We start from the raw sequence: 911,352 nt of genomic DNA, 5'->3' as shown, positions 1-911,352 counted from the left end.
CATCGCGCTTGGTCACAACGGAAACTTGGTGAACTACCAGGAGCTGCGCACCAAGGCTGTGGAACGCGGGCTCATCAAACCGCAGGAAGAGTCCGTTTCGGACTCCATGTGTCTGTCCATCTTGTTGGCTGATGGCGTGAGCGAAGACAGTAGCGTGTTCGATTCCGCTTTGCAGCTCTTGCCCACCGTGAAAGGAGCGTACTGCCTGACCTTTACGGACGGGCACACCCTCTACGCCGCCCGCGACCCGCATGGCGTGCGCCCGCTTGCCCTCGGTCGGCTCAACACGGGCTGGGTGGTAGCCAGTGAGACCTGTGCGCTCGATATCGTCGGCGCGCAATTTATTCGGGAGATCGAACCGGGCGAACTCGTTGCTATCGATGAGACGGGCATTCGCTCCGAGCGCTTTGCAGAAACTAAGCGCCACGGCTGCGTCTTCGAATATGTCTACCTGGCGCGGCCGGATACCAATATCAAGGGCCGTTCGGTCAACGCTACGCGCGTGGAAATTGGGCGTCGTCTAGCGCGCCAGTACCCAGCACCCGATGCGGACATGGTGATCCCCGTTCCTGAGTCCGGCAACCCGGCCGCCGTGGGATATGCCCGCGAATCCGGGCTGACCTTTGCGCATGGCTTAGTGAAGAACTCCTATGTGGGGCGCACCTTCATCCAGCCCACACAGTCCCAGCGGCAGATGGGCATTCGCCTCAAGCTCAATCCGCTGCGGGAGGTCATCGAAGGCAAGTCCATCGTGGTGGTGGATGATTCGATCGTGCGTGGTAACACGCAGCGCGCACTAATCCGGATGCTACGGGAAGCCGGCGCTGCCGAAGTTCACGTGCGCATTGCCTCCCCGCCGGTGAAGTGGCCATGCTTCTACGGCATCGACTTTGCCTCGCCAGGCGAGCTTATTGCCAATGCCAACCCCTCCGATGATCCGGAAGAAGTAGCACAGACCATCTGCACTGCGATCGGTGCGGATTCGCTGGGCTTCGTCTCCACCGATGAGATGGTGGCGGCTACCCAACAGCCACGCAACGAACTGTGCTGCGCATGCTTCGATGGGAAGTACCCACTCGGACTGCCCGCCGGAAACCCGAATGCTGAGGCCGTGCGCACCCTGCAGGGCTCGACGACAAACTAAGGAATAAGGACTAAGTCATTCATGAGCGAGAACACGTATGCTGCCGCCGGCGTCAACATTGAGGAAGGCGACCGCGCAGTAGAGCTAATTACCCCCCACGCCAAACGTGCCACCCGCCCCGAGGTGATGGGTGGGCTCGGCGGATTCGCCGGCCTGTTCAAACTGGGGGACTACAAGGAGCCGGTCCTCGCAGCTGGCTCTGATGGCGTGGGTACCAAGCTGGCCGTGGCCCAGGCCATGGATAAGCACGACACCATCGGCATCGACCTCGTCGCCATGTGCGTGGATGATCTCGTCGTGTGCGGAGCCGAGCCGCTTTTCCTGCAGGACTACATCGCGGTGGGCGAGGTTGTTCCGGAAAAGGTAGCGGAGATTGTGAAGGGCATTGCTGAGGGCTGCGTCCAGGCTGGTGCTGCCCTCCTCGGCGGTGAGACCGCGGAGCACCCAGGCGTCATGGGCAAGGATGAATACGACGTCTCCGCCACCGCCGTTGGCGTGGTGGAGGCCGATGAGCTCCTCGGCCCAGACAAGGTACGTGACGGCGACGTCCTGATCGCTATGAAGTCCTCTGGTTTGCACTCCAACGGCTACTCCTTGGCGCGCTACGTCCTCCTGGAGCAGGCCGGTTTGCCGCTTGACGGCTATATGGAAGACCTGGGCCGTACTCTCGGTGAGGAACTACTGGAGCCTACCCGTATCTACGCCAAGGACTGCCTGGCCCTGGTCTCTGAGTGCGCGGTGTCCACCTTCTGCCACGTCACCGGCGGTGGCCTCGCTGGCAACCTGGAGCGCGTCATCCCGGAGGGCCTGACCGCTGAGGTGAGCCGCTCGACGTGGACTCCGGGCCAGATCTTCAAGACCATTTCCTCGGTGGGCAAGGTGGCGCTCGAAGAGATGGAGAAGACCTTCAACATGGGCGTCGGCATGATCGCCGTCGTTGCGCCGGAGGATCGCGAGCGCGCACTGGCCATGATGACTGCCCGCCACGTTGAAGCATGGGAGCTGGGCACCGTCCGCGTTGCCGAAGAAGGCGAGCCGCGCGTTCTGATGACGGGCGAGCACCCAGGGTTCTAGGTCCTAGGAAAGGAACCTGGGAAAGGAACAGGGCCGGCAGTTTCCTCCTCTTATTGAGGGGAAGCCTTGCCGGCCCTTCGCTTACGTGCTGTGCACGGTGGGGAAGTGATCCAAGCGCTTAGCGCGCGTCGGAATCATCCTCATCCCACTCGTCCGAGTTCCAGCGATCCGCATAGTCTTCGTAATCCGCGTACTCCGAGTACGGGTCCTCGTCCTCATCGCGGGAGCGCTTGGAGTTCTGTGAGGCGAGTTCACGCTGGAGCGAATCCAGGTCCATCTCGGGCGAATTGTACTTCAGCTGGCGTGCAACTTTGGTCTGCTTTGCCTTTGCGCGTCCGCGTCCCATGTGCATGACCCCCTTGAGGTGTGTAGGGCGGTCCAGGGATTCTTGGCCGCCCCATCGTCTTAGTCAGATATGTGTATGTTCCTGTAAGACACCATAGCCTGTGTGACGAAAAAATTCCGAACTACCCCCCAGCGTCGCGTCGAAAAGGGCTCTAGCCCGCGGAGAAGAGGCGAATGTGTAATTCGCCACTACTTTCCGCGCAGGCGGTCCACAGCGGCGCGCCCGGCCTTGGGGCCCTCATCGGTGGGGATGGACTCTGGTTCAACCGAAGCTGCCACAGAGCCAATGTTCAGATCCCCGTTGTTGAGAGCGCTGCGCTTAATCAGACCAAGTGCGATGGGGCCATAATCGCAGTCCTCCACCACGGTGCCGAGCCGGCCAACGCGCCGCCCCCCGAGCGTAATGTCGGCGCCGCTATCGGGGCGCTCTGGAGCGGACCCGTCGAGGTAAAGCATCACCAGCAAACGGGGAGAGCGGCCGAGGTTCTCTACGCGCGCTACTGTCTCCTGTCCGCGGTAGCAACCTTTTTCTAGATGAACGAATGCGGGCACATCGTCGTTGCGCCGGATCCATTGTGGAACCTCATGGGCGATGGTTTTCTCATCGAGGTCAGCAGCCCGTTCGGGCTCACGTGCGCGCACTCGCTCTGCGGTATATGCCATGAGACCCGCTAAGCTTCCGCCCTGCTTCTCCAGCTCTGTTACGGCAGCATCGAGCCGCTGGCGCGGCACGAGGAAATCCTGGCGTGGACAGCCCGGCCACTGCACAGAACGCTCGACCAAGGCCGCCGAGGGCTGCTGCAGCGACTGCCCCAGAACCGTGATGACCGCCGCGTCTGCTTCCTCCACGGTGACCTGGGACCAGAACACCATGGCGGTAAGGAAATCTCGCAAAGACTCGAACTGTGCTGTGGGCACGTCGAGGTAAAAGGTGTCCCCGTCGAAGGACAGATCCATGTGGTGTAGGACGTGGCCCTGAATGTTGAGGTCAAGAGCGCCTGCGGAAAAGCCGCTGTCTACATCGTCGAGCTTCTGGCTCAGCAGGTTATGCAGGAAGGCACGGGCATCGGGGCCAGACACCGCGATGACGCGGCGATGGGAGCGGTCGATGATGGCGGAACCTGTCTCTACCGCGCGCTGCTCCACAAGGGGGTTTCCATAGTGCCAGGGGACCCCGGAGACATCGACAAGCGTGCTGCCCTGGAACTCAGTAGCTCCGGGCCGGGAAAGAAGTGGCGAAGAGTAACTCACGCCCTCCGATGGTAGGGCATAATCGGGTCTATGAGCCTTCAGCGCAGGAAAGAGCCGGTCATCTACGTTGTGGAACCGTTTGGAGGGTCGGTGCGGCGTCATATGCCGAACCTTCCGTTGGTCTATTGGGATGATGCCGCGGTGACGCGCGGCGACGGGATCTTCGAGTCCCTCCTCGTCCGTAATGGCAAGGCCGCTAATTTTCACCGCCACGCGGAGCGCTTCCGGCATTCCGCCCGCGCGCTCGATCTGCCGGAGCCGCCGATGCACAAGTGGCAAGAAGCCACTGAGCTGGCCATCGCGGACTTCTATGGCCCCGCCGGCGCGGATGGAGAGGAGGGCTCGTCGCTAGAAGCCAAGTGCACGTGGACTTATACCCGGGGCCGCGCCTCCACCGGTGTGCCCACGGCCTGGGTGGTGGTTCAGGAGGTTTCAGACGCGGTTGTGGCACAGCGCGCTACCGGCGTCAAGGTGATGAGCACCCCGCGCCTGTGGCAAGTAGCGGAGGAGCTACCTGCGAAAACGCTGAATTATGCGGCCACAATGGCTACGCTGCGCCTGGCACGCGAGCGTGGGTTTGATGATGTGATCTTTACTGATCCCGATACGGGACTGGTGCTGGAAGGCGCCACCTCTACCGTGGTGGCGGTCAAGGGGGCGAAGCTGCGCACGCCTGCGGGTAAGGGTATTTTGCCCGGCACGACGCAAGCGGCGCTCTTCGAATACGCCTCCGATCAGGGCTATCGCTGCAAGGCGAAGGAGCTTGACCTGCGCTACCTCGAGGAAGCCGACTCGGTGTGGCTTGTGTCTTCAGTGCGCACGGCGGTGCGCGTGACGCGCCTCGATGGCAAGAAGCTCAAGGCGCCGGCGAACGCGGAGGAAATACGCGCGCTGATCGACGCCGCCCTGGCGCGCTAGACTCCCTCGTACTGTGAGCTAGCGTTAGCTAGCTCAGCTAGCTCGCCTGCTGATTAGCCTGCCACGCGGGTGAGCTCGGCGGACATGAAGGGGCGCATTTCGCCGTCGACAAGCCGCTCATCTACCCAGCCCAGGTTGTTGTTCGGCATGAGGCCATACATACGCTTGCCGGGGCCGAGGTTGGTAGGCCCAGTTTCCGTGACCATGGTGGACGCAGATTCCAGCTGCCAGGCGCGCTCGTTGAACAGCGAGCCGTAGAAGATCTCGTTGATGCCATTGGAGGAGGTGTAGGTCATCTCAATCTCGTCCTTGAGGGAGATGCGCCAGAATCCGGACTCGCGGACATCTGGGCCCACCGGTTTGCCCTCGGAATCGATCTTCCAGGTGCGGGAGGTGTAGGTCAGGTAGTTCTCACCGTCGTGGGCGATGATGAGCTGCTGGCCAAAGGCGTACTGTTCGCCGTCGGTGCTGTGAGCCTGGCCTTCGCCCTGCCAGACACCGACGAGGGGGAGAAGTCCCAGGAGGCCATCGTGCAGTGACGGGCCTTGGCGTAGGTTCGCCGTCTCATCCGGCAGGGGATTATCAGCCACATCAACGGTAGGAATGTTGCGGGAGGCAGCATCCTTCCACGCTTCAGCAGCTTGGTTAACGGCCGCGTTGCCGTCGATCTTGGTGTTCTCCGGGTGGGTATTTTCCGTCTGGTTTTCATTATTAGTCTGTTCGCTCATGCTGCCCCAGCGTAGTCGTGGTGGCATCACGGTAACCACTAGGCTCCAGTAGTCTTGGGAGTCATGCGCGTTTTGCTGATCTCAAACCCGAACTCCACGAGTCAGAATTCGGCCCTTTTCCGTGAGGTTCTGCCCGTTATTCGGGACGTGGAGGGGCTGCAGCTGCTGGCCCGCTTCACGCACTACCCGGGGCACGCGAAGGATATGGTGCGCGGCATGACGCGGGAAGACTTCGATGTCATCTTGGTCTTCGGCGGCGATGGCACGGTGAATGAGGTTGTAAACGGGCTGCTGGGTCCTGCAGATTCCACAGAGCGCCCCAGCCCCCAGGAGATTCCAGCACTCGCAGTGATCCCCACTGGTTCCGCCAATGTCTTCGTTCGCGCCCTTGGTTTCCCTAATACCCCGGTCGAGGCAGCGCACGTGTTGGCTCGGATGCTGGAGCGCAATACGCGTCGCACCGTCTCCTTAGGTGTGTGGAATGACAGATGGTTCGCGGTCAATGCCGGTTTCGGGTTAGACGCCGACGTGCTGGCTCGCGTGGACCGTGCTCGGGAGTTGGGCTTTGCAGCTACCCCGTTGCGCTATTTGGCCGTGGCCTTTCAGGCTTATCAGCGCGCCCGCATCCGCCCACCGCGCATTAGCGTGCGTGCGCGCTCGAGTTCGGGAGAAACCTTCGCGGCTGATGACGTACCCGTCATGTTCACCTCCAACACCAACCCGTGGACTTTCCTCGGCCCACTGCCCGTGGTGACCAATCCGCGCAACTCCTTCGACCAAGGACTTGGCCTATTCGGGGTGTCAGACCTTGGCGGTATTGATGGTCTCGTCGGTGTGCTCCACCTCTTCGGCGTGGATCACCGCCACTGGCTGAATAAAGTTACGGATGCCCGTACGCTGCACTTCGAGGATGCCGTCGAGGTGGATCTGGTGTGCCCGAAACCACACCGTTTTCAGGCGGATGGGGAGTCGGAAGGCACTTTCACAGAAGTGCACCTGGAATCGGAAGCGGACGCATTGGAGGTATTCGCTCCCATCGACCCGACCCCGCCCACGCACCGCAGCATCCGCAGGATCCTGCGGGACCTCATTCGAATCAACTAGTTCTGGCGCCAGCTCGGCGGAGTCGTTGGTGCGCTACCCACTTGGTTGGCCGTGTCTTGTGCCTTCTGCGCTGCATCCTCGACGGCCTTTTCTTCTGAGCCGTCGATCTCCAGCGGTGAGAGCTGCGCGGTCTTCAACGTGATGTTGCGGCGCTGCACCTCGAAGGTGATGGAGCCGCCGTGCAGTTTTACGGATGTGGCCTGTGAAGGCAGGGGGAGCTGGCGGGTATCCAAGACCAAACCGAAAGCCTTCTTGAGGCGTTCATCATCGGTTCCGTAGACGCTCATACGAAATTCCGGGCCCACGAGGCGCAGCGTTACCGTCGCGGTGGACTTGGTGTTGTCTCCTGGTAGCGTGCCGGTGAGCTCAGCTTGGGCCGAGGGGCCGCCGGTGGGAGACATGTCATCGGGATTGGCAATGGACAGATCGGTAATGCCCAGCATGCGGCCTAAGGCCACACCGTCGAGGTTGATGCTGCGCGTGTAAGTCGACACCGGTGAGCCTTCTAGCTCGCCGCTGAAGAGTTGTTCGGGGCGGATCGTGATGTCGCGCAGAGTAGTCGAGGCATTGACCATCCCGAGCTTGGGAACCTCCACGTCAGAAGATTTAACCTCCAAGTAGGGGATCTCCTTGGTGAGCGCGCCCAGGGTGAAGGGGACGCCGCCGATATACACGTTCGGTGTGTTTTCCAGCTGGGAGCTGGCCTTCGCCTGCTGGGCCACGGTGTGTTCCGCATGCATCGCCACTGCTGAATCCGCCAGCCATGCGGTCAGGACCACTCCCGCGACGGCGGCAAGACGTACGAGGTTGCGGCTGAGGTAGATGACGGTCACCCCTCTATTACTACCGCACGTAGGGTGGGAAGCATGAATATAGAGACTAATACTGTGCCGCAGAATCTAGATCTCGCGCAGCGCGTGGAGGAACTTGCTGCAGCGGCCGAAACACACGATGGTGTTGCGCCTTTCTCAGAACAGTTTCTTATCGGGCTGCGGGATGACCGCCTGGGCCACCGCCATCTGCTCTCTATCGAGGGCGACGAGGTGCTCGGTGTGGCTGCCCTCGACGGGCAGACAGTGGAGCTCTTTGTCGGTGTGGAACACCGTGGGCGAGGGGTAGGGCAGGCGCTTGTCGACGCCCTCCCGGCATCCCCCCAGATCTGGGCGCATGGCAACCTCCCGGCCGCCCAGGCGCTGGCGAAACGTAATGAGATGGATGTCGTGAGGCGCCTGCTCGTCATGGCTATTGAGGGCCAGGACCTACGCGCAGCGGAGGAAGCGTCCGCAGCGGTCGACGGCCTAGAGATTCACACGTACACCGAGTCGGTGGAGCGCTTCGGACGTGAACATGTCGAGGCGGAATGGGTTCGCACCAACAACGAGTCTTTTTCCTGGCATCCGGAGCAAGGGGGCTGGGACCTGGAGCGTCTGCATCGCGGGATGGAAGCCGAATGGTTTGATCCCGCCGACGTGCTATTCCTGTGGGATTCGCACGGTGGTGCGCACAGTGCCCCAGCAATGGCCGGTTTCCACTGGCTGAAATGGCATGCCGAGGGCACCCCAGCCTTTGGTGAGGTCTATGTTGTGGGGCTGGGTGAGGACTACCGCGGGCGTGGGCTCGGTGGGCCACTGCTCACTGCGGGGCTGCAGCGCATGGTGGAAAAAGGCGCGGACAAGGTCATTTTATATGTCGAGGCGGACAACGATCCTGCAGTAAAGGCCTATGAGCGTTTGGGTTTCACCATTGCAGAGGAACACTGCGTCTGGGCGAAAAGTGACTAGCCTCACCGCCTTGTGGTACAAGTTCACCGATTGTTCATCTCTTGATCCCTGTGGGGTTAACCCACCAGATATAGCTTTACTTCCCGTGAGTTAATCGTGCCCGCCTTAAGAGGACGGCGGAGGGCGATTTACTCGGACAATCATTCTCTTGTATCCGTACCGGAAAGGTTTCCCGTGATCCGCAACTTCAAGCGCACTGCCGCTATCTTCGGCATCGTCGCCGCCACCTCCACCGCTCTCGTCGCTTGCTCCGAGTCCAACGACTCCGGCTCCGCTGAAGGCGGCTCCGAGGGCTCTGACGTCTCCGGCGAGCTCGTCGGTGACGGCGCGTCCTCCCAGCAGAATGCAATGTCTTACTTCCAGACCGCATTCTCTGAGGATCATCCGAACGCTTCCCTGTCCTACAACGCTTCCGGCTCCGGCGCTGGCGTTGAGGCCTTCACCAACGGCCAGGCCGACTTCGCTGGTTCCGACTCCGCTCTGAAGGAAGACGAAGGCGAGGTTGAGGCTGCTGCTGAGCGCTGTGGCGGCAACGAGGCATGGCACCTGCCGACCACCATCGGTCCGGTAGCTATCGCTTACAACCTCGAGGGTACCGAGATCAACCTCTCCACCGAGACCCTGGCCAAGATCTTCAAGGGTGACATCACCAAGTGGAACGACGAGGCAATCGCCGCTGACAACGAAGGCACCGACCTGCCGGACGAGGACATCACCGTCATCTTCCGCTCTGATGAGTCCGGTACCTCCGCCAACTTCCAGAAGTTCCTGAAGGCCGCTACCGGCGACTGGGACACCGAGGGCAAGCAGTTCCCGGATGCAGTTGGTGAGGGCGCCAACGGCTCCGCTGGTGTTGCTGACCAGGTTGCCAACATCAAGGGTGCTATCACCTACGTTGAGTCCGGTTTCGCTGACCAGAAGGAAGCAGACGGCGTTCAGAAGGCAAAGATCGACTTCGGCCACGGCCCGGTTGAGCTGAACACCGAGTCCGTCAACGTTGCTCTGGAGAACCTGGAGTTCAAGGAGACCGAGTCCGAGCACAACATGGTTGTTGACTCCGACGCTCTGTTCGCGTCTGACGACGAGGGCGCATACCCGCTCATCCTGACCACCTACAACATTGTTTGCTCCGCTGGTTACGATGAGGAGACCTCCGCTCTGGTTAAGGCCTTCTTCACCACCGTCCTGGATCACCAAGATGACCAGCTTGCTTCTCAGGGCTTCATCCCGGTTGAGGGTGCACACCTGGACAAGCTGAAGGCTGCTGTTGACGCTCTGCAGTAAGCGCTAGAGCTCAACAAAGCTAAATACTCTTCGCCCCCACTGCCGCACTCGAATCGCGCTTTGGGGGCGCAGGTATGTAACGACAAACTCCATTCTTAACGCTGAAAAGGATTAGAACGTCTCATGGCAGACAATAATCTCACCACGGCGCCCGAGCAGACGGAGCTTTCCGTCTCCGCTGCTGAGCGGCCTTCTACCGGCGGATCCGAAGAACTTACCAAGGCTAACTCCAGCAGCGGAGTTAAGCGCCCGGGTGACCGAGTCTTCGAATTCCTTTCTTCTGCTTCGGCCACGTTGATCACCGTCATGATTGCTGCCATTGCGGGCTTCTTGCTGTGGCGTGCCGTGCCAGCCCTGGGCGTCAACGACGGTGGCATCATGGGGTTCTTCACCTACGGTGGCCGTTGGGAGACTGGCGATACTTCCGCGATGAAGTTCGGTATCCCGACCATGTTCGGCACTACGGTTCTTATCTCCGTCTTCGCCCTGCTGCTGGCTATGCCGGTTGCACTGGCGATTGCCATCTTCCTGTCTAACTACGCGCCGGCACGTCTGGTCAAGCCGCTGGGCTTCCTCGTGGACATGCTCGCTGCAGTCCCGTCCATTGTTTATGGTCTGTGGGGCTGGCAGGTCCTCGGTCCAGCTCTCTCCGGTTTCTACTCGTGGCTGGAGTCCTGGGCTGGTGGGTTCTTCCTTTTCACCGTCTTTGATAACTCGCCGTCGTTTGCTACCGGCCGTAACCTCTTCACCGGTGGCATCGTGCTGGCCGTGATGATTCTTCCGATTATCGCCGCTACGGCACGTGAGGTCTTCGTCCAAACTCCTCCTGGTCAGATTGAGTCTGCCTTGGCGCTGGGCGCAACCCGCTGGGAAGTTATCCGGATGACGGTGCTCCCCTTCGGTATGTCCGGTTACATCGCCGGCTCCATGCTCGGTCTTGGACGTGCACTGGGTGAGACCATGGCTCTGTACATGGTTGTCTCCCCGCTCGTGGACTTCCGCTTCTCGCTCTTCGACGGCGGTACGACCTTCGCCATGGCCATCGCCTTGGCATCCGCAGAGTTCGGTAATGAGATGCGCGCAGGTGCCTACATCGCCGCCGGCCTCATGCTGTTCTTGCTGACCTTCGTGGTCAACGCCATTGCCCGCACCATCGTGAAGAAGAAGTAGGGAGGAGGACACAATGACTACTACTACAAACGCCAAGCCTGCCTCCGCAGGCGCTACCTTCCTTGATATTTCGGCTTCCCGAAAGGCCACCAACACCATTGCCACCGTCGTGGTATGGGTGGCCATGATTATCGCCATGATCCCTCTGGTTTGGGTTCTGTGGGAACTCTTTGCCCGCGGCAGCGGCATCATCTTCAGCGCCGATTGGTGGACCACGTCCCAGCGCGGTGTCATGAACAGCGTTGCGGGCGGCGGTGCTGCTCACGCCATCGTTGGTACCTTCGTCCAAACCGTCCTAGCCTCCATCATCTCCATCCCGATCGGTATCTTTACCGCTATCTACTTGGTGGAGTATTCCAAGGGCGGCTGGCTCGCCCGTACCACCACCTTCATGGTGGACATCCTGTCCGGTGTGCCGTCCATCGTTGCCGCGCTGTTTATCTTCGCTATGTGGATCACGCTCTTCGGCTTTGGCCGCTCCGGCTTCGCCGTGGCGCTTTCCTTGGTGCTGCTGATGATTCCGATCGTGGTTCGCAACACCGAAGAGATGCTCCGTGTTGTCCCGATGGACCTGCGTGAGGCCTCCTATGCACTGGGCGTTCCGAAGTGGAAGACCATTGCTCGCATCGTCCTGCCGACCGCCCTGTCCGGCATCGTTACCGGTATCATGCTCGCGGTTGCGCGTGTGATGGGTGAGTCTTCTCCGGTGCTGGTCCTTGTTGGTTCCTCCTCCATCATCAACTGGGACGCGTTCAAGGGCTCGCAGTCCTCGCTACCGCTGATGATGCTGGATATGTACAAGGCCGGCGCACAACCGGCTGTCCTGGATAAGCTCTGGGGTGCAGCGCTGACGCTGGTTATCCTTATCACTGTCCTTAACATCGCGGCCCGTGTCATCTCCGCGAAGTTCTCGGTCAAGAAATAGATCGCCGTAACACTCGATTCCGCCATACATTCTTAAGAGGAGAAACTCCTAATGTCTAAGCTTGAGCTCAATGACGTGAACATTTACTACGGCGACTTCCACGCCGTGCAGAACGTCAACATGCAAATTCCGGCGAAGGCCGTGACCGCCTTTATCGGCCCTTCCGGCTGCGGTAAGTCCACCGTTCTGCGCACCTTGAACCGTATGCACGAGGTCATCCCCGGCGCCTATGTCAAGGGCGAGGTCCTCTTGGACGGCCAAGATATTTACGGCGCCAAGGTTGACCCGGTATCCGTTCGCAACACCATCGGCATGGTTTTCCAGAAGGCTAACCCGTTCCCCACGATGTCTATCGAGGACAACGTTGTTGCCGGCCTGAAGCTCTCCGGCGAGAAGAACAAGAAGAAACTGAAGGAAGTTGCCGAAAAGTCTCTGCGCGGCGCCAACCTCTGGGATGAGGTTAAGGACCGCCTGGATAAGCCGGGCGGCGGCCTGTCCGGTGGACAGCAGCAGCGTCTGTGCATCGCCCGTGCGATTGCCGTGGAACCGGAGGTCGTCCTCATGGACGAGCCGTGCTCGGCACTTGACCCGATTTCTACCCTGGCTGTTGAGGACCTCATCCACGAGCTGAAGGAAAACTTCACCATCGTTATCGTCACCCACAACATGCAGCAGGCAGCCCGTGTGTCCGATAAGACCGGTTTCTTCTCTCTAGAAGCCACCGGAAAGCCGGGCCACCTCGTCGAGTTTGATGACACCACCAAGATCTTCGAGAACCCCTCCAAGAAGGACACCGAGGATTACATCTCCGGCCGCTTTGGCTAAACACCGATAGCGCCATAGTGCCGAAAGCCGGCGCCCTCTCTCGACTGTTTAAGGTCTAGGAGTGGGCACCGGCTTTTGTGTTTTCAGGATGAGCTAGGTGTTACTAGCGGTGGATCGGCAGCTATTTCGAGCATGAGCCTCATCTAGTGATGGAACTGGCGCTCCAGCTCTGCCATGCGGGCCTCTAGCTCGGCTTCGCGTTGCTCCTGATCACGCTTGCGCATATAGCGGTCCGGGTCCAGGCCCGTTGCAAGATAAATAATGCGACCGGCAGCGGCGGCACAATGATCGGCGAAACGCTCGTAGTAACGCGATAGCTGCGAGGTTTCCACGGCCTGGCGCACTGTTCCTTTCCATTCCCGCTGGGTCAGCATGCGCAGCAGGTGATGGTTGATGTCATCGACGGCATCATCATCTTCGGTCAACCGAAGGGCTAGCTCCGGATCGCGGGTGATGAGGATGTCCTTGAGCCCCGCGGACATATCGAGAACGAGGCGCGCATATTCCTCGAAGTAGCCCATGATGTCTGCTGGTACCACTGGCTCGGGGTGGCGGCGGCGGGCACTCGTTGCAATGTGCTGGGACAGGCGGCCCATGCGATAAAAGTCTTCAACAATATAGATGGAAGAGATGACCTGGCGGAGATCCTTGGCCATCGGATTTTCCAAGGCTAGCAGGGAGACCGCGCGGTCTTCGCACCGCGAGCGCACCTCATCCAGTTCATCGCGCAGTGACACAGCCTCCTCAGCCGGTTGCAGGGAGGCCTTGATTAACGCCTGGGAGGCGAGGGCCATCAGCTTATGGACGGTCGTGCTCATGATGATGAGATCATGAGAAAAATTATCCAACTGTTCACGGTAAGCAGCGCGCATGCCACGTACTTTAGCTGAACTATTGGTCTAGTGCCTGTCGAACAACAAGTTTGAATAATCGCGGTTAGCCGCCGGAGTGCATAATCTCCGCGCCTTCCGGCACAGTGGCATCCTCCGGATCATCGAGCCAACCCTCGGGAAGGACTACCTTGGCGGGTGAGCCCTGGCGGCCGCGGGCACCATCGGCGTCGTCGGCAAGCGCAGGCGAGTCGGCCCACGGCGCCAGCAGTTCGCGCAGATCCTCCAAGGAATTGACGCGAGAAAGGCCCGCACGTACCTGGCCGCCCACGGGAAAACCACGCAGGTACCAGCCAATGTGCTTGCGAATATCGCGGCTGGCTTGAGCCTCGCCCTCATGCTGGGCTAGAAGCTCTGCGTGGCGGAGCATGATGCGCGTGACTTCGCCTAGCGTGGGCTCTTCCGGTACTGGTTCACCCCGCAGGTGGGCGGAGAGTTCCGCAAAAAGCCACGGGCGGCCCAAACAGCCGCGGCCCACCACGACGCCGTCACATCCAGTTTGCTCCATCATGTCGTGCGCATCGGTTGCCTTGAAGATATCGCCGTTGCCCAAGACTGGGATGCCTGTGTCTGCCAAGTGCTCCTTCAAGCGGGCGATTTCGCCCCAGTCGGCGTGACCGGAGTAGCGCTGGGCGGCAGTGCGCCCGTGCAAAGCAACTGCTGCGGCTCCTTCCGCCACAGCGATACGCCCGGCATCGAGGTGTGTCTTGTGCTCTTCATCAATGCCGACGCGCATCTTCACCGTGACTGGAATATCCGTGCCCTCAGTCGCCTTGACTGCGGCGGAGACGATGTTGCCAAACAGGCGGCGCTTATAAGGAAGGGCAGAACCCCCGCCGCGGCGCGTGACCTTGGGGACCGGGCAGCCAAAGTTCATATCGATGTGGTCCGCCAAGTTCTCATCCACGATCATCTTGGCAGCCTTGTAGGTGTACTCCGGATCGACGGTGTACAGCTGCAGCGAGCGGGGCTGTTCTTGGGGAGCGAAGGTGGTCATGTGCAGGGTCTTGGGGTTGCGCTCGACCAAGGCGCGAGCGGTGACCATTTCGCACACGTAGAGCCCGGAGACAGTCCCGGTCTTTTCAATCTCTTGCTCACGGCACAGCACGCGAAAAGCCACGTTGGTCACGCCAGCCATGGGGGCGAGGACAACGGGGGAGTTGAGCTGGATTTTTCCGATTGCAAGAGTCACGCCGCCAATTGTGCGCGGAAAGAGCCTGGGGTGGCAAATTCTGATGAGGAAAGTGAGGTGTGCACACGGTTTGGGGCAGAGTGCGGTAAATTCGCCACTGATTCGCTAGTGTGGTGCATGTAACTAATAGGAAAGGACCGTAACGTAGGTCGTTTCTGCACATAAAAGGAGGACTAATGTCTGAGAGAATTGCATACGCGCCGTTTGAGAAGCTCGTGATGAGCGCTGACGAGGCCGCACAGTTCGTCAACCACGGTGATCGTGTGGGAATCTCCGGCTTTACCGGTGCTGGCTACCCCAAGGCCCTGCCGACCGCTATCGCGGAAAAGGCAAAGGCGGCCCACGAGGCGGGGGAGGAATTCAAGATCGACGTCTTCTCCGGTGCCTCTACCGCCCCGGACTGCGATGGCGTCCTGGCTGAGGCAAACGCCATTCGCTTCCGCTCCCCATACAACTCTGATCCGGCATTGCGCGGCCGCTTCAACGATGGCTCCGCCCTCTACCAGGATGTTCACCTCTCACACTCTGGCCAGCAGGTGGAGGAAGGTTTCTACGGTGACTTCCAGGTAGCCATTATTGAGGCCGTGCGTATCGATGAGAAGGGAAATATCGTTCCCTCCTCCGCAGTAGGTAACAACCTCGAGTACATCGAGGCCGCCGACAAGATCATCATTGAGATCAATGAGTGGCAGTCCCTCAACCTCGAGGGCATGCACGATATCTACCGCATTGAGAAGCTGCCGAACCGTCAGCCGATCCCGATTACCAAGCCGGCTGACCGCGTTGGTACCACCTACATTGAGATCCCGGAAGAGAAGGTCGTGGCTGTAGTCAAGACCAACGCCCCGGACCGCAATGCTCCGTTCAAGGCTCCGGATGAGGTCTCTGAGAAGATCGCTGCGAACTTCATTGAGTTCCTCGAGGGCGAGGTTGCTGCCGGACGCCTGGAGTATGACAAGTTCATCATGCAGTCCGGTGTGGGCAACGTCCCGAACGCAGTGATGGCCGGCCTGCTGGATTCCAAGTTCGAAAACATTCAGGCCTACACCGAGGTTATCCAGGACGGCATGCTGGATCTTATCGACGCCGGCAAGATGACCGTCGCCTCTGCTACCTCCTTCGCCCTGTCCCCGGAGTATGCGGACAAGATGAACGCTGAGGCTGAGCGCTACGCCAAGCACATCATCCTGCGCCCACAGCAGGTGTCCAACCACCCGGAGGTTATCCGCCGCGTTGGCCTGATCTCCTCCAACGGCATGATTGAGGGCGACATCTACGGCAATATCAACTCCACCAACGTCTCCGGCTCCCGCATCATGAACGGTACCGGCGGCTCGGGTGACTTCACCCGTAACGCCTACATCTCCACCTTCGTGTCCCCGTCGGTGGCAAAGGGCGGCGCTATTTCCGCCATCGTGCCTTTCGTGTCTCACACCGACCACACTGAGCACGACACCATGGTCATCATCACCGAGTATGGTGTTGCGGACCTGCGTGGCCTGGCTCCGAAGGAGCGCGTGGAGAAGGTTATCGCCGTGGCGCACCCGGACTACCGTCCGCTGCTGGAGGAGTACTTCGAGCGTGCCAAGGCGAATAAGTTCCAGCACACCCCGCACGATCTGAAGACCGCTTTTGACTTCCAGGTGAACTTCATGGAGAAGGATGACATGCGCGGCTAATTGCGTATCTCTGCTAGGTAGTGGCCCTTTCCGCTGGAGGTGAGGGCCATTTCGTTTTCTTTAGTGCGACCTACTAAGATGGTTGGGCGTTGGGCCTTTAGCTCAGTTGGTAGAGCTACGGACTTTTAATCCGCAGGTCGCGGGTTCGAGCCCCGCAGGGCCCACAAAAAGAGCCGCCTTCGGGCGGCTCTTTTTTGGTTTTGGGGCCCACGTGCAGGGCCGGGTTAGGGCTAGCTCTTAACGAGCTTCCTGATAGCCCGCATGGCCTCCTCGAGCTTCTCTGTGGCTACTTGCCCGTCTTCTGCGGCTGCTCCCGCTACGCAGTGTTCTATGTGGTCCTCCAAGAGCGCCAGGGAGACATTCTCGAGCGCGGAGGTTACCGCCGAGATCTGCGTGATGATGTCAATGCAGTATTGGTCCTCGGTGATCATGCGGTGGATGCCGCGGGTTTGCCCTTCGATGCGCTTGAGGCGCGCTAAGTATTTCGCCTTTTGATCGTCATTGGAGTTGTAGCCGTGTACACCCGGCTCATGGCAGGAACAGGTATCTCGCTGGTCAGTCATAGTTTTTCACCTTTCTGCCGGGGCGATTTGGTTAAGTAAGGATGTCTCCAGTATATTTTTACAAAGTTGCCTCAAGGCAACGGGCCCCCATCGTCTAGCGGCCTAGGACACCGCCCTTTCACGGCGGCGGCACGGGTTCGAATCCCGTTGGGGGTACCAACACCTTTGTGTTGGCACACAAGTAAATATATATGGCCCTGTGGCGCAGTTGGTTAGCGCGCCGCCCTGTCACGGCGGAGGTCGCGGGTTCAAGTCCCGTCAGGGTCGCCATATTCAAGCCTCGAGGCATTGTTAGAGAAACAAGCCTCGGGGCTTGCGTCGTTTTGTCTCCGTCAGCGATTAATCCTGCTGGGGCTTAAGGGACATTTCGTGTGGATTTGCGGCGTGTCGCACTAAGGGACATTTCGTGTGGATTTAGGAGCGTCCGGCCCAGCCTTTTCTTATGCCTAAGCTGGGGTTCCATTCGCTGTCGATGTGGATGTCGTATGTGGCTGGTCGCCCGTCTGGGTGGCCGCGTCGTGTGAGTTCTTCTCTTGCCCAGGCTGCGCGTGCTGCTTTTTCTCCTTGGCGTCCGAAGTCTTGTTGCTTGGCTAACTCCAGTGGCGCTACAGGGTCTTCGGTGTGGGTGTAGAGCCACCAGTCCATGGTGATGCGCTGATGCTCATCGAACATGCCACGATGGTTTCCGGCTAAGTCTTTGAGTTGTTTGTTGATGCCGCCTTCCAGCAGGTTCGTGGTGGCTTTTAAGTCTTGCGTGACACCTTCAGGCGGGTCAAGGAAGGTAAATAATTGTCCGGCGTGGATGAGCTTTTCTAGCCGTTTTAGAGCCCTGCGGGCGTTGCGGTGGGTGTACCACCATTTCTGGTTGGGGCTGACCCATTTCGGTACTTGGCCTGCCGGTATAGCACTGCGGTAGGTTCGCTCTTTAAGCCAATCAGCAAAGGTAATGCGGGTGTGGTGGACTGCAGCTGTAAACCGCGCAGCATCTTCACGGTTGCGTACTTGGACAAGCATGTAGCCCAGTTTCCGGATTGCTTTATGCGCTGGGTGAATCGGGTTGCGGCTGATATCAGCAAAAGTGTTGCGCTGGACGTGAACTAGGCAGCGCTGAATGGCAACGTCGGGCCATTTAGTGCGCAGTGCCTTGAGCGCTCCGCCTGCCCCGTCGGTGGTGACGATGAGTGGTTGCGCGATTTTGTCGAGCAGTTTCAGGTACTCGTATGAGCTTTCACGCAGGCACCAATGCCAGGCGATGACGTGTGTATTGGTGCAGGCTACCAACAGGCATTTCTTGTGAAAGTAGGTGCCGTCGATAAAGACCTGATCGTAAACACGATAGGGGTCAGAAGAAGTGGGCACGGTGATAAACCACAGCAGCTTAAACCACCGGGTCAAAGTCCGCCTTGTTACCCCAAGGCGCTTGGCTAAATGGTCTGCAGATTCGCCGGAGAGAATCCAGTCAATAAAGATTTTGAAATGCCGAATCTCGCTGGCGTGTGCGCGGGTATTAATCGATGAAACGTTGCATTTAGGACATAGCCAGCGTTGGGTTCCTGCCGCGGTCTTGCCGTTCTTAACCAGTCCATGGCCGCACACGTCACACGACGGCCGATTCCTATTAGCCATAGGAATTGGCCTTACCGCACCAGCAGCAGTCCTCCTATCACAGACCTAGGACTATCCAGTGTTGATTTCACAGATCGGGCCGTTGGAACCGATCCAAAATCAAGATCACCGCATTATCCCAGGCTGCCCCAGGAATCCGTATCGGTTTATCCACACGAAATGTCCCTTAAGCCCCTGCTGGCGCATGCCGCCGGTGGAGCGGGAAAGCTTATAGGTCTAGGTGCTGTGGGGTGGGCTGTATACCGAGGTCTAGTGCACGGTAAAACTGAGTCTGACGTGCTGATTTGCTGTGCTTATCTAGCTGTGTGTAGAGTACTTATTCGTGCCCAGCGCACAAGAGAAAACTAAAAATGGCCCTGTGGCGCAGTTGGTTAGCGCGCCGCCCTGTCACGGCGGAGGTCGCGGGTTCAAGTCCCGTCAGGGTCGCCGAAGTCCTAGTGGCTTCTGGCCAGATAGCTCAGTCGGTAGAGCACACGCCTGAAAAGTGTGGGGTCGCCAGTTCGATCCTGGCTCTGGCCACAAGATAGCCCCCTCCATTTTTGGAGGGGGCTTTTTTGGTGCATTTTTTGGTTTAATGGGCGGCATGACTACTTCTGTTGCGCACCAAACCGATCAATCCCGCTTCGTTATTACCGTCGATGGCGAGGAAGCGGGTTTTGCCGAATACAGTGACTCCGCAGCCACGCGCGAGTTCACGCACACGGAAATCTCTGAGGCCTTTCAAGGCCAAGGCCTGTCCAAGCCGCTCATTAAGGCGGCGTTGGATGATGACTCGACGGTAGGCCGCCAAGTCATCCCAACGTGCAGTGCCGTAGCGCGGTTTATTGAGAAGAACCCTGAATACCAGCGTCTGACTAAGCGTGAGGGCAGCCTCTAAGGACAGGCTCTGGGGCTCTTAGATGTAGTAGTCCGGGTCCACCAGCTTGATGCGCTCATTCTTCTTGCGAGGACGGTTCTTAGCCGGAATACCCGTAGCGGTGTGATTAGCGGGCACATCCTTCGTCACCACGGCGTTAGCGCCTACTGCGGAGCCTTCGCCGATGGTGATGGGGCCTAGTACCTTGGCGCCGGCACCGATGGTCACGTTGTCCCCGATCGTTGGGTGGCGCTTGGTCTGCGTGAGCACCTGGCCGCCGAGCGTGACCCCGTGGTAGAGCATCACGCCATCGCCGATTTCGGCGGTTTCACCAATAACGATGCCCATGCCGTGGTCAATGAAGAAACGGCGGCCGATGGTGGCACCAGGGTGGATCTCAATACCGGTGAAGAAGCGGTTTACTTGTGCCAGGATACGTGCGGGGCCGCGCCAACCATGCTTCCACATGCGGTGGGCGATGCGGTGCGCCCAAATAGCGTGGAGGCCGGAATAGACCACGGCATTCTCGACGTCGCCGCGCGCGGCCGGGTCATGCTCGCGCGCGTTGGCGAGGTCTTCACGAATCATCTTCAAGATGTGCATGCGAACCATCCTATCCAGAAAGAAAAAGCGCCCCCTAGCACAGAGGGCGCTTTTATTCGGAGGCTCATCACGGAGCCGTGCTTGGCGACGTCCCGCGGAGAGCCATGTTGACTATTCCTTAAGCTTCGCGGATGTCCTCGAAGAGAATGGTGGAGACGTAGCGCTCACCAAAGTCCGGGGCGACAACGACGATGGTCTTGCCCTTAAACTCGTCACGAGCGGCCAGCTTGAGTGCTGCAGAGACGTTGGCGCCGGAGGAAATACCAACGAGCAGGCCTTCTTCGGTAGCCAGCTTGCGGGCGGTGGACACGGACTCTTCGGTGGTTGCGGTAAGAACCTCGTTGAGGATCTCACGGTCCAAAACCTCTGGGACGAAGTTAGCGCCGATGCCCTGAATCTTGTGCGGGCCAGCCTTGCCCTCGGACAGAACAGGGGAATCGGAGGGCTCTACGGCTACGAGGTAGGTATCCGGGTTCTGAGAGCGCAGGTAGCGACCAACACCGGTGACGGTGCCGCCGGTTCCGACGCCAGCCACGAAGGCGTCAACCTTGCCCTCGGCGTCCTCCCAGATTTCAGGACCGGTGGTTGCCTCGTGGATCTTTGGGTTGGCTTCGTTGGCGAACTGGGAAGCCAGGATGGCATTGGGGGTTTCGGCGATAATCTCGTTGGCCTTCTCTACAGCGCCCTTCATGCCCGCAGCGCCCGGGGTGAGGACGATCTCTGCTCCATAAGCGCGCAGCAGAACCTTGCGCTCGTTGGACATGGTCTCCGGCATGGTGAGGATGACCTTGTAACCTTGGGCGGCGCCGACGAGTGCCAAGCCGATACCGGTGTTGCCGGAAGTGGCCTCGACGATGGTGCCGCCTGGCTTCAGCTCGCCGGATTCTACGGCGGTGTCGACAATCGCCTTGGCGATGCGATCCTTGACGGAATTTGCGGGGTTGAAGGACTCAACCTTCACGAGGACCTCAGCGCCGAGGCCTTCGGTTAGGCGGTTGAGGCGGACGAGCGGGGTGCCGCCGATGGTCTCGAGAATGTTGTCATATACAGCCACGATGTGGACTCCTTGAAAATAACTTCTGATGTACAGCAGACACCTTACACCCCAACGGTAGACAGAGTGGTATATAAATTCTGAACCGAGCATTCGGGCATCGTATGTGGGATTCGGGGTGGAGGAGAAGGGTGGGCCGTGATTTAGAATTACCCCCGTCGGCCGGTTATACTTCGCAAATAGTGTTCACCTACCCCCGTTTCAGGCGGGGAATGTGGGTGCACCTGCTGGTTACCCCCGAGTAAGAGAGAGTCTCATGGAGCCGCACCGACTCAAGGATGACGACGAAGCCGTACGCGCAGCGCTCTCGTCGCTGAAGACTGCAACGGGAATCCCCGTCACGATGTACGGAACCTTGCTGCCGGATAATCGCCTGCAGATTACCCAGTGGGTAGGTCTGCGGACCCCGGCTTTGCAGAACTTGGTGATTGACGCGAACGTGGGCGTCGGCGGGCGCGTTGTTAGTACTCGCCGCGCGGTTGGTGTTTCCGATTACACCCGCGCTACCACGATTAGCCATGAGAATGACCGCTATATTCAAGACGAAGGCCTGCACTCCATCGTGGCGGTCCCAGTTACCGTTCAGCGTGAGATCCGTGGAGTCCTCTATGTCGGTGTTCATTCGCCGGTGCGCTTGGGTGACAAGGTGATCGAGGAGGTCACCATGACTGCCCGCTGCCTCGAGCAGGATTTGGCGGTTAATTCCGCACTGCGCCGGGCCGATGGTGGTAAGGGTGGTGCTGCGCGCGGCCATGTGATGAACGGTGCCGAATGGGAGCAGGTGCGCTCGACGCACTCCAAGCTGCGGATGCTGGCTAACCGCGTCAATGATGAAGACCTTCGCAAGGAGCTTGAGGCACTGTGTGATCAGATGGTCTCTCCGGTCCGTGTGAAGCAGTCCACCAAGCTGTCCGCGCGCGAACTCGATGTTCTTTCTTGCGTCGCCCTTGGCCATACCAACGTTGAGGCTGCCGAGGAGATGGGCATTGGTGCCGAAACTGTGAAGTCCTATCTGCGTTCTGTCATGCGCAAATTGGGTGCGCATACTCGCTATGAGGCGGTTAATGCGGCCCGTCGTATAGGCGCGTTGCCCTGATTGTAGGTAAGTTGGGTGGGCGTGAAAGACCAATTTATTGTCTCCGGTGGGGCGCGCCTGCAGGGCACCGTCAAGGTTGACGGTGCTAAAAACAGTGTGCTGAAGCTGATGGCTGCGGCACTGTTGGCGGAGGGCACCACCACGCTGACCAACTGTCCTGAGATTCTCGATGTCCCTCTAATGCGAAAGGTCCTTGAGGGCCTTGGCTGCACCGTGGAGATTGATGGCCACACCGTGCGCATCACCACCCCGGCCGAGCTGCACTCCAACGCGGACTTCGATGCGGTGCGTCAATTCCGCGCTTCCGTGTGTGTGCTGGGACCGTTGACCGCGCGCTGCGGTCACGCGAAGGTGGCATTGCCAGGCGGTGACGCCATCGGTTCCCGCCCCTTGGATATGCACCAGTCCGGGCTGGAGAAGATGGGTGCGCGCACACGCATCGAACACGGTGCTGTGGTGGCGGAAGCTGATCGTCTCCACGGGGCAAATATCCGGCTTGATTTCCCTTCCGTCGGCGCGACGGAGAACATTCTTACCGCCGCCGTGCTTGCTGATGGTGAAACTCAACTCCACAATGCCGCCCGCGAACCGGAGATCGTCGACTTGTGCACGATGCTCAAGGAGATGGGAGCCGATATCTCTGGGGAGGGGACATCCACCATCACCATTCGGGGAGTGGACAAGCTGCAACCAACAGAGCACGAGGTTATCGGCGACCGCATCGTTGCGGGTACCTGGGCCTATGCTGCTGTGATGACTCGCGGTGATATTACGGTGGGTGGCATTGCTCCTAAGCACCTGCACCTGCCGCTGGAAAAGCTCAAGTCTGCCGGCGCTGACATTGAGGACTATGTGAACGGTTTCCGGGTGCGCATGGACGGTCGCCCGAGCGCCGTGGATTATCAAACCCTGCCGTACCCCGGTTTCCCTACGGATCTTCAGCCTATTGCTATTGGTCTTTCCGCCGTGGCGGAAGGCACCTCCATCATTACGGAGAATGTCTTCGAATCGCGCTTCCGTTTCGTCGATGAGATGCTCCGCCTTGGCGCCGATGCCCAAGTTGATGGACACCACGTAGTCATCCGCGGGCAGGAGCGTCTGTCTTCGACGCATATCTGGAGTTCCGATATCCGCGCAGGCGCCGGGTTGGTGCTCTCTGCACTGTGTGCGGATGAGACGACCACCGTGCACGATGTCTTCCACATTGATCGCGGCTATCCCAACTTTGTGGAGAATCTCCAGGCCTTGGGCGCCACGATCGAGCGCACTCAGGAGGAAGAGCTCTACTAAGGCGCCGTGCTTGGCGACGTTTCCCCGGTTCAATCCCACGGTTGAACTGGGGATTTGTTGTTTGTTGGGGGTGTGCGTATATTTATCGAGGTCGCCGCGAGGTAGCCGGGAGGTTAACTGGTGGTAGATGTTCGGGCAATGGTTGTTCGGCGGGTTTGACTTTGGTTGAGCTTGTTGGGTAGTGTTGTTCGGGCCGCTGCAAGAGGGTTAACGTTTGGTTAATTTTTGTTGTGGTGTGCGGATGATGTTTGAGAACTCAATAGTGTGCCAATGTACTTTTTTGTTGGTTGATTTTATTTGTTTTGGCCGTGTTGTGCCGTATGTGTGGCACGGTTGGTGTATGCCGGATGGCGCTTTTCCTTTTAGCGGCGTCATTGTAAATAACATAAGTTGTTTGGGCGTATTGTTTAAAATCTTCTGACTGGGCCAGCCTCCTTGTATATCCCCGTCGGGTTGGGGGTTGGTTTTTGGATTTTTTCTTTATGTAATTTTTGGATAGCCAGTCCGTGTGGTGTGTTTGCATCATGCGGTGTGGTTTGTCTGTTTGTCTAGGTTTGGGCTTTTCACGGCCTTTTTGTGGAGAGTTTGATCCTGGCTCAGGACGAACGCTGGCGGCGTGCTTAACACATGCAAGTCGAACGGAAAGGCCAGTGCTTGCACTGGTACTCGAGTGGCGAACGGGTGAGTAACACGTGGGTGATCTGCCTTGCACTCTGGGATAAGCTTGGGAAACTGGGTCTAATACCGGATATGAACTGCCTTTAGTGTGGTGGTTGGAAAGTTTTTTCGGTGCAAGATGAGCTCGCGGCCTATCAGCTTGTTGGTGGGGTAATGGCCTACCAAGGCGTCGACGGGTAGCCGGCCTGAGAGGGTGTACGGCCACATTGGGACTGAGATACGGCCCAGACTCCTACGGGAGGCAGCAGTGGGGAATATTGCACAATGGGCGGAAGCCTGATGCAGCGACGCCGCGTGGGGGATGACGGCCTTCGGGTTGTAAACTCCTTTCGACAGGGACGAAGCGCAAGTGACGGTACCTGTATAAGAAGCACCGGCTAACTACGTGCCAGCAGCCGCGGTAATACGTAGGGTGCGAGCGTTGTCCGGAATTACTGGGCGTAAAGAGCTCGTAGGTGGTTTGTCGCGTCGTCTGTGAAATTCCGGGGCTTAACTTCGGGCGTGCAGGCGATACGGGCATAACTTGAGTGCTGTAGGGGAGACTGGAATTCCTGGTGTAGCGGTGAAATGCGCAGATATCAGGAGGAACACCGATGGCGAAGGCAGGTCTCTGGGCAGTTACTGACGCTGAGGAGCGAAAGCATGGGTAGCAAACAGGATTAGATACCCTGGTAGTCCATGCCGTAAACGGTGGGCGCTAGGTGTAGGGGGCTTCCACGTCTTCTGTGCCGTAGCTAACGCATTAAGCGCCCCGCCTGGGGAGTACGGCCGCAAGGCTAAAACTCAAAGGAATTGACGGGGGCCCGCACAAGCGGCGGAGCATGTGGATTAATTCGATGCAACGCGAAGAACCTTACCTGGGCTTGACATACACCAGATTGCTGCAGAGATGTAGTGTCCCTTGTGGTTGGTGTACAGGTGGTGCATGGTTGTCGTCAGCTCGTGTCGTGAGATGTTGGGTTAAGTCCCGCAACGAGCGCAACCCTTGTCTTATGTTGCCAGCATTTGGTTGGGGACTCATGAGAGACTGCCGGGGTTAACTCGGAGGAAGGTGGGGATGACGTCAAATCATCATGCCCCTTATGTCCAGGGCTTCACACATGCTACAATGGTCGGTACAACGCGCAGCGACACTGTGAGGTGGAGCGAATCGCTGAAAGCCGGCCTTAGTTCGGATTGGGGTCTGCAACTCGACCCCATGAAGTCGGAGTCGCTAGTAATCGCAGATCAGCAATGCTGCGGTGAATACGTTCCCGGGCCTTGTACACACCGCCCGTCACGTCATGAAAGTTGGTAACACCCGAAGCCAGTGGCCTAAACTTGTTAGGGAGCTGTCGAAGGTGGGATCGGCGATTGGGACGAAGTCGTAACAAGGTACCCGTACCGGAAGGTGCGGGTGGATCACCTCCTTTCTAAGGAGCTTTATTTGTGGCACCAGTTGGTGTCTTTAAGCATGTGAGTGTTTTCATGTGCGTGGTGGTTGAGTGAACGATTGTTTTGCTGCCACCGTTTGTTTAATCGGGTGGAGATACATCTTAACCAGAATGGTTGACTAACATTTTTTAAAAGTACGTGGTGCATTGTTGGGTGTCTGGGGCATTGTTCCCTGGTTGTTTAACCCACATGAGCTTGATGGTCAGAGTGCTTAATGTTCTGGTTGTTGGGCTGGTGTGGGGTGTTGTGTGAGAACTGTATAGTGGACGCGAGCATTAAACCATATGCTTGCTGCTGATACGTGCTTTGTGCGTGTGTTGGTGGTGGGTTGTGGTTTGTGTGATTTCTTTGTTCTTTTGTGTTTTGTGTGTTCACACCAACACTGTCTTCTGCTGCTTTTGTGGTGGTTGCCTTGTTGGTTGTGTGTTCGTTATTTAGGGCGCATGGTGGATGCCTTGGCATGCTGAGCCGATGAAGGACGTGTAAGGCTGCGTTAAGCCTCGGGGAGTTGTCAATAAAGCGTTGATCCGAGGATGTCCGAATGGGGAAACCTGGCACCTGTTATGGGGTGTTACCCTTCAGTGAATTCATAGCTGTTGTGGGGGTTTACGCGGGGAAGTGAAACATCTCAGTACCCGTAGGAGAAGAAAATAAAATATGATTCTGCTAGTAGTGGCGAACGAACGTGGATGAGGCTAAACCGTGTGCATGTGATACTTGGTAGGGGTTGTGTGTGCGGTGTTGTGGGCCCCAATGGAAGCCAGCTACCACTGGTTTGCTTGTGTGTTGTTGTTAGGTGAAGTGGTGTGGAAACGCCTACCGTAGAGGGTGATAGTCCCGTAGTTGAAGGCTGCAATGCATGGGTTGTTGGGTTGCCCGAGTAGCAGCGGGCTCGTGGAATCTGCTGTGAATCTGCCGGGACCACCCGGTAAGCCTAAATACTCAGTGTGACCGATAGTGTATGAGTACCGTGAGGGAATGGTGAAAAGTACCCCGGGAGGGGAGTGAAATAGTTCCTGAAACCATGTGCTTACAATCCGTCAGAGCACTTTTTGTTGTGTGATGGCGTGCCTTTTGAAGAATGAGCCTGCGAGTCAGCGGCATGTCGCGAGGTTAACCCGTGTGGGGTAGCCGTAGGGAAACCGAATCCTAATGGGGTGTTTTGAGTGGCGTGTCCTGGACCCGAAGCGGGGTGATCTACCCATGGCCAGTGTGAAGCAGTAGTAAGATGCTGTGGAGGCGCGAACCCACGTAGGTTGAAAACTGCGGGGATGAGCTGTGGGTAGGGGTGAAAGGCCAATCAAACTCCGTGATAGCTGGTTCTCCCCGAAATGCATTTAGGTGCAGCGTCGCATGTAGCTTGGTGGAGGTAGAGCTACTGGTTGGTTGAGCGGGACTACAATCTTAGCAATGTCAGCCAAACTCCGAATGCCATCAATTGTGTTGTGCGGCAGTGAGACTGTGGGGGATAAGCTTCATAGTCGAGAGGGAAACAGCCCAGATCGCCGGTTAAGGCCCCTAAGGGTGTGCTAAGTGGAAAAGGATGTGGGATCGCGAAGACAGCCAGGAGGTTGGCTTAGAAGCAGCCATCCTTGAAAGAGTGCGTAATAGCTCACTGGTCGAGTGGTCCTGCGCCGACAATGTAGTGGGGCTCAAGCACACCGCCGAAGCCGCGGCAAACTTTTTTGTTTGGGTAGGGGAGCGTCGTGCATGTGTTGAAGCGTTACCGTAAGGAGGCGTGGAGTGTGTGCGAGTGAGAATGCAGGCATGAGTAACGAATTGGAAGGTGAGAATCCTTCCCGCCGGATGACTAAGGGTTCCTGGGTCAAGTTCGTCTTCCCAGGGTGAGTCGGGACCTAAGGCGAGGCCGACAGGCGTAGTCGATGGATAACCAGTTGATATTCTGGTACCCGTATATCCGCGCCCATGATAAAGCACTGATACTAACCACCGCGGATACGGATTGTGCACTCTTTGAGTGTGTGGTTTGTTGATGTCGTGGGGCCTGATGTGTGGTTCAAGTGATGGGGTGACACAGTGTAGTAGCCATGCCGCTTAGTGGATTGTTGGTGTAAGCGTGTGAGGTGGTGTGTAGGTAAATCCGCGCACCGTTAAACCTGAGGCGTGATGCGTAGCCCAAGTGTGGGTGAAGTTGGTGATCTAGTACTGTCGAGAAAAGCCTCTAGCGATGTGGATGTATGGCCCGTACCCTAAACCGACACAGGTGGTCAGGTTGAAAATACTAAGGCGTTCGGGTGAACTGTGGTTAAGGAACTCGGCAAAATGCCCCCGTAACTTCGGGAGAAGGGGGACCACACGACTTAAGCACTCTTTGCGAGTGTGGTGGGTTGTGGGGTCGCAGAGAATAGAGGGAAGCGACTGTTTATCAAAAACACAGGTCCATGCGAAGACGTGAAGTTGATGTATATGGACTGACGCCTGCCCGGTGCTGGAAGGTTAAGAGGACCGGTTAGTAGTCTTTTGGCTGCGAAGCTGAGAATTTAAGCCCCAGTAAACGGCGGTGGTAACTATAACCATCCTAAGGTAGCGAAATTCCTTGTCGGGTAAGTTCCGACCTGCACGAATGGCGTAACGACTTCTCTGCTGTCTCAACCACAGGCCCGGTGAAATTGCACTACGAGTAAAGATGCTCGTTACGCGCGGCAGGACGAAAAGACCCCGGGACCTTCACTATAGCTTGGTATTGGTGTTCGGTTCGGTTTGTGTAGGATAGGTGGGAGACTATGAAGCGGCCACGCTAGTGGTTGTGGAGTCGTTGTTGAAATACCACTCTGATCGGATTGGATGTCTAACCTTGGCCCATGATCTGGGTTGGGGACAGTGCCTGGTGGGTAGTTTAACTGGGGCGGTTGCCTCCCAAAATGTAACGGAGGCGCCCAAAGGTTCCCTCAGCCTGGTTGGCAATCAGGTGGTGAGTGTAAGTGCACAAGGGAGCTTGACTGTGAGACAGACATGTCGAACAGGGACGAAAGTCGGGACTAGTGATCCGGCACCTACTTGTGGATGTGGTGTCGCTCAACGGATAAAAGGTACCCCGGGGATAACAGGCTGATCTTCCCCAAGAGTCCATATCGACGGGATGGTTTGGCACCTCGATGTCGGCTCGTCGCATCCTGGGGCTGGAGTAGGTCCCAAGGGTTGGGCTGTTCGCCCATTAAAGCGGCACGCGAGCTGGGTTCAGAACGTCGTGAGACAGTTCGGTCTCTATCCGCCGCGCGCGTTGAAACTTGAAGAAGGCTGTCCCTAGTACGAGAGGACCGGGACGGACGTACCTCTAGTGTGCCAGTTGTTCCGCCAGGAGCATCGCTGGTTGGCTACGTACGGAAGGGATAACCGCTGAAAGCATCTAAGCGGGAAGCCTGTTTTAAGATGAGGTTTCGTATTTGAGGTCCCCCACAGACGATGGGGTTGATAGGCCAGACCTGGACGCACCGCAAGGTGTGAAGGCTACTGGTACTAATAGACCAAAACAAACACACACACTCCTTTTCGAGTGTGGAAACAACAAACACAACAAAGACACAATTATTCACACTGTCGCTTGCGTCCACTACACAGTATCTGACACAACACACCCAACCAGGCACAAAGATGCCTCGAGTGTTTGTCGGTGGCCTATAGCAGCAGGGAAACGCCCGGACCCATTCCGAACCCGGAAGCTAAGCCTGCTAACGCTGATGGTACTGCAACCGGGAGGTTGTGGGAGAGTAAGAAACCGCCGACACCAAACAAAACAACAACTCAATACACAACAAAGAGAGACCGTTGAAACACTACTGTTTCAACGGTCTCTCTCTTTTCGTTTTGCGGTGTTCACCGTCCCCCACAACAACAAAAAAAGGGGGCGGGCCCAGCATTAACCCGTTGATGGCACCTTTAAACCATCTACGGTGCTGCGCTAGCAGCCGACTGAACCCCACGTCCAAAGACACCCAAAAATACAGACCCGAAAGTACAGGTAGGGGCCTGCGCTCTTTACGTGCTGCTGCACCTAAGCCTCTAAGAGGCAGCCGTGAGGCGGCTGACTGCCTCCCGGATGACCTCAGGGCGCTTGCAGAAAGCAAAGCGCACCTTGCACTTCCACGGTTCCGGGTTGTCCGTGAAAGCGGCTAGCGGGATGGCGGCCACGCCCTTCGTTTCGGGCAGCTGCATGCAGAAGTCAATGCCGCTTAAGCCGGTAGAAGACACATCGGCAACCACATAGTAAGTGCCGCCGGTGCCATACAGGTGGAAGCTCGGCTGCTCTAGCGCGCGCCAGGGACTGTGTCCAGGAAGATGGTGAGGCTCTAGCGCGGCCGCAGTTAGTTAGGCAGGTCGCGCGATGGAGCTTAGCGGGTCTTATCGGACTAGATGCCCAACACCGATTTTGCGATGAAGAAGTAGATAATCAAGCCCGTCGCGTCACAGAACGTGGAGATGAACGGGTTAGAAAACACAGCAGGGTCCGCACCAACCGTCTTGGCCACAATCGGCATGAGCCCGCCAACGGTCGCTGACATCGAGCAAATAAGAAACAGGGTGGAGCCGATCACGATACCGATATCGAGGCCGTAGACCACCGTCGCCAAGACGAGACCAGCCAGTCCGAGTACGGCGCCGAGCAGCATTCCGACGCGCAGCTCGCGCCACATTACGGAAAGGAGGTCGCGCGTTCGGACGTCGCCAAGCGCGAGCGCACGGGTCACTGTAGTAGCCGCCTGGTTTCCTGTATTGCCGCCCGTGCCAGTGAGGAGGGGGATAAACAGAGAAAGTACGACCGCCTTGGCCAGGGTGTCCTCGAAGGAATCGAGAACCCGCACGGTCAACAACGCTGACACAGCGAGCACGAGCAGCCAGAGAATGCGGGAGCGAACGAGCTTGAGCAACGGCGTCGACAAGTAAGGCTGCTGGAGCGCTTCCGTACCACCGGAACGAGCCGAGTCCTCGCTGTCCGCTTCCTCCATGATGTCCGTGGCATCGTCCCACGTAAGAAGACCAACGAGGCGGTGGGAATCATCCACAATCGGCAGCGCCAGCATATCGAGGGGCAGGAACCACCGTACGGTTTCTTCAGCGTCAGCAGTCGCCCGCGCATAAACCGGTTCCTTCATGATGTCCTCAATGAGCACGCCCCTCTTCGCCGTGAAGAGATCGCGCAGGCTTACGACGCCCACCAGGCGACGGTCCTTGCGCGTCACCGGAACGGTATAGATGGTCTCCAGTTCATCGGCGGTATCGCGTAGTGTGCGCAGGGCATCTTCCATGCTCATTTCCGGGTGAATGTCGGGCACCTCTGGCGACATACGACGGCCGACGGAGCCCTTCGTGTAGCCAAGGATCACTCCGGTGACATCGCGCTGCGTCTGGGTTAGTGAGCGGAGGAGGCGATCCGCAATCTCGGCGGGCAGCTCATCCAAGAGCGCCACGCGGTCTTCGGGATCCAACTCGTCGAAGAATTCATAAACATCGGCATTCCCCAGCTCATCAATGATGTCCGCCTGGTGCTTTGCATCGAGCGCATCAAAGACCGCGATGGACTTTTCCCGTGGCAGCAGGCGGAGGGCTAGCGCAGCGCGGAGCGCATTCTGGCGCTCTACAATCGCGATGAGCTCTTGACGGGGAACGCGAGCTAAGAGTTCCTGGAGGCGAGGGGCCTTTTTAGGATCAATAGCGTCTTCTTGCTTCAGCCATGCCTCTACGGTCTCGCTGGCCTGTTCAATAGTTTCTGCCATCGCTTCGCCTTTCCACTCGACGTCAACCTCCTCAGACTACGCTATGCAGCGCTGCACGGCCTTTTCGCAGATGTACTATTGCGACATGCTTTCCCTCTACCGTGAATTTTCGGACCATGACGTTGTTAAAACGATACTGAGCTTCGAAGAAACTGAGTTTCTCTTCGTCGTGGCAGCCGCGCCGAAGAAATCGGTGAGTGATGATCCTTATGCTGAGGACAAAACGCACATTCAGCTCATGAGCTTGCCTGGAGTTGCTTTAAAGCTGTTGCCGGAAGGCGAGCTGATTACTGGCGACATCGCAGTGCGCTATCCGCAGCTCTTCCAGACAGTCGCAGGAAAAACGCTGTGGGATCCGCGTGAAATTACAGAACTTGAGCCTTTCAGGGTGTTTCATGCTCGGGGTAGCCACCACTTCCACGAGAGGAGCAAAGAGCACTATGTCGATATCTGGGAGATTCTTCCAGATGTAGCCGATGCAGCCATGGAGCAGCTTCTTGCCCGGATTGACGTTCCGGTAGAGCTTGATTCCACATTCGGTCCGTTGGTGCTCGACCGCTGTACAGATACATTCGAAGGCAGAGCAGAAGAACTCGGAGTTGATATCAGCATCGTGCATGAAGGGGAGGAGCTTCTTCTCGCGGAGAGTACGAATCTCAAGCGAAAATTCAAGGCACCGCTCTCTGTGATCAACAAGGTGCTCAGTTCCGAGTTCCTCGAGGCGGCCCAGCGCTTTGCTGCTGCAAAGGCCCTCCGAGCCGCCAACCGTTGGCGCCACGACGTTGCCGTGTCCGAGGGCAATAGTGTCCCGGCGCCGGAACTTACTACCAGCGACGTATACGCCAAACTCACTCCCGTTGCCGTTGAGGTTCCTCAACGTGGCAACCTCAGCGTCGAGTTTGATGATGGCTATCTTTTTGGCGGTCACCCCGTAACAGTGAAGGTAAGACGCAACGGTAAGCCTGCATCCCTTGAGCTCGATGCTTAGTACTGTTCACGCATCCGCGTGAGGACGTTGTGGGCCGAAATCAGGCACATGGGCACGCCCACGCCCGGGACCGTGGTGCCACCGGCGTAGTACAGGTTGGGCAGCTTACGGGATTGGTTCCGGCCCCGGAAGAATGCGGACTGGCGCAGCGTATGGGCAGGGCCTACGGCGCCGCCGGACCAGGAATTGTACTGCTCGGCAAAGTCGGCGGGGCCGAGCGTGCGCTTGACGACGACCCTCTCCTCCAGATCCTCAATCCCCATCCAGGACCCCAGCTGCGCCACGGCAGCACGGGCGATGGCGCTAACGCGGGGAGATTCCGCAGCGCCGTAGGCATCGCCATGGCCGTAGGATTCTTCTGCCGGAACGGGAATGAGGATGAAGAGATTCTCGTAGCCTTCCGGAGCCACACTGGAATCGGTGGCAGAGGTTTTTGAAACATAGATCGACTCCGAGGAACCCAACGGCCGCAACGGCTCAGGGCCGTGGTAGACGGCCCTAAAATCGGGGGTCCAGTCTGTGCTGAATAGCAGCGTATGGTGTGCCAGCTGCGGAAGGGCACCCTTCACACCGAGGAAGACTAAAACGGTGCCTAGGCCAGGGTCACGGTGGGCAAAGTAGCGTTCCGGGTATGTTTGCAGGTCCGTGGGAAGCAGAGCGGTTTCTGTGTGGTGCAGGTCAGCGGCGGAGACGATGGCGTCGGCGGGGATCATGCGGCCGTCGTCAAGCGTGACGCCCGTCGCGCGCCCGTGCGCGTGGTTGATTGCTACCACCGCTGTGCCAAGCTCGAAGGTGGCGCCGGCTGCTTGCCTCGCGATAGCGTCGACAACAGCCGCGAAGCCTCCTAAGGGGTAGCGCACGCCCTCCACCAAGTCCGTGTGGCTCATCAAGGAATACAGTGCCGGCGCGGCCTGTGGTTCGGTGGAGAGAAACACCGCGGGGTAAGTCAGGACCTGGCGCAGGCGGTAATCCTTAAACTGGGCGGCCACCAGCGCATCCAGCGAGCGAGTCAGCAGCAGCGCGAGCGTGCCCAGTCGGGTGAGGACGTCTTTGTTGAGAAGCTGCGTGGGGCGGGAGAAGGTGGTGTATAAGAAGTTGCGCAGGGCAATGGCGTATACGTCGGAGGCCCTGGAGAGGTACGCACGCACCTTGGCGCCAGCGCCCGGCTCCAAGGATTCAAAAAGCTCTGCTACGTTATCCACGCCCGTTTCTATATCGAGGGTCGCGCCGTCTTCGTTGATAACACGGTAGGCAGGGGAGAGGTCCACTAGGTCCAGCTCGCGCCCGGTACTGGTGCCGCAGGCGCGGAAAAACTCATCGAAGGCCTCCGGCATGAGGTACCACGAGGGGCCGGTATCGAAACGGAAGCCCTCCACGGCCAAGCTTCCCGCGCGTCCACCAACGCTGCGTTGCTTGTCGACGACCGTCACCCGCATCCCCTCCCGCAACAGCAAGGCAGCGGTGGCTAGGCCTGCAATACCAGCGCCGATGACAACAACATGTTTGCTCATGTTCTTTAACCTTTATTTCGTGCCGCGTGCGCTGCAGCGCGGCTGATGAGGACAGCTTTCCGCGCAGCGGGCACACTGACGCGGGTAGTCATGATCTCATGCGCAGGAGTGGCCTCGAGGAGATCCGTAAGCTCCGTGAAAAGAGCCGCCGCTGCGGCTACCCCCACCCTGGAGCCAAGGGGAAGCAGGTCCATGGCCGTGCGGGCATGGGCTAAGTCTTCGCGGATATCAGAAATGATCGCGGCCTTCGTTTCCTCATCGAGTTTGTCTGGCTCACGCAGCGTAGGAAAATAAGCGCGGCCCAGCTCAGTAGAGTCTTCGTGCAGGTCCCGCAAAAAGTTGATCTTCTGAAACGCGGCACCCAGGCGCTCCGCTCCTTCTTCGACGTCGTCAGGCCGAGGTGCACCGGCATAAAAAGTATCCAGGCATAGCAGCCCAATGACTTCTGCAGAGCCCCGAACATAGGCCTTAAAAGACTCCGCTGTGTGGGAGGTGCGCGTGAGGTCACAACGCATGGAGGCAAAGAACTCTGCAATGTGTTCGTCCTGGAACCCGCAGCGCCGCGCGGACAGCGCGTAGGCGTGCACGACCGGGTCGGCGTGAAAACGTTGGGAGGGGGCGTTGCGGATGGTGGTTTCGTAGGCGTCGAGAAGCAGGGCGGCGTCCTGGGGATCGAGCCCGGCGTCGACGATTTCATCGGCGGTGCGCACCATGGCGTATAAATTGCGGATATCCACCCGCACCCGGGGTGAAAGAAGTCGCGTGGCCAGGGAAAAACTGGTGGAGTAGTGGCGCATGATCTGAGCCGCGGCTGCTTCGGCACAGCGGTCATAATGTTCCAGAGCGGAAAGAGATGCGCGCATGGGGCATATTTTAGACCACACGCGTCACACATTTAACCCGAGGCAAGATAGGGTAGTGACGTTACTTTCCCCATCTATAAGGAGAACACGTCCATGACCACCCCAACGATGACTGCTGCGGCTCGCGCCGTTGACCTGTTCAAACAATACGGTCAGGGAGACACCGCAGTCACCGCGTTGGACCACGTCGACGTTGAGTTCGCGCGCAACACCTTCACCGCCATCATGGGCCCGTCGGGCTCCGGCAAATCCACCCTCATGCACACCATGGCGGGGCTCGATTCGGCGACGTCCGGTTCGGCCTTCATCGGTGACACCGATATGTCGCAGCTCAGTGACAAGGATATTACGGCCCTGCGCCGCGACCGACTGGGCTTCATCTTTCAGTCCTTCAACCTGGTGCCCACGCTGACTGCGGCAGAAAACATCACGCTGCCCACCGATATCGCTGGCCACAAGGTGGATAAAGAGTGGTTCGATGAGGTCACTTCCCGCCTAGGCTTGTCCGAGCGCTTGAATCACCGCCCAGCAGAGCTCTCCGGCGGCCAGCAACAGCGCGTGGCCTGCGCGCGGGCCCTGGTTTCGCGCCCCGAGATCATCTTCGGCGATGAGCCGACCGGCAACCTGGATTCGAACTCCTCCGCCGAGGTGCTCGACATTTTGCGCACCGCCGTGGACAAGGATGGTCAGACCGTCGTTATCGTCACGCACGATGCCAAGGCCGCCTCCTATGCAGACCGCGTGGTCTTTCTTGCCGATGGCCGCCTCGTGAATGAACTCACCAACCCAACCATGGAGTCCATCCACGCCGTGATGGCAGAAATCGAGGGCTAGAGCATGGCCACAAAGAACACCATGCGCACGGTGTCCGTGCGCAACATTCTCGCGCATAAGCTGCGTCTTGCCCTGACCCTGCTGGCGGTGGTGCTCGGCACCGCGTTCATCTCGGGTTCCTTCATGTTCACCAATTCACTCTCGAACACCTTCGACTCTGCGGTATCTACCGCGTTTACGGGCGTGGATGCGGCCGTGAGCCAGAAGGAGGGCGGCCCCAACCTCGATCAGAAGATGCGCGATGACATCGCCGCCGACCCCGATGTGCGCGCGGTGAACATGCAAAGCAGCCAGACGGTCGTGGTAGCAAACAAGGACGCCGAGGCCTTTCAAACCGGTGGGGGCATCTCCAGCGTGCAGCCCTACTACCCGGAGGAGCAGTCCGTCGGTGAGCCTGCCACGCTTGTCGACGGCTCTGAGCCGAACGGGACCGGCGAAGTCCTCATTAATGATTCCGCCGCTGAAGAGTTCGGTATCCACGTCGGCGATACTCTCCTCGTGGTCCACCCGGACCAGCGTGATGAGGTGAAGGTCGTGGGCGTCGTCAAGCCTGCGGTGGACCAAGGCCCCAGCCTGACCTTGCTCATGGGCCACGAGGCCTTCGTCGAGCGCTATGGCAATTCTGCCCAGTTGAAGGTCGCGGCGGCCGAGGGCGTCGATGCCGATGCCCTCGTGGACCACCTCAACGAGACCTTTGAGGTTAAGGCGGAATCTGGCCAGAAACTGGCCGATGAGATTTCGGATCAGATTTCCTCTGCCCTGAAATTCGTCAACTACTTCCTTATCGCTTTCGGCCTCATCGCGCTGTTGGTGGGCACGTTTATCATTGCGAATACTTTCTCGATGATCGTGGCTCAGCGCACCAAGGAGTTCGCACTCCTGCGTGCACTCGGCGCCTCCCGTGGGCAGATTACGCGCTCGGTGGTCACAGAGGCCTTCATCGTGGGCCTTGTGGGTTCTGCCGTGGGCGTGATCGCCGGCATGGGCCTGGTGGCACTCATCAAGGCAGTTTTTGAAGCCAAGGACATGCCCATGGGCGGCGGTCTGGGCCTGAGCGTTAGCGCAGTCGTCGTGCCGTTGCTTTTGGGTGCCGTGGTCACCATCATTTCCGCGTGGGCGCCGGCGCGCCGGGCGGGTGCGGTGAAACCCGTGGAGGCCATGCGCACCACCGAGTCTGCGGCTGGTTCTTCGTTGCTCGTGCGCAGCGTGCTGGGCGGGTTTCTGCTGGTTGTAGGCATCATCTTCGCGCTTGTCGGAGTGTTTGTTGATGCCTCCACAGGCTTCCGCGCCTCCCTCGTGGGCCTCGGTGCGCTCAACCTAATCCTTGGTTTCTTCCTTGCCGGCCCGGCCATCTCCCTGCCTATCGTTCCGGGGATCGGCCGCGTGGTTGGCGCGCCCTTTGGTGCGGTGGGCAAGCTGGCGTCGACGAATTCGGCGCGTAACCCGCGCCGAACCGCGGCTACCGCGTTCGCTCTCATGCTGGGCGTGGCGCTGGTGACCTCGATCGGCATGTTGGGTGCGACGATGAAAGCCTCGGTTGCCGATGCCGTCGAACAGGATGCCCACGCGGACTTCTTGCTGTCCGGTCCGACGTCCGGAAACTTCCCGACGCCGAACGAGACGGCGCAGCGTGCCCGCGATACCGAGGGCGCTGGCCAGGTCGTAGCGATGAGTACTGCGCCACTACAGGTGGATGGCCAGGCTTCGATGAATTATGGCCCGGAAATGTTGATAAGCCAGGTCATCGATGGCAACGCCGATGACATCCTCAACCTCACCGTGGTCGAAGGCGCCGTGAACACGGGCGAGGAGCCTGGCTTCATCGCCGAGGCCGGCTTGGCTGCGGAGCAGGGCTGGGAAGTCGGTCAGTCCTATGAGCTGGCCGGCCCGGATCCCTCCCGCACCGCGCAGGTGAAGCTCCTCGGCACGTATGAGCATTTTGAGATGCTTTCGGGTCTGGCCGTGTCCAAGTCCGCGGCGGAGGACGTTGTTGACCCCGGCAGTCTCGACGTCATGGTGGTCTCCGTGAATGCGGAAGAGGGCTATGACAAGGAGAAACTGCGCGCCAACCTGGAGAAGTCCGTCAAGGACCTCGTCGTGGTGCAGGTGCGCACCAGTGAGGAATACGCCGGCGAGGCTGCCGGCATGATTGACCAGATGCTCACGATTCTCTATGCGCTACTGGCTTTGGCCGTGGTCATTGCGGTCTTGGGCATTGTCAATACCCTCACGCTGGGCGTGATCGAACGCCGACAAGAAATCGGCATGCTGCGCGCGGTGGGTACCCAGCGCCGCCAGATCCGCACGATGGTCACCGTGGAATCGGTACAGATTGCCCTCTTCGGTGCGCTCATGGGCATCCTCATGGGCCTGGGGATGGGGTGGTCCTTCATCTCCGTGCTTTCCGACGAAGGCCTCGATACCGCGACGGTTCCGTGGTTGATGCTCGCGGTCATGTTCGTGGGCTCCGGAATCGTCGGTGTGCTGGCAGCGCTATGGCCAGCGCAGCGCGCGGCACAGACCCCACCGTTGGACGCCATCGCTGACTAGTACAGCCTGTGGCCGCACAAGGGCGTGCGAGGTAGGTTAGGCGAGAAGCGAACCTACCCACGCTCCGCGCCAGGCCACCACGATTCCCAGGCCGATGGTCCAGAAGAGATAACGCGCCAAGCGCCACCAGCGCTTGGCCTTTATCATTTCTCCCAGTTCCTTGGCCAGCGTGGACCACGTGGATAGCCCGCCGGCGAGTCCGGCTGCTAGCAGGGGGAGAAAATACTCAGGGGTGTGGGCATGCGTGGCATAGCCGTAGGCCACGCCCGCCACGGCTGCGCCAATGAGGTTGGCGGCAAAGGTACATGTGGGGGAAGGCAGCACACGGGTGAGCAGGTAGCGCCCGCAGCCACCGACAAAGCCACCGGCGAGTACGGCCAGGATGGAGAGAATCATGCGTGCCTCCGATCCTGCAGGCGGTCACCCATGAGGTAGGCCGCGGTGCAACCGACGACCGTCGCCAGCACGTAGGCCCCCGCCTGCGCCGGGTCGAAGCCGGAGGTGAGAAAAGCAAAAGCGGCAAAGCTGGTGAAGCCGCCTAAGAAACCTGTGCCCCAGAATGCCGGAGGCTTGGCATAGCCCATAACAGCGCTGCCGAGAACGTTGATGAGCAGCAGCGGCAGCGCGCCACCCCCGAGAAGCGAAGAAAGGCCAAAGCGGGCCAGCGCCCCGAGCGCGGTTCCGCAGCCCACAAGAAGGATCTGTGGCATAGGCACCATCCTAATTGGGATGCGAAACCAGCGTGAAGCAGGCAAGCTTAGGGTGTATCCACATCCCCAAGGAGGAATCCCACCATGGCACACGAACGCGCCGGCCAACCAGCCCAGCCTTCCGATCTCATTGACATCGCAGAGCTAGTCACCGCGTATTACACCCGCACCCCCGACGCTGATAACCCCGATCAGCAGGTTTCCTTCGGCACCTCCGGGCACCGCGGCTCCGCCTTAGATACCGCCTTCAACGAGGCCCACATTCTGGCGATTACCCAGGCCATCGTGGACTACCGTGCCGAGCAGGGCACCACGGGCGCCATTTTCATTGGCCGCGATACTCATGCCCTGTCCGAGCCCGCCATGGTCTCTGCCCTCGAGGTCCTCTTAGCTAATGAGCTGGAGGTCCGCGTGGATGACCGTGGCCGTTATACCCCAACTCCGGCCGTCTCCCACGCCATCCTGACCAACCCGGGCACCGACGGCATCGTGATTACCCCGTCTCATAACCCGCCGCGCGATGGCGGATTCAAGTACAACCCGCCAACGGGCGGCCCGGCGGATACCGATGCCACCGACTGGATCGCCGCCAAGGCCAACGACTATCTGCGCGCCGGGCTCGAGGGCGTGAAACGCGTGGCGGTTGACGGCGTGCTGGATGAGCGCTGCGTGAAGCACAACTACGTGGACAACTACGTTGCGGACCTGGCGAACGTCGTGGACATGAAAGCCATCAAGGACGCCGGCGTGCGCATCGGAGCGGATCCCATGGGCGGGGCCTCGGTGGACTACTGGGCGGCCATCGCCGAGCATTACGAACTCAACATAACGGTGGTGAACCCCGAGGTAGACGGCACTTTCCGCTTCATGACGTTGGATACCGACGGCAAGATCCGCATGGACTGTTCCTCCCCGGATGCCATGGCGTCACTGGTGGATAACCGTTCCAAGTACGACCTGGCCACGGGCAACGACGCCGACGCGGACCGCCACGGCATCGTCACCCCGGATGCGGGCCTGATGAACCCGAACCACTACCTGGCTGTGGCCATCGAGTACCTGTTTAGCCACCGCCCCCAGTGGGGCAACGCCGGGGTGGGCAAGACCTTGGTCTCATCCTCGATGATTGATCGCGTCGTGGCCAGCTTGGGCCGTGAGCTCGTTGAGGTGCCGGTGGGCTTCAAGTGGTTTGTGCCGGGGCTTGTCGACGGCTCCCTGGGCTTCGGCGGTGAAGAATCCGCCGGCGCTTCCTTCCTGCGCTTCGACGGTACGGTGTGGTCCACCGACAAGGATGGCATCATCATGGATCTTTTGGCCGCCGAGATCCTGGCGGTGACGGGCAAGACTCCGTCCCAGCGCTACGCGGAGCTGGCAGAGGAATATGGTGCACCGGCCTACGCGCGTACCGACGCCCCAGCTAACCGTGAGCAGAAGGCAATCCTGAAGAAGCTCTCCCCGGAGCAGGTCACGGCCACTGAGCTGGCGGGTGAGGAGATCCTCGCCAAGCTCACCGAAGCGCCGGGCAACGGCGCGGCGATCGGTGGCCTCAAGGTGAGGACTGAGAACGCGTGGTTTGCCGCGCGCCCGTCCGGCACGGAGGATAAGTACAAGATTTACGCTGAGAGCTTCCGTGGCGAAGAACACCTCAAGCAGGTGCAGCAGGAGGCGCAAGCGCTGGTGTCACAGGTTCTGGGAGGCTAACTTCGGGGCTAGGCTAATGGTTTATGACAACCGCACAGCGCGCCTCGGTGCTTGACCTGGCCAGCGCGCTCGCCCGATTCGGCATGGCTGCCGTGTGGATTATCGCCGGCATACAGAAACTAGACGCCCGGATGGAGATGGCACAGGCCATCCGGGCCTATGGCATCTTCACCCCGGAATGGTCCGAGTACTTGGCCTACCTCATTGCACCGCTTGAAATTGTAGGAGGGCTGCTGCTGTTGCTGGGCCTGTTCTTGAGGGAGGCGTCGGCAGTCGCTGCGGTGGTCCTAGTCCTGTTCATGGTGGGCATTTCTCAGGCGTGGGCGCGTGGGTTAGTCATCGATTGTGGGTGTTTTGGCTATGACCCCAACGACGTGAGCCAAGGTATGAACTACGCGCTGACGCTGCTTCGCGACGCCTTCTTCCTCATCCTCACCGCGTGGACGATCTGGCGTCCATATCGTCGTTACGCTCTCCACCCGTAACTTGTTAGGCTAATCCCGTGTTTAAAAATAAGATCAGCGCAACGCTCGTGCTGGACGTTATCAGTGCGTTTGCGCGATTTTATATGGCCTATGTGTGGATTAAAGCGGGAGCGTCGAAGCTGTCGGACCAGCTCGCGGTATCGCAAAGCATCAAGGCATATGAAATCTTTACCCCAGAGTGGTCCCACTATTTGTCCTATCTGATTGGCCCGCTTGAAGTGTGCGGCGGCCTGTTGCTCCTGCTGGGGCTGTTCCTGCGTCAATCGGCGTGGGTGGGGCAGATTGTCCTCGTTCTGTTCATGATCGGCATCGCGCAGGCATGGGCGCGGGGACTCGGGATTGACTGCGGGTGTTTCTCCGTTAGCCCTGATGAGGACGCGCAAGTGATGAACTACATGATGACACTGCTGCGTGATGTCTTCTATTCTGTCTTAATGGTGTGGACGATCAAGCGTCCTTTCACCAAGTTTGCATTGCACCCTTAACAACGGTGTGTAGACTTTCCATCTATTCGAAATAACGTCATCAAAGGCAAGGTTGTTCAATGAGTACAGTCAAAGACCCCAACTCCAAGAGTAATAGTGGATTCGTCTGGGGCCTCGCTGTTCTGCTGGTCATTATCGCTGTGGTAATCGGCTACATCGTTTATCAGGGGCGGGGTGCAAAGACCGATGAGCTGAAGGATTATCCCGTTGAGCCAGTCTCTATGGAGATGAGCTTTGCGGACAACGCGGTGACGCTCAAGGCGCCGGATGCCCCCAAGGACGCTACCGAGGTAGACCTGTATGAGGACTTCTCCTGCCCGCACTGTGGCGACCTGGCGAAGGAGACCGACGGACAGATGAAGGACGCTATTGATGCGGGTGAGCTCATCGTGCACGTGCGTACCTTGAACTTCCTCGATGGCAGCCCGAACGGACTGGAGAGCATCAAGTCCAACACGGGACACTCCTCCAAGACTGCGGCTGCGATGGAGCAGGTAGCAAAGTCCGGTGACGCCACGCTGTACTGGAACCTGCGTAAGTACCTCATGGAGAACCAGTCCAAGCTGGCCAACCAGTGGGAAATGAAGGATTTCGCTGATGCTGCGCAGATCCTGGGTGCCGATGAGGCCACGGTGAAGGCCATCAAGGAAGCCAAGGTTGGTGAAGGAAACCCGGTGGTGACCTCGAACTACGAAAAGCTTGAAAAGGAAACCGGTAGCGTGTCCTCGCCGCGCATCATCAAGGATGGCAAGGATATCCCGGAGGATGATAAGACCTCCATCATGGAATGGGTCAACATCGTTACTGAGAAGTAAATTTAGCGCCCCAACTCGCGATTTGGTGAGTGAATAGGGAGACGATATATTGATACGAGTTGCAATCACAAAGGTTGCACCTCGTATGAGGGGCTATGGCGCAGTTGGTAGCGCACCACACTGGCAGTGTGGGGGTCACGGGTTCGAATCCCGTTAGCTCCACCATCGGCCGTCTCTTTCGCAGAGGCGGCCTTTTTCTATGCTGGGGAGCATGGATGTTTACACAAAGTCAGTAGCACGAGCCGATCAAGCCGGGGCGGAGGCTGCGGGCCTGCGCTGGTTAGCAGCCGCACGAAAGGACGTTGTGGTGGAAGTTGCGGGGCTGACAGATTCGACGATTAGTACGCGTCGAGTAGCGCAGGCGCGACCGAGTGCTGCTGCAGCGCGGGCGTTTGGTGAAGCGCTGCGGCAGGTTCATCAGGCAGGCGCCCCAGCTTTCGGCGCACCGCCAGAGGGGTGGGAAGGTGCGAACTTCATTGGACGCGTGGAACAACCCTGCGAACCATGTGAATCCTGGGGTGAGTTCTACGCAGAACAGCGGGTGGTGCCATTTATAGAAGGACTTCCGGAGGGGCTGCGGGACAGCGTATATATGGCGGCCGAAGCTATAGCCGCCGTGGACTGGGACGTTGAGCCTGCACGAATTCATGGTGATTTATGGGCAGGAAATGTTTTGTTCCAGGAGAACACGGCGGTCATGATTGACCCTGCAGCGCACGGCGGACATCCGTGGACGGATTTGGCCATGCTGGAACTGTTCGGAACGCCCTACTATGACGAGATACTGCGGGGCTATGGGGCGGGTGAGGAGTACCGGAAGTGGGTGCCGATGCATCAGTTGCACCCACTTGCGGTTCACTCGATGACGCATGGTCCGGCTTACTATGCTCCGCTTGAGCAGGCTGCGCGTGCCACCCTTGAGGCATTGCGATGAGCGCGTGATCGCTCGAAGATTCTGCCGGGGTTGAAAGGAAAGGGGCTCTGGACGCGCTTTGCGGGCTCCAGCATTTCCGTGGCGCTCGACAGCTAGCCCGTCAACACTGGTTTGGTCGGTGGGTTCGCCTTTAAGGGCTTAAGGATCTCGTAGCTCTTGCTGCTTCCGGCAGCACGTGAAGCCGGACTTGGGGTCGCTGGATCGCCCGTCAGTCTGGCTTTGGATGATGGGTAGCGCTGGCATAAAGCTCGCAGGTTTTCTTGCGTACCTTGTTGTGGTTTGTGGGTGGTGGTGTCTGAAGGATCGCCGGTGTGCCCGCTAACCTTCCCTCGGTTGGCGGGTAGCGGTGTTGTCGCTGGTGGTGAGCCTTTTCCTTTCAGTTGTTGCTGTGTGTGGCTGGGGTTAGCTGCTGTCGGGTGGTGGGTCTGGTGGCTGTTCTGGTACTGCTTGGCTTTGGCTGGCTGTGCCCGGTGTTGTTGCAGCTCCTTGGGCTGTGGCTGGGGTTTGGGTTGGTGCTGTGGCCTGTGTCTTTGCGGCTGCTTTCTCGGTGTTGAGTCTGGCTAGTGCTTCTTGGTATTCCGGCATTGCGGTTATCGGTGCACCCCAGGGTGGGATGAAGCTAACCCCGGTGTTGAGTCGGTACATGTAGCCGCGTCCGGTAGGTCTTTGTGGGTCATCGTCGTTAATGCCGTTGTGGTAGGCGCACAGGAAGGTGAGGTTTTTGATGTTGGTAAAGCCACCTGCTTGCCAGGGGATGAGGTGGTGGACTTGGCAGTAATCGGCTGGTTTGTTGCAGCCTGGTCTTGAGCAGGTGTGGAATTCCGCGTGCAGGCTAAGGCGTTGGTTGAGGTTTGCTCCGCGCGATAGGCGCCAGGTGTTGATGGGCCCGTCAAGAGGGTGGACGATGGTGGCGTAGCCTATTTCGGCGAATTTGTGGGTGAGAAACTCTGCGCCTGTCATGCGCGCGCCGTTAGTCAGGTTGAGCTGGATTTCGTCCCCGTCGCCGTTGATGATTTGGTCGAGCTCATTCAGGGTGATGATGACTTGGGTGCGCACGGCCGGCTTTGTACCGCTTGCTTGGTTGAAGAAGATGTCGTTGGCGGCTTGAAGGAGGTCGGTGGTGTTGGTGGATTCTAAGACTGCGCGCATGTTGGCAATCGTGGTGGCATCGTCAGTAATGGAAAGGGTGTTGGGGCCTTGTTCCCGGTAGGTGATGCGTACGCCTGGTTTGGCGGTTCTTTTAGCACGCAGTTCTTTAAGCCGTTGGGCGGCAACATGTGGGATGCGGTGTGCGGGTGTTGCGGCGAGTTTTGCGCGGAGGTTCCAGGCATCCAGGGTCTTTTTCACCTTGGAGGTGTAGGTTTCAATCAGTGTGAGGGTGCCGAGGCTGTGGCGTTGTTGAAGGGCTGCAGCACGGGCTTTGCGTTGTTTACCGGTAAAGCGGGTGGGGCCGAAGTAGACCTGGTGCAGCTGTGAAAGCTCGGTGGCATCAGAGGCATCGGCGCCGAGCGCGCGGAGTTCATCGGGTGTGCCAGGTATATGTTCCACCAGTGCAATCCCCGAGTTGCGAAGGCGGAGGTAGGTTTCGATATCCCCCATGGCCACAGAGACTAAAACAGCACCAGCAACCCCGCAACCGGAGGAAGAAACACCCAGCTCAGGGGTGGGGTGAAGCGTCAATCACGGGCACGGGGCTATATGCGCTACAGGTGTTGGGGCGGACGGACTCACGTTATGGGAAGGGAGGAAGTTGACCGCCGGGAAGAAGATGCCACTGGCGTGCGGGGAAACGCTGGCCTCGGGCGCACGTTCTGGGTGCCGAAACGGAACAGGAAAAGCCCCGCGAGGAAGGGGCTTGGAACCTTAGGCGCTTGTAGGGCCCAGCGGCATGGTGCGCTTGTGGGCGCCGCCGCGCCAGAGGGTTTCGATGCGCTCGCGGGCGTCGTCAGGCACGTCCTTGCCCTCGAGGTAGTCATCGATGTGGGTGTAGGTGACGCCGAGAGCTTCTTCATCAGAGAGCAAGGGGCGGTCATCCTCCAAGTCAGCAGTTGGTACCTTCTTCCACGTGGAATCCGGTGCGCCGAGATGTTTCAGGAGTTGAGCGCCCTGGCGCTTGTTGAGCCCGGCGAGAGGCAGGATGTCGGCAGCGCCATCGCCCCACTTGGTAAAGAAAGCTGTGACGTTTTCGGCGGCGTGGTCGGTACCGATGACTAGCGCACCGACCTCGCCGGCTAGCGCATACTGTGCAGCCATGCGCAGACGCGCCTTGAGGTTGCCTCGATTGAAATCCCTCAGAGAGTCTTGTTGCATGGCGTTGGCGACGGCGCCGTCGAGAGCTGTGGTGGCCTCGGCAATGTTGACGGTGAGGGAGTAGTCAGGCTCGATGAAGTCCAGAGCGATCTGTGCGTCATCCTCGTCGGCCTGCACTCCGTGGGGAAGGCGCACGGCCCAGAAATGCGCGCCGTCGACGCGGGCTACCGCCAGCTGTGCCAAGCGTCCGGCCAGGGTGGAGTCCTGACCACCAGAGATGCCCAGGACAAAGCCCTTCGCACCGGTGGTGCGAAGATAGTCCACCAAGAAAGCGACGCGGCGCTCAACCTCTTCTGCTGGATCGATACGGGGTTTTACGCCGAGGGCCTTGATGATGTCGTGCTGGAGGTCTGAGGATTCATGTGACATGACGCCCATGGTAGCCGCCTGCGACAATAGGAACCCGTGAACAAAGATACTTACGTCATGATCGTCGCAGGCGTAGCCGCCCTGGGCGGCCTGCTCTTCGGATATGACACCGGAGTGATGTCTGGTGCCCTTCTCTTCGTGGGGCCGGAATTCGGCATGTCCGCCCATGAGGAAGGGCTGGTGACCTCGATGCTGTTGGTTGGCGCGGCAGTCGGTGCGCTGGCAGCTGGGCGTGTGGCGAGCGTAATCGGGCGGCGTCGAACCCTCATCGCCGGTGGACTCATCTTCGTGGCTGGTTCCGTGTGGTGTGCGCTTGCAAACTCAGCTGCGGAACTTGCTACCGCCCGCACATTCCTTGGCGTGGCGGTGGGCGCGGTGTCCATCGTCTCCCCGATGTACATCTCCGAAATCACCCCGGCGGCTGTGCGGGGCCGGATGGTCTCCCTCAACACGCTCATGATCGTCGTCGGGCAGCTGCTCGCGTACGGGGTGAACTCGCTGTTGGCTGCAAGCGGCAGCTGGCATTGGATGCTCGGGCTGGCCGCGGTCCCGGGTGGGGCGCTGGCGCTCGGCATGGTGTTACTCCCCGATACCCCGGCGTGGCTCGCGGCACAAGGTCGAACGCGCGAGGCTGCCGCAGTCAGCGCTCGGGTTGGCGCGCGGGGAGCGGAGTTGGAACATAGCGCGCGGCCGAACACGGGTGAATGGCGAGCTTTGCGACGCCACCGCTGGATGCGCTGGGCCATCGCGCTTGCCATGCTCATGGGCCTGACCCAGCAGATTACGGGTGTTAACGCCATCGTGTACTTCGCACCCACGATGATGAACCAGGTGGGTATCTCCACCACCAACTCGGTGTATACGTCGATGGTGATTGGTGTGGTGTCTGTCGCGGCGTGCCTAGTGGGCTTGCGCGTGGTCGACCGACTGGGGCGCCGTCGGTTGTTGCTAGCAGGATTAAGTGGCAACGTTGTGTCGCTCGTGGTCCTCGCTGTGGCTTATCACTTCGCCTATGATTCCACTCCGCTGGCTATGCTGGCGCTGACGTGCATGGCGGCGTTCATTGCCTTCCAGCAGGCGGCGGTCTCCCCGGCCACGTGGCTGCTCATGTCAGAAATTGTGCCGCCCGAAGTTCGCGGCTTGGGCATGGGAATCGCCGGGCTGGTGTTGTGGGTGAGTAACTGGGCGGTGGCGCAGTTCTTCTTGCCGGTGGTCGAGTGGCTCGGCGGCTCGCTGGCCTTCGGAATCTTTGCGGTCTTAGGCCTCGTCGCGGTGGGGTATACCCGCGCACTCGTTCCGGAAACGGCGGGGAAGAGCCTCGAGGATGTTGCCGAACAGCTTCGCTCCCGCTACTCCGAAAGCTGAGTGTTTTGGTTATGGCGCGCGCGTGGGGTAACATTTTTCCTCGTGTCATTGCTGGGTGTCTGCCCGGCTGTGCTTTGAACTAATCAATCGCATCAAGATTGCGCATAACGAAAGGAGCGCCCGATGAAGGTTCGCAAGTCGCTTCGGTCGCTGAAGAAGAAGCCGGGCGCCCAGGTTATTCGCCGCCACGGTAAGGTCTTCGTGATCAACAAGAAGGATCCGCGCTTCAAGGCTCGCCAGGGCTAAGTTGTACGGACTCGCACCGCCCCCTTCAGCATGCTCATAGCTTGTTGGAGGGGGCGGTTTCCTTTTGCTGCCTCGCCCCGGGCTGAAACTGCCTCTGTGAGCTTAAGGAGTCTTTCGTGCCAGTGTGCGGGAGGCGAAAACCGGGGCCCGAGTGGTGTTTGTCACAAACTAGGTGAATCTTCGGTGAACGAGCAGGGAATATCACCCGTGTAGTTACCGCCGTGGCAATCGGTGAAGTGATGGGGTGTCAACATGTGGGGTCGGGGCGGGTTACATCCTGGGAATATCACCCTTGTAACTACTACATATAGTGCTAGTTGCGGGGTGCGAGCACAAAGTATAGTGTCGTTGATGTTGCTTGAGCGGCGGTTCTGCACCGCTGTTCAAAGCTTTAATATGGGGCTACTAAGCGCCCTGCTGGTATCGAATTCAACAGTCACTCCGCGTGTAGTGCCGAAGGAAGCTGAAGGAACGTCACATGAGCATCACCCTCTACACCAAGCCCGCTTGCGTCCAGTGCAACGCCACCAAGAAGGCTCTTGACCGTGCTGGTCTCGACTATGAAACGGTGGATATCAGCCTGGATGATGATGCCCGTGACTACGTCATGGCTCTGGGCTACGTCCAGGCGCCGGTCGTTGAGGCTCACGGTGAGCACTGGTCCGGTTTCCGCCCTGACCGCATCAAGGCTCTCTCCGTTATGGCGGCGAGCGCCTAGGGAACAGTCATGTTGGTCGTGTATTTCTCTTCCGCTACGGAAAACACCCACCGCTTCGTCGAGAAGCTCGGCCTTCCCAGCGCCCGCATCCCGCTGCGTCTCAGCGATGAGCCCCTCACCGTGAATGAACCCTACGTCTTGATTTGTCCGACGTATGGGGGAGGGGCATCGATGAGCGGGCGCAACACCCGGCCTGTTCCCAAGCAGGTCATTCGTTTTCTGAATGACGAACACAACCGCAGCTTCATCCGCGCTGTCGTAGCCGGAGGCAACAGCAACTTCGGCAGTGACTTTGGCAAGGCCGGCGACGTCATCGCCGCCAAGTGTAAGGTTCCTTATGTGTACCGCTTCGAGCTTCTCGGAACCGAGGAAGATGTCACAATTTGCCGTGAAGGCCTCTTGGCCAACGCGGCTGCTTTAGGTTTAGCCGCCTAAAGCCTCATTCCTATTATTTTGTCTCTCCATTTCGCCATAGCAAAGAAAGGCCCGTGAACGTCGTGACCACGCAATTGGGTAAGACCGTCGCTGAACCTGTGAAGCCAGAGGAGCAGCTGGATTACCATGCGCTCAACGCACTTCTGAACCTGTATGACGAGAACGGCAACATTCAGTTCGACAAGGACCGTGAGGCCGCGAACCAATTCTTCCTCCAGCATGTCAACCAGAACACCGTCTACTTCCATGATCTGGAAGAAAAGATGCGCTATCTGGTGGACAACAAATACTACGAGCCGGAACTGCTCGAGCAGTACGACTTTGATTTCATTAAGTCCCTGTTCAAGCGTGCCTACGCCTTCAAGTTCCGTTTTAAGACCTTCCTGGGTGCCTACAAGTACTACACCTCGTACACGCTGAAGACCTTCGACGGCCGCCGCTACCTCGAGCGCTTCGAAGACCGCGTGTCCATGACCGCACTCTTCTTGGCGGATGGTGACACCAAGGTGGCTGAGCACCTTGTAGATGAAATCATGACCGGCCGCTTCCAGCCGGCTACCCCGACCTTCCTCAACGCCGGCAAGGCTCAGCGTGGCGAGCTGGTGTCCTGCTTCCTGCTGCGTATCGAGGACAACATGGAGTCCATCGGCCGCTCCATTAACTCCGCTCTGCAGCTGTCTAAGCGCGGCGGCGGCGTGGCCCTGTTGCTGTCCAACATCCGTGAATCTGGCGCGCCCATCAAGCACATTGAGAACCAGTCTTCCGGCGTCATCCCCGTGATGAAGCTGTTGGAGGATTCCTTCTCCTACGCGAACCAGCTGGGTGCTCGCCAGGGCGCTGGTGCGGTTTACCTCAACGCGCACCACCCGGACATCATGAATTTCCTCGACACCAAGCGCGAGAATGCGGATGAGAAGATCCGCATTAAGACACTGTCGCTCGGCATCGTGATCCCGGATATCACCTTCGAGCTGGCGAAGAACAACGACGATATGTACCTGTTCAGCCCGTATGACGTCGAGCGCGTCTACGGCAAGGCCTTCGGCGATATTTCCGTTACTGAGCACTACGAGGAGATGGTCGAGGATCCGCGTATCCGCAAGAAGAAGATCAACGCTCGCCACTTCTTCCAGACCGTTGCGGAGCTGCAGTTCGAATCCGGTTACCCGTACATCATGTTCGAGGACACCGTGAACCGCGCGAACCCGGTCAAGACCGGTCGCATCAACATGTCGAACCTCTGCTCGGAGATTCTGCAGGTCAACTCCCCGTCGGAGCTCAACGAGGACCTCACCTACAAGACCTTGGGCAGCGATATTTCCTGCAACCTTGGCTCCCTGAACATTGCCGCCACCATGGATTCCCCGGACTTCGCGCTGACGGTGGAGACTGCTATCCGTGGTTTGACCGCGGTGTCGGATAAGACCGCCATCAACTCTGTTCCTTCCGTGCGCAAGGGCAACGATGATTCCCATGCCATTGGCCTGGGCCAGATGAACCTGCACGGTTACCTCGGCCGCGAGCACATTGAGTATGGCTCCGAGGAAGGCTTGGACTTCACCAACGCCTACTTCGCCGCCATCATGTACGCCGCGCTGCGCGCCTCCAACAAGCTGGCCCGCGAACGCGGCGAGTACTTCAGCGAGTTCCCCGAGTCTGACTACGCTAGTGGCGAGTTCTTCGACCGCTATGATCCGGCTGACTTTGCTCCCCGTACGGAGAAGGTCAAGGAGCTCTTCGCCAAGTCCTCGATCCACACCCCGTCGGCAGAGGAGTGGGCGCAGCTGAAGGTGGACGTCGCCAAGCACGGCATTTACAACCGCAACCTGCAGGCGGTGCCGCCGACCGGATCGATTTCCTACATCAATAACTCGACCTCTTCGATCCACCCGATTGCCTCTAAGATTGAGATTCGTAAGGAAGGCAAGATCGGCCGCGTCTACTACCCGGCGCCGCACATGGACAACGACAACCTGGAGTACTTCAAGGACTCCTACGAGATCGGCTACGAGAAGATCATTGACACCTACGCCGAGGCCACGAAGTACGTTGATCAAGGTCTGTCGCTGACGCTGTTTTTCAAGGACACCGCCACTACCCGCGATATCAACCGTGCTCAGATTTACGCTTGGCGCAAGGGTATTAAGACTCTCTACTACATCCGTCTGCGTCAGATGGCGCTGGAGGGAACCGAGGTTGAGGGCTGCGTTTCCTGCATGCTCTAGTCTTTATTCGCACGCGCCTCAATGAGAATGGCGCGTGCGATTTTTTCTGCCTCGGGGGAGTCACCGCGGTGGATTGCCTCCGCTAGATCGAGGTGGAGCTGTGCGGTGCCGGCCGTGGGGTTGCGCTTGCGGGAACCATAGAGGGAGCGCCCGCGCACCATGGATAGGAGATAGGGGCTTAGCGCAGTGAACATTTCATTGCCTGAGGCATGGAGAACCATGGCGTGGAAGCGCAGATCTGTGGCGAGGTGCTCGCCCACGCGCCGCGTTGGCGTGACCTGAAGTCGGTGGGCCAGCTCCAAAATCTCTTCCTTATCTTCTGGGGAAGCGTGCTGCGCGGCTAAGCCCGCGGCGACAGGCTCGATGGCGAGACGCAGATCATTAAGAGAGGTGCGCTGGCTATCGCGCGATTTCTCGGATCCTAAACGCCAAGAAATGATTGCGGGATCGTAGACCGCCCATTCACTGATGGGGAGCACTGTAATACCTACTCGGCGTGACGAGGAGACCATCCCTAGGTGCTCGAGCGCGCGCATGGCTTCGCGGGCTACGGTTCGGGAAATACCGAAACGCGCGCAGAGATCAGTGAGCGTAAATCGATCACCGGCTGCCAGCGTGCCGCTGACGATGTCCGTGCCCAAAGCGTCGAGCACGGTACTGAGGAGGGGAGCGGAGGAGTCAGTCATTCCATCGAAACTTGGGGTCATGAGAACAGGACTTAAGTATAAAACACGCTGGAATTTTGGCCCCTAATTTTAGCGGGTACGATGGCACCGAACCCCAAAATTACTAGCAAGACGAGGTGACGTGCGTGTCTCACGAGTACGACGATTACATCGCTAGCCACGAGGCTCCGGTGAAGGCAATTAACTGGAATACCATTCCGGATGAGAAGGATCTTGAGGTGTGGGATCGCCTGACCGGTAACTTCTGGCTCCCGGAGAAGGTTCCGGTGTCCAACGACATCCCGAGTTGGAAGACGCTGACGGAGAAGGAGCAGGAGACCACCATGCGCGTCTTCGCTGGCCTCACCCTGCTCGATACCATTCAGGGCACCGTGGGTGCGGTCTCGCTGCTTCCCGACGCCGTCACGCCCCACGAGGAGGCCGTGTACACCAACATCGCCTTTATGGAGTCCGTCCACGCGAAGTCCTACTCCAATATCTTTATGACGCTGGCGTCGACCCCCATGATCAACGACGCCTTCCGCTGGTCTGAGGAGAATGAAAACCTCCAGCGCAAGGCTAAGATCGTCATGTCCTACTACGAGGGAGATAACCCGCTGAAGAAGAAGGTAGCGTCCGTGCTGCTGGAATCCTTCCTCTTTTACTCTGGTTTCTTCCTGCCGATGCACTTCTCGTCGCGAGCAAAGCTGACGAACACGGCCGACATCATCCGCCTCATTATTCGTGATGAGGCCGTTCACGGCTACTACATCGGCTACAAGTTCCAGCAGGGCTACAAGGAGCTTTCGGAGCCGGAGCAGGAAGAGTTGAAGGGCTATGCCTTCGACTTGCTCTACGATCTCTATGAGAACGAGATTGACTACACCGAGGACCTTTACGATGAACTGGGCTGGACCGAGGATGTGAAGCGCTTCCTGCGCTACAACGCCAACAAGGCGCTGAACAACCTAGGTTTCGAAGGTCTCTTCCCCGCGGATGAAACCCGCGTGTCCCCAGCGATCCTGTCTTCGTTGTCTCCGAACGCCGATGAGAACCATGACTTCTTCTCTGGCTCCGGCTCTTCCTACGTAATTGGCAAGGCCGAGGAAACCACCGACGACGACTGGGACTTCTAAGCCCTCCCTGTCGGTACCGCGCACCTCCCGAGAGGATCAACCGAAAGTTTGATTCTTTCAGGGGGTGCGTTTTTGGCTTTCCGGGGCCTACAGCACCGACCTTCTGTGTTCTATATCACCGAGCGTTAAGGTGCGCTGCGGCGGGTCGGCCGCGTACAAGGGGTTATCTGCTCCAAACGGGGCTAGCGAGGGCGGTGGAAAATAACAGAGCGCTGGAAATTTGGCCCTGAGGTGGCCTAATATAATGCGAGTAAACCTAGGTGTTTGATCGCTGAGCGTGTGGCGCGTGAAAACGCGTGATACCGATGTGGTTAAACGCTTGTTCTTCAGGAGGATTTTATGACCGCTGTGGCGCCACGGCTCGACGATTACGTCGCGCCTACACGTCCGGAGCCGACTGGTAATGCAAAGACCGGTTCCAAGGCGTGGACGTTGCTAACCACCACCGACCACAAGCAGCTGGGCATCATGTACATGATCATGTCCTTCAGCTTCTTCTTCCTCGGTGGCTTTATGGCTCTGCTTCTTCGTGCTGAGCTTTTCACCCCAGGACTGCAGTTCCTGTCCAACGAGCAGTTCAACCAGCTGTTCACCATGCACGGCACCGTTATGCTGCTGCTGTTTGCAACACCAGTGGTGTGGGCGTTCGGTAACTACGTTCTGCCCCTGCAGATTGGTGCACCGGATGTGGCCTTCCCGCGTCTGAACGCTTTCGGTTTCTGGATTACCCTGACCGGCGGCATCGTGATGCTCGCGGGCTTCTTAACCCCGGGCGGTGCTGCTGACTTCGGCTGGACCATGTACGTGCCGCTGGCTGACTCGGTTCACACCCCGGGCATCGGCGCTGACATGTGGATTGTTGGTGTGGGTGCTACCGGTGTCGGTACCATTGCTTCCGCCATCAACATGATCACCACGGTTCTCACCCTGCGTGCGCCAGGCATGACCATGTTCCGTCTGCCGGTCTTCACCTGGGCTGTCTTCACCGCTTCCATCATCGTGCTGATGATCTTCCCGCTGCTGACCGCCGCAGCGCTGGGCGTTCTCTATGACCGCAAGCTGGGTGGCCACATCTTCGATTCCGCCAACGGTGGCGGCATCCTGTGGCAGCACCTCTTCTGGTTCTTCGGCCACCCGGAGGTTTACGTCCTGGCACTGCCGTTCTTCGGCATCATCTCCGAGATTGTTCCGGTCTTCTCCCGTAAGCCGGTCTTCGGCTACATTGGCCTCGTCTTCGCTCTGCTGGCCATCGGTGCACTGTCCATGGCTGTGTGGGCTCACCACATGTTCGTGACCGGCGCCGTCCTGCTGCCGTTCTTCTCCTTCATGACCTTCCTCATTGCGGTTCCGACCGGCGTGAAGTTCTTCAACTGGGTCGGCACGATGTGGAAGGGTCATATCACCTGGGATACCCCAATGATCTTCGCCATGGGCTTCCTGACTACCTTCCTCTTCGGCGGTATGACCGGTATTATGCTGGCCTCTCCGGCGCTGGACTTCCACCTTGCTGAGTCCTACTTCCTGATTGCTCACTTCCACTACACCCTCTTCGGTACCGTGGTCTTCTCCGCCTTCGGTGGTCTGTACTTCTGGTTCCCGAAGATGACCGGCCGCATGCTGGATGAGCGTCTGGGCAAGATTCACTTCTGGCTGACCTTCATTGGCTTCCACGGCACCTTCCTGGTTCAGCACTGGGTGGGCAACATGGGTATGCCGCGTCGTTACGCTGACTACCTGGAGTCTGATGGCTTCACGGTCTTCAACCAGATTTCCACCATCTTCTCCTTCGTTCTCGGCGCATCGGTTATCCCGCTGGTGTGGAACGTCTTCAAGTCCTGGCGCTACGGTGAGATCGTCACCGTGGACGATCCGTGGGGTTACGGCAACTCCCTCGAGTGGGCTACCTCCTGCCCGCCGCCGCGCCACAACTTCGTATCCCTGCCGCGCATCCGTTCCGAGCGTCCGGCCTTCGAGCTGCACTACCCGCACATGGTCAAGCGCATGCGCGAGGAAGCACACGTCGGGCACTAAGCACTCACTAGCTGAGTACTCCTGAAAACGCCGCCTCCCCATCACCGCGATGGGGAGGCGGCGTTTGCCGTAGGTGGAGATTCCAGGATCGCGGTGTGCGATAATGAGGCCCGTGGATAATCAAAGTGAACAAGTCTTCGCCGTTGTCACCGCCTCTGGCCCCGACAAGCCCGGCGTATCGGCCGCCTTCTTCCGAGTCCTGAGCTCCCACAACGTCGAGCTCGTCGACGCCGAACAGGCTATTTTTTCCGGCCGTATCTCCCTTTCTGCGTATATCCGGGTGCAGGCCTCCCGCCTCGAAGCGCTCGAGCAGGGCCTACGCAACACGTTGAGCATTTATGCCCAATCCATCAACGTGGATCTTCGGGAAGAGGAGGCAACCTCACGGCCGCGCTCCACGCACGTCGTCGTGGTGCTAGGACGCCAGCTCAACGCCAGCCACATGTCGGCGATTGCCAAGGAGCTGGCCAACCTGAACGTCAACATCGACCGCATCCGCGGTCTTTCTACCTACCCGCTCAACGGTCTCGAGCTCTACATCACCATTGAGGGAGCTTCCGACCCAGTCCGCGCAATGCTGGCCCGCTTGGCCACGGAGCAGGGCGTCGACATCGCCATTGAGCGCTCCGGCCTGCAACGCCGCTCAAAGCGGCTTATTTGCTTTGACTGCGATTCCACCCTCATCACCGGCGAGGTTATCGAGATGTTGGCCGCCCACGCCGGCAAGGAGGCAGAGGTTGCCGCCGTGACGGAGCGCGCTATGCGCGGTGAGCTGGACTTCGAAGAGTCTCTCCGCGAGCGCGTCGCCGCCTTGGCCGGGTTGCCGGAAACGGTGATTAAGGAAACCGCCAACGATATTCGTCTGACTCCAGGCGTGCGCACCACCATCCGCACGCTCAAGCGCATGGGCTACCGCGTTGCGGTGGTGTCTGGCGGCTTCATTCAGGTCCTCGAGGATCTAGCTAAAGAGCTCGACCTCGACTACGTGCGCGCCAATACCCTCGAGATCGAGGACGGCAAGCTCACCGGCCGGGTCATCGGGGACGTCGTGGACCGTAAGGCCAAGGAGATGTTCCTGCGCGAATTTGCTGCGGATTCGGGCCTGAGCATGCGGCAGACCGTGGCGGTTGGTGACGGTGCCAACGATATCGACATGATCTCCGCTGCCGGCTTGGGCATCGCCTTCAACGCCAAACCCGCGCTGCGAGAGGTTGCGGATACCTCGGTCAACCATCCGTACATGGATGAAATCCTGCAAATCCTGGGTATCCCCATGGAGGAAGTTGCCAGTGAATAACCTCCGCGAGGCCCACCGTCGCCTCGTGGCCGCGTGCAGCGAGCGCAGCTGGCGGGAGGATCCCGAGGACCCCAACAAGCCCGAGACCATCCAGGCGATGCAGATAGCGCTCAACCTGCCCAAGCAAGACACACCCACGCGCACGGAGGTGTTGGAGGCAGCGGCGCGGGGCGTGGTCAAGCTCTGCCTCGACGATCGGGCCGGGCAGGATGGGGCCTTCGCCGAGGCCTTGGGGCAGTGGTACGGCCACCGCATCCGCAAGGTGGCCCGCCGGGCGCGCAACAAGGCGTGGCGCGATGTACAGGCTCTGCCTGGGGTCACTGTCAATGACCGCGCGCGTGTCTTCGTCCCCTCGGCGGTACAGGATGTGCACCCGCTCGTCGCCAAGCTGCAGATCGGCCATACTGATCTCCCGCAGGATGAGCCGGGCCCCGCGCTTGCCGACGCCCCCGTGATCTACATCGACTCATCCCTTGCCATGAGCGCCGGAAAGGCTGCGGCGCAAGTGGGGCATGGTTCAATGCTGCTGGCTGCGGCAATAAGCTTCAAGGAAGTAGAGGACTGGGCAGCGCGGGACTTTTCGCTTTCCGTGCGCGAACTCGGCACTGCGGACTTTGCAGCGGCATGCGCTCGCCCCGGTGCTGTTGTGGTGCACGACGCCGGCTTCACCGAAGTTGCCCCAGACTCAGCTACGGTCTGCGCGCTGCGCCGCCCCTAACGGGCTTCGACTAGGCGCTGGAGAGCCCCGCGCACGACGTGCGGGTCGCTCGTGGGCCACATCTGTGGCATCGAGGCCCTCAAGTAGGAGCCATAGCGCTTGGTTACTAAGCGGTTATCCAGTACTGCGACGACGCCGCGGTCGTTAGCAGAGCGCAGCAAACGGCCCGCGCCTTGGGCCATAAGCAATGCAGCATGCGTGGCGGAGACTTCCATGAAGCCGTTGCGCCCGGCGGCCTTCGCGGCCTCGGTGCGAGCCTGCATGAGGGGGTTATCCGGGCGGGGGAAGGGAATGCGGTCGATGAGGACCAGGGAACAAGCAGGACCCGGTACGTCGACGCCCTGCCAAAGGGTTAGCGTGCCGAAAAGACAGGAGTTTTCGTTCTTCGTGAACTTGTCCACGAGAGCGCCGATGGAGTCCTCGCCCTGGAGGTAGATATCGAAGGGGAGCGTGGGCTTGAGTTCCTCGGCTGCCTGCTGCGCGGCTCGCCGCGAGGAGAAGAGCCCGAGCGTGCGCCCGCCCGCAGCCATGATGAGCTCGCGGATCTCCTTGAGCGTCTCGGGGCTGAGGCCGTCACGGCCCGGCTGCGGTAGGTGCGACGCGGTATATAAGATGCCACTGCGCGCGGGGTCGAAAGGATAACCCACATCAAGGCTGTCCCACGTGCCCTTCGGCAGGCCCCATTGTGCGGCCATGGCGTCGAAGCGCCCGCCCAATGCCAGGGTGGCGGAGGTCAGCACCACGGTTTGTTCGCCGAAGAGCTTTTCGTGCAGCATGCCAGCGATGGACAGAGGGGCTACGGCTAGGGTGTCGTTCAGCGTGCGCTCATCGCGCTCCAGCCAGACTACGTCGGCATGTGCGGCGGGGTCACCGGTAGCGAAAACGTCAAGGATGCGAGCGATGGCTTCGACGAGGCTAGCGAGGTGATTGGTCAGGTTCTGGCGCTCCGCAGATTTTTCCGGGTCTTGGGACTGTTCGCCCTCGGGTGCGCGGGCGATGGTGTCGCGGCAGTCGGCCAGCGTGTCCGCCACGCTCATGAGTTGCTGTTTGGCTTCCTCTGGCAAGTCGGTCCAGCGGCCTGGCGCGAATTCTCCGAGGAGTTGACTCAGCTCGTTGGCCTGCTCAGCGAGGCGTTGGTCCTTGCCGTTGGCGCCGAGAGACTTGGCGCGGCTGGCCGCCATCTTCAGCGCGCGCCCGGTGATTTCGGCGGTAGAAACCGAGGTGATGCGGCCATCTAGCTCGTGGGCCTCATCGATGATGACGACATCGTGTTCCGGCAGGATATTGATGTCTGCTACTGCGTCAATGGCGAGCAGCGCGTGGTTGGTGACCACGATATCGACGTCCGCCGCGCGGCGTCGCGCGAGTTCCGCGAAGCAGTCCTCGCCGTGCGGGCAGCGTGTGGCGCCGAGGCATTCGTTCGAGGTGACGGAGACTTGCCGCCACGCGAGGTCGGGCACGCCCGGTTCCAAATCCTCACGGTCACCCGTCTCGGTGTCTTCCGCCCATTCATAGACACGTTGGACGTGGCGGCCGAGGTGGGAGACCGAGTCTTCGTCGAGTAGCGCGTCCTCATCCTCCAGTTCGGCGGCGCGGGACACCTTGTTGAGGCAGACGTAGTTGGAGCGGCCCTTCATGATGGCGAAGGTGGGCTTCTTCTCCAGGTGCGGCTCGAGGGCCTCGGCCAGACGCGGAAGGTCCCGCTCCACGAGCTGCCGCTGCAGCGCCAGCGTGGCGGTGGAGACGATCACCGTGTGTCCGGTTCCTTGCGCGTGGCGGAAGGCGGGCACGAGGTAAGCCAGGGACTTACCCGTACCAGTTCCTGCCTGCACAGCGAGGTGGCGTTCCTTTTCTAACGCGGTGGTTACGGCCTCCGCCATGCGCACCTGGCCGGCACGCCGCGCGCCGCCGAGGGAAGAGACTGCGGCGTCGAGAAGGTCAACCGTTGTGTCGTGCATGTCAGGCAGTGTAGTCGGTCGCCTTCGCCGTGCTTCTTAAGAGCCGAAGCCAACGAAGCGGGTGGGAACCGCAGGCTCGTCGCGGGTGAGCGCTAGGCCTTCCCATGGCAGGGTGGTGATGGCCTGAGCCAGATACTCGCGGGATTCTTCGAGGGTAGGCAGGTTGTCGAGGATTTCGCCGTCGCGCATGAGCGGTACCGTCATCTCGCGGGTGCGCAGCGTGCCCGTGTCTGGGTCCTCGGCGGAGAAGGGGAGCACGAGCTCCTCGACGGCCACCCCCGAGGAACGGTAGGTGCGCAGAGAGCGCTTAGCCCCGCCCTGCGATTTCTTCGAGGAGGAGCGCTTGGCTACTGGGTGGCCATCAACCTCGACGACCTTGTACACCATGCTGGCGGTTGGCGCGCCCGAGCCAGTAACCACTGAGGTACCCACGCCATAGACATCGACGGGGTCGCCGCGCAGGCCGGCGATGGCAAACTCATCGAGGTCGGAGGAGACCACGATTTTGGTGTTGTGGTTGCCCAAGTCATCGAGCTGCTTGCGCACGCGACGGGTGACCGCGGCCAAATCACCAGAGTCGATGCGCACGCCGCCCAACTCGGGGCCGGCGACGCGCACGGCGGTTTCTACGCCCTTGGTGATGTCATAGGTATCCACCAACAGGGTGGTATCGACGCCGAGCGTTTCGATCTGCCCGCGGAAAGCCGCCTCCTCGTTGGGGGTGCCGTCCTCGTTGACGTGCGCCAGCGTCCACGCATGCGCCGCAGTGCCGGAGACCGGAATGTCGTAGCGGTAGCCGGCTTCCAGGTTGGAGGTGGCCTGGAAACCTGCCAGGTAGGCGGCGCGGGCAGCGGTCACGGCAGCGTATTCGTGAGTGCGGCGCGAACCCATCTCGATGATGGGGCGGCCATCTGCAGCCACCACCATACGTGAGGCCGCAGAAGCCACTGCGGAATCGGAATTCATGATGGACAGAATCACCGTTTCCAGAATCAGGCATTCACCAAAGGTTCCGCGCACGGTCAACAGGGGCGAATTGGGGAAGTAGAGCTCACCTTCGCGGTAGCCATCGATGTGTCCAGAGAAGCGGTAATTGGCCAGGTATTCCTTGGTTTCTGCATCAAGGAAGTCCATCTCTGCCAGTTGTTGGGCGGTAAAGCGGAAGTCCCGGACTGCGCGAAGTACGCGTTCGGTGCCGGCCACGACACCATAGCGCCGCTCGTTGGGGAGGCGGCGGGCAAATACCTCGCAGGCCACTTGGCGGTGCGCGGAGCCATCGCGCAACGCTGCCTCCAACATGGTCAGCTCGTATTTATCCGTAAGGAGAGCCGTAGAACGATCGCTAGGTCCGAACCCAGAATCCTGGGTGTTGTCTGAGATAGTAGTCACATCGAAGATGCTACTCAGGGAGCTCTGAAAAATCAGCTCTTCTATTCCTCAAGCTGAATGACAACGTAGACCTCACCGTCGTTATAAGCCACTCCAACGGCTGCAGTGGACATCCGGCGATCCCGCAAAGCAGCCACATGGTCGGGAGAAGCAAGGAAGGCTTCCATGAATTGATAGCCGCTAGCCTCCTCCAAGGGCAGGTGGTGCTGAACCATCTGCACATTTTCTTCGGCCGAGTCTTGCGTCTTGGTGACGGCGTTGCACTCTGCCTTTTCGCGGGCTGCGGTTTGGCGGTCGATCCAGGGCACCAGTGGGGCTTGGCCATCTTCCTTGCGCCACTCGTTGAGCCCCTCCATGAGCTCCTCTTGGATGGTGGCGAGCTGGCGTTGGACGGGAACGTCGGGAAGCTCGTAGTCGCACGCCTCCGACGTCGGGGGTTCCGCATCCGTCGAGCTGCCGTCGTCCGACGGGTTGGTCAGGCTAATCACGGCAGTGACGAGCGTGCCGCCGAGGACGAGCACGGTGAGGATGCGCTGCAGGAGGAGCACGACATCCTCCTTCGCCGGTTGGCGTCCCGCGAGAATGTCAGTAACGGCTGGGGGAAGGGTGAAAGAATTCATCGGTGCCACCTGGAAACGACAATCAGGTCAGAAGTTGATGACAGTATAACCGCTCGCTACCGGAAAAAATTTGGCTAGGGTAGAGGACATGAAAGCGCACAAAGAAACGTCCGCGGGTGTGGTTATGAGTTCGCCCATGGCCACCCCGGAGCTGGATGAAGCGATTGAGGTCGACGTCGCCACGAGCGAAAACCTGCCGTGGATGTGCATTGTTTGGGATGACCCAGTCAACCTAATGAGCTATGTTTCCTACGTGTTCCAGACTGTGCTGGGCTATGACAAAAAGCGCGCCAACGAGCTGATGATGCAAGTCCATACCGAAGGTAAGGCGGCAGTCTCCTCAGGTGAGCGTGACAAAGTCGAAGCCGATGTGAAGAAACTGCAAGTCGCCGGCCTGTGGGCCACGATGCAGCAGGCAGGATAAGAGTATGCAGGCTTGGAAAAAGAAAAAGTCCTTCATGCGTGGCGCGAAATACACGACTATTTTCGAGCCCATGGAGCGCGAAGTTTTAGGTGATCTCACCGCAACCGTCTCCGAGGCCATCATTGCCCGCGCACAATCGGCCCCCAAGGATGAGTTGGCGGACATGCTCGACATGCCCACTGGCCACACCGAAGCACCGGAGGATCCATCGCTGGCTCGCCTTTTCCCCGACTTCAAAAAGGCAGGGGATGAAGAGTTCGACGGCGATAATTCACTGCTGCGCTCGCTGCACGAGAATGACATCGCGCGCGCCAAGCTGGAAAACCTCCAAGTGATTAACACCGCGCTGGGGCCCACCGGCGGGGTAGAGGTGGCTATCAGCGAGGAAGAAGCACATGCCTTCCTCGCCGGGCTCAATGACCTGCGCCTCTTCATCGCCACCGGGGACGTGCCGGAGGATACCCCTGGAGCGGACCGCGATACGCTCGTGGAATGGCTGGCGTTCTGTCAGGATTCGCTGCTCAACGTCATCATGGATTAGCACCGTGCAGACTCTCCCCGACATGGGCTTTTCTGTCGGTCACGTCACGCGTGAGGACACCGGCGTCACCGTCGTTTACTGCGGTGAACAAGGAGCCGTGGCTGGCGTCGATGTGCGCGGCGGAGGCCCCGGCACCCGCGAGACGGATCTGCTGGAGCCGCACAACACGGTTGAGCGCGTTCATGCTCTTGTCCTTGCAGGCGGTTCGGCCTTTGGGCTGGCAGCAGCGGATGGTGTCATGCGCGGGCTTGAGGAAGCGGGAATTGGTTTCCCCGTCTTTGGGGAGGAGATCCCCGGCCCCCGCGTGCCCATCGTGCCAGGCGCGGTCATTTTTGATCTGCTCGCCGGCCCACAGTGCCCCACGGCGGAGGATGGTCAGGCGGCTCTACGCGCCGCGTTGGCAGGGCACGACGCTACGAGCGGCAGCGTGGGCGCAGGCACCGGCGCCTGCGCAGGCAAGAACAGAGGTGGGGTGGGGACCGTGCTTATCGATGTCTCCCCGTTCACCGTCGCCGCGGTTGTTGTAGCCAACCCGGTGGGGCAGGTGATTGATGCTGAGACTGGGCGTTTGTTTGGCGCACCGGACGCGCCGGCCGTCGACGCTAAGCGGTTTGCCGCGGCCCGCAGCCTGGCTGAATCTTTCGCAGAGGCTTCTCAACTAAACACCACCATTGGCGCGGTGTTGACCGACGCCCCGTTAACCAAGGCCCAAGTAAAACGTCTTGCTTTAGCGGGCCACGACGGCATTGCCCGGGCGGTTCGCCCGGCGCATTCCCCACTGGATGGGGATACGCTTTTTGCCGCCGCCTCCGGAACACAACCTGCAGAGCAGGGGATCGGCGCTGCGGAGTTGGCGTCGTTAAGCGCCGCCGCTGCCGACGCAGTGGAGGCAGCCATCGTCGATGCCGTGGTGAGCGCAACCCCGGGGCTGGGTTTGGAGGCGTATTCCTCGCTGCGCGCTTGCTAAAGTTGGAGTCATTATGACGACGAGTGGACCTTTTGGCCAGCAGCATTCGCATGGGCCCAACCCCTTCCGGCCCCGCCCGGCAGCCCCCGGGGCGGGGCAGCAGCCTGTTCTCAACACGGGGGATTCGAAGAATTACACTCGGGCTGGACGCTTGAAGACGGCAGCGTCTTTAACGGTGGGATTCCTAGTCGTTGAGTGGGTTATCCACATCATCAACTTCCTGTTTTTTGGCAGCGAGCTGGGTCAATACGGCATACGCCCACTGGATTTTAATGGCATCTGGGGGATTTTCACCGCTCCGCTACTCCACGCGAACTTTGAGCACCTCATCGGAAATTCACTGCCCGGTGCCGTCTTTTGCTTCCTGATCGGCCTCTCAGGCCGCAAGGCATGGTGGGAAGTTACCATCATCGTGGTACTCATCGCTGGCATCGGCACCTGGCTGTTGGGCGGGCCGGGGACCTCGCATATTGGTGCCTCGGGCATGGTGTATGGCTGGCTGGCCTACCTCATCGTTCGGGGAATCTTCAACCGTTCCCTGGGTCAATTTCTCGTCGGCGTGGGGTTGGGCTTTGCCTATTCCGGTCTCATCTGGGGCGTGTTGCCTATCTATGAAGGAGTCAGCTGGCAGGGGCACCTTTTCGGTGCCATCGGTGGCATCGTCGCGGGAATGGTGATCACCTCCGATGACCCGATTAAAAAGGTTAAGCCCGTGCCCGAAGGAGTAACGCGCTAATGCCTGATGCAACATCTCCCATCGGGATTTTTGACTCGGGCGTGGGTGGCTTGACCGTTGCGCGTACCATCATCGAGCAGCTTCCCGACGAATCCATTATCTACATCGGCGATACCGCCCATGCGCCCTATGGCCCGCGCTCCATCGCCCAAGTGCGTGAGCTGTCCACCGCGATTGCCGATGAGCTCGTGGAGCGCGGCTGCAAGATGCTGGTGATTGCCTGCAACACCGCGACGGCCGCCTTTTTGCACGACGCCCGGGAGCGCTATGACATTCCGGTCGTGGAGGTTATCCGTCCGGCTGTACGCCGTGCCATCGCCACCACCCGCAACGGAAAAATTGGCGTGATCGGCACGGAGGGCACCATCAATTCAGGTGCTTATCAAGATCTTTTTGCCGTCAATCCGAATGTCGAATGCGAGGCGGTGGCCTGTCCTGATTTCGTGAATTTTGTCGAGCGCGGCATTACGGCTGGGCGCCAGATCCTTGGCGTGGCGGAGGGCTACCTGGCGCCGTTGCAATCGGCGGGCGTCGATACGCTCGTTCTTGGCTGCACACATTATCCGCTGCTGACGGGCGTCATCCAGCTCGCCATCGGAGATAACGTCACGTTGGTGTCTTCGGCGGAGGAGACTACGAAGGATGTCCTACGTACCCTCACAACCACGGACATGCTCGCCCCAGCGGGACAGGTGCCCACCCGCAGTTTCGAGTGCACCGGTGATCACGCGGCCTTCGAGCTCTTAGCCACGCGTTTCTTGGGACCCAAGATTTAGTCCTAGTGAAGATGTACAATCGACCCAAATCCCGCATCCCCCGTTGTTTCGTGGAACTATTGAACGCATGAAGCTGACCATCCTAGGCTGTTCCGGCTCGGTGCCCACCGTGGGTAATCCGGCCTCTGGCTATCTCTTGTCTTTCCCCTCTGCTCCGTCCATCATCATGGACTTGGGCCCGGGTACGCTTGCACGCCTGCAGGAACTTCAGGATCCTTGCGATGCACACGTGGCATTAACTCATCTTCATGCCGATCACTGCCTGGACTTTCCGTCTTTGATGGTGTGGCGGCGCTTCCACCCCACAGCACCCGCGGCGTCCCGCAATTTCTGCCTCGGGCCCAGTACTACCGAAACCCACCTGGGCCGCTTGTCCTCTGATGCTCCGGACGGGGTGGATGACATGAGCGATACGTTTGCGTTCAGCCCCTGGGTGGACCGCGAGCGCCAGCTTGTTGACGATGTCTATATCACCCCCTTCCGCACAGTTCACCCGGTCGAGACATACGCCTTGCGGGTCGAACACACTAAAACCGGTGCAACCTTGTGCTATTCAGCTGATTCGGCTTATACGCCCGCGCTCGTCGAGGCTGCCCAGGGCGTGGATGTTTTCCTCTGTGAGGCCGCTTGGGGCGAGACCTCGGAGGACAAGGCCCCGGATATGCACATGTCGGGGGCAGAAGCTGGACGCCTGGCGCGCGAGGCAGGCGTGAAGAAGTTGGTGCTCGTTCACCTGCAGCCGTGGGGTGATGCTGCGGCAACCTATGAAGCAGCGGCCCGTGAGTTCGACGGTGAGATCGTCGTCGGTGCCGCCGGTATGGAGCTCGACTTTTAGCACGCGCGGTAGGGTAGGAGGCATGACTGATTTCACTCGTGCCGATGGTCGCGCGCTCGACCAACTCCGTAGCGTCCGCATTACCCGCAACTTCACCACCAATCCGGCTGGGTCGGTCTTGGTGGAGTTCGGCAACACCCGAGTTATGTGCACGGCTTCCGTGGAATTTGGGGTGCCGCGCTTTAAGAAGGATTCCGGCGAGGGCTGGTTGACGGCCGAGTACGCCATGTTGCCTGCGGCCACCCACGATCGCATGCCGCGCGAGTCGATGAAGGGCAAGGTCAAGGGCCGCACCCACGAGATTTCCCGGCTGGTGGGGCGTAGCCTGCGCGCAGCGGTTGATCTCTCCGAGCTGGGGGAGAACACCATCCAGCTGGATTGCGATGTGCTGCAAGCAGACGGCGGCACACGCACGGCGTCGATTACCGGCGCGTATGTGGCGCTGGCTGATGCGATTGCTTACCTCAAGGAGGAGGGCGTCGTCCCGGGCGAGCCGCTGCTGGATCCTATTGCCGCTGTTTCCGTCGGCATCGTCGACGGTCACGTGTGCCTCGACCTGCCCTATGAAGAGGACTCCCGCGCGGAGGTTGATCTCAACGTGGTGATGCAGGAGGGCGGAGACTTCGTCGAGATTCAGGGAACCGGTGAGCACGGCCTGTTCGGCCGCGCGGAGCTTAACGACATGTTGGACGTGGCCCAGGCAGGTTGCGCCCAGCTTATCGACGTTCAAAAGGCGGCCCTCGGATGGTAAAACTCCTCGTCGCTTCGAATAATGCCAAGAAGCTCAAGGAGCTGGAGAAGATTCTCGCTGATGCCGGCATCGCGGGCATCGAACTGCTCCCACTGTCCGCAGTGGAAACCTACCCGGAGCCTGTGGAAGACGGCCGCACCTTTGCCGATAACGCGCTGATCAAGGCGCGCGCCGGGGTACAGCACACCGGATTGGCCACGATCGCGGATGATTCTGGCCTCGCGGTGGAAGAACTCAACGGCATGCCGGGTGTGCTCTCCGCTCGGTGGTCGGGCGGCCACGGAGACGATGAAGCGAATAACCAGCTGCTGCTAGGACAGATGTCCCATGTACCCGCTGAACGTCGCGCGGCTGCCTTCGTGTCGGTCTGCGCGCTGGTGACCCCGGATGGGCAGGAACACGTGGTGGAGGGCCGCTGGCCAGGCGCCTTGCTCACCGCCCCACAGGGCGAAAATGGCTTTGGTTACGATCCCCTCTTCCAGCCCGAAGGCGAATCCCGCTCTGCCGCGGAGATGTCCCCGGAGGAGAAGAACGCTGTCTCGCACCGCGGCCGCGCGCTGGCGCAGCTGCGTGAACCCCTAGCGGCGCTTGCCGGCCAAGCCTAAGCATCCGCCGGGCCATGACCGCAAGCCCCGGCAACAGCCAAGCCGTGACCGCAATCCCGGTATCCGCGAGCTGGGCTGGCTTGCCGAGCGCTGTGACGACAAGACCCCCGCACGGAAACCGCGCGGGGGTCTGACTATGTGCGCCCGGTGAGACTTGAACTCACACGTCATAAGACACTAGAACCTAAATCTAGCGCGTCTGCCAATTCCGCCACGGGCGCGGATTTAGTTGCTGCGGAGCACTCTTGACTCTGCGCAACGTTCACTAGCCTACAGGGCAGCAGCCCATAGACGGAAATCCACTTTTCCGGGCGTGGTGGGTAGGCTGTTGAGAGTGAGCACCAACCCAGCACCGAAAAAGCGGATGAAGGTTCGATGGTGGCACATCGTCCTCATCGTGATCTTTGTCGTGCTCTTTTTATTCCTTGCTTATTGGCAATGGACGCGGTTCCGCTCCGGTTCGGGAACCTTCCAGAACTTGGGATACGCCTTCCAATGGCCGCTGTTCGCGGTATTTGTTGTTTACGCTTACCGCACTGCCATACGCTACGAGAATGAGCGAATTGATGCCGAGAACGAAGCACTCGAGCGGGGAGAAGAGCCAGCCCAGTATGAGGCAGAGAGCGTGCGCGCGGCCAAGGAGCACACCGCGACTAAAATCGACGAAGATTTCCTACCGTCTCGCCCACAGATTGATGTGGACACCTTTAACGCTATGAACAAGCAGCGCCGCCGTCGCGGCACTGAAGAGGAGTATTAATGAGCAACTCAGTCAACAACGCTGTCCATCCTGACCGCCAGGCGCGTATCCGTGGCCCGCTGAAGTTCTTTTCCATTGCCGCCACTATCACCGGTATTTTTCTTCTCATTCTTGTTGCGCGCATGATTCTGCAATACGGCGTGGGGATGGAGATGCCATCCTGGGCCACGCTCATCGCCCAAGCACACGGCGTGGCCTACATGGTCTACCTCGTGTCCATCCTGGTCCTCGGTCCGCGTGCCATGTGGCCGGTAAGCAAGCTTTTCACCACGGCGCTTGCCGGCGTTGTTCCATTCCTGTCCTTCTGGATGGAGCACAAGCGCCGCACTGAAGTTATTCAGCAGTTCCAGCTGTAGGTAGGTATGACGAGCCGCAAACTGAGCACCACACTTATCGCGATTGTGGTGCTTCTTTCACTCGCTTGCGCTGGCTTGGGTGTGTATGCCGTACGCCAGCCGAACGAGATTTATAGCGCCCCAGTTCAGTCCACTAATACTCAGGTGGTCAACGCAGTCGAACGTGAAGAGCAAGTGGTGTTGCTCAGCCTGGGTATCCAGGGGCTGGCGGAGAAATCCTCTGTCGGCGAAGTATTTGGTGTACGCGTCCCGTGGACCGACCGCACCCAATTTGTGCAGTATTCCTACAAAGCCAAGCTCGGTATCGAAGGCAAGGATGTGCGCGTCACTGAGACCGGCGAGCATGCCTACACGGTCCATATCCCGGACTTCATTTTTATCGGGCATACCGATGAAGAGTTTAAGACCGCAGTGGAAGATAACGGCGTGCTCAGCTGGACCACCCAGCCACTCGACGCCGCCTCGACAGTGTCAGATGTCCTCAGCGCCGATAAGAAGCGCAAGGACATCAACGACAACCGCGAGCTCCTGCAGGACCAAGCCCGCAGCTTTTATGAAGGCATCATTCGCGGAGTAGATCCTGAGGCCCAGGTCACCATGGAGTTCAGCTAATCCTCACTCTGAGTGCCCTCTTTCGTGGAATGAACTACATCTACGTGGAATGAACTACGTTCATTCCACCTCCGTGAACTTGCGGTCCCAATAAGCCCGCACCGGGTTAGCGTCCGCAAGGAGGATATCGAAGCGGTCATTGGCAATCTCGATGATTTCGCTCAAGACCACGCGCTGTTCCAGCTCATCCGAGTTGGACAAGCGGCGCACGCCCGCATCGATGACGCGATCGGCCGAGTCATTGGTGTCTAGGTACGCCACAAATGGCATGTCGAAGCGTTCGCGGTAGGCCTGTGAGACGTCGATAAGCTGCTGTGTCTGAACGTCGTCGAGGTCATCCAGAGCCAAGGAACCGCGGTCAGCAGAGATAGTGGCGGCGGTGTCGGAATCGGCAAGCAGTAGCTCATCCATCGCGGGGTAGTCGTGGATCAGGGCACGGCGCTGCTCGCCGGGGGCAGTGAGGACCGTGACCTGGATTGCTTCGCGCAGCTGGCTGACATCTTGGAAGGGGCGCAGCTCCCAGGCAGCTTCGAGCGGCCAGGTTTCGTTGTTGAAGAGCGGGCGCAGCGCACTGACGAAGCTGTCGCGGTCCATGTCGTTGAGCTCCTTGAGCGAGACGCCGGCGCCGTCGAGACGGCTGACATCATCGCCAGACTGCGAGCCGACGTGGAAGAACAGCAAGTTGAGCAAAATCGCCGTGATAGCGCCGATGGACATTCCGGAGGAGACAAAGATCTGCGCCCACTCCGGGAAGGCGGTGGCCACGTCCGGCTTGAAGGTAACGAGCATGGCCAGTCCCAGCGCGGTGGTAACGATGGCGGCGTTGCGGCCATCAGTAATGTCTTCCTTCGCAATGGTCTGCAGGCCCGCCCACGCAACGTTGGCAAACAATGCGAGGGAGGCGCCGCCGAGCACCGGGGAGGGAATAGCCGCCACAACAGCTGCGGCCTTGGGCAGCAGGCCCAGAATGATCATGAAGCCCGCTGCGGACACGGCTACCCAGCGGGATTTCACACCAGTCAGGCGAACCAAGCCGACGTTCTGCGCGAAGCAGGTGTAGGGGAAGGAGTTCATCACGCCACCAAGGGTGGTGGAGAGACCATCGGCGCGAATGGCGCGCACCACGTCATCGCGCTTGATGCGCTTCTTCACAATCTCACCGGTGGCGAAGACATCGCCGGTGGTTTCCACCATGGTGATGATCATGACGATGATGAGGGAAAGAATCGCCATGATGTCGAACTTCGGCATACCGAAGTAGAAAGGTGTTGTCATACCGATGGCATCGGCTTTACGCACGCCGTCAAAGGACGTATCGCCCAGTGCGAAGGCCACGCCAGTACCGATGACCAAACCAAGCAGCACAGACAGAGTACCCAGGAAGCCGCGGAAGAAACGCTGCACGATGATAATGATGGTGAGCGTGCCGAAGCCATAGAGCAGATCGCGTGCGGCCGGAACCCCGTCCGCGTAATTGACAAAGTCATTTGCTGAGACCGCCAGCAGCGACGTGCCCATCACCAGAAGCACGGTGCCGGTGACAATTGGGGGGAAGTACTTGAGCACGCGTCCAAAGACCGGCGCAGCAAAGAAAGTAAAGATACCGGCAGCAATAATCGCGCCATAAATCGTCGGCAGCGGCTGGTCGCCAGCGCTCATGCCGATGGCAATGATCGGGCTTACCGCCGTGGTGGTCACACCCTGGATGATGGGAAGGCGGACACCGATGTGCTTGCCGACGCCCACCGCCTGGATCAACGTCGCCAGACCACAGGTCAACAGGTCTGCATTGATGAGGTGAATCGTGGTGGCCTCATCGAGGCCCAAGGAACCAGCGATAAGCAGTGGCACGATGACCGCGCCGGCATAGAAAGCGAGAACGTGCTGGAGTCCGAGTGCCGCCAGCTTGGGCGCCGGCGGGACCACATCAACGGGGTGGGTTGGGGCAGTGGCAGGGCTAGCGGTAGCGGCGGTGTGAGACACGCAAAGAGCTCCTTGCTGAAGGGCGAGATGAGGATACTGCGCATAACAATAGAGTGCGGCGCGGACAGGCACCAAGAACTCGCCCGAAAGGTGTGGGAAAGGCCACGTCAGGGGGTGATTTACCCCCGCATCCAACCGTACGGCCGTTACCTATGAGAGAGCTGACCTGTGTGGTGCTAAAACCAGCCCGTTCGGTGGCGCGGGGCACGCATGTGCCGATGTGAGGTTATGCGTTTGTCCCCCTACTATGGGCTACAGAGAGGGGTTCGGTGACGATACGTGTTGACCGAATTGCCCGTGAGCCGAAGTCACCTACAACCCTTCTGCGACTAAGTGTTTACGCGTCGTGTGAACTATGAAGGGAGTCAATATAGTGACCACCGCAACGGAACAGTCTGTGCAGTTCGAGGCATGGAAGGGCTTTGAGCCCGGCCCGTGGACTGAAAACATTGACGTTCGTGATTTTATCCAGCGAAACTACACCCCCTATGACGGGGACTCTTCCTTCCTCGCTGGGCCCACCGAGAAGACGCAGCGCGTGTGGGATCATTTGGAGAAGAACTATCTTTCCGTCGAGCGCCAGAAGCGCATCTTCGATGTGGATACCCACACCCCGAGTGATATCGATGCTTTCCCGGCTGGGTATATCTCCGAGGATGATGATGTCATCGTCGGTCTGCAGACGGATACTCCGCTCAAGCGCGCCATGATGCCCAATGGTGGATGGCGCATGGTCAAGCAGGCCATTAAGGAAGCCGGCAAGGAAACCGATCCGGAGATCGAGAAGATCTTCACGCGTTACCGCAAGACCCACAACGATGCGGTCTTCGATATCTATACCCCGCGCATCCGCGCAGCGCGTTCCTCCCACATCATCACCGGCCTGCCGGATGCTTATGGCCGCGGCCGCATCATCGGTGACTACCGCCGCGTGGCTCTCTATGGCGTGGACTACCTCATCGCCGAGAAGGAAGCATCCAAGAGCGCGGTGGGAGACCTCGGTTTCTCCGAGCACTGGGCCCGCTACCGTGAGGAGCACGCCGAGCAGATCAAGGCCCTGAAGAAGCTCAAGATCATGGCTGAGTCTTATGGCTTCGATATCTCGAAGCCGGCGAAGACTGCCCACGAAGCAGTGCAGTGGACTTACTTTGGCTACTTGGCCTCCATCAAGTCCCAAGACGGTGCAGCGATGTCCATCGGCCGCCTTTCCGCCTTCTTCGACTGCTACTTTGAGCGTGATTTCGCCGCAGGCATCCTCACTGAGGAAGATGCCCAAGAGATCATCGACCAGCTGGTTCTCAAACTGCGCATCGTGCGCTTCCTGCGTACCGAGGACTATGACCAGATCTTCTCCGGTGACCCGTACTGGGCAACCTGGACCGATGCAGGCTTCGGTACGGATGGCCGCCACCAGGTCACCAAGACCTCCTTCCGCCTGCTGCAGACCCTGATTAATCTGGGCCCATCACCGGAGCCGAACATCACCATCTTCTGGGATCCGCAGCTGCCGGCGGGCTACAAGGAATTCTGCGCCCACATCTCGATTGAGACCTCCTCCATCCAGTACGAGTCCGATAAGCAGATTCGTGACCAGTGGGGCGATGACGCCGCGATTGCGTGCTGCGTGTCCCCGATGGCCGTCGGCAAGCAAATGCAGTTCTTCGGTGCCCGCGTGAACGCCGCCAAGGCCCTGCTTTACGCCATCAACGGCGGTCGCGACGAGGTCAGCGGCAAGCAGGTTGTGGATGGCTACGAGCCTATCCAGGGTGATGGCCCGCTCGACTTTGACGAGGTCTGGCAGAAGTACGAGGAGATGCTGGACTGGGTCGTCGGCACCTACGTTGAGGCCCTGAACATCATCCACTACTGCCACGACAAGTACGCTTACGAGTCCATTGAGATGGCGCTGCACGATTCCGATATCGTGCGCTCCATGGGCTGCGGTATCGCCGGCCTGTCCATCGTGGCTGACTCGCTTTCCGCCATTAAGTACGCCAAGGTCTACCCGGTGCGCGATGAGACCGGCCTCATCGTGGACTACAAGACGGAAGGTGACTTCCCCTTCTACGGCAACGATGATGACCGCGCCGATGATATCGCCGCCACCATCGTCCACACCGTCATGGCGAAGATTAAGGCCATCCCGATGTACCGCAACGCCATTCCGACCCAGTCGGTGCTGACCATTACCTCCAACGTGGTCTACGGCAAGGCAACTGGTTCCTTCCCGTCCGGCCACGAGGCAGGTACCCCGTTCGCCCCAGGCGCTAACCCGGAGAACGGCGCGGATAACCACGGCATGGTTGCCTCCATGCTGTCGGTGGGCAAGTTGGACTACAAGGATGCCCTCGATGGCATCTCACTGACCAACACCATCACCCCATCCGGATTGGGCCGCACCCCGGAGGAGCGCATCACCAACCTGGTGGGCGTCCTCGACGCCGGCTTCATCATGGATTCCGAATAGACCACTTCCACACCACTTCCCAAGGAGAACACATCATGGCAACCCCAACTTTTGACGAGCGCCTCGCCACCATGAAGGCCAACCGCACCGCCAACAACATGGACTCGGGCCTCTACCACGCCAACATCAACGTCCTGGACAAGTCCACCTTGGAGGACGCCGTTGAGCACCCGGAGAAGTACCCGAACCTCACGGTCCGCGTTTCCGGCTACGCGGTGAACTTTGTGAAGCTCACACGCGAGCAGCAGCTGGACGTTATCTCCCGCACCTTCCACCAGGGTTCCTAAATGGCAGATGGCATTACCGGCGTCGTGCGTCTTTCTCCTGAAGAAGGGGAGAAGGTGCGCGGCGCCGCCGCCGGTTTAGGAACGGACAACGACCTCGACGGTTTTACCCGCTCGGAGCTGATGCAGGCCCGCCGCTCCGGCGATGTCGCGCTCGTGCATTCTTGGGAGCTGGTTACGGCTGTTGATGGCCCCGGAACCCGCATGACCATGTTCATGTCGGGCTGCCCGTTGCGCTGCCAGTATTGCCACAACCCTGACACCATGGAGATGAAGGTTGGCACCTTGGAGCGCATCGAGGATGTGGTCAAGCGCGTCAAGCGTTATAAGCCCGTCTTCAAGGCTTCAGGAGGTGGTCTGACTTTGTCGGGTGGCGAGGCGCTGTTCCAAATCGCCTTCACCCGGCGCCTGCTCAAAGAGGTCCATGACGCCGGTATTCATACGACGATTGACACGTCGGGATACCTAGGCTCACGCGTGCGCGATGAGGACATGGACAACATCGACCTGGTTCTCTTGGACGTCAAGGCTGGTGACGAGGAGACCTACAAGGAAGTCACTCGCCGCGAGTTGCAACCCACGATCGACTTCGGTGACCGTCTCAATGAGATGGGCAAGCCGGTGTGGATTCGCTTCGTGGTCGTCCCTGGCCTGACAGACTCCCCAGAAAACGTCGCCAACGTTGTCAAGATTGTCTCCCGCTGGAAGAGCAACGTCGAGCGCGTCGAGGTCCTGCCTTTCCACAACATGGGCGCGGACAAGTGGCGCGAGTTGGGCTATCCCTACACTCTCGAGGACACCAAGCCGCCGAAACCGGAAGATGTTGAATCTATCCGCGATGCGTTCCGCGAGGAGGGTTTCGTGGTCTACTAGAAGCATGAAACGCTTCGGCCACACCATCAAGGAACACACCATCACCGTCCCCTGGGACTATGACAATCCCGCCGCGGGGGAGTTCGAGCTCTACGCCCGGGAAATCATCCCGCCCGGCGGTGAGAATTACCCAGCGCTGCTCTATAACCAGGGCGGGCCGGGTTTTCCCGCGCCAAGGCCGACGGGTGCTTCCGGACTCATCGGGAAGGGCTTGGAGCGCTACCGCTGGATCCTCACGGACCAGCGCGGCACGGGTCGCAGCCACCGCATTGATGAGCTGAGTCCTGCCGAGGACCGCACCGCACAGCGCTTGGCCCAACTGCGCCAGGAAAACATCGTGCGCGATGCCGAACACCTGCGTGAGCACCTGGGGGAGGAGTCCTGGGATCTCTTTGGTCAGTCCTTCGGCGGCTTCATCATCACGGCCTATGCTTCGATGTTCCCGGAGTCTATCGGCCGAGCCTTCCTCACAGGTGGCCTTCCTACCCTGGCCAAGGGTGCAGATGATCTCTACCGCACGACTTTTGCCAAGCTCAAGGTGCGTCACGAGCGTTTCTATGCCCAGTTCCCGTGGGCTAAAGCGCGCGTCGAGGAAATCCTCCACCACCTAGACAACTCGGAGGAGCTACTTCCGACAGGGGAGCGCCTGTCTGCGCGCCGCTTCCGCACTATCGGAATTGAGTTGGGGCGCGGCACTGGCTTCGATTCTTTGGGCTACCTGCTGGAGGAACCTTTCCGCACCGTGGGTGGGGAGAAGCGCTTGCGTTCGGACTTCCTCAACGACGTCGGAAGCCGCGTGAGCTTCCAGGCTGGCCCGCTGTACGCGGCCATCCATGAATCTATCTACGGTGGCGTCGGCGGCCAGGCCGTCACCGGCTGGGCTGCGCACCGCATGCGTGAGGAGTTCCCCGAGTTCGCCGAGGATGGTACCTATCTCACTGGTGAGCACATCTTCCCCTGGCAGTTCGATGAGGATCCGGCGCTGCGCCCCTTCAAGCAGGCCGCCGAGGAGCTCGCCGCCCACGAGTGGGCAAGCTCTCCGTATGATGCGGCCGTACTTGCCGCCGCACCCGTTACCGCCTCCGCCGCCATCTACTTGGACGATATCTTCGTGCCCTTCGAAGACTCCCTGGCTACAGGAGAGACCTACCGCGACTTGCGCCCAGTGGTGACCAACCGCTTCCAGCACAACGGTATTGGTGAGGACGGCGCGGGGATTTTGGGCGAGCTCTTCCGCGCGGCTGATGAGCGATAAGAGTGCTCCGAGAGCTCTCGGGGAATGTTCTTTCTCGAGATGTGGTGGTGGTCACCGTATGGCACACTGGTTAGGAAAACCTTAACCGAGCAGAAAGGATAAGCCTATGGCCGGTCTCATCGTCATTGGCGTGATTCTCCTCATTATTATTGCCACTGCCTTCGACGGTTTCTTCATCGTCCGGACGAAGGAGGCCGCCATCATTGAGCGGATGGGTAAGTTCGTGAGCGTTGCTCACGCGGGCTTGCACTTCAAGGTGCCTTATGTCGACCGCGTGCGCGCCAAGATTAGCCTGCAGATCCGTCAGCTCGATGTCATGGTGGAAACCAAGACCAAGGACAACGTCTTCGTCCAGATCCCCGTTGCCGTGCAGTACGAGGTAGTTCAGGGCAGCGAGCGTCAGGCTTTCTACACCTTGTCCAACCACGAGCAGCAGATCGTGGCCTATGTCCAGGACAACGTCCGTTCCTCCGTGGCGAACATGAACTTGGATGATTCTTTCTCTTCCAAGGACACCATCGCCCGCAACGTAGCGATGTCCCTGCGCGATAACATGGCCGCCTACGGCTGGAACTTCGTTAACACCCTCGTTACCGATATTCGCCCGGATGCCCGCGTGCGCGAGTCCATGAACTCTATTAACGCCGCACAGCGTGAGCGCGAGGCTGCCGTGGCGCAGGCAGAAGCTGAGAAGATCCGTGTGGTCAAGGAAGCCGAAGGTGCGGCCGAGGCCAAGAAGCTGCAGGGCCGCGGTGTGGCTGACCAGCGTAAGGAAATCGTCGAAGGTATTGCCCAGCAGTACGAGTTGCTGCGTGCTGCCGGTGTGCAGGAGAACCCCGAGACCCTCATGCTGGTCTCCCAGTACCTTGACGCCATGGTGGACGTGGCCGACCGCGCCCACACCAATGTGCTGTACATGCCGTCTAACCCGGGCGGCATGCAGGATCTCTTCGGCGGTATGCGCGATACGCTGCTGTCCACTAACGCTATTAACGAAGCCCCGAAGCCGAAGATGCCGGCCGGCGAAGCAAAGCACAGCCGCGAGGATGCCGCCACGGAGCGTCGCCGTCGTGAGGAACAGGAGCGCCGCGAGCGGGATGAGCGTGCCCGCCGCGATGCTGAGATGATGGAGCAGGCGCAGCGCGCACAGCAACAAGCACAGGAGCACGTACAGAACGCACAGCAGGGCCAGGGCTTTGGTCAGTTCTCGGGTTTCCCGGCCCCGCCGCAGGGCAATAACCAGCCGCAGAGCGCGCGCGACTACTTTGATCAGTTGCGCAATCAGCTCAACAAGGGCAATAACTAAGCACATTCAAAACCACATGAAGAGGGCCTTTCCGCAGCTTGGGAAGGCTCTCTTTTCGTTGCCCTTCCACGCGAAGATGGTCAACATCATGATGGCGCCGGTGAAGATGTCGGGAACGGAGAAAGCAACGGAGGTCGCAACCGGAATGATGGAAGTGCGCAGGGCGTGCTTGCGAATGGCTTGGGAACGGGTCAGGCCCTTTGCCCGTGCAGTGCGCCCCGGAATTCCGATCGTGGAAAACTAAGCTCCAGCGTTAGGTGCGGATGAATATTATGCGCATAATTTCGGGGGTAGCCGGAACGCACCCGCAACGCTTAAAACACATTAAGGGGGATAGAAATACTCAGCAGGCGTGCAGCAGCCGACTGAGTGCATCCTTTTCTGCCTCCGTAACCCAGATTCCATAGGTCGCTTTTACCTCGACGATGCGGCGCGCATATTCACAGCGAAAACCTTTGTTAGGCGGCAGCCACGTGGCGGCATCACCAGCGCCTTTCTGCTGGTTGAGAGGACCGTCGACGGCAAGGAGGTTGCGTGGATCATTGGCAAAGTTGCGGCGCTTCTCCGGTGACCATTGCTGGGCGCCTTTCTGCCAGGCGTCGGCCAGCGCCACAACGTGATCGATCTGCACCGCGCGTGAGGTCTGCGCCCCGCGCTGAAACTCAATGTCCTGGCCCGAATAAGGGTCGTGCAAAACCCCGGACAGCGCCACACAGTCGTGGGTGCCTTCCTTGAGCACGAGGCTTTCCGGATCCAGATCCCTGCGGAGGATGTCGTTGCGGGTATCGCAGCCGTTGTGTCCGAAGTCCACCGTCACATCATCGGACCACGCTTGGCCGAATTCCTCACGCTCATAACCGGTCATGGGAGCGCGGCCTTTGACCTCCAAGGAATTCAAGGCGGCGAGTGTTTCGGCGATCTCCGGCGCGGGAGCGGCCTCTTCGGACTGTTCTTCTGTAGGTCCCTCCTGGACCGGCGCCGCTGCCGTTGTGGCGCTGGGCTGCTCGAATGGGGGATCGGCTGGGGCGGGAAGGAAAAGGCCCACAGCCACCAGTGCGGCTATCGCGGCGTTAAGTAGTGCGGCGATGAAGAACGGGGTACGAGTGGCCATGACGTAGTGATCCTAGTGGGTAGAATCGGCACACGGTATGAGTATCGATATGTTCTTTGACGAGTACCTTGCTGAACGCGGCTTGCAGCGCTCGGCCGAGGTTGTCCCAGACCACGCCTTCCAGGTCTTTTCTGATATTCCTGAGTCGAAGGCCCGGTCTTCCCTCGATGAGGCCGCGCAGCTTGTCGCTCGCGCTTTGGGGGAGTAGTGACGGTGTCCGATTCCCACGTCTCTGTGCCTTTGGTTGCGCACTTGGGTTCCGAGCCTTTCGCGCTGTCTTTCTCCGGACAAGGCTATGCCTGGCTGCCGACGTTGCGCGACGCCCTTGCCACTGGTGTCGGGCCGCAACTGACTGAGTACCTCGCTGAGGCGGAAGAACTGCTTGCCCCACTGGACGAGGAACTCCTGCCCGCTGCGCCACACGGGTTTGCACCCCTGGCCTGGGCGGATGCGGAGCCGGCGTGGGCGCACGCGCTTGCCGACGTCCCACTTTCCACTCCCGGCATCCTCACCGCACAGCTGGCGGTGCTAGAAAACCTGCGCGCACACGGAGTAGAACTCGAGGACGCCGTGAGCAGCATCGGCCACTCCCAAGGCGTGCTCGCCGCAGCGGTGGTGAAGAAGCGCATGAGCCCAGCGGGGGCTCTGGCACTGGCGCGTCTCATCGGCGCAGCCATGGTGACTACCGCGCGCAGCGCTGGGCTCGTCCGCACCGCGCAGGGCGCACCCATGGCGGCGGTGACCGGTGCGACGAAGCAGCAACTGCATGAAGCCGGTGCCCGCATTGGCCTCGACAACGGACGGGGGCGCTTCGTCATCGTCGGAACACCGGTTGAGCTTGCCCGAGTGAAGGCCGCGCTGCAGGAGAACTCGACCCTTACGGAAGGGGAGGAAGTCAAGCCCGCCGCAGTCACCGTTTCCGACCTTGACGTTTCGGCCGCGTTCCACCATCCCACCATGCAGTATGCGGTGGAACAGGTAGAAAGCTGGGCCGGGCGAATCGGCTTGGACCCAGAAATCACCGCGCAGCTCGCGCGCGCCGTGCTCACGGACTACGTGGACTGGCCCGAGCGCGTTGATTCGGCGCTTGACGCTGGGGCTCGCTGGATCCTTGAAGTCGGGCCCACCCGCGGGGTGGAGCCGCTGACACGCGATCTCGTTGCCGGGCACGGCGTGGGCACGCTGGCCGTGGGGACAGCGCAAGGACTGGCTCAGCTCGTGGAACCGGGACGCGCACCTTCTCTGCCACGCGCGTGGTCCGAGTGGGCCCCGCGCGTGGTAAACGGGCGTCTGTCGACTGCTTTCACTCGGGCCACCGGCTACTCACCAGTCATGCTCCCCGGGATGACCCCCACCACGGTCGACCCGGACATCGTCGCCGCGGCAGCCAATGCCGGGCACTGGGCCGAATTGGCCGGCGGGGGACAGCACACCGATGCCATCCTTAAAGAGAACTTGCACACCCTGGGCCGACTGCTGCAGCCTGGGGTTAACGCCCAGTTCAATGCGCTGTACCTCGCGGCTTCCCAGTGGCGCCGCCAGATCGAGGGGCCGAATTCGATTCTGCAGGCACGCGCAGTGGGAGCGCCTATCAACGGCGTGGTGATTTCCGCTGGTATTCCGCCTGTGGAGGAGGCAATAGAGCTGGTGGGGAAGCTCCACGCAGCGAATATCCCGTGGGTCGCCTTCAAGCCGGGAACTTCGGCTCAGGTGGAGGAGGTTCTCCGCGTTGCGGACGCACTCCCTGAGACCACCGTCATCATGCAGCTGGAAGGTAACGCGGCCGGTGGCCACCACTCTTTAGAAAGTCTCGATGAGGTCCTTGTTGCTACCTACGCGCGGATCCGTGAGCACGACAATGTCCTTCTCGCCGTTGGTGGGGGAATCGGTACCCCAGCGCGTGGAGCAGAGTACCTGCTGGGCACGTGGGCGCAGCGCTACGGTCTGCCCGCAGCGCCAGTCGATGCCATCATGGTGGGCACCGCTGCCATGGCGGCGAAGGAATCCACCGCATCCAAGTCGGTAAAGCAGGCGCTCGTCGCTGCGAAGCGCGACGACGTTGTATCGGGACGCTCGGACCTGGGGGCAGACATTCACGAGCTGGACAATTCCTTTGCCCGCGCTGGGCGCCTCTTGGATGAGGCGGCCGGTGACGCTGCGGCCGTGGAGACTCACCGCGCGGAGATCATTGAGGCCATCGGGTGCACGTGCAAGCCCTATTTCGGGGACCTTAATGAGATGTCCTATTCCGAGTGGCTGCAGCGCTACCTCGAGCTGTCCTACCTGGACGGCTGGGTCGATGAATCCTGGTTGAGTCGATTCTTGCGCATGGTGGCTCGCGCCGAAGCCCGCCTTCATCCGACCGACCACGGCGAGATTGAGTTGCGCGTTGAGGTTGACCGCGAAAACCCGGCTGCGGCAAGTGCCCAACTGACCGAACTCTACGGTGACGCCGCGCTGCACCCGACCGACGCCGCATGGTTCATCCAGCTCGTGGATGGTCCGGGCAAACCCGCAAACTTTGTGCCGGTCATCGATTCTGACGTACGCCGCCGCTGGCGCCGCGACACCTTGTGGCAGGCGCACGATGAGCACTACGAGGCCGATGAGGTCTGCATCATCCCTGGCACGGCAGCCGTTGAGGGAATCGAGCAGGCCAACGGGCCGGTGGCGCAGATACTTGGCCGCTTCGAACAGGCGGCACTTGCGCTTCTTGACGAGACCGAGGATGGCTCTGGCGAGCCCGCTTTCAGCACTGAAGAGCTCATTCGCCGCGCCCCGGGGCTGAATTGGGCCGGGCGCGAGCAGCCCAACCCTCTGCGCTTGGGCCTTCATGGCGTGGAACTGGAGGCTGCCGGCGACGATGCCATGTGGTTGACCGTTCCGTTCCATTCCGGAGCTGAGCTGCGTGTGCGCATCACTTCGCCGCGCATTCCGGGCGCCTCACCACTGGTCATTGTCGACGATGCCGAATCCGCCATGCGGGAGCTGCTGCGCCAAGCTGCCGGCGGCGACCTACCTGAGGTTGATTCCGGGGCCGCAACAATCAGCGCTGACCTCAGTGCCACCGACATTGCCCAGTATGGTGCGGTGACGAGCGGGGAGATGAGCACTGCTGCCTCGCCCGATGTCCTCGTTGGCCGCGCCTGGCCGGCACTCTTCGCAGTCCTGGCCGGCGCCCACACCGAGTGCAGGGAGCCGATAGTGGAGGGCTTCCTCAACCTTGTCCACCTCGAGCACTCGCTGAGCCTCACACCGCACGCCTGGGATCGGCTTCGCAGCAGCGCCGCCCCCGACGCTGAGCCTTTGGACCTGCGCTACACCGCCGAGCTGGAGGAGGTACGCGATACACCGTCGGGGCGCGTTGTCGACATTACAGTCGGCGTGACTACAGCCGTGCGCGACGAAGAACATGAATTCGCGCAGATGCACGAGCGCTTCCTGATTACCGGACGGCATGGTGATGCATCCGAAACCAACGCGCAAGCAAACAGCCAAGAAAACAGTGCAGGGTCCTCTCTCCGTGAGACTCCGTGTTCCTTCCGCCACCGCACCACCGCGGTGGCACCGGAATCACTGCGGCCCTTCGCCGTTGTAACGGGGGATAGGAACCCCATCCACCTGTCATCGAACGCTGCGGCACTGGCGGGGCATCGTCAAGGCCCGATCGTCCACGGCATGTGGACCTCGGCGCTGGCGCAGGCGGCTGCGGCATTTGACAGCACCCGCGTCCTCGAGTGGTCCGTTAACTGGCTTGCACCCGTGCTTCCCGGCAGTGAGGTGGAGTTTGATGTGGAACGGGTGGGCGTCGACAAGCGGCGCGGCTACGGTGAGGTCCGCAGCGTGACCGCCACCAGTCAGGGCGTGCCGGTGCTGCAGGCAAGGGCGATAATGAGCAGCCCCACTACTTTCTATGCTTTCCCGGGCCAAGGCATCCAGTCCCCAGGAATGGGCATGAAGGACTACGCAGAATCCGCGGCGGCGCGCGCGGTATGGGAGCGCGCGGATAAACACACGCGGCGGAGCTTGAGCTTTTCCATCCTGGAGATCGTCCGCCATAACCCCGACACCGTGGTGGTGGATGGTGAGGCATTCACCCACCCGGATGGCGTGCTATATCTGACGCAGTTCACGCAGGTGGCTATGGCGACGCTGGGTTGCGCACAGATTGCAGCGCTTAAAGAATCCGGGGTTCTTGAAAGTTGTGCCTTCTTCGCTGGCCACTCGGTGGGCGAGTACAACGCCCTGGCCGCCTATGCCGAGGTCCTGTCCTTGGAAGCAGTGTTGGACATCGTTTATGTCCGCGGTCTAACCATGCACCGTCTGGTCGAGCGCGATTCCGCTGGGCAATCTCTCTACGGTTTCGCTGCGCTGCGCCCGAACAAGATGGGGATGAGCGCGACCGAAGCCTTTGACCATGTCGCTCGGGTCGCTGCGGATACGGGCGAGTTCCTTGAGGTGGTCAACCACAATATCGCCGGGCGACAATATGCAGTGGCCGGTACGAAAGCGGGGCTGGATGCGTTGGCGGATGACGCCGAGCGCCGCGCCCCTGGGCAGCGTGCCGTTATCCCCATTCCGGGGATTGACGTGCCCTTCCACTCCTCCCGCTTAGTGGGCGGCGTGGCAGATTTCCGCGCGCACCTCGATGTACTCATTCCTGAAGAAATCAATCTCGACCCGCTGGTGGGGCGCTATATTCCAAACCTTGTGGCGCGGCCCTTCGCGCTGAGCCGCGAGTTCGTGGAATCCATCGCCGCGGTGGTGGATTCGGAACCCATCGCGGAGATTCTGGCGGACTTCGATGGTGCCGTGGCGAGCCCGGCGCGCCTGGGCCGTACCCTGCTCATCGAGCTTCTGGCCTGGCAGTTTGCTTCCCCCGTGCGCTGGATAGAGACCCAGGATTTGCTCCTCGCGCAGCTTGGCGTGGAGCGTTTCATCGAGGTCGGTGTGGGCGCCGCGCCGACGCTGACCAACATGCTGGGCCAAACCCTGCGCCTTCCCCAGCACGCGGGCAGCGCAGACCTCGAGGTGCTCAACTATGAGCGCGACCATGGGCGAGTCTTTGCCGAAGACGCCGAGCCGGCACCCGGGCCAGCAGCGAAGGCGGTCGCAGAGCAAGCCGCACAACCGGTTAGCGCCGAAGCGGAATCGGTAGAACCTGACACACACCAGGAAGAAACCGTGCAGGCACCACGTGAGGAGGCGCCGGCCGCCATCGAGGACTGCCCGCTGAGCGTGCACCAGGCCCTCGAGATGCTTATTGCGTTGTGGACGAAGGTCCGCCCTGATCAAATGGCCGCGACTGATTCCATCGAAACCCTCGTGGAAGGCGTATCCTCCCGCCGCAACCAGTTGCTCGTTGACCTTGGCGTGGAATTCGGCATCAGCGCCATCGAGAATGCTGCGGATACACCCATCCCGCAGCTGGCGGAGAGTGTGGCGCAGCGCGCGCCGGGCTATGCACCATTCGGGGAGGTCCTCACAGAGCAGGTTGCGCAGGCGCTCAACCGGCTCACGGGACCGGCGGGTAAGAAGCCCAGCTACGTGGCCGAGCGCGTGAGCGGTACCTGGGGATTGGGGCCAGGCTGGGTCGACCGCGCGACTGTGCAGCTGGTCCTGGGTACTCGCGAGGGCTCCTCGTTGCGCGGCGGGGACTTGGCCAGCTTGCCCACGACCGGTGTGGCGTCGGTAGCTGAGCTTGATGCGCTGATTGATGCCGCCGTGTGCGCCGCCGGGGAATGTGAAGGAGTCTCACTGCAGAAGGCCGCAGCGGCAACGCCACACGAGGCCGTGGACCCGGAAGCGGTGCGCGCCTATACCGAGCGCCTTGAATCGGCGCTGGAGGACTCCGCCCGCGCCGCACTCGCCGCCCTCGGCTGTGAGGAGACCCTGATTGAGCAGGGAGACAGCGCAGCACGCACGGAGCTGGAGCAGCTCGTTGCCACGGAGCTGGGGCCGGACTGGCAGCAGCGCGTCGCCCCCGCTTTTGATGCGCGCAAGGCAGTGCTTCTCGACGACCGCTGGGCCAGCGCCCGCGAGGACATCGCCCGCGCAGGCGCCGCCGGAGAAACAGAGCCCGAACTCGACGTGCTGGGCGCCGGTGAGGAGGTAGCGCTCCTGGCCGAGCACTTCGGCTATGTGGACTTGGCCCGCGATGCCCGCACCCCGGCGGACGGGTTGCTCTTCGCTGACCAGGTAGCCGTGGTGACAGGTGGTTCACCAGGCTCAATCGCCGCGGAGCTCATCGGGGAACTGCTTGCGGAGGGCGCAACCGTGATTGCCACAACCTCCCAGCTAAGCCACGAGCGCCTGGAGTTTTATAAGGAGCTCTACCGCAGGCGGGCTGTCGGCGCGGCCGCGCTGTGGGTCCTTCCCGTAAACCTCAATTCTTTCGCGGACGTGGATGCGCTCGTGGAATGGATTGCGGCGGAGCACACCGCCACCGTGGGCGGTAAAACCGTGCAGATAAAGCCGGCCTATGTGCCGGACCTGCTCTTCCCCTTCGCCGCGCCGCGTGTGACGGGCACCCTCAAGGAGGTGGGGGCAGGGGCGGAGTCGCAAATGCGCCTGCTGCTGTGGTCGGTGGAAAAACTTATTGCGGCGCTTTCCGCTGTGGGTACGGATACACACGTGGGCCACCGCCTGCACGTGGTGCTTCCAGGCTCGCCAAACCGCGGGCGTTTCGGCAGCGATGGCGCCTACGGCGAGGCCAAGGCGGCCCTCGATGCCTTGGTTAACCGCTGGTCTTCCGAGCAATCCAGCTGGGGAGCGCGCACCTCGCTGGTGCACGCCCACATCGGGTGGGTGCGCGGCACCGGCCTGATGGGCGGCAACGATCCGCTGGTTGAGCAGGTGGAGGCCCGCGGCGTGCGGACCTTCTCAGCGAAGGAGATGGCGGTGCAGCTTCTCGACGTCACCGCGTCCCCGCAGATCCGCGCTCAGGCAGCGTCCTCACCGCTGAGCGTCGACCTCACCGGCGGGCTGGCCGATGCTGAGTTGGACCTAGCCGCACTTGCCCGGGCGTCACAGCCAGAGGAAGCAGATGCACCACTGGCAGCTGGTAGCTCGCGCGTAGAGAAGGCTTCGCGAACGGCGAAGGCCCTGCCGAACGTGCTGAAACCTGCGGAGTCGACCAGCCCCGACTTCAGTGGGGTAACGCAGACTCTCGAGGACATGGTGGTCATCGTCGGCGCGGGAGAGCTCGGTCCGCTGGGCTCCTCGCGTACCCGCTATGAGGTGGAGGTCGGCGGAGAGCTCTCCGCGGCCGGCGTGCTGGAGCTGGCCTGGAGTCGCGGACTCATTAGTTGGGATGAGCGCACAGCCGGATGGCTGACGGCCGAAGGTGAAAAGTTAGCAGAGGAAGACGTCTACGAGCGCTTCCACGACGAAGTTCTCGCTGGGATTGGTGTACGCCGCTTCCACGATGACTTCGGACCACACCTACCTATGCTGGATAACCTCGCGCCCGAGCTGACCACCATCTATCTAGAGAAGCCGCTGAGCTTCACCGTGCAGGATGAAGAGACGGCGCGCAGTTTCGTTGACAGCTGCGAGGGCGCCACACTCCGCCGCGTCGATGGCGCGACAGGTGAGGTCGAATGGCAGGTCACCCGCCCTGCTGGCTCCGCGGTGCGAGTCCCGCGGCGCGTGGCCATGACCCGCTTTGCGGGCGGCCAGATTCCGGAGGGCTTTGACCCACAGGTCTACGGCATCCCCGCGGACATGGTGGATAACCTCGACCGGCTCGCCCTGTGGAACCTGGTGTGCACAGTGGATGCCTTCCTTTCTGCAGGCTTTAGCCCGGCCGAGCTCTTAGCCCATGTCCACCCGGCGCGCGTGAGCTCCACCCAGGGAACCGGCATGGCAGGCCAGGAGGCGCTGCGCTCGCTGTACGTCGACAAGCTCTTGGCCCAGCCACGCCCCAATGACATCCTGCAGGAAGCGCTGCCCAACGTTATTGCCGCGTACGTGATGCAGTCCTATGTCGGCGGCTATGGCCAGATGGTGCACCCGGTGGCCGCCTGTGCCACGGCAGCGGTGTCGGTGGAGGAGGGCTTCGACAAGCTGCGCCTGCACAAGGCGGACTTCGTCGTGGCCGGCGGCATCGATGCCCTGTCCATCGAGGGTATTACCGGCTTTGGTGACATGGCAGCCACTGCCGATAGCGCGGAGTTGGAAGCGAAGGGGATTGAGCATCGCTTCTTCTCCCGCGCTAATGACCGCCGTCGTGCCGGCTTCGTGGAATCCGAAGGCGGCGGGACTATCCTGCTCGCCCGGGGAAGCTTTGCGGCGGAGATGGGGTTGCCAGTGCTGGGCGTGGTGGGCTTTGCCGAGTCCTTCGCTGACGGCGCGCACACCTCCATCCCCGCGCCGGGCTTGGGCGCACTTTCCGCGGCGCGGGGCGGTAGGGAGTCTCGCCTGGCTAGCTCGCTGAAGGCGCTGGGGGTCGGCCCCGACGATATCTCCGTGGTGTCCAAGCACGATACCTCCACCAACGCCAACGACCCCAACGAATCTGACCTGCACGAGCGCATCGCCGCCGCCCTCGGCCGCAGCCCCGGCAACCCGCTGTATGTGATATCGCAGAAGAGCCTGACCGGGCATGCCAAGGGCGGTGCCGCCGCCTTCCAACTCATCGGTCTGACCCAGGTACTGCGCAGCGGAATTCTCCCGCCGAACCGTTCCCTGGACTGCGTCGACCCCGTGCTGCGCCGCCACGAGCACCTGCTGTGGCTGCGCCAGCCGCTGGACCTTCGCCGCACCCCGCCGAAGGCGGGCCTGGTGACATCTCTGGGCTTCGGGCACGTCTCCGCCCTCATCGCGCTGGTTCACCCGAGTGCTTTCTTTGCCGCATTGGCCCGGGAGCAGGGTGAGGGCGTGGCCGAAGCCTGGCGGGTGGCCGCCGCCGATCGCGAGCTGCGTGGACTGCGGCGCTTAGAAGAAGGCATGCGCGGTGGGCCATCGCTGTACGAGCGGCCGGTAAAGCGCAACTTGGGAGCAGGCACAGCTGACGAGGTAGCTGAACGTGAGGCAGCAACGCTGCTGAGCGAATCCGCTCGGCTTCGCAACGGCATCCTCGAACCGGAGGGAGGAGACACAACGAAACGGGGGTAGCAGGCGCTAGAGTATCCCCAGCGTGTCCCCTCTGGAACGATAAAGAAGCAGGTCAGGCGGGTTGGAGAAGTCCCCCAATCTGGGGCACCATGCAAGGGTGAATAAAGCTAAGAAGCCACTACTAGGCCTTATTTCGGTAGCCGCTGCCACCCTTCTTGCCGCCTGCTCCGCCACCGGTGGTGCGCCCCGTCCCGAAGCTGACGGTGAGCTAGCCGGTGGCGTCGACACCGAGCGTCTTGTCGTTGCCATGATTTCCCATGGCGCACCAGGTGATACGTACTGGGATCTCGTGCGTAAGGGCGCGGAGGACGCCGCGCGCAAGGACAATATCGAGTTGCGTTACTCTTCCGACCCGGAAGCGCCCAACCAGGCAAACTTGGTCCAGTCCGCCATCGACTCCGGGGTGGATGGCATCGCCGTGACCATGCCCAACGCTGGGGCGATTGGACCGGTGGCCAAGAAGGCCGTGGATGCTGGCATCCCCACCGTGGGGCTTAACGCCGGCATGGATGATTACCAGAAATACGGCATGAGCGCCTTCTTCGGCCAAGAGGAAAAGGTAGCCGGCACCAAGGCCGGCGAGCGCCTCAAAGACGATGGCGCCAAGCACGTACTGTGCGTCATCCACGAGCAGGGCAACTCCTCGCAGGAGTCGCGCTGTGCCGGCGTGAAGGACGGGCTGGACAACGGCGAGGTTGAGATCCTGTACGTCAACGGCAAGGATCTCACCACCGCGCAGTCCACCATCAACGCGAAGCTGAGCCAGGACCCGTCCATTGACTGGGTCATGGCGCTGCAGGCCTCCGTGGCCATGCGCTCCGCCGACGCGGTTGCTGACGCCGCCTCCGAGGCCAAGGTCTCCACCTTCGACACCAACGCCGAGCTTGTCGACGCCATTGCGGATAAGCGTATCCAGTGGGCCGTCGATCAGCAGCCCTATATGCAGGGCTACCTTGCCGTCGACTCGCTGTGGTTGGCACACCGCAACGGTTCCACCATGGGCGGCGGACGCCCCGTGTACACCGGCCCCTCCTTCGTGGATTCCACCAACGTGGACATCATCTCCGAATCCGCTAAGGCAGGCCTGCGATGAGCGAAGCCACGACTGCATCAGACGAGGCGCAATCAACCCCCGCCGATACCCGCCTGACCCGCCGCAGCGGCTTCGCGCGCTTCATCCGCCGTCCGGAACTGGCCAGCTTGCTCGGCGCGGTGGTCATCTTCGTCCTTTTCATGATCGTGGCGCCCGCCTTCCGCTCGGTGGAGGCCTTCTCCACGGTGCTTTACGCCAGCTCCACGTTGGGCATCGTGGCTCTGGCGGTGGGCCTGCTCATGATTGGTAATGAGTTTGATTTGTCCTCCGGCGTGGCGGTGACCTCCGCGGCGCTCGTGGCCACCATGCTCAACTACAACTTCCACCTCAACTCGTGGGTGGGCGTGGGCCTTTCCCTGCTGACCGCACTGGCCATCGGTGCGCTCAACGGCTTCCTGGTGGTGCGCACCAAGATCGACTCCTTCCTTATTACTCTGGCGGCCTTCCTTATGCTGCAGGGTCTCAACCTGGCGATTACCAAGCTGGTCACCGGCCAGGTGGCCACCCCCACCATTTCGGACATGGAAGGCTTCGATTCTGCCCGCGTCATTTTTTCCGGCACCATCCACATCGGCAGCTTGAGCATCCGCGCCACCGTCATCTGGTGGATCCTCTTCGTCGCCATCGCCTCGTGGGTGCTCTACAAGACGCGCTGGGGAAACTGGGTCTTTGCCGTCGGCGGTGACGATGAAGCCGCCCGCGCCGTCGGCGTTCCCGTGCGCCGCGTCAAGGTGGCGCTGTTCATGCTCGTCGGATTTGCAGCGTGGTTCGTGGGCATGCACACCCTTTTTGCCTTCGATTCCATCCAGGCCGGCCAGGGTATTGGCAACGAGTTCCTCTACATCATCGCTGCGGTCATTGGAGGCTGCTCCATGACCGGCGGGCGCGGTACCGCGGTGGGCACCGCCATCGGCGCGCTTATTTTCGGCATGACCAACCAGGGCATCGTGTACGCCGGCTGGAACCCCGACTGGTTCAAGTTCTTCCTCGGCGCGATGCTGCTCTTTGCCGTGCTCACGAACACTTCCGTGGCCAACTTTACGAGGAAGCGATAACCATGATTGAGTTGCACGATATTTCCCAAACATTTGGCAACTTCCACGCCCTGCGCGGTATCAACCTCCGCGTCAAGGAAGGCGCAGTGACCTGCGTGCTGGGTGATAACGGCGCGGGTAAATCCACGCTGATTAAAATCCTCGCCGGCCTCAACCAGCCCACCGGCGGCACTATCACCGTCGATGGGGAAGAGGTGAATCTCACGAGTCCGCGCGATTCCCTCGATGCCGGAATTGCCACCGTGTACCAGGATTTGGCGCTAGTGCCCTCGCTGTCTGTGTGGCGTAACTTCTTCCTAGGCCAAGAGCTCACCGGGGCGCTGGGGAGCTTGCGTGAGGAGGAAATGAAGCGCATTACGCACGAGCAGTTGTCCGAGATGGGCATTGAGCTTGGCGATGTCTCCGTGGAACTCTCCGCCCTCTCCGGTGGCCAGCGCCAGGTGGTCGCCATTGCCCGCGCCATCTACTTCGGCGCGCGCTACATCATCCTGGATGAGCCCACCGCCGCGCTCGGCGTGAAGCAATCAGGCATGGTGCTGCGCTTTATCGACGCCGCCCGCGAACGCGGCATGGGCGTGGTGTTTATTACGCACAACCCGCAACACGCCTACCTCGTGGGCGATCACTTCATCGTGCTCACGGTGGGGCAGATGTCTCTCGACGCTTCCAAGGAGGAGGTCACGCTGCCGGAGCTGACCCAGTGGATGGCCGGCGGCGACGAATTGGAGGAGCTCAAGCAGGAGCTGGCGCGCTAGACCACGGTTGGCGCAACTAAGCTGGTCTGCATGACTATGAGTGGCGTGAGCGTGGGCACCGACTTGGTGCACATTCCGTCCTTTGCCCAGCAATTGGAGCTTCCCGGCACACGTTTTGCGCGGGTCTTCAGCGCCTCCGAGCTGCGCGTGGCGCGGGCTCGTGGGCTAATCGGTGCTGCCCGCGCGCAGCACTTCGCGGGGCGCTGGGCAGCGAAGGAGGCCTTCATCAAGGCGTGGTCGCAAGCGCTCTACGGGCGCCCGCCGGTCCTGGCGGAGGAGGCCGTGGACTGGGCCGAGATTGAGGTCCGCCCGGATGCGTGGGGGCGCGTGGCAGTTGAACTGCGCGGGGAGATTGCCCGGCTCGCGCGGGAATCCCTGGGGGATTTTTCTACGGCGTTGTCGATCAGCCACGATGGTGACTACGCCACCGCTACCGTGCACCTTTCGCGGCACACGCCATAACCCACGCCATGACCTAGGCGCTGGTCGCGATGGCGAAGAGGTAGGCGATGAGCATGCGCTTAATCTCTTCCACCACGCCATCGAAGCTCTCCTCGGAGCGCATGGTGCTGTAGTTGAGCAAGGACACCACGGTGTGGACGAGGAAGGCGGCGATTTCCACTCGGGCGTCGGCGTCCATGCCCTGGGCAAGAGGCTCGATGATTTCCGCGATGGGCTTGAGCAGGCTGAGCTCCGTGTCGGCGGCCGTGGCGCGGGTCGCGGGTGTGGACTGCACGGCGTGCCACACCGCGCGGCGAGAGGGGTCGTTGCGCCAGACGCGGGCCATACGGTCGATGAATTCTTCCAGGAAGTCCGGCCACTGCAGGGCCGGCACGCGCTGGGAAAAACGCTCGACCTCCGCCTGCATTGCGGCGGTGTCTTGGCGGTCGAGCTCGCAGATCAGCACGTACTTGTTGGCAAAGTACTGGTAGAGCGTGCCAATCGGTACTTCCGCGCGGCGCGAGACCTCGTCGAAGGTAAAAGACTCAAAGCCATGGTCCACGAGCGTCTGACGCGCGCAGGACAAAATCCGGTCATACTTGGCCCGGCTGCGTGCCTGCGCTGGGCGGCGCCTAGGGACCAGAATCTCCGGTGACTTCGAGCTAGATTCCACGGCCTAGTTGAGCCCCTTGAGCACGCGTGCGACGTGGCCGGTGGCCTTGACGTTGTACATGGCCTGGCCGATCGTGCCGTCTTCCTCGACGAGGAAGGTAGAGCGGATAACACCCTGGACGATCTTGCCGTAGTTTTTCTTCTCGCCGAAAGCAGCATAAGCCGTCATGACCTCCTTGTCGGGGTCAGACAGCAACGGGAAATTCAGCTCGTGGTCCTCGCGGAACTTCGCCAGTGCCTCGGGCTTGTCAGGGGAGATTCCCACCACGGCGATGTTCATGCCATTGAGTTGTTCCAGGCTGTCGCGGAAGTCGCAGGCTTCCTTCGTGCAGCCAGGGGTGTTGGCGCGCGGGTAGAAATAAACCACGACGCGCTGGCCGGCGTAGTCGCTCAGGCTCACGGTGTTGCCGGCATCATCGCTCAAGGAAAAAGCGGGGGCTTTGTCCCCTACGGACAGTCGTTGTGCTTCAGTCATGGTGTCTACCTTACCGTGCTCTGTTCAAGGGCTCTTTCGCTCATCGATGTTCACTCGGTGCAGCGTGGGTGAGATAAACGTTGACCGACTCTGCAGACACGCTGGCGGTCAATGTAGAATGTCCACGTTAGAACCACAACGGTTAGATAGAAGCTAACCGCAACAACACCGAACGAAGTCAAAATTCAGGAGATTCACGTGGCACGCAACATTGATGATATCCAGCGCGACATCGAGCGCACCCGCCGTCAGCTGGCTAGTACCTTGGATGAGCTCGCTGATCGCAGCAAGCCGCAGAACTTCGTCGAGGATGCTAAGGGCGCGGCAACCCAGAAGCTGCAGGAGCGCAATGTGCAGATGGCGCTCGCCGGCGTTGGCGCGGCCGTCGTAGGCCTCATCGCTTTTTCCGTCTTCCGCTCCAAGCGCCGTAAGTCCGATATCAAGGAGCTGCAGCGCCTGCTCGCTGAGCGTCGCTAGCGCGGGCGCGCGCCAGTGGGCGCGACTGCGCGCAGAGAGGCCCTGCCTTGGGGAATGCCTGGGGTGGGGCCTTTTTACGCTCCGCATAAATTAGAAAGAGCATTGCCTACCCTATGACAGCTTTGGGTAGCCTTACCTGACTGTGTAGTATGAACCTCCGGACAGACCGCAAGACGAAAGTTTGAAGGAGAAATTGTGCTTCACGTATCGACGCCTGCAGGTCAGGCATCCCGTCCACGCACCGGGCGAGTGGTAGGGGCGTGCGCCATGGTGGCGGCGCTGGCCGGCGCGCTGGCGGGCTGTGCCGCCGACAATGCCGGTGCTGGCAGCGAGCAGGCCGGGACTGCTGCTGTGAGTTTCACAGACCTTGCCGGCCGCCAGGTGGAGCTGGACCACGCGCCGGAACGCGTCATCCTGGGAGAGGGCCGCAGTGTCTTTGCCACCGGCATCCTCAACAAGGAAGACCCGCTGGACAAGGTCGTGGCCATCGGATCGGACCTGAAGCAGAATGTGCCCGACTACTACCGCGAGCTGGAAAAGACCACGCCCAAAGTCAACGAGCTGCCGGAAATCGGCGGCTTCACCAAGGGTGACGTCACCGTGGAGGAGCTCATCAGCCTCGACCCGGACCTCATCGTGCTCTCCAAGGATCAATATGAGGCCTCCCAGACCGCCGGGCTCACCGACAAGCTGGACCAGGCTGGCCTGACCTATGCCGTCACAGACTTCCGTTCCAAGCCCTTGGAGAACACCGTGCCCACCATGGAAATCTTCGCCGATATCTTCGGCCACGAGGACCGCGCGGAGGAGTTCATCGCAGACTGGCAAAAGAACGTTGACCTGGTAACTGAGCGCGCAAAGAAGGCGCAGGATAAGCCGTCCACCTTCGTGTGGCGTGCAGCAGGTATCTCAGATTGCTGCGGCTCGTGGAATGACTCCAACATTTCTGAACTGGTCAACGTCGCCGGCGGAAAGAACGTGGCAGATGGCATCATCGAGGGCGAGTCCGGCGCACTGACCCCGGAGAAGGTCATCGATGTCGATCCCGACATGGTCATCGCCACCGGCGGTGACTGGTCCACCAAGGTGGATAACGCAAGGGGCCACACCGGTTTCGCCGCTACTGGCTATGGCATCAGCGAAAAGGATGCCCACGACAGCGCCAAGACGCTGGCCAGCGTCCAACCTGGTTTTGAGGACCTCTCTGCCGTCAAGGAGCACAACCTCCACGGCCTGTGGCACCAGTTCTACAACTCGCCCTTCAACTACCTGGCGCTCCTCCAGATCGCCGCGTGGCTCCACCCGGAGGACTACGCAGACGTCAACGTTCAGCAAGAATGGGCCGAAGCCCAAGAGAAATACTCGCCCGTCCCCGGCGACGGAACCTTCTTCAGCACCAACTAGTCATGAGCATTCTCACATCAACCACGCGCACGGCAAACCCTGAACGAACCACGCGCGCAGAAACCGCGGAACTTCCTGTGGAGGCCCTCGCACACGAACATTCCCGCGTGACCCGCCGCCGCATCGCCATCGTCGCCGGGCTTATCGCCGTAGCACTCGCCGCCTTCGTCGTGAGCGTGATCGTTGGCGCCATCGACCTCACCACGGGGCAGGTGCTGCGGGGGATGGTGGACCCGGGAGGCGTCGACAAGCAAACGCGTACAGTCCTGTGGAGCCTGCGCCTGCCTATGGCCGTCATGGCGCTGCTCATCGGGGCTAGCCTGTCACTGGCTGGCGCGCAGATGCAGACCATCCTGGATAATCCGCTGGCGGAGCCTTTTACCCTCGGCATCTCCGCGGCGGCTGCTTTCGGCGGGGCCAGCGCCATCGTTCTGCGGTGGCAGCTCCTGGCCCAGCCGCAGTTCAACCTCGCGCTCATCGCGTGGCTGTCGGCGGCGCTGGCCACGGCCATCATCGTCGTCGCCGCCGTCATCCGCGGTGCGAAGTCCGAGACGATGGTGCTGCTCGGTATCGGCCTCGTCTTCTTCTTCCAGGCCATGTTGGCGCTCATCCAATACCGCTCTTCTAGCGAGGCTCTCCAGCAGATCGTTTTCTGGTCCATGGGTTCCCTCACCCGCGCTAGCTGGCAGGCCAACGCCGTGCTGGCCGGCGTGCTTGCGGTGGCGATTCCCATCCTGGGGGCGCTGTCGTGGCGGCTGACGGCGTTGCGGCTTGGCGACGCCCGCGCCACCGCCCTCGGCATCAACACTTCCCGCCTGCGCGTGATTGTTCTCGTCGTGGTCTCACTCGTCGCGGCAACCACCGTGGCTTTTGCCGGCATCATCGGATTTATCGGCCTGGTGGGCCCGCACATCGCACGCATGTTGGTAGGCGAGGACCAGCGCTACTTCGTGCCGGCCTCCATGGCCGCGGGCGCGGCGGTGATGTGCGCCGCCCACGCGCTAAGCCTCCTGATTAAGCCCGGGCTGGCCATCCCCATTGGCATCGTCACCTCGCTTCTGGGCGTGCCGTTCTTCATCGCCATCGTCATGACCCGAAGGAGGGCATTGTGGACGTAGAACTCACCATCACCGATCTATCTGCCGGCTATGGCTCGCGCACGGTGGTGGACGGGCTGAGCCTTCCCACCCTGTGCGGCGGGCAGGTCGTGGGGCTGCTGGGGCCGAACGCGTCCGGCAAGACCACCACCATCAAGACGCTCGCCGGGGTGCACCGCGCGCGGGGTGGCACGGTGGGCTTTCGCGTCGACGGCCAGGTTCCGAGCGGACAGCGGCGCCGCCAGCTTATCGGCTATGTGCCGCAGGGGCTGCCGCACACCGCGGCGCTGCGGGCGTTTGAGGCGGTGCTGATTGCGGCGCGTCGGGAAGCATGTGAGGACCCCGTCACCCGCACCGCCGAGGTCCTGCACTCCATGGGGCTCGACGACATTGCGCAGCGCTACCTCAACGAGCTCTCCGGCGGCCAGCGCCAGCTCGTCGCCGTGGCGCAGATGCTGGTGGGGACCCCTGGGCTCATGCTTCTCGACGAACCCACCTCCGCCCTCGATCTCAACCGCCAGCTCTTCGTCTTGGGCCGCGTGCGGGCAAAAGCTCGGGAGGAAGGCAGCCTCGCGTTGGTAGCGATTCATGACATCAACCTGGCGGCCCGGATGTGTGACCAGCTCGTCGTGCTCCACGGTGGCAAGGCCCGCGCCCATGGCGCGCCGGGGGAGGTGCTCACGGAGGAACTCTTGCGCGAGGTCTACGGCGTAGAGACGGATGTGCTGGACCACCGCGGGCAACCCGTCGTGGCGCTGCGGGAGGTTAGTTAGACTCGGGCCGTGTGAGCCGAAATTCGCCCGAGAACCTCCTGTTGTACCTCACCCCGGAGGACGAAAACACCATCCGGGAAGTCTACGCAGCCCTGGCTCAGCGTGGCTTTCCGGTGCAGCACCAGCGCCCACACATTACGGTGACGTTCGCGCCGGTGCTCGAGACTTCAGTCGTTGACGAGGCTCGCAGCCTGCTCCCACCGCTGATGCCGGCGCAATTTCATCGCGTAGGAACGGTGGTCTTCGGAAGGAAAAGCAAGCAGACCGTGGCCTGGCTTCTGGAGACCACCGATGAGCTAGAAATTGCGGCGCGGAAGATAAGCGCTAAGAACCCCGAGGGGCGCGGACCACGGTGGACGCCGCATCTGACGATGGGCCTGCGCCTGCCCCGGGCGCTGGTGCCTGACTATATGCGCGCCCTCGATGAGATTGCCGGGCCGGAGCATAAAGAATTCAGGGCAGAATCTGCCGCCTGGTGGCGGCCCAAGACGCAGCGCCTGGAGGTCTTTGGGGCGGCCACGGAATGAGGAAACCCCCTTCATCGAAGGATGAAGGGGGTTGAACTGTGCGCCATCAGGGAATCGAACCCCGAACCCACTGATTAAGAGTCAGTTGCTCTGCCAATTGAGCTAATGGCGCTTGTGTTTACTCGGTGACTGCTGATTTCCTCAGTGCCTGCCGTGCAACGAGATGTAACTTTAACACCCTCTTTGTAAAAAGGTAAAATCGCCAGGTAGTTGGTGGTTTATTGGGGTCTTCGGTGGTGGCGTTGTGGCCGCTTTGAAGGAGGGGCGAATTGGGTGCGCAACGGGTGGGTAACGAAACGGTTAAGGGTGGTGGCGTCAACTGGTTTGAGAGGTGCGCTGGCGGTTAGGCTATGAGAACTCTTGTCATTGTCTTTAATCATTTCTATGAGCTAGGGGTTTCTGTGCGTTCTCTATTCCCTTCTGCACGTCCCGCAGTACTTCTCTCGAGCCTCGTTGCAACGGCTTCCCTTCTGGCCGCCTGCACCATCGGCGGGGCCGCGGATTCTGGCCCAGCCGAAAACCAATCGGAAGCAGATGCTCAGACGAGTGCTTCGGCGGAGGCGTCGGCCTCGGCAGCCGCTAAAGCGAAGCAGCTGAAGTTTTCCGTCAAGGACGGTGCTAGCAATGTTGATCCATCCGAACCGGTAGAAGTGAACTCCCCGGCTGGCCTGAAGTCGGTGACGATGACCAACGAGGCTGGCATTGAAGTGGAAGATGAGCTGTCCTCGGACTCGACCACGTGGAAGAGTGCTGAGGTGTTGGGATATAACCGCACGTACACCATCGATGCCACGGACAAAGATGGCACCCACAAGACCATCACGTTCACCACCCCGCAGGCCGCAGGGGTATCCGAGGTAGCTTTGAGCCCACTGCCGGACTCCGAAGTAGGCGTGGGTCAGGTTATCGGCGTGCGCTTTGGCAACTACGTCACTGACCGCAAGGCGGCCGAAAAGGCCATTACGGTCAAAACAGAGCCCGCCGTCGACGGTGCTTTTTACTGGGTGAATAACCAGGAGGTGCGCTGGCGCCCGGAAAACTATTGGGAGCCGGGTACGAAGGTGACTGTTGACGTCGACCTGTACGGTCGCAACCTCGGCGGCGGTGTCTACGGCGGCGAGGATGCCTCAACCAACTTTACTATCGGCGACCGCGTCATCACGCTGATCGATAACAACACGAAGATGATGTCGGTGTTCAAGAATGGTGAGGTGCTGCGCCGCATTCCTGTCTCGATGGGCAGGGATGGCCAGTGGGATACCCCGAACGGCGCCTACATCATCGGTGACCAGTACCCGTCCCTCACCATGGACTCGACTACCTTTGGCCTGGCTCTCGACGCTGGCGGTTACAAGACCGACGTTCAGTGGGCGACGCAGATGTCCTATTCCGGAATCTATGTCCATGCGGCGCCTTGGGCTGTGGGTGCGATGGGCAGTTACAACCAGTCCCACGGCTGTATCAATGTAACTACTGAGGCTGCTCAGTGGTTCCAAAACACGGTCAAACGCGGCGATATCGTGAGGGTTTCCAACACCGGCGGTGGTGTGCTGAGTGCGCTCGATGGTCTAGGGGACTGGAATATGGATTGGGCTACCTGGTCTGCGGGCAATGCTACCGCTAATCAGTAGCTCCCCGGGGATCGATCGGGGTGCACCCGAAAGTTAAAACAGCTAATTCGGCGTCAGTGGCCTAAATGGCTGTAACGGGCAGCATTGCGACGTGCGCGCACGTAATGCAAAGTGTGTGAAGTGTAATACTTTAACTTCTGCAAAGTGGTTTGCATCACGTCTTTGTTTTGGTGAATCTTGTGGAGAACTAGTTATTCACTGCAAAGATGGAGGCAGAAGTGGATCTCTACGAGTACCAAGCTCGAGACCTCTTTGAAGCTCATGGCGTTCCCACCCTCAAAGGCATCGTTGCGACCTCGGCCGTGCAGGCTGAAGAAGCAGCCGTGAAGTTGGGGACACCGGTGGTCGTGGTCAAAGCACAAATCAAAACCGGTGGGCGCGGAAAGGCTGGGGGAGTCAAGCTAGCGCACAGTCCTGCGGAAGCCGCGGAGAAGGCCAATGAGATTCTAGGCCTGAAGATCAAGGGGCACACCGTGCGCAAGGTCATGGTGGCAGAAGGTGCCGACATCGCTGCGGAATACTACTTCTCCATCCTCCTGGACCGCACCAAACGCCGTTACCTGGCCATGCTCTCCAAAGAAGGCGGCGTGGAGATTGAGAAGCTGGCCGAAGAGCGCCCAGATGCCCTGATTAAGCGCAGCTTCTCCCCACTCGATGGCATGACAGACACCCTCGCTCGAGACATGGCGTATGAGGCGGGGTTTGACGAGGGGGACGTCGCCAAGCTGGTGCCCGTGTTCAAGAAGCTCTACACGGTGTACACGGAAGAAGATGCCACGCTGGTAGAGGTGAACCCGCTGGTCAAGACATCGAGCGGTGAGATGATTGCGCTTGATGGCAAGGTCACGCTGGATGATAATGCGCAGTTCCGCCACCCCGAGCACCGGGACCTCCAAGACCACGGGGCGACCGATCCGCTGGAGCTCAAGGCGCAGAAGATGGGGTTGAACTACGTGAAGCTTGACGGTTCCGTGGGGATTATCGGCAATGGCGCTGGCCTCGTGATGTCCACGCTCGACGTCGTGGCCTATGCCGGCGAGGTTTTTTCTTCGCAGCCGAAGCCCGCGAACTTCCTCGATATCGGTGGTGGCGCTAATGCGGAGGTGATGGCCAACGGGCTCGAAGTGATTCTCAGTGATCCGCAGGTGAAATCGGTCTTTGTCAATGTCTTCGGCGGTATTACCGCCTGCGATGAAGTGGCCAAGGGCATCGTGCAGGCCTACAAAATCCTGGACTCGGAGGGGATTGACCCCAAGCCGCTCGTGGTGCGCCTGGATGGCAACAACGCGGAATTGGGACGCACGATTCTGAATGACGCACACCTGCCCAAACTGGAGCAGGTTGAAACCATGGACGCTGCGGCCCGCCGGGCTGCGGAGCTGGCGAACTAGGAGTAGACATGTCGATTTTTCTCAACAAAGACTCGCGGATCATTGTCCAGGGCATGACGGGGTCCGAAGGTATGAAGCACACGCGTCGCATGCTGGAATCCGGCTCCACCATCGTAGGTGGGGTCAACCCGCGCAAGGCAGGTGAGCGCGTGGATATTGAGGGGCGTGAGATTCCCGTCTTCGGTAGCGTGCGTGAGGCCATGCAGGCTACCGATGCCAATGTCACCGTCATTTTTGTGCCGGCAAAGTTCACTAAGGACGCAGCGGAAGAAGCCATCCGCGCCGGTATTGAACTCGTGGTCATCATTACGGAAGGAATTCCGGTGAAGGACACCGCTGAGCTCTATGCGCTGGGACGAGAATCCAAAACCCGCATCATTGGGCCGAACTGTCCGGGGCTCTACACACCGGGTGAATCTAATGCGGGCATTATTCCGGCAGAGACTGCGCCAAACCCAGGAAAGATTGGCTTGGTGTCGAAGTCGGGCACCCTGACGTATCAGATGATGTACGAGCTATCCGATATTGGCTTTAGCACGTGCGTGGGAATCGGTGGAGATCCGATTATCGGGACCACGCACATTTCAGCGATTGAGGCCTTCCAGAATGATCCGGATACCGAGGCGATCATTATGATCGGTGAAATCGGCGGTGATGCAGAGGAGCATGCCGCTGCCTATATCAAGGACCACGTCACGAAGCCGGTGATTGCGTATATCGCGGGCTTTACCGCGCCGGAAGGCAAGACGATGGGGCATGCTGGCGCCATCGTGTCTGGCGGTTCTGGTACGGCAGAAGGCAAGAAGGCGGCGCTGGAAGCGGCCGGCGTGAAGGTGGGCAAGACCCCCTCGCAGGCCGCGGAGCTGGTGCGAGCAGCCTTGGCTTAAAGATAAGGCGCATGAGTCTCAGGACTCATGCGCCGGTAGGGGCTAGCGGGGGAGACCGCGACGTCGAGACACTGTCTTGTCGAAGGGAATCCAGAATCGCAGCGCGGCATCTTGGTTCTTTGAGATGCCGATGCGCGGCCCGCGGACCCACTCGGGCTCCTCTTCGCGTGCGGCAAGTTTTACCGGGGTTCCGTTATCTTCAAGACTGAATCCTAAGGCCTTGCCCAAATTGCCAGGGCCGCGGGCGAGATTATGAAAATCCGTGTCGCCCCGGCGCTGGTAGGCAATGTCTAGCCCGTCGATGACTTCTCCGCCGCGGAGCAAGCAACCCTGACCGGTGCCTTCGGGCGCGCAGACGATATTGCTGTTCCGATGGATGCCATAAGACATGTAGACGTAGAAGCGCCCGGGTTGGCCAAACATGGCTGCGTTGCGCGGAGTGCGGCCCTTAAAAGTGTGTGAGGCCTCATCGTCTGCGCCGAGGTAAGCCTCGACCTCCGTGATGCGTACCGAAACGCCGTTGTGCGTGAGCACCGTGCCCAGAAGCTGGGGAGCAACGACGTCGGCGGTGTCGGTGAAATCGATCATTGCCGCAGTCTAACGTGAAAACAAGCGTTAGGCCTTAGCTCTTTCTTCCTCTGCTTCAATCTCTGCATTGAATTCGCGCTTGGAGGATTGCCATTGGTCCTCAGTCATTCCGATACGCCAGTAGCCAGAGATAGAAACGTCTTCCTTGGGAATTCCAGATTCCACGAAAAGGAAGCGACGCAGCTCTTTGATCATCTCGGCGACACCGTGGATGAACCAGCTGGTTTTCTTCTCCTTGGGGATACTAGCCTCGCGTACCACGCGGGATAGCTCAGTGCCGTGGGTAGCGCCATTGCGGATCACCCAGACGATCTCCACGCCCTCGCGGGTGGGCAGCTCGAACTTGTGGTCTTCGTCTTCGATCTCGATGAAGGCCGTAGTGGTCGCGCCCTCAGGGAGGTGGCGCAGACCAGCGCCGATGGCCGGTGCCGCAGATTCATCGCCGGCGAAGATGAAGTGCTCATATTCTTCGGCAGGTCCCCACGCGCCACCTGGGCCGAGGAAGCCGATCTTCTCTCCGGCCTTAGCGACTCGTGCCCACGGACCAGCCAGACCGGAATCACCGTGGGTGACAAAAACAACGTCGAAGTCCCCGGTCTCCGGGTCTAGGTTAATCAGGGTGTAGGTACGGAGAATTGGTTGCTTATCACGCGGCTGCTCTTCGCGAATCTGCTGGACATCAAATGGCCAAGAATAATCGGCGCTTTCTGGCACGAATAATAACTTGATGTAGTGATCCGTAAACTCCAGCTCCTTGCCTACAAAAGCCGGGGAGTTCATGCTCAACCGAATCAAATCCGGAGAGACCTGGTAGCGACCAGTCACGGTCGCTTCATGTGCCTTGCGGGGCTTGCGCTTCGACGCTGCCTCTTTAGCTTGGCCAGCCATCGTTATCACTGTCCTTTGAAAACTTGAGGTGCTGTGCTGGAGGAAGCCTACGCACCATGCAATTAGGTAAGGCTAACATACTCAAGGCCGGCAGGTTGGGGGCTTGGGGGTGCTGAGGCGCAATGCAAAAAGTTGACCCCGCATCCTACTCAAGCAGAATGCGGGGTCTATTCGGGGTGGCTGACGGGGCTCGAACCCGCGACACCCAGGATCACAACCTGGTGCTCTACCAGCTGAACTACAGCCACCATCGTTGCGGAAAGCAACGAGATACAGGTTAACCCACGTTCTCCGTTTTACAAAAACGCCTGGTAGTCGTTGGTAGTAGCCGCCTTGAGCTCCTCAGCTTCCGGGGTGGAGGGGCCGTTATCTGTGCGGAACACGCTGCGGCGATAAAAATCGAGCTCGCGAATGGACTCGATGATGTCCTGCAAGGCTCGATGTGCCATCCCCTTGTCGGGCTGGTTGTAATAGGCCCGCGGGTGCCAGCGGCGTGCCAGCTCCTTAATCGTGGAGACATCAATCATTCGGTAGTGCAGCGCGGCGTCCAGGCGCGGCATGTATTCGCGAATAAAGGTGCGGTCCGTAGCGATGGAATTGCCGGCAAGAGGTGCCGGATGATTGGCGTCGCAGTGCTTCTCGACGAGCTTCAGCACCGCCTCCTCTGCCTCCTTAATCGTGATTACAGATTCTCGAATCTCCTTGTCCAGCCCAGACTTCGCGTGCATCTCGGTGACGAAGTCATCCATCTGCGCGAGTTCTTCCTCCGTGGCGTGGACGACGAAGTCAATGCCCTCGTCGAGAATGTTCAGTTCGGCGTCGGTAATCACGGCGGCAACTTCCACGATCACGTGGCGCTTCGGATCAAGCCCGGTCATCTCCAGGTCGATCCAGACGAGGCGGTCGTTCTTAGCGGGGATATCACTCATGTCTTCCACCATAGTTTCTCTTGGGGCGTGGTCGGGGACGCGCGCTCTTGGCTCGGTGGGGGTAAGTGGGGGTGGGGGAAGAGTGTGCTTATCGAAATCGGTCTCTTAATCGATATGTGCTGGGGATTTGTGCTGGATGTCAATGTTGAGGGTGGTGCCTTCTCAACTTTTTTATGATTTCACGCACGAAAGTCGTCGTGGAAGGGGCATTATTAGGTCAGCCTTTAACGTGACGGCACTCACATATTGCGAAGGACGGTAACCTACCGATGTCAGCCTTTCTCGACACCCTCAACTCTTTGATTTGGTCACCAGCACTAGTCTTCCTGTGTCTTGGCGCGGGAATCTATTTCACCCTGGCCACCAAGTTCTTGCAGGTACGCTGCATTCCGGACATGATTAAGCAGCTGAAGGATGGTGAAAGCTCCGATTCGGGTGTCTCCTCCTTCCAGTCGCTGATGATTTCGCTAGCGGGCCGTGTCGGCGTGGGCAATATCGCGGGTGTTGCGACGGCTATTGCCTTCGGTGGACCAGGTGCGGTGTTCTGGATGTGGGCCGTGGCCCTGCTGGGATCTGCCACCTCGTTTGTGGAATGTACTCTGGCGCAGGTTTATAAGGAGAAGGACCAGGACACCGGTGAGTACCGTGGTGGCCCGGCTTATTACATCGAGAAGGCCTACAAGCACACTAAGGCCGGACCATTCATGGTGGTTTATGGCATCGTCTTCGCCATTGCGATGATCCTGGCCACCAGCTACTTCCTGCCTGGTATCCAGGCGAACGGCGTGGCCGCTGCAGTCCAGAACGCTTGGGGTATTGAAGTTGGCTGGTCTGCCCTGGTTCTGGGCGGGATTCTAGCCATCATCATTATCGGTGGTGTCAAGCGCATCGCGAACTTCGCGTCCCTCGTGGTTCCGTTCATGGCGGCTGCCTACATTCTCTTTGCCATCATCATTCTGATCATGAACTTTAACCAGATTCCCGAAGTCTTCGGCATGATCTTTAAGTCTGCTTTCGGCGCCGAGCAGGCCTTCTCCGGCCTGTTGGGCTCGGCCATCATGTGGGGAGTCAAGCGCGGCATTTACTCCAACGAGGCTGGTCAGGGTACCGGTCCGCAGTCTGCTGCGGCCGCGGAGGTGTCCCACCCGGCGAAGCAGGGCTTCGTGCAGGCCTTCGCGGTTTATATCGACACCCTCTTCGTGTGTTCGGCTACCGCCTTCATCATCATCTCCACCGACATGTACAAGATCTTCGAAGGTGAATCGGAGGATGGCCCCGTGGTCTACGCTGGCTCCATCCCGGATGGCGTGGAAGTAGGGCCGGGCTTTGTCCAGCACGGCCTAGACACCTTGTTGGCAGGTTTCGGACCGAGCTTCATTGCCATCGCCATCGCGTTCTTTGCCTTTACCACCGTCTTGGCCTACTACTACATGGCAGAGGTCAACCTGACCTACTTCAACCGGTGGATCAGCAACAAGACCACCCGTCGCGCGCTGGTGTGGCTCCTGCGCATTCTCCTCGTGGTCTCCGTGATTGTCGGAGCTACCACGACTCCGGGTGCAGCCTGGGCGCTGGGTGATATCGGTGTTGGCGCAACGGCCTGGCTCAACATCATCGCCATCCTCTTCCTGCAGGTCCCGGCTCTCAAGTGCCTCAAGGACTACAGCGCACAGAAGGCTGCTGGCAAGGACCCGCAGTTTGACCCAGAGGCGTTGGGAATCAAGAACGCAGAGTTTTGGGTAGAGCGCAAGGTTGCCCGGCAGGAAGCCGCGCAGAAAGCTATCGCGGAGCAATCGCCGCTCCAAGGTAAGTAAAGCAATGCCCGCTCTCTTTTTGAGGTTACCCTCGTTTAGTGGACACCCTATTTGTACGGATCTTGTGTCCGTAAGAGAGGATGTTCATTGTGAGTCAACAGCGCAAGAAGTACACGCCGGAGTACCGGCGTGAGGCCGCGAACCTGGTAATCGAGTCAGAGCGCCCAATTGCCCATGTGGCTAAGGAAATCGGTGTTTCCGCCGGGCTTTTAGGCCGGTGGGTCAAACTCGAGCGTGAACGCCGAGGAGCCTCGGATGGGATGAGTGAGGCTGATCTTCGTGCTGAGAATGCTCGTCTGCGCCGTGAGTTGGCGGAAGCCAAGATGGATAACGAGTTTTTGTCAAAAGCGACAGCCTTCTTCGCTTTGAGGCAACGCGAGCAGAAAAGTTCGAACTAATGCAGCAGGAGAAGGCGAACTACAGCATCAAGCGCATGGCACGACTATTAAAAGTATCTCGGTCTGGATACTACAAATGGGCCCATGTGCAGCAGAAACGACTATCCGGAAAGGATGATCGGGCAGCATTTTACGATGATGTTGACCGTAAGATTCATCAGATTTGGAAAGACTCCGATGAGGTTTATGGTGCTCCGCGGATCACCGCAGAGCTTGCCGAGCGCTACCACATTTCGCTTAACCGTAAGACTGTGGCGAAGCGGATGCGCATGATGGGCATTGAAGGGATTTCACCGCGTGCCTTTGTCCCGGTGACTACAATCCAAGCCAAGCGTAAGTCGAGTCTTCCTGACCTGGTCAAGCGCATGTTTGATACTGGTGAGCTCAACCGAGTGTGGATGTCAGATATTACCTACCTTCGCACCGGTGAGGGCTGGTTGTACTTGTGCGCGGTCCGCGATGGTCATTCCCGCAGAGTGCTGGGCTGGGCTATGGATAGCGTGCAAGACACACACCTGGTCGAACGGGCCCTGCGGATGGCGCATACACTGCGCGGTGATGTTCCTGATGGGCTGGTGTTTCACGCTGACCGCGGAACGCAATTTACCAGTGAGAAGCTCTGGGAGGTCTGCAGCAGACTGGGCATTGCTCAGTCTGTGGGGCGTACTGGTGTGTGCTTCGATAACGCGATGGCTGAGTCGTTCTGGTCGACGCTAAAGACTGAATTCTACGACCGTAAGCGATGGCCTACCCGTGATGCTGCACGCAAGGCCGTTGCCTACTGGATTGAAGTCGTCTACAACCGTCGGCGCCGGCACTCTGCACTCGGAATGGTCAGCCCCGTCGACTTCGAGAACCACACCGGCGCAATCAACAGCAGAAAAGAAATAGCTGCCTAACCACTAGGTAGCTCCACTACGTGTCCACGATTTGCGGGCAACCCCATTTTTAAAACAGGAGAGCGGGCATTGTGGTGTTCTAAGCCATCTTCGAATAGAAGCTGCCGATGAGCGGTGCAGCAATTGGGGTGGGCACAATCTTGCCCAGCGCGTTCATTGCTTTCGAAAGTGGCCCGGGGACCACGCGGCGCTGGTTGCGGGCCATGGCCTCCAGAGTTTCTTCAGAGCAAGACTCGTAGGTGGTCCACAAGAAATCCGGGACGACCTTGTCCACGATCGATTGCTCTTCTTCAGGGATGACGGCATCGCGCACCGGGCCAGGGGCAAGTAGCGTGCAGGTCACGCCGGAGCCCTTGAGCTCGTAGTGCAGGGCCTCAGTAAAGGCGTTGACACCTGCCTTGGTGAAAACATAGGTGGCATTGTTTGGAATGGAAACGTTGCCCGCCGCCGAGCCCACATTGCAGATAGCGCCGCTGCGCCGCGGCAGCATCTGCTCCAGAGCAGCGCGCGTCAGACGGTGAACGGCCTTGCCGTTGAGGTCGAACTGCCGGGTTTCATAGTCCCAGTCCTGATCCATGAACTTGCCAAAGCTGGCGATACCCGCTGAGTTGACGATGATGGAAATTTCCTTGCCCGCCATGAACTCGATGACGCGGTCCACGTCCGCTGCCTCGGAGAGGTCCGCTGCCAGCGCAATGGCGTCCACCTCGTGGCGTGAGCGCAGATCCGCAGCGATGGACTCGAGGACGTCTTCGCGGCGTGCGACGAGGATGACGTTGTAGCCGCGGGCGGCCAGGTCCTTGGCCATCGCAGCGCCAATTCCCTGGCTAGCGCCGGTCAGCAGCGCATAGGAGGAGCGGGTAGGGGCGGGCAGCCCAGGGGAGTGAGCCATAAGCGGCATCCTTTCTCTCAGGGTGGGAAGTCTCCACCCAGCGTAGAGCAATCAGGGTTTAAATCAGGGTAAACACCGATGAATCCTCAGTCCCAACTCTGGATAATGGAAGGTGAAAGGAGAGATCATGAACAACCAACGTTTGACCCGTTCCACAACTGACACGATGCTCGGAGGTGTGTGCGGCGGCATCGCGCACACCTACAACCTTGATCCGACCCTGGTGCGCATTCTCTTCGTTGTTGCGACCCTACTGGGCTTCTCAGGCATTCTGCTCTACCTCATCCTCTGGGTTGTCATCCCAGTGGAGTAGTTACTGCAGCGGGCCCAGAGCCATGAACCGCTTCCACGTTTCCCACTCTTCGCGCAAGCGCGGCAAGGCGCTGGGTGGGGTGGCGGAGTCGTCGACAAGCACGGCGTCCTGCATGCGCACGCCGTTGTCGAAGAAGAGAGCCGCGTGCCCGGATGCCCCGTAGCGGAGGACCGGCACCAAGTTGAGCCCATCGAAAGACAGCGGGGCGTTGGGGCGCACATCGAGCCCCGCGATCGCCGCGAGCGTGGGTGCCAAGTCGAGCGGGGAGACGAGCTCTGTGCACTCTCCGGATTCTGCAACCCCGGGCCACAGGAGGGACATGGCGGCCTTATCTCCCTGCAGGGAAGCCACCGCCACCACACCATCGAGGGTGTCCAGTAGCTGGGGGTTCGGCTGTTCGAGAAGACGAAAGACCTGCGAAGAAGCTGGCTGGGTATCCTCCCGAACCTCGAAGCCAGCGGCCTTGAAAATCTCCGTGATGCGCGTTGTGGCTCCGCGCTGTGGATATTGTCCGGTGAGCACCGCGCGGCGTGATGCCGCATAGCTTGGTGCCGGTACCCACGCGTTAGTGAAGCGCATACCGCGCAGCGCTGATTCCGGGGCGTGGTCAAAAGTCGCGAGGGTGATGTCCATAGAAGAGAGTCCAATCTGTGCCCAAAGGCCACTTTCTGAGGCTTAGTGAAGCCCTAGAAAGTGGCCTTGACCTGCGTGCCCCCAGCAGGATTCGAACCCGCGACACATGGGGTAGAAACCCACTGCTCTAATCCACTGAGCTATGGAGGCGTACCGAAAACATCATAACGCACCGCTGCGGACCACCTGATTATCGGGCTATCGCTGGTGTTAGTTCTGCGCTGGTGTTGAGGAAGCAAATTCGGCAAGGCGGGCGGTGGCGGTGGTGAGGAGGGAATCGATCGAGGTAGCCACGCCGTAGAGATAATCCCCAGCCTCCGTGGTGTGGACTCCGCCGCGTCCGCGGGAAAGTAGCTTCACGTTGAGATCTTTTTCAAGCTTGCGGACGGTCAGGCTCAAAGAAGGTTGTGTGAGCTGTAGCGCTTCCGCAGCTTGCGTGAAAGAACCGTGATCTACGACGGCCCGAAAGTGGTGAAGCTGGCGAGAGTCCATGAGAGCAGACTACACGAATGCTGAGAATAATTTACCTTTTAGGTAAGAGAACGTCTGTGGCGGTAGACTGCCCACCATGCACACTGAGAAAGAAAATCCCAGCTCACAGCACTTTCGGGGGCTGGCGCACTCGGAGTCGGGAGCGCAGCCTTCCCGCTTGTTGAATTTTTCTTTCGTCGTCTTCGCGGGCCTCGTGGGAGGAATTATTTCCTTGTTCTTTCTCGCGGATTCGCTTGCCGCCCTGGGCATCCCCGACCCAGGCCGCATGACAACGTTCGGCCTTCCCTTCTTCCGTGCGGTTGCCTGGATGCTCATGGCGCTAGCCATCGGTTCATTTATGTCCAGCGCCTTCTTGATTTACCCGGCCGTGCCGGACAAGGACAACGAGCGTCTCATCGAGGCTGGCCTGACCGTCGATGGGCACATTGCGGCGCGCACCGGCGCGTGGGCCGCCGTGGGCGCTGCGGTGGTGTCGTTGATTGAGGTTCCCCTCGTGATGTCGGACCTCACCGGTACCCCGTTGGGCCAAGTCCTCAACCCAGAGCTGATGGGCATGGCGGTGGGGCAGATTGCCACGTCGCAAGTGTGGCTGCTCACCGCGGGAATCGCAGCGCTCGTTGCCATCATGGGCTTTGTTGCGCGCACCTGGGCGGGACAGGTTGCCACGTTCTTCCTGTCGCTGTTGTTGACGGTGCCCCTCGGCATGGAGGGTCACTCGGCCTCCGGCGGCGATCATGATTACGGCACGAACTCGCTGCTATTGCACCTTTTCTTCATCATGCTGTGGGTCGGCGGGCTCATGGGTCTCATTGCGCATGGCCGCCGCCTAGGCCCTGACATGGGCGTGGCGGTTCGCCGCTACTCTACGGTTGCGCTGCTGTCCATTGTGGGGCTGGCGGCGACCGGTGTGGTCAACGCGCTCATCCGCGTTGAGCTAGGGGATTTATTCACCACTCGCTATGGCTTGCTGGTGTTGAGCAAAACAGTGCTCACCGTGGTGCTCGCGGCCATCGGCTTTGTGCATCGCCGGGTCACCATTCCCCAGCTGCAACGCGCGCCGCGCCTGTTCATCCGGGTGGCCGTGGTGGAGGTTCTCATCATGGCGGCCACAGTCGGCGTGGCCATCTCGATGGGCCGTACACCGCCCCCGCCGCCGCGGGATCCGAACCTCAACGCCATGCAGATCCTCGTGGGCTACGAGCTTTTCGACGCCCCCACAGCCACCAACGTGTGGACCATGTTCCGCTTTGATCTCATGTTTGGCTCGCTCGGACTCGTGCTAGCCGGCTTCTACCTGTACGCGCTCTGGCGTCTGAAGCAGCGTGGGCTGACGTGGTCGGCGGTGCGTACTACCTGGTTCCTTGTGGGCTCACTGGGCCTGACGCTGATCCTGAGCAATGGCATCGGCCTATACATGCCGGCGCTGTACTCCATGCACATGTTGGTGCACATGATTCTGTCGATGGCAATTCCCCTGTGCCTCGTGTTGGGCGCCCCAGTGACCCTGGTGATGGAAGCCTTTGAGCCGGGTGGGCCGGGCAAGCCCACGCTTCACGACGCCGCCGTCGCCCTCACCAAATCCCGTACCCTGCGTGTGCTCACGCACCCAGCGGTCAATGTCCTGCAGTTCCTGGCCATCCTCTACGTGCTCTACCTCTTCCCGAGCTTCTATGAGGTCGCCATTTCGGAGCATGCAGGGCATGTCATCATGAACTGGGTCTTCTTGATCTCCGGATATATCTACTACTGGGAGGTCATCGGCCCGGATCCGCTGCCGTGGCGCGCGCCCACGGGCGTTCGCCTGTTGATTCTGTTTGTGTCGATGCCCCTGCACCTCTTCGCCGGTGTTTATCTCATGCAGATGCAGGTGATTCTTGGTTTGGACTTCTATGAATCCTTGAACCTGCCGTGGAATCCGGACTTTGTGAAGGACCAGCGGACCGGCGGCGGCATTTCTTGGGGATTCGGCCAATTCCCGCTGGTGATTGTGTTCGGCTCACTATTCCGGGACTGGCTGCGGGAAGATCGCGCGACTGCTCGGCGCTATGATGCTAAGGCAGACGTGGACGGCGATGCTGATCTGGAACGCTATAACGCGATGCTCAAGCAAATGGGGGAAGGCGACGAATCTAGCTTCCGCCAGCACTAGGGGTGCCAGCACGAGAGAGCTGGCGCGTCCAGGGTGATGGAAAGGGTACTTCTGCCTGGATAAACGGATTTTTTGTTGACGCTTGCAACAAGTTATCCACAGGTTGCTGGCGGAGTCATTGCGGGTGCTGTTCCTGGTGGCAAAGATGCGAGGTAAGGGAGGCGCATCGCTTCCTCAACCGCAAGAAAGCTACCAGCCATGACCAGCAAAGGAATCAAGCAATGTCTCAATACCCAATTTCCATTACAGGACGTCTGACTCACGACCCGCACCTGACCAAAATCAGCGACACCATGTATAAGGCCCGCATCCGTATCGCTTCTTCCCGCAGCGTTCCGGAGAAAGACGAGGAAGGCAAAACCGTATGGCGGGAGCTGGATCTCAACTTTATCGATGGAGAAGTGTGGGGGCAGTGCGCCATCAACGTGAAGAAGTCACTGTTTAAGGGCATGCCCGTCTTCGTTATGGGCTCCATCGTGACTGACCGGTGGGAAGATCAGCACGGTGCGAAGCGCTCTAGGACCTATATCAAAATCGCCCACGTGGGCCTGGACCTCAACCGCTTCTGCATCACCTCTACAAAGATCGGTACCTCCTATGGTGAGGAGGGCAGCGAAGCCCTCTGGCTAGGGGAGAATCCGCCGGTTTTGGACGTGGATTACACGGCGCCGCCGAGCGATTCACAAAACGCAAGGGATACGCAGAACACAGAGAGCACAGAAGGCTCGGAGAGTGCAACGGAAGAAGCAATGCCAGCTGCATTGCGGCCGGGAGATACTCCGCAGGACACCGCGGCGGACCGTCAGCAAGCGCAGGCCGGGGCTGAGCCATACCTTGAACCGGAGCCAGAAGAAGCGATGGTCTAAGGACAAAGGACTACCGCCGCCCATGTCATGTAGTCTTTGTACTGTTATTTACCAATCCTGACAGAAGCAAAGGGTGAAACATGGGCGAATTCATCTACACGATGAAAAACGTGCGTAAGGCCATCGGTGACAAGGTTATTTTGGACAACGTCACCATGGCTTTCTACCCGGGCGCCAAGATCGGCGTCGTGGGCCCCAACGGTGCAGGTAAGTCCTCGATCCTGAAGATTATGGCCGGACTGGATCAGCCTTCCAACGGCGAGGCGTTCATCGATCCGGGCAAGACCGTCGGCATCCTCCTCCAGGAGCCGCCGCTCAACGAGGAAAAGACGGTCCGTGAGAACGTCGAAGAGGGCCTTGGAGAAATTTTCCAGAAGAAGCAGCGCTTCGAAGAAATTGCCGAAGAGATGGCCACCAACTACTCCGATGAACTCATGGAGGAGATGGGCAAGCTCCAGGAGGAGCTGGATGCTGCCGATGCCTGGGAAGTGGATTCCAAGATCGAGCAGGCCATGGAAGCACTGCGCTGCCCGCCGTCCGATGACCCGGTGACCAACCTCTCCGGTGGCGAGCGCCGCCGCGTCGCGCTGGCCAAGCTGCTGCTGAGCGAGCCGGACCTGCTGCTGCTCGACGAGCCCACTAACCACCTTGACGCCGAGTCCGTCCAGTGGCTGGAGAAGCACCTCGAGAACTATCCAGGAGCTGTCCTCGCCGTGACCCACGACCGCTACTTCCTCGACCACGTCGCGGGCTGGATCTGTGAGGTGGACCGCGGCAAGCTCTACCCCTACGAGGGCAACTACTCCACCTACCTGGAGAAGAAGGCCGAGCGTCTCGAGATCGCTGGCGCTAAGGACAAGAAGCTGCAGAAGCGCCTCAAGGACGAGCTCGCGTGGGTTCGCTCCGGCGCGAAGGCCCGCCAGGCCAAGAACAAGGCTCGTCTCCAGCGCTACGAGGAAATGGCTGCGGAGGCCGAGCAGTACAAGAAGCTCGACTTCGAAGAGATTCAGATTCCGACTCCGCCGCGCCTGGGTAACAAGGTCGTGGAGGTCAAGAACCTGACCAAGGGCTTCGACGACCGTGTCCTCATCAAGGATCTTTCCTTCACCTTGCCGCGTAACGGCATTGTCGGCGTTATCGGCCCGAACGGTGTGGGTAAGTCCACCCTGTTCAAGACCATCGTGGGCTTGGAGCAGCCGGATTCGGGTTCCGTTGACGTCGGCGAGACCGTCAAGCTGTCTTATGTTGACCAGGGCCGCGAGAACATCGACCCGGAGGCCACCGTGTGGGAGGTCGTCTCCGACGGGCTGGATTACATCCACGTCGGTCAGAACGAGATGCCGTCCCGCGCCTACCTCTCCGCTTTCGGTTTCAAGGGTGCTGACCAGCAAAAGCCTTCCAAGGTCCTCTCCGGTGGTGAGCGTAACCGCCTGAACCTGGCCTTGACTCTCAAGGAAGGCGGCAACCTGATCCTTCTCGATGAGCCGACCAACGACTTGGACGTGGAAACCCTGGGCTCCCTGGAAAACGCCCTGGAGAAGTTCCCTGGCTGCGCCGTGGTCATCTCCCACGATCGCTGGTTCCTCGACCGCACCTGTACTCACATCTTGGCGTGGGAGGGCAACGTCGCAGAAGGCCAGTGGTTCTGGTTCGAGGGCAACTTCGGCGACTACGAGAAGAACAAGGTCGAGCGCCTCGGCGAGGAGGCTGCACGCCCGTCCCGCGTTACCCACCGTAAGCTCAGCCGCTAGGGCCTTTAAGTCCCTAGCGTTAAAGCACGAACTCCGGAAGGAACCTGGAATGTCCGCTCAGAATGTTGTGTCGGAGGAGACCAAGGACAACGTCCACGCGCTTACTGTGGGCGTGCGCTGGTCGGACTTTGACATGTACGGCCACATGATGAATGCCAACTTCATTGAGCTGGCGCAGGAGGCGCGCTTGGCTTTTGCCATGCACCACTTCTACGCACGTGGCGTCAATATGGTGGCTTTCGTTCGTCACATCGAAGCGGACTATGTCCGCCCCATCAAGTGGGATGGACGCCATGGAACGGTGACGGTGGAAACCACGGTGGTGCGCCTCGGCACCACGTCTTTCACTACTCGCCAGGCGATTAAGGATGCGCAGGGCCAAGTGGCCTGCGTCATTGATTGCGTGCAGGTCACCATTGACCCGGACACTCAGATGCCGCGAGAGGTCTCTGAGCAGGAGCGCAACATTATCCTGGAGCACGCTGTCGTCGAGCTTGAGCAGCAGTAATGGAGCGCGAAACTCTGACATTGCGCAGCGGTGGGGTAGGGCTGCGCGCCCTCCTCTCCCGCGCGACGGGGCTGGATGCATCCGCAGCGGTGCGCCTGCGTCAGTACGACACCAACCAGGCTGAGGTCTTTGTGACCACGCCGTTCGACGTCGTCGTGGCTCGGCGTTGCGAGGGGACCGTGGGCCGCGACGGTGCCGTGGTGTCGGCGCAGGCGCTTCTCGACGCCCTCCACACCGCCCCTGATTCCCTCGGCCACGAGGGAGGCGTGGAACTTGATTTAGGTCCAGCACGTGATCCGTCCTGGCCGGGGGCCTTGCCGCCGGCACAGGGCTTTCGGGAGATCGACTCGCTGCCAGTCGACGTTGTCCGTGAACTCGCGGACAAGGGCCGCCAGCTGGCCCGCCAATTCTCCGGGCCGATGGGACCTCCGAAGAGCCTGCTGAATCAGACGGTGCTCACCGTGAATGATGCGGAGACTCAGGTGGAGATTCCTATGCGGATGATTTTCGCCTGCACGAGCTTGGGGCTCATCCCGGGCTTTGCCGCCTCACTCGAGATCCCCCGCCACCTTCGCGTGGCGGGCAAGGGGCGCTGGGTGCGCCTTGATGCGCCTTATGGCAGCGTTTACCACTCGACGCGGCTGTCCTTGTTCTAAAGGTCTAAAGCAGTGCGTACCCCGCCAGTGCGGCGCCTACGGCGACCGTCCACGGCGGGGCTTTGCATAAGAGTGCTATTCCTGTGCCCACTGCGATGAGCGCCGAGGCCCACCCCGTAACTCCGTGAGTGATGATGGGGCTTACAGGACCGTACATCGCGCAGTGTGCTCATGCTCCGCATACTAACGTCTGACGGGGAGCCGTGCCTGCTGAGCAGGAACAACACATCTAAGGGGTGATCTGCGTTACCCTAAAGGGGTCGAATTCTTTTTCTTCAGCAAAAGGAGATGGCTCGAAGCATGCGTATTGGCGTACCCAAAGAAATCATGAATAACGAAAACCGCGTCGCGCTTACCCCCAGCGCGGCCGGGACGCTGGTGAAGGATGGCCATGAGGTTGTAGTGGAAACAACGGCCGGGGAAGGTGCTTCTTTTCCGGACTCCAGCTATGAAGAGGTCGGCGCGACCATCGTTCCCTCCGCAGCGGAGGCCTGGGCTGCGGATATGGTGGTCAAGGTTAAAGAGCCACTCGAGTCAGAATATGGATATCTGCGCGAGGACCTCCTGCTGTTCACCTACCTGCACCTGGCTGCGGACCGCCCGTTGACGGAAGCGCTGATCACATCGGGGACGACGGCCGTAGCCTATGAAACCGTGACCGATTCTCGCGGCACCCTACCACTGTTGACCCCGATGTCCCAGGTTGCTGGTCGTCTTGCCGTAATCGAGGGCGCGCACCATCTGCTCTCCACCGAAGGTGGGCGAGGTTTGCTGGTTGCTGGCGTACCAGGCACGCGGCCAGCCCGCGTTGTCGTTATCGGTGGTGGCCAAGTGGGGGCGTCGGCAGTGGCAATGGCGCACGGCCTGCGCGGCGAGGTGACGGTGTTGGACCTTGACCCGCACGTGCTGCAGCGCTTCGATGAGCAGTATCAGGGCAGCGTGCGCACGATTGTGTCGGATCCGGCGGCGCTCGAGGCTGAGTTGCTGGAGGCGGACTTGGTTATCGGCGCGGTGTTGGTTCCAGGTGCTGCGGCGCCGAAGTTGGTGCGCGAAGATGTGGTCGAGCGGATGAAGAAGGGCGCTGTGCTTGTCGACGTCGCCATTGACCAAGGCGGCTGCTTTGAAAACTGGCCCTTCCGGTTTTAGAGTGCGTTGATTTTGTCCTGTAGTTGTCCGGAGTGGATGAGGCATCGCAAGATGTAGTGGTTGAGGTTTTTGAATCCCAGGGCGATGCCGCGTAGGTGTTCGAGTCTGCCGTTGATTGCCTCAACGGGACCGTTGGATGCGCCGATATCAAAGTAGGCGAGCACATCTTTGCGTCGACGCCACAGGGTGCGTCCCAGTTGGGCGAGCTCTTCTAAGCCTTTTGGTAGTCCTTTACGCAGGGTGTGGATGATGCGTTCCATGAGCTTTCTGCCTTCCGATTTCTTCGGATGCGCGTACGCTGCGATCACGTCTTGGTAGAGCAGCCACGTTACTTCTAGGGCCACGTAGTCGTCATCGGTGGCCCACAGCATTTCTAAGCGTTGCTTTTGCCGCTCGGTGAGATAGTTCGTCCTGGTCAACAGGGTGCGCCGGTGCTTGTACAGCGGGTCATCTTTGCGTCCGCGGCGCCCGGTTGTCTCACGTTGGAGTCTTTGTCGGCAACTGGTGAGCTTGTCGGCTGCCAGATGCACCACATGGAAAGGGTCCATGACTTTATTCGCCTGTGGTAGTTGCTCTTCAACTGCGGTGGCATAACCGGTGAACCCATCCATGGTCACCACCTGTATCTGCTCCCGGAAGCTGGGGTCGCGCTCTTTAAGCCACCCGCTGAGCACGTGGGCGGATCTGCCCGGTCGCATGTCTAACAAACGAGCAGGCCCACGCCCGTCCACCAGCGGGGTGAGGTCAACAAGTATGGTCACCAGGTTTGATGCCTGACCTGGTTTTCTGGTGTGTTTCCATACATGTTCATCGACTCCGAGGACGCGAACCCCGTCTAGGTGGCAGGGGTCGCCGTAGACAAGCTGGCGACAGGCATCCAGTGCGACCTGGTTGACCAGGTCCCAGCCCACACCGAGTGCTTTGGCGGTAGCTGACACACTCATCCGGTCAATAGCAAGGCGCTGCAAGATCCAGCGGGTGACCCGATAAGTGAGTTTGGCGCCGTCATCCGCGCAGGTTAAAGATTCTTGGAAGATCTTTCTCTTACATGAGACGGCTGTGCATAAGAATCTGGGGACTGTTACGTGCAGCCTAGTGGGGAATCCAACGACAGGAAGATCAACGAGTCGACGGGTGGTGTGGTCGCGCAGCTTTCCTGGCTGTCCGCAGTCCGGGCACACGCCGATAACGGCTACTGGCGTGGCCTCAATGATGGTCAACGCTCCGGTATCAGCGGCACCGGTGATGGCAAGTCCGATTTCCGCGGTACGGCAGATAGTGTCGGCGACGAGGTTTCCAGTAGGCTTCACAGTACGGGTCCCTGGTGGGTTTAGATGGTTGTGTAGGAACTTTCATCTTCACACCAGGGACCCCTACATGTTGTGGTGACCCGCTGAACCCGTCGTTTTCTACCTCACCCCGCTACGCACCCCGAAACCGGAAGAGCCTGAAAACTCCCGAAAGACCTCGCACGACGAGCCCACCTTCAAGGTGCACGACACGATCTTCTACTGCGTGGCCAACATGCCGGGCGCAGTAGCGAATACCTCCGCCCGGGCGTTGGGCTCTGCCACGCTGCCCTATATGCGTGCAGTGGCTGCTGATGGCTTTGACGGTGCGGTTGAGCGCTACCCAGGCTTGGGCGATGGACTCATGACTCGTGGGGGAGAGCTGCTGTCCCAGCCGGTAAAGGACGCCTTCGGGCTTTAGGGAGCGCGGTTGATGAGCATCGCCGCCACTCGCTCCATGTGGTCCCAGATCATGGCGCGATAGGCCGGCGGGATGGTCTCCTCGTCGATCTGCGCTAAGGAGTTGCCCATGAGCTCGAGCCAGCGATCATGGGCGGCCATGTCGATGGGGTAGGGCGCATGGCGCATGCGCAGGCGAGGGTGGCCGCGCTGCTCGGAAAAGAGCTGTGGCCCTCCCCAATACTGCACAAGGAACCAGGTCAGGCGCTGTTCTGCTCCCTCCCAGTCCTGCTGTGGGTACATCGGGCCGATGAGATCATCCTCGCGCACCTGGGCGTAGAAACCGCCGACGAGTTTCTCAAAGGTCTCCACTCCGCCGACGGCGTCGTACACGCTCGTTGGTTGCACGCCTAATCTTCCTTTCTCGTCAGGCTGGGTTCTTCCAGATCAAAGATAGCCATCCCCCTCGGGTAGGGCGTGGTAATTCCTTCCGTGTGCATGGCGGTGAGGATTTTCGCCTGCATGGCGCGCTGCACATCCCACTGCTTGCCCGGTAGCGTCTTGACGGAAACGCGGTAGGACATGTGGTCCACTTCCAGGCCAGACATGCCGTTGACCGTGGGGGTGGCCAGGATGAAGTCCTTGATGTCGGAGTCGCGGGCGGCTTCTTCTGCTGCGGTGGTGATGACGTCGACTGCTCGGGTGGGGTCGTTGCTCAGCGCGATGGGGACCTGGACGCGGGCTACGGAGTAGCGGTCGGAGTGGTTGGCCACCTGCAGGATTTCGCCATTGCGGACGTACCATAGCGCGCCATCGATGTCGCGGACCGTGGTGATACGCAGGGAAATGGACTCTACATCGCCGAAGACCCCGTTGCCGAGGTCGATGGTGTCACCGATGCCGTACTGGTCCTCCATGAGCATGAAAATGCCGGAGAGGAAGTCCTTGACCAGCGCCTGGGCACCGAAACCAAGGGCGACACCAACCACGCCGGCTGAGGCCACGAGCGGGGCGACGTTGACGCCGAGCTTGTCCAAGATGGCCAGCACTGCCCAGACCCAGACGAATATGGCGACCGCGGAGCGGCCGACGCCGGCGAGAGTCTGGATGCGGGAGGTGCGCCGTGCCTCTTGCGTTTTCTCGAGCGCCTTATCGGTTGTTCGGTGAGCTTTGCGAGGGGAGAGCGGCGAGCTGAGCTTGCCCTTCTTGATGCTGTTGTCTGCCAGTTTGGTGATGAGCCGCCGCAGCAGCCAGCTACCGATGATGGCGACGATGAGAATGAGAGCAATGCCGATGGGCTTGTCTATGAGCCAGGACTGCATGTTTTCGGTCTGCCACCACCTGGTGACTGTGTCGACGGCGTCGTTGGCTGTTTCGGAGGCTGAGCCTAGGCGTGCGGATAATGCAGTCACGCGTGTCCTTTCTTTTTGTCGCTCACGACTGACGCCTATCGATAGTAGGGAAGAGAGTTGAATATAAAAAGCTAGTCTTTCTCGCAACTGAACAGCTTGGTCTAGACTTGTGCCTCATGACTGACAACCGCACTCTTGGCTTTTCTTCCCGTTCCATCCATGCCGGTTACCAGCCGGATCCTTACATGGGATCCATCAACGTACCGATTTACGCTTCCACCACGTACCAGCAGGATGGCCTCGCGCAGCTGCGCGGCGGCTACGAGTATGGTCGCGTGGCCAACCCCACCGTTCATTCCCTAGAGAAGACCCTCGCGGCGCTAGAGAATGCCGAGTATGCTCGCTGTTTCGCCACGGGCATGGCGGCCGTCGATACCCTCATCCGTATCATCGTGCGCCCAGGTGACCACGTGATTTTGGGTAACGATGCCTACGGCGGCATGTACCGTCTCCTGCACCATGACTACGGTGAGTGGGGCATCGAGCTGTCCATCGTTAATACCGCCGATACCGCGGCGGTGGAGGCGGCGTTGAAGGAGAACACCAAGCTCATTTGGTTGGAGACCCCGACCAATCCGGCGACGACGATCACGGATATCGCTGCGGTCACTAAGGCAGTCAAGGCGGCTGGCGACGTCCAGATTGTCGTCGACAACACTTTCGCCACTCCCTACCTGCAGAACCCTCTGGAGCTGGGCGCGGATCACGTTCTGCACTCCACCACGAAGTACCTGGGCGGCCACTCGGATGTGCTGGGTGGTGCGGTCGTGACCAACTCCGCTGAGATGGATGAGCGCCTGCTGTACTTCCAGGGCAACGTCGGCGCGGTGTCTTCGCCTTTTGACGCCTACCTCACCGCCCGCGGCATAAAGACCCTGGAGGTTCGCATGGATCGCCACTGCTCCAATGCACAGGCCGTGGCGGAATTCCTGGAGTCCCGCCCGGAGGTCAAGCAGGTTCTCTACCCGGGCCTGCCCTCGCATCCGGGCCACGAGCTGGCGAAGAAGCAGATGCGCGGCTTTGGCGGCATGATGTCCGTGCGCTTCCATAGCGAGGAGCATGCTCGCCAGATCTGTCTCAACACCAAGCTCATCTCATTGGCGGAGTCACTCGGCGGTGTGGAGTCCCTCATCGAGCACCCACAGAACATGACCCATATCTCCGCGGAAGGCTCCGAACTCGTCCCGCCGGCAGACCTCGTGCGCATCTCCGTGGGCATTGAGTCCATTGATGACCTGCTCGCGGACTTGGAGCAAGCCCTCGACGCCCTGGACTAAAACCACCGAGAGCGCCAAGGCAGTGTGGGCCTCGGCGCTTTCGCTGTGTGAGGTTAGAGGGAAGTGAGCAGGGAACCGGCCGTGCGGTCGGTTTCTTGCAGCATGAGCGGATCGGTGCCCGGCATGGGGGAGATGGTGGTATCCGGCCACTGCGAATAGGTGGGGATGCCGACGATGTGCAGGCGCGGGTCCTCGGTGCCGCCGGGGTTGACCACGCGACGGTTCCATGTCGTCTCCGGCGAGCCGGTGGCCTGCCCATGGTCGACGAACGCGCGAACACGTCCGTTGAGAGATACCGCAAGTGGGTCGCCGGCGCGGCGGACATCGGGGGAGTGCATCCAGGCGTCGATAAGCCAGGTGGAGGAAGCCTCACCGTGCGCGGTGCGCAGCGTGAACTTCTCACCGATCTCCAGCTGGGGGCGCTGGCCCAGGAAGGTGACGAGGCCGGCGTCGACAAGCGCCAGCAGCTGGCGGGTGCGGAAGAGCGGCGGGCCGGAGCCCACCATCTGCCCAAAGGCCATGAACTCCTTGTAGGTGCTGGTCCGGGACTCCCACGTCATCCGGCCCTCCGAGCCGGCGATGGAGGAGGGCTTGCGCGCGGCTGAGATGGCCCACAGCGCGGACTTCAGCGGGGAATCGGCGGCGGCGACGGCCTCCCGGATATCGCGGGCGAGGCCCTCGGCGATGTACTCGGTGATCTCGGCGCCCTCCGCGCTGTCGAAGTCCGCCAGCGGGTTCGCCCAGTGGGCAAGGTCGAGGGGGTCAGTCGATGTGCCCTCCAGCGTCACGCGCAGCTGATCCGCCATGCCTCGGAGATCTGGGGCGGTGAGCTCCGTGGAATCAATCGTGGCGAGGATATCCGCAAGCGGGCGCTGCAGGGCATCTGGGAATACACGAGCCTGGTTCTCGTAGTATTCGGCGTAGGAATCACGCAGAATGTGCGGTAGCAGCTGCGTGCTAAAGTCCAGCTCCGCTTCCGGATCAAGCGCGGCGACCGCGGCGCGGAAGCGGGTCAGCTCAGCCTTTGGTGGCAGCGCGTGATACTCCGACTTCGGGATATAAGGGTAGCCGCGGCCGGAGGAGACGATGAAGTGCGGTTCCTCGCCGTTGGGTTCGTAGCGCAGCCCGGAGCGGGTGGAGGGATCCTCGACGAACTCGCCGCCGCGGTCGATGGTGAGCAGCGCCATGACGTCGAAGAAGCCCATGCCCAGGCCCCGAACTAGGACCTTCTCGCCCGCAGGAACCTCAGACACCGGTTGCTCCACCGGGTTATCTGGGCGCACCCAGTGCAGGCCGGAATCTGCGGCCTCCGCCAGGGCACGCTCGGACTCGGTCAGGGCAGGCACCTGCCAGCCATAAGCCAGGACGGTGGCATCGGCGGTGACGGTGGTGCCGTCGGAAAGCTCGATGGCGTCCTGTTCACCGCGCTCCTCTACGGACAACGCGCGCGCACGGTGCTGGACGACGTCCACGCTCTCCGGCAGCTGAGCCAGCGCAACCTCGAAGACCCACTCCAAGTAGGCGCCGTAGAGCGCGCGGGAAGGGTTGGATTCCGGGCGGGTCTGCGCGAGCTCTGTGGCAAATGAGGCGGCGAGCCCCTCGCGCGGCGGGTGGGAATCATAAAGCTTTAGCTTGGCGGGCGCGATGTCGGGGCGCTCGCCGCGCAGAAGCTGGATCCACTCGTAGAGAATGGGACCCTCCAGCACCGGCGCGGTGGTCGTGGAATCAGGCTCGGTGAATAACGTGACCGCGCCAGCCAGGGTGTTCATGCACAGCGTGCGGGTCTGATCCGTATCCCAAATGCGGCCGGCGCCCAGCGGGGCATCGTCGATGATGTGGAGTCGCAGGGGTGAATGAAGGGGGGTCGCGCGCAGATGGGCCGCAAGGCGCTCGACCAGCGAGATACCGCGCGGGCCGGCCCCGACGATGGCGATGGCGGGCATATAAATCAACCTCAAACTTTTAGACTGTGCTGTCTAGTGGAATAATACCGCTCAGTATGCGTTGTGTTAAATCCAGAGACACAGCACAAACCGACTACCGACTTTCTGAAAGCATTACCGTGAAAACTCTACGCGCACTCGCCGCCACCCTGGCAGCAGCCCTCGCCTTAGCGGGCTGCTCTGCCGCGGACCGGCCGGACGGGGAGGATAACGTCCTCACCTACCTCGAGCCGCAATTCTTCCGCACGCTCTATCCGCCGGCCGCCGGCTTTTACCCCAACGGTGGCGTGGTCAACCAGCTGACCGACCGCCTCCTCTACCAAGACCCCGAGACCCTGGAACTCTCGCCATGGATCGCCACGGAGATGCCCAAGGTCAACGCCGATGCCACGGAATACACGTTTACTATCCGCACCGACGTCACCTACTCCGACGGTTCTCCTTTGACCGCCGAGAACGTCGTGGCCAACTTCGACCTCTTCGGCCGCGGCGATAAATCCCGCACGCTGACCAGCTCCGAGCAGATCGCCAACTATGACCGCGGCGAAGTCGTGGACGAGGACACCGTGAAGTTCTACTTCACTCAGCCCTCCCCGGGTTTCCTCCAAGCCACTTCCGCCTATAACGCCGGCCTGCTCTCTGATTCCACGTTGGCTCTAGACAACGAGGGCTTCGGCCCCGGCAACGCGGTCAACGTTATTGGCTCTGGCCCCTTTGTGGTGGAGTCGGAAGAAATCGGCACCGACCTCAAGCTCAAGACCCGTGAGGACTACGACTGGGCCCCACCAGCGGCCAAGCACCAGGGCCGCGCGGAGATCGACGGCGTCCACTACATCCTCGCCGCCGAGGAATCGGTGCGCACCGGAGCAATCCTTTCCGGCCAGGCCGATATCGCCCGCCAGATCTCCGCCCCGCAGGAGCCGCTGCTGAAAGAACAAGGTGTTGACATCGTCTCACGCGGCACGAACTCCATGAACAACCAGTTCGCCTTCCGCTTCGACCACCCGCTGCTGCACGACAAGCGCGTGCGCGAGGCCATCATCCACGGCGTGGACCGCGAGGAGATCCTTCGCGTGCTCTTCTCCGAGTCCTACCCGCTCGCCACCTCCTCCGTGGCCGAGACCGGCCTGGCGTATAAGGACCAGTCCGCCGCCTATACCTTCGACCCGGAGGAATCCAAGCGCCTTCTCGATGAGGCCGGATGGGAGCCCGGGCCCGATGGCATCCGCGTCAAGGACGGCCAGCGCCTCGTCCTGCGCACCAACACCGCGTTGCCGCAGCCGCGCTCCAAGGAAGTCATGACCATGGTGCAGGATCAGCTGCGCGCCCTGGGCATTGGTATCCAGGTCAATGCTGGTGACCAGGCCACCCAGAATGCCGATGCCAAGGACATCAACAAGGTGCAGATCTACCACTCGATGGTGGGCCGCGCCGACTACGACGTCATCACCTCGCTCTACGGCATCAACAACCGCGATGCCTTCCTCAACCAGGACGCGGAGGGCAATCCCATCGACGAACACCTGCAGGAGCTTCTCGACGCCGTCCTCGATACCCCCGATAAAGAAGGCCGCATCAAGGCCACGGAAGAGGTCCAGGACTACCTCACCGAGCAGGCCTATGTGCTCCCGCTCTTCGAGGAACCCGTGGTTTATGCCGTGCGGCCGGGCATTTCGGGTTTTAGCCCGGAATCGGTGGCACGCCCGTGGTTCTACGAGGTCAGCATCGACGCCGCGCCGCAGCGCGCAGCATCGAATGAGGAGGAGAAATAAATGACAACTCGCCAGATTTTCAGCCGCATTGGGCAGGCCCTCCTCGTGCTGCTCATTACCTACACCGTGGCCTTCCTGCTTCTGTCGGCGCTGCCGTCGGATGCCGTGCAGTCCCGCTTCGGCGACCCCGCTCTGGGCCTATCCCAGGCGGAGATTGACGCCATCCGGGAGGAAATGGGCGCGGACAAGCCGCTCTTCGTGCAGTACTTCACGTCCCTGGGTGGCTTCCTTACCGGGCACTTTGGTAACTCGACGCAGTCGGGCGCCCCGGTAGCTACGCTGCTTGCCGACGCCCTTCCCCACACCCTCATCCTCGCCGCCAGCGCCATCGGCGTGGCACTCATCGTGGCCGTGCTCGTTGCCTTCCTAGCGACGCTGCCGGGGCTCGGTGCCATCGGTTCCTTTTTCCGAGGCCTGCCTTCCTTCATGGTCTCTCTGCCGGGATTCTGGATTGCCATCCTGCTCATCCAGTTCTTCTCCTTCCAGCTGGGCTGGGTGCGCGTTATCGAACCCGGCAGCGTGGAGGGCCTCATCCTGCCTACCCTGACGCTGTCGGTGCCCATGGCCGCGCCGTTGATTCAGGTGCTGATTCGCTCCATCGACGAGACGCAATCACGGCCCTTCGTTCAAGCGGTACGCGCACGCGGTGCCTCGGAGTCCGGGATTTTCTGGCGCACCGTCTTGCGTAACTCGTTGCTGCCTACCTTGACCATGGCGGGCCTGCTCTTCGGTGAACTCGTTGGCGGTGCCGTGGTGACCGAAACCGTCTTCGGCCGCACTGGCTTGGGATACATGGTGGCCCAGGCCGTGGCTAACCGCGATACCCCGGTTCTGCTGGCGGTGGTTCTCATCGCCGCCACTTCCTACATCATCATCAACCTCGTGGTGGACCTGCTCTACCCGGTGCTGGACCCGCGCCTGCGCGCCAGCACCCCGGAACGCAGTTCTGCTCACCGCACAGATTCCGCCGCCACCCCGGCGACTGACTCCTCGGCCACTACTTCGGAAAGGACGGTGCGCTCATGAGCATGACGCACACTAAGCCGCTGCGTTCTACACGGGCGCCGCGCCGCCAGACCTCTAACCCGTGGCTCGCGCCGGGTTCCATCATCGCCATCGTGATCCTCGCGATCGCTTTCTTGGCGGCCCTGTTCCCGAGCTTGTTTACCTCAGCAGACCCTTATGCGGGCACCGATGTGGCCCTCTTGCCGCCAGGGGAGTCCGGGCACATCATGGGAACAGACGCGGTGGGACGCGATCTCTACGCGCGCATCATCTACGGTGCCCGCCAGTCGCTGCTCGGCGCGCTCATCGCCGTGGCCGTCGGCCTGGTCGTCGGCACGCTGATCGGCCTTCTCGCCGGCTCTTTGCGCGGAGCGGTGGATACCGTCCTCATGCGCGTAGTCGACGTGTTGCTGTCCATCCCGGGCATCCTGCTGTCGCTGTCCATCATCATCGTGCTGGGCTTTGGTTCCGTACAGGCGGCGGTGGCTGTCGGTGCGACCTCGGTGGCGACCTTCGCGCGCTTGGCCCGCTCCCAGGTAATCTCCGTAGCCAGCTCGGACTACATCGAGGCCGCGTACGGTGCGGGCGCCACCCACGCCACCGTGCTCTTCCGCCATATCCTTCCCAATTCACTCACCCCGGTTATTGCCCTGGCCACCCTGCAGTTCGGCACTGCCATTCTGCAGCTGTCGATCCTCGGCTTCCTGGGCTACGGCGCCCCGCCTCCGACCCCGGAGTGGGGGCTTATCATCGCCGAGGGCCGCGACTTCATGGCCACCGCCTGGTGGCTCATTATCCTGCCCGGCATCGCGCTGGTGGCCGTGGTGATGTCCGCCAACCGTCTGTCCCAGAACTTCCCCGTGGAGGCCTAACATGTCTGTTTCAAAGAATGCAGCGCAGCCCCTGCTGCACGTGCGGGACCTCAACGTGTCCTATTCCACCGCAGGTGGTGACGTTCCCGCGGTCCAGGGCGTCAGCCTCGAGGTGCATCCTGGGCAGATGACCGCCATCGTGGGCGAGTCCGGCTCCGGCAAGACCACCTCCGCCATGGCAGCCATCGGTTTGCTGCCCTCGAATGCCACCATCGACGCCGGAACCATCACCTTCGATGGCCGCGATATCACTTCGCTGCGCCGCCGTCAGTGGCGTGAGCTGCGAGGGCGTCGCATCGGGCTGATCCCGCAGGACCCCAATAACTCCCTCAACCCGGTCCAGACCATCGGCGCCTCGGTGGAGGAGGGGCTGCGCATCCACAAGGTCGGCAGCGCTGCAGAGCGCAAGGCTAAGGCGTTGGAGCTGTTGGAGCGAGTCGGCATCGATGATCCTGCGCGCCGCTATCACCAGTACCCGCATGAGCTGTCCGGCGGCATGAAGCAGCGCGTACTCATTGCCGCTGCGGTGGCACTGGAGCCGGACCTCATCATCGCCGACGAGCCCACCTCCGCCCTCGATGTCACCGTGCAGAAGATCATCCTCGACCTCCTCGATGACATGCGCGCAGAGCTCGGCATGGGCATCCTCTTCATTACCCACGACCTAGCCGTGGCCGGTGACCGCGCCGACCGCGTCGTGGTCATGGAGTCTGGCCAGCTGCGCGAGGAAGGCCTAGCCGCCACAGTACTGACCAACCCGCGCCACGACTACACCAAACGCCTGCTTGCCGACGCCCCCTCCCTCACCGTCGCCGACGCCGGCACGTCAACTGCCCGCGCCGTCGCACCCCAGGGCAACCTAAGCACTCAGCGTGCTTCATCTGAATCTACCGGCGCGCCGACTACTCGCGCTGCCAGCGAACCTTTGGTGCGCGTCGAAGGCCTGACCCAGCGCTTCGGTGATTTCACCGCGGTCGATGACATCTCCTTCACCGTGGCCAAGGGCTCGACCCACGCCATCGTGGGCGAGTCCGGCTCCGGCAAGACCACCACCGGGCGCAGCATCGCCATGTTCAATACCCCGACTGCGGGCAGCATCACCGTCGGCGGGCGCGACATCGTAGGCCTGCGCGGCAAGGCCTCGCGCGAAGAGCGAAACAACATCCAGCTGGTCTACCAGAACCCCTATGGCTCGCTGGACCCCAAGCAGACGATTGGCCAGACGGTGGCGGAGCCGCTGCGGAATTTGAAGGGGGCGTCGGCAAGCAGCGCGAAAGCCAAGGCCAAAGAGTTCCTCGAGCTGGTCGCCCTTAACCCGGATTATTATGACCGGCGCCCGCGCGAGCTCTCCGGCGGTCAGCGCCAGCGCGTGGCCATCGCCCGCGCGATGATTGTGGAGCCGGAGCTGGTCATCCTCGATGAGGCTGTCTCCGCCCTCGACGTCACCGTGCAGGCCCAAATCCTGCGGCTGCTGGCCCGGCTACAGGAGGAGCTTGGCCTGACCTACATTTTCATCTCGCACGACCTAGCTGTGGTCAACCAGATCTCCGATACCGTGTCCGTGCTCTCGAAGGGCCAGCAGGTGGAATGCGGGCCCACGGCCGAGGTCTTTAGCAACCCGCAGTCACCGTTTACCCGGAAGCTCATCGAGGCCATCCCCGGCTCGCGCTACCGCGCCGGTGACCTCAACCTCGGCCTGTAGCCTGGGGCCAATCAAGAAAGGATTAGTTCATGGCAGACATTATTAACCTACTGGCGGATGCAAGCGAGGACGTCGCCCAGCTGCGCGAGCGCCGGCCTGAAGCTAAGGAGAATGCGCAGGCCTCCTTCGCCGCGCTCCTTGAGCCCAAAGAACCCGGCACGTTTAGCTATGCGGAGCGCTACGCCATCGCGACGTTTGTTGCTGGCATTTACCAGGCTCCGCAGGCGGTGGAGTTCTATTCCGACCTGCTGGCGGAGGAATCCGAGGAGCTCGCCGCAGAAGTAGCCCGCGCGGTGGAGCGCGGCATCACCACCGGCCCATACTCTGGTGGCGGCTTCACACTTTTCGACGGCTCGCCACGTCTCGCCGCCGCCCTCGACTTCGCCCACCTTCTGGCTTTCCACCCCAAGGACGCCTCCCCGGCCGCGATCGGTCACCTCCAGGCGGCCGGCTGGTCCAACGATGACATCGTGACCCTGGGACAGATCGTGAGCTTCCTGTCCTTCCAACTGCGTGTGGCGCACGGATTGTCTGTGCTGGCCGGTGCCGCCCAGCCCACGCCTGTGACTGCGGCGCCGCGTCCCACCCAGACTCCGGAGTGGGTGCCGGGGGAGGGGACGTTGGTGCCGGACGTCGTCAAGCCGCAGGGTTTCGTGGCGCACTCCCTAGGCTGGAAGCCGTGGGTGCCGCCGCAACCAAAGGAGGAGTTCACCGACGCGCAGCGTGACGCGCTGATTAAGCCCGAGCGCATCGACATGGAGTACTTCCGCCTGCTGGCCCGCGACCCGGCAGCGCTCAAGGCGCGCACGCTGACGGACCTGGACATTTTCTACAACACCGACGGCGGATTGGGGCGCGCCCAGCGTGAGCTGGCCGCCACGGTGGTCTCGCGCCTCAATGGCTGCGAGTACTGCGCATCGGTACACCAGCAGCGCGCCAAGGAGGAGGGCGGTGACTCCGCAGCGATTGACCGCCTGCTCGACGAGGGCGTTTCTGCTGACCTGGGCTCGGCGCAGTGGTCCGCCATCCGTGACGCCGCCCTGGCCCTGACCGAGTCACCCTTTGCGTTCGACGCCTCCCACGTGGATGGTCTCCGCGAGGTGGGTTTCGATACGCTGGCAATCATCGACGTCATCAATTCCTCCGCGTTCTTCAACTGGGCAAATCGCCTGATGCTGACGCTGGGGGAGCCGGATGTGCCGAAGCGCTTCCGCTAACTGAAGGAGGAACAATCATGGTGAAGACTGCCGTTGTGACCGGGGCAACCGGTGGAATGGGCAGGGAGATCATCAAGGACCTTGCGCGAGACCACCGCGTGTATGCACTAGGCCGGCGCGCCGGGGAGCTGCCGGAGGCGGAGAACATCGTGCCGGTGGGCATCGACCTGCTGTCGCTACTTGATGGTGCGGCGCTTCCCACCGAGCTTTCTGAACTGGAGCGCGTGGACGTGCTCGTGCATGCGGCGGCACGGGCGGATAAGCGCTCAGTGGAAAGCGCTAGCCCGGAAGATTGGCGTGCGCAGATGGACCTCAACGTGCACGTGCCAGCAGAGCTGACCCGCCTTCTGCTGCCTGCGCTGCGTGCGGCGGAGGGCCTCGCGGTGTTCATCAACTCCGGTGCCGGCATCCACTCCTATGGTGACAACGTCATTTACGCCGCCACGAAGCACGCACTCTACGCGCTTGCCGACGGCCTCCGCCTCGGCGAACTCGGCATCCGCGTGTCCACCGTCGCGCCGGGTCCGACGGATACCCCGATGCTGCAGGGCTTGCAGGATTACAATCCGGAGCATGTCATCGCCCCGGTCGAGGTGGCGAAGGCTATTCGCACCACCGTTGATGCTGGGCCGACGACGCAGCTCACTGAGATCCGTGTGCGCCCGCGCATTGAGTTGAACCAGCGTAAGTAGGTGGCGCGTTTTCTCTCAAGATGCGAAAAACCCAGCACACGGTACAGTTATGAGGCGTGTCCACCTCTCAACGTCGCCGCCCCGCCTATTTGGTGATCGCGGATTCGCTTAGGAGCAAGATTGAATCCGGCGAATTAAAGCCGGGTGACCGTTTTCCCACCGAGCGGGAATTGGTTCAGGAATACAAGGTGGCGCGCATGACGGTGCGCCACGCGCTGGACATCGTCCAGATTGAGGGCCTCATTGATCGCAAGCGTGGGCGCACCGGTGGCACCTTCGTGCGTGCCACCCCGCCCACGTTGAGCCTGACGAGTGGCCGCAGTGCCCTCGATCAATTGCGTGAACATGGCCTCGATGTTGAGGTGCGGGTGCTGTCGCTGATGTTCATTGATGCTCCCGGGCACCTTGCTTCCGCCTTTGGGATTGAGGAGGGGGATTCCCTGTGGGAGTGCCGTACGGTGCAGGTGTCGGCGGGCTCGCCCATCATGGCCTCCACGCTCTTTATCCCGCAAATCTTGGCACCAGGACTTACGGAAGAGGATGTGCAGAAGCCACTGACCGAGCTGTTGACGGAGCTTGACCTGACACCCGTTTTTAAGCGCGATTCCCTCGTGCCTGCCACCGCGCGCACGGAGGAACAAAAGGCCCTGGGCGTGGGGCGCAACCAGCCGGTCCTACGCATTACGAGAACCATCAAGGCAGAGGGCGGCGTCGTAGCCGCTCAGCTGGAAGAGACCCTGCGCCCTGATGCGGCCACGGTGGAGGTCGTCATTGGCGAGGATCCCACGCCGACCCTCGACTAGACACCAGCGAGGGCAGCGCCATAAGTTTTCCCCGCCGGGAATACGAACGTGCACTCCAGGAAACCCGCCAACCACCATCGGGTTGGTGGGTCTCGTTCTTTAAGAGCTAAAGGGCCCGCTGCTCCCGCTGTATCTTGCGGCATGTGAACTGTGGTCTGGGATCTCCTAGTTTCCCGTCCCCCTTCTAACGGTTGGCGGGTTTAGTTCTTTAAGGGCTTAAGAGTCCCGGTACACCCCGCTGCATTTTGTGGCGCATTAGCCGTGGTCAGGGATCCCCGCGTGCCTTGTTGTGGTTTGTGGGTGGTGTTGTCTGAAGGATCGCCGGTGTGCCCGCGAACCTTCCCTCGGTTGGCGGGTAGCGGTGTTGTCGCTGGTGGTGAGCCGTTTCCTTTCAGTTGTTGCTGTGTGTGGTGGCTGGGGTTAGCTGCTGTCGGGTGGTGGGTCTGGTGGCTGTTCTGGTACTGCTTGGCTTTGGCTGGCTGTGCCCGGTGTTGTTGCAGCTCCTTGGGCTGTGGCTGGGGTTTGGGTTGGTGCTGTGGCCTGTGTCTTTGCGGCTGCTTTTTCGGTGTTGAGTCTGGCTAGTGCTTCTTGGTATTCCGGCATTGCGGTTATCGGTGCACCCCAGGGTGGGATGAAGCTGACTCCGGTGTTGAGTCGGTACATGTAGCCGCGCCCGGTAGGCCTTGAAGGGTCATCGTCGTTAATACCGTTGTGATAAGCACACAGGAAGGTCAGGTTCTTGATGTTGGTAAAGCCACCTGCCTGCCAGGGGATGAGGTGGTGGACTTGGCAGTAATCGGCTGGCTTGTTGCAGCCTGGTCTTGAGCAGGTGTGGAATTCCGCGTGCAGGCTAAGGCGTTGGTTGAGGTTTGCTCCGCGCGATAGGCGCCAGGTGTTGATGGGCCCGTCAATGGGGTGGACGATGGTGGCGTAGCCTATTTCGGCAAACTTGTGGGTGAGGAATTCAGCGCCTGTCATGCGCCCGCCGTTAGTCAGGTTGAGCTCTATTTCATCACCCTCGCCGTTGATGATTTGGTCGAGCTCATTCAGGGTGATGATGACTTGGGTGCGCACGGCCGGCTTTGTACCGCTTGCTTGGTTGAAGAAGATGTCGTTGGCGGCTTGAAGGAGGTCGGTGGTGTTGGTGGATTCTAAGACTGCGCGCATGTTGGCAATCGTGGTGGCGTCATCGGTAATGGAGAGCGTGTTGGGGCCTTGTTCCCGGTAGGTGATGCGTACGCCTGGTTTGGCGGTTCTTTTAGCACGCAGGGGCCTGACCCCCGGAAAGTAGACACGTCGGGGGTTAGCTATGCTGCTTGGGTCAGTGTAGCTGATGTGAGTGCTTCGAAGTCATCGGGGGCTAGAAGGTTGCACCAGGAGTGCCGTCTGCGCGTGTTGTAGCGCATGCACCATCGGAAGACTTCTTGGCGGCAGATGATGGGATTGTCAAAAACTTTCCTATCTCGCAGAACTTCACGCTTTAAAGTGGCGTTAAACGATTCTGCCAGGGCATTATCGGCACTCGTTCCCACTGCTCCCATGGATTGGCGAACACCAAGTTGGGTGCAGTGGTCTTGAAAAGCCTGTGAGGTGTACACACTGCCATGATCAGAATGGAAAATTACCCCTTTAAGGCTTCCGCGAACCTTGCTGGCATGGGACAAAGCTTCGATAACCAGCGATACCCGCATGTGATCGGCGAGCGCATGACCGACAAGTTTGCGCGAGTAGACGTCGATGACTGTGGCAAGGTACATGTTCTTGCCTCCCTTACACGGCAGGTAGGTGATATCGCCTACATACACCTGGTTCGGCTTATCAGCGGTGAATTTGCGGCCTACTAAATCTGGCATGACTCGATGACCAGGCTTGCGCCTGGTAGTGACACATCGACGTTGTTTAGTAAAGCCTTTTAGCCCCATGGATTTCATAATGCGTGCGACCTTCTTGTGATTGATCGGAGGAAAGTCCGTATCGGCTTTAAGGCTTGCAGCGATGCGTTTAGCACCATAAAGCCCGTGCTCATCATCGAAGATGCTCTTGATTCGTGCACCAATAAGAGCATCCGAACACATCTTTAACCTGCGTTTTTCGCGGGTGTTGACCCATTTGTAGAACGAGGAGCGATTGAGCTTTAACACGTGGCACATCCGCTTGACCGAGTACTCGGTTCGATGGTCATAGACAAACTGGAAGCGGATTACCAGCGTGTCTCTTCGGCAAAATATTTCGCGGCCTTACGCAGGATATCGCGTTCTTCACGAAGCTTAGAGACTTCTTTTTCTAGCTGACGGATTCGTTCAGAATCAGTCGTCGCCTGTGCCTTGTCGCGCATGCTTTTTGTGCGGACACGCTTGCCGGTGCCGTACTGCTTAAGCCAGGAATAAAGTGAGGAACGATTGATTCCTAGCTCTGCTGAAGCCGCGTGAAGTGAGAGGTCCTCATTGTTTTCGTAGAGGGCCACAGCATCACGTTTGAACTGTTCGGAGTACCTAGGCATGGTGGTAGATTACCTTTCTTCCCAACCCAACAGGGCTGGATATCAGGTGTCTACCTAACAGGGGTCAGGTCCCAGTTCTTTAAGTCGTGCGGTGGCCACAGTGGGGATGCGGTGTGCGGGTGTGGCGGCGAGTTTTGCGCGGAGGTTCCAGGCATCCAGGGTCTTTTTGACTTTGGATGTATAAGACTCGATGAGTGTGAGGGTGCCGAGGCTGTGGCGTTGTTGAAGGGCTGCAGCACGGGCTTTGCGTTGTTTGCCGGTAAAGCGGGTGGGGCCGAAGTAGACCTGGTGTAGGCCGGCAAGCTCGGTGGCATCAGAGGCATCGGCGCCGAGCGCGCGGAGTTCATCGGGTGTGCCAGGTGCATGTTCCACCAGTGCAATCCCCGAGTTGCGAAGGCGGAGGTAGGTTTCGATATCCCCCATGAGCACAGAGACTAAAACAGCACCAGCAACCCCGCAACCGGAGGAAGAAAATTCCTGGATAGAGGGGTGCGTCACGGGTAACGGGAGGAAGGTTGGCCACAGGCGTGGCTAATGCTGACAAAGGGTAGGGGACGGGATTGGCTGGGTGAACGGTGGCGGCGGACAGGGATTGGCTGGGTGAACGGTGGCTGCGGACAGGGGGAGGCGGAACTGGAGCACAAGCCCCTCAGGTGAGGGGCTTGATGCGTATGCTCTGGGGACTAGCCGCGGTCGACGGCGCGGTTGCGCAGAGCGCGGGCGAGGCGGTCGCGCTGCTCGGTGACTGCGCGGCGCAAGCCGCCGGCCAAGTCGCGGGAGAGGAACTCGTCGGCGCGGTCGAGGGTCTCCTGGCTGACATCCCAGCGCGGGAACAACCCGGTTACCGTGGTCAGGGCAATCTCGTTGGATTGCGCGGACCAGATCTTTTCCGCCACGTCAAAGAACTCAGCGCTCGGCAGGAGCTCGTCGGAGCCTACGAACGCCAGGCCCGCTAGCTTGGATTCCAAGTCGCGGTTGCCCAGTTCACCGGCGACAATCTCGTCCCACACCGCGCGCTTGTTGTCCTCGGTATTAACCGCAGCCAACGCCTTAAGCGAGGCCTGGTAGCCCGTCGCGGTGTTATCGCGCTTGAGTTCCTCAGCCACCGCCGTCAGGGCGGCGCCGGCGGCTTCGGGCCCGGTGACGTCGGCAAGCGAGCCATCAGCAATGAGCGCGGTGAGCGCCTTCCAGCGCAGGCCCGCATCCGAGGAGGTCTCAAGAAGGTCCTGGAAGAAGGTGCGGGAGGCGTCGTGAAGCTTGATGCCGGCCAGCGCCTGGGTGAAGACGATGGAGCGCTCGGCGTCGTCGGAGCGGGCGCCGGCCAGGAGGGCGTCGGCAAGCTGTGTGTCCTCCTTAGCCCACTCCGGGGCGGCATAGGTGGACTGGGCCAAAGCGGCCTGGGCGAGGATGCGCTCGAGCACGGCGAGCTCAGTCTCCGCCGCCGCACCGCGGGCGACGAGCGCGACGAAATCGCGGGCGCGCATGGTACCTGCACGGGTCATCTCCCACGCGGTGGACCAGCACAGAGTGCGGGCCATGGGGTCCTCGAACTTGTCGACATTCTCCAACAGGAACTGCAAAGAACCCGCATCCAGATCGATGAGGCAGTAGGTCAGGTCATCGTCGTTGGGAAGGACGAAGGGGACGTCGGAAAGCGCGCGGCCCACAAGCTCCGGAATCTCGGTGGAGGCGCCATCGATATCCATCTCGATGCGCTCGGTGCGCACCACCTTCTCACCCTGCAAGGCATAGACGCCGACAGCGACGCGGTGCGTGCGCAGGGTATCACCACGCTGGGTGAGGTAGGCCTGCGTGATGGTGCCGGACTCGTCCGTACCCAACGCCACACCCAGCGTGTTTACGCCCGTGGTCTTGAGCCACTGCTGTGCCCAGAAGGACAGGTCACGCCCTGAAGCTTCCTCCAAGTGGCGCAGCAGATCCCCGAACGTGGCATTCGACCACTGGTGCTCCTGGAAATGGCGGCGCACGCCGGCGAAGAAGTTCTCACGGCCCACATAGGCCTGCAGCTGCTTGAGCACCGACGCACCCTTGGCGTAGGTAATGCCGTCGAAATTCTGCTCCACGGTCTCAATATCGGAGGCGTCCGTGGAAATCGGGTGCGTGGTGGGCAGCTGATCTTGCTGGTAGGCCCAAGCTTTCTCGACGTTGGCAAAGGTCACCCACGCGGTATCGTATTGGGTCTCCTCCGCCTGGGAAATCGCCGCTGACCAGGTAGCAAAAGACTCGTTGAGCCACAGGTCATCCCACCACTGCATGGTCACTAAGTCACCGAACCACATGTGCGCCAGCTCGTGCAGGATGGTGTCCGCGCGGCGCTCGTACTTGTAGTGCGAGGCCTGAGACGTAAAGACGTACTCGTCCCGAATTGTTACGCATCCGGCGTTCTCCATCGCACCGGCGTTGAATTCCGGTACGAAAATCTGGTCATACTTGCCAAAGGGGTAGGCAAAGCCGAAGTTGCGGTGATAGAAATCAAAGCCCTGCTTAGTCTCGGTGAAGAGGCGCTCCGCGTCGAGCGAATCCAGCAGCGAGGGGCGGCAGTAAATCCCCAGCGGCACCTCAACGGTTTGTGCCGGCGAGCCCTCGGAATGCTCCGCCAAAGTGCCGGTCCACGTATCCGTCACACCAACGTACGGGCCCGCGCACAGCGCAATCAGGTAGGTCGACAGCGGGTAGTCCACCGCAGCGCGTACGGTATTGCCCGAACGCGTGATGGGGGAGTTGGTAATGACCGCCCAGTGCTCTGGGACCTCAAACGTCAGCGAGTACGTAGCCTTCAAGTCCGGCTGGTCAAAGCAGGCGAAGACACGCTTGGCGTCGGCAGTCTCGAACTGGGTGTAGAGGTAGGCCTCACCATCCACCGGGTCCACGAAGCGGTGCAGACCCTCGCCGGTGCGGGAGTAGCGGATCTTCGCCACGACCTTGAGCTCATACTCCGCCACCTGCAAACCCGAGAGTGGGATGCCGTACGTCGGGTCATAAGCGCTGGTGGGCAACGGCGCACCATTGAGGCGGACCTCGAGAAGCTCGTCACCGCGCAAATCAATGAACGTCGAACCAGCTTCCTTCACCCGGAATTTCACCACCGTGGTGGAGGTGAAGAACTCTTCCCCGGTGAGGTCGAGGGCGACGTCGTAGTGGCTTACCTCCACCATGTCGGAACGCTGCTGGGCTTCCTCGCGGGTGAGGTTAATCGAGGTCATGTGCTGTCTCTCCTCTTTCTCGGTACCTTTAGTCTCTGCACCAGCGTAGTCACACGCCTAGGGTGGGGTGCCAAAGCCCACACAAACAAAGGAGATTTACCGTGGCTCAACAAGTGACGTTCTGGTTCGACTGCTCTTGCCCCTTCGCCTGGCTGACCTCGCGTTGGATTAAGGAAGTGGAGAAGGTCCGCGATATCGAGGTGACCTTCGAGCCGATGTCCCTGTCCGTGCTCAACAAGGGCCGCGACCTGGATCCGGAGTACATGAAGATGATGGAGGCCAACTGGGGCCCTGCCCGCGTGGCAGCCAAGATTGCGGTGGAGGCCCCGGAGAAGGTCGATGCCTTCTACACCGCGATGGGCACCCGCATCCACACCGAGGGCCAGGGCGGTAAGAAGGGGTACGGCGCTTATGACGGCATCATCAAGCAGGCGCTTGACGACGCCTCCCTCCCCGCCGACTTCGCCTCCGTGGCCAACACCGAGGAGATGGATGAGAAGCTGACCGAGTTCCACAACCGTGGCATTTCCGAGGTCGGCGACGAGGTCGGTACCCCAGTAGTGAAGTTCGGCGATACCGCCTTCTTCGGCCCAGTCATCACGCGCGTTCCCACCGGCGAGGAAGCCGGCGAGCTTTTCGACGCCTCCGTGCGCCTCGCCCAGTTCCCCTACTTCTTCGAGCTCAAGCGCTCCCGCACGGAAGCCCCGCAGGTTTAGCGAGTTCGATTCTGCGTCGCTGCGACGACGACGCAGATGAGGACCACCGGGCTAAGCGCGAAGGCGGGCAGCCCGGCAATGTTGATGATTGGGAGGGAGGCTTGCGCTCGAAATTCCTCCCACGCGGCGACTACCCACGTAGCCCATGAAGCGCCTGCGAGGAGTGCAAGCACACCGGCGGTGATCCCAGCTGCACGGTGTGGCTTCTGTGCTATCCACCAAGCGCCCACCCCGAGGTGAGCCACGGTCATCACGATCGCCATGACCAGGGGCCGGAGGAAGCCGCGTTCCGTGAAGAAACCTGCGGCGAACAAACCGGCGCCGATGAGAAAAGCTACGAGGTATAGAGCGGCGACGCGTCTGGCCATGGGTATGCCAACCTCCTCTTGTGCGTGAGTGGCCCCAAGCGTAGCAAGCGCACGCTATTAATGGCAGGGCTCAGCGGGGAGTCGTGCTGCCCGCTAAGATGTGGGCCATGCGCGTTTATTTAGGAGCAGACCACGCAGGGTTCGAGACGAAGAACGTCATCGCTGAACACCTGGAGAAGCAGGGCCACGACGTCATTGACTGCGGTGCCCACGAGTACGACGCCGAGGATGATTACCCGGCATTTTGCATCGAGGCCGCGCTGCGGACCGTCAACGATCCGGGCTCACTCGGCATCGTGTTGGGCGGTTCCGGCAACGGTGAGCAGATTGCCGCGAATAAGGTGAAGGGCGCGCGCTGCGCCCTGGCTTGGTCCCCCGAGACCGCCCGCTTGGCTCGTGAGCACAACAATGCCCAGCTCATCGGCATCGGTGGCCGCATGCACTCCGAGGAGGAGGCACTCGCCATCGTGGATGCCTTCCTTGATCAGGAATGGTCCCGTGCTGAGCGCCACCAGCGTCGCATCGACATTCTTGCCGAGTACGAGCGCACCAACATTCCGCCGGAGCTTCCGGAGGCTTAGTTCATTTCCTTGGGGTGAGTGCCGCCGCGGCCCTCTTCCCCGAGGTCAAGATCAGTAATCGCAGCCATCTCGGAATCATCCAGCTCGAAACCGAAGACATCGAAGTTCTGCGCGATGCGCTCCGGGTTTTCGGACTTCGGGAACACGATGACGCCATTTTGTAGGTGCCAGCGGATGATCACCTGAGCGGGGGAAACGCCATATTTCTCGGCGGGCTCGGTGATTTCCGGCTGCTCGAAGAGATCCGTCTTACCCTGACCTAGTGGACCCCAGGCCTCGATGTGCACCTGGTGGGCGCGGAAGGCATCGAGCTCGCGCCAGCGCTGCAGGTAAGGGTGCAGCTCTACCTGGTTGACCACGGGGGTTTCATCAGTCTGGGTTTCCAGCTGGTCCAGGTGCTCCAGTTCGAAGTTAGAAACACCAATAGACTTGGCCTTGCCGGCCTTCTTTAGCTCAATGAGCTGCTTCCATGCTTCGACGTAGTGGCCGTTGTCCGGGCAGGGCCAGTGGATGAGGTAGAGGTCCACGTAGCCAAGGCCCAGCTTCTCTAGGGACTCGTCGAGGGCTGCGGCTGCGTCAGTCTGGCGGTCATTCCATAGCTTCGTGGTGATGAACAGTTCCTCGCGTGGGATGCCAGACTTGGCAATCGCGCGGCCCACACCTTCCTCGTTGCCGTAGATAGCGGCGGTATCGATGTGGCGATAGCCCACCTTGAGGGCTTCGAGGACCAGCTCCTCGGTTTTATTGGGGTCAACCTTAAAGACGCCGTAGCCGAGCTGGGGGATGGTGTTGCCGTCGTTGAGTTCAATATTCGGTACTGTCATGCGGCCCACTCTACGCAGAGCTTGGTCACCCGCGCAGAAAAGGAAAGTTATGGCCTACGCGAATCACCGGAGTGCCCCGAGTGTGGAGTAGCGCCACAGAATCAAAAACGACTAAAGCCGCACCGGCTAGCTAAAATAGGTGCTCAGTGCAGCTTTTGTGGAGGGAATGACGGGAATCGAACCCGCGTCTTCAGCTTGGAAGGCTGAGGTATTAGCCACTATACGACATTCCCACACCCGACGATCTCCAGCTTTCAAAGCCTCGACTTTGAAAGCCATTGATTCGGCGTGCGCACTACTTTAGCGCATACGGGCGCTGAAAAGAAAATGGGAACTAGAAAGGGGTAAAGGACGTTATTTTGGATAGGTACATAATCCCAACAACACACAATTCGACTCTTTAGTGAAAGTGGTGCTTGCGTGAGCTCGTTATTGCTCCTTATCCTCATCGTCGGCGGCGGCGCCTGGTTCCTTTCTTCGCGCAACGGGAAGAAACAGCAAGAGCTGCGAGAATCCCAGCGTTTTGAGGATGCGATGGCGGATGCGCGCCGCTGGACTGAGCGTTTGGGTGGCCAGGTGATGAACTTGAGCGGTACGGATACCGCCTCCCAGCAGGCTATGGCGGATGCCTCTGAGCGTTTTACCGCGGCCAATTCGGCAATTTCCCGCGCCACAACCGTCAAGCAAGCGCACCTAGCGCGCGAGTCCGCGCTGGAGGGGCTCTATTATGTGGCGGCCGCGCGCGAGATTATGGGCATGGATCCGGGCCCGGAGCTGCCACCGCTGGAGGGCCAGCGCCAGGCCGGCAAGGTGACGGAGACCCGCACGGTGGAGGCCAACGGGGAGACGCTGACGGCGTCGCCAAGCGCATCTGCAGAAACCCCCAACTACTACCCGGGTGGTGTCGTGGCTGGACGCCCGGTCCCGGCCGGCTGGTACTCGCGTCCGTGGTGGGCTGATGCGCTGACCACCGGCGTGTGGATGGTGGGCTACTCCATGATGTTCAATGCGATGTTCGCGGGTATGTCCGGCGTTGGCTACTCCGCCGCAGCCGCAGAAAACGGTGACTGGGGCGGAGACATGGGCGGCGCCGAGGGTATGGACGGCGGCGCCATGGATGGTGCCGGTGACGCCGGGGGAGGCGAGGAGGGCGGCTTTTTCGACGGCCTGTTTGGTGGCGACGGGGGCGATGGCGGAATGTTTGATTTCGACTTCGACTTCTAGCGCTAAAGCTGCCCCTGACGTGGGGAAACAAAGTTTAATTGGGGCCGGTGTTGGGATAGTCAAGCAGCTATCGGTACACTAGCCCCAGTATGAAGCGCAGCTGCGTGCGGAACTTCCGGGCGCAGAGGCTTTCCATACGGGGCGTGGCGCAGCTTGGTAGCGCACCTGCTTTGGGAGCAGGGGGTCGCAGGTTCAAATCCTGTCGCCCCGACGTATGGGGGCCTGGACACTCATCCAGGCCCCCTAATTTCATCTTTGAACGATCACAATCAGGAGAGTTTCTCGTGAAGACCACCGTAGACAAGCTGAGCGATACCCGCGTCAAGCTCACCGTCAACGTTCCGTTTGCTGAGCTGGACAAGGAAATCGATCAGGCCTACGCGGCGATCGCGCAGCAGGTTTCCATCCCGGGTTTCCGTAAGGGCAAGGCTCCGCGCCAGCTTATCGACGCCCGCTTTGGTCGTGGCCCCATCCTCGAGCAGGTCGTCAACGACATGCTGCCGTCCCGCTACGAGCAGGCCGTTGAAGAAAACGAACTCAAGGTTATTGGTCAGCCGGAGATTGACATTGCCAAGCTGGAGGACAACGACTTTGTCGAGTTCACCGCTGAGGTAGACGTTCGTCCCGAGTTTGAGGTGCCGGACTTCTCCAAGATTTCCGTCAAGGTGCCGGCGCTGGAGACTTCCGAAGAGGACGTCGACAAGGCGCTCGAGGACCTGGCTTCCCGCTTCGGTGAGCTCAAGGACACCAAGCGCAAGATGAAGACCGGTGATTTCGCTATCGTCGACATCACCACCGAAGTTGATGGCACCAAGCTGGATGAGGCTTCCCACGAGGGTATGACCTACCGCATCGGTGACGACAACCTGATTAAGGGTCTCGATACCGCACTGCGCGGCATGAAGACCGATGAGGACAACGAGTTCACCACCACCATCCAGTCCGGTGAGCACGAGGGCGAAGAGGCCACCGTGAAGGTCCACGTCCAGCAGACCAAGGAGCGCAAGCTGCCGGATCTCGACGACGAGTTCGCACAGATGGCCTCCGAGTTCGACACCATCGATGAGCTGCGACAGGACACCAAGTCCCGCGTCGAGGAGACCAAGAAGTCCGAGCAGGCTGCTGCCATCCGCGATGAGGTCCTGAAGGCCGCTCTGGCTGAGGTTTCCTTCGAGCTGCCGTCCTCCATCGTTGATGAGCAGGTTCACGCTCAGCTGCACCAGGTCATGGGCCAGCTGGCTCACGACGAGAAGGCTCTGGCCCAGCTGCTTGAGGCACAGGGCACGACCCGCGAGGAGTTCGACGCTGATGCTCGCAAGTCCGCTGAGGAATCCGTCCGCACCCAGCTCTTCCTCGACGCCCTGGCTGAGATTGAGGAGCCGGAGGTGTCCCAGCAGGAGCTGACCGACCACATCCTGTTCACCGCGCAGTCTTACGGCATGGACCCGAACCAGTTCATCCAGCAGCTGCAGTCCAGCAACCAGCTGGGTAACCTGTTCTCTGACGTTCGCCGTGGCAAGGCCCTGGCAATGGCTATTTGCCGCGCCGAGGTCACCGACGAGGCTGGCAACAAGGTTGACGTTGACCAGTACTTCGGTGAGATCGACGAGGACGAGGCTGAGGATACCGACGCCGAGTAATAGCCCTTCATGCTCAAGGCCCAGCGTGCGTGCGCTGGGCCTTTTGTGTGTGGTCGAGGGAAATCGAAATCCCGGATTCAGGTAACTCAAGGATGAGTGTGAATCCGGGGTTTGTGTCTTTGAGAAGGCCCTTTAGAAGCCTTCAAGTACTTCGTAGAGGGCGGTGGCTAGGGTTAGTCGCCGTCGCTAGCTGTGCTTGGCTGTTAATGTCATGTCGACCAACTGCAGGAAGCGCATAACGTAATCCTTGACAAAGTCTGCGGTGCGTTGATTGAGATGTCCGGACTCTTCGAAAAGGGTGGGGGATTGGCCCAGAAATACTTCGGGCTGACCAGGGAGCGGCATATCGAAGTAGGACAGGGCGAGGCGAAGGTTCTTCTGTGAACTGTAGCCGCCCATGCGGCCTACAGAGTGGCTAATGATACCTGCGGGAAGGTTCTTCCACGCCACATCTGAGTTGGGCTTAGAGCCGATGTCCACTGCGTTCTTGAGGCAGGCAGGGATAGTGCGGTTGTTCTCTGGCGTAATGAAGAGGATCCCGCTCGAGTTCTTGATGGTCTCGCGAAAGGTGGTGTACTCAGCCGGAGTGGGCTTGTCCGTGACGGCGGGGTCATCGTAGTCGAAGTCATAGAGCGGCAAGTCACGGATTTCCACGATGTTTGCCTCGTAGTCTTCAGGGATCATCGTGAGCACCTCGTGTGCAATCTTGCGTGCAAATGACTCTCGGCGCAGGCTGCCGACGATAACGCTGATACGTGGGGTGGTCATGGTAAACCTTCTTTCTTAGTTGGGTGTAGGGAGACGTGGTCAAGGGAGAAAAGGCTTGCAGCCAAAGGCCGGTGGTGGGCCGGCAGCGTGGGCGGCGGTGAGGAAGCCATCTACTTTGTCTCCTTCTTCATGGCGGAAGTACAGTTCGATGAGCCCTAGAAGACCCCCGAGGACGGCCTCTCGTGCGGCGGATGTATTCAACAGCCGCATGGCTGCGGGTTGGTTTCCTTCGCGGATGGCTTCAAACAGCGCGATGGTCTCAAGCCAGCTTCCTTGGTCCGGTCGCGGAAAAGGTTTAGAAATCCCAGTCATCATCACTCGTTTCTTCAGCAGTACCAATGACATAGGAGGAACCAGATCCGGAGAAGAAGTCATGGTTCTCATCTGCTCCGGGGGCTAGGGCCGCGAGGATTTCTGGGTTCACTTCCGTTTCTTCGGGCGGGAAATAATCCGGGTAGCCCAAATTCATGAGTGCCTTATTGGCGTTATAGCGAACGAACACGGCTACATCATCCATGAGTCCCAAAGGCTCATATAGCTCGCCGGAATAGTCCAGCTCTAGTGCATAAAGCTCTTCGAGCAAAGAAATGGTGAAATCATGCATTTCCTTCTGCCGTAGCGGGGTCGTGGATTCCAAACCGCGCTGATACTTGTAGCCCGAGTAGTAGCCGTGCACTGCCTTGTCACGCAGAATGAGGCGAATCATGTCTGCCGTATTTGTCAGGGTGGCGTGGACAGAAAAGTGCAAGGGAAGATAGAAACCCGCGTAGAGAAGCAATGAGGAAAGCAGCGTCGATGACACCTTGCGTTTGAGTGGATCCGGCCCAAAATAGTGCGCGAGCACTTTCTTGGCGCGTGCCTGGAGAAGGTCGTTATTCACCGCCCAGCGGTATGCTTCATCAATTTCCTTTGTACTGCTCAGGGTAGAAAACACTGAAGAGTATGAACGGGCATGGACTGACTGCATGAAGGCGATGTTGGTATACACGGCCTCCTCGTGTTCGGTGCGGGCATCTTGAATCTGACAGATTTCTCCCACAGTGGCCTGGACAGTATCCAGGGTGGTGAGTCCCGTGAACACCCGCATGGTGAGGTTGCGTTCCTCGGGCGTCATCTTCTGCCACGCCGGGAGATCATTAGAAAGCGGGACCTTCTCTGGCAACCAAAAATTGGCGGTGAGACGGTTCCACACTTCAAGATCCTTGTCATCGCTCACCCGGTTCCAATTGATGGCGCGGATGCGGGCTGAAGGATCATGCCGGTAGCTCGGCGGGGTAACTGAAATGCTGGTTAGTTCAGCACTGTTCGATGTTGAAGACATAGCTTCCTTCTTTCTGAGTGAATGGTTGTAGACAAGGGGAGGACCGTGCTCCTACAAAGCACAGGAGACGCAGCCTTCGACCTCGGTTCCTTGGAGCGCGGATTGGCGTAAACGGATGTAGTAGAGGGTCTTGATTCCGGCTTTCCAGGCATAGATTTGTGCCTTGTTGATGTCTCGCGTGGTCGTATCAGCGGTAAAGAACAAGGTCAGGGAAAGTCCTTGGTCCACGTGTTGGGTGGCCATGGCGTAGGTGTCGATGATTTTTTTGTATCCCACGGCGTAGGAGTCATCGAAATACTCCAGGTTGTCGTTGGTCATTTCCGGCGCGGGGTAGTACACGCGCCCCAAGCGGCCTTCCTTGCGTATTTCAATTTTGGAGGCAATCGGGTGGATGGACGCGGTGGAGTCATTGATGTAGGAAATTGATCCAGTGGGTGGAACTGCCTGCAAGTAGGCGTTGTAGATGCCGTCTTGCATCACTTGTTTCTTGAGCCGTAGCCAATCCTCGCGTTGAGGAATCTGCACGCCTGCTTCATGGAAGAGCTGTTTTACGTGTTCAGTGGCTGGCACCCAGTCTTGGTCGATGTATTTGTCAAAGTAGGCGCCAGTGGCATAGGTGGATTCTTCGAAGCCTGTGAATCGTTGACCTTTTTCAACCGCGAGTGCATGGGATGCGCGGAGCGCATGGTAGGTCACCGTGAGGAAATAGATATTTGTAAAGTCCAGTGCCTCGGCGCAGCCATAAGGAATACGCTGTGAAGCAAGGAAGCCGTGGAGATTCATTTGGCCCAGACCAATGGCATGCATGGAAGCATTTCCGTGAGCGATGGAAGGAACAGCTTCGATATTCGTCAGGTCTGAAACTTTCGTGAGGGCACGCACCGCGGTTTCGACGGTCTCCCCGAAGTTCGGTGATTCAAAAGCCTTCGCTATGTTGAGGGAACCTAGATTGCAGGAAATATCCTGGCCGACGGTGGTGTAGTCACCCGAAGCTCCGTAGGTCGAGGGCGTGTTGACCTGGAGGATTTCACTACACAGGTTGGACATATTGATATGTCCTTTGAGGGGATTAGCGCGGTTGACCGTATCCTCAAAGAGGATGTAGGGGTATCCGGATTCAAACTGAAGCTCAGCCAGCGTGGTGAAAAACTCGCGGGCTTTAATGGTCGTGTGAGAAATTCGCGGATTGGCAACCAACTCGTCGTAGTACTCGGTGATGGACATGTCAGACATGGCTACGCCGTACTCGCGAGCGATGTCATAAGGGCTAAAAAGATGCATATCCTTGTTCTCTTTGGCCAGCCGGAAGGTTATATCTGGAATAACAACCCCCAGCGAAAGAGTCTTGATGCGGACTTTCTCATCGGCATTTTCCCGCTTGGTATCCAGGAAGCGAAGAATATCTGGATGGTGCGCATGCAGGTAGACGGCTCCAGCGCCCTGCCGGGCGCCCAATTGGTTGGCATAGCTGAAGCTATCTTCGAGAATTTTCATGACTGGGACTACGCCGGAAGCCTGGTTCTCAATCTTTTTGATCGGGGCTCCGGATTCGCGCAGATTGCTCAGCAACAAGGCCACTCCACCACCGCGCTTTGATAGTTGCAGTGCAGAGTTCACGCTGCGGCCAATGCTCTCCAGATTGTCTTCGATTCGCAGAAGGAAGCAGGAGACCATTTCGCCGCGCTGGGCTTTGCCTGCGTTGAGAAAAGTAGGGGTGGCGGGCTGGAAGCGTCCGGTCATGATGTCATCCACCAGCTTTTCTGCGAGCTCTTCGTCGCCCTGTGCAAGGTATAAAGCTGTGGTGGCGACACGTTCTTCGTAGCCTTCTAGGAATCGGGAGCCATCAAAGGTTTTCAGTGCATATGAAGTAAAGAACTTAAATGCGCCGAGGAAGGTGCGGAACTGGTGCTTAGCTTGATGTGCTCTGTCGTACATGGCGCACAGAAAGGCGTCATCATAAAGCTCAAGGAAATCCCGCTCGTAGTACTCGTTATCAACCAACCATTCCAAGCGTTGCTTGGTGGAATCGAACTGATGCATGCGGGGAGCGACATGGTGCGTGACATAGTCTTGTGCTGCCTGAATGTCCTTGTCAAACTGGATTTTTCCAAAAGCGTCGAACAAGTTCAGCTGCGCGTTGAGTGCGTGGTAGCTTTTGCGCTTGCCGACACCGCCGGCATTGTCTGCTGAAGCAGTGCGGGGCGTAGCGCCAATAGTCTGTGTGGGGGTGGCATCAAGAGACCACATTGTGTTGTCCAATCTGTGTGATGCGGATGTGTTCTTCATCTTGTGGGGGATTAATGGGGTGTCATCGTTAGCTGCTTTTGCTGCTCCCAAAACTTTTGAAGGCCCTGCTTTACGGCGGCAATGTCCTTCTGGGTGCCGAGAAGCTCGAAGTGATACAGCTCCGGTACGTGGCACTTGGCGGAAATGATGCGTCCGGCGACGCAGTAAGCACTTCCGAAGTTGGTATTCCCTGAGGTAATAACGCCCCGGATAAAGGAGCGGTTGATTGGGTCATTGAGGAAGTCGATGACCTGTTTGGGGACTGCGCGTTTGAGCGAGCCTCCGCCGTAGGTGGGAACGATGAGTACGTACGGGTGTGAAACCTGGATCATCCCGGTTTTCTTGGGGCGCAGTGGAATGCGCACCGCGGGTCTATCTAAGCGTTCGACGAATCTTTTTGTATTTTCTGAAACGCTAGAAAAATACACCAAATCTGGTGAGTCTGACATAGCAATCCTGCTCATCCTGGCCTTAGCCATAAGTGGGATAGGTGATATTCGAAAAGACTAACTACGCAATGGCGTAGTTGCAACTACGGCCCAACGTAGTTTTGAAAAGGGCAGGTGAGAGTAGGATTAATGCAAAGGGGAAGGTCTAACGGCTGTGGTGTGCTACAAACACTGCGTCGGTAGCTGGGCGTCCAAGCACTACCCACTGAGTGCTGCCGGCCACCTGTATTTCGAGAGAATCTGAAAAGGGCGCTCCCTCGCGCGTGCTAAGAACAGCCCCTGTGACAATGCCGCGCTCTTCAAGGAACTTCAGCAGTTGTGGGTCGGAATCAGAAATGCGTTCCACGGTCACTTGCGGTTGCGCACCGCTGTCGGTGAGACGGTGCGCACTGGGGATTGTGATCTGTCCATCAACCGTAGGGATAGGATCGCCGTGCGGATCCCTAGTGGGGTAATTAAGGAACTTATCTACACGTTCTATGAGCATGTCGGACACCGCGTGTTCGAGATTTTCGGCTTCATTATGGACTTCGTCCCACGTGTAGTCCAATGCTTGGACCAAAAAAGACTCAAGCAATCGGTGGCGGCGCACCATGACCAATGCGTACTGCCTGCCAAGTTCGGTTAACTCCACAGAGCCATAGGGCGTGTGTGACACGAGCCCTTGCTTCGACATTTTGCGCACTGCATCGGAAACCGAGGAGAGCTTGAGTCCCAACTGTTTCGCTATAAGTGTGGCGGTAACGGGCTCGGACGACCATTCCTTTAGCCCCCAGATTGCTTTCAAATAGTTCTGGGTACTGGTGGATAGCTCGGAAACAGACATGAGCAAATGTTAACCCAGCTTCCGTATGCGCCTTTGGTGCTGCGCCCCAACGCTCATAGCGAACAGAGGCCAAGTTTGAGAGGAATGCCGGTAAGGTGGGGCCAGTTAAAGCATTCTTCACTTGAAGGAGAACCATTAATGTCTGAGAAGATTTCAATGAACTCGTCGTCTACGGGTATGAATCTGAGCGATAGCGTGTATGAGCGCCTGCTGCGCGAGCGCATTATCTTCCTGGGAACCCAGGTGGATGATGAGATTGCCAACAAACTGTGCGCCCAGATCCTCCTGCTGTCCGCAGAGGACCCCACGCGCGATATTTCGCTTTACATCAACTCCCCGGGTGGCTCGGTCACCGCGGGCATGGCCATCTACGACACGATGAAGTACTCGCCGTGCGACGTGGCTACGTATGGCATGGGCCTGGCCGCTTCGATGGGCCAGTTCCTGCTCTCCGGCGGCACCAAGGGCAAGCGCTACGCCCTGCCGCACGCACGCATCATGATGCACCAGCCTTCCGCTGGTGTGGGTGGTACCGCCGCAGATATCGCCATCCAGGCCGAGCAGTTCGCGCAGACCAAGCGCGAGATGGCTGAGCTCATCGCTGAGCACACCGGCCAGACCTTCGAGCAAATCACCAAGGATTCGGACCGCGACCGCTGGTTCACCGCCCAGCAGGCCAAGGAATACGGCATCGTCGACCACGTCATCGAGTCCGTCAACGGTCCTATCACCAACTAGGGAACAAGGAGCTTTATCACTATGTCTAACCTTCAGATGCCTTCTTCCCGCTACGTTCTGCCGGAGTTCATTGAGCAGAACGCACAGGGATCGAAGACCACCAACCCGTATTCCAAGCTCTTTGAAGAGCGCATCATCTTCCTGGGCACCCAGGTCGATGACACCTCCGCCAACGACATCATGGCGCAGCTGCTGGTCTTGGAGTCCCAGGATCCGGACCGCGACATCACGATGTACATCAACTCCCCGGGTGGCTCGTTTACCGCGCTGATGGCTATCTACGACACCATGCGCTACGTCCGTCCGGACGTGCAGACCGTGTGTCTGGGCCAGGCCGCATCCGCAGCGGCTGTTCTGTTGGCCGCCGGTGCTCCGGGCAAGCGCGCTGCGCTGCCGAACTCTCGTGTGTTGATTCACCAGCCGCGTACGCAGGGCACGCAGGGCCAGGTGTCGGACCTTGAGATCGAGGCCAACGAGATCGAGCGCATGCGCCGCCTCATGGAGGAGACCCTGGCTGAGCACACCGGCCGCACTGCGGAGCAGGTGCGCATCGATACTGACCGCGACAAGATTCTTACCGCGCAGGAAGCCGTTGACTACGGTCTCATCGATACCGTCTTTGATTACCGCAAGCTCAACGCCTAAGTAATCAAGCTTAAAGCCCCGCTGTCTAGTAGATAGCGGGGCTTCGGCCATGCTTAGGCTTCGTAGGGCGGCAGGATGGCCTCGGGGGACTCGGGGAGGATCTGGCCGCCGTCAATGATGATGGTCTGGCCCGTTATGTAGCCTGCTTCGCGGGAGGCGAGGAAGGCCGCGGCGTTGCCGATATCGCGCGGGGAACCTAAGCGGTGCATAGGGACGGAGCGTGCCATTTGGTCGAGGTACTCCTGACCCTGGCCCTCCAAACCCTCGGTGAGGATGTTGCCTGGCAGAACACCATTGATGGTGATGCCATCACGGGCAACTTCCAGTGCCGCGGAGCGCATGAAGCCTTGTTGTGCGGCCTTCGAAGCGCCGTAGTGCGCCCAGCCTGGGTAGCCGGTGTGCGAGCCGGTGATAGACGTCGTGATGACGATGCGCCCGTAGCCCGCTTTCTTCATGTAGGGCAGTGCTTCCTGCACCACGGTGAACGTGCCGTGCGTGTTGATGGCGAACATGGCGTCCCATTGCTCGTCGGTTATGTCCTCGAGCGGGCAGTTGGGGAAGACACCGGCGTTGGAACAGACGATGTCGATGCGGCCATAGCGCTTGACGACGTCCCTGTAGAGGTTGCGGACGGAGTCGCGCGAGGTGACGTCGACAAGCAGGGCGTCCGCCCCGAGTTCTTCGGCAGTCTTCTGCGCGGCCTCGAGGTTGAGGTCAGCGATGACGACGGTCGCGCCGGCTTCGCGTAGAGCGCTGACGATGCCGCGGCCGATTCCGGCGGCGCCGCCGGTGACGATGGCAACGTGGTCCTGAAGATTAAACATGTGCTGCTCCTAAGCGGTTGGGGCTGTGTGCCCCCTCCAGCCTAGGCCGCCACGGTCTGGGGTGCTGTCTGCTTGGTGGTTGCCGTGTAGGCGCGCACACCGATGAGGGAGACTCCGGCCAACACAGCGGTAGCGCCGGCGAGGGTGTAGAGCCCCGTTGGGGTCCAGCCGCTTTCGAGCAGATAGCCCGCCAGGATGGGAGCGAGGGTAGCGCCCACGCGAGCGATGCCGATGGCAGCGCCCGTACCCGTGGTGCGCAGTGCTGAGGGGTAAGCCTCCGGGGTGACGGTGTAGAGGCCGGAGATGCAGGCGTTGAGGGTAAGGCCTACGCCGACTCCGAGGGCAAACATGAGGGAAGGCACGGCGGTGGAGTTAATGAAGCCGACGAGGACGACGGAGGAGATGAGGCAGAAGACGATGAGCAGGGGGCGGGCGTCGATGCGCGTGGTGAACAGGCCGAAGAGGATGGCGCCGATAGCACCGCCGAAGGAAAGCATGATGCCGCCGATGATGCCCTGCTGGGCGGTAAGGCCCTCGGCGGTAAGAAGCTTCGGGGTCCACTGTGAGGTGAAGTTGTAGGCAAACATGATGAAGCTGAAGGCCAGCCAGAGCTTGATGGAGGTGCGCAGGAACTGCGGCGAGACGAGGTCCTTGTAGGAGGCCTTGTGGCTGGTGCGCGGGCGGACGCTGACCTCTCCCGTGAGGCCGAGTTTGGCGGTGATGGTGCGCACCGTGTCCATGCGGCCACGGGCGGCGAGGAAGTCTGCGGACTCGGGGACGAAAGTAACCGTGAGGATAAGGGCGGCAACTGTGAGTGCTGCGCCAACCCAGAATATGGGCTGCCAGGTATCGAAGGAGGAGGCGACAACGCCGCAGAAGGAGGCACCGAGGCCATAGCCGGAGGCGTAGATGGCGACGGCCAGGCCGCGGAAGCGCAAGTTGGAGTACTCGCTGACGAGCACGGTGACACAGACAAGGACGCCGCCGACGCCAATGCCGGTGATGAGGCGGCACAGCAACAGCAGGCTAAATGTAGGCGCGAGGGCGGTGAGCACGAGGCCGACGAGGTCAATGACGAGCGAGACCGTGATGAGGGTGGTGCGTCCAAGGCGGTCAGCCAACGGGGCGAGGAAGAGCGAGCCAAGGCCGATGCCGATGAGGGCGGAGGACAGGAGCCAGCCAAGGGAAGAATCGGACAGCGCGAACTCTTCGCTGACGGTGCCGGCGCCGAAGGCCATGGCCACCATGTCATAGCCGTCGAGTGCATTGAGGAAGAGGGCAATGGCGATGATGAGCCATTGGCGTGCGCCCATGGGGGAGCGGTCGATGAGTTCGCGGATGTCCATGAAAATCTTTCTGCTGATAGAGCGGTTTCGATGTAAGTTAGTGAACCGCTCTGTCTATGTCCACTAACTGCCGTTTTAAATTCAAGGGCGCGCCGCTGAGTGAGGAATAGCGCTCGAGTCTGAGTGGTTTACTAGAGTGGAACAAACTGCGGTAAAATCGCCCCACCATAACCCCAGAGAAAAGAGTTGAAAGGCCTTCATGGCACGTATGCAAGAAAGCGCTGACCTGCTCAAGTGTTCCTTCTGTGGAAAGAGTCAGAAGCAGGTGAAGAAGCTTATCGCCGGCGGCGGCGTCTACATCTGTGACGAGTGCATCGAGCTCTGCAACGAAATCATCGAGGAGGAGCTCGGCGCGGCTCAGGCCGAGGCGGACGAAGAGAAGGAGATGCGCCTTCCGCGTCCTTCGGAGATTTCGGCTTTTCTGGATAAGTACGTCATTGGCCAGGACCAGGCCAAGCGCGTGTTGTCGGTGGCTGTGTACAACCACTACAAGCGCATCAAGGCTGAGGAGGCCGCGGGCCTGGAGGGCCGCCGGAAGAAGGCGCAGGATGAAGAAGTTGAGATTTCTAAGTCCAACATCCTGATGCTGGGCCCGACGGGATCCGGTAAAACCTACTTGGCGCAGACCTTGGCGCGTTTGTTGGACGTCCCCTTCGCCATCGCGGATGCCACGAGCCTGACCGAGGCTGGCTACGTGGGCGAGGACGTCGAGAACATCCTGCTCAAGCTGCTGCAGGCTGCGGACTTTGATGTGGAACGCGCGCAGCACGGCATCATCTACGTCGATGAGGTGGACAAGATCTCCCGCAAGTCGGAGAATCCATCGATTACCCGCGATGTGTCCGGTGAAGGCGTCCAGCAGGCGCTGCTGAAGATCCTTGAAGGAACCGTGGCGGCGATCCCGCCGCAGGGTGGGCGCAAGCACCCGAATCAGGAATTCATCCAGTTGGATACGACGAACATCCTTTTCATCGTGGCCGGTGCTTTTGCGGGCTTGGATAAGGTGATTTCGGAGCGCGTGGGCAAGAAGGGCGTGGGCTTTGGCGCCAAGCTGGAAACTAAGGATGAGAAGGAATCAGTCGACTTCTTCTCCCAGGTGCGTCCGGAGGACCTGGTGAAGTTCGGCCTCATCCCCGAGTTCATCGGCCGCCTGCCGGTGGTTGCCACGGTGGATAACCTGGACCGCGAATCGCTAGTTAAGGTGCTCGTGGAGCCGAAGAACTCGCTGGTCAAGCAATACCAGCGCCTGTTCAGCATGGATGGTGCGGAGCTGCACTTCGAGGATGAGGCGCTGGAGGCAATCGCCGAGCTCGCGCTCGAGCGCAAGACCGGTGCCCGCGGCCTGCGTGCCATCATGGAGGAGCTGCTCGTGCCCATCATGTATGACCTCCCAGACCGCGAGGACATCGCCAGCGTCCACATCACGCAGGACTGCGTGACCGACGGCGGCGAGCCGGAGTTCGTGTACTCGGATGAGGCGAAGGAATCCGCCTAAACGGCATCTCTTAAAAGGCATCTTCAAGGTTGAAGATGCCTTTTGTGCTGTCTACATGGCGTTTTCAGGTCTAAAAACGCCTTCTGTCAGATGCCATCTGTCTGTTGGGGCAAAGGAACCAGATGAATGGGACCATGTAGCTGTGGAGTGAGATTGTGACCTGGGCTTGTGCTCAGGCCGGCGCGCAGATGGTTCCTTTACTTTGGTTTCTTTGCTCGCGCGATGCTGGGGAGAGGGCTCTAATCGTAGAGTCCCCGCCGGCGCGTCATTCGTAGAGGCTCGCTGACGCGTCGCCCTCGTCCTCGGTGGAGTAGACATCCAAGGGCGCGGACTCAGCATCGAGCTCGGTTTCGTTCTGGGTGAGGTAGGACTCGAAGCCGATGTCCGGGATGTTCGCCGTAAGGAAAGCCAGCACAGCATCGACCGCCATGCGGTGCAGCCCCTCAGTGTTGTTGTGGGTGTACATGTTGATGTCGAGCAGGTTGCTCATCATCGCGTGATTCGTCACCCGGTACATCGAGAGCGCAGAAATCAGCGTGAAAATATCGTTGGCGGAAATTCCCGGGCGGAACGCGCCGGAATCTTGGCCCAGCATGAGCAGCCTGTCGAGGTGGAGGGAGATCTCGGACACGTCGACAAGCGCCTGCGAGGACTCCAGCACACTGTGGGAGGACTCCATCGTTAGCATCCGGATGGCTTCGGGGTTATTCACATGTTGGCGGAACAACCAATCCACCAAGGTGCGCACGCCCTCGACTGGGACAGCAGAATTGATCTCGAGGCTGCCCTCTGGCGGGTTGAGGCGCCGCGCTGCCGCTGCCAAGGCTTGCTGGTAGAGCCCCTTCTTATCCCCGAAGTAGTAGTGGATCATGCGCTTGGACATCCCAGACAGCTTCGATACGGTCTCGAGCTTGGTTTCGGCATAACCATGCTCCGAAAACTCCGATATCGCAACATCGATCACGTGCTCAACAGAGCCGGAGTCGACCGATGAAGTCTCAGTGCTCATGGAAGGTCCCGTCTAGTCGATGGATATGCGTACAGTTGTCCACTATGCCGAAAAAAGACGGCCGTGGAGCTCAAGTACAAAGAACTCGCATCTTTCGGGGGTAAAATCACACCCCACGGGGGCGAAAAACGGGACTAGGGTGGGAAGGTGAATACCCAGCCGAAAGGACTCGCACATGACTGCATCGAAACCCGTCAAGATCACCGTGACCGGCGCCGCCGGCAACATCGCCTACTCTCTGCTGTGGCGCATCGCTGCGGGTGATGTCTATGGCAAGGACACCCCGGTGGAGCTGGCTTTGCTGGAAATCCCGGACGCCGTGGGCGCCGCTGAAGGCGTGGCCATGGAGCTCAATGACTCTGCTTTCCCCCTCCTGCGCGGCATTACCGTCACCGATGATCCGAACGTGGCCTTCAAGGACACCAAGGCTGCTTTCCTCGTCGGTTCCCGCCCGCGCAGCAAGGGCATGGAGCGCGCCGACCTGCTGGAAGCCAACGGTGCCATTTTCACGGTCCAGGGCAAGGCGCTGAACGACGTCGCTGCGCGCGATGTCCGCGTCCTCGTCGTGGGTAACCCGGCCAACACTAACGCTTATATTGCGGCGAACAGCGCACCGGACCTGGACCCGAGCCAGTTCACCGCGCTCATGCGCCTGGACCACAACCGCACCCAGAGCCAAGTCTCCCTCAAGACGGGAGTGCCTACCGCGGAGCTGACCAAAGTTGCCGTGTGGGGCAATCACTCTGCCTCCCAGTTCCCGGACCTGACCTTCTCCAACGCCGAGGTGGATGAGGATTGGTACAAGGAAGAGATGATTCCGAAGGTGGCCAAGCGCGGCGCCGAGATCATCGCCGTACGCGGTAAGTCTTCAGCTGCCTCCGCAGCCTCTGCCGCGGTGGATCACATGCACGATTGGATCCACGGCACCGAGGACTGGCGTACCGCAGCCGTCGTCTCCGATGGCTCCTATGGCGTGGACGAGGGCCTCGTCTCAGGTTTCCCCACCGTCGCCCGCGACGGCAAGTGGGAAATCGTGCAAGGCCTCGAGCTCAACGATTTCCAGAAGGAACGCATCGAGGCCTCGGTTCAAGAGCTGCGTGAGGAGCGCGAGGCCGTAGCCCACCTGCTCAAGGACTAAGACTCAAGCACTAAGTTATCGATGAGCCGCACCGGCCCCACCTGCGCTGCAACCAGCGCCAGGGCGGGCCGGTGTTGTGCATCAACGGTCTCGAGCGTGGCTGGATCCACCACGGTGAGGTAGTCCACGGTGACGCCGGGGGAGGAGGCGAGCTGCGCGCTCGCCTCGTCCAGGGATGCACCATCCCGCAGTGCGAAGAGAGCCTGAGACAGCGCCACGGCTTGCTCTCGCTCGACAGGGCTCAGGCGAGAGTTGCGGCTGGACTCGGCCACGCCGTCCGCCGCGCGGACGATGGGCGCGCTGATGATGTCGAGTGGCAGGTCGAGGTCCGCCACTAAGCGCCGAATGATGGCCACCTGCTGGGCATCCTTCTGCCCGAAGTAGGCGCGGTCGGGGCGCACGAGAGTGAATAGCTTGCTCACCACAGTGGCCACGCCGTCGAAATGGCCGGGGCGCGAAGCGCCTTCCAAGACCGAGCCCATCTCACCCGTGCGCACCCACACCCGCGGGGTGCCACCCGGGTACATCTCCTCCACGGTGGGAGCGAAAACCGCATCCACGCCTAGAGAATCGAGGAGTGCTGCATCCGCGTCGAGGTCGCGCGGGTAGGCGCGGTAGTCCTCGCAATCGCCGAGGTCGGTGAATTGGAGGGGATTGACAAAGACCGAGCACACCACGGTGTCATTCTCCTCGCGGGCGCGGCGCACGAGTGAAGCGTGGCCTCCGTGTAGCGCGCCCATCGTGGGTACCAAGCCCACGGTGCCGGATGCGGCCGCGCGGAAGGCGCGGAGTTCAGATTTAGTTGTAAGGATCTGCATGGCCCAAACTTTAGTCCTCGAAGGATTCCTCGGCGTTGGGGAAGGAGCGCTCGCCCACATCGGCCACGTAATTCTTCGCACCCTTCAGCAGCGCGCCGCGCAGGTCTGCGTAGCGGCGCACGAAGCGCGGCGCCTTGGGTCCGCCCAGCCCGAAGGCATCGGTCCACACCAGGATCTGGCCGTCGGTCTGCGCGCCGGCACCGATGCCGATGGTGGGGATGGGCAGTTCCTTGGTCACCTCCTCAGCCAACGCAGCTGGGACCATCTCCAGTACCACGGCGAAGGCGCCGGCGTCGGCAAGCGCGCGGGCGTCCTCGTGCAGCTTCTCCGCACCGGCACCGCGGCCCTGGACCACGAAGCCGCCCAAGGCGTGAACCTGTTGGGGCGTGAATCCGATGTGGGCGCAGACGGGGATGCCTGCGGCGGCAAGCGCGGCGACGATGGGCGCGCGCTCCGCACCGCCCTCGAGCTTCACGGCCTGCGCGCCGGTTTCCTTCATGACGCGCACGGCAGACTCCAGTGCCTGGGTGGGGTCGGCCTCATAGGAACCGAAGGGCAAGTCCACCACCACGAAGGCGCGGGAGGTAGCTGAAACCACGGCGCGGGCCAGCGGAATCATTTCATCGAGGGTAAGCGAGAGCGTGGTTTCGCGGCCCAGGACCACATTGGCCAGGGAATCGCCGACGAGCAGGAGATCCACCCCGGCTTCATCGAAGATCTCGGCGGTCATGCAGTCATAGCTCGTCAGGCACGCAAAGGCCTGAGAGTTCTCTTTGGCTTGAGCAAAGAAGCGGGTGCGGAGACGGGCGCGGTGGCCAGGATTGTGAGACATGCTCTTACTCTAGACAGGGCGCTAGTGCTAGTTGACGTACAGGGTAGAGTTGGCCAGGTGACTGATCAGAATAAAGAGCAACTCGTTGGCACCAACCGCGCGGACCAGCTTCCCAAGTCCTGGGAGCCGCAGGCAGTAGAAAAAGACCTCTACGAAGGCTGGGTAAACGCCGGTTACTTCACCCCGGATGCGTCCTCGCAAGCCGAGCCTTATTCCATCGTGCTGCCGCCGCCGAACGTCACCGGCCAGCTGCACATGGGCCACGCCCTGGACCACACTCTGATCGATTCCATCATTCGCCGCAAGCGCATGCAGGGCTATGCCACCCTGTGGCTGCCGGGCGCTGACCACGCCGGTATCGCTACCCAGACCAAGGTGGAGGCTCGCCTGCGTGAGCAGGAGGGCAAGAAGCGCTGGGATTATGAGCGCGAAGAATTCATCAACAAGGTCTGGGAATGGAAGGAAGAGTTCGGCGGCACCATCCAAAACCAGATGCGTGCCATCGGTGACTCGGTGGATTGGTCCCGCGAGCGCTTCACGCTGGATGATGGCCTCTCCCGCGCCGTCCAGACCATCTTCAAGACTCTCTACGACGAGGGCATGATCTACCAGGCCAACCGCCTGGTCAACTGGTCCCCGGTCCTGGAGACCGCCGTCTCCGACATTGAGGTGGTGTACAAGGACGTCGAGGGTGAGCTTGTCTCCATTCGCTATGGCTCGCTGAACGACGATGAACCCCACCTCATTGTGGCCACCACCCGTGTGGAGACGATGCTGGGCGATGTCGCCATTGCCGTCCACCCCGAGGACGAGCGCTACGCCCACCTGGTGGGCCAGGAACTGCCACACCCCTTCCGCGATGACCTGAGCCTGAAGATCATTGCCGATGACTACGTGGACATGGAATTCGGTACTGGTGCAGTGAAGATCACGCCGGCACACGATCCGAATGACTATGCCATGGGCCTGCGCCACGAGCTTGACATGCCCACCATCATGGACACCACCGGACACATCGCGAATACCGGCACGAAGTTTGACGGCCTGACCCGCGAAGAGGCCCGCGTAGAGATCCGTGAGGCGCTGCGCGAACAGGGCCGCATTGTCAAGGAGATCCGCCCCTACGTCCACTCCGTGGGCCACTCGGAGCGCTCCGGCGAGCCGATTGAGCCGCGCCTGAGCCTGCAGTGGTTTGTGGCCGTGGAGAAGATGGCGAAGATGTCCGGCGACGCCGTCCGCGAGGGCGATACCACCATCCACCCGAAGTCCCTGGAGCCGCGCTACTTCGAGTGGGTCGATGACATGCACGACTGGTGCATCTCCCGCCAGCTGTGGTGGGGCCACCGTATCCCCATTTGGTACGGGCCAGAGGGCGAGGACGACCAGCGCGACATCATCTGCCTTGGTCCCGACGAGGAAGCGCCGGAAGGCTACGTCCAGGACCCGGACGTTCTGGACACCTGGTTCTCCTCTGCGCTGTGGCCTTTCTCCACGATGGGCTGGCCGGAAAAGACCGCCGATCTGGAGAAGTTCTTCCCCACGAACGTGCTGGTTACCGCCTATGACATCCTCTTCTTCTGGGTCGCACGCATGATGATGTTCGGCACCTTTGCCGGCGCGCACACCCCGGAGGTGCTCGGCGAAGGCAAGGATGGCCGCCCGCAGGTGCCGTTCACGGATATTTACCTCCATGGTCTCGTGCGCGATGAGCAGGGCCGCAAGATGTCGAAGTCCCTGGGCAACGGCATCGACCCGATGGATTGGGTGCGCGACTATGGTGCGGACGCGCTGCGTTTCACCCTGGCCCGCGGTGCCAACCCGGGCGTGGACCTGCCGCTGGCAGTCGACGCTGCCGCCGCCGGACGTAACTTCGCCACCAAGCTCTTTAACGCCACCAAGTTCGCGCTCATGAACGGCGCGGGCGTGGCGGAGCTGCCGGCACGCGACGCGCTGACCGACGCCGACCGCTGGATCCTCGACCGTTCCGAGGAGGTCCGCGCCAAGGTCGACGCCTACCTGGATGACTACCAGTTCGCCAAGGCCAATGAGCTGCTCTACCACTTCGTGTGGGATGAGCTGTGTGACTGGTACCTGGAGATTGCCAAGACCCAGATCCCGCGCGACTTCGATGCGGCGAGCGCCGAGGAGCAGGCCACCGGACGCACCACTCAGATCGTTCTGGGCCGCGTTCTTGACCTGGTTCTGCGTTTGCTGCACCCGACCATGCCTTTCGTCACCGAGGTCCTGTGGAAGGCTCTGACTGGCGGGGAGACCATCGTCACCGCGCAGTGGCCTACCCAGGAGCACACCAACGGTGGCGCGGAGAAGGATGAGGTGGCTGCCCGCCGCATTCAGGATGCCGACAAGCTCATCACCGAGCTGCGCCGTTTCCGCTCCGATCAGGGCGTCAAGCCTTCTCAGAAGGTCCCGGGACGCCTCGACTTCGCCGCGGCTGACCTGCAAGAGCAGGAGGGACTCATCCGCAACCTGGCTAATACCACGGAACCGGGCGAGGACTTCACCGCGTCTGCTTCCATCGAGGTGCGTCTGTCCCAGGCCACCGTTGAGGTCACCTTGGATACCTCCGGTGCCGTCGACGTCGCCGCTGAGCGCAAGCGCCTGGAGAAGGATCTGGCCAAGGCCCAGAAGGAACTGGACCAGACCGGCAAGAAGTTGGGTAACGAGGCCTTCCTGTCCAAGGCACCGGAGGCAGTCGTGGAGAAGATCCGCGTGCGTCAGCAGGTGGCCCAGGAGGAGGTCGAGCGCATCACCGCACGTCTGGAGGGACTCAAGTAGTGGCGGAGGAGAAGAACCGCGAGGAATTTGAGGTCGTCGATGCCCTCGCGGAGGGCACCGATGGTGGGCCGGTGGAAATCACCGACTCCGGCCTGACCCTCAACCTCGGTGGCGAGGAGGATTACGAGGAGGCCGCCCCGGAGCAGGCCACGCCGGAAGAGCTCGCGGAGCTGGCCGAGGTCACCGCGGAGCTCAACGCCCGCGCCCCAGAGACCATCATCGAGCCGAGCCTCGAGCGCATCGAGATGCTCATGGATCTCTTGGGTAACCCGGAGCGTTCCTTCCACGTCATCCAGGTCGCTGGCACCAACGGTAAGTCCTCGACCGCCCGCATGATTGATTCGCTGCTGCGCGCCTTCCACCGCCGCGTTGGCCTGGTGACCAGCCCGCACCTGCAGCTGGTCACCGAGCGCATCGGCATCGACGGCCACCCCATCCACCCGCGCGACTTCGTGCGCATCTGGCGTGAAATCAAGCCCTATGTGGAGATGGTGGATTCCCGCTCCGACATTCCCATGTCCACCTTCGAAGTGCTTGTTGCCATCTCTTACGCAGCCTTTGCCGATGCCCCCATCGACGTCGCCGTTGTCGAGGTCGGCCTCGGCGGCACGTGGGATGCCACGAATGTGGTCAATGCTGAGGTAGCCGTGGTCATGCCGGTAGGCCTCGACCACACGGACTACCTCGGGGATACCATTACGGAGATTGCTGGTGAGAAGGCCGGCATCATCAAGGCCCGCGAGCACGATGCCGAGGACGTGCTCACGCCAGGGGAGAACATCGCCATCGTTGCTGAACAAGACCCCGAGGCGATGCGCGTTATCCTGCAGCGCACGGTAGACGTCGGCGCCGGCGTGGCCCGCGCGGGCTCCGAATTTGCTGCACTGGAATCGCGCATCGCAGTGGGCGGCCAGCAGCTGACCATCCAGGGCCTGGGTGGGATGTACGAAGACATCTTCCTGCCGCTGCACGGCGAGCACCAAGCCAAGAACGCGGCCGTGGCTTTGGCCGCGGTGGAGGCCTTCTTCGGGGCGTCGGCAGGCCACCCGCTCGACATTGCTTCAGTGCGCACCGGCTTTGCCAAAGCCATTTCTCCCGGCCGTTTGGAGCGCGTGCGCACCAGCCCCACGACCTTCCTTGACGCCTGCCACAACCCACACGGCGCTAAGGCTTTGGCTGCAGCCCTCGACCGCGACTTCGACTTCGCGCGCCTCATCGGCGTGGTGTCCATCTTCACGGACAAGGATGCAACCGGCATCCTCACCGCCCTGGAGGCTGTGCTCACGGAGATCGTCATTACTCAGAACACCTCCCCGCGCGCCCGCGATGCCTATGAGCTGGCGGAGCTGGCCCGCGATATCTTCGGCGAAGAGCGCGTGTATGTCGAGCCCGACCTCCCTAGTGCCTATACTCAGGCCGTCGAATTGGCGGAGGATGCCGACGTGCAGTCCGGTTCCGGCATCGTGATCACTGGTTCGGTCGTCACTGCCGGTGACGCCCGCGCACTCTTTGGAAAGGAACCCGCATGAGCCCCCGTAAACCCGTCCCCGAGGAGGAGATTGGTCCGCTTGGCTTGGGCCAGGCACCGGCCAAGGATCCCCTCAAGCAATTCGGCGGCATGGTGGTGGCGAGCTCCCTCACAATGGAGCTGATCACCCTGGTCCTCGCACTGCCGATGCTATACAAGCTTTATGACGGCACCCTGTGGACCCCGTTCAACTATGGCGTGGTCATTGGTTTTATGGTGTTGCTCCTGGCGTCTTTCCCCTTCATGAATAAGCCGTGGATCGTCGGGGTACAGATTGTCCTCCACGTCATCGGTATCGTGCTCGGTTTTATGGTCCACTGGTCTGTGGCGACTATCTTCATCATCTTCGCCCTGCTCTGGGCGCTCGCGGCCTATATGCGCTCGGTGATCGTCGCCCGCATGGAGCGCGGCTACCTCACCACGCAGCACCTGACTGAGAAGTAGGTCGCTGCGGTGTACATCCGTCCGGAGCTGCGCGCGGGAGCGACGTTCATGTCGCTATTCGATCCGACTAATCCGCTCATCCGCCGTGCCGGGCGCATCGTGCCAGCGCTGTGGCCGGCACCTTTAATCCAGGGCGTGCGCACGCGGCGGGTGAAGAACACCGAAATCCACGCGACCATCTATAGCCCGGAGAACCCGCGCGGCGCGGTGCTGTGGATCCACGGGGGCGGTCTGCTCATGGGACATCCGCGCCAGGACGTCAAGCACCTCAAGGAGACCGCCGCAGAGGTTGGAGTCACCGTCGTCGCGCCGCATTACCGCTTCGCCCCGGAGAACCCTTTTCCGGCTGCGCTTGATGACGTCCACGCGGCCCACCACTGGCTCCTCACGCATGCGGAAGAGCTGGGAATCAGCCCGGATCGGATTGTTATCGCCGGCCAAAGCGCCGGGGGAGGGCTGGCTGCCGCGTTGTGCCAGCGCCTCCACGATGAAGGCGGGGTTCAACCAGCGGGGCAGTGGTTGTTTTGCCCGATGCTCGATGACCGCACAGCATCCACCGACCGCAACCCCATCTGGGACGCAGATTCCAACGCGCAGGCGTGGCGCTTCTACGTCGATGGAAACCCGGAAGCACCCTATGCCGTGCCCGGCCGCCGCACGGATCTGTCGGGGCTACCGCCGGCGTGGCTCTACGCGGGTAGCAGCGAGCTTTTCTACGGCGAGATTATGGATTACGCCGAGCGCCTGAAAACTGCTGGTGTGCCAACACAGTGCGAGGTTGTAGAAGGCGGCGTGCATGCCTTCGAGTTGTGGGCTCCCCATACCGCGGCGGCAAAGCGCCTGCTCATGCGCTCTCGCGTTTGGCTGCAGTCGACACTCAACGCGCTAGACTAACGGGCATGCTCTTTCTGCTCTACGGTCTTTCCGCACTGCTGTGCATCGCCGCGCTCGTGGCCAAGCTGTATTTCGGTGGCTTCGCGTTCCCGCTCGCACTGCTGATTCCGGCCTTCGTCTTCCTCGTCGTCGGTATGCTCAAGCAGCAGCGCGATGAGCGGCCGGTGGAGTTTGCGGATCTGGAAGAGTGGCACCGCGAGGAGCTAAAAAGCCTGCTGGAGAGCGGTCAATACGGCACGGCCGTGCGTCAAGTGCAGTTGTGGTTTCGCGGAACGAGCCATGAGCGCGCGGAAGAAATCGTGCAACACCTCACGTAACGCTTAGAATTAGCCCCACTGTCAGGACGCGGGAGCACCTGTTCTGTACTATGTGCCCTATGACTGAACGTACACTCATTCTCATCAAGCCGGATGGCGTCAAGAACGGCCACGTGGGCGAGATCATCTCTCGCATCGAGCGCAAGGGCCTGAAGCTCGTCGCCATGGATCTGCGCGTCGCCGACGAGGAGACCGCTAAGAAGCACTACGCCGAGCACGAGGACAAGCCTTTCTTCGGCGAGCTCGTTGACTTCATCACCTCTGCACCGTTGGTTGCTGGCATCGTCGAGGGCGAGTCCGCTATCGCCGCATGGCGTCAGCTGGCCGGTGGCACCCACCCGGTGGAGAAGGCCACCCCGGGCACCATCCGCGGTGACTTCGCTCTGACCGTTGGCGAGAACGTCGTCCACGGTTCCGACTCCCCGGAGTCCGCTGAGCGTGAGATCTCCATCTGGTTCCCGAACCTCTAAAGAAGTTCATCGCGCCTAGCGCGCAATAAAGCCCGAGCAGTTCACAAAGATGAGTGAACTGCTCGGGCTTTTGTCATTTCTGGCCCTTAGCCCGAACCCGTCCTGTGTGCTCGAGCGCAGATAATCTGGGCGCGGCTTAGTCGAACGAGAGCAGCGTGCGCAATGCCATAAAGGCGTCTTTGTGCACCTGGTGGGTGACGGTGCGGCCGCGTTGCTGTCTGGATAGCAAGCCGGCCTCCCGCAGGCGCGCTAGGTGGTGGGAGACCGTGGGCTGGCTCAGCGCAGTGAGCTCGGTGAGTTCCGTGACGCTCATGGGGCCACAGCCTTCATCGCACAGGATGGACAAAAGACGCAGGCGTGCTGGGTCTGCCAGCACTTTGAATTGCTGCGAAAAATGCCTCGCCTCGGCGTCGTTGAGCGGGCCCGTGCTTAAGGAGCAACACTCAGTGCCGCGCGCGCTGGTCTCGGGCGTGGAAGAGGAAGCCATGCGATCAGTATAGGGGTTATTCCTGCGCCCTACGTTATATTGACGCATATCAATACGTGCTGTACATTGCATGTTTGTATCGTGCTCTGTTCAACGTTGAAGGAGGGGGAGACATGGCTGTGCCGCAGCGCCCGACGTTGTCTTTTCTTGATCGGTTTCTACCCGTGTGGATCATTCTGGCGATGGCCGCCGGACTGCTCATTGGCCACCTCATTCCCGGGATTGGCCAAGCCTTGGGCGCCGTTGAAGTCGGCGGGATTTCCATCCCGATCGCCATTGGCCTCCTCGTCATGATGTACCCACCCTTGGCCAAGGTTCGTTACGAGAAGACCAAGGAAATTGCCACGGATGGCCGCCTCATGGCAGTATCGCTCGTCCTCAACTGGCTGGTGGGGCCGGCGTTTATGTTTACTCTGGCGTGGCTGTTCTTGGCGGACCAGTCGGAGCTGCGGACCGGCCTCATCATTGTGGGGCTTGCGCGCTGTATTGCCATGGTGCTTGTGTGGTCGGACCTCTCGTGCGCTGACCGCGAGGCAACGGCTGTGCTTGTCGCCCTGAACTCCATCTTCCAGGTCGCTATGTTTGGTGTTCTGGGCTGGTTCTACCTTCGCGTTCTCCCCGGATGGCTGGGCCTGGACACGATGAGCGCTGACTTTTCCTTCTGGGCCATTGTTAAGTCCGTACTTGTCTTCTTGGGCATACCGTTCCTGTTGGGTGCGCTGTCTCGCGTGTGGGGCGAAAAGGTAAAAGGACGGGAATGGTTTGAGAACCGCTTCCTCCCAGCCGTATCGCCCCTGGCCATGATTGGTCTGTTGTACACAATTGTGTTGCTCTTTTCCCTGCAGGGCGAGCACATTGTGGAGCAGCCAGCAACGGTAGCGCGCGTGGCTGTGCCGCTGGTTATCTACTTCGTGGGCATGTTTGTGCTGTCGCTGGTAGTGGCAAAGGCCGTTGGCATGAATTACGCGCAGTCTGCCAGCGTGGCGTTCACTGCAGCAGGAAATAACTTTGAACTAGCCATTGCAGTATCCATCGGCACCTTCGGAGCGATGTCTGCTCAAGCCCTTGCCGGAACGATTGGTCCCCTTGTTGAGATTCCAGTCCTCGTTGGTCTGGTTTATTTCATGCTGTGGATTGGCCCGAAACTCTTCCCGGGAGATGCCACTCTTCCGCGCTAGCGTGTGCGTGCAGCGTCCATGCTGCGCACGCCGGATTCGGTCAGAGTGATGTTAAAGGTCCGCTCACCACTCCACTTGATGAGACCAGGCAGCTTCACCACGCCGGCCGCTTCGAGTTCACGGAGTTCTTCTTCGAGCCCCTCCTCGTAGCCGATCAGCCGCCCCAGCTCAGAGATGGAGGTGGTATTGCCAGTGACTGCACCGGCGGCGACCAGCCCGCTGAGGACTTCCGGGTGAGTTTCTACTGCGGTGATGCTCGCTTGAGTGACGCCTTCGAGGCTTCCTTGTTCGGTGATGGCCTCGATGCGGCGCTTGCCAACGCGAAAAGAGGTCGTGCCGAAGGCACGGCCGCCGAAGATGAACGCGGGGATGGAGAAGGCGGTAAGTCCAGCGGCGATAAGGATGGGGTTGGGTGAGGTATCGCCGATAATCCCGGTGGACTTAATTCCCTCAGTGATGAGAGGGGAGAAGATAGCAAGCACCGGTAGAAAGTAGGCGAGAAGAGGGTAATCGCCCGCCCGGTACTCTTCTTGCGCAGCTTGGACGAATTTTGGCTTGCTGCGAATGATGCGGATGGCGCCGTAGAGCATCACCATGATGAGCACCGCATAGACAGGGACCGCATAAGGGAAAGGAAAATCGACGACGCGAAGGCCGGAGGCGATGCCCGCCGGTACAGCAACTGTGATGATATCCCGCAGCGCAATCTCGTTGCGGGCGCGCGCCTGCGCCACGGTGCGTGGCGCCTGTTTAGGTAATTTCCGTTCTGCCGGTGTGTTCGTGGGCGCGCTGTCGGACATAGCGGCGATACTAACATGTGAGCCTCGGTCGAGCTCTGTGCCAGAATGGAAGGCGCTGACAACTTAATAAAGACGAAGAGAATTTTTCAAAGACTCACTACCGTGTGGCGGCAACCTGCGCCCGGGGTGAGCAGACGTCAGGAGATTAGCCACTGATGGCATCCAAGAAGAAAACAGAAGAAGCACGTAGTGAATCGACGTTGGCCGCGGCGGTAGCGGGGATCGACCGCGAGGCGCTCGCCCCCAAAACCCGCCTCTATGCCCTGGCTAAGCAGGTGGGCGTGGCCTCCAAGGAGCTGGTGGCTCAGTTCGCACATATGGGAATTAAGAAGTCCGCACAGTCTTCGCTGACACCGGAAGAGGTGGGCCAGCTTATCGACGCCCTCGTACCCGCAACCGAAGCCCCCGAGCAGGCCGCAACCGAGGACAACCAGGTCGCGGCCGAGGACGCCGACCAGCCGGAGGTTTCGGCAGAGGATAAGCCCACGAAGACCGTCAAGAAGAAGCGCGCCAAGCGCGCGGTCAAACGCGTGAGCAAGGCAGGCAAGAAGGCTGAGTCGAAGGAGCAGACACAGACAAAGGAACCCACACCGGAAGAGTCTGCTGCGCAACCGGACAGCGCGGGGGAGTCCCAGGAAGCCGCGCTGGCGCAGGATGCTGAGCAGGCCGCGCAACCGGAGCAGCTGAGCGAGGAAGAGGAGAAGCTGCGCGAGCGCGTGCGTAAGAACGTTGATAACGAGATTTCGCAGATCGTCGACAAGGTCGATGCTGAAATGCTGCACGAGGCGCTCGCCGAGGCCGGTGAAAGCGACGAGGGGGACGACCTCACCCCACTGATTACCCCGATGGCTGAAGAAGACCCGGACGTGTACGACTTTGCGCCAGTCTTCATGGCGCCGAAGATCACGCCGCTGTCCAAGCGTCAGAAGCCAGAAGAGCACGAGGAGGAATCCGAGGAGGATGCAGCGCCGGTAAGCCAGCCGCGGGGTCGTCGGCGCGGCAGCCGCGGCACCTCCCGTGGCCGCGGGGCAGAAGGCCGTGGGTCCGCCCGTGAGGAAGTCGAGCACATCGAAGAACCGAAGGCGATTAAAGGCTCAACCCGCATCGAGGCACAGCGCCGTCGCCGCGCGGAGCTGCGGGAGAAAGGTCGGGAGCGCCAGCACATTGTCTCCCAAGCGGAGTTCCTGGCGCGCCGCGAATCGGTCGAGCGCACTATGGTGGTGCGCGATAAGCAGCGCACCGACGGCGCGGGCGTCATCACGCAGGTGGGCGTGCTCGAAGACGACCTTTTGGTAGAGCACTTCGTCACGACCGAAACGCACCCATCCCAGATAGGCAATATCTACTTGGGCCGTGTGCAGAATGTCTTGCCTTCGATGGAGGCGGCCTTCGTGGATATCGGACAAGGCCGAAACGGCGTGCTGTATGCGGGCGACATCGACTGGCGTGCCTTGGGGATTGGTGGGCGCAGCCGCAAGGTAGAAAACGCGTTGAAGTCCGGTGATCAGGTGCTGGTCCAGGTGGCCAAGGACCCCATCGGTCATAAGGGCGCACGTTTGACCACCCAGATTTCCCTGGCCGGTCGCTTCCTGGTGTACGTTCCGGGCGGGCGCAGCGCGGGAATCTCCCGCAAGCTGCCGGCACCGGAGCGCAAGCGCCTCAAGGGAATCCTGGAGCGCGTCATCCCGGGAGATGGCGGTGCCATCATCCGCACGGCCGCGGAAAACGTGTCGGAGGAGGACATCGCTTCCGACGTCAACCGCCTGCACTCGCTGTGGGAGGACATCAGCGCCCGCGCCGCACACGAAAAGGCAACGAAGGGCGCCAAGCCCGTCACCCTGTATGAAGAGCCAGATCTGCTCATCAAGGTGGTGCGTGACCTCTTCAATGAAGACTTCAGTACCTTGGTGGTGGACGGTAAGCGTTCCTACAACACGGTCAGCGCCTACGTGGACTCGATGGCACACGACCTGGCCGATCGCGTCGTGCGCTATGACGCGCGCGAGCACGATGGCGAGGATGCTTTTAACGCCTACCGCATCGATGAGCAGCTGCAGAAGGCTCTGGGCCGCAAGGTGTGGCTGCCCTCGGGCGGCACGCTCGTCATCGATCGCACGGAGGCCATGACGGTCATTGACGTCAACACGGGCAAGTTCACCGGCTCCGGCGGCAACCTCGAGGAGACGGTGACGCGCAATAACCTTGAAGCAGCCGAGGAGATCGTGCGCCAGATGCGCCTGCGCGATATCGGCGGAATGATCGTCGTGGACTTCATCGATATGGTCCTGCCGGAAAACCAAGACCTCGTGCTGCGCCGACTCAAGGAAGCATTGGGCCGCGACCGCACCCGCCACCAGGTTTCCGAGGTCACCTCACTGGGCCTAGTACAGATGACGCGCAAGCGCGTGGGAACCGGCCTCATCGAGACCTTCTCCACCGAGTGCGAGGCCTGCCATGGCCGCGGAATTATCATCCACGACTACCCGGTTGATGAGGACACTGAGGAAGAAAACTCGAAGCCGCAGCGCCGGACTCGTAAGGAGCGTCGCGCACCGCAGCGCGATCCGAAGAAGCACCCGGCAGCCGTCCGCATGCACCGCCATGACGAAGACGCACCATCTGAGCACGAGGTTTCCCAAACTGATAGCGAAGAAGCGGCGCGCGACGAGGAATCCTCACTCGAAGAGCTCGTGGCTAGCGTGGTCGTTGTCGATGAGGATGACACGGATACGCCAGATAGTGCCTCCATTGGCTATGCCGTAGCGGAAAACCTGGAAGCGAAGCGTTCGAAGCCGAAGTCAAAGCAGAAGCGCTCGCGCAAGTCGCGCCGGGCAACGCGTACTTTCCGGGAGCCGCAGCGTGCGGATACGAGCGAAGACTCGGCTTCTAAGCAGGAAGCGCAGAACAAGCAGGCCGAAGCGGAAGAATCTTCCGCCCAGCGCTCGGAGCAGACCTACGAGGAGGCCGTCGCCGCCTTCGAGAACTCGCCGCGCCGCAAGCGCCGCACGCGCGGAAATTCCCGCTCGGATATTCGCCCGAAGCGCGAAGACTTCGTGCAGGAGGAGACGCCGGCCAAGGAAGCCCAGCTGGCTACCCCCAAGAAGCAGGATAAGGCTGAGCGAAAGAACGCGGAGTCGGGCGAGACAACGGGCGTGCGCTCCACCCGTGGTCGCGGTCGTCGTCGGGTGGTGCGCAAGATGTCGCAGCGTCAGCCCACCCCGGCATCGAATGAACGCGGACAGGGAAGCGACGCTAAGGAGCGCGAGGCCTCCGTACGGACTACGGCGTCGACAAGAAGCAGGGGCGGGCGCGGGAGGCGTCGTGTAACACGGCGCAGGTCGCGCTAGAAAAGGCGTTTTGCCTTTTCGCCCCCTCACGGGGTAGTCTTTGACAGTCGCTGTTTAGACCATGAATGCGCTGGATGGGACGAACGCGGTTTTCGCGTGTCTCTCGCGGCTTATGATCTGAACGCAATTGTCCAATGTCCATTCGCTAGCGGCGCCACCCAGCTGCTAGCGAGCCGAGTTTAGATAAGGGGTAGCCCTCTATGTACGCGATCGTCAAGACCGGCGGAAAGCAGTACAAGGTTGCTGAAGGTGACCTCGTCAAGGTCGAGAAGATCGAGGGTGAGCCGGGTTCCTCCGTTGCTCTCACCCCGGTTCTGCTCGTCGATGGCGCAACCGTCAAGTCGAAGGCTGCAGACCTGGAGAAGGTCTCCGTCTCCGCTGAAATTGTCGAGCAGGGCAAGGGCCCGAAGATCGACATCCTCAAGTACAAGAACAAGACTGGTTACAAGCGTCGCATTGGTCACCGTCAGCCGGTGACCACGCTGAAGATTACCGGTATCAAGTAAGCCTTAACCGGCTGTAATTCATCCCTGAAGGAGGGAAACCACATGGCAACTAAGAAGGGTGCTTCCAGCTCCAGCAACGGTCGCGATTCCGAGTCCAAGCGTCTCGGTGTCAAGCGCTTCGGTGGTCAGCAGGTTAAGGCCGGCGAGATCATCGTGCGTCAGCGCGGCACCAAGTTCCACCCGGGTGAGAACGTTGGTCGCGGCGGCGACGATACCCTGTTCGCTCTCGCTGCAGGCTCTGTTGAGTTCGGTGTCAAGCGTGGCCGTCGTCTGGTCAACATTGTTCCGGCTGAAGAGGCTGCTGCAGAAGCAACTGCCTAAGAGCTTAATGGCTTAATCCCGAGCATCCGCTCGGGATTTTGTCGTTTTCACGCCAGCTGGTGCGGCCTAGCTGCGCGGAGGAAACTGAGAGGACACTAGCGTCGGGTTCACGCCGGTGGCCAACTAGGACGGCATGCAAGGAACCGTTAGACTAGCGGGCATGGCACGATTCATTGACCGAGTGGTCTTGCACCTACAGGCAGGCGACGGCGGACACGGCTGCGCCTCCGTCCACCGCGAAAAGTTCAAGCCGCTCGGCGGGCCCGATGGCGGCAACGGCGGCCACGGCGGAGACATCCTGCTGGAGGTCTCAACCCAAATCCACACACTGATGGACTTCCACTACCGCCCGCACATCAAGTCCGAGCGCGGCGGCAATGGTGCTGGCGATATGCGCAACGGTGCGCGCGGCAAGGATCTCATTCTCGAGGTACCGGCGGGCACCGTAGTTTACGCCGAGGACGGGGAGATGCTCGCGGACCTCACGGTCCCGGGAACCCGCTTCGTGGCCGCGGAGGGGGGATTCGGCGGACTCGGCAACGCCGCACTGGCCTCCGCAGCCCGCAAGGCTCCGGGCTTTGCGCTGCAGGGAGAACCGGGCGAGGCGCGCGATCTCATTCTGGAGCTGAAGTCCATGGCAGACGTCGGCCTCGTCGGATTCCCTTCCGCAGGCAAGTCCTCGCTCATTTCGGTCCTTTCGGCCGCCAAGCCGAAGATCGGTGATTATCCTTTCACCACCCTCCAGCCCAACCTCGGCGTGGTGGATATGGGCCATGAGTCCTTCACCATGGCGGATGTTCCGGGCCTAATCCCCGGGGCCGCCGAGGGCAAAGGTTTGGGCCTCGACTTCTTGCGTCATATCGAGCGCACCGCGGTGCTCGCACACGTCGTGGACACCGCCTCCATTGAGCCGGGCCGCGATCCGCTCTCGGATATCGAGGCCCTCGAAACCGAGCTGGCCAAGTACCAAGAACTGCTGGAGCAGGACACTGGCCTGGGTGATCTGCGCGAGCGCCCGCGCGTCATCATCCTCAACAAGGCTGACGTTCCTGAGGCCGAAGAGCTAGCTGAATTTGTCAAGGGTGACCTCGAGGAAAAGTACGGCTGGCCGGTCTTCATCATTTCCGCAGTCGCCCGGAAGGGGCTTGACCCACTCAAGTACAAGCTCATGGAGATGGTCAACGAGCACCGCAAGGCCCAGCCCAAGGTCGCTGCGGACAAGAACCACACCATCATTCAGCCCAAGTCCGTAGGCAAGAAAAAGAAGGGCCGGTTCGCCGACTTCACCGTCACCCCGGACCCCGAGGTGGAGGGCGGCTTCATCGTTGAGGGCGAGAAGATCGACCGCTGGATTCGCCAGACCGACTTCGAAAACGACGAGGCCGTGGGCTACCTCGCGGACCGCCTGGCCAAGGCTGGTGTTGAAGACGAGCTGCACCGCCAAGGCGCGCAGGAAGGCTGCCCGGTGACCATCGGGGATATCACCTTTGAGTACGAGCCCATGGCCGGTGGCCGCGCGACCGATGCTGGCCGCGGACAGGATGGCCGCCTCATGAGCACCGAGCGTGTCTCCGCTGCCGAGCGCAAGCGCGCCTCCCAGGCGCGCCGTGGTCTCGTCGACGAGTTTGACTATGGCACCGATGGTGAGGTCACGCGCGAGTCCGCAAACCGCGATCGCTGGCAGGGCTAGCCCGGTATACTGAGCCGGTATGTCATCCGAAAACGACAACCAGCTCGACTATCCGCTTCCCCTCGAACCCTTCGAGGGACCAACCCCGGATATGGACTATCCGGAGACGACCACGCTGTCGGAAAAATCCAGCGGTTTCTCCTCACCCCTGCGTGAGGAGATCTCCAAAGCTAAGCGCATCGTCATCAAGATTGGCTCCTCGTCGCTCACCCGCGATGACTTTGTGACCTCCACCGAGAAGATCGACAAGATCGTCGATGCCGTCTGCGCCCGCATGAATGTCTCGGACATCATCATCGTCTCCTCCGGTGCGGTAGCCGCGGGCATGGGCCCGCTGGGACTGACCACGCGCCCCACCGATCTCGCCACCAAGCAGGCTGCTGCCGCGGTGGGCCAGGTCCACCTCGCCTACGAGTGGGGTGTGTCCTTTGCCCGCTATAACCGCACCATTGGGCAGGTGCTGTTGACCGCGTCGGACGTCGGCAAGCGCGATCGCGCCCGCAACGCCCAGCGCACCATTGATCGCCTGCGTCAGATGCGCACGGTGCCCATCGTCAACGAGAATGACACCGTCGCGACATCCGAGATGCATTTCGGCGATAACGACCGCCTTTCCGCGCTTGTGGCCAACTTGGTTGGCGCGGATGCCCTCTTCCTCTTCTCCGACGTGGACGGTCTCTACGACAAGAACCCCGCGGAGCCCGATGCCAAGTTCGTGGAGGAGGTGCGCACCGGTAAGGACCTCAAGGCGGTCGTTGCTGGCGACGGCGGCAAGGTGGGCACCGGCGGCATGGCCACGAAGGTCTCTGCTGCTCGCCTGGCCACGCGCGGCGGCATCCCGGTGCTGTTGACCTCGGCGGACAATATTGGGCAGGCGCTTGACGACGCCTCCGTAGGCACCGTCTTCCACACCCGCGAGGAGCGCCGCCTGTCCGCGTGGAAGTTCTGGGCACTCTACTGCGCGGATACCGGCGGCTCCCTGCGCCTCGACGAGGGCGCCATGGAGGCCGTGGTTCGCGGCGGAAACTCCCTGTTGGCCGTGGGCATCACGGATATCAAGGGTGAGTTCAGTGCCGGCGAGATCGTGGACATTATGGGCCCCAAGGGCCAGATTATTGGCCGCGGTGAGGTGGGCTATGACTCCGTCACGCTGCGCAACCTGCTGGGCAAGCACACCGAGGAGCTGCCGGAGGATATGCGCCGCCCCGTTGTCCACGCCGATTACCTGTCCAACTTCGCGTCCCGAATTTAATGCGTTATTTCATGGGCCCCGATGTGTGGGCAGCAACCGTGGCAGATATCGATGCTGCCGGGCACGAGCGCGTTGAGAGTTTGGAGCAGGCGGAGGTCTTTGTGAACACCGCCTCGGATCCAGCGCAGACCCCGGAGATTCCGGAGAATATCCAGTGGGTGCAATACTGCTTCACTGGGGTCAACCGCCATATCGATGCCGGGCTCATCCGGCGCGATGGCCTGCCGTGGTGCAATTCTGCCGGCGCTTTTGCCAAGCCCGTGGCGGAATCCGCGCTGGGGCTGATGCTCTCCCAAGCGCACCACCACAAGGCTTTCGCCCTGGCAAAGTCGTGGTCGGTGGCGCGCGAGCTCGATGAATCCCAAGCCTGGCTCTATGACCAACAGGGGCCAACGCGCGTGCTCATCGTGGGTGCGGGAGGCATCGGCACGCAGCTCATGGCCTATCTCGCGCCCTTTGGCGCGCATATCACTGCGGTGAATCGCTCGGGTCGCCCGGTGGAGGGCGCTGACGTAACACTGCCTATCGAGCGCGTCGACGAAGCATGGGGCGAGGCGGATTTCGTGGTGAGTATCCTGCCGGCGACGGCCGCTACGGAGGCTCTCTTTGATGCCGCTGTGTTCCGCGCCATGAAGCCCTCGGCGGTGTTTATCAACGTCGGCCGCGGCAGCACCGTAGTCACTGATGATCTCGTGGACGCACTGCGCATGGGCGAAATTGCCGGCGCGGGCCTCGAGGTCATGGACCCGGAGCCGCTTCCGGATGGCCACCCGCTTTATGATTTGCCCAATGCCACGCTGACGCCGCACATGGCGGCCTCGGATCACGTGGCCCAGTACCACTTGGGTGCTATCTTCAATGCCAACGCTGCCGCGTGGGAGCGCGGCGAGGACATGCCCACGCGCGTCGACCCGGACGCCGGATACTAACAAGGAGGACGTTCATGAAGTACGCCATCGAACCTCACCCCTGGGAGGAAACCATCGAGGTGCTCGATGCCGCAGGGTTTGAGCGCGCTCCGCTTGATGAGGCCTCTTTCCTCATTTACACCGGCAACGGCGCTGATTTCCCGGATCCGCTGCCGGAGAACATTGGGTTTGTACAGATTCCCTCTGCAGGCGTGGATCACGTCTTGGATGCGATGAAGGGCACTTCGGTTCCGTGGTCGAATGCCGCCGGCGTCTATGACAACACGGTGGCAGAATCCACCATCGCGCTGCTGTTGGCGCAGCTGCATGCGCATCGCCGCGTTAATGGCACGTTTGATTCCTATGCAGAGATGGAGGCCCACACCTCCTACCTCTACGACGACAAGACGGTGGCGATTATCGGTGCCGGTGGCATTGGCAAGCGGCTAATCAGCATGCTGTCCGGTTTCGGGCCGCGCATCATCGCGGTCAACCGCTCCGGCAACCCGGTTGAGGGCGCGGAGGAGACCTACCCGATTTCCCAGGTGGACAAGGTCTGGCTGAGGGCAGATTACTTCGTGCTTATCGCCCCTCTGACCCCGGAGACCCGCCATATGGTGGATGCGGAGGCTTTTAAGCAGATGCCGGAGCATGCCGTGGTGGTCAACGTGGGCCGCGGCCCGCTCATCAAGACCGAGGATCTCGTTGCAGCCCTGGACGCAGGGGAGATCGCGGGTGCGGCACTCGACGTCACCGATCCAGAGCCGCTGCCAGAGGATCACCCGCTGTGGCAGGATAAGCGCGTGGTTATCACCCCACACATTGCTAATACGCAGCGCTCCGTGCGCGAGAAGATTGGCGCGCACACCGTCAAGGTGGCCAAGGCTTTCGCGGCGGGGGAGGAGCTGCCTACTCTGGTTGACCCGAAGGCAGGCTATTAATGGAGAACCCCGAAATCCGCGTCGGTGATGCCGAGCGTTCCGCGGCCCTGGAACAACTGAGCCAGCACTTCGTCAACGGTACGTTGGCCCCTGATGAATTTGAGCAGCGCACCGGCGAGGCCGCCGCGGCGCGCACGCGCGGGGACGTCGAAAAGCTCTTTGCGGACCTGCCGGAGCTGTCCACCCCAAGCGCCACAACACCAGCACGCCGCCACGAGGCGGAGCTGGAGGACATGCTTGCCCGCGGGCGTAAGGTGCAGATAGTGGATTCCGTTATCTGGTCGGTGGCGATGATCGCCCTCTTCCTTGGGCTTTTTGTCTTCGACTGGAGCTATTTCTGGCTCTCGCCCGTCATCGCGTTCTTCGCTTCCTGGGCTGCGCGCGGGGTGTTGAAGTTCAGCGAATCGGATGAAGAGCTCTTCGATGAGCTTTCCGAAGGGGAAGAGAAAAAACGCGCTGAGCGCCTGCGTGCCGCCGCTGAGCGCCGCCGCGAGCTTGGGGCCTAAGACTGGCACTCATTAAGAGCCCATAGCTGCACAAAATCCCTGACAAGCGGGCAGACCTTCCGTACGCTGGTATGGCATGAGCAACACCGAACGTGAAGAAGTTCTGTCCAAAGCCCGCGCCGCCAAGGCGGTGGCGCCACAGTTCGCGCAGCTGCCCACCCCGCGCAAGAATGAAATCCTCAACCGCGCCGCCGAGAACCTCATCGCGCACACCGAGGATATCCTCGCTGCCAACCAGCTCGATATCGAGGCCGGCCGCGCCAACGGCATGTCCGAGTCACTCATCGACCGCCTGTCGCTGGACGCCACCCGCATCGAGGGCATTGCCGGCGGCCTGCGCCAGGTGGCCTCCCTCCAGGACCCGGTAGGGGAGATCCTGCAGGGTCGCACCATGGATAACGGCATCCAGATGAAGCAGGTCCGCGTGCCGCTCGGCGTGATGGGCATGGTTTACGAGGCCCGCCCGAACGTCACCGTGGACGCCTTCGGCCTGGCCCTCAAGTCCGGCAACGTGCCGCTGCTGCGCGGTTCCAAGTCCGCGAAGAACTCCAACGCCAAGCTCGTCGAGCTCCTCCAGGACACCCTCGTGGAGTTCGATCTGCCGCGCGAGGGCGTACAGCTTTTGCCCTGTGAGACCCACGATTCCGTGCAGGACCTTATCACCGCCCGCGGCCTCGTTGACCTGGTCATCCCGCGCGGCGGCGCGCGCCTTATCAACGCCGTGGTAGAAAACGCCACCGTCCCCGCAATCGAGACCGGTACCGGCAACTGCCACTTCTATGTCGATGCCTCCGCCGACCTAGACAAGGCCATCGACATGGTGGTCAACGGCAAGACCCGCCGCACCTCGGTGTGCAATGCCACGGAAGGTGTTCTGATCGACGCCGCGCTTGACGACGCCTCCAAGCTCCGCATCATCACCTCCCTCCAGGAAGCAGGCGTCACCATCCACGGCGATGTGAAGGAGCTCGAAGCCTTCGGGGTTAAGGACGCCGTGGAGGCCACCGACGAAGAGTGGCGCGAAGAATTCCTCTCCATGGATATCTGCGCCAAGGTGGTCGACGGCGTTGATGGCGCCATCGCGCACATTGCCGAGTACACCACCGGCCACACCGAAGCCATTGCGGCCCAGGACGCCGACGTGCTGCTGACCTTCGCCAACGAGGTAGATGCCGCAGCAGTCATGCTCAACGCCTCCACCGCGTTTACTGATGGTGAGGTCTACGGCATGGGCGCAGAAATCGGCATCTCCACCCAGAAGTTGCACGCGCGCGGCCCGATGGCGCTGCCGGAGCTGACGTCTACCAAGTGGGTGCTGCAGGGCACGGGCCAGACCCGCCCCTAGAGGCAGCGTCGCCACGCGGATTAGTGTCTGTCCCGCTTGGACGTGGCTCGTGTTTTCATCAACCGCGTGGTGGACGGCATTCTTTTCCGCTAAAACAGAAAAGGTGAAGCCTCTTTCTTTATCTCTTGCAGTATCCGCTGCCGTGCTTGGCGCGGCAGCGTCTCTTTTGAGCGCGCCCGTGGCGTCGGCGGGCGGCGGCGTCGAAACTTGCCCCGAGACCGTGGTGCTCGTCGCACGCGGTTCGGACCAGAACGAAGAACAAGGCGAGTACGTGGGGCCGCAGCGTTACTCCGCGCACGCACCAGAATCCACGGGCTTTGAAGGACGCAACTTTGCCGCCCTGTTTCACCAGGTAGAGGAGCGCCATCCTGGCGCTATGGATGACGTGTATGTCCTGGCACTGGATCCGGAGGCCTATCCCGCGGCCATGAACCTGCCGCCCCTGGCGCAGGAGGGCGAGGACTTAGGCCCGCTTCAGCTGGTGCAGCGAGCCTTCGGGATCCTCCAGCAGCACTCCCTCGGAGAGATGGCATATTCGGTGACGTTTGGGGCCGTCGACAGTCTGCGTACTGGTGCTCGCAATGCCCCGAAGGTGGTGGACAACTATGAGGCCACCACCGGCTGCCACCCGCGTTGGGTAGCCGCCGGCTACTCGCAGGGAGCGCTCGTCGCGACGAGCGTGGAGGGGAATTTGGCCGAGACCGGGCGCCTGCAGGCCGTGCTCACCATCGGTAATCCGCTTCATCAGGTCCCGTGGGCAAAGAACCGCGCCGGGCTACCCGGGAATCGCTATGTCGATTACTGCCTCGACGGCGATTTCGTCTGTGACTTTTCACTCGACGCCGCCAACCGCGCCTTAGCTACCAAGGCCGAGCGCCACGCCTCCTATTTCTTGGGGGAGCCTTCCGGGCAGGACGTGCAGGTCATTGACTCGGTGGCCGGTATACTCACCAGCCATGACTAGTCCACAACGCATCGGCATCATGGGTGGAACCTTCGACCCCATCCATAATGGTCACCTTGTCGCCGCCAGCGAGGTAGCTCACCGCTTCCGCCTCGACACGGTGGTTTTCGTCCCCACCGGCCAGCCCTGGCAGAAGGCCGATAAACAGGTCACCGCCGCTGAGCACCGCTACCTGATGACCATGGTGGCCACGGCGTCGAACCCGCGTTTCACCGTCTCGCGTGTGGACATTGACCGCGAAGGCCCCACCTACACCATCGATACGCTGCGGGATCTGCGCGGAATCTTCCCGGACGCCGAACTCTTCTTCATTACTGGTGCCGACTCGGTGGCGTCCATCATGAGTTGGCGCAACTGGGAAGAGATGCTGGAGATGGCCCATTTCGTTGGCGTGACCCGCCCCGGCTATGAGCTGCGCAAGGACATGCTGCCGCTGGATTCTCAAGACGACATTGAGCTGATTGAGATCCCCGCCATGGCCATTTCCTCCACAGACTGCCGGGCCCGCGCCCAGCAAGGACAGCCGGTGTGGTACCTCGTGCCGGACGGGGTAGTGCAATACATTGCCAAGAACCACCTCTATAGCCCCCACCCGGAAAAGCCACTGTAATTTCCGGTAGTCGGGCGGGGGAATTCGACTAGGAAAATGAGCCTCGACGTGTAAGACTAGAGTTCTTAAGAAAACGTAACTGTGTAGGGATTGTCATGTCGATTACTGATGAAGCACGCCAGATGGCGGAAACCGCCGCCCTGGCTGCGGATGAAAAGTTGGCCACCAACATCGCCGCGATTGACGTTTCCGACGTGCTGGCGATCACCGAGGTCTTCGTCTTGGCCTCCGCCGATACCGAGCGCCAGGTGGGGTCCATCGTGGAGGAAGTCGAAGACGAGCTCACCAAGAAGGGCTTTGAGCCCAAGCGCCGCGAAGGCAATCGCGAGAACCGTTGGGTCCTGCTCGATTATGGCCCCATCGTGGTCCACGTCCAGCGCAACGATCAGCGCGAGTTCTATGGCCTGGACCGCCTCTACCACGACTGCCCGCTTCTCGACATCCCGGGTGTCGAGACCCCCGAGCGCCCCGGCGAATGGTCTGATGACGTGAACCCGCGCGACGTTGAATCGATCGATGAGATTCCGCTGGCCCAGCCAGAGCCGGAAGACGACGAATTATGACCCGCCGCCTCCTCCTCATCCGCCACGGGCAAACGACGTATAACGCCACCGGCCGGATGCAGGGGCACTTGGACACAGAGCTGTCGGACGTAGGCTATTCCCAGGCCCGCGCGGCCGCCGATCTGCTTGAGGGCAAAGACATCACCGCGATTGTCTCCTCGGATCTCATCCGTGCGCGCGATACCGCTGAGGTCATTGCACGGCGCTTGGGGCTTGAGGTGTCCGTCGATAAGCGCCTGCGCGAAACCCACCTGGGTGAGTGGCAGGGGATGACCTCCGCTGAGGTGGATGAGCAGTTTCCCGGGGCGCGTGCGCTATGGCGCCACGACCCCACCTGGGCCCCGCCGCAGGGTGAAAGCCGCGTCGACGTGGCTAACCGCGCGCGCCCCGTTATTGATGAGCTCATGCAGAGGCACCCGCAGTGGGACGAGGGAGCGGTGCTCGTCGTCGCGCACGGCGGTGCTATCTCCGCGCTGACCTGCCACCTTTTGGGCCTTGAGCACCACCAGTACGGGATCCTGTCCGGTCTGAAAAACACCCATTGGTCGCAGCTGACCGCGCGGCCCGAGTTCGACGCCGCTCGTCCGCTCTCCCCGCTGGAATTCACCCCGGAGAACGTCGCTCGCGCCCAGTGGTACTTCGATGGTTGGAACATGGGCGGCGCTGTCGTTGGTGGTGCAGGGGCGGACGTCTAGTGATTCGCGTTGTCACCGATTCCGCCGCAGGGCTGCCGGCGGATATGGTCGAGGAGCTCGACATTTGCGTCGTCGATCTGCACGTCATGGAAAGCCACGGCAAGGACGGCGCGGAGCTGTCCACCTCTGGTCTGACGGCCCTCGAGCTGGCTGCATTGTATGGCCGTCAGATGGAGCGCTCCGGCGATGACGGGGTGTTGGCCATCCACCTGTCGAAGGAGCTGTCCTCGACGTGGTCGGCGGCGGTGATCGCTTCCGGCGTTTTCCCGGACACCGTGCGTGTTATCGATTCAGGCACCGCCGGCATGGCGATGGGCGCGGCTGCCATGGCAGCGGCCAAGCTTGCTCAGGAAGGTGCCTCACTCGACGAGTGTTACGCCGCCGCCATCAACACCCTCGAGCGCGGGCACACCTTGGTTTACCTCAGCTCGACGGAGGAGCTTCGCCGTTCCGGGCGCATGTCCGCGGCCACGGCGATGCTGTCGACAGCGCTGCTGGCTACCAAGCCGATCATGGCCATTCAGGGCGGCAAGCTGGAGATGGTGGGTAAGACCCGCACCCAAACCAAGGCCTTTACCAAGCTCGTGGACCTGGTGGCCTCCCGAGCGGAGGGCAATCCGGCGTTCATCGCGGTGCAGTACAACGAGGATAAGGTCTCGGCCCGTCGGCTGGAGGACTTGCTGCGCTTGGCGCTGCCGGATTCCTCTTTCATGCTGGTGCCGCTTACCGACGTCCTCTCCGTCCACGTCGGCCCCGGAGCCATCGGCGTCTCCGCGGTCTTTAGCTGACGGCGGGGCCGAGCTAAGGGCGTTGTTGACGCCTTCAACAAGTTATCCACAGGCTGCGGCTTAAACCCTCGACGGGGCAGTAGGCGCTGCGTAGCGTCGCGGGCATGAATGCCATTGCTGATCGCCTCCGCGACCTCACCCGCCCGACCGGCGAAGAAGAACTACTCAACGTTGATTTTCCGCGCGTGCGCGTCCCGACCTGGGTGGCGCTGGCTGTTGTAGGCGTGGCTGGCGTTGCACTCCTGGCCTGGCTGGGAACGAGCCGCAGCGTCGAAAACCCCTATGAGGTTGCCGCGCCGAGTAGCGAGGTTGCGGCCGATATCGTGGTGTCGGTGGTGGGCGAGGTCGAGGAGCCGGGGCTGGTGACCTTGGCGCCGGGCGCGCGCATCAACGACGCCCTCGAGGCAGCGCGCCCGCGCGTGCCCACCGATAACCTCAACCTGGCGCAGAAGCTTAACGACGGCGAGCAGATCACCGTCGGCGGCCCACCCAACGCCCCAGAAGCTGCGGGGGAGGGGCTTGTTTCCCTCAACTCCGCCAGCGAGGAGGAGCTGACGGAGCTACCGGGCATCGGCCCGGCCACGGCGGCGGCGATCATCGCGCACCGCGAGGAGGTCGGCAGCTTCACCACCGTGGAACAGCTCATGGACGTCTCCGGCATTGGCCCGGCGAAGTTTGCGCAGTTGAAGGACAAGGTCCGACCGTGAGAGAGCTGCGGCTCGTGCCCGCCGCGGTGGTGGCGTGGTTGGCCACGCTCTCAGTGCTTTTCGGCCACCCGTGGCTGTTGTGCGGGCTCGTGCTTTTCGCTTTCGCGCGCGGTCAGTGGCGCGGGCAGGGCATTTTATGTGCGGCGAGCGGAGTCATCTTCGCCGCCCTGGCTTATGTGCGCTCGGTGCGCGCCGCGGGCTTTCACTTCGGCTCGGAGGTGACGGGAAAGCTTGCCGCCGATCCGGTTCAGACGGCATCCGGGTGGATGGTGCGCCTGCGCGTGCCGGGCTACCCGGCGCAGCTGCCGGTCTTCCTCAAAGAAAAACCGGAGGCCTTTGGCGGCTCGCTGGTGACGGTGCACGGCCACCCCGGCCCCTCGGAGCAGGTCGGGGTAGGCACAACCGTCTTCAGCGGTGAACTCACCGCGCACTCCCATAGCTGGACGGCAGCGGTGGCTGAAAACTTCCGCGCCGTGTGTGACAACGGCCTCATCCCCGGCATGGTCTTGGGCGATACCAGCCTGCAAAGCCCCGAGGATCAGCAGCTCTACATCGACACGGGTCTATCGCATTTGAGTGCTGTGTCCGGCTCCAACGTTGCCATCGTGTGCACTGCAGCCGCGTTGGTGGTGCCGGGGCCGCGGATGAGGGTGGGGGCGTCGGCAAGCGCGTTGGCGTTATTCGTAGCACTGGTGGGGTGGGAGCCCTCCGTCCAACGCGCCACCGTCGCCGGGCTGGCGGGGCTGGCGGCGGTGCTCAGTTCCTCGAAGATGGAACCAGTGCATGCGCTGTCCCTCGGCGTGCTCTTCCTGTTGGCGGCGGACAGCGACCTAGCCGTCAGCTTCGGCTTCGCACTCTCCGTGGCGGCCACCGCCGGCATCGTGGCGCTGACCCCGCTGCTGTTGCGCGTGCTGGGCACAGGTATTGTTGCCCGGGCCTTCGCCGTGGCCATCGCCGCGGACATCGTGACCATGCCGCTCATCGCGCTGATGAGCGGGCGGGTCTCGGTGGTGTCTGTTATCGCCAACGTGCTGGTGGCCCCGGTCGTACCCATCATCACCGTCGTGGGGCTCATCGCCGCCGTTTTGGCACAGGTGGGGTGGGGCAGGCCCCTGGTGATCCTCATCGAACCGCTGGCGGACTGGATCCACTTCGTCGCATCCTCGATGCCGGTGACCACCGTGGCGGCGGGGCCCGTCGCGATGCTCCTGCTTGGCGGGTGGGTTATTGCGGCGTTGCTAAGATGACAGGCATGTCTTCTGCCCCCGTGCACCTCATCCTCGGCGATGATGAATTCCTGGCCGAGCGCGCCCGCCTTAGCGTCCAACAAGGCGAGGTAACCAAGCTCAAGGCCTCCGAGGTCAGCGAAGGCGAAATCCTGGAAGCCACCAGCCCCTCCTTGTTCGGGGAGGACCGCGTCATCGTCATCAGTGACGTGGAGAGGGCCGGCAAGGAGGTCACGAAGATCCTCCTCGACGCCTGCGCCAACCCCATGCCCGGCATCACGCTCATTTTGCTGTACTCGGTGACGGCGAAGACGCTGAAGAAAAAGAAAAAGCCGCCGGAGCTCATCGCGGCGCTGCGCAAGACGGCCGAGGTGCATGAGGTCTTCTCCCTCTATCCGAACGAGCTCGCGCAGTGGGCTACGCGCGAGTTCGCCTCGCATGGGGTGCGGCCTACCCCGGATGTGGTGCAGGCGCTTCTCGACGGCGTTGGCTCCGACCTCCGTGAACTCGCCTCTGCCATCTCGCAGCTCGTCTTCGACACAGGCGGCAAGGTAACCCGCGAGGCGGTGCACGCGTACTACGTGGGCGTGGCTGAGGTGGCCAACTGGGATATCGCGGATGCCGCCGTGGCAGGCCGCGTGGAGGCGGCGGTGTCCACGTGCCGCCGCGCGCTGCAGTTGGGGGCGAGCCCGGTGGCCATCGCCTCGGCGCTGGCCAGCAAGGTGGGTAATATCGCGCGCCTCTACTCCGCACGCGGGGATCAATACTCGCTGGCTTCTCAGGCCGGGATGGCGCCCTATGCGGTTAAGCTGACGCAGCCGGTGGCGCGGCGCTGGTCGGGGGAGAATATCACTAAGGCCGTGATCCTCATGTCGGAGCTGGATGCCGCGGTTAAGGGCCAGGGCGGCGACGAGGACTTCGCCATCGAGGCGGCCGTTAAACGGGTGGCGGAGCTGGCGCGCTAGACTAACCCTCCATGGATGATATCCAGAACTTTGCCACCAAGCTTTTCGATTTTGCCCGCAACGGCGATGCCACGCTGCTCGAGTACATCAAGCAGGGCGTCAACGTGGACATGGTGAACCAAGACGGGCAGTCCTTCATCATGCTTGCCGCCTACCACGGCCACGCGGAGCTGGTGCGCCAGCTCGCCGCGGCGGGGGCCGACGTCAACCTCCTCAACGATCGCGGCCAGTCGCCCTTGGCCGGGGCAATTTTTAAGAAGGAAGACGCGGTGATCGACGCGCTTCTCGACGCCGGCGCCGACCCCACCGCCGGCCAGCCTAATGCACTCGACTCGGCCCGCATGTTCGGCCGCGAGGACCTCCTCGAGCGCCTGTCATGAGCTGGTCCGCGTTTGCGGCCATCCTCTTGATGAACCTCGTCGGTGCGGCGGCACCCGGCCCCGACATCGTCCTGGTCACGCGTTATGCCACGCGCTCGCGCCGCCACGCCATTGCGGCGGCGACGGGCATCCAGGTCGGCGTGCTGTTCTGGTGCACGCTGACCGTGTTCGGCGCCGCTGCGCTGCTCACCGCCTTCCCAGGGGTGCTTTCCCTCATTCAGGTGATTGGTGGCTGCTTCCTGGTGTTCATGGGCGTGCTCTCCATCCGCTCCGGGCTGGAGCTGCGCAAGCAGCCGCCGGTGGATGAGGAGGAAGCCGCCGCCCGCTTGGGCTCGGTGGGCAAGGTCTTCCGCACGGGGTTGGCCACCAACCTGTCCAACCCCAAGATCGTGCTCTTCCTCGCCGCCATGGTCGCCCCGCTGCTGCCGCCGCATCCACCGGTGTGGATTTCTGTGGCACTGGTGTTGAGCCTGTCGCTGTCGAGCTACCTGCTCTTCGTTATCCTCTCGACGGTGATTTCTACCCGCGCGATTCGCCGCCGCCTCCTGGCCGCGGGCCCGTGGATCGACATCGGCTCCGGCGCCTTCTTCGTGGTGGCCGGCTGCGCGCTGGTGTGGGCCGGCATCCAGGCGGCTTAGTGCCCGTCCTTCCGACTAGGCGTGCGTGAGCATTGCTTAAGCGGGCCAGGCAGCTTGTGCCAGCGGCCTAAGCCTGAAGCAGCTCCGCGAGCCAGTGCGACCACGCCGCGACCGTGGCGGAGCGGCGGCGCAGGGTCGTTTCACCCAGGCCCAGGCTGGCCGCGCGCATGAAGACCATTGCCTCTTCTTTATTCACCGCTCGGCGGGTATCCACGACGTGCCGCACCATCTCCCGGAACACCGGCCGCGAGGCCAGCGCTTCAACGAGGGCGAGGTTGCGCTCGTCGCGCGTGCCGCTGAGCTCGGTTAGACCCAAGTAGCGGGCGGCGTTGGTGTAATAGTCCGCCTGGCGCGGGGTAAAACCGAACTCCTCGGGCATATCAGCCTTATCCACCGGGTTCTCCAGCAGACTGATGACTCGGGCGAAGGAATCCGCCTGCGGGAAGGGAACGGAGGTGTTCATGACGTGAGTGCGCTCCAGGACCGCGCGCACGGTCACATCAGTCACGCCGGACTCGCCCAAAATGTAGCGCGCCGCGCTCACCAGCTCGATGCTGCGGAAGTCCTCCGGCTGCCTAAACGCGTAGCGGTAGAAGTGAAAGATGCCATTGGAATAGACCAGGTACACCGGCACCACCTCTTTGTCCAGAGCCAGCGAGAAGCGCCGGAAAGGAAAGTAGAGCTGGCGGATGTTGAAGTCGGGGGAGAGGCGGTTCTTCGCCTCCACGAGCACGAGGTGCTCGGCGGATTCGAAGCCGGCGTCGATCTCCATCTGCGCGCGGTCCACCACCACGTCGCGCCCGCCGATGCACATGGGCAGCGTGAGCGTCGACATGCGCCCGCTGACCGTAGGAACCAGCTCACTGCCCAGGAAATCATCAAGCATGCCACTCAAACTCGCAGCAGTTAGTGCTGCGGCTTCCGAGGTCAGATTCTCAAAATCGATGGACTGGATGTGCCCCGGAACCGGCATCGACTTCAACGGCCCAGCCTGCTCCGGGAAAGGCTGGTACAGGTCAAAGCAGCCAATCAGGTAGGCATCGCGGCGAATCGGCAGCATGGACAACCCGTGCTGGCGAAAGACCTCGGGGCGCGCCGCTGAATAGTCATGCTTGGCCATCAACCGCGGCTCGCGGCCGGAGAGCTCCTTGAGCTTCGCGGCAGGCAACACCGCATAGCCCTGAGCCGCGATGTCGGCGGCGAGGTGGGGATAGACACGGTCCCAGGCGGCGTCGTTAAGCATAATTTCGCACGAGCACCTCATCGACCTTGCCGCGCTTCGACGCCACGGAATTCACCGCGCGCGTAGCCCCCACGATCTCGATGCGATAGTCCGCGTAAAGCTCCTTGATGAAGTCCGTCGCCGAATTCGACAGCAGGAACTTCACCCCGCGCGCATTAAGGGCATCGCAGGTTTCCTTCAGCCGAATCTGGTCCGCGCGGCCGAAGCCACCCGACTGATAGCCGGTGAAATTGCTCGTGGGGTTGACCGGATCGTAAGGCGGGTCGAAGTAAACAAAATCCCCCTCGTTGGCCTCCACCGCGGCATAATCGCCGTTATAGAACGTCACGTCGTGGGAGGACAGGTACTCCGAAACCGCGCGCAGATTCGGCTCATCACAGATCTTCGGGTTGGCATAGCGGCCAAACGGGGCGTTGAACTGGCCCGAGTTATTCACCCGATAAAGACCGTTGTAGCAGGTCTTATTCAAATAGATCGTGCGTGCAGCCCGCTCCACGGGACTCAAGTGCGCAAACCCCGGCTCTCGGTCGCGGGCGCGCATCTCGTAGAAGAAATCCGAATCATTCGGATAGCCCTTTAAAAGGGCAATGAGCTCGTCCACGTCATCGCGGACCACCTCGTAGACGGTGATGAGCTCGGTGTTCAGGTCATTGACCCGGGCGCGTTCGGGCGCCAAAGAAAAAAGAACCGCTCCGCCGCCCAAGAAAGGCTCGACATAAGTGTCGAAGCTCTCGGGCAGCATGGAGTGGATAATGGGTAGCAGTTGGCGCTTTCCCCCCACCCACTTCAGGAGCGGTTTCATTTAGGCCATCTTGTTGAAGGCGTTGGCCATACCGGACTTCTTGTTAGCCGCGGTGTTGCGGTGGAAGACGCCCTTGGACACGGACTTGTCCAGTGCGCGGGAAGCAACGCGCAACTGCTTCTCAGCTGCAGCCTTGTCGCCAGCGGCGACGGCCTCGCGGAACTTGCGGATCTCGGTACGCACGGCGGAGCGTACGGACTTGTTGCGCTGACGAGACTTCTCGTTGGTCAGGATGCGCTTCTGCTTGGACTTGATGTTTGCCATCGATATACCTCTTAGAGTCGTAGGAATTCTTTACCGAGGAAGGCGGACCCAAGGTCCTGACCGCCAGCGTGCCCCGGCATCCCAAAAAAATTAGCAGGGCTCGGCCTGAATTCCCAAATCACGCCCAGTGATAACGGGAGCGCAACCTGTTGGCAATGCGCTCGAAGCGTCGCTCCGGGAAGAGCGTGCCCTGTCGGCGGCACTGCTCCTCGGAGATTTCCAGCACGCGGTCCATCCGGATCCAACACTGCCGGCCAGATTCATCCCATTCGCCGGTGCCGATATCGAGCCATTCTTCCTTGTTCGCGTGGCCAGGGTTGGGGGAGATGAGCAGGCCGAGCACCGTGGTGCGCGTGCGCGAGACAATCAGCACGGCGCGCTCGCGCGGCGGGGATTGCTTGCCATCGGAGGGTGCCCAGACCCAGACGACTTCCCCGGAGTCAGCCTGCCCATCCATGTCGGGGGTGAAGAAGACGCTGCGCGGGTGGGCGTCGGCAGACTCGACGCGAATATCGGCCGCCTTGCGGGGTTCCGTCACGGAATCGTTCTGGTTCAACCCCAAGCGTTCGGTGATGCGCTCGAGGCCGGCGTCGACAGGCTCGGGGCCTCCGATGCCGAGAATGCGGGCCAACCTAGACATGTCGTCTATTCTAAACGCATGTCTACAAACTTCGCGGCCACTACGTTTACGGATCCGTCCAAGATCCGAAACTTTTGCATTATCGCCCACATCGACCACGGCAAGTCGACGCTGGCTGATCGCATCCTGCAGTTGTCGCAGGTGGTGGAGGAGCGCGACATGCGCGACCAATACCTCGACAACATGGATATCGAGCGTGAGCGCGGCATCACCATTAAGGCGCAGAACGTGCGCCTGCCCTGGATTCCTCAATCTGGTGCCATGAAGGGGGAGGAGATCGTCATGCAGATGATCGACACTCCCGGCCACGTGGACTTTACCTACGAGGTCTCCCGCGCGCTCGAAGCCTGTGAGGGCGCCATCCTGCTTGTCGACGCCGCCCAAGGCATCGAAGCCCAAACCCTGGCCAACCTCTACCTGGCCATGGAAAATGACCTGGAGATCATCCCGGTCCTCAACAAGATTGACCTGCCGGCAGCCGATCCGGAGAAGTACGCCCTGGAGATTGCCCACATCATCGGCTGTGAGCCGGAAGAGGTGTTGCGCGTTTCCGGCAAGACCGGCGAGGGCGTGCCGGAGCTGCTGGATAAGGTGGCGGAGCTTATCCCGGCACCGACGTCCGAGTTCGGCGAGGATGCCCCGGCCCGCGCGATGGTCTTCGACTCCGTTTACGACACCTACCGTGGCGTGGTGACCTATATCCGCATGATGGACGGCAAGCTGACCCCGCGCCAGAAGGTCACCATGATGGCCACGGGTACCAACCATGAGCTGCTGGAGGTGGGCATTGTCAGCCCGACCATGCAGAAGTGTAAGGGGCTGGGCCCGGGTGAGGTGGGCTACCTGATTACTGGCGTGAAGAACGTGCGTGAGACCAAGGTGGGTGACACGATTACGTGGGCGTCGAATGGCGCGAGCGAGCCGCTCAAGGGCTATGCCGACCCGAACCCTATGGTCTACTCCGGCCTGTTCCCCATCTCCCAGGCAGACTTCCCGGACCTGCGTGATGCGCTGGAGAAACTGCAGCTTAACGACGCCTCCCTCACCTTCGAGCCCGAGACCTCCGTCGCCCTAGGCTTTGGCTTCCGCTGTGGCTTCTTGGGTCTGCTGCATATGGAAATCACGCGCGACCGTCTGGAGCGCGAGTTCGGCTTGGACCTGATTTCCACAGCACCTTCGGTGACCTACCGCGTGGTGGCGGAGGACGGCGAAGAGTCCATGGTGCACAATCCGTCGGACTGGCCCGGTGGCAAGCTTCGTGAGGTCCACGAGCCGATTGTGAAGATGACCATCATCGTGCCGGAGGAATTCGTCGGCTCGACGATGGAGCTGTGCCAGTCCAAGCGCGGCCAGATGGGTGGCATGGACTACTTGTCTGAGGACCGCGTGGAGCTGCGCTACACCATGCCGCTGGGTGAAATCATCTTCGACTTCTTCGACATGCTGAAGTCCCGCACCAAGGGCTACGCCTCCCTCAACTACGAGGAGGCCGGTGAGCAGCTGGCAGACCTGGTGAAGGTGGATATTCTGCTCAACGGCGATCCGGTGGATGCCTTCTCCGCCATCGTGCACCGCGATTCCGCGCAGTGGTACGGCAATAAGATGACGAAGAAGCTCAAGGAGCTCATCCCACGTCAGCAGTTCGAGGTGCCCGTCCAGGCGGCCATCGGTTCGAAGATCATCGCGCGTGAAAACATTCGCGCCATGCGCAAGGACGTGCTGGCCAAGTGTTACGGCGGCGATATTTCGCGTAAGCGCAAGCTGCTGGAGAAGCAGAAGGCCGGTAAGAAGCGCATGAAGTCCATCGGCTCCGTGTCCGTGCCGCAGGAGGCCTTCGTCGCGGCGCTGTCCACGGACGCTGAATAAGAAAGCCGTCGCCCATAGCATGGCATCGGGCCTGCAAAATCCATCAGCGTGGTCACGGCCGGCACTGGTTGCACTGACGGCGCAGGCCCCACGCCCACGCGCTGGCGGAAGTTCACCCCCGCTCCGGCTCACCCACGTCGAGGGCTGGATTGGTCCGCATGAGCTTGCATGATCTAGCTCTGCGTATTACCTAGTTTGGTGCTCCGGCTGGGTTACTCGGCGTTGAATGAGTAGCTGCCGGTGAGCTGGTTGTGGATTGTCACCGAGTAGCTCTGGCCGTTGGCGTTGGCACCTTCCACAAGCATGTCGAGCTCTTGGGCGTTGTAATAGCGGCTCAGACCCACGTACAGGATGAGCAGGAGGAAACCGCCCACTACTGCAATAGTGGTGACAATCTTCCACGAACTTACTGGGTTGGTCACGAATAGCCCTTTCCTGGGTAAGAGTCTTTCCTGCAGGTACAAACACGATAACAAGCGGGACAGTGCGTCTTGTCCCTTAACGGGCTGTGGGTGCACCTACAGCATGGGGCCAGTGGGCGGGAGGCAACTGGTGTTCATCGAGATCTCCGTCAACCATCTTCCAGTCTTCGGGTGCGCTGTCCCTGGGATCGCCGAGGTCCCGTCAGTCTGGCTTTGGTTGGCGCGTCTCATCCTTTAAGGGCTTAAACCCGGCCTTACTGTCACTGCCGTTGCATCTGGGTGGCGGGTTTCTCCTTTAAGGGCTTAAGAATCCCCGTTGCTCTTGCTGCTTCCGGTAGCACGTGAAGCCGGACTTGGGGTCGCCGGATTGCCCGTCAGTCTGGCTTTGGATGATGGGTAGCGCTGGCGTAAAGCTCGCCGATTTTCCTGCGTGCCTTGTTGTGTTTTGTGGGTGGTGTTGTCTTGAAGGATCGCCGATGTGCCCGCGAACCTTCCCTCGGTTGGCGGGTGGCGGTATTGGTGCTGGTGGTAAGCCGTTTCCTTTCAGTTGTTGCTGTGTGTGGTGGCTGGGGTTAGCTGCTGTCGGGTGGTGGGTCTGGTGGCTGTTCTGGTGTTTGTGTTCCGGGAGGTTGTGCCGGTGCCTGCCGGTCTGGCGCTGGGTGGCTCTGTCTTCCGGTTTGCTCCGGTGATCCTTGGGCAGGGGCTGTGGCCTGTGCCTTTGCGGCTGCTTTTTCGGTGTTGAGTCTGGCTAGTGCTTGGGCCTGACCCCCGGAAAGTAGACACGTCGGGGGTTAGCTATGCTGCTTGGGTCAGTGTAGCTGATGTGAGTGCTTCGAAGTCATCGGGGGCTAGAAGGTTGCACCAGGAGTGCCGTCTGCGCGTGTTGTAGCGCATGCACCATCGGAAGACTTCTTGGCGGCAGATGATGGGATTGTCAAAAACTTTCCTATCTCGCAGAACTTCACGCTTTAAAGTGGCGTTAAACGATTCTGCCAGGGCATTATCGGCACTCGTTCCCACTGCTCCCATGGATTGGCGAACACCAAGTTGGGTGCAGTGGTCTTGAAAAGCCTGTGAGGTGTACACACTGCCATGATCAGAATGGAAAATTACCCCTTTAAGGCTTCCGCGAACCTTGCTGGCATGGGACAAAGCTTCGATAACCAGCGATACCCGCATGTGATCGGCGAGCGCATGACCGACAAGTTTGCGCGAGTAGACGTCGATGACTGTGGCAAGGTACATGTTCTTGCCTCCCTTACACGGCAGGTAGGTGATATCGCCTACATACACCTGGTTCGGCTTATCAGCGGTGAATTTGCGGCCTACTAAATCTGGCATGACTCGATGACCAGGCTTGCGCCTGGTAGTGACACATCGACGTTGTTTAGTAAAGCCTTTTAGCCCCATGGATTTCATAATGCGTGCGACCTTCTTGTGATTGATCGGAGGAAAGTCCGTATCGGCTTTAAGGCTTGCAGCGATGCGTTTAGCACCATAAAGCCCGTGCTCATCATCGAAGATGCTCTTGATTCGTGCACCAATAAGAGCATCCGAACACATCTTTAACCTGCGTTTTTCGCGGGTGTTGACCCATTTGTAGAACGAGGAGCGATTGAGCTTTAACACGTGGCACATCCGCTTGACCGAGTACTCGGTTCGATGGTCATAGACAAACTGGAAGCGGATTACCAGCGTGTCTCTTTAAGCAAAATACTTCGCGGCCTTACGCAGGATGTCGCGTTCTTCACGAAGCTTAGAGACTTCTTTTGTCTCACTGGCGGATCCGCTCAGAATCAGTCGTCGCCTGTGCCTTGTCGCGCATGCTTTTTGTGCGGACACGCTTGCCGGTGCCGTACTGCTTAAGCCAGGAATAAAGTGAGGAACGATTGATTCCTAGCTCTGCTGAAGCCGCGTGAAGTGAGAGGTCCTCATTGTTTTCGTAGAGGGCCACAGCATCACGTTTGAACTGTTCGGAGTACCTAGGCATGGTGGTAGATTACCTTTCTTCCCAACCCAACAGGGCTGGATATCAGGTGTCTACCTAACAGGGGTCAGGTCCCTTCTTGGTATTCCGGCATTGCGGTTATCGGTGCACCCCAGGGTGGGATGAAGGACACTCCGGTATTCAGCCGGTACATGTAGCCACGCCCGGTAGGCCTTGAAGGGTCATCGTCGTTAATACCGTTGTGGTAGGCACACAGGAAGGTCAGGTTCTTGATGTTGGTAAAGCCACCTGCTTGCCAGGGGATGAGGTGGTGGACTTGGCAGTAATCGGCTGGTTTGTTGCAGCCTGGTCTTGAGCAGGTGTGGAATTCCGCGTGCAGGCTAAGGCGTTGGTTGAGGTTTGCTCCGCGCGATAGTCGCCAGGTGTTGATGGGCCCGTCAAGAGGGTGGACGATGGTGGCGTAGCCTATTTCGGCAAACGTGTGGGTTAAGAATTCTGCCCCGGTCATGCGCGCGCCGTTAGTCAGGTTGAGCTCTATTTCATCACCCTCGCCGCTGATGATCTGGTCCAACTCATTTAATGTGACGATGACTTGGGTGCGCACCGCGGGTGTGGATCCAGTGCCTTCTTTGAAGAAGACGTCATTGGCGGCTTGAAGGAGGTCGGTGGTGTTGGTGGATTCTAAGATTGCGCGCATGTTGGCAATCGTGGTGGCATCGTCGGTAATGGAGAGCGTGTTGGGGCCTTCGGATCTGTAGGTGATGCGCACGCCTGGTTTGGCGGTTCTTTTAGCACGCAGTTCTTTAAGCCGTGCGGCGGCAACATGTGGGATGCGGTGTGCGGGTGTGGCGGCGAGTTTTGCGCGGAGGTTCCAGGCATCCAGGGTCTTTTTCACGCGTGCGGTGTAGGTTTCAATCAGTGTGAGGGTGCCGAGGCTGTGTTTCTGGGCGAGTGCTGCGTGGCGGGCTTTGCGTTGTTTGCCGCTAAAGCGGGTGGGGCCGAAGTAGACCTGGTGTAGGCCGGCAAGTTCGGTGGCATCGGCGGCATCCGCGCCGAGCGCGCGGAGCTCATCGGGTGTGCCAGGTATATGTTCCACCAGCGCAATCCCCGAGTTGCGTAGGCGGAGGTAGGTTTCGATATCCCCCATGGGCACAGAGACTAAAACAGGTCTAGCCACCCCGCAACCGGAAGAGCAAATAACCTGCTCACAGACGGGATGAAACACCGACCAAGGGCGGAGAGAGGGTTGGCTAGGGCTGGCTGAACGGTGACTGGGGGGACGGGAGATAGGCCTCAGAAAGGGGAGAGCCTTTCGGGCCGACAGGCTTGGGCGGTGGGGTCGTCGCTAGTACAGCGCCGGTTTAATCGCGTCCCACGCCGGCTGCAATTGCTTGCCAAACATCACCCAGTCGTGCACCCCGGCGTCGAGGTAGTCGGTGGTGTGGGGGAGGGAGGCGTCGTCAAGCGCGGCGGAAAACTCCTCCGTGCACCGCTTTGAGCCGGCCTCCAACAAGGTTCCGCCAATGCGATCGTCGAGGGATTTGTCGGGGTAGGCCGCCATCTCCTCATCCGTCCACGCGCCAGTGGCAGCGGAGAGATACAGCGTCGTACCGCGCAGCCCCTCCGGGTTCGCTGCGACATCATTGCGCAGCCAGTCCGGCGAGCCGTGCGGGCCCCACATGTTCCGTGGGTTGCCACCGAGGCTGCCCACCGTCAGGTCAACCGTTCCTTGACCCACCGTGCTCGTCGTGGAATAGCAACCGGAAATCCCCGCCACCGCATCGAAGAATCCCGGGTGGTTGTTGGCCATCATGACCGCGCCGGACGCGCCCATCGACAAGCCGATGATCCCGCGCTTGCCGTTGTGGTTCAGCTCCGCCTCAACCACCGGCGCAAGCTCCTGCGTGACGAAGGTGTTCCATTTGTTGCGGCCCAGCTTGGGGTCGTCCTGATTCCAGTCCGTCCACATGGAACCAGCGCCTTGGGAGGGGATGACGATGCTGGCGTCGGACTCACCGAAGACGCGCTGCACATGCCCCTTGGTGATCCAGTTGGAGGTTTCCGGGGAGTCGACACCTTCCAGGAAGTACACCACCGGGCCGCCGCTGCCGAGGACGACGTCGACGGGAATCTCACGTCCCATGGACGGCGAGGCCACGAGCCACTTTTCCCGGCCAGGCTCATCGGTCGGGGTGCGGGAGACAACGGACGCCGTGCTTATCGACGCATCCACCGGGTACGGATAGCCCTCCTGTTCCGATGTGAACAAATCGGTGAGAAGGTGCGAGGAGGAACCCATGGCGTTGAGGATGCTGAACGTTGCGTCCACGCCCCAGCGAGAGGATTGCTCATGGCGGCTGGATTCCTGGTAAGCAGGGGCAGAAGACATGAGAAGTGCGCTGCTCAAAAGCGCAGAGAGAAGCTTCATAGACCGTTACTTTAATACAGTTTCCGGTATGCTCGGCGCACATGCTCGGAAAGGATGACACCATGAAGATGGCACCGCGCCACCGTCAGCAACTGCCACCGCTTCCGATGGTTTCGGCCAAGCTGGGGGAGCGTTTGGCCAGCCAAGTGTTCGTGGAGGAAGGCTGGGAGCTGCTTCCGGAGTTGCAGGAGTTCCGTCGCGATATGCACCAGAACCCGGAGGTCGGGCTGCACCTGCCGCGCACGCAGGAGAAGGTGCTCGAAGCTCTTAAAGGGCTACCGCTGGAGATCCAGCTCGGGCGCGACTTGAGCTCCGTCGTCGCGGTGCTGCGCGGCGGCAAGCGCGGAGAGCGTCCCGTCTCGGTGCTGCTGCGCGCGGACATGGATGGTCTTCCGGTGCGCGAGCAGACGGGCAGCCCTTTCGCTTCGACGAATAACAACATGCACGCCTGCGGCCACGACCTGCACACGGCCGGGCTGATCGGCGCGGTCAAGATGCTCTGCCGCCACCGCGAGGAGCTGTTGGGCGATGTCATCTTCATGTTCCAGCCGGGCGAGGAAGGCCCGGGTGGTGCGCAGCCGATGATTGATGAGGGCGTGCTCGACGCTGCTGGCCGCCGCCCCATCGCCGCCTACGGTTTGCACGTCGGCCCGCAGGATCGGGGCACCTTCCACCACATCGCCGGCCCGATGATGGCCTCGTCGTCCAACCTAGGGATTACCGTCTACGGCAAAGGTGGGCATGGCTCGCGCCCACATGATGCTATCGATCCCGTCGCGGCCTTGGCGGAGATCCAGGTGGCGCTGCAGGTGGCGCTGACCCGGCGCTTCGACGCGAACTCGCCGATTGTCATCACGGTGACCAACTTGCGCGCGGGCGACGGCGCGGTCAACGTCATCCCGGACAAGGCGGAGCTGGGCGCGACGGTGCGCGTGCTTCGCGACGAACACATCGATGCCGTCCGCCAAATGATCATCGAGGTCTCAAGCTCCGTGGCGGCCTCGCATCGTTGTACCGCAAAGGTGGACTTTGAGGTTTTGTATTCGGCGACGAAGACCTCACAACGCGAGGATCAGTTCGCGGCGTCGTTGTGGGCAGGCATGTTCGGTGCGGAAAATGTGCTGACCATGGACACCCCGATGATGGCCTCGGAGGACTTCGGCGCGGTGTTATCCCAGGTTCCGGGCACCTTCATGTGGTTCGGTACGGGAGATCCGCACACCCCGGAGCACATGCGCGAGTGGAACCACTCACCGCTGGTGCGCTTCGATGATTCGGTCCTGGGAGACCAAGCCGCAGCCCTGGCGGCGGTGGCCTTTGAGCGCCTCGCCGCCGAGGACGCTCATCCCTCCCCGGCCACGAAGGCTATGCGCGCGCCGGTGCAGGGGACAGGGGCGAATGCGCAGCCGCCTTCTTCCGCAGCGCAATAACACCCCAGATGGTGGCTATCCACACGGCTAGCACGACGACCATGCCGGCGAGGAGGGGCCAGATGGCGTCGTCGAACGCGGTGCTTAGCGACGGGAAGAGGTTGTTCGTCACGTGCACCGCGATGGCAGCAATGAGCCAGCGCACAGGCTGTTTCTGGGATCGGCCATAGGCGCTAAGACCGGTGAACAGCGAGTGGGAGAGCGGGTTGGATACCAATCGGATGACCACCGCTGAGATCGCGCCGGCGGTATCCGAACTTCCTCATTGAAGGGAGCGTAACCCGCACTGTCCAGCCACTCTAGGCCCGCGCGCGAGAAGGTGGGTCATGTTTGTATTGAGCTCCACCGCGAGCCCGGAGACGGCAAAGTCCCACACCACGCCGTGCGCAATTCCCGGCCGGCGGCGCAGGAAGAACAGCGTGGCGCAACTCGTGGCCCAGGGTCTAGACAACCAGGAGATTGCCGGACAGCTCTACGTCTCCGTGACCACGGTTAAGACCCATATCAAGCACATCTTGGACAAACTGGGCGGTACCAATCGGGTGCACATTGCGATCGCGGTGTTGGAGTCGCGTTAGCGCCGGAAGAAAAACGCGGAGACCAGGCCGATTAACGCGATGCCGACCACGATGATGGATGCTACGGGCCAGTATTGGGGGTAGTACTTGAGCGTATAGCCGAAGACCTGGCCGTCGTCGAACTGGCGGGCAAGCGCGATGGGCATCCACCACAGCTTCGTGAGAGTCAGCACTGCGCCGAGGAGGCCGGTGATAAAGCGGCGGGTACCGCGCAGAAAGAAGCTCGCGGCCACGAGGAGCATGCCGCCGATGCTGAGTGCGAAAAGAACGGGAGTTGTCGCGGTGAGCGGGGAGCCGTTGATGAGAAACTCGTGGTCGATTTCATGCTGCTCGATGAGGGTGTAGCCGTCGAGGACGACGTTTTCAGGCAACCCCATTTATTTCTCCTTCTGCTCGGCGTCTGGCTCGTAGCCATCGGCCCAGGTATCGGTGCCGAAGTCGTAGTCTACATTCTCGCCCTTTTCATCGGTGCGCTGGTACCAGTCCGTATAGCGGTGCGCTGAGGAGTCGAAGTCGGAGCCGGCACCGCGGCCTTCGTCTGCATGCTCGACGGTGAGCTCGAAGTCATCGCCGTGCTCCTCGATGCCGCGCACGACGGCGTTTTCCACCGCGGCACGCGCGTAGGCGCGGCGGATGAACATCGGGTCGGAGCGCAGGTCCTTGATGAAGGCCACCATCATGACGAGCAGCACGATGCAGAAGGGCAGGGCAGACAGGATGGTCAGGTTCTGCAGGCCGGTGAGTACGTCTTCGCCGCCGGTCAGCAGCATGACTACGGCAATGCCCATCATGCACAGGCCCCAGAAAATGACGATGAACTTGTTGGGGGCAGGGTTTCCCTTGGAGGACATGGTTCCCATGATGACCGAAGCGGAATCGGCGGAGGTGATGAAGAAGACCGCCAGCACCAGGATCAAAATGAAGGGTGTGATGCTGCTCAGCGGCAGGTTGTCGAACATGGCGAAGAGCACCTGTTCGCCGGAGGCGGAGCCATCAAAGTTGGGCAGGTTCTCGCGCTTAAAGGTGATGGCTGTGCCACCGAAGATGGTGAAGGCCAAAATGAGGATGAGGGAGGGAGCGAAGACCGTCACTGCCGTGAATTCGCGTAGCGTGCGGCCGCGGGAGATACGGGCCACGAACATGCCGACGAACGGCGTCCAGGCAATCCACCATGCCCAGTAGAAGGCGGTCCAGTAAGACTGGAACTCGATGGTCTCATCTCCCCAGGACAGGCCTTTGGCCATCATCGGCAAAAGCTGGTCGATGTAGGTCACGATGCCGGAGGGCACGAGGTTGAGCATGTGCAAGGTCGGACCGGTGAAGAAGACAAAGATGACCAAGCCGAGTGTCACCGTGATGTTGAAATTGGAGAGATAGCGCACGCCGCGGGAGACACCCGAGACCGCCGAGATGATGAAGCCGCAGCCAAGGACCGCAATGATCACGATGAGCACGGAGTTGGTCAGCGGGCCGGCGCCGCGGATGATGGATACTCCTTGGCCGATCTGGATAGCGGAAAGACCCAGTGTGGCGGCGGTGCCGAAGAGCGTGGCGACGAGGGCGAGGACGTCGATAAGCTTGCCCAGCGGGCCGTCGGTATCGCGGGAGCCGAACAGCGGCTTGAAAATGGAGGACACCAGAGGCACGCGCCCGCGGCGGTAGGAGGAATAGGCGATGGCTCCGCCGACCAGGGCGTACGCCGCCCAGGGCGAGATTCCCCAGTGGTAGTGCGCCTGGACCATGGCCTGGTGCAGGGCCTCGACGCTGTTGCCGTCGACTGTGTGGGGCGGCGGGGTGAGGTAGTGCGACAGCGGCTCCGAGGGGCCGTAGAAGAAGATGCCGACGCCGATGCCGGCGCCAAACATCATGGCAACCCAGCTGAACCAACCGAACTCGGGCTCTTCGTCATCAGTACCGAGCTTGATGCGGCCTAGGCGGGAGCAACCGATGTAGAGCATGGTGGCTACGGCCATCATCATGGTGATGTTGAGCAGCCAGCCGGCGTTGGTGATGGCCCAGGAAAAGGCGGTGGAGGATGCGGCCGAGACGGATTCTGGTGAGCTAATTCCCCACACGATGAAGGCTACGATGAAAGTAGCGGTGCTGAAAAAAGGGACCTTGTCAAGGGCGAAAGCGTTGCGTTGATCCTCCACACCGATACCCGGAACCAAGCCGGGGTGCATGTCGTGAGGATAGATGCCAACGGGTGGACCTGTAGATTTTCGAGTGTTCACCCTCACCATTATCGCAGGTGCGCACAATGACAGTGGTGTGAGCTAGGATGAAGGCATTTATTTCTGCGTCGATTGGAATGTCATGTCGCTGCCTAATTTTGATGAGAATGTCCGTGAGCTGGAGGAAGCCTTCGCTTGCTTCGAGCGCGTGGAGGAACACGTACTCGACCCGAACCTGTTGCTATCGGTGAAATAATTCGCGGGCAACCGGGGGTTGCCCGTGCTAGGAGGTTAGGACCGCATTTCCGCTGCGGTGATTTTCGCGATGAGCGTGTCCAGCTCCGCGCGGCTGGGCTGCGACAGCGGATTGACCACGCAGAAATCTAAGAGGAAGTATCCGGCCGGTTGCAAGGCGGTGTGGCGCTCCCAGAACTCGCTGATATCGGAGTGATTGGTCGCCAGCGACTGGATGCTGCGCCGTTCCGAAAGCAACTCGTAGTGCAGGTCGCGCCGCTGTGCCAGCGCTTCCTCGGGGGTCTTGATGAGTAGTGCGCCGAGCAGGGCGGCCATCGCCTCGAAACAGCGCGTTTGCAGGCGGTAGTGGTTGGTCAGCTGGGCGCGCGGCTTCCACAGCCACAAGAAGAGCATCGCCACGACCACGGAGAGCCCAATCTCCGCCATACGCGAGCCGATGGTGTGGGCCATGTGCTCCGAAGAATTGCCCATCAGCAGTGCCAGGGGAGTGGAGAAGATGACGCATAGCGCGTAGTTCTTCACCACCAGAATCTCCGCGCAGAACTGGCAGAAGGCCAACGCGAGCACCAACCCCCAGCCGTGCGGGCTGAAAGAGGCAATGAGCGCAAAGACACACACGCCTAAGACGGAGCCCAGCATACGTTGCACACCGCGAATCGTTCCCGGAACCCGGTCCGGCCCCCACTGCAAGAGCAGGAGCACCGAGACCGCGCCCCAGTCCGGCCGGTTGAGCCCCAGCGCCATGCCAATGAACGCGGTGGCCAGGCCACCAAGCGCGATCTTTTCCGCTGTCACCACCCCGTGGGAATTGCCCACCGCGGCGCGGTAGAAGCGGTAGCGCATCGTCGGCTTGGTGTGTGGGATGCTGGTGCGGTCCGGGTCCACGTAGGTGGGGGAATCAGAGAGCTCATCCGAGTTGCCGCCGACCTGCTTGTGGTGAGCCACGATGCGCTGCTGCGCGGCTAGCGCGCGGTGCACCAGCTCCGCCTGGGCGGGGTGGCGGATGCGGCCGCCGCGGATGACGCCGGCGTCGGCAAGCGTTTGCCACGCCGTGGAAATGGCGGACTGCGCCTGGTGGTGGCGAGCCAGGAAATCGCTATCGGAGTTCACGAAGGCATCGGCGGCCTTCTCCAGCGCGGCCACCGCGCGGGTCTCCGGACCGTGCGGATCCCGGAAACGCGGCAGCATGCCCAGCACGTAGCTGGCCAACACGCCGGCCAGGCTCCACGCGGCCACCTCCCACGGCGAGACCCCACGCAGCATCGTGGAACCACCGGCCACCATCACGATGAAGAAGGAACCCGGCGGCGGCAGCCGCAGCGCATTCTGCACGAACGCGCCGATGGTTGCTAGAGCCACCGTAAACACCGCGGACAGCGCCAGCCCATGCACGCCGACGAGGGAACCGGCCGTGGCCGCCAGCGTGAGCAGTCCGCCAGCGGTGAGGATCACGCGGCGTCGCGTGCGGTAGGGGTGCCCCTCGCCATAAATGACGGAGAACGCGCCCGCCGAAATGAGCAGTACCGCATCCGGGTGGCCCGTCGCTACAGCGATCCCGCCGGGGATAATGATCGCCAACGCCGCGCGCAGGGCACCGGGCCAGCGGCGCGCGGAGGTGTTAAAGGCGGTAAAGAGCTGAAGTGCATTAGGACGTTGCGGCAGTGGGTGTTCCATATCGGGAGAACACCTTACTCGTTTCGCCGCGATCCACGAGCCGGCCGTCCTGCAGGACCGCCACCGTGGGGCATAAGTGGCGCACGACGTCGATGTCGTGGGAGACGAAGACCAGCGTCATGTCCTTCGTCACGTGCTGTAGCAACTCGAGGACCTGGGCCCGCGAAGTGGCGTCCAGCGCCGAGACGGCCTCGTCCGCCAGCAGAATCTCCGGCTTGCCCACCACGGCGCGCGCCAGCGAAATGCGTTGGCGCTGCCCGCCGGAGAAGTCCCGGGGATAGCGCTCGAAGCCCTCGATGCCGACCTCCCGCAGCACCGCCTCGGCTTCTTCGCGCGTCCCGCCGCCCTCGGCCACGATCTTCCAGATAGGCATGCGCGGGTTGAGCGAGCCCTTAGGGTCTTGGAAGACCATGTGCACACGCTTCTTCACCGCCACCGTCCCCGAGGTCGGCTCCGCTAGCCCCGTGAGCAGCTTGAGCAGCGTGGATTTGCCGGAGCCGGAACCGCCGACGATGCCGAGGCGCTCGCCCTCGCGGACGGCGAGGGAGACGTCGTCCAGCGCGGTCACCCCGCGGTAGGTCTTGGTCACGTTCTTGAGCTCGATGACGGGCTCGCCCAGGGTGGGCATGGGCGGCGGGGTGAGGTCGGGAGCGGTGAGCTCACCGATGCGCACGACGCGGTCGCACACGCGCTTGACGACGTCCCGGTCATGACTAATAAACAGCAGCGCTGTGTCTTCGCTGTCCGCGGCATCCACGATGGTGGAGAGGATTTCCTCCTGGGTGAAGGGATCCAGGGCGGTGGTTGGCTCATCGCAGATGAGGAGCTTGGGATGGCGGGCCATGGCCATCTCAATGAGCGCGCGCTGGCGTTGCCCGCCGGAGAGCTGGTGCGGGAAGCGGTTGAAGCCGGGGACCTTCATCAACGGGTCGAGCGCGGTCATGGGTTCTTGGAAGACCATGGCCAGCGGCAGCTTGCGCAGGTCACGGTCGCGCATGCTCAGCAGCTCCTGGCCGTTGAAGCGGATGGATCCGGTGGCCTGCAGGTGGTCGGGCAACAGCCCCATGATGGCTAGGGCGGTGAGGGACTTGCCGCTGCCGGAATCGCCGATGAGGCCGACGCGTTCGCCGGGTGCAATGGATAAGGAGATGGGGCCGACAGGGCCCACGCGCAGATCAGTGACGGTCAGCATGGCTTCCTAGCAGGTTGAATCCGAGGACGGTGCCGGCGATGGCCAGCCCTGGCCACAGCGCCTGGAGGGGGTGGGTGGCCAGGAGGGGCTGGGCGTCGTGCAGCATGCGTCCCCACGAGGCGGTCGGCGGGGCGGTGCCCAGGCCGAGGTAGGACAGGCCAGCCTCGGCGAGGACGGCCAGCGCAAAGTAGACGGAGGCCTGGATAGCCACGATGCCGCCGAGGTTGGGTAGGACGTGGCGCCACGCGATGAGCGCCGGCGGCACGCGTGAGATGCGGGCGGCCGCGATATAGTCCTGCGTCATAATCTGCAGCGTGCCGGAGCGCGTGACCCGGATGAAGGAAGGGATGCCGGCGATGCCGATGGCGATGGTCGCCGTGAGCGTCGACGAGCCCCACACCGCGCCGGCGACGATGGCCAGCAGCAGCGCCGGGAAGGCGAGTAGCAGGTCGGTGGCCGCCATGATGAAGCCACCACCGCGCATCCCGGCGATGATGCCGAGTGGCACCCCGATGAGCGCAGCGATGGCCACCGCTACCACTCCCACCAGCACGGTGATCTGGGCACCGGCGAGGATGCGGGAGAAGGTATCGCGCCCGAAGCGGTCGGTGCCCATGAGGTGCTCCAGGCTGGGGCCGGCCAGGCGGTCGGGGGAGATGAGGTTCGGGTCATAGGGCGTCCACACCAGAGAGACCAGGGCGAATAGGACAGTCAGGCCCACCAGAATATAGCCGGGCTTCATCGCGCCTCCTTCAGCCGCGGATCGATGACCCGGTAGGCCAGGTCCGTGAGCAGGTTGACGGTCAGCGTGAAAGTCACGAAAACCATGATGAGGGTCTGGACGGTGGTGAGGTCGCGGGTGGAGACGGCGTCGAGAAGCAGCGAGCCCAGACCCGGGATGACGAAGACATTCTCGATGACCACCGCGCCCACCACCAAGGTGCTTAACTGCACGCCGGTGACAGTGAGCACCGGCAAAGCGGCATTGCGCAGGCCGTGGCGGACCAGCGCCCCGGTGCGGGATTCACCCAGGGAGCGGGCGGTGCGGATATAGTCCTTGTCCATCTCCTCGCGGAGGGTGGCGCGCACGTAGCGCGTGAGCATGGCGCCTTGCACCAGTGCTAACGAGATGACCGGCAGGACGAGGTGGCTTAAACCCTCGCGCGGCAGCTGCCAGCCATTCGCCGGCAGCCAACCCAGGTGCACGGAGAAGACCGCGACCAGCAGGATACCGACTAAGAAGCTGGGCACCGCGATGCCCAGCTGCGTGGCCGCATTGAGCACAGGGAGGCGAAAGCGGGCGAGCAGGATGCCCATGGGAATAGCCCCGGCTAGGGCGAGGACAATGGCCAGCCCGATGAGCAACAGCGTAACCTGCGCGCGGTCAATCACCAGCGGAGTGATGTCCTGCTGCGAGGACAGGGAGATGCCGAAGTTGCCGGTCAACAGCCCTTTCATCCACTCTAGGTATTGGACGAGAAGCGGGCGGTCCAAGCCCATGGAGTGCGTTAGCTTTTCCACGGCCTCATCGGTGGCGTTGACGCCCAAAGCCACGCGCGCCGGGTTGCCGGGCACGGCCCGCATGAGCAGGAAAATGATGATGGAGGCAGCCCACATGGTGCCGAGGAAGCGCAGTATTCTCATCGCACGCCCCGCAACTCAATGGCATCGGTGATTTGGTTCGGCTGCAGGCCGATCAGGCCCTCGCGGTAGAGCACGATATTGGGCATATTCATCAGCGTCAGAGCGGGCATGTCCTCCATGATCTGGTCGACCGCACCCGTCATGTCATCCTGCTCCAACAGCGTGCGGGCCTGCGGCGAATCATAGCCGAGGTAATAGTCCGGGTTGCCAAAGATGGTGGGGATATCGCGCGGCTCGACGTGCGCGACGAGCGACATCTGATAGTCTTTCGCGCCCATAACTTGGCTCAGCCACACGGCGGGGAACTCGGCAGTTTCCAGCGTGACCTCAAAGCCCATCTCCTCCAGCTGGGAGTAGAGGAACTCGGAGAGTGTTTGCGCATAGGGCAGGCTCGGTACCGTGAGTGTGAGCGGCGTGCCCACCGCGCCGGCCTCCTCCATCAGCGCGCGGGCGCGCGCCGGTTCAAAGGGGTAGTAGTCCTTCCCACTAAACCAGGGATCAGTCGGCGGGACGGGTGAGCCACCGGTATCCTGCGCGCGGCCTTCCCAGAGGATCTCGTTGGCGGCCCGGCGGTCGATGCCATAGGCCACGGCGCGGCGCACGAGGGGGTCGTCGAAAGGTGCTGCTTGGTTATTCATGGACAGCAACACCTCGCCGTTCGTGGTGCCCACGGCGGTCTCGATGGAGTCATCGAGCGTGTCGAGCAGCTCCGGGTTCTGCACGCCCCACACCGCATCAACCCCGCCGGAGCGCAGGGCGTTGACCGCGGTCAGCGAATCCGGGAAGTAGCGGATGGTGATGTCTTCCTTCGCCGGGGTCCCCCAGTAGTCTGGGCGGGCGCGCAGCGCGATGTATTCGTTGGGGGAGAAGCCCGCGACGGCAAAGGGGCCGGTGCCCACCGCTTCGGTGGGAGTGCGCATAGCACCGATGGCGGTGCCCATGGACCATAACCACCCGGCGGAGGGCCGTTTAAGGGTGACGAGGAGCGTGTGATCGTCGACAGCCGTGGCGGATTCCACCACGTCCATCTGGGCGCTAATGCCGTTCGTCCACTCCGTCTTCACCGCGTTGATGGACCACGCGGCGGTGTGCGCGGTGAAAGCCTCGCCGTTGGAGAAGGAAGCCTCACGCAGGTGGAAGGTATAGCGTGTGGACTCGACCTCCCAGGATTCGGCGAGCCCGGGGACAATCTCTCCCTCCGGGGAGATGCGCACCAGGGTCTCGTAGACGTTGCTCATGAGTGCTGCCGGGATGGCGGCGCCGCCGACGGTGGTGAAATCCAGGGAGGTCGCCGGCGTCGTGGTGGCCAGCGTCAGCGCAGAGGAGTCAGAATCAACCACTGCCGTGGAGCCGGCAGAACACGCGCTTAACGACGCCCCCACGACCAGCCCCAGCGCACCAATCCAGGCTCTCATCATCCTTCCGACAACTTGACCTCGAGCGGGGAGGTGCTTCCGCGCACGCTCGTCATGCCCAGCGTCAGGCGGTCCCCGAGGTACAGGATTTCGGTGCACTCGACGGGATGACCAGAGTGATCTGAGATGTCCAAGTGCAGGCGCCACAGCGGGGTGCCGGGCTCGACATTAAGGGAGCGCGCATCTTCCTCGCTGGCGGACGCGAGGGAGAGCTCGCGATTGACGTTGTCGAAGTCCACGCCCTGCTTACGTAGGTGATCGTGGACAGACTCGTTGTCGGCATCGAAGTTGAGGATGTGGCTGCCCACGTCCAGTGGGAAGAACATGCGCTCGATGGCGATGGGCATGCCGTTGGCGCTGCGCACTCGGTGCACAAAGATTACGGGGGAACCTGTCTCTACCCGCAAGAACTCGGCTTCCTGCTCGGAAGCAGGGCAGCGCCCCAGCCACAAGGTGGACGCGCCGGGCTCGAAGCCGCGCTCGCGCAGCCAGTGCGTCACGGAATAAATGGAGTCGAAGGACTCCGAGGTAAAACGGCCGAGGACGACAGAGCGGCGGCCGCGGCCGGAGGAGATGAGGCCTTCCGAGCGCAGTGCCGCGACGGCTTGGCGCACGGGGCCGCGGGAGGAGGAGCGCCCCAGCCACAAGGTGGACGCGCCGGGCTCGAAGCCGCGCTCGCGCAGCCAGTGCGTCACGGAATAAATGGAGTCGAAGGACTCCGAGGTAAAACGGCCGAGGACGACAGAGCGGCGGCCGCGGCCGGAGGAGATGAGGCCTTCCGAGCGCAGTGCCGCGACGGCTTGGCGCACGGGGCCGCGGGAGGAGGAGAATTGCTCGCAGAGCTCGGCCTCGCTGGGCAGGAAATCACCAGGAGAAAGTTTCTTGCTGCGAATGAGGTTGCGCAGGTAATCAGCGATCATGCTGTGTTGTTGTGTACGGCGAAGGGCCACCGAAATTCTCCTCTATGTAGAACAACGCTGTGACGGGCAAAGATGTGCGTACGCGCGCCTGCGCGTACGCCTACATCTGCCACGCTTGTGCCAGGTTTGCCATATTACCCAACGCTGCCTTGTGGCTTGTGGATTGCAGGGAGATCATGAGCTCATCCGCCTGAGCCAACTTCTGGAAGTCGGTGAGGTACTCGCGCACGTGCTCTACATTTCCAACGGCGGAGTACTGCAGCATGCTGATGATCTGCTGGCCCTGAGGGGAGTCGATGATGCGGGCGACGTCGTCGTCGCTGAGCTGCCTGCCGCGGCTGACGAAAGCCTTCACGCGGCGGAAGCAGACCTTTTCGAATTCCTCCTCGGCGTCATCCCCCGCGGTGACGTTGACGCCGGCGATGACATAGGGCTCGGGGTGGGCCTCGGAAGGCTGGTAATTCTCGCGGTAATAAGCCGTGGCGGCTTCCAGATGCTGCGGGGCGAAGTGCGAGGCGAAGGCATAAGGCAGGCCATATTTGGCGGCCAGGGAGGCGCCGAAGAGCGAGGACCCCAGGATGTAGATCGGCACGTTGGTGCCGTGGCCGGGGATGGCCTTCACGCCGGGGATGAGAGATTTGCCGGAAAGGTAGCCCTGCAACTCCTTGACGTCCTCGGGGAAGCGCTCGGCGGCGTTTCTATCGCGGCGCAGGGCGCGGCCCAAGGTCTTCATATCGGTGCCGGGTGCGCGGCCCAGGCCCAAGTCGATGCGGCCGGGGTAGAGCTCGGCGAGGGTGCCGAATTGTTCAGCGATGACATAAGGCGCGTGGTTCGGCAGCATGATGCCGCCGGAGCCCAATCGGATGCGCTCGGTCTTCGCGCCAATGTGGGCGATGAGAACCGCCGGGGCGGAGGAGGAAATAGAGGGCATGTTGTGGTGCTCGGTGTACCACATGCGCTCAAAGCCCAAGGCCTCCGCTTGTTGCGCCAGCTCGACCGACCTGGCCATGGACTGGGAAGGAGATTCCCCCGGGTAGATGGTGCAGAAATCGAGGATGGATAGGGCGGCGCGGGGCGTCATGAACTACTCACTTTTCTTCGACGAGGATGTAGATACAACGTCGATGATAACGCCGATAGAAAATGCGAGGAGCGTGGGAACTACCCAGCCCAGGCCAACGTCTTGGCCAGGGGAGAAGCCAAGCGGGGCGCCGAAGGAGGTGGCGGCGGACCACAGGACGGAAACCCACAGCGCCAGTCGGAAGCCCCAGTAGAAGGTGACCCACTTCTTAACTGCTGGTTGCAGAAGCGTCAGCGCGATCAGGGAGATAGCCGGCGGGTACAAGAACACGATGAAGGGGACCGCGATGGCGAGCACCGTATCCAGGCCCTGGAAGGCGAAGGCGATGGACAGCGCGGTAAATAGGCAAGCCCAGAAGTGGTAGGTGGTCTTCGGCACGAGCAGGGCGAAGAACTCCGAGGTGGCGGAAATCAGGCCCACGGCGGTGGTCATGCATGCCAGGATGACGATGGCGGAGAAGACGGCCTGGCCGACGTTGCCCATGGTGAGATTGGAGGCGTCGGCAAGCAAGGCGGCGCCGGAATCATAGGAGGAACCATTCGGCATGGTTTGGCCGATCCACGCCAGGCCCAGGTAGATAGCGGCAAGCAGCGCGCCGGCGATGACGGCGGAAGTGATGGTTCCGCGCAGCAGCGCACGGTCAGTAGAGAAACCTTTGGAGCGCAGCGAAGTCACGATGACGATGGAGAATGCCAGGCCCGCGATGGCATCCATGGTGTTGTAGCCCTCGAAGAGGCCTGTGACGAAGGGCGCGGAGGCGTACTCCTCAGTCGGGGTGCCGGGAACGCGGGGGTTGGCCAGTGTGGCCAACGTAATGAGGGCGGCGAGCAGGATGACCAGCGCCGGGGTGAGGAACTTGCCCAAGGTGTCAATGATGTTGTTGGGGCGCCAGGCCAGGGCTAAAGCGATGAGGAAGAAGACGACGTTGAAGGCGCCGTTGGCAAAAGTTCCCTCCCAGCCGAGCAGCGGGGTAATCGCGGTTTCCATGGATACCGCGCCGGTACGCGGCAGGGCGTAAAACGCGCCGATGGCCAGGTAGGCGATGACGGAGAAGGCCACTCCGAAGATCTTGCCGCCGTGGTTTCCGATATCCCGCACGGACTGGCCGGAAATGGCCACCGCGATCACCGCCAAGACCGGCAGGGCTACGCCAGCGGCGAGGAAGCCCATGGTGGCCGGCCAGAAGTTGGTGCCGGAGGAGACACCGACCTCCGGCGGGAAGATGAGGTTGCCCGCTCCGAAGAACATGGAGAAGAGCATGAGGGAGGCAACGATGACGATGCCGATGGGGGAGCTCGTCTTCGAAGCGGACTGGGCGGGGGCCTGAACGTCATTAATGGACATTTTTCTAAGGATAATGCCCATGACATGAGATGTAAATTTTAGCTAAATGCTTTCTCCAGCCGGTCGAGTGCCTCTTCGAGCAGCTCACGGGAGGTTGCAAAATTAAGACGGGCATGATGCTCACCGCCCGTGCCGAAGGTGACACCCTCATTGAGGGCTACCTTGGCGTGCTCGCGCACCCAGGCCGCAGGCTTCGGGTTATCCCCAATGGCGGTCTCGCTAAAGTCCAACCACAGCAGGTAGGTGGCCTGCGGGTGGGAAGTCTTGAGGCCCGGAACGCGCTTGGGTAACTCCTCCACCAGCCAATCGCGGGTCTTCTTCAGGTACTCAATCTCCTCGTCAAGGAACTCCCCACCGTGGCGGTAGGCAGCCTCCGCAGCCAAGACACCGAGCGTGCCGGTGCCGTCCTTAGCCACGCCGGTCAGCGAGTTCCAGCGCTCGACATCCGCAGTATTGGAGAAGATCACCTGCGCGCACTTCAAGCCCGCGGTGTTCCACGCCTTGGACGTGGCGGTGACGGTAATAACGCGGTCGGACAAGGCGCCGAGCGGGATGTGGCGGCCTTCGTAGACGAGCGGGGCGTGGATCTCGTCGGAGAGGATGCGGGCATCGTATTTATCTGCCAGCTCCACGAGCCCCCGCAGCCAGTCCTCATCAAAGACAATGCCGAGCGGGTTATAGGGGTGGGAGAGCAGGATGGAGCCGGCGCCGGCCTTAAAGGCGCGCTCGATATCGTCGAGCTCCAGCGAGGTCTCAATCTTCTCGCGCCCGGCGGTCTCCGGCAGCTCCAGCAGCGGCGGGTAAGAGGGGACCGGCACGGCCACCGCGCCCTCGGTGAAGTACTGCACGCCGAGCAGCAGGCCGCGCACCACATCCCCGATCCAGAAGACGTGTTCTGGGCGCCAGCCATAACGCGCTTCATAGAAATCCGCTAGCGCCGCGTTGAGCTCAGAGGCCTTGGGTGCCGGGGTGTAGCCGAAGGACTCGGCGTCGACAGCCTCTTGGATGGCCTCCTTGACCGCCGGTGCGGTGAGGAAGTCTGATTCAGCGATCCACAGTGGAAGGATGTCCTCGTCATAGACGGTCCACTTGCGGGTGCCGCGGGCAGAGAGTTCTTTCAGGCTAGGGAAATGCATGCGTCCCACCTTACTCGTCGGTGGCTTGGACGAATCCGTATTTTTTCAACCGTTGGCGGTCGGCGGCGGAGGCGGATTGGGTCAGCCGCAGCAGCTCGGCGTAGATGCCGCCCGATTGCGCCAGCTCCGCTGGCGCGCCAATCTCGGAGATGCGGCCGCGGTCTAGGGTGATGATGGTGTCCACGTCCGCGATGGTGGACAGGCGGTGCGCGATGATGAGCGTGGTGCGGTTCTTCATGAGCTCGTCCAGACCGGCCTGCACGGCGCGCTCAGCCTTGGTGTCCAGCGCCGAGGTGGCCTCGTCGAGGACGAGGATGGGGGCGTCCTTCAGCATGGCGCGCGCCACGGCCACGCGCTGTTTCTGCCCGCCGGAGAGCTTGAGGCCGCGCTCGCCGATGACGGTGTCGTAGCCATCGGGGAATTCTTCGATGAAGCCGTGTGCATTGGCGCGCTTGGCGACGTCCACGATCTCCTCCATCGTGGCGCCCGGCTTGCCATAAGCGATGTTTTCCCGAATGGTGCCGGAGAAAAGATAGGACTCCTGGAAGACCACGCCGACTGAAGCGCGCAGGCGCTCCGCGGTGAGCTCCGCGGCGTCGTGGCCCAGTACCGTCAGCTTTCCCTCCGTGGGTTGGTAGAGGCCTAACAGTAGGTTGACCAGGGTGGACTTGCCGCCGCCGGACTCGCCGACGAGCGCGACCTTGTGGCCTTCTTGGGCGGCGAAGGTGATGTCGGCGACGACCGGCTTATCCGATTCATAGGAGAAGGACACGTCCTCGAAGGCGAAGACCGGGCCTTCTGCGGGGCGCAGCGGCTTGGCCGGGGTGAGGTCGAGCTCCGGCACGTCGGAGGTTTCAGCGGCGTCGACCAGCTGCGGGTTGACCGTGGGCTCCGGGATTTCCTCCATGACCTTGAAGTAGTCCTTGGAGCCGGCGATGGCGCGCTGGCTGACATCCACGATCCAGCTCATCATGAACACCGGCTGCTTGGCCATGTTCACCAGCTGCAGGAGCATGACCATGTCACCGATGGAGAAGTGGCCCTCCAAGGTGCGCCAGAAGATTAGGCCATAGATGCCCAAGAAGATCAGCGCCATGGCCGCGCCGCGCGCGGTGTCCATGGAATGCCACCAGCGCGACTGCGGCTTCGTGGTATCCACCACCGTGCGGTAATGCGAACCGAAGGAAGCCAGCTCACGGGCCTCGGCGACAAAGGACTTGGTTACCTTCACCTGTCCGATGACCTCCGCGAAGCGCCCATTGGCCACGTCGATGTTCTCGTTCTTAATGGCCTCAAACTTTTGCCAGCGCTCCGAGGTCAGCGCGGTGAGCCACATATAGATGGGGAAGAGCGCAGCCAGCAGGATGGCCAGCGGCCAGTAGTACACCGCGGTGATGACTAGCACCGCCGCGGCCTGGATGAGCATGACGAAGAAGTTATTGGAGAAGGACTGCAGGAATTGCGTGATATTCGCAATCGAGCGGTCCAAGCGCGCAATGATGGTGCCGGTAACCTGGTTGTCGTAATAACCTTGCGGCACGGAGAGCAGCTTGGCAAAGTAGCGCGTCGAAAGAATCTGGCGCAGGCGTGCGACCATCACATCGCCGATATAGCCGCCGATATTCTTCACCACGTTGCCCAGCGCGTCCGCCACAAAGAGTGCTACGACCCACCACAGAATGGTGCGCAGTGGTCCGCCTGCGACGACGGTATCGGTGGCTTCGCGGAGGATGAAAGGTGTCAGCAGCGACAGAATCGCGGTGACTGACGCGGTGATAAGGACGCCAAGATAGAAAGGCCACAGAGCGGAGGCGCTGCGGACGATGCGGAGAATAGAGTTCATCGCCGGCCGATGTTACGCCCTTAATAGGAATATCCAACCCGTCGACTAAGGTAGGGGAGAAACCGAAATCGTGATGGAAAAGGATCCGCGGTGAAGAAATACCTCCCCCTAGCGTGCGCCCCGCTGTGCCTGGCTGCCTTGTCAGGCTGCAGTATCCTCCAGCCGCCGGACGTGGGCCCGCAGGACAACATCGTGGTCTCCAGTTCGGAGCCGCCGACCTTTGAGGCCAAGGACGTGGACGCTCACGAGGTCACCTCCGACTTGGCAGCCCCCGTTAAGGACGAGGGCCTCAACGTGGAATTTGAGCTGCAGGGCCTGTACTCCGGCGGTGGCGGAACGGTGCTGACTGTGAAGATTCACAACCTCAACGAGGTGCCGATGCCTGTCGACGCCCTCCCGGAACCCACCCTCGAGCGTGCCGACGGCAACGGCGGCTGGGCCACCGTGGATTCGATTGATGTTGACCCCGCTGTCCACCCGGATGTGGCCGCGCCGGGCCTGGATCACCCGCTGGGCGCCGGTGCGTCCACCAACCTTCAATATGTCTATAACGTTGCCCCAGGCAACCTCTGGAACGCGCGCTTTAGCATTGGCAACGTGCGCTATGTAGGAGACCTCAATCTATGACGGAACTCGTCGTTCTAGCTTCGCCGGAGGGCACACCCGCCGGCACCGCTGACAAGGCCGCCGTACATACCGCGGATACCTCGCTCCATTTCGCCTTTTCTGCGTGGGTGGTGCGCGATGGCCAGCTGCTGCTGACCCGCCGCGCCCTGTCCAAGCTGACCTGGCCTGGCGTGTGGACCAATTCCTTCTGCGGGCACCCGGGCCCGGATGAGGAGACTGCCGCCGCCGTCGTGCGCCGCGGCCGCTTCGAGCTTGGCCTGAGCGGCACGCCGCGTTTGGTGCTCCCGGACTTTGCTTACCGTGCCGTGGATTCTTCTGGCGTGGTGGAGAATGAAATCTGCCCGGTCTATCTCTTCGAAACTGAAGATGATCCGGCGCCCAACCCCGACGAAGTCGATTCCTTCGCGTGGGCGCCAGTGCGCGATGTGCTCGCCGCCGTCGACGCCACGCCGTTTGCCTTTAGCCCGTGGATGGTGGAGGAACTGACCCACGAACCGCTGCGCGCGGCCCTCTTGGCTTAATGCCCCTGGATCAGAGCAGGCTGCCATCCTGGGCGAAGGCCGCCGAAATATAATCCAAGCTGGCGTAGGCCACGCGGTTCTCGTCGTTATCCAGGTTGTATTCCCAGATAGCGTGCTCGGGGCGGTAGGCCTCGAAGCCGGGCTCGCCGGTGCGCACAAAATCTTGTAGCCACTGGGCCAGAGGCGTTCTGCCGAAGAGCGGGCGCAGCTCCTCGCAGTGCAGGGCTGGGCCCGAGGAACGGATGAACTCCACCATCCAGGTCTTACCCGGTGCCTTCTCCGCTACCTCTGCAGCCCAGCGGCGGATGATGGCATCACCCACCATCCGGCCCATTGGGCGCTCCTTGTCCATGTGCTGCGCCACCTGATACCAAGGTTGGAAACCATTGCGGGGAAAGCCAAAGCGCGGCGCCGCATAGCGCAGGATGAGGCCGCGGAACGGGGAGCGGTCAATCTTCCGTGTGGCCGGGATGTTGTAGAACTCGTCGCGGGTACTGCCGAGGATGAGGGGGACGTCGGCAAGCTGCCCACACTCCAGGGGCGTGGGGCCCAGCGCCATATCGAGGCTGTACTTCTTGCGGAACTTGGCGTAGCCGGCGGCAAGCTCCTCTTGGCTCATCGCCGCAAGCGAGGAACGCGTGATGGGCTTCTTCATCACCTGACGCAGGGTGGCACTGCGCTCCTCGAAGGTCTCCCGCGGGAAGCCCGGGGAGAGCGCTAGTGCTCGGCGAAAGGCCCCGCGGTAGTGGTCCCGCCGACACAGCCACAGCACGGCGTTGGCGCCGGCGGACTGGCCCAAGATGGTGACGTTGGTGGGATCCCCGCCGAAGGCCTCGATATTGCGCTGGATCCATTCCAAGCCCAGCTGCAGGTCCTCGATGGCGCGGTAGCGGTCGGGCTCATCATCACGGAAACGGGCAAGCCCCGGCAGGCCCACGCGGTAGCCCAGCTGCACGTGGACGATGCCTGCCTGTGCGGTGGGCGTGCCCTCTGCACGGGGATCCTCGTGGGAGCCGTGCTCGTAGCGGCCGCCGTGGATATAGACCAACGTGGGCGCCAGTGACGTGGTGCGGCTGCCGGGTGCGGGGGCGGTGATGGTGAGCGCGACCTTCTCTGGGTGCGGGGTGCGTGCATCCTGGTCACGGGGCGGGGCAGGTTCGGGGTTCTCGAAATCCCCCGGGATATGGGAGTACTCGATGGAGTGAAAGTGGGCCACGTCCTCATCGAGGTAGCCGGTGATGGTGCCCGCGGGGCAGGTGACGTCGAAAGGTGCACTGCTCATGGTGAACAGGCTACCCTGAGGGCATGGAATGGCTCGTGCAGGCGCCAGTGTGGGCGCAAATGGCGGTGCTTGCCGTCACCGCAGTGCCGGCCGCAACCGTGATGGGGTGGGGGTTGATGTGGGCCATCGACCGCGTGTACACACTCGTGGAGGGGCGGACTAGGATAAATGACCATGACTCCCGATGATCACCGCGAAGGCCTGTGGGACCCCGAGCGCTCACAGCCTTCTCACCGCAAGCGCGCACTACCCAAATCCCGAGTGAGCGTGACCCTCTGGTTGATGATCACGCTCATCGTCGTGGTGGCCATCGTCGGCGTCGTCCTTTAGAGGGACGACGCTTTAGCGTTGGGTGCCCGGACGTTGGGCGGCCTGGGCGAGGCGCTGGTAGAGCTCCTGCTTCGGTAGATCTTCCAAGAGCACCGGCTTGCCGGCGGTATCGCACAGCGGGATGCACCAGTTCGGGTACTGATCTTTCGTCGTGCCCGGCTGGTTCTGTGCGCGCACGTCACCGACCATGTCCACCACGTTGGTGACCGTCAGCGCCGAGGGAGTTCCCGCAACATAACGATGCAGGGCGACGAGCACGTCCTCTTCGCTCTCGCGGTTCTCCAACATGCCATAGGCCTGCAGATTATCCTTGACCTTTTCTTGCCAGGCGCGGTCCTCGGCTACTTCTTCCGCCACGGGGCGGGTCAAAAGGCCTAGGCGGGCACGCAGCTCGATGTGGTCGCCGCGCAGGTAGGCGAGCGTCGGCGGCAGATCGTGCGTGCCCACCGAGGACATCGCCATGTGGCGATATTGGTCCTGCGGGCGCGGGGTGGGACCGTCCTCGGCGTGCTCAAACCAGATGATCGTGGTGCCCAGCACGCCCATATCGCGCAAGGCGTTTTGGACCCACGGTTCCAGGGTGCCCAGGTCCTCGCCCACGAGGACCGCACCGGCGCGCTCAGCCTCGAGTGCGAGGATGCCGAGCATGGCCTCCCAGTCATAGGTCACGTAGGTACCGTTGAGCGGGGTGGACTGGCGCGGGATCCAATACAGGCGGAACAGGCCCAGCACGTGGTCGACGCGCAGGCCACCAGCATTGCCCAGCATTGTGCGCAGCAAATCACGCCATGGCTCGTAGCCGGCTTCCGCCAGGCGGACCGGGTGCCACGGTGGCTGGGACCAGTCCTGGCCCTGCTGGTTATAGTCATCCGGCGGGGCGCCCACCGAGCATTGCGGGGCGAGGTATTCCGCCAGATTCACGGCATCGGCACCAGCGGGGTGGATACCTACGGCCATATCGGTGATGAGGCCGATGCTCATGCCGGCCTCGAGCGCGCGGCGCTGGGCGGCATCCAGCTGCTCATCGCAGAGGAATTGCAGCCACGAGTAGAACTCGGCTAAGTCGTTGACGTCGAGGCTCAGCGCGTGGCGGCGTCCACTGTGGCGCGAAAGCTCAGTCTCTGCACACCACAGCGCGAAGTTGCGCAGGCCGCGGCCCTCGCGGCGCTGGTACTCGCTGAAGGCGGTGCGGCGCTCTGGGGTCATCCCCTTGCTGAAGAGCTCCTGCAGGACCTGCAGCTTGGCTTCGAAGATGGAATCACGGTCGATCTCTTCGGCAGACCGGTTGCGCTCGCGGAACTCGGCGGCGAGTTCGGCGACGTCTTCCTGAAGCTCCGGGCTGAGCTGTTTCAGCTCCGGAATATCCTCGATGCGGATATAGATCGGGTTGATGAAACGCCGAGTGGTGGGCAGGTAAGGCGAATCCTCCACTGGCGGGATCGGCTCGCCCGCGTGCAGCGGGTTAATAAGGAGGAAGTCATAATCCGGTGCCAAGGTCTCCGCCAATTCGGCGAGGTCACCGAAGTCACCCATGCCCCAGGACTTCTCGGAGCGCACCGAATACAGCTGCGCCATCGCGCCCGCCGCGGGGCGGTCAAGGTAGCGATCCGCAGTGCTGAGGTGATTGGGCACCACGATGAGCGGGCACTCGTGCTCACCGATGCCGGGCGAGGACAAGCGCAGCTTGTGGAAACCTAAGGGCAGGTCCCCGGGGACGTGGAAGCTGGCTTCGCCCCACATGGTTCCGGCGACGTCGGCAGCCGGGGCGTCGTTCGGATCCTGGTAGGTCGGCCGAGTCTCGCCGTTCTCCAGCTCGATGGTCACGGTGACGGGGTCGCCGTCGTGGACGTGGACGGCAAAGGACTTTTCGGCGCCTTCGCGGGCCACCACGCAGGGCGGCAGCGGGCGGGAGGCGCGTTCGAGGTAGTCCTCGAACAAGACCTGGGTTAGCTCTTCATCGTCCGGACGGTCGGAGATAGAGACGCCGAGTGCGCGCAGCGTATAGGTAATTGTCTCCTCGCTGACGTACACGGGCTGTCCGTTCTGGGCGGTGTACTCGCAGGCCACGCCGTGGCGTTGGGCAAGTTCTTGAAGCAGATCACGGGTAGTCACGTCCCCCAATTGTGCCACGCCCTTCCTGCGCGTGGGAGAAATCCGGTTGGTAGAGTGGGCTGGAATTTAATTTTTGTGGGAAAGGACACAACTGTGACTTTGAATGAAGCGCATACGAAGGCGGAGTTCGAGATCAAGGACGGCGAAACCTGCCTTACCGCGATGATGGCTACGGCGCACGCCCGCCCACATGGCGTGCTGTTTACCCGCCCCGCGAACTATGAGTGGGTCAACGTGACCGCTAAAGAATTCGTGGAGGAGGTCTACGCGGTGGCCAAGGGGCTCATTGCTTTCGGCGTGGAGCAGGGCGACCGCGTAGCCCTTATCTCTACCACCCGCTATGAGTGGTCCCTGCTGGACTACGCCATCTGGGCGGCCGGTGCTATCTCCGTTCCGGTGTACCCCTCTTCGTCGATGTCCCAAGTCCAGTGGATTATCGAGGATTCCGGTGCCATCCTCGCCATCACGGAAACCCGCGAGCACTCCGAGCTGGTCAAGCACCTGAAGCTGCAAGAGGATGGCACCCCACAGTTGCACGGCTCTCCTTCCCAGCTGCGCCGCATCCTAGAGATCAACTCTTCCGCCATCGATACGCTGAAGTTCGAGGGGCGCGATGTCAGTGACGATACCGTCGACCAGCGCATCGAGGCCACGGGCACCGATGACGTCGCCTCGTTGGTCTACACCTCCGGCACTACCGGGCGCCCCAAGGGCTGTATGCTGACCCACCGCAACTGGCTCGCGGAAGCTCGCGGCCTGCTGACCAACCCCATTGGCGCCATCGCCGTGCCGGGTTCCCACGTTCTGACCTTCCTGCCCTTGGCACACGTCTTTAGCCGCGCGGTGTCGCTGGCGGTCACCATCGGCGGTGCCTCCCAGAACCACTGGTCCGACTTCAGTACCATCACCATCGAATTCGCGCGCTCCCGCCCGAACCTGATCCTGGGCGTGCCGCGCGTCTTTGAGAAGGTACGCAACGGCGCTTCCGCCAAGGCTCACGGTTCTTCTGCAGTCAAGGGCGCCATTTTCGATCGCGCGGAGAAGGTCGCTATCGAGTACTCGAAGGCGCTGGATACTCCGGAGGGGCCTAACCGTGTCCTTAAGGCCAAGCACAAGGCTTTTGACAAGCTGGTCTACTCCGCCATCCGTCAAGCCATGGGCGGCGACGTTAAATATTGCATCTCCGGTGGTTCGGCCATCTCGCAGGATCTGCTGCACTGGTACCGCGGCATCGGCGTGACCATCTATGAGGGCTATGGCTTGACGGAAACCGCCGCGGCCGCCGCCGTCGACTTTGTCGATCAATCCATCGGTACCGTTGGTCCACCACTGGGTGGAACGACGATGCGCATTAACGACGACGGCGAGATCATGATCAAGGGCGATATCGTCTTTAAGGGCTACTGGCAGAACGAGGAAGCCACCGAGAACGCCCTGCAGGACGGTTGGTACAACACCGGCGACCTGGGTGAGATTGATGAGGATGGCAAGCTCGTCATCACTGGCCGCAAGAAGGATCTCATCGTCACCGCTGGCGGCAAGAACGTCTCTCCTGGCCCGATGGAAGATATCCTGCGCTCCCACCCGCTGATTTCCCAAGCCATGGTGGTCGGTGACGGCAAGCCGTTCGTCGGCGTGTTGCTCACCCTGGATGAGGATGCGCTCAAGCGCTGGAAGGCCGATCACAACATCTCCGCGACCAAGGGAATGCGCGAAGTAGCGGCTGATCCGGCGCTGCGCGCGGATATCCAGGACGCCATTAACCAGGTCAACGCCACCGTTTCCCACGCGGAGGGTATTAAGAAGTTCGTCATCCTCGACCAGGACCTCACCGAGGAAAGTAACGAGCTCACCCCCACGATGAAGGTCAAGCGCTATGTCGTGGCGCAGCGCTACGCAGCGGATATCGAGCGCCTCTACGCCGGCAAGAAATAAGGCTGGATGGAGTCTGTGAATTCCTTCGGAGTGTCGCGCAGCCGAATGGGTGGATCTCTAATAGAGTCAGCGGGGTCAGAAAAACTCTAAACCTCAACTAGAGGTTCTCACGGAAAGGGCAGCCTATGCACAAGATCGCAGCCGAGCTGCGCCACCGTGAGCTGACCCAAGAAATCTATAACATCGGCGACGAAGTCGTTGACTACATCGAGCACCTCATCGAGGCCATCGAGGACTGGGACGATGAACTCGCCCTCGACTGCCTAGCCGAACTGGGGGATATCGTCGAAGACGCCCGCGTGGATTCTGGGCGTTGTGTCGGCGAGCTCATCGGCCTGCGCCACGCGCTGGTCTCCGGCCTGAAGTCCGGCACCATCTCCGCTGCCTCCTCCGGTGACAATGATGTGGAGGAGCCGAAGCAGCTTACCGCCCGCGCGTTGGCTGAGGGCTTGCCCATCTCCGGCCCGCCCGTTGTGGTCTCGGAGCTGGCGGAAACCCTGCGTGGCCGCACCGCCGCGGTGGCCGCCTACCTGCGCGAGCTGGTCGAGTACGTGCTGGCGCAAACCGACGCCGTGGCCCGCAACCTCGATGTGGTCTCCCTGCCGAATCTGTACAAGCGCGCGGGTGAATCCTCGCTCATCGCCGTGCAGGCTTGGCGTCACACCGTCGTTGAGGCGCACCCCGCCTTCGTGCGCACCATGCGCGGGCATAACCCGCCGCCCTTCTTGGAGGAGCGTGCGCGTATCGACGCCGTCGTTGCCCGTGTGCGCGCCAAGCGCCAGAAGAAGGCCGCCACGACCGCATAGTCGCCGCATCACAGACTTCCTTGTTGCCAACACACAAGGATTACCTAAGAAGAGCGCCGCCGAGATTCCCTCTCTCGGCGGCGCTCTTCGCTGCTAGTGTGGCACGAATAATTTTGCGTGCCACCGCCTAGCTTCGTGTGCCAGGGGCTTAGCGCGTACGCGCTAAGCCCCTGGGTTCTTGGTGGCCGGCGCGGCCTGGTCCAACTGCTCCGTAATCTGCGGCCACAGCTGGCCCATGATGTCATCCCAGGTGAGGATCCACACGGTCTTGTCCTTGGTGGGCTTGCCCACCATGACGAGCTGCTCGTTGCGGGCGCGCATCTGGTCCAGCGTCTTCTGCACGGTGGAGGATGAGCCCACCGCCAGTGCGGGGCGGGAGAAATCCAGCACCGGAGTTTCCGGGTCCGCGAGCAAGGTATCGCGCACGTGAACGATGCGCGGGATGCGCGAAGTACGCGGGTAGACCAGCACACGCATGATGGACTTGCGCACCACGAGGTCATGAAGCTCAGCCACGGTGGCATCGGAGGATAGCGGCAGGATTTCCGAGCCGTGTTCGCGGGCCAACTGGGCCGCAGTGGCGGCTTCCAGTTCGATGACGCCGGTGATCTGGTTGGCGGAGTCATCGTCAAGCGTGCCCGTCAGGCGCGAGTGCTCGACCAAGTGGCGAAGGGTCTCCGCGTCATAGCCGGCCGCACCAGCGCGGTCGACAGGTTCCTCGCCGGTCATCGTCACCAGCTTGTTGGCCATCTTGTTGATCCAGAGCAGCAGCGGACGGAAGAGCCAAATGAAGCCGCGGGCAGGCACCGCGATGAGCTGAAGGGCGGTCTCCGGGTGGGCGATGGCCCAGGACTTCGGCGCCATCTCACCAATGACCAGGTGCAGGAAGGTCACCACGAAAAGGGCCAGCAGGAAGGAAATGACGTCAGCAACGCCCAGCGGCAGGCCAAGGGCCTCCAGTGGGGTCATAAGCAGGTGATGGACCCAAGGTTTGGTCACCGCACCGAGGACGAAGGTCGCTGCGGTAATGCCCAGCTGGGCGCCGGCCAGCATGACGGTCAGCTCATTCAGCGAGCGTAGGCCCGCACGCGAAGCCGCCGAGGATTCCGCAGTCTCCTCCAAGCGGTTGCGGCGCGCCCCCATGAGGGAAAACTCGATGACCACGAAGAACGCGGAAGCAGCGATGATGAGAATAGTGATAAGGAGGTTAAACCACCAGGTATCAGTCATTAGTCATCCTCTCCTTCCGGGAATTCCTCTACCAGCTCGAGTGCCAGGACGGAGGGCACGTGGCGGTCGATTTCCTCGACGCGCACGTTGAGCGTGCGGATGGGGGCTTCGTCACCATCGACCCAATCTTCCGGTTCAGCCTCGAGCTCGATGGAGAGCTTTTCACCCTCGTCCGGCAACGTCCCGGAATGCGCGATGAGCAGACCGGCGACGGTTTCGAAATCGCCCTCCGGCAGGTCGTGGCCAATGGCGCGCTCGACCTCGTCGATGGGGGTGTCACCGTCGACGATCCAGTGCGTCTCGTCCTGCTCGGTGATTTCCTCGGTCTCTTCGAGGTCGTGCTCGTCGGTGACATCGCCGAGGATTTCCTCGGCCAAGTCCTCCATGGTCACGATCCCGACGAAGCCGCCGTATTCGTCGATGACGCAGGCGAGTTTCTCGTCGGCGTCACGAAGCTCCGTGACGACGTCGGGAAGCGGCATGAGCTCCGGCACCACCACGGGTTCCTTCATGATTTCCCGGGCCGGGGTGGCCAGGGGCAGCTGACTGCCCAGCACGTCGTAGAGGTGCGCCACGCCGATGGGATTGTGCTCATCGTCGATGATGGGGTAGCGGGTGTGGTTCTCCGACATCATCTCGCGCACCTCACCAATGGTGGTCTCCGGCTCGATGACATCCACGCGCGAGCGCGGAATCATGGCGTGTTCCACGTCGTGCTCGGGGAAGTCGAGGAGACGGTCGAGGACCAGGTAGGTGTCCTCATCCAAGTCGCCGGCCTCGTGGGAGGCATCCACGATGGACTCCAGGTCATCGGTGGTGGCCGAAGAATCGACATCCTCCACCGGCTCGATACCGAAGACCTTGAGAAGGGCATTGGAGGAATACTCGAAGAAGTGGACGAGCCAGCCGAAGATCTTGAGGTACCACATCGTGGATGCGGACAACCACAGCGCTGACTTCATGGGTGCGGCGATGGTGTAGTTCTTCGGGAAGAGCTCGGCGAAGAGCATCGTGAGAACCGTCGACACCGCCAGCGCGGTCACCGTGCCGATGGCGACAGACACACCCGTGGGCACGCCCACGCCGCCGAGCAGCTGGCCCAGGCCTTGGCCCACGAGGGGCTCTGCCACATAACCAATGAGCAGGCCCGTAATCGTGATACCCAGCTGCGCGCCGGAGAGCATGAAGGAAGTCTTTTGGGTGATCTTTAAGGCGCGCTCCGCGGACTTATCCCCCGTCGCGGCGCGCTGGCGCAGCTGCGTGCGGTCCACCGACATGAAGGCGAATTCCTGCGCCACGAAGTAGGCGTTGGCCACGATAATGAGAGCGATGACGGCGAAACCCGCCACAATCATCAGGATGGCAGATAACACGGCTTACCCCACCGCCTTAAGACGGCGGCGGGGACATCGACTCGGAGGTTCCACTTAAAAGAGGCCTTTCTTCATTAATCGGGGTGGCAAATCTGCACTATAGACTACCGCTTTAACGGCGCTGTCGGATACTTTGTTCCCCATGGATCCCTTTGGTCTCTACATTCACGTCCCCTTCTGTGCCTCCCGCTGCGGTTACTGCGACTTCAACACCTATACCCCGGGTGAGCTGGGAGGGGATTTGACCAGCGATTATCTAAGTGCTTTGGAGAAAGAGCTGGAGATGGCGGCGGCGCAGGTGGGCCGCGAAGCCGAGACTGTTTTTATCGGTGGCGGCACGCCGAGTCTGCTGGGTGCTGAGGGCCTGGGCCGTGTCTTGTCGAAGGTCCGCGATACCTTTGGCCTCGCCCCGGGCGCGGAGGTCACCACGGAATCCAACCCGGAATCCACTTCGCCGGAGTACTTCGCCGGGCTTCTCGACGCCGGCTTCACCCGTCTCTCCCTGGGCATGCAATCCGCCTCGCCGGGGGTGCTCGCCGTGTTGGAGCGAGCCCACACGCCGGGCCGCGCCTTCGATGCCGCGCGCGAAGCCATCGCTGCGGGCTTTGAGCACGTCAACCTCGACATGATTTATGGCACGCCGACTGAAGAAGATGCCGACGTTGCCCTGACCTTGGAGCGCGCCCTGGAGACCGGGGTGGACCACATCAGCGCATACTCGCTCATCGTGGAGGATGGCACGCGTATGGCCCGCAAGGTGTCCAAGGGTCTCCTGCCCGCACCGGATGAGGACGTGCTGGCCCGGCGCTATGAGATGATCTCCTCCACGCTCGAGGCCGAAGGTTTTGAGTGGTATGAGGTGTCCAACTGGGCCAAGCCGGGCGGGGAGTGTCAGCACAACCGCATTTACTGGGTGGACGGCAACTGGTGGGGTGCGGGCCCGGGCGCGCATTCGCACTTAGGCAACGAGCGCTTCTATAACGTGAAGAACCCGCGGACCTACATCAAGGCGGTAGGTGAGGGCGAGTTGCCCATCAAGGAGCGCGAGCAGCTCTCGGAGGCTGACCGTCATACCGAGCGCATCATGCTGGGACTGCGCCTGCGCGAGGGCATTCCTGCGTCCTGGCTCGCGCCGGCGGCTGAGCCCGTGGCCGCGCGTTTTATCGAGCGCGGCCTGCTCGAGCGCGCCGGTGACCGCCTTCGCGTGACCAAGGCAGGCCGCCTGCTCGCGGATGGCATTATTACGGACCTCCTCGTCGCTGAAGACACCGCCCAAAACACCGCCCGCTAGCGGCTTGCCCCGCCGGCGGGCCGACCTCCGAGTCCGCATCAGCTGGCTCATTAGCGGCCGTACCCTGATCGTGGCCTGCCCTGCCTTCTGCACATGGTTCCAGTGGAAAGGCTCCGGTCGGAAGGTTCGTTTGGGGGTAAGCAAACCTTCCTTAGGCTGCTAGAAGGTTCGTTTGGGGGCAGGTAAACCGTATGACCTGAGCCATCTGAGTAGAACCATCTGTGTGATGCAACCGCGAAGCCGCGAAGAAGTGGCCAAGCCTTGGCCTTTCGATACCGAGGAGACATAGTGACTTAAAGTTAGCCCCGCTGGGAATTTGTTAGTTTTTCTCCTTTCGTCGGAAAGTTTGATAGCGGCGTTAGTCGGTGTTAGTTTCTTTCTCTACGTCGAGAAACCTGTTAGTCGCTCTCGATATTGCTAGTATTAGTGGCATGGATGATGCCTTAAACCCCTACACTCCTGGCTCGGGCATCGCGCCGACAGTTCTTACTGGGCGCGAGAGAGACCTTCATGCGTTTGACAATCTTGTCAAACGCGTCCAGAACGGATTGCTTGGCCGTCCAATGCTGCTCGTTGGCTTGCGTGGAGTGGGTAAGACCGTGCTGCTCAACCAATTAAAAAGGAAGGCTGACCAAGCCGACTGGCTAACGATTAAGTTTGAGGCTTCGCAGGGGGCACGTGGACGAGAAGGAGCACGCCGTGCTCTAGCACAAGGTTTAGCCAAGGCCTCTTTGCGTTACCGAACGAAAGCCAAGGTATCTGAGGGTTTTAACTTTATTGCTGCGGCCGTAAAATCCTTTTCGCTCTCGGTAGGACAAAGCATTATTGACCTTGGAGTTGAAGTAGGAGACATTCCTCCGGCAACAGGAAACCTTGAGCTTGATCTGCACGATGTGATCGAGGCCATCACTACGACGCTCCTTAAGGAGGATAAAGCTTTAGGAATCTTCATCGACGAAATGCAAGACCTCGATGAAGAGCTGCTCGAAGCGCTCATTTCTGCACAACATGAAGCAGGGCAGCTGGGCTTGCCTTTTTACATTATTGGTGCTGGGCTTCCGAGTCTGCCAGGGATTCTGGCGGAGTCCCGCTCTTATGCAGAGCGAATGTTCGAGGTGCACCAAATTGGCAGGCTCGAAATGTATGCCGCACTTGCCGCCTTCCGTGAACCTGCGCGGACACAGAATGTGGAATTTGACGATGAAGCAGTTGAATATCTAGCAAATGTATCGGGGCAGTATCCGTATTTCATCCAGGAATTTGGTGCACAAATGTGGCGCACTGCGCGAACTTCACCTATGGATTCCGATGCAGCTCGACGCGCCGCGCGGCTTGGAATTGAGCAGTTGGACCGCGGGTTTTTCCAAGCCAGGTGGGATCGCGCTACTCCAGCTGAGCGGGACTACTTGACCGCGATGGCGAAGGTTGGCGGAGTGGAAATCTCGAGCAAGGACATCGCGGACATCTTAGGTAAAGACACGAAGAAATTGGGTCCTGTGCGAGCCAAGCTCATTAGTAAAGGGTTGATCTATGCTCCAGAACACGGCAGGGTGAGCTACACTGTGCCAAATTTTGACGACTTCATCGCCCGCCAGGACGGATAGCCTTAAAGACATGTCTAGCTCCACCGATGCCCGCCGCCAAGAGGTCCTGCGCGCCATCGTCGCGGACTACATCGCCTCGCAATCGCCCGTCGGCTCCAAGGCCCTGCTCGAGCGCTACCAGCTGGGCGTGTCCTCGGCGACGATTCGCAATGACATGGCCGTGCTCGAAGCCGAAGGCCTCATCGCCCAAGAGCACGCCAGCTCCGGGCGCGTGCCCACGCAGAAGGGCTACCGCCAGTTCGTCGATACGCTGCACGATGTTAAGCCGCTTTCCAAGGCCGAGCGCCGCGCCATGCTCACCTTCCTCGAGGGCGGCGTGGATTTGGAAGACGTGCTGCGCCGCTCTGTCCAGCTGTTGGCCCAGGTAACTAAGCAAGCGGCCGTCGTGCAGATGCCTAACCTCAAGGTCTCCCGCGTGAAGCACTGCGAGGTCGTGGCACTCTCACCGGTGCGTCTGCTCTTGGTGTTGATTACGGATAATGGGCGCGTCGATCAGCGCAATGTGGAGCTCGATGATGTCATCGACCCCGAGCAGACCCACCGCCTGCGCGATATCCTCAACACCGCCCTGGAGGGCAAGACGCTCACGGAAGCCTCGGTGGAGCTGGCCGCGCTTGTCGACGACTCCCCGGCCGATATCCGCCCCCACCTCCTCAAGGCGGCGACGACGCTGATTGAGACCCTCGTGGAGCAGCCCTCCGATCGCCTGATCATGGCGGGTACGTCCAATCTCACCCGCGTGGCCCTGACCGAGGGTTTGCCCTCTATCATCGAAGCTCTTGAAGAGCAGGTCGTGGTGCTGAAATTGCTGGCCCGCGTGCCAGACTTGGGCAACGTATCAGTCTCCATTGGTGAGGAAAATGAAGCCGATGAGCTGCGCCAAACCTCCGTCGTGGCCACGCGCTATGGATTCGGCACCGGCTCGGAGGCTGCAGCACTCGGCGGGCTTGGTGTGGTGGGGCCGACATATATGGATTATTCGGGAACAATCTCCAAGGTCTCTGCCGTTGCACGCTATGTGAGTGAAATTTTGGCGGGCGAGTAAGCTGGCCCGTCGGATTAGATTTAGTATCAACGAGATATAGAAGGATGACAGTACGTGGCTCGTGACTACTACGGCATTCTTGGTGTAGAAAAGTCGGCGTCCGACGCCGAGATTAAGAAGGCTTACCGCAAGCTGGCGCGCAAGTACCACCCGGATGTGAACCCGGGCGATGAGGAGGCCGCGGAGAAGTTCCGCGAGGCTTCCCTTGCACAGGAGGTTCTGCTGGATCCGCAGAAGCGCCGGGTTGTGGACATGGGTGGTGACCCCATGGAGGAGCGCGCGGCCCAGGGCGGCGGCTTTGGTGGTTTCGGTGGCGGCGGCCTCGGGGATATCTTCGCCGAGTTCTTCGGCGGGGGAGCAGCCTCCCGCGGCCCGCGTTCCCGTGTGCAGCCCGGCGATGACGCGCTGCTGCGCACCACGATTACCCTCGAAGAGGCTTATAGCGGAGTGAAGCAGCAGGTCAAGGTCGATACCGCCGTGGTCTGTGACCGTTGTGAGGGCTCTGGTTCTGAGTCCAAGTCCAAGCCGGTGACCTGTGATCACTGTGGCGGTATGGGCCAGGTTCAGGAGGTCCAGCGCAGCATGCTGGGCAACATGATGACTACCCGCGATTGCCCGAAGTGCTATGGCTTCGGCGAAGTAGTCACCGATCCCTGCGGCCACTGCGGTGGCGATGGCCGCGTGCGCAAGCGCCGCGATATTACGGTGAACATCCCCGCCGGCATTGGTGATGGCATGCGCATCCGCATGGCTTCCCAGGGCGAGGTCGGCCACGGCGGCGGCCCCGCTGGTGACCTCTACGTCGAGGTACACACCGAGCCGCACCCCGTTTTCGAGCGCAATGCTGATGACCTGCACCTGACCGTGCGCGTGCCCATGGTGGATGCAGCTCTGGGCTCTTCCTGCACCGTCGAGCAGCTCGACGGCGAGGAGCTCACCATCGATATCGCGCCGGGCACCCAGCCGGGCGAATCCATCACCCTCCAGGGCAAGGGCATGCCGCGCCTGCGCACCGACGGATTCGGCAACCTCCACGCTCACGTGGATGTGGTGATCCCGACGGACCTGGATAAGAAGACCCGCGAGGCCCTCGAAAAGGTCCGCGCCGCCGGCCACGGAGGCACCGAGGTCCACCATGCCGGGGATGGCCAGGGCGAATCCCTTTTTAGCCGCTTCCGCGATAAGTTCCGCCGCTAATGTCTTTACCCGTCTTCCTCCACCCGGATCTTTCCCTCGCGGAGGTCAGCCAGCCGGTGGGCCTCGATGGTGCGGAGGGCCGCCACGCGGTCACCGTCAAGCGCATGGGCCCAGGGGAGCACTTGGTCCTGATCGATGGGTCCGGGCGCCGCGCTACCGCCACCATCACTGATACGCAGGGCAAGGACACGCTGGTCGCGCTTGTCGACGACCTCGCGATCCTCCCCGAACCCTCCCCGAGGGTGGTCGTGGTCCAGGCTATCCCCAAGTCTGAGCGCGCCGAACTCGCCGTCGACCTGGCTACCCAGGCCGGGGCGGATGAGATCATCGCCTGGCAGGCGGATCGCTGCGTGTCCAAATGGGATGCCAAGAAGGCCCCGAAGGCGCTAGCGAAGTGGGAATCTGCAGCCGTGGCGGCGGCGAAGCAATCGCGCCGAGTGCGCGTACCCGCGGTGCGCGGCCCGCTGACTACCCGCCAGCTATGCCAGGAGATTTCGGGTGCACGCGCCTTGGTTCTTCACGAGGAAGCTCAAGTGCGGCTCAAGGACCTGGAGGACCTCGACTCCGCCGGAACCATCTACCTACTGGTGGGGCCGGAGGGCGGCATCGGCGCGGAGGAACTGGCCCGCCTGCAGGACGCCGGTGCGACGGCGATCAAGTTGGGGCCGGAGGTGTTGCGGACGGCGTCGGCAAGCATGGTGGCCTTGGCCAGCATCGGCACCCTGACCGCGCGCTGGTAGCCTTTTGGGCGTGCCTATTATCACCACCAAGTTTGATCTCGATTCCGCCTACCTGGCCACGGTGCTCGGCCCGGCGGACGATAACCTGCGCGTTTTGGGCAACCTCGTGGGCGTGGACCTCTTTGCCCGCGGCACCACCATTACTGCCGCCGGCCCCGATTATGAGGTAGCCCGCGCGCGCAAGGTCCTGGAGGAACTCGAGGCGATTGCCCGCCGCGGTCACCCGGTGAGCACCGATACCGTGAAGCACACCCTGGACCTGGTCACGGTGGATGCCCCGGCCTCCGTGTCTGAGACGCTCGCGGCCGATATCGTCTCGCGCCGCGGCAAGGCCGTGCGCCCGAAGACGGTGGGGCAATCGCGCTATGTGCAGGCGATTGATGAGAACACGATTGTCTTCGGCATTGGTCCGGCCGGTACCGGTAAGACCTACCTGGCGGTGGCCAAGGCGGTGCAGGCCCTGCGCGCCAAGCAGGTCAGCCGCATTATCTTGACCCGCCCGGCCGTGGAAGCGGGGGAGAAGCTGGGCTTTCTGCCTGGCACACTCAACGACAAGATTGACCCCTACCTGCGCCCGCTCTACGACGCTTTGCGGGACATGATCGACCCGGAGATGATTCCGAAGCTCATGGAAGCCGGCATCATTGAGGTCGCCCCCTTGGCCTATATGCGTGGCCGCACGCTCAACGATGCCTTCGTCATCCTCGATGAGGCCCAAAACACCACGCCGGCGCAGATGAAAATGTTCCTGACGCGTTTGGGCTTTGGCTCCACCATCGTAGTGACCGGGGATATCTCCCAGGTGGATCTGCCCGGTGGCCAGGTCTCCGGGCTGCGCCTGGTGCGCCGCATTCTCAAGGGCGTGCCGGATATTCACTTCGCGGAGCTGGGCTCTGCTGATGTGGTGCGCCACCAGCTGGTCGGGCGCATCGTGGAGGCCTACGACAATTTTGTTGAGCAGGAGGAGAAGAAATGAGCATCGAGTTTATCAACGAGTCCGGCTATGACGGCGTCAACGAGGAGATGCTGATCGACGTCTGCTCCTACGCCCTCGGCCGCCTCGACGTGAATCCGGATGCCGAGTGCACCATTACCGCGGTGGACCTGGACACCATCGCGGAGCTGCACGTGCGCTGGATGGACCTGGAAGGCCCGACCGACGTGATGAGCTTCCCCATGGATGAGCTCACCCCGGGTGCTACAGGCGGGCGCCCCGACGCAGCGGAGGCCGGACCGGCCATGCTGGGCGATATCGTGCTCTGCCCAGAGTTTGCGCAGCGCCAAGCCACCGCGGCCGGCCACTCCTTGGGCCACGAGTTGGCTCTGCTCACCGTGCACGGTTGCCTGCACCTGCTGGGCTATGACCACACCACTGCGGCGGAAGAGAAGGAAATGTTCGGCCTGCAGAACGAGCTGCTGGCGGACTGGTATGAGGACTTGGCGGCCCGTGGTGTGAGCTACCAGCCCAAGCCTTCTGGCCCGAAGGCTTTCCCGGATGCCGCCGAGCGCGCGGAGCTGGATAAGGAAGTTCCCGGCGGCGGCATCTAAAGTGGCCCGGCGCGGGCTTGGTGCCGCGCCTGACACGGCCGCGCTAAGACAGCGTGTTTGCTAAATAAGGCCAATCGTTGAGGTGCGTGGTGGGGCGTAGCACAATGGAGAGTTATGAATATCCTCTCCATCCAGTCCCACGTCACCTTCGGCCACGTGGGCAATTCCGCAGCAGTCTTTCCTCTTCAGCGCGCTGGCCATGAGGTATGGCCTATCCACACGGTGAACTTCTCCAACCACACCGGTTACGGCGATTGGGGCGGGCCGATGATCCCGGCGGAAGAGGTCACGGCGATTGTGGATGGCATCGAAAAGCGCGGCGCCTTCCCGCGCATTGATGCGATCTTGTCTGGCTACCAGGGCGGTCCGGACATCGCCGGTGCCATCGTGGATGCTGTGAACCGCATCAAGGCGGTCAACCCCAAGGCCCTCTATGCCTGCGACCCGGTGATGGGCAACGCCAAGTCTGGCTGTTTCGTCTCCGATGAAATCCCGCCGCTGCTGCGCGATAAGGTCGTTCCGGTCGCGGACATCATCACCCCGAATCAGTTCGAGTTGGGCTACCTGACTGACTCCGAGGTGGGCACCTTGGAGCAAACGCTTGCCGCGGTGAAGCGCGCGCAGGAGATTGGTCCGAAGACTGTGCTGGTGACCTCGGTGCAGCGCCCAGAGACCAGCGAGGACGAGATTGAGATGCTCGCCGTTGATGGCGAGCGCGCCTTCCTGGTGAGCACCCCCAAGCTGCCGTTCAAGCGCAACGGTTCGGGTGACGTCACGGCCTCGCTTTTCACCGGCCACTACGTGGAAACCCACGATGCGAAGGAAGCGCTCAAGCGCACGGCTTCTTCGGTCTTCGACTTGCTGCAGAACACCTACGAGGCGGATTCGCAGGAGCTGCTCCTCATCGAATCGCAGGACACCTTCGCTCACCCGCAGCTGCAATTCCAGGTCGAGGAGCTCTAGCTTTCACGTCTCGGCAGCTTCGCGTGCTTGCCGCGGCCCCGCAAATGGCATCCCGCAGCAGGCATCTGTCACAAGGCGTTTTCACGCCTGAAAACGCCTTTTGCGGCGTCCAGATGGCGTTTTTACCACCAAAGACGCCCTTTGACAGACGCCTTCTGATCCGACCCCTCTGCAGGCCAGATAAACCCCGCAGAAGCACAGAAGGTCCCCCTAGTCTGGTCCCTTTGTGCAGAGAAGGGACCAGACTAGAAGGACCATCTGCCAGCGCATCGGCAGGAAGCTTTGCGGGCCGAACGGCGAGAGCCCGAGCAGAGCGATACAACAAGAACGGGACTCGGCAGCTGTTGCGTTATGATATGAGGCAATATGAGCACTGATTTCGATGCCGCCTTCGCCGACCTACCAGCCGAGGGCGAAGCCAACCCCGCCGACTACTCGCAGTACACCGACACGCCCGAGGGCTTCCGCTCCGGCTTCGTGTCTTTCGTCGGCCGCCCCAACACCGGCAAGTCCACCCTGACCAACGCGCTGGTGGGGCAGAAGATCGCCATCACGGCGGACCAGCCCGAGACCACCCGCCACCCCATCCGCGGCCTGGTGCACCGCGAGGATGCGCAGATCGTCCTCGTCGACACACCTGGCCTGCACCGCCCGCGCACTCTGCTCGGCGAGCGCCTCAACGAAGTCGTTAAAGACACGTATGCAGACGTTGACGTCATCGGCCTGACCATCCCCGCGGACGAAAAGATTGGCCCCGGCGATCGTTGGATCTTGGAGAACGTCCGCAAGGTCGCGCCGAAGACCCCCATCATCGGCATCGTCACCAAGCTAGATAAAGCGTCCAAGGACCAAGTCGGCGCCCAGCTGCTTGCCCTGCACGAGCTGCTCGCGGAAGAGAACCCCGATGCCGTGGTCATCCCCGTTTGCGCCACCGAGCGCGTGCAGCTGGATGAGCTGACCCAGGTCATCGTGGACCACCTGCCCGAAGGCCCCAAGTTTTACCCCGATGACCACGTCACCGACGAAGACCAGTCCAAGCGCATCGCCGAGCTGATCCGCGAGTCTGCGCTCTCCGGCCTGAAATACGAGCTGCCGCACTCGGTTGCCGTCGAAGTCGATGAGATTCTGCCTAGCCAGGAGCGCCCGGACGTCCTCAACGTCCACGCCATCCTCTACCTGGAGCGCCCCGGCCAGAAGCGCATCATCGAAGGCAAGGACGGCCGCCGCTTCCGCCGCATCGTGGGTACCGCCCGCAAGGAAATCATTCAGCTGCTCGGCCAGAACGTCTACCTTGACCTGCGTATTAAGGTGCTCAAGAATTGGCAGTCGGACCCGAAGGCGCTGGGCCGCCTGGGCTTCTAAAAGCCGGAGAACTTCCACATGCGCGAAAACTTCCGCGACCGCGCCCTTGTCATCCGCTCCTATGATTTTGGCGAGGCGGACCGCATCATCGTGCTCTTGACCCGTCGTCACGGCCTCGTGCGCGGGGTGGCCAAGGGAGTGCGCCGCGCCAAGTCGCGCTTCGGCTCGCGCCTGCAGCTCTTCGTTAACCTCGACGTTCAGCTTTATCCCGGGCGTAACCTCTACACCATTTCCCAGGCCGATACCGTGGATTACTTCGGCGCGCGCATCATCGAGGACTACGAGCGCTATACCGCTGCGTGTGCTGCCCTCGAATCCGCCGAGCGCCTCGCCGCCGCTGATGCCCCCGGCGATCCCTACCTCTATGAGGCCTGCGTCGATGTCCTCGACAAGCTTCAGCACGGCGATCCGCTCATGCTTCTCGATGCCTTCCTTCTCAAAGCCATGTCCCACGCCGGCTGGGCTCCCAGCCTTTTCGATTGCGCCCAGTGCCAAAGACCCGGCCCGCACCACGCCTTCCACCCAGCCGTGGGCGGGGCCGCCTGCCACCAATGCCGCCCACCAGGCGCCGCCGAGGTAGACCCAGAAACCCTGCACCACATGTGGCTCATCGCCCATGACCACCCCAGTCAACCAACGAACGCCCAAGCCCAAGAGGCCCATCGCCTCACCCGCGCGCACCTGCAATGGCATCTTGAGCGAAGCGTTGGCGCGTTGGGGATCATGGAACAGTAGACTGTAACCCGTGATTACGCCTGACCCGAACCGAGTTCTTCATCCGCCCGCTATCCCGCAGGAGTTCCTGCCGCGCCATATCGCGCTGGTCATGGACGGCAACGGCCGCTGGGCAGAGGAGCGCGGCATGAAGCGCACCGAAGGTCACCGTCGCGGGGAAGCAGTGCTTCTCGACGTCGTCGATGCCTGTCTTTCCCTCGGTGTTCCTTACCTTTCCGCTTATGCCTTCTCCACCGAGAATTGGCGCCGCAGCGCGGAGGAAGTCCGCTTCCTCATGGGCTTTAACCGCGATGTGCTGCGCCGCCAGCGACACTGGCTCAACGAGAGGGGAGTGCGCGTGGTCTGGGCCGGCCGCCGCCCGCGCCTGTGGCGCTCTGTGATCAAGGAGCTCGAGGCCGCCGAGGAGCTGACTAAGGACAACACCAAGATGACCTTGGTGATGTGCGTGAATTACGGTGGTCGCGCCGAGCTTGTCGACGGCATCCGGAAACTCGCCGAGCAAGTCTCCCGCGGCGAGCTGGACCCGCGCTTCATCAATGAGAAGACGGTCAGCTCGGTGATGTATGACCCCGATATGCCAGACGTGGATCTGTTCTTGCGCCCCTCCGGCGAGAAGCGCACCTCCAACTTCCTGCTGTGGCAGTCGGCTTACGCAGAGATGATTTACCAGGACAAGCTCTTCCCGGATTTCACTCCGGAAGACTTGTTCGCCGCGGTGGAGGAGTACGCGCGGCGTGACCGCCGCTTCGGCGGCGTCAAGTAGCGCGCGAGCTGTGTAGTGCTGTCAGGGGATGAAGATATCCTCGATGTGGCAGGAAAAGTGGCGTGTCTAAGACGCCGCGCGGCACTCGGCGCAGATGCCGAAGATTTCGGCATCGTGCCCGGTGAGCTCGAAGTCGTGCTCCTTGGCTACCGAGGAGGCCCACTCTTCAATCGGGCCGCCATCGATTTCTTCGGTGCGGCCGCATTTGGTGCACACCAAGTGGTGGTGGTGCGCATCGCTCTCGCAATGGCGGTAGAGGGTCTCGCCGGAGGGCATGTGGAGCGCATCAACAGCGTCAATCTCCGAGAGTGACTGGAGCGTGCGGTAGACGGTGGTGAGGCCGACTTTCTGGTTACCGTCGAGAAGCGCCTGGTGAATGTCCTTGGCAGACGCGAACTTGTCGAGACTACGCAGAACCTCAACGACGGCGGTGCGCTGGCGGGTGTTGCGAGCGCCGAGTTTGGGAATACTGTCGTGGATGGCCATGTGGCTTAGTTTATCAACACACTTCCATTAAGAGGTGGCCAGTGAGGCGTCGCGAAGCAAAGGCAGCACCCTCGGCGCCACCAGAGAGTAGCGGACTTCGCGGCCGGTGCGCTCGCTGTCGACGATGTTCGCGCGCTTCAAAACCCGCAGGTGTTGGCTAATAAGTGGCTGCGACTTGCCGGTCGCGGACACGAGTTCGTGGACGTAGTGATCGCGCTCGGCCAGGCGCTGAATGATGTCGATGCGCAACGGTGAATCCAAAGCGCTGATGACGGTGGCGGCCGCCGCGAGATCAAAGGAGAGAGTGTCAGTCTGGGTGTTGGTCACGCCATTCACCTTCAGTCATTTCTATCGGTGGAGAGTTAAAAAGAGAGCTATCGGTACTATAGCCGAAGAATGCGGAAATGTGTATAAAATGCACCACACTTTCGGGGTGAAGGCACGCGGTGATTGGGGGCACGCTAGACTAGGCCGCACTGTATAAAGACTGTCCCCTACCAGAGGAGTCCCATTAGCTATGGCATCCGTCATTGATACCGTCGTCAGCCTGTGTAAGCGCCGCGGCTTGGTCTACCAGGCAGGTGAGATTTATGGCGGTTCCCGCTCTGCGTGGGACTATGGCCCGCTTGGCGTCGAGCTCAAGGAAAACATCAAGCGCCAGTGGTGGCGCCACATGGTGCAGTCCCGCGATGACGTCGTGGGTGTCGATACTTCTGTGATCCAGCCGCGCCAGGTGTGGGTTTCTTCCGGCCACGTTGAGGTCTTTACCGACCCGCTGGTGGAGTCCAAGCACACCGGTAAGCGCTACCGCGCGGACCACCTGATTGAGGCCTACGAGGAAAAGCACGGCCACGAGCCGGCCAACGGCCTGGCTGATATCAATGATCCGGAGACCGGCCAGCCGGGTGACTGGACCGAGCCGAAGGCCTTCTCCGGTTTGCTCAAGACCTTCCTGGGGCCGGTCGACGACGAGCAGGGCCTGCACTACCTGCGCCCGGAGACCGCGCAGGGCATCTTCGTGAACTTCAAGAACGTGATGACCTCGGCGCGTATGAAGCCGCCGTTCGGTATCGCGAACATTGGTAAGTCTTTCCGCAACGAGATCACCCCGGGTAACTTCATCTTCCGCACCCGCGAGTTTGAGCAGATGGAGATGGAGTTCTTCGTCAAGCCGGGCGAGGACGAAGAGTGGCACCAGTATTGGATCGATGACCGCTTCAACTGGTACATCGACCTCGGTATCAAGAAGGAGAACCTGCGCCTCTACGAGCACCCGCAGGAGAAGCTCTCCCACTACTCCAAGCGCACCGTGGACGTGGAATACGCCTACAACTTCAAGGGCTCCAAGTGGGGTGAGCTGGAAGGCGTGGCCAACCGTACGGATTACGACCTTTCCGTGCACACCAAGGGCTCGGGCGAGGATCTGTCCTACTTTGACCAGGAGGCCGGCGAGCGCTGGACCCCGTACGTCATCGAGCCGGCGGCCGGCCTGGGCCGCGCCATGATGGCCTTCCTTATCGACGCCTACGACGAAGAGGAAGCCCCGAACGCCAAGGGCGGCACCGATAAGCGCGTGGTGCTGCGCCTGGACCGCCGTCTGGCTCCGGTCAAGGTGGCCGTGCTGCCGCTGTCCAAGAAGGAAGAGCTGTCCACCCCGGCCCGCGAGCTGGCCAACAAGCTGCGCGCGAACTGGAACGTGGAGTTCGATGTGTCTGGTGCCATCGGCCGCCGCTACCGCCGCCAGGATGAGATTGGTACTCCGTTCTGCGTGACCTATGACTTCGACACCCTCGAGGACAACGCGGTCACCGTGCGTGAGCGTGACTCCATGGAACAGGAGCGCGTCAAGCTCGATGAGCTTGAGGCTTACCTGGCCGCCCGGCTGATCGGCTGCTAATGCACTACACCAGCTGGGACCGCAGCGACCGCAAGAACCCGGTGCTCCTCGTGGGGGAGGGGCCGGCGTCGTTGGGCATGTTCCAGGAACGCTCGGCAGATGTGGAAGGCGAGCACTGGCGCTTGGGCCTCGATGACCTGGGCGCGTCGGTGACCTTGGAAGATGACCGTGTCTACCGCCTGGCGGGCAACCCCAAGCGCGATAAGCGTTTGGAGGCCTCGCTGGATGGACGCACCTTTGCCTTCATCAACGAGGCCGGCGGGGACTGGATTGTTGAGGACCACGAGGGGCTGAAGATTGCCCAGTTTTCCTCTAAGAACTCTGGCGTGCGTAAGGCCATCCTCGAATTTGAGGGCGAGGACAGCGACGATTCCGATGATCTCAGCCATTCGGAGATTGCGGCTTTAAGCTGGTTTACGCGCGTCATTTTGGAGGCCCGGACGCAGAAGACCGCGGTCCCGATTATCGCGACGCTGCTGCTCATGACCATCGTCGCCATCATCGCGGTGCTTCTCTGATGCAACGTTGGGTGTGGCGCGACGGGGCGTTGGCGGATGGCGCGGGGGAGGTCATCGCCCGCGTGAACCCGACAGGCCTGCAGCTTTCTGCTACGGGCACCACCATCGCCTTCGAACACATCCCGGGCGCGCGCAGCTTTACCGTGCGTGGGCCCGAATTTTCGGCGGAGCAGACCAGCTTCACGGTGAACAAGCTGCGCGCGCTCTGTCAGGGCCGCGAGTACCTGCTCGAGCGCACGAACCCCTTCCGCCGGCAGCGCCGCATCCTTGCTCTCTCGGATGCCACGTCGGCCGAGGTCGCCCGCACCACCCCGCGGGGCCGCGACCTCGAGGTCGCAGTGGGCGAGCTTCCCCTCACGGACGCCGTCTTCACCAGCTACTGTTGCCTGCTTCTCGACGGCCCCACCCGCCCCTTCCGCACCTAAGCCCACTTCGCCTTCTTGCTGCCCGCCTGCTAGGCCTTGTTTTCCGCTCTCTCACAGATGGTCCTTCTGGTTTGGTCCCTCTACTTTGGTCTCTTCTGTGTGCAAAGGGACCATGTGGCGCAGCTTTTCGTCTGATAGATGGTCCCTTTACTGGACAAAGGGACCAGAATGAAGGCACCAAACTAAAGGGACCTTCCGCGATATAGCCAGAACTGGCGTGGAAACTTGGGTGATTTTATTAAAAAGGGGAGCTCTTCTAGCATCCTTGCTCGGCTTGGTATGCCGGTAGAGGGTTCTAGTTAGATGGTTGCAGTCATAAGGTTTGTTTGCCCCCAAACGAACCATCTAGCTCGGTGCAGAAGGTTTACTTGCCCCCAAGTAAACCGTTTGACTGCAGCCTTTTGAGAGAAGCCTTTTGCCGAGAACCATGTGCATGACTGGTTCACGCCTACCGTGTGTTTGCACCACCCCGTATCCGAGGAGCTGATTGGCCGGCTACCGAGCCGGGGTTCAGTCGCCCGATGTGTGCACAGGAAATGTGGCAGACGGTATCTCACAAATGGCATCCAGCAGAAGGCATCTGACAAATGGCGTCTGACAAAAGGCGTCTTTGGGGCTGAAAACGCCATGTGGAGGGCGCAAAAGGCGTTTTTAGCTGTGAAAACGTCTTCTGGAAGATGCCTTTTGCAAGGCGCCTTTTGCGAAATGCGGCGCTTGCCTTTCGTGAGATGCCATGTAGGACCGCCCGGGGTGTGCGATACCGGATGTGGGCCGCAGGCTTCGAGGCCTAGGCGCGGGAAGGGGAAGAGGGGGCTGGGAGGGGCTGGCGCGGGGAGAGAGGACGGAGAAGTGGGTTCAGCCGGCTGGGAGGGGCTGGCGCGGGGAAGGGGAGAGGGCGGCTAGAAGGAGCCGCCGCGGAAGCCGCCGCCTCCGCCGCCGCCCGAGAAGCCGCCTCCGCTGAAACCGCCACCACCGGAGAAGCCGCCGCCGAAACCACCGCCGAAACCGCCGCCACGGGAGCTGCCGCCGCCGAGAATCTGGCCGATGACCATGCCGGTCAAGATGTTGCCCGCGGCATCGGTGGCCTGGCGGCGCTGCTCCTGGCGGCGGTAAGCCTCCAGGTCTTCCTTCGCGCGATTGAGCGAGGTCTGCGCGGCAGAAGCGGCATCGCGGGAGTAGTTGAGCGCCGCGCGTAAGTCCTTGGAGGCGGAGTTCTGGGCTTGGGCGAAGAGGCGGGTGGCATCGGCAAGCGCGACGCGCGCATCGGGGCCCACCACGCGACCCCGCGAGGACAGCAGGTCTTCAGCTGCCTGGATGGCGGACTCGGCAGCAGCAATCTGCTGGCGGTAAAGCGCGATTTGGCGCTCGCGGGTGGCGTTGGTCTCGCGCACGGTATCGAGCTGCTCATCCAGCTTGCTATCGAGAGCCGTCAGCGCTGTGTACTGACCCAGCGGGTCTGCCTGGCCATGCTGGCGAGCCGCACTGAGCGCCTCCCGCGCCTGAACGAGCAGCGACTCCAGCGCGGACCAATCGGCAGGGGAGCCCTGGGCCTTGCCGCGCTGCTCGAGGTGCTGTGCTTCAGCAATTTCTTCCTCAACCTCATCGATGAGCGCCGGCAGGTTATCGCGCGCCGCGGTGATCGAGTTCTCCGCATTCTCAACGGCATTGAGGAGGCGGTCGGAGACCTCCAAGGCGTGCTCGGCATCGCGGATATAGCCCACTAAAGGACCCTGTTGGCCAGCGGGCTGGGACTGCAGTTCCCGGCCGCGCGAAAGCAGCTTCTCGGCCTCGTCGAGCGAGACCTCCGCCATTTCTGGGTTATCCGCAATGGAGGACAACACCTCCTCGGAGTAGGAACCACTGAGCGTGGACAGAGTCGTGCGGGCCTGCGGCAGGCGCCCGCGCAGATCGACGGTGCGCTGAGTCAGCTCATCCAGCTTAGAGCCGGCGTTAATGAGCAAGTCACGCATCTTGGCAAAGTCCGCCGCCTGCTCATCCAACGCATCATCGGCCTGCCCGCAGGAGGAGATGATCTCCACCAGCATCTGGCGGCGCTCCGCCGTCGATTCCGGCAGGTTGTCCTGAAGCTTCTGCTGCAGCTGGAAAGCCTTCTGCAACGTCAGCGTGGAGTGGTTCATTGCGCGCGTGAACGGGCGGGTGCGCTCGGGGCCGAACTCGGCCACCGCAATATCCAGCTCCTCCTTGCCGCGGCGGATCGATTCATCCGTGGAGACCAGCTCTTCCTGTGCCAGCTTCTCCAAGGTGTCCACATCCAAGCGGTCCAGCTGTGCGGTATTACTCGGCTCAATCTGGCGCGCGGACTCCAGCGTAGCCGCCGAGTCCTTCTTGGTCTTGCGCCGGCTTGCCACCGCGATGCCACCGCCGGCCAACGCCAGGGCACCTGCGCCGCCAGCCAGCCATAGACCACCCGACCCATCGGAATCAGAAGAGCTGGATGAACCAGCTGAGCCAGAAGAGGAACCCGAAGAACCGGTCGCGGCAGCGTCGACAAGCGCGAGCGCGGAGGCACCGAACTGGTGACCGTCGGCAAGCTTGGCGTAGGCCGCCTCATACATCACATCCAGGCGCCCGCGCGGCCAGTCATTGCCCGTCTGCACGCCCACGGTGGAATCATCCACGCCCACCACATAGGCTGCGGAGTTCGGCCCCTTAGACTTCACAATGCTGTCCGCATAGCTCTCCGCGCCCTCCGGCAGCGAGGAGGCAAAGACCACGAAAATGACCACGTGGTGCTCCTGCTGCAGTGTGCTAATCTTGTCTTCCAACTCGGCCTTTTCCGAATCTGAGAGCACCCCCGCCTCATCCGTTACCTTATCCGTGAGCGAGGCCGCCTCCGGCGCGGCAAGAACGAAATCCGCAGCCATAGCGGGGCTAGCAGTGGCCAACCCCAACACAAGAGCAGCAAGGGCGGCGCGACCAAAACGAGCAGCAGTAGTCATGCGCACCACGATACCTTCCCATTCATCGCTAGAGTGGTCAGACAGTGAAGTACGTTATTGTCCTCGGCGCTGCGCAATACGACGGGCGCCCCTCCCGCATCCTGTCCGGCCGTGTGCGCTTCGCCGCCGAGTACGCCGCCGCGCACGACCTGCCCATCATCACAGTCGGTGGGAAGCTGCCCGGCGATAGGTTCACCGAAGCCGGGGTAGCCAAGCGCTTGCTTGACGACGAACCCCTCACCGTCACCGCCCTGGAAGAAGGCCTGGACACCCGCAGCGAGCTGGTTGCTGCCCGCGACAAGCTGGGTGTGAGAGAGGCCGTCATCATCACCGATCCGCTCCACCGCCTGCGCACCTTCCTCATCGCCCGCCAAGAGGGGATTGCGGCCACGGTGCTGGGCACGCCCTATTATCCTTCCCCGCGCTTTTCCATCCCCTGGTGGCGCTACCTGGCCCACGAGAGCGGTGGCTTGGCCTACCTGGGCTTGCGCACCTTGCTGGGGGAGGAGCGCACCGAAGGCGTGCGCGCGGCCTTCTACCGCATCGAGCGCCTCATCCGCCCCAACCAGGCCCTGCGCCACCGCGTCATTGGCGCGAGGCAGCCCCAGGATGGCCAGGACTCCGCCTAAGCTGGAACACTGTGAGCTATTCCTATCGTGCAGAAGACGTCGCCCGCCTTGCCTCCGAGTCACCCAAAGGCTCGGCCCTGCTCAAAAGCGAGGAGCACCGCGGCGCCTTCTCCCGGGACCGCGCCCGCGTCCTGCATTCCGCGGCCCTGCGCCGCCTAGCGGATAAGACCCAAGTGGTGGGCCCGCGCGATGGCGATACCCCGCGCACCCGGCTGACACACTCCTTGGAGGTCAGCCAGATTGCCCGCAGCATCGGTGCGGGCTTAGGGCTGGACCCGGACCTGTGCGACATGGCGGGTCTGACCCATGACATTGGCCACCCGCCCTACGGCCACAACGGCGAGAATGCCCTCAACGAGGTGGCCCTCGGCGGCTTTGAGGGCAATGCCCAGACCTTGCGCATCCTGACCAAGCTGGAGCCCAAGGTGGTGCTGGATACCCCGGCGGGCCCGCGCAGCTATGGCCTCAACCTCACCCGCGCCTCACTCGATGCCGCCTGCAAATACCCCTGGACCAAGACCAACCCGGATGGCACAACCAACCGCAAATACGGCGCCTACGACGAAGACGCGGACGTGCTGGAGTGGCTGCGCCAAGGCCACCCAGACCAGCGCAAGTCCATGGAAGCTCAGGTCATGGACTGGTCGGATGATATCGCTTATTCCGTCCACGACGTCGAAGACGGCATCATCTCCCGCCGCATCTCTTTGAACGTGCTCTGGGACCTGGTGGAGCTGGCCAACCTCGCGGACAAGGGCGCAAAAGCCTTCGGCGGTAATGCCGATGAGCTCCTCGAGGCAGCCGACCGCCTGCGCCAGCTCGATGTCATCAACGCCATCGGCAATTTCGATTACTCCCTGCGCTCTTATGCCAACTTAAAGAAGATGACCTCGGAGCTCGTCGGCCGCTACGTGGGCGCTACTGTCTCCGCCACGCTCGCGGCTAACGACGGCCCCCTCGGCCGCATGCACGGCGACCTCGCCGTCCCACCAGGCGCAGTGGCGGAGGTGACGCTGCTGAAAACCATCGCCGTGCTCTACGTCATGGATGAGCCCGCCCACCTGTCCCGCCAGGACCGCCAGCGCGAGCGTATCTACCGCGTCTACGACTACCTGGCGGCCGGCGCGCCGGGCTCGCTGGACGCCACCTTCTCCCTGTGGTGGAAGCAAGCCGAGACCGATCTGGAGCGTGACCGCGCCATCATCGACCAGATTGCTTCCATGACGGAATCCCGCCTGGAGCGCCTGGCGCAGCGCAGCGCTGACCTTTTCGGCTTCCTCAGCTAGCCGGCAACCAGTCAGCAGCAGACCAGCGCCAAGCCCAGCAGCGCCGTGCCCCACACAACGGCACAGCATCCCAAGAGACGCCCGTCACCCGATAGTTGAACACCGTTCACTTGGGTGTTACATAGCTGACAACTCTTCTTAAAACCGGCCACCTAACCTCAGGCAGGTCCGCGCGCCGCCAGGCCCCTTTGAAGCCTGCCCGCAGCGGAAGTCTCTTCATTTGCATTAACTGTCAAGGAATTTTTGTGTCTCAGAAAAAGCTGCATAAAGCCGCGCTCATTGCCTCTATCAGCCTCGTTGGCTCCAGCCTCGTCTCTCCCGCACTCGCCTCCGCCCAGAACCTGCCCCAGGCAGACATCCTGGATCTCTCCTTTGAGAACGGTGTCATCAGCAACTCCGCATCTGATGCCGAGCCGCTGAAGATCGGCGAGCCCACCGTGGAGCAAGACAGCGTGCTTGAGCGCCCCGTGGCTCACTTCGATGGCCGCAAGGATGCCGTCGGCTTCGACATTGGGGATAAGTTTGACCAGATCAAGGACGGCTTCACCGTCGAGTGCGTTTTCCGCTATGACGGGGACTTCGACGGCAACGAAAAGAGCCTCTGTGCCAACAAGGAAGCCGGCGGCTGGGCCATGGTCATCTACGGCGACCAGCTCACCTTCACCGTCAACGGCAGCGATGGCTACAAGAAGGCCCAGCAGCAGGTGGAGCCGGGCCAGTGGTACCACGCGGTCGGTGTCTATGACGGAAACAAGAGCGAGCTCTACGTCAACGGCGCCAAGGTGGCTGAGAACACCGAGATCAACGGTGAGGTGACCAAGCCCAAGTCCAATTCCACCGCCGTGATGATCGGCGCGGATTCCGGCCGGGATAACGCCGCCCAGTTCTACTCCGATGCCGTGGTCAGCGAGGCCCGCATCTTCTCCGATCCGTTGGGCGAAGATGAGGTTTCCGCCCTCTACGAGGACTCCAACCTGAGCACCGATAAGAAGGCGGAGATCACCGGCTCTACCCCGAGCGCGGGTCAGCACCTGACGGGCCCGGTGACTTTCGACGTCCAGTTCAACGACGATGCCCTCATCTCCCGCGAGCTCACCTACACCCTGGACGGCGAGGACATCGAGCTGGGGCAAGAAATCGGAGCTGGCCTCAAGGAAGGAAACCACTCCATCCAGGCCGAGGGCCGCGATGTCTTTGGCAACCCCATCTCCCAGACCATCGACTTCACCTCCGGCAACCTCCCGGGGGCCGCCGGCACCGACTCCACGCCGAGCGGCGAGGGCATCACGATCTCCGCTCGCGCAGATAACCCGAGCGGTGGGGAAGTGGAGACCACTTTCACTGAAGCCGATGTGGCTGTAGCGGAGAAGGGCTTCCAAGGCACCTTCACGGATATCCCGGAGAGCCTGGACTTTAAGTGTGAAGACGGCGAGGACTTCGACAAGGCCCTCAACCCGGACAACGAGGATGCTCAGGAGACCAGCTCCACGGAGCACATGCCTTTCCAGCGCTTTGACCTGAAGCTCAAGGACGCTGAGAAGAAGACCCACGACATCGCCTGGTCCGGCACCGTGGACCCCAAGCGCTCGGTGCGCCTCATGGCCTGGAACACCACAACCAATAGCTGGGAGAAGCTCGCGGAAACCCGCGGCGCGGCCGACGCTCAAGTAAGCCTCAGCGCGGAAGTCAACCAAGATTTCGTCGACGGTGACACCATCCACACCATGCTGGTGGGCTACGACGTCTTTGCCGATGACCTCAACGAGCCCGTCAACGAGCAGTTCGCCGACACCAGCGACTATGACTTTTCCATCGCCCACCACACCGATACCCAGTACCTCTCCGAAGGCGCGGTAGAAAAGGCCACCGCCGAGGAGCGCAAGAAGTGGGAAGAAAGCTACACCGCGGCCACCCAATGGATTGCCGATAACGCCGACGAGCGCAAGATCGCCTACTCCGCACACACCGGTGACATCATTGAGAACTGGATTGGCAAGGACAATGACCGCCCCAATGCCAAGAAGGAATTCGAGGTAGCCTCCAACGCCCAGAAGATTCTGGAGGACGCCGGCGTGGTCAACGGCGTGCTGCCGGGCAACCACGATAACCAAAGTGGCGCGGATGTCGGTGCCGGCAACCTCTACAACGAGTACTTCGGCCCGGAGCGCTACGAGGCTCAGCAGGGCAAGGGTAAGTGGGCTGAGCAGGATGCCTCCTACCACCCCTATGCTGAGGGCGATAACGACAACCACTATGACCTGTTTTCCACCAACGGCATGGACTTCATCGCCCTGCACCTGGGCTATGACGTCACTGAGGAGGAAGCCGCGTGGGCGGATAAGGTGCTCAAGCAGTACTCCGACCGCAACGCCATCTTGTTGACCCACGCCTACCTCAAGCCTTCCGCTAGCCCGGATGGCCGCGGCTCGGACTTCTCCCACGACGGCGTGATGGTTTATGAGAACGTCATCCAGAAAAACCCCAACGTGGCCCTGGTCCTGGCCGGTCACGAGCATGGCGTGTCCATCGTCAGCCGCAAGGACGTCGGCCACACCAACAACCACGTGGTGGAGCTTCTCGCGGACTACCAGTTCTACGAGGTCGGCTCCGATGAGCTGGGTCTGACGGAGATCGGCGACTATGACGGCGACACCGGCTTGCGCTTTGGCTCCAGCTACCTGCGCCTCCTGCAATTCGATCTGCAGAATTCAGAGATGATCGTGGATACGTATTCGCCGCTTCTCGACGACCACAATGCCACCGAGTACGACGACCGCCAGCGCTACAACGGCCACGAGGACGAGTTCCGTATTCCGATCCAGTTCCAGACCCGCAAGACCAGCTTTGCGACGAACTCCATGCTCGCCTTGACCGATACCGGCAAGGAGATTGGCACAGACACCGCCAAGTCCGGCTGGCCCGCCAGCGTGACCTACAAGGACGTCAAGGCTGGCGAAGCCTATGGCTGGTACGCCACCTCCGCGGATGCTTCTTCCAAGGAGGGCACCAAGCCTGGCATCGTGCGCCAGTTCGGCGTCTTCACCGCGCAGGAGCAGGAAAAGGAGAAGGATAACAAAGCCCCTGAGCTCACCGTCCCCAGCGACAAGCTCACCATCACCAAGGGCCCCGAAGCCAACCTGCTTGAGGGCGTGACCGCCAAGGACGATAAGGACGGTGACCTCACCGACAAGGTGAAGGTCGTGGGCAACATCGACACCGCCAAGCCGGGCGTGTACTCCGTCACCTACGCCGTCACGGACTCCGCCGGCAACCAGGCCTTGGCCTCCCGCGTCGTGGAAGTCACCGCCGGCAACCAGGGCGACAACACCGGCTCCAGCAGCGACAGCAGCAGCTCTAACCACGACGGCTCCAGTGGCTCGAGCGACCACTCGAGCAACAGCTCGAGCCGCGGAAGCGTCCTCCCCGCCATCCTCGGCGCCCTCTTCGGTGCCGCAGGCGCCACCGCGGTCATCGCCGGTCTGTTGAACTACCTCGCCCCGGAGGTCCGCGACACCATCAAGCGCGCCCTCGGCCTCTAAGCCCCCAGCAGGCCACCACGCGCCTGGCCGCCACCGCGGTCAGGTCACCCCCTCACGAGCAGCTCACTAGCGCACAAGCGCGACACCCTGGTCCTTCAGCACCATGCTGATAGGGGCCAGGTCTTCTTCCACCAGGTCGAAGTCCGCGGCGATGATCGCCACGATGTGCTGCTCGCGGAGGAAATCCGCTAGTGCATCAAGGTTGCGCGGCGCGCCGGAGGTGCAACCGCGCAGGCGCCCGAGCGCACCATAGAAGTCCTCGCGCGTGCGGATGGGTTCAGTAATGAGAATGCGTTGCATGTCTTAGTCCTCCGCGTCCGGGATACTGCAGAAGCTTTCGTAGTGGTCATCGGTGTAGTACCAGACATCCGGGTCGGTCTCGCTGCCGCCACCGGTAACAATGCGCTTGGCCCCGCGGTGCCCAATCCCCGGTGTTTCCACGGTGTATTCGCGATAGTAGTTCTTCGCCTGCTGCGGCAGCACGCCCTCATAGTTCCCGAAACGCACGTTGTCATTATCCGGATAGTCATAGGGCCCACCGGCCAGGATGTCCTCGGCGGTCTCGTGGGCCTCCTGCGGCAGGGAATCCATGGCGCAGGTAGGCAGGTCTGTCTTGCCCTGCTTTACGACGTCCCCCTCATTCCCACCGGCCGCACCGGAGGCAGCAGCGGCAGAGGATGCGCCCGCCGCAGCGGACGCACCAGATTCTGCCGACGCACCAGCAGCAGTGGAAGACGGCGTAGCCTTCTGATCCGCGTCGTCGCTGGAGCTACCAAGGTCAATGCCGAAGTAGCCCGCGACGAGGACTAGAACCGCGCCACCGATGAGAGCTGGCAGCGATTTTTTGGAGGGGGAGGATTGGGACATGGCCCCATCATTGCAGCTATAAGGCCTGAACCAGAAATCCAGACCAGGCCTTTTTGCAATCCCCACCGCAGGGTCTTTGCGGATGTGGGAACAAGCATCGAAGACCCACCCAGCCGTGGGTACCTGTGTGTCCAGCAGGCGGGGTAGTCTGTACGCATGGCACGAGGCAGAATTCCGGACAGCGATATCCAAGCTATCCGTGAACGCGCGCCTATTGATGAAATCGTGGGCGAATACGTTCAGCTCAAACCCGCTGGCTATGACTCTTTGAAGGGCTTGAGCCCGTTCAAGGATGAGAAGACCCCGTCTTTCCACGTGCGCCCGCAGCGCGGTTATTATCACTGCTTCTCCACCGGCAAGGGCGGGGATGTCTTCAGCTTCCTCATGGAAATGGAGCAGGTCTCCTTCCCGGAGGCCGTTGAGGCCGTAGCCCAGAAGATTGGCTACCACATCAACTACCAAGGCGGCTCCACCGGTGCGCGCGATGAAAAGCCCGGCACCCGCCGCCGGCTTATCGCTGCGAACAAGGCCGCGCATGAGTTTTATCGCCAGCAGTTGGAAACCCCGCAGGCCGCCGCCGGACGCGAGTTCCTCTTGGATCGTGGCTTCTCTAAGGAAATCATCTACGAATTCGAATGTGGCTATGCCCCGGAGGGCTGGGATACCGCCACTAAGCACCTGCTGCGCATAGGCTTTTCCTTCGAGGAACTTGAGGCCGCCGGCATTTCCAAGATGGGCAAGCGCGGTCCCATTGACCGTTTCCACCGCCGCTTGCTGTGGCCCATTAAGGATCTCTCCGGCAATGTCATCGGCTTCGGTGCACGCAAGCTTTTCGACGATGACAAGCTGGGCAAGTACATGAACACGCCCGAAACTATGCTCTATCACAAGTCCAAGGTGCTCTTCGGCCTGGATTTGGCTAAGCGCAACATTGCGGAGCAACACCAAGCCGTGGTGGTGGAGGGCTATACGGATGTCATGGCCATGTACGCCGCGGGCGTAAAGACTGCCGTGGCCTCCTGTGGTACCGCCTTCGGCGCGGAACATCTACAGGTGTTGCGCCGCCTTATGCTGGATGATTCCTATTTCCACGGCGAGCTCATCTACACCTTCGACGGTGATGAGGCCGGCCAGAAGGCCGCTATGCGTGCCTTTGAGGGCGAGCAGAAGTTCACCGGCCAGTCCTTCGTGTCCGTCGCCCCGGACGGGATGGATCCCTGTGACCTGCGCCTGGAGCGCGGCGATACTGCCGTGCGCGATTTGGTGGCGGACCGCATCCCCATGTTTGAGTTCGTCATTCGCTCGGTCATCTCGGAATTTAGCATCGACTCAGCCGAAGGCCGCCTCCAAGCCCTGCGCCGTGCGGTGCCCGTAGTCGCACAAATTAGAGATCAACCTTTGCAGCGCGAGTACGCCCGCCGCTTAGCCGGCTGGGTGGGCTGGCCCGACCCGGAGGAAGTGCTCCACCAGGTCCGCCAGGAGGCCCGCAAGCCCAAGAAGCAGGAGCGCCCACGTTTTGCCTCCCTGGAGGAAACCTCCTCTGCACCGGCGCAAAGCAACGCCCCCGTCATGCATATCCCCGGCCCCCGCGAGCCCCACCTGTGGCCGCAGCGCGAAGCCATCAAGCTGGCGCTGCAGTACCCGCAGATTGCCGGTAGCTACTTTGATGGCATTACGGAGGACGCCTATTCCAACGAGGCTTATCGCACCATCCGTAAGGCAATCTCTACTCTTGGTGGTGTCACCTCCGGTGCTGAGCAACCCGGCGTGGAGTGGCTGGCCGCCGTGGCTGGCGAAATGCCAGACCTCATGGCCCGCAATTTCGTTTCTGAACTGGCCGTGGAACCCATCAAGCTAGGGGAGACCGGCAACCCCGATACCGATCTTGAGGCCTACGCCGATTCCGTGCTCTCCCGCCTCCAAGAAGCCCGCGTGGGCGACCAAGTAGCCCAACTCAAGGCCCAATTAGGCCGCATGCGCCCCTCCGACGACGAAGAGTCCTACAACTCACTCTTCGCTGACCTCGTCGCCCTCGAGCAGGCCCGCCGCGAGCTCAATGACCGAGCCTTCCGTGGCGTGCGCTAATCAGCGCTTTAATCTTCGTCCGGCTCATAAATCCGATCCGGCTGCACTCCATCCGTGGCGCCCCGCTTGCCGCGGCGCCCCTTGTTGTAGTCCTTGAGTTCGCGCATACGCGGCTCTGGGTCTAGGCGGTTGGCCACGGCCTTGCGCGCGGAGCGCACCGCGGCCTTGGTGGCGGGGGAGTTGACGGCCTTCTCGTAGGCGCCCTTAATTTGGTGATAGCGCTTACGCCCAGCCTTGGTTCCAAAGACGTATCCGGCGGCAGCACCCACAACAAATTGGATCATTGGAAACTAGTCATCCCCTTACTTCAAGCCAGCGCAACAGCCGGCGTTTGCGTACAACGTACGGGCAATGTGCAATTCTCATGAATAGCCTACCTGCCTCAGCGGTCTTGGGCAGGCGGCGGTGGGGCAGTGGAGCTCGCAGTGACGGGGAATAGTGATAAGGAATAGATATGACGTGAACTCTTCCCATAATGCATTCGCTTCAGTTAACTTAATACCTGTGAAGACTTCTAAGCATACGTATGCGGCATCGGCAGCCGTAGCGATGTCAGCGCTGCTCACCGCCAGCGTGGCGGCAGCTGAGCCCCGTAATGCCGGGCTTGAAGAGCCGCGCGAAGTCACCGTGAGCGAGGACTAGCGTTCACTTTATTGAAGCCGGGCCAAGGGCGAGAAGTCTAAGCGCTGTAGACTCCTATGGAGATTCTCTACTGGTAATAAACGAAGGAAGTCGATGCCTCAGCCAAAGATTATGACCGTGTACGGAACCCGCCCTGAGGCTATCAAGGTGGCACCGGTCATCAAGGCGCTGGAAAAGGACGAGCGTTTTGAATCCGTAGCTGTCTCCACCGGTCAGCACAAGGAAATGCTGGAGCAGGTTAACACCATGTTTGGAATTGAACCCAAACTGGACCTTCACCTCATGAAGCTCGGTCAGGGGCTTAATGAGATTGTCTCTCGTGCGCTCATGGGACTCGACGAGATCATTGATGCGGAGCAGCCCGATGTCATTATTTCCCAAGGTGATACCTCGACTGCAATGACTGCAGCACTTGCTGGTTTCCACCGCGGTGTGAAGATCGTTCACCTCGAAGCAGGTCTGCGCACCGGGGACATTCACTCTCCGTTCCCGGAGGAGGCTAACCGTAAGCTCATTGGTCAAGTAGCCGAGCTACACCTTGCTCCGACTGCAGGCTCGATGGAAAACCTGCGCCGTGAGAACGTCCGCTCAAAAGACATCGCGGTTACCGGTAACACTGTCATCGATGCACTACTTGAGGCCGCCAGCTGGGATACCGCGTTTAAGGATCCTGCCCTGCAGGCAGTGGCTGAATCGGACAAGCGTCTTGTAGTAGTTACCACCCACCGCCGCGAGAACCTTGAAGCCATGAAGGAGATCGGCGGTGCGGTCAAGGACCTTGCGGCGGAGTACCCGGACATCAACTTTGTTCTTCCGCTGCACCTGAACCCGAAGGTACGTGAAGCCGTGCTTCCGGAAGTTGAGTCTTTGTTCAACGTTGTCATTACGGACCCGCTTCCGTATGACCAGTTCACCAAGCTGCTTGACCGTGCAACCATCATCCTCACTGACTCCGGCGGAGTCCAAGAGGAAGCTCCGGCGCTGGGTAAGCCGGTCCTAGTCATGCGCCAGAACACTGAGCGCCCTGAAGCCGTTGTCGCCGGCACCGTGAAGCTGGTGGGTACCAACCGTAGCCTTATCGTGGCGGAAGCCAAGCTGCTGCTTGACGATGACGCCGTATACGCCTCCATGGCCAACGCCGTAAACCCCTACGGCGATGGCAAGGCGGCTGAGCGTGCCGTTGCCGCTATCGCTGAGCTCCTCGGCGTAGGGGAGCGCCTGGCGGACTTTGACCCAGGTATTGAGCTATAGCGAAATGAGGTGAATGGGTAGGTGCCAATTTCTAGTTGCCCTGCCCATTCATGCGGTTCCACGTAAGGTAAAGCCATGGAACCACGCGACATTAAATGCACTAATTCTCAGCGCACCACAGTTTCTCAAGTCTTGGCTGACGCGATGTCCGTCGGCCAACTCAGCGTCGCCGAATTTGAGGAACGCTCCTCTGCATGCGCCGATGCGACGACGCGCGGCGAGTTGCTCGACCTCGTTTCCGATCTCCTTGAGGATCCCGGAAGGGTACTCTTTGGTAGCCATGAGGTCGCCTCAAAGAGCTCTCACGCGATGAACACTGTGGATGGGGAGCTTGCTACGACTGTTGACCGCGCTCTAGCTCAAGTCGAACCCTCCGTGAGTGGTGCTCAGAGCCTGTCCGTGGGCATCTTCGGTGGTGCTACGGTTCGAAGCACCCCCATTGCAACTCGACACACCTCAATGGGTATTTTTGGTGGAACAGACGTAGACTTGCGCGGCGCTGCTCTACAAGAGAAAACCACCACCGTCCAAGCGGTTGGAGTCTTTGGTGGGGTCGATATCTGGATCCCCGAAGGCTTCCGTGTTCGAGTTAGCGGCATCGGCCTTTTCGGCGGTCACGACATCAAGGTGGATCGTGGGGCTATCGATCCTACTGATCTACCCGCTAGCGCCCCAGAAATTGTTGTTAACTGCTTTAGCCTCTTCGGCGGTGTAGACGTGCATGTTGTGAAGCGTTAACACTGCGACGTGGCCTAAGGGTTAAGGTGGTACGATATTTCCACGACAATAGTCACCGTAACGTGCGCACAAGGGATGAGGCGAAGGATTTTAAATCTCAAGGCGAGGTTGACCACATTCTGGACTCCAAGCCTAGAAATGCCTTAAAGCCCCTCTTAAGACTGAAAGATAGACAGAAAAGTAAAAGGCCGCTCGAAATATAAGCGGCCTTATCGCTCCTCCAACTGGGCTCGAACCAGTGACCCAAACCGTGTTTAACCTGCATAAACACCATATTTAAGCCCCTACGCAATGCAATCCCACGACATCTGAAAAGAGGTATACTTGAATAAGTAAAAGCACCCGCGATGGCGGCAACCATCCGGGTGTATGGCCGAACCTGAATAGGAGATTCGACATGCCCAAGGGTACATGTTCATTCGATAATTGCGAACGCAAAATCCAAGCACGCGGACTTTGCAACACCCACTACAGCCAAATGCGGGTTGCCGGCAGGCTCGAAGAGTTCAGCAAAGCAGCCTCACGCCCCAAGGTCCCGCTCTTTGAGCGATTCAAAAACATCGGCTGGACCGTCACCGACAACGACTGCTGGGAATGGAACGGGAGCCGCAATGCGCGAGGGTACGGACAGATAAACTCGGGCCGCAAATCGAAATCAGGCAACTATCTTCCCGTGTTAGCGCCACGGGTGGCTTGGTCTATGGCTTACGGTGAACCGTCCAGCGAACAAGTTATTTGCCACAAGTGCGACAACCCTAAATGTGTGAACCCCAAGCACCTTTTCCTTGGCACAAAGGCTGATAACAATGCAGATATGGCGAAGAAGGGAAGAACTCTAAACGGAGAATACCGCCCACAGACAAAGCTATCCGACCTCGATATCGCTCTCATTCGTAAGACATACGCTTCTGGCAAGTACAGTCAGTCCCAGGTAGCGAAGATGTTCTCTATCTCAGCTTCTCACGTGAGCCTGGTCGTAAATCGGAAGCGACGCGGTGAGCTTTCCCGTCCTGCTGCTCGTGGAACAACTCTTCTAGTGAGTTAGCCACTTCGTCCAGATCTTCTTCCCAAAGTGCCGCGTAGACGGATAGCGTTATTGAGGGGTTTGCATGGCCAAGTTGACGAGATACAACTAGGACATTCGCCCCCGCGTGAATCATCAGTCCAGCCGCAACGTGCCTTAACCCGTGTGGGGTGACTCGCGGAAAATCCGGGTACTTTTCCATGCAGCGGTCCAGTGCGTTGTAGTACCACTTGCCATGTGTGGGTGGTCTCATCGGAGTGCCGTCACGACGAGGCCACAACAGCTCATCCGGCCCCTTGCCTTCCATCACTGGCACCAGCATCCGCATCACAGACACGGGCACGGATACCTCCCGCACCTCATGTGTCTTAGGCGTGCCAATAATCACCTCACTGCCCACAGTGACCGCGTTACGCTCCACACTGATGCGGTTCCGCAGCACGTTCACATCACGCACCCTAAGTGCTGCCGCCTCACCCCATCGAAGTCCCACAGTGCCAAGGAGCCACACAAGTTCCTTGTAGCGCGTGCATTCATCCACCAGCAGGCCAAGCTGCTCCGCTGTCAGATACACCTTCCCTGCCGCGTCCTTGCGGGGCAGTTTCACCCCACGTGCCGGATTCTCACGAATTGCTTTGTCCATCACCGCCAGGTCAAGAATCTGCGCTAGCACCGCGTGAGCCTGCCGCACCAGCGACGCGGACCTGTCTAGTGACGACACCCACGCCTGCACCTCGGAGGGCTTGATAGTGAATACTTTCCGCGTGCCCCATTTCGGTTCCACGTGGTTGCGCCACACGGCCAGCATGTCGTGCCGAGTCTTAGGCTTTAGGTGCGTGAGGTTCGCTTCCCACGCTGCCTGCACTTCACTCACGGTCACCCTGCCGGCGTTAGGGTCGATCCAGTCCTGTTGGTGCATGTGGACCGCGTTCTTGTCGGCCCATGCTTGGGCTTCGTTCTTCGTGCGGAATCCCTGCTTAGTACGGTTCTTACCATCAGGGCTGCGGTACTGGACGCGCCACGCCCTGCCTTTTGCGGTCTTGTAGGGTTTGATTGATGCCATTATGATTTCTCCTTGTTAGCCAGGGCTGAAAGAACGCCCCGGGCGACAACTCCGACCCCAGAACGGGGTTCGTGTTCCGGCCTTTGGTACTCCTCCACTTCCACATGTTGAGCGCCAGGGTCCGGTTTGCTTTATGCTGACAGTGGCCCACAATCCCCCCCAGTGGGCCTAGGGTGCCTTCGCGTATTGAGCACAGCTCCGCGAAGGCATTCCTACGTTCTATTCCGTGACCACCCCACTATCCCGTGCGTCTTCTATGGTGAACTCTTCATACCCGCGCCAGAAGTCTTCACGACGCTTGTGTCGTTCCCAAAGCCAGCCTGCGCACATGTTGGTGGTTTGCGCTGTGTTCGTCCGCTCGATTATGCCCCCAACAGTCTTATTGTGACCTTTTATCTGTAGCTCGGTTGACCAGTGAATAGCCTCATCTCGCTCCTCGTCAGGTATGCTTCCCGAGCTAAGTTCAACAAAGATAGACGTCCCTTCGAACGCTGCATCTACCCGGCCATAAGCGTCGCACTTGTACGCTTCCCAGGTTTCGCGTTTAGTCTCCTCGTTTGCGAAGCCGTCCGGTCGTGCAGTGAGTAAGAGCACACCGAGTACTGCAATGATGACACCAATGATGGCGAGGACTAAGAGGAGCCAGAACCACCATCGCTTATAGAAGGGGCTATTCGTCCGTTCGACGGGTGGGGGAATGTGAGTCATGCTGCTGTCCTTTCATGGAGAGATTGCCAGGTTTTGAGTAGGTGTTTTGTGACTTCGAGTTCGTCGGCTATGGCAGGGAGATGCCCATGGTGCCATACGGCGGCGGATTCGAAGTCGGTGGGGTTGATAAGTAGCTGGGCGGCGTATTCGTCGGCACGTCGTTCTTGGCGCTGGTCAAAGTGACCATTACCAGTTGGGATGTCACCGTGAGCAGCGTGACCGAGCTCGTGGGCTAGGACGCTGCGGTATTGCTGGATGCTCATGCCGCGCCGCGTCGAGATGGTGCGCGTCGCATGGTCGTACCATCCCTTCTTGCCGCCGTTGTGCCGCCGCAGGGTGACCCCCATCGACTCAGCGAGCCGGTGGAGGTCAGGGACGCTAATCGTCAAACGGATCACCTCGCAATGCATCTTCATCCGGCGAATCATCCGCGACCGCCGACTCAGGCATTGAATCATCCGGGGTGGACACGGGCTTTTGCTGCTTCGAACGTCGTCGCGCCTCAACTTCATTGATGTCGGTAGTGAACTCGTCGGTCTTGAGGCCGCGTTTCATGCGGCGCAGGACCTCGTCGGCCAACTGGCCCTCGGTGACACTGCGTAGGGCGGTCATGGGGTCGACCGTGCGCGCGTACTTCTCATCCAAATAGCCGGTATCAACCAGGGCACGAACCGGGTGCGCGCCGTAGGCGATGGCAATGGCAATGACGTTTTCGGCGGAGATTTCTCCGCGCTCCACCTGGCGGGAAAGTGTGCGCTGAACAATACCGGCACGGTTTGCGGCCGCATTGACTGACGCGTTGTTGGTGACCTTTTCTAGCCATTCACTGTTGTTCATGGCCTCCACAATACAGCGTGTTAGGCGTTTTGTCTAACTGTTGACCTGGGGGTACGGACAATTTTGATACAGGACTTGACAATGCGCCTAACGGTAAGGCATAGTGTCTAACTGTCAGGCAGAAAGCACTAAGGAGGTGAATGGAATGGTCTCGAAGATTCACAAGCTCAACATCGTGCCCGACGATTCGGGAATCAATATCGATGTAGACGGCGCGCCGGAAGGCATTCATATCGAATACAAAATCTTGCCCGAGGTTATTGGAGCCCTTGTGGGCGAAGCCCTGGACTACCACACGGCAGCCCAGGACCCCACAACCTAACTACTTCGACTTCCTAGACCTGGACTCCGAAACCGTGGTCCTGGGATGTCGAGCAGCAGTGGAAGCCTTCACAAAACGCCCCGTAATGGCGCTCCGATGAGACTTCCCTGAACTCTTGCCGGCAGACTTTGCCATCTCAATCACCTCACTTTCCAGGGCAGCAGCCCTGAAGAAAGTGAACCACAACCACCAGGGAGGTGAACATGATTCGACTTAATCCCGCCGTACTTGACAAAGCCATCGAGCTAACCGGCTCCCGCTCCGATGACCAGCTAGGTCAAGCATTCCTGAACCTCACCGGGGCGACCATCCGCAATTACCGCGCCGGCAAGTCCGCGCCGAGCATCGTCACCCTCATGCGACTGAAGCAACTCACCGGAATCCCCCTCGACCGCATGGTCATGGAAGTTGCCGAAGCCGCCGCATAGAAAAAGCCCCCTGCTGGAACAAGGGGCAAAGCAACTAATCAACTAGTCACTAAGGAGACTATCAAATGAGTAATCAACTTGTCACCATCCCTGTGCCTGGCACCTCAACCCCCATCATGGCGGTGCAGCACGACGGCACCGAATGGGCTTCCACCAAACATGTCTGTACTGCTCTCGGTATCGACAGGAAGAGCCAGCAACGCAAGCTGAACGAGAAGCCGTGGGCACGTGGGGTCATGATGACCCTAACTGCATCGGACGGTAAGAATTACCAGACCCACATGGTTGACCGCCGCACCCTCACAATGTGGCTCGCCACCATCGACGCCAACCGTGTCAATGAAGCTGCCCGTCCTGTCCTTGAGGCTTACCAGCTCGAAGCAGCTAACGCCCTCGACGCCTACTTCCACCAAGGCGGGGCTATCAACCCCCGCGCCGAGGAACACCAACTGAACGCTTTGATGCGCCAGTCGCAGATGCAGATGGAGTTGTGCCAGGCGGCGAAGGGGCTTATCCACCCTGACCACCTGGAAGCAAAGGCCCGCATCGTCCTGGCCCGTGGTTTGGGCGAAGCCCCGGAGCTCGACCCGAAGACCCGGCCCCTGTACACCGCGGACTTCCTCAAGTCCAAGAACTTATCGACCAAGAAGATGAAGTCCATCGCCCCGATGTTCGGCAAGCGCATGAAAGCCCTGTACACGCTCGAACGCGGTCGTGAGCCGGAAAAGTACGACCTCACCCTATCCAACGGTCAGGTGCGCCAGGTCAACGGCTACACCGAAGCAGACCGTCCATTGATGCAGCGCGTCTGGGACCAGTACTACGCCACTGCATAAGGACGAAGACCTATGAACACCACCGACATCCACGCTTTCATGCTCGGCTACATCGAAGCCGCAATCAAAGAGCAAATCGACCCCAAGGAAGTAGACGAGCTCTTTGCCGAGGCGGAAGCCGCAGCGCGCAAGGCCTTCAAGAAACTCAACCAAGCCAAGAACCAATAGCCCGACTTAGCAGGCGGGGGAGTGCAAGCCTCCCCGCGGGCACCAGGCCGCTAGCGCCCTCACTAGGGGATAGCTGAGGGACTAGCAGGCCACGTTGAGTCAGAACTGAATAGAGAGCCTATCCCGGCAGAGAACAGTAGCCGGGCCGTGTCCATGTGGGACTACTTGGTGCAGCGAGCATGTGTCTTAGATTGCGATTGACCTGCACCGCCGACAGGCAGAAACCACCCAACCGCCGTAGCGGGCCAAGGGTGAGGCAACACCACGTAACAAGGGCACGAAAAACACATGCCGATAAGGGAACTCCCGTGGTTCAAGTCCGCGGATCGGCACTTGGGGTTGTTAAGCGCTACTTCTATCCAAGGAGAGACAAACGTCAAGGTTGTATCCGGCGGGGTTGGACACTGCCCGCTTGGCTCTGCACGCCTGCAACCCCACCCATAAATGAGGCCCCCGCGACTGCACTGAAATTGCGCGGGGGCTTTGCTCTGTCCACCTGAAACGGAGACACCCATGAATACTACACCGGCTTGGCTCACCGTACGTGACGCCGCCGAATACACCGGCCTGCACGCCGAAACAATCCGCACCCTGATGCGCCGGGGTGACATTGAGGCCCGCAAGCCGGGTAAGACCTGGCGCACAACACGAGCCTGGCTCGACCAATACATGAATCAAGGAGCAGCATGAAACGCCTACTGAAGCACTTTTTCCATCGTCGTCACCGCGCCTACACCCCGCGCTTCTACATGATGCGGAGGGGCTAATGAGGGAAATCACCATCGACCAAGCTATTGCGCATTTCAAGGACATTGAGGGCCGGTACCGCGCCCTGTACACCATGACCCGACTGCCGGAAAGCATCCGCCGCCGCATTAAGGACAACGCGGCACAGGCCCATTTGTTGGCTTCTCTGGCTGAGAAAGAGAAAAGGAAGACTCAACATGACCGCTAATCGCCCGCCTCGTTCTACTCCTGATGCTCGCCGTGTTGCCTACTGGCAGGACATCGCGGCGAAGCGTACGCGCCTTGCGTGGGCTACCGGCATTCTTGGAATGCTGATTGGTTTCATCCTGCATGCTTTCCTGTCGATGCCTCCGGTGTGGTTGTGATGACCAGTATCCATAAAGACCTCGTCACCGGCCTGTGGCATGTGCAGGAGGGGGACATGGTGTTTCCTGCTGCGAGTTGGGGTGAAGCGTTGCGTTTCGTGCACGAGATGGGGGAGCACCGCGTCAAGAACCAGCCCGTGAAGAAGCGGGTGCGGCGCAAGCCCACCAAGGGCCAAATCATCGCGGAGGAATACGAGCATTTTGAGATGATGCTCGGCCCGAAACTCGCCGTACAACGCCTTGCCGCCGTGTACCACACCACCCCGAAGACGATTGAAAGACATATTCAACGATGGAGCTCACACCAGCACGATTTAAGCGTGGCCGTTGGTGGGTAAACATCCCGAAACCCACCTCGTTTAAGACGCAGCCGGAGGCAACGAAAGCGCTCGCCGCGTTTCGCGATGAGCACGGCTGTCTCTACGCATCCTGCACCAGCATCGGCACCAATGACCTCGATTTGGGGCGTGGGTTCCGGTTCTGCGATGAGCATGCCCGCCACGCGAAGAAGATTCTCAACACGAAAAGGACAGCATGAACACCCCAAACAAGATGCCGCAACATTTGAACAGAATCCACCCGTATTTCCAGTACATGGAGCCACTGATTGAAGAGGCAGACGACGTGATGCAGGACTTCATGGACAGGGGCTATGAGCCTGACATTGCGTGCACCCTGACTGATATAACCCTGGCCCGGTATGACGAGAGGGGGACGAAGTGAGACGCTACGAACCAGCAGACAATGAGGACTGGCTGGAGTTTCGTCAAGGAAAGTTGACCTCGACGGAGCTGGCCCGCCTGCACTGTAGTAGGAATGCGGCGACGTGGCACGAGGTACGCGACGCCAAGGAGAACGGCAGTACGTTCCACGGCAACCAATGGACAGAGTGGGGCAGTGCCCGCGAACCCCTGTTGGCCCAGGTGCTGATAGACGAAGTTGATTCACGCCTCGTCTACAACGCGGAACCGCAAACTATCTTCCTACCCGATGATGGGCGCCTATCCTGCACCCCAGACCTCTACGCCGAAGACCTAGAAGTCATTGGGGAGATTAAGACCAGCACTGAGCCGTTTCAGGGTGGCCGCTGGCATGACTGGTGTCCTAATCAGTACTACGCACAGATTCAGGCGAACATGCACTACACCGGGGCCGAAGCATGCGCCCTACTCGTGGAGGTGCATGAGGACTTCACACCCGTGGCGCTAGACCACCGCACCATCCTCTATGACCCGAAGTTCGCGCAGGAGTTGATGGACACCGCCGCTGAGTGGTTCGCCTGGTTGGACGGCACCACCCCGGAGTGGATGGGCGAAATCACAAGCCTAGACCAGGTGGACAACGTCACCGACCTCGTCGCCCAATACGCCATGCTCACCGCCGAGGTCAACGACCTCAAAAAGCGCATCAGCGCGTTGAAGGCCGAAATCCTCGCCCTGACCGGCGATTCCCACACCGGGGACTACGGCGGCTACCACCTCACCGTCTCCACCACACAACCCTCCAAGGTGTTCGACTCTGCCGCGTTCCGCAAAGACCACGCAGACCTCTACACCAAGTACAAGACCAAAACCCGCGAAGGCTACACACGCCTCACAATCAAGGAGCAGTAAATGACTGAAATTTCCACCTACAACCCAGACCAAACCCCAACCCTGTACGACCCCAACAAGGCGCCAACCCTCATGGAGAAGGGCGTGGCGAAACTCCGCCAGCACGCCGAGCTGAAGGCCATGGCATTCGACTACGCCGACTTCATCACCAAGACCGGCGCATGCCCTACCATCTACAAGAACAAGCCCATGGATGCCGCCGCCGCCATCATTCGCGGCACCGCCCTGGGCTTCGACCCCGACGGGGCACTGGAAGCATTCTTCGTCATCAACGGCAAGACCGGCATGTACGCCCGCGCCATGGTCGCGGTGGCTGAGAACGCAGGCTGTGAACTGTGGGAGGTCGAAGCCTCTGATGAGTCGGTGACGTGGGCAGGCCGTAAGCCTGGTGGCCCGGAGCAGTCGGTGACGTGGACGATGGAGCGCGCTAAGAAAGCGGGCTATGTATCCAATAAGCGTTATGGTACGAATCCACAGGAGATGCTGCGCTCTAAGTGTCAGGCTGAGTTGTCTCGCATGATTGCTGCCGGGCCGCTGATGGGCCTTTACTCAGAGACTGAGGAATCAGCTTTTGCCCCGAAGCCGGTGACGGCTACCGCTACTCGTGAGGATGTGCGGGCGAAGGCTGAGTCTGCGCCGGTGCCGGCGTTGACCACGAAGAAGGAGCCGGAGCTGGAGGTTGTTGATGATGACCTCATCAACGACGTCCGAGAGACTTTGGAGAGCTTCACCACCAGCGAGCAGGTCAACGAGTTCGCCGCCAACCTGAAGCAATCCGGCGACGTACCAGACGAAGTCATGGACTTGTGCCGCGCCCGCTGGGCCGAGTTGGAAGGGAAGAAGTAGATGATTGACACCATCACCATCACCGGCGGGCTGCCTCGTGACGCGGAGCTACGATTCACCAAGAGTGGTAAAGCCGTCACCAGCTTCACCCTCGCCAACTCGGATAACAAGTTCGACCAGGAACAGAACCAGTGGGTGAAGACCCGCGTCCTGTACCTCGACGTCACCATCTGGGATGAGACCAAGAATCAGAACCCGGTGCAGTGGGCGCACCTCGCCGCCGAGCTGAAAAAGGGTGACAAGGTTGCCGTCACCGGAAAGCTGATTACCCGCTCGTGGGAAACCAAGGAGGGGGAGAAGCGCAGCAAGGTTGAGCTTCTTGCCAGCAGCTTCTACAACCAGCCACGCGGGCAGGGCCAGCAGCAGCAGTCTTCGGCTCAGCAGCAATGGAATCAGGCCGCATCCCAGGGGCAGACCGCCACCACGGGGGCGTGGGGTGACCCCGCACCCGTAGGCCAACAAGGCGAACCGCCGTTCTAGGTGGCCGGCATGGATGCCGCCTACTACCAAGAAAAGCTGAAACAGCTCGAAGACAGGCTCCTCGCCTACGCCTACGACATCGACCACCTCAAGCACTACAGCAACGATGATCCAACCCCCGCAGAATTGAAAGACCTTGGGGCGGCAGATATGGCCAAAGCGGCTGCACACGTCATCGCCCTCATTAGACGAAGCGAGTACTGATGCCTTACCAGCGCATGACAGCGGCAGACCTACCTAATCACAGGGTTTGCCGCATTGTCCTGGACCCCGACACGTATGACCCCACCCTGGTGCCCGACCGCCTGGTCTACGCCACCCAAGAGGGCGACCACGTGCACGGCGCAACCCGTGACGGGCGCTTCACCATCGAAGCCGCTGCACCAGTCCTCATTGACCCCGAATCCTAGGAACCAATGAACGTTAACTATTCACTCGATACTCATGCTTACCCGCCTCGCCGCGCCTACACCGACGATGCAGGTACTGACCTGGCGCTAAGCCAACCAGTGATAATCCCAGCAGGGCGGCACCGTCTCTGCCACACCGGAGTGCACATAGCAGTCCCCAAAGGGCATGTGGGCATGGTGTTCGTACGCAGCTCAACGGGCATCAAAAAGCACCTCGTGCTCAGCAACGGCACCGGCATCATTGATGCGGGCTACACCGGCGAAATCCTGCTCTCCCTGCACAACACCGGCAGGCACATGCAAACCATCCCCGAAGGCCACTACATCGCCCAGTTGGTCATCCTCCCCATCCCCGAAATCAGACTCAACCGCGTTGACGCCCTCGACACCACCCAGCGCGGCGCCAACGGAATTGGAAGCACCGATGCATCTACAGCATGATCATTTTCAGAACTTCAAGCGCTATTCCATCCCAAAAGCACAGCTAATCATCGCAGACATTCCCTACAACCTAGGCACCAACGCCTATGGATCTAACCCCGCCTGGTACATCGGCGGAGACAACAAGAACGGGGAATCCGAACTCGCTGGCAAGCAATTCTTCGACACAGACAAAGACTTTAACGTGCCGGAATTTATGCACTTCGCCAGCCGCATGCTACGCCCAGAACCCAAAGCAAAAGGCGAAGCCCCATGCATGATTGTGTTCTGCGCATTCGAGCAGCAGTGGCCACTTATTGAAGCAGCGCGGAAAGCCGGGTTTAAGAACTACATCAATTTGGTGTTAAGGAAACGCACTAGCCCTCAGGTGCTCAAAGCGAACATGAGGGTGGTGGGAAACGCGGAATACGCATTAATCCTGTACCGCAATAAATTGCCCATGTTCAATAATCACGGCTCCATGGTCATGAACGTCATGGATTGGCCTCAAGACTACCGCGATGTTCCCAAAGTGCATCCCACACAAAAGCCAGTGAAGCTCATGGAAAAGCTCATAAGCCTTTTCACTAACCCTGGTGATGTGGTCATTGACCCATGCGCAGGATCAGGCTCCACATTGGTAGCTGCAGAAAATTTGAATCGGCGCGGGTATGGCTTCGAGATCAAAAAAGAATTCGTCCATGCCTTCGAAACGCAGATGAAACCATCCGTAACCCAAGGATTGCCGCTATTCGAGACCGCATGACCACCCATCAGCAGCGTGAGGATATGCGGGCGTGGTTGGAATCCCAAGACGTGTACTGCGCGCAGCCCGCATTCCTCGACGCACTCATCAAGTTATTCCAAAGCATAGAGAAAGGAGGAAAAGACGATGAACATTGACGAATTCAACGCGAACCTCATGCTTCAAGCCGCGTACCGGCTGGAAGAGGCAGCAGCACTATCCAGAAGCGCTAACGACCTGCACAAGATTCGGGAGATTCACAAACACATACACCGCGCCCAAACCTACCTATGGGTGCTGGAAGACTCCCTCAAACTCAACAACTAAGGAGACCAGCCAATGCCATGGTTCAAAGTGGACGATGGTTTCTACGACCACCCGAAGGTGGAGAATCTTCCAATGGCGGCTCGTGGCCTCTGGCTAACCTGTGGTGTCTGGTGCGCGAAACACCTCACCGATGGAGTGATTTCAGCTAAGCGTGTCCGTGCCCTCGGAGGCACCCCGGCACAGATTAAAGCGTTGATTAAGAACGGGTTGTGGGTTGAAGGCAAGGACGATTCTGGTGCTAAATGCTATGCATTTCATGATTGGTTTGACATGCAACCCTCGCGTGAACAGATCTACGAAAAACGCGAAATCGAACGACAAAAGAAGCGCAAACAGAGAACTAATCAAACAGACGAAATCGCCACAACCAGCAGGTTTGCCAAAATGTCCCCAGGGGACAGGGGTGGGGACAACCCAGGGGACAACCCAGGGGACTCCCCAGGCCTGTCCCTCGTCCCCGACCCGACCCGACCCGACCCGTCCCTTTCTGGTGGTACAGGTAGCCAGCCAAGTAACGGTGATCTAGGGGATGGGGACATGGCTGGCGGAATCTCCCTCGACGAGCTGGCGGCGGCTACGCGCCGCGCTCGCCAAGCCGGAATCTCAGATACCGCCATCACCACCGGCACCCGCATCTTCAACCAACGCCAGGAACCGAAAGGCCCCGGGTTGTTGCGCACCCTCATCGACGACGCATGGGCCGAAGAGCAGGACACCAACCGCGCTGAGGCCGCCGCGCAAGCCCGCCGCGCCGCGATTGATGCCTGCGGCCTGTGTGACGGGAATGGGATGCGCTACGAGGCGGGGGAGGCATGGCGCTGCGACCACAACCCAGAAACACCCTCAAATCATGGCCCAGCAGCCCCACAGAGCGACGAACACACCGCCGATGGGCAATCACCCCAAACCACAACTCCAAAGCCTCACAAGCGAAAGGAGGCCCCATTTTGAACATCATCACTTTCCGCGTTGAGGGCGAACCCGCCCCGAAAGGCTCGAAACGTCACGTCGGCAACGGCAGGATGATTGAGTCTTCGAAGAAACTTCCCGCATGGATGCGAGCCGTCAAGCAGGAAGCCACCAAAAACAGGCCCAGCGCGCCCGTAGACGCCCCCGTGAGCGTCTTCATGGACTTCTACCTACCCCGACCGAAACGACCCCGCTATGACGTCCCTGCGGTCAAACCGGATGTAGACAAACTAGCCCGCGCCGTCCTTGACGCTCTCGAAGCCGCCGGCGTCATCACCAACGACAGCCGCGTCACCCGCCTCCGCGCCACCAAGCACTACGCAAACACCGCCACACCACCCGGCGCAGACATCACAATCTTTTGGAAGGAACAGCAATGACTTTGCGTGAAAAATTCTCACAGTGGCTGGAGGAGGAACCTTTTGACGTCATCCTCCTGACCCTCACCATTGTCGCGTTCATACTGATCGGCATATTGACCCTATCCGTCATCATGCTTGCCACGGTCATAGGAGGTGCGCAATGACCGAAGACGACTACTGGGAGATGCGCCGTGACATCCGCAAAGACGATGAAATCCTGTATGACGAGCGCTACACCCCGCCATCGGAGAACCCCGACAACTGGCGGCGCAGCAATTATGACCCGCGTATCCACGGCACCCGCATCACCCCGCGTGACGAGTTCCTAGTCATCGGCGCGGTGCGCTACGCAAGGGGCCGCGCCACCTACGTCGTCAAGGAGACCGTCGACTGGGTAATCCGCCACTGGGATGAGCTGAGCGACAACACCCGGTATGTCATCGCCCGCGACGTACGTGAAGAGTGCGAATACCGCCAGGCCACGCCCCGCAGCGTCCTCAGTGAAATCGACGACCCCGACTGGAACCGCCTCTTAAACCACATCAAGGAGAACCAATGACCAACCCATTCTCCTGCATCGCCAACGACACCGCCCGCTATTTCACCCACCAGGGCATCAGCTGTATGACGCAGCTGGGGCCATTCACCATCAACGGATACATCGAACTGCCAGAAAACCACCCGTGGCTTGATTTCCCTGACACGCTTGAGGTGCACCCCGACATCGAAGTACACGGCGGCATCACCTACCACGAAGGCCGCGTCATCGGCTTCGACACCAACCACCTTGGGGATGGACAGCACCCCGACGCCCCAAACGCGTACCCCTCCCACTTCACCGGCCATACCTGGACATGGGAAGAAGTCGAAGCAGAAACCCGCAAACTAGCAGACCAAGCAAAGGACACACACACCATGCCCCAACCAACCCGCCAGGAAATCATCGACGCGTACGAAACGCTTGATATGCTTCTCGGCTTCTCGGAAGACCGCAACCCCGACCTAGTACCTGAGCGTCGCCGCATCATCGAGAAAGCCCTCCCACCACGGCCACAGCCCACCATGGCCGATGTGGAATGGGATGATGACCTGCACTATCTCGCGGAGGCAACCCATCCCGTGTACGAGACAGTGCTCATGCTAGGGCAGCACAAGGACGGCACGATTAAGTTCTTCGCGCTTAATCGCGCTGATAGCAAAACCGTTTGGGGTCAACCCGAATACCTCACCTTGACCGGTAAGCGCTACACACTCACAGAGGTGCAGGAATGATTACCGGCGCAATCATCGGAGCCTCGATTCTCGGCGGGATAGCGCTCTTCTTTGCCCTCATAGACCACGAACCACCATTGAGGGCGATCGGCATGACCGTAGCGCTAGGGGCAGTAGGGGCGGGCCTTGCGGCCACGCTAGCCGCCATGGCCATCGACGATGCGAAACGGGCAGAGTGCCAAACCATGAACAGCCGACACGAAACGGAGAACACCAATGACTGACCTCACCACCACCAACTTGAAACGCCTACTGGATGCGGCCACACCAGGGCCGTGGGGGGCGCGAGGCAACTACAAAGAGGGCGGCCCCCGCAGGTGCTACCAACACCACGCGAGGGCCTAACCCAAAATCACGATAGGAGCGTGAAAAGGGCTATGCTCCAGCATACCTATACCCGACCCGAAGAATGGCGACCGATCCCCGGATACGAGGGCCTGTATGAAGTTTCAGATACCGGGAAAGTCAAACGAATACCGGCAATTGTTGATACCGTTCGTGGCCCGCGCCCAATTCCTGGAAGAACACTAGTTCCTTACACTAACCGCGACGGCTACGAAAAGGTTTCACTTTCCAAAGACGGAAATAAAAAGAGCTTTTTTGTTCATCAGTTAGTTCTACGTGCTTTTGTTAGGAATGAAAAAGTAGGAGAGGTTTGCTGCCACAATGATGGCAACCCGTCTCACAATCATTTATCAAATCTTCGGTGGGGCACATACGCCGGAAATATTGCAGATGAAATCAAGCACGGCACCCATGTTGAAGCCAGGAAAACAAGTTGCCCTGTGGGCCACCCACTTAGCGGACGAAATCTAGACCCTGGCCAATTAAACAGGCACGGCAAGCGTCGTTGCTTAGCCTGCCAGCGTGCGCATGGGGCCATTCAAGGACGTAAACAGTACAAGGTTATTTTCAAGCAACTGGCCGACTTGAAGTACCAAGACATCATTAACGGCACGAAAACGAAGATCTATCTTGCAGATCTACTCGCAGCAGCCCAATACTCAGCCGCTAACCACAAGGAGGAAGCATGACACCGGAGACGGCCCGCTACTGGCTAGGGCACAGCACACGCCCACCACTCATCCCGCCACACATCGCACAGCAAGCCCTGGAAACCATCGCCGCAATGGACTACCAAGAGGCGGACTATCAACCGCCGCGCTTTTACACCCTGGACGAAACCACCGAGAAAGGCCCAAACCTCGGAGACCACGTGACCCGCGCCAAGCGCCTAGTAGGCCCATGGGAGGAAGCGTGAGCGAGACCAAGGAAGCCCTCCGCATCGTCATCAAGACCTACTTTCTCGCTGCCCTCATGATGCTCCCCACCGCCAACGGCATCCATCAAGCAGCCCAAGGCCATATCGCACTTTCCACCATCATGCTGGCATCCGGCCTTGTGGGGGCCATCATGACAAACCTCAGCCTCAAAAAGGAGCTAGACCTATGACCACTCTCGCAGACCTCACACCCGAAGAACGCGCCAAGTGCAAGGGGATGTGGGTGAGCTATCAAACCCTGCTGGGGGAGCACCAAGCAATCTACGAGGACGATAACGCCCTATTCGAGCCGGGATACGGGCTATTCACAGTCCCGCTCCACCACATCACCCCACGCGACGACCTCCCCAGAGCCTGGACACCAGACGGACAACCGGTTCCCGGCGAGTGGGAGGACGGTCATGTGTTTGTTTCCTACGATGATCCAGACCCCTGGATTCTCAAAGACGCGGTAAGCATCGAGGGACTGTCAGAGGGTGGCATGAGCTACTACGATGCTCCGCCTAATGGTATTGAGGTGAAGCTAGATAAGTTTGGTGAGGGTGAGGGAAAAGCCCGCCGCTGGGTAGGCAGCTGGGAGCAAGCATGAGCACTCTCGCAGACATGACACCCACAGAGCGCGCCGAATGTGTCGGTATGTGGGGCAACCATACATTTTGGGGCCAGGTGCTCATTTCAATCACTGACGGCGTGCAATTTCGCGGCGCAAATGTGGAGGTCATTCGCTTTATTGACGGGCGACCCGTGCGCGAATGGGCAGGAACGAGTGAAGTCACCCCACGCCCCGACCTACCCCGCGCCTGGACGCCGGACGGACAGCCACCAGCAGGAGCGTGGGAAGACGACTACACCGACTCCGAAGGCAGCACCCTCACCACGGGCGAAGACCTAGGCATAGGTCCACACCAAGAAATCCGCCGCTGGATAGGGGAATGGAAAACCATAGAGGAGGAGCAAGCATGAGACGGTGGAAAGTCTTCAAAGCGTACGGCACATGGCAAGCGTACGAATACGGGTGGAAGCGCTATGAATCATTCCCCACCTGGGCTAAGGCCATGGAGTACGCCGACGCCATGGCCCGCACAGTTGAGGTCACCCTGCCTCCGGTAGTGGATCATCCGTCTGATGATGTTCCAGCCCCGGCGTGGCACATGCCGGGTGAATTTATACGCCATTGGATATCGACGGCCCATGGAAAGGTCTGGATGACAGACCACCGTGGATTGGGTGACCTCATGGACGCGGACGTTGCTGAGCGAAGGGGCCTAGCTCTCATCGCTGCCGCGAAGCACGCGAAAGGAGAACTATCATGAGTGTTGATGAGCAACAGTTCCGTGACACAGCACGACGCCTAGGCCGACTCTATGAGCAGTTGCACGAGCTGAAACATGCCCGCCCCAAACCACCAGAAGTCCGGGTGATGAAACCAGCACCAGGGCCACAATCCCCGGGTAACTGGTTGTACGTTGCGACCTACATCGACCAAGAACAACGGTTGCGTGAAGTAGCGTTCAACGCCTTCCACGACATCGGCGTACGCATTCACGACAACGACGCAGCAGCCCCACGACTCTGCGCCCTACTCGCCTTCCACGCACAAGCCGCCAGCGAACTCGAATGGGCCACAGACCTCCACGACGAACTCACCAACCAAGTTCGCATCATCGACAGGAGATGCAACCCACCACAAACCGCAATCATCGCCAAACAACCCGAACCACGACACGGCGCAGAACACACCGCCCGCCAACTCAGAGCACGCGGCATCCCCACAACCGCCGACACCATCCGCGGCTGGGCACGCCACGGACACATCACCCAAACCACCATGCCCAACGGGAGAGCAGGATACCTACTCACCGAAGCCCTCAACCACGCACGAAAAGGACAGTCATGACACAGAAGAAGACATTCTCAGACCTCTACAAAGACATCGATTTCATACCGCTCCCAGGCGCATTCTGGCTCGAATATCTCCAGAAAGACGGAACCACTTTCCGCAGCGAGATGCCGGGGATACTCAAAGTAGAATTCCTAGGCACTTCCATCACATATTGGGGGGATGACGGGAAGCTGCTCCGAACCGCGTATCAAGAAGGAACGAGGGATATTGAATTCCATGCGGCAGACATTGTCGATGGCCAAGTAGTAAGAGCAAGTGAATCCTCCAACTTCCTAGGATGCGCCCCGATGCGCCAAGACCGAATTTAGCTTCTACGCTGACAACTCCCCACATCCGGTGTATAATCGACGCGACGACAACTTATGCCCCGGCAACAGCTGGGGTTTTCGTCGTTTTACGCCCTGGGAAACACTTTTCCATATCCATCCAATTTTGGGGTTCACCACTCCCAGGGCACCAAGTCTTACCGCCACCCCACGCACCCAAAAAAGGGCGAGGCCGCTGGTTCACGACCGAGTAAGACACCAAGAAAAAGAGGAGGTGGCGACATGTGGGAAAACCCATCACGCGGCGCACCCCACAAACTACGCAAAGCCACAAAACAACGAGACGGACACAAATGCGTCAAATGCGGCAGCACCGAGCGCCTAGAAGTAGACCACATCCTAAACGTTGCGCGAGGCGGCACGCACGACCTCGACAACCTCCAAACACTATGCGCGGCATGCCATCGCAAGAAAACACAAGAGGAGGCCCGCCAGGCCCGAGCCGTGAAACAGGCCCGCCGGACACTGCCCGTAGCACCGCATCCTGGTGTACGATGAGCCGCAGAGGGGTGGGGGAGGACTCGCGCTTGGCTGCGCCGAAAGCGCCAGACGGATAGGCTGAGGCAAGCTGTACGGGTTGCAGGATTTGCCCTGGCTGGCGTGGCGTGCCCGTCGCGGGGGTTGTGTGGCCGACTGTTGGCCGTGTGCCTGTTGGGGGCTTTTTTCATGTCCTGCGGCGCTATGGGCGCTTTAATGGCATTGCTTATTTTATGTCGTCTACTTGTGACAAAGTGCAGGTCAGCGGGTAAAATGGTCAGTGTGCAGTGTTTGAATTGTGGCCGTGATGTGGCGCAGAAGTTGAAGGGCCCGGCACGCCGTACGTGTTCGGCGCGGTGCCGTCAGGCTGTGTCACGTAGACGCCGGCAGCAACCTATCCCCGCGGCCATGACCGACGGTCGTCGTTGGGTGCGGGCTGATGGCAAGCGCCCCGTCACGCCTACAGGCGCGCCGGCGTCGTCCACGAACTCCAACACCTGGTCTTCGTTTCCCGAAGTGCAGCGCGGCGCCGGGGATGGATTCGGAGTCATGCTCGGCGGAGGGCTTGGCTGCTACGACCTGGATAATGCGCTCGAGGGCGGAGTGTTGAAACCGTGGGCGCGTGGGATTGTGGCCGCGATTGCTGAGCCCATTGTTTACGCGGAGCGCTCTGTTAGTGGCCGTGGCCTGCATGTATTCGTGGAGGCGGCGGAAGCTCGAGGTATTCGCCGGAGCATAGGCGACGGCAGCATTGAGAAGTATTCGTATGGCCGGTTCATCCGATGCGGTGAGCCGGTGAGTTTGAAGGAAGTGATGGGAGATGCCCGGTCCACCGCCGAAGAGGAGCGACCAGCGTAGGCGCCGCAATAAGCCAGATGAGTCGCAGCCAAAGTTGACTGTCGTGAAGGATGACACGCCGCGCCCTGCGCCGAAGGCGCCGCGGGTGTCGCCGTCGTGGCACCCGTTGATGAAAGACTGGTTCCGGTCGTTGAAGCAGTCGGGGCAGGCGCGGTTCTATGAGCCGTCTGATTGGCAGACCGCTCGCCTGTTGGCTGAGGTTATGAGCCAGGAGCTTAATAGCGGCGAAGGGGTTAAGGCGTCGATGCTGGGCGAGTTTAATCGTGCCGCGGCGTCGTTGATGACGACGGAGGGGGAGCGCCGTCGTCTTCGTGTTGAGCTCCAGGCCGCTGATGCTGATTCCGTGGATGATGAAGCGTCGTCGGTGATGTCTCAGTACAAGGAGATGTTTAAGTAGGAGGTGGCCTTATGGGTGAGGTTGCTCCGCAGGAGCGGTTGGCGACATTGCCCGAGGGCCTACCGAAGTACACGCTGGGCTACGAGGCTTTGGCGTGGGCTGCGAAGTATCTGCGGCACCCGAACGGTATTCGGGCGGGTAAAGCATGGCAGTTTACCCGTGAGCAGGCGCGTTTCGTCCTGTGGTTTTATGCCCTTGATGAGAATGGGCGGTGGCTTTTCCACCACGGGGCGCGCCGGTTGGCGAAAGGCTCAGGCAAGTCACCGTTTGCTGCAGTCATGGCGTTGATTGAGCTTTTGGCACCCGTACGGTTCGACCATTGGGACCCGGATGTGCCTGGTGGCGTGGTCGGCAAGCCGGTGTCGATGCCGTGGGTGCAGATTGCTGCGGTCTCGCTGGACCAGCCTTTGGCTCTCGATACTCCGGTCCGTACCGTAGACGGTTGGAAGACGGTCGACACTGTTGGTATCGGCGATTACGTATTCGGTTCGGACGGTGAACCGGTTGAGGTACGTCGAAAGACGGAAGTGTTTTATGGCCGAGATTGCTACGAGCTGGAGTTCGACTCCGGCGAGAAGATTGTTGCCGATTCCGGCCATGGGTGGACTATCGAAAAGACCAATGGTCACGGAGACAAATGGGAGTCTGTAACTCTCACGACTGAGCAGATTGCTCAGCTCAAGAGTTCTAAGCGAGTCACTGTTCGGATTCCTGCAGTGTCAGCAAATTTCCCGGTACGTGAGCTTCCACTTGACCCTTGGCGACTTGGATTTTGGCTCGGCGATGGAGCTTCTAAGTCGGGAGTCCATGCCATTGATTGGCGGCATAAGGAGGAGTTAGAGGAGATATACCGTCCATTGCTGAATGACTGGGAAGATCTCCGTTTTGACTTCGATAGAGGATTTACTGGCCGCATGAACGTGAAGCGCCGGGATGGTATTTGCCCTCGGGGCCACGACTACGTGAATGACCTCAACAATCGCTATTCACAAAAGGGCAATCCGGCTTGCCGGAAGTGTGTTGCTTGGCCTCGAGCTGGGTACGCTGACCCGAAGCTACTCTCTATGCGGGAGATGCTTAGGGAAGTTGGGGTTCTGCACCGCAAGCACATCCCCGATGTTTACCTAACTGCAAGCTATGAGCAGCGCATGTCGCTTCTGCAGGGGTTAATCGACTCTGACGGCGGGATTGACCGTACTCATCGTGCTTATTTCGTTAACACGAATCGCCATTTGATTGACGGTATCGAAGACTTGCTGAGCTCGTTGGGATTCAAGTGGACCGAGCAGAAGAACGAATCCACTAAATCGTGGAAGGTCTCGTTTAAGCCGCGTGCGGGCGAGCCTGTGGCGCGTTTCGCTTACAAGGTCGCTCGTATGCCGAAGGTTGACGAACCGCGACAGTACAGCAAGTACCATCGGGTTGTTTCCGTGAAGAAAGTTGAGTCGGTTCCTGTTAGGTGTATCGGCATCGATAACGACGACCATCTTTTCCAGGCTGGTCGACGGGGTATTTTGACCCATAATACAGAGAACACGATGCGCATGGTGCGCGCTATGGCGTCACCTGCGAACGCTCCAGCGCTGCACCGCGACTATGACCTGGACGTTGGCAAGACACAGATTTTTGTGCAGCCGGAGGGCAAACTTGAAGTCATCACGTCGTCCGCGACTACTGCGGAAGGCGCGGAGTCAACGTGTGTCATTGCCGACGAGCTGGAACACTGGACCCCATCGAACGGCGGGGCGGAGTTACACGCCACACTGCTGGATAACCTGTCAAAGTCGGGCTCACGCATGTTGGAGACTCTGAATGCGTGGAAGCCGGGGATTAACTCGGCTGGTGAGTCCACGTTTAATGACTGGGTGATGCAGGAGTCCGGGCGGTCTAAGAACGAGTCGCGGATTCTTTACGATGCGCGGCAAGCCCCGCATGACACTGAGTTGGGTGATGCTGATTCGCTGCGATCGGCGCTTGAGTGGGTGTACGAGGATTGTCCTTGGTCGGATATTGACGCGATTATGACCCGTATTTGGTCCCCGTCGGCACGCGTGGATGATTCAAAGCGTAAGTATTTGAATTGGCCGGTGGCGTCGTCTGATTCGTGGTGTGATCCGCAGGATTGGGCGCAGATGGCCAGGCCCGATATTCGTGTGGAGCCAGGCGAGGACATCGTGATGTTCTTTGACGGTTCGTTGTCTAATGACCATACGGCGCTGATTGGGTGCCGCATGGACGACGGGCACATTTTCACCATTGGTGTGTGGGAGCCTACGGCGCCGACGGCGGAGGATAAGCCGATGGTGGATGTGCAGGCGGTCGACGACCGCGTTGACTTCGCCTTCGCCACGTGGAACGTCATTGGTTTCTATGCGGATGTGCGTGAGTGGGAATCGTTTACGAAGGTGGCGTGGCCGGAGCGGTACCGTGACCAGTTGGAGCTGTGGGCGACCTCGAGGGGTGCACAGCAGCCGGAGCCTATCGCGTGGGATATGCGCGGTAAGGATTTCCAGTTCACGACAGCTGCGGAGCTCGCTGAGGCTGAGATTATGCAGCACTCGTTTACCCATGACGGTAACCCGCTGCTGACTGAGCACGTGCTGAATGCTCGCCGGCATGAGGGGCGGTATGGCATCACGGTGCGTAAGGAGTCGCGGAAGTCGTCGAAGAAGATTGACGCGTGTGTGTGCATGATTGGTGCGCGCATGGTGTGGCGCCTAGCTCGGGAGCGCGGCGGGCTGTCAAAGAAGAGGCAGCGCACAGGTAAAGCATTTTTCATCTAGTAGCCGGTAGCGGCGGAAGGAGGCTGGGCGTTGAGGAAGAACCAAGTTGAGCGCGCAGCGCGTGAGCTTTTAGCGACGCACGTGGCCGAACGCCGCGTTTTCGACAATATCCACGAGTACATGGTGCCGTGGGACAGCGAGATGGCTTCAGCGCGTGTTGGTGCCACGCTGAATTCGAAGAATCGTGCACAGCACGCGGAACTAGCCCGCATGTCGGTCGCCCCCTTCATTGCCCTAGTCGTGGATACCTATTCGCAGTCGTTGAAGGTGGATGGTTTCTACTCGGCGGATGGTGACCAGGCGCGGGCGTGGTCGTGGTGGCAGCGTAACAAGATGTCGGCGCGGCAGACCGGACTGCATCGGGCGGCATTGACCTATGGGACGTCGTACGCGTCGGTGATGCCGGCTAGCGGCGGGGCTCTGCGTATTGGTGTGCACTCGCCGCGACGTATGGTCGCGTTCTATTCAGACTCGTTGGGCTTGCCAGGACTGGCATCGACGGATGAATTTCCGATGCTAGCGCTCGAGATTGGCGACCGGCATATGCGTCTCTTTGATGAAGAGAACGTGTACTGGTTCGGTATTGAGCACGCGCCCATGACTGTGGATGGTTGGCTCGATAAGACCTACTACTCGCCGGCGAACCTGGTGTTCCAGGAGGCTCGCCCGCATAACATGGGCGCGGTTCCTATCGTGCGCTACCAGGACCGGATGCTTGCCGAGGGGGAGGAGCGCCGCGGCATCGTCGAACACCTCATTGGCCTGCAGGACCGCATCAACCGGACGAACTACGAACAGGGAGTGGCGCAGCACTTCGCAGCGTTTAAGCAGCGCTATGTGATTGGATGGATGCCCGCAGATGAGATGCAAGCATTCCGCCAGTCAGTCGCGGATACGCAATTCTTTGATGACCCAGATGTGAAGGTTGGCCAGTACGACGAGACGGACTTGTCGCGCTATATTGAGTCGCGGCAGGCGTCGGTGAGGGACTTCGCCGCCCTGGCGCAGGTTCCTGCCCAGTCGTTGGGTGCGAACGCGATTAGTAATATCTCGGCGGATGGTCTGGCAGCACTTGAGACGTCGAAGGATAGGCAGGCGTCGGAGATTCAGGCCTCGCTGGGAGAGTCGCATGAGCAGTTGCTGCGGCTGTGTTCCCATGCGGTGGATGATGAGGAAGGCGCTTCCGACTTTGAAGCCGAAGTGACTTGGGAGGAAACGTCATCTAGGTCGTTTGCGCAGACCGTGGACGGGCTCGGGAAGCTGACTACGATGCTGGGTATCCCGCCAGAAGAACTGTGGTCAGATATTCCAGGGTGGACGAAGGAGCGCGTGGAGCGCGCCCGTACAACGGCGAAGACCAACCCGTTTATCGGCGGGGGGATAGTTGATGAGGATGAGGCGCTGCGCGGCCTGCATCTGTAGGTGGTGATGGCCGGTGACTCTTGAGTACATCCATAAGAATGACGCATCGCTCGCCAATAGTGTTTCGCGGCTCGTTAGTAAGGTCATTTCGGCGCGTGGCGTACCGGTCACCGTGGAGCAGGTAAACGAGCTCGTTGACCTCATTTATCCGCGGGTTCTGCGCCTTCGGCGGGCGGCGTGGCGTGCCCACGTTCTCGAGCTGGGGCGACAAGCAGCAGCAGCTGGGGTAGTCATTACCCCGGAGCCATTAGAGCCATACCCGCGCAAAGCACTGTTCGATGCAATCTCGCAAGTCGCTAGGCTCTCCCCAGATTCGACGCACTTACGGGTGATGATGCTGGACGAAGCTTCAAAGAAGATGGTCCAGCAAGCAGTCAAACCTGACGTGACTAATCGGGTTGATGATGCGGTGAAGATTCGTGTGGCGGGGGAGCTTGGGCGCCGTTTGGCACGGCATGTGGTCGCGGCGGGCCGCAATGCTGTTGCGGATACTTCCCATAACGGGTCCGCGGTGTTCCTTGACTCCGGTTCCCCGGCACGTGTTGGGTATGCGCGGGTGCTGTCCGGGCGTGAGTCTTGTGCGTTCTGCGCGATGCTTGCCTCCCGCGGCGCGGTTTACTCAGAAGATACAGTGACCACACGCAAGGATGGAAGGCGCTACCACGATGGGTGCGACTGCATCCCTGTGCTCGTCGTCGAAGGTGAGCCCTGGCAAGGGCAGGAGCAGGCGGCGATGCTGTCCGAGCTGTGGCAGAAACACACTTGGTCTGACGGGAAGCCCGCGCCAGGGCAATTTAGGCGCTGGTCTGACGCAATCGCCGCGGGAAAGATTGACGCAACCCGATACTCCCCGTTCTCCGATAATTAGCGCTACCTGGTGGCATGTTGAGGTTCGATTCCTCTTTAGCGCACGACCCCCGCACCACATAGGTGGTGGCCGGGGGATTTTTCATGCCCACCCTAGATAACCCAGGAGGTTACCGATGGCAGAAGAAACTACCGCCACCACCGACGACCAGAACGCCGCCGAGGTGGCAAACGAGGATAAGGCCCAGGAGGCTGATACCTCGAAGACGGAACGTAGCGCGGAGTCCTACCAGCAGGAGCTAGAGAAGCTTCGAAAGGAAAACGCGCGTTACCGAACCGAGCGCAACGAACTGCGCGCTGATGCGGAGAAGTACCGCGAGATTCAGGATGCGGAGAAGACCGAGCTGCAGCGTGTACAGGAGGCCCTGGAGGCCGAGCGCGCAAAGGCGACTCAGTATGAGGTGGAGCTGGCTCGGTCGCAGGCACTGTCCAAGTACGGAATCTCTGCGGAGAATGCGGACTTGCTGGGTGCTGACCCTGAAAAGTTCGACGACAACGCGAAACGTCTTGGCGAGCTGCAGGCGCAGGCTGCGAAGCGTGCCGCTCCGCCGTCTGACTATCCGATTGAGGACTTGAAGCCTGGTGCTTCCTCGCGTGAGGATGCGCCGGATTTTTCGTTCCCGTCCTCGTGGCCGGTTACTGGCCGCTTTACCCAGTCCAATTAAACCCCTAGTTAGGAGGGATTTTTGTAATGTCCACTGTTGTTCATTACAGCCCCGCCCAGAATCCGACTGTGAAGGCTCAGGCGGATCTTAAGGCGGGCACTTTTGTCCAGATTGCCGGCGACATTGATGGCCGCAACCCCGTTGTGAAGCCCGCGGCGGCGAACGCTGTTGTGTTTGGTGTGCCGGCTACCGATGTTGCTAAGGACGGCTACGTCATGGTGTACCGCGCCGGCCACATCGTTGAGGTTGAGGCCAGTGGCGCTATCGCCGCGGGCGACCTTGTAGCTGCTGCAGCATCCGGTAAGGCCGCGAAGGCAGGGGAGGCCGCTCCAGCTGTCGGTATTGCCGTTTCCGCTGCCGCTAATAACCGCGTCATTGTGGCGCTGAAGTAAGGAAGAGGAAGAAGAATGGCTGATTTCACTTTCCCGCTGTCCCCGGCCCATGTGTCTGAGGACGGCAACATCACCGCGTCGATGTTCGTCAAGGAACCGACGCGCCTTTCCAACTACATCGCGCAGCTGACGCAGGCGAACCTGGTCTCCCAGTTCCTGTTTACCTCCACCGGGGCTGACGGCGGCGCCATCATGTATGACCGCCTCGAGGCTAACGTGGCGACCGTGGCGGAGAAGCCGGGCGTTATTGCCCCTGGAGCGGAGTTCCCCGCGTTCTCCACTAGCCAGGGCAAGCCGATGGTTGACCCCGTCGTTAAGACCGGTGGCTACTACGACCTGACCCGTGAGGCAGAGAAGCGCAACGACCCGATCATCCTCCAGCGTGGTGCGGCCCGCGTGGCTAACACGATGGTCAAGGACATCGACAATCGTGCCGTTGCTGTCATCGACGACGTGCTTTCTAACCTTGATGGTGCGCTGAAGCTCGAGTCTTCTGGTTGGGCTGCGGCCGGTAAGGTCACCGCATCCAATAAGACTGCGCTGACCGGTGAGGGAAAGCTCATCGACGACATTGAGGAAGCCAAGCTCAAGATTGAGGAAACCAAGCTTGGCTACAGCCCGGACACCCTGGTGCTGAAGCCGCGTGACGCGAAGAATCTGCGCACCATTCTCGGCGTGAAGAACTGGCGTGACGTGCTGGGCACTCTCGGGGTGGAGCTCCTTATCTCTAACGCTGATTCTCTTGGTGAGGGTGAGGGCCTGCTGCTGCAGCGCGGCGCTATCGGCGTTATGGGTGTTGAGGACCCGATTTCTACTGATAACGAGTACATCAAGGGCCGTCAGCTGACTCGCTTCTACACGTGGGCGTCTATGGCTTTCGGTGTTACTGATCCGTTCTCCGCAGTGAAGATTTCCGGTCTGGCGCAGTAGTCATGGCGGCGTTTGCAACTGGTGACGACCTGCGCGCACGGTGGTCGCTTGCCCCCGATGGGGACCAGGCGGACGCCGTTCTCGAGGATGCGTCGGTATGGCTGCAGGCCATGTATGACCTGCCGGATAAGCCGTCAGAGAAGCTTTCTGCTGTTCTGCGGATTATCGTGTGCTCGATGGCGAAGCGTGCGCTTTTGTCGGAGAACACTGACCATGTGGAATCTTTGTCACAAACCGCTGGTGCTTTCTCGCAGTCATCTTCGTTTCGTAACAGTGAGGGCAACATGTTTCTTACTCGTGCAGAGCGGGAGATGCTGGACAAAGCTCTGGATGATGAGCTGAACCGGTCTCGTGGCATGCGCACCGTTGAGGCGGTGAGCTGGTGATGGCTCTCGATGTTCCACTTCGGTATTCAGTGGTCCGTATCCGCCGCGAGCGGATAGGGACTGTTGACGAGCTGGGGAATGACGTCGTTGAGGATGTGGAGGCTGCTGAGCCGGTCCTGGTGGCGGGCTGGGCAGTGCCACAGTCCGATGAGCCGAAACTTGCCGGGCATGAGCGGCGCACCGTGAAAATCGAGATGTACGCCCCTACGGGGGCTTTTCTTGTAGGCGATGCGGTTCGCCTCCCTGAGCGGGGCGACGTCCTTGAAGTCGTTGGCGAGCCAGAGAACTATGAGCACAACCCGTTTGGGTGGTCACCGGGTTTGGAGGTGGTTAATCTTGCCGGCATCGAATAGTTGGCTGTGGGTGGAACGCCCTAGCGGCGACGTGGACAAGGTGCATACTTCGTCCTTGTCGTTTGATGGCGGGTCTCTCATCTGCTTCGCAGATGAGGCGCAGACAAAGATTAAGGCCGCTTACAGTCCTGTTGGCTGGGCTCACGTTAGGTGGTGTGACGCCGATGAAATACCGACCTAACCGCGCCGGGCTTCAAGAGCTTTTGCGCGGGAGCGTGGCTAAACGCCTCGTCATTGAGCATGGGGAAGACATTGCCGCCAGGTGCGGTGATGGGTTTGTGCTCTCCACTCAGCAAGGTAAATCCCGCTTTCGCGGCATTGTGTACGCCGATACCTGGTCTGCCAAGCACCGCGACCATCGTGAGAACGTCATGGTGAGGGTGCTGGGCTGATGGGTATTTCAACACAGGCTATTGCCGTCAAAATGCTCAAAGACGCCCTAGGGGTGCGAGTATCCACACGGATGCCTGACCCCGAGCCGCAACGCTTTGTTATTGTTTCCCGGATTGGGGGAGGGGCAGACACTTGGGCAACCAAAGCTCCGCGCTTCCTGGTGGAGTGCTACGCCCCCACAGAAACGGCTGCTGAACAGCTAGCCGATGATGCCTGGGAAGCGTGGCGAAGATTCCGAAGCAACCAGGTCACCTGGGCTTCTGTGGATGACAACCTCACGCGCTACGACGACCCAGACCGTAGATTTTCCCGATTCCAATTCACTGCACAGTTGCAGATTAAGCGCACCCAGTAGGTGTTGCTGACCTTTTTCTTTCAGGCCCGGTCCACGATTCTGAAAGGAAGAACTGACAGATGGCTGTCAATATCAACAACGCATTCGTTGGCGCACCCCCGATTGATGGCGGCGTCTACTTCAACGCCCCACTGGGCACCAAGCTCCCGACGTCCGCGACTGAGGAACTTGCCCCGGCTTTCAAGGACCACGGCGCAGTCGGTGAGGACGGCTTCAACGTCAACCCGCAGCGCGAGGCCAACACCGAGAAGATGTTTGGTGGCGAAGACTGGGTAGACCTCCAGACCTCCTACTCCGAGACCGTCACCCTCACGTTCCTGGAGGAGGACAACGAGGCGGTTGTGGAGTCCCTGTTTGGCGCTGAGAACGTCAAGACCAAGAAGGCCACCAACTCCGATGGCAAGCAGACCACCATCTACCACACCTCCAAGCGTCTACCGATCCTCTCTCACGTGCTTAAGGCCGTGTACGGCGAGAAGGCCAAGACCTATGTGATTGAGCGCGGTCGTATCACCAGCGTGGAGAAGACCGCTGACGTTCACTCCGCGTCCACCAAGTACAACGTGACAATTACCGCGTTTAAGAGCACTGACCCTAAGCGTCAGTACGCGTACGTCACTGAGTACCGCGACGACGGCACCCCGGCTGATGCTGAGGCTAACGCTGGCACTGAAAGCGCTGGCTCTGAGGGCTAGCCCTTGATTCCCCTGGGCGGAGCAGCAGGGGTTACGCAATTCTGCTCCCATTTCTCATCCGGTTAATCGAGGGAATCTTTTCCCTTTTGGACCGGGCCTGCCCTTGATTTTCCGGGTGGGCTCAATTCTTACTTTCGGCCCGGTCCCCCACGTATTGAAAGGCTTGGTCCAACCATGGCATTCACCGTATCCACCACTTTCGACAACATTGAGGTAGTCATCCCAGCAGCTGATGGGGAAGGCTCTGTCACGCTTAGCCTCCCGCCGCTGGATTGTTTCCCGCCGAAGCGAGTTGACGCGATTAACAAGGCGCTTGAGAAGAACCCTAAGGCTCACACCAATGGGGCTGAGGCTCTACGCACCCTGCTCCTGAACTTCGCAACCGAGAAGCAGGAGAAGGCCGCTATCTCCGCGCTGTGGGCACGCCAGCTCACTGAAATCGACGAGTACTGGCAGAAGGAATCTGGGATGAAGGTGGGGGAATCCTCGCCCTCTACCGATTCATAACCGAAAAAGAGGGCCTACTCGACGCTTTACGCGCCGACCTTTTTGAGCGCGGTATGCCATGGTCACAGCTTGGTATCACCTATACCTGGGCAGATTTGCGCGGTGTGATTATGCACTTGCCGCTCACGTCTAATTTCCGGCGAACGCTGCACCCTGAGCGGGCACGCCTGGAGACGTGGATGACGCCACAGGTGCAGATGCTGGGCGCTGTCCATGATTCCTTACAGAACACTCTACTGCTGCTGAACCACGTCCCAGTGGAGAACCTTCCCGAGCAGGGCCTCCTATCCGGTGTCCTAACCCAACTGAAGGACACGGAGGGCAAAGAGAAGGCGGCGGAGAAGCAAAAGGAAAAGCGTCGAGGACGGAAGAAGTCTGCTGCCGAAATTAGGGCTGCGGTGAGGGCTAAAGAACAAAAAGCAACGTAAGAAGGCAGGTTAGTCTTTTGAGCTGCGAAAAGTGGTAAAATAGACAAGAACGGTTCGCCTAGAAGCGCCAACTTCGAAGCGAACCTAACCCACTCACTAGAGAGCGCTAGGAGGGGCTAATGCCCAATTCTATATGTAGTGTGCCGAACTGCGACAAGTCGGCGCACAGCAGGACTTACTGTCATACGCACTACCAAAGGTGGCGCAAAACGGGAACCCCATTTCGGAGATGTATCGGCTGTGGGGGTGTACTCCCTGTCGAGCGAGGACTCAGGTCCTACTGCGGCCCCGGATGCCGCCCGCGATGCAAGGTCGCCGAGTGTGATGAACCGAAACGCTCAAAGGATGGTTACTGCGCACGACACAAAGCGTTAGTCAGAAGGAACGGTGCGCCTGTCGGGAAAACCGAATGGGCGCTGAAATCTGACAGCTATACCTGCGTGGTGTGTGGCGCCGAGTTCGAAGGTGGGCACGGTCGAAGGAAGCACTGCTCGAACAAGTGCCAGAGGATTGATTCTACGTACTCCGGTATCGTCCCCTCGCTCGACTTTGAATGCGTCATGTGTGGAAAGCTTTTCGTGCGTAACCGTAAGGACAGACTTCATCAGCGCGGGGATAAGAAACTTTGCGACCGATGCCGACGTAGCCGAGAGCGACGTCATAAATCTTCACCCGGCTATCTTGCTCGCCGCGACGGAGCCCAGTGCGGAATATGTGGGGAACTCGTCAATCTTGAACTACGACACCCCGACCCGGAATCCGGCAGCGTCGACCACATCATCCCAGTAGCTCTAGGAGGAACACACGATGAAACAAATCTCCAACTCGCCCATCTGAGATGCAACCTGACTAAGCAGGCGCGGGCAGACTACGAACCGGCATAGCAACACATCATAAATCAACCCCTAGAGGATTCCTCTAGGGGTTTTCTCATGCCCAAGAAAGGCGGTCTGACATGGCAGAACTCGGTGTCGGGTACGTGAGCATCCTGCCAGAAGTAAGCAAAATCTCCCCCGGTATTGCCGAGGCGCTGGGGGCGACAAGCCCAGTCGCGGAGAAGTCTGGCAAGACGATGGGCGCGAAGCTCTCCAGTGGTATCAACAAGACTCTGAAAGCTTCCGCTATCGGTATCGGCACGACCGCGGGAGGCTTTATTGCCGCTGGCCTGACTAAGGGCTTCGGGCGCCTGCAGGCCATTGAGGGGGCGCAGTCGAAGCTGTCTGGTCTGGGTAGCTCGGCGCAGCAGGTTTCCGGCATCATGGATAACGCCTTGGCCGCGGTTAAGGGTACTGCTCATGGTCTTGGTGAAGCTGCGAGTGTGTCGGCGCAGATGGTTGCTGCTGGTATTGAGCCGGGGCAGCAGCTTGAGCAAACTTTGAAGACCGTGGGTGATACCGCGGCTATTTCCGGTCGCTCCATGGAAGACGTGGGCCTTATTTTCGGCTCCGTTGCGGCGCGTGGCAAGCTCCAGGGCGATGACATGCTGCAGCTCATGTCCTCGGGTATCCCGGTGCTGCAGCTGCTGTCTAAGGAGCTTGGGGTCACCTCGGCTGAGGTCTCTGACATGGTATCCGCTGGCGAGGTGGATTTTGCCACGTTCGAGAAGGCCATGCGTGAGGGTATGGGTGGCGCGGCCCTTGAGATGGGTGACACGTTCTCCGGCGCGGTTGCGAACATGGGTGCTGCTGCTGGGCGTGTTGGTGCGACTGTCCTTGCCCCGTTCTTTGAACTGTCTAAAGATGGGTTTGGTGCTGTCACTAAGGCCCTGGATGGGCTGGATGAACGCCTCGGGCCTGTCATGGATAGTTTTGGGGCTTGGCTGCAGAACCGTGCTGTTCCCGCTATTAAGGATTTTGGTTCTGAGATTGCAGCGTTGGGTAAGAACGCGCAGCTGCAGTCTGTTTTGAGTGCGACGCAAACCGCGTTTTCTCAGTTGTGGTCTACTGGCCAGCGTCTTTTGCCGGTTATTGGTAGTTTGGTTCAGACGTTTGGGCGGGCGTCGGCGTCGTTGGGTTTGGGCCTGTGGCAGAATTTTGTAAACGTTCTGACGGTTGCGGGGTCTGCGTTGGAGGCGGTCGCTGGGCCTTTGGGTTCGGTTGCTGATTTCCTTGCGCAGCATCCGGCTTTGGTGACTGCTGCTGTTGGTGCGTGGGCTGGGTTTAAGACCATCCCGAATCTGATTAGCAAGATTACCGGCATGGTTAATCCGCACGTGTCGTCGTTGAAGACGATGGGTGAGGGTGTTAAGGACCTTAAGGCCTACTATGAGGCCACTGGCCGGGAGATTTCCACTTTCGGTGCGACGGTCCAGTATGCAGCGACGTCGAATAACAAGGTCGTTGCCTCCATGGCCCGCGCCTATGACCAGGCGACGGGACCGGCTCAGGACATGGCTAGTGGCGCTGCTGAGGCTATGGCGGAGATGAGCACTAGTGTGGGCCAGTCCACGCGTAGTGTTTCCGGTTCGGTTAAGCGAATGTCCAGCGTGGTTAAGGGCGTTGGTGCTGCTGGTTTCGCGGGTTTGAAGTCCGCCGCGGGTAGTGTCATGTCGCTGTTTGGTGGCCCGTGGGGCTTGGCGTTCATGGGGGCTACGGCTGCTGTGGGTGCTGTTGCGTCGGCTAACCGGAAGGCGAAGACTGTCCAGGATGCGTACGCGAAGGCTACGCGTGAGGCTGCTACTGCCCAGGACCAGTTGAATGTGTCTTTGGCTGGTACAAGTGCGGCGCTTTCTGATGCGCAGCTGAGCGATGCTGCTGCCATTGTGAACAAGGACCTTGTGCAGATGAAGACGTTTGCACAGGAGTATTCGGGTTGGTTTAACACTATTTCCGCCCCGGATTTGTCGTGGTGGCAGCAGGGCCATTGGTCTGCTGATTGGCGCGCATACGCCAACGAGGTAAACCAGGCTAAGGACGCTTATGAGGCGATTGAGAAGTCTGCCGGCGAGCTCAAAATCCCGATGGAGGACCTTAACCGGGTTGTCGCTGAGGGTGGCCCGGAGTATGACAAGCTGATTGCTTCCCTACGCCAGGGCGGTGACGCCTCGCAGATGGCAGCTGACCAGCTTGCTGAGGCGCGAGATAACATCCAGCAGTCTATTGATGCTGCACGAAACCTTGACCCAGTGATTACCGGCGTTTCTAACGCCATGGGTGTGCTGGCGGATGAATCGTCTACGGCTCAGGATAAGCTGGCGGCGCTGAATGACATCATGGATAAGCTCACTGGTGGGGCTTTGTCGCATGATGAGGCGCAGGCGAAGCTGGTTGAGGACGTCCAGGAGACGACCGAAGCCATTGCGGAGATGGCCGGGAAGCTGGCTGAGGTTGGGCCGGTTGAACTTGACCCGGATAACACTATCGACGCCACGACTGAGGCCGGTAAAGAGGCTGTCCGTACTATTTCTGACATTGCGCAGACAATGAAGGAGGCGGCTTCTAACGGCGTTTCTGTAGATGAGATTTTCGACCAGCAGGCCGATAACCTCACCGCTCTGCAGGAAGCCCTGGGGCTGACTGATGAGCAGTTCCAGAATGTGATGCAGGCCTACGGTCTGACCCGTGAAATCTTCGCATTGCCGCTAGAGATGGAGGGTGCGCAGACTGTTGAGGAACAGGTTAAGGCGATAGAACTTGGCCTGTCACGCCTTGGGGAAGGCCAGTCTGTCCAAATCGAGCCACCGGACCCGGCGGTTGCTGCCGTCCTCGAGGATATCGGCTATAAGGTCGAGTACCTCGACAACGGACAATTTGAGATTACGGCTACCGCTGATGTGGATGCGGCGGACCTCGATAACCTTGGCGAGAAGGTCAAGGAAATACAGGACCTTCACGCTGAGGCTACGGCTGGTCTTGACACCACGATGTTTGCCCTGGGTGCGGATGAAGCTAAGCAGCTTGGCCGCGAGTTGGACGAGCTGGAAGTTTCCCCTGAGACTGACCTAATTATTGACAAATTGCTGCAGGGCAAGGATGTCTCTGTTGGTGAGCTGCAGGCGTTGGCGCGTGAGGTTTCTACCCCGACGGCTGACCTGGACAAGATGCTGCTTGACGCTGGCGTCGAAGACTCCAAGGTTAAGCTTGCAGACCTCAACAACCAGAAGACCAAGCCAACTATCGACGTTAATACCAAGCCTGCTGAGGAGGGTATTAGCTCAGTTAGTCGGATGTTGCGCGGCCTTAAGGATAAGGTCGTCAACATTTTCACCCGCACGCATGGAACCACTACAGGGTCTGGCGGTTCGCAGCGCTTCGCGGACGGTGCGGTCGTAGCCTCTCACCGCTATCTTGCGGCTGGTGGCGCGGGACGCATGTCCCAGCAGCCCGCACAGATTGCTGCTGGTGGTAGGTGGATTACTTGGGCTGAGGATGAGACACAAGGCGAAAGCTTTATTCCTCACGCCCCGTCGAAGCGTAAGCGCTCTACACAGATTCTGGCGGAGACCGCCAACATCTTCGGCCTTGGATTGGTGGATTCTGGTGGTAATCAGATTCGCCGCGATGGGACGTCGGTGGCACCCACGTCCAGGTCCTACATGGCTGATGGTGGTGTGTCCCCTGACCAGCTTTTGCGCTATTTCAAGGGCGAGCGGGTTAATGGGCAACAGGCAAGCCGTTCACTGCAGGGAGCGCCTTACGTCTTCGGCGGCTCCAACTGGGGTGACTGCTCTTCGACGCAGGGGCAGGGCGCGCTGTTCGCGGTGGGTGAGCAGGCTGACCGTGGCCGGTTCATGTCCACAGCGGACGAGAAGGTACGCCTTGCATCCATCGGGTTTAGCCCCGGTCTTGGTAGCGGCCCTCGCTACGCTATCGGCTGGTACAACGGCGGCGTTGGTGGTGGCCACACCTCGGGCACCATCCACTTTGGGGACGGTCATTCCGTCAACGTTGAGATGGGTGGCGGCGCTGGTGGCCAGGGCAAGATTGGTGGCGCTGCTGCTGGTGCTGCACACCCGCAGTACGCGGAGCACGCTCACCTTCCTTTGGGTGTGGAGCTCAGTGCGGATATTCAGGACCTTGAGTCCGGTGACATTGAGTCCACGTCAGTAGACGGCTACACCACTAAGTCGGGTAAGACAGTTTCTTGGGGTAAGGCCCAGGAATACTATGACATGGCGCTGGAGTTCCAGAAGCGCACACGCGTTCACGACCGCGGCGGAATCATGAAGGATGGCCGAATCGCCATCAACATGTCCGGCAGGGATGAGCGCATTCTTAGCCCGATGGAAACGGTCGCCTATGAGCGTTCCCTGGATGTGCTGCCTAGGTTCGCGGCACAGTTCAACTCGGCGGTAGACAAGTTCGTGGTACAGGCGGATGCTGCACAGCTACAAGCCGCTTCGTACGGTCGCCATTTCGGTGGCGACTATTTGGCTAGTGCTGAGATTGTGCGTGATGCTGAGCAGGGCCTGTTGGATACGCGCCGTGCCATTGCTGACGAGAACGACGAGGTAGTGGAGCGCGAGGAGGCCCTGGCTGAGGCGAAGAAGGAACTCGCCAAGGTTGAGAAGGAAGGCGGCGGCCTGACTACGGCTCAGAAGCGCAAGCTTGCTGACGCTGAGGAAAACCTGGCGAAGGCTCGCAAGGATGGCAAGCCTGACAAGATTGCTGATGCGGAGAAGAAGCTGGCCCGCGCCCGTGAGGACGTGGACGAAGCTTTGCAGAAGTCGCAGGACAAGAACGCTAAGGCTGTTGCGGCGGCTCAGAAGAAGGTCAATAAGGCGGAGGATGCTCTGGCTGACGCTAGGGAGCAGACCGCTGACCAGTCTGACCGGTTGATTGCGGCGGAGCGTGCTGTGGCTGCTGCACGCTACAAGGCAGCCGGGGATATGGCTGAGTCCATTTTTGAGTCCGTCTCTAAGGGCTTTATGTCTATCTCTGGTTTCTTTGATGAGATGGAGCGCTTGGCTGAGATTGTTGAGCGCACGCGTCAGGAAGTCTCGAAGCTGGAGATGCAGCAGCAGACTAACGCGATTGAGCGGTTGCGTTCTTTGGCGGAGCTGCAGTTGCGTGAGCAGGATGTGGCCCGTGCTCGTGCCCGCGGTGCTTTGTCGGTTGCTGAGGCTGAGGCAGACCTGGAGGAAGCCCGGAACGCTGCTGCCCGCATGGGCTCCACCTCGATTGAGGCAATGTCTGGCGCGATGGATCGTTTCCGTACGACCGGCATTTTCGCGGTTGAGGAGGTTGCCGAGTCCGTTGTGGAGAACACGGCGGAGGTTAAGGCAGCTGAGTGGGGTGTGAAGGTTGCTCGCGCCCAGGCCGCGTTGGATGAGTTTGAGGCGACACGCCAGCAGGCTATTGCCCAGTTGAAGGTTGCTCAGGCGACTTTGACGCAGACGGCGGCGGCGGAGCTGTTGACGCTGCAGACTCAGCAGTTGCAGCAGCAGGCCGCGAACCTTTATGGCATGACTGCTAATCAGGCTAGCGGTGCGGCACGCGGCTTTGGTGGTGTCGGCAAGGTCACTGGTGGTATCGGAAAGATTATTGGTGGCGTTCTTGCTGGTATTGCCGGATTTGCGGCTGGTGGCCCGCTGGGCGCTTTGGCCGGTGCTGGTTTGGCTCTTGGCGGTTTGAAGGACACGGTTCAGGGCAGTATCGACATCCATCAGAATAAGAAGGAGATGGGTGAGGCCTGGAAGAACCTTGACGCCGGTTCGAAGGCCGGCATTGTTCTTGGTTCCGCCGGTGGCGCTGCCTTGGGTATTGCCGGTGGCGCTTTGTCTGGCCAGTACGGCACGGAGATGGCGACGGCTGGCGCTGAGCTCGGCGCACAGTTCACTGAGGCCACGATTGGGTCTTTGCAGTACGGCATTGCTGGCCGTATTGACAAGCTCAAGCGTGACTCGGAGGACCAGACTGCCGCGTTGCAGCGCAAGACGGACCGTGACCAGTTGGCCCTGGACATGCTCAAGGCCCAGAACGAGGTTGGCTACATCACCAAAAAGGATGTTCTCGAATCGAACCTTGAGTATGCAAAGCTGCAGCAGCAGCTGGCGACGGCGCAGAGCGAAGGTGTGATTAAGGCACTGGAGCAGGCGTCGAAGGTGGAGCAGGACCGGGCCAATAAGGCGCATGTGGAGCAGATGGGCATTATCAGCGACACCAACAAGCACCTGCAGGAGTTGGTGACGTTGACGCGTAACGACAAGGGAGCGAACTCGGAGACCGGTAAGCAGCTTGCCGCCGCTGTTGGCGGGATTAACAAGTTGCTGTTGTCTTTGTCGACGCGCCCTTTGTCGACGGCTGATGGTAACCGCTTTGCGGAAGCCAGGATTTAGGGAAGGAGTTGTAGGTGAATCGGTACAAGATTCGGTACTACGCCCCGGATGGGCACGAGTGGGTGCTCATGGGGGACGAGTGGCTGGCTGGCATTAAGTCCGGTGGCATTGATGGCCTGGTGGGTGATGGTGATGACGTTACTGTTGCCCGCGTGGGTGATGTTGGCCAGTCGCTTGATTCTTTCCAGCCGCAGCCGATGACTGGCACGCTGACAGTGCTGGTGCGTGGCGATGATGCGGATGATGTGGATGCTGTGTGGGCGGAGTTCCGTTCTGGGTTTTCGCGCACGCAGCCGGGCACGCTGGTGGTGGAGTCGCCTTCTCAGGCGTTGTCGGCTCAGGTGCGTTTGTCTGGGCCGATTTCGCCTCCGGAGGAAGATCCGACGTCTGCTGGGTTTGTGCGTGATGTACAGGTTCCGCTGGTGGCTGACCGGTGTGGGTGGTGGACGGATTGGCAGTCCGCCACGGGTACCGTCACTGTGACTAATTGGGGTGACCTTACAGTATGGCCACAAATCAGGTGGGGAGGGGCTGCTGGCACTGTTTACCTCCCCTCCGGGGCACGTTTCCCCCTGCCGAAGGCAAGCGGGGAGCGCGTGGTGTCCTTATCCATGGCGCAGGCCGGTTTCGTCACTTTTAAGGACGGCGCGCCAGATTTTGAGCTGCGCAAGAAAATGAGCGGTGCCTACCCGGAGGGCGTGCCCGCCGGACAGACACGCACTTACCGACTCCCCACCGGGGCCGCGCTTGAGTGGCAGATAGGAGTACTTGACCCATGGCGGTAGATTGGGATTCTTACCGACTGCACCGCGCCCAAGTGGTAGCCGACCAAGGGCAGTACGTTGGCCTGCTGGACGAGAATTGCGAGCCGTTGATGGATTGCCCACCTGTGGTGTCCATGATTGCGCCGCAAACCAAGAACGCCCCAACATCATTGCGGATGCAGCTAGCTGTCCGCGCTTTGGACGGAAGTGTGCACCCAATCTGTGATGAATTGGTGGCACAGGGACTGTCCACGGCGCGGGGCCAGTGGCTAGAGCTCGACGCGGAAGGCAAAGAACTCTCAACGTCGTTGGACGCTAGCCGATACGTGCTTGTGGAGCGTGAGGGAATGCGCCGCGTCTACCAGGTCACGCACGTCGCGGCGGAGGCAGGGCGTGAACTCCCCTCATTGATTGAGATTAATGGTGTTGACCTGCTGAAAAAACTGGCCCTTGTGCCGTGTTTCTCCGCCCCCACAACCGTGTCGGGCAAGTGGACGACTTTCACGCGTGACTGGGCTGGGCCGGAGAATGTGGGTGTGCGGTTCTCGAAGCCGCGTGACCTGCAAGATTTCAAGCTGGTCACGGTGGCCGATGGTGTCACTGTCGATGGTGACGCGGAGGCGGTGATTCGCCGGCTGGTGTCGGAGTCTCTACAGGCCACGTGGAAGGCGATGGGCCCGGAGGTTGTGAAAGCCCCGCCGATGGTGGTTGACCCCACCCCGACCGGGCTGGAATCCCCCTACATTTTGATTCGCCCCACGGACCAGTCCGTGCTTGATGAGGTATCGGCTCAGGCCATGGCGGCGGGCGTTGTTCTCGACGTTGGCCTGTGGCTACCGGGGGACAATGCCGTGGAGGGGTTGACGCTGGACACCCCGACGATGGTGGTACGGATTCAGCAAACTTTGGAGGTGGAGTAGGTGGCGGTGAAAGACCATGTGGTGCTGTCCTCGGATGGTGGCAGCGTGACCATGGGACGCCGATTGGCGTTCTACTCATATGGCCGGTTCGATGTTGTCATCCCAGAAGGCCGCGAGCAGCAGGTGGAGGATGACCGGATTCAGAACGGCTACATTGCCCGCAACCCTGGGCAACACATGGGCCGGTTTGATTTCGGCTTTATCCGCCAGGACGCCACTATCAACCTTGAGGCTCAAACATCGGACTTGGAGCTCGCGATTGATTCCACTGAGAAACGTTCCGAGGGGGATGTGTATGTGGAGCGAGATATTTCCCGCGCCGGGATGAATGGTTTCGAGCTGGGCCGGGATTTCGGCTTGGACGATATTGTGCGTTACCGCGTGTGGGGTAATTATCTGCGCTTGCCTGTTACGGCTGGCGATTTGGAGTCGTCGGTGGATGGTGGGCTGCGTGGTGTTCGGGTGCACGTTGGTGGCCAGGTGGCTTCTGATAGTGAGGCTCGTCTGCGTCGGAATAATGAGATTTTGGGGCAGATTGAGAATGAGAAGCGGCAGCGTACGCGTGAGGCGTCGAAGACGCGTTCTGTGGCTTCTGCTGCTCAGTCTACGGCGGATGAGGCTAAGAAGACGGCTGATGATACTGCCGCGCTGGTCGACGGCCTGGATATTGAGGGCAGTATTCAGAAGGCCCGGGAGGCGGTGGATTCGTCTAATGCCATCCTTCAATTAGTGCGGCAGTTGACGGGTGCGGCGGCGGCGCAGGGCGCACAAGCTCAGGCCTCAGCTTCTCTCGCTATCGAGTACGCCCGCCAGGCGGAGGAGGTGCTCGATAAGCTTGATCCGCTTCGGGATGATGTAGTGGCCGCGCACGCTGAGGTGGCTCGCCTGTCTGGTGAGGCGGCTAAGGCTGCTCAGGAGGCTGCGGCGGCGGTGGCCCAGGGTGAGAAGCAGGTTGTGGCGGCGCAGCGGGCTGCTAATGCGGCGGCTCAGGATGCGGCCACGTCTCAGGGGCTTGTGGATGAGGCGCAGGCGCTGCTTGCCGAGCTTGCTCCGCTTCAGGACAAGGCGCGAAAGTCCCTCAAGGACGCGCAATCCCTTCTGGATAACGCGGGTGGTACGGGCCGCTCCCTGGCGGATGTGCTGAAGGAAGTCGCCTCGAAACACCAGGCTGTGCTGTCCGCGCATGATGACATTCTGGCTACGCATAGCGAAGTACTAGAAATCCATGGCGAAGCTATCCGGTATGCGGCTATGGCGGCTGCCCAGGCGGGTGCGGCGGCGATGCAAGCATCCCAGGCGGCAGCGGAAGCTTTACGCGCCGCTGACTTGAATGCTCAGGCTATCGCCGCGCTCGCGGAAGCGGACAAGAAGCTGATTGAGGCCGATAAGAAGCTACAAGAACAGATTGATGTCCTCGAAGAATCCCAACGCCTCCTAGCCCAAGCGCTTCGCTATGTGGCGGCGGCTGCCGCGCAGGCCGCGCAGGCGGCTATGTCCGCCGCGCAAGCCTCGGAAGAAAACTCCAACGCTATCGCGCAGACGAATATCGCGGTCGACGCCGCCACTGATTCCGTGGAGGCTCTGAAAAAGACGAGCGCTGCCCGTGATGAGGTCATGGGCAATATTCAGAAGTCCGTGGATTCAGCGGTGGCGGCGGCGTCTAGCCTGGAAAAAGCTCAGGCTGCTTTTGAGGATACGCTGCTCATTCAGCAGAATGCGATTTTTTGGGGAGAGGTGCACCGCACCCGACTTTTTGACAAATCCAGCATGACCACCGTCACTGATAACGAGCTGATGACGATGACTCCGATTGAATCGCAGCGGAAACTCCGATTAGATTTCAAGGGCATTTGGGCTGGCCGCGTGCAGGTTATTGGGCGCATGGTAGACGCGTGGGGAAATAATTCGCGTGTAGATTTCTTCGCGTACGGTGCCGGTCCTGGGCACCGACGGCTGACTGTGGAGCCCGAGGTGGCGAATTACGGCGTTGATAAAGTGCACATCGTCGTGGATATGTGGTGGCCAAATCGGGCTTTGGAGTTTGTGCTCATCCCGAAAGCCGGCGGTGGATGGGAGATACCACCGTATGAGGATTCAATTCAAGGCGGCGTAAACCTCGGTCTCATGCATGAGGGCACGATGATTGTGTACTGGCCTCGGGGGAAGGGGTATCGCACCAGCCGTGCGGTGCAGGTAACCCCTGATGATGGAAAGACGTGGAAAACATATTCGGCGGGTGCATTGCTGCCCGCGTCAGCGAGCATTGGCGGTTATCAAGTGACGGGGATTCGGCCTGTCCGGGGGGATACCCGTCCTGTCAAGCTGACTGAGCAAATTTAGTTTTTGCCGATTGCCGAGATGGCTATACGGCCTTAACCCCTGTAAGGAGGGAAAATTTCTATGACTAGTCCAAACATTAATTTGGATGGTGTGCTGCCGTATTCGGCGGTTATGAGGCCTGAATCTTCAAGCGCTAGGAATCCTGTTGTCGTGACTCCGAACTCACGTGTCGGGAAGAACAACAGCCGGGTTGCTATCCCGCGTGGGGTCTCCAATGTGCAAATTTCGACTACATTTCCTGAATCGTTTCGGGTGTACTACTCATCGCCTACGGGTGATCTTGTAAAGGTGGATGAAAGAAGCGGGGGGGGGGGGGTATTCCAGGTGCAGGCCGACAGCGATGGGGGAGACCTCTTCATCGAGGCCAATCGCGCTTTCACCGATTCCGACTCGAAATACCGGTGGGGAATCATCGTCACCCCGACGCCCATTCCCTAACCGCCGGGGCGGTGGTCTAGATGACTGCCCCTTTGAATTTGCCGGCTGGTGTCCTACCGCAGGGCACCACCGTCACCGTTGACAGCAACGGTTCTGCTTCCACTCGTCCTACTATCCCGAATGGGATTATTCAGGTCACGATGGAAGCCAATACACAAGCCCGGCCCTGGTACTACGCGGATGGCGGCTACTACTCATATACCCCTATTGGCGAGATGAGCGGTAGCCCGGGACGGTGGACCTGTACCTACCGTGTCGCCGCGAAGGGTGGTGTGACCAAGGTGTATCCGCACTGGGGTAACGCTGCCGAGCCCGGTGATGTGGGTAAGCCCTGCACCATCACATGGCAGCGAATCGACATGCAATAGCCACCCTCCCTGGGGGGCTTTACTTATTTGGAAGGAATGAATCATGGAAGATTTTGATTTTGATGCGTGGGTGGAGGGCTTGCGCGCTATCCCCGAGGACCGGCTCATGGACGCTGCTGCCGCGGTATCTCGCGAGCGTCGTGAACGCCCCGCCCGCGCTGCCGAAGAAAAGGCGCGTGCTGAAATTGTCGCGGGGCTTGCCGAAACCGCCCCGGAACTCGTCTCCGCCCACGTCACCCTAGAGGAAGCCAAAGCCGACCCCGGCAAGGTGCCCACGTGGGCCAACCCCGGCTCGGATTTCCTTAAGGCCTCCCGCCAGGGCGCAGTCGTGAAACACGGCGACAAGTACTGGCTGTCAGAGACCGCGAACCTCAACACCTGGGAACCAGGGGCCGAGGGCGTACACACCACCACCTGGCGGGATGTGACCCACGAAGTCCTCCCACCTGCCCCAAAGGTCGATGAATCCGGCAAGGTCATTAAGCAGGGCGAGCGCGACAATCCGATCCCCTTCGTCGCCGGTATACAAGTGGAAAAGGGTAAATACATCACCTACAACGGCGACGTCTACAAGGTCATCTCAGGCCACATCCTCGCCAACCACTGGCCACCAAACGCATCACCCAGCCTCTTCCAAAAAGCCTAGGAGGACACGGTGGCAGTTATTGAAGGTAATTTGTCTTTGGTGTCGTCTAAGGCGTCAAAGGTCACTGAGCTGTTAGTTAGGTCTCCGCGCATTCGTGTAGCGGGGGACCGGGTTGTAACCACTGAGACGGATAAAGTTTCGGTAGCGAATGGTGAAGTGAAGTTTAGCGCGGTCCCTGGCCCGGCTGTAATGACGCTGGTTGTGGATGGACGGAGACTAGAGCCTATCCCTATTTTGGTGGGAGAGGCTCCTTCTCAGTCTTTGGGGCAGGTAGCGGCCGCTGCTGAGGTGGCGGAAGGTTTTACTAAGACGAGCTTGGAGAAGATGGTTGCGTCTCTTATGGGGAAGGGTGGCGTTGGCCCAGCAGGCCCGAAGGGTGAGCCGGGTCCTGCTGGCCCTAAAGGCGATGCGGGTGACAAAGGCGAGGACGGCGAGGCAGGCCCGCCTGGCCCGAAAGGTGAGCGGGGTCCCAAGGGTGATACGGGCGAGGCTGGACCTGTTGGGTCTACTGGCCCTCAGGGAGAGCCAGGACCGAAGGGCGAGCCAGGGATTGTGATTATTGAAGACCTCGCCGAGATTGAGAAGCTACCTATCGGTACGCTGTATGTGCTGCCCAAGCTGAAGGTCACCCCGGAAGATGGTGGTGATGCGCAGCCTGATACCCCTGCCCCGTCGGAGATTATGATTGTGGGCATGGACTCGGGCAATGTGTCCGGCTCTACGTCTATCACGCCGAGCATCCAGGGTGCGAAGCCGGGCGACAAGATCATTATTGCGATTAACACGCAGGGTAAGTCCGGTATGTCTATGACACCCCCGGCTGGGTTTACACAGCCCGTTAACGGCTACTGGATAGGTACACAGCAATCCTGGATTATTGAGGGTGACTACACGACTGATTTGACTGTGAAGTCTGCTCTTCCTGCTGATGTTGGCTGGGCTGCTATTGCGGTGCGTGGGGCGTCTACGGTGACTGCTGGTGCGGTGGCGGACCGTACTCAGGGCGGCCCACCTACTACGATTACTGCCCCTGCTGCGCCCGCTGTGGCCGGTGACCTTATCCTCGGCTTTGCTTTTGAGCGCACGACCGCGCAGGAAACAGCTGGTCAGATTAGCGTATCGCCCGGCTGGGAGAAGATCCACGTCACCGAGCAGGGCGCGAACCCGCAGACCGTTGTGGTGGCGAAGGGCGGGCCTGGTGACCTGGTGGTGACCTACCCGAATCCGCAGGCGTCGAACGGGTCTGGCGTACAGGTGGTGTGCCGTGCCTAAAATTATGATGCGCGCTGCTGGCGGGGACCGTGAGATGCAATTATGGCGGCGTACCCAGGGCGGGGATATTCTCATGGTGTTGGGTCAGGTAGGCGACGACTCGCAGGGCGATACACCTAGCCCTGACCCTGTGGTGGAGCCTGGTGTTAAGGGCTTCCTAAAGACCCGCCCGTTTTACATGGCGCACCGCTTCGGCGGCACCGAATACCCAGAGATGACCAAGGTAGGCCTACAAGCGTCGATTGATGCCGGGTTCCGCTGCTACGAGTTCTCCACCTACCGCACCAAGGACGGCGTGTACATCGGCTCGCATGACTGGACTACGAAGCGCACTACCGGCGTGAAGCACGAAATCTGGAACACAGACTGGGCCACTATCAAAACCCTAAAGCAGGGCACCGGGCCGTTTATGCGGCTAGAAGAGGTAGTAGAGATGATGCCGGAGGGGACGGTGCTGGCCCTGGACCACAAGACAACCTCGGCGGGTATTAGCACTAATCCAGGCGACTTGGCCTCGGAGGAAGCGCTCTTTAAGAAACTAGAGGAGCTTTTCGACGACCCTACCGAGCGTGTCATTTGGAAACTTTTCTCTGGCTCTGATAGTGCCGAGCGCGCCAAAGCTAGGGGTTACACCGTCATGTGCATGGTGTACGAGAACGAGCTAGACGCAGCGGACCTGTCACGCTGGGACATCCTCGGCCTGGAATGGAACGCCACACAGGCAGGCTGGGACCGGCTGAAAGCGGCAGGTAAGCCGACGATTGCGCACATCATCACCTCCGCGTCGCAGGCCCGGGTGGCCCTTGATAAAGGGGCGGATGGGTTGATGTCATCAGTGCCGAGCACCGTACACCCATAAAGAAACCGACCGCGCCCCACGGGGCGCTAAATTTTTGCCCAAAGGAGGGATCCATGGATTGGATGAACGTCGAGCCGGATAAATACAACCTGCTCAGAAAGCACTACACACCAGGCAGGGGCGGGGCGAAAATCGAGTTCGTTACTCTGCACCACATGGCCATGATTGGCGACATTGACGACTGCGTAAGGGTCTGGCAAGACCGGGCCGCTAGTGCCCACTACGCCATCTCCCCAACCGGGATGATTGGCCAAGCCGTCAACGATTCCGACACCGCATGGTCGAACGCGAACTTGTACTCAAACCAGCGCTCCATCAGTATCGAGCACTCTAATAGTGGTGGACCTGACCAGGATTGGCCTATCAGTGAAGCCACCCGCGAGGCAGGCGCGCACCTAGTAGCCGCTCTGTGTCGCTACTACAAACTAGGCAGGCCCGTGTCCGGTAAGAACGTCAGGTTCCACAGTGTCGAGTCTGGTGGTTCCACCGCGTGCCCGTATCACCTACGCCCCGGCCATAAGTACCACGATGCGTATATTCGTCGCGCTCAGCACTGGTACGACCAAATGACCGGCAAGACTACACCAAAGCAACCGGCCAAGAACACTGGAGGGAGTAGCGTCACCATGAACGCTGTAGAACAAGTAAACGCGCACACCCGCGCATTCATTAGTGGGTTTTTCACCCCACAGTTTGATGCGATTCAGGAAATCTGGCGGCAATTGCGTGGCCCGTCGGGTAAGGGTTGGCCTCAATTAGGGCAGGATAGCCAAGGCCGCAACCTCACCCCGGTTGATGCACTTGCAGCAATCCGCTGCCAGCTCGCGCAGATTCAGGCAGACCTAGACGAATTGAAGCGGAGGAAGAAGTAAATGGGAAAGCATTACAAGAACCCAATCTTCACGACGGTGGGGGAGCAGGTTGCGGAGGCCGTTGCCGCTGAGCTGGTGGCGCAGCCGTGGTGGCTACGCTACAAAGGCACCATCATGCTCGTGCTGCAAGCACTGGCGTGGGTGGCGGGTGTTGCCCCCGTGTACTTGGCGGACGCCCCGGAATGGACGGCACTTCTCGTAGGTGGTATCGGTTTCTTCGTCACCACACTCGTCAACCGCCTCACCGTCGATGGTGTCACCCCGTCCATGGCGCCGCGATTGGCCGAGCAGGCCCAGGCCGCAGAAGCCGAAACGGCGCCCCCAACCTTGCCCGTCTACACCGGGCCAACCACCGCAGGGGAGTGACGATGATGCCGATTGATAAACTCCCACCCCAATACCAGCCAGCGGCTAGGCGTATGCGCGCATGGTGCATGGGGGACGCCCCCGCGCTTGTCATCCTCGGCATCTCCATCATGGCACGCGGTATCTCCTACCTCCCGCCCTTGATGTCACCGCGTGCGCAAGCCGCGCACCCCGCCGAGGGATTTCTTTCCATGCCCACGTGGGCGGTGATTTGGATAGTCATTGGTGCCGCGTGCATCCTGTCGGCATGGTGGGATAAAGCCACACCCATAGCGGTAGGGGCTGGGGTAGGGCTGAATATTCTATGGGGCTTAAGTTTCCTGACGAATAGCATCATCAATGACAGTCCACGCGCCTGGGTGTCCTCCATCGGCTACCTCTCCCTAGCCCTACTAGTCATTTGGGCGGTGTGGCGCGGGCACCGCGAACCCACGCTACAGGGGGAGGAGATTCGTGATGCACTTCAGCGAGATTGATGGAGGGCAGCTGGCCACCATCATCGTCGCCATCATTTCAGCTCTCGGAGCCTACGCCGGTGTGAGAGCCAAAGCCTCCGCTGACCGTAAAGCGGCGGAGCCCGCCACCTGGCAATCCCTGACCACTGAGATGAAAGCCTATTTCAAAGAGCGATTGGAGACGCAGCAACAGCAATTAGAGTCACAGGGGGCACGCATCGCCACCCTAGAAGACCGGCTGACTGCCCACTCAGATTATGTGGAATGGCTAGAGAGCCTGGGCCTGCCGAGGCCACCGTTCATGCCGTTCGACGAATGGCGAGCACGCCGATAACCTTTTGAACTCCTTTGAATTTTGACCCTCACCCATGTCGGGTGGGGGTCCTTTTCTGCGTTTTAGGGGGCTAAAACGCCAATGCAATTCCACGACACGCGCCACTGTAAACCGCTGTAAACCACTGTAAAAGGCTGTAATGCCAAAAACGCAGAAACCCCCAACCACCAGCAAAAACACCGGTAGAAGGGGGTGTATTAAAAGCTCCTCCAACTGGGCTCGAACCAGTGACCCTTCGATTAACAGTCGAATGCTCTGCCAACTGAGCTATGGAGGAATAAGCGTATGCAGCTGAGCAAGTCGCTTTGCTCTGTGCAACGAGAATTACTATATAGGTTGAGTGTTAAGACTTCCAAATCGGCAGGTCATTTAGTGGAAAGGTCGTTCATTGCCTATTGGGAGAAAAGGAGATATTTGTAAGCCGATTTAGGCTTGAATGTATACTCCTGAGAGAGCACTATGGCATGACAATTGGGCCTGTACCTCGATGAATTAGAGTGATTGACTTGCGGGCTGTAGATCATCGGTGAAGGGGTTTGAAAGACCCTGTACTGGCATTTCGAACACGCGTGAAAAGGAATCGCAGCTTGAAAATTCTCGTCTTATCTCAGTATTGGTTTCCTGAACAAGGCGTTCCCCAACGGCGGTGGCAATGGTTGGCTAGCACTCTGATCGGGCAAGGGGCGGAAATCATGGTGGTTGCGCCCCCACCGCATTATAGGCGTGAGAAAACGTGGAAAAACTGGGGGCGAAGGATATTGAACGGGCGAACTCTTGACGTAGAGGTTGGTCCATCTGGGGAGAAGATTTTAAGATGCCCATACATCCCTGCCACGCATTCCCTAACCCAGAGAGTGCTAAATCAGTTTGTCGTTGCATGTGGCATGGTTATTCGAGTCTTTCCGAGAGCTTCATCCCCGAGGGGTTTCGCTCCTGACTTGGTAATCGGGACGGTGCCCGCTTTGCCGACGGCTGCCGTCACGCTGTTTGTCTCGAAGTTATTAAGGGTCCCTTACATCATCGATTTGCGTGATGCTTGGCCTGATCTTCTACATGTTTCTAGTGAATGGAACCAGGCACTTGGCAAAAAGTCCTTACGGCAGAAGCTTTTGGAGAGGGGGCCGAAACAAGCACTTCTCAGGGTTGTCGAGCGAGTTTTATGGCTAGTGTATAGCCGAGCCGATGCAATGATTTTTACTTCAAGGCACCTGCAGGATTCAATAATGCGGATACTAGATCTTCGGGCTCACAGTCGGCCAGAGGCGTTGCTAATTCGAAATGTCTTCCCGACCCCTCAACTGAAATCTGCAAAAAAGGCAGACGATGAGGGGGTGGCATTTGCTCCTGAACTGCGGATTCTCTATGCAGGTACGGTAGGCCGTGCCCAGAATTTGGGAAACCTCCTAGAAGCAATCGACATCGCTGTTGAGGGAGGGGTAGATGTGAAAGTCAAAATTTTAGGTAAGGGTGACGCCCTCTCTCGTCTTAAAGATACGTGGAACGATAAGAGTGGCTCCGTCGAGTTCGAGCAGCCTGTCAGCCCAGAGAAAATGTCAGAGTATTACGCTTGGGCTGATTGCGCCGTGGTTCATTTAGCGGATTGGGAAGCGTTGCAACGAGCTGTGCCCTCGAAAACCTATGAGCTAATGGAAAGGGGCGTTTTTATCATCGGTGTTGTTAACGGTGAAACAGCTTCACTTATTCAGGGATTAGGTGCGGGACAGGTGGTTCCGCCTAATCAGCCTGTACTCCTAGCAGAAAAAATTAAAGAACTTGCGGGGGATCGCCACTTATTAGAACTTCAAGGCGAAGCTCAGGCGTGGGTTGTAAAAGAACGGAAAATAGTTGAAACGGAAATCATACCGAGAATTTTGGAGAAAAATGATTAGAGCGAGCATATTCGAAAGGGGGTGTTCACTTTCGTGCATGGTCACTTTTAGCATTCAGCAATTAATGATCGATCCGCTGTATTTCTTGGAGCGAGTATTAAGAAGGTTTAGCTATTCGGGGCAGGGATTGTATTCAGCACTCACTGAGTTGGGATTGGAAATCGATCAGACTGAGGCATTACGAAAAAGTGGCTGTTATCGCGATTATTTATCTACAATCGAATCGTCGAGGGTGCGACGAATAGCGCGGCATTTCACGGCGAAAGACGTTAAAGAGGAATTAGAGGAGTTGACTATTGGTTTTACTCCGAGCATTCGCGGATCCATTTCTCAAAATTCAAATATGCGCATTCTGCATTATCTCACAAACAGCAAACCATACACGAAGTCGGGCTATACTGAGCGAACAGAATCAGTTTTGAAAGCTCAATCCTGGGCCGGATTGCAGCCCATGGCTGTGACTCGCTTGGGGTATCCTGCGGTAATTGGGAAGAATCAAGTTGCGACGGGTGAACAGCAAGAAGAGATTAGTGTGCGTCACTTGATTCCAGCAGTTTTCCCCTGGTCGAGAAAACGGTATAGGGAGTTAGCTGTTAGGAAACTCGTTCAGATGATCGAGAGTGAAGCGATTGACGTTTTGCATACTACTTCTAGCTTTAAGAATGCCCTTATTGTTAGCGAAGCCGCTAAGATTTCAGGGATACCCTGGGTGTATGAAGTGCGGGGCCAGCTGGAATCAACTTGGCTAAGTAAACTGCCTGAACCGCTTCAGAGCATGGCGCGACATTCTGATAAATATAGGTGCTCACAGGCACAGGAAATCAGAGCAATGAATGCCGCTGGTGGGGTAGTTTTGCTCAGTGAGACTCAAAGAGCCGCGTTAAAAGCGCGCGGTCTCCGTAACGAAAATATATCAGTTATTCCGAATGCATTAGACGAGAAGATACACCTTTTTGAGACTGGCTCTTCGTGGGTGCGCAAATCGTTGGGACTGGAAGGAAAAAGGGTCGTAGGAATAGTTACTTCCGTAGTCGCTTATGAAGGCATAGAGACATTGATCGAGGCAGGGGCTGCGGCTAACAACCGACCAGTTTTGTTGATAGTGGGTGATGGCGATGATTTGCCAAGGTTAAAGCAATTGGCCCGTCAGTTTGGAATAGAGGACCGAGTGATCTTTCCTGGCAGAGTGGGGCAGGAGGAGATTCTTGACTGGTATGCGGCTATGGATATTTTCGTCGTTCCTAGGATTGACTCTGAAGTGACGAGGCTAGTTACCCCGCTTAAATCGCTGAAGGCCCAGGCACTGGGAATTCCTGTGATCGCCTCGGACCTTCCGGCGTTAAGGGAGGTCACAGGCGGGCATGCACAATATTTCGAAGCTGGCAACGCACAAGAACTCACGCGTTTGTTGGAAAACATGCCTGCCGTTAGTCGGGAAGCTCGTCGCTTCGCCGCAGGTCGTAGTTGGAAAGCGAACGGACAGAAGTATAAGGATTTATATTCCAAGCTTTAATCGATCTTGGGGCTGATTAGCTCACTGAATCATATCAAGAGTTTCGGCAGCCTCACTGTCTAAAATGATTTGTGGTTTGGCGTAGGACTTCCGAATGGATTGTAGGTACGACTCTGCGCGCTCGGTTTGGCTGCGGGACATCATTTTACTCCATCGGACATAGGCCTTTGTCGTGTCCTCCGCACCTGCGTCCATCAAGATTTCTCCGTTATGCAGCCATAATGCACGGTTGCAATACTCCTGTATTGTGCCTGCACCATGTGAAACAATGAAAACTGTACCGGCTGAATTCAAGTACTGATTCATCCTGTCCCGTGCACGAGACGTAAAAGTACTATCTCCAGTAGACAACGCCTCGTCTACGAGAAGAATCTCACGGCGAACCGAAGTGGAGATGGAGAATACCAAGCGTGCGCGCATGCCTGAGGAATAGGTCCGAAGGGGCCGATTCACAGCTTCACCTATATCAGCCCACTCAGCGACTCCGGGCCAAAGATTTTTCGCTTGGTCTGGTGTAAGTCCCATCGCTAGTAACCCGAGGATAATATTGTCTTTTCCAGACAGATTGTTTTGTAGAGCGGAGGAAACGCCCAACAAAGTTGGGTTTGAGGAAACTAGGACTTCACCCGCAGTCGGGGCCTCGCTGCCTGCAATTATTCGGAATAACGTGGACTTTCCAGACCCGTTTCGGCCGACTACCCCTATAGATTCTCCAGCGCTTGCGACAAATGAGACTTTGCGTAGGGCCTTGACGGTTATGTTGCTTTTCCGGGGTAATAACGACATCTCTGAGCCCGCCGATGTCAGACGATAAAATTTCGACACATTTCTTACAGCAACTGTGGTTCTATTTGACACTTGCATATTTCTCTTCTGAGCTCCAAAAGTAGATGAATCCGGCGACTGCAATGGTGAAACTCCAAGCGCTCAAATATGCCCATGTTTCGGTGCTGGGAGCCGAGCCGTCTAGTACGCAACCTCTAACAGCGTTCAAGAATTGGTAGAAAGGATTTGCAAGCATGATTTCTCGCAGCACAGGTACATCAGCGAACCGCGACACATCGTAAAAAACTCCCGAAAAGTAAAAAAGTCCTCTCTGGATAATGGTAACGATCCCCTTAAAATCCGGTACAAACGCGGTTGTCTTACTAATGATGAAGACCATTCCGAGGTTGAATATTTGAATCAGGATAAAGAGAGGAATCACGAGAAGAACGGTGACGTGAAGCGGAGAGTCCAGCTGAAAAAGGACCGCGCCGATAACTGCTGCACAAGCCGGAGCAATGTCGTTGATAGTCTGTTTGCAGGCTGCAGAAAAAACAAGTACGGCTCTTGGGAAAGTGAAAGCGCCGATGAGGTTACGCGAAGACTGAATCAACCGATTCCCTTGCGTTAAGCCTCGTCCGAGCATGCCGAAAAATACGACACCGATTGTGAGAAAGCCTATGAAATTGTCCATGCCCCTTGACGTCTTAAGTATTAACCCAAATAAGACGCCGTAAACGACGATTTGTAGGATAGGGTTCAGAATAATCCAAAGCCGACCCAGGTACATTCCTTGGCCATCTTGCAGAGATTGGCTCCTAGCATGCGCCATAATGAAGTGGCGTCGTAGCCAAATTTCTTTAGCGTATTCGCTGATAGAAGGGCGCGTTTGAAGGCTAATTAGATCGTTGTCGTTCACTAGCACTGTCGGTTCCTTCGTAAGAGCTAAAGAATCTTCGTTAGTACTCAATTCGAGGGCCTCCAATATCTTCGAAGTGTGAGTAAGTATGAAACTAGGCATCGTGCTTAAGCAAACGGGTGTTTCGGAGTTGTCCGAAGGCAGATTTTAGCCGGACCTGTAAAAAAATCGCTAACGCGGCTTAAGAGTAAGTTTGGTATGGCTGGGTGATCCTGTCCCTTCAAGTGAGTCACTAGGTGATGCGCAATCTAAACATCATGAACAAGACAGAATCAGCGAGCCCCGCTTTCCTGTTTCAGTAATGGTTAGACTTGTACGATATTGTGTAGATTGGCCAGTATACGTTTCGCGCAGTTGTTTTTCTTTTCTTAGAAGGTATTGTGCGAAGCGCAGAAAGCACACGCGTCCGAGGTTAACCTTTCGTGATAGAGCTTCCGGTTGGCGTACTTAGGTCTGCTATGGAAAAGATATGCAGAAAGGCTAGAAGAGAATGCCATACAGGGTTTGTGTTTTAGGATTAGGGTATATAGGTCTTCCGACGGCTGCTTTTTTCGCCAATGCTGGCGCTGAGGTCGTAGGGGTGGATATAAAGAAAGAGACGGTTGACGCCGTCAATGCTGGCAAAGTTCCATTCGTAGAGCCTGGCTTTGAAGATCTCCTGAAAGAAGTTGTTTCTGCAGGCCAGTTGAAGGCATGTGTGTCACCGCATGAGTCGGAATACTACATTATCGCAGTTCCGACTCCCTTTTATGAAGACCATTCGATCGACACGAGTTATATTTATGGCGCCGCAGACTCTATCTCTTCTTTGTTGAAACGTGGAGATCTCGTCGTACTAGAGTCGACCAGCTCTCCTGGGACAACAGAGCGGCTTGAAAAATATGTTCAAGCGTTACGTCCAGATTTGTTCGATGACGAAGGACAGTACGAGGTTGGGTTCGTTCACGCTCCTGAGCGGGTGATTCCCGGTGAAATCATGGTGGAGATGGCCGGTAATGATCGAATTATTGGAGGGACGACCACCTGGGCCGCTCGTAGAGCTTCTGATTTGTATCGTCTATTCAGCAAGGGTGAAGTAGTCGCGACCGATGCAACAACCGCCGAATTGGCGAAGCTAGCCGAAAATTCATTCCGTGACGTAAATATTGCTTTTGCGAATGAGCTTTCCATGATTTGTGACGATCTTGGCGTGAACATTTGGGAGCTGATCCGCTTGGCTAACCACCATCCTCGAGTAAATATTCTTTCGCCAGGACCCGGTGTGGGAGGGCATTGCATAGCAGTTGATCCTTGGTTTATTGTGTCTTCCGTTGGGGAAAAGGCGAAACTGATTGAGACTGCAAGGAACGTTAACGACAGTAAACCGCAGTTTGTAGCCGACAAGGTGTTGAATGCGCTTTCTGAGGCTGGCAGCTCTCGAATCGCGGTTCTCGGGCTTACTTTCAAGGCTAATGTTGACGATTTTCGAGAATCGCCGGCAGTCAAAGTCGTCGAAGTGCTCTCGGAATCGGAAGCAGTAGACCATATCGATGTGGTTGAACCAAATGTTGTCCAGTTACCGTCTTCGTTGCGGAAGAAAGAATCGATCGAGCTTGTATCGCTTTCTGAAGCGTTGGAAGCCAACGAGATAATTGTATTGTTAGTAGAACACGATGAGTTCTACAGCATACCGAGGAAGTATATTGAAACGCGGAGCGTGCTTGACTTCAAAGGCGTCTGGGAGAAGGCGTAAATGAGTAGTGCTAAAGGCCGCAGTTTAAATCTTTTGGTGATTTGTAATGCTTACCCGAGCAAGTCCGATTTGTACCGAAATGGATTTATCCACCGAAGGGTCAAAGAATATCAAGAAAACGGTGCGATCGTCGAAGTCTATTATAATCATCAGCCAGTTTCTGAACCCTACAAGTACGATTATGATGGAGTAGCCGTCACCGTTGGCAATGATGCAGCACTGTATGAGAAGGTACGGGACGAGACTTTCGACGCATTTTTGGTACATTTTGCAGAGCCAAGCCGAATAGAGCCTTTAGTGCGGGCAGGGGTTCGCGGCCCAGTGCTTGTTTGGATTCATGGATTTGAAGCCGAAGCCTGGCATCGGCGATGGTTTAATTTCATTCAGTCTCCGCAAACGATGCGTGAAGCTCTGGAGAAGAAGGTCCAATACTACGAGCTGCAAAATGCTTACTTGGGCTCATTGGTTAGAGACCGTCCACTGGATATGACATTCATAAATGTATCTGAGTGGTTTAAATCCATGGTCGTTGAGCCTGATTTGGGCGTTGAGTTCAAGAACGATTATGTTATCCCCAACTTGGTCGATGAAAAGGTTTTTTCCTATCGGAAAAAATCAGATGCAGATCGTTTGAATATTTTGTCGATTCGTCCATTCGCATCTTATAAATATGCCAACGATCAAACAGTTGAAGCGATCAAAATTTTAAGTACTCGGCCATATTTTGATGATCTGAACTTCACCATCGTGGGTGATGGGCGGCTTTTTTCCGAGCTTACTCTTCCACTGAAGAAGTTTAAGAATGTTAAACTTCGAAAACGTTTTTTAAACCAAGAAGAGATCTCGAAGCTTCACGCCGAGAATGGAATTTTTATGGCACCAACGAGGTTTGATTCGCAAGGAGTATCCATGTGCGAAGCTATGTCCTCTGGGCTTGTTCCGATTAGCTCCAAAATAGCTGCAATTCCTGAATTTGTGCGCGACGGAGAAACTGGACTGTTGGTAGAGCCAGAGTCGCCGAGAGATTTGGCTGATGCGGTTGAGGAGCTCTATTTTGATTCAGAGTTGTTCTCGCGGCTCTCGGCCGCAGCTGCTTCATCTATCGGCAACTTATGTGGTCGGAGCGCTACAACAGACCGCGAACTCGAATTGATTGCGGAGAAGGTCGAGAACTGATGTCACAGGAGCAATGGCGGCAACGATATCACGAGTTAGAGCGGACAGTTGAGCATATTTTCATAGCCCTCAGCACGTCCGCTGAATTTTCCAATGCCCCGGTAACAACTAAAAAGCGTGCACGTCTTCGAGTGGTTGATGATCGAGAGGGACTCTATCTTGTCTGTAGTGCAAGCAGCAGCGTCGAGAATTATTACTTCGGTGTCATTGAGGAAGGCAACTTAACCAGAGAACAGATGTCACCTGTAAACGCTCTCGCGATGACAGGCTGCGAATCCCGAATCATATGCCGCGTATACTTTACAAATTCAGAAGCGAATGAACCCTTTACTATTGAATGGAGCGCTGGGGGACATGGATAGACCACTTGTTCAGTCGAGACCCTTCAGGATCCTTGTGGGGGGCTATATAAATCTAAATGTGATTGACGGATCCGCTTTTTTCTTAGCGGGAGTGTGCGCGATGTGCGCACAGGTGCCAAATATTGAAATTGTACTTGTAAGCGCTAACCCAATTACCAAGCGAGAAGTTGTCACAGAGCTAGATGCTTACCCTAATGTGAGGATTGTCGATCCTTTCGTGGCTGATAATGAAGAGTATCGCCCGTTAGATTCTAAAGCTTCCAGCATGAGTAGGCAGGAATACGCTTCTTGCATCGCAGCTATCTTCGAAGCTCATGATTTCGATGCAGCGATTATTAGGGACACTGAAGTCGGACTAATGGTGTCAGAACAATCAACTAGTTTTCGTTCTAAAGGCTGCGTCTATGTTACTGGGGTAACCAGTATCATGGATAGCGTATCCGCGGGCGTAAGAGACGCTCTTAACAGATTTTACGAATTGGGAGTCAAACTTCTATTTCAGACTCAGGATATGCTGGACCGCTTGAATGCGCTGGAGATACATTTCGACCCTAGTCGAGTGGCAATCTTGCCTCCGCATGTCCCAGAAGGCGACATTGTTGTGCTTGATAGGGAAAAGCATAGTTCTTCGTCCCCATGTAGCTTCGTTTATGCCGGTAAATTCTTCCCAGCATGGAACGTGGATATGATCCTTGCTGGTTTCAAGGCGGTTAGCGCGAGGTCAGATGTGCCTATGACATTAGACGTTGCTGGGAATCAGTTCCGCGTTGATCCAAAGGATCCTTATTTCGCAGCTAACGTAAAATACCTTCTAGAGAACACACCACGAATCAACTGGCATGGCGGAATGACTCGGAAAAAGACCCGTCAGCTGATTTCACAAGCAGACGTTGGCATCAGTTGGCGACGGCCAAGCCTCGACACAAGTACGGAACTGTCAACTAAGGTGCTTGAATACGGAGTTATGGGGCTGCCAACCATCCTTAACCGAACGCCGGCGCATGAAGCGCTTTTGGGTGCTGATTATCCGTTATTTGCGAATTCAATGACGGAGTTTAAGGATGCTTTGGTTCGGGCATCTTCGAATCCCGATGCATATGCCGAAGCGAAGCGATCGATTTACCAAGCTTCCAGTAGATTCACCTATTCCGCGGTGCTGCCTAGTTTGCTTGAGTTTTTAGGGAACAGACCGAGTGAAGGGGGAGAAGGAGTTTATATTCCGAACGCGAATAGGCACGTTTCTGCCTTACAGTTCGACCGCTATAGGAAAATCGAGGCTGTTGGCGCTTGGATGACCTTCTATCCTTCTAACAATGGGACTGTATCTCAAGCAGAAGCGACAGAGTTTTTCCTGGAGCAACGCTTGGAGTATGAGCTCTGGAATCGGTTTATCGGAAAAGATGATCATGGTGGTGCCGTAGACGATGACAGTGAAGAATCTGTGAGTCTACTTCTGGATCAGCTTAAGGGAGAGAACGAACGCCTAAAGTCGAGGCTAGGACGATTAGAACGAAAACTGAAGCCGGCGAAGAAATTGTTTACTGCTCTGGAAAGCCTGCCATTTGTCAGGCCACTAGCAGCTCAAGTCAGGCGCTATTGGCGAGCCCTCTAACGTCAACAACGGTCTTGTAGTTTCATTTTGGGTAGTGACACCCTAGCTTTACGTGGTTCCTAGTGTGTCACCCGCCCATCATAGAAAATGAATGTAGGAAAGCGTTTATTTGTTGGATGCGTTAAATACGCGCTCGCAATACTCGGCGAAATCCTGAAATCCTGATTCTCGATATGAGCCGGCACTGCAATCCGTCGCGAGTCTCCTGATGAGTGGGGTGAGAAACTCTTTGCTGGCGGGAGAATGCCCCGGCGCTCCATCAAAAAGCTGAACATATCCATGCGGGTACGACGATAATTCTCTGATGAAGGGGTTCGTTTGACGGTTCAGGTAACGTGCATCATTCCGGTTTTGCAATATAAGTAGATCTGGTCCAGTTTCTTGCCTGAAATTGTCGGCTAGATTGGGCTGGAAAAACTCCCTTTTAACTCGGCGGATGGGGGTAACAGTGCGGGCATCATGACAAACCTCAAGGTAGGGGCGGAGCTTCGACGGGGGACCAGCATTTAGGTTAAGCCGAGGATTCATTGCAATTGCGGCGCTGCCCTCATATGAGGAAGCAAAATTTACTGCAGCGTACCCACCACCAGAACCGCCAAAAAAGAGGACTTTTTCCGCTCCTGTTTCTTCGGCTACATGTTGAATGATGGGCCGAAAACGCCTAGTAAGCACTCCCAGTTCCCTGTCTCCTAGGAACCAGGCACAAGTGATTGCTCCAAGCTCTAATGAAGGATCTGAAAACGCAAGGAGATTGACACCTGAGGCCTTGGCAATGCCTTCGCCCTGAATATAGGGGACTGTTTTTTGGCGAGGGGAAAGTGCTCCGTGAAATGTCACCAGCAAAAGCTTTGCGCCGCGATCTCTGATAACGAAGTCCAAGAGACGTCCGTTGAGGGAAATTGTGTTTAAACCACTATTTAATGGAGTATCTAGGAAGTCTTCCATCCGCTCGTAAAAGTGGGTGTACTTCCATCGAGATAGTGTGCGTGTTCTCCTGAAATCGCCGTTGTCAGCCATAGCTAAAGTATAGTGACTTCCGGGTAGGGCACCGAACCCGACAGGCGTACGTCTTATGCAAAGCGATTTTATACTGTATATCGGAAGCTGCAAACAACGTGTTAATTGGATTGATCTGTATTGAGAGAGAAGCTGGGTCGGTGGGACCCGTTCATTGGGAGAACTTTTATGCGTGCTAGGTGGAATGTGGTGAAGCTGTCTGCTTTCTAGAGGGTGCGATCGGAATGCACTAGCAATGGGGCATTGTATATTCAATACGTCTCTTGTAGCCACTCAATTTGTGCAGATCGTTTGCCTGTAGGAGAGCAGGAACATTCTGCGCTATCAACGCACGGACCTAGCTTCTAGGCGGCGAGCTTTGGAGTCGGAGCTAAAAGGCCATTAACCACATTGAGTATCGAAAGAACTGGGGCGCTACAGGCAGGACGTTGAACTATAGCTCTAGGATTTGCCCGCGATGGGAGCCAAAGGAATGCTATGCAACGGCCTTTCTCGATAAGTCGGCCTTATGATCCCGAAAATGTTAATGGCGTCATTGTCGGCTTTTGACCACTCTGTTTTGTAACCATCGACCGTACCAGCTGACTAGAACCTGGTGACTTTGATGTGTAGGAAGGCCTAAATCGGAAAGTTCTAGCGACGCTTAGTTTCACGCCTCGCCTTCGGTTCCTCCGTCCCTCTTTCGAAATAAAAAGCGAGGCTTAGCCTCTTCATCGCAAAGGATATGGTTCGTAGTAAAATCAGCGGCAGCAGTTCCCCGAGAAATCATTAAAGGAGTACCTCTTGAAGCGGGATGCTTTACCCCCCAATTTAAGTGACGAGTCATTACATGAACTGGTTGCTCAAACATACGATACTTCAACGCTTCTGGAGCGGCTATATCTTGAATGTGAGTATCTCTATCGGACACGCCCAAAGTTCGATGTCGGAAAAGGCGTAGCTAAGCCACTTAGCTCCGAAGCGATATCTGACGAACGATTTGCGTTTGCACGTCAATACATTCGGGAGACGGGGCAAAATCAAGAAGAACGCCACCTCGTGCTTGCGAATGAGTATCCGAGTGAACAAAATCAATATGCTAATGGGTTTGTTCACCGGCGTGTTGCTTTGTACAAAGCGCGCGGACTTGAAGTCGATGTGATGGCTTTCGGTAAGCGTGTGGCCCCAGACGTTTATACATATAAAGGGGTAAACGTTCTAGCCGGGTACTACGATGAGCTGCTTGGTCTGCTCGCTTTGCGTAAGTACGCCTCGATAAACGTACACTTCATGAACTCTGAGATGTGGGAGGCTCTTAAACGGAATCTGGACGATGGGGTCCGGTTGAACCTTTTTGTGCACGGCTATGAAGTCCGCAATTGGAGCCGGATACCTTATGAAATCGCAGCACCACGAAACCTGGATGCCCAGATTGAGCGAAGTTTAAGAATTAGAGATTTTTGGGGTGAGTTGGTTAATGATGACTCTCGGGTCGACAATTTCGTCTTCGTTTCAAAGTGGTGGAAAGATGCGGTCGAAGACGATCTGAGACTGCGATTCCCCGAAGAACGAACGTCGGTGATTCATAACGTCATCGATACCGAGCTGTTTGAGTACGTACCAAAAGACCCAGAGCAACGATTTAACTTTCTTTGGGTTCGAAATGCACGAGCGTGGAACTATGGTGCCGACTTGGCCGCCGCAATCTTGGCAAGGTTTAGGGAAAGCAAATGGTGGCCTAAGATGAAAGTCACGATAGTTGGTGATGGAAAATACTTTCAGTATTTCGATCAATTCACGAATGAATCAAACGTGGAGATCATTCGGCGATACGTAAGTCAACAGGAAATCGCCGAACTGCACAGGCAACATGGGGTGTTCTTAGTACCATCAAGGTTTGATACACAGGGGGTATCACGTGATGAAGCGATGAGCAGTGGGCTTGTTCCAGTTACAAATCCGGTGGCGGCTGTTCCAGAGTTTGTAGATTCCGAAAACGCGGTTTTAGGGCAAGAGACAGAAATAGATGCGTGGGCTTGGGAACTCGAACAACTCCTTATGGATGCGGATCGGTTCAAAGAAATGTCTGCCAACGCCGCCGATTGTGTAAGAAAAAATCGTGGCGCTGAAAATACTGTCGCTAGGGAGATTGAGCTTATGATGGGAAGTGGAATGGATGAGTAGCTTACTTTTTGTTGGCAGCATCACCCCAGCTGTAGGGCTTGTCCGATCTGAGCTGGAAAAGTCTGGGGATCCCTGTTTTGTTTATAACGTGAAGGAACATCGCTTCATGGGGGATAGCGACCTTACTATTCCTGTATGGGGTCGAGATGCCGGAACTTACGCTTCTCAGCGTTGGTTCTCCAATTTAGTCCGGCGTCTAGGCATAGCAGAAACAGTCTCGGTCGGAATGGATGCACTGCTATTTGCTGCGAAAATTAATAGCGGTTTGAATTTGGTTAGTGTCTTGGTTCCTGGAGATCTAGACATCAGCTCTCGGCGGCCGGCACTTATCAGGCGTTTCGTCGAGTCTACGCGACAGACTTCAGCGCTCGTTTTATTCGACGAGTGGGAAATGTCCAAAGCGGCTTCGTTGGGATCTGAAGCACCGCACTTCTTATGGGCCATAAACACGTCCGTGAGCAACAGGCCAGACGAGGGGTCGCCAATCGATAAGAGGCGTGTTGCAGTAGTTTATGAGCATTCGCTATACGCGGAAGCTCCGTCATTAACTGAACTAGGTTTGGAGGACCTAGATCATTCCCTTACCGGGGTCGAATTAGATATCGTCTCAAGTAACAGCGCCTATTGGTACGCTGATGCTGATATTGACCGCAAATTCCGCTCTACTTATGCATTAAGATTCGGAAAATATACCGAATTGGTTTTCCCTAATTGTGGCCCCGATACCATCGCTTTGGCGCAAGTTGCGAGCGAAATGGGTACCAAGGTATATGCGGTCGAGTCTATCGCGACCGTGCTGTTAAGCCGTCGATGCTCGCTTGTAGAAGTCGTCGGACAGAGTCGTGTAAAGGATCGACTAGTAGAGAACTCGAACGGCTTTCAAAATCCAGCAGTAGACAGTGAAGTCTGGACTGGTCGAAGCTTCAACGAGATACTGTCGCTTGTAGGATTATCGGACTGGCCATGGTACTTTGAAGACTTTGGCGACTCAGGAGAAATGAACATATTCTTGAGCGTAGCCGCGATAGAAAATATTTCCTCTGGAGCTAGGCCCCAGCGTATTCGAAACATGTATTTAGCCGCTAGTCGGGAGAAACCGACTATACACCTTAGCTTCAATCACAACTTGGTTCGCAGGCGAGTCAAATTGATCAAGTATCTCGTCGGTGAGGATATTTCCTTCCCCGTTTTCTACGGAGAGAACAGCACGACCCCGGTTCGGAGCCGAGACGCGGTGCTGCAGATAAGTCGACTTTTGGACTACTTGTCAATCAATTGTGGCACTCAAAGTGCATACTTTGTTCGTGATGTTCATTGGCTCGATGAGCAATTGGAGGTGTCTGAAGCAAAAAACGTACAAGAGATTCGTGCAGCTGGAAAGTTCGAACTCGAGACTTTGCAGAAATCCTTTGGGGCAATGGTCGCGCCATCTTATGAGTCGGCCCAGCACTATGCAGCGCTTGCAAAGGACTATTTTGACTTGAGATTTTCTGATGCAGAGCTACCTCCGGCAATCAATCCGATAAATGCATTCCCCGCTGGGCAGGGGGCTGTTGACGTTGAAAGAACCACCTTTGTATACACGGGTGGGGTCAGTGCGTTGTATAGCATGGAAGCTTACCTGGATGCGTTAGCTGAGGTTTTTCGACTCAGGCCCGAGGAGGTTTTCGCTGATTTCATAGTTAGACCCGCAGAACAAGACCTTCTAGAGAGCTGGCTAGCAAAGGTTGGATTGTCTTCGGACCCGCGGGTGCGAGTACTCAATGGCGATTTCTCGAATTATGTATCTAGGACTAAGGCTAATATAGGAATCCTGTTGCTTGAATCCGCGTATGGCAGAAAAGCCTTTGCATTTAAAGCTGTAAGTTATCTTGAGCGTGCTCTGCCATACGTTGTTTACATGGATTCGCCTAATCACAGGTACTTCGCGGAAGACGGAGTGACGATACCAGTGCTTGAAACTGACGGTATTGTAGATGCGCTGCTAGAATCCCTAGATGTTGACTGCTCAATAATGGAATTTGAGTCTCTGTGGAGTCGAGAGTCGTGGCAAGAACGTTGGAATCAAGTCCGCGACATCGCACGACGAAAAGTCAGAGAGATAGCCTGAGTATTTCAATTGTTAGAATTCAAAGAGATGTATGAATAATTTGGAGGGACTATGACTCGTACAGTCACTGTCGTTGGGCAAGGATATGTGGGGCTTCCGCTCGCTGAAGCTGCTGCTCGTAGCGGATGGAGAACGTTTGGGTTCGATGTCTCAGAATCTGTTGTCAATGCCTTGAACAGTGGTATTTCGCACATTGATGACATTACGGAAGAGTCGTTGGCAAAAATGATCGAGGCAGGTTACACAGCATCGAACTCTCCGAACGTTATCGCCGAGAGTGATGTAGTCGTAGTTTGTGTCCCGACTCCGCTTGGGGACGCAGGCGCGCCGGATCTTGCAGCGGTGAAGTCTGCAACCACCACGGTGGGAAAGTACCTCAAGCGAGGTGCTGTTATTGTTCTCGAATCGACGACTTATCCAGGAACAACTGAAGATGTTTGTGTTCCTATTTTGGAGAAAGAGTCAGGTCTACGGGAAGGCACGGATTTCTACGTAGCATTCAGCCCTGAGCGGGTTAATCCAGGAATGAAGGAATTTGGTATTCGAAATACCCCGAAATTGGTCGGTGGTTGTACCGACGTGGCTACGGAAAAGGCAGTCGCGTTTTACGGCTCATTTATAGAAACGGTTGTTCCTATGAGTGGGGCACGCGAGGCGGAAACTTCCAAGCTTTTGGAGAATACGTTTCGGCACGTCAATATTGCCTTGGTTAATGAGATGGCGAAAGTTTGCCACGAGTTGGACATCGATATCTGGGAAGTTATTCGTGGGGCAAGCACCAAGCCCTTCGGCTTTATGAAGTTTACTCCAAGCGCTGGAGTGGGAGGGCATTGCATTCCGATTGATCCCAACTATCTGTCTTATGAAGTCAGACGCCAACTTGGCTATCCGTTGAGGTTTGTTGAACTGGCTCAAGAAATTAACAACTCCATGCCGCATTACGTCGTTACCCGAATTACCGAGCTCTTGAATGATCAGTCGAGATCTGTAAGGGGAGCAGATATTCTTTTGGTCGGCGTAACGTATAAGCCAGACATCTCAGATCAGAGGGAAAGCCCAGCGGTTCCTGTCGCCGATGAGCTGATTAGGCGAGGTGCAAACGTTAACTACTACGACCCATTTGTGCCGGAATGGTATCTCGAAAGTGGTACCTTAAACTCTGTTAGCGAGCCCCTTTCCGCTGCAGAAAATTCGGACATAGTTGTGGTTTTACAGAACCATTCGAGTATAGACTACGGTCGGCTAGAGGAAGTGGCGCCTGCGTATTTCGATACAAGGGGGATGTCCTCGAACCCAGCCAATCGCCTCTAAAGCTTGCGGTAAGGAAGTGGTTTGTTCTCCTTTAGGACGCAACCACTTCGCGAGGAATTCGGCTACAAGGCTAAGGCCGCATTCGGAAGTATTATTGATTCCTTTTCCTGAAAGCCTTGGGCTCGCTATGGCTTTTAGTCGTTAAAATATTGGATTCCTTTTTGGATAGCCTTAATAGGAAGATCAATTGTTGGTACAAGCGTTCTCGTCAGCTCTGCAATAGTGCAGGGCTGACTCCAGAACACTATTAGCGAATAATGTGTGTATTTTGCTCACTCCTAGAGCTCTGGCTCATGCACGGAGAAGCGATGTAGGCCTTTCCCTTCAATCGCGGGAGTCTGTACTGCTTACCAGCGACCAGAGGCTACTGAGTCGCATTCGGCTTGCGCCAATGTAGAAAGCGTTGTAGAAGAAGGTGCTAAGCGCGGGTCCGTAGAAGAATCTAACAGATATATGAAGCATGAGGCGCGTTGTCAATAGAGAATGGATGGATATCCAATCATCCACAGTGGCTCTTCCAATAATGTACCCGCCACAGCTCAAACAGACGGCGCGCTTAGCACAGCGACTATAGCCCCGCGTTTCCTTCGGCCAACAACTTCACTTTCAGTAGTCTAAACGAACAGCTGCCACCGATTTGTTTACTTTCCCAGAATAGGTCGGCCTACAGTGGGATAATCCTTGACAATTCTTCCGCAAGGAATTGGGCTACAGCATCTTGACCATCGTCATTGAGGTGTACGTGGTCGTAGAAATTGTCAGGTTGCTGTGAAAATTGCTTATCTAAATCAATGAGTTGGATTTCTTCTTGGGAAGCAAATTCGCGCGCGCTCTGGTTCAGCGCATGGGCGATTTTTGCGTCTTCCTCCCAAGAGGCTCGGCGACGTCGATATGCATTTCTAGCCCACTGCTCTCTGTTGAAATCGGACATTCTCCTTGGCCCTGTCATCAAAACAAAATTAACTCCGAAGTGCGAGCAGAAACTGTTCATGGCAGCCCAAGCGGCACGTGTGTGATTTAAACTGGGGCTTATTGTGGAACCGTTCGGTGGGTCAATTAGAGCGTGGGACTTAACTTTTGTCCAATAACTTCCAACAGTCCTTAATTGGGGTAGATCCGACATCGGAACGGCGGCAATCACGAAGTCTCCTGGGGAAGAAAGGCCCCCAATCTTGGCTATTAGCAGTGTGGCCATCTGCATAGATGTCATGCCCGAATAGCCGCCATTTAATACATTCAGGGGAAGTTTTCTAGCTAGTTGGGCAACGAACCTTCGCTCTTCATCATGGAACATGCTTTCAACAAAAGATCCTCCTAAGAAAAAAACATTCTTTTGCGCAGGGTTTGATTTGACACCGGTATGCAAAAATCCGTCTGCTGTGATCCTGCGCAGGAACTCTCGCTGTTGTAAAGTTCCATCAGTCTTTTGTAAATAAACATCCGAAGGGCTTACGTGATCTTCAAGATTGGGGCGGCCTTCTTTTAATCGAATACTTCTCTTGTTCATCGCTCTTTGTGGGTTATTTGGAACTGAGGACGGCGCCTTGCTAAATTCGTTTGGCGACGTGGGCGTAGGCGGGTTTGCGGGATGAGTCCGCAAACCCGAATATTGATCTAAACTACCACTTTTATGAAGAGCTTAGTGTCGAGATTAACTTGGATTAAAGGGCGTCCAACTTGTACGGGACCTGTGCCCGTAGCTAAGGATGTTTTCCAGAGACGGCAATGCAGAAATGCCCGATGGGTACCCGCTTGGTAGCTTGCTTTAATGGTTGAGCTTTTGCGCCCTATCGTTCTTGGGGCCACGAAACTTGCTGTCGCTGAAAGGATTTTAAAGAGTTTAGTTAAACCCGATTTTAGCCTCGAGAGTTTTGTCTTGACCGTGAGTTAGCTGAAGCTCAAGGCTAAAACGAGCCTCTTCAAAGGAACGAGCCTCTTCAAAAGCGACCGTGTTCTTTGAAGGCCTTGACGATGTGATGGACGCCCCCATTTGGTCAATGTTCTAAGCCCAGCTCACCGGACTGAAGTGTCCTCACCAGCGTTGAGATGCGAGGCATTGGCGACTTGGGATCGTTACGGTGCCGGATTCGAGGTTGGCTTTCTTGGAGAGGCGTTGTCAAGCGTGTCAGGGCAGAGCGCTCTGTTTACCACGATTAGTCCCCAGAGTGGGTCAGATCTGGAGTTAGCGGCGTGGCCGAGGAGATTTCGGCAACAAACAGTGTCGATCTGTGGATGGGGCAATGGAGGTCCGGCAATTTTTAGCACCGACCATCTCACGAGCACGCCTAATTAGTGATCCCCAGTCTTGCCCGAATCTCGCTAGGGACGTTGGCGTCGGCAAGCTCCTGCACAAGCAGTGAATCGTCTGTGATGAAGCAAGCCGTCGTCGAAAATGACCAGGCGGAAAACTATGAAGCCCTCATGGGTCTTTGCGATGGCGATGGGTGCGGCAATTGGTTGGGGCGCCTATATCTTGCCCTTCGATTGGATGTAGAAGGCGGGGCTGGCCGGCACGGTCATCGGCTTTGTCGTTGGTGGCCTGATGATTGCCGTTATTGGTTTGAGTTACGGCTTCACTATTCGTGCGCTGCCGCTGACCGGTGGTGGGGTGGGCGCTGACGCTCGGGTACTCGTGCGTCGTCGCGTTGAATGCGTCGGCGGTCACGCTCGTCTTCCGAGTCACGTTCCCTGAATTGGTTATGAGGGGCGCGCTTTCTGGCCAGTTCCAGTTCTTTGCCGTTGTGATCATGATTGTGGCGGTGGTGGTCATAGTGGCGTCGATGGTGATTTATTACGTCGCCAAGCGCCCGGAGCTTGCACCCGCTTTCTCTGTCGACGTTCCGCCGGCGGCAGCGGTTGCGACCATCATCGCTTTTGCCCCGTGGGCCTACGTGGGCTTTGATTCCATTCCGCAGTTGGCGGGCGAGTTCAATTTCTCGCCGAAGAAGGCGCTAGGCCTTTTAATGTGGGGAGTCATTGCGGCGACCTTGATCTACTTGGCGATGATGCTCGCAACCTCTATCGCTGTGGGAACGTATCACGATGCTTATGAAGGGGAGGCATGGCCGCCCGCGGCAGCGATTAGCGAGGTGATGGGGCCTGCCGGTTTGGTGCTTATGGTTGTTGCCGTTAGTGCCGGAGTCCTTACTGGGCTGAACGGATTCTTCACTGCGGCAAGCCGAGTGTTGTTTACTCTTGGCCGCGCCAACCTAGTCTCGAGTCGGCTGGGTGAGCTAAATGGTAAGCAGCGCACCCCACGCAATGCGATTCTCTTGGTGTGCGCGGTGTGCCCGGTTACCCCGTGGTTTGGGCGCGCGGCTTTGACGTGGGTCGTCGATATGTCCAGTGCTGGCATCACGGTGGCGTATTTCTATACCTGCTTCTGTGCTTGGAAGATTGCGCGTACCGGGCAGATTCCTGGGATGTCCAAGGCGATTGCGCCGAACAAGTTTTATGAGTACTTCGCGCTGGCTGGGTGCATCCTCTCCGTTGGGTTCTTGGCGTTGCTCTTTGTTCCGGGCTCGCCTGGCATGCTGGGAACGGCTCCGCTCATCGCGTTGGTGGTATGGGTTGTGCTGGGGCTGGCGTCGTGGGCCGTCAAGAGTCGGCAGCTGAAGGATGTGCCGCCGGAGAAGACGGCGTTGGTTTTGGGGTAGAGGGGTGTGTCAGCCGGTAGTGTTCAGGACCTGTGGCCTGTTGCAGGCAACCGAGGCGAAGACAGCGATGTCCTGGCTATCGTCAGGCTTAAGAAGCCCGAACGGCAAAGAGGGATGAAGTCACCTGCTGCGCCGTTTAGCGACCGGTCTCCATTCACGATGATGCTTCAATGAGGAATGTAAAGCAAGATGAAACGCACACCGTGGGAAGAATAGATACCCCACGCGGCCTTGCGCAGGATATCGCGGTCTTCGCACAGCTTCGCGTTTTCTTTTTCTAGCTGGCGGATTCGTTCGGAATCAGTTGTCGCCTGGGCCTTGTCGCGCAGGGTCTTCGTGCGAGCACGTTTGCCGGTCCCTACCTGGTCGGAACCCTGCTCGTCTCTAGAAGACGCACGCGACGTAGCTAGTCGGTCCGGTGGCGGACCAATCTATCGACGCACTTGGGAACTCGAATCGAAGCTGTGAATGCCCGCCACGTGGGAACCATGGGGCTAGTGAGACTAGCTATACATACTATCTGTTATCGGCCAACATTTGAGGAACAGCTACTTGTGACGTGAGATTTTTGCTGGAGTTAGTGTTGCTTCAAGTAGTCGTAAAAGCAGGAACCGGTTTGCGACAGATGATCCTTCTTCGTTTCTAGCATTCTTCTCAAATCAGTTCGGCCGTCGAGGACACTGTATATTTCCATACCCGTAACAACCATAAACGGACTCTGCACAGAGTAGGTGTCCAACGTTGTCGAGGCGATTCCGGTCTGCGTGATCAGAAGTCCCTGCGTGACGCGGCTCCTGCGCTCTATCTTGGCCCGAAAAATATCTGCAATATCTCGGCCGCTTCTCTCTTGCTCCCATTTCACTTCAACAATAAATCCAAATCGATCTATTTGAACAAAGCCATCTATTTGCTCACCCGGAAGATTGTAGGGTCGCTCGGGATTAAGATCATGCAGATCGAAAAGGTCATATATGAGGTCTTCAAAATCTCTCCCCCGTTGCTGCGGATTATCCGTCTGATGCATATCTAGCAGACGCTGTTTCATATCCTCTAACCGCAGCATGAACAGGCGGTTTCTTTCTCGCTGGGACTCTTCCTGCCTCCGTTCTTTTTCTATACGGGCCCTTTTCTCCATCATTTGCTGAAATGGTTGCGTAAACTTCGTCAAGCCTTCGACTGACAGCTGCGCTCTTCTAAGATTCTCAGATCTTTTTGGCTCCTCTAACCCTTCGATATCTGGAAACTCAACCATTTCCGACAAAGATAAGAACAGATCGATGATGGTATCTCGCAGACGATCTTCTTTCGCTTGCAGAGCCTCGACGACCTTGTCGGCATTCTGTATCTTGAATCCGCTGCTAAAATCGATCAAGTGGAGACCGGCAGTTTCGAAAGCTTCGCCCCCGAGGTGGCGAAGCAACAGCGAACGCTGCGCATTCTTGTAATACGTCGTATACGCTATAGCTTGCTTGAGCGCTTCATAAGCATGCGGATCAATCCGCTGACTTGCCCGAGGGTTTCCAGAAGTCGTCATATGAACAGGATAGATGACATCCACACACGGCCATCAGATAGCTAGCTTCCAAGGTTTTCATCTGGCTTCTCTTCACCGTCGGTAATATCTTTCTTGGTTCCCGTGGATTCCTTCGTGGTTACGGAAGCCTGCCAGGCCCGTGCGACCTCCCCCAGCTGGCCGTCAATGTACACACGCTGACCAACGCCGCGACGTATCTCCATCGCATCATCATCTTCGAAGCGAGCGAGAAACGCATCCAGCGAGCCGATGCGAGCCTCCGCGCTACGGCTGTCTTGGAAACTCCGTTGTTGAATCGAAGCCTGTCGGAAGAGGTATGTGGCTAGAACTCCTGCTCCCACACCAATGATCGCCCGCAGAATGCCACGAACAACATCTGCGCTAGAAACCACGTCTTCCAAGGCCGTCCGGCCTGCAAAATAAAGCAAAACCGCGCTGATGATCGTGACAACTCCTGCTGCTATCGTAAATCCAAGCCACAGTTGCTTAGCTTCTTCAGCCCGCTCCCTGAACATCCGTGCCATGGCATCTTCAGCCACGTATCCCGAGACAGCCTGTGTGTCCTCGATCAAATCATCGAGCTCTGCTTTTCGCGTTCGAATGTGACCCAGCATCGTGTCGAGCTCGTCGTTCGCCCTCGTCTTCTGCCTGTCAATCTCAGAATTGTACTGGCTCTGAAGTGTCGTGATCTGATCGTCGATACGCTTCTTCCCGGCCTCAACGCCGTCGTTGATTTCCTTCTCGAACCTGTCAGCCACCTCGTTGATTTGCTGACGCAGTTCGTTGAGATCTTTCTCTGCGGTCTGCTTGTTCTCCGCAATCGCAGCGGCGAGGCGCTCCCCTTCACTCTCCAGCCGCTCGACAGCTGCCTGACTCCTGTCGAGAAATCCAACGACCCGCTCACGCTCATTCGCGTCAGCCTCCTGCTGCTGTTCCAGAAATTGAACCGGCCGAAATCCCAATCTGTGAAGGGTGGAGAGCAGATCGTCTGCGGCCGTGTTCGCCTTAGCGAGTTCTTCGTCATAATCAGCTTCGTCGTCCCACTTGATCGACTGCAGCTGGACCAAGATGGAGTTTAAGGCCGTCTTCAGCTCATCAAGGAGAGGGCGACTGGCCAGTTCCTTGGTCACCATGCCCAGATAGAGCCTCGTAACATTGACGACCAGCTCAATCCTCCTGATAATGCCGCTAGCCAGACCGGGCAACCCTGCGTATGAGGGATCGAAGGTCTTGCTTAGCTCTGACAACCACTCATCGATGTCCCCCAGCTCCGCCCACAAGGGATGATCGTCGAACATAGCGGTAGCGGTATCACTCAAATCGAACCCCTCGTTGTCACTGAATCCTTGGAATGAGCTTACGTACGACCCTAAACCAACCAGCAGAAATGTCGAACGTAAGTACTATTCTACCCTTTCGCATGGCCCGAGCCAACCACCTACAGCCCCTGAGGGGATTCTTCCGGATTTTTGAGGGGATTCCTCCCCTACGTTCCTGACCTCTACCGAGGTCAGGTCAATAAACCGACACCGTCTCATGAGTCGCGACATGCTTGACAGGTGAATCGCGACATCGTTGACAAACCGGCATCTCAGTTTCTTTTTGTTCTGAGATGCCAGTTTCGCTTTGTCTAGAGCATTGGATGGGTCGAGCCAGTTCCTGAGGGACGCACCCTGCGGGAGACGTGCGTGTGAGCGCGATGTATCAGGAGAATCAGGCAAAAGCACGATAGTACCAAGTCGGTGATATGCGCAGAGATTCCGGGCACTGTTGTCAGATGCGAGTTTTTGGGGACCGGTGTTCTGGGGACTCGGTACTGTCGTGTTCCGGGTAGTTGGTACCGGGCCGAGGGGCGTGTCGGCCCGGACCGTTGGTCTTAGTCGTCTGGGGTGGTTGGGGCGGTGCCTTGGCGCATGTCGAAGTCTCCGATATGGATTCGGTGGCCGTTGTTGAGGTGGCTTACGAGCGAATCGGCTCCGACTCTGTCTGGCAGTGTTTCAACCCAGTAGGCGGCAGCTGATTGGGAGGAAAGGACAAAATCGCAGTCGTCCATGCCAGTCAGCAGCTAATGGAGCAAGGCTTAGATTATGGACCTTGGTCGATCTAATACTTCTCGTTCGACACCGTTCGTGCAGATTACACCCCGTCGCGTCCTATAATCGCCTCGTGGCTGCATGAGCTGGGGGTTTGGTGATGTGAAGGTGGGAGTTTAGTGTGCGGTACTAGCCCAACTATGATTTAGATGTGCCGCCCAACATTAATAAGAAGAACTATCGTCTAGCAGACATGAGCATATTGCCGGACCCAGTGGTGCCTTACCCGGACCCCGATGAGCAAGCCGAGATCATTGAAGATTGTGTAGATATGGCTGAATTCGGAACCGTGCTGCACATTCGGGAATGGCGTGGTCACGATAACGTGGTGGAGCAATACGCCCTTATGCTCAATGTCACCCCCGTGCACGCCGCATATAGTCGATGTAAGAAGCTTAAGGGTGAGCAAGCTAATTTTGAACAGGTGAGGCGCACAGACACGTGGCATAGCACTGTCCACAGCCATCAATATTTCATTGACACTGATGACTGTGAAGAACAAGTTCACGAGGAACTTTTTGGGGGTAGCCGAGAGGAAGAATCTCGACGTGTCGTGAACGGAACTTTTAAAAAGCACTACTATCAGATGGTGTATGACCCGTTTGACTATCTAGAACGATGGGAGGAAGGAAAACAATGAATGCGAAGCAGAAGCAGCACTATCGTGCTCGGATGGCGGTTGCGCAGCTGTTCCGTTCTTTCCTTGATCAGGGTGGCGAACGTGGTCGCTTGATGGAGCATTTAGGCGTTGAGACTATGCCGGTTATCGTGCCTGCACTGGGTGATACCTTGGCGTGTGATATCCGAGAGGCCGCTAATCGACAGTTCAAGGCTGGGGCAGAACACGTAGTTATTCCGGTTTGCATGCCAGTTAATGAGCCCAAAGGACTGCATCTTTGCATTCTCATTAACTCGACACATGACGCTCAGACTTTTTGGAAGCTGGATATGAATGAAATTCATGGCAGCGTTGAGATGGCACAAGTCGTTGAGGCATTGGATCCAAGTAAAAAGTGGGATACTGCAGAACTCGATTCAAAGCAGCAGCAGGAACTTAAGGACTTGGCTGACTTGGTCTAACCACTAAGCGTAGCTGTCTAAAGTAACCCTGCTCTGCAAGTGCTGGGGCCTCATACTTGCGTTGAAGGTATCCGCTCGGTGCTGATTTTTCTCAGTCAAAAGGCAAGGTGTCTAGCTGAGTGTTGACCCCTGCACAATTCGTTTTCGCCTGTTTGCTTTATTGAGGGATCGGCAGGGAAGGCATAGGTGAATCTAGTACCATCTCGCATAGAGTCGAGGCGAGTGTCTATGAGGGGGCGAGGGGCCATCACTGAGAAGCCCTGCATCGACACTTTAGGCTGACCCCTCTGGCCACCTCCCTTCTAATTCAACGCTGCCCATGAAATACCGGGAATGCGACTTTTTCAAGGATTCCAGGGAAGGCGCTGAAATATGGGCGATCTCAATATCAGGATCGTCGATCGCTGCTTCGCGGCGGAGGCGTTCCTTAAGTGCTTCAGTCGAATCCGAGAATTGTTTGATGAAAGACTCGCCTGAGCGACGTTTGTAAGTGATTACAAATTCAGCCACTGTGCTGCTCCGATTCATCCGACTGTCCAACAAGGATTTCAGTTGTGCACGGCCCCTAATCTAGTAGGAATCGGCCAAGCATGGGGCAGCTCTAACCGTTGCTGCGAGTGAACCCCTGCTTGGCTATGGTCGAGCTCCTCTTCCTGAAAGCCGCGGCGAGGGCAGGGACGTTGGAATCGACAAAGTCGTGCACCGTGGCAGAGATGGTCTCTTTATCATCGGTATCGCGAGTGACTCGGCCAACCTGCTGAATGACAACGCCGCGGAAGCTTACAGGCGCTGCCAGCACAAGAGTATCCAGCGCGGGAAGATCAATGCCTTCGCCAGCCACCTGGGACATGGCTAGAAGGACGAAATGCGGTGTTACGGCAAGCTGCTCACGGACGGCTTGCCTCTCGCTTGCCTTTTGTCCGCCGTGCAGTTGAAGGACGGGGAAGGGGGCGTCGGTAAGCAGGGCGTTGAGGGCAGCGAGGTGTTCGCGTCGTTTCACCAGGACGAGGACCGTGTGTTCGTCCTGCGCTGCTTGTGTGATGACATCGGCGATGAGGCGGTTTCGGTCCTCATCCGCCGCCAGAGCAGTGTCGAGATCGGGCCAGAACAGGTAAGGGGAGTCGTACGTGAACTCTGTGTCGTGGACTACGTAATCGCGGCGTCCGGGGCGTTCGAGCTCGACAGTATGGCGGATAGGGCCGCAAACGAGGGGAAGCAGCTTATCGAGGCCGTCGGAGCGGTACGGTGTGGCGGTCATTCCGAGCATAAAGCGAACGTTGAGGTGCGCGAGGACGTTGGTTAAACCCGCAGCGCCGACTCGGTGGCATTCGTCAACGATGATGTGGCCGTAGCCGGAGAGAAAGTCAGTCTTGGAATCATTGCGGCTGATGGACTGAGCTGTGACAATGTCTATCTCTCCACTGAGCTTCTTCTTGGTGCCCGAGTATTGCCCAACCTGAACTTCCGGGAGGAACTGCTTGAGGGCTTGGCGCCATTGGGTAGCAAGCTCCCTGGATGGAACAATCACCGCAGTGGGAACTTGACGCTGGGCGATGATTGCACACGCCATGACGGTCTTACCAGTGCCGGGAGGGGCAATGAGCATTCCAGACTTGTGCTTGAGTATCTGTTTGACGGCCGAATTCTGGTAGGAACGTAGTTCGCCGGCAAATGACGCATCGATGCGCCGGGGCTTGGGCGTATGACCACGTCGTGTGACGGTATATCCTGCAGTCTTCAGGATGTCGAGGACATCATCGAGCGTGCCGCGGTCGAGAGTGAGGACTTGGTCCTTTTCATCAAAACGTACGATGAGCCGTGGAGTGCCGAAAGTGGAGAAACGCTGGGCCTGCTTTATATAAAACTGCGGGTTAGCAATAGCACCTAGGTGCCGCAGGGCCGTACGGGTGGTGGCGTCGACGCCTGATAAATCGACGTGGAGGTGTGAATCGTGCGTGACGTGGACTTTTCCGGAGGCCTTTATCCTCTTTAGTTCTGCGCGGGTGGGTGCCTGAGGAAGGGATGTCTCGGGATCAGGCTGAAGCGCAGCGTAGATTCTCTTGAGCTCGGAAAGCGATGACTTCTTCGTTTTGGCCAAAGCCTCAAATTGGTCTGGCAAAGGTTGAAAATTACTGTCGACGAAGACTGTTGTGCCTTCGGAGCGATGGTGGCCTGCTAATGGGAGGGCAATCAGATTGCCGAAGCCACGGCCTCTCGCTGGCAGTGTGTCTTGGGATGGAAAGAACCGGTCGAAACTGGAGAAGTAGGAATCCGGGCTAGCATTGGCGAGAAGCCCGATGCCTACAGAACGAGCGAGGCCGGCAGGAATAGGTTCGTCGAAGAATACCCAGACGTGGGCTCCGTTCCCAGAGCGCGATACTTCTATGAGCGGATCGAGGCCGTGGCTCTTGCATTCTTTTGCGTAGGCGCGGGCGGCTTGCTTGAAGTCGTCATCATCAAAATCGCAGACCAACAGCCGGCAACTATCATCTATGCACAGTGGATAAAGCCCAACGTGGAAGCGGTTGTCACGGCGCAGATGTCCTTCGATCACCTTGGGCGTCAGGGGTTTTAGGTCGGGATTTCTTCGGTCATAGTAGCCATTGCTGGCCGGGTACCAGGCCTTCTTTCCCGCAGTATTTTTGGCCACTGCGTAGACATCTGTCCTCCCCGTGAAGTAATCCATGAAGAGGGCAATCTTCTCTTCCGGTGAGCGGTTTTCAGGGTGAACGTTCGCCGGCGGCGGTGTGGCTGCAGTACTAGGGCGCGAAGGAGTATGGCCGAGGGTCTGCAGTAATTGGGCCACCTGGGACTCCAATTCGCTAACGCGAGTTTCAAGCGCTTCGAGGCGTTCCTGTTCAGTCATGGTGCGTGTTCCTTGTGCGTCGGAACTAGTTTATCGGACGGTGTGCGGCTAAGAGCCTTGTCGGCTTGGTGTTGTATTGCTTAGAATAAGCGCACGACGAGCCGGCTACCGGAACGTTGTCGCCTGGAGCCGCGTAGGCTCCAGAGCTTTTTGTAGGGCCTTCTGGGCGCAGTGATGGAGTGCGTGCCTTAACAGTCAAGCTTTGATTCTGGCAGGAGTGCCGGACAGGCGCAGCAAGTGGAGCGTTGAGGTGGCCTCTAGACATTCACACACAACTCGGTGTCCTTGGTCAGAGTCTCACTGACAGGTGAAATACGCTTCAGGTGTATGTGCCATGCTGGGAAAGGAGCGCTGAGGGTTTCCTCTACGCAGATTCTCCACGAGGGCTAATCACTGAGATAAGCAGCACTGACTACTGAGGGACAACGGAGGGATCAAATTGACAAAGTCAACCGTTTCAAAGCCTGACAACTTGAATACTTCTGTAGCTCAGGTACAGAACATGGATGAGGAAGACCGCCGCCGCTACGTCGAGTACGTAGGGCGGGAGATTGCCAATTGGTCCGCGGATCTTAACTGCCGTCTAGCTTGACCAAAGGGCTTAGGGGGTGCCGAATTGGGGTATTTTGTGGTCACGTACGTGCAGTATGACTACGATTGGAAGAGATTTCACTTGTAAGTGAAAAGGATTTAATTGGTTGCAAGAAGAGGAAGGAGTGCCGATGAACGCCGCGACAGTGATTAACGATCGGGTGATGATCGACGATGACATGGTTGAAAATCTCCAGTCTCTACCTTCTCTCGGTGCCGCGACTTTTCGGGTGACAGACGCAGAAGGCCGTGTTGTGTCGTTGCCCCTTGACGTGCAGCGACTGATTTCTCAAGTGTTGACTTCTGTTGCGCAGCGCGGCGAAATTACCATTTCGCGCGTACCCGAGGAACTTACCAGTACTGTCGCTGCAGAGATTTTGGGTGTCTCTCGTCCAACCCTCATGAAATGGGTTAAAGAGGGAAAGATAGTGGCTCACAAGTGTGGAACGCACACCCGCTTTAAGCGTGATGATGTTCTGAAGCTGAAGCAGCAGCGAGCCGAGGAGCGGGCTCAGGCGTTCAGTGAGTGGCGTGAATTCGAAAAGGAGAACGAGCGCTTTTTCTCTGAGCTCTAGTTGGGGGATGGGTTAAAGCTAGCTTTGTGATGTCTAGTGGCTTTTTGGACACGGAGTCCAGGATGTTTTTGGACGGGATGTCTAGTGGCTTTTTGGACGTTTGCGGCGGTGGAATAGCCGGATGGCTATTCCATTGCATAAGCGTAGAAAGGTCGCAGATTTCGATCCCGTTCGTGACGGCAAGACGGTCACACAGTTTTGCAAAGAATTAGGAATCTCGCGGCAGACGTACCACAACATCAAAAGCCGGATAGCGCAGAAGGGTCGCGCAGGTATTGTGCCTGATTCGACTGCCCCGAAGAATCCGATTAAGAAATTTGACGAGGCCGATAAAATCGCAGTCGTCCACGCCAGGCAGGAGTTGATGGAGCAAGGCTTGGATTATGGGCCTTGGTCGATCTACTACTTCTTGTTTGACACTTCGGGCCCAGATTCCACGCCGTCGCGTTCTACAATCGCCTCGTGGCTTCATGAGCTGGGATTTGTTGATGCCAATGCCCGCAAACGGCCACGCAGTTCCTATAAGCGCTTCGCCCGTGATCTCGTCGGTGAACTCTGGCAAATCGATGGACTGGTCTACCGCCTCTTTGACCATGCCCACACACATGTCACGATTTACCAGATTATCGATGATGCCAGCAGATTCGATGTCGGAACCACAGCGTTCGCTCTGCCAGAAAACGGTACTGATGCGCGCGCCGTACTGGCCGCAGCGTTCGCCGCCTACGGCAAACCTCAAGAAATCCTTTCCGACAATGGCGATGCGTTCGCCACCTATCACCGTGGTTTTCTCTCTGCTACTGAAACTTGGCTCGCTAGCCAAGGTGTACTTGCTATTGCTGGTTTCGCCCCGACAACCCAGGGAAAAGACGAACGCTCTCACCGCACGTTGACCCAGTTCCTCGATGCACGCCACCCAGTCAGCCTTGCTGAGGTCAACACATATCTGGCTGAATATCGCCAGGTCTACAACGAACGACGACGGCACCAATCACTGCTCGTCGGCAAAATGCACATCACACCACGCCAGGCCTTCGATACCTTCCCCAAGGCACCATCACCTACACATCCACTCGATCCTGAGCAGGTCTGGGCCCGCGTAGTCGCCTATAACCAAGCGCACAATCCACAAGCTGTATCCGAAATGCTAAACGGCCCCGCGGAAGCGGCAACTTCACACGAGGCCTGCATCGATGACATGGCAGCTTTGCAAGGCATACCTCCCACCGATACCCCCACACTAACGGCGCCGACGACAAATTCAACAAACCATTGGGATATCCCAGACCAGCTCTGCGTAAGCAAAGACGGCGTTGTACGCGTGTGCGGTTTCGGGCTCTACATTGGTCTGAGGTTTAAAAACCGCAGACTCTACTCCACGGTCACAGCCGAAAACGTTGCGGAGTTCTACACGGCCCATGACGGTGAATTCCTCTTCAGCGTGCCACTGCCGATCACGTTGAGCCACAGACCACCAGGTGGTCAGATCAACATCAACCTCGTTGAAGGAATGAAACACCGCCAACCACCGCGGATGAACCCGAAACTATCCAAACCCCGGCCGAAACGCAGGCCGCAACCATAAACCGCTAGAAGTGTCCAAGACATCCATGGACTCCGTGTCCAAAAAGACACCGGACTCCATGTCCAAAAACCCTATGGACATAACAGGTTAAAGCTAGCTTCTGCGTAGGCTTAGTCCCCTCAGTATCCTGTTGAGTATGCCGCAGAGAGTATTCGTTGATGCAAACATCTTAGCGAGTCGTACGATCCTTGATTGGTTGTTTGCGCTGCAGTGCCTGTCAGGGAGCATGTTTGTGTTTTATACGTCGCAAGACGTACTTGCGGAAGTCATACGAGTTCTGCGGCGGAAATTCCCTAAAGCGCCAGGGAAGATTGTTAACGATCGTGTCAAAAAGGTTGGGGCGGTGATGGAGGAAATCCTATGCGACTTCCCAGGGGACCTTCCTTTCGATGGCTTGGACCAGGATGATTACCATGTCCATGCTGCAGCGGTTGCTTCGCACGCTGACATTGTCTTGACTGATAACTCACAGGACGACATAACTATGTCTTCTGATGCGCAGCACTACGAAATTGTGAGCGCAGATGATTTCCTCATGCTCGTTCACGATTCCGCACCGCACTTAGTCTTGAGATGTACGAAGCAGCAACTTGATTACTGGCAAACACAATCTGGTTTTCGGGGGTTGGATCATGCACTAAAGCGGGCAGGTTGTCCGAACTTTGCCGGAGCAGTGCGCGAGGCATTAAAAGTCCTTGCGCGTCAGTAGAGCCTTTTCTTAGTCCTCCGCCACGGTGACGGTGACATCGATGTTGCTGCGGGTGGCCTTGGAATAGGGGCACATCTCGTGGGCGGCGTCGGCAAGCGCTTGGGCGTCCTCTGGGGCCAGGCCGGGGATGGTGACCTCGAGCTCGACGCTGAGGAAGAAGCCCTCGGAACCGTTGTTGAGGGTCACGCGCGCGCCGACGGCGGAGTCGGTGACGTCGACGTCCTTGTCCTTCGCCACAGCCTTCAGTGCGGAGTGGAAGCAGGCGGCGTAGCCGGCGGCGAAGAGCTGCTCGGGGTTAACGCCTTCGCCACTGCCGCCCATTTCCTTCGGGGTAGTCATGGTGAAGTCGAGGTCAGATTCCTGGACGACGGTGCGGCCATCGCGGCCAGAGCCAGTGGAGAGTGCTTCGGTGGTGTAGGCGGCGGTCATGAGTAACTCCTTCGTGGTTGAGAGGTTCTGGGGCGCCGATTGTACGCGGGAATGGAAGCTTGCTCACGCGCTGGCCGTGACGAGCTCCTTGAGGGCATTGAGGGCCTCACGGGAAGCGATACCGTAGCGCTTGCGCAGGAAGTGATGGGTGGCGTCGGGGTTGTCCAGTGACAAGTCTGTGCCGCTGAGGTTGTGCAGCTCCGATTCGCCGGCATCGGTCTTCTCCACGGACCAGAAGCTTTCTGGGCTAAGGCCCAGCTCGCCGGCGCGTTCGAGGGCGCTGAAGGCGTGGGAGGCAAAGATGAGCTGCGCGCCGTTGACGTTGATGCTGGGCTCGTTAAAGGCGTGGATGAGGAAGTCGAGAAGAGCTGGGCGCAGGGCGGAATCCAGCTCATCGGCAACCAGGATCCCGCCGCGGCGCAGAGTATCCAGCATCAGGGGAGCGGTGGCCATCCAGTTTTGTGTGCCGCCGGATTCATCGGTCAGCTTCAGCTCGTAGAAGGAATCATCGGTCTTGTGCTCCACGATGATGGCGTGCAGCAGGGATTCGATCTCAGCATCGGAGTAGGCACTGAACTCGTTGGGGCGGTGGATGCTGCCGCTATTGCGGCTGAGCGCGTCGATGACGGGGCGCATCTGGCGGAAGACGTGCTCCGGGATGTGGTCCTGGTTGAGCCGCACAGAGTGGATTCCGGCATCGGCCGCGCGCAGCAAGGCGGCAGACTCATGCAGGTGGAGCTTGCCGGTGCGGATAAGGGTGGTGATGCGTGCGGTAGTGTTCATCGCGGTGTGCCCGTGCGGCAGGTAGGCCACGTCGTGCACTAGGGCGCGCGCTAGCGGGGCGAGGATGGGGTGCTCATCGCGCAGGCCGGCAGACAGGATCAGCTCGGTGTCTGTCACGGGGCCGAGCTTGGCCACATCCCCCTTGTCCATAAAGGACTTAGTCCACTGCACTTCCTCACCGCGGGTGCGCACAAAGCAGGGGCTCCACCTGGTCGAGGGCACGCGGCTGAGCCACTCGGCATGCACGCCGGTAAAGCTCCACTGGAAGCCGTAGAGATAGCGCACGCCATCGAGCTCAAATTCCAGCTCAAAAGTGCTGGGTAGGCGTTGCGTGCGGGGGTTGAGGCGGTACGGGGCGTGGGGGAGTTGGTTGGGTGGGGCGTCGGCAAGCCAGGTGGTGGCGGAGGACTCGATGGCGAGCAAGGCGAAGGCGAGGGCGTTGAGGACGCTGCTCTTTCCGGATGCAGTGGGGCCGATAAGGACGGTGATGGGGTCGCTGACCTGCTCCCAACCTTCCTTCGGCGCGGTGGAGTGCTGCCAATGGTGGTACAGCGAAAGCGTCTGCGTGGCGCGGATGCTGCGGAAGTTGGACACGCTAAAGGAAAGGAGCCTCATGGTCGCGACACTACAGGCTCACGCATGCCGGATCATAGACGGCTGTTTTAGAACCGGGTGCGTGCCCGCATCCGGATTTCGGACTCATCTTAGTGGCGGCTGGTAGCGTCTGTTTACATACCGCAACTAGCAACCACAGGAGGCCATATCCTATGGACGGGGATACCACTGGGCTGCTCGTATGCGTCGGTTTAGTGCTGGTCATGGTGGCCTACTGGACCTTTTATATACGGTACGTGCGGAGGAATCCCCAATCAGAAGAGTGGTACGACTCAGCCGATGCAACAGGCGCGGAAAGCGATGGCGTCCTCTTCATTTATCCTTATGGCACACTCATTATGGGCGCGGCCGGTGTCACAGGGTTGTTGGCAAGTGCGAACCTTCCCGAGTCCGTCGAAACGGTGCTGATTGTTCCGCTCGTGGCGGCTTTTGTCATCGGGGTTATTGGGTTTACGGGGGCGATTGGGATTCCGCTTCCGTGGCCTTTTGTTCCGCGTTGGGTCGTGGACATCCGCACAGCAAAGCGCGCGCGACGCCGCGCGCGCAGGCAAGCCAGAAGGATGAAAAAGGAGGAATAAGCCTGGCAGCTTACCCAGCGTCCTAGAACCCAGCCCGACTAAAAAGTGAGCAGAAGCGTGCCTTGGCTCCTCCCTGGCGGTGAAAGGGCGGAAGAGTGCTGTCGAAGTTCAGACAGCGATTTCAGGGGCCTAAATTGTCGTTTTCTGGGCCCGCCGATTAATGTTGCTGGGAGCGGATTCGCTGTGTGCGCAAAAGCATGCAGGGAATACGCGGGGCTATAGCTCAGTCGGTTAGAGCTACGGACTCATAATCCGTTGGTCCCGGGTTCGAGCCCCGGTGGCCCCACAATTCGAAGCTTCCATTGCTCATTCCTTTTATGCTGTCCTTTTTTGGGGTGCGTTGTACGTCGTTTCGAACGTTGGGATGGTGCCGTGTCTCGGGCCTGTTGTACTCTTGGCAGGAACTGGAAGGAGGGCAGACATGGAACAATATACGGCGCGGCAAATAGCTGAATGGTTCGTGGCGTGGGCTGATGAAACTGACGATGCAGAAATTACGCAGCTCAAGCTTCAAAAGCTTCTTTACTACGCCAAGGGGCTGCATATGCGCAATTCTGATGGTCTGCCGCTTTTTCCTGAACGAATGGAAGCATGGGCACATGGCCCAGTAGTCGTAGATGTCTACCATGACGTTAAGCACTACGGAAAGCTTCCCATCGACCCCGATGAGTTCATCTCGGATGATTTCAACTGGGATGATTACCGCGACGTTGAGCAGGATTTGATTGAAGTGTGGGACAAATATGGTCCTTATTCCGCATGGGCATTGCGGAATAAAACCCACACCGAATCTCCTTGGAAGAAGAACTTCGTCGAAGGCAAACGCGGGTTGGAAATAACGGATGCCGATCTGAAGAACTATTTCTGCTAGCTGTGAGCAAGAAAAGTAAACGACGGGGGAGTAGGCCAACCAGAGGGGTGAGGAGCGCCCCAGCCTCAAGCGTCGTGGATGCTCTTCGTAGCTCGCGGGCTGACTATCCGCTCCTGTCAACGCGATTCCTGCAGAAGGGGTGGGGATTCGAAGAACTAGATGATTCGATGCGCGCAGAGTTTCTAGAAAAATGGCACAAACGGTCAGTGCTTTCATGGAAAGAGCTGGCACAGCATCCCAAGCACGGACTCGGCTCAGAGTTTATTCCGGCAAGCGCGATTATTCCTCAGATTCCTCGGCAGTTTCAGGATGTCGAGAGATTCCGGGTTTACCGCCATAAAGGGAATCTCCCTTTTGCGGGCTGGAAAGACGGGGAAGTGTTTTACGTCATTTGGATTGAGAAAGCCTACAACGAGCTCTACGAGCATTAGCTCCTGTTCTGAGCCCTCGTAGGTCAGCATTTAGGCGGAGCATTCCAAGGAATAGCTCCTTAATGCGAGAATCCGCTCGCTACCCGTTACGATGACCACTATGAGCGTTGTCGAGATGGACCCATTGATCGAGTCGCTGTACTACTGGTCCGACATCATTGGTGTCCTCCTCATGGGCATGATTGGCGGAACGATGGCGCGGCAGCGCGGCTATGACATCGTGGGCTTCTTCTTCATCGCGATGTTCTCTTCCCTCGGCGGCGGCATGATCCGTGACGTGCTCATCAACCGCGGAACCGTCGCCGCGATGAGCCAGCCGGAGTACCTCTACCTGGCGTTTACCGGAGCCATCATCGCCCGCTTCGTCTACTTCAAAGGCAAGACGTGGGACTATGTGCAGTCGCATGGTGATGCGGTGGTCTCGGCGCTGTGGGCGTCGACAGGCGCGCTCAAGGCTATTGCCTATGGCCTGCCGCTGATTCCCTGCATCATGATGGGTGTGTTCACGGCCACGGGCGGATCCATGATTCGTGATATCGCCATGGGCCGCGAGCCGGCCGTCTTCGGGGATAACACCCCCACCGTGATTCCCGCGGTGGCTTGTGCCCTGGTGGTGCTGGGCGCGGATTCGGCCGGCTACCTGGCCTGGGGAATCATCCTGGGCCCCATTGTCTCCTTTGTGATGACGATGCTGGGTATTTGGGCCGGGTGGCGCGTACCTGCCCGCCAAGAGTGGGCGCCAGTCAATGACACCGCGGCCTACGTCATGGTGATGGCGCGTAAGGCGGAGAGTAAGGGTAGGGCCGTGGGGCGTCGCCTAGAGCCCACGAAGCTGCGCTCCTGGCGCCACAACCAAATGGAAAAGGCACTGCAACGCCGTATTGAGCGCGAGGTACGAGCCGGCAAGCGGCGTGCGGAAGCGGCTATCGACGCCAACGAGTTCCTCGACTCCTTCAACGAGGAAGTAGCAGAGATGTCAGAGATGATGGAGCCCGCCACCGCGGAAGTAGAAACCTCCGACTTCGGTGTGGATCTAAGCGGTGACTCCTATGAGACCCCGAGCGCCGATGAGCCCTCACCGCGCGAGCTTCTGGACCGCATTTTGGCTGATGATCAGCTCACCGATGAACTGGTGGAAAGGCTCATGCGTCGCTATGAAAAGAGGGATGATTAGATGCTTTAAAGTATGGGTGAAAGTGAGGTGATGAGCGCGTGACGTCGAGGCGTTCTTTTCTGGGCCTGCTGGGGGTGCTGGCAGTGTCGGGGGCAGTGGCACCTGCGGTGGTGAGCTGCGCTTCGGAACCGGACCGCATTGATACCTCAGGCTTAGACCTCATCACCACTGATATTTCAGAGCCGCAGCGCACCCTCATCCCGGCTGATTCCAACGATGTGCCGGGGCAGACCATCATCAACTTGGTGTATTCCGGATTGATGTATCTGGATGAAGATGGTGATACCCACTATGACATGGCGGAATCCATCACACAGGTCGATGACACGACCTATGACGTGGTGATTCGTGAGGACGCAGAGTTCTCCGATGGCTCGAACGTTACTGCTGAGGACTTCGTCGATACGTGGAATACCGCGGTAAACCAGTCGCTGCTGTCTGCGCACCATTTTGAACCGATCCTAGGTTTCCACGAGGGCGGCAAGACTATGCGTGGCCTGACGGTCACGGGGCAGAAGTCCTTCCTCATTCAGCTCTCACGTCCCACGGCGGGATTCCTGGAGAGGCTGGGTTATTCGGTCTTTTTCCCCATGCGTTCCGAAGACCAAGACAAGTTGAGCGAGCGCGGAATGGAACCCATCGGCAGCGGACCGTACATGCTGGCCTCTTGGGAGCGTGAGAAGGCAATAACCCTCGTGCCGAACCCGCGCTATAACGGTCCGCGCAAGCCACAAAACGAGGGAATCACGTTCGTTGTCTACTCCTCGGAAGAGAAGGCCTACCAGGATCTCGTCGAAGGCCGGTTGGACGTGCTCACGCGCATCCCGTCGGAGAGACTCGGCAGCTTCGAAAAGGACCTGGGTGAGCGTGCGCTGACTAAGCCAGGTGGCTCCATCATGGAAATCACCATCCCCGCCAATGACGCGAATTTCCGCGGTGAGGCTGGGCGCTTGCGCCGCCGCGCTATGTCCATGGCGGTGGACCGCGAAAAAATTGCTCAAGAAGTCTTCCACGACATGGTGGTTCCGGCCACCAGTTTCGTCGCGCCCCTCTTTGGCTCCACCCCGCCCGCCCCGGAAGGAGCCGACGTGCTGACCTACCAGCCGGACAAGGCCCGCGAGCTGTGGGCGCAGGCGGAAGAGCTAAAACCCTTCGAGGGCCCGTTCAGCATTGGCTATAACGTCGATGGCGGCCACAAGACGTGGATTGACGCGGTGGCGAAACAGCTGACGGATACCCTCGGCGTTCCCGCGGAGGGCCAAGAGTTTGGCACCTTGAAGGACCTGCGCAAAGAGGTTACTGCCCGCCACATCACCGGGGCCTTCCGCACGATCTGGCAGGCGGAGTTTCCAGAGGAATCGACCTTCTTGGTTCCCTTGTATGCTTCCTACTCCTCAGAGAATGAGTCAGGCTTTAGCAGCCGTGAATACGATAAGTTGCTGGAAAAGGCAGGTAAGGCACAAGACCACGAGGAAGCCCAGAAGTACTACACCGAAGCGCAGAGCTTGCTGCTGGAAAAGATGCCGGCCATCCCGCTGTGGACGACAAAGTCTTACACCGCTTACGGCGCAGATATCGTCCCCGCCGGCTTCACGTGGAAGCCCACCCCGAATTACTATCTCATCCACCGCGCTTAAAGTTCCAAGGGTTCTATCAGCCTGAAGGAGTAATCTCGGCGAAATGCTGAAGTACTACATGTTCGCCATCTGGCAGGCCATCGTGGACCATGGCTTGCCGCTGTTGGGAATGCTTCTGTTGGGCATTCTCATCCCGCGTATCGGCCGGCTGGCCGTGCGGGTGATTGAGTCCCGTTTGGATGAGAACCAAGAATCCACCAAAGCGCGCCTAGCGCTTGCCGGGGCGCTGGTCTATGTGGCGCAGGCGGTGGTGTACTTCCTGCTCGTGCTGGCTGCGCTGTCCAATCTTGGGGTGCCACCCCTCGGCGCGGCGATTCCGGCGACCGTCGTCTCGGCTGCCGTCGGTTTCGGTGCGCAGTCCATCATCGGTGATTTCCTCGCGGGTTTCTTCATCCTGTCGGAAAAGCAGTTCGGTGTGGGGGATTACGTCAGCTTCGACGGCGTGACGGGTGTGGAAGGCACCGTGGTATCGCTGACTCTGCGTACGACGACGGTGCGCACGCCCACCGGTGAAGTCGTCATGGTGCCCAATGGTTCTGCCGGCGTGGTCACGAACTTCTCCCAAGAGTGGTCCCGTGCGGTGGTGGATATTGCCATCCCGGTTCATGAGGGCGATTCCTTGCCGGAGATCACCGAGCAGGTGGAAAAGATTTCTCAGCACGCCCTCGGTGCCCCGGAAATCCGCGAGGATGTAGCTGGCGAGCTCGACGTCCTGCCCGCTACCGGGCTTACCGCACCCACTGCGGCTGGCCAGCCCTGGCAGGTACAGTATCGCGTCTTGGTGCAGGTAAACCCCGCCCGCCAGTGGGCGGTGGAGCGCGCTATTCGCTCAGCCCTGCTGTCCTCCTTCTGGGATCTCTACAAGCTGCCCACGGCGGAGGGCTTGCCGGGCGATGCCCCGCAGGTGCTTGACGATGCCTCCGATACCACCACCCCCACCACCGTCATGCCGGCGGCAGATACTGCTGAGCTCTCGCAGCACAGCGCGACGTCGGATAGCGCGGCTGAGGCGCAGACGGAGGTCATCGCTACGGACGCTGTGGCGGATGCCGCCGAGGAGCCTCAGGAGAACATGGATGACGGCCCAGGCCGTCCGGCGTTCTCCGATGAATCCAACGACGAGGAAGAGGACGACTACAAGGGCGGCATCTGGCGCGCCGATAAGCCGGAGACTAAGTGGCAGTATTTCTGGACGCTGGGCGGGCGCGTGCGCGCCTCCACTATGGGACTCTTCGCCTCGCTCGGCGTGGTGGGCCTGCTGCTCCTTTTCTCTGCCAACCCGGATGGGGTGGATGCCGGATGGCTTTCGCCTTCGCGCTGGATGGGGGACTCAGAAGCAGCTTCTGAGTCCGCGGAACCGTCTGAGCCTTCGGCCGCACCGAATAGCACGCCGCAGGATGCCCCGGCTACTGAGCCCACGGGCCAAGAACCGACGGATGCAGGCCAGCCGGCGACGCCGACTGATAGCGCCCCGGACAGCGAGGCCACGTATGTCCCGGCGGATCCGCAGGCCCCTGCAACGCAGACCCCAGCGGAGCAATACTCCGAAACAGCTGCACCAACAGCTAATGAGCAGCCCACCGTGAACGCCACGGAGCCTTCCAGCGCGATGTAGGTCCTGTAGAAAGCCCAACAGGGTTGGAAGAGCGTCGCCGAGAGACAGCAACACCGTACAGCACTCAGGGGGCAGCACCGAGAGGTGCTGCCGGGAAACGCTTGGAGAGGCCGCACCAGAGATATGAGTGATAGGGAAGTGCAGCGGCGCAATGCGCTACACCTTATGTATCGCCAAGGCGGGGTCATTCGTTAACGAAGCGTGTGTCGGGGGCAATCCAGCCCCAGCTCATTGCGTAATTTCCTGTGGGGAAGAACCACGGGCTATAACTTATCTTTATGACTAAGTTCTCTCGTGCGGTTCTCGCCGCCTCTGTCTCTGTTTCTCTTTGTTTATCCGCTGTTGTTCCTGCTCAGGCGGAGACTGCTGGTCAGGGAGTCGAGGCTCCTGCCGCTGACTCCTCCGCCGCTGATACTGGTGCAGATTGGTCCTCCGAGCAGGACGCTGCATCCTCCATCCAGGATGCTGAGTCCTCTGAGCAGAGCTCTGATTCTTCCAGCGAGGAAGATGATGCTGAGTTCCAGCAGTCCTCCCAGGGGGAGAAGATTGCTCTTGGCGTGGGCATTTCCGCAGCCATTCTCGCGGCAATTGCTGGCGGCGTCTACTGGGCCGTGCAGCAGCGCATCATCCCGAATCCGCTTCCAGGTCTGATTCCTTCGCCGCCGGCCCCTGCGCCGGCCCCGGCTCCCGCACCAGCGCCTGCTCCGGCACCACAGCCAGCTCCCGCGCCCGCACCAGCTCCTGCTCCGAAGCCTGCGGCCAAGCCCGCTCCCGCCCCGGCACCGAAGCCGGCTCCGGCATCCTTCACTCGCTGTTTGGACGTGTGGAACGCACTGGAGCGCCCCATCTATGCGGGGGAGCCGGGATTCCGATCCAAGTTCGACAAAGACGGTGACGGGGTAGGCTGCGAAATCGATCCGCGCTAAGTCCCGTTAAGCTGGAGCGCATGAGCGCTTTTTCTTCTCTTGAGTCCTGGCCAGTCGATACCGTTGCTGCCGCCCTGCTGCACCGCGGCGAGGTGGTAGAGCAGCTGGGAGATACCTCCCGCCGCTTCCCGGTGGCGTCTGTGACCAAGTTGGTGGCCGCCTATGGGGTGATGGTGGCCGTCGAAGAAGGGGCGGTGGAGCTGGATCAGCCTGCAGGCCCTGACGGCTCCACGCTGCGCCATCTTTTGGCCCATGCCTCGGGGGTGGGCTTTGATACTCGTGAGCAACAAAAACCAGTCGGCGAGCGCCGCATCTACTCCTCAGCCGGCTATGAGTGGGCCGCCGAGGAAGTGGAAAAGGCCACCGATATTCCCTTTGCTGAATACCTTGCTGAAGGCGTGTGTGCCCCGCTCGGCATGCAGGCGACGATCCTGGAAGGTTCGGCCGGGCACGGCTTGGTTTCTAGCGTGGAGGACCTTGCTGCTTTTGCTGCCGAGGTACATTCGCCCAGCCTGCTCGATCCTTCGACGGTGGAGGAAATGCGCAGCGTTCAGTTCCCTGGGCTGCGCGGCATCGTTCCCGGCTATGGCAGCTTCAAGGACTGTACGTGGGGGCTGGGCTTTGAAATCCACGGCGAGAAGAAGCAATGGATGGGTGGCTTGCCGGCCGATACCGTGGGTCACTTCGGTATGAGCGGGACTTACCTGTGGGTGGCGGGTGATTGGGCCATGGTGGCGCTCACGGACCGTGACTTTGGTGAGTGGTGCAAGCCGCTGTGGGCTGAGTCCAACACGGCCATCTGGGAGGAGTGCCAGGCGCGCTAGGCACGGTTGTGCGAAGGTCCTGGACGTCGTCGCGGCGCCCTTCGGTGCGCCGCGACGGGGGTAGTGGGAGGGCTGTGATGACAACGCGCGCATGGTGCGTGCGTTAACTTGTGTGGTTCAAGTGATTTGTGGGGCGAATTTCGGGGTAGAAGTCTCAAGTCTTTGTTGAGGCTGTGGGGGCTTAAGTGCAGGTTGAGGGTTGTTGTGGCCCAAGTGGCAAGGGAAAATTGTGGTCACACAACGACGCACCGCGTGGCCACATACTGCGGCCACACCAGGCGGTGTTCGCGCCTCGGCGCGAGTGACGTGATGAAGACAAGTTCGTAGGGGAAGACGAAGCTCGTCTTGCGTCGGCGCATGCCGGCGTGCCATCACTCGCACGTCAAAGGAGTTTAAGGAGTGAATCAACGCGTTCACCCGCAGCTGGCCGGTGCCGCCGTGCCGGCCGCTTCAGCCACCCCACTTGGTAGCCCGGCGGATAGTTGGCCCAACCGTGCCTGCGGTGAGGTCTGCACAGCCGTGCTAGAGATCTCAGGCATGCCGCGCAGCCTGCGCCCTGCCATTGAGCGCGCCATGGCGCGCTGTATTCGCAGTGAAAGCGAATTCATCGTCCCCGGCGATGACCCGCTGACCGCCCAGTGGTGCACCCGTTGGCGTCGCGACCCACTATGGGACGTTGTCAGCATGAATGCCGACAACACGATAACGACGGATGCCGACAACGTAGTTAAAGGGGAAGCCGCCAACGCAGGTTGCACCGGAATCGGCTGCCAGCAAGTGCTCACCGGAACGCCCAGCGAATTGGAAGCGCTGGGCCGCGCGGTGGAGATGCTGGCAGGGGAGTACGGTTTCCGGGGCGTCGTCAAGCGCGCGGTCTAAGGCCTAGTCCGCGAAGGGATCGAGGATACGCTCCGGCAGGTCCGCCACGGAATCAATGATGCGCGTCGGGCGGAAAGGATAGCGCTCGATGATGCGGTCATCGCTGATACCGGAGCGCACCAGGATGCTACGCATGCCGGCCTCCAGGCCAGACTTGACGTCGGTATCCATGCGGTCACCGATCATCACGGTGTTCTCCGAGTGCGCGCCAATGTTATTCAACGCGCTGCGCATCATGACCGGGTTGGGCTTGCCCACGTAATAAGGCTCGCGGTTGGTCGCTGCGGTGATGAGTGCCGCGACAGCGCCCGTGGCTGGCAGCACGCCCTGCGGGGCCGGGCCCGTAACATCCGGGTTGGTGGCAATGAACCGCGCGCCGTCGCGGATGAGATTGATTGCCGTGGTGATGGCTTCAAAAGAATACGTGCGGGTCTCACCCAAGACCACGAAGTCCGCGTCCCGGTCATTGAGAATCCAGCCGGCCTCGTGCAGGGCGGTGGTCAGACCAGACTCGCCCACGACATAAGCCGTGGACAGCCCCGCCTGGTTGGAGAGGAAAGCCGCCGTGGCCGTCGCGGAGGTCCAGATGCGCTCCGCCGGGATATCCAGGCCTGTGTTCTGAAGACGTGCTGACAGGTCCCGCGGGGTGGACATCGAGTTATTAGTCAGAACCATGTACTCGATGTTGTTATCCTTCAGCGCTTGGATGAATTTATCCGCGCCGGGAATCATCTCCCCTTCCTTGATGAGGACGCCGTCCATGTCCGAAAGATAAGAAATCACGAGTGTTCCTCCACATACTCAGCAAGTTCGCCCACCGTGGTCACGGAGAGCATGGTTTCTTCATTAAGACGGACCCCGCAGGCTTCCTCGAGGCGCACGGCTAATTCGATGCGCTCGAGTGATTCAACCCCCAGGTCCTCCAACTTCGCTTCGCGCTCCAGGCCTTCCTCCACGCCGGTCACCTTTGTGATGAGGCGGGTGAGCTCACTATAGGCGTCGCCGGCGGGGGCAGAATCTTTCTCTTCTGCCGGCGCGGAGCCGAAGCGGGCTTGGAGTTGCGCTGAAAGGTCATTAGCCATGGGGCCCAGTCTAGTATTGAAATGTCATGGTTATTCGAGCACGTTCCTCCGCCATCGCCCGCAGCTGGTCGCGCCGGGTTCGCCCCCGCATGCGCGCCGTCGAGCACACCGTCCACAACGATCTGCATGATCTCACAACAAAGCCAGGGCTGACAGGAGTGAGCGACTCGGGCTTCGTGGATAACGACGGCGTGCGCGTGGCCTGGTACGAGGTGGGCCCTGAGGATGCGGAGGTCACCGCGGTTTTCATCCACGGCTATTGCCTGTCTGCTGAGAGCTTCTACTCCCAGGTCAACGACGTGCGCCGTAACTATCCAACGGTGCGCTGCCTGCTTGTCGATGTCCGCGGCCACGGCCAATCCACCCACGTCGCCCCCGCGCAGTGCACGGTGCGGGGCGCGGCCGATGACGTGCTGGCCGTGATTTCCGAGCGCGCCACCGAGGGGCCCTTGGTCCTCCTCGGGCATTCCATGGGCGGGATGATCGCGCTGAATTTATTACGCCGCGCCCCGCGGGATGTCTTTGATCGCGTCGAAGGAATGGCGCTGGTGGCCACCTCGATGCAGCGTTTTGCCGCCGCTGGCGTGGCTCGCATCTTGGAATCGAAGACGCTGGGCATGGTCTACCGCGCTTGCCTGAAGCTGCCGAACCGGCTCAACCGCGTGCGCTTCGAGGCAGCAGCACTCATCGCCCCGGTGTTTGCGGCGCTGTTGCAGGGCTTCCCGCAGATGGACAAGCTGCAATTCCACGTGGCGATGCTGCTGGATACCCCGATGTCGAGCTACGCGGGCTTCTTCGATGATTTGGTGGAGCACTCCGAGTACGGCGCAACGGCGCGGCTGCGCAGCGTGCCGGGGGAAATCGTGGTGGGCCAGCATGACATTGTGACCCCGCGCCGCCAATCGGAGGTCATTGCCCGCCACTGGCCGGACTCTACCCTGACCGTCATCGATGGCGCCGGCCACATGGTCATCCTGGAAGAGCCTAGCGAGGTCTCTAAGGCTTTGGGCAGGGTCCTCGATCGCGTGCTCGGCAACTAGTCCTCGCCGCTGATGGCTGCTGAGCCTTTTATCGGCGTTGGCTGAGCCTCCTGTGGTGGTCGAACTGCCCGTTCTGCCAAAGTTATAGCCTCTGATTCAAGATCTGGCCAGAGCTTTGGCAACAAGGGCAGTTGCCCCTGGGCTGGAACATGAGTTGAGCATGAGAAAGCCCCTCCTGCTCAGGCAGAAGGGGCTTGAGGCCTTAAGCTCTAGCCTTAGTCCTCATCGGAGGACGTGGAGACGGTGGCGGTCGGGTCGTCGAGCTTCAGCTCGCGGGCCGCCTTCTCTACGGTGCTGCGCTCCACCTTGCCTTCGCGGGCGAGGCCCTCGAGGACGCCGACGACGATGGACTCGGCGTCGATGTTGAAGTAGCGGCGAGCACCCTCACGGGTGTCGGAGAAGCCGAAGCCGTCTGCGCCCAGGACGATGTACTCACCCGGGACGTAGGGGCGAATCTGCTCCTGCAGGTCCGTGGCAAAGTCGGAGACGCCGACGAACGGTCCCTCGAAGCTCTTGAGCTGGGAGGTAGCGAAAGCCTCGGTCGGCTCCGTGCCCTTGCGCAGCGCCTCCTGGTTGCGGGCAGCACCGTCGCGAGCCAGCTTGACCCAGGACGTGACGGAGAACAGCGAAGCCTTGACGTCGTAGTTCTCAGCCAGGATCTCCTGGGCGCGCAGAGCCTCGTACATACCCACACCGGAGGCCAGGATGTTGGCAGGGATGGAGCCGGACTCAGCGGTGTTGTAGTGGTAGATGCCCTTGTGCAGGCCCTCGACATCGAGGTTCTCCGGCTCGGCAGGCTGCTTGACCGGTTCGTTGTACACGGTGATGTAGTACATGATTGGCTCGTTGTCCTCGCCGTACATGCGCTCGATACCGCGGGGGACCAGGTGCGCAATCTCGTAGCCGAAGGCTGGGTCGTAGACCTCCACAGCCGGGTTGGTCGACGCCAAGATTGGGGAGTGGCCGTCCATGTGCTGCAGGCCCTCACCGGTCAGGGTGGTGCGGCCGGCGGTCGCGCCGATGATGAAGCCGCGTCCCAGCTGGTCGCCGGCGGCCCAGAAGGCGTCGCCGGTGCGCTGGAAGCCGAACATCGAGTAGAAGATGTACAGCGGAATCATCGCCTCGCCCTGGGTGGCGTAGGACGTCGCTGCTGCGGTGAAGGAGGCAGCTGCGCCTGCCTCAGAAATGCCCTCGTGCAGAATCTGGCCGTCCGTGGCCTCGCGGTAGGAGAGCATGAGGTCATGGTCCACTGGGACGTAGTTCTGGCCGCGTGGGTTCCAGATCTTGAGAGTCGGGAACCAGGAGTCCATACCGAAGGTGCGGGCCTCATCCGGAATGATCGGAACGACGCGCTTGCCCAGCTCCTTGTCACGCATGAGCTCCTTGAAGGTACGCACCAGAGCCATGGTCGTGGCAACGTCCTGCTTGCCGGAACCCTTGCGAACCGAGCGCAGCTTGGACAGATCCGGGGTGGTCAGCGTCTCGAAGTTCTCACGGCGCTCCGGCAGGAAGCCGCCCAGCTCTTTACGACGCTCCAGCATGTACTTGATCTCCGGAGCATCCTTGCCCGGGTGGTAGTACGGCGGCAGGTACGGATCGGCTTCGAGCTGCTCGTCGCTGATCGGGATGCCCTGCTTATCGCGGAAGAGCTTCAGATCCTCCAGCGTCAGCTTCTTCATCTGGTGGGTCGCATTGCGGCCCTCGAAGTTGTGGCCCAGACCGTAGCCCTTAATGGTGTGGGCCAGGATGACCGTCGGGCGGCCGGTGCCCGCGTAGCTCAACGCCTTGTCGTATGCGGCGTAGATCTTGCGGTAGTCGTGGCCGCCGCGGCGTAGTGCCCAAATCTCATCATCGGACATGTCCTCCACCAGCTTGAGCGTGCGCTCATCGCGGCCGAAGAAGTGCTCGCGAACATAAGCGCCGTCGTTAGCCTTGAAGGTTTGGTAGTCACCATCGGAGGTGGTGTTCATGATGTTGACCAGGGCGCCGTCCTTATCGGCTTCAAGCAGCTTGTCCCAGCCGCGGCCCCAGACAATCTTGATGACGGACCAGCCGGCACCGCGGAAGAAGGACTCCAGCTCCTGAATGATCTGGGTGTTACCGCGCACCGGGCCGTCGAGACGCTGCAGGTTGCAGTTGACCACGAAGGTCAGGTTATCCAGCTCGTAGAGGGAAGCCATCTGTAGCAGACCGCGAGACTCCGGCTCATCCATCTCACCGTCACCCAGGAAGGCCCAGACGTGCTGCTTGGAGGTGTCCTTAATGCCGCGCTTCTCCAGGTACTTGTTGAAGCGCGCCTGGTAAATGGCGTTGATCGGGCCAAGGCCCATGGACACGGTGGGGAATTCCCAGAAGTCCGGCATCAGACGCGGGTGCGGGTAAGAAGGCAGGCCATTGCCCTCACCGCGGGAGTGCTCCTGGCGGAAGCCATCGAGGTCCTCCTCGCTCAGGCGGCCCTCCATGAAGGCGCGGGCGTAGACGCCTGGGGATGCGTGCCCCTGGAAGAAGACCTGGTCACCGCCGGAGGGATCATCCTTGCCCTTGAAGAAGTGGTTCAGGCCCACCTCGTACAGCGGGGCAGCGCCCGCGTAAGTAGAGATGTGTCCGCCGACGCCGATGCCCGGGCGCTGCGCGCGGTGCACCATGATGGCCGCGTTCCAGCGGATCCAGCGGCGGTAGCGCTTCTCCAGTTCCTCATCGCCCGGGAACTCTGGCTCGAGGGAGGTGGGGATGGTGTTAACAAAATCCGAGGACGTCAGGGACGGCAACGGCACGCGCTTAGCGGTAGCGCGCTCAAGAAGACGCAGCATGAGGTAGCGGGCGCGCTCCGGATCGGAAGAATCTAGAAGACCATCGAGGGAGTCCATCCACTCGCGGGTCTCCTCCGGGTCGGAGTCATGCAGGTATGCTGCCACGCCATCGCGAACGATGGGAAAGTTGGAGTCGCCGTTGTGGGCGTCCAAGTCGGCCATTAAATCCTCCTGGGTCGTAGTACACAGATCTTGCTCTAGGATACGCGCCCCTTTCGCGGTGGGGCACTCGGAGGCCCCCACGGGTGGTTTTATGAGGGAAAATGTCCACCTCTGGGCGAGATCGGGGGCGGTTCGACGCGAAAAAGTGCACCGTAGACGTTAAAATACTCTGCATGACATCAACTACTTCATCGGAAGGAACTCAGCGAGTGACGGGATTTGCAGCCAAGCTCGGTATCGAGGAGGGCCAGATTGCCCTAGAACTTGGCTGGGACGAGGACTGTGACTCCACGATTTCTGAGTCCATCGAGGACGTGTTGGGGGAGGACTTCCTCGAGGAGGAGACCGACGAGCTGTGTGACCTCGTGCTGCTGTGGTGGCGCGCGGAGGACGGCGACTTGGTCGATGGGCTGGTGGATGCCACCCGTCCCCTGGGCGATTCCGGCCGCATCTGGCTGCTGACCCCGGGTGCTGGAAAGCCGGGCAACCTGGAGCCGGGTGAGATCTCCGAATCCGCACAGCTGGCCGGCCTCGTACAGACCAAGGCTGAGCGCCTCGGCGAGTGGCAGGGTTCCTGCCTCGTGGCCCGCGGCTACACCAAGAAGCCCTAAAGAATAACCGCAGGATATACCTGCTCAGGCGGCATTCGCGGCGTCGAATCACACCCTGATTTGTTGCTGCGGGTGCCTATGGGCTAATCTTGTTCGAGCACACCAAGTGTACTGCGGCTTTAGCTCAGCTGGAAGAGCAACTGGTTTACACCCAGTAGGTCGGGGGTTCGATCCCCTCAGGCCGCACCAAATGAAACCCCTTTCCGTTAAGTCGGAGAGGGGTTTCGTCGTGCTCGGCGGTTGCCCGCGGGTGCTCTAGGGCGAAGGCCGCTTTGGCGGTCGGCGTAGATGCGGACTGCTCCGGCTGCTTTGAGTTGGGTGTGTTGGCGTTCGGGGGTTTGGTCAGGGTTTAACCCTAGCGAACACTTGGTATGGTTCCGGAATTAGTGTTCGGTTAGGGTATACCTCAAATGTGAAGCTTCCTAGAACAATGGCCGAACGATGTAATCCGGGTGGGGGAGACTACTAACCACACAAACCCGCGCTAAAACAGCTGGGGTTGCCCGCAAATCGTGGACACGTAGTGGAGCTACCTAGTGGTTAGGCAGCTATTTCTTTTCTGCTGTTGATTGCGCCGGTGTGGTTCTCGAAGTCGACGGGGCTGACCATTCCGAGTGCAGAGTGCCGGCGCCGACGGTTGTAGACGACTTCAATCCAGTAGGCAACGGCCTTGCGTGCAGCATCACGGGTAGGCCATCGCTTACGGTCGTAGAATTCAGTCTTTAGCGTCGACCAGAACGACTCAGCCATCGCGTTATCGAAGCACACACCAGTACGCCCCACAGACTGAGCAATGCCCAGTCTGCTGCAGACCTCCCAGAGCTTCTCACTGGTAAATTGCGTTCCGCGGTCAGCGTGAAACACCAGCCCATCAGGAACATCACCGCGCAGTGTATGCGCCATCCGCAGGGCCCGTTCGACCAGGTGTGTGTCTTGCACGCTATCCATAGCCCAGCCCAGCACTCTGCGGGAATGACCATCGCGGACCGCGCACAAGTACAACCAGCCCTCACCGGTGCGAAGGTAGGTAATATCTGACATCCACACTCGGTTGAGCTCACCAGTATCAAACATGCGCTTGACCAGGTCAGGAAGACTCGACTTACGCTTGGCTTGGATTGTAGTCACCGGGACAAAGGCACGCGGTGAAATCCCTTCAATGCCCATCATGCGCATCCGCTTCGCCACAGTCTTACGGTTAAGCGAAATGTGGTAGCGCTCGGCAAGCTCTGCGGTGATCCGCGGAGCACCATAAACCTCATCGGAGTCTTTCCAAATCTGATGAATCTTACGGTCAACATCATCGTAAAATGCTGCCCGATCATCCTTTCCGGATAGTCGTTTCTGCTGCACATGGGCCCATTTGTAGTATCCAGACCGAGATACTTTTAATAGTCGTGCCATGCGCTTGATGCTGTAGTTCGCCTTCTCCTGCTGCATTAGTTCGAACTTTTCTGCTCGCGTTGCCTCAAAGCGAAGAAGGCTGTCGCTTTTGACAAAAACTCGTTATCCATCTTGGCTTCCGCCAACTCACGGCGCAGACGAGCATTCTCAGCACGAAGATCAGCCTCACTCATCCCATCCGAGGCTCCTCGGCGTTCACGCTCGAGTTTGACCCACCGGCCTAAAAGCCCGGCGGAAACACCGATTTCCTTAGCCACATGGGCAATTGGGCGCTCTGACTCGATTACCAGGTTCGCGGCCTCACGCCGGTACTCCGGCGTGTACTTCTTGCGCTGTTGACTCACAATGAACATCCTCTCTTACGGACACAAGATCCGTACAAATAGGGTGTCCACTAAACGAGGGTAACCTCACAGCAAACATGTATTGAGGAGGATGGCATTGACGCGTAAACAGAAAAGCGCAGCCTACTGGTCGAGCGTTACTGTCGTTGTAGTGCTGTTCATCGCAACGCTTGTAATCAATTATCTAGCAGGACTAAGTGCTGATGAATCATACTTTGGAGCACATTGGTGGCATCGTCTGGCGTGGGTTACGCCACTGTTGTTCTTGGCTTCTTTGATTTGGGCCTGGTTCGAGCACAGGAAGGTGCATCGGTATCCGCATTGACCCATATTTAGTAGGGTCGCGCGTGAATGAGAAGGAAGCCTTTGCGCTTGGGTGAAAGATGCTTTTTGCTCTAGTGGGGAGTGTCGATCGGGCCTAACCCCCGACGTGTCTACTTTCCGGGGTCAGGCCCATGTCTTCGCCCCAGTTGGGAATGCAGTTCTCAGCGGTGCAGCCAGCGGCTTCAAGAATACTGTCGGCAATCTCCATGTTTAGAAAGCCGGCAATCTCGGAAATCTCGGTTTCGGTCGCTTCTCACGTCCACGCAATCGCGTTCATGATCGTCCCCTTTGGGGGCCGAGGCTAGAAGCGTTCCTGACCGCGCTCGCGGATCTTCTCGTAGAAGTCCGGCTTGGCGGAGCCATAGCGCGAGCGGGAGCGGCGGGAAGGCTGCGTTCCAGCCGCCGGTCTTGGTCCTGAGGCAGAAGGCGCTGTGGCTTCGGGGTGCTCGCTCGCAGGCTCCTCGTGCTCGGAGATATCGACGTCTGCGGACGCATCGGGGGAGCCAGCACTGGTGGCGGCCGCGGTGGCCTCGGCCATCAGGGCTTCCTCCTCGCGGGCGCGTCGGCGCTCCCGAATCTCGGACCACACGAAATACGCAAAGCCCAACGGCGCCATGATGCCGAAGGCAATCCATTGGTAGCCATAGGAGAGGTGATTGCCGCGATCCAACTTCGGCACCGGCAGCGCATTAAGCTCACCCGGCTGATCGGGGGAGAGTTGGAGGTAGTCGTGGGCGAGGGGGACGTCGACAAGCTCTGCTATCTGCTCCGTATTGATGGAATAGACCTGCGTGTAGCCCTGCTCCTCAATGGGGGCGGAGGAGTGCTCGCGCTCGTTGTAGCGCGCCATGCCCACGATGGTCACCTTGTCCGTGGGGGCCGGGTCGATGTGGGGCACAGAATTACCCTCATCCGTAGGCACCCAGCCGCGGTTGACCAAGAAGGTCTCGCCGGATTCGGTTTCAAAGGGAACCAGTGACTGGAAGCCCGGGGCGGACTCCACGGGGCGCAGGCGCAGGAGAACCTCATCCTCCGGGAGGTAGCGGCCGGTCAATTCCGCGCGCTCCCACTCCTTGTGCAAGGAACCATCCGCCGAAAAGACCTTGGTGACCGGCTGGGGGTCGGCCTCATAGGCTTCCTCAATGAGGTGGTTGCGCTCCACAATCTGGTCGTCTTTATTCAGCTGCCACGGTGCCAGAACAGTGAAAGAGAAATAGGAAAAGGCGACGACGAAGATGAGAAAGAGCACCCACCCAGGCTTGAGGAATGTCTTGAGCATGATGATCAGTCTAGTAGCCGCAAAGAATTATCTAGCCGTGGTTCGCCTTAATCCACTCGAGTAGGCCGGGAACGGCGGCATCAATCTCCTCGCGGGTGCGGGCGAAATCCTCCTCCGTGCCGTAGAACGGATCCTCTACGCTGGCATCCTCCGGGGAATTCGGATCGAAGCTGCGCATGAGACGCACCTTCTCCTGCGGGATGCCGCGCTCCAGGAGGGCATCGCGGTGGCCGGTGTCCATGGCCACGAAGAGATCCGTGTCCATGTGCTCTTCGCCCAGCTGGGCAGCCTGGTGGCCGGCACCATCGTGGCCGCCGCGGCGCAGTTCAGCAACGGCGCGCTCATCCGCGCCCTGGCCCACGTGCCAGCCGCCGAGGCCGCAGGAATCTACGCGCGCGAGGAGATCGAGCATGTCGGTCTCCATGGCATCGCGGGTAATGATTTCCGCCATTGGTGAGCGGCAAATATTGCCCGTGCATACGAAGACGATGTGGAGCTGGTTGGAGTTCTCCGGAGGCGTCATGCAAAGGCTCCTTAAGCTAGAGGGGTGCGCTGGCGAACGAAAGCTAGGATATAGCAGCGACGCGATTGACGTGAAACCTCAAGCCGTATAAGGAGCATAGGAGATGGCAGAACACACGACCGTTGGCGAGATCCGCCGCGTTATCCACGAGGCCTACCCGCCGCAGCTGGCCGAGCCCTGGGATGCCGTTGGCCTGGTATGCGGCGACCCCACGGATGAGGTGAGCACCGTGGCTTTCGCTCTGGACTGCACCCAGGAGGTGGCAGACAAAGCTGTGGAACTCGGCGCGCAGATGCTCGTGGTGCATCACCCGCTGCTTCTGCGCGGGGTGACCTCGGTGGCGGCGGATACCCCGAAGGGCAAGATCATTCACACTCTCATCCGCAACGGCGTGGCCCTGTTGGCCGCGCATACCAACGCGGATAAAGCACGCCCGGGTGTCAACGACAAGCTGGCTGAGCTCGTCGGTATCAAGCCTGGGCGCCCCATCGTCCCGGTGGAGCCCTATGAGAACCTCGACGAGGCCTTAGGGTTGGGGCGCGTGGGCGAGTTGGAGGAGCCGGTGACTCTGCGCGAATTCACCCAGCGCGTGGCCGATGCCCTCCCGGAAACTGAATGGGGAGTGCGCGCGGCTGGTGACCCGGAGCGGATGGTCAAGCGCGTGGCCGTCTCCAGCGGCTCGGGGGACTCCTTCCTGGACCAGGCGGCCGCGCTCGGCGTGGACGTCTACGTCACCTCCGATTTGCGCCACCACCCGGTGGATGAGCACCTGCGCGCCGCGCACTTGGCGGAGCCGGAGGGCCCAGCCGTGGTGGATACTGCTCACTGGGCCAGCGAGTTTCCCTGGACTGCCCAGGCGCGCGATATTGTGGAGGGCGCATTGCGCGTGAACACCGAGATCATCGATGTCCGCACCGACCCATGGACGATTTCTGCGCATAAGGAGAACTAAATGAAACTGCCACAGGACTTGCAGAACATCCTGCTGGAGCTGGCCACCCTCGAGCGCTCCCTGGCGCATGGTGGGACTCCCACCATCCCGGAGCAAGAGGAATACGAGAAGGCTCAGGCTGCACACGCCCGGCTTGTCGACGCCTCCGGCTCCGCCCAGCTCGCCGTCGATGATATGGAGATGGAGATCCTGCGCATCCAGGCTGATGAGCGCAAGCTGCGCCAGCGCGAGCGCGATGACAAGGCACAGCTTGGCGCCGCGACCGATCCGGAGACCCGCAAGGACTTGGAGCACGATCTCTACGCGGCCAAGTCCCGTATCGCGGATCTCATGAGCGAGCTGCAGGAAGCCCATAACGAAATCCATGCACTGCGCGCCAACCTGGATGTCCACGGCGCAAAGGTCTCCGATTCCGAGCGCAAGCTCGAAGTACTCAAGCGGGCAGCTGAGGCCGCCCAGGAGGCCGCGGCGAACCGACCGGATCCGCAGGTGCGCATCGGCGAGCTCCGCGAGCAACTGCCCGCGGATGTCCTGGAGGAGTACGAGACCGTGCGCGAAGAAAACGGCGTGGGTGCGGCTGCCTTTACCGGCCGCGGCTGCGGCGGTTGCTTCATCGTCTTGCCGCCTGCTGAGCAGAACGCAGTGCGCAACGCGGCGGCCGATGAGCTTCCGCAGTGCTCCGATTGCGGCTCCTACCTGGTGCGCCCAGCCTCATGAAGCTAGTCATCTTTGCTGATGGCGGCTCCCGTGGCAACCCCGGGATAGCCGGTTCTGGCACGGCGGTCTACAACGAGGACCGCTCGCAGCTGCTCAAGGAAACCGCCTACGTCGTGGGGCAGAAGTCCACCAATAACGTGGCCGAATACCACGGGCTGCTGCGTGGCCTGGAGGCCGCGGTGGAGCTGGGGGCCGACGAGGTGGAGTTCTATATGGACTCCAAGCTCGTGGTGGAGCAGATGAACGGGCGCTGGAAGATCAAGCACCCGGACATGCAAAAGCTCGCCATCGAGGCACGCCGCCTGCTCAACCAGATTCCGCGCTTCAGCCTCGAGTGGGTACCGCGCGCCAAGAACTCGGTGGCCGATGAGCTTTCCAACGTGGCCATGGATGCCGCCGCGAAGGGCGAGCCCGTGGGCATCCTCGACATGGGTGCCGACGACGCCACCGAAGCGGACGCTGCTGTCGATGCGGCGGGCGGCGGAGAGGCGTCGCCAAGCGCGGCGTCCTCAACCGCGGCCGACTGGCGCCCCGAGTGTGGCCCGGCCACCCGCTTCATCCTGCTGCGCCACGGGCAGACGGCGATGTCCGCCGCCAAGCAATACTCCGGGCGCGCGAACCCCGAGTTGACTGAGTTGGGCAAGAAGCAAGCGCTCGCCGCCGCCCAAGCCTTGGCCGATACCCACATCGATGCCGTGGTGTGCTCGCCGTTGCGCCGCTGCCAGCAGACGGCCGCGGCCGTGGTGGAAGGCCGGAACCTGCGTGTGGAAACCATCGAGGATCTCATCGAGGTGGACTTTGGACGCTGGGAGGGCAAGACCTTTGCTGAAGCCGACGCCGCCGACCCCGAGCTTCACGCGCGCTGGCTGAAGGATACGTCCGTGGCCTGCCCGGGCGGGGAGTCCCTGCGCGCCGTGCACCGCCGCGTCAGTGCTGCGCGCCGTAAGTTGCAGCAGCGCTACGCGGGGCAGACCGTTCTCGTGGTTTCCCACGTCAACCCCATCAAGTCCTTCGTGCGCCAGGCGCTTGATTCCGGACCGCAAACACCCAACCACCTCTTCTTAGAGCTGGCTTCTGTGAGTGAGGTTGAATTCTTCGACGGCGGCAGCACTCTGCACCGTTTCAACGATGTGGGGCATCTGGGCGCGCTGCGATAAACTAACAGGCGCGAATGAGCCGACCGGGCAAACGCGTTCCGTCGAACCGGTTCCGTTATGGGACTAGGCGCGGGCCGAGGAAAGTCCGGACTCCACAGAGCACGGTGGTTGCTAACAGCAACCCGGGGTGACCCGCGGGAAAGTGCAACAGAAAGTAGACCGCCGCGCCCTTCGCTTCGCTCCGGCGCGGCGTGGGGTAAGCGGTAAGGGTGAAAGGGTGCGGTAAGAGCGCACCAGCACCGTCAGCGATGGCGGTGGCTGGGTAAACCCCACTGGGAGCAAGGCATCACGGCCCGCCACGCTAGCGGGCCCGATCAGGCGTTAGTAGGTTGCTCGCCGAAGCCTGAAGGTAGCTGCTTGAGTCAACTGGCAACGGTTGGCCTGGATGGATGTTTGCCACCGCGCCACCCGCGCGGCACAGAATCCGGCTTATAGGTTGGCTCATTCGCGCCCTACACTTTTATTTTTTGGAACAATGGGGCGGCATGAAACTGTATGCCGCGCCCTTGGACTTTCGGCCCATCGCTGAGGAGTTTTCTGTTCCGACCGACTTCCCAGAGGAGGTCACCGCACAGGCCGCGTCCGCGCAGGACCGCTATGCCGAGCAGCGCCGCGATGCCCGGGACATCCCGTTGGTGACCATTGACCCGGCCGGCTCCAAGGATCTGGACCAGGCCGTCTTCATTGAGGCGCGCGATGGCGGCTACCGCGTGCTCTATGCCATCGCGGATGTTGCCGCTTTCATCGAACCGGGCTCCGCGCTGGAGACCGAGTCCCTCAAGCGCGGCCAAACCATCTACCTGCCCGATGAACCGGCGCGGCTGCACCCGCCGGAGCTCTCCGAAGATAGGGCTTCGCTGCTTGCCGACGTCGACCGCCCCGCCGTCCTCTGGACCTTCAACCTCGACACTGCGGGTGAGGTAGAGGACTTCTCGGTGGAGCGCGCGCTCGTGCGCAGCCGCGCGCGGCTGGACTATGACCAGGTCCATAAGGACTTGGAGAATGGTGCGCTGCATTCCTCCATCGCCTTGCTGCCGGAAGTAGGAAAGCTACGCCAGGCCTCCTCGCTGCGCCGCGAGGCAATCAACCTGCGCCTTCCTTCGCAGCGCGTATCTGAAAGCAGCGATGGGGAAAAAGGGCACTACGAGCTGGTGATGGAGCCGCGCCATGAGGTGATGGACTATAACTCGGAGATTTCCTTGCTCACCGGAATGTGTGCGGGGCGGTTGATGGAAGAGCACGGAGTTGGTTTCCTGCGCACCCTATCTGCGGCCACCCCGGAGGCCGAGGAAACTTTTCGCTCGGAAGCGGAGGCCCTGGGCTTCGAGCTGGGGGAGCGCAGCATCTCGGAATTCCTCCACTCCGTGGATGCGGATTCACCGCGCGGGATGGCGGTGATGCGTGAGGCCCAGCGGTTGTTGCGGGGTGCGGACTACGTGTGGCTCGAAGATGGCCAAGCGGACGTGCACGCGGGAATCGGCGGCTACTATGCCCACGTGACCGCCCCGCTGCGGAGGCTTGTCGACCGCTTCGCCACGGAGGTCTGCTTGGCGCTGAGCGGTGGCTACGAGGTTCCGCAGTGGGTGCGCGAGCGCGCCGGGGATGTCATGTCCACGATGCGCTCAACATCGCAGTTGGCCTCCCAGGTGGATAAGGCGTGCTTGAACCTGACGGAGGCGACCGTCTTGGCGCCGTGGGTTGGCACCAACTTCGAGGCCGTCGTGGTTGATGGTGGGCCAAAGCGCGAGAAAGCACGGCTCTTCGTGCTGGACCCACCGGTGATTGGGCAGGCCGTAGGCCACCCAGAGACCGGCAAGGAAACGATGGTGTCCTTGGTGAAGGCCGACGTTGCGGAGCGCGATGTGCTCTTTGCCTGGCCGGCAGATTAGTCCTCGGTGATTGCAGAGCTTCCGGCAGAAAGCGGAATGACCATCAGGCCGTCCTCGGCCAAGTCGGCCGCGAAGTTTGTGGCCCTAGCGCTCGGCACGTAGGCGATGACGGCGGAGGATGTGCCGGCGTGAGCAGAGCGTGAGGCGACGGCACCGCGGGCGGTGGCCAGCTGCGCGAGTTTTTCTGCGGAGTTGAAACCATAGACGGTGGCCAAGGCAGACTGCGACTGTGTGAGCAGCGGGAAGAGCTCGGTGCCGCGGCGGGAACGCAAAGCACGAGCAATGCCTTCGGCGCGCTCAGTTTCCTCCGAGTAGAAGGTCAGCCATGCCGTGGCTTCGGCGATGGTCGGCTGGTTCTCGGTGCCGTGCACCTTGTGGACCGCGGCCAGCCACTCAAGGACGCGCTGGGGCGCATCCGGCAACAAGCGCAGCGACGGCGTGCCGAAGGCGCGGCAGGCGGCGTCGATGAACCGCTCGCGGGCGCGAATCTCCGTCACGGCCTCAGCGGAATCCACGTCTCCGGGCACGGCCAAGGCGAAGGCTGCAATGTCCTTGTTGATCATGTGGGGTGCCTGGGTCACGGAGCCGTCGGCGTAGTCGATGATGGTGATGGAATCACCTGCGCCGCGCAGGGCAGCGGAGTGACGAGCGCGCAGTGCAGGGAATCGCGCGAAGGTGCCAACCGCTTGGGAACAGACCTCTGCGATGCGGGCGCGCAGCGGGGCATCATGCAGATCATCCGCGGTGCCGAGCAACGCCAAAGCGGTGGCGATGTCGATCGCTGCGGCGGCGCCGAGTCCAGTTGAATCGGGGATGTCGTTGACCACGGTGATATCGGCACCAGCTGTCTCGCGGGTAAGAAGCTGGCGGTTGATCATGGTGTAGATGATGCCGCCGAGGCGCGCCGCGATAGCGCCTTCGGGTGCTGGGGGCTCGATGGGCTGGCCTTCAGAATCCACGCCGGGTTGCTGTTGTGCAGCGAGGGCAGAAACCTGTTCGAGGGAGATCTCGTCTTTAACGGTCTCTCCATTGGTGTGCTCGAGGTGAACCTTGACGAGTCCGTCGCTGCGGGGGCTGACAGCTGCTGCCGCGCGGATATCTGCAAGCCCCATGATGGCGATGCCGCCGTAGTGGTCGATGTGCTCGCCAATGAGTGCCCAAGTGGCGGGGGCGCTGGCGACGTGTGCTGATTCAGCGCCCACGTTCTCGCGGTGTGCGGCGCGAACGCGGTCGACGGCCGGGGTCGAAGGGGCAGTCCACAGGGGCATCGGGAAGGTTCTCCTTTGCTGGTGGCGATATCCTGCCAAAGAAGTAGCAGCAGGACTAAGTGACCTATCTATTCTAACGGGCATGGTACGTAGGCGGTCTGTAGTGTGGGGTGCACTGAGTGAGAGATGAAGAGAATGGAGAAAATTATGGCTGAGGCCGATAACAAGTGGTTCTATGACCCGTCCACCGGTGAGGTATCCCAGGGCAAGGTGTCCGGTTGGGAGAACCGCATGGGACCTTATGATTCCCGTGAGGAGGCTGAGCACGCCATCGAAATCGCGCAAGCACGCACCGCTGCAGCTGATGCTGAGGACGCCGCCGAGGACGATTACTAAAGCACCACACCGCCGAGAACGGCACGGCTGATTAAGAAACCCACTTAAGAAGTCCGCTCAACAGAAGCGGCCCACACCACCGCACGGGAGCGAAGGTGTGGGCCGCTTCGGCTTGTTGCCTCGCAGCGCAGGAAGACTAGAGGAGGAAAGCCAGCCGGCTAGCGCAGTTTCTTGCGCAGCGGCTTGAAAGCAGACTTGATGGCCTTGAAGCTATCCGAGTAGGCGTTGAGTGCTTCCAATCCGATGATGCGCTCACGCTGGTAGAGGAGGCCATAGCCGAAGGTGTCCTCACCACGGCGGCGTGCGCTTTCTGCCAACTCGAGCAGCTTATCGCGGGAGGTCACCGAATCCTGGAAGTCTCCCAAGACAGATTGCATCTGCTTGCAGGCCTTGTAGAGGTTCTTCGTCTTCAGCGTGGTAGCGGACCCAGCAGCTTCCGCGGCATAGCACAGCTTCTTCGCTGCCTTGCGCATATCGTGGAAATACTCCTCACGCTCGTGCAGCGTCAGCTCGGTGTTATCCCAGTTGGAGACGGCCTTCTTGTGGCGCTTGACCAGCTTGTCATAAGCCTGCTTGAGGTGCAGGGCCATCACCGCGTCGAGATCGTGGGGCTCGGCTTCCTCATCAGACTTGGCGTGCTTCGGCTCGTAGTCTTGTGCTGCTTCTTGTTCCTGAGCGGAATCAGTGGATGCCGACTCGGCGCTTTCAGAGTCTTCCGCTCCGCTATCCGCGGATGAGCTGTCTGAGTCAGCGGAGGTGTCTTCCCCGGCAACCGGCGGGTTGGCGAGGAAAGCGTCCAGTGCATCGAGCAGAGCTAGGTATTGGTCCGAATCGAGCGCGGCGATGACTCGGCGATGCGCACGGCGGTAGGCACGGCCCATGTCATGCGCAATGTGCTCGCGGGTAGCGTCATCGAGAACATCGGAGTCCTCGGAAGCGAGAAGATTCTGCCAACGTTCTTCCACGACCTCGGCATCACGGGCAACGCCCAGCATGGCCGCAAGCTCCTTGAGATCTGACTCGATGCGCTTGATCTCAGGGCCCACCACAATGCCGTGGAAGGTCTGCAAGTGGCTGCGCAATTCACGGGTAGCCACACGCATTTGGTGCACCGAATCCCACTCATCCCGGCGAACCCGCGGATCGAATTCGACGAGCTTGTCCCGATTAGCCTTCAGTGCCTCCACGACTGCCGCCGCGGGGGAGCCCGGCTCCACAGTGGACGCGGCGAGGGCCGGAGGCAGCTCGACGTTGTTGATGGAGTCTCCCAAAGCAGACTTCAGCTTGGACGGCGAGGAGGAAACCCGAGCTCCAGAACCGATCAATAGGGACGTGGCGTGCCGCAGCAGTTTGCTGCCTGCTTTGCTTCCTGGCAGGTCCCCGGCGAGCTCTACTTCCCACTCGCGCCACGTGTTCTGCGAACCACCCGGCAGGAAGGAGAACGCGGTGACATGGTCATCGCAGAACTCAGCAACTGGTTGCTCGTCTGCGTTAACGAGGAGCAACTCGGTGCGGTTGTTATCCACCTGTGCGATCGGCTCAAGAGGCTGGTTGCGCACTACCGATCGGACCTGGTGGAGCAACTCGTCCGGAACCTCGTATTTGCCGTCGATGGGCTCACCGAGTTCCGCGCGGATCTCAGTGCGACCTTCCGCACCGGGGATCTTGATGTGCCAGCCATCATCATTTCCGCCGGTGCGACGTCGCAGCGTGATCTTCGCGTGGGTAAGGCGGAGGTCCTCGGTGTCGTAGTAAATCGCGGACAACGAGTGGTGGCGGGTTTCTGCAACACGGGAAACCTCATCGAGGTGGGTGAGATCCGGCATGGGGGTGGTCTCATCCACGGCGAACTTGGCTTCGATTTCAAGGAACGTCTTTGGAGACATGTACACACCTTCGTCGGGGAGCGAATTGATAAAAAGGAGGCATCAAACCTCGGTACCGCCTTCTAGGTTACCTGGCTAGTAACGCAAATGTGCCTGCCATTAATCGTCCTTAGCAGGTGAGTTGGCGGCGTCCGTTAAGCCCCAAGGAATCACCTCCCAAGTGGGACTTTTCTGCAGCTGATGCGCCGGCGGATACTCCTGCGTGGCTTCTCACCGCCAGGGAGACGGTGCGCGCATTGGGGTAGATTCGATCAGTCACTGCTTCGGCGTTGCGGCGGCGTTCTTCGACTGCCGATAGCGATTGCTGAGCCAGGGTAATTTCGTCTTGCCGAGTGCTGGGGCCGCTTGGTGCCGAAGCAGTCCCTTCTACGTCGTGGGAGAACAGCTTTGAATTTGCTTCCTCCAATAACTCACCGATACGGGTGGCATAAGACAGAATGAAGCTTCGGCGGAAAGACGCCACATTGCCAAGCTGGCGCGCACTCTCGGCGTGTTCGCCGTGGTGCATATGCCATTCACATTGCCGTAGAAGTGAGGCGAAAAGATCAGTGACGTGGTGAACGTCCTCTTCAGCGCCAATGACGGTGACAATCCCTTTGGGATGCAGCCTGAGGGCGGTGCATCCGTTCCGATCCGCAATGACGCTGAGCAGAGTGGTTTTGTGGTTGATATAGGGAGCGCTGATATGGATGCGTGTGGATACCACCGTGTCCGAGGAACTAGTCAGTGTCTCCTCGAGGCGGTGCCGTTGTTGCAGGCTCTGCGCTTTGGCGATGAGCGCGCTGGCTTCTTCTTCATAGGGAGTGGATTCTGCTTTTCGCAAAAGATGAGAGATTTTGGCGCGGATCCTATCTTCCTTGCTGTCGCGGGATACCCGAGAGTCGGTTCGTTGGGCCGCTAGCACTTCAACGTCCCGAAGGGGTGGCAGGAAAGTGATTGCTTCAATAAGTCGCATAAGGTCATCGGTCGGCATGGTCATCGAGGCAGGCGGGGTAGTACTCAACCATTCCTTGCGCAGCGCAGTGGAACTAATCTGTGCGGGAACATGAGGGGCGGCGCGATAAATGAGTGGGTGGCAAAAACTACCCAGGACATGGAGCAGGTCTTTAGGCGACCATCCTTGCTGGGCTGCTTGGCTAATGAGCTCGATTCCTCGCTGGCTCAGGGTTGCGTGGTGTGTGTTCATGGCTGTTTCTCATCCTTCTTTATGGGTACATCTGTTCGGTTGTGTGGCCATTCCAGCATGTGAAGCCGACAGGGGTCAGGGGAGTCGAAAGAATTTGCCCCCGAGATACTCTTGTCAACTGGGTTAATAAATGTCGGTGCGGGGGCAAAAGAAGAAACTTTCTCCGTGGCTTCGGTGCGCGGCGGTAGGGTTTAAAGCATGAACAGCCAACACGAATTCGTCCTTCGTACAGTTGAAGAACGCGATATCCGCTTCATTCGCCTCTGGTTCACTGACATCTTGGGGGCGCTGAAATCGGTGGTAATGAGCCCCTCAGAGTTGGAATCCGCCTTCGAGGAAGGTGTTGGCTTCGACGGTTCTTCAGTGGAAGGGTTCTCCCGTATTTCGGAGGCCGACACCATCGCGATGCCGGACCCTTCAACCTTTCAGATCATGCCCTTTGACAAGGAAGAGCCCGAGCTTCTCTCGGCGCGCATGTTCTGTGACATTACTCAGCCCGATGGGCAACCTTCGTTGGTGGACCCGCGCCACATCCTGCGCCGTCAGGTAACCGAGGCGGCCAATGAGGGATTCACGTGCAAGGCATCTCCTGAGATTGAGTTTTATCTCCTTGAGGACGCGCGCGATATCAACAGGCTTGTTGCCACCGATAACGGCGGCTATTTCGACCAAGCCACGCATGATAACGCCCCGAGCTTCCGGCGCCGGTCAATGTACGCGTTGGAATCAATGGGCATCGCCACGGAGTTCAGCCACCATGAGACCTCACCTGGCCAGCAGGAGATCGACCTCCGCCATGCTGACGTATTGTCGATGGCGGACCACATCATGACCTTCCGCTACCTCATCAAAGAGGTTGCCTCCCAGCAAGGAGTGCACGCGACGTTCATGCCCAAGCCTTTCGAGGACCGCTCAGGCTCGGGCATGCATACTCACTTGAGCCTTTTCGAGGGAGATTCCAACGCCTTCCATGACCCCGATGATGAGATTTCGCTGTCCAGCACAGGACGGCAGTTCATCGCCGGCATTCTTGAACACGCAGTGGAGATGACAGCGATCACCAACCAGTGGACCAACTCCTATAAGCGCCTGATGTTTGGCAGCGAGGCTCCAGGGTCAGTGACGTGGGGAATCTCTAATCGTTCTGCGCTGGTGCGAGTTCCCACCTACCGCCTTTCCAAGGAAATGTCGCGCCGAGTTGAAATCCGCTCGCTGGATTCAGCGATGAACCCTTACCTGGGTTACGCGGTGCTCCTTGCCGCTGGTTTGCGCGGAATCAGAGAAGGCTATGAGCTAGGGGATCCGGCCGAGGATGACGTCCACCAGCTGACCCACCGCGAGCGCCGTGCGATGGGGTACAAGGATCTGCCGAGCAGCCTGGACCAAGCCCTCCGAGAATTTGAACGCTCCGAGTTTATGGCGGAGGTCCTCGGTGAACACGTCTTTGAGTACTTCCTGCGCTCAAAGTGGGATGAGTGGCACGAATACCAGCAGCAGATCACCGCATTCGAATTGCGCAACAACCTGAATTTCTAGGAGAAGTATGCGTCCAGCATCAGTACCGTCCCCAGCTACTCTTGGTCTGACCCGGCCAACTGCTGCGGAGGATCTATCCCGCCTCGGGTGGGATAATCCGGAGTCCCTAGAACTGTTGTGGACACTGGCCGGAGCAGGCGATCCCGATATGGCCCTCAACACGTTGATGAGGATCGTCGAGGGGGCGCCTGAGATTGGCCCGGCGATGCGCGAGGACGAAACATTCCGGGTGCGACTCATCGCCCTGCTGGGCGGCTCTTCGGCATTCGGTGATCATCTCGCTGCACACGCAGAAACCTGGCACGAGCTGCAGCGGGCGCTGCCGACTCCTACCGAAATGCTGCACACGCTGCTCACAGAGGTCGGGGCGGAACCTGCGACATACGTTGAGCAACCAGACCAGCCTGACACCGCGAGCCCCGACCTGACGTCTCCCGGCACCTACCGGGCAGCACCGGGGGACCACAAAGCACCACTCAAAGTGGCCTACCGAACACTGATGATGCGCATTGCCGCCCATGACCTCGCAGGTACATTTCACTCGCGCAAGGGCCAGTCACGCCCCCAGCCGCGAGTTGGTTTCCGGGAGGTCACTAGGCTGACCACAGCCCTCGCAGATGCCGCCTTGACGGCAGCACTCGCCGGCGCGGTCCGGGTGGTCTATGGGGATGAAGCACTCGATGCGCAGCTGGCCGTCATCGCGATGGGCAAGTGCGGCGCGGGCGAATTGAACTACATCTCCGACGTGGACGTGGTCTTCGTAGGCTCCGAGGCGACACCACGGATCACCCGCCTAGCGTCGGAGTTCAACCGGATTGGCTCGGCCTGCTTCTTCGAGGTTGACGCCAACCTGCGCCCGGAAGGTAAATCCGGTGCCTTGGTTCGAACGCTGGATTCACACGTGGCCTATTACAAGCGGTGGGCAGAAACCTGGGAGTTCCAAGCGCTGCTGAAGGCACGGCCGCAAACCGGCTATCTGCCCTTAGGCACGGACTACCTGGAACAGATCGGGCCGATGGTGTGGACTGCGTCGCAACGGGAGTCCTTCGTGGAAGACGTTCAAGCTATGCGCCGCCGCGTGCTGGATAATGTCCCCGAAAAGATGCGCCTTCGAGAGCTCAAGCTGGGGGAGGGCGGCCTGCGTGACGTGGAGTTCGCCGTCCAGTTGCTGCAGTTGGTGCACGGGCGCTCGGATGAATCGCTGCGCACGCTCGCCACGGTCGATGCACTGGCAGCGCTCGTGCGCGCCGGGTATGTCGGACGTGAAGACGGCACCCAGCTCATCGAGGCCTACGAGTTTCTGCGTTTGCTTGAGCACCGCCTTCAGCTGGAGCGTTTCCGCCGTACCCACACCTTGCCGGAGAAGGACGACAACAAGGCGCTCACGTGGTTGGCCATCAATTCAGGCTTTCACCCACAGGGGCATCAGTCGGCAGCGGACCAGATGAATACCCAGCTGCGGAAGATTCGCCTGCTTATCTCTGAGCTCCACTCGCGCTTGTTCTACCGCCCACTGCTCAATTCCGTGGCCTCGATGTCGGCGGATGAACTCAAGCTCTCCCGCGAAGCCGCGCTCTTGCAGCTGGCGGCACTGGGCTATCGCCACCCAGACCGAGCTTTTGAGCACCTCACCTCCCTCGCCGCGGGGCAATCGCGCAAGGCGCGCATCCAGGCCATTCTGCTGCCGACGTTGATGGAGTGGCTCTCCAATACCGCTGACCCGGATATGGGCCTGCTGAATTACCGCAAGCTTTCTGAGGCAGCTTATGACCGGACGTGGTTTTTGCGCATGCTTCGTGACGAAGGCGTTGTTGGCCAACGCCTCATGAAGATTCTGGGCACCTCGCCCTTTACGGCGGAGCTCATTATTCGCGCCCCGGACGTCGTCAAGCAGCTCTCCGATGGCGCGGCAGGGCCCAAGCTGTTGGAAACCAAGCCCGAGCAAGTGTCTTCCGCCTTGATTAATTCCACCAAGCGCCACGCGGACCCAGACAAGGCAGTATCGGTTGCCAGATCCCTCCGCCGCGCAGAGCTAGCGCGGATTGCCGCTGCTGATTTATTGGGCTTCTTGCCGGTTCAACAAGTGTGTTTTGAACTGTCCACCATCTGGAATGCTGTGCTGGAAGCCGCGCTGCGCGCCGAGGTCAGGGCGTGGAGGCTGAGCCATGAGGATGCCGAACCACCAGCCCGCATCGCCGTGATTGGCATGGGGCGGCTCGGTGGTATGGAGCTGGGCTTTGGTTCAGATGCCGATGTCATCGTGGTGGCGGAGCCAACAGGAGATAATGCCGAAGAAGAAGCTCTGCCATGGGCCATCGGCATCATTGAGAAACTGCGTCGCCGTCTGGCAAAGCCTTCCGGGGATCCGCCCTTGGACGTGGACTTGGGCCTGCGGCCAGAGGGGCGCTCGGGAGCGGTCGTGCGCTCGATCGAATCCTATGAGCGCTATTACTCGCAGTGGGGCGAGCCTTGGGAGATGCAGGCTTTGCTCCGCGCGGCCTTCGTGGCAGGAGATGAGGAGGTCGGTACACGTTTCCTCACCATGGTGGATGCCTTCCGCTATCCGCCGAAGGGCGTGAGTGAGAAGACGATTCGTGATATCCGCCGAATGAAGGCGCGCGTTGATAACGAACGCCTCCCGCGCGGCGCTGACCGCAATACCCACACCAAGCTGGGGCGCGGTGGGCTAACGGATATCGAATGGACCGTTCAGCTGCTCCAGATGATGCACGCCCACGAGGTTCCGGCGCTGCATGATCCGTCCACGCTGCGGGTGCTCGATGCCCTCGAGGACAATGAGGTTATCCCTGTCGAGCAAGTGCAGGAGTTGCGGGAGGCTTGGCTCTTGGCCACCGATGCCCGCAATGCGCTCGTGCTGGTGCGCGGCAAGCGCGTGGACCAGCTTCCGGCACCGGGCCCGCAGCTGGCGCAGGTGGCCGGCGCGGCCGGGTGGGAGCCCGAGCGTAATCAGCAATTCCTGGAGCATTACCTCAAAGTGACCAGGCACGCGCGGAAGATAGTGGATGAGGTGTTCTGGGGTGAAGCAGAATCCTTCGAGCATGACTAGCAGAAGGCAGTTGCTCCGCCCCTGACCCGCACCCTGAGCTCACCCGGATCTTTCCCTGACTTTGGAGCAAGCCCCTGTTCTATCAGGTGATCAGCCGATAGCCTTAGGTGGCAGTGAACAGTCATTATCCCCGCGCCGCACAAAGGAGCACACCATGAGCCTGAACCTGTCCCTCGACCTCAACGATGCCACTCTTGCTGATCTCGACGCCTTCCTCTCCGCTGCCCGCGCGGCTGGGTGCGACCCCGCCGCTGCGCTGAGCGTGGAGGGGACGGTGATGCGGTTGGACGTCGACAAGCCGCGCGTTGTCTCGACTGAGCCGAAGCCTGAGGGCACGCGCCGCAACAGCCTGGATCGCTCCGTGGCGGAGTCCACCATCCGCTCCATCATCGATGCGCTGTCCGAGCGCCTCGATTCGCCGCACCCGCCGCATGGAAATTCTTTTGGTACCTTTGGCCCCCGCGCGGATTAAGCCGCGAATGTGAGAGAAGTCTAAAATTGTGGTCGTGAAGTCCAAGCAGATTATCGCCGTATGGGTCCTCGTGGTGGTGGCAGTCATCACCGCCGTCGGCGCGGGCTGGTGGGCTACGGAGCGGTACCAAGTGCCGGAGGGGGCATTGACGGTGGAGCAGGTGGTCGACGGCGGCGTCCCACAAGATCCGTCGGTAGGCGCCGAGCTTGACCCGGCTGAAAAGGATCGCATTGTCTCGCTGGCGGAAGCACTGGGGATTCCATCGGAGTCAGTGCCACGCGGACTTCTGTCGGTGGCGTCGGATAGGTACCGCTCCCGTCAGATGCTTGAGGCTGATTTGGAGAAGGCCGTCGAGGCAGGCGCCATCACGAAAGATGATGCGAAAGGTGTCCTCGCCGCCTTCGATGCCGGTGTTGTCGCCCCGGTGGAAGGTCCGATCTACGTAGAGTCGACCCCCGCAGAATAAGTCTGCCCGCCACTCTCGTTGAGTGCGCTGCCATGGAGCCCACAGGGACTGGCAGGTGATGCGCAGTCAATGAGGATTTGCCTTGCAGCCGTAGCTCTTAAGCTCACACGCACAGATAACGAAACGATAAAGGTTGGTGCGTTGAGGTGGAGAAACGACGAAAATTACGCGAGCTGCTCAGGACCGCAGTGGGGGTGAGCATCGCCGTTCTCGTCCCCATCGGCGGCGGGATCGGGGTCTTTGAAGTGGCCAATGGGCTGCCCCTTGAGGCGCCGTTGAGCGCCTTGGCCTTTCAGTAATTCAGCCCTTTACTAACCCACTTGCACGATTCTGGCGTGCGGCCCTTCCTCCCCGCCCCGGCTGCGCAGGATGTGGGTGATGAGAACACCCACGATGCCAATGCACCACACGCCAAAGACAGCCCAGGCAGCAAGCCGGAAGTCATAGAAGGGATAGTCCGGCCCATTGCCCAAGTGATCGAGAACCATGCCGACGAGCTGGGCGCCGATGACCGTGGCAATGAAGCCGCCCATGTTTCCCAGACCCGTCGCCGTCGCGACGACGCGGCGATCCAGGTTTTCACGGACAATGTCGAATCCATAATTTGCCACCGGTGTGCACAGGGACACCACGCTGATGAGGATGAACAGTGAGAGGTAGCTGCCGCCAAAGAGGAAGAACAGGACCCACACCGCGCAGTGGATAGCCACAAACCCCAAGGCCAGCCAGGGACGGAAACCCCGAGCTCGGGAGGATAACCGGCCGTGCAAGGGACCAACCAGCACCATGCACACGCTAAACCACGTCAGGACCCAGCCGGCGCTAGTCTTAGAAAAATCCATGCCCGCGGTCATCAGGGGCACTCCCCACAGCATGACAAACACGTTGGTGGCCCCCAGACCAATCCAGTGAATGAAGAATGCCTGCCAGGCTACGGGGGAGAGGAAAACGGTAGATAACAGTGCGGCAGTGCTCTCCGGCTTCGCGTTCGGTTTTTCCTTTGGCTTGGGCACGATGCCGAGTGATTCTGGGGAATCCGCAACCGCCACCGCGGCCGCAACGGCGATGAGAATGCCCACCGCACCCAAGGTAACGAAGGCCATGGTCCACCCGCCCCAGCCCAGCAGAATGGCAAAAGGCAAGGCAGACATGAACTGACCGAGCTGCCCCAGCGACGAGGTGACCTGGGTGAACATGGGGGTCCGGTGCAGCGGGAACCAATAGGGCAGGATGCGCATCACGGAGAGGAAGGCGGTGGCATCGCCCGCGCCAATGAGCAGCCGGGCGGCGATGGCTACCCAATAATTACTGGTGAAACCGAGGACCACCTGGCCTATGCCCATGATGACGGAGCCAATGACCAGCAAGCGGCGGGGTCCGAACCTATCAATGAGCATGCCCGTAGGGATCTGTGCCAGTGAATAAATACCCAGCTGCACAGAGGTGAAAACAGCAATGCGGGAGGCATCGACGTCGAAGCGATCGATGGCTTCAAGCCCCGCTACGCCAAAAGATGTGCGGCCGGTAATTGCCACGATGTAGACCAACACCGCAGCTACCCACACGGAGAGAGCCTTAGTGGTAATTACATTGCGAGGATGAGGGACCGACATGGCTGATACTTTACGCGGCACCAACTAAGATGCAGGGGGTGAAGTACATTTCGACCCGCGATACCGACCGCCAGCCCGCCTCCTTTACGGATATCCTCCTCGGCGGTCTGGCCCCCGATGGCGGCCTCTACCTGCCGGAAACTTACCCCCGCATCGATGACGCCACTCTGACTAACTGGCGCCAGACCTTGGCGGAGGGTGGCTACGCGGCCTTGGCCGCCGAAGTGCTCAAGCTTTTTGTGGATGATATTCCCGCCGAAGACCTCGAAGGAATTGCCCAGCGCGCCTACACTTACCCCAAGTTTGACCACGAGGAGATCGTCCCCGTCAGCGAACTGGGGGAGGGCCTTTACATTGGCCACCTCTCTGAGGGGCCGACGGCCGCCTTCAAGGACATGGCCATGCAGATGTTGGGCGAGCTCTTCGAATACGAGCTGGCCCGTCGCGGCGAAACCCTCAATATTCTGGGCGCTACCTCTGGCGATACCGGTTCCTCGGCGGAGTACGCCATGCGCGGGCGCAAGGGCATCCGTGTCTTCATGCTGACCCCGGCCGGGCGCATGACGCCCTTCCAGCAGGCCCAGATGTTCGGCCTGGATGATCCGAATATCTGCAATATCGCCCTCGACGGCGTCTTTGATGATTGCCAGGACGTGGTCAAGGCTGTTTCGGCCGACGCTAATTTCAAGGCAGAGAACCGCATCGGCGCGGTCAACTCCATTAACTGGGCTCGCCTCATGGCGCAGGTGGTCTACTACATCAATTGCTACCTCAAGGTCACTACGGAAAACACGGAGAAAGTCTCCTTCAGCGTTCCGACCGGTAACTTCGGTGATATCTGCGCCGGCCACATCGCCCGCCAGATGGGCCTGCCCATTGATCGTCTCATCGTCGCGACCAATGAGAACGACGTGCTCGATGAGTTCTTCCGCACCGGCAGCTACCGCCCGCGCTCCTCGGAGCAGACGTACAAAACCTCCTCGCCGTCGATGGATATTTCCCGCGCCTCGAACTTCGAGCGCTTCGCTTTTGATCTGCTGGGCCGCGATGCCGCACAGATTAAGGAGCTTTTCGGGACGAAGGTGAAGGAAGGCGGGTTTAACGTCGACAAGCAGGCGCTCGACGCCGCCCACGCGGAGTACGGTTTCCTGTCCGGTTCCTCCACCCACGCGGACCGCCTCGCCACCATTAAGGATGTCCACGAGCGCTACGACGTGCTGGTGGACCCGCACACGGCTGACGGCATCAAGGTCGCCCGCGGGGTACAGGAAGAGTATGGGGTCGACACCCCAATCATCTGCCTGGAGACCGCCCTGCCGGTGAAGTTTGCGGAGACCATCAAGGAAGCCATTGGCAGCGAGCCGGAGGTGCCGGAGCGTTTCGCCGAAATCCTTGAAGCCGAGCGTCACGTCACCGACCTGCCAAACGATGCCGCGGCGGTGAAGGATTACATTACGCAGTACATTAAGAGCACGGAGGTTTAAGCCAATGGCACAGGAACAGTTCTCGGGCCCAGAGTACTTTACCGAATTTGACCCAGAAAAGTTCATCCGTGACATGAAGCAGGTCGCGGAGATGGAGAAGGAAAATAAGGAGAATAAGGCGAACGCGGGTGAGGCTGCACCAGAAGAGGATGCCTAGGTTTCTCCTGCTTGGGGCACTCAGCACAGCAGCTCTGGCGGCGGCTGGGTGCACGGTGCACACGGGCGTTGAGCCCGTTCCCGAGGCCGCCTCACATCCGTTCGAGAACGCCACTATTGAGCCGCCCCCGCCGCAAACACACACTCCGGGTGCGTCTCCGGTGCCGCCGGGGGCAGCATTGGATATCTCTAGCATGCAGCCCGTTCCCGGCGAAGCCTTCGACTTCAACCTCTGTACGGTGGCATGGAGCTTTGTGCTTGACGACGGCCGCACCATCGCCGTTACCGCCTCCCATTGCGGTGAGCCCGGGGATACGGTGTGGGCGGGTGCCGCGGACGGGGAGTTCATTTACCCGGCCGAGCCCGTTGGCAGCATCATCTACTCCGACCTCAGCGCACCGGACACGCACCAGCTTGATTTTGCCTTAGTGGAGATAACGCGGCAGGCGGAGTTTTATGTTCCGCAGGACATGCCCACCAGCGTGGTCGCGGCCGAGCAGGAGGAACTTCCCGATGAGGTGTGCAAGCTGGGGCGCATCACCGGTGAGACCTGCGGCCCGCTCACACACGGAGAGGGACACGGGAAACTCCAGTTTGGTGAGCGCACTGTGGATACTATCTCTGCGCGCGCCCACGTCTGCTCCACACACGGTGATTCCGGCGCACCGGTCTTTGGCGCGCCGGGCAGCCCCTATGAAGGCGTGATTGTGGGAGTTCTGTCCGGTACGACGGAAGCGGCCGCGGGTAGCGAGGGTTGTGCTCACGGCTCGGAGGCAGAGATGTCTTTTACTCCCGCCTCTGACATTGAGGCGCTCCTGCCGGAGATTCTGGCGCAGCTCTAAGACGCTAAGATAAAGCCCATGCCCACTCCTGATTATATTGTGTCCCTGCGTGAGAAAATCGGCCACGAGCAGCTCTTTTTGCCCGGCGTGACCGCGGTTATTGTGCGGGCCGTGCCTACCGGCTCCGCGATCTGGGAGCTGCCATCGGTCCTGCTTGCTCAGCGTGCCGATACTGGTGCGTGGGGTCCTATCTCCGGTATCTGTGAGCCGGGTGAGGAGATTACGGCGACCGCACTGCGTGAAGTTAAAGAAGAGATTGGTCTTGACGGGCGCATCGAAGCGCTTCTTGGGGTGGGGCAGGTGGGCCCAGTGACTTACCCCAATGGGGACAATTGCATGTTCATGGATACCGCCATTCGCGTTTCCGTGCCGGATGATGCGGAGCCGGTCATCTCCGACGAAGAAAACCTTGCCGCGCAGTGGTTCTCCGTGGCGCAGATGCCGACGTCCGTCAGCGCCCGCCACCGCATGATTATCGGGGATGCAGTGGCGCAGATGAAGCACCCGCAGGGCTTCCGCCCGCGGATGGGCTACGTTAAGCGCACTTAAACTCCAGCGCAGTGCCGTTTTCTGAGGAGCTTGCCTGTGGGTTTAGAGTGTTGGAGTTGCCGTAAAATATCATCAGAAACGCATGATATGGGTTGATGCTGCCGGTGATGCTCGATAGCTTCGGGGCCATGATTTCACGCATACTGAAGAAAGTAACCACTGCAACCGCGTTCGTCGCCCTCGCCGGCGGCGTCCTGGGTGCCGGTACCGCCGGTGCGCAAGAGATGTCCTCCGCCGACTCCGTGAAGACCAGCCAGATCCAGGAGCTGAGCTCGCGTCTGTTCGGTGACTCCTTCTCCTCCTCCAAGGATTCGGAAGCACCGGAAGGCTCTGGCTTGATTGAGAAGTACGAGGACGTCGACGGTCTGCAGGATAAGCTGCCAGCTGACGAGGCCCAGAAGGTTCTCAACGGTACTTTCACCGCAAAGAAGAACCCGGACATCTCCGTGACCTTCAATGAGGATGGCACGCTGAACTTCAACGATGGCTGCAATTCCGGTGGTGGTAGCTACACGCTGGATCAGACCGATGCCATCGTGGTGGAGAACCTGAATTCTACGATGCGTGCCTGCGGCCCGGATGAGATGGCCGATGCCGATGCGCTCAACGCCATCCTCTCCGCCAAGCCAGTGGTCATCCCCGTAGAGGGCAACACCTTTGCGCTGGGCAGCCAGGGCCAGGTCATTCAGTTTGAGAAGGCCGAGAACTAAGGCTTCCTAAGCATCCAAATTTTCGCGTGGCGGGGCTAGTCCGAGACTGGGCTGGCCCCGCTTCGCTGTGCGCGCCGGCCTTTGATGATCCAGCTAATGAAGCGGCAGGAGCAGGCAGACCAGTGCGCGATGAGGAGTACCGGGATGCTGAGCGCGATGAGGTCTAGGAGCTCAGAGCCATTTACCAGCGCTATCTGGTGCCCGCCCATGCTGACCGTTCCCGGCGGAAAGGTGCACGCCCACCACGCAGGCGAGTAATCCACCCAGCGAGCCACGTTGGGGTAGAAGGTGACCATGGCATAGAGCGCGAGGGGAATGGCGATCACCATTGCGGTAAGCCCGTAATAGACAGAGAAGCTACCGGGATAGAGGATCTGCATCGCGGTAGTGGATTGGCCCACCACGCCCAGCGGAACCCAGGCCGTCGCGGAGTTGGCGCCGGTGAGATTGACCTTGCCCTGCCAGGCGGCCCAGTACACGCGGATGAAGATAGGGACCGCCGTAGAAAGCGACATGACAAAAAGAACCGTGCCCATGACGTGGTATGCATGGCCATAGTCCAAGGCGAGGAAGCCGGCTACGGAGGAGGAAATCATGGGGCCGACCAGCGGCAGGCCCCAGGTAAACCGCGGCTGGCCGTCGAAGCGGGTGAGCTGAATAGCCCAGGTGATGACGGTGACGGGGCCGCCTATCCAAAAGCCCACTAGACGGAATGTTCCGATATCCGTCAAACCCGACAGTGCTGCGCCGAGCGCCAGGATGCCGATGAAGTACATGGACCATTCCGCCATGGAGGTCCGGGCAAAGCTGGGCTGGCGGTAGACCGCGAAACCTACTGTCAGCACGAGGAGGATGACGCAGGACAGTGCTGCGAAAACAGCGGAACCTGTCAGCATGCCTTCCTCAACGAGCAGCCGGGAGACGATGGAGGTGCCCATGAGGCTGCCGCCCCACGCGGGGCCGGGCGGTGGCAGTTGGCGGAATTTCTCAGTCACAGCTGGCATGGTAGCTGCATCCACCAACTACTGTCCTATTGCTGTGCTGAACTTTGCGGAATCGGTCTCTTGTGGGGTGGGCAACCTGCCCGTATATGCCTGCTAGCTTTGAGGATCGGGCTCGCGGGGTTACGGAAGCTTGGGTTTGTTATAGGTTTGAGTCAGGTCCTTCAGGCACATCCGCGCGTCGGGCCTGTATAGCCGGCATGTACCACGTTACAGCGGCTGCCAGGATAGCCACTGCGGAAGCGCTCCATGTGAGAAACTCATCTGGGGTAAACCACCATGCGGTTACAGCGAGTGCACCGAGCACGAGCCATAAAGCGGGGATAAGGGGGCTAGGGTTTTCCACCCATGGTTCTTGGGGGAACCGGCTACGCGCTTCGCTACGGATGCGCCGGGGAGTCTTTCGGGAAAGCGTCCAAACGCAGCCCACAACAAACACCAGCCCTACGCCAGCGATGAGTAGGTCTCCCTTCACTCCGCCGAACATGAAAACACCGACGGCGAATGCTAAAGCCACGCGTTCCGACAGAGTAGGGGGGAACTTTTGGGTCGGATCTACGTCGGGGTAGATGCCCCTGAAGATATCGGTGTGGGGGTGGCTGTGCATGCTGTTTCCTCCGGTCTAGTGATATGTTGACAGGCCTGTCAATTTAGGGCAGGATTACCTAAGTAAGGCAAGCCTAGCCGATAATTAGTATTGGATGAAACAAGGTTCTCAACATGATTCGCAATCTCTGGCGCTCAGCATGCGGTGTGGTGCTCGCAGCTCCCCTTGCTCTCGGTGCCGTTCCATTTTTGAACAGCGCCCCGGTAGCTCACGCAGAGACTTCCTGTACGTGGAACTGGGGGATCAAGCAATCCTTCCGAAGCTACATCAAAGGCAATATCGCCCGCGGCGGCTGGGGAGCCAGCGGTATCGGCTTTAGCGGTGATGAAAAAGGCAACGGTGCTTTTGTGTTCCAAGCAAGCGCGCCCACGTCCTCTGGCGGTACAGTCACCATCCCGTTCCAAGGCACGCTGAACTTCACAGGACATGACGGGGTTCTCGACATGACAATGTCGGACTTCAAGGTCATTGCTTCCGGTGACCAAGCAAAAGTGACGGTTGATTACGTTTCTTATGAACTGAACCGAAGCAACTACACCCGCGGGGCCCAGATTCAAGGCGACGATGAGGTCATCGCCACCATTAATCTGCAGGAGCCTGTCAAAGACAACGGCTCGGCAGTGAACCTGGCAGGAACCACGTCCCTTAGTGCCGGGGGAGTCAAGCTTTTCACGGGCTTCTATGAGCAGGGTGAAAAACTCGATCCTTCCTCAGGCACCATTGCGTTGGATGGATCCTGCTCTGGTTCTGGCGGCTCAGGCGGCAATGGATCTGGCTCGAAACGGAAGCTGAACTCTATTACCGGCACCTTTACGGGCTTCAACAAGGAAGCCATGGCTATTTTGTCCGAAACCAATGACACCATGAACGGTATCACCACGTTTATGGGCAATACTCAGGCTTTCTTGGATGAGTTGGACTCATTCAAGAAGCGGGGCGACACCAACTCGGCGGCTTCCGGAGCGTCGGCTAGCGCATCATCTGGAACCTCCGCCACTGGTAGCACCACTACTTCGGGCCTCAGCGGCAACGACCTTCCAGAAACAGTGGCAGCTGGCAGCGGAAACAGTAGTGGAGCATCAACAGCTGGCGCGTCGAGCTCCGGCGCTACGGGTGCGACGGGCTCGGCGGACTCTTCGTCTGGAGCATCCGGTGCAGCCAACGAAACCTGCCAAGCCACCGGTGTGACCCAAGCTACGGCGCAGTGGGGAGTGAAGAAGTCATTCCAGTCCTATATCACCGGCTCCATTGCGCAAGGAAAATGGGAACTCTCGGGAGTCGGATACAGCAATAGTAGATTCCAGTTTTCCGGCAACTCAGGCGCAGTTAAGGACGGCGCGGGTTCCGTGCGCTACGGCGGAAGCATCCAGTTCACCGGCCACCACGGCAAGCTCGACCTCAATATTGCGAACCTAGAAATCTCCTTCAACGGTAAAACCGGAAAACTAATCGGCGACGTGCGCTCCTCCAACATGGAAGGCGAGAAGAAGGACTTCGGACGCACCGCCATCGCCGACTTGAATTTCACGTCTCTGGATGTGGGAACAGATGCCGTATCGGGTGAAGCAACAGTATCCCTGACTGACGTTGGCTCCAAGGCATTCGCCGAATTCTATGAGCCTGGAACCCAGCTCGATCCGCTAAGTTTCAACGCCAGCCTGGGCGGAAACGCTGATTGCAACGACGCTAACGGCAGCACTAGCAGCGGAGGCTCGTCCAGCGCGGGAGATAGTGCCGGCTCTGGGGCGAAGAGCAACGGTGGCGTCAACTCCGACGCTGTGGAAAACGCACTAGCCAGTGACTCCTCGCAGGGCTATGAAGATGGCTCAAAGAAATTCCAGATCAAGTCCGCGAGCTCCGCGAACGGCACCACAGATGACCCAGTTACCTACCTCCTCCTGCTCATCGCCGGGCTCATTATCGCCGGAGGCTCCACCAGCCGCCTCATTATGAACAACTCCTAGAAAGATGGCCGTGAAACTACTCCTACGTTTCCTTATCCCGCTTCTGTGCATTGTGGGACTGACCGCCTGTGGCGTACAGGGAAGCTATACAGACCAGCTACCAGAACCGCAGGACCTCTCCGACCCTCGCTCGTTCGAAGGCGTTACTGAGGTCAGTGACTTCGTCGATATCGAGCCCGTAAGCACAAATGCCCAGCCCGCCCTTCCCGTGGAACTTACTGACGCTGATGGTTATGACGTCTCCGTCACGGACGTCTCGCGGATTCTGGCGCTGGATATTTATGGGACCTACACCAAAACGCTGAGTGGATTGGGGCTCGCGGACAATATCGTTGGCCGCACCGTCTCTTCCACTGAACCGAATCTGGCGGACCGTCCTGTTGTGACTGAAGGCGGCCACAATATCAATGTTGAGGCAGTCCTGGAACTTAACCCGACGCTCGTTATCGTGGACCACTCCATTGGGCCCCGTGATGCGATCGATCAGATCCGTGAAGCAGGCGTGACCACTGTGGTTATGGAACCGCAGCGGACCATCGACTCGGTTGACGAAGACATCATCACGCTGGGTGAAACCGTCGGGCTTCCGGACGAGGCCCGCAAGTTATCAGAGCGCTCCATCAAGGAAATAGATGAGGCGAAGGAAGCCATTAAGGCCATCTCCCCCGAGGAGCCAATGCGTATGGCCTTCCTCTACGCCCGTGGAAACGGCGGCGTGTTCTTCATCATGGGGGAGGGGACCGGTGCCCAGGACCTCATCGAAGGAATTGGAGGAGTCGACCTCGCTGCGGAGAACCACCTTTCTTATGCCGAACCTGCTAATGCAGAAGCGCTGGCCCGCATCAACCCGGAGGTCATCATCATGATGACCGATGGATTGAAATCCACAGGGGGAATTGACGGTCTGCTGGAACGCCCTGGTGTGGCTCAGACCATCGCTGGCCAAAAGCAGCGCATCGTCACCATCCCCGACGGTCAATCCTTGGCCTTCGGCCCTATGACCGGTCAGACGTTGGTCAAACTCGCAAAGGCTGTATATGACCCAGACAATGCATAGCGACGTCTTCACACGACGCCGCACTCAGCGGATATCGGTATTCGTATCCTTAGTGGTGCTTGCTGTTCTAGCGGGACTCATCTCGATCGCCCTCGGACAGTATTACGTTGCACTTTCTGATCTGTTCCCGATTCTGGCTTTGGGGCCGGGGCAAGAGTCCCTCACAGCCAGCGTGGTATGGAATATTCGCCTGCCGCGCTTGGTCTTGGGGCTCTTCGTAGGCGCCGCTCTAGGCGTTGCCGGCACGTTGATGCAGGCCATCTTTGCCAATCCTCTGGCGGAGCCATCCATCATCGGAGTGACCTCCGGTGCAGGTGTTGGGGCGTCTGTAGCGATCGTCTTCAACCTCACCTTCGTGGGAACTTTCACTGTGCCAGCGCTGGCTTTCTTGAGCGCACTTTTAGTTACCTTCATCATCTACCAACTTGCACGCCATAACGGTCGCGTCACGGTGGTTCACCTGATCCTCACGGGCATCGCCATTAATGCAGTGTGCAATGCAATCATCTCCTTCATGGTGTACCTAACACCGACTGCCAACCGGGAAGCCATCATCTTTTGGCAGATGGGTTCCTTCAACGGCTCGCAGTGGAAGCACGTATGGGTTGTTCTTCCCATCGTTCTTATCGGTATAGCAGTAGCCCTGCGTTTGGGCAGGCAACTTGACATTCTTGCGCTGGGTGAACGCGCTGCTGTGCACACTGGCGTAGATGTGTCTGTGTTGCGCATTGTGGCAATTGTGGCGTCCGCAGTGCTTACCGCAGCAGCTGTGTCCTTCGCCGGCCTCATCGGCTTTGTTGGGCTCATCGTTCCCCACTTGTTGCGCAGCATCGTAGGACCGCAAAATCATATCCTCATTCCTGCATCCGCCCTGGGCGGCGCGGTGCTAATCGGCTTTGCGGATGTGGCCGCACGAACCTTGATTCCCTTTGCGGACCTCCCAATCGGTATTTTTACCGCCTTAGTTGGCGGACCGACCTTCTTCATCCTGTTGCGCCGCATGATGCGAAAGGGGGTGCACTGATGCTGAACGTGGACAACCTCACCGTCCAAGTCGACGGGGCTACCCTCGTTGACAGCGTGACCTTTAATGCCCGACCAGGCGAGGTTACCGGACTAATTGGCCCGAATGGTGCGGGGAAGTCAACTGTCCTTGGCGCGATCGCGGGTGATATCGACTTCTCCGGTGAAATCAGTGTCGGCGGTTTGTCGCCGAAGACCTCGCCCCGTGAGCTCGCACGCAAACGTGCGGTGATGCTTCAGGATGTCTCGGTGTCCTTTGAATTTCTGGTACGCGATGTTGTCGCGATGGGCCGCCGCCCTTGGCGCGGAACGCCCCACGCCGAACTTGACGAGCAGTTTATCGAAGCCGCCCTTGAAACAGCTGGAGCCGCGCATCTCGCCGGACGCGATATCAGCACGCTTTCCGGTGGTGAACGTGCGCGGGTGGCCTTTGCCCGTGTTCTTGCACAAAACACTCCAATAGTCCTGCTGGATGAACCGACAGCGGCCCTCGATATCCGTCACCAAGAACAGCTACTGGGGTCTGTGAAAGCCCTAGCCCGCGAGGCAGGAGTAACCGCACTCGTGGTGCTTCATGACCTGAACGCGGCAGCTGCATATTGCGATCACATCGTGTGCGTCTCATGCGGGGGGATCGCAGCTCAAGGGCGCGTGGCGGAGGTTTTCACCGGTCCCATCTTGTCAGAGGTGTACGGCTGGCCGATCTCCGTCAACGAACTGCAGGTACAACCACAGCGTGCCACGCCCACAATCAATTCACTTTTCTCGCATCAACTGGAGGACTTCCATGTTTAAAAAAATCCTGGTGACCGCTATCGCAGCGACGGCGATTACTGTGCCGCAGGCAACCGCGGCAGAAGCAGAATCCTGCACCATCGAATCCGGTACTTTCAACTGGGGCGTCAAGCACTCTTGGCGCTCCTACATCAAGGGACGAATCGCTAACGGTGACTGGGAGACGACCGGAACGGTGAAGGAGAACGGCGACCCTACGGGTGGTGATTTCACCTTCGGTTTCGAAGTCGATCCGGAAGCGTCCACAGTCTCGGTGGACGAGGCCGGCAATGTCACTGCATCGAAGATCAAGGCTAAAGACTCTTCGATTACGTTCACTGGCCACCACGGAGCGCTGTACTCCAAGATGACCAACCCATTCGTGCAGACCGAAGGTGATAAGGCCCAGCTCGGCTCCGGCTACGAGGCCTACTTTGTTGAAGGCAAACACATGACGCAGTACACCCCGGAGGACCGCGTTGAGGCCAACAAGCGCACAGGTGAAGGGGCGTTCGGGAACGGTAAGGCACAGTGGAGTAAGGACGGGGATACCCTTACGCTTTCTGCTTCCGACGTTATGTACGAGCGGCAGCCCGGAACGAACGATTCTGGTGATGTTGAGGGCGTCGACTACCTGTTCATGGGCATGTACGGTTCCGACTACAACCCGGAGGTGGATAGTGCGCAGGTAACCCTCAAGGTCGCCCCGGGCTGTGGCCAGAAGAAGGACAATGGCAAGGATCCGTCCGACGGGGAGAAGCCGAAGCCCCAGACGCCTTCGGAAGATAAGAACCTTAGCTCGGGTGAGAACTCCTCTTCTAGCTCGAAGGTCACCAACTTCTGGAACTATTTCCTAGGCATTGCGACTGTTGGCAGCATGATCGCAATTCTGTGGCAAGCATTTGTTAAGTCCGGTGCTTTTAACAGTGCGCGTGTTTTCTTTCAGCGATAAACCCTAAGACACACTGCTGACAGTTCAAGAACGACGTAACGGGTGTGGGGTGCCGATGAGAATTGGTGCCCCACACCCACGTCAGCCTAATCCCCTTAATTTTCGATTTTGAGTTTTTCTAACCTCAACTGATTTGTAGTTTTTCTAAATAACACCGTGGAGAAGAACAGTGACTACCACTCTCAATAAACCTTTGTCCGTTGCGTTGCGTGAGGCGACTGCGCGTGCGCATGAGCATGCGGAGAATTCGGCATTCATGCAGCGCCTGTTGTCAGGGGAGCTCAATAAGTCAGCCGTGGCTGATTTGGCCGGCCAACTGTGGTTTGTATATGGAGCTCTCGAGAACGCCGTTCGCAGCGTGGCGACTACTCCCATTGCCGGTGCGGTAGCGGATCCGCGGTTGGAACGTCGTCAAGCACTGGAAGCAGATCTGAAAGTGCTAGTCGGCGAAAACTGGCGTGAGGAGATTCGCATTCTTCCAGCGACGAGGACCTATAGCGCGCGCTTAGAAGAAATAGTGGGCAAGCCAGTAGAAGTGGTAGCCCATCACTACGTGCGCTATCTCGGTGATATTTCCGGTGGGCAGGTGATTGCAGCGCGCCTGGGAGCCCATTACGGAGTACCTCCTGAGGCACTGAACTTCTATGACTTCACGTCGATTGGAAAAATCCCACCTTATCGTGCGGGATACCGCGAGCGCGTGGATAGCCTGGAGCTTACCGTTGAACAGCGTGAAGTCATGCTCTCGGAGGCCGAGCGGGCTTTCAACTTTAATTCGGGTATCTTTGCTGAATTAGGGCGCCTCTATTAGCCGGCGGAACACTCGCCTGCGTGGCCGGTAGCCCCTGTAGTTAGTTTCAGAAGCTGCGCCATTGGGCTCTCGCGTGCCGGGCTCAACATGACACAACCCACGGAATCCGTGAAGGAAACCGTGGGTTGTGTCTTGTCGGAGGGTGCTAAAAGAAGGGGTCAGATACCCACATATCCTTTAGCAGTCGTAGTACATCTCAAATTCCTGCGGGGTCGGGCGCAGGCGGACCGGTGCGATCTCGTTCTCACGTTTGTAGTTGATGTAGGTCTCGATGAGATCCTCGGAGAAGACATCGCCCTCGGTGAGGAACTCGTTGTCTTCCTCAAGTGCTGCGATGGAGGCCTCCAGGGAGGTCGGTGCCTGCGGGATGGAGGCGGCCTCTGCCGGCGGCAGCTCGTAGAGGTCCTTATCCACCGGAGCGTGCGGCTCAATGCGGTTCTTGATGCCATCGAGGCCCGCCATCATCATGGCAGCGAAGCCAAAGTAGGGGTTGCCCGACGGATCCGGCGCACGGAACTCGATGCGCTTGGCCTTCGGGTTGGAACCGGTAATCGGAATACGGATAGCAGCCGAGCGGTTGCGCTGCGAGTACACCAGGTTGATCGGAGCCTCGAATCCCGGAACCAGGCGGTGGTAGGAGTTCAACGTCGGGTTCGTGAACGCCAGCACAGCCGGTGCGTGGGCCAGGATGCCGCCGATGTAGTAGCGAGCCATGTCGGACAGACCGGCGTAGCCGGCCTCATCGTGGAAGAGCGGCTTGCCGTCCTGCCACAGGGACATGTGGGCGTGCATACCGGAACCATTATCGCCGGCCAGCGGCTTCGGCATGAAGGTTACGGACTTCCCGAACTGCTCCGCGGTGTTCTTGATGATGTACTTGAAGGTCTGAATATCATCAGCCGCGTGCAGCAGGGAGTTGAAGCGGTAGTTAATCTCGTTCTGGCCGCTTCCCACCTCGTGGTGGAAGCGCTCGATAACAAAGCCTGCCTTCTGTAGCTGCTCCACCATGGCGTCGCGGACTTCGCCGTGCTTGTCGACGGGTGCCGTAGGGAAGTAGCCGCCCTTCACGCGAGTCTTGAAACCGGTGTTCGGGGTGCCATCGAAGTTGGTCTCAGAACCGCGGTTCCACCAGCCCTCATCGGTATCAACCTCGTAGAAGCCGTTGTGTACGTCGGTGCCGTAGCGAACAGAGTCGAAGATATAGAACTCAGCCTCGGCGCCGAAGTTACAGGTATCTGCGATACCGGTGGAGGCGAGGTACTCCTCAGCCTTGCGGGCGATGTTGCGCGGGTCGCGGCTGAAAGGCTCCAGGGTGAACGGGTCGTGGACGAAGAACTTGATGTTCAGTGTCTTCGCGGTACGGAAAGGATCCACAAAGGCGGTCTTCGGATCCGGCAACAGCGTCATATCGGACTCATCGATGGTGGTGAATCCGCGGATGGAAGAACCATCAAAAGCGAGGCCTTCGGCGGCTGCATCTTCAGTAAATTCCTCGGCCGGAATAGAGAAGTGGTGCTCAGTGCCGGGGACGTCCGTAAACCGGATGTCAACGAACTTGACGTCCTCTTCCTTGATGAATGCGATGACGTCCTGGATTGTCTCAAAGGACACGGTGGTCTCCTGTTGGTTGACGTGTAGTACTCCCGACTAGTTTACAGGTATTGGCTTCGTTACCGGGGTGTCTGGGGCACCTAGAGGTAAATTTTCTGCTTCGCGGAGCCGACAGCTAGATTGGTGAGCATGGCAGATAACAACGACGGCTTTGAGCACGGGCAGTGGCCTGGGCAAACATTGGGCTTGCCTAAGGAGGGCTCAGGCGCTCTGGCTTCTGTAATGCGGCGCACTTTTGGCGTCCTCATTGACTGGATTTTGGCGATGATCATCGCCAACCTTCTCGAACTCGTTACGGATTCGCTCGGCGGTCCAGCTTTCTTGGGCTACGCCGTGTGGGTGGTCATGGGCATCGTGTGCGGTTGGCTCTTCGCCCGCACTCCGGGAATGGCCATTCTCGGCATGGGCGTGGCGCGTCTCGACGTGCCGGGCACTTCTGTCGGTTTGTGGCGGGCGGCGGTCCGTACGCTGTTGACCGCTGTGCTTTTCCCCGCAGCGATGGTTGATGCCGACGGCCGTGGCCTCCACGACCGCGCCACCGGCACCGCCGTCATCATGGCCTAAAGCTTGGTCAGCGCTAGCCGGTCGTATCCACCACAGATGCCCCACAAATGGTTCCCCTGAAAAGGTTTGTTTGGGGGCAAGCAAACCTTCTTCATAACGCTAGATGGTTTACTTGGGGTCAAGTAAACCATCTGAGTAGAACCATCTGACGAAACCTGGTCACGAAGGCTAGGACGGTCCTAAAGCAACGAAGAACCGCAAGGTAAAGAAGGGGTCCCTTCCGAGAATCTCGGGAGGGACCCCTTCTTGTGTGGAACAAGGTAGCTTATTTGCCGCCCTTGCGCTCCTGCATGCGGCGCATGCGGCGGTTCATGCCCGCCATGTTCTGAGCCTGTCGGGGCATCGGGCCCTTGGGCAGACCCGGGGTGGTGCCCGGAAGATCATCCATGGCCTCGATGCGGCGAATGTTCTCGTAGGTTTCGTTCTTGTTGTAGTTGCGCGGCAGCTTCATGATGTGGGTGCGCAGCTTGGACACCGGAACCTCATCCTCGCCATTGCCCACGAAGACCTCGTACACCGGCACGCCGCCAGCCAGGCGGTCGACGCGCTTCTTCAAACGGTTGAGAGTAGGGGCGACGCGCTTGCGGTCACCCTCGACGACGAAAATGACGCCCGAGTTACCAATCACGCGGTGAACCAGATCCTGCTGGCGGGTCGCAGCCACGCCCGGCTTAACCTTCCACACCACACCAACGGTGTTGCGTAGCTGCTGCTCCAAAGCCCAACCGGCGACACCAGGTTGGTCTTCCACCTTCTTGTACATGTCGCGCTCAAGGCGGCGGGTGAACAGGAACATGGCGAGCATCGCGCCAAGACCCAAGCCAATGATGAGCATGAACCACTGGCCGTTGAAGAGCATGCCGATAAGGAAGAAGAGCAAGCCCATGCCCAAGAACGCAGCCAGCATGATGGGGATGAGAGCCTTGTCCTGCTTGCGCTGCATGTTGAACGCTTGCCACATCTGTGACCAGTTCTGCTTGCGCTGGGCGCGCTTTGCTGCGCGCTCCTGCTTCTTCGCTTCCTTCAGCGATGCCTTGTCGTCGTTAGCCATGGCTCCTACTTTAGAGGTCAGAGGGTCAAAAAGAGAATCGAACTAGCGAATAGTGGACGCCGCAGAGTTCGGGTTCGCTGCACCAGTCGGGGTCTTAACCATGCGCGTGGTCACCGGAGTTTCCTCGGAGGGGCCGTACTTCTCCAGAAGCGTGGAGGCCTCCTGGGCGGTAGCACCCTGGGAAGTCTCAGCCAAGTGCTTCAGGTTCTCCGGAAGCTCAAGCCCGCGGGCTTCCATGGCCTGCACGTAGAGGCGGCCAGCGCGGTAGGAGGAGCGGACCAGCGGGCCGGACATGACGCCGCCGAAGCCGAGCTCCTTGGCCAGCTTGGAGTGCTCCACGAATTCCTCCGGGCGCACCCAGCGCTCGATCGGGTGGAAGCGCGGGCCGGGGCGCAGGTACTGGGTGATCGTGATGATGTCGCAGCCTGCCGAGCGCAGGTCGCGCAGTGCTTCCTCAATCTCCTCGGCGGTTTCGCCCATGCCCAGGATGAGGTTGGACTTGGTGATCAAACCGAAGTCGTGGGCCTGGCGGATGACGTCGAGTGAACGCTCATAGCGGAAGGCCGGGCGAATGCGCTTGAAGATGCGCGGTACCGTCTCCAGGTTGTGGGCGAAGACCTCAGGGCGGGCTTCAAAAACCTCTTGGAGCAAATCCGGCTTACCGGAGAAATCCGGGGTGAGGTTCTCCACGCCGGTGTGTGGGTTGAGCTCATGAATCTTGCGCACCACCTCGGCGTAGAGCCAGGCACCCTCGTCGGGCAGATCATCGCGGGTCACGCCGGTGATGGTGGTGTAGTTGAGATCCATCTCCTGGATGTTCTCGGCGACGCGGCGCGGCTCGTCGCGGTCCAGTTCCGCTGGCTTACCGGTAGCGATATCGCAGAAATCACAGCGGCGAGTGCACTTGTCGCCGCCGATGAGGAAGGTAGCCTCGCGCGATTCCCAGCACTCATGAATATTGGGGCAGCCAGCCTCCTGGCACACAGTGTGCAGAGAAGCACCAGACACGCGAGATTTCATGTCCTCATAACCAGGGCCGGTGCGAACCTGGTTGCGGATCCAGCGTGGCTTCTGTTCGATGGGCGACTCCGCATTTTTCTTCTCAATGCGGAGCATCTTGCGTCCTTCAGGCTTAACAGTCACGGAACCTCACTTTACGCGTTAGAGTTAGCTCTTCCTAATACAAGTCCTGCGAGAGCCGGGTTTATTCCACCGAGGGTATCTTCTATTTTCCTTCAGCTGCTTTGCGGGCTTGGCGCGCCTTCTCGTTGGCCACCTTGATGGGATCAGGCGCCGAAGCAAAGGTGTGGTCGGCCACGGTAAGTTCGCCGGAAAGGGCTTTGAGGAGGGCGTCGAGAAGCGGCGCTTCCGCTTCCTGAATGGTGACCTCGCGGCCAAGCTCTAGCGAGAGGGTTGACACGTCGGCATCGTCGATGCCGCAGGCGACGATGTGCTCGTAGTATTCCAGGGTATTGGTGCAATTGAGGGCGAGGCCGTGCATGGTCACGCCGCGGGTAATGCGGATGCCCAGGGCGCCTAGTTTGCGGTCGCGCTTCGGAGCGGCCGGATCGGCGGCGCGGGTGGTGGAGGGGACCCACACGCCAGAGCGGCCATCGATGCGCCCGGCGGTGCTCACGCCGAGTTCACGGACGGCCTGGATGATGGCTTCCTCGAGGCGGCGGACGTAGTCAACGACGTCGACCGGCTCCGCCAGCTTGATAATGGGGTAGACCACCAGCTGGCCCTCACCGTGCCAGGTGATGCGCCCGCCGCGGTCAACGTCAATGACCGGCAGGCCATTATCGGGCATTTCTTCCGGCTGGGTGCGCTTGCCGGCGGTGTAGACGTTGGGGTGCTCCACTACGAGGATGACATCCCCCTGCGTGCCCGCCGCCCGCGCCGCGGCGAGCTCGGCCTGCAGATCCCATGCTTCTTGGTAACCCATGCGGCCCAAGCGGCGGATCTCCAGTGGCTCGTCAGAAGCGCGGATGGAGCGGTCGGCGGGAAAGAAAGGTTCGCGGGGAGCAGTCATGAACCCAATCCTAAACCCCGCGATAAATCAGCCCGAAAGGGGCTGAGTGTGCGCTGCTCAAGCGTTGTTTTAGTCAACGCCGTTGGCGGAGGCGTATTCGTCGGCGGTCATCAGCTCGCCGACCTCAGAGACCTCGACCTCGAAGAGCCAGCCCTCACCGAAGGGATCGTTGTTGATGATTGCGTAGTCATCGTGCACGGCCTCGTTGACGGCGGTCACGGTGCCGGTGACAGGCGAGTAGAGGTCAGACACGGACTTGGTGGACTCCACCTCGCCGCAGGTCTCGCCGTGCTCGACGGTATCGCCCACGGCCGGCAGCTCGGCGAAGACGACTTCACCCAGGCGGTCAGTGGCCACGGAGGTGATGCCGATGCGGACGGTGGAACCAACGACGGAGTCAGCGGTGGCGTTGATCCACTCGTGGTCCTCGGAGTAGGAGAAATCGGAAGGAAGGTTAGCCATGAGAAGAGGTGTCCTTTCGGTAGTTGACTTCAGTAGTGGAGTTTACTTATCGCGCTTGTAGAAGGGCAGCGCGGAAACCTCGAAGGGGTAGCGCTTGCCGCGGATATCCACCTCGACGGCCGCACCCGGCTCGAGGCCAGCTGCGGTATCGATGAGCGCGAGTGCCACAGGGTGCCCCAGGGTGGGGGAGGGCTGGCCGGAGGTCACCGTGCCTACCTTGTTCTCACCCACGTAGACCTCGGAGCCCGCACGGGCCGCGCGGCGCTGGGAAGAGACCAATCCGGTGATAACGGCCTGCGGGCCTTCCTCAGCGCGCTGGCGCAGCACCTCAGAGCCCACGAAGTCCTGCTCCTTCTTGGCAAAGGCGCGGGACATCCCGGCTTCTACCGGGGTGATATCGCGGGTGAGCTCATTGCCGTAGAGCGGCATGCCCGCCTCCAAGCGCAGGGAGTCGCGCGCTGCCAAGCCGCAGGGCTTAATACCGTATTCCTCGCCGGCCTTGAGCAGCTCTTCCCACAGCTCCGGGGCATCGGAGTTGTAGACGATGAGCTCGAATCCGTCCTCGCCGGTGTAGCCGGTGCGGCAGATAAACGCGTACTTGCGGGCCACCTTGCCGGTCATCGCAGCGTAATAGGGCAGGTCCATCACGGCCTGCTGCTTGGTGTCCTCCACCAGCGGGACGAGGATCTCCAGCGCCTTCGGGCCTTGGACAGCAATCATGGCCACATCGCGGGACTCGTTCTTCAGGTCCACGTCGAAGCCCTCAGCGCGCTCGTTGAGGGCCTCCCACACGGTGTCGGCGTTGCCGGCATTGGGCACGACCAGGAACTTGGTTTCTTCCAGGCGGTAGGTGATGAGGTCATCCATGATGCCGCCATCCTCAGCACAGATCATGGAGTACTTCGCCTTGCCCTCCTTGAGAGGCACCAGGTTGGAAATGAAGCAGTAGGAGAGGAACTCGGCGGCGTCTGGGCCGTTGACCCAGATTTCACCCATGTGGGACAGGTCGAAGAGGCCCGCGGCATTACGCACCGCGCGGTGCTCCTCAAGCTCGTTGTCATACTTCAGCGGCATTTCCCACGGCCCAAAGGGCGTGAAGGTAGCGCCGAGTTTCTCGTGCTCAGCGTGCAGCGGGGAGTGCAGGTAGTCAGTCATTGATTAAACCTCCTGGTTCTCGTCGGAGTAGTCAAAGGCCTCTGGCGGCGGGCAGGTGCACACCAGGTTGCGGTCACCGTAGGCCTCGTCGATGCGGCGTACCGGCGGGAAATACTTATTAGCGCGCAGGGAGGTCACCGGGTAGGCGGCCTGCTGGCGGCTAAAGGCAAAGTTCCACTCGTCGGCGGCGACGGACTCGGCGTTGAACGGTGCATGGTGGATGACGGAGTCCTCGTAGGCCACCTGGCCGTCGATAATCTCCTGGATTTCGGCGCGGATGGAGCGCATAGCCTCGATGAAGCGGTCCAGCTCACCCAGGTCCTCGGACTCGGTGGGCTCCACCATGAGGGTGCCGGCGACCGGGAAGGACAGGGTCGGCGCGTGGAAGCCGTAGTCCACAAGGCGCTTGGCCACATCGGCGGCGGTGACGCCGGAGGCGTCGGTCAGCTCGCGCAGGTCAAAGATGCATTCATGCGCCACCAGGCCGGCATTACCCGTGTAGAGAACGGGGAAGGAATCCTTCAGGCTCTGCGCTAGGTAGTTCGCGCCGAGGATGGCATGGCTCGTGGCCTCCGTGAGTCCTTGCGAGCCCACCATGGCCAGATAAGACCATGAAATCGGCAGCACGCCGGCCGAGCCGTAGCGCGATGCGGTGGACGGCACGCCGGTGCCTTCTGCGGCCGGCTGTGTGGGGTCCAGCTGGGGATCGTTGGCATCCGTCGGCAGGAAAGGTACCAAGTGCTTGGCGACGCCCACCGGGCCCACGCCCGGGCCACCTCCGCCGTGCGGGATGGTGAAAGTCTTGTGCAGGTTGAGGTGGGAGACATCGCCACCGAAAGCACCCGGACGGGCCCAACCGGCCAGCGCGTTCATGTTCGCGCCGTCGATGTAGACCTGGCCGCCTGCCGCGTGGACCTTGTCGCAGACCTCGCGCACTTCCGGGTCGAAGACGCCGTGGGTGGAGGGGTAGGTAATCATGATGCCGGCGACGTGCTCACCGTGCTGCTCGAGCTTGGCATCGAGATCAGCAACATCAATGGAGCCATCGTCAGCGGTCTTGACCACTACAACGCGCAGGTTGGCCAACGTCGCCGACGCGGCGTTGGTGCCGTGTGCCGAGGCAGGGATGAGGATGACATCGCGGCCGTGGTCGCCGTTGGCCACGTGGTAGCGGCGGATGGCCAACAGGCCTGCCAGCTCGCCTTGGGAACCAGCATTTGGCTGGATGGAAACCTGCGCGTAGCCGGTGATTTCGGCGAGCCAGGACTCGAGCTCGTCGATCAGCGCGCGCCAGCCAGCGGTGGTTTCCTCCGGGGCATAGGGGTGAATGCCCGCGAACTCCGGCCAAGAGATGGGTTCCATGGCGGAGGTGGGGTTGAGCTTCATCGTGCACGAGCCCAGCGGGATCATCGTGCGGTCGAGTGCTAAGTCCTTATCCGCCAGGGTGCGCAGGTAGCGCAGCATCTGGGTCTCGGAGTGGATGGAGTTGAAGATCTCGTGCTGCAGCGGCTCCTCGGAGCGCTGGACGGAGGACGGAATCTCGAAGGAGCCAGACGCGGCTGGCTCGGAATCAGCGGAGTCTGCGGCGCCGAAGGCAGCGGCCAGGGTGTTGACATCCTCGTTGGTGGCGGACTCGCCGAAGGAGACCGAGACCTTGTCCGTGCCGATGGCGCGCACCAGGTAGCCCTGCTCCTGCAGCTGAGCCTTGATGGCGGCGGCAGCCACGCCTGTGACAGTCACGGTGTCGAAGAAGTCACGGGAGATAATTTCCTTGCCCGCGTCGGTGACTGCTGCAGCGAAAGCAGAAGCGCGGTCGTGCACACGCTGCGCAATCTCCTGCAGCCCCTGCGGGCCGTGGTAGACGGCATACATGGAGGCCACATTGGCCAAGAGGGCCTGCGCGGTACAGATATTGGAGGTCGCGCGCTCGCGACGGATATGCTGCTCGCGGGTCTGCAGGGCCAGACGGTAAGCGGGGCGGCCGGCGGCGTCCTTGGACACGCCCACGATGCGGCCCGGAAGCTGGCGCTTGAGCTTATCCGTGACGGACATGAAGGCCGCGTGCGGACCACCAAAGAAGAGCGGGACGCCGAAGCGCTGCGAGGAGCCGAGGACGATGTCTGCGCCCATCGAACCAGGTGCTTCCAGAAGGAGCAGCGACAGCGGGTCAGCCACGACGGCAGCCAGGGCGCCGCGGGTGTGCAGCTCCTCGATGGCAACGCGCGGGTCGACGATATCGCCTTCGGTTCCGGTGTAGGCCAGAACTGCGCCAACGAGGTCTTCGCCGACGATGCCATCGCGGACATCAGCAATCTCGACCTCCAGCTCGATGGCTCGGGCACGCTCGGCGGCCACGGCGAGAACCTGCGGGTGCAAGCGCGAATCCAACAGCACGCGACGGCCCTTCTTCACCGCGCGGGCCATCAGGCCGATGGCCTCGGCGGTGGCGGAGGCTTCGTCGAGAAGCGAGGCGTTGGCGATGGGAAGGCCGGTCAGGGACTCAATCATGGTCTGGAAGTTCAGCAGTGCCTCGAGGCGGCCCTGCGAAATTTCCGGCTGGTAGGGCGTGTAGGCGGTGTACCAGCCGGCATCCTCCAGCAGCCCGCGACGAATGACCGCCGGGGTGAGGGTATCGGAGTAACCCTGGCCATAGAAGGACTTCAGCACGACGTTCTGGGAGGCGTACTCGCGCAGCTTCGCCTGTGCATCATCTTCGCTCAAAGCCTCCGGGAGGTTGAGCGCCTCGGTGGCGCGGATGGAGGTCGGCAGGGCGGCATCGACAAGCGCGTCCACGCTGTCATAGCCCACTGCCTTGAGCATCGTCTCACGCTCGGCTGCATCGGGGCCGAGGTGACGAGAGATGAAATCCATATGGTGAATCTCCTTCGTGGCGATAGTTTGTGTGACCTAAACTGCCCCCAAGTATAAAGCGTATGCCATGACATTAACCCCGGTTACCCCTTAAAGCGGAGGCGCAGCGCCACGGCAGTCAGCGCCGCGACAGCGAGTCCAATGATGAAGGCGGTGGAATAGCCTGTGACAGGGCCCAAAAGCGAGAGAATGAAGGGGGCAAAGAAGCCCAGATAGGTCAGCGAATAAAACACCCCCGTTGCTGCCCCAAGCTCCGCCGGGTGCGCGATGGCTTGGGTTTCCGCGAGACCGCTGAGCATGCCAATTCCATAGGAGCTGCCCATGATGATGGCCGCGAGAGGCAGAAGGAAAACTGCCCAGTTATGTTCCGCCGCGGCGAGGATGACGAGGCACAGGGCCATGCCTATGGCGGCCAGCACCATGCCATGGAACGCGGTCACGCGGATGCAGCCCGCGAGCTGTTGAATGACTACGCCGCTGCCCATGGTGAGTAGGGCACACAGGCCAGCGATGAGAATGGGATGGCGCAAGTGCTCGCTGAGCTGTGAGGGCAGGAAGACGAAGGCGGTGGTGGCGGAGCCGAAGACCCACGGTGCATAGGCCACGACCGGTAGGTAGCGGGGGCTAAGCAGGCTGGTGGGGATTAAAGAACGGCGCGACGAAGCCGTTTGGACAGCTTTCTGTTCAGGCACGGTCCACACGAGGGGGACCACGACGAGCGCTAGGCCGATGTGCAAGAGATAAGGCAGGACGGTGGGCCAGGGGAGGAACTCCGCGGCGGTACCGGCAACGCCGGGTGCCGACGCGAAGCCGGCTGACAGTGCGATAGAGGAACGCTTCGCGCCAACGCTGAGGTGGGTGCTGAGCTCCTTGATCCAAGCAGCACCGGAAGACATGGCCAGGCCCACCGCAGCCCCGGCACACAGGCGGCCGAGCAACAAGGGGAGGAAGGCACCGCCTGCGCCGCTGAGGAAGACCAGTGAGCCAGCAGTGGTGATGAGGACGGCTGGGCGCATGATGGCTCGGCGGCCCAGCGAATCGGAAAGTGGGCCGCCAATGAAGAGAGCCACCATGATGCCGAGGGCATAGATGCCGAAGAGGAAGGTCGTTTGCAGAACCCCTAGTTCGGTGGTGACTTGGTAGACCACGACCATCGGGGCGAAGAGATTAGCGCCGCAGGCGACGAGGAACATGCCTAAAGCGACGCGGAACCACTTCTGAGAAACCATGCGGCACAGTCTAGTGTGCTGAATCACAGTGATCAGGTCTTGGTGGCAAGACGTTTAAAGAAAACGCGCCTACCTGCCAAAGTTGGCGCAGATCTCTGAAAACCGTGCAATAGTTTTGGCAGATAGGGCAGTTGCGGCGCCACTGAGCGATGTCACCGAGCTGTGTTTGCGGGGTGGAGGAAAGCCGGGTGGAAAACGACGAAGCTCCCCCGCCGCAGTGGCGGGGGAGCAGCCTCTTAAGACTTGGAATACTAAGTCTTAGAGGTCAAGGTCGGCTTCGAAATCTGCGGTTTCGAGGCGGTCCTTGATGGTCGTGATGAAGCGACCAGCGTCGGCACCGTCGACCACCTGGTGGTCGTAGGTGAACGGCAGGTAGCACATCTGGCGGATGGCGATGGCGTCCTGGCCGTCCTCGGTCACGACGACCGCGCGCTTGGTGATAGCGGCGGTGCCCAGGATGCCGGCCTGCGGCGGAACCAGAATCGGGGTATCCAGCAGGGCGCCCTCGGAGCCGATGTTGGTCACGGTGAAGGTCGCACCGGTCAGATCGTTCGGCTTGAGCTTGTTGTTGCGTGCCTTGTCAGCCAGCTCGGCGATCTTCTGGGCAATCTCCGGCAGCGTCAGTTCCTGGGCCTTGTGGATGACCGGGGTCAGCAGGCCCTTCGGGGTGTCCACGGCGATGGCCACGTTGACGTCAGCGTGGTAGGTCATCTCCTTGGTCTCCGGGTTGTAGGAAGCGTTGACGTTCGGGTGGGAGACCAGTGCCTCAACGGTGGCCTTCACAATGAACGGCAGGAAGGAGAGGTTGGCCTCGTACTTATCAATGAACGCCTGCTTGGACTGCTTGCGCATATCCCAGATGGCGGTCATATCGACTTCCTGGACGTGGGTCAGCTGAGCGGAAATCTGGAGGGCCTCAACCATCTTGGTCGCCGTGATCTCGCGGATACGGTTGACCTTCTGGGTGGTGCCGATGAGCTCCTGCTTCTCCGGATCCACGGACTTGGTGGACCAGCGAGCACGCGGGTTACTGGAGGATGCGCTAGCGGAGGAAGCCGGAGCTTCACCCTCGCCAGCAGCGGCCAAGACGTCCTGCTTGCGGATGCGGCCGCCGACGCCAGTGCCAGAGACAGTGGAGAGGTCCACGCCGTGCTTTTCAGCCAGCTTGCGCACCAGCGGGGTGACGTACGGGACGTTATCGCCGTTGTTGACCTTGGTGGAAGTCTCGGATGTCTTCGGCTCCGAGGGCTGGGAAGCAGCAGGCTTCTTCTCCTCTGCCTTCGGCTCTTCCTTCTTCTCTTCGGCCTTGGGCTCTTCCTTCTTTTCTTCCTTGGCGGCAGGCTTTTCGGAGGCTGCGGCGGAGCCGTCGCCTACGCGGGCGATGACGGCGCCGACGTCGACGGTGTCGTCTTCTTCGGCGAGGATTTCAACGAGGGTGCCGGCGACCGGGGACGGGATTTCGGTGTCGACCTTGTCGGTGGAGACCTCGAGGAGTGGTTCGTCGACCTCGACGGTGTCGCCGACGGACTTCAGCCACTGGGTGATGGTGCCCTCGGTGACGGACTCACCGAGCTCCGGCATCTCTACGTCGGTGGCGTCACCAGAAGCAGCGGGCTTGTCCTCGGACTTCTCTTCGGCCTTGGGCTCTTCCTTCTTTTCTTCTGCCTTCGGCTCTGCCTTTTCTTCCTTGGCGGCAGGCTTCTCGGAGGCTGCGGCGGAGCCGTCGCCTACGCGGGCGATGACGGCGCCGACGTCGACGGTGTCATCTTCCTCGGCGAGGATTTCAACGAGGGTGCCGGCGACCGGGGACGGGATTTCGGTGTCGACCTTGTCGGTGGAGACCTCGAGGAGTGGTTCGTCGACCTCGACGGTGTCGCCGACGGACTTCAGCCACTGGGTGATGGTGCCCTCGGTGACGGACTCACCAAGCTCCGGCATCTCCACGTCGGTGGCGTCACCAGAAGCAGCGGGAGCCGCAGACTCGGCGTCCTCAGCAGGCTTGTCCGGGGTCTCGGCAGCCTTCTCAGAAGAGTCCTCCGACTCCTCGGCAGCTGGTGCGGACTCGCCCTCATCACCGATGATCGCGATGACCTCGCCCACGTCTACGGTGTCATCTTCCTCAGCCTTGATTTCGAGGATGGTGCCGGCGACCGGGGAAGGGATTTCGGTGTCGACCTTGTCGGTGGAGACCTCGAGCAAAGGTTCGTCGACCTCAACGGTGTCACCGACGGACTTCAGCCACTGGGTAATCGTGCCTTCGGTTACAGATTCGCCCAGTTCGGGCATCACAACAGAGTGTGCCATAAGTATTAAGACTCCTCGAAAGTTGGAATTTTTGAAACGCTAGTGATTGATTCTACAGCGTGTTTATAAAAGGCGCGCATGGGTGGGGTTAATTGGGGCATCCTCCGCGTGAAGTGGCTGAAGGTGGCCTCCGGTAGGCTAAAGAGCCATGTTCAACCCCTTCCGCCGCAATAGCTCTAAGTCCCAACTGCGCCCACCCCGCGCACCGGGGGAGACCATTCGCGCTGAAGATGCGCAGGAGCTTCAAGCCTGGGTTCAAGGGCGGGCCTATGTTGAGGCATTTGTGGAGCCGGAGACCGTGGTCAACGAGATGTCGGTCGTTGTGGTTGATGAAAGCGGTGCCTTCATCCGCCGCCGCATCGGCGGGCCTAAGGGGATTGACGCGGTGGCGAAGCTTCTGGGCTGCGATGTCTATGACGTCGAAGAGACTGGTTACCCGCAGCGCATGCGCGAGCGCATCGAGCGAGAGCGCATTCTGCGCAAACGTGAGGAACAGCGCGAGCGCCGCGAACGTTTTGAGCAGCGCCAGCAGCAGAATGAGCGCGACGACAGATAATCAGTTACAACGCCTGGTGCCTAGCCTTGAACGATGGTGGCGCCTGCCTTCGCTAGTTCCTCCAGTGCGGCGGCGCCGCGGGCCTCGTCGACGGGCGCGCAATAGTCTGCCAGAACCCGCGCGGTGAAGCCTTCCTTCAGGGCGTCGGCAGCCGTCGCGCGCACGCAGTGATCGGTGGCAATGCCAACGATGTCCACGGCGGTGACGTTGTGCTCGCGCAACCAATCCGCCAATGAAACACCATCAGCCGCGCCCTCGAAGCCGGAGTAGGCGGCGGTATATTCGCCCTTCTTGAAATAGGCCTGGGCGGGCCCGATGGCCTCGTGCATCGCGGCGCCGAAAGAATCAGCCACGCAGTGCGTGGGCCAGGTATCAACGAAGTCGGGATTCGCAGAGAAATGTGTGCCCGGGTCGATATGCCAATCCTGTGTCGCTACGACCGTGTCATAGGACGTCTGTAGCGCACCGATGCGCTCAGCAACCTCGTTACCACGTTCAGTGCCGAGGGCTCCGCCGGGGCAAAAATCATGTTGGACATCGACAATGATGAGTGCAGGTGTCATACGCGGCAATTCTATACCCTGGGAAGCGATGAAAACACCGATTCCTTTTTATCTACAGAAGATTCTTGATGGCGTACACGATCACGATTCCGGTGAAGTAGCGGACTACATCCCGGAACTGGCCAGTGCGAACCCAAATCAGTTGGGGGTTGCGCTGTGCTCAGTAACGGGCCACCTTTATAGCGCCGGTGACGCGGAAAGCCGCTTCACCATCCAGTCCATCTCAAAACCATTTGTGTATGCTCTCGCGCTGAGTGAGCTGGGGCTTGACGCGGTGCGTGACGTCGTCGGCCTCGAGCCCTCCGGGCAGGCTTTCAACGAGCTTTCGCTGGCCAAAGACCACCGCCCAGTGAATCCGATGATCAACGCTGGTGCCATTGTGGTCAACCAGCTCATCAACGGCGTGGATTCCACCGTGGAAGATCGCGTGGAAAAGATTCGTTCCTTCATCTCCAAGCTGGCGGGGCGCGAGGTGGACGTCGACAAGCGCCTGTGTGACTCCGAACTGGAGCACGCCGAGCGTAACCTCTCCCTCGCACACATGCTGCGCTCCTATGGCATCATTCAGGACGATGCCCACGATGCCGTGCTGTCCTATACCTCGCAGTGCGCGCTGTCGGTCGATGCGCGCGACCTTGCCGTCATGACCGCGACCTTGGCCAATGGTGGGCGCCAGCCGGTAACAGGAGAGAAGATTCTAGACGCCGATGTCTGCCGCATGACCCTGGCGGTGATGAGCTCTTGCGGCATGTACGACGGCGCTGGGCGCTGGATGGCGGAGGTGGGAATCCCCGCGAAGTCCGGCGTATCCGGCGGGCTCATTGGTACGCTGCCGGGGCAGAGCGGCGTGGCGACGTTCTCGCCGCGCCTTGATGAACAGGGCAATAGCGTGCGCGGCACCGCAATCTTCCGCGAGCTCTCCTCGGACATGGGCCTGCACCTGATGTCCACAGAGAACCGCTTCGGTGTGCACCCAGTACGCAGCGTTGATGAAGATGATGAGACGGCGATCATTCGACTGCAGGGTCATATCAACTTCACCGCCACGGAAGCCATCCTCCACGAGCTGGAGGAGCGCCAGTTCTCCGGCAAGCGCTTGGCCTTGGACTTCTCCCAGGTCTCTGGGCTGCACAAGGTGGGCCGGCGCATGCTCAAGGAAGGCCTGCGCCGCCTGCGTGAGGAAGGCAACGAGGTCGCGCTTGTCGACGATGACGGGCTCGTCACCGACCGCGCCATGTCAGATGGCACCGTCCTCCCGTTGGCGGACAAGGAGGACTACGTCATCGCCGGCGAAGAAGTGTGAGCGGCCTCAAGCCGCTCACACGGGAGCCGAGTTGAAGACGCTCTGATCTAGGCTTCTGCGATCTCGCGTAGCGCTGCCACCACGGTGCGCACCGGCACACCGGTAGCGCGCTTCGGGGTGTAGCCGCGCGGGGCGGAACCATTCCAGGACGGGCCGGCGATATCGATGTGGGCCCACTCGATGCCCTCGCCCACGAATTGCTTGAGGTAGGTGCCGGCGAATTCCATGCCGCCCTCACGCTTAGCGTTGATGTTGCGGATGTCCGCGGCCTGGGACTTGATCTCCTCGTCGTGCTCTTCCAGCAGCGGCATGGCCCAGGCATTCTCACCCACCTCGCGGCCGATTTCGGCCAAGCGATCGCGGAAGACCTCAGAGCCCATGATGCCGGAGATGCGCGAACCCAGCGCCACGATCTGTGCGCCGGTAAGGGTTGCGGTCTCAATGAGGTAATCCGGCTTATCCTCGCTGGCGCGGGCGATGGCGTCCGACAGCACGAGGCGGCCCTCAGCGTCGGTGTTGAGGACCTCGGAGGTCAGGCCGCCGTAGTGGGTAATGACATCGCCCGGGCGGGTGGCACCAGAGCCCGGCATGTTCTCCGCCAACGGCAGGGTAGCGGTGATCTGAACCGGCAGCTTCAGCTTGGCCGCAGCAATGATGGTGGCCGCCATGGCAGCGGAGCCGCCCATATCCGAAATCATGTCCCACATGCCATTGCCCGGCTTCAAGGAAATACCGCCGGTATCGAAGGTGATGCCCTTACCCACGAGGGCCACGTGCTTCTTGGCCTTCTTGGGCTTCCAGCTCAGGCGCACCAAGCGCGGTGGGCGGGCCGAGCCCTTGCCCACGGCCAAGATTCCGCCGAAGCCCTGCTTCTCCAGCTGCTTTTCATCGAGAACCTCGACGTCAAGACCGGCCTCCTTGGCCTGGCCGGAAAGGAAGTCGGCGTAGGACTCCGGGTAAAGCTCGTTGGCGGGGGCATTCACTAGGTCGCGGGCGAGCAAGACGGACTCGGCCACGGTGCGGGCGGCCTCGAATTCTTCGGAAACAGACTTATCGGCCACGACCACGAAGGTGGCGGGCTGTTCCTTGTCCTTGAGCTCGGTGGAGCGGATTCCGCGGTAGGCATAGCCGCCGAGGATGAGTCCCTCAACGGCGGCCGTAACGCCGAAGTCCGCCAAGGTGGTCACGATGGTGCCCACGCCCGTGGTAGCACGGGCTACGGAGCCGGCGGCGCGGCGCAGAGCTTCATCGTCGAGCGCCTCAACGTCACCCAAACCCAGCGCGATGACCTGGGCGGCACCTGCCTTCTGTGGGGCAGGAACCTTCACGATTTCCCCGGCCTTACCCGTCGCGCCCACGGCGGCGAGAGCCTCATACGTTGAGCGCAGCGCGGAGGAACCGAGCAGAGAAGTACCCGGCACCTCGAGCCCCTCCTCACCAGCAAAGGTAGCGATGAGCAGGGCGTCCGCCTGCTTGGGGGCCTTCTTGGCCAACTCAACGGTGGGGAATAAGCCGCGTGCGGGCAGTTCGAACGTGGAAGAAGCCACGATGTCCTCCTTGAGAAAATGACAATGGGATACTCCTCACACCCTACCCGTGTCCATGACGTGGAACGCGGAAGGGCAATGTGTACGAAGACTGACTATGTCACTCGGTATTTCGCTTGGGCATTTCTGCACTTCTATAGGTGTCTGGGGAGTACGCTGTGAGGCATGTTGAATTACACCGTGACGCGAACTGAAACCCCCACCTCCCCGGAGCGCCTGCAGGAGATTCTGGCGAACCCGGGCTTTGGTAAGTACTTCACCGACCACATGGTGACGATTGACTGGACTGAGGACAAGGGTTGGCACGACGCGCAGATACGCCCTTACGCGCCGTTTAGCATGGACCCGGCCTCCACCGTCTTCCACTATGGCCAGGCCATCTTCGAGGGCATCAAGGCTTACCGCCAGCCTGACGGCAGCATCGCCACCTTCCGCCCAGAGCAGAACGCGCAGCGTCTGCAAGCCTCTGCTGAGCGCATGGCAATGCCGCAGCTGCCAGAGGAGGAGTTCATTGAATCCCTGCGCCAGCTTGTCGACGTCGACCAGGCCTGGGTCCCCGAGGCTGGCGGCGAGGCAGCCCTGTACTTCCGCCCCTTCATGATCGCTACTGATGTCTCCCTGGGCGTGCACCCGGCGCATTCTTACCGCTATGTCGTCATCGCCTCCCCGGCGGGCGCGTATTTCTCCGGTGGTATCAAGCCGGTGTCCGTCTGGCTGTCCACCGACTATGTACGCGCCGCTCCCGGCGGCACCGGTGCAGCGAAATTCGCCGGCAACTACGCGGCTTCGCTGCTCGCGCAGGCGCAGGCAGCGGAGAAGGGCTGCGACCAGGTGGTGTGGCTGGACGCTATCGAGCGCACCTATATCGAGGAAATGGGTGGCATGAACCTCGCCTTCGTCTACGGCGAAGAGGGAAACCAGACCCTGGTCACCCCAGAGCTGTCGGGCTCGCTGCTGCCGGGCATTACCCGCGCCTCGCTTCTGCAGGTGGCCGAAGACATGGGGCTGAAGGTGGAAGAACGCCGCATCACCTACAAGGAGTGGGAGCAGGATGTTGCCTCCGGCGCCATGGTGGAGGCCTTTGCCTGCGGAACCGCGGCCGTTATTACCCCGGTGGGCCACGTTATGGGCACCGATACCGACTTCCACATCAACAACGATGAGGCGGGTGCTACGACGATGGCGCTGCGCGAGCGCCTCACCGGCATCCAGCGCGGGTCCGTGGAGGATACCCACGGCTGGCTGCACACGCTGGTTGAAGCGAAATAAGTGGGCTGCCTAGGCGAGCTCGGCGGCCAGCTGCACCAGCGGCAAGGCCGCGAGCGCGCCGAGGGGGAAACCTTCACTCAGGTTTAAATCAAGCAGTGGGTTAAGCCCCAGCTCCTTGAGAGCGAGGGCGTGCGCCGGTTCGGGGGTGGTGGTTCCCGCGCGAAGCCAGCCCTTCACACCGGGCGCAGTGCGCTCGGCTAGGACGGCGGCGGTGGCGGCGAGGGGGCCGTCGATAAGCACCGGCGTTCGCCGCGCCGTGGCCTGCGCGATGAAACCCACCAACGCCGCGAGAGCCGGGGAACCGATGGTCTGCACGACCTCCCAGCCCTCTAGGTTGCGGGCGCGGAACATGGAGTCGCGCACAACGCTCACGCGGGCCTTCCACATCGCATCCGTGATGCCGCTGGCCAGAGTATTCGTCCCCACAATCGCTACCGGTTCGGTGTGGGTGATCCGGCCCATAACACTGGTGGCAACGGTCTCCGTGTCGATTCCACAAGCGGACGTGATGAGCAGGTCGGCGCCGGAATCGATCTCCCGATCTGCCGTGGTCATGCCTAGGCTGAGGAAGGACTCGCACTCCTCAGGGGACATGGCGGTAGTGCTGTCGTACGGTTCAGAGTTTTCGGAGTCGCCGCTGGTGCACTCGACGAAGTCGATGCCCGCCCCTGCCCGCTGCGCAGCGCTGAGGAGATTATCGCGCCACTGTTCCTCATCAGTGGGGGAATGCTGCGTGATACCCACGCCGTCGACAGTGCGTTCGGCAGTGGGCCGGGCGTCTTCAAAGACGATGGCCCGGGGCCGCTCAAGAGGTGTGGCCTGCGGAGAATCCTGCGCTGCCGCCAGCCATGCAGCAATCTCTGCCATGCGGTTTGGCTGTGCTGCGGTTGAAGGGCGCAGCTGGGGAACCGCGGTGAATTCAGGCATGTGTCCTCCGGCTTAGACGGTAGCTCCGCGCTCCACCTGTGGACGCGGCGTGCGCCACTTGCGCGGTTGGGAGGCGCGGGAGTACGCGTAGAACCCTAGACCAAAACCGGCCTCGGTGGTGCCGGGGAACTTCAGGCGCACTGCGTTGTTGCATTTGCGCGCGAGCCAGAATCCCTCGACAGCGAAGACTACGATGACCGCCATGGCGCCAATCGAGATGATCTGGGACAGGCGCGGGTCCCGGGTGCTGACGAACATGAGCACCAGCAGCACGATGGCAAAGGGCATGACCCACTCGTTAATGAAGCGGTGGGAATCTACCCAATCGCGCACGTAGCGGCGGACCTCGCCCTTATCGCGGGCGAGGAGGTAGCGCTCGTCACCAGCGGCCATGCGCTCCTGTGCCACCTTGTTGCGCTCGCGGGACTCTTGGCGCTCCTTGCGCTTATATTCCTTCCACTCTGCCTTAGACATGGAAGCCTTGAGTTCCTTGCGGTGCTGGTAGCGCTGCGCGTCCGACATTCCCCGGGGATCACGCTTGACGCCGCGGGCGATTTCCTGCGCATCACGCTTAGGCGTGGGGCGGCCTTTCGGCGGCGTGTAGCCCTTGCGGTGCGGTTTCTCGGCGGCGGGTTGCTCTTCCGGCGTCGGGGTGTGCTCGGCGGGGGAAGAAGTCTTGTCATCTTTTTGCCACGGAAGTTTCACGCTGTTTAGCGTACAAGGTCGCGCGGACATAACGGGAATAGGCCCGCGGGAGATAGCGTTGTGGTCAGGGAACAGGGCACCAGTGAACCACTAGTGAACTGTGAGGCATCCTTTCTTCCTCTTGTATGAGGGGGTAGGGTGGGCTCCAGAAAAAATTCCGTAAACATAAGAGGAGAAATCATGACCGCTCCCGCGTCTGCAACCGGAGTTATCCTGACCGAGGCCGCTGCGGCCAAGGCAAAGTCCCTGCTTGATCAGGAAGGCCGCGATGATCTGTCACTGCGCATTGCTGTCCAGCCGGGCGGCTGCGCGGGCTTGCGCTACCAGCTCTACTTCGATGACCGCACCCTGGATGGTGACAAGGTGGACTCCATTGGCGGTGTCAACCTCGTCGTAGACAAGATGTCCATCCCGTACCTCACTGGCGCCAAGATCGACTTCTCCGACACCATTGAGGTCCAAGGCTTTACCATCGATAATCCCAACGCTGGCGGTTCCTGCGCTTGCGGTGACTCCTTCAATTAAAGTCACATAGACGATATGCCGAAGCCCTCGCCATATGGCGAGGGCTTCATTTTTATTCTCTATTTTATTAGAGCTTCACGGGGTAATCGCGCTGCTCAATCTTCGGGTCGATGCGCTCTTCCACGAAGATGCCATGCCAAATCATGAAGGACAGCACCGTCCACAGGCGGCGGGAATGATCGGTGATTCCGTCACGGTGCTCCTTGAGCATCTCCAGAACTTCCTTCTTGTTGAAGATGTCCTCGGTCTGGGACTCCGTGATCTGATCCTGGGCCCATCCATAAAGCTCATCGCCGGCCAACCAGTGGCGCATAGGAACCGGGAAGCCCAGCTTCTTGCGGTGCAGTACGTGCGGTGGGACAATCTGCTCCATGGCTTTGCGCAGCGCGTACTTGGTGGTGCCGTGCGAAATCTTGAGATCGTAGGGGATAGTTTCCGCGACCTTGAATACTTCCTTGTCCAGGAAAGGAACGCGCAGCTCCAGGGAGTTGGCCATGTTCATCTTGTCGGCCTTGACCAAAATATCGCCCCGCATCCACGTAAACAGGTCGAGGTGCTGCATGCGGGCTACCGGGTCAAAGTCCTGGGACTGCGCATAAATCGGAGCGGTAACCTCGCGGTGGTCCCACTCCGGCTCGGCCCACGGGAGCACCCGCTGGAGCTGCTCGAAGTTGAAGGAACGGGCGTTGCCGTAGTAGCGCTCCTCCATGGTCATGGAACCGCGGTTGAGCAGGGACTTGCCCTTCATTCCCTCGGGGAGGACCTGTGAGAGCTTGCCTAAGCCGCGGCGCAACGGGGAGGGGATCTTCTCGAACGGAGCTAGCGAGAGCGGCTCCTTATAGATGGTGTAGCCACCAAAAAGCTCGTCGGCACCTTCACCAGACAGCACTACCTTGACGTGCTTACGGGCCTCCTGGGCCACGAAGTACAAGGGGACAAGAGAGGGATCTGCCACGGGGTTGTCCAGGTACCACATGATCTTCGGAACAGCCTCGGCGTATTCCTCGGGGGAGACAATCTTAACGATGTGCTCTACACCAATGGCGGCGGCAGACTCGGCCGCGACGTCGACCTCGGAGTAGCCTTCGCGCTCGAATCCGGTGGTGAAGGTGAGGAGGTCCGGGTTGTGGCGCTTGGCCAAGGCTGCGATGGCGGTGGAGTCAATGCCGCCGGAGAGGAAGGAACCGACGGTCACATCGGCACGCATGTGCTTCTCGACGCTATCCTCCAATGCCCGCGCAATCCTATCGAAGAGCTTCTGCTCCTCGCCCTGCTTCACAGGTTGAATGGGGAAGCGGGGCTTGAAGTAGCGATCCGATACAACTTTTTCGCCAGGGCGAAGCGTTACGGTGCAGCCAGACTCGACGCGGCGAATAGTGGCGTGGAGGGACTCCGGCTCAGGCAAGTATTGCAAGTCCACATAGTGCTCGATGGCGCGCTTATCAAGGCTGAGGTCTAGACCCAGCGAATCGGCCATCGACAGGATGCACTTCATTTCAGAGGCGAAAACGGTGCCGGCGTCGGTGGTGGCGTAGTAGAGGGGCTTGATGCCAAACTGGTCGCGCGCGGCGAACATGGTCCGAGTTTCGGTATCCCAGATGACGAAACCGAACATGCCGCGCAGGTGCTCGACAACGTCCTTGCCCCAATGGTGGTAGCCGACGACGATGGGTTCGCCATCGCCTTCAGTATTGAAGGTATAGCCGGCGGCACTAAGCTCTTCGCGCAGCTCCACGTAGTTATAAATCTCGCCATTGAAGGTGAGGGCATAGCGCTCGGGGTTGTCTTCAGGGCCCCAGCGAAGCGGCTGGTTTGAGTGTTCTAGATCGATAATGGATAGACGGTTAAAGCCGAAGGCTGCATCCTCGTCATGCCAGGTGCCAGCAGCGTCGGGGCCGCGGTGGCGCATGCACTGGAGGGATTGCTCGAGGGCCTCCAGGTGCTGGGCGGCATTGCGATCGGCGCTCAGTAGCGCGCAGAGTCCGCACATATACTTGCTTCTCCTTATATATCAAGCTTCATCTTTGACACACTTTACGGCCGGATCTGGAGGATCTGCGAACCCCGCGCCGCGCTCCCCGTTAGGGTGCGAACTTTCGGATGATGTACAGCTATGTGCTCTGTGAATTGGGTCATAGCGGGTAGGGGGAGGGTGGGGTAGTCGGTGTGACCTTGTGCAGGTGGGCCGGTAACATCCCGTACGTTCACTATTTATAGAGCGGAGCCAGCGTCTAATCAGTCCAGTGAAAAGGTCTGAAATTCAGGCAGGATCCTCTATCCTGATTGGGTAGGAATGCTCTGTGAGTATTCGAGAAGTTTGTGTGCACAGAAAGGCAGAACACACGTGGGACAGCGTAAGCAACGCAACCTCGGCCGTAAGGCGGGCCTAGCGGGCGTCATCGCTCTGGGCGGTCTAGCTCTGGCAGGTTGTGACGTCGCAGCACCGACGGCCGTTGAGAACCTCCTTGGTATGGGTTGGCCGAAGGGCGTGACCCCTGAGGCGACCTCGATGTACAACTTCTGGATCTGGGTCTGGGTTGCTGCATGGATCATCGGTTTCATTATGTGGGGTCTGTTCCTCACCGCTATCTTCCGCTGGAATGCGAAGAAGGCTGAGAAGGCTGGTAAGGGCGAGTTCCCCAAGCAGCTGCAGTACAACGTGCCGCTGGAGATGGCTCTGACCATCATTCCGATTCTCATCATTATGGGCCTGTTCTTCTTCACGGTTCAGGCACAGCAGAAGGTGACGGCATTGGATAAGAACCCTGAGGTTACCGTCGATGTCACGGCTTTCCAGTGGAACTGGAAGTTCGGTTACGCCGAGAACAAGGTTGATGGCGAGAACTACGATGGTGCCGATGCTGAGCGCCAGAAGCTCGCTGAGGAATCTTCCATGGATCCGGAGGGTACTGAGAACCCGAACCCGATCCACGGTAAGTCCATGGGCGATATCTCTTACCTCAACTTCAACAAGATTGAGACCGTTGGTACCACCGAAGAGGTTCCGGTGCTGGTTCTGCCGGTAGACACCCCGATTGAGTTCCGCCTCGCCTCCGGCGATGTTTCCCACTCCTTCTGGGTTCCGGAGTTCCTGTTTAAGCGCGATGCTTACGCACACCCGGAGAACAACTCTCAGGAGCGTCGCTTCCAGGTAGAGAAGATTGAGGAAAAGGGCGCCTTCGTTGGTCGCTGTGCTGAGATGTGCGGTACCTACCACGCCATGATGAACTTTGAGATTCGCGTCGTTGACCGCGCAGACTTCAACGAGTACCTCAAGTTCCGTGAGGAGAACCCGCAGGCAACCAACGCCGAGGCTCTCGAGCACATCGGTGAAGAGCCCTACGCAGTTACCACCGCTCCGTTCAACTCTCTGCGCGACACCCGCGATGCCGACAACTTTGTCGACACCGCTGAGGCGGCATAAGAAAAGGAACTGATAGAAAATGCGTGCAACATCTAAGGTCTTTTATTCCATCGCGACTTACCTCTTCGTGTCGCTCATCGTCTACATCATTGGCGTTAACTACGTCAAGGATGATGGCTACATGTACGGCACCGAGTGGGTCGGCATCGTGGGCATGGTCCTCGCTATGCTGCTCTGCCTCATGCTGGGTGGCTACCTGCACTTCACCGATAACCGTTCCGACATCGCGCCGGAAGATTGGGAAGAAGCGGAGACTGAAGACGCAGCTGGTATTCTCGGCTTCTTCTCTCCCAGCTCCATCTGGCCGCTGTGCATGACCGGTTCAATCGCAGTTCTTGGTCTAGGCGTTATCTTCCTCTACTTCTGGATGATCATTTTGGGCGCAGTCCTGCTGGTCACCTCCGTGACCGGCCTGTCTCTGCAGTATGGCCTTCCGAAGGAAAAGCACTAAGGCTTAACCTTTTCTGCCGCGCTTTCTAGCGTCACGACTTCTCAAGCCTCCGCCACAACTCGTGGCGGAGGTTTTGTCGTTGATAAGACTGCGTCGTACTGCGTTGCGGAAAGTTCCCAACAAGTCGAAAAAATATCGCTATGGGTGGGGCGCTGGGGGAAGCAGGCGGCCGCCGAAAGCGTGTACCTGGAGGTCTGGGCTTAGAATTCCAGCACGTTAACGGCCATTTTTACGGGGGTCAACCGAAAGTTGCAGTCCTGCACTTTCGCCTATGGGGGTGGGTGTGATTTATCTCATTAGGGAAGGTCCGCCCCGTGCCGGATTGCGGGCGAACCGTACCTCTTCTTGTCCTGTTGCTGGCTTCACAACATGCGTTGCCAAGTCTCACTACCTGCAGGGATGGGGCGTCGTAAAGCGCGCTAAAAAGTTCCCGACTACTTCCTGGAAGATTTATAGTTCCTGTCCGGGGTGAAAACTGTGAAGGTCTAGGTCGTGGCCTCAAAAAAATCGGGGGGAAATGAGATGACTTATGCGGTCAGACCAGCCATACTGTTAGGCGTGACGAGCGTAGTTTCTAACCAAGGTATGGCAGCACCACGTGTTGCCGCGCTGAACCGACCCAACATGGTCAGCGTCGGCACCATCGTGTTCCTGTCTCAGGAATTGATGTTCTTTGCTGGACTGTTCGCGATGTGGTTCACCTCGCGTGCGAACGGCCAGGAGGGTGACTGGGCAGAGCACACGGCGCACATCAACGTGCCCATGGGCTTCCTCATTACGAGTGTCCTGGTTCTTTCCTCCGTGACCTCTCAGTTCGGCGTGTTTGCAGCAGAAAGGGGTGACGTTTACAAGCTCCGACTCTGGTACTCGGTAACCATCGCGTTGGGTGTTGTCTTCTTGGGCATCATGGCGTTCGAGTGGACAGAGTTGATCATGGCAGGTCTCACTGTTCAGTCCAGTGTCTTCGGATCGGTCTTCTACATCCTGACCGGTTTCCACGCGGCACACGTGACTGCGGGTCTGATCGCCTTCGGAATTATCTTGGCGCGCATTGCTCGCTCCAAGTTCACGCCTGCACAGGCCACCGCGGCAATGGCAGTGTCTTACTACTGGCACTTCGTTGACGTTGTGTGGATTGGCGTGTTCGTAGTCATCTACCTAGTTCAGTAGGCCGTAGTCGCCGGAGAATAGCCGGCCTACAGTCATTCATCTCCATGTACGAGTTATCTAAAGGAAAATGATGGATAACATCCAGCAGCCCGCCGCAGTGGAAGACACCACTGCCGCGGCTAAGAAGACCCGCCGTCGCCGCAAGGCGAAGCGCACGCTTGCTGGCGTCTTTGCATTGAGCATCGGGCTCACCGGCGCAGGTGTCTTGGCTTCCGCCCTGACCCCTGACGCACAGGTGGCCACCGCCGCAAAGGATGACCAGGCACTCGTTCAAGAGGGCAAGGACATCTACGAAGTCGCTTGTATCACCTGCCACGGTGCGAACCTGCAGGGTATCCAGGACCGTGGTCCTTCCCTCGTTGGTATTGGCGCCGGCTCCGTGTACTTCCAGGTTCACTCCGGCCGTATGCCGATGATGTCCAACGACGCTCAGGCCGAGCGCAAGACTCCGCGCTACACCGAGCAGCAGACCCTGGCGCTTGCCGCCTACGTCGCTGCCAACGGTGGCGGTGCCGACATCGTCTACGACGAGGATGGCTCCGTTGCGCAGGAGTCCCTGCGTGGCGCTAACTACAACGGCCAGATCCAGGCCGAGGACGTAGCAAAGGGCTCCGAGCTCTTCCGTATGAACTGCGCGTCCTGCCACAACTTCACCGGTAGGGGAGGCGCTCTTTCCTCCGGTAAGTTCGCGCCGCCGCTCGACCCGGCCAACGAGCAGGAGATCTACCAGGCAATGCTGACCGGTCCGCAGAACATGCCTAAGTTCTCTGACCGTCAGCTGACCGCAGATGAGAAGAAGGACATCATCGCCTACCTCAAGTCTGCGAAGGAAACCCCGTCTCCGGCTGGTTGGTCGCTCGGCGGCCTCGGTCCGGTGGCTGAGGGCCTGGCAATGTGGATCATCGGCATCAGCCTTCTGTGCGTTGCCGCTATGTGGATTGGATCTCGCTCATGAGCAACGTAAAGAAGAATTACTCTCGTAAAGAGCTCGATGCTATGAGCAATGACGAGCTCGCAGCGCTCGGTACCGAGCTGGATGATGTCACCGTCGCATTCCGCAAGGAGCGCTTCCCAGTCGAGGGCGATCCCGCTGAGAAGCGCGCTGCTGGCAATGTCACCTTCTGGCTGATCATCTCCGTCCTGATGGGTATCGCTTTCCTCGGCGTGTACCTCTTCTGGCCGTGGGAGTACAAGATGTTGGGTGAGGATGGCCTGTGGTGGCACACCCTGTACACCCCGCTGCTTGGCCTGACCTCTGGTCTGTGCATCCTGGGCCTGGGCTTTGCCATTGTTCAGTACGTCAAGAAGATTCTCCCCGAGGAGATTTCCGTTCAGCGTCGTCACGATGGCCCCTCTGATGAGGTTGACCGTCGCACGCTGACCGCGCTGCTGAATGATTCCTGGACCACCTCGACTCTGGGTCGTCGTAAGACCATCAAGGGTCTGCTCGGTGGTGCCGGCGTTCTCTTCGGCCTGACCGTTATCGCTCCGCTCGCCGGCGCTATCAACAACCCGTGGAAGAAGCGCCACGACTTGGACTACACCGGTGATGGCACCCTGTGGACCTCCGGCTGGACCATGCACGAGAAGGGCGTCAAGCTCTATCTCGCTCGCGACACCGGTACCATCGCAGAGATGCACGAGGGTGAGTCCGGCTCTCACTACACCACGCGCGGCGTCACCCGCCTGGTGCGTGTTCGCCCGGAGGATCTCGCTGCCGGTGGTATGGAGACTGTCTTCCCGCTGGCTGCTGAGGATGTCAATGATGGTGCGGAGTACTCCGAGGACAAGGACGTCTACACCAACCACATGCACTCCATCCATGGCAACCGTAACGCCGTGATGCTCATCCGCCTGCGCAACGATGACGCCAAGAAGGCCATCGAGCGCAAGGGACAGGAAGACTTCCACTACGGCGATTACTACGCCTACTCCAAGATTTGTACCCACATTGGTTGCCCGACCTCGTTGTACGAGGCTCAGACCAACCGCATTCTTTGCCCGTGCCACCAGTCGCAGTTCGATGCTCTGCACTACGGCAAGCCGGTCTTCGGCCCGGCCGCCCGTGCGCTGCCGCAGCTGCCGATTGACGTGGACGAAGAGGGCTACCTCATTGCTAAGGGCAACTTCATCGAGCCCGTCGGACCTGCATTCTGGGAGCGTAAGTCATAATGAGTAACAAACTTGCACAGATGGGTAACAACATGGACGAGCGGTACTCCGCCGCCGGCGTCCTGCGTACCCAGCTCAACAAAGTCTTTCCCACTCACTGGTCCTTCATGCTCGGTGAGATGGCACTGTACAGCTTCATCATCTTGGTGCTGACCGGCATCTACTTGGCGCTGTTCTTCGATCCTTCCATCACGAAGGTCATCTACGACGGCGGCTACACTCCGCTGAACGGCGTCGAGATGTCCCGTGCTTATGCAACGGCTCTGGATATTTCCTTTGAGGTGCGCGGCGGCCTGTTCGTTCGCCAGATGCACCACTGGGCAGCACTCATGTTCATGATGTCCATGATTGCCCACATGCTGCGTATTTTCTTCACCGGTGCGTTCCGCCGCCCGCGTGAGGCCAACTGGATTATCGGTTGCGCTCTGATCCTGCTGGGCATGGTCGAGGGCTTCCTCGGTTACTCCCTCCCGGATGACCTGCTCTCCGGTGTTGGTCTGCGAATCATGTCCGCCATCATCCTGGGTCTGCCGATCATCGGTACCTGGCTGCACTGGGCCATCTTCGGTGGCGACTTCCCGTCCGACCTGATGCTGGACCGCTTCTACATCCTGCACGTGCTGGTTATCCCGGGCATCATCCTGGGTCTCATCGCAGCGCACCTCATCATGGTCTGGTTCCAGAAGCACACCCAGTTCCCTGGACCGGGTCGCGCTGAGAACAACGTTGTCGGTGTCCGCATTATGCCGGTCTTCGCCACGAAGGCCATCGGCATGGGCATGATGGTTGCCGGCGTGCTGGCTCTTATCTCCGGTCTGATGACGATTAACGCCATCTGGAACCTTGGCCCGTACAACCCGTCCCAGGTCTCCGCTGGTTCCCAGCCGGATATCTACATGCTGTGGACTGACGGTGTTGCTCGTGTCATGCCGGCATGGGAGCTCTACATCGGCAACTACACCATTCCGTCTGCATTCTGGGTCGCACTGCTCTGTGGCCTGATGGTTGTCCTGCTCTTCGCCTACCCCTTCATTGAGAAGAAGCTGACGGGCGACGACGCTCACCACAACCTTCTGCAGCGCCCGCGTGACGTTCCGGTTCGCTCCGCTATCGGTGCGGCTGCCATCGTCTTCTTCCTGCTGGTAACGCTGTCTGGTGGTAACGACCACGTGGCACACTTCTTCCAGATCTCGCTGAATGCGATGACCTGGGTTGGCCGTATCGGTCTGATTGTCCTGCCGCCGATTGCATACTTCATGACCTACCGCATCTGCGTTGGTCTGCAGCGCTCCGACCGCGAGGTGCTGGAGCACGGTATTGAGACCGGCGTTATTAAGCAGCTGCCGAACGGTGCCTTCATCGAGGTTCACCAGCCGCTCGGCCCGGTCGATGACCACGGCCACCCGATTCCGCTCGAGTACGCTGGCGCCCAGGTTCCGAAGCAGCTTAACCAGCTTGGTCTGGCTGACTCCGAAACGCAGGGTATCTTCTCCACCGATGACCCGGCTATCGTGTCCCGCGTCAACGAGATTCGCCACGAGAACCACGCTGAGGAGACGGAGATGTTCCGTCAGCTCAACGAGGCTAACCGTCGCGATGACGAGGAGAATGGCCGCATCTAGCGCCTTCACTCACTGAAACACGCTCACAGAGCCCGCACCGCCTTCCGAATAATAGGGAGAGGTGCGGGCTCTCAGCGTTTTATTGCAAGTTGAGTTAGGTGAAGTCCCGTGAGCCTTTGGCTGACCTTCCGCGACGGGCATTTGCGGTCTTCCGCTTGCCTGGCTTCCCTCACGCTGTGATCTCCACGAAGTAAGTGGGGTAGGGGGCCTTCTATCTGGGCGTGTGCAGCGCGGGTAGAGCGTGACCTATATAGAGCAGTAAGTCTCGTCCATGCGATGGACGGGACGCTTTCTCGTTCTTGCCGCTTATGCGGGCCGCTGGCGGGTGTTAGCAGGGCTAGAGGGCCGTTGAGCCCTTTTGCATTCCCTAATCTGTTCTTTCGGCGATACCGTCGCTCGAGATAGAGCGCTGGGCGTCGGCCGGAAGTACTTCAAGGGAAGAGGTAGGGGCAATTACTGAGTCAAGCGGCAAGTCCCAGCGTTCATGATTCTCTTCGGCTTCGCGCGTCCTTAGTAGTTGATTTCGAACGGTGCGCTAGGTCCCTTGATTGTCGTCGCTGCGTTGAGCGTCGTGCGTGACTGGACAGTGCGCTTCCCGTGCTTCTCTTTATATATATGGCTGCTGTTGCATCAGCGTTGTTCGCTAGTGATGGGAGGCGGAATGCGTGCGGGCCTGGGAGGGCGGATTTCCTTCTGCGATTAGTGTCGTTTGAAGCTCGGATGAGAGTTGGTGGTGGGTCAAATGGGGCTTTTGTTAAAGCGCATTACGGCGGTGTGACGAAGGTTACACAGCCAGTTTTGTGGAGCTTTTCTGTTGGCGTAGTGTGGCAATGGTCTAGGGGGCGGCGCGTGTTCCTGAGGCTCTGATATCGCTGCTCAGGGCAAGCTTCCGGCGATAGTTATTGTGCATTGGAGTGGAAGAATTGTGCACTATGTCGTTTAGGTTGCCATTTGATAACAGGACGGTAACGGAGTCGGTTTTGCGTTTCTGACTCGACATTGCTTGTGATGGTTTCGTAACCTATTCGAGACATTGAGTTACCGACACGGTGTACACATCACCGGTGCTCAATACGAACTGAAGATTTAAGCGCCGCGTCTCGCCCCTCCTAAAAATTCGGGGGCCGAGTGGAGATGGCTCTACAGGAATGGGTCATCGTCGAACACTAGGCCCGTCCCTTGGGCCAGAGCTTTCATCCGCGTTGCAGAGAAGATAGACACAAGATTTGTCCTCTTGGCGGAGAAAAGTAGGCGCGCAGGAAGATTTGGAGTTTAAATTCGTGGCTAAGCACCGTCGTCAGGGCAACCTGAACACCCGTCGCATTGCATCCACCGCTGCTATCGCAGCAACCGCAGCGGTTGTCACCCCGGCAGCCGCCAACGCCGCCGAGGTTGTCGTCCCGAACACCGACATCCGCTTCGACGTTGCCGGCCTGGAGAGCGTCCCGAACATTCAGCAGCTGCCGAACGTTGACCGCTACATCCCGGCTTTCAAGGCTAACCAGGGTGGCGGCTACGCCGCTGCTGTTGAGACCCCGGCCGCCGCAGCCCCGGCCCCGGCACCGTCCCAGTCTGTTGGTGAGAAGGTGCTCGCAGCCGCTCGTTCCGCAATCGGTTCCCCGTACGTCTACGGTGCTAATGGTCCGAGCGCCTTCGATTGCTCTGGTCTGACATCCTGGGCCTACCAGCAGGCTGGCGTGTCCATCCCGCGCACCTCCCAGGCGCAGGCTTCCGCCGGTACCCCGGTGTCCCTCGATGCGCTGCAGCCGGGCGACATCATCGTGTACTACTCCGGTGCATCCCACGTCGGCATCTACGCTGGCAATGGCACCATCATTGACGCTCTGAACTCCGGCACCCCGGTGGGCGAGCGCTCCCTGCACTACATGCCGATTCACTCCGCAGTTCGCTTCTAAGCGCGCTGGGTAGTCTTTTCAACCCCTTCCGCTGCTCTTGCCATGTTGATGGTGAGGGTAGGGAAGGGGCTCGGCTATTCTTGTAGCCGTTATGTTTTTGCTCGACTGAGGGTATGATCCAGTCAGCTATTAACCTTCTCTAAGTTTCGGGGGTACCCATGTCGCGTCGTGGCCTTGCGTGTGCGGTCGCTGCACTTGCCTTGAGCACCGTTCCAGTAGCCTTCCTTTCACCATCGGCTATGTCCCAGGAGGTTTCTCCGGAGCAGCAAGAAAGCACCCCGCAAGCGCAGGAGCCTGAAGATCTCCCTGGCCTCATTGAGCGTATGGCGGACGTCGCCCAGCGCGTGTCTGCCAAGGGTGAAGAGGTCAAGGGGCTTGAGGATGAGCTCGCCGAGTCGGAGAAGGCCATTGAAGAGTTGGACCGCAAGGCCGAGGAAGCGCACCGCAGTTCCGAGGACGCCTCCGCGGCGGTAGCTGCGCAACAGGAACGCATCGATGCGCTCGCGCAAAAGCGTTATCGCAGGAATGCTGCATCGACCTCAGTTTCGGCTGCTCTTAACGCCAATGACGTCGCCAGCGCGGTCGAGCGCATGGGCTACCTGGGCGCGTTGTCCAAGGCTGCGAAACGTGAAGAAGTTGCGATGGTAGCTGCCTCTGCCGCCGCAGATGATGCGCACCAGGAAGCTGTCGATGCTGCCGCGGAAGCCCGCCGCAAGCGTGATGAATTGCAGGAACAGCGGGATACTGTTCTCAAGGAAAAGGCCGAGCTGGAGGAACAACAGAAGGAACTAGAAGCCACCGTTGATGGCCTCAGCCCCGAAGCGCGGGAGGCGTGGATCCAGCACTTCGGCGGGTCTTCCGGTCTTGACTTAGCCGCGTTGGCTGATGGCTCTGGCTCCGCCGCCGTCGAGGCCGCTCTTACCCGCATCGGCGCTCCCTATGGGTGGGGTGCTACCGGTCCCGATGCCTTTGACTGTTCGGGTCTCATGGTGTGGAGCTACCAACAGATGGGCAAGAGCATTCCACGTACCTCCCAGGCGCAGCTTGCCGGTGGCACTCCAGTGCCGATGGATCAGCTGCAGCCAGGGGACATCGTGGGCTACTATCCCGGCGTGACCCACGTGGGAATGTATATCGGGGATGGCCAAGTGGTTCACGCCTCCACCTATGGTGTGCCCGTGGCCGTGGTGCCGCTTAATTCCATGCCCGTCCAAGGCGCCGTTCGTTACTAGGTTATGGCGCGCACCCTCCTCGTTACCAATGACTTCCCGCCTACTATTGGCGGGATTCAGTCCTATCTTCGAGATTTTCTAGCCAACCTCAACCCGCAGGATGTCGTGGTCTTCGCCTCGACTCAAGATAGTGACGCTGCCGCGGAGTATGACGCGACGCTGCCCTATACCGTGGTCCGCTGGCCACGCAGCATTATGTTGCCGACGCCCGCCACAGCTCGTCGTATGCAGCAGCTCATTCGTGAAAACAACATTGGGACAGTCTGGTTTGGTGCTGCAGCTCCGCTGGCGCTTATGGCGCCGTCCGCGCGTGCGGCTGGGGCAAGCCGCATTGTGGCAACGACGCACGGGCATGAGGTGGGGTGGTCCATGCTTCCCTTGGCGCGGCAAGCCTTGCGCAGAATCGGTCAGAATGCCGATGTCATCACGTATATCTCTGAGTACACGCGCAACAGGCTCGAGCCCGCGTTCGGCACGCGTGCCCAGTGGGTGCACCTGCCCTCGGCGGTCAACCTAGAGGATTTCACCCCGGCTACTACGGAAGAGAAACAAGCAGCACGGGAGCACTTCGGGCTAGGCCCAGGCCCGGTCATCGTCTGTATCTCCCGCCTGGTCCCGCGGAAAGGCCAAGACCAGCTGCTGCGCGCAATGCCGGAAGTGCGCGCGCGAATTCCAGATGCCCAGTTGCTCATCATCGGGCGCGGTCGTTATGAGTCGACTGTGCGTGAGCTTGCGCGCCTGTACTGCCCGGACGCCTTGGTGCAGGAAGCACGGGATACGGCGGAATTGAGGATGGCGCTACACGCCGCCGACGTGTTTGCCATGCCGGCGCGCACCCGGGGTGGCGGCCTCGACGTCGAAGGCCTGGGAATTGTCTACCTAGAGGCGCAGGCGGCGGGCCTACCAGTCGTTGCAGGGGATTCCGGCGGTGCGCCGGAGACAGTAACGCCGGAGACGGGCATAGTTGTGCGCGGTTCCTCCGTGCCGGAGCTTGAGCTAGCGTTGTGCACGCTGCTTGGCGACGTCCCCGGAGCCCACCGTATGGGGGAAGCTGGACGGCGCCACGTGGAAGAGCATTGGACGTGGGAGATTATGGGCGCACGATTGCGTGAGGTTCTTGAATGTGATCGTGGGCAGGACGCGGTATATCCTACTAGTCATGCTTGAACACTTTCCCTCCGCTGAAGGCGGCCACGCTGGCCTCACCATCGGGTTCGATATCGGTGGAACCAACCTGCGTGCTGCGGTGATTGATCCCTCCGGAGAGATTGTGGATTCGCTGAGTGTGCCCACCGCCACGGATGCGCAAACACTCGAAGATGACATCGTGCGCTGCGTAGACAATCTGGCCGCATCCCATGACATCGAGGCCGTGGGGCTTGCTCTCGCAGGCTTTTTGGATCCCGAGTGTGAAGTCGTTCGTTTCGCACCGCATTTGCCGTGGCGTGATGCCCCAGTACGCGAGATCCTCAGCAACCGTATGGACATCCCGGTTCGCCTAGAACACGATGCTAACTCGGCTGCTTGGGGGGAATGGCGCTTCGGTGCTGGACGGGGTGCGAAGGACTGGGTCTTTTTTGCCGTGGGAACCGGCATTGGTGCCACGCTTTTTACTAACGGCACAATCTACCGAGGAGCTTTCGGTACCGCACCAGAGTTTGGGCACCTTGTCGTGTCACCGGGTGGGCGCCTGTGCTCCTGCGGCAAGCGTGGTTGCCTCGAGCGTTACGCCTCCGGCACCGCATTGCCGGATACCTGCGAGGAATTGCGCGGCGACTATGATACCGCCCTTCCGCTAAACCCCTCCGGCGAGGAGATCACCGCTGCGGCTCGACAAGGTGATCCACTGGGATTGGCCGTCATGGAGAACTTCGGCCAGTGGCTCGGGCAGGGGTTGTCCATGGTGGCAGATGTGCTCGATCCAGAGCTGATTGTAATCGGCGGCGGGGTGTCCCAGGACGCGGATCTTTACCTAGATCAAGCGCGGGAGTCCATGGCTAGCCAGATTGTCGGGGCCGGTCACAGGCCCCTGGCCCGAGTCGCAACCGCGAAGTTGGGTTCGGCGGCAGGTATGATCGGAGTCGCTGATCTCGCCCGCCAGGAGCACCGAGGTTAACACCGCACATTTTTCTTTCACCGGGCAGCACTGCCTGTTCGGCACATACAGATAGGACTATAAGCGATGCGAAACAAGTGGTACTGGGCCTTCAAGCACATCTTTTTCGGCCCGGCCCTTCGAGTGTGGAACCGCCCATGGTCCGAAGGAATGGATCGCATCCCGGAGTCCGGACCGGCTATCTTGGCCTCCTCCCACCAAGCGGTGATGGATTCCTTCTACTTCCCGCTTCTGTGCCCGCGGCAGATTACCTTCTTGGCAAAGAGCGAGTATTTCACTACCCCCGGCTTCGTCGGCCGCATGCAAAAGTGGTTCTTTAGCTCGGTCGGGCAGGTGCCGATTGACCGCGTCAACAAGGACGCTAGTGACGCGATGCTGGCGAGCGCGGAACGCATTATTGGCCGCGGAGATCTTTTTGGCATCTACCCGGAGGGAACTCGCTCACCTGATGGGCGTATCTACAAGGGGCGCACCGGCATGGCGCGCATCGCGCTGACCACGGGTGAAAAGGTCATTCCGATCGCCATGATCAATACCCGGAAGGCCAACCCGATCGGTTCGTGGATTCCGCGCCCAGTTCGCGTCGGCATGCGCGTGGGAGAGCCCATCGACCCCCGAGCATGGGCCGCTGAGCGTAACCTCGACCCGCAAGATCACGCCACCGCTCGTGCCTTTACGGATTACGTGATGAAGCAACTCTCGGAATTGACGGGCGAACCTTATGTCGACGTGTACGCTTCCGATGTCAAGGCTTCCTTGCAAGCCGGACACGGCTACCCGGAAGGGGCCGAGCCCGGTTCGGAGGCGCGGTAATCAGTGACTTCCTCCCCCAAACAGCGATTAGCCTGACCCGATGTAGCAAAGGGGATCTCCATCTTGGGCGTCGTGCTGTTGCACATCACGCTCACGGTTCCAGAATCCAAGGACACGTGGCTGGCTGCCTTCAACGTGTGGCTGGACCCCTTGCGTTTGCCTTTGTTCTTTTTGGTGAGCGGCTTCTTCGCACAAAAGGTGTTTCGCTTCAGCTTCGCAGAGCTTTTCACGCTCCGCCTATTTCCGGGATGCCATTGCTGCATTCACCTCCGCCATCGAGGCACCGTTTAAGGGAACGTGGGATCATCGTAGCTTCTGGGCATATTCCGGGATGATCGTGGCCTATGCCATCGGATTTTTCACCCGCCGCGCGTGGGATAACTACTCAGCGCCTGACCGTTCTTTATGGCTACCCCATGGCGCTCCACCCGCGGGAGGTCACCCTGGCGGGTCAATGGCCACTGGAAAATACTTGGTTCTGGCTCAGCATGTGCGTGCTCTATTGCGCTGTTGCGTCCTTGGCCCTATGGGCCCTAGGCAAGGTACCCGTCTTGGGCTGGACGCTGACCCCACCGCCGATTGGAGCCAGTCGGCGGAAGAAGGAACCTTCCTCCGCAGGTGTGAGTTTGAGCCAGCAGCTCAACGCAACGAGGAATACGACAAGCAAGAAGTAGTCATTGCCCGGAATCTGCTGCCACCACGACCACGTCAGTTCGAGTTGCTCACCGTGGGGGACAAGCCAGTGACCGCGGGCTAGAAGAACTAGCCATGTGAGGCTGGCAATGAACCAGCGGCGGCGGGCAGTCAGATACACCGCCGCCAAGCACAGCCACGTGAAGTGGTGCGACCACGAGACAGGTGAACACAGCAGCGCTGCCGACGAGGCTAGCAGCAGAAGCTCAATCTGTGAGGATGTGCGCTCCATGACCCACCACAACGTCGCCACGATGATGAGGCACCCGACTACCCAGAGGGCTGTTGCCTGCTCAGGGATGACGCGGCTGAGCAGGCCCCGGAGGGATTGGTTGCTGGAGTAGGCCAGTGCGCCGATGCGGGAGGAATCCCGGATGGTATCGCTCCAATACACCGTGGAGCTTGCCGGTGAAGCGAAGTGGCCCACCACGCCGCAGACCGTAAAGGAACCTAGGGCCGTAGTGAAAGCACGCCACTCGCGGCGGATGACAAAGACCGCAAGGAAGACCGCCGGGGTCAGTTTGATAGCCATAGCCACGCCGCTAAGGGCCCCACGCCACGGGCTCCGCGAGTTCAGCAGCAGGCAATCGACAACGACCATCGCTGTCAACAGGAGATTGACTTGGCCGAAGCTGAGAGTATCGATAACGGGCTCGCACAGCAGACACACACAGAGCGCCCACGAAGACCACCAGCCGGGCCTGTGAGTGGTGCAACTCCGAGAAAGGACGGCGTAGAGGCAGCCCCAGAGCGCTGCCACCGATGCCGCAGTGAGGAGAAGTGAGAGTAGCCACAGCGGTATCCACGACACCGTGGCAAAGAGCACTGCGGCAAAAGGCGGGTACGTAAAGGGCAGTGAGACGCCGTTGTCGAGTACATAGCTTTGCGTGTAGAGATTCTCTCCGCGCAGCAGCGCGCGCCCTCCTTCACGATATACATCGAGGTCAACGTGGTAATAGGGAAGCACGGAGCCGTCGCTGAATAACGCTGCAGGCTGGATAATCCACGGTAGGGCTGCCAGCCCAGCGATGATCAGGGGGAGAAAGGGAGAGGAAAGGGCTTTCTTCACGCCGCTGAGTATAGGCCCCAGTGGCAAGGCAGCTCTAGGCGGCAGACTAGGATACGGGGCGTGCGCTACTTCTACGACACCGAATTCATTGAGGACGGATCGACCATCGAGCTGGTCTCCATCGGTATTGTCGGGGAAGACGGAAGCGAGTACTACGCGGTGTCCACAGATTTCGACCCCGCGAAGGCTAATGCGTGGGTGCGGGAGAACGTCTTGGATAAATTGCCAAGCCCCGCAGACCCAGTTTGGAAATCACGTGAGACCATCCGCGAAGAGCTCTTGAAATTCTTAGGCCGGCATTCCACGCCCATTGAGCTGTGGGCTTGGGTAGGAGCCTATGACCACGTGGTCCTCGCACAACTGTGGGGAGACATGGCTAGCCTGCCCAAGGGGATGCCGCGCTATACCCGCGAACTGAAGCAGTATTGGGAGTTTGCTGGCCGCCCTAAGCTGCCTCCAGTACCCAATGGCAACCACGATGCGTTGGTCGACGCCCGCCATAATCTGGCTAAGTTTCGAGTCTGCGAGCAGCAATTGCCGCTGACTAGGGGCAACCGCGTGCATTAATCGTGAATTAATACCGCGGCCGAAAAGTCCATTAACTAACGCGTGACAGGCCCAAGATGGTTAAATACTGGGTGTGAGTTGGACAGTAGATATTCCCAAAGAAGTGCTTCCTGATCTGCCGCCGCTGCCGGAGGGGATCAATGAGAAGTTCCAAGACGCCATTTCCCGCGAGGCAAAACAGCAGCCGAGCTGGGATCAGCTGCAGGCTGATAACGTGCGCAAGATTCTTGAATCCGTACCGCCTATCGTCGTGGCCCCGGAAGTTGAGGATCTCAAGCGCAAGCTTGCCGACGTCGCCTTGGGCAAAGCCTTCCTCCTCCAGGGTGGCGATTGCGCCGAGACCTTCGAATCCAACACTGAGCCGCACATCCGCGGCAACATCAAGACGCTGCTACAGATGGCCGTGGTGTTGACCTACGGCGCGTCCACTCCGGTAGTAAAGCTGGGACGTATCGCCGGCCAGTACGCGAAGCCGCGCTCCTCTGATCTGGACGCGAACGGCTTGTACAACTACCGCGGTGACATCGTTAACGGCGTGGAAGCTAACGAAGAGTCCCGCCGCCACGATCCTGCCCGCATGATTCGCGCCTACGCGAACTCCTCGGCGGCAATGAACCTGGTCCGGGCGCTGACCCACTCCGGAACCGCAGACCTGTACCGCCTCCACGAGTGGAACCGCGAATTCGTGGCTAACTCCCCGGCGGGTGCACGCTACCAGGCGCTGGCGGATGAGATTGAGAACGGCCTGGCCTTCATGAACGCCTGTGGGGTTTCGGACGAGACCCTGCGCTCGGCGGAGATTTACTGCTCCCACGAGGCGTTGTTGAAGGACTACGAGCGTTCCATGCTCCGACTGGGCACGGATCTCAACGGCGAAACCAAGCTTTATGACTTGTCTGCACACCAGCTGTGGATTGGTGAGCGTACCCGTGGTCTTGAGGACTTCCACGTGGCCTTTGCTTCTATCATCGGCAACCCCGTGGGCATCAAGCTTGGCCCTGGCGTGACGCCGGAGCAGGCAGTGGAATACGCGGAGAAGCTTGACCCGAACCGTGAGCCGGGCCGCCTCACCATGATTGCCCGTATGGGCCACGATAAGGTGCGCTCCGTGCTGCCCCCGATCATCAAGGCAGTGGAGGACTCCGGCCACAAGGTTGTGTGGCAGTCCGATCCTATGCACGGAAATACCTTCACGGCATCGAACGGTTACAAGACCCGCCACTTCGACAAGATCGTCGACGAGGTCCAAGGCTTCTTCGAGGTCCACCGTGAACTGGGCACCCACCCGGGCGGCGTGCACCTGGAGTTCACCGGTGAGGACGTCACCGAGTGCCTTGGCGGCGCTGAGGACATCACGGATGTGGATCTGCCGGGCCGCTACGAGTCCGCCGTGGACCCGCGCCTAAACACCCAGCAATCGCTGGAGCTGTCCTTCCTTATCGCTGAGATGCTGCGCAACTAGGAGCTGCGCAGGCTAATACGGCCTCCAGAGAATCGGCCACGTGCCGTATTCTCCGGAGCCGAACCACCAAGCCGCCACGGCGACGGCCAAGGTGGCGAGGCCGACGAGGACGAGGAAGCCAATGAGGGCTATCGCGCTGCGGTTGCTCAAGGGCCGTTCTTCCGGCTCTTCCTCGGCCCCGGCTGGAGGAACGGGGGCAGAAGGCTCCGGTACCGCAGGGGAGGGTGCCGGGGGCTCGACAGGCTCGGCTGGCGGGAAGAAGGCGTCGTTGCGCGGCTCTACCCGGGTTTCCCGCGTTGGGGGCTGGGGTGCAGGGATAGCTGAGGTCGCTTCAAAGACCCGGGTATTATCCGTGCCCGAAAAATCCGTTGGCACGGCAGCAGTACGTGCGGCAGCTGAGTTCCGCGGAATCGGCACAGTGAACTTCGGGAGCTGTAGCTCGCGGGAGACATCATCCAAAGCATCGAGGAATTCGCCGGCATCCGCAAACCTTTCGGCTGGCTGGCGTGCAGTGGCGGTGGCCACGAGGGCGTCGAAAAGCATGGGTACCCCCTCGATGCGGGAGGAGGGCGCCACCACATCCTCGTGCACGCGCGCGGTGGCGTGCGCCAGCGGGGTATCGCCGTGGAAGGGGACTGTGCCGGTCAAGAGTTCAAAGAGCACGATTCCCGCGGAGTACACGTCGGAGGCCGGCGTGATGTCCGCGCCAGTGACCTGCTCGGGGGAGAGGTAGCTGACGGTACCGACGATCTGGCCGGAGCTATCGTGCTCCGCCTTGGCGGAGCGAACCAGACCGAAATCACCGACCTTGACGCGGTGGCTATCCGTGATCAGAACATTGTCCGGCTTGATATCTCGGTGCACGAGGCCGGCATGGTGCACTTCGGTGAGCCCGGCCAGCACGGAGTGCATGACGCCGGCTGCGGCATGCGGCGGCATGGGTCCGCGTTCCGCAAGGAGCTCGCGCAAGGTACCTCCGGTGATGAGCTCCATGATGAGATAAATGGGTAATCCATCCGCGGAAAAGTCATGCACGGCGACGAGATTGGGGTGGCTCAGCTGCGCCATCGCGCGTGCTTCGCGTTCGAAGCGGGTGACGAAGACGGGGTCATCGTGATAGCGCTCATCCATCACCTTGGCCGCCACTGCGCGACCCAAACGCATGTCAACGCAGCGATACACGGTGGACATGCCGCCCCGAGCGATCGGCTGATCGATGCGGTAGCGTCCCTCAAGAATGTCGCCCACGTTCAGCCTTGTCATGGATTCCAGTATGGCTGATCGGCGCCCCAAAGTGTGATCCGGCTACAGTTGTGTCCGTGACTAAGTCTGAGAAAAACACCGAGAATCCGCACCCAGAACTGCCGCAGCTCCTCGCCGGGGAAAAGCTGCTGACGCTGAAGGAGGTCGCTGAAAGGCTCGATCTCCCGATCACGCGTGTCTTCGATCTTCTCAATGCGCGCAAGTTCATTGTGTGGCGCAATGCTGAGGGAGAGCGCCTCGTTCCGGAAGCATTCTTCAACGCCAAAGGCGTCATTTCCAAGCATGTGTCTGGAGTGATTACGGTCCTCTCCGACAACGGGTGGGGCGACAACGAGATTCTGGCGCACCTATTTACCGAAGATGATTCTTTGCCAGGCCGCCCCATTGACGCGCTGCACGGGCACCTGGCGCGCGAGGTTATTCGGCGCGCACAGGCTTCGGCTTTTTAGAACCCTCATCGGGCTTCGGGGCCGCGGTGGTGCGTGGAACACCATCGAAAATCCATTGCGTTGCTGACCAAGCTACGACCACCATGGCGATATCCCAGAACCAGTTATAAAGCTGGTGGTTCCCGTCACCGGCAAAGGCGACGCCGATGAAAATAGCCACGCCGGTGGTGAGCTTGATCAAGGGCAATGGCGGGCGGAACGTTCCCATGAGCGTGAGCACGGAGGCGTAGTACCAGGGCAGCGTCACAGAGTTGAAGACGAATGCCACCTGGTACGCCGCGGCCGTGGCGGCGATAGCCCGGCGCACGCCCGTGCAACCCCACCACCATACGAGGACGAGGCCGAGGATCATGAGGATCATCGCAGCCGAGCGCAGCGCGGTGAGCACACCGTTATAGGTGGTATCGGGGGAGAAGACCTGGATGAGCGGCACGAGGATGTCAGCCAGCAGGGTAGGGCCAGCTAGAGGGTTGATGACCTTGGAATTGCCGCTGATCTGTGACAGCCAGCCCCACGAGCTTCCCGACACCCACGTAATCGCCGCCACCGCCAGTGCGACCTCCACCACGGCAAGGAAGCCGGACAGGAGGAAGACTCCGAAGCGCTTGATGGGCTTCGTCCCCTTTGGGGCCCAGTGGTGCAGCATGAGCCACACGATAAAAGGTGCGGCGAAGACAGCGGTGGCCTTGAGGGAGACTGCCACACCGACGAGAAGGAGGCTGACATGGAACTTGTGGTGCACTGCAGCAAGCAAGCCCAGCGATACTAAGCCCACCATGACTGATTCGTTGTGCATTCCACCGATGAGGTGCAAGAGCATCACTGGATTCGCCACGCCCAACCAGAGCGCGAGGGCAGGATCGCCTCCGATGCTTCGGGCTAGCCGTGGAATTGACCAGGCGATAGCTGCAAAACCCAGGACCGAAATTGCCTTGTAAACGATGATGCCCGCGGCGACGTTTTCTCCTACCAGGTGGGTTACACCATTGCCCATCCACAGATGCAAGGGGCCATAAGGGGTGGTGGTGTTGCGCCAGTCGTGGGAGACCTCCAAGAGGAAGGGACCAGGGTTCACCGCCGCGCCTTCGACATAAGGGTCGAAGCCATCACGCACCATCGCACCTTGCATGAGATAGGAATACACATCGCGAGAAGCCAGCGGTGCCGCACACAACAAAGGGGCAACCCAGCACAGCAGCATCCGACGAATATCGGACAGCGCGCCGTCTGGTTGTGGGTTCTTCAACTGCGGGGCAATGAAGTAGCGGCCGGCTAAAACCCATGCGGCAACCAAACCGAAAAGGCCAACCCAATAGAGGACCATGCCGATGTTGCGGCCATGGCCATAAGCCAGAAAGCCGATATTGAGCGCCTCAAGGAATCCACCGCGATTGCGGGTAGCGCCACCGGAGAAAGAGGCAAGCGCCAGCACGACAGCGGCGATGATGCCCAAAGGCAGGGGATGGGGAATGCGCAGGGGCACGCGCGTGGTTGTGGGACGAGCCATGCTACATTCGGCGGGCCGTGGACTTGTGAGCCAGCTCTTCCAGAGTCTTCGTAACCTCGGGGGAAACCTGAGCATTGTGAAGGTGGTCAAGGCCCGAGCGCGTGAGATCGTTGATGCGCTGCTCGACGACATCCGGTGCACCCGAATCCGCAATGATCTGCGCCATGCGGGCAATCTCTGCGGGATCCTCTGTCTGACCGATGAGGCGACGCAATTCCGCAGCCGCGGCAGGATCGGAGGCATCCGCGCGCTGCAGTGCCAAGGACAAGAGGACTGTGCGCTTGCCCTCGCGCAAATCATCACCGGCCGGCTTGCCGGTCACGGCGGGGTCACCGAAGACCCCCAACAAATCATCGCGCAGCTGGAAGGCGACCCCGATGTCTTGGCCGTAGCCGCGGAAAGCAGCGACGAGCTTTTCGGGGGCGCCGGCTATGGCTGCGCCCAAGTGCAGGGGGCGCTCAATGGTGTAGGCGGCGGTCTTGAAACGGTTGACGGAATCAGCCAACGTGGCGTCCTCAGAACCTTCCGCTTCGAGGCAGATATCCAGCATCTGCCCGCCGATTACCTCGCGGCGCATAGCGCGCCAAGGGGCGCGGGCACGCGCGAGTGCCTCAGGGCTCAGGCCGGAGTCTTGGAGCATGTCTTCCGCCCAGACCAGAGCCATGTCACCCACGAGGATGGCAAGGGACTGGCCGAAGAAATCAGCATCGCCGTGGAAGCCGAGTTCGCGATGGCGGGCTGCTACGCCACGGTGAACGGTTGGGTTACCGCGCCGAGTATCGGAGGCATCCACGATGTCATCGTGGATCAGGGCGCAGGCTTGGATGAACTCCAAGGATGTGGCTGCGCGGAGCATGGCCTGCGGGGACTCCGACCCTTCCAGCCCGCGTGCGCCGATAAAACCTGCCCATGCGTAGAGGGGACGGATGCGCTTGCCGCCATCCAGCACGAAGGATTCCAAATAGGAAATCGCGTTGGTTACCGGAGCGCCGATGGATGCGATGGCATCACGCTGGCGGTCTAGAAAAAGCGCGAGCTCCTCGCGTACGGCTGCGGGAATTTCGTCCAAGGAAGGTATCTGCGGTGTAGTCACGCTTGCCACTTTACCTGGGCAGGTTCAGGGCTAAGGCGCCAGGTTAAGTGGTGTCGGTTGGCGCGAGCGGCACAGTAGATTGCAGGATTGCGAAGGGGCGGGAATCAGCGGGGTAATGGAGGTCGCGCAGGAAATCGCCAAAGCCCATCTTGCGGTAGAGCCCAAAGGCGGAGTTGGCTTCATGAGGAACTTCTGGTGTGGAGAGCAAAATATAGCGAGCGGGAAGATTCCAGGCTAAGGCTTCTAGTAGTGCGCGGCCCAGGCCGTGGCCTTGTTTCGCGGGGAGCACGTGGATTTCTGCCAGCTCGAAGTAATTGTGGAGAATCTCTTCTTGCTCTGGGGTAGGGCCGCCGCAGGCGGCGAGTGCACGGCGGAGCTGTTTATCCCACCAGGTATCGGGGGTGCCTAGGAAGCCGTAGGCAAAGCCGGCGATGCCATATTCATCGGTGGCCACAACGCAGGAAAACCCTGGGCGTATGAGATCTGCGCGCCATCGTGAGATGGACCCCTCGCGCACCGAGGGGTTGTAGTCCATCGCTGCAATGTAGATATCTACCAAGTGCGGGAGGGCAATGGCGAACTCTTGGGGGCTTAAGCGGCGCAGCGTGTAACTCACATGTCTAATAACAACAGATTCTCGCGGTATGTGAAAGCACTCGGGGAAACTTCCATCAAGCGTCGTGGTGTGCGTGTTCGAAAACATTCGAAATGATGCTTTAAAACCATTGTTTAATTCGAACACGTGATCTAAAATTGGAGGTGGATGTAGGAAGGTGGTTTTAAGGTGAATCGCAACAACGAACAACAGCAGACAATCAACAGCATCAACGGCACAGTCTTTATCGACAAACTGAGGAAGAAGCCCAAGGGGGAGAGGACATGGCACAGGTAATCTCAGCAACAGCGGCGGCCCGCAGCCGGAACCGTGAGGCTATGCAGCGGGTGCAGCGAGACCGTTTTGTGAACCAAGCACTAGACCTCTTAGCGGATGCGCGGAGAAGCGCAGCGGAGGGAAGCTTTGCGGATGCATTGGAAATGGCTTACCGCGCCTCGCTACGTGCAGCCGGGGCACGCGTGGCGGCGTCCACGGTGTCGCGCCGCCGGCGCTTGCCTACTTCCGCCTGGGAGCAGGTGGCTCTCATTGGCCTGGCTGATGCGCAGTGGGCAGAGGAGTTTAAGGAGTACTCCCGTGTGCGCTCACGTGTGGCCTCTGGGCTAGATCCGGTCCCTGAGCCGGATTCGGTTTATCAGTACTTAGCGCTTGCCGCACGTTATGTGGATGCGACTGAGTCCGAGCTGGGCTTCGGGGTAATGGCGGCCTAAGACTGGGGCCGGGGTCATAGGCCGTGAGGGGGTAGTGCGGCCAAATTATGGACTGTCTTTGTGGGAACTATCTCGCTATCCTTGACGTTATAGAGGTAGTAACCCACATTCCCAGTATTACTACCTAAACCCCAACCCATTACGGAGGACGCTGTGGCCCTTTCTGAGCACGAACAGCAAGCGCTGCGTGAAATTGAACAGTCGTTGCTGGCCAATGATCCTGATTTTGGCGCGTCTGTGTCCGGTGAAACATCTTTCGGCGGAAACTCGGGTGCCATCACCCTCCGCGGAGTGGCCTTGATTGTTGTTGGTCTCTGCATGATGGTGGGCGGTATCGCGTTGGCTCAGCAATCTCTGTGGTTTGTCAGCCTCTCCGTCCTTGGCTTCCTCGTTATGTTCGGCTCCGGTGTCTGGATGCTGCGCGGAAAGTCTGAAGATTCTCTGGTTGCAGTCGGCACGCATGCCCCTGCGCGCGGGCACAACAAGCAATCCAAGAAGGGCGGCAGCGGCGTTGGAAACCGCCTGGAAGACAATTTCCGCCGTCGCTTTGAAGAACGCTAGGCCCCAAATAAGGCGCTCATGGGCGTTGTATAGATAGCTGTACTCTCGCCCCGCAGCCCTCCGCGTTAATTCGCGGAGGGCTGCTTTGCTCTTAGCTGTTCTTAGTCGGTTTTATCTGTCCTGGTCTGCTCTCATCCGCGGAGGAGGGTGGGGCACAATGGCATCGGCCATTGCATAGAGAGTCTGTGTCGCGCTATCGAGCTGCTCCGGAGAGCGCTCCGCTAGCTCCGAAGCCCGAAGGATGGCTGCGTTGAGCAGCGAAATGTCTACCGCGGAAATACCGGGACAGAACGCATCAACGATGGAGGCGAAGCCGTCATGAGAGCGTTGCACTTCCTCGTCAGCAAAAGCTCGGGGGAAGTGTTGAGCGGCAGTCATCAAATGACCGTGGGCCCCATGAACAAAGAGCTCGAGTGTGGCGTCCACATAGGCGCGGAGGCGTTTCGTGGGTTCAGGGGGAGCCACCTTCATGGCGGCCTCGAGCTGTTCATTCCACAACTGTGTGGCCTGGATGAGAAGCTGCACCAGTAAATCGTGTTGAGAAGACACATATCGATAGACACTGGGGCGAGCAAGCCCAACCTCCGCAGCTACCTCGGCCAAGGTCGGTACCGCACCACGGTTGTTGATGATCAACCTTTCGGCAGCCTCCAGCACCGCGCGGTGCTGGACGGCGCGGTGCTCGGCTACTGTCGTTTCAGTGATCTTCGGCATGCGCGTAATTCTACGTTAAGCTGCGCATTCTTTTTCTACTCTGACGCTGGGGCTGAGGCAGGCGTCAAGCGGCCGTCGACCATCTCATAGACCTTGTCGCAGTGCTCAAGGACTTCATAGTCGTGAGTGACCATAATGCCAGCGACGTTAAAGTCGTGGCATTCTTTTGCCAACAGCGCCACGATCTCTTGGGAGCGTGCGCGATCAAGGGCGGCAGTGGGTTCGTCGACAAGCAGCACTTGGGGATCGCCCACGAGCGCGCGGGCGATGCCGACACGCTGGCGCTCACCGCCGGACAAGCTTCCTGGACGGTGCTTCGCCCGATGCTTCATACCGACCTTGTCGAGCAGCTCAGCGCTGGAGTAGCGCCCAGTCTTGCCGATGACCTTGGTGGCCAGCTCGATTTGTTCCTCCGCGGTCAGCGCGGAGGGAAGGTTACCTGTGGACTGGAAGACGAAGCCGATGTGGTTGCGACGAATCTCGGCCAGTTGGGTGCCGCTCAGCGGCACGATATCTTCACCTGCGACTAGGACCTTGCCGGAATCGGGTGTTGTCAGCGCGCCCGCAACGGCGAGCAGTGTGGACTTTCCAGAGCCGGATGGGCCAACCACGGCTACGAATTCACCGGGATCGATGCTGAGATTGACGGAATCGAGTGCCTTAACTTGCGAGTCGCCATCGGTGTAGCTGATGGTGACGTCGTGTAGTTCTAAAGCTGGGCTCATCGGTTTTCTCCTAGGGCAGCGAGGGGGTTGGTTCGGGTAACGCGGACGACGGCGATGAAGGCACCGAGCAATCCAGCGACGAAGAGGATGAGGCCGCCACTGATGACAGAGCTGAATTCGGTGGCATAAGGCATCGCGGTCTGCTCCAAGAGGCTGCCTAAGCCGACGGCCACCAGCGCGCCCGCCAGGATGGACAAGACAAGGATGACTACAGCTTGGCCGAGGCTATCGCGCAACAGGAAGCCCTTGGTGGCGCCCATCGCGCGAAGAGTGGCGATATTGCCTGCCCGCTGGATGGTCCAGACGAGGAAGAAAGCACCAGTGACGAGCGCGGCGATGACGTAGAGGAACCACGTAATCATGGACAGGGTCATCATCTCAGCGGTGTAGCCGGGGGAGGAGTCGAAGCTTTCCTTGAGGGTGCGCACATCGAGTCCGGACTGCTCTGTGAGGGCTTCGGTGTCGGGTTTGTCTGTAGTGCGGGCGACGATAACGGAAGCCTCTTCATAGGCGTCCGGGTTGACGGCTTCACCGTGGCGCCCGCCGGCATGGATCTCCTGCCAGATATCCAAAGGCAGGTAGGCCACGTCCACGTGACCGAAGGTGCGCTGGTTATCGCTAAAGCCGATGACATTGAGAGGGATATCCAGGCGGTCAAGGGTGATCGTGTCACCGACTTCGATGCCCTCATCCTGCAGGGTGGAGGAGACGATGATGTCGTGCTTGGTATTGCTGGGTTGGCCGTCGACCCGCATGGTGTCGATGGCGGGGAGCCCAGCTGGAGCGAGGAAGGAATCGGGTTTTACTCCCAAGAGGGTCAAATCCACTGCCGTGCCCTCGTGGTTATGGGCATTGGCAATGGTCAGGCCCAAAGGGGCGGCCTGGTCTACGCCATCGAGGTGGGCGAAGGATTCGGCTGCGGAGGCATCAATTACGGAGCGGGTGAAGGCGGAGTCCTTTTGGGTGCCGTCGGCGAAGGCGACGACGTCGCTGTCCATGGCCTTCAGTCCGGAGACTCCGTCGTTGACCAAACCTGCGGTGAGGCCGGAGATGATGACGACGAGCATGGACATCAGGGCGAGGACAACGCCCATGAGGAGGAAGCGGGTACGCGCGAAGAGCATCTCGCGCCAAGCTAGATACATGGTGGATCTTCCTAGTGGGTGGGAATCTGTTGGAATGCCATCCCCGTCAAATGTGAGATAGCAACAATGTGTTTCTAACATAGGAACGTGGCGTTTCTAAAAATGCTGTCGCGAGAAACGGCTTCCTGGGCAGTTTCCCTAAATTCCCCACTTTCCCCCACTGGCCCCGTGTAGGCCGGTGAGGCGGTGGAGTGTGAGGTGCTTGGCTGCGGGGTAATGCGCGTATAAACCGCAGGATCGTGTGAATGTGGGGGAGAAATCTCCCTAAAGGGGTGAAAGATGCAGGTGTGAATAAGCGTGTGAAGTGCGCACTTAGGGGGTGTGTCAAGAGTGTGCTGGGAAAACTTCCCACCGAAAAAACTCCCGTCTAGCTGCATGTTTTCCGTGACACGCGGGGAAGAGGGGAGTTAAAGGTGTGGGCGGTGGGGGAAAGTGGGGTAGAGTGGGGCGCAGCGGAGGAGAGTTGTTCTCTTGTCGCGAGAGGAATCCGGAGTTTTCGAGTGGCAGGAAGGTGGACCCGGGGATGTTTCTCGGTACCTACACTCCCAAGCTCGATGACAAAGGTCGGCTCACGCTTCCAGCGAAGTTTCGTGAAGAACTGGCCGGTGGCCTCATGGTCACCAAGGGTCAGGACCATTCGCTTGCGGTATACCCGCGGGAGGAATTCGCGGCACGAGCTAGGAAGGCGGCGGCTGTGTCACGCACCAACCCGGACGCGCGTGCGTTCATCCGTAACTTGGCAGCGAGTGCGGACGAGCAGCGCCCCGATGGGCACGGGCGTATCACGCTGTCAGCAGGCCACCGTGAGTACGCAAACCTGACAAAGGAATGCGTGGTCGTGGGGTCGGTCGACTTCCTTGAAATCTGGGATGCAGCCGCGTGGGCTGAATACCAGGCGCAAACTGAAGACGCTTACTCGGCGGCAGACGCCGATGACGTACTTGCTGGGCTGCTCTAAAGCTTCCCCGGCACACCAAGAGTGCGTGTACGGACTCTGCCCGAGGAGGATGAGCTGGTGTACTTCCCCGACATCAGAACCCTTCCTCGGACAGGGCCCTATACGCACTCGCTTTTTATCGAGAACATCAGACCGCAGCATTAAGCGCCTGAACGGAAAGGGGGACAGCAACTGTGGAGCACGACGGCACCATAAACTACGACGTGAGCGAGAACCACGGCCATGTCCCCGTCATGCGTGCTCGCATGGCCCAGTTGCTTGCCCCAGCTGTCGAGGCGGCAGGGGAGAATGCCGTCATCGTTGACGGTACCTTGGGCGCGGGTGGTCACAGCGAATATTTTCTCACCGCCTTTCCCTCCGTGCGCATCATTGGCGTGGACCGTGACTCTGCTTCGTTGAGCAGTGCTTCTCGACGTCTCCGCCCCTTCGCCGACCGTTTCGTGGGTGTCAACGCGCGTTTCGATGAGGTGGGCAGTGCTATCGCGGATGGGGAAGACGAGATCTTTTCCATCGCGCGGGAGCATGGCATAGCCGGGGCGCTATTTGATCTGGGTGTGTCCTCCATGCAGCTGGATCAGGTCGATCGCGGTTTTGCGTACAAGACTGACGCCCCGCTGGATATGCGCATGGACCCTCGCCAGGGAACGACCGCCGCCGACATTCTCAATACTTATAGTCACGGCGACTTGGCTCGCATCTTAAAGACCTATGGCGATGAGCGTTTCGCCGGCAAAATCGCATCCGCGGTTCTGCGGGAAAGGGAAAAGGAGCCTTTTAGCAACTCCGCGCGCTTAGTCGACTTGTTGTACGCCACCATCCCCGCAGCAACGCGCCGCACTGGTGGCCACCCGGCGAAGCGAACCTTTCAGGCGCTGCGCGTTGAGGTCAACCGTGAGCTTGAGGCTATTGAGCAGGTTATCCCTGTGATTACGGATGCCTTGTCCATTGGCGGACGTGCGGTGTTTATGAGCTACCAGTCGCTCGAAGATCGCATTGTCAAGCATGCTTTCACCAAGCTCAGCACCTCGACCACTCCAGCGGGCCTGCCCATGGATTTGCCCGGAACCGCGGCGCATTATTCCGTGGTGACGCGTGGTGCGGAGAAGGCGAGCCAGGAAGAGATTGCGGAGAACCCGCGTGCGGCATCCGTCCGTGTACGCGCGCTCGAACGCCTTGAGGGGACACCGTCTTTTCATGAACCGGGAGGTAGGCCATGACGCTGAGAGACCGTACCGCACAGGCAACGCACCGCCGCGACCACGAGAGGACCCACACCATGGGCGCAAGCCGCGATTTCACCACTGGAGCCGATGCCACGGGCCAGGGAACCGCGCTGCTTGAACGGGGGCGTCGTACCACCCCGCTGCCGAGCCGCACCCCGCACCGCGGCACCGTTCCTACTCGCCGCGTTGGCTCCGGCCTGCGGGGAAGCCGCCTTGGCTCGAAGCAGGTCGTAAGCAATCGTGGGCGTCGTGTCGCACAGCCCACGCGGGTTAACGGCCTCTTCGCGCGCCTGTCCTTCACCGCCATTGCTCTGCTGATTACGGGTGTGGCCGCAGCCATGTGGCTGTCGGGCTTGTCTACGTCCCAGACCTTCAAGATTCAGGAGCTCACCGCCCAAGAATCCACGCTGGATAACCAGCTGGAAACCCTGAACCGAGACTTGGAAAACGTTCGTTCGGCCTCGGATGTCGCTCGCCGCGCCCACGAAGCCAAGATGGGCATTCCGGTCCAGCCGGGCGTTGTGGAGGTTGGCGCAGACGGCAACATCGAGCACAAGCGCGAGGCAACCCCGGATATGGAATCAGTCATCGATGTCAACGGTGAGCCGGTCCGCCCGGGGCAGGCTTCCAGTGACCCGAATGCGACGGCCAACATGTCCGACAACCTCAACGCCCGCCCGACGCTCAGCGAGCGCAACCGCGAAGGCGGAGGTGCCGCTACCACGGACGCGCATTCGGAGGATAGCCCCGAAGGCGGCCAGCCAGGGGAGGCGAGCGTTGAGCTGCCGGATATTCCGGCCCAGGCTCCCTATGCGGCGCGGGGATAGAATCCCCCTCCCGCTTCGCGCGTGCCTGCGTGGGCAGGCGGCGATAATAGGGCACAATTCGGGATGAGACTGTCTCTACCCCGCGCCAAGCGTGGGGCAAGACATTCAGCTGTTTACTTACCTACCCTCGCTGCAGACAGAAAGGTGACGTGTGACCCCACCACACTCCGGTGGCCGGCGCCCGAGGCGGGCTCCCGCCGCCCGTGCCGCTCAGCCACGCGGCGCCTCTCACCAACCACGGCAGCGCTACGACGCCGACCGCGTCGTTCCCGCGACCCGCTCCCGGAATCCACGTACCGGCAAGCCTTTCCTGAGTCAGCAAAAGACGATGCGCCAGCGCGTTCACGTCATTGCGGCGGTGATGCTCGTCATCATGCTGGCCTGGATGGGGCGCCTCGCCTGGGTGCAGATTGTATGGGGTCCAGACCTGGCAGCGAAGGCAGCAGCGCAGCGAACCCGCGTGTACGTCGACACCGCCGGACGGGGTGAGATCCTTGCACGCGATGGCCAACGTTTGGCCTACACCATGCGTGCTCGGTCATTGACCGTCTCACCGACTCGCCTGCGCGATGAGCTTCGTGAGCAGGAAGAGCAGAAGGCCACCGGGGAGGCCGAGTTTGAGTCCTTGGCTCCCGACGCGAAGAATTCCTACCTAGACAACAAAGTGACCGAGCGGCTCACCGAAATGTCGGAGGGGATTCCGAGCAAGCTGAAGGAGGCCGGAATCGATGCCGGCGACGTGGAACCGGAGCAGATTATGGACAAGCTCCGTGCCGACACCCAGTATGAGGTCCTCGTGCGCAATGTCGACCCAGATGTCGCGGTAGCTATTTCCGAGGAATACCACGGCCTTGCCGCCGATGAGCAGCAAATCCGCCAGTACCCCAACGGTGCTATCGCGGAGAACGTTATCGGCAAGGTGTCCATGGACGGCCAAGGCCAGTTTGGTTTCGAAGCCTCCGGTGATACCACCCTCACGGGTATTGATGGCAGCTCCACCGAAGACGTTTCGGCTAATGGCCAGGTGATTCCCGGTAGCCTCCGTGATCAGGTGCCCACCACTGACGGCAAAAATGTCACATTGACGCTGGATCTTGATTTGCAGACCTACGTGCAGCAGAAGCTGGAAAAGGCAAAGGCTAACTCGAAGGCGAAAAGCGCTGAGGCGGTCGTGCTGGATGCCGCTACCGGACAGGTCTTAGCCATGGCGAATACTGGTACGGTTGATCCGAACAAGGACATCGAAAAGCAGCTCCAGAAGGACAAAACCTTCGACAACCTGGCGGTCTCGCACCCCTTCGAGCCCGGCTCGGTGGCGAAGATTATTACTGCCGCCGCGACCATCGAGGAGGGTCTGACTGACCCGGATGAAGTTCTGCAGGTGCCCGGCTCCATCGACATGGCCGGCGTGACTGTTAATGATGCTTGGCCGCACGGCGTTGAGCCTTATACCACGACAGGCGTCTTCGGTAAGTCCTCGAACGTCGGAACGCTGATGTTGGCGGATCGACTTGGCCAAGATAAATACGCCGACTACCTGAAGAAGTTCGGACTCGGGCAGACCTCCGGAATCGAGCTGCCCAACGAGTCCCCGGGACTGGTTCCCGATCGTTCGCAGTGGTCCGGCGGTACCTTCGCTAACCTGCCCATCGGCCAGGGCCAGTCATGGACTGCCCTGCAGCTGGCGTCTGTTTACCAGGCCCTCGCCAACGACGGCGAGCGCATCGAGCCGCGCATCATTGATTCGATCACCGCGCCGGACGGGACGAAGGAAGAGCTGGAGGAGCCCGAGACCACCCGCGTGGTCAGCGCCGAAACCGCACGCACCGTCGTCGACATGTTCCGAGCGGTCTTCCAGGATGATCCGCAGGGCCTGAACAACGGTACCGCCGGCAACGCCAACATCGAGGGCTATCAGCTCTCCGGCAAGACCGGTACCGCGCAGAAAGTCGATGAGGACACTGGGGCTTATTCCAATTCCAAATACTGGATCACGTTTGCGGGCATTGCGCCTGCCGATGATCCCCGCTTCGTCGTCGCCGTCATGCTCGATGAGCCGGAATCCGGTGTCAACGACGATGGATCCGGCGGCCAATCAGCGGCCCCTGTTTTCAGCGATATCGCATCCTGGCTCCTTGACCGCGACAATATCCCGCCCTCCCCGCCAGCACCGCAACTGACTTTGCGCGCCGAGTAGTCAGCTCTCACACCGAAAAGCACATATCGAAAACCTAGAGACAGAGAAACAGAGAAGAGGAATCACCGTGACCAGCAGCACCACCCTGAAGCGCCTAGCAGAGATTTCTGGGGGCACAGTGATCGGGGATGCCTCGACTACCGTTAGGTCCTGTGGGCTGAACTCGGCAGCACTGCCGCCCGGTGGCCTGTTCGCGGCGCTTCCGGGCACACGGGTTCACGGCGCGCGCTTTGCCGCCGATACTAAGGCCGCAGCCATTCTCACTGACGCCGAAGGCCAGCGTATCCTCGACGACGCCGGAGAGAAGCGGCCGCTTCTTGTGGTGGAGGATATCCGCGCCATCCTCGGAGCCGTGTCCGCTGAGATTTATGGTCACCCCACGCAGAAACTCACCATCCTTGGAGTGACGGGCACCTCGGGTAAAACCACCACGAGTTACCTCCTCGAAGCAGGCCTCTTGCACGCGGGCTATTCAGTGGGTCTCATTGGTACGACGGGTACCCGCATTAACCGGGAGCCGGTCCCGACTTCCTTGACCACTCCGGAGGCGCCGACCTTGCAGGAGCTTTTTGCGCGCATGGTGTCTGAGGGAGTTACGCACGTGGTGATGGAGGTCTCCTCCCACGCGCTATCGCTAGGACGAGTCCAGGGAACGCGCTTCGACGTGGGTGGCTTTACGAACCTGAGCCAGGATCACCTGGACTTCCACCCGACGATGGAAGACTACTTTGAGGCCAAGGCCCTGCTTTTCGACGGCCCCCACGCCGCCGACCGCTCCGTCATCTGCGTCGATGACGAATGGGGACAGCGTATGGCGCAGCGCGCCGCAGCACGCCCGGTGATCCGGGTATCAACGACCTCGCAAGGAAGCGATGCCGATATCACTGGCCGTCAGCTCAGCACTGAGGTCACCGGTGCACAGCAGGTGGAACTAACGCTTGCCTCCGGTGAGCATGCCGGAACGTTTGAATTCCGCCTGCCTATGCCGGGTACCTTCAACATCGCCAATGCGGCTCTCGCCACAGGGATGGCCGCCGCTATTGGAATCGAGCCGCACGTCTTCCTCGAGGGTGTAGAGAAGGTGGCAGTCCCTGGGCGCATGGAGCGTGTTGACCGCGGCCAAGACTTTGTGGCTGTGGTGGATTACGCGCACAAGCCGGCTGCAATCGCGGCCGTTCTGGAGACCCTGCGCACGCAGTTGGAAGGCAGCACGGGCCGCATCGGCATCGTCGTCGGCGCGGGAGGTGACCGCGATTCCTCCAAGCGTCCGCTCATGGGAGCGGCCGCCGCGAAGGGCGCGGACCTTGTCGTCGTCACCGATGACAACCCCCGCACCGAAGACCCAGCATCGATCCGTGCAGCCGTGCTTGCGGGCGCCCAGGAGGCAAACCCAGCGGCTGATATCCGCGAGGTAGGCTCACGCGCCAAGGCCATTGATGAAGTCGTGGCGTGGGCGCAGCCGGGTGATGCCGTCATCGTCGTTGGCAAGGGGCACGAGGTAGGCCAGCTCATTGGCGATACCGTCCATCACTTCGATGACCGCGAAGAGATGGCTCGAGCTCTTGAAGCCGTGACTACTGCGACTACCCTGAGTACCGAAGAATCCAAGGAGCAAGCATGATTGCGTTAAGCCTCGCTGAGATCGCTGAGATCACGGGCGGCCGCCTGGATAGCGTCGATGATCCAAACACCCAGGTGACTGGTTTTGTCGAATTCGATTCTCGCAAGGTCACCCCAGGCAGCCTCTTTGTAACGCTGCCCGGAGCCCGCGTGGATGGCCATGACTACGCCACCACCGCAATTGATAAAGGCGCCGTTGCCGTTTTGGCGGCGCGGCCGGTGGGTGTTCCGGCGATAGTCGTCGAACCCCACGGGCGCGTCGAGGGTGACGGTGCCAACGCGGATATTTACGCCAACGATACAGATGGGTCTGCGGCCGCCGTTGTCGCAGCGTTGTCTGCGATTGCTCGTGCAGTAACGCAGCGCCTTGCCGCAGAGCAGGAACTCACTATTGTCGGTGTTACCGGTTCGGCCGGCAAGACGTCTACCAAGGACCTCATTGCCACCATCTTCCGCGAGGTGGGGGAGACTGTCGCTCCGCCCGGCTCCTTCAATAATGAAATCGGGTTGCCCTATACGGCTCTGCGGTGCGATGAGCACACGCGCTACCTGGTGGCGGAGATGTCGGCCCGCGGCATCGGGCACATCCGTCACCTCACCGAAATCACCGCGCCGCGCGTTGGCGTGGTCCTGAACGTTGGTAGCGCGCACCTCGGCGAATTTGGCTCGCGCGAGAATATCGCTCAGGCCAAGGGAGAGTTGGTGGAGGCGCTGCCGAACGCGGAGGCAGGCGGCGTAGCCGTCCTTAACGCCGATGATCCTTTCGTCGCTGCCATGGCTCCACGCACGGAGGCCAAAGTGGTGTACTACTCCACGGAAAATCGTCGCGGAGGTGCCCCGGCAGCACAGTACTATGCCACCGACATCGTGCTCGATGACGTCGCTCGTCCCTCCTTTACCCTGCACAGCCCGGATGCCGAACCCGTTGCTGTGAAGCTCCAAGTCTTTGGCTCCCACCAGGTGTCTAATGCACTGGCCGCGGCCGCCGCAGCCATCGAGCTGGGGGTGTCGGCAGACACGGTGGCGGCTGCCCTGTCCGGCCACCGCCTCGTTTCCGAACACCGCATGGACGTGCGCACCCGCCGCGATGGCGTCACCGTCATCGATGACTCCTATAACGCCAACCCCGATTCGATGCGAGCGGCCATTGCCGCTTTGGCTTATACCGCAGCAGCGCGCCCCGACGCCCGTTCCATCGCGGTGCTGGGGGAGATGGGAGAACTCGGCAGCGATGCAGAGCAATCGCACCGCCAGCTCGGTGAGTTTTTGGCCAAGTACCACGTCGAGCACCTCATCGCGGTAGGGGAGAATCCCAACTGCCGGGCGATGGCCGAGGCCGCTGCGCAGCAAGGTATAAATACAGTGGTGTGCGCCGATGCCGCGGCCGCCGCACAGGCGGTGGACGGCATACTGCGCGTGGCCCCAGCAGGGGTCGATGATTGGGCTAGCCGTAACGTTAAAGATGTGGTCTTGATTAAGGCCTCCAATGCCCAACGTCTCTGGTTGGTCGCGGAACAGCTGAACCACAGCTAGCCGCTAGAAAGGACTTCAAGCTCGTGACTCAGATCATCATCGCTGGTGCGGTTAGCTTCCTCGTGGCGATCTTTACCACCCCGGTTCTTATCCGCTACTTCTCCGATACCGGCCGCGGACAAGAGATCCGCGAGGATGGCCCCAAGTCTCACTTGCGCAAGCGCGGTACGCCGACGATGGGTGGCCTTGCCATCCTCGCGGGCATCTTGGTGGCCTATGTTGTGGCTGGCCTCTATGGCCTGCTAACAGGGCATGAGGCCTTTACCGCCTCCGGCTTGCTGGTCCTCGGACTGACCTTAGGCTTGGGCGCGGTGGGCTTCGCGGATGACTTCATCAAACTCTTCCGCCACCGCAACCTCGGGCTCAATAAGACCGCCAAGCTAGTCAGCCAGCTCGTGCTGGCGCTGCTCTTCGGCTTCTTGGTTCTGCGTTTCCCCAACGATGCGGGGCTGACCCCAGGCTCCACCAAGCTATCCTTCATCCGCGACTTGAATACTTTCGACCTAGCTGTCGGCGGCACGGTCATCGGAACCATCGTGTTCTTGATCTTCATGTACATCCTTATTGCGGCGTGGTCGAACGCGGTGAACCTCACCGACGGCCTCGACGGCCTCGCGGCGGGCGTTACCGCGATTGTCATGGGCTCTTATTCGCTGATGACCTTCTGGCAGTTCCGCTATTCCTGCGCCACTAACTTTGCTGCCGGGTGCTACCAGGTGCGCGATCCGCTCGACCTCGCCGTGCTTGCGGCCGCAGGACTGGGCGGCTGCCTGGGCTTCCTCTGGTGGAATGCCGCGCCCGCCAAAATCTTCATGGGTGACACCGGGTCCTTGGCACTTGGTGGTTTGGTCGCGGGTATTTCCGTTACCAGCCGTACCGAGCTACTCATGATCATCATCGGTGCCCTGTTCGTCATCGAAACGGTCTCCGTTGTAATCCAAATCGTGGTCTTCCACTCCACCGGAAAGCGCTTCTTCCGTATGGCGCCGATCCACCACCACTTTGAGAACGGTGGTTGGGCGGAAACGGCCTTCGTTGTCCGCTTCTGGCTTCTGGCTGCCATGGCGGCGATGGCCGGCGTGGCAATCTTCTACGGTGATTGGCTCACCGCCTCCGGCATAGGAGTAGGGGCATGACGCGCCCAGACTTCCTCTCCGGCCGCGTCCTCATCGCCGGCGCTGGCGTCTCTGGCCGCGGGTGCGCGGCAGTCCTTTCCCGCTTGGGCGTGGACTTAACGGTGGCCGATGGCAACGCGGACTCCCGCAGCCGTATCTCCGCGGAGTTGGGCGTTGCCGCCGTGGACACTTCCGCGGTGGACTTAGCTGAGTACTCGCTCGTCGTCACCTCGCCGGGGTGGCGGCCAGATTCACCGCTGCTCGCCGCTGCAGCCTCCCGCGGCCTTGAGGTGATCGGCGATGTGGAGTTGGCCTACCGCCTCGACCAAGCAGAAGTTTTTGGTGCCCCGCGCCGTTGGCTCGCGATCACCGGCACCAACGGCAAAACCACGACCACCGGCATGCTCGCTGCCATCATGGCTGCTGACGAGCAACGCTCCGGACAGCGCGCCCAAGCCGTAGGCAATATCGGCGTGTCATCTTTTGATGCCTTGGCCGCTGAGCCCCGTGTGGACATCCTCGTAGCGGAGCTCTCATCCTTCCAATTGCACTGGTCCTCCCAGCTACGCCCAGAAGTCGGAGCTCTGCTTAACCTCGCGGACGACCACCTGGATTGGCATGGCTCCTTCGAGGCCTATGCCGCAGACAAGGCCAAGATTCTGCGCGGAGAGCATGCCGTCTACGGCAAGGAAGATGAGCACGTTCGAGCGCTCGCTGCTTCTCTTCCCGGCGCAACCGCTTTCAGCCATGCCGAGCCCGCTGCAGGTGAAGTAGGCGTGAGCACCGGCAGCCTCCTCGTCAACGAGGTGGCAGGGATGAAGTCCGTCGTGGTAGACGATGCCACCACCATCCAACCTGCCGGTCTGGCCGGAGTGCTGGATGCCGCTGCCGCGTCGGCGGTCGCGGCTGTCGCCGGTGCTCAGCCGGAATCCATTGCCGAAGGACTTGGCTCCTACGTGGTGGCTGGCCACCGCGGGGAGATTGTTCACCGCCATGCTGGCGTGACCTACATCGACAATTCCAAGGCGACGAACCCACATGCCGCGGAGGTCGCTATGCGCGGCTTGGACTCCGTGGTGTGGGTGGCCGGCGGCCAACTGAAGGGCGCTGATGTCTCGGAACTGTTGCGCACCCATGCCGCGCGGCTGAAGGCGGCGGTTCTGGTGGGCGTCGACAAGCATGTGCTTGCCCAAGCCCTCGTGAAGGCAGCGCCACATGTGCCCGTCGTCATCGTGGATAGCCACGATCCGGAAGCCGCAATGGAACAGGCAGTGTCCGCCGCCGTGCAACACGCCGACGCCGGCGATACCGTGCTTTTAGCACCCGCTGCGGCATCGTTGGACATGTACACCGGTATGGGCCAGCGCGGCGATATCTTTGCCGCCGCTGCCCGCCGCCTCGCCCGCTAGCGCTAGGAGCACCCGTGACCGCCACCAGCACCCAGAAGCCACAACGCACGCTGGGATACCACCTGCGTGACCTCCGCGAGCGCCTCCGCGCCTACCCCGGACTTGACTATTTAATGCTGCGCATCGCCATATTTTCGCTCATCGGCATCGGCGTGCTCATGGCCTTCTCCTCGTCGATGGCGACGTCGCTGTCGGAGACCGATAGCCCGTGGTCTGCTGCACTGCGCCAGTGCGTGCTCGTTATCGCCGGCCTCATCGTGTTTTGGATTGGCCTGCGCATGTCGCCCCGCACGCTCCGGGCACTCGTGCCGTGGTTTCTGGGGCTATCCATCCTGCTTCTTATCCTCGTCCTCGTGCCCGGCATTGGTACCGGTCGTGTGGAGGTCGGTTCACAGTCCTGGATCATGCTGCCTGGTGGCGTGGCTTTCCAGCCCTCCGAGTTCGCCCGTGTGGCCGTGGGCATGTACGGCGCTTCAGCGCTGGCGGATAAGACGCACCGTTCGATGCGCCTGACGGACCCTTTCATGATGTACTCCATCATCGCCGGCATCATGTTCGTGCTGATTGTGGCCCAAGGCGATCTCGGCATGGGTGTCTCTTTCGCCCTCATCGTCGTGTTCACTCTGGTCTTCGCCGGTGTGGACTGGCGTGTTCCGACCGTCGTCGGTGTCTTCGGCGCCATCGGCATGGTCACCGTCTTCTTGGCCGGCGGCTTCCGTTCGCACCGCTTCCACACTTATTTCGATGCGCTGCGCGGCAATATCGAGGACACACAAGGAACCGGTTTCCAGGCTTACCAGGGCTTCCTTTCGCTTGCCGACGGCGGCTTCTGGGGCGTTGGCCTCGGCCAGTCACGCGCCAAGTGGTTCTACCTCCCAGAGGCGAAGAATGACTTCGTCTTCGCCATCATTGGGGAGGAATTGGGCCTATGGGGCGGTGCCTTGGTCATCGGGCTGTTCGCCGTACTGGGCTACTTCGGGCTGCGGGCGGCAACACGCGCCCAGGACCAATTCCAGTCCCTGCTGGCCGCCACGTTGGCGGTGGGTGTTGTCGTGCAGGCATTCATTAACATTGGCTACGTGATCGGCGTGCTGCCGGTGACGGGTATTCAGCTGCCGATGATTTCTGCGGGTGGTACGGCCGCGGTGATCACGATTGGCTCGATGGGCCTGCTGTGCAATGTGGCGCGCCACGAGCCGCTGCAGGTTTCCGCCATGCAGAACTTTGGGCGCCCGCTATTCGACCGTATCTTCTTTATCCCCGAACCTACGCCGCCCAATGAGCGTCGCGGCGGGGCACACCGGGCCCCGCGTGAACGAGGGGAGGGCACGCGCTCCCAGCGCGCGCACCGCGACCGCTCCCAGCGCCATGTTGAGCGCAGCCGCGAGGAAAGATTTGGGCGTGCAGTAACGGGACGCTCGTCGCGCTCGCAGACGCCGCAGGGGGAACAGCGGCGGGAGTATCGCCGGGAGTATCGGCGCGGCGAGCGACGGTAAGAAAGCGCGGCGCTGGTAGCGTGTAGTGCATGAATGACACGCCGATTTCCGTCGTCATCGCAGGTGGCGGCACCGCCGGACACATCGAACCAGCGCTCGCGGTGGGGGAGGAGCTGCGCCAGCGCCATGGCGCGCGGGTGACCGCTCTAGGAACCCCACGAGGTTTGGAAAGTGATATCGTGCCGGCGCGTGGCGTCGATTTGCGCATGATTACGCCGGTCCCAGTCCCACGCAAGATCAACGCCGATGCCGCGAAGCTGCCGTGGCGGGTCCTCAAGTCTGTCCGGGAAACCCGCGCGGTTCTGAAGGACGTCGGGGCCAATGTGGTTTTTGGTACTGGAGGATACGTCGCTGCGCCGGCCTATCTGGCGGCGAAGTCTCTGGGTATCCCGTTCTTCGTGCTCGAGACGAACGCTCTGGCCGGCATGGCCAACAAGCTGGGGGTCCGCCTCGGTGGCACGGGCATCAACGCGCAGGAACGCTCAGGTATGCCCGGTGAGGTCCTGGGAATTCCCGTGCGGCCGGGAATGGGTGAGGATCCCGACGGCGCAAAGGCGGCGGCTGCGCGCCAGAACTGGAACCTCGACGCGCATCGCCCGACAATCGTGGTGACCGGCGGTTCACAGGGAGCAGTGAGCATCAACACTGCCGTGGCCGGCGCGCTCGATGACCTGTGCCGAGACTTCCAAGTGCTGCACGCCTATGGCAAAAAGAACGAGGCACCGGCTGAGCACGAGCACTACACCGCGGTGCCCTATATCGATGACATGGCTGGCGCTCTGGCCGTTGCTGACCTCATGATCTGCCGTTCCGGAGCGATGACGGTGGCAGAGGTCTCCGCGGCCGGTCTGCCCGCACTCTATGTGCCGCTGCCGCACGGCAATGGCGAGCAGGCTCTGAACTCGCGCGCGCTGGTGGAATCCGGCGCCGCGGTCCAAGTTCCGGACGCCGAATTGACCTCGGAGCGCCTCGTTGCCGAAGTTCGCGCTATCCTTGACCACCCCGAAACTTTGACGGCCATGCGTACTGCCGCTGACGCCAGCACAGCCGGCGAGGTTGCAGCTATCATCGCTGACCGCATCGCGCAGCGTGTCGCCGCCGAGAACCGCGGCTAGACGCACAGTACAGGTTAATGAAAGAAGGATTTTTCACCATGACTGATACCCCTGCCACCACGGACCTGTCCCGCGTCCACTTCGTCGGTATCGGCGGCTCCGGCATGTCCGGTCTCGCACGCATTCTGGTTAGTCGGGGCGCGGTCGTCACCGGCTCGGACGTTAAGAAATCGACGGCTGTCGACGTCCTCCGCGCGATGGGTGCGCACATCGCCATCGGCCATGCCGCTGAAAATCTTGACCTGGCTGGTGATAAGCCAACCGTGGTCGTGACTTCCTTCGCCGCCATCCCACACGACAATCCCGAGCTCACTGCTGCGCGCGAGGCCGGAATCCCGGTCATACGCCGTTCAGATCTGCTGGCTGAGCTGATGTACGGCCACCGCCAGGTCCTGCTGGCTGGTACTCATGGAAAAACTTCGACTACCTCCATGGCGGTGTCCGCGCTGCAGCAGGCGGGCCTCGACCCCTCCTTCGCCATCGGTGGCCAGCTCAACCGTGCCGGAACCAACGCGCACGGCGGCACGGGTGATGCTTTCGTTGCAGAAGCCGATGAATCCGATGCTTCACTACTGCGCTACAGCCCCTACGTGGCGGTGATTACCAATATCGAGCCGGATCACCTGGATTATTTCGGCACCGCGGAAAGCTACTTTCAGGTCTTCGATGATTTTGCAGACCGCGTTGTTGAGGGCGGCTACTTGGTAGTTTGCCTTGAAGACGCTCAGGCGGCCGCTACCGGCGAACGCGCAGCACAGCGTGGTATTCAGGTGCTGGGTTACGGCGCACGCAGTGTGGTAGGCGAAGAGTCTTCCGTGCCCCTCGCAGCGGAGATTCTGGAGGAAACCGTCTCCGCCGCCGGCGCGCACGTCCGCGTTCGCTTGGCCCTGCCGGGGCAGGTGCCGCAGGAGTTGTCTTATGACTTGCACGTCCCCGGGCATCACATGGTGCTCAATTCGGCGGCCGCGCTGTTGGCCGGCACGCTGGCCGGCGGAGACCCAGCGGAACTGGCCGCGGGCCTGACCGACTTTACGGGCGTGCGCCGCCGCTTCGAGTACCGCGGCAGCGAGCGCGGAATCCGCGTCTTCGACGATTATGCGCACCACCCTACGGAGGTATCCGCGGTACTTAACGCGGCCCGTGCGAAGGCGGATGCGGAGGATGAGGGGGCGCGTGTTATCGCCTGCTTCCAGCCGCATCTGTACTCCCGGACAATGAAGTTCGACGCAGAGTTTGCTCAGGCCTTGGCGCTTGCCGACGCCGCCGTCGTCCTCGACATCTACGGAGCCCGCGAGCAACCGGTTGAAGGAATTACCTCCCGCATCATCACCGATAAGATGCCGGAGGACATGCCGGTCATCTTCGAACCCGATTTCTCCGAAGCCGCTGGCGATGTCATTTCCCTGGCACAGCCCGGTGATATCGTCCTCACGATTGGTGCGGGCACGGTTACCTACGTAGCCGGTGAGATTTTGTCCGAGCTGGGACGCAACGATGAGGCGGAAGAGCCGAAGGAACCGAATGTCTAAAAAGACTGGGGCGCTCGCGGTGGGCGTGGTGCTACTTGTAGCGGTCATCGCTGCAGCCGCAGTGTGGCTTTTTCCTATCCTCACGGTGAAATCCTTCGAGGTGGTGGGAAACGATCACGTTGCTGCTGAGGATGTGGAGCAAGCTAGTGGTGTCGCCAAGGGCTCGAACCTTGCGCGCTTGGATGCTCGCGAGGCCGCGCAGGGCGTGGCGTCGCTCCCGTGGGTAGAAAGCGCGACGGTATCGCGGGCATTCCCGTCGACGGTGCACATTGAGATCACCGAACATGAGGCAGTGGCCTTTGTTCGCAATGGTGGCACGACGGTGTTGGTAGATAATCACGGTAAGGAATTTGTGGAAGATGAAGCACCACCCGAGGCCGTGGAGCTGACCGGTAGCACAGACTCCGGCTCCCCAGAGATGCAGGCGGCCGTCGAGGCCGTTGCAGCCCTCCCCGCGCCGATTCGGGAGAAGGTGACGACCCTCGAGATCGCAGACAGGTATTCGCTGACTTTCCACACAAAGGATGAGAAAACCATCTTTTGGGGGGCATCCGAAGACAATAAAAACAAGGCGATTGCTTTCGAAGATGTGCTCAAGCTTGAGGGCGAATCCTGGAACATTTCTAACCCGTCGCTGGTGACTCGCCGCTAGGGGCGTCGCGAGTGGGACGGGTGGGGCGCTTGTTAAGAAAACCGCATGTCAGCAACCCTAAAGTAGAGGTTGAGGGTACCGACACGCGGCAAAATGTGCGCCGAAATTACCCCATTGTCGTTAAAGATGGATGTAACCGCCTCTCACGAAAAGAGGCGCCTCCTCGTTTACATTAAAACCTTATTCGAAAGGCAAGAGACCCTCGTATGATCTCATCTAGCAACAATCTCGCGGACATCAAGGTCGTCGGCGTCGGCGGCGGCGGTGTCAACGCTGTCAACCGCATGATCGAAGAAGGGCTCAAGGGAGTCCAGTTCGTGGCGATCAACACCGATTCCCAGGCGCTGATTTTCTCGGATGCGGATACCAAGCTCGACATCGGACGCGAGGCCACCCGCGGCCTCGGCGCCGGCGCTAACCCGGAGGTAGGAAAGACCTCCGCGGAGGATCACAAGACCGAAATCGAAGACGCCCTCCAGGGCTCCGACATGGTCTTCGTCACCGCTGGCGAGGGCGGCGGAACCGGTACCGGCGCAGCCCCTGTCGTTGCCTCCATCGCAAAGAAGATGGGCGCTCTGACCGTCGGTGTCGTTACCCGCCCGTTCAAGTTCGAGGGCGCGCGCCGCACCCGTCAGGCCATGGCCGGCATCGAAGAGCTGCGCGAGGTCTGCGATACCCTCATCGTTATTCCGAATGATCGCCTCATGCAGCTGGGCGGCGAGGAGCTGTCTATCGTCGAAGCCTTCCGCGCCGCCGACGAAGTCCTGCACAATGGTGTGCAGGGTATTACCAACCTCATCACCATCCCGGGCATGATCAACGTCGACTTTGCGGACGTTCGCTCCGTCATGTCCGACGCAGGTTCCGCCCTCATGGGCATCGGTTTTGCTCGCGGGGATAACCGCGCGCTCAACGCTGCTGAGCAGGCCATTAACTCCCCGCTGCTGGAGTCCACCATGGAGGGCGCCAAGGGCGTTCTGCTGTCTATCGCTGGTGGCTCCGACCTGGGCCTCCACGAAGTCAACGCGGCTGCCTCCATGGTGGAGGAGCGTGCCGACGAGGACGCCAACATCATCTTCGGCACCATCATCGATGACAACCTTGGAGACGAAGTCCGCGTTACCATCATCGCCACCGGCTTCGACGCGCAGGCCAATATGACCTCCCAGCCGGCGCAGTCTGGCCAGGCACAGCAGCAAGGTTCGGAGGCTACCCCGGCCGCACGCCCGGGTTCCCTCTTCGAGAACCGTGCTGAAGCACAGCCTGAGAGCCCCGCCGCGCCGCGCACCGAGGCCCCGCGCGAAGAGTACACCCGTGCCGAGCCGCAGCGAGCTGAGTCCCAGCGCATCGGCCGCGAGGAGTACACCCCGCGCCACTCCTACGAGCGCGAGCAGCCGGCTGAGCCAGCCCCGTCGAGCGGACTGTTTACCACCTCGGATCGCTTCCGTGGCGAAGAGTACCGCCGTGGTGCCGATGACGAGTACCGCCTCTCGCGCCCCGCTGAGCGCAACAGCCGTGACTTCGATGACGATGGCGACGACGATCTCGACGTGCCGTCCTTCATGCGCTAGTCCCAGCCAGCTACTCTGGAGTGCATGCCAGTAAACGAGGAAGCACACGCAGCACGACGCCCCGTCCGCATGGTGTTTACAACCCGTGCTGGCGGGGCGTCGTCGTCCCCCTATGACTCTTTCAACTTAGGCGATCACGTCGGCGATGACCCCGCCGCTGTGGCCGCCAATCGCGAGAGACTTCTCCGAGCAACGGGATTAGAGGACATCGTGTGGATGGAGCAGCTGCACACCAATACCGTGACGGTCGTGGGCGCCGAACACCGCGGCGCGAAGGAGCCCGTGCCGGCCACCGATGCGGTGGTGACCACCGAAAAACGCCTGGGGTTGGGCGTGCTCGTGGCTGATTGCACGCCGGTGCTGCTTGTCGACGTCTCCGCGGGCGTCATCGGTGCCGCCCACGCCGGGCGTCTGGGCGCGCGCAATGGAATCGTTCGGAACACGGTCAACGCGATGATTGAGCTGGGGGCTACCCCTTCGTCGATCCAGGTGCTTATGGGGCCGGCCGCTTCTGGGCGTAACTATGAGGTTCCGGAGCAGATGGCGGAGGACGTCGAGAAGCACCTGCCCGGCTCCAAGACCCGCACGGCGTCGGGTACCTGGGGCGTCGACGTGCGCGCCGGTGTGATTCGCCAGCTGATGGGCATGGGAGTCACGGCCATTGAGTCGGACCCACGCTGCACGATTGAGGACACAGATTTCTTTTCATATCGCCGCGAGGGCGTTACTGGACGCCAAGCCGGCGTGATTTGGTTGGAGGATTAATGACTAATAACAACACCGCGCGCCGCGAAGAATTGCGGGCCGGCCTGGCGCGCACCCGTTCGGATATTCACCGCTTTGCTGAGGCCGCTGGCCGCCCCGCCCCGCAGCTGCTGCCTGTGACGAAGTTTCACCCGGCCGAAGACATCGCGCTGCTAGCGGAGCTAGGGGTAACGGATGTGGCAGAAAATCGCGAGCAGGAGGCCCGCGCCAAGGCGGAGGTCTTGCCCGAGATGCGGTTCCACATGATCGGCCAAGTACAGACCAAGAAAGCGAACCACGTGGCCCGGTGGGCGCATAGTGTTCACTCGCTTGACTCAGAAAAACTCGCCAGAGCACTCGACCGCGGCGTGGCTCTTGCCCAGGAGCGCGGCCAGCGTGAGGACACGCTTCCGGTCTATATTCAGGTCTCCGCCGACGGTGATACCGCGCGTGGTGGCTGCCCGCTAGAGGGGGTATCCGCTCTGGTGGATCTGGTCGAAGATCTGGAGAACCTGCAGCTGTGTGGCTTCATGGTGGTTCCACCGCTGGAGAGCGATCCGGCGGAGGTTTTCACCCAGGTGAGGGCGCTGACGGATGAGGTGGCGGCCAAGCTTGGGCGAGACCTGAAAATGTCCGCCGGAATGAGCGCTGACATGGAGCCGGCGATTGCATCTGGAACAGATGTCGTGCGTGTCGGAACCGGAATTATGGGAGAGCGCCCGCTAGGTTAATTGTCATTGTAAAAGTGCATTACAAGACAGCAAATGAACAGCACACTAGGTCAGAGGGAGACCCAGAATGTCACTGATTGATAGGACTAAAGAGTTCTTCGGGCTAGGCCCGATGGACATGGACGCCGACGATGCTTACTACGCAGACGAGCGCGCTTATAGCGCTCCGGCGTATGCACCTTCCTACGAAAAGCAGGAAGAGGAATTTGTCCCGACTATCGTGGCGCTGTCGCTCGTTTCCTTCGACGATGCAGCGAAGGTTGGCGGCCCCTTCCGTGACGGTGACGCAGTGGTCTTCGAGCTCACTGACGCTGATCGCGGCTCCGCAAAGCGCTTCGTTGACTTCGCTGCTGGCCTCTGCTTTGCACTGGAAGGCCGCATGAAGAACCTGACGAAGGGCGTGGACACCAGCCGTAAGGTTTTCGCTATCGTGCCGAAGGGCGCCGATATCTCCACTGTTGAGCTCGAACGCGCAGCGCACCTGCGCTAAAGACTTCGCGCTTTAACCGCTTCATCGCCTATTTTCCCCTGTGTTGGCTAAGGGGGAGGGGGCGATGGGGCGGTTTGTTGGTTTTCTCGCTATTTCCCTAGCGGTCTAAGCGGAGCGGTATTCTCGGCGGCGGTGCGGCTGCCGCGGTGCCATCTCTGTTCGCCGAGGGCGAACCCTCGGGCAGGGGAGTACCGTCCGCGGGGGTGGTTCGGATAGGCTCGGGCACTGTGAATGCTTTAGGTTCAATTCTGCTCGTCGCCGTGAGTCTTTACTCGTGGATTTTGTTGGCGCGCATCGTCATCGAGATGATTCAGTCTTTCTCGCGCCAATTCAATCCGCCCCGCTGGTTCATGATGGTTGCCGAGGTGCTCTTCGTCGTCACTGACCCGCCAGTTAAGGCGCTGCGTAAGGTTATTCCGCCGCTGCAGCTAGGAGGCATTGCGCTCGACGTTTCCATCATCGTTTTGTTCCTGCTTTTGTCCATCCTTTCGCAACTTATTGGCTGGCTATTTTTCAGCGCCAATGGGCTTGCAATGTAATAAACGGGTGTATTAAACCCTCCTGTTAACGTTGAGACTCGTGCCAGCGTTAGATAATGTGTTGATTCGGATACAATGAGTTACCACAATCCGTATTATTAACCGCATATGTACCCGGCCTCTGGACCCTCTAGAGGTTTGACCGATTCGTAAGGGGAAGAGAAGTCAATGCCACTGTCACCAGCTGATGTACACAACGTCGCTTTCAGCAAGCCGCCAATTGGCAAGCGTGGCTACAACGAGGATGAGGTCGATCAGTTCCTCGACCTCGTTGAGGATGCTCTTGCTCAGCTGCAGGATGAGAACGATGATCTCCACGCCCAGGTTGAGGAACTGAAGTCTCAGGCTCCGGCTCCCGCTGCTGGCGGCGCTTCTGCCGCAAAGGTCGATGAGGCCGCCGTACGTAAGGAAGTCGAGTCCAAGCTGCGCGCCGAGTACGAAGCAAAGCTGGCTGACTCCAAGAACGAGATTGCCAAGGCCAAGGAAGAGACCAAGCGTGCGCAGGAGCAGGCGAAGGCCGCTCAGGCACAGTCCGCCCAGGCACCGGCTGCTCAGGCACAGGACAACTCCGCGGAGCTTAAGACTGCTCGCGAAGAAGCTGCTGCCGCCAAGCGCGAGCTCGAGGCCTCCAAGAAGGAGCTGGAGCGCACCAAGAAGGAGCTGGAGTCCGCAAAGAAGAACTCGGCTGCTTCCACCACTGCCTCCTCCGCCGCTGCTGTGGCTGGTGCAGGTGCTGCTCAGTCCACCGAACAGGGCCTCGCCACCCCGGATACCCACATGCAGGCCGCCCGCGTGCTGGGTCTGGCTCAGGAGATGGCGGACCGTCTTACCAGCGAGGCTAAGGCTGATTCCGAGTCCATGCTCGCTGAGGCTCGTACGGCTGCAGAGAAGCAGCTTGCCGACGCCGACTCGCACTCCAAGGCCCAGCTTGCTGACGCCCAGAAGCGCTACGATGCACAGCTGCAGGAAGCCGATACCCGCTCCAAGAAGCTGGTGGCGGATGCCGAGAACAAGGCAAAGCAGACTGAGTCTGACGCAACGTCCCGCGCCGAGGCACAGATTCGCCAGGCTGAGGAGAAGGCAGCTGCCCTGCAGGCAGATGCCGAGAAGAAGCACACCGAGGTCATGAACACGGTCAAGCAGCAGCAGACCGCTCTGGAGGCTCGCATTTCCGAGCTGCGTACCTTCGAGCGCGAGTACCGTACCCGCCTCAAGACCCTGCTGCAGTCTCAGCTTGAGGAGCTGGAGTCCCGCGGCACCGCTGCTCCCAACGGTGAAACCGGCAAGTCCAACTATTAATCAGTGAATGAACGGCGTCCCTGCGGGGGCGCCGTTATTCTTTTATGTAGGTATACGTTCGTAGGTATACATTCTTTGTAAAGCACAGAGCCCTTAATCATTGGTGGGGAAGGAGAGCACGCATGCTTATCGGCGCATTGCTGTTGGCCTTTGTCGCTTTCTTGGCCTTCGTGAACTACATCCTCACTGCCGCTGAGTGGTCTTTGTACCTACTCTTCGCTTCCGCCGGGGTGGGCATTGTTCTTTTCATTGCAGACACCGTGATTAAACTCCGCCGCAAGCACGACGAGTAGCCCGGTCCCGCAGAAAACCTGTAGCGCGCGTATCTCGGACACGACGAGTAGCCCTCGGTCCAGTGATAATTCTGGGTGGAGGGCTGCTTGTGCGAAGACTCCTAGTTGTGTAGCTCCTAGTCGTTTCTTTCCGGGGTGCCGAATAGCCCGGGAGGCGCTTGCAACGGCGTGGGCGGTGGGGGAGGGCCGTGTGTCCTTTTCGCTTTACCCCCGACCCGAGCCATGCGGCCGCGACCCGGCGGCGCATTCGGATCATCCTGGTTCACCCCGTTGTGATAGGGACAGAGCATCACCAAGTTTTCTTGGTTGGTGTACCCGCCGTTCTTCCACGCGATGAGATGGTGAACCTGGCATTCATCGGCTGGTTTCATGCACTTATCCCACGCGCAGACTGGGAACTCGGCCATAGCCATAATGCGTTGCTTGATGCTGGCCGAGCGCTCCTCGTAGTAGAGGTTGACCGGCCCGTGATAGGGGTGGAAAAGGGTCGCGAGTGCGCCTTCTTTATCGATCTCATCGGCGATGACCTTGTTGATGTATTCCGCGCCGGTCATCGTGGCACCGTTGGTCATGTGAAGGGTGATTTCCTCGCCGTCACCGTCGAGGATCTTTGTCATGGCCTCCAGTGGTACGAGGATATTAGTCTGCAGGCCGCGGCGCGGGGCAGCACCTTTGAAGATGGCCTCGCGGATGGACTTGAGGGGGCGTTCGCGGTCGATGGCGTCGCTAAGCTCTGCAATCAGGTGCGAGGGACCTGTTATTGCCATCGTCCACGGTGCATTGCGGCGGCGGTAAACAGTCACGCCCTCTTTCGGCGTGGGTGGTGCCGAGTGTTCCTTGAGCTTCTTTTTCGCCAGTGTTTCCATCGCGAGGGTATCGGCGCTCGTCCGGCAGAGTTCTAGGCGTAGTTTCCAACCCAACGCTTGTGTTTTGGCTTTGCGGGCATAGCGGTCGATGATCTCCAAGGTAGGCAAAGAATGCCTGCGTTGGCGCGCTGCCTTCACTGCGTCGCGTTGCATCCGCGTCATGGCGGTCTTGCCAAAGAAGCTCGTATGCAGCCGTACCAACTCCGCCGCGGTTTTGTCTGGGGAACCGGCGGCGATGAGGTCTGCTTCAGACATGCCTTCGCACTCGGCGACGACATCGATGCCGGCCCCGAGTGCGTTGAGGAAAGTCTGTAGCGCGTTCATATTTGTGGAGCTTAAAACACCTTATGACCTGCGCGCATTAGAAAAAATGTTCCTGTGGAAAACCTTATCCCAGGTGCCTCTTTTATGTACTGGCGTTTCTATTTTGAGGCTTTCGGGAACCTGGGCCTGTGAAAACTTGACCGCCTCGCTATACTTTTAGGCATATGCAGTGAGCCGGCTATCACCGGGGAGCATTCCGGAAGAACGTGCTTCGCGCTTAGCGGAGCATTATTAGAACCGGGCGGGTAGGGACCGTCATCTCCTTCACATCAACGAAGCGGGGCGCCTCGGTGCCCAAGCGGGGTGGTACCGCGAGCCGCAAGGCGCGTCCCCGCCACAGCGAACGAGTGAAGGAATTTTTAGATGAGTAATAACCCCGCGAACGTCGGCAGTGTTTATCCCAAAGTCGATATGACTGCTGGGTCTTCCCGTTTCCCCGATATGGAGCAGGAAGTCCAGAAGTACTGGAAAGGTGACGACACCTTTAAAGCCAGCCTCGAGCAAACCGAGGGCTGCCCCGAGTACGTCTTTTATGATGGCCCTCCCTTTGCCAACGGCCTGCCGCACTACGGTCACCTGCTGACCGGTTACGTCAAGGACATCGTCCCGCGCTACCGCACCATGGCCGGCAACCACGTCCCGCGCGTCTTCGGCTGGGACACCCACGGTCTGCCGGCAGAGCTGGAGGCAGAAAAACAGCTCGGCATCACCGATAAGGCCCAGATCGAGGAGATGGGCTTGGAGAAGTTCAACGAGTACTGCGCCAAGTCCGTCCTCGAGTACACCGATGAGTGGGAAGAGTACGTTAACCGCCAGGCCCGCTGGGTGGACTTCGAGAACGGTTACAAGACCATGGACTTGAACTACATGGAGTCCGTGATGTGGGCGTTTAAGGAGCTCTATGACAAGGGCCTGATCTACCAGGGCTTTAGGGTACTGCCGTACTCCTGGGCTGAGCACACCTCGCTGTCGAACCAGGAAACACGCCTGGATGATTCCTACAAAATGCGCCAGGACCCGACCCTGACGGTGACCTTCCCGGTAGCTGGCGCTGTGGAGGGAAGCGCAGCGCAGAAGACGTTGGCGGATAACGCCGAGCTTGCCGATGCCTCCTTCCTCGCCTGGACCACCACCCCCTGGACCCTGCCGTCCAACCTGGCGCTGGCGGTCCACCCGGAGGTCGACTACGTCTTGTTCAAGGCCACCGAGGGCAACTTTGCTGGCCGCACCTTCATCATGGCCGAAGCGCTCACCGGCACCCTGGCCAAGGAGCTGGGTGAGGCGGAAGTTCTCAAGACGTTCAAGGGCGCTGAGCTAGAGGGCTTCAAGTACCAGCCCATCTTCGATTTCTTCCCGGATGTCGAGAACGCCTACCAGCTGCTGCTCGCAGATTACGTCACCACCGAGGACGGTACCGGCGTGGTTCACCAGGCTCCGGCCTTCGGTGAGGACGATATGCTCACCTGCCAGAAGTACGGCGTGGGCCTGGTCATCCCGGTGGATGAGGACGGTAAGTTCACCTCGCAGGTGCCACCCTACGAGGGCCAGCTGGTCTTCGACGCTAACAAGTCCATCATCAAGGACCTGAAGGAAGCTGGCCGCGTGGTGCGCCACGTGACCATCGAGCACTCCTACCCGCACTCTTGGCGCTCCGGCGAGCCGCTCATCTACATGGCTCTGCCAGCATGGTTCGTCAAGGTGACCGAGTTCCGTGACCGCATGGTGGAGCTCAACCACAACGAGATCGAGTGGCTGCCGGAGCACATCCGCGACGGCCAGTTCGGCAAGTGGCTGGAGGGCGCTCGTGATTGGAACATCTCCCGTACCCGCTACTGGGGCGCTCCGATCCCGGCGTGGATCTCCGATGACCCGGAGTACCCGCGCGTGGATGTCTACGGCTCTCTGGATGAGTTGGAGCGTGACTTCGGCGTGCGTCCTACCAGCCTGCACCGCCCGCACATCGATGAGCTGACCCGCCCGAACCCGGATGATCCGACGGGCAAGTCCACGATGCGCCGCGTGCCGGATGTGTTGGATTGCTGGTTTGAGTCCGGTTCCATGCCGTTTGCGCAGAAGCACTACCCGTTTGAGAACAAGGAGTGGTTTGAGAGCCACTCGCCGTCGGACTTCATCGTGGAGTACTCCGGCCAGACCCGCGGCTGGTTCTACGTCATGCATGCGCTGTCCACCGCGCTCTTTGACCGCCCGGCCTACAAGAAGGTTGTGGCCCACGGCATCGTTCTGGGCAATGACGGCCTGAAGATGTCCAAGTCCAAGGGTAATTACCCGAACGTCAACGAGGTCTTTGACCGCGATGGTTCGGATGCCATGCGCTGGTTCCTCATGTCCTCGCCGATCTTGCGCGGTGGCAACCTCATCGTCACCGAGCAGGGCATCCGTGAGGGCGTGCGCCAGGCCATCCTGCCGATCTGGAATGCCTACACCTTCCTGCAGCTCTACGCTTCCCAGGACGCGACGTTCGATGTCAGCTCCACCAACGTTCTGGACCGCTACATCTTGGCCAAGACGCATGACTTGGTGAAGAACACGAATGATGCGCTGGCGAATACCGATATTGCTACGGCAACCGAGGAGGTTCGTCTCTTCGCGGATGCCTTGACCAACTGGTACGTGCGCCGCTCCCGCGACCGCTTCTGGGAGGGCGAGGAGACCCACCCGGAGGCCTTCAACACCCTGTACACGGTCCTGGAGACGGTCTCTCGCGTGGTGGCTCCGTTGCTGCCGCACGTGGCTGAGGTCATCTACCGCGGCCTGACCGGTGAGCGCTCTGTGCACTTGGCTTCCTACCCGAAGGCCGAGGACTACCCGGCTGACGCGGACCTGGTGGCCGCCATGGATGCCACCCGCGCGGTGGCTTCGGCGGCGTCGTCTGTGCGCAAGTCCAATAAGCTGCGCAACCGCCTGCCGCTGCCGAAGCTGACCGTGGCGATGCCGGATTCGGCTCGCTTGGCCGACTTTAAGGACATCATCCGCGATGAGGTCAACGTTAAGGACGTTGAGCTGACCGCTGACGTCGATGAGGTTGGCACCTTCGAGGTGGTCTGCAACGCCAAGGTGGCAGGCCCGCGCTTGGGCAAGGACGTACAGCGCGCCATCAAGAACCTGAAGGCGGGCAACTACGAGCGTGACGGCGAGGAGGTTATCGTTGACGGCGATATCCGCTTGACCCCGGATGAGTACACGGAACGTCTCAAGGCTGCGAACCCGGAGTCCACGGCGCGCGTGGACGGCGTGGATGGCTTGGTGGTATTGGATACCAACGTCACCGAAGAGCTGGAGGCTGAGGGCTGGGCGGCGGATGTCATCCGTGGCCTGCAGGATGCCCGCAAGGCCGAGGACTTCGTGGTCACCGACCGCATCACCGTGGTCCTGTCTGTCCCCGCGGAGAAGGAGGAATGGGCCAACCGGCACCGCGAGCATATCGCGGCGGAGGTGCTCGCTGTCGACTTCGCTGTGACGACCGAGGCTCTCGCGCCTAGTGCTGGCCAGAACGTCCATGATGTTCTTAAGGGCGTGACCGCCACGGTGGCTAAGGCCTAAGGCGACAACAGCGACGTAAACGGTTGCAGAAAAGCTCCGCTTCCCGGATGCGGGAGGCGGAGCTTTTAGCGTCTGTGCACAGGAAGCGCAGGGCAGCCTAAGGAAGGACGCCGTGGTTACGGGATGCTCGGGAGATTGCCCCGAGCGCAGGGGTGTTTCGGGAAGATGCAGTGATTGTGGGGGGGCTGCGCTAGCGGCGGGTGCCGGGCAGGTGCGCGCGCCAGGCAAGGATGACGTTGATGAGGCAGACTAGCGCCAAGAAGCTGCCGATACTGAACAACGCGGTGAAACCTATGTAGGGTGCAAGCGCGCTGAAGGCCATGGGGATGAAGAAGCCGGTGTAGGAAATGGAGTAGTACACGGCGGTCAGGCCGGCGAGCTCGCGCTCGCCCGCGATGCGCTGGACTTCAGACAAGCCGGCGACGAGAGCTAGGCCGTATCCCGCACCCATCGTCGCAGCGGCTGCGATGCCGAGCGGGAGGGAGAGCGAATGAGCGGCGAAGGCCCCGAGGATGGCGCCGACGGTGATGACGAACATGGCCAGCGCCGAGGCGCGTGCAGACTGATGGGTATCCACCAGACGGCCCAACATCTGGACGGCGACACCGCAGCCGAGGGTGATGACAGTCATCAGGCCGGAGAAAGCGATAGGGGCATCACCTGCCGAATCGGACAAGAGCTGTGGCAGCAGCGCATAGGCTGCTCCCGCGCAACCGAATACCCACGGGGCCACGGGGACGACGACGCGCAGGAAACGCTTGTGAGCAACGGCTGGGATATGCAGCATCTCCAGCATGTCGCGCACCCGAAGCTCCAAGACTGTGGTCTTGACGTCGCCCCGGCTGGGCTGGCGGGTCTCCGGGGTATGCAGGATCCACACGGCGGTCAGTAACGTAAGCAACATGTGGAGGATATAAGCCGTGTGGGTCGGCCATGGGCCCCACTGAGCCAGTACCGAAGCGATACCTGCGCCCACGAGGAAGCCTGCGGTCAAGCACAAGGACGCTTTGCGGGCGCCTGTCGCCGGGTCCCCGCCAGCACGCGTGATGAGCTCTGTAATCCACGTTGAGCCCACGGCCATGACCAAACCCAAAGCCATGCCGCACAGGACGCGCCCCAGCGCAATGATGAGTGGCTCGTTGGGGGCGATGGACAGCAAGAAAGAGCCTGCCAATGACAGCGGTGCCGCGGGGAGCAGCAGGGGGCGGCGGCCAAGCAGGTCGGATAGTGGGCCACCAATCAGCAGGGCGGGGATAATACCTACGACATAGGCGGCGAGAAGCCCATTGACCGTAACCTGGGAAAAATTGGAGGTCTCGCGATACATCACCAGCAGCGGGGTGAACTCGTTTCCGCCCCACGCCACGGCAATCATTGAGCCAGCGACGGGGTACCACGCACGCTTTGGTAGCGGCGCTTCGAGGGAGCGGATGGGCGACCCTGTGCAGGCAGAGTTTTCAGTGCCTTCAGAGCTTTCGGTAGTGGTGTCGGCTTCTGTACAGGCGTCGGTTTGGGTAGCGGGCGCCTCGACAGCAGAGCTCGAATGCGCGGATACAGTCACAGTTGCTTCCTTGAGGAGTTGAGGTGGGAATGGAGTTCGGTCAGGTAGGAGTCGATGTCGCCGGTGCGGAGGGCGTCGGCAAGCACTGCGTGCTGGGCCACGAAGGCGCGGGCCTTCTCAACGCTGCGGCCGATGGCGGTGGCGGTAAAACGCTGTTGGCGCTCGCGCAGCGTGTGGCCGAGGTGCGCCAGCAGGCGGTTGCCGCCGTTGTCCATGATGGTTTGGTGAAACTTAGCGTCTAGTTGGGTATAGGTGCCCAGATCGCCAGCGTCGAGGGCGGCATTTTGTTCCTCGATGGTGGCATCGAGGACATCGGCAATGAGTTCACGTTCCTCGGGGGATAGCCCGCAGATGTGGCGCGCAGAGTTCTCGTCCACGAGGAGGCGGGCCTCGTAGACTTCTCGGATCTCGCGGGGGCTAATCGGCACGACCAACGCGCCACGTTTGGGATAGAGCTTCAAAAAGCCTTCCACCTCCAAGCGGAGGAAAGCCTCGCGCACCGGGGTTCGGCTCATCCCTAGCTCGGCGGCTAGGGCGGCTTCGGAGAGCATGTCCGAGTCATCGACCTCGTCATCGATGATGCGGCGCTTGAGGTGCTCATAGGCCCTTTCAGCGGCAGGTACCTTGTCTTTTTGCATGTATACATGATGCATGCAAGCGGGGTTTGGTGTCTAGCGCCAAGCGCCAATCGTGGGGCATAGATCACTTATGCCGCGCATGAGAGCTAGTTCTCTTTGCCTGCCTAGGGCTTCCTTGTGGATGCGAATATATGTTTTAGACTTGTAGTTATGCAGCGCTGGGTTCTTCACATCGACATGGATGCGTTCTATGCCTCGGTGGAACAGCTGACTCGGCCCACCCTGCGCGGTCGTCCGGTGCTTGTGGGAGGGACGTCCGGCCGCGGGGTCGTCGCGGGTGCTTCCTATGAGGCGCGCGCTTATGGCGCGCATTCCGCCATGCCCATGTTCCGCGCGCAGCAGCTCGTGGGTTTTCGTGCCGTGGTGGTGCAACCTCGCCGAGCAGTCTATTCGGTGGCTTCGCGCCGGGTATTTGAGATCATTGCGGAGCACGCTGGGGTCATCGAGCAGCTTTCCATCGACGAGGCCTTCATGGAACCTGAGGCACTAGTCGGTGCCTCAGCCGACGAGGTTCGTGAGTGGGCAGAGAACCTGCGCCGCGTGATTCGAGCGGAGACGGGCCTTCCCAGCTCTATTGGTGCGGGTGCGGGAAAGCAGAGCGCGAAGATCGCCTCGGGGGAGGCCAAACCGGACGGCACCTTCGTTGTTCCACGAGAGCGCTTCGAGGAGCTCATTCACCCGCTGCCGGTGGGAAAGCTGTGGGGTGCGGGGCCGGTCACCCAGCAGAAGCTTGCCGCCATCGGAGTGGAGACTATCGGCCAGCTGGCCGCAATGAGCCGCAAGGAAGTCGAGATTTCGCTCGGCGGTGTGGTGGGTGTGCAGTTGTGGGAGCTTGCCCAAGGGATTGATGAGCGTCCAGTTGCCCCGCGCGCGATTGCCAAACAGATCTCCACCGAGTTCACCTATCCCACCGATCTGCGCACGGCGGCAGAGGTAGATGCGGCGCTGATTCGCGCGGCGCATGGCGCTCATTCCCGTTTGTTGAAGGATGGTCGCGGCGCGCGCACGGTGACGGTGAAGCTGCGGATGGCGGACTTTCACATCGAGTCACGCTCAGCCACCTTGCCCTATGCGACAGATGATCTGAAGGTGCTCGAAGCCAAAGCGCTGAGTTTAGCGCGCTACCCGGAAGAACTCGGTCCTATCAGGCTGGTGGGCGTGAGCTACTCAGGGTTGGAGGAGGCCCGCCAAGACGTGCTCTTTCCGGAACTAGACCATGAGATCGTGCGCCAGGACCCAGACACGGACTATGAAACCGGGGTCAGCGATTATCTGCCGGGCAGCACGTCCACCCCAGTCGATGTCTCCCCCACTGCAGATTCCGAGGAATCGCCGAGCTGCAAATGGCGTGCTACTCAGGACATTTATCACCCCGACTTCGGCCACGGTTGGATTCAGGGTGCGGGCCACGGAGTGGTCAGCGTGCGCTTTGAAACCCGCGCTACGGGCCCGGGGTTTGTGCGCTCCTTCGCCGCTGAGGATGAAGAGCTCCGCCCAGCCGATCCGCTGGACTCCTTGGCCTGGGAGGACGTACTGCCGGACAATGATGCCGAGCTTGACGGTGACGTCGCCCCCGAGGGGACGGTAGAGGCCCCACCACGCGAGGACAATTAGCCCGCGGTATAGGCCGTGCTGGTTGGTGCCTTACTAAACATCTCTGCCACCGGCGTGCCTGTAGCAAGTGCCGCAGCAAGCATAATGCGGGCCTGCCCGGCGCGGAATCCGCCGGCGGCCACCGCGCCCATCTCGCCCAAGGTGGCGCCACCGCCAGCGCCGCCATAGGCCAGCTTGGTATTCCCGTAGGGAGTTCGGGTGCTGATCACCACGGGCACGCACGCCTGCAGCGCGCGGGTCACCCCGGCACCCATCTCCGCGCCCATGTTTCCCGAACCCATCGCCTCGATGACGAGGCCGGAGGCGTGGGGGAGGGAGGCGTCGACAAGCGTGGCACCGGCACCCGGGTAGGCCGCGATGATTTCAACTGGATGTCCGGCCATCGGTGCCAAGGGGAGGAGTGGCACAGTGGAGTCTCCCACCGGCAATTCCTCAAAGCCGTTGAGCTGCGAAGTATGCCACTTGCGCGCACCGCGCCCAGGGATAGTCTTGCCGCCGAACTGCACCCACACGCCCGGCTTGCCGGAGCGCAGAAGCCCATAGGCCTCGCGCAGGTTGCGCGGGCCATCACCGGCCGGGTGGTCGAAGGCGCGCTGGGCGCCGGTGAGCACGATAGGGCCATCGCCCAAGTCAAAAAGGGACAAGGCCAGCGCGGTTTCCTCCATGGAATCGGTGCCGTGCGTGATGAGGACGCCGTCGATGTCTGGGCGGGAGAGCTGTTCGCGAACGCACAACAGGAGCTCATCGAGGTCGGCCAACGTAATTGAGCTGGAATCTAGCGCGCGGAATTCCACCACCTCAATGTCGTGCGTGCCGCCGTCAGTGCCCAGAGAAGCGGCCAGCTGCTGGCCGCTAACGGTGGGGACTAGGGAACCGTCACGGACCGTCGTACAAGCGATGGTGCCACCGGTGGCGATGAGGGCAAAGGTCATGCCAGCAGGCTACTACAGCCACGCACCTGCGCGGGAAACCCAGGGCTGGGTTCACGGACGCTAAAGTAAAAAGGATAAACTACGATCCCCTACGTGAGGAGTATTTGTGAAATCCTTCAAGCTGAGCGCCGCCGTCCTGGCTCTGGGCGCCGCGACTGCCCTGTCCGCCTGCTCGTCTTCTGAGGATGCTGCGAGCGAGAGCAGCACCGCCGCCAAGCCTTCGGGCGAAACCTCCGCCTCGCAGGTTGTCTCCACCGAGATGCCCACTGTGGAGCAGCTCAACGAGATTCTGTCCAAGGCCGCGGACCCGAACCTTCCCCAGGAAGAGAAGGTGCAGCTGGTCCAGGGTAGCGAGACGGCGCCGGAGCTTTTCGACGTCATGTCGCAGTCCCAGGCCGAATCCGGTGCCACCTTCGAGGTCGTGGCCCCGGTCATTCCGGGCCTCGTGCCGGATTCCGCGCTGGCGACCGTCCACATCAATACCCCGGATGGTCAGCAGCAGACCGCCGACCAGGTGGAGTTCATCAACGAGAGTGGTACATGGAAGCTGTCTAAGACCTGGGCTTGTGTTTTGGTCACCAACATCGTCCCGCCGGAAGAGGTTCCGGAGATGTGCGCCGATTCCGTGCCGGAAGACGCAGCGGCGCCTGCCGACGCCCCCGCTGAAGGCGAGGAAGTGCCAGCCGAGCAGGCCCCTGCCGAGGTGCCTGCAGAGGACGCTGAGGCTCCCGCTGAGGCCCCAGCTCAGTAAGCTCGGCCGACAAAAACCTCAGCGCCCACCACCCACTGGCTTTTCTGCCAGTCAGGTGGTGGGCGCTGTGTTGTCTGGAAACCCGTGACGCGGCTGCCGCGTGCAGCGGCATAGGCGCCAAGCGCGCTAGCTAGTCGGTTGTGAACTCCATTTCGGTGGCGCTGGTCTGCACCACGCGAAGATCGGAGCCTTCCGCACCATAAGAAATGGCGGTGGTCACAGAGACATCGCCGGCGGTGGGAAGCGGCTTGGTCAGATCAACTGTGACCGAGCCTTCCGAGGTGGAGGTGTGATCGAGCACCTTGAGTTCTTTGCCCTGCAGTTCCTCGGGGGCGTCGGCACCGTCAAAGGACAGCGCGCCCAGGGAAGGACGCTGCTCCACCTTGACGCTGAGGGTGGCGGTATCCCCGTCCAGCTTGTCCAAGGTATATGTCGTGGTTTGCAGCAGCGTGGATTCGCCAGTGACGCGCGATTCCACCATCCATGTCGCGCCGGGGCCGATTTCCTCATCTGGGAAGACGATGGGCAGGGAGGTCAGGCTGGTGATAGCGCGCTCGACTGTGCTGCGGGCCTGATCGGTTGCTGCCTGCGGGGCCGCTAGGCGCAGAGAATTCATCTGTCCGGTATCCGTACCACGCCACCCAAACTGGAAACCCTCGGCGGAAGAGACATCCGTGCCGTCAGCCTCGGGCTTGCCCACGGTGACGAAGGCGTTGCGGCTCGCCGGAAGCTGGCCTTCGACGTTCTCGGTGGCAGCTTCCACCGAAGCCTGCAGCGGAAGAGTGACCGTATCCTCGGTCGCCGGCGAAAGGGCAGCGCTGCCATCTTTGCGCAGCTGCTGGTCGAAACCCGTGGCGACCTTGTAGGTCAGCTCCTGAGAAGCATCGAGATCCTGATAAGCCAGAACGCGGCTGGCACCGTCACCGGGCTCCAAGAGGGTGACGCGCGGGGCGTCGAGGGCCAAGCCGACCGGTTCTTCGACTGGCTTGGACGGCTGGGAATAGGAACAGCCGGCGAGCGCGCCGCTTACTCCTAGGACGGTGGCGGACAGGACTGCTAGAGCTCTCACACGAAACACGCATTCCAAATTACCGGATGAGCCTGTTTAGAATGGAACGGGTGAAAGCAAGGAGTTATATCGGAGTGATGGTTGCGGTGGTGCTCGGTGTGGCCGCCGTCGACCAAGCCGTGAAGGCGCTGATGCTGTCCATCCTCACCGAAGGTGAAGCCTTACCGGTGTTCGGTGACTGGTTCCGCTTCTACCTTTTGTTTAACCCCGGCGCTGCCTTCTCCATGGGAGGGGAGGGCTCGACGTGGCTGTTTACCACCATCCAATTGGCCTTCATCGTTGGCGTGGCCATCGCCGCTCCGCGTATCCACGACAAGTGGCAGGCCATCGGGCTGGCAATGATCGCTGGCGGCGCGCTGGGCAATTTCATCGACCGCCTGGTCCGTGAGCCAGGGTTCTGGTTCGGCCACGTCGTGGATTATATCTCCGTGGGCAGCTTCGCAGTGTTCAATATCGCGGACGCGGCAATCACCTGTGGCGTGGTGGTTTTCATCATCGCGATGTTCTACTCAGAGATGAATGAGAAGTCGGAAGAGCAGGAAGCGGGGGAGTGTAATGCGCGAAAGCCGTAGGTTGCCGGTACCCGAGGGCCTCGATGGCATGCGCGTGGACGCTGCCTTGGCCAAGCTCCTGGGTATTTCCCGCGCCCGAGTGGCCCAGTTGTGCACGGCGGGTGACGTGGAAATCGACGGCGAGGCAGTGGGCAAGTCCGAGCGCTTAAACGCCGGCGGGTGGATCGACGTCATGATGCCGGCGCCTGCGGAACCACTTGTCCCCAAGGAGGAGCTGGTGGAGGGCATGGATGTCCTCTATGTCGACGAGGACGTCATCTGTGTGTTCAAACCGGTGGGGGTGGCCGCGCACCCGACGTTGGGCTGGGATGGCCCCACCGTCATTGGCGGGCTGCGGGCGGCGGGCTATGCGCTTGCCGACGCCGGCCCTACCGAACGCAAGGGCATTGTCCACCGCCTCGACGTGGGAACCTCCGGCGTCATGGTGGTGGCCGCCAGTGAGCGTGCCTACTCCCAACTCAAGAACGCCTTCCGCGAGCGCACCGTGAAGAAGACCTATCACGCCGTGGTCCAAGGCTTGCCGGATCCCATCGTGGGGACCATTGATGCACCCATTGGCCGTCATCCTTCGGCGGGCTGGAAATTTGGGGTCGTCGATGACGGCAAACCGGCGGTGACACATTACAAGCTGCTGGAGGCCTTCCGCGAGGCTAGCCTCCTCGAAGTTCATTTGGAGACCGGCCGAACCCACCAGATCCGCGTCCACATGTCCGCCACCGGGCATCCCTGTGTGGGTGATCCGATGTATGGCTGTGACCCGAACCTGGCCAAGCGCGTGGGGCTTAACCGCCAGTGGCTGCATGCGGTAAAGCTCGGATTTACCCACCCGGGTACTGGCAGGTGGTTTGAATGCACCGCACCTTATCCCGAGGACCTGAAGCACGCCGTGGAGGTTTTGCGCGGATGAGCCCGCAGCGGAGCACGCGCCAGCGCATCTATCGGCGCCGCCGGGCCGCGGCGCTGGTGCTGTTGGCGGTGCTGGCGCTGGTGGTGGTTCTCGCTTTCGGCCTCCTTGGCACCCAGCCCCGCACGGCGCTGCAAGGAGACCAGCTGGGGCCGGATGGAACCGAGACTGCTGCTGAATATCGCGAACGCGCGGAGGCCTCACTAGCGCAGGCGGACGAGCCAGCCTATGCCCTGGTGGGTTTTAGCGAGGCGCTGAGCGCACAGGAGGTCTCCGATGCGCTGAGACCAATCCAGCGCATGGATGCCATCGTGATCGGGCTGGCCGCCCCCATTGCAGTTCCCGAACCTGTCACTGGCGCCACGCGCGTCGACGTCCTCGATACCGTCCTGTCCCGCGTGTCCGACCATGCCCGTGACATGGGGGAGGAGGCACCACCGGAGGTCGACGCCGTCGTGGTGTATTCCGATGGGAGTCAGTTGCGCGCCCTCGCCTCCGACCCGCGGGTCGATACCGTGGAGGTCGCGCCCGAGGATGCCGCATGGGGCTCCTTTGGCGTGCGCCCGCCCGTCAACGTCGGACAGAATGAGAACCGCTAGAACAGCTACCGATAGAACAACCAAGGAGAAGACATGCGCCTATTTCCCAACACCTCCGAGTGGCCGCCGAACTACCGCTTTGCCTACCTCTTGATGTGGGCGGGCGCGTTCATCGCCTCTGGGGCCGCCATCGCGCAAGGGATCTGGGGAGCAGACAGGCTCGCCTTCGGCATTCTCATCGTGGTGGCCATCTACTGCATCGCCATGGCCATCCTCATGCCGCGGTGGGCGCTCAACGCGCGCGAGGAATCCGCCCGGCGTGCCCGGGCTCGGGAGGCGCGCGACGAGCTGAAGCGCCGCTAGTCCCGGCTGGGGGTTGTTTTCTCTGCGGGGTGGAGGCGGGCGCGGCGTCGAGAAGCGCGGCCCATGCGCACCAAGTCCGCCAGGTAAATGATGACCGCTACCCAGATGATGGCGAAGCCGATCCAGCGTTCCGTGGACATGTGTTCCTGGGTGACAAACAGCGCCCACAGCATCTGCATGATGGGGGTCATGTACTGCAGCATGCCGAGGGTAGACAGACGCAGGTGCTTAGCGCCCTGGGCGAAACACAGCAGCGGCAGGGCGGTGACGAGGCCGGAGGTAACCAGCAGTGCGATGTGCCCGGGCCCTTCGGTAGTGAAGGTGGATTCGCCCTGTGCCTGGAGGTAGCCCAGGTAGATCAGCGCGAAGGGGAGCATGACCAAGGTTTCCGCGGCCACAGAGCCCATCGAGGAAACCGTGATGCGTTTCTTGAGCAAACCATAGATTCCGAAGCTGAAGGCCAAAGCCAGCGAATAATAGGGGGCCTGACCGGTCATGAAGGTCAGCCACAACACTGCGATGAAGGCGATGCTGACCGACGCCACCTGCGCCTTCGTCAGCTTCTCCTTGAGGAAAATAATGCCGAGGGCCACGGAGACGAGAGGGTTGATGAAATAGCCCAGTGCGGCATCGGCCACGTGATCGCTGTTGATGGCGATGACATAGGTGCCCCAGTTGATGGTGATGGCCACGCCACAGGCAAACATCCACCCCCAAGTGCGCAGGCTGAACGCTTTCAGCTCGCGCCAGCCACCTGTCACCAGCAACACTGCGGTGACGAGAACGGCGGTCCACACGATGCGGTGGGCCAAAATCTCAAACGGGCTGGCGGGGCGCAGCAGCGGGAAGAACGCTGGGAAGAAACCCCACATGAGATAGGCAGCAATGGTGTAGAACATTTAAGAAAATGTACCTTAACGAGGACCTACGGGCGAAGTTTGACGTCCCCGCTAAGATGAGCCGCATGGCCAAAAACTCCTCCTTCGTCCATCTGCACAACCACACCGAGTTCTCCATGCTGGATGGCATGGCCAAGGTGGATATGTTGGCTGATGAGGTGGTCCGCCAAGGTATGCCGGCGGTGGGCATGACTGACCACGGCAACATGTACGGCTCCAATGCTTTTTACCAAAGGATGACTAGTGCTGGCGTGAAGCCCATCATCGGCATCGAGGCCTACCTGGCGCCGGAATCGCGCTTCAACAAGAAGCGCGTGCTGTGGGGAACCCCGGACCAGAAGCGCGATGACGTCTCTGCCTCCGGCGCCTACCTCCACCAGACCATGCTGGCGGAGAATGAAACCGGCCTGCGCAACCTGTTCAAGCTTTCCTCCTTAGCTTCCTATGAGGGTCAGTTGGGTAAGTGGCCGCGCATGGACGCCGAGCTGATTGCCGAGCATGCTGAAGGCATCATCGCGACCACCGGGTGCCCTTCCGGCGATGTGCAGACCCGCCTGCGCCTGGGCCAGTTCAACGAGGCGCTCGAAGCTGCTGCCATGTGGCAGGACATTTATGGCAAGGACAACTTCTTCCTAGAGCTCATGGACCATGGGCTGGACATCGAAAAGCGCACGCGTGACGGTCTGCTGGAGATCGGCCGCAAGCTGGATCTGCCGCCGTTGGTGACCAATGACTGTCACTACGTGCTGGAATCCCAGGCGCCTTCCCACGAGGCCATGCTCTGCGTGCAGACCGGCAAGACCTTCATGGACCCGGACCGTTTCAAGTTCGACGGCACCGGCTACTACATCAAGACTGCTGCGCAGATGCGTGAGCTGTGGGACCACATGGTGCCGGAGGCCTGCGATAACACCCTGTGGATTGCCGAGCGCGTGCAGGACTATGGCGCGATTTGGGAAGAGCACACCCACGACCGCATGCCGATTGCCGACGTCCCCGAGGGCTACACCCCAACCTCCTGGCTGACCCACGAGGTCATGGAAGGCCTGAAGGATCGCTTCAACGGTGGGGATGTGCCGCAGGAGTACATCGACCGTGCTGAGTACGAGATCAGCGTCATCGATATGAAGGGCTACCCTTCCTACTTCCTCATCGTGGCCGAGCTCATCAAGCACGCGCGCTCCATCGGCATTCGCGTTGGTCCGGGCCGTGGTTCGGCGGCCGGTGCGCTCGTGGCCTACGCGCTGACGATTACCAACATTGACCCCATCGAGCATGGCCTGCTCTTCGAGCGATTCTTGAACCCGGAGCGTCCGTCCGCACCGGATATCGATATCGACTTCGATGATCGCCGCCGCGGCGAGATGATTACCTACGCCGCCGAGCGGTGGGGCGAGGACAAGGTTGCCCAGGTGATCACCTTCGGTACCGTGAAGACCAAGCAGGCCATTAAGGACTCCGCCAAGGTGCACTTTGGCCAGCCGGGCTTCCAGATGGCGGACCGCATCAACGGCGCCCTGCCACCCGCGATCATGGCCAAGGACATCCCGCTCGCCGGCATCACGGACCCAGAGCACGAGCGCTATTCGGAGGCGGCCGAGGTCCGGCAGATGATTGAGACTGACCCGGACGTCAAGAAGATCTATGAGACCGCCCGCGGCCTCGAGGGCGTGGTCCGTCAGGCCGGCGTGCATGCCTGCGCGGTGATTATGGCCTCGGTCCGGCTCATGGACCACATCCCGATGTGGAAGCGCCCAGCCGACGGCGCCTACATCACCGGCTGGGACTACCCGGCCTGTGAGGCCATCGGCCTGCTGAAGATGGACTTCTTGGGACTGCGCAACCTCACCGTGATCGGTGACTGCCTGGAAAACATCAAGAAAAACCGCGGCGAGGAAGTCCACCTAGAAGACCTCCATGCCGACGACCCGAATGCCTCAAAGGTCTATGACCTGCTGTCGCGCGGCGATACGTTGGGCGTGTTCCAGCTCGACTCGGGCGGCATGCAGGAGCTGCTCAAGCGCATGAAGCCAACGGGCTTTAAGGACATCGTGGCGTCACTGGCGCTCTACCGCCCGGGCCCGATGGGTGTGAACGCGCACTGGGATTATGCGGACCGCAAGAACGGCCGCAAGGAAATTACCCCAATTCACCCCGAGCTGGAGGAGCCGCTCAAGGAAATCCTCGATGAGACTTACGGTCTTATCGTGTACCAAGAGCAGATCATGCGTATCTCGCAGAAAGTGGCAAACTACACCGCCGGCGAGGCAGATGGCTTCCGTAAAGCCATGGGTAAGAAGAAGCCAGAAGTGCTGGCCCAGCAGTATGACAAGTTCTGGAGCGGCATGAAGGACAATGGCTACTCCAAGGAAGCAATGGATGCTCTGTGGGGCACCATTGAGCCCTTCGCCTCCTACGCGTTCAACAAGTCCCATGCCGCGGGTTATGGTTTGGTGTCCTTCTGGACGGCCTACCTCAAGGCCTACTATGCGCCGGAATACATGGCCGCACTGTTGACCTCGGTGGGTGATAAGAAGGACAAGTCCGCTATCTACCTGGCTGACTGCCGCCACCTGGGCATCCGCGTGCTCTCACCGGACGTTAATGAGTCGGTGGAGACCTTCCAGGCTGTCGGCGAAGATATTCGTTTCGGCATGGGCGCTATCCGCAACGTCGGCGGGGAAGTGGTGGATTCCATCGTGAAGACCCGCCGGGAGAAAGGGGCTTTCACATCCTTCTCCGACTATCTGGACAAGATTGAGCTGGCGGCCTGTTCGAAGCGTGTCACCGAATCCCTCATTAAGGCTGGTGCTTTCGATTCCCTGGAACACCCACGCAAGGGCCTCATGCTTATTCATGAAGACGCCGTGGATTCGGTGCAGACGACCAAAAAGGCAGCCGACAAGGGGCAATTCGACCTCTTCGCTGGCTTCGGAGGCGGGGATGAACAGGGTGACTCTGTTTCTGCTTTTGCCATCGATATCCCGGAGGAGAACTGGGACCGTAAACACGAGCTGGCTCTGGAAAGGGAGATGCTCGGCCTGTACGTGTCTGGCCACCCGCTTGATGGTTTCGAGGAAGCACTGAATGCGCAGACGGATACCCCAATTACCAAGATCCTCAACGGCGAAGTGGGCAATGGCCAGGAGCTCGTGATTGGCGGCATTATCTCGGGCGTTGACAGGCGCTTTTCCAAGCGCGATGGCTCGCCCTGGGCCATCGTGAGCATCGAAGACCATAACGGCGCCCAGGTGGATATCCTCGTGTTCAACCAGGTGTACTCGCTGGTAGCCCCGCAGATCGCTGAAGACAACATCATCCTGGCCAAGGTCCAGGTGAAGATCCGCGATGAGCGCATGTCCCTGTTCTGCTCCGATATCCGCGTTCCCGATTTGGGGCCGGGTAACGGTGCCGGTCTGCCGCTGCGCCTGACCATGCGCACGGATCAGTGCACCATGGACAACATTGCGCGGCTGAAGCAGGTCTTGGTCAACAACAAGGGTGAGTCTGACGTGTACCTCACGCTTGTCGACGGCGAAGAGTCCACCATGATGGTCCTCGGCGAACATCTGCGCGTGGAGCGCTCCAGCAACCTCATGGGTGATCTCAAAGCGACGATGGGCGCCGGAATTCTCGGCTGAGGTAACACCCCGCATTCGTGTGCTGAATAAAAGTACAGAATGAGGCGGGCTGTGCTTCGCCCGTGGGTTACGCTAGACAGCACAGTCTAGTTGAAAGGGAGGCCGTTTCCTCATGGTCAATAAGATCCGTACCACTCACGTCGGCTCGTTGCCGCGCACGCAGGAGCTGTTGGACGCTAACCTCGAGCGCTCCGCCGGCACCATCTCCGATGAGAAGTTCCACGAGATTCTGGAGCGCTCGGTCGCTGACGTGGTCAAGCGCCAGGTTGATCTCGGCATCGACATCATTAACGAAGGCGAATACGGCCACATCACCTCTGGCGCTGTGGACTATGGCGCCTGGTGGAACTACTCCTTTACCCGCCTGGGTGGTCTGACCATGACGGACAAGGACCGCTGGGAGATCGGTGACAAGATCCGCTCCGAACCGGGCAAGATTCGCCTCTCCTCGATGAAGGATCGCCGCGACCGCGCCCTGTTCGCGGAGGCCTATAACGACCCGGATTCCGGTATCTTTACCGGCCGCAAGAAGGTTGCAAACCCGGAGTTCACCGGTCCGGTTACCTACATCGGTCAGGAGCAGGTCGAGGCTGACGTGAAGCTGCTTGCCGATGCCCTCCCCGAAGGCACCGAAGGCTTCGTCGCCGCACTGTCCCCGGGCGCTGCGGCCCGCCTGCCCAACAAGTACTACGAGGATGAGTCCGATCTCGTGCGTGCGTGTGGCGAGGCGCTCAAGGTGGAGTACAAGGCCATCACCGATGCCGGCTTGACGGTGCAATTCGACGCCCCAGACCTGGCCGAAGCCTGGGACTCGGTGGTTCCGGAGCCGACGGTCGAGGATTTCCAGGCCTTCTTGCGCGAGCGCATTGAGATTCTCAACGAGTCCATCAAGGATATCCCGCGTGAGCAGACCCGCCTGCACATCTGCTGGGGCTCCTGGCATGGCCCGCACGTGACGGATATTCCTTTCGAGGACATCATTGAGGAGATCTTGCAAGCCAAGGTCGGCGGCTTCTCCTTCGAGGGCGCCTCGCCGCGTCATGCGCACGAGTGGCGCGTGTGGAAGGACCACAAGCTGCCGGAGGGCACTGTGATCTACCCGGGTGTGGTTTCGCACTCCACGAATGCTGTGGAGCATCCGCGCTTGGTGGCGGACCGCATCATCCAGTTTGCTGAACTGGTGGGCCCGGAAAACGTGATTGCATCGACGGACTGCGGCCTCGGCGGCCGTTTGCACCGCCAGATTGCGTGGGCCAAGCTGGAGTCCCTCGTGGAAGGTGCCCAGATTGCTACCGAGGAGCTGTTCTAAGCAAGGAGTAGCTCCCCCCTCAGCCAGCAGCTGAATACCACGCGCGAACCTAAATAAAAACGCGCGAACCGTATAGGTTCGCGCGTTTCTTTTCGTTGGGGCAGCGGCTATTTCGCAGCTGCCTTCTCGTCTTCCTTCTTCTGGGAGTTATCCCAGTAGAAGCCCTGGCTCTTCAGGAACGCACGCAGGCCGTCGAGGACGGATGGGTCGAATTGCGCGACCACGGTCAACGCATTAATCGCGACGGCGACCAGCGCGATCGTGCCGCCGACCCAGGCAAAGACCTCCTCGGCCGTGTCATTGGGGCGCGCAGACTGCACCCAGTCGGGCATCTCGTCCCATTCCTTCTCCAGCGCCGCGTCCTTTTCTGCCTGGACGCAATCTGGTTCTGCGGGCATACCGGAGGAACCATAACCGTTAAGGATGCCGAGCCCGAGCTCCTGCGGACCCATGAAGGAAGACCCCGCGGTGCCATCAGCCACCGCCTTTTCGTGCTCCTCTTGCGCCTTGCGTACCTGGTTCGCACACTCCTCGGAAAGATCAGAGGTGTCGATGCGTCCGACGTTCATCGAGCTTCCACCGTTTGGACCCTCGGAGCTTCCGCCCGTGGAGCTTTGGCTCAGGGAGGACGAGGAGGACTGGCTGCTCTCAGCTGATTCGGCGGCTGAGGCCAGCGGGGTGACCAATGCCATCGTCGTGGCACACACTGCGATTAGTGAGGTGGAAAGGCGCATAATCAGGGGTTCTCCTTGGGAAGGGTGCGAAAGGAAGTACGAGAAAAAAGGGGGAGGGTTGTCTCAAACCCACTTCAATGTAGCAGCCCTCCCCTTAGTGAAGATAGGTTTTATAGGAACTTCTCCAGCTGCTCGCGCAGCGGTGCTGGAGCAAAGCTGAGAACTGTTTCGCGGACACCCGGGGCGTTCAGCAGGCCTACCGCGGCAGCGACAGCGGCGATGACTCCGATGAGAGACCTGACGGCGATGGTCGCGGTGGAGGAGTGGGAACTCTGGCTGCTCTTGTCTTCGTTATCGTGGTCGTCGGCATCGTCTTGGTTGTCCTCGTCGGCATTGAGCAGGTCCTCAACGTTGTAGACGGTGGTGGTTCCGGAAACCTCGTTGCCTACGATGAGCAGGTGCTCACCGTTAGGGGAGTCTGCCTTGTCGACGAAGGCAAAGCCCTCCGGGCCCAAGTCGCCGGCAGCAGCGAACTCATCAGTGGAGAAGTCGCGGTTGTTGACATAGGTGACGAAGGAAGCGGTGGCGGGGTCGGTGACGTCGTAGACGAAAATGCCGCCAACGCGCTCGGCGCCAATGAAGGCATAAGTGCGCTCCCCAACGGTGCCGATGGTCAGGGCCTCTGGTTCTGGGCCCTTGTTATCAGAGCGATCGTCGAACTCTGCCTCTTCGTTATCGGCGTTGTGGTGGAAGATACCCGGCTCGTTGAGCTCAGCGGTGATCTTTTCGAACTCGGCGCCGGAATCGAAGACAACGTTGCCCTCTGAGTCGTAGATGCTGAAGGAACGAGAACCGTAGGCATAAAGCTCATCGAAACAGCCCTTTTCTTCGTTCCAGCCGGAGGCGTTGCTCAGCTTCAGGTTGCCAGCGTGCTTTTTGTCGGCGAGTTCCTCCACGTTGACGTCGCCCAGCGCGCCCTCACATACCTTGCCATCCTCAACCAGATCCTTGAGTTCCACTTCATCGGTGTAGACGCCGGAGCCACCGTCCTTTTCCTTCACACCCCACTCGCGGGCATCGCCTTCGTTCGCAGTGGCAAAGTAGGTCTGGCCACCAGCGGTGAAGGCGCCGATGGAATCTGGCATGGACAGGCCCTTGACCGGGAGCGTGCGCAGCTCGGCCGCGTCATCCTTGTTCGAGGGGTCCAGCGGGACCTGCGAGTGATCCGCGATGTGGGCGGGCAGGATCTTCTCCACCGTGGCGGATTCAATATCGATGACGCCGATGGCGTTGGCCTCCTGCAGCGACACGAAAGCCTTGCCGTCCTGGGAGGTGATGTACTCCGGCTCAAAGTCGATGGACGGCTTAGAATCATGGCCGGAGGGGCCGAAGACTCGCACGCCCTCTGGCAGAGGCTGGTCGTCGAAAGCCGTGAATCCAGCGATGCGGGCATCCGCCTGCGTTGGCGCCTCAACAGCCTCCGGAAGCTTGATAACGGAGACGGATCCTTCCGGGTCCGTCACGTAGTCGGTGCCCTCGGCGTTGAGCTCATTGGATGGTTCGCCTTCGTTGGCCAGCAGTGCGTAGCCGCCATCTGCGGTGAGGTGGACGTTATCCGGCAATGCACCCACCATCACGCGGCCCACTTCGGCGGTATCCAGGTCCGCGGCCGCGGCGTTGAAGAACAGTGCTTCGCCGTCCTCAGTCTTGTCCGCCTGTTGGACGGCGGCCACAGCCAGGCCGTCGGGGCGCACCGCTACGGAGTTGATTTCCTTGCCTTCACCAGCAGAAATAGAGCCGATCAAGGTGGGGTTGGCTGGGGCAGAAGCGTCGAGAACATCAATCTGACCCGCGTGCGCATTGACCGTAAGGATGCGGTTGGAGTCCGGGTGGAAGGCCACGATCTCCGCAGCCGACTCCGCGTATACCCCGGACTCATAGGTGCCAACCGGGGTGAGCTTGAGACTGGCGTCTGCCGCCGAGTGCTCGATGACGTTGTTCACAATCGCGGCCGAGGAGGCCGGTGCGGCCACGCTGAGGCTGGTTGCGGTCGCCACGCAGAGCGCGAGAGAGCGGCGGGAGATAGAGCGAGACATTGAGAAAGACTCCTTGAAGCGAGACGAAAAAGATTCCGCATCACCGTACGTGCCGCCCATGACACTTTCGGGGAACAGAGCGTTGCGGCCAAGCGAGATCTAGGTAAACGTTCAGTGAATCGGTCGAATGCTAGGTAATGTGCGACGAAAGAATGGTGGGGCGCTAAAATGAGCCACCATGACAAGCACCCCGCAAGACTTCGAGCCAATCCACGCCTCTGATATTCAACTGGCCCAATCGCGAATTAGCTCGGAGATTGCCCCGACTCCGCTGCAATACTGCCCGCGACTGTCCCAGGAAACCGGCTATGAGGTGTACTTAAAGCGCGAGGACCTGCAAGACGTGCGCTCCTACAAGATCCGCGGGGCTATCTACGGCATGTCCAACCTCAGCGAAGAGCAGCGGACGCACGGCATCGTCACGGCGTCGGCGGGAAACCACGCCCAAGGAGTGGCTTATGCCTGCCGCACCATGGGAATCCACGGCAAAATCTACGTGCCGGAACCGACCCCGAAACAAAAACGCGACCGCATCTTGGTCCACGGCGGCGACCTCGTGGAACTCGTTGTCACCGGCGCCAATTTCGATGAGGCAGCAGCTGCTGCGCACGCGGATGCAGCGGAGCGCGGCGCCTTCTTCATCGAGCCTTTCGATTCGCGCGATACCGTCACCGGCCAGGGAACTGTGGCTGCGGAAATCGTCTCCCAGCTGTCTTCGATCGGTAAATCCCTCGATACCGTGGTGGTCCCCGTGGGCGGTGGCGGCCTTATTTCCGGCATCACCTCCTATCTCGCTGACATGGCCCCGCGCACGGCGGTGGTGGGCATTGAGCCGGCCGGGGCAGCGTCGCTCAGCGCAGCGTTCGCTGCTGGTGAGCCGGTGACCCTGGAGACCGTTGATCCCTTCGTCGACGGTGCCGCCGTCAAACGCATTGGTGAGCTGCCCTTCCAGATCTTGGAAGCCAACCAGGGCCGCCTGCACCATGACACCGTCTCCGAAGGCGCCGTGTGCACGGAACAGTTGGCGCTGTACCAAAACGAGGGCATTATCGCCGAACCCGCCGGCGCGCTGAGCGTGACCGGCCTGCGGACGCTCAACCTGCAGCCAGGCTCAACGGTGGTGTGCGTGATTTCCGGCGGCAACAATGACGTGCTGCGCTATGCCGAAATCATGGAGCGCTCCCTGGTGCACCGTGGACTCAAGCACTACTTCCTGGTGAATTTCCCGCAGGAGCCCGGCCAGTTGCGCCACTTCCTGCAGGATGTTCTTGGTCCAGAGGATGACATCACGCTGTTCGAGTACCTCAAGCGCAATAACCGTGAGACCGGTGCCGCGCTGGTAGGTATCGAGCTGGGGAGTGCCGCAGGTATCGACGGACTGCTGGAGCGCATGGAGGCGTCGAAGCTTAATTGCCAGCAACTAAAGCCAGGTACCCCCGAGTACGATTTTCTTGTCGCATAATGCTGGAGAGCTATCAGCGTCCCGTCGCCGGTGAGATTGTCGAGCACGAGATTGAGATCAAGCGTTCGCGGTTTATCACCCTTATCGGCCGCGCCACGACGGAAGAGGAAGCACGCGCGCTTATCGACGCCGCCCGCGACCGCTTCCCCGACGCCCGCCACCACTGCTCGGCCTATATCTACCACGTGGACGGCTCGAATCCAGTGGAGCGCTCCTCCGATGATGGCGAGCCCTCCGGCACGGCGGGCAAGCCCATGCTCGATGTTTTGAAGGGCTCCGGACTGCTCGATATCTGCGCGGTGGTCGTGCGATACTTTGGCGGTATCAAGCTGGGCGCGGGCGGGCTCGTTCACGCCTATGGCGGTGCCGTCAGCGAGACGATGGAGCAGGTTGAGCCCGTCACGCGTGCCCTACGCGAGCTCTATACCGTCGAGGTTTCCCACGCGGACGCCGGTCGCTTAGAGGCAGAGCTACGCAACCGGGGTGTGGACATGGTGGATACCGCCTACGCCCAAGCGGTGACTTTCACCGTGTCTGTGGAACCCGGCGGTGAGGAGGAGCTTGCGGCGACGCTCGCCGCGCTGACCCAGGGTGGGGTAGAGCCGAAGGAAGCTGGAACTGCCTGGGTGGAGCTTTAAGGCCGCGAGAAGGCCGCGAGTTTTTGGCCATGTAGAATAAGCCCCATGACTATGCAGCGACGCCCCAACAACCCCATTGAGCAACGCAAGCAAGCCGTGCGCACCCACGCACGCAACGGCGCTATCTGCGTCGTGGGCGGCGTCGCCGGCGGTGTCCTCCTAGGCTGGGCACTCACCGGATTCTGGACCTGGATGGCGATTGGTCTCATCGTGGCCGTGGTGGGTGGCGCGTACAACTGGGTCAAAATCCAGAAGATCGTGAACGAGAACCACAACCTATAAAAGCCCATGGTGAATCAGCCCGACGGGCGGCCCGTACGCATTGATGCTTGGGTTTGGTCCGTGCGCATGTTCAAGACCCGCTCGGAGGCCGCCACGGCGGTGCGCGCCGGGCACGTCAAACTCAACGGCAACGCCACTAAGCCCGCGCAGCAGGTCGTTCCTGGCGACCGCGTGCGCGTGTGGCGCAACCACCACGAGCATGACCTTGAGGTGCTCGCCACCGTGTCCAAGCGCGTCGGCGCCCCGATTGCGCGCACCTGCTACATCGACCACGCCCCGCCGCTACCGCCGAAGGAATTTATGCCCTCCGTCCCGGTCCGCCCGCGCGGTGCTGGCCGCCCGACGAAGAAGGAGCGCCGGCAGATGGAGAAATTCCGCGGTGGATTCCGCTAATTATTTCGGAAGTTCTTTAAGGCCTTCAGCCGAGCATTCAAGCGGCGCTTGCGGTCTTTGCGGTCACCGGCCTCGGCCGTGGCTTCGATGTGCTGGGCACCGAATTTGTTGAGCAGCAAGTCGTCGATAAGCCTGACCTGGCCCGGGCGGAAGCGGTAGCGCATGGCATCGTGTACGTGGGCGATGGCGTCATCGTCGAGCAGCTGCTTGAGCTGGCTCAAGCGTGTGATGCCGTTGTTGTCGAGCAACTCGGCAAGGAAGCGATAATGCTCCGAGCGTGAACGAGGGAAGCGGCTGCCCAGAATAATGGCGAGGACACCAGGGAGGGTCTCGGCTGTAATTTCCACGTCATCGCCTGCCTCAGAACTGGGGGCTTTGAGTGCGGCGATTTCATCGAATTGCTGGTCCGCCAGCTCAATCAGGCCCGCAGCCAGTGTGAAGAGGCGATCCACCTGCGGGGAAGGCGGGTTCGGGCCCTGCTTGTACCGGATATCGTGCTCAAATTCCGCCCAAGCGTGTTGTAGCACGGTGCGGATTTGAATCTCGAAGGTCCAGCCGATATAAGGCTCAAGTTCCTCCAGCGTGGCGGCGCTGTCCTCGGACACCGTCAGCACCAAATGGTGCGAGCCATAACCAAAACCACCAGAAATCCGCGTTTCCGCCGCCTTGTCCACCGAGCGCAGCACGGTAAAGGTTTCTCCCAAAACCTCTAGAGCTTCCGGGATAACCGTGGAGTGGAAGACGGTAATTCGCACCCCCAAAACATCGTGGATATCTTCCCACGGCTTCGGGTACATCAGCTCGCCGTTGTCGCGGCGCTTCTTCGCTTTCGCCTTGAGAGAAGGCCACAGCTTCACGCGGGTCGCTACGCGGTCAAAGATAATGCCGGCGTCGTTAAGCAAGTCCTCGATGGCATCGCGGAAATCCTGCGCCGCGGTAGGATGCGCGTGTACCCAGGAATGGTACTGGTTGCTCAGGCGGGACATGGATGATTCAGCCATCTTAAGAACGTGACTCCTTTCGGCCACGGCGGAGGAAGTATGGAGGTGTGTCTACACCTCCAGTGGAAAGCCGTTAGCTAATACTAGTGGTTGCAAGCTCAGCGGTGGTCGATGGCGCGGGCGCAATTCGGCCGCGCGGTAGGCCAGTTCCGTGGCGCGCTGCGGGGAAATGTTGAGCAGCGCGTAGAGAGTGTGCGCATCAGGCACGAGGTAGGTAATACTCCGAGCCTGGCTAAGCCGCTGCAAATGATTGTCCAGGATAACGAAGGCCTGCGGGTGAGCCAACCACGACGAGACAGCGCAGCGATGCACCCGCACCTCTAGGCCCTTTTCCGTTCTACCCAGTCCGAGTTCGGCAGGCCGGGTAAAGAAGCGCAGCCCCTGCTGCGTCAGTGCGCGGCGTTGCAGATTCAGCGCGGCAGCATCCCAAGCTTGGCGCACGGTCAAACCCATATCGTCCACAGCGCGCTGGCTCACGCGCTTGGCTTCGGTGCCTGTGCCGTGGACCAAGGACATCGATAGCGTCCGCGATAGCTGGAGGCTAGCAGGTGAATCACCGAAGCCATCATCACAGAGCTTGATTCCGTTGAGCTCCTCGCTCGGGCAGAGCGAGGGGAGCAGGTGGTCGATGCGGAGGGAGGTGGGCAGCGCGATGGTCATGGTGGATTTACTCCGAAAGGTAGGCAAGTGCAGATTCCTTGCCCTTATTGGACTGGGCTTTATGCCCACAGGTTCCCACTAGTTCGTAGAAAACCCACCACGCGCTAGAGCCTTGATGTTCTAGCGCCTCCGTGCTCAAGAGCTACGCAGGTTAGAACGGCGGAGCCTCATCAAGCTGCAGCTCCTCTAACAGCTTGTCTGTCTGCCAGATCGCGATGTCCTGGCCTTTGCCTTGCAGCTCCTCAGCGCGTTTTTCTTTAGAGGTCTTGGTAGCCCACTGGCCCACAACCAGGATGGTGGTCTTCTTCGTGACATTCTTGCCCACCTGGCCGCCGCGTTCAGCAATCTTGGACCACAAAAGGCCCTTGTCGAAAGGCTCGAAGTCACCGGTGAGAGTGACATTCTGAGCAAATAGCGCGCCTTCCGGATCCGCATCAGGATTGGGATCCGGGATGGTGTCCGGAGTGGATACGGATTGCCACGGGGCTGCACCACGGCGCTCCTTAGCGGCGGAGCCCTTCTTCTTCGAGCCCGAGGCTGTACCCGCCATGCGCGTCTTGTCGCGGAAATCCGTACCAGCGCCCAAGTCGGCAGCGGAGAGGGGAGCGGTGTTGGCGCGCAGGACCGGGATGACGGAGTCCTCGCTCAACGTGCCCAGCGCAAAATCACGGGTGGTGAACAAGTCTTCAATGCTTCCGGAGTGACCAAAGCGCTGCGCTAGGGCACTGACAATCTCGCCCGCCGCGCGGGCGTCGGCTGTGGCCTCGTGATGGCGGAAATCCTCGGCACCGAGGTAGGAGGCAACGGTGGGAAGTTTATGGTTGGCCACGTCGATGACGCCTGCACGGGAGGCGTCGCGGGCCAGTGCCAGGGAACACGCTAAGCGAAGTTCTGGCACCGGCGCGTCGGCCTTCTTGAGGCCACTGCGCAGGGCCGTGGAATCGAATTGCGCGTTGTGGGCTACTAGCGTGTCTGTGCCGAGGAACTCGAAGAGCTCGGCGGCGGCATCAGCGAAAGGTAAAGTATCAGCGACGTCCTCCGCTGTGATGCCATGGATGCTGATGTTGACCTCGTCGAAGTGCTCGAGCCCCGGTGGGGGAGTGCACAGCCACGTGCGGGACTCGGTCTCTTCGCCATCGCGGAAGCGAACCGCACCGATCTGGCAGACCGAGCCCCAGTTATCGTTGGCGGTTTCCACATCGACGGCGGTGAAGTTGAGCCCCTGCACACCACTGCTGGCAGCCGGTGCTTCGCCGCGCAGCGCTGCCTCAACCGCGCGGGCAAATGCGGCCGCGTCTTGGCCGGGGGCGAAGCGGATGATCGTGTCCCCAACGGTCCCTGCAGAATCGCTCGTGCCGCGCACTATGACCTGCCCAAACCCTGTCTCCGTTGGTTCCGTGCACTCCACGCCCGTGGCATCAGCTAAGGAGAGAGCCTCGCGGGCTGGGGCGCCAAGGGAAGCGGCTAGCTGGGAGCGTTGGACGGTGAGTGCATCGGTGGTGACATCAATGACAGCACCGTGGGCGGTATAGGACACGGTTTCCTTTCAAGGACGGGGTTAATGGTGGACAGCAGACGGTGGAGTGCAGTCTAGCTATCGGCTTTCTTCTGCCGTGGCAGCGGATTGCGCAGAGTCATCGCTGTCGTCGAAAACTGGGGGCTCAGTCTGGCGCAGGATCAGCGTTGTGCGCGGCTGTACCACGATGGAACCTTCGGCTGCGATGAGCTTCTCCTCGTCCGGATAGCCACCGGAATCAGAGGTGTCGACGATGAGCCTCCAACTAGCACCCAGGTCCTTCTTGGGCAGCGTGAACTCGATGTCTTCGTGGTGAGCGTTGAAAATCATGATGAAGGAATCATCCGTAATGCGTTCACCGCGGGCAGTGGTTTCCGTAATCGCGTTACCGTTGAGATAGACCATGAGGGCCTTGCCGAACTCAAAATCCCAGTCCTGCGGGGTCATGAGTTTGCCGGAGGGCACGAGCCAGGCAATATCGCGATCTTTCACCTCAGAGCCAAAGGGGCCACCAGCCAAGAAACGCTGGCGGCGGAACACCGGGTGGTTCTTGCGGATGTTGATCAGGCGCTTGGTAAAGCCGTGCATGGCGACGTTCTTTTCCTGCTCCAACATCGACCAATCGATCCAGGAAATCTCGTTGTCCTGGCAATACACGTTGTTATTGCCGTCTTGGGTGCGGCCCAGCTCATCACCATGGCACAGCATCGGGGTGCCCTGGGATAGCAGGAGGGTAGTGAGGAAATTGCGGACCTGGCGGCGTCGGAGCTTTTTAATCTCTTCGTCGTCAGTCGGCCCTTCCACGCCATGGTTCCACGAGCGGTTGTGGGACTCACCGTCGCGATTGTCTTCACCGTTCTCGGAATTGTGCTTTTCGTTATAGGACACCAAATCACGAAGCGTAAAGCCATCGTGCGCGGTGATGAAGTTGATAGACGCGGTGGGGCGGCGGCCGTTGTTGGCATAGAGATCGGAGGAACCAGTCAGGCGTGAGGCAAACTCACCCATTGTCGCCGGCTCCCCGCGCCAGAAATCACGGACGGTATCGCGGTACTTGCCGTTCCATTCGCTCCAGATGGGCGGGAAGTTGCCAACTTGGTAGCCGTTATGGCCCACGTCCCAGGGCTCGGCGATGAGCTTGACCTTGGAGACCACCGGGTCCTGCTGGACCAAATCGAAGAAAGTGGCGAGCTTATCCACATCATCGAGTTCGCGCGCCAGAGTGGACGCGAGGTCGAACCGGAAGCCATCCACGCGCATCTCCGTCACCCAGTAACGCAGCGAATCCATAATCAGCTGGAGGGAGTGCGGGTGACGGACATTCAGGGAGTTACCGGTACCGGTGTAGTCCATGTAGTGCTCGGGGTTGTCATCAACCAAGCGGTAGTAGGCGTGGTTATCAATGCCGCGGAAGGCGATGGTGGGGCCCATGTGGTTGCCTTCGGCGGTGTGGTTGTAGACCACATCGAGGATGATCTCGATTCCGGCCTCATGGAAGGCACGAACCATGGCCTTGAACTCAGCGACCACCTCGCCAGGCTTCTTGGCGTAGGCATAGTCAGCATGCGGGGCGAAGAACCCGAAGGTGTTATAACCCCAGTAGTTGCGCAGGCCCAGCTGGCGCAGGCGATCATCCTGTAAGAACTGGTGAACCGGCAGCAGCTCGACGGCCGTCACTCCCAAGTCCTTGAAGTAGTTAATGATCGCTGGGTGTGCCATACCGGCGTAGGTACCGCGCAGCTCCTCCGGCACATCCGGGTGCGTCATAGTCATGCCCTTGACGTGGGCTTCGTAGATAATTGTTTCGTTATCCGGGGTGTGCGGGCGGTTGTCGCCGTGCCACTCGAAGAACGGGTTGATGACCACGGAGAGCATGGTGTGGCCCAAGGAGTCATCCTGGTTGCGGCCGCTGCCGGGTTCCTCTGCGAAGATATCGTAGGAGTACAGCGAGGGATCCCCGTCAAAGTCGCCGTCGAAGGCGCGAGCATAAGGATCGACAAGAAGTTTTGAGGGATCGCAGCGCAGACCATTTTCTGGTTCATAAGGGCCGTGGATGCGGTATCCATAGCGCTGCCCGGGGCTGACGTTCGGGAGGTAGGCGTGCCAGACGTGTGCGGTGATCTCAGTTAATTCGATGCGGTCTTCGTTACCGTCCTGGTCAATGAGGCAGAGCTCAACCTTCTCGGCGATTTCGGAAAAGATAGCAAAATTAGTACCGGCTCCATCATAGGTGGAGCCGAGCGGGGAGGGGGAACCAGGCCACACCTGGCGAGATGGCGTTAGGTCAGCACGGGTCTCAGTCATGAGGCTTAGCTTAGTCAATTCTGATGCATGTGATCGCTTCGCAGTGATCTTAAGCCGGCGACCATCAGCTCCGCTGCGCGCACCGAGGTGGCGTCCACCGGCGTGGTCTCGGAAGCTGTAGACGCTGTGCTTGGCGACGTCCCGCCTGGAGTCGCCCCACTGAGCTGTTCGCGGGATTGCTCCATGAAAGTAGCGCCCAGCGTGTAGTGGATCAGAGTGCGGGCGGCGACGGCTCTATCCTCCGGCGAGGCATCGGGTGCCTCCTTCTGCAGTGCCTTGGTGAATAGCTTTTCCACGTCAGCGCTCGCTGAGGACTCAGGGAAGGATGCTCCGGCGATGGCCACTTCAGCTCCATCGCGCCAGCGTTGCAGCTCATTGTGCAGCGAGCTGACCAGCTCCGCCGTGCTTTCCCCGGTGACGGGAGCGAGTATTTCTGCGGTCATGGCGGCGATCAGTGATTGTTTGTTGGCCACGTGCCAGTACAGCGCGCCGGGTGCGACTCCGAGGTTGGTGGCGACTCGGCGCATAGTGACATCAGCAAGGCCGTATTGGGTCAAAAGCTCAAGGGCGGTGGAAACGATAGCGTCGCGAGAAAGATGCACACGACCAACTCTACGCGGCAAGAGAAAACCCTCGTGAGGCTCACAGGAAGCTTCAAGGTGTAGAATATGAATTCTTCAAACAGCGCTTGTTAAGGTTATGTGAGTTGCCCAAGAGCAAACACTGCGTCCCGCGTGGTTTAACCTATCGCTCTCTATGTACATTTAGGAGTTTTCCCTTGTCTTTTCTGACACCTGCCAAGAAGTCCCTCGTTGCTGTTGCACTCGTTGCACCGCTTTCCTTGGCTGCTTGTGGTTCCGATGATGAGAATGCAGGTGACACTGCGTCCTCTGCGGCAAAGACCACCACGACTACGAAGTCTAAGGAAAAGACGTCTGAGAAGAAGACGGAAGAGAAGACTTCTGAGGAGAAGAAGGAGGGGGAGGACAAGAAGGACGGCGAAGAGAATAAGGACGAAGCTGCCAAGCCGGAGGGGGAGAACCCCGAGGCTGCTAACCAGACTCTGGCCAACCCCTTCGAAGAAGGCGCTGATCCTTTCCAGAACATGCCCAAGGTCGAACCGGTTCAGGGTGAAGCTGCCAGCCAGGAGGATATCGACGGTATTAACACCCTAGTACGCGGTATGTATGAGCAGCAGACCATGCGTTCCTTTGTGAAGTACCTCCCGGAGCACACCTGCGCGGCTATCCGCAACGATCCGAACTCCGGCCTCGATCAGGTTGATTACAACCAGGTTCCGGATGTTCCGATGAACCAGCTCAAGGACATGATGGCGGCAGCGGGCCAGGATACCTCCCAGATGGATGGCTTTGACTGGTCCAAGACCGGTGTTGAGTCCATCAACGATGTTGTGGTTAACGGTGACGATGCTTCCGCGACTGTGAACGTTAACACCAGCCAGGGCATGGATAGCTCCACCATGCGCTTCAAGCGTGAGAACGGTAACTGGACCTTCTGCGGCTAGAGAGTATCGTGCCTGGACTGCGTGCTCCTAGCCTTCGCATACCCCGCGCCATTGGATTCGGCGCGGGGTTGCTCGCGTTAGCACTCTTTGGATTCTCTGCAGCCGGCGCCGCGTGGGGACTGTGGCGTCCAGCTCTCAAGGGGCACCGGGTTGATGATGGCGGCTACGCCTTGAGCAACGTTGCCGACGTGCAATTTGATTCCTATATCACCTTCGTACTGATCACCGGAGTTCTCAGCGCGGCCCTGGGGGCTACTGCCTACATGCGAGGTGAGCGCTACCGTGGCGTCGGCGTACTGCTGTGGGTGGCTCTGGCTGCTCTGGCTGGCGCGGCATCCTTTTATGTCTTCGGTGGAGCCACCGCCACTAATATTCCCGAGAATCCCGGAGAGTATGTAGAGTTTGTGCCGAAATTCTCGCCGGGTAGTGCCTGGCTGGTAGGGCCGTTTATGGCCATGTTTGCCTACTGGTCCGCGCTATTCATCGATTCGCCTTGCGATGCTGTGAGCGAGAGGGATTCGGAAGGAAATGAGGTGCCGGTCGACGGCGCGCTAGGGCCACGCGACGGGGGAGGAGCCTACCGCCTCCCGTGAGATGTCATCGATGCCGTGGAGTACATGTTTGATGCCGCGGCCGAGGGCGGTGATCAATTGGGCGTCGGAAAGCCCGGCACCCGTCATAACCGCGTAATCGATGCGTACCTGCAACCCATCAATGTTTGAGTGGCAGAAGGCGGAGGCTGAGTGATTGGTCCGGTTCCAGTCATTGCAAATGAGGAAGATTTTGGAGAACTCGCTGCCCGCGAGGTTGGGATCCCAATGGCCTTTGATGATGAGGCTGGGGCCGGAATCGATGGCGAAAGCAAAGAGGACATCATTGATCCAGGCATAGACGGCCTCGTCAGCATCCGCCTGGAAGCGTGTAATTCCGAGGGCCGGCAAGAGTTCCCCGAGCCGAGCGGTGTCGACGTCGGCGACGGGGCCGTCGAGTTCTGTTTCTTCTTCCGGAGCCGTTGGGCGGGGAAGCGTGAGAACGGGGAAGTGATCGGCCAATTCTTCGAGGCAGGCCGCGGCGTTGTGGAGTGCTGGCAGAACCGAAGCGGAAAGCTGGGATGTTGTAGGTTTCTGGTGAACCACGAGGAAGGAATGCCCCCACACCTCTACCGCGGTAGGTGCCGAATAGTTGAGGATGAGGTGTGGCGAGAGGCAGTCATGGTTCCAGTCATTGACGAATTCACTGAGAGCAGGAATGTCGCCGAAACCTAGAACGCCGTGATGGGTGGTGTAGAAACGCAGGATTGGTTCGCCCTCGGTGTCCATGAAAGCGCGGGTTTCCCCAAGCGGTGGGTGAGGGAAGAGGAGCTCGTGTGCGGTGACCCGAATGCAATCGAGGCTTTCGCGGTGTGCGAGGTTTTCGACGCGGGCAAGCAGGTTGGAAGGAGGCTGGCTGTCCAGGCCATCGGCGCCGTTGCTCATCTCGCCGCCTCCCTTCACCGATTCGGGGTCCCGGAATGTGTTACTAGTGGCACATTCTATAACCCCTACCTGCCAGCTCGCTGGCTTTTCGGTCCAGGTATAGTAATGGGAAGGTATAGAAACCGCTGCATATTATAAAAGGGGTCTGAGCATGCTAAGAACCATCGACCTGCGTGGAGAGGAACTCACCACCTCCCGGCTGCGCCGAGTCCTGCCGCGAGGGGGAACGGACGTGTCCTCAGTGATGGGCACCGTCATCCCCATGGTGGAGAAAGTCCGCGAGGGTGGTGCGGCGGCGGCCCTCGATTTCGGCGAAAAATTCGACGGAGTCCGCCCCGCCGCAGTGCGAGTACCTAAGGAGGAGATGAAGAAGGCTGCCGAGGACCTGGACCCGAGTGTGCGAGCAGCCATCGAAGAATCTATCGCGCGCGTGCGCGCCGTTCACGCTGATCAGAAGCCGGCTTCGCACACGACGACACTGGCACCAGGCGCGACGGTCACCGAGGTCTTCCAGCCCATCGAGCGAGTAGGGCTCTACGTCCCGGGCGGCAAGGCGGTGTATCCGTCTTCCGTCATTATGAATGCCGTCCCCGCCCAAGAAGCGGGCGCTGCGGCGATGGTCGTGGCTTCTCCGCCGCAGAAGGAATTCGGTGGGCTGCCACACCCGACAGTGCTGGCCACGTGCCACATGCTGGGCGTGGATGATGTCTGGGCCGTCGGCGGCGGGCAAGCCATCGCGCTTCTGGCCTACGGCGATGATGAACCCGCCACGGGTGAAGAAGCTCTGGAGCCTGTCGATATCATCACCGGCCCCGGCAACGTCTTTGTTGCTGCCGCTAAGCGCGCGGTGCAGGGAGTGGTGGGAATTGATGCAGAAGCTGGTCCTACCGAGATCGCCATCCTGGCCGATGAGACCGCTAACCCCGTCTACGTGGCCTATGACCTCATTTCCCAGGCGGAGCACGATCCCATGGCTGCCTCCGTGCTCATCACCGATTCTGAGGACTTTGCCGCTGCGGTGAATGCGGAGGTAGCTCAGCGCTATACCGCCACCGCCAACGCCGAGCGCGCAGCTGAGGCATTGCGCGGAGAACAGTCCGGCATCGTCCTGGTCGACGACCTCGAGACAGGTATCGCTGTCGCGGACGCCTATGCCGCTGAGCACTTGGAGGTACACACAAAGAATGCCCGGGCAGTTGCGGAGCGTATCCGCCACGCCGGCGCGATCTTCGTTGGTGAATACTCGCCCGTACCGCTCGGAGATTATTCCGCCGGTTCCAACCACGTTTTGCCTACCTCAGGAACCGCGCGGTTTAGCGCCGGGCTGTCGACGCACACCTTCCTACGGCCGGTCAACCTCATCGAGTACGACCGCGCGGCACTCGGCGAGGTAGCTCAGAATGTCATTGCCTTCGCCACTGCAGAAGACTTGCCCGCCCATGGCGAAGCAATTGCGGCACGATTCGCTGATGACACCGATACCCAGAAAGAAGAGGCTTAAGCAATGGCTGAGTTGAAGGATCTTCCCCTTCGCGAAGAATTGCGCGGCTCCAGCGCCTATGGAGCCCCGCAGCTGACGGTGACCAACCAGCTCAACACCAACGAGAACCCCTATCCGCCCTCGGAGGCGCTGGTGAAGGACATGGTGGCGGCCGTCGAGAAGCACGCGCGTCAGCTCAACCGTTACCCAGAGCGCGATGCCGTGGAGCTGCGCACGGCACTGGCGGAGTACGTCAGTGAGCAGACCGGGGTGGCTGTCAGCGTGGAGAACGTCTGGGCAGCTAACGGCTCCAATGAGGTTCTGCAGCAGCTGCTGCAGGCCTTTGGCGGGCCGGGGCGTAGCGCGCTGGGATTTACACCGAGCTATTCGATGCACCCCATTCTATGCGCGGGCACCCAAACCGAATTCATCTCCTGCCCACGCGATGCGGATTTCCGTATTGATGAGGAGGAGGCGTTGGAGGCCGTCGCCAAGCACCGCCCCGACGTCGTTTTCATCACAACACCGAACAATCCCACCGGTGATGTCACCCCGATTGATGTGGTGGAGAAGATCGTGCAGGCCGCGCCGGGCATCGTCATCGTGGACGAGGCCTATATGGAATTCTCGCCTTCGCCTTCTGCGACCACGCTGCTGGAGAAATATCCGACCAAGCTCGTGGTCTCGCGCACGATGTCCAAGGCCTTCGACTTCGCCGGCGGACGTTTGGGCTACTTCGTGGCAGATCCGGCGTTCGTGGAAGCCGTCATGCTCGTTCGTTTGCCCTATCACCTGTCGGTTCTCTCCCAGATCGCGGCCACCGTTGCCCTTGCGCATAAGGAAGAGACCTTGGGAACTGTGGCCAAACTATCGGCGGAGCGGGACCGGGTTGTCGCACGGCTTAAGGAGCTCGGATACTACGTCGTACCCAGCGAATCCAACTTCGTCTCCTTCGGCCGCTTTGCCGATCAGCACGCGGTGTGGCAAGGATTCCTGGACCGCGATGTCCTGATTCGTGATAACGGTGTACCGGGTCTCTTGCGCGCCACGATCGGTCTGCCTGAAGAGAATGATGCCTTCCTTTCGGCCGCGGCGGACTTGGCAGATACAGTAGAGATGACTAACTAAAAACGATGATGAAATGAGCCCACATTGTGGGCTCATGACTTGAAGAAGGAGCGTGGGGCAATGAGTGCTGGCGACGCTGTACGTCACAACCATGGCGGCCGCATTGGCCGCGCAGAGCGCGTCACCGGGGAGACAAAGATCTCTGTAGAAATAAACCTCGATGGCACCGGCCAGGCGGATATTTCGACGGGGCTGCCGTTCTTTGACCACATGCTTAACGCTGTGTGCACCCACGGCTCCTTCGATCTTCGCGTTCACGCTGAGGGCGATATTGACATCGATGCTCACCACACGGTCGAAGACACCGCTATCGTGCTGGGCCGTGCCTTTCTGGAGGCGGTGGGGGATAAGTCCGGGATCCGCCGTTTCGGCTCCCAGCTCCTCCCCATGGATGAAACGCTGGTGGAGGCCGTCGTCGATATCTCAGGGCGTCCCTACTTTGTGATGAATGGCGAGCCGGAGAACATGGAGTGGCAGATTATCGGTGGGCATTACGCCACGGTTATCAACCGACACTTCTTCGAAACCTTTGCCACGCACTCGGCGACGACCTTGCACGTCAACGTGCGTTACGGCCGCGATCCGCATCACATCACGGAGGCCGAGTACAAGGCAGTGGCCCGTGCTCTGCGCCAGGCTACTGAGCGGGATCCGCGCGTGAACGGAGTTCCTTCGACGAAGGGAGCACTCTAAGACTTATGAATGTAATGGTTCTCGTTCTCTTTCTGGTCGCCGGGTTGCTCGTCGGTGGTGCGTGGGCGGCATACCAGAACGGGTCGGTGCTGATGACTGTGGTCGCGGGTGCGCTCGCGGCGATCTCCGTGACTGCCGCCTTGGTCTGGTTCCTTGACATCTTTTCAGCAGGATTGGCGGCGAAGTGATAGAAAAGACCCCTCAGAGCGTATGGAAGGTTGCTGGCTTTAAGGAAACCATGATCGCGGTGGTTTCCGCTTTTGGTGCTTGGTCGGTCTTGCTGCCTGTGGTGCCGCTGGCCGTGCTGGATGCCGGCGGTTCCGCGACATTGGCTGGTGCCACGACCGGCGTGTTCATGCTGGCCACAGTGCTTACCCAAATGGCAACACCGATGCTGCTGCGCATCTTTGGCTACCGCCCGATTATGGCGGCCGCGGCGCTGTTGCTGGGGCTGCCGGCGTTGGGGCACATGCTGGGCGATGCAGCCCCGATCGCCCTAGGCTTTTCCGCTCTGCGCGGTATAGGCTTCGGTGCGCTCACAGTGGCGGAGAACGCACTCATCGCGGAAATCACGCCACGGCGCCTGCTGGGTAAGGCCACGGGAATTTTCGGCCTATTCATCGGTGCAGCCCAAATGGCCTTCTTGCCTGTGGGCCTCGCGGTGGCTTCAGCCTTTAACTACAACACGGTGTATCTTCTGGCTGCTGGTCTTGGCTTACTAGGATTCTTCACGTGCATTCTGGTGCCGCAAATCAAAGCCGCTCCAGTGGGGTCGCCGGACCCCTCAGACACCACCCCGCGCGCCCCGATGTGGAAGCTCGTGCTCGTCCCAGCACTGGCGCTGATGAGTTTTTCCGTGAGCTATGGCGTGGCATCTAACTTCATTTCTCCGGCGGTGCGTGAGTTGGATCCTGAGCGCGGCGCTGTCTTGGGCGGCCTCATGCTATCGGTGATTGGTGGTTCGGCCATGATCGCGCGCTATGTGGCCGGTGTGGTGGCGGACCGAGTAGGCCAGCCAGGCACGCTGATGATTCCCGCTCAGGCTTTTTCAGTCTTAGGCGTGGGGCTTATCGCCGCCGTGCTGTGGCAAGAATGGTCAGTATGGCTGCTCGTGTTCGGCACGGTCATCTACGGTGCGGGTTTCGGCATCGTGCAAAATGAGGCGCTGTTGTCGATGTTCGACCGTCTCCCGCGCGAGCGCCTCTCGGAGGGCTCTGCGGTGTGGAATATTTTCTACGACGGCGGCACGGGCCTTGGCTCGACGGTGCTCGGCGCCGTCGTGGCTATGTCTGGTTATTATGGCGCGTTCGCCGCTGGCGCCGCCATCATCGCGGTGGGCCTGCTCATGTCTGCGGCTGACCTCGCCTTGGGCAAGACCCGCGTGAGCGAGCTGAATGACATCCAAACCCGCCTGCGCATGATTAGAAGGCCGAGGAGACCCGGAAAGGAAGCACGATGAGCTCACACGACGTAGTAGTCCTGGATTATGGCGCTGGCAATGTCCGGTCGGCAGTGCGCGCGCTGGAGAGGGTCGGTGCCACCGTCGCGGTGACCGCGGACCCGAAACAGGCGGTAGAGGCCGATGGCCTTTTGGTCCCCGGAGTGGGGGCGTTCGCTGCCTGCATGGAGGGCCTGCGCGCCGCACAGGGGCCGCGAATCATTGGTCAGCGATTGGCTGGTGGTCGCCCCGTTTTGGGGATTTGCGTAGGCATGCAGATTCTTTTTGAGTCAGGCACTGAACACGGCGTGCACACCGAAGGTTGCGGCGAGTGGCCCGGGGAGGTTACCCGTTTGCAGGCTCCCGTCCTCCCGCACATGGGATGGAACACCGTGGAGCTTCCTAGCGGAAGCCGCATGTTTGAAGGCGTGAGCCCGGAGGATCGCTTTTATTTCGTGCATTCCTATGCCGCGCGGAACTGGGAGCTGGAGACCGAGATTACGGAGCCGCCGAAGGTGGCGTGGTCGGAGTATGGCGGTGACCGTTTTGTCGCTGCGGTAGACAATGGCGCATTGTGGGCCACCCAATTTCACCCGGAGAAATCTGGTGACGTTGGTTCGCAGCTGCTGAAGAACTGGATAGGAACGCTTTAAAGAGTCCGCGTGAAAGGTAGACTACCCACCATGAGTTTTACACTGTTGCCCGCGGTTGATGTCGTTGATGGTCAGGCAGTTCGCCTTGATCAAGGAGAGGCCGGAACCGAGAAATCCTATGGCTCGCCGCGTGAGGCTGCCCTGAAGTGGCAGGCTCAGGGTGCGCAGTGGCTGCATGCAGTCGATTTGGACGCGGCTTTTGGCCGCGGATCCAACCATGAACTGCTCGCCGAAATCACCACAAGCGTGGACCTGAACGTGGAGCTGACCGGCGGGATTCGAGATGATGAATCTCTGGCCCGAGCTCTCGCCACCGGTGCGCGCCGCGTCAATATTGGTACCGCGGCTTTGGAGAACCCTGACTGGATTGCCAAGGCTCTGGCAGAACACGGTGACTGCATCGCAGTGGACTTGGCGGTCCGCCTGGTGGATGGCGAGTGGCGGACGCGAGGTAACGGCTGGGTATCTGATGGCGGCGACCTCTGGGAGGTCCTCGAACGCCTCGATGCGGCTGGTTGTACTCGCTTCGTAGTAACGGACGTGTCCAAGGACGGTACGCTGCAGGGCCCCAACATTGAGTTGTTGCGTGAGGTCGCGGCCGCTACAGAAGCCAAGGTCACTGCTTCCGGAGGAATTTCCACCCTGGATGATCTGCGTGAATTGGCCCTCTACGAAAATGAGGGAATTGATTCCGCCATCATCGGTAAGGCTCTCTATGAGGAGCGCTTCACGCTGGAGGAAGCTCTCGCTGCCGTTGCAGAGGTTACCCCGCTGCCGGGAGAGGAATACATCGACCCGATCGAGGAGAGGTAGGCCGATGGCCCCGATGACAGGAACTTCGGAGTCGGACCCACGCGAGCTTGTTGCCTTTGCGGAGGCAGCGGTGGATCACGTTGATGATCTCTTCCGCAGGGGCCTCGGCGCAGCACCCGCGCGTTTCAAGGGCGAGGGAGACTTTGCCACCGAGGTAGATCTGGTCATTGAGCAGCAGTTGCGTCAAACGCTGAGTCAGCTCACCGGAATCCCGGTGCTCGGCGAGGAATACGGGGGAGACCTCCAAGAGACGATCTGGGTCGTGGACCCAGTGGATGGAACCGCGAACTATTCCGCGGGAAATCCGTGCTGCGGAATTCTTGTCACGCTTTTGCACGAAGCGAAGCCCGTCGTCGCAGTCGCAGATTTTCCTTTGCTAAACCGTCGCGTCGTCGCGGCACAAGGCATGCCACTGCGCACCAGCGGCGGCCCCTCGACCGGTTTCGGGGGCGGCGAGGAGGCTCAGGGCTTCGACGAGGCCCGCGGTCATGTGGGCTGTTCCTCACACCTGCCAACCGATTTGTTCAAGGACCTCCGAGAGACCGGGTTGCGTCCCCGCATGACTGGGTCGGTGGGGCTGGACAATGCCTTCGTGGCCCAAGGCGTGTTTGATGGGGCGGTGAATTTCTCGCCGCACCCATGGGATAACGCGGCGGGTGCGCTCATGATCAAGGCCGCCGGTGGCCGCGTGAGTGATCCAGAAGGAAATGAGTGGACCGCCAACTCGAAGGGCTTTGTGGGAGGAACCCCGCAGGTTCATGCCACAATTCTGGATGCCATCGCCCGAAATCCTCGTGGGGAGCGCTAGGCTTCGGCACTAAACCCCAGCGTGGGAATTGGGCGCTGAAGCCGGACGTAGTTTTTAGTATTCGGCAGTTTCCATACGGACTGCCTCTCATCTGACCTTTAGTTTTAGGAGGATGGTCACCATGGCACTTGCCGTGCGCGTGATCCCGTGTCTTGACGTTGATAATGGCCGTGTGGTCAAAGGCGTGAACTTCGAAAACCTGCGTGATGCCGGTGACCCGGTGGAGTTGGCTGCCCGCTATGGCCACATGGGCGCTGATGAGCTGACCTTCCTCGACGTCTCCGCATCAAAGGATGGCCGTGGCACCATGCTCGATGTGGTGCGCCGTACGGCCGATCAAGTCTTCATCCCGTTGACCGTTGGCGGTGGAGTCAGGTCGGTGGACGATGTCCGCGAGCTTCTTCGTGCCGGCGCGGATAAGGTCTCTGTAAACTCCTCTGCCATCGCGCGCCCGGAGTTGCTGCGCGAACTGGCGGATGTCTTTGGTTCCCAGTGCATTGTGCTTTCGGTGGATGCTCGCCGCGCGAAAGATTTTCCTAGCGGCTTTGAGGTCACCACACATGGCGGAACGCGCTCGGCAGGCCTCGACGCCGTGGAGTGGGCCAAGCGCGGTGAGGAACTAGGGGTTGGTGAGATTCTGCTGAACTCCATGGATGGAGACGGCACCAAGGCGGGCTTCGACATCGAATTGATCGAGGCGGTGCGTGCGGCGGTGTCCGTGCCGATCATCGCCTCCGGCGGAGCGGGTAGGGCCGAGCATTTTCCACCGGCTGTTGATGCCGGGGCAGATGCCGTGCTCGCGGCCAGCATCTTCCACTTCCGCGAGGTAGAGATCTCTGAGGTTAAAGAGGCACTTGCGGCAGCAGGGAAGGAGGTCCGCCAGTGAAGGTACACAATGAAAGCAGCGGGCACAGAAGCACCGATTCGGAGGCCGTAGGGGACTATGAGCTGAGTGAAGAGATTGCTCAGCAGCTTAAGCGCAACGAGGCGGGTTTGGTTCCGGCCATTGTGCAATCGGAGCGCGGAGAAGTGCTCATGCTGGCATGGATGGATGATCATGCCTTGGCCTATACGTTGGCGACGCGTCGTGGAACCTACTATTCACGCTCGCGCCGCGAGTATTGGATTAAGGGTCTGACGTCCGGCAATACCCAAGAGGTGGTGGGTGCGCGCTTAGATTGCGATGGAGACACCGTCTTACTGACCGTGCGTCAGCACGGCGGCGCGTGCCATACCGGGGACCGGACGTGCTTCGATGCACGCGATCTCTTCGGAGAGGAGAACAATGGCTAGGCGCACTGAAGCAAAGCGCACTGAAGCAAAGCACAGTGGAGCTAAACGCATCGGACCCGTGCTGATGTTCGTCGGCGCCATCCTGTTGTGGCTGTCTTCCCGCATGACGTGGGTGACGGCGGCGGTCGAAGACGATAAGGCCGGTTCGAGTGTTGTGGAATTATCTGGTTCCTTGTGGTCCCTCGAGCTCATTGCACTCAGCGTCGTGGTTCTCGCTGGCGGTGTGGCAGCCTTTGCGCTGCGGCGCACGGGCCGTCGAATTGTCTCTGTCCTCACCGCACTCGCCGCGGCGGCTGCCGGATGGCGTCCGGTTGCGCTGTTGACTGCCGGCCCCGAGGCGGAGCGTGCTCAAGAGCTGCTGCAGGGAGGAACGAACGATACCTCCGTGGATTCCGCAACCATTTCGGATTGGGCCACTGTCCTCACCGCTGATGCGTCGACCGCTGGCCCCGTGCTTGCTATCGCCGGTGCGGCGCTTGCCCTCTTCGGTGCGGTTATGGTGGCGAGCAATCCGGGGGCGGATAAGCCCCGCTCCGCCAAATATGAAACCCCGGCGGTACGCCAGGAACGCCTCCAGGAAGACCTCGAAACCTCCCAGGACTCCGGCCGTGTGATGTGGGATGCCCTCGATGCCGATATTGACCCCACCGATCCCCGGTCGACCTAGGCATGGCAGCGGCGTGAGCCGTGGCTGCATTTCCCGCTTCATGTAGTGGTCCTAGCATGGAATCGGGTGCCCCGGATTTCTTGTTAGAGGCAAGGGCGCGCTAGCCTAAGTGTGATCTCAAACGCCCCTGTTTCTTTCTTTGAGTTTCCTTCGGGGAAGGGAGGTGCTCCATGCCTACCCCGATTGCCGTCGATCACCTTGTGGCCGGCGTACTAGCTGATGTAGCCGCACGGGAGGCGCGCGTCCCCTTCAAGGAAGTTAAAGCGCGGTCTCGAGACATGGACGCACCGCGCGATACCGCACAGGCCCTATTGCGTTCGGGGTGTTCTATCATCACCGAAATCAAGCGCGCCGTGCCTTATGGTGGAGAGATCGTCCACCTAGACGGACCGCACTCCGTCGCGGCCCTGGCACGAAAGCTGGAGGAAGCAGGCGTGCACGTCATGGCCTGCCAGACAGACAGGCGCCGCTTTCATGGCTCCCTGGAGGACATGCGTGTTGCCCGCGCTGCAATCGACATTCCTATGCTGTGCCGCGACACCATTGTTGATCCTTATCAGATTCATGAAGCGCGCTGTTATGGGGCGGATGCGATTCCTTTGCAGGTGGAGTTGCTTGATCAGGCTCGCCTCGAGTCGCTCCTCGACCGCGTGGAGTCCCTTGGAATGACAGCCATCCTGGAAGTGCGCACGTGCGCTGAGGTGGATCGCGTTATCAAAGCAGGGGGTACTGTCGTGGCCATCAATGCGTGGTCTTTGGCCTCCGATGCACTTAATCGGGAGGCCTTTTCTACTATTTCACCGGGTCTTCCTGAGAGCATCACACGTATTGCGGTGGGCGGCGTTAATAGTCCGCGTAACGTGTTGTCCTATGCCTCGCAGGGAGCCGATGCCGTCCTCGTCGGTGAGTCCATTATGGCGGCCCAGGACCCGATGGCTTTGGCCCGCTCCTTAGTGGCCGCCGGCCAGCATCCGGCGTGCCCTTCGCGCAGAAGCTAAGCGCGTTGTAGTGGCCGTCTTTTTCAGGCACACTATTTCCCGTGCAGATTTACTACTTCGCCAACATTCCCTCTCCACCACAAGGCGTGTGGCATCTCGGACCAGCCCCTATTCGTGCGTATGCCATGTGCATTATCGCCGGCATCCTCGTTGCGCTGTGGATGACTCTGCGCCGCTATACCGCCCGGGGTGGAAACCCGGATGTGGTCTGGGATGCTGCCTTGGTAGTGATCCCAGCCGGCATCATTGGCGGCCGTCTCTATCACGTGATTACGGATAATGATAAGTACTTCTGCTCCACGTGTGTTCCTCTCGACGCGCTGAAAATCACCAACGGTGGACTAGGTATTTGGGGAGCGGTGGCCTTGGGTGCGGTCGCGGTGTGGCTCATGTTCAAAGTCAAGGGCATCCCTGTGGGGCCGTTTGCGGATTCCGTCGCGCCTGGACTCATATTGGCGCAGGCTATTGGCCGCCTAGGCAATTGGTTCAACCAGGAACTCTATGGTCGTGAGACCACCGTCCCGTGGGCTCTCGACATTTATTATCGTGTGAATGAAAGCGGTGAATACGCGCCGATCAGTGGGCGCTCGACCGGGGAAGTAATCGCCTCGGTGCATCCGACATTCCTCTATGAGCTGCTGTGGAACGTGGCGGTGTGCGTGTTCCTGCTGTGGGCCCACAAGGCATTCAAGCTCGGCCATGGTCGTGTGTTTGCGCTGTACGTCGCCGGATACACAGCGGGGCGCTTCGTTGTAGAAAACATGCGTGCTGACGATGCCACGCTCATCTTTGGTCTGCGTGTCAACGTCATCGTGTCAGTGGTCTGCTTTGTCGTAGCGCTCATCGTGTACTTCCGGCTGCCGCGCGGCCAGGAAACACCAGAAGAGGTGGACCCGGCCCGTGCCGCCGACGTCGGTGACAGTGCAGGAGTCGCTGACTCACAAAGGTGACAGTCGCAGCGCTTAGCGACAGATTCACGCGCTGAGGCTTCGGGAAGTAGCCGGGATCACAGAATGTTTTAAGACGCCTTGACCGAGAGTCTCGAGTTTCGGGCGCATGGACACAAAATGCCCAGATGTGCCCGGTTATTCCCGGTTGTTGCTGAATCGGAAGGGGCTGCAACAGCCACCGGGGAAGCCTGATTCGAGGGTCAAAACATGGTGTGAGCTTCATTCGTGGTGGCCGAGACCAGCGAAGCGGGGTAGTTTGGGAACCGTTAGAAACTCCCGATGTGAATAAGGCACTCCATGTTGGATAGAAGAACCAAAATTGTTTGTACGTTGGGTCCTGCTGTAGCAAGCAAGGAAGGAATCCTTGGCCTCGTTGAAGCAGGCATGAACGTGGCGCGTCTAAACATGTCCCACGGCGAGCATGCGGACCACGAGGCGAACTACCGCTGGGTCCGTGAGGCTACCGATGAGACCGGCCAGGCAGTCGGCGTCCTGGCGGACCTCCAGGGACCGAAGATTCGTCTGGGTCGCTTCGTCAACGGTGAAGAGATGTGGAAGGACGGCGAAATCGTCCGCATCACCGTTGATGACGTAGAAGGTACGCACGACCGCGTGTCCACCACCTACAAGAACCTGGCGCAGGACGCGAAGCCGGGTGACCGCCTGCTGATCGACGACGGCAAGGTCGCCGTCGTCTGCAAGGAAGTCGACGGCAATGACGTTGTTTGTGAGGTCACCGAGGGCGGACCGGTCTCCAATAACAAGGGCGTGTCCCTCCCAGGCATGGACATTTCTGTGCCGGCGCTGTCGGAGAAGGACATTGCTGACCTTCGCTTCGCATTGAAGCTCGGCGTGGACATGATCGCTCTGTCCTTTGTTCGTTCCCCAGCCGATGTGGACAAGGTCCACGAAATCATGGATGAGGAAGGCCGCCGCGTTCCGGTTATTGCGAAGCTCGAGAAGCCGGAGGCGGTCGATGCCCTTGAATCCATCGTCTTGGCTTTCGATGCCATCATGATTGCGCGCGGTGACCTTGGCGTCGAGGTCCCGCTGGAGCAGGTTCCGCTGTTCCAGAAGCGCGCTATCCAGATCGCGCGTGAGAATGCCAAGCCGGTGATCGTGGCAACGCAGATGCTCGATTCCATGATCTCCAACCTGCGCCCGACTCGCGCGGAGGCCTCCGACGTGGCTAACGCAGTGCTCGATGGTGCTGATGCCGTCATGCTCTCCGGTGAGACCTCCGTCGGCATCGACCCGCACAATGTTGTGCGCACGATGTCCCGCATCGTGACGAATGCTGAGCAAGGCGGCCAGGTTCCTCCGCTGTCGCACGTTCCGCGCACCAAGCGCGGTGTTGTGTCCTACTCCGCACGCGATATTGCTGAGCGCCTGAATGCGAAGGCCATCGTCGCCTTCACCACCTCCGGTGATACCGCGAAGCGCGTGGCTCGTTTGCACTCCGCGCTGCCGCTCCTTGCCTTCACCCCGTACCCGGCGGTGCGCTCGCAGCTGGCGTTGACCTGGGGTGCAGAGACCTTCTTGAGTGATTCGGTCGAGTCCACCGATGACATGATGGCCGCCATTGATGAGGCTCTGCTGGGAATGGATAAGTACAAGGAAGGCGACATGATCGTCGTCATCGCCGGTACCCCTCCTGGAATCTCTGGTAACACCAATATGATTCAGGTGCACGAGCTGGGCCAGACTCTGCGCGATAAGTAAAACCGTCGCAGACAAACAACGCCGCCTCACCCCGCTTGCTTCCTTACCCACTAAGTGGGAAGGAGGAACGGTGGTGGGGCGGCGCTTTGTCTTTCCGGAAAGCCCCGTCTAGGGGTTAATAGGCACTAGTGCGTCTTTTAACCCCTGTCTGTCTAGACGTGGGAAATGGGGGTCGGGGTCAGCTTCCACACTTCGTTGGCATAGTCAGCGATAGTGCGGTCAGAGGAGAAGCGCCCGGAGTAGCAGATGTTGAGCCAGGCCTTCTTGGCCCATGCCAGCTCGTCCGCTTCATAGTCAGCAGCCATGCGGTCACGGGTCTCGCGGTAGTCGGCGAAGTCCCCGAGGACGTAGTAGGTATCCTGAGCGTGTTCGCCGAAGCCATCGAGCAGCGAGGAGCGCAGATCACTAAACATGCCTGCATTCTCCGAACCCAGCGTGCCATCGGTGAAGGCATCGAGGACACGCGCCAGGCCCGGAACCGTGTTATAGAGCTCGCCCGGGTTGTATTCGGCGCGCAGCTGCGGGATTTCTTCGTTGCGGGCGCCGAAGATGTAGGCGTTGTCTTCGCCCACTGCCTCGACGATCTCTACGTTGGCGCCGTCCATTGTGCCCAAGGTCAGGGCACCGTTCATCATGAACTTCATGTTGGAGGTACCGGAGGCTTCCTTGCCGGCGACGGAAATCTGCTCGGAGACATCAGCGGCTGGGATGATGTGCTCGGCGGGGGAGACGTTGTAATTCTCAACAAAGACTACGTTGAGCACGTCCTTGGTAGCCGGGTCGTTGTTGACCAGGTCACCGATGGTGTTGATGAGCTTGATGATGGCTTTCGCGCGGACATAGCCCGGCGCTGCCTTCGCGCCAAAGATGAAGGTGCGCTTCGGAACGGTTTCGCCGTCGACCTTGATGCGGAAGTACAGGTCCAAGATGTAAAGCGCATTCATCAGCTGGCGCTTGTACTCGTGCAGGCGCTTGATCTGGACATCGAAAACGGAATCCGGGTCCACGGTAGCGCCCTGGTGTGCGTCAATCCATGCGGCGAAATCCTGCTTGTTGGCACGCTTGATGTTGATGAGTTGGCGCAGCACCTTCTCATCCTCAGCCACAGGAGCCAGCTTGGCCAGCTCGGTCAGATCGGTAACCCAGGCATCAGAACCAGCCTGCTCAGTGAGCAGGTCGGACAGGCGCGGGTTGCACATGCGCAGCCAACGGCGTGGGGTCACGCCGTTGGTCTTGTTGTTGAACTTCTCCGGCCACAGCTCGTGCCACTCGGAGAGCGTGTCTGCCTTGATGATTTCGGTGTGCAGGGCGGCGACGCCATTGATGGAGTACGCGGCATAGCAAGCGATCCACGCCATGTGGACATGCCCGTCGGACACCGGAGCCATGTAGTCGATGCGCCCTTGATCCAGGCCGCGCTGGGCCATGTCTTCACGGAAGCGGCGGTCGATCTCCTCTACCAGCTCCCAAATGCGCCAGAACAGCTTCTGGAAGATGGATACTTCCCAGCTCTCCAAAGCCTCAGCCAGCACGGTGTGGTTGGTGTAGGCAAAAGTCTCGGTGACGACCTTCCAGGCCTCGTCCCAGCCCATCCCGTGTTCGTCGAGAAGCAGGCGGAGCAATTCGGGGATGGCCAGCACCGGGTGGGTGTCGTTGAGCTGGATGCAGTTGTACTCGGCGAAGCCGGTGAGGTCCTCGCCGTGGTGCTCGATGTAGTTATCGATCATCTGCTGCAGCGAGGCCGAGACGAAGAAGTACTGCTGGCGAACGCGCAGTACCTTGCCCTCGTAGGTCGTGTCGTTGGGGTAGAGCACGCGGCAGATGTCCATGACGCGCTCGCGCTCCACGATGGCTTCGGTGAAGCGCTGCGAGTTGAAGGCATCGTAATCGAATTCATCGATAGGCTCGGACTTCCACAGGCGCAGCGTACCTACGTTGTTGGTGCCGTATCCGGTAATCGGCATGTCATAGGGGATAGCGCGTACGTCCATGTCATCGAAGTGGACCAAGCGCTGTTCGGAGGCACGGCGAATGATGAAGTCGTAGCTATTTTCCATCCAGGCATCTGGTTCCTCGCGCTGGAAACCGTTGTCGAAGGACTGACGGAAGAGACCGTAGCGGTAGAGCAGGCCGTAGCCCGTGACCGGGTAGTTCTGGGTGACAGCAGAATCGAGGAAGCAGGCGGCGAGGCGGCCCAGGCCGCCGTTGCCTAGTGCAGCATCGTGCTCGGCTTCGAGAACATCGGAGAGTTCGTGACCGGCGGCCTTGGAGGCGGCGCGGGCTTCGTCGACGAGTCCGACGTTGGTGAGGTTGTTGATCAGGGCGCGCCCCTGGAGGAACTCAGCAGAGAAATAGTGCTGCTGGCGGGCGGCGGAGTAGGCGGTGCGGGTGGCCTCCCAGTTGTCAGCAATCTGCTCCATTACTGAAGAAGACAAGCCGGACCAGAACTTGCGGTTAGTCGCGGCAGAGGGGGAGACACCAGCAGCGGCGCGGACGTGTCCGGGAACTGCGGTCTGAAAATCGGAGTGCTGGGGTTGACTCATGAGAATCCCTTCACCTTAGGCATAAAAATGCGGAAAAATACCAACACCCAAGCTTAACCAGTTCCGCATTCAGCTGCAGGAGAGAGCACTGCCAGCCAGCGTGCATTAATCATCACACACGGCGAAAGCGTTGTGCTGGGAAGGTTAGCGCCCCAGAAAAGACAGGACGGCTGTAGCCCCGGCGTGGGTGGCCGAGCGCATGGTGGGTTCATAATCCGGCAGGAAAGTGGATTGGTGGTTAACCGGCGGGTTGTCCAGGAGGTGCTCCGGCGTGGAGCCGATGAACCAGAAGTTATAAGGCACGCCCCAGGCTTGTGGGAGATAGCAGAAATCCTCGGAGACGGTGGATGGGGTGGCGCTCACGGAGAGATCAGCAAAGACTGCGTCGAAGGCCGAGCGAACGGTCTCATGAGTGGAAGCGTCATTATCGGTGACTTCGCCATGGGCAAAGTACTCGAAGGTGGGCTCTGCTGGGCATCCCGAGGCTTCGCACTCGGCTCGCACCATACGCTCGAGGGAGGCATAGACGCGCTGCGCCAACTCTGGCTTGTAATAGCGGGTGTTAAGTACGAGTTCGGCGCTGCCCGGAATGATGTTGTTTTTATCGCCCGAATGCAGCTCGCCCACCGAGATGACAAAGAAATCATGGGGAGGGACTTCGCGGCCGACAATGGCTTGTAAGCGGGTGACCACCATGGCGGCCGCGTAGGAAGGATCGATGGCCTCGTGCGGCATGGAGGCGTGCGCGGAGCGCCCCGTGATGCGGATGCGGAGGGAATCACAGCCGGCCAGGATGGGGCCGGCGGTGGACTGCACCTGGCCGGCGGGGCCCGGCATGACGTGTTGACCAAAGCACACATCCGGTGCAGGAACGCGGTCGGTGAGCCCGTCCGCAATCAAGTATTTGGCGCCCATGGATGATTCCTCCGCCGGTTGGAACAGTGCTAGGAAGGTGCCGTGCCAGGCGTCGCGGTGGGCGTCGAGAATCGCGCACGCGCCGAGCAATGCCGTGGTGTGTACATCGTGCCCGCAGGCATGCATTGCGCCATTGGTGGCGGCGAAGGGGACGCCGGTTTCCTCGGCCACCGGGAGGGCATCAAAATCAGCCCGCATCAGCGCGGTTGGGCCGTCCCCGTTGCGGAAGATAGCGACGATGCCATGGCCGCCAATTCCGGTGACGAGCTCGCACTCGTACTTATCTAGTTGTTCCAGAATCCGCCCGGCGGTGCGTTCCTCTTGGTGGGACAGCTCTGGGTGGGCATGCATGTCTTCATAGAAGGCGCGTTGCCAGCTGAGATCGACTGAATCTTCTCGGAGGAGCGAGCTCAGCCGAGAAAGTGTGGGATCTGCCATAGTTACTGTCCTTCAAGTTTGGGTAGGGTTACCTACATGCCATTGATTCACTTTGATGTTCTGGTGCCGGATGCTCAAGCCGAGCGCGTGGCCGAAATCTTTAGCACTGCTACCCACAAGCTGGTGGATAACGGCTCCTTAGCTTCTGCTGAGGTTACCCGTGTTCCCGATCCTGCACTCCCGGAGGGGCTGGAAGAACAGCTGCGCCAGACCTACCGCGATGAGCATGAAGAGCGTGATTTAGAGGACGCCAATGTCTACCGCTATGCCATCGATGTCGATGGCGTGAAGGGCTCCGTCAATCAGCTGACCATGGTCCTCGCACGCTTGTTGACACCCCATTCGGTTCTACCGAAGGACCACGTGTTGCTGGAGGACGAGCTCGCCCACGAGCGACCGGCAATTTTCCCGTGGGCGGTGCAGGTGACCCCGTAGTTCTGCTGAAAGCTATAGCCTCAGAGAGCTTTAGCCTCAGAGAGTTTTAGCTCTGCAGAACGCTGCGGACGAGGCGTTCGGCCGCGTTGCTTAAGCGCTGGGCGACGTCCCCCTCTTCCTCCCCGTCGAGTTCTTCCAGCAGTGTGCCCTGTGGCGCCGATGCGGTTGCGGAGCCAGCGATGATGCCCAGGGTTGGCGGGCTAGTCATGTCCGCCAGCGTGCCCACCACCTTTCCGGTAAGCGATTGTTCGTCGAAGCGCCCCTCGCCGGTAAGGACGAGATCCGCCTCGGCGATACGCGTGGGTAGATTGAGTGCTTGGGCTACATACTGGCCGCCCGGCACGATACGGCAGTGCTCCGAGGTGCCCCAGAGCGTGCGCGAAAGCCAGCTCAGGGCGATGGGAATGCCGCCTGCGGCGCCAAAGAATTCGGCCTGTGGGTCGGTCTCCGTGACTTCGCAGAGCCGTAGCATCGCGCCCGCCAGTAGTGCTACTTGTTCGCCCTCAGCGCCTTTTTGTGGGCCGTACATCGTTGCGGCTTGGACGGGCACGGCGCGAGTATCGGTGACCAAGGTGTAGTCCAGCATGGCCGCCTTCATGTTGAGCTGCGCGGTGTCGATGTGGTCGAGGTTGACCAAAGGTGCGCCGCCCTTGGGCAGGGCGTATCCGCGGGCATCGTGGGCGGCGGCGCCGAGCGCGGCGAGGATGCCGAGACCGCCGTCGATGCTGGCGCTGCCGCCGAGACCAAGAACGATGTGCTTGGCGCCGCGCGATTCGGCGTCGGCCACCAGCACGCCCGTTCCATAGGAATCCGCATGGAGTGGATCGAGGGCGTCGGAAACGGCAGGAAGGCCGGTGGCGGCGGCGACGTCGATAAAGGCTGTGTCACCAACGAGCTGGTAGCTGGCCTCGGTCAGACGGCCAATGGCATCGGTGGTAGGCAGCGTAATCGTTTGCCCCGCCGTGCCGTGGCGATGAACAGCGGCGCTGGCGAGCACCTCCGCGGTGCCTTCGCCGCCATCGGCCATGGGCAGGGTCGTTACCTTCGCTGTGTCTGCGTGGGGCGAGGAGCTGAGAGCGCGCCGCGCGCCCAATGCAATGGCGGCGGCAGCTTCGGCTGCAGTAGCGGTGCCTTTAAAGGAATCGGGGGCAACAAGAATGCGCATGCCCATGAGTATATGGCAGAGATACGAGAAACAATTTTCGCGCTCTGACCAGCCCTTAAGGCACACCACAGTACGGCCATCTTGCAATTTAGGTCGATTGATAGAAAACTATTGCTTGTTCAATGGATGACGCACCGACCGTGAGGAACGGTGCCCAATGAAAGGATTGCCATGTCCATCGACCAGCAAATCTCCGATTACTACAGCAAGCTTCTCAAGCGTAATGCTGGCGAACCGGAATTCCATCAGGCACTCGCTGAGGTACTCGACTCACTGAAGATCGTCCTCAATAAAGACCCTCACTACGCTGATTACGGTCTGGTCGAGCGACTGTGCGAGCCCGAGCGTCAGCTCATCTTCCGCGTGCCGTGGGTGGATGACAGCGGCCAGATTCAGGTCAACCGCGGTTTCCGCGTGCAATTTAACTCCGCGCTCGGCCCCTACAAGGGTGGCCTGCGTTTCCATCCGAGCGTCAATCTGGGCATCATCAAGTTCCTCGGCTTCGAGCAGATTTTCAAGAACTCCCTGACCGGCCTGCCTATCGGCGGCGGCAAGGGCGGTTCTGACTTCGACCCGAAGGGTAAGTCAGAAGCCGAGGTCATGCGTTTCTGCCAATCCTTCATGACGGAGCTGCACAATCACATTGGTGAATACCGCGACGTCCCGGCCGGTGATATTGGTGTGGGCGGACGCGAAATCGGTTTTCTGTTCGGCCAGTACCGCCGACTGGAGGGCAAGCACGAGTCTGGCGTTCTTACCGGCAAGGGTCTGAGCTGGGGTGGCTCCCTCGTGCGTACCGAGGCTACCGGTTACGGCCTGGTGTATCTGACCTCGGAAATGATGAAGGCCCATGGTGAGTCTTTCGACGGCGCCAAGGTGATTGTCTCCGGTTCCGGAAATGTTGCCATCTACGCCGCCGAAAAGGTGCAACAGCTCGGCGGTACCGTCGTCGCGATGTCTGACTCCTCCGGCTACATCACCACCCCGAACGGTGTGGACCTAGAGCTACTCAAGGAGATTAAGGAAGTTCGCCGCGAGCGCATTTCCACCTACGCCGGCGAAGCGGGTGCGGGCGTGGAGTATCACGAGGGTGGCAACGTATGGGAGGTCAGCGCCGACGTTGCCTTGCCGTGCGCTACCCAAAACGAGCTCGACGGCGAGGACGCCAAGCTCCTGGTCAAGAATCAGGTGCGCTATGTTGCCGAAGGCGCGAACATGCCCTGTACCCCGGATGCCGCCCACTACTTTGTGGAAAATGGCATTGCCTTCGCGCCGGGTAAGGCCGCAAATGCAGGTGGTGTGGCGACCTCTGCGCTGGAGATGCAGCAGAACGCCTCCCGTGACTCCTGGACCTTCGAGTACACCGACCAGCGCCTCCACGAGATCATGTCCAATATCTTCCGCAATATCGATAAGACTTCTAAGGAATATGGCTTGGAGGGTGACTATGTCGCGGGTGCTAACATCGCTGGCTTCAAGAAGGTGGCTGATGCCATGCTGGCGCAGGGCGTGATCTAGCCCCCAGCCTTTCTCTATTCCTCTCTATGCCTTGGTTTAACCTCCCCACTGAGTGGGGAGGTTTTCGCCGTTTCTTCCCGCGTGGGATACGTCGCGGTGCGTATGTGCTTGGTTAGGCTGGTGCCATGTACCGCGTATTTGAGTCCCTCGATGAACTTGTTCGCAACCTGGAACAGGCCTATGCCGTTCCCATGACCTCTAATTGCATGGTCCCGCGCCACGAGATGCTGGCGCTTCTCGACGATCTCCGCAACGCTCTCCCGGTCGAAATGGATGATGCCCAGGACGTCTTGGACAAGCAGGATGAGATCCTGCAGGGTGCGGAAGAACGCGCGGAGCAGATTATTTCTGAAGCCAATGCCGAGGCTGATGACACCGTGACCCGTGCGCGTGAGGATTCGGACGCCATGCTGGCCGACGCCCAACATCGCGCCACCACCCTTGTCGCCCAGGCAGAGGACGAGGCCAGCAACCTGGTGGACAACGCACGCTCCGACGCCGAGCGCACCCGCGCCCAAGCAGATGAGGAATACCAGCGTGCCGTCGCTGCAGGCCAAGCTGAACAAGACCGCTTGGTCTCCGAATCCGAGGTCGTGCGCCGTGCCGATGATGAGGCGCACCGTATCGTGGAGACCGCGCACTCTGAGTCCAACCGTCTGCGCACCGAGTGCGATGAATTCGTTGACGCCAAGCTCGGGGAATTCGAGACCACCCTGTCTGACCTCCTGCGCACCGTGAATAACGATCGCTCCGCTCTGCGCCGAGGTGCCGGTGTGCGCTCTCGTGGGGAATCGCGCGGCGAGGGACGCGGCGCTGTGCGCGAGACTCGGGAACCGGCGCGCCGAGCGCCGCGTGCGCCCCGCGACTACTAGAGGGGACTAATGTGCGGGCGCTCCGCGCGCCAGGAGATGAGTGCAGCAAAAGCGAGAACAGCGCCGAGGACAGAATCGAGCTTTGAGGCCAAGTGCTTAAGCGCCTATGCCCCAGCATTCAGGTCTTTGCCAGTCTAGGGCGCGCGGGCCAGCACAGGGTAAGCTGGTGGGCGCTATGAAATCACCATTGAAGTTCGACGTGACGGAATTGCTCCGCAGCCAAGGAACCGACGCGCTGCCTGAGCACCGCGTGCAGACCGGACCCGCGCCAGAGCGCATCGGCGTGGAAATGATCGGCATCCCGGAAGGTACTGAGGTTAAGGTGGATGCCACCTTGACCCCGTTGGGCTCTGGTGTGTTGGTGGACGCTGATATCACCGGCACCCTCAGCGGCGAATGCGCCCGCTGCCTGGCAGAGCTGCACCCGGAACTGGATCTCCACGTATCCCAGGTGTTTTCCGCAGATGAGTCCTTCGTCAGCGGGGATGAGACCGAGGAGGAGGATCGCGGTTCCGGTGATGAGGTTCCCGAGATCAAGGATGGAATCCTCGACCTCCTCCAGACCGTGATCGATGAGGCAGGTCTATCCCTTCCCTTTGCACCAACGTGCGAGGAGGGCTGCGAGGTGGACGCTCCCGATGGAGTAACCACGGGGGTCTCTGGGGAAGAAGAGCGCGTAGACCCGCGCTGGTCAGGACTGGAGAAGTTCCTATGAGCAAGAAGAAGAAACTCACTGGTGAACAGGCACTAGCCGCGGCCTTCGCGGAGGTAGATCACGCCCCGCTGCTAAAAGCACTCGGCGTGGAGATCAGCGATGAGCTACTGTGCTTGGCACTGACCCACCGCTCCTTCGCCAACGAGAACGGGCACCTGCCCAACAACGAGCGCCTCGAGTTCCTGGGGGATGCCGTCTTGGGCTTGTCTATCGCGGCCAAGCTCTACGACAAGTACCCCTCGCGCCCTGAGTCGGATATTTCTAAGATGCGTGCCTCCATCGTGTCGCGCTATGGCCTGTCCGATGTCGCCCGCGAAATCGGCGTGGGCGAGCACGTCCTGTTGGGCAAGGGCGAGCAATCCACCGGCGGCCGTGACAAGGACTCCATCTTGGCCGATACCACCGAGGCCATCCTGGGGGCTATCTACCGCCAGCATGGTTTTGAGGTTGCCCGCGGGGTGGTGCTGAAGCTGTTCGCCGCCAAGATTGACAACGCCGTGGTGTCCGGCCGTCATATGGACTGGAAGACCACCTTGCAGGAGCTGTGCGCGGAGCTGAAGGCCGCGATGCCGGTCTACTCAGCCACCTCGACGGGTCCTGAGCACGATCAAACCTTCAACGCCGTGGCCACCGTGGCCGGTTTGACCGTGGGTAGGGGAACAGGGCATAACAAGAAGCTCGCCGAGCAGCAGGCAGCGGAAGAAGCGTGCCAAGCATTGCGCGAGACACCCTTGCTGGTGCAGGGCACCGCCGGCAAAGAGAGCTAAGCTACGAGGATTCGATGCCAGAACTCCCCGAAGTCGAGTCTGTTCGCAGCGGACTCGAGCCCTATCTTGTGGGCCGCTCCTTTGCTGCAGTAGACGTTCTCCACCCGCGCGCCAACCGGGGCCAGGAAGCCCCGCTGTCCGCGCTGCTGGTGGGCAGGAAGATTGCCGCGGTGGCGCGCCGCGGCAAGTTCATGTGGCTGGAGTTCGCCGACGAGGATCACACCGACCCAGCTCGCGATGTGCTCTTCATCCACCTCGGCATGTCGGGGCAGGTGCGGATCGGCGAGGTGGATTCGCCGCACGTGCGCATCGCCGCCGTGCTTGATGACGCCACCCGTCTCAGCTTCGTGGACCAACGCACCTTCGGTTATTGGCGTTTTGGGTCGTGGCTGAGCATGGCGCATATCGCTCCCGATCCTCTCGAAGCAGACTTCGACCTGACCGCGGCAGGGCGGCGCTTGCGCGCGAAACGCACGGCGGTCAAGGTGGCTCTGCTCGACCAAACGGTGCTCAGCGGGGTGGGCAATATCTATGCCGATGAGGCGCTGTGGGCGGCCCAGATTTCTCCGCTGAAGAAGGCTAGCGCTCTGCGGCAGCGTGATGCTGTCGCTGTGATTTCTGCGGCCGCCGACGTCATGCGCTCCGCCCTCGCCGTTGGCGGAACCAGCTTTGATGCATTGTACGTCAACGTTAATGGCGAATCCGGATATTTTGATCGTTCCTTGCACGTATATGGGAGGGGCGGTCAGCCCTGTGATCGCTGTGGCGAAGAAATCCTGAAAACCGTGCTAGGTAGGCGTGGTACTCACTATTGCCCGTATTGCCAGAGCCGCGCCGCGGGGAGGAAGTTGGCGGCCAACTAGGACGATTCTGGTGTGAGTTATTAATGTGTAACCCATGCAAGAAATCTTCAGCACCGTGATTGGTGTCATTAACGACAGCCTGTGGTCCTATGTCCTGCCATGGCTGCTTATCGCCGCGGGCCTCTTCTTCGGCATCCGCACCGCCGTGGTGCAGGTCCGCATGGTGCCGGACATGTTCAAGGCGGTCGTCGAGAAGCCCAAGGGCGTCGGCGTCGATGAGGATGCCGACTATGGCGGAATCTCTGCCTTCAAGGCATTTACCATTTCAGCGGCCTCTCGTGTGGGCACCGGCAACGTTGCAGGCGTGGCCGTGGCTATCTCCGTGGGTGGCCCCGGCGCGGTGTTTTGGATGTGGCTCATCGCCATCCTGGGTGGTGCGACAGCATTCGTGGAGTCGACCCTGGCGCAGCTGTGGAAGGTGCGTGAGGGGGACGCCTACCGCGGTGGCCCGGCCTATTACATGTCCCGTGGCCTGGGGTGGAAGCCTTTAGCAACCATCTTCTCCGTGGCCATCGCCATTACCTTTGGCTGGTTCTACAATGCGTTCCAGACCAACGCCATTTCCGATTCTTTGGCGGCCTCTTTTGGCCAGGATTCCGCGGCCTTCAAGGCAGGCGTGGGCATCGCAGTCGTCGCCGTGTCCGGGCTCATCATCATCGGTGGCGTGCAGCGCATCGCCTCGATGACCCAGTTTATCGTGCCGTTTATGGCGGGCGCCTATCTCATCTTGGGTCTCATCGTCGTTATTGTGAACTTTGACAAGGTGCCGGACATGGTCGTCTCGATCGTGGGCTCTGCCTTTGGCTTCCGGGAAGCTGCCGGTGCCACCGTGGGCATGGCGATGCTGAAAGGTATCCAGCGTGGTTTGTTCTCCAACGAAGCGGGCGAAGGTTCGGCGCCGAACGCTGCAGCGACGGCGACGGTGTCCCACCCCGTGAAGCAGGGCCTGGTGCAGACCCTCGGCGTGTACTTCGACACCCTGGTGGTGTGTACAATTACCGCCTTCATCATTCTCTTGGGCACCGATTTCGAGCGTTTCGGCTCTGATGCGATTGAGGGCGTGACGCTGACCCAGAATGCGCTCTCCGGCGTGGTGGGTGAGTGGGGCATCCACTTCGTCACCTTCATCCTGTTCTTCCTGGCTTTCTCCTCGATTCTGGGCAACTACTACCTTGCCGAGTCCAACGTGGAGTATCTCGCCGGGAAGAAGTGGGTGCTGTGGACTTTCCGTCTCATCGTTCTGGCCTTTGTTTTCTACGGTGCGGTGGCCCCGCTAGGTACCGTGTTCGACCTGGCCGATACCGGCGCTGCCATCATGGTTCTGCTCAACGTGTGCGCCATCGTGCCGCTGTCTGGCGTGGCTATCAAGCTGCTGAAGAACTACAACGAGCAGCGCCGCAAGGGCCTGGATCCCGTCTTCCACCGTGATATGCTGCCGGAACTGCACAACGTCGAGTGCTGGGATGGTACGGATCCGGTCACGCGCCGCAGCGCGGAGGACCGTCGCCGTCTCGATCACGAATTTGACTTGAGCGACCGCACAAACTTGAGGGAGTACTAGATGGCAGACACGGCAGCAGCCTCTGCAGGCCATGAACGCCTCACAGCTTTCGTTCTTGGACACGTCCAAGGCGTGGGCTTTCGCTGGTGGACGCGTTCCCGCGCCCTCGAACTAGGGCTGGCTGGGCACGCGACGAACCTCCAGGACGGACGCGTCCAGGTGGTTGCTGAAGGCCCGCGTGCTGACTGCGAGAAGTTGCTGGCCTTGCTGCGTGAAGAACCGTCGACCACCCACCGTCCAGGCGTGGTGAACGCCGTGGTGGAGCAGTGGGCCGCCCCGCGCGGTGAGTCGGGCTTCATCGAGCGCTAAACTTATTCGAATGCACCTCAAATCGCTCACGCTCAAAGGATTCAAGTCCTTCGCGTCCGCGACGAACCTGAAATTCGAGCCCGGTATCTGCGCCGTGGTAGGCCCGAATGGCTCGGGTAAATCAAACGTCGTCGATGCGCTCGCGTGGGTCATGGGTGAAGGCAGCGCCAAGACACTGCGCGGCGGCAAGATGCAGGACGTCATTTTTGCCGGTGCCGGGGACCGCAAGGCCCTCGGCCGCGCAGAGGTCACACTGACGATTGACAATTCCGATGGTGCCTTGCCCATCGAGTATTCAGAGGTTTCCGTCACCCGCCGCATGTTCCGGGATGGCGCGAGCGAATATGAGATCAATGGGGCGAAAGCGCGCCTCATGGATATCCAAGAGCTGCTGTCTGATTCCGGCATTGGCCGGGAGATGCACATTATCGTGGGCCAGGGAAAACTGGCGGAGATTCTGGAATCCCGCCCGGAAGATCGCCGCGCCTATATCGAAGAAGCCGCGGGCGTGCTCAAACACCGCCGCCGCAAAGAAAAAGCGCAGCGCAAGCTGACGGGCATGCAGGCCAATCTGGATCGCCTGCAGGACTTGACCGATGAGCTGGGCAAACAGCTCAAGCCGCTGGCGCGCCAAGCGGAGGCCGCCCAACGTGCAGCCACTGTGCAAGCGGATTTGCGCGATGCCCGCCTGCGCCTTGCTGGTGACCGTGTGGTACGGTTGCGCGCGACATTCGATGACGCTGAGAAACGCGCGGCGGTGCTCGCCGAGCAGGTCGAGGAAGTGACAGCCCAGCTGGAAGAGGCGACCGAGATCCAGCTTGAGGTAGAGGCCGAGTTGGGGGATGTCACGCCGCGCGCGGAGGCCGCGCAGAAGCTGTGGTTCGAGTTATCGACCCTCAGCGAGCGAATCTCTGCCACGCAGCGCATCGCGGCCGAGCGCGCCAGCAACGTTGGCTCACAGGTGGCCTACGCGGGCCAGGATCCGGAGGAGCTCGAGGCACGTGCCCAGCGAGCCGATGAGGAGCACGAAGAGTTGCTGGCCGCGGCCGAAGAGGCTGCAGAGCGCTTGGAATCTATCCGGGAGGAAGTGGCCGAGCGCCGGGAAGCCTTCGAGGCTGCTGATAAAGAACACATGGCGCAACTGCGCGCCATTGCGGATCGCCGTGAAGGCGTGGTTCGCCTCATCGCCGCCGAGGAGAACTTGGCGGGTCAGGTCAGCTCCGCGGAGTCTGAGTTAGCGCGTCAGGAAGAGACTTTAGCGAATACGAAGTCGCGCACTAGGGGAGCGCAGACGGAAGCCGATGAGGTGGCGGACAAGCTGGAGCACTTGGCTGCCGAGCGTGAGCCGCTGGAGGAAGCGCATGTGCGCGCGGCCAGCGAATCTGCCGCGGCCGATAAACGCTTGGAGCAGCTGCGTGATGCCCAGCGGGAGCACGAGCGTACCGTCTATAGTTTGCGCGCTCGGATCGATACCCTTGGCCAGACCGTTCCGGAAGCACTCGAGCTGGGGGAGGGATTCAAACCTCTCGCAGAGTTCATTTCTACTCGCTATGAGACAGCCGTTGCGGCAGCACTCGGTTCCTTTGCGGAGGCCCAAGCCGGCGCGGTGAGCGGGGACATCGTGCGCGACTTGGCGCAGGCGAGCCGCACGCCGCTGATCGACGTCGCTGCGGAACCCACCGGTTCAGCCTGGCGCCTTGACGCGGACTTGCCCTCCGGGGCGAGCTGGCTGCTGGATCACATGGTCTTGGTCCCGGAAGTATCGGCGGCGGTGACGCGGTTGCTCTCCGACGTGGTCCTGGTTGATGACTATGGCGCGGCCCGTGAACTTATTGCGGAGGATCCGCGCTTGCGTGCTGTGACCTCTGAGGGCCTGCTCGTCGGCGAAGGCTGGGTGGAGGCAGGAACAGGCGCCGTCTCCACCGTTGAGGTAAGCGGCCAGATTGCGGAGGCCGAGCAACAACTGGAATCAGCCACTCATGAGCTGGAGGAGCTATCCGGCACGCTCGAAGGCGCGAAGCTGGCGGCGGACGATGCACGCGTGGGTGCGGCGAGTGCCAAGGCCGCACTGCGGGAGCACGATCACGAACTCGAAGCGTGGAAGCGCGATCACCAGCGCTTGCTCAAGCAGTACGAGGCAAACAAGGCTGAGCATGAAAAAGCCGCCGCCCGAGCCACGGATATCGAGGTGCAGTTAGCCCGCCTGCGCGAAGAATTGGCGGAGGCGCGTGACCGCTTGTCGCGCGTGGACGCTGAAGAGCAGGCTGATGAACCCTCCTCGGTGGAACGCGATGCTGCCTCGATGGCCCTGGAACAGGTCAAGGCCATGGAGGTAGAGGCCCAGATGGCGGCCCGCAGTGCGGAGGAAAAGGTCGGCCAAGCAGCGGGCAGGGGAGAGGCCCTGCGGCGCCAAGCCCAGCACGAACGCCAGGCCAAAGCCCGCCACGACCAGGCGATGGCCCGCCGGCAAGCACAGGCGCGGTTGGCGGGGACTGTCGACAAGCATGCCCAAGATTTGGCTGCCCGGACCGCGCAGGCACTCGAGCGGGCCGCCGAGGAACGCGATGAGCTGGTCACCCAGCGCGGCGTGCTGCAGGGGCGTGCACAATCGGCGAAGCAGGCGGTCTCCTCGACCCGCCAGCAGCTTGATCGCCTGACCGACTCCGCGCATAACTCTGAGATTGCCCGCAGCCAGGCCCAAGTGCGGGTGGATGAGGCCGAGGGCAAGATCGTGGAGCAGCTCGGCATTGCTATCCCCGACCTGCTCAAGGAATACACACCGGGTGAGGACTTCGATCGCTCCGCCGAAACCAAGCGGTTGAAGCAAGCCGAGAAGGACCTCAACTCCTTGGGCAAGGTCAACCCGTTGGCCTTGGAGGAGTACAAGGCTCTGGAGGAGCGCTATAGTTTCCTGTCCACGCAATTAGATGACGTGATTCAGGCCCGCAAGGATCTGACTGGCGTTATCGAAGATGTGGATGCGCAAATCTTGCAGCTGTTCACGGATGCCTGGCATGACGTGGAAGCGGAGTTTCCCAAGGTCTTCCAGACGCTGTTCCCGGGCGGCGAAGGTCGTCTCATCCTCACGGAGCCGGATGACATGCTGGCCACCGGCATCGAGGTGGAGGCCCGCCCGCCGGGTAAGAAGGTGAAGCGCTTGTCACTGCTCTCGGGCGGCGAGAAGTCCTTGACGGCCCTGGCTATGCTCGTGGCGATTTTCCGTGCGCGTCCCTCACCGTTCTACGTCATGGATGAGGTGGAAGCCGCGCTTGACGACGTCAACCTGCGCCGCCTCATCGCACTTTTCGAGGAGCTGCGTAAGGATTCTCAGCTCATCGTCATTACCCACCAGAAGCCGACGATGGACGTGGCCAACGTGCTCTATGGAGTGACGATGCGCGGCGATGGCGTGACGCGCGTGATTTCGCAGCGCATGTCCCGTGCTGGTGAGGCGCCGGGCACAGCACAGGCGGCGGAGGACGCCACACGTCTCGGCGTGGATGCCCCGCGCTAGGGTGGGGCTTGCGCCCAGCACTTTTCACCCTCCTTATCGTGCCGGATGTGGACAACCCTGGCACTATGGAGGGCATGAATACTACTTTTATGTGGATTGCGATAGCAGTCATCGTCCTGATTCTGCTCGTGGTCTTGTTCGTTGTCTTGGGCAAGAAGCGCGGCGAGTCAAAGAAGGTTTCCTTCGAAAAGCCTGCGGAGGAGCCTAAGGAGCTGACCCAGCAACAGAAGTCCGGCAACTACCAGGCCAAGTCTGGTTTTAATTTTGCCCCGGCTGGCGGCGGCGCTACCAAGGAGCCTGTGCCGGCAGCTAAGGGCGAGGAGCCCATGCCGGCCGAGCCCAAAGCTCAGCCGCAAGCGGAGAGGAAGTCTGAGCAGCGTGATGCCACCGAGCTAGCGAACGCTCAGCTCAAGGGTGAGGAGGAGACACCGAAGGCAGCGAAGCCTGCGGCGGAACCGACGCCTGAGGCAGAGCCGAAGTCTCAGGCAGAGCCGAAGCCGGAACCCGTCGCAGACGCGAAGCCGGTGAGCGCGCCGGAACCGGCTGCACAGAAGGAGTCGGCAAAGGTAGAAGAAGAGAAAGATTCTTCCGCTGGCGTTGTCGCGGCAGGTGCCGCGGGCGCTGCAGCCGCTGGTGCTGCCGCTTCCGGCGCCGCTGCTGTTGATAAGGATGAAGCGGACACGGAGGAAACTGTCCCGGCCAGCGAACCGGAGACTGTTGAACCGGAGCCGGTAGCCGAAGCCCCAAAGGTAGAGGAGGAGACTCCGGAGGCACCTGAGGTTCCGGCTGAGGAGGAGCCTTCCGTCCAGTCTGAGGCCGACGAAGAAACAGCGGCAGAGGCAGAAGAAGTAGAAGCCGATGCCGATGCAGAGGCAGAGGAGGCCGCCGCGGCGGCGGGGGCCCAGGCGGCGTCGGCAAGCGCGGCACTTGAAGCTGAGCCGGAGGAGCTAGAGGTATCCGACGACGCTGAGGTGGTTGAGGCTCCGGCAGCCCAGCCGCAGGAGGATATTGCGCCGGCTGCCGGCCGCTTGGGCAAGCTGCGCGGGCGCCTGTCGCGCTCGCAAAACGCCATCGGCCAGGGCCTCATGGGTATTCTCTCCGCTGGTGACCTGGATGATGATGCCTGGGAGGACATCGAAGACACCCTCATCATGGCGGATTTGGGTACGAAGTCCACGATGCAGGTCACTGATTCTCTGCGTGAGAAGATTGCGGAGCGCGGAGTCAGTTCCGAGGCCGAAGCCCGCGCCATGCTGCGTGAAGCCCTCATCGAGGTAGGCCACCCGGAGATGGACCGCTCCATCAAGGCCATGCCGAACGATGGCAAGCCAGCCGTCATCATGGTCGTCGGCGTCAATGGCACCGGCAAGACCACCACGACCGGCAAGCTGGCCCGCGTGCTCGTGTCGATGGGCCACAACGTCTTGCTCGGCGCGGCGGATACCTTCCGTGCAGCGGCTGCGGACCAGCTGGAGACCTGGGGCCGCCGCGTGGGCGCTACCACCGTGCGCGGCAAGGAAGGCGCGGACCCGGCTTCCGTGGCCTTCGACGCAGTGGCCGCTGGCGTTGACCAAGGCGTGGACGTCGTTCTCGTTGACACCGCTGGCCGTTTGCACACCTCCGTGGACCTCATGGACCAGTTGGGCAAGGTCAAGCGCGTAGTAGAGAAGAAGACGGACGTCGATGAGGTCCTGCTCGTCTTGGACGCGACAGTGGGGCAGAACGGTCTGACCCAGGCCCGCATCTTCCGCGATGTCGTCGACATCACCGGCGTTGTCCTGACCAAGCTCGATGGCACAGCTAAGGGAGGCATCGTCTTCCAGGTACAGGAGGAACTCGGCGTGCCGGTCAAGCTCGTGGGCCTCGGCGAGGGCGCAGATGACCTCGCACCGTTTGAGGTTGAAGGCTTCGTTGATGCCTTGCTGGGGGAGAAGTAGGACCTTATAGATCCCTGGGCTAGACCTAAGTTCTTTCGAGACGCAGCGCCTCCTTTGCGGGGCGCTTTCGTCATCTTCGTCCCATTAAAAATGTGCTTTGGGGGAGGTCACAATGGTAGTCTAGGACAGTCCTGTCTATGTGAGGCTGATTAAACAGCCCTAACAACGGTTCGTGAGGCTACTCTTTCGTGACACTCTTGTATGTCGTCCTCCTCGCAGCTGTCGCAGTGGCGCTAGCACCAGTAGCCGTCAAGGCTGCTGATCGCGCAGCCGGCTACCCGCTAGCCGGCATTTTTATTATCGCCGCGGCACTGTTGGCTAAAGAATTTCCGGCACTGGCCCGTGGCGAAGAACTGTCCTATTCCGTGACGTGGGTGCGTGATGTCATCACGCCAGGCGTCGACGTCAATCTCGCCTTCCGGGGCGATGCGCTGGGCATCTTCTTTGCCATGTTGGCTCTCGTCATCGGCGCAGTGGTGTTCACCTACTCTGCGACCTACCTGCCCAAAGGCAAAGGCAACGTCAGTTTTTATGTGCTGATGACAGCGTTTACGCTGTCGATCCTCCTGCTCGTGCTGGCTAACGACGTCGTGGTGCTCTTCCTGGCTTGGGAGCTGGTATCGCTGGCGTCCTTCATGCTCATCGCGCGCAGCGGTAAGTCCGGCGAGGCCGGTTCGCAGCGCACGCTGATCCTCACCTTCATCGGCGGCCTTACCTTGCTCACGGGCGTGGCGATTGCCGCAACCGCAGCGGGGACGACGAACCTTGAGGGGATCTTGGCCTCTGATGTGTGGGCCGAGCGCCCGGGCTTAACCACCGGGGTTGCCATTCTCATAGCGGTCTCGGCGTTTACCAAGTCCGCGCAGTTCCCCTTCCACTTCTGGCTGCCGGAGGCCATGGCGGCTGCCACGCCGGTCTCGGCCTTCCTGCATGCGGCAGCAGTGGTTAAGGCCGGCGTTTACTTGTTGATTCGTTTCTCCACCATCTTCCATGATGTTGCGGCGTGGAACTGGCTGCTTATCGTCGCCGGTATGGGTACCGCCGTGATGTCGGCGGTCTTTGCCGTGCAGAAGACGGACCTGAAGAAGCTGACCGCTTATTCCACCGTGTCCCACCTGGGATGGATTGTGGCCACGATTGGCGTTGGCACCCCCTTCGCCATCGCGGCGGCGCTCGTGCACACGCTGGCGCACGCGCTGTTTAAGTCCTCCATCTTCATGCTCATTGGCGTCATCGACCACGAGGCCGGTTCCCGCGATATCCGCCGCCTCGGTGTGTTGTGGAACAAGATGCCGTGGACCTTTGGCTCCATGCTCATTGGTGCCGCCTCCATGGCGGCGGTCCCGCCGCTGTTCGGCTTCGTGTCGAAGGAAGGAATGCTCACCGCCTTCGAGGAAGCTCCAATCGGTTCAACTGGCCAGGTGCTGCTGCTCATCATCGCCGGTGTGGGTGCGTTCTTCACGTTTACCTACTCCGCCAAGATCGTCTTCGGTGCCTTCTTCGATGGCCCGCGCAACATGTCGCATGTTCATGAGGCGCCGGTGAGGCTGTGGCTGCCCGCGGCGCTGCCCGGTGTGATGTCGGTGCCAATTATCTTCGTCATGGGAGTGCTCAATAAGCCACTCGATAACATCGTGGCGGCCATCGGCATGGAGGGCCATTCCCACCTCGCGCTGTGGCACGGCCTGAACGTCCCGCTGCTTATTTCTGTGGTGGTGCTTATCGCTGGCATCATCGCGTTGTTCTTCCGCGGGCCGCTGTGGACCACGATGGAGGAGCGCCAGCTCCTACCGCGCACCGGTAACCAAATCCTGAAGTGGATTCAGGACATGTGCGCAGCCTTCGGCCGTTTCGTTGGCCGCATGTCCGATACCCACAACCCGTCGAAGCTGATCCTGCCGATCATCCTCCTAGTCATCATCCTTGCGGGCTCCGCTCTGGTGTCCACGGGTGTCGATGGTGTGGCTCTCAACCCGCGTGTGGACGGCCTTGATAATCCGTGGGACCTGCTGCCGCTGGGAATCGTGGCGCTGTCCATGTTTGGTTTGGTGCGTACACGCAACCGCCTCACAGGTGCAGTAATGATTGGTACCGCGGGAACCGGCGTGACTTTACAGATGTTCCTTCTCGGCGCACCCGACGTGGCCCTGACCCAGTTCACGGTGGAGGCGCTGTCCGTCATCGTCATGATGATGGTCCTGCGCTACCTGCCGGAGAAGTTCCACCCCGTGCAGGACACCAACCGCAAGGTGGGCTCCATCGTCGTAGCCGTGCTCGCCGGGCTCACCGCATTCCTGGGCGTGTGGGCACTGATGGGGCGCCACGAACGCTCGGACCTGGCCATGTGGTACCTCAACAACGCTCCGGATATTACTGGTGGCGACAACGTAGTGGCCACCATCATCGTGGAGTTCCGTGCACTCGATACCCTGGGCGAGCTGTCAGTGCTGGGCATGGCCGCTGTGGTTATCGCTGCGGTCACCTCGACGCTGCCGCGCTTCCCGTTCACCTCCGGCACACGCCCGGCTCCGTTCGGCCAGTCGCAGCTCAACTCGGTGCCGCTGCGCAAGGGTATTGCTGTGGCCATCCCGATCTTGGTGGTCATGTCCTTCATCGTCTTCTACCGCGGCCACCAGGCTTCCGGCGGCGGCTTCCCGGCGGCACTCATCATGGGTGCGGCCATCGGCTTGACCTACCTCTCGCGCGGTACCGATGAGATTGTCTTTGGTCGCATGACCCCGATTCACCTCACCGGCGTGGGCATCATTGTGGCGCTGGTGGCTGGCTTCATCGGCTACATCCCGACGTCGCATAGCTCCGGTGGTTTCCTCACTGCCATCCATGGCCACGCCCTGGGGCAGCACTGGACGACGTCGCTCATCTTCGACCTGGGCATCTACCTCGCGGTGCTGGGCATGCTCACTATGGCCATCAATGCTTTGGGTGGCTACCTGCGTCCAGGCACTGAGCGGGACTTCTTGCCGTGGGTCCACGATGATGATTCCGCGCTGCCGAACACCCCGCGCGTGGTCATGGAGGATGTCGACGACCCGTACCCCGAGTCCATCAACCCGTCTTCAGACCCAACGGCGTTGCTCAATGACTCCGAGGCGCGCCACCGTGCGTCCTCGCCTCACTACACTTCGGCTAAAGAGGAGAAGAACTCATGATCCTCGCACTGACCATTGCTTTGCTCATCGGTAGCGCCGTCTACCTCATCCAGCAGCGCGGCCTCGTGCACATCGTGCTGGGCATGATGGCCTTCGGCCACGGAGCTAACCTCATGCTCTTGGCCACCGGCGTGTACTCATATCGCGGAGAGTCCTTTCCATCGCAGGTGGGCATGGACCAGATGGCGGACCCGCTGCCGCAGGCCTTTGTGCTTACCGCCGTGGTGATTTCCATGGCTACCTCGACCATCCTGCTGACCATGGCGGCGATGGGCGCGAACGACGACACGGACGTCGTTGAGCCGGTGGATGACAACACCATTGACCACGCTTTCTCCACGCTTGGACGAGACACCCAGAACCGGGAGATTCTGGAGCGCTCGGCCAACAAGATGGATCGTTTGAAAGAACTCGAACAAGAGGAGGACAACTAGATGTATGACACCGTAAGCGCCCTCCTCCCGCTCTTCCCGGCGGTTCCCCTCGTATCGGCGGCGCTGGCGCTTCTTGCGCCATGGCACCGCGTGCGCGATGCCATCATGCTCATCGTTCCGGGCGTGGGTATCTTCGCTTCCTTTGCACTGTTGCTTTACACCATGAACAACGGTGTGGTGGCGCACAGCGTGGGCAACTACGTGGGCAACGCAGGTATTGCCTTCGCGGCCGATAGCTTCTCAGCACTGATGCTCATCACGACGATGATCGTGGCCTTCGGCGCCAACTGGTTCGCCATCGTGGGCGGTGAGACCAAGTCGCGCTACTACCCATCGCTGACGCTTATCTTGATCACCGGCGTGTGCGGCGCCCTGCTCACCGCTGATCTCTTTAACTTCTTCGTGTTCATCGAGGTCATGCTGCTGCCCTCCTATGGCCTCATCACCATGTCCGGTACCTGGTCACGCTTGGCTGCCGGCCGCGCCTTCGTGTTGGTGAACTTGTTCGCCTCCACGCTTTTGGTGGTTGGCGTGGGCTATATCTACTCAGTGGCTGGCGTAGTTAACTTGGCGGCGCTGACAGGTGCTGCCGCCGGTAGCGGTCCGGTGACGGTGGCTTCCGGCATCATCGTTATCGCCATCGCCGCGAAGGCTGGCGTGTTCCCCGTGCAATCCTGGCTGCCGCGTACCTACCCGGGCACGTCGGCTGCGGTCATGGGACTCTTCTCGGGCCTGCACACCAAGGTCGCGGTGTACATGCTCTACCGCCTGTGGGTGCAGCTGTTCGATATGGACCAGCGCTGGGGAACGCTCATCATCGTCATCATGATCATCTCCATGGTGGTGGGCTCCTTCGGTGGTTTGGCTGAGAACTCCATCCGCCGCGTGCTGGGCTACCAGATGCTCAACGGTATGCCCTTCATCCTGGTGATGATGGCCTTCACCACCCACGATGCCCAGCGCGCGCTGGCCGCCGGAATCCTGTACACGATTCACCACATGCTCACGGTAGGCTCCCTCATCTTGGCTTCTGGTGCTATCGAGGAGACGTACGGTACGGGCAGGCTCAACAAGCTTTCTGGCTTGGCGCGCCGTGATCCCATCATCGCGTGGATCTTCGCCGCAGGTGCCTTCTCCGTCGTGGGCTTCCCACCCTTCTCCGGCATGTGGGGCAAAGTCCTCATCGTCGCGGAAGTCGCGCGCACCGGCGGGGCATGGGCATGGACCGTCATCGCGGTGATTATCATCGCCTCCTTCGCCGCGTTCCTAGCCATGCTGCGCGTGTGGCGCCGCGTCTTCTGGGGCAAGGATTTGCCCAAGGAGAAGGTGCCCGATGAGCTGGTGATCCGTAAGAAGCTGATGGCGCCCTCGGCAGCGTTGATCCTGGGTTCGCTGACCATGTTCATTCTCTCCGGTCCGGTCATCAGCGTCACGATGGAAGCCTCAGCGGACTTGTTGGATACGGAGGCTTATGCAGACGCAGTGCTTGGCGACGACCCCGTAGCCTTACCCGACATCGATTCCCTTCAGGAGGGCCGTTAAATGAAGACTGCAGTGCATGCCGTTGTCTACGCGCTATGGCTGATCAAGGAAATCTTTGTCGCGGGTTTCTCGCTCGCCGCGGAATCCTTCAAGCCGCAGAATAGCTACCGCCCGGTAGTGGTGCGGTACCCCTTGCGCGTGACCGGCGCGTGGGAGATCTTCTGGTTCACCTCGTCCATTACCGCGACCCCAGGTACCTTGTCCTTGGGCTTGCGCGAGCCGATTGCAGAAGGCCTGCCGCGTATCGTGCTGGTTCAAGCGGTCATGGGGGATGACCCAGCCAGCATTATGGAAGATCTGGCGGATATGGAGGAGCGCCTCGCCCCGCAGGTGAAAGGGATTGACTATGGCGTTCCTGGGCAGGGTCCCACCAAGGAGCTCGCCTCTACGTTCTACGAGTATCCGCTGGATACACTGGGCCGCCATATGCGCGCACCCGATATCGCGAAGGCGGACGATACCCCGCTTGCCGCGCACGATGTGGAGAAGTATTCCGTGTGGCCCCTGCGCCAGGTTGCGCAGAACAAGGATGCCCGAAAGGATGATAAGAAGTGATTGATTTTTCCTCGATGAGCGCCTTTCAATGGGTAGTCTTTGTCTGTATTTTCCTCATCGGCGCATCGGTGTGCGCGGCGTTGGTTTTGGCCTTGCGCTCCCGTGATGAGCTCACCCGCACCGTGATGAGTGACATGGTCTTCTACGGCATGTTGTGCATGTATATTTCGTGGTCCATGACTAATCACGCGTCCATCGTCTATGACATCGCCATGCTCGCGGCTATTGCGGCCGGCGTGCTGCCGACGTTGTCGATGGCCCGCATCATCTCGAAGGGCAGGAGGTAAGACCATGACTATCCCGGAGATTATCGCCTCGATTCTGTTGGTCGTGGCCACGGTCTTGGTCATTGCGACCGCTATTGCCTTGTGGCGTGCGCCTGATGCATTGACCCGCGTTAACCTGTTGGGGCCGACGGTCGGCTTGGCCGTCCCGCTGCTGCTTGTGGCGAAGGTAGTCGTGGATTTTGCCGAGAACGGGTTTTCCCTGTGGTCGCTGATCAAGGTCATGATCGCGTGTTTCGGCGTGTGGATCATCGCCTCGGTGGGCTCCTTCTACATGGGACGCTCCATCTACGGTGTGACCGTCACTGATGTGAAGTACGCCAAGCGTATGCGCAAGAGTGCACAGACCGTTGAGGCCTCTGAGGAGGAGGTTTAGCGCGAACTTTGGAAGTTCGTCTATGGCGCATGGGGCTTCGCACCGCCGCCACACCCACGACGCTAGGATGAATCCTGCACCAACCGTCCAGCCGCGGGTCGACACCGCCGGAGCTAAGGAGTAACAGATGAAGCTCATCACTGCCATCGTCAAACCGTTCACGCTGCCGGACATCCGTGAGGCCTTGGAGCAGCACGACGTGCACGGCCTGACCGTGACCGAGACCCAGGGTTTCGGCCAGCAGCGCGGCCACAGCGAGGTCTACCGTGGCGCCGAGTATGCCACCGACTTCGTGCCCAAGGTCAAGCTGGAGGTAGTCACTTCCGACGAGCAGGTGGAGGATATCCTTTCTGCCATCGTTGACGCTGCCTATACCGGAAAGATCGGTGACGGCAAGATTTGGATTACTCCTGTTGAGGATGTCATCCGCGTGCGCACCGGTGAGCGCGGCGAGGCAGCCCTGTAGAAGTGTCTACGGCCGCTCAACTGCGTGAGGATGCCTATGCCTCGGCGATAGAGCTGACGCAGTCTCTGCAGCTTCCGTCCGGCTGTGCGCTTGCCGCTACGGGTTCTTTCGCCCGCCGGGCGATGACCCCTTTTTCGGATCTTGATCTCATCCTCCTTCACCCGGATGATACGGAGCTGCCCGAAGATGTGGTCGCTGAAATCTGGTACCCCATCTGGGATGCCAAATACCGGCTCGATTATGCGGTGCGGACCCCCAGCGAATTTGGCGCTATCGCTGGTTCCGATCCCGCCGCCGGCTTCGCGCAGCTGGATCTGGCCTTCGTTGCCGGCGACAAGCAGCTCGTGGACTCCACCCGCGCCCAGGTCTATGCCTCGTGGCGCCGCCTACTGCAGAGCAACTTCGACGCTTTCGTCGACCTCGCCATTACTCGCTGGCGCCGTTCTGGCACCCTGGCCACGATGACCCATCCGGATATTAAAAATGGGCGCGGCGGCCTGCGCGATATCCAATTCCTGCGGGCGCTCGCCCTTGGCAACCTCGCGGATGCCCCAGCACTTGAGGAGGAGCAGGCCTTGCTTCTCGACGTCCGCACGCTCCTTCACGTCACCGCCCGGCGGCACCGCGATGTTCTCGACCCTGAGTTCGCCGCGGAGATCGCCCACGAGCTTGGTTTCGTCGACCGCTATGACTTGTCCGCGGCCGTGGTCACCGCGGCTACCGCGGTAGATAGAGCCGTGGAGAGGGCATTGGCGACTGCCCGGGGAGTCGTATCCAAGCGCAGCCACAACCGCACACGTAAGCCCCTCGATATTGGGGTGGTTGATGCCGGAGGCGAGATCCGTCTCGCTCGTACCGCGGACTTGGATGAGCCGTGGCTGCTCTTGCGCGTGGCCGCCGCCGCAGCACGCTCGGGCAGAAGCGTTCCGCCCCATGTCTGGGAGCAGCTGCGCGAGTTACCGGAGCTGCCCGAACGCTGGCCCGCCGCTGCGACGGATGCATTCTTTAGTTTATTGTCCTCGCCGCTCAATACCCCGCGCCTCATTCAGGAGATGGATGCTCACGGCTTGTGGGAGCGGCTCGTCCCAGAGTGGGAACACATCCGAGGGCTGCTGCCGCGCGAGCGCACGCACGCTCATACCGTGGACTACCATTCCATCCTTACCGTCGCGCGCTGTGCAGAAGCACGCACCTCCGTAGCGAGGCCCGATCTGCTGCTCTTGGTGGGGCTCTACCACGATATCGGGAAAGGATATGGTCGCCCGCACGAGCTGGTGGGGGCGGAGATGGTGGCGCGTGCCGCGGCCAAGCTTGGCCTCGACCTGGCGGATCGCTCCCGCGTGCAAACCGTGGTCGCTGAGCACACCACTCTGGCGCGCATCGTCTCCCGTACCGATCCTGTATCCGATGAAGCCCGTGACGAGCTCCTCGAAGCCGTGCGCTATGACTACCTGACTCTAGCGCTCCTCGTCGTACTCGCCCGCACCGATGCTGAATCCACCGGTCCCGGCGTGTGGAACCGCAGGCTGGAGAAAGGAATCGATGCGGTCAGCGGCCGCGCTTTTGCACAGCTAGAAGCTCTGCATCCAGTTCGTCCTCTGGTTGCCGCCGACCGCGACATTGGACTGCGCCACAACCCCGAGGATGACAGCTTTACCGTCCTGTGGCGCGGCAGCTATCAGAGGGAGGCCGTGCGTGCGTTGGCACTTATCGCCGCGTTGGGCTGGAACATCCTCTCCTCGCGCCTCGTGCGCACTGAGGAGGGCTATGCCGGTGAGTTTGATATTCGCGCTCTTCACGGTGCCATTGACCTCGCGACGGTAGAGGAGCGCCTCGTGCAGTCCTATAAATCAGGGACCTATACCGTGCTGCCTGATTTCGTACCGGGACCGGCGACGGCGATGTGGACTGGGGGAGTCTTCGAGGTTCGCATCGATGACTACCCAGGTACCCTCGGCCACGTGCTCGCGCTGCTTCCGGAGTGCGAGTGGCTATCCACCACCACGCCGGGTGCCACGATGGTGCTTCACGCCGTGCCGCTTGGCGACATCCCCCGCGCTACGCTAGTCCGGAATGTGACCCAAGCACTGGTCAACGGCTAAGCTGGGGAAGTTATAAATTTATCCACGATAGTTGAGGGAGCACTTTTAACGTGTTTGAGTCTTTGTCTGACCGCTTGCAATCAGCCCTGTCCGGCCTGCGCGGCAAGGGCAAGCTGACCGAGGCGGACATCAATGCCACAGCACGCGAAATCCGTCTGGCGTTGCTGGAGGCGGACGTCTCGCTCAACGTCGTGCGCGGCTTTATTAAGCGCATTAAGGAACGCGCGGCAGGCGCCGAGGTTTCCGAGGCACTGAACCCGGCGCAGCAGGTAGTCAAGATCGTCAACGAGGAGCTCATCGAGATTCTAGGCGGCGAGACCCGCCGCCTAAACCTGGCGAAGAACCCGCCGACGGTCATCATGCTCGCCGGCCTTCAGGGTGCTGGTAAGACCACCTTGGCGGGCAAGCTTTCCAAGCATCTGGCTTCCAAGGGGCACACCCCGATGCTGGTGGCTTGTGACCTCCAGCGCCCGGGCGCGGTGCAGCAGCTGCAGATCGTCGGCGAGCGCGCCGGGGTAGACGTCTACGCTCCGGATCCTGGCACCTCCCTGGATTCCCACGAGCATGAGATGGGTACCTCTCATGGGGATCCGGTGGACGTCGCCAAGCGCGGTATCGAAGAGGCCAAGCGCACCCAGCACGATATCGTCATCATCGATACCGCCGGCCGCCTCGGCATTGATGAAACCCTGATGACGCAGGCCCGCAATATCCGCGACGCCGTCAACCCGGACGAAGTCCTCTTCGTCATCGACTCGATGATCGGTCAAGACGCAGTGCAGACCGCCGAGGCCTTCCGCGATGGCGTGGACTTCACCGGTGTCGTCCTGACCAAGCTGGACGGTGACGCTCGCGGTGGTGCGGCGCTGTCCATTCGTGAGGTCACGGGCAAGCCCATCATGTTCGCCTCCACCGGTGAGAAGCTCGAGGATTTCGATGTCTTCCACCCGGAGCGCATGTCCTCGCGAATTCTGGGCATGGGTGACCTGCTGACACTGATTGAGCAGGCGGAATCCAAGCTGGATCAGTCCAAGGCGGAGGAAGCCGCCAAGAAGATGGGCTCCGGCGAGATGACGCTCAATGACTTCTTGGACATGATGCTCATGGTGCGCAATCTGGGCCCGATGGGCAACCTGCTCAAGATGATGCCCGGCGGCAACAAGATGAACCAGATCGCCGACATGGTCGACGAAAAGCAGCTCGACCGCATCCAGGCCATCATCCGCGGTATGACGCCGGAGGAGCGCGAGAACCCGAAGATTCTCAACGCTTCGCGCCGCAAGCGTATTGCCCTCGGTTCTGGTGTGAGCGTTTCTGACGTCAATCAGCTCATCGAGCGCTTCACCGAAGCCAAGAAGATGATGTCGCAGATGGCCGGTCGTTTTGGCATGCCGGGCATGGGCGGTGGGCGTTCCGCTACCAAGAAGAAGCCGAAGGGCCGCAAGGGCAAGAATGGTAAGCGCAAGCCGCCGAAGCGTCGTGGTGGGGGAATGCCTGGCATGGGTGGCGGGATGCCGTCGATGCAGGAACTGCAGAAGATGCAGGAACAGCTCGGCGGCGGCATGCCCGGGCTAGGCGATATCAAGATGCCCAAGGGCATGGAGAATATCGACCTCAACAACCTGGACTTTGGGCAGGGCAAAAAGAAATAACGAAGAATGCAGCAGCATTCTTCGTTAAGAAAGGGCCGGCGCTTTTTAGCGCCGGCCCTTTTGGATTAAATGGCTTTATCTGCTGGATATGCAGGATAGGGGATAGGCACCGCGGGTGTGGCCGGTGACGTCTCAGCGGTCTGGGGCACCATGGGACTGTCCGTCGGAATCTGCGGGGGCTGCTGCTGCACCGTCTCGCCATTGAGGAAGGGGGTGATGGCTTCACGGATGAGCGGGATGGCCGAATCCGCAAAGGCCTTGGTGAAGTGGTGCATATCGCGGTAGACCATGATGTTGCCGATGATGACCGGGCAATCGCCGTTGGCATCGCAGAACCACTTCGAGGTGTCCACGGCCAGCATGTTCTTGTACTGGGAGAGGACTTCGGCGCCGGGGTCATAGGGAGCGTAGACCTCTTCGAAACGCATGCCGCAGCCGAGGGAATCCTGGGTGGCTACGTAGCATTCATCAAACTGGAGGCCATTGCCGTGCTCATCGAATCCCCACGGGTTATCACGGAAGCCCAAGAAGGGAATATCGTGCTTGGCCAACTCGTCCCAGAAGGCCTTATAGCCGGGCGGGACAGCGTCTGGGCCGTGACCCAAGGGCTGACCGGGGCGCGTTGAATTAGAAACTACGAGGGCCGGGTCCGCGTCGATAATGCGCTTGACCGCTTCCTTGCTCCACTCGGCGCAAGAAGGCTTGACACTCAGTTCATCGCCGAGCTCAATGGGGCAACCCACGCGGGTGAGCGGAACCAGCTTGAAACCCATCTCGCGGCCCAAGTGATCCAAGGCCGAAGAGTACTGCTCCGCGTGCGAACCGCCTACTAAGTAGACCTCGACGTCGGAATCAACGTCACCAAAGATGCACGGCGTCACGCCGTCCTTCTGGGTCTCGATGAAGTAGTCCGTTGGCTCTTGTTCCGGGATGAAGCACCAGTTATCGGCGACTGGCGGCTGGATGCCACGCGCGAGAATCGGATCAGGCTTGATCTCTACGTTCTCAGGCGGCGTGATGTTCTCGACGAAGGTCGTTGCCCCTGGGTAGAGCTTCGGGTCGAGGATTTCGTGGTTCGCCTCCTGTAGGCTGCGCAGCCACAGCGGTTGAACGGCCACGAGTGCAACGGTGCAGGCGGCGACGACGACTCCGCCAACGCCGCGCAGAGCGCCGGTGCGCGTGCGAAGGTCGGCGAAACCGCGGTGGACGGGGAGGTCGTCGGCAAGCGGGCGTTTGCGGTGCTGGCGCAGGGGCTTTTCGACGAAACGGTGCGTCACGTCCGCCAAGCCCAGCGACACCACGATGATGATGGATCCGAGCCACCACGGAGGAGTCTCAAGACCGAGCGCAGCGATGGAAATGATGAGTAGCGGCCAATGCCACAGGTAGAGCGGGTAGGCGATATCACCGAGCCAGCGAGATACCCGGGTGGTGAGCACTCGCGAGAACGACCCGCCAGAACCAATGATGATGAGTACTGCACCGCCGATGGGCAGAAGAGACAGCGGCCCAGGGAAGGCCAAGCTGTCGGAGATAAGTAGGCCGGTACCAGCCAGAGCCGCCAAGCCGAGAGCCGTGGCGAGGTTGGACAGGCGCTGCGGCATGCGCAGGTGCGAACCATAAATGACGAGCACTGCGCCCAAAGTCAGCTCCCAAGCGCGAGACCATGTGGAGTAGTAGTTTTCGGGGGTGCCGAAGAGTCCGTCGCGGGATGCATAGGCAAAAGAGACGACGGTAACTACGAGGAGAATCGGGCCAGCGATGGAATTAATGGAAGAGAAGCGCTGTTCTCGTAACCCCGTGTTCTTTGGGCGCAGGCGCATGAACGCGGCCAGGCCGAGCGCGAAGAAGATACCCAACAGGTAGAACTGGCCCTGCACTGCCATGGACCACATGTGCTGCAGAGGCGATGTTGTTGCTGAAGCGGCGGCGTAGTCAGCGTTCTGCCGTGCCAATTCCCAGTTCTGGTAGTAGAAGACCGTCGCAGTGATCTGCTTGGTGAGCTCCGTGTTCATGAGCTTCGGCGCGAAGAGCCGGACAAGCACATAGCTCACGCCGATGACGAGCACGAGGGAAGGAACAAGCCGGCGGAGCGTGCGCCAGATGGGCCACCACGGGTTCAGGGAGGCATTCGGCCGTGCGGCATAGCGCAGCTGCGAGCCTAAGAAGAAGTAACCGGAAAGCAGGAGGAAGACATCGACGCCACCTGAGACACGACCAACGAAGACGTGGTACAGAACAACCAAGGCGATCGCGATGCCGCGGAGGCCGTCAAGGTCGTAACGGTAGCGGAATGTAGAGGGGGCTTGTTTATTCATAAAAAGAGGAGTGTGTGGCGTCGAAATAACCGCATTACAGACTACCCCCTTCGCGGGGTAAGGCCTAACTCTGCAAGAGCTAAGGGGGATTTCCTATCTTGTGTGGGTTCCGCTAAAGTTGGTGGGGTTGTTCACGCACAGCGTGGAGGACACATAAAACTTCATCTCTGCGTAACGCCGGTACCGCCTACGGACGGCCGGCACGTCACGCGCAGGATAAATCCAAGGGTTGAACCGGCGCGCCACCAAGCGGCGCGTGTCTGAACTGCCCGGTGACTAGAAAAGGAGCCAATCATGGCCGTTAAGATCAAGCTGCAGCGTATGGGCAAGATCCGCAACGCTGAGTACCGCGTTATCGTCGCTGATGCACGCACCCGCCGCTCCGGCAAGGCTATCGAGAACATCGGTATCTACCAGCCGAAGCAGGAGCCGTCCCTGATCCAGATCGATTCCGAGCGCGCTCAGTACTGGCTGGGTGTCGGTGCACAGCCGACCGAGCCGGTTCTCGCACTGCTCAAGGTGACCGGTGACTGGCAGAAGTTTAAGGGTCTGCCGGGTGCAGAGGGCACCCTGAAGGTTGCTGAGGAGAAGCCGTCCAAGCTGGACCTCTTCAACGCTGCTCTGGCTGAGGCCAACAACGGCCCGACCATCGAGGCCATCACCGAGAAGAAGCGCAAGGCCAAGGAAGAGGCTGAGGCTAAGGCTGCCGCCGAGAAGGCTGCTGAGGAAGCCGCTGCCGCTGAGGCTGCTAAGGCCGAGGAAGAGGCCGCTAAGGCTGAAGAGGCCGACTCCGCTGAGGCTGAGGAGTCCGCAGAGTAATTTCTACTCGGCTAAAAGATTATCCCCGCTGACCTGTCGGTCGCGGGGATTTTTAGTGCTTAGGATCGCCCGGGGTGGTGCGCTTCCAGAGGATTGTCGAAGTCCAAGCCGCGGACAGCGGAGGCTATGACCGATTGCGCCAAGGCTTCCACCTTTTCCTCCGGTAGCGACCTCAAATGACCGCTGAGGCACAAGACTGTGAAACCGTGCACAGTGGACCAGCCGGCCAGGCAATTCTGCATCATGTGTTGCTTACTGGGTTCCTGTCCGATGGAGCGCGCATACTGCTCCATGTAGCCGTAGAAATTGAATGTGGCCTGCACGCGTAGGTCCTCGCTGGGGCCCTCGGCCGCGGCCGCGAGTCCAGCTGGAATATCAAAACCGCTCGTGGCCATCATGCACTCGAAGAAGTTCTGCTCCTCCAAGGCGTAGTGGTAGTAGGCAAAACCAGCCGCCATCATCTTGTCGACGATGGTGCCTTCCGTCTCTTCGAAGGCCTCGCTGAGCTTGGTAATGAGTTCGTAGGTGGCGACGTCCGCGACGGCATCGAGAAGCGCGGCTTGATCCTTGAAGTGGCGGTAGGCGGCAGTAGGGGAGACACCGACCGCGCGCGTTGCGGCGCGAATCGTCACCGCCTCCGGTCCTCCCTCCCGGCCAAGCTTGATGGCCTCCTGGAGGATCTCTTCATGCAAATTTCCATGGTGATACGGCTTCGAACTACTCACACTATAAGAATAGTACTAAAAGTCTATACATTCGCGCTAGTGTGTGGTGTCAACATGGTGAGCAGCATGAGTGCAGGTTCCTCGCTACATGTCACCGCATGCGGCACGTACGCCGGAAGGTGCACTATGCGTCCGGGAGCGAGCACCTCATCTTGTTCCTCGCAACTAAAAATCACCGATCCCCGGAGCACCTGCACGGTGATGGGGTGTGCGGCCTTGTGATCAGGTAGGTCTTGTCCCGGCAGGAATGAAAAGAGGATGAGGTTTGCGCCGTCGGCACTGAGGACCCTCTTAACGGCTGGTCTGGGGCGTGTGGGGTGCGGCTCGGGGGCCTCATCGAGCAGATTCAGCGTTGTGAGGGCGGCACTGTTGTGGGAGGCGTCGCCAAAGGCGGTTGCATCATTGATGGGAAGCTCAGTCACGCCGCCCCAGCGTAGCCCGTTAAGCTAGCAGGCATGGAACTACTCATTGGTCGCGTGGTGAAATCCCACGGCATTAAAGGCGAGGTCTCCGTCGAGGTGACCACCGATTCCCCTGAGACCCGATTCGCCGTCGGCGAGGTCCTTCACGGTAAGCAAGGTAAGAAGGAACATGAGCTCACCATTGCAGCGGTGCGCGCCCACAAAGGACGCCTGCTCATCACGTTTAAGGAAATCCCAGACCGCACGGCCGCGGATTCCCTGCGTGGCACCCAGTTCTTCGCCGAACCCCTGGATGACCCAGAAGACGACGGCTTCTATGACCACGAGTTGGAAGGCCTGCGCGTCCTCCTTGATGGCAAAGAGGTGGGTGAGGTGACCGGCGTGACGCACGGACCGACGCAGTCCCTCCTAGAAGTCACGCTCACCGAAGGCAAAGAAGCGCTCGTGCCCTTCGTGGAGGAGATCGTGCCGGAGATCGATCTGGAGGCAGGGACCTGCACCATCACCCCGCCGGAAGGGCTGCTCGACCTATGAGGATTGACGTTCTCACCATTTTTCCGGAGTATCTCGACCCGCTGCGCCACGCGCTGTTGGGTAAGGCCATCGAGCAGGGGAAGCTCGCGGTGGGCGTGCATGACCTGCGCCAGTGGGCCACCGACGTGCACAAATCCGTCGATGATTCTCCCTATGGCGGTGGCCCCGGGATGGTCATGAAGCCTGAGGTGTGGGGGCCGGCGCTTGACGACGTCTCCTCCGGCACCGCCTCCACCCAGGACCTCCAGAGCGCTCTGCCGCACCTGAGCAAGCCGCGCCACGATGACATCCATGGCGTCGAGGCGCGCTCTTATGGTGAAAGCGAGGATTCGGACAAACCGCTGCTCATCGTGCCGACCCCTGCGGGCACGCCCTTTACTCAGGCCGATGCGCAAGCTTGGTCCGCGGAGGAGCATATTGTGTTTGCGTGCGGGCGCTACGAGGGCATCGACCAGCGCGTCGTCGACGATGCGCAACACCGCTACCGCGTGCGTGAGGTCTCCATTGGCGACTACGTGCTCATCGGCGGCGAGGTAGCTGTTCTCGTCATCGCTGAAGCCGTCGTGCGCCTCATTCCTGGTGTGTTGGGGAACCGGCGCTCGCACGAAGAAGATTCCTTCTCCGATGGCCTGCTGGAGGGTCCCAGCTACACCAAGCCGCGCGAGTGGCGCGGTCTCAAGGTTCCGGACGTGCTGACCTCCGGTGACCACGCCCGTGTGGACCGGTGGCGCCGCGAGCAGTCGCTGGCGCGGACGTGGCAGCGCCGCCCAGAGTTGCTGGATGCAGCGGAGCTAAGTGACGCCGATCGCGCCTACCTGGAAACCTTAAAGGAGGATTGAGATGGACGTGAGCACTGACTTGTCAATACTTATGACCGAAGCTGAATGGAACAAGGTCCTCGAAAATATGCCGCAGCGTTTGCGTGAAGGCGGAGTCGAGCCACAGGACATCAACGCCGAGGTCGTGTCATTTACCTGCGAACCCGACAACATTCTGGTCAACGAGTACATGGATAAGCACGGTCAGCCACCGGTGGGTGAGCACGTGTGGAGGGTCATCGTCAACGGCTCTTCAGATTTACCGCTGACGAAGGTCACCGCGGCCGTCGCGGACTGTTTGCCGCCGCACACATTGTGGTACGGGACCTCAGAGATTGGTCACACCGAGTTTGGGCTGGGCACTTCCTGCGCGTGGCAGGGCGGGGTATAGGGTGAGAAGGTCTTAAGTCCCCGACCCATAAAGAGGTTTTGTGAATATCGCAGCCACCATCGCTGGAGAGCTAGGCGTCAAAGAGCAGTTTGTCGAAGCCGCCCTCAAGCTCATGGCGGAGGGTAACACCGTTCCGTTCATCGCCCGTTACCGCAAGGAAGCCACCGGCGGGCTGGATGACTCGCAGCTGCGTATCATCGAGGAACGCTCGACCTACCTGCGGGAACTGGAGGAGCGCAAGGAAACGGTGCTCGCCGCGATTGAGGAGCAAGGCAAGCTGACCGATGAGCTGCGCGCACTGATCCAGGGCTGCGAGACCAAGGCGCGCCTGGAGGATCTGTACCTGCCGTATAAGAAGCGCCGCAAGACCAAGGCGGATATCGCGCGCGAGGCAGGACTTGAGCCGCTGACGGACAAACTCATTGAGAATCCTTCGGCGGATCCGGCCGAGCTGGCAGGGGAGTACCTCACTGAAGGCTTCGAGGAAGCGAAGAAAGCCCTCGAGGGTGCTCGCGCTATCTTGGTGGACCGTTTTGCACTGGACGCGGACCTCGTCGGCGAAGTGCGCGAGCGCATGTACACCAGCGGTTCCATGAATGCCGGTGTGATGGAAGGCAAGGAAACCGAGGGCGCGAAGTTCAAGGACTACTTCGAGTTCTCTGAGCCTTTCGACAAGCTTCCCTCGCACCGCATCCTGGCGCTGTTGCGTGGTGAGAACGAAGGCGTGCTGCAGCTCAACCTCGATGCCGGCGATGACGCCATGTATGAGGGCATGATTGCGGAGCGCTTCGACTTGGACGTTGCCACCTCACGCTGGCTTGCCGACGCCGTCCACTGGGGCTGGCGCACCAAACTCTCCATCTCCTCGGGCCTCGACGTGCGCATGCGTCTCAAGGAGAAGGCCGAGGAAGGAGCGCTCAAGGTCTTCGCTACCAACTTGCGCGATGTTCTGCTGGCCGCCCCGGCGGGCCAGCGCGCGACGCTGGGCTTGGACCCGGGTTACCGCAATGGCGTCAAGTGCGCGGTCGTCGACCCGACGGGCAAGGTCCTTGCCACCACCATCGTCTACCCGCACCAGCCGCAGCAGAAGTGGGCTGAGGCGGTGAGGGAGTTGGCGTCGTTAAGCGCGGCTCATTCGGTGGACCTCATGGCGATTGGTAATGGCACCGCTTCGCGTGAGACGGAGAAGCTCGCCGGTGAAGTCGCGGACCTCATCGCGCAGGCGGGTGGGAAGCGGCCGAACCCGGTCGTGGTCTCGGAAGCCGGTGCATCGGTGTATTCGGCTTCGCAGCTGGCGGCCGATGAGTTCCCCGACATGGACGTCTCCCTGCGCGGCGCGGTGTCCATCGCGCGCCGCCTGCAGGACCCGCTGGCGGAGTTGGTGAAAATCGACCCGAAGGCCATCGGCGTGGGGCAGTATCAGCACGATGTCAATCAGGTCGCGCTCGCCCGCACCCTCGATGGTGTGGTGGAGGATGCCGTGAATGGCGTCGGCGTGGACCTTAATACCGCCTCGGCTCCGTTGCTGGAGCGCGTGGCCGGAGTGAACTCCACGATTGCGGCCAACATCGTGGCCTATCGCGATGAGAATGGCACGTTTGCTTCACGCAAGGAGCTGAAGAAGGTCCCGCGCTTGGGGCCGAAGGCCTTCGAACAGGCGGCTGGCTTCCTGCGCATCAATGGAGGTAAGGACCCGCTCGATGCCTCGGCCGTGCACCCGGAGGCCTACCCGGTGGTGGCGCGCATCGCGGATAAGACCGGGCTGGGGGTTTCGGAGCTCATCGGCAATTCGCGCGTGTTGACGAAGCTGTCGCCGGCGGACTTTGCTGACGATACCTTCGGTGTGCCGACGGTGACGGATATCATTGCGGAGCTGGACAAACCTGGCCGCGACCCGCGCCCAGAATTCAAGACGGCTACCTTCAAGGAAGGCGTAGACAAGGTCTCGGACTTGAAACCGGGCATGATTCTGGAGGGCACCGTGACCAACGTTGCGGCCTTTGGTGCCTTCATCGACGTTGGCGTGCACCAGGACGGGCTTGTGCATGTGTCCGCGATGAGCCACAAGTTCGTCTCTGACCCGCATGATGTGGTCCGTTCGGGCCAAGTGGTGAAGGTCAAGGTCATGGAGGTCGACGTGGAGCGCCAGCGCATTGGTTTGTCGCTGCGGCTTGACGACGAACCCGGCCAGCCCGCCCCCAAGCGCCGCAACGGCGGCGGGCGTTCCGAGGGGCGAGGCGGCCGTTCCGGCCGGCGCAACGGAGGGCGTGGCCGCGCGGACCGCGGCGGCGGTGGCTCGATGGCCGATGCCCTCAAGAAAGCCGGCTTTTAAAGCTCATCTAGTCACGCGCCACAAACCCCTGACCGTTCAAACGGTTGGGAGTTTGTGAGTTTTTCGGCGGGCTGTTCTGCACGGACGGTGCATTGGACACGCCCATGGGATGGAGCGATCGCCAAAGAGTCGGAAGGCCTCAAGAAAGCTGAGGTTTCCGCGTGGCGCAGGGCTGAGTCCGCCGTGTTAAGAGGACATTCCGTGCTGGTGGGGAGCCGGTTCGGGGTGTGGACGTGTGCGGCTAAGCTGCCGCGAAGACTATCCGGGCGGCGACACAGTGCTGGGTGGTGATGGGTGTGGGTCCGGCGGATCGGGTGGTTGGCCTGGAGGAGTGCGCGTCGGGCTCGTGGCCTGCCGGTTTATGGCTTCTTGGTAGGCCGGCTGCCCGGTAATCGGTGTTCCCCAGGGCGGGATATAGTCAACGGGTCCTCTCAGCCGAAAGACATAGCCTCGGCCGGTTGGGCTGGTGGGGTCATCGTCGTTAATACCGTTGTGATAAGCGCACAACATGGTCAGGTTGGGTGGGTTGGTTTCTCCGCCCGCCTGCCAAGGGATGATGTGGTGGACCTGGCAGTAGTCCGCCGGTTTATTGCAGTCTTCGATAGCACAGGTGGGGTGCTCCGCGCTGGCCATGATACGTTGCTCGAGGCTGGCAAAGCGCGAAAGTCGGTGCAACCACACCGGGCCGATAGTGGGGTGGACCAGTGTGGCGTAGCCAGTTTCGGCGAACTTGTAGGTGAGAAACTCCGCGCCGCTCATGCGCCCGCCGTTGGTGAGCTCGAGTTCGATGTCATCGCCGTCATGACGGACGATTTTGTCGAGCTCATCGAGTGTTATCACGACGTTCGTTCCCACCGCCGGCCGAGACCCCACACCTTCTTTAAAGAAGACCTGACGGGTGGCGTCCAAGAGGTCGGTGGGGTTAATGGACTCCAGGGTGCTACGCATGGTGGAGATGTTCAGCGCGGAGTCGGTAACCGTGAGCGAGTACGGGCCGTTCTTGCGGTAGGTAAGGCGCACCCCAGGCGACGGCACGCGTTTCGGTTTGAGTTCCTTCAAACGTTCCGCCGCCACTGAAGGAATCCGTTCTGAAGGTGTGGATGCAAGTGTGACGCGCACATTCCAGACGTCGAGTTGCTTCTTCAGTTTGGCGGCGTAGGACTCAATGAGGCTTAGTGTGGCCAGGTCGTGGCCTTGGCGTCGGGCTGCTTGGCGGGCGGTGCGCTGCTTGCCGGTGAAGCGGGTATCGCCGAAATAGATGGCATGAAGTGACGCCAGCTCTGCCGCATCGCCGCGTGAGGCGCCCAGCGCGCGCAAGCTTTCGGGTGTGCTGGTTGCTGCTTCCACCAGCGCAATCCCCGAGTTACGAAGGCGGATGTAGGTCTCAATATCCCCCATGGGCACAGAGCCTAAAACAGGCCTTAACGCCTCGCAACCGGAGGGGGGAAACGCCCTGTTCATGTGCCTTGTAACTCGGAGCTCACACGGGAGTAACTAGCACCCACACGGCCAAACGCAGTCACCAGGTCGTGATTCGGAGCTCGCACGGGAGTAACGGCATGGGGTGCAATGACACGAATAGCCATAAGTTTACAGAGCCAACATATTAGGTGGTATGTTTGGTGAAACAAATGAACTAGTGGTCCCGCTTATCGTTGTACTTCCTCTGAAAGTCCTGGGCAGAAGGCTATAAGCGGGCCAGAGTTAAAACCATGAGGAGGCGGGAATGCGCCGTGAGACGGAAGAAAGCCGGAAGAATACTTCTTCGCCTGGCAAGGCAGCTAAGGGGAGCGCAGCAGGCCACGACAGTGAGGCGATGGGGTGGCACCGCGTCCTCGATTGGCGCCCCACGAGTACCTTGTCGCGCGTGCTCATCGTTTTCCTTCTCGTAGCACCCATCGTCATCGCGGGCACCATGATGTGGGCCATGTGGGACCCCTCTAAGTACATGCGCAACATTGATTTGGCGGTGGTGAATGAGGACGCGGGCGTCGAGAAGCAGGGCACCTACACTAACTACGGCGATCAGGTTGTGGAAGGCCTAATGGAGACGCAGTACCTGAACTTTGCCGAAGTCAGCAAGGGCGACGGGGATGAGGGGCTGCTCAAGGGCACATACCTCATGGTGGTGACCATCCCGAAGAACTTCTCCGAGCAGGCCGTCACCATCATCAGCGATAAACCGGTCAAGCCGGAGATTCACTTCGCCACCAATGATTACTACGGCACGAATGGCTCGGTGATTTCTTCCAGCCTCATCCCGCAGGTGCAGACCAGCGTGGAGAATGCGATTTCCAAGAAATACGCCGACCAGGTTATTGAGGGGCTGAATAAACTCAGCGATGGTCTGGGAACCGCGGCCGAGGGCGCCGGCCGTCTCGATGAGGGTGCGGGCAAATTGCAGGAAGGCGGCGGGCGCGCGGTCGAGGGAATCGCCAAGTTGGACGCCGGCGCGGGCGATCTCAACAACGGTACGGGCCAGCTGCTGGACGGCACGAACCGCCTGAATGATGGAGTAGGGCGCCTCAGCGATGGTGCCGCGCAGCTCGATGATGGCGCCGCGCAGCTTGCCGACGGCTCCGCCAAACTGCTCGCCGGAACCGGCCGCCTAGCGGATGGCGCGGGCCAGATCGATGGCGGCGTCAACCAACTGACGGGCATGCTCATCCCGGTGCTCAAGCAGGCGCAGGCCGTAGCTCCAGCGCTGCTGCAACTTGTCGACGTCCTCCGTGGCCTCGGCATGCACCAGCAAGCCGACCAACTCTATTCCCTGGTCTCGAAGCTGGACCCGGCCGCCAGTGGAAACATGGTGGCGCAACTGGAAAAGCTCTCTGACGGCACCGGTCAGCTCTACTACAACCTATCCGATCCCAACTCGGAGTACCTCGGCGGCATGATGGCCCTCAATGACGGTGCGCACCGTTTGTCCGATGGCTCGCAGCAGTTGCGCGCGGGTGTTGGCGAGCTGGGCGACGGTGCCGCCCAGCTGCAGGACGGTGCTTCCCGCTTGCATGAGGGCACCGGCACGTTGAAGGACGGCACGAGCCAGCTGGCAGCCGGTGGCACGGAGCTGAAGGATGGCATGGACCAGCTCAAGGCGGGCTCGAACGAATTGGCCACCAAACTTGCCGACGGTGCCGCCAAAGCCCCCTCCATTAGCCAGCCGGATACGTCCGCACAGAACATGGCCGTGCCCATCAACTTCACCTCCTCCAACCTTCACCCCGTACAGACGGTGGTCAGCCCGGTTGACCCGACCGAGAAGAACATCACGGGTGGCGCCTCGCTACTCTTCGTGCTGGTCTTCGGCTTCCTTGTGATGCTGCTCCTGGCGATGACGCTGCCGTATTACCTGGGCCGTCGCGGCGAGGCAGTTACGAGCCCGGTACGTGGCATCCTCGCGGCCTTCGGCGTGGTGGCGGGGCTGAACTTCTTGGTCTTGGCCTTCATGGGCTTGATGTCCTCCACGATGGGCTGGAGTCCTGCCAGCTGGCCGATGATGTTGTTAGTCATCGCCGCCATCGCGGCCGTGGGTGCGGCGGCCTACCAGTTCTTCCTCGTAACCTTCGGCCGCAAGATTGGTGCCGTCTTCGCAGTCGGTGCCTTTGCCCTAGGCGTCATGGTCTTCGGCGGCGTGTGGCCCGTGGCCGCCATTCCACGCCCGCTGAGTTTGCTGCATCCTTTCCACCCGATGTCTTATGCGAAAAACGCCTTTACCCGCGCTACCGACGGCATCCACGATGGCACCTTCTGGGCGGGTATTGCGGTGCTGTTCATCGTGACCGCTCTGGCACTGGTGGCTTCCTGCGTGATTTTCCGGGCTCGTCACCACGGCACGGCGCGCATCCTCGACGAGCATCTCTTCCGCACGCCGGCGGTGGCTGGCGCCTAGAAATCTTGTGCTGCGAGCCCACCGGGCAGGTTGCGCAACTCGATGCCCATGTCCGCGGCGAGATCGGCGTAGCGCAGGACAAAGCCAGCGCTGCGCCCACCGGAGGCGCAGGCCACGTAGACCAGTTCGGATGCGCAGGCGGATAGTGCTCGGCGCACGGAATCATCATCGGTGACGGTATGCCAGGGCAGTGTCACCGCGGCATAAGGAAAGTTGGGCTCCTCGGAGATATCGAGGAGGGCAGCGCGGCCGGTGACAAGCTCCGGCGGCGGGGTGTGCCGGCCAGGTAGGGCAGTAACGAGGGGGCGGTCGGGATCGGCGCCCACCCGCAGTGTGCGGAAGCTACCGGGGAGCGCGTCGTAGGAGGTTACGCGCCCGACCATGTCCCGATGATCTGGGAGTGCGCCGAGTATGGCGACCGCCGCGGTGGCCATGAGCCCCGCGATGACCGATGTCGTAGCCCCCAGGACCCCCGCTGTGGAGCACTCGAGCGCCTCGCCACTAGGCGGGGCGGGGAAGAGATCGCGCAAGCCCACTCCGCGCCCGTCAGCACATGCATTCCCGGAGTGCCACAGCGCGGCTTGCCCGCCGTAGCGCAGCACGGTACCCCAGACCAGCGGGGTAGAGGTGAGCTCGCAGGCATCAGCGACGAGGTACTTCGTATCGAAGGTATCGGAGCCGTCGAGGACGAGGTCGGCTTCGGAACACAGGTCGAGGACGTTGGAGGAGCCGAGGCGTTCTTTAAGCGCGGTGATGGTGAGCTCGGGGGCAAGCTCGCGGGCACGGGTGGCGGCTACCTCGGCCTTGGGCTTGCCGACGTCCCCTACACCAAACAGCACCTGCCTGTGCAGGTTGCTGATATCGACGGTATCGGAATCAATAATCGTGATTCGCCCGATGCCAGCCGCCGCCAGCTGCTGGAGGGCCGGGCAGCCGAGTCCGCCGGCGCCCACGACGAGCACGTGCGCGGCGTTGAGGCGCTCCTGGGCCGCGTCACCGAATCCGGGGAGAAGGCGTTGGCGCGCGGTGCGGGCGAGTTCATCTTTGCTGAGCATAGGTCCCTTTTGCGGCGGCGATCAATGTCACAGGTCTAGAGAACGTGGTCGGCCCAGGAGGCCAGGCCCTCAAAGGTGGAGGAAGCCTGGGCGTGCTCGCGCTGCGGGATGCGCCCTGCACTCCGGGCTAGGCGGCCGGCTTCGACGGCGTGGCGCATGGCGGTGGCCATGGCCTCGGGATCCTGGCAGCGGTTGACCGCGCTGGCGAGAAGCACGCCGGAGCAGCCCAGCTCCATGGCGAGGGTGGCGTCGGAGGCGGTGCCGATGCCGGCGTCGACAAGCACGGGCACCGAGGCACGTGAGCAGATGAGCTCGAGGTTGTGGGGATTGAGGATTCCCAGACCAGTGCCGATGGGGGCTCCGAGAGGCATGACGGCTGCCGCTCCGGCGTCTTCGAGGCGCTGGGCGGCTACGGGATCGTCGCTGGTGTAGGCCAGGACGGTGAACCCTTCGGCGCTCAGCAGCTCGGTGGCGTCGAGGGTTTCCACGACATCGGGCAGCAGCGTATGTTCGTCGGCGATGACCTCGACCTTGACCCAGGAGGTCCCCAGCGCCTCGCGGGCCATGCGGGCGGTGAGCACGGCCTCGCGCGCGGTGCGACACCCGGCGGTGTTGGGGAGTGGGGCGATGTCCAACCGGCGCAGCAGATCGAAGACACTCTCACCATCACGGGTACCAGCGTGGCGGCGCATGGCCACGGTAGTCAGCTCGGTTCCGGAGGCGACGAGCGCGCGCTCAAGGGCGTCGTGGCTCGTGGCCCCACCGGTGCCCATGATGAGGTGGGAAGAAAAGGTGGTCTCGGCGATGGTGAGCATTTAACCTCCTTGGACTGCGGTGAGGATTTCCACGGCCGCGCCTTCGGTGAGTGGGGTGGTCTCCCACTGCGAGCGAGGTACGACTTGTTCGGACACGGCCACGGCGGTGCCGTCGGCGGCGATGTTCTGCTCGTCCAACAATTCGGTGATGGTCGTCGCTGAGGTGTCAGTGGGCTGGCCGTTGAGGATGAGGATCATGGCTGCTCCTTGAGGTGACGTAGAGGATCACAAGCGGTGAGATCGATGCTGGATTCGGTGCCTTCGATGAGCTCGCGTGTACAGCGCGCGGCCAGGGCCGTGAGCAGAATGCCGTGGCGGAAATAGCCGGTGGAGATGACGAGCTTGTCGCTGACGCGGCCGAGGTACGGCAGGTCATCCGGGGTTCCGGGGCGGGCACCCGCGCTGGCCTCGAGGAATTCGCACTCTTCGACGGCGGGCAGCACACGGATGGCGTCGCGAAGCAGCGCGTAGACACCGCCGGCCTGGGCCGTAGCAAGAGTGTCCTCGCGGGTTGTAGCGCCAACCGCCAAGGTGCCGTCGCCGCGGGGGATGAGGTAGATGGGGCGGTCCTCCACGAAGCCGCGCACCACGCGGGTGAGCAGAGGCTGGAGCTCGTCCGGTACGCGCAGGCGCAGGATATCGCCGTATACCGGGCGCAGGTGTAGCGGAGATTCTTCGAGCCCGGCTGATGCAGCCCACTCGATATCGCGTGCTCCCAGGCCTGCAGCGAGTACCACCTGTTCAGCTTCGAACTCGCCGACGGCCGTGGTGACCATGCCCGTGTCAGCATTGATCGACTGTGCTGCCGTGCGGAAGAAACGCACACCGAGTGCTTGGGCTGCGCTGAGCAGTGCAGCTGTCCACTGGCGGGGAAAAACCTGCGTGTCACCCGGAATACTCACCGCAGCAGCCAGACGTGGCGAGAGCAAAGGTTCGGCGCGCCGGGCTTCGCGCACGGTGATGCGCTCGACCTCCATGCCGTGGAGGGATTGATAGTCAGCCAGCTCGGTGAGGTGCTGAGCATCCGCACGATCAGCGGCGACGACGAGGGTGCCTTCGGCGCGGTAGCCAGTTGGGACCTCGGTGTGCTGAGCCACGAGATCGATAAGCTCCGGGTACCACGCGCCGGAGGCACGCATCAGCGGGAAGAGTGGATCCTGCTGGTAGACCACCTCCGCGGCGGGGGCGAGCATGCCCCCGGCATAGTGCGAAGCCCCAGAGGCCGGTGCCGGGTCCAAGACAGTGACCTTAAAGCCCCGCGCGGCCAACTCCACGGCGGTGGCCAGACCGATGACGCCCGCGCCGACGACGATGACTGAAGAATCAGAGCTAGTACTCATCGCGCACCTTCGTCAAAACCGGACAGCAGCGCGCGGCAATAAGCTTCTGGGTCCTCGGCATTCATGATGCCGCGCACGACGGCTAGTCCGGCCACACCAGTTGCCGCAAGATCGGCTGCATCCTCAGCGGTGACATCCCCGATGGCTACGAGTGGCACGCGGGAGAGCTTCACCAATTCCGGGTAGGCGTGAAGTCCTAAAGGCGTGCGGCCGGAGTCCTTCGTCGGAGTCGCGCGGAACGGACCGCAACCGATGTAGTCAATGACATCTGCGGCGTCATTGGCGGCCTCGACCAATTCGCGGGTGCCGGTGGTCAGACCGATAATCGCGTCCGGACCCAACAACGCGCGGGCAGCGGCGACGGGTAGATCATCTTGGCCGACATGCACGCCATGCACCGGCTCGCCGGCGTGGCGTAGGGCGGCGGCGACGTCTACGCGGTCGTCGATAAGCACGCGTGTTTCTGGGTTAGCCTTCGCCACCGCGCGGGCCACGTCGCGGCCTAAATAGAAAAGGTCGCGGGCAGAAATTGGCTTGGAGCGCACCTGCACGACCCCGGCACCGCCTCGCGCCGCTGCCGCAGCGATGCGCACGATCTCCGCAGGCGTGCCCGCGCCCGTGACGAAGTAGCAGCGAAGATCAGGCATGCGCGGTTTCTTCTTCCTGATAGAGCTGCGAACCTTGGGCCTTGAACTCTTCCGACATCTGTTTCTCACCGGCACGGGCAGCTGCCACGACCTCCGGATCAACGGCGTCCTTACCCGGAAAACTTGGCATACCAAGGGAGTCGGAGAAGGTATCCCGGATGTCCTGGCTGATGCGCATAGAGCAGAACTTCGGGCCGCACATGGAACAGAAGTGGGCGGTCTTCGCCGGCTCCGCAGGCAGGGTCTCATCGTGGTAGGCCTGCGCGGTGTCTGGGTCGAGGGAGAGCGCGAACTGGTCGTGCCAGCGGAATTCGAAGCGGGCCTTACTCATCGCATCATCCCAAGCGCGCGCACCTGGGTGGCCCTTGGCCACGTCGGCTGCATGGGCCGCAAGCTTGTAGGTAATCACGCCGGTCTTCACATCATCGCGGTTGGGAAGCCCCAAGTGTTCCTTCGGTGTGACGTAGCACAGCATGGCCGTACCACCCATGGCGATGTGTGCCGCACCAATGGCGGAGGTGATGTGGTCATAGCCCGGTGCGATATCCGTAACCAGCGGGCCCAGCGTGTAGAAGGGAGCATCCGAGGCCCAGTCCTGCTCGAGCTCGTTATTTTCCTGAATCATGTTGAGCGGGACGTGGCCTGGGCCTTCCACCATGACCTGGACGTCATACTCCCAGGCACGCCGGGTGAGCTCACCGATGGTTTTGAGTTCAGCGAATTGGGCGGTGTCGTTAGCATCCGCCAAGGAGCCGGGGCGCAGACCATCGCCGAGGGAGAAAGCGACGTCGTAGCGCGCGAAAATCTCACAGAGTTCGTCGAAGTTCTCGTAGAGGAAGGACTCCTTGTGGTGCGCCAGGCACCAGCCTGCCATGATGGAGCCGCCGCGGGAAACAATGCCGGTGACGCGGTTCGTGGTCAGCGGCACGTAGGGCAAAAGCACGCCGGCGTGCACGGTCATGTAGTCCACGCCCTGCTCGCACTGTTCGATGACGGTATCGCGGAAAATCTCCCATGTCAGGTCTTCCGCGACACCATTGACCTTCTCCAGCGCCTGGTAGATGGGCACGGTGCCGATAGGAACCGGAGAGTTGCGCAGGATCCACTCGCGGGTGGTGTGGATGTCGTCACCGGTGGAGAGGTCCATGACGGTATCCGCGCCCCAGCGGGTGGCCCAGCGTAGCTTGGATACCTCCTCGGCGATGGAGGAGGTCACCGCGGAGTTGCCAATATTGGCGTTGATTTTGGTGAGGAACTTCCGACCGATGATCATCGGCTCCGACTCGGGGTGGTTGACGTTATTAGGCAGGATGGCGCGGCCACGGGCGATTTCGGAGCGCACGAACTCTGGGTCGCAGTGCTCGCGTAGGGCCACGAACTCCATCTCCTTGGTGATGATGCCCTGGCGCGCATAGTGCATCTGGGTAACGCGTTTGCCTTCCTTAGAACGCAGCGGTTGGCGACGCTCCCCCTTCCACTCCTGGGAAGCCGCACCGCGGCGCTCGGCCGAGCGGCCATCGTCAGCGAGGTTGCGTGCGCGGCCCTCATATTCCTCAACGTCCCCGCGCTCCGCAATCCATTCGGCGCGCAGTGCCGGCAGACCGACTTCGGGCTCACACTCCGGGCCACGTGTGCGGTAGATACGGAAGGGCTCATTGGGGCCGGTAGGGGAATCATCCAGCTGGATCTCGGTCTCCGGTACCTCCAGGCCATTCTCCCGGATGGGGGAGTAGGAGTGCTTGGGGTGGATCTCGCCGGAGTTGGTGGACTGGATGGGGTTATGGGTAGCCGTCATGGCTGCTCCTCTCTTCCTTCGCTGGTGCTAACCAGACAGGTTCGAACGGTGCAGGCGCGGTATCAGCGCCACTCTCAGCCCACTTCCCGTGGGCACCCGTGGGGTATCAGTGCGCCACCCACCTTAGAGCCCGCAATGAGGAGATGTCAGGCGTTTGACGGAATTTGTTCTTCCGGGGTGGGGTGTGGAAAGATGACGATGTTCTGTGTAATAGGCACGAACCGGTCAGCTGCCGCGAGGTGGCGCTAGGGTCCTCTGTCTTAAACTGAAAAGGAAAACACCAATGGCAAACCTCATTGACAAGGTTGATGCAGCTTCGCTGCGCGACGATATCCCGTCCTTCCGCCCGGGCGATACCCTCGACGTCAACGTCAAGGTCATCGAGGGCACCACCGAGCGTACCCAGCTCTTCAAGGGGGTCTGCATCCGCCGTCAGGGCGACGGCATCCGCGAGACCTTCACCGTGCGTAAGGTCTCCTTCGGCATCGGCGTTGAGCGTACCTTCCCGGTTCACTCCCCGAACATTGCCTCCATCGAGGTAGTCCGCCGCGGCCGTGTCCGCCGCGCCAAGCTGTACTACCTGCGCGACCTGCGCGGCAAGAAGGCCCGCATCAAGGAGCGCCGCTAATTTACAGCGCATCACAGCCCTTCGCCTTTATCCTCACCGCGAGGAAAGGCGAAGGGCTTTCCTTTTGCCTTCTCCTTTTAGCGTGCGCCGCGCGGGGCCACAAGGCCCGTGAGGGCAAGACACATTGCTAGGATTTAGCCCGTGGAAAAAGAAAACGACATTACTGAAAGTTCCCAGGGGGTTGGGAGAGAGGCGTCGGAAAGCGCGGCGCCCCCAGCTGAAGAAAAGAAGCAGATGCCCTGGTTGCTGGAGACTGCCCTCGTAGTGGTCTCCGTGCTCGCAGTCGTCGGCATTTTCCAGAACTTTGTAGGCCGGCAGTACGTGATCCCCTCCGGCTCCATGGAGCCGACATTGCATGGTTGCGAAGGCTGCAATAACGACCGGATCTTTACCGAAAAGGTTTCCTACTACGGCGATAAGAGCCCGGAACCCGGTGATGTCGTGGTATTCAAGGGCACGCCGGACTGGGATAGCAACTGGGTGTCCCCGCGTTCCGATAACCCAGTGATCCACCGCATTCAGGATGCCCTGAGCTATGTGTCGCTCACCCCGCCCGATGAGAACACTCTGGTCAAGCGCGTTGTTGCCACCGGTGGCCAGACGGTGTCCTGCCAAGAAGGGGATCCGGCAGTCATGGTGGACGGCAAGCCCATTGAACAGGATTATGTGCAGGATCCACCGACCTATCGCGTTGATGAAACCACCGGTTCCTATGCCTGCGGCGGCGCGTACTTTGGCCCCGTGACCGTGCCGGAGGGCAATATCTGGGTGATGGGAGATAATCGCACGGCCTCCGCGGACTCGCGCTATCACATGCAGGATGAGTACCAAGGAACAATCCCCCTGGAGAATGTTCGCGGCAAGGTCATGTTCATCTTCTTCCCCTTCAACCGTATTGGTGGAGTCGATGACCCGGACATCCAGTCCTAGAGTTCGCGATGTTCTTTCGGCGCTGGCTGTCACCTTCGTGGCGCTGGCGTTGATTCAGGCCTTCGTGGGAAGGCTGTATCTCATCCCGTCTTCTTCCATGGAGCCCACCCTGCATGGCTGCCCGGGGTGTACGAATGACCGCATTGCGGTGCAGAAGGTGAGCTATTACTTCAGCGATCCGCGCCCGGGAGAGGTTGTGGTCTTTGCCGGTCCGGAATCGTGGAACACGTCTTTTGAGGTCAAGCGTTCCCACAATGTGTTTCTCCGCGGCATCCAAAATATGGCGGCTGTTGTGGGGCTGGCTCCCAACGGCGATAACATTCTGGTCAAACGGGTCATTGCCACCGGGGGTCAGACCGTGTCGTGCCAGGAGGGCGATCCGGCCGTCATGGTGGACGGCCAACCCACCAACCAGGACTTTGTCCTCGATCCGCCGGAGATATCTGTCGATGAGCGGGTGGGATCGCAGGCCTGTGGCGGCGCGTACTTTGGGCCCGTCACCGTTCCCGAAGGGCACCTGTGGGTGATGGGGGACAACCGCACAAACTCTTTGGATTCGCGCGCGCACCTAGGCGATAAGCTCCAGGGCACCGTTCCAGTGGAGAACGTGCGCGGGAAGGTCGCTGCCGTGGTGGTTCCGATTAGCCGTGCGCACACTATCGAGGACATGCCCCTCTAACCGCTATGCGCCGTCTAAAACAGAAGAGAACCTATGAGGTCGCGCTCTCCAAAGCAGGGTTGGGGCCTGTTGCCGGGGTGGATGAAGCTGGGCGCGGAGCTTGCTGCGGGCCAATAACTATCGCCGCGTGTATTTTGCCGGATCGTATCCTGCCCGGCTTGGAGCGGCTTGATGATTCGAAGAAGCTCACGCCGGCGGCCCGGGAAAAGTTGGAGCCGGTGATCAAACGCCGTGCGCTGGCCTGGTCAGTGGTGCACATAGGCGCGAAGGATATCGATGCCTTTGGCATTCAGCATGCCAACCTGTCAGGAATGCGCCGTGCGGTGGCGCAGCTGGGGATCCGCCCGGGCTATGTGCTGAGCGACGCCCTCTTCGTCCCCGGCCTGCCCACCCCGCAGCTGCCGATCATCGCCGGCGATACCGCCGCACGTTGCATCGCTGCGGCTAGTGTTTTGGCCAAAGTTTCCCGGGACCGTCTCATGGTGGATGTGGCGAAGCACTACCCAGGCTATGCTCTGGAAACCCATAAGGGCTATGGCACAGCTGTGCATCAGGATGCCATCGCCCAGCTGGGGGCGACGCCTGAGCACCGTATGAGCTATCGCAATGTTGCTGAAGCTCATGCACGATTCCTCGCGCGCGCCTGAAGGCTTAGGCAGCAAGTGCGAACTAAGCTTGTGCTCAATCTGTGACACCGTGATCCCGGGTAATTGTGAGCGAAGGAGAAGCACACCGTGAGCGCTGAGGAACTCGATAACTACGAGGCTGAAGTCGAGCTGTCGCTGTACCGCGAATATCGCGATGTGGTCAGCCAATTCTCCTATGTGGTAGAAACCGAACGCAGGTTTTACCTGGCCAATGCGGTGGAGCTCATCCCGCATACCTCCGGCCCGGATGTCTACTACGAGGTCCGCATGTCGGATGCCTGGGTGTGGGACATGTACCGCTCGGCGCGCTTTGTGCGCTATGTCCGTGTGATCACTTACAAGGACGTCAATATTGAGGAGCTGGACAAGCCGGACTTTGTTCTCCCTGAATAGAGTTCTAGGTAAAGGAGTGCGGGGAAACACCATCGAGGTGACCCCGGACTAGTTATCCACAGATTTGCGGTGGCGAGGGAAGAAGCCCTCGCCACCGGACTGTTGTGTGGGGTGTTCTGGAAGTGCCGTAAGGGGTGTGCGGCACGGGGATTTTCTTGTGTCGTGCTTACGGCGTGTTGTGTACACGTTCAATTCCAAGGAGCACCATAGTGACAAGAAATCTAGCAGCCTCTCTGCATTCGCCGACCGTGGGGCAGACCATTCGCCCCGCGGATGCACTAGGAAAAGCAGGGGAGAAATTCGCTGCTGACTTTTACCGCGCACGCGGGGCGCAGGTTATCGCCGCAAACGTTCACTACCGCGTGGGCGAGCTCGATCTCGTTGTGCGCGAGAGCGATGGGACCATTGTCTTTTGCGAAGTTAAGACTCGGGCTACCCGCAACTTTGGAGTCGCGGAGGCGGTAACCCCACGCAAGCTAAAGCGCCTGCGCAAAGCAGCCGCGCAGTGGCTGAGTACTGCGCGGAGTGAAAACCAGACATTAAGCAAGGTTCGTTTTGACGTGCTTGGACTCGTGGCCACCGGGGCACACTCTGGGGAAGCCTTCGAAGTGGAATATTTCCAGGGAGTTGATCATGGCTCTCGGTAGATGCGACACGATAGCGCTAGATGGAGTCCTGGCCCGGGTGGTCACAGTGGAGGCCAACGTTGGCCCCGGACTTCCCGGAGTTCACGTTGTGGGCCTGGGGGATGCAGCGATCTCCGAGTCGCGAGACCGCATCCGCACCGCGGTGAGCAATTCGCATTTGTCATGGCCTAAGACGAAGGTCGTGGTGTCCATGTCACCGGCGTCGCTGCCTAAAGCCGGGGCTCACTTTGACCTCCCGATGGCCTTGGCAATCTTAGCGGCCGGGCAGAGTGAGAAGAGTCGGCTCAGCGGGGCGCTCGTCCTCGGCGAGCTGGGATTGGACGGGCACGTGCGCCCAGTTTCTGGCATCATCCCGGCGATCCTGGCCGCGCGCTCGCAAGGCTATGACACCCTCATCATTCCTGTGGGAAATGCGGCCGAGGCGGCATTGGTGCCCGGAATGACAGTCCTCGTGGCCGAAACCCTGTGGGATGCTTTTGCCTGGGCGTGCGGGAGGGATTGTCTGCCGGATGCACATCTCATCGCACACGCGGCAGCGCCTGCCCGCGAACAGGTCGCAGACTTCAGCGAAGTCGCTGGCCAGAAAGAAGCCAAGTGGGCGGCGGAAGTCGCTGCCGCCGGCGGTCACCACGTGATGATGGTGGGACCGCCCGGCTCTGGAAAGTCGATGATTGCCTCGCGCTTGCCGGGCATTCTGCCGCGCTTGAGCATGGAGCAGGCGGTAGAAGCCACAGCCATCCACTCGGTGGCCGGGGACGTTGGTACCGCCGTTTCTCGCGCTCCCTTCATCGCACCGCATGCTTCGGTAACAAGGGCCGCGCTGATCGGTGGCGGCTCGGGGCGCCCGCGGCCAGGCGCGGTGAGCCTAGCCCACCATGGTGTGCTCTTCCTCGATGAAGTCAGTGAGGTTCCAGCGCAGGTTCTCGATAGCCTGCGCGCCCCTTTAGAAGAAGGACAGGTGCGCCTGACGCGAGCGAGCAGAGAAGTCATCTTCCCCGCACAATTCCAACTGGTACTAGCCGCGAACCCCTGCCGGTGTGGTGCCGAAGAACCAGCGCGCTGCGAGTGCCGTGCGGCAGACAGAATGAATTATCTGTCGAACCTTTCAGGGCCGCTGCGGGACCGCCTCGACATCATCGTGTCGCTATCGGGGCAATCCGCAGTGCTTCATGCCGAAGGGGAGGAAAGCTCAGCGGATATAGCGCAGCGCGTGGCTGCCGCCCGGGAACGGATGAAAGCGCGCTGGGAGGCTGACGGGTTGGGGAGCGTGGTCAATGGTGCCGTGTCCGCTTCCTATTTGAGGCGCCACCGCCCGGCGGCGGAGTCTGCGATGATTATGCTTGCTGCCTATCTAGCGGAAGGTGAGCTGAGCCAACGCGGAGTAGATCGGGTACTGCGTCTGGCATGGACCTTGGCAGACCTCGACGGCTCCGCACGCCCCGAGCTGGACCATGTCAGTCGGGCGTTGGATCTCCGCGGCGCCGGAACCATCGAAAGGCTGGCAGCATGAGCGAGCTCAATCTATCGAGTACCCGGCACACGTGGGCCTACCTTAACCGCGTTGTGGAGGGCCCCTCACCAACCCTCCACGGGCTGCTGAGTCAGTACCCGGCTGAGGAGATCGCCCGGGGAATCTACAAGGGCGAGGAATGGATCGGCCCCTTGCGGCAGGCGACGGCTTCGCGGCGCGATTGGCTGCGGCAAGAAGAAGACCTCGCCGCCGCGGAAGCGGTGGGGGCTCGACTGATCACACCCGCGGATGCGGAGTGGCCGGGAGAAGAGTTATCGCGAGCCTTTGGCTTCTACCACCAAGGAATGGTGGAAGCCCCAGCAACATTTGATGACCAAGCGTTTCCTCCTCACAGCCTGTGGGTCCGTGGAGGCAACCTGCGCGAAACGGTATCCCAATCGGTGGCGCTGGTGGGGACGCGTGCGGTGAGCCGATATGGCTGGGAAGCCGGCTCACTTCTGGCTAGCGGCCTTGCCTCCCACCAATGGACTGTGGTTTCCGGCGGGGCGGTGGGTGTCGATACAGCAGTCCACGAAGCCGCGCTGGATGCAGGAGGCCTAACGGTAGCAGTAGCGGCCTGCGGCATCGACATTTCTTACCCAGCGCGCAATGCAAGGCTCTTTGACAGAATCGCTGAGAAGGGATGCATCGTGTCAGAGTTCGCGCCGGGCACGCGGCCACAGCGTTTTCGCTTTCTATCCCGCAACCGCCTTGTGGCGGCGATGACGAGCGGTACCGTGGTGGTCGAAGCCGGATTCCGCTCTGGTGCGCTCAACACGTTGAACTGGGCGGAAGCACTGGGCAGGGTTGCCATGGCAGTGCCAGGACCCATCACCACATCTGGGTCCTTGGGTTGCCATCAACGCATCCAGGATGGGCGGGCTCAGTTGGTGGCCTCTGCGGATGAAGTGCGGGGTTTGGTTGGCAAGGCGGGCGAGGTGGACGTGGCCGGCCAATACGAACTGGAGTTTCAGCCGACTGCGGTGCAGCGTCTGTCCCGCAATGAGCTTCGGGTATATGACTCCACTCCGCCGGAAAGCGCGGAGGAAGGCGCGAGCGCAGAAGATATCGCGGCGGCCGCAGGAATGCGAGTGGCGTTGACTATTCACCTGCTCGTAGCTATGCAAAAGATGGGGGTGATCACCCGCTCGGGCGCGATGTGGCAGCGCACCTGAGTACACTCATGAGACATGAGTGGTGAAAGTGGCAGTAGCGAGCGGCACGTGGGGGGACAGCTGGAGGAAGCGATCGAGGATTTCGCAGAATACCAGCGCATCGTTCGCGGCCGCTCCGAAGCGACCGTCCGCGGCTATTGCTCTGACTTGCGCCTGTTGGCAACGGACGTCCCGGAATTCGCAGCATTTACTCTGAACTCACTGCGCGAATGGTTGGCCCACGCCGTTGCTGAAGGTAAGTCCCGCTCCACCCTGGCGCGCCGCACCGCCGCGGTGCGCGCTTTTTCCACGTGGGCCGCGCGCGAAGGCTATTTACAATCGGATGTGGCGCAGCGCCTCGCCACGCCCAAGGTAGGCAAGCACCTGCCCACCGTGATGTCACCCACCGCAGCGGGGGAGTTGATGGGCAATGCCGTCTCCACCGATGAGGTCCACTTCTTACGCGATAGCGCCATGCTTGAATTTCTCTACGCCACCGGTGTGCGTGTGGCTGAGCTCGTCGGCCTCGACGTCGGCGATATCGACCTGTCCCGCCGCACTGCCCGCGTGACCGGTAAGGGCAATAAACAGCGCGTTGTCCCTTTCGGGGATGCAGCTCATGATGCGCTCTGCGCTTGGCTGAAGACAGGGCGCCCCGAGCTTGCTGGCGATACGGAAGCGGTGTTTGTGGGCACGCGCGGCGGGCGCATCGACGCGCGTCAGGTCCGCCGCGTCGTCGAACGCGCCGCCCAAGTGACGGGGACACCGGGGTTAACCCCGCACGGTTTGCGCCACTCGGCGGCTACGCATTTGCTCGAGGGTGGAGCGGATCTGCGCATCGTGCAAGAGCTGCTTGGTCACTCGTCGCTGCAGACCACGCAGGTCTACACTCACGTCTCCGCCCAGCGCCTTAAGGACGTCTACGCTCGCTCCCACCCGCGGGCTTGAGGCGAATGACAGGTTCGCCGAGGAGATCCAGTGGGTTGATGTAGTCCTCGCGGCCCTCAATCGCTCCCCAGTGCAGCCCCGGATAGCCATCCACGGACGGCGCGAGCGTTCCGATGATGTCTCCTTCCTGCACCTGGTCACCTTTCTTAACCCGCGCAAACACCGGTTGATAGGTGGTGCGCAGACCGTTGCCATGAGCAATCGAAAGGGCCGGTTTGCCCGCTATGGCGCCGGCGAAATACACAACGCCGTCGCCAGCGGCACGCACCTTACCGCCGACGGGTAGGTCCAGATCCACACCGCGATGCCCGGCCATCCACCGCTTCTCAGGAGGTTCGAAGCCGCGCAAGACACGCGAAGCAACCGGTTCCCCAGTGGTGGGGTCGACGAAGGCGGCGGCAAGGGGGACGTCGCCAAGCGCAGCCCAGAGGCATAGCAGGGCAGATAAACAAAGTAGACGGTGACGCATGACCTCAAGCCTGCGCGTGAGCGCGGCCCGAGGGAAGAGCGTGCGGTCGACCTGTGGATAATGCGTTAAAGAAGTAACCCATGGTGCGCCAGGGGAAAGTTTCGTGTGGCTGTCAACAAATCGGCGGCGATTAAACAGTCGCGCCGTTTGGAATCAGCGCGTGTGCAGTACTAAGCTAGCCCACAGCAGTCTGTGTTTAATGCCCGGAAGGGTTCCGCATGGATTGACTACGCGCGGCGAAGTAGTCGCTTCCTGGGTTAAGGAAGGGACAGTCCGTGGTTGACGTGGTCCCCAGGATAATGGGGTGTTAGCCAGGGCCTTCGTTGCTAGGGTGCGGAATAAAACACCGCACAATCTTGCAAAACCGAAACAATATATAGAAAGCGAGCGAAACATGGCAGTCGTAACCATGCGCGAGCTCCTCGACGCTGGCGTCCACTTCGGTCACCAGACCCGTCGCTGGAACCCGAAGATGAAGCGCTTCATCTTCACCGACCGTAACGGCATCTACATCATCGACCTGCAGCAGACGCTGACCTACATCGATGAGGCCTTCGAGTTCGTCAAGGAAACCGTCGCACACGGCGGCACCATCCTCTTCGTTGGTACTAAGAAGCAGGCTCAGGAAGCCGTTGCTGAAGAGGCTTCCCGCGTTGGTATGCCGTACGTGAACCACCGCTGGCTCGGCGGTATGCTCACCAACTTCCAGACTGTCTCCAAGCGCCTGAAGCGCATGAAGGAGCTGCAGGCTATGGATGCAGCTGAGGACGGCTACAAGGGCCGCACCAAGAAGGAAGTTCTGATGCTGACCCGTGAGCGCACCAAGCTGGAGCGCGTCCTGGGCGGTATCTCCGATATGACCAAGGCTCCGTCCGCACTGTGGATTGTTGACACCAACAAGGAGCACATCGCGGTCAAGGAGGCTCAGAAGCTTAACATCCCGGTCGTTGCCATCCTGGACACCAACTGTGATCCGGATGAGGTTGACTTCCCGATTCCGGGCAACGACGACGCTATCCGCGCCACCAAGCTGCTCTCCGGCATCATCGCCACCGCTGTGGACGAGGGCAAGAAGGCCCGCGAGGAGCGCCAGCTTGCTCAGGCCAAGGAAGCTGCCGGCGACACCGCTGAGAAGGACGCCCGCGACGCTGCTGAGGCTGCCGCTGCGTCTGACCCGGCTTCCGCAGAGAAGTCTGAGGACGCCGAGAAGTCCGCAGAGTAATCTGCATACCTTAAGCCCCCGTACCGCACGGCCCACAGTGTCCGCGGCGATGGGGGCTTTTTCTCACGTGTTTTTCTTAGCTCGTTAAGGCACGTGACACACTAGAGGGTTGAAACACCACGCAGAGGTTTCCCTCCGCTGGGGGAGTGGGCGAAAAACTACCACCCCCTCAACGCGACGTGGTGGTAGTGATTCGGCTACGCTGTTTCAACGAATACCGTTTAATTCCAAGGAGGATCGCTCCAACTATGGCGAACTACACTGCTGCAGACGTAAAGGCATTGCGTGAGGCCACCGGCGCCGGCATGCTCGATTGCAAGAAGGCTCTCGACGAGTCCCAGGGTGACTACGACAAGGCCGTTGAGTACCTGCGCATCAAGGGCGCAAAGAACGTGTCCAAGCGCGCTGAGCGTGAGGCTACCGAGGGCCTGATCGCCGTGTCCGGCAACACGATGGTGGAAATCAACTGCGAGACCGACTTCGTGGCCAAGAACGAGGCTTTCAAGTCCTTCGCTACCAAGATCGCTGAGGCTGCCGGTGAGGCCAAGGTCAACTCCGGTGAGGAGCTCAACAACCTGGAGATCGACGGCAAGAAGGTTTCCGAGGTCGTTGACGAAGAGTCCGCAAAGACCGGCGAGAAGCTGCAGGCTCGTCGCGCTGTCACCATCGAGGGTGACAACGTAGCTGTGTACCTGCACCAGCGTTCCGCTGACCTGCCGCCGGCAGTGGGTGTCCTGGTGTCCTACGAGGGCAACGCAGAAGGCGCTCACGCAGTCGCACTGCAGATTGCAGCCATGAACGCTGAGTACCTCACCCGCGAGGACGTTCCGGCTGAGATCGTGGAGAAGGAGCGCGAGATCGCTGAGGCCACCACCCGCGAGGAGGGCAAGCCAGAGGCAGCCCTGCCGAAGATCGTGGAAGGCCGCCTCAACGGCTTCTACAAGTCCGTGGTTCTGCTTGAGCAGGCTTCTCTGTCTGACTCCAAGAAGACCGTTAAGCAGGTCGCAGACGAGGCCGGCACCACCATCACCGGTTTCGTCCGCTACGAGGTTGGCGCCTAAGTCTTCCTGAGACTCGTGCAGTCCGGGTTTAGAGCCCCGTGACTGCGAGTGCTCCCTCCTCCTCTTTCTGCCCCAGGGCTGCGTGCTCGGTGGAAGAAACTTGGGGGAGGGAGTTCGCCGTTTTGTCCCCGCCCCTGAGGGTGGGGGCCGCACGCAGCTGAATATATGACAGCGCCTTCCTATGGTTAAGATGGAACAGAATTATTCAAGCGCTTAACTGAAGCGTCGCCATGCGTGAAGGAGACGATGAAGACCGTGACTACCCCTGAACCGAAGCGAACCGGATACAAGCGAGTCATGCTCAAACTGGGCGGTGAGATGTTCGGCGGTGGAAAGGTCGGCATCGATCCTGATGTTGTAGAAAATGTTGCCCGCCAAATCGCCGAGGTGGCGAAGCAGGGGACTGAAATCGCCGTCGTTATCGGTGGCGGTAACTTCTTCCGCGGTGCCGAGCTTTCGCAGCGTGGCATGGACCGCGCCCGCTCTGACTACATGGGCATGCTGGGCACCGTCATGAACTCCCTGGCGCTGCAGGACTTCCTCAAGCAGCAAGGCATTGACTGCCGCGTGCAGACTTCCATCAACATGGCGCAGATTGCGGAGCCTTACCTGCCGCTGCGCGCCGACCGCCACCTGGAGAAGGGCCGCGTAGTTATCTTCGGTGCCGGTATGGGCATGCCGTATTTCTCCACCGACACCACCGCCGCGCAGCGCGCCCTGGAGATCGGTGCGGAGGTCCTCTTCCTGGCCAAGGCTGTCGACGGCGTCTACTCCGCCGACCCGCGCACCAACCCGGACGCGGAGCTGTACTCCGAAATCACCCCGCGCGAGGTCATTGAGAAGAACCTCAAGGTGGCTGATGCCACGGCATTTAGCCTGTGCATGGACAACAATATGCCGATTTTGGTCTTCAACCTGCTTACGGAAGGCAATATCAAGCGCGCTGTCAACGGCGAGCAGATCGGCACGCTGGTCCAGTCCTAGTACAAATAGGCCGCGACCTGCTAAATTCTTTCCCAGTACTTTTGACTATTTCAAGGGAGTTGTAACCCTCATGATCGACGAGATCCAGCTCGAAGCTGAAGAGCACATGACCGCTTCGGTTGAGCACACCCGCGAGCAGCTGCTTACCATCCGCACTGGCCGTGCCAACCCGGCTATGTTTAACGGCCTGGTTGCTGAGTACTACGGTGTGCCGACCCCGATTACCCAGATGGCCACCATCTCGGTCCCAGAGCCGCGCATGCTGCTTATCAAGCCTTATGAGCAGTCAGTGATGAACGAGATTGAGAACGCAATCCGTAACTCAGATCTGGGCGTGAACCCGACCAATGACGGACAGGTGCTGCGCGTGACCATCCCGCAGCTCACTGAGGAACGCCGCCGCGACATGGTCAAGATGGCCAAGAGCAAGGGCGAGGACGGCAAGATTGCTATCCGTAATATCCGTCGCCGTGCGATGGAGCAGCTCAAGAAGCTGCAGAAGGATGGTGACGCCGGCGAGGACGAGGTTATCGCTGCCGAGAAGGAGATGGAAAAGATTACCTCCGGCTATATCGAGCAGGTGGACAAGCTCGTCGCCAATAAGGAAGAGGAGCTCATGGAGGTCTAACCTCCGCACTTTTCAGAGCTTTGATTTGCCGCCGCGCCAGGCACCGGCCAGCACGGCGGTCTTTTCTGTGTAGAGCCAGACCACCCACGATGAGATGAGGAGCATGCGTGAGCACTGAGCACTCGAGTCGGATGCCCAAACCCAAGAATTCTGCCGGGCGAGATATGCCCGCGGCAATTGCCGTCGGCGTCGGCCTAGGCGCGCTCGTCGTCTTCGCGGTGTGGGCTGGGCCTCTTGTGTGGTACCTCGTCGTCGCTGCCGCGGTGGGCTTGGGCATGTGGGAAGTGCTGACTCGGCTGCGGGAGCACTCCTACTATGTCCCACGCACCCTGCTGATCGTTCTCGGCCAGGCAATGCTCTGGGTCTCGTGGTTTCTTAATGCCCCGGGCCTTGTTGCGGTGTATGTGGTCGCGGTCCTAGCCCTCATGTTTGGGCGCCTCTTCCATAACGGCAGGCACCGCCCGCCGATTAACTATCTTCGCGATATGTCGATGGGTATCTTCGTGCTGACGTGGATCCCCTTGTTCGGCACGTTTGCCGCGATGCTCTCACGGGTGGAAACGCCGTTCGCCTCGGGGGCGGCGTCGATTGTCGTGTTTATGCTTTGCGTGGTCGCCTCAGACACCGGTGGTTTCATCGCCGGCGTGATGTTTGGCTCGCACCCCATGGCACCGGCGGTGAGCCCTAAAAAATCGTGGGAAGGCTTTGCCGGCTCCGTAGTCTTCGGCACCCTGACCGGTGCGCTTTCTTTCGCATTCCTTCTTCACCACAAGCCGTGGGTAGGCGCGCTGATGGGCTTGGGGCTGGTTTTCTGCGCCACTCTCGGTGACTTAGTGGAATCCCAGTTCAAGCGCGAACTGGGAATCAAAGATATGTCCGCCTTGTTGCCGGGGCACGGCGGCATCATGGACCGTTTGGACGGCATGCTGCCCTCCGCGATGGTGACCTGGGTGGCGATGAGTTTCCTCACCACCCTTGCACCTTAGGTTTAGCGGCGAGCCTGCTTGCGTACCTGGCGGCGCAGCTCGAACATGCGCCAGCCGCCGACGAGGGCCATGATAAGGGCACCGGCGATGGCGCAGATGAGGTAGGTGACGCCCGCCGGGAACTGGACGGACCAGTTAAGGAAGTTCAGCGGTACCTGGTGTTGGTTCTGCAGGATGAAGATGATGAGGACGATGAGCAGCAGGAAGCCCACGATCAGGGCAATCCACGTGCTGGCAGCGAAGGAGCCCTTCACCTTGCCTTCATTCTTGTTCTCATAATCCGGCGTGGTTGGAACTGGCTCTACTGAGCCTTCGGTGGCGGGGGCTTCCGCGGTGTAATCAGTCAGCGGCTCCTCAGCCGGGGTGGTGGTACGGAATTCCTCAGGGGAGTTTTCTGGATTCGTCATGTATCTATTAAATAGGGTGAGATGTCACTTTCGCCACTCCAGCAGAGCTTAGATTGGATAATGTGGCCGAAAACGTGGAAAATGGGCTCTACCATGGCTGAACCACTGAAACTGAATTTCTCCGCTCCGCGCCGCGGGCTACCCCCGAAGCACTTCGCGGACCTGACCGAGGCCGAGCGCATTGAGGCGCTCGCGGAACTTGGCCTGCCCAAGTTCCGGGCAAAGCAGCTGGCCAAGCACTACTACGTCCACCACACCGCCGATGTTTCCGAGATGACGGATATCCCGGCCGCCGCCCGCGAGGCGGTCCAGGAGCGTTTGTTCCCCACGCTCATGGAGCCCATTCGCCAAACCTCCACCGACGATGGGGAAACCACCAAGTCCCTGTGGCGTTTGCACGATGGCACCCTGTTGGAGTCCGTGCTCATGCGCTACCCAGGTCGCGCCACCCTGTGTATCTCCTCCCAGGCTGGCTGCGGCATGGCCTGCCCATTCTGCGCCACCGGCCAGGGAGGTTTGAATCGCAACCTGTCCACCGCGGAAATCGTGGAGCAGTTTAGGCACGCTGCTCGCCTCATGGAAGAAGAAGGCGGGCGCCTAAGCAACGTTGTCTTCATGGGTATGGGCGAGCCGCTGGCCAACTACAAGCGCGTGGTCCATGCGGTGCGCCAGATCACCGGCTCCGATCTCACGGGTTTCGGTCTTTCCCAGCGCAATGTCACGGTGTCCACGGTCGGCTTGGCACCGGCCATCCGTAAGCTCGCGGATGAGGATTTATCCTGCACCCTCGCAGTCTCCCTGCACACCCCGGACGACGAACTGCGCGATACCCTCGTGCCGGTTAACAACCGCTGGCCGGTTGAAGAAGTGCTCGATGCCGCTAAATACTACGCCGATAAGTCGGGCCGCCGCGTGTCCATTGAGTATGCGTTGATCCGCGATAAGAACGATCAGGATTTCCGCGCCGATATGCTGGGGCGGAAGCTGCATGCGGCACTGGGCTCTAAGGTCCACGTCAACGTCATTCCGCTCAACCCCACACCAGGCTCGGAGTGGGACGCTGCCCCGAAGGCGCGTCAGGACGAGTTCGTTCGCCGCGTCATCGCGCAAGGCGTGCCGTGCACCGTGCGCGATACCAAGGGGGATGAAATCGCTGCGGCTTGTGGCCAGCTTGCCGCTGATGAGCGCGAGACCGCTTAAGGGCTTTGCTTACAGTTTCCTAACGATAGTTTTGCCGGAGGACAAAGCATTAATGGTTCTTGATACCGTTAATGCTTATGACTCATCCTTATCGAGAGGACTTAGCCGTTGATCCGCGCACCCAAGCTCTGGCTGTGCGCGATCTGCGCAAGTCCTTTGGTTCTCAGATCGCTGTCAATAGCCTCAACCTGGATGTTCCACGCGGATCCATCTACGGGATAGTGGGGCCCAACGGTGCGGGCAAGACCACGATGCTGACCATGGCCTGTGGTCTCCAGCGCCCCGATTCGGGCCAGAGCTTCATCGCTGGTCACAATGTGTGGGATGAGCCCATTCCCGCCAAGCAGGCCATGGGGTTGCTCATGGATGGGGCACCGGTCTTTGATCGCCTCACGGGCGCGGAGTATTTGCACTACCTCGGTGCTTTGCACAAACTGGAGCGCACCGAGTCGCTGCGCCGTGCACAGGAGCTTCTCGACGCCCTCTCCCTCTCCGATGCCGCCGATAAGCGCATCGCGGATTATTCCGCCGGCATGACCAAGAAGATCCTCTTGGCGGGAGCCGTCCTGCACAACCCAGAGGTGCTCATCTTGGATGAGCCGCTGGAAGCAGTGGATCCGGTCTCTGGACGCCTCATCTAGCAGATGCTGCGCGCTTATGCCTCGCGTGGTGGCACGGTTATTTTGTCTTCACACGTCATGGAGCTCGTCGAGGGGCTGTGTGATCACGTCGCCATCATCAACGGCGGCCAAGTCATCACTGCGGGACACGTTGACGATGTCCGCCAGGGCCAAAGCCTGAGCGATCTATTTATCGCTGCCGTCGGCGGACGGGATCTGGATGCCTCGAAGTTTGGGTGGCTGCGCTCCCCGTCGGCAGGTGAGCGCGAATGACATCCACTCTGTTCAGCCTTCATCGCACTCTGTGGTGGCGAAGCGTTTCCTCCAATCCGGCGACGCTCATGATGGGGCTCATGATGCTGATTTACGGGGCAATCGGCCTCTTGTCGCTCGCATTCATGGTGTATTCCGATATCACCACCCCGGGCCACGGTTACCAAGCGCTGACCGTCGGGGTGGCAGGCGGCATGCTCATCTACGTTCTCCTCGCTCTCTTCATGCCGGCGGGGGAGAACCAATTGAGTCCGACAACTCTGGGCGCACTTCCGTTGACTCCCCGCGAGGTCCTTCCGGGCTTGTTCTTTGCCGGCCTGCTGACCACCCGTGCCATCATGTCGGTCGTCTTTTCCCTGGTGTATGCGATCATCGGCAGCATTTTCCTCATCCTGACGGGGCCCGGGTGGGCTGCAGCGCCCTTCGCCGTGGGCATGGTTTTATCGTGCGTGACGACCATCATCTTCGGCGAATGCCTTGGTCAAGTGGCTTCTGCCATCGCGGATTCCCAGAAATCCCGCACCCAGATCGCGGCGATGGTCGTGATGGGCCTGCTGGTCTTTGGCGTGCTGCAAGCGCAGAGCGTCCTCGAGTCCTTGCCACCGCTTGATAGGGTCGGCGCCATCATGGCCTGGACCCCGTTGGGTGCCGGGGTGGGGTGGGCGCCCGCGCTTGCCGACGGCCACTTCCTCACCGCCCTAGCCCAACTACTGATCGCGGCGGCCAGCCTTGGCCTGCTGGGCTGGGTGTGGTCGCGCCAGATATCCAGCCTCATGCGCAATCCGGGAGCGGGTGGTGACGTAGCCAGCGAGGTGACAGGAAAGGGCGTGTCCAAGTTGGAGCTGGGCGCGTGGTCTTATTCCAGCCCTGCGGCGATGGAATATACCCGCGCGTTGCGTTATCTCACCCGTGATAAGCGGCAAACGGGCATGCTGTATATGATGCCTCTGTTTGGTGTGCTGACGCTCTATCAGTTGTGGCGGGGCGATGATTTCACCGCCTATTTTATGCTCTGTTTCAGCGCCATCGTGCTCTCTTCGCTCTTGGCTAATGATTATGGCTTCGATGGGCCATCGAATTGGGTCCACATGGTGGCGCCGGTTGCCCCACGCACCATCCTTCATGCGCGCCACCTCGCACACGTGACTATTCCTTTTCTTGGGTTCGTTCTGCTTGCCGTAGTGGTTCTTGTCTTTAGTGAGAACTTCACCTTGGGCTTGTTGTGCACAGCTGTGGCCGTAGGTGTGTTTATCTCTACGGCGGCGGTGGGCTTGGGCCTGACCGTGCTGAACCCTTATCCCTTGTCCGCTCCTGGGCAGAACCGGTGGAACGATAAGTCTGGCTATTCTGCTGGTGCTTTTCTCACTGCGTTTGTCGGCATGCTGTTGGTGTGGGTGCCCGCGCTTCCCGGCATTGTGATCTCTGTCCTCGCTTACGAGCGAGGTGGGTCGCTGTTGTTTGTCGCAATGATAGTTTCGCTGCTGGTTCCGGCTCTTGTCTACGCCGGTGTCTGGCGGTTCGCCGGAAACAGGGCACAAGAGCGGACGCCGGAAATCTATGCCACGGTGAATCGCTATGTGAGTTAGGGGGCAGGACAGATAGAAAAAGCTCCCTCTCCTACCAGTTCAAACCTTGAACTGGTAGGAGAGGGAGCTTCGTTTAAAGCGAAGAAGCTTTAGTTGGTCACCGGCTTGGCAGCGTGGCGGCCTTCGGAAACACCGCGGAGGTGAGCAACGCGGGAGGGCTCAATGTTGAGGGCGCGCAGCTCATCATCGGTCAGGGAGGCGTAGACGTTGTGAACAGTCTTCTGCTCATATGCCCAGTCCGGCTCCTCGTGGCCTACCGGCTTGTTACGGGCGGTCAGGGTGCGTACCTGGGAGAGCTTTGGCTGCAGAGCGTAAATGACCAAACCAAGGGCAATCAGGATTGCCAGGGCGAAGAGCCAAATCGTCTCCACGTGGCCCTTGTGGTTACCAAAGTTATAAGCAAGCAGGAACACGACGGACGTCCAACCAGCGATCTGTACGCCCGAGCGGCTGATCCGGGACCAACCAAAACCTGCGGACGGGACGTCATCGGTGGATACGCCGTCGAAAACCTGCGATGCCGGCTTGTGGGAAGACACTTGCTCTCCTTTGCGTGTACATGCAGCTCACCCTGCTTAGAACTCATTGATTCGAGCGAGCGCACGAAAAATGCCAGTTATTCTGTGTAGTAGTTTAAATGATCCTGCCGATAACCGCGATTAAACACCCCCGACTATCGCTAGTGCAGCGCTCACGACTCTTGCTTAGGTTGACCAGCTAGGGTTGACAGGGTGAATACCCAACGCATTCTTATTCTCGGCTCTACTGGCTCGATTGGCACCCAGGCTCTGGACGTTATTGCGGATAATCCCGATAAATTCACAGTCGTGGGTATCGCCGCCGGCGGTTCCAACCCACAGCTCGTCATTGAGCAGGCTCGTGCCCTCAACCTTTCGTTTGACCACGTGGCCGTCGCCAAGCCCGATGCGGCACGCACCGTTTCCGACGCCCTCGGTGGCACCGTGCTCTCGGGTCCAGACTCTGCCGAGGAGCTGGTCAAGGCAGTGGACGCCGATAAGGTCCTCAACGCGCTTGTGGGCTCCATGGGCTTGGCCGCCACCATCGCCACCTTGGAGAAGGGCGAACCATTGGCGTTGGCGAACAAAGAATCCCTCGTTGCCGGTGGTTCCATCGTGACCCGCTTGGCGGGGGAGGGCCAGATCATCCCGGTGGATTCCGAGCATTCCGCCATGGCGCAGTGCCTGCGCGCAGGCAGCGGCGTGGAGCTTGAGCACCTCGTACTCACCGCCTCCGGTGGTCCTTTCCGCGGGTGGGGACGCGAGGAGATGTGGGATGTCACCCCACAGCAGGCAGCACAGCACCCGACGTGGTCGATGGGGCAGATGAACACCCTGAATTCGGCGACTTTGGTGAATAAGGGGCTGGAGCTCATCGAGGCGACGCTGCTTTTCGACGTCCACCCGGACCTCATTGACGTCACCGTCCACCCCCAATCCATCGTGCATTCCATGGCCACCTTCACCGATGGCTGCACGATTGCACAATGCTCCCCGCCGTCGATGAAGCTCCCGATCTCCTTGGCACTGGACTGGCCGCACCGCGTGCCAGGCGCGCAGCCGGCGCTGGACTTTTCCACCGCGCATGAGTGGCGCTTCGAGCCGCTCGATGACGAAGCCTTCCCGGCCGTCCGCCTTGCCCGTGAGGTGGCCGCTGCCGGAGGCACCCACGCTGCCGTATATAACGCCGCGAACGAGGAGGCAGCAGCTGCTTTCCTGGCGGGCCGTATTCACTTCCCGGAAATTGTGGACGTGGTTAGCCACGTCGTGGGGCAGGCCTCAGAGTTTGCTGGTGTACCCTCTAGCGTCGATGATGTCCTCGCCGTGGAAGGTGAGGCCCGCCGTCGCGCTAATGCGATGGTGGATTCGCTCGCTCGTTAGAAAGCCCCGTAGTTTATGGCACATGTCCTCGGTATTATCCTCTTCGCTGTGGGGATCGGCATCACCGTTGCCTTACACGAGGCAGGCCACATGTTTACTGCCCGTGCCTTCGGGATGCGGGTGCGGCGTTACTTCATCGGTTTTGGGCCGCGCGTCGCCTCTTTTACACGTGGCCACACCGAGTATGGCCTTGCGGCATTTCCGGTAGGTGGCTTTTGCGATATCGCGGGCATGACGGCGCAGGATGAGTTCCTCACGGAGGAAGAAGCGCCCTATGCCATGTACAAAAAGCCGGCGTGGCAGCGCATCATCGTGCTGGCCGGTGGTATCACAGTCAACCTGCTGTTGGGATTCATTATCCTGTTGATGATCGCAATGACCACGGGCTTGCCCAACCCAGACGCGGATGTTCGCCCGCGTGTAGGGGAGATCTCCTGTGCCGCGAATCAGAATGCCGAGGGCAAATTAGAACCCTGCCAGGGGCTGGGCCCAGCCGGCGAAGCGGGTGTGGAACCAGAGGATATCGTTGTCGCGCTCAACGGCGAAACGATGGACTCCTTCGCGCAGCTTCGCGATACCGTCATGAACTACCCCGGTGACACCGTCACCCTTACCGTCGAGCGGGATGGTGCACCGCGTGATTTCGATATCACGCTTGCAACAGTGACCCGGCTCAACGCGGAGGGGCAGCTGGTGAAGGTCGGCGCCATCGGCATGACCAACCAGATTATCGATATCAGGGAGACCTACTCCTTTGTCGACGCTATCCCGGCCACCGCTCGCTATTCGGGAAATGCCTTGAACGCCACCGTCCAGGGCATCGCCCAATTCCCGGCAAAGATTCCGGGTGTGGTGGCTTCTATCTTCGGGCAGGAGCGTGACGTCAACGGGCCCATGTCCGTGGTGGGTGCCTCCCGCGTGGGCGGCGAGCTGGTGGAGCGCAGTCTGTGGTCCTCCTTCTTTATGATGCTGGCCACCCTCAATTTCTTCCTCGCGCTGTTCAACCTCATTCCGCTTCCGCCTTTTGACGGCGGTCACATCGCCGTCATTTTCTACGAGAAGATTCGTGATGCCCTGCGCCGTCTTATGGGCAAGGAACCGAAGGGGCCGGCGGATTACACCAAGCTCATGCCGGTGACCTATGCGCTGGCTTTTGTTCTGATGGCGGTGGGTGCGCTCATCATGATTGCGGACGTGGTCAACCCAATTCGGCTGTTTGGCTAGTGATCTAGCTGCCTGCTCCCGCTGTCGTGCGCGGTGCTAGAGTAGGGGCGTTAAAACCCAATTAGCAAGGAGCACACATGTCGACCCCTATTGGTCTTGGTATTCCCGACGGCCCACCTCCCACCTTGGCGCCGCGCCGCAAGACGCGTCAGCTCATGGTAGGCCAGGTTGGCGTGGGCTCTGACCACCCCATCTCCGTGCAGTCGATGACCACGACGAAGACGCATGACGTCAACGCCACCCTTCAGCAGATTGCTCAGCTGACCGCCAGTGGCTGCGATATCGTTCGCGTGGCTTGTCCGAAGACGGTGGATGCGGAGGCTTTGCCGGCAATTGCGCAGAAGTCTCCGATCCCGGTGATTGCCGATATTCACTTCCAGCCCAAGTACATCTTCGCCGCCATCGATGCCGGCTGTGCCGCTGTCCGCGTCAACCCGGGCAACATCAAGGAATTTGATGGCCGCGTCAAGGAGGTAGCAAAGGCAGCCGGCGATGCTGGTATTCCGATTCGCATTGGCGTTAACGCAGGCTCCCTGGACAAGCGCATCATGGAGAAGTACGGCAAGGCCACCCCGGAGGCTCTTGTTGAATCCGCACTGTGGGAGGCTGGCCTCTTTGAGGAGCACGGTTATGGCGATATCGCCATTTCCGTGAAGCACAATGACCCGGTCGTCATGGTGGAGGCCTACCGCCAGCTCGCCGCTCAGTGTGACTACCCGCTGCACCTCGGTGTTACCGAGGCCGGCCCCGCATTCCAGGGCACCATCAAGTCTTCGGTCGCTTTCGGCGCCCTGCTTGCCGAAGGCATCGGTGACACCATCCGCGTGTCCTTGTCCGCGGACCCGGTCGAGGAGATCAAGGTCGGCGACCAGATTCTGCAGTCCCTCAACTTGCGCCCGCGCAAGCTGGAGATTGTCTCCTGCCCGTCCTGTGGTCGCGCACAGGTGGACGTGTACAAGCTGGCCAACGAAGTCACCGAGGGCCTTGACGGTATGGAATTCCCGCTGCGCGTGGCCGTCATGGGCTGCGTGGTGAATGGCCCAGGTGAGGCCCGCGATGCGGACCTCGGTGTAGCTTCCGGTAACGGCAAAGGCCAGATCTTCGTTAAGGGTGAGGTCATCAAGACCGTTCCTGAATCCAAGATTGTGGAAACGCTCATCGAAGAGGCAATGCGTCTGGCAGAAGAGCAGGGCTTGGAAGCCGTGGAAGGCGCCAAGGCTGAGGTTCGCGTTACCAAGTAGTTCACCTGCGGTGTGGGGCGGCCGTCGGGCCGCCCTTGGCTGCTACGCTGCCCAATCATGAAGAAGTTCGTGGCGCTGCTCGGTGCGGCAAGCATCGCGGCGTCGTCATTGGCGGGATGTACCCCCAAGCCGGTGTCCGCGCGCCCAGTTGCTGAGCAATTCCTGGAAGACATGGAAACCCGCAATAACAAGGACTTGGCGCAGCTTGTCGATGATGGCACGACCGCCACGAACACTCTTGACGCAACCTTCGCGGGCCTGCAAGCAGAGGGGCTCGACGTTGAATTGACCGACGTTGAACAGGAGGAAGCCAAGGCGACTGCGCACTATTCAGTGACGTGGGCCCTGCCGCGCAATCGTTCCTTGCGCTATGACACGTCCATGGCCTTGACGCGCAAGGATAAGGACTGGACCGTGCGCTGGCAGCCCAGCATTATCCACCCCGACCTCGGTGCGCACCAGCACCTTGAGCTGCGATCGATAGCGCCTAAACGCGCTGGTGTGGTCTCCTCCGATGGGGTGGAACTCATGTCTCCGGGCTTGCAATACCGGCTCGTCGTCGACACCGACGCCGTCGACGATCCCCGCCCCGTCGCCGCGAAAGTATCCGGCGCGCTGAGCCAGGCGTACCGGGAGGATGATTCCTTCCCCGACATTGATTCCGGAGAGCTCGCCAAGAATCTCGAAGAAGTCGATGGCGCTTATTCGGTCACCATGCTCAATGAGGCTCAGGCAGCGCGGCTGCGCCCAGTCCTGGAGAACCAGAAGGGGATTCGCTTTAACGAGGAACCGGCGCTCATTACGCGCGATACTGGTTTGGCCCCGGATATCCTCGCCCGCGTGCGTTCCCTGGTCTCCGAAGACGTAGACGGCAAGAATGGTTGGTCCGTCTCGGTAGTCAACGAGCACGGCGCCGCGCTTTCCGACGTCGAGTATCACGAACCCGAGGCAGCCCCTTCCGTCAAAGTTTCGCTGGACTATGACGTCCAGCGTGCCGCTCAGGAAGCGGTCAATCTGCGCCCCGAGTACGAGGCCATGATCGTGGCCATGCGCCCCTCGACGGGCGAGATACTTGCTGTGGCCCAAACTCCAGAAGCGGATAAGAAGGGCGATATTGCCCTCCAAGGACAGTTCCCTCCCGGATCGGTGTTTAAGATCATTACGGCTTCGGCGGGCGTCGACAAGCAAGGCCTGTCCCCAGACTCCATCGTGCCGTGCCCCGGAACCATGGACCTGTATGGGCGCACCGTGACCAACTACAATGGCTTCTCACTCGGCTCTGTGCCGCTGCGCCAAGCTTTCGCGCAATCTTGTAACACCACCTTCGCGCAGATCTCGACGGACCTGCCGAAGGGAGAGCTGCGCGATGTGGGCAAGCAATATGGCTTAGGCATCGACTATGAGGTGCCGGGGCTCTCGACGCTCACTGGCTCCGTCCCCGAGGGCGAGACTCCTCTGGAGCGCACGGAAGCTGGCTATGGTCAGGGCCTGGACCTTGTGTCTCCCTTTGGCATGGCCCTTGTCTCTTCGACAGTTGCGGCAGGCAAGACCCCGACGCCAACGCTCATCGAGTCACGCGAAACCAAGGTTTCCGAGGAGGTCTCCGCGCCCAGCGAGGAAACCCTGGCTCACGTGCGTGACATGATGCGCCAAGTAGTGGCGAGCGGTACCGCCGCAGGAATGCAGGCCCAGGGGACCGTCTACGGCAAGACCGGTGAGGCGGAAATCAACGGCGGCTCGCACGCCTGGTTCACCGGATTCCGGGATGATGACATTGCGTTCGCAACACTCGTCGTTTTGGGTGGTGGCTCGACGATTTCGGTCAACATCACCGATAATTTCTTGCAGCGTCTGGACGCCCTCCGCGCGGAAGGCCACGGCGAGGTTGCTCCCGCACGAGAGCAGTAGCGCGCGCTCATAAGCGCGCCCATGGTGCTCTTTGTCGGGTACTGGGGAAGAGGGCTACCATGAGTAGTTATGACTAAGCGCGCGATGCTGAAACAAGAAAAAGATACCCCAATCCGCAAGGTACCGAAGGATATTGAGCGCCCCGAGTACGTGTGGAAGGACACGGTTCAGGAAGCTCAGGGCGAGCCATTCGTGCAGACCCCGGAGGTTATTGAGGTCATGCGTGAGGCCTCCCGGATTGCCGCCAACGCCCTTCAGGAGGCGGGAAAGGCTGTGGCTCCCGGTGTGACCACGGATGAGATTGACCGCGTTGCGCACGAGTACATGTGTGACCACGGCGCATACCCGTCGACGCTGGGATACCTGGGTTTCCCGAAATCCTGCTGTGTTTCCCTCAATGAGATTGTCTGCCACGGCATCCCGGATACCACGGTGATTGAGGACGGTGACATTGTCAATATCGATGTCACTGCGTTCAAGAATGGTGTCCACGGCGATACCAACGCTACTTTCCTTGCCGGCAACGTCACCGAGGAACACAAGTTGCTGGTAGAGCGCACCAAGGAAGCGATGATGCGCGGCATTAAGGCCGCTAAGCCGGGCCGTGAGATTAACGTCATCGGACGCGTCATCGAGTCTTATGCTCACCGTTTCGGCTACAACGTGGTCACTGACTTTACCGGGCACGGCGTAGGCCCTACTTTCCACAACGGGTTGGTTGTGCTGCACTACGATTCCATGACCTACCGAGACATCCTCGAGCCCGGAATGACCTTGACCATCGAGCCGATGATTAACCTGGGCTCGCTGGATTATGAGATTTGGGATAACGGCTGGACCGTCCAGAACACGGATGGAAAGTTCACCGCCCAGTTCGAGCACACCATCGTGATCACCGATGACGGCAACGAGATCCTCACCCTGCCGGATGAGGCCTAGCGTTTAAGCGCAGGCGTTTAAGCGCTAGGCGCCTAAACATTGCCAAAAAGAAACAAAGCCCTCCACCTCCCGTGCGGTACACGGTGGGGCGGAGGGCTTTGTACTGCCAGTAAAAGCGTGAACTAGAAAGAGACGTTCTTGATGGCCTGGCCAACGTAGTCCGGGATGTTGCCGGAGTACACAGCGTAGTTGTAGGCAGCAACAGCGGAGGAAACAGCAGCAGCGGCAACCATAGCGATGGTGCCACCACGCCAGAGGTCCAGCCACTGCGGAACCTGGGACGGGTTCTTGGTGGAGCCGAAGGCGTCAGCACCATTACCGGTGATGTTGCCGTCGGTCACGCCGCCCAGCTTGGAGGAAAGGGAGCCCTCGCCCTCAGAAGAGAGTGCGGAAGACATCTCGGAGGAAGTAGCATCCTTCTTGAGCTCCTCCTGAACCTGCGCGTCGGTCAGGCCGGAGCCCTCAACGGCCTCAGCGGCGGAAGCAACAGTGGTGCCAGCGAAGGCGACGGTGACGGCGGTTGCAGCAGCAACGGCGGCGGTGCGGAATTTACGCATCTTGAGAAAAGCCTTTCAAAAAGTGGGTTAGAAGGGGGAAGGGGAGAACTACATGCCGAACTTGAGGTAGTTCAGTGCCGGGCCAACCAGACCACCGGCGATGGTGATGATGGTGGCGACGATGCCGATGCCAGCCAAGGCCTGTGCCCACTTCGGCTCGGTGGAGATAGAAGAGTTCTGGCCGAAGATGTTCTGACCGTTGGCTTCCTTCTCAGCCTCGAGCGCCTTGCCCAGTGCGGAGGAGCCGCCTGCCTTCTGGGTGCCCTGCTGCTCACCAGCGGATGCGGAAGAGTTGGAAGTGGAATCGTTGCTGCTGCCCTCTGCAGCGGCAGCAACGGTGGTGCCGCCGAATGCAACAGCGAGAGCGGTAACACCGGCAATGGTGGCCTTGCGAATGCGCATAGTGTGAATCCTTTTAAACCTCGTAGGAACTGGAGTAACTATAGGGTGCCCCAAGTCACTTGAGCGATTCTAGCGTAAACATTGACAGGATTCACTGGAACGGCACCACTCTTAGATGTTTACTTGAGGCCGCCAAATCCCCCTGTCGGGCACACCACTGTAGCAATTCACTCAGCAATTATTAAGAGAGTTAGAGTATCTCCACAGTTCATCGGTGCCTAGGCATGCAAAAGCGCCCACCCCCACGATGCGAGGATGGGCGCTAATGAAGTGCGCTGAGTCAGTCAGCGTACCCGCAACTTAATTAGCGGCGGAAAATCGGGTCCAGCACGTGTGCCGGAACGATGTTGTTGTACACAGCGAAGTTGTAGGCAGCGAACAGGGCGCCTGCAATTGCGGTGCCGAGGGCAGCGTAGGTGCCGCCACGCCAGATCTCAGCCCACTGCGGGTTATCCTCGGCGCGCTTCTTGCCGAAGAGGTCCTCGCCGGTGACCTTCCTGTCCTTCTCGGTAGCGGTGCCCCACTTGGAGGACAGGGTCTCGTCGGAGTCGTCTTCCTTGACCTTGTCGTATGCGGAGGACAGGTTGGAAGAGGAGGTGTTCTCGGTCTCGTTGTCCTCTGCAGCGAAGGCAACGGAGGTGCCGGCGAAAGCAACGGAAGCGGCGGTTGCAGCGGCAACGGCAGCGGTGCGGAAGTTACGCATGAAATTTAAACCTTTCGGAAAAAGTGTGTAAGGGAGACGTCTTAGAAGGACGGGCCGTGGACGAAGAAGTTGTACACAACGCCGATGAAGCCAGCTACGGAAGCGATGGCGCTAGCGATGCCCAGGCCGTAGAAAGCCTTGGCCCAAGCCGGCTGGTCGCCGAGAGTGGTGCACTCTTCCTCGGTCTCGTCAGCATCGCAGTTCTCGTGCTTGGAGGAGCCGAAGATGGCGCGGCCGTCAGCCGCAGTGCCCTTGTTGTCGTTCTCATTAACGTAGAACCAGTCACCAATCTTGGAGGACAGGGAAGCCTCGGAGTTGGTGTTGTCCTCAGCGGAGGAGGAGCCGTTGTCGGTGGAAGCGGAAGAGTTGGTGTTCTCCTGAGCGGAGCCGTTGGCGTCCTCAGCGAAAGCGACGGTGGAGCCGCCGAAAGCAACAGCGAGAGCAGTAGCGCCGGCGATGGCTGCATTGCGGATACGCATATCAAAAGTCCTTAGAGTCGTACGTGCAAAGCCTCCAGATTAGGAGGCTTTGATTTACAGGGATAGGGATTATTTTGGTATCCCCAAAACACACTGAGCCGGTAGAGAGTATCGGCTCGTTCCGGTGTCTGTAATTAACCTAGCCAACGGTCAGGCAAAATGCACGTCAGTTTGAGTCTTCTTTTAAGCCCTCACGGCTATCACCCCCAAAATGGGTGAAATCCTGAAAGGGTGCTGACAGATGTTGTTGGTGTTAAAAAGTGCTTGTAGTGCGGTTCAGGGCTTTTGGTGAAATTAGTTTAATCGCAATGTGAAAAAGATCACTCAATCCGATGTAACTTTCACTCCTGCCACTCTAGTCCCAAAACTGCGTTTTCCACTACTTCTGGCAGTGCCGGGTGGATCCAGTATTGCGAGCGAGCGAACTCGCGTATATCAAGGTCGTAGACCATGGCAGTGATCAACTGCTGTATAAGAGTGGACGCTTGTGGGCCCATGATGTGGGCGCCGAGGAGCTTGCCGGTGGCACGATCGGCCACGAGCTTGCAGATGCCTGTTGAGTCTTCCATAGCCCATCCATAGGCAACGTCGCCAAAGTTCTGCACCTTCACCGTGACGTCATAGCCCTCTTCGCGGGCTTGTGCCTCAGTAAGTCCCACCGTCGCAATTTGCGGGTGGGTGAAAATGGCAGCGGGGATGTGCTCGTGCGGCATGGGACGGAGGTCTTCAGGATGCAACAGATTGTGCTGTACCGCTCGTTGCTCCGCATTGGCTACGTGCTTGAGCATGTAAGGAGAGGAGACATCGCCGAGCGCCCACACGCCCTCGCAGGTCGTGCGACCAAACTCGTCGACCTTGATGCGCCCGTCCTCGTGCATTTCAATACCGCTGGTAGAAAGATCCATCTGATCGCCGTTGGGCTGGCGGCCGGTGGCCACGAGGATGGCTTCCGCCTCCACGACATCACCGCTATCCAAGGTTAGGCGTACACCGTCTGCGGTTTCCTCTAGTGCTGTGGCGGTGCCAATGCGGACGTCGAAACGCTCGCGTGCGATGTCGTTGAACCGGGAGCTTAAGTCTTCGTCAAGGAACCGGAGGAACTTCTCCGAGCGGTTGACCACGGTCACTTCCGTCCCCAGGCCGTCGAAGACGTGGGCAAATTCCATGGCGATGTAGCCGCCACCGACCACGATGAGGCTACGCGGCTGCTTCTCAAGCCGCATGATGTCCTCGTTGGTGTGGACCGGCACGGAAGAGCTGGCATAGGGTTCGGGCAGTACAGGGCGTGAGCCGGTAGCAATAACAATATTGTCACCGGTGATGATGTCATCGCCCGCTTGCAGGGTTTTCGGTCCGATGAACCGAGCATGTTGATCAAAGACTGTAATATTCGGCGTTTCCTCGCCACGGCGGTACTCTTCGCCGCCGCGGGCGATCTGATCGATGCGGTTGTGGAATACGCGCTCGACAATGCCGTCCCAATCCACAGCATCCACGTGGGCGCTGAGCCCAAGACGGGTTGCCTCGCGCGCGGCGAGTGCCACGTCGGCAGCGTAGACGTACATCTTCGTTGGGATGCAGCCCACGTTGAGACAGGTTCCGCCGAAGGTTCCCTTTTCGATGATGGCGATGGATTTATCGTCGAACTCAGGGGAGGGGATTGAATTTCCCGACCCAGTGCCGATGATGACGAGGTCAAAGTGCTGTGCGGAAGTCATGCCGACCATTCTAGAGGCTGCCTAGCCGCAACCCGTGCAGGCCGAAAAGCGCGAGGTGGGCGAGTCTAATCCGTCTCAAGAGGGGCCACGGCGCGCAACCATTCCGCGGCGGTGGAGAATGCTTCCTGCAGCGGCTCGGGGCGGGAAAGAAAGAGATCGTGGCGCCCATTATTTACAACGTGGAGCGTGTAACGGGCGCTGAGCTCCTTGGCCCATCGCTGGCTCTGGCGTACGTCCACAACAACATCGGCGGTGTTAGAGGATTCGCTATAAGGCTGATTGAGTTCGGAGCGTCCTGAAGTCATGGTCAGCAGCGGGAGTCCCATGTTGATGCGGCCGGAATGGATCGCGTCGAAGCCATGGAAGACCGCTGCTACCCAGCCCAGGTATTTCGGGTGCCCGCCCAGTGGCTTGAGGCGACGGTCGAAATCCCAGTCGCCCTGCTCCTCGGCATGGATAGATTCCCCGTAGGCAGTGAGATCGCCTCCGGGAATCGGGAATTTTGGGGCGATGGCAGCGCCGGCATAGATGACGTGCTTGAGCACCTCATAAGTCTTATCCGCCGTTCCCATCATGGCCAACCAGGGGCTGTTGAAGACGACACCGGAGATGCGGGTGAAGTGTTCGCGGTCCTGGCGGCGAAGGCGATCAAGCCAGAGTGCGATGATGGTGCCGGCGGTGGAGTGGCCCATGATGACGACACGCTGGTTGGGGAGGGCGTCGAGAGCCGCGTTGAGGTCGGTGTCGTAATACTTCATATCGCTGATGTAATGCCAGGTTTGGCCGTCCCTCCGGGAGCGCCCGCACTTGCGCAAGTCGAGAGCATAAAAGGCATAGCCGAGCTCATAGAAATAGCGCGCTACGTGATCGTGGAAGAAGTAATCCGTCATGCCATGGACCCACACCAAGGCGGGGCGGTCATCGTGGGCATCCGTGTCGGGACAGTAGCGCACGAGCGTCGCGCACACATCGCCCTCGCCATCAGGGTCGGCGCCGAGTTCAAGGGTGGCGGCTTGGAAATCGGGCCCGAGGAGATCTGTTGACCATTCGAGTTCGTCATATGTCATGGAGCTCATGATAGGCCGTACAGCCAGGTGCGTCCGTCGGGGCGGAGCGCTAGCCACAGTTGTCCTGCACCACAAAAGGGGTAGTGGTTTCATATTCGGGCATTTATTTTCCCAGGAATGCCTATTTCTCATTTAGGGGCGTAAAGTGGAATTAATGCTTGACGGACCTCTCGTAGGGGAGGTCTGTATGCCGGTTTGCTTCCTAGCATCGTCGAGCGCTTTCTCACCGCGCCCTGTGTACCCACATGCGCAGGGCACTTGACCACAACGAATACATCGACTCAAAGAGGTAATAAGTACAGTGTCCTCCGATAAGAAGACAGCACAAGTAGTAGACGAGGTTGAGGTCGCACTCATTGGTGCAGGTATTATGAGCGCCACCCTCGGCGCCATGCTGCGTGAGCTCGAGCCCAGCTGGACGCAGATGGTCTTCGAGCGTTTGGACGGCCCTGCGCTTGAGTCCTCTTCCCCGTGGAACAATGCCGGTACCGGCCACTCCGCGCTGTGCGAGCTGAACTACACCCCAGAAAAGAACGGCCGCATTGATGTTTCCAAGGCTATGAATATCAATGAGAAGTTCCAGGTTTCTCGCCAGTTCTGGTCCCACCAGCTCAACAACGGCATCCTGACGGACCCGAAGGCCTTCATCAACCCGGTTCCGCATGTGTCCTTTGCACAGGGCTCCATCCAGGTGGATTACCTGAAGCGCCGCTTCGACGCGCTGAAGGATAACCACATGTTCCCGAACATGCAGTTCAGCGACGATGACGCCACCTTCCAGGAGAAGCTGCCCCTGATGTCCCAGGGCCGTGACTTCAACTCCCAGAAGGTTGCCATCTCGTGGACCGATGCGGGCACCGACGTCAACTTTGGCGCCCTGGCTAAGCAGTTCTTCACTGCGGCTAAGGCTGCCGGCACCGAGATCCGTTATGGCCACGAGGTCGTTGATATCAAGCGTGAAGGTTCCAAGTGGCGCGTGGTGGCAAAGAACCTCCACACCGGTGACTACCAGGCTGTCCACGCCAAGTTTGTTTTCGTTGGTGCCGGCGGTTACGCACTCGACCTGTTGCGCAAGGCTGGTGTCCGTGAGGTTTCTGGTTTCGCCGGTTTCCCGGTTTCGGGCCTGTGGCTGCGCTCCAAGAACCCGGAGCTGGTCAAGCAGCACCACGCAAAGGTTTATGGCAAGGCTGCTGTGGGCGCTCCGCCGATGTCCGTGCCGCACCTGGACACCCGTGTCATCGACGGTGAAGAAGGCCTGCTGTTTGGTCCCTACGGCGGCTGGTCCCCGAAGTTCCTGAAGAAGGGCTCCTACCTGGACCTGTTCAAGTCCATCCGTCCGGACAACATCACCTCTTACCTGGGCGTGGCAGCACAGGAGTTTGGTCTGACCAAGTACCTGGTCACTGAGGTTCTCAAGGACTTCGATAAGCGCGTTGAAACCCTGAAGGAATACGTCCCGAGCGCTGACCCGGCTGATTGGGAGACTGTTATCGCCGGCCAGCGTGTCCAGGTGATTAAGCCAGCGGGTGCACCGCAGTTCGGCTCCTTGGAGTTCGGCACCACCCTCATCAACAACCCAGAAGGCAGCATCGCTGGTCTGCTTGGCGCTTCCCCGGGTGCTTCCATCACCCCAGCCGTCATGATTGAGCTACTGGAGCGCTGCTTCGGTGAGAACATGATTCAGTGGGGCGACAAGATCCAGGAGATGATTCCTTCCTACGGAACTAAGCTGTCCAAGGACAAGAAGCTCTACAACGAGATGTGGGAGTACACGCAGAAGACTCTGCAGCTGGACACCAAGTAATCTCGCTCTTCGCCCCGTCGGCGATTCCCTCGCAGGTAATTCTCAGTAATTGGCAGGAAGCGTTCAGTGCACCGGAACGCTTCACCAAGGACAGCGCCCCATAATGATGGTGTGCGTTTGAGAGAGCGCATGCGAGAGAGATAGAGAGAACCCCAGCCACGCGGGGCGGTCGGCCTGAGAAACCGACCGGGAGCGTGGCAGTGAAAGATAGAGACGCACCGCCGCCCCGAGACTCCGTTTCCTTTCCTACGGAGACCTCGGGGCGGTGGTGTGTTTGCTTCTGTTTGCGCTCGTGGTTCTTAGGTTCCGCAGTAGGTGAGATAGCCTTCGGTACCGCCGGGCTGCTCATACTCCGGCGCAGCATCAAAAGGATGCGTGGTGGCGTGCAGAAGACGGGCGAACTCTTCGGCATCGCCCAGAGCGCTTTCGACCAGCCGCGGCCGAGGAATCACGCGCGGCACGGTTCGCTCGAGCAGCACAGCGTCGGGGCCACTTGCGCAGTAGGCATCAACGAAACGTCTATCCTTGAGGAGTTCATAGGCCGCCGCAGGCTCGCCCGCCGCGGCACTGACAAGGCTGTGGTTGGCTTGTGTGAGGTCCGGGGCGGCCTGCACGAGGGCAGCGTTGTAATCCTGGAAAAGCTCTTCGGGCATCTGTAGGCAGCGCTGTGCTTCCTGGTGACGCGCTCTCTCATAACGCTCGCCAAAGGTATCAATGGCCTCTTGAGCCCAGGTGAGGGCGGTGTCAGGGGAGTCGTCGATAAGCGGAAGCAGTGACTCCGCCAATCGCGCAAGGTTCCAGCTCAACATGTCGGGCTGGCGCCCAAAGCGGTAGCGTCCCTGCGTATCGATAGAGCTAAACCAGGTGTTGGGGTCATAGCTTTCCATGAACGCGCAGGGGCCATAGTCAATGGTTTCGCCCGATAACGTGGTGTTATCGGTGTTCATTACGCCGTGAATGAAGCCCAGCTGCATCCACCCGGCGACCGTCGCGGCTTGTGTCTCCACGACGCGCGTGAACAGCTCCCGGAAGTCGGCGCCGGGGTAGTGGCGTTCACTGGTGTAGGCGGCAAGGCGCTGCAGTAGCCCAGGCACCTGCGAGTGCGTGGCGAAGTGGAAGGAACCGACACGAATGTGGCTCGCGGCCACCCGCACGAGAACCCCTGCCTCTTCCACCATCTGGCGCTGGATGGGGCGACCGGTGGCGAGCACCGCCAGCGACCGAGTGGTGGGCACACCTAGGGCATGCATCGACTCGGAGAAGAGATACTCACGCAGCATTGAGCGCAGCGTGCCGCGCCCATCAGAGCCATAGCGTGAGTAGGGAGTCAGCCCCGTGCCCTTGGCATGCAGATCCCACAGGCCCGTGGGGTTGTGAGCGGCGGTGGGGCCGGTGACTTCGCCCAAGAGGAGGGCGCGGCCGTCACCCATTGCCGGGTTATACTGCCCGAACTGAAAGCCCGCGTAGGCCATCGCGTGCGGAGTGACTGCTCCACGGCCAAGGAGGAACTCTATTCCGTCCTCGCTGCGCAGCCAGTCTGGGTCGAGGCCGAGCTCGGCGGCTAGGTGCTCATTGAGCGCCACGATTCGTGGAGCTGGCTGTTCTTCCCCGCGGCTTGCCGTGACCATCTGTGGCAGGCGTTGGGCAAAATCATTGTGCAGCTCAAAAGGCAGGGGCTTTTTAGTCATCGCGGGACCCCAGGGTTCCGCGCACGCGAATGTGGACGTTGCCGCCAACCCAGAGCTCGTCCCCGTCATCGTCGATAAAGACGCGGCCATCGCGTCCTATTTGGCTGCCTTGTGCCGCGGTATAGCGGGCAGGAACGGCGCCCTTGGCACGGAGGAACTGGGCGGCTCCGCCATTGAAGGAACCGGTGACGGGGTCCTCGAATTGCCCGGTGATAGCGCGAACCTCGTAGGCCGCCTCCGTATCCCCGGTGAGGCCGACCACGCCGACCTTGACGCCGGGGGTGGGTGTGGGGCGAAGCTTCCGGACGGTTTCAGCAGATTCGAGCTGGACCAAGCGCCAGCCAGGCCCGTTGTCCACCCAGCCGGAGTCAACGATGCTCTCTTCATCGATTCCGAGTACGGCGGCTGCTTCGGAGCGCTCGGCCTCACTGAGCTCCCCGTGGCGCAGTAAGGGTGGGGTAGCGAAGGCGAAACGGCCCTCTTCCTGGCGCACGGTGACTAACCCGACACCGCATTCCTGAATCAGGGTCCCGCTCTTTCCTAATAGCTCCGCCGCGACGCGCGCACTGCCCAGCGTGGGGTGACCGGCGAAGGGGAACTCTTCGTACGGGGTGAAGATTCGTACGCGGTAGTCCGCGCCAGGATCAGTAGGTGAGCACAGGAAGGTCGTCTCAGAGAAATTGGTCCAGTGTGCGATACGCTGCATTTCTTCGGTGCTCAAACCATCGGCATCCGCAACCACGGCGAGGGGATTACCGGTAAACGGCCCAGTGGCGAAGACATCTACTTCAAAGAATCGGTGCTGCATGAGGCCTAAGTCTAGTCGCACCGGCGGGTGGGGAGGTCTACGCTGGGCAGCATGAGCGAAGCACTTTTTAGCCGCGTCGAACCTATCCAGACCATGGCGGATGGGACCGTCAAACAGGTTAACCCTTTCTCCGGAACAGAGGTGTGGACCGTGCCAGGACGCGGCAACCGTCCGCTTGCGCATGCGGCAAAGGAACCGCATCCGCTGGGCCCTGATGCCTTGACGCACAGCTGTGCTTTTTGCTCCGGGCGCATGCTGGACACCCCGCCGGAAAAGTCCCGCATCTTGGCTTCGGGGGAGATTCAGCGCGGCCTTTTTCCCCACGAGCTGGATAACTCCCAGCCGCTGTTTCGCCGCGTTCCGAACCTTTTTGAAATCGTGTCTTATGACTATTGGCACGAGAACTATGGCTTCACCATGGACCCAGACCTGGCTCAGCACAAGGAGAAGTACGAAGGCGACGAGGCTGGGCGCCTGCACGTACTTAACGTGGTGCGCACCAAGCTCAAGGCGGCGGGCAAGGATACCGCGCTGGACGACGATTCTCTGCTCGCTCTCGCCGATGGTTTCTTCGGCGGCGGACATGATGTCATTATCTCCTCACGGCACTTCGTGGATGGGGCCGTCGATGATAGTCAGCTAGCCTCCTCCGGCACGCTGAGCCCCGATGAGCACTTCCTGCTCACAACCTTCACTGCGGAATCGACGCGCGATCTCTACCAGCGCAACCGCTATGCCTCCTATGTCGCTGTATTTCAGAACTGGCTGGCACCGGCGGGCGCGTCCTTCGACCACTTGCATAAGCAGCTCGTCGCGATTGACGCCCTGGGCATGGCCGCTTACCAGGAAAATTCGATTCTGCGTGCGCACCCCAACATGTACAACGACTGGGCTGTGGGCTATGCGGCAAAACGCAACCTCGTCATCGCAGAAAATGATTATGCGGTGCTCTTCGCCGGATTTGGCCACCGCTATCCCACACTGGAGATCTTCTCCAAGTCACCGCGCTGTGAACCGTGGGAACAGAACCCGGAGGAAGTACGTGGAATGTCGGATCTGATTCACGCGGCCCACGCCGCGGTGGGGCCGGACGTGGCCTGCAATGAAGAATGGCACCACCGTCCGCCCAGCGTGGACCTGCCTCAGCCGTGGCGCGTCATGCTCAAGCTCAGGGTATCGACCTTGGCTGGCTTTGAGGGCGGCACGAAGGTCTACATCAACACCATTGATCCGTGGGGTTTGCGTGATCGCGTCGTGGACGCCATGTTCCGCCTTCGCGAGCGCGGAAAGATTGCTTCCGGCATCTCTATCGCCACTGAGTGCGAGCTCAAGCGCAATAGTTTGCGTTATAACCCGCTGGTGTAATCAGTCACGGTTAGTCCACGTAGGTTTGTTCGCCGTCGGCGTGAAGATAATCGCGGAGGTACGGTAGAGCGAGAGCAACGGCGCCGTGCCGTGGGGCGTCGATAAGCCCCTGCTCCAGCAAACGCGCGCGCACTTCACTGAGAGATGTTGTCGTTGTCTTGAGTTCGTGAGCGATAGCGCCAGAGGCGGCCGTCCCCGCCTCATCTGCTATGTCCGCCAGCGCGTGTAGGTACTCAAGTTGGCGTTGGCTGAGTGCACGTACCGCAGGATCGTGCACTTGGGTTCCCATTGCCGTGATTGCCTCACCAAGAACTGCGTCGACGGTTGTTGAGGAAACGGTAGTTTCACTGGCTTGGGATGCAGCGTTCCAGGCCAAGTACCCGATGAGCTGGATGAGGAAGGGATAACCGTGGCTCGCTTCAGTAGCGCGGTCGGCGGCTTCGTCATTGAAAGCAATCGAAGTCAAAGCTGCCGTATCTTTGAAAGCGCTGGCCGTAGCTTGCGGGTTAACAGGCCCTAGGTGAAATCTCCGGGCACGGCGCAAAAACGTTGTTCCCGACAGGTGCAGAAGCTTGTCAACATCGGCGGTAAGCCCTGCCATCACAATGGAAACGTCGAGTTCATCGCGAACAAGATGCTGGAATGCGACTGCTATGCTCTCGAGGTCATGAGGATCGGCGTCCTGAATCTCGTCGATAGTAAGTAGAATTCCGCTGTCTCGGAGATGAGCGGAGAGTTCGCGCAAGTTGGGCGAAAAGGGTTTCCAGTCTTGCTGGAAGTATATAGCAGGCAGATAAATTGATAAATAGATAAATCAGACCACGAGCACCAGCTCGGTGCCGCGCAGTTCGGTGCTCATGCCCGACTCTTGGGCTACGCGGGCGGCATCCTCGAGGGTGGAGACGCTCTCGCCCTTGAAAGCGAGTACGCGAGCGAGCTCCCCCTTGTAGTGCTTGTTGAAGTGAGAGACCACCTTGCGGGAGCCATCCTCTTGCACTGACTCCACGCGCACGGTGGCGGCGTCCTTGAGCTTGCCCAGCTGCTGATAGGTGCCCGAGCGCATGTCGATGAGGAACTCGCCAGCGTCGACAAGCGCGCGTAGCTCATCCGTGATCGCCGTACCCCACTGAGACTTCAGCGTCCGCCCGCCCAGTTTCGTACTACCGGAGAGCCGGTAGTGCGGGATGAGGTCATCGGCGCGCAGCAACCCGAAGAGCGCATCGCCCACGGCTAGGTACTTCCGTGCTTCTGGAGGGAGGGTGGGGGCGTCGAGGGCGTCGTAGAGCACGCCGGTGAAACGCTCCAGCGCGGGCATGGTGGGGGAGGAAGCCAACTCGCGGTTGGACTCGGCTTCCCCACGCAACTTCTCAGAGAGCTTGAGCACCTCCAGCGCTTCATCGACGTCGAGGGACGACAACTCTGCAGCAATTTCTCGGCGGATCGGGTTCAGCGCGGGAAAGGAAAGCTCGTCCCAGTTCAGGGCCGCGCCGCTGCCGCCGTGTGCTTTGGTCTCAGAAGGAGGGAGGATGATCAGCATGGCTACATGCTAGCGATGTAGACTGAGCAACCATGATTACACGTCTTTCTGAGCTTTTCCTCCGCACTCTTCGTGAGGATCCGGCTGATGCCGAAGTCCCCAGCCACAAGCTTCTCGTTCGCGCAGGTTATGTGCGCCGTGTCGCGCCGGGTGTGTACACCTGGCTGCCACTGGGGCTGCGTGCCATGCGCAAGATTGAAGACGTTATCCGTCAGGAGATGAACGCCATCGGCGGCCAGGAGATGCTCTTCCCGGCGCTGCTGCCGCGCGAGCCTTATGAGGAGTCGAACCGCTGGACGGAATACGGCGATAATCTGTTCCGTCTGAAGGACCGCAAGGGTGCGGACATGTTGCTGGGCCCGACCCACGAGGAGATGTTCACCACTGCGGTGAAGGATATGTACTCCTCGTACAAGGATTTCCCGGTCACGCTGTACCAGATCCAGACGAAGTACCGCGATGAGGAGCGCCCGCGTGCGGGCGTGCTGCGCGGCCGCGAGTTCACCATGAAGGATTCCTATTCCTTCGACATGACGGATGAGGGGCTCGATGAGTCCTATGCCCGCCACCGCAAGGCCTACCAGAACATCTTTGACCGCCTGGAGATCGATTACGCGATCTGCAAGGCCACTTCTGGTGCGATGGGCGGTTCGGCCTCTGAGGAATTCCTTGCCGTGTCTGAGGTAGGCGAAGATACCTTCGTGCGCGCCACCGAGGGCGATTACGCTGCCAACGTGGAGGCCGTGGTCACTCAGGCTCCGGAGGAAATCCCCTTCGACGGCCTGCCGGAGGCACAGGAGCATGAGACTCCGAAATCCGAGACCATTGAGTCTCTGGTGGAGTGGGCTAAGGGTGCCGGCATTACTGTCGACGGCCGCGAAGTCACCGCCGCGGACACCCTCAAGTGCATGATGATCAAGGTGGCCGCCCCCGCAGCCACGGAAGAAGAGAAGGAATGGGAGCTGGCCGCCGTTCTCATTCCGGGTGACCGCGAGTTGGATGAAAAGCGCCTGGAGGCGTCTCTTGAACCGGCTGAGTTTGAGCTCGCCGGTGAGGGGGACTTCAAGAAGAACTCCTTCCTGGTCAAGGGTTATGTCGGACCGCGTGTCCTGAATGCCCACGACGTGAAGGTTTATGCTGACCCGCGCGTGGTTTCTGGTACCTCCTGGATTACCGGCGCCGATGCCCCGCAGCGCCACGTCATCGGACTGGTGGCCGGCCGTGACTTCACTGTGGATGAGTTCATCGAGGCCGCCGAGGTTAAGGAAGGGGACCCGGCACCGAATGGTCAGGGCACTCTGACTCTGGAGCGCGGCATTGAGCTTGGCCACATTTTCCAGCTGGGCCGCAAGTACACCGAGGCGTTCGACGTTCAGATTCTGGATGAGAACGGCAAGCGCGCCGTGCCGACCATGGGGTCCTACGGCATTGGTGTTACGCGCATGCTCGCCGTGCTGGCAGAACAGCGCCACGATGAGAAGGGCCTCAACTGGCCGGTGGCCGTGGCCCCGTACCAGGTGCACGTGGCCGTAGCGAACAAGGACGCCGCTGCCCTGGAGGCAGGTCAGAAGCTGGTGGAGGATCTGGATCGCGCAGGCATCGAGGTGCTTTACGACGACCGCCCCAAGGTCTCCCCGGGCGTGAAGTTCAAGGATGCTGAGCTTTTGGGTATGCCGTTCATCGCCATCCTGGGCCGCGCTTTCGCTGATGGCATCATTGAGCTGCGCATCCGCGGCGGCGAGACTCGTGAAGTTCCCGCCGATCAGATCGTGGAGACCCTCACGGAACTCATCCGCGGCTAGGCAGCATGAAAGCGGTGCGATTGCGCCGCAACCGTGATAAGCCAATGCTGCCACGGGGTTGCCGGGGCCGCCGTGATGGCCGCATTGGTCCACTTCAGCGTGTCGTTGTGTGCGACCTCGTCGATGAATGCGCGCGCTGAGTCGGCGTCCTTTGGCAGGCTACCTGCCGGTGAATCGTATGCGGGCGCGGGCTGCGGCACGGGACCGAGCTTTTCCAGTTGCAGCTGAAGTTGCAGGATTCTGTCCTCGTGAATGCGCAGAAGCTCATCGACATGATCTTCTTGGTCGGGGGACACATAGGAGCGCGCGAAATCGAGGGCATAGACCTGCTGGTATTCCCATTTTAGGAGCTCGACTCCGAGTTCACGGTCCTGTTCTGTGAGTTCGGGAGCGTCTGCCAGCTCCTCGTTCTTCCACGCGTTAAGCGCAATGGCTTGTGTCAGAACAAGGGCGCGGGATTCTTCAGGAACGTTGCTGATGTTCTCTTCGGAGAATGAGGAGGCGGCGTCAAACACGGCGGAGACGTCCGCGGAATCCCGCGGGGCAACGTCACGGTCGACCGCACAGGAGCGTGGAGTCTCTCCTTCCTCATCGCGTCCGCATAGTCGCTCGATTTCTTCATAGAGCTGCTCAGCTTGCTCTGCGCGCAAGGCAGCGGCATCCGCATCAAGTTCTTCCAAGGCGAGAGCATCCGCACTGGCGGTTTGAGCAAGCGAGGTGAGGGAGGGGTCCGCGTGGGGGCCAAAATAATCCACGATCGCGTCGGTGGCTTGGCAGCCGCCCATCCAGGGGGCAGCGCACACAAGCAGGGTGGGGACAACTACTCGGCGGTTCACGCGATAGACCCTACCCGGGTGACCTAGTCTAGAGCGCATGGCATTCCCAACACCCGCGCAACTAACCGAAATTCTGCAGCCCGTCGCCGTAGCACGCGGCCTCGATATCGAAGACGTGAAGACCACGCGAGCTGGTAAGAAATCTCAGGTCATCATTCGCATCGATGGCGATGAGCGCCCGAGCTCCGATCTCATAGAAGAACTATCGCAGGAGATTTCCGAGCTTTTCGATGCCCAAGAGGAAGCGGGCACCCTCAACTTTGGCGCGGGCTACACCTTGGAGGTGTCGACGCCAGGTGTGGACTTCCCGCTGAGCGCCCCGCGCCATTGGCGCCGCAACCAAGGAAGGCTGGTCGGATATGCGCTTGTCGAGGAACCTGGAACCACTCGCGTCGCGCGCATCGGCGCCCTGTCTGAGGACGAAGAATCCGTGGCGCTTATCACGACGGTGAAGAAGGAGGTGCGTTACCAGATCGAGCGATTGGAAAACTTGAGCCGTGCAGTGGTAGAAATTGAATTTGCTCAGCCTTCAGCCATGGAGCTGGAGGCGGCTATGCAGACGTTCGACTTCGCCGAGCAGAACTCGGCAACCCGAGAGGACTAACAAGTGAATATTGACCTAGAGGCACTCCGCACGATTCAGCGCGAGCGCGGCGTCCCTGTGAAGGACCTGCTCGAAGCTATCGCGGGTGCCCTTTTGTATTCCTACCTGGACCACCGTGCAGAATCCGCTGAGACAAAGGCGGAAGGTACGAAGTCGCGCGTAGACATCGACGCCGACAGCGGCGCCGTCACTGTCATCGTGACCGAAAGTGATCCGGAGACCGGAGAGGTCATCAGCGAATACGACGACACCCCGGACAACTTTGGGCGCATCGGCGCGCAGGCGGTCCGCGATGCCATTCTGCGCAAGTTGCGCGAGAACGAGGCTGAGCGAACCTATGATTCCTATTCTGAGCTGACCGGAACGGTAGTGTCGGGCGTCGTCCAGCGCGATATCCACGCCAACAAGCGCGGCGTCGTTGTGGTGCAGTTGGGCACCGAACACGATTCCCAGGATGCTTTCCTGTTGCCTGCTGAGCAGCTGCCAGGGGAGAAGCTCGAGCACGGTGACCGCGTCAAGGCCTATGTCGTGGGCGTGAACCGCAACGGCGCTAAGGTGCAGATCACGCTGTCGCGTACTCACCCCGAGCTGGTTCGCGGTCTCTTTGAGCTGGAGGTCCCGGAGGTTGCCGACGGTGCGGTCGAGATTATCGCTATTGCCCGAGAGGCTGGCCACCGCTCCAAGATCTCCGTTCGCGGCCACGCCAAGGGCCTCAACGCCAAGGGTGCGTGTATCGGCCCGAAGGGCTCTCGCGTCAGCAACGTTATGCGTGAACTCGGGGGTGAGAAGATTGACATCATCGACTTCAACGAAGACCCAGCCGTTTACGTGGGCAATGCTCTCGCCCCGTCGAAGGTCGTGCGCGTAGAAATCCTCGACGAGGAAGCGCAGGTGGCCAAGGTAACCGTGCCGGATTACCAGCTTTCGCTCGCTATCGGCAAGGAAGGCCAGAACGCACGCCTCGCAGCACGCCTGACCGGATGGAAGATTGATATTCACTCCGACGCCGCTCGGGACTAGCTTTCCGAGCAGCCTGCGGTGGAATTAAAGGTTTGGCCTATTTTCGCGTAGACTAGACAACGGCCCACATGCAGGAATGCTGTGGCGTAGCAGCAATAGCGATATGACCTAAGGAGTTGGATGTCTCGAGGACAGCGTCTCCGCACCTGTATCGCTACGCGTCAAAAGCATCCCGACACGGAACTGCTGAGGGTTGTCGCCGATAAGGGTGATCCCACAGGATGCCGTGTTGTTCCGGATCCCGGCCGACGCCTTCCCGGAAGGGGAGCGTGGATAAGGCCTAATCTGGAAGCAGTAGAGCTGGCGGAGCGGACCCGTGCCTTCAGGCGCGCGCTCCGATTGTCCACAGACGTGGACACAGGTCACGTACGTGAGTACCTCGCTGCCACGCAGCAGGTGCAGTCGGCGGGCAACAGCCCGTGCGACCCAGAGTTAAAAAGGAAGACCGAACACTGATGAGCGCACAACCATGAAGCAGCATCAGCGATGAAAGTCCATAGCCATTAACTAGGGGTCAGGCCGTATTCCGCGGCCTTGGCTCCTAGAAAGATTAAAGAGGAGACAAGTGCCCGGAAAGCTACGTGTACACGAGTTGGCAAAGCAGCTCGGCGTAACCAGCAAGGAACTACTCGCCACGCTGAAGGAACAAGGCGAGTTCGTCAAGACCGCATCCTCGACCATCGAACCCCCGGTGATCAAGAAGATGCGCGCTCACTACGAAGCTAAGGGTGGCGAGGACAAGGCAGCGGAGAAGAACGCGCCAGCAGCCACCCCAGCTTCTGCTGCCAAGAAACCGGCAGAAAAGAAGCCTGCCGCCGCGGCAAAGCCAGGCCCGAAGCCAAGCGCTGCCCCCAAGCCGGGTGCCGCCCCCAAGCCGGGTGCCGCCCCCAAGCCGGGTGCCGCCCCCAAGCCGGGCGGTGCACCGAAGCCGGGTGCCGCTCCGAAGCCGGGTCCCGCACCGAAGCCTGGAGCACAGCGCAAGAACACCGAGAAGGGTGGCGAGCGCGCTGTCACTCCGCGCAGCATGCCGAAGCCTGGTGGCACCCGCCGCGTGGCTAATAACCCGTTCTCCACGGGTAGCTCCAGCGATCGTCCGAGCCCCGGACCTCGCCCAGGCGGCACCAAGGGACAGCGCTCCGCTGGCAAGCCCGGTGATAACCGTGGCGGCAAGGGCGGCGCACGCCCGCAGGGCGATGGCAACCGTAGCGGTGGACGTCGTCCTTCGCCGGCAATGATGCCTTCGCACCCGAACCCGGCCAGCATGCCGTCGAAGGCCGCTGGTAGTGGCGGCGGTGGTCGTGGTCGCGGCGGCCGCGGTGGCGGCCCCGGCCGCGGTGGTCCTGGCCACGGTGGTTTCCGTGGACGCGGCGGTCGTCGCGGTGGCACCGCTGGTGCATTCGGCCGTCCGGGTGGTGCGCCGCGTCGCGGTAAGAAGTCGAAGCGTCAGAAGCGCCATGAGTTTGAAGAGCAGCAGAAGCATGAGGTAGGCGGCGTACGTCTGCCTGACGGCGGCGGTAAGGTCGTGCGCCTGCGTCGCGGTGCTTCCCTGGCTGACTTCGCTGAGAAGATTGGTGCAGATCCTGCAGCATTGGTGCAGGCGCTGTTCAACCTCGGTGAGATGGTGACTGCTACGGCTTCTGTCTCCGAAGACACCCTGCAGCTGCTGGGTTCGGAGATTAATTACGAGGTCCAGGTCGTCTCCCCAGAGGATGAGGACCGCGAACTGCTCGAGTCCTTCGACCTGCAGTTCGGCGAGGACGAGGGTGGCGAAGAGGCACTTGAGAAGCGCCCGCCAGTGGTTACTGTGATGGGTCACGTCGACCACGGTAAGACTCGCCTTCTGGACACCATTCGTAAGACCAACGAGGGTGCCGGCGAGGCCGGTGGCATTACCCAGGGCATCGGCGCTTACCAAACCACGGTGGACCTGGAGGATGGTCCTCGCACCATCACCTTCCTGGATACCCCGGGTCACGAGGCCTTCACCGCCATGCGTGCCCGCGGTGCTAAGTCCACCGACTTGGCCATCCTGGTCGTTGCCGCCGATGACGGCGTGATGCCGCAGACCATCGAGGCAATCAACCACGCGAAGGCAGCAGACATCCCTGTGGTTGTCGCAGTCAACAAGATTGATAAGCCGGAGGCTTCCCCGGACAAGATCCGTGGTCAGCTCACTGAATACGGACTGGTTCCGGAAGAGTACGGTGGCGACACGATGTTCGTGGATATCTCCGCGAAGAACAACATCAACATTGATGATCTGCTTGAAGCCGTCATCCTGACGGCGGACGCTGCCTTGGAGCTCACCGCTAACCCGGACATGGATGCACAGGGCTCTGCCATCGAGGCCCACCTCGACCGCGGCCGCGGTCCGGTGGCTACGGTCATCATCCAGCGCGGTACGCTGCGCATTGGTGATTCCATCGTGGTTGGTGATGCACACGGACGTGTGCGCCGCATGCTCGATGAATTCGGTCACGATGTGGAAGAGGCCGGCCCGTCCCGCCCGGTCCAGGTGCAGGGTCTCAATGGTGTGCCAGGCGCCGGCGACAACCTCCTAGTTGTTGAGGATGACCGCGTGGCACGCCAGATTGCTGCACAGCGCGATGCCCGCAAGCGTTCTGCTCTGCAGGCGAAGGCTCGCAAGCGCGTCTCCCTCGAGGACCTGGATGCAGTGCTCAAGGAAACCTCGACGCTCAACCTCATCCTCAAGGGCGACAACGCAGGTTCCGTGGAAGCCCTCGAAGATGCCCTGTTGGACATTGAGATCGACGACGAGGTACAGCTCAACATCATCGACCGTGGTGTGGGTGCGGTGACGCAGACCAACGTCTCCCTGGCTGCGGCGTCGGACGCCATCATCATCGCTTTCAACGTCCGCGCTGAGGGCAAGGCCACCGAGGAAGCCAACGCTGAGGGCGTCGATATCCGCTACTACACGGTGATCTACCGCGCCATCGAAGAGGTTGAGGCAGCTCTGAAGGGCATGCTCAAGCCCATCTACGAGGAGCGAGACACCGGTGCGGCAGAAATCCGCGCGCTGTTCAAGTCCTCCGCCGTTGGCACCATCGCCGGTTGTATGGTCACGGAGGGCAAGGTCAAGCGCAATGGCAAGGTGCGCCTGGTCCGCGACGGAAACGTCATTACCTCCGATGCCAAGATCGAGTCCCTGCGTCACGAGAAGGATGACGCAAACGAGATCAACGCCGGCTACGAGTGCGGTATGGTTCTGTCCTACCCGGATATTCAGGTAGGCGATATCATCCAGGCCTACGAAGAGGTCGAGGTCCCGCGCGACTAAGCGCAGGAAACCTCAGGTAGTGAAGCCCAGCCAGGAAAGATTCTGGCTGGGCTTTCCTCATTTCAGCCGAAAGGTGCAGAATCGGTATCCTAGACTAGTTGCCAGTAACCGTACGTAAAGGAGCTTCACTATGGTTGATCACGCACGCGCCGCACGCATGGCAAAGCGCATTCAGACAATCGTTGCCAGCGCAATTGAGCGCCAAATCAAGGATCGCCGCCTTGAGCTGGTGACAATCACGGATGCCCGGGTCACGGGTGATCTCCACGATGCCACCGTGTTCTACACGGTGCGTGGTACGGATATCGAGACCGAGCCAGATTATGATCAAGCGGCCGAAGCCCTCACCAGGGCCAAGGGGCAATTGCGCAAGATTGTGGGTGATGAGCTCTCCGTTCGCTTTACACCGACGCTGTCTTTTGAGCTTGATACCGTCCCCGAGGCTTCCGCGCACATGGAGGAGCTGCTCGCCCGCGCCCGTGCACGCGATGCGGAGTTAGCGAAGCTGAAGGAAGGTGCACGGCCCGCAGGCGACGCGAACCCGTACAAGACCTCGGATGAGGAAGAGGACTAAGTGTCGCGAACCAACTACGAAGCCGCAGTGGATGCGCTGGTGCAAGCCAGCAGTATTTGCATCATCACGCACTTGCGCCCAGACGCCGACGCGGTTGGCTCGGCAGCCGCCCTTACCCTGGCGCTCCGCCAGCGCGGGAAACAGACCCGCACCGTGATTGGCCAGCGCCGTGACATTTCAGCCAACCTGTTTTCCATCCCCACGGTGGATGAGATTGAGTTGGTGGATGAGCTTCCACAGGGATATGACCTCTATGTCACTGTGGACTGCGGCTCGATCGATCGGACGGGTTCGGTGGCCCGGGAGATCGAAGACATGGCCGCCGTGGGCCGCGTCCTGTGCATCGACCACCACGCCTCCAACGATGGTTTTGGAGCCATCAATGTGGTGGATCCGGTATGTGAGTCCACCACGGTGGTGCTGCTGGACATTCTGGACAGGCTGTCCATCCAGATCGATCGCGTCATCGCGCATTGCCTGTACGCGGGCCTAGTCACCGATACCGGTAATTTCCGGTGGGGGCGCCCAGCCATGCATGATATCGCTGCGCGCCTGATGCTCTATGGTCTCGACACCAAGCAGATTGCGTTGGAACTCATGGATTCCAGCACGGCCGATGACCTGCAGATGATTGGACGCGTGCTCTCAGGCCTCAGGATTGAGGAAGCAGGGGAGCACCGCCTCGCTGTTCTCTTCGTCCCGCATGAGGAGGTCAGCTCCCACGCCGATTCCGCGATTGAATCTTTCGTCGATTATGTCCGGGCCTTGAAAGGCACTGACATCGGAGTGGTCTTCAAGGAACAGGCGCCCGAAATGTGGGCGGTGTCCTTGCGTTCCTCCGCCGTCAACTGTGCGGAAGTGGCCCTCACCTTCGGCGGCGGCGGGCATATTCCAGCCGCAGGTTATACCGCGCACGGAAGGCCCGAAGAGGTTATAGCACAGCTGGTAGGTGCGTTGTCCTAGATGGCTTCCGAGCAACCAGTGAAGGTTTCTGCCGCTGAGGTCTTCCGCCTCGCCGTCCCGGCTCTGGGCGTTCTGGCGGCCATGCCGCTGTATTTATTGCTGGATACCGCGGTCGTAGGCCGTTTAGGGGCGGAGGATCTGGCCTCGCTTGGCGCAGCGGCCACACTCCATTCGGTGGTTACCACCCAATTAACCTTTCTGTCTTATGGCACGACCGCGCGTGCGTCACGGCTGTTCGGCGCGGGGAAGCGCGAGGAGGCCGTCGCCGAGGGCGTCCAGGCAACGTGGGTTGCCGTGGGTGTTGGAATGGTGCTCGCCGTCATCATGTGGCTCTTTGCCGGCGTCTTTGCCACCTGGTTGACAGGTAACCCGGATACTGCGCGAGGGACTGCACAGTGGTTGCGGATTGCCGCCGTCGCTATTCCTTTTACCCTCATCAACATGGCCGGCAACGGCTGGATGCGCGGTGTTCACAACACCCGCAAGCCCCTTTACTTCACCCTTGCAGGTATGGTTCCCGGCGCCATCGCGGTGCCTATTTTCGTGCACTTCTGGGGTCTACCGGGCTCCGCTCTGGCCACGGTGCTGGGCATGGGGATCATCGCGGCGTTCTTCGTGGCGGAGCTGCGCCGCGAGCATACCGGCTCGTGGGAGATTCGCTGGAGCGTGGTTCGTCGGCAGCTCGTGCTGGGGCGTGACCTCATCGTGCGTTCGCTGAGCTTCCAAGTGGCGTTTCTGTCAGCGGCGGCCGTGGCCTCACGTATCGGCACTGCGCAGCTCGCTGCGCATCAAATCATGATGCAGATGTGGAACTTCCTATCCCTCGTTCTGGATTCCCTCGCGATCGCTGCCCAAGCCTTGACCGGCGCGGCATTGGGAGCGGGATCAGCGCGCTATGCCCGCACGGTAGGAACCAAGGTGACGCTCTACTCGACGTCCTTCTCCCTCGCACTGGCAGCGGTATTGGGCCTTGGCTCCGCCTTTATCCCACGGATATTCACCACGAGTCCGGAGGTCCTAGAGGTCATCTCCGGCCCCTGGTGGGTTATGACTTTCCTCGTCATTATCGGCGGCGTTGTCTTCGCTTTGGACGGCGTCCTTCTGGGTGCTGGGGACGCAGCCTTTCTCCGCACGCTGACCCTCGCGTCAGTGCTTCTCGGCTTCCTGCCCGGGGTCTGGTTGGCCTTTGTTTTCGGCACCGGCCTGACCGGGGTGTGGGGCGGTATTGCCGCATTCATCCTCATCCGCATGGTGGGCGTGGTTGGGCGCTTTTACTCCATGCGGTGGGCACGGGTCTAAGCCTGTGGTACAAGTAGAAGGACTGTTCGTGCGAAGGAGGCGCTATGACCACTCTGTGGGCCGTCTCTGATCTCCATGCAGCGGTACGCGTGAACGGGGACCGCATTGATGAACTTGTCCCGCCGAATCCCAACGATTGGTTGATTGTTGCGGGAGACGTCGCCGAACGCATTGATCTGGTGATTAACACCCTGGCGCGCCTAAAGAACCGCTACGCTACGGTCATTTGGGCACCTGGCAACCATGAGCTTTTTTCTCGGTCACAGGACGTTTACCAGGGACGCTCGAAATACGATCGCCTCGTTGAAGGCTGCCGGGAAATCGGCGTGATTACCCCAGAGGATCCGTTTCCGGTATTCGGAGGCGTCACCGTGGTCCCGCTGTTTACGCTCTACGATTACAGCTTCCGTCCACCAGGCACCACGGTGGAACAAGCGCTTGCGAGTGCGAAGGAGAAGCAGATCGTCATGACCGATGAATTTGCCATCGCCCCCTTCGTCGATGTGCGCGCGTGGTGCTGGGACCGCCTGGCTTATTCGATCAAGCGGCTGTCACGGGTCGAGGGCGAAACGGTTCTTATCAACCACTGGCCGCTGGTACAGGAGCCGACTCTCTACTTGCGTTGGCCCGAAGTGGCCTTGTGGTGCGGCACCCGCCACACGCGCTCCTGGCCGCGGCGCTATAACGCTAAGGCTGTGATCTATGGTCACCTCCACATGCCTAATCGCGCCAACATCGATGGGGTAGACCACATCGAGGTGTCCCTGGGCTATCCGCGTGAGTGGCAGGCGCACGGTGGTCTTCAGCCGTGGCCGTACCCAGTGCTTACCATCGACGAGAAGACAGGGAGGGCCGAGCATGCTTGAACCTTCTCTCTTCCCGGAATCAGCTCGTTTTTGCTATGTGCGCACGGATGAGTCGATGACCAATCTTCTCAATTATCATCATCTCTCCCCGGAAGAGCGCTCCGTGGTCTCCCAAGCCGTGGACGTGCGCAAATCCGAGTTTGGGGATGCGCGCTGGTGCGCCCACCAGGCCTTGAAGGAGCTCAACTACATGGGAGACGAGCCGATTCTGCGCGGCGAGCGCGGCATGCCGCTGTGGCCGGAGGGCTATACCGGATCGATGACGCACACCGAAGGTTTGCGCGCAGCCGTGGCAGCTCCTGCCACGCACGTGCGCTCCATGGGGCTCGACGCCGAACCAGCGGAGCCCCTGCCGGAACACGTGCTGACGATGATCGCTCGGCCGGGGGAGATGCCGCAGTTGGCTCAGTTGCAAGCGGCGGGTATTTCCTGTCCGGACCGCCTGTTGTTCTGCGCCAAGGAGGCCACCTACAAGACGTGGTTCCCCATGACCCGGCGCTGGCTGGATTTTGACCAAGCCGAAATCGATTTACGCCTCGATGGCACTCTGGTGTCCTACCTCTTGGCGCGGCCGACCCCAGTGCCTTTCATCACTGGGCACTGGATCATCCGAGATGGCTATGTCATCGTCGCCACCGCTGTCCCTGCGCTCAACTTTGACCGCTAAATCAGGCAGTTATAGCGTCGAGGGGCGCGCGACGAAAACCGTGGCTAAGCGCTTTCCTTTTTCCTTGATCAAGGCAATCGACCGTCCCTGCGGGTCGACGGCCGCGTACGTGCCTTTCAACCCACGCGGCTCCAGCCACTTACCCATGGCCAAAGCTTGGGCCTCATCATCGGTGACGTCCACAACCGGATAGCTGCGAGCGAGCGCCTCGTCGAGGCTTAAGGACAACTCCGGGGAGTCTTCGAGGGCGTCGAGAGGGAGGGCGTCGTCAAGCGTGAAAGGGCCCACTTCCGTGCGGCGCAGCGCGGTAAGGTGTCCGCCGACGCCGAGGGCCTCGCCCAAATCCCGAGCCAACGAGCGGATATAGGTTCCCGAAGAACACGCCACTGAGACGTCGAGGTCGATGAACTCACCCTCGCGGCGCGTAGCGAGAATATCGAAGCGGCTGACCGTTACTGGCCGAGCCGGAAGCTCGACCTCTTCACCTGACCGCACCCTTTCATGCGCGCGCTTGCCATCCACTTTGATGGCGGAGACCGCTGCTGGGCGCTGCATAATATCGCCGGTCAAGGCAGCAATTTCTCGCGCAATGGCGGAATCCTCCACTGCGGTTGCCGGTTTGCCCCACGTTGCTTCCCCCTCCGCGTCGTCGGTGTGGGTTGCCATGCCAAGACGAATCGTTGCGTCATAGGCCTTGGTGGAGGCCACCATGTGGGCAAGAAACTTGGTGCCGCGCTCGATGCCTACGACGAGCACTCCAGTAGCCATCGGATCAAGCGTGCCTGCGTGCCCCACCTTGCGGGTGCGGAAGAAGCGGCGCAGTTTTCCCACGACGTCGTGCGAGGTCATGCCGGCGGGTTTGTCGACGACCACGAGGCCGGAACGTTCGAGCGGATCAGTCATGCCCTGCAGTCTAGGGCACCGGCCGCAGTGGGATAGCATGGTGCCCGTGGATATTTGGTACGGAATCGATAGCATCCCCACTGACCTTGGCCCGACCTCGGTGACAATTGGTGTCTTCGACGGCCTGCACCGCGGGCACCAACAGCTCGTGAGGAAGGCCGTTGAGCACGCACACAGACATGGACAGCGCGCGGTCATGGTGACCTTCGATCCGCACCCAGTCTCCGTATTCTTGCCGGAGCGCGCTCCTCTCTCCGTGATTACTTTCGAGCGTCGCATGCAGCTGGCGGAAGAAATGGGCATCGAGGCCGTGCTCGTCATCGACTTCACCGAAGAACTCCGGGGCGTCGAGCCGCGCGACTATGTGACGGATCTCCTGGTGGAGCGTTTGCACACAGAGCACGTCGTGGTGGGGGAGAACTTCACCTTTGGCGCGGGCGCGTCCGGCACCGCGGAGGCGCTGGCGGAATTCGGCGCTGAGTTCGGCTTCGGCGTTGACATCGTGCCCTTGCTTGACGACGACGGCGAGCGCATCTGCTCCACCAACATTCGCGCCGCCCTTGCCAAGGGCGATATTGCGCGCGCCAATTGGGCGCTGGGGCGTCATTTCACGGTGACTGGGCCCGTTGTGCGTGGTGCAGGACGTGGTGGAAAGGAGCTTGGTTTCCCAACCGCTAACCAGTATTTCCCGGAATCCGTCGCCATTCCAGCCGATGGCGTCTACGCGGGCTGGTTCGTGGTTGAGCCCACCGGCGCCCCTCTGGAAGGTGACATGGAGCCCGGCATTCCTTATCCCGCAGCCATTTCGGTAGGCACCAACCCTACCTTTGGTGACGAGGAGCGTTCGGTGGAGTCCTTCGTACTGGACCGCGACGCTGACCTTTACGGCCACGAAGCCACCGTGCATTTCGTCGACCATGTGCGTGACATGGAGAAATTCAATTCCGTGGAGGAGCTCCTGACAGCTATGGAACGTGACGTTGCCCGAGTTCGTGAAATTCTTGCCCGCGAGGTTTAAATGAAGATCATCCTCGACCTTGATACCGGAATTGATGACGCCCTTGCGCTCGCCTATGCCTTAGCGCACCCCGATCTCGAGCTGATCGGGGTTACGGGTACCTATGGAAACGTTCCGGTGGCGTTGGGCGTGCGTAACTCGCTGGCGTTGCTCGAGCTTCTCGACGCCGAGGATGTCCCCGTCTTCATCGGTCCGACGCGGCCGGGCTTTAGCGTTGCTCCCATTTCTGCTTTCATCCATGGCCGCAATGGCCTTGGGGAAGTACTTCTGCCTCCGCCGCGCCGCAAGGCATACGAGGACGCAGTGGGCTTTCTTATCCGTTCGGTCCGTGAGCATGGCGAGGATCTGGTTATCGTGCCGACGGGGCCGTCGACAAGCATTGCAGCCGCCATGCGCAAAGACCCGGACTTTGCCCGCAACGCCCGCATCGTGATGATGGGTGGGGCGCTGACCGTACCCGGGAACGTCACTCCTTATGCCGAGGCCAACGTTTTCCAAGATCCCCAAGCCACGGACTATGTATTCCGCCATGCTCAGGACCTCACGATGGTGGGGCTCGATGTCACGCTGCGCACGTTGCTCACCAGGGAGCACACGAAACAATGGCGCGGTACACCCACTGGTCGTATCTACGCAGACATCGTGGACTACTACATTCGCGCCTACAAGACGACCTCTCCGCACCTTGGCGGTTGCGGGCTCCACGACCCTTTAGCGGTAGCTGTGGCTGCCGATCCCTCGCTGGTCACCTGCCTCGACCTCAATCTGCGGTGTGAGGATACTGGCCGCACAATCGGTGACCCGGAACGCTTGGATAACCCCACCACCCGTGTGGCCGTTGCGGTAGATGACGCGCGCTTTGTTGATGATTTGATGTCGAAGCTCGGCAGCCTCTATACTTCTACTTCGGCTTGCTGACTGCGGTCCACAGTAGTCACGGGCAGCGCCTCATGGCGCAACATTTCATGTGGACTGAAATACAATAGGAGATTTTCCATGGCTTTGAGCACCGAGAAGAAGGCTGAAATCCTCAAGGAGTACGGCCTGCACGAGACCGATACCGGTTCCCCGGAGGCACAGGTTGCGCTGCTGACTTCCCGCATCAACAACCTGACCGAGCACCTCAAGGATCACAAGCACGATCACCACTCCCGCCGTGGTCTGTTGCTCATGGTTGGTCGCCGTCGTGGCCTGCTGAAGTACCTGGCCGCTAACGACGTTGACCGTTACCGCGACCTGATTTCTCGCCTGGGTCTGCGCCGCTAAGCGCTTAACTTTTGGCCCCCGCACCTTGTGTGCGGGGGTTTTCTTGTCTCATCTGCTAAAATCCTTGGACGTTGTCAGAAAACATCGAAGAAGAGGCGGCACCGAAGATCGCCATGACAGCTCCAAGGAGAGTTATATCCATGAGCGCTAAGAACGCTAAAAAGCAACCGAACAATTCCGTCGAGTTTCTTATCGACGACGATTACGGCATCACCGAGGCCATCGCCACCCTGGACAACGGCGATTTCGGCACTCGCACCATCCGTTTTGAGACGGGCCAGCTGGCTCGCCAGGCCGGTGGCTCCGTGACCACTTACCTGGACGAGGACACCATGCTGCTGTCCACGACCACCGCTTCTAACCAGCCGCGCGAAGGCTTCGACTTCTTCCCGCTGACCGTGGACGTCGAGGAGCGCATGTATGCCGCGGGTAAAATCCCGGGTTCCTTCTTCCGCCGCGAGGGGCGCCCTTCCACCGAAGCTATCCTGGCCTGCCGCCTCATCGACCGCCCGCTGCGCCCAACCTTCGTGAAGGGCTTGCGCAACGAGGTTCAGGTCGTTGTCACGGTCCTCTCCATGGACCCGGAGGAGTACTACGATGTCGTTGCCATCAACGGCGCTTCCGCCTCCACCCAGCTCTCTGGCCTGCCGGTATCCGGCCCGGTGGGCGGCGTGCGCATGGCACTGATTGCTGATGATAAGTACCCGAAGGGCCAGTGGGTGGCCTTCCCGAATAACGAGCAGCACGAGCGTGCTCTCTTCGAGATGGTCGTTGCCGGCCGCATCGTGAAGAAGGGCCGCAAGGACGACGTAGCCATCATGATGGTCGAGGCCGGCGCTGGTGTGAACGTAGCCGAGCGTATCAAGGAAGGTGCACCGGCTCCGCAGGAGTCCACCGTGGCTGAGGGCTTGGAGGCTGCGAAGCCTTTCATCAAGTCCCTGTGTGAAGCGCAAGCAGGTCTGGCGGAGCGTGCAGCGAAGGAGACGCAGGAGTTTCCGCTCTTCCCGCCCTACGGTGATGATGTTTACGCGGCCGTCGAAAAGGCAGCCTCCAAGAAGCTGGAGAAGCTGCTTACCATCCCGGGTAAGCAGGACCGCGACGACGCCACTAATGAGTACATGGAGCAGGTCGAGGCTAAGCTCATCGAAGACTTTGATGACCTCGACGAGACCGATGCATCCAAACAGATCCGCAACGCCTTCAACGCCGTGATGAAGGACATCGTGCGCACCAAGATCCTCACCGAGGGCTTCCGGATCGATGGCCGTGGTGTGACCGATATCCGTGACCTCGGCGTGGAGGTTGATCTGATCCCGCGTGCACACGGCTCCTCTCTCTTCGAGCGTGGCGAGACCCAGATCCTGGGTGTGACCACCCTGGACATGCTGAAGATGGAGCAGCAGATCGATTCTTTGACCCCAGTGGAGTCCAAGCGCTACATGCACCACTACAACTTCCCGCCGTACTCCACCGGCGAGACCGGCCGCGTAGGTTCCCCGAAGCGCCGCGAGATTGGTCACGGTGCGCTGGCTGAGCGCGCGTTGCTGCCGGTGATCCCGTCCCGTGAGGACTTCCCCTACGCCATTCGCCAGGTGTCTGAGGCCCTTGGTTCCAACGGTTCTACCTCCATGGGCTCCGTCTGTGCGTCCACCCTGTCCCTCTACAACGCGGGCGTTCCGCTGAAGGCTCCGGTGGCGGGTATCGCCATGGGTTTGGTCTCGGGCGAAGTCAACGGCAAGGAAAAGTTCGTGGCGCTGACCGATATTCTCGGCGCTGAGGATGCCTTCGGCGATATGGACTTCAAGGTTGCCGGTACATCCGAGTTCATCACCGCCCTGCAGCTGGATACCAAGCTGGATGGCATTCCTTCGCACGTGCTTGCCGACGCCCTCGAACAGGCCCGCGACGCCCGTGCCGCCATCCTCGACACGATGTCTGAGGTCATCGAGGGTCCAGACGAGATGTCTGGCCTGGCTCCGCGCATTACCTCGGTGACTATCCCGGTGAACAAGATTGGTGAGCTCATTGGCCCGAAGGGCAAGACTATCAACGCCATTACTGAGGAAACTGGCGCCGATGTCTCCATCGAGGAAGACGGCACTGTGTATATCTCTGCCGCTACCGGTGAAGCAGCTGACGCTGCGATCGACCGCGTGAATAGCATCGCTAACCCGCAGCTGCCGAAGGTGGGTGAGCGTTTCCTTGGCACCGTGGTGAAGACCGTGGCTTTTGGTGCCTTCGTTTCCCTGACTCCGGGTCGTGACGGCCTCGTACACATCTCGAAGCTCGGTGGCGACGAGCGCATTGAGAAGGTCGAGGACGTCGTCAATGTTGGCGATAAGATTCAGGTCGAAATTGCCGACATTGATAATCGCGGCAAAATCTCCCTGGTTCCGGTTGAGGAGGACTAATCCTCGGACTAGCTAGGACCACTAGGACCTCCTAGATCAAGGGCCCTGTAACCCAGAAATTAGCTGGGGACAGGGCCCTTATCGTTTCACCACACGTCAAACCTGGAAGTCGAGAACTAGGCGTTTAGGGTCCTCCAGGAAAGTCACTGAGTACGGTGTCTTCTTCTGTAGTCCAATGATCAATTGGGTTTGTGCCTCGAATGAGGTCGTGTATACGACTTCGCTCACCACACCAGTACCGGGAGTAGTTCCTGGCTTCATATACCTTTCTTCGAGATCGGGTGTGGAAGGCCACGGAGTTCCTTCGACCCCCAGATTGAGAAAAGTGCTTCCCTTTACTTCGACTGGATGACCTGATGCCTGCTGACGAGGATCGTCGGTATAGGCGGTGAACCAGCCGGGCTCACCTTCTCCCTCGAGGTCAACCACCACCCGCGTGAAACCGTCGTGAGCACCTACGCGCACGCCCGTCGGAATGAGGCCGCCCAACCGATCTGGCATGTGGTGTTTGTCATCAATCGCAGCCGTCCCCATACCCGCAAAGGCAGCAACATTGGCATCCTGTTGTGAGAGAGCATTCTGCGTGTCACTGGACGGCGGCTCCGGCCCATCGATAGCAGCGGAGCTAGACGGAATTGCACTGAACTGCGGTGCCGGAGTCGTGTCTGACCCACGCTCCGCGCATGCAGTTAGAGGCATTACGCATAGGGCGCTAACGGCTGCGATGATAGCGACGGAAGAAGGTAAGTGTGACATTCTTTATTCTCTATTTCTTGAGCTGTACCAGTTGGATGAGGTTGCCTACGGTGTCATCGAAGACGGCGATGATGGAGGGGCCGACGTCGGTCGGCACCATAGTGAAATGCACTCCCACTTTTCAGTGAGCTCGCTATATTCTCGCTCCACGTCTGCGGATAGGAACTGGGTGACGGGGACACCGTCAGCCTTGAGTGCTGCTGCGTAGTCCTTGGCCGCGGAATGGGCCTTGGGCTCGAGCAGGAGCTCCATATCCCCTTGGCCTTCCGCATTGGTGACCGTGAGCCACCGAAAGTCTCCGTGGGTTACATCGTCCTTGACTCGAAAGCCGAGCGTATTGACATAGAAGTCGTGAGCGAGGGCAACATCATCGACGGGGACTGAGGCAATGTAGATCTGCATTCACTCCATCCTAACCGGCATGACTAAGTCCAGCCGGTTCCAATGGCAACAGTTGGGGCGAGCCTGACTGGGCTTCGGCAGTGCAGTCGTCGTCTGTGACGACGGTGGTTGTGTTCCTGGTTTCTTGGGTTCTTTCCTCTTGGGGTTGCCCGCAAATCGTGGACACGTAGTGGAGCTACCTAGTGGTTAGGCAGCTATTTCTTTTCTGCTGTTGATTGCGCCGGTGTGGTTCTCGAAGTCGACGGGGCTGACCATTCCGAGTGCAGAGTGCCGGCGCCGACGGTTGTAGACGACTTCAATCCAGTAGGCAACGGCCTTGCGTGCAGCATCACGGGTAGGCCATCGCTTACGGTCGTAGAATTCAGTCTTTAGCGTCGACCAGAACGACTCAGCCATCGCGTTATCGAAGCACACACCAGTACGCCCCACAGACTGAGCAATGCCCAGTCTGCTGCAGACCTCCCAGAGCTTCTCACTGGTAAATTGCGTTCCGCGGTCAGCGTGAAACACCAGCCCATCAGGAACATCACCGCGCAGTGTATGCGCCATCCGCAGGGCCCGTTCGACCAGGTGTGTGTCTTGCACGCTATCCATAGCCCAGCCCAGCACTCTGCGGGAATGACCATCGCGGACCGCGCACAAGTACAACCAGCCCTCACCGGTGCGAAGGTAGGTAATATCTGACATCCACACTCGGTTGAGCTCACCAGTATCAAACATGCGCTTGACCAGGTCAGGAAGACTCGACTTACGCTTGGCTTGGATTGTAGTCACCGGGACAAAGGCACGCGGTGAAATCCCTTCAATGCCCATCATGCGCATCCGCTTCGCCACAGTCTTACGGTTAAGCGAAATGTGGTAGCGCTCGGCAAGCTCTGCGGTGATCCGCGGAGCACCATAAACCTCATCGGAGTCTTTCCAAATCTGATGAATCTTACGGTCAACATCATCGTAAAATGCTGCCCGATCATCCTTTCCGGATAGTCGTTTCTGCTGCACATGGGCCCATTTGTAGTATCCAGACCGAGATACTTTTAATAGTCGTGCCATGCGCTTGATGCTGTAGTTCGCCTTCTCCTGCTGCATTAGTTCGAACTTTTCTGCTCGCGTTGCCTCAAAGCGAAGAAGGCTGTCGCTTTTGACAAAAACTCGTTATCCATCTTGGCTTCCGCCAACTCACGGCGCAGACGAGCATTCTCAGCACGAAGATCAGCCTCACTCATCCCATCCGAGGCTCCTCGGCGTTCACGCTCGAGTTTGACCCACCGGCCTAAAAGCCCGGCGGAAACACCGATTTCCTTAGCCACATGGGCAATTGGGCGCTCTGACTCGATTACCAGGTTCGCGGCCTCACGCCGGTACTCCGGCGTGTACTTCTTGCGCTGTTGACTCACAATGAACATCCTCTCTTACGGACACAAGATCCGTACAAATAGGGTGTCCACTAAACGAGGGTAACCTCACTCTCTGCTGGATTGGTGTCGTCGTTTTATTCGACGGCGGGGTTTAGAAGGGGATGTCGTCGGTGCTGGCATCTGTGTCGGTGTTGTCCGCGTCCTCGGCTTGGGCTTGGGCTTGGGCTTGTTGTTGTGCGTAGTCGTCGAGTTCTTGTTTTAAATGTTGGGCTTCCTCGCGGATGCGTTTTCTGGTGGCGGTGATGTGTTGGGCGACTGTTTGTGCCCAGCGTTTCTGTTTTGGTGCTAGCGGGGCCCGTCGGCTTCGGTAATAGTCCAGGTGCCGTCTTCATATAGCCAGATGACATCCCCGCTGTAGGGGTCGAGCAGGTATTTGAGGGTGCCATCGGTTTTCATGTTGTGATGGCTTTGGCATAAACACGCTAGGTTCTTCGGGTGGGTTGGTCCGCCTTCGGCCCAGTTGTGTCGGTGATCCAACTGGCTGAGAAAAGCAGGCTCGCCACAGCCGCCGACCCGGCAGGTACCGTCGCGGCCTTCGACAAGTTTGCGCATGATGATTCCTGGCTGGTAGCCATCGGCCTCTTTTATCTCTTCGGTTAAATCCCGCGTCTTGTCATGTGGCATGGGTTTAGCCCGCCAGCCGAAGCCTTCAATAAAGGTCGGTGCATCCTCAATATCGCAGGCCTGGTAGGTGTGGAGCACCACCGTAGCTGGTGGCTGTATTTCACCGGAAAGCAGTTTGATGACTGCCTCAGGGACAGTGATGTCTTCCTTGGTTGCGGTCTGGTGGATGAAGGCATCAAGTTTCATGCCGGTGTCTTCTTCAACCTGCAGTTCCAACCACGCTGAGGTGCCGTTAGAGGAAAACCGGTAGGTATCTTTAGGGCGGGTATCCCGATAGGCAATGGAATCATCCAGTGTTTTACATATATCGCGGACTTTGCGCCTGATTTGGCTACGTGTAGGAAAAGCCTGATTCGGTTTAGAAGGGGTAAAGAAGTCAGCCAGGAGGGTGTCGATGAACTCTAGGGTTTCACCGCTCAAGGCTGTCAGTGCTGACATGGGTTGATCGATAGCAATGAGGGATTCAATATCCAGCAGGCAGTGGGTGTCTTGTATGGCTTTGACTTTCGGCAGACTTTCTAGCCGGTGGATAGCACGCAGGCCTGATTTGATGTGGCCTTCTGGCAGTGACCAGGCAGCCACTAGGGATAGTGCGGTGGTGTTGATATCGGCGTCGAGGCTGGGCATGGCCCCGACCCAGGTTTTATAGGTGGCTCTTCGGGCTTGAGCACGGGCCATCGCATGTGGATTATTAGGGTTGGTGGTGGAAAAGAAAAAGGTAGGCGGGCGTGTAGCAGTAGTGGTCATGGTCTCCCCCGAGATCAACATGAGTTAGAAGAAGTGTTCTAACCATGATTCTAGTACCACACACCCCACATAGCCATAGCCAGCACTAAATTCATGTCAAGTCGTCACTATAAACGGGGGTAGCCACCATGGGTTAGCCAGGACATTCGATGCCGAATGATTTGAGTGGTGTCGCCTGTGTCCGCAACGAAAGGAAGAAGATGCGTATTAAAGGCAGCCTTTTGAGCCCTGTCTGAAACCTCGCCGGTGTCAGGGATAGACTGGGCACAGTTAACCGCACGAACACGTATGAAGGGATTGTCAATGACTATCAAGGTAGGCGTCTTGGGGGCTAAAGGGCGCGTGGGCCAAGCAATCGTGGAAGGCGTTAATGCGGCAGAGGATTTGGAGCTAGTTGCTTCCATCGACCGCGAGACCCCGTTGGAGAAGCTGGTTGAATCTGGTGCCGAGGTCGCCGTCGACTTCACCCAGCCGGCATCGGTCATGGATAATCTAGAGTTTTGCATCGCACATGGCATCCACGCTGTTGTGGGGACCACGGGATTCGATTCAGAACGCCTAGCCAAGGTGGAGGAGTGGACTAAGAAAGAGGGCGCCGGCAACGTTCTCATCGCCCCGAACTTCGCTATTTCAGCTGTACTGACCATGGTGTTTGCCGCACAGGCGGCGAAGTTCTTTGACAGTGCCGAGGTAGTCGAATACCACCACCCGAACAAGCTCGATGCGCCGTCCGGTACTGCGGTCCATACTGCGCAGGGCATTGCAAAGGCTCGCCAGGAGGCAGGCTTGGACGCTATGCCGGACAAGACCGAGCAGTCTCTCGATGGAGCGCGCGGCGCAGACGTCGATGGTGTTCACGTCCACGCAGTCCGTATGCAGGGAATGGTGGCTCATGAAGAAGTTATCTTCGGCACTCAAGGCCAGTCCTTGACCATCCGTCAGGATTCCTATGACCGCTCTTCCTTTACCCCCGGTGTTCTGCTGGGTGTACGAGAAATTGCATCCCACCCAGGCTTGACCGTGGGACTTGAGAAGTACTTGGGGCTGTAATGGCAAAAGTCTCTGAGCTTGATGTCCAGCTCATTGCGGCAACCGCTTTCCATGCGCCGCGAGGAGTGGACTGGGAGGTTGATGAGGGGGCGTCGGAAAGCGAGGCTCTAGTCGAATTTGCCGGGCGCGCCTGTTATGAGTCCTTCGACAAGCCGAATCCCCGTACCGCCTCAAATCAGGCCTATCTGCACCACATTCTGGAGGTAGGCCACGATGCATTGCTGGAGCATGCCACGGCGACGCTCTATATACGGGGACTGTCGCGGTCGGCGTCGCATGAGCTGGTTCGCCACCGTCATTTCTCCTTCTCGCAGCTCTCGCAGCGCTTTGTGCATTCCGAGGAAGCCGAGGTAGTTCTGCCCAAATTCATTGCGGAGGATGAACAGCTAACGCGGTTGACCTTGCAGGCGGCCGACGAAGCGAGGTTTGTCTACGAGGAGCTCCTTGACGCTCTCGAGTCCAAGCTGGAAGAGGAGCCAAATGCATTGCTGCGCAAGAAACAGGCTCGACAAGCAGCGCGTGCGGTATTACCCAATCTCACGGAATCCCGCATCGTCGTGACGGGAAACTATCGCGCGTGGCGTCACTTTATTGGCGCGCGGGCGACTGAACAGGCCGATACAGAGATGCGCCAGCTCGCCGTCACGTGTTTAAAGCTCTTGCGGGAGCAATCGCCGGTGCTTTTCGACGACTTCCATATCACCACCCTGGCTGACGGTACCGAAATGGCCTCGAGTCCCTACGCTTAAAGCACTCAGTAGGAGACTCGCGCACGACCCCGATGCGGCCAATGGGGGCGAAAGCAGGTAATCTTGACGCCTATGAGCACAGGTATGACAGCACAGGCAGGCGTCGACACCTTCGGACGCGTAGGCGTAGCTATGGTCACTCCATTTGACCAGGACGGCGGCTTGGACGTGTCCGCTGGTCGTCGCCTAGCAGCTCATTTGGTTGATAACGGCGTAGATTCGCTCATTTTGTCTGGGACCACGGGCGAATCACCGACGACGTCGTTGGATGAGAAACTGGAGCTGTTCGCAGCTGTAAAGGAAGAGGTAGGCGGCCGCGCTAAGTTGTGCGCTGGTGCGGGAACTAATAACACCGCCACCAGTATTGAGGCAGCGCGCGCTTTCGCTGATGCGGGAGCAGACAGCCTTCTGGTCGTGACCCCGTATTACTCCAAGCCTTCCCAGGCTGGTGTGTACGCGCACTTTAGCGCTGTGGCTGACGCCGTGGACCTCCCAATTTGTCTGTACGACATTCCTGGCCGCTCGGGCATTCCGATTGAGACGGAGACCCTTCTTCGCCTCGCGGAGGTGCCGAACATCAAGGCTGTTAAGGACGCCAAGGGCGACCTTGTAGCAGCCGCACCGCTTATCCAGGAAACCGGTTTGGCATGGTACTCCGGAGATGACGGACTGAACTTGCCGTGGCTGGCCCTCGGTGCTTCGGGCGTTATTTCCGTGATTGGCCATATTGCTCCGCGGGCCCTGGCTGATCTCTGCGTAGCCTTCGATGAAGGCGATATTGCACGTGCACGAGAGATTAACGCGAAAACTTTGTCCCCGCTCGTCGAGGCACAAGGTCGCCTCGGAGGAGTAACTCTTGTTAAAGCTGCCCTGCGCCTGCAGGGTATTGAAGTTGGAGAACCTCGTCTCCCAGTTACCGCGGCTGACGCGGAGGAGATCGAGGCTCTCCGCCACGATTTGGAAAAGGCTGGAGTCCTTTAAGAATGACTGAATCCCGTAATCGCTCCCGCAAGGTAACCCGTAAGGCGGGTCCGCCTTCGGAGACTGAGACCGCCTCGAATGAGGCGGCTTCGCCGGTTTTCCAAGCGCCGAACGAATCGGCTGCTTCCGGCGCCACCTCTAAGGAGTCTGGAAACTCTGACGACGGCAACCGTCGTTCCCGTTCTCGTGGTTCCCGTGGCGGCCGTGGTCGCGGCCGCGGCGGCAACAACAACCACAACAACGGCAATAGCAACAACGGTGGTCGTAACAACCGTAACCGCAACAACAACCGCGGTCGCCGCAATGTGCCCAAGTCCATGCAGGGCGCGGACTTGACTAAGCGTCTGCCAGAGCCGCCGAAGCAGCAGAAGGATTCGCTGCGTATTTATGCTCTGGGCGGTATTTCTGAGATCGGTCGAAACATGACCGTCTTCGAGTACCAGGACGAAATGCTCATCATCGACTGTGGTGTGCTCTTCCCGTCCTCCGGTGAGCCGGGCGTGGACCTGATTCTCCCGGACTTTGGCCCGATTGAGAAGAAGATTCACAAGGTCAAGGCGCTCGTCGTCACCCACGCACACGAGGACCACATCGGTGCGATTCCGTGGCTGCTGAAGCTGCGCCCGGATATCCCGATCGTGGCTTCGCGCTTCACCATTGCGCTGATCGCGGCCAAGTGTAAGGAGCACCGCCAGAAGCCGAAGTTCGTAGAGGTCAACGAGAAGTCCGATGTGAACTACGGTCCGTTCCGCTGCCGTTTCTGGGCAGTGAACCACTCCGTCCCGGATGCGCTTGGCGTCATGCTGGGTACCCCGGCCGGCAACATCATCCACACCGGTGATATCAAGCTGGACCAGACCCCACTGGATAATCGTCCGACGGATCTGCCGGCCCTGTCGCGTTACGGCGATGAGGGCGTGGACCTCATGCTGTGTGACTCCACCAACGCCAACATTCCGGGTGTGTCTGCCTCTGAGGGCGACATTCCGGCAACGTTTAAACGCCTGGTGTCTGGGGCCAAGCAACGTGTGATCATCGCCTCCTTCGCCTCCAACGTTTACCGCGTGCAGGCGGCTATCGACGCCGCCGTCGCCGCCGGCCGCAAGGTTGCCTTCAACGGTCGCTCCATGATGCGCAACATGGAAATTGCGGAGAAGATGGGCTTCCTCAAGGTGCCGCGCGGCACCATTATCCCGATCGATGAAGCAGCCAAGATGGCTCCGCACAAGGTGCTGCTCATTACCACCGGTACCCAGGGCGAGCCGATGGCGGCGCTGTCCCGCATGGCCCGCCGCGAGCACCGCCAGATCACGGTCCGCGATGGTGACCTCATCATCTTCTCCTCCTCCCTGATTCCGGGTAACGAGGAAGCCGTGTTTGGCGTTATCAACATGCTCTCTCAGATTGGTGCTGAAGTCATCACCAACAAGGAAGCTAAGGTTCACGCCTCCGGCCACGGCTACGGGGGCGAGCTGCTCTTCCTTTACAACGCTGCCCGCCCGAAGAACGCGATGCCGGTGCACGGCGAGTGGCGCCACCTCCGCGCGAACAAGGAGCTGGCTATTTCCACCGGTGTGGCCCGCGACCGCGTGGTCTTGGCTCAGAACGGTGTTGTCGTCGATCTGCGCAACGGCCGCGCTGAAGTTGTCGGCCAGATCCCGGTGGGCAACCTCTACGTCGATGGTGTGTCGATGGGTGATGTCGACGCCGATACCCTGGCGGACCGCACCAACCTGGGTGCTGGCGGCGTTGTTTCCATCACCTGCGTCATTGATAACCGCACCTCGCGCCTGCTCGAGCACCCGACGGTGTCCACAACGGGCTTCTCCGACGATGACCGCGGAATCGTGCCCGAGGTGGCTGAGATGGTGGAGAACACCATGAATGACCTCGCAGCGGAGGGTGAGAACGACACCTACCGCATGGTGCAGAAGCTGCGCCGCAAGGTGTCGAAGCTCATGGATTCCAAGTACAAGCGCGAGCCGGTGATTCTGCCGACCATTGTGCCGACGAACTCGGATATCTTGCTGCCTGACGACGACGAAGTTCACGCTTCCCGTGAATCGCTCTAGGCTTTAGGCCAACAGCGCCCCAGCGTTCCCGTCTTTGGTGGGTATGCTGGGGCGCATGTCGTTTTCCTCAAGCGAGCGCGCCAAAATGGTGGCGTTATTTCATGAACTTGGTCCCGACGCACCGACGTTGTGCGAGGGCTGGTCGGCCCATGACCTCATAACGCATTTGTGGGTTCGTGAGAACCGCCCTGATGCTGCGATCGGGGCTTTTATCCCGGCACTGTCTTCTCATGCTGATGACATCGCTAGGAAGATTCGTGCGCAGAAGGCATATGAGGAGCTTGTTGATTCCTGGGGTAGGGGAGCGGGCAGACTGAATCCTTTGCGCTATGCGGACTCGGTGTTCAATGCTGCGGAGCACTTTGTGCATCATGAGGATCTTCGCCGCGCCAATGGTCACACTGAACCGCGGGATTTGTCACGAGCCGCACACGCCGAGCTTCTTGCGCCGTTGAAACTACTAGGCACACGGCTGTTATCACGTTCTCGCCGTCCTGTCGTGCTGGAACCACAGGGCTTTCCACCGATCGTGGCCGCGGATAAGCGGCACGTTTCGGAGCAAGGCGATGCAGTGGTGCGGGTGCGTGGCACCGTGGCCGAATTGCTTTTGTGGGCTTTCGGCCGCGAGGCCGCGCGGGTTGAGATCGAGGGCGATACCTCCGCCATCGTTAGGTCAAGCCTGTAGGCTGAACTGCGAAAATTCTTTAGCATGCGCGTGTGGCGCATGTGGTTAATGGTGCGTTTGCTATTAGAGTGGCAGGCATGTCTGTCAAGAACGCTCCGTCTCGCGCCTCCGGTCGAGGTCGCACCGTAAATCGGGCGCGGCCGTCGGGCCGCACAAGCTACTCGCTGACGTCTGCAACCCGCGCTGCCGAGACCTCCGAGGAGAGGACCGGCAGCGCCTTTCGTGCCGTTGGCCGCGGACTCGGCAGCGTTTTTGGCGCCACCGCCAAGGGCATGGGAAGCATGGCGCGGGGAGTCGGGCATGGCCTCGCTGGGCTTAAGCCAGCTGAAGCGGGAAGCCGGGACGAGGATCTCTACGATTCTGCTTATGATGCGCCCCACGATGAGGGGGCAATTGATGATTACGACGAGTTGAGGGAGCCAGGGAAAATTTCTGGACGCGCGAAGAATAAAAAAACTAGCAAGAGGGCAGAGGGCGCTGCTTCGTCGAAGAGCAAGGTGACCCGGGCCCATGACGTCGACGGTGATATGCCGACGACCGTTATGGAGCGCCCTACTCGCATGGAGAAGAGCATTCGTGTCTCTAATCCAGATGCGGTTGCGCTCGTGCTGATTGGTGTGGCCATCATCCTTGCCTGTGCAACGTGGTTCCAAGTCGCCGGCATTATCGGTGAATACCTCACCAATGCTGTTCGCTACGTCATTGGTGCAGGCGCCTATGTCCTTCCCGTGGCATTGATTGCGGTTGCCATCGCGCTCATGATGGACCTGTCCGGTCCTGCGGGCCATTTCAAGCCGCGCGTCGTGGGTGGCACCGCCCTCATCGTGGTGTGCATGCTCAGCCTCATCCATATTTTCGCTGGGCTCCCGAAGCTGACCTGGAAGGACAATGCCGCCGGAGAGGCCGGTGGTGGCATCGGGTATCTAGTAGGCGAGCTATTGGTAGCGGCCTTCTCCAGCTATGTGGCGGTGCCACTGCTTTTCCTGCTCATCGTGTACGGAGCGCTCAATATCACTGGCATCACCCTGCGCGAGGCATATGACTTCGTGGCCGCCCAGTTCTCCGCGCTCCTCGGCGGACTCCGCGATCGGAAGAACCGCTCAGATGAGGAGCTGCTTGACGACGCTCCCGCGGACGATTACGGCTACGCCAGCGAGGACATCGACGCCATCGCCGAAGGGCGCGAGCGTCCCGCACGCCCGGCGTATACTCCGCGCCCGCGCCCGAAGCTGACACCGAAGCAGCCCCCGAGGCAGATGCCGGATGAGAATGCCACGGTTTCCTTTGACTCCGCGGCACAGCCAGTATCCCAGGAGCCGGTACAGCACGGCCGCCCAAGCCTTGATAGCCGAGTCGATGACACAGATGAGATCCCTGTCGTGCCGGAACCGGAGCCTGCTCCGCAGTCGGAGCAGAAGGCGGCACCGCAGTCAGTATCCAAACCAGCACCGAAAAAGCGTCCCCGCGTGGACGTCGGCGGTGCCGCCGGTGCAGCACTGGGAGCGGCGGCTGCCGAGGCGTCGGCAAGCGCAGCGTCGGCTGGCTCAGCGGGAGAGGACGTGGTCTCCGCCGCTCATTCCGAGGCAGTGCGCATGTTCCAGGAACGATCCGGACGTGATGCGCGAACGGGTGCCAAGATTGAGGATGAAGCCCAGAGCGTAGCCGAAGAAACACCCGCAGCTCCGAGTGGTGCGGAAGACACTGCCCTGGGCGGCGGCTACGATGTGCCGACGACGGACCTGCTCACCGCCGGCAAACCTGCGAAGGCACGCACGGAGGCTAACGATCGCATCATCGAGGCCATCACCGAGGTCTTCGAAGAATTCAAGGTCGATGCCCAGGTCACCGGTTTTAGTCGTGGTCCGACAGTCACGCGCTATGAGATCGAGCTGGGCCCTGGCGTCAAGGTCTCGAAGATTACAAACCTGCAGTCCAACCTGGCCTACGCCGTCGCGACGGATAACCTGCGCCTGCTCACCCCGATTCCGGGCAAGTCCGCAGTTGGCATTGAGGTGCCCAATGCGGACCGAGAGATGGTGCGTCTGCGCGATGTCTTGGATTCCCCGGCACTGCGCGCCGACCATGACCCCATGCTGATTGGCTTGGGCAAGGATATCGAAGGCGAGTACACCTCCTTCTCCGTGAAGAAGATGCCGCACCTTCTCGTGGCCGGTGCTACCGGTTCGGGTAAATCGGCGTTCGTGAACTCCATGCTGGTTTCGTTGTTGACCCGCGCGACTCCGGAAGACGTCCGCCTCATTCTCGTCGACCCGAAGATGGTGGAGCTCACGCCGTACGAAGGTATCCCGCATCTCATCACTCCCATCATCACGCAGCCGAAGAAGGCTGCGGCGGCCCTGCAGTGGCTGGTGGAGGAGATGGAGCAGCGCTACATGGATATGCAGGCTGCCCGCGTGCGCAAGATCGAGGACTTCAACCGGAAGGTCCGCAGTGGCGAATACCAGGCTCCTGCCGGCTCCCAGCGAGAGATGCGCCCGTACCCGTACATCGTGTGTGTCGTGGACGAGCTCGCAGACCTCATGATGACAGCCCCGAAGGAAATCGAGGATTCCATCGTCCGCATCACCCAGAAGGCGCGCGCAGCCGGCATTCACCTTGTGCTCGCAACGCAGCGCCCGTCCGTGGACGTGGTGACCGGTCTTATTAAGACCAACGTTCCTTCTCGTCTGGCTTTTGCGACGTCCTCGCTTACGGACTCTCGAGTGATTCTGGATCAGGGTGGAGCCGAGAAGCTCATCGGTATGGGCGATGGCCTCTTCATCCCGCAGGGCGGCCGCCCCGTGCGTATGCAGGGTGCGTTCGTCTCCGACGAGGAGGTGCAGGCGGTTGTCGACGCCGCGAAGGCACAAGGCTCGCCGAACTACACGGAAGGTGTGACGGACGATAAGGCCTCGGAGGCGAAGAAGGAGATCGACGAAGAGATCGGCAAGGATATGGACGACCTCTTGGAGGCCGTCGACCTTGTGGTCACCTCCCAGCTGGGCTCCACGTCGATGCTCCAGCGCAAGCTGCGCATCGGCTTTGCCAAGGCCGGTCGACTCATGGACCTCATGGAGTCGCGCGGTGTGGTTGGGCCTTCCGAAGGCTCCAAGGCGCGTGAGGTATTGGTCAAGCCGGAGGAGCTCGACACCATCATCTGGATGATCAAGGGCGCTGACCCAGCAGAGGCCCCGAAGGAGGTCCAAGACGCTGAAGATGCCGGCGGGGTAGATGACGCTGAAGCCGATACCCGCACCGTAGAAATCTCCGCTAACCCCTCCACAGGTGCGTTCTAAGCTCCGTGTAGGATAGGACGAGTCTTGGAGGGGAGTACCCCAATCCACGGCGTCGATCGTCAACACGGCAACTGCGGTACAGTTCCCGGTCGCGCCGGCTAGCGGGACTGTGCATAGAGCCTGCTAGCGGGGGAGACCTCCGGTCTTTATTGTCGTGTCGACCGGAGGGATAACTCATTATGCATGTGCCACTATGGGTCTGGGCCATCACCATCGCGGTGATCTTGGGCTTTTTTGTTTTCGATTTCTATAGCCACGTCCGCTCACCCCACGAGCCCAGCATCAAGGAATCCGGTGGGTGGACACTGTTCTACATGGCCGTCGCCGTTGTCTTTGGCGGAGTTGTATGGGTGCTGTGGGACAGTGAACATGCGGCACAGTTCTACACCGGTTGGGTGACGGAACAGGCGTTGAGCGTGGATAACCTGTTCGTGTTCTCGCTCATCATGGGCTCCTTCAAGATTCCCCGCAGGTATCAGCAGAAGGTCCTGCTCATCGGTATCGTCCTAGCGCTGGTTTTCCGCCTTGTCTTCATCTTGATGGGCGCGGCCATTATTGCGGCATGGTCGGATGTCTTCTACCTGTTTGCCATCTTCCTTATTTACACCGCAGTCAAGCTGCTCATCGATGAGATCAACGGGACGCCCGAGACCGACCCCAACGACATGCTGGTAGTCAAGTGGCTGCGCAAAGTGATCCATGTGACCCCGCGCTACCACGGTGACAAGCTCACCCACCGTGAGGAATCCGGTGAGAAGAAGGGCAAATTCGCCCTGACGCCGCTTTTCGTTGCTTTGGCGGCTATCGGGCTGATCGACGTCATGTTTGCCTTCGACTCCATCCCAGCTATCTACGGCATTACCTCGGAGCCTTTCCTCGTCTTCACCACCAATGCCTTCGCTCTCATGGGGCTGCGCCAAATGTTCTTCCTCATTGATGGCCTGTTGGACCGCCTGGTCTACCTGCCTTATGGCCTGGGTATTATCTTGCTGTTCATTGGTGTCAAGCTGCTCTTCCACGCTCTGCACGAGAACAACTTGCCCTTCATCAATGGAGGTGAGAATGTCAGCGCAGTACCGGAGATTACGACCCTTGTGTCGCTACTGGTCATCGTCGGCGTCCTCCTGGTTACGGTGTTGCTGTCAGTGTGGAAGGACAAACGCGACCAAGCCCAGGGTGGCGTGGTGGTTTCTCACAACCACTATGATTGGGACGATTTTGGCAACAAGATCGTACGCAACAAGGAGGGCGAGCTCGTCGGCAAGGCGGACGAACTTCCCAAGTCCGAGCTGCCTTAAACTCGGGCCGCGGGGATTTAGAAGGAATTAATAACGGGATTCCACTCGCGGAAAGCGCGCCCAGTAACAGCGCCTTCGGTGTAGAAGGGATCCTGGTCCATGAGGGCGATGACATCGGCCACCTTTACGGACTCATCCTCAAATTGCAGGACGATGAGCGCCCCGCCCTTGGAATCGGTGTAAGGGCCAGAGCCACAGATCTGGCCCTTGTCGTGGAGTGCGCCGATGAATTCGCGGTGCTTCGGGCGAACCTCAGCAATAACCGGGTTAGATGGATTGTATTCATAGGAAACTGCGAAATACTTCATACCGACCATGGTAGTGCTCGCCCGAGGGGCAGGCAGGCCACGGTAGGATGAAGAGCGTGAATGATTCTCAGGCTGCGCACAAGCAATCTCAAACTACGGATGTTAACCCCGAGGTCTCCAATTGGAACCTGCCCAACATCCTGACCAGTTTGCGCATCCTCTTTATCCCCCTGTTTGCCTGGCTGGTGCTCGCCGGCCATGAATGGTGGGCTTTCCTCTGCTTCGCGCTCTTGATGCTCACGGATAAGTTGGATGGCGATATTGCACGCGCGCGGGGACTCATCACTAACTTTGGCAAGATTGCGGACCCGATCGCGGATAAAGCCCTGATGACCGCGGCCCTCGTGTGCCTCAATATCACTGGGGCTTTGCCGGTGTGGATCACCGTGCTGATTCTGTTTCGCGAATTCGGCATTACGATTTGGCGCTTCTTCTTGCTGCGTCAAGGGAAGGTGGTGCCGGCTTCCCAAGGCGGAAAGCTCAAGACGGCTCTGCAGACTGTGGCGGTGGCGTTGTATCTTTGTCCGCTGCCAGGGTGGATGGACCTTCCGAGCCTCCTCGTTATGTTGGCCGCCGCCTTCGTTACCGTCCTGACCGGCATCCAGTACCTCATTGATGGCCGTAGGGAGAACCAATGAGCATCGAGGCGCAACTAGTATCCACGCTCAGCGAACGCGGTGAAACTGTGGCGTTCTGTGAGTCCCTTACTGCTGGTCTAGCCGCTGCGACTGTGGCGTGCATCCCGGGAGCCTCGGCGGTGCTGCGGGGTGGGCTGGTGACGTATGCGACAGAGGTCAAGGCTCATTTTCTCAACACCACCGTGGAAGAACTTGAGGAGCAAGGCGTGGTGTCTGCTGCGACTGCTGCGCAGATGGCTGAGGCGGCGGTCGTTGAAACGCGTGCAGATTGGGGGGTAGGGCTGACTGGTGTAGCCGGGCCGGACCTCCAGGAAGGCAAACCCGCGGGCACGGTGTACGTGGGGTTATGCGGGAGGGGTGGCGGGGGCGTCGCCAAGCGCGGCGTCCTTTATGAGCTTCCTGCTGAGGGGCGCAACGCGATTCGTTTCGCTGCCGTTGAGGCGGCATTGAGTCTTCTCCTATCAACTCTTGAAGAAAATTAGTTGATTGTGGGAACAAGTACGACTGCTGAGCCGTTGTATGGGGTGATGGACACTTCAGTTGCACTACTCGATAAACCCACCCAGTCCCCGGCGCGGTCGACGCGGACTCCTGAGCCGCTGCTGCGCGAGGCCCTCGGATTAACGCTTCGCGCCTTCCGCGCGGATAAAGGCGTGACCCTCCGCGAGCTCGCCGGTGTGGCGCGCGTTTCCCCGGGATATCTTTCGGAGCTGGAGCGTGGCCGCAAGGAGGTTTCCTCCGAGCTGCTGGCCTCTGTCTGCTATGCACTTGATGTCAGCGTCTCCGATGTCCTCATTGAGGCGGCCGGCTACATGGCGTTGCCGTCGATGGATGAGGAACTTGCATCCACTGCGCCAGCTGCATCCGAGTTATAGAACTGCGGCGTAGCTCTCCTTGCTTCGCTAATATTAGGCAGGCAGAGAATACTCTGATTACCCATTTATCCACACAACGAACTGCTGAGAAAGGCACCTTCTGTTATGGCGAATCCATTCGTAAAGGCCTGGAAGTACTTGATGGCTCTCTTTGACTCGAAGATCGAAGAGAACGCTGATCCGAAGGTGCAGATCGAGCAGGCGATCGAGGACGCGCAGCGCCAGCACCAGGAGCTATCCCAGCAGGCCGCTGCGGTGATTGGTAATCAGCGTCAGCTGGAGATGCAGCTCAACCGTCGTCTTAGTGAGATTGAAAAGCTGCAGCAAAACACCCGCAACGCTCTCAGCTTGGCGGACAAGGCCCGTGCTGAGGGTGACGTGCAGAAGGCTACCGAGTATGAGAACGCAGCGGAAGCCTTTGCCGCCCAGCTGGTAACCGCGGAGGAGTCTGTTGAAGACACCAAGAAGCTGCATGATCAGGCACTGCAGCAGGCGGAGCAGGCTAAGAAGGCCGTCGAGCGCAATGGCATGGCTTTGCGTGAGAAGGTTAACGAGCGCTCGAAGTTGCTGTCCCAGCTCGAGCAGGCCAAGATGCAGGAGAAGGTCTCCGACTCCCTTAACTCGATGAACGAGCTTACCGCGAATGGCAACACGCCTTCCCTAGATGCCGTGCGCGATAAGATTGAGCGCCGCTACTCCAAGGCTTTGGGTCAGGCGGAGCTCGCGGAGAACTCTGTGTCGAACCGAATGCATGAGATTGAGCAGGCCGGTGTGCAGCTGGCTGGCCACTCCCGTCTTGAGCAGATTCGCGCCGAGATGAACAATCCGAAGGCTGTAGAGGGCAACTCCCAGCAGGCAATCGGTTCGGCTGAAGCTAAGGCTCAGCCGAACGTGCAGGATGATGCCGTCCAGGCTCGCCTGCGTGAGCTGCGCGGTGAATAAAGTTTAGTCTCCGACGCCGCGCGCTTGCAGGGCCTCGCCCATGGCGCGTGCGCGACGGATCGAGCGAATGATAACCGGGGTGCCAAAGGCGGTTAGTGATGCCGTGGCACCCCGGGCTTTTCGTGCGTCCAGCACCTCGACGACCGTCCCTAGCATCAGGGGAAGTAAACGAATGGTCAGGGACATCGCTAGCGTGATGTTCTCAACGGGGACCCCGAGGCGCCCCAGAGGGGCCAGGGCGCGATCCAGGGAGTCCATCATCTCCGAGACCTTTGTGGTGAGTGTTAGCAGCACCGCCGCGCTAATGGCGGCGTAGATGGTGAGGAACATGATGGCAGCCGCCGTCAGGTCTTTCTGCCACCACTGGAACGCGGCGAGCGCGAGGAGAAGGTAGAGCGGCGGTGCGAGTTGGCCAAACGCAACGCGGAAAGGAACTCGGGCAATAGGGAAGAGGCTAAGGGGGAGAGCCAGGCTCACCGCCGCCCAAGGGATCGTGTGCACCGCCAGCGATGTTACGAGAATGAAGGCAATGAGTAGTAGGAACTTCACCGCGGCGGGGATGCGGTGAATGATGGTATCGGCGTCGACATAGAAGCCGAGTGGGATGTTCTTGGGCATGAGTTAGAGCGGGCGGGATTCCATAAGGTTCGTGTAGAAGGGGATGACCTCCTCGGGTGCTCCATCGGCAACGACGCTGTGGTTGTCTATGCACAGAACGCGATCGAAATCGGAGAGGAAGTCTAGATCGTGAGTGACGACGATGAGCTGTTGTTCCAGACGTGCGAACTCGCGGCGAATGCGGTCGCGGTTGCGCAGGTCGAGCAGGGTGGTTGGCTCGTCAGCGATGATGATGGTCGGTTCGATGACCAGTACTGAGGCCAGTGCAAGGAGCTGTTTCTGCCCACCTGAGAGCGTGTGCGGAGACTGCTCTGCCAAGGGGCCTAGGCCGAAGCGTTCGAGGGCGGCGTCGACACGCTTGGTACGTTCTTCACGCGACAACTTGAGACGACGCAGGGAGAACTCCACGTCATCGCGTACCTGCGGCATGACGATCTGGTTCTCGGCATCAGAAAAGACGAAACCCACGCGGCGTCGGATTTCCTTGCCGTGCTTGGCGACGTCCAGGTTGTCCACCACTACCTGACCGCTGGTGGGGTCACCGAGTCCGTTGATGAGCCGAACGAGCGTGGACTTGCCGCCACCATTGGCACCGATAATGCCGATGCGCTGTTCGCTCAAGCAAAGTGAAATGTCTTTGAGTACGGGGGTTTCGTCGAAGGCGACGGAAACATTGCGGAAATCGATCTGCGGCACGGGAGCTACTTCGCTTGGGCGCGTCGACCCATCAGATCGGGGAATGCTGCATGGACACCGACCGCGATAATGACCATGACGGCGACCTTGATGAGATCGGGGATGATGAATGGGCCTTGGGCAATGATGGCAGCCCCGAAGGACATGTCAGAGCGGAACATTAGGCCCAGGCTTCCACAGAAATATTGCACAGCTAAGCCAACAAGAGCAGCAATGGCGAGGATGGCGGTCATGCCTCCCTTGCCGCGCGGCGCCCGGTAGGCGATAAGACCGGTGATGGCCGGAGCGACCACATATCCAACGAGGTAGCCCACCGTGGGGCCGGCGATAGCACTTAACGCGCTGCGCCCGCCAGCCAGGATGGGAAGACCAACGAGGCCGAGAGCTATGAAAAGCAGGCCCACGAAGAGGCCGCGCCGGCCGCCGAGAACCAGGCCGGCCAGGATGATAACGGCATTTTGGAGAACGATGGGCACACCCGCGGTGGGGGTGGGGATGGAGACGAAAGCAAAGACTATGATGAGCGCGGTGAAGACCGCGACGTACGCGATGTCAGCCGCGACGGAATTCTTTTTCATGGGCCAAAGTTTATCCAGCGGGGTAACGGTGCAGCAAATGAGCCCTTTTGAACACCGTTCAAGCATGGGCTTTGGATCCCACGATCACCCCGAACGGGGTACCCTCGGGGCATGGCAGATAGGCAGGGACAAGCACGGCTTAACGATGTGATGCACCTAAGCGTGCGCGGGGGTGCAATGGCGCTTCTCTCCGGCTTGGTCATAGGTGGTCTGACTGGATGTTCGTTGATGAATTCCGCGAATGTCATTGAAAATATCGATAGGGCAGCCGGGGTGAAGGAGGGGGATCCTGGCAGCGTGGACATGCAGATCGGTGACATCTTTGATTCCGAGTATGAACGGGTGATCTTAATTTGCCCCGGTGCTTCCGAAAAAGATGTCCTAGCGGCGAGCGAAGGTACCTGGCAGGGTGGTAGTGATGAGGACGATGAGTGGGTGCCGCCTGCTGCGGGGCAGGTTGAGCTCTACCGGGATGTGCAAAGGCCCGGGTATTCCTCATTCATGAGCAGTAGGGCTGACCTTGACGAGCTAGACATGTGTGGTCAACTAGGGGAGGAGGTGGCCGTTCTTCCAGCTTCTGAGAAGGTGACTTTCTCTCGGCAGGAGCAGGGTGGCCCGTGGGTGCTCCAGTAACGGACTTGGCGCCCTGGACACGCGTCACGGCAGAATGGCCAATCGAACACTTGTGTGTGTATTGTGGGGACGTGGTCCGGTGAGCGCGTTAGGGTGCTTTCGTGGCTTGTGGTGAGGGTGAAAGGCTAATTGAGTCAAAGCCTGGGAACCAAAGTCACGAGGCGGCAGTCTAACTAGGTGCCACCTTTAATTAACACTCAAGCATTAACACGCACGTATTAACGAGCAAGAATGCACAACAACTGACGCACGATAGTGAGGAAATGAATGGCTACGAAGAAGAAGTCCTCGACGGCGAACAAGGGCGATGATCGTCAAAAGGCCCTTGATGCCGCAATGGCGATGATTGAGAAGGATTTTGGTAAGGGCGCCGTCATGCGTTTGGGCGATGATGACCGCCCGCCAATCCAAGCCATTTCCTCCGGCAACACAGCTATCGATATCGCATTAGGCGTCGGCGGTTTCCCGCGTGGGCGTATCGTGGAGATTTATGGCCCGGAATCCTCGGGTAAGACCACCGTTGCGCTGCACGCCATTGCATCGGCGCAGAAAACTGGTGGCATCGCCGCATTTATCGATGCTGAGCACGCTCTCGATCCGGAGTATGCACGCCTGCTCGGCGTGGATACGGACAACCTGTTGGTTTCCCAGCCAGATACCGGTGAGCAAGCTTTGGAAATCGCCGATATGCTGGTGCGTTCCGGTGCCATTGACATCATTGTGATTGACTCGGTCGCGGCGCTGACCCCGAAGGCTGAGATTGAGGGCGAGATGGGAGATAGCCACGTTGGCCTTCAGGCGCGCCTCATGTCCCAAGCGCTGCGCAAGATGACCGGTGCTCTGTACAACTCGGGCACCACCGCCATCTTTATCAACCAGCTGCGTGAAAAGATCGGCGTAATGTTTGGCTCGCCGGAAACCACGACGGGTGGTAAGGCTCTGAAGTTCTACGCCTCGGTGCGTTGCGATATTCGCCGAATCCAGACCCTGAAGGATGGTCAGGATGCCATTGGTAACCGCACCAAGCTCAAGGTTGTGAAGAACAAGGTTTCCCCGCCGTTCAAGATCGCTGAGTTCGACATCATGTACGGCGAGGGCATTTCGCGCGAGTCTTCCATCATTGACTTGGGCGTCGAACACGGCTTCATCAAGAAGTCTGGCTCGTGGTTTACCTATGAGGGCGACCAGCTGGGCCAAGGCAAGGAAAAGGCCCGTAACTTTCTCAAGGACAATCCAGATCTCGCGGATGAGATTGAAAAGAAGATCTTCGTCAAACTCGGCGTTGGTGCCGCCGCTGCCGAAGCGGGCGAGGATGTAGCGATGGACGTGCCGGGCGCGGACGATCCGCTGACGGATGAGGCTGTCGATCTCGTACCGAACGTCGATTTCGACGACGACTAATCGGAATCAATGCCACAACCTTCACCAGAGAAGCTCGAAAAGCTACGTCACGCTCTCGAAGCCTACGAGTCGGGTGACGCCGGCGGGCAACTCATTGACGCGGAAGCCGAAGCGGCGAAGGCACCCGTGCGTTCCCGTGCGCTAGGTCTACTGGATCAGCGGGCACGTTCCCGCAAGGAGCTGCGTGACCGGCTCGTCGCTGCGGACTTTGAGCCAGAGGTCGTTGACACTGTCGTCGATGACTTAGCAGGGGCAGGGCTTGTTGATGATGAAGCCTTTGCCAAGGAGTGGGTGCGTCAGCGTCACACCCGGCGAGGAAAATCGGCTCGGGCCCTCAACCTGGAATTGAAGGAGAAGGGCGTCGAGGCTGCCGACCGTGCCATAGCTTTAGAGCAGGTCACTGAAGAATCTGAAGAGGCTGTCGCCCGCCAGGTAGCTGAAAAGAAGGCGCGAACCCTCAAGAGGGTTCCCGCTGACCGGCATGAAAGGGACAAGTTCTTGCGCCGCATCGTTGGCACGCTCGCGCGGCGCGGCTATAACCAGGAACTCGTTATGCGCATATCCATCGAGATTCTTGATGCGCGCATTGCCGAACTAAAGGCATTATGAGTAGTCGGATGGGCCAGTTAGAATGTCCCCCCGTGAACTCCCCCGTAATTAATTCCCAGCCCCGCACCTATGAGGTGCGGACTTTCGGCTGCCAAATGAACGTTCATGACTCAGAGCGTATCTCCGGCTTGCTTGAGGAAGCCGGCTATTCGGCGGCACCGGAGGGCACTGAGCCTGACCTCATCGTTTTCAATACTTGCGCCGTGCGCGAGAACGCCGATAAGCGCCTGTACGGCACGTTGGGTGCGTTAAAGAAGACGAAGGAAAACCACCCGGGCATGCAAATCGCGGTGGGTGGCTGCTTGGCGCAGAAGGATAAGGACATAGTCCTTGACCATGCGCCGTGGGTAGACGCTGTTTTCGGAACCCACAACATGGCTGCCCTGCCGGCATTGCTGGAGCGTGCCCGCCACAACGATGAGGCCCAGGTTGAGATCGTCGACGCCCTGGAGGCCTTCCCGTCCGTGCTGCCGGCAAAGCGCGAATCCGCTTATGCCGGGTGGGTATCGGTATCCGTGGGCTGCAATAACACCTGTACCTTCTGCATTGTTCCTTCGCTGCGCGGCAAGGAAGAAGACCGCCGCCCAGGCGATATCCTCGCAGAGGTTCAAGCACTGGTGGACCAGGGCGTGTCCGAGGTGACCTTGTTGGGGCAAAACGTCAACGCCTATGGTGTCAACTTCGCCGACCCGGATCTGCCGCGGGACCGCTTCGCTTTCTCCAAGCTGCTGCGGGAAGTGGGCAAGATCGAGGGGCTTGAGCGCCTCCGCTTTACCTCCCCACACCCTGCAGAGTTCACGTCCGATGTCATCGATGCCATGGCGGAGACCCCAGCAGTGTGCCCGCAGCTGCACATGCCGCTTCAGTCTGGTTCGGACAAGGTGCTCAAGGACATGCGCCGTTCCTATCGTACGAAGAAGTTCCTGGGCATTCTCGATGAAGTGCGAGAGAAAATGCCGCATGCTGCCATTACGACGGATATCATTGTGGGCTTCCCTGGCGAGACGGAGGAAGACTTCGAGGCCACTCTAGAGGTGGTGCGCCGCGCCCGCTTCGCGTCCGCCTTCACTTTCCAGTACTCGCCGCGCCCAGGCACTCCGGCTGCCGAAATGGAGAATCAGATACCGAAGGGGGTCGTGCAGGAGCGCTTCGAGCGCTTGGTAGCGCTGCAGGACTCCATCCAGGCTGAGGAAAACGCGAAGCTCGTCGGTTCCGGTGTGGAGCTTCTGGTTCAGGCGGAAGGTGGTCGTAAGTCCGCCGAGACTCACCGCCTTACCGGCCGTGCCCGCGATGGTCGCCTCGTTCACTTCGCTCCCGTCGATCCTGCGGGCAAGGACATTTCCGCGGAGATTCGTCCCGGTGATGTCGTGCACACCACCGTGACGGGTGCGGGCTCCTTCTTCCTGGTTGCTGACTCCGGCGTTAGCGAGCGCCGCCGCACGAAGGCCGGCGATATGTCGGCGGCAGGGCAGACACCTACGACGGCTCCGATTGGGGTGGGGCTGGGGCTGCCGGGCGTCGGCAAGCCCAGCGCGCCGGCTGATTCCTGCGGCTGTTAGAAGAGAGTAGGCTCCGGTCCTATGGGTGATGACTTGAAGCAGGTGCGCGACGCCGTCGCGGCAGAGAAGCGTGCAGCGAGGACCATTGAACTGGGAAAGCACAAATACGCGCTCATCGTATCCGTCCTGGCGTGGGTAGCGTACCTGGTGCTTCCTTATGCTGGCGAGGCTCGCGGATGGGAAGCGCTCTTCGTCGGAGGAACCGTTGAGGGAGTCCGGATCTCGCTTATGGAGACCGTCAGCGCCTGGCTAGCGTTGGGTGGCGTGGGTATTCTGACCACGGCCACACTCCTCACGCGGCGGACGTCTGTAGCTCTCGCCGCATGGATGATGGTGACCATCTCCTTTTTCGTCAACTTATGGGGCTTCTGGTACCGCGGCGGCGCCGCTGAGGGTGCTTCCATCGGCATGTACGCGGTTGCTATCTCGACGTTGGTGGCCTTTCTTGTGTACTGCCAAGTTGCGTTGCGCCGCAGCCCTGAGCAGCTAGCCGCCGCTGAGCGTGTCCGTGAAGTCTCGGGGCAGCTTGACCACGTGGGTGTCTTGCAAAACGAAGCCGCGACTGAGCTGCCAGCGGAGCAGAACCCGCTGCTTATCGACGACCGCCGCTCACGCGCCGCCTCACGCCACCGCCGTCAGCAGGGCGAGGAATAAGCACTCCTACTATCGTGTTGTGGAGTGCATGACTACACTCTTCGACTCACTTGAATTGGGACGACTAACCCTGCCAAACCGCGTGACCATGGCAGCTTTGACCCGCTCACGGGCAGGCCGTGACGGTGTCCCCACACATGTGCACGAGACGTACTACACGCAGCGCGCTTCCATGGGCCTTATCGTGACAGAGGGCGTATTCCCCTCGATGACGAGCCGCGCCTTTCCTGGCCAGCCCGGTGTCGAAACTCCAGAGCAGATTGCCGGGTGGCGTCGCGTGACGGAGTCCGTCCATGAGGCCGGCGGGCGCATTTTCATGCAGGTAATGAATGGCGGGCGCCTGTCTCATGCCAGTCTCCTCGAAGGGGCACAGCCGGTAGCGCCCTCCGCAGTGGCCTCTGGGACTGCGGTCAGAGATTTTGAGTCCCGCAAAGAGTGTCCGGTTCCCCGAGCCCTCGACGTTGAAGAGCTACCTCGCATCATCGGAGAGTTCCGTCAGGCCGCTCGCAACGCCATCGACGCAGGGATGGATGGCGTAGAGATCCATGGCGCCAATGGCTACCTTCTGCATCAATTCCTTTCCCCGAGCTCCAATCACCGAGAGGATGCTTATGGTGGAAACCCAGAGAATCGCTATCGCCTCGTGGAGGAAATCCTCCGTGCTGTGGCCGAGGAGATCGGTGCAGACCGTCTCGCACTGCGGCTGTCGCCACAACACAATATTCAGGGCATCGAGGAAACTGACGCCGCGGATGTGCTTGCCACGTATGGAGGGCTGCTCCGTGCAAGTGAAGACCTCGGTCTGGCCTATGTTTCCTTCCTCCACGCAGAGCCTACCGGTGAGCTCATTACTGAGCTGAGCACCCTTGCACGCGCTAACGGGCGCACCCGCGTCATCCTGAATTCGGGATTTGTCCAGGTCACCCAGCGTGCCGAAGCCGAGGAGCTGGTTCAGCATGGTGATGCGGTGGCCGTGGGCCGCTTGGCCATCTCGAACCCGGACCTCGTTCGCCGCTGGCAGGAGCAGCTTCCAATCACCGCGCCGGACGAAGGAACGTTTTACACAGGTGGGGAGCGCGGCTACACCGATTATCCGCTCTACACGGTGAGCTCGTAGGCGCTGCTGGCGGAGATGATATGCGCGCCGAGGCGCGCATAGAGCGCATTCATCGCTGGATCAGCTTGGGCCACAGAACAGTACGCCCGGCGAACGGTGGGCCAGTGGTGCGTCACCGCGTACTGAGCATGCTGCTTGGCGCGCGTGGCCAGTCCGCGCCGGCGGTAGGCGCGGTCGGTGACTGTGAGAGTCCACTCGCACACTTCGGGGTCTGCATCGCCGTGGCGCGACAGCTCCGTGAGTGCGACGACTCGACCGCGCTCGAGAATGCCGACGAGCAACGTGTGAGCCTTCCGGGAGCGTAGCCGGGCGTAAGCTTCGTTGAGGCGCTGCCGCGTCCACACGATGGGCTCAACGCTCAAGTCACCGTACACGGCGTCGGCGGAGGCAATGGTGAGCAAGCGGAGGACATCATCCAGAAGCTCTTTCGGGATGTCATAGTCCGGCCACACCTGCGCACCGAGCACTGGGGCAGTGGGCTGGATGTCGACGTACATCTGACGCTCGGCGTGCTTCTGGCGAAACCCCAGTTCGAGGTAGGCCTGCGACATCGGATCGTAGGTATGGTCCGCGTCCGGCGGATACAGCATGCCAACCTGGGCATTCTTGCGGCCCAGTTGGCGGGTAAGCCGGAGTGCCTCGCGGGCGAGGGCTCGCGTAACGTCGAGAGCCTCTGGCTCTAGTTCCTCCCCAGGCAAGGGCAAGAGATCCGCGGCGAGGACGCATTCGATATCGGCGTTGTCCGTTTCCTCCAAGAGAGGAAGTGAGATATGGATGAAACCGTCGAAGTCGATTTCTGGGCTGGGCTCGGCTGCTGAAATGACCGGCAGCCCCAGTTCTCCTGCAGTGCCCATAGCAGCGGTAGTGAGCCCGAAAAGGTAAGTCACGGACTCTGCGGAGCCTTGCAAGCGCTGGAGCACACGGCGTGGAGAGCCACTGGCCGCGGGATCACCGCTGGCTTCCTGTGCGGCAAGGTTAGCGTCGAAGACAAAGCTGCGGAGGCAATCCGCCGGCTCAGCGTGTGCCGAGCCCGGCGGGGCGACTATCTGAACGAACACTCAGACTGGGAGCCGCTACTTATCGTTGACAGCAGCCGCAGCGGCATCCGCGAACTCCTGCCATTGCTGCGCCTGGGCGCGCAGTTCCTCTGCCTTTTTGGCATTGCCCTTGGCGTCTGCGGCCTCCGCCTGTGCAGTGAATTCATCCACCTTGGCTTGGAACTGGGCCACGCGGGCTTGGGCCTCTGGGTCCGTCCGGCGCCATTGTGAATCCTCGGCGTCGCTCACGCGCTTTTCCAAAGCCGAGATCTTAGACTCGTATTCGCGCACCTGCTTGCGCGGGACGAAACCAATCTCTTCCCACTTTTCCTGCAGCTCCCGCAGCTTGGCCTTTGCAGCGTCGATGGACTTGGATGGATCAATCTGGGAGTCATATTCCGCAATGAGCGCGTCCTTGGCGGCGGCGTTTTCTGCGAATTGCTTATCCCGTTCGTCGTTGACCGCGTTGCGGGCGTTGAAGAAGTGGTCCTGCGCGGCACGGAAGCGGGCCCAGAGTTTATCGTCGATCTCGCGGGGAGCGCGGCCAGCGGCCTTCCACTCCGTCATGAGGTCACGGTAAGCACGCGCCGTTTCACCCCAGTTGGTGGATTCCTTAATAGCCTCCGCGCGCTCCACTAGCTCTTCCTTCTTGGCGCGGGCTGCAGCGCGGTTGCGATCGAGCTCGGCGAAATGCGAGCCCCGACGACGGTTAAAGGAATCGCGGGCGCGGGAATAGCGCTTCCACAGTGCATCATCCGTCTGACGGTCGATGCCACGAATCTGCTTCCACTCCTCGAGGATGGCGCGAATGCGGTCGCCGGCGGCCTTCCACTCCGTCGAGTTGGCGGCGATGTCCTCGGCCTCGGCCGCCAGCTTTTCCTTCTTGGCGATTGCCTCTTCGCGGCGGCGAGCCTTGTTAGCCTGCGCCTGCTCGCCGGCCTCCACGGAATGCTCAATGACGGTGCTCAGGCGCTTGTCCAAGGCGGCAATATCACCAATCACTGCCTGCGTGGGCAGGGAGTCCCGGAGCTCTGCCGCGGTTGATTTGATCGACGCTGCATCGTCCGGATGCGCCTGCAGGCGGGATTCCAGCAGCTCGATTTCGGTAGACAGATCGTCGTAGCGGGCGCCAAAGTGCGCCAAGCCTTCTTCTGGGGTGCCTGCCTGCCATTCGCCGATCTTGCGTTCACCTTCGGGCGACTTCACAAAGACCGAACCATCAGCATCAACGCGGCCCCATTTAGCGGGATCATTCTTTGCCGGCTGCACCGGTCGTGCGGCGGGGGCGGAAGCCGACGGGCCGGGACGAGCGCCCTTGCGGGGCATGGCTCCAGGAGAAGGAATAGCGGACATGGTAGGAAACCACCTTCGGTACTATCGCGCCGCGCGACACGGCTGCCAAAACTTATGTGACACAACACTACCGTTTCCGCCGTGCAGCCGCGTGTTAACCCCGAAAAACAAACCTTATAGGATGGGAGTTGATGCAGAATCTCATGGTTATGCCAGCCTCCCCGGCTCTGGCGGAAGAACTCTCTCCCGGCGATGACGCTTCGCGCGCGCTGCTCGGCGCGGCCTGCGAGCTCGCTCGCGATGCCGCACGCATAAGCGGCGGAGGCCCTCTCAAGGTAGATATCGTGGGATCGCGTGATACTCGGTGGAGCACCGAGCATACGGGAAGCTTGCGAGCATGGGGAGCGCCGCAGGTCGACGTCGGCGGAGGCAACTTTCTGCCAGAAATCATGGCCCGCTACGTGCTTTGTCGCGCGCTTGCCCACACACCCGATGAACCAGGCTTCGTGGTGGAAGATTCCCGCGCTGAACTCGGTGAGGTCCGTCCCGCCCGCCTGACCGTTGTCTGTGTTGATGGCTCAGCAGGCCTGACCAAACGCGCGCCACTAGCCCTCGTCGACGGCGCACGGGATGCCCACCTGTGGTGCGAAAGCGTTCTTGCCGGCGGGGAAGCACACTGCGACGAGGCACGTCTGCGGTCCGCAGGTGTGCTCGAGACGAACCTCTGGGCACAGCTGGCAGGCGTGCACCCACGGCACGCGGAGCTTCGGGCAGCGGATTCAACCCTCGGGGTAGGGCGCTATGTGGCGGGGTGGCAGTGCTGATGACTCATACTCACCCGCACGCACCAACCCCCATTGCAGTGGTTGGCCCGACGGCCTCCGGAAAGTCGGCTCTCGGCGTAGCTCTTGCACACGAGCTTGACGGGGAAGTTGTCAACGTTGATTCGATGCAGCTCTACCGTGGCATGGACATCGGCACCGCCAAGCTAACGATGGAGGAACGCGAAGGTATCCCACACCATCAGCTCGATGTGTGGGACGTGACGGAAACGGCGTCGGTAGCACGCTATCAGTCCGCTGCCATCGCGGATATCGAGAGTATTCGAGCGCGTGGCAAGACTCCGATCTTGGTGGGCGGCTCCATGCTTTATGTCCAATCACTCGTGGATGATTGGCAATTCCCGCCCACTGATCCGCAGGTGCGCGCTCGCTGGGAAGCCCGGCGCCAAGAGATTGGTACCGATGCCTTGCACGCAGAGCTTGCCAGCGTGGACCCGGCAGCCGCGGCCATCATTGAAGATAAGGACCCGCGCCGTACCGTGCGCGCGCTGGAAGTCATCGAGCTTACAGGCAAGCCTTTCAAAGCCAGCCAGCCACCGAAGAACGCCCCGCCCCGGTGGGGCACGAGAATCCTCGGGTTGCGCACGGAAGCCAGCTGGTTGAACCCGCGCATCGAGCTGCGTAGCCGCCTCATGTTCGACAAGGGGCTGGTGGAGGAAGTGGAGAGCCTCCAAATCCGCGGCTTGAAGGCTGAGTCCACAGCCGGGCGGGCGATTGGCTATGCCCAAGTTCTCCAAGCACAGCGCGGAGAGCTGACATGGGAGGAGGCAGTGGAGCGCACTATCACCGGAACCCGCCGCTATGTGCGCCGCCAGCGCGCCTGGTTCAACCGCGATAAACGGATCCACTGGTTGGATGCCGCGGCTGACACGACCACGCAGGCTTTGCGTGTCCTCGAAGGGCGTTAGACTCTACAGCTATGAACTTTGCTAAAGGCCACGGAACTGAGAACGATTTCGTCATTGTGGAGGGAACCGAGCCGCTACCGCCGGAAAAGGTGGCGGCACTGTGTGACCGTCGAGCCGGAATCGGCGCCGACGGTGTACTGCGCGTCATCCGCGCTGGTGAACTGCTCGCTTCTGGAGAAATCGATGAGCTCGCGCCGGGTATTAACGCCGATGACTGGTTCATGGACTACCGCAACGCGGATGGCTCCGTGGCGGAAATGTGTGGCAACGGCACCCGCGTCTTCGCGCATTGGGTCCGTTCCCGTGGGTTGGTGGAAGAAGACACCTTCACCGTGGGCACGCGCGCCGGCGCCAAGCAGGTTACCGTGCACTCTTTCAGCGAGACTGAGGCCGAAGTTAGCGTGGAGATGGGACCAGCACAGGTGCTCGGTGTCTCCACGGCTGCGATGGCGGGGGAGAGCTTCGCCGGGCTAGGAGTGGACGTGGGAAACCCCCATTTGGCGGCTGTAATCCCGGGGCTTAGCGCAGAGGCCTTGGCTGGAAAGCGCCTTGAGCAGCCTGTCTTTGACACTGATTTTTTCCCGGCAGGCGTCAACGTAGAGCTGGTGACACCTTTGCGCGATGGTGTGATTCACATGCGCGTCTTCGAGCGCGGCTCGGGGGAGACTCGCTCGTGCGGCACCGGAACGGTGGCGGCAGCGTGCGCCGCGCTTGCCGATGCCTCCCAGGTCACCGGCCACGTCCGCGTCATTGTTCCGGGCGGCGAGGTAGAGGTGGACATCACCGAAGACGGCTCCACGCTGACGGGGCCTTCGCGCATCGTGGCAACTGGTGAAACTTCACTATAGGGCTTTTCGGGACGGCGTTTAGCGTCCGTCCTCTTTTTTGTAGTTGGTGCCCAAGGCCAAGGCGGCGCGGCGGGCCGCGAGCCAGGCTTCTTTGAGTTCTGCGGCGCGCTCGTCGGCCACTTTAAGCAGGGATTCCAGCTCACTGGTTTCAACGTGCGGTGAGTTCACCCGCGCATCGAGGCGGCGTAAGAAGCGTTGCGCACCATGCATCTCGTAGTGGAACGCTTCGATGACGGGGTTTGCGCAGTCGACGTCGACAAGCGCGGGGCGGTGCAATGTTCGGTCGGCTAAGGACTCCGCGTCATCGCTCGTAGCAAACGTGGCATAGTCCTCGAGGACACCCGTGATGTCCTCCACCGTGAGCGCAATGGAAGCCCGCAGTGCCGCATGCTCCGAGGCGTTGGGGCGGGCATCGGCGAAAAGCCACAGCGCGCCGCAGACGAAAGCAGCGAGGATGACTCCCGGCAGCTTCAGCGTCACAATCAACACCGCAGCGGTAACTGCGGCGAGAAGCAGCGCTAGACCGCGACGCTGAGATGCGGAAAAAATCATGGTGACAACTCTCCGAGACCTTAGTGGCCTCCGCAGCCTCCAGAGCCACAAGCGCAGCCGCCTTCGCCGCCACAACCACCGGTGGGCAGCGCAATCGAGGCCGTCAACATCGCCGAACCCGCAAGAACGGAATCCTTCGGTGGCAGCTCACCAAAGCTCTCCGGCAGACACAGATCGAAGGGGAAGGTGCCATCCATGACGAGGTGCATGAAGCGCTTACCTGTGAGCTGGTTGTGGCGCCACTCGGATTCCATGACCCGTGCGGAAAAAGTGCAGCCCGGCGTGGGGGATTCGGAACCGGAACCGGCCGCAACAATTGCCGCGCCAGTGGATTCAAACGTGGCTGGGTAGGCACCCTTCTCGGCTTCGTAGGCTTCAGTGCTGTCGAAGGCGGTGACGTCGAGGCCCATCGCGGTGAGCTCTACCTGTTGCCACTGCTGGGTGTCCTCATCTGCCAAGAGCGGGCCCTGCGCCAGGTTCGCCGTTGCTTGCGCGAGAACGTTTCCGAAAGGATCGATGATGTCCAGGTAAGCCAAGACATCGTTGAGCATAGAGACGTGAGCGAATCCTTGGGTGACGCCCTCGAAGCCGATAAAGGTGGCGAAAGGTTCGACGGCAAGGATATTGAGTTGCGCCCCGGAAGGATCCGAGAACTGAATGAGTTGTCCTCCGCGAACCTCCCCGGTGACTGCCAGCTGGTTGGTGGAAATGGCGGCTTCGACGGCGTCCTGCCAGCGCTCGTAGTTGAGGCCAATGGCCTGCATCTCTGGGTGGGTGGTCTCTTTGACGGTCATGCGGCCCATTGTATCTGGCGCCGCGATGACTCAAAAATGTTGTCGGTGAGCCTTGCCGCCGGGATCGGCACAAGGTCGTGTGCAACGGAGATTCCCTGTTAAGAGGCGTGACGTGCAAGAATAGAAAACATATGACACAAGAAACCCATGATGATCTCCTCGCGCAGGCTTTTGGTGAGCCCGCGCCCATGACACAGGTGCCGTCCACCGGTGATTTCGACCTCGCGGAGCGCAATGCCTTCCGGCGAGTGAACCGTAAGACCACAATCCGCTCAGAAGACAGCACCGACATCTACGAGGTGGAGTACCGCAAGCTCCGCCTTGAGCAAGTGATCTTGGTGGGCGTGTGGACCGAAGGCACCGTGGCCGAGGTTGAGGCCACGATGGCGGAGCTTGTCGCGTTGACGGAGACCGCGGGTGCAGAGGTCATCGAAGCCCTGTATCAGAAGCGCGACAAGCCGGATCCTGGAACCTATATCGGTTCCGGCAAGGTGAAAGAGCTCAAGGATATCGTGACTGCCACCGGCGCGGATACCGTGGTATGCGACGGCGAACTTACCCCGGGCCAGCTCACGGCATTAGAACGAGCGCTCAACACCAAGGTTATCGACCGCACCATGCTCATCTTGGACATCTTCGCGCAGCACGCCAAGTCCAAGGAAGGTAAAGTCCAAGTCTCGCTCGCACAGCTGGAGTACCTCTACACCCATACACGCGGTTGGGGCGGTAACCTCTCGCGCCAGGCGGGTGGCCGAGCCGGATCCAACGGCGGTGTCGGCTTGCGCGGACCCGGTGAAACCAAGATTGAGACGGATCGTCGCCGCATCCGCACGCAGATGGCGCTGCTGCGCAAGGAACTTAAAGGGATGAAGACGGAACGCGAGATCAAGCGCTCGCGCCGCGCATCCTCAACGATTGCGCAGATCGCTATTGCTGGCTACACCAACGCTGGCAAGTCTTCGCTCATCAACGCGATGACGGGCGCTGGCGTGCTGGTGGAGGACGCGCTGTTCGCTACCTTGGATCCCACTACGCGCCGCGCCGAGCTGGCTGATGGCCGTCAGGTCGTCTTCACCGATACCGTCGGCTTTGTGCGCCACCTGCCGACGCAGCTGGTGGAAGCCTTCAAATCCACCTTGGAGGAAGTCCTCGCAGCGGACTTGATGCTTCATGTGGTGGACGGCTCTGATCCTTTCCCGCTCAAGCAGATTGAAGCGGTCAACAAGGTCATCTATGACATTGTGAAGGACACCGGTGAGGAAGCCCCGCCGGAGATTATCGTCATTAATAAGATTGACCAGGCTGACCCCCTGGTACTCGCGGAGCTGCGCCACGCCCTCGACCGCGACAATGTCGTCTATGTCTCCGCCAAGACGAGGGAGGGCATCGATGAGCTCACTGCGCGTGTGGAGCTGTTCCTCAATTCCCAAGACGAGCACGTGCAGCTGCTCGTGCCGTTTACCCGCGGGGACGTGGTCGATCGCATCCATACCCAGGGCACCGTGCGCAGTGAGGAGTACACGGGTCAGGGCACGCTTGTCGACGTTCGCCTGCCCGCCTCTATTGCCGCCGAACTCAGGGAATTTCGCGTGGCCGGTGAGGACGCTTAGGTTTCAGTGCTCCCGTGAGCCATAATTATGGTTCGTGAGTAATTTTGGCTGGGCCGTCCACGGGGACGGAAAAACGATTAAGCCGGGCGCGGTCGTCGCACCCGAAGAACGATTGAGCTGGGGCCGCACTATCGGCATCGGCATGCAGCACGTCGTGGCCATGTTCGGCGCGACACTGCTGGTGCCCACCCTGACCGGATTCCCGGTCAATACGACGTTGCTGTTTTCAGGCCTGGGAACAATCCTATTCCTCCTGATTACCCGCAACCGCCTGCCTTCCTACCTGGGATCCTCTTTCGCGTTCATTGCGCCGCTGAGCGCCTCCCAGCAGTACGGCATTGGCGCACAGGCGGGTTCCGTCTTAGTGACTGGCCTGGTCCTGGTGGCGATTGGTTTCGCGGTGAAGGCGGCGGGCCGGAAGGTCCTTGACGCCGTCATGCCGCCGGCTGTGACCGGCGCCATCGTGGCACTGATTGGCCTTAACTTGGCGCCCAATGCTGCCACCAATTATTCGAGCCAGCCTCTGGTTGCCACGGTGACGCTGGCGGTCATCATCCTGGCCACCGTCGCTGGTCGCGGCATGGTGTCGCGTCTGTCTATCCTCATCGGTGTTGTCGTGGGCTGGGCTTTTGCGGCTGCCACGGGCAACCTTGGCGAAGGCGCTGTGCAGTCCATCCGCGCAGCAGCCTGGATTGGCTTCCCACAGTTCCATGCGCCGGAGTTTCACGTTTCCGCCATCGCGGCCGCGCTTCCGGTCCTGGTCGTGTTGATTGCGGAAAACGTCGGCCACGTCAAGGCCGTCTCGGAGATGACCAAGCGCGATCTCGATGATCTGGCCGGTGACGCCCTCATTGCAGACGGTCTTGCCACCTCCCTGGCTGGTGGTTTCGGTGGCTCAGGTACTACGACCTACGCGGAGAATATCGGCGTGATGGCCGCGACCCGCGTCTACTCCACGGCCGCCTACTGGGTAGCTGCTATCACAGCCATCGCTCTGGCCTTCATCCCGAAGTTTGGCGCGCTCATCTTTACCATCCCCACCGGCGTGCTGGGTGGTGCTTGCATTGTCCTCTACGGGCTCATCGGCATGCTCGGCGTGCGCATCTGGATGGACAACAAGGTCAACTTCAATAACCCGGTGAACCTCACTGCTGCGGCGGTGGCGCTCATCGCGGGTATTGGCAACCTCACCCTCGACGTCTTTGGCGTGACGCTTGAGGGCATTGCCTGGGGCTCTGTCGGCATCATCGTGCTCTACCCGGTGATGAAGAAGCTCTACGGCTCCATTGGTGAGGGCCGCGGCGCGAAGTACTAGACATACCCTCGCCGCCTGAACGGAGTAAAGGCACCATCTGGAGGCTTTGATTTAGAAAACCCCAGGTGAATGTGTGCAGAAGTCTGCATAAGGTGCTTTTACTTCGGTCCCTTTAGAGCTCTCCCCACGAACTCATCATCCAGCCAGACATCATCACTGCCGGAATGAGCCTGTGCGTAGTCCTGCAGCTCTTCCACCGTGTGTATGTATACCTCGTCGTCGGTATGAGTTGGCCACGAAATGGTTTCGGGGTTGGCGAAGTCTGCTTTTCCAATCGGATAATCTCCCGCTAATTGATCCGCCCAGAGGTGTGAGGCGACTCCGTGGTAGAGGGTTTCGGTATCGAGGTCGCCGCGGAACCGGGTCAACGCTCCCATGACCTCGTAGCCGACGTCTGGGGGCGTTGTTGGCTGGCCAGTCATGTCTTTGACTCTACACAGTAGGTCACTTCAGTCGAGGGGAGAAGACGAGAGAAAGAGCCCGCGCAGACACGGAGAAACAAAAAGCTCCCGCCACCCTCAGTACAAGAGGGAAGCGGGAGCTCTGCCGTTCTATAGACGGAAAGTGCTTTAGGAAGCGTCGAGGTCCTGCTCGATGAGACCGGCGATCTTCTCCACAGCGGCTTCGTTCTCAGAAGTCACGGTGACTTCGTCGCCCTGCTCGGCGCCGAGAGCCATGATCATGAGGGAGGAAGCAGCATCGGTCTCATCCTCGTCCTCATCGCCGACGAGGGTCAGGAAGATGTCCTCGTCGAACTCAGCGGCGGCATCGGCGATGATGGAGGCCGGACGTGCGTGCAGTCCGACGGAGGAGCCAACCTTGACGGTCTTAGAAGCCATGATAATAATCCTTTCGAATTACGGAGTTTCGTGCTTACAAGTGTACGCGGCTTAAGCGCTAGGCGGCGGCCTTGGCCTTGTCTGCCTTCGCAGCAGCTTCTTCAGCAGCCTTGTTAGGCCAGAATTGCTTCATCGCGATGACCGCAATGGCGGACACGATGACGCCGGCAAGGATAGCCACGAAGTAAGCCCACGCAGGTTCGATAGCGAAGATAACAAAGATACCGCCGTGCGGGGCGCGAGACATGACATCCAGGGACATCGACAGAGCACCAGTTACTGCGCCACCGAGCATCATTGACGGGATGACACGCAGCGGGTCGGCAGCAGCGAACGGGATAGCGCCCTCGGAGACGAAGGACAGACCCAGCAGCCAGGCGGACTTACCGTTTTCCTGCTCCGCAGGCGTGAACAGGTTCTTGCGTACGAAGGTAGCGATGGACAGTGCGATCGGCGGAACCATGCCGGAGGCCATAACGGCGGCCATGATCTTCATGGAAGCCTCATCACCCGTGGACAGGCCAGCAGTAGCGAAGAGGTAAGCAGCCTTGTTGACCGGGCCACCCAAGTCGGAGCACATCATAAGTCCCAGGATGATGCCCAGAAGGACCGCGGAGGAACCGGACATAGAGGACAGCCAGTTCTGCAGGCCTTCCATGATGGCGGCCAGCGGTGCACCGAGCAGCAGGTACATGAGCAGGCCAGTAACCATGGTGGCGAGCAGCGGGATGATGACCACAGGCATGAGGGAGCCGATCCAGCGCGGGACCTTCCACTTGCCAATCCACATCGCAACAAAGCCAGCGATAAGGCCGGTGACCAGACCACCGATGAAGCCCGCACCGAGGGTGACCGCAATGGCACCACCGGCGAAGCCCGGCGCGATGCCCGGGCGGCCCGCCAGCGCGAAGGCAATGTAGCCGGAGAGCGCCGCGACGATGAATCCCATCGATGCTTGACCGATGGCGAAGAGCACGGCGCCGATGTACAGGGCGAACCCTGCCTTCTTGAAGGTCATCATTTCGCCATCAACCATGACGTCATGGCCCGGCAGGTTGGTCAACGAGTAATCGCTGGTGATGGCCTGCCAACCGTTGGCCATGTCGTAGCCACCGAAGAGGAAGCCCAAGGCTAAGAGGAGGCCACCGGCAGCAACGAAGGGCACCATGTAGGACACACCGGTCATGATGGCCTGCTGAATGCGCTTGCCCCAGCCCAGACCTTCGCCTTCTTCTGCGGAACTAGAGGAGGCTGCGCCTGCCGTGCCTGCGACCTTGTGTGCGTTGGGGTTCTTGGACGCAGCGATAGCTTCATCGAGCATCACGCCCGGCTCGTTGATGGCGCGCTTGACGCCTGATTCAATAACGGGCTTTCCGGCGAAGCGCTCCCGGTCGCGAACACCGACATCGGTAGCGAAGATGACGGCGTCGGCAGCCGCGATGGTGTCTGCAGAAACGGCGGTGTTATTGGAGGAACCCTGGGTTTCTACGGTGAGCTCGACATCGTCGCGCTCCTCGGCGGTTTGGGTGAGGGCGTCGGCTGCCATGTATGTGTGGGCAATGCCGGTCGGGCATGCGGTGACGGCCACGATGCGGGTCTTCTGTGGATCCGCAGCCTTGCTCGCCGTAGGCGCTGCAGTCGCAGCTGCAGGTGCCGATTCGCTGGCCGTAGCCTTCTTCTTCGGTTTTTCGGCGTTAACCACGTCGAGTACCAGGGAGACGATTTCCTCCTTGGTCTGCGCGGTGCGCAGAGCCTCCAAGAAGTCCTTCTTCACCAGCGCGCGAGCCAGCTTGGAGAGGATCTTCAGGTGTGCTTTACCGCCACCTTCCGGGGCAGCGATGAGGAACACCAGGTGGGCGTCGCCATCGGGCCCGGAGAAGTCTACACCGCGCGAGAGGCGGGCGAAGGCCAAGGTGGGTTCAGACACTGCGGCGGAGCGGCAGTGTGGGATGGCAACGCCACCGGGGACACCGGTGCCAGCTTTTGCTTCACGCTCGATGGCGGGGCCAGCCAGTTCCTCCACGGAGGTGGCGCGGCCGGTGTCGTGGACAAGCGTGGCCAGGTTGGTAATGACTGATTCGATGCTGTCACCGAAGTCGGCGTCGAGCGCCACAAGATCGGTGGTGATGAGTTCTGATGACATCGGGTACGTACTCCTCAGTACTGCTAAAAGTCGGTGACGGCCTGAACCGTCGTGTGTTCGATATCTAGTTCTTCAGGGGTTGGTATCTGGGTTCCCGGGAGTGCTGCGGCAGCCGAGCCGTAGGCCACCGCTTGGCGCAGGGCTTCCGAGTAGGAGGCACCCGAGCGGCGGGCGAGGATATAGCCGGAGAGCGAAGAATCACCGGCGCCCACGGTAGAGCGCAGGGTAATCGGCGGGGGAGTAGCGGCCCACGCTTCATCGGCAGTGACCAGCACTGCGCCAGCGCCACCCAGGGTGACGAGAACCTCGGGGATGCCGCGCTTGACGACGACCCTCGCGGCCTTGACCACACCGCTAAAATCACCGTTCTCGGCGGCAGCTTCGAGGGCCTGACCATCCACGTTGGCTAGCTGGCCAAGCTCAAGACCATTCGGCTTGATGAGGTCGGGGCTGGCGGTTTCGAGGTTTTCTCCGAGAGCCACCATAGGGGCATCGGAGGTGTCGACGGCTACACGGATGCCGGGGTTGGCTTCGCGCGCGACACAGATGAGCTGCGTGTACCAATCTGTAGGAACGCCTTGGGGAAGAGAGCCCGCCATGACGATCCACTCGGCGTCAGCGCAGAGTTCAGCAACGGCCTGTGCCACGTCTTGCTGAATTGATTCATCGAGCGTGGGGCCGGGTCCGTTGAGTTTGGTCGTACGGCCATCCGGTTCGGTCAGGGTGGTATTGGTGCGCACCGCGTCATGTGCCGGCACGGCGTGCACGGGGATAGACGCGTCAGCGGCGAGGGCTAAGAAAGGGTCTGAGGCCACAGCCGGTAGAAGGGCCAGACTGTCGACGTTGGCGAGCGTTACGGCGTGCGTGACGTTGACGCCTTTACCACCGGCAACGCTGGATACAGACCCTGCGCGGTGTACAGCACCAGGCTCGAGTTCCTCGTTTAGGCGCACGGTGGCGTCGATGCTTGGGTTGGGGGTCAAGGTAAGGATCATTGTGGACAATGTCCCCTTTCGCGGAGTGCGTATATTGGGGGCAAACGCGCCTCGGCGGCTTAAACAAGAACTCCCGTGCGGATTGCCCGTGGTCAGCGTGAAAGTAATGTTGCTTAATGTTGATTATTGCCCGTATGTGTCCGAATGTCAACGGAATCACTGTGGTTTTCGTTGCATTTTTGACCGACTTGTGATGATCTGGATCGAGAAAAACATCGTCTCCGTAAGGAAATGTGTCATGGAAAACGCATCCCCATCCACCATTAAAGGCACCGGCGTCGTCGCCGGCGTTGCATACGCTGAGGCGGTGTGGGTTCGCCCACGCCCAGAACTGCCCACGGCTGGAGAAACCGTGGCGGAAGAGCAACGTGATGCTGAATACGATCGCTTCCTCGAAGCCGCCGACATCGTTGCCAGCAGGCTAGAACAGCGTGCCGCTGGTGCTGAAGGTCAGGCAGCAGAAGTTCTGGGCGCTACTGCTGGAATGGTCAAGGACCGAGGTTGGCACAAGGCAGTGCGCAAGGGCATTCGCAGCGGCAAGAACGCCGAATATGCAGTTGTTGGTGCCACAGACAGGTTTGTCACCATGTTTGAGGCCGCCGGCGGCGTAATGGCCGAGCGCACGACTGACCTCAAGGACGTGCGCGACCGCGTCATCGCACAACTGCGTGGTGAGCAAGAGCCGGGCCTGCCCATGGTTGAAGGGGAGGCGGTGCTGCTGGCGGATGACCTTGCACCGGCGGATACCGCAACCTTGGACACCACCCATATCAAGGCGCTTGTGACCGAGCTGGGCGGTCCCACCAGCCACACGGCAATTATCGCTCGTCAGCTCGACCTTCCGTGCATCGTGGCGGTCGGCGCTGAGCTGCGCACGATTGAGGCGGGAACCCAGATCTTCGTCGATGGCTCCGTGGGAACAGTGGCCCTTGGTGCGGATCGCGCTGCCTCGCTCAAGGCTGTAGAGGAATACCGCGAGAAGGCGGCACGAGTGGCCGAGTGGCGGGGTCCGGCCCAGACCAGGGATGGACACCGCGTGCAGTTGCTCGCCAATGTTGCCGACGGCAACGCAGCTCGCATCGCCTCTGATTCGCAGGCAGAAGGTATCGGTTTGTACCGTACAGAGCTGTCCTTCCTCTCCGCGAGCGAAGAGCCCACCGTGGAGGAGCAAGCACGCATCTACGGCAAGGTTTTCAACGCTTTCCCGGACTCCAAGGTCGTTGTTCGAACGCTCGATGCTGGTTCTGATAAGCCGATCTCCTATGCCACGTTGGACTCTGAGGAGAACCCCGCCTTGGGCGTCCGGGGCCTGCGCATCGCCCGCGATAACGAGGCACTTTTGACCCGTCAGCTCGATGCCATCGCGCAGGCCGCAGAAAAGCGTGCCGAAGGTGCCACGACGTGGGTTATGGCACCGATGGTGGCCACGGCAGTCGAGGCAAAGTGGTTCGCCGAACTCTGTCGCGAGCGTGGGCTCACGGCTGGTGCGATGATTGAGGTACCGGCTGCAGCCCTGATGGCGGATACTATCCTGCCGCACCTCGACTTCGTGTCCATCGGTACCAATGACTTGACGCAGTACACTATGGCCGCTGACCGCCTATCGCCCCAGCTGGCCTACTTGACCGATCCGTGGCAACCGGCCGTGTTGCGTTTGATCCAGCACACCTGCGTGGTCGGGCGCGATAATAATGTTCCGGTGGGCGTCTGCGGCGAAGCAGCAGCTGATCCCATGCTCGCCTGCGTGCTAACTGGCCTTGGCGTGACATCACTGTCTGCGGCGTCGACTGCGGTCGCAGGTGTTGGCGCACAGCTTGCTGAGGTCACTCTTGAGCAATGCCGGAAGATGGCGGATGCAGCAGTAAACGCTGAGGGCCCAGCTGATGCCCGCGCCGCGGTGATTGACCTATTGGAGCAATTCCAGGCGTCCTAGAGTATTGAATGTGCAGGAGGTGTGCGCCCCTCACCATGAAGGGGTGCACACCTCCTGAAACGATCTAGGGGCTAAAGCGCCTACTTCTCTGCAGCAATGATCACCTCAATGCCGTGCTCACGCAGCGCTTCAACGTAGGAAGCGGGCGCGCCGGCATCGGTGATAACGACATCAATTTCATCGAGGGACGCAAAGCTCACGAGGTAGTCATTGCCCAGCTTTGAAGAATCGCACAGTACGACGACGCGGTGCGCATTGGTGACGAAAGCGGACTTGATCGCAGCCTCTTGCGAGTCTGCCGTTGAGAGACCGTGATCAATGGTCAGTGCGTTGGTGCCGACAAAAGCCACGTCGGCACGCATGAGCGCCATGGTGCGAAGGGCGGTATCACCAACCACGGCCTGGGTAATTGCCCGTACTGTACCGCCAAGGAGCTGGACTTCGGATACCCCGTTGCTGGCTAGCGAAAGGGCGATCGGCAGGCTGTTGGAGACGATGCTGAACTGACCTGCCGAATAGCGCTGGCCAATGAGATCAGCAAGCGCATTCGTCGTGGTGCCGGCGTCGAGGAAGATGCTGCCGCCATCGGGAAGCTGTTCCAGCGCAGCGCGCGCAATGGCCATCTTGGCGCCCGTGGCCGAGCGTTGACGGGTATCAAGGGTTAACTCCGCGGTTTGGAAGGATTGGGAGGCAACCGCACCGCCATGGACTCGGTGCACGACTCCTTCCCGATCCAAAACCGCGAGATCGCGGCGAATCGTCTCAGCGGTAACATCGAAGCGTTCAGAAAGTTCGGTGACATTGACACGGCCTTCGACGGCGGTCAATGAGGCAATTTGTCGGCGACGCTCTTCTGCGTACATAGTTCCTCCCGGTGAAGTCTGCCTGTGGTGGTCACTGCGCCCGCCGCGGAAAGGAAACGGGGCTGGGGCGTGTGAACGAAAAGAACAACGAATGTTGCGGCGATGCTTCTATTGTCCCACTGAAGGTGAAGAAAACGGAACGAAACAAAGAAAAACTCACATTGAGATTGCTGTCTTAGTGTAAAAATTCCGTCATAACCTGCACATATGTAAATGTGTGATGTCGGACGCTAAAGCGGTAGGAATCGGGCATGTACACACACAAGGGGGTAGAAAGACACAATCCCCCGGCCCTTTACGCCCGCACCGAGTGGACTGGCACTGCGGGGTGGGTAGGGCCCTGGGGATGGCTGCGAAGTGATGATTCCTAGAGCTTGCGGAAAACAGACACTACCTTGCCCATGATCTCAGCTTCGTCGCCCTTGATGGGGGAGTAGGCATTATTATGGGGGAGAAGCCAGACGCCGGAGGAGTCGCGGTGAAATTCCTTTACGGTGGCTTCTTCGCCGTCTAGGAGAGCGGCGACGAACTCGCCTTCCTCTGCGACGGATTGTGAGCGAATGATCACCCAATCGCCGTTGAGGATTCCGGCGTCCTGCATAGAATCGCCCACGACCTGTAGCATGTAAAGCTCGCCGCTGCCAAGGATTTCGCCCGGCATGGGGAAATAAGCGTCAACGTTTTCTTCGGCGGTAATTGGGGAACCTGCGGCAATGCGGCCGACAACAGGGATATAGTTCGGCGTCGCTGCGTCCTCGGGGATATCGGGGGTGGAAAGATCCGGAGACTTGTTTGCCTGGCTTGTCTTGCGGCCGGGCTTCTTCGAGTCTTCGGCACCGGGGAAGTGGCGGACATCAACGGCGCGCGGCTTGTTTGGATCGCGGCGCAGGAAGCCCTTCTCCTCAAGCTGCTTCAGCTGGTAGGCCACGGATGATGTGGACTGTAGGCCGGTGGCATCACCGATCTCACGAATGCTTGGCGGGTATCCGCGGAGCATTACGGCATCATGGATAACCTCCAGGATGCGGCGCTGGCGGGCGGACAGGGTGTCGAGGGAAGGGTGGTCGCTTCGCTTGGATTTGCGGGCCATTCTTTCTCCTAAAACTATTGCGATGTGCACATTCGTGGTTGAGGCTTTGGCGTGCCAGGCATGTATGGGACTGCCGGTGGTGCTTCCGCTTTCCTTTTTAGCACGACAGGAAAAAATGTTCGACTGGCGTCGCCGAGTTGTGGACAAATTTTCGAGACGGTGCTATAAATCGAACATACACGCTAAATCGCACGGTTGGTCGATGGTGATGTTCGAAAGTGTCTGCCTGGATTCTTATACTTCGGATATTGCGTCGATGGAGAAGGAAGAACTAGAAAGGAGCCGTCATGGCTATCGCTCTCAATAATGCCTCTGTACTGCGTAGGGATGTTCGTCGGAAGCCTCGCAATACGGCAGTGCTGGTCCCTCCGGCGGCAATTTGGGATCCTGTGCAGGGCCAGGTGCGAACCCATGAATTATCACCTACTTCTTCCCGTGGCTCGTCTGTTGTTCGAACGCTCTCTTCGGAGGGTAGAACACAGGGGCGCACGATCAGCTCGGCACCATCCTGTGTTTCTTCCCCGCGGAGTGTGTCGCGGAGCCGGCGTGGTGGGTCGAACGTAGGTAACTATGTTTTGGGCGCGGTCTTTGGCGCTGCAGTCTTTATTGGAACAGTGTGGGGTGGCCTCAGCATCGATAGTGAGGTTCCTAGTAACAATGGTGCTTCAGCTACCGCGGAGGCAGCTTCGCGCTAGAATTCCTTGGGCCGGGGAAGCAAGGCGCATCGGCGGAGAGGAAGGTTACGGCACTATGTATTGCCCGTTCTGTCACAATGAACAGTCACGAGTCATCGATTCGCGCGTGATTGATAGTGGAACCTCAATCCGGCGGCGTCGCGAATGCGCCGCATGTAAAGGCCGTTTTACCACGATCGAGAAGGCGGTCCTGTCGGTAGTCAAGCGCAATGGCTTGGCGGAGCCCTTCAGCCGCGACAAGCTGATTCGCGGCGTCAAACGCGCGTGCCAAGGGCGCGATGTAAGTGATGATGCTCTGAAGAAGCTTGCACAAGAAGTCGAGGAGACCGTGCGCAGTCATGGGTCCTCCCAAGTCAATGCCAACGACATCGGCCTTGCCATCTTGGAGCCTCTCCGCGATCTCGATGAGGTCGCCTACCTGCGCTTCGCCTCCGTATACAAGTCTTTCGAAAGCGCAGACGACTTCGAATCGGAAATCCGCCTGATGCGTCGGCGTGACCGCGATAGCTTCTAGCGCAATTTATCCGCGGCCTTTTGGATTCTCCGAACAGACACCGCATGAGCGGTTCCTAGGCGTTGCGCGAAGAGCGATACGCGCAACTCCTCGATCATCCACAAGATCTCCTTAACTTCACGCGTCTTCTCGCGGCCTGCAGGCAAGGAGCGCAAACGATTATTCAGGTAGGCCTTGGCCTCGTCGACATCTGCCTGGCGGTCAGCGTCGCGATCTGGATCCAGGTTCATATCATCAAGCCTGATACGTGCAGCCTGGATATAGCGCGGTAGGTGGCGCAAGTGCTGGATTCCATGCACGGTGATGGCGTGCGGTGGCAATAGGAAGTCGAGCTGAGCGCGAATATCATCGATTGCCGGCCCCTCCCAGTGCTTCAGCTCTGCGTTGAGGTTGGAGTACTCTGCCAACCCTGGGGCAATGGCCACCACCGCCTGACGCACACGCCCCGGGACCTCAGGCTTTACGGCGTTCAGCAAGGCGGTAAACTCCTCAGGAGTTCTTACGGGCCCGCCCTTCTCCATCATGATGTCGCGCACTGCGGCTACTCGTGCATCGTTGACCAACCCTTCGGCTCCGCCGTGTGGGTAGGAGTCGACAGCTACCCGCTGCTGTAGCGGTAAGCCCTTGACCATCTGTTGTGCACTCACGGAGATTTCCCGAAGCAACAAGGTGAGGGTGGCGGTGATCATGGAGGCGTCGGCAGCCGCTTTTGTCGGGTGCACCTTGAGAGCGACGCCTTCCTTCGTTGCTACGAGTGCTGGATAGGCGGTGACCTCGTGCCCATCAACGACAGTGGTTACCTCTTCATCGATAGCGCCCAGAGTGTCCTTTGACCATTCCTTGACGGCGGTGGATTCAGCTGCCCGGCCAACACGCGAGACGGAGGACGAGATATGCCCGGCTTGGCGTTGCACGAGCGCCTTCAAGTCCCGATCGGAATCGATGACCTTTCCTCGTTTGTCCACTGCCGCGTAGTTCATGCGCAGGTGCGGAGGGAGCTGGTCGGGGCGGAAATCCCCTGCGTTGATGCCTTGGCCGCCCATTACTTGCAGAACAGCAGCGAGTTGCTCAGTGAGTGCGCCTTCATAGGGCACAAGCTTGGGCAGCGCTCGTTCAGCGAATTCGGGTGCTGGAACCACAGTGCGCCGAAGAGCCTTCGGGAGTGAGCGAATCAGCTCCGTTACCAGCTCTAGCCGCAGGCCGGGTACGAGCCAGTCGAAGCCCTCGGAGTCCAATCCCGCAAGGAGGGGGACAGGGACCATGAGCGTGACACCATCGAGGGGGTCACCGGGTTCAAATTTATAAGAGAGGTCGTAGTCGATGCTTCCCTTCAGCCAACGGTCGGGGAAAGCCTCCTCAGTAACAGCGTGGTCCTCTTCGAGGAGTGCTTCCGGGTCGAAGTCCAAAGAGTGCTTGTTCTTCTGTTTCTTCCACCAAGAATCGAAGTGACGGGCAGTGGTGACAGACTCGGGGATCCGCTGGTCATAGAAGTCGAAGAGCGTGTCTTCATCCACCACGAGGCCGCGCCGACGGGCCTTCTCCTCATACTCGGAGGCCTCGGCAAGCTTGCGCTTGTTGTCGTGGAAGAAGTGATGGTGGGTGGTCCATTCGCCGTCGACAAGCGCATTGCGAATGAACATATCGCGTGCCGCCGCAGGATCGACGCGGTGGTAGGGCACCGACCGGTCTGCGACCACGGTGACGCCGTACAACGTCGAGCGTTGGGTAACGACTGCTGAGCCACGCTTCCGTGACCATGTTGGATCGGAATAGTTGTGTTTCAACAGATCCTTCGCCAGTTTTTCCACCCAGGCCGCGTCGATGGCGGCAACATCGCGTGCCCACAGTCGCGAGGTTTCCACCAGCTCGGCTGCCATGAGGAACTCCGGTGGCTTCTTTGCGAGCGCTGATCCCGGGAAAACAAGGAAGCGGGTATTGCGTGCGCCAATGAACTCCTTGGAGTTACCGTCACGTGCGCCGATGTTGGACAGCAGGCCAGAGAGCAACGACATGTGGATGTCATCGGGGCGCCGTTCGGTGCCCTCTTGAGCGTTCCATCCGAGCTGCTTGGTGACGTCCCGCAGCTGCCGCACCAGGTCGAACCACTCGCGGATGCGCATATAGTGCAGGAAATCGGCCTTCATCCGTTTGCGGAAAGCATTGCCGCTCATCTCCTCGCGCGCTTCTTGGACAAAGTCCCACAGGTTGAGCATTGCCATAAAGTCTGAAGACTTGTCTTTAAAACGAGCATGGGCTTGGTCAGCCTGCGCTTGCTTGTCGGTAGGCCGCTCGCGCACATCCTGGATTGTCATCGCGGCGACAATGACCATGACGTCGTGGAGGCATCCGGAGGTGTTGGCTTCAACGAGCATGCGGGCCATGCGCGGATCCACGGGAATGCGGGCAAGATTGCGTCCAATTCGGGTTAGTACCGGCAGCCCATCTTTTTCTTTGCCCTCGAGTGCGCCCAGTTCGTGGAGGAGGAGCAGACCATCGCGCACGGCCTTCGGTTCGGGGGATTGAACGAAGGGGAAGTCGGCGATATCACCGAGGCGCAACGAGATCATTTGCAGGATGACGCTGGCCAGGTTGGTGCGCAGGATTTCGGGGTCGGTGAATTCTGGCCGGGAGAGGAAGTCCTGTTCACTGTAGAGGCGGATGGCAATGCCATCGGCAACGCGACCACATCGGCCTGAGCGCTGGTTAGCGCTTGCTTGGGAGATCGGCTCAATGGGCAGTCTTTGCACCTTGGTGCGAGTGGAATAGCGCGAGATGCGCGCGGTGCCCGTGTCGACGACATAGCGAATGCCAGGCACCGTCAATGAGGTCTCAGCGATGTTGGTAGAGAGCACGATTCGGCGGCCGCGGTGCGAGCGGAAGACGCGATGTTGTTCCTGGTTGGACAGTCGTCCGAAGAGCGGAGTGACCTCCACGTTGCGCCAATGGCGCCCTTCGATGGCTTCCATGGCGTCGCGGATATCGCGCTCGCCCGGGAAGAAGCACAGAATGTCTCCTTCGCCTTCGGCCATGAGTTCTTCGATGGCTTCGCAGAGGGCGTCCAAGGGATCGAGGTCGATGGTCTTGCCACCTGATTCGACCTCGAGCGGGCGGTAGCGGATCTCCACGGGGTAGGTACGCCCCGATACCTCGATGATCGGCGCTGGTTCACCGTGAGCGTCAGCGAAGTGCTTGGCGAAGCGTTCCGGATCAATGGTGGCGGAGGTGATGATCACCTTTAGGTCGGGGCGCTTGGGCAGCAGCCTTTTGAGGTACCCGAGAAGGAAGTCAATGTTGAGCGAACGCTCGTGTGCCTCATCGATGATGATCGTGTCATAGGCGTTGAGGAAGCGGTCACGCTGCATTTCTGCCAGCAAGATGCCGTCCGTCATGAGTTTTACAGCGGTGGTGGAGGAGACTCGGTCATCGAAGCGGATGGCATAGCCGACTGAGTCCCCGATGGATTGGTCAAGCTCTTCTGCAATGCGCTCAGCAACCGTGCGCGCTGCCAAACGTCGTGGCTGAGTATGCCCAATGAGCCCTCGACGCCCGCGGCCGAGCTCCAAACAGATTTTGGGAATCTGGGTGGTCTTTCCCGAACCAGTCTCACCGGCGATGATGACTACCTGATTATTCTCGATAGCTTCAGCTATATCATCGCGGCGCCCAGTGACGGGAAGCTGTTCGGGGTAGGTAATGGGTGGTACATGCGCATCGATGGTGCGCACCTTGTCTTGGGCGGCTGCGATATCAGCTCCAATGGCATCCAGGGCCTTGGGGGAGCGGGCCTTGCGCAGGCGACGGCGGAAAGCGCGCTCATCACTCAAGGAAACCGAAGTGAGAGCGCCGTAAAGGTCTTCGCGAGTAGCAGTCATAATCGACCTAAAAGTCTACTCGGAAGGCTATTCGCTCACAGGTCGAGGTGGAGATATTGGTACCCTCGTGTTTATTGCGTGAACACTAATCAATGAAGGGTATGAATTATGACTAATCCTTTTGAATCGAATCCGGAGGATAACGGCTCCAACCGGGGCTTTGGCAGCAACCCGGCTCATAACTCCGGCGACTCCTCCGGAAACAACGGCGGACTTCCCAAATACGAGCCTACTTCTCACCCAGAAGATCAGGCTGGCTTCGGCCAGTCCAGCAGCTACGGCAATTATGGCGGCGGCGCCTACGGCTCCCAGTCCTATGGTGGGTACGAGGCTGGCCAGCCAGGCTACGCTGGTGCGGGCTATGGAAGCGACTCCAGCTACGAAGGCCCAGGCCCAGGCGCCGGCCCGGCCTACACCGGTCCGGTCAGCGCTATCGAAGCTATCAAGTGGGGTTTCAAAGCCGCGCTCAGTAACGCACTTTTGTGGGTGCTGGGCGCCGTCGTCGTGTTTGCTATTCAGTTTGTTCCACAAATTGGAATCAGCGTTGGTGCGCAGAACGCCGATGGGGCGGAGACCTCCATTATGTTGGACCTCTTCTCCTTCGCGGTGTCCATCCTGTCCTTTGTCATTGCTCTGGTTGTTTATCGTTTGGCCTACCGTGAAATCGACAAGCCGAGCCCCACATGGGGCACCCTGTTCCAGGGTGTTCGCTGGGTACCGCCGCTCGTGGTGAACATCGTCTTGGGCATTCTTGGTGCGATTGTCTTGGTGATTGTCATCGTCGGCCTGCTTATGGTGGGCCTCGGTGGTGTGGCAGGTGTGGACCTCCAGAACCCAGAGCAGCTCAGTGAAAATGATATTTTTGCATTCGTTGGCTCTATCTTCGGCGGAGTCATCATCGTCATGCTGATTGCGCTGTTCATTCAGCCCTTCTTCACTCTCATGCCGTGGTTGGCAGCCGATAGCTCCTCCGTTGGTGAGGCTTTCTCCCAGGGTCTGAAGCTGGGCAAGGAAAACTACGGTCACATCTTGCTGTTCATTGTCCTGTCCGGTCTGATGGCTTTCGCCTCCCTCATCACCCTGGGCTTGGCACTGATCATCATCGCGCCGGCACTGCAGCTGGCAACCGCACACCTGTGCCGCCAGTGCCAGGGTCGCTATGCTCCTGCAGCCTAAGGCTTAAGCTGTCGAATCGATATGCAACGCCGCCCCTGACTTCATGAGGTGAGTTAGGGGCGGCGTTGTCGTCTTCTTTAGCTCTGATGCTGGAGCTGGGGAACAGTTAGGAGGCCGTGAAAAGTGTCCGGGAACGCTCCGCGGCGTCGTGGAAGGCAGCGGTGACCAAGGTCCCGAAAGCGCTGAACTCATCGGCACGGGCAGCGGAAGAGCGGAAGACAAGCCCCACGTGCCGCTCCGCCGTGACAGAAGGGGCAAAGTGTGCGACGGAGAGCCGCGGATTCTGGCATTCCGTTGCCAGGGCGGACTCGGGGACGAGAGTGGCGCCGAGGTTTCCCATGACCAGCTGCAAGATAGTAGTCAGCGATGAGGCTCGAGTGACGGCATTGGTGGCTTCGGAGGGATTGACCTTCGCGCGGCGGCACAGGTCGAGGACTTGGTCGCGGAGACAGTGGCCGTCGTCAAGCAGGAGCAGATCAAGGTGCCCTAGATCCTCGAGCGTGAGATCCTTTCGACCCGCAAGTGGGTGCTCTGCTGGGGTAACTGCGGTGAAGGCCTCGCTGTAGAGAGGAATCTCCACCATTCCGGGGGCTTCGGTGGGCAGGGCAACAATGGCCAGGTCCAGGTTGCCCTCGCGCAGCTTGTCTAGCAGGTGCTGGGTCTGTTCCTCGACGAAGCGGGGTTCTAAATCGGGATAGGTCTCGCTGATGGACTGCAGTATCCCCGGCAAAATATAGGGCGCGATGGTGGGGATGATGCCGATAGTGAGGGGGCCGTTAAGCGTGCCGCTAGCGCCGCGCGCTTGGCTGAGGAAAGCATCGGAAGCTTCGAGTGCTGCCTTGGCATAAGGCAGTAGCGCTTCACCTGTGGACGTCACGATGACCTTGCGGGTCGAGCGTTCGATCAGCTGTACTCCCAAACCTTGCTCGAGTGCGACGAGGGCCTGGGAGAGCGAAGGTTGGGAGATATCGAGTTTGGCGGCTGCGGTTCCAAAGTGCTTGTTTTCCGCAATCGTGACGAAGGTGCGCAACTGGGCGAGGGTTGGGCGATACTCCTTATTGTTCATGCCTATAACTCTAACATCTCTAATTCGTGGAGCCTATTGACGTGCCAAGCCTTCCGTGGCATACTTAACAAGCGAGCGACTGCGTACCAGCTAAAAGGCAAAGTGGTGTGCGGTCGTAGAGATTTGCATCACTTTTGTGCATTGTTGTGACTATTGAAGGAGATGAGTCTTCTATGCCTATCTTGACCGTTGGTGAGAAGTTCCCGGAGTTCGAGCTGACCGCGCTGAAGGGTGGCGACCTCCACGACGTCAACGCTAACCAGCCGGAGGACTACTTCGAGCAGGTATCTCTGGACAAGTACCAGGGAATGTGGAAGGTCGTGTTCTTCTACCCGAAGGACTTCACCTTCGTCTGCCCGACTGAAATTGCGGCTTTCGGCAAGCTGAACGAGGAATTCCTGGACCGCGATACCCAGGTTCTTGGCGGCTCCACCGATAACGAGTTCGCGCACTTCAATTGGCGTGCAACCCACCCGGAGCTGAAGGAAGTTCCGTTCCCGATGTTCTCTGATATTCGCCACGACCTGATCCGTGCCCTCGGTGTGGAAAACGCCGACGGTGTTGCTGACCGCGCTACCTTCATCATCGACCCGGACGGTGTTATCCAGTTCGTGTCCGTGACTCCGGATGCTGTCGGCCGCAACGTAGATGAGGTTCTGCGCGTGCTGGACGCCCTGCAGTCTGAAGAGGTCTGTGCCTGCAACTGGGAGGCTAATGACCCGACCAAGAACATCGACAAGCTCGAGGTTGTTAAGTCCGCTCTATAAACCAGCACTAAGCACAACCGCCCAACCTTAAAGGAGTTAGATCAGTGTCCATCGAAAATCTGAAGTCCGCGCTTCCGGCATATGCCAAGGATCAGAAGCTCAACATTGGTTCCCTTACGCGTAGCACCGAGCTGAATGAGGAGCAGCTGTGGGGCAGCTTGGTTGCTGCCGCCGCTGCGACCCGCAATGACCTGGTGCTGTCTGAGATTCTTGAGGAAGCCTGCGAGCACCTCAGCGAGGAGGCAATTGACGCAGCTCTCGGCTCCGCCACGGTGATGGCTATGAACAACGTGGCCTACCGCGCGAAGAGCTGGTTGGGTGATGATTTTGCCCAGGTCAAGTTTGGTCTGCGCATGAATATCATTGCTAAGCCTGGCGTAGACAAGGCTACGTTCGAGCTGTGGAGCACTGTCGTCTCCGCCATCAACGGCTGCGAGCACTGCCTGTCCGCACACGCTAATACTCTCCTCGAGGAAGGCGTGACCAAGGAGCAGATTTGGGAAGGCATCAAGGTCGCTGGTGTGGTTGAGGCCGTTGCACAAGCGCTCCAGGCCGAAGCTGTACGCTCCGCTGAGTAAATGACTCAGTGCGCTTTCCCAAGCGCAGTTAAGCAGTCCCACTCACCGCTCGCACTGCGGTGAGTGGGATTTTGTGCATTGTCGGCTTGGGCCCGGACCTGGGGCAGAGGAAAGTGTCCTAGCATGGGCTAGCCGATGACCCCGCCGAAGGCTACGCCGATGCCATAGGTGATGGCTAAGCCGAGCGCACCACCGATAACCAGGCGGAAGACGGAGCGCGCGGCATCCGTGTCAGCGAGGCGTGCCGAAACGTAGCCCGTGATTGCCAGGGCGATCAGGGTAACAATGGCGACTGTTGCTGCAGCCATGCTCATGGGGGCGAGGAAGATTGATAACAGGGGGAGTGCGGCGCCGGCAAGGAAGGATACGGCCGACCAAAACGCGGCGTGCCAAGGATTTGTCAGGTCTTCGCCATCAATGCCCATCTCCAGTCGAAGGTGTGCCTCGAGAAGTCTATCTTCGGCAGCGATCTCGCGGGCGGCAGTATCCGCGGTTTCGGTATGCATGCCGTAGCTGGCGAGCATGGAAACGAGCTCGGCATGCTCTTGCTCGGGGAGATCTGCCAGCTCGCGGGTCTCCTTTTCTATCATCATGCGCTCGGAGTCGCGTTGTGCCGAAACAGAGACATATTCTCCGAGTGCCATGGAGGCAGCGCCCGACACCGTTGCGGCTAGGCCGGCGGTGAGGATGGCGCTTGCCGACGCCCCAGAACCAACGACGCCAAGTAGAAGTGCCGCGACGGAGACGATGCCGTCGTTAGCCCCAAGTACACCTGCGCGAAGAGAGTTCAGACGAGCGTTGTGTGAGGCTCCGTGGGGTTCGCTGATATGTTGTGGCATTGCCAGCTCCTTGGATACCAGAATATGCGTGGCTCTCTAGTGCTTTCGCAGTTGTCTAGAGAACTTCTTATGTTCCAGTATCGCCGCTGGTCAGGGCCTTGTAAAGCGTGTGTAGGCTTAGCTGAATGCAGAGAGTGAAGGCTTAGATTATAGTGCCGGTCCATTCACCGCATGCCGCACCGTCCACGGAAAGAGCCATGGTAAACACTTCTTCCGAGAGGTTGAAATGAGCGGTGGGGAGGGTAACAGTCAACTCTTCCGGGGTGTACTCGTAGGGGTAATCAACCCGACGGTGGGCGTCCCTGGTGTCCTCGCCGAAGGAAGAGATTTCCATCGACGTGAGCTGCTCTTGTTCGAAGTGAGCGGTGAGCTCCAGATCGAGGGTGTGCAGGGTGAACACGACGTCACGGTGGTGGGGCATTCCTCCAAGGAGCCAATGCACGGTGACGGCGTCTTCGTGCGTCTCAAAATGAACGCCTGCGAGGCGGATGCCGGTGGGCGGGGTGTTCTGTTCGTTCATAGCGGTCCCCACTGTACTCCCCGGATACCTACTTAAAGTCGAGAGAAAAGTACTCAGCCCTAGTCAGGTGCAGAACCTTTTCAAAGAGCCAGCAAAAGAGCAGCGCAAGGGCGAGGGGAAGGATGACATAAACGAAGGTAATAATCATCACGTTGCTGGCGCTCCAACCCCAGCCTTCGTAATTGAGGGCTGCCAGTGGGCCCATGAGGCCGGAGATGCCAAAGCCAGCAGAGATAGGGGTGCCGGAGATTCCTAAAGCGCCACCGACGCCGCCCAGCACGGCAGCGGAGCATATCACGGGCAGGAAGGTGACTGGCTTGGATAGCATGTTGGCCATTTGCACCTTCGGGGAACCCAAAACATGCAGGATAGAGGTGGCGAAGCCGTTGACGCGCCAGCCGGCAACGAGGAGTGTGAACCCAGCGGCGACGGCGCCCAGGTTCGCGGTACCGGAGGCGATGCCGTCAATGAAGATGGCAGTGGCAATGCCGACTGTGGAGACTGGAGAGACAATCATGATGGCGAAAAGGACGGCGAGGACAACACCCATGAGAACCGGCTGCAAGGTAGTTGCCCCATTGACCAAGTTGCCCAGCCAAAGAGTGAAGACCTTGACGATGGGGAAGGTGACAGCCCAACCGATGGTGCCCGCCACCAGCGTCACGATGGTGGATAGCAACAAAATAGAGTAATTTTTCAGCCTGTCGCCGATAAAGAGCAATAATCCCACTGCTATGGCTGCGGTAAGGCCTGAGTTGATAACAAGACCGGTGCCTTTGAGGAAGAAACCGCCTTCGGGATTAACAGTGGTCACGCCTGAGCCGCAGAAGGAAGCAATGCCGACCGCAGCAGTCTGGATGGGGGTCATCTTGAATTCGATGCCCACGAGGACACCAATCATTACCGGCAAGAGGCTTGCGGCTAAGCCCGTCAGTGCAATGACGGTGGCTGCGCCGGACCACAAGGGGAGTAGCGCCTTGGCTAATTCCCCGAGCAGTGCTTGTGGGACGAGCGACACAACGACGGCGATGGAGATGCCGTTGAGGACCTTCATGGTGAAGGAGCCGAGGGTGAGGCGCTCGGCCGCAGGCGCTGCGCTGGCGTGAGGGATAGGGGAAAGCTTGCGTTCGTCTATCTGCTGTGGCGTACTCATTCCCCAATCATACGCATAATATGCGGTGTGTGGAAAATATTAATTCAGAAAGGGGGTATTAATAGTCCCTGCTTATGCGCCCTAGTACTCCACACACAACTCGGATAGCCGTACCTCCCCGGCTTCATCGGAGGCATCGAGATCTACGGTGCCAACGAGCTGATAGGAATTATCACCCTCTGGGTCCTTAAGGATCTGACGCACGGTCCACGACCGCGAGCCGCCACCGCCACGAGCGCCCGAGCCTGCGTCGCCCTTGTCCAGGAGGAAGTATTCCTGGCCCCTAGCCGCTGGCCCAGTGTCAATGTCATCGTAGTCATCGAAGTAGTCATCGAGGGCACGGCTAAAGTCAGGAATCTCCTCCAAGTAGTCCAATAGGTCTGCCAAGCGCTCTTCCTTCTCCAACGCAAAGAGTTGGGCAAGGCGGAAGAAGTAGTTGCGCACCATGATGCTGAAAGCCCGCTGATTCGCGGTCAAGGCGGTGGGATCCTCGACTCCGAAGGCCAACTCGCGGTCCAAATCTTCCTGGGAAATGGGAGAGTCCTCGCCAGCCATCTCAGCCCACTCGTCGACAAGCGAAGAATCGACTTGGCGGATAAGCTCCCCGAGCCAGACGATAATGTCCTCGAGTTCCTCTGTGAGGAACTCCGCAGGGATAGACTGCTTGAGCGTGCGCCAGGCATCGGTCAGGTAGCGCAAAATGACGCCTTCCGAGCGGGCCAGACCGTAGGTGGCGACGAGATCGGAAAAAGTCATGGCGCTCTCCAGCATGTCGCGCACTACAGACTTAGGCCGCAGCTCGAACTCCTTCGCCCATGGGTTGGTCTGGCAGAAGGTCTCATAGGACTGTTCGAGGAGCTCTTCCAGAGGCTTTGGCCACGTGATGTCTTCCACGATGGCCATGCGCTCGGTATAGTCCACGCCCTCGGCCTTGAGCGCCGCGATTTCCTCACCGCGCCGCTGCTTCTGTTGGGCAATGAGTACCTGGCGAGGATCATCCAGCACCGATTCAAAGACAGAGATGACGTCGAGTGCATAAGTATCCGATTCTGGATCTAATAAGGTGAGCGCTGCCAGCGCGAAGGGTCCTAAAGGCTGGTTGAGGGCGAAATCGCGCGGCATCTCTCGCACGACGTGGTAGGGACGGCCGTAGATATCGAGCCCCTTCGTAGACTTTTGCACTACGCCCGAATTGAGAAGTCCCCGGAACAGACTCAATGCCGTCAGGATGTCCTCGTTCTGGCGGGCACGCGTGTTGTGGCTGGTGCGCAGCAGGTGCTTGAGATGCTCGTAGCCGTTGCCGTGCCGGGCGAGCACGTTGAGCAACATGGAATTGGACACTCGGAATTGGGACGTTAGTTGCTCCGGTTCGGCGTCGATAAGCCGTGCGTAAGTCTGTTCCGACCACGACACTTCACCGTCGCGCGCAGACTTCTTTTTCAGTTTCTTGAGCCTTGCTGGGTCATCGCCCACACGGCGCCGCGCCTTGGCGTTCTCAATCTCATACTCCGGCGCCTGCACGACGACGGTGCCTTCCGTGTCATAACCGGCGCGGCCAGCGCGGCCGGCAATCTGGTGAAACTCGCGAGACTTCAGAATACGCTGGCGGGTTCCATCATATTTGGCAAGGCCGGTCATCAGGACCGTGCGAATGGGGACGTTGATGCCGACGCCCAAAGTATCGGTGCCGCAAATAATCTTGAGAAGGCCCTTCTGGGCCAGGCGCTCAACCAAGCGCCGATATTTCGGCAACATACCAGCGTGGTGCACACCGATTCCCTTACGCAGAAGCTTAGAGAGGTCTTTGCCAAACGTCGTGGTGAAGCGGAAGCCCGCGAGCTCAGCTGCAATGGCCTCCTTCTCCTCCGGGGTGATGATCTTCGACAGGGAAGTCAACGCCTGCGCGCGCTCTGAGGCCTCGCGCTGGGAGAAGTGGACGACATAGACAGGGGCCTTGCCATCGGCGAGCAATTCTTCGATGGTTTCGTGGACCGCGGAAAAGACATAAGAGAAGTCGAGGGGCACTGGGCGAGTTGTTCCCGCTACCAGAGTCGTCGTACGGCCGGTACGCTCCGTCAAATCCTTCTCCAGCCAGGCGGTATCGCCCAAGGTGGCGGACATGAGCAAGAATTGGGCCTTCGGTAGCTCCAACAGCGGAACCTGCCAGGCCCAGCCGCGATCAGGCTCGGAGTAGTAATGGAACTCATCCATGATTACCTGGTCAATGGCGGCTTCCGCGCCATCACGCAGCGCAATATTGGCCACAATCTCAGCCGTCGCGGCGATGATGGGAGCGGAGCCGTTGACCGTGGCATCACCGGTCATCATGCCGACGTTCTCGGGGCCGAAAATCTCGCAGAGCGCGAAGAATTTTTCGCTCACCAAGGCCTTGATGGGTGCGGTGTAGAAGCTGCGCTGGCCGCGCGCCAAAGCAATGAAGTGGGCGGCGTTGGCCACCATGGATTTGCCGGAACCAGTGGGAGTTGCCAGGATGACGTTATCCCCGGCAAGAATGCCGAGGGAGGCCTCTTCCTGCGCTGGGTAAAGCGAAATACCACGGCCAGAAGTCCAGGACAAAAATGTGTCCCAGATGGCCTCATCAACCATCGACTCGGGGACTTCGGCGAGATCGGGCAACATCTGAGAAAGGTTCACCCGTCCCACCTTAGGCGAAAAGCACCGCGGACTAGGCCTCCACCCCGGAGTCCCAGATGGCTGTCCTCGGTGCCTGTGTTCGTGCGGTAGATCTAACTGCGATTAGACGTCATCGTCCATATCCGAGCCGGGTCCTTGCTCCCGCCCGTAGTTGTCTTCGCGGTCATCGATATCTTCGGAGAGGATATCCGGATTGTCGTCGAGGCCCGCCAGGAAAGCTTCAAAGTCTGCTCCGATCTCCTCACCAGTAGGCATGTGCTCTTCGCCAGGCATGATGGCCTGCGGGTGGCGGGAGCGGTAGCGCTCCATGTAGGCGTCGTACTGCTCCTCCAGCTGGTGGACCACGCCTGCAATTTCCTCAGAGTTGGTAACCTGCTCCTCCAACTGCTGGTTAACGCGAGTCACGTCTGCCTCCAAGCTGCCCAGTGGGATGTTGAGGCCAGCTGCGGTTGCCACCGAATCCAAAAGACGCAGCGTGGCCGACGGGTACGGGGAGGCGGCCAAGTAGTGCGGAACATGGGCGGTGTACCCGGCAACGCGGCGGCCCTTCTTGTCCAAGGCTCGCTCGATATACAGGGCGGCGGCGCCGGGGACCATCATGGTGGATTCCATGCGCACCATTGAGTTAAGGAGCTCCGGCGAATTGCCATGCGCTGTTACCACAGTGGGGCGGGTGTGCGGCACCGGCATGGGGGCCGAGTAGAGCATGATGGTGTTCTTGATATCGAATTTCTCCACCAAGTTCACTACCGCATCAGTAAAGGCCTCCCACCGCAAGTCCGGTTCAGGGCCCGAAAGAAGCAAGAATGGAGTGCCAGAGTTATCCCGCAGCACCTTGATACCCAAGTCAGTGTTCTCAATCTCCACCGTGCGCTCATGATCGATGGTGACGGCGGGGCGGCGCGAGCGGTAATCAATGAGCTCGTCATTGTTAAACGAGGCCAGCTGGCGGTTTTCCAAAGCGGCCTTGAGGTGATCGGCACTGGCTTCGACGGCTTGTCCGGCGTCGGCATAACCATTCATAGCAACGATCATCGTGGGGCCGTTGTCTGGAGTCGAATCATCCTTGATCACTGGAGCGGGATACTCCAGCTCATACATGCGGCGCTGTTCTTCCTGCATGGTAGTGACTCCTCCTTCTCATCGTGCGCTTCTTAACGAGCGTACGGACTTCATCAGCGTTCTGTGTCATGCAACGCTTAAGGCTTGCTGCCTATTCCCAGCTGAAATGGTGCTCCAAGGAGAACACAAACCCGGGAGGCTGCGTATGTGGGACTGCCTGCGGGAACTGGTGTTGATCGTACAAGCATGCCATATAGTCATTACTTCTTCCAGGCTTGCCTTTGCCAAGGTGTGGATAACCCAGTGGATTTCCATGGATTGAGTGGCAGTCCGGACTTGTTATCCACAGATATGCCGTGCGCGCCGGGGTATCCCTAGCGGTGGCTACCGTTGGTGGTTCAGGCTACAGGGTATGAACACTTTTTCAACGCACACAGACCGTACACCACCAATAACAACTCCAGGTCATCTTCTCGCTAACATCCCCGGCCTCTTAGGCTTCTATCCCACCGAATCAGTGGTGTTCATGGCCATCGACACCACTCCACGCGGCCCAGCCATGGGGCCGCTCGCTCGCGTCGACATCACGGATGCCCAAGGAGCGATCACAGACATCGCACTGCTACTAGCGGAGCATGCCCGCGAAGGTGTCTTTGCCTTCCTCATCTCGAAGCAGCCTCTCACCGAACTGCGGGAAGTGTCCCACTGGCTTTATAGCCTGGACCGTGCTGAGGATGGGGTGGAGATCGACGCCGCGTGGTATGCCCAGGAAATCACCCAGAATGCGCCTTATATATTGCTGCATGGAACCGTCAACGCGGACGGTAGCGGGCCGATGAAGAAGTGGGTTGAGGGGACTATACCGGCGCTAACCGACGCCCCCTCGATGCGCTCTTGCGTCGACCACAATGTGGTACCTGAGCTAAACCGGGAGGATTTCTTTTCCGTCTTTGCGCCGGGGAATAGCTACCTCGACGCTGAAGAAGCTAAAGTCTTAGCGCAGCAAGCTCGCGATTCGGCGACGCGATATCGCGAGCAGGTGGCCGTTGCGCACGGAAAGAAGCGCAGAGACCTGCTGGATCACTTTCTTGAGGATGCCCAGTGGGCGCTTGACCAAGTGGCATCGGTGGAAGAAGCAGAACAGGACAGCAAGCTACTGGAAACCTGCGCAGTGTGGCTCGCGACGACGTGGACGCGCGACCTCGTAGTAGATATCTGCGCGCAGGCAGGCGAATCCGGGGCGGACCTTCTCCTCGCAGCGGCCCGCACATTCAGCGGGGAGCTGCGGGCGAATGCGCTGACCCTTTTCGCATTAGCGCAGTTGGAGCAGGAGTGGGATATCCTTGCCGGACCAGCATTGCAGCTCGTCACGGAGGAGTTTCCCAGCCACCGCCTCGGGGCGCTGCTGTGCCAAGCGTACCGCCATGGCCTGCATGAAAAGGTACGTGATTCGATTCATACAGGGGCGCTCAAGGCTTATGACACCGCCCTAGGGGAGGAGCCTAAAGAAAAGACGCTTAGCGCCGAGCGGAGTGAGCCCGCTCGCCGAGCTGCCGGGTGAAATTCCAAGCATCCGTGACGATGGTCTTCAAGTCGGTGCGGCCTGGGTTCCATCCGAGCTCGGATTTAATCTTGTCTGAGGACGCCACGAGCGTCGCGGGGTCACCAGCGCGGCGCGGCGCAAGCTCTGCTGGGATGGGGTGTCCAGTGACTTCGCGGCAGGCCTCAATAACCTGCTTGACCGAGTAGCCGTCCCCGGAGCCCAGGTTGTAGATGCGGTGGGTGCCAGCGGCATTGCTCTCCAGCGCTAAGACATGGGCTTCGGCCAAGTCACGAATGTGGATGTAATCGCGCACTGCGGTGCCATCGGTGGTGTCGTAGTCATCGCCGAAGATGAAAATCTTTTCGCGATGTCCCAGCGCTACCTGCAGGACAAGGGGAATGAGGTGGGTTTCCACCTCGCGGTTCTCTCCGATATCGCCGTAGGCGCCGGCGACGTTGAAGTAGCGCAGGGAAGTCGCCCCCAAGCCATAGGCCTGGGCATAAGAAGTAATCATGTAGTCGATGGCAAGCTTCGATGCGCCATAAGGGTTCGTCGGCTGGGTGGGCATCGTCTCCGTGATCGGCACTTGCGCCGGCTCACCGTAGGTGGCAGCGGTTGAGGAAAAGACGAGGTTGGTGACCTCGAATTCACGCATAGCGTTGAGCAGCTTTAGAGTTGTGACCACGTTGTGCTGCCAATAGTCAGCCGGGGCCTCCACAGATTCGCCCACGAGGGAGCGGGCCGCGAAGTGCAAGACTCCTTCGAAACCGCCCTCAGATAACACCTCACGAGCGACATCGGCCACGTCGCCTTCGACAAGGCGCGCCTTCTCCGGGATGGCCTCGCGGTTGCCGGTAGAGAAATTGTCGATGATGGTGACATCGTGGCCTTTTTCAACGAGGACGGCAGCGCATACGCTGCCGACATAGCCGGCGCCGCCGGTAACTAACAGCTTCATCGGTTTAGTCCTCCTTGACGCGGATAGCGTGAGCAAGGTCGTCGACAAGCTCGACAGTGTGTCCTGATTTCGTTGTCAGCCTAATCGTCCCGCTCTCATTGACTACGGTGACGTGCGAGCCAACCTGGATTCCGCAGGCATACAGGTCGTGGAAGGTGGAATTATCAGCTTGCAAGACCTCATTGATTTGCACGATAGTGGCCTCGGTTTCTTGCCCCGTGGGAAGGTCGATGGCGCGCGTGCCCAAGTCGAGCTCTACCGGAGACATGCCCAGCTGTGCCAAACCGGGGATTGGGTTGCCGAATGGTGAGCGGGAGGAATCCTCCAGCACCGCGACGACTCGCTTTTCTACTTCTTCGCTCATGACGTGTTCCCACCGGCAGGCCTCGTCGTGGACCTTGTGGATATCAAGGCCAAGGACATCCGTGAGCAACCGCTCAGCCAAGCGGTGTTTGCGCATGACGTTGGTAGCTAATTCGCGGCCCTGCTGAGTGAGATCAAGGCTGCGGTCGGTGCGCACGTGAAGAAGTCCATCGCGCTCCATCCGGGCCACGGTCTGGGAGACGGTCGGTCCGGACTGCTCTAAACGCTCTGCAATTCGAGCACGCAGTGGGGTAATACCTTCCTCTTCGAGCTCGTAGATGGTTCGCAGATACATTTCCGTGGTGTCAACTAGGTCCCTCACGTGGGCTTACCTTTCTGCGTTGTCGGCGGTCCGTAGCCACATAGGTTTAGGCGCGGTAATAAAAGTGTATTAAGAGAATACCTTAAACAATAGCGCATTTTTCGAAAGCTGAGAGCGCGCAGCACTGTGCGTTCGACAGGGAGGAGAGGGGCGGGAATTAAAAACCGTGAGGACCACCGCGAGGAAAGAAAAAGCCACCGAGCAACGTCCTCTGCGGCCCAGCAGCACAAGTCAACTGGGCAGCAAAGGCATTCCTCAATGGCTAAGGCTGGGAAGTCAGCTAAGGCTTAGAGCGCGTACTCGCGGAGGCGGTCCGCACGGTTGCCCTCGCGCAACTTGGCCATCACCTCACGCTCGATTTGGCGAACGCGTTCACGAGAGAGGCCGAACTTGCGGCCAATCTGGTCGAGGGTGCGCGGGACACCATCGTCCAAGCCATAGCGTAGGCGGATGACATCCTGTTCGCGTTCCTCGAGGGAACCAATCACGGAGCGGATATCGGAGTGGCGCATGGAGGCCACCACAGCGGTCTCGGCATCCGTTGCCTCGGCATCCTCAATGAAGTCACCCAACGGGGCTTCCTCATCGGTACCGACCGGCATGTCCAAGGAAACAGGATCGCGGGACTGGCGCAGCAGCATCTCGATCTTGGACTCTTCGATTCCGGATTCCTCCGCGAGCTCCTCATTCGTGGCCTCGCGGCCCAAGGACTGGTACATCTCGCGTTTAATGCGGGAAAGCTTATTTACCTGCTCAACTAGGTGCACGGGGAGGCGGATAGTGCGGGACTGGTCAGCCATGCCGCGGGTAATGGCCTGGCGGATCCACCACGTTGCATACGTGGAGAACTTGAAGCCCTTGGCATAATCAAACTTCTCCATCGCACGAATCAGGCCCAAGTTACCTTCCTGGATGAGGTCCAGCAGCGGCATGCCGCGGCCGGTATAACGCTTAGCCAGGGAGACTACGAGACGCAGATTGGCCTCCAAGAGGTGGGAGCGAGCCTTCTTGCCTTCGCGGGCCAAAATCTTCAGGTCGCGCTTCTCAGCGCGGGTCAACTTTTCGGCATTAGCGAGCTTGTATTCGGCGTACAGGCCTACCTCGATGGCCTGTGCGAGCTCAACCTCGTCCTCAGCACTCAGCAGCGCAGTTTTGCCGATTCCGTTGAGATAAACGCGGACCAAGTCCGCAGAGGGATTGTCATTTGTTTGGTTACGGCGTGAGCCGCGGTCAACTTCCTGTCCGTCCTCGTCCTGGACGCTAGCAGCGGATGATGTGGCCATCTCATGCCTCCTAAGTTGCGGCTTGGTTCATCTCCTACAACGAGCTTTCGGCGCAGTTAGTTCCCGTGGCCCGAAAAATGTTCTAACACCCCGCGGGAAGAGTGAGGTTTTAGGCCATTTTGGGGGAGGTGCACCGCACCTAGACCTCCACGAGCACGGTGAACGGCCCTTCGTTGACCGAGGAGACGCGCATCATCGCTCCGAACTGGCCTTCCTCCACGGTGATTCCGCGTTCGCGCAGGCGCGCAACTACACCCTGGATCACCGGCTCCGCGGCCTCGCCTGGGGCTGCATCTGACCACGAAGGTCGGCGGCCTTTCGCGGTTCGTCCGTAGAGGGTGAACTGGCTTACCACCAGAACTGGCGCACCACTATCGACCACGCTGGTCTCACCCTCGAGGATGCGCAGCTCAGCGATCTTGCGCGCCATCGTGTCCATCCTCTCCTCTAAAGTCGGGCCGTCGCTAGCGGTGGCGTCACCACCTGCCTCGACGTCCTCCCGCGACACACCAATGAGTGCTAGGACTCCGCCGGTGTCGGGGCAGGTAATGGACCCAACGACGTCGTTGTCAACGGTGACAGAGGCTTCAGAAACACGGGTTAAAACAGCACGCATGGCAGGGAAGTACACAACCTTTCTGTAGAGGAGTTCTTTCTCGGATGAGAAGTACGCGGGGATTGAAGGAGTAAAGAGGCTCTTAGTGGGGGCGCGAGGCTACTCAGTGTGGCTAAAAGCTAGCAGCTCAGTCGGGATGAGAAGCCCGTGGCGGATAAGATCCACGATGGCCGGAAGTGCTGCGCTGACCAACTCGGCTTCTTCAAAACCCTGCGCGGCGGCGTAGAGCTCGATGGTTTCACCGATGCTCAAACCATTCGGGTTAAACCCGGCGACAATGGCCGCGAGATGCTCATCGACATCGTGCTGCCAGCGGGGGCCATCGGTACGGCTGAGCCGCAGTGCCGCGCGCTCAAAGCCCATGCCCAGGTCCCCATCGGGCAGCGCAACGTCCTCACGGGCCACCCCGGGGCGCAGCTGTACATGCTTAGTTTCTAATTCACCCGGCACCAGGTTGCGCAGCCATTCGACGCGCGCGAAGTATTCTTCCACTTCCGGGCCGAGCGGATCGATAACTGGCTGCGCCATGGTCTCCGCCAAGATATCCGAGGGCTCGTCCTCACCGATGCGCTGGATGGCCACGAAACCAAACCCGATTCCGGTGACCTCGTTTTCACGGAAGTGCTCCAGCCACCGGCGAGACCGCTCTTGGCCTTCAGGGCTGCGAACATCCACGGATTCATCGCTCAACCAGGTTGAGACATATAACGCTGGGTCCGCCACATCGCGCTGAATGATCCATGCGGCGACGCCGGTATCCGGTAGCCACGAGGCGACGCGCTGCTGCCACGATTCTTCGCCTTGATGCACCCAGGCTGCGAGTACGTGCGCTGTGCCCCCAGGGTTGAGATGCTCGACTGCCTGGGAGACCACCAGCTCACTTGCTCCATCCAGGTTGAGGCCGGAGTCTCGATAGACATGCCCCACTTCGGGTAAGCCAACCACGAATGGAGGATTAGCCACGATGCGGTCGAAGCGCTCATTCTCAACGGGTTCGTACCAGGAGCCGTGGCGTAGCTCAACGCGGTCTTCCGCCTCCGCCGCGAGGACGGTGGCGCGGGCGAGTTCAAGGGCTCGCTCATGGACGTCGGTAGCCACAATGCGTTGCGCAGAATCCAGCTGCCCAAGGACCTGGACGCCTGAACCCGTGCCTAAATCTAGTACTGATTCCACTGGTGTCGTTGGCGTTGAATGCAACAAGGACAGGCTGGCCGAGCCCACTCCCAACACATGCTCGGGGCCGGGGACGTGATGCACCAGAGATGCATCAACATCGGAGAACACGACACGATTCTTGCCCACGATGATGTGCGGTCGAATGTCATAAGCCACGTAGGCGGTGCCGTGTTCGTCGCTGAGCACGACACCGCAATCAATGAGTTGGGCGGCTAGGCGTGCTCCGAGGACGTCGGAAAGCAGCGTGGCTGGTACGTGTTCATGCAGCAAGAAGATACGGATGAGATGGTCCAGACGGGAATCACCGCTTGCTCCTAGCGCAACTGCGGCGGGCTCGCCGCGATGCAGGGCTTCGGTGTACTCGGGTCCCAAATGGCCTGCGATGCCATCCGCACTAAACCCTGCCTCCGCAAACACTCGGGAAAGTTCTGCCGCAACGTCCGCGATGGGGTGTTCCGGGTTCATCGCTGGGCCAAAAGGAGAAGGCTGCTGGGTGCTCACAAGAGAATCCTTAAATGCATCGGGGAGGGAATACAGTGATGTTCTAATCTTCGTGGTCAATAGTGTCAGCTGCAGTACTGTTTGTGTCTGCTCCTGACGAGGGTTTGTGCCGCCCAGGCGTGCTGGGCAGTTCACCATGGGAACCGCTGGTGAGTTCTTCACGTTGTGCTTGCGCCATTTGCCGGGCAAGGGCTGGTTTATAAACAGCTTTTTCGCGCTTGTCTTTCTTTTGACCCCGGCCATTGCCAATGACCACAGCGATCCAGGGGAGGGGGAAGGTGACGGCCACGACAAGGGCGGCGGGGATCCACCACTGCCAGACATAAACCATGGCCCCGGCAATCAGGAGGGATGGAACGCGCAGAAACTGCAGTATGGAGTAGATGATCTCGCGGCGATGCCGGTCCTGACCGGGGGCGAGTTTTGCCGTGGTGATGAGGTGCGTTTCGCGCCCGAATCGGCGTCCGCGCCGCTGCCCCGATCGTGGGGTATGGCGGGCGTTATCGCGCGAGTTCGAAGGGGTCATGCCTATCAGCGTAGCTGGAGGACTCGCCAACTTCGATACTGATGCGGCATGATAGTGGGCGTGAGTACGACGACTAAGACTATTGAGCGCCCTGATGTCCGCGAGGATACGTCGACCAACGACGACACCCCGAAGTTCTTCCACTACGTGAAGAAGAACCAGATCCTCGACTCCGCGGTCAACGGCAAGTACGTCGTTGCCCTGTGCGGAGAGACCTTCCCGGTAACCAAGCAAGCCAAACCTGGTTCGCCCGTGTGCCCTGACTGCGAGCGCGTCTATAAGAGCTTGCGCCGCCGTTAAGCTGCGCATCGACGTTCATCCTGCGTCGATGCCAAGCATTAGGGATAGAGAACTTCACAGAAGCGGGATGTTGGGATAACTAGAGGGGGATAGTCGCTGACCGTGTCTACACAGACTCCAGCACAGAGATTTGCCAATAACGGTTCGCTGCGCGTGTGGCAACGCGCTGCTTTGGATAAGTTCCTAGCCACCAAGCCGAAGGATTTCATGGCGGTGGCAACGCCAGGTGCAGGTAAGACCACCTTCGCCCTGCGGGTGGCCACAGAGCTTATGGCGGACCGCACCGTTGAGCGCGTCATCGTGGTGGTGCCCACCGAGCACCTCAAAGTGCAGTGGTCGGAATCCGCCTCCCGCGTTGGCTTAGCGCTCGACCCCAAGTTCACAAACTCCTCGGGAGTCAACCCCGCGATGGACGGTGTCGTGGTGACTTATGCGCAGGTGGGCATGCACCCATACAAACACCGCGCGGTGGCCTCAGCCCGGCGCACCCTGGTGATCCTCGATGAGATCCACCACGCCGGTGATGCCAAGAGCTGGGGCGATGGCGTGCGGGAAGCCTATGATGATGCGGAGCACCGCCTCGCGCTGACCGGTACCCCCTTTCGCTCCGATGACTCGCAAATTCCCTTCGTGCGCTACGAGGAGGATGGGGAAGGTCACCTCGTATCCCGCTCTGATCACACGTATGGCTATGGCGATGCGCTTGCCGACGGTGTCGTGCGCCCCGTCGTCTTCCTCAGCTACTCCGGCGAATCCCGCTGGCGTGATAGCGCCGGTGAGGAACATGCGGCCCGGCTCGGCGATATTCTCAATCCGGAGCAGACCGCCCGGGCATGGCGCACGGCCCTCGACCCGAAAGGCGAGTGGATCCCCACCGTCCTGCAGGCGGCGCACACACGGCTGATGCAGATGCGCCGCAACATGCCGGATGCCGGCGGTCTCGTGCTCGCTACCGACACGACAACCGCGCGCGCCTACGCCAAGATCCTCAAGCAGATTTCCAATACCCCCGTCTCCGTCATCCTCTCCGATGACCCAGGCTCCTCGGCGCGTATTGCAGAGTTCTCTGAATCCACCGACGAGTGGATGGTGGCCGTGCGCATGGTGTCGGAGGGCGTCGACGTTCCCCGCCTCGCCGTGGGTGTGTATGCCACCTCTGCGTCGACACCGCTCTTCTTCGCGCAGGCCATCGGGCGCTTCGTGCGCTCCCGCATGCCAGGGGAGACCGCCTCCGTCTTTCTTCCTTCCGTGCCGGTGCTCTTGGGGCTTGCCGAGAACATGGAGAAGCAGCGCGACCACGTCCTGGGAGGGGAGAAAAACCCCGACAAGGATGGCTGGGACGATGAGCTGCTCGAGGACGCCAATAAGAAGAAGTCCGAACCGGACATGCTCGAGCCTTCCTATGAATCCTTAGGCGCGGAAGCAGAATTTTCAGGACTGCTTTACAACGGCTCGCAGTTCACCACGGGCAATATCACCGATGAAGAAGAGGATTTCCTCGGCATCCCCGGGCTTCTCGACGCCGACCAGGTCAAGGACCTTTTGCGCAAGAAGCAGTCCGATGAGCTGGACCGCCGCGAGGCAGAAGAGAAGGCGCGCCGGGCTGCGGAAGCAGCGGAGGAACAGCGCCGCAAGCTCTACGGCACCCCGCACGCGCCCAAGCGTGGGGCGGAGGCATCGGCAAGCAGCACCGGTTCCCAGTCAGGTGTGGTGGATGAGATTTCCGCGTTACGCAAGGAGCTCAACACAGTAGTGTCCATCACCGCTCAACGCACCGGCCGCCCACACGGCGCTATTCACACTGAAGCCCGCAAGGCTTGCGGCGGCCCTCCCACCGCGTTGTGCGACGCCGAGCAGCTCCAAGAGCGCATCGATTATCTGCGCAAGTGGTAGTTGGCGCCGCTGAGTCGGCGTGGATTCGGGGAAGAAGAGAGCTGCGGGCTGAGGGCTAGGTGCGCGATCAACTAGTTGGTTGATGTCAAAGTCAGCCGACCACTCGATGACTGTGCTGGCTGCGCCAAGCAGGATGGATACCAGAAGGCTTTGGCCGTGATAGATAACACCCTCGGTGCAGCAGCCACAACACCGTGGCTAGGAAGGAACAAGTAATGAAGTCCCTGTATAGAGCAGCTATTTTCTACCTCGTTATGGGGTTGGCAGCAGGACTATTCTACCGTGAGTTCACACGCGCAAATGATTTCCCGGAGGGCCAGTTCACCCAGTTGGGCGTGGCCCATACCCACCTCTTGGCGCTGGGATTCATGATGTTTTTGATCTTCCTCGTCGTGGACAAGGTATTCGGCGTCTCGCGGAATAAGAAGCTGTTTAACTCCTTCTTCTGGTTCTACAACATTGGTGTCGTGCTTACCGTTGGAATGCTCATCTGGCACGGCAGCCTGACCGTGTTGGGCGAGGAATCCACCGCCATGATCGTCGGGATTGCCGGTATTGGCCACATCCTCATCACGATTGGCCTCGTTCTCTTCGTTGTCGCACTTGGCCGCGCATTGAAGGAGCCGGCTAACTCTTCCACCCCGGCACCCGTGAGCGCCTAGTCATGTTGTCGCCCACAGCGGGTTCCATCACGGCGGTGCCGACCCGCCGTGACTGGATTAGTCTTGCGGTTTTGTCGGTAGGACTGGGCGTCATTGTCCTTGATGGCACCATCGTCGGGGTAGCGCTGCCGGCTATTATTACTGACCTCAAACTGGACATAACTCAGGCGCAGTGGGTCAACAGCCTCTACGCGGTAGTGCTTGCCGCACTGTTGTTGTCCACCGGAAAGATCGCGGATAGTTGGGGTCGCAAGCGAGCGTTTCTCGCCGGTCTTAGCATTTTCGTAGCAGGCAGCGTGTGGGCGGGTTTCGCGGACTCCGCAGGCACGCTCATTTCCGCGCGTGCAGTACAAGCAGTGGGTGCAGCGTTTATCATGCCCTCAACCTTGTCCACGGTGAACGCCGTTTTCCGAGGCAAGTATCGCGCGGCTGCATTCGGTGTGTGGGGCGCAGTTATCTCTGGCGCCGCCGCCGTCGGACCTTTGGCCGGTGGCGCGCTTACCCAGTGGGTATCGTGGCATTGGATCTTCCTGGTCAATGTTCCCATTGGCATCATCGTGGCTGTTGGAGCTGTGCTCACCGTGCGGGAAACCCGTAGCCCCGAAAAACGGCCCGGGGTCGACGTCGATGGCGCACAGTTGAGCGCGATTGCCTTCGGAGCCCTTGTTTTCGCGGTGATTGAGGGGCCAAGTCTTGGCTGGTGGACACCACAGTCCGAGCTGACGGTGTTCGGCTGGACATGGCCCACCACCGCGCCGGTATCTGCGGTGCCAGTTGCACTGCTCATCGCCGCGATCAGTTTCAGTTTGTTCATCCGCTGGGAGGAGCACCGTGAGCGAGTACAACGCTCCGCGCTGCTGGACCTGGGCCTCTTTTCCTACTCCACGTTTTCCTGGGGAAACATCACCGCGGGCGCGGTAGCTATCGGTGAGTTTGCGATTATTTTTATCCTCCCGCTGTACCTCATTAATGCGCTGGGCTTGAGTGTGATGTCCGCTGGCCTCGTGCTCGCGGCGATGGCAATCGGCGCCTTTATTTCGGGAGCCGCCGCACGGCATGTTGCTGGCCGCTTTGGTGCTCCTGGAACAGTGCTCATAGGTCTGGGCCTAGAAGTTGTCGGCGCGCTTATCCTCGCGATGCTCCTGAGTCCGGACACTAGCGGCTGGGTCATCGCGCTTCCGCTTGTGTTGTATGGCGTGGGCTTGGGGTTCGCATCTGCGCAGTTGACGGGCACGGTCTTGAGCGAGATACCGGTAGCGAATTCGGGGCAGGCATCTGCTACCCAGAGCACGGTCCGCCAGATCGGCTCCTCCCTCGGCACCGCGGTTTCTGGTTCCGTCTTTTCCGTCGCCCTAGCACTGGCGTTGCCGAAGGCGCTCGAAGACATCGACGTCGTCGGCCCAGCCGCAGATGCCATGGCGGAAGCTACCCGCCAGTCCGCGGGCTCGAGCATCGCAGGACTTCGCGCACAGGGCGCGGCTGGACCCTTTGGGGAACAGACAACAGCGTTGGTGCAGGCGTTGAGCGAAGGCATGAGTGATGCAGCTCGATGGTCGCTTCTGGCCGCAGTGATGTTCTTGGTACTCGGTGTCTTTGGTGCGTTGCAGGTTCAAAAGGCCGCGAAGAGCTAAGAAGGTGAGGCGGGGGCTACAGGAGCGTTACGCTGGTCTCGGCAGACCGTCCGGTAGCGAGGGTAGGCTCGGCAGCATTCCCAGAAGAGTGCTCGAGGGCAATGAAAACCTAAGGAGAAGGATGATGAAGAAGCTCATCAACTCGCCGGACAGCGTAGTAGAGGAATCCGTGGAGGGCTTTGCTTTAGCACACGGTGACATAGTCACTCGATCCACCGATCCTCTCTTTGTGTCCCGCTCGCAGAAGAAAGAAGACGGCAAGGTAGCCATAGTCTCCGGGGGCGGTTCTGGACATGAGCCGCTGCATGCCGGCTTCGTTGGCTACGGCATGTTGGATGCAGCAGTGCCCGGTGCCATGTTTACATCGCCAACGCCGGACGCAATCCAAGCGGCCACGGAGGCAGCTAATGCCGGGGCGGGGGTGCTCTACATCGTCAAGAACTACACCGGCGATGTTCTCAACTTCGACACCGCGGCGGAGCTGGCGGAATTCGATGATATTGAGGTCAGCCAGGTCATCGTGGACGATGATGTTGCGGTGGAGGATTCCACTTTTACAGCTGGTCGCCGCGGTGTTGCCGGCACACTGTTGGTAGAAAAGCTGGCGGGTGCTGCAGCCGAGCGCGGTGATGATCTCGCGGCGGTGGCCGCTGTGGCGAAGAAGGTGGTAGAAAACACCGCGACCATGGGCGCAGCGCTGAGTGCCTGCACGGTGCCACACGTGGGCAAGCCCTCCTTTGACCTCGGGGAAGACGAAGTCGAGCTCGGCGTGGGTATTCATGGGGAGCCGGGCCGCAAGGAAATTCCGTTGGTCTCTGCCGACGACGTAACTGACCATCTGCTTGATCCGGTGTTGGCAGACCTTAAGCTGGGTGATGGGGAGCGTACCATTGTCCTTGTCAACGGCATGGGTGCTACTCCGGCGTCCGAGCTGTACGTGGTCTACCGTCGTGTGGCTCAGCGTCTGAAGGACGCGGGTGTTAGCATCGAGCGTTCCCTCGTGGGTAACTTCGTTACTAGTCTAGATATGGCCGGTTGCTCCGTTACAGTCATGCGCGCGGACGAGGAAGACCTTGAGCTTTTTGATGCCCCGTGCCACACCGCTGCACTACGACAAGGAATGTAGATATGACCGACAATGCAACTTTGACAACAGCGTGGGCCCAGGCATGGATGAAAAACTGCGCCGCAGCGGCATACGAACACCGCGAGGAACTCATCGAGCTTGACCGCGCCATCGGGGATAGTGACCATGGCGCAAACGTCGACCGCGGTTTCCGAGCTGTCGCGGAGAAAGTGGATTCGGATATCTCACCGGAGACGTCTCACGTTGCTGATGTGTTGAAGCTGACGGCAAAGACGCTTATGTCCACCGTTGGTGGCGCCTCTGGTCCATTGCTGGGAACCGCTTTTCTACGCGCGGCTAAGGCCGCAGGCTCTGGAGAGATCGATGCGCCTACGACGGCCGCTCTCATTGAGGCCGCGCTTGAGGGAATAGCCACCCGTGGTAAGGCCTCTGAAGGGGAGAAGACGATGGTCGATGCCTGGGCGCCGGCCGCACGGGCCGCTCGCGCTGCGGCGGATGCCGCACAGAGCCCCGCTCAAGTGCTGCGCGCGGCTGCCGACGCCGCAGCAACAGGCGCAGAAGCGACTATCCCGATGGTGGCCACGAAAGGCCGCGCTTCCTACCTAGGGGAGCGTTCTGCTGGACACAAGGATCCGGGCGCTACATCCTCGGCACTTTTCATCGCTGCGGCTGCGGGCGCCGCCGAAACCCTCAAGGAGGAAGCATAGGATATGGCACAACCCCGCGTTGGACTCGTTCTCGTATCACACTCGGCAAAGCTCGCTGAAGGTCTGACTGAGCTTGCTGCTCAGATGGCTCCTGACGTGACCATCCTTCCTGCCGGTGGTCTGGAGGAGGGCGGCATCGGAACGTCCTTTGACCTCGTCGAAGGGGCTATCAGCCACGCACGTGGCCAAGGCCTTAGCGTGGTTGTCCTCACCGATATAGGCTCGGCCACGATGACCGTTGAGTCCGTTCTCGAGTTCCTTGACGAAGACACGGTGACGTTTGTCGATGCCCCCTTGGTCGAAGCCACTATTGCAGCAGCCACCGCCGCTCAGCAGGGCGATGGACTCGCCGCCGTGATCAAAGCCGCGGAACGCGCCATCGAAGTCTTCGTTCCGAAGCAGCCCTCAGCCACTGCGTCTGCGGCCGAGGATGACCTAGCAACAAACGCTGATGGGTACTCGCTGACAGTGACTGTGGCCGATGAGGCGGGTCTGCATGCACGTCCGGCGTCACGGATTGCAGAGCTGGCGGCGGAAGCGGCAGGGGATGTCACCCTCTCCTGTGACGGAGAGTCGGCAGCGGCAGACTCTGCAATGATGCTGATGTCTCTCGGGGTATCCCAGGGCGCTTCGGTGACCATCAGCGGAGATGTTTCCGATAAAGACGTTATCGATCGGATCGCCACAGCCATTGAGCTGGGGATCGAAGGCTAGAAAGCCCTTGGGTTTGCCGGCTGTATAGGGCAAAGAAAAAGCGGCGAGGAGGTTTAGCCCTCCTCGCCGCTTTATTTCTTCAGTTTGCTTAGTCCAGGTAGTCGCGCAGCACCTGGGAACGCGATGGGTGGCGCAGCTTAGACATGGTCTTCGACTCGATCTGGCGAATACGCTCGCGGGTAACGCCGTAGACTTGGCCAATTTCGTCTAAAGTGCGCGGCATGCCATCGGTCAGGCCGAAGCGCAGGCGAACCACGCCGGCCTCGCGCTCAGAAAGGGTAGTGAGCACATCTTGGAGCTGGTCCTGCAGCAAAGTGAAGGACACAGCGTCGACGGCAATGACGGCCTCGGAATCCTCGATGAAATCACCGAGCTGGGAGTCACCCTCATCACCGATGGTCTGGTCCAAGGAAATAGGCTCGCGGGCATACTGCTGGATCTCCAGCACCTTTTCCTCGGTGATGTCCATTTCCTTCGCCAGCTCCAGAGGGGTAGGCTCGCGGCCCAAGTCCTGCAACAGCTCACGCTGGATACGGCCCAGCTTGTTGATGACCTCCACCATGTGCACCGGAATGCGAATGGTACGGGCCTGGTCCGCCATGGCGCGGGTGATGGCCTGGCGAATCCACCACGTGGCATAAGTGGAGAACTTATAACCCTTGGTGTAGTCGAATTTCTCAACGGCACGGATCAGGCCCAAGTTGCCTTCCTGGATGAGGTCCAAGAATGCCATGCCGCGGCCTGTGTAGCGCTTAGCCAAGGACACGACGAGGCGGAGGTTCGCTTCGAGGAGGTGGTTCTTTGCCTTGCGTCCATCACGGGCGATGGCGCGCATATCGCGCTTCTCCATGGGGGAGAGCTTGGCGGCCTTGTCGCCCTCGGCGCGGGCCTTTTCCATCTCATCCATGCGGTATTGAGCGTATAAGCCGGCCTCGATGCGCTTGGCCAGGGATACCTCCTGCTCTGCGTTGAGCAGGGCGACCTTGCCGATTTGCTTCAGGTAGGCACGGACAGAGTCTGCCGAGGCAGTTAGCTCTGCATCCTTGCGAGCCTGGCGCAGGGCTGCGGACTCATCCTCATCCCAGACAGATGAGCCGTCATCTTCTTCTTCAGAGTCCTCGCCCTCGAGGTCGTCATCGTCGTCACCGAACTCGTCGTCCTCGTCCAACTCTGCGTTGTCCGGATCGAAGTCGATATCGGCATCGTCGTTGGTTTCGGCATCCAGCTCGTCGTTCTGATCCTCTGCGAGCTCTTCGGCAGATTCAGAGCTTTCAGGCGAGGTTGCCTTCTTGGCTGCCGACTTGCGCACAGTCTTCTTGGCGGTTTTCTTCGTCGCCTTCTGCGCAGACTTGCGAGTTGTCTTCTTAGCAGCCTTCTTGGCGGTCTTTTTAGCCGTCTTTTTAGCCGTTTTCTTCGCAGTCTTTTTCGCGGTTTTCTTAGCCGTCTTCTTGGTTGTCTTTTTTGCCGTCTTCTTGGCGGTCTTCTGTGCAGGTGCAGATGCCTCGGAGGCGCTCTCGCCCTCGCCGAGTACCTGGTCTGAAGAATCAGTGGCTGCCACGTACGCCCTTTCGACTTGCTCTTTGAGTGGAAACTATGGGGACGCGCAAGTTTATCGCGACTAGTCCCCGATGCTAGCCCGCCTCCGTAATGAGCAGGGGAGGCGCGCCGCTGGATATTCGATAATCGACAGCCCAGTATAGATCATTTTTGTCACTAGGCGGTGACTGGGGTCGACTGGGGAAGATAGGGTCTGCTCGGTTTATGGGCGAATGCCTTCCTTTGCTGCCATTGCGGCCCCGACGATGCCCGCGCGATTGCGGAGCTGAGCTGCAACGACTGGGGTTTCGATGCTCAGGTGCTCGCCCCACTTGTCAAACTTTCGAGAGATTCCACCGCCGATGACAAAAGCTGAGGGGTTAAAAAGCGCCTCGTATTCATGGAGTACTCGGTTGACGCGCTTTGCCCACTGCTTAGTCTTGAGCCCCTCACGATCCTTGACTGCGGACGAGGCTTGGTGCTCTGCCTCCTTTTCCCCGACGATGAGGTGGCCGATCTCCGTATTAGGGAAGAGCTGGCCATCTAGTAGGAAGGCAGAGCCGATGCCGGTGCCTAGCGTAAGGAAGATAACGGGGCCGGAGCGCGCGACGTCATCGCCGTAGGCCACCTCGGCGAGGCCGGCTGCGTCGGCGTCGTTAAGCACAGTACAAGGAGCAGCGAGGTACTTGCTCAGCAAGTCCTGTGCATCGACCCCGATCCATGACTTATCAATATTCGCTGCGCTGCGAATAATCTGTTCTTTAACCACCGCGGGCATGGTGATTCCGACAGGACCGTCCCAGTTCTTCTCAGCGACGATCTGCGCGATTACCGTGGCCACGGCGTCGGGGGTGGCAGGCTGTGGTGTGGCGATCTTGAGGCGGTCGCCGACGAACTCTCCTGTCGCGAGGTCTACTACGGCACCCTTGATACCGGAGCCTCCAACATCGATGCCGAAGGCATGGCCATGGTGCTGGGGGCTCGGATTCGTGTCCTGCTGCTGTGATTCTTGCACGGTCATACCGACAGTCTATGTTTAGCCGCCCGATGATGTGGTGATACTTCAGCATTTAAGCCGAAGGTGTGGGGGACAATACTCCGATTTTCGCTGTCCGATGCATCGTGCCCCAATGCATATTGGGTGGGGTGTGAGGAGCTTTACCCAGAAAAATTTTCCACGATACGAAAGGTGCAAACGCACAGCTTAGAACCATGAAAGCAGGAGCGGAGGGGGTATTAGGGTGAGCCGCATGGTGCCCCCATGGCGGGGCGAGTGTGACACGCGGGCCTGTGTGGCTTAGGATGCCGTCGATAAATACACGTACCTATCTATCTGACTCACAGAGGCAAGCATTATGGCCACCGATTATGACGCACCGCGTCGCCGCGCTGAAGATGAGCTCGAGGCTGATTCCCTCGAGGGCCTGAAGGCGGCTGAAAATGACAACAACGGCATGGATGACGATGGCGAAATCGTCGAGGCTTTTGAGCCGCCGTCAGTAGACCTGACGGGCGAGGAGCTCAACGTCACTGTCGTGCCGCGCAAGGAAAACGAGTTCACCTGTTCCGTGTGCTACTTGGTGCAGTCCAATAAGCGCCTGGACCACGAAGAAGACGGGCAGCCCGTCTGCATGGACTGCGCTTAGCTCATTGGTCGGCCAATTGGTTGAACCAATGAGCTAACGAGCTTCCTGATTCTGCACGCGGCGTTTAAGCCTTGGCAGCAGCGGCCTGTTCGGGCACGAAGGCCGCAAGTAGCTCGTCGGGGTTCTTTGAGCCAATGAGCCAATAAGGTGTTGGGTCCTCTGGGTCATCGAGGACAAGCATCACATGTTCTGGTACCCAGCCATGTGTCACAAGGAATGCAGCGGGATCGAGCTGTGGGCCCAATGCATTGCGACGCGCGGTGGCCGGCACCGCGGTGCTTCGGGCGACAACATCATGTGGCAGCTGCGCATCCTTCACGGTGAGCCACCGCGTGCCGTCGGTATCCTGTTCCACCTGCACCACCGTGTTGGACCATGCTAAGAGGACCCACGCGGCGATGGCGCTGAGCAGAATAGCGGGGATGATGACCCACATGATTCCGCGGTTGAGGCTGACCGTGGCTGTAGAGATCACCACAACGGCGGCCGCCATCAACCACCAGTGCCACGGCACCCACTGGCGCTCGCGGTAAAGGATGACGGGGGATTCGGCAGCCGCCGAGGGGGAAGCAGACGAAGAACTCGAAGACATGGCCTCAGAGTCTAGTCGTCTGGGGAGGGGAGAACCCAACGCGCCGAGTAGACATAGCCTCCAGGCCCCAGCCCGTGGGTGCGGCACGGTGGGAGCAAGGTAGGCTGGGCCGCGTGAATGAGCAACATCCCCTCGTAGAACCGGTAAGTCCTTTTGGTCAGATTCAGGTAAAGCGCCTTGATAAGGAGCTTCCGCTGCCGCAGCGCGCCCACCGTGGCGATGCCGGCGCGGATCTCTATGCTGCGCACGATGTCACTCTGCGTCCCGGCCAGCGGGCTTTGGTTGGCACGGGTATAGCCCTTGCCCTGCCGATGGGCACGGTCGGCTTGGTTCACCCTCGGTCCGGCTTGGCAGCCAAGCATGGGATTTCCGTGGTCAACACGCCAGGCACCATCGATGCGGAGTACCGCGGTGAGATTAAAGTCTGCCTTATTAACCACGACCCAGTAGAGACCTTTGAGGTTGAGCGGGGAATGCGTATTGCCCAACTCCTTGTGCAACGCGTGGAGTTGGTCGGTTTCCGTGAGGTTGAGGAACTCGATGAGACCGCTCGCGGTGAAGGCGGTTACGGCTCCACTGGCGTCAACTGACTCGAATAGACCAGCAACACACACGAATTAAGGGAGGCATAAACTATGGCGATGTGGCCCTTTGGCAAAAAGAAGAAGGACGAGAATAAGACCGAGGACGCGGGGAAGAACCCGGATCTCCGTCAGGACGAGGCTGCTCCGGAGGCAGCAGAGACCGTAGCCGATACCGCTGCCACGGCTCCTGCCGAATCCAGCGCTGGCCTAGTCCGCGAAGCCAACGATGATTCTCATGGTGTTACCGGGATTAAGGCCGTGGCACATGATGCCATCAACGGGGAAATGGGGCCCTACGACGGCGATAACGTTGATATTGCCGAGTTCAACTTTGAGGACTTCTCGGTTGGTTTGCTGGACCTGGGTTCCATGCGCATCCCGCTGCCGAAGGGCTCGCAGGTCCAGGTGGAGATGGGCCAAGACGGCCCGCGCATGCTCCACATCCTTACGCCGCACGGCCGCATGACCCCCGTAGCCTTTGCCGCGCCGCGCACGCCAGGGCAATGGGCGGAATCTGCGGAGGATATCGTCCAAGGCTTGGAAGCCGATGGTTTTGCCGCGCACCCAGAGGACGGGCCTTGGGGATCTGAAATTGTTGGATCCAGCGACAAAGGCGGGATCCGCATTATCGGCGTGGAGGGGCCGCGGTGGATGTACCGATTGACCCTGGCCGCCCCGGCGGGCAAGGAAGAAGAGCTCGCAAAGCTGGGGCGTGAAGTCGTCGCCCGTACCTTCATCTACCGTGGTGAGGAGCCTATCCTGGCCGGAAGTTCGCTTCCTGTTATGCTGCCGCAGCAACTGGCTGAGCAAGTTCAGCAGGCCCTGAAGGAGCGCCAGCAGCAGGCTGCCGATGCCGACAACACTGCAACACCGGAGGCCGCATCAGCTACCGAAGGCGTCGAGAACGCCGCGGAGGCCCAAGCCCGCGAACAGCTGCGGGAGCTCGAAGACAACGAGAAGAACTAAAACTTTAAACGTTGTTTTCTCTCCCCGGCACTAGCGAAAAGGATTCTTAAAACACGTGACCACCCCTACGCCTGAAGAGCACGATTTCACTGAGCGCGGCGCCGCCCCTAGCCCCGCAGATACCGCGGGGCCGAGTACCGATACGTCACCGCAGGCAACGGCCGTGGTCCCGGATGCCGAGGTGGAACCATCGTTGCTCGAACAGATGGGAGGCCTGACTGGGCTCGTGTCCGCGACCCTACCGGTGCTGGTTCTCATCCCAGTCAACAACGTCTGGGGTCTGGGACCAGCGCTGGCTGCGGCGCTCGGCGTGGCATTGGCTATTAGCGTGTGGCGTTTGGCCCGCAAAGAGACCCTGCAGCCGGCTGTTTCCGGCCTGTTGGGCGTAGCTATCTGCGCCGCTATTGCCTGGTTTACAGGGGATGCCAAGGGCTATTTCCTTTATGGAATCTGGATGTCGCTCGTGCTGTTCATCGTGGCGGTGGTCTCTATCATCGCGCGCTGGCCACTCGTGGGCGTGGTCTGGAAGGGCCTGAACGGCGATGACATGGGGTGGCGCACAGTACCGAAGGCACGGCGGGCCTATGCCTTAGCAACAGCGGGGTGGGCCGCAGTCTTCATCGCCCGGTTCATAGTGCAGCGCGCGCTGTACGACGCCGACGAGACCACAACCCTCGGCATCGTCCGCATCCTCATGGGCTGGCCGCTGACCGGTATCGTCACCATCTTGACTGTTTGGATGGTGCGTCGCGCCAACGCTGTTGTTGAGGAAGCGCAGGGCTCCGGAATTACACATGGAGAAAACTCATGACTAAGACTGAGCGGAACGCTGAGAGCGCAGCCATCACCAAAGGCCAGTCTTTCGGTACCTCCATCGAGCGCATGGGGCACGGCGGTGTCGGAATCGGCGCAGCACCCGACGGGCGTGTGTGTTTTGTCCCCGGCGCTTTTCCCGGAGACCAGGTAGTAGTGACGGCTACCAAGGTGAAGAAATCTTTCGTGGAAGCCGAAATTGATGCTGTGCTCAAGGCAAGCCCTGACCGCGTTGAATCTGCCTGCCCGGCGGCACAGCGTGGTGCCGGGTGCTGCGACTTCGCTGAGCTAGACCTAGCGGCGGAGCCGGGAATCAAGGTCGCAGTCTTGCGGGATCAGCTGCGCCGGGTAGGACGCCTTGAGAGTATTCCAGAAATTGAGCCTATTGATGTGGCGCCCCAGCGAGGGTGGCGCACGCGGGTCCGGTTGGGCGTCGACCAGCAAGGCCGTGCTGGTGTGCGCAAGCGCGGATCCACAGAACTGGTTACGGACGTGGCGTGCAGCCAGCTAGTACCGGGCCTTGTCAGCGGTCTGGTCGGTCCTGGAGCCCGCACATTTAGCCCTGGCGCGGAGGTCATTGCGGTCATGGACAACGACGGTAACCGCCACGTCGTGGAAACCCGGAAGGCGCCGCGCGGCCGGAGGATCGAGACTATTCGGGAGACCATCGAGGCGCCGACGCAAGACGTAGTTCAACGCGCTGATGGCCACGAGTTTCACTTCCCACCCACCGCCTTTTGGCAAGCACACATCGGCGCACCTGATGTCTACACACGGCTTGCGCGTCAGTGGCTCGCGGCTGAAGGTGAGGCCGAAGAACACGAAGCAACGAAGGGATCCGAGGTCACAGCAGTAGCGTGGGATCTCTACGGAGGAGTAGGGCTATTCGTTCCCGCGCTGGCTGAAGTCACTGCACCTGAGGGTGGGCACGCCACGGTGTATTCCGTCGATTACTCGCCGGCGGCTGCGGCAGCGCAGCCGGGCCTTTCAGGAATTGATGTGCACTTCCGGACAGCTAAGGTGGAGCAGGCCGCAAGCCAGCTGCCGCGGCCAACAACGGTCATTTTGGATCCTCCGCGTACCGGTGCGGGTGTTGAGGTGGTGGACGCCATTGCCGCTGCGGCGCCGCAGCGCGTCCTCCACATTGGCTGTGACCCCGCTACGTTTGCGCGTGATATCGCTGCATGGTCCGAGCGCGGCTACCGCATGGAGCGCCTAGCTATGGTGAATGCCTTTCCGGGAACACACCATTTTGAGACCTTGGCACTGCTGGTTCCTGCGGCATAAGGCAGGATGCATCCGCGGCGGAAGATCCCGGGGTAATGATTGACGTGTCACGCGTATAAGCGGGTACGGTGGTAGAGAAGAAAACGATCGATGAAGGGGTTTAAGGCAAGCTCTATGGGCATTCTGGATTCCATTCAATCACCAGGCGATCTCAAAGCCCTGAGCAAGACGCAACTGGTTGAGCTCGCGGCGGATATCCGCCAGCGCTTGATTGAGAAGGTGTCCGCCACGGGCGGTCACCTCGGGCCCAACCTGGGCGTTGTGGAGCTCACGGTGGCGATCCACCGCGTCTTCGACTCCCCGCGGGACCCCGTCGTCTTCGATACCTCGCACCAGTCTTATGTGCACAAGATGCTCACCGGCCGTGCCAACCAGTTTGATTCCTTGCGCCAGAAGGGCGGCTTATCCGGGTACACGGACCGTGGGGAATCGGAACATGACTGGACCGAATCCTCGCACGCTTCTGCAGCGCTATCCACGGTGGACGGCCTTTCCAAGGCTTTCAAGATTCGCGGTGAATCGCACCGCAATGCCGTGGCAGTCGTCGGTGATGGTGCCCTCACCGGTGGCATGTGCTGGGAGGCATTGAACAACATCTCTGCGGATAAAGACCGCAACGTCGTCATCGTCGTTAACGACAATGGCCGCTCCTATTCGCCGACCATTGGCGGCCTTTCGGAGAACCTCGGGCGTATTCGTGCACAGCATGGTTATGACGAGTTCATGGAGTTGGGCAAGAAACGCCTGAAGTCGATGGGTTGGGTAGGCGAGCGTACCTTTGATGCTCTGCACGCGGTCAAGGAGGGCGTAAAGTCCACCGTTCTGCCTACCGAGATGTTCCCAGAGTTGGGAATCAAATACATTGGCCCCATTAATGGCCACGATATCGACGCGGTGGTCCGGGCACTGAGTTATGCCCGGGACTATGACGGTCCCATCATCGTGCACACCGTCACGGAGAAGGGGCATGGCTTTGCCCCGGCGGTCAATGAGCCGAAGGACCAGATGCACTCCACCGGAGCTATCGACCCGGTCACCGGTGTCTCCAAGGGGCAAACGCAGCCGGGATGGACTGCGGCCTTTTCCGAGGAACTCATCAAGGCCGGTCATGCGCGCGAGGATATCGTGGCTATTACCGCTGCTATGGCGGGGCCGACGGGTCTTGCGCCCTTCCAGGAGGAATTCCCGGAGCGATTCTTCGACGTTGGCATCGCCGAACAGCATGCCATGGCCTCCGCCTCCGGTCTGGCGCTGGCCGGAATGCATCCGGTAGTGGCGGTGTACTCCACCTTCCTTAACCGTGCAGTGGACCAAGTCGTCATGGACATCGCGCTGCTCAAGCTGCCCGTCACCATCGTGCTCGACCGCGCCGGTGTCACGGGCTCTGATGGCCCTTCGCACAACGGAGTGTGGGACATGGCGTTGATGAGCATCGTCCCGGGGATGCGCATTGCCGCGCCGCGCGATGGCGCACGCCTGCGTGAGCTCTTTAATGAGGCCATCGCTATTGAGGATGGCCCCACGGTGGTGCGCTTTCCCAAGGGCAACCTCCTTGATGACCGCGACGAACTCAAGCGCCTCGATGACGGGGTAGATATCCTGAGCTATTCCGATGCTGCTGCGGCGGTGGCCACTGATGTACTTATCGTCGCTATCGGTGCCATGAGTGCGCGTTCCCTGGGAGCAGCTGAGCTGCTCGAAGCCCAAGGCTTCAACGTCACCGTCGTGGATCCGCGCTGGCCGGTGCCGGTCCCGCAATCCATCGTTGCACTCGCTGCTGATCATGATCTTGTGGTCACGGTAGAGGATGGCCTCTTGCGGGGCGGCGTGGGTTCCATGGTGGCGGAAGCACTCGACGCCGCGGATGTGGATACCCCAGTCCACCGCCTTGGTGTTCCTGGGTGCTTCCCCAAGCATGCCAGCCGCGGAGAAATCCTTGAGGAATTCGGGTTGACCCCGGAGGGAATCACGGACTCCGTGAATGAGTGGGTAGCTGCTCGGAGCTAGAGGCGCGGTGGCATAGAGCGTATTCGCGCTAGACCGCGACGCAGGAGCGGCGTGGACAGCTCTACCTGCCATTCGCGCGCGCCTTGGGAACGCAGGAAATCGGGGATATCGGCGTCTGCTGCGATTTCGCCCGCCACACCGCCTTCAGGTCCGCAGGCCGCCCAGACTACAGCGCGGACCAAGCTGGGTTTGAGGATCAGCTCGTAGCTCATGCCCAGCTCTTCACCGAGAGCCTCGAAATCACTACGGATCTCGGTATAGAGCTGCCACAGCTCGGGGAAATCTCGGTTAAAAGCTGATTTGGAAGGAACCGGGCGTGGGCTGCGCAACGCCTTCGGCCACTGCTGGCGCGGGCTAGCAAGGGCGGTCTCGACGGCATCGAACCAGCGCAAGGTGGCGCCGCCGCGGCGGCGGGGGAAGCCTTTAACTTGATTGATTTCGTGCGGCGACCGGGGCACGCGGCGCGCGATGTCGACGAGCACACGGTGCGGCAGTACTCGGTTAGGGGCGATGTCTTGGGAGCGGGCGATGGATTCGCGTCGCTGCCACAGTTCACGGGCTACCACGAGTTGCTCTCGGGAGCGCAGAGAGGAGACACCCTTGAGGGCCCGCCACGACCTGGGCTCAGGCCCAGTGATGCGGGCGTGGTCTTCGACAATCCGCTCAAACTCTTCATAGGCCCAGTCGAGCTTGTCCTGTTCCGCAAGAATATCTCGCAGTGTCACGGCGAGCTCGTTGAGAAGCTCCACGTCGAGCGCCGCATAATTGCGCCACTTCCGCGGGATGGGGGTTTCGGACCAGTCGGAATCGCCGTAGCCTTTTTCCAGTTCAACGTCGAAAAGCTCCAGCACCATTGCGGCCAAGTTAGGGTGTGCGAAACCGGCGAAGCGGGCAGCTAGCTCGGTATCGAACAGCATGCCCGGATATAGGCCCAGCCACGCTAGGCTTGGGAGATCGGAAGGGGCGGCATGGACCACCCACTCTTGCCCATTGAGCACCGGTGCGAGTGCTGCGCGGAGCTCATCGCGGTGATGCTCCGGGGCGAACAAGAACGTGCCTGCACCCTCTCGGCGGATTTGCACGAGGAAGGCGCGGTCATCAAAACGGTAGGACGAGGCGCGTTCGGTGTCGATGGCAAACGGCCCGGTGCCCGCAGCTAAGCGGGCGGCACCGGCCTGAAACTGACGGGGAGAAAGGAGGACTTTCGGCGTCCCATCAACCGGTACCTGGCGCAATTCGCTCATCTTAGCGTCCGAGTTCGGCTACGCCCTCTGGCGGCAAACCAGCGACGAGGGAGAGGACTTGCGCAAAAGCTTCGACGTGTGGGGCGAGATCCAGACCGGAAGCAGTCCACGAGGCGCGCATTTCTAATTGGTAGGCGCGCGGTGGTCCGCCAATTTCGCCGAAACGAACGGAAGCGGTCGAGGTAACGGTGCCTCCCAAGTTCGTATGCGTAGCTTCGCGCACGTCGAGGGATTCAGTGAGCCATTCCCAGGCGACGTCGGGAAGCAGCGGGTCCCCGGCGACGGCATCGTCCAAGTCTGCCTGGATGTAGGCCACCAGGCGCATCGCACCTTCCCATGCTTCCTCAGCGCCTGGGTCGTGCAACAGGATGAGGCGGCCGAAGGCATCGCCTTCAGAGTCAGTAGGGATAAGGTCCCCGTGTTCTGTGCGCTCAACCTCGAGGCCGATAGCGTGGCTGAATGGAGCCAGGCGTTGCGGTGGGCGGATGGTGCCCAAGGTGATTTCGGGGCGCAGCTGTGCGGCATGGAGGGACTCGACGGCCTCCGTGAAGGCGGTCGGAGTGCTCGGCTCCGCAGGGCGCGATTCGGCGGAAGAGGCGGCGGCGCGATCGTGCAGGTTGGTCGGTGCCCCTGCAAGGTTGCGCGAAGAAACGTCGGAATTGCTCACGGGGATCAAGGTATAAGCTCCGCCCGTGTGGCGGTGGAAGGCGCGCCGAAAGGCTAGTGGCGCGCGGGGGCGCCTCCAACTTATGATGGATAAGAAACTCTGTCGGTTGAAAGAAGGAGAAAGGCATGTCGAAGGTCAACTTCGCCGAGCTCAACAAGGTCCAGCGCTACTCGCAGCACGCGGTATTTCAGGTGATCCCGGGTGCGTTGGGCACGGAGCGCGAGGAGATCGTGGCACAAGCACAGAAGTTCTTTGCTGAGCTCGAGGACGCAGGCGTGGTTACCGTTCGCGGTATCTACGATCTCTCCGGGATGCGGGAGAGCGCTGATTACATGATCTGGTGGCACGCGGAAGAATTCGCCGACATCCAAAAGGCTTTCGCGGATTTCCGCCGCGAGACCGTCCTGGGCCAGGTTTCTGAGGTGACGTGGGTAGGAAATGCTTTGCACCGCCCGGCGGAGTTCAACAAATCTCACCTGCCGTCCTTCATCATGGACGAAGAACCTGGCGAGTGGATTTCTGTCTATCCCTTCGTGCGTTCCTACGACTGGTACACCATGGATGAAGAAAAGCGCCGCCGCATCCTCATGGAGCATGGCATGCAGGGCCGTGATTACCCGGATGTGCGCGCAAACACCGTGCCGGCCTTCGCGCTGGGTGACTATGAGTGGATCCTGGCCTTTGAGGCCCCAGAGCTGCACCGCATCGTGGACCTGATGTACCTGATGCGCTACACCGAGGCTCGCCACCACGTGCGTGAGGAAATTCCCTTCCACACCGGCCGCCGCGTGAAGGACGTCGCTGAGCTCATCGCTATCCTGCCTTAAGAGCTGCGATAATTCGCGGTAGCGGCAGCGAAAGGCACCGGAAGCCGGTTGAGGGTCTAGTCCTCGACCGGCTTTTCTTCTAGGTCGAGGCAGATGGAATTAATGCAGTAGCGCAGGTCCGTCGGCGTATCGTAGCCTTCGCCTTCGAAGACGTGTCCAAGGTGGGATTCGCAGTTGGCGCACAGCACCTCGATGCGGCGCATGCCCAGTGAATTGTCTTCACGCTCAATGATGGCGTCGCCGGCCAAAGGGGAGAAGAAGGACGGCCAACCGCAGTGCGACTCGAACTTTTCCGTGGAGCGGAAGAGCTCGGCACCGCAGGCCCGGCAGGAGTACACACCCTCGGCGGTGGTGTTGGTGTATTCACCGACGTGCGGTGCCTCGGTGCCAGCATCGCGCAGGACGTGGTATTCCTCCGGACTTAGGCGCTTGCGCCATTCAGCATCAGCAATGAGCTTGAAATCAGTCATGCAGGGATTTTATCGCTCGCTTGATGCTTGGGGCTAGTGCCTCGCTCCGCAGCCCACCAGCCGGCCACCGAGGCGGCGGTGACCACAATGAGCAGTCCCCACCCAAGGGTAGCGATAAAGACGCTCATCCAGTGCGCGGCGGTGGGCATGCTGGACGACGTCCACTCGAGCGGCGCCAAGAATAAAAATGCGGCCAACCATGCTCCCCACGTGTGGAAGACCGAGCGCGCAAGTACCACCGTAAACAGCATGGGGATAAGCCACATGGAGTAATACTGCTGACCCAGGGAGGAAAGGAAGAAGATGCCGACCATGATGGCACCACTGGTGCTCAGCGCCCAGAAGGTGGGCTCACTGTCGTGCCAGCGCAGCAGACCGAGGATCGCCACTGCCGCTAGAGCTGCGAAGAGCAACCAGATGGGATAGTAGATGATGCCGGGGAGATCGAAGTAGGCGCGCACGCCCGGCCACGAGGCGTTGGCATAATCGCGCGTGGTGGACAGGTAAGGCACAAGGTTGGCGCGGAAGCCCTCCACGCCGGGGACGAACGGCCAGGCTGCAAGGTTGACTACCAAAGGTACGGCTACGCCCAAGCCTACAGTGAGCCAGCGCTTGCGGACGAGGGCGAGGAAGAGCAGCGGGGCAAATTGTGGTTTGACCAGAATTGCCAGTCCGATGCACAAGCCAGCGGCCCAGCCGTGTTTATCCAACAAGGCCAAGAACGCCACCATCGCGAGCAGCAATAAACCGTTGATGTTGGTAAAGACCAACGTGTTGATAACTGATTCGGTAGCGAAGGCAGCAGCGATGCTGACCGGCCACAGTGGGCCCCGCAGGCTGTGGCCCACGAAGCGGGTCAACACGGCTAGTGCAGCGATGATGGCGGCGGCGTTGGCCAGAATGAAGGCGATGCGCGCGTGTTCCTCGGACACGAGCCCCAAGGGGGACAAGAGGACCGTGGCGCCTGGGTTATACAGGTAGAGCGGTTCGACGAAGGAATAGTTTTGCTCGTAGACCGGGGTGCCCTCCCACAGGTTCCGGATCGCGCGGTAGACGGTGCCGAAATCATCAGTCACCGTGCCGTTGAAGGCGAGCACGAACACGCGATGGAAAACCAAGACGATGGCGGCGGGCCACGCGGCGGCCGTCCACAGTCGCGCGGAATCAGCGAATGTGGAATCTGAGGGTGAGGGAGCCGGAGAAGTCACGGCAGCACAGTTTACGGGGTCTGAGTGCGCCGGTAGCGCAGAAACACCGTGTTGTCGACGGCGGTGACGTTCTCTAGCTCGAGCTTGAGCGCGGGGGAGGTGGCCTCGCCGTCAACGACTGGCTTTTCGACGGAAGGGGAAAGGTGCGGATCAAGCGTCAAATACAGCTTGTCTACGAGGCCTTCTGCGATAAAGGCGGAGTAGACGGATGGCCCACCTTCACAACTGATGCGGCGCGCGCCCTGGGCGCGGAGGGCAGCAATAGCCTCGCTCATGGTTCCGGTACCTGTGCTGACGACTTCGGCACCAGCGTCGGCTAAGCGCCGTGCCTCGAGTGAAGATGCGCGTTCTGCGGGGGTAAGCACGAGGGGGCCAGCTGCAATGAAGTCCTCGAAGCCGGAAAAATCGAGGGAGTGGCTGAAGACGGCGAGACGGGTATTTGACGCCGGCCCATAATCTTCTGCTTTCACCGTGGCTGAGCCGACGACGGCAACGTCCGCCCACTCGCGTAGGGCGGCAAAGAGTTCAGCGTCGGTGTCGTTGCCCATCGGTTCGGAGGTGCCATCGATGGTGGCGGAGCCGTGGAGCGTACTCACCGCAATTAAGCGGATTCCTTCTTGGTCTGGGCCCAGCAGGCGTTCTATCAGCGCAGTGTCACTCATGGCGCCCCACGGTACCTCAAAGGGTGACTATGCCTGGGCTGGGCTGCCCCTGCGCTGGACTGGGCTGTGGGCTGGGCCGAGCTTCAGAAGTTTAGGCGCTCTGGAGCCGCCACGTGCCGAAACGCAGCGCGGAGGCTCCCCAGTGGAGCAGCAAGAGCACCAGTAAAGCGAAGGACAACTGGTGCCAGCCTTCATCCCATGAGCCTAGGCACAGCGTTCCGACTGGGAAGGTCGAACCCCACCAGCCGGGGCCGTAGGGAGCCCACGCGAATACCGCTTGGTAGAAGCAGTACATGGCGAATGCTACGCAGGGTGCTCCGATGGCGAACATGATGATGCCGTAGAGGTGGGCGTCAAAAAGCAAAGTCGAGGCGGCCGTTGATTGACCAACCACGCCCAGCGGGATCCACGCTGTACCAGCAGCTGCGCCGCACGGCCTATCTCGGCGTTGTACAAGAGACCGGTAACAGTAGGCGAACAGCGGAATTGCCGTGATGAAGGTGAGGAAGAAGCACAGCTCGCCGGCAAAGTGATAGAACTGCCCATGGTTGATAGCCAATTGGCCTGCGGAGGTCGCCGCCACCATAGGGGAAACCAGCGCTAGCCCCCAAGGAAAAGCGGGCTTGTCGTAGTGGTGCGGCTGCTGGAATAACCCCCAGAGCTGCCACAGGCACACCACGACAGAAAGCGGTGCACCAATCCACCAACTTACTAACTGGAAGGCAACGTTTCCGGTTAACGCAGTCCACGCCGAGCCGCACGCCAGCAGACCCATCGTGTACATCCCCCACGCCGCCATGTTCTGGTGCCGAGGAGGTTCATTCTTTGCCCCCACGGTAAAAATCACCAGCAGCATTGCTGCGATAAGAGCGAAGACAATTTGGCCTACGTCTAAACCATGTAAACCCGACAAAGTTGACGCAATGGAGGTTCCCATCAAGGCGCCTGCCCAGGCTGGGCCAAACTTTGGCAACTGCACGAAAATCATCCTATTCCTGCACTTGTTGCTAGTGAACTTTTATGGAGTAATTGGATAACTGCGCCAGGGGGGCAGGTTCAATGTTGTGCAGGCTTGTTCGACCGTGCCGTGACCCCAACGCGTTAAGGTATGCGGGCTTAAGGGACATTTCGTGTGGATAAACCGATACGGATTCCTGGGGCAGCCTGGGATAATGCGGTGATCTTGATTTTGGATCGGTTCCAACGGCCCGATCTGTGAAATCAACACTGGATAGTCCTAGGTCTGTGATAGGAGGACTGCTGCTGGTGCGGTAAGGCCAATTCCTATGGCTAATAGGAATCGGCCGTCGTGTGACGTGTGCGGCCATGGACTGGTTAAGAACGGCAAGACCGCGGCAGGAACCCAACGCTGGCTATGTCCTAAATGCAACGTTTCATCGATTAATACCCGCGCACACGCCAGCGAGATTCGGCATTTCAAAATCTTTATTGACTGGATTCTCTCCGGCGAATCTGCAGACCATTTAGCCAAGCGCCTTGGGGTAACAAGGCGGACTTTGACCCGGTGGTTTAAGCTGCTGTGGTTTATCACCGTGCCCACTTCTTCTGACCCCTATCGTGTTTACGATCAGGTCTTTATCGACGGCACCTACTTTCACAAGAAATGCCTGTTGGTAGCCTGCACCAATACACACGTCATCGCCTGGCATTGGTGCCTGCGTGAAAGCTCATACGAGTACCTGAAACTGCTCGACAAAATCGCGCAACCACTCATCGTCACCACCGACGGGGCAGGCGGAGCGCTCAAGGCACTGCGCACTAAATGGCCCGACGTTGCCATTCAGCGCTGCCTAGTTCACGTCCAGCGCAACACTTTTGCTGATATCAGCCGCAACCCGATTCACCCAGCGCATAAAGCAATCCGGAAACTGGGCTACATGCTTGTCCAAGTACGCAACCGTGAAGATGCTGCGCGGTTTACAGCTGCAGTCCACCACACCCGCATTACCTTTGCTGATTGGCTTAAAGAGCGAACCTACCGCAGTGCTATACCGGCAGGCCAAGTACCGAAATGGGTCAGCCCCAACCAGAAATGGTGGTACACCCACCGCAACGCCCGCAGGGCTCTAAAACGGCTAGAAAAGCTCATCCACGCCGGACAATTATTTACCTTCCTTGACCCGCCTGAAGGTGTCACGCAAGACTTAAAAGCCACCACGAACCTGCTGGAAGGCGGCATCAACAAACAACTCAAAGACTTAGCCGGAAACCATCGTGGCATGTTCGATGAGCATCAGCGCATCACCATGGACTGGTGGCTCTACACCCACACCGAAGACCCTGTAGCGCCACTGGAGTTAGCCAAGCAACAAGACTTCGGACGCCAAGGAGAAAAAGCAGCACGCGCAGCCTGGGCAAGAGAAGAACTCACACGACGCGGCCACCCAGACGGGCGACCAGCCACATACGACATCCACATCGACAGCGAATGGAACCCCAGCTTAGGCATAAGAAAAGGCTGGGCCGGACGCTCCTAAATCCACACGAAATGTCCCTTAGTGCGACACGCCGCAAATCCACACGAAATGTCCCTTAAGCCGGTATGCGTCTAGCTCCGGTGGTCAGTATGAGGCGCAACGAGAAAACACCCCCGCGAGAAAGGATGAATGCAGGTTTATTATCCTCATCATCTCCACGTGGAGGCTTTTATCCAGTACTGCATGTTGCTGACTCGCAGTAATAATGGTGGTCCTAGCTGGGATTGAACCAGCGACCTTTCCGGTGTGAACGGAACGCTCTCCCACTGAGCTATAGAACCTCGGTGCAGGCTTTAAAGTACACCGCGCATATGGAAACCCCTAATCGTCCAGCTCAACCGTGTTTTAATTTGTGGCTTGTCGGCACTAGAGCCTTGATGGAGTTAATAAGGGGGCTTGCAACCGCCATCCCTGCCGTGTCCGTTGTAACTGCAGTCTCAATCACACTGATGTAATCTGAATCCTGTTGGAAGTCAGGGGATTAGTGCCGTGGGCTGCGGATTTGGAAACTGGGGCGGCGCACGATAAAGTTTCTTCTCGCACCACGGCATACCGGCCGGGAACGTGCAATGCGGATGTAGCGCAGTTGGTAGCGCATCACCTTGCCAAGGTGAGGGTCGCGAGTTCGAGTCTCGTCATCCGCTCCAGGACTTTCTTGAAGTCAAGGTCACTTGGCTAGGTTCAAGTAAGAGTCTTGATAAATGCATAGGCGCGATTAGCTCAGTGGGAGAGCGCTTCCCTGACACGGAAGAGGTCACTGGTTCAATCCCAGTATCGCGCACAAGGACTTAGTCCTAGAAACCGGGCCTGGTTTCGAATGCGGATGTAGCGCAGTTGGTAGCGCATCACCTTGCCAAGGTGAGGGTCGCGAGTTCGAGTCTCGTCATCCGCTCCAGCACATGTAGTGTGTGAGGCGGTATCGCCACGGTGGAATGGCCGAGTGGTGAGGCAACGGTCTGCAAAACCGTGCACACGGGTTCGATTCCCGTTTCCACCTCAAGAGCAGGCGCCCAACTCTGGGTGCCGTGAGCGCGTTTAGCTCAGCGGGAGAGCGCTTCCCTGACACGGAAGAGGTCACTGGTTCAATCCCAGTATCGCGCACAGGGTTTCCACTAGGAGCCCACGACGAGCGAGAGCTCGTCACGCGGATGTAGCGCAGTTGGTAGCGCATCACCTTGCCAAGGTGAGGGTCGCGAGTTCGAGTCTCGTCATCCGCTCCACATCGAGTGCCCCTCCAAATTGGAGGGGCACTTTTAGTTTTCTGTCTCCCGGATTTTAAGGGGGGTTAAGGATTAAGGGGGGTGAGGGGGCTCTTCCCCGTCAGCGAGAGAACTTCCAGTCAGCTGTTTATGATGTTTCTCACAGTCTTGTCGTCTCAAGGAAGTAGACATCATGAAAGCCTTTTCTCCACCTTCGTCTTCCCCGCAGGGCCTGTTACGCGGGGTCTTTGCTATTCTCGCAGCGCTACTCATCGCGTTTCTCACCGTCGTTGCGGTGCCAGCGTCTGCGCAGAATCCGACCGGGGTGTCGTCCAGCACAGCTCCGAGCTCCGAGGCCGCTACCACGAATAACCCGGAGTCCGGCCCCGATGGGGACGCCGCAGATCCCGAGAGCGGCGCGACGATGCTTGTTCTCGATTCTTCTGGCTCGATGAATGCGCAAGACGCTGGCGGGCAGACCCGCCTCGACGCCGCGAAGGACGCAACGAAGAAGTTCGTCTCTGAGCTTGGTGGGACTATCCCACTAGGTCTTGTTACTTACGGCGGCACGGTCGACGAAGCACCAGAGAATCAGGAAGCAGGGTGCCAAGACATCCACGTGGTCAGTGGCCCCAAAGAGGATGTAGGGGATTCTTTCACTGGCCCGATCGATGCGCTCCATGCAAAGGGCTACACCCCGATCGGTGATTCCCTGAAGAAGGCCGCCGAGGAATTGGGTGGCCAGCACGGCACCATTGTGCTTGTCTCTGATGGAATCGATACCTGTGCGCCGCCGCCAGTATGTGAGGTGGCCAAAGAGCTTCACGAGCAGGGCGTCGATCTGGTCATCAACACCATTGGTTTTAACGTCGATGAGGAGGCCCGAAAGGAGCTCTCCTGTATTGCAGATGCCGCTGGCGGCGAGTATCTTGACGCCGATGATGCAGACTCATTGGCAGCGATGATCAAGAAGGCAGCAGGGCGCGCCGCGGACATCTATCAATCCGATGTTGAACAGATTGAAGGCACCGAAGACATCAGCCGACCAACGCAGCTTCCACGCTGGGAGTCTGGTGAGGACTTCATCTTCCGCGCGGAGTTGGATGCCCCACCGAACGGCGGCGAGGAATCTCGCACCGATTTCCATGCTGAGTCATGGTCGATCCCCGTCAAGCCGGGTGAGCGCTATGTGGCGACGATGTACAAGACACTTGAAGGTGCAGTGGGAACACCGAACGACCTGTATTTGAAGACATTTTTCGGCGATGGTACAGAACCGCCAACGGGTACGCATGGTGGCGACGAAGGCTCAGATGATTGCACAGCTGACTGGGAAAGTGCGAACACCGGCACTGTATCTGAGGCCTTGGCAAACGCTAGCGCTTATACCTACGAAATCGGTTCCAAGAATTGCCAGGGCGACTTGGTCTTGACGGCGATGCGCGCAGGCCAGTACAAGGCCGATGAACCTTTCGACGTGGAGATTCTGCTTCACCGTGTTGACCCAGTATCCAACATTGACGAGCTTGTTAGTGGTCTTAGCAGCGAGCTGGACGGCGAACTCCATGCCAACGCCAACGATGCTGAACAGATGGCTCCCGGAAACTGGTTTGACAATGCCACGGAGCTTCGCAGCGGTCAGGCCATCGAAACCGACATTGTTCAGGGCGAAGCGCACGTCTACAAGGTCCCCATGAAGGAAGGACAGCAGTTGGCTGCCGCAATTAGAGCTGGAGAGGCTTCGGATAAGAAGGCTCTCCAGTACTCAGGCCTCGATGTGTCTATCCTCAATCCAGTTCGTGAGAAAGCTGGAGAGCATGAGTCTTTGATCTGGCCCGATGAGGGGGACGAGGGATCGGTCTCGGCAGCAAACCCTATTGCTTTCACTAACCGCTTCAGCTCGGATTCTGCACCCTCTTATGGCAACGCGAACTGGTTGGAGGGTGACTACTACATCGTGGTGACACTAGATGCAGGTACGGGGAATAATCTAGCGGATAGTGAAGGCAATTTCACTGACAAACGTGCCACCATGAAGTATTACCTCACGTCCAAGGTGTTGGGGGAGCCAATCCAAGGCCCAATCTATGAACCCGTCAAGGACCAGACTGAGGCACCGAAGAGTGATGGTGACGAAGGAAAAGTGGACCAAGCAGCAAGCGCCGATGAGGATGAAGGCTTTGGCTTTGGCATTCTTGGCTATCTCTTAGCCGCTGCGCTGGGCATCATCGCTGTTGCCGTAATCATCCTGGTAGTTATCCTTCTGCGCGGACGTAGCCACTAGAAGTCTTATAAGAAACACGACCTTGCTGCTGGAGAGGGCTGGGAACTTTTCCGCCGCGTGCAACGACTACTTGGTAACCTCGCGCATTTCGCGCGGGGTGAGGATTGGCTCGAGGATCCCTCCCGGCGATAGGATGAGGGAGCCTTCAATCAAAAGTTTCATCAGACCATCAAGGAGTAGTCCGGGAAATGCAGCTGCGTCAGGTCACTACGGGAATTGCCGCTGGGGCCGCGGGCCTTGCGATTGGGTTGTCCGCGCCGCTAGCGGTGGCACATGACTCAGTCATTGGCGGAAACGTGGTGGGTGACGCACCGCTGGAAGAGTTTCCGCGTGAAATCACACTAGAGTTCTCTGGTATTCCCCGGGATGACTTCAATACTTTTGCCGTGAGCGATAAGTCAAGCGGCGAGGTGCTCTTTGACGCCACCCCAACCATTGATGGCCGCAATCTCACCGTTGAGGTTCCTCAGGACATCGAACCTGGCGATGGTGAATACCAGGTAGGTTTCCGCATTACCTCCTCCGATGGCCACTCCACGCTCGGTTCCGTGCCGTTTAGCGTGGGCTCTGGGGCCGGCGGACATGAGGCTGCAGATGCTTCTGCTGATGGTGCCAAGGAAGGCGAAGAGGCGCAGGAGTCTCAGGATCCGCTGAGCTCCTTGCCCACCGCGGCCAGATGGATCATTGGCGTAGGGGCAGTTCTCGTTGTCGGCGCAGCGCTTTTTGCCTTCGGAGCAAAGACCCGCCGCGCTGGTGGAGAAGGCTCAGAAGGCTAAACACCACCAGCCTCCGATGAGGCGAGGGTCAATCCGTACTTTCCTTAACTACTGTTACTGCAGAAAGGCATGTCCCATGCTGAATACCCGTTCTTTCCTCCGTGTCTCCGTGGCGGCCCTCGCAGCCGGCAGCCTGACCTTGGCGGCTTGCTCCCCGAGCGAAGAGGATTCCGCCGCAGCTCCGTCGAGCGCCGCAAGCAGCGCGGAGCAGGACAAGAACGCAGAGACCAGTACTTCGGCTTCTTCCTCCGCTGAGTCTGGCGTAACGTTCGAGGATGCTGTTGTGCGCGCCATGGAGAAGGACTCCGATATGACCGCTATCTTCGGCACGCTCCACAACAACACGGACAAGGATATCAACGTGGTTGGCTTCAGCTCTTCGGTGAAGGCGAAGCACTATGAGATCCATGAGGTTGTCGATGGCGTCATGCAGGAGAAGGAGGGCGGCTTCGATATCCCTGCCGGCGAATCCATTGAGCTCGCGCCGGGCGGTTTCCACTTCATGTTGATGGGCGTGACCGAGCCTGTTATGGCCGGTGAGACTGCCACCCTCACGCTGGAGCTTGCCGACGGTTCCTCCGTCGAGCTCGGCGATATCCCGGTGCGCACCATTGGTGCCGGCGACGAAGACTACGGCGGTATGGACCACGGATCCATGGACCATGCAGAGCACATGGACCACTCGGAGTCCGCAGACATGTCTGACATGAAGAAGGAAGAGCACGCGCACTAGAAACTAGCGTGCTCTGGGCCAAAGTAGGCAAGAAGTCGGTTCTCACGAGATAGGGAGAAATCAAGGATGAGCGGGTTCGCGGAACCTGTCAGCCGGCGTGGATTACTCGCCGGAAGTGCTGTGGCGGCAAGCGCGGTAGCGCTTGCAAGCTGTGCGAAAGGGGATGAACCTGGACAGGCATCTGCGGATGCCTCCCGCGCAGCACAGGCTGGGGACGCCGGAAGCACCGGTCCGGACAGCCGCGAGGAGACCATGGGCGGCGATATCGTCGCCTTCGACGGAAAGCACCAAGCGGGCATCCAAACTCCGGTCCAAGCGCACGTGGAACTGGTGGGCTTTAATCTGAAAAAGGGGACCACCGCACGCGGCGCGGCCGCGCTCATGCGCCTGTGGACAGAAGACGCCCGCCGTCTGTGCACCGGTGAGAACCCGTTGGGCAGCCTCGAACCCGAATTGTCTACCACCCCAGCAAACCTCACCGTCACGTGCGGTTGGGGAGAGGGATTCTTCGACACGGTGGACGTCGCCAAGCCCAGCTGGCTGCGCGATATCCAGGCTTTTGACCATGATGACCTCCGCCCGGAATGGGGCCAGACAGATATCGTCCTGCAGATCTGCAGCGATGACCCTTTCACTGCCGCCTTCGTATTGCGGCATATGACCCGCGCGGGCAAAGATTACGCCGATGTTGCGTGGATCCAACAGGGATTCAGCCATGCCTATGGCTCCGCACCGAAGGGTATGACTCCGCGCAACCTCTTTGGGCAAAAGGACGGAACGGTCAATCCCCGAAGCGATGAAGACTTCAACGAACAGGTGTGGATCGAAGACGGCCCCTTCGCCGGCGGCAGCGCCATGGTGGTACGCCGCATTCACATGAACCTGGACACATGGGAGCAGCTTGATCGCGCGGCACGTGAGAACTCGACTGGGCGCACGCTCGATACCGGAGCTCCTATAGGCGCTAAGGACGAGTTCGACCCGGTGGATCTGGATGCCCGCAACGAGTTTGGGCTCAAAGCCATTGATGAAAACTCGCATGTCGCCAGAGCGCATCCGCCGGCAGAGCATCCAGAACAAAAGCTTTTGCGTCGCCCGTATAACTACAACCTGCCGCCGACTCCGGAGACCACCCAGCGCGGTGAACTTAGCAACGCGGGATTGATCTTCATCTGCTACCAGAAGGACCCGACGACGCAGTTCGAGCCTATTCAAGCGCGCCTTGATGAAGCGGATCGCCTCAATGAGTGGATTCGCCACATTGGTTCGGCCGTGTATTACATGCCGGCCGGAACTGAAGGCGAAACCTTCTGGGGCGAATCGCTCATACGCAGTTAAGAGGGGTAGACTAAGCCGCTGTAACTTTCTCGTTGAGTGCTGCTCGGCCAGGTATGTCGAGCGGCGCGTGAGCGCAAAGGAGCGCACCAAGTCATGGCGGAAATGATTCCAGCAGTCCCGGTGAACTACGAACCAATCACGGTCCCCGCCGGTACTGCCGTGGGAGCAGCGATGCGCGAGCATGAGCTGCCCAACAAGGGCCCGGAAGCTGTCGTCGTCGTCCGCGGCGCCGATGGAACCCTCTACGACCTTTCCCACACCCCGGACACGGACGCCGAGTTCACCCCGGTTGCTGCCTGCGAGGAAGACGGCCGCGCCGTTATCCGCCACTCCTGCGGACACGTCATGGCCCAGGCAGTGCAGGCGGAATTCCCCGGCACTAAGCTGGGCATTGGCCCGGCCATCGAGAATGGCTTCTACTTCGACTTCCAGACCGCTGAGCCCTTCACCCCGGAGGACCTCAAGGCCATTGAGAAGCGTATGAAGAAGATCATCAAGGGCGGCCAGCGCTTCGAGCGCCACGTCTACGCCACCACCGAAGAAGCTGAAGCGGCATTGGCCAACGAGCCCTTCAAGCTGGAGCTGGTCCAGGACAAGGGCAACGTGGAACCAGATTCCGATGAGGCCGCCGAGGTGGGCGCCGGAGATCTGACCCACTATGACAACGTAAACCCCCGCACCGGCGAGGTGGAGTGGTTTGACCTTTGCCGCGGCCCGCACGTGCCGACCACCAAGTACATCCCGGCTTTCACCCTGACGCGATCCTCTGCTGCCTACTGGCGCGGCGACCAGTCCAAGGCTGGCCTGCAGCGCATTTATGGCACCGCCTTCGAATCCAAGGAGGCCCTGGAGTCCTACAAGACCATGGTCGAAGAGGCCGAAAAGCGTGATCACCGCCGCCTGGGTGCTGAGCTGGACCTGTTTTCCTTCCCGGATGAGATTGGTTCCGGCTTCCCCGTCTTCCACCCGAATGGCGCTACCGTGCGCATGGAGATGGAGGAGCACTCCCGCCGTCGCCACATCGCGGACGGCTACTCTTTCGTGTCCACCCCGCACCTGACCAAGGGAGACCTGTTCAAGAAGTCCGGCCACCTCGACTTCTACGCGGATGGCATGTTCCCGCCGATGCAGCTCGACGGTGAGTGGGATGAGGACGGCAACTGCACTAAGCAGCCGCAGGATTACTACGCCAAGCCGATGAACTGCCCGATGCACAACCTCATCTTCGCTTCTCGTGGTCGTTCCTACCGTGAGCTGCCGCTGCGCCTCTTCGAGTTCGGCACGGTCTACCGCTACGAGAAGTCAGGCGTTATCCACGGCCTGACCCGCGCCCGCGGCTTTACCCAGGATGATTCGCACATTTACTGCACCCCGGAGCAGCTCGAAGACGAGCTGACCAAGGTTCTGGAGTTCATCATTTCCTTGCTCAAGGACTACGGTCTGGATGACTTTTACCTGGAGCTATCCACCAAGGACCCCAACAAGTACGTTGGCTCGGATGAGATTTGGGAGCGCTCGACGGCTATCTTGCAGTCGGTGGCGGAGAAGTCCGGCCTCGAGCTGGTCCCGGACCCAGCAGGCGCGGCCTTCTACGGCCCGAAGATTTCCGTTCAGGCGCGCGATGCCATCGGCCGTACCTGGCAGATGTCCACTGTGCAGCTGGACTTCAACCTGCCGGAGCGCTTTGAACTGGAGTACACGGCGTCGGATGGTTCCAAGCAGCGCCCGATCATGATTCACCGCGCACTTTTCGGTTCCATCGAGCGTTTCTTCGGCGTGCTACTGGAGCACTACGCGGGTGCATTCCCGGCGTGGCTGGCACCTCACCAGGTGGTGGGCATCCCGGTCGCCGATACCTTCGCCCCGCACCTCGAGGAAGTCTGTGCACAGCTGCGCGCACGCGGCCTGCGCGCTGACGTGGATACCTCTGATGACCGCATGCAGAAGAAGATCCGCAACCACACCACGGGCAAGGTTCCATTCATGCTGTTGGCCGGTGAGCGTGACGTGGATGCCAACGCGGTGTCCTTCCGCTTCCTCGACGGCACCCAGGTCAACGGTGTGCCCGTAGAGACAGCAATCAACGTGATTGAAGCATGGGTTCGTGAGCGCAACAACGAGCAACCGACTAAGGACACTATCGCTGAACGCGTCTAGGCGGATGCATCTAGGTAGAGGTTAGAAAAGGAGAACACACAGAGTGGGAGAGTACGTCGATACCGGCCTGGGAACCCCCGACCGCTTAGAGCGCCTGTGGGCGCCGTACCGCATGAGCTACATCAAGCGTGAGGGCGGCGCCGGCGACGTGCCCAAGGAAGCCCATAATCCGTTCGTGGAGATTCCACAGATGTCGGACGAGGACGGGCTCATCGTTGCGCGTGGCGAGTTTGTCTATTGTGTTCTCAACCTCTACCCCTATAACGCCGGGCACATGATGGTGATCCCATACCGTCAGGAATCAGAGCTGGAAAACCTCACCGAGGAAGAATCTCGCGAGCTTTTTCAGTTTGCCCAAGCCGCCATCCGCGTCCTAAAGAAGGTCTCCGGCCCCGATGCCGTCAACGCTGGCTTTAACTTGGGGCGCGCCTCGGGCGGCTCGGTGGGGCAGCACCTGCACATGCACATCGTTCCGCGCTGGAGCGGGGACTCAAATTTCATGACTATTGTGGACGGCGTCAAAGTGCTGCCGCAGCTCCTCAAAGACACCCGGTCCCTGTTGGCGCAGGGGTGGGCGGAGCTCGCCGCCGAGGGAATCATTTCAGGAGAAGCGCATGCTTAGTGTTCATGGGCGCAAACCCGCCGCCGTGGTTGTGGTCCCAGTGGCCAAACTCTTCCTGAAGGTGGGGCTCACGCCCAATGTCGTCACCGTCGTGGGCACAATCGTCACCATTGCTATTTCGGTTATCCTGATCCCGCTTGATCACCTCTTTGCGGCGGCGCTGCTGTCGGGACTCTTCGCTGCCTTCGACATGCTCGACGGCACCATGGCGCGCCTGACCACCGGCGGATCCAACTTCGGCGCGACTCTCGACGCCTCCTGCGATCGCATCACTGACGGTGCTTTGTTCGCAGCGATCGCCTATTGGATGGTGTACGTCGATAACGCCCACCCTCTCAACTTCGCCGCCTGCATGGTGGTGCTCGTGAGCTCCCAGGTCATTTCTTATGTCAAGGCGCGCGGCGAAGCCTCCGGTTTTAAGATGGTCGGCGGACTCGTCGAACGCCCCGAGCGCCTCATCTTGGGCCTCGGCGGCGTGGGGCTGGAAGGCTTGGGCGTGCCTTATGCACTCGAGGTTGCCCTGTGGCTGCTGGCCGTGGGCTCTGTCTTCACCATTTACCAGCGTATGCGCCAAGCAGCGCGTCAGGACACCAAGGCGCGTTTCAAGAAGGAACTGAAGCACATTTAGTCCGACACCCTCTTCTACCGGAAGGTACCGCGCCCTCAGCCCACACAGAAAGGCTCCCGAACCGTGGCTCTACTGGACCGTGACCGGCTGACCGCCGCCGCATACATCGCGTGCTGGAAGGTTGTGCGCTTCCTTCCCCAGCCGCTGGCAGCCTGGCTGTTCGAACGCGGCGCGGATCTGGCAAGTGACAACGGCCAAGGCATGGAACAGCTGCGCCAGAACCTGAGCCGGGTCGTGGGGGCGGAAAACGTCACGCGGGAGTTGGTGCGGGATTCGATGCGCTCCTATATGCGCTACTGGCTCGAGGCTTTCCGTCTGCCTGCTATCCATTCGGATCCGGATCTGCAGAGGCATCTATTGGCAGGTCTGCGAGGCAAGGAACATGCTGATGCCTCCGTGGCTTCCGGGCGCGGGGTGATTTTTGCGCTTCCGCACTCCGGTAATTGGGACATGGCGGGTGTCTTCTGCGTGGGGCACTATGGCGGCTTCACTACGGTGGCTGAGCGCTTGAAGCCAGAGGTGCTTTTTGACGCCTTCGTGGACTACCGCGAGAGCCTTGGCTTTACTGTCCTGCCACTGACCGGTGGCAGTTCTTCTCCTTACCCGCGTCTGAAGGACACTCTGGAACGCGGTGGGGTGGTGTGTTTGTTGTCTGAGCGGGACCTCACGCGCACCGGTGTGACGGTAGACTTCATGGGCGAAGAGGCTAACGTTGCCGCCGGCCCCGCCCAGCTGGCCATCGAGACAGGAGCTGCACTCCATGTCGTGCACTCGTGGTTTGACGGTAAGGATTGGGGGCTATCGGTCAGCCCCGAGGTGGAGGTCACTGACCTGCAGGAGACGTGCCAGCGCCTTGCGGATGGCTTTGCGGAGAACATCAGGGCACATCCAGAAGACTGGCACATGTTGCAGCCGCATTGGAACGCCGATGTGGAGCGGCGGCGAGCCGCTCGCCAGAAGAAGTAGAAAGGCAGAACACAGATCATGCGCATAGGCATCATCTGCCCTTATTCCTTCGACGAACCCGGTGGAGTTCAGGCTCATATCCTTGACTTGGCGACTGTCTTAATTGAGCAAGGACACCACGTGGAAGTACTCGGGCCCGCAGCGGCGAGCACGCAGGTTCCCAGCTTTGTTCGCAAGGGTGGCTGGGCGGTGCCGATTACCTATAACGGATCCGTGGCTCGTCTCTCTATTGGCCCGCACGTGCGCCGCAATATTAAGCGTTTCATCCGCGAGGGAGATTTCGACATCCTCCATATCCATGAACCCAACTCCCCAAGTTATTCCATGGCTGCTCTGGCAGTGGTGCGCGGGCCCATCGTAGCGACGTACCATGCTTCGGCCTCGAGCTCTCTGGCATTGACCCTGGCTAAGCCTTTCCTCCGTCCGTATCTGGAAAAGGTTCGGGGAGGTATTGCGGTTTCAGAGATGGCTCGGCGCTGGCAGGTTGAGCAGTTGGGAGGGGACCCTGTGCTCATCCCTAATGGGGTCGACACCTCTGTCTATGCGCGCGAGCGTGCCCGCGCCGAGCATAAAGAGAATGATTCAGAGATTGAGATTGTGTTCTTGGGCCGGCTCGATGAGCCGCGAAAAGGCTTGGACATTCTTCTTGAGGCTCTCACGCTACTCCCGCAGCCGGTCCGGGTGACGGTTATGGGCGGGGGACACCCGCGACGCGTTCCGGGGGTTGACTTCGTGGGGCGTGTCAGTGATGCCGAGAAGGCGGCTATTTTGGGGCGCGCTGATATTTATGTGGCTCCCAATACAGGCGGCGAGAGCTTCGGCATTGTTCTTGTTGAGGCAATGGCCGCTGGATGCGCAGTGGTGGCTTCAGATCTGGAGGCCTTCGCCGCGGTGTGCAACGCAGACTCGGAGAAACCCGCAGGCGCCTTATTTAAGAACGGTGATGCGACGGACTTAGCGCGGGTGTTGCAGGATTTAGTGATCAATGCGGACAAGCGGCAGGCCTTGATTAGGGCGGGGGTGGAGCGTGCCCGCGAATACGACTGGGATCATGTGGCCGCAGCCGTCATGCAGGTATACGAGACCGTGGCGGATGGCACAAAGGTCCGGGTGTCATAAATGGCTATCGAGATAGTTATCACCCTCGCTGTGCTCCTCGTACTAGGTATGTGGGCGCTGTACACGGCGCAGCGGCTCAACTCGCTCCACATTCGCACGGACGCAGCCTTGGCGCAGCTCGAAGCCACTCTGGATCGCCGCGCAGCAGTGATAAGTGCCTTGGCTCCTGAGCTTGAGGCTATCGCGGCGCGCGCAGAGTCAACGGAGCTTGTGCAAGGGCATTTCGATGAACGAGCCGCCCGGGAACGGGAGCTTTCGGCGGCTATTGCGCAGCGCTTTGAGTCACGCCCGCCCGTGCTTGCCGACGCCGAAGGTCGCATCCACCTAGCGCATCGCTTCTACAACGAGGCAGTCAGCGATACCCGCGCGCTGCGCCTGCGGCCAGCCGTCAAGCTGCTGCGTCTGGGAGGAACCGCGAAATTGCCGGAGTACTTTGAGCTCAGTCAGATCGACGTGTGATTCACCCGCCCTGTCACACCCGCGCCTGATTCGCTCTTGCCACACGGTACTCAAGCAGGTGCCAGTAGACGGCACATGCGGTCATTGCCAGGATGAGCAGATTGCGCAACAGGAGCGCGTAGACCGGGTTGGGGTTTTCGCCCACAAAGAACCAGATGTAGTTATACCCATAGGGGTAGATGACGGTTCCCAAGGCCGCCGTTCCTACAGCGAGCACCGCCATGATGGCGCGTACCCCTTTAATGTCAGCGGCCACCTTCCGTGGGGTGGTGGCCGCCGTGGGAGTAGGGGAGCGAAGCGCCACCGCTAGTATCGGCCCAAGCCACACGATGTATTGCGGGGAGAAGACCTTATTTGTCGCGATGAGAAGGAGAATCGCCGCGATGAAGAAGACGAGGGAGGAGTGCGGGCTCCAATTCCCGCGCAGAAAGTGCACGAGTGCCACTCCCACGATCCACGCGAGGGCCGCTCCCATGGCGATGCTGCTCAGCGCAATCGTTGTGTCGACGCCCGGGCCGGTGATCTCAAAGCTTTTCGAGGCCGCGTATCCCATCGTCCACACATCAGGCTGGTGATGAGCTTGGTAGACGAACCAGGTGGCGGCCAGAGATTCGATCTGGAGGCCGCGCTCTCCTTGATAAGTCAACGGGGATAGAACTCTGTCCACGCTGGTCATTGCTGCCACGCCGATGCACAGGGCAACGAGACTTCCAAAGAACGCGACTAGTCGCTGCCACGTAGCGCGGGAGGTTGCGCGCCCGACGAGTCCGGCAGCGAGGACACCGGGCCACAGCTTTGCTGCGGTGGCCCAAGCCAACAGAACTGAGGCAAGCCGCGGGCGGGTAGCCAGAAGTGCGCCCGCACCGGCAACTAGTAAGGCGGGGTAGAGATCGAGCCGCCAGGTAAATACATGTCCCGCCGCGGTGCCGAAGAATACCCAGAACCACCCAGCGCTATATGCCCCTGGGGTGGAACGGTGATGGTGCAGGAGGAGGGCGAGGAAAGTGGCGTCAGCAAGCAGCATCATTGCCGTAAAACCGATGGCATAGCGCTCAAAGTCGTAGCCAGTAAGCCACGCAAGCAGAACGCTGGGCCAGGTACCGACTTGGGGATACTCCGTCATGTCGCTGGGGTTCGCGCCGTAGACGCCTTCGAGGTAATACCGAACGTCCCCGAGCGGACCCTTCTCGTTGAGGAGTAGGTAGATAAGGAAAAGGCGTGCCAGCACCCACCCAAGCCAGATGCTTGGGGCCTTAGCGATTATTTTCAATGGCGGACTCGACGTCGACGGGTGGCCCCACCATGAGCAGAACGCTGAACACTACGGCAACGACGAGCAGCGCGATGAGCGCGGTGCGCACCGGGTGGCGAATGGCCTGTGCCAAGATCGTGTCGAAGACACCGTGCGGCTCTGAGTCATCGGCATTGCTGAACCGCCACGGGCCGGCGACGAGTCCGCGCCGCGATACCCACACTGCAAAGGGCAAGGCCGCGAAGGGGATTACGGTTACGACTAACCCCAGAATTCCCACGCCGAGTGACCACCGGTTATTGATCCATACCAGCGCCGTCATGAGCAGGAAACAGAGGAAGCCAAAGCCGTGGATACCTCCCGCGATGGGGGTGAGTGCTTCGGTCGTGCCGGAGTACTTGAGGATCATGGAGAAGATCAGCAGGCCCCACGTGAACATTTCCAGGTACGCGGCCACACGGTGCACGCTGTGCGGGGTGGTTGAAGTCATGCGGAATATAGTACGCAACTTCCGAGAGCGGATCAGCACGTGAGTAGGATGGTCGGCGTTAGTGTGGCGAGCGCCATAACAGAAAGGAAAGAGGAGAGAACATGGCATCGGTGGCCCAGGCGGTCGATATCGAGCGGATCGGTGAAGACGAGTTCCGCGGCCCCGTGGTTCCCTCGCTCATTACGCGCACCTTCGGCGGACAAACCATGGCGCAGGCGCTGCGGGCAGCGCAGCTTACTGTCGATGAGAAGCTAGCGCACTCCATGCACTGCTACTTCGTGGGCCCGGGCGATTCCAGCGCTCCCACCACCATCCAGGTCGAGCGGATTAGGGACGGCCGTTCTTTTGCGCACCGCCACGTGCGCGTCTTTCAGGATGATCGCTTGATCTTCATGCTCAGTGCCGGTTTCCACGCGACCGGGGATATCGGTCCTGAGCATCAGGCCGACATGCCGCAGGTGCCGCCACCGGAGATCATTAAGGACTCGCCTTACTCCACCCGTATCATTTTGAAGGAGTGGGAAGACTGGGATGTGCGGCTCGTTCCGGACGCGGACCGCGATGCTGTCGCTGCCGAAACCACTGGGGCAGGGTTTAGAAATATTTGGTTCCGCAACACCGGTGACCTGCTTGCTGCTACCTCTGACCAATCCCTCCACCAGGTAGCGTTGTTGTATATGTCTGACATGACGTTGATCCGCACGGCGCTTCTTCCGCACCAAGGCGAAAGGATTCAGCTAGCCAGCTTGGATCATGCGCTGTGGTTCTTGCGGCCAGTGCGGGTGGATGAGTGGATGCTGTTTTCGCAGTCCAGCCCGTCAGCGCAATCCGGTACGGGACTTGCCCAGGGAAAGATTTTCAACCAGCGCGGCGAGCTACTGGCCGTGGCGATGCAGGAGGGGCTGACGCGCACCTTGCATCCGGATAGTGATGGCTCCAGCGCCAATGGCAATTGGCAAAACGTCTAGGATGCAGGCGGGGCACGGCCCCCTGTGCTGGTGGAGGCTCGGTGAGGCCGTATAATTACAACAGTTTCCACACAAGTCTTTTAAGCCACATCGAAAGGGATGACATGGCAGGCCACTCTAAATGGGCAACAACGAAGCACAAGAAGGCGGCGAACGATGCCAAGCGTGGCAAGGAATTTGCCAAGCTGATCAAGAATATCGAGGTGGCAGCACGCACCGGCGGCGGTGACCCCGCAGCCAACCCCACCCTTGATGACATGATCAAGAAGGCTAAGAAGGCCTCCGTTCCCAACGACAACATTGAGCGCGCCCGCAAGCGCGGTTCCGGCGAAGAGGCCGGTGGTGCCGATTGGGAAACCGTGATGTACGAGGGCTATGGCCCGAACGGCGTGGCCATGCTCATCGAGTGCCTGACGGATAACCGTAACCGTGCGGCGACGGACGTCCGCACTGCGATGTCTAAGAATGGCGGCAACCTCGGCGAGTCCGGTTCCGTGGCATATATGTTCTCCCGCACCGGTCTGGTTATGGTGGAGAAGGGCGAACTCAGTGAAGATGACATCCTTCTCGCCGTCCTCGAGGCCGGCGCCGAAGAGGTCAATGACAACGGCGAGAAGTTCGAGATCACCTGCGCACCGGGCGATGTTCCTGCCGTGCGCGAGGCGCTCGTTGCTGCCGATATCGAGGTCGATGACACCGATACCGACTTCCGTGCTTCCGTTGAGGTGCCGCTGCAGGCAGATGATGTCCGCAAGATCTTTCGCCTCATCGATGCTCTCGAGGATTCGGATGATGTCCAGAACGTTTATACCAACATGGACTTAAGCGAAGAGGTCCTCGCCGAGCTGGACGAGGACTAAGAAGGCTAGTCGAGCTCGAGGCCTTCCATGCCATGAGCAGTCACCGTCTCTGACAATGGTGCGCGGCCCGGGGCAGTCTTGAACACGGGGCTGGACTGGTCTGCTACGCCGAAAGTTAGGGCGGTGACGAGTTTGTAATCCTCGTCCACGCCCAGGAACTCACGGACGGTTGGGGCGAGCAGCGAAATCATGCCCTGCGGGACGCCGTGATAGCCGTGCGCCTGGAGCGAGAGCAAAAAATCTCCGCATAGGTGCCTTGGTCAAAAGCGGCACGGATGCGGTCACCCATCGGGGGAATGAAAAGCAGCGCGGTGTGCGGGGCACCGAAGAAGCGAAGGTTTTCACGGATAAATTCCGTGCGGGCTTCTTTATCTTCACGCGCAATGCCGAGGAGCCCATACATTTTGGCTGCCAATTGCTGAGAGCGCTGCGGGTGAACGCCTTGACCGTAATCAATCGTGAAGTCTGGGTTGATGCCGTTCTTATCGAATTCGGATATGAGAGCAGCGCTTAGTTCTTGCAGTGCCGTACCGCCGACGAGGTGCACATTCCATGGTTGGGTATTGGAATTGGAGGGGGCGGATCGGGCGTCGATAAGCACCTGCTTTATGACATCAGCGGGGAGCGGCTCCGGAAGGAATGCGCGCGGTGAATGGCGGGAACGGATAAACTCTGAATAGTCATTAGGATGTTGAGACATGCGCGCCACTCTACGCCGCGCAGTAGGAGAGGCGAGTAAGCGGCTTGGGGGACTGCCTAGACTAGAACACATGTGTGTACACTGTTCCTAGATAAACAAGCGCTTCACAAGGGCGCGTGCAACAAGGGCGAGGAGGCGGCCGTGAACTTGGAGGGGTTGCGCGTCATGGGCATTGATCCCGGTCTGACGCGTTGCGGTCTGTCAGTTGTCCAAGCCGGTCGTGGGCGTGGGGTCATTCCCATCGCCGTAGGGGTCGTCCGCACCCCCAGCGACAAGGACTTAGGGGAGCGCCTGAAGCGACTATCGGTGGCAGTCCGGGAATGGATGGATGACTATAAGCCGGATGTTTTGGCCCTCGAGCGCGTATTCGAACGCGGTCAAGTCTCAACCGTGATGCAGACCGCGCACGCGGTTGGGGTATTGGTCCTTGCCGCAGCAGAGCGGGATATTCCGGTGCACATGTACACCCCTTCCGAAGTCAAGAAGGCAATTTCAGGCAATGGACGTGCTGATAAGAAGCAGATGACTGCCATGATTACTCGAATCTTGGGGCTCAGTGAGGCGCCTAAGCCGGCCGACGCTGCGGATGCCCTAGCCCTAGCCGTGTGTCACTGCTGGCGTGCGCCAGCCCTGGCATGGATGACCGGCGGTGATGCGAGCGCTGGCGTCGGGGCCGGGGCACGAACGAGCGGAGTACGCGGCACCTCGCCGCGTACCGCATCCGTCTCCCGGGCGGCGAAGACGACCTCCTAAGCTAACTGGCACAACCACTCACACCAAGGAACCCTATTAATGATTGCATCTTTGCGCGGAACCGTCCTAGACATCCAGCTTGATCATGCCGTGCTGGAATGCGCTGGCGTGGGCTATAAGGTCCTGGCCACCCCGGCCATGCTGGGAACCCTACAGCGTGGCGAGGAAGCGCGGATCATGACCACGCTCGTGGTAAAGGAAGACTCGATGACGCTGTACGGCTTCACCAGTCAGGATGACCGCGATATGTTCCACGTCCTCCAAACGGTTTCTGGGCTGGGGCCAAAACTGGCTCTAGCTGCTCTGTCCGTGATGAGCGCGGGCGATTTGGCACAGGCGATTGCGGGGGAGGAGGCCGCACGCTTGCAGAAAATCCCGGGAGTGGGCAAACGCGTTGCACAGCGGTTGATTCTGGAGCTCAAAGATAAGGTCAAGGCTTTCGCCCCGGCAGAAGGCGCGGATCTCTCGGCTGCTGCCCCGGCTGCCGCCGGGCCGGTGGTTGAGGATGTCGTTGAGGCTCTTATTGGGTTGGGCTTTACTGATAAAATGGCCCGCCCCGTGGTGGAATCCGTGGCGGCAGAGCAACCCGATGCGGCGACGCCGGTGGTGCTGCGCGCAGCGCTGAGCCAGCTTGGCGCCAAGAAATAGGGGAGAGTGGGTGACATGTCAGACGTAGAACGCACTGAATTTAAGCTTCCGGAGGGGATGGATTTAAGCTCGCCCCCGCAGCGTAACCAGGATGTGGACGCCACAGAGCAACAGGGCGAGCACGATATTGAGCGCTCGCTGCGCCCGAAGTCCCTCGATGAATTCATTGGCCAACCCAAGGTGCGCGAGCAGCTATCGCTCGTGCTCAATGGCGCGAAAAACCGTGGTGTCACCCCGGACCACGTATTGCTCTCCGGCCCGCCTGGGCTGGGCAAGACCACCATGGCGATGATCATCGCCCAAGAGCTGGGAAGCTCCTTGCGTATGACCTCGGGCCCAGCGCTGGAGAGGGCCGGGGATCTAGCGGCGATGTTGTCGAATCTGATGGAGGGGGATGTGCTCTTCATCGATGAAATTCACCGCATCGCCCGCCCAGCTGAGGAAATGCTCTACATGGCAATGGAGGATTTCCGCATCGATGTCATCGTGGGCAAAGGCCCAGGAGCGACGTCCATCCCGCTGGAAATCCCGCCTTTTACACTGGTAGGAGCGACAACTCGTGCGGGCATGCTGACTGGTCCGTTGCGTGATCGCTTCGGTTTCACCGCGCAGATGGAGTATTACGATACTGAGGATCTCACCCGGGTAATTAGCCGTGCAGCGCGGATTCTGGAGGTGGACATCGATCAGGATGCCGCGGTAGAGATTGGTTCCCGCTCGCGTGGAACTCCGCGTATTGCCAACCGGCTTTTGCGCCGAGTCCGAGACTATGCCGAAGTCAACGGGGATGGACATATTAATGTTGCAGCTGCCCAGGCAGCGCTGCGGGTCTTCGACGTCGATGAGCGCGGATTGGACCGTCTTGACCGCGCGGTGCTCGGGGCTTTGATCAAAGGCCACGGCGGTGGCCCCGTAGGAGTGAATACCCTAGCCATCGCGGTGGGCGAGGAACCATCGACGGTGGAGGAGGTCTGTGAGCCCTATCTCGTGCGTGCCGGCATGATCTCACGAACCGGCCGCGGCCGTGTGGCAACAGCCGCCGCATGGCAACACCTAGGACTGGAGGCGCCCGAGGGAGCGGTTGGCGGGACCCTTTTTTAATTGGCCCGGAGGTAGGGCGGTCTGGCACACTGGCCTTTTATGAACGGAACTCAACTTCTTCTTCTCCTTGTTCTCGCCATCCTCGTCATCTTGCCGAGCTTCATGTCGATGCGAGCGCAGCGCAAGCGCCAGGCGCAGATGCAAAAGCTCCAATCCTCGCTGCAGGCGGGGCAGGAAGTGATTACTGCCGGCGGCCTCCACGGCACCGTCGTCGAAACCCGCGGCGAGCAGGTTGATCTGCAGGTGAAGGACGGCACGGTGATGACTTTCGACACGATGGCCATCGTTCGCTCCGCTGACGCAGCCGGCGCAAACACTGATGCGCCAGTGGAGACGGAGGACGAGAACGACGAGCGCTTCCCGAAACTCTAAGATTGCGTTGCGCTCGTCACAGTGCGGGCGCGTACCTTAAGTCTGTTAAGGAAAACAACAGTCCATGACGTACCATGGTGGACTGTGCTTTAGTCATGGAGGCACCGCGGCGCCCAGTGCGTGCGCGGCGGTTGCTGCCATGACCTATGATTTTTAGCCCTGTTCCTCACAACACAGGAGATCTTTGTGTCCGCTTCGAAACGTGGTGGCGTTAGCAGCCGTCAACGGCAATGGCCCAAGCGTGCGATGGCGTTTTTCGCGCTCATTGTCATCGTGGTTTATGCGCTGATATTTTTGACCGGTGATAAGTCACCAACACCCAAGCTCGGCATTGACCTGCAGGGCGGAACCCGCGTAACCCTGGTGCCGCAGGGCGAAGACCCCACCCAGGAACAGCTGCAGCAGGCGCGCACCATCCTCGAGCAGCGCGTGAATGGCATGGGCGTGTCCGGTTCTGAGGTCGTCATCAGTGGCTCCAGCTTGGTCATTACCGTCCCCGGTGAAGATGCCTCCCAGGCGCAGGCCGTGGGCCAAACCTCCCAGCTGTTGTTCCGCCCAGTGGGCGAGCAGCCGATGCCAGACATGGGCAAGCTTGAGAAGACCATGACGGATATGGCTAACCGGTGGGTTAAGTACGGGGTGGTAACTCCGGAGCATGCTGATCAGTCGCTGGCCTCCATCCATGAGGCACTCAACCAGAGTGCCGACGCCGCCCAGGGCGGCGATCAGAAGGACGAGGAGAAGGATGACAAGTCACCGGCTCCGACTGTGAGCGAAAAGCCGCTTCCGGACCCAGCGAACTCCCTTGAGGAAACTGAGCGCCGCGACAAGGTTACTGAGGTTCTGCTCAAGGACCGCCAGTCCGAAGACCCCACCGTGCAGACCGCAGCCTTGGGACTGATGACCTGTGATGCGGAATCCGATCCGCTGGCAGGTACCGACGACCCTGCAAAGCCCTTGGTGGCTTGTGATTACTCGAATCAGCAGCCCTATATTCTTAACCCGGCTCCGCTGCTGGACGGCATTGAAGATCCGAACGGAACTCGCCTGACCGGTAACGAGATTGATAACAACGCCCCGATTCAAGGCGGGCTCAATTCCCAGACTGGTCAGATGGAGATTAACTTCGCCTTCAAGACCGGCGATGGCCCCAATGGTTCGCAAACCTGGGCTACCCTGACCCAGGAGTACCTCCAGAAGCAGGTGGCTATCACCCTCGACTCCGCCGTTATTTCCGCGCCGGTAATCCAAGGCCCGACCCCGGTTGGTTCTGCCACTTCCATCACCGGTGACTTCACGCAGGAGGAGGCCCAGAACTTGGCCAATAACCTGCGTTATGGTGCGCTCCCACTGTCCTTTACCGGCGCTAACGGCGAGCCGGGGGGCACGGTAGAAACCGTTCCGCCATCGCTGGGCAAGGCAGCTCTTGAGGCAGCGCTCATCGCGGGCATCGTGGGCCTCATCCTGGTTTCGCTGTATTCCATCTACTACTTCCGTGCCCTGTCTTCGGTGGCTCTGTTGGTCCTCATCGCTACCTGCGTTCTGCTTTATGGCGCACTGGTTCTGCTGGGCCGGTGGATCGGTTACTCGCTTGATCTTTCCGGCATGGCGGGCTTGGTCATCGGTATTGGTGCCACCGCTGACTCCTTCGTCGTCTACTACGAGCGTATGAAGGATGAGCTCTTGAGCGGACGTACCTTCCGCTCCGCCACCCGCACTGGTTGGGAGCGTTCGCGAGCAACGATTGTCACAGGTAAGGCCGTGACCCTCATCGGCTCCGTCGTGGTCTATTTCTTGTCCATTGGCGCCGTCAAGGGTTTTGCCTTCACCATGGGCCTCACCACCATCTTCGACCTCGTCGTATCCTTCCTGATCATGGCACCGCTCATGAAGCTTCTTGGTAGCCGCCCAGCCTTTGCCAAGCCGTCGATGAACGGCCTAGGCGGTATTTACAACCTTGTGGAGGAACGCCGTGAACGCGGCTTTTATGCCAAACCGGCCAAGAAACCCGTCGCTACTGCTACGGATGAGGAGAAGTAACCATGGCTGTCGAAACTACTAACCGCAAGATTTCCCGTTTTGACCGTCTCTATGTGGACGGCAGTGGATTTGACTTCGTGGGCCGGGCTAAGACCTGGTACACCATCGCCGGCGTGCTGCTTATTGCCTCGATCCTGGCTATCGTACTTCGCGGCTTCAATCTGTCCCTTGATTTCGAGGGCGGCACGAAACTCAACATGCCTGCAGGCGATCTTTCTACTGAACAGGTAGAAGAAACCTTCACGGAAGCCACCGGTGTCACTCCGGAGCTGGTGCAGATTGTGGGCGCCGGTTCTTCGGAGACTCTGGAGATCACCTCCGAGCGCCTGTCGCAAGATGAGGTTAACCAAGCCCGCCAGGCTATCTTTGAGACCTACCAAGTCAAGGATGACAACGGCAAGCCGAGCCCGGATGCAATTGGCTCCTCGACGGTGTCGGAATCCTGGGGCTCGTCGATCACCCAACGCATGGTTATTGCCATGGCGGTCTTCCTCGTGCTGGCCACCATCTATGTGGCGGTCCGCCTGCAGCGCGATATGGCTTTTGCCGCTATCCTCGCGCTCATCTTTGACGGTGTCTTCATCGCGGGCATCTACGCGCTCTTCGGATTCGAGGTGTCCCCGGCAGTCATCATCGGTCTGCTGACAGTCCTGACCTTCTCCCTCTACGATTCCGTCATTGTCTTCGACAAGGTGGATGAGAATACAACGGGGCTGGAAGGCCAACGCAAGAAGACCTACGCCGAGCTCACTAACTTGGCTGTCAACCAGACCGTGATGCGTTCCATCTCCACCTCGGTGATTTCGGCCTTGCCTATCATCGCGCTGTTCATCGTCGCCGTGTGGTTAATGGGCATTGGTACTTTGCGCGATCTGGCATTGGTTCAGTTCATTGGCGTTATTGAAGGTGTCTTTTCCTCCATCTTCCTGGCCACCACGTTGCTGGTGACCTTGTCGAATCAGCGCAAGAGCGTTAAGAAGCACAATGAGGTGGTCGCTGCCTACCGCGCCGAGGGGTGGACTGCAGAAGCAGAGGATGAGGATACGCCGAAGGCAACACGCACCGTGGCATCCCCGGCTGCAGCTTCTGCACCAGCCGCAACACAGACCGAATCCGGGCCGCGTAGCGATGAGTCCGGTGGGGCGTCCTGGCGCCCTGGGCGCTAAGCCGTGCGTAGTCCATCATTCGCGGCGCTGTGTGCCGCGGTAGCTCTTGCTGTGACCGCATGCGGGGCACAGGAAGGCGGCCTTGACAAAGACACCCCGCCATCGCGTTTTGCGGTGCTGGCCGACGCCCCCATTGCCACCAGCAATGCAGCCACGGCGTGGGGGGATGCGGTGGGGGCGGCCCAGCTGGCTAGCCGTGTTTTCCCGGCACTCTACGTACCGGGCCCGGCGGGGCAGATGGTCCCTAATTCAGATCTTGCCGATGCTGAGTTCTTCGCTGCCGAGGGTGAGGACGCTGGGGCGCACGTGGACTTCACGCTCACTGAGCAAGCACGTTTTGCTGACGGTGAAGCCGTGACCTGTGATGATTACCTTTTGGCCTTCACCGCCGGGCAGTTGAGCGAGATTTTCGGTTCCTACCTTCCACTGATGGAGGAAGTGACAGAAGTGGAATGCGCGCCCCACAGCAAGAAATTCACCGTATGGTTTACACCTGATGCCGGCTCGCGGTGGCGGTATTTGTTTGGGCCGGGTTCGGTTGTCCCAGCACACGTGTTAGCCAAGCGGGCTGATATGAACCTCGAAGAACTCAATGCAGCTCTACATTCTCAGGACGTAGCTACTTTGCAGCCGGTAGCAGAGGCGTGGCGCTATGGTTTCTCTACGGAGCCTGGGCGCTTTGACCCGGAGTTACAGGTTTCCTTCGGTCCTTATCAAATCGAGCGCGTTGAGGATGACGGTGCCATTGTGCTCACCGCCAACGATAACTATTACGGCGATAAGCCGACCCTGCGCGAGATCCTCATGCTTCCGAGAAGCGCAGACGCTGCCGCGTTTGTTGCCTCAGATGAGCTCCGCGTTGCCGAGGCTGCCACCGCGTCACCGTCGTGGTTCGACCGGGATGCAGAAGGCAAGCCAGTAGAGGTGACGTCTTCGGCAGGAAGCCTGACAGACACCTTAGTATTCTCCGAGGCTGGGACCTTTTCTCAGCCGTGGGCACGCGCTGCCTTTGCGGCCTGTGTGGATGCACAGCACTTGGCGCAGGTCTCATCGAAGGAATCTGGCGTGGACGTCCCCGCTGTCACCGTCCGTACCGTGCGCAATGATGATCCGGTCGCGGCGCAGATGTCTTCGCTGACAACCGTTCCTGTAGACAATGCAACGGCATCCGGTCTGTCCGGCTACACCATCGGAGTGGGTTACCTCGGGCCTAACCCGCGTTATAAGGCGATGGTGGAGGAGCTCCGCGCCGCGTGCGAACCTGCGGGGATCATGGTGGAGGACCGTTCCGGCGAGCGGGTTTCCCGTGCGCAATTGGCCGCGGATCCTGCAACTGGGCAGCCGGAGATAGATGTCTACCTCGGCGCCGTGGACCCGATGCGTGAGCATTCCGCGCCGTCCTCTAGCGTGAAGCACGCGGCGGCGCTGCGGAATCTGGAGCAGGAATTGTGGGAGGAGCTGCCCTCTATTCCCATCGCCGCGCAGCCTCGCACATTCATTGTCGACCGCGCTGTCACCGGCGTGGTGCCCTACACTGGCCTTGCGGGTATCGGGTGGAACCTCGACCGTTGGAGCTATAACCCCACAACAGCAACTGAAACAAAGGAAGAGTCGTGAGCGAGATTTACGTCGCAGCAGCACAAGCCTTGAAGGATAAGGTGCGCCTTGTCCAGGATTTCCCAGAGGAGGGAATTCTTTTCGAGGATCTGACCCCGGTGTTGGCTGACGCAGATTCCTTCACCGTCGTTGTCGATGGCTTAGCAGAGGCCTGCAAGGAGCTCGGCGCAGACATGATCGGCGGCCTCGATGCACGCGGTTTCCTGCTTGGTTCAGCCGTAGCCTACAAGCTGGGACTAGGAATCTTGGCTATCCGCAAGAAGGGCAAGCTCCCACCGCCCGTCTTGACCCAGGAGTACGAGCTGGAATACGGCACTGCAGCACTGGAAATCCCCAGTAGCGGCATTGATATTAAGGGCAAGCGCATCGTGCTTGTCGACGACGTCCTCGCAACCGGCGGCACACTCCACGGCGCCACCTTGCTCTTGGAATCCGCTGGAGCTGAAGTCGTGGGCAACGTCGTGGTCCTAGAGGTCCAAGGACTTGAGGGCCGCGAGCGCCTGCAAGGTTCTCCGCTGATTGTGCTCAACCAGATGGGGACGAAGGACTAAGGTTGTATGCCTAAGCTACTTCGCGGAGGCAGACATGACGACTGAAAAGCAGGACAAGACTGCATGGCGGCCAGGCAGTGTGCGCGGCATGTCCGCGCGATTGGCCCGCTCCCTGACAGGTGGTCGCGTAAAGATCAATCCGGCTCTGGACCCGTTGATGTCGATCCACCGGGAATTTCACCCGAAGGCGGATGCGGAGCTGCTCAACAATGCCTACACCACGGCACAGCGTCTGCACGAAGGCGTTTTCCGCAAATCCGGCGAACCTTATATCACGCACCCGTTGGCGGTAGCGACAATTGCGGCTGAGATTGGTATGGACACCACGACTGTCGCGGCGGCTTTGCTCCACGACACAGTGGAAGATACTGACTATTCGCTGGAGGACCTCACCCGTGACTTTGGTCCCGAAGTGGCCCGGTTGGTCGACGGCGTAACGAAGCTTGACAAGGTCGCCCTCGGTGCCGCCGCGGAGGCAGAGACAATCCGCAAGATGATCGTGGCCATGGCCACCGACCCGCGCGTGCTCGTTATCAAGGTGTGCGACCGCCTGCACAACATGCGGACCATGCGCTTCCTGCCGCCCGAAAAGCAGGCGAAGAAGGCACGCCAGACTCTCGATGTCATTGCGCCACTGGCTCACCGCCTAGGAATGGCCAGCGTCAAATGGGAGCTTGAGGATTTGGCCTTCGCCATCCTGTACCCAAAGAAGTACGACGAAATCGTGCGCATGGTGGCGGATCGTGCTCCCTCACGCGATCGAGCGCTGAAGGAAATCAAGGCCCAGGTAGGCCAGGCTCTCAAGGCTAATGGTATTGAGGCCGAGGTCATGGGGCGCCCGAAGCACTACTGGTCGATTTACCAGAAGATGATCGTGCGCGGCCGCGACTTCGCGGAGATTTTTGACCTCGTGGGAATCCGCATCCTCGTCGATGACATCAATTCCTGCTACGCGGCCATTGGCGTGGTGCACTCGCTGTATCAAGCTCTTCCAGGGCGCTTCAAGGATTATATTTCCTCTCCGCGATTCGGCGTATACCAGTCACTGCACACCACCGTGATTGGGGCCGGCGGTTCCACCCTTGAGGTGCAGGTGCGCACGCACGAGATGCACTATAACGCGGAGTTCGGCGTGGCCGCCCACTGGCGTTATAAGGAAACTAAGGGCAAGAACTCGGGCCACCAAGAAGAAGTGGACCAGATGGCGTGGATGCGTCAGCTGCTGGATTGGCAGAAGGAAGCTGCAGATCCCAACGAGTTCTTGGATTCGCTGCGCTATGACCTGACAACCAAGCAGATTTTTGCCTTTACCCCCAAGGGTGACGTGGTCAATCTGCCCGCGGGGTCCACCCCTGTGGACTTCGCCTATGCGGTGCATACCGAGGTCGGCCACAGGTGCATCGGCGCAAAGGTCAACGGCAAGCTCGTGGCTCTAGAATCGGAGCTGAAGTCCGGCGATAAGGTCGAGATTTTTACCTCAAAGGATCCGAATGCTGGCCCCTCGCGGGATTGGCAGGAATTCCTCGTATCGCCTCGGGCGAAGACGAAGGTGCGGCAGTGGTTTGCCAAAGAACGCCGTGAAGAGCACCTCGAGGCCGGGCGCGATGCCTTGGCTGCTGAGGTGCAGCGCGGCGGCTTGCCCATGCACCGCCTGTTTACCGCCAGCTCCATGAAGCAGGTGGCTGAGCAGCTGCACTATCCCGATGTGGATGCACTCTATACCGCTATTGGCGCGGGTCACGTGTCGGCACAGCACGTTGCCAACCAGCTCATGGCCCTGTTCGGGGACCAAGACGATGCCGTCGATGCCTTGGCTTCGCGTACCCCACTGAGCGAATTGGAGAACTCCCGTGCTCAGCACACGAAGGATTCCGCAACTGGTACCGGCATCTTGGTGGAGGGCAGCCCAGACGTCATGGCCAAGTTGGCGAAGTGCTGCCAGCCGGTGCCTGGTGACGCCATCTTTGGTTTCGTCACCCGCGGCGGTGGCGTGTCTGTCCATCGAGCGGACTGCACCAATGCCGAAAAGTTGAAGTCCGAGCCGGAGCGCATGATGCAGGTGGAGTGGGCCGGCGGGCCGAAGTCCTCCGGTGCATTCGCCGCATCCTTGCAATTGGAGGCCATCGACCGCCAAGGCCTGCTTTTTGAGCTCACGCGAATTTTCAGCGAGCAGAGCCTCAATGTGCTGTCGATGACGTCCAATCGCGGTGATGATCACATCGCGACCGTGCGCTTTTCCTTCTCGGTTTCCGATACCAAGCAACTGGGCCAGCTCATGACAACGTTGCGCAACACGGAGGGTGTCTTCGACGTTTATCGCGTCACCGCCTAACCCGCCACCCCTGATTCGGGGGTGCGTGGCTGAACTCAAGGTTGCGCCTGGGTGAAACCGTAGAAGATCCTACGTGAACCCGCTGGTGGTGGTCTCAGCATGCGCTGCGCCATTGTGATGTATGCGTTATAAACACGTGGACAAGATTCCTCTCATTCTCAGGAGACCTACGTGAACTTCCGTCGCTTTGGCCAGCTGTTGGCCGCCACCACCGTTACCGCCGTTGCTATCTCCGGCGCACCTGCCTTCGCCGCCGAGGCTGATCAAGTGACCTTCTCCGTCACTAACTTCACCGACTTCCACGGCCACCTTGAGCTGGCTGAGGAGTTCGACAAGGACACTAAGGAATTGAGCGGCTACACCGAGATGGGTGCTGCTCGCATGGCTGCGCTCATCAAGGCCGTCAACAAGGATCAGGAGTACGCCCTGACCTCCGCCGGTGATAACGTTGGCGGCTCCGCCTTCGTGTCTGCAATTTCTGAAGACAAGTACACCAACGAGGCCCTCAATACCATGAACCTCGATGTCACGGCTGTGGGCAACCACGAGTTCGACAAGGGCACCGATGACCTGATGGGCCGTATCAAGGACCAGTCCAACTTCCCGATCCTGGGCGCCAACGTCACCAAGGATGGCAAGCCCCTGCTCGATGCTTCCTTCGTCAAGGAGGTAGACGGTGTGAAGGTCGGCTTCGTTGGCACCGTTACCACCAACACCAAGTACAAGGTGTCCGCCGCCTCCATCCCAGGTGTCGAGTTCTCCGACCCCGTCGAGGCCACCAATAAGGAAGCCAGCCGCCTGAAGGAATCCGGCGAGGCCGAGGTTGTAGTGGCGCTCATGCACGAGGATGCTCAGCAGTTCGCGCAGGGCTTCAACAAGGATGTGGATATCCTCTTTGGCGGTGATACTCACGTCAAGACCCAGGGCGAGGTTGCTCGTGAGGACGCACTGCCGCTGTACTGGGCACAGGGCTACGAGTACGGCAAGGTGCTTAACGACGCCGACATCACCTACGACAAGGCCGAGAAGAAGATCACCAAGATTGATCTCAAGCAGTACGACGTGGCCGACGCAGATGTCTTCGCTCAGCTGCAGGGCCTCGAAGACGACCCCGAGGTAGCTAAGGTTGTCGAGGAAGCAAAGAAGGTAGCGGAGATTGAGGGTGCCAAGACTGCTGGTACCACCGAGAAGGCCATGTACCGCGGTTCTGATGAGGGCAAGGACACCGGTACCAACCGCGGTGTGGAGTCGACCCTCAACAACTTTATTGCCGATGGCCAGCGCTATGCTCTATCTAAGCAGACGGACAAGGACATCGAAATCGGTGTCATGAACGCAGGCGGTGTGCGCGCCGACCTCAAGCAAGGTGATGTTTCCTACCAGGACATCTTTGCCGTTCAGCCATTCGGTAATTACGTGATCACCGCGGAGGTTAGCGGCGCAGACTTCATTACCGCGTTGGAGAACCAGTGGAAGCCTGGCCAGTCCCGCCCGCGCCTGGCTCTGGGCCTGTCCAACAACGTCACCGTTGTCTACGACCAGAAGGCTGAGCAGGGCAAGCGCGTTAAGTCTGTCACCATTAACGGTGAACCGATTGACCCGGAGAAGAACTACAGCATTGCTCTGTCCTCCTTCCTTGCCTCCAGCGAGACGGAGGCCGGCGGCGATGGCTTCTTCGAGCCCGGTTCCATCAAGAACCGCAATGACGTTGGCTACATGGACACCCAGGCGATGATTGACTACATCGCTTCCGGCGAGTCCAAGGTTCGCACCGGCCAGGGCCAGATTGGTGCCCACGTGTCTGGTGACCTGAAGCCGGGGGAGGAGATCACAGTCGACCTTTCCTCCCTGAACTACTCCAACGCAGAAGAGTCACAGGCTAAGAAGGTCACCGTTGCACTGGGTGACGCTAAGGCCGAGGCAGACATTGACAACGCAGCACAGCCCGGTGACGAGCAGTTCGGTGAGCGCGGCCGCGCGACCGTCAAGCTCACACTCCCGGAGGAGCTGGCGGGTGATGAGAAGCTGCTCATCACTACCGATGCTGGTACTGAAGCAGTTCTGCCGCTGTTCCCTGGTGGGGATGACGGCTCTCGGGACGGCGGTTCCGCCAAGGACGCCGGGTCCTCCATCGGCTTGGGCGTAGGTATAGCTGCCGCAATCGCTGCTGCGATGGCGGCAGTCATCGGTGCCATTAATATGCCGGTTGCTGCACTCCCAGCGCCGGTACAGCAGTTAATTGAGCAGCTGCGCAAGCAGTTCAACATCTAGTCATTTCTGATGCACAGGCCCGCGCTACGGTGCGGGCTTTAGCTTTTTCTTCCGGAAGGTAGGGTAGTAGGGTGTGGATACACTGAGGCTTTTTGGACGCGAGGCAATGTATCAGCTCGGCATTGAGCTTCACCGCATCCCCCTGGTGATGCTCGCAACGCTGGGTATCTATCTGGCCTTCATGGTCCTGGTCAAGCTTTTCGGCAGCCGTGTTCTGACGTCCATCACTGCCTCTGACGCCGTCATCATCATTATGTTTGGTGCGGTCTCTGGCCGCGTCATCGTGGGAAACCCGCCGACGCTCGTCGCCGGCATCATTGGACTTTTCACCCTGATGCTTTTGGAGGCCGCATTCGGTACCTTCCGCCAACTGGTGACGTGGTCACGGTTCATCGACCGCAAGCCAGTCTTGCTCGTGTACAAGGGGCAGCTGCAAGAAGACAATATGAGTTTCGCCCACATTACCGAGAGAGACGTCAATTCCGCAGTGCGCAAAGCTGGCCTGGGCCGGCGCAGCGATGTGCAGCTGATGATTTTGGAGCCAACCGGCCAAATTTCCGTCATCCGTCGAGGCCAGCTTGTTGATGCCTCCGTGTTCAAGGACGTCCTCGGCGCCGAGCGCATCGAGGAAGTGGATGAACCGGACTAGCCTGTATGTTCTGGCTTCTTGAGAAATTGAGTGCTTAAGAAGCCGCATCGACCCTATCGGGGGCGCCGTATCTGGTGGGACGGAAAACCAAAAACTCCTCCTGCGCGGAGTGCGCAAGAGGAGTGTACGGAGCCAGTGGCTTACTTGGTGCCGGCGAGCTTGTCGCCGAGACGCATAGCGTCATCCATGGCGCCGATGATGGAGGTGACGACCTTGATCCACTCGCGGATCTCCTTTGGGCTGATGTTGCCCTCATCGTCGGAGGAGAGAGCGAAGAAAGCCTTGGAGGAGCTGTCATCCTCAACCGGGGCTGCGGAAGCAACTGCGGTACCGGAGAAAGCGATGGTTGCAGCGGTGGCAGCAGCAACGATGGACTTACGGGAGAAGAACTTCATGGTGTGGTCCTAATCTGATTCGAATGTGAACGGAAAGTCTGAGCTATTCGGTCTGACTTACTTAGCGAAGTTCTTGTTGTAGAAAGCGAAGACCGTGCCCAGAGCGCCGATGATAGCGGTGAAGACAGCGATCCAGTCGCGGATCTCACGCGGGCTCATGTCGGAGATGGAGGAACCCTCGGAGTCGTTGGAGGAAGAGGAAGAAGACTCCTCGTCCTTGTCCTTGTTCCCGTCCTTGCCGTTGTTGGTGTTGTTCTTGCCCTCAGACTCAGGAGCGTCCTTGCCGGCGTCCTCGTTGGTGTTGGTGTCGTTGGTGGTGTCGTTTACCGCGGCGGTGTCATCGTTGGTGGTCTCAGCGGTAGCAACGGTCACGCCGGACAGGGAAACGGTAGCGGCGGTAGCGGCAGCAACAAGTGCCTTACGGGAGAAGAGCTTCATTCTCGTTCCTTAGGTATCTCGGGAATTTCAAAGACCTCACAGATGCTACTGAGGCACTACGCGTTTTGCAAGGGTTCTACCATTCGAATAGCGAGTCTGAAGGTCTGCTGACTGTCGCATGTGAGCTGGGTTTATCACGATATGACGCCTTTGGGCGAAGAATGCTTTGCTAAATGAACAGCTCAAGGCTAAGAAATTCTTAGACCGTGATGGATGGTGAGGGACGGGAAAGGAAAAGCCCCGCTCACTGAACGTGTGCGAGGCTGATCACCGTAAAGGGGGTAAAACTTAGCTTTCGATGGTGGCCTTGGTGATGCGAACCTCTTCAGCAGGTTCACCATCGGATTGTCCATCCTTGACGCCCTTAGCGGCAATGGCGTCGATGGTCTTCTGGCCCTTCTCCGTCAGGTTGCCAAAGTAGGTATAGGCAGGCGGAAGCTGCGAGTCCTTGTAGTTAATGAAGAACTGGGAACCATTGGTGTCTTCACCGGCGTTAGCCATGGCGATGGAACCCTTCGGGTACAGAGCCGGCTGGGCCATTGCTGTGTCGTCAGCTTCATCGGTGGGGTATTCATTAGCAAACTGGAAGCCAGGTCCGCCGGAACCCTTGCCGGTGGGATCACCGCACTGCAGGACGAAGATGCCGCCATCAGTCATGCGGTGGCACACGGTGTCGTCGTAGTACTTTGCCGAAATCATGTCCGTGATTGCGTTGACGGTACACGGAGCAAGCGAGCGATCGAGAGTCATCTCAATATCGCCTTGCTTGGTGGCGAAATTGACGGTCACCTCACCCTTGGCAGGAATGTCCTTGCCCTGCGGGGTGGGGACCTCACGGGAAGCGTCGCCAGTCTCGTTGTACTCGCAGGTGACGGTCTCACCAAGGGACTTAGCGCGCTTGCCGCTCAAAGCCTCGGCAGTGGGGGCTTCGGTGGTGGTGTTCGCAGCCGAGCTTTCCTCAGCTTGAATCTGCTCTTCCTCCGACGAGCGTGTGGACAGGAACCAAATACCGCCAACGAGGGCGATAATGACCACGGCCGCCATGAGAACAACGCCTAGCGGTCGGCTCTTTTGTTTGCGGTCACGGGACTTCAGCTCGCGATCGAGCTGATTGAGCGCATCATCCAAGCGCTGGCTGTTAGTAGACACCTATGTTTCCTTCACTGTGGTGGTTCACAAACTTTCGACCCACTCATCCTAACCGCACCGTTGTTCACCGTGGCGAGCCGCCCCGCGGGTCAGTACGCTTGGGTGCCATGGCTACAACGAATTTTCAGAATGAACCCGTCGAAACCAACACAGAGCTTCCCAAGGTTGGTGACGCCCTGCCGGACTTCACCCTCGTGGGAACCAACTTGGCAGAGCTGACTAACGCTGACTTCGCAGGCAAGCGCCTAGTGGTGTCTTGCTTCCCATCCGTGGACACCGGTGTGTGCGCGGCCCAGCTGCGCAAGTTCAACGAAGAGGCAGCTGGTCTAGAGAACACTGTTGTCCTGTCCGTCTCCCGCGACCTGCCTTTCGCGCAGGAGCGTTTCTGCGCTGCGGAGGGCATCGAGAACGTCGTCAGCGCTTCTGATTTCCGCTCTGATTTCGCCGATAAGCTCGGTCTTGTCCTGGAAGGCTCCCCGCTCAAGGGCCTATTCGCCCGCGCGGTCATCGTCACCGACGCCGAGCACAAGGTGATCTACACCGAGCTGGTTCCGGAGGTCACGACCGAGCCGGACTACGACGCAGCTTTGGCAGCTCTCAAGTAATGAGCGCTCCCGAAATCTACGGTTTCGCCGCTGGGCCCTATAAAACCAACACCTATGTGGTGGCTAACGGTTCCCGGGCGTTCATCGTGGACCCAGGGATGCACACGCGCGAGAAGCTTGAGCAGCTCGCGCGTGAGAAGTCCTTGGAGTTTGAAGCCGTCGTGCTCACCCACGGCCACATTGATCACACGCGCGACGCTGCCGAGTTTGACCTACCGGTCTACATCCACCCGGATGACGCGTTCATGCTGGTGGATGGCTCCGGTGTGTCCCCCGAGTCGCAGATGCTCTTTGCTGCCGCTTCCATGAAGCAGGTAGTGGACCGCCGCGACTTGATCGGCGGGGAAACGTTGAGTCTTGTCGGCCTTGAATTTGATGTGCTCCATGCACCGGGCCATTCCCCGGGATGTGTCATCCTCGTGGCTGAGGGGATTGCCCTGACGGGCGACGTGCTATTTAAAGGCTCCATCGGGCGTACCGACTTGCCACACTCCGACCACGCCGCGATGCAACGTTCACTGCGCGGTCCGGTGTGGGGTCTTGATGACTCCCTTGCTATCTTGCCGGGCCACGGCCCGACGACGACCATGCGTCGTGAACGCGCGACTAATCCGTTTCTACGCGCAGCAGGGGATGTACTCTAAAGGGCGTGAGTGATAAGAAGCAGTTCAAAGCCCTGTCCGCGCCTAAGGGTGTGCCGGACTACGTCCCGCCGCAATCGGCCATCTTTGCCAAGGTCCGTGAGGCCTTCGTACATCAGGCACACCTGTCCGGCTTCCAGCACATCGAACTCCCCGTCTTTGAGGACACATCGCTCTTCGCCCGCGGCGTAGGGGAGTCCACGGACGTGGTGTCGAAGGAGATGTATACCTTCGCCGATCGTGGTGATCGTTCCGTGACGCTGCGACCAGAGGGCACCGCGGGTGTCATGCGCGCGGTCATTGAACACAACCTTGACCGCGGTCAGCTTCCGGTGAAGCTCAACTATTTCGGCCCCTTCTTCCGCTACGAGCGCCCGCAGGCGGGCCGTTACCGTCAGCTGCAGCAGGTCGGTGTGGAGGCCATCGGCGTGGATGATCCGGCGCTGGATGCCGAGATTATTGCCTTGGCGGATCGCTCCTACCGCAGCCTAGGCCTGAGCCAATTCCGCCTTGAGTTGACCAGCTTGGGTGACCACGACTGCCGCCCGGCCTACCGCGAGAAGCTGCAGGAGTTCCTGTTCAAGCTGGATCTAGACGAGGACACTAAGGCCCGCGCGGAGCTCAATCCCCTGCGCGTGCTCGATGACAAGCGCCCAGAGGTCCAGGAGCAGCTTGTTGATGCTCCCTTGATGCTTGACCACCTCAATGCCGAGTGCCGCGAGCACTTTGAAACGGTCACCGGCCTGCTCGATGACATGGGCGTGCCCTACACCATCAACCCGCGCATAGTCCGCGGCCTCGACTATTACACAAAGACCTGTTTCGAATTCGTCCACGATGGCCTTGGCGCGCAGTCCGGCATCGGTGGCGGCGGCCGCTATGATGGCCTCATGGCCCAGCTTGGTGGGCAGGAACTGTCCGGAATCGGCTATGGCCTTGGCGTAGACCGCACCATTCTGGCCCTCGAGGCTGAGGGAGTCGAGCTCGAGGGTGTCGACGAGCGCGTGGCCGTCTACGGTGTGGCCTTGGGAGCTGCGGCGAAGCAGAAGATGGTCAGCATCATCAATGACTTGCGTAAGGCCGGCATTGCTGCCGATATGTCCTTCGGCGACCGTGGCCTTAAGGGAGCGATGAAGGGCGCTGATCGTGCCAACGCCCGCTTCGCACTCGTCCTCGGTGACCAAGAGCTAGAGGCTGGCTCCGTGGCGCTCAAGGACCTGCGCGCGCACGAGCAGCGCGACGTCCCTGTGGGGGACATCGTCAACCAGCTCCGTCAGCTGGTTTAGCACTCCACCTGGGAGACGGTAAAGCCCATCGTCTTCGCTAGGCCGCCGAGCGAGGTCTCCTTGTACTTGGAGAGCATGTCGCGTCCGGTTTCGGCCATGGTGCGGACCGCGTTGTCGAGGGTGACGTGGTGCGTTCCCTCACCCATGCGCGCTAGGCGAGCGGCGTTAATGGATTTGACGGCGCCAATAGCGTTGCGCTCGATACAGGGGATCTGCACCAGGCCGCCAACAGGGTCGCAGGTCAGGCCGAGGTTATGCTCAAGCGCGATCTCGGCGGCGTTTTCCACCTGCTCCGGGGTTGCACCGAGCAGCTCAGCCATACCGGCCGCCGCCATGGAGGAGGCGGAGCCCACCTCACCCTGGCAGCCCACCTCGGCGCCGGAGATGGAGGCATTGGACTTGATGATGATGCCAACGGCACCCGCAGTGAGCAGGTAGCGGCGGGCATCGGCGCGCGTGAAGTCCGCCATAAAGTCGCGGGCATAATGGAGCACCGCCGGGATGATCCCACAGGCGCCATTCGTCGGTGCAGTAATGACGCGGCCGCCGGCGGCATTCTGCTCGTTGACGGCGAGCGCGTAGAGGTTTACCCATTCCATTGCGGAAAAGCCACAAGACTCGTCGTCCTGCTTGGCCAACAACTGTTGGTACATCTGCGGCGCACGGCGGTTGACACGGAGGCCACCAGGCAAGATTCCCTTGGTGGAAATTCCCTCGGTCACGCATTCGCGCATGATGTCCCACACAAGGTCGAGGTGTTGGTAGACGTAGTCGAGTCCGCCTTCTTCGCGGTGCAGGACTGCCTCATTGGCGGCGACGATTTCCCAAATGTCCATGTCGTTGGCCGCGCACAGGTGAAGCAGGTGCTCACCCGATTGGAACTCATAAGGAACGGCGTCCTCGGCGGTCGCCGCAGCGACACCGGCCGGAACTCCAGTGTCGGTTTCGAGCTGGGCGTTGTACTCCTCGCGGGACAGAATGAAGCCGCCGCCGACGGAGAAGTACTCCGTGTTGTCGGCGAGGATGGAGCCGTCTTCGTCCCAGGCAGTGAAAATCAGGCAGTTCGGGTGTTCTGGCACCGGCTCGTTGTTGAACTCAATGCTGTACTGCACCTTACCTGCAGGGCCTGAGATGGAGCCCTCGCTGGGGATGAAGGCATCAGCGCGCGGCTCGGCGTCGAGCGGCACCGACAGTGGGCCCCAACCAGCAAGGCCCAAAATTACGGCGCGATCTGTAGCGTGGCCGCGGCCGGTAGCAGAGAGCGAGCCGCGCAGTACGACGTGGACCTTTGCAGGGTGTTCATCCAGTGTCTCGAGGAAAGCCTTGGCGGCGCGCATGGGGCCGACGGTATGAGAGGAGGAAGGGCCGATGCCGATGGAGAAGATATCGGTCACGCTAATTGTCATGTGGGGTCAAACCTCCTTAGAAGCGTTAAATAAGTTACGCTTTACGATAGTACCGAGAGGCCTCCATAGCTGCTTAGTCCGGTTGGCCGTCGTGGCGGGAGAGGAGTTCGCGGAAACCTGCAGGATCCGAATCCAGTATGTCTTCGGAACTGTCCTGGGGCGTTTCCTGCGTTTCGCTGAGGGTGCCCGTAAGCCCAGCGACCCGGTCGAGCGGGCGCACCATGAGATCCGCTAACTCCCTAGCGGCACGCTCGATGCGCCTTTCATTACGCGCGCCCTCCGCGGTGCCATAATCCTCCGTGGCTTGGAAGACGCCGGTGGGGACCACCGTGGCGTGCAGGTAATTGAGTAGAGGCCGCAGGGCATAGTCCAGGACCAGCGCATGCCGGCTGGAGCCGCCCGTGGCCGCGATAAGGGTAGGAAGCCCCTCCAAGGAATGCGGCTCCAAGGTGTCGAAGAACATCTTGAACAGGCCCGAGTAGCTTCCTTGGAACACGGGACTGACTGCGATGAGACCGTCGGCATTCAGCACGGCGGACTGTGCCGCCTTCAGACGAGGCGTGGGCGAGACCCAGTTGGTCATGGCCTCGGCCAGCTCGCCCGCGAGTTCGCGTAGCTCCACGACGGTGATGTCCACGCCTTCACCCCGGGCGGTGACATGGGCGGTGGTGGCGGATGAGAGGGCGTCACCAAGCGCGCGCGTCGACGACGGCAAGGACAGCCCAGCCGTAACAACCACCAGTGAGCGCATTTATTTCTCCTCTCCAGGGCTGACCAGCGCGTGTGGGGTATAGGAGCCAAGCGTGGCGTGCGTCGGTGGGTCAGAAGGTACATGATCTGGGCGGCGTTCCTCAAAGCGGCGGCGTAGTTCCGGCACTACCTGGGTGCCGAGGATTTCGATCTGCTCCAGCACCACCTCTTGCGGCAGTCCAGCGTGATCGATGAGGAAAAGCTGACGCTGATAGTCACCGACCCAATCAGCAAACTGCAGCGTGCGCTCCACCACTTGCTCCACGGTGCCTACCGTTAAGGGGGTCTGAGCCGTGAATTCTTCCAGGGAAGGGCCGTGGCCGTAGACCGGAGCGTTATCGAAGTAGGGGCGGAAGAAATCCTTCGCCTCCTGTTCAGTAGACCCGATGAAAACGTGCCCGCCGAGGCCCACGATGGCCTGATCGGCATGGCCGTGCCCATAGGATTCATAGCGGTTGCGGTAGAGGTTCACCATCTTCGCGGTGTGTTCCTTGTGCCAGAAGATGTTGTTGTGGAAGAAGCCATCGCCATAGTAGGCAGCCTGTTCGGCAATCTGCGGGGAGCGGATGGAGCCGTGCCAGACAAAGGGCGGGATACCGTCGAGCGGCGCCGGTGTGGCGGTGAAGCTCTGGAGCGGGGTTCGGAACTTCCCTTGCCAGGAGACGACGGGCTCACGCCAGAGGCGGCGCAGCAAGTGATAATTCTCCACCGCGAGTGGGATGCCCTCGCGGATGTCCTTGCCAAACCACGGGTAGACCGGGCCAGTGTTACCGCGGCCCAGCATCAGGTCGATGCGCCCGTCGGCGAGGTGCTGGAGAAAGGCGTAGTCCTCCGCGAGGCGGACGGGGTCGTTGGTAGTGATCAGCGTGGTGGCAGTGGAGAGTTGAAGGTTCTTTGTCTGTGCCGCGATATAGGCCAGGTGAGTGGTGGGTGCCGATGGGACGAAAGGTGGGTTGTGGTGCTCGCCGGTGGCGAAAATATCGAGCCCTACCTCCTCCGCCTTGAGCGCGATTTCCGTTATCGCGCGGATGCGCTCGGCCTCGGTGGGGGTGCGGCCGGTGGTGGGGTCTTGCGTGACGTCACCAATGCTGAAAACTCCGAATTGCATGCCAATCTTCCTTCTGTGACGTGTCAACAATAATGTACCAGGAGATTATTCCCATTCGAGGGCGTCGACCAACACTGCGAGATCCCCCGGTGTCGCGATAGCCAGCGGACGCTGCGAAGCCTTTCCATGCTCGGTGAGGAGGACTGCGCTGGCACGGACGCCATCTACGGTGGCCTCTGTGAGAGCATCGATAACCTCTTGCGCGCTGGCTGTGCGGGGCAGAAACTCGGCGCGGTCCTTCTTCTCGGCGAATTCCAGAACGGCGCTAATCGACGCCGCATTGACCACACCATCGTCTCCCAAATCAGCCGCAATCCACCGGGCGATGACGTTGGTCGTCAGCAGCGCCTGGTAAGTCCCCGAATCATAGATAGGGATCTGCGAATAGCCGGTCTGGTTAATGAGCCGTAAGGCCTCCATGATTGGGGTTTCGGGGGCAAGAATGGTTACGTCACGGTCAGAAAGAAGGGACTGCGCTGTAGGCGGATCCGTGAGAAGGCGCTGCAGGTTTTCCAGCTGCGTGACGACCTGTGGGTGTGGGGTAGCGATGGGTGCGCCGTCGAAGTAGCGGCCATGGGCAATGGCATTGCGCAGGTTACCAAAGTCCTTCAGCTGTTCCGCTTGGCGCTTGCCCAACAGATGTTTGTCGTGTGCGCGATCAACAATCCACCAGAAAGAATCTGAATTCTTCGCCCCAATTGCCTGGCGGAGAAATTGTTCAATGTCGTTGAAGGCGGAAAAGAATCTGGCCAGGGAGTTATCGCTCATGAAGCCCCAGTGTACGGATTTGGCAGTGCGTGCTGTGTCCGGTCGCTAAAACACAATCACCGCGAGGACCCCGGTTGTTGGGGCACTCGCGGCGATAGGGCACTATGTGCTGTGCGCGTGTGATGCGCTGAAGCTTTAGAAGGCGACGCGCAGGATAGAAACCGTCACGGCTGCGATGGCTGCCGCTGCCGGGAGGGTGATAACCCACGCGAGGGCGATCGGCTTCATCAGCTTCCAGTTGGCGGCGCGGTTTACGATGCCGACGCCAAGGACAGCGCCGATGAGGATGTGGGTCGAGGAGACCGGCAGGCCCAAGAGGGACGCTGCCATGACGACGGCAGCGGCGGCCAGTTCAGCGGCGAAACCGGAGGAGGGGTGCATCTGAGTCAGGCCCGAACCGACCGTCTGGATAACGAAGCGGCCGATGAACCAGAGGCCAGAAATCAGGGCGATACCCATGGCCACCATGACCGGGAGAGGGACAGTGACTTCATCGGAAATCTGGTTCGTCCGCAGGACGTCGAAGACGGCGGCGAAGGGGCCAATAGCGTTAGCGATATCGTTCGAGCCATGTGAGAACGCGAAGGCCGAAGCAGTAAAGACCTGCATCCACGAGAAGAGAAGGAAGGTCGAGCGTGACAGGGACTTCTTCTTCAGGGAGCGGGCGAAGATAAACACAGCCATCCAGACCACGGCGCCTACCATGCCCATAACCAGGAAGTTCTCCAGGGTGGAGAAGTCAACGCCGGTGTTCTTCAACCCCTTGAAAAGCATCATCGCGGAAATAATGATGGCGCCCAAAGCAGCCAGCAGTGGGACCCAGTTCTCCAGGGCGCGGTGCGCATTGATGTCCTCAAGATCCTTGTTGAGGTTATGCAAGTCCCGGTAGTAGTCGGACTCGAGAGCCTCTGGGTCATAATCATCTTCCGCTGTGAGAGCAGCATCACGAGCCATGGCGTTGGTGTAGGAAATCTGCTGCAGCTCATTCATGCGCTCGAAGCGGGTCTTGTGCTCCTTGCGTAGTGCCGAGCGACGAACCTTGATCTCACGCAGGCGTTCGTCCGCAGCGTCGTTGTACACCAAGATGGAGGACTTGATCCACTTGAAGAGAAGGAAGGCGGCAATGCCACCAAGAACTGGGGAAAGGACCCAGGAGAAGGCAATGGTGCCGATTCCGCCCCACTGCACCATGTCCATGCCACCCTTGCCGGTGATGAAGCCGACGGTCAGTGCAGCGCCGACGATACCGCCGACGATGGAGTGGGTCGTAGAAACCGGCCAGCCCATCCGGGTGGCGACGAGTAGCCAGATGGCGGCGCCTAGGAGCGATGCCATCATGATGTAGACGAACTCCATCGGGTCTAGACCGTCAATTGCATCAAGGTCCACGATGCCGGAACGGACGGTATCCGTCACCTCACCGCCAGCGAGGATGGCACCGGATACCTCGAAGACTGCAGCGACCGCGAGGGCCTGCTTCATCGACAAGGTTCCTGCACCCACGGAGGTACCGAAGGAGTTGGCGACGTCATTGCCGCCAATGTTGAAGGCCATGAATAGGGCGAAGATGATCGCTGTAATCAGGACTACGCGATTAGCCCCCTCAGCAACTTCTCCGTTGCTCCAAATGATGAAGAAGATCAGCGTGACAGCGGTGATGGCGCCGAAGAACAAGTGCCAAATCCAGTCCTTGTTCTTGCCATTCATCGATTCGAGGTCAGGCATCGTCGGCGTGGCGGTGCTCAAAACGTCGTTCCTTTCATGAAGAGAACGCTGCGTGATGAGGAAGCGCGGGCTGCCACAGGCAGGGCGAATGCGCCGTGAAAGCAGGGGATAATGTGCCTGTCGCGGTGCAGGGTGATGGCATCACGCACGGTTCTTTTATGCTTTTAAAGACAGAGCGGATCCCACCACAATCCGGCGGGAACTTGATCAGGGTAAAGCATCAAGATTGCCGGCAGGTAAACACTTCATGTATTTGAATTTAATCTGCACTTTTCTGGCACATTTGGGGGTGGTGCGACCTTTCATCGGCCGCACTAGTACTTTTAAGCGCAGTATTAAGTCTTATAGACGCCTCGGCCCAAGGTATCGCACTGTTCCATCTTGCCGGTGTTATATCCAGCGAGGAAGGCCTGAGCGCGGTCCTCGGAGGAGCCGTGCGTCCACATGTCCGGGCGTACTTCGCCGCCCGAGCGGCGCTGGATGTTGTCATCGCCTACAGCACGAGCGGTGTTCACGGCATCGGTTACTTGTTGTTCAGTAATCGTTTCGAGCAAAGCGTCTTCGCCCTCATCGGCGTAGTGCGCCCAGAGGCCGGCATAGCAATCAGCTTGCAGCTCAATCTTCACAGCGTTGGAATCCTCGCCGGGCTCGTTGTAGTTGGACAAGCTGAGCGTGCCTTCCAGTTTTTGAATGTGGTGGCCAAACTCGTGGGCCACGATGTACATCTGGGCCAGAGGAGCATTCTCGCCGCCGAAATTGCGGAGCTGATCAAAGAAGGCGGTGTCGAAGTAGGCCGACTCATCCGCTGGGCAGTAGAACGGGCCCGTAGCGCCTGAAGCCTGGCCGCAGCCCGACATGGTGGTGTTGTTGAAGATGACGCGGCCCGGCTCGACGTACTCGATGCCTGCCTGATCCGGCAACTGCTGGGCCCAGACCTTGTCGACGGACTGGGCGGCGAACATGACGCGGCAATCGTCGTACTTATTGCCGTCCTCGGCAGTTTGGCAGTGCGCAAATGCGTCTTCGCCGCTTTCCTCTGGCCCTACCTGGGTTTGGTCGGGCTGGGGATCGCTTCCGGTGATGGCGCCAGGATCGCCGCCGAGGAGTAGATAGAGACCAATGAGAAGGAGAGAGCCAATGCCGCCGCCGGTAGCGATCATGCCGCCGCGGCCTCCACCGCCGGAGCTAGCTCGCTTACCATCAAAATTGGCGCCAGATTTAAAAGTCATGCCAGAGATTTTGCCACAAGCCGTAGGTGCTGTCTGCTCGATAGGTGGACTGCTGTTAAGCACACGGTGCTCACCCTAGCGCTGTGCAAGTCCGGTGTGGGCGGTAGACTTGGGCCGTTCAAGTACTTGCATCCCTCGGCGCGTGCTGTCTACGCGTGGCGTGTGTGGGTGCGAGCGTCAACAATGAGAAGGGATTGAACGAGAGTGCTGCGTACACATTTGGCAGGCGAACTGCGCAAGGAGATGGCAGGGGAGACCGTCACCCTGACGGGTTGGGTCGCTCGCCGTCGCGACCATGGCGGTGTTATCTTCATTGATCTGCGTGACCGCTCTGGCGTTGCCCAGGTGGTTTTCCGCGAATCTGAGGTAGCTGAGCGCGCCCACGATCTGCGTTCTGAATACTGCGTCAAGGTTACCGGCGTAGTGGAGCCGCGCCCGGAAGGTTCGGCTAACGCAAACCTGGCATCTGGTGAGATTGAGGTTAACGTCTCGGACCTGGAGGTGCTCAACAAGTCCGCAGCGCTGCCGTTCCAGATTGATGATCCGTCTTCTTCCGGTGAAGTCGGTGAAGAGACCCGTCTGAAGTACCGTTACTTGGACCTGCGCCGCGAGCGTCAGCACGAGGCTCTGCGCCTGCGCTCCGCCGCTAACCGCGCCGCCCGCGAAGTTCTGGACAACCACGACTTTACTGAGATTGAAACCCCGACCCTGACCCGTTCCACCCCGGAGGGCGCTCGTGACTTCCTCGTGCCCGCCCGCCTCAAGCCGGGCAGCTGGTACGCACTCCCGCAGTCTCCGCAGCTTTTTAAGCAGCTGCTCATGGTGGCCGGCATGGAGCGCTACTACCAGATTGCTCGCTGCTACCGCGATGAGGACTTCCGCGCGGACCGCCAGCCTGAATTTACGCAGCTCGACGTCGAAATGTCCTTCGTAGACCAGGACGATGTTATTGCACTAGCGGAAGAGATTGTATCCGCTCTCTGGAAGCTGATCGGCTACGAGATTAAGACGCCCATCCCGCGCATGACCTACGCCGATGCCATGAAGTACTACGGATCTGACAAGCCGGATCTGCGCTTCGACATCAAGATCGTGGAGTGCACCGACTTCTTCAAGGACACCACCTTCCGTGTCTTCCAGAACGAATACGTCGGTGCTGTCGTCATGGAAGGCGGAGCCTCCCAGCCGCGCCGCCAGTTCGATGCGTGGCAGGAATGGGCAAAGCAGCGCGGTGCGAAGGGCCTGGCTTATATCACCATCGCCGAGGACGGCACCCTGGGCGGCCCAGTGGCCAAAAACATTACTGACGCCGAGCGCGAGGGCATTGCCGAGCACGTCGGTGCTAAGCCGGGCGACGCCATCTTCTTTGCCGCCGGTGACGTAAAGTCTTCCCGTGCTTTGCTGGGCGCTGCGCGCGGTGAGATCGCAAAGAAGCTGGACCTTATCAAGGACGGCGACTGGGCCTTCACCTGGGTCGTGGACGCACCGCTCTTCGAGCCGGCCGCCGATGCCACCGCTTCGGGTGATGTGGCTCTGGGTCACTCCAAGTGGACGGCTGTCCACCACGCCTTTACCTCGCCGAAGCCGGAGTACCTGGATAACTTTGATGAGAATCCGGGAGAGGCCTTGGCCTACGCCTATGACATCGTCTGCAACGGCAACGAGATTGGCGGCGGCTCCATCCGTATCCACGACCAGGATGTGCAGAAGCGCGTCTTCGATGTCATGGGCATTGGTGAAGAGGAAGCGCAGGAGAAGTTCGGCTTCCTGCTCGACGCTTTCCAGTTCGGTGCCCCGCCGCATGGCGGCATTGCTTTCGGTTGGGACCGCATTGTCTCCCTGCTGGGCGGATTCGATTCCATCCGCGACGTCATTGCCTTCCCGAAGTCGGGCGGCGGCGTTGATCCTCTGACCGATGCTCCGGGCACCATCCCCGCTGAGCAGCGCAAGGAGACCGGCGTGGACTTCAAGCCGGAAAAGGCGGCTAAGGCTGCACAGGGTGAAAAGGCTGGGAAGGAGTCTTAAGACCGCGCAGCGCCGGTAAGGTAGTTGGGCCTACGACTAGTGGAGGCAGGCAAGCAAGTGAATTCGATGGGACACGAGTCCATGGACAGTTCTGCGGCTGATGCCGTGGTGGCGGAAGCATCGCTGATGATTTCCCGCCGCTATGGCGGCGAGCCTGAGCTGAGTGACATTCAACAGCTCACCGGCTCGGGCAATGCTGTGGTGCTTCGTGCCCGCACGACACCAAGTGCCTTCTTTCCACATCGGTCGGTCGTCATCAAGTACAACCCGGTCACCGGACACACTATTGATGACGCCGCACTCCTGCGTGAAGTGGTGGCCTATCAATTCACCACAGCGCTGTCTGAAGAGGTCCGCCCAGGCCCAGTCCTTCTTGCGCACGATGTGGAAAAGCGCATCCTCGTGCTCACCGACGCGGGCGATGGCGACACCTTGGCGGATGCCCTCGCCCACAGCAGCGATGAAGACCGCGTCGAGCTGCTCCGATCCCTGGGCAGCGCGCTGGGCAAGATGCACGCAGGAACCGCAGGGCGCGAGGAGGATTACGAGGCCCTGCTGAACCGTCAGCTGCGCCGGCATCCCGAATACGCTGAGCACCAGGCGCTGCGTGATGATTCGCTGAAGAGCTCCATCATGATCGGCGCTGACATTCTCAATGAGGCCGGACTGGAACCGCCGAAACACGTTCGCGAATTGGCTCGCACCGCCATGCAGAGCTTTAGTTCTGGCCGCAACCGCGCCTTTACCCCCTTCGATCTGTCCCCAGACAACATCATCGTGGGGACAGCGTTAACCTTCCTGGATTATGAATGGGCTGGTTTCCGTAACGTTGGCTTTGACGTGGCCTGCGTTGTTGCAGGCTTCCCACAATTCCTGTTCTCACGGCCGATTACTGATAGCGAAGCGGAAATCTTCATCCAAGCCTGGCAGCGCCGCATCGTCGATGTGTGGCCCCAGTTTGCTGATGAGAAGACGCTGCATGAATTGCTGGTGGCCTGCCTCATAGGCTGGGCCTTGTCGAGCGTGACCACCATGTATGCCGGCGGGATCGAAGGCGTTGTAGCTCTGGCGGAGGGCAACGCCGAGATTTATCGTGACCCGCATCGCTCGTTGCTTCGCCGTTCCGACCAGGGGCCGTTCACCGAGGATGAGGCTCTCATCCGCCGTGATCTTTATGAAACTTTCGAGGCGCTGTCGCGGTTTGCCGCGCAGTGCAAGAATGATGGATGCTCCGTGGTGGCCGCATTTGGCCGCGCAGTTGCTTCCCGTCTCCGGGAGTCCTGATGGGGCAGGAGTCACTCTTCGGCGATGACCAGTCAGCGCCCAGCCTGCCGGGTGGCCCCGATATGTTTGCAACTCATTCAGGCTCACCCCTTGCCGCGCGCATGCGGCCGCAGAGCCTCGATGAAGTGGTGGGGCAGAAGCACCTACTGGAGCCGGGGACCCCGTTGCGCCGGCTGGTGGAGGGCTCGGGGGAAGCCTCGGTCATCCTGTACGGCCCGCCGGGAACCGGAAAGACAACGCTCGCCTCCCTGATCGCTTCCTCCTTGGGGGATAACTTCATTGGGCTTTCTGCCCTGGACTCTGGTGTTAAGCAAGTCCGCGAAGTGATCACTCATGCGCGTCGCGAACTCATCGAAGGTCGCCGCACGGTGCTCTTCATCGATGAGGTACACCGCTTCTCCAAAACCCAGCAGGATGCGTTGCTGGCGGCCGTGGAGAACCGCACTGTCCTTCTCGTGGCCGCGACCACCGAGAATCCTTCGTTTTCTGTGGTAGCGCCGCTGCTTTCGCGTTCGCTGTTGCTGCACTTGGAGCCGCTTGACGATGTCTCCCTCCGCAGCCTCGCGGAGCGGGCGCTGAGGAGTGAGCGCGGTTTGGCGGGGCGAATCACTGCCACGGAAGACGCTTTGGATCAGCTGGTGCTGCTCGCCGGCGGTGATGCTCGACGGACGCTGACCTATCTCGAGGCGGCCGCCGAAGCGGTGCCGGATGGCGGCGAGCTCACCGTCGACATTCTCAAAGACAACGTCAACCGCGCGGTCGTGCGCTATGACCGTGACGGGGACCAGCACTATGATGTTGTCTCCGCCTTTATTAAGTCCATCCGCGGCTCCGACGTGGACGCCGCGTTGCACTACCTTGCCCGCATGATTGAGGCCGGCGAAGACCCGCGCTTCATAGCGCGCCGGCTCATCGTGCATGCCTCCGAGGACGTTGGGATGGCGGATCCCACCGCTTTGCCCACCGCCGTGGCCGCGGCGGAGGCTGCGGCCCTGATTGGCCTGCCCGAGGCGCGCATCCCGCTGGCGCAGGCCACGATCCACCTGGCCACGGCGCCGAAGTCGAATTCCGTTATTAGTGCCATCAACGCTGCCCAAGCCGATGTCCAGGCCGGTAAGAGCGGGCACGTCCCGCCGCACCTGCGCGACGGCCACTACGAGGGTGCCAAGCGCTTGGGAAACGCCGTCGGCTACCGGTACCCGCATGATGATCCACGCGGTGTGCTAGCCCAGCAGTATTTACCGGAGACGCTCACCGATGTCGAGTATTATCAGCCCACCGACCACGGCGCGGAAAAACGGGTGCGCGAGTACCTGGGGAGGTTGCGGGGCATCATCCGGGGGCGGCGTCGCTAAGCAGAGCACCGGACGGGTAAAGTTGAGCGCTGACTAGAAACCATTCAACAGTGAAGGACTTTTGCTCGTGAAGACTCATGAGATCCGGGAACGCTTTACCCAGCACTTCGTCAAGGCCGGCCACGAGGCCGTGCCCAGCGCATCGCTGATCCTGGATGACCCGAACCTGCTCTTCGTCAACGCCGGCATGGTTCCCTTCAAGCCCTACTTCTTGGGCCAGCAGACCCCGCCTTTTGCTAACGGTACGGCGACCTCTATCCAGAAGTGCGTGCGCACCCTGGATATCGAGGAAGTAGGCATTACCACCCGCCACAACACCTTCTTCCAGATGGCAGGCAACTTCTCCTTTGGCCAGTACTTCAAGGAGGGGGCCATTACCCACGCCTGGAACCTGTTGACGAACTCGGTAGAGGATGGTGGCTTGGGGCTTGACCCCGAGCGTTTGTGGGTCACGGTCTACCTCGATGACGATGAAGCAGCCGATATCTGGCACAACAAAATCGGTGTTCCCCGCGAGCGCATTCAGCGCCTCGGCATGGAGGATAATTACTGGTCCATGGGCATTCCTGGCCCGTGCGGACCGTGCTCCGAGATCTACTATGACCGTGGCCCGGAATATGGCCAGGACGGTGGTCCCGTCGCGGACGATAATCGCTACATGGAGATCTGGAACCTGGTCTTCATGCAGAACGAGCGCGGCGAAGGCATTGGCAAGGGCAACTTTGAGATCGTGGGCGAGCTGCCCAAGAAGAACATCGATACCGGCATGGGCATCGAGCGCGTCGCCTGCATCCTGCAGGACGTGGACAATGTGTACGAAACGGACCTGTTGCGCCCAGTCATCGACGTAGCCGAAGAGCTCACCGGTGCGAAGTACGTTCCGGATGCGCCGAAGGAAGACCTGATCCGTTTCCGCGTGGTGGCGGACCACTCGCGTACCGGCATGATGCTCATCTTGGATGGCGTTACCCCCGGTAACGAGGGCCGCGGCTACATCCTGCGTCGCCTGCTTCGTCGCATCATTCGCTCCGCCAAGTTGTTGGGCGCGAAAGGCGAGACCATGGAGCGCTTCATGAACACCATCATGGACACCATGACGCCGTCCTACCCGGAGATCGCAGAAAACCGCGAGCGTATTCTGCGCGTTGCCGTGGCAGAGGAGAAAGCCTTCCTCAAGACCTTGGAGTCGGGTACCAAGCTTTTCGACGAAGCAGTGATCGAGCTGAAGAGCACCTCCCGCGCAGCTACCCCGAAAGTCCTGTCCGGTGAAAAGGCCTTCGAGCTGCACGATACCTATGGTTTCCCCATCGACTTGACCCTGGAAATGGCGCAGGAAGCCGGTTTGACCGTAGACATGGAAGGCTTCGACGCCGCCATGGGTGAGCAGCGCCGCCGCGCCAAGGCGGATAACCAAGCCAAGAAGCATGGTCATGCTGATCTGTCTCTGTACCGTGACTGGGTGGATAACCACCCGACGCTGTTCACGGGCTACGAGACCTTGGAGTCGGACGCCAAGGTCATCGGTCTTGTGCGCGATGGCGAGAAGGTCTCCGAGGTCCAGGCAGGGGACACGGTCGAGGTTATCTTGGACCAGTCGCCGCTCTACGCCGAAGCCGGTGGCCAGACCGCCGACCGCGGCCGCATTATCGCGGGCGAGACCCTGCTGGAGGTCAAGGATGTTCAGAAGATTGGCAAGAAGTTGTGGGTTCACAAGGCCACGGTGACCGCCGGTGGCCTTGAGCTTGGCAATGGCGTGACCGCCGCAGTTGACCAGCAGTGGCGCCACGGCGCCGTGCAGGCGCACTCCGCAACGCACCTTATCCACGCCGCGCTGCGCCAGGTGCTGGGCCCGACCGCAGTCCAGGCTGGTTCCTTGAACCGTCCGGGCTACCTGCGCTTTGATTTCAACTACACCGACCAGCTCACGCAGGAGCAGCTCGATGAGATCGCTTTGGTGACCAACCAGGCGGTGGACCAGCACTTCCCGGTCAATACCATCGAGGCCTCCTTGGAGAAGGCCAAGGAGATGGGGGCGATGGCCCTCTTTGGTGAGAACTACGGTTCTGAGGTCCGCGTCGTGGAGATGGGCGGCCCCTTCTCCATCGAGCTCTGCGGTGGTACGCACGTGAAGAACACTGCAGAGATCGGCCCGGTATCTGTCCTCGGCGAATCCTCCGTGGGTTCGGGCGCGCGCCGCATCGAGGCTTATTCGGGCCTGGATGCATTCCGCTACTACTCGAAGGAGACCGCCCTCGTCGAGGGTGTCTCCCGCGAGCTCAAGGTCCAAACTGAGGACCTGCCGGAGCGCATCGCGCAGCTGACGGAGAAGCTCAAGGCCGCTGAGAAGCAAATTGCCGAGCTTCACAAGGCCCAGCTCATGTCCCAGACCGCGGAGATGATCTCTACTGCGAAGACCGTCAACGATTTCACCCTCGTGGCTGTTAAGCTGCCTAAGGGGGTCAACGGTGGAGACTTGCGCACACTGGCTTCTGATATCAAGAACCGTCTCGGTGATGCCGCCGGTGTGGTTGTCCTGGCATCGGAGAACGAGGGCGGCAAGCTCCCGTTCATCGTTGGCGCCACTAAGCCCGCAGTCGAGCGCGGTGTCAAGGCTGGTGACTTGGTCAAGGTTATTTCTGGCTATGTCGACGGCAAGGGCGGCGGAAAGCCGGACATGGCCCAGGGCTCGGGCGCGAACGCGGACGGCCTGCAGGCGGCCTTCAATGCTGTACGCGACGAGCTCGGTCAGCACTAGTAAGGTGCATGCAAATAGCTGAGTCGCAGAATCAGGAGGAGCACGATGGCCGTAGAGCCTGACAAACCAGGCGTCGACGATCCCGGCCCGGGGCGCCGTTTGGGCCTCGACGTCGGTACCGTCCGCATCGGCGTGGCGGTATCTGACCGAGACGCGCGCTTGGCCATGCCGGTCGAAACCGTCCGGCGTGAGACCGGGTTTAAGGACCGCGACAAGGGCGATATTGACCGTTTGCTCGAGCTGATCCATGAGTATGACGCCGTCGAGGTGGCCGTTGGCCTGCCGCGTGATCTCAAAGGCAACGGCTCATCAAGTGTTAAACATGCCAAGGAAATCGCGTTTCGTATCCGCCGCCGCTTGGCAAAAGATGACAGGATGAAGGAACCTCCGCCCGTACGCATGGTGGATGAGCGCCTCACTACGGTGGTGGCAACCTCTGCTTTGCGGGCCTCTGGCGTGTCAGAGAAGCGTGGTCGCTCGGTCATTGACCAAGCTGCCGCGGTGGAAATTTTGCAGTCCTGGCTGGATGCGCGCCATTTCGCGTTGTACGGCCACAGCCCTTCAAACGTAGGAGACGAAGTACGTGAGCCGTAAACCTTCACGCATCGGACGCTCGATGGAACCTCAATATGTCAAGCGCCGTCAGCGCGGCATGGCCGTGCTCATCGCAAGCTTGGTCCTTATCATTGGCGGACTCGGCTACATCGGCTTCCGCCTTCTGGGAGGGGGCAGTACCTTGGACTACGAGGGGCAAGGCAACGGTGTCACACAGCTTGTTCAGGTCCCAGAAGGCTCGTCCATGGGTGAATTAGCACCCGAGCTGGCAGAAAAGAACGTGGTGAAGACATCCGAAGCTTTCTCCTCAGCAGCCAACTCCAACCCACGCGCAAGCCAAATCAAACCCGGCTTTTACCGTCTCCAGGAGGAGATGAGCGCGAAGGCCGCTGTCGAAGCGCTGCTCGATGAAGCCAATATGGTGGACCTCCTCGACGTCCAAGGCGGTGCCACGCTGCTCGACGTCAACGTGCTTGGCGGTGATGTTCGCTACGGCATTTACTCCTTGATTTCCCAGGTCTCGTGCAAGGAAGGTGGCTGCGTCTCCGCTGAAGAGCTCGAGAAGATTGCGGCCACCGTGGACCCAGCTGAGCTGGGCGCACCGGAGTGGGCCCTGGAAGAGATTCGCGCACGAGGCGAGGACCCGAAGCGCCTTGAGGGGCTGATTGCCCCGGGCCAGTACGTGCTGGATCCGAACATGGATGCCCAGGAGATTCTGACGGACCTGATCACCCGCTCTACGAAGAAGTACAACGACACCAACATCGTTGACCGCGCCCAAGCAATTGGTCTGAAGCCCTATGAGCTTCTAACTGCCGCTTCATTGGTGGAACGCGAGTCCCCGGCCGGTGAATTCGACAAGGTTGCTCGAGTGATCCTCAACCGCCTCGATGAACCGATGCGCCTCGAGTTGGACTCCACCGTGAACTATGGCCTCGAGGACGTGGAGCTGGCCACCACCGATGAGGACCGCCACCGCGAGACGCCATGGAATACCTACGCCAAGGACGGTCTGCCTGATTCGCCGATTGCCTCGCCTTCGGAGGAAGCTATCCAGGCCATGGAGAACCCGGCGGAAGGAAACTGGCTCTTCTTCGTCACCGTCGATGACAAGGGCACCACCGTGTTTACCGATAACTACGATGAGCACCTTGCCAACGTCGATGATGCGGTGCGCTCTGGCATCCTGGACAGCCAGCGCGAGGCCGAAGGTGCGCCGCCAGCCGAGGAGCAGTAAACCAATGCCGCGCGCCGCAGTCGTGGGCAGCCCCATTGCCCACTCGCTCTCACCAGTCCTGCATAACGCTGGGTATGAGGCCCTGACCCTGAAGGAGTGGGACTATACCAAGCATGAGGTGACGGACTTGCCGGCCTTCCTCGCCGAAGTAGGCGAGGAGTACTGCGGTTTCTCCGTCACCATGCCGCTCAAATTTGATGCCCTTGCTTGTGCCGATATCGTCAGCGAGCGAGCTGAGCTCATTGGCTCCGCGAACACCTTGGTACGCACCCCGGAAGGGTGGCGCGCGGATAACACGGATACCGAAGGCGTGCTGGGCGCGCTCGATGAGCTTTTGGGCTCTTCCCAGCCGTCTTCGGCGCTGCTCATCGGCGCCGGCGGAACCGCGCGGCCGGTCCTGTGGGGGCTGGCTCAGCGCGGAGTGAAGGACGTTACCGTGTTGAATCGCTCCGACCGTTTAGCTGAACTGCGTCCGCTCGCTGACGCCCTCGGTCTCACACTCCATGCGGCAACCTTCGAGGATGATCTAGCAGGCCTTGCGAGAGCAGTAGATCTCCTTGTCTCCACCGTGCCCTCTGCTGCGTTGGAGGGATACCTGACGCAGCTGGCCAAGGCTCCGGTTTTTGACGTTATTTATGATCCGTGGCCTACTCCGCTCACTGTGCATGCGGCCGCTGATGGCTACCGGGCCGTCGGCGGGCACATCATGCTGGCTAATCAGGCTTATTCGCAATTTGAGCAGTTTACCGGGCATACTGCCCCGCGGGCAGAGATGCTGGCGGCGCTCAACAAGGCGCTCAAGCTGCCCTAAGCAAGTCCCCACAGCTTGGTGCGTGCGTCTTGTCCGCCCACGCGGTAGGCTGCGGGACCATGGGGGAACTGCTTTTCTTGGCGTGGGGGTGCGCTTTAATTATTTATGACCTGCGTTTCAAACGCCTGCCTAACTATCTGACTCTGCCTGCCGCAGCCTTATCGCTGTGCTGGTTCAGCGTGGCCGGGCTGCTGTGGCCGGGTATCTACGTGGTGGCGGCGTTGCTAAGCCGCGCCGGAAGCATCGGCGGGGGAGACCTCAAACTGGCGCTGCCGCTGGGAATGGTGACCGCACACGTGGCGGGCGTACCGGGGGTTGCGCTGGCGATGATGGGGGCGTCGCTGAGCACGGTGCTCTGGGGCTATATATCCAGGGATAGGACACCCGCGCATGGACCCGGGATGTTGATTGCCGCAGGACTTGTTGTGTTATTTAGCCCCGACATGGTGTGATAGCAGGCCTAGTGACCCCGAAGGAACCCTTGGCGTGTGATAATAGTCCGCATGCTTCGTTGGACTACCGCAGGTGAATCTCACGGCCAGGCACTCGTTGCACTCATTGAGCACATGCCGGCCGGGGTTCCCGTTTCCCAAGACGATATTGCTCTCCAGCTCTCTCGCCGCCGCCTCGGCTACGGCCGCGGCGCCCGCATGAAGTTTGAAGCTGATGATCTCACTCTGCTCAGTGGCATTCGCCACGGCCTTACCCTGGGTAGCCCCATCGCTATCATGATTGGCAACACGGAGTGGCCAAAGTGGACCACCATCATGTCCCCGGATGCGCTAGATCTCGATGACCCGGAGACTGCTAAGGCGATGGCTTCCGGTCGCGGTGCTCCGCTCACTCGTCCACGCCCTGGGCACGCCGATTTCGCCGGCATGGTGAAGTTTGATCAGGCGGAGGCCCGTCCCATTCTGGAGCGTTCCTCCGCACGCGAGACCGCTGCCCGCGTCGCCGCGGCCACCGTTGCCCGCAACTTCCTTCGCGAAACCCTGGGAGTCGAGGTGCTGTCCCACGTCATCTCCATTGGTGCCTCAGAACCTTATGAGGGCCCGCACCCTAGCTTTGCGGACCTTGAGGCCATCGACGCCTCTCCGGTTCGTGCCTGCGATAAGGCCGCAGAGGAATCGATGATCTCAGAAATCGAGACCGCCAAGAAGCAGGGCGATACCCTCGGCGGCATTGTAGAGGTCATCGTGGAGGGCCTGCCGATTGGTTTAGGCTCCCATACCTCGGGGGAGGACCGTCTCGACGCGCAGCTCGCCGCCGCCTTGATGGGTATTCAGGCGATCAAGGGCGTTGAAGTAGGCGACGGCTTCGCTGAGGCGCGCCGTCGCGGAAGCGAGGCCCACGATGAAATGGTGCGCACCGATGAGGGAGTGGACCGGGAGAGTAACCGGGCTGGTGGCCTGGAAGGCGGCATGACTAATGGCCAGACGCTGCGTTTGCGTGCGGCGATGAAGCCGATTTCTACCGTCCCGCGCGCCCTGAAGACCGTTGATATGGTTACGGGTGGGCCAGCCACTGCCATCCATCAGCGTTCTGATGTCTGTGCAGTTCCAGCGGCTGGCGTGGTGGCCGAAGCCATGGTGGCTCTCGTCCTTGCGCGTGCCGTGTTGGAGAAATTTGGTGGCGATAGCTTAGCCGAGACCAAGCGAAACATTGCTGCCTACCAGGATTACGTGGCTAGCCGCTTGGATTGGGGTGAGGCATGAATTCCCCGCACGTCGTTCTCGTAGGGCCTCCTGGCTCCGGAAAGACCACCATTGGCCGGTGCCTCTCCCGCGCGCTGAACTGCGAGGTTGTTGACTCTGATGCCCTCATCGAGGCCCGCTACGGCAAGGCTTGCGGCGAGATTTTCTCTGAGCTGGGTGAACCAGCATTCCGTGAGGTCGAAGCCGAAGCGGTGCGCGAGGCACTCGCCACTACTGGCGTGGTGAGTCTAGGCGGCGGGGCAGTGCTGACCGAATCTACACGCGCCCTGCTCGATGGCCTGACTGTTGTATTCCTTGATATCACCCCCGAAGAAGGCGTAACCCGCACGCTGGGGGACAGCAACCGTCCCGTGTTGGAGTCTGCGGACCCGCTGGCGCACTACACCCAACTTTTGGAAACGCGCCGATCCCTCTACAGCGAGGTCGCTGACTTAAAGGTGCGCACTGGTGTGCGCTCCCCGCAGCAGGTGGTGGGTGACATCTTGAGCTTCCTCGAAACCCTCTAGGACGACGAAACTTCTTTACCCGCTACGTGTCGACGCCTCACGAACCCTGCCACCCCAGCCGAAGGAGCACCACCCATGCACACCATTGCTGTTAATGGACCATCGCCTTATGAGGTCACTCTTGGCAGTGGCCTGAGTACCGCCATGATTGAGCGCGCCGCGGCGATTGGGGCGGCTAAGGTGGCAATCATCCACCAACCGCCGCTCGCGCAGGCTGCCCAAGACTTAGTTAAACAGGCTCGCGTACAGGGGATTGAGGCCACCGCAGTTGTGGTCCCCGATGCCGAAGCCGCCAAACGGATCGACGTGCTCGCCCGCTTGTGGGATATCTTCGGAGAAGCAGGTTTTAGCCGCCGCGATGCCGTCATTGGCCTAGGCGGCGGTGCGGTAACGGACCTGGCTGGGTTTGCTGCGGCGACGTGGATGCGCGGCATCCCGGTGATTCAGGCGCCGACGACGTTGCTCGCCATGGTGGATGCCGCCGTGGGCGGCAAAACCGGCATCAACACAGCCGCGGGAAAGAACCTGGTTGGGGCTTTCCATGAGCCGGACTCAGTCTTTGTTGATGTGGAGCATTTGCGCACGCTGCCAGCCGAGGAAATCGTCGCCGGTTCTGCAGAGATTATCAAGACTGGCTTCATCCATGACCCGCAGATCATTGAGCACTACCTGAAGGATCCCGCCACATGCCTTGAGCCCGACGGCCTGCTGCCGGAGCTCATCGAGCGTTCTATTGCGGTCAAGGCCCACGTGGTGGGTCAGGACTTGAAGGAATCCGGGCTGCGCGAGACTCTCAATTACGGCCACACCTTTGGCCACGCCGTGGAGCGTCGCGAGAACTACTCGTGGCGACACGGCCGCGCGGTAGCGGTGGGCATGATGTTCATTGCCCACCTATCCCACGCGCGCGGGCTTATCGATGCCAACCTCGTGGCCACGCACCGCGACATCTTGACCAGGATTGGGCTGCCGACCACTTATGAGCAGGACCATTTCGAGGAGCTGCTGGATGCAATGCGCCATGACAAGAAGAACCGCGGCGGCCACATCCGCTTTGTAGCGCTCACCGGGATCGGGGAAACCACGCGCTTGGAAGACGCCACTGATGAGGAGCTGCGCGCAGCCTACGCGCAGCTGACCGTATAGGAATTTAAGGAGTTCGCCATGACCATTCTCGTCCTCAACGGCCCGAATCTGAACCGCTTGGGCAAGCGCCAGCCAGAAATCTATGGCAGCGAAACTTTGGAGGATATAGAGACTCGCGTCCGCGCGGCGGCGGGGGAGGAAGAGATCGTCTTCTTCCAATCCAACCACGAGGGCGAACTCATTGAACAGGTGCATCGCGCTGCCGACGAAGGCTGGCCTGTCATCATCAACCCGGGCGGTTTTACACATACCTCGGTGGCCCTGCGTGATGCCTTGGCGGAGGTAGCCGATGGCCCCGGATTCGTCGAGGTGCACCTATCCAACGTGCATGCGCGGGAAGCATTTCGGCAGCACTCTTACCTGAGCCCCATCGCTCGCGGTGTTATCGCGGGCCTCGGCTCTTATGGATATGTCGCGGCACTGGGGTACTTCCTGGCAGATTAGCTATCATGGAGTATCGCTTGAATTGATTGGAGTGGTTCTCTCATGGCATTAGCCGATACTCGTTATGGCAACCGCCGCCGCAAGCTCATGACTGAGCTGACTGGTCAGCGCATTGACGCCATTATCGTTACCCACCTGACGCACGTGCGTTACTTGACCGGCTTTTCGGGATCGAATGGTGGACTGCTGTTGCGCAAGGACCTCTCCGCGCTCATGGCAACGGACGGTCGCTACACCACGCAGATCGCGGAAGAGGTTCCGGACATCGAAGCCAGCCTTGGTCGCGATGTAGGCCCGCACTTGCTGGGGCAGGTTTCTCAAGATCTGCGGGTGGGCTATGAAGCCGACTACGTCACTGTCGCACAACTGCAGCGTCTGGAGAAAGCAAAGCCGGAGGGCGTGACTCTGGTACCGGTCACCGGCGTGATTGAGAAGATTCGCCTGGTCAAGGATCACGTTGAGCTGCAGAAGCTCGAAGAGATAGCGGCCTTGGCCAACCAGGCGCTCACCGATCTCGTAGAGGCTGGGGAGGTCGCCGCTGGGCGCACGGAACGCCAAGTCGCTGCCGATTTGGAATACCGCATGCGCATGCTCGGCTCGGAGCGCGTGAGCTTTGACACCATTGTGGCTTCCGGTGAAAACTCCGCTAAGCCCCACCACGGCGCGGATGACCGCGAGTTGCGCAAGGGGGATTTGGTTACGATCGACTTCGGTGCCCACCTGCGCGGCTTTAACTCCGACTGCACACGCACCTTCGCTATCGGTGAGGTCACTGAGTTTGCCCGTGAAATCTACGACATTGTCCTGCGCGCCCAGGAGGCAGGTGTGAAGGCAGCGGTGCCAGGTGCCAAGCTTGTCGACGTCGACGCGGCCTGCCGTGACATCATCACTGAGGCCGGCTATGGCGAGTACTTCGTTCACTCGACTGGCCACGGAATCGGCCTCGACGTGCACGAAGGGCCCTCCGCAGCGAAAACCGGCAAGGGCGAGCTCGCCGAAGGGATGACGCTGACCATTGAGCCGGGCATCTACGTTCCTGGTAAGGGCGGCGTGCGGATCGAGGACAGCCTGTTTATTACCTCAGGGGCACCAAAGATCATCACGGCCTATCCGAAGGAACTTCAGGTGCTGTAGCCAGCACCCCTTCGTACCGTGCAGCAGCCGCGTACGGTATGCTTAGACACTGTTTTCATAGTTTCGACTACAAGTTATTTGGGAGAGTCATTTCATGGCAGATACCACTGATTTCAAGAACGGCCTCGTTCTGAAGATCGACAACAAGCTGCAGCAGATCGTTGAATTCCAGCACGTCAAGCCTGGCAAGGGTCCTGCATTCGTGCGCACCAAGCTCAAGGATGTGGTCTCTGGCAAGGTCACCGACAAGACCTTTAACGCTGGTGTGAAGGTGGAGACCGCCAACGTTGACCGCCGCGACATGACCTACCTGTACAACGATGGCCAGAACTACGTGGTCATGGATGATAAGACCTACGAGCAGTACGAGCTGCCGTTTGATAAGTTCGGCGACGCCGGCAAGTTCCTCTTGGAAAACATGCGTGTCCAGGTCTCCTTCCACGACGGCGACGCTCTGTTCGGTGAGCTTCCGATCTCCGTTGACCTGAAAGTTGAGCACACCGAGCCAGGTCTGCAGGGTGACCGCTCCAACGGCGGCACCAAGCCGGCGACACTCGAGACCGGTGCCGAGATCCAGGTGCCGCTGTTCATCGAGACCGGTAACACCCTCAAGATCGATACCCGCACTGGCGAGTACCTCTCCCGCGTCAACAACTAAGATGACCCGACCAGAGCCTAACTATAAGCGGCACACCGCGCGCTACCGCGCGCGCCGCCGAGCTGCGGATATTCTCTTCGAAGCAGAATCACGCGACGTTGATCCGGTAGCCATCGTGGAAGACCGCGTCGAGCTTGCTCGCGACCCGGAAAACGGCGTGGCGCCGATCGCGGACTACACCCGCGAAATTGTCAGCGGAGCAGCTGAAGAGCTGGACGCCATTGACGATGCGATTGCTCGTTACCTCTCCAGCGAGTGGTCGCTCGAACGCATTCCCGCTGTTGACCGCGCGATCATGCGAGTATCGGTATGGGAAATCCTCTTCAACGCGGATGTTCCGAACGCTACCGCGCTCGTTGAAGGCGTGGAGCTTGCTTCCGAATACTCCAATGACAAGGCCGCGCCTTATATCCATGCGGTGCTGGATGACGTCATCCAATCACAGTCTGCGGATAGCCCGATGGCCTCGTCCTCTGCCGAGGAGCCCGCGGAGCCCGCTGAGACTGCGGAAACGGAAGGGGACACCGAATAGGGACCCACCGCTGGCGTTAATTGTTTCGCCAGCCCTTTCCAGAAAAACTCCGGCCAGTTACCTTTGCGGACTGGCCGGAGTTTTGTCTTGGACGGGTTCAAATAGAAAACTGCCCTTGTTGCCAAAGATCTGGCCAGATCTTGAGGTGAGGGCGAGAAACTTTGGCAACAAGGGCAGTTGCGGCGGTGCTGCGTGCGTGGTGGTGCAGTGCGCTAGAGCAGCGAAGAGAGGAAATCCTTCGTGCGCTGGTGCTGAGGATTGTCCAAGACCTGCTGTGGGGTGCCGGTTTCGATGACGCTGCCGCCGTCCATGAAAACGATGGTGTCGGCGACCTCCCGGGCAAAGCCCATCTCGTGGGTGACAACGAGCATGGTCATGCCATCGGCGGCAAGTTCCTTCATCACGCGGAGCACCTCACCGACGAGCTCGGGGTCGAGGGCGGAGGTGGGCTCGTCGAAAAGCATGAGCTTCGGGTCCATCGCAACCGCGCGAGCAATGGCGACGCGTTGCTGCTGACCACCAGAGAGCTGGACTGGGTAGGCGTCCGCCTTGTGCGCGAGGCCAACCTTTTCCAGCAGCTCCATGGCCTTTTTCTTTGCCTGCTCCGGGTTCTGCTTCTTTACCTGGATGGGGGCCTCGATGATGTTTTCCAGCACGGTGCGGTGGCTAAAAAGATTGAATTGCTGAAAAACCATGCCGATATCTTGGCGCTGGGCGGCGGCTTCTTTCTCGGAGATTTCATAGAGCACGCCGTTGCGCTCGCGGAAACCAATCAGTTCGCCGTCGATGTAGAGGCGGCCGGCCGTGACCTTCTCCAGGTGATTACAGCAGCGCAGGAAGGTGGACTTACCAGAACCGGAGGGCCCCAGAAGGCACGTGACCTCACCCGGCATGACGGTGAGGTCGATGCCTTTGAGAACCTCAAGTTGGCCGAAGGACTTGTGCACATTTTGTGCGGAAATCATGGGTGTCGGCATTAGTTCTTTACCTCCGGGATGACAGAGACGTTGCGGGGAATGGTTCCTTCGGCATCCGCCAGCGCGGCCAACTGGCGGCCGGTGAGCTCGCGGGTGGCGCCGCGCTCAAAGCGGCGCTCTAAGAAGTACTGGCCCACCATGAGCAGAGAGGTGATGGCCAAATACCACGTCGCCGCGACCATAAGCAGGGGGATGGGCTCGAAGAGCGCAGCCGAAATGTCCGTGGCGCGGCCGAAAATTTCCGCCGTGTAGGGAATAGCAACCACAAGTGAAGAAGTCTTGAGCAGTGAAATAAACTCGTTGCCGGTCGGCGGGATGATGATGCGCATGGCCTGCGGGAGCACAGTGCGGCGCATGGTCATCCACCATCCCATTCCCAGGGCCTTGCTGGCTTCCTTCTGGCCCTCCGGAACAGAAGAGATACCGGAGCGAACAATCTCCGCCATGTATGCGGCTTCGTTCAAGCCTAAGCCTAAGACGGACAAGAGGAATGCGTTATTGAGTACCTCGGTGAGGGAAATCTCTGTGAATCCAAGGTTGATGGATTGGTAGAGGGCTGAAAGTAGACCCCAGAAGACGAGCTGCACGTAGATTGGGGTGCCACGGAAGAGCCAGAGGAAGACCCACGACACGCCACCTAGCACAGGGTTAGGGGACATGCGCATCACCGCGAGGGCAGCGCCGCCTACGACGCCGATGATCATTGCCAGAATCGTAATGGCAATGGTGTGCAGGGCAGCGGTGGCAATCCGAGTATCGAAAAGATACTGGAAATACGTGCCCCACCCGAAGGCTTCGTTGCGTGCCGAGGAGATGATGAACCATACGGCAAGCAGAGCGAGGACAGTGGCGAATACCCAGCGCCAGGGGTGACGCAGTGGGCGGGCTTCGATCTTTTCTGGGGCAGTCGAAGCCGATGAATTCGACGCTGCCGGGAGAGAGGAGTTAGTCATTGATCGGCCTTTCGTTAATCATTGCGTGTTCGACGAGTCCGTCGTCAACACCCCATTTATCGAGAATTTCAGCGTATGCCCTGGTATCGATGAGATGCTGGAGTGCCGCCGCCACGGCAGGGCCGAGGTCTGAATCCTTTGGCACGGCGAAGCCGTAGGGTGCGGCGTCGAACATCTTGCCGACCATGGACATACGTCCATCTGAGCGGTTGACAGCCCATGCGGAGACTGGTGAATCCGCAGAGAGGGCGTCCGCGCGGCCCATCAAAACCGCAAGGGCGGCGTTATCGCTTGTGTCATAGGGCAGGATGGTCAAGTTACCATCGCAGGCTTCCTGCTTGGGACGCAGATCGTCGGTCTCCGACACCGTCGTGCGCTGCACCGCGACGGTAAGGCCACAGGGATTCGATGGATCGACCTTGTGGGGGCCGTCGGTGAGTTCTGCCCACTGGATGCCGGCGTAGAGGATGTCGACGAAATCGAAGTTTTCCCGGCGCTCATCGGTATCGGTGAACCCGGAACCGCCGAGATCAATCTGTCCCGACTGAACCGCCGGCAAGATCATGGAGAAGTCTTGTTCCACTGGCTGGAACTTGAGCCCCAATACTTGGGCGACTGCATTGGCTAGGTCCATTTCCAAGCCGATGATCGAGCCGTCGGAGTCCTTGAACTCGAACGGCGCGAACGGTGGGTTCGTGCCGACGGTGAGGACACCATCGGTGTCCTGATACATCGCGGCAATCTCGGGAACTTCGTCCACGTTGGGCGCGGACCAGCCCTCTGGCAGCGCTGGCTCCTCGTTGGTGACGCAGCCGGAGAGGGCAACGGAGGCCAGCGCTCCGACAGCGCCCACGATGGCCTTCTTCTTATTCATGCTTTAACTCTCTTGATAACTTGCGGCTTTGCGCCTATCCACGGCGATGAAAATAGCGACGATGATGCCGCCGAGCGCGAACATAAGCAGGATAAGCGGTGTGGAAGCATCCTGGTCTGCGCCCCACGGCCACAATGCGCGAAGCGAGCCCAGCATAAAGCCGGCCATGGCGGCCAAGGTCGGATCGCGGTGGGTATCGAGTAGGTAATTCAAAACCTTGACGAACGCGACAAGGCCGCACAGCGCGCCGAGGGCGAAGACGCCCACGATGGTCATGTTCCGGTCAGAGACCGCGCCAATGACAGGCTGGTAGAGGCCCATCGTCAGCAAGATGAGTGAGCCCGATACGCCGGGGAGAACGAGCGCGCAGACGGCCACCATGGCCGCCAAGAACACCACAATCAGGCTGGGGTCTTCGACAGGAGTTGAAGTAAAGCCGGTAACGAAGAAGATCGCGACGGTGGCGATGATGAATGCGGCGATGGACGCGGGCGTAAACCGCGACATCATGCTTATTGGAACGATGATGGACACGGCGACCATGCCGAGGAACAATGCGCGGGACAAGGACACTTGTCCTTCCACAAAGTTGTGGAGCAGCGTGGAAAAACCGAAGACGGCAAGGAACATGCCGGCGGCGACTGAGAGGAGGAAGCCCCACTCAACCTTTTTGAAACGGCCGGAAATGAGATCATTGGCGTTGTGCAAAGCGCGTTCATAGATGCCTACGATGAGCGCCACGGTGCCTCCGGAAATACCGGGGACCAACTCGGCCATGCCAATGAGGGCGCCGCAAATGGCGTTAAGAATATAGTGCATAAACCGAAAGTAACGTTGACAGTCTCCTCGGTGGGGATGCCGTGCCGAAGGAGAGGAATGGGCAGATGACTCCTTATTCTCTCACTCCGCGAAGGGCTTATGCAAACTATTCAGCCCATAGAAGGTTATACGTTGCCTACATCGGCAAGCGCTTGGCCACCTCGCCGTAGATCGAACCCAGGATGGCGAAGGCAGCGAGGCCTACGAGGCCGTCGAGAAGCACGGTGTAGAACGTGTTGAGCTGCGGATCATCCGAGGAAGCCGCAGACTTACGCAACTCCTGGTAGTAGGAGGAGCCTTCCACCTTGGAGGAGACCTCCTTGTCGGCGCTCGATTCTGCGGCAGTAGCCACGGTGGTACCGCCCAAGGTGAGGGCAACGGCGGTGCTCACAGCGATGATAGTGCGACGCATAGTAACGGATTCCTTTCGGTTGAAAACGCTAACACCCCACAACAGGCTCTGTTGCGGGGTGGAATTGTGCCCCTGGTGAGACTCGAACTCACACTACACGGGTTTTGAATCCGTTGCCTCTGCCAATTGGGCTACAGGGGCGCACAAGCAACGATAGTAGCGCAGCCGACCAATGTGAACCTAATTGCCTGCCTACGGCCCTCAACGGTGCCGCTCCGTGCAACACGTTAGGATGGGCCGGGTGACTACTTCTCAGCCCCGACTCTTGCTCATCGACGGCCACTCCATGGCCTTTCGCGCATTTTATGCACTGCCCGCGGAGAACTTTTCCACCTCAGGCGGTCAGCACACGAACGCTGTGTACGGATTCCTTTCCATGCTGGCGAATATCCTGGCCGAAGAGAAGCCAGATTTCGTCGCCGTTGCCTTCGACGTGGGGCGTAAGACCTTCCGTACCGAGATGTTTCCCGAGTACAAGGCGCAGCGAGAGGCTGCTCCTGAAGAATTCCGCGGCCAGGTTGAGCTCATCCGAGAAGTGCTAGAAACACTGGGAATCACCACGCTGTCGCGTGAGAATTTCGAAGCCGATGACATCGTGGCCACGCTGTCGACGCAGGCGGGAGCGGGCTATGAGACCTTCCTGGTCACTGGTGACCGCGACTATCTGCAGCTTGTCGACGACTCCACGACCGTCCTTTATCCCATGCGCGGGGTGTCCAAGCTGCATCGCTTTACACCGGAGGCGGTGAAGGAGAAGTACGGCCTGAGTCCCGAGCAGTACCCGGATTTCGCAGCCTTGCGCGGAGATCCTTCCGATAACTTGCCTTCCGTTCCGAAAGTGGGGGAGAAGACCGCCACGAAATGGATTACCCAGTATGGTTCCCTCGATGGCCTCATTGAGCATGCCGAGGAAATCAAGGGAGTGGCGGGCCAGAACTTCCGCGACCGCATTGAACAGGTCAAGCTCAACCGGAAGCTCACCCAAATGGTGACGGACATGGACCTGGAGGTTGGACCGGCAGACCTGGAATTCAAGGGAGCGGTCGCTAGCGAGGTCGCGGCTCGCTTCGACGAGTTGGAATTTGGCACCAACCTGCGCGAGCGGGTCCTCAACGCCGTTCCGCACGATGCCGCCGCCGAAGCTGCCGCGGCGGAGGAAACGCCGGATGTATCGGTGACCGTGGTGGACACGCCGCTGGCTAAGTGGCTCGAAGGTAAAAAGCATGTCGCGGTATTCGTGCAGGGTGACGGAACCCCAGGTGCAGGAGATGCGGCAGCGCTAGCACTGGTCGATTCAGCTTTTGAAGGACTCCAGATTGAATTGGCGGACCTGGATGCAGAAGATGACGCCGCCCTGGCCGCGTGGTTGTCATCAGATGCGCCGAAGTATGTGCACGAGGCAAAGGCTACTTGGCACATGCTGGCGGGGCGAGGGATTGAACTACGTGGAATTGCCCATGACACAGCCCTGGCGGCCTACCTCCTGCGCCCAGGTCAGCGCACGTATGCGTTGACGGACGTGTACCAGCGCCATCTGCAGAAGTCCTTGGGGGTGGCCACGGAGCAGCTTTCCCTCTTGGATGACAATCAACTTGTAGAACAGGCCGGCGCCATCATGGAGCTGGCGGCAGAACTGACTAGTCAACTCCAAGAGATTGATTCCTTCGAGTTGTATACAGACCTTGAGTTGCCGCTCGTGACCATCCTGGCCCAGATGGAGGCCGCTGGTATTGCAGTTGACCGCGATGTCTTGGAAACGCAGCGTGATGCTTTCATTGAGCAGGTCAATGAGCAGGAACGCGCCGCCCGCGAGTTGGCTGGTGATGATTCTCTTAACCTGAATTCCCCGAAGCAGCTGCAGGCGGTGCTCTTCGATACTTTCGATATGCCGAAGACGAAGAAGACTAAGACAGGTTATTCGACCGCAGCTAAGGAAATTGAGCAGCTGGCCGTTACCCATCCGCACCCCTTCCTGGATCACCTGCTGGCGCACCGCGAATACCAGAAAATGAAGACGACGCTGGAGGGGCTCATCAAGACCATTCAGCCGGATGGCCGCATTCACACCACGTTTAACCAGACGGTGACTTCAACCGGCCGCCTATCCTCGACCGAGCCGAATCTGCAGAACATCCCGGTGCGCACGGAGGCTGGTCGCCAGATCCGCTCGGCCTTCGTGGTCGGTGAAGACTTCGAAACCTTGATTACGGCCGATTACTCGCAGATTGAGATGCGAGTCATGGCGCACCTCTCTGCCGACCCTGGGCTTATTGAGGCCTACCGGGAGGGTGAGGACCTCCATAACTACGTTGGTTCCAAGGTCTTCGATGTTCCTGTCGATGAGGTCACCCCAGAGCTGCGCCGCCGAGTCAAGGCCATGTCCTATGGCTTGGTCTATGGGCTATCCGCATTTGGCTTGTCGCAACAGCTGGGCATCCCCGCACGGGAAGCCAAGGAGATCATGGAGAGCTACTTTGAGCGATTTGGTGGTGTAAAGCGCTACCTCGACGAAGTTGTCGTGCAAGCTCGAAAGGACGGCTACACCTCCACGGTCTTCGGGCGCCGCCGCTACCTACCGGAGCTGAACTCCGATAATCGTGTTGCTCGCGAGAACGCCGAGCGCGCAGCGCTCAACGCCCCGATTCAGGGAACTGCAGCAGACATTATCAAGGTGGCCATGATTCGCGTGGACAAGGCGCTTGAAGGTTTGGCCTCGCGCGTCTTGCTCCAGGTTCACGATGAACTCGTCGTGGAGGTGGCTCCCGGCGAAGCGGAGGACGTCCAGCGCATCGTGGAGCGAGAGATGGACAAGGCTATCGAGTTGACTGTGCCCCTTGAGGTCTCCGTTGGTGTGGGCAAAAACTGGGATGCCGCAGCGCACTAGGGCTTAGGTCAAGCCCACCGCGCGCTCGTCTTCGGTGGGCGTGCGGCGCTCGACCAAACATCCGGCAAGGAGGTCGAATGGGGTTTGTCCCAGCAGCAGGACGCTGAGGCCGAGGATGCCCAGGATGGTTGCCTCCACGAAGGGGAGTCCTGTCAACGCGAGAAGTGTGAGAAGGAGCCAGCCGTTGCGAACGGCTGCGCTGCCGATTCCGGGATGCTCAGCAATGACTTCTAGCTTTAGCGACCACTTACCCAGGGAAGTCTGCTTTGCGGCCTCTACCCACACTCGGTAGACGTAGAAGACGAGTGCGAGGGCAACGATGTCATAGACAGCGCCTGCTCGACCGCTCAGCACTTCATCGGCGATGAGGTTGATAAGCCACTTGAGTGCCACGATGATGGCGGCGGCGAGAAAGGCATCAATCCACCAGGCCACTGCGCGGCGCGCGAAAATCCCGAGGCGTTCTAGAAGCATGGCTGTCAGCTTAGTTCGCTGCAGCCGATTGATTCGATACCAGGGGAGGTAGTGTCTGACCTACCGTGCTTCGCACACGAAGATGGCGGTGCCGGGGAAAATGGCTCCCCGCTCAGGCGACCATTGTCCCCAAGTAAGTGTGTTTTCCTCCGGCCACTCGGGTTCGATGAGGTTGCGAATTTCAAATGCACCGCGCACTTGGAGTGCTCGCACCCAATCGCCCATCGTGCGGTGGAACTCGGCATAGCTGAGCTCACCGCTGTCATCCTGCTCTAGGTAGGCGCGTTCAAAATAAGACAGCTGCGCAGTGAGGTCCTGTGGATCATCGGGGAAGACCCAACGCATGGGGTGTGGCACAGAAAAGACGAAGCGGCCATGAGGGTGCAGAACACGGTGGACTTCGTTCAGTGCCTGGTCAAGGTTGGCCACGAAGGGAAGGGCGCCAAAGGCGGAGAAGACGACGTCGAAGGATCCGTCACGATAGGGAAGTGCTAGGACATCAGCCTGAACGAGCGGTAGGCCACTCTCGGCATGGGAAAGCATTCCAGACGAGAGATCGAAGCCCGTGGCAAAGCGCGCGCGTCCTTGCAGCCACTGCGTGCAAGGCGCGGAGCCGCAGCCGAGCTCGAGGACGGTAGCGGAGGAGACATCGCTCAGTAGCTGCGCTTCCGCCTCGTGCAGCATCTCAGGACACCAGTAGAAAGAGGATAGATATTCGGGGTGTTCCGCGTGGTAGGAATCGGCGTCACGATCCCAAAAATTGCGATTGGCTGAGGAAGCAGAAAAGGCTGCAGAAGACATTCTCACTTTTCCAATTTCTTTTCCGTGTTGTATTTGCCGTTTTAGCTGCGAGGATGTAGGGTTGTACGGGCGTGTCTATGACTCGGGACGCGCTGGGCTACTGTAGGAGAGCTCGGCACGGCTGCGAGTCGGGATTGAAATCCATCTTAAGCCTTGCGCATTTGCGCTGCTTAATGACGCTTTTCAAGAGACGCGTAACTGTCCAATTACGATCTCCTACGTTTATTCGGAGCATAACTACATGCCAACTTCTAACACCCCTCAGGTTGCGATCAACGACATCGGAACCGCAGAGGACTTCCTCGCAGCCGTCGACGCCACCATCAAGTACTTCAACGATGGTGACATCGTCGAGGGCACCGTGGTCAAGGTTGACCACGACGAGGTCCTGCTCGACATCGGTTACAAGACCGAGGGCGTCATCCCGTCCCGCGAGCTCTCTATCAAGCACGACGTCAACCCGGATGAGGTTGTCGAGGTCGGCGACGAGATCGACGCACTTGTTCTCACCAAGGAGGACAAGGAAGGCCGTCTGATCCTGTCCAAGAAGCGCGCACAGTACGAGCGCGCTTGGGGCGCCGTCGAAGAGCTGCACGCCAAGGAAGAGCCGGTTACCGGTACCGTCATCGAGGTTGTCAAGGGTGGTCTCATCCTCGACATCGGCCTCCGTGGCTTCCTCCCGGCCTCCCTCGTTGAGATGCGCCGCGTTCGCGACCTGGAGCCGTACATCGGCCAGGAGCTCGAGGCTAAGATCATCGAGCTGGACAAGCAGCGTAACAACGTTGTCCTGTCTCGCCGCGCATACCTCGAGCAGACCCAGTCCGAGGTCCGCTCCGAGTTCCTGCACCAGCTGCAGAAGGGTCAGGTCCGCAAGGGCGTTGTCTCCTCCATCGTCAACTTCGGCGCCTTCGTCGATCTCGGCGGTGTCGACGGCCTGGTTCACGTTTCCGAGCTGTCCTGGAAGCACATCGACCACCCGTCTGAGGTTGTCACCGTGGGCGACGAGGTCACCGTCGAGGTTCTCGACGTCGACCTGGACCGCGAGCGCGTGTCCCTGTCCCTGAAGGCAACCCAGGAAGATCCGTGGCGCGTCTTCGCCCGCACCCACGCTGTGGGCCAGATCGTCCCGGGCAAGGTCACCAAGCTCGTTCCGTTCGGCGCCTTCGTTCGCGTCGAGGAGGGCATCGAGGGCCTCGTCCACATCTCCGAGCTGGCTCAACGCCACGTGGAGGTTCCGGACCAGGTTGTCAACGTTGGCCAGGAAGTCATGGTCAAGGTCATCGACATCGACCTCGAGCGTCGTCGTATCTCCCTGTCTGTTAAGCAGGCCGACGAGGACTACACTGACGAGTTCGATCCGTCCAAGTACGGCATGGCTGACTCCTACGACGAGCAGGGCAACTACGTGTTCCCGGAGGGCTTCGACCCAGAGACCAACGAGTGGCTCGAGGGCTACGACGAGCAGCGTCAGGCTTGGGAGGCTCGCTACGCCGAGTCCGAGCGTCGCTTCAACCTGCACACCGCTCAGATCGAGCGCAACCGTGCTGCAGCTGCTGAGGCCGCTGAGTCCGCTGCCAACTCCAACTACTCTTCCGAGTCTCAGGATGCAGCTCCGGCATCCGATTCTCAGGCAGAGGTTGGCGGCTCCCTCGCATCCGACGAGCAGCTCGCTGCTCTGCGCGACAAGCTCGCTGGCAACTAAGAATGGATCTTTCTCGGTTCGCACTCAGCGATGAACCCGAGATGGTCTAGCTTTTGAGAAAGGCCGCTTCTCCCACTGTGGGAGGGGCGGCCTTTCGCGTATCCTAAGCCGGTATGAAGCTCATTGGACTCACCGGCGGTATCGGCAGCGGAAAATCTACAGTGGCGCAGCTTCTCCTGCACCACGGATGGGAGCTAGTTGATGCCGATCAGATAGCTCGGGACATCGTTGAACCGGGGCAACCGGCGCTCGCTGAGTTAGCAGACGCTTTCGGGGAGGATATCCTTCAAGCCGATGGAAGCCTCGATCGTGGGCTGCTGGCTTCCCGCGCTTTCGCCAGCCGGGAGAAGACCGATCTCCTCAACTCCATTACGCACCCGCGTATTCAGGAGGAAACCCAGGCCCGCTTCGACTCCGCGCGCCGCGCTGGCGCCGACTTCGTGGTGTATGACATGCCGCTCCTCGTGGACAAGGGTCTACACAAAAATATGGACGCCACCATCGTCGTTGACGTCGATGTGGAGGAGCGGGTTCGCCGCCTCGTGGAGTATCGCGGGCTGGATGAGGGGGATGCGCGCCGCCGGATAGCCGCGCAGGTCCCGGACGATGTGCGCCGCGCCGCTGCTGATTTCATCATTGATAACAACGGCGCTCGCGATAAGCTCGATGCGCAGGTTGACGGGGTCGTCGACAAGCTCCGCTCCCGGTTCGCCTAGGGACGCGCAATTAACTAACGCGTCGCTACGACGTCAGAGACTTCAACGTGGTCGTTGTTTTCCATGTGTTCGCCCACGAAGTCGAGGTCTGTGCGCATGAGCATGGTGTTGTAGTCATGCCAGGACGTCAGAGTGTAATAGAGGTGCTGATCGTCCTGGTTCGGCAGAACGAAGGGAGCATAGGTGTCATTGAGCGGCTGGCCGCTGACGACCTTGGTGGTCTTTTCACTCACCAGCATGCGGCGCGGCGACCATGGGCCTTCTGGGCTATCGGCCGTGCGCATAACGATGCCTTCGCCCTCCACCCCGTACATAGTGATGTATTTGCCCAAGTAGTGGTTGTAAGCCACAGAGAGTTCGGATACCTTGCCGTCGAGTACCTCGGTGGCGCGCGCCGGATTCTTCACCCAGGAGCCGTCAGAGTAGTAGCTGAAGGCTTCCTCGTTAGGAAACTCCGACTTCAACGCACGGGACAAATATGCTGGGCCGCGGCGGCCGTTGCCGGTGGTGAAGCGGTAAATGTACTCGTCGTGCTCGATGAAGGCTGATTGTTGAAGTTTTTCAAACCCTTTGCGGTAGTTGGCGCCGCCGGGAATCGGCGCGTTCGCACCGTGGCTAGTGTTGGTTCGGGTGGCCTCTGGCACTGCGCGCCACGTGACTCCGCCATCAGTCGACTTCACGGTCGCGCCAAAGTTGGTGGACCAGCCGGTCTTCGGATCGTGCCAGGAGCGCACCGACATGTAGTCGATGTAGTGCACGCCGTCGACCACTATGCCGGCCGTGGGGATAGTGGTGCGCTCGCCGTTGGTGTCTTTATCTCCCACCTTCTGGGAAGGGATGAACTCCTTAGCCCGGCCTTGAGCCGACCATCCCGAGTTCGTTAGTGCTTCCTCCAGGCGCAGGCCGTCACCATAGTCGTGGTCGCTCGTGCGCAAAAGGAGGTTGGAACGCCACCCGTCGCCCTCGCTTGAGCAATCCATGGAATCGCCGAAGACATAGTAGGATTTGCCCGCGCCATCCGAGTAGGCGATGCCGAGGTCAGTTCCGGAAATATCAAACTTCCGGTCGGTGCGGTTTGGAGAACCGGAACCAGTGATGAGCTGCATGATTTGGGTTGGCCCGCCGCTGATCTGGCGCTGGTTATAGTTGCTGCGCTGTGGTGCCTCAGTATTGCCCGAACTGCTGGACCGGGAAGAGCTGCCGAGTAGGGCGTCGAGCCCACCGAGCGAAGAGCCGGAAGTCTCGGGTTTCGACGTGAAGCTGCCGGACCTCGAGTAGGCCGTACACGGTGACGCGTGGGCCGCAGGGGAGTGGGTCACGATAGCGACAGGCACTAGTCCGGCAATGGTCAACGCGCTGGTAAGAGAACGAAGCTTCATGTCAGCAGATTCTAAAGGAGAGCGCCAACTTTTAAAGGATATGGCGGCTAAAGTTTACCTTGTGCTCGCATCCCGTTCACATTCCCTGCTTAATCTGCACCTCCATGGGAACGTGGGATGTTGGGCCTTTTGATAATCACGCCGCGTGCGAAGTGCTCGCGGCAATCCGTGATGGCTCCTTCGATCTTGATACGTTTAAGAAAAGCTGCGTGGATTCTCCCATCGACGTCGATGATGCCGAGGTAATCATTGCCTTGGGGGCATTGGCCACCACGCCTGAAGATAGGCTCCCCGCTGGAATTAGCGCGGATGACGTTAAAGCTTTGCGCACACCACAGACCCGGGCCTGGTTGCGCAAGAAAATCAATACAGCGATGGAGCCCAACAGTTCCCCGATTTATGCGTTGTGGGAAACCACGGGTGAGCTTGAACTGTGGTTGCGCAGGACGCGCGCGGCGTTGCCCTAAAATGCAGTGAGGCCTCCCTTCACAGACACAGGTGAGACAGGTTGCCTAGCCAGTGGGCCCTAGCAGGTTTCGTGGTGTGCGCGTTAGACTGGTCAGCATGGCTTTTGCTGCTGAACACCCCATCCTGCCCGTCTCCGAACATCGCCCTGTTGGCGAAATCGAGCGGCGCTCAGCCGAGTTCCGTGTTGAGTCCGAATTCCAGCCCGCTGGCGACCAGCCCGCCGCCATCGCGGAACTGGATGAGCGGCTCAGTCGCGGCGAGCGCGACGTGGTACTCATGGGTGCCACGGGTACTGGTAAGTCCGCGACAGCCGCCTGGCTCATCGAAAAGCAGCAGCGCCCAACACTTGTGATGGCGCCGAATAAAACGCTGGCGGCGCAGCTGGCGAATGAGCTGCGCCAGCTTCTCCCGCACAACGCGGTGGAGTACTTCGTCTCCTATTACGACTACTACCAACCGGAAGCCTATATCGCGCAGACGGACACCTACATTGAGAAGGACTCCTCTATTAATGAGGACGTGGAGCGCCTCCGCCACTCCGCCACGTCAGCTCTTCTTTCTCGCCGTGATGTGGTTGTGGTTTCTTCTGTGTCGTGTATCTACGGTCTGGGCACGCCGCAGTCCTATCTTGATCGCTCTGTTGTGCTAGAGGAAGGGGAGGAGATCGACCGCGATCGCTTCCTCCGCTTGCTCGTGGATATTCAGTATGAGCGCAATGACGTGGGCTTTACGCGCGGAACCTTCCGCGTCAAGGGCGATACCGTGGATATTATCCCTGCCTATGAAGAGCGCGCGGTGCGCATCGAGTTCTTCGGCGATGACGTGGACGAGCTCTACTACATCCACCCCTTGACGGGCGACGTGCTGGAGCGGGTCGACGAGGTAAGAATCTTCCCCGCAACGCACTATGTAGCTGGGCCAGAGCGCATGGCCCGTGCCATCGAGGACATCAAGGAGGAGCTCGCGGAGCGCCTCGCGGAGCTGGAGAACCGCGGCAAGTTGCTCGAAGCGCAGCGCCTGCGCATGCGTACCGAATACGACCTTGAGATGATCGAGCAGGTGGGCTTTTGCTCCGGCATTGAGAACTATTCGCGCCACGTTGATGGACGTCCCGCCGGCTCCGCGCCGGCGACACTCCTGGACTATTTCCCAGAGGACTTCCTCACCATCATCGATGAGTCTCACGTGACCGTCCCGCAGATCGGCGGCATGTTTGAGGGCGATATGGCCCGCAAGCGCAACCTCGTGGAGTTTGGCTTCCGTTTGCCTTCTGCCGTAGACAACCGTCCGCTCACTTTCGATGAGTTCGAAGAACGTGTGGGACAAGCGGTGTACATGTCGGCGACGCCCGGTGATTTCGAAATGACGGCTTCCGGCGGCGAGTTCGTGGAACAGGTCATTCGCCCCACCGGCCTCGTAGATCCCAAGGTGACGGTCAAGCCCACCAAGGGCCAGATTGATGATCTCATCGATGAGATCCGCGCCCGCACCGCGAAGCAGGAGCGCGTCCTGGTCACGACCTTGACCAAACGCATGGCAGAGGACCTCACGGACTATTTGCTGGAACACGGTATCAAGGTGCGCTACCTCCACTCGGATATTGACACGCTTCAGCGCGTGGAGCTGCTGCGCCAATTGCGCTTGGGGGAATTCGATGTCCTCGTGGGCATCAACCTGCTGCGTGAGGGCCTCGACCTTCCTGAAGTTTCACTTGTCGCCATCTTGGATGCCGATAAGGAAGGTTTTCTGCGCTCCACCACCTCGCTTATTCAGACTATTGGCCGCGCCGCCCGAAATGTGTCCGGTGAGGTCATCATGTACGCCGATAAGATTACGGACTCAATGCAGGAAGCCATCGAGGAGACTGAGCGCCGCCGTGAGAAGCAGATTGCCTATAACAAGGAGCACGGCATCGACCCGCAGCCGCTACGCAAAAAGATCGCCGATATCTTGGACCAGGTTTATGAGGACGCCGATGAGCAGGGGCAGGACGCGGATCCCACGGCCATCGTCGACAAGCCGGATGTGTCCTCCATGGCTGCCGACGAGGTGCAGGCGCTTATCGACGACCTAACGACCCAAATGCGCGAGGCAGCCCGGGAGCTCAAATTCGAGTTGGCGGGGCGCTTGCGCGATGAGATCGCTGATCTGAAAAAGGAGCAACGCGGTCTCAAGGAGGCCGGCATTTGACGACGCGCCTAGTCCTGAAATTTGCCAACTCAATGTGCGGGTAAAATCCGTCTCGGCATAGCAGACCGTGTCATACTGTTAAGGATTAATCGCTACTTATAAGGAGAATTATGCTGAGCTACAACGTTATCGCTGTCGGAACCGATGGTTCTCAGACGTCCATGCGCGCTGTTCGTTCTGCCGCGTCCATGGCACGCGCTTATGACGCGACGCTGATTATCGTGTCTGCTTTCTACAACCACTCGGGTTCGATGCTCGGCGCCCCGAACTCAGAGGATGCCCGAGTACCGGTTGTGAGCGAAGAGATGTCGGAAAGCTTCCTCAACAATGCCGCGGAGATTGCGCACGGCGAGGGGGCGGAGCGGATTGAGATCATCGCTAAGTCCGGTGACCCGGTGAATTCGCTCCTCGAGGTCGGCAGGGACCATGACGTTGATATGTTCGTTGTGGGTAACAAGGGAATTCATTCGGTGCGTGGTCGCGTGTTCGGCTCCGTGGCGACGGAGCTCACTCGTAAAGCCCACGCTGACGTCGTCGTGGTCAACACCACTGACTAGGGCAGAACATGGCGCGCTGAGCCTCGTGCGCGCTGATCGACGTGAACGCGCCAGCGTTGTTAGACTAGCGGGTGCGCAAAAGCTTTAAAATTTTGTCAAGCGGTGGCCTCATGGTTGAGGCCAGCGAAGAAAGGTCATCATGAGCGATTACAACAAGATCGTGGTCGGCACCGACGGTTCCAAGTCCTCCCTGCTTGCTGTGGAGCGCGCCGCCAAGATCGCCGCAGCCTTCGATGCCACCCTCATCATCGGTTGCGCCTACTACGAGAACCAGGAGCAGGCTTCCAAGACTTTGCGCCAGGATTCCGTGACGATTCTCGGTGATGAGAAGGCCCAGGCCAACCTCGCCTCTGGCAAGGAGCACGCAGAGAAGTTCGGCGTGGCGAAGGTGGAGACCGCTGTGCGCCCGGGCACCCCGGTTCAGGCCCTGATGTCCATTGTCAACGACAACAAGGCAGACCTGCTCATCGTGGGTAACCGTGGAATCAACTCCCTGACCGGCCGCCTGCTTGGTTCGGTACCGGCGGACGTCGCACGTCAGTCTGATTGCGATGTCATGATTGTCCACACCGTCAACTAACGCTTTATTGCGTGCACGGCGCGCAGCGCCCAGAGACCTTCAAAGAAAGGGTTACCTGGGCCGCTGCGCGCCTTTTCTTATCTTCCTAGCTGGAAGGAAGAGTGCGGTAGGCACGGGCAAGGGCGTTACCGTCGGTGCCTTGAATGAGCGGGATATCGAAAGAAGACTGCTCGTTGACCTTCACCAAGGGAGCGAGCGAGCCGTGGGACAGCAGCTGCTCCTGCGGTGTGAGATTGCGTATCGCAACTGCTGCCACATGGTTAGGATGCTCCGCTGCCGCGTCCGCATAGGTCAAGGGATCGTGCTGGCCATCATCACCGATGAGCAGCCAGCGCAGTTTGCGGAAAGCGATGAACAGGTTTCGCAATTGGACGCGCTTGTGCTCCAGGCCATTGCGGAAGAGGCCGGTAGGTGTAGGCCCCCAATCCGTCAGGAGTAGCGGGCCGCGGGGGAATCCGTTGTCCGCCATGAAGTTCACCAACGTGTCATAGGTGTTCCACGCACCGGTGGAGAGGTAAATGAAGGGTGCCTCTGGGTGCTGCTGGTAGATCTCTCGGTAGAAGCTGGCCATGCCTTCTACTGGTTTGCGCGTATTAGTGCGCTTGACCCAAGAATTCCACGCCGCAATCATCGCGCGTGGCAGCCACGTGACCATGATGGTGTCATCGATATCGCTGACCACACCGAAGGTCGTGTCCTTATCCACGATGAGGACCTCCGCGCTGGCTTCCTCGGCGCCCTTGGCACGGATGGTGACCTCGTGCCAACCGGGTTCTAGCCCGTGGTCATGGACTAGCACGTCGACATAGCCGTTGTCGTTCGTGGTGCCCGCTACCGTTTTCCCGCCAACCGTAACTTCAACCTCGTGGTGCGTGACCTGAATGGTGAAGAACTGGCGGTATCCGCGTTGAGCCCACGTATCGCGCTCTTCGGCGGCAGGGTCATGCATGAGGACCCGCCCCAGCACGTGGACGAATTCCTCGTTGCCGTAGCCGGCATAGCCAGTAACACTGGGGCGCCAGCCTTTGCGTGCTGAGCGCTTGAGCGAGTAAGCATTTGCGGTGGATTCGACTTTGCGGGCGATATCGGAAAGTGCCATGCGCACCAGATTAACGGAAAACCTCCGCGTAGCGGCCGGCGATGGTGAGGGACTGCGTCGCACGCGTCAGCGCCACGTAGAGGTTGTGCAGACCCTGCGGGGACGCTTCCACGATGTCATCCGGATTGACTACGGTGACGTGGTCAAACTCCAGTCCTTTGATCTGCTCAACGTTGGCTGCGGTGATCACAGCGCGCAGGCGCCCGTCAGCGTCCTGGAAGGTTGCGGGCTGAAGGTCGCTCTCACCGTCCTGCCAGATAACGTCCACACCGTCGCGCACCGCGATGCCTGGCGTCGCCTCGGGGTTGATGGATTGAAGGAGCTGGTTGGCCAGCTCAGTGATCGGGCGCGGGGTTCGGTAGTTGACACTCAGACCGTGCAATCGGAAGCGCTGGCCGACGAAAGGCTCGAGAGTCTCGCCCCAATCATCAACGCCGGCGGGAGCTCCAGTCTGGGAGGTATCGCCGACGAGCGTCATCCACCGGGAAGGGCTGCGCCGGAAAATCATGCGCCACTCCATGGGGGTGAGCTCCTGTGCCTCGTCGACGATGACGTGCCCGTAAGCCCACGTGTAGTCCTCGCGGGCACGTTGAGCGGTGGTGCGGGAATCCCGAACTTCGTGGCGTCGAGCGAGGTGCTCGGCATCGATGACGTCGTGGGCAGAGAGAATCTCCGCTTCGAACATGTCATCATCGTTGTCGGTGGAATCAGATGAGCTCAGAATATCGAGGGCATCTTCTGCCTCGGCTACCTGCTCACGCCATTCCTTCTCCTCTGCAGCGCGTTCCGCTTCTGGGTCTGGCATGCCGATGAGGACAGCGAGCTCGTCGAGAAGCGCAGCATCCGACGCCGCCCAAGCCCGGCCATCCTCGCGGTAGAGGGCACCCCGGGTTTCCTCATCGTAGGCGCTGGCCGCTGAATCGATGCGTTCGGTGCTGCTCAGGAGATCGGCGAGCACATCTGTAGGCGCCAGATGGGGCCAGAACTCGTCGATGAGCTCCAGGACCTGTGGTTCTTCAGCAAGATCATCGTGGAGCTGGTCCACATCTGCGCGGGAGAGCAGGTTGGCGCCTCCCAGCGGATCAGAACCGATGCGTTCGGCCATCTGCTGGGCCAGAGATTCGATGAGGTGTTCCGCAAACGCCGCTTGAGCATCGTTGTGCGGCTTGCGCGAGCGCCGTGCGCGGGTTCGTGCTGCCTTGACCATCTGGGGGGCCACGGTGAGCTCGAGCCGATCGATCTCCAGCGTGCGCAGCTGCTCGGGTACACGCTGGTAGTCCTTCACCGCGTTGCCGAGAATCTCCACCATGGCCTCTGAACCCTTGATTTCGCGGGCGAGCAAGGTTTCAGCGTGTGTAGCCTCGATGCTGGGGAAGAGAGAAGAAATGGTGGAGAGTACAACGCCGGTCTCACCAAGTTCCGGGAGTACTCGGGAAATGTATTCCAGGAAGGTGGAATTGGGGCCCACGATGAGCACGCCCGTGGCGGCTAATTGTTCGCGGTAGGTGTAGAGCAAGTAAGCCACACGGTGCAGCGCCACCGCCGTCTTGCCGGTTCCTGGTCCGCCTTCGACCACCATGACGCCGCGCGTGCTGTCACGGATGATCTCATCCTGTTCGCGCTGAATGGTCTCCACGATGGAGGGCATATGGCCAGTGCGGGCACGCTGCATGACGTGGTGGAGGGCGGATTCACTAGCGACATCGCTGCTTTCTGCAGTGTTGTCTCCTTCGAGGATCTCGTCGCTAATACCGGTGACAGTGCGACCGGTAGTCCTGATATGCCGGCGAACGTGAACCCCTTCAGGGTGCGCAGTGGTTGCCAGGTAGAAGGGCCGCGCCATCGGGGCACGCCAATCCAAAAGAAGCGTGCGGTAGTCCTCCTCCCGGGCATCAAGTCCCATGCGGCCGATATAGCGGCGGTCGAGGCCTTCCGGGGTGGGATTATCGCCAGGTGCATCAATGTCGATGCGCCCAAAAACTAGACCGAGTTGGGCAACGTTAAGCCGATCCAGTTTGGCTTGTAGGCCGTGGTACTCGGTTTCGCGGCGCACGAGAGCATCAGCATCTGGGGTATGAGGGTCGACGGCTGCTTGCACCTCGTTGAGGCGAACATTGGCAGCGTGGACCTCGTTGTCCAGACGCTCAAAGAGGCCGTCGACATAGGCTTGTTCGCTAGCTATTTCGGCGCTGTGCTCGCTCGCGTGGGCGCTGGTTTTCCCGGTGTGAGTCGCGGGTGAAGATTCAGACACAAGGCTCCTTGGGTGCGTATGAAGGCTTCTCGTGAACAGACGGGAAGTAAGAAGGGAGATAAAGGAAGAGTGGACAGGAAAAAGAACAACGGCCCAGCATACTAGCTGAGCCGTTGTTGTCTCCACCGCGGTGATTATCGCGGTGCGTTGCGGGGCTTTCCGCAGCGTAGGAAGGAGAGCTTAGAAGCGGTCACCAAACTTCTTGAAAGCCTTATCCAGCTTCTTGGAGGCTTGCTTCTGGAGTTTCTCAGCGCGCTTGCGAGCCTTCTTCTGGGCGCGCTTTCCGTCGAGCGAATCTGCCTTGGCTAGGGCCTCGTCAGCGCGGTCCTGTGCCTTGCCGGCTGCCTTTACCAGACCCTTGCGGGCGGTTTCGGTGTTGTCACGTGCAGCGTCAAGCCAATCATCTTTGTTCTCCTCAAAGAACTCACGAGCGGTCTCAGCCTTGTCCTCGACGAAGGAGCGCGCGGAGTCGATGAAGTCCCGGCCAGCGGACTCCCAATCATCACGGTTGTCCTCGACGTAGTCCTTGGCGGTTTCGAACCAGTCATTAGCCTTAGTGGTCACATCAGAAGAAATCTCGTTGGCGCGGTTGGAGAAGTCTTCTGCGAACTTCTGCTGCTCGGACTTACCCGGCAGCGCCTGCTGGATCTTCTTGTTGGCACGCTCCGAGGCCTTGGCAGCACGCCAACGCACGGAGGGCTTGCCTTCGGTGTCCTGCGTAACAATGGCCAAGGCACCAAGTAGGGCAGTGTTGGTGATGAAGCTGTTGCGCTGTGCTTCCTTGTCCTTCTTGGAATCGGCGGTCCAGAAAGCGTTGCCCACCAGGTTAGGGACGTGCGTCAGCGCGAGCACTGCAGCCGAGGTGCGCGGGGCTTTGCCCAGTGCCAAGGTGGTACCTGCAGCGGTCTTCGCACCGCCGAGTGCGCGGGTAACGAGCTCTGGGTCATTTGGGATGTAGCCTGCATATTCGCGGGGCAGCACCTTGCGCAGGCGCTTGAGCGCGGACTCGGTGTCCGCGACGTGCTCCGAGGTGTTGCGGAGCGTATCCACACCATCCCAGACAAACACGGAGGCCAGCATAGGACGGGCAAATTTACGAATCATAACGTGCTCCATTCAATAGATCTTTAAAGACGTTCGTCACACCATAGTACGCGGGTTAAGCAAGTGCCGCTGTCAGTGCAGCAGTTAATAAGTTGTTACCAACGCCGCTCCCACCATTCGTCCATGTGCGGGCGCTCTGCGCCGAGCGTGGTGGGTGCGCCGTGCCCAGGGCGGACGATCGCTTCGTCCGGGTAGACATCAAAGAGACGCTGCGTGACATCCTTGTACAGACGCACGAAGTCACCTTCCGAGGTGGTCTTGCCCACTCCGCCAGGAAACAGTGAATCGCCAACGAAAAGGTTGGTAACCCCATCAATCTCTGCTGCAATGGCCGCACCGCCGGGGGTGTGTCCGCGCAGAATAATAACGGGTAGTTCGTAGCCGGCGAATGGGAGCGTATCGCCGTGCTCCAGCTCGACGTCGACGGGTGCCGGCAAGGCAGGGGAGTCCAGGAAAGAGGAGTAATGCACGGCACCGGTTTTATCCAGAACCTCTTTGAGCGCGCGCACGTGGTCCCAATGACGGTGCGTGGTGAGAACGGAAGTGATCTTTACCCCATGGTCGGCGGCCAAGGAGAGCAGCGCAGGAGCGTCAGCGGAGGCGTCGATAAGCAGCGCCTCGTCACCGGCGCACAACAGGTAGCAATTGTTGTCCATCTCGGACACGGAAATTTTGTGAAGCTCAAGCGCGTTGTTCATAAGTCCAACCATACGGGTACATTCTGAGTGAGAACTCTCTGAACACACATTCTTTTGTGTAGGAAGGCAGCAACTAGTGGCTGATCGTTTGGTCGTACGAGGTGCGCGTGAGCACAACCTCAAGGGCGTGGATATCGACATTCCGCGCGATAACCTGGTGGTGTTTACCGGTCTATCAGGATCCGGTAAGTCCTCACTCGCCTTTGACACCATCTTCGCCGAGGGCCAGCGGCGCTACGTGGAGTCCTTAAGCTCTTATGCGCGCATGTTCCTTGGCCAAATGGATAAGCCGGACGTCGAGTTTATCGATGGCTTATCACCGGCTGTGTCCATTGACCAAAAATCCACCAACCACAATCCGCGTTCCACCGTCGGAACCATCACTGAAATTTATGACTACCTGCGTTTGCTCTTTTCTCGCGCGGGTACAGCGCACTGTCCTGAGTGCGATGCCGTCATTGAGCGCCAAACCCCGCAGCAGATCGTGGATGAGGTCTTAAGTCACGAGGAGAAGCTTAAGTTCCAGGTCCTTGCCCCTGTGGTGCGCCGACGTAAGGGCGAGTTCGTTGACCTCTTCGCAGATCTCGCGGCGCAGGGTTATTCCCGCGTTCGGGTGGATGGTGAGCTTTACCAGCTCAGTGACCCGCCCAAGCTGAAGAAGCAGATCAAGCACGACATCGATGTCGTCGTGGACCGCCTGCAGGTGAAGGCTTCCCAAAAGCAGCGGCTGACGGATTCGGTGGAAACAGCACTGCGCTTGGCAGACGGCCTAGTCACCCTGGATTTCGTAGACCGCGAAGAGCTCACACACACCTACTCGGAGAAAGCAGCTTGCCCCAACGGCCACACGCTGACCATTGAGGAATACGAGCCTCGCGCGTTCTCATTCAACGCGCCTTTCGGTTCCTGCCCGGTGTGCGATGGCTTGGGCACGCGCCTTGAAGTGGATGTGGATTTGTTGATCCCGGATCCGGATGCCCCGGCTGTCGAAGCCATCCAACCGTGGACGTCGAGCCCCAATGCGCGATATTTTGTCAAACTGGTTGAAGGGCTAGCGAAAGCCCTGGATTTTGATCCGCGCACCCCGGTGTCCGAGCTGAGCAAGGAGCAGCGCCACGCGCTGATTTATGGCACGGATGTGGAAGTCAGCGTGCGCTATAAGAACCGCTATGGCCGCCAGCGCAACTGGACCGCGCCGTTCGAGGGTGCCATCGGCTTCTTGGAACGCAAGCTCGATCAGACGGATTCCGAATCCCAGAAGGACCGTCTGCTTCAGTACACCCGCCGCGTGCCTTGTAACGCTTGTGGCGGTACCCGCCTGAAGCCGGAAATCTTGGCGGTGCGCTTAGCCTCCACCGCACATGGCGAGCAGTCCATCGCTGGCTTGACGGCGCTGTCCATCGAGGAGGCGGCGGAGTTCCTCGACTCGCTCGTGTTGGGCCACCGCGAGGAGATCATCGCCGGTGCCGTGCTCAAAGAAATCCAGGCTCGCCTGCGCTTTCTTCTCGACGTCGGCCTGAACTACCTGACCCTTGACCGCGGCGCCTCCACGTTGTCCGGCGGTGAAGCACAGCGCATTCGACTCGCCACCCAGATTGGTTCTGGTCTGGCGGGAGTCCTCTACGTGCTGGATGAGCCCTCGATTGGCCTGCACCAGCGCGATAATCAGCGCCTTATCGCCACGTTGAAGCGCCTGCGCGATATCGGAAACACCTTGATTGTGGTGGAACATGATGAAGACACCATCCGGGAAGCGGACTGGCTTGTCGACGTTGGCCCCCGCGCCGGCGAATTTGGCGGAACTGTGGTCTATCAGGGAGAACCCGCCGGTATCGAATCCGTGGAGGAGTCCCTGACGGGGCAGTATCTGTCAGGAAAGAAGAAGCTTGCGGTCCCGGATACACGCCGTGAGATTGACCCCGAGCGCATGCTCAAGGTCGTCGGCGCGCGCGAGAATAACCTCAAGGGTATTGACGTCGAGATTCCACTGGGCGTCCTCGTCTGCGTCACTGGTGTGTCTGGCTCAGGAAAGTCCACAGTGGTCAACCAGATCCTGGCTAAGACCTTGGCCAACAAGCTCAACCGTGCCCGCCAAGTGCCCGGTCGTGCCACACGCGTGGAGGGCGTGGAACACCTAGACAAGCTGGTGCAGGTGGACCAGAGCCCCATCGGCCGCACCCCGCGCTCGAATCCGGCAACCTACACAGGCGTCTTCGACAAGATTCGTAATCTTTTCGCGGAAACCCAGGAGGCGAAGGTCCGCGGCTACAAGCCGGGGCGGTTCTCCTTCAACGTTAAGGGCGGACGCTGTGAGGCCTGCCAAGGCGACGGCACCATCAAGATTGAAATGAACTTCCTGCCCGATGTTTACGTGCCGTGCGAGGTCTGTGATGGTGCCCGCTATAACCGCGAGACGCTGGAGGTCCTCTATAAAGGTAAGAACATCGCAGAGGTTCTCGATATGCCGATTTCGGAGGCAGCCGAGTTCTTCGAACCCATCACCTCAATTCATCGCTACCTCAACACCTTGGTGGAGGTAGGCCTGGGATATGTCCGCTTGGGTCAGGCCGCCACGACGCTTTCTGGTGGTGAGGCACAGCGCGTAAAGCTGGCATCCGAGCTTCAGAAGCGCACGAATGGACGCACGGTCTACATCTTGGATGAGCCGACGACTGGTTTGCATTTTGAGGACATCCGCAAACTTATGCTCGTCATCCAGGGGCTGGTGGACAAGGGCAATTCGGTCATCATCATTGAGCACAACCTAGACGTCATCAAGGCCGCCGACTGGATCGTGGATATGGGGCCAGAAGGCGGTTCCGGTGGCGGGACTGTCGTGGCCCAAGGCACGCCGGAGGACGTGGCGCAGGTAGAAGGCTCCTATACGGGAGGTTTCCTCAAGGAGATGGTGTGATGGTGAGGCAGAAGAACACCCCCAGGGCTGCTTTAGCTCTTTGCCTCGCCGTGGCAACAACCTTAACTGGCTGTTCGAGCCCCGAACAGAACATCAAGCATCCATCTACTGAAGAAGCAGGTGAGGGTGATACGCCGAACTTCGACGTGTCCTCGGAGCTGCGCGCCGTTATCGCCGACGTAGAAAGCGAGTTTGACGTTCGTGCCGGTGTGTCCGTGGCGGATAAAAAGGAGACGTTCAACGCTGGGCTCAAGGGCCATGAACCCGCATGGTCGACCGTGAAGGTTCCCATCGCCATTGCCGCTCTGCGTGATGGAGCTAGCCTCGAGCTCGTGGACCTCGCAATTAAAGAATCTGATAATGATGCAGCCTATGCACTGTGGTCCCACGTCCAATGGACCGAGGGGGATGCCGGCAGCGCGGTGAAATCCCTGTTGAAAGAGTATGACTCAACCGGCGAATTTGCCGACCCCTTTGGCTATTCCACGTGGTTGCTCGAAGAACAAGCGAAGTTCGGCGCGCACTTGCCGTGCATACCAGAAGCTGAGCAAGTGTATGACGCGATGGATGACATCGTGGAGTGGCAAGACAATGGGCTTGATAAGCTGCCGGACACCCGCGCCAAAGGTGGCTGGGGATTATCTGAAACTGATAACGGATATACTCACCGTCAAATTGGAGTTCGAGAAACTGCAGGCGGCGGGACTGCGGAGAATAGCGCGGTGGGTCTGGCCATTGAGGTCACTATGCCTGGGGAGTATGCCGATGAAGCGATACCCGCCCTCGACATGCTAGCCGCCGGAGTTGACCGAGTGGTCTCTGAGGCGCTGAAAGCCAGGGCACTAACGCCGTTGGAAGGTTGCGCGCAACCCAGTGCGCCATCAGCGGTGGTAGGGACGTCGTCAACCGCTGCAAGAGAGGTATCGACAAACACGTCGGCACGCCGATTTGGCTCACGATGATCGCGGTGATAGAGTAGTGCGCACTACCGCCCGTAGCGCCTCCTCCAGGAGGTACTTGGGCCGCAAGCGGAGTTTCTCCCACCCGATGCCGCGCAGGATGAATTGTCCAGTGCAGGATAAAGGTTAAGAGTAGGCGCCATTTATGGCGCGTGCTTGAAAAGAAACTCCCGGATGCCTATGGCACCGGGATTTATTCGTTTGTGGTCACGGTAGGCACACTACTAGCCCCCACAATCGAGGAGAACCACAATCAGCGCTGAAGCTCGCATTAATGAGCGCATCCGAGTACCCGAGGTCCGTCTTGTTGGCCCCGGTGGTGAACAGGTGGGCATCGTTCGTACAGACGATGCTCGCAAGCTCGCGTACGAAGCAGACCTTGACTTGGTCGAGGTCGCCCCGAACGCGAAGCCGCCCGTAGCCAAGATCATGGATTACGGCAAGTTTAAGTACGAGCAGGCCCAGAAGGCCCGCGAGTCCCGTAAGAATCAGCAGCAAACCGTGGTAAAGGAACAGAAGTTCCGTCCGAAGATTGATGATCACGATTACGAGACCAAAAAGGGCAACGTGGTGCGCTTCCTGGAGAAGGGTTCCAAGGTAAAGGTAACCATCATGTTCCGTGGTCGCGAGCAGTCGCGCCCGGAGCTCGGTTTCCGTCTGCTGGAGCGTTTGGCTGATGACGTCGCAGAGGTTGGCGTCGTGGAGTCGCGCCCCAAGCAGGATGGTCGCAACATGACCATGGTTCTTGGGCCCGTCCGCAAAGGCAAGAAGTAGACCACGCTCCACTTAGGATTTAAGGATTTAATTCTCATGAAGCAGAAGACTCACAAGGGCACCGCCAAGCGCATCAAGGTGACCGGCTCCGGCAAGCTGCGTCGCGAGCAGGCCAACCGCCGCCACCTCCTGGAAGGCAAGCCTTCCAAGCGCACCCGTCGCCTGAAGGGCACCGAGGACGTTGCCAAGGCAGACACCAAGCGCATCAAGCGCCTTCTCGGCCGCGCATAGTCAGCGCCGAAACACTCCATTTCCACACACCACAATCAAGATAAGGAAGTATTATTGTGGCACGAGTAAAGCGCTCAGTTAACGCCAAGAAGAAGCGTCGCGCGATCCTGAAGTCCGCTAAGGGCTACCGCGGCCAGCGCTCCCGTCTTTACCGCAAGGCCAAGGAACAGTGGCTGCACTCCATGACTTACGCTTACCGCGACCGTCGCGCCCGTAAGTCTGAGTTCCGCAAGCTGTGGATCCAGCGCATCAACGCTGCTGCTCGTATGAACGACATCACCTACAATCGCCTCATCCACGGCCTGCGCTTGGCTGAGATTGAGGTTGACCGCAAGATCCTGGCTGAGCTTGCTGTTAATGACTTCGAGGCTTTCTCCGCACTGTGCGAGGCCGCCAAGGCTGCACTGCCGGAGGACGTTAACGCTCCGAAGGCTGCTTAAGCTTTCACTAACCCGCCCACGCCCACTGCTTTCCGCATCAAGGAAACGGTGGGCGTTTGGCGTTCCAAGCTTCAATTATGGGCACAGGAGCCAATGGGGAATAGGCCCCAGTGAGGTGAAGAAAAAGGGGACATGGCGTGTGCTTTGTGTTACCTTAATCAAGTTCCCACGTTCTCTTCCTGTGCTTACAGGCTTAAAAAGGAGTCTTTCTCATGACGAACCCCAACGGCGGTTTCCAGCAGAACAACCCGAATGCTTCGGGCAATAACCCTCAGTATTCTAATCCGTTCGACTCCAACGGAAATCAGTACCAGGGCGGCAACTACGGCCAGAACCTGCCGGCCCAGCAGGGCGGGTACCAAGGTCAAGGCCAGTATTACTCTCAGCAGGCCCCGGTCAACGCGCCGCAGAAGTCCTGGCTGGTTGCCCTTTTGCTGGCTTTCTTCCTCGGTGGCTTCGGCGCTCATAACTTTTACGTTGGCCGCACGGGTCGCGCTATCGGCCAGGTATCCCTCTGTGTCTTTAGCGTCTTAACGTCGTGGCTGGGTATTGGTGCAATCTCGGCGGGTATCCTCTGGATCTGGGTGATTATTGAGTTCATCATGATCATCGCCGGTGCAGGCGGTTATGACCGAGACTCCAACGGCATCCCGCTGAAGAAGTAGTCTTTTGCACATATTTTCTAGCCCACCTCTCTCAAGCTTGGAAGAGGTGGGCTAGCTGCATTGTGCTGCCCATGCGATCCGTGAGCTCGTAGGCGGCCTCGGTAGGGTGGAGGCTATGAAACTGGACTTTGAGAATGCCTTCACCGAGCGCACGCCACGCATAGTCAATGCCGCAAAATTGCATCGTGCCGCTAGCCGTCGGAAGGCAGAGCGTTTCCTTATTGAGGGTGAAAATGCTGTCGACGCAGCGGTGTCCACAGGCGCAGCCACGGACGTTTTCGTAACGGAAAAGGCCGCCGAACGCTTTGCACATATTGTGCAAACCTGCGGCTATATGGACGTCTATGTTCATCCCATCACCGATAAGGCAGCCAAGCACCTCTCCGATACGGCGACGAGCACAGGCCTCTTTGCTGTGTGCCGTCCTGTCCTGTGGACTGCAGGTAAAATCCTGGCGGGCAAGCCGCGTTTGGTCTCAGTCCCAGTGCTTACTTCCGAGCCGGGCAATGCAGGTACCTTGATCAGGACTTCGGATGCCATGGGCGCCGATGGCGTCATCTTCGCGGGTGAGACGGTCGACCCTTTGGGCTGTAAAGTCGCGCGTGCATCAGCAGGCTCACTCTTCCATATTCCCGTGGTTCGTGATCCCAATATCAAAGATGTCTTGGGTAAGTTGCGCTCCTCCGGCATGCAGGTGCTGGCAACGGCCGCTGACGGCGAGGTGGACCTCGCGGATGCGGACCTTTCCCAACCCACCGCATGGCTGTTTGGAAACGAAGCGCATGGACTAGGAGAACTGTTGGATGAAGCCGATATGCGCGTGCGCATTCCAATTCTGGGCCGTGCAGAGTCTCTGAACCTTGCCACGGCTGCCAGCATCTGCCTGTACGAATCTGCCAAGCAGCAGAATCGCTAGTCTCTCCTTGGGCTGGGGCTGGTGGCCACAGCAGTCGTTAAGCACGGTAAGATAGCTCGCGTTAGTTTTTGTGCGAGAAGAAGGTAATCAAGGCACGTGTCCGACACACCTCAGATCGAATTGACCGAAGAGGCCCTCGAGGCCGCCGCGCAGAAGGCCATTGCCGCCTTCGAGGCTGCATCCGACCTCGACGAGCTCACTTCCGCCCGCCGTGAGCACCTTGGTGATGGCGGCTATATCCCGCAGGCCCGCCAGTCGCTGGGGCAGTTGCCAAAGGATCAGCGCAAGGATGCTGGGCGTGCGGTGAACATCGCGCGCGGCAAGATGGAGAAGCGCTTTGCACAAATTCGTGAAGTGCTCGAGCAGGAGGCTCGCGCCGCGCAGCTCAAGGCGGAGAAAGTCGACGTCACCGTCCCAACTACCCGGGCGCAGACCGGTGCACTACACCCAATTACTGCGCTGTCGGAGCGCATTGCGGACATCTTCGTGGGCATGGGTTGGGAAATCGCCGACGGCCCAGAGGTCGAGGCTGAGTACTTCAACTTCGATGCTTTGAACTTCAAGCCCGATCATCCGGCACGTACGTTGCAGGACACCTTCCATGTGGGTAAGGAGGGCTCGAAGCAGGTTCTCCGTACTCACACGTCGCCGGTGCAGGTGCGTACGATGCTCGAGCGTGATGTACCGCTCTACATCGCTTGCCCAGGCCGAGTTTTCCGTACCGACGAGCTCGACGCGACCCACACGCCAGTCTTCCACCAGGTGGAAGGCCTTGCCGTGGATAAGGGACTGACCATGGCCCACCTGCGCGGCACTCTGGAGCACCTGGCCAAAGTTCTCTTCGGTCCGGATACCACCACTCGCATGCGCGTGAATTACTTCCCGTTCACCGAGCCTTCTGCTGAAGTCGATGTGTGGTTCCCGAACAAGAAGGGCGGCGCCGGCTGGATCGAGTGGGGTGGCTGCGGCATGGTTAACCCCAACGTTTTGCGTGCGGTCGGCATCGATCCGGAGGAGTACACCGGCTTCGCCTTCGGCATGGGCCTTGAACGCACCCTGCAGTTCCGCAATGGTCTCACCGACATGCGCGACATGGTGGAAGGCGATGTCCGCTTTACCTTGCCATTCGGCGTGCAGGCATAGGAACCCAGAGAAAGGATAGAAAGAAAACAATGCTTATTTCCCAAGACTGGGTTACCCGCCTCCTCGGCACCGCAAACTCTGGCTGGAACGTATCCGCCGAAGAGCTAGACTCCGGTTTTGTCCGCGTCGGATTCGAAACCGAGGGCTATGAGGCTCTTCCGGAGACCACGGGCCCGCTCGTTATTGGCCAAGTCGTGGAGATTGAGGAGCTCACCCAGTTCAAGAAGCCAATCCGCTACTGCCAGGTGAATGTTGGCAAGGCCAATGGCACCGGCGAACTCCAGGGCATTATCTGCGGCGCGCGTAACTTCCGCCTCAATGACTATGTCGTGGTTTCCCTTCCGGGTGCTGAGCTGCCGGGAGGCTTCAAGATTGCTGCCCGTGAGACCTATGATCACATCTCCAACGGAATGATGTGCTCCGCGGCTGAACTGGGCTTTGGTGCGAAGGCTGATGGCATCATCGTGCTGGGAGAGGAAGTCGCCGACAAGGTCGGTGAGGACGCTCGCCCCCTCATTGGGCTGTCCGATACCGTCTTCGACGTCAACATCACCCCGGATCGGGGTTATGCCTTGTCCGCACGCGGCCTGACGCGGGAGATTGCCTCCGCTTTCGACCTCGCCTTCCCCGACGTGGCGCAGGATCCGAACGTTGCTGGAGTCGATACCTCTGCTGTACCGGCGCCGAAGGGCGAGCTGATCGCCGTCGATCTGCGCGAAGAAACCAAGGCCCAGCGCTTTGGTCTGCGCAAGGTTAGCGGCATTGATCCCGCTGCCCGCACACCCTTCTGGATGGAGCGCGAGCTGATGCTGTCCGGCCAGCGCAGCGTCAATCTGGCGACCGACATCACCAACTACGTTATGCTGCTCCTTGGAGCACCGATGCACGCCTTCGATGCCAACGTCGTGAACGGCGAACTCGTGGTGCGCAATGCTAGCGAGGGGGAGACATTTGAGACCCTCGACCATGTCAAGCGTGAGCTTTCGGCGGGTGACGTGGTCATTTGCGATGGCAACGGAATTCAGTCCCTGGCTGGTGTCATGGGCGGCACGACCTCTGAAATCTCCGAGACGACCACTGACGTGTACTTCGAATCGGCCATTTGGGATCCGATTACCGTGGCCCGCACGTCGCGCCGCCACAAGCTGTCCTCGGAAGCCTCCCGCCGTTTCGAGCGTGGCGTCGACCCGGCCATCGTAGAGGTTGCTCTCGACGTTGCGTGTGCGCTGCTGCAGCAAATCGCGGGCGGCACCATCGAGGAGGGCCGGACGCTCGTGGGAGACGTCGCCAAGCGCGAGCCCATCACGCTGCGCGCCGCCAAGCCGAGCGAATACGCCGGCGTTGAGTACTCCCGCGAGACCGTGGTGAAGCGCCTTATTGAGGTGGGCTGCGAGGTCTCTGGCGAAGAAGAACTGTCCGTCGTCCCCGCGTCTTGGCGCACCGACATCGACATGGATGTGGATCTCATCGAGGAGATCCTGCGTCTGGAGGGCCTCGAAGATATTCCGACAATTCTGCCTACCCCGGTGGGAGGTCATGGCCTTACTCCGGCCCAGAAGCGTCGCCGTGCAATCGGACACGGCTTGGCTTATGCGGGCTATGCCGAGGTTCTGCCTTCGCCGTTCATTGCCAACGACACCTTCGACACCTGGGGTCTGGATAGGGAAGATCCGCGTCGCCGCACTGTTGCCGTGCAGAATCCTCTCGAATCGGATAAGGCCATTCTGTCCACGACGTTGCTTCCGAATCTCCTTGAAGCCATCGCCCGCAACGTGGCCCGTGGCCGAAGTGACCTCGCCCTCTTCGGTCTCCAACAGGTGGCATTCAAGCGTGCTGATGCGTCCCCGATGCCGTCGGTGGAGACACGCCCGGAGGACTCCGTGGTGAGCGAGCTTTTGGAGTCGCTGCCGCTACAGCCGCTGCACGTGGCCACGGTCGCTACCGGCAACATTGAGCACGAAGGTCCGTGGGGCTCTGGTCGTGCTTATAGCTACGCAGATGCCATTGAGTCCGCGCGCCAGGTTGCCCGCGCCGCCGGTGTTGACATCACTGTCAAGGCGGCCGAGCAGCTCCCGTGGCATCCGGGCCGCTGTGCCGCCTTAGTCCTCGCTGCAGACGAGCAAACCGTCGTGGGCTATGCCGGCGAGCTGCATCCGCAGGTACTGGAGGCCCTTGAGCTTCCAGCCCGCACGTGCGCCATGGAGCTCGATGTCACTGCGCTGCCGTTGGAGGAGAAGTTCCCAGCACCGGTCCTCTCCTCCTTCCCGGCCTTGCACCAAGACATCGCACTGGTGGTGGATGAGGATACCCCGGCAGAGGCAGTGCGCCGAGTGGTTGAGGAAGGCGCCGGCGAGCTCTTGGAATCTGTGGAGCTCTTCGATGTCTTCCGTGGTGAGCAGCTCGGTGAAGGTAAGAAGTCCCTTGCCTTCCAGCTCTTGTTCCGCGCAGATGACCGCACGCTGACTGATGAAGAAGCTAACGAGCACCGACTCGCTGCCGCAGACCTAGCCAAGCAGCGTCTTGGTGCGGAGATGCGCGCTTAGCGTTTACTGGCACCTTTGGTTCCTTAACCCGGCTCACGCACCATGTGAGCCGGGTTTTCTTATGCTGCAAGGAGTGAAGGGGTGGGGACAGGTCCCCTGGAACTGGATGTAGTGTGGCTTGGCTCATAACCTCAAGGGGGCAGCGTTTCCACACCGAAAGGAATGTTCACACCATGCGTTTGATTTCTCGTCTTACAGCTACCGCCGCGGTCGTCGGCGCACTGACCATCGCCCCACATGCTTCCGCTGACTTGTCCCAGGGTTTCTCCAATGCTGATGGCACCGTCAACTGCGAAGCGGCGAATATTGAAGGAACTTACGTCGCTTGTCTGTCCAATGGCGCACGTGCCACTAGTCCGGAATGCAACCCGCCGGGGCAGTTGGCACCACGCTTCTTCTACCATGCGGGCCGCTCCAAGGCTGATTGTTTCAACCAGGGGCTCACGACTTCCAACTTCAAGCGCTTGCAGCCTGGCCAAGTTCACCAATTCAATGAGGTCACCGCCATCGCGGACGCCCAAGGTGGTATCCACTTCGTTGGCCCACAGGGTTACCTGGGCTACGCAGGAAAGAAGGCCGTGTCAGGCGCCGAAGGCCTCGGACAGGTTTCCTCCCGCGTCATGTAGGCTTCGCTCCTATCCCTACTGCAAGGCTCGAATTTTCGCAGGACACTGCGGAGATCCGAGCCTTATTCTCTGCGGAATGAAGAAAAGTGCTTCCAATTTGATTGAATAACATACGGCGGAGTGCATTATTTGCTACTGTGGCTGCATGACTATTTCAGTAGCTATCGCCGGAGCCACGGGTTATGCAGGAGGCGAAATTCTACGTCTCTTACTATCGCACCCAGCGTACCTTTCAGGTGATCTGCATATCGGCGCGCTGACGGGGCACTCCAATGCTGGTCAGCGAGTCTCCGAACTCATGCCGCACCTGCCGCAGTTAGCAGATCGCGTCATCGAGGACACCACTCCGGAAATTTTGGCGGGCCATGACATCGTTTTCCTCGGTTTGCCGCATGGGCATTCCGCGGAGATTGGTCGTCAGCTGGGGGAGTCCGTCACTGTCATTGATTGCGCCGCCGATTTCCGCCTCCGCAACAAGGAAGATTGGGATGCATTTTATGGCGGGGAGTATGCCGGTTCGTGGCCTTATGGAATTCCTGAAGTTCCCGGCAACCGGGACAAGCTTAAAGGCAGCAACCGTGTGGCCGTCCCTGGGTGTTTCCCAACCACGATTACACTCGGCGCGCTGCCTGCCGTGGCGAAAGGGCTGATTGAACCGGATCTGTCCGTCATTGCGATTACCGGTGTTTCCGGCGCGGGAAAGAAGGCCTCCGTGGCCCAGCTAGGCGCGGAAACAATGGGCAATCTCAAGGCTTATAAGCCGGGCGGTACTCATCGACACACTCCGGAAGTCCTACAAAACTTACAGCCCTTTACGCAGAAGTCGGTTTCGGTGAGTTTTACTCCGGTGCTCGCGCCTTTGCCGCGTGGCATCCTGGCGACGATTACGGCACCGCTGAAGGGGGATGCTGACAAGCACAGCGTTGTTCAAGCTTTCCGCGAGTTCTATGCGGAAGAGCCGTTCTGCCTGGTTCTGCCGGAAGGTCAGCAGCCGGAAACACAGAACGTAGTGGGGACCAACATGGTCCACATCCAGGCTCACGTGGACGAACGCGCTCAGCGTCTGGTGATAACCGCAGCCCTAGACAACTTGTGCAAGGGCACCGCCGGTGCAGCTGTCCAATGCATGAACCTGACCTTGGGCTGGGAGGAAACCTTGGGTCTGCCGCAAGCGGCCGTCGCACCTTAAGCACTCGAAATACTCGCGCGCGTTCCCCGCGCTATCCAATTCCGTGGGGACTTCCGTTCTGTTAAGACAAGGAGAAAATAAAAATGATCACTGCACCCGCAGGTTTCCTGGCAGCGGCCACGAGGGCGGGGATTAAGCCCTCGGGAAAGCCTGATATGGCACTCGTGGTTAACCAGGGCCCGAATTTCGACGCAGCGGCGGTGTTCACCCGCAACCGCGTGGTGGCCGCACCCGTGAAGCTTTCCCGCGAGGCAGTAGCCGATGGCACACTTCAAGCAGTTATTTATAACTCTGGCAACGCTAATGCCTGCAACGGCGAGCAGGGAGACAAGGACGCCGCGGCGATGGTTGCCGCTGTTTCCGAACACACGGGTATTCCTGTAGCCAACATTGCTGCTTGCTCGACGGGCCTCATCGGAGAGCCACTGCCCATGGAGCAGGCGCTAGCAGGCATCGGGGTGGTTGCCGGGAATTTGGGTGCGGATAAGGCTCACGGTCAGGCTGCGGCAGAGGCCATCATGACCACCGATACCGTAATTAAGGAAGCAGTCGTCGAGTCCGACGGCTGGAGCATGGGCGCGATGGGCAAAGGCGTGGGTATGATGGCTCCCTCGCTGGCCACCATGCTGGTATGCGTGACCACGGATGCCGTGGCCTCCCCACAAGCATTGCACTCGGCCCTGCAGGCCGCCAGTGATCAGACCTTCAACACGCTCGATGTGGACGGTTCGACGTCAACGAACGACACCGTCATCATCCTGTCCTCTGGTGCTTCTGGTGTAGAACCGAGCCAGGAGGAGTTGGATGCAGCGGTCCTGGCCGTGTGCTCCGATATCGCGGACCAGCTCCAGGCAGACGCTGAGGGCGTGACCAAGCGCGTAAAGATCACCGTGGAGGGAACGAGCACCAATGAGCAGGCGCTGAACGCTGCGCGGACGTTAGGGCGCGACAACCTCTTCAAGTGCGCGATGTTCGGCTCGGATCCCAACTGGGGCCGCGTGCTCGCCGCAGTGGGCGTGGCGGATGCCGATATGGACCCGGAGAATATTTCCGTGTTCTTCAATGACCAGGCCGTATGCGTTAAGTCCACTGGTGCGCCCGGGGCGCGCGATGTTGACCTTTCTGGCGCCGACATTGACGTGCGCGTGGACCTCGGAACCGGAGGAAGCGGTACTGCCTTCGTGCGTACCACCGACTTGTCCCATGACTACGTGGAGATCAACTCCGCGTATAGCTCTTAGTTCTCACGGGGAGGAAGAATGCTTCAGGGATTAAGCAATGCTGACCGCGCCACGGTGCTCGCGGAAGCTTTGCCGTGGCTGCAGCACTACCGCGACAAGATCGTCGTCGTCAAGTACGGCGGTAACGCGATGGTGGATGACTCGCTCAAGGCTGCCTTCGCCGCCGACATGGTTTTCCTGCGCACCGTGGGCGCTAAGCCCGTCGTGGTGCATGGTGGCGGACCGCAGATCAATGAGATGTTAGGCAAGCTGGGCATTGAAGGGGAATTCAAAGGTGGCTTCCGGGTGACCACCCCGGAAATCATGGACGTGGTCCGCATGGTTCTCTTCGGCCAAGTGGGGCGCGGGTTGGTCAATCTCATCAACTCCCATGGTCCCTATGCTGTGGGAACTTCCGGTGAGGATGCTGGGTTGTTTAAAGCCCGCAAGCGGCTCGTTGACGTCGACGGTGAGCCCACCGATATTGGCATGGTGGGGGACATTGTCAGCGTCGAACCTTCTGCTGTCATGGACATCATCGAGGCCGGGCGCATCCCGGTGGTGTCCACCATCGCTCCCGGAAATGACGGCGAGGTCTACAACATTAACGCGGATATCGCTGCCGGCGCGCTGGCACGAGCCCTAGGTGCCGAACGCCTGGTTATCCTCACCAATGTGGAGGGTCTGTATACCGATTGGCCCAACCGCGAATCCCTGGTATCGAAAATTGAGGTTGACAAGCTCAGGGCACTGCTCCCCGGCTTGGATTCGGGCATGATTCCGAAGATGGAGTCCTGCCTCATGGCCGTCGAGGGTGGTGTGAGCGCCGCCCATGTCATCGACGGGCGTATTGCTCACGCCGTGTTGCTGGAGCTGCTCACTACGGGCGGTATCGGCACGATGGTGCTGCCCACTGATTACAACCGTGAGGACTACCCAGAAGGCACGATCTTTAGGAAGGACGATAACAAGTGACTGCGCAGACCACACTGACGCAACGGTGGGGACAGGTGCTGAGCAACACCTATGGCACCCCACCCGTGGCCATCGTATCTGGCAAGGGAGCCACGGTTACTGATGAAGACGGTAAAGAATACATTGATATGCTCGCCGGCATTGCAGTGAATTCGCTGGGCTATGCCCACCCGGCCATCGTTGAAGCGGTGAGCACTCAGGTGGCGACCGTGGGGCATGTCTCCAACCTCTTCGCCAGCAAACCTGTCGTCGAGGCTGCCGGAAAGCTCCTGGAAAAGGTGGGGGACAGCGACGCCCGTGTCTTCTTCTCCAACTCCGGCGCGGAAGCCAATGAGGCTGCCTTTAAGCTGGCTCGCCTGACGGGGCGTCGCCGCATTCTCGCCGCGCATCATGGTTTCCACGGCCGGACGATGGGCTCTCTCGCTATGACGGGGCAACCTGCAAAGCGCAAGGCTTTCGAACCTTTCCCAGGCGGAGTGGAGTTCTACACCTACGGCGATATTGATTATTTGACCACGTTGGTGGAGCAAAACCCGGAGGATACCTCCGCCATCATCTTGGAGCCCATCCAAGGGGAGACCGGTGTGATTCCAGCGCCCGATGGATTCTTGAGCGCCGTGCGCGAGCTGTGCACCAAGCATGGGATCCTCATGATTGTCGATGAAGTCCAAACGGGTGTGGGGCGCACCGGCGATTTCTTTGCCTTCCAACATGAGAACGTCCTTCCGGATGTCATCACCATGGCCAAGGGCTTGGGCGCGGGTATGCCGATTGGTGCCACGATTGCCCGTGGTCAGGCTAAGGATCTCTTTACTCCGGGTTCGCACGGCACGACCTTCGGCGGAAATCCCGTCTCCTGTGCGGCGGCAGCGACGGTGCTGGAGCTTGTCGACGCCCCCTTCCTCGCCGACGTTAGCCGCAAGGGCGAGTGGCTACGCACCGAGCTAGCTCAATCTCCGGCTGTGCAGTCTGTCCGGGGCCGAGGGCTTATGCTAGGAGTTGTATTAAATAAGTCGGTGGCTAAGGACGTTGTGGCTGCGGGCCTGCAACACGGTCTTATTCTCAACGCCCCAAGTAGCGAGGTCGTGCGCCTGACCCCGCCGCTAGTGATTACCGATGAAGAACTCGCGCAGGCTGTGGAGCGCCTGCATAAGGTACTGGAGGATTTTGGATGAGCGTGCGCCATTTCTTGGCCGATGATGACCTCACACCGCAGGAGCAAGCGGAGGTCCTTGATCTCGCGCTGAGGTTAAAGAAGGACCCTTTTGCCGAGCGTCCTTTGGAGGGACCGAAGTCAGTCGCGGTTCTTTTTGACAAGACCTCGACGCGCACGCGCTTCTCCTTCGAGGCAGGAATCGCTCACCTAGGCGGCCACGCCATCGTCACGGAGACTAAGTCCACGCAGATGGGGAAGGGCGAGACTTACCAAGACACCGCAGCCGTGCTCTCCCGTTTTGTCGAGGCTATTGTCTGGCGCACCTATGCACACCAGAATTTGTTGGAGATGGCTGAAACTGCGACGGTCCCTATCGTCAACGCTCTGTCCGACGACCTACACCCCTGCCAGATCCTGGCGGATTTGGTGACCTGCCGCGAGAATTTCGGTGACCTTGCTGGCCGCAAGGCCGTCTACCTGGGTGATGGCAACAACAACATGGCTAACTCTTATATGTTGGGCTTTGCCACCGCGGGCATGGAGATGACGATCATTGCGTCGGAAGGTTTCCAGCCGCAGCCGGAATTTGTAGAACGTGCCCGCACGCGCGGCACGGTGACCGTGACTGATTCCCTTGATGCTGTCGGCGGCGCCGACGTTGTTATCACCGATACCTGGGTTTCCATGGGGCAGGAAGATGACGGCAAGGACCGTCGCACCCCGTTCCTGCCTTACCAGGTCACCCCAGAGGTCATGTCCCGTGCCAAGGAAGAGGCAATCTTCCTGCACTGTTTACCGGCCTATCGCGGCAACGAAGTGACCGCTGAGGTGATTGACGGACCACAGTCCCGTGTTTTCGACGAGGCGGAAAACCGCCTCCATGCGCAGAAGGCGCTGCTCGTGTGGCTTCTTGCAGCTCAGGAGGAGAACTAAGCGCATGACGACAACACCAACTACGCGCAATGCCCGCCAAGCAAAGATCTTGGAGATTCTTGACCGCACGCGGGTCACGAGCCAAGTCCAGCTCTCCGAGCTCTTGCTCGATGAGGGAATCGACATCACACAAGCCACCTTGTCGCGCGACCTCGATGAGCTGGGCGCCAAGAAAGTGAAACGCGATGGTGGCCGGTCCTTCTACGTGGTGGGCGGCGAGTTAGAGCAATTCGAAGACCAGCTCAACGGTCCGCGCGAGAAGCTGCGTCGCATGCTCGATGAACTCGTGGTCTCCCACGACTTCTCCGGCAACATCGCGATGCTTCGTACTCCCGCGGGCGCTGCCCAGTACCTAGCATCCTTCATTGATCGCGTGGGCCTGCCAGATGTGGTGGGTTGTATTGCTGGCGATGACACCATCTTTGTCCTTGCCCGTGAAGGACTAGGAGGCCGTGAGCTTGCAGAAAAGCTCACCAGCCGTACTATTTAACATTTATACGTAAGTCTGTATAATATAAATCAGTTCAATTTTTAGCACCTGTCTGTCTTAAAGGAGCAAACTACTATGACTGCACGCGTTGTGCTTGCCTACTCTGGCGGTCTGGATACTTCCGTCGCCATTCCCTACCTGGCCAAAATGACCGGCGGCGAGGTTATCGCTGTGTCCCTCGACCTTGGTCAGGGCGGCGAGGATATGGAATCTGTGCGCCAGCGTGCTCTCGACTGCGGTGCTGTCGAGTCCATCGTTGTCGACGCAAAGGATGAGTTCGCAGAAGAGTACTGCTTGCCCACCATCAAGGCGAACGGCATGTACATGAAGCAGTACCCGCTGGTGTCTGCTATCTCGCGCCCGCTCATCGTCAAGCACCTCGTAGAGGCCGCTCAGGCCCACGGTGGTACGCATGTTTCGCACGGCTGCACCGGCAAGGGTAACGACCAGGTGCGTTTCGAGGTTTCCTTCCGAGCATTGGATCCGGCACTGGAAATCATTGCGCCGGCGCGTGACTACGCCTGGACCCGCGATAAGGCGATTGCCTTCGCTGAGGAAATCGACCTTCCGATCGAGCAGTCCGCTGCGTCCCCGTTCTCGATTGACCAGAACGTGTGGGGCCGTGCGGTCGAGACCGGCTTCCTGGAAGATCTGTGGAACCCGCCGACAAAGGATCTCTACGCTTATACCGAGCAGCCGGACCTGGGCAATGCCCCGGACGAGGTGACCATCACCTTTGACAAGGGTGTGCCCACCGCTATCGATGGCAAGCCGGTTACCGTCCTTCAGGCCATCGAGGAGCTCAACCGCCGCGCCGGTGCACAGGGTATTGGCCGTCTCGATATGGTGGAGGACCGCCTGGTGGGCATCAAGTCCCGCGAGGTCTACGAGGCACCTGGCGCCATGGTTCTCATCAAGGCCCACGAGGCATTGGAAGATGTCACTGTGGAACGCGAGCTGGCCCGCTACAAGCGCCTCACGGACGCCCGCTGGTCCGAAGAGGTCTACGATGGCCTCTGGTTCTCGCCGCTGAAGCGCTCTCTGGATGCCTTCACCGAGTCCACCCAAGAGAATGTCACCGGCGATATCCGCATGGTTCTGCATGCCGGCACCGCCACTGTCAACGGCCGCCGCTCTGGTCAGTCTCTGTACTCCTTCGACCTGGCTACCTATGACACGGGCGATACCTTCGATCAGACTGCGGCCAAGGGCTTTGTTCAGCTGCACGGCCTGTCAACACAGATCTCCAACCAGCGTGACCGCGATGGCGGTTTCCCCACGGGCAAGTAAGCAAGCTCAGCCAAGGTCAAGGTAAGGAAACGATGCACAAGACTAACGAGGGCGCGTTGTGGGGAGGCCGCTTTTCGGGCGGCCCATCCGAGGCGATGTTTGCCCTGTCCGTATCCACCCACTTCGACTGGGTCCTCGCCCCCTATGATGTGCTGGCCTCCAAGGCTCACGCTAAGGTCCTGCACAAGGCCGGATTGCTGTCCGACGCCGACTTGGACACCATGCTCAACGGCCTCAGCGAACTAGGGGAGAAGGTTGCTTCTGGTGAATTCACCCCGCTACCGACGGACGAGGACGTCCACGGCGCGATGGAGCGCGGGCTCATCGACATTGTAGGCCCCGAGGTTGGTGGACGCCTGCGCGCCGGACGTTCCCGCAACGACCAGGTAGCCACCCTGTTCCGGATGTGGATCCGCGATGCTATCCGCGATATCGCGCTCCAAGTCACCGACTTGGTGGACGCTCTGGCTGGTCAGGCCGAAGCTCATCCGGATGCGATTATGCCGGGCAAGACCCACTCCCAAGCGGCGCAGCCAGTTCTGCTAGCGCACGAGTTGCTCGCACACGCCCAGCCGTTGCTGCGTGATATCGAGCGCCTCCAGGATCTGGACAAGCGTTTGGCCGTGTCTCCTTATGGCTCGGGTGCACTCGCTGGTTCCTCGCTGCACTTGGACCCGGAGGCTATTGCCGAGGAGCTCGGTTTCGACTCCGCCGCAGAGAACTCGCTGGACGGTACGGCAGCGCGGGATTTCGCCTCTGAAACGGCCTTCGTCCTTACCCAGATTGCCGTGGATATGTCGCGCCTATCCGAAGAGATCATCTACTGGTGCACCCCGGAATATGGCTACGTCACCTTGGATGATGCTTGGTCCACTGGCTCGTCGATCATGCCGCAGAAGAAGAACCCGGACGTACCGGAGTTGACCCGTGGCAAGACCGGCCGGCTCATTGGCAACCTCACCGGCTTGCTGGCAACGCTTAAGGCGCAGCCCTTGGCCTATAACCGTGACCTGCAGGAGGATAAGGAACCTATCGTCGACTCAGTGGCGCAGCTGAACCTTTTGCTGCCGGCGATGACCGGATTGGTCGAAACCCTGACCTTCCACGAAGATCGCATGCGCGAGCTCGCCCCGCGCGGTTTCACCTTGGCCACTGATCTGGCCGAGTGGATGGTGCGCCAAGGCGTTCCTTTCCGCGAGGCTCATGAGGCTTCTGGTGCGTGCGTGCAGATTGCAGAGTCCCGCGGCGTTGACCTAGTGGATCTCACGGATGAGGAATTGGCGGGCGTCGACGAGCGCCTGCTCCCCGAGGTCCGCGAGGTGTTGACCATTGATGGGGCAGTGGCATCGCGCTCTACTAAGGGCGGCACCGCCGGTGTCCGCGTGGTGGAGCAGCGCGAAAAGGTTCGCGAGCGTGCTCGTGGCGCACGCGACTGGGCGCAGACTCCGCTGCGCTAAACGCGCCAGCTTCTCTAACCGCATGGTCCTTCTGGCCATGCGGTTCTTTTCTTATGTGGGGGTGACGCAGAGCGCTCTTTTCCACTGCGTATAGTTGTCGTGCATCACAGCACGGGGGTAGGAGTGAGTTGCGTCTCATAAGGTTCCTATAACGTTTCCTTAGGGAATGCGAAGCTCCATCGCGTTCCGGATTCGGAAAGGACTATCTCCCTTATGACTGAAACACTTCGGCCGCCCAACGCGGAGTCTCATGAGAAAGAGAAGGCGGTCTATGCTTCGGAAGACCACGGCCTCCAGAAGGGGATGAGCAACCGTCAGCTGCAGATGATTGCCATCGGCTCTGCCATCGGTACTGGGTTGCTGCTCGGCACCGGCGGGCGCCTCCAAACGGCGGGACCCTTCCTGGCCGTCTTGTACTTGGTGTGTGGATTCTTCGGCTACATCATTTTGCGCTCGCTCGGTGAACTCATCGTGTACCGCCCGAGCTCAGGTTCTTTCGTCTCCTACGCGCGTGAGTTTTATGGCGAAAAGACTGCCTTCGTGACCGGTTGGCTCTACTGGGGAAATTGGGCGGCGACGTTGGTGGCAGATGGCACCGCAGTGGCCATCTACATCAAGTGGTTTGGGCAATATACCACGTGGCTTGACGCCGTCCCGCAATGGTTGCTCGCTCTCGGTGTGGTGTGCAGCATCCTGCTGTTCAACATGCTCTCAGTGAAGATCTTTGGCGAGCTGGAGTATTGGTTCTCCATGATCAAGATCGTTGCGCTGATCATTTTTATGGTGGTGGCGATTGGTGTGGTTATTTTAGGCCATCCGAATGGTGATCCGACTGGGTTTAGCCTCATTGCTGATGCCGGCGGTTGGCTGCCGAATGGTCTGCTTCCTGCGGTTATCGTCATTCAAGGCGTGGTCTTCGCCTACGCCGGCATCGAGCTGGTGGGCACCACCTCTGGCGAGACCAAGGATGTCGAGAAGCATATTCCGCGTGCAGTCAACAGCGTGTTGTTCCGCATCGTGGTCTTCTACTTCGGCAGCGTCCTGCTGCTGACCTTGGTGCTGCCGTATACGACCTACGTGGCGGAGGTTTCGCCCTTTGTGACCTTCTTTGAGACCCTCGGGGCAGGCTATGCGGCGCCCATCTTCCAGCTGGTGGTTATCACTGCAGCTATTTCCTCTCTGAACGCCGGGCTATATTCCACGGGCCGCATCATGTACAACATGTCCACCGCTGGATCCGGCCCTAAATTCGGTGCCCGCATGTCTAAATCCGGCGTTCCCTATGGCGGCATCGTGATGGCTGCCTTCGTCGGCCTCACCGGTGTGTTTCTCAACTATGTCGTGCCGGAGATGGCTTTTGAAATCGTGTTGAACCTCGCGGCGCTCGGAACATTGGCGTCGTGGGCGGCAGTAGCCATGTCACACATTAAATTTGTGCAGCTGGCCAAGAAGGGTCGCTATACCCGCCCGACATACCGCTCACCATTCGGACAAGCCGGTGACTGGTCGGTGTTGGCTTTCATCGCCGTGGTCATCCTTCTCATGGCCTTCGATTACCCAATCGGAACTTTTGCCTTGGCTTCGACGCTGCTGCTCATTCCGGTATTCGCAGCCATGTGGTTTGCCTGGCGTGAGCGCATTTATGCCATCGCGGCGGAGAGGAAGGCCAAGCACCTGCCCACATCGCGCTTCCCGGCTGCGCCGCAGACGGACCTTCACCCTAAGAACTAAGACAAGAATCAAGAGCGGAGAAAGAGATGAATCACGCAGTCAAGTTTGTTGATGTAGAAAACATGGCACGCTGGATACAGCGCGAGGGAGTAGAAAACATCATCACCGGTATGGTGGATTACCTTGAAGCGGACTATTGCGAATGGGAGCGCTTCGACAAAATCGCCCGAGTTGCCTCCCACACCCCGTTTGGCGTCATCGAACTTATGCCCACTTCCAACGGTAAGGAGTATTCCTTTAAGTACGTCAACGGTCACCCCTCCAATCCCGCGCGCGGATTCCAAACGGTTACGGCCTTCGGCGTGCTTGCCGACGTCGACAATGGCTACCCCACCTTCGAAGCAGAGATGACTCTGCTCACAGCGCTGCGCACGGCCGCTACCTCGGCCATGGTTGCCAAACACCTGGCCCGGCAGGATTCGAAAAGGATGGCCATGGTCGGGGCTGGTTCCCAGTCGGAATTTCAAGCACTGGCCTTCCGCGGAGTCATGGGGATTGATGACATAGCCATCTACGACATTGACCCACAGGCGGTAGAAAAGTTTAGGCGCAATCTTGAGCCGCTGGGCTTTAGTATCACTGCCTGCACGAGTGTCGATGAGGTGGTGCAGGGCGCGGATATCATCACCACCTGCACGGCGGATAAAGCGCAGAACCAGATTCTGGCTGAGCGCCATGTTCTCCCGGGCGTGCATCTCAACGCTGTGGGCGGTGATTGTCCCGGCAAGACGGAGCTGGAAAGCTCGATTTTGGACAAGTCAAAAGTCTTTGTTGAGTTTCCCGAGCAAACCCGCATTGAGGGCGAGATTCAGCAGAAGCCGGAGGATTTCCCAGTCGTCGAGTTTTATCAGGTACTGACAGGCCAGGCCACGGGCCGCGATAGCGAGGAGCAGATTACGCTTTTTGATGACGTCGGATTCGCTATTAATGATTTCTCTGCTCTGCGTTATCTACGCGATTCTGTTCGGGGCACCGACCTAGAGTCCGAGATTGATATCATTGCTAACCCTGAGGACCCGAAGGACCTCTACTCTTTGGTAGCGAACGTTCCTTCTCTTCTTTAAAGAACTGGGTGAGGCAGGACAGCGGGCTCCCGCTTTACCCCCTCACCCCCTTCCTTTACCCAGCAATGAGAAGAAGATCACTTTATGATTTAGATCATGAGCAGCACATCGTCGACGAAGCGTACTAAATCCTTCGTATTCGCCGCAGTGTTCATCGCCCTCGCCGTGGCCTCCCTCGTGGTGGGGCGTGGCGGAGATTCCCTGCCGAAGTTCAACTTTTTCAAGGACACGACCCTTGTCACGGGCGCAATTAGTCCAGAACTGGAAGCTACCTTTAAAGACCCGGCCCTGCTCGAGGCTTTAGAGAAACACAACATCGAGCTCGACCTCGATGTTGTGCCGGCTCGTGATTTCGTTGAGCACAGCAGCAGCGTGGACAAGGATTATGACTTCATTTTGACGGACCCCAATGGCGCTGCGTGGGTGTCTGACCTACGCAATACCAACCCGGAGTTGGCGGAACTGGATGAAGGTTCTCCGATGGTATTTGGCAATCAGTTGTTGGTGCTGGTGCATAGCGAGCTTGTAGAGGACATGAAGAACCACGACTTGGTCACGGAATCCGACAACCTAGCTTCGTTGAACGTAGAGACCTTGGTGGACATGTCCCAGGAAAACACTCGCTGGCGTGACATTAGCCCAACCTTCGGCTCGCCGCGTGTCGTGGATGTTGCAGTGCCCCAGGTAAGCCAGTCTTTTGCCGCATTGCGCTACGCCCGTGTCCTACGCACCGTTGGGGCGGATTACGCGGAGAAGAAGCTAGGACGCGATGACAAGGCGAAGATTGATGCGGAAGCTGATGACATCATGCGGGGTCTCGTAGCGGAACAAGGCTACAGTGAGACCACCGACCAGGGAATTCTCGATGCTTTTCTTCGGGTAGATAAGGGGGAGATGCCCATGGTCTTGGCAACTACCGATCAGTACGTGCGCCTGCTCCACGAAGGTGAGGACCTGTCCCGCTATACGTCCTTAGCCCTGAACCCACCGACGACGTTGACCAGCATCGTCATTCCTCGCACTGAGGAGGGAGCGCTGTTTGCTAAAGCAATGAATGAGGACGGCATCCCTGCGGTGATGGAGAGGCTCGAGCTCAGCACAGAGGCCTCCGGCTTCAGCTCGAAATTTGATCCATCCAGCGATCACAGTATCCCCGTGGATGGCGGAGAATATAGTCAGCTGCGGTGGGCTGATTTTGAGGAAATTCTGCAGGCAGTCGGTTAAGGCTCCGCAGTAACAAGCATCAGGAAGGTTGTGAGGGAATGTTTCGGTCACTAAGAGTACTGCTCATCCTAGTGGGCACCATGGCGCTGACGGCCTGTTCGATGGGTGATCTGTTGGATGACTCTCAGAAACCCGGCGCTGGGAATTCATTCAGCGGGGGTCTCAGAATCGTGGCGGCAACGGAGCTCGAACCTCTGGAGCCCGTGCTTGCCGAAGCCTCCCAAGACCTCGGCTTCGACATCACCATGACCACCGAGGACGGAACGCTGGCGAATTCTCACACACTTAAGCAAGGTGGTTTCGAAGGGGCCTATGACGCGACGTGGTTTGCCACCAATCGCTATGCGCGCATTATCGGTGCAGATGGCCAGCTGGGAAGAGAACACAGCGTGGCGCGTTCCCCAATAGCTCTCGGCGTGCAGTCCTCTGTGGCACAAAAGCAAGGCTGGACCGGCAAGCAGCCGACGTGGCAAGAAATAGCTGACTCCGGAATAACTTTTGGCATGACGGATCCTTCTACCTCAAATTCGGGTTTCTCCGCACTATCGGCAGCAACGACTGCTTTTGCGGACACAGGACGCGCCCTCACGGAAAAGGACATCAGGCAATCCACTGGCAAAGTGCAGGAGCTCTTTGGCAACCAAACCCTGACATCAGGTTCCTCTGGCTGGTTGGCCGACCGCTTCCGCGAACACCCGGAGCAAGCCGATGCAATCTTTAACTATGAATCTGTGCTTTACCAGCTCAAAGATGACGGAGCAGACATAGAGGTGGTCATCCCCTCCGATGGAGTGATTTCGGCAGACTATCCGTTGTCTTCCTTGGCGAGCTCTTCAGACAAAAACGCAGAAGCAAAAGTACAGGCGCTTGCTGGGTGGTTTGCGGAGCATCCAGACAAGCTCACAGACTTTCATTTGCGGGTAGATAATTCTGACTTGCCCGGCACTGTTTTTGAGCTGCCCTACCCAGCAAACGAGCAAACCGTTGATGCGCTGGAGGCTGCCTTTGCCCATGAACTGCGCAATCCTGGCAACACGGCTTTGGTCCTCGATACCTCCGGCTCCATGGAAGGCGAGCGTATGGATCTACTCAAGAGTAGTTTGCTCCCGCTTATCGACGGCTCAGCTGACGGCACCCCAGATGGCGAAGGCCAAGTTGCCTTCCGAAATCGCGAGCATATCAAGCTGATTCCGTATTCTTCAGAGCCCCAGCAGCCAACTCGTGCACGCGTGGATAAGGATCAGCCGGCAACCACCAAGGAGCTTGCAGACCGCGTGGAACGCCTCGTTGCGGATGGTGATACCGCGACCTTCGAGGCCGTCCTGAATGCTTTCGATGAAGTGGATACCAGTGGCGGCGATATTGGCACTGTCGTGCTCATGACCGACGGCGAAGTTACCCGTGGGCGCACATTTGCACAGTTCAAGGAAGCCTATGAGCAGCTGCCCGAGGACAAAAAAGAGATTCCGGTCTTTGTCATTTTGTATGGTGAAGCCAATATCCAAGAGATGGAAGAACTTGCTCAGCTCACTGGTGGCAAGACCTTTGATGCGCTCAACGGTGACCTCGCTGCCGCATTCGAAGAAATTCGTGCCTACCAGTAAACCAACTCCACCTTTCCCAGGAGGATCTGCCCTACATGAACGCCTTGAACTCGCGAAAAGTTGTTGTCGGCGTTGCGGTTACCGCGCTCGTCGTTGTCCTCCATGTGTTAAGTGGCGGCGGTTTGGGCTTCCTGTGGCCGGTCGTCGCAATCTGCACAGGTATGGCTGCTGGATTCGTGACGCCGCCACGGCAAGAGAAGGTTTTGGAGCCACCAAAGGCAGGGGAAGGCGAGCTTATCCATACCTTGGAGGAAGTCCGGTACACCTTTACAGCGCACAAGCTTCCTAGTCCTGTCCAACGTGCGTGGGATTCTTTCGATGAGTCAGCGGTGTGGGTGTTAGACAATTGGCACCGACTCGATGAGGCTCCGCACCAGCAAGCCCTCGTGCGCGACATGATTGAAGAACACTCCAAAGAACTGGTGAGGTCTTACCTCGATGTGACAGACCTGGAGGATCCGGTTGCTGTCGAGGAGATGAGTGAATCGCTCAGCATCCTGGGTCGTGAAATGGAGCAAATCAAGGAGGCGATTTCCCAGAACTCGGTCCGCAAGCTTCGCAATCATTCCATGGCGCTCAAGCTCGAATATGGTGGGACCCTTCCTTCTTTGGAATCTAGGGAAGTGTAGGCTTAGCGCTTATGAGTCTCGATTCGCAACTGCTTGACATCTTGGTGTGTCCGCAGGATAAAGGTCCGTTGAAGTATCTGGCCGAGGAACAGGTCTTGGTCAATGAACGCCTTGGCGTGGCCTATCCCATTGAGAACGACATCCCCGTCATGCTGGTGGACCACGCTACGCCGTGGCCGCGGCAGAACTAGATCTCAAAAGAACGAATCGATTTTCAAAGGAGCCTTCATGAATATCATTGATGAGCTGCAGTGGCGCGGCCTCATTAACCAGTCCACCGACCTCGACGCACTCCGTGAGGCCTGCGAAGAACCCATCACGTTGTACTGCGGTTTTGACCCGACAGGCGATTCGCTGCATGCCGGACACCTCGTACCGATGATTATGCTTCGCCGCTTCCAGAAGGCTGGTCACCATCCGATTGCCCTGGCAGGTGGCGCGACGGGCCAGATCGGTGACCCGCGCGATGTAGGAGAGCGCACCATGCTCTCGCAGGAGACCATCAACGACAATATGGTCGCCATTAAGAAGCAACTGCGTCAGTTCATTGATTTTGAGGGTGAGAACGCCGCCACCATGGTCAACAATGCTGACTGGACTTCGAAAATGACCGTCATCGATTTCCTGCGTGATGTGGGAAAGAACTTTTCTCTCAACACCATGCTGGACCGTGACACCGTCAAGCGCCGTTTGGAGTCTGATGGCATCTCGTACACCGAGTTTTCCTACATGCTCCTGCAGTCCAATGACTATGTCCATCTGCACGACGAGTTTGATTGTGTTCTGCAAATCGGTGGTGGTGATCAGTGGGGCAATATCGTTTCGGGCGTCGATCTCAACCGACGCGTCAAGGGAGCCAAGGTGCACGGCCTGACGGTTCCGCTCGTGACGGATGCCCAGGGACAGAAGTTTGGTAAGTCCACTGGTGGCGGAAAACTCTGGCTCGATCCGGAGAAGACATCGCCTTACTCCTGGTCCCAGTACTTCCTCAACGCGGGTGACTCCGTGGTCATCGACTACTTGCGGTGGTTTACCTTCCTCAGCCAGGAAGAAATCGCTGAGTACGAGCAGAAGGTTGCCGAGGAGCCCTTCCGTCGTGAGGCACAGCGCCGCCTGGCGCAGGAAATGACCAATTTGGTCCACGGTGAGGAAGCCACGAAATCCGTTGAGCTTGCCGCACAGGCCTTGTTCGGTAAGGCGGAGCTTGCTGAATTGGACGAGCAGACACTGGTTGGTGCGCTGTCTGAGACCACTGTCGCTGACATTGCTGCTGATGAGCCTCGCACGATTGTGGACCTGTTGGTTGCTTCTGGCCTTGCCGATTCCAAGGGCGCAGCTCGTCGAACCATCAAGGAGGGCGGTGCATATGTCAATAACCAGCGCATCGAGTCTGATGATTGGGAGCCAGCCGCCGAGGACTTGCTGCACGGTGCGTGGCTTGTGCTTCGTCGTGGCAAGAAGAACTTTGCTGGTGCCAAGCTCAACTAGTTAGGCCCGCCATCGGAGATCCTGCAGTGGTTAATCCCGTCGCATAGTGCGGCGGGATTCGTCGTTTTCCGGTGAGATAGCGCTGTAAGGCCGTAAAAGGACCAAATATAGAAGTTGACCAGCGGATTTGGTGTTATATGGAGCTCTGCGTATATTTATCGAAGTCGCCGCGAGAAGCTGGTGACACGGAGATTAACTCCCAGTTGACAAGATTCAAACTTGTTGGCTAGAGTGTGGACTCCAGCCGCTCAGAGCAGTGAATAAAAAGATTCAGTGCAAAGAGTGTGCGGATGATGTTTGAGAACTCAATAGTGTGCCAATGTACTTTTTTGTTGGTTGATTTTATTTGTTTTGGCCGTGTTGTGCCGTATGTGTGGCACGGTTGGTGTATGCCGGATGGCGCTTTTCCTTTTAGCGGCGTCATTGTAAATAACATAAGTTGTTTGGGCGTATTGTTTAAAATCTTCTGACTGGGCCAGCCTCCTTGTATATCCCCGTCGGGTTGGGGGTTGGTTTTTGGATTTTTTCTTTATGTAATTTTTGGATAGCCAGTCCGTGTGGTGTGTTTGCATCATGCGGTGTGGTTTGTCTGTTTGTCTAGGTTTGGGCTTTTCACGGCCTTTTTGTGGAGAGTTTGATCCTGGCTCAGGACGAACGCTGGCGGCGTGCTTAACACATGCAAGTCGAACGGAAAGGCCAGTGCTTGCACTGGTACTCGAGTGGCGAACGGGTGAGTAACACGTGGGTGATCTGCCTTGCACTCTGGGATAAGCTTGGGAAACTGGGTCTAATACCGGATATGAACTGCCTTTAGTGTGGTGGTTGGAAAGTTTTTTCGGTGCAAGATGAGCTCGCGGCCTATCAGCTTGTTGGTGGGGTAATGGCCTACCAAGGCGTCGACGGGTAGCCGGCCTGAGAGGGTGTACGGCCACATTGGGACTGAGATACGGCCCAGACTCCTACGGGAGGCAGCAGTGGGGAATATTGCACAATGGGCGGAAGCCTGATGCAGCGACGCCGCGTGGGGGATGACGGCCTTCGGGTTGTAAACTCCTTTCGACAGGGACGAAGCGCAAGTGACGGTACCTGTATAAGAAGCACCGGCTAACTACGTGCCAGCAGCCGCGGTAATACGTAGGGTGCGAGCGTTGTCCGGAATTACTGGGCGTAAAGAGCTCGTAGGTGGTTTGTCGCGTCGTCTGTGAAATTCCGGGGCTTAACTTCGGGCGTGCAGGCGATACGGGCATAACTTGAGTGCTGTAGGGGAGACTGGAATTCCTGGTGTAGCGGTGAAATGCGCAGATATCAGGAGGAACACCGATGGCGAAGGCAGGTCTCTGGGCAGTTACTGACGCTGAGGAGCGAAAGCATGGGTAGCAAACAGGATTAGATACCCTGGTAGTCCATGCCGTAAACGGTGGGCGCTAGGTGTAGGGGGCTTCCACGTCTTCTGTGCCGTAGCTAACGCATTAAGCGCCCCGCCTGGGGAGTACGGCCGCAAGGCTAAAACTCAAAGGAATTGACGGGGGCCCGCACAAGCGGCGGAGCATGTGGATTAATTCGATGCAACGCGAAGAACCTTACCTGGGCTTGACATACACCAGATTGCTGCAGAGATGTAGTGTCCCTTGTGGTTGGTGTACAGGTGGTGCATGGTTGTCGTCAGCTCGTGTCGTGAGATGTTGGGTTAAGTCCCGCAACGAGCGCAACCCTTGTCTTATGTTGCCAGCATTTGGTTGGGGACTCATGAGAGACTGCCGGGGTTAACTCGGAGGAAGGTGGGGATGACGTCAAATCATCATGCCCCTTATGTCCAGGGCTTCACACATGCTACAATGGTCGGTACAACGCGCAGCGACACTGTGAGGTGGAGCGAATCGCTGAAAGCCGGCCTTAGTTCGGATTGGGGTCTGCAACTCGACCCCATGAAGTCGGAGTCGCTAGTAATCGCAGATCAGCAATGCTGCGGTGAATACGTTCCCGGGCCTTGTACACACCGCCCGTCACGTCATGAAAGTTGGTAACACCCGAAGCCAGTGGCCTAAACTTGTTAGGGAGCTGTCGAAGGTGGGATCGGCGATTGGGACGAAGTCGTAACAAGGTACCCGTACCGGAAGGTGCGGGTGGATCACCTCCTTTCTAAGGAGCTTTATTTGTGGCACCAGTTGGTGTCTTTAAGCATGTGAGTGTTTTCATGTGCGTGGTGGTTGAGTGAACGATTGTTTTGCTGCCACCGTTTGTTTAATCGGGTGGAGATACATCTTAACCAGAATGGTTGACTAACATTTTTTAAAAGTACGTGGTGCATTGTTGGGTGTCTGGGGCATTGTTCCCTGGTTGTTTAACCCACATGAGCTTGATGGTCAGAGTGCTTAATGTTCTGGTTGTTGGGCTGGTGTGGGGTGTTGTGTGAGAACTGTATAGTGGACGCGAGCATTAAACCATATGCTTGCTGCTGATACGTGCTTTGTGCGTGTGTTGGTGGTGGGTTGTGGTTTGTGTGATTTCTTTGTTCTTTTGTGTTTTGTGTGTTCACACCAACACTGTCTTCTGCTGCTTTTGTGGTGGTTGCCTTGTTGGTTGTGTGTTCGTTATTTAGGGCGCATGGTGGATGCCTTGGCATGCTGAGCCGATGAAGGACGTGTAAGGCTGCGTTAAGCCTCGGGGAGTTGTCAATAAAGCGTTGATCCGAGGATGTCCGAATGGGGAAACCTGGCACCTGTTATGGGGTGTTACCCTTCAGTGAATTCATAGCTGTTGTGGGGGTTTACGCGGGGAAGTGAAACATCTCAGTACCCGTAGGAGAAGAAAATAAAATATGATTCTGCTAGTAGTGGCGAACGAACGTGGATGAGGCTAAACCGTGTGCATGTGATACTTGGTAGGGGTTGTGTGTGCGGTGTTGTGGGCCCCAATGGAAGCCAGCTACCACTGGTTTGCTTGTGTGTTGTTGTTAGGTGAAGTGGTGTGGAAACGCCTACCGTAGAGGGTGATAGTCCCGTAGTTGAAGGCTGCAATGCATGGGTTGTTGGGTTGCCCGAGTAGCAGCGGGCTCGTGGAATCTGCTGTGAATCTGCCGGGACCACCCGGTAAGCCTAAATACTCAGTGTGACCGATAGTGTATGAGTACCGTGAGGGAATGGTGAAAAGTACCCCGGGAGGGGAGTGAAATAGTTCCTGAAACCATGTGCTTACAATCCGTCAGAGCACTTTTTGTTGTGTGATGGCGTGCCTTTTGAAGAATGAGCCTGCGAGTCAGCGGCATGTCGCGAGGTTAACCCGTGTGGGGTAGCCGTAGGGAAACCGAATCCTAATGGGGTGTTTTGAGTGGCGTGTCCTGGACCCGAAGCGGGGTGATCTACCCATGGCCAGTGTGAAGCAGTAGTAAGATGCTGTGGAGGCGCGAACCCACGTAGGTTGAAAACTGCGGGGATGAGCTGTGGGTAGGGGTGAAAGGCCAATCAAACTCCGTGATAGCTGGTTCTCCCCGAAATGCATTTAGGTGCAGCGTCGCATGTAGCTTGGTGGAGGTAGAGCTACTGGTTGGTTGAGCGGGACTACAATCTTAGCAATGTCAGCCAAACTCCGAATGCCATCAATTGTGTTGTGCGGCAGTGAGACTGTGGGGGATAAGCTTCATAGTCGAGAGGGAAACAGCCCAGATCGCCGGTTAAGGCCCCTAAGGGTGTGCTAAGTGGAAAAGGATGTGGGATCGCGAAGACAGCCAGGAGGTTGGCTTAGAAGCAGCCATCCTTGAAAGAGTGCGTAATAGCTCACTGGTCGAGTGGTCCTGCGCCGACAATGTAGTGGGGCTCAAGCACACCGCCGAAGCCGCGGCAAACTTTTTTGTTTGGGTAGGGGAGCGTCGTGCATGTGTTGAAGCGTTACCGTAAGGAGGCGTGGAGTGTGTGCGAGTGAGAATGCAGGCATGAGTAACGAATTGGAAGGTGAGAATCCTTCCCGCCGGATGACTAAGGGTTCCTGGGTCAAGTTCGTCTTCCCAGGGTGAGTCGGGACCTAAGGCGAGGCCGACAGGCGTAGTCGATGGATAACCAGTTGATATTCTGGTACCCGTATATCCGCGCCCATGATAAAGCACTGATACTAACCACCGCGGATACGGATTGTGCACTCTTTGAGTGTGTGGTTTGTTGATGTCGTGGGGCCTGATGTGTGGTTCAAGTGATGGGGTGACACAGTGTAGTAGCCATGCCGCTTAGTGGATTGTTGGTGTAAGCGTGTGAGGTGGTGTGTAGGTAAATCCGCGCACCGTTAAACCTGAGGCGTGATGCGTAGCCCAAGTGTGGGTGAAGTTGGTGATCTAGTACTGTCGAGAAAAGCCTCTAGCGATGTGGATGTATGGCCCGTACCCTAAACCGACACAGGTGGTCAGGTTGAAAATACTAAGGCGTTCGGGTGAACTGTGGTTAAGGAACTCGGCAAAATGCCCCCGTAACTTCGGGAGAAGGGGGACCACACGACTTAAGCACTCTTTGCGAGTGTGGTGGGTTGTGGGGTCGCAGAGAATAGAGGGAAGCGACTGTTTATCAAAAACACAGGTCCATGCGAAGACGTGAAGTTGATGTATATGGACTGACGCCTGCCCGGTGCTGGAAGGTTAAGAGGACCGGTTAGTAGTCTTTTGGCTGCGAAGCTGAGAATTTAAGCCCCAGTAAACGGCGGTGGTAACTATAACCATCCTAAGGTAGCGAAATTCCTTGTCGGGTAAGTTCCGACCTGCACGAATGGCGTAACGACTTCTCTGCTGTCTCAACCACAGGCCCGGTGAAATTGCACTACGAGTAAAGATGCTCGTTACGCGCGGCAGGACGAAAAGACCCCGGGACCTTCACTATAGCTTGGTATTGGTGTTCGGTTCGGTTTGTGTAGGATAGGTGGGAGACTATGAAGCGGCCACGCTAGTGGTTGTGGAGTCGTTGTTGAAATACCACTCTGATCGGATTGGATGTCTAACCTTGGCCCATGATCTGGGTTGGGGACAGTGCCTGGTGGGTAGTTTAACTGGGGCGGTTGCCTCCCAAAATGTAACGGAGGCGCCCAAAGGTTCCCTCAGCCTGGTTGGCAATCAGGTGGTGAGTGTAAGTGCACAAGGGAGCTTGACTGTGAGACAGACATGTCGAACAGGGACGAAAGTCGGGACTAGTGATCCGGCACCTACTTGTGGATGTGGTGTCGCTCAACGGATAAAAGGTACCCCGGGGATAACAGGCTGATCTTCCCCAAGAGTCCATATCGACGGGATGGTTTGGCACCTCGATGTCGGCTCGTCGCATCCTGGGGCTGGAGTAGGTCCCAAGGGTTGGGCTGTTCGCCCATTAAAGCGGCACGCGAGCTGGGTTCAGAACGTCGTGAGACAGTTCGGTCTCTATCCGCCGCGCGCGTTGAAACTTGAAGAAGGCTGTCCCTAGTACGAGAGGACCGGGACGGACGTACCTCTAGTGTGCCAGTTGTTCCGCCAGGAGCATCGCTGGTTGGCTACGTACGGAAGGGATAACCGCTGAAAGCATCTAAGCGGGAAGCCTGTTTTAAGATGAGGTTTCGTATTTGAGGTCCCCCACAGACGATGGGGTTGATAGGCCAGACCTGGACGCACCGCAAGGTGTGAAGGCTACTGGTACTAATAGACCAAAACAAACACACACACACACTCCTTTTCGAGTGTGGAAACAACAAACACAACAAAGACACAATTATTCACACTGTCGCTTCGCGTCCACTACACAGTATCTGACACAACACACCCAACCAGGCATCAGATTGCCTCGAGTGTTTGTCGGTGGCCTATAGCAGCAGGGAAACGCCCGGACCCATTCCGAACCCGGAAGCTAAGCCTGCTAACGCTGATGGTACTGCAACCGGGAGGTTGTGGGAGAGTAAGAAACCGCCGACACCAAACAAAACAAACAACTCAATACACAACAAAGAGAGACCGTTGAAACACTACTGTTTCAACGGTCTCTCTCTTTTCGTTTTGCGGTTTTCACCGTCCCCCCACAACAACAAAAGAGGGGGCGGGCCCAGCATTAACCCGTTGATGGCACCTGGGCCTGACCCCCGGAAAGTAGACACGTCGGGGGTTAGCTATGCTGCTTGGGTCAGTGTAGCTGATGTGAGTGCTTCGAAGTCATCGGGGGCTAGAAGGTTGCACCAGGAGTGCCGTCTGCGCGTGTTGTAGCGCATGCACCATCGGAAGACTTCTTGGCGGCAGATGATGGGATTGTCAAAAACTTTCCTATCTCGCAGAACTTCACGCTTTAAAGTGGCGTTAAACGATTCTGCCAGGGCATTATCGGCACTCGTTCCCACTGCTCCCATGGATTGGCGAACACCAAGTTGGGTGCAGTGGTCTTGAAAAGCCTGTGAGGTGTACACACTGCCATGATCAGAATGGAAAATTACCCCTTTAAGGCTTCCGCGAACCTTGCTGGCATGGGACAAAGCTTCGATAACCAGCGATACCCGCATGTGATCGGCGAGCGCATGACCGACAAGTTTGCGCGAGTAGACGTCGATGACTGTGGCAAGGTACATGTTCTTGCCTCCCTTACACGGCAGGTAGGTGATATCGCCTACATACACCTGGTTCGGCTTATCAGCGGTGAATTTGCGGCCTACTAAATCTGGCATGACTCGATGACCAGGCTTGCGCCTGGTAGTGACACATCGACGTTGTTTAGTAAAGCCTTTTAGCCCCATGGATTTCATAATGCGTGCGACCTTCTTGTGATTGATCGGAGGAAAGTCCGTATCGGCTTTAAGGCTTGCAGCGATGCGTTTAGCACCATAAAGCCCGTGCTCATCATCGAAGATGCTCTTGATTCGTGCACCAATAAGAGCATCCGAACACATCTTTAACCTGCGTTTTTCGCGGGTGTTGACCCATTTGTAGAACGAGGAGCGATTGAGCTTTAACACGTGGCACATCCGCTTGACCGAGTACTCGGTTCGATGGTCATAGACAAACTGGAAGCGGATTACCAGCGTGTCTCTTTAAGCAAAATATTTCGCGGCCTTGCGCAGGATGTCGCGTTCTTCACGAAGCTTAGAGACTTCTTTTGTCTCACTGGCGGATCCGCTCAGAATCAGTCGTCGCCTGTGCCTTGTCGCGCATGCTTTTTGTGCGGACACGCTTGCCGGTGCCGTACTGCTTAAGCCAGGAATAAAGTGAGGAACGATTGATTCCTAGCTCTGCTGAAGCCGCGTGAAGTGAGAGGTCCTCATTGTTTTCGTAGAGGGCCACAGCATCACGTTTGAACTGTTCGGAGTACCTAGGCATGGTGGTAGATTACCTTTCTTCCCAACCCAACAGGGCTGGATATCAGGTGTCTACCTAACAGGGGTCAGGTCCACCTTTAAACCATCTACGGTGCTGCGCTAGCAGCCGACTGAACCCCACGGCCAAAGACACCCAAAAATACAGACCCGAAAGTACAGACACCAAGCGTGCTGTCAAGGGGTGAATGCGCCACTTCGACCGGGAGGTAGTTGTGACGCGTTGGACTCCGAAGGATGTTAAGGATGCTGCTGTTGAGCGAGTGGCTGCGGGCGAGGCAGTTAGCCTGGTCGCGCGTGATGTCGGTGTGGGCCCTGAAACTGTTTACGGATGGTTGAGGGTAAGAGGTGTCGAACCTCCTGGCAGGCGTGCGAGTCGTCTGCGTGATCCGTTTGTCCGTGAGGCCGTTGGGTTGGTGTGTGCAGGTATGTCGATCAATCAAGCAGCACAGACTGTTGGATTATCGACTGGCGTGCTTCACAGTAGGTTAAAGAAAGCTGGTGTAATCGAAGTACGGCCTAGACGCGCCCGCTTGTCACCTGATGAACGTGTCCAGGCCGTGGAGCGAGTGCTTGCTGGTGAGAGCTGTCAGACGGTGGCTGATGCGGTCGGTGTGCATCCTTCCACGGTGTATCAGTGGATAAGGAAGCAACGGTATGCGGAATTACGCCGGCAGCGACACCGTCGAACGCCTGATGAGGCGGTGGTGTCTATGCCAGATACCGGCAAGAAGCTGGGTAAAGATACTGTTATGCCAGCACCGATGAAAGCTCAAGCCATTGATGGATTTCCTAGCGGCGTATTCGACAAACACGCCTTAGTAGGGCGTGGTCGCAGGCTTACTGTTGAAGACCGTGTTGCTATTGAAGCGGGATGTCGTGTCGGTGATTCGGCACGTGCTATCGCACAGAAAATAAATAGGCACCACAGTGTCGTCGCCCGTGAAATCACCCGTAATGGTTGGAAGATTATCGATGAGGACGGCACAGAGCAGCTGCGGTATAACGCCCACAACGCTGCTGTTTCTACTGCTGGTCGGATGGTGCGGCCAAAACTACGCAAGCTCGATGAAAGCCCAACGCTTCGGGGTGTAGTGATCGATTGCCTTGCCCGCAGGTGGTCACCTGGGCGCATTAGTGCATGGCTTGAGCATGCTTTCAGCGATGATGAAAGCATGCGTATTTCCCACGAAGCGATCTACAGTGCCTTATACATTCAAGGTAAAGGCAGCCTGCGAGCCGAGCTTGAAGAAGTCATGAAGACTAAAGACGTACTTATCCGCGGCGGCGCAACACGCAAGAGTCGTGCCCGAAACGCTGGCGTGTTAACCGGTCGCCCTTGGATCAAAGGTGCTGAGATCACCCACCGCAACCCGGAAGCTGATGACAGGGCTATCCCCGGGCACTGGGAGGGCGACCTTGTCATTGGTAAAGGCGGCAAAAGCGCACTGATTACCCTAGTAGAGCGCACCAGCCGCTACACCCTGCTTGGACACCTCCCCGATGAGCACAGTTCACAAACCGTGGTCGCAACCTTGCAGGACATGGTCAAAGACCTCAACATCGAGCAGCTAAAAACCATCACATGGGACCAAGGGGCAGAAATGGCTGTCACAGCACAGGTCCAGATCAAAGACGGCTGCCAGGTGTTTTTCTGCGACCCGCACTCACCGTGGCAGAGACCAACCAACGAGAACACCAACGGCGAGATCAGGCGCCGGTTCTACAAAAAAGGCACCGACTTTGCCACCGTCACACCCGAACATGTCGCGTGGGTACAAAATGAGCTCAACGAAACACCCCGACAAATCCTCGGCGGCGCAACCCCACGTGAAATACTTAACGAACTATTCAAGCGTGGCGCATCCACCGCTTGATTCCGCCAAGGGTCACGAAAGCCGCCACCCGCAAAACTTCCTTCCGCGAACAGGAAGTCTGCACTTCCAAGTCTGCACTTTTGTGTTGCGGACCTGGGCCTACATACACCTGGTTCGGCTTATCAGCGGTGAATTTGCGGCCTACTAAATCTGGCATGACTCGATGACCAGGCTTGCGCCTGGTAGTGACACATCGACGTTGTTTAGTAAAGCCTTTTAGCCCCATGGATTTCATAATGCGTGCGACCTTCTTGTGATTGATCGGAGGAAAGTCCGTATCGGCTTTAAGGCTTGCAGCGATGCGTTTAGCACCATAAAGCCCGTGCTCATCATCGAAGATGCTCTTGATTCGTGCACCAATAAGAGCATCCGAACACATCTTTAACCTGCGTTTTTCGCGGGTGTTGACCCATTTGTAGAACGAGGAGCGATTGAGCTTTAACACGTGGCACATCCGCTTGACCGAGTACTCGGTTCGATGGTCATAGACAAACTGGAAGCGGATTACCAGCGTGTCTCTTTAAGCAAAATATTTCGCGGCCTTGCGCAGGATGTCGCGTTCTTCACGAAGCTTAGAGACTTCTTTTGTCTCACTGGCGGATCCGCTCAGAATCAGTCGTCGCCTGTGCCTTGTCGCGCATGCTTTTTGTGCGGACACGCTTGCCGGTGCCGTACTGCTTAAGCCAGGAATAAAGTGAGGAACGATTGATTCCTAGCTCTGCTGAAGCCGCGTGAAGTGAGAGGTCCTCATTGTTTTCGTAGAGGGCCACAGCATCACGTTTGAACTGTTCGGAGTACCTAGGCATGGTGGTAGATTACCTTTCTTCCCAACCCAACAGGGCTGGATATCAGGTGTCTACCTAACAGGGGTCAGGTCCCCTTTATCACGCTCACGAACTAGAATGATGTCCGTGTACACACTTCGTCCTGAGGGGTCGTTGAGGAGCTAGCGATGAGGTTTCCACAATCGCCGAGTCTTTTTAGGCATTCTTATAACCCAGTCTTCCTCAGCGATCTGAAGTCCGTACCCTATTGCAGAGAGAACGATAGTCCCTCTCCCTATAACCTTTGTCCCGTTTTCGAGTCCGAGGCGCGAGTTCCTCAGATGCGCGCTATTCGCGATGGACTGGTCTTTTTCGGGGCGATAGCCTTGATAGCAAGTTTTATCTTGTTCTTTGGCTTGCTCTTGAATAGCATGCAAGTTCCAGGGCTATTGGCGCTTCTCCTTGGCGGGTTGTTGCTTTACCTCTTTTTCCTCGTGGCCCGGCATATGCTGTTGGCCTTTAGGATTAATAAGGCTTGGAAGAAAGGCTGGATCGACTTTTATCCAGTCCTCCTCGGCAGCTTTTTCTACGACAGCAAGAGCGGAAATACTGGAAAGAAGGGTCAGTTTTATACCGCAAAAGCTCTTGTCGTGGCGCCGAGCGGCGAATCCCGGATGCTCAAGGTGTTGGTGGAAGGTCTGAGCCCAGACCGAATGATTGAGGAAGGCGCAGTCTTGGCGCGGGACCGGAAGGGTCTTCGGCTTGACGCGATTCACAATAATGGCTGGACATTCTGGGCTGTCGTCCGCGGCAAGCCATTGGAGCACGGAAGCGCGGAACATGGACTCTCCGCTTCCCAGGTGGCTGCTGGCTTGGACCGCGTGCGGCATGGTTGGCCACTGGAGAGGCTGGATGCTTTTTGGTTTTCCTGAGTCTTAGACGTGTAACGGTGGTTGCGGCCCGTTTCGCCTACCAGCCAGTGTATTGCCGGTTTTGCGAAGCTGACCTGTAGACTGGTTCGGTACATACGGACGCGTCTACCGCAGAAAGTGCATGGATTTAATGTCTGAATCTAACTCCCGCGACCACGAGCGTGGCCGCGAAGGTTTCTCGGAAAGCAACCGGGGAAACAGCCGCTCTGGTGGCCGGAAGTTTGAAAAGCGTGGCGGCGCATCGGGGCGTCGTCAAGAGCGTCGCGGTGATCGTCGCGATGAGCGTCGAGGCGGCCGCGATGGTGCTAACCCTCGCCGCAATAGTCCTAAGAGGCACGGTCGTGATAAGAACAAGGCCTCTCATCCGCAACGTTCGGGCTACCGTGAGGAGCGTATCAACCGCCGCATGACGGACCCGGATCTGCCTTCTGATATCGATATCACTGATCTCGATCCTTCAGTTCTGCAGGACCTCTCCTCGCTATCGAAGGAGAACTCTGAAGCTGTGGCTAAGCACCTCATCATGGCGGCAACCTGGCTTGATGATGATCCACAGCTGTCGCTTCGCCATGCGCGCGCAGCGAAGGATCGTGCCGGTCGTGTCTCGGTTGCTCGAGAGATGAACGGTATCGCCGCTTATCGTGCAGGTGAGTGGAAGGAAGCTCTCGCAGAGCTGCGCGCTGCACGCCGTATTTCTGGTGGTCCAGGTCTGATGGCGGTGATGGCTGACTGCGAGCGCGGTCTCGGCCGCCCAGAGAAGGCTGTCGAGCTGTGGCGTAGCGAGGACGCTAAGGAACTCGCCCCGGAGGACGCTATCGAATTGGCCATTGTCGCTGCGGGCGCGCGGCTGGACATGGACCAAGCAGACTCCGCTGTGGTCACGATTCAACGTGCGCAGCCCACGAAGGACGCCAAGGGTGTCTCCGCGTGCCGTCTTGCTTATGCCTATGCGAATGCGTTGCTGGAGGCCGGCCGTAAGGATGAGGCACGGGAATGGTTCCAGCATGCTATCGAGATTGACGAAGGGGACTGGACCGACGCTGTGGAGCGTCTGGCCGAGTGTAAATAATGAGTATTCTCAAAACTCACGATTCGTTGCTATTGGATCTTGACGGGACCGTGTGGGAAGGCGGACAGGCCCTTCAATGCGTCGTTGACGTTATTAACTCCTGTGGCATTCCCGCGGTGTATGTGACGAACAATGCGTCGCGTAGCCCCCAGACCGTGGCAGACATGCTCGGAGAGATCGGGCTGGACGCTGATGCCAATCGCGTTGTCACCTCAGCGCAAGCTGTAATAAAGATCGCGCGCGAGGATCTGCCCGCGCGCGCGAAGGTCCTTGTTATTGGCGCAGACTCCTTCCGCGCGCTCGCGCGGGACGCAGGTTTCATCGTCGTCGACAGCGCCGATGATCGGCCTGCCGCCGTGCTGCAGGGCATGGATAAGTCTGTGGGGTGGGAGCAGCTCTCTGAAGGTGCGCTCGCCATCAATCAAGGTGCCAAATACTATGCCTCGAACCTGGATACGTCGCTGCCGACGGAGCGCGGAATGGCTGTGGGTAATGGCTCGCTCGTCGCGGCCGTTGTTTCGACCACCGGTGTTGAACCTATTTCTGCAGGCAAACCGGAGCCCGCTATGTTTACGCAGGCGGCCAAGCTGGTGGGGTCGACCAAACCCCTGGCTGTCGGTGACCGTCTAGACACCGATATCGTCGGCGGCAACAATGCGGCCATGGATACCTTCCACGTGCTGACAGGCGTGTCTCGTGAGCTGGCGCTCATTGAAGCAACACCGGAGGAGCGTCCGAATTTCATTGGTGCCGGATTCCACGAGCTTTCCTTGTCGGAAGCGCAAGCGCGTCCGGGCGCCCAGGGCGGGTTTAGAGCACGTTTTGACGGCTATGACATCGTTCTGCAAGGCGGTAACGAGAAGTCTACGTCGGTCGAGGCACTGCGTACCGTTTTGGAAGTAGCCTGGGCAGGCTCTGAGCCTCCGCGCTACATTCAGCCGCGGAGCGAAGCCGCGGAGAGGGTAGTATCCACATGGCAGTAAAACCCCATGACCCACGCGCAGTGTTGGCTCCAGAGACCCTCAATGCGTCCATCACCGAGATTCTCACCGAGCCGACAGAGACTCTTGAGGAAGAGCTAGCCCAGCTGGACCGCGCTCATACCGTGTTGCGCGATGCGCTCCAAGATAATTAGCGCGAATCGCCAAGGAATCTAGGGGAAAGAGGACCTAATCATGCCACCGCAACGTCGCCGCCTTGACGCAGAATTGGTGCGCCGCAAGATTGCGCGCTCACGAGAACAAGCCGTTGAGATGATCAAGGCTGGTCGGGTGACGGTTGGGGGCTTCAAGGCTACGAAACCCGCGACAGTGGTCGAGCCTGAGGTGTCGATTAAGGTCGAAGCCAGCGAGGGTGATGATTGGGCGTCGCGTGGTGCGCACAAGCTCCTCGGTGCGCTCGCGGCTTTCGACGTGGACCTCAAGGGCAAGCGTGTCTTGGACGCGGGGGCGTCCACCGGCGGTTTTACTGATGTCTGTTTGCACCACGGTGCCGCAGAAGTGCTTTCTGTTGACGTGGGCTATGGACAGCTATTGTGGCGCTTGCAGAATGATGAGCGCGTTACTGTGCTTGACCGCACCAATATTCGCAACCTGACTCTTGAACAGACGAATGGGCCTTGCGACGCTATGGTGGGTGACCTTTCGTTCATCTCCCTAAAGCTGGTACTTCCGGCAATCGTAGAATGCATGGCTGATGGCGCATGGTTATTACCCATGGTCAAGCCTCAGTTTGAAGTAGGAAAGGACCGGATTGGGGCGGGCGGAGTAGTGCGCTCGCCTGAGCTTCGCGCGGAAGTGACTAAGGACGTGGCTGTCTTCGCCCAAGAGCTCGGGTTGAGCGTCAAAGGCGTGGCGGCATCCCCACTACCTGGACCAAGCGGCAATGTTGAATACTTCCTGTGGTTGGTCAAGGATGGCTTGTCCACCCCAGAAGATAAGCTGGATGTACTCATCGACACGGCAATCAAGGAAGGACCCCAGTGAGCAGGACTAGTGCCGCGGAGGGCGCCACTCGCCGCGAAATTCTTCTTGTCCCGCACGCTAGCCGCGAGGACAACCTCGCTGCCACACACCGTGCAGCAGAGCTGCTGCAGGAGGCTGGCATCAAGGTACGTGTCTGCGGAGCGGACACCGTTCTCCCTGGGCTGCAGCACGTGCGGCATACCCCGGCGGCAGCCGAAGGCTGTGAGTTAGTCCTCGTGCTCGGTGGTGATGGCACGTTCTTGCGCGCTGCCGACATGGCACGCGCAGTAGACGTCCCCGTCCTAGGCATCAATCTGGGGCACGTGGGCTTCCTCGCAGAATGGGAAGCGGAGTCCCTAGACCGTGCGCTTGTGCGCGTCATCGAGCAGTCCTATGACGTCGAAGACCGCTTGACCATCGACGTGAGCGTCTTTGATTCGGAAGGCGAGCTGCGGGAGCGTAGTTGGGCGCTCAATGAGGCCTCCATTGAGAACCTCAACCGCTCGGGGGTCCTCGATGCCATCCTCGAGGTAGATGGGCGCCCAGTCTCAGCTTTTGGGTGTGATGGTGTTCTTATCTCCACTCCGACGGGGTCTACGGCCTATGCCTTTTCAGCGGGTGGTCCCGTCTTGTGGCCCTCTCTCGATGCCATCCTGGTAGTTCCGAACAATGCGCATGCACTGTTTACTAAACCACTCGTAGTTTCTCCGGATTCGCAGGTGGCGGTCGAATCGGCCTCGGCTACGACTCCGGCCGTGGTAATCCTCGATGGTTTCCGTGAGATTTCTATGCCGCCGGGTTCGCGCGTGGAAGTCGTGCGTGGTGAAAGGCCCGTGCGCTGGGTTCGCTTGGACCAGCAGCCCTTCACCGACCGCCTCGTGTCCAAGCTCCGCCTTCCCGTGGAAGGCTGGCGCGGACCGCGGCATTAACTGCCTTAGCGCGTTTTCAGGAAGGAAGATACCGCACTGTGCTCGTAGATATCAGCATCTCTGACCTCGGCGTTATCGAAAGCTCCGCTGCGGAGCTTTCGCAGGGTCTTACCGTGCTTACCGGTGAAACTGGCGCCGGTAAGACCATGGTTGTGACTGGACTGCGCCTGCTGGCTGGCGGTCGCGCTGATGCATCACGCGTGCGCGATGGGGCCGCGAAGGCGGCTGTGGAAGGTCATTTTTCCTCCGATTCACTGGCTGTGGCGGCGTTGGTCGAGGACGCAGGGGGAGAGCCGGATGAAAACGGTGAGTATATCGCCTCCCGCACGGTGTCTGCGGCGGGACGCTCACGCGCGTACCTGGGTGGGCGTTCAGTACCGGCGGCGACATTGGGGGAATTCGCTTCCCACCTCATCACTGTGCATGGGCAAAATGACCAGCTGCGCTTGCTGTCGGCTGATCAACAGTTGGCCGCCATCGATCGCTTCGAGCCTTCCATCGAGAAGTTCCGTATTGCGTATACCGAGGCTTTTAGGAAGTGGCGCGCATTGGCCAAGGACTACCAGCACCGGATGGAGTCCCGTCGTGAGATGGCCCAAGAGGTGGACCGCTTGCAGTTTGCCATCAAGGAGATTTCTGATCTCGAGCCGGAGCCTGGTGAGGATGCTGAGCTCGTGACCCTGATTAAGCGTTTGCAGGACGTCGATGCTTTGCGTGAAGGCGCAGCTACTGCTCTGAGCGCTGTGGACGGTGGAGAAGGTTTTGGTGATGAGGACACTGCTGTCAACCTTGTCGGCGCAGCTGAATCGGCACTAAATGGGGCGAGCGATGCCGAGCTGACCCGGCTAGGAGAGCGGTTGGGTGAAGTCACCGCGCAGCTGACCGATATCGCTGCCGAGCTCACCACGTATTTAAGCGATCTGCCCGCGGATCCCAACCTCCTTGAGGAATCTCTGCAACGTCAGCAGGAGCTTAAGCTCCTCACGCGCAAGTATGCCGCTGACATCGATGGAGTTTTGGCCTGGCGGGACGCCGCTGAAGCGAAACTTGCGACCTTAGATACCTCCACGGAGGCCCTCGAAGCCTTGAAGAAGGACGTAATGGAGGCCGAAAAGACGATGGTGGCCAAGGCAGAAGCACTCACTGCTGCCCGTATTAAGGCAGCGAAGAAACTGGGCACCCAGGTCTCCGAAGAGATCCACGGCTTGGCCATGCCAAACTCCACCTTGACGGTCGCCGTAAAGAAGGCCAAATATTCCAAAACTGGCGCGGATGAGGTTGAGTTCCAACTCAACGGCAAGCCGCTAGCTTCCGCGGCCTCGGGAGGAGAGCTTTCCCGCGTCATGCTGGCTATGGAGGTGGTCCTGGCCAGTGGCGACGGCACCACGCTGGTCTTCGATGAGGTGGATGCCGGCGTCGGAGGGCGTGCGGCGGTGGAAATTGGGCGTCGCCTAGCACGGCTTTCGACTACCAACCAGGTCATCTGCGTTACCCACCTGCCCCAGGTAGCTGCCTATGCAGATTCGCACCTGCATGTGTCCAAAGAGAAGTTCACGTCAGGCGTGGCGGATTTGACCCCTGAGGAGCGCGTCGAGGAGCTCGCTCGTATGCTCGCTGGTCTCGATGACACCGAGACCGGTCGCGCGCACGCTCAGGAGCTTTTCGATAGAGCTCAAGCAGAAGTGGAGACTTTCCGCGCGCCTTCCACACATTGAGCGCCTAACAGGGGAAACTGTCAGGCATGAGTCTGTTTTCCCGTAACACCGATCTGCCTGGAGAACACGGCGCGCTGCGTGATTGCACCCCGGGTGGCAAGGGCATGAAGAAGTTTAGCGCCGGTGACTTCGCCGTCATCAACGCCGCCAATATTTCCCGCCAAGAGGCCCAGACCCTCGTGGACATGAAGCCGGCCGCCGTTATCAACGTCGCCGAGTTTTCCACTGGTTCTATCCCGAACTATGGCCCGCATATGCTTCTCGACGCCGATGTCACCCTCGTTGAAGGCGTCGGTCAAGACTTCGTGAGTAACTTCAAGGATGGAAAGAAGGCTCGACTTACTGAGGACGGAGCGATTTATTCTGGCGATACCCAGTTGTCCTCCGGAACGGTAGTTACTCGTGACCGGGCGGAGAAGAATTTCGCTTCTGCTCAACAGGAACTCATCGATCACATGGAGGCATATTTCGGCAACTCCATCGAGTTCATTCACTCCGAGGGCCCGCTGCTCATCGACGGCCTAGGCGTACCCGATGCGGGTTCCGACATGGCTGGCCGTAAAGTACTCGTGGTCTCGCCCTCCGAGGAACACCGTAAGAAGCTAACACTTCTGCGTAATTTCATCCGCGAGTATGAACCCATCATCATCGGCGTGGATTCTGCAGCCGATACGTTGGTAGAGCTGGGCTACCAGCCTCACTTCATCGTGGGAAATCCCTCCGAGGTGAGCTCGGAAACCTTGCGCAGCGGCGCCCAGGTCATTCTTCCCGCTGAGCCAGACGGAACCGCTGAAGGGCTCGAGCGCATTCAGGATCTGGGGATCGGGGCGATGACTTTCCCAGCAGCTACGGACTCAGCCACCGACCTTGCCCTTCTGTTAGCGGACTACCACGAAGCCCAGATGATTGTGCAGGTAGGGGGAGCTCTCGACCTCGATGACATCTTCGCCAATGAGCCGAATGCTACGCCGGCAGCCTTGCTGTGCCACATGAAGGCAGGAACGCGCCTCGTGGATGCGGACGCTGTTATTAACCTCTATACTGCGCCGAATTCCGGCGCTATGGGGTGGCTGTGGGCGCTGCTCGGCATTCTCGTGGCGCTTGCTGTGGTTATTCTGATCGTCGGCTTGGGTGGCGATGAATCCTTCCTCCAGAACTTGATCGATACCTGGAATAACTTCGCACTGAGCGTGCAGGGGTGGTTCAAATGATGATGTCTCCTAAATCCCTCGTCGTTGCCGGGCTCGGTTTCGGCGCAGCACTAGGCATTGCACTTGGCACATTGGTGATTGCCCCCAACATGGATTCTGCCCCTGGCCCCGGCGGTGAATCCACAGATGAGGTGCGGGAAAAGTACAGCGAGCTGGTACTGGACAATAAAATTGCAGAGGCTCAGCTGGACTCTGCGGATTCCGTCATGGGCGAACTCGGCCGTTTCGTAGTCGATGGAACCCTAGTCCAGCGCCCCGTCATGGTGCTGAGCATGCCCGATGCTGATGATGCCGATGTTAAGGCTGTGAAGGATCTGCTGGGCTCGGCGGATTCCACCGATGCCGGAAGCATCAAGCTGACCGATAAATTCCTTGCCCAAGATTCGGCAGACAAGCTCCTGTCCCTCGTCACCTCTACCTTGCCGGCCGGCGCGAAGCTCGACAAAAAGAAAGTCGACGCCGGTACTCATTCCGGCCAAGCTCTCGCCGCGGGCCTGCTGATGGATGCTAAAACCACCCAGCCTCTTGCCAGCGTTGAGGACCGGGCCACCTTGCTTCGTGCCTTGCGCGATGCCGGCTATATCGACTACAAAGACGGGACTATTCTTCCAGCCCAAGCAGTCGTTGTCGTGGGCGGCGGCTTGGTCCCAGGGGATGATGAGGACAGCCCTGCCAAGAAGTACGCTATCGATACCACCGTCAAATTCCTCGAAGGTTTTGATTCCGTAGACACCGCTATGGTCTATGCCGGTCGCGTGCAATCTGCCGGCGATGATGGAGTATTGGATAAGCTGCGTGCCGCCAAGACAGGAATCAGCACTGTGGATTCTATCGATCACCCAGTGTCCCAGATGGCGACAGTCCTGGCGGTGAAGGAACAGCTGGATGGCGGTAAGGGCGTCTACGGTTCTGCGGCGAATGCTGAAGGCGCAGCTCCGGCACTACCGAAGGACCTCTAGATGACCCACGATTTTCGCACGGTAGGTAGCGAGATGCTTGTCGACGCCCCCATCATCGCCGTACGTCGCGATGACGTCATCATGCCAGGGGAGGTCGTAGCGCAACGCGAGATTGTAGAGCACCTCGGCGCTGTCGCCGTTGTGGCCTTGGATGAGAACAACCGGGTCGCCATGGTGCAGCAGTACCGCCATAGCGTCGCCAAGCGCCTGTGGGAGCTACCAGCCGGATTGCTCGACGTCAAGGATGAAGATGAGCTCAGCGGCGCGCAACGCGAACTCCAGGAGGAGGCCGGGTTAGCCGCCGAGGAATGGGCAGTGTTGACCGATCTGGTGACCTCCCCGGGCTTCTGTGAGGAAGCCGTGCGCGTCTTCTTAGCGCGTGGCCTGTCCCCCGTGGAGAAGCTCGCAGCCGAAGGCGATGAAGAAGCCGACATGGATTTCGCCTGGGTGCCCCTCGCAGAGGCCGTCGAGCGAATCCTCGCGGGGGAGATCGTGAACTCGATTGCGGTGGCGGGAATTCTCGCAGCTTATGCCTGCGTGCAAGAGGGACGCACAGCGCGCTCGGTCGAAGCGCCCTTCGAGCTGCGCCCGCAATCCCTAGCGCAACGGCGCCCCGGACCGGATCTGAAGAAGCTGTGACGCAGTCAAGCCCCGCCGCAGCTGCTGGACAAGCGTGGTTGATGCACCTCATGGTGGAAAAAGGTGCCTCAAAGAATACGGTGAGCAACTACCGCCGAGATATCAATCGCTACGTTGATTGGCTCGCGGAATCCGGCATCACGGATCTGCGCCGGGTGACCCGCGCGCACGTGGAAAACTACCTCGTTTTTCTCCGAGAATCTTTGGCGCAGTCCTCTGCTAGCCGCGCACTGATTGTGGCGCGCGGCTTGCACAAGTTTGCGCTAGCGGAGGGGATGATTGAGGAGAATGTGGCTGCGGAAGTGACCCCGCCCAAGCGGGCGCAAGCGTTGCCAGAGACACTCAGCGTGCACGACGTCGAGGCTCTTCTCAACGCTATCCCCACCAATGAATCCGCAACACCCATTGATATTCGGGATCGCGCCCTTTTGGAAATGCTGTATGGAACGGGCGCCCGTATTTCCGAAGTGATTTCGCTGAGTGTGGATGATGTGACGGGTGAGGGACCGACGTCGGTGCGCGATATTCTCCTGCTGAGCGGCAAGGGCGATAAGCAGCGCCTGGTTCCGCTGGGCTCGCATGCGGTGAAAGCGGTGGAGAACTACCTGGTGCGTGCCCGACCGGTTTTGGCTACGGGGGCCTCCCACGCCTTATTCCTCAACACTCGGGGAAGGGCTTTGTCACGGCAAAGCGCCTGGGCCGCGATCAAGACCGCAGCGCAGCGCGCACACTTGAGCACTAAAATTTCTCCGCACACTTTGCGGCATTCCTTTGCTACCCACCTGCTAGAAGGCGGGGCGGATGTACGTACCGTGCAGGAGCTCTTGGGACATTCTTCCGTGACGACAACACAGATTTACACGCACGTGACCGCGGATTCGCTCCGCGAAGTATGGCGCACTGCGCACCCACGTGCCTAAAGGCACCTAGAATCATCACGACGTCTACCAATGAAAAGGATTCTTATGGCTTCAACCGCATCTTTCTCCCGAGCTTATCGCGGGATGGCTCTGGCCTTCGCGATCACCGTAGCCCCGCTGTCCGGTATCGTCGCCGGCCCCGTGAGCGGGAAGGGTGGAATAACTGGGATTGGGTCGGCGGTTGCGCACGCGCAAGATGCCACCATCCCGGTGCCGGCTGGTCAGACGACAACCGTCTCCTTGCCTGTGCCTGTCGATGTCAACGTGGCCTCCGATGGGTGGAATGTGAGCGCTTCTGGTGGTACGGCAACGGTGACCGCGCCGGCAGCTGGAGGACAAATCAGTGTTCCGGTTACCTACCAGGGCGTGACCATGACTATCGTGCTCGTGGCAGATGCTGAGGTAACTGCCGAGGAACTCAATGACGCGGCTGAAAGTGGTGATCCGGACAGCCTCGGAGGGGGACAGCAGAACCCAGGTGGTGCGGATAGTCTTGGGGATAACGGAGATCCACAGGGTGTCACAGGCGGAGATGAAAAAGAAGGCGGAAATGCTCCTGCCACCGGCGGCTCGGCACCTGCCACGGATGGCGGTGGAAAAGGCCAAGCGCGTCCTCCGCGCACTGGCCGCGGCTGGGAGGGTGTCGATGATTCCCACGCGGCTTATGTCAACCTGGAATCCACGATCGACGGACAGACAATTACCGCCAAGCTTGGCTTCAAGCAGGCTCTAGATCTGTACAACCGCTTCAAGCATCTCGAGGATGACGGCGTCACGCTGCGCTACCTCAATGCGGAGGGCGAGTTTGTGGAAGGCGTGAAGCGCGAGATTGATAAAGGCTCGCGCACAATGACGTTGACCTATCCAGAAGGTACGGAGCCTGACAATCCTTTCATCATGCAGTTCTTTAATAAGGACACTCAGTCCGCGGAGCTGGTAGTGACGCTTACGGATCCGACTCGTGAGAACGCTGGTGAGGTACCGCCGGAGCAGCAGCTCGATTCTGATGGCGCTAACGAGTCTGACAGCGAGGATCAGAATAGCTCGAAAGTGGGAGCTGGCGCTCTCGCAGCGGGCATTGTGGGCATCGGGATCATCGCTCTCATCGTCGGGTTTGTCGTGAAGAGGCGCCGTTCGACATCGAAGGAAGAGCTTTCTTAATCTAGGCTGCAGGGTTTATTCTGTGGTTTGTGCTAGCTATAATCGCGGCGCGGGCACCCAAGGGGTACCCTATAATCACAAAGATGTAAGAATGTAGCGCCGGTCGGGGCTGCAGTGTCGAAGCGGAAAGGCCGCAGAGAGGCCGTAAGGTCAAGGAAGCAGGTGTGACTGTGAGCGACGAGGGACTGTTTGAGGCCTCAGAAGCACAGGTCGGGTTGACCGGCCGCCCACTGCGGGAGCTTCCGGAACCAGAGCCGTTGGAAAAGCATGGTCCCGCGACGATTATCTCCATGTGCAACCAGAAGGGTGGCGTGGGAAAGACCACGTCCACCATTAACATGGGCGCATGTTTGGCGGAGCTCGGGCGTAAAGTCCTCCTCGTTGACTTGGATCCTCAGGGTGCTCTTTCGGCTGGTCTAGGCCTGACTCACGACCAGATCCAGGACACCATCTATGACGTCATGCTTGACAGCGAGGTCTCGGTGCACTCGGCGATTGTGCATACCGGTGTGGCTGGGCTCGACCTTGTTCCAGCCAACATCGACTTGTCCGCCGCGGAGATCCAGATGGTCAACGAGGTAGGCCGCGAGCACACTCTGGCCCGCGCGCTGCGCCCTGTGCGCAAGGACTATGACTTCATCATCATTGACTGTCAGCCCTCCCTGGGCCTGCTGACCGTCAACGCCTTGGCCTGTTCGCAGGGCGTCATCATTCCTATGGAATGTGAGTTCTTCTCCCTGCGTGGTCTCGCCTTGTTGACCGATACTGTGGAGAAGGTGGCTGACCGAATCAATTTTGACCTCGAGATCATGGGCATTCTGGTCACCATGTTTGATCGCCGCACCCGTCACGCGCGCGAGGTCATGGACCGTGTGGTGGAGTACTTCGGTGACAAGGTGTTCGATACGGTGATTACCCGCACCGTGCGTTTCCCTGAGACATCTGTCGCCGGCGAGCCCATTACTACGTGGGCCCCGAGCTCCCAGGCGGCCAAGCAGTACCGCGACCTAGCTAAAGAGGTCATTGAGCGGGCTAACGGCTAGCCGCCTACTATGACCCAACCGGAGATCACCGGCTTTCGCATCGCGCTGGGCAACTTCGAGGGCCCTTTTGATCTGCTGCTCCAGCTGATTCAGGCAAAGAAGCTGGACGTTACGGAAGTGGCGCTGTCTGAAGTTACTGACGAATTCGTGGCTTATACACGTGCACTGGGAGAAACTGCGGACTTGGATGAGACTACGGAGTTCCTCCTTATCGCCGCCACACTCCTGGACCTGAAGGCGGCGCGTTTGTTACCGCGCGGCGAGGTTGATGACTTGGAGGACCTAGAGCTTTTGGAGACCCGCGATCTTCTTTTCGCGCGTCTGCTTCAGTATAAGGCCTATAAACAAGTCGCCGACCAGTTCGCGCAGTGGCAACGTGCTGCCCAGCGGCGCTATCCGCGGGCGGTGGCCATGGAGGAACGCTTTAGTGATCTCCTCCCGCCGGTGAAGCTTGGGCACACTCCAGCGAGCTTCGCAGAGCTGGCCGCAGGTGTTTTCCGGCCTAAACCGCCGGAGGAGGTCGCGACGGGGCACATCCACCAAGTTGCCGTTTCCGTGCCGGAGCAGGCCGGAAAGATCCTCACTACGCTCAAGCTGCTGGGTACGGGGCAGTGGATGAGCTTCGATGCCTTAACGAGGGACTGTACTGTCTCTATGGAAATCGTCGGCCGCTTCCTGGCGTTGCTGGAGCTATATAAAGCCAAGGCGGTGGATGCTTCCCAGCCGGAATCTTTGGGGCCGCTCGAACTATCGTGGACTGGACTCGACGTAGATCCGGCCGTAGTCGCAGCAGCGAACTGGGATTAAGGTACGCTACCGAGACATGGACGACACGTCATCTCCGGCACCTAGCGAAGCGGCCACCTCCAGCGGACAGGGAGCTTTGCCCCTCATCCCGCAGCTGCGCTCACGCCTCGAGTCGATACTCCTCGTCGTCGACTCGCCTGCAAGCGTGGAAGAGCTGGCCCGCGTGTTGGACGCGGAGCCCACTGTTGTCAGCGATACCTTGCGGGCTGTGGAACGAGAATTGGCCGAGCGTGGTTCCGGAATCGACCTGCGCGAGACACCTGAGGGGTGGCGCTTCTATACGCGTAAAGAGAACGCAGATGCCGTCGAGCAGTTTGTTCTCGATGGCACCCAAACCAAACTCTCCCGCGCCGCCCTGGAAACCTTGGCGGTCATTGCATACCGCCAGCCGGTAACCCGAGCTCAAGTCGCAGGTGTTCGCGGCGTTAACGTTGATGGAGTTGTCCGGACGCTCTTGTTGCGTGGACTTATTCGGGAGATAGAAAGCCCTGAGCCCTCTGTGGGACATGCGCACCAGTATGAAACCACTGAGCTTTTCCTCGAGCTACTCGGCATTGATTCTCTTGAGCGCCTTCCGGATCTTGCTCCGCTGTTGCCAGACATCGAGCAGATCGAGGAGGACTACTCATAAGGGCATACTCTGCGGTAAGATTGCGGCCGGACAGAGGCGTGTTTTCGCGCCCAGCAAATTGAAGAACTATTGAGAGGACACACTCCCGTGACTCCACCCGCTCGCCGCGACGGCACACCGGAAAAGAAAAAGCGTGACAGCGACATGATCGTCTCGAACGCTAAGCCGGCTCGCCACCAGCATGTAAAGAAGAAGGCCACCGCAGATTCCGTCGCGCGAGACCTAGGCGCGGATTGGCTGGTAGGCGCCAACAGCAAGAAGAATTCCCAGAATCAGGGCGAACGCCTCCAAAAGGTGTTGGCCAAGGCCGGCGTTGCTTCGCGCCGCCACGCTGAGATCCTGATCGATGAGGGCCGAGTCGAAGTTAACGGCCAGGTCATCATCAAGCAGGGCACCCGTGTGAACCCCAACAAGGACGTCATCCGAGTTGATGGCACCCGCATCAACGTCAACGAAGAGACACAGTACTTCGTGCTCAACAAGCCCCGCGGGATGCAGTCCACCATGTCGGATGACATGGGCCGGCCTTGTGTGGGTGATGTCGTGGCTGACCGCGTCGTGGCAGGTCAACGCCTATTCCACGTCGGGCGTCTCGATGCTGACACCGAGGGCCTACTTTTACTGACTAATGATGGCGAGCTTGCTAACCGCCTCATGCACCCTAAGTACGAGGTTTCTAAGACTTACCTGGCTACCGTGCTGGGGGAGGCCGATAAGAAGTTGGTTCGCCAACTGCGTGAGGGCATCGAATTGGAAGATGGCCTGGCACAGGCAGACTATGTGCAAATCGTGGACAAGAACCAGGGCTATTCGCTGGTGCGTGTCGAATTGCACGAGGGGCGCAAGCACATCGTTCGCCGCATGCTGAAGGGAGCCGGCTACCCAGTTCAGCGCCTCGTGCGCACCAAGCTTCACACAGTACAGCTGGGCGATATGAAGCCTGGCTCCCTGCGTGCTCTTAACTCCAATGAATTGACCAGCCTGTACAAGGCGGTGGGGATGTAATGATTTCAAATATGCCCGATCAAGGCCTCATCTTGGCTGTTGACGGCCCCTCTGGGACCGGTAAGTCCACGACGTGCCGTGCGCTGGCCAAGCGGCTTGAGGCGAAGTATGTCGACACTGGGGCCATGTACCGCGTAGCTACTCTGGCTGTACTGCGCGCAGGGGTGGACCCGGCAGATACTGAAGCGGTGATTGCCGCGACTGCAGACCTTCCCCTTGAGGTCTCCGATGACCCTGATTCCACCCAGGTTATCTTCGATGGTGAAGACGTTTCCCGCGTTATCCGTGAGGATGAGGTCACCCGCAATGTCTCGGCGGTATCGGCAATCCCGGAAGTACGTCAGAACCTTGTTGAACTGCAACGGAAGCTGTCGGCACAGGCCCACCGCGCGATTGTGGAAGGACGTGACATCGGCACTGTCGTTCTCGCGGATGCCCCCGCGAAGGCGTATATGACGGCCAGTGCCGAGGTCCGCGCGCAGCGCCGCCACGACCAGAACCTCGCCGCCGGCATTGAATCGGATTTTGACACCGTGCTTGCCGACGTCGAACGGCGCGACGCCGCAGATTCCTCCCGCGCCACCTCGCCGTTGCGCCCGGCTGAGGACGCGGTGCTCGTCGATACGTCCGAGATGACCCGTGAGGAAGTCCTCGACGCACTCATCGCCGTCGTGAAAGAATCTGCTGCAAAGGAGGCCTCGAATGACTAATGAACCGCAGAATCCGGACCTGAATCCCGAGCAGCAGCCGGAAGAATTCGAGACGGAGTTTCATTACCCGGTAGGCAAGCTCGAGGAAGAGGTCGTGCGCGATCCGCACGGCGGCTGGGCGCAAAAAGATTTCGATTCCGAGGACTTCGATTATGAGTTTGACGAGTCAGAATTCGATGATTCGGAATTCGGCGAGGCTGATTTCGGTGAGCAAGACGAACCGACCGAAGGTGATGCCCCACTGAGCGAGGAGGAATGGGAAGCTCTATCTCATGCCTTCGGAGTAGGCGAGGAGCACACTGAGGAAAACCTCTGCACTGTGGCCGTGGTCGGCCGCCCGAACGTGGGCAAGTCTTCCCTGGTGAACCGATTCCTTGGCCGCCGTGAAGCAGTGGTGGAAGACCATCCTGGTGTGACCCGTGACCGTGTGTCCTACGTGGCGGACTGGAATGGCCAGCGCTTCTTCGTTCAGGACACCGGTGGTTGGGATCCGAATGTCAAGGGCATCCACGCTGCCATCGCCCGCCAAGCAGAGCAGGCTATGGAGACCGCCGATGTCATCGTGTTCGTGGTGGACACCAAGGTGGGCATCACGGAAACCGATGCTGTGATGGCTCGAAAGCTGCAGCGCTCCGAAGTTCCGGTCATTCTCGTCTCGAACAAGTTTGATTCGGAGACGATGTACGCAGATATGGCCGAGTTCTACGCGCTGGGCTTGGGAGATCCGTGGCCGGTATCCGCCCAGCACGGCCGGGGTGGCGCCGACGTCTTGGATGAGATTCTGCGTTTGTTCCCCGAGGAACCGCGCCATTCTTCGATTACTTCTGGGCCCCGCCGCGTAGCGCTGGTGGGCAAGCCAAATGTGGGTAAGTCCTCGCTTCTGAATAAGCTGACGGCGGAGGAGCGCTCCGTCGTGGACAATGCTGCCGGCACGACTGTCGACCCGGTCGACTCCTTGGTGCAGCTGGATCAGCGGCTATGGAAGTTCATCGACACTGCGGGCCTGCGCAAGAAGGTCAAGAATGCGCAGGGGCACGAGTATTACGCTTCGCTGCGCACGCGCGGCGTGATCGACGCGGCCGAGGTGTGCATCATGCTTATCGATGCCTCCCAGGAAGTCTCCGAGCAAGACCAACGCGTTCTCAATATGATTTTGGAAGCCGGTAAGGCTCTGGTTATTGCCTTCAATAAGTGGGACCTTGTGGATGAGGATCGCCGCTACTACTTGGAGCGCGAGATCGATGAGAACCTGCGGCACCTGCCGTGGGTGACCCGCGTGAATATCTCGGCGGAGACCGGCCGCGCCCTGCAGAAGCTGGAACCCGCCATGATCGAGGCTCTCGAGAGCTGGGATCAGCGCGTGTCGACTGGTCAGCTCAACAACTGGATGCGCGAGGCAATCGCCGCCAACCCGCCGCCGATGAACAATAACCGCCTCCCGCGCGTGCTGTTCGCTACCCAGGCATCCACGCAGCCGCCGACCATCGTGTTGTTTACCACCGGCTTCCTGGATGCGGGCTACCGCCGTTACTTGGAGCGCAAGTTCCGCGAGCGCTTCGGATTCCATGGCTCGCCTGTGCGCATCGCGGTGCGCGTGCGCGAGCGCCGTCAACGCCGATGAGATGTCTGGTTAGTTGACTTTCTGATTGCTGTTGGGGCGGTGCGGCTCTCTTAACAGTATGGCCGTTACGCTGGCATTATACCCAATGAACCTGGTCATCCAGATGAATATGCTGGTGGCCGGCGCCATCATTTTGCTGAGCTGCAAGGTGGAACCGGCGAAGATCGCCTCAACTCCTGTCTTTAAAGCTGGTATGACCGCAGTGTTCTCAGTCTTCGGCGTGGCCTGGATGGCAGACACCTTGTTCCAAGCCCACATCGATGCCCTGGAATCCAACCTTGGCAGCGTCGTCGAAGCCGCTCCATGGGCCTACGCTGTCGTCTTGGTTATCGTGTCTAAGCTGGTCAATTCCCAGGCTGCGGCACTCGTAGCTATTGCTCCCATCGGGCTCCAGCTAGGCATTGACCCAGCGGTCATCGTGGGCTTCTACGGTGCTGCTTACGGCTACTTCATTCTGCCGACGTACCCCTCCGATTTGGCCTGCATTGGCTTCGACCGAACCGGTACGACACACATCGGCAAATTCGTCATCAACCACTCGTTCATCATCCCCGGCGCTATTTCTGTCGTTACCTCCTGTGTAGTCGGTTCGGTGCTCGCGCAGATCCTGCTCTAAGTCCCTCCTAAATCCAGCCATTAGCTTCGGCTCGCCGTGCGGCTTCGAAGCGATTTGCTGCCCGCGTCTTCGCCATAATTGCGGAGACGTGGTTGCGCACGGTCCCGCCGCTGAGGTGAAGCTGTGAAGCGATGTCGGCGGAGCCGAGCCCACGCAGCAGTAGGCGACAGACCTCTACTTCTCTTTCGCTCAAAGGATTGTCGGGGGAGAAGAGAATATCTTGAGCAAGCTGCGGATCGATGACTCGCATACCGGAATGGACTCGGCGGATGGCATCAGCGAGTTCGTCGGGCGGGGTGTCTTTGACCAGAAAGCCATCGACACCTGCCTGGAGCGCACGCTTGACGTAACCAGAGCGCCCGAATGTGGTGACGATAAGGCTGCGGCAGCCAGTATCTGCGATAGTTTGTGCCGCATCGATGCCGTTCATGCCGGGCATTTCAATATCCAGTAGAGCCACGTCAACGCTGTGCTTAGCGACGAGTGCAGCGACCTCTGTCCCGGAAGCGCAGTCCGCTACGACTTCTATGTCCGGTTCGGTGTTGAGCAGTGCAGTGAGCGCTCCGCGGACCAGTGACTGGTCTTCGGCGATAAGAACTCGGATCGAAACTGTCATGGCTGCTGAAACTCCTTTACCTCGGTGGTGTTTTCAAGAGTCAAGAGGACAGAGGTTAAGCCGTCGCTACGCCGGATTATGAGGTCGCCGCCCGCGTCGTCAGCACGGCGGCGAAGGCCAGCAAGGCCTGTGAGGCCGGCGGCAAGCGCCTGCTTAGCGTCCTCCGTGAAGCCGCCGCCGTTATCCGTCACTTGCAAGGAGTTTTCGTCTAGGGTTACCCAGCACTCCGTGGCACCAGAATGCCGCACCACATTGGTGGTGAGTTCCCGCAGTGCCCAGGAGAAAAGATCCTCATGTGACTGGGGCTGCGTAAATGTATCGGGAAGGTGGGTTGTGATTCCGGCAGTGTCCAAGATGCGGCGGGCCGCCTGGATCTCACCGGCAAAAGTGGGGTTCTTCATCCGTGTAACTGTCGAGCGGACCTCTGCAAGGGACAGCCTTGAAAGAGCGCTAATTTCCTCGAGCTCGGCGGCTGCTGTCGACGGATCATGGTCGATCAGGCGGCGGGCTACTTCTGACTTGAGATTAATAGCCGTGAGGGTATGACCGAGGAGATCGTGAATATCTGCGGCGATGTCTTCACGTTGTTGAGCTAAATCCAAGTCGTGGCGCAAGGCGGTTTCAGTGTCATCGCGCTGGGACAAAGTGCCCAGCGTCAAGATGAGCAGCGGCTACCCGAAGAGGATGAGTGCGAAATCGATAAAGCGCTGCTCCGCGTAAAACCAAAGAGGGATACCAACTACGGCACCGGTCAGGGCAATGATGGTGGACGCTGTTTTGAGCGGTTGTGTGAAGGACACTAAGGCCCCAAGGTAGGGCGCGAAGACCACAGCCCAGACACCGTGAGATGGAATAGCTAAAAGCGCTAGCAGTGCGAGGATGAGCCACCACGTAGCTACGCGACGCTGGTAGGACCACTCCTGTGGGTAGGAGTGCAACGTTCCGAAAGCAAGAGAATAGGCCACGCAGAAGACGACGGTGATTGCCACTGCCCAGAAACGCCGTCCTGCAGAAGTAGTGGGTTGGAAGAGGATTTGCAGCAGTACAGGAAGGAGAAATATCAGCCAGACTGCGGCGAAGGCGGCATCGCGGGCCTTGAAGCTGTGCATCATGCTCGGTCTTTGTCGCGGCTGCGAAGAAGTAAGCACGTCCCGACGAAAACCACTGTCCATACCGCGATACTAACCCATGCGTACCAGAGAGGATCTTTGATAAAAAGCTGATGGCCATTGATCATTTGAGCTCCTTCAGACAGCGGCCAACGAGCAAGAGCTTGTGCGCCGTACATGGGGGAGAAGCGTCCTACGTCAAGAAGGTTTTCCTTGAGCGGCATGAAGACGTTTCCGGCAAAGGCTAGGATGACTATGCTAGAGGAAGCAATGGACACACTGTTTTCCGATGGAATGAGCATGGCCCAAGCCATGCCGTAGAAGCCGAAGGGGATGGCGCAGGCTACGGTAGCAAGAAAAGCCAGCACCCACTGTTCCAGCTGCATGTTGGCTTTGGTCAGCGCCCCAGTGATGAAAACGGCGACGATAGGCAAGATAGCTCGAACCGCAATGTTGAGGAAGTGAGCGATTCCCAGCTGGACAGGCTGCAGGGGAGTAAGAGCCAATTGCCGGCCCCACCCCGCGCGGTTCTCTGCGATCATTGAGCCAGCAGCGCCTACAGCACCTGTGGCACCGGCATAGAGCGCCATGCCGATCATGACCATGGCAGCAACGTTTCCGCCGTTGAACTCAACGTCGCCATATTCTTGCATCGCGCCGAAGAGAATGTAGAAGATGATCGGTAGCCCAATACTAAAGAAGAGCGTTGGTAGGTCGCGGCGCAATCGCTTGAGGTCGTGACCGGCGTACCGTAGCGTGGCGGCAAGGTTGGGTGATGCCATGCGTGTGCTCATGGTGGTTGTCTCCTTAAAGATTGGCGGTAGTCGGGGATGCGTTGGAAAGCTCCAAGAAGGAATCCTCCAAGCTATGGCCAGCGATGGTGATATCGCGAGCTGCAGTTTTAGTGAGCAGGAAGCGGGCCACAGCGTCAGAGTCCCGTGTAGTGATGGTGAGGCCAGTTTTGGTGCGTTCTAGGCGGACAACTCCCGGAAGATCAGCACTCAAGAGGGAATCAGGCAGCCCATCGGGAAAGGTGGCGCGAATAATCCGGGTGGAGTTAGATTTGCGGATCTCCTCCGTGGAGCCGTCGGCTTGAACCTCGCCCTTGTTGAGCATTACGATGCGCTGGGCAAAAGAATCTGCTTCCTCAAGGTAATGAGTAGTAAGGACGATGGTCCGGCCGGATTCAGCCTCGTGGTGCATGGCCTCCCAGAAGTGACGCCGAGCCGCGGCATCCATGCCGGCCGTGGGTTCGTCGAGAAGCAACAGCTCCGGATCCCCCAACAGCGCTAAGCCGAACCGCACACGCTGTTGCTCGCCGCCGGAGCATTTCCCCACCCGGCGCGAGAGAATATCGCCTAAGTTCGCGCGCTCAATAATGTCCTTTAATGGGCGGTGGGATGGGAAAGCCGCGCCAAGGAGCTCGAGGGTTTCCTTCACCGTGATATCTGGGAGTAAGCCGCCGGATTGCATGACCGCGCCGATGCGTCCAGTCTTCGCTGCTTCCTTTGGCGAGGTGCCGAGCACGTTAATTGTCCCTGAAGTTGGACTCGTGAGCCCAAGGATGAGGTCAATGAGCGTGGTCTTGCCAGCGCCATTCGTACCCAGCAAACCGACGATTTCACCCCGTTGAATGGTGAGGGAGACATCGTGAAGCGCTGGAACAGGTTCTCGGGAGGATGCGTTGAAGACTTTGCCGACGCCCCTGACATCTACGGCCGGCGGGAGTGTAGGTGTTGTGCTCATATCTTCACGCTATGGCTGTGAAGTATTTGCAGCGTAGAAGAGGTGTCACCAATCGGTGATGACAGTTGTCATGGCTGCCGAAGGCCCGCTCCTGGCCATGGCGGAACTACTCGCCATGGCGGCCCAACAAGAATGCATCCGTACGGTACGGGATGCTCAGCGCTTGTCCGGGGCTAAACCCCATGTGCTCGTAGAGGTACCAGTTGAGGTTGTGCGTCATGCGTTCATGGATTTTCGCTCCATTGCGAAGCCAGTATGAGCGAGTATGCATGAGTGCATGCAGATCTTCGGGGCACAGCTCGTGTTCCCACGTTAAGCGAAGCTCCTCACGGAGCGTCCACGGATCGCTCAAAGCGGGATAGAAACCGGGACGGTGGATATCACCTGAATGCATGATGCGGGAGAGCCGGAGGATCCATGGGTCAGCGTGAACGTCTAGAGTATTCCACACCAAAAGCACTTTTCCCCCTGGGCGGAGCACTCGGTCAAATTCCGCACAAGCTCGATCGACATCGACCCAGTGCCAGGTTTGAGCACAGGTGATGGCGTCGAGGGAGGCGGTATCCGCAGCTGTGTTCTCAGCGGTGGCGCGCCAGCAGGGAATCCCCAGGCGTGCCAATACTCGTGCCATATCAGGGGAAGGATCGCTGGCGTAGACGACAGGATTGTGCAGTGACTCGGTCAGTTTGCCGGTTCCTGCCCCAACGTCGAGGACGGTGTGTGCAGAGGAAATAAGTTGCGATACTTCCGGCGGATATCCAGGACGAGCATCGTGGTAGACGTCGGCTCCTTGTTGGAAAGCTCGGGCAGAATGCACCCGCTGTTGAGCAGTGCCGAAGTTAGGAGATTCTTTTCCGGATGCGTGCCGGTAGCTGGGGTAATGCTCGGGTAGTGGGTGCGGAGAGGGTACGCCCAAGGAATCGGATGGGTCGGAAGGCAAAGAGCTCATGATGCCCTCAAACTTACCGTGGTGCTGCAGGTTCGTGGATGTTGGTGGGATGTTTTAAGGTGGACGAGGATATTTTCCGATAATGAATGTGGCGAGGGGAATGATGGGCGAAGATTCCGCAACGCGGCTGCGCCGGTTGCGTGCGCTCGCTGGGTCTGTCGCCGTCGCGGCAACTGTCATGGCGTTGGCGTCGTGCAGCTCGCCTGAAGAGGAAGCACCTACGTCAACCTCCCCAGCAGAGTGGACAAATGATCTCGGTATCCCACTAGCTCCTATGCTGGTCGGCCCGGAGCCTGGACACACGAAGAAAGTTCGGTTGGCCTCTGGTCGGAGCTTCCTTCTCCATGTGCCTGAAAACTACACGCCTGAGCGTTCCTGGCCGGTGCTGCTATCTTTCCACGGGTATACAGATTCTCCGGAGAATATGGAGCAGTACACCCAATTCAATGCCGCTCACGCCATCGTTGCCTACCCAGCGGGGGAGAAGGCCGCGTGGGCGCCAGCCCCCTACGCTGCTACTAGCGCTGAAGAAGACCTAGAATTCGTTCGCTCTCTCGTGGATAGTCTGCGTTCTACTTACGAGGTGGACGATAACGCCATCTATGCCGCAGGTCTGTCCAACGGCGGGGGGTTCGCAGCCTTCCTGGCCTGCCGGATGCCGGGCACCTTTCGATCTGTAGCGACAGTTTCGGCGGCATATTACGAAGGAATCCATACGAATTGTTTGGATAAACCTGTCGGCCGTTTGGATATCCACGGTACAAAAGATCCCGTAGTTAATTACGAAGGCGGAGTGCGCCACGATACTGCCTATTCTTCAGTAGCAGAGGTGCTCGGGCAGGATCAGCGGCGCAATGACTGTCGAGGGGACGTCGATTCCGTGCGCCTGACAAACGGTGCCACTAGAGAGACCTGGACTGCCTGTGAAGCACCGCTACAGCACATCCGCATCGAAGGCGGATCTCACGTATGGCCGGGCGGAAACAATGACACGAAAATCGAAGTCGGACAAGGATTCGCCACCGATGCAGTACTGGATTTCTTTGGCATCCCCGGGCGCCCAGAAGGCACCGAAGAGCACGGCGTGGCCTAGGGGGCGTTACTGCGCGGTTTTGCTAGTCCAGGGTGAAGTGGTCAAAGGGCACATCGAGTGAGCGAACTCGTGCGAGACAGATATCTGCAACCGTGTCGAAGCCTGCTTGGCGCGCCGCACTGGAGGCCTCTGTGGGGGCGGGAATCTGCACCAAATGGAAAGAGCGATGGCCACCGTCCTCGCGGTTGAGCTCGACGACGGCTTGAGCGGTTGTCCCCGAGCCAGCGAAAAAATCAAGGACTACCGCGTCTGGCCCACCGGCGATGGCAATGAGGTGCTTGAGAAGCCGTACGGGTTTAGGGAAGTCGAAGACACCTGTGATGCCGAGAGCTTCTTCGGCATCGCGACGGCCTGTGCGTGTGACTCCGAATCGCTGCCCATCCAGGATGGAACGAGGTCGTGCACCCTTCTTTTCATAGTTTTTGGTGTAGACAAAACCACGCCTGAACACCAATTCTTCGTAGTGTTCAGCAACCTTGTCCTTGCCCCATCGCCAGCGAGCTACCTTTGATTTTCCTTCTGGTTGATGGGGCCAGTACTCGCGGCCGTCGGGGGCGACGATGGGGAAGTCCAGACTGGGTAGGTAGCCCAAAGTTTTAGAGTCCAATCGGACTAAGGAGTAGTTGCCCTTCTCGTCACTGTGGTTGTAGCGGGTCGAGGTCTGCGCCTCTACATCCACATTGAACCCAGGATTTGCTGGGGACTTGGCGTAACACAAGATGTATTCATGTTCTAGTACAGCATACTTCGAGTCATTCTTGCCAGTCCCGCCCTTCTTCCAAATGAGTTGGCCAGCAAAGCAATCTTCACCAAAAACTTCATTCAGAAGGAGGCGTAGATGGGCCGATTCTGATTCGCCGATTGACACGAGGATGAAGCCTGCGTCAGCAAGCACCTCACGCGCCAGGATTAAGCGCGGCAGCATCATGGAAAGCCATTCTGCATGCCACTGCCCAAAATGCTCTGAGCGCATATCGCGGCGCTGTCGGAAGTTGTCACGATAGACAAAGTCTTTACCAGTGTTGTACGGCGGATCGATGTAGATGATGTCCGCGCGCATACCCCGCTCAATAAAGTCATTCAGTGCAGCTAGATTATCTGCCACACTAACACTGTTAGGGGAAGAACCCCGGCCGCTGATGAGCTTTCGCTTGCTCACAGAGTCTTCTTTGGCCAGCGCAGCAGCTTGTTCCTTGCCCGGCCATACAAGCCCAAAAACCGACCCCACATCGGTGGAAGCGCGCTCTACGGGGGATGGTGCGGTGACGCGAGGGCGCGTGGCAGGAAGGCAATCAGGGGAGGAATGAGACGAAGACATCGTGGCGATTAGTGTGTTGGTTATAGAGATTAAGGACCAAGGGGGCGTTGAACATCGGGCCCTTTACTCGTTTCCCGCGGCAAAGAGTGAAAAGAGCACAAAAGGATTGTGTCTTAGAGTACAGGCGTTCACAAATGAGAGGGTGATGGCACGTACCAAGTTGTTGAACGAAAAGGGGTAGATGGTGGGGGTGGGGCATTATAGAGATACTTAAAACTCTTAGAATCTAGTTTTCCAAAACTGCCATGCGCTGTTGACAGCGTTAATTTATAAACGCTGTGGCGAAGAACTCAGGGCGTCGGTACGGTGGGGGTGTGTCGGCGCGCACGCCGAAGGCAGCGACCGTAGAGCATCTGTTCGTTGCGTGGGGAGTCTAAGGAGGCTTCACGCAATAGTGAACACGGCTCTGGTGTAGGTGCCTTCGGGTGTTGGAAGCCAGCACTGTTAGAAACAGTAAAGCAAAGGAAGGACTGTAGAAATGGGTATTTTTGACAAGGCAAAGGATGCGCTGAACACCGATAAGGGTGAGCAGATTTCGGATAGCGCACTGGACAAGGGTGCAGACTTGGCTAAGGGAAAGCTGGGCGAGGACAAGGCAGATAAGATTGACTCTGTGCGTGACCAGCTTGATGAGCGTATCGGCAACCAGGGTGCTGAGGCTCCCGAGGGCGATGAGCAGAAGTAAAGACTAGCCGCCTCTCCGGCATGGTAGCCTTGGGCGACTAGGGCATGCCCAGTAGTCTAAAAAGTCCTGTCCACAAAGTGGGCAGGACTGTATAAGTTTTACACTAATGTATAGTTCAACCTGTTTTGGTTCAGTTGCGGACTGATGCGGCCAGGAAGGAAACTGAGAATATTCTATAAAGTTTCCTATCTTGCGTTTATGGAATTAAAATTGACCTATTCCTGGGTAGGCTAATGACCGTGATTACTTCAGTAGATGTGGAACACGGTAACCGCCCCTCTCGGCAGCTACTTATTGAGCAAGCCGGCCGGGTCATTGCCAAGGCGGGTATTGATGAAGTCCGCCTGCGGGAGGTTGCAGATCAAGTCGATGTGCCTTTTGGGGAAGCACGGGCACTGTTTGCATCTGAGGCTGAGCTTGTTGAAGCTACTAAGCATTCGCTCAATGAAGCATTGACCTCAGTAGTTGATTTACATCTAGAACGCTTACCTGAAAACGCAACTGCAGTGGACAAGCTCCGGGCCACAGCTCTGTCGTATTTCTCTTTTGCGGTTGAGGATCCTTCCGCCTTCGCAGCATTTACTGCGGTCCACGCAACGCCGCAGGTGGGGCTGAAGGCGGAAGATTTTGGTGACCGAGGCGGGCGCGCCGAGACGTGCCCTATAATGCGGATGCTTTTTGAGCTGACTGAAGACGCTATAAGGGAATCTGGCGGCCGAGAGGTCGATGCAAAGGGGGACTCTGCTTTCAGCGTTGTCTATCTTCTCGCATTTGCACGGCGTAACGCAGCTCGCTGCTGAAGGAATCTTGCGCTACCTTTCGCCAGCAGCCAAGAAGCAGACGTTTAGTGCTGTTATGGATACTCTCAGCGTTGGTCTTTACCCGTTTTTTAGAGGTGAGCGAATTGAACGCACCATTCCTTATGGATTGGTGGGGGAGCAGCCGGAAGCGCTTTTGACAAAGGCTAAGGATCTTCCACGCACGACAGAAGAAGAGCAGCGTTCAGCGCTGCTTCGGGGTGCTGTCGAGGAGATTCTTGATCGTGGTGTAACCGGACTGTACATCGGCGGAGCTGCGAATCGAGCAGGCCTCAGCGTTCAAGAGGCTGAACACCTGTTTGAAAGTGATAAGGAACTAGCTAACTATCTTGAGCGCTATCTGGACAAGATCAACTATGAGTTCATTTACCGTCAGGTGGCTGCATTGCCTGAAGATGCTAGTGCCGTATCCAAGATTAAGGCCACAGGTTATGGGTATGTCTCACATGCCCTGTATGACCCACAAGGTTTCGAGACGCTGATCAAGATTGCATCTGGGCCAATCGTCCCCATGTCATTCGAAGATAATTTCCTCCCGAATGCAAACAAAGCGGTCGAGCTCGAGCGCGACTTTAGCGAGTTTGGACGAGCTTTTGGCTTCATTATGTCTCTTGTGCGCGAGGTTATCGATGAGGTTGATGGACCACGCACCCCGTGGGTGCTTTTCACCCTAGTTATTTCGGTATGGGCGGGTGCTCATGGTCTTTCCATGTTGAGCACAAAGGGGCCATTGCGTGGTTATGACTCGGACTTCATTTTTGAAGTCCTCAGTCAGTATATGGATATCGAATTTGGCGGCATCATGCGAAGCCTTAGCGGTATGGCAAACTAGTTTCGCTCTCGTGACGGTGCGGCGTGCCTAGTTGGCCGCAACAGTTATCACGGCTAATCTCCACTTCCTTAAGGGGAAGCGGAGATTTTTCTTCTTAGTTCTTCCGTGTGAAGTTACTTTGTGGCGGGTGAGATATGCGTATTTTCTAGGTGCATTTGTGTAGCTCGTGGAGGAGAAAGCCCGCCGGGGTGGGAAGGCGCCGCTCCGATGCCGTCGTAGACCTAGAGCTCACCAGCCAGGCGCAGGCGCCGCATCTGGTTTTCGGTGAAGGTCCGTTCGGCCAGTGATTCGCCTGCACCGTCCTGCAGATGCACCACGACGTTAAGCCCGAGTTCCTCGAGGTCTTCTACGTCCTCGCGGTACATTGCCACCGAGCTAATGGTGCATTCCTCGGGGTTGATATCGGAGGCGAAGATCTCCTTGACTGCGTCGACGTTCGCGTGCTGGGCGGGCATAGCAAGCATGATCATGTCAATGTGGTGACTGTCCTTGACACGCTCCCAGAAGTCGACATCGGTGGCATCGCCTTCCACGACATTGAAGCCGCGCTCTTGGAGGTGGCGCACCCGGGCTGGATCATGCTCCACGCCTAAGACTTTCGCGCCATAGACCTCTGTGAGCTCCTTGTAACAGGAAAGTCCTAGGCGGCCGACCCCAAGGACCAATGCATGGGCATCCCCCAGCTCGATCGGACGATCTTCCGGGTGAATCTTGTGCGGTGGGCGCGTAGGTAAGCGTTTGGCCACGTGCGTGGCCCGCGAGACGCTCTGTGGGTTGAAAATGGCGGAGATGACGAAGCTCAAGGATACTGCGAGAACCAATGAAAGTAGCCAGCGCTGATTCAGCCAGCCGTCTTCCACCCCGAGGGCAGCAATGATTAACGCGAATTCGGAATAATTGGCCAGGAGCAAAGACGCGAGGACGGAAGTACGGTTGCGCAGCCCTAGTGTCCACAGGATGGCCCAGTAGGCGATTCCCTGGACAGGCAAAAGCATTAGGAGCAGGCTGGCGTCAAGGAGGTGCTGCCACGTCGGGAGGCCCAGGAAGCCGATGTTGACGAAGAAGCCAACCAGCAGCAATTCTTTGAGTGTGAACAGTGAATGGCTGAGTTGTTCCGCCCCAGGGGAGCGAGAGAGAACCACGCCCATGATGAGAGCCCCCAGACTGCCCGAGAGTCCGACCCATTCGAAAAGAGCATAACCAGGCAGAAGGGCCATCACGATGCCGAATAGTGCGCCCAGCTCACCGTGGCCGAGCTTGTACCAGCGGCGCGTTGTCAATGCCAGTAGCGGCACGATGAGTACAAGCAAGAGGGCAGTCAAGCTGGGCGGCTCCCCGCGGAGAATGCTCATGAAGGCAACAGCGATGATGTCCTGCATAATGAGTACGCCAATACAGATATTTCCGTACAGGGCTTGTTCATCGCCGCGGTCCTGCAGGATTTTTAAGACCACGATGGTGCTTGAGAAGCTCAGTACCAGGGCGATGTTGACAGCTACCGAAAAGCTCGTAGGCCCAAATACACCAAGAGCCCCGAGTGCTGTAATGAAGCCCGCTCCGAGCAGAGTCATCACGAGTACATGTGCGCTGGCTGTCAGCCACACAGCTTTATCAGTTAAGGCCCTGAGATCGAGGCGTAACCCGATTGCGAAAAGCATGAGAGTAACGCCAATGTCCGCGAATAGATTTAATGCTTCGACATGCTCGACTCCGCCGGCGTTGAGCGCAAAGCCAGCGGCGAGAAATCCAATAAGTGGAGGCAGGCGCACTGCCCACGCGATGAGGCCGCAGCCAAACACCACAGCGAGGTAGGTCAACAACAATTCCATGAATTGTAATAGTGCCTCAACCCAGGTTATAGCCCTAGTTAGAAACGCTCTTTAGCCCATGAGGGGGAGAAACATAGGGGCAGCGCTGCTTGGCGACGACACATTAGGCACTTTGAAGTTCTGAGTTACGGTGGACTAGCCGGCTAGTCCACCTCAGGATGGGAAAGGAAAACGTGAGAAAAGGCTGACCAGAATCGCTCTGACCAGCCGTAATACTGTCGGACTAACAGGATTTGAACCTGCGACCCCTACACCCCCAGTGTAGTGCGCTACCAAACTGCGCCATAGTCCGCCGTCGCACTATTTCGTGCAACTGCTACAGATTACACCAGCGGTATTCGCTTCGACAAATCCCAGCTCAACCTCTGTTTTAAAGGCTCTAAAACTCTCCGGTGGAATAGACCCACTGCCCGCCTTGGCGGCGAAAAGAGGAGCGCTCCCGTTGAGAGCCCTTGGCAGCTCCCTTATAGAAAGCCTCGAATTCAACGATGCCGGTCTGGTCCAAGGGGCCGCCCGCGACGGTGTCGATAATGTCGAGGCGATAAAAGCGAATGCCGGTTTCGGCGAGGTCGAGGCGCTCCGGGCGGGTTTCGGGGTCCCAGGTGCGCAGCAAATAATCCTCGTCGCCGGTGACGAAAGCGCTGAAACGCGAGCGCATCAGGGCCTCCGCTGAGGGGGCGGGTGTGCCGGTATGGTAGCGCGAGCAGCACTCGCCGAAGCTTAGGCCGGTACCGCAGGGGCAGCGGGCGCCAGGATCAAGTGGGTTAAGAACAACCATGGGCGGCTTATTCTGCAGTGGTTGCCACGGCGGTGGCGATGTCCACAGCGAGGAGGGAGTCGATGGTGGTGGAAGCGGCGGCGTCGGCAAGCGCGCGTTGTTGATCGGCACTCAGAGAGCCAGGAAGCGTCACCATACGTGTGAAACGAGATTCGGATTCTTGGCTAACCCTGACAGATACCGCTTCGAGCACCTTCGCGTCCATTTTCTGCGCCTTGCCCGCTTCTTTGATGGCCTGAGTGCTTGCCGTAGCCACAGCGGACATAAGAAGGCCTTCCGCGGTGAAACCTTGGCCTTTGCCGCCGTTCTTTTTCGTGCGGTCAGCGCTCACCGATCGGTCATTGTGGCGCACGACGACGCCCATCCTGGTTCCAACTGCCGGGATTGCAAGCGCTGAGTCCTCAGCAACTGGGGTGGGAATGTTCTCCGGAACAATGAACTGCTCCGCCCACGCCCCGATGAGGTCGGCGGCACGGGCTGCCGCGCCCTGCTTAGTCACCAGGTGATCGGCCTTATCCAAGGCGACGAGGGACTTGGGATAGCGCGTGGTCCGGAAAATATTTTGCGCGTTATCAATGCCCACCGTTTGATCAATGGGGGAATGTAGCACCATGAGGGGCTTGCGCAGGCGCGGAAGATAGTCCTCCGGGTTGGTCTCAGCAAGGTCTTCGAGGAAGAGGCGCGAAATGGTCAGTGCCCGGCCTCCAAGGGTGACCTCGACTTCACCGTTGGCGTCGACCTCGCCGATCTTGTCGGCGTAGTGCAGCACGGAGTGTGCAGGATCGAAGGGGGCGCCGATGGTGGCCACGGCCTTGAGGGAGCGAATGTTGTTGGCCGCGGCCAGAGCGGCAGCCCCGCCCAGTGAATGGCCCATGAGTAGCTGCGGTGCGGAATAGTTCTGTGCTAGCCAGTCAGCGGCAGCCTGGATATCTGCAACATTCTGGCTGAAACATGTGTCCGCAAAATTTCCTTCGGATTGGCCTAGGCCAGGAAAATCAAAGCGCAGGGTAGCGATGCCAAAGTTAGTCAGCTGTTTGCTCACGCGGGCAGCGCCCGGGGTATGGCGCGAGCCGGCAAAGCAGTGCGCGAAGATGGCGAAGGCTTGCGGAGGGGAGTCAGGGAAGTCGATGGTTCCGGCCATCGTGGTACCGGTGCTGGAGGGGAGCGACACGTTCACGGATTGCATGACCATAAGGATATAAGGGCGAACGCACGCCTGCGAACCGGGGTTGACTAGAGTCGATAGAAGACCTGTATGACGCACAAGGATGGAGGAGTGCTCATGGGCGCATTCGATTGGTTCTGGAAGGCAATGGGCGCGCAGTCCGAACGCAACAACAAGAAGTCGAAAGCCGTTGTGACGGCCGCAGATTCCGCGGTAGAGGATATCGCGAACCTGTCGGATGCAGAGGTTGCCGCCACCGCACGGGAGTGCGTGAAGGACGGCAAGATCGCGGATAAATCCCGCTTCCTCGCAGCCCTAGCCGTGGCCAGCGAACGCAAGCTTGGCATGCGTCCCTTTACTGTCCAGTCCCAAGCTGTGCTGCGTCTTCTTGAAGGCGACGTTATCCAGATGGCCACTGGTGAGGGAAAGACGCTGGTGGGAGCCATGGCCGCGACGGGTTTTGCGCTGACCGGCAAGCGCGTGCACCTGGTGACAGTGAACAATTATCTAGCAGCGCGCGACGCTGAATGGATGCGCCCGCTCGTGGAGTTCTTTGGACTCACGGTGGCCCCGGTAACGGAGAAGCTCGGCCCGGAAGAACGCCGCGCGGCTTACTTATCCGACATCATCTATGCACCAGTCAATGAGCTCGGTTTCGATGTGCTACGGGATAACCAGATCACGTCCCGCGAGCAAACGGTGCAAGCGCGCGCGGATGTGGCGTTGGTGGATGAAGCGGATTCTGTGCTTGTCGACGAAGCCCTCGTCCCCCTCGTCCTCGCCGGAAATCGCCCCGGTGAGGAATCTACGGGCCACATCACCAACGTGGTTTCCCGGCTGCGAGAGGAGCAGGACTACGTTATTGCGGAGGATGGGCGCACGGTAGCGCTCACCGAGGAGGGCGCGGCACGTGTGGAGCACGAATTGGGACTCGACTCGCTCTACTCGGAGGAGAACATCGGCTCCGTGCTGGTCAAAGTTAACTTAGCGCTGCACGCTAAGGCACTGCTTATCCGCGATATTCACTACATCATCACGGACGGAAAATTGCAGCTTATCGACGCCTCCCGCGGCCGCGTAGCGGAACTGCAGCGCTGGCCGGATGGCCTCCAGGCCGCGGTGGAGGCCAAGGAAGGCCTAGAGGTGTCAGAAGGAGGGCGCATCCTCGACACCATTACGCTCCAGGAGCTCATGCGGCGCTATCCGCTAGTGTGCGGCATGACCGGAACCGCAGTGGAGGCAACAGACCAACTGCGTCAGTTCTATGACCTGCACGTCTCGGTCATCGACCGTAACAAGGAACTGCAGCGCTTCGACGAACCTGACCGCATTTATGCCTCCGTGGATGAAAAATCCCGTGCCATCGTCAATGAAATCGTGGCAATCAATAGCACTGGCCAGCCGGTACTCGTGGGTACCCACGATGTTGCTGAATCAGAAGACCTCGCCGAAGCCCTACGTGAACAGGGGATTACGGTCAACGTCCTCAACGCAAAAAATGATGAGGACGAGGCGCGCATCGTTGCGGAAGCAGGCGACGTGGGGCGAGTGACTGTGTCTACCCAGATGGCGGGCCGCGGCACCGATATCAAGCTGGGCGGCGCGGATGAGTCTGACCGTGAAGCCGTTGTTGAAAAGGGCGGTTTGGCAGTGCTCGGCACCTCGCGGCACCGCTCCTCCCGTTTGGATAACCAGTTGCGCGGGCGTGCAGGCCGCCAAGGAGATCCGGGCATGTCGCTCTTTTTCGTTTCCTTGGAGGATGACGTGGTCAAACAGGGCGGGGAAGATGAATCCTTGTCCGCGCGCCCCGATGCCGATGGGCTCATCGATTCCAAGCGCGTCCGGGACTTCATTGCACACTGCCAACGCGTGACGGAAGGGCAACTGCTGGAGATTCACGCGCAAACCTGGAAGTACAACCAGCTACTCGCGGACCAACGCATCATTATCGATGAGCGCCGTGCCAAGTTGCTCGACACTGATCAAGCCTGGCAGGAGTTGGCTGAACGGGCGCCCGAACGCGCAGCCGAGCTTGGCGACGTCCCCGCGGAAGCTCGTGAGCGGGCTGCCCGCGAGATTATGCTGTACCACCTAGATTTGGCGTGGGCCGACCACCTAGAGCTGATGGATGACGTTCGTGAATCCATCCACTTGCGCGCCATCGCCCGCGAGACGCCCATCGACGAATACCACCGCATCGCGGTGCGTGAATTTAAGGACTTGGCGCAGCGGGCAGTTGATGATGCTCTTGATACTTTTAAGACTGTGCTTATTGATTCTGAGGGTGCCCACCTCGAGGATCATGGGCTGTCTCGACCGAGCGCCACGTGGACTTATATGGTCTCTGATAACCCACTATCTGGGGGCGGAAATTCCGTGCTCAAGGGCATAGGAAACATTTTCCGCTAATGTAAATGCGCCAGAGGTGACTCGCGCGGACAGCGGAGTCGCTAATATGGAATGAGTCAACATCGATCCGACCCTTCGGAGGTAAAAATGAGCGAGAATACCGGAACGCCGGAACCGCAGGCAGAGACTACTTCTGTCTTCCGCGCTGATCTTCTCAAGGAGATGGAAAACGGCACCGCGGCGGGTTCTGACGCCTCCGTTGCCGGCGCTGAGAACCTGGCAGAGGGCCAGGCGCTGCTCGTCGTAAAGCGCGGTCCCAACGCTGGCGCACGCTTCCTGCTGGATCAGCCGACCACTACCGCCGGACGCCACCCAGAAGCAGACATCTTCCTTGATGATGTCACGGTGTCCCGCCGCCATGCCGAGTTCCGCTCCAAAGACGGCCAATTTGAGGTTGTCGATGTCGGATCGCTCAACGGCACTTACGTCAACCGTGAGCCGCGCAATGCGCAGGTGCTGGAAGTAGGCGATGAAATCCAGATCGGTAAGTTCCGCCTGGTTTTTATTGCCCCTCAATAAAGCAGTTCTAGTTAGCAGGAACTAACGGGTGCGAGGGGAGTAGGTTTATTTCGCACCCTGCCCACGTTCCCGCTGTGTCCAAGTGAAACCGTGTAGAAAGCAGTAGTAGTCCTATCGTGAGTGCGCAGAAGTCCACCGCCGCTGCCGCAGCAGCGTCTTCCGTGGCCAAGAAGACCAAGCCTGCTAAGCAGAAGCCCATGTCTATTGGCGTAACGCTGAAGCACGTTCAGAAGCAATTTCCGGACGTGACGGTGTCGAAGATTCGCTTCTTGGAGTCTGAGGGGCTGATTACTCCGGAGCGCACCGCAAAGGGCTACCGTCGCTATTACCAAAAAGACTTGGACCGCCTGCGCTACATTCTGACTGCGCAGCGTGATCACTACACGCCGCTCAAGGTCATTCGGGAACAACTGGATGCGATGGACTCGGGGCAGGTGACCGCTATTGTCTCCTCCCAGGCTGAGGCCCTTATCAGCGCTGAGCAGCTACGTGCGCCGGTAGTTACCCGGCTTACCGACGCCGACGTGGCCGACCAAGCCGGAACAACGCAGGAAAACATCGCGAAACTGGTCTCGGTGGGCCTGATCAAGCCGGATCCGGCGGGCTTCTTCGACACGGATGACGTGTCCATTGTCTCCGCGGCCGTGGCGCTGGAGTCCTTTGGGCTCGAGGCTCGGCAGTTGAAATCGCTGCGCAATGCTGCCCGACGCCAGGCGGACATGATTTCGCAGGTGGCAACGCCGGTCGCGCATTCGAAGTCTGATACCGCCCCGCAACAGGCGGAGGAACTGTCACAGCAGATGGCGGCCCTGGTTTTATCGCTCCACGGGACGTTGGTCAAGACCGAGCTTCGCGACGAATTCCGGCCTTAAAACCTGATGCCTGGCTCGCGATGGAATGTGGCCTAACCCAGGCTTCGTGTCGCCTTCTCGTGCCACTCCGAGTATCTTTACGCTGCCTAGCTGGCCCGAGAACCATGTGCAAGAAAAGTGTGTAAAAGTGGGTCCCATGACTACTGAAGTACTGAAATTTTTAGGAATCCATCCCGTCGGACCCGAAAACAATCTGTGCGCTCTTTTCTACTGGGAAGAGGCGGACCGGCACGTGCCAGTGTGGGTCTCACCGATTGATGGGGCGCGCGTGCTGCAAGTCCTCGAGCGCCATTTCAACGCGCGGCCAAGTACCTACGAGCTGCTCATCGCCTTCGCGGACCAGCTCGATGGCATCGAGCACATCTGCGTCTCCGAGTACCGCAAAGGCGTTTTCATGGTTGATCTTGTGGACGGAACCGGCGAAGAGCATGATGCCCGTCTGTCCGATGCACTCGTCCTGGCAGACCACTATGGGCTACCCATCCATTTTGAAAAGGATGTGCTCGACGAGGTGGCCATCTACATTAGCGACGAGGACCTTAAAGAGTATTACGACCTAGAGCGCGAGGCGGAATCCCCGGAAACCTTTCCAGAGAAGCGCATGCGCGACTTTCAAGAGCGAGCTGCTCAGCAGAAAACGCAGGAAGATGATGGCTTCGAGCAGATGATGCGTGATTCTGGCATATCGGAGGAGGACTTGCTCGGAGGAGAGGAAGGGGAGGACTAACTCCTTCACTGTGAGGAGCCTAGGTTCCGCGTGGTTCAATAGCGGACTTATGTTCTAAACCGACCTTTGATGGACAGAGCGGCGCCCTTACGGGCGCCGCTTTTCTCGTGCTGACACTGAAATTTTTTAATGACACGCGTGTGACTAATGATGACAAAGTGAATCAAAAAGTCTAAAGTTCTACTAGAGGTTCACCGAGGACGACCCTTGACGCCGTCGCTGACGTGTCCTTTAATAGAAAAATAGAACTCCCCTCAAGTATCACTGGAGTAATTACGTGAGCAGTAAGAATAATCGTACTGAGTCCAGCGCCCTGCCGCTCGACGAGATTGCCGCCAACACCTACGTTCAGGAATCTCTCTTCGATGTAGGGCCTGATGAGGAGCTGGGCTACCGCGTTCCCATCGCGTGTCAGGTAGCTGGAATCACCTATCGCCAGCTGGACTACTGGGCGCGCACCGACTTGGTTAAGCCCTCGATCCGTACTGCCCGCGGTTCCGGTTCCCAGCGCTTGTACTCCTTTAAAGACGTGCTGGTCCTGAAGATTGTCAAGCGCCTTCTGGATACCGGAATCTCCCTCCAGAACATCCGCCTCGCCGTGGAGTCTTTGCGCGACCGTGGTGTCAACGATCTTGCTGAGCTCACCTTGGTGTCGGACGGCACCACGGTCTACGAGTGCCGGTCTAACGACGAAGTTATCGACCTGCTGGCCGGCGGCCAAGGCGTGTTCGGCATCGCTGTGCCGGGTATTCTCAAGGAACTCTCTGGTACCATTACTTCCTTCCCAGCCGAGCGTGTTGTAGAGGAAGAAGACATCGACGTTGTCATTGGCCTCGACGAGCTAGCCGCTCGCCGCAAGCGCAAGACCTCCTAAAACGCCTACCACAGGAAGCCGCCGCCGCTCCTCCTCCTGCGCACTGCAGCTCACGTCAGTGCTGTTGAGGATGCGGCGGCTTTTCTTCTCTGCAGCCCTGCACCCACATGACGGTTTTACGTGCCCGCACACCGTCGCTTCAAGCAGGCCGCGCATCCTCCAGGTGCGTACCCAAATTATTACGCCCCAGCGGCGCTCGCGATGCTTTCTTGTGCATTGGAAGGATTCGAGACAGTGGAATAATCGTCTGCGAGTTTTTCCAACTCTGTGTCCTTTTCGCCATCACCGATATGGACCACACTCAAACTAACGCCTTCACCGCGAGCGTTCTTGGCTGCCTCCGCAAAGCTTGCGTCATCCATATCCTGTTGGGTCCCAGTGGTAATCAGCACGACGCGAGTGTTTTCGCCACTACCAGCTGTTTGATCCGTGGCGTTATCGAGTGCCGCAACGACGGCGCTGCGTGTTTGTGGTACACCGCCGGTGCCGAACTGCCCCACGGCAAAGGCGACGTTCTCGGCGTCGCCGTAAGCAACATTTTGACGGAAGCCCACGATGGCTGTTGCGGAAATGGGGGAGGAATAGTTCCAGAGAGCCACTTGGCTTCCCTTCGCGCCGACCGCCGTTGCCGCCTCCGCCACGCCCTGAGTGACAGCATCGAAGTACGGCGCAAGGCTGTCGGATGTATCGAGCAGGAACAGCGTATTTGGCGCGACATCTTCAGGGGCCTTGTCTTCCGAGCTGGGCGCGGCCGAAGAAGGCTGCTCTGATTCCGAAGACGTGGCGGATTCCGGAGTCTTGGCCGCAGTGCTGGTGGGGGCTTCCTCAGTGGAAGTCGCAGCGGTTGTGTCCGCAGCCTCTGTTTCAGATTTTGAGGAATCTCCCTCTCGGAAAAGAAAGAAACCGCCGATGGCCAGCGCCAACACCGCCAGGACGGCCACGATGATGACCCACGGTGCAAATGCGTAGTTATTTTTTCCATCCGAGTGCCGGGCCATCTCTTTCCTTCCGCGCTGAGGTCTCGGGGCCGCGCACTGCGTCCCGACGGGTCACATCAATGGTCTCTCATTGTAGCGCTCAGCGCTGCTCTAATTAGGGAGACAAGCCGCGCGCGGAGTGGCTCGGAGGCGTCGGCAAGCGCGCGTTGGCGTCGCACGTACTCCGACTTTCCCTCGGGCGTTTCGATAGGAACGACACCAAAACCCCATTCGCGACAATCGTAGGGAGAGGCCTCCATATCGAGCGTGCGTGCGGCGACGGCCAGACGGAAGGTGTCAAGAAACAACTCACCCGGCACCAGAGGCCCCAATTTCCACGCCCACTTATAGAGATCCATGCTCACATGGACGCACCCTGCTTGGTCGTTTTCCGGCTGGTCTTCGCGGCTCAGCACCGTGAGATTGAGCGGACGCGCGGGCTCCGTAAAGAAACGGAAGGCATCGTAATGGGTGCACTTGATGCGGTGCTTGTCGACGACCTCATTCGTCCCCTCCGCCCCTAACCGCAACGGCAGGTCATGGCGTGGAGAATCGGTGCGGTAGACCATGGCCCATTCATGCAGCCCAAAACAATCAAATTGGGTGGGGTTGCGTGTGGTCTTTTCCAGCAAATCCAGGATATAGCGCACGGTACCGCCGCGGCGCTCGAGGAAGGCCTCGGTGTCTACCGCAATTCCCTCAGCAGTGCGGTGGTAGTAGCGCCAGTCGCTGTGTGGAGCATCCCCTGCCAGGGTGATGCCTACCCCCGGGTGCCAACGCCGCAGATGCGAAGGGCGAACAGGGTAGTACTCGAAGAGAAAGTCGTAGACAGGGTGGTAGGAACCAGGGTGCCGAAAGCACTTGAGGAACTCATCTGCTGATTCCTCATGCTTGCGCATTCGAGCTTGCCAGTCTGTGGTCTGCAGAATCATCGTTGACCTGCGTTTCCCCGTCGGCGGCGCGAGTTACGGTGGCGCTGGCCTTGGATGCCCGCCCGCTGACGCGATGTCTGCTTCTTAGATGGTTGCTGGTGTGGTGGGCCGAGCGGTTCGCCCTTTGGCTTGCGTGCACCGGTCATCTGGGCAAGCTCAGGACTGCTGGCAGGGTTGGCGCGGTCGCTGATGTCGAGGTCGGTGTGTTTGACCCCCGCTTTCGCGATGAGTTTAGCCACCTCGTCGCGCTGTTCATCAGTGACGAGCGTGACAACGGTGCCTGAATCTCCACCGCGCGCCGTGCGGCCGGAACGGTGCAGGTAGGCCTTGTGTTCCGCGGGCGGGTCAACGTGGACGACGAGGGAAACGTCCGCGATGTCGATTCCCCGCGCGGCGATGTCGGTGGCGACGAGCACAGGAACGCTGCCGTCGGCGAAGCCCTCTATAGCCTTTGTCCGTGAGCCCTGGCCCTTATCGCCGTGGAGGGGCAGCGCATTGATACCGACTCTGCGGAGTTTTTTGGCCTGCCTGTCGACGCCGTGCTTAGTGCGCATGAACATGATGGTCTTGCCTTTGCGTGCACCTAGGCGCAGGACGACGTCGTTGCGCGCCTCACGCGTGCCGATGTATATCAGGTGGTGTTCCATCGTGTCCACGGCGGCCTCGACAGGCGCGGTGGAGTGAGTTACGGGCTCGTGCATGAACTGCTCGACCAGCTTGTTGACTTCACCGTCGAGGGTGGCGGAGAAGAGTAGGCGTTGGCCGTCTGGTGGGGTGAGCTTAAGTAGTTTGCGCACTTGGGGAAGAAATCCCATGTCCGCCATCTGGTCGGCCTCGTCGAGGGCAGTGATGGCGACGTGGTCGAAGAAAAGCTTGCCCTGGTCGATCAGATCCTGTGCTCGCCCCGGTGTAGCAACGAGCAGGTCGACCGGGCGCGCGAGTGAGCGAATGTGGTTGTTGATGTTGACGCCTCCGACTACCGCAAGCACACGCAGGCCGAGGGCAGCTGCTGGTTCTTCCAGGCGCTGCTGGATCTGGGTTGCCAACTCGCGTGTTGGTGCCAGAACGAGCCCACGTGGGTGCGCGGGGCGGGAAACACCAGATTTTGCCAGCCGGGACAACATAGGAAGACCGAACGTAAAGGTTTTCCCCGAACCGGTGGGGCCGCGGCCGAGGACGTCCTTGCCGGAGAGGGTGTCGGGGATCGCGGCTTCTTGGATAGGGAAGGGGGTCGTGATGCCCTGCTTATCTAGAACACGGACAACATCGCGGGGGAGGCCGAGATCGGCGAAAGTACTCATCGGATGGCAGTCTAATGCGCTGCACCGTCAGATCGAAAAGCTATGACGGGGAACGGGCCTCACATCCTGCATTTTTCACAATATTGTGACGTGGTTCTCTGTTAGATTGATCGGCATGACGAACCCTTTCGCTAACCCGCAACAACCGCCCGGTGGATTTGGACAGAACCCACAGCAAGGCCACCCAGCGCACAACCAAGCAGCACCTGGATTTAACAATCAGAATCAAGGGACTAACGCCAGCGGACCGGCAATGCCGCAGCCGCCGGAAAAGAAGTCGAGCTCGAAGAAGGTGCTGTGGATTGTACTGGCAGTAATCCTTGTACTCGCTATTATCGCAGCCGTCGCAATCTTTGCTGCGGTTTCCTTCTTCAAGGATGTCGCAGCCGACTTCGACGAAGCACCACGAGACGTCGCGGCTTCTGATGACGCGTATTGGAATAGTACATACGACGCTGATGATGTCGACAGTATCCGAGCCTCCGAGGTATCTGCTCCGGTGCCCGAACCGCTTATTGGGCTTTCGGACGAGTGCTATGAGGACACGTCTTTCTTTGGGCAGTCGGACTATCTGGGCTTGGACGTGCAGTGGGTTCCGACGATCTCTTGTATTTATGGCCCGGACAGGGAGTTCGTGGCTCAGTACACAGAGAACGCGGATGCGATTCGCGATACAGAAAGCGTTGGGCTAAGCGATTCCGTTGAGGACTTTACTTCGGCCCGTGGCTCGCAGATTGCCGCCTTTGGGGAGGCAGAGGAGTACGTGATTGCGGAAGTTCTCGAGGATGGCGACGCGGTCATTGAGTACGTCATGGATGGTTATGACGACAACGGGGAGGAAGCTGATTTGAATGATCTAGCAACCTATCTTGTGGGTGCGGGCATCCTTGAGCTGACTCCGGGAGGCCCGCCGGTGGATGCCTAGCTTTTAGCGCCGCACCTCCCAGCCACCCGCCGGCTGCACAGCCCGCGAGCGCGCATTTGTCATCCGCAGGCGGTGTGGATAGCCGGGATAGCGGGCAGTAAAGTTCTCGGCCGCTCCTGCTTCAGGTCGATTGCTTTCGAGAACTGGCTTGAAGGTGTTTCGCTGCGGTGGGTCATCGCACGGTCGACTTGTTGTCACACACCACGGGTATCCCGTTAATCTTTCGGTTGGCGGGTCTCGTTCTTTAAGGGCTTAAACCCGGCCTTACTGTCACTGCCGTTGCATCTGGGTGGCGGGTTTCTCCTTTAAGGGCTTAAGAGTCCCGGTACACCCCGCTGCATGTTGTGGCGCATTAGCCGTGGTCAGGGACCCCCGCGTGCCTTGTTGTGGTTTGTGGGTGGTGTTGTCTGAAGGATCGCCGGTGTGCCCGCGAACCTTCCCTCGGTTGGCGGGTAGCGGTGTTGCCGCTGGTGGTAAGCCGTTTCCTTTCAGTCGTTGTTGTGTGTGGTGGCTGGGGGTGTTAGCTGCTGTCGGGTGGTTCCTCTGGTGGCTGTCCTGCTTTTTCGGTGTTGAGTCTGGCTAGTGCTTCTTGGTATTCCGGCATTGCGGTTATCGGTGCACCCCAGGGTGGGATGAAGCTGACTCCGGTGTTGAGTCGGTACATGTAGCCGCGCCCGGTAGGCCTGTGTGGGTCATCGTCGTTAATACCGTTGTGGTAGGCACACAGGAAGGTCAGGTTCTTGATGTTGGTAAAGCCACCTGCTTGCCAGGGGATGAGGTGGTGGACTTGGCAGTAATCGGCTGGCTTGTTGCAGCCTGGTCTTGAGCAGGTGTGGAATTCTGCGTGCAGGCTAAGGCGTTGGTTGAGGTTTGCTCCACGTTCTAGGCGCCAGGTGTTGATGGGGCCGTCAAGAGGGTGGACGATGGTGGCGTAGCCTATTTCGGCAAACGTGTGGGTGAGAAACTCTGCGCCTGTCATGCGCGCGCCGTTAGTCAGGTTGAGCTGGATTTCGTCCCCCTCGCCGTTAATGATTTGGTCCAACTCATTTAATGTGACGATGACTTGGGTACGCACCGCGGGTGTGGATCCAGTGCTTTCTTTGAAGAAGATGTCATTGGCGGCTTTAAGTAGGTCGGTGGTGTTGGTGGATTCTAAGACGGCGCGCATGTTGGCAATCGTGGTGGCATCGTCAGTAATGGAGAGCGTGTTGGGGCCTTGTTCCCGGTAGGTGATGCGTACGCCTGGTTTGGCGGTTCTTTTAGCACGCAGTTCTTTAAGCCGTGCGGCGGCCACAGTGGGGATGCGGTGTGCGGGTGTTGCGGCGAGTTTTGCGCGGAGGTTCCAGGCATCCAGGGTCTTTTTCACCTTGGAGGTGTAGGTTTCAATCAGTGTGAGGGTGCCCAGGCTGTGTTTCTGGGCGAGTGCTGCGTGGCGGGCTTTGCGTTGTTTGCCGCTAAAGCGGGTGGGACCGAAGTAAACCTGGTGTAGGCCGGCAAGCTCGGTGGCATCAGAGGCATCCGCGCCGAGCACGCGGAGCTCATCGGGTGTGCCAGGTGCATGTTCCACCAGCGCAATCCCCGAGTTGCGAAGGCGGAGGTAGGTTTCGATATCCCCCATGAGCACAGAGACTAAAACAGCACCAGCAACCCCGCAACCGGAGGAAGAAAATTCCTGGATAGAGGGGTGCGTCACGGGTAACGGGAGGAAGGTTGGCCACAGGCGTGGCTAATGCTGACAAAGGGTAGGGGACGGGATTGGCTGGGTGAACGGTGGCTGCGGACAGGGGGAGGCTGGGTGAACGGTGGCTGCGGGCGAGAGGATGTGAGCCATGGCTGGAACGGCGGCGTGTGGCGCCTAGGAGCGCTCCGCAGGAACGGTGAGGGGCGCAGCCGGAGAAGGGAGAATACGTTCGGCGGAACAGATATAAGAAAAGCCCCTCGGGGGAGGGGCTTGGCGGCTACATTTCGGTCAGGGAGCGGTCACCTGACCATTCGATGTGGAATGTGCCGTCCCGGTCCACACGCTTGAAGGTGTGGGCGCCGAAGAAATCGCGCTGGCCCTGGATTAGAGCAGCAGGGAGGCGCTCGGCTCGCAAGCTGTCGTAGTAGGAGAGGGAAGAGGTAAAGACCGGAACCGGCAGGCCCAGCTGCGTTGCAGCAACGACGACGCGGCGCCACGGGTCGATGAGGTTCTCCAGCTCGCCCTTGAAATACGGGTCCAAAATCAAGGCAGGCAGGTCGGCATTGTTGTCGTAGGCCTCACGGATGCGGTCGAGGAACTTCGCACGAATGATGCAACCACCGCGCCAGATTGTAGCCAAGTCACGTGGGTCCACGTTCCAGCCGAACTCCTCGGAGCCAGCCTTGATCTCATCGAAGCCCTGAGAGTAGGCAATGAGCTTTGCGGCATACAGTGCACGGCGAACGTCTTCGACGAACTCGGCCTTATCTACGTTGAGCTCGGTAATGGTTCCGGAGGGCAGCTGGCCCTCCTGGGCAGCTGCACGCTGAGCGGTGGCAGAGGAGAGCGCACGCGCGAACACCGATTCCGCAATGCCAGTGATCGGCACGCCCAGCTCGAGGCCATTAATGGCGGTCCAACGGCCGGTGCCCTTCTGGCCGGCGGCGTCCACGATGACGTCGACAAGCGGGGCACCTGTCTCCGGATCCTTTTGTGCCAGCACTTCGGCGGTGATCTCAATGAGGTAGGAGTCCAGGTCGCCGGCGTTCCACTCGCGGAAAACCTCAGCGATTTCAGCTGGTTCCATGCCTGCACCATAACGAAGCAGCTGGTATGCCTCACCGATAACCTGCATGTCGGCGTATTCGATGCCGTTGTGCACCATCTTGACAAAGTGACCCGCGCCATCCGGTCCAATGTGGGTCACACATGGCGTTCCGTCCACTTCTGCTGCGATCGATTCAAGGATTGGGCCCAGGGTCTCCCAAGACTCTGCTGGGCCGCCAGGCATGATGGACGGGCCATTGAGCGCGCCTTCTTCACCACCGGAAATTCCCGCGCCGACAAAGTGACGGCCCTTAGCCGCCACCTCCTTCTCACGGCGAATGGTGTCCGTGAATAAGGCGTTGCCGCCATCAATAATAATGTCGCCCTCATCCATCGCCTCGGTGAGCTGATTGATGACGGCGTCGGTAGCCGCGCCAGCCTGCACCATGATGATTGCCTTGCGGGGGCGCTCGAGGGAGGCAACGAAATCTTCGACAGTTTCGGACGGGATGAAGGTACCTTCATCACCGTGCTCACTGATGAGCGCGCGGGTCTTTTCCGGACTGCGGTTGTAGACCGCGACGGTATTTCCGTTTCGGGCAAAGTTACGCGCGAGGTTGGAGCCCATTACAGCGAGGCCCACAACGCCAATCTGAGCGAGATCTGTCTTTTCAGCAGTTTGAGTCATGTCCACCATCCTACGTCACCGATATCCACTAACCTGGTGTGGCATGAAACACTCTGAAATCTTTGAAAAGTTTGTCGCGGTATCCCAAACACGGCCGCTCAACGCCGAGGAACTTGACCTCATCAACTCTCACCCACAGGGGCTTGCCGGGCTCATCGGACTGCGCTTCACACACATCTCGGCTGATGAGATTCGCTCCGAGGTCGACGTCGTTCCAGACCACCACCAGCCGTGGGGCGTGGCGAATGGCGGGCTTTTCTGCACGATTACGGAGTCCACTGCATCTGTCGGCAGCCTCATTCTCGCGGGCAAGCCGGTTGTCGGCGTGAACAACAACACAGACTTCCTTAAACCGGTAGCCGAAGGCACCGTCAGCGCCGTCGCTACGCCGCTGTACAAGGGCCGCCGCACGCAGCTGTGGGAAGTAAAAATCAGCCAGGGCGATGTACTTCTCGCTGCTTCCACACTGCGCACCATGGTGGTGCAGTAGCCCCTACAGCCAGTTATTGCGCCGGAACCACCACCACATTCCGGCCACGACCAAGACCATGAGGCCAATTGCCCCGTAATAGCCCCAAGGAAAATGCAGCTCCGGCATGACATCAAAGTTCATACCGTAGATACCCGCCACGAGCGTCGGAGCGGCCCACATGCCAACCACCGCAGAGATCGTGCGCATGTCGGAGTTTTGCTGCATGTTGATTTTGGCGACGGAGGCATCGATAAGCGAGGTCAAGCGCTCGTCAAAGCCCGCCACCTGGTCTTGAACGACGAGCTGGTGATCGTTGACATCGCGCAGATAGGAGCGAATCGTCTTCGGAATGAGATCCTTGTGGTCTGCGACCATCGCCCGCAAAGCCGGCGAGAGCGGCACGATCGCGTGCTTCATCTCCAGAATCTCTCGCTTAAACATGTAGATACGGTCAATGTTGGGCAGCGAATTCGGGGTGAAGATTTCTTCTTCTAGTTCGTCGACCTCGATGGCGATGAGGCGGCAGATCTCCGAATAGCGGTCCACCATCATGTCCAGAATCTTCCACGCGAGCGATATGGGGCCCTGCTCAACTAGGTCCTGTTCATCCTGAATCACGTAGGCTAAGTTGGGCAACTTGGCAGAGTGGCGCACCGTGATGATGAACGTATCCCCGATGATCATTTGGATTTCACCCGTGGAAATGATCTGGCGCTTGTCGGCCACTTCGTCGTGGTCACGGTAGTTCACCGACCGTGCCACCACAAAAAGCTGGTCATCGTAGCGCTCTAATTTCGGGCGCTGGTGGGCCTGGACCGTGTCTTCAACGATGAGTTCGTGGATGCGGAACTCAGCCGCCACCTTCGTCATCTGGGACTCTAAGGGCTCATGCAGGCCTACCCACACGAAGCCGCGGCCGTATTCTTCCACGGTTTGCAGCGCGCTGTGCGGGGTGAACTCACCGGGCAGTGCCTCGCCGTCGATGAACACTCGGCAGTGCTCAATGGCGCGCTCGACAGGCACAGAAAAACTCGGCGAATTATTGTCCGAAGTGTTTTTCTTGCGTGGCTTGAATGGTGACGGTACAGATGGCATCGTGTCTCAGCCTCCTTCGCTTCGTATAGGCGTTTTATAAGAGCGGCTAAATCTTACACCTCTAAAGGCCTATACTCGTTGTCATGCCTACCTGGAAAGAAGTAACTGCAGCGAATCCCGCCCATTCCCACAACTTTGCACGGAAATGGAAGACGCTACGGGCCCAGGGCAAGGATATCGATGGGGAAGCCCGGCTTATCGACGCCATGAGTGAACGCCACTCCCGCGTTCTCGACGCCGGCTGCGGTTCCGGACGTCTTGGCGGTGAGTTGGTAAAACGCGGGCATACCGTCGTGGGCGTGGACGTCGATCCCATCTTGATCGAACATGCGGTCAACGATTATCCGGAGGCCCGCTGGGAGGTAGGTGATCTTTCCGAGGAGGAAATCCCCGAGAATAACTTCGACATCGCCGTGGCTGCGGGCAACGTCATGACTTTCATTGCTACCGAAGGGCGTGAGGCGGCCTTGCGCAATGTGTTTAACGCGCTACGCCCCGGCGGCCGCTTCGTCGTCGGTTTTGGCGAGGGCCGCGGCTGGGGCTTTGAGGACTTCCTCGACCTCGCTCGCTCAGTGGGTTATCGGGTCGATTTCATCTTTGCATCCTGGGACATGAAGGTCTTTAAGGAGAATTCCACCTTCATGGTGGCCGTGCTTACCCGCCCAGGCGCCGATCTGCTGGGCTAACTTTGTGCCTCCGCGGCGAGGCGCCGGAGCCGGTGGCCGTGGTCAACGGGGCCGTGTCCGTGCCCGACGTGGAGCGCATCCGCATGCACGATCGCCTCGTGGAGCCATTCAGTTGCCCATACCAGTGCCTCGTCGAGGGATTGGCCCGCGCCCAAACGCGCCGCTAGGGCAGAGGACAGAGAGCAGCCGGTGCCGTGCGTGTTCTTCGTATCAATCCGCGGGCAGGGCACGCGCGTGATTTCGCCGGAAGGGCTTACGGTCGCGTTATCGGCCTGAGCACCATCGAGGTGCCCGCCTTTGACTACGACCCACGTGTCGTTCTCGTGGGCCCACTCGGTTGCAACAGAAAGAGCATCATCAAAGGTGCGCGGTTCTGCTACGCCCGCGAGGACTGCAAGCTCCGGCAGGTTGGGGGTGACCACTGTCGCGCGGCAAGCCAGCTCACGTACTGCGCGTTCCGCCTCCGGCTCGAGCAGGCGGTCACCGCTGGAGGCGACCATGACCGGATCGCAGACCACCGGCACACCCGTGGGGAGGGAAGTAATGAAGTCGCTCACCGCTTCGGTAATGGCAACAGAGCCCAGCATGCCGATCTTGACGGCGTCGATAGTCACGTCGTCCTTGACACTTTCCAGCTGTTCGCGCAAAAAGTCCACCGGTGGGGTGTGGATAGCGCGCACGCCCTGCGTATTCTGCGCCACCAGGGCGGTCACTACGGCCATGCCGTAGGCCCCAGCGGCCTCAAAAGACTTGAGGTCGGCGTGAATACCAGCGCCGCCCGTGGGATCGGTGCCGGCAATGCTGAGGACACGAGGCAGCGCAGGTTGGCTCACGGTTTTCTCCTTAAGCTAGGCTGATCTTCCCTCTACCGTACATGGGCAAAGAGAAAGGAGAGAGGATATATCCTCTCTCCTTAAAAGACGCGTAAGACCTAGTGGAGGTCGCGGTCAATCACGTTGCGAGCAACGCGCTGCTGCTGGGTGATCTCCAGATTGCCGCGGTCGCGCGAGAAGGCGTTGAGCAGCCAGTGCAGCGCAACGAGGGTGCGGCTGCGGAAGCCAACGATGTAGAAGATGTGCAGACCAAGCCAGGAAATCCAAGCCGGGAAACCAGCGAACTCAGTCTTGCCCAGCTTGACCACTGCGTTGAAGCGGGAAATGACGGCCATGGAGCCCTTGTCGAAGTACTCAAACGGCTCGGCCTCGTTAGCGGTGGACTCTTCATCAATCTTGGCCTCGATGAGCTTGCCCACGTGGTTGCCACCTTGGATGGCCACCTGGGCCACACCCGGAAGGCGGTTGAGGGAAATCATGTCGCCGACGATGTAGACGTTCTTGTACTCACCAACCGTGAGGTCCTCGTTGACAGAGACACGGCCGGCACGGTCCGCCTCCACACCTGCCTGGTCAGCGATAAGCTTGCCCAACGGGGAAGCAGCGACACCTGCGGACCAGATCTTGGTCGCGGCCTCGATGCTGACCTCTTCCTCAGTCTTCATGTTCTTGTAGGTGACGGCGTCAGCGGTGACGTCGGTGACCATGGCGTTGAGGCGCACGTCAACGCCCAGCTTCTCCAAGGTGCGCTGAGCCTTGCGGCCGAGGCGCTTGCCAAAGGGCGGAAGAACCTGCGGGGCACCATCCAGCAGGTAAATCTTGGCGGAGGAAGAACCGAAGTAGGAGTATTCGCCAGCAAACGTACGCTGTGCCAGCTCAGCAATCTGGCCGGTGAGCTCAACACCAGTCGGGCCAGCTCCGACGATGACGAAGGTCAGCAGCTTCTCACGCTTGGCAGGATCTTCTTCCAACTCAGCCTTCTCGAAGGCGGAGATGATGCGGGAGCGGATCTCGAAGGCGTCGTCAAGCGTCTTCATGCCCGGTGCGTGCTCGGCAAAGTGGTCGTTGCCGAAGTAGGATTGACCAGCGCCGGCGGCGACGATGAGGGAGTCGTAGCCGTAGGTGCGAACCGCGCCGTCAAGTTCTGCGGTGACGGTCTGATCCTTGATGTTGACGTCGGTAACCTCACCGTTGACGAAGTTGACGTTGTCCTGGTGGCGCAGGATCTGACGCGTGGACGGGGCGATCTCACCGGCGGAGATGACGCCGGTGGCGACCTGGTAAAGCATCGGCTGGAAGAGGTGGTGGTTCTTCTTGTCGATCAGGGTGATCTCAACATCCGCGTCCTTGAGCTTCTTAACGGCGTTGATGCCGCCGAAGCCGGCACCGATAACAACGACGTGGTGGCGGCCGTTACTAGGACGGTAGGGGGTGTGCGCCATGGTGATTGAATACCTTCCTTAAGAAAGCTAGATTATTTTACCCGAGTTAGTCTAAACCTTTCTAGCGGTACATGCATACTTTATGGGTTATTAACTGGCTTTTTAGGCCGCGCCTCCACCTGTTCGTGGCCCGCCCGTTTTAGTCTAAGAAAATACGTGTGTGCGATGAGGAAGGCTGGCTAGAGCGTGTATTCCCACTTGGCTTCGATTGACGCTGCGGCGTGGCCGGGCGTGGCCACCGTCCCTTCTTCACGCCTGCTGCGTTTCAAAAGCGACCGGTCGGAGGCGGAATTTGCGCAGGCGTGTTCCAAAGCTGGGGTCGAGTTGGACGGCGAGGACCCAGATCTAGCCGTGCTTCACGACGCCCTCTTCTCCCGCATCGCCGATTCAGGCTGGCTGGGCTTGGCCGAGTCTTATATGGCAGGGGAGTGGACGACGCCCGATTCCGATCGTTTGGTCAAAGTTCTCGTGCGGCTCCTGGGGGTGGGCTACCGGCCGAAGGCGAAAGAGCTTGCGGTGGAGACTTCGAGCCCGGGCGAGCTGCCTCTTGATGTGGTGAAACTGTATGCGGGTGATTCCCTCAGCCATTCGGGCGGCATCTTTGCTAGCGGCGTTCCCACAACGGTGCGTGAAGCGGTGCGCAGCTATAGTGCGCGGGTGGGGAGCAAAGAACCCAAAGAGCACTTCGTCGATGTGACAAGCGTGACCGAGCCGACGCACACCGACCGTGAGGACTTGGGCGATGCGCAGCGCCGCGCTGCACAGTGGCTTCTCGACGCCACCCGCACCGGCGCCGGCACACATCTTCTGGTTTATTCGGCGACTGGTCTGCAGGTAGCAATTCAAGCCGTTGCCCGGCGCGCCACCGTTGACGTCCTTACAGGGGATGCTGAGCAGCAAGCGCTGTTCGACGAACAACTACTCCTTGAAGGAGCCGCTGATTCTGTCCATGTGCAGGACATCGAAACGGCGTTGCCCAATCCGAAGCAGTGGCGCGGGCGCTATGACGCGATAGTGAGCGTGGAGAAGCTAGAGACACTATCGTCTCCCGAGCGCCGGCGCTATGTGCAGATGCTGGATCGCTCGCTGGTCAGCGGTGGGCGAGTGGCCATGGGATCGCTCTTTGCTACCGAGGCGATGACTCCGGCCGCCCAGTCCGCGATTCAGGTTCTGCGAGCTTATATATGGCCTGGCCTGGATTACCCGACGCTGGAGGAGACCCACCGACTCTTCGATAGGCGCTCCAACCTGCGCATCATCGCTCAGACCCACACCGGAACCCACTACCTGGAAACGCTTCGTTACCAGCGCAGCTTCTTCGACGGGCGGCACCGCGAAGCTGCGGCAGCGGGCTTCGACCAGGTTTTCCGCCGCCTTTGGACGTTCCAGTTTGCTCTCCGCGAGGCGCTGCTCACCTTAGGGATGCTGGATGCGGTGCACGTGGTGGCGACCCACCGCAACCGCGGGGGTCGCCGTTAGCGGTCTACACTGGGCGGCGCCAGAGGCACAACCACTTTGCGGCTCGGAGGAAGAGGGTATGGCAGACCGCACAGGTATTATCGCGCACCGAGGTTATAACGGGTGGTACTCGGAGAACACGTACCGTGCCTTCGAGGAGGCTCTCAAGCTTGATGTGGCCGGTGTGGAGTGTGACGTCAACCTGACCAAGGACGGGGAGGTTGTGGTTATCCACGACCAGACTGTGGATCGCACGTCGGATGGCACCGGCTCTGTCGGTGACATGACACTGGAGGAGCTGCGCGCACTCAACTTTGGTACCCACGAGGATCATCAACGCATCCTGCTTCTCGACGAACTTGTGGACCTCATCGAGTCATACCCCGGAAAGCAGCTGCTTATCGAGACGAAGCACCCGTCTCCTTTCGGGGCGCGACTCGAAGAGTCGGTGGCCGAAGTCCTGCGCAACCGACATCTCGATGCCGATCCACGGTTCAGCCTGATTTCCTTTAACCCTGAAGCAATTGCGCGCTTCCGAAGCCTATTGCCATCCCTGCGATCCTTTCTTCTCTTGGAACCGGATGCGGGACTACCAGATTCTCTCGAGGGCGCTTCGGGCTTCGGGCCTTCCATTCGCCAGGCGCGGTTGGAAGCTGATTTCTTTGCAGGCGTCGACAGTCAGTCCTACGTATGGACGGTGAATTTACCGAAGGACATGGAGTGGTGTCGTAACAACGGGGTAGAGCTCATGGCAACGGACTTGCCAGAGCTAGCACTCGACGTTGTGCGCGCAGCGAGTTAGCGCCAAGCTACGCTCGGAGCCGTTGTGTTCATGGCCGCAAAGGTCTAGCTATATCGACGGTGGCACTCCCGTATTCAGGAGTTTCTATAGATTCCTCTCCTGTGCGTTTATGTGATGTAACCCTCGCGTATGGGGTGCTTTTGTGGGTGCGGCCCCGGGAATTTTCTTTTTGTTTATTCAATCAAAACGTCGAGTAAACTTTTTGTTTACTGACTTGGTCTAGTTTTTTCTGCATGGCAAAAACCATCCCCGCGAGCGGGCGAACGGCTACGATCCCTCCTGTTACCGAGAAGCCGATCGTCTCCGAGGAGTACGCGCGCCACCCACGCAAGCGAAAGCTCGACTGGCGCCAGATCGGCCTAGCGGCATTGCTGATTGGCCCGAACCTTCTCCTTCTCATTCTTTTCACCTATCGACCACTGGTCGATAACATCCGCATCTCTTTCTTTAACTGGAATATTTCATCGCCGACGATGACTTTCGTCGGCCTGCAGAACTACATCGACTGGTTCCAAGCGCCAGATACGGGACGCGTGGTGTTCAACACTGTCGTCTTCACCTTCTTCGCGGTGGTCGGTTCGATGGTGCTGGGGCTAGCGCTGGCATTGCTTCTGGACCAGAAACTGTTTGGCCGCGCGGCGGTGCGCTCAATTGTTTTCGCGCCCTATGTCATCGCGGGCGCGGCGATTGGCGTTGCCTTTCAGTTCGTCTTCGATCCCAACTACGGTCTTATCCAATACTTCCTGGGCTTAATCGGGGTCGATGTGCCGAACTTCTACCAGCAGCAGAACTGGGCATTGTTCATGATTACGGTGACCTACGTGTGGAAGAACGTCGGCTACGTTTTCGTCATCTATCTTGCTGCCCTGCAGGGGCGCCGGCGCGACCTCGATGAGGCCTCTGAGATTGACGGCACTCCGGCCGCGCGCCATTTCTTCCGTGTGGTCCTGCCGCAGCTTCGCGGCACCACGTTTTTCTTGTTAATCACCGTGCTGCTCAATTCCTTCCAAGTCTTCGACATTATCAACGCGATGACCGGCGGTGGACCGTTTGGTTATGGAACCTCCACGATGGTTTTCCAGGTGTACCAAGAGACGTTCATCAACAACCGTGCCGGCTATGGCGCTGCCGTGGCCACCATCATGTTCCTCGTCGTGCTTGTCATTACGGTGCTGCAGATCAAGTTGCAGGAAAGGATGGATAAGTAAATGTCCGAAAAACGCGCAATTCCGGCTTCCATCAAGGTGGGGCTCCCGCAAGCGAAAGGTGAGCTTCCACCGGTTCCTGGTTCGCAGTCCCTCGCAGCCCCAGTCATCACCGAGGCCCAGCGCAACCGTAAAGGTGAGCCGGCTGATCACGGCCATCCAGCAACGAAGGTCGTCGGCTATATTGCCTTGGTTCTGACAGTGCTGATGATTGTGGTGCCGCTGTACTTCATCTTCATCACCAGCTTTAAGTCCTTCCAGGATGTGTACTCGGATCCGATTTCTTTCTGGCCTAATCTTTTCAAGGAAGAAAACTATTCCTATGTCTGGCAGACCTCTGGCTTCTCGAGTTATCTGAGAAATTCCATCATCATCACGCTGATTCTCACGGTGGTGGAGGTAGTCCTCGGAGTGCTGACTGCCTATGCCTTCGCTTTCATTCGCTTCCCCGGCCGGAATCTGTTGTTTTTGCTCATCATCGCCTCGTTGATGGTGCCCAACCAGATCACCATTATTTCGAACTACTCGTTGGTTGCGTCATGGGGTTGGAGAGACACCTACGCTGGAGTCATCATCCCGTTGGCGGGCGTGGCGTTCGGTGCCTTCCTCATGCGCAATCACTTCCAATCGTTGCCGCCGGAGATTCTCGAGGCCGCGCACATGGACGGGGCAGGATTCTTCACCACCTTGTTCCGAGTGGTCCTGCCCATGTCGTGGCCAACGCTGTCCGCGTTCGTCCTGATCACCGTGGTCAATGAGTGGAACCAATACCTGTGGCCCTTCCTGATTACGGATACACCGGCTGCAGCCACCCTTCCGGTGGGCCTGACCCGCTTGCAGGATGCGGAAGGCGTGACCAACTGGGCGCCGGTGATGGCCGGCACAGTGCTGACAACCCTGCCCATGATCATCATCTTCCTCATACTCCAGAAGCCGATGATTAAGGGCCTGACTGCTGGAGCAGTCAAGGGCTAGCCTGCCTGCCATCCCGAGGCCCAACTCGAACAAGTCCACCCAACTCTTCACTTCTCAAGGAGAACCTCCCCATGTCTCATAAAATTTCTACTCGCATCGTTGCCGCTTGCGCGGCGCTTCTCACCACCATGTCCTTGACCGCCTGTGCAGGTGGTTCGACCACCGCAGGGAACGACTCAAAGGACGGCGGCGACGCCAACACCATCACCTTCTGGTCCAACCACCCGGGTTCCTCCCGTGACATAGAGCAAGAGCTCATTGATGAATTCGAGAAGGAGAACCCAGATCTGAAGGTCGAACTGGTCACCGCAGGCTCCAACTACGAAGAAGTTGCACAGCGCTTTAACGCTGCCCTCGCAGGTGGCGACCTTCCCGACGTCCTCGTTGCTTCTGACGTCACGTGGTTCAACTTCGCACTGAATGAAGCCACGACGCCGCTCGATGAGCTGTGGGAGATGAACGACATTGACTATGAGAGCTACGTCGACACCCTGCGCGAAGACTACAAGTACAACGACAAGCACTACGGCGTTCCGTACTCCCGCTCCACGAACCTGATGTACTGGAACACCGATGACCTCAAGGCAGCTGGCCTTCCCACCGACCGTGGCCCGAAGGACTGGGAAGAATTCGACGAATGGGCCACCAAAATCAAGGACAAGCTCGACAAGCCGGCCGTCACCGTCCCGGATGGCTCTAGCTATCTCGACTGGTACTTCCAAGGCATGATTTGGGCCTTTGGCGGTTCTTACTCTGATGAGTGGGAACCGAACTTTACGTCGAAGGAGTCCATCGAAGCCGGCAAGTTCCTGCAGGACCAGGTCAAGGCCGGTCACATCGAAATCTCCACCGACCCGACTGTAGCCTTCGGCTCTGGCAAGGCCTCTGGATTGCTGGAGTCCACCGGTTCCCTGGGCGGCCTGAAGGAGACGGCGACGATTCCATTCATCACCACCTACCTGCCAGGCCCTGGTCCTTCGGCAGCCACCGGTGGTGCTGGTCTGGCCGTGCCTGCTGGAATTTCTGACGAGCGCAAGGCTAACGCGGTCAAGTTCATTGACTTCCTGACGAACACCGAGAACACCATCAAGTTCTCCCAGAAGACGGGCTACATGCCGGTGCGCAAGGACGCCCTGGATGATCCAGCGGAGAAGAAGTTCTTGGAGGAGAACCCGAACGCCCAGACGGCAATCGAGCAGCTCAACGAGAACACCAAGCCGCAGGATTACGCTCGCGTCTTCGTACCGGGTGGTGGACAGCGCATCGGTGGCGTTCTTGATCGCATCACTGTGGGCAATGAGGACGTGGAGTCCGCATTCGGTGACCTGCAAAAGGAGACGCAGAGCGTTATCGACCGCGACATCACCCCGAAGCTCAAGTAACACTTCGGATCGTTTGAAAGGACACCATGGCTACTGTTGAATTCCGCCAAGCTTCCAGGATTTATGATCCGAAGAAGCCCCCGGCGGTCAGCCGCATTAACCTCGATATCAAAGACGGCGAGTTCCTAGTACTCGTCGGACCGTCTGGTTGCGGCAAGTCTACGACGTTGCGTATGCTCGCTGGGCTTGAGCCGATCGACGAAGGCCAGATCTTCATCGACGGGGCCGACGTTACCGAGACCCGCTCGCGGGACCGCGATGTAGCCATGGTGTTCCAGTCCTATGCGCTGTACCCCAACATGACAGCGCGCCAGAACATGGCGTTTGCATTGCAAAATGCCAAGGTGGATAAGGCAACCATCGAAGAGCGCGTGAGCTTCGCTGCGAAAATGCTGGAGCTGGAGGACCTTATTGATCGCAAGCCCTCCGCAATGTCGGGTGGTCAGCGCCAGCGTGTGGCCATGGGACGCGCTATCGTGCGCCAGCCCAAGGTCTTTCTCATGGATGAGCCCCTCTCCAACCTGGATGCGAAGCTCCGCGTATCCACGCGTGCGCAGATCCTTCAATTGCAGCGCGAGCTCAACACCACCACGGTCTATGTCACCCACGACCAAACTGAGGCAATGACCATGGGTGATCGCGTGTGTGTCCTCAAACAGGGCATTATTCAGCAAGTCGACGCGCCTAAAAAACTGTATGAGAACCCCGGTAATTCCTTCGTCGCGACGTTCATCGGTTCGCCGGCTATGACTCTCATCGACAATGTACCTTTCGTTGACGGCCGTGTTGTCAGCGGCAAAGATCATGCGTTGGACTATTACATGCCACGGGAGCAGGCCGCGAAGGTGGGAGCGGAGCACGTCCTCGTTGGTGTTCGCCCAGAGAATTGGGAAATCATTGGCGTCAACCAGCCAGGTGAACAGTATGGGATACCGGTTCGGGTCGGTATTGTGGAGCACTTAGGCTCCGAGCTGTACGTCTATGGTGCGCGCGAAGAGTCGGCCAATGACGGAACCGTGGTCCGCGGTGGCCGGATCACAGTGAAGGTGCCGCGCGGCATTGACGTGCACCAGGGCGACACGATCTACCTGCGCCCAATGAAGGGCGGGTGCGTGTTTTTCGCCCCGGACACCGAAATCAATTACGACTATCTCTAACCCGGCTCCACCACATCTGTTGCGCCGGTGGCAGAGCTCCCGACGAGGAGTATTGCCACCAGCGCGTTGCTATGGAGTGACGACCGGACGGGAGGCCCGCTCCAGCAGCACTGCGATTGATTCATAGGTCCGCCCGGAGATCATCTCCAGGCCCATTTCGCAGGTGCGGTTATCGGAGACGAAGGCGTCGAAGTGTTCCGCGTCGAGAGAAACGCGCTCCTCGCGTGTGGCGGACTCGACAAGCTCCGGGTGCAGCATGACACGGTCACCGGCGGAGCCACAGCACATCGCGCCCTCCGGGACTTTGGCAGAGCCGCAGAGGTTTGCCAGGTCAACGAGCGCTTGGCTCATGCCCATGTGGTCAGTCGAGCAGGTTGGGTGTACGGCGATGCTGCCCATGTTTTTCACGATGGGCAGGTGTGGGGCGATTTCATCGCGCAGCCATTCCACGACATCGAGGATGCGCAGATCCTCCCAAAGCTTGCGGTCAGCAGGGGAGAGCACCTCAGGAACGGAATCTAGCAACCCGTGGGTGCAGCTGGCAGCATCGACCACGATGGGCAGCTGGCCGTGCTCCGACCAATGCCAGAGGTCGCGCACGATCTTTTGAGCCTGGTACTCAAATCCTTCCTTGTAGCCCTTGGACGACCACGGTGTACCACAGCAATCGCCCGCGACGTCCTCCGGAATCCACACTGGCTGGCCAGCGCGGCGTCCTAGTTCCACGATGGCGCGCGGGAGGTCGACTGAATCCTTGGCCGCGCCGGCTGGGCGGCCGAAGATGCGGTTGATGCAGGCAGGGAAGTAGAGTGCGCCAGCGCCCTCGCGCGGGGTTTCCGGCAGACGCGATGCGGCCTTCGGAAGCGGCCCCGGGACGGTGGGCAGCAAGTCGGGAGCTACCACGTTGCGAGCCATGTTGGCGCCCAGCTCGAGGGGCTTGTGGGGAATCTTGTTGGCGGAGATGATGCCAGCGCGGGCAAGCTTTTCCACCAGTTCCCAGCGCTGCGCCGTCGTCAGTGCCACCTTCTCGCGGGCCGGGGTAGCCTGTTGCGCGCGCAGCTGCTTCATGACCGCACCTGTATCGATGCTAATCGGGCAGGGGATAGAACAGGTGCCGTCTGCGGCGCACATGTCGACTGCGTCGTACTGGTACTCCTTCTGTAGCTGCGCCAGCACCTCCGAGCCTTCTTGCTGCCGGGCCATCTCGCGGCGCAGCACGATGCGCTGGCGTGGGGTCACCGTGGCGTGGCGCGAGGGACAGACAGGCTCGCAGAAGCCGCACTCCACACACGGGTTGATTTCATTCTCGACCTTCGGGAAGGACTTGAAGTTGCGCAGGTGGATGGTTTGGTCGCGTGTAAGCTTCACGTTCGGCGCCAGGATGCCCTTGGGATCGATCATGTTCTTGACTTCCCAGAACAGCTCGAAGGCCTCTGTGCCCCACTCGTGCTCCAGGAAGGGAGCCATGTTTACGCCGGTGCCGTGCTCGGCCTTCATTGAGCCCTGGTACTTATCAATGACCAGCTCGGCCAGATCATCCAAGAACGCGGCATAGGACTCTCGCTCTTCCTCGACATCAAAACGCGGGGTGAAGAAGAAGTGCAGGTTGCCAAAAGCAGCGTGCCCCATGACGGATTCCGGGTAGCCATACTTGGCCTGCAAGTCCAACAGGTCTGCTGCGGCTTCGCCAACCTGAGAGGGCGGGAAGCAGACATCCTCGGTGATGTACGCCGTGCCGTTCGGGCGGTCTGCGCCCAGCAGGCCATAGAGGCCGTTGCGCAGTTCCCACGCACCGCGCATACCTTCTGCGGTGGTGAGGAATTCGAGGGGGCGGAGTAGTGGGGCGTCGGCAAGCACGGTGCGTAGGCGATCCATGGCCTTGTCCAAATCTGCCTCGTCGCTGCCGCCCACCTCGACGAGAAGTGCCGCGGCATCATCATCAAGGTTGCGCCAGGATTCCGGCGCATGCGCATAGTGCTCGGCGGAGCGGCGCATCACGGGGGCGACGAGAAGCTCGCAGGCTTCCGCGCCGGTTTCCATGATGGGGTGCACGTAGTTTGCGGCATCACGCAGGTTGGGCAGCTCGACCCACGTCGTGGCCTTCACACGCGGTAGCTTCACCGTGCGGATGACGGATTCCGTGATGGCGCCGAAGATGCCCTCGGAACCGATGAGCAGGCGCTTGAGGATGTGCACGGGTTCGTCTTCATCGAGGAAGGCGTCAATTCGCAGCCCATTGGTGTTGCGGATGGAGAACTTAGTGCGCAGGAAGTCCACCATCTCGGTATTAGCGCGCAGCTTGTCGCGGAAGGCCAGTAGATCGGCGTGGAGCTTTGGCTCCTGCTTGCGGAAGGCCTCGTCCCCACGGGACGTATCCACGATGGTGCCCGAAGGTAGGACGAAGATGAGCTCTTCAATGCTGTGGTAGCTATCGCGCTCTAAAGAGCAGCGCATGCCGCCGGAGTTATCGGCCAGCACGCCACCGATGGTGCACACGGACGTGGATCCCGGGTCCGGCCCCAGCATGAAGCCGTGGCGGGAGAGTACCGCCTGGGCATCGCCCAAGATGACGCCGGGGCGGGACCACAGCTTGCGGCCTTCTTCGCGCACCTCCATGCCGCCGAAGTGGGTTTTGACATCGACGAGGATGTCATCGCCCATGGCCTGGCCGTTCAGCGACGTTCCTGCTGCGCGGAAGGTCATGTGGCGATCGTGAGTATCGCAGTACTTCATCAGCGCAGCGAGGTCCGTGGCGTTGCGCGGGGAGACCACGATGTTCGGGATGGAGCGGTAAGGGCCGGCATCAGAGGAGAAGCGCACGAGGTCGCTGAGACGTCCGTGCACGTTCTCGTGACCAACGGTGGCTTCCATGTCCGCCACCAGCTCGGCGGGGGAGCCGTTCTTGTAGCGTGCAGAAACCGCGTCGGCCTGGCTCGTGGTGCCGGCTGGGCGGGAGAAACGAGAGGAATCGGGGCTTAAAAGCTTGGACATATTTCTAATCTATCGCGTGACAGTAAATCTGGACCAAAACGGGTACGTGAGGTTCATTATATGGGATACTCAATTCATCTAGTGAGACATACTCTGGAAAGGAAACACCATGACGAACCCGCGTACAGAGGGGGAGACCGGCGAGAAACTCGCCGTCTACATCTTTCCCATCGTTATTATTGCCTGCGCCATTGTCGCCTTTGTGAGTCCCAGTACCTTTGAACCGGTGGGGCAGTACACCTCGCAGTTGCTCATGGTCATCATGTTTTCCATGGGCCTTACCCTGACTATTCCGGACCTGGCCCTAGTGGCGAAGCGCCCGCTGCCCATCTTCTTGGGCGTTATTTGTCAATTTGCCATCATGCCGACGAGTGCTGTGCTCGTGGCGAAAATGCTAGGGCTTTCCGACGCCGCCACTGTCGGCCTCATCCTCCTCGGGTCTGTGCCCGGCGGTACTGCCTCCAATGTGATGGCTTACCTGGCTAAGGGCGATGTAGCGTTGTCGGTGGCGATGACTTCGGTGTCAACCCTCGTCTCGCCGATCATGACGCCGGTGCTCATGCTGTGGTTGGCGGGACAAACCGCAGAGGTTGACGGTGCCGGCATGGTGTGGTCGCTGGTCCAGACCGTCCTCATTCCGGTGGGCCTGGGCCTGTTGCTGCGCGTGATTGCTACTAAAGCTGTGGACAAGGTTCTGCCGGCCTTGCCGTGGGTGGCCATCGCTGGCATCGGCGGCGTGGTCATGGCGGTGGTGTCAAAGTCCCAGGACAAGCTCGTGACCGTGGGGCTCGTGGTATTCGTGGGCGTGGCTATCCAGAATCTCATCGGATTTCTTTTCGGCTACTATCTGGCGAAAATTGCTCGCCAGCGCGAGGCAGCGGCACGCACCACGGCAATTGAAGTGGCGACCCAGAACTCCGGTCTGGCCTCGGCATTGGCGCTGCAGTTCTTCACTCCGGAGGCGGCGATTCCGGGTGTGGTCGCCGCGGTGTGGGCAAATATTACTGGTGCGCTCTTCTCCGCCATCGTGCGCCGTAAACCCATCGAGGAAGATGCGAAGGCTGCTGAAGCTGCTGTTACTGCGTAGTTTCTAGGCAGGCTGAGTAGATGAAGAGCTCGTGATAGGTGGTTGGCACTTTTGGCAGCAGTGGGGCACAACCACCCATGAATGGCGCCCGCAGGCGGTGTCAGGTGAAGCGTGACGTGAGTAGAGCTGCAACGCCGCAATAAAAATCTCCCCGACCTTGGTGCTTCACACCAGAAAGAGTCGGGGAGATGTTTGTATTTAAAGACCTAAACCTGGGACAGGTCCTGATCCTTTAGCTCCTGCATCATGAGGATGGCGATGAGGGAGATGAAGCAAACGATAACCAGGTAGTAGCCCACGTAGCTCACGTTGTATGTGCTTACGAGCCACGTTGCGATGAACGGGGCCACGGCGGCGCCGAGGATAGAGGACACGTTGTAGGCGATGCCGGAACCGGTGTAGCGCACGTTGGTGGGGAAGAGCTCTGGGAGAACGGCGGACATAGGGCCGAAGATGAGGCCCATGATGAACATGCCAACGACCAGGAACCCAAGGACGGAGTTGCGGTCAGCGTGCGCAATGCCCAAGAAGTACGGGAAGCTGAAGCCGAAGGCAATCATGATAAGCGAGGTTATGGTCAAGATCGGCTTGCGTCCGTACTTGTCCGAGAGCATGGAGGACACCGGAATGCCGATGATGAACATGAAGATAGAGATCAGTTGGATCTCCAGGAACTCCAGGTAGGGGATGCCCAAACCCAGCTCCTTGGTCTTATCGCCAATACCGTAGGAAAGGATCCAGGTGGTGACCAGGTAGAATAGGGTGTAGCAAGAGACCATCACGAAGGTACCAATGATCATCGGCTTCCATGCTGTGCGGAAAGCCTCCACCATAGGGGTCTTGACCTTCTTGCCTTCATCAACGGCCTGTTGGAAAACCGGTGTTTCTTCCAGGCGCAAGCGGACGTAGAGACCGATGAGCACCATCACAGCAGAGGCGAGGAAGGGCAGGCGCCAGCCCCATTCCATGAAGGTGCCGGTGGTATCGCCGCGCGAGTAATCCATGGTGGCTACGAGCGTCAGGAAGAAGCCATTGGCCAGTAGGAAGCCGAAGGGTGCGCCAAACTGCGGCCACATGGCGGCAAAAGCTCGTTTACCTTCCTTCGCGGTCTCGGAGGCCAGCAAAGCTGCACCGGACCATTCGCCGCCCAGGCCCAAACCTTGGCAGAAGCGCATCAGGGCCAGCAGGGCCGGCGCGATAATGCCTGCGGTTTGGTAGGTAGGCAGGATACCAATGATAAAGGTGGCAATGCCCATCGTCAGGAGTGCGCCAACGAGCGTGGCCTTGCGGCCGATGCGATCGCCGAAGTGTCCAAAGAGCAGTGAGCCCAGTGGTCGAGCGATAAAGGCAAGGCCGAAGGTTGCAAAGGACTGCAGCAGGGCAACGGTCGGATCCTCAGTCTTCGGGAAGAAGAGGAAAGGAAAGACGGCTACGGCTGCCGTGGCATAAATGTAGAAATCATAGAACTCGATGGTCGTGCCAATAGTTGAAGCCACGGCCACACGCACACGGTCACGTTTGGTGAGCTGCTGTGCTGGGGCCGCTGCGTTTGGCGGTGTTGTGCTGACGGCGGTCATGTGAGAGGCGCCCTCCTTGATTATTTCGATAGGTCGATTGGTTGTGAGGGAAACACTACCGTTCCACGCAATGAAATAAAAGTCTCAATGGGTGAAAAATTTTTCTTGGGTAAGTTTTTGCATTGGGCGGGAAGTGGGCACGTCGATTATCTGACATAATGTACATTATCGGACAATAGTTAAAGTAGTGGGCCAAGCGTGGTCTTTTAGCTAAACCTGGCCGGGTCCAGTGCAGGCCTTGACCGTGAGGTGTCGGTGGCCGTGGATTGTTGTGGCGCTGTGACGGGTGTGCTGTCCCCATCTTGCCGCCGTTCGGTGCTTAGGTGTCGAGACGTCCGCCTTGCAGTTTCTGGAATGCTTACTGTTCCTATATTGCGCTGTTGTTGTGGCATGACACTTTTCTGCTGATGCGCGGCTTCCTGCTTTTGTCAGTTTCCGGGCAGTCCATTTGCGTGCTCTTTATTGGCCTCAAGCAATGCACTGTACGCGTACGGGGTTAACCGCTGACGGCTCGTGACGTTCCCAATTTGCATCCCCTGTTTGCCGTGCGGCCGAGTCCCCTTATCGCCCAAATATAGTCACAGTTACGTAATTGGCCTATGTTCCTCTGTGGCTGTACCGAGTGCGAGTTTTAGCGCTGACGGTAGGCGATCACCAGCTGTACCGCCGTAAGGACTACGAGTAGCACTGAGAAGGCAGCGAGGAGCTTCATGTCTTGGGTCCAAATGAAGATGCTGAAGCCTGCGAGCACGACGAGCCGGATCCACAGGACTGGAATGAGATGGCGAGATTTCATAAGGAACCGTAGCTATTTCTTCTCAAAAGTTACGCGGACATTGATCTCGCCGGTTTCCGAGATTCGTGCGGCGATCATCTCTGGAGTCTCAATTCCGTAGTCGAGACGGTTAACCGGAATATCGCCGCCCAGGATGATGGTGTCACCATCGCGGACCACCTGGAAGTCCTGCGTCACGCTCTTGGTTTGACCGTGGATGGTGAGGTCACCTGTGAGTGGGATGGTAACCAGTGAGCCGTCGTCGGGCACGGCGGAGACATCAGCCGGCTCGGTCAACGTAAAGGTGGATTCTGGATACTTAGAGACCTCAAAGAGCTTCGTCTTCATGTTTTGGTCGCGCACCTTTTTATCCGTGGTCAAGGAGGACATGTCCACGGCGATGCGCGCCTTCTCGACGATGCCGTGCTGAATGGTAGCCTGCCCGGTGACGTGCTTGGTGGAACCAGACGTCGTGCGCTTATCTGCCGGGAGGATTTCGTCGATAGTAAACCCTGCTGAGGTGTGGTTATGTGCCGAACCTTGCGCCACCTGCCATTCGCCGTCGATGTCCGTTGTTGCGGCTTGGACCTTATCCGCGTTGATCGGCTCGGTCTGGACGCCACGGCCCATGATCAAAGAGAACGCTAGCGGTCCAAGGGCCAGTGCCGTTGAGGCCACAATCAGGATCACGAAGATGCTGACAATCAGTTTGCGGTTGCCTAGTACAGATTTCATGTGCTATCTCAATTCCTCAAGCTTGCGAGCCAATGTGACCAGTTCGGCACACAGTTCTTCCATTTCTTCAGCGCTGGCGCTTTCCGACGCCGCCGTGGCGACGTCCTCGGCACAGCATCGAAGCTCGAAGAGGCCGTCACGAAGTCGGTCGGCCTTCTCCGGAGTCAAGATGACAGCGTTGGCTGGAATAGGCGTCCCTGCGACGTTATGGCGCTGTTCGTACGCGCGTTGCTTGCACGAGGGCGAGCAAAACTTGCGAGGCCTTCCTCGGCCGCCCTGGGCGATCTCTTTGCCGCACCACTGGCAGGTAGCCGAGCCGCGCCTTGTTGGCTTTCCGGGCTGCGGATCCTGTGTACCAATCACCTCACACACCTTAGCCCATTAAACCGAGGGTGGGAACAAAGGCAGTGGGCCGTTCGTTATAATGATTGTTCTCTGGGTGATATGGGTCGACCCTGATCACTTCCCTACCTCAACACGTGAAAAGGATGATGTTGCATGGCAGATCGCGTACTCCGTGGCAGCCGCATGGGCGCAGTGAGTTACGAAACCGACCGCGACCACGACTTGGCCCCACGCCAAATGGTGAAGTACCGCACCGAAGACGGCGACATCTATGAGGTGCCCTTCGCTGACGATGCGGAGATCCCCGAGGAGTGGATGTGTAAGAACGGAAAACTCGGCACCCTGGTTGAAGGCGAAGGCGTCGAGTCCAAGCCCGTGAAGCCACCGCGGACCCACTGGGACATGCTGCGCGAGCGCCGCTCCATTGAGGAGTTGGATGAACTTTTGACCGAGCGCATTGAGAATCTTCGTTCTCGTCGCCGCGCGGCCGCCCGTCTGCTCAAGGAACAGAAGGCGCAGGAAGAAGGCGAAGCTTAGGCCAGCTGGCGCGCACCGCGTTAGGAAGAAGAGCTATCGGGTGATTGCGAATTGAGTTCGGGCCATTGCAGCACTAGCTCGGCGAGATAGACCGCGAGAGCTGGGCCCAGCACCGCGAGGAAGAACAGGTAGCCTCCCCACTGCGCTGGGAAAAAGACGGGATACAGAACAAGCACTATGCCAGGCAATACTGCCAATAGAGTACGCGGTAGGTGCCCTACCGCCTTCATTATGGCCTGTGTGCTTCTTTGACGGAATCCGAGCCCCGGTGCATCGAGATGGAAGAACCATACGCTGACACAGCCCAATACGATAAGCCCCGAGATCAAGGCTGCACGCAGTATCAGGCCCATTGAACCCAGATCGGCCTTGGCAATAATGGCGAATTCATACGCGACTAAGGCGGCGACGGCGAGGCAAATCAACCACCATGCGGTGTTGACCCCGGGACGCGTCAGAAGGCCCCGAACGAAGGCTGAGCCGCGGCGAGAACCTTCCTCCCGGACCATCTGCCTGGTCACCGCATGGGCGGTGCGCAAGGACATTCCCCCGGTGAACACGGGAAAGCACGTGATCACCAAGAGAACATTCACGATGACTAGGTCAGCGAAGAGGCTCAGAGCAGCATAGAACTTCGATTCGGGGCCGAGCATGCGATTCATGGTTTTCTAACCTATCGCACCGGTTTAACCCTTCACGGCACCGGCAGCCACACCTTCGATGATGTGCTTCTGCGTGGAGAAGTAGAAGATGACGATGGGGATGATGGCCAGTACCAGCATGGCCATCATGGCACCCATATCGCGGTTACCGTTGGAGCCAACGAAGGACTGGATGACCACCGGGATGGTCTTGTATCGCGTGGACAGACCGATGACCAAGTACGGCAGCAAGTAGTCGTTCCACACCCACATGGCGTTGAGAATGGCCACGGTAATGGCAGTCGGCTTGAGCATGGGCCACACCACACGGAAGTAGTTTTGGATCGGTCCACAACCGTCGATCATCGCGGCTTCCTCGACATCCAGAGGGATGGACTTGACGAAGCCTGCAAACATGAACACCGACAGACCGGAACCGAAACCGAGGTAAAGCACCACGATACCGATCGGGTTGTTGAGGTGAAGCATGTCTGCAATCTTGACCGTCGGGAACATGACCATCTGGAAGGGGATGATCATGGAGACCACGAAGAGGTAGTACAGAAGGTTTGTCCACCACGTCTTGACGCGCGTGATGTAGTAGGCGGTCATCGCGGAGAAGAACACGATGACGATGACGGACAGGATCGTGATGATGAAGGACCACAAGGTCGCTTCCAAGAATCCCTGCTTGGTCAAGCCCACCATGAAGTTCTCGAAGCCGACCCACGTTTCACCGATGGGAAGCGAGAAAGGATCGGAGGAGATAGCGAACTTGGACTTAAAGGAGTTGATGAAGATGAAGAGGATCGGCCCAAGGAAGACGATGGTGAAGAACACCAGAATGGCGTAGACCACGAACTTGGCGCCACCAGACATCCGAGTCTTATTATCCGAGGGAAGCTGGTGGTCCTTCTTCTTCGAGGCCGGAACGGCCTGCGCTGAAGTGCTGGTAGTCATAACTTAAGCCTCGATTTCCTTGGAGCGGGTCGCGCGCAGCTGGAAGTAAGCGATGACGACCACAACGACGACGAAGATGACAGCCTTGGCCTGGCCGACCCCCTCGACATTCATACGGTTAAAGAGCGTGTTGACGATGTTGAGCGCCACCATCTCAGTTTGCCCGCCAGGAGCGCCATTGGTCAGCGCCAAGTTCTGGTCGAAGAGCTTGAAGGAGTTCGACAAAGTCAGGAAGAGGCAGATGGTAATCGACGGCATGACCATCGGAATAGTGACGTGGCGCAGCATCTCCCACTTATTGACACCGTCGAGCTCGGCAGCCTCGATGAGCTCGGGCGGGACGTTCTGGAGGCCGGCGATATAAATGATCATCATATAGCCGATCAGCTGCCAGTTAAGCAGCATGATGAGGCCGGCGTAGCCAAACTTCCAGTCCGCACTAATCGTTGTGGAATAGTGCGAGAGCACGGCGTTGATCATGGTCTGCCAGGTATAACCCAGCACGATGCCGCCGATGAGGTTCGGCATGAAGAAGACTGTGCGGAAAAAATTGGTACCGCGAAGTTTGCGGGTCAGCATCCACGCCAGGAGGAAGGCGAAGACATTGACGGTGATCACGGAGACAATGACCACGAGGACAGTGAAACCGAAGGCTGAAACGAAACCTTCGCGTTGGGAGAAAGCTTTGGCGTAGTTGTCGATGCCAACCCACTTGGCGTTGGTGATGGTGGTGAACTTCGTAAAGGAAAGGAAGAAACCCACGATGAACGGCACCAAGAAGGCAATCATGAATGCCAGAAGGGTGGGCAAGACAAAGACTGGGAAGTACTTCTTCAGCGTTGCTTGCATGGTGGTGAAACCTTAATTTCTGGTGGTGCCACACGTGTCCTAGCGGGAAGGCGGCGAGGAGAGGAGGCTGAGGATGCGGAGAACCAGTCGCGCACGTGCTACCGGCGTGGGCCACAATCCCCACCTACTCCCCTCCCCGCCCTCCATTGCCGGAAGACGTTTGGCGAGGGGATTGGGACTTTAAAGATTTAGCCCCAGTTGGATTCCTTCTCAGCAGCCCAGTTGTCCTTGAACTGCTTGACGACGTCCTCCCACTTCAGCGTTCCGGAGGCGTATTGCGACAAGGCCTGGCCGAAGTCATCCTTGAATTGCTGCGACGGGAAGTACTGGAAATTCCACGGGTAGGTGGTCAGATCCTCGTTAGCGATAGCTTCCGCGACCTGCTCAGCAAGGGGATCATTCGGGGTGTCTTCAGCGGTGTAGCTTTCGAACGGTGCGATGAAGCCCAGGTCCTTCACCACGTGCTCCTTGCCAGCATCAGAGGTAAACAACCAATCCACGAAGTCCTTAGTGGCTTGCTGGTCGACCTCAGAGGCCTCAGAGTTCACGCCCAAGTAGTTCTCGGTGCCGACGTTGATGCCGTACTTTTCTTCGTCTGGCAGACCCATGTACATGGGCAAGAACTTGATCTTGTCTTCCTTGACCACGTTGCCAGAGGTCTCGGAAATCTGGGACCATGCCCAGTTACCGTTCTGAACCATGGCGGCCTTACCCTGCGCAAACTCAGCCATGGAATCAGACACCGTCTTAGAAGGTGCAAGAGACTTTTCTACGGTGGAGTTATCAAGGTAGAGGTCGAAGAGATTCTTGTACTCCTTGTTGTAGGAGAACTCGATATCGTTGGTGTCCTCGACGTTCTTGTCCTGGTACTCCTGCCAGATCGGAGCGTTAGCCAAGTGGGTCTGCCAACGCCAGTCTTCACCGGAGGTCAGTGAGGTGGAGGCGAAGGCGCCCTCGATACCGAGCTCGTCCTTCTTTGCCTGCATATCCTCGGCGACTTCCTTGAGCTTTTGGTAGCTCTTGATTTCATCCGTGGACTTGATCTTCGCGCCGGAGGTGGCGATGTACTTGTCGAAGATCTCGTCGTTGTAGATGATGCCGAAGCCTTCGACGGCGAACGGGACGCCGCGTACCTCTCCGTCCTCGGTGGTTAGCGGTGGGATGTCGTCGGTGAGCTGCTTAGCTACCTCAGTGTCCGACATATCCGCCATGTAGTCTTGCCAGGTGATGAAGCCAGCAGGTCCGTTGACCTGGAAGAGAGTCGGGGCTTCATCCTTACCGATTTCCGCCTTGAGGGTCTGCTCATAAGAGCCGGAGGCGGCGGTAACGACCTTGACCTTGACACCGGTTTCTTCAGTGTAGGCCTTTGCGATTTCCTGGTATGCCGCGTCCTGTTCAGGCTTGAAGTTCAGGAAGTAAACATCGCCTTCCTCGTCGGTGGAGCCTGAGCACGCGACGAGACTTGCGGCGGCGAGCATGGATGCCATGCTGATGGATGCGATGCGAGTAAGACGCTTCATGAGGTCCTCATCTTTCTTGATGAAAAGCGGGATGGTGGGCCAGGGATAGATACCCGGCTCGTATTCGGTTGTGTCTGGGAGACCTCCCGTAACGAAGGCTTCTTCCCAGCGCCACCAAGTGCTTCATAGCGGATCGCAGTCCGACTATGAACTGGTTAGCCTGCCCTCCATCTTAGTGAGGTATTCCACATATTCAAAAGAATTCGGACATAAAACACCCGATTGTGACCATATCCATATTCGGGCATGGAAACCCTCCCCATTTATGGGGCAATCGGGCTTAAAACTTACAAAAACATATAAAAAGCAGTTGAAAAAATCTGGTTGGATTTGAGATTGCGGGCGTTGTTGGGACACGCGAGAGGTTATGACAAGTCTTCGTCTGCCGGGGGCGTGTTGAGGAGCCGGGCCTCAGCACGGCGGGCTGGTAGTACAGACGCCAGATAGGATGCCGTGGCCTCCGCGAGCGTGACGGCCTCTCCCCTTTCCTGGGCGAGGAACCAACGGTGATCGACTGTCTCGTGGAAGATTTGTGCCGGCTCAAGCTTGTCTAGCATCTCTTCGGGCACGGCAGCGATAGTCGGCTCATACTCATGCGTCATCCACAAGTGCGCGGCCTGGGTAAGGCCGACGTGAGGCCCACATTCCACGGCCTGGTAGGCCTGGATGGAGCCCAGAAGGCGTTGGGCTTGATGCTCTTCGACGCTGAGTCCAGTTAAGCTCAACAGCTCTGCACGATAGTGACCCGGATCCACCACTACGGGCCGGATTCGTACTACCTGCCGAGAATCGTCCTTGGTTACCTTGAGCTCCCCTACATCAAAGCCCAGTTGGTTGAGGCGGTCGATTCTCTCGGAGACGCGCCAGTACTCACTGGCATCCACGGCCTCCTCAGCGGTGAGTTCTGTCCACAGCTCAAGATAGGAACTCTCGACAAGGCTGCCTAGTGCAATGACATCGATAGACCCATCCAAGCATTCACCCGCCTGTAGGTCCATGAGCTCGCCGATGATGTTGACGCGGGCAATGTCGACGTCGTAAAGCCTGCGTGATTCAGAGAGATTGGGTTGGAACTCGCCCGTCTCGGCATCGACAAGATAGGCGGAATAGGTCTCAGCATCGCGCCGAAAGAGAGTGTTGGACAGTGACACATCGCCCCAGTAGAAGTTGAGCAGATGCATCCGCACCAACAGCACGGACAGGGCGCGGATGAGCTTCTCCGCTTCCACGACCGTGAGGTGCCGAGAGAAGATCTCGCGATAGGGCAGGGAGAACTCCAAGTGCTCGGTCACCAAAGCTGCGGTGAGTTCCCCGTAGTCTTCCTCTGCCGGATGGCGGCCGGTGATCACGGCTACGGGGCGCACACTAGGGGCGCCAAGGCGCTGCAGTTCACGCAGCATCTTGTACTCGTGGTGGGCGGTACGCGCACCAATTTCTTTGACCGCGACGATGCCACGGTTGATCCCCACGAACCGCACGATATGCCGGGAAATACCCCTGGGCAATGCGGCGATGAGAGCATCGGGCCACTGCTCTAATGGTGTGTCCCAGGGCAGCGTCAGCAGTGCCGACGCGTACGTCGACGAGGTGATGCTCATGGACTCTTTCATGGTGAATCACTCCACCTTTTCTGCTGACTATGGCTGAAACTGTCCTATTCATTACGTGCCGCGGGGCAGCCGGCACGGGGGCTTAAGGAAGGCGCTTGCCGGTCGACGCCGAGAAGTTGTGCTGGCCACCCTCCACGATGCGCGCGTGGAAAATGCTGCCCGGAGCCGGCGCGGTGTTCGGCGCAGCGCGGACGACGATTTGGCCGGACTCGGGGACGTCCTCGCTTGAGGATCCAAGGTCGCCCTCGCCCACCAACTTGCCGTAGAGGAAGGAATCAGAACCAAGTTCCTCCACGAAGTCGAGCTTGATCGGGATGGAAAGATCTGTGGACTCGCCCTCCGGAATGATCTCCAGTGCCTCCGGGCGGAAACCGATGGTGATGCGGCCATTATCCTCGGGCGTCATCGCGGCAAGGGTTTCCGGGGAAAGCTCGATGCGAGCGTGGCCAGAGGTGGCGTCACCATCCTTGACTGAGAAGGTGCCCAAGTTCATGGCTGGGGAGCCGATGAAGCCCGCGACGAAGACGTTGGCGGGGCGGTCATAAAGCTCGCGGGGCGCGCCAACCTGCTGCAGGTAGCCATCCTTCAGCACCGCGATACGGTCACCCATGGTCAAGGCCTCCGTCTGGTCGTGGGTGACGTAGACGGTGGTAACTCCAAGCTTGCGCTGCAGGGCTGCAATCTGCGTACGCGTCTGAACACGCAGCTTGGCATCGAGGTTAGACAGCGGCTCATCCATGAGGAAGACCTGCGGGTTACGAACAATGGCGCGGCCCATGGCCACACGCTGGCGCTGACCACCGGACAGGGCCTTCGGCTTGCGCTCCAAGAATTCGGTCAGGCCCAAGGTAGCGGCTGCTTCGTCGACGCGCTTATTGATCTCGTCTTGGGACTTGCCGGCGATCTTCAGTGCGAAGCCCATGTTCTCGCGCACGGTCATGTGTGGGTAGAGAGCATAGTTCTGGAAAACCATGGCGATGTCACGGTCACGCGGTGCAACGTGGGTGACGTCCTTGTCTCCGATGTAAATGGCACCGTCAGTAACGTTTTCCAAACCGGCCAGCATGCGCAGTGTGGTGGATTTACCACAGCCGGAAGGACCGACGAGGGCGAGGAACTCGCCATCAGCGATTTCCAGGTTGAATTTCTTGACGGTGGGTTCCTTTGCTCCCGGGTAGGTCAGGGATGCATCTTTGAACGTTACGGTTGCCATAGCAAAATCTCCTCCATCGACAGGTACGTGCCGAACGATCCGTAGTGTGAGAAATAGTGAAGTAAATCACTGCGCACCAGCTACAGTGCTACTTATGACATTAGCACTAGCACTGGTAACTACGGCAAAAGCCCGGAAACCATAACGGGCTTCCGGGCTGGTTCTTATTCCTTACGCGCGTGTATGAGGCGCCATGAGCATCAAATTAACGCTTGAGGGTGCCTTTCACCAGGTTGGAGACTTCGGAAACAAAGTCGGCCACGGCATTCTTTGCCGTGTTGACCTTCGGGCCAAGCTCCAGGTCCTTGACCGTGCGGGAGCCGATCTTCGAAACCTCCGAGGTGAAATCGCTGATCTGCTCGGAGCGGTGAGCCACGCCCCACTTGGTTACTTCGAGCAGGGAATCCTTGACAAAGGAGCCGTCCAGCTTGGATTCGCCAAGCTCGCGCTCGGTAAAGGTGATCGGAACCTCGCGGACATCGAAGCCATCCTTGATGGCGCGGAAGGCAACGTCCACCTGGAAGATGTATCCGGCGTTGGAGAGCTCTTCAAAGTCGAGGTGTTCAAGCAGCTCGCGCCGGAAAGCACGGTAGCCAGCAGTCATGTCATTGATTCCGGCACCCAGGGCAACCGAAATGTACTTGTTGCCCAAGCGGGAAAGCAGCTCGCGGTTGGCAGGCCAGTTCACTGTCTCTCCGCCCGGTACGTAGCGAGAGCCAATGACCAGATCTGCGCCCTTCTCGATTTCCTCAAGCAAGAGGTGGAGCTGCTCCGGCGCGTGGGAGCCGTCGGCGTCCATTTCGCACAGAACCTGGTAATCCTTCTCCAGTCCCCACTCGAAGCCGGCGATATAAGCGCCAAGAAGGCCGCCCTTGCCTTCACGGTGTAGAACGTGCAGGTGAGAATCCTCAGCGGCCAGCTTGTCTGCGGCTTCTCCGGTGCCATCCGGGGAATTATCGTCCACGATCAGGATGTGAACCTCGGGAGTGGCCTTGCGCACGCGGCCGGTGATCAGCGGCAGGTTCTCAATCTCGTTGTAGGTGGGGATGATGACCAGAGTAGATTCGTGGGTCGAGCTCACTAGTTCCTTGCTCCTTTAGGTTTCTGCTTTAAGACGCGCTGCGTCTTCCGGACAAGCGGGTGGAATAGATCGCAAACAGCGCGCAGACCGTTCCAATAATAGTCATGAGCCACTGCAGGAGCGAACCATAACGCACCGCAAATGTACGCCCTTCTCGCAGCGGAAGTTCCTCTTCGAGATAAGCCGGTTCAAAGATACCGCTGTCTTGGCTCACTGAACCATCGGGGTGCACGATGGCTGAGACTCCAGATGTGGCGGCCACAACCACGGCTCGGTCCGCTTCTATCGCGCGCAGGCGGCTCATGGCCAGCTGCTGGTAGGTCATGTCAGAATCACTGAACGTGGCGTTATTTGTCGGCGTCGTGAGAATCTGTGCGCCGTTATCGATTGCCGTTCGGAACGCCTGGTCAAAGCTGACCTCATAGCACGTAGCAACGCCCACTGCAGTCCCGGCCATGGTCACCACGCCTGACCCGTCACCGGGCTTCATATCGCCCGCTAGGTCTACCAGATCAGTGATCTTCCTAAAGAAATCGCGCATCGGCATCGTCTCACCAAAGGGCTGCAAGTACTTCTTGTAGTGGTGTTGCCCCACCGAGCCATCCGGGTTGAATACCTGCATAGTATTGCGCGCGCCGACCTCATCTCGGGTGAGAGTTCCGACCAAGATGGGGGCGTCGATGTCGTGGGCGGCGCCGTCGATAAGCGCCCGTGCGTCCTCGTTGGCAAAAGGATTGATGTCGGAGGAGTTCTCAGGCCAAATGACGATGTCTGGCTCAGCGCCATCCTGGGCTGCCTGCTCAGTGACGCGGACGTGGTTATCCAACACTGCGCGGCGTTGCGCTGCAAAGTCAAGGCCCAGCCGCGGGACGTTTCCCTGGACGGCGGCTACCGTGACCGTGCCTGTGGTGTGGTTCGGTCGATTCACGCCTTGCGCTGCGATGAGCCCTGCAAGAAGCGGCACCGCCAGCAAGGCACAGGCCAACCGTGGTGCGCGCGTAAGGCCCACCACACCCGCGGCGACGCAGACGACCGCAAAGCTAATGAGCGCAGGCCCACCCCATGGGGCAAGGTTGGCAAGCGGCCCTTCAATCTGTCCCCACGCCAGACGTACCCAGGCAAACCCCCCAAAGGGCACGGAGGAGCGCAGCATTTCCACCGCCACATAAAAGAAGGGAAAAAGTGCGAAGCCATAATTCAGGCGCAGCAACGCTGCCCCGCCGACGCCGAGGAGGATGCTGTACAAGGACAGGAAGATAGCGAGCGCAATATAGGGCATGTTGCCCACGAGCTCACCAATCCACGGCAGGGTGAATAGATACAAGACAGCGCTATGGACCACAGCGATGAGCGCCGCCCACCCTAAATGCAGGGGCTTTCGCCAAGGAGATAACGCAGCCACCAACATGGCCACCCCAATGATTCCCGCAGCCCACCAGCCGCGCGGCTCCACCGACAGATACGTGACCGCGCCCGAAAGAGCTGCGAGGACAAGCCGGGCACACACAGCGAGCACTATTTATTTCCGTCCTCAAAGTCTTCGGGCTTGACGTGTTGGGTCCATGTGCGGATTTCATCTTCATCGAGGACTTCGTGCGTTTGGTCCGCTTGTCCCCTGCTTCCCATGGCGCTGCCGGCAGCGCCCGCACCGAAGTTTCCAAAGGATCCATAGGAGTCGCGGTGCTGCGCCATGGGTGAGGCCTCGTAAACGCGCACGCCCATGTCTTCGATTTTCCGGAACATCGACGCAGCAAGAAGCGTGCGGATGATGGAACGCGTTGGCGCAAAAATGAGCAGAACCCCGATGATCGTGGAGACGAAGCCGGGCAGCGAAAGCAGGATTCCGCCCACCATAGTCAGGCCGACGTTGCCGGCTGTTTTACCTGGAGTGGGATCCTCCATTACATAGACTCCGTCTTCGGTTTGGCGGATGCGGCTGACCATCATGCGGCGAACTTCCCAGCTGGCTATCGTCATACCGAAGAGCATGGTCAGCGCCAAAGCGAGCAGCGCCCACAGCACACCAATCCACTCGGCAACTGTCCAGAAAGCCAGGGTTTCGAGGAGGATGTACGCGATGAACAGAAGAAACGGCATGCAGCCCACCATACTTGCTGGACCTGCCGGTTCGCTGGAGACCCTCCCGGAGCGATTAGACTGACCTACCATGTCCCTCCCCGAGTCGAAGCATCCCGAATCCGATACCTTGCGCTTCCATCCCGCCGGCGGTGTTGTCACCCCCGAGCAGTGGCTTGCCCTAGGCCAGGCCGCCAGGGAATGTGGCGATGGCCATGTGTACCTTGAGGAGCACAGCGTCATCAGCCTGCGCGGCATCCGCGATGAGCAGGTGCTTGGCGACGTCCCCCTGCCCACCACCGACGCCCACGTGCTGGCCTCTCCCCTCTCCCTTCATGCACGCCGTGTGGCGCAGCGCGTTGCTGATGTCCTGGCCGAAGCTGAAGGAGCCTCCGCCGCTCTCGACCAGGATGCAGTCTTTGGTATCGATGGTGGCGCGGGCGATCTCATCTCACACGGTGTGGCGGCTGGGCTCCAACTATCCGGTGCTAGCACTGGAGAAGACGAGGACGCCAGCTCCGCGCGCCTCATCCGAGAGGGGGCGGTTACCGGTCCGGTCCTAGAACTAGACGATGCGATTTCTCAGCTCGTCGACTACGTGCTCGAGCTATCTGCTCAGCGCCCTGAAGCCATCGATGGCTTCCCCTCACCGACGCGTGCTGCCTTTGCCGCGCCGACCTTGCCCATCGGCTGGCTGACCGAACACACTGAGCCCGGCCGCGTCGATCTGGGTGCGGGCCTGCAGGATGGCGTGCTGCCTGGGGAGTACGCAGGACTCATCGCCCAGCTGGACGCGTCGATTTCAGTAACGCCGTGGCGGGGTTTGGTCATCCACGATTTGCCCGAAGGCGATGCTGACGTCGTCTTGCGAGTCCTTGCCCCGCGCGGCTTCATCTTTGACGCTAACTCTCCCGCCCTCGGGCATCACTAGCGCGGCATGTGCCGCCAGATTGGCCGTGGGACCAGCTTCATGATCCAAGCCAACACCTGAAGCCTCCGAGGGATCCATAGCGTGCGGGAGACCGGCCGTGAATCCGACGGGGACCCGGTACCCGACGAGGACTCGATGGCCTTCACCACAGCATGTGCCACGACGTCTGGGGTCACCGACAAGGGCGCGGGTTTCATCCCCTCAGTCATGGATCCGATGACGAACCCGGGGCGCGCGGTGATCAGGGCTAGGTCGCTGCCCTGCAGCCGATCCGCCAAACCCTGGCAGAAAGCATCCAGGCCTGCCTTAGTCGAGCCATAGACATAGTTGGCTCTGCGCGCACGCCAGCCGGCAATGGAGGAAAAGGCCACGATGTGGCCCGTGGTCATGACATCAGCGAGCACGGTGAGCATGGATACCTGTGCTGCATAGTCCACCAGTGCTATGTCGAAGGCGTGGGCCTCGTCGTGCTCGGCGCGTTCCTGATCACCCAGGATTCCGAAGGCGACGACTGCTGTTGTGATGCCCTCACCCGCGAGTGCTGAGGCTTGTTCGATGACCGCGCGGTGGGAGGAGACATCCGCAGCGTCGAAAGATAGCGTGTGCACGGAAACCGCCCCTCTGCGGAGAAGCTCTGTGGTGAGTTCCTCCATACCGTGCTCACCCCGTGCGGCAAGTACCACTGGGCGGCCTGCGCACAGCCGACGCGCAAGCTCGCCGCCGATATCGCTGCGCCCGCCAAGAATCAACAGCGCACCAGTGCGTCTCATTAGCGTAACCCCCGCGGTGCCTGGTTCAGGGACTCACACCCGGATTCAGTGGTCACCACGATGTCTTCCAGACGCATGCCCCACTTACCCGGCACGTAGATACCCGGCTCAATAGAAAAGGCCATGGACTGGGAAAGCTCCAGCTCATTTCCCTCCATGATGAAGGGCTCCTCGTGCGTGGACAAGCCAATGCCGTGCCCAGTGCGGTGCGTGAAATATTCACCCCAACCGGCTGCTTCAACCACACTGCGCGTGGCACGGTCTATCTCCTGAGCGGTTGTGCCCGGGCGTGCGGCAGCTCGTCCGGCAGCCTGGGCCTTTTCCAACACCGCGTAGGCCTCCTGGAAATCGGCGGGTGCCGCAGAGGGGGCTGCCCCCACCACATAGGTGCGGGTGCAGTCAGAGTGATAACCGGACGGCAGCGTCCCTCCGATATCCACCACCACGGGATCGCCCGCGCCAAGTTCTCTGTCCCCATAGTCGTAGTGCGGGTTCGCCCCGTTTGGGCCGGAACCAACAATGATGAAGTCCACCTCTCGGTGCTCGCGCAAAATGAGTTCCCGCAAATCAGACGCTACCTCGGCCTCAGTGCGTCCCGGTTCTAAGAGACGCGGGACCTCGGCGTGCACGGCATCGATAGCCGCCGCGGCAGCGCGTAGCTCCGCCACCTCGTCTGGGTCTTTGCGACTAAAGAGCTCAGCCAGTGCCTCAGTAGCTAGAAGGTATTCCACGTGCGCTACATCCGGCGAGGACGGATCTAGCTGGCTTCGAATTGCGGACTGGAAACGCAATACGTGATCGGCGGTCAGCGAGGAGCCCAAGGCAACGGTATTGGGGCGCACGCCTTCCAAAGCCAGCGCATAGGGATCCTTCCCATCGCTCCATCCCACTAGGTGGGCTGCAACGCCCTGAAGCGACTCAATGTCGGTGTTGGGGGCGACGATTACCGGTTCGGCATCGGGGCGGATAACCAAGCAGGTCAGGCGCTCGTGGGAGGAAACCCACGAACCGGTGAGGTACGCGAATTCGGCACCTGTCCCCACTAACAGGATGTCGATGCCCTTAGCAGCGGCGATAGTGCGGGAGCGGCTCAGTCGGGACGCATAATCAGTCATGACAGTTAGCCTACCGCCCGCCTTCGTCCGGTTAAGCTGGGAGGCGTGAATTCCCATCGCGCTGCCGTCAAGATCCGTAATCGCTCAAGCTATTGCTCGGGAGTGCTCATCGATGCGTCCTTAGGCCCCCGCACCCAGCAGGCAACCCGGTTGGTTCTGACCTGCGCGCACTTTTTCCGCAGCGGCCTTGACAGAGGGGAACACTACAAGGTGAGTGGCGGGTTCAAGCGGCGCGTGGCCGCCGTGCGCACGATTGACGGGACCGACATGGCGCTGTGCTTGCTAGACCGGCCGGCCCCTCCCCGGGACCTTCCTGGGCTTGCAAAAAGCACCCCACCATTCCGCGCCCCAGTCACCACCTGGGGATACGGCGGAAAAGCTCGCCGTGCCCAGCAACGCAGTGGGCTTTTTCTCCTTCCCTTCTTCCGCACCTGGTCCATTGACTTCCGCACCACTGTCTCCCCCGCCGGATTTGTTTTCAACACGATTCCGGCAGTCAAAGGTGACTCGGGCGGTCCAGCTGTAGTCGATGACGCCGTCATCGGTACGCAAGCCCTCATACTTAACCCGCTGGGGCGCAACCTCAAGCTCGCCACTGTGGCACTCGTTGCGCCCCACCGCCAAGCACTCGCGGCGGCAGCCACGGCACTGCTTCGCGGTGGCTCCGAAAACTAGGCGCTAGGCCTAGGCGCCGATGGCGACGACGCCGCGCTGGATCGCGTCAATGGCGCGCCGGGCATTTCGGCGAATCTCGTCCTCGTAGCCGGTCTTGGCCACCTGCTGGAGCAGGTCGATGACCTGTCGACACCAGCGGACAAAGTCACCGGGGGTGAGTTCCGCGCCGGATTCGTTTGCCGCGGCCATGCAATAAGCCAAGGGGGCGCCCGCGGTCCACTGGTGGATGGCGAGCGCAAAGGCAGGTTCCGGTTCACGGGTCTGCGGCAGGTTATGGCGCTTCTCATCAGCAACAAGCTCTCCGTAGATGCGCCAGGTTGCGTTCATGGCGTCCGCCATCTCGTCGGTTGCTGCGCCAGGTTCGCCGCGGGTGGCCTTGCGGTTTTCGAAGACACAGAGCGAAGCCACACCAGCGAGCTCCGCCGGGTCAAGCTCGTTCCAGATACCGCGCTTGAGGCATTGTGCAACCAGGAGGTCGGATTCGGAATGGATCTTGGCCAAGCGCTCGCCTTCGTCCGTGATGACCGGTTCGCGGTTCTCGCCATAGCCTTCGAACTCCACGTAGTCCATCTCTGCCAACAGGTCCACGATGCGCTCAAACGTGCGGCCAAGCGTATCTGTGGCGCGCTCTACCTTGGCCTCTAGTCGCGCCAGTTCTCTCTCGCGGCGCGCCAGCTTTTGTGCCACACCGGCCAATTGCTCGCGGTCGGTCGCCGGCCAATGGTGCACCGGATGTTCGCGGAGGGCATCGCGCAACTGCGCGATCTTCTTGTTGGGGCGATTGCGCGGCTCGGTGCGCATCTTCTTCGGCCGCTTGTAGTAGTCACGCTTAAAGGCATCCTGCACATACCGGGTATGACGGCGCGGATTCTTTTGTGCTGCGCGCGGTAGCTTCATGTGGCCGACGACGATTGGCGGATTATCAATACCGGCCGAATCGATGCGACCAGACCACCCCGTCTCTGTGGTAACCCAGGGGCGCGGATCAGCAGTCTGGTTTGCCGGGGTAATGACGACGGCCAGCGTTGGGCGCTTCTTCGTGGCGATAGCGATGACTTCTCCCACTTGGAGTCGGGCAAGGACCGCCGCGACCTCCTTGTTGCGCTCCTCCTTCTTGGAAGCACGTGTTGACTTTTCCTCCTCAGTTAGTGCGCGGCGCAGCCGCATATAATCCATGAGAATCTCAGCTGGGTCTTCGCCATCGGTGGCTGGCGGGGCCAGGTTGTCCACGGCCTGATCCAACTGTGCGCGCAGCTCCCGAACGCGGTGCTCGGCGCGCTCAATCTCACGGGTTTCCTCCACAACGGATCCATCCGCCTGGAACTGGGCGAAAGACTTTTCTAACAGGCGCAGCGAGTCATCAAAGCCGAGCATGCCCAGCAGGTTGATGGCCATGTTGTAGCCGGGCTCGAAGGTAGAAATAAGCGGATAGGTACGAGTTGATGCAAGCCCCGCCACCGCCGTGGGATCCATGGCGGGTGCCCACTGCACGACGGCATTGCCCAAGGTATCGATGCCTCGCCTACCGGCGCGGCCGGTGAGCTGAGTGTATTGGCCCGGTGTCAGGTCCACGTGTGCCTCGCCGTTGAACTTCACCAGCTTCTCCAGCACCACGGTGCGCGCCGGCATGTTGATGCCCAGGGCAAGCGTTTCGGTGGCGAAGACTGCCCGGACGAGGCCCTTGACGAAGAGTTCCTCCACGATGTGCCGAAAGGCCGGAAGCATGCCTGCGTGGTGAGCAGCAAAGCCGCGCGAGAGTGCCTCGCGCCAACGCTTGAAGTCAAGGACCTTGAGGTCCTCTTCCGGGATGCCTTCCACGCCTTTATCGACGATGGCCTTAATCTCGGTGGCCTCCTCCGGGGAGGTCAACACCATGCGGGAGCGCAAACACTGATACAGCGCACCATCGCAGCCTGCGCGGGAAAAAATGAAGGTAATCGCCGGCAGCATCTCCATGGCCTGCAGCTCTTTGAGCACCTCCGGCCTGCCAAGCGGACGGTAGCGGTCCTGCGCACGGGGCGCGCCGCTGCGCCGATCACTGTGCCGGTCGTGACGCCCGCCGCCTTTGTGACGGGCGCGGGCGCGGAAGCTCGCACGGTTCTGGGCATAGTCTGCGCGGCCATTATCGGTATCGCCGGTCTCCAGGCGTTGGATGCGCCGCGCCAGTTCAGTGTTTACCTGTCCGCCTGAGTCGGGTTCGAAGAGCGGATAGATTTTGCGGCCGACCATCATCCACTGATCCAGCGGTACGGGGCGTTTTTCGGTGACGATGACCTTGGTGTCACCACGTACGGTGGTCAGCCACCGGCCGAATTCCTCGGAGTTGGACACCGTTGCGGATAGACCAATGATGGAGACGTGCTCCTCCAGGTTGAGGATGACTTCTTCCCATACTGCGCCGCGTGAGGCGTCGGCCAAGAAGTGGATCTCATCCATCACCACGTGGGTCAAGCGGTCCAGTGCGCCTGAACCCGCATAAATCATGTTGCGCAGGACCTCAGTGGTCATCACGAGGATGTCCGCGGAGGAGTTGATGGAGACATCACCGGTCAGCAGGCCGACCGCATCCTCACCGTGTGCGTCAACCAGGTCGTGGTATTTCTGGTTACTCAGCGCCTTGATAGGTGTGGTGTAGAAACAGCGGGTCCCTTGGCGCAGTGCCAAGGACACGGCGAACTCACCCACCACGGTTTTACCCGCGCCGGTGGGCGCGCAGACCAGAACGCCGTGGCCGGCTTCGACGGCTTGGCATCCTTGGATTTGGAAATCATCCAGTGAGTACGGAAGTGCTTGGGTGAACTCGTCCAGATGCGTCAGTGTCATAAGTCCCCAGGGTACCTGTCAGACACCGCCTGCTAATACGCCGGTCCCTGGTGTCAAGCGGGAACGTGAACAAGTTCCCTAAGAAGGCCGACAAGCCTACAGAACGTCGTCGAAAAAACCGCTCTGCGGGGGCTGCGTGTTCGTTGGTTGAGGCTTCGACACCCGAGCTTCACCGGTCGAAGCCGGGGATACAGGCCTCGAAGATACTGGCCGCGAAGAAGCGGAAACGCTTGTGGATGCAGATACAGGAGTTGGTGCGCCTATGGCACCCGGGCCTTCACCCAAGGACGAGGCAGTTTCGTCATCGAGGTCAAGCCAGTCAGGGCGCTCGCGCTTCTGGCGCTTATCGTTGATGCGGCAGAATTGGAAGGCTATCTCGACAAGGATTACGAGGGCTCCGGCCAAGACCAACATTGAGAAGGGCTCTTGGCCCGGTGTGACAACCGCCGCGAAAATCATGATGGCGACAATGATGATGCGACGCTTGTCCTTGACGTGGTCATATTCCAATACACCAATGAGGTTGAGGCAGACCACGAGTAATGGGATCTCAAAGCTCACACCGAAAATCAGGAGCAACGCTAGCAAGAAGTAGAAGTATCGCTCACCCGTCAGTGCCGCAGTCTGGTATTCGGAGCCCATTCCCATGAGGAACTCCAAGCCCACGGAAAGGATGACGTAGGCAAGAACCGCGCCGAGGACGAAAAGCAGAACCGCTGTCGAGACAAACAAGAAGGTAAAGCGGCGTTCGTTCTTATGGAGGCCAGGCACGATGAAGGCCCAGATTTGGTAGAGCCAGACCGGTGAGGACAATACCGCGCCAGCCAACGCACCGACCTTGAGGCGCAATAACAGCATTTCGAACGGGCTGGTGGCAAGCAGGCGGCACTCACCGTCGGAGGTGAAAGAAACACGCTTTTCCTCAGGAAGCGAACAATAAGGACCGCGCAGGATTTCGCCCAGCGGTGACGTGCCAAACGGGGCGTTCTGGTACCAAATAAAACCTATGATGGCTCCAACCGCCAAAGCGAGGAGAGAAATGACGATGCGTCGGCGCAGCTCCTGGAGGTGCTGGACGAGGGTCATCTCCCCCGTCGGATTCTTGGGCTTGCGGCGTAGCTTTGCGCCCCATTTTTGTTTCCGCGCGTTAGAACCAGCATTAGACGGTGTGCTCGCGGCACTCACAGCAAGACCTCCACAGAAAAGCCCACGGCGGCAGGCAAGGCCCTAGTGCTCCGAAAAACTCAGAGCGCGGCCTGCTTGCCGAGAAAAGATTATTAGTTCTGGTTTCCGTCAGCCGGCTTAGAAGCACGCGGCTGCATTTCCGGGCTATTCCAGAAGTCTTCGTCATTCTTCTTGGAAGCAGCAATCTGGGCCTGCTGCTCAGGAGTGTTGTTCTCCTCCTTCATTTCTTTTACTTCAGACTTGAAGATGCGCATGGACCGGCCCATAGAGCGAGCTAGCTCTGGCAGCTTCTTTGCGCCGAACAACAGCACGATAACGAGAACGACAAGGCCGATTTCCAAAGGTCCCACGGTCATTGAGGGTGCCCCTTCTTTCTAGGTCGATAAAGCGTACGGTTCCACACAACGAAGTGCTGCACGGGGCGCACGCAGGAGAGCTCTTAGTCTGGCAGTTGAGTATAACGCTCCAGCGCCCGATTTCTATGCTCCGAAATGGCCTCGACAAGCTTCTGGGGTCCCACGACCCGCAAACGGTCAGCTTGCCCGAGGGCGAAACGACTAAACCATGTCTCGGATCCGACGGGCATCTGCGCAGCTATGAACCCATTTTCAAGTTTTTCGCCTAGAGTGATGTCGTAGTGTTCTGCTAGCCAGGTGAATTCTTGGTTAATCTCCAGCTCCGCAACAAGAGTGTGATCTAGACCAAAGGGTGAGTCTGGGTTGAAATCCAGCTCTCGTACGTGCGGGGTAGCGGAAGCTTCGAGTACCTCGACATCACTCATGCGGTCGAGGCGGAAGGTGCGGTGCTCCCCCACTGAGTCATCCCATGCCACGAGGTAGGGCTCGCCATCCACGATGAAGATGCGGGCCGGATGCACGGTACGCTCGCTGGTCCGGTTGGAGGACATACTCCAGTAGGTAAAACGCACTTGCTGGCGCTTGTCGACGGCCCCCGCTAGTGCTGCTTGTACCTGCGATTCTTCGGGATCAATCGTGGCCAGGGAGTCATAGATGGCGGCGGTCTTTTCATCCATGATTCCGCGCAGCTTGGCGGCGGCGGAATGGACCGCGGAGACGTCGACAAGCCCCGGCATCGCTTCTAAAGACTCAAGGGTGAGCAATAGTGCACCAGCTTCGGTGGGGGTCAGACGCAGTGCCTGGGTGAGGCCTTGGTCGTTGTAAATCTCGATGCCATCGCGGTAGCTAAAGCTTAAGTCGATGAGGTCTTCGGTATTGCGGCCCACCCCGGAGCAGAAGAGCCGGTCGATGGCGTCCTTGAGCTCCACCGGGGTCATCCCCAAATCCTCCGCTGCCTCCATAGGGGTCAACCCCGGGTGGTTACGCAGGTACGGGATGAGGTTGAGGGAGCGAACCAGCGATTGCAGCTTGCGGGGCTGATCAGCCATGGCGGGCCTCCTCCCTAAACTCCGTGGTCTTAACCGTGGTTGCCGTTGTCGCTGTATCGTTCCCACCGACATTTAAGAGTGCGATGATGTCGGCACGCACTTCTGGCGGTTCGATCACCACAACATCTGGTGCATAACCAGCAGCGGTGCGCACCAGCCAATCCCGCCGCACGGCGGTGAGTTCTACGAGGTTGTCCTCGCGCCTGCGTCCGGCGTCGACAAGCTCGACAGCTTGCCCCTCTGGTACGTCAAGGAGAGCGTCCACGGTATCGCCACGGTCTAGTGCCTCCACAACGAGATCTTGCAGTGGTGCGGTGGGCTCGAGGTGCGTGGCTGCATGACGCGAACGCTTGACGTTATCCACGCGGGTGGCACGGAAAGTCCGAGGTGCCTGGCGGTCCACGTCCCAGCCGACAAGGTAGACGCGATCGCGGTGGTTGACCAGCCCCCATGGATCCATGTGGCGGCGAACTGCTTCGGCAGAGGGCGTAGCGTAATAATCAAAGGATATGCGCAGCCCTGCACGCACGGCGGTAATCACCGCGGTGACGAGCTCTGGACTCAGCCTGGTCACGTCGTTGACAGCGGTGTAGACGGGCGCTCCGCTCAAGTCGCGGGAGGCGCCCGAGGCAGCCAGCTTGGTCCACGCGGACAAGCTGAAATCGCTTAAGCCTCCCGGTGTGCCAATGCCGCCGGCTACGCCCAACACCATGGCCTCCTGTGGCGTGAAATCGACGGGAGGTAGCTGGTAGCTTTCGGGATCGAGCCGGTACAGCGAACCTTCTGCCCCACTGCTATGCACTACCGGAACACCAGCGCGCTGCAGGGTCACAATGTCGCGGGAAAGTTGTTTCTGAAAAGCCTCGTCGCTGCGAGACTGGTAGCCCTCGACGTGGCTGCGAATCCAGGCTGCGCTGCGGTCAGGAACCCCGCCTTGGTGCGCGGCGCCATGCAGCGCAAAGGTGAGGTTGGTGAGCCTTTCGATAGCGCGGTCTCTGACCGGCGTCCGGGCTGCAGTGCGATCTGCTGAAGGCATAGTGGCAGGTTCCTTGATCAGCTCTACGGCTCTACGAGCCTGGGTGCGAACGCATGTAGTCTAACAACCCATCTAGGCGCGGGTCCTCGGACACAAAGGGGTCGGAGAATTCCTCGGTCATTGGCTCAGGCCGGTTGACCTTCATCCGCGTCCAATCCACCGTTACCGCGGCATCGAGCTCGCGGGCAACAGCGAGAAACTCCCCGCGCAGCTTGGCACGGGTGGTTCGCGGGGCGGTGTCGACGGCAGCATCGATTGCAGCATCGTCGATCCAGCGCTTCACCATGCCGCGCTGCTCCAATACGCTGTAGAGGCCACGGCCGGGACGGATGTCGTGGTAGGTCAGGTCAATCTGTGCCAGCTTGGGGTGCGACCAATCCCCGCCCAGGCGCTCGCGGTAGCGGTTTAGCAGGCTGCGCTTGATGACCCAGTCGATCTCGCGGTCAACACCGGAGAAATCCTGAGTCTCAATGGCCTGGAGGGTGCGCTTCCACAAGTCCACGACACGGGCCAGCTCAGCCGTTGGCGTGCCTGTGTCCTCGCGGTGTTCCAGCCAACGCTCAGCGGCGGTACAGAGCTCTTGCTGCACGGCGAGCGCGGTGGTGCTGCCGCCTCCCTCAAGCGGGAGCTGGGTGCGACCGGTCGGGTCGAGCGCGATGGCGCGGATGTGTTGAATAGGTTCGAGAACCGAGAGGTTCGGCACCTCAAAACCGGCCTCCAGCATCTCCAGCATGAGCAGCGTGGAGCCAACTTTGACGGCCATCGTGGGCTCAGCCATATTGGAGTCGCCGACGATAACGTGCATGCGACGGAAACGCTTCGAATCCCCGTGTGGTTCATCGCGGGTATTGATGATGGGCCGCGAGCGAGTCGTCGCGGAGGACACACCTTCCCAGACTTGGTCGGCACGCTGTGAGAGCACGAAACGCGCCGGTTCCTCACCCTTAGCAGGTCTAATCATCCCCGCGCCACAGATGAGCTGCCGGGTGATCATGAATGGCAGGAGAGCTTTGCCGAGGTCCTTGAGCACCACGTGGCGGCCGATGAGGTAGTTCTCGTGGCAGCCGTAGGAATTGCCCGCAGAATCGACGTTGTTCTTGAACAGATAGACGGCGCGCTTCTCCCCCTCGTCCGCTAGGGCTTCCTCCGCCTGCACGGCCATGCGGTTGACCATGGCATCGCCGGCGCGCTCATAGGCAATGAGCTGGCTCAGGCTATCGCACTCGGCGGTAGCGATCTCCGGGTGGGAGCCGACGTCGAGGTAGAGGCGGGAGGCGTTGGGGCTAAAGATATTCGAGGAGGAGTACGTCGACACGATGGGCCGGAAAAGTACGCGGGCGATCTCATCCGGGGACATCACCCGCTGTCCATCGCTTGCGCTCGCAGTGATGCCGTACTCGGTTTCGATGCCCATAATCCGCCGTGCATAAACGGGGGCGCTACCGGAGGGCTGCTCCACCTTTATTCGCCGCCCTTTTGGACGTAGGAGCGCACAAACTCCTCGGCGTTGGATTCCAGGAGGCCGTCAATCTCATCGAGAAGATCATCGGTACCCGCGCTGTTGATGCTGACTTGTCCGGCATCGAATTCCGAGGAATCACCTCCCTGCCCGTTACCGCCACCGGCATTAATCTGGGACTGCTGTCCGCTCATGGTGAGAGCTCCTTTCGCGAGTGGAGAATGCTGCGCTAATACAGTGTAGGGTACTCGATTCGCACCCCGAGCTGGCGCAAACTATCAACGAAGTCGGCGGCACTGCCCGCAGATTCCAGTAGAGCGCCCACCTCGTCTTGCCCGAGTCTTGTGGTGTCGTCGAGCGCCACGCAGGCGGTTCCAGAGTTGGCTCCCTCGGCCTCACCGATGCGGAAGGTCAGTGACTGCCAGGACGCAGCCAGGACATCCTCTCCGAACTTTCGGGTAGCGTGGCCGCGCAGGTAGGCGCGGGTGTCGCTGGGCGGCGTCTCTGCTGCCGCTGCGCTCTCTTCCTCACTGACCAGGGTGCGCATCTGTCCCTTGCGCACGAGCGCATGGTAAAGGGATTTTGCGGGGTCGATGTCTGTGTACTGCAAATCGATCAGAGCCAGCTTCGGATCATCGGCCGCGACGCCGCGGTCAAGGTAGCCTTTAATCAAGCGATACTTGGCCACCCAATCCAGCAGGTGGGCGGCCTTGAGCGGATTATCAGCCAAAAGCGCGACAACCTCATCCCAGGCGGCGAGCACCTTTTCATCCGCCTCAGTGGTGGCGGTGACCCTCTCCCGGTAGACGGCGAGGATGTCGAGGGCGGTGAGGTGGCGGCCGTCGCGAAGCGCCAGCTTATGAGTCACAGTGAGGTCGCGGCTCACCCGCTGCACCTCCTCCACCGGCTCTGCTAGGCGCAGGTCACTAAAGTCCACGCCGCTCTCGATGGCATCGAGTACCAGCGAGGTCATGCCCAGCTTGAGCAGCGTCGAGGTATGGGACATCGTGGCATCACCGATGATGACGTGCAGGCGACCGAAGTCCTCGGCGACCGCATGTGGTTCATCACGGGTGTTGATGATGCCGCGGTTGAGGGTGGTTTCCAGGGAGATCTCCTGCTCGATATAGTCCGCGCGTTGTGAGATCTGGAAACCAGGTTCTTCACCATCAGCACCCAATCCCACGCGTCCGGCACCGGTGACCACCTGGCGAGCGACGAAGAAAGGAATCAATCCCTGGGCAATGTCATCGAAGTCAGTATCCCTGGAGTACTGGTAGTTTTCGTGGCTGCCATAGGAAGCCCCCTTACCGTCCACGTTGTTCTTGTAGAACTTCAGCGGTGGGCAGGGATCATGCGTGGCCAACACGGACGTGCCCTGAGCGGTCAGCGATGCTACGGCCTCCCCTGCGCGACGAAGGATCAGGTCGCCGGAGGCGTCGTAAAGCATGGCATCCCAGGCATTCGTGCACTCCGGCGAGGAGTACTCCGGATGGGCGTGATCGACGTAGAAACGCGCGCCATTAGCGGTCACCACGTTGGCCACACCCAAGGCATTCGGGTCCACCACGGGCACCGTGTGGTAGCGCTTGAGATCGAAGCCGCGGCTATCGCGCAGTGGGTGCTCCTCCCGAAAATCCCAGCGGGAGCGCGCACCGGTATGCAGGGCGGCATAAGCCACAACAGCATGGGTGGAGGTCACAATCGGTGATAACGCCGGGTTGGACGGCGTGGAGATCCCATATTCAGTTTCGGTTCCTAGAACACGGCTCACGGTTGTACTCCCATCAATTCGACCCCGGTGACATGCGCGCCAGCGGAGGTACCGGCGACGATCTTCGCCCACTCCTCCGGGTTGGCAGAAGTCGGTACGTATTCAGATTCTGCCTGCTCGGCCGCGATGGCCTGGTGCAGGTGCGCGGCGGTGATGCCTGCGGGCTGCGCTCCCCCAGCAGAGTTTGTTGCGTCCAACGCTTCCTTAATCGCTAGCTTCTTGGCACGGGAGACGATGTTGGCAATCATAGCGCCAGACACGAAGTCCCGGTAGTGCAGCACGCGCGGATCCGCGTTAGCGAAGTGCAGAGTGACAAAGGGCCGCTCGGCGTAGAGAGCGTCCACCGCGGTATCGATGAGCTGTGAAAGATCACCCTCGTGGGGGACGGATTCCGGGAAGTGACGGGCGAAAATTTCGCGTGCGCCCTGTTTGGTCGGGCGGTTGACGCGGATCTTGATGTCGAGGCGCCCCGGGCGCATGATGGCGGGGTCGATGAGTTCCTCACGGTTGGTGGCACCGATGACGATGACGTTGCTGAGCTTTTCCACACCGTCCAGCTCCGTCAACAGCTGCGGAACGACGGTGGTTTCCATATCGGAGGACACGCCGGAACCACGGGTGCGGAAGATGGATTCCATCTCATCGAAGAAGATGATGACCGGGCGCTGGCTGCCATCCTCGGTGGGCTCGGAGGCTAGCTCGCGGGCGCGCTCGAAGATGAGGCGGATGCGGCGCTCAGTCTCGCCCACGAACTTGTTGAGCAGTTCTGGGCCCTTCACATTGAGGAAGTAGCTGGGGGCACTAGCTCCCAGCGACGCGGACAGCGAATGCGCCACCGCCTTGGCGATAAGCGTTTTGCCGCAGCCCGGCGGGCCGTAGAGCAGTACGCCCTTGGGCGGCTGGAGATCGTACTGGCGGTAGAGCTCCGGGTGCAGGAAAGGCAGCTCGACGGAGTCACGGATGAGGGAGATCTGTTCATCCAAACCGCCGATGTCCTCGTAGGAGACGTCAGGAACTTCCTCCAGCGTGAGCTGTGCTACCTCAGTCTTGTGCACGCGTTCGGTGGCTACACCAGATTTGGGCTCAACCAAGAGGGTATCGCCGGCGCGCACGGTATCCCGCAACGCTGCAGCGAGGAGAACAACCTGCTCTTCACCAGAGGAATTGATGACCACGGCGCGGTCGGTGCCGAGACGTTCTTGGATCGTCGCCAGCGCGCCCGTATTTACCGGGGCGCAGGCCTCCACGACGACGAAGCCCTCGCCCAAGCGCACCTGCTGCCCTACTTTCAGGGAGCCGGGTTCCAGGTTCGGCGAAATCTTGACCCGCATGGCTCGGCCATTGGTATAAACTTCGGCGTCACGGCGTGAATCATGCGCGCGCCCGGAATAGCCCAGAAAGACACCGTATGTGGAGGCAGGCTCCGCAAGGGCGTCAACCTCCGCGAGCATCTGCTGAAGCTTAGTGCGCGCATCCTTCAACAGGGCAGCAAGCTTGGCATTGCATTCAGCGAGCTGCTCTATCTGGCGACGCTGCTGGCCAAGTTCCTGGGAATGAGTGGCATCGTTCATAGAGTCCACCCTAGCGCGCAGTGCGCCACGTTTAACCTCGGGGCTTATTTTCGCGCGCGGCGCTGCGGGCGGGGTGGAGTGACGCCGTCGGCAAGCCGGCGCGTCCAGATCAGAAACGCGGTGTGCGCGTTCATGCGATGCTCCGGGCGGGTGGCCAAACCTTCCACCTTCCATTCACGCACGAGGGACTCCCAGGCCCGCGGCTCCGTAAAGCACTTGAGCTCGCGGATGCCCTCCATGACCTTCATCAGCTGCGGCACGGTGGCCACATAGGTCATGAAAACGCCGCCCGGGATGAGGATGTCGCGTACCTTCTCAAGGTGCTCCCAGGGCTCGAGCATGTCTAGGATGACGCGGTCCACGGGGCCGCCCAGCTCCTCGACGGTGACATCGGCCAAGTCCCCAAGGCGGGGACTCCACCATTCGGGCTGTTTACCGAAGTATTCGGTGACGTTATCCACGGCGTATTCCAAGTGGTCATCGCGCACCTCATAGGAGAAAACGTGGCCTTCCGGCCCCACGGCGCGCAACAGAGTCATCGAGAGCGCGCCGGAACCGGCGCCGGCCTCGAGCACGCGCGCGCCCATGAAGATATCGCCTTCGACCAGAATCTGCGCGGAGTCTTTGGGATAGATCACCGCGGCACCCCGTGGCATCGACAGGACATGGTCCACCATGAGATGGCGGAACAGGAGGAAGGAGCTACCCAGAGTCGAATCGATGACGGAGCCTTCATCCATGCCGACGACATCATCGTGGTTGATGATGCCCTTGTGCGAATGGAACTGGCCTCCCTCCTCGAGGACGATGGTGTAGTGACGCCGCTTGGCATCGGTGAGCTGCACGCGGTCGCCGTAGCGGAAGGGGCCGGAATAAGCCATGGCGTGGGAACCTTTCACATAGTTGAAGGTGGCAAGGATTAACCCACCAAGTATGCCTCAAGGGCGTTACCAAGCCATAGTTGGTCGCGCTCGCCCACCAGCTCGCGGGCCGAGTGCATGGACAGCATTGGGACTCCCACGTCGACGGTGGGGATGCCCAAACGGGTGGCGGAAATCGGTCCGATGGTGGAGCCACAGGGCACGTCGTTATTTCCCACGAATCGCTGGACCGGAACGTCCGCACGGCGGCAGGCGGATTCCCACAGGGCCACGGTGTGAGCGTCGGAGGCGTAGCGCTGGTTGCCGTTAATCTTGGTTACAGTTCCCTGGCCGATGATCGGGTGGTGCGTGGGATCGTGCTTGTCGGCGTAGTTGGGGTGTACAGAGTGGGCGGCATCGGCAGACACGCAACTGGAGCGCGTGAACATCTGGAAGCGCTGCTCCTCGTTCGCCCCGAGCGCCCGTGCGGTGCGGGTCAAAATATCACCCAGAATCGGGCCACCCGCGCCATAACGCGAGGAGGAGCCCACCTCCTCGTGATCGAAGGCCGCCATGACGAGGATGTCCTTGTGCTCCATGGTATCGGCGTTGTGCGCGGCGGCGAGAAGAGCCCTCAGAGAGGCGTGGACGGAAGAGAGGTTATCCATGCGTCCAGCAGCGATGAGCTTTTCGCCGGCGCCAAAGACCTCACCGCGCTGGGCATCGGCGGTAATGAGGTTGAAGGAAGCTATATCTTCCGGGGCGACGCCCAGCTGCTTGCCGACGACCCCCATCACCGACGTTTCCGGAGTGCCCACGGAGAGCACTGGCTGCATGTGGCGCTGGCGATCCGGCTTGAACTCATCCTTGCGGTAGAGGTGAATCGCCAGCGAGGGAAGACGAAGCAGCGGGCCGGTGTTGACCAAGTGGCGGGTGCCATCACGCAGGACGACTTGACCACCGACGGTGAGCTCGCGATCAAACCAGCTGTGGAGAAGGACTCCGCCATAAACTTCCACGGCTACTTGCTGCCATCCAGCGGAATCGAAATCCGGAGTGGGCTTGAGAGCAAGACCGGGCGAATCAGTATGGGAGCCGATAATCCGGAAACCCGACTCCGGGCTAGCACCTTCGGGGACGAACCATGCCATGACCGCACCTCCCCGGACCATGACGTGACCGCCTGGTGCAGCCGACCATTCGGCAGACTCGTCTTGGCGGCTAAAACCCGCATCAACGAGTGCGCGCGCTACCTCCTCAGCCGCGTGATAAGAGGAGGGACTGGCGGCGATGAAATCGAGAAAATCTTGCGTAGTGCTCATGCCTACTAGCTTGCCACGGACCGTCGGGAGATGCGGGCGGGAACGAGGTTGCCTATGCGCTAGGCTGAGGAACATTATGCCGAAAAGACTAGCCCTCTCCCCTTCCCGTGCCTCCGATTACAAGCAATGCCCTCTGCTCTATCGCTTCCGGGCCATTGACAAGCTGCCTGAACCTAAGACAAAAGCCCAGGTCAAGGGAACGCTGGTCCACGCTGTGCTGGAGAAGATGCACCAGCTACCCCGTGAGCAACGTGAGTACCCGGCCGCGGTGAAGATGATCAAGCCGGAATGGGCGGTGATGCTCGACTCCGATCCGGAGCTGCGTGAATTGGTACCCGAGCCCGAGGAGCTGGATTTCTTCGTCGAAGCACGCCAGCTCATCAAGGGCTATTTCCAGATGGAAAACCCCCAAGGTTTCGACGCCCACGAGTGCGAGATGTACGTCGATACCGTCTTGCCAAACGGTGTGCCTGTCCGTGGGTTCATCGACCGCGTAGACGTTGCCCCCACTGGCGAGGTGCGCGTGGTGGACTATAAGACGGGAAAGAAGCCGCTTCCCCGGTATTCCCAGGACGCGCAATTCCAAATGAATTTCTACGCGCTGGTGTACTGGCGGCTTCTCGGCACCATCCCCACGCAGCTGCGGCTGATGTACCTCAAGGTCTTGGATTCAATGTTCCTCACGCCTGGGCCAGAAGAGCTCGAGTACTTCGAGCGTGACCTAGGCGAGCTCTGGGCCAAAATCGAAGGCGATGGCAAGGCCGGAGATTTCAGGCCGAAGACGTCAAAGCTGTGTGGTTGGTGCTCGTTCCAAGACCTCTGCCCGGCTTTTGGAGGTACGCCACCCGAGTATCCCGGGTGGCCCGACCAGGCCTCGTAGACCGTCGCGCTGCGTAGACCCTGCCGCGGCTTAGAACAACCCAGAGATGGAACCGTCAGCGGCTACATCGATGTTGTTCGCTGCGGGCTTCTTTGGCAGGCCCGGCATGGTCATGACGTCACCGGTTAGGGCAACGATGAAACCAGCGCCGGTGCGCGGCTGCAGTTCGCGGACGTGGAGGACGTGGCCTTCCGGAGCGCCGAGCTGGCTCGGATCATCCGAGAAGGAGTACTGGGTCTTGGAAATGACGACTGGGAACTGCTCCCAACCATTGTCCTTGATGTACTTCAAGTCCTTGAGAGCCCTGGAAGAATACTCCACCCGCTCGGCGCGGTAGATTTCCTTGGCGATAGTGTCGATGGAGCTCTCAATTCCTTCAGCGGGGTCGTAGAGCTGGCGGGAGGAGCCTTGGGAGAGGTTGTCCAGAAGGCGCTCAGCCAGCGCAGTCGCCCCTGCACCACCCTTCGCCCACACCTCTGCTTCTTCAAGAGCCACGTCGAAGTCGGCCGCCCACTGACGCATGAACTCGCGCTCGGCCTCGGTATCGCTCCCAAAGAGGTTGAGAGCGACCACTGGCTGAAGCCCGAACTTTCGCAGGTTCTCCACGTGGCGCTCGAGGTTGACCACGCCCTTCTTCAGGGCTTCCAGGTTCTCCGTGGTGAGCTCCTCGCGCGGCTGCCCGCCGTTGTACTTCTGGGAGCGGATCGTTGCCACGACGACCGCGCCAGCGACATCAAGCTCACCAAAGCGGGACTTGATGTCCATGAATTTCTCGCCACCGAGGTCCGCCCCGAAACCTGCTTCCGTGAGGACGATATCGCCGAAGCGCATAGCAGTTTGGGTGGCCAACAGTGTGTTGCAGCCATGAGCGATGTTGGCGAAAGGACCGCCGTGGACGAAAGCCGGCGTACCGCCCAGGGTCTGGACTAGGTTGGGGTTCAGCGCATCGCGCATCAGGGCGGTGAGTGCGCCCTCTGCGCCCAAGTCGCGGGCGGTTACCGGCTGCTGGTCATAGGTGTAGCCCACAGTGATATCACCGAGGCGTTTCTTCAGGTCTGCCAAATCGGTAGCGAGACCGAGGATGGCCATGATTTCCGACGCCGCAGTAATGGTGAACCCGGTCTCCCCCGGCACTCCGTGCGCTGGGCCGCCAAGACCGGTGACGACGTTGCGCAGAGCGCGGTCATTGACGTCAACACAGCGCTGCCAGGTGATGCGGCGCGGATCGATGTTGAGGGCGTTGCCTTGGTGGATGTGGTTATCGATGATGGCGGCCAAGGTGGTGGTGGCCGCGGCGATAGCGTGGAAGTCACCGGTGAAATGAAGGTTGATATCCTCCATCGGCACAACCTGCGAGTAGCCGCCGCCCGCAGCGCCGCCCTTGATACCCATGACGGGGCCTTGAGAAGGTTCGCGAAGCGCGACGATTGCCTTCTTACCAAGCTGTGTGAGGGCATCGGTCAAACCGATAAGTACGGTGGACTTTCCCTCGCCGGCTGGTGTCGGAGAGACGCCAGTGACGAGTACCAGCTTGCCATCGGCGGGGGCATCCCCAACCTGGGTGATATCCACCTTGGCTTTGTTCTGCCCATAAGGGATGAGGGCGGGCGCTGGGATTCCAGCGCGGGCGGCAATATCTGTGATGGGTTCGAGCTGGTGGGCTTGGGCAATGTCAACATCAGAAGGTTGCGTAGTCATGCCCACCAGCTTAGCGCTCTAAAGAAGCCTCTTGAGCAACATTAGATAATTTCTCGATGATGCTAAAGCAGGACCGCACCGAAGGCGTAGCACAGGAGGACAGACAAGGCGATGCTGACGGTGCCGGGGATGATGAACGGGTGATTGAAGACAGCTTTGCCGATGCGCGTCGAGCCGGTGTCATCCATCTCAACGGCTGCCAACAGGGTCGGGTAGGTCGGCAGGATGAACAGAGCGGATACCGCAGGGAAGGCAGCCACAGCGGTCAGTGGGTTGACGCCGAGGGCCAGAGCCGCCGGCATGAGAGCCTTGGTGGTCGCGGCTTGCGAGTACAGCAGCGCCGCAGCAAAGAAGAGCACGACGGCCAGCAGCCAAGGGGCGGATTCGATGACGGAGCCGGAGATGGCCTGAATGTCCTCCATGTAGTGGTTAATGAGCGTGGTGCCCAACCAGGCCACACCAAGCACACAGATACAGGCGGACATGCCCGACTTGAACACTGGCGTATTAAGTACGTCGCCAGCGGAGATCTTGGTGATCATCACGATAAGGGTTGCAGCAGTGAGCATCACCGTCATGATGGCTTCATTGCGGGGCAGAGTCGGCTCTTCGATGAGTCCCACCTGAGAAGATGTCAGGGTGGCCCACAGCATAACGATGACGATGGCAACGAGGAAGATGATGACGGAGGTCTTAGCGCCCTGTACCGGGCTGTAATTGTGGGAGCCCTGCGGCATCTTTACCAGGCCTTGGGCCTTGCGCTCCTGGTATACGGGATCATCTTCTAGCTCCGCGCCGGAACGGTTGGCAATCCACGCGGCAGGGAAAATGGAAAGAAATGTCGCCGGAATGAGCACAGCGAGGATCTGCAAGTAGCCCACGTTCATCGGCTCCAAGAGGGAGGCTAGCAACACCACGGCGGCGGAAATGGGCGAGGCACAGATGGCCATTTGTGAGGCCACCACAGAGATGGACAGCGGACGGGATGGGCGAACCTTGCCTTCCTTGGCCACCTCAACGATGACGGGAAGCGTAGAAAATGCCGTGTGGCCGGTACCCGCCAGAACGGTCATAAGCCAGGTCACGACAGGGGCATAGAACGTGATCTTCTTAGGATTCTTGCGAAGGAATTTCTCGGCGAGGTAGACCAGATAGTCCATGCCGCCGGCGCGTTGCATAGCAGCAATGGCCGCGATAACAGTCATGATGATGCCGATGACATCGAAAGGAATGTCTTCGCGTGTAACGGGAACGCCGCTCAGGCCGAGAAGCAGGACACCCAAGCCGCCGGCCATGCCAATGCCGATCGAACCAATTCGGGCACCGAGATAAATCGCCGCGAGGACGATAATGATGTGCACAACAACCATTATGTAACTCCAATATGTGCAGGTGATCTGCAGTATGGGGTGAATCGCGCGACGGTCAGCACACGACCTGGGCGCGAGAACTGACAGTCTCTATTCTGCCCTACTTATGTGGCATTAGCGAGATTCCAGGCCCGATTGTGTCCGTTTACACACCCCCTTCGCTCGAAGGAGGGCCGAGGGGCTTGAGAGATGGACAGCCACTGAAAGAAAACGACGCGCCCGCGCTGCCTCGTTGAAGGTAGCGCGGGCGCGTGGCGTGCAGCATCAGCGTTTCTATACGCTAGTGCTGTGGCACAGCTTTATTCGTCGATGTAGAGCTGACCGCGGAATTCTGGGTGCATGAGGTTCTCTACAGACAGAACCTTGTTGAGAGTCTCTTCGTCGAGCAGGCCCTTCTCCAGAACTAGGTCCTTGACTCCCTTGCCGGTCTTGAGGGACTCCTTAGCAATCATGTCACCGTTGTGGTGGCCGATGAACGGGTTCAGGTAAGTGACGATACCAATGGAGTTCTCCACGTAAGCGCGGCACACATCAGCGTTTGCGGTGATGCCCGTGACGCACTTCTCGCGCAGGGTATCGACGGCGTTGCCCATAATGCGGATGGACTGGAACAGTGCCTCACCGATGACCGGCTCCATGACGTTGAGCTGCAGCTGGCCAGCCTCAGCCGCCATGGTGACCACGTGGTCATTACCGAAGATCTTGAAGCAGACCTGGTTAACAACCTCCGGGATAACCGGGTTAACCTTACCCGGCATGATGGAGGAACCAGCCTGACGCGGCGGCAGGTTGATCTCTGCCAGGCCCGCGCGCGGACCAGAAGACAGCAGGCGCAGGTCGTTAGAAATCTTGGCCAGCTTCATTGCCGCACGCTTGATGGTGGAGTGCAGCAGTACATAAGCACCACAGTCAGAGGTTGCTTCAATGAGATCGCGGGCGGTCTTAATCTCCAGACCAGTGACCTCGGACAGTGCGGCGGTGACCTGGTGGCGGTAGCCGGCCGGGGTGTTCACGCCAGTGCCGATAGCGGTTGCGCCGAGGTTGATCTCCAGCAGACGCTTCTGGGCGTCGCGCAGGATGGCCTGCTCTTCCGCAAGGTTGTGCGCAAAGGCCTTGAATTCATCACCAAGGGTCATCGGAACGGCGTCCTGCAGCTGGGTGCGGCCCATCTTCAGGATGTCAACGAACTCATTGCCCTTGGCGTGGAATGCTGCCTGCAGGGCATCGATGCGCTCGATGAGGTCCTCCATGGCGTAGTAGATGCCCAAGCGGAAGCCGGTTGGGTACGCGTCATTAGTGGACTGGGACATGTTGACATCATCGTTTGGGTTGATGACGTCGTAGGAACCCTTTTCCTCACCGAGGTACTCGAGCGCCAGGTTGGCTACAACCTCGTTGGTGTTCATGTTGAGGGAGGTACCAGCACCGCCCTGGAAGACATCCAGCGGGAACTGGTCCATGCAGCGGCCTTCTTCCAGGATCTGGTTACAAGCCCAGATGATTGCCTCTGCTTTCTTCTTAGGAAGGACGTGCAGACGGCGGTTAGCCATCGCGGTGGCCTTCTTGACCTGCACCATACCGCGGATGAAATCCGGGATGGTGTTGATGGTCACGTAGGAAATCTGGAAGTTCTCGATAGCGCGCAGCGTGTGAACGCCGTAGTACGCATCACTCGGAACCTCCACGGAGCCGAGAAGATCAGTCTCAGTACGCGTCTTCTTGCTAGACGGGGCCTTCGAAGACTTGTTAGTGGCCTTTTCCTCGACCTGAGACTTCACGTCCTTGGTCTCCTTGGCCTCTGGCTGAGCATCCTTCTTTGTTGTCTTTGCCATCGGGGCTGACTCCTTGCATAAAAATCGAAGAACGATGATGGTCAGCCACCATAGTAGCTAGGTGCGCGAATAAAATGTTTGGAATATCCCCCTAAAAGCGGGCAATGCGCAGATCTGAAGCGAGAATCGCTTCTGCTCCGAGCCCTTCGAGGCTGTCCATAACTTGATTCGCCAACTTGCGGGGAACCATGACGCGCACAGCGACCCAGCCTTCCCGGGCCAAAGGAGAGATGGTCGGTCCCGTCAGACCAGGAGTCACTGCTTCGACCTCAGGCAGCTTTTCCTCTGCCACGTTGTAGTCGAGCATGACGAAGTGGCGTGCATTGAGGATTCCGCGGATGCGGCTGAGCACAACGTTCTCATCTGCAGTGACGTCTTCGCCTTCGCGCTTAATCACCACAGCCTCCGAAGTCACGATGGGCTCACCGAAGGGCTCAAGGCCCTGCTGGCGCAGTGTGGTGCCTGTGGAAACCACATCGGCAATGACATCTGCGACACCAAGGTGAATCGAAATCTCGACCGCACCGTCAAGGCGGATGACTTGCGCGTCGATGCCATTGGCTGCGAGGTTATCACGAACCACGTTGGGATAAGACGTGGCAATACGCTTGCCCTGCAGCTTGGCGACGTCCCACTCCTTCCCCGCCGGTGCGGCATAGCGGAAGGTGGAGCCGCCAAAATTCAGGGCTAGAACTTCGTTGAACTTTGCGCGGGAATCCAGTGCCAAATCACGGCCGGTGATGCCCAGATCCAGGACGCCCTGCGCCACGTAGATGGCAATATCCTTTGGGCGCAGGAAGAAGAACTCGACTCCGTTCTCCTCATCCACGACGTTGAGTGACTTGTTGTGTCCACGGCCTTTGTATCCAGCTTCCTTCAGGATTTCGAGGGCGGCCTCGGACAGGGACCCCTTGTTGGGGACGGCAATTTTGATCATTGGTGTGCGGTACTTTCTACGCTGACTGCGATGTTGGCTGTGTACTAGGACGGCAAGGGGCCGACTAAAGGTAGGAGTAAATATCCTCGAGCTTCAGGCCGCGCTTATGCGCCATAACCTGGAGCCAGTACAGCAGTTGCGACATCTCCTCAGCGAGTTCCTCATCGGACTGGTACTCGGCCGCAATCCACACTTCGCCAGCCTCTTCGATGATTTTCTTGCCCAAGTGGTGGATTCCTTTATCGAAGGCTTCCACGGTGCCGGAGCCTTCGGGGCGTTCGGCGATCTTCTGGGACAGTTCCTCAAACAGGCTTTCAAAATTCTTCACAAAGGGATATTCTTCCACACCGCTGCATAAAATTCTGCACCTCGGCCGAAATTCGCCGGCTACAGTGAGCGCAAGCGCTGATACCACTCATAAATATCGTGCGCCGTCGCACCTTCCAGGTGGCGGTGCCCGCTGCCTCGCAGTTCGGCGATGACAGTGACCTCGTTTGGGACTGTAACGTGCTCCCCTTCCGGAAGGCCAATGACGGAGCAGCCAGCGGCTACCGCCGCGCGCATACCTGCCGCCGAATCCTCGAATACGAGGCAATCCTGGGGACGAGCACCTACACGGCGGGCAGCCTCGGCATACATATCAGGAGCTGGTTTGCCGTGGGGAACCTCGTCGCCGCAGATCGTGTCAACGAAATAGTCTCGGCCCAACGCCGCGATTGCGGAATCCGCCACGTAGCGCTCAGTGTTCGTGGTCACCATCATCGGCATTCCTGCATCCTTGAGCTCACCAAGAAGCTCCGAAATTCCCGGGAATATCTCGAGATGCTCGGCAAAAAGCGACTTTACGTAGTCGAACATGAGCATGCGGTAGCGTTCGCTATCACCAGACTGGAGCTCGACGCCGGCTTTGTCAGCGCAGATCGCGAGCGTGTCCTCGAAGGTCGCGCCGACCGTCGCCAAACGCTCAGTAGGTGTCAGCCGGCGCCCCAACGTTTCGGAGAGGTAAAAGGTGGCCTCTTCCCATAAAGGTTCAGAGTTAGTGAGTGTGCCGTCCATGTCCCAGAAGATCGCGGCGGGACGACAGGTATGTGCGGTCTGATCGGTATCAGTCAATTAGAAATCCAGCTCCGGTAGCTGCGCGAGGGCTTCATCATCTGCACCTGTTGCTGCGGAGGCCGAGTGGATAAACTCGGTGAGCTCCTCCTTCTCCTCCGGCTCAAGTACAGCGTCGGCGTTCTTGCGGTTGAAAGCTGCGAGCTTCTCGACGGAAGGACGCACCGCAGCTCCCAGGAGACCACCATCTGGATCATCTGGAAGTTTATCCAGGTCCTCGAGGAAGGACTCCAAGATAGAGCGGAGGTCTGGGAGCACCGAAGCATCAAACGGTGCCTCCCAGAACTCCTTCTCCTCTTCCTTGAGGTAATCCCCGGTGGCGAAGGACTGCAGGTTGGACATGAACTCATCAACGGTGGGCTGGAATTCTGCACGAATCGTCATGAGCTAAATCATGCCTGAAGTTTCCTAGAGGCGCACGCCCAGCAAGGAATTAACTGCAGTGCGCAGAACGTTAGATGCTTCTTCGGACGCTTCCACTGCCCCTGTGGCCTTCTCAGCCCACTGATCCAGAACCGCAATAGCGCGCGGGGTAGCCAAATCATCCGCCAACGCTAGCCGCACGTTGTGGACAACGTTCTTGATCTCTTCCACGGTGCCTGGGGTTCGGGAGGCCGCACGCCAGCGCTCCAAACGCTCCTGCGCGGTGCGCAGGACCTCGTCGGACCAGTCCCGGTCCTCACGGTAGTGGCCGGAGAATACGCCAAGGCGAATCGCAGAGGGATCAACGCCTGCCTCCACAAGCTTGTGGACGAAGACCAGGTTACCCAAAGACTTGGACATCTTGGTGCCCTCCAAGCCAATCATGCCGGTGTGCACATAGGACTGGGCCATGCGTTCGACCCCACGAGCGGCCTCAGCATGCGCCGCAGAAAACTCGTGGTGCGGAAACTTGAGATCCGAACCCCCACCCTGAATATCGAAGCTGGAGCCGAGCCGGTTGGTCGCGATGGCAGAACACTCAATGTGCCAGCCCGGACGCCCCGGGCCAAAAGGAGATTCCCAGGCAGGTTCGCCCTCGCGGTGGGCACGCCAAATCAAGGCATCTAGCGGATCACGCTTACCGGGGCGGTCCGGGTCACCGCCGCGCTCGGCAAAGAAGGTCTCCATCTGCTCGCGGGAATAATTCGATTCGTAGCCGAAGTTCTTCGTGGCCTCGATTGATGCGTAGACGTCCGGATAGTCGGGGTCATCGACGACGTAGGCCGCACCTGCGTCGAGAAGCGCCTGCACCATCTCCGTGATCTCATCGATGGCTTCCATCGCCCCAACGAAGTGCTGCGGAGGAAACACAGAGAGCAGTTCCATGTCGGAGCGGAAAAGATTGATCTGCGAGGTACCCAACTCGCGCCAATCCACGCCATCGCGCTCGGCGCGTTCGAAGAGCGGATCATCCACGTCGGTGATGTTCTGGGCGTAATTCACCTTGTAGCCGTTATCCAGCAGCTGGCGGTAGATCAGATCAAAGGTGAGATAGGTCGCCGCATGGCCCAGGTGGGTGGAATCATACGGGGTAATGCCACAGACATACATGGTGGCGGTCTCCCCCTTGATGCTGAGCTTTTTTACCTCTTCATCAGCGGAATCATAGAGGTGAAGCGGCGACGGGGCGCCAGGTACGGAATCGATGTGCGGGACAGGCCAAGAGTGCATGGGCACCATCCTAACGTGTACTGACTCCGCAACTGGCGCATGCCCGGTTATTAAGGGGCGAGCACTCCGAGGCCCAGCAAGAGCATGACGAGGAGCCCGACAGGGATGCGGTAGGCCGCAAACCACTCGAAGGAGTGGTTACCCACGAACTTCAGCAGCCACGCAATAGACGCATAACCGACGACGAACGCGATGAGCGTGCCGACGAGCAGTTGGGCGCCGGTGGCAGATTGCCCCACGGTGGGGCCGAAGGCGTCGCCAAGCGAAAACAGGCCCGAAGCCATAACCGCAGGAATGGCGAGGAGGAAGCTAAAGCGCGTCGCCACCTCGCGATCCAAGCCCAAAAAGAGGCCGCCCGAAATCGTGCCTCCCGAGCGCGAGACACCTGGGATGAGAGCTAAGCACTGGCATAGGCCCATGACGATGGCATCGCGCATCGTCAAGTCCTCGAAGCTGCGCTCCTTTTTGCCCACCCTCTCAGCGATGATGAAGACAACGGAGAAAAGCACGAGCATGGACGCTGTAATCCACAGGTTGCGCAAGTTATCCCTGATCAGGTCCTTGCCCAGGACGCCTAGGATGCCAATCGGGATTGAGCCGACGATGACCATCCACCCCATGCGGTAGTCCTGGCCACGCTGCTCCTTGTGCACGAGACCTATGAACCACCCTTTGAGGATCTGCCAGATCATTCCCGCGAAGTACACAATCACTGCTAACTCAGTGCCGAGCTGGATAACGGCAGTAAAGGAGGCGCCGGCGTCCTGCCCCCAAAAGAGCGTGGAGACGATGCGTAGGTGCCCCGAAGAGCTCACGGGCAGGAATTCGGTGAGGCCTTGGACAAGAGACAAGACGATGACCTGTACCCATGTCATGGCGTCAGTTGTAGCTGTTGTAGTCACCCGCGACAGCCTACTAGCGCGCTCCATGGCTTCCGGTTTCCACCACGCTGACTGCTAGGATGAGGGATCGTGAAAATGCGTCGAGTCCTGCTTTCTTCTGCCCTTCTTGCCAGCACATGCGCCCTTGCCGCCTGCAATCCCACGGAAGGGGTTGGCGGGGACCCCAACTCGGCGGTCTATGGCAAGGCCGAACCCGCTTCTTCCCCAGAGTTATCGGAGCCAGTGGGCACCGTCGTGCCCTACACTGCCGTGACTGACCTCGCGGCGGTGGGTGATACCCTCGCCGTGCGCACCGAGGACTCCCTCGCTGTAGGTTCGGCTGCAGACTTTGAGGAAGAAAAGGCCACGCAGATTTCCGTCGATCAGAAGTGCGGCGACCTGACCGCTTCCGACAAGCATTTCCTCCTCGCGTGTGGGGAAAAAGTCTTGCTTGTTGATCCATCCCAGCCGGATTCCCCCCAGGAATTGGCAGTGGATGAGGAGCAGCCAGTAACGGTAGCCGCGGAGGCTTCCAGCGGTGAAGTATTCGTTGGTTCAAAGGACTCGACCACCGTCGGCGTGTACCGCGACGGGGAACGCAGCACCGGCATCACGGTGGAGGCCGGTTCGGATCAGCTCATTTCCGTTCCCGTTTCTGATGGTGCGGACGGCATCGTCCGCGTCTTAAGGGAAGACTCGACGATTCAATCTCTCGATTGGGAAAAGGACCGTGCGGGCGGGCGTCTGCGCGTAGGCCAGGGCGTCGGCCAGATCGCCGGCGGCGAAGGAGCCGTGGTCGTAGCATCGGACACCGTAGGCAAACGCGTGGCTATCTACACTTCCAGCGACGTTATTCGCCTGCACCAATACGGCAACACCGACGGCACACCGTGGGGCGTGGCTTGGGATGCCGGCCGCACACTGGCGTGGGTAACCACCACCGATAACAACCATCTCCACGCCTATACCGTTTCCGCGGGCGTCCCAGAAAACGTTGGCACCATGGACACTGTGGCTGATGCACGCACTATTGCTGTGCTGGGCGACGGCACCCTCGTCACCGCCTCCGCATCCGGTGAAGGCCTCCAGTTCATCACCGATCCGCAACTCGACACATCACCGCGCTAGCATCCGGTCTCAAAGACCTCATTCGCAACCTCAGCTAAGGACACTTCATGCAGTACTCCGCTCTTGACCGCGCCCGCCATGCTGCCTACCAGGCAGCATTGAAGGGAATGTTTAAACTCGACCCAGAGCGAATCCACGGAATCATCAACGGCGGGCTCGCTATCTTCCAAGCCGGTGGCCCGCTCAATCGCGCGCTGGGAAAGGTAGTACCGGTTAATGATCCGGTATTGGAACAGGAAGTCTTTGGGGTGCGCTTCCCACGTCCGCTAGGGTTGGCGGCCGGCTTCGACAAGAACGCGGCGGCTGCTGATGTCTGGACCCCCGTTGGCTTCGGCTATGCCGAGCTGGGCACCATCACCCCGAAGGCGCAGCCCGGAAACCCTGCTCCCCGCCTGTTCCGACTCAAAGCGGACAAGGCAATCCTAAACCGCATGGGCTTTAACAATGAGGGTGCTCTGGCCGCCGCGCGCAATCTACGCAAGCGCCGCTACAACGATGTCGTGGGCATCAACATTGGCAAGAACAAGGTCACCGACGCCGAGCATGCTGTGGATGACTACCGTCAGTGCGCAACTGTGCTGGGGGATCTGGCCGATTATGTCGTGGTTAATGTGTCCTCCCCTAATACCCCAGGATTGCGTGACCTGCAGGCAGTGGAGTCCCTCCGCCCCATCATGGAAGCCGTGGTGGAATCAACATCCTCGCCGGTCTTGGTCAAGATTGCTCCCGATCTCAGCGATGAAGATATTGATGCCGTGGCGGATATGGCCGTGGAAGTTGGCTTGGCTGGGATCGTGGCTACCAACACCACTATTTCCCGTGAGGGATTGAACACCCCGGCCGACGAGGTTGCTGCCATGGGCGCGGGTGGCGTGTCGGGTCCCCCGGTGGCTGAGCGTTCGATGGAAGTGCTCAAGCGACTTCACGCCCGCGTAGGCGATGAACTGGTGCTGGTTTCGGCGGGCGGAATTTCCACGCCGGAGCAGGCATGGGAACGTATTACTGCCGGTGCCTCGCTGCTGCAGGGCTACACCGGACTGATTTATGGTGGACCGGATTGGATTCGCGACATTCACCGCGGCATTGCCCAGCAGATTCGCGCGCACGGCCTCAGTAACATCTCGGAGGCAGTTGGCTCCGGTCTGGGATGGATCGACTAAGCCCCCGAAGAGTCTTCGAGGGGGCTTAGCCCTGTCGATGAAGAGAAGCACGGATGGGGGCTTCCGCGCTTCATGCGTTTCACTTAACGCAGTGTGCGGCGGATAATGACCGCGCACAGGCCTGCAGCCACGGCGTAGAGGAAAACCACGTACTGCCCCATCGTGGTGAGGACCGTACTGGGCAGTGCGCGGCTAGCGATGATGAGCACCAGCGCTAGGACTAGCGCAATGATTTGCTCGCGGCTGCCGCGCTGATCGCGGCGTTGGGTGCTGAATGCACCGATGAGCAGCGCCGCACCAACGATGGCGAGGTGGCGCCATGTCCATTCATAGGTGGCGCCCCAGCCGTCGGTAAAAATCGATACGAGCCCAAATAGTGCTAACACGGCGGCCAGCAACATGAAAGCGCCGCCCACGCGCAGGGCGGCGGGGATATCTACTCCGTCAGTCGTGGGGTTAGTATCCGAATTCCTAGTCATTGTGCCGAGTCTAATGGGCCGTATTAGTGGGCCTCGTACCAGCCCCACGTAATCGCACGGCCGAGGGTGTGGAAGAAAAGGTTAAACCCAAGGACCGTCGGCGTTGCCTCCGGGTCGATGTCGAGGCGCTCAACGTCGACGGCGTGGACCGCAAAGAGGTAGCGGTGCGGGGCATGACCAGCTGGCGGCTGGGGCCCGTAATAAACGCGCTGGCCGGAGTCTCCGCGCAAGCTGATGACACCTTCATGTCCAAGGTCTTCCGCGGAGCCTGCTCCCGTAGGAAGCTCACGTACGTCAGCCGGAATATTGAACGCAGCCCAGTGCCAGAAACCGGAACCCGTCGGAGCGTCCGGGTCAAAGCAGGAGACAGCGAAGGACTTGGTTCCCTCGGGCACGTCCGACCACGAGAGTTGCGGTGAGATGTTCTCAGGAGCGCGGAAGCGCTCTGCGATTTCCGCCCCCTCTTCAATATCAGCGGACGTTACGGTGAATGCGGGGACATCCCCCAGTGGTGCATAAGGGTCCGGGCCGGGAAAGCGGGAATCGGTGGCGTAGCTCTCAACGGAATCTGAAGTGTTCTTAGTCATAGATTCATTTGTACCGGAAAGCTAAAACCCATGCCGACGAATGGTCTTCTGCCCTAGACAGCGGCAGTAAGCGCTCGGTTGGGGCGAGCGAGTTTCATCGTTGTGTTTTCAGCACACTGCACGAGCCTAAAACACAGCGTGAGCTGCTGATTTGTGAAGTTATGCCCATTCGGGATACAGTATGCGAGTGCCCAGCCGAGAGGCTGAACAAACACCCTAGCCCGGGTGGCGGAATGGCAGACGCGCTAGCTTGAGGTGCTAGTGTCCTATTAACGGACGTGGGGGTTCAAGTCCCCCCTCGGGCACAGATAGAAGCCCCGTGTTTCGCATTGCCAGAAAGGCAGGCGATTCACGGGGGCTTTTCGCATCGGTACAGTGGGTGCGTATGCACGCTACTTTTACCTATCTAGATCCCTTCACCGCCCAGCGCCATGTGGTCGAGGCCCCCGAGGACTCTCAGTATGTTGTGGTTAAACGACGCGGTGACGCCGTTGTTGATGGCACGGTGATGAGCTTCCACTCCACCCATGCGCAAGCCCGCGACGCGGTCATGGCCGGCCTCACGGAGGAATTGCGGCACGCTGGGGACAACGAACCCGTTTATGTCACCCACGCTCGCTTGCGGGGTGAGTACGCTCGCTACGTGGACTGCTAAGCTGCCCGGCTATTAATAGGTTCCGCTTCTTCCACTACAGTTGCCTTCTTCTTCGACGTGACGTAGCTGTGCACAGCCTTGATTAGGATGGGCGCTACAGACAGCGCGATGATAAGCAGCATGATCTTCTCAATCGAATCGGCAATGCCTGGAATATTTCCCAAGAAGACGCCGACCAAATTCATGGAGAGCACCCATGCCACTGCCCCGCTAACGTTCCATCCGATGAACTTTTTATAGGGCATTTCGGCCGTACCAGCGGCCACCAGGAGTGAATCCCCCGGAAGGAACGGAAAGAGTACTCCTGACTCAATGAACACCACGAGGCCAATACCGCCTATGACCCATGGCCCAAAAGCCTCAAGCAAGGTAGCCGCGTCCATATAAGACGTGAGGTTATGAAGAAAGTTCATGCGGATGCGTGCCTCAGATAAGTATCCACCGCGGAGTGCTGAAACCGTGCATCGAACCGAGGCTTGCCAGCAAGTTGGGGCGCTACTCCCAGTTCCTCCCCAGACACCGCGACTCGCGGGACGCGCTTGGATCCAATGAGGATTTCGGCCTCACTCGGATTAAGCTTGTAGCCCTATGAAAACTGGTTGGGTGCACAGCGTCGGTGACTTTTGTACGTCTTTGGCGCGCTCGGCTTGGCGGAGCTGCAGCCGCTGGACGTGGAAGCGTTGGGCGGCGGTAATCCTCACCGGCATGGCGCTGGTGATTCTTGCCGTGCTTGTCGACGTCCCCTCTCTCGCCGCGCTCCGTTCTTGGTCGCAGCACCTCGGGCCATGGTTCCTCGTCGCCTTTGCCGGCTCCTATATCTTCTTCACGCAGTTCCCCATCCCCCGAACAGTATGGACTTTAGCCGCGGGGCTCCTCTTCGGCCCGTGGCTCGGGCTGGTCATCTCCCTCGTTGCACTGACCATCTCCGCCACTGTTTCCCTGCTGATAATCCGCAGGTTGCTTGGTGAATGGATTCGCCCGCACCTCACTCACCCGGCGGTCTATGCAATCAATGCGCGCCTGGACCGCCGCGGTTGGCTCGCCGTGGCCTCATTGCGGATGGTCGCGGGAGTTCCGTTTTCCTTATTAAACTATGTCGCGGCCCTCACCCCAATTTCGGTCCTGCAGTTTTCCATCGCCACTCTCATCGGTTCGATTCCCACGACCGCTATCGGTGTCTTTTTCGGGGACGCGCTTACCGGTAAGACAAGCCCCTACACCATCGTTGGCTTTGTCCTCGCTGCTGCACTCGGTATCGCCGGACTCATTTTAGACACGCGCTTGCCGCTCGAGCCCGGTATGCAGCGACCGGTCAAGCGCAAGGGGTAGACTAAACGTTGTTTCTCGCTGGAAGGAGTCTCTCAACGTGCTAGCAGTCCATGCCCGCTACCGCGGTCGCTCGGTGCGCCGCGCCGATTTGGTCCAACGCTCCGCAGCTGCGCTTTCCACGCTGGAGGGCGTCGGTGAATTCGAGGTCCTTGGCGTCGAGGATATTTGCGCCGTTGCCTACTCCTCTTCCGCGGTGTGCGATGTCGTCATGGCACTTCTTGCGGACGGTGACTGGGCCATCGGTATCGGTGTTGTCCCGGGCGAGGGCGCGGGAGATGCCGAGACGCGCGCCGTCGCTACCGCTGCTGTGAAGGGATCAGCACGCGCGGGGCATGTCTACGCCAAGGTTGATCGGCGCGGGCGGGCGCAGGAAGCGCAGGATATTGCAGCGGCCTTCGCTCTCCTCGGCTTCGTACTCACTAAGCGCACGATGGAGGGCCGCGAGGCTACATCCTTGGTGCGCGGAGGACTAAACCAGAATGAGGCCGCCGAGGAATTGGGTATCTCCAAACAGGCTATGTCCCAGCGCCTCCAGGCGGCAGGCTGGGCAGCGGAAACCGCCGGATGTCAGCTCGCGGTGAATCTCATCGACCGAGCGAACTCGAACTAAAGAAGATCTTCTTTGCGCAGCTCGGGCGTCGTGACGAAGTCTACGAGACGTTCTACAGCGCCGATGAGCGTGGAATCGAGATCCCGGAAGGAATTGACGGCATTATAAACACGGCTCCAGCCTTCCTTGGGATCGGACCAGCCCGTTCGCCGGCAGATACCAGTCTTCCAGTCCTCCCCATAGGGAACTTCGGGCCAGGCGCGCAGCCCTAGGCGCTCGGGTTTAACGGCTGCCCAGATATCAATGAAGGGATGTCCGGTCACGAGCACATGCTCGCCCACTGTTTGCGTCAACCGCGTTTCCTTTGAGCCTTCTACGAGGTGATCCGCGAGAACTCCCACGCGGCGCCCAGGTCCTGGCTGGAATTCAGCGAGGCGTTCCTCGAGGTTGTCTAGACCCTCGAGGTATTCGACTACCACGCCCTCTACTCGCAGGTCGTGCCCCCAGACCTTCTCCACGATCGCCGCATCATGGATGCCTTCGACCCAAATGCGCGATGGCGCGGCTACTTTCGCCTCAACGTTCTCAACGCGGCGCGATCCAGAGTTCGACTTTCTGGGCGCTTGCTTCTCGACGTATCTCGTCAGCGTCACCGGCTGCCCCTCTACAAGGAAGCCGCCCTTGACAAGTTTGAATACTCGCTCGGTACCGTGACGATCTTCGAGGCGCACGACTGGCCCCCACGCGGTCTTGTCCACGCCCATCACCGCCCCCACGAAATCGTCTCCGCGAACCTCGACGACCAGCCCCGGTTCTGCGGGCACCTCGGGGTATTCGGTTTTCTTGTTGCGTGTATGTCCGGCGAAAATGTCGCCGCCGTAAGGATCCCGGGAATTCAAGTTCATAGCGGTCTACCCTATCGTCTACACTGTCCAGCCATGGATATGCGCGCCGAAGTCTGGTCCCCCGTACAAAACGTCGCAGTCTGGCTTGGCGCGTGGCTGTGGGGACACGAATCCGCCGATGATTTCCTTGATGCCCTCGGCGAGCTAGGCGGGGAACAGCAGGGAGCGAACGGAGAACCCTTCCTTGATGTTATGTCACGTCTCCGACGCGAAACCATCTCCATTATCGAGCGCGGTGAACGCGAGCCCCTCCTGCGACTCATCCTTTCTGGCCCTGGCGAGGCGCCAGCACTACCGGCCGGTTCGGATTCGGCGCGTGCAGCGGCTAATAATCCGGCCGGCGCTATCGTGGTGCGGACCAACGATAGAGACCGTCATTTAGTATTGGTGCCCTCTTATGCCGACGGCGCCACCCAGTGGATGGTAATTGAGGAAACTGCTGCGCTCCCCTCGCCTGCGTGGCTAAGCCCGGGCGAGGCTGGTGCGCTATTGAGCGCCCCAACGAATGAATCCGCAGCACTCATCGAAGCTCTGGGCTACCGCAGCGATGCTCTCCCCAATCCGCGGCTGACGGTGGGAACTCTTAGTGACTTCTATGACACTCCGGGTTTACCCGCTGCGGTACCGGGGCGCGCAGCAAAACTTTTTGCGCGGGCTGATCGCGTCGCGGCCATCATCGAGACAGTGACCGACCGCATCCAGGACCACAGCCTCGATCCACAGCTGCTGCGCCTATGGCGCCACATCCGTCAAGCACGAATGGCTGGCGTGGCCTACGCGCTCACGGATTTCGCGCGTTAATGCGGCTTGTGCAGCGACCAGATATCGCAGCACCCTTCAGCGCAGGGGGCACCATCGACGGTGCAACCTTGGACAGTGACGTCTCCGAGAGAAACGGGCTCGGTTCCCTGCTCCAGCTCATCGATGAGGTCCACGATGAGCGAGGCGAAACGAGTGGTTGGACCAGCGGTGTGGGTGCGATAGACGCTAACCCCCTTCTCCTCGGCGGCTTGCTTTAGTTCTGAATCGAGGTCCCAGATGACCTCCATATGATCGGAGATGAATCCGATGGGACACACGACGACGCCATCGACACCGTCCTCCTGGTGGATGAGCGTCGTGTGATCGACGATGTCCGGCTCTAGCCATGGAGTAGCCGGGTTGCCTGACCGCGATTGCCATACAAGGTCATAGTCCTCCACCCCTGCTGCCTCGGCGACGAGACGGGAAGCTTCCGCCACCTGGCGGGAGTAAATGTGCTTATCTCCTTCAGCACCCCCCACTGCATCGTGCGCCGTTGGAACTGAGTGGGCAGTAAACAGCATGCGGGTGCTAGCCAGCTTGTCTTCCGGGACCTGTGCGTAGGCATCTCGGACCGCGGCAGCCATCTCTTCGATGAACTTCGGGTGATCGAAGAACTGACGAAGCTTGGTGAAGGTCATGGCGGGCAAGTTCTTGTCTTCGACGTACTTGCGCAAAGCGACGATGTCTTCGTTGTATTGTCGGCAAGCACTGTAGCCACCCCACGCCGAGGTAGCAAAGACAGCCACGTTGCGCACTCCGTCGGCAGCCATTTTCTCGACAGCTTCTGTTCCGAAGGGATGCCAGTTACGGTTACCAAAGTAAACCGGTAGATTATGTCCGCGAGCCTCGAGCTCCGCGGCCACGTTGTCAATAATCTCTCGGTTCAATTCGTTCAAGGGGCTTTTACCACCGAAGTGAAAGTAGTGTTCCCCAACTTCGATGAGGCGCTCGCGCGGAATGCCGCGGCCACGGGTAACGTTCTCCAAAAACGGGACGACCTCCTCGTTTGCTTCCGGGCCACCGAAAGAAAGAACGAGGAGGGCGTCGAATGAAGAGAGCACCGATTCGGTGCTGTGGGCGTTGCCCTGGGCAGTACGCAGTGTGTCAGTCATGCAGCCCAGTCTAGCAACGGGCTGTTCTAGATCAGGCGCACGGCATAGGGTGCCATGCCGCCTTGGCGCACAGGGGTAATGCTGACGTTTTGACCAGACTGCGGGGCTTCAACCATCGTGCCATCGCCAAGGTAGATAGCCACGTGTTGGCTACCGCTTGGGCCGTAGAAGATTAGGTCACCACGCTCCATCTCACTCGGTGCGATCTTGGTCCCCTTCTGGTACTGGTAGCCGGTGTAGTGCGGCAGGGAGATGCCTACTCCGGCAAAGGCATAGAGAACCAGGCCCGAGCAGTCGAAGCCGACCTTGTTGTAGTCACCGTGGGAATCCGCCACGCCGCCGTCACGAATGCCCTGGGTGGGACCGTTTGCATCGCCACCGCCCCACGCATACGGAACACCTACCTGGGACGTCGCGCGCGAAATGACAGTCTCGATCTTTGCCTCACGGGAGGCATCACCCAGAGATTCGGAAGCCTTATCCGTGACGCTATCGGTCGTGTCAAGGGGATCCAGCACACCGGAAACCTCGGACTCCACAGTGTCTTCATCCGAAGTCGCGGAAGCAGAATCGCTAGCGTCCGCGGTGCTTGCGCCTTCGCCCTGGAGGGCGAAAAGCTTCGAGGAGCCTTCGACCAAAGCGTCGATCTCGTCCTGGCTCAAGCTGTTGCTGTGGTTTGGCTGAGAAGCGGCGATCAAGGAAGCTACGGTTCCTACCGCGCCAATGCCCAATGCAACGGTCTCAGCATCGATCCCGCTCGGGTCGAGGGAACTGCCGCTGCCGCCTAAAGTCGTCCCCGCTTCAGCGGAGCTTGCAGTGCTTGTCGACGACAATTCCTGCACGTTCGGATCATTGGCCACAGTGCTTGCGGCACTCGAGAGCGCAGCCATGTCTTCAGCAGAAACGGAGGGCGCAGAGCGTTGTGATTGCAAAGTAGGGTTCTTCGCCTCAGAGGCTGATGGGCCGGCGGCCGCGACGGAATCGGTCTCTGAGGTCGACTCTGTGGAGTCATCGGCTGGAGCCGTAGTAGTGTCCTGAGTATCGTCCTCTTCCACTAGTGACAAGGCCTTATCGTTGACGCGATTTCCGGTCTCTGGGCTTGACGAATCGACCTCGTCAACCCCCTTGGCTTGATTAAGTGCCTTGTGGAGAGATGAGAGTTGAGAGAGAAGATTCTCGCGTTCGGCCGCAGATTCTTCAATTGAAGCTTCGGAAGCGGAGAGCTGTTCGCGTGCAGCGGACTCGGCATCGGCCGCCTTGTCTGCGCGTTCCTCAGCCAACTGCTGGGTCTTGCGTAGCTGCGACTCCTTGTTGGCCTTCTCCGTGCGCTCCTTTTCCAGATCGCTCACAATGGCCTGTTGCTTTTCTGATTGCGAGCGGAGGTAGGACTGGCGCTCCAACATATCCGAGCGGGCATCCTTGCCGGCCGCGTGGGAAACGGCGTCAGAGGTATTTGCTCGGCGGTAGGCAGAGCGTGAGACCTCGTCCAGCTTGGCTTGAGCATCGGCGACGTCTGCCTGGGCATCATCAAGCTCCTGGCGAGCCGTCGTGGTTCCCTGGCGAGCCTGGGCTGCCTTAGTGCGAGCGTCATTGAGATCAACGAGCGCCCGGTTGACGGTTTCACGTTGGATGCCGATTTCGGCCTCCGCTTGCGCGATGCGTTCCTCAATCTGAGCGATGGCGCCGGCGAGGTCAGCGATGGAAGGACTATCAGAGGACAGCAGTGACTCAATATTGAGCCGCTCAGGCTCCTCCGCCACTGCAGGAGCGAGCGAAGAAGCGGTAGACAAGGCTGCGGTGGTCGCAATGGCAGCGAAAGCTGCCTTGAAACGCCGGAAGCCAAATGACGATGTGGTGGCCACGAGAGTTATCTCCTAGGCACCTACCTCATTGGAACTGTCATGCGTGTCGTGCAGACATGCGTGCCGGACATCGAGCGGTACAGGCAACGAGTCAGCCAGGCAAACGGTAGTTAAGGCACGCAAAGTGCGCATAGCTAGCTCGGTCTTCCCGCAGGATGTTACGACGACGGCTACGTCCAAAGGAATAGTGGAACCGAAAAGGCTGGCACCCGGTGCTGGCCGGGGTATGCCCACGCGGGTTGCCCTAGATGATTACGAGCAACTTCACGACAATATAGGTCGAATAAGTTGGGCTGCACCATCACTGACACGGGGCAACACGATACTGCGCGGCGTCTCGTGTGTGCACCAACATCAAGCCGGACCGCTTTATAAAAGCAAATCAGACTGCGCACTCGCGGGCTCGTTTGCTCCGCATAGAGCGCGCTTAAATATGACTGCGCGATCCGGCGATGAGGGGGCACACACCCTAATCTGGCGATAAGTCCTATGTCGGTTCCTCCTCGCTCGGCGCCGCGCTCATGGAAGGGTCGCGTCTCGCACCAATAGTGGCGCACGCGCAAGCCCTCGTGGCTGGCACCCAACCGGAAACCGATGGAACCCAGGCCGACGCAGCCCTCAAAAAGGCATGCGTATGAAGTGTATGAAGCCTCTTCCACTCGGGAGGTAGGTGTTTCGATATCTAAAAAAATTTGAACACTGGTACCGACTGCGCCGAGCAAACTGTACTGCTATGCGCATCAACATAGTGGTGCGACGGTCATCCACCAGGCGGTGAACCTCAACAGTTCCCTTCGCTCGTGGCGTGCTTCCCCACATACCCGTGCGACAAATCAGTTGAGAGTCAAGGCTTGGTCCATGAACGTATGGAGCAATAGTCAACCCGTGAGTCGATACGTGAACCATACGTCACCGACACGCCTTCTCGCACACTTTCCCCATCTTTCACATAAGCCACGCATGACCACACGGCGTTACAGGCGCACCTAACCTGCAATGACATTGTTACCAAGGTGTGACTGTGATGTTGCTCACTCTACCCTCGGCCTTCACCCGTCCTGCCTGTCGAGCACCGCCCCCTTTGTCGCGTCCCAAGCCTTGCCTTGCGCCTTTCTCTCTTCGGGGGCGAGTTCCTAGCGGCACACCATTCGGAGGGTGCTTGAGGAGGCGGCACTTGCGTGCGAGACCCCATTAGCCTTTCGCCCTTCGAAGTCTGCCTCGCGGCGTCAGCTTCGACCTCGGGATCGCCCGCCCGCCGGCCGGAGATTTCACCCTCCAGCGGGACGAGGAAATGCCCACCCTGCGCCTGTCTCAAGTCTGGTGGCATACCTAGCTTTGGAAGGCTCGAAAGCCTAGCAACAACCACTCCCCCGGCGAAAAATCAAGTCTTAGTGGTTGATTTTCGCCACTTCCCTACTCCCCCGCACTGAAGGCCGGCGCGTGTTGGTCGGCGTCTTCTCGCCTAGTGATGTGATGTCTAGTGGCTTTTTGGACACGGAGTCCAGGATGTTTTTGGACGGGATGTCTAGTGGCTTTTTGGACGTTTGCGGCGGTGGAATAGCCGGATGGCTATTCCATTGCATAAGCGTAGAAAGGTCGCAGATTTCGATCCCGTTCGTGACGGCAAGACGGTCACACAGTTTTGCAAAGAATTAGGAATCTCGCGGCAGACGTACCACAACATCAAAAGCCGGATAGCGCAGAAGGGTCGCGCAGGTATTGTGCCTGATTCGACTGCCCCGAAGAATCCGATTAAGAAATTTGACGAGGCCGATAAAATCGCAGTCGTCCACGCCAGGCAGGAGTTGATGGAGCAAGGCTTGGATTATGGGCCTTGGTCGATCTACTACTTCTTGTTTGACACTTCGGGCCCAGATTCCACGCCGTCGCGTTCTACAATCGCCTCGTGGCTTCATGAGCTGGGATTTGTTGATGCCAATGCCCGCAAACGGCCACGCAGTTCCTATAAGCGCTTCGCCCGTGATCTCGTCGGTGAACTCTGGCAAATCGATGGACTGGTCTACCGCCTCTTTGACCATGCCCACACACATGTCACGATTTACCAGATTATCGATGATGCCAGCAGATTCGATGTCGGAACCACAGCGTTCGCTCTGCCAGAAAACGGTACTGATGCGCGCGCCGTACTGGCCGCAGCGTTCGCCGCCTACGGCAAACCTCAAGAAATCCTTTCCGACAATGGCGATGCGTTCGCCACCTATCACCGTGGTTTTCTCTCTGCTACTGAAACTTGGCTCGCTAGCCAAGGTGTACTTGCTATTGCTGGTTTCGCCCCGACAACCCAGGGAAAAGACGAACGCTCTCACCGCACGTTGACCCAGTTCCTCGATGCACGCCACCCAGTCAGCCTTGCTGAGGTCAACACATATCTGGCTGAATATCGCCAGGTCTACAACGAACGACGACGGCACCAATCACTGCTCGTCGGCAAAATGCACATCACACCACGCCAGGCCTTCGATACCTTCCCCAAGGCACCATCACCTACACATCCACTCGATCCTGAGCAGGTCTGGGCCCGCGTAGTCGCCTATAACCAAGCGCACAATCCACAAGCTGTATCCGAAATGCTAAACGGCCCCGCGGAAGCGGCAACTTCACACGAGGCCTGCATCGATGACATGGCAGCTTTGCAAGGCATACCTCCCACCGATACCCCCACACTAACGGCGCCGACGACAAATTCAACAAACCATTGGGATATCCCAGACCAGCTCTGCGTAAGCAAAGACGGCGTTGTACGCGTGTGCGGTTTCGGGCTCTACATTGGTCTGAGGTTTAAAAACCGCAGACTCTACTCCACGGTCACAGCCGAAAACGTTGCGGAGTTCTACACGGCCCATGACGGTGAATTCCTCTTCAGCGTGCCACTGCCGATCACGTTGAGCCACAGACCACCAGGTGGTCAGATCAACATCAACCTCGTTGAAGGAATGAAACACCGCCAACCACCGCGGATGAACCCGAAACTATCCAAACCCCGGCCGAAACGCAGGCCGCAACCATAAACCGCTAGAAGTGTCCAAGACCTCCATGGACTCCGTGTCCAAAAAGACACCGGACTCCATGTCCAAAAACCCTATGGACATAACACTTCTCGCCTAGTGATCGGCTGGTTCAACCTCCGTGGCGGCTGCCCGGAAACTCGCCCATCCAGCGACCGCCGCAACGGTGAACGCGACCGCAAAAATCAACAACCACGGCACGGAGAACTGATCTGCAACGGCATAAAAATCATTAAGCAGGGTTACCTGATCGAGTCCGGTGGGAAGCGAATCTTCGGCCGCCTCTAGGGCTGCCCGGTCATAAGAATTACTGACCGCGGACACCCGCATGGGTGCCTGGAGAATTACTGTGTCAAGTCCCGTTTGCTCTTGAAGGGTTGTGGCCAGATCGCGGAGATCTGGAATTTTCTCCGGAAAAACATCAACGACAGCAATGCCGTGGTTGGGTTGGAGGGATTCTGCGATGTGGGTCTGGAGGTCGTCGTCAAGCGCTAGTTCTGGATTGGAGAATGCCACGCCATCGGCCGAGAGCTGATCGGCGATGTCATCTACGTCTACTCCCGCAGGAATCATTCGCCTCTCCTTAATCTCTAGCCTCAATGAACATTGGGACCTTGATCGCTGTGCTTGGCGTCACGGCTCGTCACGCTCATTTCTTTGGCGGGGGGCGTTTCCCCCCTGCTGCTCCCGACTGAGCCTAAACCGTGCAGTGCGGTTGACGTGGGCGACTCGCCGCTACCCCCGAAATGTAGGAAACAGAACGCTCGTACTGTTATGCTGGTGTCAACCGAGGGTTCTTACATCTACAATAGATACGGAACATTAGCGTTCTGAGACTGTCGAAATTCCTGGCTCCAGTTGGCTGCTAGGGCATGACGGCAAATTCGATGAACCTTCGACCAGTGTTCGATAACCCACAAGCAAAAGCAAGGAATGGAGCTCCTTATGACTGAAAGCCTGAACTCCTTCGGCGCCAAGAAGACTCTTGAGGTCAACGGTAAGTCTTATGACTACTTCGACATCAACGCAGTCGAGGGCCTGGAGAAGCTTCCTTACTCCCTCAAGGTGCTGGCTGAGAACCAGCTGCGCTACGAGGACGGGAAGAACGTAACCAAGGATCACATTAACGCTTTGGCGAACTGGGATCCCTCCGCTGAGCCGGATACCGAGATCCAGTTCACCCCGGCCCGTGTTCTTATGCAGGACTTCACCGGTGTCCCCTGTGTGGTGGACCTGGCAACCATGCGTGAAGCTATCACCGCCCTCGGCGGCAAGCCGGACCAGGTGAACCCGCTCAACCCGGCTGAGATGGTTATTGACCACTCCGTCATCGTCGAGGCCTTCGGCTCCACCGAAGCTCTAGAGAAGAACGTTGAGATCGAGTACGAGCGCAACCAGGAGCGTTACCAGTTCCTGCGCTGGGGTGCTGAGAACTTCTCCAACTTCCGCGTTGTTCCTCCGGGAACCGGTATCGTCCACCAGGTCAACATTGAGTACCTCTCCCGCGTTGTCTTCGACAACGACGGTGTTGCTTACCCGGATACCTGTATCGGCACTGACTCCCACACCACCATGGAGAACGGCCTGGGCATTCTGGGCTGGGGCGTCGGCGGCATCGAGGCCGAGGCTGCAATGCTGGGCCAGCCGGTGTCCATGCTGATCCCCCGCGTCGTGGGCTTCAAGCTCACCGGCGAGATTCCGACCGGTGTGACCGCAACCGATGTGGTTCTGACCATCACCGAGATGCTGCGTCAGCACGGCGTCGTTCAGAAGTTTGTTGAGTTCTACGGCAATGGCGTGAAGTCGGTGCCGCTGGCCAACCGCGCCACCATCGGCAACATGTCCCCCGAGTTCGGTTCTACCGCCGCGATCTTCCCGATCGACGAGGAGACCATCAAGTACCTCGAACTCACCGGCCGCCCGCAGGAGCAGATCGACCGCGTCGAGGCATACGCCAAGGCGCAGGGTATGTGGCTGGAGCAGGACGCTCCGGAGGCAGAGTACTCCGAGTACCTCGAGCTGGACCTGTCCACCGTTAAGCCCTCTATCGCCGGCCCGAAGCGCCCGCAGGACCGCATCCTCCTCTCCGAGGCCAAGGAACAGTTCCGTAAGGATCTGCCGACCTACGCTTCCGGCGAGGTTGTTGCAGACGAGTCCACCATCGAGGCGAAGCGCATGACCGCTGAGGGCGCCGACGAGAACTCCCTCGTCGACGTGACCGGTGGCCTGAACAAGTCTCGCGCTGGTGAGGGCGAATCCGCAGCCAAGGGTGGCTCCGGCCGCCAGTCCAACCCGGTGACTGTCACCTCCCCGAACGGCGGCGAGTACACCTTGGACCACGGCATGGTAGCCATCGCTTCCATCACCTCCTGCACCAACACCTCCAACCCGTCCGTCATGGTCGGCGCAGGCCTCATCGCCCGCAAGGCGGCCGAGAAGGGCCTGAAGTCCAAGCCGTGGGTTAAGACCATTTGTGCTCCGGGTTCCCAGGTTGTGGATGGCTACTTCCAGCGCGCAGACCTCTGGAAGGATCTGGAGGCCTTGGGCTTCTACCTCTCCGGTTTCGGCTGCACCACCTGTATCGGTAACTCCGGCCCGCTGCCGGAGGAAATTTCCAACGCCATCAACGAGCATGACCTGGCTGCTACCGCGGTGCTGTCCGGTAACCGTAACTTCGAGGGCCGCATCTCCCCGGACGTCAAGATGAACTACTTGGCTTCCCCCATCATGGTCATCGCCTACGCTATTGCCGGCACCATGGACTTCGATTTCGAGACCCAGCCGCTGGGCCAGGATCAGGATGGCAACGATATCTTCCTCAAGGACATCTGGCCTTCCCCGCAGGAGATTGAGGACACCATCCAGCAGGCCATCTCCCGCGAGCTCTACGAGGCGGACTACGCCGACGTGTTCAAGGGCGATGACGCATGGCGCAGCCTGGACGTTCCGGAGGGTGAGACCTTCAAGTGGAACGAGGACTCCACCTACATCCGCAAGGCACCGTACTTCGACGGCATGCCAACTGAGCCGGAACCGGTTCAGGACATCAAGGGCGCTCGTGTTCTGGCTAAGCTCGGTGACTCCGTAACCACCGACCACATCTCCCCTGCTTCCTCCATTAAGCCGGGCACCCCGGCCGCTCAGTACCTGGATGCCAACGGTGTGGAGCGCCAGGACTACAACTCCCTGGGTTCCCGTCGTGGTAACCACGAGGTCATGATGCGCGGTACCTTCGCCAACATCCGCCTCCAGAACCAGCTGGTCGACGTCGCCGGTGGCTACACCCGCGACTTCACCCAGGAGGGCGCACCGCAGGCCTTCATCTTCGATGCTTGCGAGAACTACAAGGCAGCCAACATCCCGCTGGTTGTCCTTGCCGGCAAGGAGTACGGCACCGGTTCCTCCCGTGACTGGGCTGCTAAGGGCACCAACCTGCTTGGTGTGAAGGCCGTCATCACCGAGTCCTTCGAGCGCATCCACCGCTCGAACCTCATCGGTATGGGCGTCATCCCGCTGCAGTTCCCGGAGGGCGAGTCCCACGAGTCTCTGGGCCTGGACGGCACCGAGACCTTCGATATCGAGGGCATTGAGGCTCTTAACGAGGGCGGCATTCCGAAGACGGTCCACGTGACCGCTACCAAGGAATCCGGCGAGACCGTTGAGTTCGATGCCAAGGTTCGCATCGACACGCCTGGTGAGGCCGACTACTACCGCCACGGCGGCATCCTGCAGTTCGTTCTGCGCCAGATGGTCAAGGCCTAAACCAGCCTTGTCCCGCATGCGGGGACGCCGACTACGGATAGCCCCGCATAACTAGGCAAAAGGCCAGCTAGCAACAACGAGTGCTGGCTGGCCTTTTCTATTTCCTAACCTTTACGTATTTTCATCACCTGATTATCCCCCGCCGTGCTATAAGGAGCGAGATTCCAGCCATGCCGATTATGAGCGACTCCGAACTTCATCGCCGCCGCAACGACATCCTGGTTGGGGCACGAAAATGCTTTGCGGAGCACGGCTATGACGGTGCTACAGTCCGCCGCCTTGAAGAAGCCACGGGCAAATCGCGTGGGGCTATCTTTCACCACTTCGGCGATAAAGAGTCTCTCTTTTTGGCCCTGGCCCGGGAAGACGCGGCCCGCGAGGCCGAGGTTGTGGCAAATAACGGTCTGGTTGAGGTTATGAGCGAGATGCTGCGCCACCCTGAGCGCCACGACTGGTTGGCCACTCGCCTGGCCGTTACCTCGATGCTGCGCACCGATCCGTCTTTCGCCGCTCGGTGGCACGAAGAGCAAGAAGTTCTGGATAAGGCGGTACGCGCTCGCTTGGAATCCAACGCCGAAAAAGGTCGCCTGCGCGATGACGTCTCCATCGATACCCTCGTGACGTACCTAGAGACTTTCATGGACGGCTTCATCAACCGCCTCGCGCTGGGAGACACCAAGAACCTAGACCAGGTGTTGAGTTTGGTAGAACAATCGATTCGCGGCTCCCGCGCCGAGCACTAAGCGATTAACGCTCAGTGGCGGAGTGTGATTGACGCTACACTATGGCGTATGCACCATACTCCCCTACAGCTTCCGCGGACGCAGTGTGGAATTAGTCTAAACGCCACACCCCGGCTTGCTCCGAAAGAACAGCGCGCCCACGATGCTCAGCCGAGCGCGCGAATAGATAATTCAGGGCTCCGCGAGGTCATCGAGGAGGCTGGTCCGCTGCCTGGGCGCCTGAAGTCTGGCGACGTGGCTA

Annotated in this window: 845 protein-coding genes, 25 tRNA genes, 6 rRNA genes, 1 other RNA gene, 12 pseudogenes and 1 riboswitch (2 of these 890 cut by a window edge); of the genes and pseudogenes, 574 read left to right on the top strand and 315 right to left on the bottom strand. The window is 59.8% G+C overall.

Translation table 11 applies throughout. From position 1 onward, the window contains the following. Together purF and purM are read left to right on the top strand one after the other, a co-directional pair. Window positions 1-1,144, top strand: the 3' portion of a protein-coding gene (gene purF / locus CAURIM_RS10840) for an amidophosphoribosyltransferase (RefSeq protein WP_201829149.1). It extends 344 nt beyond the left edge of the window; only the last 1,144 of its 1,488 coding nucleotides appear in the window; its start codon lies beyond the left edge, outside the window; it ends in the stop codon at window positions 1,142-1,144. A 21-nt stretch (window positions 1,145-1,165) separates the two neighbouring features. Further along, on the top strand, window positions 1,166-2,218 hold the full coding sequence (gene purM, locus CAURIM_RS10835) for a phosphoribosylformylglycinamidine cyclo-ligase (RefSeq protein ID WP_010188991.1): 1,053 nt from the start codon (window positions 1,166-1,168) through the stop codon (window positions 2,216-2,218). Window positions 2,219-2,336: 118 nt separating this feature from the next. Here the strand turns inward: purM and CAURIM_RS10830 are convergent, their stop codons facing one another. Together CAURIM_RS10830 and ygfZ are read right to left on the bottom strand one after the other, a co-directional pair. Beyond that, the gene (locus CAURIM_RS10830) at window positions 2,337-2,564 is read right to left on the bottom strand and encodes a DUF3073 domain-containing protein (RefSeq protein WP_201829151.1); all 228 of its coding nucleotides are present in this window, start codon (window positions 2,562-2,564) and stop codon (window positions 2,337-2,339) included. 188 nt (window positions 2,565-2,752) lie between these two features. Beyond that, window positions 2,753-3,814 (bottom strand): CAF17-like 4Fe-4S cluster assembly/insertion protein YgfZ, encoded by a 1,062-nt coding sequence (gene ygfZ, locus CAURIM_RS10825; RefSeq protein WP_070645645.1) that lies wholly within the window; start codon window positions 3,812-3,814, stop codon window positions 2,753-2,755. A 30-nt stretch (window positions 3,815-3,844) separates the two neighbouring features. On the opposite strand from ygfZ, the gene CAURIM_RS10820 reads away from it, so the two are divergent. After that, on the top strand, window positions 3,845-4,732 hold the full coding sequence (locus tag CAURIM_RS10820; RefSeq protein WP_070443885.1) for an aminodeoxychorismate lyase: 888 nt from the start codon (window positions 3,845-3,847) through the stop codon (window positions 4,730-4,732). A 53-nt stretch (window positions 4,733-4,785) separates the two neighbouring features. Here CAURIM_RS10820 and CAURIM_RS10815 read toward each other — a convergent pair whose 3' ends face one another. Then, window positions 4,786-5,460 carry a heme-binding beta-barrel domain-containing protein gene (locus tag CAURIM_RS10815; RefSeq protein ID WP_070645650.1) on the bottom strand — a complete coding sequence of 225 codons (675 nt, stop codon included), beginning with the start codon at window positions 5,458-5,460 and terminating at the stop codon, window positions 4,786-4,788. Window positions 5,461-5,523: 63 nt separating this feature from the next. Here CAURIM_RS10815 and CAURIM_RS10810 point away from each other — a divergent pair, with 63 nt between their 5' ends. Continuing rightward, window positions 5,524-6,564, top strand: a complete 1,041-nt coding sequence (locus CAURIM_RS10810; RefSeq protein WP_144657285.1) for a diacylglycerol/lipid kinase family protein — start codon at window positions 5,524-5,526, stop codon at window positions 6,562-6,564. Here the strand turns inward: CAURIM_RS10810 and CAURIM_RS10805 are convergent. Then, window positions 6,561-7,397 (bottom strand): LmeA family phospholipid-binding protein, encoded by an 837-nt coding sequence (locus CAURIM_RS10805; RefSeq protein ID WP_070443876.1) that lies wholly within the window; start codon window positions 7,395-7,397, stop codon window positions 6,561-6,563. The genes CAURIM_RS10810 and CAURIM_RS10805 overlap by 4 nt on opposite strands. A 33-nt stretch (window positions 7,398-7,430) precedes the next feature. Between CAURIM_RS10805 and mshD the strand changes: the two genes are divergently transcribed. From mshD to pstB, 5 genes are all read left to right on the top strand, one after another. Further along, on the top strand, window positions 7,431-8,345 hold the full coding sequence (gene mshD / locus CAURIM_RS10800; RefSeq protein ID WP_070710531.1) for a mycothiol synthase: 915 nt from the start codon (window positions 7,431-7,433) through the stop codon (window positions 8,343-8,345). A 174-nt stretch (window positions 8,346-8,519) separates the two neighbouring features. Beyond that, window positions 8,520-9,629: a phosphate ABC transporter substrate-binding protein PstS gene (gene pstS / locus CAURIM_RS10795; protein WP_070710532.1), complete on the top strand. Its 1,110-nt coding sequence runs from the start codon at window positions 8,520-8,522 to the stop codon at window positions 9,627-9,629. A 123-nt stretch (window positions 9,630-9,752) separates the two neighbouring features. After that, complete coding sequence (gene pstC / locus CAURIM_RS10790) at window positions 9,753-10,799, top strand: phosphate ABC transporter permease subunit PstC (protein ID WP_070443867.1); 1,047 nt, start codon at window positions 9,753-9,755, stop codon at window positions 10,797-10,799. Between the two features lie 13 nt (window positions 10,800-10,812). Continuing rightward, a complete protein-coding gene (pstA, locus tag CAURIM_RS10785; protein ID WP_201829153.1) occupies window positions 10,813-11,724 on the top strand; it encodes a phosphate ABC transporter permease PstA in 912 nt (303 codons plus the stop codon). A gap of 51 nt (window positions 11,725-11,775) precedes the next feature. Further along, a complete protein-coding gene (pstB, locus tag CAURIM_RS10780) occupies window positions 11,776-12,549 on the top strand; it encodes a phosphate ABC transporter ATP-binding protein PstB (RefSeq protein ID WP_201829155.1) in 774 nt (257 codons plus the stop codon). 143 nt (window positions 12,550-12,692) lie between these two features. Here pstB and phoU read toward each other — a convergent pair whose 3' ends face one another. Then, a complete protein-coding gene (gene phoU / locus CAURIM_RS10775) occupies window positions 12,693-13,421 on the bottom strand; it encodes a phosphate signaling complex protein PhoU (protein WP_070443858.1) in 729 nt (242 codons plus the stop codon). A gap of 64 nt (window positions 13,422-13,485) precedes the next feature. Further along, window positions 13,486-14,631, bottom strand: a complete 1,146-nt coding sequence (gene dusB / locus CAURIM_RS10770; protein WP_070443854.1) for a tRNA dihydrouridine synthase DusB — start codon at window positions 14,629-14,631, stop codon at window positions 13,486-13,488. Window positions 14,632-14,807: 176 nt separating this feature from the next. Here dusB and scpC point away from each other — a divergent pair, with 176 nt between their 5' ends. Further along, window positions 14,808-16,310, top strand: coding sequence for a succinyl-CoA:acetate CoA-transferase ScpC (gene scpC / locus CAURIM_RS10765; protein WP_201829157.1), 1,503 nt, complete (start codon window positions 14,808-14,810; stop codon window positions 16,308-16,310). 91 nt (window positions 16,311-16,401) lie between these two features. Beyond that, window positions 16,402-16,474, top strand: a tRNA-Lys gene (locus CAURIM_RS10760). Between the two features lie 66 nt (window positions 16,475-16,540). On the opposite strand, the gene CAURIM_RS10755 is transcribed toward CAURIM_RS10760, so the two are convergent. Further along, window positions 16,541-16,873 (bottom strand): metal-sensitive transcriptional regulator, encoded by a 333-nt coding sequence (locus CAURIM_RS10755; RefSeq protein WP_070730075.1) that lies wholly within the window; start codon window positions 16,871-16,873, stop codon window positions 16,541-16,543. Window positions 16,874-16,956: 83 nt separating this feature from the next. Between CAURIM_RS10755 and CAURIM_RS10750 the strand changes: the two genes are divergently transcribed. Together CAURIM_RS10750 and CAURIM_RS10745 are read left to right on the top strand one after the other, a co-directional pair. Beyond that, a tRNA-Glu gene (locus tag CAURIM_RS10750) sits at window positions 16,957-17,032 on the top strand. Between the two features lie 34 nt (window positions 17,033-17,066). Next, window positions 17,067-17,143: transfer RNA gene (locus tag CAURIM_RS10745), tRNA-Asp, on the top strand. Window positions 17,144-17,287: 144 nt separating this feature from the next. Here the strand turns inward: CAURIM_RS10745 and CAURIM_RS10740 are convergent. Then, complete coding sequence (locus CAURIM_RS10740; RefSeq protein ID WP_201828073.1) at window positions 17,288-18,499, bottom strand: IS1249 family transposase; 1,212 nt, start codon at window positions 18,497-18,499, stop codon at window positions 17,288-17,290. Between the two features lie 352 nt (window positions 18,500-18,851). Here CAURIM_RS10740 and CAURIM_RS10735 point away from each other — a divergent pair. The 3 genes from CAURIM_RS10735 (at window position 18,852) to CAURIM_RS10725 (ending at window position 19,376) form a co-directional block, all read left to right on the top strand. Then, a tRNA-Asp gene (locus tag CAURIM_RS10735) sits at window positions 18,852-18,925 on the top strand. Between the two features lie 20 nt (window positions 18,926-18,945). Next, window positions 18,946-19,018: transfer RNA gene (locus CAURIM_RS10730), tRNA-Phe, on the top strand. Window positions 19,019-19,073: 55 nt separating this feature from the next. Further along, a complete protein-coding gene (locus CAURIM_RS10725; protein ID WP_070645661.1) occupies window positions 19,074-19,376 on the top strand; it encodes a GNAT family N-acetyltransferase in 303 nt (100 codons plus the stop codon). A gap of 18 nt (window positions 19,377-19,394) precedes the next feature. Here CAURIM_RS10725 and epsC read toward each other — a convergent pair whose 3' ends face one another. Both epsC and cysK read right to left on the bottom strand, forming a co-directional pair. Beyond that, the gene (epsC, locus tag CAURIM_RS10720; protein ID WP_141740752.1) at window positions 19,395-19,958 is read right to left on the bottom strand and encodes a serine O-acetyltransferase EpsC; all 564 of its coding nucleotides are present in this window, start codon (window positions 19,956-19,958) and stop codon (window positions 19,395-19,397) included. 118 nt (window positions 19,959-20,076) lie between these two features. Next, the gene (gene cysK, locus CAURIM_RS10715; RefSeq protein ID WP_290206601.1) at window positions 20,077-21,015 is read right to left on the bottom strand and encodes a cysteine synthase A; all 939 of its coding nucleotides are present in this window, start codon (window positions 21,013-21,015) and stop codon (window positions 20,077-20,079) included. Between the two features lie 253 nt (window positions 21,016-21,268). Here cysK and ramA point away from each other — a divergent pair, with 253 nt between their 5' ends. The 5 genes from ramA (at window position 21,269) to rrf (CAURIM_RS10690) (ending at window position 29,255) form a co-directional block, all read left to right on the top strand. Beyond that, window positions 21,269-22,108 carry an acetate metabolism transcriptional regulator RamA gene (gene ramA / locus CAURIM_RS10710; RefSeq protein ID WP_010189033.1) on the top strand — a complete coding sequence of 280 codons (840 nt, stop codon included), beginning with the start codon at window positions 21,269-21,271 and terminating at the stop codon, window positions 22,106-22,108. 21 nt (window positions 22,109-22,129) lie between these two features. Further along, window positions 22,130-23,398 (top strand): UDP-N-acetylglucosamine 1-carboxyvinyltransferase, encoded by a 1,269-nt coding sequence (gene murA, locus CAURIM_RS10705; protein ID WP_201829159.1) that lies wholly within the window; start codon window positions 22,130-22,132, stop codon window positions 23,396-23,398. Between the two features lie 573 nt (window positions 23,399-23,971). Further along, window positions 23,972-25,488, top strand: a 16S ribosomal RNA gene (locus tag CAURIM_RS10700). Between the two features lie 445 nt (window positions 25,489-25,933). Then, window positions 25,934-29,010, top strand: a 23S ribosomal RNA gene (locus CAURIM_RS10695). A gap of 127 nt (window positions 29,011-29,137) precedes the next feature. After that, window positions 29,138-29,255, top strand: a 5S ribosomal RNA gene (gene rrf / locus CAURIM_RS10690). The 16S, 23S and 5S rRNA genes sit together here, the layout of an rRNA operon. Before the next feature lie 275 nt (window positions 29,256-29,530). Here rrf (CAURIM_RS10690) and CAURIM_RS10685 read toward each other — a convergent pair. Both CAURIM_RS10685 and mgtE read right to left on the bottom strand, forming a co-directional pair. Next, a complete protein-coding gene (locus tag CAURIM_RS10685; protein ID WP_236659385.1) occupies window positions 29,531-29,719 on the bottom strand; it encodes a hypothetical protein in 189 nt (62 codons plus the stop codon). A gap of 158 nt (window positions 29,720-29,877) precedes the next feature. Next, complete coding sequence (mgtE, locus tag CAURIM_RS10680) at window positions 29,878-31,242, bottom strand: magnesium transporter (RefSeq protein ID WP_070446076.1); 1,365 nt, start codon at window positions 31,240-31,242, stop codon at window positions 29,878-29,880. 85 nt (window positions 31,243-31,327) lie between these two features. Between mgtE and CAURIM_RS10675 the strand changes: the two genes are divergently transcribed. Continuing rightward, window positions 31,328-32,230, top strand: a complete 903-nt coding sequence (locus tag CAURIM_RS10675) for a DUF2262 domain-containing protein (protein ID WP_236659386.1) — start codon at window positions 31,328-31,330, stop codon at window positions 32,228-32,230. Here CAURIM_RS10675 and crtI read toward each other — a convergent pair. Both crtI and CAURIM_RS10665 read right to left on the bottom strand, forming a co-directional pair. Continuing rightward, window positions 32,227-33,741, bottom strand: coding sequence for a phytoene desaturase family protein (gene crtI, locus CAURIM_RS10670; RefSeq protein ID WP_201829165.1), 1,515 nt, complete (start codon window positions 33,739-33,741; stop codon window positions 32,227-32,229). The genes CAURIM_RS10675 and crtI overlap by 4 nt on opposite strands. A 5-nt stretch (window positions 33,742-33,746) precedes the next feature. Next, a complete protein-coding gene (locus CAURIM_RS10665; RefSeq protein WP_201829167.1) occupies window positions 33,747-34,604 on the bottom strand; it encodes a phytoene/squalene synthase family protein in 858 nt (285 codons plus the stop codon). 93 nt (window positions 34,605-34,697) lie between these two features. Here CAURIM_RS10665 and CAURIM_RS10660 point away from each other — a divergent pair, with 93 nt between their 5' ends. Next, entirely contained in the window at window positions 34,698-35,438 is a 741-nt protein-coding gene (locus tag CAURIM_RS10660; protein WP_070446086.1) for an ABC transporter ATP-binding protein, read from the top strand. A gap of 3 nt (window positions 35,439-35,441) precedes the next feature. Further along, window positions 35,442-37,988, top strand: coding sequence for an ABC transporter permease (locus CAURIM_RS10655; protein ID WP_201829169.1), 2,547 nt, complete (start codon window positions 35,442-35,444; stop codon window positions 37,986-37,988). A gap of 36 nt (window positions 37,989-38,024) precedes the next feature. Here CAURIM_RS10655 and CAURIM_RS10650 read toward each other — a convergent pair whose 3' ends face one another. Both CAURIM_RS10650 and CAURIM_RS10645 read right to left on the bottom strand, forming a co-directional pair. Next, entirely contained in the window at window positions 38,025-38,384 is a 360-nt protein-coding gene (locus CAURIM_RS10650; RefSeq protein ID WP_070446091.1) for a FluC/FEX family fluoride channel, read from the bottom strand. Further along, on the bottom strand, window positions 38,381-38,698 hold the full coding sequence (locus tag CAURIM_RS10645) for a fluoride efflux transporter family protein (RefSeq protein WP_201829171.1): 318 nt from the start codon (window positions 38,696-38,698) through the stop codon (window positions 38,381-38,383). The genes CAURIM_RS10650 and CAURIM_RS10645 overlap by 4 nt, the downstream gene beginning before the upstream one ends. An 84-nt stretch (window positions 38,699-38,782) precedes the next feature. Between CAURIM_RS10645 and pgm the strand changes: the two genes are divergently transcribed. From pgm to CAURIM_RS10615, 6 genes are all read left to right on the top strand, one after another. Next, window positions 38,783-40,399 carry a phosphoglucomutase (alpha-D-glucose-1,6-bisphosphate-dependent) gene (gene pgm / locus CAURIM_RS10640; protein ID WP_201829173.1) on the top strand — a complete coding sequence of 539 codons (1,617 nt, stop codon included), beginning with the start codon at window positions 38,783-38,785 and terminating at the stop codon, window positions 40,397-40,399. A gap of 23 nt (window positions 40,400-40,422) precedes the next feature. Then, a complete protein-coding gene (locus tag CAURIM_RS10635) occupies window positions 40,423-40,884 on the top strand; it encodes a MauE/DoxX family redox-associated membrane protein (RefSeq protein ID WP_144657722.1) in 462 nt (153 codons plus the stop codon). A gap of 17 nt (window positions 40,885-40,901) precedes the next feature. Next, complete coding sequence (locus CAURIM_RS10630; protein WP_070446099.1) at window positions 40,902-41,369, top strand: MauE/DoxX family redox-associated membrane protein; 468 nt, start codon at window positions 40,902-40,904, stop codon at window positions 41,367-41,369. Between the two features lie 59 nt (window positions 41,370-41,428). After that, complete coding sequence (locus CAURIM_RS10625) at window positions 41,429-42,184, top strand: DsbA family protein (protein ID WP_070446100.1); 756 nt, start codon at window positions 41,429-41,431, stop codon at window positions 42,182-42,184. 89 nt (window positions 42,185-42,273) lie between these two features. Beyond that, window positions 42,274-42,349, top strand: a tRNA-Ala gene (locus tag CAURIM_RS10620). Between the two features lie 34 nt (window positions 42,350-42,383). Then, window positions 42,384-43,118, top strand: coding sequence for a fructosamine kinase family protein (locus CAURIM_RS10615; protein ID WP_070711102.1), 735 nt, complete (start codon window positions 42,384-42,386; stop codon window positions 43,116-43,118). A 402-nt stretch (window positions 43,119-43,520) separates the two neighbouring features. On the opposite strand, the gene CAURIM_RS10610 is transcribed toward CAURIM_RS10615, so the two are convergent. Then, complete coding sequence (locus CAURIM_RS10610; protein ID WP_201829175.1) at window positions 43,521-44,717, bottom strand: HNH endonuclease signature motif containing protein; 1,197 nt, start codon at window positions 44,715-44,717, stop codon at window positions 43,521-43,523. A gap of 264 nt (window positions 44,718-44,981) precedes the next feature. After that, window positions 44,982-45,806, bottom strand: a complete 825-nt coding sequence (gene nadE / locus CAURIM_RS10605) for an NAD(+) synthase (RefSeq protein WP_201829177.1) — start codon at window positions 45,804-45,806, stop codon at window positions 44,982-44,984. Window positions 45,807-45,833: 27 nt separating this feature from the next. Here nadE and CAURIM_RS10600 point away from each other — a divergent pair, with 27 nt between their 5' ends. The 5 genes from CAURIM_RS10600 (at window position 45,834) to nrdE (CAURIM_RS10580) (ending at window position 50,786) form a co-directional block, all read left to right on the top strand. Beyond that, a complete protein-coding gene (locus tag CAURIM_RS10600) occupies window positions 45,834-47,162 on the top strand; it encodes a sugar porter family MFS transporter (RefSeq protein ID WP_070711190.1) in 1,329 nt (442 codons plus the stop codon). A 123-nt stretch (window positions 47,163-47,285) separates the two neighbouring features. Beyond that, entirely contained in the window at window positions 47,286-47,408 is a 123-nt protein-coding gene (gene ykgO, locus CAURIM_RS10595) for a type B 50S ribosomal protein L36 (RefSeq protein ID WP_003847162.1), read from the top strand. A 478-nt stretch (window positions 47,409-47,886) separates the two neighbouring features. Then, window positions 47,887-48,126: a glutaredoxin-like protein NrdH gene (gene nrdH / locus CAURIM_RS10590; protein ID WP_070443347.1), complete on the top strand. Its 240-nt coding sequence runs from the start codon at window positions 47,887-47,889 to the stop codon at window positions 48,124-48,126. 9 nt (window positions 48,127-48,135) lie between these two features. Beyond that, window positions 48,136-48,561, top strand: coding sequence for a class Ib ribonucleoside-diphosphate reductase assembly flavoprotein NrdI (gene nrdI, locus CAURIM_RS10585; RefSeq protein ID WP_201829179.1), 426 nt, complete (start codon window positions 48,136-48,138; stop codon window positions 48,559-48,561). Window positions 48,562-48,623: 62 nt separating this feature from the next. Then, window positions 48,624-50,786 (top strand): class 1b ribonucleoside-diphosphate reductase subunit alpha, encoded by a 2,163-nt coding sequence (nrdE, locus tag CAURIM_RS10580; RefSeq protein WP_070730033.1) that lies wholly within the window; start codon window positions 48,624-48,626, stop codon window positions 50,784-50,786. On the opposite strand, the gene CAURIM_RS10575 is transcribed toward nrdE (CAURIM_RS10580), so the two are convergent. Continuing rightward, the gene (locus tag CAURIM_RS10575) at window positions 50,783-51,493 is read right to left on the bottom strand and encodes a FadR/GntR family transcriptional regulator (RefSeq protein ID WP_070525284.1); all 711 of its coding nucleotides are present in this window, start codon (window positions 51,491-51,493) and stop codon (window positions 50,783-50,785) included. The two genes, nrdE (CAURIM_RS10580) and CAURIM_RS10575, sit on opposite strands and share 4 nt — an antisense overlap. Window positions 51,494-51,597: 104 nt before the next feature. On the opposite strand from CAURIM_RS10575, the gene nrdF (CAURIM_RS10570) reads away from it, so the two are divergent. The 4 genes from nrdF (CAURIM_RS10570) to CAURIM_RS10555 all read left to right on the top strand — a co-directional run bounded on the left by nrdF (CAURIM_RS10570) (window position 51,598) and on the right by CAURIM_RS10555 (window position 56,633). Beyond that, window positions 51,598-52,587, top strand: coding sequence for a class 1b ribonucleoside-diphosphate reductase subunit beta (nrdF, locus tag CAURIM_RS10570; protein WP_070443354.1), 990 nt, complete (start codon window positions 51,598-51,600; stop codon window positions 52,585-52,587). A 339-nt stretch (window positions 52,588-52,926) separates the two neighbouring features. Continuing rightward, window positions 52,927-54,618, top strand: coding sequence for an aa3-type cytochrome oxidase subunit I (ctaD, locus tag CAURIM_RS10565; protein ID WP_070645904.1), 1,692 nt, complete (start codon window positions 52,927-52,929; stop codon window positions 54,616-54,618). 103 nt (window positions 54,619-54,721) lie between these two features. Continuing rightward, window positions 54,722-55,915: a phosphoserine phosphatase SerB gene (gene serB / locus CAURIM_RS10560; RefSeq protein WP_070645906.1), complete on the top strand. Its 1,194-nt coding sequence runs from the start codon at window positions 54,722-54,724 to the stop codon at window positions 55,913-55,915. Next, window positions 55,908-56,633 carry a peptidyl-tRNA hydrolase gene (locus tag CAURIM_RS10555; RefSeq protein ID WP_070821856.1) on the top strand — a complete coding sequence of 242 codons (726 nt, stop codon included), beginning with the start codon at window positions 55,908-55,910 and terminating at the stop codon, window positions 56,631-56,633. The genes serB and CAURIM_RS10555 overlap by 8 nt, the downstream gene beginning before the upstream one ends. Here the strand turns inward: CAURIM_RS10555 and CAURIM_RS10550 are convergent. Genes CAURIM_RS10550 through CAURIM_RS10540 form a run of 3 tightly spaced genes read right to left on the bottom strand, consistent with a single transcriptional unit; the run spans window position 56,630 to window position 60,600 of the window. After that, on the bottom strand, window positions 56,630-58,591 hold the full coding sequence (locus CAURIM_RS10550) for an ATP-dependent DNA helicase (RefSeq protein ID WP_201829183.1): 1,962 nt from the start codon (window positions 58,589-58,591) through the stop codon (window positions 56,630-56,632). The genes CAURIM_RS10555 and CAURIM_RS10550 overlap by 4 nt on opposite strands. Window positions 58,592-58,627: 36 nt before the next feature. Beyond that, window positions 58,628-59,980 carry a nicotinate phosphoribosyltransferase gene (locus CAURIM_RS10545; RefSeq protein ID WP_070443364.1) on the bottom strand — a complete coding sequence of 451 codons (1,353 nt, stop codon included), beginning with the start codon at window positions 59,978-59,980 and terminating at the stop codon, window positions 58,628-58,630. A 41-nt stretch (window positions 59,981-60,021) separates the two neighbouring features. Beyond that, window positions 60,022-60,600: a spore germination YkwD domain-containing protein gene (locus tag CAURIM_RS10540; RefSeq protein ID WP_070711196.1), complete on the bottom strand. Its 579-nt coding sequence runs from the start codon at window positions 60,598-60,600 to the stop codon at window positions 60,022-60,024. 88 nt (window positions 60,601-60,688) lie between these two features. Here CAURIM_RS10540 and clpS point away from each other — a divergent pair, with 88 nt between their 5' ends. The 8 genes from clpS to rdgB all read left to right on the top strand — a co-directional run bounded on the left by clpS (window position 60,689) and on the right by rdgB (window position 66,235). After that, window positions 60,689-61,024 carry an ATP-dependent Clp protease adapter ClpS gene (clpS, locus tag CAURIM_RS10535; protein ID WP_012715272.1) on the top strand — a complete coding sequence of 112 codons (336 nt, stop codon included), beginning with the start codon at window positions 60,689-60,691 and terminating at the stop codon, window positions 61,022-61,024. A gap of 4 nt (window positions 61,025-61,028) precedes the next feature. After that, entirely contained in the window at window positions 61,029-61,565 is a 537-nt protein-coding gene (locus CAURIM_RS10530) for a DUF2017 domain-containing protein (RefSeq protein WP_070711197.1), read from the top strand. 22 nt (window positions 61,566-61,587) lie between these two features. Further along, complete coding sequence (locus CAURIM_RS10525; protein WP_201829501.1) at window positions 61,588-62,532, top strand: P1 family peptidase; 945 nt, start codon at window positions 61,588-61,590, stop codon at window positions 62,530-62,532. 13 nt (window positions 62,533-62,545) lie between these two features. Then, window positions 62,546-63,268, top strand: a complete 723-nt coding sequence (locus CAURIM_RS10520; RefSeq protein WP_236659387.1) for a rhomboid family intramembrane serine protease — start codon at window positions 62,546-62,548, stop codon at window positions 63,266-63,268. Continuing rightward, entirely contained in the window at window positions 63,268-64,044 is a 777-nt protein-coding gene (gene murI / locus CAURIM_RS10515) for a glutamate racemase (protein ID WP_070443374.1), read from the top strand. The genes CAURIM_RS10520 and murI overlap by 1 nt, the downstream gene beginning before the upstream one ends. A gap of 67 nt (window positions 64,045-64,111) precedes the next feature. After that, a complete protein-coding gene (locus CAURIM_RS10510; protein ID WP_070443376.1) occupies window positions 64,112-64,879 on the top strand; it encodes an MBL fold metallo-hydrolase in 768 nt (255 codons plus the stop codon). A gap of 22 nt (window positions 64,880-64,901) precedes the next feature. Beyond that, a complete protein-coding gene (gene rph, locus CAURIM_RS10505) occupies window positions 64,902-65,630 on the top strand; it encodes a ribonuclease PH (RefSeq protein ID WP_201829185.1) in 729 nt (242 codons plus the stop codon). After that, window positions 65,624-66,235 carry an RdgB/HAM1 family non-canonical purine NTP pyrophosphatase gene (gene rdgB, locus CAURIM_RS10500; protein WP_070711202.1) on the top strand — a complete coding sequence of 204 codons (612 nt, stop codon included), beginning with the start codon at window positions 65,624-65,626 and terminating at the stop codon, window positions 66,233-66,235. Before rph ends, rdgB begins: the two co-directional genes overlap by 7 nt. Window positions 66,236-66,374: 139 nt before the next feature. Here rdgB and CAURIM_RS10495 read toward each other — a convergent pair. Next, window positions 66,375-66,456, bottom strand: a tRNA-Leu gene (locus tag CAURIM_RS10495). A gap of 143 nt (window positions 66,457-66,599) precedes the next feature. On the opposite strand from CAURIM_RS10495, the gene CAURIM_RS10490 reads away from it, so the two are divergent. From CAURIM_RS10490 to CAURIM_RS10480, 3 genes are read left to right on the top strand one after another with little or no spacing between them, the layout of a single operon-like run. Continuing rightward, window positions 66,600-66,995 carry a hypothetical protein gene (locus tag CAURIM_RS10490; RefSeq protein ID WP_070645924.1) on the top strand — a complete coding sequence of 132 codons (396 nt, stop codon included), beginning with the start codon at window positions 66,600-66,602 and terminating at the stop codon, window positions 66,993-66,995. Further along, window positions 66,995-67,351: a DUF3817 domain-containing protein gene (locus CAURIM_RS10485; RefSeq protein WP_070711203.1), complete on the top strand. Its 357-nt coding sequence runs from the start codon at window positions 66,995-66,997 to the stop codon at window positions 67,349-67,351. The genes CAURIM_RS10490 and CAURIM_RS10485 overlap by 1 nt, the downstream gene beginning before the upstream one ends. A 6-nt stretch (window positions 67,352-67,357) precedes the next feature. Further along, window positions 67,358-67,963 carry a hypothetical protein gene (locus CAURIM_RS10480; protein WP_070730005.1) on the top strand — a complete coding sequence of 202 codons (606 nt, stop codon included), beginning with the start codon at window positions 67,358-67,360 and terminating at the stop codon, window positions 67,961-67,963. A 60-nt stretch (window positions 67,964-68,023) separates the two neighbouring features. Here the strand turns inward: CAURIM_RS10480 and CAURIM_RS10475 are convergent, their stop codons facing one another. Beyond that, window positions 68,024-69,946: a solute carrier family 23 protein gene (locus tag CAURIM_RS10475; protein WP_070730002.1), complete on the bottom strand. Its 1,923-nt coding sequence runs from the start codon at window positions 69,944-69,946 to the stop codon at window positions 68,024-68,026. Window positions 69,947-70,301: 355 nt separating this feature from the next. Between CAURIM_RS10475 and pflB the strand changes: the two genes are divergently transcribed. The 5 genes from pflB (at window position 70,302) to CAURIM_RS10450 (ending at window position 76,131) form a co-directional block, all read left to right on the top strand. Next, window positions 70,302-72,413, top strand: coding sequence for a formate C-acetyltransferase (gene pflB, locus CAURIM_RS10470; RefSeq protein WP_201829187.1), 2,112 nt, complete (start codon window positions 70,302-70,304; stop codon window positions 72,411-72,413). Between the two features lie 35 nt (window positions 72,414-72,448). Continuing rightward, window positions 72,449-72,700: an autonomous glycyl radical cofactor GrcA2 gene (gene grcA2 / locus CAURIM_RS10465; RefSeq protein ID WP_039676708.1), complete on the top strand. Its 252-nt coding sequence runs from the start codon at window positions 72,449-72,451 to the stop codon at window positions 72,698-72,700. Next, window positions 72,701-73,570 (top strand): pyruvate formate-lyase-activating protein, encoded by an 870-nt coding sequence (gene pflA / locus CAURIM_RS10460; protein WP_201829189.1) that lies wholly within the window; start codon window positions 72,701-72,703, stop codon window positions 73,568-73,570. It abuts the gene before it with no gap. A 4-nt stretch (window positions 73,571-73,574) separates the two neighbouring features. Next, entirely contained in the window at window positions 73,575-74,825 is a 1,251-nt protein-coding gene (locus CAURIM_RS10455) for an alpha/beta fold hydrolase (RefSeq protein ID WP_201829191.1), read from the top strand. Between the two features lie 106 nt (window positions 74,826-74,931). After that, a complete protein-coding gene (locus tag CAURIM_RS10450) occupies window positions 74,932-76,131 on the top strand; it encodes an SPFH domain-containing protein (RefSeq protein ID WP_070711208.1) in 1,200 nt (399 codons plus the stop codon). A gap of 60 nt (window positions 76,132-76,191) precedes the next feature. Here CAURIM_RS10450 and CAURIM_RS10445 read toward each other — a convergent pair. Continuing rightward, window positions 76,192-76,347: pseudogene (locus CAURIM_RS10445) on the bottom strand (ABC transporter permease subunit); the annotation flags it as partial. Between the two features lie 127 nt (window positions 76,348-76,474). Then, a complete protein-coding gene (locus CAURIM_RS10440; RefSeq protein ID WP_070443400.1) occupies window positions 76,475-77,242 on the bottom strand; it encodes an HNH endonuclease family protein in 768 nt (255 codons plus the stop codon). A 37-nt stretch (window positions 77,243-77,279) separates the two neighbouring features. On the opposite strand from CAURIM_RS10440, the gene CAURIM_RS10435 reads away from it, so the two are divergent. The 6 genes from CAURIM_RS10435 to acpS all read left to right on the top strand — a co-directional run bounded on the left by CAURIM_RS10435 (window position 77,280) and on the right by acpS (window position 89,724). Beyond that, window positions 77,280-77,450: a hypothetical protein gene (locus CAURIM_RS10435; protein ID WP_201829193.1), complete on the top strand. Its 171-nt coding sequence runs from the start codon at window positions 77,280-77,282 to the stop codon at window positions 77,448-77,450. Window positions 77,451-77,455: 5 nt separating this feature from the next. Continuing rightward, the gene (locus CAURIM_RS10430) at window positions 77,456-86,359 is read left to right on the top strand and encodes a type I polyketide synthase (RefSeq protein WP_201829195.1); all 8,904 of its coding nucleotides are present in this window, start codon (window positions 77,456-77,458) and stop codon (window positions 86,357-86,359) included. A gap of 97 nt (window positions 86,360-86,456) precedes the next feature. Then, the gene (locus CAURIM_RS10425) at window positions 86,457-87,452 is read left to right on the top strand and encodes a substrate-binding domain-containing protein (protein ID WP_201829197.1); all 996 of its coding nucleotides are present in this window, start codon (window positions 86,457-86,459) and stop codon (window positions 87,450-87,452) included. Beyond that, window positions 87,449-88,507: an ABC transporter permease gene (locus CAURIM_RS10420; RefSeq protein WP_201829199.1), complete on the top strand. Its 1,059-nt coding sequence runs from the start codon at window positions 87,449-87,451 to the stop codon at window positions 88,505-88,507. Before CAURIM_RS10425 ends, CAURIM_RS10420 begins: the two co-directional genes overlap by 4 nt. 2 nt (window positions 88,508-88,509) lie before the next feature. Then, entirely contained in the window at window positions 88,510-89,262 is a 753-nt protein-coding gene (locus CAURIM_RS10415; RefSeq protein WP_201829201.1) for an ATP-binding cassette domain-containing protein, read from the top strand. 36 nt (window positions 89,263-89,298) lie between these two features. Further along, complete coding sequence (gene acpS / locus CAURIM_RS10410; RefSeq protein WP_201829505.1) at window positions 89,299-89,724, top strand: holo-ACP synthase AcpS; 426 nt, start codon at window positions 89,299-89,301, stop codon at window positions 89,722-89,724. A gap of 13 nt (window positions 89,725-89,737) precedes the next feature. On the opposite strand, the gene CAURIM_RS10405 is transcribed toward acpS, so the two are convergent. After that, window positions 89,738-90,376 (bottom strand): TetR family transcriptional regulator, encoded by a 639-nt coding sequence (locus CAURIM_RS10405; RefSeq protein ID WP_070443410.1) that lies wholly within the window; start codon window positions 90,374-90,376, stop codon window positions 89,738-89,740. Window positions 90,377-90,379: 3 nt separating this feature from the next. Beyond that, window positions 90,380-90,850, bottom strand: coding sequence for a thioredoxin-dependent thiol peroxidase (gene bcp / locus CAURIM_RS10400; protein WP_070530010.1), 471 nt, complete (start codon window positions 90,848-90,850; stop codon window positions 90,380-90,382). Between the two features lie 198 nt (window positions 90,851-91,048). On the opposite strand from bcp, the gene CAURIM_RS10395 reads away from it, so the two are divergent. The 5 genes from CAURIM_RS10395 to CAURIM_RS10375 all read left to right on the top strand — a co-directional run bounded on the left by CAURIM_RS10395 (window position 91,049) and on the right by CAURIM_RS10375 (window position 95,128). Beyond that, complete coding sequence (locus CAURIM_RS10395) at window positions 91,049-91,327, top strand: DUF3618 domain-containing protein (RefSeq protein WP_010191207.1); 279 nt, start codon at window positions 91,049-91,051, stop codon at window positions 91,325-91,327. A gap of 267 nt (window positions 91,328-91,594) precedes the next feature. Next, the gene (locus CAURIM_RS10390) at window positions 91,595-92,731 is read left to right on the top strand and encodes an ABC transporter substrate-binding protein (protein ID WP_070645947.1); all 1,137 of its coding nucleotides are present in this window, start codon (window positions 91,595-91,597) and stop codon (window positions 92,729-92,731) included. 2 nt (window positions 92,732-92,733) lie between these two features. Then, window positions 92,734-93,849, top strand: a complete 1,116-nt coding sequence (locus CAURIM_RS10385) for a FecCD family ABC transporter permease (RefSeq protein ID WP_236659388.1) — start codon at window positions 92,734-92,736, stop codon at window positions 93,847-93,849. Further along, the gene (locus tag CAURIM_RS10380) at window positions 93,840-94,601 is read left to right on the top strand and encodes an ABC transporter ATP-binding protein (protein WP_070443416.1); all 762 of its coding nucleotides are present in this window, start codon (window positions 93,840-93,842) and stop codon (window positions 94,599-94,601) included. Before CAURIM_RS10385 ends, CAURIM_RS10380 begins: the two co-directional genes overlap by 10 nt. An 11-nt stretch (window positions 94,602-94,612) precedes the next feature. Further along, window positions 94,613-95,128, top strand: a complete 516-nt coding sequence (locus CAURIM_RS10375) for a 2'-5' RNA ligase family protein (protein WP_201829203.1) — start codon at window positions 94,613-94,615, stop codon at window positions 95,126-95,128. 39 nt (window positions 95,129-95,167) lie between these two features. Here the strand turns inward: CAURIM_RS10375 and CAURIM_RS10370 are convergent. Beyond that, window positions 95,168-95,240, bottom strand: a tRNA-Lys gene (locus CAURIM_RS10370). A gap of 289 nt (window positions 95,241-95,529) precedes the next feature. On the opposite strand from CAURIM_RS10370, the gene CAURIM_RS10365 reads away from it, so the two are divergent. The 3 genes from CAURIM_RS10365 (at window position 95,530) to sucD (ending at window position 99,037) form a co-directional block, all read left to right on the top strand. Continuing rightward, window positions 95,530-96,759, top strand: coding sequence for a L,D-transpeptidase (locus CAURIM_RS10365; RefSeq protein WP_070443420.1), 1,230 nt, complete (start codon window positions 95,530-95,532; stop codon window positions 96,757-96,759). Between the two features lie 218 nt (window positions 96,760-96,977). Continuing rightward, window positions 96,978-98,150 carry an ADP-forming succinate--CoA ligase subunit beta gene (gene sucC, locus CAURIM_RS10360; RefSeq protein ID WP_201829507.1) on the top strand — a complete coding sequence of 391 codons (1,173 nt, stop codon included), beginning with the start codon at window positions 96,978-96,980 and terminating at the stop codon, window positions 98,148-98,150. A gap of 8 nt (window positions 98,151-98,158) precedes the next feature. Continuing rightward, window positions 98,159-99,037, top strand: coding sequence for a succinate--CoA ligase subunit alpha (sucD, locus tag CAURIM_RS10355; protein WP_070729980.1), 879 nt, complete (start codon window positions 98,159-98,161; stop codon window positions 99,035-99,037). Window positions 99,038-99,079: 42 nt separating this feature from the next. Here the strand turns inward: sucD and CAURIM_RS10350 are convergent, their stop codons facing one another. The 4 genes from CAURIM_RS10350 to orn all read right to left on the bottom strand — a co-directional run bounded on the left by CAURIM_RS10350 (window position 99,080) and on the right by orn (window position 101,442). After that, complete coding sequence (locus CAURIM_RS10350; RefSeq protein WP_201829205.1) at window positions 99,080-99,625, bottom strand: DNA-3-methyladenine glycosylase; 546 nt, start codon at window positions 99,623-99,625, stop codon at window positions 99,080-99,082. Window positions 99,626-99,652: 27 nt separating this feature from the next. Then, window positions 99,653-100,513, bottom strand: coding sequence for a siderophore-interacting protein (locus CAURIM_RS10345; protein ID WP_201829207.1), 861 nt, complete (start codon window positions 100,511-100,513; stop codon window positions 99,653-99,655). Window positions 100,514-100,688: 175 nt separating this feature from the next. Next, window positions 100,689-100,761: transfer RNA gene (locus tag CAURIM_RS10340), tRNA-His, on the bottom strand. 48 nt (window positions 100,762-100,809) lie between these two features. Further along, a complete protein-coding gene (gene orn / locus CAURIM_RS10335; protein ID WP_236659389.1) occupies window positions 100,810-101,442 on the bottom strand; it encodes an oligoribonuclease in 633 nt (210 codons plus the stop codon). A gap of 269 nt (window positions 101,443-101,711) precedes the next feature. On the opposite strand from orn, the gene CAURIM_RS10330 reads away from it, so the two are divergent. Together CAURIM_RS10330 and CAURIM_RS10325 are read left to right on the top strand one after the other, a co-directional pair. After that, on the top strand, window positions 101,712-103,256 hold the full coding sequence (locus CAURIM_RS10330) for an alanine/glycine:cation symporter family protein (RefSeq protein WP_201829210.1): 1,545 nt from the start codon (window positions 101,712-101,714) through the stop codon (window positions 103,254-103,256). 80 nt (window positions 103,257-103,336) lie between these two features. After that, a protein-coding gene (locus CAURIM_RS10325; RefSeq protein ID WP_201827686.1) for an IS3 family transposase occupies window positions 103,337-104,553 on the top strand; the annotation gives its coding sequence in 2 pieces (ribosomal slippage) (window positions 103,337-103,598 and window positions 103,598-104,553; 1,218 coding nt in all). A gap of 79 nt (window positions 104,554-104,632) precedes the next feature. On the opposite strand, the gene cmrA is transcribed toward CAURIM_RS10325, so the two are convergent. After that, window positions 104,633-105,445, bottom strand: coding sequence for a mycolate reductase (gene cmrA, locus CAURIM_RS10320; protein WP_070644644.1), 813 nt, complete (start codon window positions 105,443-105,445; stop codon window positions 104,633-104,635). A 127-nt stretch (window positions 105,446-105,572) separates the two neighbouring features. Between cmrA and CAURIM_RS10315 the strand changes: the two genes are divergently transcribed. Then, complete coding sequence (locus CAURIM_RS10315; RefSeq protein ID WP_070443435.1) at window positions 105,573-105,758, top strand: PspC domain-containing protein; 186 nt, start codon at window positions 105,573-105,575, stop codon at window positions 105,756-105,758. Here the strand turns inward: CAURIM_RS10315 and CAURIM_RS10310 are convergent, their stop codons facing one another. The 3 genes from CAURIM_RS10310 to CAURIM_RS10300 form a co-directional block, all read right to left on the bottom strand. Beyond that, complete coding sequence (locus tag CAURIM_RS10310) at window positions 105,759-106,391, bottom strand: alkaline phosphatase family protein (protein WP_070719340.1); 633 nt, start codon at window positions 106,389-106,391, stop codon at window positions 105,759-105,761. Between the two features lie 76 nt (window positions 106,392-106,467). Next, window positions 106,468-106,541: transfer RNA gene (locus CAURIM_RS10305), tRNA-Arg, on the bottom strand. A gap of 60 nt (window positions 106,542-106,601) precedes the next feature. Then, entirely contained in the window at window positions 106,602-106,883 is a 282-nt protein-coding gene (locus CAURIM_RS10300) for a LysR family transcriptional regulator (RefSeq protein ID WP_070443549.1), read from the bottom strand. A 76-nt stretch (window positions 106,884-106,959) separates the two neighbouring features. Between CAURIM_RS10300 and CAURIM_RS10295 the strand changes: the two genes are divergently transcribed. The 6 genes and pseudogenes from CAURIM_RS10295 to CAURIM_RS10270 form a co-directional block, all read left to right on the top strand. Then, window positions 106,960-109,032 (top strand): bifunctional copper resistance protein CopD/cytochrome c oxidase assembly protein, encoded by a 2,073-nt coding sequence (locus tag CAURIM_RS10295; RefSeq protein WP_201829212.1) that lies wholly within the window; start codon window positions 106,960-106,962, stop codon window positions 109,030-109,032. Window positions 109,033-109,253: 221 nt separating this feature from the next. After that, entirely contained in the window at window positions 109,254-109,898 is a 645-nt protein-coding gene (locus CAURIM_RS10290) for a single-stranded DNA-binding protein (RefSeq protein ID WP_070719345.1), read from the top strand. A gap of 80 nt (window positions 109,899-109,978) precedes the next feature. Continuing rightward, window positions 109,979-111,649 carry an energy-dependent translational throttle protein EttA gene (ettA, locus tag CAURIM_RS10285; RefSeq protein WP_201829214.1) on the top strand — a complete coding sequence of 557 codons (1,671 nt, stop codon included), beginning with the start codon at window positions 109,979-109,981 and terminating at the stop codon, window positions 111,647-111,649. 49 nt (window positions 111,650-111,698) lie between these two features. Continuing rightward, entirely contained in the window at window positions 111,699-112,157 is a 459-nt protein-coding gene (locus CAURIM_RS10280) for an acyl-CoA thioesterase (protein ID WP_201829216.1), read from the top strand. Then, on the top strand, window positions 112,157-112,813 hold the full coding sequence (locus tag CAURIM_RS10275; RefSeq protein WP_070443584.1) for a DUF8185 domain-containing protein: 657 nt from the start codon (window positions 112,157-112,159) through the stop codon (window positions 112,811-112,813). The genes CAURIM_RS10280 and CAURIM_RS10275 overlap by 1 nt, the downstream gene beginning before the upstream one ends. Before the next feature lie 300 nt (window positions 112,814-113,113). Further along, window positions 113,114-113,941 (top strand): annotated as a pseudogene (locus CAURIM_RS10270) (alanine dehydrogenase); the annotation flags it as partial. A 14-nt stretch (window positions 113,942-113,955) separates the two neighbouring features. Here the strand turns inward: CAURIM_RS10270 and CAURIM_RS10265 are convergent. Further along, the gene (locus tag CAURIM_RS10265; RefSeq protein ID WP_201828605.1) at window positions 113,956-115,269 is read right to left on the bottom strand and encodes an ISL3 family transposase; all 1,314 of its coding nucleotides are present in this window, start codon (window positions 115,267-115,269) and stop codon (window positions 113,956-113,958) included. A 139-nt stretch (window positions 115,270-115,408) separates the two neighbouring features. Here CAURIM_RS10265 and CAURIM_RS10260 point away from each other — a divergent pair. Continuing rightward, window positions 115,409-115,669 (top strand): annotated as a pseudogene (locus CAURIM_RS10260) (alanine dehydrogenase); the annotation flags it as partial. Here the strand turns inward: CAURIM_RS10260 and CAURIM_RS10255 are convergent. Together CAURIM_RS10255 and CAURIM_RS10250 are read right to left on the bottom strand one after the other, a co-directional pair. Continuing rightward, complete coding sequence (locus CAURIM_RS10255) at window positions 115,666-116,055, bottom strand: globin (RefSeq protein ID WP_201829218.1); 390 nt, start codon at window positions 116,053-116,055, stop codon at window positions 115,666-115,668. The pseudogene CAURIM_RS10260 and the gene CAURIM_RS10255 overlap by 4 nt on opposite strands. A gap of 2 nt (window positions 116,056-116,057) precedes the next feature. Continuing rightward, entirely contained in the window at window positions 116,058-116,969 is a 912-nt protein-coding gene (locus tag CAURIM_RS10250) for a mechanosensitive ion channel family protein (RefSeq protein WP_253287096.1), read from the bottom strand. Window positions 116,970-117,175: 206 nt separating this feature from the next. Here CAURIM_RS10250 and CAURIM_RS10245 point away from each other — a divergent pair, with 206 nt between their 5' ends. Beyond that, on the top strand, window positions 117,176-118,336 hold the full coding sequence (locus tag CAURIM_RS10245; RefSeq protein ID WP_070443606.1) for a cystathionine gamma-synthase: 1,161 nt from the start codon (window positions 117,176-117,178) through the stop codon (window positions 118,334-118,336). A gap of 53 nt (window positions 118,337-118,389) precedes the next feature. Here the strand turns inward: CAURIM_RS10245 and CAURIM_RS10240 are convergent, their stop codons facing one another. Next, the gene (locus CAURIM_RS10240) at window positions 118,390-120,279 is read right to left on the bottom strand and encodes an FAD/NAD(P)-binding protein (protein ID WP_201829509.1); all 1,890 of its coding nucleotides are present in this window, start codon (window positions 120,277-120,279) and stop codon (window positions 118,390-118,392) included. 56 nt (window positions 120,280-120,335) lie between these two features. On the opposite strand from CAURIM_RS10240, the gene CAURIM_RS10235 reads away from it, so the two are divergent. From CAURIM_RS10235 to CAURIM_RS10205, 7 genes are read left to right on the top strand one after another with little or no spacing between them, the layout of a single operon-like run. Next, entirely contained in the window at window positions 120,336-122,051 is a 1,716-nt protein-coding gene (locus tag CAURIM_RS10235; RefSeq protein ID WP_236659390.1) for a TIGR04028 family ABC transporter substrate-binding protein, read from the top strand. Continuing rightward, on the top strand, window positions 122,052-123,077 hold the full coding sequence (locus tag CAURIM_RS10230) for an ABC transporter permease (RefSeq protein ID WP_144656684.1): 1,026 nt from the start codon (window positions 122,052-122,054) through the stop codon (window positions 123,075-123,077). It begins immediately after the preceding gene. After that, the gene (locus CAURIM_RS10225; protein WP_070443618.1) at window positions 123,074-123,928 is read left to right on the top strand and encodes an ABC transporter permease; all 855 of its coding nucleotides are present in this window, start codon (window positions 123,074-123,076) and stop codon (window positions 123,926-123,928) included. Before CAURIM_RS10230 ends, CAURIM_RS10225 begins: the two co-directional genes overlap by 4 nt. 1 nt (window position 123,929) lies before the next feature. Then, window positions 123,930-125,630 carry a dipeptide ABC transporter ATP-binding protein gene (locus tag CAURIM_RS10220; RefSeq protein WP_201829224.1) on the top strand — a complete coding sequence of 567 codons (1,701 nt, stop codon included), beginning with the start codon at window positions 123,930-123,932 and terminating at the stop codon, window positions 125,628-125,630. A 29-nt stretch (window positions 125,631-125,659) separates the two neighbouring features. Next, window positions 125,660-126,847: an alkylhydroperoxidase domain protein gene (locus tag CAURIM_RS10215; RefSeq protein ID WP_201829226.1), complete on the top strand. Its 1,188-nt coding sequence runs from the start codon at window positions 125,660-125,662 to the stop codon at window positions 126,845-126,847. Window positions 126,848-126,864: 17 nt separating this feature from the next. Next, window positions 126,865-127,539 carry an SDR family oxidoreductase gene (locus tag CAURIM_RS10210; RefSeq protein WP_070644659.1) on the top strand — a complete coding sequence of 225 codons (675 nt, stop codon included), beginning with the start codon at window positions 126,865-126,867 and terminating at the stop codon, window positions 127,537-127,539. 56 nt (window positions 127,540-127,595) lie between these two features. Then, a complete protein-coding gene (locus tag CAURIM_RS10205; protein WP_070644660.1) occupies window positions 127,596-128,342 on the top strand; it encodes a GntR family transcriptional regulator in 747 nt (248 codons plus the stop codon). A gap of 420 nt (window positions 128,343-128,762) precedes the next feature. Here the strand turns inward: CAURIM_RS10205 and CAURIM_RS10200 are convergent. From CAURIM_RS10200 to pepN, 4 genes and pseudogenes are all read right to left on the bottom strand, one after another. Beyond that, window positions 128,763-129,620: pseudogene (locus CAURIM_RS10200) on the bottom strand (HNH endonuclease signature motif containing protein); the annotation flags it as partial. A 29-nt stretch (window positions 129,621-129,649) separates the two neighbouring features. Further along, window positions 129,650-130,842 (bottom strand): IS3 family transposase gene (locus tag CAURIM_RS10195; protein WP_408909948.1). Its coding sequence is split into 2 segments (ribosomal slippage): window positions 129,650-130,560 and window positions 130,560-130,842, totalling 1,194 coding nucleotides; the frame shifts between segments, so codons are not numbered across the junction. A gap of 54 nt (window positions 130,843-130,896) precedes the next feature. Continuing rightward, on the bottom strand, window positions 130,897-131,265 hold the full coding sequence (locus tag CAURIM_RS10190) for a hypothetical protein (RefSeq protein ID WP_236659391.1): 369 nt from the start codon (window positions 131,263-131,265) through the stop codon (window positions 130,897-130,899). A gap of 260 nt (window positions 131,266-131,525) precedes the next feature. After that, window positions 131,526-134,066 (bottom strand): aminopeptidase N, encoded by a 2,541-nt coding sequence (gene pepN, locus CAURIM_RS10185; RefSeq protein WP_201829228.1) that lies wholly within the window; start codon window positions 134,064-134,066, stop codon window positions 131,526-131,528. 101 nt (window positions 134,067-134,167) lie between these two features. Here pepN and CAURIM_RS10180 point away from each other — a divergent pair, with 101 nt between their 5' ends. Then, entirely contained in the window at window positions 134,168-134,782 is a 615-nt protein-coding gene (locus CAURIM_RS10180; RefSeq protein ID WP_201829230.1) for a mycothiol-dependent nitroreductase Rv2466c family protein, read from the top strand. Here CAURIM_RS10180 and CAURIM_RS10175 read toward each other — a convergent pair. Then, window positions 134,779-135,150 (bottom strand): MFS transporter, encoded by a 372-nt coding sequence (locus CAURIM_RS10175; RefSeq protein ID WP_236659392.1) that lies wholly within the window; start codon window positions 135,148-135,150, stop codon window positions 134,779-134,781. The two genes, CAURIM_RS10180 and CAURIM_RS10175, sit on opposite strands and share 4 nt — an antisense overlap. 107 nt (window positions 135,151-135,257) lie before the next feature. Here CAURIM_RS10175 and CAURIM_RS10170 point away from each other — a divergent pair, with 107 nt between their 5' ends. After that, window positions 135,258-135,731 (top strand): ribose-5-phosphate isomerase, encoded by a 474-nt coding sequence (locus tag CAURIM_RS10170; protein ID WP_070447768.1) that lies wholly within the window; start codon window positions 135,258-135,260, stop codon window positions 135,729-135,731. Here CAURIM_RS10170 and CAURIM_RS10165 read toward each other — a convergent pair. Both CAURIM_RS10165 and CAURIM_RS10160 read right to left on the bottom strand, forming a co-directional pair. Then, window positions 135,728-136,555 (bottom strand): aldo/keto reductase, encoded by an 828-nt coding sequence (locus CAURIM_RS10165; RefSeq protein WP_201829232.1) that lies wholly within the window; start codon window positions 136,553-136,555, stop codon window positions 135,728-135,730. The two genes, CAURIM_RS10170 and CAURIM_RS10165, sit on opposite strands and share 4 nt — an antisense overlap. 158 nt (window positions 136,556-136,713) lie before the next feature. After that, window positions 136,714-136,788 (bottom strand) — tRNA-Gly (locus CAURIM_RS10160). A 187-nt stretch (window positions 136,789-136,975) separates the two neighbouring features. Between CAURIM_RS10160 and CAURIM_RS10155 the strand changes: the two genes are divergently transcribed. The 3 genes from CAURIM_RS10155 to tig all read left to right on the top strand — a co-directional run bounded on the left by CAURIM_RS10155 (window position 136,976) and on the right by tig (window position 139,419). Next, on the top strand, window positions 136,976-137,779 hold the full coding sequence (locus CAURIM_RS10155; protein ID WP_201829234.1) for a DUF1542 domain-containing protein: 804 nt from the start codon (window positions 136,976-136,978) through the stop codon (window positions 137,777-137,779). Between the two features lie 137 nt (window positions 137,780-137,916). Then, a tRNA-Pro gene (locus CAURIM_RS10150) sits at window positions 137,917-137,990 on the top strand. 73 nt (window positions 137,991-138,063) lie between these two features. Next, complete coding sequence (gene tig / locus CAURIM_RS10145) at window positions 138,064-139,419, top strand: trigger factor (protein WP_201829236.1); 1,356 nt, start codon at window positions 138,064-138,066, stop codon at window positions 139,417-139,419. Between the two features lie 186 nt (window positions 139,420-139,605). Here tig and CAURIM_RS10140 read toward each other — a convergent pair whose 3' ends face one another. The 6 genes from CAURIM_RS10140 to CAURIM_RS10115 form a co-directional block, all read right to left on the bottom strand. Next, on the bottom strand, window positions 139,606-140,187 hold the full coding sequence (locus CAURIM_RS10140; protein ID WP_070645377.1) for an NADPH-dependent FMN reductase: 582 nt from the start codon (window positions 140,185-140,187) through the stop codon (window positions 139,606-139,608). Between the two features lie 39 nt (window positions 140,188-140,226). Then, the gene (locus CAURIM_RS10135) at window positions 140,227-140,502 is read right to left on the bottom strand and encodes a hypothetical protein (RefSeq protein ID WP_070564615.1); all 276 of its coding nucleotides are present in this window, start codon (window positions 140,500-140,502) and stop codon (window positions 140,227-140,229) included. Beyond that, on the bottom strand, window positions 140,483-141,508 hold the full coding sequence (nrdF, locus tag CAURIM_RS10130; protein WP_023020918.1) for a class 1b ribonucleoside-diphosphate reductase subunit beta: 1,026 nt from the start codon (window positions 141,506-141,508) through the stop codon (window positions 140,483-140,485). Before nrdF (CAURIM_RS10130) ends, CAURIM_RS10135 begins: the two co-directional genes overlap by 20 nt. A gap of 51 nt (window positions 141,509-141,559) precedes the next feature. Next, window positions 141,560-143,755 (bottom strand): class 1b ribonucleoside-diphosphate reductase subunit alpha, encoded by a 2,196-nt coding sequence (gene nrdE / locus CAURIM_RS10125; protein WP_070447783.1) that lies wholly within the window; start codon window positions 143,753-143,755, stop codon window positions 141,560-141,562. A 50-nt stretch (window positions 143,756-143,805) separates the two neighbouring features. Then, window positions 143,806-144,273 (bottom strand): class Ib ribonucleoside-diphosphate reductase assembly flavoprotein NrdI, encoded by a 468-nt coding sequence (gene nrdI / locus CAURIM_RS10120; RefSeq protein WP_005324049.1) that lies wholly within the window; start codon window positions 144,271-144,273, stop codon window positions 143,806-143,808. Window positions 144,274-144,388: 115 nt separating this feature from the next. Then, window positions 144,389-145,069 carry a metal-dependent transcriptional regulator gene (locus CAURIM_RS10115; RefSeq protein WP_010190918.1) on the bottom strand — a complete coding sequence of 227 codons (681 nt, stop codon included), beginning with the start codon at window positions 145,067-145,069 and terminating at the stop codon, window positions 144,389-144,391. A 138-nt stretch (window positions 145,070-145,207) separates the two neighbouring features. Here CAURIM_RS10115 and CAURIM_RS10110 point away from each other — a divergent pair, with 138 nt between their 5' ends. After that, window positions 145,208-145,807, top strand: coding sequence for an ATP-dependent Clp protease proteolytic subunit (locus tag CAURIM_RS10110; RefSeq protein ID WP_010190917.1), 600 nt, complete (start codon window positions 145,208-145,210; stop codon window positions 145,805-145,807). 21 nt (window positions 145,808-145,828) lie between these two features. Then, on the top strand, window positions 145,829-146,452 hold the full coding sequence (locus CAURIM_RS10105) for an ATP-dependent Clp protease proteolytic subunit (protein WP_010190916.1): 624 nt from the start codon (window positions 145,829-145,831) through the stop codon (window positions 146,450-146,452). Between the two features lie 53 nt (window positions 146,453-146,505). Here CAURIM_RS10105 and fabG read toward each other — a convergent pair whose 3' ends face one another. Continuing rightward, window positions 146,506-147,276, bottom strand: a complete 771-nt coding sequence (gene fabG, locus CAURIM_RS10100) for a 3-oxoacyl-ACP reductase FabG (protein WP_070525688.1) — start codon at window positions 147,274-147,276, stop codon at window positions 146,506-146,508. A 41-nt stretch (window positions 147,277-147,317) separates the two neighbouring features. After that, on the bottom strand, window positions 147,318-148,622 hold the full coding sequence (locus CAURIM_RS10095; protein WP_070447798.1) for an MFS transporter: 1,305 nt from the start codon (window positions 148,620-148,622) through the stop codon (window positions 147,318-147,320). 199 nt (window positions 148,623-148,821) lie between these two features. On the opposite strand from CAURIM_RS10095, the gene clpX reads away from it, so the two are divergent. Further along, entirely contained in the window at window positions 148,822-150,117 is a 1,296-nt protein-coding gene (clpX, locus tag CAURIM_RS10090) for an ATP-dependent Clp protease ATP-binding subunit ClpX (protein ID WP_010190911.1), read from the top strand. Between the two features lie 265 nt (window positions 150,118-150,382). Here the strand turns inward: clpX and CAURIM_RS10085 are convergent, their stop codons facing one another. Beyond that, entirely contained in the window at window positions 150,383-151,126 is a 744-nt protein-coding gene (locus CAURIM_RS10085; RefSeq protein ID WP_070447801.1) for a TetR/AcrR family transcriptional regulator, read from the bottom strand. Between the two features lie 175 nt (window positions 151,127-151,301). Between CAURIM_RS10085 and CAURIM_RS10080 the strand changes: the two genes are divergently transcribed. Beyond that, a complete protein-coding gene (locus CAURIM_RS10080; protein ID WP_070447804.1) occupies window positions 151,302-152,264 on the top strand; it encodes a malate dehydrogenase in 963 nt (320 codons plus the stop codon). On the opposite strand, the gene panC is transcribed toward CAURIM_RS10080, so the two are convergent. Next, on the bottom strand, window positions 152,261-153,082 hold the full coding sequence (panC, locus tag CAURIM_RS10075; protein WP_201829238.1) for a pantoate--beta-alanine ligase: 822 nt from the start codon (window positions 153,080-153,082) through the stop codon (window positions 152,261-152,263). The genes CAURIM_RS10080 and panC overlap by 4 nt on opposite strands. A 10-nt stretch (window positions 153,083-153,092) precedes the next feature. Beyond that, window positions 153,093-153,914, bottom strand: a complete 822-nt coding sequence (gene panB / locus CAURIM_RS10070; protein WP_201829240.1) for a 3-methyl-2-oxobutanoate hydroxymethyltransferase — start codon at window positions 153,912-153,914, stop codon at window positions 153,093-153,095. Between the two features lie 57 nt (window positions 153,915-153,971). On the opposite strand from panB, the gene CAURIM_RS10065 reads away from it, so the two are divergent. From CAURIM_RS10065 to ndk, 6 genes are read left to right on the top strand one after another with little or no spacing between them, the layout of a single operon-like run. Then, on the top strand, window positions 153,972-156,710 hold the full coding sequence (locus CAURIM_RS10065; RefSeq protein ID WP_201829242.1) for a valine--tRNA ligase: 2,739 nt from the start codon (window positions 153,972-153,974) through the stop codon (window positions 156,708-156,710). Beyond that, entirely contained in the window at window positions 156,710-158,239 is a 1,530-nt protein-coding gene (gene folC, locus CAURIM_RS10060) for a bifunctional tetrahydrofolate synthase/dihydrofolate synthase (RefSeq protein WP_290205042.1), read from the top strand. The genes CAURIM_RS10065 and folC overlap by 1 nt, the downstream gene beginning before the upstream one ends. Continuing rightward, window positions 158,236-158,682 carry a DUF4233 domain-containing protein gene (locus CAURIM_RS10055; protein WP_070447819.1) on the top strand — a complete coding sequence of 149 codons (447 nt, stop codon included), beginning with the start codon at window positions 158,236-158,238 and terminating at the stop codon, window positions 158,680-158,682. Before folC ends, CAURIM_RS10055 begins: the two co-directional genes overlap by 4 nt. A gap of 9 nt (window positions 158,683-158,691) precedes the next feature. Next, entirely contained in the window at window positions 158,692-159,576 is an 885-nt protein-coding gene (locus CAURIM_RS10050) for an alpha/beta hydrolase (RefSeq protein ID WP_236659393.1), read from the top strand. 5 nt (window positions 159,577-159,581) lie between these two features. Next, window positions 159,582-159,893: a hypothetical protein gene (locus tag CAURIM_RS10045; RefSeq protein ID WP_070711118.1), complete on the top strand. Its 312-nt coding sequence runs from the start codon at window positions 159,582-159,584 to the stop codon at window positions 159,891-159,893. Window positions 159,894-159,952: 59 nt separating this feature from the next. Beyond that, a complete protein-coding gene (gene ndk, locus CAURIM_RS10040) occupies window positions 159,953-160,363 on the top strand; it encodes a nucleoside-diphosphate kinase (RefSeq protein ID WP_039676402.1) in 411 nt (136 codons plus the stop codon). A gap of 136 nt (window positions 160,364-160,499) precedes the next feature. On the opposite strand, the gene CAURIM_RS10035 is transcribed toward ndk, so the two are convergent. Further along, the gene (locus CAURIM_RS10035) at window positions 160,500-160,850 is read right to left on the bottom strand and encodes an ArsR/SmtB family transcription factor (RefSeq protein WP_201829244.1); all 351 of its coding nucleotides are present in this window, start codon (window positions 160,848-160,850) and stop codon (window positions 160,500-160,502) included. Window positions 160,851-160,963: 113 nt separating this feature from the next. On the opposite strand from CAURIM_RS10035, the gene arsB reads away from it, so the two are divergent. Continuing rightward, window positions 160,964-162,028 (top strand): ACR3 family arsenite efflux transporter, encoded by a 1,065-nt coding sequence (gene arsB / locus CAURIM_RS10030; protein ID WP_201829246.1) that lies wholly within the window; start codon window positions 160,964-160,966, stop codon window positions 162,026-162,028. Here the strand turns inward: arsB and CAURIM_RS10025 are convergent. Next, window positions 162,025-162,828 (bottom strand): hypothetical protein, encoded by an 804-nt coding sequence (locus tag CAURIM_RS10025; RefSeq protein ID WP_070711116.1) that lies wholly within the window; start codon window positions 162,826-162,828, stop codon window positions 162,025-162,027. The genes arsB and CAURIM_RS10025 overlap by 4 nt on opposite strands. 155 nt (window positions 162,829-162,983) lie before the next feature. Between CAURIM_RS10025 and CAURIM_RS10020 the strand changes: the two genes are divergently transcribed. From CAURIM_RS10020 to CAURIM_RS09930, 19 genes are all read left to right on the top strand, one after another. Further along, window positions 162,984-166,175 (top strand): translation initiation factor IF-2 N-terminal domain-containing protein, encoded by a 3,192-nt coding sequence (locus CAURIM_RS10020; protein WP_201829248.1) that lies wholly within the window; start codon window positions 162,984-162,986, stop codon window positions 166,173-166,175. Between the two features lie 200 nt (window positions 166,176-166,375). Further along, window positions 166,376-166,681 carry a 50S ribosomal protein L21 gene (rplU, locus tag CAURIM_RS10015; RefSeq protein WP_070447835.1) on the top strand — a complete coding sequence of 102 codons (306 nt, stop codon included), beginning with the start codon at window positions 166,376-166,378 and terminating at the stop codon, window positions 166,679-166,681. 42 nt (window positions 166,682-166,723) lie between these two features. Next, window positions 166,724-167,002, top strand: coding sequence for a 50S ribosomal protein L27 (gene rpmA, locus CAURIM_RS10010; RefSeq protein WP_070447838.1), 279 nt, complete (start codon window positions 166,724-166,726; stop codon window positions 167,000-167,002). A gap of 160 nt (window positions 167,003-167,162) precedes the next feature. Then, window positions 167,163-168,692, top strand: a complete 1,530-nt coding sequence (gene obgE, locus CAURIM_RS10005) for a GTPase ObgE (RefSeq protein WP_070719555.1) — start codon at window positions 167,163-167,165, stop codon at window positions 168,690-168,692. A gap of 91 nt (window positions 168,693-168,783) precedes the next feature. Beyond that, window positions 168,784-169,944 (top strand): glutamate 5-kinase, encoded by a 1,161-nt coding sequence (proB, locus tag CAURIM_RS10000; protein WP_236659415.1) that lies wholly within the window; start codon window positions 168,784-168,786, stop codon window positions 169,942-169,944. Continuing rightward, on the top strand, window positions 169,944-170,873 hold the full coding sequence (locus CAURIM_RS09995) for a D-isomer specific 2-hydroxyacid dehydrogenase family protein (protein ID WP_201829251.1): 930 nt from the start codon (window positions 169,944-169,946) through the stop codon (window positions 170,871-170,873). Before proB ends, CAURIM_RS09995 begins: the two co-directional genes overlap by 1 nt. 14 nt (window positions 170,874-170,887) lie before the next feature. Next, complete coding sequence (locus CAURIM_RS09990) at window positions 170,888-171,793, top strand: D-isomer specific 2-hydroxyacid dehydrogenase family protein (RefSeq protein ID WP_201829253.1); 906 nt, start codon at window positions 170,888-170,890, stop codon at window positions 171,791-171,793. After that, window positions 171,793-172,299, top strand: a complete 507-nt coding sequence (locus tag CAURIM_RS09985; RefSeq protein ID WP_201829256.1) for a DUF1707 SHOCT-like domain-containing protein — start codon at window positions 171,793-171,795, stop codon at window positions 172,297-172,299. The genes CAURIM_RS09990 and CAURIM_RS09985 overlap by 1 nt, the downstream gene beginning before the upstream one ends. Before the next feature lie 76 nt (window positions 172,300-172,375). Next, window positions 172,376-173,644 carry a glutamate-5-semialdehyde dehydrogenase gene (locus tag CAURIM_RS09980; RefSeq protein ID WP_201829258.1) on the top strand — a complete coding sequence of 423 codons (1,269 nt, stop codon included), beginning with the start codon at window positions 172,376-172,378 and terminating at the stop codon, window positions 173,642-173,644. Between the two features lie 103 nt (window positions 173,645-173,747). After that, a complete protein-coding gene (locus CAURIM_RS09975; RefSeq protein WP_201829260.1) occupies window positions 173,748-174,608 on the top strand; it encodes a cutinase family protein in 861 nt (286 codons plus the stop codon). Continuing rightward, window positions 174,601-175,218: a nicotinate-nucleotide adenylyltransferase gene (gene nadD / locus CAURIM_RS09970; protein WP_201829262.1), complete on the top strand. Its 618-nt coding sequence runs from the start codon at window positions 174,601-174,603 to the stop codon at window positions 175,216-175,218. The genes CAURIM_RS09975 and nadD overlap by 8 nt, the downstream gene beginning before the upstream one ends. 95 nt (window positions 175,219-175,313) lie before the next feature. After that, complete coding sequence (gene rsfS / locus CAURIM_RS09965; RefSeq protein ID WP_201829263.1) at window positions 175,314-175,781, top strand: ribosome silencing factor; 468 nt, start codon at window positions 175,314-175,316, stop codon at window positions 175,779-175,781. Next, the gene (locus CAURIM_RS09960; RefSeq protein WP_201829266.1) at window positions 175,778-176,476 is read left to right on the top strand and encodes a histidine phosphatase family protein; all 699 of its coding nucleotides are present in this window, start codon (window positions 175,778-175,780) and stop codon (window positions 176,474-176,476) included. Before rsfS ends, CAURIM_RS09960 begins: the two co-directional genes overlap by 4 nt. 44 nt (window positions 176,477-176,520) lie before the next feature. Further along, window positions 176,521-177,264: a DegV family protein gene (locus tag CAURIM_RS09955; RefSeq protein ID WP_201829517.1), complete on the top strand. Its 744-nt coding sequence runs from the start codon at window positions 176,521-176,523 to the stop codon at window positions 177,262-177,264. 104 nt (window positions 177,265-177,368) lie between these two features. Further along, window positions 177,369-177,971, top strand: coding sequence for a ComEA family DNA-binding protein (locus CAURIM_RS09950; RefSeq protein WP_201829268.1), 603 nt, complete (start codon window positions 177,369-177,371; stop codon window positions 177,969-177,971). Next, window positions 177,968-179,218, top strand: coding sequence for a ComEC/Rec2 family competence protein (locus CAURIM_RS09945; RefSeq protein ID WP_201829270.1), 1,251 nt, complete (start codon window positions 177,968-177,970; stop codon window positions 179,216-179,218). The genes CAURIM_RS09950 and CAURIM_RS09945 overlap by 4 nt, the downstream gene beginning before the upstream one ends. Beyond that, window positions 179,215-180,162: a DNA polymerase III subunit delta gene (holA, locus tag CAURIM_RS09940; protein WP_201829272.1), complete on the top strand. Its 948-nt coding sequence runs from the start codon at window positions 179,215-179,217 to the stop codon at window positions 180,160-180,162. The genes CAURIM_RS09945 and holA overlap by 4 nt, the downstream gene beginning before the upstream one ends. 11 nt (window positions 180,163-180,173) lie before the next feature. Then, window positions 180,174-180,542, top strand: coding sequence for an ankyrin repeat domain-containing protein (locus CAURIM_RS09935; RefSeq protein WP_070530472.1), 369 nt, complete (start codon window positions 180,174-180,176; stop codon window positions 180,540-180,542). Next, window positions 180,539-181,180: a LysE family translocator gene (locus CAURIM_RS09930; RefSeq protein ID WP_201829274.1), complete on the top strand. Its 642-nt coding sequence runs from the start codon at window positions 180,539-180,541 to the stop codon at window positions 181,178-181,180. The genes CAURIM_RS09935 and CAURIM_RS09930 overlap by 4 nt, the downstream gene beginning before the upstream one ends. A gap of 67 nt (window positions 181,181-181,247) precedes the next feature. Here CAURIM_RS09930 and CAURIM_RS09925 read toward each other — a convergent pair whose 3' ends face one another. The 4 genes from CAURIM_RS09925 to CAURIM_RS09910 all read right to left on the bottom strand — a co-directional run bounded on the left by CAURIM_RS09925 (window position 181,248) and on the right by CAURIM_RS09910 (window position 184,129). Further along, entirely contained in the window at window positions 181,248-182,423 is a 1,176-nt protein-coding gene (locus CAURIM_RS09925; RefSeq protein ID WP_236659394.1) for a type II restriction enzyme, read from the bottom strand. Further along, complete coding sequence (locus CAURIM_RS09920) at window positions 182,416-183,225, bottom strand: DNA adenine methylase (RefSeq protein ID WP_201829278.1); 810 nt, start codon at window positions 183,223-183,225, stop codon at window positions 182,416-182,418. Before CAURIM_RS09920 ends, CAURIM_RS09925 begins: the two co-directional genes overlap by 8 nt. Then, window positions 183,226-183,489 carry a 30S ribosomal protein S20 gene (gene rpsT / locus CAURIM_RS09915; protein WP_070519529.1) on the bottom strand — a complete coding sequence of 88 codons (264 nt, stop codon included), beginning with the start codon at window positions 183,487-183,489 and terminating at the stop codon, window positions 183,226-183,228. A gap of 118 nt (window positions 183,490-183,607) precedes the next feature. After that, the gene (locus CAURIM_RS09910) at window positions 183,608-184,129 is read right to left on the bottom strand and encodes a type II toxin-antitoxin system PemK/MazF family toxin (RefSeq protein WP_201829280.1); all 522 of its coding nucleotides are present in this window, start codon (window positions 184,127-184,129) and stop codon (window positions 183,608-183,610) included. Window positions 184,130-184,147: 18 nt separating this feature from the next. On the opposite strand from CAURIM_RS09910, the gene lepA reads away from it, so the two are divergent. Continuing rightward, window positions 184,148-185,995 carry a translation elongation factor 4 gene (gene lepA / locus CAURIM_RS09905; protein ID WP_201829282.1) on the top strand — a complete coding sequence of 616 codons (1,848 nt, stop codon included), beginning with the start codon at window positions 184,148-184,150 and terminating at the stop codon, window positions 185,993-185,995. 212 nt (window positions 185,996-186,207) lie between these two features. Here the strand turns inward: lepA and CAURIM_RS09900 are convergent, their stop codons facing one another. The 4 genes and pseudogenes from CAURIM_RS09900 to CAURIM_RS09885 all read right to left on the bottom strand — a co-directional run bounded on the left by CAURIM_RS09900 (window position 186,208) and on the right by CAURIM_RS09885 (window position 190,793). Then, entirely contained in the window at window positions 186,208-186,417 is a 210-nt protein-coding gene (locus CAURIM_RS09900) for a hypothetical protein (RefSeq protein WP_070711103.1), read from the bottom strand. A gap of 795 nt (window positions 186,418-187,212) precedes the next feature. Continuing rightward, window positions 187,213-188,407: pseudogene (locus tag CAURIM_RS09895) on the bottom strand (IS3 family transposase). Between the two features lie 64 nt (window positions 188,408-188,471). Further along, window positions 188,472-189,512: an HNH endonuclease signature motif containing protein gene (locus CAURIM_RS09890; RefSeq protein WP_201829284.1), complete on the bottom strand. Its 1,041-nt coding sequence runs from the start codon at window positions 189,510-189,512 to the stop codon at window positions 188,472-188,474. Window positions 189,513-189,710: 198 nt separating this feature from the next. Continuing rightward, the gene (locus CAURIM_RS09885) at window positions 189,711-190,793 is read right to left on the bottom strand and encodes an alpha/beta hydrolase (RefSeq protein WP_201829286.1); all 1,083 of its coding nucleotides are present in this window, start codon (window positions 190,791-190,793) and stop codon (window positions 189,711-189,713) included. A 62-nt stretch (window positions 190,794-190,855) separates the two neighbouring features. Here CAURIM_RS09885 and CAURIM_RS09880 point away from each other — a divergent pair, with 62 nt between their 5' ends. Next, window positions 190,856-192,223, top strand: a complete 1,368-nt coding sequence (locus CAURIM_RS09880; protein ID WP_201829519.1) for a M20 metallopeptidase family protein — start codon at window positions 190,856-190,858, stop codon at window positions 192,221-192,223. Here the strand turns inward: CAURIM_RS09880 and CAURIM_RS09875 are convergent. Continuing rightward, on the bottom strand, window positions 192,159-192,452 hold the full coding sequence (locus CAURIM_RS09875) for a hypothetical protein (RefSeq protein WP_236659396.1): 294 nt from the start codon (window positions 192,450-192,452) through the stop codon (window positions 192,159-192,161). The genes CAURIM_RS09880 and CAURIM_RS09875 overlap by 65 nt on opposite strands. Window positions 192,453-192,549: 97 nt before the next feature. Between CAURIM_RS09875 and CAURIM_RS09870 the strand changes: the two genes are divergently transcribed. Beyond that, on the top strand, window positions 192,550-192,801 hold the full coding sequence (locus CAURIM_RS09870) for a response regulator transcription factor (protein WP_070717447.1): 252 nt from the start codon (window positions 192,550-192,552) through the stop codon (window positions 192,799-192,801). Here the strand turns inward: CAURIM_RS09870 and CAURIM_RS09865 are convergent. The 12 genes from CAURIM_RS09865 to CAURIM_RS09810 form a co-directional block, all read right to left on the bottom strand. After that, entirely contained in the window at window positions 192,798-193,178 is a 381-nt protein-coding gene (locus CAURIM_RS09865) for a cell division FtsX domain-containing protein (RefSeq protein ID WP_070717444.1), read from the bottom strand. The two genes, CAURIM_RS09870 and CAURIM_RS09865, sit on opposite strands and share 4 nt — an antisense overlap. After that, window positions 193,179-194,984 (bottom strand): BCCT family transporter, encoded by a 1,806-nt coding sequence (locus CAURIM_RS09860; protein WP_236659397.1) that lies wholly within the window; start codon window positions 194,982-194,984, stop codon window positions 193,179-193,181. 282 nt (window positions 194,985-195,266) lie between these two features. After that, complete coding sequence (locus CAURIM_RS09855) at window positions 195,267-196,904, bottom strand: FUSC family protein (protein WP_201829290.1); 1,638 nt, start codon at window positions 196,902-196,904, stop codon at window positions 195,267-195,269. Further along, window positions 196,876-198,096, bottom strand: coding sequence for an ABC transporter ATP-binding protein (locus CAURIM_RS09850; protein WP_201829291.1), 1,221 nt, complete (start codon window positions 198,094-198,096; stop codon window positions 196,876-196,878). The genes CAURIM_RS09855 and CAURIM_RS09850 overlap by 29 nt, the downstream gene beginning before the upstream one ends. Next, window positions 198,080-198,838, bottom strand: coding sequence for an ABC transporter permease (locus CAURIM_RS09845; RefSeq protein WP_070644565.1), 759 nt, complete (start codon window positions 198,836-198,838; stop codon window positions 198,080-198,082). The genes CAURIM_RS09850 and CAURIM_RS09845 overlap by 17 nt, the downstream gene beginning before the upstream one ends. After that, window positions 198,835-199,740, bottom strand: coding sequence for an ABC transporter permease (locus CAURIM_RS09840; RefSeq protein WP_070446701.1), 906 nt, complete (start codon window positions 199,738-199,740; stop codon window positions 198,835-198,837). The genes CAURIM_RS09845 and CAURIM_RS09840 overlap by 4 nt, the downstream gene beginning before the upstream one ends. Then, a complete protein-coding gene (locus tag CAURIM_RS09835) occupies window positions 199,737-201,155 on the bottom strand; it encodes an ABC transporter substrate-binding protein (RefSeq protein WP_201829521.1) in 1,419 nt (472 codons plus the stop codon). Before CAURIM_RS09835 ends, CAURIM_RS09840 begins: the two co-directional genes overlap by 4 nt. Further along, window positions 201,155-202,105: a GntR family transcriptional regulator gene (locus CAURIM_RS09830; RefSeq protein WP_290205035.1), complete on the bottom strand. Its 951-nt coding sequence runs from the start codon at window positions 202,103-202,105 to the stop codon at window positions 201,155-201,157. The genes CAURIM_RS09835 and CAURIM_RS09830 overlap by 1 nt, the downstream gene beginning before the upstream one ends. 70 nt (window positions 202,106-202,175) lie before the next feature. Further along, complete coding sequence (locus tag CAURIM_RS09825; RefSeq protein WP_201829295.1) at window positions 202,176-203,156, bottom strand: LLM class flavin-dependent oxidoreductase; 981 nt, start codon at window positions 203,154-203,156, stop codon at window positions 202,176-202,178. Window positions 203,157-203,159: 3 nt separating this feature from the next. Next, window positions 203,160-204,500, bottom strand: a complete 1,341-nt coding sequence (gene brnQ / locus CAURIM_RS09820) for a branched-chain amino acid transport system II carrier protein (protein ID WP_070446697.1) — start codon at window positions 204,498-204,500, stop codon at window positions 203,160-203,162. Window positions 204,501-204,538: 38 nt separating this feature from the next. After that, window positions 204,539-205,636, bottom strand: coding sequence for a MalY/PatB family protein (locus tag CAURIM_RS09815; protein ID WP_201829297.1), 1,098 nt, complete (start codon window positions 205,634-205,636; stop codon window positions 204,539-204,541). A gap of 10 nt (window positions 205,637-205,646) precedes the next feature. Then, window positions 205,647-207,479, bottom strand: coding sequence for an ABC transporter ATP-binding protein (locus CAURIM_RS09810; protein WP_201829299.1), 1,833 nt, complete (start codon window positions 207,477-207,479; stop codon window positions 205,647-205,649). 90 nt (window positions 207,480-207,569) lie between these two features. Here CAURIM_RS09810 and CAURIM_RS09805 point away from each other — a divergent pair, with 90 nt between their 5' ends. After that, a complete protein-coding gene (locus CAURIM_RS09805) occupies window positions 207,570-208,106 on the top strand; it encodes a hypothetical protein (RefSeq protein WP_070644571.1) in 537 nt (178 codons plus the stop codon). Continuing rightward, a complete protein-coding gene (gene idi, locus CAURIM_RS09800; RefSeq protein WP_201829301.1) occupies window positions 208,103-208,627 on the top strand; it encodes an isopentenyl-diphosphate Delta-isomerase in 525 nt (174 codons plus the stop codon). Before CAURIM_RS09805 ends, idi begins: the two co-directional genes overlap by 4 nt. 10 nt (window positions 208,628-208,637) lie before the next feature. Here the strand turns inward: idi and CAURIM_RS09795 are convergent, their stop codons facing one another. After that, window positions 208,638-209,909: a carboxylesterase family protein gene (locus CAURIM_RS09795; RefSeq protein WP_201829303.1), complete on the bottom strand. Its 1,272-nt coding sequence runs from the start codon at window positions 209,907-209,909 to the stop codon at window positions 208,638-208,640. 23 nt (window positions 209,910-209,932) lie between these two features. Here CAURIM_RS09795 and CAURIM_RS09790 point away from each other — a divergent pair, with 23 nt between their 5' ends. Beyond that, on the top strand, window positions 209,933-210,097 hold the full coding sequence (locus CAURIM_RS09790) for a hypothetical protein (RefSeq protein ID WP_216381656.1): 165 nt from the start codon (window positions 209,933-209,935) through the stop codon (window positions 210,095-210,097). Continuing rightward, window positions 210,084-210,239, top strand: a complete 156-nt coding sequence (locus CAURIM_RS09785; protein ID WP_168163674.1) for a hypothetical protein — start codon at window positions 210,084-210,086, stop codon at window positions 210,237-210,239. The genes CAURIM_RS09790 and CAURIM_RS09785 overlap by 14 nt, the downstream gene beginning before the upstream one ends. Window positions 210,240-210,251: 12 nt before the next feature. On the opposite strand, the gene malQ is transcribed toward CAURIM_RS09785, so the two are convergent. Then, window positions 210,252-212,351, bottom strand: coding sequence for a 4-alpha-glucanotransferase (gene malQ / locus CAURIM_RS09780; protein ID WP_236659398.1), 2,100 nt, complete (start codon window positions 212,349-212,351; stop codon window positions 210,252-210,254). A gap of 93 nt (window positions 212,352-212,444) precedes the next feature. Here malQ and CAURIM_RS09775 point away from each other — a divergent pair, with 93 nt between their 5' ends. Both CAURIM_RS09775 and CAURIM_RS09770 read left to right on the top strand, forming a co-directional pair. Beyond that, window positions 212,445-214,286, top strand: a complete 1,842-nt coding sequence (locus CAURIM_RS09775; RefSeq protein WP_070717403.1) for an AMP-dependent synthetase/ligase — start codon at window positions 212,445-212,447, stop codon at window positions 214,284-214,286. Between the two features lie 125 nt (window positions 214,287-214,411). Beyond that, window positions 214,412-215,092 carry a hypothetical protein gene (locus CAURIM_RS09770; RefSeq protein WP_070710542.1) on the top strand — a complete coding sequence of 227 codons (681 nt, stop codon included), beginning with the start codon at window positions 214,412-214,414 and terminating at the stop codon, window positions 215,090-215,092. Between the two features lie 162 nt (window positions 215,093-215,254). Here the strand turns inward: CAURIM_RS09770 and CAURIM_RS09765 are convergent, their stop codons facing one another. Both CAURIM_RS09765 and CAURIM_RS09760 read right to left on the bottom strand, forming a co-directional pair. Continuing rightward, window positions 215,255-216,322 carry a CNNM domain-containing protein gene (locus tag CAURIM_RS09765; RefSeq protein WP_070446688.1) on the bottom strand — a complete coding sequence of 356 codons (1,068 nt, stop codon included), beginning with the start codon at window positions 216,320-216,322 and terminating at the stop codon, window positions 215,255-215,257. After that, the gene (locus tag CAURIM_RS09760) at window positions 216,322-217,695 is read right to left on the bottom strand and encodes a hemolysin family protein (RefSeq protein ID WP_201829307.1); all 1,374 of its coding nucleotides are present in this window, start codon (window positions 217,693-217,695) and stop codon (window positions 216,322-216,324) included. Before CAURIM_RS09760 ends, CAURIM_RS09765 begins: the two co-directional genes overlap by 1 nt. Window positions 217,696-217,837: 142 nt before the next feature. Here CAURIM_RS09760 and hemW point away from each other — a divergent pair, with 142 nt between their 5' ends. From hemW to CAURIM_RS09705, 11 genes are all read left to right on the top strand, one after another. Next, window positions 217,838-218,986 (top strand): radical SAM family heme chaperone HemW, encoded by a 1,149-nt coding sequence (gene hemW, locus CAURIM_RS09755; protein ID WP_201829309.1) that lies wholly within the window; start codon window positions 217,838-217,840, stop codon window positions 218,984-218,986. A gap of 431 nt (window positions 218,987-219,417) precedes the next feature. Next, complete coding sequence (locus tag CAURIM_RS09750) at window positions 219,418-220,590, top strand: ATP-binding protein (RefSeq protein ID WP_201829311.1); 1,173 nt, start codon at window positions 219,418-219,420, stop codon at window positions 220,588-220,590. Between the two features lie 10 nt (window positions 220,591-220,600). Beyond that, window positions 220,601-221,635, top strand: a complete 1,035-nt coding sequence (gene hrcA, locus CAURIM_RS09745) for a heat-inducible transcriptional repressor HrcA (protein WP_070525541.1) — start codon at window positions 220,601-220,603, stop codon at window positions 221,633-221,635. A gap of 54 nt (window positions 221,636-221,689) precedes the next feature. Beyond that, window positions 221,690-222,832, top strand: a complete 1,143-nt coding sequence (gene dnaJ, locus CAURIM_RS09740) for a molecular chaperone DnaJ (protein ID WP_201829313.1) — start codon at window positions 221,690-221,692, stop codon at window positions 222,830-222,832. Further along, window positions 222,832-223,572, top strand: coding sequence for a 16S rRNA (uracil(1498)-N(3))-methyltransferase (locus CAURIM_RS09735; RefSeq protein ID WP_070644579.1), 741 nt, complete (start codon window positions 222,832-222,834; stop codon window positions 223,570-223,572). The genes dnaJ and CAURIM_RS09735 overlap by 1 nt, the downstream gene beginning before the upstream one ends. Window positions 223,573-223,582: 10 nt before the next feature. Beyond that, window positions 223,583-224,548 (top strand): PhoH family protein, encoded by a 966-nt coding sequence (locus CAURIM_RS09730; protein WP_201829315.1) that lies wholly within the window; start codon window positions 223,583-223,585, stop codon window positions 224,546-224,548. After that, complete coding sequence (gene ybeY, locus CAURIM_RS09725; protein WP_070446682.1) at window positions 224,545-225,120, top strand: rRNA maturation RNase YbeY; 576 nt, start codon at window positions 224,545-224,547, stop codon at window positions 225,118-225,120. The genes CAURIM_RS09730 and ybeY overlap by 4 nt, the downstream gene beginning before the upstream one ends. Before the next feature lie 114 nt (window positions 225,121-225,234). Beyond that, window positions 225,235-226,083 carry a pyridoxal kinase PdxY gene (gene pdxY / locus CAURIM_RS09720; protein WP_070644582.1) on the top strand — a complete coding sequence of 283 codons (849 nt, stop codon included), beginning with the start codon at window positions 225,235-225,237 and terminating at the stop codon, window positions 226,081-226,083. 366 nt (window positions 226,084-226,449) lie between these two features. Beyond that, window positions 226,450-227,445 (top strand): GTPase Era, encoded by a 996-nt coding sequence (gene era, locus CAURIM_RS09715; RefSeq protein ID WP_201829317.1) that lies wholly within the window; start codon window positions 226,450-226,452, stop codon window positions 227,443-227,445. 18 nt (window positions 227,446-227,463) lie between these two features. Continuing rightward, window positions 227,464-228,180, top strand: coding sequence for a DNA repair protein RecO (gene recO, locus CAURIM_RS09710; protein ID WP_070644583.1), 717 nt, complete (start codon window positions 227,464-227,466; stop codon window positions 228,178-228,180). Between the two features lie 10 nt (window positions 228,181-228,190). Further along, window positions 228,191-228,943 carry an isoprenyl transferase gene (locus CAURIM_RS09705; RefSeq protein WP_144656767.1) on the top strand — a complete coding sequence of 251 codons (753 nt, stop codon included), beginning with the start codon at window positions 228,191-228,193 and terminating at the stop codon, window positions 228,941-228,943. A gap of 66 nt (window positions 228,944-229,009) precedes the next feature. Here CAURIM_RS09705 and CAURIM_RS09700 read toward each other — a convergent pair whose 3' ends face one another. After that, complete coding sequence (locus tag CAURIM_RS09700; protein WP_201829319.1) at window positions 229,010-229,429, bottom strand: Fur family transcriptional regulator; 420 nt, start codon at window positions 229,427-229,429, stop codon at window positions 229,010-229,012. Window positions 229,430-229,456: 27 nt separating this feature from the next. Continuing rightward, window positions 229,457-229,756, bottom strand: coding sequence for an ArsR/SmtB family transcription factor (locus tag CAURIM_RS09695; protein ID WP_201829320.1), 300 nt, complete (start codon window positions 229,754-229,756; stop codon window positions 229,457-229,459). Window positions 229,757-229,946: 190 nt separating this feature from the next. On the opposite strand from CAURIM_RS09695, the gene CAURIM_RS09690 reads away from it, so the two are divergent. Genes CAURIM_RS09690 through CAURIM_RS09680 form a run of 3 tightly spaced genes read left to right on the top strand, consistent with a single transcriptional unit; the run spans window position 229,947 to window position 232,269 of the window. Further along, window positions 229,947-231,326 carry a glycine--tRNA ligase gene (locus CAURIM_RS09690; protein ID WP_070743739.1) on the top strand — a complete coding sequence of 460 codons (1,380 nt, stop codon included), beginning with the start codon at window positions 229,947-229,949 and terminating at the stop codon, window positions 231,324-231,326. Next, complete coding sequence (locus tag CAURIM_RS09685) at window positions 231,326-231,844, top strand: hypothetical protein (protein ID WP_201829322.1); 519 nt, start codon at window positions 231,326-231,328, stop codon at window positions 231,842-231,844. The genes CAURIM_RS09690 and CAURIM_RS09685 overlap by 1 nt, the downstream gene beginning before the upstream one ends. Continuing rightward, window positions 231,844-232,269: a hypothetical protein gene (locus tag CAURIM_RS09680; protein WP_201829324.1), complete on the top strand. Its 426-nt coding sequence runs from the start codon at window positions 231,844-231,846 to the stop codon at window positions 232,267-232,269. The genes CAURIM_RS09685 and CAURIM_RS09680 overlap by 1 nt, the downstream gene beginning before the upstream one ends. Window positions 232,270-233,168: 899 nt before the next feature. Here the strand turns inward: CAURIM_RS09680 and CAURIM_RS09675 are convergent. Next, entirely contained in the window at window positions 233,169-235,229 is a 2,061-nt protein-coding gene (locus CAURIM_RS09675; RefSeq protein WP_201829326.1) for a TPM domain-containing protein, read from the bottom strand. A 44-nt stretch (window positions 235,230-235,273) separates the two neighbouring features. Here CAURIM_RS09675 and CAURIM_RS09670 point away from each other — a divergent pair, with 44 nt between their 5' ends. From CAURIM_RS09670 to CAURIM_RS09660, 3 genes are all read left to right on the top strand, one after another. Then, a complete protein-coding gene (locus tag CAURIM_RS09670; protein WP_070446673.1) occupies window positions 235,274-235,858 on the top strand; it encodes a YdcF family protein in 585 nt (194 codons plus the stop codon). Window positions 235,859-235,869: 11 nt separating this feature from the next. Continuing rightward, window positions 235,870-237,144 (top strand): deoxyguanosinetriphosphate triphosphohydrolase, encoded by a 1,275-nt coding sequence (locus CAURIM_RS09665; RefSeq protein WP_201829328.1) that lies wholly within the window; start codon window positions 235,870-235,872, stop codon window positions 237,142-237,144. 245 nt (window positions 237,145-237,389) lie between these two features. Then, window positions 237,390-240,683 carry a LamG-like jellyroll fold domain-containing protein gene (locus CAURIM_RS09660; RefSeq protein WP_201829330.1) on the top strand — a complete coding sequence of 1,098 codons (3,294 nt, stop codon included), beginning with the start codon at window positions 237,390-237,392 and terminating at the stop codon, window positions 240,681-240,683. A 66-nt stretch (window positions 240,684-240,749) separates the two neighbouring features. Here CAURIM_RS09660 and CAURIM_RS09655 read toward each other — a convergent pair whose 3' ends face one another. Beyond that, the gene (locus CAURIM_RS09655) at window positions 240,750-240,983 is read right to left on the bottom strand and encodes a barstar family protein (RefSeq protein WP_070729589.1); all 234 of its coding nucleotides are present in this window, start codon (window positions 240,981-240,983) and stop codon (window positions 240,750-240,752) included. A 3-nt stretch (window positions 240,984-240,986) separates the two neighbouring features. Then, on the bottom strand, window positions 240,987-241,550 hold the full coding sequence (locus CAURIM_RS09650; RefSeq protein ID WP_201829332.1) for a guanyl-specific ribonuclease: 564 nt from the start codon (window positions 241,548-241,550) through the stop codon (window positions 240,987-240,989). Between the two features lie 156 nt (window positions 241,551-241,706). Here CAURIM_RS09650 and dnaG point away from each other — a divergent pair, with 156 nt between their 5' ends. Then, the gene (dnaG, locus tag CAURIM_RS09645) at window positions 241,707-243,635 is read left to right on the top strand and encodes a DNA primase (RefSeq protein ID WP_201829334.1); all 1,929 of its coding nucleotides are present in this window, start codon (window positions 241,707-241,709) and stop codon (window positions 243,633-243,635) included. Window positions 243,636-243,643: 8 nt separating this feature from the next. On the opposite strand, the gene CAURIM_RS09640 is transcribed toward dnaG, so the two are convergent. Next, on the bottom strand, window positions 243,644-243,919 hold the full coding sequence (locus CAURIM_RS09640; protein ID WP_144656753.1) for a hypothetical protein: 276 nt from the start codon (window positions 243,917-243,919) through the stop codon (window positions 243,644-243,646). Between the two features lie 220 nt (window positions 243,920-244,139). Here CAURIM_RS09640 and CAURIM_RS09635 point away from each other — a divergent pair, with 220 nt between their 5' ends. The 4 genes from CAURIM_RS09635 (at window position 244,140) to CAURIM_RS12930 (ending at window position 247,311) form a co-directional block, all read left to right on the top strand. Beyond that, window positions 244,140-244,277 (top strand): hypothetical protein, encoded by a 138-nt coding sequence (locus CAURIM_RS09635; RefSeq protein ID WP_201829336.1) that lies wholly within the window; start codon window positions 244,140-244,142, stop codon window positions 244,275-244,277. 93 nt (window positions 244,278-244,370) lie between these two features. Continuing rightward, window positions 244,371-245,528: a non-hydrolyzing UDP-N-acetylglucosamine 2-epimerase gene (wecB, locus tag CAURIM_RS09630; RefSeq protein ID WP_201829338.1), complete on the top strand. Its 1,158-nt coding sequence runs from the start codon at window positions 244,371-244,373 to the stop codon at window positions 245,526-245,528. 75 nt (window positions 245,529-245,603) lie between these two features. Next, the gene (locus tag CAURIM_RS09625) at window positions 245,604-246,266 is read left to right on the top strand and encodes a DUF1707 SHOCT-like domain-containing protein (RefSeq protein ID WP_144656747.1); all 663 of its coding nucleotides are present in this window, start codon (window positions 245,604-245,606) and stop codon (window positions 246,264-246,266) included. 397 nt (window positions 246,267-246,663) lie between these two features. Next, window positions 246,664-247,311 carry an HNH endonuclease signature motif containing protein gene (locus CAURIM_RS12930; protein ID WP_201829340.1) on the top strand — a complete coding sequence of 216 codons (648 nt, stop codon included), beginning with the start codon at window positions 246,664-246,666 and terminating at the stop codon, window positions 247,309-247,311. Here the strand turns inward: CAURIM_RS12930 and CAURIM_RS09620 are convergent. The 4 genes from CAURIM_RS09620 to CAURIM_RS09605 form a co-directional block, all read right to left on the bottom strand. Then, window positions 247,214-248,353 (bottom strand): site-specific integrase, encoded by a 1,140-nt coding sequence (locus CAURIM_RS09620; RefSeq protein ID WP_201829342.1) that lies wholly within the window; start codon window positions 248,351-248,353, stop codon window positions 247,214-247,216. The genes CAURIM_RS12930 and CAURIM_RS09620 overlap by 98 nt on opposite strands. Before the next feature lie 219 nt (window positions 248,354-248,572). After that, a complete protein-coding gene (locus tag CAURIM_RS09615; RefSeq protein WP_201829344.1) occupies window positions 248,573-249,061 on the bottom strand; it encodes a hypothetical protein in 489 nt (162 codons plus the stop codon). Next, entirely contained in the window at window positions 249,058-249,450 is a 393-nt protein-coding gene (locus tag CAURIM_RS09610; protein ID WP_236659399.1) for an ImmA/IrrE family metallo-endopeptidase, read from the bottom strand. The genes CAURIM_RS09615 and CAURIM_RS09610 overlap by 4 nt, the downstream gene beginning before the upstream one ends. Further along, on the bottom strand, window positions 249,440-249,898 hold the full coding sequence (locus tag CAURIM_RS09605) for a hypothetical protein (protein ID WP_201829346.1): 459 nt from the start codon (window positions 249,896-249,898) through the stop codon (window positions 249,440-249,442). Before CAURIM_RS09605 ends, CAURIM_RS09610 begins: the two co-directional genes overlap by 11 nt. Window positions 249,899-250,043: 145 nt before the next feature. Here CAURIM_RS09605 and CAURIM_RS09600 point away from each other — a divergent pair, with 145 nt between their 5' ends. The 60 genes from CAURIM_RS09600 to CAURIM_RS09315 all read left to right on the top strand — a co-directional run bounded on the left by CAURIM_RS09600 (window position 250,044) and on the right by CAURIM_RS09315 (window position 292,537). Then, window positions 250,044-250,220 carry a hypothetical protein gene (locus CAURIM_RS09600; protein ID WP_201829348.1) on the top strand — a complete coding sequence of 59 codons (177 nt, stop codon included), beginning with the start codon at window positions 250,044-250,046 and terminating at the stop codon, window positions 250,218-250,220. Between the two features lie 203 nt (window positions 250,221-250,423). Further along, window positions 250,424-250,648 (top strand): hypothetical protein, encoded by a 225-nt coding sequence (locus CAURIM_RS09595; protein ID WP_100618915.1) that lies wholly within the window; start codon window positions 250,424-250,426, stop codon window positions 250,646-250,648. 65 nt (window positions 250,649-250,713) lie between these two features. Then, a complete protein-coding gene (locus tag CAURIM_RS09590) occupies window positions 250,714-251,484 on the top strand; it encodes a phage antirepressor N-terminal domain-containing protein (RefSeq protein ID WP_201829350.1) in 771 nt (256 codons plus the stop codon). 12 nt (window positions 251,485-251,496) lie between these two features. After that, window positions 251,497-251,652, top strand: coding sequence for a hypothetical protein (locus tag CAURIM_RS09585; RefSeq protein ID WP_201829352.1), 156 nt, complete (start codon window positions 251,497-251,499; stop codon window positions 251,650-251,652). Between the two features lie 513 nt (window positions 251,653-252,165). Next, window positions 252,166-252,342 (top strand): helix-turn-helix domain-containing protein, encoded by a 177-nt coding sequence (locus CAURIM_RS09580; RefSeq protein ID WP_201829354.1) that lies wholly within the window; start codon window positions 252,166-252,168, stop codon window positions 252,340-252,342. A 76-nt stretch (window positions 252,343-252,418) separates the two neighbouring features. Then, window positions 252,419-252,607: a hypothetical protein gene (locus CAURIM_RS09575; RefSeq protein WP_201829356.1), complete on the top strand. Its 189-nt coding sequence runs from the start codon at window positions 252,419-252,421 to the stop codon at window positions 252,605-252,607. Further along, complete coding sequence (locus CAURIM_RS09570) at window positions 252,597-252,764, top strand: hypothetical protein (protein WP_201829358.1); 168 nt, start codon at window positions 252,597-252,599, stop codon at window positions 252,762-252,764. Before CAURIM_RS09575 ends, CAURIM_RS09570 begins: the two co-directional genes overlap by 11 nt. Continuing rightward, window positions 252,764-253,102: a hypothetical protein gene (locus CAURIM_RS09565; protein WP_201829359.1), complete on the top strand. Its 339-nt coding sequence runs from the start codon at window positions 252,764-252,766 to the stop codon at window positions 253,100-253,102. Before CAURIM_RS09570 ends, CAURIM_RS09565 begins: the two co-directional genes overlap by 1 nt. Window positions 253,103-253,298: 196 nt before the next feature. Continuing rightward, on the top strand, window positions 253,299-253,487 hold the full coding sequence (locus CAURIM_RS09560) for a hypothetical protein (RefSeq protein ID WP_201829361.1): 189 nt from the start codon (window positions 253,299-253,301) through the stop codon (window positions 253,485-253,487). Further along, window positions 253,484-254,377, top strand: coding sequence for a YqaJ viral recombinase family protein (locus tag CAURIM_RS09555; RefSeq protein WP_201829363.1), 894 nt, complete (start codon window positions 253,484-253,486; stop codon window positions 254,375-254,377). The genes CAURIM_RS09560 and CAURIM_RS09555 overlap by 4 nt, the downstream gene beginning before the upstream one ends. Continuing rightward, entirely contained in the window at window positions 254,378-255,223 is an 846-nt protein-coding gene (locus CAURIM_RS09550; protein ID WP_201829365.1) for a hypothetical protein, read from the top strand. It abuts the gene before it with no gap. Further along, window positions 255,224-255,703, top strand: coding sequence for a single-stranded DNA-binding protein (locus CAURIM_RS09545; protein ID WP_201829367.1), 480 nt, complete (start codon window positions 255,224-255,226; stop codon window positions 255,701-255,703). A 9-nt stretch (window positions 255,704-255,712) separates the two neighbouring features. Beyond that, window positions 255,713-255,907 (top strand): hypothetical protein, encoded by a 195-nt coding sequence (locus tag CAURIM_RS09540; protein ID WP_201829369.1) that lies wholly within the window; start codon window positions 255,713-255,715, stop codon window positions 255,905-255,907. Window positions 255,908-255,921: 14 nt separating this feature from the next. Then, window positions 255,922-256,113 carry a hypothetical protein gene (locus CAURIM_RS09535; protein WP_236659400.1) on the top strand — a complete coding sequence of 64 codons (192 nt, stop codon included), beginning with the start codon at window positions 255,922-255,924 and terminating at the stop codon, window positions 256,111-256,113. 6 nt (window positions 256,114-256,119) lie between these two features. Then, a complete protein-coding gene (gene dut / locus CAURIM_RS09530; RefSeq protein WP_201829373.1) occupies window positions 256,120-256,554 on the top strand; it encodes a dUTP diphosphatase in 435 nt (144 codons plus the stop codon). Continuing rightward, window positions 256,538-257,299 carry a DNA-methyltransferase gene (locus CAURIM_RS09525; RefSeq protein ID WP_070729940.1) on the top strand — a complete coding sequence of 254 codons (762 nt, stop codon included), beginning with the start codon at window positions 256,538-256,540 and terminating at the stop codon, window positions 257,297-257,299. Before dut (CAURIM_RS09530) ends, CAURIM_RS09525 begins: the two co-directional genes overlap by 17 nt. Window positions 257,300-257,425: 126 nt before the next feature. Next, window positions 257,426-257,605, top strand: coding sequence for a hypothetical protein (locus tag CAURIM_RS09520; protein ID WP_201829375.1), 180 nt, complete (start codon window positions 257,426-257,428; stop codon window positions 257,603-257,605). 12 nt (window positions 257,606-257,617) lie between these two features. After that, window positions 257,618-258,556: a hypothetical protein gene (locus CAURIM_RS09515; RefSeq protein ID WP_201829377.1), complete on the top strand. Its 939-nt coding sequence runs from the start codon at window positions 257,618-257,620 to the stop codon at window positions 258,554-258,556. Beyond that, window positions 258,553-258,954 (top strand): RusA family crossover junction endodeoxyribonuclease, encoded by a 402-nt coding sequence (locus CAURIM_RS09510; protein WP_201829379.1) that lies wholly within the window; start codon window positions 258,553-258,555, stop codon window positions 258,952-258,954. Before CAURIM_RS09515 ends, CAURIM_RS09510 begins: the two co-directional genes overlap by 4 nt. Further along, a complete protein-coding gene (locus CAURIM_RS09505) occupies window positions 258,951-259,100 on the top strand; it encodes a hypothetical protein (protein ID WP_168166669.1) in 150 nt (49 codons plus the stop codon). Before CAURIM_RS09510 ends, CAURIM_RS09505 begins: the two co-directional genes overlap by 4 nt. Beyond that, a complete protein-coding gene (locus CAURIM_RS09500) occupies window positions 259,097-259,495 on the top strand; it encodes a hypothetical protein (protein WP_201829381.1) in 399 nt (132 codons plus the stop codon). The genes CAURIM_RS09505 and CAURIM_RS09500 overlap by 4 nt, the downstream gene beginning before the upstream one ends. Then, window positions 259,492-260,208 (top strand): hypothetical protein, encoded by a 717-nt coding sequence (locus CAURIM_RS09495; protein ID WP_201829383.1) that lies wholly within the window; start codon window positions 259,492-259,494, stop codon window positions 260,206-260,208. The genes CAURIM_RS09500 and CAURIM_RS09495 overlap by 4 nt, the downstream gene beginning before the upstream one ends. After that, on the top strand, window positions 260,205-260,432 hold the full coding sequence (locus CAURIM_RS09490) for a hypothetical protein (protein WP_201829385.1): 228 nt from the start codon (window positions 260,205-260,207) through the stop codon (window positions 260,430-260,432). The genes CAURIM_RS09495 and CAURIM_RS09490 overlap by 4 nt, the downstream gene beginning before the upstream one ends. Window positions 260,433-260,585: 153 nt before the next feature. Continuing rightward, on the top strand, window positions 260,586-261,242 hold the full coding sequence (locus CAURIM_RS09485; RefSeq protein ID WP_201829387.1) for an NUMOD4 domain-containing protein: 657 nt from the start codon (window positions 260,586-260,588) through the stop codon (window positions 261,240-261,242). Next, window positions 261,239-261,469 (top strand): hypothetical protein, encoded by a 231-nt coding sequence (locus tag CAURIM_RS09480; protein WP_201829389.1) that lies wholly within the window; start codon window positions 261,239-261,241, stop codon window positions 261,467-261,469. Before CAURIM_RS09485 ends, CAURIM_RS09480 begins: the two co-directional genes overlap by 4 nt. Continuing rightward, window positions 261,466-261,660 (top strand): hypothetical protein, encoded by a 195-nt coding sequence (locus tag CAURIM_RS09475; protein WP_201829391.1) that lies wholly within the window; start codon window positions 261,466-261,468, stop codon window positions 261,658-261,660. The genes CAURIM_RS09480 and CAURIM_RS09475 overlap by 4 nt, the downstream gene beginning before the upstream one ends. Next, window positions 261,657-262,079 (top strand): hypothetical protein, encoded by a 423-nt coding sequence (locus CAURIM_RS09470; RefSeq protein ID WP_201829393.1) that lies wholly within the window; start codon window positions 261,657-261,659, stop codon window positions 262,077-262,079. Before CAURIM_RS09475 ends, CAURIM_RS09470 begins: the two co-directional genes overlap by 4 nt. Then, window positions 262,076-262,453 (top strand): hypothetical protein, encoded by a 378-nt coding sequence (locus tag CAURIM_RS09465; RefSeq protein ID WP_201829394.1) that lies wholly within the window; start codon window positions 262,076-262,078, stop codon window positions 262,451-262,453. Before CAURIM_RS09470 ends, CAURIM_RS09465 begins: the two co-directional genes overlap by 4 nt. Beyond that, entirely contained in the window at window positions 262,450-262,803 is a 354-nt protein-coding gene (locus CAURIM_RS09460; protein ID WP_201829396.1) for a hypothetical protein, read from the top strand. The genes CAURIM_RS09465 and CAURIM_RS09460 overlap by 4 nt, the downstream gene beginning before the upstream one ends. Further along, window positions 262,800-263,387: a hypothetical protein gene (locus CAURIM_RS09455; RefSeq protein ID WP_201829398.1), complete on the top strand. Its 588-nt coding sequence runs from the start codon at window positions 262,800-262,802 to the stop codon at window positions 263,385-263,387. The genes CAURIM_RS09460 and CAURIM_RS09455 overlap by 4 nt, the downstream gene beginning before the upstream one ends. After that, window positions 263,384-263,701, top strand: coding sequence for a hypothetical protein (locus tag CAURIM_RS09450; RefSeq protein ID WP_070729916.1), 318 nt, complete (start codon window positions 263,384-263,386; stop codon window positions 263,699-263,701). Before CAURIM_RS09455 ends, CAURIM_RS09450 begins: the two co-directional genes overlap by 4 nt. 54 nt (window positions 263,702-263,755) lie before the next feature. Next, on the top strand, window positions 263,756-264,217 hold the full coding sequence (locus CAURIM_RS12925; RefSeq protein WP_353959292.1) for an HNH endonuclease: 462 nt from the start codon (window positions 263,756-263,758) through the stop codon (window positions 264,215-264,217). Window positions 264,218-264,565: 348 nt separating this feature from the next. Further along, complete coding sequence (locus CAURIM_RS09445; protein ID WP_201829401.1) at window positions 264,566-265,054, top strand: hypothetical protein; 489 nt, start codon at window positions 264,566-264,568, stop codon at window positions 265,052-265,054. Further along, window positions 265,017-265,451: a phage terminase small subunit gene (locus CAURIM_RS09440; protein ID WP_070563799.1), complete on the top strand. Its 435-nt coding sequence runs from the start codon at window positions 265,017-265,019 to the stop codon at window positions 265,449-265,451. The genes CAURIM_RS09445 and CAURIM_RS09440 overlap by 38 nt, the downstream gene beginning before the upstream one ends. Window positions 265,452-265,462: 11 nt before the next feature. Continuing rightward, window positions 265,463-268,234, top strand: a complete 2,772-nt coding sequence (locus CAURIM_RS09435; protein ID WP_201829403.1) for an LAGLIDADG family homing endonuclease — start codon at window positions 265,463-265,465, stop codon at window positions 268,232-268,234. A gap of 30 nt (window positions 268,235-268,264) precedes the next feature. Further along, window positions 268,265-269,656: a phage portal protein gene (locus CAURIM_RS09430; protein WP_201829405.1), complete on the top strand. Its 1,392-nt coding sequence runs from the start codon at window positions 268,265-268,267 to the stop codon at window positions 269,654-269,656. Window positions 269,657-269,669: 13 nt separating this feature from the next. Continuing rightward, window positions 269,670-270,524, top strand: a complete 855-nt coding sequence (locus tag CAURIM_RS09425; RefSeq protein ID WP_201829407.1) for a VG15 protein — start codon at window positions 269,670-269,672, stop codon at window positions 270,522-270,524. 115 nt (window positions 270,525-270,639) lie between these two features. After that, window positions 270,640-271,188, top strand: coding sequence for a hypothetical protein (locus tag CAURIM_RS09420; RefSeq protein ID WP_201829408.1), 549 nt, complete (start codon window positions 270,640-270,642; stop codon window positions 271,186-271,188). Window positions 271,189-271,214: 26 nt separating this feature from the next. After that, complete coding sequence (locus CAURIM_RS09415; protein ID WP_201829410.1) at window positions 271,215-271,580, top strand: capsid cement protein; 366 nt, start codon at window positions 271,215-271,217, stop codon at window positions 271,578-271,580. A 15-nt stretch (window positions 271,581-271,595) separates the two neighbouring features. Beyond that, window positions 271,596-272,510, top strand: a complete 915-nt coding sequence (locus CAURIM_RS09410; protein WP_167595852.1) for a major capsid protein — start codon at window positions 271,596-271,598, stop codon at window positions 272,508-272,510. Window positions 272,511-272,512: 2 nt separating this feature from the next. After that, on the top strand, window positions 272,513-272,896 hold the full coding sequence (locus CAURIM_RS09405; protein ID WP_070563778.1) for a hypothetical protein: 384 nt from the start codon (window positions 272,513-272,515) through the stop codon (window positions 272,894-272,896). Continuing rightward, window positions 272,896-273,249, top strand: a complete 354-nt coding sequence (locus tag CAURIM_RS09400) for a hypothetical protein (protein WP_236659401.1) — start codon at window positions 272,896-272,898, stop codon at window positions 273,247-273,249. Before CAURIM_RS09405 ends, CAURIM_RS09400 begins: the two co-directional genes overlap by 1 nt. 164 nt (window positions 273,250-273,413) lie before the next feature. Further along, window positions 273,414-273,641 (top strand): hypothetical protein, encoded by a 228-nt coding sequence (locus CAURIM_RS09395; RefSeq protein ID WP_070563775.1) that lies wholly within the window; start codon window positions 273,414-273,416, stop codon window positions 273,639-273,641. After that, complete coding sequence (locus CAURIM_RS09390; RefSeq protein ID WP_167595850.1) at window positions 273,641-273,997, top strand: hypothetical protein; 357 nt, start codon at window positions 273,641-273,643, stop codon at window positions 273,995-273,997. Before CAURIM_RS09395 ends, CAURIM_RS09390 begins: the two co-directional genes overlap by 1 nt. Window positions 273,998-274,056: 59 nt before the next feature. Continuing rightward, window positions 274,057-274,692: a hypothetical protein gene (locus tag CAURIM_RS09385; RefSeq protein WP_201829412.1), complete on the top strand. Its 636-nt coding sequence runs from the start codon at window positions 274,057-274,059 to the stop codon at window positions 274,690-274,692. Between the two features lie 174 nt (window positions 274,693-274,866). Then, a complete protein-coding gene (locus tag CAURIM_RS09380; RefSeq protein WP_201829413.1) occupies window positions 274,867-275,199 on the top strand; it encodes a hypothetical protein in 333 nt (110 codons plus the stop codon). A gap of 53 nt (window positions 275,200-275,252) precedes the next feature. Then, window positions 275,253-275,627 carry a hypothetical protein gene (locus CAURIM_RS09375; protein ID WP_201829415.1) on the top strand — a complete coding sequence of 125 codons (375 nt, stop codon included), beginning with the start codon at window positions 275,253-275,255 and terminating at the stop codon, window positions 275,625-275,627. Between the two features lie 119 nt (window positions 275,628-275,746). After that, window positions 275,747-276,511: an HNH endonuclease gene (locus CAURIM_RS12920; protein WP_353959291.1), complete on the top strand. Its 765-nt coding sequence runs from the start codon at window positions 275,747-275,749 to the stop codon at window positions 276,509-276,511. Window positions 276,512-276,582: 71 nt separating this feature from the next. Further along, complete coding sequence (locus CAURIM_RS09370) at window positions 276,583-282,903, top strand: tape measure protein (protein WP_201829419.1); 6,321 nt, start codon at window positions 276,583-276,585, stop codon at window positions 282,901-282,903. A 14-nt stretch (window positions 282,904-282,917) separates the two neighbouring features. After that, entirely contained in the window at window positions 282,918-283,688 is a 771-nt protein-coding gene (locus tag CAURIM_RS09365) for a hypothetical protein (RefSeq protein ID WP_201829421.1), read from the top strand. Then, complete coding sequence (locus tag CAURIM_RS09360; protein WP_167595844.1) at window positions 283,679-284,587, top strand: hypothetical protein; 909 nt, start codon at window positions 283,679-283,681, stop codon at window positions 284,585-284,587. Before CAURIM_RS09365 ends, CAURIM_RS09360 begins: the two co-directional genes overlap by 10 nt. Further along, on the top strand, window positions 284,588-286,927 hold the full coding sequence (locus CAURIM_RS09355) for a hypothetical protein (protein WP_201829423.1): 2,340 nt from the start codon (window positions 284,588-284,590) through the stop codon (window positions 286,925-286,927). A gap of 458 nt (window positions 286,928-287,385) precedes the next feature. Then, a complete protein-coding gene (locus tag CAURIM_RS09350; RefSeq protein ID WP_201829425.1) occupies window positions 287,386-287,733 on the top strand; it encodes a hypothetical protein in 348 nt (115 codons plus the stop codon). Window positions 287,734-287,776: 43 nt separating this feature from the next. Then, window positions 287,777-288,379: a carbohydrate-binding protein gene (locus CAURIM_RS09345; RefSeq protein WP_201829427.1), complete on the top strand. Its 603-nt coding sequence runs from the start codon at window positions 287,777-287,779 to the stop codon at window positions 288,377-288,379. Between the two features lie 237 nt (window positions 288,380-288,616). After that, entirely contained in the window at window positions 288,617-289,651 is a 1,035-nt protein-coding gene (locus CAURIM_RS09340) for a collagen-like protein (RefSeq protein ID WP_236659402.1), read from the top strand. Next, window positions 289,644-290,510 (top strand): glycerophosphodiester phosphodiesterase, encoded by an 867-nt coding sequence (locus CAURIM_RS09335; protein WP_236659403.1) that lies wholly within the window; start codon window positions 289,644-289,646, stop codon window positions 290,508-290,510. Before CAURIM_RS09340 ends, CAURIM_RS09335 begins: the two co-directional genes overlap by 8 nt. A 53-nt stretch (window positions 290,511-290,563) precedes the next feature. After that, the gene (locus CAURIM_RS09330; protein ID WP_201829429.1) at window positions 290,564-291,382 is read left to right on the top strand and encodes a peptidoglycan recognition protein family protein; all 819 of its coding nucleotides are present in this window, start codon (window positions 290,564-290,566) and stop codon (window positions 291,380-291,382) included. Further along, window positions 291,383-291,748: a hypothetical protein gene (locus tag CAURIM_RS09325; RefSeq protein ID WP_201829431.1), complete on the top strand. Its 366-nt coding sequence runs from the start codon at window positions 291,383-291,385 to the stop codon at window positions 291,746-291,748. A gap of 68 nt (window positions 291,749-291,816) precedes the next feature. Continuing rightward, entirely contained in the window at window positions 291,817-292,224 is a 408-nt protein-coding gene (locus tag CAURIM_RS09320) for a hypothetical protein (protein WP_236659404.1), read from the top strand. Further along, a complete protein-coding gene (locus CAURIM_RS09315; RefSeq protein ID WP_201829433.1) occupies window positions 292,202-292,537 on the top strand; it encodes a hypothetical protein in 336 nt (111 codons plus the stop codon). The genes CAURIM_RS09320 and CAURIM_RS09315 overlap by 23 nt, the downstream gene beginning before the upstream one ends. A 204-nt stretch (window positions 292,538-292,741) precedes the next feature. Here CAURIM_RS09315 and CAURIM_RS09310 read toward each other — a convergent pair. Further along, window positions 292,742-292,814 (bottom strand) — tRNA-Asn (locus CAURIM_RS09310). A 292-nt stretch (window positions 292,815-293,106) separates the two neighbouring features. Between CAURIM_RS09310 and CAURIM_RS09305 the strand changes: the two genes are divergently transcribed. Both CAURIM_RS09305 and CAURIM_RS09300 read left to right on the top strand, forming a co-directional pair. Next, window positions 293,107-294,426 (top strand): glycosyltransferase family 4 protein, encoded by a 1,320-nt coding sequence (locus CAURIM_RS09305; protein WP_343883989.1) that lies wholly within the window; start codon window positions 293,107-293,109, stop codon window positions 294,424-294,426. A 37-nt stretch (window positions 294,427-294,463) separates the two neighbouring features. Next, a complete protein-coding gene (locus CAURIM_RS09300; RefSeq protein ID WP_201829437.1) occupies window positions 294,464-295,939 on the top strand; it encodes a glycosyltransferase in 1,476 nt (491 codons plus the stop codon). A gap of 21 nt (window positions 295,940-295,960) precedes the next feature. Here CAURIM_RS09300 and CAURIM_RS09295 read toward each other — a convergent pair whose 3' ends face one another. Continuing rightward, window positions 295,961-296,725 carry an ABC transporter ATP-binding protein gene (locus CAURIM_RS09295; RefSeq protein ID WP_201829531.1) on the bottom strand — a complete coding sequence of 255 codons (765 nt, stop codon included), beginning with the start codon at window positions 296,723-296,725 and terminating at the stop codon, window positions 295,961-295,963. 61 nt (window positions 296,726-296,786) lie between these two features. After that, complete coding sequence (locus tag CAURIM_RS09290) at window positions 296,787-297,623, bottom strand: ABC transporter permease (protein ID WP_236659406.1); 837 nt, start codon at window positions 297,621-297,623, stop codon at window positions 296,787-296,789. A gap of 490 nt (window positions 297,624-298,113) precedes the next feature. Here CAURIM_RS09290 and wecC point away from each other — a divergent pair, with 490 nt between their 5' ends. The 3 genes from wecC (at window position 298,114) to CAURIM_RS09275 (ending at window position 302,505) form a co-directional block, all read left to right on the top strand. After that, window positions 298,114-299,355 carry a UDP-N-acetyl-D-mannosamine dehydrogenase gene (gene wecC / locus CAURIM_RS09285; RefSeq protein WP_144656734.1) on the top strand — a complete coding sequence of 414 codons (1,242 nt, stop codon included), beginning with the start codon at window positions 298,114-298,116 and terminating at the stop codon, window positions 299,353-299,355. Then, on the top strand, window positions 299,356-300,531 hold the full coding sequence (locus CAURIM_RS09280) for a glycosyltransferase family 4 protein (RefSeq protein WP_201829441.1): 1,176 nt from the start codon (window positions 299,356-299,358) through the stop codon (window positions 300,529-300,531). Window positions 300,532-300,951: 420 nt separating this feature from the next. Beyond that, the gene (locus CAURIM_RS09275; RefSeq protein WP_201827613.1) at window positions 300,952-302,505 is read left to right on the top strand and encodes a glycosyltransferase; all 1,554 of its coding nucleotides are present in this window, start codon (window positions 300,952-300,954) and stop codon (window positions 302,503-302,505) included. A 105-nt stretch (window positions 302,506-302,610) separates the two neighbouring features. Here CAURIM_RS09275 and CAURIM_RS09270 read toward each other — a convergent pair whose 3' ends face one another. Beyond that, entirely contained in the window at window positions 302,611-303,522 is a 912-nt protein-coding gene (locus CAURIM_RS09270) for a hypothetical protein (RefSeq protein WP_144656723.1), read from the bottom strand. A gap of 783 nt (window positions 303,523-304,305) precedes the next feature. On the opposite strand from CAURIM_RS09270, the gene CAURIM_RS09265 reads away from it, so the two are divergent. The 3 genes from CAURIM_RS09265 to CAURIM_RS09255 all read left to right on the top strand — a co-directional run bounded on the left by CAURIM_RS09265 (window position 304,306) and on the right by CAURIM_RS09255 (window position 309,106). Next, window positions 304,306-305,685, top strand: coding sequence for a glycosyltransferase family 4 protein (locus tag CAURIM_RS09265; protein ID WP_144656720.1), 1,380 nt, complete (start codon window positions 304,306-304,308; stop codon window positions 305,683-305,685). Window positions 305,686-305,791: 106 nt separating this feature from the next. Next, window positions 305,792-307,795, top strand: coding sequence for a hypothetical protein (locus CAURIM_RS09260; RefSeq protein ID WP_201827616.1), 2,004 nt, complete (start codon window positions 305,792-305,794; stop codon window positions 307,793-307,795). Window positions 307,796-307,846: 51 nt separating this feature from the next. Beyond that, complete coding sequence (locus CAURIM_RS09255; protein ID WP_144656712.1) at window positions 307,847-309,106, top strand: nucleotide sugar dehydrogenase; 1,260 nt, start codon at window positions 307,847-307,849, stop codon at window positions 309,104-309,106. Window positions 309,107-309,770: 664 nt separating this feature from the next. On the opposite strand, the gene CAURIM_RS09250 is transcribed toward CAURIM_RS09255, so the two are convergent. After that, complete coding sequence (locus CAURIM_RS09250) at window positions 309,771-310,613, bottom strand: SGNH/GDSL hydrolase family protein (RefSeq protein ID WP_201827619.1); 843 nt, start codon at window positions 310,611-310,613, stop codon at window positions 309,771-309,773. Window positions 310,614-311,805: 1,192 nt separating this feature from the next. On the opposite strand from CAURIM_RS09250, the gene CAURIM_RS09245 reads away from it, so the two are divergent. After that, the gene (locus CAURIM_RS09245; protein WP_201827621.1) at window positions 311,806-312,762 is read left to right on the top strand and encodes an APC family permease; all 957 of its coding nucleotides are present in this window, start codon (window positions 311,806-311,808) and stop codon (window positions 312,760-312,762) included. Window positions 312,763-313,339: 577 nt separating this feature from the next. Here the strand turns inward: CAURIM_RS09245 and CAURIM_RS09240 are convergent. The 3 genes and pseudogenes from CAURIM_RS09240 to CAURIM_RS09230 form a co-directional block, all read right to left on the bottom strand. Next, window positions 313,340-314,296 carry a hypothetical protein gene (locus CAURIM_RS09240; protein ID WP_201827624.1) on the bottom strand — a complete coding sequence of 319 codons (957 nt, stop codon included), beginning with the start codon at window positions 314,294-314,296 and terminating at the stop codon, window positions 313,340-313,342. Window positions 314,297-314,337: 41 nt separating this feature from the next. Then, window positions 314,338-315,615: a hypothetical protein gene (locus tag CAURIM_RS09235; protein ID WP_201827626.1), complete on the bottom strand. Its 1,278-nt coding sequence runs from the start codon at window positions 315,613-315,615 to the stop codon at window positions 314,338-314,340. A gap of 557 nt (window positions 315,616-316,172) precedes the next feature. Next, window positions 316,173-316,331: pseudogene (locus CAURIM_RS09230) on the bottom strand (ATP-binding protein); the annotation flags it as partial. A gap of 209 nt (window positions 316,332-316,540) precedes the next feature. Here CAURIM_RS09230 and CAURIM_RS09225 point away from each other — a divergent pair. After that, window positions 316,541-317,029, top strand: coding sequence for a hypothetical protein (locus CAURIM_RS09225; RefSeq protein WP_201827629.1), 489 nt, complete (start codon window positions 316,541-316,543; stop codon window positions 317,027-317,029). Continuing rightward, a complete protein-coding gene (locus tag CAURIM_RS09220) occupies window positions 317,026-317,469 on the top strand; it encodes a hypothetical protein (protein ID WP_201827632.1) in 444 nt (147 codons plus the stop codon). The genes CAURIM_RS09225 and CAURIM_RS09220 overlap by 4 nt, the downstream gene beginning before the upstream one ends. 273 nt (window positions 317,470-317,742) lie before the next feature. Here the strand turns inward: CAURIM_RS09220 and CAURIM_RS09215 are convergent, their stop codons facing one another. Further along, entirely contained in the window at window positions 317,743-317,979 is a 237-nt protein-coding gene (locus CAURIM_RS09215) for a hypothetical protein (RefSeq protein WP_201827634.1), read from the bottom strand. A gap of 91 nt (window positions 317,980-318,070) precedes the next feature. Continuing rightward, window positions 318,071-320,335, bottom strand: a complete 2,265-nt coding sequence (locus CAURIM_RS09210; protein WP_201827638.1) for a DEAD/DEAH box helicase — start codon at window positions 320,333-320,335, stop codon at window positions 318,071-318,073. Between the two features lie 722 nt (window positions 320,336-321,057). On the opposite strand from CAURIM_RS09210, the gene CAURIM_RS09205 reads away from it, so the two are divergent. The 3 genes from CAURIM_RS09205 to CAURIM_RS09195 all read left to right on the top strand — a co-directional run bounded on the left by CAURIM_RS09205 (window position 321,058) and on the right by CAURIM_RS09195 (window position 323,795). Then, window positions 321,058-321,501, top strand: a complete 444-nt coding sequence (locus tag CAURIM_RS09205; RefSeq protein ID WP_201827642.1) for a helix-turn-helix domain-containing protein — start codon at window positions 321,058-321,060, stop codon at window positions 321,499-321,501. 121 nt (window positions 321,502-321,622) lie between these two features. Continuing rightward, window positions 321,623-323,086, top strand: a complete 1,464-nt coding sequence (locus tag CAURIM_RS09200) for an integrase core domain-containing protein (protein WP_201827648.1) — start codon at window positions 321,623-321,625, stop codon at window positions 323,084-323,086. 136 nt (window positions 323,087-323,222) lie between these two features. Then, window positions 323,223-323,795: a PIN domain-containing protein gene (locus tag CAURIM_RS09195; RefSeq protein ID WP_201827652.1), complete on the top strand. Its 573-nt coding sequence runs from the start codon at window positions 323,223-323,225 to the stop codon at window positions 323,793-323,795. Window positions 323,796-323,804: 9 nt separating this feature from the next. Here CAURIM_RS09195 and CAURIM_RS09190 read toward each other — a convergent pair whose 3' ends face one another. Then, complete coding sequence (locus tag CAURIM_RS09190; RefSeq protein WP_201827654.1) at window positions 323,805-324,224, bottom strand: organic hydroperoxide resistance protein; 420 nt, start codon at window positions 324,222-324,224, stop codon at window positions 323,805-323,807. Between the two features lie 63 nt (window positions 324,225-324,287). Then, the gene (locus CAURIM_RS09185; RefSeq protein ID WP_201827657.1) at window positions 324,288-325,622 is read right to left on the bottom strand and encodes an AAA family ATPase; all 1,335 of its coding nucleotides are present in this window, start codon (window positions 325,620-325,622) and stop codon (window positions 324,288-324,290) included. A gap of 152 nt (window positions 325,623-325,774) precedes the next feature. Here CAURIM_RS09185 and CAURIM_RS09180 point away from each other — a divergent pair, with 152 nt between their 5' ends. From CAURIM_RS09180 to CAURIM_RS09135, 10 genes are all read left to right on the top strand, one after another. Continuing rightward, window positions 325,775-326,200: a hypothetical protein gene (locus CAURIM_RS09180; protein ID WP_201827660.1), complete on the top strand. Its 426-nt coding sequence runs from the start codon at window positions 325,775-325,777 to the stop codon at window positions 326,198-326,200. Between the two features lie 212 nt (window positions 326,201-326,412). Beyond that, window positions 326,413-326,486 (top strand) — tRNA-Ile (locus CAURIM_RS09175). Between the two features lie 135 nt (window positions 326,487-326,621). After that, window positions 326,622-327,071, top strand: a complete 450-nt coding sequence (locus CAURIM_RS09170) for a Panacea domain-containing protein (RefSeq protein ID WP_070711510.1) — start codon at window positions 326,622-326,624, stop codon at window positions 327,069-327,071. Window positions 327,072-327,145: 74 nt separating this feature from the next. Continuing rightward, complete coding sequence (locus tag CAURIM_RS09165) at window positions 327,146-327,502, top strand: hypothetical protein (RefSeq protein WP_083311489.1); 357 nt, start codon at window positions 327,146-327,148, stop codon at window positions 327,500-327,502. A 100-nt stretch (window positions 327,503-327,602) separates the two neighbouring features. After that, window positions 327,603-328,676 (top strand): trimeric intracellular cation channel family protein, encoded by a 1,074-nt coding sequence (locus CAURIM_RS09160; protein ID WP_070527560.1) that lies wholly within the window; start codon window positions 327,603-327,605, stop codon window positions 328,674-328,676. A gap of 38 nt (window positions 328,677-328,714) precedes the next feature. Continuing rightward, window positions 328,715-330,313, top strand: coding sequence for an ABC transporter substrate-binding protein (locus tag CAURIM_RS09155; protein WP_201827663.1), 1,599 nt, complete (start codon window positions 328,715-328,717; stop codon window positions 330,311-330,313). Window positions 330,314-330,356: 43 nt separating this feature from the next. Then, window positions 330,357-331,928 (top strand): mechanosensitive ion channel family protein, encoded by a 1,572-nt coding sequence (locus tag CAURIM_RS09150; protein WP_201827666.1) that lies wholly within the window; start codon window positions 330,357-330,359, stop codon window positions 331,926-331,928. 278 nt (window positions 331,929-332,206) lie between these two features. Next, a complete protein-coding gene (locus CAURIM_RS09145) occupies window positions 332,207-332,854 on the top strand; it encodes an excalibur calcium-binding domain-containing protein (RefSeq protein ID WP_201827669.1) in 648 nt (215 codons plus the stop codon). 20 nt (window positions 332,855-332,874) lie between these two features. Next, window positions 332,875-333,678: a serine hydrolase domain-containing protein gene (locus CAURIM_RS09140; RefSeq protein ID WP_070643984.1), complete on the top strand. Its 804-nt coding sequence runs from the start codon at window positions 332,875-332,877 to the stop codon at window positions 333,676-333,678. Window positions 333,679-334,077: 399 nt separating this feature from the next. Further along, on the top strand, window positions 334,078-334,557 hold the full coding sequence (locus CAURIM_RS09135) for a hypothetical protein (RefSeq protein ID WP_201827672.1): 480 nt from the start codon (window positions 334,078-334,080) through the stop codon (window positions 334,555-334,557). Between the two features lie 3 nt (window positions 334,558-334,560). On the opposite strand, the gene CAURIM_RS09130 is transcribed toward CAURIM_RS09135, so the two are convergent. Continuing rightward, window positions 334,561-335,340 (bottom strand): HAD-IIA family hydrolase, encoded by a 780-nt coding sequence (locus CAURIM_RS09130; protein WP_070643980.1) that lies wholly within the window; start codon window positions 335,338-335,340, stop codon window positions 334,561-334,563. Further along, window positions 335,337-335,639, bottom strand: coding sequence for an acyl carrier protein (locus CAURIM_RS09125; RefSeq protein ID WP_070719527.1), 303 nt, complete (start codon window positions 335,637-335,639; stop codon window positions 335,337-335,339). Before CAURIM_RS09125 ends, CAURIM_RS09130 begins: the two co-directional genes overlap by 4 nt. A 26-nt stretch (window positions 335,640-335,665) precedes the next feature. Here CAURIM_RS09125 and CAURIM_RS09120 point away from each other — a divergent pair, with 26 nt between their 5' ends. Beyond that, window positions 335,666-336,679 carry an alpha/beta fold hydrolase gene (locus CAURIM_RS09120; RefSeq protein ID WP_201827674.1) on the top strand — a complete coding sequence of 338 codons (1,014 nt, stop codon included), beginning with the start codon at window positions 335,666-335,668 and terminating at the stop codon, window positions 336,677-336,679. A gap of 215 nt (window positions 336,680-336,894) precedes the next feature. Here the strand turns inward: CAURIM_RS09120 and aceE are convergent, their stop codons facing one another. After that, a complete protein-coding gene (gene aceE, locus CAURIM_RS09115; protein WP_201827677.1) occupies window positions 336,895-339,651 on the bottom strand; it encodes a pyruvate dehydrogenase (acetyl-transferring), homodimeric type in 2,757 nt (918 codons plus the stop codon). A 173-nt stretch (window positions 339,652-339,824) separates the two neighbouring features. On the opposite strand from aceE, the gene CAURIM_RS09110 reads away from it, so the two are divergent. Both CAURIM_RS09110 and CAURIM_RS09105 read left to right on the top strand, forming a co-directional pair. Further along, on the top strand, window positions 339,825-340,262 hold the full coding sequence (locus tag CAURIM_RS09110) for a DUF3052 domain-containing protein (RefSeq protein ID WP_046647091.1): 438 nt from the start codon (window positions 339,825-339,827) through the stop codon (window positions 340,260-340,262). Window positions 340,263-340,375: 113 nt separating this feature from the next. Then, a tRNA-Val gene (locus CAURIM_RS09105) sits at window positions 340,376-340,451 on the top strand. A 351-nt stretch (window positions 340,452-340,802) separates the two neighbouring features. On the opposite strand, the gene CAURIM_RS09100 is transcribed toward CAURIM_RS09105, so the two are convergent. The 3 genes from CAURIM_RS09100 to CAURIM_RS09090 form a co-directional block, all read right to left on the bottom strand. Continuing rightward, window positions 340,803-342,019, bottom strand: a protein-coding gene (locus CAURIM_RS09100) for an IS3 family transposase (RefSeq protein ID WP_201827686.1) whose coding sequence is annotated in 2 segments (ribosomal slippage) — window positions 340,803-341,758 and window positions 341,758-342,019 — 1,218 coding nt in all. Because the reading frame shifts where the segments join, the coding sequence is not laid out codon by codon here. A 616-nt stretch (window positions 342,020-342,635) separates the two neighbouring features. Continuing rightward, window positions 342,636-343,613 (bottom strand): SURF1 family cytochrome oxidase biogenesis protein, encoded by a 978-nt coding sequence (locus CAURIM_RS09095; RefSeq protein WP_201827688.1) that lies wholly within the window; start codon window positions 343,611-343,613, stop codon window positions 342,636-342,638. 31 nt (window positions 343,614-343,644) lie between these two features. Further along, the gene (locus CAURIM_RS09090) at window positions 343,645-344,136 is read right to left on the bottom strand and encodes a low molecular weight protein-tyrosine-phosphatase (RefSeq protein ID WP_201827691.1); all 492 of its coding nucleotides are present in this window, start codon (window positions 344,134-344,136) and stop codon (window positions 343,645-343,647) included. A 103-nt stretch (window positions 344,137-344,239) separates the two neighbouring features. Here CAURIM_RS09090 and CAURIM_RS09085 point away from each other — a divergent pair, with 103 nt between their 5' ends. The 5 genes from CAURIM_RS09085 to CAURIM_RS09065 all read left to right on the top strand — a co-directional run bounded on the left by CAURIM_RS09085 (window position 344,240) and on the right by CAURIM_RS09065 (window position 348,851). After that, a complete protein-coding gene (locus CAURIM_RS09085) occupies window positions 344,240-345,088 on the top strand; it encodes a Nif3-like dinuclear metal center hexameric protein (RefSeq protein WP_201827702.1) in 849 nt (282 codons plus the stop codon). Beyond that, window positions 345,089-345,805 carry a zinc ribbon domain-containing protein gene (locus tag CAURIM_RS09080; protein ID WP_201827705.1) on the top strand — a complete coding sequence of 239 codons (717 nt, stop codon included), beginning with the start codon at window positions 345,089-345,091 and terminating at the stop codon, window positions 345,803-345,805. Continuing rightward, window positions 345,802-346,962 carry a bifunctional RNase H/acid phosphatase gene (locus CAURIM_RS09075; RefSeq protein WP_201827707.1) on the top strand — a complete coding sequence of 387 codons (1,161 nt, stop codon included), beginning with the start codon at window positions 345,802-345,804 and terminating at the stop codon, window positions 346,960-346,962. The genes CAURIM_RS09080 and CAURIM_RS09075 overlap by 4 nt, the downstream gene beginning before the upstream one ends. 15 nt (window positions 346,963-346,977) lie before the next feature. After that, an RNA gene (gene rnpB, locus CAURIM_RS09070) (RNase P RNA component class A) lies at window positions 346,978-347,410 on the top strand. 37 nt (window positions 347,411-347,447) lie between these two features. After that, complete coding sequence (locus tag CAURIM_RS09065; RefSeq protein ID WP_201827708.1) at window positions 347,448-348,851, top strand: RNB domain-containing ribonuclease; 1,404 nt, start codon at window positions 347,448-347,450, stop codon at window positions 348,849-348,851. On the opposite strand, the gene CAURIM_RS09060 is transcribed toward CAURIM_RS09065, so the two are convergent. Further along, the gene (locus CAURIM_RS09060; protein ID WP_201827710.1) at window positions 348,848-350,119 is read right to left on the bottom strand and encodes a galactokinase family protein; all 1,272 of its coding nucleotides are present in this window, start codon (window positions 350,117-350,119) and stop codon (window positions 348,848-348,850) included. The two genes, CAURIM_RS09065 and CAURIM_RS09060, sit on opposite strands and share 4 nt — an antisense overlap. 147 nt (window positions 350,120-350,266) lie before the next feature. Between CAURIM_RS09060 and CAURIM_RS09055 the strand changes: the two genes are divergently transcribed. Then, window positions 350,267-350,455 carry a hypothetical protein gene (locus CAURIM_RS09055; RefSeq protein ID WP_070447463.1) on the top strand — a complete coding sequence of 63 codons (189 nt, stop codon included), beginning with the start codon at window positions 350,267-350,269 and terminating at the stop codon, window positions 350,453-350,455. 158 nt (window positions 350,456-350,613) lie between these two features. On the opposite strand, the gene CAURIM_RS09050 is transcribed toward CAURIM_RS09055, so the two are convergent. Together CAURIM_RS09050 and CAURIM_RS09045 are read right to left on the bottom strand one after the other, a co-directional pair. Continuing rightward, window positions 350,614-352,341, bottom strand: coding sequence for a CYTH and CHAD domain-containing protein (locus CAURIM_RS09050; protein ID WP_201827713.1), 1,728 nt, complete (start codon window positions 352,339-352,341; stop codon window positions 350,614-350,616). Window positions 352,342-352,450: 109 nt separating this feature from the next. After that, window positions 352,451-353,527, bottom strand: coding sequence for a DUF2786 domain-containing protein (locus CAURIM_RS09045; RefSeq protein WP_201827716.1), 1,077 nt, complete (start codon window positions 353,525-353,527; stop codon window positions 352,451-352,453). Between the two features lie 198 nt (window positions 353,528-353,725). On the opposite strand from CAURIM_RS09045, the gene CAURIM_RS09040 reads away from it, so the two are divergent. From CAURIM_RS09040 to CAURIM_RS09025, 4 genes are all read left to right on the top strand, one after another. After that, window positions 353,726-355,063 (top strand): glutamine synthetase family protein, encoded by a 1,338-nt coding sequence (locus CAURIM_RS09040; protein WP_070719515.1) that lies wholly within the window; start codon window positions 353,726-353,728, stop codon window positions 355,061-355,063. A gap of 7 nt (window positions 355,064-355,070) precedes the next feature. Continuing rightward, window positions 355,071-358,130: a bifunctional [glutamine synthetase] adenylyltransferase/[glutamine synthetase]-adenylyl-L-tyrosine phosphorylase gene (locus CAURIM_RS09035; RefSeq protein ID WP_201827719.1), complete on the top strand. Its 3,060-nt coding sequence runs from the start codon at window positions 355,071-355,073 to the stop codon at window positions 358,128-358,130. 154 nt (window positions 358,131-358,284) lie between these two features. Then, window positions 358,285-358,602 carry a hypothetical protein gene (locus tag CAURIM_RS09030; protein ID WP_070447443.1) on the top strand — a complete coding sequence of 106 codons (318 nt, stop codon included), beginning with the start codon at window positions 358,285-358,287 and terminating at the stop codon, window positions 358,600-358,602. Window positions 358,603-358,636: 34 nt separating this feature from the next. Further along, entirely contained in the window at window positions 358,637-359,068 is a 432-nt protein-coding gene (locus CAURIM_RS09025) for a hypothetical protein (RefSeq protein ID WP_236659246.1), read from the top strand. A 311-nt stretch (window positions 359,069-359,379) separates the two neighbouring features. On the opposite strand, the gene CAURIM_RS09020 is transcribed toward CAURIM_RS09025, so the two are convergent. Then, on the bottom strand, window positions 359,380-360,681 hold the full coding sequence (locus tag CAURIM_RS09020) for an MFS transporter (RefSeq protein ID WP_070447437.1): 1,302 nt from the start codon (window positions 360,679-360,681) through the stop codon (window positions 359,380-359,382). Window positions 360,682-360,719: 38 nt separating this feature from the next. Here CAURIM_RS09020 and thrC point away from each other — a divergent pair, with 38 nt between their 5' ends. The 5 genes from thrC (at window position 360,720) to CAURIM_RS08995 (ending at window position 364,422) form a co-directional block, all read left to right on the top strand. Continuing rightward, entirely contained in the window at window positions 360,720-362,165 is a 1,446-nt protein-coding gene (thrC, locus tag CAURIM_RS09015) for a threonine synthase (RefSeq protein ID WP_201827722.1), read from the top strand. A 4-nt stretch (window positions 362,166-362,169) separates the two neighbouring features. Beyond that, a complete protein-coding gene (locus CAURIM_RS09010) occupies window positions 362,170-362,322 on the top strand; it encodes a hypothetical protein (protein WP_168160911.1) in 153 nt (50 codons plus the stop codon). After that, window positions 362,315-363,163: a S1 family peptidase gene (locus CAURIM_RS09005; protein ID WP_236659247.1), complete on the top strand. Its 849-nt coding sequence runs from the start codon at window positions 362,315-362,317 to the stop codon at window positions 363,161-363,163. The genes CAURIM_RS09010 and CAURIM_RS09005 overlap by 8 nt, the downstream gene beginning before the upstream one ends. Window positions 363,164-363,181: 18 nt before the next feature. Beyond that, on the top strand, window positions 363,182-363,712 hold the full coding sequence (locus CAURIM_RS09000; protein ID WP_070643931.1) for an NUDIX hydrolase: 531 nt from the start codon (window positions 363,182-363,184) through the stop codon (window positions 363,710-363,712). Window positions 363,713-363,840: 128 nt separating this feature from the next. After that, entirely contained in the window at window positions 363,841-364,422 is a 582-nt protein-coding gene (locus tag CAURIM_RS08995) for an META domain-containing protein (protein WP_236659248.1), read from the top strand. A 35-nt stretch (window positions 364,423-364,457) separates the two neighbouring features. Here the strand turns inward: CAURIM_RS08995 and CAURIM_RS08990 are convergent, their stop codons facing one another. After that, window positions 364,458-365,426, bottom strand: coding sequence for a TDT family transporter (locus CAURIM_RS08990; RefSeq protein WP_201827724.1), 969 nt, complete (start codon window positions 365,424-365,426; stop codon window positions 364,458-364,460). A gap of 717 nt (window positions 365,427-366,143) precedes the next feature. On the opposite strand from CAURIM_RS08990, the gene CAURIM_RS08985 reads away from it, so the two are divergent. The 6 genes from CAURIM_RS08985 (at window position 366,144) to CAURIM_RS08960 (ending at window position 372,611) form a co-directional block, all read left to right on the top strand. After that, complete coding sequence (locus tag CAURIM_RS08985; protein ID WP_201827725.1) at window positions 366,144-367,994, top strand: HtaA domain-containing protein; 1,851 nt, start codon at window positions 366,144-366,146, stop codon at window positions 367,992-367,994. A 10-nt stretch (window positions 367,995-368,004) separates the two neighbouring features. Continuing rightward, window positions 368,005-369,051, top strand: coding sequence for a heme/hemin ABC transporter substrate-binding protein (locus tag CAURIM_RS08980; RefSeq protein ID WP_070711523.1), 1,047 nt, complete (start codon window positions 368,005-368,007; stop codon window positions 369,049-369,051). After that, a complete protein-coding gene (locus CAURIM_RS08975; protein WP_070526571.1) occupies window positions 369,032-370,075 on the top strand; it encodes a FecCD family ABC transporter permease in 1,044 nt (347 codons plus the stop codon). Before CAURIM_RS08980 ends, CAURIM_RS08975 begins: the two co-directional genes overlap by 20 nt. Further along, window positions 370,075-370,869 (top strand): ABC transporter ATP-binding protein, encoded by a 795-nt coding sequence (locus tag CAURIM_RS08970; RefSeq protein WP_201827727.1) that lies wholly within the window; start codon window positions 370,075-370,077, stop codon window positions 370,867-370,869. Before CAURIM_RS08975 ends, CAURIM_RS08970 begins: the two co-directional genes overlap by 1 nt. Beyond that, window positions 370,862-371,800, top strand: a complete 939-nt coding sequence (locus CAURIM_RS08965) for an HtaA domain-containing protein (RefSeq protein WP_201827730.1) — start codon at window positions 370,862-370,864, stop codon at window positions 371,798-371,800. Before CAURIM_RS08970 ends, CAURIM_RS08965 begins: the two co-directional genes overlap by 8 nt. Before the next feature lie 169 nt (window positions 371,801-371,969). Continuing rightward, window positions 371,970-372,611 (top strand): biliverdin-producing heme oxygenase, encoded by a 642-nt coding sequence (locus CAURIM_RS08960; RefSeq protein WP_070744662.1) that lies wholly within the window; start codon window positions 371,970-371,972, stop codon window positions 372,609-372,611. A gap of 177 nt (window positions 372,612-372,788) precedes the next feature. Here CAURIM_RS08960 and glnA read toward each other — a convergent pair whose 3' ends face one another. Then, window positions 372,789-374,222: a type I glutamate--ammonia ligase gene (gene glnA / locus CAURIM_RS08955; RefSeq protein ID WP_070526582.1), complete on the bottom strand. Its 1,434-nt coding sequence runs from the start codon at window positions 374,220-374,222 to the stop codon at window positions 372,789-372,791. 129 nt (window positions 374,223-374,351) lie between these two features. Between glnA and CAURIM_RS08950 the strand changes: the two genes are divergently transcribed. After that, on the top strand, window positions 374,352-374,786 hold the full coding sequence (locus CAURIM_RS08950) for an RDD family protein (protein WP_070526584.1): 435 nt from the start codon (window positions 374,352-374,354) through the stop codon (window positions 374,784-374,786). Between the two features lie 265 nt (window positions 374,787-375,051). On the opposite strand, the gene CAURIM_RS08945 is transcribed toward CAURIM_RS08950, so the two are convergent. The 8 genes from CAURIM_RS08945 to sucB form a co-directional block, all read right to left on the bottom strand. After that, the gene (locus CAURIM_RS08945) at window positions 375,052-375,837 is read right to left on the bottom strand and encodes a DUF4191 domain-containing protein (protein WP_070526587.1); all 786 of its coding nucleotides are present in this window, start codon (window positions 375,835-375,837) and stop codon (window positions 375,052-375,054) included. Between the two features lie 42 nt (window positions 375,838-375,879). Continuing rightward, window positions 375,880-376,953, bottom strand: a complete 1,074-nt coding sequence (lipA, locus tag CAURIM_RS08940) for a lipoyl synthase (RefSeq protein ID WP_070526590.1) — start codon at window positions 376,951-376,953, stop codon at window positions 375,880-375,882. Between the two features lie 109 nt (window positions 376,954-377,062). After that, window positions 377,063-377,869 carry a lipoyl(octanoyl) transferase LipB gene (lipB, locus tag CAURIM_RS08935; protein ID WP_201827733.1) on the bottom strand — a complete coding sequence of 269 codons (807 nt, stop codon included), beginning with the start codon at window positions 377,867-377,869 and terminating at the stop codon, window positions 377,063-377,065. A gap of 69 nt (window positions 377,870-377,938) precedes the next feature. Then, entirely contained in the window at window positions 377,939-378,331 is a 393-nt protein-coding gene (gcvH, locus tag CAURIM_RS08930) for a glycine cleavage system protein GcvH (protein WP_070744658.1), read from the bottom strand. A 42-nt stretch (window positions 378,332-378,373) separates the two neighbouring features. Continuing rightward, complete coding sequence (gcvT, locus tag CAURIM_RS08925) at window positions 378,374-379,486, bottom strand: glycine cleavage system aminomethyltransferase GcvT (RefSeq protein WP_070526600.1); 1,113 nt, start codon at window positions 379,484-379,486, stop codon at window positions 378,374-378,376. 3 nt (window positions 379,487-379,489) lie between these two features. After that, window positions 379,490-382,357 (bottom strand): aminomethyl-transferring glycine dehydrogenase, encoded by a 2,868-nt coding sequence (gene gcvP, locus CAURIM_RS08920; RefSeq protein WP_201827735.1) that lies wholly within the window; start codon window positions 382,355-382,357, stop codon window positions 379,490-379,492. A gap of 83 nt (window positions 382,358-382,440) precedes the next feature. Continuing rightward, complete coding sequence (locus CAURIM_RS08915; protein WP_201827739.1) at window positions 382,441-383,586, bottom strand: MFS transporter; 1,146 nt, start codon at window positions 383,584-383,586, stop codon at window positions 382,441-382,443. A gap of 258 nt (window positions 383,587-383,844) precedes the next feature. Continuing rightward, window positions 383,845-385,890, bottom strand: a complete 2,046-nt coding sequence (sucB, locus tag CAURIM_RS08910) for a 2-oxoglutarate dehydrogenase, E2 component, dihydrolipoamide succinyltransferase (protein WP_201827742.1) — start codon at window positions 385,888-385,890, stop codon at window positions 383,845-383,847. 148 nt (window positions 385,891-386,038) lie between these two features. Here sucB and CAURIM_RS08905 point away from each other — a divergent pair, with 148 nt between their 5' ends. After that, entirely contained in the window at window positions 386,039-386,446 is a 408-nt protein-coding gene (locus CAURIM_RS08905; protein ID WP_070743676.1) for an oxidoreductase, read from the top strand. A 20-nt stretch (window positions 386,447-386,466) separates the two neighbouring features. Here the strand turns inward: CAURIM_RS08905 and CAURIM_RS08900 are convergent, their stop codons facing one another. Next, complete coding sequence (locus CAURIM_RS08900) at window positions 386,467-387,009, bottom strand: isochorismatase family protein (RefSeq protein WP_201827745.1); 543 nt, start codon at window positions 387,007-387,009, stop codon at window positions 386,467-386,469. 28 nt (window positions 387,010-387,037) lie between these two features. On the opposite strand from CAURIM_RS08900, the gene CAURIM_RS08895 reads away from it, so the two are divergent. After that, window positions 387,038-388,312, top strand: coding sequence for a glutaminase (locus CAURIM_RS08895; RefSeq protein WP_201827748.1), 1,275 nt, complete (start codon window positions 387,038-387,040; stop codon window positions 388,310-388,312). A 47-nt stretch (window positions 388,313-388,359) separates the two neighbouring features. On the opposite strand, the gene CAURIM_RS08890 is transcribed toward CAURIM_RS08895, so the two are convergent. Further along, the gene (locus CAURIM_RS08890; protein ID WP_201827750.1) at window positions 388,360-389,859 is read right to left on the bottom strand and encodes a leucyl aminopeptidase; all 1,500 of its coding nucleotides are present in this window, start codon (window positions 389,857-389,859) and stop codon (window positions 388,360-388,362) included. Between the two features lie 165 nt (window positions 389,860-390,024). Here CAURIM_RS08890 and CAURIM_RS08885 point away from each other — a divergent pair, with 165 nt between their 5' ends. After that, window positions 390,025-391,128 carry a branched-chain amino acid aminotransferase gene (locus CAURIM_RS08885; protein WP_201827753.1) on the top strand — a complete coding sequence of 368 codons (1,104 nt, stop codon included), beginning with the start codon at window positions 390,025-390,027 and terminating at the stop codon, window positions 391,126-391,128. A gap of 9 nt (window positions 391,129-391,137) precedes the next feature. Here CAURIM_RS08885 and CAURIM_RS08880 read toward each other — a convergent pair whose 3' ends face one another. Further along, window positions 391,138-392,055, bottom strand: coding sequence for a nicotinate-nucleotide--dimethylbenzimidazole phosphoribosyltransferase (locus tag CAURIM_RS08880; protein WP_201827756.1), 918 nt, complete (start codon window positions 392,053-392,055; stop codon window positions 391,138-391,140). Window positions 392,056-392,067: 12 nt separating this feature from the next. After that, window positions 392,068-392,760, bottom strand: coding sequence for a DUF3043 domain-containing protein (locus CAURIM_RS08875; protein ID WP_201827757.1), 693 nt, complete (start codon window positions 392,758-392,760; stop codon window positions 392,068-392,070). A 180-nt stretch (window positions 392,761-392,940) separates the two neighbouring features. On the opposite strand from CAURIM_RS08875, the gene CAURIM_RS08870 reads away from it, so the two are divergent. Then, window positions 392,941-393,285, top strand: a complete 345-nt coding sequence (locus CAURIM_RS08870) for a HesB/IscA family protein (protein WP_201827760.1) — start codon at window positions 392,941-392,943, stop codon at window positions 393,283-393,285. A gap of 67 nt (window positions 393,286-393,352) precedes the next feature. On the opposite strand, the gene asnB is transcribed toward CAURIM_RS08870, so the two are convergent. After that, window positions 393,353-395,275, bottom strand: a complete 1,923-nt coding sequence (gene asnB, locus CAURIM_RS08865; RefSeq protein ID WP_201827766.1) for an asparagine synthase (glutamine-hydrolyzing) — start codon at window positions 395,273-395,275, stop codon at window positions 393,353-393,355. A 354-nt stretch (window positions 395,276-395,629) separates the two neighbouring features. On the opposite strand from asnB, the gene ctaC reads away from it, so the two are divergent. From ctaC to CAURIM_RS12915, 12 genes and pseudogenes are all read left to right on the top strand, one after another. After that, entirely contained in the window at window positions 395,630-396,709 is a 1,080-nt protein-coding gene (gene ctaC / locus CAURIM_RS08860; RefSeq protein ID WP_070445204.1) for an aa3-type cytochrome oxidase subunit II, read from the top strand. A 19-nt stretch (window positions 396,710-396,728) separates the two neighbouring features. Beyond that, complete coding sequence (gene ctaF, locus CAURIM_RS08855; RefSeq protein WP_201827770.1) at window positions 396,729-397,160, top strand: aa3-type cytochrome oxidase subunit IV; 432 nt, start codon at window positions 396,729-396,731, stop codon at window positions 397,158-397,160. A 558-nt stretch (window positions 397,161-397,718) separates the two neighbouring features. Beyond that, on the top strand, window positions 397,719-398,330 hold the full coding sequence (ctaE, locus tag CAURIM_RS08850; protein WP_232745219.1) for an aa3-type cytochrome oxidase subunit III: 612 nt from the start codon (window positions 397,719-397,721) through the stop codon (window positions 398,328-398,330). 67 nt (window positions 398,331-398,397) lie between these two features. Further along, window positions 398,398-399,285, top strand: coding sequence for a cytochrome bc1 complex diheme cytochrome c subunit (qcrC, locus tag CAURIM_RS08845; RefSeq protein ID WP_029159009.1), 888 nt, complete (start codon window positions 398,398-398,400; stop codon window positions 399,283-399,285). Next, window positions 399,282-400,502: a cytochrome bc1 complex Rieske iron-sulfur subunit gene (gene qcrA, locus CAURIM_RS08840; RefSeq protein WP_201827774.1), complete on the top strand. Its 1,221-nt coding sequence runs from the start codon at window positions 399,282-399,284 to the stop codon at window positions 400,500-400,502. The genes qcrC and qcrA overlap by 4 nt, the downstream gene beginning before the upstream one ends. Continuing rightward, entirely contained in the window at window positions 400,502-402,124 is a 1,623-nt protein-coding gene (gene qcrB, locus CAURIM_RS08835) for a cytochrome bc1 complex cytochrome b subunit (RefSeq protein ID WP_070445213.1), read from the top strand. Before qcrA ends, qcrB begins: the two co-directional genes overlap by 1 nt. A gap of 1,280 nt (window positions 402,125-403,404) precedes the next feature. Further along, window positions 403,405-404,040 carry a C40 family peptidase gene (locus CAURIM_RS08830; protein ID WP_070445698.1) on the top strand — a complete coding sequence of 212 codons (636 nt, stop codon included), beginning with the start codon at window positions 403,405-403,407 and terminating at the stop codon, window positions 404,038-404,040. Between the two features lie 158 nt (window positions 404,041-404,198). Further along, window positions 404,199-405,272, top strand: coding sequence for a C40 family peptidase (locus CAURIM_RS08825; protein ID WP_201827777.1), 1,074 nt, complete (start codon window positions 404,199-404,201; stop codon window positions 405,270-405,272). A gap of 3 nt (window positions 405,273-405,275) precedes the next feature. Beyond that, window positions 405,276-406,439: a glycosyltransferase family 4 protein gene (locus CAURIM_RS08820; protein WP_070729771.1), complete on the top strand. Its 1,164-nt coding sequence runs from the start codon at window positions 405,276-405,278 to the stop codon at window positions 406,437-406,439. After that, complete coding sequence (locus tag CAURIM_RS08815; RefSeq protein ID WP_070643669.1) at window positions 406,432-407,388, top strand: ROK family protein; 957 nt, start codon at window positions 406,432-406,434, stop codon at window positions 407,386-407,388. The genes CAURIM_RS08820 and CAURIM_RS08815 overlap by 8 nt, the downstream gene beginning before the upstream one ends. A 66-nt stretch (window positions 407,389-407,454) precedes the next feature. After that, window positions 407,455-408,201 (top strand): lysophospholipid acyltransferase family protein, encoded by a 747-nt coding sequence (locus CAURIM_RS08810; RefSeq protein ID WP_070711469.1) that lies wholly within the window; start codon window positions 407,455-407,457, stop codon window positions 408,199-408,201. Between the two features lie 54 nt (window positions 408,202-408,255). Then, a pseudogene (locus CAURIM_RS12915) lies at window positions 408,256-408,444 on the top strand (hypothetical protein); the annotation flags it as partial. 256 nt (window positions 408,445-408,700) lie between these two features. On the opposite strand, the gene CAURIM_RS08805 reads toward CAURIM_RS12915, so the two are convergent. Beyond that, the gene (locus CAURIM_RS08805) at window positions 408,701-409,963 is read right to left on the bottom strand and encodes a glycosyltransferase 87 family protein (RefSeq protein ID WP_236659249.1); all 1,263 of its coding nucleotides are present in this window, start codon (window positions 409,961-409,963) and stop codon (window positions 408,701-408,703) included. 60 nt (window positions 409,964-410,023) lie between these two features. On the opposite strand from CAURIM_RS08805, the gene CAURIM_RS08800 reads away from it, so the two are divergent. Together CAURIM_RS08800 and CAURIM_RS08795 are read left to right on the top strand one after the other, a co-directional pair. Then, window positions 410,024-410,530 (top strand): polyadenylate-specific 3'-exoribonuclease AS, encoded by a 507-nt coding sequence (locus CAURIM_RS08800; protein WP_070445233.1) that lies wholly within the window; start codon window positions 410,024-410,026, stop codon window positions 410,528-410,530. A 73-nt stretch (window positions 410,531-410,603) separates the two neighbouring features. After that, window positions 410,604-411,992 carry a class II 3-deoxy-7-phosphoheptulonate synthase gene (locus tag CAURIM_RS08795; RefSeq protein ID WP_070445234.1) on the top strand — a complete coding sequence of 463 codons (1,389 nt, stop codon included), beginning with the start codon at window positions 410,604-410,606 and terminating at the stop codon, window positions 411,990-411,992. A 12-nt stretch (window positions 411,993-412,004) separates the two neighbouring features. Here CAURIM_RS08795 and CAURIM_RS08790 read toward each other — a convergent pair whose 3' ends face one another. Beyond that, on the bottom strand, window positions 412,005-413,255 hold the full coding sequence (locus CAURIM_RS08790) for a protein kinase domain-containing protein (RefSeq protein ID WP_070445237.1): 1,251 nt from the start codon (window positions 413,253-413,255) through the stop codon (window positions 412,005-412,007). Window positions 413,256-413,305: 50 nt separating this feature from the next. Between CAURIM_RS08790 and CAURIM_RS08785 the strand changes: the two genes are divergently transcribed. Then, window positions 413,306-413,704, top strand: a complete 399-nt coding sequence (locus tag CAURIM_RS08785; protein WP_070445241.1) for an Rv2175c family DNA-binding protein — start codon at window positions 413,306-413,308, stop codon at window positions 413,702-413,704. Here CAURIM_RS08785 and CAURIM_RS08780 read toward each other — a convergent pair. Genes CAURIM_RS08780 through CAURIM_RS08770 form a run of 3 tightly spaced genes read right to left on the bottom strand, consistent with a single transcriptional unit; the run spans window position 413,673 to window position 416,920 of the window. Continuing rightward, complete coding sequence (locus tag CAURIM_RS08780; protein ID WP_201827780.1) at window positions 413,673-415,211, bottom strand: alpha-(1->6)-mannopyranosyltransferase A; 1,539 nt, start codon at window positions 415,209-415,211, stop codon at window positions 413,673-413,675. The genes CAURIM_RS08785 and CAURIM_RS08780 overlap by 32 nt on opposite strands. 1 nt (window position 415,212) lies before the next feature. After that, a complete protein-coding gene (locus CAURIM_RS08775; protein ID WP_070445246.1) occupies window positions 415,213-416,304 on the bottom strand; it encodes a polyprenyl synthetase family protein in 1,092 nt (363 codons plus the stop codon). A 43-nt stretch (window positions 416,305-416,347) separates the two neighbouring features. Continuing rightward, the gene (locus CAURIM_RS08770) at window positions 416,348-416,920 is read right to left on the bottom strand and encodes a GNAT family N-acetyltransferase (RefSeq protein WP_070643680.1); all 573 of its coding nucleotides are present in this window, start codon (window positions 416,918-416,920) and stop codon (window positions 416,348-416,350) included. Between the two features lie 263 nt (window positions 416,921-417,183). On the opposite strand from CAURIM_RS08770, the gene CAURIM_RS08765 reads away from it, so the two are divergent. Further along, a complete protein-coding gene (locus tag CAURIM_RS08765; RefSeq protein ID WP_070729774.1) occupies window positions 417,184-417,627 on the top strand; it encodes an SAV_6107 family HEPN domain-containing protein in 444 nt (147 codons plus the stop codon). 153 nt (window positions 417,628-417,780) lie between these two features. Further along, a complete protein-coding gene (locus CAURIM_RS08760; RefSeq protein ID WP_070445255.1) occupies window positions 417,781-418,188 on the top strand; it encodes a DUF3040 domain-containing protein in 408 nt (135 codons plus the stop codon). 111 nt (window positions 418,189-418,299) lie between these two features. Here CAURIM_RS08760 and CAURIM_RS08755 read toward each other — a convergent pair whose 3' ends face one another. The 3 genes from CAURIM_RS08755 to CAURIM_RS08745 are packed head-to-tail and all read right to left on the bottom strand — an operon-like array spanning window position 418,300 to window position 420,772. Then, window positions 418,300-418,902 carry a TetR/AcrR family transcriptional regulator gene (locus CAURIM_RS08755; RefSeq protein ID WP_070445258.1) on the bottom strand — a complete coding sequence of 201 codons (603 nt, stop codon included), beginning with the start codon at window positions 418,900-418,902 and terminating at the stop codon, window positions 418,300-418,302. A 35-nt stretch (window positions 418,903-418,937) separates the two neighbouring features. Continuing rightward, entirely contained in the window at window positions 418,938-419,627 is a 690-nt protein-coding gene (locus tag CAURIM_RS08750; protein WP_070445261.1) for an ABC transporter ATP-binding protein, read from the bottom strand. Next, a complete protein-coding gene (locus CAURIM_RS08745) occupies window positions 419,624-420,772 on the bottom strand; it encodes an ABC transporter permease (RefSeq protein ID WP_070729776.1) in 1,149 nt (382 codons plus the stop codon). The genes CAURIM_RS08750 and CAURIM_RS08745 overlap by 4 nt, the downstream gene beginning before the upstream one ends. A 523-nt stretch (window positions 420,773-421,295) precedes the next feature. Here CAURIM_RS08745 and mraZ point away from each other — a divergent pair. The 19 genes from mraZ (at window position 421,296) to CAURIM_RS08650 (ending at window position 442,113) form a co-directional block, all read left to right on the top strand. Then, complete coding sequence (gene mraZ, locus CAURIM_RS08740; protein WP_010190539.1) at window positions 421,296-421,730, top strand: division/cell wall cluster transcriptional repressor MraZ; 435 nt, start codon at window positions 421,296-421,298, stop codon at window positions 421,728-421,730. Between the two features lie 173 nt (window positions 421,731-421,903). Then, complete coding sequence (gene rsmH / locus CAURIM_RS08735; protein ID WP_070445266.1) at window positions 421,904-422,947, top strand: 16S rRNA (cytosine(1402)-N(4))-methyltransferase RsmH; 1,044 nt, start codon at window positions 421,904-421,906, stop codon at window positions 422,945-422,947. Further along, window positions 422,944-423,780, top strand: coding sequence for a cell division protein FtsL (ftsL, locus tag CAURIM_RS08730; protein WP_070445269.1), 837 nt, complete (start codon window positions 422,944-422,946; stop codon window positions 423,778-423,780). Before rsmH ends, ftsL begins: the two co-directional genes overlap by 4 nt. Window positions 423,781-424,108: 328 nt before the next feature. Further along, complete coding sequence (locus CAURIM_RS08725) at window positions 424,109-425,977, top strand: peptidoglycan D,D-transpeptidase FtsI family protein (protein WP_070445273.1); 1,869 nt, start codon at window positions 424,109-424,111, stop codon at window positions 425,975-425,977. 67 nt (window positions 425,978-426,044) lie between these two features. After that, the gene (locus tag CAURIM_RS08720) at window positions 426,045-427,598 is read left to right on the top strand and encodes a UDP-N-acetylmuramoyl-L-alanyl-D-glutamate--2,6-diaminopimelate ligase (protein ID WP_070445276.1); all 1,554 of its coding nucleotides are present in this window, start codon (window positions 426,045-426,047) and stop codon (window positions 427,596-427,598) included. Continuing rightward, window positions 427,595-429,130 (top strand): UDP-N-acetylmuramoyl-tripeptide--D-alanyl-D-alanine ligase, encoded by a 1,536-nt coding sequence (locus tag CAURIM_RS08715; RefSeq protein ID WP_201827783.1) that lies wholly within the window; start codon window positions 427,595-427,597, stop codon window positions 429,128-429,130. Before CAURIM_RS08720 ends, CAURIM_RS08715 begins: the two co-directional genes overlap by 4 nt. Window positions 429,131-429,153: 23 nt before the next feature. Next, on the top strand, window positions 429,154-430,266 hold the full coding sequence (gene mraY, locus CAURIM_RS08710) for a phospho-N-acetylmuramoyl-pentapeptide-transferase (RefSeq protein ID WP_201827785.1): 1,113 nt from the start codon (window positions 429,154-429,156) through the stop codon (window positions 430,264-430,266). After that, window positions 430,263-431,654: a UDP-N-acetylmuramoyl-L-alanine--D-glutamate ligase gene (gene murD / locus CAURIM_RS08705; protein WP_201827790.1), complete on the top strand. Its 1,392-nt coding sequence runs from the start codon at window positions 430,263-430,265 to the stop codon at window positions 431,652-431,654. Before mraY ends, murD begins: the two co-directional genes overlap by 4 nt. Window positions 431,655-431,668: 14 nt before the next feature. Beyond that, a complete protein-coding gene (locus CAURIM_RS08700) occupies window positions 431,669-433,150 on the top strand; it encodes an FtsW/RodA/SpoVE family cell cycle protein (RefSeq protein WP_070445288.1) in 1,482 nt (493 codons plus the stop codon). Between the two features lie 29 nt (window positions 433,151-433,179). After that, window positions 433,180-434,265 (top strand): undecaprenyldiphospho-muramoylpentapeptide beta-N-acetylglucosaminyltransferase, encoded by a 1,086-nt coding sequence (gene murG / locus CAURIM_RS08695; protein WP_070729779.1) that lies wholly within the window; start codon window positions 433,180-433,182, stop codon window positions 434,263-434,265. A gap of 38 nt (window positions 434,266-434,303) precedes the next feature. Then, entirely contained in the window at window positions 434,304-435,794 is a 1,491-nt protein-coding gene (murC, locus tag CAURIM_RS08690; protein ID WP_201827792.1) for a UDP-N-acetylmuramate--L-alanine ligase, read from the top strand. After that, window positions 435,787-436,446: a cell division protein FtsQ/DivIB gene (locus CAURIM_RS08685; protein ID WP_083276441.1), complete on the top strand. Its 660-nt coding sequence runs from the start codon at window positions 435,787-435,789 to the stop codon at window positions 436,444-436,446. The genes murC and CAURIM_RS08685 overlap by 8 nt, the downstream gene beginning before the upstream one ends. A gap of 206 nt (window positions 436,447-436,652) precedes the next feature. Next, the gene (gene ftsZ, locus CAURIM_RS08680) at window positions 436,653-438,017 is read left to right on the top strand and encodes a cell division protein FtsZ (RefSeq protein WP_070445299.1); all 1,365 of its coding nucleotides are present in this window, start codon (window positions 436,653-436,655) and stop codon (window positions 438,015-438,017) included. Window positions 438,018-438,041: 24 nt separating this feature from the next. After that, entirely contained in the window at window positions 438,042-438,782 is a 741-nt protein-coding gene (pgeF, locus tag CAURIM_RS08675) for a peptidoglycan editing factor PgeF (RefSeq protein WP_070719483.1), read from the top strand. Then, window positions 438,782-439,492: a YggS family pyridoxal phosphate-dependent enzyme gene (locus CAURIM_RS08670; RefSeq protein WP_070643704.1), complete on the top strand. Its 711-nt coding sequence runs from the start codon at window positions 438,782-438,784 to the stop codon at window positions 439,490-439,492. The genes pgeF and CAURIM_RS08670 overlap by 1 nt, the downstream gene beginning before the upstream one ends. A 67-nt stretch (window positions 439,493-439,559) precedes the next feature. Beyond that, window positions 439,560-439,982: a cell division protein SepF gene (locus tag CAURIM_RS08665; RefSeq protein ID WP_012715146.1), complete on the top strand. Its 423-nt coding sequence runs from the start codon at window positions 439,560-439,562 to the stop codon at window positions 439,980-439,982. Between the two features lie 227 nt (window positions 439,983-440,209). Next, window positions 440,210-440,521: a YggT family protein gene (locus tag CAURIM_RS08660; protein WP_070445308.1), complete on the top strand. Its 312-nt coding sequence runs from the start codon at window positions 440,210-440,212 to the stop codon at window positions 440,519-440,521. A gap of 168 nt (window positions 440,522-440,689) precedes the next feature. Then, complete coding sequence (locus CAURIM_RS08655) at window positions 440,690-441,820, top strand: DivIVA domain-containing protein (protein ID WP_201827795.1); 1,131 nt, start codon at window positions 440,690-440,692, stop codon at window positions 441,818-441,820. A gap of 122 nt (window positions 441,821-441,942) precedes the next feature. Beyond that, on the top strand, window positions 441,943-442,113 hold the full coding sequence (locus CAURIM_RS08650; RefSeq protein ID WP_167595650.1) for a hypothetical protein: 171 nt from the start codon (window positions 441,943-441,945) through the stop codon (window positions 442,111-442,113). Between the two features lie 116 nt (window positions 442,114-442,229). On the opposite strand, the gene CAURIM_RS08645 is transcribed toward CAURIM_RS08650, so the two are convergent. Beyond that, window positions 442,230-443,303, bottom strand: a complete 1,074-nt coding sequence (locus tag CAURIM_RS08645; protein ID WP_201827799.1) for an HNH endonuclease signature motif containing protein — start codon at window positions 443,301-443,303, stop codon at window positions 442,230-442,232. 363 nt (window positions 443,304-443,666) lie between these two features. Here CAURIM_RS08645 and ileS point away from each other — a divergent pair, with 363 nt between their 5' ends. Beyond that, window positions 443,667-446,864 carry an isoleucine--tRNA ligase gene (gene ileS, locus CAURIM_RS08640; RefSeq protein WP_201827801.1) on the top strand — a complete coding sequence of 1,066 codons (3,198 nt, stop codon included), beginning with the start codon at window positions 443,667-443,669 and terminating at the stop codon, window positions 446,862-446,864. 190 nt (window positions 446,865-447,054) lie between these two features. Here ileS and CAURIM_RS08635 read toward each other — a convergent pair whose 3' ends face one another. Beyond that, entirely contained in the window at window positions 447,055-448,239 is a 1,185-nt protein-coding gene (locus tag CAURIM_RS08635; protein WP_343884000.1) for an MFS transporter, read from the bottom strand. Between the two features lie 182 nt (window positions 448,240-448,421). Further along, window positions 448,422-449,063 carry a GntR family transcriptional regulator gene (locus CAURIM_RS08630; protein ID WP_070643720.1) on the bottom strand — a complete coding sequence of 214 codons (642 nt, stop codon included), beginning with the start codon at window positions 449,061-449,063 and terminating at the stop codon, window positions 448,422-448,424. A gap of 150 nt (window positions 449,064-449,213) precedes the next feature. Between CAURIM_RS08630 and CAURIM_RS08625 the strand changes: the two genes are divergently transcribed. After that, window positions 449,214-450,677, top strand: a complete 1,464-nt coding sequence (locus CAURIM_RS08625) for a DNA polymerase IV (protein WP_201827808.1) — start codon at window positions 449,214-449,216, stop codon at window positions 450,675-450,677. Here the strand turns inward: CAURIM_RS08625 and CAURIM_RS08620 are convergent. Continuing rightward, window positions 450,674-451,609, bottom strand: coding sequence for an asparaginase (locus CAURIM_RS08620; RefSeq protein ID WP_201827811.1), 936 nt, complete (start codon window positions 451,607-451,609; stop codon window positions 450,674-450,676). The genes CAURIM_RS08625 and CAURIM_RS08620 overlap by 4 nt on opposite strands. 106 nt (window positions 451,610-451,715) lie before the next feature. On the opposite strand from CAURIM_RS08620, the gene CAURIM_RS08615 reads away from it, so the two are divergent. Continuing rightward, window positions 451,716-452,360, top strand: a complete 645-nt coding sequence (locus CAURIM_RS08615) for a WKL family lipoprotein (protein ID WP_070729797.1) — start codon at window positions 451,716-451,718, stop codon at window positions 452,358-452,360. A gap of 130 nt (window positions 452,361-452,490) precedes the next feature. On the opposite strand, the gene CAURIM_RS08610 is transcribed toward CAURIM_RS08615, so the two are convergent. Then, window positions 452,491-453,438, bottom strand: a complete 948-nt coding sequence (locus CAURIM_RS08610) for a DUF6263 family protein (protein ID WP_201827814.1) — start codon at window positions 453,436-453,438, stop codon at window positions 452,491-452,493. A gap of 32 nt (window positions 453,439-453,470) precedes the next feature. Between CAURIM_RS08610 and lspA the strand changes: the two genes are divergently transcribed. From lspA to CAURIM_RS08590, 4 genes are read left to right on the top strand one after another with little or no spacing between them, the layout of a single operon-like run. Next, a complete protein-coding gene (lspA, locus tag CAURIM_RS08605) occupies window positions 453,471-454,001 on the top strand; it encodes a signal peptidase II (protein WP_070711456.1) in 531 nt (176 codons plus the stop codon). Next, on the top strand, window positions 453,985-454,908 hold the full coding sequence (locus CAURIM_RS08600) for an RluA family pseudouridine synthase (protein WP_201827817.1): 924 nt from the start codon (window positions 453,985-453,987) through the stop codon (window positions 454,906-454,908). The genes lspA and CAURIM_RS08600 overlap by 17 nt, the downstream gene beginning before the upstream one ends. After that, window positions 454,905-455,504 carry a hypothetical protein gene (locus CAURIM_RS08595; RefSeq protein WP_201827820.1) on the top strand — a complete coding sequence of 200 codons (600 nt, stop codon included), beginning with the start codon at window positions 454,905-454,907 and terminating at the stop codon, window positions 455,502-455,504. The genes CAURIM_RS08600 and CAURIM_RS08595 overlap by 4 nt, the downstream gene beginning before the upstream one ends. A 33-nt stretch (window positions 455,505-455,537) precedes the next feature. Next, a complete protein-coding gene (locus CAURIM_RS08590) occupies window positions 455,538-455,807 on the top strand; it encodes a permease (protein WP_201827823.1) in 270 nt (89 codons plus the stop codon). Here CAURIM_RS08590 and rarD read toward each other — a convergent pair. Next, window positions 455,804-456,706 (bottom strand): EamA family transporter RarD, encoded by a 903-nt coding sequence (rarD, locus tag CAURIM_RS08585; RefSeq protein ID WP_070711454.1) that lies wholly within the window; start codon window positions 456,704-456,706, stop codon window positions 455,804-455,806. The genes CAURIM_RS08590 and rarD overlap by 4 nt on opposite strands. Before the next feature lie 65 nt (window positions 456,707-456,771). Between rarD and dnaE the strand changes: the two genes are divergently transcribed. Next, a complete protein-coding gene (gene dnaE / locus CAURIM_RS08580; protein ID WP_201827826.1) occupies window positions 456,772-460,347 on the top strand; it encodes a DNA polymerase III subunit alpha in 3,576 nt (1,191 codons plus the stop codon). Between the two features lie 112 nt (window positions 460,348-460,459). Beyond that, on the top strand, window positions 460,460-461,656 hold the full coding sequence (locus CAURIM_RS08575) for a cobalamin-independent methionine synthase II family protein (RefSeq protein ID WP_070445363.1): 1,197 nt from the start codon (window positions 460,460-460,462) through the stop codon (window positions 461,654-461,656). A gap of 107 nt (window positions 461,657-461,763) precedes the next feature. Here the strand turns inward: CAURIM_RS08575 and CAURIM_RS08570 are convergent, their stop codons facing one another. Beyond that, complete coding sequence (locus CAURIM_RS08570; RefSeq protein ID WP_070445366.1) at window positions 461,764-462,390, bottom strand: hypothetical protein; 627 nt, start codon at window positions 462,388-462,390, stop codon at window positions 461,764-461,766. A 110-nt stretch (window positions 462,391-462,500) separates the two neighbouring features. Further along, window positions 462,501-464,426: a choice-of-anchor I family protein gene (locus tag CAURIM_RS08565; RefSeq protein WP_201827828.1), complete on the bottom strand. Its 1,926-nt coding sequence runs from the start codon at window positions 464,424-464,426 to the stop codon at window positions 462,501-462,503. A gap of 178 nt (window positions 464,427-464,604) precedes the next feature. Here CAURIM_RS08565 and ilvA point away from each other — a divergent pair, with 178 nt between their 5' ends. From ilvA to CAURIM_RS08545, 4 genes are read left to right on the top strand one after another with little or no spacing between them, the layout of a single operon-like run. Beyond that, window positions 464,605-465,888: a threonine ammonia-lyase IlvA gene (gene ilvA / locus CAURIM_RS08560; protein WP_070643745.1), complete on the top strand. Its 1,284-nt coding sequence runs from the start codon at window positions 464,605-464,607 to the stop codon at window positions 465,886-465,888. Next, a complete protein-coding gene (locus tag CAURIM_RS08555; RefSeq protein WP_070643747.1) occupies window positions 465,888-466,526 on the top strand; it encodes a YigZ family protein in 639 nt (212 codons plus the stop codon). The genes ilvA and CAURIM_RS08555 overlap by 1 nt, the downstream gene beginning before the upstream one ends. 45 nt (window positions 466,527-466,571) lie before the next feature. Then, window positions 466,572-466,808 (top strand): hypothetical protein, encoded by a 237-nt coding sequence (locus tag CAURIM_RS08550; RefSeq protein ID WP_070445375.1) that lies wholly within the window; start codon window positions 466,572-466,574, stop codon window positions 466,806-466,808. Between the two features lie 6 nt (window positions 466,809-466,814). Then, window positions 466,815-467,201 (top strand): RNA-binding S4 domain-containing protein, encoded by a 387-nt coding sequence (locus tag CAURIM_RS08545; protein WP_408909931.1) that lies wholly within the window; start codon window positions 466,815-466,817, stop codon window positions 467,199-467,201. On the opposite strand, the gene CAURIM_RS08540 is transcribed toward CAURIM_RS08545, so the two are convergent. From CAURIM_RS08540 to CAURIM_RS08520, 5 genes are all read right to left on the bottom strand, one after another. After that, window positions 467,198-468,202 carry a GTP pyrophosphokinase gene (locus CAURIM_RS08540; RefSeq protein WP_070445378.1) on the bottom strand — a complete coding sequence of 335 codons (1,005 nt, stop codon included), beginning with the start codon at window positions 468,200-468,202 and terminating at the stop codon, window positions 467,198-467,200. The two genes, CAURIM_RS08545 and CAURIM_RS08540, sit on opposite strands and share 4 nt — an antisense overlap. 51 nt (window positions 468,203-468,253) lie before the next feature. Continuing rightward, entirely contained in the window at window positions 468,254-468,889 is a 636-nt protein-coding gene (locus CAURIM_RS08535; protein ID WP_236659250.1) for a hypothetical protein, read from the bottom strand. Between the two features lie 124 nt (window positions 468,890-469,013). Continuing rightward, window positions 469,014-470,399, bottom strand: a complete 1,386-nt coding sequence (locus CAURIM_RS08530; RefSeq protein ID WP_070445385.1) for a 3'-5' exonuclease — start codon at window positions 470,397-470,399, stop codon at window positions 469,014-469,016. A gap of 57 nt (window positions 470,400-470,456) precedes the next feature. Continuing rightward, window positions 470,457-472,682: a glycogen debranching protein GlgX gene (glgX, locus tag CAURIM_RS08525; protein WP_201827831.1), complete on the bottom strand. Its 2,226-nt coding sequence runs from the start codon at window positions 472,680-472,682 to the stop codon at window positions 470,457-470,459. 14 nt (window positions 472,683-472,696) lie between these two features. Next, on the bottom strand, window positions 472,697-473,284 hold the full coding sequence (locus tag CAURIM_RS08520) for a TetR family transcriptional regulator (RefSeq protein WP_070711447.1): 588 nt from the start codon (window positions 473,282-473,284) through the stop codon (window positions 472,697-472,699). 176 nt (window positions 473,285-473,460) lie between these two features. On the opposite strand from CAURIM_RS08520, the gene CAURIM_RS08515 reads away from it, so the two are divergent. Further along, window positions 473,461-474,207: a hypothetical protein gene (locus CAURIM_RS08515; RefSeq protein ID WP_201827834.1), complete on the top strand. Its 747-nt coding sequence runs from the start codon at window positions 473,461-473,463 to the stop codon at window positions 474,205-474,207. An 8-nt stretch (window positions 474,208-474,215) separates the two neighbouring features. Further along, window positions 474,216-474,800 (top strand): hypothetical protein, encoded by a 585-nt coding sequence (locus tag CAURIM_RS08510; RefSeq protein ID WP_236659251.1) that lies wholly within the window; start codon window positions 474,216-474,218, stop codon window positions 474,798-474,800. On the opposite strand, the gene CAURIM_RS08505 is transcribed toward CAURIM_RS08510, so the two are convergent. Beyond that, on the bottom strand, window positions 474,759-475,682 hold the full coding sequence (locus CAURIM_RS08505; RefSeq protein ID WP_201827837.1) for a YbjN domain-containing protein: 924 nt from the start codon (window positions 475,680-475,682) through the stop codon (window positions 474,759-474,761). The genes CAURIM_RS08510 and CAURIM_RS08505 overlap by 42 nt on opposite strands. Window positions 475,683-475,833: 151 nt before the next feature. Between CAURIM_RS08505 and hisD the strand changes: the two genes are divergently transcribed. The 14 genes from hisD (at window position 475,834) to pyk (ending at window position 488,325) form a co-directional block, all read left to right on the top strand. After that, a complete protein-coding gene (hisD, locus tag CAURIM_RS08500; RefSeq protein WP_070711445.1) occupies window positions 475,834-477,183 on the top strand; it encodes a histidinol dehydrogenase in 1,350 nt (449 codons plus the stop codon). 3 nt (window positions 477,184-477,186) lie between these two features. Next, window positions 477,187-478,290: a histidinol-phosphate transaminase gene (locus CAURIM_RS08495; protein WP_070711444.1), complete on the top strand. Its 1,104-nt coding sequence runs from the start codon at window positions 477,187-477,189 to the stop codon at window positions 478,288-478,290. A gap of 60 nt (window positions 478,291-478,350) precedes the next feature. Then, window positions 478,351-478,983 (top strand): imidazoleglycerol-phosphate dehydratase HisB, encoded by a 633-nt coding sequence (gene hisB / locus CAURIM_RS08490; RefSeq protein ID WP_201827840.1) that lies wholly within the window; start codon window positions 478,351-478,353, stop codon window positions 478,981-478,983. Between the two features lie 5 nt (window positions 478,984-478,988). Further along, on the top strand, window positions 478,989-479,171 hold the full coding sequence (locus tag CAURIM_RS08485; RefSeq protein ID WP_070445412.1) for a hypothetical protein: 183 nt from the start codon (window positions 478,989-478,991) through the stop codon (window positions 479,169-479,171). 50 nt (window positions 479,172-479,221) lie between these two features. Continuing rightward, window positions 479,222-480,442 (top strand): MFS transporter, encoded by a 1,221-nt coding sequence (locus CAURIM_RS08480; RefSeq protein ID WP_070445416.1) that lies wholly within the window; start codon window positions 479,222-479,224, stop codon window positions 480,440-480,442. Next, window positions 480,439-481,074: an imidazole glycerol phosphate synthase subunit HisH gene (hisH, locus tag CAURIM_RS08475; RefSeq protein ID WP_070711442.1), complete on the top strand. Its 636-nt coding sequence runs from the start codon at window positions 480,439-480,441 to the stop codon at window positions 481,072-481,074. Before CAURIM_RS08480 ends, hisH begins: the two co-directional genes overlap by 4 nt. Before the next feature lie 30 nt (window positions 481,075-481,104). Continuing rightward, a complete protein-coding gene (gene priA / locus CAURIM_RS08470) occupies window positions 481,105-481,887 on the top strand; it encodes a bifunctional 1-(5-phosphoribosyl)-5-((5-phosphoribosylamino)methylideneamino)imidazole-4-carboxamide isomerase/phosphoribosylanthranilate isomerase PriA (RefSeq protein ID WP_201827843.1) in 783 nt (260 codons plus the stop codon). Between the two features lie 4 nt (window positions 481,888-481,891). Continuing rightward, window positions 481,892-482,695 (top strand): inositol monophosphatase family protein, encoded by an 804-nt coding sequence (locus CAURIM_RS08465; protein WP_070643780.1) that lies wholly within the window; start codon window positions 481,892-481,894, stop codon window positions 482,693-482,695. 121 nt (window positions 482,696-482,816) lie between these two features. Then, window positions 482,817-483,581, top strand: a complete 765-nt coding sequence (gene hisF, locus CAURIM_RS08460; RefSeq protein WP_070445717.1) for an imidazole glycerol phosphate synthase subunit HisF — start codon at window positions 482,817-482,819, stop codon at window positions 483,579-483,581. Further along, window positions 483,578-483,988 carry a phosphoribosyl-AMP cyclohydrolase gene (gene hisI, locus CAURIM_RS08455; protein ID WP_070445428.1) on the top strand — a complete coding sequence of 137 codons (411 nt, stop codon included), beginning with the start codon at window positions 483,578-483,580 and terminating at the stop codon, window positions 483,986-483,988. The genes hisF and hisI overlap by 4 nt, the downstream gene beginning before the upstream one ends. Continuing rightward, complete coding sequence (locus CAURIM_RS08450) at window positions 483,981-484,655, top strand: TIGR02234 family membrane protein (protein WP_236659252.1); 675 nt, start codon at window positions 483,981-483,983, stop codon at window positions 484,653-484,655. The genes hisI and CAURIM_RS08450 overlap by 8 nt, the downstream gene beginning before the upstream one ends. 170 nt (window positions 484,656-484,825) lie before the next feature. Beyond that, window positions 484,826-485,653 carry an indole-3-glycerol phosphate synthase TrpC gene (locus tag CAURIM_RS08445; protein ID WP_201827846.1) on the top strand — a complete coding sequence of 276 codons (828 nt, stop codon included), beginning with the start codon at window positions 484,826-484,828 and terminating at the stop codon, window positions 485,651-485,653. A 41-nt stretch (window positions 485,654-485,694) separates the two neighbouring features. Further along, on the top strand, window positions 485,695-486,603 hold the full coding sequence (gene lgt / locus CAURIM_RS08440) for a prolipoprotein diacylglyceryl transferase (RefSeq protein ID WP_201827849.1): 909 nt from the start codon (window positions 485,695-485,697) through the stop codon (window positions 486,601-486,603). A gap of 300 nt (window positions 486,604-486,903) precedes the next feature. Next, the gene (gene pyk, locus CAURIM_RS08435) at window positions 486,904-488,325 is read left to right on the top strand and encodes a pyruvate kinase (RefSeq protein WP_070445728.1); all 1,422 of its coding nucleotides are present in this window, start codon (window positions 486,904-486,906) and stop codon (window positions 488,323-488,325) included. Window positions 488,326-488,477: 152 nt separating this feature from the next. Here pyk and CAURIM_RS08430 read toward each other — a convergent pair whose 3' ends face one another. Both CAURIM_RS08430 and CAURIM_RS08425 read right to left on the bottom strand, forming a co-directional pair. Then, window positions 488,478-490,868 (bottom strand): glycogen/starch/alpha-glucan phosphorylase, encoded by a 2,391-nt coding sequence (locus CAURIM_RS08430; protein WP_201827852.1) that lies wholly within the window; start codon window positions 490,866-490,868, stop codon window positions 488,478-488,480. A gap of 144 nt (window positions 490,869-491,012) precedes the next feature. After that, on the bottom strand, window positions 491,013-492,221 hold the full coding sequence (locus CAURIM_RS08425; protein WP_201827855.1) for an amidohydrolase: 1,209 nt from the start codon (window positions 492,219-492,221) through the stop codon (window positions 491,013-491,015). A 36-nt stretch (window positions 492,222-492,257) separates the two neighbouring features. Here CAURIM_RS08425 and CAURIM_RS08420 point away from each other — a divergent pair, with 36 nt between their 5' ends. Then, window positions 492,258-492,656: a hypothetical protein gene (locus CAURIM_RS08420; protein ID WP_070445443.1), complete on the top strand. Its 399-nt coding sequence runs from the start codon at window positions 492,258-492,260 to the stop codon at window positions 492,654-492,656. Between the two features lie 46 nt (window positions 492,657-492,702). Here the strand turns inward: CAURIM_RS08420 and CAURIM_RS08415 are convergent, their stop codons facing one another. Further along, window positions 492,703-493,821, bottom strand: a complete 1,119-nt coding sequence (locus CAURIM_RS08415) for a glycerate kinase (protein ID WP_070445731.1) — start codon at window positions 493,819-493,821, stop codon at window positions 492,703-492,705. 171 nt (window positions 493,822-493,992) lie between these two features. On the opposite strand from CAURIM_RS08415, the gene gdhA reads away from it, so the two are divergent. From gdhA to ffh, 18 genes are all read left to right on the top strand, one after another. Next, window positions 493,993-495,339, top strand: coding sequence for an NADP-specific glutamate dehydrogenase (gdhA, locus tag CAURIM_RS08410; protein WP_070562742.1), 1,347 nt, complete (start codon window positions 493,993-493,995; stop codon window positions 495,337-495,339). A gap of 125 nt (window positions 495,340-495,464) precedes the next feature. Next, window positions 495,465-496,211, top strand: coding sequence for a DivIVA domain-containing protein (locus tag CAURIM_RS08405; protein ID WP_070711437.1), 747 nt, complete (start codon window positions 495,465-495,467; stop codon window positions 496,209-496,211). A 175-nt stretch (window positions 496,212-496,386) separates the two neighbouring features. Beyond that, window positions 496,387-496,926 carry a YceD family protein gene (locus tag CAURIM_RS08400; protein WP_201827859.1) on the top strand — a complete coding sequence of 180 codons (540 nt, stop codon included), beginning with the start codon at window positions 496,387-496,389 and terminating at the stop codon, window positions 496,924-496,926. After that, window positions 496,923-497,693, top strand: a complete 771-nt coding sequence (rnc, locus tag CAURIM_RS08395; RefSeq protein WP_070445456.1) for a ribonuclease III — start codon at window positions 496,923-496,925, stop codon at window positions 497,691-497,693. The genes CAURIM_RS08400 and rnc overlap by 4 nt, the downstream gene beginning before the upstream one ends. A 14-nt stretch (window positions 497,694-497,707) precedes the next feature. Beyond that, window positions 497,708-498,556 (top strand): bifunctional DNA-formamidopyrimidine glycosylase/DNA-(apurinic or apyrimidinic site) lyase, encoded by an 849-nt coding sequence (gene mutM / locus CAURIM_RS08390; protein WP_201827862.1) that lies wholly within the window; start codon window positions 497,708-497,710, stop codon window positions 498,554-498,556. A 34-nt stretch (window positions 498,557-498,590) separates the two neighbouring features. After that, window positions 498,591-500,117: an alanine/glycine:cation symporter family protein gene (locus CAURIM_RS08385; RefSeq protein ID WP_201827867.1), complete on the top strand. Its 1,527-nt coding sequence runs from the start codon at window positions 498,591-498,593 to the stop codon at window positions 500,115-500,117. Next, complete coding sequence (locus CAURIM_RS08380; RefSeq protein WP_070445466.1) at window positions 500,118-500,426, top strand: acylphosphatase; 309 nt, start codon at window positions 500,118-500,120, stop codon at window positions 500,424-500,426. Window positions 500,427-500,436: 10 nt separating this feature from the next. Further along, window positions 500,437-503,940 (top strand): chromosome segregation protein SMC, encoded by a 3,504-nt coding sequence (smc, locus tag CAURIM_RS08375; RefSeq protein WP_201827870.1) that lies wholly within the window; start codon window positions 500,437-500,439, stop codon window positions 503,938-503,940. A gap of 74 nt (window positions 503,941-504,014) precedes the next feature. Beyond that, entirely contained in the window at window positions 504,015-505,877 is a 1,863-nt protein-coding gene (gene ftsY, locus CAURIM_RS08370) for a signal recognition particle-docking protein FtsY (RefSeq protein WP_201827873.1), read from the top strand. Window positions 505,878-506,065: 188 nt separating this feature from the next. Continuing rightward, complete coding sequence (locus CAURIM_RS08365; protein WP_201827876.1) at window positions 506,066-509,047, top strand: DUF4040 family protein; 2,982 nt, start codon at window positions 506,066-506,068, stop codon at window positions 509,045-509,047. Further along, window positions 509,044-509,481, top strand: a complete 438-nt coding sequence (locus tag CAURIM_RS08360) for a cation:proton antiporter subunit C (protein ID WP_010190439.1) — start codon at window positions 509,044-509,046, stop codon at window positions 509,479-509,481. The genes CAURIM_RS08365 and CAURIM_RS08360 overlap by 4 nt, the downstream gene beginning before the upstream one ends. Continuing rightward, window positions 509,482-511,023 (top strand): monovalent cation/H+ antiporter subunit D family protein, encoded by a 1,542-nt coding sequence (locus tag CAURIM_RS08355; RefSeq protein WP_201827879.1) that lies wholly within the window; start codon window positions 509,482-509,484, stop codon window positions 511,021-511,023. Next, the gene (locus tag CAURIM_RS08350; RefSeq protein WP_201827882.1) at window positions 511,024-511,578 is read left to right on the top strand and encodes a monovalent cation/H+ antiporter subunit E; all 555 of its coding nucleotides are present in this window, start codon (window positions 511,024-511,026) and stop codon (window positions 511,576-511,578) included. 14 nt (window positions 511,579-511,592) lie between these two features. Beyond that, window positions 511,593-511,865: a cation:proton antiporter gene (locus CAURIM_RS08345; protein WP_201829545.1), complete on the top strand. Its 273-nt coding sequence runs from the start codon at window positions 511,593-511,595 to the stop codon at window positions 511,863-511,865. 4 nt (window positions 511,866-511,869) lie between these two features. Further along, on the top strand, window positions 511,870-512,238 hold the full coding sequence (locus CAURIM_RS08340; protein WP_070445486.1) for a Na+/H+ antiporter subunit G: 369 nt from the start codon (window positions 511,870-511,872) through the stop codon (window positions 512,236-512,238). Window positions 512,239-512,365: 127 nt separating this feature from the next. Beyond that, on the top strand, window positions 512,366-512,704 hold the full coding sequence (locus CAURIM_RS08335) for a P-II family nitrogen regulator (RefSeq protein WP_070445489.1): 339 nt from the start codon (window positions 512,366-512,368) through the stop codon (window positions 512,702-512,704). A gap of 2 nt (window positions 512,705-512,706) precedes the next feature. After that, complete coding sequence (locus tag CAURIM_RS08330; RefSeq protein ID WP_201827884.1) at window positions 512,707-514,806, top strand: [protein-PII] uridylyltransferase; 2,100 nt, start codon at window positions 512,707-512,709, stop codon at window positions 514,804-514,806. Window positions 514,807-514,856: 50 nt separating this feature from the next. Beyond that, on the top strand, window positions 514,857-516,458 hold the full coding sequence (gene ffh, locus CAURIM_RS08325) for a signal recognition particle protein (RefSeq protein ID WP_070526920.1): 1,602 nt from the start codon (window positions 514,857-514,859) through the stop codon (window positions 516,456-516,458). 65 nt (window positions 516,459-516,523) lie between these two features. Here ffh and CAURIM_RS08320 read toward each other — a convergent pair whose 3' ends face one another. After that, window positions 516,524-518,776 carry an acyltransferase family protein gene (locus CAURIM_RS08320; RefSeq protein WP_201827887.1) on the bottom strand — a complete coding sequence of 751 codons (2,253 nt, stop codon included), beginning with the start codon at window positions 518,774-518,776 and terminating at the stop codon, window positions 516,524-516,526. A gap of 294 nt (window positions 518,777-519,070) precedes the next feature. Between CAURIM_RS08320 and rpsP the strand changes: the two genes are divergently transcribed. Then, complete coding sequence (gene rpsP / locus CAURIM_RS08315; protein WP_070445501.1) at window positions 519,071-519,595, top strand: 30S ribosomal protein S16; 525 nt, start codon at window positions 519,071-519,073, stop codon at window positions 519,593-519,595. 59 nt (window positions 519,596-519,654) lie between these two features. On the opposite strand, the gene CAURIM_RS08310 is transcribed toward rpsP, so the two are convergent. Together CAURIM_RS08310 and CAURIM_RS08305 are read right to left on the bottom strand one after the other, a co-directional pair. Then, window positions 519,655-520,320 (bottom strand): TetR/AcrR family transcriptional regulator, encoded by a 666-nt coding sequence (locus CAURIM_RS08310; protein ID WP_201827890.1) that lies wholly within the window; start codon window positions 520,318-520,320, stop codon window positions 519,655-519,657. A 23-nt stretch (window positions 520,321-520,343) separates the two neighbouring features. Beyond that, a complete protein-coding gene (locus CAURIM_RS08305) occupies window positions 520,344-520,742 on the bottom strand; it encodes a cupin domain-containing protein (protein ID WP_201827892.1) in 399 nt (132 codons plus the stop codon). Between the two features lie 33 nt (window positions 520,743-520,775). On the opposite strand from CAURIM_RS08305, the gene rimM reads away from it, so the two are divergent. From rimM to CAURIM_RS08285, 4 genes are read left to right on the top strand one after another with little or no spacing between them, the layout of a single operon-like run. After that, window positions 520,776-521,276 (top strand): ribosome maturation factor RimM, encoded by a 501-nt coding sequence (rimM, locus tag CAURIM_RS08300; protein WP_070643806.1) that lies wholly within the window; start codon window positions 520,776-520,778, stop codon window positions 521,274-521,276. Beyond that, the gene (gene trmD, locus CAURIM_RS08295; protein ID WP_201827895.1) at window positions 521,273-522,115 is read left to right on the top strand and encodes a tRNA (guanosine(37)-N1)-methyltransferase TrmD; all 843 of its coding nucleotides are present in this window, start codon (window positions 521,273-521,275) and stop codon (window positions 522,113-522,115) included. Before rimM ends, trmD begins: the two co-directional genes overlap by 4 nt. A 1-nt stretch (window position 522,116) precedes the next feature. Next, on the top strand, window positions 522,117-522,485 hold the full coding sequence (locus CAURIM_RS08290; RefSeq protein ID WP_201827898.1) for a hypothetical protein: 369 nt from the start codon (window positions 522,117-522,119) through the stop codon (window positions 522,483-522,485). Between the two features lie 40 nt (window positions 522,486-522,525). After that, window positions 522,526-524,817, top strand: a complete 2,292-nt coding sequence (locus tag CAURIM_RS08285) for a Tex family protein (protein ID WP_201827901.1) — start codon at window positions 522,526-522,528, stop codon at window positions 524,815-524,817. Between the two features lie 258 nt (window positions 524,818-525,075). On the opposite strand, the gene CAURIM_RS08280 is transcribed toward CAURIM_RS08285, so the two are convergent. After that, window positions 525,076-526,215 (bottom strand): HNH endonuclease signature motif containing protein, encoded by a 1,140-nt coding sequence (locus tag CAURIM_RS08280; protein WP_201827904.1) that lies wholly within the window; start codon window positions 526,213-526,215, stop codon window positions 525,076-525,078. Between the two features lie 328 nt (window positions 526,216-526,543). Here CAURIM_RS08280 and CAURIM_RS08275 point away from each other — a divergent pair, with 328 nt between their 5' ends. After that, a complete protein-coding gene (locus tag CAURIM_RS08275) occupies window positions 526,544-528,709 on the top strand; it encodes a YhgE/Pip domain-containing protein (RefSeq protein WP_236659253.1) in 2,166 nt (721 codons plus the stop codon). On the opposite strand, the gene CAURIM_RS08270 is transcribed toward CAURIM_RS08275, so the two are convergent. From CAURIM_RS08270 to thiC, 6 genes are all read right to left on the bottom strand, one after another. Next, window positions 528,706-529,764 (bottom strand): ThiF family adenylyltransferase, encoded by a 1,059-nt coding sequence (locus tag CAURIM_RS08270; RefSeq protein WP_201827909.1) that lies wholly within the window; start codon window positions 529,762-529,764, stop codon window positions 528,706-528,708. The genes CAURIM_RS08275 and CAURIM_RS08270 overlap by 4 nt on opposite strands. A gap of 35 nt (window positions 529,765-529,799) precedes the next feature. After that, the gene (locus CAURIM_RS08265; protein WP_070643818.1) at window positions 529,800-530,579 is read right to left on the bottom strand and encodes a thiazole synthase; all 780 of its coding nucleotides are present in this window, start codon (window positions 530,577-530,579) and stop codon (window positions 529,800-529,802) included. Further along, entirely contained in the window at window positions 530,580-530,777 is a 198-nt protein-coding gene (gene thiS / locus CAURIM_RS08260) for a sulfur carrier protein ThiS (RefSeq protein ID WP_201827913.1), read from the bottom strand. It abuts the gene before it with no gap. Further along, complete coding sequence (gene thiO, locus CAURIM_RS08255; RefSeq protein WP_201827916.1) at window positions 530,774-531,919, bottom strand: glycine oxidase ThiO; 1,146 nt, start codon at window positions 531,917-531,919, stop codon at window positions 530,774-530,776. The genes thiS and thiO overlap by 4 nt, the downstream gene beginning before the upstream one ends. Then, window positions 531,916-532,566 (bottom strand): thiamine phosphate synthase, encoded by a 651-nt coding sequence (locus CAURIM_RS08250; RefSeq protein WP_201827919.1) that lies wholly within the window; start codon window positions 532,564-532,566, stop codon window positions 531,916-531,918. Before CAURIM_RS08250 ends, thiO begins: the two co-directional genes overlap by 4 nt. Further along, entirely contained in the window at window positions 532,559-534,361 is a 1,803-nt protein-coding gene (gene thiC / locus CAURIM_RS08245; protein ID WP_070445541.1) for a phosphomethylpyrimidine synthase ThiC, read from the bottom strand. The genes CAURIM_RS08250 and thiC overlap by 8 nt, the downstream gene beginning before the upstream one ends. Beyond that, window positions 534,357-534,471, bottom strand: a riboswitch (TPP riboswitch). (Overlaps the previous gene by 5 nt.) A 173-nt stretch (window positions 534,472-534,644) precedes the next feature. Between thiC and rplS the strand changes: the two genes are divergently transcribed. The 9 genes from rplS to CAURIM_RS08200 all read left to right on the top strand — a co-directional run bounded on the left by rplS (window position 534,645) and on the right by CAURIM_RS08200 (window position 541,897). Then, window positions 534,645-534,989, top strand: coding sequence for a 50S ribosomal protein L19 (gene rplS, locus CAURIM_RS08240; RefSeq protein WP_010190405.1), 345 nt, complete (start codon window positions 534,645-534,647; stop codon window positions 534,987-534,989). A gap of 234 nt (window positions 534,990-535,223) precedes the next feature. Then, entirely contained in the window at window positions 535,224-535,919 is a 696-nt protein-coding gene (gene lepB / locus CAURIM_RS08235) for a signal peptidase I (protein ID WP_236659254.1), read from the top strand. Next, entirely contained in the window at window positions 535,897-536,598 is a 702-nt protein-coding gene (lepB, locus tag CAURIM_RS08230; RefSeq protein WP_201827922.1) for a signal peptidase I, read from the top strand. The genes lepB (CAURIM_RS08235) and lepB (CAURIM_RS08230) overlap by 23 nt, the downstream gene beginning before the upstream one ends. Before the next feature lie 5 nt (window positions 536,599-536,603). Beyond that, window positions 536,604-537,245 (top strand): ribonuclease HII, encoded by a 642-nt coding sequence (locus tag CAURIM_RS08225; protein WP_070445549.1) that lies wholly within the window; start codon window positions 536,604-536,606, stop codon window positions 537,243-537,245. A gap of 87 nt (window positions 537,246-537,332) precedes the next feature. After that, window positions 537,333-537,638, top strand: a complete 306-nt coding sequence (locus CAURIM_RS08220; RefSeq protein WP_005528899.1) for a DUF2469 domain-containing protein — start codon at window positions 537,333-537,335, stop codon at window positions 537,636-537,638. A gap of 209 nt (window positions 537,639-537,847) precedes the next feature. Next, entirely contained in the window at window positions 537,848-538,285 is a 438-nt protein-coding gene (locus CAURIM_RS08215) for a YraN family protein (protein WP_070520047.1), read from the top strand. Further along, on the top strand, window positions 538,272-539,795 hold the full coding sequence (locus CAURIM_RS08210) for a YifB family Mg chelatase-like AAA ATPase (RefSeq protein ID WP_070445555.1): 1,524 nt from the start codon (window positions 538,272-538,274) through the stop codon (window positions 539,793-539,795). Before CAURIM_RS08215 ends, CAURIM_RS08210 begins: the two co-directional genes overlap by 14 nt. After that, complete coding sequence (dprA, locus tag CAURIM_RS08205; protein WP_070445558.1) at window positions 539,792-540,970, top strand: DNA-processing protein DprA; 1,179 nt, start codon at window positions 539,792-539,794, stop codon at window positions 540,968-540,970. Before CAURIM_RS08210 ends, dprA begins: the two co-directional genes overlap by 4 nt. Before the next feature lie 15 nt (window positions 540,971-540,985). Next, entirely contained in the window at window positions 540,986-541,897 is a 912-nt protein-coding gene (locus CAURIM_RS08200; protein ID WP_070445561.1) for a tyrosine recombinase XerC, read from the top strand. Here CAURIM_RS08200 and CAURIM_RS08195 read toward each other — a convergent pair. Beyond that, window positions 541,860-542,366: a M23 family metallopeptidase gene (locus CAURIM_RS08195; RefSeq protein ID WP_070445564.1), complete on the bottom strand. Its 507-nt coding sequence runs from the start codon at window positions 542,364-542,366 to the stop codon at window positions 541,860-541,862. The genes CAURIM_RS08200 and CAURIM_RS08195 overlap by 38 nt on opposite strands. Before the next feature lie 394 nt (window positions 542,367-542,760). Between CAURIM_RS08195 and rpsB the strand changes: the two genes are divergently transcribed. From rpsB to CAURIM_RS08170, 5 genes are all read left to right on the top strand, one after another. Continuing rightward, entirely contained in the window at window positions 542,761-543,588 is an 828-nt protein-coding gene (gene rpsB / locus CAURIM_RS08190) for a 30S ribosomal protein S2 (RefSeq protein WP_010190382.1), read from the top strand. Window positions 543,589-543,836: 248 nt separating this feature from the next. Beyond that, entirely contained in the window at window positions 543,837-544,649 is an 813-nt protein-coding gene (tsf, locus tag CAURIM_RS08185) for a translation elongation factor Ts (protein WP_070445567.1), read from the top strand. Between the two features lie 246 nt (window positions 544,650-544,895). Beyond that, the gene (gene pyrH / locus CAURIM_RS08180; protein ID WP_010190380.1) at window positions 544,896-545,633 is read left to right on the top strand and encodes a UMP kinase; all 738 of its coding nucleotides are present in this window, start codon (window positions 544,896-544,898) and stop codon (window positions 545,631-545,633) included. A gap of 70 nt (window positions 545,634-545,703) precedes the next feature. After that, window positions 545,704-546,261 (top strand): ribosome recycling factor, encoded by a 558-nt coding sequence (frr, locus tag CAURIM_RS08175; RefSeq protein WP_010190379.1) that lies wholly within the window; start codon window positions 545,704-545,706, stop codon window positions 546,259-546,261. Window positions 546,262-546,392: 131 nt separating this feature from the next. Beyond that, window positions 546,393-547,247, top strand: coding sequence for a phosphatidate cytidylyltransferase (locus CAURIM_RS08170; protein WP_174878629.1), 855 nt, complete (start codon window positions 546,393-546,395; stop codon window positions 547,245-547,247). Between the two features lie 2 nt (window positions 547,248-547,249). Here CAURIM_RS08170 and CAURIM_RS08165 read toward each other — a convergent pair whose 3' ends face one another. Continuing rightward, a complete protein-coding gene (locus tag CAURIM_RS08165) occupies window positions 547,250-547,654 on the bottom strand; it encodes a LapA family protein (protein WP_070643833.1) in 405 nt (134 codons plus the stop codon). 93 nt (window positions 547,655-547,747) lie between these two features. Between CAURIM_RS08165 and rlmN the strand changes: the two genes are divergently transcribed. The 3 genes and pseudogenes from rlmN to CAURIM_RS08150 all read left to right on the top strand — a co-directional run bounded on the left by rlmN (window position 547,748) and on the right by CAURIM_RS08150 (window position 551,333). Next, a complete protein-coding gene (gene rlmN, locus CAURIM_RS08160) occupies window positions 547,748-548,854 on the top strand; it encodes a dual-specificity RNA methyltransferase RlmN (RefSeq protein WP_236659255.1) in 1,107 nt (368 codons plus the stop codon). 71 nt (window positions 548,855-548,925) lie between these two features. Then, window positions 548,926-549,747, top strand: a pseudogene (locus CAURIM_RS08155) (ABC transporter ATP-binding protein). Then, window positions 549,744-551,333 carry an ABC transporter permease gene (locus tag CAURIM_RS08150; protein ID WP_236659256.1) on the top strand — a complete coding sequence of 530 codons (1,590 nt, stop codon included), beginning with the start codon at window positions 549,744-549,746 and terminating at the stop codon, window positions 551,331-551,333. Before CAURIM_RS08155 ends, CAURIM_RS08150 begins: the two are co-directional and overlap by 4 nt. 89 nt (window positions 551,334-551,422) lie before the next feature. On the opposite strand, the gene CAURIM_RS08145 is transcribed toward CAURIM_RS08150, so the two are convergent. Beyond that, complete coding sequence (locus tag CAURIM_RS08145) at window positions 551,423-551,872, bottom strand: DUF2631 domain-containing protein (protein ID WP_070520063.1); 450 nt, start codon at window positions 551,870-551,872, stop codon at window positions 551,423-551,425. A 192-nt stretch (window positions 551,873-552,064) separates the two neighbouring features. Between CAURIM_RS08145 and dxr the strand changes: the two genes are divergently transcribed. The 5 genes from dxr to map all read left to right on the top strand — a co-directional run bounded on the left by dxr (window position 552,065) and on the right by map (window position 558,543). Then, entirely contained in the window at window positions 552,065-553,231 is a 1,167-nt protein-coding gene (gene dxr, locus CAURIM_RS08140; protein WP_070729844.1) for a 1-deoxy-D-xylulose-5-phosphate reductoisomerase, read from the top strand. 15 nt (window positions 553,232-553,246) lie between these two features. After that, window positions 553,247-554,455, top strand: a complete 1,209-nt coding sequence (locus tag CAURIM_RS08135; protein ID WP_201827929.1) for a M50 family metallopeptidase — start codon at window positions 553,247-553,249, stop codon at window positions 554,453-554,455. 77 nt (window positions 554,456-554,532) lie between these two features. Further along, window positions 554,533-555,696 (top strand): flavodoxin-dependent (E)-4-hydroxy-3-methylbut-2-enyl-diphosphate synthase, encoded by a 1,164-nt coding sequence (ispG, locus tag CAURIM_RS08130; protein ID WP_070445607.1) that lies wholly within the window; start codon window positions 554,533-554,535, stop codon window positions 555,694-555,696. A 57-nt stretch (window positions 555,697-555,753) separates the two neighbouring features. Next, complete coding sequence (locus CAURIM_RS08125; RefSeq protein ID WP_201827932.1) at window positions 555,754-557,604, top strand: penicillin-binding transpeptidase domain-containing protein; 1,851 nt, start codon at window positions 555,754-555,756, stop codon at window positions 557,602-557,604. Between the two features lie 69 nt (window positions 557,605-557,673). Further along, window positions 557,674-558,543 carry a type I methionyl aminopeptidase gene (gene map, locus CAURIM_RS08120; protein WP_201827935.1) on the top strand — a complete coding sequence of 290 codons (870 nt, stop codon included), beginning with the start codon at window positions 557,674-557,676 and terminating at the stop codon, window positions 558,541-558,543. Between the two features lie 122 nt (window positions 558,544-558,665). Here map and CAURIM_RS08115 read toward each other — a convergent pair whose 3' ends face one another. The 6 genes from CAURIM_RS08115 to CAURIM_RS08090 all read right to left on the bottom strand — a co-directional run bounded on the left by CAURIM_RS08115 (window position 558,666) and on the right by CAURIM_RS08090 (window position 563,469). Next, window positions 558,666-559,100 (bottom strand): hypothetical protein, encoded by a 435-nt coding sequence (locus CAURIM_RS08115; RefSeq protein WP_236659257.1) that lies wholly within the window; start codon window positions 559,098-559,100, stop codon window positions 558,666-558,668. A gap of 48 nt (window positions 559,101-559,148) precedes the next feature. After that, window positions 559,149-559,502: a hypothetical protein gene (locus tag CAURIM_RS08110; RefSeq protein ID WP_070643849.1), complete on the bottom strand. Its 354-nt coding sequence runs from the start codon at window positions 559,500-559,502 to the stop codon at window positions 559,149-559,151. Between the two features lie 304 nt (window positions 559,503-559,806). Then, entirely contained in the window at window positions 559,807-560,205 is a 399-nt protein-coding gene (locus CAURIM_RS08105) for a hypothetical protein (protein WP_070445619.1), read from the bottom strand. Between the two features lie 41 nt (window positions 560,206-560,246). Continuing rightward, window positions 560,247-560,684 (bottom strand): hypothetical protein, encoded by a 438-nt coding sequence (locus CAURIM_RS08100; protein WP_070445621.1) that lies wholly within the window; start codon window positions 560,682-560,684, stop codon window positions 560,247-560,249. A gap of 341 nt (window positions 560,685-561,025) precedes the next feature. Continuing rightward, window positions 561,026-562,411 (bottom strand): mycothione reductase, encoded by a 1,386-nt coding sequence (gene mtr, locus CAURIM_RS08095; protein WP_201827938.1) that lies wholly within the window; start codon window positions 562,409-562,411, stop codon window positions 561,026-561,028. A 56-nt stretch (window positions 562,412-562,467) separates the two neighbouring features. Continuing rightward, on the bottom strand, window positions 562,468-563,469 hold the full coding sequence (locus tag CAURIM_RS08090; RefSeq protein ID WP_070643855.1) for an alpha/beta hydrolase: 1,002 nt from the start codon (window positions 563,467-563,469) through the stop codon (window positions 562,468-562,470). A 301-nt stretch (window positions 563,470-563,770) separates the two neighbouring features. Here CAURIM_RS08090 and mqo point away from each other — a divergent pair, with 301 nt between their 5' ends. Next, complete coding sequence (gene mqo / locus CAURIM_RS08085; protein ID WP_201827941.1) at window positions 563,771-565,273, top strand: malate dehydrogenase (quinone); 1,503 nt, start codon at window positions 563,771-563,773, stop codon at window positions 565,271-565,273. 299 nt (window positions 565,274-565,572) lie between these two features. On the opposite strand, the gene CAURIM_RS08080 is transcribed toward mqo, so the two are convergent. Next, window positions 565,573-566,961 (bottom strand): protein adenylyltransferase SelO family protein, encoded by a 1,389-nt coding sequence (locus tag CAURIM_RS08080; RefSeq protein ID WP_201827944.1) that lies wholly within the window; start codon window positions 566,959-566,961, stop codon window positions 565,573-565,575. Then, a complete protein-coding gene (locus CAURIM_RS08075) occupies window positions 566,954-567,769 on the bottom strand; it encodes a PhzF family phenazine biosynthesis protein (RefSeq protein WP_201827947.1) in 816 nt (271 codons plus the stop codon). The genes CAURIM_RS08080 and CAURIM_RS08075 overlap by 8 nt, the downstream gene beginning before the upstream one ends. 51 nt (window positions 567,770-567,820) lie before the next feature. Here CAURIM_RS08075 and CAURIM_RS08070 point away from each other — a divergent pair, with 51 nt between their 5' ends. Further along, complete coding sequence (locus CAURIM_RS08070; RefSeq protein ID WP_201827950.1) at window positions 567,821-569,134, top strand: DUF4921 family protein; 1,314 nt, start codon at window positions 567,821-567,823, stop codon at window positions 569,132-569,134. Between the two features lie 10 nt (window positions 569,135-569,144). Here CAURIM_RS08070 and CAURIM_RS08065 read toward each other — a convergent pair whose 3' ends face one another. Further along, window positions 569,145-569,879: a DUF8462 domain-containing protein gene (locus CAURIM_RS08065; protein WP_201827953.1), complete on the bottom strand. Its 735-nt coding sequence runs from the start codon at window positions 569,877-569,879 to the stop codon at window positions 569,145-569,147. 69 nt (window positions 569,880-569,948) lie between these two features. Continuing rightward, window positions 569,949-570,671: a peroxide stress protein YaaA gene (gene yaaA, locus CAURIM_RS08060; RefSeq protein ID WP_201827956.1), complete on the bottom strand. Its 723-nt coding sequence runs from the start codon at window positions 570,669-570,671 to the stop codon at window positions 569,949-569,951. A 32-nt stretch (window positions 570,672-570,703) separates the two neighbouring features. Here yaaA and CAURIM_RS08055 point away from each other — a divergent pair, with 32 nt between their 5' ends. Further along, complete coding sequence (locus CAURIM_RS08055) at window positions 570,704-572,473, top strand: proline--tRNA ligase (protein ID WP_070711405.1); 1,770 nt, start codon at window positions 570,704-570,706, stop codon at window positions 572,471-572,473. On the opposite strand, the gene CAURIM_RS08050 is transcribed toward CAURIM_RS08055, so the two are convergent. Continuing rightward, window positions 572,470-573,309 (bottom strand): hypothetical protein, encoded by an 840-nt coding sequence (locus CAURIM_RS08050; protein ID WP_201827959.1) that lies wholly within the window; start codon window positions 573,307-573,309, stop codon window positions 572,470-572,472. The two genes, CAURIM_RS08055 and CAURIM_RS08050, sit on opposite strands and share 4 nt — an antisense overlap. A gap of 37 nt (window positions 573,310-573,346) precedes the next feature. Between CAURIM_RS08050 and rimP the strand changes: the two genes are divergently transcribed. From rimP to CAURIM_RS08005, 9 genes are all read left to right on the top strand, one after another. Then, a complete protein-coding gene (gene rimP, locus CAURIM_RS08045; protein ID WP_070711403.1) occupies window positions 573,347-573,913 on the top strand; it encodes a ribosome maturation factor RimP in 567 nt (188 codons plus the stop codon). A gap of 3 nt (window positions 573,914-573,916) precedes the next feature. Further along, window positions 573,917-574,933: a transcription termination factor NusA gene (gene nusA / locus CAURIM_RS08040; protein WP_070445649.1), complete on the top strand. Its 1,017-nt coding sequence runs from the start codon at window positions 573,917-573,919 to the stop codon at window positions 574,931-574,933. 120 nt (window positions 574,934-575,053) lie between these two features. Then, window positions 575,054-575,389, top strand: coding sequence for a YlxR family protein (locus tag CAURIM_RS08035; protein ID WP_201827962.1), 336 nt, complete (start codon window positions 575,054-575,056; stop codon window positions 575,387-575,389). Window positions 575,390-575,498: 109 nt separating this feature from the next. Continuing rightward, window positions 575,499-578,234 carry a translation initiation factor IF-2 gene (gene infB, locus CAURIM_RS08030; RefSeq protein ID WP_201827965.1) on the top strand — a complete coding sequence of 912 codons (2,736 nt, stop codon included), beginning with the start codon at window positions 575,499-575,501 and terminating at the stop codon, window positions 578,232-578,234. Between the two features lie 130 nt (window positions 578,235-578,364). Further along, entirely contained in the window at window positions 578,365-578,808 is a 444-nt protein-coding gene (gene rbfA / locus CAURIM_RS08025; RefSeq protein ID WP_070718079.1) for a 30S ribosome-binding factor RbfA, read from the top strand. Then, window positions 578,809-579,771: a DHH family phosphoesterase gene (locus tag CAURIM_RS08020; RefSeq protein WP_070445659.1), complete on the top strand. Its 963-nt coding sequence runs from the start codon at window positions 578,809-578,811 to the stop codon at window positions 579,769-579,771. Then, window positions 579,772-581,070 carry an MATE family efflux transporter gene (locus tag CAURIM_RS08015; RefSeq protein ID WP_070445665.1) on the top strand — a complete coding sequence of 433 codons (1,299 nt, stop codon included), beginning with the start codon at window positions 579,772-579,774 and terminating at the stop codon, window positions 581,068-581,070. A gap of 44 nt (window positions 581,071-581,114) precedes the next feature. Next, window positions 581,115-581,936 carry a metallophosphoesterase family protein gene (locus CAURIM_RS08010; protein WP_070643879.1) on the top strand — a complete coding sequence of 274 codons (822 nt, stop codon included), beginning with the start codon at window positions 581,115-581,117 and terminating at the stop codon, window positions 581,934-581,936. Then, window positions 581,929-582,603, top strand: coding sequence for a 4'-phosphopantetheinyl transferase family protein (locus CAURIM_RS08005; RefSeq protein ID WP_070643882.1), 675 nt, complete (start codon window positions 581,929-581,931; stop codon window positions 582,601-582,603). The genes CAURIM_RS08010 and CAURIM_RS08005 overlap by 8 nt, the downstream gene beginning before the upstream one ends. A gap of 9 nt (window positions 582,604-582,612) precedes the next feature. Here CAURIM_RS08005 and truB read toward each other — a convergent pair whose 3' ends face one another. Further along, the gene (gene truB / locus CAURIM_RS08000) at window positions 582,613-583,506 is read right to left on the bottom strand and encodes a tRNA pseudouridine(55) synthase TruB (RefSeq protein WP_070445674.1); all 894 of its coding nucleotides are present in this window, start codon (window positions 583,504-583,506) and stop codon (window positions 582,613-582,615) included. Between the two features lie 37 nt (window positions 583,507-583,543). On the opposite strand from truB, the gene CAURIM_RS07995 reads away from it, so the two are divergent. The 4 genes from CAURIM_RS07995 to CAURIM_RS07980 all read left to right on the top strand — a co-directional run bounded on the left by CAURIM_RS07995 (window position 583,544) and on the right by CAURIM_RS07980 (window position 588,201). After that, window positions 583,544-584,524, top strand: coding sequence for a bifunctional riboflavin kinase/FAD synthetase (locus CAURIM_RS07995; protein ID WP_070445677.1), 981 nt, complete (start codon window positions 583,544-583,546; stop codon window positions 584,522-584,524). Next, window positions 584,525-585,442 (top strand): nucleoside hydrolase, encoded by a 918-nt coding sequence (locus CAURIM_RS07990; RefSeq protein ID WP_070547207.1) that lies wholly within the window; start codon window positions 584,525-584,527, stop codon window positions 585,440-585,442. Window positions 585,443-585,520: 78 nt separating this feature from the next. After that, window positions 585,521-585,790 (top strand): 30S ribosomal protein S15, encoded by a 270-nt coding sequence (rpsO, locus tag CAURIM_RS07985; RefSeq protein ID WP_010190317.1) that lies wholly within the window; start codon window positions 585,521-585,523, stop codon window positions 585,788-585,790. 140 nt (window positions 585,791-585,930) lie between these two features. Then, window positions 585,931-588,201: a polyribonucleotide nucleotidyltransferase gene (locus tag CAURIM_RS07980; protein ID WP_201827968.1), complete on the top strand. Its 2,271-nt coding sequence runs from the start codon at window positions 585,931-585,933 to the stop codon at window positions 588,199-588,201. 96 nt (window positions 588,202-588,297) lie between these two features. On the opposite strand, the gene CAURIM_RS07975 is transcribed toward CAURIM_RS07980, so the two are convergent. The 4 genes from CAURIM_RS07975 to CAURIM_RS07960 form a co-directional block, all read right to left on the bottom strand. Next, window positions 588,298-588,957 (bottom strand): AMIN-like domain-containing (lipo)protein, encoded by a 660-nt coding sequence (locus tag CAURIM_RS07975; protein WP_201827972.1) that lies wholly within the window; start codon window positions 588,955-588,957, stop codon window positions 588,298-588,300. Window positions 588,958-589,002: 45 nt separating this feature from the next. After that, a complete protein-coding gene (locus CAURIM_RS07970) occupies window positions 589,003-589,359 on the bottom strand; it encodes a VOC family protein (protein WP_369816035.1) in 357 nt (118 codons plus the stop codon). A 186-nt stretch (window positions 589,360-589,545) separates the two neighbouring features. Then, window positions 589,546-590,762 (bottom strand): IS3 family transposase gene (locus CAURIM_RS07965; RefSeq protein ID WP_201827686.1). Its coding sequence is split into 2 segments (ribosomal slippage): window positions 589,546-590,501 and window positions 590,501-590,762, totalling 1,218 coding nucleotides; the frame shifts between segments, so codons are not numbered across the junction. A gap of 297 nt (window positions 590,763-591,059) precedes the next feature. Continuing rightward, the gene (locus CAURIM_RS07960; protein WP_236659259.1) at window positions 591,060-592,145 is read right to left on the bottom strand and encodes an HNH endonuclease signature motif containing protein; all 1,086 of its coding nucleotides are present in this window, start codon (window positions 592,143-592,145) and stop codon (window positions 591,060-591,062) included. A gap of 303 nt (window positions 592,146-592,448) precedes the next feature. Here CAURIM_RS07960 and dapB point away from each other — a divergent pair, with 303 nt between their 5' ends. From dapB to CAURIM_RS07925, 7 genes are all read left to right on the top strand, one after another. Next, window positions 592,449-593,195: a 4-hydroxy-tetrahydrodipicolinate reductase gene (dapB, locus tag CAURIM_RS07955; RefSeq protein ID WP_070644986.1), complete on the top strand. Its 747-nt coding sequence runs from the start codon at window positions 592,449-592,451 to the stop codon at window positions 593,193-593,195. After that, entirely contained in the window at window positions 593,195-593,944 is a 750-nt protein-coding gene (gene thyX, locus CAURIM_RS07950; RefSeq protein ID WP_070513046.1) for an FAD-dependent thymidylate synthase, read from the top strand. Before dapB ends, thyX begins: the two co-directional genes overlap by 1 nt. Window positions 593,945-594,016: 72 nt before the next feature. After that, entirely contained in the window at window positions 594,017-594,925 is a 909-nt protein-coding gene (gene dapA / locus CAURIM_RS07945; RefSeq protein ID WP_070446718.1) for a 4-hydroxy-tetrahydrodipicolinate synthase, read from the top strand. A gap of 2 nt (window positions 594,926-594,927) precedes the next feature. Further along, on the top strand, window positions 594,928-596,997 hold the full coding sequence (locus CAURIM_RS07940) for a ribonuclease J (protein WP_070446719.1): 2,070 nt from the start codon (window positions 594,928-594,930) through the stop codon (window positions 596,995-596,997). A 43-nt stretch (window positions 596,998-597,040) separates the two neighbouring features. Further along, window positions 597,041-597,682, top strand: a complete 642-nt coding sequence (locus CAURIM_RS07935) for a TIGR03085 family metal-binding protein (protein WP_201827975.1) — start codon at window positions 597,041-597,043, stop codon at window positions 597,680-597,682. 77 nt (window positions 597,683-597,759) lie between these two features. Next, window positions 597,760-600,978: a DNA translocase FtsK 4TM domain-containing protein gene (locus CAURIM_RS07930; RefSeq protein ID WP_201827978.1), complete on the top strand. Its 3,219-nt coding sequence runs from the start codon at window positions 597,760-597,762 to the stop codon at window positions 600,976-600,978. Window positions 600,979-601,157: 179 nt separating this feature from the next. After that, complete coding sequence (locus tag CAURIM_RS07925; protein WP_070446722.1) at window positions 601,158-602,276, top strand: TerC/Alx family metal homeostasis membrane protein; 1,119 nt, start codon at window positions 601,158-601,160, stop codon at window positions 602,274-602,276. 17 nt (window positions 602,277-602,293) lie between these two features. On the opposite strand, the gene CAURIM_RS07920 is transcribed toward CAURIM_RS07925, so the two are convergent. Continuing rightward, window positions 602,294-602,584: a YciI family protein gene (locus tag CAURIM_RS07920; protein ID WP_010190299.1), complete on the bottom strand. Its 291-nt coding sequence runs from the start codon at window positions 602,582-602,584 to the stop codon at window positions 602,294-602,296. A 47-nt stretch (window positions 602,585-602,631) separates the two neighbouring features. Between CAURIM_RS07920 and pgsA (CAURIM_RS07915) the strand changes: the two genes are divergently transcribed. The 4 genes from pgsA (CAURIM_RS07915) (at window position 602,632) to CAURIM_RS07900 (ending at window position 605,039) form a co-directional block, all read left to right on the top strand. Further along, a complete protein-coding gene (pgsA, locus tag CAURIM_RS07915) occupies window positions 602,632-603,222 on the top strand; it encodes a CDP-diacylglycerol--glycerol-3-phosphate 3-phosphatidyltransferase (protein ID WP_201827981.1) in 591 nt (196 codons plus the stop codon). Next, complete coding sequence (locus tag CAURIM_RS07910; protein ID WP_070644971.1) at window positions 603,219-603,704, top strand: nicotinamide-nucleotide amidohydrolase family protein; 486 nt, start codon at window positions 603,219-603,221, stop codon at window positions 603,702-603,704. The genes pgsA (CAURIM_RS07915) and CAURIM_RS07910 overlap by 4 nt, the downstream gene beginning before the upstream one ends. Window positions 603,705-603,749: 45 nt before the next feature. After that, window positions 603,750-604,097 carry a helix-turn-helix domain-containing protein gene (locus CAURIM_RS07905; protein WP_201827983.1) on the top strand — a complete coding sequence of 116 codons (348 nt, stop codon included), beginning with the start codon at window positions 603,750-603,752 and terminating at the stop codon, window positions 604,095-604,097. Between the two features lie 105 nt (window positions 604,098-604,202). Continuing rightward, window positions 604,203-605,039, top strand: a complete 837-nt coding sequence (locus tag CAURIM_RS07900) for a PspA/IM30 family protein (protein ID WP_070446724.1) — start codon at window positions 604,203-604,205, stop codon at window positions 605,037-605,039. A 3-nt stretch (window positions 605,040-605,042) separates the two neighbouring features. Here CAURIM_RS07900 and CAURIM_RS07895 read toward each other — a convergent pair whose 3' ends face one another. Genes CAURIM_RS07895 through CAURIM_RS07885 form a run of 3 tightly spaced genes read right to left on the bottom strand, consistent with a single transcriptional unit; the run spans window position 605,043 to window position 606,931 of the window. Continuing rightward, window positions 605,043-605,657, bottom strand: a complete 615-nt coding sequence (locus tag CAURIM_RS07895) for an energy-coupling factor transporter transmembrane component T family protein (RefSeq protein ID WP_201827985.1) — start codon at window positions 605,655-605,657, stop codon at window positions 605,043-605,045. Window positions 605,658-605,660: 3 nt separating this feature from the next. Further along, window positions 605,661-606,353, bottom strand: a complete 693-nt coding sequence (locus CAURIM_RS07890) for an energy-coupling factor ABC transporter ATP-binding protein (protein WP_070446726.1) — start codon at window positions 606,351-606,353, stop codon at window positions 605,661-605,663. A 5-nt stretch (window positions 606,354-606,358) separates the two neighbouring features. Further along, a complete protein-coding gene (locus CAURIM_RS07885; RefSeq protein WP_201827988.1) occupies window positions 606,359-606,931 on the bottom strand; it encodes a biotin transporter BioY in 573 nt (190 codons plus the stop codon). 111 nt (window positions 606,932-607,042) lie between these two features. Between CAURIM_RS07885 and CAURIM_RS07880 the strand changes: the two genes are divergently transcribed. The 6 genes from CAURIM_RS07880 to CAURIM_RS07855 all read left to right on the top strand — a co-directional run bounded on the left by CAURIM_RS07880 (window position 607,043) and on the right by CAURIM_RS07855 (window position 612,904). Continuing rightward, on the top strand, window positions 607,043-607,564 hold the full coding sequence (locus CAURIM_RS07880; protein WP_201827991.1) for a hypothetical protein: 522 nt from the start codon (window positions 607,043-607,045) through the stop codon (window positions 607,562-607,564). Between the two features lie 267 nt (window positions 607,565-607,831). Continuing rightward, window positions 607,832-608,965 (top strand): recombinase RecA, encoded by a 1,134-nt coding sequence (gene recA, locus CAURIM_RS07875; protein ID WP_070446729.1) that lies wholly within the window; start codon window positions 607,832-607,834, stop codon window positions 608,963-608,965. 9 nt (window positions 608,966-608,974) lie between these two features. Beyond that, on the top strand, window positions 608,975-609,574 hold the full coding sequence (gene recX / locus CAURIM_RS07870) for a recombination regulator RecX (protein WP_201827994.1): 600 nt from the start codon (window positions 608,975-608,977) through the stop codon (window positions 609,572-609,574). 8 nt (window positions 609,575-609,582) lie between these two features. After that, window positions 609,583-611,133: a tRNA (N6-isopentenyl adenosine(37)-C2)-methylthiotransferase MiaB gene (miaB, locus tag CAURIM_RS07865; RefSeq protein ID WP_201827997.1), complete on the top strand. Its 1,551-nt coding sequence runs from the start codon at window positions 609,583-609,585 to the stop codon at window positions 611,131-611,133. 21 nt (window positions 611,134-611,154) lie between these two features. Beyond that, on the top strand, window positions 611,155-611,787 hold the full coding sequence (locus CAURIM_RS07860; protein WP_201828000.1) for an Rv2732c family membrane protein: 633 nt from the start codon (window positions 611,155-611,157) through the stop codon (window positions 611,785-611,787). 28 nt (window positions 611,788-611,815) lie between these two features. Beyond that, window positions 611,816-612,904 (top strand): alkene reductase, encoded by a 1,089-nt coding sequence (locus tag CAURIM_RS07855; RefSeq protein ID WP_083276477.1) that lies wholly within the window; start codon window positions 611,816-611,818, stop codon window positions 612,902-612,904. Here the strand turns inward: CAURIM_RS07855 and CAURIM_RS07850 are convergent. Both CAURIM_RS07850 and CAURIM_RS07845 read right to left on the bottom strand, forming a co-directional pair. Further along, window positions 612,886-613,962 (bottom strand): GNAT family N-acetyltransferase, encoded by a 1,077-nt coding sequence (locus CAURIM_RS07850; protein WP_201828002.1) that lies wholly within the window; start codon window positions 613,960-613,962, stop codon window positions 612,886-612,888. The genes CAURIM_RS07855 and CAURIM_RS07850 overlap by 19 nt on opposite strands. Before the next feature lie 15 nt (window positions 613,963-613,977). Then, the gene (locus CAURIM_RS07845) at window positions 613,978-615,294 is read right to left on the bottom strand and encodes a DUF349 domain-containing protein (protein ID WP_070644957.1); all 1,317 of its coding nucleotides are present in this window, start codon (window positions 615,292-615,294) and stop codon (window positions 613,978-613,980) included. 131 nt (window positions 615,295-615,425) lie between these two features. Here CAURIM_RS07845 and CAURIM_RS07840 point away from each other — a divergent pair, with 131 nt between their 5' ends. From CAURIM_RS07840 to dapF, 3 genes are read left to right on the top strand one after another with little or no spacing between them, the layout of a single operon-like run. Next, window positions 615,426-616,058: a hypothetical protein gene (locus CAURIM_RS07840; protein WP_070446735.1), complete on the top strand. Its 633-nt coding sequence runs from the start codon at window positions 615,426-615,428 to the stop codon at window positions 616,056-616,058. Next, a complete protein-coding gene (gene miaA / locus CAURIM_RS07835; RefSeq protein ID WP_070446946.1) occupies window positions 616,058-616,984 on the top strand; it encodes a tRNA (adenosine(37)-N6)-dimethylallyltransferase MiaA in 927 nt (308 codons plus the stop codon). Before CAURIM_RS07840 ends, miaA begins: the two co-directional genes overlap by 1 nt. Before the next feature lie 11 nt (window positions 616,985-616,995). Then, window positions 616,996-617,832: a diaminopimelate epimerase gene (gene dapF, locus CAURIM_RS07830; protein ID WP_070446736.1), complete on the top strand. Its 837-nt coding sequence runs from the start codon at window positions 616,996-616,998 to the stop codon at window positions 617,830-617,832. A gap of 18 nt (window positions 617,833-617,850) precedes the next feature. On the opposite strand, the gene CAURIM_RS07825 is transcribed toward dapF, so the two are convergent. Together CAURIM_RS07825 and CAURIM_RS07820 are read right to left on the bottom strand one after the other, a co-directional pair. Continuing rightward, window positions 617,851-618,384 (bottom strand): hypothetical protein, encoded by a 534-nt coding sequence (locus tag CAURIM_RS07825; protein ID WP_070446737.1) that lies wholly within the window; start codon window positions 618,382-618,384, stop codon window positions 617,851-617,853. 20 nt (window positions 618,385-618,404) lie between these two features. After that, window positions 618,405-619,187: a hypothetical protein gene (locus tag CAURIM_RS07820; protein WP_201828005.1), complete on the bottom strand. Its 783-nt coding sequence runs from the start codon at window positions 619,185-619,187 to the stop codon at window positions 618,405-618,407. A 122-nt stretch (window positions 619,188-619,309) separates the two neighbouring features. Here CAURIM_RS07820 and hflX point away from each other — a divergent pair, with 122 nt between their 5' ends. Both hflX and CAURIM_RS07810 read left to right on the top strand, forming a co-directional pair. Continuing rightward, window positions 619,310-620,788 (top strand): GTPase HflX, encoded by a 1,479-nt coding sequence (gene hflX / locus CAURIM_RS07815; protein WP_070644952.1) that lies wholly within the window; start codon window positions 619,310-619,312, stop codon window positions 620,786-620,788. A gap of 34 nt (window positions 620,789-620,822) precedes the next feature. Further along, window positions 620,823-622,103 (top strand): uracil-xanthine permease family protein, encoded by a 1,281-nt coding sequence (locus tag CAURIM_RS07810; protein ID WP_070446740.1) that lies wholly within the window; start codon window positions 620,823-620,825, stop codon window positions 622,101-622,103. 98 nt (window positions 622,104-622,201) lie between these two features. On the opposite strand, the gene CAURIM_RS07805 is transcribed toward CAURIM_RS07810, so the two are convergent. The 4 genes from CAURIM_RS07805 to CAURIM_RS07790 all read right to left on the bottom strand — a co-directional run bounded on the left by CAURIM_RS07805 (window position 622,202) and on the right by CAURIM_RS07790 (window position 626,080). Further along, entirely contained in the window at window positions 622,202-622,525 is a 324-nt protein-coding gene (locus tag CAURIM_RS07805) for a hypothetical protein (protein WP_201828008.1), read from the bottom strand. A 147-nt stretch (window positions 622,526-622,672) separates the two neighbouring features. Next, the gene (locus CAURIM_RS07800) at window positions 622,673-622,942 is read right to left on the bottom strand and encodes an HPr family phosphocarrier protein (RefSeq protein WP_010190265.1); all 270 of its coding nucleotides are present in this window, start codon (window positions 622,940-622,942) and stop codon (window positions 622,673-622,675) included. A gap of 58 nt (window positions 622,943-623,000) precedes the next feature. After that, a complete protein-coding gene (locus tag CAURIM_RS07795; protein ID WP_201828011.1) occupies window positions 623,001-625,085 on the bottom strand; it encodes a PTS fructose transporter subunit IIABC in 2,085 nt (694 codons plus the stop codon). Window positions 625,086-625,108: 23 nt separating this feature from the next. Further along, on the bottom strand, window positions 625,109-626,080 hold the full coding sequence (locus CAURIM_RS07790; RefSeq protein ID WP_070711312.1) for a 1-phosphofructokinase family hexose kinase: 972 nt from the start codon (window positions 626,078-626,080) through the stop codon (window positions 625,109-625,111). Between the two features lie 238 nt (window positions 626,081-626,318). Between CAURIM_RS07790 and ptsP the strand changes: the two genes are divergently transcribed. Then, window positions 626,319-628,013, top strand: coding sequence for a phosphoenolpyruvate--protein phosphotransferase (gene ptsP, locus CAURIM_RS07785; RefSeq protein ID WP_201828014.1), 1,695 nt, complete (start codon window positions 626,319-626,321; stop codon window positions 628,011-628,013). Between the two features lie 80 nt (window positions 628,014-628,093). Here the strand turns inward: ptsP and sugR are convergent, their stop codons facing one another. Both sugR and lexA read right to left on the bottom strand, forming a co-directional pair. Continuing rightward, a complete protein-coding gene (sugR, locus tag CAURIM_RS07780) occupies window positions 628,094-628,876 on the bottom strand; it encodes a transcriptional regulator SugR (protein WP_070446745.1) in 783 nt (260 codons plus the stop codon). Window positions 628,877-629,243: 367 nt separating this feature from the next. Further along, window positions 629,244-629,966: a transcriptional repressor LexA gene (gene lexA, locus CAURIM_RS07775; protein WP_144656494.1), complete on the bottom strand. Its 723-nt coding sequence runs from the start codon at window positions 629,964-629,966 to the stop codon at window positions 629,244-629,246. A gap of 750 nt (window positions 629,967-630,716) precedes the next feature. Here lexA and nrdR point away from each other — a divergent pair. Then, the gene (nrdR, locus tag CAURIM_RS07770; protein ID WP_010190258.1) at window positions 630,717-631,175 is read left to right on the top strand and encodes a transcriptional regulator NrdR; all 459 of its coding nucleotides are present in this window, start codon (window positions 630,717-630,719) and stop codon (window positions 631,173-631,175) included. Here the strand turns inward: nrdR and hrpA are convergent. Next, window positions 631,172-635,047 carry an ATP-dependent RNA helicase HrpA gene (gene hrpA, locus CAURIM_RS07765; protein ID WP_201828018.1) on the bottom strand — a complete coding sequence of 1,292 codons (3,876 nt, stop codon included), beginning with the start codon at window positions 635,045-635,047 and terminating at the stop codon, window positions 631,172-631,174. The two genes, nrdR and hrpA, sit on opposite strands and share 4 nt — an antisense overlap. A 108-nt stretch (window positions 635,048-635,155) precedes the next feature. On the opposite strand from hrpA, the gene CAURIM_RS07760 reads away from it, so the two are divergent. Beyond that, complete coding sequence (locus CAURIM_RS07760; RefSeq protein ID WP_201828021.1) at window positions 635,156-636,223, top strand: hypothetical protein; 1,068 nt, start codon at window positions 635,156-635,158, stop codon at window positions 636,221-636,223. Between the two features lie 106 nt (window positions 636,224-636,329). On the opposite strand, the gene CAURIM_RS07755 is transcribed toward CAURIM_RS07760, so the two are convergent. Next, window positions 636,330-637,289, bottom strand: a complete 960-nt coding sequence (locus tag CAURIM_RS07755) for a hydrogen peroxide-inducible genes activator (RefSeq protein ID WP_070446749.1) — start codon at window positions 637,287-637,289, stop codon at window positions 636,330-636,332. A gap of 173 nt (window positions 637,290-637,462) precedes the next feature. On the opposite strand from CAURIM_RS07755, the gene CAURIM_RS07750 reads away from it, so the two are divergent. Then, window positions 637,463-638,056: a peroxiredoxin gene (locus tag CAURIM_RS07750; RefSeq protein ID WP_010190254.1), complete on the top strand. Its 594-nt coding sequence runs from the start codon at window positions 637,463-637,465 to the stop codon at window positions 638,054-638,056. Window positions 638,057-638,100: 44 nt separating this feature from the next. After that, complete coding sequence (gene ahpD / locus CAURIM_RS07745) at window positions 638,101-638,634, top strand: alkylhydroperoxidase, AhpD family (RefSeq protein ID WP_201828024.1); 534 nt, start codon at window positions 638,101-638,103, stop codon at window positions 638,632-638,634. 128 nt (window positions 638,635-638,762) lie between these two features. On the opposite strand, the gene CAURIM_RS07740 is transcribed toward ahpD, so the two are convergent. The 5 genes from CAURIM_RS07740 to CAURIM_RS07720 all read right to left on the bottom strand — a co-directional run bounded on the left by CAURIM_RS07740 (window position 638,763) and on the right by CAURIM_RS07720 (window position 644,923). Further along, the gene (locus CAURIM_RS07740) at window positions 638,763-639,473 is read right to left on the bottom strand and encodes a VIT1/CCC1 transporter family protein (RefSeq protein WP_201828027.1); all 711 of its coding nucleotides are present in this window, start codon (window positions 639,471-639,473) and stop codon (window positions 638,763-638,765) included. A gap of 142 nt (window positions 639,474-639,615) precedes the next feature. Next, on the bottom strand, window positions 639,616-639,993 hold the full coding sequence (locus CAURIM_RS07735; protein WP_070527229.1) for a hypothetical protein: 378 nt from the start codon (window positions 639,991-639,993) through the stop codon (window positions 639,616-639,618). Window positions 639,994-640,021: 28 nt separating this feature from the next. Beyond that, a complete protein-coding gene (locus CAURIM_RS07730; RefSeq protein ID WP_408909960.1) occupies window positions 640,022-641,047 on the bottom strand; it encodes a PTS sugar transporter subunit IIC in 1,026 nt (341 codons plus the stop codon). 180 nt (window positions 641,048-641,227) lie between these two features. Then, window positions 641,228-643,801, bottom strand: coding sequence for a DEAD/DEAH box helicase (locus tag CAURIM_RS07725; protein ID WP_201828032.1), 2,574 nt, complete (start codon window positions 643,799-643,801; stop codon window positions 641,228-641,230). A gap of 102 nt (window positions 643,802-643,903) precedes the next feature. Next, window positions 643,904-644,923 (bottom strand): PAC2 family protein, encoded by a 1,020-nt coding sequence (locus CAURIM_RS07720; protein WP_201828034.1) that lies wholly within the window; start codon window positions 644,921-644,923, stop codon window positions 643,904-643,906. A gap of 352 nt (window positions 644,924-645,275) precedes the next feature. Here CAURIM_RS07720 and CAURIM_RS07715 point away from each other — a divergent pair, with 352 nt between their 5' ends. Continuing rightward, complete coding sequence (locus CAURIM_RS07715; RefSeq protein ID WP_070719165.1) at window positions 645,276-646,424, top strand: DUF4192 domain-containing protein; 1,149 nt, start codon at window positions 645,276-645,278, stop codon at window positions 646,422-646,424. Here the strand turns inward: CAURIM_RS07715 and galE are convergent. The 6 genes from galE to CAURIM_RS07685 all read right to left on the bottom strand — a co-directional run bounded on the left by galE (window position 646,381) and on the right by CAURIM_RS07685 (window position 652,151). Then, window positions 646,381-647,364 carry a UDP-glucose 4-epimerase GalE gene (gene galE, locus CAURIM_RS07710; protein WP_070446757.1) on the bottom strand — a complete coding sequence of 328 codons (984 nt, stop codon included), beginning with the start codon at window positions 647,362-647,364 and terminating at the stop codon, window positions 646,381-646,383. The two genes, CAURIM_RS07715 and galE, sit on opposite strands and share 44 nt — an antisense overlap. Before the next feature lie 4 nt (window positions 647,365-647,368). After that, window positions 647,369-648,049, bottom strand: coding sequence for a metal-dependent transcriptional regulator (locus CAURIM_RS07705; protein ID WP_070446758.1), 681 nt, complete (start codon window positions 648,047-648,049; stop codon window positions 647,369-647,371). A gap of 287 nt (window positions 648,050-648,336) precedes the next feature. Further along, window positions 648,337-649,332, bottom strand: a complete 996-nt coding sequence (locus CAURIM_RS07700) for a sigma-70 family RNA polymerase sigma factor (RefSeq protein WP_046648202.1) — start codon at window positions 649,330-649,332, stop codon at window positions 648,337-648,339. Window positions 649,333-649,471: 139 nt separating this feature from the next. Beyond that, window positions 649,472-649,948 carry a D-aminoacyl-tRNA deacylase gene (dtd, locus tag CAURIM_RS07695; RefSeq protein WP_070719169.1) on the bottom strand — a complete coding sequence of 159 codons (477 nt, stop codon included), beginning with the start codon at window positions 649,946-649,948 and terminating at the stop codon, window positions 649,472-649,474. Window positions 649,949-650,047: 99 nt separating this feature from the next. Beyond that, window positions 650,048-651,589, bottom strand: a complete 1,542-nt coding sequence (locus CAURIM_RS07690; protein ID WP_201829549.1) for a DUF7782 domain-containing protein — start codon at window positions 651,587-651,589, stop codon at window positions 650,048-650,050. A 79-nt stretch (window positions 651,590-651,668) separates the two neighbouring features. Next, window positions 651,669-652,151, bottom strand: coding sequence for a DUF3099 domain-containing protein (locus tag CAURIM_RS07685; protein ID WP_141740731.1), 483 nt, complete (start codon window positions 652,149-652,151; stop codon window positions 651,669-651,671). Between the two features lie 48 nt (window positions 652,152-652,199). Here CAURIM_RS07685 and CAURIM_RS07680 point away from each other — a divergent pair, with 48 nt between their 5' ends. The 7 genes from CAURIM_RS07680 to dhaM all read left to right on the top strand — a co-directional run bounded on the left by CAURIM_RS07680 (window position 652,200) and on the right by dhaM (window position 659,145). After that, a complete protein-coding gene (locus tag CAURIM_RS07680) occupies window positions 652,200-652,451 on the top strand; it encodes a DUF3039 domain-containing protein (protein WP_012715089.1) in 252 nt (83 codons plus the stop codon). A 102-nt stretch (window positions 652,452-652,553) separates the two neighbouring features. After that, window positions 652,554-654,344, top strand: a complete 1,791-nt coding sequence (locus tag CAURIM_RS07675; protein ID WP_070446762.1) for a DEAD/DEAH box helicase — start codon at window positions 652,554-652,556, stop codon at window positions 654,342-654,344. A 215-nt stretch (window positions 654,345-654,559) separates the two neighbouring features. Then, the gene (locus CAURIM_RS07670) at window positions 654,560-655,006 is read left to right on the top strand and encodes a DUF2871 domain-containing protein (RefSeq protein ID WP_201828036.1); all 447 of its coding nucleotides are present in this window, start codon (window positions 654,560-654,562) and stop codon (window positions 655,004-655,006) included. A 2-nt stretch (window positions 655,007-655,008) separates the two neighbouring features. Then, window positions 655,009-656,637 carry a DHA2 family efflux MFS transporter permease subunit gene (locus tag CAURIM_RS07665; protein ID WP_070446764.1) on the top strand — a complete coding sequence of 543 codons (1,629 nt, stop codon included), beginning with the start codon at window positions 655,009-655,011 and terminating at the stop codon, window positions 656,635-656,637. A 124-nt stretch (window positions 656,638-656,761) separates the two neighbouring features. Then, window positions 656,762-657,763, top strand: a complete 1,002-nt coding sequence (gene dhaK / locus CAURIM_RS07660) for a dihydroxyacetone kinase subunit DhaK (protein WP_070446765.1) — start codon at window positions 656,762-656,764, stop codon at window positions 657,761-657,763. 2 nt (window positions 657,764-657,765) lie between these two features. Continuing rightward, the gene (dhaL, locus tag CAURIM_RS07655; protein WP_201828039.1) at window positions 657,766-658,431 is read left to right on the top strand and encodes a dihydroxyacetone kinase subunit DhaL; all 666 of its coding nucleotides are present in this window, start codon (window positions 657,766-657,768) and stop codon (window positions 658,429-658,431) included. 3 nt (window positions 658,432-658,434) lie between these two features. Continuing rightward, window positions 658,435-659,145 (top strand): dihydroxyacetone kinase phosphoryl donor subunit DhaM, encoded by a 711-nt coding sequence (dhaM, locus tag CAURIM_RS07650; protein ID WP_201828042.1) that lies wholly within the window; start codon window positions 658,435-658,437, stop codon window positions 659,143-659,145. Window positions 659,146-659,233: 88 nt separating this feature from the next. Here dhaM and CAURIM_RS07645 read toward each other — a convergent pair whose 3' ends face one another. Further along, window positions 659,234-660,703, bottom strand: coding sequence for an RNA polymerase sigma factor (locus CAURIM_RS07645; protein WP_201828045.1), 1,470 nt, complete (start codon window positions 660,701-660,703; stop codon window positions 659,234-659,236). Window positions 660,704-660,904: 201 nt separating this feature from the next. Next, the gene (gene ppgK, locus CAURIM_RS07640) at window positions 660,905-661,702 is read right to left on the bottom strand and encodes a polyphosphate--glucose phosphotransferase (protein ID WP_201828048.1); all 798 of its coding nucleotides are present in this window, start codon (window positions 661,700-661,702) and stop codon (window positions 660,905-660,907) included. Between the two features lie 334 nt (window positions 661,703-662,036). Between ppgK and CAURIM_RS07635 the strand changes: the two genes are divergently transcribed. Next, on the top strand, window positions 662,037-662,327 hold the full coding sequence (locus CAURIM_RS07635) for a DUF4193 domain-containing protein (RefSeq protein WP_070446770.1): 291 nt from the start codon (window positions 662,037-662,039) through the stop codon (window positions 662,325-662,327). A 64-nt stretch (window positions 662,328-662,391) separates the two neighbouring features. Here the strand turns inward: CAURIM_RS07635 and CAURIM_RS07630 are convergent, their stop codons facing one another. Next, window positions 662,392-662,919, bottom strand: a complete 528-nt coding sequence (locus CAURIM_RS07630; RefSeq protein ID WP_070446771.1) for a DUF3093 domain-containing protein — start codon at window positions 662,917-662,919, stop codon at window positions 662,392-662,394. A 113-nt stretch (window positions 662,920-663,032) separates the two neighbouring features. Between CAURIM_RS07630 and dut (CAURIM_RS07625) the strand changes: the two genes are divergently transcribed. The 5 genes from dut (CAURIM_RS07625) to dxs all read left to right on the top strand — a co-directional run bounded on the left by dut (CAURIM_RS07625) (window position 663,033) and on the right by dxs (window position 668,576). Next, window positions 663,033-663,509 carry a dUTP diphosphatase gene (gene dut, locus CAURIM_RS07625; protein ID WP_070446772.1) on the top strand — a complete coding sequence of 159 codons (477 nt, stop codon included), beginning with the start codon at window positions 663,033-663,035 and terminating at the stop codon, window positions 663,507-663,509. A 45-nt stretch (window positions 663,510-663,554) separates the two neighbouring features. Then, window positions 663,555-664,469, top strand: a complete 915-nt coding sequence (locus tag CAURIM_RS07620; protein ID WP_070446773.1) for a DUF3710 domain-containing protein — start codon at window positions 663,555-663,557, stop codon at window positions 664,467-664,469. Window positions 664,470-664,524: 55 nt separating this feature from the next. Continuing rightward, window positions 664,525-665,280 (top strand): DUF3159 domain-containing protein, encoded by a 756-nt coding sequence (locus tag CAURIM_RS07615; protein WP_201828052.1) that lies wholly within the window; start codon window positions 664,525-664,527, stop codon window positions 665,278-665,280. Then, window positions 665,277-666,569 carry a class I SAM-dependent RNA methyltransferase gene (locus CAURIM_RS07610; protein WP_201828055.1) on the top strand — a complete coding sequence of 431 codons (1,293 nt, stop codon included), beginning with the start codon at window positions 665,277-665,279 and terminating at the stop codon, window positions 666,567-666,569. Before CAURIM_RS07615 ends, CAURIM_RS07610 begins: the two co-directional genes overlap by 4 nt. 114 nt (window positions 666,570-666,683) lie before the next feature. Beyond that, complete coding sequence (gene dxs / locus CAURIM_RS07605) at window positions 666,684-668,576, top strand: 1-deoxy-D-xylulose-5-phosphate synthase (protein WP_201829551.1); 1,893 nt, start codon at window positions 666,684-666,686, stop codon at window positions 668,574-668,576. On the opposite strand, the gene CAURIM_RS07600 is transcribed toward dxs, so the two are convergent. Both CAURIM_RS07600 and CAURIM_RS07595 read right to left on the bottom strand, forming a co-directional pair. Beyond that, window positions 668,573-669,820: an HRDC domain-containing protein gene (locus CAURIM_RS07600; RefSeq protein ID WP_201828058.1), complete on the bottom strand. Its 1,248-nt coding sequence runs from the start codon at window positions 669,818-669,820 to the stop codon at window positions 668,573-668,575. The genes dxs and CAURIM_RS07600 overlap by 4 nt on opposite strands. Before the next feature lies 1 nt (window position 669,821). Next, window positions 669,822-670,436 carry a DUF3000 domain-containing protein gene (locus CAURIM_RS07595; protein ID WP_144656534.1) on the bottom strand — a complete coding sequence of 205 codons (615 nt, stop codon included), beginning with the start codon at window positions 670,434-670,436 and terminating at the stop codon, window positions 669,822-669,824. A 176-nt stretch (window positions 670,437-670,612) separates the two neighbouring features. Here CAURIM_RS07595 and hemQ point away from each other — a divergent pair, with 176 nt between their 5' ends. After that, window positions 670,613-671,314 (top strand): hydrogen peroxide-dependent heme synthase, encoded by a 702-nt coding sequence (hemQ, locus tag CAURIM_RS07590; RefSeq protein WP_201828061.1) that lies wholly within the window; start codon window positions 670,613-670,615, stop codon window positions 671,312-671,314. A 56-nt stretch (window positions 671,315-671,370) separates the two neighbouring features. Here hemQ and msrB read toward each other — a convergent pair whose 3' ends face one another. The 4 genes from msrB to CAURIM_RS07570 form a co-directional block, all read right to left on the bottom strand. Further along, a complete protein-coding gene (gene msrB, locus CAURIM_RS07585; protein ID WP_201828064.1) occupies window positions 671,371-671,784 on the bottom strand; it encodes a peptide-methionine (R)-S-oxide reductase MsrB in 414 nt (137 codons plus the stop codon). Beyond that, the gene (locus tag CAURIM_RS07580) at window positions 671,781-672,992 is read right to left on the bottom strand and encodes a glycosyltransferase family 87 protein (protein ID WP_201828067.1); all 1,212 of its coding nucleotides are present in this window, start codon (window positions 672,990-672,992) and stop codon (window positions 671,781-671,783) included. The genes msrB and CAURIM_RS07580 overlap by 4 nt, the downstream gene beginning before the upstream one ends. Window positions 672,993-673,003: 11 nt before the next feature. Beyond that, a complete protein-coding gene (locus CAURIM_RS07575; RefSeq protein WP_070446781.1) occupies window positions 673,004-673,654 on the bottom strand; it encodes a dihydrofolate reductase family protein in 651 nt (216 codons plus the stop codon). A gap of 91 nt (window positions 673,655-673,745) precedes the next feature. Next, entirely contained in the window at window positions 673,746-674,642 is an 897-nt protein-coding gene (locus tag CAURIM_RS07570; protein ID WP_253587836.1) for a TDT family transporter, read from the bottom strand. 298 nt (window positions 674,643-674,940) lie between these two features. Between CAURIM_RS07570 and CAURIM_RS07565 the strand changes: the two genes are divergently transcribed. Then, a complete protein-coding gene (locus CAURIM_RS07565; protein WP_201828073.1) occupies window positions 674,941-676,152 on the top strand; it encodes an IS1249 family transposase in 1,212 nt (403 codons plus the stop codon). Between the two features lie 206 nt (window positions 676,153-676,358). Here CAURIM_RS07565 and CAURIM_RS07560 read toward each other — a convergent pair. After that, a tRNA-Val gene (locus tag CAURIM_RS07560) sits at window positions 676,359-676,433 on the bottom strand. 290 nt (window positions 676,434-676,723) lie between these two features. Between CAURIM_RS07560 and CAURIM_RS07555 the strand changes: the two genes are divergently transcribed. From CAURIM_RS07555 to CAURIM_RS07480, 16 genes are all read left to right on the top strand, one after another. Beyond that, window positions 676,724-676,799 (top strand) — tRNA-Gly (locus CAURIM_RS07555). Window positions 676,800-676,861: 62 nt separating this feature from the next. Beyond that, window positions 676,862-676,933, top strand: a tRNA-Val gene (locus CAURIM_RS07550). A gap of 38 nt (window positions 676,934-676,971) precedes the next feature. After that, window positions 676,972-677,047, top strand: a tRNA-Gly gene (locus CAURIM_RS07545). A gap of 31 nt (window positions 677,048-677,078) precedes the next feature. Then, window positions 677,079-677,149, top strand: a tRNA-Cys gene (locus CAURIM_RS07540). Between the two features lie 32 nt (window positions 677,150-677,181). Then, window positions 677,182-677,253 (top strand) — tRNA-Val (locus CAURIM_RS07535). Between the two features lie 43 nt (window positions 677,254-677,296). Then, window positions 677,297-677,372 (top strand) — tRNA-Gly (locus CAURIM_RS07530). A 172-nt stretch (window positions 677,373-677,544) separates the two neighbouring features. Then, window positions 677,545-679,635, top strand: a complete 2,091-nt coding sequence (locus tag CAURIM_RS07525; protein ID WP_201828075.1) for a vWA domain-containing protein — start codon at window positions 677,545-677,547, stop codon at window positions 679,633-679,635. A 188-nt stretch (window positions 679,636-679,823) separates the two neighbouring features. Beyond that, window positions 679,824-680,411, top strand: coding sequence for a copper resistance CopC family protein (locus CAURIM_RS07520; RefSeq protein WP_070711296.1), 588 nt, complete (start codon window positions 679,824-679,826; stop codon window positions 680,409-680,411). 76 nt (window positions 680,412-680,487) lie between these two features. Continuing rightward, the gene (locus CAURIM_RS07515; protein WP_201828078.1) at window positions 680,488-681,144 is read left to right on the top strand and encodes a copper chaperone PCu(A)C; all 657 of its coding nucleotides are present in this window, start codon (window positions 680,488-680,490) and stop codon (window positions 681,142-681,144) included. 66 nt (window positions 681,145-681,210) lie between these two features. Next, entirely contained in the window at window positions 681,211-682,482 is a 1,272-nt protein-coding gene (locus CAURIM_RS07510) for a Dyp-type peroxidase (protein ID WP_070719200.1), read from the top strand. Window positions 682,483-682,575: 93 nt separating this feature from the next. After that, the gene (thrS, locus tag CAURIM_RS07505; protein WP_201828080.1) at window positions 682,576-684,639 is read left to right on the top strand and encodes a threonine--tRNA ligase; all 2,064 of its coding nucleotides are present in this window, start codon (window positions 682,576-682,578) and stop codon (window positions 684,637-684,639) included. A gap of 43 nt (window positions 684,640-684,682) precedes the next feature. Next, window positions 684,683-685,261, top strand: coding sequence for an ATP adenylyltransferase (locus tag CAURIM_RS07500; RefSeq protein WP_070446786.1), 579 nt, complete (start codon window positions 684,683-684,685; stop codon window positions 685,259-685,261). Further along, window positions 685,254-685,889, top strand: a complete 636-nt coding sequence (pgsA, locus tag CAURIM_RS07495; RefSeq protein WP_070446787.1) for a phosphatidylinositol phosphate synthase — start codon at window positions 685,254-685,256, stop codon at window positions 685,887-685,889. Before CAURIM_RS07500 ends, pgsA (CAURIM_RS07495) begins: the two co-directional genes overlap by 8 nt. Window positions 685,890-685,952: 63 nt before the next feature. Then, window positions 685,953-686,855, top strand: a complete 903-nt coding sequence (locus tag CAURIM_RS07490) for a phosphatidylinositol mannoside acyltransferase (protein ID WP_070446788.1) — start codon at window positions 685,953-685,955, stop codon at window positions 686,853-686,855. A gap of 18 nt (window positions 686,856-686,873) precedes the next feature. Continuing rightward, a complete protein-coding gene (locus tag CAURIM_RS07485) occupies window positions 686,874-687,974 on the top strand; it encodes a glycosyltransferase family 4 protein (protein ID WP_201828082.1) in 1,101 nt (366 codons plus the stop codon). Beyond that, entirely contained in the window at window positions 687,975-688,433 is a 459-nt protein-coding gene (locus tag CAURIM_RS07480) for a hypothetical protein (protein ID WP_070446790.1), read from the top strand. Between the two features lie 13 nt (window positions 688,434-688,446). Here the strand turns inward: CAURIM_RS07480 and CAURIM_RS07475 are convergent, their stop codons facing one another. Beyond that, entirely contained in the window at window positions 688,447-689,661 is a 1,215-nt protein-coding gene (locus CAURIM_RS07475) for a DUF2029 domain-containing protein (protein ID WP_070446791.1), read from the bottom strand. A gap of 25 nt (window positions 689,662-689,686) precedes the next feature. Beyond that, the gene (locus CAURIM_RS07470) at window positions 689,687-690,175 is read right to left on the bottom strand and encodes a DUF3817 domain-containing protein (RefSeq protein WP_070446792.1); all 489 of its coding nucleotides are present in this window, start codon (window positions 690,173-690,175) and stop codon (window positions 689,687-689,689) included. Between the two features lie 101 nt (window positions 690,176-690,276). On the opposite strand from CAURIM_RS07470, the gene CAURIM_RS07465 reads away from it, so the two are divergent. After that, the gene (locus CAURIM_RS07465) at window positions 690,277-691,143 is read left to right on the top strand and encodes an acyl-CoA thioesterase (RefSeq protein ID WP_070446793.1); all 867 of its coding nucleotides are present in this window, start codon (window positions 690,277-690,279) and stop codon (window positions 691,141-691,143) included. A 104-nt stretch (window positions 691,144-691,247) separates the two neighbouring features. After that, the gene (locus CAURIM_RS07460) at window positions 691,248-692,003 is read left to right on the top strand and encodes a YebC/PmpR family DNA-binding transcriptional regulator (RefSeq protein WP_201828084.1); all 756 of its coding nucleotides are present in this window, start codon (window positions 691,248-691,250) and stop codon (window positions 692,001-692,003) included. 5 nt (window positions 692,004-692,008) lie between these two features. Here the strand turns inward: CAURIM_RS07460 and CAURIM_RS07455 are convergent, their stop codons facing one another. Continuing rightward, the gene (locus tag CAURIM_RS07455) at window positions 692,009-692,194 is read right to left on the bottom strand and encodes a hypothetical protein (protein ID WP_236659260.1); all 186 of its coding nucleotides are present in this window, start codon (window positions 692,192-692,194) and stop codon (window positions 692,009-692,011) included. Continuing rightward, on the bottom strand, window positions 692,191-692,703 hold the full coding sequence (locus tag CAURIM_RS07450; RefSeq protein WP_236659261.1) for a nitroreductase family protein: 513 nt from the start codon (window positions 692,701-692,703) through the stop codon (window positions 692,191-692,193). The genes CAURIM_RS07455 and CAURIM_RS07450 overlap by 4 nt, the downstream gene beginning before the upstream one ends. A 141-nt stretch (window positions 692,704-692,844) precedes the next feature. On the opposite strand from CAURIM_RS07450, the gene ruvC reads away from it, so the two are divergent. The 11 genes from ruvC (at window position 692,845) to CAURIM_RS07395 (ending at window position 706,203) form a co-directional block, all read left to right on the top strand. After that, window positions 692,845-693,456 (top strand): crossover junction endodeoxyribonuclease RuvC, encoded by a 612-nt coding sequence (gene ruvC / locus CAURIM_RS07445; protein WP_201829553.1) that lies wholly within the window; start codon window positions 692,845-692,847, stop codon window positions 693,454-693,456. Window positions 693,457-693,495: 39 nt separating this feature from the next. Continuing rightward, on the top strand, window positions 693,496-694,104 hold the full coding sequence (gene ruvA / locus CAURIM_RS07440; RefSeq protein ID WP_070446796.1) for a Holliday junction branch migration protein RuvA: 609 nt from the start codon (window positions 693,496-693,498) through the stop codon (window positions 694,102-694,104). A 15-nt stretch (window positions 694,105-694,119) separates the two neighbouring features. After that, the gene (gene ruvB / locus CAURIM_RS07435; protein ID WP_070446798.1) at window positions 694,120-695,205 is read left to right on the top strand and encodes a Holliday junction branch migration DNA helicase RuvB; all 1,086 of its coding nucleotides are present in this window, start codon (window positions 694,120-694,122) and stop codon (window positions 695,203-695,205) included. A 39-nt stretch (window positions 695,206-695,244) separates the two neighbouring features. Then, entirely contained in the window at window positions 695,245-695,577 is a 333-nt protein-coding gene (gene yajC / locus CAURIM_RS07430) for a preprotein translocase subunit YajC (protein WP_070644898.1), read from the top strand. A gap of 246 nt (window positions 695,578-695,823) precedes the next feature. Then, on the top strand, window positions 695,824-697,617 hold the full coding sequence (gene secD / locus CAURIM_RS07425) for a protein translocase subunit SecD (protein WP_201829555.1): 1,794 nt from the start codon (window positions 695,824-695,826) through the stop codon (window positions 697,615-697,617). Between the two features lie 2 nt (window positions 697,618-697,619). After that, window positions 697,620-698,783, top strand: coding sequence for a protein translocase subunit SecF (gene secF / locus CAURIM_RS07420; RefSeq protein WP_201828086.1), 1,164 nt, complete (start codon window positions 697,620-697,622; stop codon window positions 698,781-698,783). A gap of 3 nt (window positions 698,784-698,786) precedes the next feature. Further along, a complete protein-coding gene (locus tag CAURIM_RS07415; RefSeq protein ID WP_201828088.1) occupies window positions 698,787-700,400 on the top strand; it encodes an ABC transporter substrate-binding protein in 1,614 nt (537 codons plus the stop codon). Continuing rightward, the gene (locus tag CAURIM_RS07410) at window positions 700,397-700,951 is read left to right on the top strand and encodes an adenine phosphoribosyltransferase (protein WP_070446808.1); all 555 of its coding nucleotides are present in this window, start codon (window positions 700,397-700,399) and stop codon (window positions 700,949-700,951) included. Before CAURIM_RS07415 ends, CAURIM_RS07410 begins: the two co-directional genes overlap by 4 nt. A gap of 34 nt (window positions 700,952-700,985) precedes the next feature. Next, a complete protein-coding gene (locus tag CAURIM_RS07405; RefSeq protein ID WP_201828090.1) occupies window positions 700,986-703,283 on the top strand; it encodes a RelA/SpoT family protein in 2,298 nt (765 codons plus the stop codon). Window positions 703,284-703,454: 171 nt separating this feature from the next. After that, on the top strand, window positions 703,455-705,554 hold the full coding sequence (locus CAURIM_RS07400; protein ID WP_201828092.1) for a bifunctional metallophosphatase/5'-nucleotidase: 2,100 nt from the start codon (window positions 703,455-703,457) through the stop codon (window positions 705,552-705,554). Window positions 705,555-705,627: 73 nt separating this feature from the next. Next, window positions 705,628-706,203, top strand: coding sequence for a DUF421 domain-containing protein (locus CAURIM_RS07395; protein WP_408909943.1), 576 nt, complete (start codon window positions 705,628-705,630; stop codon window positions 706,201-706,203). Between the two features lie 140 nt (window positions 706,204-706,343). Here the strand turns inward: CAURIM_RS07395 and CAURIM_RS07390 are convergent, their stop codons facing one another. The 3 genes from CAURIM_RS07390 to CAURIM_RS07380 form a co-directional block, all read right to left on the bottom strand. Next, window positions 706,344-706,598 (bottom strand): hypothetical protein, encoded by a 255-nt coding sequence (locus CAURIM_RS07390; protein WP_070446814.1) that lies wholly within the window; start codon window positions 706,596-706,598, stop codon window positions 706,344-706,346. 57 nt (window positions 706,599-706,655) lie between these two features. Continuing rightward, window positions 706,656-707,036: a hypothetical protein gene (locus CAURIM_RS07385; RefSeq protein WP_070711284.1), complete on the bottom strand. Its 381-nt coding sequence runs from the start codon at window positions 707,034-707,036 to the stop codon at window positions 706,656-706,658. A 288-nt stretch (window positions 707,037-707,324) separates the two neighbouring features. Beyond that, window positions 707,325-708,185 (bottom strand): peptidylprolyl isomerase, encoded by an 861-nt coding sequence (locus CAURIM_RS07380; RefSeq protein WP_201828094.1) that lies wholly within the window; start codon window positions 708,183-708,185, stop codon window positions 707,325-707,327. Window positions 708,186-708,292: 107 nt separating this feature from the next. Between CAURIM_RS07380 and tpx the strand changes: the two genes are divergently transcribed. The 3 genes from tpx to hisS are packed head-to-tail and all read left to right on the top strand — an operon-like array spanning window position 708,293 to window position 710,717. Next, on the top strand, window positions 708,293-708,790 hold the full coding sequence (gene tpx, locus CAURIM_RS07375) for a thiol peroxidase (RefSeq protein WP_201828096.1): 498 nt from the start codon (window positions 708,293-708,295) through the stop codon (window positions 708,788-708,790). Beyond that, entirely contained in the window at window positions 708,790-709,434 is a 645-nt protein-coding gene (locus CAURIM_RS07370; protein ID WP_070446822.1) for an MBL fold metallo-hydrolase, read from the top strand. The genes tpx and CAURIM_RS07370 overlap by 1 nt, the downstream gene beginning before the upstream one ends. A gap of 5 nt (window positions 709,435-709,439) precedes the next feature. Beyond that, window positions 709,440-710,717 (top strand): histidine--tRNA ligase, encoded by a 1,278-nt coding sequence (gene hisS, locus CAURIM_RS07365; protein ID WP_201828098.1) that lies wholly within the window; start codon window positions 709,440-709,442, stop codon window positions 710,715-710,717. On the opposite strand, the gene CAURIM_RS07360 is transcribed toward hisS, so the two are convergent. The 6 genes from CAURIM_RS07360 to ypfJ all read right to left on the bottom strand — a co-directional run bounded on the left by CAURIM_RS07360 (window position 710,714) and on the right by ypfJ (window position 717,703). Next, window positions 710,714-712,123, bottom strand: coding sequence for an L-serine ammonia-lyase (locus tag CAURIM_RS07360; protein ID WP_201828100.1), 1,410 nt, complete (start codon window positions 712,121-712,123; stop codon window positions 710,714-710,716). The genes hisS and CAURIM_RS07360 overlap by 4 nt on opposite strands. Window positions 712,124-712,196: 73 nt before the next feature. Beyond that, window positions 712,197-712,874, bottom strand: coding sequence for an FMN reductase (locus tag CAURIM_RS07355; protein ID WP_070719219.1), 678 nt, complete (start codon window positions 712,872-712,874; stop codon window positions 712,197-712,199). Further along, a complete protein-coding gene (locus CAURIM_RS07350; protein ID WP_201828102.1) occupies window positions 712,875-713,981 on the bottom strand; it encodes an LLM class flavin-dependent oxidoreductase in 1,107 nt (368 codons plus the stop codon). Between the two features lie 45 nt (window positions 713,982-714,026). After that, entirely contained in the window at window positions 714,027-714,749 is a 723-nt protein-coding gene (locus CAURIM_RS07345) for a CBS domain-containing protein (protein WP_070711279.1), read from the bottom strand. Between the two features lie 135 nt (window positions 714,750-714,884). Beyond that, entirely contained in the window at window positions 714,885-716,495 is a 1,611-nt protein-coding gene (locus CAURIM_RS07340; RefSeq protein ID WP_070446835.1) for an inorganic phosphate transporter, read from the bottom strand. Between the two features lie 314 nt (window positions 716,496-716,809). Continuing rightward, window positions 716,810-717,703, bottom strand: coding sequence for a KPN_02809 family neutral zinc metallopeptidase (ypfJ, locus tag CAURIM_RS07335; RefSeq protein WP_201828104.1), 894 nt, complete (start codon window positions 717,701-717,703; stop codon window positions 716,810-716,812). A gap of 204 nt (window positions 717,704-717,907) precedes the next feature. Here ypfJ and aspS point away from each other — a divergent pair, with 204 nt between their 5' ends. The 15 genes from aspS (at window position 717,908) to nusB (ending at window position 733,860) form a co-directional block, all read left to right on the top strand. Next, a complete protein-coding gene (gene aspS / locus CAURIM_RS07330) occupies window positions 717,908-719,728 on the top strand; it encodes an aspartate--tRNA ligase (protein ID WP_070446838.1) in 1,821 nt (606 codons plus the stop codon). A 66-nt stretch (window positions 719,729-719,794) separates the two neighbouring features. Then, window positions 719,795-721,012: a phosphotransferase gene (locus CAURIM_RS07325; RefSeq protein ID WP_083308536.1), complete on the top strand. Its 1,218-nt coding sequence runs from the start codon at window positions 719,795-719,797 to the stop codon at window positions 721,010-721,012. Next, window positions 721,012-722,367, top strand: coding sequence for a replication-associated recombination protein A (locus CAURIM_RS07320; RefSeq protein WP_144656262.1), 1,356 nt, complete (start codon window positions 721,012-721,014; stop codon window positions 722,365-722,367). Before CAURIM_RS07325 ends, CAURIM_RS07320 begins: the two co-directional genes overlap by 1 nt. A gap of 67 nt (window positions 722,368-722,434) precedes the next feature. Continuing rightward, the gene (alaS, locus tag CAURIM_RS07315; RefSeq protein WP_201828106.1) at window positions 722,435-725,122 is read left to right on the top strand and encodes an alanine--tRNA ligase; all 2,688 of its coding nucleotides are present in this window, start codon (window positions 722,435-722,437) and stop codon (window positions 725,120-725,122) included. 45 nt (window positions 725,123-725,167) lie between these two features. Beyond that, complete coding sequence (ruvX, locus tag CAURIM_RS07310; protein ID WP_201828109.1) at window positions 725,168-725,716, top strand: Holliday junction resolvase RuvX; 549 nt, start codon at window positions 725,168-725,170, stop codon at window positions 725,714-725,716. Window positions 725,717-725,738: 22 nt separating this feature from the next. Further along, complete coding sequence (gene mltG, locus CAURIM_RS07305) at window positions 725,739-726,914, top strand: endolytic transglycosylase MltG (RefSeq protein ID WP_070644989.1); 1,176 nt, start codon at window positions 725,739-725,741, stop codon at window positions 726,912-726,914. A gap of 4 nt (window positions 726,915-726,918) precedes the next feature. Further along, on the top strand, window positions 726,919-727,725 hold the full coding sequence (locus CAURIM_RS07300; RefSeq protein WP_070446846.1) for a shikimate dehydrogenase: 807 nt from the start codon (window positions 726,919-726,921) through the stop codon (window positions 727,723-727,725). Between the two features lie 59 nt (window positions 727,726-727,784). After that, window positions 727,785-728,177 carry a prepilin peptidase gene (locus tag CAURIM_RS07295; protein WP_070446847.1) on the top strand — a complete coding sequence of 131 codons (393 nt, stop codon included), beginning with the start codon at window positions 727,785-727,787 and terminating at the stop codon, window positions 728,175-728,177. Window positions 728,178-728,228: 51 nt separating this feature from the next. After that, complete coding sequence (gene aroC / locus CAURIM_RS07290) at window positions 728,229-729,440, top strand: chorismate synthase (protein WP_201828111.1); 1,212 nt, start codon at window positions 728,229-728,231, stop codon at window positions 729,438-729,440. Beyond that, window positions 729,437-729,946, top strand: coding sequence for a shikimate kinase (locus CAURIM_RS07285; RefSeq protein ID WP_201828113.1), 510 nt, complete (start codon window positions 729,437-729,439; stop codon window positions 729,944-729,946). Before aroC ends, CAURIM_RS07285 begins: the two co-directional genes overlap by 4 nt. Window positions 729,947-730,021: 75 nt before the next feature. Beyond that, complete coding sequence (aroB, locus tag CAURIM_RS07280; protein ID WP_201828115.1) at window positions 730,022-731,092, top strand: 3-dehydroquinate synthase; 1,071 nt, start codon at window positions 730,022-730,024, stop codon at window positions 731,090-731,092. A gap of 18 nt (window positions 731,093-731,110) precedes the next feature. Next, on the top strand, window positions 731,111-731,536 hold the full coding sequence (gene aroQ, locus CAURIM_RS07275) for a type II 3-dehydroquinate dehydratase (protein WP_070446855.1): 426 nt from the start codon (window positions 731,111-731,113) through the stop codon (window positions 731,534-731,536). Window positions 731,537-731,578: 42 nt separating this feature from the next. Continuing rightward, window positions 731,579-732,670, top strand: a complete 1,092-nt coding sequence (locus CAURIM_RS07270) for a M24 family metallopeptidase (protein WP_070446856.1) — start codon at window positions 731,579-731,581, stop codon at window positions 732,668-732,670. Between the two features lie 94 nt (window positions 732,671-732,764). Beyond that, on the top strand, window positions 732,765-733,328 hold the full coding sequence (efp, locus tag CAURIM_RS07265) for an elongation factor P (protein WP_070446858.1): 564 nt from the start codon (window positions 732,765-732,767) through the stop codon (window positions 733,326-733,328). 1 nt (window position 733,329) lies between these two features. Next, window positions 733,330-733,860 (top strand): transcription antitermination factor NusB, encoded by a 531-nt coding sequence (nusB, locus tag CAURIM_RS07260; protein WP_070644861.1) that lies wholly within the window; start codon window positions 733,330-733,332, stop codon window positions 733,858-733,860. 212 nt (window positions 733,861-734,072) lie between these two features. On the opposite strand, the gene CAURIM_RS07255 is transcribed toward nusB, so the two are convergent. The 6 genes from CAURIM_RS07255 to CAURIM_RS07230 form a co-directional block, all read right to left on the bottom strand. Further along, window positions 734,073-734,837, bottom strand: coding sequence for an amino acid ABC transporter ATP-binding protein (locus CAURIM_RS07255; protein ID WP_070446863.1), 765 nt, complete (start codon window positions 734,835-734,837; stop codon window positions 734,073-734,075). Continuing rightward, on the bottom strand, window positions 734,837-735,790 hold the full coding sequence (locus CAURIM_RS07250; protein ID WP_070446865.1) for an amino acid ABC transporter permease: 954 nt from the start codon (window positions 735,788-735,790) through the stop codon (window positions 734,837-734,839). The genes CAURIM_RS07255 and CAURIM_RS07250 overlap by 1 nt, the downstream gene beginning before the upstream one ends. Continuing rightward, window positions 735,783-736,664, bottom strand: coding sequence for an ABC transporter substrate-binding protein (locus tag CAURIM_RS07245; RefSeq protein WP_201828117.1), 882 nt, complete (start codon window positions 736,662-736,664; stop codon window positions 735,783-735,785). The genes CAURIM_RS07250 and CAURIM_RS07245 overlap by 8 nt, the downstream gene beginning before the upstream one ends. Window positions 736,665-736,667: 3 nt before the next feature. Then, window positions 736,668-737,483, bottom strand: coding sequence for a DUF368 domain-containing protein (locus CAURIM_RS07240; RefSeq protein ID WP_070446869.1), 816 nt, complete (start codon window positions 737,481-737,483; stop codon window positions 736,668-736,670). A 136-nt stretch (window positions 737,484-737,619) separates the two neighbouring features. After that, complete coding sequence (locus CAURIM_RS07235) at window positions 737,620-737,895, bottom strand: hypothetical protein (protein ID WP_201828119.1); 276 nt, start codon at window positions 737,893-737,895, stop codon at window positions 737,620-737,622. Between the two features lie 67 nt (window positions 737,896-737,962). Then, window positions 737,963-738,036 (bottom strand) — tRNA-Leu (locus tag CAURIM_RS07230). A gap of 91 nt (window positions 738,037-738,127) precedes the next feature. On the opposite strand from CAURIM_RS07230, the gene polA reads away from it, so the two are divergent. Continuing rightward, window positions 738,128-740,779 (top strand): DNA polymerase I, encoded by a 2,652-nt coding sequence (gene polA, locus CAURIM_RS07225; protein WP_201829563.1) that lies wholly within the window; start codon window positions 738,128-738,130, stop codon window positions 740,777-740,779. Window positions 740,780-740,782: 3 nt separating this feature from the next. On the opposite strand, the gene CAURIM_RS07220 is transcribed toward polA, so the two are convergent. Both CAURIM_RS07220 and CAURIM_RS07215 read right to left on the bottom strand, forming a co-directional pair. Then, window positions 740,783-741,253, bottom strand: a complete 471-nt coding sequence (locus CAURIM_RS07220; protein WP_070644855.1) for an RDD family protein — start codon at window positions 741,251-741,253, stop codon at window positions 740,783-740,785. A 60-nt stretch (window positions 741,254-741,313) separates the two neighbouring features. Then, complete coding sequence (locus CAURIM_RS07215; protein WP_201828121.1) at window positions 741,314-742,054, bottom strand: class I SAM-dependent DNA methyltransferase; 741 nt, start codon at window positions 742,052-742,054, stop codon at window positions 741,314-741,316. A gap of 241 nt (window positions 742,055-742,295) precedes the next feature. Between CAURIM_RS07215 and rpsA the strand changes: the two genes are divergently transcribed. Both rpsA and coaE read left to right on the top strand, forming a co-directional pair. Then, a complete protein-coding gene (gene rpsA, locus CAURIM_RS07210; RefSeq protein ID WP_010190105.1) occupies window positions 742,296-743,756 on the top strand; it encodes a 30S ribosomal protein S1 in 1,461 nt (486 codons plus the stop codon). 113 nt (window positions 743,757-743,869) lie between these two features. Then, window positions 743,870-744,472 (top strand): dephospho-CoA kinase, encoded by a 603-nt coding sequence (gene coaE / locus CAURIM_RS07205; RefSeq protein WP_070644851.1) that lies wholly within the window; start codon window positions 743,870-743,872, stop codon window positions 744,470-744,472. 14 nt (window positions 744,473-744,486) lie between these two features. Here coaE and CAURIM_RS07200 read toward each other — a convergent pair whose 3' ends face one another. Further along, on the bottom strand, window positions 744,487-745,851 hold the full coding sequence (locus CAURIM_RS07200; protein WP_201828123.1) for a glycoside hydrolase family 183 protein: 1,365 nt from the start codon (window positions 745,849-745,851) through the stop codon (window positions 744,487-744,489). A 104-nt stretch (window positions 745,852-745,955) separates the two neighbouring features. Between CAURIM_RS07200 and CAURIM_RS07195 the strand changes: the two genes are divergently transcribed. The 4 genes from CAURIM_RS07195 to CAURIM_RS07180 all read left to right on the top strand — a co-directional run bounded on the left by CAURIM_RS07195 (window position 745,956) and on the right by CAURIM_RS07180 (window position 749,646). Beyond that, entirely contained in the window at window positions 745,956-746,318 is a 363-nt protein-coding gene (locus CAURIM_RS07195; protein ID WP_201828125.1) for a DUF4259 domain-containing protein, read from the top strand. Between the two features lie 97 nt (window positions 746,319-746,415). Then, complete coding sequence (gene uvrB, locus CAURIM_RS07190) at window positions 746,416-748,509, top strand: excinuclease ABC subunit UvrB (RefSeq protein ID WP_201828127.1); 2,094 nt, start codon at window positions 746,416-746,418, stop codon at window positions 748,507-748,509. Window positions 748,510-748,619: 110 nt separating this feature from the next. Beyond that, window positions 748,620-749,066 carry a universal stress protein gene (locus tag CAURIM_RS07185; protein WP_070644846.1) on the top strand — a complete coding sequence of 149 codons (447 nt, stop codon included), beginning with the start codon at window positions 748,620-748,622 and terminating at the stop codon, window positions 749,064-749,066. A 139-nt stretch (window positions 749,067-749,205) separates the two neighbouring features. Then, window positions 749,206-749,646 (top strand): universal stress protein, encoded by a 441-nt coding sequence (locus CAURIM_RS07180; protein ID WP_070446890.1) that lies wholly within the window; start codon window positions 749,206-749,208, stop codon window positions 749,644-749,646. 85 nt (window positions 749,647-749,731) lie between these two features. Here the strand turns inward: CAURIM_RS07180 and CAURIM_RS07175 are convergent, their stop codons facing one another. From CAURIM_RS07175 to CAURIM_RS07160, 4 genes are all read right to left on the bottom strand, one after another. Continuing rightward, complete coding sequence (locus CAURIM_RS07175; RefSeq protein ID WP_070711267.1) at window positions 749,732-750,745, bottom strand: App1 family protein phosphatidate phosphatase; 1,014 nt, start codon at window positions 750,743-750,745, stop codon at window positions 749,732-749,734. A 10-nt stretch (window positions 750,746-750,755) separates the two neighbouring features. Continuing rightward, window positions 750,756-752,996 (bottom strand): HelD family protein, encoded by a 2,241-nt coding sequence (locus CAURIM_RS07170; RefSeq protein ID WP_201828129.1) that lies wholly within the window; start codon window positions 752,994-752,996, stop codon window positions 750,756-750,758. A 180-nt stretch (window positions 752,997-753,176) separates the two neighbouring features. Then, a complete protein-coding gene (locus CAURIM_RS07165) occupies window positions 753,177-754,100 on the bottom strand; it encodes a DoxX family protein (protein WP_201828131.1) in 924 nt (307 codons plus the stop codon). A 95-nt stretch (window positions 754,101-754,195) separates the two neighbouring features. Then, entirely contained in the window at window positions 754,196-754,798 is a 603-nt protein-coding gene (locus CAURIM_RS07160; RefSeq protein ID WP_070644842.1) for an MBL fold metallo-hydrolase, read from the bottom strand. 76 nt (window positions 754,799-754,874) lie between these two features. On the opposite strand from CAURIM_RS07160, the gene uvrA reads away from it, so the two are divergent. The 28 genes from uvrA to rrf (CAURIM_RS07020) all read left to right on the top strand — a co-directional run bounded on the left by uvrA (window position 754,875) and on the right by rrf (CAURIM_RS07020) (window position 788,370). Then, complete coding sequence (uvrA, locus tag CAURIM_RS07155) at window positions 754,875-757,712, top strand: excinuclease ABC subunit UvrA (protein ID WP_070719253.1); 2,838 nt, start codon at window positions 754,875-754,877, stop codon at window positions 757,710-757,712. Between the two features lie 50 nt (window positions 757,713-757,762). Further along, window positions 757,763-758,674, top strand: a complete 912-nt coding sequence (locus CAURIM_RS07150) for a serine hydrolase (protein ID WP_236659262.1) — start codon at window positions 757,763-757,765, stop codon at window positions 758,672-758,674. Between the two features lie 249 nt (window positions 758,675-758,923). After that, window positions 758,924-759,445, top strand: a complete 522-nt coding sequence (gene infC / locus CAURIM_RS07145; RefSeq protein WP_080550383.1) for a translation initiation factor IF-3 — start codon at window positions 758,924-758,926, stop codon at window positions 759,443-759,445. 36 nt (window positions 759,446-759,481) lie between these two features. Continuing rightward, window positions 759,482-759,676 (top strand): 50S ribosomal protein L35, encoded by a 195-nt coding sequence (rpmI, locus tag CAURIM_RS07140; protein ID WP_039675593.1) that lies wholly within the window; start codon window positions 759,482-759,484, stop codon window positions 759,674-759,676. A 56-nt stretch (window positions 759,677-759,732) separates the two neighbouring features. Beyond that, the gene (gene rplT / locus CAURIM_RS07135; RefSeq protein ID WP_005323264.1) at window positions 759,733-760,116 is read left to right on the top strand and encodes a 50S ribosomal protein L20; all 384 of its coding nucleotides are present in this window, start codon (window positions 759,733-759,735) and stop codon (window positions 760,114-760,116) included. Between the two features lie 212 nt (window positions 760,117-760,328). Next, entirely contained in the window at window positions 760,329-760,781 is a 453-nt protein-coding gene (locus tag CAURIM_RS07130) for an NINE protein (RefSeq protein ID WP_070446903.1), read from the top strand. A gap of 115 nt (window positions 760,782-760,896) precedes the next feature. After that, complete coding sequence (locus CAURIM_RS07125; RefSeq protein ID WP_201828135.1) at window positions 760,897-761,697, top strand: TrmH family RNA methyltransferase; 801 nt, start codon at window positions 760,897-760,899, stop codon at window positions 761,695-761,697. A 96-nt stretch (window positions 761,698-761,793) separates the two neighbouring features. After that, window positions 761,794-762,840: a phenylalanine--tRNA ligase subunit alpha gene (gene pheS, locus CAURIM_RS07120; RefSeq protein ID WP_201828137.1), complete on the top strand. Its 1,047-nt coding sequence runs from the start codon at window positions 761,794-761,796 to the stop codon at window positions 762,838-762,840. A gap of 29 nt (window positions 762,841-762,869) precedes the next feature. Beyond that, the gene (gene pheT / locus CAURIM_RS07115) at window positions 762,870-765,383 is read left to right on the top strand and encodes a phenylalanine--tRNA ligase subunit beta (protein ID WP_201828139.1); all 2,514 of its coding nucleotides are present in this window, start codon (window positions 762,870-762,872) and stop codon (window positions 765,381-765,383) included. Between the two features lie 173 nt (window positions 765,384-765,556). After that, a complete protein-coding gene (locus CAURIM_RS07110; RefSeq protein ID WP_070719261.1) occupies window positions 765,557-766,009 on the top strand; it encodes a hypothetical protein in 453 nt (150 codons plus the stop codon). Between the two features lie 145 nt (window positions 766,010-766,154). Beyond that, window positions 766,155-767,198 carry an N-acetyl-gamma-glutamyl-phosphate reductase gene (gene argC / locus CAURIM_RS07105; RefSeq protein ID WP_070446913.1) on the top strand — a complete coding sequence of 348 codons (1,044 nt, stop codon included), beginning with the start codon at window positions 766,155-766,157 and terminating at the stop codon, window positions 767,196-767,198. Between the two features lie 83 nt (window positions 767,199-767,281). Further along, window positions 767,282-768,439: a bifunctional glutamate N-acetyltransferase/amino-acid acetyltransferase ArgJ gene (gene argJ / locus CAURIM_RS07100; protein ID WP_201828141.1), complete on the top strand. Its 1,158-nt coding sequence runs from the start codon at window positions 767,282-767,284 to the stop codon at window positions 768,437-768,439. 18 nt (window positions 768,440-768,457) lie between these two features. Further along, on the top strand, window positions 768,458-769,393 hold the full coding sequence (gene argB, locus CAURIM_RS07095; protein WP_070446917.1) for an acetylglutamate kinase: 936 nt from the start codon (window positions 768,458-768,460) through the stop codon (window positions 769,391-769,393). Further along, a complete protein-coding gene (locus CAURIM_RS07090) occupies window positions 769,390-770,568 on the top strand; it encodes an acetylornithine transaminase (RefSeq protein WP_070446919.1) in 1,179 nt (392 codons plus the stop codon). Before argB ends, CAURIM_RS07090 begins: the two co-directional genes overlap by 4 nt. Further along, window positions 770,565-771,482, top strand: a complete 918-nt coding sequence (argF, locus tag CAURIM_RS07085) for an ornithine carbamoyltransferase (protein WP_201828143.1) — start codon at window positions 770,565-770,567, stop codon at window positions 771,480-771,482. The genes CAURIM_RS07090 and argF overlap by 4 nt, the downstream gene beginning before the upstream one ends. A gap of 4 nt (window positions 771,483-771,486) precedes the next feature. Continuing rightward, complete coding sequence (locus CAURIM_RS07080; protein ID WP_070446922.1) at window positions 771,487-771,972, top strand: arginine repressor; 486 nt, start codon at window positions 771,487-771,489, stop codon at window positions 771,970-771,972. Window positions 771,973-772,047: 75 nt separating this feature from the next. Continuing rightward, entirely contained in the window at window positions 772,048-773,262 is a 1,215-nt protein-coding gene (locus CAURIM_RS07075; RefSeq protein WP_070446924.1) for an argininosuccinate synthase, read from the top strand. Between the two features lie 32 nt (window positions 773,263-773,294). Further along, a complete protein-coding gene (gene argH, locus CAURIM_RS07070) occupies window positions 773,295-774,719 on the top strand; it encodes an argininosuccinate lyase (protein WP_201828145.1) in 1,425 nt (474 codons plus the stop codon). A 213-nt stretch (window positions 774,720-774,932) separates the two neighbouring features. Beyond that, window positions 774,933-776,450 (top strand): amino acid permease, encoded by a 1,518-nt coding sequence (locus CAURIM_RS07065; protein ID WP_408909946.1) that lies wholly within the window; start codon window positions 774,933-774,935, stop codon window positions 776,448-776,450. A 26-nt stretch (window positions 776,451-776,476) separates the two neighbouring features. After that, window positions 776,477-777,514 carry an ornithine cyclodeaminase gene (gene ocd, locus CAURIM_RS07060; RefSeq protein ID WP_201828147.1) on the top strand — a complete coding sequence of 346 codons (1,038 nt, stop codon included), beginning with the start codon at window positions 776,477-776,479 and terminating at the stop codon, window positions 777,512-777,514. 96 nt (window positions 777,515-777,610) lie between these two features. Beyond that, window positions 777,611-778,738 (top strand): hypothetical protein, encoded by a 1,128-nt coding sequence (locus CAURIM_RS07055; protein WP_070711255.1) that lies wholly within the window; start codon window positions 777,611-777,613, stop codon window positions 778,736-778,738. 38 nt (window positions 778,739-778,776) lie between these two features. Continuing rightward, a complete protein-coding gene (locus CAURIM_RS07050; RefSeq protein ID WP_236659263.1) occupies window positions 778,777-780,342 on the top strand; it encodes a vWA domain-containing protein in 1,566 nt (521 codons plus the stop codon). A gap of 35 nt (window positions 780,343-780,377) precedes the next feature. Continuing rightward, window positions 780,378-780,971: a hypothetical protein gene (locus CAURIM_RS07045; protein WP_070711253.1), complete on the top strand. Its 594-nt coding sequence runs from the start codon at window positions 780,378-780,380 to the stop codon at window positions 780,969-780,971. Window positions 780,972-780,982: 11 nt separating this feature from the next. After that, window positions 780,983-781,162 (top strand): Trm112 family protein, encoded by a 180-nt coding sequence (locus tag CAURIM_RS07040; RefSeq protein WP_010190039.1) that lies wholly within the window; start codon window positions 780,983-780,985, stop codon window positions 781,160-781,162. A 37-nt stretch (window positions 781,163-781,199) separates the two neighbouring features. Then, window positions 781,200-782,459, top strand: coding sequence for a tyrosine--tRNA ligase (gene tyrS, locus CAURIM_RS07035; protein ID WP_201828149.1), 1,260 nt, complete (start codon window positions 781,200-781,202; stop codon window positions 782,457-782,459). Between the two features lie 622 nt (window positions 782,460-783,081). Continuing rightward, window positions 783,082-784,598, top strand: a 16S ribosomal RNA gene (locus CAURIM_RS07030). Between the two features lie 445 nt (window positions 784,599-785,043). Then, a 23S ribosomal RNA gene (locus CAURIM_RS07025) occupies window positions 785,044-788,120 on the top strand. 132 nt (window positions 788,121-788,252) lie between these two features. After that, a 5S ribosomal RNA gene (gene rrf / locus CAURIM_RS07020) occupies window positions 788,253-788,370 on the top strand. A 191-nt stretch (window positions 788,371-788,561) separates the two neighbouring features. Here the strand turns inward: rrf (CAURIM_RS07020) and CAURIM_RS07015 are convergent. Then, window positions 788,562-789,756 (bottom strand): annotated as a pseudogene (locus tag CAURIM_RS07015) (IS3 family transposase). Between the two features lie 184 nt (window positions 789,757-789,940). On the opposite strand from CAURIM_RS07015, the pseudogene CAURIM_RS12910 reads away from it, so the two are divergent. Further along, window positions 789,941-790,390, top strand: a pseudogene (locus CAURIM_RS12910) (helix-turn-helix domain-containing protein); the annotation flags it as partial. A gap of 19 nt (window positions 790,391-790,409) precedes the next feature. After that, a pseudogene (locus tag CAURIM_RS07005) lies at window positions 790,410-791,629 on the top strand (IS30 family transposase). Here CAURIM_RS07005 and CAURIM_RS07000 read toward each other — a convergent pair. Both CAURIM_RS07000 and CAURIM_RS06995 read right to left on the bottom strand, forming a co-directional pair. Further along, window positions 791,604-792,083 (bottom strand): IS3 family transposase, encoded by a 480-nt coding sequence (locus tag CAURIM_RS07000; RefSeq protein ID WP_201828153.1) that lies wholly within the window; start codon window positions 792,081-792,083, stop codon window positions 791,604-791,606. The pseudogene CAURIM_RS07005 and the gene CAURIM_RS07000 sit on opposite strands and share 26 nt — an antisense overlap. Before the next feature lie 136 nt (window positions 792,084-792,219). Then, window positions 792,220-792,435: a transposase gene (locus tag CAURIM_RS06995; RefSeq protein WP_201828155.1), complete on the bottom strand. Its 216-nt coding sequence runs from the start codon at window positions 792,433-792,435 to the stop codon at window positions 792,220-792,222. Between the two features lie 299 nt (window positions 792,436-792,734). Between CAURIM_RS06995 and CAURIM_RS06990 the strand changes: the two genes are divergently transcribed. The 19 genes and pseudogenes from CAURIM_RS06990 to CAURIM_RS06900 all read left to right on the top strand — a co-directional run. Further along, window positions 792,735-793,325, top strand: a complete 591-nt coding sequence (locus CAURIM_RS06990) for a hypothetical protein (RefSeq protein ID WP_236659264.1) — start codon at window positions 792,735-792,737, stop codon at window positions 793,323-793,325. 130 nt (window positions 793,326-793,455) lie between these two features. Beyond that, window positions 793,456-794,394: a tetratricopeptide repeat protein gene (locus CAURIM_RS06985; protein ID WP_408909947.1), complete on the top strand. Its 939-nt coding sequence runs from the start codon at window positions 793,456-793,458 to the stop codon at window positions 794,392-794,394. Further along, window positions 794,394-795,377, top strand: coding sequence for an HAD-IIA family hydrolase (locus tag CAURIM_RS06980; RefSeq protein WP_201828159.1), 984 nt, complete (start codon window positions 794,394-794,396; stop codon window positions 795,375-795,377). Before CAURIM_RS06985 ends, CAURIM_RS06980 begins: the two co-directional genes overlap by 1 nt. Then, window positions 795,368-795,529: a hypothetical protein gene (locus CAURIM_RS06975; RefSeq protein WP_168165683.1), complete on the top strand. Its 162-nt coding sequence runs from the start codon at window positions 795,368-795,370 to the stop codon at window positions 795,527-795,529. Before CAURIM_RS06980 ends, CAURIM_RS06975 begins: the two co-directional genes overlap by 10 nt. Window positions 795,530-795,569: 40 nt before the next feature. Continuing rightward, window positions 795,570-796,379, top strand: coding sequence for a TlyA family RNA methyltransferase (locus CAURIM_RS06970; RefSeq protein ID WP_070711830.1), 810 nt, complete (start codon window positions 795,570-795,572; stop codon window positions 796,377-796,379). Next, on the top strand, window positions 796,376-797,287 hold the full coding sequence (locus tag CAURIM_RS06965; RefSeq protein ID WP_201828161.1) for an NAD kinase: 912 nt from the start codon (window positions 796,376-796,378) through the stop codon (window positions 797,285-797,287). The genes CAURIM_RS06970 and CAURIM_RS06965 overlap by 4 nt, the downstream gene beginning before the upstream one ends. Window positions 797,288-797,325: 38 nt before the next feature. Continuing rightward, entirely contained in the window at window positions 797,326-799,002 is a 1,677-nt protein-coding gene (gene recN, locus CAURIM_RS06960; protein WP_201828163.1) for a DNA repair protein RecN, read from the top strand. A 26-nt stretch (window positions 799,003-799,028) separates the two neighbouring features. Continuing rightward, window positions 799,029-800,213, top strand: coding sequence for a putative cytokinetic ring protein SteA (steA, locus tag CAURIM_RS06955; RefSeq protein ID WP_070445078.1), 1,185 nt, complete (start codon window positions 799,029-799,031; stop codon window positions 800,211-800,213). Next, a complete protein-coding gene (locus CAURIM_RS06950; RefSeq protein ID WP_236659265.1) occupies window positions 800,210-801,172 on the top strand; it encodes a copper transporter in 963 nt (320 codons plus the stop codon). The genes steA and CAURIM_RS06950 overlap by 4 nt, the downstream gene beginning before the upstream one ends. Beyond that, complete coding sequence (locus CAURIM_RS06945; RefSeq protein ID WP_201828165.1) at window positions 801,173-801,811, top strand: NUDIX domain-containing protein; 639 nt, start codon at window positions 801,173-801,175, stop codon at window positions 801,809-801,811. 41 nt (window positions 801,812-801,852) lie between these two features. Next, window positions 801,853-802,731, top strand: a complete 879-nt coding sequence (gene xerD / locus CAURIM_RS06940) for a site-specific tyrosine recombinase XerD (RefSeq protein WP_070730062.1) — start codon at window positions 801,853-801,855, stop codon at window positions 802,729-802,731. A 45-nt stretch (window positions 802,732-802,776) separates the two neighbouring features. Beyond that, a complete protein-coding gene (locus tag CAURIM_RS06935) occupies window positions 802,777-803,892 on the top strand; it encodes a hypothetical protein (protein ID WP_201828167.1) in 1,116 nt (371 codons plus the stop codon). Window positions 803,893-804,056: 164 nt separating this feature from the next. Further along, on the top strand, window positions 804,057-804,935 hold the full coding sequence (locus CAURIM_RS06930; RefSeq protein ID WP_201828169.1) for a ParA family protein: 879 nt from the start codon (window positions 804,057-804,059) through the stop codon (window positions 804,933-804,935). A gap of 9 nt (window positions 804,936-804,944) precedes the next feature. Further along, a complete protein-coding gene (locus CAURIM_RS06925; protein ID WP_070445094.1) occupies window positions 804,945-805,742 on the top strand; it encodes a segregation and condensation protein A in 798 nt (265 codons plus the stop codon). A 16-nt stretch (window positions 805,743-805,758) separates the two neighbouring features. Beyond that, window positions 805,759-806,373 carry an SMC-Scp complex subunit ScpB gene (scpB, locus tag CAURIM_RS06920; RefSeq protein WP_070711842.1) on the top strand — a complete coding sequence of 205 codons (615 nt, stop codon included), beginning with the start codon at window positions 805,759-805,761 and terminating at the stop codon, window positions 806,371-806,373. An 87-nt stretch (window positions 806,374-806,460) separates the two neighbouring features. Next, window positions 806,461-807,378: a pseudouridine synthase gene (locus tag CAURIM_RS06915; protein ID WP_201828171.1), complete on the top strand. Its 918-nt coding sequence runs from the start codon at window positions 806,461-806,463 to the stop codon at window positions 807,376-807,378. Next, a complete protein-coding gene (gene cmk / locus CAURIM_RS06910) occupies window positions 807,378-808,088 on the top strand; it encodes a (d)CMP kinase (protein WP_070445103.1) in 711 nt (236 codons plus the stop codon). The genes CAURIM_RS06915 and cmk overlap by 1 nt, the downstream gene beginning before the upstream one ends. After that, window positions 808,081-809,709: a ribosome biogenesis GTPase Der gene (gene der, locus CAURIM_RS06905; protein WP_201828173.1), complete on the top strand. Its 1,629-nt coding sequence runs from the start codon at window positions 808,081-808,083 to the stop codon at window positions 809,707-809,709. Before cmk ends, der begins: the two co-directional genes overlap by 8 nt. An 85-nt stretch (window positions 809,710-809,794) precedes the next feature. After that, window positions 809,795-810,325: pseudogene (locus tag CAURIM_RS06900) on the top strand (anaerobic C4-dicarboxylate transporter family protein); the annotation flags it as partial. A gap of 7 nt (window positions 810,326-810,332) precedes the next feature. Here the strand turns inward: CAURIM_RS06900 and CAURIM_RS06895 are convergent. From CAURIM_RS06895 to CAURIM_RS06870, 6 genes are all read right to left on the bottom strand, one after another. Next, on the bottom strand, window positions 810,333-810,941 hold the full coding sequence (locus tag CAURIM_RS06895; RefSeq protein ID WP_070445109.1) for a response regulator transcription factor: 609 nt from the start codon (window positions 810,939-810,941) through the stop codon (window positions 810,333-810,335). Further along, window positions 810,938-811,600: a sensor histidine kinase gene (locus tag CAURIM_RS06890; protein ID WP_236659266.1), complete on the bottom strand. Its 663-nt coding sequence runs from the start codon at window positions 811,598-811,600 to the stop codon at window positions 810,938-810,940. The genes CAURIM_RS06895 and CAURIM_RS06890 overlap by 4 nt, the downstream gene beginning before the upstream one ends. A gap of 12 nt (window positions 811,601-811,612) precedes the next feature. After that, complete coding sequence (locus CAURIM_RS06885; RefSeq protein ID WP_236659267.1) at window positions 811,613-812,053, bottom strand: hypothetical protein; 441 nt, start codon at window positions 812,051-812,053, stop codon at window positions 811,613-811,615. Continuing rightward, on the bottom strand, window positions 812,050-812,844 hold the full coding sequence (locus CAURIM_RS06880; protein WP_144657482.1) for an ABC transporter permease: 795 nt from the start codon (window positions 812,842-812,844) through the stop codon (window positions 812,050-812,052). Before CAURIM_RS06880 ends, CAURIM_RS06885 begins: the two co-directional genes overlap by 4 nt. 13 nt (window positions 812,845-812,857) lie before the next feature. Next, window positions 812,858-813,796, bottom strand: coding sequence for an ABC transporter ATP-binding protein (locus CAURIM_RS06875; protein WP_070644628.1), 939 nt, complete (start codon window positions 813,794-813,796; stop codon window positions 812,858-812,860). 106 nt (window positions 813,797-813,902) lie between these two features. After that, complete coding sequence (locus CAURIM_RS06870) at window positions 813,903-814,745, bottom strand: class I SAM-dependent methyltransferase (RefSeq protein ID WP_070717254.1); 843 nt, start codon at window positions 814,743-814,745, stop codon at window positions 813,903-813,905. Between the two features lie 82 nt (window positions 814,746-814,827). Between CAURIM_RS06870 and CAURIM_RS06865 the strand changes: the two genes are divergently transcribed. Next, window positions 814,828-815,838 (top strand): CE1 family esterase, encoded by a 1,011-nt coding sequence (locus CAURIM_RS06865; RefSeq protein ID WP_236659268.1) that lies wholly within the window; start codon window positions 814,828-814,830, stop codon window positions 815,836-815,838. A gap of 22 nt (window positions 815,839-815,860) precedes the next feature. Here the strand turns inward: CAURIM_RS06865 and CAURIM_RS06860 are convergent, their stop codons facing one another. Next, complete coding sequence (locus CAURIM_RS06860) at window positions 815,861-817,156, bottom strand: site-specific DNA-methyltransferase (RefSeq protein WP_371441030.1); 1,296 nt, start codon at window positions 817,154-817,156, stop codon at window positions 815,861-815,863. Window positions 817,157-817,634: 478 nt separating this feature from the next. Here CAURIM_RS06860 and CAURIM_RS06855 point away from each other — a divergent pair, with 478 nt between their 5' ends. From CAURIM_RS06855 to CAURIM_RS06845, 3 genes are all read left to right on the top strand, one after another. Beyond that, complete coding sequence (locus CAURIM_RS06855) at window positions 817,635-817,841, top strand: antitoxin (protein WP_070445127.1); 207 nt, start codon at window positions 817,635-817,637, stop codon at window positions 817,839-817,841. 233 nt (window positions 817,842-818,074) lie between these two features. Continuing rightward, complete coding sequence (locus CAURIM_RS06850) at window positions 818,075-818,641, top strand: TetR/AcrR family transcriptional regulator (RefSeq protein WP_236659269.1); 567 nt, start codon at window positions 818,075-818,077, stop codon at window positions 818,639-818,641. Beyond that, window positions 818,595-819,491, top strand: coding sequence for a hypothetical protein (locus CAURIM_RS06845; protein WP_253587832.1), 897 nt, complete (start codon window positions 818,595-818,597; stop codon window positions 819,489-819,491). The genes CAURIM_RS06850 and CAURIM_RS06845 overlap by 47 nt, the downstream gene beginning before the upstream one ends. A gap of 221 nt (window positions 819,492-819,712) precedes the next feature. Here CAURIM_RS06845 and CAURIM_RS06840 read toward each other — a convergent pair whose 3' ends face one another. The 4 genes from CAURIM_RS06840 to CAURIM_RS06825 form a co-directional block, all read right to left on the bottom strand. Continuing rightward, window positions 819,713-821,320: a cation:proton antiporter family protein gene (locus tag CAURIM_RS06840; protein WP_070445130.1), complete on the bottom strand. Its 1,608-nt coding sequence runs from the start codon at window positions 821,318-821,320 to the stop codon at window positions 819,713-819,715. A 218-nt stretch (window positions 821,321-821,538) separates the two neighbouring features. Next, window positions 821,539-821,612 (bottom strand) — tRNA-Pro (locus CAURIM_RS06835). 87 nt (window positions 821,613-821,699) lie between these two features. Then, window positions 821,700-822,098 (bottom strand): YchJ family protein, encoded by a 399-nt coding sequence (locus CAURIM_RS06830; RefSeq protein WP_070730043.1) that lies wholly within the window; start codon window positions 822,096-822,098, stop codon window positions 821,700-821,702. Window positions 822,099-822,105: 7 nt separating this feature from the next. Then, a complete protein-coding gene (locus CAURIM_RS06825) occupies window positions 822,106-823,284 on the bottom strand; it encodes a bifunctional alpha/beta hydrolase/OsmC family protein (RefSeq protein ID WP_201828175.1) in 1,179 nt (392 codons plus the stop codon). Between the two features lie 96 nt (window positions 823,285-823,380). On the opposite strand from CAURIM_RS06825, the gene secA2 reads away from it, so the two are divergent. The 5 genes from secA2 (at window position 823,381) to CAURIM_RS06800 (ending at window position 828,664) form a co-directional block, all read left to right on the top strand. Beyond that, window positions 823,381-825,672 carry an accessory Sec system translocase SecA2 gene (secA2, locus tag CAURIM_RS06820; RefSeq protein ID WP_201829571.1) on the top strand — a complete coding sequence of 764 codons (2,292 nt, stop codon included), beginning with the start codon at window positions 823,381-823,383 and terminating at the stop codon, window positions 825,670-825,672. Between the two features lie 87 nt (window positions 825,673-825,759). After that, on the top strand, window positions 825,760-826,191 hold the full coding sequence (gene odhI, locus CAURIM_RS06815) for an oxoglutarate dehydrogenase inhibitor Odhl (protein ID WP_070445142.1): 432 nt from the start codon (window positions 825,760-825,762) through the stop codon (window positions 826,189-826,191). Window positions 826,192-826,307: 116 nt separating this feature from the next. After that, window positions 826,308-827,063, top strand: a complete 756-nt coding sequence (gene ftsR, locus CAURIM_RS06810) for a transcriptional regulator FtsR (protein WP_010186535.1) — start codon at window positions 826,308-826,310, stop codon at window positions 827,061-827,063. A 136-nt stretch (window positions 827,064-827,199) separates the two neighbouring features. After that, the gene (locus CAURIM_RS06805) at window positions 827,200-827,790 is read left to right on the top strand and encodes a bifunctional nuclease domain-containing protein (protein WP_070445145.1); all 591 of its coding nucleotides are present in this window, start codon (window positions 827,200-827,202) and stop codon (window positions 827,788-827,790) included. Window positions 827,791-828,103: 313 nt separating this feature from the next. Then, on the top strand, window positions 828,104-828,664 hold the full coding sequence (locus CAURIM_RS06800; protein WP_168160900.1) for a MerR family transcriptional regulator: 561 nt from the start codon (window positions 828,104-828,106) through the stop codon (window positions 828,662-828,664). Window positions 828,665-828,843: 179 nt separating this feature from the next. Here CAURIM_RS06800 and CAURIM_RS06795 read toward each other — a convergent pair whose 3' ends face one another. Genes CAURIM_RS06795 through CAURIM_RS06785 form a run of 3 tightly spaced genes read right to left on the bottom strand, consistent with a single transcriptional unit; the run spans window position 828,844 to window position 831,874 of the window. Continuing rightward, on the bottom strand, window positions 828,844-829,662 hold the full coding sequence (locus CAURIM_RS06795) for a vWA domain-containing protein (protein WP_070445153.1): 819 nt from the start codon (window positions 829,660-829,662) through the stop codon (window positions 828,844-828,846). Between the two features lie 56 nt (window positions 829,663-829,718). Then, window positions 829,719-830,573 carry a 3-methyladenine DNA glycosylase gene (locus CAURIM_RS06790; RefSeq protein ID WP_201828177.1) on the bottom strand — a complete coding sequence of 285 codons (855 nt, stop codon included), beginning with the start codon at window positions 830,571-830,573 and terminating at the stop codon, window positions 829,719-829,721. Next, the gene (locus CAURIM_RS06785; RefSeq protein ID WP_201828179.1) at window positions 830,570-831,874 is read right to left on the bottom strand and encodes a DEAD/DEAH box helicase; all 1,305 of its coding nucleotides are present in this window, start codon (window positions 831,872-831,874) and stop codon (window positions 830,570-830,572) included. The genes CAURIM_RS06790 and CAURIM_RS06785 overlap by 4 nt, the downstream gene beginning before the upstream one ends. 115 nt (window positions 831,875-831,989) lie before the next feature. Between CAURIM_RS06785 and CAURIM_RS06780 the strand changes: the two genes are divergently transcribed. Further along, window positions 831,990-832,799 (top strand): hypothetical protein, encoded by an 810-nt coding sequence (locus tag CAURIM_RS06780; RefSeq protein WP_236659271.1) that lies wholly within the window; start codon window positions 831,990-831,992, stop codon window positions 832,797-832,799. A gap of 520 nt (window positions 832,800-833,319) precedes the next feature. Here CAURIM_RS06780 and CAURIM_RS06775 read toward each other — a convergent pair. Both CAURIM_RS06775 and gnd read right to left on the bottom strand, forming a co-directional pair. After that, window positions 833,320-834,417, bottom strand: coding sequence for an HNH endonuclease signature motif containing protein (locus CAURIM_RS06775; protein ID WP_201828181.1), 1,098 nt, complete (start codon window positions 834,415-834,417; stop codon window positions 833,320-833,322). 340 nt (window positions 834,418-834,757) lie between these two features. Continuing rightward, complete coding sequence (gnd, locus tag CAURIM_RS06770) at window positions 834,758-836,215, bottom strand: NADP-dependent phosphogluconate dehydrogenase (protein WP_201828182.1); 1,458 nt, start codon at window positions 836,213-836,215, stop codon at window positions 834,758-834,760. A 43-nt stretch (window positions 836,216-836,258) separates the two neighbouring features. Here gnd and CAURIM_RS06765 point away from each other — a divergent pair, with 43 nt between their 5' ends. Beyond that, a complete protein-coding gene (locus tag CAURIM_RS06765; protein WP_070446653.1) occupies window positions 836,259-836,705 on the top strand; it encodes a PaaI family thioesterase in 447 nt (148 codons plus the stop codon). 3 nt (window positions 836,706-836,708) lie between these two features. Here the strand turns inward: CAURIM_RS06765 and corA are convergent, their stop codons facing one another. After that, the gene (gene corA / locus CAURIM_RS06760) at window positions 836,709-837,782 is read right to left on the bottom strand and encodes a magnesium/cobalt transporter CorA (RefSeq protein WP_070643624.1); all 1,074 of its coding nucleotides are present in this window, start codon (window positions 837,780-837,782) and stop codon (window positions 836,709-836,711) included. Between the two features lie 83 nt (window positions 837,783-837,865). Here corA and CAURIM_RS06755 point away from each other — a divergent pair, with 83 nt between their 5' ends. Next, on the top strand, window positions 837,866-838,468 hold the full coding sequence (locus CAURIM_RS06755) for a class I SAM-dependent methyltransferase (protein WP_070730198.1): 603 nt from the start codon (window positions 837,866-837,868) through the stop codon (window positions 838,466-838,468). Here CAURIM_RS06755 and thiD read toward each other — a convergent pair. Together thiD and CAURIM_RS06745 are read right to left on the bottom strand one after the other, a co-directional pair. Then, window positions 838,465-839,301: a bifunctional hydroxymethylpyrimidine kinase/phosphomethylpyrimidine kinase gene (gene thiD / locus CAURIM_RS06750; protein WP_070730201.1), complete on the bottom strand. Its 837-nt coding sequence runs from the start codon at window positions 839,299-839,301 to the stop codon at window positions 838,465-838,467. The two genes, CAURIM_RS06755 and thiD, sit on opposite strands and share 4 nt — an antisense overlap. A gap of 98 nt (window positions 839,302-839,399) precedes the next feature. Further along, window positions 839,400-840,743 (bottom strand): NAD(P)/FAD-dependent oxidoreductase, encoded by a 1,344-nt coding sequence (locus CAURIM_RS06745; protein WP_201828184.1) that lies wholly within the window; start codon window positions 840,741-840,743, stop codon window positions 839,400-839,402. Window positions 840,744-840,929: 186 nt separating this feature from the next. Here CAURIM_RS06745 and CAURIM_RS06740 point away from each other — a divergent pair, with 186 nt between their 5' ends. The 6 genes from CAURIM_RS06740 to CAURIM_RS06715 all read left to right on the top strand — a co-directional run bounded on the left by CAURIM_RS06740 (window position 840,930) and on the right by CAURIM_RS06715 (window position 847,722). Then, window positions 840,930-842,222 carry a class I SAM-dependent methyltransferase gene (locus CAURIM_RS06740; RefSeq protein ID WP_201828186.1) on the top strand — a complete coding sequence of 431 codons (1,293 nt, stop codon included), beginning with the start codon at window positions 840,930-840,932 and terminating at the stop codon, window positions 842,220-842,222. 58 nt (window positions 842,223-842,280) lie between these two features. Continuing rightward, window positions 842,281-843,003 (top strand): glycerophosphodiester phosphodiesterase, encoded by a 723-nt coding sequence (locus tag CAURIM_RS06735; protein WP_201828188.1) that lies wholly within the window; start codon window positions 842,281-842,283, stop codon window positions 843,001-843,003. Between the two features lie 233 nt (window positions 843,004-843,236). Continuing rightward, the gene (locus tag CAURIM_RS06730) at window positions 843,237-844,211 is read left to right on the top strand and encodes a carbohydrate ABC transporter permease (protein ID WP_070717805.1); all 975 of its coding nucleotides are present in this window, start codon (window positions 843,237-843,239) and stop codon (window positions 844,209-844,211) included. Next, on the top strand, window positions 844,212-845,183 hold the full coding sequence (locus tag CAURIM_RS06725; protein ID WP_201828190.1) for a carbohydrate ABC transporter permease: 972 nt from the start codon (window positions 844,212-844,214) through the stop codon (window positions 845,181-845,183). Between the two features lie 71 nt (window positions 845,184-845,254). After that, the gene (locus CAURIM_RS06720) at window positions 845,255-846,565 is read left to right on the top strand and encodes an ABC transporter substrate-binding protein (protein WP_201828192.1); all 1,311 of its coding nucleotides are present in this window, start codon (window positions 845,255-845,257) and stop codon (window positions 846,563-846,565) included. Window positions 846,566-846,591: 26 nt separating this feature from the next. After that, window positions 846,592-847,722, top strand: coding sequence for an ABC transporter ATP-binding protein (locus tag CAURIM_RS06715; protein ID WP_144657836.1), 1,131 nt, complete (start codon window positions 846,592-846,594; stop codon window positions 847,720-847,722). A 69-nt stretch (window positions 847,723-847,791) separates the two neighbouring features. On the opposite strand, the gene CAURIM_RS06710 is transcribed toward CAURIM_RS06715, so the two are convergent. After that, window positions 847,792-850,713 (bottom strand): FAD-binding and (Fe-S)-binding domain-containing protein, encoded by a 2,922-nt coding sequence (locus CAURIM_RS06710; RefSeq protein WP_201828194.1) that lies wholly within the window; start codon window positions 850,711-850,713, stop codon window positions 847,792-847,794. A 109-nt stretch (window positions 850,714-850,822) separates the two neighbouring features. On the opposite strand from CAURIM_RS06710, the gene CAURIM_RS06705 reads away from it, so the two are divergent. Then, window positions 850,823-851,800 carry a bile acid:sodium symporter family protein gene (locus CAURIM_RS06705; protein ID WP_070643609.1) on the top strand — a complete coding sequence of 326 codons (978 nt, stop codon included), beginning with the start codon at window positions 850,823-850,825 and terminating at the stop codon, window positions 851,798-851,800. A 206-nt stretch (window positions 851,801-852,006) separates the two neighbouring features. Here CAURIM_RS06705 and CAURIM_RS06700 read toward each other — a convergent pair whose 3' ends face one another. The 4 genes from CAURIM_RS06700 to CAURIM_RS06685 all read right to left on the bottom strand — a co-directional run bounded on the left by CAURIM_RS06700 (window position 852,007) and on the right by CAURIM_RS06685 (window position 855,250). After that, window positions 852,007-853,377: an MFS transporter gene (locus tag CAURIM_RS06700; protein WP_070730209.1), complete on the bottom strand. Its 1,371-nt coding sequence runs from the start codon at window positions 853,375-853,377 to the stop codon at window positions 852,007-852,009. 631 nt (window positions 853,378-854,008) lie between these two features. Continuing rightward, window positions 854,009-854,173, bottom strand: coding sequence for a hypothetical protein (locus tag CAURIM_RS06695; protein WP_168163667.1), 165 nt, complete (start codon window positions 854,171-854,173; stop codon window positions 854,009-854,011). A gap of 12 nt (window positions 854,174-854,185) precedes the next feature. Then, window positions 854,186-854,887: a YceI family protein gene (locus tag CAURIM_RS06690; RefSeq protein WP_070643604.1), complete on the bottom strand. Its 702-nt coding sequence runs from the start codon at window positions 854,885-854,887 to the stop codon at window positions 854,186-854,188. 3 nt (window positions 854,888-854,890) lie between these two features. Next, window positions 854,891-855,250: a hypothetical protein gene (locus tag CAURIM_RS06685; RefSeq protein ID WP_070643601.1), complete on the bottom strand. Its 360-nt coding sequence runs from the start codon at window positions 855,248-855,250 to the stop codon at window positions 854,891-854,893. A 135-nt stretch (window positions 855,251-855,385) separates the two neighbouring features. On the opposite strand from CAURIM_RS06685, the gene CAURIM_RS06680 reads away from it, so the two are divergent. Further along, entirely contained in the window at window positions 855,386-855,769 is a 384-nt protein-coding gene (locus CAURIM_RS06680) for an RNA polymerase-binding protein RbpA (RefSeq protein WP_010186588.1), read from the top strand. 20 nt (window positions 855,770-855,789) lie between these two features. On the opposite strand, the gene musI is transcribed toward CAURIM_RS06680, so the two are convergent. The 9 genes from musI to CAURIM_RS06635 form a co-directional block, all read right to left on the bottom strand. Next, window positions 855,790-856,431, bottom strand: coding sequence for a MusI family membrane protein (gene musI, locus CAURIM_RS06675; protein ID WP_201828196.1), 642 nt, complete (start codon window positions 856,429-856,431; stop codon window positions 855,790-855,792). Between the two features lie 24 nt (window positions 856,432-856,455). Further along, window positions 856,456-857,370 carry a carbohydrate ABC transporter permease gene (locus CAURIM_RS06670; protein ID WP_070643599.1) on the bottom strand — a complete coding sequence of 305 codons (915 nt, stop codon included), beginning with the start codon at window positions 857,368-857,370 and terminating at the stop codon, window positions 856,456-856,458. Window positions 857,371-857,373: 3 nt separating this feature from the next. Continuing rightward, a complete protein-coding gene (locus CAURIM_RS06665; protein WP_070511918.1) occupies window positions 857,374-858,219 on the bottom strand; it encodes a carbohydrate ABC transporter permease in 846 nt (281 codons plus the stop codon). A gap of 188 nt (window positions 858,220-858,407) precedes the next feature. Continuing rightward, window positions 858,408-859,739, bottom strand: coding sequence for an ABC transporter substrate-binding protein (locus tag CAURIM_RS06660; protein ID WP_070511914.1), 1,332 nt, complete (start codon window positions 859,737-859,739; stop codon window positions 858,408-858,410). Window positions 859,740-860,104: 365 nt separating this feature from the next. Continuing rightward, entirely contained in the window at window positions 860,105-861,349 is a 1,245-nt protein-coding gene (locus CAURIM_RS06655; RefSeq protein WP_201828198.1) for a DUF4032 domain-containing protein, read from the bottom strand. Window positions 861,350-861,431: 82 nt separating this feature from the next. After that, a complete protein-coding gene (locus CAURIM_RS06650; protein ID WP_201828200.1) occupies window positions 861,432-862,562 on the bottom strand; it encodes an ABC transporter ATP-binding protein in 1,131 nt (376 codons plus the stop codon). Between the two features lie 205 nt (window positions 862,563-862,767). Then, window positions 862,768-863,643, bottom strand: coding sequence for a polyprenol monophosphomannose synthase (locus CAURIM_RS06645; RefSeq protein ID WP_070643588.1), 876 nt, complete (start codon window positions 863,641-863,643; stop codon window positions 862,768-862,770). A 28-nt stretch (window positions 863,644-863,671) separates the two neighbouring features. Continuing rightward, window positions 863,672-865,159: an apolipoprotein N-acyltransferase gene (lnt, locus tag CAURIM_RS06640; protein ID WP_070730215.1), complete on the bottom strand. Its 1,488-nt coding sequence runs from the start codon at window positions 865,157-865,159 to the stop codon at window positions 863,672-863,674. Continuing rightward, complete coding sequence (locus CAURIM_RS06635) at window positions 865,159-865,740, bottom strand: FxsA family protein (protein ID WP_201828202.1); 582 nt, start codon at window positions 865,738-865,740, stop codon at window positions 865,159-865,161. Before CAURIM_RS06635 ends, lnt begins: the two co-directional genes overlap by 1 nt. Before the next feature lie 70 nt (window positions 865,741-865,810). Between CAURIM_RS06635 and CAURIM_RS06630 the strand changes: the two genes are divergently transcribed. After that, window positions 865,811-866,650, top strand: coding sequence for a cobalamin biosynthesis protein (locus tag CAURIM_RS06630; RefSeq protein WP_201828204.1), 840 nt, complete (start codon window positions 865,811-865,813; stop codon window positions 866,648-866,650). Here the strand turns inward: CAURIM_RS06630 and CAURIM_RS06625 are convergent. Further along, window positions 866,647-867,420 (bottom strand): SDR family oxidoreductase, encoded by a 774-nt coding sequence (locus CAURIM_RS06625; protein WP_201828206.1) that lies wholly within the window; start codon window positions 867,418-867,420, stop codon window positions 866,647-866,649. The two genes, CAURIM_RS06630 and CAURIM_RS06625, sit on opposite strands and share 4 nt — an antisense overlap. Then, window positions 867,420-868,535, bottom strand: a complete 1,116-nt coding sequence (locus tag CAURIM_RS06620; protein ID WP_070643575.1) for a M24 family metallopeptidase — start codon at window positions 868,533-868,535, stop codon at window positions 867,420-867,422. Before CAURIM_RS06620 ends, CAURIM_RS06625 begins: the two co-directional genes overlap by 1 nt. A gap of 45 nt (window positions 868,536-868,580) precedes the next feature. Between CAURIM_RS06620 and CAURIM_RS06615 the strand changes: the two genes are divergently transcribed. Further along, complete coding sequence (locus tag CAURIM_RS06615) at window positions 868,581-869,210, top strand: trypsin-like peptidase domain-containing protein (RefSeq protein ID WP_236659272.1); 630 nt, start codon at window positions 868,581-868,583, stop codon at window positions 869,208-869,210. A gap of 9 nt (window positions 869,211-869,219) precedes the next feature. On the opposite strand, the gene CAURIM_RS06610 is transcribed toward CAURIM_RS06615, so the two are convergent. The 11 genes from CAURIM_RS06610 to CAURIM_RS06560 all read right to left on the bottom strand — a co-directional run bounded on the left by CAURIM_RS06610 (window position 869,220) and on the right by CAURIM_RS06560 (window position 882,645). Next, window positions 869,220-872,033, bottom strand: coding sequence for a DEAD/DEAH box helicase (locus CAURIM_RS06610; RefSeq protein ID WP_201828208.1), 2,814 nt, complete (start codon window positions 872,031-872,033; stop codon window positions 869,220-869,222). Window positions 872,034-872,129: 96 nt separating this feature from the next. Next, window positions 872,130-873,119: a twin-arginine translocase subunit TatC gene (gene tatC, locus CAURIM_RS06605; protein WP_070710621.1), complete on the bottom strand. Its 990-nt coding sequence runs from the start codon at window positions 873,117-873,119 to the stop codon at window positions 872,130-872,132. Window positions 873,120-873,310: 191 nt separating this feature from the next. Beyond that, window positions 873,311-873,574: a Sec-independent protein translocase subunit TatA gene (tatA, locus tag CAURIM_RS06600; protein WP_070446624.1), complete on the bottom strand. Its 264-nt coding sequence runs from the start codon at window positions 873,572-873,574 to the stop codon at window positions 873,311-873,313. Window positions 873,575-873,657: 83 nt separating this feature from the next. Next, window positions 873,658-874,623 (bottom strand): helix-turn-helix transcriptional regulator, encoded by a 966-nt coding sequence (locus CAURIM_RS06595; RefSeq protein ID WP_070643567.1) that lies wholly within the window; start codon window positions 874,621-874,623, stop codon window positions 873,658-873,660. After that, window positions 874,616-875,659 carry a helix-turn-helix transcriptional regulator gene (locus CAURIM_RS06590; protein ID WP_070643564.1) on the bottom strand — a complete coding sequence of 348 codons (1,044 nt, stop codon included), beginning with the start codon at window positions 875,657-875,659 and terminating at the stop codon, window positions 874,616-874,618. The genes CAURIM_RS06595 and CAURIM_RS06590 overlap by 8 nt, the downstream gene beginning before the upstream one ends. A gap of 31 nt (window positions 875,660-875,690) precedes the next feature. Then, window positions 875,691-877,073, bottom strand: coding sequence for a Pup--protein ligase (gene pafA / locus CAURIM_RS06585; protein ID WP_070446621.1), 1,383 nt, complete (start codon window positions 877,071-877,073; stop codon window positions 875,691-875,693). 47 nt (window positions 877,074-877,120) lie between these two features. Continuing rightward, on the bottom strand, window positions 877,121-877,312 hold the full coding sequence (locus CAURIM_RS06580) for a ubiquitin-like protein Pup (protein ID WP_070446620.1): 192 nt from the start codon (window positions 877,310-877,312) through the stop codon (window positions 877,121-877,123). 35 nt (window positions 877,313-877,347) lie between these two features. Then, window positions 877,348-878,892, bottom strand: coding sequence for a depupylase/deamidase Dop (gene dop / locus CAURIM_RS06575; protein WP_201828210.1), 1,545 nt, complete (start codon window positions 878,890-878,892; stop codon window positions 877,348-877,350). After that, complete coding sequence (arc, locus tag CAURIM_RS06570) at window positions 878,889-880,463, bottom strand: proteasome ATPase (RefSeq protein ID WP_167595738.1); 1,575 nt, start codon at window positions 880,461-880,463, stop codon at window positions 878,889-878,891. The genes dop and arc overlap by 4 nt, the downstream gene beginning before the upstream one ends. Before the next feature lie 44 nt (window positions 880,464-880,507). Then, window positions 880,508-881,344, bottom strand: a complete 837-nt coding sequence (locus tag CAURIM_RS06565; protein ID WP_010186638.1) for a tRNA (adenine-N1)-methyltransferase — start codon at window positions 881,342-881,344, stop codon at window positions 880,508-880,510. Between the two features lie 38 nt (window positions 881,345-881,382). Further along, on the bottom strand, window positions 881,383-882,645 hold the full coding sequence (locus CAURIM_RS06560; protein ID WP_201828212.1) for a M18 family aminopeptidase: 1,263 nt from the start codon (window positions 882,643-882,645) through the stop codon (window positions 881,383-881,385). Window positions 882,646-882,721: 76 nt separating this feature from the next. Here CAURIM_RS06560 and CAURIM_RS06555 point away from each other — a divergent pair, with 76 nt between their 5' ends. Beyond that, entirely contained in the window at window positions 882,722-883,525 is an 804-nt protein-coding gene (locus tag CAURIM_RS06555) for a RecB family exonuclease (protein ID WP_070446615.1), read from the top strand. 30 nt (window positions 883,526-883,555) lie between these two features. On the opposite strand, the gene CAURIM_RS06550 is transcribed toward CAURIM_RS06555, so the two are convergent. From CAURIM_RS06550 to CAURIM_RS06510, 9 genes are all read right to left on the bottom strand, one after another. Further along, entirely contained in the window at window positions 883,556-885,223 is a 1,668-nt protein-coding gene (locus tag CAURIM_RS06550; RefSeq protein ID WP_201828214.1) for a formate--tetrahydrofolate ligase, read from the bottom strand. A gap of 62 nt (window positions 885,224-885,285) precedes the next feature. Beyond that, window positions 885,286-886,593, bottom strand: coding sequence for an anaerobic C4-dicarboxylate transporter (locus CAURIM_RS06545; protein ID WP_070730242.1), 1,308 nt, complete (start codon window positions 886,591-886,593; stop codon window positions 885,286-885,288). A 299-nt stretch (window positions 886,594-886,892) separates the two neighbouring features. Continuing rightward, entirely contained in the window at window positions 886,893-888,425 is a 1,533-nt protein-coding gene (gene aspA, locus CAURIM_RS06540) for an aspartate ammonia-lyase (RefSeq protein WP_201828216.1), read from the bottom strand. 91 nt (window positions 888,426-888,516) lie between these two features. Further along, the gene (hisG, locus tag CAURIM_RS06535; protein ID WP_201828218.1) at window positions 888,517-889,362 is read right to left on the bottom strand and encodes an ATP phosphoribosyltransferase; all 846 of its coding nucleotides are present in this window, start codon (window positions 889,360-889,362) and stop codon (window positions 888,517-888,519) included. Window positions 889,363-889,426: 64 nt separating this feature from the next. Next, the gene (locus CAURIM_RS06530) at window positions 889,427-889,690 is read right to left on the bottom strand and encodes a phosphoribosyl-ATP diphosphatase (RefSeq protein WP_010186658.1); all 264 of its coding nucleotides are present in this window, start codon (window positions 889,688-889,690) and stop codon (window positions 889,427-889,429) included. 59 nt (window positions 889,691-889,749) lie between these two features. Continuing rightward, complete coding sequence (locus CAURIM_RS06525; protein ID WP_201828220.1) at window positions 889,750-890,475, bottom strand: HAD family hydrolase; 726 nt, start codon at window positions 890,473-890,475, stop codon at window positions 889,750-889,752. After that, complete coding sequence (locus tag CAURIM_RS06520) at window positions 890,476-890,859, bottom strand: hypothetical protein (RefSeq protein WP_201828222.1); 384 nt, start codon at window positions 890,857-890,859, stop codon at window positions 890,476-890,478. 24 nt (window positions 890,860-890,883) lie between these two features. Further along, window positions 890,884-892,128 carry a cysteine--1-D-myo-inosityl 2-amino-2-deoxy-alpha-D-glucopyranoside ligase gene (gene mshC, locus CAURIM_RS06515; protein WP_201828224.1) on the bottom strand — a complete coding sequence of 415 codons (1,245 nt, stop codon included), beginning with the start codon at window positions 892,126-892,128 and terminating at the stop codon, window positions 890,884-890,886. A gap of 50 nt (window positions 892,129-892,178) precedes the next feature. After that, window positions 892,179-893,030: an undecaprenyl-diphosphate phosphatase gene (locus CAURIM_RS06510; protein WP_201828226.1), complete on the bottom strand. Its 852-nt coding sequence runs from the start codon at window positions 893,028-893,030 to the stop codon at window positions 892,179-892,181. Window positions 893,031-893,105: 75 nt separating this feature from the next. On the opposite strand from CAURIM_RS06510, the gene CAURIM_RS06505 reads away from it, so the two are divergent. Together CAURIM_RS06505 and CAURIM_RS06500 are read left to right on the top strand one after the other, a co-directional pair. Beyond that, entirely contained in the window at window positions 893,106-894,137 is a 1,032-nt protein-coding gene (locus CAURIM_RS06505) for an NHL repeat-containing protein (RefSeq protein ID WP_201829577.1), read from the top strand. A gap of 47 nt (window positions 894,138-894,184) precedes the next feature. After that, window positions 894,185-895,297 (top strand): quinone-dependent dihydroorotate dehydrogenase, encoded by a 1,113-nt coding sequence (locus CAURIM_RS06500; protein WP_144656350.1) that lies wholly within the window; start codon window positions 894,185-894,187, stop codon window positions 895,295-895,297. An 83-nt stretch (window positions 895,298-895,380) separates the two neighbouring features. On the opposite strand, the gene CAURIM_RS06495 is transcribed toward CAURIM_RS06500, so the two are convergent. Then, window positions 895,381-895,776 carry a hypothetical protein gene (locus CAURIM_RS06495; protein WP_201828228.1) on the bottom strand — a complete coding sequence of 132 codons (396 nt, stop codon included), beginning with the start codon at window positions 895,774-895,776 and terminating at the stop codon, window positions 895,381-895,383. Between the two features lie 23 nt (window positions 895,777-895,799). Continuing rightward, window positions 895,800-896,363 carry a YbhB/YbcL family Raf kinase inhibitor-like protein gene (locus CAURIM_RS06490; protein ID WP_201828229.1) on the bottom strand — a complete coding sequence of 188 codons (564 nt, stop codon included), beginning with the start codon at window positions 896,361-896,363 and terminating at the stop codon, window positions 895,800-895,802. A 219-nt stretch (window positions 896,364-896,582) separates the two neighbouring features. Between CAURIM_RS06490 and CAURIM_RS06485 the strand changes: the two genes are divergently transcribed. Both CAURIM_RS06485 and CAURIM_RS06480 read left to right on the top strand, forming a co-directional pair. Beyond that, a tRNA-Leu gene (locus CAURIM_RS06485) sits at window positions 896,583-896,668 on the top strand. 80 nt (window positions 896,669-896,748) lie between these two features. Further along, window positions 896,749-897,018, top strand: a complete 270-nt coding sequence (locus tag CAURIM_RS06480) for a hypothetical protein (RefSeq protein WP_070643533.1) — start codon at window positions 896,749-896,751, stop codon at window positions 897,016-897,018. On the opposite strand, the gene CAURIM_RS06475 is transcribed toward CAURIM_RS06480, so the two are convergent. Continuing rightward, window positions 897,015-897,431, bottom strand: a complete 417-nt coding sequence (locus tag CAURIM_RS06475) for a DedA family protein (RefSeq protein WP_201828231.1) — start codon at window positions 897,429-897,431, stop codon at window positions 897,015-897,017. The two genes, CAURIM_RS06480 and CAURIM_RS06475, sit on opposite strands and share 4 nt — an antisense overlap. Window positions 897,432-897,606: 175 nt before the next feature. Here CAURIM_RS06475 and CAURIM_RS06470 point away from each other — a divergent pair, with 175 nt between their 5' ends. Next, window positions 897,607-898,347 carry a TVP38/TMEM64 family protein gene (locus CAURIM_RS06470; protein WP_070643528.1) on the top strand — a complete coding sequence of 247 codons (741 nt, stop codon included), beginning with the start codon at window positions 897,607-897,609 and terminating at the stop codon, window positions 898,345-898,347. A gap of 37 nt (window positions 898,348-898,384) precedes the next feature. Next, on the top strand, window positions 898,385-898,957 hold the full coding sequence (locus tag CAURIM_RS06465) for a MarR family transcriptional regulator (RefSeq protein WP_070444784.1): 573 nt from the start codon (window positions 898,385-898,387) through the stop codon (window positions 898,955-898,957). On the opposite strand, the gene CAURIM_RS06460 is transcribed toward CAURIM_RS06465, so the two are convergent. Next, window positions 898,954-899,802 (bottom strand): DUF3097 domain-containing protein, encoded by an 849-nt coding sequence (locus tag CAURIM_RS06460; RefSeq protein ID WP_399531692.1) that lies wholly within the window; start codon window positions 899,800-899,802, stop codon window positions 898,954-898,956. The genes CAURIM_RS06465 and CAURIM_RS06460 overlap by 4 nt on opposite strands. Window positions 899,803-899,835: 33 nt before the next feature. On the opposite strand from CAURIM_RS06460, the gene CAURIM_RS06455 reads away from it, so the two are divergent. Next, window positions 899,836-900,603: an Rv1486c family protein gene (locus CAURIM_RS06455; protein ID WP_201828233.1), complete on the top strand. Its 768-nt coding sequence runs from the start codon at window positions 899,836-899,838 to the stop codon at window positions 900,601-900,603. Here the strand turns inward: CAURIM_RS06455 and CAURIM_RS06450 are convergent. Together CAURIM_RS06450 and CAURIM_RS06445 are read right to left on the bottom strand one after the other, a co-directional pair. Continuing rightward, window positions 900,600-901,718, bottom strand: coding sequence for a ferrochelatase (locus CAURIM_RS06450; RefSeq protein WP_201828235.1), 1,119 nt, complete (start codon window positions 901,716-901,718; stop codon window positions 900,600-900,602). The two genes, CAURIM_RS06455 and CAURIM_RS06450, sit on opposite strands and share 4 nt — an antisense overlap. Before the next feature lie 26 nt (window positions 901,719-901,744). Then, window positions 901,745-903,580: a DIP1281 family NlpC/P60 protein gene (locus tag CAURIM_RS06445; RefSeq protein ID WP_201828237.1), complete on the bottom strand. Its 1,836-nt coding sequence runs from the start codon at window positions 903,578-903,580 to the stop codon at window positions 901,745-901,747. Window positions 903,581-905,145: 1,565 nt separating this feature from the next. Between CAURIM_RS06445 and CAURIM_RS06440 the strand changes: the two genes are divergently transcribed. Beyond that, window positions 905,146-906,609: an integrase core domain-containing protein gene (locus CAURIM_RS06440; protein WP_201827648.1), complete on the top strand. Its 1,464-nt coding sequence runs from the start codon at window positions 905,146-905,148 to the stop codon at window positions 906,607-906,609. A gap of 93 nt (window positions 906,610-906,702) precedes the next feature. Here the strand turns inward: CAURIM_RS06440 and CAURIM_RS06435 are convergent, their stop codons facing one another. Beyond that, window positions 906,703-907,179 carry an Rv1476 family membrane protein gene (locus tag CAURIM_RS06435; RefSeq protein WP_070444793.1) on the bottom strand — a complete coding sequence of 159 codons (477 nt, stop codon included), beginning with the start codon at window positions 907,177-907,179 and terminating at the stop codon, window positions 906,703-906,705. A 372-nt stretch (window positions 907,180-907,551) separates the two neighbouring features. Here CAURIM_RS06435 and can point away from each other — a divergent pair, with 372 nt between their 5' ends. The 3 genes from can to CAURIM_RS06420 form a co-directional block, all read left to right on the top strand. Next, window positions 907,552-910,368: an aconitate hydratase gene (can, locus tag CAURIM_RS06430; protein ID WP_216381950.1), complete on the top strand. Its 2,817-nt coding sequence runs from the start codon at window positions 907,552-907,554 to the stop codon at window positions 910,366-910,368. A gap of 170 nt (window positions 910,369-910,538) precedes the next feature. After that, window positions 910,539-911,111, top strand: coding sequence for a TetR/AcrR family transcriptional regulator (locus CAURIM_RS06425; RefSeq protein ID WP_070444799.1), 573 nt, complete (start codon window positions 910,539-910,541; stop codon window positions 911,109-911,111). A gap of 48 nt (window positions 911,112-911,159) precedes the next feature. After that, window positions 911,160-911,352, top strand: partial view of a hypothetical protein gene (locus tag CAURIM_RS06420; protein WP_236659273.1) — the 5' end (the start) only. Its footprint extends 599 nt past the window's final position; 193 of the gene's 792 nt are visible here — the first part of the coding sequence; the start codon lies at window positions 911,160-911,162; its stop codon lies off the right edge, out of view.

Origin of the sequence: Corynebacterium aurimucosum (genome assembly GCF_030408555.1) — a bacterium.
Taxonomy (GTDB): domain Bacteria; phylum Actinomycetota; class Actinomycetes; order Mycobacteriales; family Mycobacteriaceae; genus Corynebacterium; species Corynebacterium aurimucosum.
The sequence above is the reverse complement of the archived record's forward strand: the minus strand, read 5'-3'. Positions and strand labels throughout refer to the sequence as shown.

Bases quoted from the DNA above. Each gene is read 5' to 3' on its own strand.
- purM (WP_010188991.1), top strand. From the start codon at position 1,166: ATGAGCGAGAACACGTATGCTGCCGCCGGCGTCAACATTGAGGAAGGC.
- CAURIM_RS10830 (WP_201829151.1), bottom strand. From the start codon at position 2,564: ATGGGACGCGGACGCGCAAAGGCAAAGCAGACCAAAGTTGCACGCCAG.
- CAURIM_RS10820 (WP_070443885.1), top strand. From the start codon at position 3,845: ATGAGCCTTCAGCGCAGGAAAGAGCCGGTCATCTACGTTGTGGAACCG.
- CAURIM_RS10815 (WP_070645650.1), bottom strand. From the start codon at position 5,460: ATGAGCGAACAGACTAATAATGAAAACCAGACGGAAAATACCCACCCG.
- CAURIM_RS10810 (WP_144657285.1), top strand. From the start codon at position 5,524: ATGCGCGTTTTGCTGATCTCAAACCCGAACTCCACGAGTCAGAATTCG.
- mshD (WP_070710531.1), top strand. From the start codon at position 7,431: ATGAATATAGAGACTAATACTGTGCCGCAGAATCTAGATCTCGCGCAG.
- pstC (WP_070443867.1), top strand. From the start codon at position 9,753: ATGGCAGACAATAATCTCACCACGGCGCCCGAGCAGACGGAGCTTTCC.
- pstA (WP_201829153.1), top strand. From the start codon at position 10,813: ATGACTACTACTACAAACGCCAAGCCTGCCTCCGCAGGCGCTACCTTC.
- pstB (WP_201829155.1), top strand. From the start codon at position 11,776: ATGTCTAAGCTTGAGCTCAATGACGTGAACATTTACTACGGCGACTTC.
- phoU (WP_070443858.1), bottom strand. From the start codon at position 13,421: ATGCGCGCTGCTTACCGTGAACAGTTGGATAATTTTTCTCATGATCTC.
- scpC (WP_201829157.1), top strand. From the start codon at position 14,808: ATGTCTGAGAGAATTGCATACGCGCCGTTTGAGAAGCTCGTGATGAGC.
- CAURIM_RS10755 (WP_070730075.1), bottom strand. From the start codon at position 16,873: ATGACTGACCAGCGAGATACCTGTTCCTGCCATGAGCCGGGTGTACAC.
- CAURIM_RS10740 (WP_201828073.1), bottom strand. From the start codon at position 18,499: ATGGCTAATAGGAATCGGCCGTCGTGTGACGTGTGCGGCCATGGACTG.
- CAURIM_RS10725 (WP_070645661.1), top strand. From the start codon at position 19,074: ATGGGCGGCATGACTACTTCTGTTGCGCACCAAACCGATCAATCCCGC.
- epsC (WP_141740752.1), bottom strand. From the start codon at position 19,958: ATGCACATCTTGAAGATGATTCGTGAAGACCTCGCCAACGCGCGCGAG.
- ramA (WP_010189033.1), top strand. From the start codon at position 21,269: ATGGAGCCGCACCGACTCAAGGATGACGACGAAGCCGTACGCGCAGCG.
- mgtE (WP_070446076.1), bottom strand. From the start codon at position 31,242: ATGGCAGAAACTATTGAACAGGCCAGCGAGACCGTAGAGGCATGGCTG.
- CAURIM_RS10675 (WP_236659386.1), top strand. From the start codon at position 31,328: ATGCTTTCCCTCTACCGTGAATTTTCGGACCATGACGTTGTTAAAACG.
- crtI (WP_201829165.1), bottom strand. From the start codon at position 33,741: ATGAGCAAACATGTTGTTGTCATCGGCGCTGGTATTGCAGGCCTAGCC.
- CAURIM_RS10665 (WP_201829167.1), bottom strand. From the start codon at position 34,604: ATGCGCGCATCTCTTTCCGCTCTGGAACATTATGACCGCTGTGCCGAA.
- CAURIM_RS10660 (WP_070446086.1), top strand. From the start codon at position 34,698: ATGACCACCCCAACGATGACTGCTGCGGCTCGCGCCGTTGACCTGTTC.
- CAURIM_RS10655 (WP_201829169.1), top strand. From the start codon at position 35,442: ATGGCCACAAAGAACACCATGCGCACGGTGTCCGTGCGCAACATTCTC.
- CAURIM_RS10650 (WP_070446091.1), bottom strand. From the start codon at position 38,384: ATGATTCTCTCCATCCTGGCCGTACTCGCCGGTGGCTTTGTCGGTGGC.
- CAURIM_RS10645 (WP_201829171.1), bottom strand. From the start codon at position 38,698: ATGCCACAGATCCTTCTTGTGGGCTGCGGAACCGCGCTCGGGGCGCTG.
- pgm (WP_201829173.1), top strand. From the start codon at position 38,783: ATGGCACACGAACGCGCCGGCCAACCAGCCCAGCCTTCCGATCTCATT.
- CAURIM_RS10635 (WP_144657722.1), top strand. From the start codon at position 40,423: ATGACAACCGCACAGCGCGCCTCGGTGCTTGACCTGGCCAGCGCGCTC.
- CAURIM_RS10625 (WP_070446100.1), top strand. From the start codon at position 41,429: ATGAGTACAGTCAAAGACCCCAACTCCAAGAGTAATAGTGGATTCGTC.
- CAURIM_RS10615 (WP_070711102.1), top strand. From the start codon at position 42,384: ATGCTGGGGAGCATGGATGTTTACACAAAGTCAGTAGCACGAGCCGAT.
- CAURIM_RS10610 (WP_201829175.1), bottom strand. From the start codon at position 44,717: ATGGGGGATATCGAAACCTACCTCCGCCTTCGCAACTCGGGGATTGCA.
- nadE (WP_201829177.1), bottom strand. From the start codon at position 45,806: ATGGGCGTCATGTCACATGAATCCTCAGACCTCCAGCACGACATCATC.
- ykgO (WP_003847162.1), top strand. From the start codon at position 47,286: ATGAAGGTTCGCAAGTCGCTTCGGTCGCTGAAGAAGAAGCCGGGCGCC.
- nrdH (WP_070443347.1), top strand. From the start codon at position 47,887: ATGAGCATCACCCTCTACACCAAGCCCGCTTGCGTCCAGTGCAACGCC.
- nrdI (WP_201829179.1), top strand. From the start codon at position 48,136: ATGTTGGTCGTGTATTTCTCTTCCGCTACGGAAAACACCCACCGCTTC.
- CAURIM_RS10575 (WP_070525284.1), bottom strand. From the start codon at position 51,493: ATGACCCCAAGTTTCGATGGAATGACTGACTCCTCCGCTCCCCTCCTC.
- ctaD (WP_070645904.1), top strand. From the start codon at position 52,927: ATGACCGCTGTGGCGCCACGGCTCGACGATTACGTCGCGCCTACACGT.
- serB (WP_070645906.1), top strand. From the start codon at position 54,722: ATGAGGCCCGTGGATAATCAAAGTGAACAAGTCTTCGCCGTTGTCACC.
- CAURIM_RS10550 (WP_201829183.1), bottom strand. From the start codon at position 58,591: ATGCACGACACAACGGTTGACCTTCTCGACGCCGCAGTCTCTTCCCTC.
- CAURIM_RS10540 (WP_070711196.1), bottom strand. From the start codon at position 60,600: ATGAATTCTTTCACCCTTCCCCCAGCCGTTACTGACATTCTCGCGGGA.
- clpS (WP_012715272.1), top strand. From the start codon at position 60,689: ATGAAAGCGCACAAAGAAACGTCCGCGGGTGTGGTTATGAGTTCGCCC.
- CAURIM_RS10530 (WP_070711197.1), top strand. From the start codon at position 61,029: ATGCAGGCTTGGAAAAAGAAAAAGTCCTTCATGCGTGGCGCGAAATAC.
- CAURIM_RS10525 (WP_201829501.1), top strand. From the start codon at position 61,588: ATGGGCTTTTCTGTCGGTCACGTCACGCGTGAGGACACCGGCGTCACC.
- CAURIM_RS10520 (WP_236659387.1), top strand. From the start codon at position 62,546: ATGACGACGAGTGGACCTTTTGGCCAGCAGCATTCGCATGGGCCCAAC.
- murI (WP_070443374.1), top strand. From the start codon at position 63,268: ATGCCTGATGCAACATCTCCCATCGGGATTTTTGACTCGGGCGTGGGT.
- CAURIM_RS10510 (WP_070443376.1), top strand. From the start codon at position 64,112: ATGAAGCTGACCATCCTAGGCTGTTCCGGCTCGGTGCCCACCGTGGGT.
- rph (WP_201829185.1), top strand. From the start codon at position 64,902: ATGACTGATTTCACTCGTGCCGATGGTCGCGCGCTCGACCAACTCCGT.
- rdgB (WP_070711202.1), top strand. From the start codon at position 65,624: ATGGTAAAACTCCTCGTCGCTTCGAATAATGCCAAGAAGCTCAAGGAG.
- CAURIM_RS10490 (WP_070645924.1), top strand. From the start codon at position 66,600: ATGAAGGTTCGATGGTGGCACATCGTCCTCATCGTGATCTTTGTCGTG.
- CAURIM_RS10485 (WP_070711203.1), top strand. From the start codon at position 66,995: ATGAGCAACTCAGTCAACAACGCTGTCCATCCTGACCGCCAGGCGCGT.
- CAURIM_RS10480 (WP_070730005.1), top strand. From the start codon at position 67,358: ATGACGAGCCGCAAACTGAGCACCACACTTATCGCGATTGTGGTGCTT.
- pflB (WP_201829187.1), top strand. From the start codon at position 70,302: ATGAAGGGAGTCAATATAGTGACCACCGCAACGGAACAGTCTGTGCAG.
- grcA2 (WP_039676708.1), top strand. From the start codon at position 72,449: ATGGCAACCCCAACTTTTGACGAGCGCCTCGCCACCATGAAGGCCAAC.
- pflA (WP_201829189.1), top strand. From the start codon at position 72,701: ATGGCAGATGGCATTACCGGCGTCGTGCGTCTTTCTCCTGAAGAAGGG.
- CAURIM_RS10455 (WP_201829191.1), top strand. From the start codon at position 73,575: ATGAAACGCTTCGGCCACACCATCAAGGAACACACCATCACCGTCCCC.
- CAURIM_RS10450 (WP_070711208.1), top strand. From the start codon at position 74,932: ATGGCCGGTCTCATCGTCATTGGCGTGATTCTCCTCATTATTATTGCC.
- CAURIM_RS10440 (WP_070443400.1), bottom strand. From the start codon at position 77,242: ATGGCCACTCGTACCCCGTTCTTCATCGCCGCACTACTTAACGCCGCG.
- CAURIM_RS10435 (WP_201829193.1), top strand. From the start codon at position 77,280: ATGAGTATCGATATGTTCTTTGACGAGTACCTTGCTGAACGCGGCTTG.
- CAURIM_RS10420 (WP_201829199.1), top strand. From the start codon at position 87,449: ATGAGCGAAGCCACGACTGCATCAGACGAGGCGCAATCAACCCCCGCC.
- CAURIM_RS10415 (WP_201829201.1), top strand. From the start codon at position 88,510: ATGATTGAGTTGCACGATATTTCCCAAACATTTGGCAACTTCCACGCC.
- acpS (WP_201829505.1), top strand. From the start codon at position 89,299: ATGAGTGGCGTGAGCGTGGGCACCGACTTGGTGCACATTCCGTCCTTT.
- bcp (WP_070530010.1), bottom strand. From the start codon at position 90,850: ATGACTGAAGCACAACGACTGTCCGTAGGGGACAAAGCCCCCGCTTTT.
- CAURIM_RS10390 (WP_070645947.1), top strand. From the start codon at position 91,595: ATGGTGGCGGCGCTGGCCGGCGCGCTGGCGGGCTGTGCCGCCGACAAT.
- CAURIM_RS10385 (WP_236659388.1), top strand. From the start codon at position 92,734: ATGAGCATTCTCACATCAACCACGCGCACGGCAAACCCTGAACGAACC.
- sucD (WP_070729980.1), top strand. From the start codon at position 98,159: ATGTCGATTTTTCTCAACAAAGACTCGCGGATCATTGTCCAGGGCATG.
- CAURIM_RS10350 (WP_201829205.1), bottom strand. From the start codon at position 99,625: ATGATCGATTTCACCGACACCGCCGACGTCGTTGCTCCCCAGCTTCTG.
- CAURIM_RS10345 (WP_201829207.1), bottom strand. From the start codon at position 100,513: ATGGCTGGCCAAGCTAAAGAGGCAGCGTCGAAGCGCAAGCCCCGCAAG.
- orn (WP_236659389.1), bottom strand. From the start codon at position 101,442: ATGAGTGATATCCCCGCTAAGAACGACCGCCTCGTCTGGATCGACCTG.
- CAURIM_RS10330 (WP_201829210.1), top strand. From the start codon at position 101,712: ATGTCAGCCTTTCTCGACACCCTCAACTCTTTGATTTGGTCACCAGCA.
- cmrA (WP_070644644.1), bottom strand. From the start codon at position 105,445: ATGGCTCACTCCCCTGGGCTGCCCGCCCCTACCCGCTCCTCCTATGCG.
- CAURIM_RS10315 (WP_070443435.1), top strand. From the start codon at position 105,573: ATGAACAACCAACGTTTGACCCGTTCCACAACTGACACGATGCTCGGA.
- CAURIM_RS10310 (WP_070719340.1), bottom strand. From the start codon at position 106,391: ATGGACATCACCCTCGCGACTTTTGACCACGCCCCGGAATCAGCGCTG.
- CAURIM_RS10300 (WP_070443549.1), bottom strand. From the start codon at position 106,883: ATGGACTCTCGCCAGCTTCACCACTTTCGGGCCGTCGTAGATCACGGT.
- CAURIM_RS10295 (WP_201829212.1), top strand. From the start codon at position 106,960: ATGCACACTGAGAAAGAAAATCCCAGCTCACAGCACTTTCGGGGGCTG.
- CAURIM_RS10290 (WP_070719345.1), top strand. From the start codon at position 109,254: ATGTCTCAATACCCAATTTCCATTACAGGACGTCTGACTCACGACCCG.
- ettA (WP_201829214.1), top strand. From the start codon at position 109,979: ATGGGCGAATTCATCTACACGATGAAAAACGTGCGTAAGGCCATCGGT.
- CAURIM_RS10280 (WP_201829216.1), top strand. From the start codon at position 111,699: ATGTCCGCTCAGAATGTTGTGTCGGAGGAGACCAAGGACAACGTCCAC.
- CAURIM_RS10275 (WP_070443584.1), top strand. From the start codon at position 112,157: ATGGAGCGCGAAACTCTGACATTGCGCAGCGGTGGGGTAGGGCTGCGC.
- CAURIM_RS10250 (WP_253287096.1), bottom strand. From the start codon at position 116,969: ATGCAGTCCTGGCTCATAGACAAGCCCATCGGCATTGCTCTCATTCTC.
- CAURIM_RS10245 (WP_070443606.1), top strand. From the start codon at position 117,176: ATGACTGACAACCGCACTCTTGGCTTTTCTTCCCGTTCCATCCATGCC.
- CAURIM_RS10240 (WP_201829509.1), bottom strand. From the start codon at position 120,279: ATGCCCGCCATCGCCATCGTCGGGGCCGGCCCGCGCGGTATCTCGCTG.
- CAURIM_RS10235 (WP_236659390.1), top strand. From the start codon at position 120,336: ATGCGTTGTGTTAAATCCAGAGACACAGCACAAACCGACTACCGACTT.
- CAURIM_RS10230 (WP_144656684.1), top strand. From the start codon at position 122,052: ATGACAACTCGCCAGATTTTCAGCCGCATTGGGCAGGCCCTCCTCGTG.
- CAURIM_RS10225 (WP_070443618.1), top strand. From the start codon at position 123,074: ATGAGCATGACGCACACTAAGCCGCTGCGTTCTACACGGGCGCCGCGC.
- CAURIM_RS10220 (WP_201829224.1), top strand. From the start codon at position 123,930: ATGTCTGTTTCAAAGAATGCAGCGCAGCCCCTGCTGCACGTGCGGGAC.
- CAURIM_RS10215 (WP_201829226.1), top strand. From the start codon at position 125,660: ATGGCAGACATTATTAACCTACTGGCGGATGCAAGCGAGGACGTCGCC.
- CAURIM_RS10210 (WP_070644659.1), top strand. From the start codon at position 126,865: ATGGTGAAGACTGCCGTTGTGACCGGGGCAACCGGTGGAATGGGCAGG.
- CAURIM_RS10190 (WP_236659391.1), bottom strand. From the start codon at position 131,265: ATGGGGGATATCGAAACCTACCTCCGCCTTCGCAACTCGGGGATTGCA.
- pepN (WP_201829228.1), bottom strand. From the start codon at position 134,066: ATGACCTCGATTAACCTCACCCGCGAGGAAGCCCAGCAGCGTTCCGAC.
- CAURIM_RS10175 (WP_236659392.1), bottom strand. From the start codon at position 135,150: ATGGCCAGACGCGTCGCCGCTCTATACCTCGTAGCTTTTCTCATCGGC.
- CAURIM_RS10170 (WP_070447768.1), top strand. From the start codon at position 135,258: ATGCGCGTTTATTTAGGAGCAGACCACGCAGGGTTCGAGACGAAGAAC.
- CAURIM_RS10165 (WP_201829232.1), bottom strand. From the start codon at position 136,555: ATGACAGTACCGAATATTGAACTCAACGACGGCAACACCATCCCCCAG.
- CAURIM_RS10140 (WP_070645377.1), bottom strand. From the start codon at position 140,187: ATGACCACCCCACGTATCAGCGTTATCGTCGGCAGCCTGCGCCGAGAG.
- CAURIM_RS10135 (WP_070564615.1), bottom strand. From the start codon at position 140,502: ATGATGACTGGGATTTCTAAACCTTTTCCGCGACCGGACCAAGGAAGC.
- nrdF (WP_023020918.1), bottom strand. From the start codon at position 141,508: ATGTCTTCAACATCGAACAGTGCTGAACTAACCAGCATTTCAGTTACC.
- nrdE (WP_070447783.1), bottom strand. From the start codon at position 143,755: ATGTGGTCTCTTGATGCCACCCCCACACAGACTATTGGCGCTACGCCC.
- nrdI (WP_005324049.1), bottom strand. From the start codon at position 144,273: ATGGCTAAGGCCAGGATGAGCAGGATTGCTATGTCAGACTCACCAGAT.
- CAURIM_RS10115 (WP_010190918.1), bottom strand. From the start codon at position 145,069: ATGTCTGTTTCCGAGCTATCCACCAGTACCCAGAACTATTTGAAAGCA.
- CAURIM_RS10110 (WP_010190917.1), top strand. From the start codon at position 145,208: ATGTCTGAGAAGATTTCAATGAACTCGTCGTCTACGGGTATGAATCTG.
- CAURIM_RS10105 (WP_010190916.1), top strand. From the start codon at position 145,829: ATGTCTAACCTTCAGATGCCTTCTTCCCGCTACGTTCTGCCGGAGTTC.
- fabG (WP_070525688.1), bottom strand. From the start codon at position 147,276: ATGTTTAATCTTCAGGACCACGTTGCCATCGTCACCGGCGGCGCCGCC.
- CAURIM_RS10095 (WP_070447798.1), bottom strand. From the start codon at position 148,622: ATGGACATCCGCGAACTCATCGACCGCTCCCCCATGGGCGCACGCCAA.
- clpX (WP_010190911.1), top strand. From the start codon at position 148,822: ATGGCACGTATGCAAGAAAGCGCTGACCTGCTCAAGTGTTCCTTCTGT.
- CAURIM_RS10085 (WP_070447801.1), bottom strand. From the start codon at position 151,126: ATGAGCACTGAGACTTCATCGGTCGACTCCGGCTCTGTTGAGCACGTG.
- CAURIM_RS10080 (WP_070447804.1), top strand. From the start codon at position 151,302: ATGACTGCATCGAAACCCGTCAAGATCACCGTGACCGGCGCCGCCGGC.
- panC (WP_201829238.1), bottom strand. From the start codon at position 153,082: ATGCAGATCCTTACAACTAAATCTGAACTCCGCGCCTTCCGCGCGGCC.
- panB (WP_201829240.1), bottom strand. From the start codon at position 153,914: ATGTCTCACAATCCTGGCCACCGCGCCCGTCTCCGCACCCGCTTCTTT.
- CAURIM_RS10055 (WP_070447819.1), top strand. From the start codon at position 158,236: ATGAGCCCCCGTAAACCCGTCCCCGAGGAGGAGATTGGTCCGCTTGGC.
- CAURIM_RS10045 (WP_070711118.1), top strand. From the start codon at position 159,582: ATGCTCTTTCTGCTCTACGGTCTTTCCGCACTGCTGTGCATCGCCGCG.
- ndk (WP_039676402.1), top strand. From the start codon at position 159,953: ATGACTGAACGTACACTCATTCTCATCAAGCCGGATGGCGTCAAGAAC.
- CAURIM_RS10035 (WP_201829244.1), bottom strand. From the start codon at position 160,850: ATGGCTTCCTCTTCCACGCCCGAGACCAGCGCGCGCGGCACTGAGTGT.
- arsB (WP_201829246.1), top strand. From the start codon at position 160,964: ATGGCTGTGCCGCAGCGCCCGACGTTGTCTTTTCTTGATCGGTTTCTA.
- CAURIM_RS10025 (WP_070711116.1), bottom strand. From the start codon at position 162,828: ATGTCCGACAGCGCGCCCACGAACACACCGGCAGAACGGAAATTACCT.
- CAURIM_RS10020 (WP_201829248.1), top strand. From the start codon at position 162,984: ATGGCATCCAAGAAGAAAACAGAAGAAGCACGTAGTGAATCGACGTTG.
- rplU (WP_070447835.1), top strand. From the start codon at position 166,376: ATGTACGCGATCGTCAAGACCGGCGGAAAGCAGTACAAGGTTGCTGAA.
- rpmA (WP_070447838.1), top strand. From the start codon at position 166,724: ATGGCAACTAAGAAGGGTGCTTCCAGCTCCAGCAACGGTCGCGATTCC.
- obgE (WP_070719555.1), top strand. From the start codon at position 167,163: ATGGCACGATTCATTGACCGAGTGGTCTTGCACCTACAGGCAGGCGAC.
- proB (WP_236659415.1), top strand. From the start codon at position 168,784: ATGGACTATCCGGAGACGACCACGCTGTCGGAAAAATCCAGCGGTTTC.
- CAURIM_RS09995 (WP_201829251.1), top strand. From the start codon at position 169,944: ATGCGTTATTTCATGGGCCCCGATGTGTGGGCAGCAACCGTGGCAGAT.
- CAURIM_RS09990 (WP_201829253.1), top strand. From the start codon at position 170,888: ATGAAGTACGCCATCGAACCTCACCCCTGGGAGGAAACCATCGAGGTG.
- CAURIM_RS09985 (WP_201829256.1), top strand. From the start codon at position 171,793: ATGGAGAACCCCGAAATCCGCGTCGGTGATGCCGAGCGTTCCGCGGCC.
- CAURIM_RS09980 (WP_201829258.1), top strand. From the start codon at position 172,376: ATGAGCAACACCGAACGTGAAGAAGTTCTGTCCAAAGCCCGCGCCGCC.
- nadD (WP_201829262.1), top strand. From the start codon at position 174,601: ATGACTAGTCCACAACGCATCGGCATCATGGGTGGAACCTTCGACCCC.
- rsfS (WP_201829263.1), top strand. From the start codon at position 175,314: ATGTCGATTACTGATGAAGCACGCCAGATGGCGGAAACCGCCGCCCTG.
- CAURIM_RS09960 (WP_201829266.1), top strand. From the start codon at position 175,778: ATGACCCGCCGCCTCCTCCTCATCCGCCACGGGCAAACGACGTATAAC.
- CAURIM_RS09955 (WP_201829517.1), top strand. From the start codon at position 176,521: ATGGTCGAGGAGCTCGACATTTGCGTCGTCGATCTGCACGTCATGGAA.
- CAURIM_RS09950 (WP_201829268.1), top strand. From the start codon at position 177,369: ATGAATGCCATTGCTGATCGCCTCCGCGACCTCACCCGCCCGACCGGC.
- holA (WP_201829272.1), top strand. From the start codon at position 179,215: ATGACAGGCATGTCTTCTGCCCCCGTGCACCTCATCCTCGGCGATGAT.
- CAURIM_RS09935 (WP_070530472.1), top strand. From the start codon at position 180,174: ATGGATGATATCCAGAACTTTGCCACCAAGCTTTTCGATTTTGCCCGC.
- CAURIM_RS09930 (WP_201829274.1), top strand. From the start codon at position 180,539: ATGAGCTGGTCCGCGTTTGCGGCCATCCTCTTGATGAACCTCGTCGGT.
- CAURIM_RS09925 (WP_236659394.1), bottom strand. From the start codon at position 182,423: ATGCTTAACGACGCCGCCTGGGACCGTGTCTATCCCCACCTCGCCGCC.
- CAURIM_RS09920 (WP_201829278.1), bottom strand. From the start codon at position 183,225: ATGAAACCGCTCCTGAAGTGGGTGGGGGGAAAGCGCCAACTGCTACCC.
- rpsT (WP_070519529.1), bottom strand. From the start codon at position 183,489: ATGGCAAACATCAAGTCCAAGCAGAAGCGCATCCTGACCAACGAGAAG.
- CAURIM_RS09910 (WP_201829280.1), bottom strand. From the start codon at position 184,129: ATGTCTAGGTTGGCCCGCATTCTCGGCATCGGAGGCCCCGAGCCTGTC.
- lepA (WP_201829282.1), top strand. From the start codon at position 184,148: ATGTCTACAAACTTCGCGGCCACTACGTTTACGGATCCGTCCAAGATC.
- CAURIM_RS09890 (WP_201829284.1), bottom strand. From the start codon at position 189,512: ATGGGGGATATCGAAACCTACCTCCGCCTACGCAACTCGGGGATTGCG.
- CAURIM_RS09885 (WP_201829286.1), bottom strand. From the start codon at position 190,793: ATGAAGCTTCTCTCTGCGCTTTTGAGCAGCGCACTTCTCATGTCTTCT.
- CAURIM_RS09880 (WP_201829519.1), top strand. From the start codon at position 190,856: ATGAAGATGGCACCGCGCCACCGTCAGCAACTGCCACCGCTTCCGATG.
- CAURIM_RS09870 (WP_070717447.1), top strand. From the start codon at position 192,550: ATGTTTGTATTGAGCTCCACCGCGAGCCCGGAGACGGCAAAGTCCCAC.
- CAURIM_RS09865 (WP_070717444.1), bottom strand. From the start codon at position 193,178: ATGGGGTTGCCTGAAAACGTCGTCCTCGACGGCTACACCCTCATCGAG.
- CAURIM_RS09860 (WP_236659397.1), bottom strand. From the start codon at position 194,984: ATGCACCCCGGCTTGGTTCCGGGTATCGGTGTGGAGGATCAACGCAAC.
- CAURIM_RS09855 (WP_201829290.1), bottom strand. From the start codon at position 196,904: ATGGAACACCCACTGCCGCAACGTCCTAATGCACTTCAGCTCTTTACC.
- CAURIM_RS09850 (WP_201829291.1), bottom strand. From the start codon at position 198,096: ATGCTGACCGTCACTGATCTGCGCGTGGGCCCTGTCGGCCCCATCTCC.
- CAURIM_RS09845 (WP_070644565.1), bottom strand. From the start codon at position 198,838: ATGAAGCCCGGCTATATTCTGGTGGGCCTGACTGTCCTATTCGCCCTG.
- CAURIM_RS09840 (WP_070446701.1), bottom strand. From the start codon at position 199,740: ATGAGAATACTGCGCTTCCTCGGCACCATGTGGGCTGCCTCCATCATC.
- CAURIM_RS09835 (WP_201829521.1), bottom strand. From the start codon at position 201,155: ATGAGAGCCTGGATTGGTGCGCTGGGGCTGGTCGTGGGGGCGTCGTTA.
- CAURIM_RS09825 (WP_201829295.1), bottom strand. From the start codon at position 203,156: ATGACGCCCCGCGCCGCCCTATCCATCCTCGATTTCTGCACCATCTAC.
- brnQ (WP_070446697.1), bottom strand. From the start codon at position 204,500: ATGTCCATTAATGACGTTCAGGCCCCCGCCCAGTCCGCTTCGAAGACG.
- CAURIM_RS09815 (WP_201829297.1), bottom strand. From the start codon at position 205,636: ATGCATTTCCCTAGCCTGAAAGAACTCTCTGCCCGCGGCACCCGCAAG.
- CAURIM_RS09810 (WP_201829299.1), bottom strand. From the start codon at position 207,479: ATGAACTCTATTCTCCGCATCGTCCGCAGCGCCTCCGCTCTGTGGCCT.
- idi (WP_201829301.1), top strand. From the start codon at position 208,103: ATGACGGAACTCGTCGTTCTAGCTTCGCCGGAGGGCACACCCGCCGGC.
- CAURIM_RS09795 (WP_201829303.1), bottom strand. From the start codon at position 209,909: ATGAGCAGTGCACCTTTCGACGTCACCTGCCCCGCGGGCACCATCACC.
- CAURIM_RS09790 (WP_216381656.1), top strand. From the start codon at position 209,933: ATGGAATGGCTCGTGCAGGCGCCAGTGTGGGCGCAAATGGCGGTGCTT.
- CAURIM_RS09785 (WP_168163674.1), top strand. From the start codon at position 210,084: ATGACTCCCGATGATCACCGCGAAGGCCTGTGGGACCCCGAGCGCTCA.
- CAURIM_RS09770 (WP_070710542.1), top strand. From the start codon at position 214,412: ATGCACAAGATCGCAGCCGAGCTGCGCCACCGTGAGCTGACCCAAGAA.
- CAURIM_RS09765 (WP_070446688.1), bottom strand. From the start codon at position 216,322: ATGACTGATACCTGGTGGTTTAACCTCCTTATCACTATTCTCATCATC.
- hemW (WP_201829309.1), top strand. From the start codon at position 217,838: ATGGATCCCTTTGGTCTCTACATTCACGTCCCCTTCTGTGCCTCCCGC.
- CAURIM_RS09750 (WP_201829311.1), top strand. From the start codon at position 219,418: ATGGATGATGCCTTAAACCCCTACACTCCTGGCTCGGGCATCGCGCCG.
- hrcA (WP_070525541.1), top strand. From the start codon at position 220,601: ATGTCTAGCTCCACCGATGCCCGCCGCCAAGAGGTCCTGCGCGCCATC.
- CAURIM_RS09735 (WP_070644579.1), top strand. From the start codon at position 222,832: ATGTCTTTACCCGTCTTCCTCCACCCGGATCTTTCCCTCGCGGAGGTC.
- ybeY (WP_070446682.1), top strand. From the start codon at position 224,545: ATGAGCATCGAGTTTATCAACGAGTCCGGCTATGACGGCGTCAACGAG.
- pdxY (WP_070644582.1), top strand. From the start codon at position 225,235: ATGAATATCCTCTCCATCCAGTCCCACGTCACCTTCGGCCACGTGGGC.
- era (WP_201829317.1), top strand. From the start codon at position 226,450: ATGAGCACTGATTTCGATGCCGCCTTCGCCGACCTACCAGCCGAGGGC.
- recO (WP_070644583.1), top strand. From the start codon at position 227,464: ATGCGCGAAAACTTCCGCGACCGCGCCCTTGTCATCCGCTCCTATGAT.
- CAURIM_RS09700 (WP_201829319.1), bottom strand. From the start codon at position 229,429: ATGGCCATCCACGACAGTATTCCCAAACTCGGCGCTCGCAACACCCGC.
- CAURIM_RS09690 (WP_070743739.1), top strand. From the start codon at position 229,947: ATGGCATCCGTCATTGATACCGTCGTCAGCCTGTGTAAGCGCCGCGGC.
- CAURIM_RS09685 (WP_201829322.1), top strand. From the start codon at position 231,326: ATGCACTACACCAGCTGGGACCGCAGCGACCGCAAGAACCCGGTGCTC.
- CAURIM_RS09680 (WP_201829324.1), top strand. From the start codon at position 231,844: ATGCAACGTTGGGTGTGGCGCGACGGGGCGTTGGCGGATGGCGCGGGG.
- CAURIM_RS09675 (WP_201829326.1), bottom strand. From the start codon at position 235,229: ATGACTACTGCTGCTCGTTTTGGTCGCGCCGCCCTTGCTGCTCTTGTG.
- CAURIM_RS09655 (WP_070729589.1), bottom strand. From the start codon at position 240,983: ATGCAACGCATTCTCATTACTGAACCCATCCGCACGCGCGAGGACTTC.
- CAURIM_RS09650 (WP_201829332.1), bottom strand. From the start codon at position 241,550: ATGTCCCAATCCTCCCCCTCCAAAAAATCGCTGCCAGCTCTCATCGGT.
- dnaG (WP_201829334.1), top strand. From the start codon at position 241,707: ATGGCACGAGGCAGAATTCCGGACAGCGATATCCAAGCTATCCGTGAA.
- CAURIM_RS09640 (WP_144656753.1), bottom strand. From the start codon at position 243,919: ATGATCCAATTTGTTGTGGGTGCTGCCGCCGGATACGTCTTTGGAACC.
- wecB (WP_201829338.1), top strand. From the start codon at position 244,371: ATGCCTCAGCCAAAGATTATGACCGTGTACGGAACCCGCCCTGAGGCT.
- CAURIM_RS09625 (WP_144656747.1), top strand. From the start codon at position 245,604: ATGGAACCACGCGACATTAAATGCACTAATTCTCAGCGCACCACAGTT.
- CAURIM_RS12930 (WP_201829340.1), top strand. From the start codon at position 246,664: ATGCCCAAGGGTACATGTTCATTCGATAATTGCGAACGCAAAATCCAA.
- CAURIM_RS09620 (WP_201829342.1), bottom strand. From the start codon at position 248,353: ATGGCATCAATCAAACCCTACAAGACCGCAAAAGGCAGGGCGTGGCGC.
- CAURIM_RS09615 (WP_201829344.1), bottom strand. From the start codon at position 249,061: ATGACTCACATTCCCCCACCCGTCGAACGGACGAATAGCCCCTTCTAT.
- CAURIM_RS09605 (WP_201829346.1), bottom strand. From the start codon at position 249,898: ATGAACAACAGTGAATGGCTAGAAAAGGTCACCAACAACGCGTCAGTC.
- CAURIM_RS09600 (WP_201829348.1), top strand. From the start codon at position 250,044: ATGGTCTCGAAGATTCACAAGCTCAACATCGTGCCCGACGATTCGGGA.
- CAURIM_RS09595 (WP_100618915.1), top strand. From the start codon at position 250,424: ATGATTCGACTTAATCCCGCCGTACTTGACAAAGCCATCGAGCTAACC.
- CAURIM_RS09590 (WP_201829350.1), top strand. From the start codon at position 250,714: ATGAGTAATCAACTTGTCACCATCCCTGTGCCTGGCACCTCAACCCCC.
- CAURIM_RS09585 (WP_201829352.1), top strand. From the start codon at position 251,497: ATGAACACCACCGACATCCACGCTTTCATGCTCGGCTACATCGAAGCC.
- CAURIM_RS09580 (WP_201829354.1), top strand. From the start codon at position 252,166: ATGAATACTACACCGGCTTGGCTCACCGTACGTGACGCCGCCGAATAC.
- CAURIM_RS09575 (WP_201829356.1), top strand. From the start codon at position 252,419: ATGAGGGAAATCACCATCGACCAAGCTATTGCGCATTTCAAGGACATT.
- CAURIM_RS09570 (WP_201829358.1), top strand. From the start codon at position 252,597: ATGACCGCTAATCGCCCGCCTCGTTCTACTCCTGATGCTCGCCGTGTT.
- CAURIM_RS09565 (WP_201829359.1), top strand. From the start codon at position 252,764: ATGACCAGTATCCATAAAGACCTCGTCACCGGCCTGTGGCATGTGCAG.
- CAURIM_RS09560 (WP_201829361.1), top strand. From the start codon at position 253,299: ATGAACACCCCAAACAAGATGCCGCAACATTTGAACAGAATCCACCCG.
- CAURIM_RS09550 (WP_201829365.1), top strand. From the start codon at position 254,378: ATGACTGAAATTTCCACCTACAACCCAGACCAAACCCCAACCCTGTAC.
- CAURIM_RS09545 (WP_201829367.1), top strand. From the start codon at position 255,224: ATGATTGACACCATCACCATCACCGGCGGGCTGCCTCGTGACGCGGAG.
- CAURIM_RS09540 (WP_201829369.1), top strand. From the start codon at position 255,713: ATGGATGCCGCCTACTACCAAGAAAAGCTGAAACAGCTCGAAGACAGG.
- CAURIM_RS09535 (WP_236659400.1), top strand. From the start codon at position 255,922: ATGACAGCGGCAGACCTACCTAATCACAGGGTTTGCCGCATTGTCCTG.
- dut (WP_201829373.1), top strand. From the start codon at position 256,120: ATGAACGTTAACTATTCACTCGATACTCATGCTTACCCGCCTCGCCGC.
- CAURIM_RS09525 (WP_070729940.1), top strand. From the start codon at position 256,538: ATGCATCTACAGCATGATCATTTTCAGAACTTCAAGCGCTATTCCATC.
- CAURIM_RS09520 (WP_201829375.1), top strand. From the start codon at position 257,426: ATGAACATTGACGAATTCAACGCGAACCTCATGCTTCAAGCCGCGTAC.
- CAURIM_RS09515 (WP_201829377.1), top strand. From the start codon at position 257,618: ATGCCATGGTTCAAAGTGGACGATGGTTTCTACGACCACCCGAAGGTG.
- CAURIM_RS09505 (WP_168166669.1), top strand. From the start codon at position 258,951: ATGACTTTGCGTGAAAAATTCTCACAGTGGCTGGAGGAGGAACCTTTT.
- CAURIM_RS09500 (WP_201829381.1), top strand. From the start codon at position 259,097: ATGACCGAAGACGACTACTGGGAGATGCGCCGTGACATCCGCAAAGAC.
- CAURIM_RS09495 (WP_201829383.1), top strand. From the start codon at position 259,492: ATGACCAACCCATTCTCCTGCATCGCCAACGACACCGCCCGCTATTTC.
- CAURIM_RS09490 (WP_201829385.1), top strand. From the start codon at position 260,205: ATGATTACCGGCGCAATCATCGGAGCCTCGATTCTCGGCGGGATAGCG.
- CAURIM_RS09485 (WP_201829387.1), top strand. From the start codon at position 260,586: ATGCTCCAGCATACCTATACCCGACCCGAAGAATGGCGACCGATCCCC.
- CAURIM_RS09480 (WP_201829389.1), top strand. From the start codon at position 261,239: ATGACACCGGAGACGGCCCGCTACTGGCTAGGGCACAGCACACGCCCA.
- CAURIM_RS09470 (WP_201829393.1), top strand. From the start codon at position 261,657: ATGACCACTCTCGCAGACCTCACACCCGAAGAACGCGCCAAGTGCAAG.
- CAURIM_RS09465 (WP_201829394.1), top strand. From the start codon at position 262,076: ATGAGCACTCTCGCAGACATGACACCCACAGAGCGCGCCGAATGTGTC.
- CAURIM_RS09460 (WP_201829396.1), top strand. From the start codon at position 262,450: ATGAGACGGTGGAAAGTCTTCAAAGCGTACGGCACATGGCAAGCGTAC.
- CAURIM_RS09455 (WP_201829398.1), top strand. From the start codon at position 262,800: ATGAGTGTTGATGAGCAACAGTTCCGTGACACAGCACGACGCCTAGGC.
- CAURIM_RS09450 (WP_070729916.1), top strand. From the start codon at position 263,384: ATGACACAGAAGAAGACATTCTCAGACCTCTACAAAGACATCGATTTC.
- CAURIM_RS12925 (WP_353959292.1), top strand. From the start codon at position 263,756: ATGCCCCGGCAACAGCTGGGGTTTTCGTCGTTTTACGCCCTGGGAAAC.
- CAURIM_RS09440 (WP_070563799.1), top strand. From the start codon at position 265,017: ATGCCCGGTCCACCGCCGAAGAGGAGCGACCAGCGTAGGCGCCGCAAT.
- CAURIM_RS09435 (WP_201829403.1), top strand. From the start codon at position 265,463: ATGGGTGAGGTTGCTCCGCAGGAGCGGTTGGCGACATTGCCCGAGGGC.
- CAURIM_RS09420 (WP_201829408.1), top strand. From the start codon at position 270,640: ATGGCAGAAGAAACTACCGCCACCACCGACGACCAGAACGCCGCCGAG.
- CAURIM_RS09415 (WP_201829410.1), top strand. From the start codon at position 271,215: ATGTCCACTGTTGTTCATTACAGCCCCGCCCAGAATCCGACTGTGAAG.
- CAURIM_RS09410 (WP_167595852.1), top strand. From the start codon at position 271,596: ATGGCTGATTTCACTTTCCCGCTGTCCCCGGCCCATGTGTCTGAGGAC.
- CAURIM_RS09405 (WP_070563778.1), top strand. From the start codon at position 272,513: ATGGCGGCGTTTGCAACTGGTGACGACCTGCGCGCACGGTGGTCGCTT.
- CAURIM_RS09400 (WP_236659401.1), top strand. From the start codon at position 272,896: ATGGCTCTCGATGTTCCACTTCGGTATTCAGTGGTCCGTATCCGCCGC.
- CAURIM_RS09395 (WP_070563775.1), top strand. From the start codon at position 273,414: ATGAAATACCGACCTAACCGCGCCGGGCTTCAAGAGCTTTTGCGCGGG.
- CAURIM_RS09390 (WP_167595850.1), top strand. From the start codon at position 273,641: ATGGGTATTTCAACACAGGCTATTGCCGTCAAAATGCTCAAAGACGCC.
- CAURIM_RS09385 (WP_201829412.1), top strand. From the start codon at position 274,057: ATGGCTGTCAATATCAACAACGCATTCGTTGGCGCACCCCCGATTGAT.
- CAURIM_RS09380 (WP_201829413.1), top strand. From the start codon at position 274,867: ATGGCATTCACCGTATCCACCACTTTCGACAACATTGAGGTAGTCATC.
- CAURIM_RS09375 (WP_201829415.1), top strand. From the start codon at position 275,253: ATGCCATGGTCACAGCTTGGTATCACCTATACCTGGGCAGATTTGCGC.
- CAURIM_RS12920 (WP_353959291.1), top strand. From the start codon at position 275,747: ATGCCCAATTCTATATGTAGTGTGCCGAACTGCGACAAGTCGGCGCAC.
- CAURIM_RS09370 (WP_201829419.1), top strand. From the start codon at position 276,583: ATGGCAGAACTCGGTGTCGGGTACGTGAGCATCCTGCCAGAAGTAAGC.
- CAURIM_RS09360 (WP_167595844.1), top strand. From the start codon at position 283,679: ATGGCGGTAGATTGGGATTCTTACCGACTGCACCGCGCCCAAGTGGTA.
- CAURIM_RS09350 (WP_201829425.1), top strand. From the start codon at position 287,386: ATGACTGCCCCTTTGAATTTGCCGGCTGGTGTCCTACCGCAGGGCACC.
- CAURIM_RS09345 (WP_201829427.1), top strand. From the start codon at position 287,777: ATGGAAGATTTTGATTTTGATGCGTGGGTGGAGGGCTTGCGCGCTATC.
- CAURIM_RS09330 (WP_201829429.1), top strand. From the start codon at position 290,564: ATGGATTGGATGAACGTCGAGCCGGATAAATACAACCTGCTCAGAAAG.
- CAURIM_RS09325 (WP_201829431.1), top strand. From the start codon at position 291,383: ATGGGAAAGCATTACAAGAACCCAATCTTCACGACGGTGGGGGAGCAG.
- CAURIM_RS09320 (WP_236659404.1), top strand. From the start codon at position 291,817: ATGGGGGACGCCCCCGCGCTTGTCATCCTCGGCATCTCCATCATGGCA.
- CAURIM_RS09300 (WP_201829437.1), top strand. From the start codon at position 294,464: ATGGTCACTTTTAGCATTCAGCAATTAATGATCGATCCGCTGTATTTC.
- CAURIM_RS09295 (WP_201829531.1), bottom strand. From the start codon at position 296,725: ATGTCGTTATTACCCCGGAAAAGCAACATAACCGTCAAGGCCCTACGC.
- wecC (WP_144656734.1), top strand. From the start codon at position 298,114: ATGCCATACAGGGTTTGTGTTTTAGGATTAGGGTATATAGGTCTTCCG.
- CAURIM_RS09280 (WP_201829441.1), top strand. From the start codon at position 299,356: ATGAGTAGTGCTAAAGGCCGCAGTTTAAATCTTTTGGTGATTTGTAAT.
- CAURIM_RS09270 (WP_144656723.1), bottom strand. From the start codon at position 303,522: ATGGCTGACAACGGCGATTTCAGGAGAACACGCACACTATCTCGATGG.
- CAURIM_RS09260 (WP_201827616.1), top strand. From the start codon at position 305,792: ATGGGGGATAGCGACCTTACTATTCCTGTATGGGGTCGAGATGCCGGA.
- CAURIM_RS09255 (WP_144656712.1), top strand. From the start codon at position 307,847: ATGACTCGTACAGTCACTGTCGTTGGGCAAGGATATGTGGGGCTTCCG.
- CAURIM_RS09250 (WP_201827619.1), bottom strand. From the start codon at position 310,613: ATGAACAAGAGAAGTATTCGATTAAAAGAAGGCCGCCCCAATCTTGAA.
- CAURIM_RS09245 (WP_201827621.1), top strand. From the start codon at position 311,806: ATGAGGGGCGCGCTTTCTGGCCAGTTCCAGTTCTTTGCCGTTGTGATC.
- CAURIM_RS09240 (WP_201827624.1), bottom strand. From the start codon at position 314,296: ATGACGACTTCTGGAAACCCTCGGGCAAGTCAGCGGATTGATCCGCAT.
- CAURIM_RS09220 (WP_201827632.1), top strand. From the start codon at position 317,026: ATGAATGCGAAGCAGAAGCAGCACTATCGTGCTCGGATGGCGGTTGCG.
- CAURIM_RS09210 (WP_201827638.1), bottom strand. From the start codon at position 320,335: ATGACTGAACAGGAACGCCTCGAAGCGCTTGAAACTCGCGTTAGCGAA.
- CAURIM_RS09205 (WP_201827642.1), top strand. From the start codon at position 321,058: ATGAACGCCGCGACAGTGATTAACGATCGGGTGATGATCGACGATGAC.
- CAURIM_RS09200 (WP_201827648.1), top strand. From the start codon at position 321,623: ATGGCTATTCCATTGCATAAGCGTAGAAAGGTCGCAGATTTCGATCCC.
- CAURIM_RS09195 (WP_201827652.1), top strand. From the start codon at position 323,223: ATGCCGCAGAGAGTATTCGTTGATGCAAACATCTTAGCGAGTCGTACG.
- CAURIM_RS09190 (WP_201827654.1), bottom strand. From the start codon at position 324,224: ATGACCGCCGCCTACACCACCGAAGCACTCTCCACTGGCTCTGGCCGC.
- CAURIM_RS09185 (WP_201827657.1), bottom strand. From the start codon at position 325,622: ATGAGGCTCCTTTCCTTTAGCGTGTCCAACTTCCGCAGCATCCGCGCC.
- CAURIM_RS09180 (WP_201827660.1), top strand. From the start codon at position 325,775: ATGGACGGGGATACCACTGGGCTGCTCGTATGCGTCGGTTTAGTGCTG.
- CAURIM_RS09170 (WP_070711510.1), top strand. From the start codon at position 326,622: ATGGAACAATATACGGCGCGGCAAATAGCTGAATGGTTCGTGGCGTGG.
- CAURIM_RS09160 (WP_070527560.1), top strand. From the start codon at position 327,603: ATGAGCGTTGTCGAGATGGACCCATTGATCGAGTCGCTGTACTACTGG.
- CAURIM_RS09150 (WP_201827666.1), top strand. From the start codon at position 330,357: ATGCTGAAGTACTACATGTTCGCCATCTGGCAGGCCATCGTGGACCAT.
- CAURIM_RS09145 (WP_201827669.1), top strand. From the start codon at position 332,207: ATGACTAAGTTCTCTCGTGCGGTTCTCGCCGCCTCTGTCTCTGTTTCT.
- CAURIM_RS09140 (WP_070643984.1), top strand. From the start codon at position 332,875: ATGAGCGCTTTTTCTTCTCTTGAGTCCTGGCCAGTCGATACCGTTGCT.
- CAURIM_RS09125 (WP_070719527.1), bottom strand. From the start codon at position 335,639: ATGGCTAATGACCTTTCAGCGCAACTCCAAGCCCGCTTCGGCTCCGCG.
- CAURIM_RS09120 (WP_201827674.1), top strand. From the start codon at position 335,666: ATGGTTATTCGAGCACGTTCCTCCGCCATCGCCCGCAGCTGGTCGCGC.
- aceE (WP_201827677.1), bottom strand. From the start codon at position 339,651: ATGGCCGACTTGGACGCCCACAACGGCGACTCCAACTTTCCCATCGTT.
- CAURIM_RS09110 (WP_046647091.1), top strand. From the start codon at position 339,825: ATGACATCAACTACTTCATCGGAAGGAACTCAGCGAGTGACGGGATTT.
- CAURIM_RS09095 (WP_201827688.1), bottom strand. From the start codon at position 343,613: ATGCTCAAGACATTCCTCAAGCCTGGGTGGGTGCTCTTTCTCATCTTC.
- CAURIM_RS09090 (WP_201827691.1), bottom strand. From the start codon at position 344,136: ATGACGCCTCCGGAGAACTCCAACCAGCTCCACATCGTCTTCGTATGC.
- CAURIM_RS09085 (WP_201827702.1), top strand. From the start codon at position 344,240: ATGGCAGAACACACGACCGTTGGCGAGATCCGCCGCGTTATCCACGAG.
- CAURIM_RS09080 (WP_201827705.1), top strand. From the start codon at position 345,089: ATGAAACTGCCACAGGACTTGCAGAACATCCTGCTGGAGCTGGCCACC.
- CAURIM_RS09075 (WP_201827707.1), top strand. From the start codon at position 345,802: ATGAAGCTAGTCATCTTTGCTGATGGCGGCTCCCGTGGCAACCCCGGG.
- CAURIM_RS09065 (WP_201827708.1), top strand. From the start codon at position 347,448: ATGAAACTGTATGCCGCGCCCTTGGACTTTCGGCCCATCGCTGAGGAG.
- CAURIM_RS09060 (WP_201827710.1), bottom strand. From the start codon at position 350,119: ATGCCCCTGTGGACTGCCCCTTCGACCCCGGCCGTCGACCGCGTTCGC.
- CAURIM_RS09055 (WP_070447463.1), top strand. From the start codon at position 350,267: ATGGCTGAGGCCGATAACAAGTGGTTCTATGACCCGTCCACCGGTGAG.
- CAURIM_RS09050 (WP_201827713.1), bottom strand. From the start codon at position 352,341: ATGTCTCCAAAGACGTTCCTTGAAATCGAAGCCAAGTTCGCCGTGGAT.
- CAURIM_RS09045 (WP_201827716.1), bottom strand. From the start codon at position 353,527: ATGAACACACACCACGCAACCCTGAGCCAGCGAGGAATCGAGCTCATT.
- CAURIM_RS09040 (WP_070719515.1), top strand. From the start codon at position 353,726: ATGAACAGCCAACACGAATTCGTCCTTCGTACAGTTGAAGAACGCGAT.
- CAURIM_RS09035 (WP_201827719.1), top strand. From the start codon at position 355,071: ATGCGTCCAGCATCAGTACCGTCCCCAGCTACTCTTGGTCTGACCCGG.
- CAURIM_RS09030 (WP_070447443.1), top strand. From the start codon at position 358,285: ATGAGCCTGAACCTGTCCCTCGACCTCAACGATGCCACTCTTGCTGAT.
- CAURIM_RS09020 (WP_070447437.1), bottom strand. From the start codon at position 360,681: ATGTCGGTCCCTCATCCTCGCAATGTAATTACCACTAAGGCTCTCTCC.
- CAURIM_RS09010 (WP_168160911.1), top strand. From the start codon at position 362,170: ATGGCACAGGAACAGTTCTCGGGCCCAGAGTACTTTACCGAATTTGAC.
- CAURIM_RS09005 (WP_236659247.1), top strand. From the start codon at position 362,315: ATGCCTAGGTTTCTCCTGCTTGGGGCACTCAGCACAGCAGCTCTGGCG.
- CAURIM_RS09000 (WP_070643931.1), top strand. From the start codon at position 363,182: ATGCCCACTCCTGATTATATTGTGTCCCTGCGTGAGAAAATCGGCCAC.
- CAURIM_RS08995 (WP_236659248.1), top strand. From the start codon at position 363,841: ATGATTTCACGCATACTGAAGAAAGTAACCACTGCAACCGCGTTCGTC.
- CAURIM_RS08990 (WP_201827724.1), bottom strand. From the start codon at position 365,426: ATGCCAGCTGTGACTGAGAAATTCCGCCAACTGCCACCGCCCGGCCCC.
- CAURIM_RS08985 (WP_201827725.1), top strand. From the start codon at position 366,144: ATGATTCGCAATCTCTGGCGCTCAGCATGCGGTGTGGTGCTCGCAGCT.
- CAURIM_RS08975 (WP_070526571.1), top strand. From the start codon at position 369,032: ATGACCCAGACAATGCATAGCGACGTCTTCACACGACGCCGCACTCAG.
- CAURIM_RS08970 (WP_201827727.1), top strand. From the start codon at position 370,075: ATGCTGAACGTGGACAACCTCACCGTCCAAGTCGACGGGGCTACCCTC.
- CAURIM_RS08965 (WP_201827730.1), top strand. From the start codon at position 370,862: ATGTTTAAAAAAATCCTGGTGACCGCTATCGCAGCGACGGCGATTACT.
- CAURIM_RS08950 (WP_070526584.1), top strand. From the start codon at position 374,352: ATGGCAGATAACAACGACGGCTTTGAGCACGGGCAGTGGCCTGGGCAA.
- CAURIM_RS08945 (WP_070526587.1), bottom strand. From the start codon at position 375,837: ATGGCTAACGACGACAAGGCATCGCTGAAGGAAGCGAAGAAGCAGGAG.
- lipA (WP_070526590.1), bottom strand. From the start codon at position 376,953: ATGCTCCGCATTGAGAAGAAAAATGCGGAGTCGCCCATCGAACAGAAG.
- lipB (WP_201827733.1), bottom strand. From the start codon at position 377,869: ATGACTGCTCCCCGCGAACCTTTCTTTCCCGCCGACCGCTCCATCCGC.
- gcvH (WP_070744658.1), bottom strand. From the start codon at position 378,331: ATGGCTAACCTTCCTTCCGATTTCTCCTACTCCGAGGACCACGAGTGG.
- gcvT (WP_070526600.1), bottom strand. From the start codon at position 379,486: ATGACTGACTACCTGCACTCCCCGCTGCACGCTGAGCACGAGAAACTC.
- gcvP (WP_201827735.1), bottom strand. From the start codon at position 382,357: ATGGATTTCATCTCTCGTCACCTCGGCCCCGATGCAGCCGAGCGTGAG.
- CAURIM_RS08915 (WP_201827739.1), bottom strand. From the start codon at position 383,586: ATGGTTTCTCAGAAGTGGTTCCGCGTCGCTTTAGGCATGTTCCTCGTC.
- sucB (WP_201827742.1), bottom strand. From the start codon at position 385,890: ATGGCACACTCTGTTGTGATGCCCGAACTGGGCGAATCTGTAACCGAA.
- CAURIM_RS08905 (WP_070743676.1), top strand. From the start codon at position 386,039: ATGTTCAACCCCTTCCGCCGCAATAGCTCTAAGTCCCAACTGCGCCCA.
- CAURIM_RS08900 (WP_201827745.1), bottom strand. From the start codon at position 387,009: ATGACACCTGCACTCATCATTGTCGATGTCCAACATGATTTTTGCCCC.
- CAURIM_RS08895 (WP_201827748.1), top strand. From the start codon at position 387,038: ATGAAAACACCGATTCCTTTTTATCTACAGAAGATTCTTGATGGCGTA.
- CAURIM_RS08885 (WP_201827753.1), top strand. From the start codon at position 390,025: ATGTTGAATTACACCGTGACGCGAACTGAAACCCCCACCTCCCCGGAG.
- CAURIM_RS08880 (WP_201827756.1), bottom strand. From the start codon at position 392,055: ATGCCTGAATTCACCGCGGTTCCCCAGCTGCGCCCTTCAACCGCAGCA.
- CAURIM_RS08870 (WP_201827760.1), top strand. From the start codon at position 392,941: ATGACCGCTCCCGCGTCTGCAACCGGAGTTATCCTGACCGAGGCCGCT.
- asnB (WP_201827766.1), bottom strand. From the start codon at position 395,275: ATGTGCGGACTCTGCGCGCTACTGAGCGCCGATCGCAATGCCGCCCAG.
- ctaF (WP_201827770.1), top strand. From the start codon at position 396,729: ATGCGTGCAACATCTAAGGTCTTTTATTCCATCGCGACTTACCTCTTC.
- qcrC (WP_029159009.1), top strand. From the start codon at position 398,398: ATGATGGATAACATCCAGCAGCCCGCCGCAGTGGAAGACACCACTGCC.
- qcrA (WP_201827774.1), top strand. From the start codon at position 399,282: ATGAGCAACGTAAAGAAGAATTACTCTCGTAAAGAGCTCGATGCTATG.
- qcrB (WP_070445213.1), top strand. From the start codon at position 400,502: ATGAGTAACAAACTTGCACAGATGGGTAACAACATGGACGAGCGGTAC.
- CAURIM_RS08825 (WP_201827777.1), top strand. From the start codon at position 404,199: ATGTCGCGTCGTGGCCTTGCGTGTGCGGTCGCTGCACTTGCCTTGAGC.
- CAURIM_RS08820 (WP_070729771.1), top strand. From the start codon at position 405,276: ATGGCGCGCACCCTCCTCGTTACCAATGACTTCCCGCCTACTATTGGC.
- CAURIM_RS08815 (WP_070643669.1), top strand. From the start codon at position 406,432: ATGCTTGAACACTTTCCCTCCGCTGAAGGCGGCCACGCTGGCCTCACC.
- CAURIM_RS08810 (WP_070711469.1), top strand. From the start codon at position 407,455: ATGCGAAACAAGTGGTACTGGGCCTTCAAGCACATCTTTTTCGGCCCG.
- CAURIM_RS08790 (WP_070445237.1), bottom strand. From the start codon at position 413,255: ATGACAAGGCTGAACGTGGGCGACATTCTTGAGGGACGCTACCGCATC.
- CAURIM_RS08780 (WP_201827780.1), bottom strand. From the start codon at position 415,211: ATGGCTCGTCCCACAACCACGCGCGTGCCCCTGCGCATTCCCCATCCC.
- CAURIM_RS08765 (WP_070729774.1), top strand. From the start codon at position 417,184: ATGGCACAGGTAATCTCAGCAACAGCGGCGGCCCGCAGCCGGAACCGT.
- CAURIM_RS08755 (WP_070445258.1), bottom strand. From the start codon at position 418,902: ATGCCGAAGATCACTGAAACGACAGTAGCCGAGCACCGCGCCGTCCAG.
- CAURIM_RS08750 (WP_070445261.1), bottom strand. From the start codon at position 419,627: ATGAGCCCAGCTTTAGAACTACACGACGTCACCATCAGCTACACCGAT.
- CAURIM_RS08745 (WP_070729776.1), bottom strand. From the start codon at position 420,772: ATGTATCTAGCTTGGCGCGAGATGCTCTTCGCGCGTACCCGCTTCCTC.
- mraZ (WP_010190539.1), top strand. From the start codon at position 421,296: ATGTTTCTCGGTACCTACACTCCCAAGCTCGATGACAAAGGTCGGCTC.
- ftsL (WP_070445269.1), top strand. From the start codon at position 422,944: ATGACGCTGAGAGACCGTACCGCACAGGCAACGCACCGCCGCGACCAC.
- CAURIM_RS08725 (WP_070445273.1), top strand. From the start codon at position 424,109: ATGCGCCAGCGCGTTCACGTCATTGCGGCGGTGATGCTCGTCATCATG.
- CAURIM_RS08715 (WP_201827783.1), top strand. From the start codon at position 427,595: ATGATTGCGTTAAGCCTCGCTGAGATCGCTGAGATCACGGGCGGCCGC.
- murD (WP_201827790.1), top strand. From the start codon at position 430,263: ATGACGCGCCCAGACTTCCTCTCCGGCCGCGTCCTCATCGCCGGCGCT.
- murG (WP_070729779.1), top strand. From the start codon at position 433,180: ATGAATGACACGCCGATTTCCGTCGTCATCGCAGGTGGCGGCACCGCC.
- murC (WP_201827792.1), top strand. From the start codon at position 434,304: ATGACTGATACCCCTGCCACCACGGACCTGTCCCGCGTCCACTTCGTC.
- CAURIM_RS08685 (WP_083276441.1), top strand. From the start codon at position 435,787: ATGTCTAAAAAGACTGGGGCGCTCGCGGTGGGCGTGGTGCTACTTGTA.
- ftsZ (WP_070445299.1), top strand. From the start codon at position 436,653: ATGATCTCATCTAGCAACAATCTCGCGGACATCAAGGTCGTCGGCGTC.
- pgeF (WP_070719483.1), top strand. From the start codon at position 438,042: ATGCCAGTAAACGAGGAAGCACACGCAGCACGACGCCCCGTCCGCATG.
- CAURIM_RS08670 (WP_070643704.1), top strand. From the start codon at position 438,782: ATGACTAATAACAACACCGCGCGCCGCGAAGAATTGCGGGCCGGCCTG.
- CAURIM_RS08665 (WP_012715146.1), top strand. From the start codon at position 439,560: ATGTCACTGATTGATAGGACTAAAGAGTTCTTCGGGCTAGGCCCGATG.
- CAURIM_RS08655 (WP_201827795.1), top strand. From the start codon at position 440,690: ATGCCACTGTCACCAGCTGATGTACACAACGTCGCTTTCAGCAAGCCG.
- CAURIM_RS08650 (WP_167595650.1), top strand. From the start codon at position 441,943: ATGCTTATCGGCGCATTGCTGTTGGCCTTTGTCGCTTTCTTGGCCTTC.
- CAURIM_RS08645 (WP_201827799.1), bottom strand. From the start codon at position 443,303: ATGAACGCGCTACAGACTTTCCTCAACGCACTCGGGGCCGGCATCGAT.
- ileS (WP_201827801.1), top strand. From the start codon at position 443,667: ATGAGTAATAACCCCGCGAACGTCGGCAGTGTTTATCCCAAAGTCGAT.
- CAURIM_RS08635 (WP_343884000.1), bottom strand. From the start codon at position 448,239: ATGATTGCCGTGGCGTGGGGCGGAAACGAGTTCACCCCGCTGCTGGTG.
- CAURIM_RS08630 (WP_070643720.1), bottom strand. From the start codon at position 449,063: ATGCAAAAAGACAAGGTACCTGCCGCTGAAAGGGCCTATGAGCACCTC.
- CAURIM_RS08625 (WP_201827808.1), top strand. From the start codon at position 449,214: ATGCAGCGCTGGGTTCTTCACATCGACATGGATGCGTTCTATGCCTCG.
- CAURIM_RS08620 (WP_201827811.1), bottom strand. From the start codon at position 451,609: ATGACCTTTGCCCTCATCGCCACCGGTGGCACCATCGCTTGTACGACG.
- lspA (WP_070711456.1), top strand. From the start codon at position 453,471: ATGGAACGGGTGAAAGCAAGGAGTTATATCGGAGTGATGGTTGCGGTG.
- CAURIM_RS08600 (WP_201827817.1), top strand. From the start codon at position 453,985: ATGCGCGAAAGCCGTAGGTTGCCGGTACCCGAGGGCCTCGATGGCATG.
- CAURIM_RS08595 (WP_201827820.1), top strand. From the start codon at position 454,905: ATGAGCCCGCAGCGGAGCACGCGCCAGCGCATCTATCGGCGCCGCCGG.
- CAURIM_RS08590 (WP_201827823.1), top strand. From the start codon at position 455,538: ATGCGCCTATTTCCCAACACCTCCGAGTGGCCGCCGAACTACCGCTTT.
- rarD (WP_070711454.1), bottom strand. From the start codon at position 456,706: ATGTTCTACACCATTGCTGCCTATCTCATGTGGGGTTTCTTCCCAGCG.
- dnaE (WP_201827826.1), top strand. From the start codon at position 456,772: ATGGCCAAAAACTCCTCCTTCGTCCATCTGCACAACCACACCGAGTTC.
- CAURIM_RS08575 (WP_070445363.1), top strand. From the start codon at position 460,460: ATGGTCAATAAGATCCGTACCACTCACGTCGGCTCGTTGCCGCGCACG.
- CAURIM_RS08570 (WP_070445366.1), bottom strand. From the start codon at position 462,390: ATGCGCCTTTCCACCTCACTAATCGCAGTGTGTGCCACGACGATGGCA.
- CAURIM_RS08565 (WP_201827828.1), bottom strand. From the start codon at position 464,426: ATGTCTCGCTCTATCTCCCGCCGCTCTCTCGCGCTCTGCGTGGCGACC.
- ilvA (WP_070643745.1), top strand. From the start codon at position 464,605: ATGACAAGCACCCCGCAAGACTTCGAGCCAATCCACGCCTCTGATATT.
- CAURIM_RS08555 (WP_070643747.1), top strand. From the start codon at position 465,888: ATGCTGGAGAGCTATCAGCGTCCCGTCGCCGGTGAGATTGTCGAGCAC.
- CAURIM_RS08550 (WP_070445375.1), top strand. From the start codon at position 466,572: ATGACTATGCAGCGACGCCCCAACAACCCCATTGAGCAACGCAAGCAA.
- CAURIM_RS08545 (WP_408909931.1), top strand. From the start codon at position 466,815: ATGGTGAATCAGCCCGACGGGCGGCCCGTACGCATTGATGCTTGGGTT.
- CAURIM_RS08540 (WP_070445378.1), bottom strand. From the start codon at position 468,202: ATGGCTGAATCATCCATGTCCCGCCTGAGCAACCAGTACCATTCCTGG.
- glgX (WP_201827831.1), bottom strand. From the start codon at position 472,682: ATGACTGAGACCCGTGCTGACCTAACGCCATCTCGCCAGGTGTGGCCT.
- CAURIM_RS08505 (WP_201827837.1), bottom strand. From the start codon at position 475,682: ATGAGCAACGGCGCCGATGGCCTGGACAGCCAGCCTCCTTCCAACCTG.
- hisD (WP_070711445.1), top strand. From the start codon at position 475,834: ATGCTAAGAACCATCGACCTGCGTGGAGAGGAACTCACCACCTCCCGG.
- CAURIM_RS08495 (WP_070711444.1), top strand. From the start codon at position 477,187: ATGGCTGAGTTGAAGGATCTTCCCCTTCGCGAAGAATTGCGCGGCTCC.
- hisB (WP_201827840.1), top strand. From the start codon at position 478,351: ATGAGTGCTGGCGACGCTGTACGTCACAACCATGGCGGCCGCATTGGC.
- CAURIM_RS08485 (WP_070445412.1), top strand. From the start codon at position 478,989: ATGAATGTAATGGTTCTCGTTCTCTTTCTGGTCGCCGGGTTGCTCGTC.
- CAURIM_RS08480 (WP_070445416.1), top strand. From the start codon at position 479,222: ATGATCGCGGTGGTTTCCGCTTTTGGTGCTTGGTCGGTCTTGCTGCCT.
- hisH (WP_070711442.1), top strand. From the start codon at position 480,439: ATGAGCTCACACGACGTAGTAGTCCTGGATTATGGCGCTGGCAATGTC.
- priA (WP_201827843.1), top strand. From the start codon at position 481,105: ATGAGTTTTACACTGTTGCCCGCGGTTGATGTCGTTGATGGTCAGGCA.
- CAURIM_RS08465 (WP_070643780.1), top strand. From the start codon at position 481,892: ATGGCCCCGATGACAGGAACTTCGGAGTCGGACCCACGCGAGCTTGTT.
- hisF (WP_070445717.1), top strand. From the start codon at position 482,817: ATGGCACTTGCCGTGCGCGTGATCCCGTGTCTTGACGTTGATAATGGC.
- CAURIM_RS08450 (WP_236659252.1), top strand. From the start codon at position 483,981: ATGGCTAGGCGCACTGAAGCAAAGCGCACTGAAGCAAAGCACAGTGGA.
- CAURIM_RS08445 (WP_201827846.1), top strand. From the start codon at position 484,826: ATGCCTACCCCGATTGCCGTCGATCACCTTGTGGCCGGCGTACTAGCT.
- CAURIM_RS08430 (WP_201827852.1), bottom strand. From the start codon at position 490,868: ATGAGTCAACCCCAGCACTCCGATTTTCAGACCGCAGTTCCCGGACAC.
- CAURIM_RS08425 (WP_201827855.1), bottom strand. From the start codon at position 492,221: ATGGCAGATCCCACACTTTCTCGGCTGAGCTCGCTCCTCCGAGAAGAT.
- CAURIM_RS08420 (WP_070445443.1), top strand. From the start codon at position 492,258: ATGCCATTGATTCACTTTGATGTTCTGGTGCCGGATGCTCAAGCCGAG.
- CAURIM_RS08415 (WP_070445731.1), bottom strand. From the start codon at position 493,821: ATGCGCATTCTTGTTGCCCCCGATTCCTTTAAAGGCACCGCTACTGCA.
- gdhA (WP_070562742.1), top strand. From the start codon at position 493,993: ATGTCCATCGACCAGCAAATCTCCGATTACTACAGCAAGCTTCTCAAG.
- CAURIM_RS08405 (WP_070711437.1), top strand. From the start codon at position 495,465: ATGTACCGCGTATTTGAGTCCCTCGATGAACTTGTTCGCAACCTGGAA.
- CAURIM_RS08400 (WP_201827859.1), top strand. From the start codon at position 496,387: ATGAAATCACCATTGAAGTTCGACGTGACGGAATTGCTCCGCAGCCAA.
- rnc (WP_070445456.1), top strand. From the start codon at position 496,923: ATGAGCAAGAAGAAGAAACTCACTGGTGAACAGGCACTAGCCGCGGCC.
- mutM (WP_201827862.1), top strand. From the start codon at position 497,708: ATGCCAGAACTCCCCGAAGTCGAGTCTGTTCGCAGCGGACTCGAGCCC.
- CAURIM_RS08385 (WP_201827867.1), top strand. From the start codon at position 498,591: ATGCAAGAAATCTTCAGCACCGTGATTGGTGTCATTAACGACAGCCTG.
- CAURIM_RS08380 (WP_070445466.1), top strand. From the start codon at position 500,118: ATGGCAGACACGGCAGCAGCCTCTGCAGGCCATGAACGCCTCACAGCT.
- smc (WP_201827870.1), top strand. From the start codon at position 500,437: ATGCACCTCAAATCGCTCACGCTCAAAGGATTCAAGTCCTTCGCGTCC.
- ftsY (WP_201827873.1), top strand. From the start codon at position 504,015: ATGAATACTACTTTTATGTGGATTGCGATAGCAGTCATCGTCCTGATT.
- CAURIM_RS08360 (WP_010190439.1), top strand. From the start codon at position 509,044: ATGATCCTCGCACTGACCATTGCTTTGCTCATCGGTAGCGCCGTCTAC.
- CAURIM_RS08355 (WP_201827879.1), top strand. From the start codon at position 509,482: ATGTATGACACCGTAAGCGCCCTCCTCCCGCTCTTCCCGGCGGTTCCC.
- CAURIM_RS08350 (WP_201827882.1), top strand. From the start codon at position 511,024: ATGAAGACTGCAGTGCATGCCGTTGTCTACGCGCTATGGCTGATCAAG.
- CAURIM_RS08345 (WP_201829545.1), top strand. From the start codon at position 511,593: ATGAGCGCCTTTCAATGGGTAGTCTTTGTCTGTATTTTCCTCATCGGC.
- CAURIM_RS08340 (WP_070445486.1), top strand. From the start codon at position 511,870: ATGACTATCCCGGAGATTATCGCCTCGATTCTGTTGGTCGTGGCCACG.
- CAURIM_RS08335 (WP_070445489.1), top strand. From the start codon at position 512,366: ATGAAGCTCATCACTGCCATCGTCAAACCGTTCACGCTGCCGGACATC.
- CAURIM_RS08320 (WP_201827887.1), bottom strand. From the start codon at position 518,776: ATGAATAAACAAGCCCCCTCTACATTCCGCTACCGTTACGACCTTGAC.
- rpsP (WP_070445501.1), top strand. From the start codon at position 519,071: ATGGCCGTTAAGATCAAGCTGCAGCGTATGGGCAAGATCCGCAACGCT.
- rimM (WP_070643806.1), top strand. From the start codon at position 520,776: ATGGAACTACTCATTGGTCGCGTGGTGAAATCCCACGGCATTAAAGGC.
- trmD (WP_201827895.1), top strand. From the start codon at position 521,273: ATGAGGATTGACGTTCTCACCATTTTTCCGGAGTATCTCGACCCGCTG.
- CAURIM_RS08290 (WP_201827898.1), top strand. From the start codon at position 522,117: ATGGACGTGAGCACTGACTTGTCAATACTTATGACCGAAGCTGAATGG.
- CAURIM_RS08280 (WP_201827904.1), bottom strand. From the start codon at position 526,215: ATGGGGGATATTGAGACCTACATCCGCCTTCGTAACTCGGGGATTGCG.
- CAURIM_RS08275 (WP_236659253.1), top strand. From the start codon at position 526,544: ATGCGCCGTGAGACGGAAGAAAGCCGGAAGAATACTTCTTCGCCTGGC.
- CAURIM_RS08270 (WP_201827909.1), bottom strand. From the start codon at position 529,764: ATGCTCAGCAAAGATGAACTCGCCCGCACCGCGCGCCAACGCCTTCTC.
- CAURIM_RS08265 (WP_070643818.1), bottom strand. From the start codon at position 530,579: ATGCTCACCATCGCCGAGACCACCTTTTCTTCCCACCTCATCATGGGC.
- thiS (WP_201827913.1), bottom strand. From the start codon at position 530,777: ATGATCCTCATCCTCAACGGCCAGCCCACTGACACCTCAGCGACGACC.
- thiO (WP_201827916.1), bottom strand. From the start codon at position 531,919: ATGAGTACTAGCTCTGATTCTTCAGTCATCGTCGTCGGCGCGGGCGTC.
- CAURIM_RS08250 (WP_201827919.1), bottom strand. From the start codon at position 532,566: ATGCCTGATCTTCGCTGCTACTTCGTCACGGGCGCGGGCACGCCTGCG.
- thiC (WP_070445541.1), bottom strand. From the start codon at position 534,361: ATGACGGCTACCCATAACCCCATCCAGTCCACCAACTCCGGCGAGATC.
- rplS (WP_010190405.1), top strand. From the start codon at position 534,645: ATGGCAAACCTCATTGACAAGGTTGATGCAGCTTCGCTGCGCGACGAT.
- lepB (WP_236659254.1), top strand. From the start codon at position 535,224: ATGCCCTGGTTGCTGGAGACTGCCCTCGTAGTGGTCTCCGTGCTCGCA.
- lepB (WP_201827922.1), top strand. From the start codon at position 535,897: ATGACCCGGACATCCAGTCCTAGAGTTCGCGATGTTCTTTCGGCGCTG.
- CAURIM_RS08225 (WP_070445549.1), top strand. From the start codon at position 536,604: ATGCGCCGTCTAAAACAGAAGAGAACCTATGAGGTCGCGCTCTCCAAA.
- CAURIM_RS08210 (WP_070445555.1), top strand. From the start codon at position 538,272: ATGGCTCTCGGTAGATGCGACACGATAGCGCTAGATGGAGTCCTGGCC.
- dprA (WP_070445558.1), top strand. From the start codon at position 539,792: ATGAGCGAGCTCAATCTATCGAGTACCCGGCACACGTGGGCCTACCTT.
- CAURIM_RS08200 (WP_070445561.1), top strand. From the start codon at position 540,986: ATGAGTGGTGAAAGTGGCAGTAGCGAGCGGCACGTGGGGGGACAGCTG.
- CAURIM_RS08195 (WP_070445564.1), bottom strand. From the start codon at position 542,366: ATGCGTCACCGTCTACTTTGTTTATCTGCCCTGCTATGCCTCTGGGCT.
- rpsB (WP_010190382.1), top strand. From the start codon at position 542,761: ATGGCAGTCGTAACCATGCGCGAGCTCCTCGACGCTGGCGTCCACTTC.
- tsf (WP_070445567.1), top strand. From the start codon at position 543,837: ATGGCGAACTACACTGCTGCAGACGTAAAGGCATTGCGTGAGGCCACC.
- pyrH (WP_010190380.1), top strand. From the start codon at position 544,896: ATGAAGACCGTGACTACCCCTGAACCGAAGCGAACCGGATACAAGCGA.
- frr (WP_010190379.1), top strand. From the start codon at position 545,704: ATGATCGACGAGATCCAGCTCGAAGCTGAAGAGCACATGACCGCTTCG.
- CAURIM_RS08170 (WP_174878629.1), top strand. From the start codon at position 546,393: ATGCCCAAACCCAAGAATTCTGCCGGGCGAGATATGCCCGCGGCAATT.
- CAURIM_RS08165 (WP_070643833.1), bottom strand. From the start codon at position 547,654: ATGACGAATCCAGAAAACTCCCCTGAGGAATTCCGTACCACCACCCCG.
- rlmN (WP_236659255.1), top strand. From the start codon at position 547,748: ATGGCTGAACCACTGAAACTGAATTTCTCCGCTCCGCGCCGCGGGCTA.
- CAURIM_RS08150 (WP_236659256.1), top strand. From the start codon at position 549,744: ATGACATCCACTCTGTTCAGCCTTCATCGCACTCTGTGGTGGCGAAGC.
- CAURIM_RS08135 (WP_201827929.1), top strand. From the start codon at position 553,247: ATGGCACATGTCCTCGGTATTATCCTCTTCGCTGTGGGGATCGGCATC.
- ispG (WP_070445607.1), top strand. From the start codon at position 554,533: ATGTCGACCCCTATTGGTCTTGGTATTCCCGACGGCCCACCTCCCACC.
- CAURIM_RS08125 (WP_201827932.1), top strand. From the start codon at position 555,754: ATGAAGAAGTTCGTGGCGCTGCTCGGTGCGGCAAGCATCGCGGCGTCG.
- map (WP_201827935.1), top strand. From the start codon at position 557,674: ATGACTAAGCGCGCGATGCTGAAACAAGAAAAAGATACCCCAATCCGC.
- CAURIM_RS08115 (WP_236659257.1), bottom strand. From the start codon at position 559,100: ATGCGTAAATTCCGCACCGCCGCCGTTGCTGCTGCAACCGCCGTCACC.
- CAURIM_RS08110 (WP_070643849.1), bottom strand. From the start codon at position 559,502: ATGCGCATTCGCAAGGCCACCATTGCCGGTGTTACCGCTCTCGCTGTT.
- CAURIM_RS08105 (WP_070445619.1), bottom strand. From the start codon at position 560,205: ATGCGTAACTTCCGCACCGCTGCCGTTGCCGCTGCAACCGCCGCTTCC.
- CAURIM_RS08100 (WP_070445621.1), bottom strand. From the start codon at position 560,684: ATGCGTATCCGCAATGCAGCCATCGCCGGCGCTACTGCTCTCGCTGTT.
- mtr (WP_201827938.1), bottom strand. From the start codon at position 562,411: ATGGTCGGCATGACTTCCGCACAGCACTTTGACCTCGTCATCATCGGC.
- CAURIM_RS08090 (WP_070643855.1), bottom strand. From the start codon at position 563,469: ATGACATATGACGAACTCGAATGGTCAACAGATCTCCTCGGGCCCGAT.
- CAURIM_RS08080 (WP_201827944.1), bottom strand. From the start codon at position 566,961: ATGACTAAAAAGCCCCTGCCTTTTGAGCTGCACAATGATTTTGCCCAA.
- CAURIM_RS08075 (WP_201827947.1), bottom strand. From the start codon at position 567,769: ATGCAGCACCGATTCTTTGAAGTAGATGTCTTCGCCACTGGGCCGTTT.
- CAURIM_RS08070 (WP_201827950.1), top strand. From the start codon at position 567,821: ATGAGCGAAGCACTTTTTAGCCGCGTCGAACCTATCCAGACCATGGCG.
- yaaA (WP_201827956.1), bottom strand. From the start codon at position 570,671: ATGCTGATCATCCTCCCTCCTTCTGAGACCAAAGCACACGGCGGCAGC.
- CAURIM_RS08055 (WP_070711405.1), top strand. From the start codon at position 570,704: ATGATTACACGTCTTTCTGAGCTTTTCCTCCGCACTCTTCGTGAGGAT.
- rimP (WP_070711403.1), top strand. From the start codon at position 573,347: ATGGCATTCCCAACACCCGCGCAACTAACCGAAATTCTGCAGCCCGTC.
- CAURIM_RS08035 (WP_201827962.1), top strand. From the start codon at position 575,054: ATGTCTCGAGGACAGCGTCTCCGCACCTGTATCGCTACGCGTCAAAAG.
- rbfA (WP_070718079.1), top strand. From the start codon at position 578,365: ATGGTTGATCACGCACGCGCCGCACGCATGGCAAAGCGCATTCAGACA.
- CAURIM_RS08015 (WP_070445665.1), top strand. From the start codon at position 579,772: ATGGCTTCCGAGCAACCAGTGAAGGTTTCTGCCGCTGAGGTCTTCCGC.
- CAURIM_RS08010 (WP_070643879.1), top strand. From the start codon at position 581,115: ATGACCACTCTGTGGGCCGTCTCTGATCTCCATGCAGCGGTACGCGTG.
- CAURIM_RS08005 (WP_070643882.1), top strand. From the start codon at position 581,929: ATGCTTGAACCTTCTCTCTTCCCGGAATCAGCTCGTTTTTGCTATGTG.
- truB (WP_070445674.1), bottom strand. From the start codon at position 583,506: ATGACTGATCCGCTCGAACGTTCCGGCCTCGTGGTCGTCGACAAACCC.
- CAURIM_RS07995 (WP_070445677.1), top strand. From the start codon at position 583,544: ATGGTGCCCGTGGATATTTGGTACGGAATCGATAGCATCCCCACTGAC.
- CAURIM_RS07990 (WP_070547207.1), top strand. From the start codon at position 584,525: ATGAAGATCATCCTCGACCTTGATACCGGAATTGATGACGCCCTTGCG.
- rpsO (WP_010190317.1), top strand. From the start codon at position 585,521: ATGGCTTTGAGCACCGAGAAGAAGGCTGAAATCCTCAAGGAGTACGGC.
- CAURIM_RS07980 (WP_201827968.1), top strand. From the start codon at position 585,931: ATGAGCGCTAAGAACGCTAAAAAGCAACCGAACAATTCCGTCGAGTTT.
- CAURIM_RS07975 (WP_201827972.1), bottom strand. From the start codon at position 588,957: ATGTCACACTTACCTTCTTCCGTCGCTATCATCGCAGCCGTTAGCGCC.
- CAURIM_RS07970 (WP_369816035.1), bottom strand. From the start codon at position 589,359: ATGCAGATCTACATTGCCTCAGTCCCCGTCGATGATGTTGCCCTCGCT.
- CAURIM_RS07960 (WP_236659259.1), bottom strand. From the start codon at position 592,145: ATGACCACTACTGCTACACGCCCGCCTACCTTTTTCTTTTCCACCACC.
- dapB (WP_070644986.1), top strand. From the start codon at position 592,449: ATGACTATCAAGGTAGGCGTCTTGGGGGCTAAAGGGCGCGTGGGCCAA.
- thyX (WP_070513046.1), top strand. From the start codon at position 593,195: ATGGCAAAAGTCTCTGAGCTTGATGTCCAGCTCATTGCGGCAACCGCT.
- dapA (WP_070446718.1), top strand. From the start codon at position 594,017: ATGAGCACAGGTATGACAGCACAGGCAGGCGTCGACACCTTCGGACGC.
- CAURIM_RS07940 (WP_070446719.1), top strand. From the start codon at position 594,928: ATGACTGAATCCCGTAATCGCTCCCGCAAGGTAACCCGTAAGGCGGGT.
- CAURIM_RS07935 (WP_201827975.1), top strand. From the start codon at position 597,041: ATGCTGGGGCGCATGTCGTTTTCCTCAAGCGAGCGCGCCAAAATGGTG.
- CAURIM_RS07930 (WP_201827978.1), top strand. From the start codon at position 597,760: ATGTCTGTCAAGAACGCTCCGTCTCGCGCCTCCGGTCGAGGTCGCACC.
- CAURIM_RS07925 (WP_070446722.1), top strand. From the start codon at position 601,158: ATGCATGTGCCACTATGGGTCTGGGCCATCACCATCGCGGTGATCTTG.
- CAURIM_RS07920 (WP_010190299.1), bottom strand. From the start codon at position 602,584: ATGAAGTATTTCGCAGTTTCCTATGAATACAATCCATCTAACCCGGTT.
- pgsA (WP_201827981.1), top strand. From the start codon at position 602,632: ATGAAGAGCGTGAATGATTCTCAGGCTGCGCACAAGCAATCTCAAACT.
- CAURIM_RS07910 (WP_070644971.1), top strand. From the start codon at position 603,219: ATGAGCATCGAGGCGCAACTAGTATCCACGCTCAGCGAACGCGGTGAA.
- CAURIM_RS07905 (WP_201827983.1), top strand. From the start codon at position 603,750: ATGGACACTTCAGTTGCACTACTCGATAAACCCACCCAGTCCCCGGCG.
- CAURIM_RS07900 (WP_070446724.1), top strand. From the start codon at position 604,203: ATGGCGAATCCATTCGTAAAGGCCTGGAAGTACTTGATGGCTCTCTTT.
- CAURIM_RS07895 (WP_201827985.1), bottom strand. From the start codon at position 605,657: ATGCCCAAGAACATCCCACTCGGCTTCTATGTCGACGCCGATACCATC.
- CAURIM_RS07885 (WP_201827988.1), bottom strand. From the start codon at position 606,931: ATGAAAAAGAATTCCGTCGCGGCTGACATCGCGTACGTCGCGGTCTTC.
- CAURIM_RS07880 (WP_201827991.1), top strand. From the start codon at position 607,043: ATGGCAGATAGGCAGGGACAAGCACGGCTTAACGATGTGATGCACCTA.
- recA (WP_070446729.1), top strand. From the start codon at position 607,832: ATGGCTACGAAGAAGAAGTCCTCGACGGCGAACAAGGGCGATGATCGT.
- recX (WP_201827994.1), top strand. From the start codon at position 608,975: ATGCCACAACCTTCACCAGAGAAGCTCGAAAAGCTACGTCACGCTCTC.
- miaB (WP_201827997.1), top strand. From the start codon at position 609,583: ATGGGCCAGTTAGAATGTCCCCCCGTGAACTCCCCCGTAATTAATTCC.
- CAURIM_RS07860 (WP_201828000.1), top strand. From the start codon at position 611,155: ATGGGTGATGACTTGAAGCAGGTGCGCGACGCCGTCGCGGCAGAGAAG.
- CAURIM_RS07855 (WP_083276477.1), top strand. From the start codon at position 611,816: ATGACTACACTCTTCGACTCACTTGAATTGGGACGACTAACCCTGCCA.
- CAURIM_RS07845 (WP_070644957.1), bottom strand. From the start codon at position 615,294: ATGTCCGCTATTCCTTCTCCTGGAGCCATGCCCCGCAAGGGCGCTCGT.
- CAURIM_RS07840 (WP_070446735.1), top strand. From the start codon at position 615,426: ATGCAGAATCTCATGGTTATGCCAGCCTCCCCGGCTCTGGCGGAAGAA.
- miaA (WP_070446946.1), top strand. From the start codon at position 616,058: ATGACTCATACTCACCCGCACGCACCAACCCCCATTGCAGTGGTTGGC.
- dapF (WP_070446736.1), top strand. From the start codon at position 616,996: ATGAACTTTGCTAAAGGCCACGGAACTGAGAACGATTTCGTCATTGTG.
- CAURIM_RS07825 (WP_070446737.1), bottom strand. From the start codon at position 618,384: ATGATTTTTTCCGCATCTCAGCGTCGCGGTCTAGCGCTGCTTCTCGCC.
- CAURIM_RS07820 (WP_201828005.1), bottom strand. From the start codon at position 619,187: ATGGGCCGCATGACCGTCAAAGAGACCACCCACCCAGAGATGCAGGCC.
- hflX (WP_070644952.1), top strand. From the start codon at position 619,310: ATGACACAAGAAACCCATGATGATCTCCTCGCGCAGGCTTTTGGTGAG.
- CAURIM_RS07805 (WP_201828008.1), bottom strand. From the start codon at position 622,525: ATGACTGGCCAGCCAACAACGCCCCCAGACGTCGGCTACGAGGTCATG.
- CAURIM_RS07800 (WP_010190265.1), bottom strand. From the start codon at position 622,942: ATGGCTTCTAAGACCGTCAAGGTTGGCTCCTCCGTCGGACTGCACGCA.
- CAURIM_RS07795 (WP_201828011.1), bottom strand. From the start codon at position 625,085: ATGTCATCAGAACTCATCACCACCGATCTTGTGGCGCTCGACGCCGAC.
- CAURIM_RS07790 (WP_070711312.1), bottom strand. From the start codon at position 626,080: ATGATCCTTACCTTGACCCCCAACCCAAGCATCGACGCCACCGTGCGC.
- ptsP (WP_201828014.1), top strand. From the start codon at position 626,319: ATGGAAAACGCATCCCCATCCACCATTAAAGGCACCGGCGTCGTCGCC.
- sugR (WP_070446745.1), bottom strand. From the start codon at position 628,876: ATGTACGCAGAAGAGCGTCGCCGACAAATTGCCTCATTGACCGCCGTC.
- lexA (WP_144656494.1), bottom strand. From the start codon at position 629,966: ATGGCCCGCAAATCCAAGCGAAGCGACCACCCTTCCCTCGACACCCTG.
- nrdR (WP_010190258.1), top strand. From the start codon at position 630,717: ATGTATTGCCCGTTCTGTCACAATGAACAGTCACGAGTCATCGATTCG.
- hrpA (WP_201828018.1), bottom strand. From the start codon at position 635,047: ATGACTGCTACTCGCGAAGACCTTTACGGCGCTCTCACTTCGGTTTCC.
- CAURIM_RS07760 (WP_201828021.1), top strand. From the start codon at position 635,156: ATGACTAATCCTTTTGAATCGAATCCGGAGGATAACGGCTCCAACCGG.
- CAURIM_RS07755 (WP_070446749.1), bottom strand. From the start codon at position 637,289: ATGAACAATAAGGAGTATCGCCCAACCCTCGCCCAGTTGCGCACCTTC.
- CAURIM_RS07750 (WP_010190254.1), top strand. From the start codon at position 637,463: ATGCCTATCTTGACCGTTGGTGAGAAGTTCCCGGAGTTCGAGCTGACC.
- CAURIM_RS07740 (WP_201828027.1), bottom strand. From the start codon at position 639,473: ATGCCACAACATATCAGCGAACCCCACGGAGCCTCACACAACGCTCGT.
- CAURIM_RS07735 (WP_070527229.1), bottom strand. From the start codon at position 639,993: ATGAACGAACAGAACACCCCGCCCACCGGCATCCGCCTCGCAGGCGTT.
- CAURIM_RS07730 (WP_408909960.1), bottom strand. From the start codon at position 641,047: ATGAAGGTCCTCAACGGCATCTCCATCGCCGTCGTTGTGTCGCTCGTC.
- CAURIM_RS07720 (WP_201828034.1), bottom strand. From the start codon at position 644,923: ATGCAGGAAGAACAGCGCCGCATGTATGAGCTGGAGTATCCCGCTCCA.
- CAURIM_RS07715 (WP_070719165.1), top strand. From the start codon at position 645,276: ATGAACACTTTTTCAACGCACACAGACCGTACACCACCAATAACAACT.
- galE (WP_070446757.1), bottom strand. From the start codon at position 647,364: ATGAAGCTGTTAGTTACCGGCGGCGCCGGCTATGTCGGCAGCGTATGC.
- CAURIM_RS07700 (WP_046648202.1), bottom strand. From the start codon at position 649,332: ATGGCCACATCATCCGCTGCTAGCGTCCAGGACGAGGACGGACAGGAA.
- dtd (WP_070719169.1), bottom strand. From the start codon at position 649,948: ATGCGTGCTGTTTTAACCCGTGTTTCTGAAGCCTCTGTCACCGTTGAC.
- CAURIM_RS07690 (WP_201829549.1), bottom strand. From the start codon at position 651,589: ATGAACCCGGAACACCCCATCGCGGACGTTGCGGCAGAACTTTCCCGA.
- CAURIM_RS07685 (WP_141740731.1), bottom strand. From the start codon at position 652,151: ATGACCCCTTCGAACTCGCGCGATAACGCCCGCCATACCCCACGATCG.
- CAURIM_RS07680 (WP_012715089.1), top strand. From the start codon at position 652,200: ATGATAGTGGGCGTGAGTACGACGACTAAGACTATTGAGCGCCCTGAT.
- CAURIM_RS07670 (WP_201828036.1), top strand. From the start codon at position 654,560: ATGAAGTCCCTGTATAGAGCAGCTATTTTCTACCTCGTTATGGGGTTG.
- CAURIM_RS07665 (WP_070446764.1), top strand. From the start codon at position 655,009: ATGTTGTCGCCCACAGCGGGTTCCATCACGGCGGTGCCGACCCGCCGT.
- dhaK (WP_070446765.1), top strand. From the start codon at position 656,762: ATGAAGAAGCTCATCAACTCGCCGGACAGCGTAGTAGAGGAATCCGTG.
- dhaL (WP_201828039.1), top strand. From the start codon at position 657,766: ATGACCGACAATGCAACTTTGACAACAGCGTGGGCCCAGGCATGGATG.
- dhaM (WP_201828042.1), top strand. From the start codon at position 658,435: ATGGCACAACCCCGCGTTGGACTCGTTCTCGTATCACACTCGGCAAAG.
- ppgK (WP_201828048.1), bottom strand. From the start codon at position 661,702: ATGACCGTGCAAGAATCACAGCAGCAGGACACGAATCCGAGCCCCCAG.
- CAURIM_RS07635 (WP_070446770.1), top strand. From the start codon at position 662,037: ATGGCCACCGATTATGACGCACCGCGTCGCCGCGCTGAAGATGAGCTC.
- CAURIM_RS07630 (WP_070446771.1), bottom strand. From the start codon at position 662,919: ATGTCTTCGAGTTCTTCGTCTGCTTCCCCCTCGGCGGCTGCCGAATCC.
- CAURIM_RS07620 (WP_070446773.1), top strand. From the start codon at position 663,555: ATGGCGATGTGGCCCTTTGGCAAAAAGAAGAAGGACGAGAATAAGACC.
- CAURIM_RS07610 (WP_201828055.1), top strand. From the start codon at position 665,277: ATGACTAAGACTGAGCGGAACGCTGAGAGCGCAGCCATCACCAAAGGC.
- dxs (WP_201829551.1), top strand. From the start codon at position 666,684: ATGGGCATTCTGGATTCCATTCAATCACCAGGCGATCTCAAAGCCCTG.
- CAURIM_RS07600 (WP_201828058.1), bottom strand. From the start codon at position 669,820: ATGAGCGAATTGCGCCAGGTACCGGTTGATGGGACGCCGAAAGTCCTC.
- hemQ (WP_201828061.1), top strand. From the start codon at position 670,613: ATGTCGAAGGTCAACTTCGCCGAGCTCAACAAGGTCCAGCGCTACTCG.
- msrB (WP_201828064.1), bottom strand. From the start codon at position 671,784: ATGACTGATTTCAAGCTCATTGCTGATGCTGAATGGCGCAAGCGCCTA.
- CAURIM_RS07575 (WP_070446781.1), bottom strand. From the start codon at position 673,654: ATGAGTGACACTGCGCTGATAGAACGCCTGCTGGGCCCAGACCAAGAA.
- CAURIM_RS07570 (WP_253587836.1), bottom strand. From the start codon at position 674,642: ATGATTTTCGTGCAGTTGCCAAAGTTTGGCCCAGCCTGGGCAGGCGCC.
- CAURIM_RS07565 (WP_201828073.1), top strand. From the start codon at position 674,941: ATGGCTAATAGGAATCGGCCGTCGTGTGACGTGTGCGGCCATGGACTG.
- CAURIM_RS07525 (WP_201828075.1), top strand. From the start codon at position 677,545: ATGAAAGCCTTTTCTCCACCTTCGTCTTCCCCGCAGGGCCTGTTACGC.
- CAURIM_RS07520 (WP_070711296.1), top strand. From the start codon at position 679,824: ATGCAGCTGCGTCAGGTCACTACGGGAATTGCCGCTGGGGCCGCGGGC.
- CAURIM_RS07515 (WP_201828078.1), top strand. From the start codon at position 680,488: ATGCTGAATACCCGTTCTTTCCTCCGTGTCTCCGTGGCGGCCCTCGCA.
- CAURIM_RS07510 (WP_070719200.1), top strand. From the start codon at position 681,211: ATGAGCGGGTTCGCGGAACCTGTCAGCCGGCGTGGATTACTCGCCGGA.
- thrS (WP_201828080.1), top strand. From the start codon at position 682,576: ATGGCGGAAATGATTCCAGCAGTCCCGGTGAACTACGAACCAATCACG.
- pgsA (WP_070446787.1), top strand. From the start codon at position 685,254: ATGCTTAGTGTTCATGGGCGCAAACCCGCCGCCGTGGTTGTGGTCCCA.
- CAURIM_RS07485 (WP_201828082.1), top strand. From the start codon at position 686,874: ATGCGCATAGGCATCATCTGCCCTTATTCCTTCGACGAACCCGGTGGA.
- CAURIM_RS07480 (WP_070446790.1), top strand. From the start codon at position 687,975: ATGGCTATCGAGATAGTTATCACCCTCGCTGTGCTCCTCGTACTAGGT.
- CAURIM_RS07470 (WP_070446792.1), bottom strand. From the start codon at position 690,175: ATGACTTCAACCACCCCGCACAGCGTGCACCGTGTGGCCGCGTACCTG.
- CAURIM_RS07465 (WP_070446793.1), top strand. From the start codon at position 690,277: ATGGCATCGGTGGCCCAGGCGGTCGATATCGAGCGGATCGGTGAAGAC.
- CAURIM_RS07460 (WP_201828084.1), top strand. From the start codon at position 691,248: ATGGCAGGCCACTCTAAATGGGCAACAACGAAGCACAAGAAGGCGGCG.
- CAURIM_RS07455 (WP_236659260.1), bottom strand. From the start codon at position 692,194: ATGATTTCGCTGCTCGCCCCAACCGTCCGTGAGTTCCTGGGCGTGGAC.
- CAURIM_RS07450 (WP_236659261.1), bottom strand. From the start codon at position 692,703: ATGTCTCAACATCCTAATGACTATTCAGAGTTTATCCGTTCCCGCCAT.
- ruvA (WP_070446796.1), top strand. From the start codon at position 693,496: ATGATTGCATCTTTGCGCGGAACCGTCCTAGACATCCAGCTTGATCAT.
- ruvB (WP_070446798.1), top strand. From the start codon at position 694,120: ATGTCAGACGTAGAACGCACTGAATTTAAGCTTCCGGAGGGGATGGAT.
- yajC (WP_070644898.1), top strand. From the start codon at position 695,245: ATGAACGGAACTCAACTTCTTCTTCTCCTTGTTCTCGCCATCCTCGTC.
- secD (WP_201829555.1), top strand. From the start codon at position 695,824: ATGGCGTTTTTCGCGCTCATTGTCATCGTGGTTTATGCGCTGATATTT.
- secF (WP_201828086.1), top strand. From the start codon at position 697,620: ATGGCTGTCGAAACTACTAACCGCAAGATTTCCCGTTTTGACCGTCTC.
- CAURIM_RS07405 (WP_201828090.1), top strand. From the start codon at position 700,986: ATGACGACTGAAAAGCAGGACAAGACTGCATGGCGGCCAGGCAGTGTG.
- CAURIM_RS07390 (WP_070446814.1), bottom strand. From the start codon at position 706,598: ATGAAGTTCTTCTCCCGTAAGTCCATCGTTGCTGCTGCCACCGCTGCA.
- CAURIM_RS07385 (WP_070711284.1), bottom strand. From the start codon at position 707,036: ATGAAGCTCTTCTCCCGTAAGGCACTTGTTGCTGCCGCTACCGCCGCT.
- tpx (WP_201828096.1), top strand. From the start codon at position 708,293: ATGGCTACAACGAATTTTCAGAATGAACCCGTCGAAACCAACACAGAG.
- CAURIM_RS07370 (WP_070446822.1), top strand. From the start codon at position 708,790: ATGAGCGCTCCCGAAATCTACGGTTTCGCCGCTGGGCCCTATAAAACC.
- CAURIM_RS07360 (WP_201828100.1), bottom strand. From the start codon at position 712,123: ATGACAATTAGCGTGACCGATATCTTCTCCATCGGCATCGGCCCTTCC.
- CAURIM_RS07355 (WP_070719219.1), bottom strand. From the start codon at position 712,874: ATGCGCTCACTGGTGGTTGTTACGGCTGGGCTGTCCTTGCCGTCGTCG.
- CAURIM_RS07350 (WP_201828102.1), bottom strand. From the start codon at position 713,981: ATGCAATTCGGAGTTTTCAGCATTGGTGACGTCACGCAAGACCCCACC.
- CAURIM_RS07345 (WP_070711279.1), bottom strand. From the start codon at position 714,749: ATGAGCGATAACTCCCTGGCCAGATTCTTTTCCGCCTTCAACGACATT.
- ypfJ (WP_201828104.1), bottom strand. From the start codon at position 717,703: ATGACTTTTAAATCTGGCGCCAATTTTGATGGTAAGCGAGCTAGCTCC.
- CAURIM_RS07325 (WP_083308536.1), top strand. From the start codon at position 719,795: ATGGGACACGAGTCCATGGACAGTTCTGCGGCTGATGCCGTGGTGGCG.
- CAURIM_RS07320 (WP_144656262.1), top strand. From the start codon at position 721,012: ATGGGGCAGGAGTCACTCTTCGGCGATGACCAGTCAGCGCCCAGCCTG.
- ruvX (WP_201828109.1), top strand. From the start codon at position 725,168: ATGGCCGTAGAGCCTGACAAACCAGGCGTCGACGATCCCGGCCCGGGG.
- mltG (WP_070644989.1), top strand. From the start codon at position 725,739: ATGGAACCTCAATATGTCAAGCGCCGTCAGCGCGGCATGGCCGTGCTC.
- CAURIM_RS07300 (WP_070446846.1), top strand. From the start codon at position 726,919: ATGCCGCGCGCCGCAGTCGTGGGCAGCCCCATTGCCCACTCGCTCTCA.
- CAURIM_RS07295 (WP_070446847.1), top strand. From the start codon at position 727,785: ATGGGGGAACTGCTTTTCTTGGCGTGGGGGTGCGCTTTAATTATTTAT.
- aroC (WP_201828111.1), top strand. From the start codon at position 728,229: ATGCTTCGTTGGACTACCGCAGGTGAATCTCACGGCCAGGCACTCGTT.
- CAURIM_RS07285 (WP_201828113.1), top strand. From the start codon at position 729,437: ATGAATTCCCCGCACGTCGTTCTCGTAGGGCCTCCTGGCTCCGGAAAG.
- aroB (WP_201828115.1), top strand. From the start codon at position 730,022: ATGCACACCATTGCTGTTAATGGACCATCGCCTTATGAGGTCACTCTT.
- aroQ (WP_070446855.1), top strand. From the start codon at position 731,111: ATGACCATTCTCGTCCTCAACGGCCCGAATCTGAACCGCTTGGGCAAG.
- CAURIM_RS07270 (WP_070446856.1), top strand. From the start codon at position 731,579: ATGGCATTAGCCGATACTCGTTATGGCAACCGCCGCCGCAAGCTCATG.
- efp (WP_070446858.1), top strand. From the start codon at position 732,765: ATGGCAGATACCACTGATTTCAAGAACGGCCTCGTTCTGAAGATCGAC.
- nusB (WP_070644861.1), top strand. From the start codon at position 733,330: ATGACCCGACCAGAGCCTAACTATAAGCGGCACACCGCGCGCTACCGC.
- CAURIM_RS07255 (WP_070446863.1), bottom strand. From the start codon at position 734,837: ATGCCGACACCCATGATTTCCGCACAAAATGTGCACAAGTCCTTCGGC.
- CAURIM_RS07250 (WP_070446865.1), bottom strand. From the start codon at position 735,790: ATGACTAACTCCTCTCTCCCGGCAGCGTCGAATTCATCGGCTTCGACT.
- CAURIM_RS07245 (WP_201828117.1), bottom strand. From the start codon at position 736,664: ATGAATAAGAAGAAGGCCATCGTGGGCGCTGTCGGAGCGCTGGCCTCC.
- CAURIM_RS07240 (WP_070446869.1), bottom strand. From the start codon at position 737,483: ATGCACTATATTCTTAACGCCATTTGCGGCGCCCTCATTGGCATGGCC.
- CAURIM_RS07235 (WP_201828119.1), bottom strand. From the start codon at position 737,895: ATGCGTCGCACTATCATCGCTGTGAGCACCGCCGTTGCCCTCACCTTG.
- polA (WP_201829563.1), top strand. From the start codon at position 738,128: ATGGGCCGGGTGACTACTTCTCAGCCCCGACTCTTGCTCATCGACGGC.
- CAURIM_RS07220 (WP_070644855.1), bottom strand. From the start codon at position 741,253: ATGCTTCTAGAACGCCTCGGGATTTTCGCGCGCCGCGCAGTGGCCTGG.
- CAURIM_RS07215 (WP_201828121.1), bottom strand. From the start codon at position 742,054: ATGTCTTCTGCAGCCTTTTCTGCTTCCTCAGCCAATCGCAATTTTTGG.
- rpsA (WP_010190105.1), top strand. From the start codon at position 742,296: ATGCCAACTTCTAACACCCCTCAGGTTGCGATCAACGACATCGGAACC.
- coaE (WP_070644851.1), top strand. From the start codon at position 743,870: ATGAAGCTCATTGGACTCACCGGCGGTATCGGCAGCGGAAAATCTACA.
- CAURIM_RS07200 (WP_201828123.1), bottom strand. From the start codon at position 745,851: ATGAAGCTTCGTTCTCTTACCAGCGCGTTGACCATTGCCGGACTAGTG.
- CAURIM_RS07195 (WP_201828125.1), top strand. From the start codon at position 745,956: ATGGGAACGTGGGATGTTGGGCCTTTTGATAATCACGCCGCGTGCGAA.
- uvrB (WP_201828127.1), top strand. From the start codon at position 746,416: ATGGCTTTTGCTGCTGAACACCCCATCCTGCCCGTCTCCGAACATCGC.
- CAURIM_RS07185 (WP_070644846.1), top strand. From the start codon at position 748,620: ATGCTGAGCTACAACGTTATCGCTGTCGGAACCGATGGTTCTCAGACG.
- CAURIM_RS07180 (WP_070446890.1), top strand. From the start codon at position 749,206: ATGAGCGATTACAACAAGATCGTGGTCGGCACCGACGGTTCCAAGTCC.
- CAURIM_RS07175 (WP_070711267.1), bottom strand. From the start codon at position 750,745: ATGGCACTTTCCGATATCGCCCGCAAAGTCGAATCCACCGCAAATGCT.
- CAURIM_RS07165 (WP_201828131.1), bottom strand. From the start codon at position 754,100: ATGATTCGTAAATTTGCCCGTCCTATGCTGGCCTCCGTGTTTGTCTGG.
- CAURIM_RS07160 (WP_070644842.1), bottom strand. From the start codon at position 754,798: ATGAACAACGCGCTTGAGCTTCACAAAATTTCCGTGTCCGAGATGGAC.
- rpmI (WP_039675593.1), top strand. From the start codon at position 759,482: ATGAAGCAGAAGACTCACAAGGGCACCGCCAAGCGCATCAAGGTGACC.
- CAURIM_RS07130 (WP_070446903.1), top strand. From the start codon at position 760,329: ATGACGAACCCCAACGGCGGTTTCCAGCAGAACAACCCGAATGCTTCG.
- CAURIM_RS07125 (WP_201828135.1), top strand. From the start codon at position 760,897: ATGAAACTGGACTTTGAGAATGCCTTCACCGAGCGCACGCCACGCATA.
- pheT (WP_201828139.1), top strand. From the start codon at position 762,870: ATGCTTATTTCCCAAGACTGGGTTACCCGCCTCCTCGGCACCGCAAAC.
- CAURIM_RS07110 (WP_070719261.1), top strand. From the start codon at position 765,557: ATGCGTTTGATTTCTCGTCTTACAGCTACCGCCGCGGTCGTCGGCGCA.
- argC (WP_070446913.1), top strand. From the start codon at position 766,155: ATGACTATTTCAGTAGCTATCGCCGGAGCCACGGGTTATGCAGGAGGC.
- argJ (WP_201828141.1), top strand. From the start codon at position 767,282: ATGATCACTGCACCCGCAGGTTTCCTGGCAGCGGCCACGAGGGCGGGG.
- argB (WP_070446917.1), top strand. From the start codon at position 768,458: ATGCTTCAGGGATTAAGCAATGCTGACCGCGCCACGGTGCTCGCGGAA.
- argF (WP_201828143.1), top strand. From the start codon at position 770,565: ATGAGCGTGCGCCATTTCTTGGCCGATGATGACCTCACACCGCAGGAG.
- CAURIM_RS07080 (WP_070446922.1), top strand. From the start codon at position 771,487: ATGACGACAACACCAACTACGCGCAATGCCCGCCAAGCAAAGATCTTG.
- CAURIM_RS07075 (WP_070446924.1), top strand. From the start codon at position 772,048: ATGACTGCACGCGTTGTGCTTGCCTACTCTGGCGGTCTGGATACTTCC.
- argH (WP_201828145.1), top strand. From the start codon at position 773,295: ATGCACAAGACTAACGAGGGCGCGTTGTGGGGAGGCCGCTTTTCGGGC.
- CAURIM_RS07065 (WP_408909946.1), top strand. From the start codon at position 774,933: ATGACTGAAACACTTCGGCCGCCCAACGCGGAGTCTCATGAGAAAGAG.
- ocd (WP_201828147.1), top strand. From the start codon at position 776,477: ATGAATCACGCAGTCAAGTTTGTTGATGTAGAAAACATGGCACGCTGG.
- CAURIM_RS07055 (WP_070711255.1), top strand. From the start codon at position 777,611: ATGAGCAGCACATCGTCGACGAAGCGTACTAAATCCTTCGTATTCGCC.
- CAURIM_RS07050 (WP_236659263.1), top strand. From the start codon at position 778,777: ATGTTTCGGTCACTAAGAGTACTGCTCATCCTAGTGGGCACCATGGCG.
- CAURIM_RS07045 (WP_070711253.1), top strand. From the start codon at position 780,378: ATGAACGCCTTGAACTCGCGAAAAGTTGTTGTCGGCGTTGCGGTTACC.
- CAURIM_RS07040 (WP_010190039.1), top strand. From the start codon at position 780,983: ATGAGTCTCGATTCGCAACTGCTTGACATCTTGGTGTGTCCGCAGGAT.
- tyrS (WP_201828149.1), top strand. From the start codon at position 781,200: ATGAATATCATTGATGAGCTGCAGTGGCGCGGCCTCATTAACCAGTCC.
- CAURIM_RS07000 (WP_201828153.1), bottom strand. From the start codon at position 792,083: ATGTGCCACGTGTTAAAGCTCAATCGCTCCTCGTTCTACAAATGGGTC.
- CAURIM_RS06995 (WP_201828155.1), bottom strand. From the start codon at position 792,435: ATGCCTAGGTACTCCGAACAGTTCAAACGTGATGCTGTGGCCCTCTAC.
- CAURIM_RS06990 (WP_236659264.1), top strand. From the start codon at position 792,735: ATGCGCGCTATTCGCGATGGACTGGTCTTTTTCGGGGCGATAGCCTTG.
- CAURIM_RS06985 (WP_408909947.1), top strand. From the start codon at position 793,456: ATGTCTGAATCTAACTCCCGCGACCACGAGCGTGGCCGCGAAGGTTTC.
- CAURIM_RS06980 (WP_201828159.1), top strand. From the start codon at position 794,394: ATGAGTATTCTCAAAACTCACGATTCGTTGCTATTGGATCTTGACGGG.
- CAURIM_RS06975 (WP_168165683.1), top strand. From the start codon at position 795,368: ATGGCAGTAAAACCCCATGACCCACGCGCAGTGTTGGCTCCAGAGACC.
- CAURIM_RS06970 (WP_070711830.1), top strand. From the start codon at position 795,570: ATGCCACCGCAACGTCGCCGCCTTGACGCAGAATTGGTGCGCCGCAAG.
- steA (WP_070445078.1), top strand. From the start codon at position 799,029: ATGAGTCTGTTTTCCCGTAACACCGATCTGCCTGGAGAACACGGCGCG.
- CAURIM_RS06950 (WP_236659265.1), top strand. From the start codon at position 800,210: ATGATGATGTCTCCTAAATCCCTCGTCGTTGCCGGGCTCGGTTTCGGC.
- CAURIM_RS06945 (WP_201828165.1), top strand. From the start codon at position 801,173: ATGACCCACGATTTTCGCACGGTAGGTAGCGAGATGCTTGTCGACGCC.
- xerD (WP_070730062.1), top strand. From the start codon at position 801,853: ATGCACCTCATGGTGGAAAAAGGTGCCTCAAAGAATACGGTGAGCAAC.
- CAURIM_RS06935 (WP_201828167.1), top strand. From the start codon at position 802,777: ATGGCTTCAACCGCATCTTTCTCCCGAGCTTATCGCGGGATGGCTCTG.
- CAURIM_RS06925 (WP_070445094.1), top strand. From the start codon at position 804,945: ATGACCCAACCGGAGATCACCGGCTTTCGCATCGCGCTGGGCAACTTC.
- scpB (WP_070711842.1), top strand. From the start codon at position 805,759: ATGGACGACACGTCATCTCCGGCACCTAGCGAAGCGGCCACCTCCAGC.
- cmk (WP_070445103.1), top strand. From the start codon at position 807,378: ATGATTTCAAATATGCCCGATCAAGGCCTCATCTTGGCTGTTGACGGC.
- der (WP_201828173.1), top strand. From the start codon at position 808,081: ATGACTAATGAACCGCAGAATCCGGACCTGAATCCCGAGCAGCAGCCG.
- CAURIM_RS06895 (WP_070445109.1), bottom strand. From the start codon at position 810,941: ATGACAGTTTCGATCCGAGTTCTTATCGCCGAAGACCAGTCACTGGTC.
- CAURIM_RS06885 (WP_236659267.1), bottom strand. From the start codon at position 812,053: ATGATGCACAGCTTCAAGGCCCGCGATGCCGCCTTCGCCGCAGTCTGG.
- CAURIM_RS06880 (WP_144657482.1), bottom strand. From the start codon at position 812,844: ATGAGCACACGCATGGCATCACCCAACCTTGCCGCCACGCTACGGTAC.
- CAURIM_RS06875 (WP_070644628.1), bottom strand. From the start codon at position 813,796: ATGAGCACAACACCTACACTCCCGCCGGCCGTAGATGTCAGGGGCGTC.
- CAURIM_RS06870 (WP_070717254.1), bottom strand. From the start codon at position 814,745: ATGAGCTCTTTGCCTTCCGACCCATCCGATTCCTTGGGCGTACCCTCT.
- CAURIM_RS06865 (WP_236659268.1), top strand. From the start codon at position 814,828: ATGAATGTGGCGAGGGGAATGATGGGCGAAGATTCCGCAACGCGGCTG.
- CAURIM_RS06860 (WP_371441030.1), bottom strand. From the start codon at position 817,156: ATGTCTTCGTCTCATTCCTCCCCTGATTGCCTTCCTGCCACGCGCCCT.
- CAURIM_RS06855 (WP_070445127.1), top strand. From the start codon at position 817,635: ATGGGTATTTTTGACAAGGCAAAGGATGCGCTGAACACCGATAAGGGT.
- CAURIM_RS06850 (WP_236659269.1), top strand. From the start codon at position 818,075: ATGACCGTGATTACTTCAGTAGATGTGGAACACGGTAACCGCCCCTCT.
- CAURIM_RS06840 (WP_070445130.1), bottom strand. From the start codon at position 821,320: ATGGAATTGTTGTTGACCTACCTCGCTGTGGTGTTTGGCTGCGGCCTC.
- CAURIM_RS06830 (WP_070730043.1), bottom strand. From the start codon at position 822,098: ATGGTTGTTCTTAACCCACTTGATCCTGGCGCCCGCTGCCCCTGCGGT.
- CAURIM_RS06825 (WP_201828175.1), bottom strand. From the start codon at position 823,284: ATGCAATCCGTGAACGTGTCGCTCCCCTCCAGCACCGGTACCACGATG.
- secA2 (WP_201829571.1), top strand. From the start codon at position 823,381: ATGGGCGCATTCGATTGGTTCTGGAAGGCAATGGGCGCGCAGTCCGAA.
- odhI (WP_070445142.1), top strand. From the start codon at position 825,760: ATGAGCGAGAATACCGGAACGCCGGAACCGCAGGCAGAGACTACTTCT.
- CAURIM_RS06805 (WP_070445145.1), top strand. From the start codon at position 827,200: ATGACTACTGAAGTACTGAAATTTTTAGGAATCCATCCCGTCGGACCC.
- CAURIM_RS06795 (WP_070445153.1), bottom strand. From the start codon at position 829,662: ATGGCCCGGCACTCGGATGGAAAAAATAACTACGCATTTGCACCGTGG.
- CAURIM_RS06790 (WP_201828177.1), bottom strand. From the start codon at position 830,573: ATGATTCTGCAGACCACAGACTGGCAAGCTCGAATGCGCAAGCATGAG.
- CAURIM_RS06785 (WP_201828179.1), bottom strand. From the start codon at position 831,874: ATGAGTACTTTCGCCGATCTCGGCCTCCCCCGCGATGTTGTCCGTGTT.
- CAURIM_RS06780 (WP_236659271.1), top strand. From the start codon at position 831,990: ATGACGAACCCTTTCGCTAACCCGCAACAACCGCCCGGTGGATTTGGA.
- CAURIM_RS06775 (WP_201828181.1), bottom strand. From the start codon at position 834,417: ATGGGGGATATCGAAACCTACCTCCGCCTTCGCAACTCGGGGATTGCG.
- gnd (WP_201828182.1), bottom strand. From the start codon at position 836,215: ATGACTCAAACTGCTGAAAAGACAGATCTCGCTCAGATTGGCGTTGTG.
- CAURIM_RS06765 (WP_070446653.1), top strand. From the start codon at position 836,259: ATGAAACACTCTGAAATCTTTGAAAAGTTTGTCGCGGTATCCCAAACA.
- corA (WP_070643624.1), bottom strand. From the start codon at position 837,782: ATGCCATCTGTACCGTCACCATTCAAGCCACGCAAGAAAAACACTTCG.
- CAURIM_RS06755 (WP_070730198.1), top strand. From the start codon at position 837,866: ATGCCTACCTGGAAAGAAGTAACTGCAGCGAATCCCGCCCATTCCCAC.
- CAURIM_RS06745 (WP_201828184.1), bottom strand. From the start codon at position 840,743: ATGGCGCACACCCCCTACCGTCCTAGTAACGGCCGCCACCACGTCGTT.
- CAURIM_RS06735 (WP_201828188.1), top strand. From the start codon at position 842,281: ATGGCAGACCGCACAGGTATTATCGCGCACCGAGGTTATAACGGGTGG.
- CAURIM_RS06730 (WP_070717805.1), top strand. From the start codon at position 843,237: ATGGCAAAAACCATCCCCGCGAGCGGGCGAACGGCTACGATCCCTCCT.
- CAURIM_RS06725 (WP_201828190.1), top strand. From the start codon at position 844,212: ATGTCCGAAAAACGCGCAATTCCGGCTTCCATCAAGGTGGGGCTCCCG.
- CAURIM_RS06720 (WP_201828192.1), top strand. From the start codon at position 845,255: ATGTCTCATAAAATTTCTACTCGCATCGTTGCCGCTTGCGCGGCGCTT.
- CAURIM_RS06715 (WP_144657836.1), top strand. From the start codon at position 846,592: ATGGCTACTGTTGAATTCCGCCAAGCTTCCAGGATTTATGATCCGAAG.
- CAURIM_RS06710 (WP_201828194.1), bottom strand. From the start codon at position 850,713: ATGTCCAAGCTTTTAAGCCCCGATTCCTCTCGTTTCTCCCGCCCAGCC.
- CAURIM_RS06705 (WP_070643609.1), top strand. From the start codon at position 850,823: ATGACGAACCCGCGTACAGAGGGGGAGACCGGCGAGAAACTCGCCGTC.
- CAURIM_RS06700 (WP_070730209.1), bottom strand. From the start codon at position 853,377: ATGACCGCCGTCAGCACAACACCGCCAAACGCAGCGGCCCCAGCACAG.
- CAURIM_RS06695 (WP_168163667.1), bottom strand. From the start codon at position 854,173: ATGAAATCTCGCCATCTCATTCCAGTCCTGTGGATCCGGCTCGTCGTG.
- CAURIM_RS06690 (WP_070643604.1), bottom strand. From the start codon at position 854,887: ATGAAATCTGTACTAGGCAACCGCAAACTGATTGTCAGCATCTTCGTG.
- CAURIM_RS06680 (WP_010186588.1), top strand. From the start codon at position 855,386: ATGGCAGATCGCGTACTCCGTGGCAGCCGCATGGGCGCAGTGAGTTAC.
- musI (WP_201828196.1), bottom strand. From the start codon at position 856,431: ATGAATCGCATGCTCGGCCCCGAATCGAAGTTCTATGCTGCTCTGAGC.
- CAURIM_RS06670 (WP_070643599.1), bottom strand. From the start codon at position 857,370: ATGACTACCAGCACTTCAGCGCAGGCCGTTCCGGCCTCGAAGAAGAAG.
- CAURIM_RS06665 (WP_070511918.1), bottom strand. From the start codon at position 858,219: ATGCAAGCAACGCTGAAGAAGTACTTCCCAGTCTTTGTCTTGCCCACC.
- CAURIM_RS06660 (WP_070511914.1), bottom strand. From the start codon at position 859,739: ATGAAGCGTCTTACTCGCATCGCATCCATCAGCATGGCATCCATGCTC.
- CAURIM_RS06655 (WP_201828198.1), bottom strand. From the start codon at position 861,349: ATGAAAGAGTCCATGAGCATCACCTCGTCGACGTACGCGTCGGCACTG.
- CAURIM_RS06650 (WP_201828200.1), bottom strand. From the start codon at position 862,562: ATGGCAACCGTAACGTTCAAAGATGCATCCCTGACCTACCCGGGAGCA.
- CAURIM_RS06635 (WP_201828202.1), bottom strand. From the start codon at position 865,740: ATGCCGTTTCTTCTGTTCATCGCGTACATCCTCCTCGAAACCCTGGCT.
- CAURIM_RS06630 (WP_201828204.1), top strand. From the start codon at position 865,811: ATGTCCCTCCCCGAGTCGAAGCATCCCGAATCCGATACCTTGCGCTTC.
- CAURIM_RS06625 (WP_201828206.1), bottom strand. From the start codon at position 867,420: ATGAGACGCACTGGTGCGCTGTTGATTCTTGGCGGGCGCAGCGATATC.
- CAURIM_RS06620 (WP_070643575.1), bottom strand. From the start codon at position 868,535: ATGACTGATTATGCGTCCCGACTGAGCCGCTCCCGCACTATCGCCGCT.
- CAURIM_RS06610 (WP_201828208.1), bottom strand. From the start codon at position 872,033: ATGACACTGACGCATCTGGACGAGTTCACCCAAGCACTTCCGTACTCA.
- tatC (WP_070710621.1), bottom strand. From the start codon at position 873,119: ATGACCCTCGTCCAGCACCTCCAGGAGCTGCGCCGACGCATCGTCATT.
- tatA (WP_070446624.1), bottom strand. From the start codon at position 873,574: ATGACCGTGGGACCTTTGGAAATCGGCCTTGTCGTTCTCGTTATCGTG.
- CAURIM_RS06595 (WP_070643567.1), bottom strand. From the start codon at position 874,623: ATGGCTGATCAGCCCCGCAAGCTGCAATCGCTGGTTCGCTCCCTCAAC.
- CAURIM_RS06590 (WP_070643564.1), bottom strand. From the start codon at position 875,659: ATGCCTTCAGCAGATCGCACTGCAGCCCGGACGCCGGTCAGAGACCGC.
- pafA (WP_070446621.1), bottom strand. From the start codon at position 877,073: ATGGGCATCGAAACCGAGTACGGCATCACTGCGAGCGCAAGCGATGGA.
- CAURIM_RS06580 (WP_070446620.1), bottom strand. From the start codon at position 877,312: ATGAGCGGACAGCAGTCCCAGATTAATGCCGGTGGCGGTAACGGGCAG.
- arc (WP_167595738.1), bottom strand. From the start codon at position 880,463: ATGAACGATGCCACTCATTCCCAGGAACTTGGCCAGCAGCGTCGCCAG.
- CAURIM_RS06565 (WP_010186638.1), bottom strand. From the start codon at position 881,344: ATGGCTTATTCCGGCCCCTTCCGCTACGGCGACCGCGTGCAGCTCACC.
- CAURIM_RS06560 (WP_201828212.1), bottom strand. From the start codon at position 882,645: ATGAGCACTACGCAAGATTTTCTCGATTTCATCGCCGCCAGTCCCTCC.
- CAURIM_RS06555 (WP_070446615.1), top strand. From the start codon at position 882,722: ATGCCGAAAAGACTAGCCCTCTCCCCTTCCCGTGCCTCCGATTACAAG.
- CAURIM_RS06550 (WP_201828214.1), bottom strand. From the start codon at position 885,223: ATGACTACGCAACCTTCTGATGTTGACATTGCCCAAGCCCACCAGCTC.
- CAURIM_RS06545 (WP_070730242.1), bottom strand. From the start codon at position 886,593: ATGGTTGTTGTGCACATCATTATCGTCCTCGCGGCGATTTATCTCGGT.
- aspA (WP_201828216.1), bottom strand. From the start codon at position 888,425: ATGGCAAAGACAACAAAGAAGGATGCTCAGCCAGAGGCCAAGGAGACC.
- hisG (WP_201828218.1), bottom strand. From the start codon at position 889,362: ATGATCAAAATTGCCGTCCCCAACAAGGGGTCCCTGTCCGAGGCCGCC.
- CAURIM_RS06520 (WP_201828222.1), bottom strand. From the start codon at position 890,859: ATGACGATTCGTGCAGAATTCCAGCCCACCGTTGATGAGTTCATGTCC.
- mshC (WP_201828224.1), bottom strand. From the start codon at position 892,128: ATGCACTCTTGGCCTGTCCCGCACATCGATTCCGTACCTGGCGCCCCG.
- CAURIM_RS06505 (WP_201829577.1), top strand. From the start codon at position 893,106: ATGCGTCGAGTCCTGCTTTCTTCTGCCCTTCTTGCCAGCACATGCGCC.
- CAURIM_RS06500 (WP_144656350.1), top strand. From the start codon at position 894,185: ATGCAGTACTCCGCTCTTGACCGCGCCCGCCATGCTGCCTACCAGGCA.
- CAURIM_RS06495 (WP_201828228.1), bottom strand. From the start codon at position 895,776: ATGACTAGGAATTCGGATACTAACCCCACGACTGACGGAGTAGATATC.
- CAURIM_RS06490 (WP_201828229.1), bottom strand. From the start codon at position 896,363: ATGACTAAGAACACTTCAGATTCCGTTGAGAGCTACGCCACCGATTCC.
- CAURIM_RS06480 (WP_070643533.1), top strand. From the start codon at position 896,749: ATGCACGCTACTTTTACCTATCTAGATCCCTTCACCGCCCAGCGCCAT.
- CAURIM_RS06475 (WP_201828231.1), bottom strand. From the start codon at position 897,431: ATGAACTTTCTTCATAACCTCACGTCTTATATGGACGCGGCTACCTTG.
- CAURIM_RS06470 (WP_070643528.1), top strand. From the start codon at position 897,607: ATGAAAACTGGTTGGGTGCACAGCGTCGGTGACTTTTGTACGTCTTTG.
- CAURIM_RS06460 (WP_399531692.1), bottom strand. From the start codon at position 899,802: ATGAACTTGAATTCCCGGGATCCTTACGGCGGCGACATTTTCGCCGGA.
- CAURIM_RS06455 (WP_201828233.1), top strand. From the start codon at position 899,836: ATGGATATGCGCGCCGAAGTCTGGTCCCCCGTACAAAACGTCGCAGTC.
- CAURIM_RS06450 (WP_201828235.1), bottom strand. From the start codon at position 901,718: ATGACTGACACACTGCGTACTGCCCAGGGCAACGCCCACAGCACCGAA.
- CAURIM_RS06440 (WP_201827648.1), top strand. From the start codon at position 905,146: ATGGCTATTCCATTGCATAAGCGTAGAAAGGTCGCAGATTTCGATCCC.
- CAURIM_RS06435 (WP_070444793.1), bottom strand. From the start codon at position 907,179: ATGATTCCTGCGGGAGTAGACGTAGATGACATCGCCGATCAGCTCTCG.
- can (WP_216381950.1), top strand. From the start codon at position 907,552: ATGACTGAAAGCCTGAACTCCTTCGGCGCCAAGAAGACTCTTGAGGTC.
- CAURIM_RS06425 (WP_070444799.1), top strand. From the start codon at position 910,539: ATGCCGATTATGAGCGACTCCGAACTTCATCGCCGCCGCAACGACATC.